At 55.4% G+C, this 750,889-nt stretch carries 717 protein-coding genes, 14 tRNA genes, 1 other RNA gene and 5 pseudogenes (1 of these 737 only partly in view); 368 read left to right on the top strand and 369 right to left on the bottom strand.

Features of this window, described 5'->3' with window-relative positions; all coding sequences use genetic code 11:
- The 6 genes from ACR0KN_RS04815 to ACR0KN_RS04790 all read right to left on the bottom strand — a co-directional run.
- The coding region (locus ACR0KN_RS04815; RefSeq protein ID WP_480651734.1) for a hypothetical protein at positions 1-1,344 on the bottom strand (1,344 nt) is incomplete at its 3' end.
- A 159-nt stretch (positions 1,345-1,503) separates the two neighbouring features.
- Entirely contained in the window at positions 1,504-2,688 is a 1,185-nt protein-coding gene (locus ACR0KN_RS04810; RefSeq protein ID WP_480651732.1) for a vWA domain-containing protein, read from the bottom strand.
- Positions 2,689-2,692: 4 nt separating this feature from the next.
- Positions 2,693-2,860: a hypothetical protein gene (locus ACR0KN_RS04805; RefSeq protein WP_010440604.1), complete on the bottom strand. Its 168-nt coding sequence runs from the start codon at positions 2,858-2,860 to the stop codon at positions 2,693-2,695.
- Positions 2,861-2,866: 6 nt separating this feature from the next.
- Positions 2,867-4,231 carry a DUF2927 domain-containing protein gene (locus ACR0KN_RS04800; RefSeq protein WP_480651730.1) on the bottom strand — a complete coding sequence of 455 codons (1,365 nt, stop codon included), beginning with the start codon at positions 4,229-4,231 and terminating at the stop codon, positions 2,867-2,869.
- Positions 4,228-4,677, bottom strand: coding sequence for an N-acetyltransferase family protein (locus ACR0KN_RS04795; RefSeq protein ID WP_480651728.1), 450 nt, complete (start codon positions 4,675-4,677; stop codon positions 4,228-4,230). Before ACR0KN_RS04795 ends, ACR0KN_RS04800 begins: the two co-directional genes overlap by 4 nt.
- Before the next feature lie 90 nt (positions 4,678-4,767).
- On the bottom strand, positions 4,768-5,613 hold the full coding sequence (locus ACR0KN_RS04790) for an AAA family ATPase (protein ID WP_480651726.1): 846 nt from the start codon (positions 5,611-5,613) through the stop codon (positions 4,768-4,770).
- A gap of 375 nt (positions 5,614-5,988) precedes the next feature.
- Between ACR0KN_RS04790 and dksA the strand changes: the two genes are divergently transcribed.
- Both dksA and ACR0KN_RS04780 read left to right on the top strand, forming a co-directional pair.
- Positions 5,989-6,411: an RNA polymerase-binding protein DksA gene (dksA, locus tag ACR0KN_RS04785; protein ID WP_010440598.1), complete on the top strand. Its 423-nt coding sequence runs from the start codon at positions 5,989-5,991 to the stop codon at positions 6,409-6,411.
- 72 nt (positions 6,412-6,483) lie between these two features.
- Positions 6,484-7,635 (top strand): FAD-dependent monooxygenase, encoded by a 1,152-nt coding sequence (locus ACR0KN_RS04780; protein ID WP_480651723.1) that lies wholly within the window; start codon positions 6,484-6,486, stop codon positions 7,633-7,635.
- Between the two features lie 4 nt (positions 7,636-7,639).
- Here the strand turns inward: ACR0KN_RS04780 and xth are convergent, their stop codons facing one another.
- A complete protein-coding gene (gene xth, locus ACR0KN_RS04775; protein WP_480651721.1) occupies positions 7,640-8,419 on the bottom strand; it encodes an exodeoxyribonuclease III in 780 nt (259 codons plus the stop codon).
- Positions 8,420-8,699: 280 nt separating this feature from the next.
- Positions 8,700-9,023, bottom strand: a complete 324-nt coding sequence (locus ACR0KN_RS04770; protein ID WP_010440593.1) for a HesB/IscA family protein — start codon at positions 9,021-9,023, stop codon at positions 8,700-8,702.
- Between the two features lie 76 nt (positions 9,024-9,099).
- Here ACR0KN_RS04770 and ACR0KN_RS04765 point away from each other — a divergent pair, with 76 nt between their 5' ends.
- Positions 9,100-10,257: a deoxyguanosinetriphosphate triphosphohydrolase gene (locus tag ACR0KN_RS04765; RefSeq protein ID WP_480651719.1), complete on the top strand. Its 1,158-nt coding sequence runs from the start codon at positions 9,100-9,102 to the stop codon at positions 10,255-10,257.
- On the opposite strand, the gene ACR0KN_RS04760 is transcribed toward ACR0KN_RS04765, so the two are convergent.
- Positions 10,239-10,790, bottom strand: coding sequence for a putative pterin-binding protein (locus tag ACR0KN_RS04760; RefSeq protein WP_480651717.1), 552 nt, complete (start codon positions 10,788-10,790; stop codon positions 10,239-10,241). The two genes, ACR0KN_RS04765 and ACR0KN_RS04760, sit on opposite strands and share 19 nt — an antisense overlap.
- 136 nt (positions 10,791-10,926) lie before the next feature.
- Here ACR0KN_RS04760 and argS point away from each other — a divergent pair, with 136 nt between their 5' ends.
- From argS to ACR0KN_RS04730, 6 genes are all read left to right on the top strand, one after another.
- On the top strand, positions 10,927-12,672 hold the full coding sequence (argS, locus tag ACR0KN_RS04755; RefSeq protein WP_480651715.1) for an arginine--tRNA ligase: 1,746 nt from the start codon (positions 10,927-10,929) through the stop codon (positions 12,670-12,672).
- Between the two features lie 89 nt (positions 12,673-12,761).
- A complete protein-coding gene (locus ACR0KN_RS04750; RefSeq protein ID WP_480651713.1) occupies positions 12,762-13,802 on the top strand; it encodes an SPOR domain-containing protein in 1,041 nt (346 codons plus the stop codon).
- On the top strand, positions 13,799-14,806 hold the full coding sequence (gene nagZ, locus ACR0KN_RS04745) for a beta-N-acetylhexosaminidase (protein WP_480651711.1): 1,008 nt from the start codon (positions 13,799-13,801) through the stop codon (positions 14,804-14,806). Before ACR0KN_RS04750 ends, nagZ begins: the two co-directional genes overlap by 4 nt.
- The gene (locus ACR0KN_RS04740; protein ID WP_480651709.1) at positions 14,796-15,590 is read left to right on the top strand and encodes a segregation and condensation protein A; all 795 of its coding nucleotides are present in this window, start codon (positions 14,796-14,798) and stop codon (positions 15,588-15,590) included. Before nagZ ends, ACR0KN_RS04740 begins: the two co-directional genes overlap by 11 nt.
- Entirely contained in the window at positions 15,583-16,233 is a 651-nt protein-coding gene (gene scpB / locus ACR0KN_RS04735; RefSeq protein WP_010440580.1) for an SMC-Scp complex subunit ScpB, read from the top strand. The genes ACR0KN_RS04740 and scpB overlap by 8 nt, the downstream gene beginning before the upstream one ends.
- A gap of 65 nt (positions 16,234-16,298) precedes the next feature.
- The gene (locus ACR0KN_RS04730; RefSeq protein WP_480651707.1) at positions 16,299-16,538 is read left to right on the top strand and encodes a hypothetical protein; all 240 of its coding nucleotides are present in this window, start codon (positions 16,299-16,301) and stop codon (positions 16,536-16,538) included.
- Between the two features lie 3 nt (positions 16,539-16,541).
- Here the strand turns inward: ACR0KN_RS04730 and ACR0KN_RS04725 are convergent, their stop codons facing one another.
- The 8 genes from ACR0KN_RS04725 to ACR0KN_RS04690 all read right to left on the bottom strand — a co-directional run bounded on the left by ACR0KN_RS04725 (position 16,542) and on the right by ACR0KN_RS04690 (position 21,880).
- Complete coding sequence (locus ACR0KN_RS04725) at positions 16,542-17,621, bottom strand: 2'-deoxycytidine 5'-triphosphate deaminase (protein WP_480651780.1); 1,080 nt, start codon at positions 17,619-17,621, stop codon at positions 16,542-16,544.
- Between the two features lie 61 nt (positions 17,622-17,682).
- Positions 17,683-17,759 (bottom strand) — tRNA-Pro (locus tag ACR0KN_RS04720).
- 61 nt (positions 17,760-17,820) lie between these two features.
- On the bottom strand, positions 17,821-18,408 hold the full coding sequence (locus ACR0KN_RS04715; RefSeq protein WP_480651705.1) for a MerR family transcriptional regulator: 588 nt from the start codon (positions 18,406-18,408) through the stop codon (positions 17,821-17,823).
- A gap of 18 nt (positions 18,409-18,426) precedes the next feature.
- A complete protein-coding gene (gene ihfA / locus ACR0KN_RS04710; RefSeq protein WP_008755922.1) occupies positions 18,427-18,729 on the bottom strand; it encodes an integration host factor subunit alpha in 303 nt (100 codons plus the stop codon).
- 96 nt (positions 18,730-18,825) lie between these two features.
- Entirely contained in the window at positions 18,826-19,797 is a 972-nt protein-coding gene (locus ACR0KN_RS04705) for a beta-ketoacyl-ACP synthase III (protein WP_480651703.1), read from the bottom strand.
- Between the two features lie 24 nt (positions 19,798-19,821).
- Positions 19,822-20,907, bottom strand: a complete 1,086-nt coding sequence (gene plsX, locus ACR0KN_RS04700) for a phosphate acyltransferase PlsX (protein WP_480651701.1) — start codon at positions 20,905-20,907, stop codon at positions 19,822-19,824.
- Positions 20,908-20,931: 24 nt separating this feature from the next.
- Entirely contained in the window at positions 20,932-21,138 is a 207-nt protein-coding gene (gene rpmF, locus ACR0KN_RS04695; protein WP_008756996.1) for a 50S ribosomal protein L32, read from the bottom strand.
- Between the two features lie 205 nt (positions 21,139-21,343).
- Positions 21,344-21,880 carry a YceD family protein gene (locus ACR0KN_RS04690; RefSeq protein ID WP_480651699.1) on the bottom strand — a complete coding sequence of 179 codons (537 nt, stop codon included), beginning with the start codon at positions 21,878-21,880 and terminating at the stop codon, positions 21,344-21,346.
- 84 nt (positions 21,881-21,964) lie between these two features.
- Between ACR0KN_RS04690 and ACR0KN_RS04685 the strand changes: the two genes are divergently transcribed.
- The 3 genes from ACR0KN_RS04685 to ACR0KN_RS04675 all read left to right on the top strand — a co-directional run bounded on the left by ACR0KN_RS04685 (position 21,965) and on the right by ACR0KN_RS04675 (position 25,154).
- Complete coding sequence (locus ACR0KN_RS04685) at positions 21,965-22,441, top strand: outer membrane protein assembly factor BamE (RefSeq protein WP_170470812.1); 477 nt, start codon at positions 21,965-21,967, stop codon at positions 22,439-22,441.
- A gap of 101 nt (positions 22,442-22,542) precedes the next feature.
- Entirely contained in the window at positions 22,543-23,277 is a 735-nt protein-coding gene (locus ACR0KN_RS04680; protein WP_480651696.1) for a GNAT family N-acetyltransferase, read from the top strand.
- A gap of 68 nt (positions 23,278-23,345) precedes the next feature.
- The gene (locus tag ACR0KN_RS04675; RefSeq protein ID WP_480651694.1) at positions 23,346-25,154 is read left to right on the top strand and encodes an ABC-F family ATP-binding cassette domain-containing protein; all 1,809 of its coding nucleotides are present in this window, start codon (positions 23,346-23,348) and stop codon (positions 25,152-25,154) included.
- A gap of 196 nt (positions 25,155-25,350) precedes the next feature.
- Here the strand turns inward: ACR0KN_RS04675 and ACR0KN_RS04670 are convergent, their stop codons facing one another.
- Positions 25,351-25,824, bottom strand: a complete 474-nt coding sequence (locus tag ACR0KN_RS04670; RefSeq protein WP_480651692.1) for a cupin domain-containing protein — start codon at positions 25,822-25,824, stop codon at positions 25,351-25,353.
- An 88-nt stretch (positions 25,825-25,912) separates the two neighbouring features.
- On the opposite strand from ACR0KN_RS04670, the gene ACR0KN_RS04665 reads away from it, so the two are divergent.
- Positions 25,913-26,494 (top strand): TetR/AcrR family transcriptional regulator, encoded by a 582-nt coding sequence (locus tag ACR0KN_RS04665; RefSeq protein ID WP_310793653.1) that lies wholly within the window; start codon positions 25,913-25,915, stop codon positions 26,492-26,494.
- A 189-nt stretch (positions 26,495-26,683) separates the two neighbouring features.
- On the opposite strand, the gene ACR0KN_RS04660 is transcribed toward ACR0KN_RS04665, so the two are convergent.
- The 3 genes from ACR0KN_RS04660 to ACR0KN_RS04650 all read right to left on the bottom strand — a co-directional run bounded on the left by ACR0KN_RS04660 (position 26,684) and on the right by ACR0KN_RS04650 (position 29,016).
- Positions 26,684-27,226 (bottom strand): sugar O-acetyltransferase, encoded by a 543-nt coding sequence (locus ACR0KN_RS04660; RefSeq protein ID WP_480651690.1) that lies wholly within the window; start codon positions 27,224-27,226, stop codon positions 26,684-26,686.
- A gap of 9 nt (positions 27,227-27,235) precedes the next feature.
- On the bottom strand, positions 27,236-27,991 hold the full coding sequence (locus tag ACR0KN_RS04655) for an SDR family NAD(P)-dependent oxidoreductase (RefSeq protein ID WP_480651688.1): 756 nt from the start codon (positions 27,989-27,991) through the stop codon (positions 27,236-27,238).
- 74 nt (positions 27,992-28,065) lie between these two features.
- Complete coding sequence (locus tag ACR0KN_RS04650) at positions 28,066-29,016, bottom strand: GlxA family transcriptional regulator (RefSeq protein ID WP_480651686.1); 951 nt, start codon at positions 29,014-29,016, stop codon at positions 28,066-28,068.
- Positions 29,017-29,148: 132 nt separating this feature from the next.
- On the opposite strand from ACR0KN_RS04650, the gene ACR0KN_RS04645 reads away from it, so the two are divergent.
- From ACR0KN_RS04645 to ACR0KN_RS04630, 4 genes are read left to right on the top strand one after another with little or no spacing between them, the layout of a single operon-like run.
- Positions 29,149-29,859, top strand: a complete 711-nt coding sequence (locus ACR0KN_RS04645) for a GntR family transcriptional regulator (RefSeq protein ID WP_480651684.1) — start codon at positions 29,149-29,151, stop codon at positions 29,857-29,859.
- Positions 29,860-29,866: 7 nt separating this feature from the next.
- Entirely contained in the window at positions 29,867-30,784 is a 918-nt protein-coding gene (locus tag ACR0KN_RS04640; RefSeq protein WP_480651682.1) for a dihydrodipicolinate synthase family protein, read from the top strand.
- Between the two features lie 3 nt (positions 30,785-30,787).
- Positions 30,788-32,284: an aldehyde dehydrogenase gene (locus ACR0KN_RS04635; RefSeq protein WP_480651680.1), complete on the top strand. Its 1,497-nt coding sequence runs from the start codon at positions 30,788-30,790 to the stop codon at positions 32,282-32,284.
- Positions 32,281-33,621 carry an NAD(P)/FAD-dependent oxidoreductase gene (locus tag ACR0KN_RS04630; RefSeq protein WP_480651678.1) on the top strand — a complete coding sequence of 447 codons (1,341 nt, stop codon included), beginning with the start codon at positions 32,281-32,283 and terminating at the stop codon, positions 33,619-33,621. Before ACR0KN_RS04635 ends, ACR0KN_RS04630 begins: the two co-directional genes overlap by 4 nt.
- Positions 33,622-33,633: 12 nt before the next feature.
- Here the strand turns inward: ACR0KN_RS04630 and ACR0KN_RS04625 are convergent, their stop codons facing one another.
- The 4 genes from ACR0KN_RS04625 to ACR0KN_RS04610 form a co-directional block, all read right to left on the bottom strand.
- Positions 33,634-34,368, bottom strand: a complete 735-nt coding sequence (locus tag ACR0KN_RS04625; RefSeq protein WP_480651676.1) for an SDR family NAD(P)-dependent oxidoreductase — start codon at positions 34,366-34,368, stop codon at positions 33,634-33,636.
- A complete protein-coding gene (locus tag ACR0KN_RS04620; RefSeq protein ID WP_480651674.1) occupies positions 34,365-35,096 on the bottom strand; it encodes an SDR family NAD(P)-dependent oxidoreductase in 732 nt (243 codons plus the stop codon). The genes ACR0KN_RS04625 and ACR0KN_RS04620 overlap by 4 nt, the downstream gene beginning before the upstream one ends.
- A 12-nt stretch (positions 35,097-35,108) precedes the next feature.
- Positions 35,109-36,212: a mandelate racemase/muconate lactonizing enzyme family protein gene (locus ACR0KN_RS04615; protein WP_480651672.1), complete on the bottom strand. Its 1,104-nt coding sequence runs from the start codon at positions 36,210-36,212 to the stop codon at positions 35,109-35,111.
- A 78-nt stretch (positions 36,213-36,290) separates the two neighbouring features.
- Positions 36,291-37,841 carry a trimethylamine methyltransferase family protein gene (locus ACR0KN_RS04610; RefSeq protein WP_480651670.1) on the bottom strand — a complete coding sequence of 517 codons (1,551 nt, stop codon included), beginning with the start codon at positions 37,839-37,841 and terminating at the stop codon, positions 36,291-36,293.
- A gap of 303 nt (positions 37,842-38,144) precedes the next feature.
- Here ACR0KN_RS04610 and ACR0KN_RS04605 point away from each other — a divergent pair, with 303 nt between their 5' ends.
- On the top strand, positions 38,145-39,455 hold the full coding sequence (locus ACR0KN_RS04605; protein ID WP_480651668.1) for a YfiM family lipoprotein: 1,311 nt from the start codon (positions 38,145-38,147) through the stop codon (positions 39,453-39,455).
- Between the two features lie 385 nt (positions 39,456-39,840).
- On the opposite strand, the gene ACR0KN_RS04600 is transcribed toward ACR0KN_RS04605, so the two are convergent.
- Together ACR0KN_RS04600 and tyrS are read right to left on the bottom strand one after the other, a co-directional pair.
- Positions 39,841-40,926, bottom strand: a complete 1,086-nt coding sequence (locus ACR0KN_RS04600) for a DUF2652 domain-containing protein (RefSeq protein WP_480651666.1) — start codon at positions 40,924-40,926, stop codon at positions 39,841-39,843.
- 255 nt (positions 40,927-41,181) lie between these two features.
- Positions 41,182-42,432: a tyrosine--tRNA ligase gene (tyrS, locus tag ACR0KN_RS04595; RefSeq protein ID WP_170773883.1), complete on the bottom strand. Its 1,251-nt coding sequence runs from the start codon at positions 42,430-42,432 to the stop codon at positions 41,182-41,184.
- 231 nt (positions 42,433-42,663) lie between these two features.
- On the opposite strand from tyrS, the gene ACR0KN_RS04590 reads away from it, so the two are divergent.
- The gene (locus ACR0KN_RS04590) at positions 42,664-43,743 is read left to right on the top strand and encodes an anhydro-N-acetylmuramic acid kinase (protein ID WP_480651664.1); all 1,080 of its coding nucleotides are present in this window, start codon (positions 42,664-42,666) and stop codon (positions 43,741-43,743) included.
- Between the two features lie 101 nt (positions 43,744-43,844).
- Here ACR0KN_RS04590 and ACR0KN_RS04585 read toward each other — a convergent pair whose 3' ends face one another.
- On the bottom strand, positions 43,845-44,264 hold the full coding sequence (locus ACR0KN_RS04585) for a cupin domain-containing protein (protein ID WP_319544734.1): 420 nt from the start codon (positions 44,262-44,264) through the stop codon (positions 43,845-43,847).
- Between the two features lie 87 nt (positions 44,265-44,351).
- Here ACR0KN_RS04585 and ACR0KN_RS04580 point away from each other — a divergent pair, with 87 nt between their 5' ends.
- A complete protein-coding gene (locus tag ACR0KN_RS04580) occupies positions 44,352-45,770 on the top strand; it encodes a protein adenylyltransferase SelO (RefSeq protein ID WP_480651662.1) in 1,419 nt (472 codons plus the stop codon).
- Here the strand turns inward: ACR0KN_RS04580 and ACR0KN_RS04575 are convergent.
- On the bottom strand, positions 45,746-46,657 hold the full coding sequence (locus ACR0KN_RS04575) for an FHA domain-containing protein (RefSeq protein WP_480651660.1): 912 nt from the start codon (positions 46,655-46,657) through the stop codon (positions 45,746-45,748). The two genes, ACR0KN_RS04580 and ACR0KN_RS04575, sit on opposite strands and share 25 nt — an antisense overlap.
- 215 nt (positions 46,658-46,872) lie before the next feature.
- On the opposite strand from ACR0KN_RS04575, the gene ACR0KN_RS04570 reads away from it, so the two are divergent.
- The 6 genes from ACR0KN_RS04570 to ACR0KN_RS04545 all read left to right on the top strand — a co-directional run bounded on the left by ACR0KN_RS04570 (position 46,873) and on the right by ACR0KN_RS04545 (position 51,221).
- Positions 46,873-47,577, top strand: a complete 705-nt coding sequence (locus tag ACR0KN_RS04570) for an endonuclease/exonuclease/phosphatase family protein (RefSeq protein ID WP_480651658.1) — start codon at positions 46,873-46,875, stop codon at positions 47,575-47,577.
- A gap of 72 nt (positions 47,578-47,649) precedes the next feature.
- Positions 47,650-48,063, top strand: coding sequence for a Fur family transcriptional regulator (locus tag ACR0KN_RS04565; protein WP_010440496.1), 414 nt, complete (start codon positions 47,650-47,652; stop codon positions 48,061-48,063).
- A 136-nt stretch (positions 48,064-48,199) separates the two neighbouring features.
- Entirely contained in the window at positions 48,200-49,078 is an 879-nt protein-coding gene (locus ACR0KN_RS04560; protein ID WP_170470777.1) for a DMT family transporter, read from the top strand.
- A 144-nt stretch (positions 49,079-49,222) separates the two neighbouring features.
- On the top strand, positions 49,223-50,500 hold the full coding sequence (eno, locus tag ACR0KN_RS04555; protein WP_170540248.1) for a phosphopyruvate hydratase: 1,278 nt from the start codon (positions 49,223-49,225) through the stop codon (positions 50,498-50,500).
- A 135-nt stretch (positions 50,501-50,635) separates the two neighbouring features.
- Complete coding sequence (locus ACR0KN_RS04550; protein WP_480651656.1) at positions 50,636-50,953, top strand: hypothetical protein; 318 nt, start codon at positions 50,636-50,638, stop codon at positions 50,951-50,953.
- Between the two features lie 100 nt (positions 50,954-51,053).
- Positions 51,054-51,221, top strand: coding sequence for a hypothetical protein (locus ACR0KN_RS04545; protein WP_010440483.1), 168 nt, complete (start codon positions 51,054-51,056; stop codon positions 51,219-51,221).
- Here ACR0KN_RS04545 and ACR0KN_RS04540 read toward each other — a convergent pair.
- The 3 genes from ACR0KN_RS04540 to mazG form a co-directional block, all read right to left on the bottom strand.
- Positions 51,218-51,667, bottom strand: a complete 450-nt coding sequence (locus ACR0KN_RS04540) for a GNAT family N-acetyltransferase (protein ID WP_170540242.1) — start codon at positions 51,665-51,667, stop codon at positions 51,218-51,220. The two genes, ACR0KN_RS04545 and ACR0KN_RS04540, sit on opposite strands and share 4 nt — an antisense overlap.
- Positions 51,664-52,602, bottom strand: coding sequence for a nucleoside hydrolase (locus ACR0KN_RS04535; protein WP_480651653.1), 939 nt, complete (start codon positions 52,600-52,602; stop codon positions 51,664-51,666). The genes ACR0KN_RS04540 and ACR0KN_RS04535 overlap by 4 nt, the downstream gene beginning before the upstream one ends.
- Before the next feature lie 63 nt (positions 52,603-52,665).
- A complete protein-coding gene (gene mazG / locus ACR0KN_RS04530) occupies positions 52,666-53,523 on the bottom strand; it encodes a nucleoside triphosphate pyrophosphohydrolase (protein ID WP_480651778.1) in 858 nt (285 codons plus the stop codon).
- 66 nt (positions 53,524-53,589) lie between these two features.
- Here mazG and ACR0KN_RS04525 point away from each other — a divergent pair, with 66 nt between their 5' ends.
- The 4 genes from ACR0KN_RS04525 to ACR0KN_RS04510 are packed head-to-tail and all read left to right on the top strand — an operon-like array spanning position 53,590 to position 57,198.
- Positions 53,590-54,753 (top strand): M20 aminoacylase family protein, encoded by a 1,164-nt coding sequence (locus ACR0KN_RS04525; RefSeq protein ID WP_170773894.1) that lies wholly within the window; start codon positions 53,590-53,592, stop codon positions 54,751-54,753.
- Between the two features lie 12 nt (positions 54,754-54,765).
- A complete protein-coding gene (speB, locus tag ACR0KN_RS04520; protein ID WP_170540230.1) occupies positions 54,766-55,734 on the top strand; it encodes an agmatinase in 969 nt (322 codons plus the stop codon).
- Positions 55,735-55,793: 59 nt separating this feature from the next.
- Positions 55,794-56,741, top strand: coding sequence for an agmatinase (gene speB / locus ACR0KN_RS04515; protein ID WP_480651651.1), 948 nt, complete (start codon positions 55,794-55,796; stop codon positions 56,739-56,741).
- A 55-nt stretch (positions 56,742-56,796) separates the two neighbouring features.
- Entirely contained in the window at positions 56,797-57,198 is a 402-nt protein-coding gene (locus ACR0KN_RS04510; RefSeq protein WP_480651649.1) for a DUF1499 domain-containing protein, read from the top strand.
- Here ACR0KN_RS04510 and ACR0KN_RS04505 read toward each other — a convergent pair.
- Positions 57,124-57,426, bottom strand: a complete 303-nt coding sequence (locus ACR0KN_RS04505) for a hypothetical protein (RefSeq protein ID WP_170470763.1) — start codon at positions 57,424-57,426, stop codon at positions 57,124-57,126. The two genes, ACR0KN_RS04510 and ACR0KN_RS04505, sit on opposite strands and share 75 nt — an antisense overlap.
- 62 nt (positions 57,427-57,488) lie before the next feature.
- Between ACR0KN_RS04505 and prfA the strand changes: the two genes are divergently transcribed.
- From prfA to ACR0KN_RS04490, 3 genes are all read left to right on the top strand, one after another.
- Positions 57,489-58,544, top strand: coding sequence for a peptide chain release factor 1 (gene prfA / locus ACR0KN_RS04500; protein WP_480651776.1), 1,056 nt, complete (start codon positions 57,489-57,491; stop codon positions 58,542-58,544).
- On the top strand, positions 58,541-59,398 hold the full coding sequence (prmC, locus tag ACR0KN_RS04495; protein ID WP_480651647.1) for a peptide chain release factor N(5)-glutamine methyltransferase: 858 nt from the start codon (positions 58,541-58,543) through the stop codon (positions 59,396-59,398). Before prfA ends, prmC begins: the two co-directional genes overlap by 4 nt.
- Before the next feature lie 228 nt (positions 59,399-59,626).
- A complete protein-coding gene (locus ACR0KN_RS04490; protein WP_010440450.1) occupies positions 59,627-60,205 on the top strand; it encodes a DUF4167 domain-containing protein in 579 nt (192 codons plus the stop codon).
- A 56-nt stretch (positions 60,206-60,261) separates the two neighbouring features.
- Here ACR0KN_RS04490 and rsmA read toward each other — a convergent pair whose 3' ends face one another.
- From rsmA to lptG, 5 genes are all read right to left on the bottom strand, one after another.
- A complete protein-coding gene (gene rsmA / locus ACR0KN_RS04485; protein ID WP_480651644.1) occupies positions 60,262-61,104 on the bottom strand; it encodes a 16S rRNA (adenine(1518)-N(6)/adenine(1519)-N(6))-dimethyltransferase RsmA in 843 nt (280 codons plus the stop codon).
- An 81-nt stretch (positions 61,105-61,185) separates the two neighbouring features.
- Positions 61,186-62,151 (bottom strand): 4-hydroxythreonine-4-phosphate dehydrogenase PdxA, encoded by a 966-nt coding sequence (gene pdxA, locus ACR0KN_RS04480; protein ID WP_480651642.1) that lies wholly within the window; start codon positions 62,149-62,151, stop codon positions 61,186-61,188.
- Complete coding sequence (locus ACR0KN_RS04475; protein WP_170470756.1) at positions 62,148-63,401, bottom strand: peptidylprolyl isomerase; 1,254 nt, start codon at positions 63,399-63,401, stop codon at positions 62,148-62,150. The genes pdxA and ACR0KN_RS04475 overlap by 4 nt, the downstream gene beginning before the upstream one ends.
- Complete coding sequence (locus ACR0KN_RS04470; protein WP_480651640.1) at positions 63,392-65,557, bottom strand: LPS-assembly protein LptD; 2,166 nt, start codon at positions 65,555-65,557, stop codon at positions 63,392-63,394. Before ACR0KN_RS04470 ends, ACR0KN_RS04475 begins: the two co-directional genes overlap by 10 nt.
- A complete protein-coding gene (gene lptG / locus ACR0KN_RS04465) occupies positions 65,557-66,657 on the bottom strand; it encodes an LPS export ABC transporter permease LptG (RefSeq protein WP_480455188.1) in 1,101 nt (366 codons plus the stop codon). Before lptG ends, ACR0KN_RS04470 begins: the two co-directional genes overlap by 1 nt.
- Positions 66,658-66,876: 219 nt before the next feature.
- Here lptG and ACR0KN_RS04460 point away from each other — a divergent pair, with 219 nt between their 5' ends.
- The 3 genes from ACR0KN_RS04460 to ACR0KN_RS04450 are packed head-to-tail and all read left to right on the top strand — an operon-like array spanning position 66,877 to position 69,897.
- Positions 66,877-68,355, top strand: a complete 1,479-nt coding sequence (locus tag ACR0KN_RS04460; protein ID WP_480651638.1) for a leucyl aminopeptidase — start codon at positions 66,877-66,879, stop codon at positions 68,353-68,355.
- 4 nt (positions 68,356-68,359) lie between these two features.
- The gene (locus ACR0KN_RS04455) at positions 68,360-68,818 is read left to right on the top strand and encodes a DNA polymerase III subunit chi (protein ID WP_480651636.1); all 459 of its coding nucleotides are present in this window, start codon (positions 68,360-68,362) and stop codon (positions 68,816-68,818) included.
- Positions 68,819-68,850: 32 nt separating this feature from the next.
- A complete protein-coding gene (locus tag ACR0KN_RS04450) occupies positions 68,851-69,897 on the top strand; it encodes an aldo/keto reductase (RefSeq protein WP_480651634.1) in 1,047 nt (348 codons plus the stop codon).
- 75 nt (positions 69,898-69,972) lie between these two features.
- On the opposite strand, the gene ACR0KN_RS04445 is transcribed toward ACR0KN_RS04450, so the two are convergent.
- The gene (locus tag ACR0KN_RS04445) at positions 69,973-70,959 is read right to left on the bottom strand and encodes a GlxA family transcriptional regulator (RefSeq protein ID WP_480651632.1); all 987 of its coding nucleotides are present in this window, start codon (positions 70,957-70,959) and stop codon (positions 69,973-69,975) included.
- Between the two features lie 132 nt (positions 70,960-71,091).
- Here ACR0KN_RS04445 and bcoG point away from each other — a divergent pair, with 132 nt between their 5' ends.
- From bcoG to ACR0KN_RS04430, 3 genes are read left to right on the top strand one after another with little or no spacing between them, the layout of a single operon-like run.
- On the top strand, positions 71,092-72,015 hold the full coding sequence (gene bcoG, locus ACR0KN_RS04440; RefSeq protein ID WP_480651630.1) for a 3-dehydrocarnitine:acetyl-CoA trimethylamine transferase BcoG: 924 nt from the start codon (positions 71,092-71,094) through the stop codon (positions 72,013-72,015).
- Positions 72,016-72,044: 29 nt separating this feature from the next.
- Positions 72,045-73,511 carry a carnitine 3-dehydrogenase gene (locus ACR0KN_RS04435; RefSeq protein WP_480651628.1) on the top strand — a complete coding sequence of 489 codons (1,467 nt, stop codon included), beginning with the start codon at positions 72,045-72,047 and terminating at the stop codon, positions 73,509-73,511.
- The gene (locus tag ACR0KN_RS04430; RefSeq protein ID WP_480651626.1) at positions 73,508-74,269 is read left to right on the top strand and encodes an SDR family oxidoreductase; all 762 of its coding nucleotides are present in this window, start codon (positions 73,508-73,510) and stop codon (positions 74,267-74,269) included. The genes ACR0KN_RS04435 and ACR0KN_RS04430 overlap by 4 nt, the downstream gene beginning before the upstream one ends.
- A 1-nt stretch (position 74,270) precedes the next feature.
- Here the strand turns inward: ACR0KN_RS04430 and ACR0KN_RS04425 are convergent, their stop codons facing one another.
- Positions 74,271-74,453, bottom strand: a complete 183-nt coding sequence (locus tag ACR0KN_RS04425; protein ID WP_010440418.1) for a hypothetical protein — start codon at positions 74,451-74,453, stop codon at positions 74,271-74,273.
- Positions 74,454-74,529: 76 nt separating this feature from the next.
- Entirely contained in the window at positions 74,530-75,396 is an 867-nt protein-coding gene (locus ACR0KN_RS04420) for a helix-turn-helix domain-containing protein (RefSeq protein ID WP_480651624.1), read from the bottom strand.
- A gap of 108 nt (positions 75,397-75,504) precedes the next feature.
- Between ACR0KN_RS04420 and ACR0KN_RS04415 the strand changes: the two genes are divergently transcribed.
- The 3 genes from ACR0KN_RS04415 to ACR0KN_RS04405 are packed head-to-tail and all read left to right on the top strand — an operon-like array spanning position 75,505 to position 77,527.
- Complete coding sequence (locus ACR0KN_RS04415) at positions 75,505-75,708, top strand: DUF2061 domain-containing protein (RefSeq protein WP_010440411.1); 204 nt, start codon at positions 75,505-75,507, stop codon at positions 75,706-75,708.
- Positions 75,701-76,603 (top strand): fatty acid desaturase, encoded by a 903-nt coding sequence (locus tag ACR0KN_RS04410; RefSeq protein WP_480651622.1) that lies wholly within the window; start codon positions 75,701-75,703, stop codon positions 76,601-76,603. Before ACR0KN_RS04415 ends, ACR0KN_RS04410 begins: the two co-directional genes overlap by 8 nt.
- A gap of 21 nt (positions 76,604-76,624) precedes the next feature.
- Positions 76,625-77,527, top strand: coding sequence for an EamA family transporter (locus ACR0KN_RS04405; RefSeq protein WP_260022525.1), 903 nt, complete (start codon positions 76,625-76,627; stop codon positions 77,525-77,527).
- On the opposite strand, the gene ACR0KN_RS04400 is transcribed toward ACR0KN_RS04405, so the two are convergent.
- The 3 genes from ACR0KN_RS04400 to ACR0KN_RS04390 all read right to left on the bottom strand — a co-directional run bounded on the left by ACR0KN_RS04400 (position 77,524) and on the right by ACR0KN_RS04390 (position 81,611).
- A complete protein-coding gene (locus tag ACR0KN_RS04400) occupies positions 77,524-78,876 on the bottom strand; it encodes a DEAD/DEAH box helicase (RefSeq protein WP_170470734.1) in 1,353 nt (450 codons plus the stop codon). The two genes, ACR0KN_RS04405 and ACR0KN_RS04400, sit on opposite strands and share 4 nt — an antisense overlap.
- Positions 78,877-79,059: 183 nt before the next feature.
- A complete protein-coding gene (locus ACR0KN_RS04395) occupies positions 79,060-79,965 on the bottom strand; it encodes a glycosyltransferase family 2 protein (protein ID WP_480651619.1) in 906 nt (301 codons plus the stop codon).
- 41 nt (positions 79,966-80,006) lie between these two features.
- The gene (locus ACR0KN_RS04390; protein WP_480651617.1) at positions 80,007-81,611 is read right to left on the bottom strand and encodes a peptide chain release factor 3; all 1,605 of its coding nucleotides are present in this window, start codon (positions 81,609-81,611) and stop codon (positions 80,007-80,009) included.
- Positions 81,612-81,719: 108 nt separating this feature from the next.
- On the opposite strand from ACR0KN_RS04390, the gene ACR0KN_RS04385 reads away from it, so the two are divergent.
- From ACR0KN_RS04385 to ACR0KN_RS04350, 8 genes are all read left to right on the top strand, one after another.
- Complete coding sequence (locus ACR0KN_RS04385) at positions 81,720-82,082, top strand: SnoaL-like domain-containing protein (RefSeq protein ID WP_010440398.1); 363 nt, start codon at positions 81,720-81,722, stop codon at positions 82,080-82,082.
- A 70-nt stretch (positions 82,083-82,152) separates the two neighbouring features.
- Entirely contained in the window at positions 82,153-82,932 is a 780-nt protein-coding gene (locus ACR0KN_RS04380) for an SDR family oxidoreductase (RefSeq protein ID WP_480651615.1), read from the top strand.
- 2 nt (positions 82,933-82,934) lie between these two features.
- The gene (locus ACR0KN_RS04375; RefSeq protein WP_480651613.1) at positions 82,935-84,047 is read left to right on the top strand and encodes a hypothetical protein; all 1,113 of its coding nucleotides are present in this window, start codon (positions 82,935-82,937) and stop codon (positions 84,045-84,047) included.
- A gap of 124 nt (positions 84,048-84,171) precedes the next feature.
- Positions 84,172-85,218: a methyltransferase domain-containing protein gene (locus ACR0KN_RS04370; protein WP_480651611.1), complete on the top strand. Its 1,047-nt coding sequence runs from the start codon at positions 84,172-84,174 to the stop codon at positions 85,216-85,218.
- Positions 85,219-85,298: 80 nt separating this feature from the next.
- On the top strand, positions 85,299-86,384 hold the full coding sequence (locus tag ACR0KN_RS04365; protein WP_029621845.1) for an ABC transporter ATP-binding protein: 1,086 nt from the start codon (positions 85,299-85,301) through the stop codon (positions 86,382-86,384).
- 118 nt (positions 86,385-86,502) lie between these two features.
- Complete coding sequence (surE, locus tag ACR0KN_RS04360; RefSeq protein WP_170470720.1) at positions 86,503-87,285, top strand: 5'/3'-nucleotidase SurE; 783 nt, start codon at positions 86,503-86,505, stop codon at positions 87,283-87,285.
- Positions 87,282-87,932: a protein-L-isoaspartate(D-aspartate) O-methyltransferase gene (locus tag ACR0KN_RS04355; protein ID WP_010440386.1), complete on the top strand. Its 651-nt coding sequence runs from the start codon at positions 87,282-87,284 to the stop codon at positions 87,930-87,932. Before surE ends, ACR0KN_RS04355 begins: the two co-directional genes overlap by 4 nt.
- 59 nt (positions 87,933-87,991) lie before the next feature.
- Positions 87,992-89,155: a peptidoglycan DD-metalloendopeptidase family protein gene (locus ACR0KN_RS04350; protein WP_480651608.1), complete on the top strand. Its 1,164-nt coding sequence runs from the start codon at positions 87,992-87,994 to the stop codon at positions 89,153-89,155.
- Positions 89,156-89,218: 63 nt separating this feature from the next.
- Here ACR0KN_RS04350 and ACR0KN_RS04345 read toward each other — a convergent pair whose 3' ends face one another.
- Both ACR0KN_RS04345 and ACR0KN_RS04340 read right to left on the bottom strand, forming a co-directional pair.
- Positions 89,219-89,890: a helix-turn-helix transcriptional regulator gene (locus ACR0KN_RS04345; RefSeq protein WP_170540139.1), complete on the bottom strand. Its 672-nt coding sequence runs from the start codon at positions 89,888-89,890 to the stop codon at positions 89,219-89,221.
- A 21-nt stretch (positions 89,891-89,911) separates the two neighbouring features.
- Positions 89,912-90,217, bottom strand: a complete 306-nt coding sequence (locus tag ACR0KN_RS04340) for a hypothetical protein (RefSeq protein ID WP_010440382.1) — start codon at positions 90,215-90,217, stop codon at positions 89,912-89,914.
- Between the two features lie 219 nt (positions 90,218-90,436).
- On the opposite strand from ACR0KN_RS04340, the gene ACR0KN_RS04335 reads away from it, so the two are divergent.
- The 4 genes from ACR0KN_RS04335 (at position 90,437) to ACR0KN_RS04320 (ending at position 92,994) form a co-directional block, all read left to right on the top strand.
- Entirely contained in the window at positions 90,437-90,652 is a 216-nt protein-coding gene (locus ACR0KN_RS04335; protein ID WP_010440381.1) for a twin-arginine translocase TatA/TatE family subunit, read from the top strand.
- Between the two features lie 6 nt (positions 90,653-90,658).
- Positions 90,659-91,117 carry a Sec-independent protein translocase protein TatB gene (gene tatB, locus ACR0KN_RS04330; protein ID WP_170470712.1) on the top strand — a complete coding sequence of 153 codons (459 nt, stop codon included), beginning with the start codon at positions 90,659-90,661 and terminating at the stop codon, positions 91,115-91,117.
- Positions 91,114-92,037: a twin-arginine translocase subunit TatC gene (tatC, locus tag ACR0KN_RS04325; protein WP_170773947.1), complete on the top strand. Its 924-nt coding sequence runs from the start codon at positions 91,114-91,116 to the stop codon at positions 92,035-92,037. Before tatB ends, tatC begins: the two co-directional genes overlap by 4 nt.
- A 114-nt stretch (positions 92,038-92,151) precedes the next feature.
- Positions 92,152-92,994, top strand: coding sequence for an ATP-binding protein (locus ACR0KN_RS04320; protein WP_480651604.1), 843 nt, complete (start codon positions 92,152-92,154; stop codon positions 92,992-92,994).
- A gap of 59 nt (positions 92,995-93,053) precedes the next feature.
- Here ACR0KN_RS04320 and ACR0KN_RS04315 read toward each other — a convergent pair whose 3' ends face one another.
- From ACR0KN_RS04315 to ACR0KN_RS04295, 5 genes are all read right to left on the bottom strand, one after another.
- Complete coding sequence (locus tag ACR0KN_RS04315; RefSeq protein WP_480651602.1) at positions 93,054-93,698, bottom strand: SDR family NAD(P)-dependent oxidoreductase; 645 nt, start codon at positions 93,696-93,698, stop codon at positions 93,054-93,056.
- Between the two features lie 42 nt (positions 93,699-93,740).
- Positions 93,741-93,989, bottom strand: coding sequence for a hypothetical protein (locus ACR0KN_RS04310; RefSeq protein ID WP_029621843.1), 249 nt, complete (start codon positions 93,987-93,989; stop codon positions 93,741-93,743).
- Between the two features lie 238 nt (positions 93,990-94,227).
- On the bottom strand, positions 94,228-95,748 hold the full coding sequence (purF, locus tag ACR0KN_RS04305; protein WP_480651600.1) for an amidophosphoribosyltransferase: 1,521 nt from the start codon (positions 95,746-95,748) through the stop codon (positions 94,228-94,230).
- Between the two features lie 16 nt (positions 95,749-95,764).
- A complete protein-coding gene (locus ACR0KN_RS04300) occupies positions 95,765-95,920 on the bottom strand; it encodes a hypothetical protein (protein WP_010440374.1) in 156 nt (51 codons plus the stop codon).
- Between the two features lie 812 nt (positions 95,921-96,732).
- Positions 96,733-97,200: an Lrp/AsnC family transcriptional regulator gene (locus tag ACR0KN_RS04295; RefSeq protein WP_480455185.1), complete on the bottom strand. Its 468-nt coding sequence runs from the start codon at positions 97,198-97,200 to the stop codon at positions 96,733-96,735.
- Between the two features lie 489 nt (positions 97,201-97,689).
- On the opposite strand from ACR0KN_RS04295, the gene ACR0KN_RS04290 reads away from it, so the two are divergent.
- From ACR0KN_RS04290 to ACR0KN_RS04270, 5 genes are all read left to right on the top strand, one after another.
- Positions 97,690-98,781 (top strand): aromatic ring-hydroxylating oxygenase subunit alpha, encoded by a 1,092-nt coding sequence (locus tag ACR0KN_RS04290; RefSeq protein ID WP_480651598.1) that lies wholly within the window; start codon positions 97,690-97,692, stop codon positions 98,779-98,781.
- A 19-nt stretch (positions 98,782-98,800) separates the two neighbouring features.
- Entirely contained in the window at positions 98,801-99,235 is a 435-nt protein-coding gene (gene gloA, locus ACR0KN_RS04285) for a lactoylglutathione lyase (protein ID WP_010440370.1), read from the top strand.
- Positions 99,236-99,239: 4 nt separating this feature from the next.
- On the top strand, positions 99,240-99,638 hold the full coding sequence (locus tag ACR0KN_RS04280) for a cupin domain-containing protein (RefSeq protein ID WP_170470699.1): 399 nt from the start codon (positions 99,240-99,242) through the stop codon (positions 99,636-99,638).
- A gap of 101 nt (positions 99,639-99,739) precedes the next feature.
- Positions 99,740-101,179, top strand: a complete 1,440-nt coding sequence (locus tag ACR0KN_RS04275) for a glutamine synthetase family protein (RefSeq protein ID WP_480651595.1) — start codon at positions 99,740-99,742, stop codon at positions 101,177-101,179.
- Between the two features lie 19 nt (positions 101,180-101,198).
- Complete coding sequence (locus ACR0KN_RS04270) at positions 101,199-102,212, top strand: alpha/beta fold hydrolase (protein ID WP_480651593.1); 1,014 nt, start codon at positions 101,199-101,201, stop codon at positions 102,210-102,212.
- 306 nt (positions 102,213-102,518) lie between these two features.
- Here the strand turns inward: ACR0KN_RS04270 and ACR0KN_RS04265 are convergent, their stop codons facing one another.
- The 15 genes from ACR0KN_RS04265 to ACR0KN_RS04195 all read right to left on the bottom strand — a co-directional run bounded on the left by ACR0KN_RS04265 (position 102,519) and on the right by ACR0KN_RS04195 (position 116,103).
- The gene (locus ACR0KN_RS04265; RefSeq protein WP_480651591.1) at positions 102,519-103,100 is read right to left on the bottom strand and encodes a CvpA family protein; all 582 of its coding nucleotides are present in this window, start codon (positions 103,098-103,100) and stop codon (positions 102,519-102,521) included.
- 40 nt (positions 103,101-103,140) lie between these two features.
- Positions 103,141-104,505 (bottom strand): DNA repair protein RadA, encoded by a 1,365-nt coding sequence (radA, locus tag ACR0KN_RS04260; protein ID WP_480651589.1) that lies wholly within the window; start codon positions 104,503-104,505, stop codon positions 103,141-103,143.
- 121 nt (positions 104,506-104,626) lie between these two features.
- Positions 104,627-105,403: a DNA repair protein gene (locus ACR0KN_RS04255; protein WP_480651587.1), complete on the bottom strand. Its 777-nt coding sequence runs from the start codon at positions 105,401-105,403 to the stop codon at positions 104,627-104,629.
- Positions 105,404-105,551: 148 nt separating this feature from the next.
- Positions 105,552-106,004 (bottom strand): paraquat-inducible protein A, encoded by a 453-nt coding sequence (locus ACR0KN_RS04250; protein WP_170470694.1) that lies wholly within the window; start codon positions 106,002-106,004, stop codon positions 105,552-105,554.
- A gap of 10 nt (positions 106,005-106,014) precedes the next feature.
- Positions 106,015-106,407 (bottom strand): hypothetical protein, encoded by a 393-nt coding sequence (locus ACR0KN_RS04245; RefSeq protein WP_480651585.1) that lies wholly within the window; start codon positions 106,405-106,407, stop codon positions 106,015-106,017.
- Positions 106,407-107,153: an ABC transporter ATP-binding protein gene (locus ACR0KN_RS04240; RefSeq protein WP_480651583.1), complete on the bottom strand. Its 747-nt coding sequence runs from the start codon at positions 107,151-107,153 to the stop codon at positions 106,407-106,409. Before ACR0KN_RS04240 ends, ACR0KN_RS04245 begins: the two co-directional genes overlap by 1 nt.
- A complete protein-coding gene (locus ACR0KN_RS04235) occupies positions 107,150-107,932 on the bottom strand; it encodes an ABC transporter permease (RefSeq protein ID WP_170470691.1) in 783 nt (260 codons plus the stop codon). Before ACR0KN_RS04235 ends, ACR0KN_RS04240 begins: the two co-directional genes overlap by 4 nt.
- Positions 107,929-108,963, bottom strand: coding sequence for an alanine racemase (gene alr, locus ACR0KN_RS04230; protein WP_480651581.1), 1,035 nt, complete (start codon positions 108,961-108,963; stop codon positions 107,929-107,931). Before alr ends, ACR0KN_RS04235 begins: the two co-directional genes overlap by 4 nt.
- Before the next feature lie 48 nt (positions 108,964-109,011).
- On the bottom strand, positions 109,012-109,950 hold the full coding sequence (locus ACR0KN_RS04225; protein WP_480651579.1) for an isopenicillin N synthase family dioxygenase: 939 nt from the start codon (positions 109,948-109,950) through the stop codon (positions 109,012-109,014).
- A 166-nt stretch (positions 109,951-110,116) separates the two neighbouring features.
- Positions 110,117-111,607, bottom strand: coding sequence for a replicative DNA helicase (locus tag ACR0KN_RS04220; protein WP_170470688.1), 1,491 nt, complete (start codon positions 111,605-111,607; stop codon positions 110,117-110,119).
- Positions 111,608-111,806: 199 nt separating this feature from the next.
- A complete protein-coding gene (locus tag ACR0KN_RS04215; RefSeq protein ID WP_480651577.1) occupies positions 111,807-112,484 on the bottom strand; it encodes an orotate phosphoribosyltransferase in 678 nt (225 codons plus the stop codon).
- A gap of 140 nt (positions 112,485-112,624) precedes the next feature.
- A complete protein-coding gene (locus ACR0KN_RS04210) occupies positions 112,625-113,806 on the bottom strand; it encodes an ammonium transporter (RefSeq protein WP_480651575.1) in 1,182 nt (393 codons plus the stop codon).
- A gap of 199 nt (positions 113,807-114,005) precedes the next feature.
- Positions 114,006-114,482 (bottom strand): CinA family protein, encoded by a 477-nt coding sequence (locus ACR0KN_RS04205; RefSeq protein ID WP_480651573.1) that lies wholly within the window; start codon positions 114,480-114,482, stop codon positions 114,006-114,008.
- A complete protein-coding gene (locus ACR0KN_RS04200; RefSeq protein WP_480651571.1) occupies positions 114,479-114,976 on the bottom strand; it encodes a phosphatidylglycerophosphatase A family protein in 498 nt (165 codons plus the stop codon). The genes ACR0KN_RS04205 and ACR0KN_RS04200 overlap by 4 nt, the downstream gene beginning before the upstream one ends.
- Positions 114,973-116,103, bottom strand: coding sequence for a bifunctional 2-C-methyl-D-erythritol 4-phosphate cytidylyltransferase/2-C-methyl-D-erythritol 2,4-cyclodiphosphate synthase (locus tag ACR0KN_RS04195; RefSeq protein WP_480651569.1), 1,131 nt, complete (start codon positions 116,101-116,103; stop codon positions 114,973-114,975). Before ACR0KN_RS04195 ends, ACR0KN_RS04200 begins: the two co-directional genes overlap by 4 nt.
- A gap of 178 nt (positions 116,104-116,281) precedes the next feature.
- Between ACR0KN_RS04195 and dusB the strand changes: the two genes are divergently transcribed.
- The 7 genes from dusB (at position 116,282) to ACR0KN_RS04160 (ending at position 125,336) form a co-directional block, all read left to right on the top strand.
- Entirely contained in the window at positions 116,282-117,265 is a 984-nt protein-coding gene (gene dusB / locus ACR0KN_RS04190; protein WP_480651567.1) for a tRNA dihydrouridine synthase DusB, read from the top strand.
- Positions 117,262-118,341 carry a two-component system sensor histidine kinase NtrB gene (locus ACR0KN_RS04185; RefSeq protein WP_260026300.1) on the top strand — a complete coding sequence of 360 codons (1,080 nt, stop codon included), beginning with the start codon at positions 117,262-117,264 and terminating at the stop codon, positions 118,339-118,341. The genes dusB and ACR0KN_RS04185 overlap by 4 nt, the downstream gene beginning before the upstream one ends.
- Complete coding sequence (locus ACR0KN_RS04180) at positions 118,341-119,708, top strand: response regulator (RefSeq protein ID WP_170773989.1); 1,368 nt, start codon at positions 118,341-118,343, stop codon at positions 119,706-119,708. The genes ACR0KN_RS04185 and ACR0KN_RS04180 overlap by 1 nt, the downstream gene beginning before the upstream one ends.
- Positions 119,709-119,870: 162 nt before the next feature.
- Positions 119,871-122,096, top strand: coding sequence for a sensor histidine kinase NtrY-like (locus ACR0KN_RS04175; RefSeq protein WP_480651774.1), 2,226 nt, complete (start codon positions 119,871-119,873; stop codon positions 122,094-122,096).
- Positions 122,093-123,502, top strand: coding sequence for a nitrogen assimilation response regulator NtrX (gene ntrX / locus ACR0KN_RS04170; protein ID WP_480651564.1), 1,410 nt, complete (start codon positions 122,093-122,095; stop codon positions 123,500-123,502). Before ACR0KN_RS04175 ends, ntrX begins: the two co-directional genes overlap by 4 nt.
- Positions 123,503-123,511: 9 nt before the next feature.
- The gene (locus ACR0KN_RS04165) at positions 123,512-124,099 is read left to right on the top strand and encodes a helix-turn-helix domain-containing protein (RefSeq protein WP_170540060.1); all 588 of its coding nucleotides are present in this window, start codon (positions 123,512-123,514) and stop codon (positions 124,097-124,099) included.
- 43 nt (positions 124,100-124,142) lie between these two features.
- A complete protein-coding gene (locus ACR0KN_RS04160; RefSeq protein WP_480651562.1) occupies positions 124,143-125,336 on the top strand; it encodes an MFS transporter in 1,194 nt (397 codons plus the stop codon).
- Here ACR0KN_RS04160 and ACR0KN_RS04155 read toward each other — a convergent pair.
- Complete coding sequence (locus ACR0KN_RS04155; RefSeq protein WP_480651560.1) at positions 125,301-125,780, bottom strand: hypothetical protein; 480 nt, start codon at positions 125,778-125,780, stop codon at positions 125,301-125,303. The genes ACR0KN_RS04160 and ACR0KN_RS04155 overlap by 36 nt on opposite strands.
- Positions 125,781-125,876: 96 nt before the next feature.
- On the opposite strand from ACR0KN_RS04155, the gene trkA reads away from it, so the two are divergent.
- From trkA to ACR0KN_RS04130, 5 genes are all read left to right on the top strand, one after another.
- Positions 125,877-127,253 carry a Trk system potassium transporter TrkA gene (trkA, locus tag ACR0KN_RS04150; protein ID WP_010440342.1) on the top strand — a complete coding sequence of 459 codons (1,377 nt, stop codon included), beginning with the start codon at positions 125,877-125,879 and terminating at the stop codon, positions 127,251-127,253.
- Positions 127,253-128,794, top strand: coding sequence for a TrkH family potassium uptake protein (locus ACR0KN_RS04145; RefSeq protein WP_480651558.1), 1,542 nt, complete (start codon positions 127,253-127,255; stop codon positions 128,792-128,794). The genes trkA and ACR0KN_RS04145 overlap by 1 nt, the downstream gene beginning before the upstream one ends.
- A 132-nt stretch (positions 128,795-128,926) precedes the next feature.
- Complete coding sequence (hfq, locus tag ACR0KN_RS04140; protein ID WP_010440340.1) at positions 128,927-129,166, top strand: RNA chaperone Hfq; 240 nt, start codon at positions 128,927-128,929, stop codon at positions 129,164-129,166.
- Positions 129,166-130,437, top strand: a complete 1,272-nt coding sequence (hflX, locus tag ACR0KN_RS04135) for a GTPase HflX (protein ID WP_480651556.1) — start codon at positions 129,166-129,168, stop codon at positions 130,435-130,437. The genes hfq and hflX overlap by 1 nt, the downstream gene beginning before the upstream one ends.
- 32 nt (positions 130,438-130,469) lie before the next feature.
- The gene (locus tag ACR0KN_RS04130; RefSeq protein ID WP_480651554.1) at positions 130,470-130,760 is read left to right on the top strand and encodes a putative quinol monooxygenase; all 291 of its coding nucleotides are present in this window, start codon (positions 130,470-130,472) and stop codon (positions 130,758-130,760) included.
- Between the two features lie 16 nt (positions 130,761-130,776).
- Here ACR0KN_RS04130 and ACR0KN_RS04125 read toward each other — a convergent pair whose 3' ends face one another.
- The 4 genes from ACR0KN_RS04125 to hemB all read right to left on the bottom strand — a co-directional run bounded on the left by ACR0KN_RS04125 (position 130,777) and on the right by hemB (position 135,621).
- Entirely contained in the window at positions 130,777-131,172 is a 396-nt protein-coding gene (locus ACR0KN_RS04125; protein ID WP_170540042.1) for a nuclear transport factor 2 family protein, read from the bottom strand.
- 104 nt (positions 131,173-131,276) lie between these two features.
- Positions 131,277-133,739: a penicillin acylase family protein gene (locus ACR0KN_RS04120; protein WP_480651552.1), complete on the bottom strand. Its 2,463-nt coding sequence runs from the start codon at positions 133,737-133,739 to the stop codon at positions 131,277-131,279.
- Between the two features lie 164 nt (positions 133,740-133,903).
- The gene (locus ACR0KN_RS04115) at positions 133,904-134,479 is read right to left on the bottom strand and encodes a lipid-binding SYLF domain-containing protein (protein WP_480651550.1); all 576 of its coding nucleotides are present in this window, start codon (positions 134,477-134,479) and stop codon (positions 133,904-133,906) included.
- A gap of 143 nt (positions 134,480-134,622) precedes the next feature.
- Positions 134,623-135,621, bottom strand: a complete 999-nt coding sequence (gene hemB / locus ACR0KN_RS04110) for a porphobilinogen synthase (protein WP_480651548.1) — start codon at positions 135,619-135,621, stop codon at positions 134,623-134,625.
- 120 nt (positions 135,622-135,741) lie between these two features.
- Between hemB and ACR0KN_RS04105 the strand changes: the two genes are divergently transcribed.
- Positions 135,742-136,269 carry a component of SufBCD complex gene (locus tag ACR0KN_RS04105; protein ID WP_480651546.1) on the top strand — a complete coding sequence of 176 codons (528 nt, stop codon included), beginning with the start codon at positions 135,742-135,744 and terminating at the stop codon, positions 136,267-136,269.
- An 18-nt stretch (positions 136,270-136,287) separates the two neighbouring features.
- Complete coding sequence (mfd, locus tag ACR0KN_RS04100) at positions 136,288-139,743, top strand: transcription-repair coupling factor (RefSeq protein ID WP_480651544.1); 3,456 nt, start codon at positions 136,288-136,290, stop codon at positions 139,741-139,743.
- Here the strand turns inward: mfd and ACR0KN_RS04095 are convergent.
- The 5 genes from ACR0KN_RS04095 to ACR0KN_RS04075 form a co-directional block, all read right to left on the bottom strand.
- Complete coding sequence (locus tag ACR0KN_RS04095; RefSeq protein ID WP_480651542.1) at positions 139,740-140,417, bottom strand: SH3 domain-containing protein; 678 nt, start codon at positions 140,415-140,417, stop codon at positions 139,740-139,742. The genes mfd and ACR0KN_RS04095 overlap by 4 nt on opposite strands.
- Positions 140,414-142,078: a hypothetical protein gene (locus tag ACR0KN_RS04090; RefSeq protein ID WP_480651540.1), complete on the bottom strand. Its 1,665-nt coding sequence runs from the start codon at positions 142,076-142,078 to the stop codon at positions 140,414-140,416. The genes ACR0KN_RS04095 and ACR0KN_RS04090 overlap by 4 nt, the downstream gene beginning before the upstream one ends.
- Before the next feature lie 57 nt (positions 142,079-142,135).
- On the bottom strand, positions 142,136-143,344 hold the full coding sequence (locus tag ACR0KN_RS04085; RefSeq protein ID WP_170540026.1) for a multidrug effflux MFS transporter: 1,209 nt from the start codon (positions 143,342-143,344) through the stop codon (positions 142,136-142,138).
- 73 nt (positions 143,345-143,417) lie between these two features.
- The gene (locus ACR0KN_RS04080; RefSeq protein ID WP_170540022.1) at positions 143,418-144,077 is read right to left on the bottom strand and encodes a DsbA family oxidoreductase; all 660 of its coding nucleotides are present in this window, start codon (positions 144,075-144,077) and stop codon (positions 143,418-143,420) included.
- Positions 144,074-145,591, bottom strand: coding sequence for a class I adenylate-forming enzyme family protein (locus ACR0KN_RS04075; RefSeq protein ID WP_480651537.1), 1,518 nt, complete (start codon positions 145,589-145,591; stop codon positions 144,074-144,076). The genes ACR0KN_RS04080 and ACR0KN_RS04075 overlap by 4 nt, the downstream gene beginning before the upstream one ends.
- Before the next feature lie 65 nt (positions 145,592-145,656).
- Between ACR0KN_RS04075 and ACR0KN_RS04070 the strand changes: the two genes are divergently transcribed.
- Complete coding sequence (locus tag ACR0KN_RS04070) at positions 145,657-146,280, top strand: helix-turn-helix domain-containing protein (protein WP_010440326.1); 624 nt, start codon at positions 145,657-145,659, stop codon at positions 146,278-146,280.
- On the opposite strand, the gene ACR0KN_RS04065 is transcribed toward ACR0KN_RS04070, so the two are convergent.
- Positions 146,269-146,505, bottom strand: coding sequence for a hypothetical protein (locus ACR0KN_RS04065; protein WP_010440325.1), 237 nt, complete (start codon positions 146,503-146,505; stop codon positions 146,269-146,271). The two genes, ACR0KN_RS04070 and ACR0KN_RS04065, sit on opposite strands and share 12 nt — an antisense overlap.
- A 531-nt stretch (positions 146,506-147,036) precedes the next feature.
- Complete coding sequence (locus ACR0KN_RS04060; RefSeq protein WP_480651535.1) at positions 147,037-148,863, bottom strand: extracellular solute-binding protein; 1,827 nt, start codon at positions 148,861-148,863, stop codon at positions 147,037-147,039.
- Positions 148,864-149,156: 293 nt separating this feature from the next.
- Here ACR0KN_RS04060 and ACR0KN_RS04055 point away from each other — a divergent pair, with 293 nt between their 5' ends.
- Together ACR0KN_RS04055 and ACR0KN_RS04050 are read left to right on the top strand one after the other, a co-directional pair.
- Complete coding sequence (locus tag ACR0KN_RS04055; protein WP_480651533.1) at positions 149,157-149,930, top strand: 3-hydroxybutyrate dehydrogenase; 774 nt, start codon at positions 149,157-149,159, stop codon at positions 149,928-149,930.
- Between the two features lie 64 nt (positions 149,931-149,994).
- Positions 149,995-151,020: a patatin-like phospholipase family protein gene (locus ACR0KN_RS04050; protein WP_480651531.1), complete on the top strand. Its 1,026-nt coding sequence runs from the start codon at positions 149,995-149,997 to the stop codon at positions 151,018-151,020.
- On the opposite strand, the gene ACR0KN_RS04045 is transcribed toward ACR0KN_RS04050, so the two are convergent.
- The 4 genes from ACR0KN_RS04045 to ACR0KN_RS04030 all read right to left on the bottom strand — a co-directional run bounded on the left by ACR0KN_RS04045 (position 151,021) and on the right by ACR0KN_RS04030 (position 154,243).
- Positions 151,021-151,698, bottom strand: coding sequence for a DUF502 domain-containing protein (locus ACR0KN_RS04045; protein WP_010440321.1), 678 nt, complete (start codon positions 151,696-151,698; stop codon positions 151,021-151,023).
- Between the two features lie 64 nt (positions 151,699-151,762).
- Positions 151,763-152,677, bottom strand: coding sequence for a pseudouridine-5'-phosphate glycosidase (locus ACR0KN_RS04040; protein WP_480651529.1), 915 nt, complete (start codon positions 152,675-152,677; stop codon positions 151,763-151,765).
- Positions 152,674-153,567: a PfkB family carbohydrate kinase gene (locus ACR0KN_RS04035; RefSeq protein WP_480651527.1), complete on the bottom strand. Its 894-nt coding sequence runs from the start codon at positions 153,565-153,567 to the stop codon at positions 152,674-152,676. The genes ACR0KN_RS04040 and ACR0KN_RS04035 overlap by 4 nt, the downstream gene beginning before the upstream one ends.
- Before the next feature lie 55 nt (positions 153,568-153,622).
- Positions 153,623-154,243 (bottom strand): thiamine phosphate synthase, encoded by a 621-nt coding sequence (locus ACR0KN_RS04030; RefSeq protein ID WP_010440318.1) that lies wholly within the window; start codon positions 154,241-154,243, stop codon positions 153,623-153,625.
- A 154-nt stretch (positions 154,244-154,397) separates the two neighbouring features.
- Here ACR0KN_RS04030 and ACR0KN_RS04025 point away from each other — a divergent pair, with 154 nt between their 5' ends.
- The 4 genes from ACR0KN_RS04025 to ACR0KN_RS04010 all read left to right on the top strand — a co-directional run bounded on the left by ACR0KN_RS04025 (position 154,398) and on the right by ACR0KN_RS04010 (position 158,735).
- The gene (locus tag ACR0KN_RS04025) at positions 154,398-155,141 is read left to right on the top strand and encodes an RNA methyltransferase (protein ID WP_480651524.1); all 744 of its coding nucleotides are present in this window, start codon (positions 154,398-154,400) and stop codon (positions 155,139-155,141) included.
- Between the two features lie 62 nt (positions 155,142-155,203).
- On the top strand, positions 155,204-156,349 hold the full coding sequence (gene ctaA, locus ACR0KN_RS04020) for a heme A synthase (protein WP_480651521.1): 1,146 nt from the start codon (positions 155,204-155,206) through the stop codon (positions 156,347-156,349).
- 5 nt (positions 156,350-156,354) lie between these two features.
- Positions 156,355-157,824: a carboxypeptidase M32 gene (locus ACR0KN_RS04015; protein WP_480651772.1), complete on the top strand. Its 1,470-nt coding sequence runs from the start codon at positions 156,355-156,357 to the stop codon at positions 157,822-157,824.
- A gap of 524 nt (positions 157,825-158,348) precedes the next feature.
- On the top strand, positions 158,349-158,735 hold the full coding sequence (locus ACR0KN_RS04010; protein ID WP_170470627.1) for a response regulator: 387 nt from the start codon (positions 158,349-158,351) through the stop codon (positions 158,733-158,735).
- Here the strand turns inward: ACR0KN_RS04010 and ACR0KN_RS04005 are convergent.
- A complete protein-coding gene (locus ACR0KN_RS04005; protein ID WP_480651519.1) occupies positions 158,732-160,336 on the bottom strand; it encodes an adenylate/guanylate cyclase domain-containing protein in 1,605 nt (534 codons plus the stop codon). The genes ACR0KN_RS04010 and ACR0KN_RS04005 overlap by 4 nt on opposite strands.
- A 3-nt stretch (positions 160,337-160,339) precedes the next feature.
- Positions 160,340-162,823 (bottom strand): response regulator, encoded by a 2,484-nt coding sequence (locus tag ACR0KN_RS04000; protein WP_480651517.1) that lies wholly within the window; start codon positions 162,821-162,823, stop codon positions 160,340-160,342.
- Positions 162,824-163,371: 548 nt separating this feature from the next.
- On the opposite strand from ACR0KN_RS04000, the gene ACR0KN_RS03995 reads away from it, so the two are divergent.
- Both ACR0KN_RS03995 and ACR0KN_RS03990 read left to right on the top strand, forming a co-directional pair.
- A complete protein-coding gene (locus ACR0KN_RS03995) occupies positions 163,372-164,673 on the top strand; it encodes a DUF3300 domain-containing protein (RefSeq protein ID WP_170470623.1) in 1,302 nt (433 codons plus the stop codon).
- Between the two features lies 1 nt (position 164,674).
- The gene (locus tag ACR0KN_RS03990) at positions 164,675-165,565 is read left to right on the top strand and encodes a DUF2950 family protein (RefSeq protein ID WP_480651515.1); all 891 of its coding nucleotides are present in this window, start codon (positions 164,675-164,677) and stop codon (positions 165,563-165,565) included.
- Positions 165,566-165,851: 286 nt separating this feature from the next.
- Here ACR0KN_RS03990 and gyrA read toward each other — a convergent pair whose 3' ends face one another.
- On the bottom strand, positions 165,852-168,557 hold the full coding sequence (gene gyrA, locus ACR0KN_RS03985) for a DNA gyrase subunit A (RefSeq protein WP_480651770.1): 2,706 nt from the start codon (positions 168,555-168,557) through the stop codon (positions 165,852-165,854).
- Between the two features lie 224 nt (positions 168,558-168,781).
- Here gyrA and ACR0KN_RS03980 point away from each other — a divergent pair, with 224 nt between their 5' ends.
- A complete protein-coding gene (locus ACR0KN_RS03980; protein ID WP_170470617.1) occupies positions 168,782-169,051 on the top strand; it encodes an usg protein in 270 nt (89 codons plus the stop codon).
- Between the two features lie 102 nt (positions 169,052-169,153).
- Positions 169,154-169,849, top strand: a complete 696-nt coding sequence (locus ACR0KN_RS03975; RefSeq protein ID WP_480651512.1) for a lipid-binding SYLF domain-containing protein — start codon at positions 169,154-169,156, stop codon at positions 169,847-169,849.
- Here the strand turns inward: ACR0KN_RS03975 and ACR0KN_RS03970 are convergent, their stop codons facing one another.
- Complete coding sequence (locus ACR0KN_RS03970; RefSeq protein ID WP_480651511.1) at positions 169,850-170,803, bottom strand: radical SAM protein; 954 nt, start codon at positions 170,801-170,803, stop codon at positions 169,850-169,852.
- Positions 170,804-170,966: 163 nt separating this feature from the next.
- Between ACR0KN_RS03970 and zwf the strand changes: the two genes are divergently transcribed.
- The 4 genes from zwf to ACR0KN_RS03950 all read left to right on the top strand — a co-directional run bounded on the left by zwf (position 170,967) and on the right by ACR0KN_RS03950 (position 176,431).
- The gene (gene zwf, locus ACR0KN_RS03965; protein WP_480605905.1) at positions 170,967-172,421 is read left to right on the top strand and encodes a glucose-6-phosphate dehydrogenase; all 1,455 of its coding nucleotides are present in this window, start codon (positions 170,967-170,969) and stop codon (positions 172,419-172,421) included.
- Positions 172,418-173,089 (top strand): 6-phosphogluconolactonase, encoded by a 672-nt coding sequence (gene pgl, locus ACR0KN_RS03960; RefSeq protein ID WP_480651508.1) that lies wholly within the window; start codon positions 172,418-172,420, stop codon positions 173,087-173,089. Before zwf ends, pgl begins: the two co-directional genes overlap by 4 nt.
- A gap of 5 nt (positions 173,090-173,094) precedes the next feature.
- Positions 173,095-174,705, top strand: coding sequence for a glucose-6-phosphate isomerase (gene pgi, locus ACR0KN_RS03955; protein ID WP_170539980.1), 1,611 nt, complete (start codon positions 173,095-173,097; stop codon positions 174,703-174,705).
- A 106-nt stretch (positions 174,706-174,811) separates the two neighbouring features.
- Positions 174,812-176,431 (top strand): long-chain-fatty-acid--CoA ligase, encoded by a 1,620-nt coding sequence (locus tag ACR0KN_RS03950; RefSeq protein ID WP_480651506.1) that lies wholly within the window; start codon positions 174,812-174,814, stop codon positions 176,429-176,431.
- A 19-nt stretch (positions 176,432-176,450) separates the two neighbouring features.
- Here the strand turns inward: ACR0KN_RS03950 and ACR0KN_RS03945 are convergent.
- From ACR0KN_RS03945 to ACR0KN_RS03930, 4 genes are all read right to left on the bottom strand, one after another.
- Positions 176,451-176,525, bottom strand: a tRNA-Asn gene (locus ACR0KN_RS03945).
- Positions 176,526-176,685: 160 nt separating this feature from the next.
- Positions 176,686-177,567: a hypothetical protein gene (locus ACR0KN_RS03940; RefSeq protein WP_480651504.1), complete on the bottom strand. Its 882-nt coding sequence runs from the start codon at positions 177,565-177,567 to the stop codon at positions 176,686-176,688.
- A gap of 199 nt (positions 177,568-177,766) precedes the next feature.
- Positions 177,767-177,841, bottom strand: a tRNA-Asn gene (locus ACR0KN_RS03935).
- A 74-nt stretch (positions 177,842-177,915) separates the two neighbouring features.
- Complete coding sequence (locus ACR0KN_RS03930) at positions 177,916-178,830, bottom strand: MBL fold metallo-hydrolase (RefSeq protein WP_480651502.1); 915 nt, start codon at positions 178,828-178,830, stop codon at positions 177,916-177,918.
- Positions 178,831-178,874: 44 nt separating this feature from the next.
- Here ACR0KN_RS03930 and ACR0KN_RS03925 point away from each other — a divergent pair, with 44 nt between their 5' ends.
- Positions 178,875-180,194, top strand: a complete 1,320-nt coding sequence (locus ACR0KN_RS03925; RefSeq protein WP_480651500.1) for an ATP-binding protein — start codon at positions 178,875-178,877, stop codon at positions 180,192-180,194.
- Between the two features lie 2 nt (positions 180,195-180,196).
- On the opposite strand, the gene ACR0KN_RS03920 is transcribed toward ACR0KN_RS03925, so the two are convergent.
- Positions 180,197-180,273, bottom strand: a tRNA-Ile gene (locus ACR0KN_RS03920).
- Positions 180,274-180,380: 107 nt separating this feature from the next.
- Here ACR0KN_RS03920 and purM point away from each other — a divergent pair.
- The 3 genes from purM (at position 180,381) to rnd (ending at position 183,288) form a co-directional block, all read left to right on the top strand.
- Positions 180,381-181,427 (top strand): phosphoribosylformylglycinamidine cyclo-ligase, encoded by a 1,047-nt coding sequence (gene purM / locus ACR0KN_RS03915; RefSeq protein WP_480651498.1) that lies wholly within the window; start codon positions 180,381-180,383, stop codon positions 181,425-181,427.
- Positions 181,424-182,020 carry a phosphoribosylglycinamide formyltransferase gene (gene purN / locus ACR0KN_RS03910; protein WP_480651496.1) on the top strand — a complete coding sequence of 199 codons (597 nt, stop codon included), beginning with the start codon at positions 181,424-181,426 and terminating at the stop codon, positions 182,018-182,020. The genes purM and purN overlap by 4 nt, the downstream gene beginning before the upstream one ends.
- Before the next feature lie 110 nt (positions 182,021-182,130).
- On the top strand, positions 182,131-183,288 hold the full coding sequence (gene rnd, locus ACR0KN_RS03905; protein WP_480651494.1) for a ribonuclease D: 1,158 nt from the start codon (positions 182,131-182,133) through the stop codon (positions 183,286-183,288).
- Here rnd and ACR0KN_RS03900 read toward each other — a convergent pair.
- Positions 183,285-183,809 (bottom strand): hypothetical protein, encoded by a 525-nt coding sequence (locus tag ACR0KN_RS03900; RefSeq protein WP_010440294.1) that lies wholly within the window; start codon positions 183,807-183,809, stop codon positions 183,285-183,287. The two genes, rnd and ACR0KN_RS03900, sit on opposite strands and share 4 nt — an antisense overlap.
- Positions 183,810-183,950: 141 nt before the next feature.
- Between ACR0KN_RS03900 and ACR0KN_RS03895 the strand changes: the two genes are divergently transcribed.
- The gene (locus ACR0KN_RS03895; RefSeq protein ID WP_010440293.1) at positions 183,951-184,361 is read left to right on the top strand and encodes a SufE family protein; all 411 of its coding nucleotides are present in this window, start codon (positions 183,951-183,953) and stop codon (positions 184,359-184,361) included.
- Positions 184,362-184,364: 3 nt separating this feature from the next.
- On the opposite strand, the gene ACR0KN_RS03890 is transcribed toward ACR0KN_RS03895, so the two are convergent.
- Positions 184,365-185,030 (bottom strand): DUF1638 domain-containing protein, encoded by a 666-nt coding sequence (locus ACR0KN_RS03890; protein ID WP_480651491.1) that lies wholly within the window; start codon positions 185,028-185,030, stop codon positions 184,365-184,367.
- 94 nt (positions 185,031-185,124) lie between these two features.
- Positions 185,125-185,823 (bottom strand): corrinoid protein, encoded by a 699-nt coding sequence (locus ACR0KN_RS03885; protein ID WP_170392964.1) that lies wholly within the window; start codon positions 185,821-185,823, stop codon positions 185,125-185,127.
- Between the two features lie 308 nt (positions 185,824-186,131).
- On the opposite strand from ACR0KN_RS03885, the gene ACR0KN_RS03880 reads away from it, so the two are divergent.
- Positions 186,132-187,199 (top strand): PA0069 family radical SAM protein, encoded by a 1,068-nt coding sequence (locus ACR0KN_RS03880; protein WP_480651489.1) that lies wholly within the window; start codon positions 186,132-186,134, stop codon positions 187,197-187,199.
- Positions 187,200-187,208: 9 nt separating this feature from the next.
- On the opposite strand, the gene ACR0KN_RS03875 is transcribed toward ACR0KN_RS03880, so the two are convergent.
- The 3 genes from ACR0KN_RS03875 to gltX form a co-directional block, all read right to left on the bottom strand.
- Positions 187,209-188,150, bottom strand: coding sequence for an autotransporter outer membrane beta-barrel domain-containing protein (locus ACR0KN_RS03875; protein WP_480651487.1), 942 nt, complete (start codon positions 188,148-188,150; stop codon positions 187,209-187,211).
- Positions 188,151-188,322: 172 nt separating this feature from the next.
- A complete protein-coding gene (gene gltA / locus ACR0KN_RS03870) occupies positions 188,323-189,618 on the bottom strand; it encodes a citrate synthase (protein WP_010440288.1) in 1,296 nt (431 codons plus the stop codon).
- 114 nt (positions 189,619-189,732) lie between these two features.
- On the bottom strand, positions 189,733-191,139 hold the full coding sequence (gene gltX, locus ACR0KN_RS03865; protein WP_480651485.1) for a glutamate--tRNA ligase: 1,407 nt from the start codon (positions 191,137-191,139) through the stop codon (positions 189,733-189,735).
- Positions 191,140-191,217: 78 nt separating this feature from the next.
- Between gltX and ACR0KN_RS03860 the strand changes: the two genes are divergently transcribed.
- A complete protein-coding gene (locus ACR0KN_RS03860) occupies positions 191,218-193,245 on the top strand; it encodes a ComEC/Rec2 family competence protein (protein WP_480651483.1) in 2,028 nt (675 codons plus the stop codon).
- Here ACR0KN_RS03860 and lexA read toward each other — a convergent pair.
- The 6 genes from lexA to ACR0KN_RS03830 all read right to left on the bottom strand — a co-directional run bounded on the left by lexA (position 193,239) and on the right by ACR0KN_RS03830 (position 198,056).
- Complete coding sequence (lexA, locus tag ACR0KN_RS03855) at positions 193,239-193,937, bottom strand: transcriptional repressor LexA (protein ID WP_480651768.1); 699 nt, start codon at positions 193,935-193,937, stop codon at positions 193,239-193,241. The two genes, ACR0KN_RS03860 and lexA, sit on opposite strands and share 7 nt — an antisense overlap.
- Before the next feature lie 70 nt (positions 193,938-194,007).
- Entirely contained in the window at positions 194,008-195,180 is a 1,173-nt protein-coding gene (locus ACR0KN_RS03850; protein ID WP_480651481.1) for a molybdopterin molybdotransferase MoeA, read from the bottom strand.
- On the bottom strand, positions 195,177-195,650 hold the full coding sequence (moaC, locus tag ACR0KN_RS03845) for a cyclic pyranopterin monophosphate synthase MoaC (protein WP_480651479.1): 474 nt from the start codon (positions 195,648-195,650) through the stop codon (positions 195,177-195,179). The genes ACR0KN_RS03850 and moaC overlap by 4 nt, the downstream gene beginning before the upstream one ends.
- The gene (trpC, locus tag ACR0KN_RS03840; RefSeq protein ID WP_480651477.1) at positions 195,650-196,462 is read right to left on the bottom strand and encodes an indole-3-glycerol phosphate synthase TrpC; all 813 of its coding nucleotides are present in this window, start codon (positions 196,460-196,462) and stop codon (positions 195,650-195,652) included. Before trpC ends, moaC begins: the two co-directional genes overlap by 1 nt.
- The gene (gene trpD, locus ACR0KN_RS03835) at positions 196,459-197,478 is read right to left on the bottom strand and encodes an anthranilate phosphoribosyltransferase (protein WP_480651475.1); all 1,020 of its coding nucleotides are present in this window, start codon (positions 197,476-197,478) and stop codon (positions 196,459-196,461) included. The genes trpC and trpD overlap by 4 nt, the downstream gene beginning before the upstream one ends.
- A complete protein-coding gene (locus ACR0KN_RS03830; protein ID WP_170470574.1) occupies positions 197,475-198,056 on the bottom strand; it encodes an anthranilate synthase component II in 582 nt (193 codons plus the stop codon). Before ACR0KN_RS03830 ends, trpD begins: the two co-directional genes overlap by 4 nt.
- 197 nt (positions 198,057-198,253) lie before the next feature.
- Between ACR0KN_RS03830 and ACR0KN_RS03825 the strand changes: the two genes are divergently transcribed.
- The gene (locus ACR0KN_RS03825; protein ID WP_480422948.1) at positions 198,254-199,738 is read left to right on the top strand and encodes a divergent polysaccharide deacetylase family protein; all 1,485 of its coding nucleotides are present in this window, start codon (positions 198,254-198,256) and stop codon (positions 199,736-199,738) included.
- A 24-nt stretch (positions 199,739-199,762) separates the two neighbouring features.
- On the opposite strand, the gene trpE is transcribed toward ACR0KN_RS03825, so the two are convergent.
- The 5 genes from trpE to fabI form a co-directional block, all read right to left on the bottom strand.
- On the bottom strand, positions 199,763-201,274 hold the full coding sequence (trpE, locus tag ACR0KN_RS03820; RefSeq protein WP_170470570.1) for an anthranilate synthase component I: 1,512 nt from the start codon (positions 201,272-201,274) through the stop codon (positions 199,763-199,765).
- A gap of 11 nt (positions 201,275-201,285) precedes the next feature.
- A complete protein-coding gene (locus tag ACR0KN_RS03815; RefSeq protein WP_480651472.1) occupies positions 201,286-203,127 on the bottom strand; it encodes a peptidyl-prolyl cis-trans isomerase in 1,842 nt (613 codons plus the stop codon).
- Positions 203,128-203,208: 81 nt separating this feature from the next.
- The gene (locus ACR0KN_RS03810) at positions 203,209-204,384 is read right to left on the bottom strand and encodes an aminotransferase (protein WP_480651470.1); all 1,176 of its coding nucleotides are present in this window, start codon (positions 204,382-204,384) and stop codon (positions 203,209-203,211) included.
- Positions 204,385-204,423: 39 nt separating this feature from the next.
- On the bottom strand, positions 204,424-204,933 hold the full coding sequence (gene gpt / locus ACR0KN_RS03805) for a xanthine phosphoribosyltransferase (protein WP_010440275.1): 510 nt from the start codon (positions 204,931-204,933) through the stop codon (positions 204,424-204,426).
- Between the two features lie 6 nt (positions 204,934-204,939).
- Entirely contained in the window at positions 204,940-205,746 is an 807-nt protein-coding gene (gene fabI, locus ACR0KN_RS03800) for an enoyl-ACP reductase FabI (RefSeq protein ID WP_480651468.1), read from the bottom strand.
- A gap of 134 nt (positions 205,747-205,880) precedes the next feature.
- Between fabI and pdxH the strand changes: the two genes are divergently transcribed.
- The 4 genes from pdxH to ACR0KN_RS03780 all read left to right on the top strand — a co-directional run bounded on the left by pdxH (position 205,881) and on the right by ACR0KN_RS03780 (position 207,730).
- Entirely contained in the window at positions 205,881-206,486 is a 606-nt protein-coding gene (gene pdxH, locus ACR0KN_RS03795) for a pyridoxamine 5'-phosphate oxidase (RefSeq protein WP_480651467.1), read from the top strand.
- Positions 206,487-206,607: 121 nt separating this feature from the next.
- Complete coding sequence (locus ACR0KN_RS03790; RefSeq protein WP_260026218.1) at positions 206,608-207,135, top strand: cold-shock protein; 528 nt, start codon at positions 206,608-206,610, stop codon at positions 207,133-207,135.
- 10 nt (positions 207,136-207,145) lie between these two features.
- Positions 207,146-207,610 carry a DUF192 domain-containing protein gene (locus ACR0KN_RS03785; protein ID WP_480651466.1) on the top strand — a complete coding sequence of 155 codons (465 nt, stop codon included), beginning with the start codon at positions 207,146-207,148 and terminating at the stop codon, positions 207,608-207,610.
- A gap of 43 nt (positions 207,611-207,653) precedes the next feature.
- A tRNA-Pro gene (locus ACR0KN_RS03780) sits at positions 207,654-207,730 on the top strand.
- 9 nt (positions 207,731-207,739) lie between these two features.
- On the opposite strand, the gene ACR0KN_RS03775 is transcribed toward ACR0KN_RS03780, so the two are convergent.
- Positions 207,740-208,192, bottom strand: a complete 453-nt coding sequence (locus ACR0KN_RS03775; protein WP_480617327.1) for a hypothetical protein — start codon at positions 208,190-208,192, stop codon at positions 207,740-207,742.
- A gap of 525 nt (positions 208,193-208,717) precedes the next feature.
- Here ACR0KN_RS03775 and ACR0KN_RS03770 point away from each other — a divergent pair.
- The gene (locus tag ACR0KN_RS03770) at positions 208,718-212,335 is read left to right on the top strand and encodes a vitamin B12-dependent ribonucleotide reductase (RefSeq protein ID WP_480651465.1); all 3,618 of its coding nucleotides are present in this window, start codon (positions 208,718-208,720) and stop codon (positions 212,333-212,335) included.
- Between the two features lie 542 nt (positions 212,336-212,877).
- Positions 212,878-213,123 carry an EF-hand domain-containing protein gene (locus ACR0KN_RS03765; RefSeq protein WP_170539906.1) on the top strand — a complete coding sequence of 82 codons (246 nt, stop codon included), beginning with the start codon at positions 212,878-212,880 and terminating at the stop codon, positions 213,121-213,123.
- Between the two features lie 54 nt (positions 213,124-213,177).
- Here ACR0KN_RS03765 and ACR0KN_RS03760 read toward each other — a convergent pair whose 3' ends face one another.
- Positions 213,178-214,722 (bottom strand): trimethylamine methyltransferase family protein, encoded by a 1,545-nt coding sequence (locus ACR0KN_RS03760; RefSeq protein WP_480651464.1) that lies wholly within the window; start codon positions 214,720-214,722, stop codon positions 213,178-213,180.
- Between the two features lie 419 nt (positions 214,723-215,141).
- Between ACR0KN_RS03760 and ACR0KN_RS03755 the strand changes: the two genes are divergently transcribed.
- Positions 215,142-215,660 (top strand): outer membrane protein, encoded by a 519-nt coding sequence (locus ACR0KN_RS03755; protein ID WP_480651463.1) that lies wholly within the window; start codon positions 215,142-215,144, stop codon positions 215,658-215,660.
- Between the two features lie 53 nt (positions 215,661-215,713).
- On the opposite strand, the gene ACR0KN_RS03750 is transcribed toward ACR0KN_RS03755, so the two are convergent.
- Entirely contained in the window at positions 215,714-216,058 is a 345-nt protein-coding gene (locus tag ACR0KN_RS03750) for an MmcQ/YjbR family DNA-binding protein (RefSeq protein WP_170779289.1), read from the bottom strand.
- Positions 216,059-216,276: 218 nt separating this feature from the next.
- On the opposite strand from ACR0KN_RS03750, the gene cysS reads away from it, so the two are divergent.
- Genes cysS through ACR0KN_RS03735 form a run of 3 tightly spaced genes read left to right on the top strand, consistent with a single transcriptional unit; the run spans position 216,277 to position 220,086 of the window.
- Positions 216,277-217,677 carry a cysteine--tRNA ligase gene (gene cysS, locus ACR0KN_RS03745; RefSeq protein ID WP_480651462.1) on the top strand — a complete coding sequence of 467 codons (1,401 nt, stop codon included), beginning with the start codon at positions 216,277-216,279 and terminating at the stop codon, positions 217,675-217,677.
- Positions 217,674-219,308 (top strand): citramalate synthase, encoded by a 1,635-nt coding sequence (gene cimA, locus ACR0KN_RS03740; protein ID WP_480651461.1) that lies wholly within the window; start codon positions 217,674-217,676, stop codon positions 219,306-219,308. The genes cysS and cimA overlap by 4 nt, the downstream gene beginning before the upstream one ends.
- A 1-nt stretch (position 219,309) precedes the next feature.
- Positions 219,310-220,086 carry a squalene/phytoene synthase family protein gene (locus ACR0KN_RS03735; protein WP_480651460.1) on the top strand — a complete coding sequence of 259 codons (777 nt, stop codon included), beginning with the start codon at positions 219,310-219,312 and terminating at the stop codon, positions 220,084-220,086.
- 1 nt (position 220,087) lies between these two features.
- On the opposite strand, the gene ACR0KN_RS03730 is transcribed toward ACR0KN_RS03735, so the two are convergent.
- On the bottom strand, positions 220,088-221,314 hold the full coding sequence (locus tag ACR0KN_RS03730) for an MFS transporter (protein ID WP_480651458.1): 1,227 nt from the start codon (positions 221,312-221,314) through the stop codon (positions 220,088-220,090).
- A 98-nt stretch (positions 221,315-221,412) separates the two neighbouring features.
- Between ACR0KN_RS03730 and ACR0KN_RS03725 the strand changes: the two genes are divergently transcribed.
- Genes ACR0KN_RS03725 through ACR0KN_RS03715 form a run of 3 tightly spaced genes read left to right on the top strand, consistent with a single transcriptional unit; the run spans position 221,413 to position 223,039 of the window.
- Positions 221,413-222,045 (top strand): DNA-3-methyladenine glycosylase family protein, encoded by a 633-nt coding sequence (locus ACR0KN_RS03725; RefSeq protein WP_480651456.1) that lies wholly within the window; start codon positions 221,413-221,415, stop codon positions 222,043-222,045.
- Complete coding sequence (locus ACR0KN_RS03720) at positions 222,042-222,707, top strand: alpha/beta hydrolase (protein WP_480651454.1); 666 nt, start codon at positions 222,042-222,044, stop codon at positions 222,705-222,707. The genes ACR0KN_RS03725 and ACR0KN_RS03720 overlap by 4 nt, the downstream gene beginning before the upstream one ends.
- Before the next feature lie 29 nt (positions 222,708-222,736).
- On the top strand, positions 222,737-223,039 hold the full coding sequence (locus ACR0KN_RS03715; protein ID WP_170774106.1) for a putative quinol monooxygenase: 303 nt from the start codon (positions 222,737-222,739) through the stop codon (positions 223,037-223,039).
- Between the two features lie 4 nt (positions 223,040-223,043).
- Here ACR0KN_RS03715 and ACR0KN_RS03710 read toward each other — a convergent pair whose 3' ends face one another.
- Entirely contained in the window at positions 223,044-223,469 is a 426-nt protein-coding gene (locus tag ACR0KN_RS03710; protein WP_170777137.1) for a VOC family protein, read from the bottom strand.
- Positions 223,470-223,500: 31 nt separating this feature from the next.
- A complete protein-coding gene (locus ACR0KN_RS03705; RefSeq protein ID WP_480651451.1) occupies positions 223,501-224,106 on the bottom strand; it encodes a pseudouridine synthase in 606 nt (201 codons plus the stop codon).
- Positions 224,107-224,318: 212 nt separating this feature from the next.
- Between ACR0KN_RS03705 and ACR0KN_RS03700 the strand changes: the two genes are divergently transcribed.
- Positions 224,319-224,906 carry an HNH endonuclease gene (locus ACR0KN_RS03700; protein ID WP_010440254.1) on the top strand — a complete coding sequence of 196 codons (588 nt, stop codon included), beginning with the start codon at positions 224,319-224,321 and terminating at the stop codon, positions 224,904-224,906.
- Between the two features lie 3 nt (positions 224,907-224,909).
- Here the strand turns inward: ACR0KN_RS03700 and ACR0KN_RS03695 are convergent, their stop codons facing one another.
- Positions 224,910-225,371: a disulfide bond formation protein B gene (locus tag ACR0KN_RS03695; RefSeq protein ID WP_480651449.1), complete on the bottom strand. Its 462-nt coding sequence runs from the start codon at positions 225,369-225,371 to the stop codon at positions 224,910-224,912.
- On the bottom strand, positions 225,368-225,946 hold the full coding sequence (locus tag ACR0KN_RS03690; protein ID WP_170470517.1) for a YqaA family protein: 579 nt from the start codon (positions 225,944-225,946) through the stop codon (positions 225,368-225,370). The genes ACR0KN_RS03695 and ACR0KN_RS03690 overlap by 4 nt, the downstream gene beginning before the upstream one ends.
- A 145-nt stretch (positions 225,947-226,091) precedes the next feature.
- On the opposite strand from ACR0KN_RS03690, the gene ACR0KN_RS03685 reads away from it, so the two are divergent.
- A tRNA-Leu gene (locus ACR0KN_RS03685) sits at positions 226,092-226,177 on the top strand.
- 270 nt (positions 226,178-226,447) lie between these two features.
- Here the strand turns inward: ACR0KN_RS03685 and ACR0KN_RS03680 are convergent.
- The 3 genes from ACR0KN_RS03680 to ACR0KN_RS03670 are packed head-to-tail and all read right to left on the bottom strand — an operon-like array spanning position 226,448 to position 230,530.
- Positions 226,448-227,482 (bottom strand): lipocalin-like domain-containing protein, encoded by a 1,035-nt coding sequence (locus tag ACR0KN_RS03680; RefSeq protein ID WP_480651446.1) that lies wholly within the window; start codon positions 227,480-227,482, stop codon positions 226,448-226,450.
- Complete coding sequence (locus ACR0KN_RS03675; RefSeq protein ID WP_480651444.1) at positions 227,472-229,886, bottom strand: FtsX-like permease family protein; 2,415 nt, start codon at positions 229,884-229,886, stop codon at positions 227,472-227,474. The genes ACR0KN_RS03680 and ACR0KN_RS03675 overlap by 11 nt, the downstream gene beginning before the upstream one ends.
- The gene (locus tag ACR0KN_RS03670) at positions 229,883-230,530 is read right to left on the bottom strand and encodes an ABC transporter ATP-binding protein (RefSeq protein WP_480651442.1); all 648 of its coding nucleotides are present in this window, start codon (positions 230,528-230,530) and stop codon (positions 229,883-229,885) included. Before ACR0KN_RS03670 ends, ACR0KN_RS03675 begins: the two co-directional genes overlap by 4 nt.
- Positions 230,531-230,688: 158 nt before the next feature.
- On the opposite strand from ACR0KN_RS03670, the gene ACR0KN_RS03665 reads away from it, so the two are divergent.
- Positions 230,689-231,123, top strand: coding sequence for a potassium channel family protein (locus tag ACR0KN_RS03665; RefSeq protein ID WP_170540417.1), 435 nt, complete (start codon positions 230,689-230,691; stop codon positions 231,121-231,123).
- Here the strand turns inward: ACR0KN_RS03665 and cls are convergent.
- The 3 genes from cls to ACR0KN_RS03650 all read right to left on the bottom strand — a co-directional run bounded on the left by cls (position 231,120) and on the right by ACR0KN_RS03650 (position 235,171).
- Positions 231,120-232,532, bottom strand: coding sequence for a cardiolipin synthase (gene cls, locus ACR0KN_RS03660; protein ID WP_480651440.1), 1,413 nt, complete (start codon positions 232,530-232,532; stop codon positions 231,120-231,122). The genes ACR0KN_RS03665 and cls overlap by 4 nt on opposite strands.
- A gap of 23 nt (positions 232,533-232,555) precedes the next feature.
- Positions 232,556-233,530 carry an HAD family hydrolase gene (locus tag ACR0KN_RS03655; protein WP_480651438.1) on the bottom strand — a complete coding sequence of 325 codons (975 nt, stop codon included), beginning with the start codon at positions 233,528-233,530 and terminating at the stop codon, positions 232,556-232,558.
- A 72-nt stretch (positions 233,531-233,602) separates the two neighbouring features.
- The gene (locus ACR0KN_RS03650; RefSeq protein WP_170470902.1) at positions 233,603-235,171 is read right to left on the bottom strand and encodes a sulfatase-like hydrolase/transferase; all 1,569 of its coding nucleotides are present in this window, start codon (positions 235,169-235,171) and stop codon (positions 233,603-233,605) included.
- Positions 235,172-235,412: 241 nt separating this feature from the next.
- Here ACR0KN_RS03650 and ACR0KN_RS03645 point away from each other — a divergent pair, with 241 nt between their 5' ends.
- The gene (locus ACR0KN_RS03645; RefSeq protein ID WP_480651436.1) at positions 235,413-236,093 is read left to right on the top strand and encodes a Crp/Fnr family transcriptional regulator; all 681 of its coding nucleotides are present in this window, start codon (positions 235,413-235,415) and stop codon (positions 236,091-236,093) included.
- Positions 236,094-236,096: 3 nt separating this feature from the next.
- On the opposite strand, the gene ACR0KN_RS03640 is transcribed toward ACR0KN_RS03645, so the two are convergent.
- The 8 genes from ACR0KN_RS03640 to ACR0KN_RS03605 all read right to left on the bottom strand — a co-directional run bounded on the left by ACR0KN_RS03640 (position 236,097) and on the right by ACR0KN_RS03605 (position 244,582).
- Entirely contained in the window at positions 236,097-237,326 is a 1,230-nt protein-coding gene (locus tag ACR0KN_RS03640) for a hypothetical protein (RefSeq protein ID WP_480651434.1), read from the bottom strand.
- Entirely contained in the window at positions 237,323-238,819 is a 1,497-nt protein-coding gene (locus ACR0KN_RS03635) for a VWA domain-containing protein (protein ID WP_480651432.1), read from the bottom strand. The genes ACR0KN_RS03640 and ACR0KN_RS03635 overlap by 4 nt, the downstream gene beginning before the upstream one ends.
- Positions 238,819-239,805: a vWA domain-containing protein gene (locus ACR0KN_RS03630; protein WP_480651430.1), complete on the bottom strand. Its 987-nt coding sequence runs from the start codon at positions 239,803-239,805 to the stop codon at positions 238,819-238,821. Before ACR0KN_RS03630 ends, ACR0KN_RS03635 begins: the two co-directional genes overlap by 1 nt.
- Positions 239,805-240,278 (bottom strand): DUF4381 domain-containing protein, encoded by a 474-nt coding sequence (locus ACR0KN_RS03625; RefSeq protein ID WP_480651428.1) that lies wholly within the window; start codon positions 240,276-240,278, stop codon positions 239,805-239,807. Before ACR0KN_RS03625 ends, ACR0KN_RS03630 begins: the two co-directional genes overlap by 1 nt.
- The gene (locus tag ACR0KN_RS03620) at positions 240,275-241,222 is read right to left on the bottom strand and encodes a DUF58 domain-containing protein (RefSeq protein ID WP_480651426.1); all 948 of its coding nucleotides are present in this window, start codon (positions 241,220-241,222) and stop codon (positions 240,275-240,277) included. Before ACR0KN_RS03620 ends, ACR0KN_RS03625 begins: the two co-directional genes overlap by 4 nt.
- 20 nt (positions 241,223-241,242) lie before the next feature.
- On the bottom strand, positions 241,243-242,220 hold the full coding sequence (locus tag ACR0KN_RS03615; RefSeq protein ID WP_480651424.1) for an AAA family ATPase: 978 nt from the start codon (positions 242,218-242,220) through the stop codon (positions 241,243-241,245).
- Between the two features lie 114 nt (positions 242,221-242,334).
- The gene (locus tag ACR0KN_RS03610; RefSeq protein ID WP_480651766.1) at positions 242,335-243,471 is read right to left on the bottom strand and encodes an acetoin utilization protein AcuC; all 1,137 of its coding nucleotides are present in this window, start codon (positions 243,469-243,471) and stop codon (positions 242,335-242,337) included.
- The gene (locus ACR0KN_RS03605) at positions 243,446-244,582 is read right to left on the bottom strand and encodes an AI-2E family transporter (RefSeq protein WP_480651422.1); all 1,137 of its coding nucleotides are present in this window, start codon (positions 244,580-244,582) and stop codon (positions 243,446-243,448) included. The genes ACR0KN_RS03610 and ACR0KN_RS03605 overlap by 26 nt, the downstream gene beginning before the upstream one ends.
- A 123-nt stretch (positions 244,583-244,705) precedes the next feature.
- On the opposite strand from ACR0KN_RS03605, the gene ACR0KN_RS03600 reads away from it, so the two are divergent.
- The 3 genes from ACR0KN_RS03600 to ACR0KN_RS03590 all read left to right on the top strand — a co-directional run bounded on the left by ACR0KN_RS03600 (position 244,706) and on the right by ACR0KN_RS03590 (position 247,753).
- Entirely contained in the window at positions 244,706-245,563 is an 858-nt protein-coding gene (locus tag ACR0KN_RS03600; RefSeq protein ID WP_170703207.1) for a YihY/virulence factor BrkB family protein, read from the top strand.
- Positions 245,563-247,467, top strand: a complete 1,905-nt coding sequence (locus ACR0KN_RS03595; protein ID WP_480651420.1) for a multiheme c-type cytochrome — start codon at positions 245,563-245,565, stop codon at positions 247,465-247,467. The genes ACR0KN_RS03600 and ACR0KN_RS03595 overlap by 1 nt, the downstream gene beginning before the upstream one ends.
- A 91-nt stretch (positions 247,468-247,558) precedes the next feature.
- Positions 247,559-247,753, top strand: a complete 195-nt coding sequence (locus ACR0KN_RS03590) for a hypothetical protein (RefSeq protein WP_170703218.1) — start codon at positions 247,559-247,561, stop codon at positions 247,751-247,753.
- Positions 247,754-247,772: 19 nt separating this feature from the next.
- Here ACR0KN_RS03590 and ACR0KN_RS03585 read toward each other — a convergent pair whose 3' ends face one another.
- The 3 genes from ACR0KN_RS03585 to ACR0KN_RS03575 all read right to left on the bottom strand — a co-directional run bounded on the left by ACR0KN_RS03585 (position 247,773) and on the right by ACR0KN_RS03575 (position 250,410).
- Positions 247,773-248,426 (bottom strand): leucine-rich repeat domain-containing protein, encoded by a 654-nt coding sequence (locus ACR0KN_RS03585; protein WP_480651418.1) that lies wholly within the window; start codon positions 248,424-248,426, stop codon positions 247,773-247,775.
- Between the two features lie 155 nt (positions 248,427-248,581).
- A complete protein-coding gene (locus ACR0KN_RS03580) occupies positions 248,582-249,298 on the bottom strand; it encodes an RlmE family RNA methyltransferase (RefSeq protein WP_480651416.1) in 717 nt (238 codons plus the stop codon).
- Positions 249,298-250,410: a Ppx/GppA phosphatase family protein gene (locus ACR0KN_RS03575; RefSeq protein ID WP_010440229.1), complete on the bottom strand. Its 1,113-nt coding sequence runs from the start codon at positions 250,408-250,410 to the stop codon at positions 249,298-249,300. The genes ACR0KN_RS03580 and ACR0KN_RS03575 overlap by 1 nt, the downstream gene beginning before the upstream one ends.
- Positions 250,411-250,651: 241 nt before the next feature.
- On the opposite strand from ACR0KN_RS03575, the gene ACR0KN_RS03570 reads away from it, so the two are divergent.
- The 4 genes from ACR0KN_RS03570 (at position 250,652) to ACR0KN_RS03555 (ending at position 253,147) form a co-directional block, all read left to right on the top strand.
- Positions 250,652-250,948 (top strand): virulence factor, encoded by a 297-nt coding sequence (locus ACR0KN_RS03570; protein ID WP_010440228.1) that lies wholly within the window; start codon positions 250,652-250,654, stop codon positions 250,946-250,948.
- 26 nt (positions 250,949-250,974) lie between these two features.
- The gene (locus ACR0KN_RS03565; RefSeq protein ID WP_170774149.1) at positions 250,975-251,901 is read left to right on the top strand and encodes a methylenetetrahydrofolate reductase; all 927 of its coding nucleotides are present in this window, start codon (positions 250,975-250,977) and stop codon (positions 251,899-251,901) included.
- Positions 251,902-251,910: 9 nt separating this feature from the next.
- Complete coding sequence (locus ACR0KN_RS03560) at positions 251,911-252,963, top strand: methyltetrahydrofolate cobalamin methyltransferase (RefSeq protein ID WP_010440226.1); 1,053 nt, start codon at positions 251,911-251,913, stop codon at positions 252,961-252,963.
- Between the two features lie 110 nt (positions 252,964-253,073).
- A tRNA-Gly gene (locus ACR0KN_RS03555) sits at positions 253,074-253,147 on the top strand.
- Positions 253,148-253,157: 10 nt separating this feature from the next.
- Here ACR0KN_RS03555 and ACR0KN_RS03550 read toward each other — a convergent pair.
- Together ACR0KN_RS03550 and ACR0KN_RS03545 are read right to left on the bottom strand one after the other, a co-directional pair.
- Entirely contained in the window at positions 253,158-254,015 is an 858-nt protein-coding gene (locus ACR0KN_RS03550) for a class I SAM-dependent methyltransferase (protein ID WP_480651413.1), read from the bottom strand.
- A gap of 24 nt (positions 254,016-254,039) precedes the next feature.
- The gene (locus ACR0KN_RS03545; RefSeq protein WP_480651411.1) at positions 254,040-256,085 is read right to left on the bottom strand and encodes an ASKHA domain-containing protein; all 2,046 of its coding nucleotides are present in this window, start codon (positions 256,083-256,085) and stop codon (positions 254,040-254,042) included.
- 215 nt (positions 256,086-256,300) lie between these two features.
- Between ACR0KN_RS03545 and guaB the strand changes: the two genes are divergently transcribed.
- The 3 genes from guaB (at position 256,301) to ACR0KN_RS03530 (ending at position 261,383) form a co-directional block, all read left to right on the top strand.
- Entirely contained in the window at positions 256,301-257,749 is a 1,449-nt protein-coding gene (guaB, locus tag ACR0KN_RS03540; RefSeq protein ID WP_480651409.1) for an IMP dehydrogenase, read from the top strand.
- Between the two features lie 59 nt (positions 257,750-257,808).
- On the top strand, positions 257,809-258,972 hold the full coding sequence (locus tag ACR0KN_RS03535; protein WP_480651407.1) for an RsmB/NOP family class I SAM-dependent RNA methyltransferase: 1,164 nt from the start codon (positions 257,809-257,811) through the stop codon (positions 258,970-258,972).
- Positions 258,973-259,076: 104 nt separating this feature from the next.
- Positions 259,077-261,383 carry an ATP-binding protein gene (locus tag ACR0KN_RS03530; protein WP_480651405.1) on the top strand — a complete coding sequence of 769 codons (2,307 nt, stop codon included), beginning with the start codon at positions 259,077-259,079 and terminating at the stop codon, positions 261,381-261,383.
- 5 nt (positions 261,384-261,388) lie between these two features.
- On the opposite strand, the gene ACR0KN_RS03525 is transcribed toward ACR0KN_RS03530, so the two are convergent.
- A complete protein-coding gene (locus tag ACR0KN_RS03525) occupies positions 261,389-261,982 on the bottom strand; it encodes a gamma-glutamyl kinase (RefSeq protein WP_480651403.1) in 594 nt (197 codons plus the stop codon).
- A 190-nt stretch (positions 261,983-262,172) separates the two neighbouring features.
- Here ACR0KN_RS03525 and recA point away from each other — a divergent pair, with 190 nt between their 5' ends.
- The 4 genes from recA to ACR0KN_RS03505 all read left to right on the top strand — a co-directional run bounded on the left by recA (position 262,173) and on the right by ACR0KN_RS03505 (position 267,349).
- A complete protein-coding gene (gene recA / locus ACR0KN_RS03520; RefSeq protein WP_010440218.1) occupies positions 262,173-263,237 on the top strand; it encodes a recombinase RecA in 1,065 nt (354 codons plus the stop codon).
- 179 nt (positions 263,238-263,416) lie between these two features.
- On the top strand, positions 263,417-266,086 hold the full coding sequence (gene alaS, locus ACR0KN_RS03515) for an alanine--tRNA ligase (RefSeq protein ID WP_480651401.1): 2,670 nt from the start codon (positions 263,417-263,419) through the stop codon (positions 266,084-266,086).
- 1 nt (position 266,087) lies between these two features.
- Positions 266,088-266,375, top strand: a complete 288-nt coding sequence (locus ACR0KN_RS03510) for a DUF1330 domain-containing protein (RefSeq protein WP_010440216.1) — start codon at positions 266,088-266,090, stop codon at positions 266,373-266,375.
- Positions 266,376-266,728: 353 nt separating this feature from the next.
- Positions 266,729-267,349 (top strand): transglutaminase-like cysteine peptidase, encoded by a 621-nt coding sequence (locus ACR0KN_RS03505; protein ID WP_480651398.1) that lies wholly within the window; start codon positions 266,729-266,731, stop codon positions 267,347-267,349.
- Between the two features lie 54 nt (positions 267,350-267,403).
- Here the strand turns inward: ACR0KN_RS03505 and ACR0KN_RS03500 are convergent, their stop codons facing one another.
- From ACR0KN_RS03500 to ACR0KN_RS03480, 5 genes are all read right to left on the bottom strand, one after another.
- Positions 267,404-267,820, bottom strand: a complete 417-nt coding sequence (locus tag ACR0KN_RS03500) for a hypothetical protein (protein ID WP_480651396.1) — start codon at positions 267,818-267,820, stop codon at positions 267,404-267,406.
- Between the two features lie 371 nt (positions 267,821-268,191).
- A complete protein-coding gene (typA, locus tag ACR0KN_RS03495; protein WP_480651395.1) occupies positions 268,192-270,009 on the bottom strand; it encodes a translational GTPase TypA in 1,818 nt (605 codons plus the stop codon).
- Between the two features lie 77 nt (positions 270,010-270,086).
- Positions 270,087-270,461 (bottom strand): DMT family transporter, encoded by a 375-nt coding sequence (locus ACR0KN_RS03490; protein WP_010440210.1) that lies wholly within the window; start codon positions 270,459-270,461, stop codon positions 270,087-270,089.
- Between the two features lie 354 nt (positions 270,462-270,815).
- The gene (locus tag ACR0KN_RS03485) at positions 270,816-271,061 is read right to left on the bottom strand and encodes a hypothetical protein (protein WP_010440209.1); all 246 of its coding nucleotides are present in this window, start codon (positions 271,059-271,061) and stop codon (positions 270,816-270,818) included.
- Positions 271,061-271,714 (bottom strand): alpha/beta hydrolase, encoded by a 654-nt coding sequence (locus ACR0KN_RS03480; RefSeq protein ID WP_010440208.1) that lies wholly within the window; start codon positions 271,712-271,714, stop codon positions 271,061-271,063. The genes ACR0KN_RS03485 and ACR0KN_RS03480 overlap by 1 nt, the downstream gene beginning before the upstream one ends.
- Before the next feature lie 176 nt (positions 271,715-271,890).
- Here ACR0KN_RS03480 and iscR point away from each other — a divergent pair, with 176 nt between their 5' ends.
- The 11 genes from iscR to ACR0KN_RS03425 all read left to right on the top strand — a co-directional run bounded on the left by iscR (position 271,891) and on the right by ACR0KN_RS03425 (position 280,895).
- A complete protein-coding gene (gene iscR / locus ACR0KN_RS03475) occupies positions 271,891-272,349 on the top strand; it encodes a Fe-S cluster assembly transcriptional regulator IscR (protein WP_010440207.1) in 459 nt (152 codons plus the stop codon).
- A gap of 54 nt (positions 272,350-272,403) precedes the next feature.
- Positions 272,404-273,447: a cysteine desulfurase family protein gene (locus ACR0KN_RS03470; protein ID WP_480651391.1), complete on the top strand. Its 1,044-nt coding sequence runs from the start codon at positions 272,404-272,406 to the stop codon at positions 273,445-273,447.
- Positions 273,448-273,465: 18 nt separating this feature from the next.
- Positions 273,466-274,986: a Fe-S cluster assembly protein SufB gene (sufB, locus tag ACR0KN_RS03465; protein WP_480651389.1), complete on the top strand. Its 1,521-nt coding sequence runs from the start codon at positions 273,466-273,468 to the stop codon at positions 274,984-274,986.
- Positions 274,986-275,189 (top strand): hypothetical protein, encoded by a 204-nt coding sequence (locus ACR0KN_RS03460; protein ID WP_010440204.1) that lies wholly within the window; start codon positions 274,986-274,988, stop codon positions 275,187-275,189. The genes sufB and ACR0KN_RS03460 overlap by 1 nt, the downstream gene beginning before the upstream one ends.
- Positions 275,190-275,241: 52 nt before the next feature.
- On the top strand, positions 275,242-275,997 hold the full coding sequence (sufC, locus tag ACR0KN_RS03455) for a Fe-S cluster assembly ATPase SufC (RefSeq protein WP_480651387.1): 756 nt from the start codon (positions 275,242-275,244) through the stop codon (positions 275,995-275,997).
- Entirely contained in the window at positions 275,997-277,277 is a 1,281-nt protein-coding gene (gene sufD / locus ACR0KN_RS03450; protein ID WP_480651385.1) for a Fe-S cluster assembly protein SufD, read from the top strand. The genes sufC and sufD overlap by 1 nt, the downstream gene beginning before the upstream one ends.
- Positions 277,277-277,762 carry a YIP1 family protein gene (locus ACR0KN_RS03445; RefSeq protein ID WP_170778545.1) on the top strand — a complete coding sequence of 162 codons (486 nt, stop codon included), beginning with the start codon at positions 277,277-277,279 and terminating at the stop codon, positions 277,760-277,762. Before sufD ends, ACR0KN_RS03445 begins: the two co-directional genes overlap by 1 nt.
- Entirely contained in the window at positions 277,759-278,316 is a 558-nt protein-coding gene (locus ACR0KN_RS03440; protein WP_480651383.1) for a Yip1 family protein, read from the top strand. Before ACR0KN_RS03445 ends, ACR0KN_RS03440 begins: the two co-directional genes overlap by 4 nt.
- A gap of 13 nt (positions 278,317-278,329) precedes the next feature.
- Complete coding sequence (locus ACR0KN_RS03435) at positions 278,330-279,550, top strand: cysteine desulfurase (protein ID WP_480651381.1); 1,221 nt, start codon at positions 278,330-278,332, stop codon at positions 279,548-279,550.
- A gap of 55 nt (positions 279,551-279,605) precedes the next feature.
- A tRNA-Arg gene (locus ACR0KN_RS03430) sits at positions 279,606-279,682 on the top strand.
- 796 nt (positions 279,683-280,478) lie between these two features.
- On the top strand, positions 280,479-280,895 hold the full coding sequence (locus tag ACR0KN_RS03425; protein ID WP_480651379.1) for a thermonuclease family protein: 417 nt from the start codon (positions 280,479-280,481) through the stop codon (positions 280,893-280,895).
- A gap of 174 nt (positions 280,896-281,069) precedes the next feature.
- On the opposite strand, the gene ACR0KN_RS03420 is transcribed toward ACR0KN_RS03425, so the two are convergent.
- From ACR0KN_RS03420 to ACR0KN_RS03405, 4 genes and pseudogenes are all read right to left on the bottom strand, one after another.
- The gene (locus tag ACR0KN_RS03420) at positions 281,070-281,723 is read right to left on the bottom strand and encodes a pyridoxamine 5'-phosphate oxidase family protein (protein ID WP_480651377.1); all 654 of its coding nucleotides are present in this window, start codon (positions 281,721-281,723) and stop codon (positions 281,070-281,072) included.
- A gap of 192 nt (positions 281,724-281,915) precedes the next feature.
- Positions 281,916-282,341, bottom strand: a complete 426-nt coding sequence (locus ACR0KN_RS03415; RefSeq protein WP_480651375.1) for a GFA family protein — start codon at positions 282,339-282,341, stop codon at positions 281,916-281,918.
- 646 nt (positions 282,342-282,987) lie between these two features.
- Positions 282,988-283,662 (bottom strand): LysR substrate-binding domain-containing protein, encoded by a 675-nt coding sequence (locus ACR0KN_RS03410; RefSeq protein WP_480651764.1) that lies wholly within the window; start codon positions 283,660-283,662, stop codon positions 282,988-282,990.
- A gap of 42 nt (positions 283,663-283,704) precedes the next feature.
- Positions 283,705-283,875, bottom strand: a pseudogene (locus ACR0KN_RS03405) (LysR family transcriptional regulator); the annotation flags it as partial.
- Between the two features lie 38 nt (positions 283,876-283,913).
- On the opposite strand from ACR0KN_RS03405, the gene ACR0KN_RS03400 reads away from it, so the two are divergent.
- From ACR0KN_RS03400 to ACR0KN_RS03385, 4 genes and pseudogenes are all read left to right on the top strand, one after another.
- Positions 283,914-284,867, top strand: coding sequence for a TauD/TfdA dioxygenase family protein (locus ACR0KN_RS03400; RefSeq protein WP_480651373.1), 954 nt, complete (start codon positions 283,914-283,916; stop codon positions 284,865-284,867).
- Positions 284,868-284,921: 54 nt separating this feature from the next.
- A pseudogene (locus ACR0KN_RS03395) lies at positions 284,922-285,311 on the top strand (alcohol dehydrogenase catalytic domain-containing protein); the annotation flags it as partial.
- 138 nt (positions 285,312-285,449) lie between these two features.
- Entirely contained in the window at positions 285,450-285,956 is a 507-nt protein-coding gene (locus ACR0KN_RS03390; RefSeq protein ID WP_480651762.1) for a zinc-binding dehydrogenase, read from the top strand.
- A 351-nt stretch (positions 285,957-286,307) separates the two neighbouring features.
- Positions 286,308-287,339: a GlxA family transcriptional regulator gene (locus tag ACR0KN_RS03385; protein WP_480651371.1), complete on the top strand. Its 1,032-nt coding sequence runs from the start codon at positions 286,308-286,310 to the stop codon at positions 287,337-287,339.
- Here ACR0KN_RS03385 and ACR0KN_RS03380 read toward each other — a convergent pair.
- From ACR0KN_RS03380 to ACR0KN_RS03340, 9 genes are all read right to left on the bottom strand, one after another.
- Positions 287,317-288,249, bottom strand: coding sequence for a 3-hydroxyacyl-CoA dehydrogenase NAD-binding domain-containing protein (locus ACR0KN_RS03380; RefSeq protein WP_480651369.1), 933 nt, complete (start codon positions 288,247-288,249; stop codon positions 287,317-287,319). The two genes, ACR0KN_RS03385 and ACR0KN_RS03380, sit on opposite strands and share 23 nt — an antisense overlap.
- On the bottom strand, positions 288,249-288,989 hold the full coding sequence (locus ACR0KN_RS03375; protein WP_480651367.1) for an SDR family NAD(P)-dependent oxidoreductase: 741 nt from the start codon (positions 288,987-288,989) through the stop codon (positions 288,249-288,251). The genes ACR0KN_RS03380 and ACR0KN_RS03375 overlap by 1 nt, the downstream gene beginning before the upstream one ends.
- The gene (locus ACR0KN_RS03370) at positions 288,989-290,407 is read right to left on the bottom strand and encodes a gamma-aminobutyraldehyde dehydrogenase (protein WP_480651365.1); all 1,419 of its coding nucleotides are present in this window, start codon (positions 290,405-290,407) and stop codon (positions 288,989-288,991) included. Before ACR0KN_RS03370 ends, ACR0KN_RS03375 begins: the two co-directional genes overlap by 1 nt.
- A 10-nt stretch (positions 290,408-290,417) precedes the next feature.
- Entirely contained in the window at positions 290,418-291,350 is a 933-nt protein-coding gene (kce, locus tag ACR0KN_RS03365; RefSeq protein ID WP_480651363.1) for a 3,5-dioxohexanoate:acetyl-CoA acetone transferase, read from the bottom strand.
- A complete protein-coding gene (locus tag ACR0KN_RS03360) occupies positions 291,350-292,144 on the bottom strand; it encodes an SDR family NAD(P)-dependent oxidoreductase (RefSeq protein WP_480651361.1) in 795 nt (264 codons plus the stop codon). The genes kce and ACR0KN_RS03360 overlap by 1 nt, the downstream gene beginning before the upstream one ends.
- A gap of 5 nt (positions 292,145-292,149) precedes the next feature.
- Complete coding sequence (gene betC, locus ACR0KN_RS03355) at positions 292,150-293,676, bottom strand: choline-sulfatase (protein WP_480651359.1); 1,527 nt, start codon at positions 293,674-293,676, stop codon at positions 292,150-292,152.
- Positions 293,673-294,794, bottom strand: coding sequence for an aromatic ring-hydroxylating oxygenase subunit alpha (locus ACR0KN_RS03350; protein ID WP_480651357.1), 1,122 nt, complete (start codon positions 294,792-294,794; stop codon positions 293,673-293,675). The genes betC and ACR0KN_RS03350 overlap by 4 nt, the downstream gene beginning before the upstream one ends.
- 341 nt (positions 294,795-295,135) lie before the next feature.
- A complete protein-coding gene (locus tag ACR0KN_RS03345; protein WP_480651355.1) occupies positions 295,136-295,486 on the bottom strand; it encodes a hypothetical protein in 351 nt (116 codons plus the stop codon).
- A 269-nt stretch (positions 295,487-295,755) separates the two neighbouring features.
- Complete coding sequence (locus ACR0KN_RS03340; protein WP_480651353.1) at positions 295,756-296,307, bottom strand: recombinase family protein; 552 nt, start codon at positions 296,305-296,307, stop codon at positions 295,756-295,758.
- 499 nt (positions 296,308-296,806) lie between these two features.
- Between ACR0KN_RS03340 and ACR0KN_RS03335 the strand changes: the two genes are divergently transcribed.
- Both ACR0KN_RS03335 and ACR0KN_RS03330 read left to right on the top strand, forming a co-directional pair.
- Entirely contained in the window at positions 296,807-297,916 is a 1,110-nt protein-coding gene (locus ACR0KN_RS03335; RefSeq protein ID WP_480651351.1) for a hypothetical protein, read from the top strand.
- A gap of 272 nt (positions 297,917-298,188) precedes the next feature.
- Complete coding sequence (locus ACR0KN_RS03330) at positions 298,189-298,800, top strand: DUF6538 domain-containing protein (RefSeq protein ID WP_480651349.1); 612 nt, start codon at positions 298,189-298,191, stop codon at positions 298,798-298,800.
- A gap of 1,381 nt (positions 298,801-300,181) precedes the next feature.
- Here the strand turns inward: ACR0KN_RS03330 and mepK are convergent.
- Positions 300,182-300,751 (bottom strand): peptidoglycan L,D-endopeptidase MepK, encoded by a 570-nt coding sequence (mepK, locus tag ACR0KN_RS03325; RefSeq protein ID WP_480651347.1) that lies wholly within the window; start codon positions 300,749-300,751, stop codon positions 300,182-300,184.
- A gap of 345 nt (positions 300,752-301,096) precedes the next feature.
- Between mepK and ACR0KN_RS03320 the strand changes: the two genes are divergently transcribed.
- The 4 genes from ACR0KN_RS03320 to ACR0KN_RS03305 are packed head-to-tail and all read left to right on the top strand — an operon-like array spanning position 301,097 to position 305,331.
- Positions 301,097-302,698: a L,D-transpeptidase family protein gene (locus ACR0KN_RS03320; RefSeq protein WP_480651345.1), complete on the top strand. Its 1,602-nt coding sequence runs from the start codon at positions 301,097-301,099 to the stop codon at positions 302,696-302,698.
- A gap of 34 nt (positions 302,699-302,732) precedes the next feature.
- A complete protein-coding gene (gene lpxD / locus ACR0KN_RS03315) occupies positions 302,733-303,824 on the top strand; it encodes a UDP-3-O-(3-hydroxymyristoyl)glucosamine N-acyltransferase (RefSeq protein WP_480651343.1) in 1,092 nt (363 codons plus the stop codon).
- A 32-nt stretch (positions 303,825-303,856) separates the two neighbouring features.
- Positions 303,857-304,114 (top strand): acyl carrier protein, encoded by a 258-nt coding sequence (locus ACR0KN_RS03310; RefSeq protein ID WP_480651341.1) that lies wholly within the window; start codon positions 303,857-303,859, stop codon positions 304,112-304,114.
- A gap of 8 nt (positions 304,115-304,122) precedes the next feature.
- The gene (locus ACR0KN_RS03305; protein ID WP_480651339.1) at positions 304,123-305,331 is read left to right on the top strand and encodes a beta-ketoacyl-[acyl-carrier-protein] synthase family protein; all 1,209 of its coding nucleotides are present in this window, start codon (positions 304,123-304,125) and stop codon (positions 305,329-305,331) included.
- Positions 305,332-305,380: 49 nt separating this feature from the next.
- Here the strand turns inward: ACR0KN_RS03305 and ACR0KN_RS03300 are convergent, their stop codons facing one another.
- Positions 305,381-305,974 (bottom strand): invasion associated locus B family protein, encoded by a 594-nt coding sequence (locus ACR0KN_RS03300; protein ID WP_170470310.1) that lies wholly within the window; start codon positions 305,972-305,974, stop codon positions 305,381-305,383.
- A 453-nt stretch (positions 305,975-306,427) separates the two neighbouring features.
- Between ACR0KN_RS03300 and ACR0KN_RS03295 the strand changes: the two genes are divergently transcribed.
- Positions 306,428-307,975, top strand: a complete 1,548-nt coding sequence (locus tag ACR0KN_RS03295) for a helicase HerA-like domain-containing protein (RefSeq protein ID WP_480651337.1) — start codon at positions 306,428-306,430, stop codon at positions 307,973-307,975.
- A gap of 44 nt (positions 307,976-308,019) precedes the next feature.
- Here ACR0KN_RS03295 and ACR0KN_RS03290 read toward each other — a convergent pair whose 3' ends face one another.
- The 6 genes from ACR0KN_RS03290 to ACR0KN_RS03265 all read right to left on the bottom strand — a co-directional run bounded on the left by ACR0KN_RS03290 (position 308,020) and on the right by ACR0KN_RS03265 (position 313,793).
- Positions 308,020-308,274: a hypothetical protein gene (locus ACR0KN_RS03290; protein WP_170770911.1), complete on the bottom strand. Its 255-nt coding sequence runs from the start codon at positions 308,272-308,274 to the stop codon at positions 308,020-308,022.
- A 186-nt stretch (positions 308,275-308,460) separates the two neighbouring features.
- The gene (locus tag ACR0KN_RS03285) at positions 308,461-309,774 is read right to left on the bottom strand and encodes a branched-chain amino acid ABC transporter permease (RefSeq protein WP_480651334.1); all 1,314 of its coding nucleotides are present in this window, start codon (positions 309,772-309,774) and stop codon (positions 308,461-308,463) included.
- Positions 309,771-310,781, bottom strand: a complete 1,011-nt coding sequence (locus ACR0KN_RS03280) for a branched-chain amino acid ABC transporter permease (protein WP_170470298.1) — start codon at positions 310,779-310,781, stop codon at positions 309,771-309,773. The genes ACR0KN_RS03285 and ACR0KN_RS03280 overlap by 4 nt, the downstream gene beginning before the upstream one ends.
- Positions 310,782-310,866: 85 nt before the next feature.
- Positions 310,867-311,697: an ABC transporter ATP-binding protein gene (locus ACR0KN_RS03275; protein ID WP_480651332.1), complete on the bottom strand. Its 831-nt coding sequence runs from the start codon at positions 311,695-311,697 to the stop codon at positions 310,867-310,869.
- The gene (locus ACR0KN_RS03270; protein ID WP_480651330.1) at positions 311,694-312,482 is read right to left on the bottom strand and encodes an ABC transporter ATP-binding protein; all 789 of its coding nucleotides are present in this window, start codon (positions 312,480-312,482) and stop codon (positions 311,694-311,696) included. Before ACR0KN_RS03270 ends, ACR0KN_RS03275 begins: the two co-directional genes overlap by 4 nt.
- 129 nt (positions 312,483-312,611) lie before the next feature.
- Entirely contained in the window at positions 312,612-313,793 is a 1,182-nt protein-coding gene (locus ACR0KN_RS03265) for an ABC transporter substrate-binding protein (RefSeq protein ID WP_170470285.1), read from the bottom strand.
- Between the two features lie 170 nt (positions 313,794-313,963).
- On the opposite strand from ACR0KN_RS03265, the gene ACR0KN_RS03260 reads away from it, so the two are divergent.
- Both ACR0KN_RS03260 and ACR0KN_RS03255 read left to right on the top strand, forming a co-directional pair.
- Positions 313,964-315,058: a PQQ-dependent sugar dehydrogenase gene (locus tag ACR0KN_RS03260; protein ID WP_480651328.1), complete on the top strand. Its 1,095-nt coding sequence runs from the start codon at positions 313,964-313,966 to the stop codon at positions 315,056-315,058.
- 81 nt (positions 315,059-315,139) lie between these two features.
- A complete protein-coding gene (locus tag ACR0KN_RS03255; protein ID WP_480651326.1) occupies positions 315,140-315,667 on the top strand; it encodes a GNAT family N-acetyltransferase in 528 nt (175 codons plus the stop codon).
- 19 nt (positions 315,668-315,686) lie between these two features.
- Here ACR0KN_RS03255 and ACR0KN_RS03250 read toward each other — a convergent pair whose 3' ends face one another.
- Entirely contained in the window at positions 315,687-316,691 is a 1,005-nt protein-coding gene (locus ACR0KN_RS03250) for a GlxA family transcriptional regulator (protein WP_010440177.1), read from the bottom strand.
- 169 nt (positions 316,692-316,860) lie between these two features.
- Between ACR0KN_RS03250 and ACR0KN_RS03245 the strand changes: the two genes are divergently transcribed.
- Positions 316,861-318,231, top strand: a complete 1,371-nt coding sequence (locus ACR0KN_RS03245) for a class II 3-deoxy-7-phosphoheptulonate synthase (RefSeq protein ID WP_010440176.1) — start codon at positions 316,861-316,863, stop codon at positions 318,229-318,231.
- Positions 318,232-318,282: 51 nt separating this feature from the next.
- On the opposite strand, the gene ACR0KN_RS03240 is transcribed toward ACR0KN_RS03245, so the two are convergent.
- The gene (locus tag ACR0KN_RS03240) at positions 318,283-318,954 is read right to left on the bottom strand and encodes a PAS domain-containing protein (RefSeq protein ID WP_480651323.1); all 672 of its coding nucleotides are present in this window, start codon (positions 318,952-318,954) and stop codon (positions 318,283-318,285) included.
- Between the two features lie 232 nt (positions 318,955-319,186).
- Between ACR0KN_RS03240 and ACR0KN_RS03235 the strand changes: the two genes are divergently transcribed.
- The 10 genes from ACR0KN_RS03235 (at position 319,187) to phoB (ending at position 328,666) form a co-directional block, all read left to right on the top strand.
- Entirely contained in the window at positions 319,187-320,077 is an 891-nt protein-coding gene (locus ACR0KN_RS03235) for a YicC/YloC family endoribonuclease (RefSeq protein WP_480651321.1), read from the top strand.
- Positions 320,078-320,092: 15 nt separating this feature from the next.
- Entirely contained in the window at positions 320,093-320,734 is a 642-nt protein-coding gene (gmk, locus tag ACR0KN_RS03230; RefSeq protein ID WP_170539741.1) for a guanylate kinase, read from the top strand.
- Positions 320,731-321,252, top strand: a complete 522-nt coding sequence (locus tag ACR0KN_RS03225) for a gamma carbonic anhydrase family protein (RefSeq protein WP_170470261.1) — start codon at positions 320,731-320,733, stop codon at positions 321,250-321,252. Before gmk ends, ACR0KN_RS03225 begins: the two co-directional genes overlap by 4 nt.
- A gap of 6 nt (positions 321,253-321,258) precedes the next feature.
- Complete coding sequence (locus tag ACR0KN_RS03220) at positions 321,259-322,290, top strand: sensor histidine kinase (protein WP_480651319.1); 1,032 nt, start codon at positions 321,259-321,261, stop codon at positions 322,288-322,290.
- A 180-nt stretch (positions 322,291-322,470) separates the two neighbouring features.
- A complete protein-coding gene (locus ACR0KN_RS03215; RefSeq protein ID WP_170470255.1) occupies positions 322,471-323,526 on the top strand; it encodes a substrate-binding domain-containing protein in 1,056 nt (351 codons plus the stop codon).
- A gap of 82 nt (positions 323,527-323,608) precedes the next feature.
- Positions 323,609-325,081, top strand: coding sequence for a phosphate ABC transporter permease subunit PstC (gene pstC / locus ACR0KN_RS03210; RefSeq protein WP_480651317.1), 1,473 nt, complete (start codon positions 323,609-323,611; stop codon positions 325,079-325,081).
- A complete protein-coding gene (gene pstA / locus ACR0KN_RS03205) occupies positions 325,078-326,436 on the top strand; it encodes a phosphate ABC transporter permease PstA (RefSeq protein WP_480651315.1) in 1,359 nt (452 codons plus the stop codon). The genes pstC and pstA overlap by 4 nt, the downstream gene beginning before the upstream one ends.
- A 12-nt stretch (positions 326,437-326,448) precedes the next feature.
- Positions 326,449-327,246, top strand: coding sequence for a phosphate ABC transporter ATP-binding protein PstB (pstB, locus tag ACR0KN_RS03200; protein WP_480651313.1), 798 nt, complete (start codon positions 326,449-326,451; stop codon positions 327,244-327,246).
- Positions 327,247-327,262: 16 nt separating this feature from the next.
- Entirely contained in the window at positions 327,263-327,964 is a 702-nt protein-coding gene (phoU, locus tag ACR0KN_RS03195) for a phosphate signaling complex protein PhoU (protein ID WP_480651311.1), read from the top strand.
- Between the two features lie 12 nt (positions 327,965-327,976).
- Positions 327,977-328,666, top strand: coding sequence for a phosphate regulon transcriptional regulator PhoB (phoB, locus tag ACR0KN_RS03190; RefSeq protein WP_480651309.1), 690 nt, complete (start codon positions 327,977-327,979; stop codon positions 328,664-328,666).
- On the opposite strand, the gene ACR0KN_RS03185 is transcribed toward phoB, so the two are convergent.
- A complete protein-coding gene (locus tag ACR0KN_RS03185) occupies positions 328,663-329,574 on the bottom strand; it encodes a LysR substrate-binding domain-containing protein (RefSeq protein ID WP_480651307.1) in 912 nt (303 codons plus the stop codon). The two genes, phoB and ACR0KN_RS03185, sit on opposite strands and share 4 nt — an antisense overlap.
- A gap of 98 nt (positions 329,575-329,672) precedes the next feature.
- On the opposite strand from ACR0KN_RS03185, the gene ACR0KN_RS03180 reads away from it, so the two are divergent.
- Positions 329,673-330,902 (top strand): acyl-CoA dehydrogenase, encoded by a 1,230-nt coding sequence (locus tag ACR0KN_RS03180; protein ID WP_170539713.1) that lies wholly within the window; start codon positions 329,673-329,675, stop codon positions 330,900-330,902.
- A gap of 133 nt (positions 330,903-331,035) precedes the next feature.
- Positions 331,036-331,803: an SDR family oxidoreductase gene (locus ACR0KN_RS03175; RefSeq protein ID WP_480651305.1), complete on the top strand. Its 768-nt coding sequence runs from the start codon at positions 331,036-331,038 to the stop codon at positions 331,801-331,803.
- Here ACR0KN_RS03175 and ACR0KN_RS03170 read toward each other — a convergent pair.
- The 4 genes from ACR0KN_RS03170 to ACR0KN_RS03155 are packed head-to-tail and all read right to left on the bottom strand — an operon-like array spanning position 331,800 to position 335,839.
- Complete coding sequence (locus tag ACR0KN_RS03170) at positions 331,800-332,666, bottom strand: acyl-CoA thioesterase (protein ID WP_480651303.1); 867 nt, start codon at positions 332,664-332,666, stop codon at positions 331,800-331,802. The two genes, ACR0KN_RS03175 and ACR0KN_RS03170, sit on opposite strands and share 4 nt — an antisense overlap.
- A 48-nt stretch (positions 332,667-332,714) precedes the next feature.
- Positions 332,715-333,932 carry a serine hydrolase domain-containing protein gene (locus tag ACR0KN_RS03165; protein ID WP_480651301.1) on the bottom strand — a complete coding sequence of 406 codons (1,218 nt, stop codon included), beginning with the start codon at positions 333,930-333,932 and terminating at the stop codon, positions 332,715-332,717.
- 27 nt (positions 333,933-333,959) lie between these two features.
- Complete coding sequence (locus ACR0KN_RS03160) at positions 333,960-334,994, bottom strand: phosphotransferase family protein (RefSeq protein ID WP_480651299.1); 1,035 nt, start codon at positions 334,992-334,994, stop codon at positions 333,960-333,962.
- Positions 334,995-335,020: 26 nt separating this feature from the next.
- Positions 335,021-335,839 (bottom strand): SDR family NAD(P)-dependent oxidoreductase, encoded by an 819-nt coding sequence (locus tag ACR0KN_RS03155; RefSeq protein WP_480651297.1) that lies wholly within the window; start codon positions 335,837-335,839, stop codon positions 335,021-335,023.
- A 128-nt stretch (positions 335,840-335,967) separates the two neighbouring features.
- On the opposite strand from ACR0KN_RS03155, the gene ACR0KN_RS03150 reads away from it, so the two are divergent.
- From ACR0KN_RS03150 to ACR0KN_RS03140, 3 genes are all read left to right on the top strand, one after another.
- Entirely contained in the window at positions 335,968-336,969 is a 1,002-nt protein-coding gene (locus ACR0KN_RS03150; RefSeq protein ID WP_480651295.1) for an NADPH:quinone oxidoreductase family protein, read from the top strand.
- A 131-nt stretch (positions 336,970-337,100) separates the two neighbouring features.
- Positions 337,101-337,550, top strand: coding sequence for a type II 3-dehydroquinate dehydratase (aroQ, locus tag ACR0KN_RS03145; protein ID WP_480651293.1), 450 nt, complete (start codon positions 337,101-337,103; stop codon positions 337,548-337,550).
- Complete coding sequence (locus tag ACR0KN_RS03140) at positions 337,547-338,299, top strand: LuxR family transcriptional regulator (RefSeq protein ID WP_170770871.1); 753 nt, start codon at positions 337,547-337,549, stop codon at positions 338,297-338,299. The genes aroQ and ACR0KN_RS03140 overlap by 4 nt, the downstream gene beginning before the upstream one ends.
- 371 nt (positions 338,300-338,670) lie before the next feature.
- Here ACR0KN_RS03140 and tsf read toward each other — a convergent pair whose 3' ends face one another.
- The 5 genes from tsf to ACR0KN_RS03115 form a co-directional block, all read right to left on the bottom strand.
- Positions 338,671-339,546 (bottom strand): translation elongation factor Ts, encoded by an 876-nt coding sequence (gene tsf / locus ACR0KN_RS03135; RefSeq protein ID WP_170470213.1) that lies wholly within the window; start codon positions 339,544-339,546, stop codon positions 338,671-338,673.
- A 76-nt stretch (positions 339,547-339,622) separates the two neighbouring features.
- Entirely contained in the window at positions 339,623-340,423 is an 801-nt protein-coding gene (gene rpsB, locus ACR0KN_RS03130; protein WP_010440118.1) for a 30S ribosomal protein S2, read from the bottom strand.
- 166 nt (positions 340,424-340,589) lie between these two features.
- Positions 340,590-341,426: a lyso-ornithine lipid O-acyltransferase gene (olsA, locus tag ACR0KN_RS03125; RefSeq protein WP_170470207.1), complete on the bottom strand. Its 837-nt coding sequence runs from the start codon at positions 341,424-341,426 to the stop codon at positions 340,590-340,592.
- A gap of 4 nt (positions 341,427-341,430) precedes the next feature.
- Complete coding sequence (olsB, locus tag ACR0KN_RS03120; RefSeq protein ID WP_480651290.1) at positions 341,431-342,186, bottom strand: L-ornithine N(alpha)-acyltransferase; 756 nt, start codon at positions 342,184-342,186, stop codon at positions 341,431-341,433.
- Positions 342,187-342,292: 106 nt separating this feature from the next.
- Positions 342,293-342,475 (bottom strand): DUF3553 domain-containing protein, encoded by a 183-nt coding sequence (locus ACR0KN_RS03115; protein WP_010440107.1) that lies wholly within the window; start codon positions 342,473-342,475, stop codon positions 342,293-342,295.
- A 42-nt stretch (positions 342,476-342,517) separates the two neighbouring features.
- On the opposite strand from ACR0KN_RS03115, the gene ACR0KN_RS03110 reads away from it, so the two are divergent.
- The gene (locus tag ACR0KN_RS03110) at positions 342,518-343,114 is read left to right on the top strand and encodes a histidine phosphotransferase family protein (RefSeq protein ID WP_480651288.1); all 597 of its coding nucleotides are present in this window, start codon (positions 342,518-342,520) and stop codon (positions 343,112-343,114) included.
- Here the strand turns inward: ACR0KN_RS03110 and ACR0KN_RS03105 are convergent.
- From ACR0KN_RS03105 to ACR0KN_RS03065, 9 genes are all read right to left on the bottom strand, one after another.
- Complete coding sequence (locus ACR0KN_RS03105; protein ID WP_480651286.1) at positions 343,111-344,373, bottom strand: glutamate-5-semialdehyde dehydrogenase; 1,263 nt, start codon at positions 344,371-344,373, stop codon at positions 343,111-343,113. The genes ACR0KN_RS03110 and ACR0KN_RS03105 overlap by 4 nt on opposite strands.
- A 34-nt stretch (positions 344,374-344,407) precedes the next feature.
- Positions 344,408-345,514 (bottom strand): glutamate 5-kinase, encoded by a 1,107-nt coding sequence (proB, locus tag ACR0KN_RS03100; RefSeq protein ID WP_480651284.1) that lies wholly within the window; start codon positions 345,512-345,514, stop codon positions 344,408-344,410.
- On the bottom strand, positions 345,502-346,536 hold the full coding sequence (obgE, locus tag ACR0KN_RS03095; RefSeq protein ID WP_170770857.1) for a GTPase ObgE: 1,035 nt from the start codon (positions 346,534-346,536) through the stop codon (positions 345,502-345,504). Before obgE ends, proB begins: the two co-directional genes overlap by 13 nt.
- 37 nt (positions 346,537-346,573) lie before the next feature.
- Positions 346,574-347,110 (bottom strand): GNAT family N-acetyltransferase, encoded by a 537-nt coding sequence (locus tag ACR0KN_RS03090; RefSeq protein ID WP_010440096.1) that lies wholly within the window; start codon positions 347,108-347,110, stop codon positions 346,574-346,576.
- Positions 347,107-347,715, bottom strand: coding sequence for a LysE family translocator (locus tag ACR0KN_RS03085; protein WP_010440095.1), 609 nt, complete (start codon positions 347,713-347,715; stop codon positions 347,107-347,109). Before ACR0KN_RS03085 ends, ACR0KN_RS03090 begins: the two co-directional genes overlap by 4 nt.
- Positions 347,716-347,810: 95 nt before the next feature.
- A complete protein-coding gene (gene rpmA, locus ACR0KN_RS03080) occupies positions 347,811-348,080 on the bottom strand; it encodes a 50S ribosomal protein L27 (RefSeq protein ID WP_010440093.1) in 270 nt (89 codons plus the stop codon).
- A gap of 11 nt (positions 348,081-348,091) precedes the next feature.
- Complete coding sequence (locus ACR0KN_RS03075; RefSeq protein ID WP_170539672.1) at positions 348,092-348,703, bottom strand: 50S ribosomal protein L21; 612 nt, start codon at positions 348,701-348,703, stop codon at positions 348,092-348,094.
- A gap of 209 nt (positions 348,704-348,912) precedes the next feature.
- A complete protein-coding gene (locus tag ACR0KN_RS03070) occupies positions 348,913-349,719 on the bottom strand; it encodes a DUF2059 domain-containing protein (protein ID WP_480651281.1) in 807 nt (268 codons plus the stop codon).
- Entirely contained in the window at positions 349,719-350,561 is an 843-nt protein-coding gene (locus tag ACR0KN_RS03065; RefSeq protein WP_480651279.1) for a DUF2059 domain-containing protein, read from the bottom strand. Before ACR0KN_RS03065 ends, ACR0KN_RS03070 begins: the two co-directional genes overlap by 1 nt.
- A gap of 123 nt (positions 350,562-350,684) precedes the next feature.
- Here ACR0KN_RS03065 and ACR0KN_RS03060 point away from each other — a divergent pair.
- The 5 genes from ACR0KN_RS03060 to ACR0KN_RS03040 all read left to right on the top strand — a co-directional run bounded on the left by ACR0KN_RS03060 (position 350,685) and on the right by ACR0KN_RS03040 (position 353,788).
- Positions 350,685-350,774, top strand: a tRNA-Ser gene (locus ACR0KN_RS03060).
- Between the two features lie 260 nt (positions 350,775-351,034).
- Complete coding sequence (locus ACR0KN_RS03055; RefSeq protein WP_480651277.1) at positions 351,035-351,382, top strand: HupE/UreJ family protein; 348 nt, start codon at positions 351,035-351,037, stop codon at positions 351,380-351,382.
- Positions 351,303-351,491, top strand: a complete 189-nt coding sequence (locus tag ACR0KN_RS03050) for a HupE/UreJ family protein (protein ID WP_480454876.1) — start codon at positions 351,303-351,305, stop codon at positions 351,489-351,491. Before ACR0KN_RS03055 ends, ACR0KN_RS03050 begins: the two co-directional genes overlap by 80 nt.
- A 167-nt stretch (positions 351,492-351,658) precedes the next feature.
- Positions 351,659-352,738, top strand: a complete 1,080-nt coding sequence (locus ACR0KN_RS03045) for a hypothetical protein (protein WP_480651275.1) — start codon at positions 351,659-351,661, stop codon at positions 352,736-352,738.
- A gap of 165 nt (positions 352,739-352,903) precedes the next feature.
- Complete coding sequence (locus ACR0KN_RS03040; protein ID WP_480651273.1) at positions 352,904-353,788, top strand: aminomethyl transferase family protein; 885 nt, start codon at positions 352,904-352,906, stop codon at positions 353,786-353,788.
- 236 nt (positions 353,789-354,024) lie between these two features.
- Here ACR0KN_RS03040 and ACR0KN_RS03035 read toward each other — a convergent pair whose 3' ends face one another.
- Genes ACR0KN_RS03035 through ACR0KN_RS03015 form a run of 5 tightly spaced genes read right to left on the bottom strand, consistent with a single transcriptional unit; the run spans position 354,025 to position 359,978 of the window.
- Positions 354,025-355,536 carry a class I adenylate-forming enzyme family protein gene (locus tag ACR0KN_RS03035; protein ID WP_480651271.1) on the bottom strand — a complete coding sequence of 504 codons (1,512 nt, stop codon included), beginning with the start codon at positions 355,534-355,536 and terminating at the stop codon, positions 354,025-354,027.
- Positions 355,533-356,954 (bottom strand): acylating sulfoacetaldehyde dehydrogenase, encoded by a 1,422-nt coding sequence (gene sauS, locus ACR0KN_RS03030; protein WP_480651269.1) that lies wholly within the window; start codon positions 356,952-356,954, stop codon positions 355,533-355,535. The genes ACR0KN_RS03035 and sauS overlap by 4 nt, the downstream gene beginning before the upstream one ends.
- A 59-nt stretch (positions 356,955-357,013) precedes the next feature.
- On the bottom strand, positions 357,014-357,973 hold the full coding sequence (locus ACR0KN_RS03025; RefSeq protein ID WP_480651267.1) for a Bug family tripartite tricarboxylate transporter substrate binding protein: 960 nt from the start codon (positions 357,971-357,973) through the stop codon (positions 357,014-357,016).
- A 41-nt stretch (positions 357,974-358,014) separates the two neighbouring features.
- Positions 358,015-358,470, bottom strand: coding sequence for a tripartite tricarboxylate transporter TctB family protein (locus ACR0KN_RS03020; RefSeq protein WP_480651265.1), 456 nt, complete (start codon positions 358,468-358,470; stop codon positions 358,015-358,017).
- Positions 358,467-359,978 (bottom strand): tripartite tricarboxylate transporter permease, encoded by a 1,512-nt coding sequence (locus tag ACR0KN_RS03015; RefSeq protein ID WP_480651263.1) that lies wholly within the window; start codon positions 359,976-359,978, stop codon positions 358,467-358,469. Before ACR0KN_RS03015 ends, ACR0KN_RS03020 begins: the two co-directional genes overlap by 4 nt.
- A 113-nt stretch (positions 359,979-360,091) precedes the next feature.
- Between ACR0KN_RS03015 and ACR0KN_RS03010 the strand changes: the two genes are divergently transcribed.
- The 10 genes and pseudogenes from ACR0KN_RS03010 to ACR0KN_RS02965 all read left to right on the top strand — a co-directional run bounded on the left by ACR0KN_RS03010 (position 360,092) and on the right by ACR0KN_RS02965 (position 370,601).
- Complete coding sequence (locus tag ACR0KN_RS03010) at positions 360,092-361,123, top strand: LacI family DNA-binding transcriptional regulator (protein WP_480651261.1); 1,032 nt, start codon at positions 360,092-360,094, stop codon at positions 361,121-361,123.
- Between the two features lie 102 nt (positions 361,124-361,225).
- Positions 361,226-361,985: pseudogene (locus ACR0KN_RS03005) on the top strand (IS5 family transposase).
- A gap of 222 nt (positions 361,986-362,207) precedes the next feature.
- Positions 362,208-362,726: a hypothetical protein gene (locus ACR0KN_RS03000; RefSeq protein WP_480651259.1), complete on the top strand. Its 519-nt coding sequence runs from the start codon at positions 362,208-362,210 to the stop codon at positions 362,724-362,726.
- Between the two features lie 211 nt (positions 362,727-362,937).
- Positions 362,938-363,966, top strand: coding sequence for an alcohol dehydrogenase catalytic domain-containing protein (locus tag ACR0KN_RS02995; protein ID WP_480651257.1), 1,029 nt, complete (start codon positions 362,938-362,940; stop codon positions 363,964-363,966).
- A 42-nt stretch (positions 363,967-364,008) separates the two neighbouring features.
- Complete coding sequence (locus ACR0KN_RS02990; RefSeq protein WP_480651255.1) at positions 364,009-364,884, top strand: branched-chain amino acid ABC transporter permease; 876 nt, start codon at positions 364,009-364,011, stop codon at positions 364,882-364,884.
- Between the two features lie 5 nt (positions 364,885-364,889).
- Entirely contained in the window at positions 364,890-365,987 is a 1,098-nt protein-coding gene (locus ACR0KN_RS02985; RefSeq protein WP_480651253.1) for a branched-chain amino acid ABC transporter permease, read from the top strand.
- Complete coding sequence (locus tag ACR0KN_RS02980) at positions 365,984-366,748, top strand: ABC transporter ATP-binding protein (protein ID WP_480651251.1); 765 nt, start codon at positions 365,984-365,986, stop codon at positions 366,746-366,748. The genes ACR0KN_RS02985 and ACR0KN_RS02980 overlap by 4 nt, the downstream gene beginning before the upstream one ends.
- Entirely contained in the window at positions 366,745-367,518 is a 774-nt protein-coding gene (locus ACR0KN_RS02975) for an ABC transporter ATP-binding protein (protein WP_480651249.1), read from the top strand. Before ACR0KN_RS02980 ends, ACR0KN_RS02975 begins: the two co-directional genes overlap by 4 nt.
- Before the next feature lie 5 nt (positions 367,519-367,523).
- Positions 367,524-369,410 carry an AMP-dependent synthetase/ligase gene (locus ACR0KN_RS02970; protein WP_480651247.1) on the top strand — a complete coding sequence of 629 codons (1,887 nt, stop codon included), beginning with the start codon at positions 367,524-367,526 and terminating at the stop codon, positions 369,408-369,410.
- A gap of 30 nt (positions 369,411-369,440) precedes the next feature.
- A complete protein-coding gene (locus ACR0KN_RS02965) occupies positions 369,441-370,601 on the top strand; it encodes an ABC transporter substrate-binding protein (RefSeq protein ID WP_480651245.1) in 1,161 nt (386 codons plus the stop codon).
- A gap of 60 nt (positions 370,602-370,661) precedes the next feature.
- On the opposite strand, the gene rpsI is transcribed toward ACR0KN_RS02965, so the two are convergent.
- Both rpsI and rplM read right to left on the bottom strand, forming a co-directional pair.
- Positions 370,662-371,147: a 30S ribosomal protein S9 gene (rpsI, locus tag ACR0KN_RS02960; protein WP_480651243.1), complete on the bottom strand. Its 486-nt coding sequence runs from the start codon at positions 371,145-371,147 to the stop codon at positions 370,662-370,664.
- 6 nt (positions 371,148-371,153) lie between these two features.
- Positions 371,154-371,612: a 50S ribosomal protein L13 gene (gene rplM, locus ACR0KN_RS02955; protein ID WP_010440027.1), complete on the bottom strand. Its 459-nt coding sequence runs from the start codon at positions 371,610-371,612 to the stop codon at positions 371,154-371,156.
- A gap of 244 nt (positions 371,613-371,856) precedes the next feature.
- On the opposite strand from rplM, the gene ACR0KN_RS02950 reads away from it, so the two are divergent.
- Positions 371,857-372,222 (top strand): nuclear transport factor 2 family protein, encoded by a 366-nt coding sequence (locus tag ACR0KN_RS02950; protein ID WP_480651241.1) that lies wholly within the window; start codon positions 371,857-371,859, stop codon positions 372,220-372,222.
- A 3-nt stretch (positions 372,223-372,225) separates the two neighbouring features.
- Here ACR0KN_RS02950 and ACR0KN_RS02945 read toward each other — a convergent pair whose 3' ends face one another.
- Positions 372,226-373,575 carry an aminotransferase-like domain-containing protein gene (locus ACR0KN_RS02945; RefSeq protein ID WP_480651760.1) on the bottom strand — a complete coding sequence of 450 codons (1,350 nt, stop codon included), beginning with the start codon at positions 373,573-373,575 and terminating at the stop codon, positions 372,226-372,228.
- Positions 373,576-373,728: 153 nt separating this feature from the next.
- On the opposite strand from ACR0KN_RS02945, the gene ACR0KN_RS02940 reads away from it, so the two are divergent.
- Positions 373,729-373,956 carry a YjiS-like domain-containing protein gene (locus ACR0KN_RS02940; protein WP_170770811.1) on the top strand — a complete coding sequence of 76 codons (228 nt, stop codon included), beginning with the start codon at positions 373,729-373,731 and terminating at the stop codon, positions 373,954-373,956.
- 59 nt (positions 373,957-374,015) lie between these two features.
- Here ACR0KN_RS02940 and ACR0KN_RS02935 read toward each other — a convergent pair whose 3' ends face one another.
- On the bottom strand, positions 374,016-374,459 hold the full coding sequence (locus tag ACR0KN_RS02935; protein ID WP_170770809.1) for a PaaI family thioesterase: 444 nt from the start codon (positions 374,457-374,459) through the stop codon (positions 374,016-374,018).
- 58 nt (positions 374,460-374,517) lie between these two features.
- Between ACR0KN_RS02935 and ACR0KN_RS02930 the strand changes: the two genes are divergently transcribed.
- The 4 genes from ACR0KN_RS02930 (at position 374,518) to gluQRS (ending at position 378,390) form a co-directional block, all read left to right on the top strand.
- Complete coding sequence (locus ACR0KN_RS02930; RefSeq protein ID WP_480651239.1) at positions 374,518-375,303, top strand: enoyl-CoA hydratase; 786 nt, start codon at positions 374,518-374,520, stop codon at positions 375,301-375,303.
- A gap of 251 nt (positions 375,304-375,554) precedes the next feature.
- The gene (trmFO, locus tag ACR0KN_RS02925) at positions 375,555-376,895 is read left to right on the top strand and encodes a methylenetetrahydrofolate--tRNA-(uracil(54)-C(5))-methyltransferase (FADH(2)-oxidizing) TrmFO (RefSeq protein WP_480651237.1); all 1,341 of its coding nucleotides are present in this window, start codon (positions 375,555-375,557) and stop codon (positions 376,893-376,895) included.
- Between the two features lie 38 nt (positions 376,896-376,933).
- The gene (locus ACR0KN_RS02920; protein ID WP_010440009.1) at positions 376,934-377,548 is read left to right on the top strand and encodes a class I SAM-dependent DNA methyltransferase; all 615 of its coding nucleotides are present in this window, start codon (positions 376,934-376,936) and stop codon (positions 377,546-377,548) included.
- Entirely contained in the window at positions 377,545-378,390 is an 846-nt protein-coding gene (gluQRS, locus tag ACR0KN_RS02915; RefSeq protein ID WP_480651235.1) for a tRNA glutamyl-Q(34) synthetase GluQRS, read from the top strand. The genes ACR0KN_RS02920 and gluQRS overlap by 4 nt, the downstream gene beginning before the upstream one ends.
- A gap of 29 nt (positions 378,391-378,419) precedes the next feature.
- Here gluQRS and hisI read toward each other — a convergent pair whose 3' ends face one another.
- Entirely contained in the window at positions 378,420-378,809 is a 390-nt protein-coding gene (hisI, locus tag ACR0KN_RS02910; RefSeq protein ID WP_480651233.1) for a phosphoribosyl-AMP cyclohydrolase, read from the bottom strand.
- Between the two features lie 48 nt (positions 378,810-378,857).
- Here hisI and ACR0KN_RS02905 point away from each other — a divergent pair, with 48 nt between their 5' ends.
- Both ACR0KN_RS02905 and ACR0KN_RS02900 read left to right on the top strand, forming a co-directional pair.
- Positions 378,858-379,310 (top strand): iron-sulfur cluster assembly scaffold protein, encoded by a 453-nt coding sequence (locus tag ACR0KN_RS02905; RefSeq protein ID WP_480651231.1) that lies wholly within the window; start codon positions 378,858-378,860, stop codon positions 379,308-379,310.
- A 57-nt stretch (positions 379,311-379,367) separates the two neighbouring features.
- Positions 379,368-380,006 (top strand): MarC family protein, encoded by a 639-nt coding sequence (locus tag ACR0KN_RS02900; RefSeq protein WP_170470084.1) that lies wholly within the window; start codon positions 379,368-379,370, stop codon positions 380,004-380,006.
- A 187-nt stretch (positions 380,007-380,193) separates the two neighbouring features.
- On the opposite strand, the gene ACR0KN_RS02895 is transcribed toward ACR0KN_RS02900, so the two are convergent.
- The 5 genes and pseudogenes from ACR0KN_RS02895 to sciP form a co-directional block, all read right to left on the bottom strand.
- Positions 380,194-380,316, bottom strand: coding sequence for a hypothetical protein (locus tag ACR0KN_RS02895; protein ID WP_010440002.1), 123 nt, complete (start codon positions 380,314-380,316; stop codon positions 380,194-380,196).
- A 110-nt stretch (positions 380,317-380,426) separates the two neighbouring features.
- Positions 380,427-382,517: an ATP-dependent DNA helicase RecG gene (gene recG / locus ACR0KN_RS02890; RefSeq protein ID WP_480651229.1), complete on the bottom strand. Its 2,091-nt coding sequence runs from the start codon at positions 382,515-382,517 to the stop codon at positions 380,427-380,429.
- The gene (gene ligA / locus ACR0KN_RS02885; RefSeq protein ID WP_480651227.1) at positions 382,514-384,766 is read right to left on the bottom strand and encodes an NAD-dependent DNA ligase LigA; all 2,253 of its coding nucleotides are present in this window, start codon (positions 384,764-384,766) and stop codon (positions 382,514-382,516) included. The genes recG and ligA overlap by 4 nt, the downstream gene beginning before the upstream one ends.
- Positions 384,767-384,891: 125 nt before the next feature.
- Positions 384,892-385,608, bottom strand: coding sequence for a response regulator transcription factor CtrA (ctrA, locus tag ACR0KN_RS02880; protein ID WP_480651225.1), 717 nt, complete (start codon positions 385,606-385,608; stop codon positions 384,892-384,894).
- Between the two features lie 84 nt (positions 385,609-385,692).
- Positions 385,693-385,985, bottom strand: a pseudogene (gene sciP / locus ACR0KN_RS02875) (CtrA inhibitor SciP).
- Positions 385,986-386,115: 130 nt separating this feature from the next.
- On the opposite strand from sciP, the gene mnmA reads away from it, so the two are divergent.
- Positions 386,116-387,261, top strand: coding sequence for a tRNA 2-thiouridine(34) synthase MnmA (gene mnmA, locus ACR0KN_RS02870; RefSeq protein WP_480651223.1), 1,146 nt, complete (start codon positions 386,116-386,118; stop codon positions 387,259-387,261).
- Here mnmA and ACR0KN_RS02865 read toward each other — a convergent pair.
- The 17 genes from ACR0KN_RS02865 to ACR0KN_RS02785 form a co-directional block, all read right to left on the bottom strand.
- Positions 387,258-387,839: a cadmium resistance transporter gene (locus ACR0KN_RS02865; RefSeq protein WP_170470071.1), complete on the bottom strand. Its 582-nt coding sequence runs from the start codon at positions 387,837-387,839 to the stop codon at positions 387,258-387,260. The two genes, mnmA and ACR0KN_RS02865, sit on opposite strands and share 4 nt — an antisense overlap.
- Entirely contained in the window at positions 387,839-388,996 is a 1,158-nt protein-coding gene (gene lpxB, locus ACR0KN_RS02860; RefSeq protein ID WP_480651221.1) for a lipid-A-disaccharide synthase, read from the bottom strand. The genes ACR0KN_RS02865 and lpxB overlap by 1 nt, the downstream gene beginning before the upstream one ends.
- A complete protein-coding gene (locus tag ACR0KN_RS02855; RefSeq protein ID WP_480651219.1) occupies positions 388,996-389,790 on the bottom strand; it encodes an LpxI family protein in 795 nt (264 codons plus the stop codon). The genes lpxB and ACR0KN_RS02855 overlap by 1 nt, the downstream gene beginning before the upstream one ends.
- Positions 389,791-389,793: 3 nt before the next feature.
- Positions 389,794-390,579 carry an acyl-ACP--UDP-N-acetylglucosamine O-acyltransferase gene (gene lpxA / locus ACR0KN_RS02850; protein WP_480651217.1) on the bottom strand — a complete coding sequence of 262 codons (786 nt, stop codon included), beginning with the start codon at positions 390,577-390,579 and terminating at the stop codon, positions 389,794-389,796.
- A complete protein-coding gene (gene fabZ, locus ACR0KN_RS02845; protein ID WP_010439978.1) occupies positions 390,576-391,049 on the bottom strand; it encodes a 3-hydroxyacyl-ACP dehydratase FabZ in 474 nt (157 codons plus the stop codon). The genes lpxA and fabZ overlap by 4 nt, the downstream gene beginning before the upstream one ends.
- 72 nt (positions 391,050-391,121) lie before the next feature.
- Complete coding sequence (locus ACR0KN_RS02840; protein WP_170539549.1) at positions 391,122-391,706, bottom strand: OmpH/Skp family outer membrane protein; 585 nt, start codon at positions 391,704-391,706, stop codon at positions 391,122-391,124.
- A 6-nt stretch (positions 391,707-391,712) separates the two neighbouring features.
- Positions 391,713-394,073 carry an outer membrane protein assembly factor BamA gene (gene bamA / locus ACR0KN_RS02835; protein WP_260026011.1) on the bottom strand — a complete coding sequence of 787 codons (2,361 nt, stop codon included), beginning with the start codon at positions 394,071-394,073 and terminating at the stop codon, positions 391,713-391,715.
- A 347-nt stretch (positions 394,074-394,420) separates the two neighbouring features.
- The gene (gene rseP / locus ACR0KN_RS02830; RefSeq protein WP_170770785.1) at positions 394,421-395,773 is read right to left on the bottom strand and encodes an RIP metalloprotease RseP; all 1,353 of its coding nucleotides are present in this window, start codon (positions 395,771-395,773) and stop codon (positions 394,421-394,423) included.
- A 5-nt stretch (positions 395,774-395,778) separates the two neighbouring features.
- Positions 395,779-396,951: a 1-deoxy-D-xylulose-5-phosphate reductoisomerase gene (gene dxr, locus ACR0KN_RS02825; protein WP_480651214.1), complete on the bottom strand. Its 1,173-nt coding sequence runs from the start codon at positions 396,949-396,951 to the stop codon at positions 395,779-395,781.
- Positions 396,951-397,733, bottom strand: a complete 783-nt coding sequence (locus tag ACR0KN_RS02820) for a phosphatidate cytidylyltransferase (RefSeq protein ID WP_480651212.1) — start codon at positions 397,731-397,733, stop codon at positions 396,951-396,953. The genes dxr and ACR0KN_RS02820 overlap by 1 nt, the downstream gene beginning before the upstream one ends.
- A complete protein-coding gene (locus ACR0KN_RS02815; RefSeq protein WP_480651210.1) occupies positions 397,730-398,461 on the bottom strand; it encodes an isoprenyl transferase in 732 nt (243 codons plus the stop codon). Before ACR0KN_RS02815 ends, ACR0KN_RS02820 begins: the two co-directional genes overlap by 4 nt.
- Before the next feature lie 9 nt (positions 398,462-398,470).
- Entirely contained in the window at positions 398,471-399,034 is a 564-nt protein-coding gene (gene frr / locus ACR0KN_RS02810) for a ribosome recycling factor (RefSeq protein ID WP_170470041.1), read from the bottom strand.
- Between the two features lie 186 nt (positions 399,035-399,220).
- Positions 399,221-400,216, bottom strand: coding sequence for an acryloyl-CoA reductase (acuI, locus tag ACR0KN_RS02805; RefSeq protein WP_480651208.1), 996 nt, complete (start codon positions 400,214-400,216; stop codon positions 399,221-399,223).
- 49 nt (positions 400,217-400,265) lie between these two features.
- The gene (locus ACR0KN_RS02800) at positions 400,266-401,360 is read right to left on the bottom strand and encodes a dimethylsulfoniopropionate demethylase (RefSeq protein WP_480651206.1); all 1,095 of its coding nucleotides are present in this window, start codon (positions 401,358-401,360) and stop codon (positions 400,266-400,268) included.
- Position 401,361: 1 nt separating this feature from the next.
- Positions 401,362-401,868 (bottom strand): DinB family protein, encoded by a 507-nt coding sequence (locus ACR0KN_RS02795; RefSeq protein WP_480651204.1) that lies wholly within the window; start codon positions 401,866-401,868, stop codon positions 401,362-401,364.
- On the bottom strand, positions 401,868-402,572 hold the full coding sequence (locus tag ACR0KN_RS02790) for a DUF1326 domain-containing protein (RefSeq protein WP_010439955.1): 705 nt from the start codon (positions 402,570-402,572) through the stop codon (positions 401,868-401,870). Before ACR0KN_RS02790 ends, ACR0KN_RS02795 begins: the two co-directional genes overlap by 1 nt.
- Before the next feature lie 4 nt (positions 402,573-402,576).
- On the bottom strand, positions 402,577-403,368 hold the full coding sequence (locus ACR0KN_RS02785) for a DUF2182 domain-containing protein (RefSeq protein WP_480651202.1): 792 nt from the start codon (positions 403,366-403,368) through the stop codon (positions 402,577-402,579).
- An 89-nt stretch (positions 403,369-403,457) separates the two neighbouring features.
- Here ACR0KN_RS02785 and ACR0KN_RS02780 point away from each other — a divergent pair, with 89 nt between their 5' ends.
- The 7 genes from ACR0KN_RS02780 (at position 403,458) to ACR0KN_RS02750 (ending at position 408,255) form a co-directional block, all read left to right on the top strand.
- Positions 403,458-404,189 carry a FadR/GntR family transcriptional regulator gene (locus ACR0KN_RS02780; RefSeq protein WP_480651200.1) on the top strand — a complete coding sequence of 244 codons (732 nt, stop codon included), beginning with the start codon at positions 403,458-403,460 and terminating at the stop codon, positions 404,187-404,189.
- A 48-nt stretch (positions 404,190-404,237) separates the two neighbouring features.
- Positions 404,238-404,600: a DUF4345 family protein gene (locus ACR0KN_RS02775; RefSeq protein ID WP_480651198.1), complete on the top strand. Its 363-nt coding sequence runs from the start codon at positions 404,238-404,240 to the stop codon at positions 404,598-404,600.
- Between the two features lie 36 nt (positions 404,601-404,636).
- Positions 404,637-404,984: a transfer-messenger RNA gene (ssrA, locus tag ACR0KN_RS02770) on the top strand.
- Positions 404,985-405,083: 99 nt separating this feature from the next.
- On the top strand, positions 405,084-405,518 hold the full coding sequence (locus ACR0KN_RS02765; protein ID WP_010439948.1) for an ester cyclase: 435 nt from the start codon (positions 405,084-405,086) through the stop codon (positions 405,516-405,518).
- Positions 405,519-405,645: 127 nt separating this feature from the next.
- On the top strand, positions 405,646-406,461 hold the full coding sequence (locus ACR0KN_RS02760; RefSeq protein WP_480651196.1) for a chromate resistance protein ChrB domain-containing protein: 816 nt from the start codon (positions 405,646-405,648) through the stop codon (positions 406,459-406,461).
- On the top strand, positions 406,458-407,708 hold the full coding sequence (gene chrA / locus ACR0KN_RS02755) for a chromate efflux transporter (protein ID WP_480651194.1): 1,251 nt from the start codon (positions 406,458-406,460) through the stop codon (positions 407,706-407,708). Before ACR0KN_RS02760 ends, chrA begins: the two co-directional genes overlap by 4 nt.
- 76 nt (positions 407,709-407,784) lie before the next feature.
- Positions 407,785-408,255, top strand: a complete 471-nt coding sequence (locus ACR0KN_RS02750; protein ID WP_170470011.1) for an SspB family protein — start codon at positions 407,785-407,787, stop codon at positions 408,253-408,255.
- Positions 408,256-408,283: 28 nt separating this feature from the next.
- On the opposite strand, the gene ACR0KN_RS02745 is transcribed toward ACR0KN_RS02750, so the two are convergent.
- Entirely contained in the window at positions 408,284-408,847 is a 564-nt protein-coding gene (locus tag ACR0KN_RS02745; protein ID WP_480651192.1) for a hypothetical protein, read from the bottom strand.
- A gap of 207 nt (positions 408,848-409,054) precedes the next feature.
- Here ACR0KN_RS02745 and fumC point away from each other — a divergent pair, with 207 nt between their 5' ends.
- The 4 genes from fumC to ACR0KN_RS02725 are packed head-to-tail and all read left to right on the top strand — an operon-like array spanning position 409,055 to position 411,505.
- Positions 409,055-410,449 carry a class II fumarate hydratase gene (fumC, locus tag ACR0KN_RS02740; protein ID WP_480651190.1) on the top strand — a complete coding sequence of 465 codons (1,395 nt, stop codon included), beginning with the start codon at positions 409,055-409,057 and terminating at the stop codon, positions 410,447-410,449.
- Entirely contained in the window at positions 410,449-410,625 is a 177-nt protein-coding gene (locus ACR0KN_RS02735; protein WP_480651188.1) for a DUF4169 family protein, read from the top strand. Before fumC ends, ACR0KN_RS02735 begins: the two co-directional genes overlap by 1 nt.
- Positions 410,622-410,843 (top strand): ribbon-helix-helix domain-containing protein, encoded by a 222-nt coding sequence (locus ACR0KN_RS02730; protein WP_170539508.1) that lies wholly within the window; start codon positions 410,622-410,624, stop codon positions 410,841-410,843. Before ACR0KN_RS02735 ends, ACR0KN_RS02730 begins: the two co-directional genes overlap by 4 nt.
- Positions 410,844-410,902: 59 nt before the next feature.
- Complete coding sequence (locus tag ACR0KN_RS02725; RefSeq protein ID WP_480651186.1) at positions 410,903-411,505, top strand: DNA-3-methyladenine glycosylase I; 603 nt, start codon at positions 410,903-410,905, stop codon at positions 411,503-411,505.
- A gap of 12 nt (positions 411,506-411,517) precedes the next feature.
- On the opposite strand, the gene ACR0KN_RS02720 is transcribed toward ACR0KN_RS02725, so the two are convergent.
- From ACR0KN_RS02720 to ACR0KN_RS02705, 4 genes are all read right to left on the bottom strand, one after another.
- Complete coding sequence (locus ACR0KN_RS02720) at positions 411,518-412,399, bottom strand: fructose bisphosphate aldolase (RefSeq protein ID WP_480651184.1); 882 nt, start codon at positions 412,397-412,399, stop codon at positions 411,518-411,520.
- A gap of 72 nt (positions 412,400-412,471) precedes the next feature.
- Complete coding sequence (locus ACR0KN_RS02715; protein ID WP_480651182.1) at positions 412,472-413,821, bottom strand: cytochrome P450; 1,350 nt, start codon at positions 413,819-413,821, stop codon at positions 412,472-412,474.
- Positions 413,818-415,029: a hypothetical protein gene (locus ACR0KN_RS02710; RefSeq protein WP_480651180.1), complete on the bottom strand. Its 1,212-nt coding sequence runs from the start codon at positions 415,027-415,029 to the stop codon at positions 413,818-413,820. The genes ACR0KN_RS02715 and ACR0KN_RS02710 overlap by 4 nt, the downstream gene beginning before the upstream one ends.
- A gap of 87 nt (positions 415,030-415,116) precedes the next feature.
- A complete protein-coding gene (locus tag ACR0KN_RS02705) occupies positions 415,117-415,869 on the bottom strand; it encodes a cytochrome c biogenesis CcdA family protein (RefSeq protein ID WP_010439928.1) in 753 nt (250 codons plus the stop codon).
- A gap of 105 nt (positions 415,870-415,974) precedes the next feature.
- Here ACR0KN_RS02705 and ACR0KN_RS02700 point away from each other — a divergent pair, with 105 nt between their 5' ends.
- Entirely contained in the window at positions 415,975-416,208 is a 234-nt protein-coding gene (locus ACR0KN_RS02700; protein ID WP_170469979.1) for a sulfurtransferase TusA family protein, read from the top strand.
- A gap of 55 nt (positions 416,209-416,263) precedes the next feature.
- Here ACR0KN_RS02700 and ACR0KN_RS02695 read toward each other — a convergent pair whose 3' ends face one another.
- The 6 genes from ACR0KN_RS02695 to purC all read right to left on the bottom strand — a co-directional run bounded on the left by ACR0KN_RS02695 (position 416,264) and on the right by purC (position 424,509).
- Positions 416,264-419,056 (bottom strand): Rne/Rng family ribonuclease, encoded by a 2,793-nt coding sequence (locus ACR0KN_RS02695; RefSeq protein WP_480651178.1) that lies wholly within the window; start codon positions 419,054-419,056, stop codon positions 416,264-416,266.
- Positions 419,057-419,566: 510 nt separating this feature from the next.
- Positions 419,567-420,901: a sigma-54-dependent transcriptional regulator gene (locus ACR0KN_RS02690; RefSeq protein ID WP_010439922.1), complete on the bottom strand. Its 1,335-nt coding sequence runs from the start codon at positions 420,899-420,901 to the stop codon at positions 419,567-419,569.
- Between the two features lie 11 nt (positions 420,902-420,912).
- Positions 420,913-422,691, bottom strand: a complete 1,779-nt coding sequence (locus ACR0KN_RS02685) for a sensor histidine kinase (protein ID WP_480651175.1) — start codon at positions 422,689-422,691, stop codon at positions 420,913-420,915.
- A gap of 36 nt (positions 422,692-422,727) precedes the next feature.
- Positions 422,728-423,396 carry a phosphoribosylformylglycinamidine synthase subunit PurQ gene (gene purQ / locus ACR0KN_RS02680; RefSeq protein ID WP_480651173.1) on the bottom strand — a complete coding sequence of 223 codons (669 nt, stop codon included), beginning with the start codon at positions 423,394-423,396 and terminating at the stop codon, positions 422,728-422,730.
- Between the two features lie 26 nt (positions 423,397-423,422).
- Positions 423,423-423,653 carry a phosphoribosylformylglycinamidine synthase subunit PurS gene (gene purS, locus ACR0KN_RS02675; protein ID WP_010439914.1) on the bottom strand — a complete coding sequence of 77 codons (231 nt, stop codon included), beginning with the start codon at positions 423,651-423,653 and terminating at the stop codon, positions 423,423-423,425.
- Positions 423,654-423,753: 100 nt separating this feature from the next.
- Positions 423,754-424,509 carry a phosphoribosylaminoimidazolesuccinocarboxamide synthase gene (purC, locus tag ACR0KN_RS02670; RefSeq protein WP_010439911.1) on the bottom strand — a complete coding sequence of 252 codons (756 nt, stop codon included), beginning with the start codon at positions 424,507-424,509 and terminating at the stop codon, positions 423,754-423,756.
- Between the two features lie 187 nt (positions 424,510-424,696).
- On the opposite strand from purC, the gene ACR0KN_RS02665 reads away from it, so the two are divergent.
- Positions 424,697-425,017, top strand: a complete 321-nt coding sequence (locus tag ACR0KN_RS02665; RefSeq protein ID WP_170469973.1) for a DUF1476 domain-containing protein — start codon at positions 424,697-424,699, stop codon at positions 425,015-425,017.
- A 122-nt stretch (positions 425,018-425,139) separates the two neighbouring features.
- Positions 425,140-426,153: a betaine--homocysteine S-methyltransferase gene (bmt, locus tag ACR0KN_RS02660; protein WP_480651171.1), complete on the top strand. Its 1,014-nt coding sequence runs from the start codon at positions 425,140-425,142 to the stop codon at positions 426,151-426,153.
- 8 nt (positions 426,154-426,161) lie between these two features.
- Here the strand turns inward: bmt and ACR0KN_RS02655 are convergent, their stop codons facing one another.
- The 10 genes from ACR0KN_RS02655 to ACR0KN_RS02610 all read right to left on the bottom strand — a co-directional run bounded on the left by ACR0KN_RS02655 (position 426,162) and on the right by ACR0KN_RS02610 (position 437,578).
- Positions 426,162-426,938, bottom strand: a complete 777-nt coding sequence (locus ACR0KN_RS02655) for an enoyl-CoA hydratase-related protein (protein ID WP_480651169.1) — start codon at positions 426,936-426,938, stop codon at positions 426,162-426,164.
- A 73-nt stretch (positions 426,939-427,011) separates the two neighbouring features.
- Positions 427,012-427,467: a cytochrome c-type biogenesis protein gene (locus ACR0KN_RS02650; protein ID WP_170539483.1), complete on the bottom strand. Its 456-nt coding sequence runs from the start codon at positions 427,465-427,467 to the stop codon at positions 427,012-427,014.
- Positions 427,464-429,428 (bottom strand): heme lyase CcmF/NrfE family subunit, encoded by a 1,965-nt coding sequence (locus tag ACR0KN_RS02645; RefSeq protein WP_480651758.1) that lies wholly within the window; start codon positions 429,426-429,428, stop codon positions 427,464-427,466. The genes ACR0KN_RS02650 and ACR0KN_RS02645 overlap by 4 nt, the downstream gene beginning before the upstream one ends.
- Positions 429,429-429,502: 74 nt before the next feature.
- Complete coding sequence (locus tag ACR0KN_RS02640) at positions 429,503-430,081, bottom strand: holin family protein (RefSeq protein WP_480651166.1); 579 nt, start codon at positions 430,079-430,081, stop codon at positions 429,503-429,505.
- A complete protein-coding gene (locus tag ACR0KN_RS02635) occupies positions 430,072-430,683 on the bottom strand; it encodes a holin-associated N-acetylmuramidase (RefSeq protein WP_480651164.1) in 612 nt (203 codons plus the stop codon). The genes ACR0KN_RS02640 and ACR0KN_RS02635 overlap by 10 nt, the downstream gene beginning before the upstream one ends.
- A 123-nt stretch (positions 430,684-430,806) precedes the next feature.
- Entirely contained in the window at positions 430,807-431,253 is a 447-nt protein-coding gene (gene ccmE, locus ACR0KN_RS02630) for a cytochrome c maturation protein CcmE (RefSeq protein ID WP_010439882.1), read from the bottom strand.
- A 7-nt stretch (positions 431,254-431,260) separates the two neighbouring features.
- Positions 431,261-432,289, bottom strand: a complete 1,029-nt coding sequence (gene argC, locus ACR0KN_RS02625; protein WP_480651162.1) for an N-acetyl-gamma-glutamyl-phosphate reductase — start codon at positions 432,287-432,289, stop codon at positions 431,261-431,263.
- A gap of 94 nt (positions 432,290-432,383) precedes the next feature.
- A complete protein-coding gene (locus ACR0KN_RS02620) occupies positions 432,384-433,193 on the bottom strand; it encodes an aspartate/glutamate racemase family protein (RefSeq protein WP_170770723.1) in 810 nt (269 codons plus the stop codon).
- 8 nt (positions 433,194-433,201) lie between these two features.
- The gene (locus ACR0KN_RS02615; protein ID WP_480651160.1) at positions 433,202-434,080 is read right to left on the bottom strand and encodes a lysophospholipid acyltransferase family protein; all 879 of its coding nucleotides are present in this window, start codon (positions 434,078-434,080) and stop codon (positions 433,202-433,204) included.
- Positions 434,081-434,158: 78 nt separating this feature from the next.
- Positions 434,159-437,578 carry an indolepyruvate ferredoxin oxidoreductase family protein gene (locus ACR0KN_RS02610; RefSeq protein ID WP_480651158.1) on the bottom strand — a complete coding sequence of 1,140 codons (3,420 nt, stop codon included), beginning with the start codon at positions 437,576-437,578 and terminating at the stop codon, positions 434,159-434,161.
- 169 nt (positions 437,579-437,747) lie between these two features.
- On the opposite strand from ACR0KN_RS02610, the gene ACR0KN_RS02605 reads away from it, so the two are divergent.
- From ACR0KN_RS02605 to grxD, 5 genes are all read left to right on the top strand, one after another.
- On the top strand, positions 437,748-438,656 hold the full coding sequence (locus tag ACR0KN_RS02605; RefSeq protein WP_170539465.1) for a LysR family transcriptional regulator: 909 nt from the start codon (positions 437,748-437,750) through the stop codon (positions 438,654-438,656).
- A 268-nt stretch (positions 438,657-438,924) separates the two neighbouring features.
- Positions 438,925-441,162: a mechanosensitive ion channel domain-containing protein gene (locus ACR0KN_RS02600; protein WP_480651156.1), complete on the top strand. Its 2,238-nt coding sequence runs from the start codon at positions 438,925-438,927 to the stop codon at positions 441,160-441,162.
- A gap of 190 nt (positions 441,163-441,352) precedes the next feature.
- Positions 441,353-443,512 (top strand): phosphoribosylformylglycinamidine synthase subunit PurL, encoded by a 2,160-nt coding sequence (purL, locus tag ACR0KN_RS02595; protein WP_170469940.1) that lies wholly within the window; start codon positions 441,353-441,355, stop codon positions 443,510-443,512.
- Positions 443,513-443,654: 142 nt separating this feature from the next.
- A complete protein-coding gene (locus tag ACR0KN_RS02590) occupies positions 443,655-443,891 on the top strand; it encodes a BolA family protein (protein ID WP_010439863.1) in 237 nt (78 codons plus the stop codon).
- 249 nt (positions 443,892-444,140) lie between these two features.
- Positions 444,141-444,503 carry a Grx4 family monothiol glutaredoxin gene (gene grxD, locus ACR0KN_RS02585; protein ID WP_170539459.1) on the top strand — a complete coding sequence of 121 codons (363 nt, stop codon included), beginning with the start codon at positions 444,141-444,143 and terminating at the stop codon, positions 444,501-444,503.
- 1 nt (position 444,504) lies between these two features.
- Here grxD and ACR0KN_RS02580 read toward each other — a convergent pair whose 3' ends face one another.
- The 3 genes from ACR0KN_RS02580 to ACR0KN_RS02570 are packed head-to-tail and all read right to left on the bottom strand — an operon-like array spanning position 444,505 to position 446,080.
- Positions 444,505-444,855 carry an MliC family protein gene (locus tag ACR0KN_RS02580; protein ID WP_170469931.1) on the bottom strand — a complete coding sequence of 117 codons (351 nt, stop codon included), beginning with the start codon at positions 444,853-444,855 and terminating at the stop codon, positions 444,505-444,507.
- Complete coding sequence (locus ACR0KN_RS02575) at positions 444,855-445,247, bottom strand: cell division protein ZapA (protein ID WP_170469928.1); 393 nt, start codon at positions 445,245-445,247, stop codon at positions 444,855-444,857. The genes ACR0KN_RS02580 and ACR0KN_RS02575 overlap by 1 nt, the downstream gene beginning before the upstream one ends.
- The gene (locus ACR0KN_RS02570; RefSeq protein WP_170539452.1) at positions 445,247-446,080 is read right to left on the bottom strand and encodes a hypothetical protein; all 834 of its coding nucleotides are present in this window, start codon (positions 446,078-446,080) and stop codon (positions 445,247-445,249) included. The genes ACR0KN_RS02575 and ACR0KN_RS02570 overlap by 1 nt, the downstream gene beginning before the upstream one ends.
- Positions 446,081-446,315: 235 nt before the next feature.
- On the opposite strand from ACR0KN_RS02570, the gene tkt reads away from it, so the two are divergent.
- Positions 446,316-448,340 (top strand): transketolase, encoded by a 2,025-nt coding sequence (tkt, locus tag ACR0KN_RS02565; protein WP_480651152.1) that lies wholly within the window; start codon positions 446,316-446,318, stop codon positions 448,338-448,340.
- Positions 448,341-448,428: 88 nt separating this feature from the next.
- Here the strand turns inward: tkt and ACR0KN_RS02560 are convergent, their stop codons facing one another.
- Positions 448,429-448,704 carry a hypothetical protein gene (locus ACR0KN_RS02560; protein WP_480651150.1) on the bottom strand — a complete coding sequence of 92 codons (276 nt, stop codon included), beginning with the start codon at positions 448,702-448,704 and terminating at the stop codon, positions 448,429-448,431.
- A 119-nt stretch (positions 448,705-448,823) separates the two neighbouring features.
- Complete coding sequence (locus ACR0KN_RS02555) at positions 448,824-449,795, bottom strand: DUF808 domain-containing protein (RefSeq protein ID WP_480651148.1); 972 nt, start codon at positions 449,793-449,795, stop codon at positions 448,824-448,826.
- A gap of 180 nt (positions 449,796-449,975) precedes the next feature.
- Between ACR0KN_RS02555 and gap (ACR0KN_RS02550) the strand changes: the two genes are divergently transcribed.
- The 3 genes from gap (ACR0KN_RS02550) (at position 449,976) to gap (ACR0KN_RS02540) (ending at position 452,280) form a co-directional block, all read left to right on the top strand.
- A complete protein-coding gene (gene gap, locus ACR0KN_RS02550; RefSeq protein ID WP_319547089.1) occupies positions 449,976-450,977 on the top strand; it encodes a type I glyceraldehyde-3-phosphate dehydrogenase in 1,002 nt (333 codons plus the stop codon).
- Between the two features lie 73 nt (positions 450,978-451,050).
- Positions 451,051-451,194, top strand: coding sequence for a hypothetical protein (locus ACR0KN_RS02545; protein WP_008757368.1), 144 nt, complete (start codon positions 451,051-451,053; stop codon positions 451,192-451,194).
- Between the two features lie 81 nt (positions 451,195-451,275).
- Complete coding sequence (gene gap, locus ACR0KN_RS02540; protein ID WP_170539440.1) at positions 451,276-452,280, top strand: type I glyceraldehyde-3-phosphate dehydrogenase; 1,005 nt, start codon at positions 451,276-451,278, stop codon at positions 452,278-452,280.
- Here the strand turns inward: gap (ACR0KN_RS02540) and coaD are convergent.
- The 3 genes from coaD to ACR0KN_RS02525 form a co-directional block, all read right to left on the bottom strand.
- Complete coding sequence (gene coaD / locus ACR0KN_RS02535) at positions 452,272-452,763, bottom strand: pantetheine-phosphate adenylyltransferase (RefSeq protein ID WP_170539437.1); 492 nt, start codon at positions 452,761-452,763, stop codon at positions 452,272-452,274. The genes gap (ACR0KN_RS02540) and coaD overlap by 9 nt on opposite strands.
- Before the next feature lie 82 nt (positions 452,764-452,845).
- Positions 452,846-453,283: a CBS domain-containing protein gene (locus ACR0KN_RS02530; protein WP_010439840.1), complete on the bottom strand. Its 438-nt coding sequence runs from the start codon at positions 453,281-453,283 to the stop codon at positions 452,846-452,848.
- Between the two features lie 60 nt (positions 453,284-453,343).
- The gene (locus ACR0KN_RS02525) at positions 453,344-454,246 is read right to left on the bottom strand and encodes a LysR family transcriptional regulator (RefSeq protein ID WP_480651145.1); all 903 of its coding nucleotides are present in this window, start codon (positions 454,244-454,246) and stop codon (positions 453,344-453,346) included.
- A 104-nt stretch (positions 454,247-454,350) separates the two neighbouring features.
- On the opposite strand from ACR0KN_RS02525, the gene ACR0KN_RS02520 reads away from it, so the two are divergent.
- Positions 454,351-455,850, top strand: coding sequence for a CoA-acylating methylmalonate-semialdehyde dehydrogenase (locus ACR0KN_RS02520; RefSeq protein ID WP_039535334.1), 1,500 nt, complete (start codon positions 454,351-454,353; stop codon positions 455,848-455,850).
- A 188-nt stretch (positions 455,851-456,038) separates the two neighbouring features.
- A complete protein-coding gene (locus tag ACR0KN_RS02515; protein ID WP_480651142.1) occupies positions 456,039-456,638 on the top strand; it encodes a L,D-transpeptidase in 600 nt (199 codons plus the stop codon).
- Between the two features lie 78 nt (positions 456,639-456,716).
- Here the strand turns inward: ACR0KN_RS02515 and ACR0KN_RS02510 are convergent, their stop codons facing one another.
- Both ACR0KN_RS02510 and ACR0KN_RS02505 read right to left on the bottom strand, forming a co-directional pair.
- On the bottom strand, positions 456,717-457,193 hold the full coding sequence (locus ACR0KN_RS02510; RefSeq protein WP_170469899.1) for a fasciclin domain-containing protein: 477 nt from the start codon (positions 457,191-457,193) through the stop codon (positions 456,717-456,719).
- A gap of 71 nt (positions 457,194-457,264) precedes the next feature.
- Positions 457,265-458,116, bottom strand: coding sequence for a class I SAM-dependent methyltransferase (locus ACR0KN_RS02505; RefSeq protein WP_480651140.1), 852 nt, complete (start codon positions 458,114-458,116; stop codon positions 457,265-457,267).
- A gap of 134 nt (positions 458,117-458,250) precedes the next feature.
- Between ACR0KN_RS02505 and ACR0KN_RS02500 the strand changes: the two genes are divergently transcribed.
- Entirely contained in the window at positions 458,251-459,366 is a 1,116-nt protein-coding gene (locus ACR0KN_RS02500) for a carboxylate-amine ligase (RefSeq protein WP_480651138.1), read from the top strand.
- A gap of 2 nt (positions 459,367-459,368) precedes the next feature.
- On the opposite strand, the gene ACR0KN_RS02495 is transcribed toward ACR0KN_RS02500, so the two are convergent.
- Positions 459,369-460,229, bottom strand: coding sequence for a hypothetical protein (locus tag ACR0KN_RS02495; protein WP_010439825.1), 861 nt, complete (start codon positions 460,227-460,229; stop codon positions 459,369-459,371).
- A 160-nt stretch (positions 460,230-460,389) separates the two neighbouring features.
- Here ACR0KN_RS02495 and ACR0KN_RS02490 point away from each other — a divergent pair, with 160 nt between their 5' ends.
- The 4 genes from ACR0KN_RS02490 to ACR0KN_RS02475 all read left to right on the top strand — a co-directional run bounded on the left by ACR0KN_RS02490 (position 460,390) and on the right by ACR0KN_RS02475 (position 463,957).
- On the top strand, positions 460,390-461,532 hold the full coding sequence (locus ACR0KN_RS02490; protein ID WP_480651135.1) for an acyl-CoA dehydrogenase family protein: 1,143 nt from the start codon (positions 460,390-460,392) through the stop codon (positions 461,530-461,532).
- A 7-nt stretch (positions 461,533-461,539) separates the two neighbouring features.
- Positions 461,540-462,580, top strand: coding sequence for an enoyl-CoA hydratase/isomerase family protein (locus tag ACR0KN_RS02485; protein WP_480651133.1), 1,041 nt, complete (start codon positions 461,540-461,542; stop codon positions 462,578-462,580).
- A 3-nt stretch (positions 462,581-462,583) separates the two neighbouring features.
- A complete protein-coding gene (gene mmsB / locus ACR0KN_RS02480; protein WP_480651131.1) occupies positions 462,584-463,456 on the top strand; it encodes a 3-hydroxyisobutyrate dehydrogenase in 873 nt (290 codons plus the stop codon).
- Positions 463,457-463,564: 108 nt separating this feature from the next.
- Positions 463,565-463,957 carry a hypothetical protein gene (locus tag ACR0KN_RS02475; RefSeq protein ID WP_480651129.1) on the top strand — a complete coding sequence of 131 codons (393 nt, stop codon included), beginning with the start codon at positions 463,565-463,567 and terminating at the stop codon, positions 463,955-463,957.
- 6 nt (positions 463,958-463,963) lie between these two features.
- Here ACR0KN_RS02475 and uvrA read toward each other — a convergent pair whose 3' ends face one another.
- The 4 genes from uvrA to ACR0KN_RS02455 form a co-directional block, all read right to left on the bottom strand.
- Entirely contained in the window at positions 463,964-466,822 is a 2,859-nt protein-coding gene (gene uvrA, locus ACR0KN_RS02470) for an excinuclease ABC subunit UvrA (protein WP_480605482.1), read from the bottom strand.
- A gap of 107 nt (positions 466,823-466,929) precedes the next feature.
- Entirely contained in the window at positions 466,930-467,496 is a 567-nt protein-coding gene (locus ACR0KN_RS02465; RefSeq protein WP_480651126.1) for a class I SAM-dependent methyltransferase, read from the bottom strand.
- Between the two features lie 106 nt (positions 467,497-467,602).
- Positions 467,603-467,679 (bottom strand) — tRNA-Asp (locus ACR0KN_RS02460).
- Positions 467,680-467,731: 52 nt separating this feature from the next.
- Positions 467,732-467,808: transfer RNA gene (locus ACR0KN_RS02455), tRNA-Asp, on the bottom strand.
- A gap of 213 nt (positions 467,809-468,021) precedes the next feature.
- Here ACR0KN_RS02455 and ACR0KN_RS02450 point away from each other — a divergent pair.
- A tRNA-Val gene (locus ACR0KN_RS02450) sits at positions 468,022-468,096 on the top strand.
- Between the two features lie 73 nt (positions 468,097-468,169).
- Here ACR0KN_RS02450 and ACR0KN_RS02445 read toward each other — a convergent pair.
- Positions 468,170-468,397: a hypothetical protein gene (locus ACR0KN_RS02445; RefSeq protein ID WP_170469869.1), complete on the bottom strand. Its 228-nt coding sequence runs from the start codon at positions 468,395-468,397 to the stop codon at positions 468,170-468,172.
- Between the two features lie 249 nt (positions 468,398-468,646).
- Here ACR0KN_RS02445 and ACR0KN_RS02440 point away from each other — a divergent pair, with 249 nt between their 5' ends.
- Positions 468,647-470,233 carry an APC family permease gene (locus ACR0KN_RS02440; protein WP_480651124.1) on the top strand — a complete coding sequence of 529 codons (1,587 nt, stop codon included), beginning with the start codon at positions 468,647-468,649 and terminating at the stop codon, positions 470,231-470,233.
- 47 nt (positions 470,234-470,280) lie between these two features.
- Here the strand turns inward: ACR0KN_RS02440 and lon are convergent, their stop codons facing one another.
- The 4 genes from lon to ACR0KN_RS02420 form a co-directional block, all read right to left on the bottom strand.
- Positions 470,281-472,689 (bottom strand): endopeptidase La, encoded by a 2,409-nt coding sequence (gene lon / locus ACR0KN_RS02435; protein ID WP_480651122.1) that lies wholly within the window; start codon positions 472,687-472,689, stop codon positions 470,281-470,283.
- 234 nt (positions 472,690-472,923) lie between these two features.
- Positions 472,924-473,334, bottom strand: a complete 411-nt coding sequence (locus ACR0KN_RS02430) for a DUF6636 domain-containing protein (RefSeq protein ID WP_480651120.1) — start codon at positions 473,332-473,334, stop codon at positions 472,924-472,926.
- A gap of 92 nt (positions 473,335-473,426) precedes the next feature.
- A complete protein-coding gene (tgt, locus tag ACR0KN_RS02425) occupies positions 473,427-474,557 on the bottom strand; it encodes a tRNA guanosine(34) transglycosylase Tgt (protein WP_480651118.1) in 1,131 nt (376 codons plus the stop codon).
- Between the two features lie 63 nt (positions 474,558-474,620).
- Complete coding sequence (locus tag ACR0KN_RS02420) at positions 474,621-475,532, bottom strand: nucleoside hydrolase (RefSeq protein ID WP_170770678.1); 912 nt, start codon at positions 475,530-475,532, stop codon at positions 474,621-474,623.
- A gap of 175 nt (positions 475,533-475,707) precedes the next feature.
- Between ACR0KN_RS02420 and ACR0KN_RS02415 the strand changes: the two genes are divergently transcribed.
- From ACR0KN_RS02415 to ACR0KN_RS02405, 3 genes are all read left to right on the top strand, one after another.
- Positions 475,708-476,598: an SPFH domain-containing protein gene (locus ACR0KN_RS02415; protein WP_010439798.1), complete on the top strand. Its 891-nt coding sequence runs from the start codon at positions 475,708-475,710 to the stop codon at positions 476,596-476,598.
- Positions 476,598-476,876 carry an NfeD family protein gene (locus tag ACR0KN_RS02410; RefSeq protein ID WP_170469854.1) on the top strand — a complete coding sequence of 93 codons (279 nt, stop codon included), beginning with the start codon at positions 476,598-476,600 and terminating at the stop codon, positions 476,874-476,876. Before ACR0KN_RS02415 ends, ACR0KN_RS02410 begins: the two co-directional genes overlap by 1 nt.
- A 96-nt stretch (positions 476,877-476,972) precedes the next feature.
- Positions 476,973-477,335, top strand: a complete 363-nt coding sequence (locus ACR0KN_RS02405) for an SUF system Fe-S cluster assembly protein (RefSeq protein WP_010439793.1) — start codon at positions 476,973-476,975, stop codon at positions 477,333-477,335.
- Positions 477,336-477,555: 220 nt separating this feature from the next.
- On the opposite strand, the gene ACR0KN_RS02400 is transcribed toward ACR0KN_RS02405, so the two are convergent.
- The gene (locus ACR0KN_RS02400; RefSeq protein WP_480651115.1) at positions 477,556-477,888 is read right to left on the bottom strand and encodes a hypothetical protein; all 333 of its coding nucleotides are present in this window, start codon (positions 477,886-477,888) and stop codon (positions 477,556-477,558) included.
- 176 nt (positions 477,889-478,064) lie between these two features.
- On the opposite strand from ACR0KN_RS02400, the gene ACR0KN_RS02395 reads away from it, so the two are divergent.
- A complete protein-coding gene (locus ACR0KN_RS02395; protein WP_170469848.1) occupies positions 478,065-478,430 on the top strand; it encodes a HesB/IscA family protein in 366 nt (121 codons plus the stop codon).
- Here the strand turns inward: ACR0KN_RS02395 and ACR0KN_RS02390 are convergent.
- Complete coding sequence (locus ACR0KN_RS02390; RefSeq protein WP_480651113.1) at positions 478,427-479,341, bottom strand: isopenicillin N synthase family dioxygenase; 915 nt, start codon at positions 479,339-479,341, stop codon at positions 478,427-478,429. The two genes, ACR0KN_RS02395 and ACR0KN_RS02390, sit on opposite strands and share 4 nt — an antisense overlap.
- 121 nt (positions 479,342-479,462) lie before the next feature.
- Here ACR0KN_RS02390 and tpiA point away from each other — a divergent pair, with 121 nt between their 5' ends.
- Positions 479,463-480,212: a triose-phosphate isomerase gene (gene tpiA, locus ACR0KN_RS02385; protein WP_170770673.1), complete on the top strand. Its 750-nt coding sequence runs from the start codon at positions 479,463-479,465 to the stop codon at positions 480,210-480,212.
- 6 nt (positions 480,213-480,218) lie between these two features.
- On the opposite strand, the gene ACR0KN_RS02380 is transcribed toward tpiA, so the two are convergent.
- From ACR0KN_RS02380 to ACR0KN_RS02355, 6 genes are all read right to left on the bottom strand, one after another.
- Complete coding sequence (locus ACR0KN_RS02380; RefSeq protein ID WP_480651111.1) at positions 480,219-480,530, bottom strand: DMT family transporter; 312 nt, start codon at positions 480,528-480,530, stop codon at positions 480,219-480,221.
- Between the two features lie 157 nt (positions 480,531-480,687).
- The gene (locus ACR0KN_RS02375; protein ID WP_480651109.1) at positions 480,688-482,064 is read right to left on the bottom strand and encodes a TRAP transporter large permease; all 1,377 of its coding nucleotides are present in this window, start codon (positions 482,062-482,064) and stop codon (positions 480,688-480,690) included.
- A complete protein-coding gene (locus tag ACR0KN_RS02370) occupies positions 482,064-482,741 on the bottom strand; it encodes a TRAP transporter small permease (protein WP_170469832.1) in 678 nt (225 codons plus the stop codon). Before ACR0KN_RS02370 ends, ACR0KN_RS02375 begins: the two co-directional genes overlap by 1 nt.
- Before the next feature lie 116 nt (positions 482,742-482,857).
- Positions 482,858-483,859: a DctP family TRAP transporter solute-binding subunit gene (locus ACR0KN_RS02365; RefSeq protein ID WP_480651107.1), complete on the bottom strand. Its 1,002-nt coding sequence runs from the start codon at positions 483,857-483,859 to the stop codon at positions 482,858-482,860.
- 368 nt (positions 483,860-484,227) lie between these two features.
- Positions 484,228-485,457 carry a sigma-54-dependent transcriptional regulator gene (locus ACR0KN_RS02360; protein ID WP_480651105.1) on the bottom strand — a complete coding sequence of 410 codons (1,230 nt, stop codon included), beginning with the start codon at positions 485,455-485,457 and terminating at the stop codon, positions 484,228-484,230.
- Positions 485,454-487,235, bottom strand: a complete 1,782-nt coding sequence (locus tag ACR0KN_RS02355) for a sensor histidine kinase (RefSeq protein WP_480651103.1) — start codon at positions 487,233-487,235, stop codon at positions 485,454-485,456. The genes ACR0KN_RS02360 and ACR0KN_RS02355 overlap by 4 nt, the downstream gene beginning before the upstream one ends.
- Here ACR0KN_RS02355 and ACR0KN_RS02350 point away from each other — a divergent pair.
- Entirely contained in the window at positions 487,234-488,415 is a 1,182-nt protein-coding gene (locus ACR0KN_RS02350) for a cytochrome P450 (protein WP_480651101.1), read from the top strand. The two genes, ACR0KN_RS02355 and ACR0KN_RS02350, sit on opposite strands and share 2 nt — an antisense overlap.
- 126 nt (positions 488,416-488,541) lie before the next feature.
- Here ACR0KN_RS02350 and ACR0KN_RS02345 read toward each other — a convergent pair whose 3' ends face one another.
- Positions 488,542-489,015 (bottom strand): Lrp/AsnC family transcriptional regulator, encoded by a 474-nt coding sequence (locus ACR0KN_RS02345; protein ID WP_480651099.1) that lies wholly within the window; start codon positions 489,013-489,015, stop codon positions 488,542-488,544.
- Positions 489,016-489,060: 45 nt separating this feature from the next.
- Between ACR0KN_RS02345 and ACR0KN_RS02340 the strand changes: the two genes are divergently transcribed.
- The 7 genes from ACR0KN_RS02340 to infC all read left to right on the top strand — a co-directional run bounded on the left by ACR0KN_RS02340 (position 489,061) and on the right by infC (position 494,108).
- Complete coding sequence (locus ACR0KN_RS02340) at positions 489,061-489,261, top strand: hypothetical protein (RefSeq protein WP_480651097.1); 201 nt, start codon at positions 489,061-489,063, stop codon at positions 489,259-489,261.
- Positions 489,261-489,575 (top strand): DUF2849 domain-containing protein, encoded by a 315-nt coding sequence (locus ACR0KN_RS02335; protein WP_170469818.1) that lies wholly within the window; start codon positions 489,261-489,263, stop codon positions 489,573-489,575. The genes ACR0KN_RS02340 and ACR0KN_RS02335 overlap by 1 nt, the downstream gene beginning before the upstream one ends.
- 65 nt (positions 489,576-489,640) lie before the next feature.
- Positions 489,641-491,305: a nitrite/sulfite reductase gene (locus tag ACR0KN_RS02330; RefSeq protein ID WP_480651095.1), complete on the top strand. Its 1,665-nt coding sequence runs from the start codon at positions 489,641-489,643 to the stop codon at positions 491,303-491,305.
- Positions 491,295-492,056: a phosphoadenylyl-sulfate reductase gene (locus tag ACR0KN_RS02325; protein WP_480651093.1), complete on the top strand. Its 762-nt coding sequence runs from the start codon at positions 491,295-491,297 to the stop codon at positions 492,054-492,056. Before ACR0KN_RS02330 ends, ACR0KN_RS02325 begins: the two co-directional genes overlap by 11 nt.
- A complete protein-coding gene (locus ACR0KN_RS02320) occupies positions 492,053-492,460 on the top strand; it encodes a DUF934 domain-containing protein (protein WP_170469810.1) in 408 nt (135 codons plus the stop codon). The genes ACR0KN_RS02325 and ACR0KN_RS02320 overlap by 4 nt, the downstream gene beginning before the upstream one ends.
- A 107-nt stretch (positions 492,461-492,567) precedes the next feature.
- Entirely contained in the window at positions 492,568-493,401 is an 834-nt protein-coding gene (locus ACR0KN_RS02315) for a ferredoxin--NADP reductase (protein ID WP_260025904.1), read from the top strand.
- Between the two features lie 116 nt (positions 493,402-493,517).
- On the top strand, positions 493,518-494,108 hold the full coding sequence (gene infC, locus ACR0KN_RS02310) for a translation initiation factor IF-3 (RefSeq protein WP_311201789.1): 591 nt from the start codon (positions 493,518-493,520) through the stop codon (positions 494,106-494,108).
- 132 nt (positions 494,109-494,240) lie between these two features.
- Here the strand turns inward: infC and ACR0KN_RS02305 are convergent, their stop codons facing one another.
- Complete coding sequence (locus tag ACR0KN_RS02305) at positions 494,241-495,557, bottom strand: aspartate aminotransferase family protein (RefSeq protein WP_480651090.1); 1,317 nt, start codon at positions 495,555-495,557, stop codon at positions 494,241-494,243.
- Positions 495,554-496,315, bottom strand: a complete 762-nt coding sequence (locus ACR0KN_RS02300; protein ID WP_480651088.1) for a beta-keto acid cleavage family enzyme — start codon at positions 496,313-496,315, stop codon at positions 495,554-495,556. Before ACR0KN_RS02300 ends, ACR0KN_RS02305 begins: the two co-directional genes overlap by 4 nt.
- A gap of 108 nt (positions 496,316-496,423) precedes the next feature.
- Here ACR0KN_RS02300 and ACR0KN_RS02295 point away from each other — a divergent pair, with 108 nt between their 5' ends.
- A complete protein-coding gene (locus ACR0KN_RS02295) occupies positions 496,424-497,323 on the top strand; it encodes a MurR/RpiR family transcriptional regulator (RefSeq protein ID WP_480651086.1) in 900 nt (299 codons plus the stop codon).
- Positions 497,324-497,368: 45 nt separating this feature from the next.
- Here ACR0KN_RS02295 and ACR0KN_RS02290 read toward each other — a convergent pair whose 3' ends face one another.
- The 5 genes from ACR0KN_RS02290 to ACR0KN_RS02270 form a co-directional block, all read right to left on the bottom strand.
- Entirely contained in the window at positions 497,369-498,160 is a 792-nt protein-coding gene (locus tag ACR0KN_RS02290; protein WP_480651084.1) for an FAD binding domain-containing protein, read from the bottom strand.
- A 95-nt stretch (positions 498,161-498,255) separates the two neighbouring features.
- Positions 498,256-500,616 (bottom strand): xanthine dehydrogenase family protein molybdopterin-binding subunit, encoded by a 2,361-nt coding sequence (locus ACR0KN_RS02285; RefSeq protein ID WP_480651082.1) that lies wholly within the window; start codon positions 500,614-500,616, stop codon positions 498,256-498,258.
- A gap of 51 nt (positions 500,617-500,667) precedes the next feature.
- The gene (locus ACR0KN_RS02280) at positions 500,668-501,153 is read right to left on the bottom strand and encodes a (2Fe-2S)-binding protein (RefSeq protein ID WP_010439719.1); all 486 of its coding nucleotides are present in this window, start codon (positions 501,151-501,153) and stop codon (positions 500,668-500,670) included.
- Between the two features lie 154 nt (positions 501,154-501,307).
- Entirely contained in the window at positions 501,308-502,309 is a 1,002-nt protein-coding gene (locus ACR0KN_RS02275; RefSeq protein WP_480651080.1) for a molybdopterin-binding protein, read from the bottom strand.
- Positions 502,306-503,274: an XdhC family protein gene (locus ACR0KN_RS02270; RefSeq protein WP_480651078.1), complete on the bottom strand. Its 969-nt coding sequence runs from the start codon at positions 503,272-503,274 to the stop codon at positions 502,306-502,308. Before ACR0KN_RS02270 ends, ACR0KN_RS02275 begins: the two co-directional genes overlap by 4 nt.
- Before the next feature lie 206 nt (positions 503,275-503,480).
- Here ACR0KN_RS02270 and ACR0KN_RS02265 point away from each other — a divergent pair, with 206 nt between their 5' ends.
- A complete protein-coding gene (locus ACR0KN_RS02265; protein WP_010439711.1) occupies positions 503,481-503,981 on the top strand; it encodes a hypothetical protein in 501 nt (166 codons plus the stop codon).
- A gap of 3 nt (positions 503,982-503,984) precedes the next feature.
- On the opposite strand, the gene ACR0KN_RS02260 is transcribed toward ACR0KN_RS02265, so the two are convergent.
- On the bottom strand, positions 503,985-505,241 hold the full coding sequence (locus ACR0KN_RS02260) for a vWA domain-containing protein (protein ID WP_480651076.1): 1,257 nt from the start codon (positions 505,239-505,241) through the stop codon (positions 503,985-503,987).
- A 34-nt stretch (positions 505,242-505,275) separates the two neighbouring features.
- A complete protein-coding gene (locus ACR0KN_RS02255; protein WP_170584183.1) occupies positions 505,276-506,184 on the bottom strand; it encodes an AAA family ATPase in 909 nt (302 codons plus the stop codon).
- Between the two features lie 146 nt (positions 506,185-506,330).
- Here ACR0KN_RS02255 and pyrC point away from each other — a divergent pair, with 146 nt between their 5' ends.
- Complete coding sequence (gene pyrC, locus ACR0KN_RS02250; RefSeq protein WP_480651074.1) at positions 506,331-507,368, top strand: dihydroorotase; 1,038 nt, start codon at positions 506,331-506,333, stop codon at positions 507,366-507,368.
- Here pyrC and ACR0KN_RS02245 read toward each other — a convergent pair.
- On the bottom strand, positions 507,365-508,660 hold the full coding sequence (locus ACR0KN_RS02245) for an MmgE/PrpD family protein (protein ID WP_480651072.1): 1,296 nt from the start codon (positions 508,658-508,660) through the stop codon (positions 507,365-507,367). The two genes, pyrC and ACR0KN_RS02245, sit on opposite strands and share 4 nt — an antisense overlap.
- Before the next feature lie 38 nt (positions 508,661-508,698).
- Positions 508,699-509,142 carry a type II toxin-antitoxin system RatA family toxin gene (locus tag ACR0KN_RS02240; RefSeq protein WP_170770639.1) on the bottom strand — a complete coding sequence of 148 codons (444 nt, stop codon included), beginning with the start codon at positions 509,140-509,142 and terminating at the stop codon, positions 508,699-508,701.
- Positions 509,143-509,214: 72 nt separating this feature from the next.
- On the opposite strand from ACR0KN_RS02240, the gene hpt reads away from it, so the two are divergent.
- Together hpt and ACR0KN_RS02230 are read left to right on the top strand one after the other, a co-directional pair.
- Complete coding sequence (gene hpt, locus ACR0KN_RS02235) at positions 509,215-509,763, top strand: hypoxanthine phosphoribosyltransferase (RefSeq protein WP_480651069.1); 549 nt, start codon at positions 509,215-509,217, stop codon at positions 509,761-509,763.
- Positions 509,764-509,768: 5 nt separating this feature from the next.
- Complete coding sequence (locus ACR0KN_RS02230; protein ID WP_480651782.1) at positions 509,769-509,936, top strand: hypothetical protein; 168 nt, start codon at positions 509,769-509,771, stop codon at positions 509,934-509,936.
- On the opposite strand, the gene ACR0KN_RS02225 is transcribed toward ACR0KN_RS02230, so the two are convergent.
- On the bottom strand, positions 509,926-511,071 hold the full coding sequence (locus tag ACR0KN_RS02225; protein ID WP_480651067.1) for an amidohydrolase: 1,146 nt from the start codon (positions 511,069-511,071) through the stop codon (positions 509,926-509,928). The genes ACR0KN_RS02230 and ACR0KN_RS02225 overlap by 11 nt on opposite strands.
- The gene (gene lipA, locus ACR0KN_RS02220; protein WP_170469770.1) at positions 511,068-512,018 is read right to left on the bottom strand and encodes a lipoyl synthase; all 951 of its coding nucleotides are present in this window, start codon (positions 512,016-512,018) and stop codon (positions 511,068-511,070) included. Before lipA ends, ACR0KN_RS02225 begins: the two co-directional genes overlap by 4 nt.
- A 264-nt stretch (positions 512,019-512,282) precedes the next feature.
- Here lipA and ACR0KN_RS02215 point away from each other — a divergent pair, with 264 nt between their 5' ends.
- Entirely contained in the window at positions 512,283-512,831 is a 549-nt protein-coding gene (locus ACR0KN_RS02215) for a peroxiredoxin (RefSeq protein WP_010439686.1), read from the top strand.
- A 51-nt stretch (positions 512,832-512,882) separates the two neighbouring features.
- Here ACR0KN_RS02215 and ACR0KN_RS02210 read toward each other — a convergent pair whose 3' ends face one another.
- Positions 512,883-513,806, bottom strand: coding sequence for a hydrogen peroxide-inducible genes activator (locus ACR0KN_RS02210; RefSeq protein ID WP_480651065.1), 924 nt, complete (start codon positions 513,804-513,806; stop codon positions 512,883-512,885).
- 52 nt (positions 513,807-513,858) lie between these two features.
- A complete protein-coding gene (locus tag ACR0KN_RS02205) occupies positions 513,859-514,956 on the bottom strand; it encodes a DUF6456 domain-containing protein (protein ID WP_480651062.1) in 1,098 nt (365 codons plus the stop codon).
- 292 nt (positions 514,957-515,248) lie between these two features.
- On the opposite strand from ACR0KN_RS02205, the gene ACR0KN_RS02200 reads away from it, so the two are divergent.
- Positions 515,249-515,482, top strand: coding sequence for a DUF6477 family protein (locus tag ACR0KN_RS02200; RefSeq protein ID WP_480651756.1), 234 nt, complete (start codon positions 515,249-515,251; stop codon positions 515,480-515,482).
- Here the strand turns inward: ACR0KN_RS02200 and ACR0KN_RS02195 are convergent, their stop codons facing one another.
- Together ACR0KN_RS02195 and ACR0KN_RS02190 are read right to left on the bottom strand one after the other, a co-directional pair.
- Complete coding sequence (locus ACR0KN_RS02195) at positions 515,483-517,027, bottom strand: trimethylamine methyltransferase family protein (RefSeq protein ID WP_170469757.1); 1,545 nt, start codon at positions 517,025-517,027, stop codon at positions 515,483-515,485. It abuts the gene before it with no gap.
- Between the two features lie 135 nt (positions 517,028-517,162).
- Positions 517,163-517,603: a GNAT family N-acetyltransferase gene (locus ACR0KN_RS02190; protein WP_480651060.1), complete on the bottom strand. Its 441-nt coding sequence runs from the start codon at positions 517,601-517,603 to the stop codon at positions 517,163-517,165.
- A 70-nt stretch (positions 517,604-517,673) separates the two neighbouring features.
- Between ACR0KN_RS02190 and guaA the strand changes: the two genes are divergently transcribed.
- From guaA to ACR0KN_RS02150, 8 genes are all read left to right on the top strand, one after another.
- A complete protein-coding gene (guaA, locus tag ACR0KN_RS02185; protein ID WP_480454771.1) occupies positions 517,674-519,233 on the top strand; it encodes a glutamine-hydrolyzing GMP synthase in 1,560 nt (519 codons plus the stop codon).
- A gap of 109 nt (positions 519,234-519,342) precedes the next feature.
- A complete protein-coding gene (locus ACR0KN_RS02180) occupies positions 519,343-520,248 on the top strand; it encodes a DMT family transporter (protein WP_480651058.1) in 906 nt (301 codons plus the stop codon).
- Positions 520,249-520,365: 117 nt separating this feature from the next.
- The gene (locus tag ACR0KN_RS02175; RefSeq protein ID WP_480651056.1) at positions 520,366-521,592 is read left to right on the top strand and encodes an OmpP1/FadL family transporter; all 1,227 of its coding nucleotides are present in this window, start codon (positions 520,366-520,368) and stop codon (positions 521,590-521,592) included.
- 150 nt (positions 521,593-521,742) lie between these two features.
- Positions 521,743-522,615 carry an ATPase gene (locus tag ACR0KN_RS02170; protein WP_480651754.1) on the top strand — a complete coding sequence of 291 codons (873 nt, stop codon included), beginning with the start codon at positions 521,743-521,745 and terminating at the stop codon, positions 522,613-522,615.
- 38 nt (positions 522,616-522,653) lie between these two features.
- Entirely contained in the window at positions 522,654-523,571 is a 918-nt protein-coding gene (gene metA, locus ACR0KN_RS02165) for a homoserine O-acetyltransferase MetA (protein WP_480651054.1), read from the top strand.
- Entirely contained in the window at positions 523,561-524,514 is a 954-nt protein-coding gene (locus tag ACR0KN_RS02160; RefSeq protein WP_480651052.1) for an alpha/beta fold hydrolase, read from the top strand. Before metA ends, ACR0KN_RS02160 begins: the two co-directional genes overlap by 11 nt.
- A gap of 49 nt (positions 524,515-524,563) precedes the next feature.
- Positions 524,564-525,433, top strand: a complete 870-nt coding sequence (gene ppk2 / locus ACR0KN_RS02155; protein ID WP_480651050.1) for a polyphosphate kinase 2 — start codon at positions 524,564-524,566, stop codon at positions 525,431-525,433.
- A gap of 83 nt (positions 525,434-525,516) precedes the next feature.
- On the top strand, positions 525,517-526,131 hold the full coding sequence (locus ACR0KN_RS02150) for a TetR/AcrR family transcriptional regulator (protein ID WP_010439657.1): 615 nt from the start codon (positions 525,517-525,519) through the stop codon (positions 526,129-526,131).
- Positions 526,132-526,155: 24 nt separating this feature from the next.
- Here the strand turns inward: ACR0KN_RS02150 and ACR0KN_RS02145 are convergent, their stop codons facing one another.
- A complete protein-coding gene (locus ACR0KN_RS02145; protein ID WP_480651048.1) occupies positions 526,156-527,373 on the bottom strand; it encodes a tetratricopeptide repeat protein in 1,218 nt (405 codons plus the stop codon).
- Between the two features lie 165 nt (positions 527,374-527,538).
- Between ACR0KN_RS02145 and ACR0KN_RS02140 the strand changes: the two genes are divergently transcribed.
- The 5 genes from ACR0KN_RS02140 (at position 527,539) to ACR0KN_RS02120 (ending at position 533,415) form a co-directional block, all read left to right on the top strand.
- Entirely contained in the window at positions 527,539-527,886 is a 348-nt protein-coding gene (locus ACR0KN_RS02140) for a hypothetical protein (RefSeq protein WP_170776825.1), read from the top strand.
- Position 527,887: 1 nt separating this feature from the next.
- Positions 527,888-529,528, top strand: a complete 1,641-nt coding sequence (locus tag ACR0KN_RS02135; protein WP_480651046.1) for a sulfatase-like hydrolase/transferase — start codon at positions 527,888-527,890, stop codon at positions 529,526-529,528.
- 81 nt (positions 529,529-529,609) lie between these two features.
- Positions 529,610-531,295: a sulfatase-like hydrolase/transferase gene (locus tag ACR0KN_RS02130; protein ID WP_480651044.1), complete on the top strand. Its 1,686-nt coding sequence runs from the start codon at positions 529,610-529,612 to the stop codon at positions 531,293-531,295.
- Positions 531,296-531,340: 45 nt separating this feature from the next.
- Positions 531,341-532,585, top strand: a complete 1,245-nt coding sequence (locus tag ACR0KN_RS02125; RefSeq protein WP_170770601.1) for a DUF3179 domain-containing (seleno)protein — start codon at positions 531,341-531,343, stop codon at positions 532,583-532,585.
- 77 nt (positions 532,586-532,662) lie between these two features.
- The gene (locus ACR0KN_RS02120; RefSeq protein WP_480651042.1) at positions 532,663-533,415 is read left to right on the top strand and encodes an outer membrane protein; all 753 of its coding nucleotides are present in this window, start codon (positions 532,663-532,665) and stop codon (positions 533,413-533,415) included.
- 85 nt (positions 533,416-533,500) lie between these two features.
- Here ACR0KN_RS02120 and ACR0KN_RS02115 read toward each other — a convergent pair whose 3' ends face one another.
- Positions 533,501-534,808 (bottom strand): aminotransferase class I/II-fold pyridoxal phosphate-dependent enzyme, encoded by a 1,308-nt coding sequence (locus ACR0KN_RS02115; RefSeq protein ID WP_480651040.1) that lies wholly within the window; start codon positions 534,806-534,808, stop codon positions 533,501-533,503.
- Positions 534,809-534,905: 97 nt separating this feature from the next.
- Here ACR0KN_RS02115 and ACR0KN_RS02110 point away from each other — a divergent pair, with 97 nt between their 5' ends.
- Positions 534,906-535,784 carry a LysR family transcriptional regulator gene (locus ACR0KN_RS02110; protein WP_480651038.1) on the top strand — a complete coding sequence of 293 codons (879 nt, stop codon included), beginning with the start codon at positions 534,906-534,908 and terminating at the stop codon, positions 535,782-535,784.
- Positions 535,785-535,891: 107 nt separating this feature from the next.
- Here ACR0KN_RS02110 and ACR0KN_RS02105 read toward each other — a convergent pair whose 3' ends face one another.
- The 3 genes from ACR0KN_RS02105 to ACR0KN_RS02095 all read right to left on the bottom strand — a co-directional run bounded on the left by ACR0KN_RS02105 (position 535,892) and on the right by ACR0KN_RS02095 (position 540,007).
- On the bottom strand, positions 535,892-536,599 hold the full coding sequence (locus ACR0KN_RS02105; RefSeq protein ID WP_480651036.1) for an IS6 family transposase: 708 nt from the start codon (positions 536,597-536,599) through the stop codon (positions 535,892-535,894).
- Between the two features lie 320 nt (positions 536,600-536,919).
- Positions 536,920-539,481 carry a hybrid sensor histidine kinase/response regulator gene (locus ACR0KN_RS02100; protein ID WP_480651034.1) on the bottom strand — a complete coding sequence of 854 codons (2,562 nt, stop codon included), beginning with the start codon at positions 539,479-539,481 and terminating at the stop codon, positions 536,920-536,922.
- A gap of 46 nt (positions 539,482-539,527) precedes the next feature.
- Positions 539,528-540,007 (bottom strand): putative pterin-binding protein, encoded by a 480-nt coding sequence (locus ACR0KN_RS02095; protein WP_170388914.1) that lies wholly within the window; start codon positions 540,005-540,007, stop codon positions 539,528-539,530.
- A gap of 135 nt (positions 540,008-540,142) precedes the next feature.
- On the opposite strand from ACR0KN_RS02095, the gene ACR0KN_RS02090 reads away from it, so the two are divergent.
- Positions 540,143-540,757, top strand: a complete 615-nt coding sequence (locus ACR0KN_RS02090) for a response regulator transcription factor (protein WP_170388913.1) — start codon at positions 540,143-540,145, stop codon at positions 540,755-540,757.
- A 685-nt stretch (positions 540,758-541,442) separates the two neighbouring features.
- On the opposite strand, the gene ACR0KN_RS02085 is transcribed toward ACR0KN_RS02090, so the two are convergent.
- The 4 genes from ACR0KN_RS02085 to ACR0KN_RS02070 form a co-directional block, all read right to left on the bottom strand.
- Positions 541,443-543,095 (bottom strand): sulfatase-like hydrolase/transferase, encoded by a 1,653-nt coding sequence (locus tag ACR0KN_RS02085; protein WP_480651032.1) that lies wholly within the window; start codon positions 543,093-543,095, stop codon positions 541,443-541,445.
- A 333-nt stretch (positions 543,096-543,428) separates the two neighbouring features.
- Positions 543,429-544,886, bottom strand: a complete 1,458-nt coding sequence (gene terL / locus ACR0KN_RS02080) for a phage terminase large subunit (protein ID WP_480651030.1) — start codon at positions 544,884-544,886, stop codon at positions 543,429-543,431.
- A 58-nt stretch (positions 544,887-544,944) separates the two neighbouring features.
- On the bottom strand, positions 544,945-545,652 hold the full coding sequence (locus ACR0KN_RS02075) for an IS6 family transposase (RefSeq protein ID WP_480651028.1): 708 nt from the start codon (positions 545,650-545,652) through the stop codon (positions 544,945-544,947).
- Positions 545,649-545,819, bottom strand: a complete 171-nt coding sequence (locus ACR0KN_RS02070; RefSeq protein WP_480651026.1) for a hypothetical protein — start codon at positions 545,817-545,819, stop codon at positions 545,649-545,651. The genes ACR0KN_RS02075 and ACR0KN_RS02070 overlap by 4 nt, the downstream gene beginning before the upstream one ends.
- 3 nt (positions 545,820-545,822) lie before the next feature.
- Between ACR0KN_RS02070 and ACR0KN_RS02065 the strand changes: the two genes are divergently transcribed.
- Positions 545,823-546,473 (top strand): sensor histidine kinase, encoded by a 651-nt coding sequence (locus tag ACR0KN_RS02065; protein WP_480651024.1) that lies wholly within the window; start codon positions 545,823-545,825, stop codon positions 546,471-546,473.
- Positions 546,474-546,561: 88 nt separating this feature from the next.
- Complete coding sequence (locus ACR0KN_RS02060; protein WP_480651022.1) at positions 546,562-546,699, top strand: hypothetical protein; 138 nt, start codon at positions 546,562-546,564, stop codon at positions 546,697-546,699.
- 118 nt (positions 546,700-546,817) lie between these two features.
- Here the strand turns inward: ACR0KN_RS02060 and ACR0KN_RS02055 are convergent.
- A pseudogene (locus ACR0KN_RS02055) lies at positions 546,818-547,324 on the bottom strand (IS6 family transposase); the annotation flags it as partial.
- A gap of 254 nt (positions 547,325-547,578) precedes the next feature.
- On the opposite strand from ACR0KN_RS02055, the gene ACR0KN_RS02050 reads away from it, so the two are divergent.
- The 5 genes from ACR0KN_RS02050 to ACR0KN_RS02030 all read left to right on the top strand — a co-directional run bounded on the left by ACR0KN_RS02050 (position 547,579) and on the right by ACR0KN_RS02030 (position 554,717).
- On the top strand, positions 547,579-547,914 hold the full coding sequence (locus tag ACR0KN_RS02050) for a YegP family protein (protein WP_480651020.1): 336 nt from the start codon (positions 547,579-547,581) through the stop codon (positions 547,912-547,914).
- A 322-nt stretch (positions 547,915-548,236) separates the two neighbouring features.
- Positions 548,237-551,821, top strand: a complete 3,585-nt coding sequence (locus ACR0KN_RS02045; RefSeq protein WP_480651018.1) for a PAS-domain containing protein — start codon at positions 548,237-548,239, stop codon at positions 551,819-551,821.
- Positions 551,818-552,204, top strand: a complete 387-nt coding sequence (locus ACR0KN_RS02040; protein ID WP_170385089.1) for a response regulator — start codon at positions 551,818-551,820, stop codon at positions 552,202-552,204. Before ACR0KN_RS02045 ends, ACR0KN_RS02040 begins: the two co-directional genes overlap by 4 nt.
- Positions 552,201-553,457 carry a response regulator gene (locus ACR0KN_RS02035; RefSeq protein WP_170470983.1) on the top strand — a complete coding sequence of 419 codons (1,257 nt, stop codon included), beginning with the start codon at positions 552,201-552,203 and terminating at the stop codon, positions 553,455-553,457. The genes ACR0KN_RS02040 and ACR0KN_RS02035 overlap by 4 nt, the downstream gene beginning before the upstream one ends.
- Before the next feature lie 894 nt (positions 553,458-554,351).
- Complete coding sequence (locus tag ACR0KN_RS02030) at positions 554,352-554,717, top strand: hypothetical protein (RefSeq protein WP_170775045.1); 366 nt, start codon at positions 554,352-554,354, stop codon at positions 554,715-554,717.
- Between the two features lie 103 nt (positions 554,718-554,820).
- Here ACR0KN_RS02030 and ACR0KN_RS02025 read toward each other — a convergent pair whose 3' ends face one another.
- Together ACR0KN_RS02025 and ACR0KN_RS02020 are read right to left on the bottom strand one after the other, a co-directional pair.
- Positions 554,821-555,294, bottom strand: a complete 474-nt coding sequence (locus tag ACR0KN_RS02025) for a GNAT family N-acetyltransferase (RefSeq protein WP_480651015.1) — start codon at positions 555,292-555,294, stop codon at positions 554,821-554,823.
- A 66-nt stretch (positions 555,295-555,360) separates the two neighbouring features.
- Positions 555,361-556,008 (bottom strand): class I SAM-dependent methyltransferase, encoded by a 648-nt coding sequence (locus ACR0KN_RS02020; protein WP_480457119.1) that lies wholly within the window; start codon positions 556,006-556,008, stop codon positions 555,361-555,363.
- Between the two features lie 96 nt (positions 556,009-556,104).
- On the opposite strand from ACR0KN_RS02020, the gene ACR0KN_RS02015 reads away from it, so the two are divergent.
- On the top strand, positions 556,105-557,004 hold the full coding sequence (locus ACR0KN_RS02015) for a LysR family transcriptional regulator (protein ID WP_480651013.1): 900 nt from the start codon (positions 556,105-556,107) through the stop codon (positions 557,002-557,004).
- A gap of 170 nt (positions 557,005-557,174) precedes the next feature.
- Here ACR0KN_RS02015 and ACR0KN_RS02010 read toward each other — a convergent pair whose 3' ends face one another.
- The gene (locus ACR0KN_RS02010; protein WP_480651011.1) at positions 557,175-557,882 is read right to left on the bottom strand and encodes an IS6 family transposase; all 708 of its coding nucleotides are present in this window, start codon (positions 557,880-557,882) and stop codon (positions 557,175-557,177) included.
- 278 nt (positions 557,883-558,160) lie between these two features.
- Between ACR0KN_RS02010 and ACR0KN_RS02005 the strand changes: the two genes are divergently transcribed.
- Positions 558,161-561,151 (top strand): calcium-binding protein, encoded by a 2,991-nt coding sequence (locus ACR0KN_RS02005; RefSeq protein ID WP_480651009.1) that lies wholly within the window; start codon positions 558,161-558,163, stop codon positions 561,149-561,151.
- Between the two features lie 83 nt (positions 561,152-561,234).
- On the opposite strand, the gene ACR0KN_RS02000 is transcribed toward ACR0KN_RS02005, so the two are convergent.
- Positions 561,235-563,832, bottom strand: a complete 2,598-nt coding sequence (locus ACR0KN_RS02000; RefSeq protein WP_480651007.1) for a hybrid sensor histidine kinase/response regulator — start codon at positions 563,830-563,832, stop codon at positions 561,235-561,237.
- Between the two features lie 17 nt (positions 563,833-563,849).
- Positions 563,850-564,374 carry a putative pterin-binding protein gene (locus ACR0KN_RS01995; RefSeq protein ID WP_480651005.1) on the bottom strand — a complete coding sequence of 175 codons (525 nt, stop codon included), beginning with the start codon at positions 564,372-564,374 and terminating at the stop codon, positions 563,850-563,852.
- A gap of 261 nt (positions 564,375-564,635) precedes the next feature.
- Between ACR0KN_RS01995 and ACR0KN_RS01990 the strand changes: the two genes are divergently transcribed.
- The 14 genes from ACR0KN_RS01990 (at position 564,636) to ACR0KN_RS01925 (ending at position 580,620) form a co-directional block, all read left to right on the top strand.
- Complete coding sequence (locus tag ACR0KN_RS01990) at positions 564,636-565,238, top strand: response regulator (protein WP_480651003.1); 603 nt, start codon at positions 564,636-564,638, stop codon at positions 565,236-565,238.
- A gap of 178 nt (positions 565,239-565,416) precedes the next feature.
- The gene (locus ACR0KN_RS01985) at positions 565,417-566,670 is read left to right on the top strand and encodes a polysaccharide pyruvyl transferase family protein (protein WP_480651001.1); all 1,254 of its coding nucleotides are present in this window, start codon (positions 565,417-565,419) and stop codon (positions 566,668-566,670) included.
- Between the two features lie 4 nt (positions 566,671-566,674).
- Positions 566,675-567,913, top strand: coding sequence for an oligosaccharide flippase family protein (locus ACR0KN_RS01980; RefSeq protein WP_480650999.1), 1,239 nt, complete (start codon positions 566,675-566,677; stop codon positions 567,911-567,913).
- Complete coding sequence (locus ACR0KN_RS01975) at positions 567,910-569,169, top strand: Coenzyme F420 hydrogenase/dehydrogenase, beta subunit C-terminal domain (protein WP_480650997.1); 1,260 nt, start codon at positions 567,910-567,912, stop codon at positions 569,167-569,169. The genes ACR0KN_RS01980 and ACR0KN_RS01975 overlap by 4 nt, the downstream gene beginning before the upstream one ends.
- Entirely contained in the window at positions 569,166-570,143 is a 978-nt protein-coding gene (locus ACR0KN_RS01970; RefSeq protein WP_480650995.1) for an acyltransferase family protein, read from the top strand. The genes ACR0KN_RS01975 and ACR0KN_RS01970 overlap by 4 nt, the downstream gene beginning before the upstream one ends.
- Before the next feature lie 3 nt (positions 570,144-570,146).
- Positions 570,147-571,454 carry a hypothetical protein gene (locus tag ACR0KN_RS01965; RefSeq protein WP_480650993.1) on the top strand — a complete coding sequence of 436 codons (1,308 nt, stop codon included), beginning with the start codon at positions 570,147-570,149 and terminating at the stop codon, positions 571,452-571,454.
- A 24-nt stretch (positions 571,455-571,478) separates the two neighbouring features.
- On the top strand, positions 571,479-572,414 hold the full coding sequence (locus ACR0KN_RS01960) for a glycosyltransferase family 2 protein (protein ID WP_480650991.1): 936 nt from the start codon (positions 571,479-571,481) through the stop codon (positions 572,412-572,414).
- Positions 572,381-573,646, top strand: a complete 1,266-nt coding sequence (locus ACR0KN_RS01955) for a glycosyltransferase family 4 protein (RefSeq protein WP_480650989.1) — start codon at positions 572,381-572,383, stop codon at positions 573,644-573,646. Before ACR0KN_RS01960 ends, ACR0KN_RS01955 begins: the two co-directional genes overlap by 34 nt.
- A gap of 106 nt (positions 573,647-573,752) precedes the next feature.
- Entirely contained in the window at positions 573,753-574,220 is a 468-nt protein-coding gene (locus ACR0KN_RS01950) for a UDP-N-acetylglucosamine--LPS N-acetylglucosamine transferase (RefSeq protein ID WP_480650987.1), read from the top strand.
- A 27-nt stretch (positions 574,221-574,247) separates the two neighbouring features.
- Positions 574,248-574,790 (top strand): glycosyltransferase, encoded by a 543-nt coding sequence (locus ACR0KN_RS01945; RefSeq protein ID WP_480650985.1) that lies wholly within the window; start codon positions 574,248-574,250, stop codon positions 574,788-574,790.
- Positions 574,787-575,629 carry a glycosyltransferase family 2 protein gene (locus ACR0KN_RS01940; RefSeq protein WP_480650983.1) on the top strand — a complete coding sequence of 281 codons (843 nt, stop codon included), beginning with the start codon at positions 574,787-574,789 and terminating at the stop codon, positions 575,627-575,629. The genes ACR0KN_RS01945 and ACR0KN_RS01940 overlap by 4 nt, the downstream gene beginning before the upstream one ends.
- Positions 575,630-575,633: 4 nt before the next feature.
- Positions 575,634-577,691 carry a GumC domain-containing protein gene (locus ACR0KN_RS01935; protein WP_480650981.1) on the top strand — a complete coding sequence of 686 codons (2,058 nt, stop codon included), beginning with the start codon at positions 575,634-575,636 and terminating at the stop codon, positions 577,689-577,691.
- Between the two features lie 31 nt (positions 577,692-577,722).
- Positions 577,723-578,361, top strand: a complete 639-nt coding sequence (locus ACR0KN_RS01930; protein WP_480650979.1) for a sugar transferase — start codon at positions 577,723-577,725, stop codon at positions 578,359-578,361.
- Between the two features lie 393 nt (positions 578,362-578,754).
- Positions 578,755-580,620 (top strand): DUF3604 domain-containing protein, encoded by a 1,866-nt coding sequence (locus ACR0KN_RS01925; protein ID WP_480650977.1) that lies wholly within the window; start codon positions 578,755-578,757, stop codon positions 580,618-580,620.
- 164 nt (positions 580,621-580,784) lie between these two features.
- On the opposite strand, the gene ACR0KN_RS01920 is transcribed toward ACR0KN_RS01925, so the two are convergent.
- Positions 580,785-581,675: an AraC family transcriptional regulator gene (locus tag ACR0KN_RS01920; RefSeq protein ID WP_480650975.1), complete on the bottom strand. Its 891-nt coding sequence runs from the start codon at positions 581,673-581,675 to the stop codon at positions 580,785-580,787.
- Between the two features lie 161 nt (positions 581,676-581,836).
- On the opposite strand from ACR0KN_RS01920, the gene ACR0KN_RS01915 reads away from it, so the two are divergent.
- A complete protein-coding gene (locus tag ACR0KN_RS01915; protein WP_480650973.1) occupies positions 581,837-582,790 on the top strand; it encodes an SDR family oxidoreductase in 954 nt (317 codons plus the stop codon).
- A gap of 402 nt (positions 582,791-583,192) precedes the next feature.
- On the opposite strand, the gene ACR0KN_RS01910 is transcribed toward ACR0KN_RS01915, so the two are convergent.
- The 14 genes from ACR0KN_RS01910 to pyrH all read right to left on the bottom strand — a co-directional run bounded on the left by ACR0KN_RS01910 (position 583,193) and on the right by pyrH (position 596,846).
- A complete protein-coding gene (locus ACR0KN_RS01910) occupies positions 583,193-584,020 on the bottom strand; it encodes a citryl-CoA lyase (RefSeq protein ID WP_480650971.1) in 828 nt (275 codons plus the stop codon).
- Entirely contained in the window at positions 584,017-584,787 is a 771-nt protein-coding gene (locus tag ACR0KN_RS01905; RefSeq protein WP_480650969.1) for a CaiB/BaiF CoA transferase family protein, read from the bottom strand. The genes ACR0KN_RS01910 and ACR0KN_RS01905 overlap by 4 nt, the downstream gene beginning before the upstream one ends.
- Entirely contained in the window at positions 584,735-585,214 is a 480-nt protein-coding gene (locus ACR0KN_RS01900) for a CaiB/BaiF CoA transferase family protein (protein WP_480650968.1), read from the bottom strand. The genes ACR0KN_RS01905 and ACR0KN_RS01900 overlap by 53 nt, the downstream gene beginning before the upstream one ends.
- Positions 585,214-585,492: an aldehyde dehydrogenase family protein gene (locus tag ACR0KN_RS01895; protein WP_480650966.1), complete on the bottom strand. Its 279-nt coding sequence runs from the start codon at positions 585,490-585,492 to the stop codon at positions 585,214-585,216. Before ACR0KN_RS01895 ends, ACR0KN_RS01900 begins: the two co-directional genes overlap by 1 nt.
- 125 nt (positions 585,493-585,617) lie before the next feature.
- A tRNA-Ser gene (locus tag ACR0KN_RS01890) sits at positions 585,618-585,707 on the bottom strand.
- Positions 585,708-585,771: 64 nt separating this feature from the next.
- Complete coding sequence (locus ACR0KN_RS01885) at positions 585,772-586,599, bottom strand: endonuclease/exonuclease/phosphatase family protein (protein WP_480650964.1); 828 nt, start codon at positions 586,597-586,599, stop codon at positions 585,772-585,774.
- An 87-nt stretch (positions 586,600-586,686) separates the two neighbouring features.
- The gene (locus ACR0KN_RS01880) at positions 586,687-589,134 is read right to left on the bottom strand and encodes a DUF3772 domain-containing protein (protein WP_480650962.1); all 2,448 of its coding nucleotides are present in this window, start codon (positions 589,132-589,134) and stop codon (positions 586,687-586,689) included.
- A complete protein-coding gene (locus ACR0KN_RS01875) occupies positions 589,134-590,168 on the bottom strand; it encodes a cysteine synthase A (protein WP_480650960.1) in 1,035 nt (344 codons plus the stop codon). The genes ACR0KN_RS01880 and ACR0KN_RS01875 overlap by 1 nt, the downstream gene beginning before the upstream one ends.
- Before the next feature lie 69 nt (positions 590,169-590,237).
- The gene (locus ACR0KN_RS01870) at positions 590,238-591,353 is read right to left on the bottom strand and encodes an NUDIX domain-containing protein (RefSeq protein ID WP_480650958.1); all 1,116 of its coding nucleotides are present in this window, start codon (positions 591,351-591,353) and stop codon (positions 590,238-590,240) included.
- A 29-nt stretch (positions 591,354-591,382) separates the two neighbouring features.
- Positions 591,383-591,823 carry a TrgA family protein gene (locus ACR0KN_RS01865; RefSeq protein ID WP_170539292.1) on the bottom strand — a complete coding sequence of 147 codons (441 nt, stop codon included), beginning with the start codon at positions 591,821-591,823 and terminating at the stop codon, positions 591,383-591,385.
- 15 nt (positions 591,824-591,838) lie between these two features.
- Positions 591,839-593,047, bottom strand: coding sequence for an SAM-dependent methyltransferase (locus ACR0KN_RS01860; protein ID WP_170539290.1), 1,209 nt, complete (start codon positions 593,045-593,047; stop codon positions 591,839-591,841).
- A 61-nt stretch (positions 593,048-593,108) separates the two neighbouring features.
- On the bottom strand, positions 593,109-594,542 hold the full coding sequence (locus ACR0KN_RS01855; RefSeq protein WP_480650955.1) for a cryptochrome/photolyase family protein: 1,434 nt from the start codon (positions 594,540-594,542) through the stop codon (positions 593,109-593,111).
- A 47-nt stretch (positions 594,543-594,589) separates the two neighbouring features.
- Positions 594,590-595,816, bottom strand: coding sequence for an aminotransferase class V-fold PLP-dependent enzyme (locus ACR0KN_RS01850; protein ID WP_480650953.1), 1,227 nt, complete (start codon positions 595,814-595,816; stop codon positions 594,590-594,592).
- 277 nt (positions 595,817-596,093) lie between these two features.
- Positions 596,094-596,846, bottom strand: coding sequence for a UMP kinase (gene pyrH, locus ACR0KN_RS01845; RefSeq protein WP_010439624.1), 753 nt, complete (start codon positions 596,844-596,846; stop codon positions 596,094-596,096).
- Between the two features lie 97 nt (positions 596,847-596,943).
- Here pyrH and miaA point away from each other — a divergent pair, with 97 nt between their 5' ends.
- From miaA to ACR0KN_RS01820, 5 genes are all read left to right on the top strand, one after another.
- Positions 596,944-597,843 carry a tRNA (adenosine(37)-N6)-dimethylallyltransferase MiaA gene (miaA, locus tag ACR0KN_RS01840; protein ID WP_480650951.1) on the top strand — a complete coding sequence of 300 codons (900 nt, stop codon included), beginning with the start codon at positions 596,944-596,946 and terminating at the stop codon, positions 597,841-597,843.
- A gap of 366 nt (positions 597,844-598,209) precedes the next feature.
- Positions 598,210-599,880, top strand: a complete 1,671-nt coding sequence (locus ACR0KN_RS01835; RefSeq protein WP_480650949.1) for an ABC transporter substrate-binding protein — start codon at positions 598,210-598,212, stop codon at positions 599,878-599,880.
- 119 nt (positions 599,881-599,999) lie between these two features.
- On the top strand, positions 600,000-601,046 hold the full coding sequence (locus ACR0KN_RS01830) for an ABC transporter permease (RefSeq protein ID WP_170469685.1): 1,047 nt from the start codon (positions 600,000-600,002) through the stop codon (positions 601,044-601,046).
- Positions 601,047-601,059: 13 nt separating this feature from the next.
- Positions 601,060-602,523 carry an ABC transporter permease gene (locus ACR0KN_RS01825; RefSeq protein ID WP_480650947.1) on the top strand — a complete coding sequence of 488 codons (1,464 nt, stop codon included), beginning with the start codon at positions 601,060-601,062 and terminating at the stop codon, positions 602,521-602,523.
- A 94-nt stretch (positions 602,524-602,617) separates the two neighbouring features.
- A complete protein-coding gene (locus ACR0KN_RS01820) occupies positions 602,618-604,705 on the top strand; it encodes a dipeptide ABC transporter ATP-binding protein (RefSeq protein WP_480650945.1) in 2,088 nt (695 codons plus the stop codon).
- 117 nt (positions 604,706-604,822) lie between these two features.
- Here ACR0KN_RS01820 and ACR0KN_RS01815 read toward each other — a convergent pair whose 3' ends face one another.
- From ACR0KN_RS01815 to ACR0KN_RS01805, 3 genes are all read right to left on the bottom strand, one after another.
- Positions 604,823-605,809 (bottom strand): MBL fold metallo-hydrolase, encoded by a 987-nt coding sequence (locus ACR0KN_RS01815; RefSeq protein WP_480650943.1) that lies wholly within the window; start codon positions 605,807-605,809, stop codon positions 604,823-604,825.
- Between the two features lie 128 nt (positions 605,810-605,937).
- On the bottom strand, positions 605,938-606,900 hold the full coding sequence (locus ACR0KN_RS01810; RefSeq protein WP_260025851.1) for a LuxR C-terminal-related transcriptional regulator: 963 nt from the start codon (positions 606,898-606,900) through the stop codon (positions 605,938-605,940).
- 95 nt (positions 606,901-606,995) lie between these two features.
- Positions 606,996-607,574, bottom strand: coding sequence for a lytic transglycosylase domain-containing protein (locus ACR0KN_RS01805; RefSeq protein WP_010439608.1), 579 nt, complete (start codon positions 607,572-607,574; stop codon positions 606,996-606,998).
- A 207-nt stretch (positions 607,575-607,781) separates the two neighbouring features.
- On the opposite strand from ACR0KN_RS01805, the gene ssb reads away from it, so the two are divergent.
- Both ssb and ACR0KN_RS01795 read left to right on the top strand, forming a co-directional pair.
- Complete coding sequence (ssb, locus tag ACR0KN_RS01800; RefSeq protein ID WP_480650941.1) at positions 607,782-608,252, top strand: single-stranded DNA-binding protein; 471 nt, start codon at positions 607,782-607,784, stop codon at positions 608,250-608,252.
- Positions 608,253-608,270: 18 nt separating this feature from the next.
- Positions 608,271-609,341: a site-2 protease family protein gene (locus ACR0KN_RS01795; protein ID WP_480650939.1), complete on the top strand. Its 1,071-nt coding sequence runs from the start codon at positions 608,271-608,273 to the stop codon at positions 609,339-609,341.
- Between the two features lie 7 nt (positions 609,342-609,348).
- Here the strand turns inward: ACR0KN_RS01795 and aroB are convergent, their stop codons facing one another.
- On the bottom strand, positions 609,349-610,458 hold the full coding sequence (gene aroB, locus ACR0KN_RS01790; RefSeq protein WP_480650937.1) for a 3-dehydroquinate synthase: 1,110 nt from the start codon (positions 610,456-610,458) through the stop codon (positions 609,349-609,351).
- Entirely contained in the window at positions 610,458-611,045 is a 588-nt protein-coding gene (locus ACR0KN_RS01785) for a shikimate kinase (RefSeq protein ID WP_010439601.1), read from the bottom strand. The genes aroB and ACR0KN_RS01785 overlap by 1 nt, the downstream gene beginning before the upstream one ends.
- A gap of 79 nt (positions 611,046-611,124) precedes the next feature.
- Here ACR0KN_RS01785 and ACR0KN_RS01780 point away from each other — a divergent pair, with 79 nt between their 5' ends.
- The 9 genes from ACR0KN_RS01780 to ACR0KN_RS01740 all read left to right on the top strand — a co-directional run bounded on the left by ACR0KN_RS01780 (position 611,125) and on the right by ACR0KN_RS01740 (position 622,681).
- The gene (locus tag ACR0KN_RS01780; protein WP_010439599.1) at positions 611,125-611,274 is read left to right on the top strand and encodes a hypothetical protein; all 150 of its coding nucleotides are present in this window, start codon (positions 611,125-611,127) and stop codon (positions 611,272-611,274) included.
- The gene (locus tag ACR0KN_RS01775) at positions 611,264-612,790 is read left to right on the top strand and encodes a hypothetical protein (protein WP_480650935.1); all 1,527 of its coding nucleotides are present in this window, start codon (positions 611,264-611,266) and stop codon (positions 612,788-612,790) included. Before ACR0KN_RS01780 ends, ACR0KN_RS01775 begins: the two co-directional genes overlap by 11 nt.
- A gap of 2 nt (positions 612,791-612,792) precedes the next feature.
- The gene (locus tag ACR0KN_RS01770) at positions 612,793-613,749 is read left to right on the top strand and encodes a tyrosine recombinase (RefSeq protein ID WP_480650933.1); all 957 of its coding nucleotides are present in this window, start codon (positions 612,793-612,795) and stop codon (positions 613,747-613,749) included.
- Between the two features lie 63 nt (positions 613,750-613,812).
- Positions 613,813-615,120, top strand: coding sequence for an HlyC/CorC family transporter (locus ACR0KN_RS01765; RefSeq protein ID WP_170778892.1), 1,308 nt, complete (start codon positions 613,813-613,815; stop codon positions 615,118-615,120).
- Between the two features lie 105 nt (positions 615,121-615,225).
- Positions 615,226-617,643 carry a GcvT family protein gene (locus ACR0KN_RS01760; protein ID WP_480650931.1) on the top strand — a complete coding sequence of 806 codons (2,418 nt, stop codon included), beginning with the start codon at positions 615,226-615,228 and terminating at the stop codon, positions 617,641-617,643.
- Positions 617,644-617,674: 31 nt separating this feature from the next.
- On the top strand, positions 617,675-618,289 hold the full coding sequence (locus ACR0KN_RS01755; RefSeq protein ID WP_480650929.1) for a nucleotidyltransferase family protein: 615 nt from the start codon (positions 617,675-617,677) through the stop codon (positions 618,287-618,289).
- A 747-nt stretch (positions 618,290-619,036) separates the two neighbouring features.
- The gene (locus ACR0KN_RS01750) at positions 619,037-620,473 is read left to right on the top strand and encodes a Do family serine endopeptidase (protein WP_480650927.1); all 1,437 of its coding nucleotides are present in this window, start codon (positions 619,037-619,039) and stop codon (positions 620,471-620,473) included.
- Between the two features lie 164 nt (positions 620,474-620,637).
- Positions 620,638-621,318: a response regulator transcription factor gene (locus ACR0KN_RS01745; RefSeq protein ID WP_010439589.1), complete on the top strand. Its 681-nt coding sequence runs from the start codon at positions 620,638-620,640 to the stop codon at positions 621,316-621,318.
- Positions 621,311-622,681 carry a sensor histidine kinase gene (locus tag ACR0KN_RS01740; protein WP_480650925.1) on the top strand — a complete coding sequence of 457 codons (1,371 nt, stop codon included), beginning with the start codon at positions 621,311-621,313 and terminating at the stop codon, positions 622,679-622,681. Before ACR0KN_RS01745 ends, ACR0KN_RS01740 begins: the two co-directional genes overlap by 8 nt.
- Before the next feature lie 36 nt (positions 622,682-622,717).
- Here the strand turns inward: ACR0KN_RS01740 and ACR0KN_RS01735 are convergent, their stop codons facing one another.
- Entirely contained in the window at positions 622,718-623,941 is a 1,224-nt protein-coding gene (locus ACR0KN_RS01735) for a cytochrome P450 (RefSeq protein WP_480650923.1), read from the bottom strand.
- A 91-nt stretch (positions 623,942-624,032) separates the two neighbouring features.
- On the opposite strand from ACR0KN_RS01735, the gene ACR0KN_RS01730 reads away from it, so the two are divergent.
- On the top strand, positions 624,033-624,380 hold the full coding sequence (locus tag ACR0KN_RS01730; protein ID WP_170469648.1) for a TfoX/Sxy family protein: 348 nt from the start codon (positions 624,033-624,035) through the stop codon (positions 624,378-624,380).
- Between the two features lie 59 nt (positions 624,381-624,439).
- Here ACR0KN_RS01730 and ndk read toward each other — a convergent pair whose 3' ends face one another.
- Both ndk and ACR0KN_RS01720 read right to left on the bottom strand, forming a co-directional pair.
- A complete protein-coding gene (ndk, locus tag ACR0KN_RS01725) occupies positions 624,440-624,862 on the bottom strand; it encodes a nucleoside-diphosphate kinase (RefSeq protein ID WP_008757405.1) in 423 nt (140 codons plus the stop codon).
- A 104-nt stretch (positions 624,863-624,966) separates the two neighbouring features.
- Positions 624,967-626,169, bottom strand: a complete 1,203-nt coding sequence (locus ACR0KN_RS01720) for a multidrug effflux MFS transporter (RefSeq protein ID WP_480650921.1) — start codon at positions 626,167-626,169, stop codon at positions 624,967-624,969.
- A gap of 105 nt (positions 626,170-626,274) precedes the next feature.
- Between ACR0KN_RS01720 and ACR0KN_RS01715 the strand changes: the two genes are divergently transcribed.
- The 10 genes from ACR0KN_RS01715 to ACR0KN_RS01670 all read left to right on the top strand — a co-directional run bounded on the left by ACR0KN_RS01715 (position 626,275) and on the right by ACR0KN_RS01670 (position 639,633).
- Positions 626,275-628,128, top strand: coding sequence for an ABC-F family ATP-binding cassette domain-containing protein (locus ACR0KN_RS01715; protein ID WP_480650919.1), 1,854 nt, complete (start codon positions 626,275-626,277; stop codon positions 628,126-628,128).
- On the top strand, positions 628,125-628,745 hold the full coding sequence (locus ACR0KN_RS01710; RefSeq protein ID WP_170539242.1) for a MarC family protein: 621 nt from the start codon (positions 628,125-628,127) through the stop codon (positions 628,743-628,745). Before ACR0KN_RS01715 ends, ACR0KN_RS01710 begins: the two co-directional genes overlap by 4 nt.
- 41 nt (positions 628,746-628,786) lie before the next feature.
- Positions 628,787-629,368 carry a retropepsin-like aspartic protease family protein gene (locus tag ACR0KN_RS01705; RefSeq protein WP_480650917.1) on the top strand — a complete coding sequence of 194 codons (582 nt, stop codon included), beginning with the start codon at positions 628,787-628,789 and terminating at the stop codon, positions 629,366-629,368.
- Positions 629,369-629,417: 49 nt separating this feature from the next.
- Positions 629,418-630,044 carry an ImuA family protein gene (locus ACR0KN_RS01700; RefSeq protein ID WP_480650915.1) on the top strand — a complete coding sequence of 209 codons (627 nt, stop codon included), beginning with the start codon at positions 629,418-629,420 and terminating at the stop codon, positions 630,042-630,044.
- 43 nt (positions 630,045-630,087) lie between these two features.
- Complete coding sequence (locus tag ACR0KN_RS01695) at positions 630,088-631,302, top strand: MFS transporter (RefSeq protein WP_480650913.1); 1,215 nt, start codon at positions 630,088-630,090, stop codon at positions 631,300-631,302.
- Positions 631,299-631,895 carry a YceI family protein gene (locus ACR0KN_RS01690; protein WP_480650911.1) on the top strand — a complete coding sequence of 199 codons (597 nt, stop codon included), beginning with the start codon at positions 631,299-631,301 and terminating at the stop codon, positions 631,893-631,895. Before ACR0KN_RS01695 ends, ACR0KN_RS01690 begins: the two co-directional genes overlap by 4 nt.
- Positions 631,896-631,975: 80 nt before the next feature.
- A complete protein-coding gene (locus tag ACR0KN_RS01685) occupies positions 631,976-633,199 on the top strand; it encodes an MFS transporter (RefSeq protein ID WP_480650909.1) in 1,224 nt (407 codons plus the stop codon).
- A gap of 102 nt (positions 633,200-633,301) precedes the next feature.
- On the top strand, positions 633,302-635,020 hold the full coding sequence (gene metG / locus ACR0KN_RS01680) for a methionine--tRNA ligase (protein WP_480650907.1): 1,719 nt from the start codon (positions 633,302-633,304) through the stop codon (positions 635,018-635,020).
- A 293-nt stretch (positions 635,021-635,313) separates the two neighbouring features.
- The gene (locus ACR0KN_RS01675; protein ID WP_480650905.1) at positions 635,314-636,492 is read left to right on the top strand and encodes an efflux RND transporter periplasmic adaptor subunit; all 1,179 of its coding nucleotides are present in this window, start codon (positions 635,314-635,316) and stop codon (positions 636,490-636,492) included.
- Between the two features lie 3 nt (positions 636,493-636,495).
- The gene (locus ACR0KN_RS01670) at positions 636,496-639,633 is read left to right on the top strand and encodes an efflux RND transporter permease subunit (protein WP_480650903.1); all 3,138 of its coding nucleotides are present in this window, start codon (positions 636,496-636,498) and stop codon (positions 639,631-639,633) included.
- A gap of 72 nt (positions 639,634-639,705) precedes the next feature.
- Here the strand turns inward: ACR0KN_RS01670 and glpD are convergent, their stop codons facing one another.
- Positions 639,706-641,274, bottom strand: coding sequence for a glycerol-3-phosphate dehydrogenase (gene glpD / locus ACR0KN_RS01665; RefSeq protein ID WP_480651752.1), 1,569 nt, complete (start codon positions 641,272-641,274; stop codon positions 639,706-639,708).
- Between the two features lie 192 nt (positions 641,275-641,466).
- Here glpD and ACR0KN_RS01660 point away from each other — a divergent pair, with 192 nt between their 5' ends.
- The 6 genes from ACR0KN_RS01660 to ACR0KN_RS01635 all read left to right on the top strand — a co-directional run bounded on the left by ACR0KN_RS01660 (position 641,467) and on the right by ACR0KN_RS01635 (position 646,192).
- A complete protein-coding gene (locus tag ACR0KN_RS01660; RefSeq protein ID WP_170770543.1) occupies positions 641,467-642,228 on the top strand; it encodes a DeoR/GlpR family DNA-binding transcription regulator in 762 nt (253 codons plus the stop codon).
- Positions 642,229-642,329: 101 nt separating this feature from the next.
- Positions 642,330-642,485: a DUF5993 family protein gene (locus tag ACR0KN_RS01655; protein ID WP_480650901.1), complete on the top strand. Its 156-nt coding sequence runs from the start codon at positions 642,330-642,332 to the stop codon at positions 642,483-642,485.
- Positions 642,486-642,496: 11 nt separating this feature from the next.
- Positions 642,497-643,066 (top strand): disulfide bond formation protein B, encoded by a 570-nt coding sequence (locus ACR0KN_RS01650; protein ID WP_319546995.1) that lies wholly within the window; start codon positions 642,497-642,499, stop codon positions 643,064-643,066.
- A gap of 34 nt (positions 643,067-643,100) precedes the next feature.
- Positions 643,101-643,463, top strand: a complete 363-nt coding sequence (locus ACR0KN_RS01645) for a DUF3302 domain-containing protein (RefSeq protein ID WP_480650899.1) — start codon at positions 643,101-643,103, stop codon at positions 643,461-643,463.
- A 21-nt stretch (positions 643,464-643,484) separates the two neighbouring features.
- Positions 643,485-644,630: an HlyD family secretion protein gene (locus ACR0KN_RS01640; protein WP_480650897.1), complete on the top strand. Its 1,146-nt coding sequence runs from the start codon at positions 643,485-643,487 to the stop codon at positions 644,628-644,630.
- 11 nt (positions 644,631-644,641) lie between these two features.
- On the top strand, positions 644,642-646,192 hold the full coding sequence (locus tag ACR0KN_RS01635; protein WP_480650895.1) for an efflux transporter outer membrane subunit: 1,551 nt from the start codon (positions 644,642-644,644) through the stop codon (positions 646,190-646,192).
- Positions 646,193-646,195: 3 nt separating this feature from the next.
- Here the strand turns inward: ACR0KN_RS01635 and mprF are convergent, their stop codons facing one another.
- Both mprF and ACR0KN_RS01625 read right to left on the bottom strand, forming a co-directional pair.
- Positions 646,196-648,802, bottom strand: a complete 2,607-nt coding sequence (gene mprF / locus ACR0KN_RS01630) for a bifunctional lysylphosphatidylglycerol flippase/synthetase MprF (RefSeq protein WP_480650893.1) — start codon at positions 648,800-648,802, stop codon at positions 646,196-646,198.
- 91 nt (positions 648,803-648,893) lie between these two features.
- A complete protein-coding gene (locus ACR0KN_RS01625; protein ID WP_010439529.1) occupies positions 648,894-649,322 on the bottom strand; it encodes an Lrp/AsnC family transcriptional regulator in 429 nt (142 codons plus the stop codon).
- Positions 649,323-649,408: 86 nt separating this feature from the next.
- On the opposite strand from ACR0KN_RS01625, the gene rocF reads away from it, so the two are divergent.
- The 3 genes from rocF to ACR0KN_RS01610 are packed head-to-tail and all read left to right on the top strand — an operon-like array spanning position 649,409 to position 652,299.
- Positions 649,409-650,329 (top strand): arginase, encoded by a 921-nt coding sequence (gene rocF / locus ACR0KN_RS01620; protein WP_480650891.1) that lies wholly within the window; start codon positions 649,409-649,411, stop codon positions 650,327-650,329.
- Complete coding sequence (gene ctlX / locus ACR0KN_RS01615) at positions 650,329-651,249, top strand: citrulline utilization hydrolase CtlX (RefSeq protein ID WP_480650889.1); 921 nt, start codon at positions 650,329-650,331, stop codon at positions 651,247-651,249. The genes rocF and ctlX overlap by 1 nt, the downstream gene beginning before the upstream one ends.
- A gap of 6 nt (positions 651,250-651,255) precedes the next feature.
- The gene (locus ACR0KN_RS01610) at positions 651,256-652,299 is read left to right on the top strand and encodes an ornithine cyclodeaminase (RefSeq protein ID WP_480650887.1); all 1,044 of its coding nucleotides are present in this window, start codon (positions 651,256-651,258) and stop codon (positions 652,297-652,299) included.
- A 50-nt stretch (positions 652,300-652,349) separates the two neighbouring features.
- Here ACR0KN_RS01610 and ACR0KN_RS01605 read toward each other — a convergent pair whose 3' ends face one another.
- The 3 genes from ACR0KN_RS01605 to ACR0KN_RS01595 are packed head-to-tail and all read right to left on the bottom strand — an operon-like array spanning position 652,350 to position 655,463.
- Positions 652,350-653,753, bottom strand: coding sequence for a TRAP transporter large permease (locus tag ACR0KN_RS01605; RefSeq protein WP_010439523.1), 1,404 nt, complete (start codon positions 653,751-653,753; stop codon positions 652,350-652,352).
- Positions 653,754-653,756: 3 nt separating this feature from the next.
- The gene (locus ACR0KN_RS01600; RefSeq protein ID WP_480650885.1) at positions 653,757-654,386 is read right to left on the bottom strand and encodes a TRAP transporter small permease subunit; all 630 of its coding nucleotides are present in this window, start codon (positions 654,384-654,386) and stop codon (positions 653,757-653,759) included.
- Positions 654,387-654,446: 60 nt separating this feature from the next.
- On the bottom strand, positions 654,447-655,463 hold the full coding sequence (locus ACR0KN_RS01595) for a C4-dicarboxylate TRAP transporter substrate-binding protein (protein WP_480650883.1): 1,017 nt from the start codon (positions 655,461-655,463) through the stop codon (positions 654,447-654,449).
- A 408-nt stretch (positions 655,464-655,871) separates the two neighbouring features.
- On the opposite strand from ACR0KN_RS01595, the gene acs reads away from it, so the two are divergent.
- The 8 genes from acs to ACR0KN_RS01555 all read left to right on the top strand — a co-directional run bounded on the left by acs (position 655,872) and on the right by ACR0KN_RS01555 (position 665,264).
- The gene (gene acs, locus ACR0KN_RS01590) at positions 655,872-657,836 is read left to right on the top strand and encodes an acetate--CoA ligase (protein ID WP_480650881.1); all 1,965 of its coding nucleotides are present in this window, start codon (positions 655,872-655,874) and stop codon (positions 657,834-657,836) included.
- Positions 657,837-657,843: 7 nt separating this feature from the next.
- Entirely contained in the window at positions 657,844-658,527 is a 684-nt protein-coding gene (locus ACR0KN_RS01585; RefSeq protein ID WP_480650879.1) for an adenylate kinase, read from the top strand.
- 182 nt (positions 658,528-658,709) lie between these two features.
- The gene (locus tag ACR0KN_RS01580) at positions 658,710-658,994 is read left to right on the top strand and encodes a DUF4212 domain-containing protein (RefSeq protein ID WP_010439512.1); all 285 of its coding nucleotides are present in this window, start codon (positions 658,710-658,712) and stop codon (positions 658,992-658,994) included.
- Between the two features lie 5 nt (positions 658,995-658,999).
- Entirely contained in the window at positions 659,000-660,784 is a 1,785-nt protein-coding gene (locus ACR0KN_RS01575; protein ID WP_010439509.1) for a sodium:solute symporter family protein, read from the top strand.
- Between the two features lie 107 nt (positions 660,785-660,891).
- Positions 660,892-662,715, top strand: coding sequence for a DUF294 nucleotidyltransferase-like domain-containing protein (locus tag ACR0KN_RS01570; RefSeq protein WP_480650877.1), 1,824 nt, complete (start codon positions 660,892-660,894; stop codon positions 662,713-662,715).
- Between the two features lie 27 nt (positions 662,716-662,742).
- Positions 662,743-663,261, top strand: coding sequence for a hypothetical protein (locus ACR0KN_RS01565; RefSeq protein WP_170469566.1), 519 nt, complete (start codon positions 662,743-662,745; stop codon positions 663,259-663,261).
- A gap of 2 nt (positions 663,262-663,263) precedes the next feature.
- Positions 663,264-664,676, top strand: a complete 1,413-nt coding sequence (locus ACR0KN_RS01560) for an exonuclease domain-containing protein (RefSeq protein WP_170469563.1) — start codon at positions 663,264-663,266, stop codon at positions 664,674-664,676.
- A gap of 87 nt (positions 664,677-664,763) precedes the next feature.
- Positions 664,764-665,264 carry a flavin reductase family protein gene (locus ACR0KN_RS01555; RefSeq protein WP_170469560.1) on the top strand — a complete coding sequence of 167 codons (501 nt, stop codon included), beginning with the start codon at positions 664,764-664,766 and terminating at the stop codon, positions 665,262-665,264.
- On the opposite strand, the gene ACR0KN_RS01550 is transcribed toward ACR0KN_RS01555, so the two are convergent.
- From ACR0KN_RS01550 to ACR0KN_RS01540, 3 genes are read right to left on the bottom strand one after another with little or no spacing between them, the layout of a single operon-like run.
- Positions 665,261-665,740 (bottom strand): DUF6505 family protein, encoded by a 480-nt coding sequence (locus ACR0KN_RS01550; protein ID WP_170770517.1) that lies wholly within the window; start codon positions 665,738-665,740, stop codon positions 665,261-665,263. The genes ACR0KN_RS01555 and ACR0KN_RS01550 overlap by 4 nt on opposite strands.
- Positions 665,740-666,435, bottom strand: coding sequence for a biotin/lipoate--protein ligase family protein (locus tag ACR0KN_RS01545; protein ID WP_480650874.1), 696 nt, complete (start codon positions 666,433-666,435; stop codon positions 665,740-665,742). Before ACR0KN_RS01545 ends, ACR0KN_RS01550 begins: the two co-directional genes overlap by 1 nt.
- The gene (locus ACR0KN_RS01540) at positions 666,432-667,493 is read right to left on the bottom strand and encodes an Mrp/NBP35 family ATP-binding protein (RefSeq protein ID WP_480650872.1); all 1,062 of its coding nucleotides are present in this window, start codon (positions 667,491-667,493) and stop codon (positions 666,432-666,434) included. Before ACR0KN_RS01540 ends, ACR0KN_RS01545 begins: the two co-directional genes overlap by 4 nt.
- 132 nt (positions 667,494-667,625) lie before the next feature.
- Between ACR0KN_RS01540 and ACR0KN_RS01535 the strand changes: the two genes are divergently transcribed.
- On the top strand, positions 667,626-668,354 hold the full coding sequence (locus ACR0KN_RS01535) for a hypothetical protein (RefSeq protein ID WP_480650871.1): 729 nt from the start codon (positions 667,626-667,628) through the stop codon (positions 668,352-668,354).
- On the opposite strand, the gene ACR0KN_RS01530 is transcribed toward ACR0KN_RS01535, so the two are convergent.
- Positions 668,348-670,303, bottom strand: a complete 1,956-nt coding sequence (locus tag ACR0KN_RS01530) for a 4Fe-4S binding protein (RefSeq protein WP_480650869.1) — start codon at positions 670,301-670,303, stop codon at positions 668,348-668,350. The genes ACR0KN_RS01535 and ACR0KN_RS01530 overlap by 7 nt on opposite strands.
- Before the next feature lie 258 nt (positions 670,304-670,561).
- Between ACR0KN_RS01530 and ACR0KN_RS01525 the strand changes: the two genes are divergently transcribed.
- The 10 genes from ACR0KN_RS01525 to ACR0KN_RS01480 all read left to right on the top strand — a co-directional run bounded on the left by ACR0KN_RS01525 (position 670,562) and on the right by ACR0KN_RS01480 (position 679,717).
- Positions 670,562-671,116, top strand: coding sequence for a DUF3305 domain-containing protein (locus ACR0KN_RS01525; protein ID WP_480650867.1), 555 nt, complete (start codon positions 670,562-670,564; stop codon positions 671,114-671,116).
- Positions 671,113-671,694, top strand: coding sequence for a DUF3306 domain-containing protein (locus ACR0KN_RS01520; RefSeq protein ID WP_480650865.1), 582 nt, complete (start codon positions 671,113-671,115; stop codon positions 671,692-671,694). Before ACR0KN_RS01525 ends, ACR0KN_RS01520 begins: the two co-directional genes overlap by 4 nt.
- A 4-nt stretch (positions 671,695-671,698) precedes the next feature.
- The gene (locus tag ACR0KN_RS01515; protein ID WP_170469535.1) at positions 671,699-672,310 is read left to right on the top strand and encodes a TorD/DmsD family molecular chaperone; all 612 of its coding nucleotides are present in this window, start codon (positions 671,699-671,701) and stop codon (positions 672,308-672,310) included.
- A gap of 56 nt (positions 672,311-672,366) precedes the next feature.
- Positions 672,367-672,555 (top strand): ubiquinol-cytochrome c reductase iron-sulfur subunit N-terminal domain-containing protein, encoded by a 189-nt coding sequence (locus ACR0KN_RS01510; protein WP_170469532.1) that lies wholly within the window; start codon positions 672,367-672,369, stop codon positions 672,553-672,555.
- A gap of 105 nt (positions 672,556-672,660) precedes the next feature.
- A complete protein-coding gene (locus ACR0KN_RS01505) occupies positions 672,661-675,555 on the top strand; it encodes a formate dehydrogenase subunit alpha (protein WP_480650862.1) in 2,895 nt (964 codons plus the stop codon).
- An 11-nt stretch (positions 675,556-675,566) separates the two neighbouring features.
- Entirely contained in the window at positions 675,567-676,160 is a 594-nt protein-coding gene (fdh3B, locus tag ACR0KN_RS01500; protein WP_010439472.1) for a formate dehydrogenase FDH3 subunit beta, read from the top strand.
- Positions 676,161-676,233: 73 nt separating this feature from the next.
- Positions 676,234-677,442, top strand: coding sequence for a formate dehydrogenase subunit gamma (locus tag ACR0KN_RS01495; RefSeq protein WP_480650860.1), 1,209 nt, complete (start codon positions 676,234-676,236; stop codon positions 677,440-677,442).
- Complete coding sequence (locus ACR0KN_RS01490; RefSeq protein WP_480650858.1) at positions 677,443-678,705, top strand: c-type cytochrome; 1,263 nt, start codon at positions 677,443-677,445, stop codon at positions 678,703-678,705.
- 13 nt (positions 678,706-678,718) lie between these two features.
- On the top strand, positions 678,719-678,844 hold the full coding sequence (locus ACR0KN_RS01485; RefSeq protein WP_260025789.1) for a hypothetical protein: 126 nt from the start codon (positions 678,719-678,721) through the stop codon (positions 678,842-678,844).
- On the top strand, positions 678,845-679,717 hold the full coding sequence (locus ACR0KN_RS01480) for a helix-turn-helix transcriptional regulator (protein WP_010439462.1): 873 nt from the start codon (positions 678,845-678,847) through the stop codon (positions 679,715-679,717).
- Between the two features lie 39 nt (positions 679,718-679,756).
- On the opposite strand, the gene ACR0KN_RS01475 is transcribed toward ACR0KN_RS01480, so the two are convergent.
- The 10 genes from ACR0KN_RS01475 to ACR0KN_RS01430 all read right to left on the bottom strand — a co-directional run bounded on the left by ACR0KN_RS01475 (position 679,757) and on the right by ACR0KN_RS01430 (position 689,079).
- Positions 679,757-680,572, bottom strand: a complete 816-nt coding sequence (locus ACR0KN_RS01475; RefSeq protein ID WP_480650856.1) for an ABC transporter substrate-binding protein — start codon at positions 680,570-680,572, stop codon at positions 679,757-679,759.
- A 22-nt stretch (positions 680,573-680,594) separates the two neighbouring features.
- Positions 680,595-681,329 carry an ATP-binding cassette domain-containing protein gene (locus ACR0KN_RS01470; RefSeq protein WP_480650854.1) on the bottom strand — a complete coding sequence of 245 codons (735 nt, stop codon included), beginning with the start codon at positions 681,327-681,329 and terminating at the stop codon, positions 680,595-680,597.
- Positions 681,322-682,035 (bottom strand): ABC transporter permease, encoded by a 714-nt coding sequence (locus ACR0KN_RS01465; protein WP_260025781.1) that lies wholly within the window; start codon positions 682,033-682,035, stop codon positions 681,322-681,324. Before ACR0KN_RS01465 ends, ACR0KN_RS01470 begins: the two co-directional genes overlap by 8 nt.
- Before the next feature lie 155 nt (positions 682,036-682,190).
- Entirely contained in the window at positions 682,191-683,180 is a 990-nt protein-coding gene (locus ACR0KN_RS01460; RefSeq protein WP_010439453.1) for an ABC transporter substrate-binding protein, read from the bottom strand.
- Between the two features lie 60 nt (positions 683,181-683,240).
- Entirely contained in the window at positions 683,241-684,086 is an 846-nt protein-coding gene (locus ACR0KN_RS01455) for an ABC transporter permease (RefSeq protein ID WP_480650852.1), read from the bottom strand.
- Complete coding sequence (locus ACR0KN_RS01450) at positions 684,083-685,000, bottom strand: ABC transporter permease (protein WP_480650850.1); 918 nt, start codon at positions 684,998-685,000, stop codon at positions 684,083-684,085. The genes ACR0KN_RS01455 and ACR0KN_RS01450 overlap by 4 nt, the downstream gene beginning before the upstream one ends.
- Positions 684,997-685,428, bottom strand: a complete 432-nt coding sequence (locus ACR0KN_RS01445; protein ID WP_260025779.1) for a GNAT family N-acetyltransferase — start codon at positions 685,426-685,428, stop codon at positions 684,997-684,999. The genes ACR0KN_RS01450 and ACR0KN_RS01445 overlap by 4 nt, the downstream gene beginning before the upstream one ends.
- On the bottom strand, positions 685,428-686,225 hold the full coding sequence (locus tag ACR0KN_RS01440) for an ABC transporter ATP-binding protein (protein WP_480650848.1): 798 nt from the start codon (positions 686,223-686,225) through the stop codon (positions 685,428-685,430). The genes ACR0KN_RS01445 and ACR0KN_RS01440 overlap by 1 nt, the downstream gene beginning before the upstream one ends.
- Before the next feature lie 55 nt (positions 686,226-686,280).
- Entirely contained in the window at positions 686,281-687,735 is a 1,455-nt protein-coding gene (gene hydA, locus ACR0KN_RS01435; protein WP_010439443.1) for a dihydropyrimidinase, read from the bottom strand.
- A 93-nt stretch (positions 687,736-687,828) separates the two neighbouring features.
- Positions 687,829-689,079: a Zn-dependent hydrolase gene (locus ACR0KN_RS01430; RefSeq protein ID WP_480650845.1), complete on the bottom strand. Its 1,251-nt coding sequence runs from the start codon at positions 689,077-689,079 to the stop codon at positions 687,829-687,831.
- A gap of 169 nt (positions 689,080-689,248) precedes the next feature.
- Here ACR0KN_RS01430 and ACR0KN_RS01425 point away from each other — a divergent pair, with 169 nt between their 5' ends.
- Positions 689,249-689,857: a TetR family transcriptional regulator C-terminal domain-containing protein gene (locus ACR0KN_RS01425; RefSeq protein ID WP_480650843.1), complete on the top strand. Its 609-nt coding sequence runs from the start codon at positions 689,249-689,251 to the stop codon at positions 689,855-689,857.
- A gap of 3 nt (positions 689,858-689,860) precedes the next feature.
- Here ACR0KN_RS01425 and ACR0KN_RS01420 read toward each other — a convergent pair whose 3' ends face one another.
- From ACR0KN_RS01420 to ACR0KN_RS01405, 4 genes are all read right to left on the bottom strand, one after another.
- Positions 689,861-690,340: a hypothetical protein gene (locus ACR0KN_RS01420; protein WP_480650841.1), complete on the bottom strand. Its 480-nt coding sequence runs from the start codon at positions 690,338-690,340 to the stop codon at positions 689,861-689,863.
- Between the two features lie 73 nt (positions 690,341-690,413).
- Positions 690,414-691,718, bottom strand: coding sequence for an NAD-dependent dihydropyrimidine dehydrogenase subunit PreA (gene preA / locus ACR0KN_RS01415; RefSeq protein ID WP_480650839.1), 1,305 nt, complete (start codon positions 691,716-691,718; stop codon positions 690,414-690,416).
- A 45-nt stretch (positions 691,719-691,763) separates the two neighbouring features.
- Entirely contained in the window at positions 691,764-693,098 is a 1,335-nt protein-coding gene (locus tag ACR0KN_RS01410; RefSeq protein WP_480650837.1) for an NAD(P)-dependent oxidoreductase, read from the bottom strand.
- A gap of 159 nt (positions 693,099-693,257) precedes the next feature.
- Positions 693,258-693,890, bottom strand: a complete 633-nt coding sequence (locus tag ACR0KN_RS01405; protein WP_480650836.1) for a cupin domain-containing protein — start codon at positions 693,888-693,890, stop codon at positions 693,258-693,260.
- Positions 693,891-694,042: 152 nt separating this feature from the next.
- On the opposite strand from ACR0KN_RS01405, the gene ACR0KN_RS01400 reads away from it, so the two are divergent.
- From ACR0KN_RS01400 to ACR0KN_RS01390, 3 genes are all read left to right on the top strand, one after another.
- Positions 694,043-695,038: a hypothetical protein gene (locus tag ACR0KN_RS01400; RefSeq protein ID WP_480650834.1), complete on the top strand. Its 996-nt coding sequence runs from the start codon at positions 694,043-694,045 to the stop codon at positions 695,036-695,038.
- Positions 695,039-695,110: 72 nt separating this feature from the next.
- Positions 695,111-696,403, top strand: a complete 1,293-nt coding sequence (locus ACR0KN_RS01395; RefSeq protein WP_480650832.1) for an O-acetylhomoserine aminocarboxypropyltransferase/cysteine synthase family protein — start codon at positions 695,111-695,113, stop codon at positions 696,401-696,403.
- Between the two features lie 4 nt (positions 696,404-696,407).
- Positions 696,408-697,118 carry a GNAT family N-acetyltransferase gene (locus ACR0KN_RS01390; protein ID WP_480650830.1) on the top strand — a complete coding sequence of 237 codons (711 nt, stop codon included), beginning with the start codon at positions 696,408-696,410 and terminating at the stop codon, positions 697,116-697,118.
- A gap of 1 nt (position 697,119) precedes the next feature.
- Here the strand turns inward: ACR0KN_RS01390 and ACR0KN_RS01385 are convergent, their stop codons facing one another.
- A complete protein-coding gene (locus ACR0KN_RS01385; RefSeq protein ID WP_170539134.1) occupies positions 697,120-697,815 on the bottom strand; it encodes an SIMPL domain-containing protein in 696 nt (231 codons plus the stop codon).
- Between the two features lie 164 nt (positions 697,816-697,979).
- On the opposite strand from ACR0KN_RS01385, the gene ACR0KN_RS01380 reads away from it, so the two are divergent.
- On the top strand, positions 697,980-699,905 hold the full coding sequence (locus ACR0KN_RS01380) for a hypothetical protein (protein WP_480650828.1): 1,926 nt from the start codon (positions 697,980-697,982) through the stop codon (positions 699,903-699,905).
- Positions 699,906-699,961: 56 nt separating this feature from the next.
- Here ACR0KN_RS01380 and hppD read toward each other — a convergent pair whose 3' ends face one another.
- On the bottom strand, positions 699,962-701,059 hold the full coding sequence (gene hppD / locus ACR0KN_RS01375; RefSeq protein ID WP_170539129.1) for a 4-hydroxyphenylpyruvate dioxygenase: 1,098 nt from the start codon (positions 701,057-701,059) through the stop codon (positions 699,962-699,964).
- A 147-nt stretch (positions 701,060-701,206) separates the two neighbouring features.
- On the opposite strand from hppD, the gene ACR0KN_RS01370 reads away from it, so the two are divergent.
- The gene (locus ACR0KN_RS01370; RefSeq protein ID WP_170469462.1) at positions 701,207-701,662 is read left to right on the top strand and encodes an Lrp/AsnC family transcriptional regulator; all 456 of its coding nucleotides are present in this window, start codon (positions 701,207-701,209) and stop codon (positions 701,660-701,662) included.
- 20 nt (positions 701,663-701,682) lie between these two features.
- Entirely contained in the window at positions 701,683-703,566 is a 1,884-nt protein-coding gene (locus ACR0KN_RS01365; protein WP_480650826.1) for a monovalent cation:proton antiporter-2 (CPA2) family protein, read from the top strand.
- Here ACR0KN_RS01365 and cobT read toward each other — a convergent pair.
- Positions 703,563-704,573, bottom strand: coding sequence for a nicotinate-nucleotide--dimethylbenzimidazole phosphoribosyltransferase (cobT, locus tag ACR0KN_RS01360; RefSeq protein WP_480650824.1), 1,011 nt, complete (start codon positions 704,571-704,573; stop codon positions 703,563-703,565). The two genes, ACR0KN_RS01365 and cobT, sit on opposite strands and share 4 nt — an antisense overlap.
- 79 nt (positions 704,574-704,652) lie before the next feature.
- On the opposite strand from cobT, the gene cobS reads away from it, so the two are divergent.
- Complete coding sequence (cobS, locus tag ACR0KN_RS01355; protein WP_480650822.1) at positions 704,653-705,417, top strand: adenosylcobinamide-GDP ribazoletransferase; 765 nt, start codon at positions 704,653-704,655, stop codon at positions 705,415-705,417.
- Here cobS and ACR0KN_RS01350 read toward each other — a convergent pair.
- From ACR0KN_RS01350 to ACR0KN_RS01325, 6 genes are all read right to left on the bottom strand, one after another.
- Complete coding sequence (locus ACR0KN_RS01350; RefSeq protein ID WP_170469450.1) at positions 705,414-706,175, bottom strand: ion channel; 762 nt, start codon at positions 706,173-706,175, stop codon at positions 705,414-705,416. The two genes, cobS and ACR0KN_RS01350, sit on opposite strands and share 4 nt — an antisense overlap.
- A gap of 124 nt (positions 706,176-706,299) precedes the next feature.
- A complete protein-coding gene (locus ACR0KN_RS01345; RefSeq protein ID WP_010439402.1) occupies positions 706,300-706,809 on the bottom strand; it encodes a CarD family transcriptional regulator in 510 nt (169 codons plus the stop codon).
- A gap of 284 nt (positions 706,810-707,093) precedes the next feature.
- Positions 707,094-707,432 carry a ferredoxin FdxA gene (fdxA, locus tag ACR0KN_RS01340; RefSeq protein ID WP_010439399.1) on the bottom strand — a complete coding sequence of 113 codons (339 nt, stop codon included), beginning with the start codon at positions 707,430-707,432 and terminating at the stop codon, positions 707,094-707,096.
- 65 nt (positions 707,433-707,497) lie between these two features.
- On the bottom strand, positions 707,498-707,863 hold the full coding sequence (locus tag ACR0KN_RS01335; protein WP_480650819.1) for an RNA-binding S4 domain-containing protein: 366 nt from the start codon (positions 707,861-707,863) through the stop codon (positions 707,498-707,500).
- A gap of 6 nt (positions 707,864-707,869) precedes the next feature.
- Positions 707,870-710,686, bottom strand: a complete 2,817-nt coding sequence (locus ACR0KN_RS01330) for a helicase-related protein (RefSeq protein ID WP_480650817.1) — start codon at positions 710,684-710,686, stop codon at positions 707,870-707,872.
- A gap of 23 nt (positions 710,687-710,709) precedes the next feature.
- Positions 710,710-711,318, bottom strand: a complete 609-nt coding sequence (locus ACR0KN_RS01325) for a tetratricopeptide repeat protein (protein WP_170770464.1) — start codon at positions 711,316-711,318, stop codon at positions 710,710-710,712.
- 30 nt (positions 711,319-711,348) lie between these two features.
- On the opposite strand from ACR0KN_RS01325, the gene ACR0KN_RS01320 reads away from it, so the two are divergent.
- The 3 genes from ACR0KN_RS01320 to ACR0KN_RS01310 all read left to right on the top strand — a co-directional run bounded on the left by ACR0KN_RS01320 (position 711,349) and on the right by ACR0KN_RS01310 (position 714,511).
- Complete coding sequence (locus ACR0KN_RS01320; protein ID WP_010439389.1) at positions 711,349-711,639, top strand: SCP2 sterol-binding domain-containing protein; 291 nt, start codon at positions 711,349-711,351, stop codon at positions 711,637-711,639.
- Positions 711,639-712,610, top strand: coding sequence for an alpha/beta fold hydrolase (locus ACR0KN_RS01315; RefSeq protein WP_480650815.1), 972 nt, complete (start codon positions 711,639-711,641; stop codon positions 712,608-712,610). Before ACR0KN_RS01320 ends, ACR0KN_RS01315 begins: the two co-directional genes overlap by 1 nt.
- 80 nt (positions 712,611-712,690) lie before the next feature.
- A complete protein-coding gene (locus ACR0KN_RS01310; protein WP_480650813.1) occupies positions 712,691-714,511 on the top strand; it encodes a M3 family oligoendopeptidase in 1,821 nt (606 codons plus the stop codon).
- A 28-nt stretch (positions 714,512-714,539) separates the two neighbouring features.
- Here the strand turns inward: ACR0KN_RS01310 and ACR0KN_RS01305 are convergent, their stop codons facing one another.
- From ACR0KN_RS01305 to ACR0KN_RS01285, 5 genes are all read right to left on the bottom strand, one after another.
- A complete protein-coding gene (locus ACR0KN_RS01305) occupies positions 714,540-715,433 on the bottom strand; it encodes a DMT family transporter (protein ID WP_480650811.1) in 894 nt (297 codons plus the stop codon).
- 15 nt (positions 715,434-715,448) lie between these two features.
- Positions 715,449-715,718, bottom strand: a complete 270-nt coding sequence (locus ACR0KN_RS01300) for a DksA/TraR family C4-type zinc finger protein (protein WP_010439380.1) — start codon at positions 715,716-715,718, stop codon at positions 715,449-715,451.
- Positions 715,719-715,774: 56 nt separating this feature from the next.
- Positions 715,775-716,749, bottom strand: a complete 975-nt coding sequence (locus ACR0KN_RS01295) for a Gfo/Idh/MocA family protein (protein WP_480650809.1) — start codon at positions 716,747-716,749, stop codon at positions 715,775-715,777.
- A gap of 130 nt (positions 716,750-716,879) precedes the next feature.
- Positions 716,880-717,776: an RNA polymerase sigma factor RpoH gene (rpoH, locus tag ACR0KN_RS01290; RefSeq protein WP_170469420.1), complete on the bottom strand. Its 897-nt coding sequence runs from the start codon at positions 717,774-717,776 to the stop codon at positions 716,880-716,882.
- Positions 717,777-717,923: 147 nt separating this feature from the next.
- The gene (locus tag ACR0KN_RS01285) at positions 717,924-718,958 is read right to left on the bottom strand and encodes an RluA family pseudouridine synthase (protein WP_480650806.1); all 1,035 of its coding nucleotides are present in this window, start codon (positions 718,956-718,958) and stop codon (positions 717,924-717,926) included.
- On the opposite strand from ACR0KN_RS01285, the gene ACR0KN_RS01280 reads away from it, so the two are divergent.
- Positions 718,957-719,259, top strand: coding sequence for a DUF6476 family protein (locus ACR0KN_RS01280; RefSeq protein ID WP_480454669.1), 303 nt, complete (start codon positions 718,957-718,959; stop codon positions 719,257-719,259). The genes ACR0KN_RS01285 and ACR0KN_RS01280 overlap by 2 nt on opposite strands.
- An 8-nt stretch (positions 719,260-719,267) precedes the next feature.
- On the opposite strand, the gene ACR0KN_RS01275 is transcribed toward ACR0KN_RS01280, so the two are convergent.
- The 5 genes from ACR0KN_RS01275 to ACR0KN_RS01255 form a co-directional block, all read right to left on the bottom strand.
- Complete coding sequence (locus tag ACR0KN_RS01275) at positions 719,268-721,262, bottom strand: hypothetical protein (RefSeq protein ID WP_480650804.1); 1,995 nt, start codon at positions 721,260-721,262, stop codon at positions 719,268-719,270.
- Positions 721,263-721,417: 155 nt separating this feature from the next.
- The gene (gene nagA / locus ACR0KN_RS01270) at positions 721,418-722,554 is read right to left on the bottom strand and encodes an N-acetylglucosamine-6-phosphate deacetylase (protein WP_480650802.1); all 1,137 of its coding nucleotides are present in this window, start codon (positions 722,552-722,554) and stop codon (positions 721,418-721,420) included.
- A complete protein-coding gene (locus tag ACR0KN_RS01265) occupies positions 722,551-723,579 on the bottom strand; it encodes an SIS domain-containing protein (RefSeq protein ID WP_480650800.1) in 1,029 nt (342 codons plus the stop codon). The genes nagA and ACR0KN_RS01265 overlap by 4 nt, the downstream gene beginning before the upstream one ends.
- Positions 723,580-723,591: 12 nt before the next feature.
- Entirely contained in the window at positions 723,592-724,347 is a 756-nt protein-coding gene (locus ACR0KN_RS01260) for a GntR family transcriptional regulator (RefSeq protein WP_170469405.1), read from the bottom strand.
- Positions 724,334-725,221, bottom strand: coding sequence for a glucosamine kinase nucleotide-binding domain-containing protein (locus ACR0KN_RS01255; RefSeq protein ID WP_480650798.1), 888 nt, complete (start codon positions 725,219-725,221; stop codon positions 724,334-724,336). The genes ACR0KN_RS01260 and ACR0KN_RS01255 overlap by 14 nt, the downstream gene beginning before the upstream one ends.
- Positions 725,222-725,379: 158 nt before the next feature.
- Here ACR0KN_RS01255 and ACR0KN_RS01250 point away from each other — a divergent pair, with 158 nt between their 5' ends.
- The 6 genes from ACR0KN_RS01250 (at position 725,380) to ACR0KN_RS01225 (ending at position 731,405) form a co-directional block, all read left to right on the top strand.
- Positions 725,380-726,303 carry an N-acetylmuramic acid 6-phosphate etherase gene (locus ACR0KN_RS01250; RefSeq protein ID WP_480650796.1) on the top strand — a complete coding sequence of 308 codons (924 nt, stop codon included), beginning with the start codon at positions 725,380-725,382 and terminating at the stop codon, positions 726,301-726,303.
- Positions 726,300-727,550 carry an ABC transporter substrate-binding protein gene (locus tag ACR0KN_RS01245; protein WP_170770439.1) on the top strand — a complete coding sequence of 417 codons (1,251 nt, stop codon included), beginning with the start codon at positions 726,300-726,302 and terminating at the stop codon, positions 727,548-727,550. The genes ACR0KN_RS01250 and ACR0KN_RS01245 overlap by 4 nt, the downstream gene beginning before the upstream one ends.
- A 67-nt stretch (positions 727,551-727,617) precedes the next feature.
- Positions 727,618-728,532, top strand: a complete 915-nt coding sequence (locus ACR0KN_RS01240; RefSeq protein WP_039534942.1) for a carbohydrate ABC transporter permease — start codon at positions 727,618-727,620, stop codon at positions 728,530-728,532.
- Positions 728,533-728,542: 10 nt separating this feature from the next.
- Positions 728,543-729,382, top strand: coding sequence for a carbohydrate ABC transporter permease (locus tag ACR0KN_RS01235; RefSeq protein ID WP_170393445.1), 840 nt, complete (start codon positions 728,543-728,545; stop codon positions 729,380-729,382).
- Positions 729,379-730,413, top strand: a complete 1,035-nt coding sequence (locus ACR0KN_RS01230) for a Gfo/Idh/MocA family protein (protein ID WP_480650794.1) — start codon at positions 729,379-729,381, stop codon at positions 730,411-730,413. The genes ACR0KN_RS01235 and ACR0KN_RS01230 overlap by 4 nt, the downstream gene beginning before the upstream one ends.
- The gene (locus tag ACR0KN_RS01225) at positions 730,410-731,405 is read left to right on the top strand and encodes an ABC transporter ATP-binding protein (protein WP_480650792.1); all 996 of its coding nucleotides are present in this window, start codon (positions 730,410-730,412) and stop codon (positions 731,403-731,405) included. Before ACR0KN_RS01230 ends, ACR0KN_RS01225 begins: the two co-directional genes overlap by 4 nt.
- A gap of 760 nt (positions 731,406-732,165) precedes the next feature.
- Here the strand turns inward: ACR0KN_RS01225 and ACR0KN_RS01220 are convergent.
- On the bottom strand, positions 732,166-733,107 hold the full coding sequence (locus tag ACR0KN_RS01220; protein ID WP_170539086.1) for a response regulator: 942 nt from the start codon (positions 733,105-733,107) through the stop codon (positions 732,166-732,168).
- Between the two features lie 718 nt (positions 733,108-733,825).
- On the opposite strand from ACR0KN_RS01220, the gene ACR0KN_RS01215 reads away from it, so the two are divergent.
- Complete coding sequence (locus ACR0KN_RS01215; protein ID WP_170469386.1) at positions 733,826-734,428, top strand: acyl-homoserine-lactone synthase; 603 nt, start codon at positions 733,826-733,828, stop codon at positions 734,426-734,428.
- Between the two features lie 404 nt (positions 734,429-734,832).
- Entirely contained in the window at positions 734,833-735,969 is a 1,137-nt protein-coding gene (locus ACR0KN_RS01210; RefSeq protein ID WP_480650789.1) for a response regulator, read from the top strand.
- Positions 735,970-736,032: 63 nt separating this feature from the next.
- On the opposite strand, the gene ACR0KN_RS01205 is transcribed toward ACR0KN_RS01210, so the two are convergent.
- Positions 736,033-737,283, bottom strand: a complete 1,251-nt coding sequence (locus ACR0KN_RS01205) for a cytochrome P450 (RefSeq protein ID WP_480650787.1) — start codon at positions 737,281-737,283, stop codon at positions 736,033-736,035.
- A gap of 385 nt (positions 737,284-737,668) precedes the next feature.
- Between ACR0KN_RS01205 and ACR0KN_RS01200 the strand changes: the two genes are divergently transcribed.
- Positions 737,669-739,102: a sensor histidine kinase gene (locus tag ACR0KN_RS01200; RefSeq protein WP_480650785.1), complete on the top strand. Its 1,434-nt coding sequence runs from the start codon at positions 737,669-737,671 to the stop codon at positions 739,100-739,102.
- An 837-nt stretch (positions 739,103-739,939) separates the two neighbouring features.
- On the opposite strand, the gene ACR0KN_RS01195 is transcribed toward ACR0KN_RS01200, so the two are convergent.
- Positions 739,940-740,026, bottom strand: a tRNA-Leu gene (locus ACR0KN_RS01195).
- 130 nt (positions 740,027-740,156) lie between these two features.
- Here ACR0KN_RS01195 and ACR0KN_RS01190 point away from each other — a divergent pair.
- Both ACR0KN_RS01190 and lipB read left to right on the top strand, forming a co-directional pair.
- Positions 740,157-740,816 (top strand): DsbA family oxidoreductase, encoded by a 660-nt coding sequence (locus tag ACR0KN_RS01190; protein ID WP_480650783.1) that lies wholly within the window; start codon positions 740,157-740,159, stop codon positions 740,814-740,816.
- Between the two features lie 39 nt (positions 740,817-740,855).
- The gene (gene lipB, locus ACR0KN_RS01185) at positions 740,856-741,512 is read left to right on the top strand and encodes a lipoyl(octanoyl) transferase LipB (protein WP_480650781.1); all 657 of its coding nucleotides are present in this window, start codon (positions 740,856-740,858) and stop codon (positions 741,510-741,512) included.
- Between the two features lie 395 nt (positions 741,513-741,907).
- On the opposite strand, the gene ACR0KN_RS01180 is transcribed toward lipB, so the two are convergent.
- Positions 741,908-742,327: an HIT family protein gene (locus ACR0KN_RS01180; RefSeq protein ID WP_480650779.1), complete on the bottom strand. Its 420-nt coding sequence runs from the start codon at positions 742,325-742,327 to the stop codon at positions 741,908-741,910.
- Positions 742,328-742,606: 279 nt separating this feature from the next.
- Between ACR0KN_RS01180 and ctaD the strand changes: the two genes are divergently transcribed.
- The 3 genes from ctaD (at position 742,607) to ACR0KN_RS01165 (ending at position 745,544) form a co-directional block, all read left to right on the top strand.
- On the top strand, positions 742,607-744,265 hold the full coding sequence (ctaD, locus tag ACR0KN_RS01175) for a cytochrome c oxidase subunit I (RefSeq protein WP_480650777.1): 1,659 nt from the start codon (positions 742,607-742,609) through the stop codon (positions 744,263-744,265).
- A 148-nt stretch (positions 744,266-744,413) separates the two neighbouring features.
- Entirely contained in the window at positions 744,414-745,013 is a 600-nt protein-coding gene (locus ACR0KN_RS01170) for a DsbA family protein (RefSeq protein ID WP_480650775.1), read from the top strand.
- A gap of 45 nt (positions 745,014-745,058) precedes the next feature.
- Entirely contained in the window at positions 745,059-745,544 is a 486-nt protein-coding gene (locus ACR0KN_RS01165; protein WP_480650773.1) for a DUF2244 domain-containing protein, read from the top strand.
- On the opposite strand, the gene ACR0KN_RS01160 is transcribed toward ACR0KN_RS01165, so the two are convergent.
- Entirely contained in the window at positions 745,545-746,027 is a 483-nt protein-coding gene (locus ACR0KN_RS01160; RefSeq protein WP_170539063.1) for a GatB/YqeY domain-containing protein, read from the bottom strand. It abuts the gene before it with no gap.
- A 183-nt stretch (positions 746,028-746,210) separates the two neighbouring features.
- On the opposite strand from ACR0KN_RS01160, the gene carA reads away from it, so the two are divergent.
- The gene (carA, locus tag ACR0KN_RS01155) at positions 746,211-747,377 is read left to right on the top strand and encodes a glutamine-hydrolyzing carbamoyl-phosphate synthase small subunit (RefSeq protein WP_480650771.1); all 1,167 of its coding nucleotides are present in this window, start codon (positions 746,211-746,213) and stop codon (positions 747,375-747,377) included.
- 79 nt (positions 747,378-747,456) lie between these two features.
- A complete protein-coding gene (locus ACR0KN_RS01150) occupies positions 747,457-749,361 on the top strand; it encodes a glycosyltransferase family 2 protein (protein WP_480650769.1) in 1,905 nt (634 codons plus the stop codon).
- Here the strand turns inward: ACR0KN_RS01150 and ACR0KN_RS01145 are convergent.
- Entirely contained in the window at positions 749,318-749,965 is a 648-nt protein-coding gene (locus ACR0KN_RS01145; protein ID WP_170469329.1) for a GntR family transcriptional regulator, read from the bottom strand. The two genes, ACR0KN_RS01150 and ACR0KN_RS01145, sit on opposite strands and share 44 nt — an antisense overlap.
- A gap of 100 nt (positions 749,966-750,065) precedes the next feature.
- Between ACR0KN_RS01145 and ACR0KN_RS01140 the strand changes: the two genes are divergently transcribed.
- A complete protein-coding gene (locus ACR0KN_RS01140) occupies positions 750,066-750,710 on the top strand; it encodes a pyrimidine 5'-nucleotidase (protein ID WP_480650767.1) in 645 nt (214 codons plus the stop codon).
- An 87-nt stretch (positions 750,711-750,797) separates the two neighbouring features.
- A protein-coding gene (locus ACR0KN_RS01135; protein WP_170539049.1) for a hypothetical protein crosses the window boundary here: on the top strand, positions 750,798-750,889 show its 5' end (the start). Its footprint extends 157 nt past the window's final position; only the first 92 of its 249 coding nucleotides appear in the window; the start codon lies at positions 750,798-750,800; its stop codon lies off the right edge, out of view.

Raw genomic sequence — 750,889 nt, 5'->3', positions numbered from 1 at the left:
CGCCGGCGCTGCCGCCTTGGATGCATTCAGGTTACGCAGCTTATCCGAGCCATCGGGATCGGTGATCGCCGCGACAAGCTGATCGCGGTAATAGCGGTAGCGGTCCTTCTTGCGATCGGAATATGGCTTGTCGTAGCGCAGTCGATAGTCGGTTTCATCATAGAACGTATTATCATCCGAATAGCTGTAGTCATCAGGATCGTAAGGCACCGGCTGGATCGTTGCCCAGTCCTTGTGCCGGTAACCTGGCTGTGGCAGGTCGAGATAACCATGGAACTCGCCCAGCGTCGCCTTGGTCAATGTCCGCCCTTTCGAAGCGTCATAAAAGGCAGCCTCCGCATCTTGCAACGCGTCGCGGGTTTCGTATCTCAGATCCCTCACATCCGCGCGCAGATCGTCGCGCGCCTCTTCATAGGCCTCAGCATCGCGCAGTTCATCCTCAAGCGCACTGAGATCGTCCTCGTAATTCGGGTCTGCAGGATCAAGCGCGGCGATGTCATCAGCGATGTCTTCGCTGCTGCGGCCATCATAGCTCTCGTTCAGGTCACGCAGTTCACGGCGCGCCTCATAGAGGTCATCGCGCAGGTCGTAATAGGTTTCCGCCGCAGTCTGATAAGTCGCGATCTTGCCCACATTGCTGTTGGCTGAGGCATTGCGGAACGCCGGCGCTGCCGCCTTGGATGCATTCAGGTTACGCAGCTTATCCGAGCCATCGGGATCGGTGATCGCCGCGACAAGCTGATCGCGGTAACGACGCGTGCCGGGTTTTTTGTCGACATGGCGCTTGGAATAATAATCCGTACGGGCAACAGGGCGCGGGGAATGCTCGAGCGGAGCTACAGAAGCTTGACGGTGACTTTTCTTTACGCGGTTGGCACTTTTATTGGATTTTGATCGCGTACGTTTTCCAAAAAGTTGCTCAACATCGCGTTTGAACTCTCGTCCAAAGCCCGCCAGTGTAGTTTCCCGGACTTTGCTGTTCTGTCCCTTATTCTTGTTCTTGGCCGACCGTTGGGATTTTGCATTCTGATTTTTATTAAATTTAAAAGCTTTGCCTGAGCGTCGAGTATTGAACTTGGCACCACCTGCATCTTTATCCGTACTTTTGGCCCCATGGCCTTTACCGGATTTTCCTTTGCCGCCCTTGGTGCTGTCATTGCCTTTGCCGGATTTTCCTTTTCCGCCACTGCGGCCTGGTCCCCTCCCGTTACCATTGCTCTTGTCGTTCTTGGCATAAGCCGCATCGGGACCCAGCATAATGGTAGCGACAGCTCCCGATGCAAGAACCAGCGAAGTAACCGTCAAAACAGACGTCAGAATATTGCGAAATTTGGAGTTGGTCATCTCAGCCCCCCAGCCTCAAACCCTGCTCTGTGTATCATGGATTTGAGAGAGGCGGGGAACTTAGCTTAGATTGTTTCCGGAGTGCTCATTTTGGAGCGTGAATCATTAGATTTCAGCTTGATTGTTTCCAGCTTTCGACCAATCAGAATTCCAAGCGCCCTAACGTGTCAGCTCCCGCATACCCTGTTCCAGACCCGCCAAAGTCATCGGCACCATGCGATCTTCAAAAATCTCGCGGATCATGCTGATCGAATGGGTGTATTCCCAATACTTCTCGGGCACCGGGTTGATCCATAGGTTCGATGTCCACTGTTCGCGCGCGCGCTGCAACCAGACCTGTCCGGCCTCCTGGTTCCAGTGCTCATTTGCGCCGCCGGGGTAGGCGATCTCATAGGGGCTCATAGAGGCGTCGCCAACGAAGATGCATCTGTAGTCCGGCCCGTAGGTGCGCAGCACCTCGTGCGTTGGCGTCTGCTGGTCCCAGCGGCGGCGGTTGTCACGCCAGACACCTTCATAGAGACAATTGTGGAAGTAGTAGTATTCCAGATGCTTGAACTCGGTCCGCGCGGCCGAGAACAGCTCTTCGACCACCTTGATATGCGGGTCCATTGAACCACCCACATCGAGAAACAAAAGCACTTTGACGGCGTTGTGCCGTTCAGAACGTGTTTTGACATCCAGATAGCCATGCTCGGCGGTGGCACGGATTGTGCCATCCAGATCCAGCTCTTCCGCAGCACCCTCACGCGCCCAGCGGCGCAGGCGTTTCAGGGCGACCTTGATGTTGCGGGTGCCGAGTTCAACCGTGTCATCCATGTTCTTGAATTCACGCTTGTCCCAGACTTTAACCGCGCGTTGATGGCGGCTTTCTTTCTGTCCGATGCGCACGCCTTCGGGATTGTAGCCATAGGCCCCGAATGGCGAGGTACCTGCTGTCCCGATCCATTTGTTGCCGCCTTGATGTCGGCCTTGCTGATCTTTCAGGCGTTCGCGCAGTGTCTCCATCAGCTTGTCAAAACCACCCAGCGCCTCGATCTCGGCCTTTTCTTCGGCGCTCAGATGTTTTTCTGCCATCTTTGCAAGCCATTCGGCGGGAATATCGACGGCCTCGAGCACCTGCTCAAAACTGATTGCGTCCAGGCCTTCGAAACTTGCGGCAAAGGCGCGGTCGAACTTGTCGATATTGCGTTCGTCCTTCACCATCGATACGCGGGCGAGGTAGTAGAAGGCTTCGACATCGTAGGTGGCGAGGCCCTTTTTCATTCCCTCCAGAAAAGTCAGGTATTCGCGTAAGGAAACGGGAATACCGGCGTTTCGGAGATTCTCGAAAAAAGGCAGGAACATATCTTTAGACCAATCGCACCAGAACCAGCGAGATCACCAGTCCGATTAGCGCAAAAGCTATCCCGTATCCGGCAGCATACTGGGCCATATCTGCACCGCTGCCATTGCGTTTCCGCGCAGTTCGAACGCCCAGCAAAGCCCCTAAAAGTGCCATGCCCAAAACCACTACCATATGCCGTTAACCACCCGTACCTGCGGCGGCCGCTTGCGCAATGTCTTGCGATACCGAGCGTGCCACCAATTCCGAGCCGAAGCCGTAGCGCGCCCACCCGATACTGTCCAGCCGAACGCTGCGTGCCTGATCAATTTGCCCAGACTGGCGCAAAGCTTCGGATTTCAGCAGCAACAAAGTCGCAAGCAGCGCGGCGTTTTCGGATCGCGTCATGACATCAATCGCATTGTTCAATTCGGGCAGCGCCTGCGCTCCCTGACCCTGCGCCAAGGCAAATGCCGCAGTCTGGGCTGTGATATGGGCGCGCTGGACCTCTGTTCCGGGTGTGGAGCGCAGGTACCTCTTCGCGATGTCATATTGCCTCTGCGCGGCTTCGGGGTCGTCGAACTGCCCCATGCGCCCCAGCAGGTAATGCGGGTAGGCGCGGCGGTGGTCTGTCCAGCCTTGTTGTTGCCCGATCTGTGCCGCTTCTTTCGCGGCATTGACCCGCTTGGCGGTGCCCGCGCCGGCCCCCAATGCGCGCTGTACTGCGTTTATCCAGGCGCGGGGTGTCTCGGTTACCGGTTGCGGTGCAACGCGATCCCCGCGCGGGTTCAGGCGGCTTAGGACACCGGGCAAAACCGCCGCGACCTGTTCGCTTGTCATACCGTTCTGCAACTCGGGCGAGTAGGCCGTTCGCAGGATCAACATGTCGAACCCGGTCAGAACAGTGTGGAAGTTATCGTCGTTGAACACAGAATCCGGCAGGCGGTAGAGATCGTTCAACGGCCCAAGGGCCTGAGCCAACTCTTCATGCAGGCAATCGCGAATTTCCTGAGGGCTGGCATCATAGGGGATGAAAATTCCGATCCTCTCGCGGCTGCGAAGTTCGGTCCAGTTGCTTTTCTTTTTCCGCCGGTCGCGGCGGTATTCTTCCAGGCTTGAAGAGTTTGGAACGACGAAACACGCAGCCTGCGGAAGGATGCGGCGGATTTGTTTTTGGCTTACAGCCTCGATGGTGATATTCGCCTGACCTTCTGGAATCTGTCGGATGTCGATCTTCGCCTCCCGTCGCAGCCGTGTCAGTAGCCGGCTCAGGTCGGTCTGCATCGTTGGAGGGGGCGTCCCAGTCAGGCGCACCGTGATCGGCTCGTCGAACCGAGTAAAGACCGGAAGTTCCGCGCCGCTTTCAAGCGCGAAATGCAGCGAGAGGAAATCGGCGGCGATATTCTTGTTTGAACGGGCAGGCGGGCTGGGACGGGCCGCACCGAAGGATTTAGACGGCGGCAGCGATGCTTCGATCACCTGGGTACGGGTCGGCGTCTCAATCCGGTCGACCGTGGTGCAGGCGGAAAGCGCCGCCAGAAGGAGGGTTGCGCCCAAAAGCCTCATGGTCGCTGATACTTCAGGAACGGCGACAACCTGCCGATGCGGTCATAGAGTTTGCGCGCGGTATGGTTGTTTTCCTGTGTCAGCCAATAGACTGAGGGGGCTTTCTGCTTGTCCGCTTCGTCGTAGACGGCTTGAATCAAGGCGCGTCCAACACCGGTTCCACGCGCTTCGGGGCGGGCATAGAGATCCTGCAGATAGCAGACACTTTCCTCTTTCCAGGCGTGGCGATGAAAAAGGTAGTGAGTCAGCCCGAGCAGCTGCCCATCCAGATCGGCGACAAAACAGGAAAAGTCATTCGGATCATCACCTAAGAGCCTTGCAAAGGTGCTTTTGTAAGTCGTATCCGGCACCTCGGTTTCGTAAAATGCAAGGTAGTCACGCCACATCTCCGCCCATTGATCCCGATCCTCTGGTCGCAAAGGGCGGATTGTGGGGGTGGTCGACATTGTCATGTTTCCTGCTCTGGAGGCCCGATTGTCGCGGGGTTTTTCGTTAACGCAATGCTGACATCCGAGCGTACCGATGACAAGCCGTGATCACCGCTTGCTGCGCGCCATAAAGGCCAGCCGTTCAAACAGATGTACGTCCTGCTCATTTTTTAGAAGCGCACCATGCAGTTTTGGCAGCGCGTTAACGCCGTCGCGCTTCAGATCCTCGGCACTTAAATCCTCAGCTAAGAGCAACTTCAGCCAGTCCAGCACCTCCGAAGTCGAGGGCTTTTTCTTCAACCCTTGTGTCTCGCGGATTTCGTAGAACTGGGTTAGTGCAGTGGTCAGCAGAGCGTCTTTGATACCGGGGTGATGTACCTCGACGATCCGGCGCATCGTGGCCTCATCCGGGAAGCGAATGTAGTGGAAGAAGCAGCGGCGCAGGAAGGCGTCCGGCAGTTCCTTTTCGTTATTTGAGGTGATGATCACGATTGGGCGGTTCTTGGCCCTGATCGTCTCGCCGGTCTCGTAGACGTGGAACTCCATCTTATCGAGTTCCTGAAGCAGATCGTTGGGAAATTCGATGTCGGCCTTGTCGATCTCATCGATCAGCAGAACCACCTTTTCATCGGCGTCAAAAGCCTGCCACAGCTTGCCCTTGCGGATGTAGTTCGACACCTCATGCACCCGTTCATCGCCAAGCTGGCTGTCACGCAGACGGCTGACGGCGTCGTATTCATACAGGCCCTGTTGTGCGCGGGTAGTGGATTTCACGTTCCACTCGATCATCGTCAGCCCCAAAGCACCCGCAACCTGTTTCGCCAGCTCAGTCTTGCCGGTACCGGGTTCACCCTTGACCAGCAAAGGGCGTTCCAGGGTGACGGCAGCATTCACAGCAATGTTCAAATCGTCGGTGGCAACATATTCTGCGGTGCCTTGGAAACGTGCGGTCATGGGACCCCTCATATGGTGTTAGGGCGGTGTTTGCTTTGCAGGGGTTACAGAGGAGCAGGTGTTTTTACAAGCCGGGTCGCTGCGTCGCGCTGAGATGAATTCTACCGTGAGTTCAATCCCTCTCGGGCGATTCGCCTGCATCAAATTAGCTTGGTGGCTGAGGTGCCCGAAAAACGCCATGTGATAACCACAGAAAAACAAGGTTTTGTTGTTACAAGTCTCATTATTAGAGCAGGCGGAGTGACGCGGCGACGAGCGACACGTTTGTGTAGTGACAATCTCAGCGCCGTCGGATACACGCTCCGCAGAAGGGGGTGCCGAATGTCAGCTAATACAACAGCAACAGACGTTTCAGGCCATACCGAGGGAGCAAATATGAAGCAGGAAGTTTTTCTGCCGGACGATTATCGACCGGCTGAAGATGAGCCTTTCATGAATGATCGACAGCTTGAGTATTTTCGCCGCAAGCTGATGGATTGGAAGACAGAACTACTCGCAGGCAGCCGCGATACGATCGAAGGGTTGCAGGACAACACCCGTAACATTCCTGATGTCGCCGATCGCGCAAGCGAAGAAACCGACCGCGCGCTGGAACTGCGCACGCGAGACCGTCAGCGTAAGCTGGTTGCCAAGATCGATTCGGCCTTGCGTCGGATTGACGAGGGTGAATACGGGTATTGCGAGAAAACCGGTGATCCGATCTCGTTGAAGCGTCTGGATGCACGTCCAATCGCAACGATGACCTTGGAAGCGCAAGAGCGCCACGAACGCCGCGAAAAGGTCCACCGCGACGATTGATCGCTGGATAATCAAGATAAAACATCAACGCCGGGGCCTGTCGCCCCGGCGTTTTTGCGTTATGGCAGAGCCATGAACATAAACGGTCTGAATTTCTGCGTCATAGGTGGCGGCATTGGTGGCATGGCCACTGCGCTGGCTTTGCGCAATCAGGGGGCCCGGGTAACCTTGCTGGAACAAGCCTCTGAACTGATCGAAGTCGGTGCGGGGCTGCAGATCAGCGCCAATGGCATGGCAGTTCTGCGCGCTTTGGGCGTAGCGGGGGAGACACCAAAGGCAGGGCAGGTCTCTGGCGGGACCATTCTGCGTGACTACCGGAAGGGACGGGTAATCAGTCGGGTTCCGGCTCCGGCTGCCGGACCGACTTACTATTATCATCGTGCTGATCTGTTGGGCCTGTTGCACAAGGCTGCAATACACGCCGGGGTCGATATTCGGTTGGGCGCGGGTGTGAGCAAAGCATGCAAACACCCGGGAGAGGCCGAGATAGTCTTGGAGAGTGGCGAACGGCTGCATGCCGAATGCGCGATCGTCGCTGACGGCGGTCGCAGTGAAATCCGCCCGCTTTTGAACGGGCCCGAAGCCCCCAAATTTACCCATCAGGTCGCTTGGCGCGCAACGATCCCTTGGAACCAACGCGAAGACGTGCCGCGAGCGTCTCTCACTATGGGGCCGGGCCGGCATGTTGTGACTTACCCACTGCGCAACCAACACCTTATGAACATCGTGGCCATCGAAGAGCGTTCCGATTGGCAGGAGGAAGGTTGGCGGCGCCAGGGTGATCCAGATGACCTACGCCGTCAGTTTGCCGATTTTGGAGGACCGGTGCGCGATATCCTGTCAGAAGTTGATGATGTTCATTTGTGGGCGTTGTTCCTGCGTCCGGTGGCACAAAGCTGGCAGAACGGGCGGTTGGCCTTGCTTGGTGATGCGGCGCATCCGACGTTGCCTTTTATGGCTCAAGGAGCGTGCCTTGCTTTGGAAGACGCCTGGGTTCTGATCCGGTCGTTTCAGGACCAATCAGGCGTTACCCGCGCTTTGGCTGCCTATGAGGCGACCAGACGACCTCGGGCCCGGCAAGTGGTCGCCGCCGCCGGAGCTAATGCCCGCAATTTCCACCTTCGCGGCCCCATGAGGATGGCGGCTCAGGCCGCTTTGATGGCTATCGGTCCACGCTTGGCGCGGCGCTATGAATGGATCTACAGCTACGACGCGACGGCGTAATCCATCAGAGATCGAGATCGACCCAAACCGGCACATGGTCCGAAGGTTTTTCGTGCCCACGAATCTCGAAATCGATCCGACAATCGCGCATCAGATCTGCTGCCTGCGGAGTCAGAAGGAAGTGATCGATCCGAATCCCGTCGTTTCTGTTCCACGCACCGGCCTGATAGTCCCAGAACGAATAATGACCCGGACCATGCGAGCGAGCGCGGAAGGCTTCGGTAAAGCCTAAGTTCAAGATTTTTCGAAATGCAGCGCGGCTTTCGGGCCGAAAAAGAGCGTCCTCGCGCCAGGCGTCGGGTCGTTTTGCGTCCTCGGCTTGCGGAATGATATTGTAGTCCCCGGCCATCAGCGCGGGCTCTTCGGTGGCCAGCAAATCGCGCGCGCGATCATAGAGGCGCTCCATCCATGCAAGCTTGTAGTCATATTTCGACCCCGGCACCGGATTGCCGTTAGGCAGATACAGCCCACAGATGCGAAGAGCTTTTTTCCCGATGACAGTCGCTTCGATCCAACGGGCCTGTTCATCGTCGTCATCACCGGGAAGGCCTCGGGAGACATCCTCCAACGGCAGTTTCGAAAGGATTGCGACGCCGTTGAAACTCTTTTGCCCGTGTGTTTCCACGTTGTATCCGCGTTCTTCGAATATCTCGCTTGGGAAATTCTCATCGATCGATTTGATTTCCTGCAGCAAAACGACATCCGGCTGCGCCTCATCCAGCCAGCGCGGTAGCGCCTCGGCCCGAGCTTTTATCCCGTTGATGTTGAACGTGGCGATTTTCATGCGCGATCCTCCGGTGCCATCGGCAACCTATCGCGCAGATTGCACCTGACGGCAAGGAACAGAACGGGCTAGCGAGGCTCTGCCTCGCGCTCCGAGGTATTTTGGGCCAGATGAAGAAACGGATTCTTAACCAAACTTGTAAAAAATGATTATGCGGTACAGGCGGAGGCGCCGATGACCGTGCCAGGTGAAGCTCTCTGACCTTGACAGTCAGAGAGCGGATCCCTCTTCATCTGGCTAGAAATACCTTGGGGGTGTGGGGGCAAAGCCCCTACTTTGGCTACATTGAGAAAGATGTACCGCATCCGCAGGAAGACGTGGCATTGGGGTTTTCGATAACAAAGCGCGCACCGATCAGTTCCTGTGTGAAATCGATCACCGCATTTTCCAGAAATGGCAGAGAGATCGAGTCGACGATAACCTTCTGGCCTTTGCCCTCTAAAACTAAATCGTCTTCCTTAGGCTTATCCAGCGCAATTTCGTATTGAAATCCTGAACATCCACCGCCCTCTACTGCGACGCGCAGGGCCTGGCCCTGATCTGCGGCACCAATCTCGGCCAAGCGATCAAAGGCGCGTTCTGTAACTGTTGGGGGCAGATTCATGCCAGTCTCCAAAGGTTTATTTCCTTAGTATCGTACAATATATGAAACCTGAAGACAGGCGACAAGGACAACACCATTGGACAGAGCGGGTTTTGCCTCGGATCCGGGCCGCGCGCGGGGGCGATTGGTGCCGGAAGAAGAGAGCAGCTTTCGTTCATGCTTTCAGCGTGACCGCGACAGGATTATTCATGCCAGTGCCTTTCGGAGGCTCAAGCACAAGACACAGGTCTTTGTTGAGCACGAAGGTGACAGCTATCGTACCCGTTTGACCCACTCAATCGAAGTTGCGCAGGTGGCGCGGACGATTGCTGGCGCTTTGGGATTGAACCCGGAGCTGACCGAAGCGGTCGCTCTGGCGCATGATCTTGGGCACACGCCTTTTGGTCATACGGGAGAGGATGCATTGCACGAGTTGATGAAGCCCTATGGCGGTTTTGACCACAACGCACAGGCCATTCGGATCGTAACCAAACTTGAGCGTCACTATGCCGAGTTCGACGGCTGCAATCTGACCTGGGAATGTCTGGAGGGCATCGCCAAGCATAACGGTCCCGTCGTAGGCGAATTGCCATGGGCGCTGGCCGAGTGCAATCAGGGCTATGACCTCGAACTCAACACACACGCGAGCGCCGAGGCGCAGGTGGCCGCGCTTTCTGATGACATAGCCTATAACAATCACGATCTGTTCGATGGGTTGCGCGCTGGTCTGTTCAGCGATGACGACATTCAGCAACTTCCCATCATCGATGCCTGTTTTGCAAAAGTCGATCGCAGATATCCGGGTCTGGACCCATACCGGCGTCGCCATGAAGCGCTGCGGCGGGTTTTTGGCGTGATGGTCTCGGATGTTATTGACACGTCACGCGAGTTGATCGCTTCTTCAAGGGCGCAATCGGTCGAGGATATTCGGAACCTGGGCTATCCGGTCATTCAGTTCTCAGATGGGTTATGGGCTCAGCTCAAGCAAATCCGGGCGTTTCTGTTTTCGCGTATGTATCGCGCACCAAGCGTGATGCAAGTGCGAACCAAGGTCAGCAAGGTCGTCGAAGAGCTCTTTCCGATTTATCTTGCCGACCCGAAGCAGATGCCTGGGCACTGGCACGGCGATATCGAGGCGGCGGCTGACGAAACGGCGTTGGCGCGGATCGTCTCGGATTATATCGCGGGTATGACGGACAGGTTTGCGCTGCAGGACCATGCCCGCCTGACCGGAGATCATTCAATCGCGATATAGGCAATGGCCCAGACTTGTTGGCTGGCCTGCATCTGAGCCAATTCTGCATCATCGGTTGGAGGGAAGACGATCATTGTGGGGCCATAGCCGCCGATTCCCATGGGCACGCCGTCCGCATGGGTGGCTACAATCGGTTGATGTGTTTTGATGCTCTGCCAAGGGATTTCCGCTTGATAACCGTCCATTGCCATGGGCAGGGCGGATTTACCCTCTGCTCCGGCTAACTTCATTATTTCGGACAGCAGTGGGCCTGAAAAGATATAGTCGCGCTGGCTCTCTGGCGGGCCATAGGGGATAGCGATCTCGATCTGCTCCAATCCCTCCAGCATGGTTGCGTCGAACCCGGCCGCTCCTGCGTGCGTGACTTCGAGGTAACCGAACAGGCCACCGTCATTCTCTGTTCGTGCGGGCAGGTTGGTCTCATCGACGGCGCCACCCAGTGTCAGAATGACGTGACCTTCGGGCGTCGATAGTTCGGCCCATGCGGGTATGGCGGCAGATAGAAGCAGGACTAAGGGCAGAGCGCGGTACATGGGGATCTCCGAGGCGTGTGTGGCGTCAGGCCCGAAACTACCCGGCCTGTGCGTTATGCCAAGTACAAACTAAGGGCGTCCATTGACCTTGCCGCGATGCGTGTTAAACCCCGCGACAAGTAAAAGGACATCCGAAATGAACCTGTTTTCCGAGATCCGCGGCCTTGTACTGGACGCGTTGGCGCAGATGCAGTCCGAAGGCGCGCTGCCAGAGGGATTGAGCTTTGACAACGTGGCGGTTGAGCCTCCGCGCGATGCAGCGCATGGCGACATGGCGACCAATGCGGCGATGGTACTGGCGAAACCGGCGAAGATGAAGCCGCGGGATATTGCGGATGTACTGGCAGGCAAGCTGTCTGCAGACGACCGGATCACCAGCGCCGAGGTGGCGGGCCCGGGCTTTCTAAACCTGCGGCTTGCGCCTTCGGTCTGGCAGGGTGTGCTGGCTGCGGTGCTGGAAAAAGGCGCCGCTTATGGCCGTTCGACCATGGGGCATGGTCAGAAGGTCAACGTGGAGTATGTCTCGGCCAACCCGACCGGCCCGCTGCATGTGGGCCACACGCGAGGGGCTGTGTTCGGTGATGCGCTGGCAAGCCTGCTGGCCTATTCGGGCCATGATGTGACACGCGAATACTACATCAACGATGGCGGCGCGCAGGTGGATGTGTTGGCGCGTTCAGCCTATGAGCGGTATCGCGAGGCGAATGGTCTAAGCCCAGAAATTGCCGAAGGTCTGTACCCTGGCGACTACCTGATCCCGATTGGCGAGGCGCTGAAAGAGAAATATGGTGACAGCCTGATCGACAAGCCGGAAAGCGAATGGCTGGAAGAGCTGCGCAACTTTGCCACCGACGCGATGATGGACCTGATCCGCGCCGACCTGAAGGCGCTGGGCGTCGAGATGGACGTGTTCTTCTCAGAGAAGTCGCTCTACGGCACAGGTCGGATCGAGGCAGCGCTGCAGTCTTTGACCGACAAGGGCTTGATCTATGAAGGTGTGCTTGAGCCGCCCAAGGGCAAAAAGCCGGAGGATTGGGAGCCGCGCGAACAGACCTTGTTCAAGTCGACCGAACACGGGGATGATGTCGATCGCCCGGTCAAGAAGTCGGATGGCAGCTGGACCTATTTTGCCCCCGATATCGCCTATCACTACGACAAGGTGAGCCGCGGGTTTGACGCGTTGATCGATGTGTTCGGTGCGGACCACGGCGGCTATGTCAAACGGATGAAGGCAGCAGTGTCGGCTCTGTCCGATGGCAAGGTGCCGCTGGATATCAAGCTGACCCAATTGGTGAAGCTGTGGAAGAACGGCGAGCCGTTCAAGATGTCCAAACGGGCAGGGAACTTTGTCACTCTGCGCGATGTGGTCGATCAGGTCGGGCCGGATGTGACCCGTTTCGTGATGCTGACTCGCAAGAACGACGCGCCGCTGGATTTCGATTTCGACAAGGTGCTGGAACAAAGCCGCGAGAACCCGGTGTTCTACGTGCAATACGCCCATGCCCGCGTCATGAGTGTACTGCGCCGCGCGGCCGAAGCCGGGATCGCGGCCGATGATGCGACCCTTAAAGGGGCCGATCTGGGCAAGATTGATCACGCCTCTGAGCTGACTGTTGCCAAGAAGCTAGCGGAGTGGCCACGGCTGGTGGAAATCGCTGCGCGTACCAACGAGCCACACCGGGTCGCATTCTATCTCTATGAATTGGCAGGGGATTTTCATGCGCTGTGGAACAAAGGCAATGACGAAACTCAGCTGCGCTTTATCCAGGATGGCGATGTTGCCACAAGCCAATCGAAAATCGCATTGGCACGCGCTGTTTCTGTTGTGATTTCAGCGGGCTTGGGTATTCTTGGCGTTACCCCGGCGCAGGAGATGCGGTAAACAATATCGCCCGAACCGCCGGTACGAGGTAGGCAAGAAATGACCCGCGCGCCATCTTTTTAAGGCGCGAAACGGGCGGTGAGGCGGATATGGCACGTTACGATTACTCGGGGCAGAACAGCTCCGAGCAGATGCATTACTCGAATCAAACGCACTCTGCAGATGCGTATGACTATCCTGACGAAAGCTATGGCTATGACGATGCGCCGCGCGCAGGGGCTGGGCTTGGTCGAATTGTGAACGTGCTTGGCGCGGTTGCGTCCCTGGCGCTGGTCGCGGGTGTTGGCGTCTGGGGCTACCAGTTGATCATGCGCGACGTTAGCGGTGTGCCGGTTGTGCGCGCCGCCGACGGGCCGATGCGGGTGCAACCCGAAAACCCCGGCGGTACGCCTGCGGATCACCAGGGGCTGGCGGTGAATGCGGTCGCCGCAGTTGGAACCGCTGCACCTCCGGCAGATCGGCTCATTCTGGCGCCACGCCCTGTGTCGCTGACGGATGAAGACACACCGATGGCGACGCTTGAGGCGACGAATGCCGTACAGGTGGTTGAAGAGCCCGCCACAGATCAGGCAGTCATGCAGGCTTTGGCCCAAGGGCTCGCCGCACCTGCGCCCGCGCAGGAGCAAGAGCAGGGTGTGCAGCTGGCCTCGCTGGTTACCCCGGAGGAAGAGCCCGCGATTGATCCGGCGGACTATGCCGCGCTACAGCCTGACCCGAAGATTGCAGCACTGCCCGGAGTGCGCCGTTCGCTACGTCCGCATGTGCGCCCAGCTCGTGCAACTCCCAGCACAATCTCGTCCAGCAGTGCAACCGAGGCTGCAATAAACGCGGCCGTAAAGGCTGCCGTTGGTTTGGATGTTGACCCGGATACGCTGGCCAAAGGCACGCGTCTGGCTCAGCTTGGGGCCTACGAAAGCGCCGATGTGGCGCAAGCGGAATGGGCGCGGTTGAACGGTCAGTTCGGTGATTATATGGATGGAAAACAGCGCGTTATCCAGAAAACCTCAAGCGGGGGCCGCACTTTTTATCGCTTGCGGGTCATGGGGTTTGATGATCTGAGCGACTCGCGTCAGTTTTGTGCCGCCTTGGTCGCGCAGGGTGCAGACTGTATCCCGGTCGCCGTCCGGTGAGATTCGGCGCTGTCATCACCGATGCCGAAGGGCTGCGCCTGACGCCGGATGAGAAAGCATTGTTCAAAGAGATGAACCCATTCGGGTTCATTCTGTTTGCCCGCAACATCGAATCCGCCGACCAGACCCGCGCTCTGTGCGAGGACTTTCGCGACGCTGCTGGTCGAAATTGCCTGATCACCGTGGATCAGGAAGGGGGCCGCGTGCAACGTCTGCGCGCACCCTTAGCCCGTGAATGGATGCCGCCGCTGGATGATGTCGCGCGTGCCGGAGATCAAGCCGAGCGTGCGATGTATCTGCGCTATCGCCTGATCGCGCATGAATTGCTGGAGCTGGGCATCGACAGCAACTGCGCACCAATGGTTGACTTGGCTCGCGACAACACACACGCGTTTCTAAAGAACCGCTGCTATGGATCTGATCCCGAACAAGTTTCTGCGATTGGCCGTGCTGTCGCTAACGGGCATTTGGACGGCGGAGTGCTGCCGGTTGTGAAGCACATGCCGGGTCATGGCTTATCAACGCTCGACAGTCATCACGACCTGCCTCATGTGAACCTTTCGCTGGAAGCACTGGAAGACGCAGATTTTTCGCCGTTCCGAGCGCTCAACGACCTGCCAATGGGAATGACGGCGCATTTGGTCTATGGCCAGATTGATCCCAGACCTGCGACCATTTCTGCCGGAATGATGACATTGATCAGGGAACACATTGGGTTCGATGGTCTGATTATGACTGACGATATCACGATGAAAGCGCTCAACGGCACGCCCGCTGACCTGGCCCGCCAGGCGCTGGACGCTGGATGCGATGTGGCCTTGCACTGCAACGGAGCGTTTGAAGAACGCGCGCAGGTGCTCGAAGCCGCTGGAGAAATGACCGATGCGGCACAGGTCCGCGCAGATCGGGCGTTGGCCCGACGCCAGCCGCCACGGGAACTTGACATCCAAGCCGCCGAAGCGGAACTATCTGCCCTAATGGGCGGGCAGGTATATGCAGGATAACCTTTTCAGCGAAGACCCGGTCTCGGTCGCGGATCGGCTGGCCGCCGAGGCCTTGATTGTTGACGTCGACGGGTTTGAAGGCCCGTTGGACGTGCTGCTGACCCTGTCACGCACGCAAAAGGTGGATCTGCGCAAAATCTCGGTTCTGGCGCTGGCGCAGCAGTATCTGACCTTTGTCGAAAAGGCGCGGCAGCTGCGGATTGAGTTGGCGGCGGATTATCTGGTGATGGCGGCATGGCTGGCTTTTCTGAAATCCCGCCTGTTGCTACCGCCCGACCCGGATGACGAAGGCCCCTCGGGTGAAGAATTGGCCGCACACCTCGCATTCCAGTTGGAACGCTTGCAGGCCATGCGCGATGCAGCCGCGCGTCTGATGGCACGTGATCAGCTGGATCGTGACTTCTTCAAACGCGGGCAGGGCGAGGATGTCACCCGTATCCGCACCGTGACCTATTCTGCCACGCTGCTAGACCTTATGCAGGGCTATGCGCGCATCCGCACCCGAGACGAATTCCGACCCTTTGTGATGGACCGCGATGCCGTCTTCACGATGGAACAAGCACTGGAGCGTATGCGCCCGCTGATTGGTTTTGCCGGTGCTTGGACGGATATGGAGACCTATCTGCCCGAAGGTTGGGACGCCGATCCGGTGCGCCGCCGCTCGGCCACGGCTGCGACCTTTGCGGCCTCGCTGGAGCTGGTGAAAGAAGGACATATGGAGATGAAGCAAAGCGAGACATTTGCACCGATCCATTTGCGTAAGAGGACCGAAACACGTGACTGACGCCCCAGAAGAGACCGGCACTCTGTTTGAAGCGCCGCCATTGGCCGAACAGGAACGTATGGTCGAGGCCGTGTTGTTTGCCAGCGCCGAGCCGGTGACGATTGGTGATCTCGAAGCGCGGATGCCCCATGGCAGCAATGCTGCACAAGCAGTTGAATCGCTGCAAAAACGATACGAAGGGCGCGGTGTGCGCGTGGTGCGCGTGGGTGAGGCATGGGCAATCCGTACCGCACCCGACCTGGGTTTCCTGATGCAGAAAGAAACGGTTGAGACGCGCAAGCTGAGCCGGGCAGCCATCGAAACGCTGGCGATTGTTGCCTATCACCAACCCTGCACAAGGGCTGAGATTGAAGAAATCCGCGGCGTTTCCGTCTCGCGTGGCACCATCGATCAGCTTCTGGAGATGGAGTGGATTCGGCTGGGGCGCCGCCGCATGACGCCGGGCCGTCCAGTTACATTTGTGGTAACGCCCGAGTTTCTGGATCATTTCGGTCTGGAAAACGCCCGTGACCTTCCGGGTTTGAAAGAACTGCGCGCGGCGGGGCTGTTGGAAAACCGGCCGCCTCCAGGCACAGTGCCGTTGGGTGAAGGGCAGGATCAGGATGAAGACGAAGATCAGACCGAGCTGTTCGAGGAAGAGTAATCAAACACCTCTTTTGTTGGCGTAAAACATTCCTATTGTAGTGCGCAGGAAACGGAGTTGAACCAATGAATGCCAATCGGATCATTGACATGATCGTGCGTCAGGTTTTGCGCCGCCTTGTGAACCGCGGGGTCGACAAGGGTATTGATATGGCGAGCCGGGCCGGTCGCAAACCAGGTCCGTCAGAGACCCAAAGTGATCCCGAAGCAAATCGTCAAATGCGCGATGTGGCTGGGCGCCAGAAGCAGAGCGCCAAGCAGATGAAACAGGTAACTCGGCAGATGCGCCGCTTCATGAAATTTTGATTGTTAGCCTACGGCCTTAAAATGCTTAGACAGCTTGAGGCCTTGCCCCTGATAGTTTGAGGCAATGCCCGCGCCATACAGCTGCGTCGGCATCTCAGCCATTTTCTCATATACCAAACGCCCGACGACCTGTCCGTGCTCCAACACAAAGGGCGCCTCGTGGCAGCGCACTTCCAACACGCCGCGCGATCCTGCGCCGCCCGCTTCGGCATGACCAAAGCCCGGGTCGAAGAAACCGGCGTAGTGCACCCGGAACTCGCCGACCATGGCCAGATAGGGGGCCATTTCGGCGGCATACATCGGTGGGATATGCACTGCTTCGCGGCTGACGAGAATGTAGAACGCGCCGGGGTCAAGGATGATGCGTCCGTCTTTGGTGCGTACCTCTTCCCAGTATTCCTGCGGGTCGTATTCGCCGATCCGGTCCAGATCGATCACCCCGGTGTGGGGTTTGGCGCGATAGCCAACTAGGTCGGTATCGGGTAGCTGCAGATCGACCGAAAAGCCCAACCCGTCCTGAATAACCGCTGGACCGTCGACCAGGGGTGAATCATTATGGAGCGCGGCCAGTTCTGCATCGCTCAGCACGGCTTGACCCTTGCGGAAACGGATTTGATTCAGCCGCATGCCGGGGCGCACCAGAACCGAGAAAGAGCGCGGGCATATTTCAGCATATAGCGGCCCGGAATAGCCTGATGGCACCCGGTCGAACTCGGTGCCGCCATCGGTGATGGTACGGGTCAGTAGGTCCAGTCGCCCGGTCGAGCTTTTGGCATTGGCCACCGCACTGACGTCATCGGGCAGGGCGAGCGATTCCATAAGCGGCACCAGATAGACGCAGCCTTTTTCCAGAACCGCACCTTCGGTGATGTCGATGCGGTGCATTTCAAACTCGGCCAGACGATCTGCAACAGACCGTCCTTCGCCTGCCAAAAATGAGGCGCGCACCCGGTAAGCTACTGTTCCCAAACGTAGATCAAGGCTGGCCGGTTGTACCTGCGCAGGGATGATGTCCGGGCTTGCAGTAATCTCACCACGCGCGATCATCGCCTCAAGCTGCTGATTTGGGCAAACACCTGTCATCTCGATCCCCTCTGCTGCCAGAGCGGGATCTGGCCTATGTGCCATAAACGTCGGTGTGATTTGGTCGGGCTAGCAGGACTCGAACCTGCGACCTTCCGTCCCCCAGACGGACGCGCTACCAGGCTGCGCCATAGCCCGACGTTGAGGTGTTCATAAAGACTTTCCCGGCAGGGGCAAGAGGAAATCATCGCCTTTTTTGCTATCCCGCCGCCCGGTTTTCAACGCGATCCAGCCAACGGCGCAGGTCTTTCGCAATCGGTGCAATTTGGTGCAGAAGCTTGTCGTCATACTCTGCCCGGTTCCATGCCAATGATGCTATTCCGCCCATAAGCGGAGCGGCGTCCATTGCATCAGGTTGCGGCTTGGGTTGGTCGCTAATGTCGGGCTTTACTGGTGCCGGAGCTTGGCCGGGTTCGCCGAGATCCATGTTAATCTGGTTCGCAGGCTGCGCCGAGGATGCTGCGGTAAACGGAACAACTGTGTCATTCGAGGGCGAAACGGGCGGGCTGTCATCCAGGCTCGGTGAAAGTGAAGCAACGTGTGCAACGCCTTGTTCCCGCAGGATTCTCTGTGCGCCTTTGATGGTGGTGCCATCCTCGTGCAGCAGTTTCTTGATGCCACCCAGTAATCGCATATCATTCGGGCGGTAATATCGCCGCCCACCGGCACGCTTTACCGGCTTTACCTGCGTAAACTTGCTTTCCCAAAAGCGCAGAACATGAGCCTGAACTCCTAGCCAGTCCGCAACTTCACTAATGGTGCGAAAGGCGTCGGGGGACTTACTCATAACCAAACTGTCCTGAACTTACTTGCGGTTCCCTGCAGCGACGCGATCCTTCATCAGGTGCGACGGGCGGAAGGTCAGCACGCGGCGCGGCTGGATCGGAACCTCTTCTCCGGTCTTGGGATTACGTCCGATGCGGGCAGTTTTGTCCCGAACGCTGAATGTACCGAAAGACGAAATCTTGACCTGCTCGCCACGCACCAACGCGTCGGACATGTGGTTCAAAACGCTTTCGACAAGCTGCGCACTTTCATTGCGTGACAGGCCGACCTCACGAAAGACGGCCTCGCTCAGATCCATTCGGGTCAGTGTTTTATCGCCCATACTTTTTCCCCTGTTGATGAGCGAGCATATGGCGATGCGAAATTCACTGTCAATATCAATGAATTGCAGGCGGCTTCGTAAGCTGGATTGCGCCCATCACCAGCGTAGGGCAACCGCACCCCATGCCAGACCGCCGCCGATGGCTTCAGTTACAATCAGATCACCGGTTTTGATCTGGCCGTTCTTCTTGCCCACCGACAAGGCCAAGGGAATCGACGCAGCGGAGGTGTTTCCATGATCCTGCACGGTGACAACGACATTTTCCATCGGCAAGCCCATCTTCTTGGCAGTGCCTTGAATAATGCGGATATTGGCCTGGTGTGGCACAATCCAGTCGACATCGTCACTTGTCAGGCCTGCTCGCTCCAGCGCCACTTCGGCGGTATTGGCTAGCTTTTCAACGGCATGGCGGAAGACCTGATTACCTTGCATCCTGAGATGGCCGGTTGATTGGGTCGAAACCCCGCCATCAACATAAAGCAGGTCTTTGTATCGCCCGTCTGAGTTCAGGTCGGTGGAAAGAATGCCGCGATCATCAGAAGTGCCTTGCCCATCTTGTAATTCCAGCACAAGTGCGCCTGCGCCATCGCCGAACAGCACACAGGTGGACCGGTCGGTCCAGTCCATGATTCGCGAAAATGTCTCGGCTCCGATCACCAGCACGCGCTTCGCTTGTCCAGACAGGATCAGAGCGTTGGCATTGCAAAGTGCAAAGACGAACCCGGCGCAAACGGCCTGCACATCAAAAGCAAAGCCTTTGGTCATACCCAGCCGCGCCTGCACCATAGTCGCGGCTGACGGGAAGGTCAGATCAGCCGTCGAGGTTGCCAGCACAATCGCGTCGATATCATCTGCCGTCAGTCCGGCATCGGCCAGCGCAGCCTCGGCTGCTTTGGTGGCAAGATCGGATGTGGTCTCGTCCTCGGCTGCGAAATGCCGCCGCTCGATACCGGACCGGGTGCGAATCCATTCGTCCGTCGTATCCAAAGTTTTTTCGAATTCGGCGTTTGGTACAACGCGCTCCGGCAAATAATGTCCGACACCTACAACAACTGAGCGGCCTGCCATGCTGGGGTACTGCCTTTTTTGTTATTATTCCGATTGAGACACGGAATGGGCCGCATCTTGTGCAAGTGCGGCAGTTGATGCAACCCGTGCCGCCAATTTTTCGGCAAAGCCGGATTCTGCCAAAGTGAAAGCAAGTTTGACCGCAGCCGAAACACCTGTCGCGTCTGCTCCGCCGTGGGATTTCACAACGGTTCCGTTCAGCCCGAGGAACACGCCGCCGTTTACGCGACGCGGATCGATCCGCTTTTTAAGGCGGTTTAGCGATGTGATCGCCAGAATCGATGCCAAGCGGGACAGGGGCGAATATTTGAATGCCTCGCGCAGCAGATCACCGATTAGGTTCGCGGTGCCTTCGCCGGTTTTGATCGCAACGTTGCCGGTGAAACCGTCTGTGACGATCACGTCGGCCTTATCGCCGGGGATATCACTACCTTCGACAAAGCCCACGAACTCAAAATTCGCCTGATCGGCAAAGTCCGAGATCATGGCGTGCGCCTCTTTCAATTCGGCGCGGCCTTTGTGCTCTTCAGTTCCGACGTTCAGCAGACCGATACGGGGGCGGCTGAGCGCCATACCGTTGCGCGCGTATGAAGCACCCATCAGAGCATATTGCAGCAAATCCTTGGCATCAGCACGTACATCCGCGCCCACGTCCAGCATCACATTGAACCCGTGTGGATTACGCGAGGGCCACAGGATCGCGATGGCAGGGCGGTTTACACCCGGCAGCTTGCGCAGCCGCAGCATCGACATTGCCATTAATGCGCCAGTGTTGCCGCAGGACACCGCGCCATGCGCTTCGCCTGCGCGCACCGCTTCCAGTGCCGACCACATCGATGTGTTCTTGCCGCTACGGACAACCTGGCTGGGCTTGTCTTCCATCGTGACGACGTCGGGGCAATCACGAAAAACGACGCGCCCATCAAGGACACGTCGTTTGGCAACCAGCCTGCGCAATTCCTGTTCCTGGCCGTGCAGGATGAACCCGATCTTCGGGTTCTTGTCCGCAGACTTGGCAATACCCGCCACAACGACGGCAGGGCCCGAATCTCCGCCCATAGCGTCAACCGAGATGATGATCCGTCCGGTTTGCGTGGGCTGATCCGTCATGCCTTGGCCTGCGTCCAATCAGGCTTAGGCCGCGTCTTCGTCCAGGTCGATTTCGTCGGCCTGAGCGACGACTTCACGATCGTCATAGTGGCCGCAAGAGGCACAAACATGGTGCGGGCGCTTCAGCTCGCCGCAGTTCGGGCACTCGTTCGGGTTTGCAGCAACCAGAGCGTCGTGTGCGCGGCGGTTGTTGCGACGCGACTTGGAAACTTTGTTCTGTTGGACGGCCATGGTCTCAACCTTTGTCTGATATGGGCTGAAAGATTCGCTGTCAGCCGGGTTACGTACTTTGTTTTCTCGTGGTTTGACGCGCGTTTAAGGGGCTTGCCCCGCAATGTCCAACCCAAATTCCAATGAGCGCGCGAAAATACTGCGATTCTCGTCATGTTCAAGCGGTTTTTCTGGCCGCCTGCTATGACAGGAAATCCCTTGCCTGTCACTCGTCTTTTTTCAACGCATCCCGCAGGTCAGCCAGCCCCGCAAAGGGTTTGACATCCTCGTCGGTCATCGCTTGTTTTCCGGGCTCAGTATAGTCGGCTTGCTCAAGTTCGGCACCGTCCTTGCGGGGATATTGCGGCAACGCAAGTGATAACGCTTCGATCATAACCTGCGCCGGATCAATTTCAGCGCCCAATGGTTCGGTCTCGTCATCTTCTGGGATTTCGAATTCGGGCTCGTCCGGATCGGTCCAATCCGCCAGAAACACGCGAGTGACTGGCGTGTCGATCCGGGTTGTCACGGGTTCAAGCGTTACGACGCAGGGTTGGATCACCGTCGCACCAAGTTTACCTTTCAGAAGCCAGTCACGTTTGCCCTGGGCGCTTAGCTGCCCGACAAAGCTCAACTTGCGCAGCCCCAGCAGGCCGAGTTCCCGTTTGATCGGTTCAAGCGTGTCGTTATCTGGGCGCAGTTCAAACGGGGTTGCGGCGTTCTGAGGCAGGTCTGCCACCCGTAATGATGTTTGGTTGCTCATAGTTGAGTCTTTCCTGTGTTGAACCGGAGCGCCGGTTTCTGTAATCGGATAGGGTCCGCAAGGGGCCATGGCAAGAGGGTGTCAATGTTGAAGGGTGTGAACAGGCTGAAACCAGCATCGAAAACGCTTGTCTTTGCTGTCTGTTTGGCAGTCGCGGGCGCGTGTTCGCCAATCTTCAAGAATCACGGCTATGTGCCGCCGCCGGAGGATCTGGCCAAGATCAAGGTCGGCGTCGACACACGCGAAAGTGTCGAAGAAACGATCGGTGCGCCAACGGCATCTGGTGTTGTACGGGATTCGGGTTATTACTACGTCGCGTCTCGAATTCGTCACTATGGACCGAAAAAGCCCGAGGTCGTTTCGCGCCAGTTGGTCGCAATCAGCTTCGACCAACGCGGTGTCGTCCGCAATATCGAGCGGTTTGGTCTGGAAGATGGCTATGTCATTGTCCTTGACCGCCGCGTGACCGATTCCAATGTCGAAGACAAAGGATTCCTGCGTCAGCTGTTGGGTAATATCGGCAACTTCAATCCGGCGAACATTCCGGGGGTCAGTCAGTAACTGAGCTGTGTAGGGGCGATGTGGCGGTCATATGGCGGTCACATGCACTATATAAGTGTTCCAGATGATTGACCGGTCAGCCACGGCAGGAGGATGCGACCATGGCTGTTTTGTTGGAGAAGGGCCGTTATCAAGCGCGCTTAGCACAAACCGCGTGTGATGTGGCCGAGGCACAGAAGCTGCGGACGCTGGCCTTCGCGACCGAGGATCAGGATTGCGATGTTTTTGATGAGCACTGCAGCCACGTGCTGATCGAGGACATGCGTACCAATGGAGAGTTGGTATGCTGCTTCCGCATGCTGACGATGCAGGACGGTGACGAAGTAGGGCGCAGTTATTCAGCTCAGTTCTATGACCTGTCAGCGCTGCGTGGCTTTACGGGGCCAATGGTCGAGATGGGTCGTTTCTGTATTCATCCTGACCGGCACGATCCGGATATCTTGCGTGTCGCCTGGGGGGCAATGACGGCATATGTCGACCAGAACGGGGTCGAGATGCTTTTTGGCTGCTCGTCCTTTGCGGGGACTGAGACGGTTGAGTATCTGGATGCTTTTGCCATGCTCAAAGACAAGCATTTGGCCCCAAAACGGTGGTTGCCAAGGGTCAAGGCGCCCGATGTTTTTCGGTTTGCCACACGGTTGCGTCGCAGACCAAATGCAAAACTGGCGATGCTGCGCATGCCGCCATTGCTGCGCACTTATCTGATAATGGGGGGGTGGGTCAGTGATCATGCGGTCGTGGATCGCCAGATGAACACGCTGCATGTGTTCACAGGACTTGAAATCAGCGCAATTCCAGCTGCGCGTAAACGCCTTCTGCGGGCCGTGGCCGGGTGAGATGGGTATTATTCAAAAGGTGAAACAGGGGCGTTGACGCCTTGCCCCAGCCAGTTTAGCTGGCGGGCATGGCGAGAATTCCTTTGTTGCAGATGTCCGGTATCTCTCTGACCTTCGGTGGGGATCCGGTGTTTTCCTGTCTGGACCTTGTGGTTCAGCCCGGTGATCGCGTTGCGCTGGTCGGACGTAATGGATCAGGTAAATCTACCTTGATGAAAGTAATGGCCGGATTGGTTGAGGCCGATCAGGGCGATATTGTCATCCCTCCGGGTAAATCCGTGGGTTACATGGAGCAGGATCCCGATATGCAGGGGTTCTCGACGCTTGGTGACTATGCCTCAAGCGGGTTGGAGCCCGGCGAGCTCTATAAGGTCGAACGCGCTGGCGAAGGCTTAAAATTCGATCCCGCCCGTCCGGTTGAAACTGCGTCTGGCGGGGAAAGACGGCGGGCGTCATTGGCAAAGCTAATGGCCGAGGCACCAGACCTGATGCTGCTGGACGAGCCAACGAACCATTTGGATATTGAGGCGATTGCCTGGCTGGAACGCGAGTTGGGATCGACCCGTGCGGCTTACGTTCTGATTTCGCATGACCGGGCCTTCCTGCGTGCATTGACCCGCGCGACTCTGTGGATTGATCGCGGGGTTGTACGGCGGCAGGAGCAGGGGTTTGAGGCTTTTGAAAGCTGGCGCGACAAGGTCTGGGAAGAAGAAGATCAACAGCGCCACAAGTTGAACCGCTTGATCAAGTCCGAGGCGCGATGGGCTGTTGAAGGTATCAGCGCGCGCCGTAAGCGCAATCAGGGCCGGGTACGGGCGCTGCAGGCATTGCGAGCCGAGCGGGCAGCGCAGATCAAACGTCAGGGTTCTGCCGCTATGGCTTTGGAATCTGGTCCAAAATCCGGGCGTAAGGTCATCGAAACCACTGGCGTTTCAAAGGCATTTGGATCTCAGCAGATCGTGCGCAACTTTGATCTTCTGGTGCAGCGCGGTGACCGTGTGGCCTTTGTCGGCCCCAACGGTGTGGGCAAGACAACGCTGCTGAAAATGCTACTGGGTCAGGTCGATCCTGATGAAGGATCGGTGGTTCTGGGCACCAATCTGGAGATCGCAGTGTTCGATCAAGCCCGTGCGCAGTTGGATCCGGAAGTGAGCCTGTGGGACAGTCTGACCGGCGATCCCGAGATGCGGGTGTCTGGCAAGGCTGATCAAGTGATGGTGGGTGGGCAGCCCAAGCATGTGGTGGGCTATCTCAAAGAGTTTCTGTTCGATGACGCACAGGCAAGAGCGGCTGTTAAGTCCTTGTCTGGTGGGGAAAAAGCGCGTTTGCTGTTGGCCAAGCTGATGGCAAAAACCTCGAACCTACTAGTGCTGGATGAACCGACAAACGATCTGGATGTTGAAACCCTGGATTTGTTGCAGGAACTGCTGGACGACTATGATGGCACGGTGCTGCTGGTCAGCCATGACCGGGATTTTCTGGATCGAGTTGCGACCACAACGATCGCGATGGAGGGCAATGGGCGCGCAACCGTTTACGCCGGAGGGTGGTCCGACTATATCGCGCAGCGCGGCGACGTGGTTGAGAAAAAGGAAGAAAAAGAAAGGGCTTCAAAGCCTAAGATAAAGCAAGAGGCGAAGCCGAAGGCGGGGCTGTCATTTTCGGAGAAACACCGACTTGAGAAGCTGCCTGCCGAGATCGCGCGCCTTGAGGCTGAGATTGCCAAGCTTGAAGAACTGATGTCCGACCCCGAGCTGTTCACCCGCGAACCGGTCAAGTTTCAGAAAGCGACAGACGCCTTGGTCGAACGACAGGAAAAACTATCAGCAGCCGAGGAAGAGTGGCTGATGCTGGAAGAAAAGGCTGAATCCGGTTGAGTCCGAGTTGAACACCGTCAAATGGGTAAATCCTCCGAGTTGTACAAAACCCGAGCTTCTGGATTGAACACGATTTATTAACCGGTTTGAGCCCCTTGCGGTCGATGTCAGTTTGGTCCCGTGTGTCAGGTTTAGCACATTTCTCTAACTCGTAACAGAAACGCTAATTTGCGGGCTCCCGTTTCAAAAATGAAGTTCAGGCAGGCGCACCTTGTGGCGACAAAATTGTCATACCTGTCTTTTCGGCCACCGCCATAATGGCCGGAATGTCGGGTGGTCCGTCAGGAGCGGGAATGTCTGTGGTGCCGTCTGGCATTGCTTCACCCGCTTCGGTGAAGAATGTATCGTGCATTACTCCTGGAGCATTGACGCATAACAGGCGACCTGGGCTTTGTCCAATACAGGTAAACGCATGCACGGCGCCGTCCGGGACTTTCACGAAATCACCGATGCTTACCTTACTCGTTTCGCCGTTCAGGAAAAATTCAAACTCTCCTTCGAGCACATAGAAACTCTCGTCTTCGCCAGCATGATGATTGGGAGGCGCACCCGCTCCCGGGGCGGTCTTTATTTCGACGATAGTACAGCGATCTCCGGTTTCAGCAGGAAACGCGTGAAACGTCAGAAGATTACCAAGTAGGTGATATGTGCGTGGACGAGACTCTGTCATTTCAACGGCTCCCTTTACTTCGATGAATGCATCATTATGATACATATATCTACTAATGAGACAAGTGTATCATTAAGGAACGCGCGATTTGGCTCCTCGCACCAATCAAAAGAACAGAACAAGAGAGGCCTTGCTGTCGGCAGCACGTGAGCTTATGTCCGAAGGAGAAAACGTGACGCTTGCCAGAGTCGCAGAGCGAGCGAAAACTGGCCGCGCGACAGTGTACCGGTACTTCTCAGACCCCAATGTTTTGGCCTTGGATGCGACCCTCGACATAGAGGTGACTCCAACTGCAGGATTGCTGGAAGGACTTGAGGATGTGCGAAGCCGTGTGCATGCGGTGGCGCGCTACTATTTGGATTTCTCGCGCGAACATGAGGCTTACTTCCGTCAGTTTTTGGCTGAATCGCTAAAGGCATCACTTCAGGACGGTACCGTCAAAATGCGCGGCGCCAGAAGAGTGATAGCATTTGGCGAGGCCCTTGAACCCGTCCGCCGTTCGATGAAACGGAGTGATTACGAAGACTTGACTCTACGTTTGGCCATGACAACAGGCATGGAACAGTTTGTGATATTGGAAGACATTCTGCGAGTAGACCAGCAGAAAGGATACCGCTTGCAAGAAGGTCTCGTGGACGCTCTGCTTGATCAATACCTGCCGAATGTGTGAAACATACCAGCAAAGCAATCTTGGCTAAACGGACGCTTTGTCCGCAAAGGTGACACCTCTAAAGAAAGCAAAACAGCTACAATCAGGCGTAGAAGTGTTTGACACGGCACATTGTTTTTCTGTGGTCCGGGCCTACGAAAAAGAAGAAGTGCAAGGTATTCGGCATATGGCTTGCGGCCATGCGTGAGGTCAGATTGCGCGGGCTGGGTTGCCGACAACGGTTGCCCTTGGTGGGACGTCTTTCGTGACGATACTGCCGGCGCCGATTATGGCGCGGTCTCCGATTGTGACGCCGGGCATGATGATCGCACCACCGCCGATCCAGACATTCTCGCCAATTGTCACAGGGTGAGCGATTTCCAGACCCTGTGCGCGCAAGGCGGGGTCTTTAGCGTGTTCGGCGCAGTAGATCTGTACCGTGGGACCAAGCATCGTATCATTGCCGATGTGAACGGGCGCGGTGTCGAGAACGACACAGCCTGCGTTCAGATAAACCCGATTACCCAGAGACAGGTTTATTCCGTAGGCGCAATGGAATGGTGCCTCGACAAAGCAATCCTGACCGATATGGGCAAATAGCGCCGCAAGTTCCGGAGCCGAATAGCCCCTTTCATCTGGCGGGCAAGTGTTATGGGCATGGACAGCACGGCGCGCGGTGGCACGCAACGCATCGAGTTCCGGATCAAGGCAGCGATACCAGTCGCCTGCCTCCATTTTCTGCCGCTCGGTCATGGCATTGATTTACCTCATCCGGAGGGCACCGTCGATGCGGATAACCTCTCCGTTAAGGTAGCCCATCTCGACGATAAACCCGGCCAACCGCCCGTATTCAAGGGGATCGCCAAGGCGGGCAGGGTTGGGGACGTCCGCTGCAAGTTGCTGCTGCACCTCCTCGGGCAGGCCAGCCAGCATGGGCGTCATGAAAATACCCGGTGCGATGGCCATCACGCGGATGCCAGTGGATGCCAGATCGCGGGCCATGGGCAGGGTCATGCCGACCACTCCGCCTTTCGAGGCCGCATAAGCGGCCTGACCCTTTTGCCCGTCAAAGGCGGCGATAGAGGCGGTGTTGATGATTACCCCGCGCGAGCCGTCCGGTTCGGGATCGTTCTTTGCCATTTCGGCGGCGGCAAGGCGTGAGACGTTGAAAGTGCCGACCAGATTGATGTCGATGGTTCGCTGGAAGGCGTCCAGGGGGTGGGGGCCGTCTTTGCCGACGGTTTTGGCTCCGATCGCGATACCGGCGCAGTTCACCGCCGCGGTGATGCGACCCATCTTGTCCTTCGCCTGCGCAATGGCCGCAGCGACCGAGGCCTCGTCCGTCACATCGGTCTGTGCAAAATACCCACCAATCTCAGCCGCGACCTGAGGGCCGCGCTCGGCATCACGATCAAGGATGGTGACCTGTGCGCCGCTCTCGGCAAAATGACGGGCTGTGGCTTCACCCAGGCCGGACGCACCTCCGGTGATGACTGCAGCTGTGGTTGAGAGTTGCATGAAGGGCCTCTTCTTGATCTGAACACTCGTTCAGATAATCGCAAGCAGGGGGTGCTGTCCAGTCACAGTGTTGATCAATCCAGCCTGCTACGCTGTTGCATGGGCGTGATCCCAAAGGTCGCACGATAGACGCGCGAGAAGTGACCGGCGCTTTCGAACCCGCAGGCAAAGGCGACCTCGGTCACTGAGGACTCGGTCTGCAAAAGCAGGTTACGCGCCCGTTCTAGGCGCAATTCCATGAAATATTTCTTGGGCGAAGTGTTCAGGAATTTTCCGAACAAGCGTTCGAGTTGCCGGGTCGAAATGCCGATATCGGCGGCAATGACTGATGGCGATAGCGGGCTTTGGATGTTTTCGGTCATGATGTTGATCGCCTTGGCCAAATGCGCATTGCGCATCCCGTTGCGTGATTGCAGTGATACGCGCTGATCAGCGGTGGCGTTACGCACGGCGTTATAGACCATCTGATCGGCAACGGCGACGGACATGTCGTGGCCGTGATCCCGTTCGATCAGGTGCAGCATCAGATCGGCAGTGGCCGTGCCGCCCGATGCGGTCATGTGTTTTTCGTCAGCGACAAAAACGCTGCGAACCAGGTTGATTTCGGGAAAAGCCTCCATAAAAGAATCGTGGTATTCCCAATGAATTGCAGCCTGCATACCGTCCAGAAACCCGGCTTCGGCCAGCAACCAAGCACCAGAACACAGCGCGCCGATATTGGTCCCACGCGCGCGTTCACGGCGCAATGTGGCCAGCAGTGGCTTCGTGACATGATTTCGCATGTGAATGCCCGACAAAACAAACAACTGGTCGCATTTGGGCACGGACTGCAGCCCGCCATGTACCAGAGTTATTGATCCGTTGGAGCAAACCGCCTGCTCTCCGTGCTCTGACCGAAAGGACCATTGGTAGAGCTCTTCACCCGCCACCCAATTGGCAATGCGCAACGGTTCGACCGCGCATGAGAAGGCGAGGTGCGAGAATTCCTCGACCAGTATGAAAGTGAATTTTTGCGGTTTGTGCATGGGGTGGACCGGAATCAGGGCGTTTCTGAATGTACCGGCATGCTGCACGAAAACTAACTGTATACAACATGTATTTTCTTGAGATACCACTATGCGCATACGCGATTCGAAAACGGCAATAGAAGGCTTGGGATGAAGGGCGAGGACAGATCACCGAAAGAGGCGTTGGCCGAACATCTCAAGATGTCGGTTCTGACCTTGCGCCTGAGCCCCGGAGAGGATCTGGACGAGGCGCAGCTGTCGCAGGCCTTTGGCCTGTCGCGCACGCCGTTGCGCGAGGTGTTCCGGCAGTTGGCCGGTGAGGGCTATCTGGACCTGCGCACCCATCGCGGGGCGCGGGTGTCTGAGATGTCTCATACCACGTTGCGCGATTTCTTTCTGGTTGCGCCGATGATCTATGGCGCGGTGCTGCGTCTGGCCGCGGCCAATGCGACGCCTGATCAGATTGATCAGTTGAAAGAGGCGCAACAGACGTTTCGGCAGGCCTTGTGTAAAGGCTCGGCTGAGGAGCGGACGCTGGCCAATACCCGGTTTCACGAGGCGACCGGAGAGATGGCGGGGAATGTCTATTTATCCCCATCGTTCAATCGGCTGCTGATCGACCATGCGCGGATCGGGATGACATTTTATCGCCCGCAGACCGCGCAGATGACCGAAAACCTGTCGCAAGCCAGTCATCAGCACGACGCCATCATCGCTGCCATCGAGGCGGGCGATGAGGCGGCTGCTGCGCAGCTTGCCGACGACCATTGGACCCTGTCACGCGATCAGATCGAGCTGTTCGTGATGCCTGAGGGTTTGGATTTTCCGCTGGGGCAAGTCCCCGGCAAGACATCTGCATGAGGGACACATGACTCCGATCTTCAGATTTGAGGGTATCTATACGCCGGTGGTGACACCCTACGCGGCGGATGGCAGCGTGAATTGGGACGCGCTGGCCGTGGTGATCGACTATCTGGTCGAACAGGGCGTACACGGTTTGATCTCGGGTGGATCGACCGGTGAGAATTATGCCCAGACCGTCGATGAACGGCTGCAACTTGCGCGCTTTACCCACGAACGTTTGAAAGGGCGAGTGCCTCTGGTTGTGGGAACCGGAGCGATGCTGACTGGCGATTCCATTGCATTGGCTTCAGGCGCGCGCGAACTGGGCGCGGATGCGATCCTGTTGGCCAGCCCTCCGTATTCGGTGCCGACAGACCGTGAGAATGCGCTGAACGCTCTGGCGATCGACAAGGCGGCTGATCTGCCGGTGATGCTTTACAATTATCCGCACCGGACCGGCACGATGATGGGGGAAGAGTTCCTGGATCGTGTGGGCCGCAGCCGGAATTTCTGCGGCATCAAGGAAAGCTCGGGCGATATCAACCGGGTACACCTGCTGGCGCGGGATTATCCGCATATTCAGCTGGGCTGCGGCATGGATGATCAGGCGCTGGAGTTTTTCGCCTGGGGAGCGCCGTTCTGGGTCTGCGGCGGATCGAACTTTCTGCCCGCCGAGCACGTGGCGCTGTATCAGGCCTGCGTGATCGAGGGCAACTTTGCCAAAGGCCGCCGCATCATGAGCGCGCTGATGCCGCTGATGCGGGTGCTGGAGCAGGGCGGCAAGTTCATCCAGACGATCAAGCATGGCGTCACCATGAACGGGATCGATGCGGGGATGGTCAGGTCGCCCCTTAAAGGCCTGAACAAAGATGACAAACGCGCGCTGGAACAGGTGACGCGCGTTCTGAAACGCAAAATCGCAGATATCGTGGCGGAGGATTGAGGCATGAGCTTGCTGACGAAAGATGAATACGAATCCATCGCTGCGCATCTGGATTTGCCGACGGGCGCGTTCATTGATGGCGGCTATCGCCCGGCAATCTCGGGACAGGTGTTCGAGACCGTGAACCCCGCCACTGGCGCGGTGCTGACCAGTATTGCAGCCTGCGGTGTCGAGGATGTGGATTTTGCCGTTGAAAAGGCGCGTGAAGCGTTTGAGGACGGGCGTTGGTCAAAGATGCACCCATCGGATCGCAAGGACGTTCTGATCCGCCTGTGCAAGCTGATCACCCGCAACGCGCGGGAACTGGCGGTGATGGAGAGCATCGATAGCGGCAAGACCATCTATGACTGCGAAACCGTGGATGTGCCCGAGACGATCCACTGTCTGAAGTGGCATGCCGAGGCGATCGACAAGATTTATGATCAGGTTTCACCGGCCAGCGACGACCACATTGCCATGGTGGTGCGCGAACCCATCGGTGTGGTCGGGCTGGTATTGCCGTGGAACTTCCCCTTGTTGATGCTGGCATGGAAGATCGGGCCAGCATTGGCGGCGGGCTGTTCCGTTGTGGTGAAGCCTGCGACCGAGACTTCTCTGACCTCGCTAAAGGTGGCGGAGCTGGCGTCTGAAGCCGGGTTGCCGCGCGGTGTGCTGAATGTGGTGCCCGGCGGCGGCGGCGAGGTGGGTGAACCCATCGGGCGACATATGGGTATCGACATGGTGTCCTTCACCGGCTCGACCGTGACGGGCAAGAAGTTCCTGAGCTATTCCGCCGAAAGCAACGCCAAGGAAGTGGTGCTTGAGATGGGCGGCAAGAACCCGGCTATCGTGATGGACGATGCGGAAAATCTGGATCGGGTGGCGGCGCATGTCGTTAATGGCGCGTTCTGGAACATGGGCGAGAATTGCTCGGCCTCGTCGCGGTTGATCGTGCATAAGGACGTGAAGGCAGAACTGCTGGAACGGATCGCGCATCATGCCAAGCACTGGAATGTCGGCGACCCGCTGGACCCTGAAACTCGGTTGGGCGCGCTTGTCAGTGAAGGGCATTATTCCAAGGTGTGCGGCTATCTGGATCAGGCCGAAACCGTGCTGATTGGTGGCAAGGCGGAGAATGGGTTCGTCGAGGCCACGGTGATCGAAGTGCCCGGAAACGATGCCACGCTGGCGCGCGAGGAAATCTTTGGCCCGGTCTTGTCGGTGATCGAAGTCTCTGGCTTTGACGAGGCGATTAGCATTGCTAATGACACTGAGTATGGCCTGTGTGCGTCGATCTTCACGGCCAACGCCAAACGCGCCATCCGGGGCGCCAGGGCAATCCGTGCGGGAACCGTCACGGTCAACAGCTTTGGTGAAGGGGATATCAGCACACCCTTTGGTGGTTACAAGCAATCGGGGTTTGGTGGTCGGGACAATTCGGTCCATGCGCATGATCAATACACTCAGTTGAAGACTATCTGGATCGATCTTGCTGACGATGAAGATGAGGCGATGGATTGACGGCCTACACAGCCAAACGGTTGCCCCGGCAGACCGGCGCGGCGGGATGGAATGCGATCCTGCCGCCGCAGCAATCGCTGCCCCGGCTTGAGCAAGACCAGACCGCAGATGTGACCATCATCGGCGGTGGTTTTGCCGGGCTGACGGCGGCCCGGCGACTGCATCAGCTTGATCCGGGTCTGAAGGTTTTCGTGCTGGAGGCCGGGCGCTTTGCCGAAGGTTCGGCCGGGCGAAACTCGGGTTTCATGATCGATCTTCCGCATGATCTGGCTTCGGACAACTATGCAAGCGATGGGTTGGAGGCGGACCGAGCCACGATCGCGCTGAACCGTCAGGCCATATCCTTTGCAACGGAGGTGGCAGAAGAGTGTGATCTGTCGCTTGAGTCGTTCGACCCCTGTGGCAAGATCAATGCTGCTGCGACGGTGGCCGGAGATCGGCACAACGCCGATTACGCCGCGCATCTGGCGCGCTTGGGTGAGCCTTGCGAGCTGTATGATGCGCATCAGATGCAGGCGCTGACGGGCAGTCCGCATTACACTTCGGGTCTGTTTGCGCCGGGAACCGTGATGATTCAGCCCGCTGCTTACATCCGTGCCCTGTCCGCGTACCTTACAGGACAGATTGGGGTGTTTGAGAATTCACCCGTGACTGGTTTCAGTAAAAAGGGCAGTGGCTGGGAAGTCGAAACCGAAAAGGCGCATGTGTCGACCGGCCGCATTATTCTGGCCAATAATGGACACATCGAGAGCTTTGGTTTCCACCAGCGGCGTCTGATGCATATCTGCCTCTATGCTTCGATGACCGAACCGTTGAGCGAGGCGCAGATTGCCAAGTTGGGCGGGAAGCCGCGCTGGTCGGTGACGCCTGCGGATCCGATGGGCACTTCGGTCCGGCGGGTTTCGGGCAGCTATGGGGATCGTATTCTGATCCGGACCTGTTCCAGCTTTCATCCTGAAATTCACAGTAACGAGAGCCATTTGAAGCGGGCAGGCAAAGTGCATGACCGTAAGTTTCAGGAGCGGTTTCCGAATTTGTCCGATGTGGGGATGGAACATCGCTGGGCCGGGATGCTGTGCCTCAGCCGCAATGGCTCGGCGGCCTTTGGCGAAGTCGATCAGGGGGTTTTTGCCGCGTGTTGTCAGAACGGTCTGGGCATTGCGCGCGGCACTTTGCAGGGAATGGGTGCGGCAGAGCTTGTGCTGCAGAAAGAATCCGAGATTGCCGATCATTTTCTGGCGCAGCCGATGCCACCACGGTTGCCGCCCGAGCCCTTCGCCTCCATCGGTGCCAATGCGTATATGCGCTGGAAAGAGTGGCGATCCGGGGCTGAATAGCTCTGGGACCAATTATGGCAGGCTGAGTTTCGCCATCCGCCCACCATCGACTGTATAGACTTGGCCGGTGACAAAACCGGCCTCATCTGCGGCCAAGAAGGCTGCCAGTGCGGCCACTTCTTGGGGATCACCTGTCCGGCCGACCGGGTGAATGCGCGCGATATCCCGGCGGAACGCGGCGGGGTCGTCCATGCTGTCGATGAAATCGAGGTTGAGATCGGTGTCTATCCAGCCCGGTGCCACCGCATTACAGCGGATGCCCTCTGCGCCATGGTCGACGGCAACCGCGCGGGTCAGCCCGTGCAGCCCGGCTTTTGAGGCGCAATAGGCAGCATGACCGGGATTGCTGCCCAACCCTTCGACCGAGCCGATGTTGACGATGCTTCCCTTAGTTTTGCGCAGATGCGGCAGAGCGGCCTGGATCAGCAAGAAAGGGGCGGTCAGGTTGACCATGATGTTGCGTTGCCAATCAGCCAGAGACAGGTCGTCGACCGATGCTTCCTGCATCATGCCCGCGTTGTTGACCAGCACATCCAGCCGACCCGCTTGAGCAATGACCTGCTCGATGATCTGTGCGGGGCTATCGGGGTCTGAATAATCCGCATGGAAGGAGGGGAAGTCGTTGTCTTGCCCACGTTGAGCGGTGTAGACATCGGCCCCTTCGTCGCGCAAACGCTGGGCGATGGCGCGCCCGATGCCGCTGCGTCCGCCAGTAACCAGCGCAGTTTTTCCGACAAATCTGTTCATTGCACCGGCTTGCCTCCGTTCACTTCAACCAACGCACCGCACATATACCGCGCGGCGTCCGTGGCCAGAAACAGGATCACATCCGCAATATCCTCGGGTTCTGCGATCCGGCCCAACGGCACTGATTTTCCCAGCTCGGCAACAGCACTATCGGGATCGAACCCCCGTTTGGCAAAGCCCGAGCGCAGCATCGGTGTGTTCACCTCGTTGGGGCAAACGGCGTTTATGCGGATGCCTTGATGCGCGTGATCCTGCCCCATGCATTGTGTGAGACTGGCGATGGCCGCTTTGGTCATGCAGTAGACCGCATGATCCGGGCCGGGTCGGAGACCCCAGCAGGACGCGGTGTTCACGATTGCTCCGCCACCTGCCGCGGCCATGATTGGAATGGCGGCCCGGCAGATGCGGAACGGCGCCTCTACATTCACGCCCAACGAGAGGGCCCAATCCTCATCCGAAGTCTCGGTCACAGCCCCACGCGTAATGACGCCTGCATTGTTGACCACGATATCAAGACTGCCCAGGGCCTGTACGGCTTTGGCGGGTAGTCCGTCGGCATAGGCCGTGTCCAACAGATCGCCGGGCAGATGCGCCTCGGCTTCGATCCCGTCGACCGAGCGGTCTGCAACTGCCACTTGCGCACCTGCTGCGCGCAGGCGCTGCACGAGAGAGGTTCCGATACCCCCGGCGGCACCGGTCACCAGGGCTGTTTTTCCATTGAAATCCATGTTTGCCCCCAATCAGAACGATGCGACTGGCGCGCCAAATCGGCTTTCGTCAGGTGATACGCCAAGCCCCGGTGCGGTCGGAACGCGAATATGGCCGCCCTCAATCCGGATGCCGTTTTCGGGATCATAGTTGCCTTCGATATAGGGTGCAGCGAGCCATGCACCTTCGAGCAATTCGGTCTTCACCGTAGCACCGATATGGGTGCAGGCCGCCGCGATTATGTCGCCGCCCCAGCTATCGTCACAGGTATGGGGCAGGTTGCGGGCCTCACACAGGTCGCGGAAGGCACGCATAGGGTGCAGGCCACCTATACGGGTGACCTTCATGCCGAACCCATCGACCAGCCCGGTGCCCGCCGCCGTAATGACGGTGTTCAGACTGGTGCTGTTTTCATCCATGTAGATCGCGTGAGTTACCTGTGGCCGGATTTTCTGCAGATCTTCGATTGTGTTGCAGGGCTGCTCCATGATGAAGGGAATGTCGGGACATTCGCGGCTGACACGCAGCGCATCTCGGGTGGTCCAGCCACGGTTGCCATCCACGGCAAGGCGCATGCCAGAGCCACCGATCACCTCCCAAACTTTGCGGATGGTTTCGATATCCAGCTCTACCGGGCGACCGCCGACCTTGATCTGCAGGCGAGGATAGCCTTCGGACTGCTTATCCGCAGACAACCGGGCGATGTCATCCGGTGCGCCGACGCCTGTTGCGTAATACGAGGGCACTTTGTCGGTTACAGCACCTCCCAGCAGGGTCGATACACTTACACCATAGTGTTTGCCCAACAGATCGTGCGCCGCGATATCAATTGCCGCTTTGGCGTAGTTATGACCGTTCAAAAGGCCGTCCATTTGGCGATGCAAGCCAAGCGGCGAGACCTCAGCGCCCAGCAGATCTGGTGCCATCTGTGCTAGCGCGGCCCGTGCGCCTGCCGCATGTGCTTCGGCATAGGTAGGACCGACCGGACAGGTCTCGCCCCATCCGACTAGACCGTTGTCAGCAACCAGTTTGACCAGCGTAGTATCCAGCGCCCAGACTTGGGCGCGGGCCATGGTGTATGGGCCATTTTTCACCGGTAGATCATGGCCGTAGATGTGGATTTCAGCAATTCTCACGTTTTGTGTTTCCCGATGTCTCTGAATGGAAAAGACCCGCCCAATAATTCGGGCGGGTGAGTTTCAGGGGAGTTTATCTCAGTATGTTTGATTCAACTCATCGGCTGCTGGAATTTCTCGTTCACGCCGTGCGATGTAGTCCAGCAGCTCTTCGTTCTTTGCGATATCGAGCGTCGGTTCTTGGTATTCAGCCAACAGCTTGCGGGCTTGTTTGAGGGCGCGTTCGGTGATCTCGACGCAACCCTCGGCCTGCCACTGCTCGATCGAATTATTGTCGAACATGTCGGGCATGAAGAACGCGCTTTGGAAATTGTCCTGCGTGTGGGGGTGCCCCAGATAGTGCCCGCCGGGGCCGATATCACCAACGGCGGAAACCGCCTGATCGAAATCGTGCCATTTTGGACCCTCGGCCATGCGATAGGCCATGGCGCATTGTTCCGCGTCTACGATGAACTTCGCGGTCGAGCAGTGCATCCCGGCCTCGTTCCAACCGGCCGAATGCCAAATGTAGTTGGCGCCGGAATGGATCACCGCCTGCAGAGTGGTTGCAGATTCATAGCCTGCCTGCGCGTCAAAGGTTTTTGCCCCGCCCAGCGTGTTCGAGGTGCGCCATGGTACGTCATAGTACCGGGCCATCTGTCCGATCATGAAGTTCATCAGGCTGATCTCGGGCGTACCGGCCATCGGTGCACCAGATTTCATCGATACAGTCGACAGGTAGTGCCCGTAAATCGCAGGCGCGCCTTTGCGGATCACCTGCGTATAGGCCAACGCGCTGAGTGCTTCGGCGTTCAACTGCGCCACGGTGGCGGGTACACTGGCAGGCGTGTTGGCCCCGCCTAGTACGAAGGGCGAGCACAGCACAGGCTGCTTACGGCTACAGAAGGCCCGCATTGCCCCTAACATGGTTTCATCCCAGACCAGCGGGGAGTTGCCGTTGCAGTTGCCGGTGGTGACAGGGTGATCCTCAAGGAACTCCTCGCCAAACAGGATCGCGCACATCTCCATGACATCTTCGGCATTCTTGGGACTGGTGGTCATGCCCATGAAGGTCTTGTCCGAGTGTTTCATAGACGAATAGGTGATCCGCAGATGTCGCTGGCTGATCGGGTGGTCATAGGGTTCGACTATATGATGGGCCGACGAATGAAGCGCGGGTAACATGTGGCTGAGCTTGTGGAACATCGCCAGATCGTCCAGCGTCGGGTTGCGGCGCACATCGTCCAGATCGCGCAGGAACGGCGCGCCGGTCATCGGTACAAAAATCGAGTGTTTGCCACCAAGTCGAACGTTCTTTTTCGGATCGCGCGCGTGGTAGGTGAAGTCTGACGGGATGGTCGCGATCAACTCGCGCACCAGACCGCGATCCAGATAGACCAGTTCACCTACAACTTTGGCACCGGCCTTTTTCCAGTCTTCCAGCGCGATGAGGTCGCGGAACTGGACACCCACGTTTTCCAGAATTTCCATCGATGCCGCATCGATGCGTTCAACCTGAGTTCCGTCCATCACTTCGCAGAGCGGTAAGCCATGGGTCAGCCCGGGTAGCATCTCGAAATTTGGAGCGGTGCGGATGGCGCGACGGGCAGAGCGCCCTCCGGTACGTGTGGCAGTGGCAGTTCTGGTCATATGGTGCCTCCTTCCGGTTCAGAGTGGAACGGAAAGGGTGGGGCTCACATGCAGGAATGCGAAAGTCTGTTGCGAAATACGACGCCGGGAGTCGTCAATAATGCGGCAATCCGAAGAAGGTTATTGATGTTGGTATTGTTGTCTCAGGTTTGACAATCTCATGACCAATTGAGCATTGGCATTTTCCGACGCTTGGGCTGCATTATCCAAATTCGTTTCGCAGGTTGACGTTCATCGATTTCAGATGATTTCTCTTTTGAGGGCTTGCATACTTAAAAGTGTTGTTGGCCGAGTGGATTATGCATGTTGCGCAAACTTCTAAAGATATTGATAATTTCATTTGCCGCAGTGTTGATGGCTTTGGTTGTGTTTGTCCTGGTCGTCGTCGAGGACGCTCCACTAGTTGAAACTGGAGCACCACCTTCTCCTAAAGATGTGACAGAAGCGCGTGAATTCGTACGAGGCCTGAGGTCCGCTATTCAGCCAAAGTTATCAGAAACGGCTTCATTCACTACGAGCGAGGATCAGCTCAATAGTGTCTTAAAGCTAGGAGGGCGCTTCATTCCAGGATTTCGCGGCGAACTCAGTGTTGATGGGAAGAGCGTTTATGGAATTGCCTCAGTCCCAGTTCCATACACTAACAAATGGATGAACCTGCGCGCATCTGTACCCGAATTTGAAGGCCCCTTTGCGCTTTCTGGCGTTCAACTAGGGCCCGTCACAGTCCCTCCAAGTCTCGCAATTAGCGTCCTGCGAATAGGCGGTAATGTAATTGTGGGAGAGCAGTTCGGTGATATCGTTCTGAACGTCGCGGATAGCATGCATATTCATGATGGCGACGTGGCCTTCCGTCTGACGATGAACGAAATGGGTAGTAACGGATTAATGCGAGGGATTTTTGGGAGCTTGCGTGGTTCCGACATGACCGACTCAGGAGACATTGACCGCTATTATTTGAAGTTTCGTTCAGCAATGGATCTCGGCGAACTGCCGACAAGCGGAAGTTACCTGCCCTACTTGCTGTTTATGCTAGAGGCCGCTCAAGAAGGAAGCCAATCCGAGGGTGTGGCGAACGCTTACACGTCCGCGATTATTGCCCTTACACTGCTTTGTGGCGCGAAAGATTTTACCTTGATTGTTGGTGGTATGGTTGGAAGTGAATTTGCTGAGGACAATAACTGGAAAGCTGATTGTGGTGAATTGACTCTGAATGGACGCATTGACAGTCGCCGACACTTCACAACTGCCGCCGCGTTGCAAGCCGCAAGCAACCGTGGCTTTGCCGTATCAGTAGGAGAATTCAAGGAGCTCTACGACACCGTTAAGTCTGGAGGTTTCGACTTCACCGACTTGGCGGCGAATAATTCTGGAATTCGGATGTCGAACAAATTTATGTCTACACCAGCCCCTGATTGGGCTGAACTCATACATGGGATCCGGTCGGAAAATGATGTCATCATAGGATTCGAAGATATCCCCCAGATCATGTCCGAAGAAGATTTCAAGAATAACTACAAAGATGTAGAGAGCATCGAGTATCTTAAAACGCTGAATCTGATCGAGGCTCGCATCGATGAACTTGCATTGCATAGACGCGCTAATCGCATCGATTAAACGTCAATCACCTTTGGTGGACTTAGACGCAAGGAAATGCCCAGTCCGAACTCAAAGCGCACCTCTGCCAGTTGGGCGCTAATAAATTTCAGATCGAATTGTTCGATCCGAAATAACGGCTTCAAATCGAAGGAAGCCCAAAGGTGGCCGTTTACCTAGATCAACCCAGTTTTACCACCGTTCTACTTTTTTCTGCACTTTGTATGATCGGCGTTGGCAGCACCGACGCGGTGACCATCAGGCCCGCATCTGCCACCTTGCGGGCAACCGGTACAATCTGGCTCTAGGTGAACAACCCTGATTGCAAAGATAGCATCTTGTTCGATGATGGTACGATATTCTCAGCCCATTAAGGTGCGTAGATGCCGTCAAAGATTCAGCGTTATCACTCTTGTTTCTTTTGATTAAACTCCAGCGCCATCTCATCGAGAATGCCAAAAGCCGCCGGATAAAAACTCTCGAATAATTCGATCACTGCAGCTTCCTCCGCCGGATGATGTTTTCCGTCAGAGTCTGTTAGTCGGCCCATACGAAATACAATTTCGGTGCCTTCTTCAGTCGGGACCAATTCATAAGTCTCAATATTCGTAAGACCTTCGATGGAGGAGTTGTGCAGAATGTCGGTTACATATTCGAATGGCTGCCAGTCGACTATCAGCATCTGAAAATGTGCGGCTTCATGAATGCAGTGCAAACGAACGCCGACCGATGTGCGCGATGCATCTCCTTCGCGGTAGGCGTCCTTCAACATCATCCAGCGCATCTTGAGCCGGGGATCGGTAAGCATTTCCCAAGCCACTCCCGGGGGTGCGTTCAGCATGTGCCGAGTTGTGAATACTGCTTCTTCGTCTGTAACGCGGACAGGTCCGGCGACTTCTCGGTATCGTTGCCAGGCCGCAGCAAGGTCATAGACCCGCATGGGCACGTCGCCAAAATGCTCGAACTGAGCGCTGTATTTCATGAGTTCAGACTCGATGCCCATTGCCTGGAACGCGTCTTCCGAGAACAGCGCGTAGCTGAGGATACCTGTATCCTCTTTCACATCGGTTTTCGCCATCCGATGCACGAGTATGACGTCAGCACCGGAAATATCTTTCATCGGGCCAATCGAAAGCTCTTCAAATTTCCCGTGATGCGCAAGGATCTTCAGATCGAGATCAGCAACGTTGCGACATGCATTGCAGGGACAAGTTGTGTTCTGCACAATGTTTCGACGGCGTTCGGCAAACGCCCGATAGAGGCTTTCACATATGTTGAGAAAAGTTTCACCTGAAGGAAACGGTCCACTCGAATAAGCGAGAACGGCGTCACCCTCGAGGCCTCGCAACTTCATCGGGTCTTTCAGTTCCATCACAATTGCCTCAAGCAAAGAATGGATGATTGGGTTGGCATGCTCCAACTCAGACCGGGTCAAGTATCCTGTGTAACCGGTGATATCGGCGATTAGCAGGTAACCTGTCTGAACAGACATAATCACAATATCCCAAATTTCGAACGTCAAAACTCATGGTAGACTTTGAAACTATTTCGGGCAACGCAGTTCACAAACAAGAGCTGAACGACCAGAAATGGCACAGGCTGATAACAGTTTCTGACAATTGATCTTCTCTTTCGGACCCATAGCGATCTTCGTCGGGTGAATGCAAAAAAAAATTGCAGATCGAGTTACTCGATCTGCAACAATTTCTCCAAAGGACAAATGCTTGATAGAAGTTCTTTGACTGGATTAACCAAGTTTCACCAGCGCGTGGCGCTTCTTACCTGCGCTCAATTTGATGGGAGATGACAGTGCACCTGCGTCGATCATTAGGCCTGTGTCGGTCAGCGGGGCATCGTCCAGCTTGGCGCCGTTTTCGGCGATCAGGCGCTTGGCCTCTTTACCAGATTTGGCGAGGCCAGATTTAACGATCAACTGAACGATTGACATGCCGTCACCCAGTTCCGAAGCGCTGAGGGTTAGGGTCGGGAGGTCTCCGCCAACGCCGCCTTTTTCGAACACTTCGCGCGCGGTTGCCTCTGCGGTTGCTGCGGCTTCGGCACCGTGCAGCAGGGTGGTGACTTCGTTTGCAAGGCGCACCTTGGCCTCATTGACCTCGGACCCTTGCAGCGCGCCCATGCGATCGCATTCGTCGACCGGAAGCTCGGTAAAAATTTTCAGGAACCGGCCTACATCAGCGTCGGTGGTGTTGCGCCAGAACTGCCAGAATTCGTAGGGCGACAGCATATCGCCGTTCAGCCACACGGCACCGCCCTGCGACTTGCCCATTTTACGGCCATCGCTTGTGGTCAGCAGGGGCGTGGTCAGGCCGTAGATTTCGTGATCCAATACGCGGCGCGTCAGGTCGATGCCGTTCACGATGTTGCCCCACTGGTCCGAGCCGCCCATCTGCAGAACGCAACTATACCGGCGGTTCAGTTCGAGGAAATCATAGGCCTGCAGGATCATGTAGTTGAATTCGAGGAACGACAGCGATTGCTCGCGATCCAGCCGCGATTTAACGGATTCAAAGCTCAGCATCCGGTTTACTGAGAAATGCCGCCCGATATCGCGCAGGAAATCGAGGTAGTTCAGGCTGTCCAGCCACTCGGCATTGTTCAGCATCAGCGCGCCGGTCTCGCTGTCATCATAGGACAGGTATTTCGAGAACACCTGTTTCATGCCCGCGATGTTGGCGTCGATCTGTTCGGGGCCCAGCAATGGGCGTTCGTCCGAGCGGAATGACGGATCACCCACTTTCGTAGTGCCTCCACCCATTAGTGTGATCGGTTTGTGACCGGTCTTTTGCAGCCAGCGCAACACCATGATGTTCATCAAGTGACCCACATGCAGAGACTGCGCCGTGGCGTCATAGCCGATATATGCCGTCTGCACCCCAGAGATCAGCGCGTCGTCAAGGCCCTGATAATCGGTGCAGTCGGCGAGAAAGCCGCGCTCGATCATCGTGGCGATGAAATCCGATTTGGGGTGGTAGGTCATATCGTGCCCTTTGGGTTAGGTTTGCGGAGCACTGTATAGGCGGCGTCAGAGGCAAGGAAAAGGCACCATTTCCAAGAAAAGTGCCGCTCGCGCGTGATGTGTCTTGCCTTGGCTTCGCATTACCGTGCAGGTTGTGCCCAGAACCCTGCGAAACGGGTGTATGAACGGAACAATGAGGTCGATGTGGGCAGGGTCATCAGCAAATCGGGAGCGATCAGATCATTAGGCGCCATGTCAGGAACCTCTCTGGACGGTGTCGACGCGGCAGTGATCGAAACCGATGGGCAGGAAATTTTTGATTTTGGACCAATTGCCTACCGGGCGTATTCAGAGGAAGAGCGTGAGACCTTGCGCTCAGCGCTCGGGCAGTGGCATGGCTCCAAAGTCGATACTGCAGCTGAATTGGTAACTCGCGCGCATGCCGAGGTTCTGTCTGAATTCGAAGAAGTGGACCTGATCGGCTTCCACGGCCAAACGCTGGCGCATGAACCACGTGGGCGTGGGACTTTGCAGGTGGGTGACGGTTTGGGCCTGTCGCAGGCCCTTGGATTACCAGTGGTTTGGGACTTTCGCAGCGACGATGTGGCGCTGGGCGGCGAAGGGGCACCGTTGGCACCGTTCTTTCACTTTGCCTGCGCCAAGTGGATTGGGGCGCAAGAGCCGATGTGTTTCCTCAACCTGGGAGGTGTGGGAAACCTGACTTATGTCGATCCGTCATTTGATGGACCCGAAGCACCTGGGGCGTTGCTGGCTTTCGATACCGGGCCCGCCAATGCGCCGGTAGATGACCTGATGCAGGCGCGATTGGGCCTGCCGATGGACCAGGATGGCGAACTGGCGCGTGGTGGGACGGTCGAAACCGGTGCGCTGGAGCTGTTTCTGGCCGAACCTTTCTTTAATCGTATGCCCCCCAAGTCGCTGGATCGGAATGATTTCTCGGAAATGATCGATCTGGTGAAGGAACTGAACGACGCAGACGCGGTCGCCACGCTGACGGGCATGAGTGCAGCAGGTGTTGTGCAGGGAATGGAGCATTGCCCCAAGCCACCTTCGCGCATTCTGGTGACCGGGGGTGGCCGCAAGAACCCGGTGTTGATGGAAATGCTGCGCGTATCGCTGGATTGCCCGGTAGGGCCGGTTGAGGCGGTTGGTCTGGACGGCGATATGCTTGAAGCCCAAGCATTTGCCTATCTTGCGGTCCGGGTGGCGCGGGGCTTACCAACATCTGGTCCGGGTACAACCGGGGTCAGTGCGTTGGTTGGAGGCGGCGTCGTGTCGTCGCCAGCGCGGAGTGAGGTGGTTGGCGGGTAGGGCGCTCTGCCCTCGGTCGCTGCGCGTTCTCCCCCGGGGTATTTTGGGCCAGATGAAGAAGCAGATAGCTTTGGTGCGTAATCCTGTGGGTCCAGTGATTATTATTTTGCGGGTATATCGAAGTCGGGTCCTGCAAGCTCGAAACCTTCAAACTCAAAGCCTGGGGATACCGTGCAACTGACCAATGTGTAAGCGCCGGTGCTGCGCGCGGCTTGCCAATGCCCCTTGGGAACAATCAGCTGGGGTGCACCGTTGGCCAAGTCCGGGGTGAGCGTGTAAGCGATTGCCGGACCCGCATCGGTTGCGCTGATCGACAAGGTCAACGGTGCGCCTGAATGGTAGAGCCAGATCTCGGTCGCGTCGACTTTGTGCCAATGGCTGCTTTGACCTTCGGTCAGCAGGAAGTAGATGCAGGTACCGGTGGCACGGCCGGAATTGTCGGCCCGCCAGGTTTCTTTGAACCAACCTCCTTCGGGGTGCGGTTGCAGATCCAGGTGATTGATGATGTCTTGTGGGTTCATGGCGGCCTCGGGTTCGATTGCGCTGATTATGCACGGCGTCGCATGATCCGCTATGGCAATTGTGTAACCAGCGCATATGTTTGCCGCATGACCATGATGATCCCTTTTGACAATAGTTACGCCCGCCTGCCGGAGGGGTTCTTTGCGCGGCAGGCTCCTGTACCGGTCCGCGCGCCGAATTTGATCGCGTTTAATACCAATCTGGCAAAGCTATTGCGGATAACGCCCGATGAGGCTGAAGAGATGGCGCGGGCGTTTGCGGGAAATATCGTTCCGGAAGGTGCGGAGCCCTTGGCGCAGCTGTATTCCGGGCACCAGTTCGGTACCTATAACCCCCAGCTTGGAGATGGACGTGCAGTTCTGTTGGGCGAGACCATCGGCGCAGATGGGGTCAGGCGGGATATTCAGCTGAAAGGCTCGGGCCAGACGCCGTTTTCGCGCCGGGGCGACGGGCGCGCCTGGCTAGGGCCGGTGTTGCGCGAATATGTCGTGTCTGAGGCGATGCATGCGCTGGGCATTCCGACGACACGCGCCCTGGCGGCGGTCGAGACCGGTGAGATCGTGTTACGGGAAGGTCCGATGCCCGGTGCGATCCTGACGCGCGTGGCGCAGAGCCATTTACGCGTGGGTACCTTTCAGGTTTTTGCCGCCCGAGGACAGTTGGACAATCTGCGAAAGCTGACAGACTATGCTATTCAGCGTCACTATCCGGACGCACAAGGTCCGATGGGATTGCTGCGTGCTGTGCGCGATGCGCAGGCGCGACTGATTGCCCAGTGGATGAGCGTCGGATTTATTCACGGGGTGATGAATACGGACAACAGCTCGATCGCGGGTGAAACCATAGATTATGGACCTTGCGCCTTTATGGATTCCTATCATCCGAATACGGTGTTCAGCTCGATTGACCGGATGGGGCGTTATGCCTATTCCAACCAGCCTGAGATTGCGGTCTGGAATCTGGCGCAATTGGCGACTTCATTGATTCAGCAGTTCGAAGACAAAGAGGCGGCGGTTGAAGAAGCAACCGAAATTGTCCATGCCATGCCTGACCTGATGCAAGAGCATTGGTTGAAGAGGTTCCGGGCCAAGATCGGATTGGTTCGAGCTGAGGAGGGAGACCTTGAACTGATCTCGGACCTGCTGGTGCGGATGGCGCAGAATCAGGCAGACTTTACCAACACGTTTCGTGCGCTGGGCGGTGATCATGCGCGGGATCAGTTCACTGATCCTGGCGCGTATGACGAATGGGCTGAAGGATGGCGCGCGCGCTTGCAGCGCGAAGATACTCCTGACGTCGTAATGAGTGCTGCAAACCCGGCTTTCATTCCGCGCAACCACCGGATTGAGCAGATGATACAGTCGGCCGTTCAGGGAGATTACGCGCCATTCCATCGTTTGAACGACGTTTTGTCACGACCCTACGAGGATCAGTCCGATGCGGTTGATCTGACACGCCCTCCATCCGAGAGCGAAGTGGTTCATGCCACGTTCTGTGGTACCTGACTGCGGCCCAAAAGCTCGAACTGCAGGCAGGTTTCGGACTGTTCAATGGGCAGCGCTGGAGAAATCCAGCCGCTGTCTGCCAACATCACGGATTCGCGCTTGAGCTGGATTTCACGACCAGCCTCAGATTTCAGATAGGTACCGGATGTGCTGCGGTCTGACAGGATCAGCTTGCCATCCTTGATACTGAGAACAGCATGCAGGCGCGACACCCATGGTTGGGACAGCACGACGTCGCAATCTTGTGACCGGCCAATTGCCAGCTCGCCATTCTCGTGGCAGCGCCATGAGCGCTCTCCATGGGTAAGCAAAAGGGTCAAACGTTCCGCTGGCTTCCAGTGATCTTCGGTCCGGCCATGGGACAGCGGCAATCGGGTTTGCGTAAACGGGTCCATGTCCGGGTTCATCAGGGAATAGACCATGAACCGCTCTGTCAAACCTTTGAGGTTGAGTTGCCCAAGCGGTTTGAGAATCTGGCGCAAGTTTTCCTGTAGCATCGTCGCGACGCCATTGCTGACACAGGCCTCTCCTGGGTTGGCGGCCGTGGCAAGACGGGCGGTCACATTCACCGCTTCGCCATAAACACCTTTTTCGGCGATGACGATCGGCCCGCAATGTACACCAACATGCACAGACAGTGAGGTTTCCGGGGACTGTTCGATCAGGCCCATCGCTGCATTCAACGCCGCGTTTGGATCCAGGAAAAAGCTTAAAACATCATCCCCTTTCTGGCCAACTTGTGTGCCGCCATGGGTTGCAAGTACGCGACGTAGACGATCAAGTTCCAATTGGATAAGACGCTGCGCTTCGCCTTCGCCCACGGCTTTATACAATGGGGTGCTCCCTGAAATGTCTGCGATTACCAGGGTGGCGAATGTTGTATTCACGGTTGATCCTTAGTTTGGCTTTACGGGCACTTTACCCATAGAGATGCACGTGTACACGACATTTCCGTTTTGGTGGAGCGCATAGTGGTAAAAGCAATTTTAAGTTGAATGGTGGAGATTGAACCAAAGCAATCTATCTGGTTTCTGCGGGAATTTCATGTTGCACCAGGCGCTGAGCGTGGCACTCTTGGTGCTTGAGTAAACATCGGAATCCCATGGTCCTTCAGTCAACACTGCGTCTAGCCAGTTACAACATTCAGAAATGTGTGGGACTCGACTTCCGGCGTCAACCGCAGCGGATATTGCAGGTTATTGAGAATATGCAGGCGGATATTGTTGTGCTGCAGGAGGCCGACAAACGTTTGCCACCGCGCCCTGCCGCGTTGCCGCATTTCATGTTGGACGAAGCCGGCTGGCAGATTGTCGATCTGGGTGGTGCGGGCAGTCTGGGTTGGCACGGCAACGCCGTCATCTGGCGTGGAGACACAATTGCGGTGCGCCGGACCGGGCATCACGAGTTGCCGGGGCTGGAGCCGCGTGGTGCTGTGCGGGTCGAATTTGATACACAGATCGGGCCATTGCGCGTGATGGGGATGCATCTGGGATTGTTGCCCGCGTCGCGACGCCAGCAAATCAACCATATCAAGCGCTGTGACTCCGATCTTGACGATATGCCCACCGTCTGGGCTGGCGATTTCAACGAATGGTCGCGACAACCGGTTCTGGATCATCTGGCTCCGGACATGAGGTTTTTGCCGCCCGTGCCCAGCTTTCCGGCTGCACAGCCATTGGGGGCGCTGGACAGGATCGCAGTGGGACAGGGGCTTGAGGCAGCATTGCACGGGGTGCACGATGCGCGACCGGCGCACATCGCGTCTGACCATTTGCCGGTTTGGGCCGATTTGCGACGCGCTGCCTGACACGTAAATCCTGTGTGGCGCAAGGCACTCAGACATACTATGACAGAGTTTCGAACAGTTCCGGGGGTCACCATGTCCGATACGATTATCGCCCGTTGCGAAGCCAAGGGCCTGCGCATGACCGGTCAACGCCGGACCATCGCCCAGGTCTTGCAGCAGAGCGAGGATCACCCGGATGTTGAAGAGCTGTATGCCCGTGCCTCGGCAGAGGATTCGGGGATTTCGATCGCAACGGTCTATCGCACCGTTAAGCTGTTCGAAGAGGCCGGGATATTGGAGCGGTTGGAGTTCGGTGATGGCCGCGCGCGATACGAGGACGCAGAGCGTGATCACCACGATCACCTGATCGACATGCAGTCAGGCGAGGTGATCGAATTCGTAGACCCCGAGATTGAAGCACTGCAAGAAAAGATTGCGGCCAAGCTTGGGTATAAGCTGAAAGGCCATCGCCTGGAATTGTACGGCGTACCGCTGGAAAAAGACTGACTCATCACGAAAATCGATTGGTCGGCGCACGGGAAATCATCGAACATGTCGCAATACTGCTTGCGACGTCGTGAAGGTTACGATTTTTGTGCTGGAAGGACTCGCCTGTTAGCGGTCAATTCCAACGGAAACGCGCATGAACAACGTAAACGGCATTTTGCTGATCATCGGCTCGATGGCAGCCTTCGCGCTTGAGGACATGTTCATCAAGTACCTTTCGGTCAGTGTCTCGACCGGGCAGATCATGATCGTGTTGGGTCTGTTCTGCGGAACCGTCTTTGCAATCATGTCGTTGGTGACACGTAAACGCATTTTCGATCCTGTCGCGTGGGAACCGCTGCCACTGCTTCGGGCAGGGACTGAGGCTTTTGGAGCGCTCAGCTTCGTAACCGCTTTGTCATTGGTCGATCTGTCGACCGTAGCTGCGGTTTTTCAAGCGATGCCGCTATTCGTTACGATGGGGGCTGCGCTGTTTCTGGGCGAGCAGGTCGGCTGGCGTCGTTGGAGCGCCATCGGCATTGGCTTTGTCGGCGTCTTGATGATCATTCGCCCCGGGCTCGAAGGTTTCCAGCCAGAATCTCTGTTTGTTTTGGTTTCGGTTGTTGCGATCGCAGCGCGTGATCTGATCACACGCAGGCTGGATGTTCGTGTAGCCTCGTCGGTCGTCGCATTGCAGGCCTATATCGGAGTAGCGCTGGCTGGTGCGGCCCTGATGGTGTTCACAGTACAGCCCATCGTGCCGCTGCAGCCTGCGCAGATCGGGCCTTATCTGGGTGCCATCGGGTTCGGCGTTTTGGGCTATTATGGCATCGTAACCGCGATGCGGATCGGCGAGGCTTCGGCGCTGACGCCGTTTCGGTATACCCGGTTGGTGTTCTCGATCATGGCCGGCATGCTAATGTTCGGCGAACGCCCTGACAGCATGACGCTGGCCGGTGCCGGTCTGATTATCGGATCAGGTTTGTACACCTTCATTCGAGAACGCCAGCTGGCGCAGGCGCTGGCAGCGGCCTAAGCACTCGCTACCTGTTGGCGCAAACAGCAAACTGTTAGCCCTAAAGGCTGAAAAATATACGTGTTAGCGATAACGGAAACGGTTTACTTTTTGCCGCGTGCTGCTATGAGGCATGCAACTGTTGGCATCATCGGGACCCATATCATGAGCACGATCATCGACATCCACGCACGCGAAATTCTGGACAGCCGGGGTAACCCGACGGTCGAGGTGGACGTGATTCTGGAAGACGGCACTATGGGCCGCGCTGCCGTGCCCTCGGGCGCGTCAACCGGTGCCTATGAGGCAGTGGAAAAGCGTGATGGCGACAAGGCCCGCTATATGGGCAAGGGCGTGCTGGAAGCGGTCGCTGCCGTTAACGGTGAGATCGCCGAAGAACTGGTGGGCTTTGATGCGACTGAGCAGGTGGCCATTGATCAGGCGATGATTGAACTCGACGGGACTGAGAACAAGGGCCGTCTGGGTGCGAACGCCATTCTTGGTGTCTCGCTGGCGACGGCCAAGGCTGCGGCGGATTTCACCACACAGCCTCTGTATCGCTACGTCGGCGGTACTTCAGCGCGCGTTCTTCCGGTGCCGATGATGAACATCATCAATGGTGGAGAACACGCCGATAACCCGATCGACATTCAGGAATTCATGATCATGCCGACCTCGGCCGCGAATATCCGTGAGGCCGTGCGCATGGGGTCTGAGGTATTTCACACGTTGAAGAAAGAACTCTCGGCGGCTGGTCTGGCCACTGGTGTGGGCGATGAGGGCGGCTTTGCTCCGAACATCGCGTCGACTCGTGAGGCACTGGATTTCATTCTGAAATCCATCGAAAAAGCGGGCTACAAGCCGGGTGAGGAAATCCATCTGGCGCTGGATTGCGCCGCGACCGAGTATTTCAAGGACGGTAAGTACGTGCTGGCGGGTGAGGGCATTTCGCTGACATCCGATGAAAACGCCGCCTATCTGGCCGCACTGGTCAACGATTACCCGATCATCTCGATCGAAGACGGTATGTCCGAAGATGACTGGGATGGCTGGAAGGCCCTGACCGACGCTATCGGTGACAAGGTGCAGCTGGTCGGCGACGATCTGTTCGTGACCAATCCGGCGCGTCTGGCCGAAGGAATCGAGCGTGGCTGTGCGAACTCGATGCTGGTCAAGGTGAACCAGATCGGTTCGCTGACCGAGACCCTTCGTGCCGTCGATATGGCCCACCGCGCGCGATACACCAACGTAATGTCGCACCGCTCGGGCGAGACCGAAGACGCCACGATTGCCGATCTGGCGGTCGCGACAAACTGTGGCCAGATCAAAACCGGCTCTCTGGCGCGCTCGGACCGGTTGGCGAAATATAATCAGTTGATCCGTATTGAGGAATCGCTGGGCGAGGTCGCGGAATATGCAGGTTCGTCTATCCTGAAACGCTGATCTGCGTCTCTGCATTTGGACTTGAATGGGCCTCGGCGTTATCGCCGGGGCTATTTTTTTCTTTGTCTTGTCGTCGTTCCGTCTAATCTGTGTCAGATAGGCCATCACGCGGTGGTCGATGGGAGAGGACGTCATATGAGCCATCTAAAACTCATCGTGGGTGCAGTTTCGCTGTTGATCTTGCCTCAGTTGGTGTTTGCTGATCGACCGCCAGAGGCAGTGTGTCAGAAGATGGTGGAAGGTGATCCCAGCGGGCAGATCACGATGGAGGAATGTCTGTGTACTTATTACGTCGCCGATACGGTGCTGGACGATGACATCAAAGCCCTTTTGTTCGACTCCTGGTACACCGGCGAGAACAGAACCGAGCAGCTCAACGCGTTGCCGCAGCCCAAGCGGGTGCCAAGGCAACTAAAAACCATGGAACAGACGTTCAACAAGAATTGCCTCTAAGCTAGAATATTCCGACATAAAAATCATTATGTGTGAACTTGTTCCTATTGCGGCGGAACAAGCCCCGATATTCTGCCTGTATTGCAGAAAGGGGGACGATATGTCTGCTTCAAAAATCTTTCTTGTAATTTCAATGCTTTCCGTCGGGCTTCTAGCCGCTTGCTCGGAGCCGGGGACCTATCCGATCACGGGGATGGAGGTCTCGCAGGATGATCCGGTGCAGGACATGGTGAACCCCGCCGTGATCTTCCGGGGTGAATCGCGCTAGAGCAATTTGCTCATCAGCATGTAGCGATCGCGCGGTTTGAAACCTGACCGGAGATAAAGTTTCTGCGCAGTCTCATTGGTGCGGTCGACTTCAAGATGCAGGGCGGTCAGGCCAGCTTCGGCCAGCGCTTTGGGGAGATCATGCAGCACTTCGGTTGCGATACCGCGGCCTCGGACAGCAGGGCGGATGTAAATCTCATCCACAAAGGCGTCCATGCCACCAAACTCGACCGACCAGCCGAAGGTGAGGATGACATAGCCCAGCGGCGCTCGGCCCGGCCCGATCAGGTAGATGCAGCCATGAGGTATGCCATCCAGCAAAGGGGCCAGCGCGTTGCGGCGTTTCTCGTCATCCTGCGCGATGCCGGATTCCGAATGAAACGCTGCGACCAGTGCCATCAGGCGATCCAGATCGTCGGGACGGGCAAGGCGGAGTGCAGCGGTCATAGGCGGGCAAGCCTTTCTGTGAGCAGGTCGAAGAAACCTTGGGCGTCCACGTCGCCTATGAACATGGCATTTGGAGCGCGGTCGGTGACACCCCACCAGTCGGCCACAGTCATGCCCAACGTCAGTTCTGATTGGGTTTCGATCTCAACATTGATGTGGCGGCCCGAGAACAGATTGGGCCGGATCAGATAGGCGGTCACGCAGGGGTCGTGCAGCGGCGCGCCTTCCGAGCCGTATTTTTCTTTGTCGAAGCGTTCGAAGAAATCGGTCATTTCTGCCACCGCATGACCGACCTTGCTGTCCAATGCTCGGAAGGCGTCATTGCGATGAGGCGTGACCAGCGCGTCATGGGTCACGTCCAGCGGCATCACCACGATGTGGATGCCGGATTTAAACACGATATCAGCCGCTTCCGGGTCGACATAGATGTTAAATTCCGCAGCTGGAGTTATATTTCCAACTTCGAAATAGGCGCCGCCCATTAAGACGATCTCTTGCACCCGGTCGATGATATCGGGCGCCTTCAGAAAGGCCGAGGCGATGTTGGTCAGCGGCCCCAGCGGGCAGAGCGTGACCGTGCCGGGCTCATGCGCGCGCAGGGTTTCGATGATGAAATCGACCGCGTGTCCTTCGGCCAGAGGCATTTCAGGATCGGGGAGAACAGGACCGTCGAGCCCGGTTTTGCCATGAACATGTTCGGCGGTGACAAGCGGGCGTTTCAGCGGTCGGTCGCATCCGGCATAGACGGGGATATCGGTATGGCCCGCCAATTCACACACGATGCGTGCATTCTTGGCGGTAAGTTCCAGCGGAACGTTTCCGGCGACGGCGGTGATGCCCAGAACCTCGATCTCTTCAGGGCTGGCAAGGGCCAGAAGTATCGCAACGGCGTCGTCCTGACCGGGATCGGTATCGATGATGATTTTACGGGGCATGGGGATCTCCGAGGGCCGTGAAGGTGGGACACTCGCAAGTGTCGCGGGACTTGTCTAGCCGAATTACGCCCCTGTCGGGGCATCCACCGGCGGGAGTTTGCCATTGGCGCGATGTTCTTCGATTTTCACCTCATCCCAGAGCGCGTCCATCTCGGCCAGATCACTTTGAGAGGGCGTTCTTCCGCGTTCGGCCAGCCGGGCTTCGACCTTCTCGAAGCGGCGGGTGAACTTGGCGTTTGTGCGGCGCAGGGCGGCTTCGGGTTCGATATCTAAGTGGCGGCCGAGGTTGACGATCACGAACAGCAGATCACCGAATTCATCTTCCAGCGCATCGGCATCCATGCTGTCGCGCGCTTCTTCCAGTTCGGCGGCCTCCTCGGTGATCTTTGCCAGCACATGGCTGGCGTCGGGCCAGTCAAAGCCCACACGCGCGGCACGTTTCTGCAGTTTATGCGCACGTAGCAAAGCAGGCAGGTTGGCGGCGACGCCGTCCAGTGCGCCTTTCTGTTCTTTGCCCGCGCGTTCGGCGGCTTTGATGGTCTCCCAATCCTTCGTCTGTTGGTCGGCGGACTTGTCACGGGATTCGTCACCGAACACATGCGGGTGCCGGTCAACCATCTTGTCCGACATGGTGCGCACTACGTCCTGAAAGGTGAAATGCCCAGCCTCTTCAGCCATTTGCGCGTGGAAGACGGATTGGAACAGCAGGTCACCCAGCTCCCCTTTCAACTCGTCATAGGCCTTGCGTTCGATGGCATCTGCGACCTCATAGGCTTCTTCGATCGTATAGGGGGCAATTGTCGAAAAATCCTGTTCGATATCCCACGGGCAGCCAGTTTCAGGGTCGCGCAGACGGCGCATGATTTCCAGCAAACGCTCGATACCCGCGTCCGTGTCGTGGATCAGAGGATTTTCGGCCATTGCGAACCCTTTCGTTCCGGTGTCAGATGCATCCATCCCGCAGTCAGGATCAGGAGTCCACCCCAGATGCCCGTCGTCAACCGAATTGCCGATTACGCCGCCGATATGGCCAAGTGGCGCCAGCACCTTCACACCATCCCCGAACTGGAATTCGAATGCTATGAGACCGCTGCTTTCGTGGCCGAGCGTCTGCGCGAGTTCGGCGTGGATGAGCTGCACGAAGGGATCGCCAAAACAGGCATGGTCGCGATCATCAATGGGCAGGGCGAGGGTCCGACCATTGGTCTGCGTGCCGATATGGATGCGCTGCCGATTACCGAGGAGACAGGCGTAGATTACGCTTCGAAGAACCCCGGCATGATGCATGCGTGTGGTCATGACGGCCACACCACCATGCTGTTAGGCGCAGCGCGCTATCTGGCTGAGACGCGGAATTTCGCGGGTCGCGTTGCGCTGATCTTTCAGCCCGCCGAGGAAGAAGGTGGTGGCGCAGGCGTCATGGTCGAAGAAGGCATTATGGATCGGTTCGATATCTCTCAGGTCTATGGCATCCACAATACTCCGGGTCGGCCTGAGGGTCTGTTCGAGACCACGCCGGGGCCGCTGATGGCAGCTGTGGATACGTTCGAGATCCATATTCAAGGTGTTGGCGGCCACGGGGCCATGCCACACGAAACGAAAGACCCGGTGATGGCGGCCTGCGGGATGGCGCAGGCAATCCAGACAATTGTCAGTCGCAATCACTATGCGCTTGACGATCTGGTGGTATCAGTGACGCAGATTCACACCGGAACGGTGAACAATGTCATTCCCGACACCGCTTATTTGAACGGCACTGTCCGCACCTTTGATCCTGTAGTGCAGAAAATGGTCAAAGAACGGATGGCGCAGATTGTGGCAGGGCAGGCGGCCTCGTACGGTGTTGAGGCCAAACTGGAGTATCAAGAGGGTTATCCTGCCACCATCAATGACGCCGATAAGGCGGCATTCGCAGCTGAAGTGGCGCGGGATGTTTCCGGTGCGGAACGTGTGAAGGATAATGCTGGACGCGAGATGGGGGCAGAGGATTTTTCCTATATGCTGCAGGCCCGACCCGGTGCTTATCTGTTCATGGGACAAGGAGAGGGCGCAGGACTGCACCATCCGAAATACAACTTCAATGACGACGTCGCGCCGATTGGAGCGTCCTTCTTTGCGCGGATCGTCGAAAAGGCACAGCCGTTGGGCTGACAGGGAAAAGACATGGCACTGGAAGATGCAAAGAACCAGGTGGATGAGGCGTTCACCAACCCCGATCTCAAGGGGCTGTCGTATGAGAACACCTTTGGCGGCGCGACCTCATTTCTGCGGCGGCTCTATACCAAAGACCTGACGGGCGTTGATATCGCTGTTACCGGCGTGCCCTTCGATCAGGCGGTGACCAATCGGCCCGGAACGCGCCTCGGGCCCCGCGCGATCCGCGAGGCGAGCGCCCTGCAATCGCCCGATGCGCCCTATGGCTGGCCGTTTGATGCGCTGAGTGAACTGGCCATCGTGGATTATGGCGACATGGCCTATGACTATGCCAATATCCCGGCTTTTCCCGACACGCTGACCGACCACATCCGTACCATTCTGAAGGCCGATGTCGCTTCGGTCACGCTAGGTGGGGATCATTATATCAGCTTCCCGATCCTCAAAGCTTATGCCGAGAAATATGGGCCGATGTCGCTGCTGCAATTCGATGCGCATACGGACACCTGGGCCGATGATGACATGTCCCGCGTGGACCACGGGACCATGTTCTACAAGGCGGTGAAATCGGGGATCGTGGACCCGAAACGTTCGGTTCAGGTGGGGATACGCACCACAAATGAGGACACGCTAGGCGTCAACATCATCGATGCGCGCGAGGTTTACGAATCCGGACCCGCCGCTGTGGCGCAGAAGATCAAAGGGATATTGGGCGACAGACCCGTTTATCTGAGTTTCGACATCGACGGTCTTGATCCGGCCTTTGCCCCTGGAACAGGCACGCCGGTTTGGGGTGGTCTGAGTTCGATTCAGGCTCAGATCATCCTGCGGGACATTGCTGGGATCAACATCAAGGGTGGTGACGTGGTCGAGGTCTCTCCGCCATACGACACATCTGGTGCGACGGCGATTGCGGGGGCCCATGTGGCGACGCAGATCATATGCCTGTTGGGGTGGAACAAGCTGGTGAAGCCTTAACCTTTGGTTAGGCATAATCCCGGTATCTGCTTGGTAAGGCACCGGATCGGAGACAGTACATGACCGAATATAACCAACCCATTGGAGGCAATGATCTGGCGCGGTTTTCGGGGCCGAATACATTCATGCGTTTGCCGCAGGCGTCGTCGCTTGAAGGGCTGGACGTGGCGATCCTCGGGGTTCCGATGGATATCGGCACTTCTTGGCGGTCGGGCACTCGGTTCGGACCCAAGCAGATCCGCAGCGAAAGTGCGATGATACGGCCCTATAACATGGCCAATGGCGCGGCCCCGTTCGAACATCTACAGATCGCTGATATTGGAGATTTGGCGATCAACACCTTCTCGCTGGCTGATAGTCTTAAGATCATCAAGGATAGCTATGACGGTATTCTGGCGCAGGGCGTGACCCCGGTGGCGATGGGAGGGGATCATTCGATCACCCTGCCGATCCTGCGGGCAATGGCGGCCAAACACGGGCCGGTGGCTCTGGTGCATGTGGACGCTCATGCCGATGTCAATGACGAGATGTTTGGCGAGAAAGAGACCCATGGCACCGTCTTTCGACGAGCCTATGAGGAAAGACTGATTGTCCCTGACAAGACCTTCCAGATCGGCATTCGCGGATCAGGCTATGCCGCCAGCGACTTTACCGAGGCGCAGGGCTGGGGGTTTCGTCAGTATCCCGCGTGGGAGCTATGGCAACAGAACCTGACTGAGATCGGCTCACTGATCCGCAAGAAGGTCAGTGATCATCCGGTCTATATCACCTATGACATCGACAGCCTCGACCCGGCTTATGCGCCCGGCACCGGCACGCCCGAGATCGCGGGTCTGACAACGCCACAGGCGCTACAGCTGATCCATGCACTGGCAGGAATGAACGTGGTGGGCTGTGATCTGGTAGAAGTCTCTCCGCCATATGATCCGTCGGGCAATACGGCGCTGACGGCAGCAAATCTGCTGTTCGAGATGCTGTGCATTCTGCCGGGCGTGACGCCACGATAGGGGTGTTGGTCGCCCTCGGACCGGGTAGGCTTTGCGCAAAGGGATCGAAGGGCAGATGAAAATGGTGCTTTGGCTGTTGATTTCGGTGGGCATTGCGATGGGCGCATATGTTCGTCTTGCGCCGTCTGACCCAACGCGCTGGCATGTTGCCCCCGAAGGTTTGGATCGAGATTTTAGGAACGGCGTAGTGCGGGTCGTTGAGGCAGCCCCGGAAGGGCTGGAGCAACTCGATCATATCGCCCGCGCGACGCCGCGCACGACCGTGCTGGCAGGTTCGATCGAAGAGGGAATGATAACCTATGTCACCCGTTCCAGGGTATTCGGGTTCCCCGACTACACCACCGTGCAGCATGACGGGGATATGCTGCGCATCTATGCGCGCTCAAGATTTGGTCGGAAAGATTTCGGCGTCAATCGACAGCGGGTCACCCACTGGCTTGCTTTGCTGCAACCCTGACGACAAACACCCCTCCTGCACCTCTCGCCACATGGGCACGTTCAGTGACATCTGGCATTGGGCCATGAACATGCGACCGTCGACCTGCAGGCAGATCATCTCTCCCAATTCGACGCGGGTGCCTGATTTGTCGGTGCAATAGCAGTCCTGCACCTTGCCCCCGGGGCCAACAACGTCGGCCATACCAGGGGTTGCAACAAGTGTCAGGGCCAGGATCAGTCGTTTCATGCGCTAAGCCTAGCACAAGGCAAGGCCTTGACCAAAGCCCCCGGATGATAGACACCGCGCGGATGATCCCCGAAGAACGCCTAGAACAGATCACCCAGCGATTCCAATACCTCGAAGCGGCCATGGCTGATGGCGCATCGGGCGGAGATATTGCGACCTTGGCCAAGGAGTATTCCGACCTCAAGCCGGTGGTTGATCAGATCATGGCATGGCGTTTGTTGGTCTCCGATTTGGCCGAGGCCGAAGCGATGCTGGCCGACCCAGACATGAAAGAGCTGGCCGAGGAGGAAATTCCCGAACTGCAGGCGCGAATCCCCGAGGCCGAACATGCCTTGCAGCTGGCATTATTGCCCAAAGACGCGGCGGATGCGCGCGCGGCGATGCTGGAGATACGGCCCGGTACAGGTGGCGATGAGGCGGCTCTGTTCGCCGGAGACCTGCTGCGGATGTACCAGCGATACTCCGAGGCGCGTGGCTGGCAGTTTGAAATCATCGAGGAACAGGCCTCGGATCTCGGCGGGATCAAAGAAGTAGTGGCTCATATCAAGGGCGACAACGTCTTTGCGCGGATGAAATATGAATCTGGCGTGCATCGGGTACAGCGTGTGCCCGAAACCGAAAGCGGCGGGCGTATTCACACTTCGGCAGCGACCGTCGCGGTTTTGCCTGAGGCTGAGGATGTAGACATCCAGATCGACGCGAATGACATCCGCATCGACACGATGCGCAGTTCCGGCGCGGGTGGGCAGCACGTTAATACTACGGATTCGGCGGTGCGGATCACGCACCTGCCCAGCGGTATCGTGGTGACCAGCTCCGAGAAATCGCAACATCGCAACCGTGAGATTGCGATGCAGGTGCTGAAAACGCGCCTTTACGATCTGGAGCGGCAGCGGATCGACAGTGAGCGGTCAGCGGATCGCGCCAGCCAAGTGGGCTCGGGTGACCGGTCGGAACGGATCAGGACTTATAATTTCCCACAGGGTCGTATGACGGATCACCGCATCAACCTGACGCTCTATAAGCTGGATCAGGTGATGCAGGGCGATCTGGATGAGGTGATTGATGCGCTAACCGCAGATGATCAGGCCCGGCTGCTGGCCGAGATGGCGCAATGATTGCGGCACTGACAGCTGCGCAGGCCATGGTAGCGGCCACCGCGCGTTTGCGCGCGGCAGGGGTGCCCGATCCGGCGCGGGATGCGCGGGTGCTGCTGGCCCATGCGGCACGGATCGAGGCCAGCCGTGTGACGCTGATCGCACCCGAGGAACTGCCCGTTGATATCGCAGAGCGCTATGAACAGTTGATTTCTCTTCGTGCCATCCGGGTGCCGGTGTCGCACCTTCTGGGCGAGCGCGAATTCTATGGTCGTCGGTTCCGGGTCAGCCGTGATGTACTTGACCCTCGTCCAGAAACCGAAGCTTTGATCGAAGCAGCTCTAAGTGAACCGTTCGATCATGTTCTGGACCTGGGCTTGGGCTCGGGCTGTATCTTGATCACCTTGCTAGCTGAACGGGCGAGCGCCTCGGGCGTCGGGGTGGATTTGAGCGAAGCGGCCTGCCTGCAGGCCAGCGCCAATGCTGTTCAGCATCAAGTTCAGGCGCGTTTGGAGATTCGGCGGTCGGATTGGTTTGAAAACATTCAGGGGCAATTTGACCTGATTGTTTCGAATCCGCCCTATATTTCATGGGAAGAAATGAATGAACTTTCGCCGGAAGTACGTGAGCATGAGCCGCGCATGGCTTTGACGGATGAGGGCGACGGATTGGACGCGTACCGTCGTATAGCGGCCTCGGCCCCAGATTATCTGATGCCTGGCGGGCGTATTTTGGTAGAAATCGGTCCAACGCAAGGCGCTTATGTCTCAGCGTTATTTGATGCCGCTGGACTGACGCGCACGCAGGTGATTCCTGACCTAGACGGGCGTGACCGGGTTGTAGGGGCAAGAATGCCACCATCCCGGGGAATCTGAAGCTGAAAAATGCCGATTAATGTAAAAAAGCTGCGACAATTGTGAGAATCCTCTTGTCTGAGCGCTCAGGACATGTTTACTCAGGATTAGTCGGCGAGGTTGACGCTGTTTCAGCGCACCCCTGACGCCAAGCCCAAAAAGTCGATAGCGCGTAACGGCACAAAGCCACTGAGCAGCGTTAGATACGGGTTGATCGACAGTGAATTGATAAGGCTGACGTAAAGTAAGATGAGATCTTCCAAATCCCGCTCGCGGGCCAAGAACAACCGCAATCGTCCTTCTGGCGGCAACGTCGTAAACCGGGTTTTTGACAGCTCGGGCCCTGAGGGCAAAGTGCGTGGCACACCGCAGCAGATCATTGACAAATACAATCAACTGGCGCGTGACGCACAGCTGTCGAATGACCGTGTGGCGGCTGAGAACTTTCAACAACACGCCGAGCATTACCTGCGCATGCTGAGCGAGGCGCAGCGCGAGATCGAAGCGCGCCGCGAAGAGCAAGAGCGCCAGAACCGCGAACGGCAAGCTGAACGTGACCGTGAGCGCGCCGAACGTCAGGAGCGCGAAGCGGCTCGTCAGGCGGACCCTGCCGAAGCTCCACAACCTGATGTGATGGATTTCGCCTCGGCCGAACCGACACCTGAAAGCGGGTTGGTCGAGACACCCGAAAGCAAAGGTGCCGAAGCTCCGGCTCAGGAGAAGAAGGAAAAGCCGGCGCGTAAACCGCGGGCGCGCAAGCCCAAAGCACCGCCTGCAGCTGAGGATACGCCCGCCGATACAGGCGACGCACCAGAAGCGGCCGAATAAGATCGGCTCACGCCGACAAAAGCCCCGAGGTTTTTACCCGGGGCTTTTTATTGCGATCAGGGTTTCTGAATTTCGCGAGCCAAGGCACAGAAAGCTTCCAGCGGAATCTGCTCGGCGCGTTCAGTGGGTTTGATACCAGCGGCAAGCAGGCGGTCTTCGATATCCGGGGCCGTACCTTTGAGCGAGGCACGCAGCATCTTGCGACGTTGATTGAAGGCCGCCGCGACCACGCGGGACAGGGTGCGGGCGTCCGCTGGATACCGGGGCTCGGGTAACGCTGTCAGGTGAACCACCGCACTGGAGACCTTCGGTGGAGGTGTGAACGCTCCGGGCGGCAGGGACATCGCGATGCGCGCTTCGGCCCGCCATTGGGCGAGGATGGCAAGGCGGCCATAGGCCTTGCTGCCGGGTTGGGCTACGATCCGCTCGGCCACTTCGCGCTGGAACATAAGGGTCAGGCTTTGCCAGAAAGGTGGCCAATCGGGCGGGGTGAGCCAGCGGACCAGAAGCTCGGTTCCGACATTATAAGGCAGGTTCGCGACCACGCGAATCGGAGGCGTCAGATGGGCCAATGGATCGATTTCCAGCGCATCACCGTTGATGACCTCGAGCCTGCCGGGATAAGCGGCGGCAATATCGTTCAAGGCTGCGATGCAGCGAGTGTCTTTTTCAACGGCGACGACTTTGCGGGCCCCCTCAGACAGCAGGCCACGGGTCAAACCACCAGGTCCCGGCCCGATCTCAAGGAGATCGCATTCGTCCAGGTCTCCGGCCTGCCGCGCGATCTTTGCCGTCAGGTTGAGGTCGAGCAGAAAGTTCTGACCCAGCGATTTGCGGGCCGAGAGCTGATGGGTGGCGATAACCTCGCGCAGCGGGGGGAGGGAGTCGATGGCGCTCATGGCTTTATCGTTGTTCGGATTGGATTTGGTGCGCCAGATGTTTTTTGCCTCCGGCGGGGATATTTTTGGCCAGATGAAGCATTAGCGAGATTGCGCCATCTTCTGGGCCAGTCTGAGCGCCTCGATCAGGCTGGTTGGGTTTGCGATGCCTTGGCCTGCAATGTCCAAGGCCGTGCCGTGATCTGGCGAGGTTCTGACGAAGGGCAGGCCCAGCGTCACGTTTACACCTCGGTCAAAATCCAGCGTCTTGATCGGGATCAGCGCCTGGTCGTGATACATTGCAATCGCCGCATCGTAGCGCGCACGTGCCGCGGCGTGGAACATGGTATCTGCGGGGTGCGGGCCGGTCACTGAATAGCCATTGGGTGACAAATCGGCGATCAGCGGCGCGATCCAGTCGAGCTCCTCAGTCCCCATCTTTCCCTCTTCGCCCGCGTGGGGGTTCAATCCAGCCACGGCGATTCTGGGATTGGGGATGCCAAACTGGTCGCGCAAACCCCGTGCGGTGATCTCGATCGTTTCACGCAAAACTTCTGGAGTGAGCGCGCTTGTGACTTGCGATAGCGGAATATGGATGGTGGCTGGTACCACCCGCAATTGATCGCTCGCGAGCATCATCACGACGCGCGACTGTCCCGCCAGTGAGGCTAGGAATTCGGTATGTCCCGGAAACGCAAATCCAGCCCCATCGATCAGTGCCTTCTTGTGGATCGGTGCTGTACAAAGCGCCGATGCTGCACCGGATTGGACCAACTCGACACCCCGTTCAATAGCATCAACGACAGCGGGCGCATTTTTGGCTTCGGGATGTCCGGGTGTATTTACAGACGAAAACTCGACATGCAGAACGGGCAGGGCAGTGGCGCTTGCTGCACGTGCTTCTGCTGGGTCAGATATCCGATTGATCGGAGTGCCTGCCGGGAGGTGTGAGGCATCGCCGATATAGAAGAACGGGCATTCATCGCGCAATGATTGCCAGGCTTTGGCCGCGATCTCGGGGCCTATACCTGCAGGTTCGCCGCAGCTGAGTGCGATAGGTGGTGTCATTGCTCGATGATGACGGCTTCGGCTCGGAGCTGTTCCAGCAGGCTATCAGCAAGAGCCTGCAAGCGTTGTTGTGTCAGAGCGTTGGCTACATCCACTCGGGTCGTTTCTTCACCCAGATCGCGGGTTCTGTTGCACAGCATCAGGAACATCAGTGTCTGACCGTTGTTTCGTGTCAGTGCAGTTGAAACCTCATTTGGGTCAAGTTTGGCCAGTTCCAATGCAACATCGCGTGGTATCTCGGACGGTTTAGCGGTGTTACGATCGAGAATATCCGGCGACTGACCCTTGGCCAATCCATAGAGATCATCGCAGGTGTCGATCTCTTCCTTGAGTTTGGTGGCTTTTGCGAGCGTATCTGTATTGCGGCCACCTGGGAGGTAATAGATGGCGTAGTCGATTTCGGAATATCGCGGCGCGCTGCCCGCTGTTTCACGGATACCCCTCATCTGGAATAGCGCCACAGCGTTTGGCAGTGCAAGCGGATCAGTAATCTCACCATTTTTCAGGCCCAAGATGACCGGCTGCAGAGCGGGTGGCAGATTTGTGATCGAAAGCCATTCGAGCCGCCCGCCATTTTCACGTGTAGCCGCTGCTGAGTACTGTGTTGCGGCGGCCGAAAAGCTCTCCTGATCGGGGAGCAATGCAATTTCGTCGGCCAGAGCCTCGGCTTGAGCCAGTGTTTGTGGGGTTATTGGAATGATGATTTCTGACAATAAAACCTGCAAGCCGCCGCCGCCGCCCTGTCCGAGTGCGCGATTGATTTCATCCTCGCTCGGCCGGGCCTGCGACAAAAAGCGAGTGGCGACATAATCCCGCCAGGATAATTGGTCGGCCACGAAATCCCGTACGGTTTCCGTGGAAACACCCTCTTCGTTCAGTAGTCTTAGAAACTCGTCTGTGCTCAGGTTGCCGCGTGAGGCGAATTCATCAATTCCAGATTGAACATCTTCTGGCGTCGCCTGTATCCCGGCATCACGCATGGCCTGTTTACGCAGCCTGTCATCGATAAGTGCATTGCGGACTTCTGTGTCGGAACTGCCGGGGATACCCAGAAGATCCAGAAACTGTTGGCGCTGTTGCAGTTCATACCAAGTGACAATGTCTTGATTGACCCGGATTGCAGGAGAGAAAAGGCTTTGACTCTGGGCCGGGGGTGTCGCCAGGGCAACAAACGCGGCAGCCAACACCGGCAGGACCGAATTACGATAGCCCGCGCGAAGAGATTTTGTGAAACCTGAGATCAACTGCATCTTCTCTTAAACTTTTGTCCATTGCCTTCGACGGAGTACCCTGTCAGGGCTACGGTAAAGCCGAATTCCGTCGAAGGCTCAATACTTGATGTGGAGGTAAAGCGTCTGTTGACGTTCACATTCACCTGCACGCACTCATTCTGGTAGGTCAAACCAAACCCCAGGCGGAGCGGCTCAGATTCGCTGAAATCATAGCGCGCGCTGGCGCGGGTCAGCCAGTTCTGATCTACGCGATAGCGACCCGATATGCGCAGCTCTGATATCTCGTCATTGTTAGCTTCAGCCGGGTCCGGTTCCAGCCAGATATAGCCGCCAGATAGTGCCGTATCTCCTTTGACCCACGCTGCGCGCAACTCGGCTTTCGTAAAACTGAAGTCATTATTCAGCAGTCCACGTGCCGCCAGTGTCAAACCTTTGCCATTGTTAAGTTGACCGGCCAAAAGAATGTCCGATTTGGTCCCCTGCAATCCTGATGTCAGCGTGAAATCCGGATCGGCGTCAGACCGAAAAACTTGCCCAACTGTTGCGAGCGCACGCCAACCATCAGCGTTGTAGCGGGACCAATTCAAGCCGACCACGGCGGTTGTGCCATCTTCACGCCGGTCAGGCGCAGGAAATCGCGAAAGCGCCAGCAGATTGCCCTGATCGAGCTCTTGAAATGTGCTTTCGTCGTTGGGCACATCGTTATCTGAAACATGTGTCCAGCCGATTTGTGCAATAGGTTCCAAGATTTGCGTCGCACCAGATTGCTCGCGTCGCAACATTGGGTAGCGCAAAGTAAAGGCCGCGCGCGGCGTCGAGCGCGTTACATTGTTCGGGTAACTGCTGTCATTTCTGATGTTGAACGTGTCAATTGCTGCGCCCAGCTGGGCCTCGGCACGTAGCCCGGTTGCGAAAGTCCAGTTGCGCAGCCATTCTGCGTCAAAAGTCGCGCGGGCGACATCGCGCCCAACAATATCCTCATCGCTGGTGCGTGTGTGAGTGTGGCCAAGAAAGGCCAGTTGAACTTCGCCCCCGAGGGCTTTGGGAAATAAACGTTTTCGATAGTTGAGGTCGAAGATACGCGATGGGATCTCTTCCTCATTTTCGCTATCCCGCAGGCTTTTGTAATGGATGAAGCCGGTTTTGAACGCAGTGTCGCGTTTTATCCTTTCAAGGGCGATCTCGCTGCGCAGGCGATCAAAATCGGGCAGGCCATAGTCGGCCAGATACGAGTCGTCCGAGGTTGTTTTGATGTCAAACGTCAGTCGATAGCTGTTTCCCAGGCTGAAGCGACCATCAGCAAATAGGTATCCGCGATCTTCACCGGGTTGCAAATCGTCTCGGGTATAGGCCCCTCTCAGACGGATGCCGCCGGCTTTGAAGGCCTGCCTGTAGCGAAACCCGAGGGTACGGGTTTTGGATGACAGATAGGGGGTCAACGTCAGGTCTTTGTGGTCTCCGATCTTGAAGAAGTAGGGAACCTGTACTCCGGTACTCAATTGTGAGGTCGTGCGGATTGATGGCACCAGGAAACCTGTCGCGCGTTCGAGAGTTGGATCGGGCAGGCGCAGGGTGGGGAAATAGAAGACAGGTACATCCAGAATGCGGAACTGGGCGCCTTCGAAATACAGCTGTCTTTCGAGCTGATCATGCGTGACTTTGCGTGCGCGAATTTGCCAGATCGGAGGGGTGCCGTTTGCGCAGACATGACATGAGGTTGCCGCCACTTTGCTGAACTGTGTGTATCGCCCCGCCGCACGGGTAGCTTGGACCGAAGCGATCTGAACCTGCTGCTCAAATACCATACGCGCGCCCATCAACAGGCCATTCTGGATGCCGCTATCCAATTGTGCAGAATCGGCCAGCAATGTGCTGTCCCCACCTTGATCGATCCGGATCGGGCCGACCAGAGTCAGCTCACCTGTTTCACGATCATAGGTGACGCTTTGGGCTGTGAGTTTCACGTCGCCCTGAAAAGCTTCGACATTTCCTTCGGCGACCAGTTTGCGGTCCGGGGTGATGAAAATCTCATCGGCCACAAGTAGGGCTGGTTGATTTTGCTCAGCCGTACCGGTGTCGTTGGTGGCGCCTGGCACTTCCGACTGTGCCATAGCAACAGCAGGCAGGGACAGGATCAATGCGGTCGAAAGTAGTAAGGAGAGGATAGGGCGCATCAGCCGTCCTCCGCATGAAGCAAAAGACCCAGTGACAAAAGGATACCCGCAAAAGGTGGAGCCCAGGCCGCAACAAGGATCGGCAATTGTCCGTTCTCGCCAAGAATTTGCGCAAAGTTTCGAATGAAATAAATGCCGAACCCCAGCAAAACGGCAGTTAGTACGGCAACACCCGTGCCACCAAACCGGACATGGCGCATTGTAAAGGCCGCACCGATCAGAACCATCGAGACCAGAAACAGCGGGCGGGCGAGCTGAACCTGCAACCAGACTTCATATTGTTTGGTGGAAAATCCGGCCTCTTCCAGATCTCGGATCAATTGCGGCAAGTCGTAGACGGATACTGAATCCTGCTGCCCCAAAGTGTCCAAAATCCGGTCTCGTGTCAGCGTTGTCGGGAGGTTCAGTACCTCGTGCGTGCTGGAATTTGCTTCGGGGTTAAGGTCATCCTGAATAGGCCAGATCTTGGCCTGATGCAGGGTCCAGAACCCATCCTCAAGATCGGCCTGTCGGGCTGAAATTTGTTGGTTCGGTTTACCGTCGGGTGCGAATGTGGTGATGGTTACGTCTTTCAAGGCGAACCTGTCTCCGTTGACCGTACCGGTTGCGTGGATCACCGACTGGCCATTGGCTGAACCCTGGCGCAGCCATAGCCCTTCGCGGCTGATCGAAAGGGCCGAACTGCCTTGGTTTCGGTAGCCATCCGACAGACGCTGAAATTCTTCTGAGGTGGCAGCGGCAATCGGGTTCAGCAAAGCAACCGCGAGTGTTCCGATTGTCAGCGCCAGCAATACCGGGGCCAATAGTGCGCGGATTCCAGACCGGCCGATGGCTCGGGTCACGACCAATTCGGAACTGCGGGCAAGGCCAACGAACAATGCAATAGTGGCCAAGATCATCAAAAGCGGTAGCATCTCGCTAATCGCGGCGGGCGTGTTTAGAAGTGTCAACTGCAATAGCTGACCAAAGGACAGGCCAGTACCATCGAACCGGCGCACCTGCTCGATCAGATCGATCAGGATCATCAAAGTCAGAAAGATTCCGCCGATTATGAGAAAGCTTTGGATAAAGCGGCGGGCAAAATAGCGGTCGAGGATCACGCGCGTGTCCCCATCAGGCTTCGGCAAACGAGAATCGCAGCCGGGCATGGATTCATGCGCGACGGCCTGTAGCTGCCGATTGATCTCACGTTATCTCCCCCGAGCCTGCCGTTATTTTCGCGCGACCATAATGCAATTGGTCGGCGGGGAAAACTGCTATCTGGTCAATGGTGGCTGTGCGGGCTAGGTCTTGTGCAACGCATTTTTCAGGAGAATGATATGAGCAGTCTAATGCCCGTCCGTTTCACCCCTTTTGACCTTGATGCGATGGCGCAGGCCGAAGGGCGCGTGGCCATTCTCATTCCCGCCGATGGCAAGATGAGCCCTGCCGCGCGACGGGCCAATCGTTTGACCAAAGGTGGAATTGCGAGGCTGGTGGAAAGCGAGCGTTTCAGCAAAGTGAAATCGGGTGATGTGATCTCGCTGGCATGGCCGGCAGGAATGGAGGCCGAGGCGCTGGATATTTTGGTCCTGCCGCGCCGACCCGATTTCGACGAAGCACGAAAGGCCGGGGCTAATCTGGCAAAGCTGTCTGCTGGTAAATCTGTGCTGGTCATGGCCGCCAACCACGCGCGAATCGAAGAGTTGGCTTTGGGCATGGTTCTGAGGGCCTACGATTTTGATGTCCACAAAACCAAGGAATCTGATCCGTTGGGCGAGATTGTCATCGGTCATTCAAAGCCTGAGGAGGCCGAGGCCACATTTGCGCCGCTCTATGCCGTCGCGGATGGGGTGCGCATGACACGGGATCTGACAAATGAACCCGCAAATGTGCTGACGACAACCGAATTCGCGGACAGGTTGGTCGAGATGGAATCGCTGGGCCTGAAGGTCGAGGTTCTGGAAGAAGACAAGTTGGCCGAACTGGGCATGCGCACGCTGCTGAGCGTCGGGCAGGGCTCAGTCAGTCCCTCGAAAGTTGTGGTGATGCAGTGGGATGGTGGTGACAAGGATGACGCGCCGCTGGCCTTGGTCGGCAAGGGTGTTGTGTTCGATACCGGGGGTATCTCGCTGAAGCCCGCGGGTGGCATGGAAGACATGACCATGGACATGGGCGGCGCGGGTGTTGTTGCCGGAACCATACGTGCGCTGGCCAAGCGCAAGGCCAAGGCAAATGTCGTTGGGCTGGTCGGGTTGGTCGAGAACATGCCGTCGGGCAATGCCTCACGCCCCGGTGATGTCGTCAAATCGATGAAAGGCGACACTGTTGAGATAATCAACACCGACGCAGAGGGTCGTTTGGTTCTGTGCGACGTCATGTGGTACGCACAGGATCGGTTCCAGCCGGTGGGCATGATCGATCTGGCCACTTTGACGGGGGCAGTGATCATCGGACTTGGGCATGAGAATGCCGGTGTGTTTTCGAATAATGACACGTTCTGTGATGCCTTCCTGAAATCCGCCAAGGCCGAGGATGAAGGCGCATGGCGGCTGCCATTGGGCGAAGGCTATGACAAGCAGTTGAAATCACGCATTGCGGATATGAAGAACGTAGGGGGACGGCCAGCCGGTTCGATCACCGCGGCGCAGTTCCTGCAGCGCTTTGTCAAGGAAGAGACACCTTGGATTCACCTCGATATCGCTGGTGTGGCCTCGGTGTCCTCCGAGACGTCTTATGCGCCCAAAGGGGCCACCGGCTGGGGCGTTCGTGCACTAAGCCGCTTCGTACAGGACAATTTCGAGACAACGGGCGGATAGATCCGTGGGCGCGGTCTATTTCTACCACCTGACTCGTCAGCCGTTGGAGCACACCCTGCCTGTGCTGTTGGACAAGGCGCGGCAGGCCGGGTGGCGGATTGCCGTGCGGGGGATTGACCCATCGCGGATGGATTGGCTGGATGAAAAACTGTGGCTGGGTCCCGAAGAGGGGTTCCTGCCACATGGCCGTGAAGGTGGCCCGCATGACGCGGCGCAGCCGATTTTGTTGACGACCAGACCAGAGGCCGCCAATGGGGCGACTTGCGTTATGGCTGTCGATGGGGCACCGATTGAGGCGGACGAGGTTTCGGCGTTGGAGCGTGTCTGTATTCTGTTTGACGGCAACGACCCGGAGGCGGTGCAACATGCGCGTCGGCAATGGAAATCCCTAACCGGCGCAGGATGCACGGCTCAATATTGGTCCGAGGAATCCGGACGATGGGAGAAGAAGGCCGAGGCGTGATCGGCAGCATTAATTTTTTTGGGAGATTTTAAATGGATATGAAGCCCTTGGGCCGCACAGGAATCGTGGTGTCGGATTTATGTCTGGGCACGATGACCTTTGGTACACAAACATCGGAAGCCGAGGCGCACCGCCAGATGGATACGGCGCTCGCCGGTGGGATCAATTTCGTAGACGCCGCCGAGATGTATCCGGTGAATCCAATTTCCAAGGAAACAATCGGGCGGACCGAAGAGATTCTGGGCAACTGGAATGCCGCCAATCCCTCGCGGCGTGGGGATTATGTGCTGGCCACGAAGCACTCCGGCGAGGGATTCGTGCATGCGCGAAATGGGGCTCCGATCTCGAAAGAAACCATTCCTGAGGCGATTGAAGGATCATTGCGTCGATTGCAGACGGATGTCATCGACCTCTATCAGTTCCATTGGCCAAATCGCGGCAGCTACATGTTCCGGCAGAACTGGGACTATGCGCCCTTGGGGCACAACCGGAATGAGATCGTGGACGAGATGCGAGAGAGTCTGGTGGCGCTGCAAGCACAGGTGGATAAAGGAAATATCCGCGCCTTTGGCCTGTCGAACGAGAGCGCATGGGGCACCGCGCAGTGGTTGCGGGCATCGGATGAGGTCGGCGGACCTCGGGTCGCGTCGATCCAGAACGAGTATTCGCTGCTCTGCCGGTTGTTCGATACGGATCTGGCTGAATTGTGTTTGCTCGAAGATGTCGGGTTGCTGTCGTTCTCACCCTTGGCGGCGGGTTTTCTCACGGGGAAATATCAAGGTGGTGCTATTCCAGAAGGGTCACGCATGGCGTTAGTCCCGAATATGGGCGGGCGCAAAACGGATCGCGTGTATGATGCTGTGGCTGCTTACCTGGATATCGCGCAGCGACACGGGTTGGATCCGGTGCACATGTCCCTGGCGTGGTGTTGCAGCCGGCCGTTTATGGGATCGACAATTTTTGGCGCGACGACGGTGGCGCAATTGGAGCATATTCTGGTGGGCAAGGATCTGAAGCTGTCGTCCGAAGTGATGGCCGAGATCAGTGCGGCGCACCGGGCGTTTCCGATGCCATATTGAAGGGATAGGGGCTCTGCCCCCATCGCCTTTGGCTACTCTCCCGAGGTATTTTTGGCCAGATGAAGCTGGATCGCCTCAGTGATGGGTGGGTTGTGTGCGGTCTTGCCTGAGGTCGCGGGCCGATAGGCCATGCGCGGTGCGGAAGGCGCGGGCGAAGCTCGATTGTGACGCGAAGCCTGTGGCGAGTGCCACATCCATCAAAGGAATGTCGGTATCGGTGACGAGTCGGCGTGCCTCGGCCAGTCTGAGTTGCAGGTAGTGGTCTTGCGGTGTGGTATTCAGGCGCAGCCGGAATTGCTGCTGTAGGGTGCGGGCGCTGGTGCCGAGAGCGTCAGCGATGTCAGCCAGTGGAAGGGGTTCGTCCAGAGATGATTCCATCAGCGAGTTTGCCTTGGCGGTCAGGGCAGTATGGCGATGCGGTGCGCCAGTACGGCTTTGCGGTTTTGAGGGTTCGGATGTGCCTTCGTAGAGGAACAGTCCGGAGACCCGGGCAGCAAATCCAGCACCATGGCGGGCGGCGATGATGTGCAGCATCATATCGATCGCTGGGACAGCACCGCCCGAGGTCAGGCGGTTTTCGGACACGGTGAACCGGTCGGGTCGCACATCGACATTCGGGAAGCGGGCAGAAAAATTCTCCAAGTCCTCCCAATGGGTCGTTGCAGCGTGACCATCCAGCAGTCCAGCCTCGGCCAGCAACCAGGGGCCGCCATCTATCCCAGCCATTGTAGCGCCAGAGGCGGCGATCCGGCGAAGACCGGCAAGTAGGCTAGGCGTTGCGTGACGTGCGAGTTGGAAGCCCGCAACGACAATCATCAGGTCGCAGCCTTGCAGGCGTGCCAATGGGATGCCTTGTACATTCAGAGCGCTCGTCAACATCGCGGGCTCGACAGTGGCGGTGACGTAGTCCCAGTCAAAAGCGGGCCGGTCTGCCAATCGGTTGGCTGCGCGCATCGGGTCGACCGCAGCAGCAAAGCTGAGCGTGTTGCATTCGTCCAGCACTAGCACCGCCGTTTTCAGGGCGCGATGTTCAGGTTGGAGTATGTTTTTTGCGGATTTCATCAAGTCTGATTCGCATTCTGCCAAGTGGTTTGTCCAAGGCTGCGCCAGAGTTGGCGTTGACGCAAATCGGAATCCGGGGAGAAGCCTGGGGAAAACCTTAGGTAAAACCGGGTATAAGCTGGGGAAAACGCCATGCCTTTGGAAATGAACCGCGAAGTCTTTATCACCTGTGCCGTGACTGGGTCGGGCGGAACACAGGATCGCAGCCCTCATGTCCCGCGCTCACCCAAGCAAATCGCCGACAGCGCGATTGCTGCAGCCAAGGCCGGTGCGGCGGTGGTGCACTGCCACGTGCGCGACCCTGAGACGGGTGCACCGTCGCGCGATCTGGCGCTGTATCGTGAGGTGACGGACCGTATACGTGATGCTGAGGTTGATGCAGTGCTGAACCTGACGGCTGGCATGGGCGGAGACATGGTGTTCGGCGGGATCGAAAATCCGCTGCCATTGGCGGAGGCCGGAACCGATCTGGTTGGTGCTACCGAGCGTGTAGCACACGTGGCCGAGTGCTTGCCGGAAATCTGCACCTTGGATTGTGGCACGATGAACTTTGCCGAAGCCGACTATGTGATGACCAATACCCCCGGCGCCTTGCGCGCGATGGGGCAAATGATGACCGATCTGGGTGTGAAGCCCGAGATCGAGGCCTTTGATACCGGTCATCTGTGGTTTGCCAAACAACTGGTGAAAGAGGGTGTTCTGGAACCGAATGCGCTGGTGCAACTGTGCATGGGTGTGCCCTGGGGCGCGCCGGATGATCTGAACACCTTCATGGCGATGGTAAACAACGTGCCAGAAGACTGGACGTTCAGTGCGTTTTCTTTGGGTCGGAACGAGATGGCCTATGTGGCGGCCTCGGTTCTGGCGGGTGGCAATGTCCGTGTCGGGTTGGAGGACAATCTGTGGCTCGAGAAGGGTGTATTGGCCGAGAACTGGCAACTGGTCGAACGTGCGGGCAGTATAATCGAAAACATGGGCGCACGGGTAATCGGACCGCAGGAAGTGCGTGAGAAACTGGGTCTGGTCAAGCGGGCACCGGCAGGAGTGGTGGGCTGAAGCCCGTCCTACGAGTAAGGTCAAGCGATATGAAAAAGATTGCTGCAATCATTGGTGGCGGTGTGATCGGCGGCGGATGGGCTGCGCGGTTTCTCCTGAATGGCTGGGATGTTCGGGTGTTTGATCCGGATCCGGAGGCGGAACGCAAGATTGGCGAGGTGCTGGTCAATGCACGCCGCTCCCTGCCGGGCCTGAGCGATCTGCCCCTACCGCCGGAGGGGGTGCTGAGTTTTCATGATGAGATTGGTGACGCCGTGGACGGCGCCATGTGGATTCAGGAAAGCGTACCGGAGCGGCTCGACCTGAAACTGAAGGTCTACAAAAGTCTGCAGGAGGCATGTGACCCCGGTGCCATCATTGGGTCCTCGACAAGCGGGTTCAAACCGTCTGAGCTGCAGGAAGGTGCGTCGCGGCCCGAGCAAATCGTGGTCACGCATCCATTCAACCCGGTTTATCTGTTGCCGTTGATCGAACTTGTGCCGACTGACAAAAACACGCCTGAGATGGTCGCGAAAGCGAAGGAACTGCTGACCTCGGTCGGGTTCTTTCCGTTGCATGTCAAAAAAGAGATCGACGCGCATATCGCGGACCGTTTCCTTGAGGCCGTCTGGCGCGAGGCGCTGTGGCTGGTCAAGGACGGTATCGCAACAACCGAGGAGATCGACGAAGCCATCCGCATGGGGTTTGGCATCCGCTGGGCGCAGATGGGGCTGTTCGAAACCTATCGCGTGGCCGGTGGCGAAGCCGGGATGCGGCATTTCATGGCGCAGTTTGGTCCGGCGCTGAAATGGCCCTGGACCAAGCTGATGGACGTGCCCGAGTTCACCGATGAATTGGTCGACATGATCGCGGATCAGTCGGATGCACAATCGGGGATGCACTCAATCCGTGAGTTGGAGCGCATTCGCGACAACAACCTTGTGGGCATGATGCGGGCGTTGAAGGCGCAGAACTACGGGGCCGGGGCGGTGTTGAACCAACATGACGCTGCGCTGAAACCGGGAGCCTTGCCGACCCTGGATCAAGCGGATCTGAGCCAGCCCATTCTGACGCTATCGCGCGCCGTGCCGCTGGATTGGACGGATTACAACGGCCATATGAACGAGGCCAAATACCTTGAAGCTTTTGCAGCCGCCACGGATCGGTTCATGGAGATAATCGGCTGCGACATGGAGTATATCTCGACTGGCGGCAGCTATTTCACCGCCGAGAACCACATCCGATATATGCAAGAGACCCATGCCGGTTCGCGGATCGAGTGCCGTACGCAGATGCTGTTGGGGCAGGGCAAGAAGCTGCATGTCTTCCACAGCATGTACGAAGGTGAGACGTTGTTGGCCACTGGCGAAAGCTTTTTGTTGCATGTCAGCCTTGAAACCCGCCGCCCCAGTCCGCCATCACCCGAAATCGAGGCTGCAATGGCGCGGATTGCTGAGGCGCAGGCCGGATTGCCTTATCCGGAAGGTGCGGGCGCTGCGATCCGCAAGCCTGCATGACCAGCCGGGTTCTGATTACTGCCGGCGCCTCGGGTGTCGGCCGCGCGATGGCGGAAGCGTTTGATGCTGCCGGGGCGCAGGTCTGGGTGGCGGATGTTGACGTAGATGCGCTGGCAGAATGTCCATCAGACTGGAAGCAAAGTCTATTGGACGTTTCGGATGAAATCGCTGTTTCATCTACATTCAAAGAAGTTGAGGCCGCGTGGGGTGGGCTCGACGTGCTGTGCGCGAATGCAGGGGTCGCCGGGCCGACCGCTGCGGTTGAGGATGTGCCTCTAACTGATTGGCGTTCTTGTCTTTCAGTAAATCTGGAAGGGGCGTTTTTGTGTTCCAAATACGCTGCTCCAATAATGAAGCAGCAGAGGAGTGGTGCGATCCTGATCACGTCTTCGACTGCAGGCCAATACGGCTATCCCAACCGCGCGCCTTATGCGGCGGCGAAATGGGGCATGGTAGGCCTGGGCAAAACGCTGGCGATGGAACTGGGGCCGCACGGAATCCGATGCAATGTAATCTGCCCCGGTTCAGTAGAAGGACCACGCATGGAGGGCGTGCTGCAACGCGAAGCCGTTGCAAAGGGCATGACCCGGGATCAGGTTTACAACGGTTACGCCTCGGGCACGTCCATGGGCCGCTTCGTCGAGGGGCGGGACATTGCAAACATGGCTGTATTTTTGGCGTCAGATGCGGCGCGGCTGGTGTCGGGTCAGGTGATCGCGGTGGATGGTCATACAGTCAATCCTGACCCGAAACTGTAGATCAGCCCTGATTGGGGCCGCGGATCTGGCGGATGGCGCTGCGGACGGCTTTCCAGTCCTGCGCCTCCTGCTGGTTTCCGGCAGCTTGGCTTTCGCGCATTTTCTGCGCAGCTTCGGCCTCGGCCCGATCTCCATGAGCCGTGTAAAGGGCACGTGCGTATTCTGCGGTTTTGAGTGCGTCCATTCCCGTCATCCTCCATCTCAGATCGGAATGTCTATGCGTTCGCGCCAAGTGACTATACAACAGGATATCGCTTAGGTCATGTCTGTGTAATTTCAGCACGCAATTGCTGCAAATGCGTTGGGAAATCACGGGCGGTCATCTCCGCCTCGCGCACAAGCCGATCGAAATGAAGAGTGAACACCTCAATCCGGTCGCGGTCGCGGAAGGCCATATAGTGGCTTCCAGCATAGAATACACATAGAAGCGGACCGAATATTGTAACCGGGGCAGAGTAAAGCCGTTTGGCATCAAACAGATAAATGCGAAGGCGGGGGTAGAGCTGTTTGCACAGGCTTAGCAGATGGTCGATCTGATCCAGCCGGACCTGCAGCGGCAACCCCTCGTAGTATCCGGTGGCGTGAGCAAAGCTGTGGAGCTCATAAAGCGGCATCGCAATTTCATAATCGGACTGAGCGCTGCGCATCCAGGCCAGCCGGTCCGCCGAAGCGCCAATGGCTTGATCCGCAGTACGGCCCAAATGCGGAGCGTATTCCCATTCTAAAACTGCACGGGTCTTGAGCATGTCGGGCAGGGTGGCGGGGACATAACGTATTTTGTAGCCGGCGGCCTCTTGGTGCCATTCAAAGATTCGCTCATCTACAAGCGCTCGCGCGGCTTCAGTCAGCGTAAGGGAGCTGGCCAGCAATTCCGCCGCGCTTTCAGGTCGGTTGGAAAGGCCCAACAACCAGTCGGCGGATACCCCGAGCGCCGAGGCGCAGCTGCCAACCACATGCGCATTAGGCAGGCGTGCGCCTGCTCCGGTCAGCAATTGTGAGACAGTTGATCGGTCAACACCGATGCTACGTGCCAGCGCACTCTGACTGACGTCGCGATCTTGCATCGCCCTGGCCAGGCGTTGCCGGAACTGCGAGGCACGATCCCGTTTGTCGATTTTATCAATCATATGGTGATTTATATCACCTATGTTGTGAATTGTTAATCATATTCAGAATTCCCGACCCTTGGATGTGTCTGTAACGCTGGTGTTACAAAAACAAGAATGGGGTCTGGAATGGAAACGCGACGCAGGTCGGTCGTGAAAGCGCTGGTGTGGAATGCGATGGGACTGGCGATGATGACGCTGGTTGGTTTGATCGCTACAGGCTCGGCAGCGCTTGGGGGAATGGTTGCTCTGGTCAACACGGCCATTGGTCTGACGATGTACGTGATTTACGAACGCGTATGGGCCGGGATTTCGTGGGGCCGCAATGGCTGATCCCACCACACCCAAATCGCCCGAGTGGGCGACATTTGCCCTGATCCTCGCGTGTTACTCCGTTTGGCTTGGCGTGATCTTCTGGCTGGCTGATGTGTCCTTTTGGCTGGCAATCCCAGTCATGGGGCTGGTGGCCGCTTTGCATTCCTCGCTGACTCATGAGGCGCTGCATGGACATCCCTTTCGCCAGAAATGGCTAAATGAGGCACTGATGGTGCTGCCGCTGACCTTGTTCATTCCATACAATCGGTTTCGGGACCTGCATCTGGCGCATCACTGTGATGCGAACCTGACCGATCCTTACGATGACCCTGAGACCAACTATCTTGACCCGCAGGTCTGGGCGTCTCTGGCCGGTTGGCAGAGGCGGATGTATCAGGTGAACAATACTCTGCTTGGGCGGATGGTTCTGGGGCCTGCAATTGGGCAGATTGCGTTCCTGAGGGATGAAATACGAGGTGCATTGCACGGGGATCGGGAGATTCTGTTGGCATGGGCGTTACATTTGCCCGGCGTTGTTGCGGTGCTTTGGATCGTCACACTTTCGCAAATGCCGATTTGGGCCTTTGCCTTATCTGCCTATATCGGGCTGGGTCTGGTCAAGATCCGCACATTCCTGGAGCATCGCGCCCATGAGAAATCCCGTGCCCGGACCGTGATTGTCGAAGATCGTGGCATCCTTGCATTTCTGTTTCTTAACAACAACCTGCACGTCGTTCATCATATGAATCCAGCCGCGCCGTGGTACCGTTTGCCGACACTCTACCGTGCAGGAAAAGAGCGCTATCTGGCTTGTAACGAGGCCTATGTATACCGTTCATATACGCAGATATTTCGGGAATATTTCTGGCGCGCCAAGGATCCGGTGGCGCATCCGCTCTGGCCAAAGCCTTGATTTAACGACAGAAGGGAAACCATGAGTTTATGGATTCCCGTCACTATCGCAGCCGCATCGTTCCAGACGGTGCGGTTCATGCTGCAGAAATCGCTGAGCAGTGCGAAACTTACGGCTGCCGGGGCGACATTTGCACGATTTGCCTATTCGATGCCGTTGGCCTTGCTGGGGCTTATTATTGCCTTGGGCGCGACAGGGTACGAATTACCAGCGTTGACGGCGAAGTTCTGGATCTTTGCGGTAATCGGCGGGACCTCGCAGATATTGGCCACGATCTGCGTTGTGGCGCTGTTCAAGCAGCGTAACTTTGCAGTTGGGATTACGTTCAAGAAAACCGAGGTTATTCAAACCGCTATCGTTGGGTTCCTCATCCTCGGCGATCAGGTGTCAACCGGGGCGCTTGGAGCAATTCTGCTTGGATTGCTGGCCGTTCTGCTGCTGTCAAAAACACCCGGAGGCACCGGGGCTTGGTGGCAACATCTAACAAACAAAGCCTCGCGCCTTGGTCTGGGCTCAGGCGTATTGTTCGCCTTTTCCTCGGTCAGCTATCGCGGTGCCTCACTGCAACTGGGCGATATCGATGCGTGGTTCCGGGCACTGGTGACGCTGGCTGCGGTGGTCACGTTCCAGTTCCTCAGCATGTGGCTATGGCTGCTGTGGCGGGACCGGGCCGAGTTGCGCGCAGTGTGGGAAACCCGTCAGACCGGGATCTTCGTAGGTCTGACCAGCCTATGCGGTTCGTTCTGCTGGTTCTTTGCATTCACACTACAGAACGCGGCCTATGTGAAGGCGCTGGGTCAGATCGAACTGATCCTCAGCCTGTTCGCATCGCTGCTGTTTTTCCGCGAAACCATTACCCGGCGAGAGGTCGCCGGGATGACATTGCTTGGCCTGTCGATACTGGCGCTTGTCCTGACGATCTAGCCAGCGCGACGCTCATCAAAGCTGAGCGCAATAAAGCTGGGTAGGTGATCGCCCATGCCCACAACTGCTGGCCCGCCATCTTCGCGACGACCACGGCCACGGGATTTGGGCTCACGCTCTTTACGACTTTCGCTTTTCTTGCTTTCCGAGGTTTTGGCCTTTTTCTCAGGCTTCGGCGCGTCTGGCTTCGGCTCATCGGCCTTTACAGGATTGTCGATGCGCGGAATGTCTTTTTGGATCAGGCTTTCAATCGCCGCCAGAGCCTTTTCATCGCGACCCGAGCAAATCGTGATTGCCTTGCCTTCGCGCCCGGCGCGACCCGTGCGGCCGATGCGGTGGACATAATCCTCAGCATGGCCGGGAACGTCGAAGTTAAACACATGGCTGACCGAGGGAATATCCAGGCCCCGCGCCGCCACGTCCGATGCCACCAGCAGCCGCAACGATCCATCGCGGAACCCGTCCAGTGTTTTCATTCGCTGTGACTGGTCCAGATCACCATGGATCGCGGCAGCGTTATAGCCGTATTTCTTCAGCGATTTGGCGCAAATATCTACATCGGTCTTGCGGTTGCAGAAGATGATAGCGTTGGTGCATTTGTCGCCCTCGGCATCGATCAGAGCGCGCAGGGTTTTGCGTTTCTGGCTGGCTTCGCGATCACGACGGCCGCCTTTGAACATCACCACACCCTGTTCGATAGTTTCCGAAGCTGTGGCCTGTCGGGCAACCTCGACACGGGTGGGGGCCGACAGGAAGGTGTCAGTGATCCGTTCGATCTCGGGCGCCATGGTGGCTGAGAAGAACAGGGTCTGGCGGGTAAATGGCGTCAGCGAGAAGATGCGCTCGATATCCGGGATAAAGCCCATGTCGAGCATCCGGTCGGCCTCATCCACAACCATGATCTGCACGCCGGTCAGCAACAGTTTGCCACGCTCGAAATGATCCAGCAGACGGCCCGGAGTGGCGATCAACACGTCAACACCGCGATCGATCAGGGCATCTTGTTCCTTGAACGAAACGCCACCGATCAGCAGCGCTTTGGTCAGCTTGAGATGCTTGGCGTAGGTGTCGAAGTTTTCGGCCACCTGCGCCGCCAGTTCCCGCGTCGGACAAAGGACCAGCGAGCGGGGCATCCGCGCCCGTGCGCGTCCACGGGCCAGCAGTGTGATCATCGGCAGGGTGAAGCTGGCGGTTTTGCCGGTGCCGGTTTGGGCGATCCCCAGAACATCACGCCCCTCCAGCGCGGCTGGTATTGCACCTTCCTGGATCGGGGTCGGAGTTTCGTATCCGGCTTCCTCAATTGCTTTGAGGACCTTCGGGTTCAGGTTCAGTTCGTTAAACTTTGTCATGTATGTCCGGTTCATGCGGACACTAGACCTGGCCCGCGCGTCAGAAAATGCCGGGCCCGGATGGCCATGCGCCCCATGCGCGTTTCGGCTGTGGCGCGGGCATAACAAAAACGTAGGGCAGGGTCAAATGAAGACGGGTTAACCAGCGGTTTATCCCTCAGTAACAGGGATTTCTGCAACAATTCAAATGGTTCCGGGGAAGTGTTTCGCGACTTTTCGGTTCAAATCGAGGGGGCGACGCCGGATCATGTCGTTATCTTCAAGCCGTTCCAGCACTTCCGGGTCGGCAGCGCTGATTTCATCGTAAAACTCTTTTAGGCCATCGAGGCCGAATTCTGATTCCAAAAGGCTGAACAATTCAAACTTGTGTAGCGCACCGATCTTTTGCGAGCGATCCGGGGTGGCTTGATACGAGCCCTGTTCGAGGCGGAAGCGGTAGTGGGCCAGCCAATGCTCCCAATCCGGGGCGTGCCGATGGCACAGGTCGATCTGCGGCAGCTCGGTTCTGACCGGTAGAAATTCGCCGTGCTGATAGAGATTGTGGATGCGGTCGCTCAACTTCTTCAGGCCCCGGCGCACGAACAGCTTGCCCTGAATGTGGCTCATGAAACCGGCCAAAACATAAGCGCCGAATTTGGGGTAGAGCGAATCGACCAGCGCCTGTCTGTTCTTTCCTTCGGGAATGAAGGCTTTGTAGAGGTCCTCGCCCCCCGCCAGAGCCTCTGTCGGGCGGACGCGGACGGCGGGGATGTCATCGGGAATGTCGCGCAGCAGGTCTGGGATCGGGACCATCGGCCACAGAAACTCGTCAACGTCGATATGCGCGACCCAGTCCAGATCGGTCCGACTATAGATCAGATTGGCATTCGACGATTGCCGGACCTGATGTTTGTCCGGCCTCTCACGACCGCGACGCTTCCAGAACGCCGCATCGCAAGTGCGCACCCGGATCCGGGGGTGTTCGCGCAGGGCGGTGATGTCGCCTTGGACCGGCTCGTCCAGAAAGATGTGAATCCGGTCCGCGCCGATATCGAGGTGGTGGGCGGCAAAGCGCAGAATATCTTCACGCGGGGCGCGGATCGTGGACACAATCCCCCATGTGGTCTTTTCTGGATTGGCCGCGGAATCCGTCAGGTCATCATTTCCTTCGTCGCGGTCAGGTTCAGCGCTGGATAGTCACGAACCACCCGGTCAATATCCCATTGCAGACGCGTCAGATAGACGATGTCGCCGTCATGGTCATGCGCGATGTGCTGTTTGTTGGCGTTAACGAATTTGTCGACCTCGGGCTTTTCACCGCTGACCCAGCGGGCCGAGGTGAATTGAGACGCCTCAAACCGCACAGGGAGACCGTATTCCATCTCGATCCTACTGGCGAGCACTTCGAATTGCAGCGCACCGACAACCCCGACGATAAAGCCTGAGCCGATCGAGGGTTTAAAGACCTTGGCCGCGCCTTCCTCGGCAAACTGCATCAGGGCTTTTTCCAGATGCTTGGCCTTCATTGGGTCACCAGCGCGCACCGTTTGCAGCAGTTCTGGTGCGAAGGAGGGGATGCCGGTTACTCGGATTGCCTCACCCTCGGTCAGCGTGTCACCGATGCGCAGTTGACCGTGGTTAGGGATGCCAATGATGTCTCCGGCCCAGGCTTCTTCGGCCAGTTCCCGGTCGGACGCGAGGAACAGGACGGGGTTCGAGATCGCCATCGGCTTTTTCGACCGTACATGGGTCAACTTCATGCCACGTTTGAAATGACCGCTTGCCATGCGGACAAAGGCCACCCGGTCGCGGTGCTTGGGGTCCATATTGGCTTGAACTTTAAACACGAACCCGGCCACTTTCTTCTCATCGGGTGCGATCTGACGCGGTTCTGCCGACTGAACCTGAGGCTGCGGGCCATAGGCGCCGATGCCCTCCATCAACTCTTTCACACCAAATGAGTTGATCGCCGAGCCGAACCAGATCGGGGTCATGTGCCCTTCCAACACCGCCTGCGGGTCGAGTTTAGGCAGCAATTCGCGCGCCATCTCGACCTCTTCCAGCAGTTTGTCCAGCAGTTCAGCCGGCACATGCTCGGCCAGCTTGGGGTCATCCAGCCCGTTGATCTGGATGCTTTCGGCCACCTTGTTGCGATCGGCGCGGTCCATCAGCTCGAGCCGGTCACGCAGCATGTCGTAGCAACCAATAAAATCGCGACCCACGCCAATCGGCCACGCGGCAGGCGTGACGTCGATGGCCAGCATCTCCTGAATTTCGTCGATGATCTCGAACGTATCGCGGCTTTCGCGGTCCATCTTGTTACAGAAGGTCAGGATCGGCAGATCGCGCAGGCGGCAGACCTCGAACAGTTTCTGCGTTTGGCTTTCCACACCTTTCGCACCGTCAATGACCATGACGGCGGCGTCTACGGCGGTCAGCGTGCGATAGGTATCTTCCGAGAAATCCGAGTGGCCGGGGGTGTCCACCAGATTGAACCGGAAATTCCCGTAGTCGAAGGACATCGCCGAGGCCGAGACCGAGATACCGCGATCTTTCTCCATCTGCATAAAGTCCGACCGCGTGCGCCGTGCCTCACCCTTGGCGCGCACCTGACCGGCCATTTGAATGGCACCCCCGTAAAGCAGGAACTTTTCCGTCAGCGTTGTTTTGCCCGCATCCGGGTGCGAGATGATGGCGAATGTCCGGCGACGGGCAATCTCGGGCGGCAGGGTGGGTTGGTTCGAGGTATCAGGCATAAACGCGCGTATAGGCGGGGAATCCTGCCGAGGCAAGACAAAGGGGTGGTTCGAATCATGGGGGTATGGCAATAAGAACATATAGTGAACAAAATATGGAGTGGACCAATGAATTTGAAAGAAATCGCAGACGAATTGGTTGCGGGTTGCCGAGAAAACCGAGCCAAAGAAAATCTGGACAAGCTTTACGCAGCGGATGCTGTCTCGGTCGAGGCTGCGGATGCAATGGGCATGGGCCGCGAAACTCATGGCCGTGACGCAATACGAGGCAAACATGAGTGGTGGGAAGGCGCGCACGAGGTTTCAGGCGCGTCTGTGAGTGATCCGTTCCCGCATGGCGAAGACCGCTTTGCAGTCATCTTCGAAGTTCAGGGCAAGGTGAAGGAGTCTGGTGAGAGCTTTGATATGCGCGAAGTTGCTGTTTATCACGTCGCCGACGGCAAGATCGTGCGGGAAGAGTTCTTCTATTGAGCCACTGATCCGTTTCTGGCCTTCCTTGTCGGGCCGATGCTAAATGAGGGCAAAGATAGGGAGGGTCAGAATGGATCTTGGGATTCGTGGAAAACGTGCGTTGGTTTGCGCCAGCAGCAAAGGATTGGGTCTGGGCTGCGCTGAGGCGCTGGCCGAAGCCGGTGTCGACCTGGTGATGAACGCACGCGGGGCTGAGGCGCTGGAAGCCGAGGCAACACGTTTGCGGTCGTCATATGGCGTTGCCGTACAGACCGTCGCTTGTGACGTCACAACATCTGAAGGTCAGGCTGAGGTGATAAACGCCGCGCAGGGAGTTGATATCCTTGTTACAAACGCAGGTGGGCCGCCTCCGGGGCTTTGGTCTGATTGGGAACGCGACGACTTCATCAAAGCGCTGGATGCAAACATGCTGACACCGATTACGTTCATGAAGGCTCTGCTTCCGGGAATGATGGATAAAGGCTGGGGCCGTGTGGTGAATATCACCTCACAATCCGTACGTGCACCGATCGCTGTTTTGGGATTGTCGAATGCGGCGCGTACTGGTCTGACCGGATACGTGGCGGGCACTTCGCGGCAGGTGGCGCCGCACGGGGTGACAATTAATAATCTGCTGCCAGGAATCCATGCAACCGATCGGGCGGACGCACTGGATGGCGGTGTGTCGGCGCAGAAGGGTATCTCGATCGATGATGCACGGGCAGAGCGCGCCGCGACCATTCCAGCGCGCCGCTATGGAACGCGGGAAGAATTCGGGGCGACTTGCGCATTTTTATGTTCACAACATGCCGGTTTCATCGTCGGGCAGAATATTTTGCTGGATGGTGGGGGCACTAATCTGACGATGTAAGCATGGCGCAAAACTTTCCTCTGAAAGATCAACTCTTCAACGCTGAAAAAGTAAGCTATCTTGCGGGCTTGTTCGCGGAAGCTGACCCTCAATTCGACGCAGGTGCACTCGAAGCACGAATAATGTCGCGATTGCTTGAGCTGGAATTGAAAGAGCGGATGGCCTGGATTGCAGAATGTTTGCAAGAAACCGTTCCGGGTGATCTTCCAACGGTTGCCCCGGTCATTTTGGATGCGCTGCCGCCGCCGCTTGATCCCGGCCAGAGTGATAATGACTTCGGCGATTTCATTTTTGCGCCTCTGGGCGATTGGGTCTGCGCGATCGGGCTGGATCACCCTGAATTGTCGCTGGACGTCTTGGAAGAGCTTACGCAACGCTTTTCTATGGAATGGGCGATCCGCCCTTTCCTGAACCACCATCTCGAGAAAGTTTTTGAGCGTATGCAGAACTGGTGTTGCCATCCCAGCTACCACGTGCGTCGTTTGGTCAGTGAAGGGACGCGACCACGTTTGCCTTGGGGGCAGGCCGTTGGCTTGGACGTGTCCGATCCTTTGCCGTTGCTTGACCAGCTGCATGGGGATCAGACGCGGTACGTGACACGTTCAGTCGCCAACCATCTGAATGACATCACCAAGAAAGACCCCGGTCTGGTGCTGGAACGACTGCGTAAGTGGGAGGAGGAACAGCAACAGGATCCGGAAGAGTTGCAGTGGATGACAGCGCACGCTTTGCGGGGTCTGGTAAAGTCTGGGCACCCGGGCGCGATGAGAGCTCTTGGTTATGATCCCGATGCTGATATCGCGGTCGAAGTTCAGGTGAATGGTCCGGCTCGGATTGGTGAGGCGCTTGATTTCGAAGCGCGATTGAAGGGTGCGAACGGACAGCCTGTGTTGATCGATTATATCGTACATTTTCAAAGGCCTGGGGGGAAGGTTTCACCTAAAGTTCACAAGTTCAAACAAACCAGTTTGGAAGAAGGACGATTGGTCGTCACAAAGCGCCACAAGCTCAAGGGCAACGCGACCACATTCAAACTGGTGCCCGGGCCACATCGGTTAGAGGTTCAGGTGAACGGACGGGTGCGCGCGGGCGTGGATTTCGAATTGCTCGGCTGAGCGCGGTCACGGTATCGTCAAATCGGACGGTGGTGGATTGCACGGTTCGGCTTGCTGCATTAACTGCAGTGCAACCAGTGATAACATTAACTGCAGTGCAACCAGTGATAAAAGGAATGCCGCGATGAAGCATGAAGCTGTGCAGAACTACTATGGCGAAGTGCTGCGAGGCAGTGCGGATTTGCAAACGAATGCATGCTGTACCCCGGATGATATGCCGGATCACGTCAAGAAAATTCTATCGCAAATTCATGATGATGTGCTGACACGTTACTATGGGTGTGGGCTAATTGCTCCGCTGGATCTGGAAGGAATGCACATCCTTGATCTGGGCTGTGGCGCGGGGCGGGATGTGTATGCTCTGTCGGCGATGGTTGGTGAGAATGGCCGTGTTTTCGGCGTCGACATGACGCCGGAACAGTTGGATGTTGCGCGCGTTCAACAGGATTATCACGCTGAGGCATTTGGGCATTCCAAAAGCAATGTAGAGTTTCATCACGGTTTTATCGAAAAGCTGGATGAGTTGGACCTAGAACCGGGATCGTTCGATATCATTGTCTCGAACTGCGTAATCAATCTGGCGACTGACAAGGCTGCTGTACTGCGCGGGGCCCATCGTTTGCTGAAAAAAGGCGGTGAGATGTATTTCTCGGACGTCTATGCCGACCGCCGGGTGCCCAAAGCCATGGCCGAAGATGAGGTGCTATACGGTGAGTGCTTGTCGGGGGCGCTCTATTGGAATGACTTCCTGTCGATGTCGCGCGCTGCCGGGTTTGGTGATCCGCGTAGGGTCACGCATCGTCCTTTGACGATCGAAAACTCTGCTCTGGAGGAAAGGGTGGCACCGCTCAGCTTTATTTCGGCCACATACCGTCTGTTCAAGCTGCCCGAGCTTGAGCCGGCTTGTGAAGACTACGGTCAGGCTGTGATCTACAAGGGCACAGTGCCGCATGCGCCACATGAGTTTGTGTTGGATGACCACCACAAGATTGAGACCGGCAAAGTGTTCCCGGTCTGTGGCAATACTTGGATGATGTTGCAAGACACTCGTTTTGCACGACATTTCGAGTTCATCGGCGATTTCTCTACCCACTATGGGATCTTCGAAGGATGCGGCGGTGATAGCCCGTTTGTTGTACAGGGCGAAGCTGCGTCAACTGGGTGTTGCTGATCCCTTGCGCCTGAAGGGCGGGGTTGCTATCCCCGCCTAAGCCCGATGGAATTGATCGGGAAAGGCAACGGGGTCCATCGGTGACAGTGACGACAACTCCTCCTCGATTGGAAATCCGCAATCTGGTTGCGCGCTTTGCTGGGCGGACGGTTGTGGATGATGTGTCCTTGACCGTTCAGGCAGGGCAGGTGACCTGTCTGCTGGGACCGTCAGGTTGTGGCAAGTCAACCACCTTGCGCATGATCGCTGGCGTCGAGATGCAGACCTCGGGCGAGATTTATGTCGATGGCAAATTGATCTGCGACACTGTGTTTCGAGTGCCCCCTGAACGGCGCGAGATTGGGCTGATGTTTCAGGATTTTGCTCTGTTTCCGCACCTCAGCGTGGCAGACAACGTCGCGTTTGGCCTGAAGGGCAGCAAAGAGCAGAAGCGCGCGCGGGTTGAGGAGTTGCTGACCAAAGTCGATTTGATGCGGTTTATTGATGGATTTCCGCATCAGTTGTCGGGAGGGGAGCAACAGCGTGTGGCTTTGGCGCGGGCGCTTGCGCCACGTCCAAGGATCATGCTGATGGATGAGCCGTTCTCGGGCCTCGATAACCGTCTACGAGACGGTATTCGAGATGAGACGTTGGCAGTCCTTAAGGAAGAGGATGCTGCCGTTCTGTTGGTCACGCATGAGCCGGACGAGGCGATGCGGATGGCCGATGAGATCGCGCTGATGCGGCGCGGCAAGATTGTGCAGCAAGGGGCGCCGTACAATGTCTATACCCGTCCTGCAGACAAGGCTGCAGTTGCATTCTTTAGTGATGTCAATGTGTTGAAGTCCCAAGTTAATGGTGCTTTGGCGCATACTCCGTTTGGCCGTTTTCTCGCGCCTGGTGTGCCGGACGCAACCGATGTTGAAATTGTGTTCCGGCCCCAGCATGTCAAACTGGATTTCGACCGCAATGGCAAAGGGCCTGCGCCGACACCTACAGACGGTGTTGCAGCCCGAGGCGTGGTTGAGCGTGCTCGATTTCTGGGAAATGAAAGCCTTGTCGAGTTTCGCATGGACTACGATGGCTCGATCCTGAAGGCCACGGTTCCTAACGTCTTTGTGCCCAAAGAGGGCCGGGTCATGTGGCTGACAATTCGCCGCGACCGGTGTTTTGTGTTCCCGGCCTGACGCTCAGACCCTGCATTTTCACCCAAGTGGTGCGTGAAAGCCTCAGATTGCGTATGCGCATTGCTTGTCGCAGCGCAGAGGCGGGTCTATCAAGGGCAAAACGAGGGGTGGACCGGGCATGCGAATTCTTCTGACCAATGATGACGGCATCAACGCGCCGGGACTGATCGTGCTGGAAGCGATTGCAGCTGAACTGGCTGGCCCCGAAGGCGAGGTTTGGGTGGTCGCACCTGCATTTGAGCAATCAGGCGTCGGTCATTGCATCAGCTATACCCACCCGATGATGGTGGCCAAACTGGGTGAGCGTCGCTTTGCCGCCGAAGGGTCTCCCGCGGATTGCGTTTTGGCCGGCCTGCACGACGTGATGAAAGACGCTCCGCCCGATCTGGTGTTGTCCGGGGTGAACCGGGGCAATAACTCGGCTGAAAACACCTTGTATTCCGGTACGATCGGTGGGGCGATGGAGGCTGCCCTGCAGGGTCTGCCCGCGATTGCCTTGTCACAGTATTTTGGCCCGCGCAATTTGGGGCTGGAAGATCCGTTTGAGGCAGCAGCCCGTTACGGAGCGGGGCTTGTTCGGCGCATTTTGGATGCCACCCCGCCAGAATCGGGCGATTACCGCCTGTTCTACAACGTAAATTTTCCACCGGTTCCCGCTGATGAAGTGCTGGGTGCCCGGGTAGCACCGCAGGGATTCCGCCGCGATACGCATTTCTCGGTCGAACCCCACAGCTCGCCGTCGGGGCGGCGGTTCCTGTGGATCAAGGGCGGATATCAGCACAACCCGACTGCTCCGGGCACGGATGCCGCCGTTAACCTTGAAGGGTATATCTCGGTGACACCGATGCGAGCCGATCTGACCGCCCACGACACACTTGAGGCGTTGAAGGTCATCGAATGACAGGACCTAGCGCTGAAACCATCATGCAGTTCCTATTTGCGCTGCGTTCGCGCGGGGTCACTGATGCGCGCGTTCTGGCCGCAATGGAGCAAATCGACAGGGGGCAGTTTGTGAGGGGCCTGTTTGCCCAGCGGGCTTATGAGGACACACCATTGCCGATTGCCTGTGGTCAGACCATCAGCCAACCGTCGGTTGTGGGTCTGATGACGCAAGCTTTGCAAGTGCGCCCGCGGGACACGGTTCTAGAGGTGGGCACTGGATCGGGTTATCAGGCGGCGATTCTGTCCAAACTGGCGCGCCGGGTTTATACTGTTGAACGCCATAAACGGCTGGTGCGTGAAACTGGTGAGCTGTTTCGTGAGTTGGGGCTGACAAATGTGACGGCGATGCTGTCGGATGGTTCTTTTGGATTGTCCGAACAGGCACCGTTCGACCGTATCATTGTAACCGCTGCCGCCGAAGATCCTCCGGGGCCACTCTTGGCGCAGTTGAAAATCGGCGGTATCATGGTGTTACCCGTGGGCCAGTCGGATGCGGTGCAGACCCTGATCCGGGTCACGCGTACCGAGACCGGTCTGGATTACGACGAATTGTTGCCGGTCCGTTTTGTGCCTCTGCTTGAGGGGCTGGGAAAAGACGGAGCGTAAAGGTATATTAAAAGGCGCCGGAACCCCGGAGAACAGGGGCAGGTGTTGAGGACAAAAAAATGAGAGCAGTTTCCAATTCAGCAATGCGCCGTTGTGTAACGGGCGTGGCCGTGCTGGCAATTCTGACCGGGTGCGAAGGACCGTTCGACTATGACTTGCGCGGGAATGTTGGCGGGTTTTCTACGACCGATGCCGCTCTGGCAGCCACCGCCAGCCGACCGTCGCCGGATGCACAGGGAGTGATAACCTATCCAAACTATCAAGTGGCAGTGGCCCGCAGGGGGGATACGGTTGGTGATGTCGCTGCCCGTATCGGCATGCCAGTGGCCGAACTGGCGCGATTTAATGGTTTGCAGCCGAATGACTCTCTACGGGACGGCGAAGTGCTTGCACTGCCGCGTTCAGTCGGTACTTCGAGTGGTGTTGATATTGCAACCATAGCCGGGACTGCGATTGATGACGCACCCGATACCGGTTCGGTTCAGACATCCACCCTGCAACCTGCGCAACCCGCCGCGACCCCTGCGCCTGCTGCATCCGGGCCAGAGCCCATTCGGCATAAGGTAAAACGCGGCGAAACCGCCTATACGATTTCGCGTCTCTATCAGGTGTCTGTAGAATCGCTTGCTGAATGGAACGGGTTAGGATCGGATTTCACCGTGCGTGAGGACCAGTATCTGCTGATCCCCGTCAAGGATCAGGCAGCGCCGCGCGTTGCCGCACCAGCAGCAACCGCGACGGCTGTGACACAGCCGGGAGAAGGCTCTCCGACGCCAACGCCACCAAGCGCGACACAGCCATTGCCGGATGAGAAGGTTGCCGCTGCAACACCCGCACCAGATGTAACTGCCGAAGCCCCTACGAATTCAGGCAGTTCAGCATTGGCAGCGCCTGTGAACGGGACGATCATTCGCACTTATGCCAAAGGCAAGAACGAAGGGATCGACATTGCGGCGTCTCCAGGTGCTTCTGTAACGGCGGCCGAGGCGGGCACAGTTGCAGCGATCACGGAAGACGCCGATCAGGTTCCGATCATTGTGGTCAAGCACAACAATGATTTACTGACCGTCTACGCCAATGTCGACAATATCACTGTGAAGAAGGGTGACAGGGTGCGACGGGGTCAGAAAATCGCCGCGCTGCGTGGTGGCGACAATGCCTATGTGCATTTTGAGGTGCGTCAGGGGTTCGAGTCGGTTGATCCTGAGCCCTATCTGAAGTGACCTGAATGGCCCGTTCCGGGCCATGCCTCCGGCGGGGATATTTGTGGCCAGATGAAGGGCGGTTCACCCATAGGGGTCATAGTCGCTAAGCCGTTTTCCGGGTTCGTCTGAAAAGAGTTCTGGCAAGGGTGTGATGGCCTCGATCAGGTCGATGCGGAAAACGCGGAAGCCATTGCGAAGTTCGCACCATGCGGTGAGGGTCCAGACGCGGCCCCAGTATTCCATGTGCAACGGGCGGATGGTGCGGTCGGTCAGGATCCCGTCAATGCGGCGGTAACTCAGTTGTAATTTCTGGCGCGATTTGATCGCAGCGCGGATCGGGGCCATGTGGGCCAATCCGCGCGCAGCATCGGCAAACGGGTAGACGGCGAATTTCCAGGTGTCGGCCTCTGCCACGACTTGAGTGGGCAGTACGGCGTCAATCTTGTCGGCCAGAGATTCAGCGGCGGACTTGAGATCGGGATCGGCGGCTTCAGCCACGATGGCCATGCCGAGGTTCAGAGCCTCAAGCTCGGCAGGTGTCAGGTTCAGCGGGGGTAGGGTGATCTGTTCCCGCACCATGTAACCCACGCCGCGTTCACCTTCGACCGGCACGCCCGACGCCACCAGCGTATCCATATCGCGATAGATCGTGCGGACCGACACTTCGAGCCGGTCCGCTATGTCCTGCGCGCGGTGCAGCTTGCCATCGCGCAGGATCTGGATGATATCGAACAGGCGGTCAGTACGGCGCATGACACGCCGTCTGAGCCGCGGTTAGGCGGTCATGTTCCATAGCACGGTCTCGTGGCGCATCTGAGCGCTTTCGGGATTGATTGCCGCCATCAGAGCGGGTGCAAAATCTTGTTGCATGAAAGCAGCCGCAGCATCTTTGGCGGATTTCATATCTGCCCAGACAACATAATCCGTCCAGCGACCATCTTCGCCCTGACTCAGTTGGCGATGGGCAAAGCCGGGGGCGGCGCGGACAAATGCTTCGGATGCTTGGCTCAGTTTCACGAACTGTTCGGGTTTTGTGCCTTCGGCAAGTGTGAAAGTGACGATTTCTGCGACATGGGTCATGTGGTTCTCCGTTGACCAGGTTTCGATATCGTCCTTCTAGGCCACTACAACTGACATAAACCTGTCAGTTGGGAAATGCCAGCCCGCAAAAATTGTGCGATCCGTTCAAATTCGCGCGCGGAATTGATCTGGCGCACTTTTGCAATGGCCCGTACGGGCGTAGACACAGGGCCAGATCGTATTCCCGGCGCGATGCGCCGACGTAGAAGGAGACAAGACATGCTCAACAATATTGGCCTTCCGGGTATCCTGCTCATTGCTGTTGTGGTTCTCGTCCTATTTGGACGTGGCAAGATCAGCTCGTTGATGGGTGAAGTGGGTAAAGGCATCACCTCGTTCAAGAAAGGCATCAAGGAAGGTTCGGAAGAGCTGGAACAGGACGCCTCCGAGCTGGCTAAAGACGTCACCCCTGAGACCGACAAAGACAAGGTCTGAGCTTAGATGTTTGATCTGGGCTGGACCGAGCTTCTGGTCATCGGCATCGTTGCGCTGATCGTGGTGGGGCCGAAGGACCTGCCAGTGCTGTTTCGCAATGTCGGGCGGTTCGTCGGCAAGGCACGCGGTATGGCGCGTGAGTTCAGCACTGCGATGAACGAAGCGGCGGATGAAGCTGGCGTCAATGATATCAAGAAGGGCCTGAACGCGGCGACTAATCCGGTTAGTACCGCGATGGACGGGATCAACGAGGCCGCGCGTGACGTGGCCAAATCCATTGACCCGACCAAGTTCGACCCTGATAGCGAGACCGGCAAACTGGCTGCTGAACGGGCAGAGCAGGCAAAGAAGATCCAAGCCTCCACGGCCCGTGCGGCCGCTGAACGCAAGGCTAAGGAAGCCGCAGATGCGCTTGCAAAGGCGGAAGAGGCCGAAGCCGCGTTGAAAACTGAAAGCAAGTCATGACTAAAACCGACGAGATCGAGGACAGCTCGGCGCCTCTGATCGAGCATCTAGCCGAGCTTCGTACCCGGCTGATCCGGTCGGTGCTTGCCTTTATCGTGGGGATTGTTCTTGCCTTCATAGTGGCCGAACCGATCCTGCAGTTTTTAGTGCGTCCGATCGAGGCGACCCTGCGAGAGCTTGGTGATCCGTCACCAACACTGCAATACACCTCTCCACAGGAATACTTGTTCACACTGTTTCGGATATCGATGGTCTTCGGGTTTGCACTGGCATTCCCCGTGATCTCATATCAGCTGTGGCGGTTTGTAGCTCCGGGGCTTTACAAGTCCGAGAAGGGGGCTTTCCTACCGTTTCTGATCGCATCACCGTTTATGTTCCTGTTGGGCGCGGCTTTTGCGCAGTTTGTTGTGACACCGTTGGCGATGCAGTTTTTCCTTGGGTTTGCAGATGTCAGTTCGATCTTTGCAAACCTGCTGGCCCCGGCAGCCGATGATGTCCCGGAAGAGATCATTGTTGTCCCCGAAACAACCGAAGGCGTGAAAATCACCTTCTTCGGGAAGGTCAATGAATCTCTGGATATTACGCTAAAGTTTATTCTTGCCTTTGGCCTGTGCTTTCAGTTGCCGGTTCTGCTGACACTGATGGGCAAGGCTGGGCTGGTCTCGGCCGAGGGTCTGGGTGCCGTTCGCAAATACGCGATGGTCGGTATTCTGGTTCTGGCTGCTTTGGTGACACCACCAGATGTGATCACGCAGCTGATCCTGTTCACTGTGGTCTATGGACTATACGAAGTGTCAATCTTCCTTGTCGCCCGCGTCGAGAGAAAGCGCGAAGAACAACTGCGCGCCGACGGCTACTATGACGATGAAGAGGCCGAGGCGGATGCGGAAATGATGCAGGATTACGACGAGACAAAGTAGCCTGTATTCTGATTTCAAAAGGCGCGTCCACATTCGGCGCGCCTTTTTCATGCGCGGGCCTTGTTGTGTAGTTCGGAACATGGTTCAACTCAGCCGGAATACCCGGAGGAGCCGATGGACGATCAAGCCCTGAACCGTATCGCCGACGCGTTGGAACGCATGGCGCCCGCGCCGCTGGACGCACCCGATTTCAACACGGCCCCTGCATTTGTCTGGCATGTGGATCCGGACCGGCTGGTGCCCGTCTCTGAGGTTAACCGCGTCGATCTGGATCTGTTGGTCGGCATCAACCGATCCCGCGATACGCTGCTAGACAACACCCGCCGGTTCGCGGCTGGGTACAAGGCCAACAACGCGCTGCTCTGGGGCGCGCGAGGTATGGGAAAATCCAGCCTTGTCAAGGCAGTGCACGGCACTTTGCAAGCAGATCACCCGGATTTGAAACTTGTCGAACTACAACGGGAAGACATGTCCTCAGTCGCGCGTCTGCTGAACCACCTGAGGTTAGCGCCGCACCGGTTCATTCTGTTTTGCGATGACCTTTCGTTCAGCCACGATGATCAACACTATAAGTCACTCAAAGCTGTTCTGGATGGCGGCATCGAAGGTCGTCCGGAAAACGTGGTGTTCTATGCCACTTCAAATCGCCGCCACCTGATGCCACGCGACATGATCGAAAACGAACGCTCCAGCGCTATTAATCCATCTGAGGCTGTTGAAGAAAAGGTATCCTTGTCGGACCGCTTCGGCCTGTGGTTAGGCTTTCACCCCTGCGATCAGGACGAATATCTCGCCATGATCGACCGCTACTGTGCCGCCCATGGCGTCACGATCGACCAGGAAATCCTGCGCGCCGAGGCCATCGAATGGCAAGCCACGCGAGGGGCTCGATCAGGTCGCGTGGCCTGGCAGTTCTTTGTCGATCTCGCCGGGCGCAACGGTGTCCACATCGCGTAAACCTCCTGCTTCATCTGGCCACAAATATCCCCGCCGGAGGCATGGCCCGTCAGGGCCAATCAAAGCCCGGCCACAATCCGCGCCGCCTCATCCGCGGGACTGGTCAGCGCCTCGCGGTCTTCACCGGGATGGAATCGTGCACGCACCGCTGTAGGCATCGGCGCGGGTTCAAGGATCGTAACCTGTGGACCTGTGCGAGCTGTCTCGGCTGCCCAACTACGGGCCAAAGCCATTTGCGCGGCTTTGGTGGCACCGTAGATGCCATAGAACTTTTCACCTGCCTTGGGATCATCAAAGAACACCGCGTGACCTGCATCACCTAATAGGGGCGACACATAGGGAATTAGAACCGATGTGGCTGTCGCGTTAGTGCTGACCGCTTTGGTCCATTCCTTGGGTTCAACAAAATTTGCTGGTGTCAGGGCCGAGGTATGGACAGCTGTATGCAGCCAAAGGTCAACCTTACCCCAGCGGTCGTGAATGCCACGGCAAAGTGTCGCCATTGCATTGGGATCGGAGATGTCCATCGGGGCCAAAGTGGCCGAGCCACCCTTGGCCTGAATGCGATCGTCCAGCTCTTCCAGCCCGCCTTGGGTGCGGGCGACGGCAACGATGTGATACTCGGGGGAAAGGGCTTCGGCCAGTGCCGCGCCCAGCCCGCGTGAGGCCCCGGTAATCAGGGCGATTTTGGTCTGATCGGTCATAGGTGGGGTTTGAACCCGTGCGCACAAGGCGTCAAGTCTGGATCAACTGCCAGGTATGTCGATCCTGCGGTTCTGGCCGCTTTGTCGCAGCACGACACCTTCCTCGTCAATGGCGATCACCTTGCCCGAGGCGACACGGCTGCCTGGCTTTACTTTCTTTACCCGCCCCGAGGACAGACGAACCAGAGCGCGCAACTCGGACTTAGGGCCAAAAATGCCCAGCACAGAGACCGAGTTTTTCTTTAGCGCACCCGCTTGCGTTGCGGCGCTTTTGACCGTTGAATTTGCCATGATCTGTGGCCGGATCGTGTGCCCGGGCCCTGCATTGTGAGTGGTTTACGGCGATCGGGTATCATGCGGCCGTTCGAACCAAAAGGGTTGCAATCCCATTTCCAATAGGTTGCTAACCCAGGTCGCCCAACCCTTTGCAAACGCATCTCGTTCAACAGAGAGTTGTCGGCGGATTCTGACCTATGAGTGCCACCCCACCTCAGGGAAATGACCTGTCGCTATCATTTGATTCGCCTGATCAGCCCGACGCCAGTTTGGCCGCGTTCCACGAACCGCCAACGACCTGCATATCCTCGCGTTTCTTGCTGACTCGGCTGCTGTTTTCAAGACTGTCCAGATAGTCCTCATCTACCCCGGTGATGTAGTTTCCATCAAAGCACGAACAGTCAAAGGATTCGATCTCGGGATTGCCTTCCTTGGCGGCCCAGATCAGATCGTCGAGATTCTGGTAGAACAGCGCATCCGCACCCAGCTCTTCACGGATTTCTTCGATCTCTTTACCATTGGCAACCAGTTCGGCCTTGGTGGGCATGTCGATTCCGTAGACATTAGGGTATTTTACGGGTGGAGAAGCGCTGGCGATGTACACCTTCTTTGCACCAGCCTCGCGGCACATCTGGACGATCTTCTTGATCGTATTGCCGCGCACGATCGAGTCATCGATCAGCAGCACATTATGTCCGTCGAATTCCAACGGCACGGCGTTCAGCTTACGGCGCACGGATTTTTGGCGCTCGGCCTGACCTGGCATGATAAAGGTTCGGCCTACATAGCGGTTCTTGACCAGCCCCTCACGATAGGGAATGCCGGTAATCTTGGCGGCTTCAAGTGCGACGGGGCGGGCGCTATCTGGCACAGGGATGATCCGGTCGATCTCTAGCCCCGAATCCTGAATCTGCTTGGCGAGTGTTTGGCCCATGCGCATCTGGGTTTTGTAAACCGACACGCCATCCAGCAGCGAATCCGGGCGTGCCAGATAGACATACTCGAAAATGCAGGGCGTCAGCTTGCCTTCGACGGCCTGGAACTCATGCATATTCCCGCCGAGATCGATCAGGATCGCCTCACCGGGTTGCAGATCGCGCAATTTGTCGAAACCATTGATGCCAAACGCTACGTCTTCCGAGGCGAAGGCGAAATCATCACCGTCACCGGGGGCTTCTCGCTTGGCAACCGACAGGGGCCGGATACCATACGGATCGCGGAAGGCGAGCATACCAACACCGGCAACCAGACAGATCACAGAATAAGCACCCTGTACCCGCTCCATGGTCATCTTCACACCTGCAAACAAGTTGCGGATCGGATCGGCATTGCCATTGACCTTGATGGCGTCCGCTACCTTGTCGGCCAACACGTTTAGCAACACTTCGGAATCCGAGGTGGTACGCAGGTGACGGCTGTATTTCGCGGTCACTTTTTCGCGCTGTTCTTCGGTGTTGGTGATATTGCCGTTATGGACAAGGTAAATTCCGTAGGGCGCGTTCACAAAGAAAGGCTGGGCCTCGGAGGCGCTTAGCGATCCTGCAGTGGGGTAGCGGACGTGACCCATGCCGATCTTGCCCAGTAGGGTTTCAGCATCGCTGGCATTAAAGACGTCCTTGACCAGACCATTGGCTTTTTTCTCGCGGAAGAATTCGCCGTTGTAGGTGACGATCCCCGAGGCGTCCTGACCCCGGTGCTGCAGCATCAGCAACCCGTCATAGATTTCCGCAAAGACATCATGTGTCCGGCTTGCGATCCCCAAAATCCCACACATACACGGGCTCCAATTTCTATGACTTGATCTGGCTGGTGTTCAGGTCGGATCGACTGCTACTGCGTATCTGATTGGGTTGTTGCAGCCGGAATGTATGGCATGCATGCACAAGCGCCAAAGCGGCCAATGCAGAATAGAACAAATACAGCAAGATCGGCAGCTCCGATTCCATGTCGGTTCGGCTCCGACATACTGCCAATTGCCGCGCGTGTCACCAAAGGATCACATTCGCGATTTGCCGCAGGCCTGAAATGCGCCGCTCGCGAGTTTAAGATGACAAATGAGCCGACCTGTGCTGTGCTTTAGGTCAGGCGTCTGCTCCAGATGCCCGATAGTTTGGGATGGAAAATAGCCATGTGGCAGCACAAGCAAAACAATCCCAAGGAAAAGCCCGTCAAGCGTCGGTGTCACCGATGCCGAGGATCAGGCCGTGCACCCTGTGAGATTTGCAAAGGATCTGGAACGGTCGTCAAAAGCCGCGACCAGTATGGCAAACCAATCTCAAGCCGCTGCGACGGGTGCTTTGGATTGAAAGCCATTCGCTGCAATATCTGCGGCGGTGAAGGGTTCGTTTGATTTTGGATGAATCTGACACAGAATATGCGAGCGCCGAATTTTAATGCTGAGAATGTTGTAAGGCGCGCTGTTTTTCCGTTTCCGACAGGTTTTTCTAACAAATGAGTCCAACCTAAACGCTGGAATGATCTTTGGGAGATCTGGTGATCCAAGTTCAGCAATTGATATCCGCATTGTTGCGCTTACCGGCTGTTCACTTGCTTTAGTTCGATGACCACTCGCCAACGCGAAACAGTTGCTTGCTGCTGGCTTCGACATTCAAAATGACTTGTTTGGCAAAAATCGAACGCAAAATTCAAAAACCGGCTATTGTCGGGGCCGGCACTATGATCAGCGCTGAGTACCTAGAAAAAGAATTTTGTTGAAGTCCTCTCGCTCTATCACTTTTAGCGATCGACTTCTTCCTAATCACTCCTTTGCACCCTGCTTTAGGAGGAACTGGTTCTTGAAATTCTTCAGCCCCGGCATGACGTCGGCATTCGCAATATCGTTACTCGCGTGGATTTCATGTTCCAGAAAATCTTTTAGTGCGTCGCTATCGTCGCTCACCAACTCGATAATCAGATCATAACGACCTGCGACCCACAGGATGAATACAACACGTGGGTTTCTTTCAAGTCGCTCGGCCACCTGTCTTGGGGTCACGCCGGTCGCCACGTTCAAGCCAATCATCGCGTCAGTCGTGTATTCCGTTGCCACCGGATCCGACATCGCGACAATCCGCAGCATGTTGTTGTCTCGCAGTCCGCTCACCCTGTTGCGAATGGTTCCCTCCGACACATCCAGTTGCTGCGCAATTTCAGAAAATGCCATCCGACCATCCTGCTGTAAAAGCCGGATGATCTGCTGGTTTAAATCATCCTTGGGGGATCGAATGCTCTGGGCGGCACGCGCGTTCGGTTGCTTTTTGACTGACATAGGCCTGATGCTCGATTGCTGTATTCGCAGCCAAGGTTAAGAGAGCGCATCGAAATCCGCAATTAACTCTTGGGATTCCTCTGGAAGGAAGTGCGGAAAACGACATGCTTTGATCTTCTCGCCACAGTTTCCGAAGGCCAGATTGCCGAAATTTCTATTATTTAATGCTGGATTTGTGGATCTGATAGCCAGAGCAACTAAAATATTCGAAATTCGTATTGAAATGCCGCTTTTTGACCAGATCACTTCCGATTCTTACCCGATAATCCAATGTATAAGCGAATATCGAAGGGGAATAGCCCAAGATAATGCGATATTCGTAGAGTGAAAATCTAAGCCCGTCGCGGCAGTACGGAGCCTGAAAATAGGCTATCCGCGAGAAACGGTGAATCCATGCGCATGCCGTTGGATCGGCGGACGCTGGTGTCAGTGTCGAAGGGAGGACAAATGACAATTGCCGAGCGAAAAGCACAGGCTTCTTGCGGGCCTCAGCACGGTCTGACCGCCGACGCATATCGCAGCGAGGAGTTCTGGCAACGGGAATGCCAGACGGTTCTGGCCAAGAACTGGGTGTTTGTTGGATTTGCCCACCAGATGAGTAACCCAGGCGATGCACAACCTATCACCTGTGCTGGTTTGCCACTGCTGGCGGTACGAGGTCGTGATGGCGACATTCAGGTGTATCACAATGTTTGCCTGCACCGCTGCATGACACTGGTCGACAGGCCCAAGAATGTCGGCAAACTGATCCGCTGCCCCTATCATGCCTGGGCCTATGATCTGGATGGCCGCCTGCGGGCCGCTCCACATTTTGCAGGCACCGGCAAGCAAGAGTTCGACGGATTTGACATCAAAGAGCATCGGCTGAAACCCGTACGCACTTATGTCTGGCATGACTGGATTTTCGTCAATCTGGATGGGAGCGCGTCAGAATTCGAAGACTATGCCGCGCCATTGATCAACCAGTTGTCGGGGATGGATTACAGCAAGTTGGAACCCATTGGTCTGCTCGATTTTGGTGAGATCGACACCAACTGGAAGCTGATAATGGAGAACTTTATCGAGCCTTACCACGTCCAGTTTGTACATTCCTCGACCACCGATCAGCCGTTAGAGGATCACTATACCATCATTGATGGCACCTGCATCGGCAGTGCCGTGGACCTTGAGGAAGAATTGGGCACATCTGGCAGCTTGGGTGTGAGCTCGCGCTATCTGACGCTGTATCCTAATTTCATCCTGGGTCGCTATTTCCCGGATCAGCTGGGCGTCTATCTTAACGTGCCCATCGGTCCCGGAAAGATGCGCCAGTACCGAGCGCTTTACACCACTGAAGGCCAAAAGTTGAGCGCTGAGGAAATAGAGGCCCTCAGAAACCTCTGGTGGGACGTCCACAAGGAAGATCACGAGATGGTTGAACGCATGTTTGAGGGCCGCAAATCCCCGGTCGCCGAAGATGGTGGCCTGTTATCGCCTGCCTGGGAAGATAGCGTGCGCGCCTTTCAAGATTTGATCGAGCGTGACGTGGCCGGCGCATAAGTAAGAAGGAACAAGATCAATGAGCAACTCCATATCCAAAGGGTTTCGTCTGGCCCATACGATGATGCGGGTCACAGACATGGAGAAGTCGCTGGATTTCTATTGCGGAATCTTGGGCATGGAGGTGCTGCGGCGCACGGATTATCCCGAAGGGAAATTCACCAACACGTTTATCGGTTATGGGCCCGAGGCCGAGTTTCCCACGCTGGAGCTGACCGCCAATTGGGATCAGGACACGCCTTATGACAAGGGCGACGGTTGGGGTCATATCTGCATTGAAACTCCAGACGTTTACGCCGCCTGCGAGCAACTGGCAGCAGCCGGTGTGAACATCACTCGCCCGCCGGGGCCAATGAAAAATGGTACAAGGGTCATCGCCTTCTGCGAGGATCCTGACGGTTACAAGGTCGAATTGAACGAATCCATACTGAAACACTTGGCGCAGGAAGGCTGACCCAATGGGTGATACACCTCAACTTTTCAAATTCGATCTGGTTCAGAAACGCTACGACACGATGGGCGACAGCGATACCTACATTAAACCGATGGTGACCAGCGAGTTCAGCAAATCCATGTGCGGCGGCATCAACGTTCTGAACAACATCAAGGTGCCGTGGGATCTGACCTGCGACGAGATCATTTATTGCCTCGAGGGGACGTTCCGATTGGTCTGTGAGGGCAAAAGCTATGTCTGCAATCGTGGTGACGTGCTGTTTGTCCCCAAGGACAATCACATTTCCTACGAGGCGGACGGTAAATGCGTGATCTTCTATGCTGCCTACCCACACAACTGGAAACAACTGGCGGGGATCACGCAAGTTCCCGGCATAGACCCTGACGATTTTGTCCCCGGCTGAACATTTTTCCGCCGCGTGACTGAGCAAACGAAACCTAAACCAACACCGAGGTGTCACCTCGGTGAAACAAATCCGATTGTCATTTGATGGGAGGACGCCGAATGCCCAAGGATAATGCCAACGCCCGTATTTATTACGAGACATTTCACGACGCTGTGGAGCGGAATCGCCCACGTATCCCAGAAGTTCAACAACGTTTAGAAGAGGCTGGCGTCAAATATGTGATGGCCGCGTGGATCGACCTGCATGGCATTCCAAAAACCAAGCCCGTCCCGATGAGCGATTTTGAACCGCTATGCCTAGGGAAAGGACCGCAATTTGCGGTGCATTCGATTTCTTACGTGCCCGAACTCAGCCCCGCTGACAGCGATCAGGTGGTGGTGCCGGATCTTGACGCCGTCTACGTCTGTCCGTGGGACACATCGATGGCAATCATCTTCTCCGATCTGTATTGGGAAGACGCGCCTTATAACGTCTGCCCGCGTCAGGCCCTGAAACGCGCCATGCACGAGGCTGCGCTGGAAGGATACACAGGCTATGCCGGTGTTGAGCCCGAGTTCATCGTGATGAAATACGACGATGCTGGCCAACCAGTGAAGGCCTTTGACGACGACCCTGCTATCGGGGTCCGTCCACGCCGTCAGGCCTTTGGCTATGACGTTGAATACTCGATCGACTCGATGGCATTTTTGAAAGACATGATCGACATCATCGAAGGTCTGGGTTGGAACCTGCATGACGTAGTCGCCGAGGGTGCGTATTCACAATTCGAACTGGATTTTCACTATACCAACATGCTGGAGATGTCCGACCGTCTGGCGTTTCTGCGGATCACCTTGAAAGAGGTGGCAAAAAAGCACGGGATGTTCGTGACCTTTATGCCAAAACCAACAGTTGGCGACTGGCGATCGGGTGCGCATATCAACATGTCTATGCAACATGAAAGCCGTCCCGGTGAAAACATCTTTGAAACCCCCGACGGGGAATGGAGCGACGAAAGCCGCTGGGCCGTTGGCGGGTTGATGCAGCACGCCGAAGCGATCACCGCGATCACCTGTCCGACGGTGAATTCCTATAACGGATTGGTGCCCCGTGTGGGTGGGTTTGAGGGTGGCACTGTCACTTGGGCTCCGACCAATATCACCTATGGTTTCAACAATCGCTCGGCCCAATTCCGTCTACCACAGAGCCGCCATTGCATTGAAAATCGCGCCTGCGATATGACCATGAATGTCTATCTGGCAATGGCGATGCATCTGAGTTGCAGTGTTAAGGGGATCAAACACAAGATCGACCCAGGCAAACCAACGGATTTTGATCTCTACTCAAAAACCGAAGCTGAACTTGCTGAACTGGGGATCCGTCGATTGCCTCGCACTCTGTTCAATGCGATCGAGGCTTTACGGGGCGACACCATGGCAGAACATGTGATGGGCCCCGTGATGCGTCAGTCCTATCTAGGATACAAAAATGATGAGTGGGAGCGATACCACCAATCGGTCACCGATTGGGAAGTGCAGGAATACCTTCGGCTCTACTAAAAGCGGGAAGGGCCAGACAATGGCGGATTATCAGATCTACGAGTTGGGTGACCTTCCGCTCTTGTCGGGTGAGTTGCTCAAGGATGCCAAGCTCGCCTATCAGACCTACGGCACATTGTCTGCGGCAGGTGACAATGTCATCGTTCTGCCGACATTTTACACCGGCACAAATACCCGCAACGAAGGCTTCTTTGGTCCGGGTCGCGCGATTGATCCGGCGCGGCATTTCATCGTCAGCCCCAACCTGTTTGGCAATGGTCGTTCGTCATCGCCATCGAATACGCCTACGCCGCAGGACGGGCCGCGGTTCCCGCTGGTACAGATGTGGGACAACATTGCTGCCCAGCACAGGTTGGTCCACGAACATCTGGGGATCGAAAAAATCGCCCTTGTCGCGGGTTGGTCTATGGCGGGCTGTCAGTCCTACCAGTGGGCAGCGCAATACCCGGACATGGTTCAGGCGATTCTGCCATTCTGTGCCTCAGCCAAAACCTCACCACACAATTTCGTCTTCCTCGAAGGGGTTAAGGCCGCCCTTTGCGCGGATCAAAATTGGAATGGTGGCAACTATGCTAGCCCACCCGAAGCAGGGCTGAAGGCCTTTGGGCGAGTTTACGCAGGCTGGGCTTTCTCTCAGACCTTTTATCGCGAGGGACTTTATCGGCAGATGGGTTTTGAAACTATCGAGGAGTTGTTGCAGGATTGGGAGCGTGATCATGTGCAGGGCTGGGATGCCAACGACCTGTTGGCAAAGCTTGCAACTTGGCAGGCAGGCGATATCTCTGCCGGACCGCTTTACAATGGGGATTACAAACTGGCACTGGGTGCCATCAAAGCTCGTGCCATCCTGATGCCTTGCACGCAGGATTTATACTTTCCACCAGAAGACAATGAAATTGAAGCCAGCTTCATGCCCAACGCCATCTTCCGCCCGTATCATTCGCCCTGGGGCCATTGCGCTGCAAACCCAGGAAGTGACAAGGGCTTCACGACGCAGCTAGATGCCAATATTTGTGAACTTCTTGAAAGGTAGCACTTGTTGAAAAACCACGGGGCAGTAGAAATTCACTAATCACCCGTTTTTTCCTTCGAATGAAGGGCAAAACAACCGCAACCAAAACGCAATCTGCTGGCTTTGAACTGTTTGGCTTATTTCTTCAACGTTCAAAAGTCCGCTTTATTACGTGCAGCAGTCGCTAATACCAACCGTTACACTGGTCCAATTGAGCTTACAGCTACACTGCGCACTTGTCGTAGACCAGCTAGCATGGTCTGTGACAAGAGCCGGAACGGGGTGGATTAATCACCTCGTTCCTTATTACAGGCCTAAAGGGCGTGATCAGCCGTCGGAAGCGTCCGTCGAACTATCTGCAGTGCAGCTTGCGACCAGCTCCTCGTACTGAGCGGTGACCCAGCCCAGCGCGGCTTCGGGGTTTTGTTCTTCGATCTTGCCGCTGAACTGTTCAAAGACTTTTGCCGAGCGGCTTTCGTCGACCATCGTGTAAGACTGGCCGGTCATTACGGTGTCGTAGACAAAAAAGGCAATCGCAACCAGCAGGATGCCGCGTGCGATGCCGAAGAAGAACCCAAGTGCCTGATCCAGACCACCGATCGCCGAACGCTGCACCAGAGAAGAGAACAGCGGTGTAAAGATACTGACCACGATCAAGGCAACAGCAAAAACGGCGGCAAAGCCGGTGATAACCGAAAGCTCACAACTGTCGCGCAGGAATTCTCCGACAACGGGCACTTCTTTGACCAGTGGCACGGCCTGCGGCGCGAAGATGAAGGCCAGGACGGCAGCGGCAACCCAGCCAGCTATGGCGAGAACCTCGCGCATGAAACCACGCGAATAGGCCAACAAGCCCGACAGCACGATGATCAGGGCCACAACCCCGTCAATTATTGTAAAACCTTCCATGGCCCTCGCCTGTTCGTTTTCTGCCTCTCAAGGCGCAACTTTAACCTGCTCCGAACGTTTCGCCAACAAACCCCACCAAATCAGAGGGTCGAGTGAGTGTCAGACCTGCCACACTGCCAGTTTTGCCACCCGCCGGAGCAATTGCCGCTGTGAAACCAAGTTTTTGCGCTTCTTTCAACCTGTTTTCTGTCTGAGGGGTCGGTCTAAGTGCCCCAGATAGCGAGATTTCTCCGAAAACGACGGTATCGGCGGGCAGGGCAGTATCTTCACGGGCACTTAGCAGCGCAGCTGCCACGGCGAGGTCTGCGGCAGGTTCGCTGACTTTTAGCCCTCCGGCGACGTTTAGATAGACATCGAGCCCAGCAAAGGGGATGCCACAACGCGCTTCCAGGACGGCGAGGATCATTGCCAGACGACCACTGTCCCATCCTACCACCGTGCGGCGGGGCTGCGAATGAGGCGAGGGAGCGACCAGCGCTTGCAACTCGACCAGCACGGGGCGGGTACCTTCGATGCCTGCGAAGACCGCTGACCCGGGGCTCGGTGTGCCGCGTTCGGAAAGGAAGAGGGCCGAGGGGTTGGTGACCTGCGCCAAGCCCTTGCCGGTCATCTCAAAAACGCCAATCTCATCTGCAGGGCCAAAGCGGTTCTTTACCGCGCGCAGAATACGAAATTGATGGCCGCGTTCGCCTTCGAAATAGAGCACTGTGTCGACCATATGTTCGACCACACGCGGACCTGCGATCTGACCTTCTTTGGTGACATGGCCGACCATGATGATCGAAACGCCGTGGCGTTTGGCAAAAGTGGTTAGTTCATGCGCGGCGGCACGAACCTGCGAAACTGAGCCTGGTGCGCTGTCTACATTGTCTGCCCACATGGTCTGGATCGAGTCGATGATGGCGAGACCGGGTTTTTCGGCCTCTAGCGTAGTGAGGATATCCCGCAAATTGGTTTCGGCTGCCAGTTGAACGGGAGATTCTTCCAAACCCAACCGACGTGCACGCATCCTGACCTGCGCGCTGGCCTCTTCACCTGAGACATAGATTGTTTTGATACCATTGCGCGCGAAGCGCGCGGCAGCCTGCAGCAGGAGGGTTGATTTGCCGATGCCAGGATCGCCCCCCACCAATAGGGCCGAGGCGGGGACGAGGCCGCCACCGAGGACACGATCGAGTTCTTCAACTCCACACAAGGTGCGGGGCGGGGGTGTCTCCTCGGTCGAAAGATCGGAGAGCGTGATCGACTGGCCACGCTTGCCGCCCAGCGATTTCTTGGCCGGTCCAGCGGAGAGGGGCGCTTCCTGAATGATAGTGTTCCATTCGCCGCAGCCATCGCAGCGGCCGGACCATCTTGTATGTGAGGCACCGCAGGCGGAGCAGGTGAAGGATTGTGTCTTTGCCATATCGCCCTTCGTGCCCGAGGAAGGGCGGTTCTTCAAGCCCTCGCGGGCTTTCCTCACCGCCGATAGCGTGCCGCGTCCTCAGGCCCTGCGGACCATCGTTCGCGACAGGCGCTGATCGCGCCTATTCCGCAGCCCGCGGCGGGGTCATGGCAACCACGCTGGCGGGGGATTTATCGTCGTTGGGCGATTGCAGTTGTGCCGAGAGTTCGGGCAGCAGGTCGAACAACTCGTCCCTTAGCCGCGCCAGTTGGGATTTGGCGATGGATTCTTCGATCTCGATATCTCGGGTCCATTGGCGCAGTTCGTGTTGGATAATCTGGGCCTCTTCTATGCGATGCTGAAACTGCTCGATCTCTTCCTGCCTTTGCTGCAAGAAGGTTCGGGCGCGCGAGACTTTTGCCTCGGAATAGGTATCTGCAAGCTCCTGGCTGATCTGGCTCATCTGAGCGGCCAGTTCCAAAACCTGCGGTTCAAGCGACTGCAGATCGGGGTGATCGCGCAGAAAGGCCATACGCTCTTTCACAGCGTCGAATTCAGAAGACAGTGCAAAGGCGCCGCTGCGGTCGGCGGCATGGGCGACCTGATAGGCCTTGGCCACGTCCTGCATGTTCATCGTGAACTTACGATGGGTGTTTTCAAGCGCCATCATGCGCGCGTTTGATGGCAGATAGAAGACCAGCATCAGGATCAGAGCGGTCAATCCGGCCTGAACATATAGACCTGCGTCAATCGTTGCACCGGTGCTGAGACCGGCCTGCAACGAGAGCCAGGGGAGGATGCCAAACGCGGATAAAATGGTGGTCGTCACCGCGAACAATGCTGCGGCGCAGATCAGGAAAAAGGTTAGTCTTAATAATGCATTCTGAAATTGTAATGTTATTGTGTGGAGGGCGGCCATGATCGTCGTTCTCCTTCTTCAACCGGTACAAAAACCGGGCCGAAGCGGAAGGTTAAACAGACGTAAAGTGATCCGCTACGGACCCGAAAACTACAAAATTTACTGCTCGAAATATAAAGATGATACTCAGAAATCTGTTTTCAATCAATTAGGTCTGAGGTTTTCGTGATCCGGATGTCATCTCTGTAATGTGGCCCAAGGCAAGCGAAGCGAGAATGCAGCCGGTGAACAGGTAGAGACCCCACGCGGTTTCGATGGTCGCGTAGGAGATGCCCTTGGCCAGTGTGATGTAAAGCGCGATGAGGAAGATATCAGCCATCGCCAATTTGCCCAGGATGTTGAGCGCGGGTTGGACCCGTGGGTCCAACATATCCCATTGGACAAGCGCAGTGCCGATGGTTTTGATGTAGGGCGCGAAGAGGGCGAAGACGGTGACGACCAGCGCGAGGAAGATGTCGGATTTCCACAAGGACTGGAGGCCGGTGATGACGCTGATCTCGCTGAGGCCGAAGATCGGCAGGAGGCCTGCGCGCATCAGCGGGGCGAACCATGCGATGGGGTAGAGGATCAGGAGGGAGAGGGTGGCGAGGCGGAGGGTCATATCCGATACGCTAGTTGATCATGTTTCGGACGGAAACCATCCAACCCACAATGAACAGCAAGGTGATGCCGCCAATAAGGCCATATGACATTCTTTTGTCTGCGACAGGGATAAGTAGTTTCCGATTCAGCAGAAGTCCTGAAATGACATACCCAACGGACAAAGGAACACCCGAGAGCGGTTCTTCAATGTTCAGCGTTTTTACCAATAGAATCGACGCGAGCATTCCCGGAAAGGCACCCTGCAAAGCGGAGATTATGACAGGAACGAAAATGACTTCAGTTCGCAGCGAGCGCGGGACTCCCGACTTCTCGCCTATGAAATGAATGGTAAACCAAGCTAGCACAACCGAAATGAAGTAGAGAAACGGAAGCTGTTCAATGAGCAGTTTCACGAATTCCACTACCGCACCGCCTCGATCGGCCCCTCTGCACTCCCGCTGATGAACTGCTCGACATAAGGATCACCTGAGGCGTCCATCTGGCTGACCGGGCCGGTCCATTGGATCAGGCCTCCGTGCAACATGGCCACGTTGTCGGCAATCGCGCGGACCGAGCTCATGTCGTGGGTGATGGTCATCGCGGTGGCGCCCATCTCGGTCACGATTTCGCGGATCAGGTCGTTGATGACGCCGGACATTATGGGGTCGAGGCCGGTGGTGGGCTCATCGAAAAAGATGATCTCGGGCTCGGCAGCGATGGCGCGGGCGAGGCCGACGCGTTTTTGCATGCCGCCCGACAGTTCTGCCGGAAACCGATCGGCCACGTTGGATTTCAGGCCCACACGGCGCAGTTTCTCGATGGCGATTTCGCGGGCTTCCTCTACCGGACGCTTCAGCGAACCACGCAGCAGGCGGAAGGCGACGTTTTGCCAGACGGGTAGCGAGTCAAACAATGCGGCACCCTGAAACAGCATCCCGAAACGGGCCAGAAACGCGTCGCGGTCGCCTTTGGTGGCGTCCTTGCCGTCGACATAGATCATGCCACTGTCGGGCTTGATCAGGCCGAGGATACATTTCAGCGCCACGGATTTGCCGGTACCCGAACCACCGATGATGACCATCGAGGTGCCTTTGGGAATCTCAAGGTTCATGCCTTGTAAGACGTGGTTGTCGTCAAAGGCTTTATGTACGTTCTCCATCCGGATCATAGCGAGAAGAACACCCCTGTGAGGACAAAATTGGCGGCGAGGATAAGGACGGCGGCGGCCTCGACCGAGCCTTTGGTGGCGCGGCCCACGCCCTGCGCGCCGCGGCCCGAGGACATGCCGTAGTAGCAGCCCATGATGGCGGCGATCACGCCGAAGGCCGCGCCTTTGACCAGCGACGAGACAATGTCGCGTAGTTCAAGGAAATCGACAGTGTTTTTCAGATAGGCCGCCGGGTTGAAGCCCAGATTTTGCGTGGCGACAGTGTAACCGCCTGCAATGCCGATGATATCTCCGACCCCGACCAGCGCTGGAACCGTGATCAGGGCGGCCAGCACGCGCGGGGCGGTGAGGTATTTCATCGGGTGGGTGGAGAGCGTGACCAAAGCATCAATCTGCTCGGTCACTTTCATCGTCGCAATCTCGGCGGCGATCGAAGACGTCACGCGGGCGGCGATCATCAGGCCGACCAGCACCGGTCCAAGCTCTCGCACCATGCCAATGGCGACGATCTGGGGCACCACAGCTTCGGCATTGAAACGCGCGCCACCGGCGTAGATCTGCAGCGCGAGTGCGCCGCCAGTGAAGATGGCGGTCAGACCGACCACGGGCAGGGACAGCCAGCCGATATTCAGCAAGGCGATGCCGAACTCGCGTGGATAAAACGGCGGTCGGAAAATATGCGAAACCGCGTCGAGCGCGAACAGCGCGACGCGGCCAAACGCGGCCAGCATGTTCAGTATGGCGCGTCCCAGCTCACCCAGCAATGAGATGGGGCTCATTCCACGTAGCCTCGGGAATAGCGGCTGCCGAGTGAAGTCAGTATCTCATAACCGATGGTTCCGGCGGCTTCGGCCAGATCATCGACGGTTTGGTGCCCGTTCAGGATACGCAGGCGTTCAGGAGTGTATGGCAAGTCGGTAACATCCACGGTGATCAAGTCCATCGAGATACGTCCTACCACCGGGCAGGGCTGATCACCAGCGAATGCGTCAATGCCGCCGCCAATGGCACGATGTAGCCCATCGGCATAACCTGCTGCCACGGTTGCGATCTTGGACGGGCGGCGCGCGGTCCAACTGTTTCCGTAGCCTACGGTTTCGCCGACGGAGACATCGCGCACCTGGATGATGGGCAGATCGACGGTCACAACCGGTTTGGCCCCGGCAAAGGGCAGCCCGCCATACAAGCCGATCCCCGGACGACAGAAATCAAAGTGAAATTCGGGTCCCATCAATGTGCCACCGGTGGCTGCAAGCGAACGCGGTGCATCCACCCCATCAGTCATTTGTTTGAAAGTCCGCAACTGCTGCTGATTCATCGGATGTTCCGGTTCATCCCCGCAAGCCAGATGAGACATAACCACTAGCGGATTCAGCGCAAGGGCCTCATGGCGCAGTTCTGCCCAATCAGCAGGCTCAAGCCCCAGACGGTTCATTCCACTGTCAAGTTGAATGCCAAAGCGGTGGTCGGGCAAGGCCTCTCGATGGCGTTTGAACTGTTCGGGGGAGTTGAGCAGAGGTGTCAGAGCATGATTGCGCAACAGATCAGCGTCGCCCTCCATATGGCCTGAAAAGACCGCGACAAGTGGCCCGGGGCCAACCGCCTCACGTACGACCGCACCTTCTTCGGCGACAGCGACAAAAAACTTGCGCACCCCTTCTTCGGCCAAAGCCCAAGCGACAGGTTCGGCACCCAATCCGTAGGCGTCGGCCTTTACGACAGCCCCGGTTTCGACGTTGGTATTTGCGTCGAGCGCACGCCAGTTATGTGTCAGTGCGTGCAGATTAATCGTAAGATGTGCGGTACTCATAAAAGCTGTTCATGCCATTGTGCGGCCGACGTCAAGGGGGGGATTGATCTAATTTTTGCCTGGTTTGTGCGCCTCATAAGCTGCTTCTAGCTCAGAACGCAGGAAATTTCCGAATATCAGGGGGTTGTACCTGGGATGACCAGTGCCAGGTAGAGGTTGAACGATTGTATTCACATGCGGATCAAAGAAGAAGGGAACGCTGTATCGTTCACGCCCTGAGCGATTGATAACGCGGTGAGGTGTTGACATGAGCTGACCGTTGCTCATGCGGTGCAACATGTCGCCCACATTCACGACAAACGCATCCGGGTTTGTCGGAACATCGACCCAGTTTCCCGCTGGTGTCTGAACCTGCAATCCGCCGACCTGATCCTGGGCCAGCAAGGTCAGACATCCGAAATCCGTATGCGGCGCAGAACCGAACAGGTCGTCCGGACTGGCCTTGGGCTGCGGTGGATAGTGCAGAAGGCGCAACCAGATAGTAGGCTCGTCAAAGGCCGATAGGATCGAGAAATCAGTGGCCCCGTACGCCAGAAGTGCAATCCTCGTAAGTCGGCGGCCCAATCCGGACATGACCTCGACATAGGTCTCAAGTGTTTCACGGAACTGCTGCAATTCTGGCCAGCGATTGGGGCCAGAGAGATAGATATTCGGGTCAACGGATGCGTCCTCGCGCATCATCATGAAACTGGCGGATTGATTTGGTTTGGTGACATCAGCGAGGGAGGAGTTCACATCAGTCGACGTATTGATGGCAATATAGCCGCGATGGGTTGTATCGACCGCGATTGCTTGTTTTTTGGCCAATGGCAATGCGTGAAATTGCCTGGAGGCTTCGAAGACAGTTTGAATCAGGGCCTGATCGATACCGTGATCAACAATATATCCAAAGCCGGTTGTTCCGTAGGCAGCGCAGAAATCGTCGGCGATTTCCTCGTCAGATCGTTCACCCAGTCGCACGACCGGGATTTCTGTGAATTCTGTCATTTCTCTCTCGCTTTGTTGGGATGGTTTCAGGGATTAAGCGTGCCCCCGATCTATCCCACAAAGCGTTTGCGCCGATGTCCGTAGTGGCGTGCGAGTATGACGCGACGTGGCAAAGGTTGAAGAGAATACCGCATGGCAGGTTTAGTTCATTGAGATTTGATAAACGTCAATATCCATCGATCTGACCTTCCTGTTGCCAGGGTTTGACCAGATTTCCGAAGCGGGTGAACTGGGCTTCAAACGAAAGCTCTACCGTGCCTATGGGGCCGTGGCGTTGCTTGCCGACGATGACTTCGGCTTTGCCATGCAGGCGCTCCATAGCTTGCTTCCACTCTTCCATCTTTTCCAACTCGTGATCGCCGGGTTTCTCGCGTTCTTTGTAGTATTCCTCGCGGAATACGAACATGACCACGTCAGCGTCCTGTTCGATCGATCCTGATTCACGAAGGTCTGACAGTTGTGGGCGCTTGTCGTCGCGGTTTTCCACCTGACGGCTCAGCTGTGACAGGGCAATGACCGGGATGTTCAGTTCCTTGGCGATGGCCTTCATGCCCATCGAAATCTCGGCAATCTCGTTGACCCGGTTCTCAGCCATGCCCCGGCAGAGTTGCAGATAGTCGATGACCAGCAAATCCAACCCATGCGTACGCTTCAACCTCCGCGCACGCGCTGCAAGCTGAGAGATCGGGAGGGCGGGGGTGTCGTCAATGAACAGCGGGCAGGCTTCTAATTCCTTGGCCGCATCCACAAAGCGACGGAACTCGGATTCTGTCATGTCGCCTTGGCGGATCTTGTGCGAAGAAATCTCCGAGGCTTCGGCCAGTACACGTCCCGCGAGTTGCTCGGCGCTCATCTCCAGCGAGAAGAACCCGACGACACCGCCGTCAACTGCGCCTTCGCTGCCATCGGGTTTCTGCCCGCGCTTGTAAGCCTTGGCCACGTTGAACGCGACGTTGGTCGCCAATGAGGTTTTACCCATCGACGGACGCCCGGCCAGAATAATCAGGTCGGATGGGTGCAACCCGCCTAATTGCTTGTCGAGATCGGCCAGACCGGTGGAAATCCCCGCCATGCCGCCACCGCGCTGGTACGCCTCGTTGGTGACGTTGACGGCTTCTGTGACCGCCTTAAGGAAGGATTGAAAACCTTGTTCGGTCTGGCCCTGCTCGGATAACTGATAGAGCTGTTGTTCGGCCTCGACGATTTGTTCCTTGGGTTCACTGGCCACATCAACCCGCGCTGCCTTGTCCGAAATGTCCCGGCCCAGGCGGATTAATTCGCGTCGGATGGCAAGGTCATAGATCATCTGGGCGTAGTCATGCACCGCAAAGGCACTGATTGAAGCGCCAGCCAGTTTCACCAGATAGGCCGGACCACCCAGTTCTTTCAGACCCTCATCTTCCGCCATGAAAGATTTTAGCGTCACGGGCGAGGCTAACGCGTTCTTGGCGATGCGTGTCGAGGCGACCTCATAAATGCGCGCATGAACCGGATCATAGAAATGCTCAGCCCCAATAATCGATGCGACGCGATCATACAGATCGTTGTTCGTCAGAATCGCACCCAGAAGCTGCTGCTCGGCCTCGATGGAGTGCGGCATTGTTTCCGGATTCTGAATCTGTGCGGCTGCCTGCTCGATACTGCTGATCTCGTTCATTGCTGCTCTCTATGCCCCTTGGGCATGTTCCATAGCCGAGCCCCGTGAGTCGGGGCAAATTGTATGTTTTTGGGGATAGGCTGTGCATATCTCCAGACCCCATCATATTGAAGGATGATGAGGTTGTTCGTCAACATATTGTGCGATTGGATCGCATTGCGCGATCATTGTTTCCAAGGCGCGCACAGATGCCGTTGTGTTAGCTTTTGTGGGTTTCCTGCCATGCACGTGGGTCGTTGAGGAAGGCCTCGACCCCGTCCAGCGTCTCATTGTCGAACGCTTTCTGCGCCTTAGCCTCTGCCAGCACATCCCACCAGGTGCAAAGGCTGTGCAGCTTTACGCCATGATCGCCCAGTGTCTTCTCGGTTTCGGGGAAAATGCCATAGTAGAAGATTACTGCCGTATGGCCGCAGGTCGCACCCGTCTCACGGATCGCATCGACAAAGGACAGTTTCGAGCCGCCATCGGTGGTCAGATCCTCAACCAGCAAAACACGTTCGCCCTCGGTCATCGCGCCCTCGATACGGGCATTGCGGCCATAGCCTTTGGGTTTCTTACGCACATAGGTCATTGGCAGGGCCATGCGCTCGGCAACCATGGCCGCGAACGGGATGCCTGCAGTCTCGCCGCCAGCGATGTTGTCGAATGCCTCAAAACCGGCCTCACGCATCACTGTGACAGTCAGGAAGTCCATCAGGGTTGAGCGGATGCGCGGGTAGGAGATTAGCTTGCGGCAGTCGATATAGGTCGGGCTGGGCAGGCCGGATGCCAGCGTGAAGGGTTCGCGCGAGTTGAAATGAACCGCCTTGATCTCCAGCAGCATCCGCGCAGTCAGGCGGGCGATTTCGGTGCTGTCGGGGAATGAACTGGGGATCATGGCGCAAACCTCTGGGCTGGAAGGGTGTCGCTGGCTGATAGCCCGACCTCTGGCCCAGAGTCGAGGGGGCTGACCAAAAGAAAAGCGGACCCCCAAGAGGTCCGCTTTGCCCTTACGGGCGGCAGAGCGCCAAGGTGGGCCTAGCTGCTCATATCGTAGGCGCGTTCCCCATGTACCGAGAGGTCGAGCCCGTTTGTTTCGGTCTCGGCGTCTACGCGAAGCGGGGTGATGAGTGCAACCACCTTGACCAAAACAATTGTGACAACTGCCGTAAAGGCACCCACGATGACCAAGCCGCCCAGTTGCGCAGTCCAAGTTCCCAGACCGAAAAGCGCAATCATCAGAGTACCAAAGATACCCCCGACACCGTGAACGGCGAAAACGTCCAGCGTGTCGTCGATGTTCAGCTTGTTACGGATCACATTGACGGCCTCCTGACACAGGATACCGGCAACCGCACCGATGATCAGAGCCTGAACCGGACCCACAAAGCCCGAGGCCGGGGTGATCGACGCCAGACCAGCAATGGTTCCAGTAACGAGGCCGACCATCGAGGCTTTGCCAAATCGGATGCGCTCCCACAACGCCCATGTCAGCGACGCTGTTGCGGCAGACAGATGGGTGACAGTCATGGCCATCGCCGCGCCACCGTCGGCAGCCAGTTGTGAGCCGCCATTGAAACCGAACCAACCGACCCACAGCATTGCGGCACCCACCATCACATAGCCGGGGTTATGTGGAGGTGTCGTGCGATTACGGCGCGGTCCGAGGATAACTGCGATGATCAGCGCGGCCAGGCCGGCGGTTTCGTGGACGACAATGCCACCCGCAAAGTCGCGCACGCCGATTTCGCCAAGAATGCCTCCATCCGCCAGCATGCCGCCGCCCCAGATCCAATGGACAACGGGTGCATAGCAAAGCAGCATCCACAGGGACGAGAAGGTGAGGACAAAGCCAAAGCCAACACGCTCCACATATGCGCCGATGATCAGGGCAGGGGTGATGATGGCGAAGGTCATCTGGAAGGCAAAGAACAGGATCTCGGGTAAGGTTCCCGCAAGGCTATCGGCGTCCACTCCGTTCAGGAAGGCTTTGCCCAGACCGCCCCAGAGGCCGCTCTCACCCGGTCCGAAGGCGATCGAATACCCTGCGACCAACCACAGAATGCTCATCAAACAGGCAATCGAGAAGCAGTGCATGAAAACGCTGAGTACATTTCGGGCACGCACAAGCCCACCATAGAACAGGGCAAGACCCGGCAATGTCATGAACAGGACCAGTGCTGTTGCCACAATGATCCACGCTGTATCGGCTCCGTTCATGGGCCGCTCTCCTTTCCCTATTGGGGTGTCGGATGAGCAATCCAATTCTACCTCCGACACCGCTTGAGTGGTGTGGAGCGGGTTGAAGCCGAGCTGAGGTGGGGAAAAAAGAGGCAGCTATACAAAAAGCCGCCCGCTTAGGCGGCTTTTTTTCAACTGGTGATCAATTTTGCGTCCATTGGGCGTATTTGCCCTAAATTTAGGCGGACTGCGAAACGCCGCTTAGCAGCATAAGAAGTGCATGATCGCGAGCGGCTTTGCGCACGTTTCCACGCCCCAGAGCACCGAATTCGACAGTCTCGGTGCGGGTTGGTTGGCCATCTGCTGCCAAACCAAAGCAAACGCGGCCTTCGGGTTTGTGCTCGGACCCGCCGGGGCCGGCAATGCCGGTGATCGAGACTGCCAGTTGCGCCTGTGAGTGGTGCAGCGCACCCTCGGCCATCTCCTGAGCAACCTCCTCCGAGACTGCACCATGGGCCTCAAGCGTGTCGATGCGTACGCCAAGCATTTCTTGCTTGGCGGTGTTGGTGTAGGTGACAAAGCCACGCTCGACTACGGCTGAGCTGCCGGGGATGTCAGTCAGCGCGGCGGCGACCATTCCGCCGGTGCAGCTTTCGGCCGTCGCGATCATCACACCCTGCGCCTTGGCGTGGTTCAACAGGTCGATCACGGTCATAGGCCCATCACCCCATGCGCGATGCCAGCAAGGATCACGACGCCGACGGCTGCAAAGATGCCCGCGATCACGTCGTCCAGCATGACACCCATCGGATCACCGCGCCGGTCGGCCCAACCGATGGGGCCGGGTTTGGTGATGTCGAACAGCCGGAACAGCAGGAAGCCTGCGATCCAGCCAGGCCAGAGCGCCGTGATATCGATCTCATGGGCCCATGACGGGTAGGAGATCGCCCAGATTGCGATGAACTGACCTGCAACTTCATCGATGACGATCTCGGACGGGTCGTGATCATCCTGTCCTGCCGTCATCACACGCGTGGCCCAAAGGCCGCCGAAGAATGCTGTCAACGTCCCGATGACCAGTAGCGGAAAGCCGCCCAGTGTGTGCAGAACCCATGCCAGTGGCAATGCAGCCAGTGATCCCCAGGTTCCCGGGGCAGGGCGCAGATAGCCGACGCCGCCGACGGTTCCGATCAGGCGCGCCGCGGTCATGACTTCACCAGACAGGCAGTCGCAAGCGACGCAATCCCTTCGCTGCGACCGGTAAAGCCCAGCCGCTCGGATGTGGTGGCCTTGATCGAGACCTGGTCGGTCCGCAGGCCCATGATCTGTGCCATCTCGGCACGCATCGCGTCGGCATGAGGGCCGATCTTGGGATATTCGCAGACCAGCGTGCAATCGACATTCGAGATCGCATAACCCATCTGCCCGGCAAGCTCGACGGCGTGGCGCAGGAAAATCTCACTGGCCGCACCCTTCCACTGCGGGTCGGAGGGTGGGAAATGCTGCCCTATATCGCCCCGTGCCAGCGCGCCATAGATCGCGTCGGTCACCGCATGCATACCGACATCGGCATCTGAATGGCCTTGAAGCCCGCGCGAATGCGGCACTTTCACACCGCACAGGATCACGTGATCTCCGTCCCCAAATCGGTGCACGTCGTAGCCGTTGCCCAGCCTTACATCCATGTTCATACCCATTATGCGTTCCGCCCGTTCGAAATCTTCGGGCCGGGTTATTTTCAGGTTATCCGCATCGCCCGGAACGATCGCCACATCAATCCCGGCAGCACGTGCAACTTCGACGTCATCTGCCGCGCCTCCGGGATGGGAGGCGTGGGCGGCCGTGATCGCGCCATAGTGAAACCCCTGCGGCGTCTGCGCTGCGTAAAGAGCAGACCGATCCTGTGTTCCTGTCACCACCGATCCATCTCCGGTCCAGAGTGCGTCAGTGACGGCCAGGCCTGGAGCTGCCGCAGGATGTGCATCGAGCGCAGCCAGCACATCCCGGATTACCCTCGCGCTGACACAGGGACGAGCGACATCGTGGATCAAGACCTTTTCGACGCTGTGTGCTTCCAACGCCCGCAGGCCACTATGCACAGATCCGGCCCGGTCGCTGCCACCCGGCGCAAGAATAAGGTCTGTTGCAGAGAATTCTTCCCAGGCAGATGTATCGTCTTCCGCCAGAACAAGAACGATATGATCGACGAGCCCTTTGAAGCGATCAATGGTCCAATCTGCCACGCGTTGCCCGCCCAAAGCGCGCCACTGTTTGGGCACTGCGCCTCCGGCGCGCTGGCCGCGCCCGGCGGCGACGATGATGGCGGCTGTGGTCATCTGCGGGTTCTCCTGATTGGGCATTGTTTAGGGGGCGGTGAATGCAGAGGCAATCACCCACGTCAATCTGCCTAAAAATTAAGCAAATGATGATTTAGCGGGCTGGAATGCCGTCGATTTGTTGTTCATATGCTGCAATTTCGATATTAAAAGCGCAACTGCTCAAGGATTAAGCACATTGACCCTGCGTCTTGCTGAGAAGGACCTGACCCCGCCAGTGCTGCTGGCACCTATGGCCGGAATCACCGACCGGCCCTTTCGGGATCTTGTGATGCGCTTCGGTGCGGGCATGGTGGTCAGTGAAATGGTTGCCAGCCAAGAGATGGTGCAGGCCAAGCCGGGCGTCCGTGAACGGGCAGAACTGTCGGCGGATGTTGAGAGCACGGCGGTGCAATTGGCCGGTCGCGAGGCGCACTGGATGGCCGAGGCTGCCCGGCAGGTCGTCGACCGGGGCGCCCGAGTGATCGACATCAACATGGGATGTCCAGCAAAGAAGGTGACCAACGGCTATTCCGGTTCGGCCCTGCTGAAGACGCCGGATCACGCGCTGACGCTGATAGAGGCCGTGGTGGATGCCGTGGACGTACCGGTCACGTTGAAGACGCGCCTAGGGTGGGATGACAAATTGCTGAACGCGCCGGATGTGGCGCGGCGGGCGCAGGACGCTGGCATCCGGATGGTCACCATCCATGGGCGTACGCGCTGTCAGTTCTACAAAGGTCGGGCAGATTGGCAGGCGATCCGGGCGGTGAAAGAGGCGGTCTCGATCCCGGTCGTCGCAAATGGGGATATTATTGATTCGGAGGCCGCGCGAACCGCGCTGGTGCAGTCTGGTGCGGATGGCGTGATGGTGGGCCGGGGCGCGCAGGGTAAGCCATGGCTGCTGGCGCAGATCTGTCACGATCTATATGGAGCTGCGGCTCCGGACATTCCGGTGGGAGCCGACCTGATCGAGATGGTGCGCGCCCACTATCAGGCGATGCTCTCATTCTACGGTACTGAGCTGGGCTTGCGCGTCGCACGCAAGCATTTGGGATGGTACATGGATGAGGCCGGGACGTCTGCCACCTTACGGCGCGCAGTACTTACATCACGCGATACGGATGAAGTTCTGCAGCTACTGGGCGATGCTTTGAACAGCTCGGCAGAGGTGGCGGCATGACCTCGGATCAGAGCATCTGGACCTCGCTGCCGGTTCCGGCCTTTATCATCGATCCTGACGACCGCATATCGGATGTCAATTCTTCGGGTGAGGGGTTCCTGAACGCTTCGCGCAAAGCTGTAATCGGGCATCCAGTCTGGGATCAGATCGCAGTCGATGCGCCCTTGGAAGAGGCTTTCATACGCGCCCGTCAGCAGAGCACGCCCCTGTTTGTGAATGATGTGGATGTGGGCTCGGGTAATCGCGCGCCGCTGCAATGTGCCCTGCAGATCGCGCCATTAATGGGGCATCCCGGATCCATGATTATGATCATCTCACCACGTGAATTGTCTGGGCGGATGACCCGAGGCAATACCGTGAAATCGGCGGCGCAATCGGCCATTGGCATGGCCGAGATGCTGGCGCATGAAATCAAAAACCCTCTGGCCGGGATCACCGGTGCGGCACAGTTGCTCAGCATGAATATCTCACAGCAAGATCTTGAATTAACAGATCTTATTGTCGAGGAAAGCCGTCGTATTGTGAAGCTGCTGGAACAGGTGGAACAGTTCGGAAACCTGTCTCAGCCTGATTTCAAGCCTGTCAATATACACGATGTTTTGGACCGCGCGCGCAGATCGGCGCTGCTGGGGTTTGGCGCTCATATGACCATTGTTGAGGATTACGATCCATCATTGCCACTGGCATACGGAGATCCGGACCAGTTTTTGCAGGTGATTTTGAATCTGCTCAAGAACGCCTCTGAGGCTGCTGATGGCAGTGGCATAATCCGGCTTCGAACCTATTTCGAACATTCTTTCCGGCTGCGTCGCAGTGATGGTTCCGGTCACTCGCTGCCTTTGCAAATCGAGATCATCGATGACGGTCCCGGATTGCCGGAGAAAATTCAGGGCGAGATTTTCGATCCGTTTGTTTCGGGTAAAGAAAACGGAACCGGCCTGGGGCTGGCGCTGGTCAGCAAGATCATATCCGACCACGACGGATGGATATCAGCGGAATCGGTGCCTGGGCGCACAGTATTCCGCCTGTCCCTGCGACGCGCGCCACAGGGCACACATGACAAGGAGAGCATCTGATGGATGGCACAGTTCTGGTTGCCGATGACGACCGCACGATCCGCACGGTTCTAACACAGGCCCTTACGCGGGCGGGGTGCAAGGTTCATGCCACATCTTCGCTGACCACGCTCATGCGTTGGGTGGCCGAAGGCAAGGGCGACGTGGTGATCTCGGATGTAGTGATGCCGGATGGAAACGGGCTCGAGATGTTGCCAAAGATCGCACAGGATCGTCCTGGATTGCCGGTCATCGTGATCTCGGCCCAGAACACCATCATGACGGCCATTCAGGCTGCCGAGGCGGATGCCTATGACTATCTGCCCAAGCCGTTCGATTTGCCTGATCTGATGAAGCGGACCGCTCGGGCGCTTGATCAGAAACAGCATGCTCAGGTTGAGCCTGTCGAAGCCAGCGAAGATCGTCCAGACGAGTTGCCGCTTGTTGGGCGCACCCCAGTTATGCAAGCGCTCTATCGTCTCGTGGCGCGGGTGATGAACACCGATCTGTCAGTGATGATATCGGGTGAAAGTGGTACAGGTAAATCTTTGATTGCGCGCGCTATTCACGATTTTTCAGACCGTCGAACTCTGCCTTTTGTCACCGCGACTGCCGCTGATCTAAGTGATCTGGAAGGCCCGGCGCGAGTCATGGCGCGCGTGCGGGGCGGCACGCTGTTGATCGATGAGATCGCCGATATCGATGACGAGATTCAAGCCCGGATCGTGCGCATGATGGACACTCCGGGCGATCATGTGCCGCGTTTCATGGCCACCAGCCAATCTGACCTTACTGACGCAATGGAAAGCGGTCGCGTGCGGCAGGACCTTTATTATCGTCTCTGCGGTGCGACAGTACATGTTCCTGCTTTGCGAGAACGCGTTGATGATATCACGTTGCTCACCGACCATTTTCTTGCGAGGGAAGAGCGCGAAAGCGGGACGAAACGCCGCCTCAGTCCTGAAGCTGTGGAGCTTGTGCGCCGATATTCTTGGCCTGGGAATGTCCGGCAGCTGGAAAATGCCATCCGTCGTCTCAGTCTGACAAGCCGTGCAGAAGAAATCTCGCGCACCGAAGTTGAGATGGTTTTGGGCAGTCAGCCTGAGGCTGAGCCGGTTCTGGGGGATGGCGAGCGTGAAAAACTGTCAGCTTCGGTGGGGCGTCACCTGCGGCGATACTTCGATTTACACGGGAATATCCTACCACCGCCCGGGCTCTATCAGCGTATTTTGCGTGAAGTCGAAGCGCCTCTGATCGAAATTGCGCTGGATGCGACCGGTGGAAATCAAGCAAAATGTGCTGATCTTCTGGGGATTAACCGAAATACGTTGCGGAAAAAGATTACCGACCTCGATATTCAGGTGACACGCCGCCGCAAACTGATGTAATATCGCCACACAAACCGTGGCATTCGGGTTCGACCCCGGGAACGACCACGATATATGGCGGTAAGCCGCGCGAGCGGCACATCAGAATGAGGGCAGACGGTGGCAACCCGGGCACAGAACGGGCCGATCCTATCGATCAACCGGTGGCGCAAGTCCCGGAGGATGCGCAATTTCAGTACCTTGGGTCTGGTCGTGTTGGGCCCCATTCTGGCGCTGGCAACTTATCTGGTCATTGGTCCCTTTGATTTAGGCGCGGCGGCGCCGACGCTGAGGCTGATTCTGCTGGCCGATCTGGTTTATGTGCTGGTCGTCGCAGCGTTGGTGTTGGGGCAGTTATTCAGTCTGATCGCCGCCCGACGCGCGAAATCAGCAGGGTCACGGCTTCACCTGCGCCTGATTGGCGCGTTTACGCTGCTGGCTCTGGTTCCTACCGTTACGGTTGCTATTTTTGCAGGGCTTACGGTGAATATCGGCCTTGAAGGCTGGTTCTCGGATCGGGTTAGGCAGGTTGTTGGGTCATCTCTTACGGCCGCCGAAGCCTACGAACAAGAACACCGCGAAGGGCTGACGCAGGACGCGATCGTTCTGGCGCGATTTCTCGATAACGCTCGATCACTAGATTACTACATCTCAGATGCCGAATTGCGTGAGGTTCTGGCGCAGGGGCAGTCCCAGATTCAACGCGGTTTGCGTGAGGCCTATGTGATTGATGGCAGTGCTGAAATTCGGTCGCGTGGTGATCGGTCCTACCTGTTCGACTACGAGGCACCGACGCCCGAAGAGATGATTGAGGCCAATGATCAGGGTGTGGCGATTATCGCAGATTGGGAGAACAGCGAGTTCCGCGCTCTTGTACCATTGCAGGCCTATCTGGACCGATACCTATATGTCAGCCGCGAGGTTGACGGACAGCTTTTGACCCTACTGGATGAGACCAAAGAGACCGCGCAGTTTTACAGTCAGCTCGAAAGTGAGCGTGGTCGGGTACTGTTCGAGTTCGGTCTTCTGTATCTGGGTTTCGCGGTGATCCTGATATTGGCGGCTATGTCGCTGGGCATGTGGTTTGCCGAGCGCCTTTCACGTCCCGTAGGGCGGCTGACAACGGCTGCGCAACGGGTCGGTGCAGGTGATCTGAGCGTCCAGGTCATCGAAGAGGCCAGCGATGATGAAATCGCGATGCTGGGCCGATACTTCAATCAGATGACCCGCCAGTTGAAGGGGCAGCGCGATACCTTGCTGGAGAATACGCGCCAGATCGAACGCCGCCGAAGGTTGTTCGACTCGGTGCTCAGTTCGGTGACGTCGGGGGTTGTGGGCGTTGATTCCGAAGGGTGCGTAACTTTTGTGAACCGGTCCGCAGAGCGCCTGTTGGGTTGGTCGGGCGGTGAGCATCATCTTGCGATAGGCATAGCCGTGCCCGAATTCTTGCCATTGTTCGAAACGCTCAAGGACAGCGGGCAGGAGGCTGTTCAGGGCGAAGTGAAAGTGACTCGAAAGGGTCAATTAGAGAACTTGCTGGTACGCATGGCGACGCGTCGAGGTGAAGATGGCGGCTTGGAAGGCTACGTTGTGGCCTTTGACGATGTGACCGATTTGGTCAGTGCACAGCGCATGGCGGCTTGGGGCGATGTGGCCCGTCGCATTGCGCATGAGATCAAGAATCCTCTGACCCCGATCCAGCTGAGCGCCGAGCGGATCAAACGTAAGTTTTCGCGCAAGCTGGATGAAGAAGACTGCAGTAGCCTTGAATCGATGACAGATGTGATCGTGCGTCAGACCAATGATCTGCGACGGATCGTCGATGAGTTCTCGAAGTTCGCGCGGATGCCCGAGCCGGAGCGGCGCGAAGAAAACATTGTGACGCTGGTGCGTGAGGCGGTGTTGTTGCAGCAGGCGGGCCAACCCGATGTTCAGATCGACGCGGATCTGCCCGAACAGCCTATTCTGGCGGATGTGGATTCGACCATGTTGAGCCAGGCCTTGACGAACCTGATCAAGAACGCGGGCGAGGCTATTGAAACGCTGAAAGAAAAAGGCGCGCCGGACAATCTTGAACCTCAGATTAAGGTGGCGGTCAGCAATGACGATGCGGGAACGCAGATCACCATTGCCGATAACGGCATCGGCCTGCCAGAAGATCGGGCGCGGCTGTTTGAACCTTATGTAACCACGCGTGACGAAGGCACGGGCTTGGGCCTGCCTATCGTCAAAAAGATAATCGAAGAACATGGCGGAGCGCTGACATTAGAAGATGCGCCCACATTTGACGGACAGGACCATTACGGCGCGATGGCTGTCATTCGTCTTCCCGGGGCCTCAGGCGGCCCGACAGATGCGCCGGAAAAACAGGCGATTAAAACAAACAAACTGAAAGCAGGCCAAAGATGAGCGACATTCTGATCGTAGATGACGAACGCGATATTCGCGAATTGGTGTCCGATATTCTAGAGGACGAAGGCTATTCCACACGGCTGGCGGCAAACTCGGATGAGTGCATGTCGTCGATCAATGCCGAACCTCCCGGACTGTTGATCCTGGATATCTGGCTGAAAGACAGTCGTATGGATGGGATTGACATCCTGAAGGCGGTGAAACGCGACAACCCGGATGTGCCGGTGGTGATCATTTCCGGGCACGGCAATATCGAGATTGCGGTCGCGGCGATCAAACAGGGGGCATACGATTTTATCGAAAAGCCTTTTAATATTGATCAGTTGATGGTGGTTATCCGCCGCGCGATGGAAACTTCGCGCCTGCGCCGCGAGAATGCTTCGTTGAAGCGGCAGGAAGTCAGCTGTTCCGATATGATCGGCAAATCGGCTTCGTTCCGGGCGATGCAGGGGCAGTTGGATAAGGTGACCAAGTCCAATGGTCGGGTCATGCTCAGCGGTCCGGCGGGCTCGGGCAAAGAGATAGCAGCACGTTATATCCATGCCCATTCCAATCGCGCCAATGCACCATTCGTGACGGTTAACTGCGCCGGGATCGAGCCTGAGAGGGTCGAAGAGGTTCTGTTCGGCCGTGAATCCACGGAGCGTGGTGTCGAGTCAGGTCTGCTGGAAGAGGCCCATGGCGGGGTCGTCTATTTCGACGAAGTCGCTGATATGCCGCTGGGAACGCAGTCCAAAATCTTGCGTGTGCTGGTCGATCAGCAGTTCCAGCGCGTCGGCGGGTCAGACAAAGTGAGGGTTGATCTGCGCGTCATCTCTTCGACCAACCGCGATCTGGAACAGGAAATTGCAGCAGAGCGTTTCCGCGAAGAACTGTATCATCGTCTGAACGTTGTACCGATCTCAGTTCCATCTCTGGAAGAGCGCCGCGAAGACATTCCGGTTTTGGCGCAGCATTTTATCGAGATGTGCAACGACACGCAGGGCCTGCCAGTGCGTGAACTTTCCGATGAGGCCGTCGCGCTGCTTCAAACGATGACATGGCCGGGCAATGTGCGTCAGCTCAAGAACCTGATCGAACGGGTACTGATCCTTGGGGATAGTACCGGCCCGATTGAGGCACGCGAACTGCCCAATGAAGAAGAAAAGGCAGATGAAACCGGACGGGTGGTCCTGTCCGGTGCTCTGGCAACGCTGCCGCTTCGCGAGGCCCGCGAAGCATTCGAGCGTGAGTATCTGCTGACTCAGATCAATCGGTTTGGTGGTAACATCAGCCGCACTGCCAGCTTCGTCGGCATGGAGCGCAGCGCCTTGCACCGCAAACTCAAGTCCTTGGGGGTCGTGACCTCAAACAAGTCAGGTGCGAGGGTGGCGCAGATTGATGAGCCCGAACCCGCAGAGTGATTTGCTTCAATGACCGCAGATTGCTCGAAGACCACAGCCGTTTCCATTGGTTTTCCAGCCTTTGGAAAGCGGCTGAAACGGCTGCGCCGCGTGGTTGGTCTGAAGCAATCTGCCCTTGCTGATCTGATCGAGGTTGATCAGGCCACAATTTCTCGGTGGGAAAATGGTGGCCAAACCCCTTCGGCCCATGTTCAACAGGTTGTTTTTGCGGCGCTTGGTCCGGCAAAGGCACAAGATTCCGCGCTTAAACGTCTGGTGGTAAACTCGTCCGAGTGCCTACACCTTGTTGAAGAAGCCACACACACTTGCCTTGCCTATTCGGCCAGTCGTGCACGAGATTGGAAAACCTCTCAGCACGCGTTGCTGGGTGTATCACTCTGGCAATTTGCGACGGATGAGATCCGACAGGCCGAGGCGGAACTGCAACTCGATGGTTGGTGGGATTTGCACTCGCCTGCGCCCAAGGCGTTTCTGACCTCGGAAGCCGTGCATGACCAAATCAGAATCAGCGCTGGACGGATCGTTTGGGAGCGATTGTATCTTTCGGATGGCACCCCGGTTCGTCTGGTCAGCGGTCGGCGAGAGGGTGCCGCATAATTTATGCGTTCCGCTGGTGTGTAGGTCGCGATAGACCGAGTTCATGAGCGACTCTTTCCGAACATTTCTGCAAGTTTTGCTGATTTGGTTCGCAGGCCTCGGGGCTGCGACCCAGTTTGCCAAGATCGCCGTTCCGTTTGCTGACATAGGATTGCTTTATCCCGATCATGCGGCGGTGATCGGCTGGCTGCTATCGATTATCAGCCTGATGGGAGCAGCGCTGGGTGCGATGTCGGGTGCGATTGCGGCGCGGATCGGGCCAAACCGTCTGCTTTTGTCGGGTTTGGTTCTTGGGGGTGCATTGTCAATATTGCAAGCAAGTCTGCCGGGATTCCAATTGATGTTGCTCAGCCGGGTGGTCGAAGGGCTATCCCATCTTGCGATTGTTGTCGCGGCACCGACCTTGATTGCACAGATCACAACCGGTCGCGCTAGGTACAACTCTATGGTGCTATGGAGTACGTTTTTTGGCGTAGCCTTTGCGTTGAATGCCTGGTTCGGGTTGCCAATTGTCGACCGCTATGGATTGCCGGTGTATTTTGCCCTGCATGGCGGATTGATGTTGGTGATTGCCGCGCTGATAGCGTTCAGCAAATTGAAGATCGACATAGATCAGCCAGCCGGCACGAGGTGGAGTTTATCTTCTTTGCTTGGTGTGCACCTAAGGACCTATCGCTCGCCATTCATCTCGGCTCCGGCGATCGGATGGTTCTTCTACACGCTCACTTTCGTCTCACTTCTGGCAATTCTGCCGGGGCGCTTACCCGAAGGGCAGGGTGCATCGATCGCAGCATTGATGCCGTTGGCCGGGATCGTGTTGTCATGGTTGCTGGTACCGCTGCTTTTGACCGTGCTGTCCTGCGTCAGTGTCGTGAATCTGGGATTCGCCATGGGGATTCTGACGATCATTTCGCTGTTTCTGGGGGCTCCGCTTGCCTTCGGATGCATCGCATTGTTTGCGGTTCTTGGGCTTGTTCAGGGCGGTAGTTTCGCTGCTGTGCCCGAGTTGAACGACACAGCCGAGACCCAGGCGTTAAGCTACGGCGCAATGGCGCAGATGGGGAATGCTGGAAATCTGCTAGGGACGCCAGTTTTACTGGCAGTTCTTTTGGGCGCGAAAGAGGTCGGTATGTTTTTGGCCGTGGCTGCATTCTATGGCATCGCCATATTTGTTCATCTCGCGCTGGCCAAGCGTCGCAAATCAGCCGGCTTGTCCCGGGGTGATGATTTGAAATGACCCGTCTTCAAATTTCACGAAACACGACTCAGTGCTCAGCGGTGGAAGAGTTGTGGTACGTGCGGGTGCAACCCGCGATTTGACACCTTGTTTGCAAGGCGGCAGGCTGACCGGGCGGTACCCTTTCTGTGCCATACACTGTGCCTCGACCTTGTTTCTTAGCCCCTGATTCACGTCAACGGTATAGATCCGTCCGGGTTCCCACCATCCAGGGTTGCGATAGCAACGCCCACGGCCATCACAATAGGTGCGCCCGGGCCAGTATACCGGTGGGCTCTGACGGACCTGATTGGCGACAGGGGCGTCTTTAAGAGCTTTCACCTGACAGTTCGTGGTTTCGGTCTGCATGCGCGCAACGCTTTCGCCCTCGCGGTAATACAGCGAAAGCGGACCACAGGCAGACAGTGTCAGCAAGCAAATCAGAGTGGGCAGAATTGATTTCATACAGTTACTTTGGCTCAGCTTGTCATCCATGACAATTCAATTGACCGCTTTGGGGGCATCTGTCATTCAAAGATTTCAGGCAGAAAGGCCAAGAGTATGAAGGTCATCATATGCGGTGCCGGCCAAGTGGGCTGGCAGATTGCGCGTCACCTTTCGGGCGAACTGAACGATGTAACGGTGGTCGACAACAACCCTGATCTGGTGCGTCGCGCGACTGAGACGCTGGACGTGCAGGGGATCGCCGGATTCGCCAGTTATCCGGATGTACTGGATCGGGCAGGGGCCCGCGACGCTGATATGATCATTGCTGCGACCCATTCGGACGAGGTGAACATGGTCACCTGCCAGATGGCGCACTCGGTTTTTTCGATCCAGCGCAAGATCGCGCGTCTGAGGTCTAAATCCTATCTCGAAGCGATTCACTCCGATCTTTATCGCCGCGATCATCTGCCCATCGACGTGGTAATTAGCCCTGAACGCGAGGTCGCTGCCGCAGCAATGCGCCGTCTGTCGGCTCCGTCGGCTTTCGATACCGAGATTTTCATGGACGGTAAGGCGCAGCTGCTGGGTATTCGGGTCGAAGAAGACTGTCCAATCGTCAACACTCCGCTTCGCCAGCTGACTGATTTGTTCTCGACGCTCAGTTCAATCGTTGTTGGTGTTCGTCGTGAAGGGACGTTGTTCGCGCCTGAATCCGAGGATCAGCTGTTTGTTGGCGACGAATGCTATGTCTTTACCAGCGTCAAGGATGTGGACCGCACGATGGAGGTGTTCGGCAAAGCCCAACGTCAGCAAGATCGAGTCGTCATCGTGGGTGGCGGAAATGTCGGGTTGGAAGTTGCGCGCACGCTGGAAGAACGTGAAAGCCGCGTCCGCGCCAAGATCATCGAGCGCGACCGCCGATGCGCGGAGATCGCTGCCGAGGGGCTGGAGCGCACCATTGTATTGAATGGCGACGGTCTGGATTCGTCTTTGCTGAGCGAGGCAGGTATTGAACGCGCCGATGCGATGCTGGCAGTCACAGACGACGATCGCACCAACATGTTGGCTGCGGTGCGTGCCAAGGGCGAGGGCTGCCCGCTGGCCATCGCTTTGATCAATGACCCCAGTATGGTCGCCCTTATGGGGCCGCTGGGAATCGACGCGTATATCAATCCGCGTGCGACAACAGTAAGTTCGATCCTGCGCCACATCCGTCACGGTCGGGTGCGTCAGGTTTATTCTATTGGCGACGCCGAAGCCGAAGTTATTGAGGCCGAAGTCCTGTCGACTTCTCCGATGGCGGGGCAAAAGCTGCGTGATATTGATTTCCCCGAGGGCGTATTGGTCGGTGCCGTCCGCAAAGGAGACGAGGTGCTGCGCCCAACTGGAAGCCTCCGCATTGACGAGAAGGATGTCGTTGCAATCTTTGCTATGGCCAAAGACGTGCCCGAGGTTGAACGTCTGATGCAGGTCTCGATCGATTTCTTCTGATGTTGCAGGCACGTGGACAGCAACGGATCGGAGTATTGCGGCGACTACCGCTGTTGCTGATGATCTGGGGAATTGTCGCGCTGTCGATGTGGATTCCCGCTGCCTACGCGCTGGCACTGGATGATCACGATACCTCACGATCTTTCTTTTATTCCGGGCTGTTAGGTGTGTTCGCTGTCTTGATCATTGCGCTTGCGATGTCGAACCGAAAACCCCGGCGCGGGACGCTTGGCCAATTGGCGGTTCTACTTGCCGCGTTCACCTTGTTGCCGATCTTTCTGGCCATACCGTTTCATGATGCGCTGGGAACAACCAGTTTTCTAAATGCTTATTTTGATATGGTCAGTGCGCTGACAACAACCGGCGCTGACCTGTTCCCGGATCCCCAGCGTCTGTCTGCACCGCTGCATTTGTGGCGCGCTTTGGTTGGATGGATGGGGGGGCTGTTGATGTGGATTTCTGCAGCGGCGATCCTCGCGCCTTTGTCGTTGGGTGGATTCGAGGTAACCGCAAAAGGGCAACCTGGTCGACCGGTCTCGGGCGTTGCCCAAAGCGAAAAGACCGATCCAAGAGGCCATCTGATCCGCGTGTCGCGCGCTTTGGCTCCGATTTATGCCGGATTGACAGCGGTGATCTGGGTTCTTTTGCTGATCGCAGGCGAACAAGGCTTAACCGCAGTGTGCCACGCGATGTCGGTGATGGCGACCTCGGGTATTTCGCCTGTGGGCGGGCTGGAAGGATCAACAGCAGGTATAACCGGCGAAGCTATCATGTTCCTGTTCCTTTTCTTCGCGTTGTCGCGGCTGACCTTTTCGACCGATACAGCGACCTCGGGCTATTCGCGGCTGGACAAAGACCCTGAGTTTCGGATCGGTATCTTTATCGTGCTGTCGGTTGCGGTATTGTTGTTTATCCGAGTTCTGGCGGGAACGGCCGAGCTTGGTATTCAGATCGAGATTGTGCAGGCGTTGCACGTGGCTTGGGGCATGGTGTTCACTGGAATGTCTTTCCTGACAACAGCCGGATTTGAAAGCGCGAATTGGAACGATGCGCAGCAACTATCGGGCCTCGGGACACCTGGTTTGATCCTGATGGGTTTGGCGTTGATTGGCGGCGGTGTTGCAACAACCGCAGGAGGGGTCAAACTGCTGCGCGTTTTTGCACTTTATCTGAATGGTAAGCGCGAAATTGACCGACTGATCTATCCGTCTTCTGTCAGCGGCGAAGGCGGAGGCAACCGACGTATCCAAAGCGACGGGGCCTTCATCGCCTGGATCTTCCTGATGATGTTTGCTTTGACGTTGGCTCTGTTCGATTTGCTGCTGGCCGCCATGGGTGTCGGGTTTGAGCAGGCGATGGTGCTGAGCGTTGCGGCGCTGAGCACAACGGGGCCGCTGATTGAATTGGCAACTGATGTCCCCATTCGACTTATTGATCTGTCAGGTGCAGCCAAACTGACAGTTTGCGCTGCGATGGTTATTGGCCGTTTGGAAACCCTGGCGATCGTCGCACTGATTACACCAACCCTGTGGCGCGATTGACCCTGCGGCAGGCGTCTGCTGTTACTGCATGATTTTTCATCTGGAATATCTGCGCGCACCACTCCATACTCCGCCGGAGGGAGCGCGTTGGTCCGCAGCGCGTAGCAAGAACAATGGCGAGATTAAAACAATATGGCTTCGGACAGACAGAATCTGCAGGACGCGTTCCTGAATAATGTACGGAAAGCAAAAGTCCCGGTCACGATATTCCTGATCAATGGCGTGAAATTGCAGGGTGTAATCACCTGGTTCGATAATTTTTGTGTGTTGTTGCGCCGCGACGGACAGTCGCAGCTGGTCTACAAACACGCGATTTCGACCATCATGCCGTCACAGCCGATCAGCCTGTATGAGGGCGAAGACGCCTCTTGATGGAACATGATAGGACGCGCACCCGCGCTTGGGTGCTGCATCCGGAAATCAAATCAGATGAACAGCGCCGCGTTCCAGAACCGGCGCTGGAAGAGGCGGTGGCATTGGCTGCCGCTTTGCCCGATCTGGATGTGGTCGGGTCCGAAGTTGTACGTTTACAGCGGGCTCAGGCGGGATTGCTGTTCGGCAGCGGCAAGATCGAAGAGTTGGGTGAGCGTTTCCACGAGAACGAAGTGGAACTGGTTCTGATCGACGGGCCAGTCACGCCTGTTCAGCAACGAAATCTTGAAAAGGCCTGGAAGGTCAAAATCCTCGATCGAACCGGGCTGATCCTGGAGATTTTCAGTGATCGTGCGCGTACCCGTGAAGGGGTGCTACAAGTCGAGATGGCGGCACTCAGCTATCAACGAACGCGATTGGTGCGGGCCTGGACCCACCTTGAACGGCAGCGTGGCGGATTGGGATTTGTCGGCGGGCCGGGTGAAACCCAGATCGAAGCGGACCGCCGTGCGATCGATGAACAATTGGTGCGTCTACGGCGGCAGCTGCAGAAAGTAGTCAAGACCCGCACGTTGCACCGCGCCGCACGGGCCAAGGTTCCGTACCCAATCGTTGCATTGGTCGGCTACACCAACGCCGGAAAGTCCACGCTATTCAATGGCCTGACCGGGGCCAAGGTGATGGCGAAAGATATGCTCTTTGCCACGCTTGATCCCACGATGCGGCGGGTCGAACTGCCGGATGGTCCCGAAGTGATCCTTTCGGACACAGTGGGTTTCATTTCGAACCTGCCGACAGAACTGGTCGCTGCATTCCGCGCCACGCTGGAAGAGGTGTTGGGTGCCGATCTTGTGGTTCATGTTCGAGATATTAGTCACGAAGAAACCGAAGCGCAGGCACAGGATGTCGAGACGATTTTGACCTCTCTTGGGGTCGAGGATGACCGGCCCCGGCTGGAAGTCTGGAACAAAATTGATCTTCTCAGCCCCGAGGACCGCCAGGCCACGCTGGCTCGAGCCGAGCGTGATCCGGCAATATTTGCGATTTCGGCTGTAACGGGCGAGGGGATTGCTCCTCTTTTGTCTGAAATTGCCACGATCCTGCAGGGCGCCCGGCATGAATCCACACTCTCATTGACGTTCGCTGAAGGCCAAAAGCGGGCATGGTTGTTTCGTCAGGAAGTCGTGAGATCTGAAGAGCAGACCGAGGATGGTTTCGAAATCACTGTGCTTTGGACTGACAAACAAGCGGCCCGCTTTGCCGCGCTTTGAAGTTTGGACCCATTCAATAAAAAGGGTTGTCGATGACACAGGCTGAAAAGAAGGTTCATTTGCGCGGTCATATTACGGTGCCTCAGGACCGGTTGGAACAGGTGCGGCAAGCGCTGCCTGCTCATATTTCACTGACTCGTGCAGAGGCGGGGTGTATCTCATTCGAGGTCTGCGAAGATGCCAACCAGCCCGGTCGGTTTGAAGTGTCCGAGGTGTTTGCAAACAGGGCGGCCTTTGAGGCGCACCAGGACAGGACGAAAAACTCGGACTGGTATCGGATCACACAAGGCATTCCCCGTGAATACATTGTGACTTCAGAGTAAGGCGCGCGGACGTGTTTCAGACACCATCTATCTGGCTTTGCCGCTCTTGCGCATCGAACCATTCCAGCGAAGTTTTGATCTTGTTGTCCGATGTCAGTTCCCACTGCTCCCATCCACGCGTGACAACGCGGTTTCCAGTGGCGTGATGATGCCCTTCGAGCGTTCTGACGAACAGGGCATGTGGTCCAGCCCACCGCATCATGTCGCAACGTACTTCCAGATCGGGAAAATCCGCATAAAGACGACGCGCCATTTCAGCGATTGCGGCATGTCCTTGCAGAGGTTCGCCACGATTGATGCTGATTTGACCATCCGGCGAAAAGAAGCTGGCAACCGCGTCTGGGTCGCCTGAACTCCACGCAACGGCATAGTCGCGCGCCAGATTATTCAAAATATCGCGAAGGCTGCCCATGCATTTCCCCCTTTGGTGCGATGCGACGGCCCATTGATTTTAGGCGAATTCAATCAACCACGTCCACGCGGCACGTAAAAAGGGGCGGGGAATTGCCGATACTGTCAGCGTGGGTTGAGCACGGTCACACCAACTGCCGCGGCGCGGGCAAGACCGATATCCAACGACATGGGAATGTATTCGCCCCGGCGCCACAACTGGGCCTGATCATCGTAGTAGCGCGACAAAAAATGGCCAGACTGACCAGTGGCCGTGATGAATACTGAACTGTCCGGATCGGCGAAATCATATACGCCACGATATCCTGCACCGTGCACATTCTGGAATGGATCTGGACCTTCGCCCGAAGTGCGGCCGCGCAACAAGGTATTGTCGCCGCCACTGGTCGACTGGCGGATGTTTACGAAGAAACGCAGTACCGGTACTTCGCCCAGCACGGGGTGGTCGTGGGTCGCCTGATGGGCATCACCCCAACGCAAAGATTCCAGCGCTGAACCATATCGTTCCGAAATCCAGATGATTGCGTCATCCAGCGCCAGCCGAGCCATGTCTGTGCATGTCTCAGCCGGGGCGCTCTGACGCACGTCGCACCAGACCGAAGCGTCATCGATATCACGGTAGACACGCTCGATGAACAATGGTTCGACATGTTTGTATTCCGCCGCCAAGGGGCCAAGCTCATCCGATATCAGACGGATTTGCAGTGCCCGCAGCCAGGCGGCGTAGATCAACGGTTCGGGTAGGTGCTCATTCATCTCGCCATTCCAGTTGGCCAGCAAATCCAGCGCGATTTGCCGCTGACGTTCCGGTGTGCCTTCAGGCGCGGACTCTCCGGTGAACCAGAGATCAGCACCGATCAGCGGCAACAAGGATCGAGCCGTAAAGCTGACCGTATCCAGCTGCGCCTCGATAAAGCTGTCGCGGGTGTGCACTTCGCGCGATTGCATCAGGCGTTCCCAACGGTGAACGCGCTGGGTGTCACCCCACTCATATGAGACATGATCGGGGAAGGGGCGATCAATGATCTTGTTATTTGTATTGCCCAGTACGCCGCCGGCTGGAGCAACAAATTCCGGGTTGTCCGCATAAGGCAACCGACCTTGCCAGCGGTTTCGTTCCAGCCACCCGGGGGTTGGAATACGGCCACGACTTTGGTTGTTAAGGTCTCGCCGGGGCATGGCACCGATCAGTTTCAAACCGATCGTGTTTCGATCGACCAATGACAGGTTCTGTGACGGCGCGATGTAATCTTCAGCTATATTGATGGCCTGCCGAACGGTATCGGCATTCATCAGCGCCAAAGATGCACTCATGGAGGTGTCGCGGGGACTGAGCGCACTCCATGACAGGGAGGCCACATGCCCCGGAGGCGTAATGGTTTCCAGATGGTAATGCGTGCCCGGCAGAACGGGGCCGTTCTCGGTCCAACGCAGGGTCAAAGTGATCGGGGTCGCGTCCTTAATCTCGATGATCGAAGGCCGGGTTTGGAAGCGCTTATATCCGTCTGGGGTCAGGTATTCTTCTGGGTTGTCTGGGTTCAACTGTTCGATATGGACGTCCTGATCGTCCAGATAAGATGAGGTCAGACCCCATCCCAAGCGCTCGCTTCGCCCGGCTGAAATCGCGGGAATCCCAGGGATCGTCGCGCCAATAACTCCGCCTTTAGCAAGCTCCAGCCGGGCCAGGTACCAGATGCCGGGTGCGGTGAAGCCCAGATGGGGGTCGTTGGCCAATAAGGTGCCACCGCTGGCCGAACGAGACGGCGCGGCGGTCCAGGCATTTGACGCCCCTGCCAATCCGCGCCGGGGGAAGGGTGACAGCGGTGTGTCAGGCATCGAAGCTCCCTGCGCATACCGCGGAAGGTTCGGAAACAGAGCAGCATATTCGGGCAGAGCAGCGATCCCGGGGCCAGGGACGTCGGGCAGAATGTCAGCCAAACGTGCTGGGTCGTCCAATATCAGAGAAGTTCGGGCACGCAGAACCTCATCCGCAAGGTGGCCGGACAACTGCAAACTCATCAGTTTCATGATGGCCAGACTGTCGCCGGGCTGCCATGGCGGGACTGGCGCGTTGAACAAGAACATCTCGGGCGCGCCACGACCTAGCGCCTGTTCGTTTATTTCGGTCAGCCGGGCGTTAATTCCAGCAGAATAGGCGCGCAATGCGGCAAGCGTGTAATCGTCTTGTACGTCGACAGATCGATGGGCAAGGCCATAAAGGTCCAGTCGTCGCAAGAGCTTGTCGATATGGACTGTTCGCTGGCCGAATATTTCGGACAATCGGCCCTGTACGGTCCGGCGCAGAACGGTCATTTGCCAAAGCCGGTCCTGCGCATGGGCATATCCAAGGCCAAAGAATACATCCGGGTCGGACTGGCCCATGACATGTGGTACGTTCGCGGTGTCGCGGACGATCTCGACGGGAGCGGTAATCCCTTCAACTTCAAGGGTTTGATCATATTCGGGCAGGGATTGGCTGGCCAGAAAATAGATCAGCCCAATTGCTGCGACCAAAAGCAGGATCAGGCCCGTCGTAATTCTCACCAGCCAGCGAAAGACCAGACCCATCTGTCCCCCAAGAAATCTGTATATTCGTTTGCGCAGAGGTTACTGGAAGCCCATCCGGACCGAAAGAGGAATGCCACAGGAATATGTGTGAAATCCATAAAATCTAAAAGCCCTGCCACAAGATGTAGCAGGGCTTCTCTGAGGGGGAAGGGGGGGCTCGTAAATCAGGGAATAATGCGGGTGTATTTGGTGCCTTCTATGGTTGCACCGAATTTCAGACCCGCCTGCCCAAAGACCGCTGCCAGCACGGGTTTGCCCAATTGATTGGTATCTGTCGAAAGCGACTCACCGGTTGCGTCAACGACATATCCGATATCGGCGCCTGCGGTCCAACCGCTGGATCGGCGGAAGTCATTCAGCGCCTCCTCGGTCATGAAGAATAGAACATGTGCATATTGTTGTGCGCCGATCTGTAGGCCCGCCGTGCCGGATATGGCCGAATAGTAATCAACTGTAGCACCCTGAATGCGCAGCGCACCCTGACCATAGGCACCACCGAAGAAGATTAACCCGGCGTCGGTGATCAATGGCATGACCAGCATCCCGTTAGCCTTGTTGGCGATATCAACGGTATTAGGGTATTTGCTGTACATTTCGTTTAGCGTCGCATCAACACGGGCATCAAGCGCCACCGCATTGGAATTCCCGACGCCATTGCCGCAGGCGGCTGTTAGCGTCAGTCCGGCCATGCCAAATGCAAAGCCGCGACGGCTTAGTCGGAGGGAGTTTGAGCTGCTCATGTTTCTCTGTCTCTATGTATGTGCCTGATTTGTCGGGTCTTCCCGATCTTGTTTGCAAGAATACGCCGATTGCGCCCGCCTGTCACGGGAAAGCTGTGCTGCATATGCGGTAGATCGGCGAAATATCGCGACAATCTGAGGTGTTAGCCGTTCAGAATGCGCGCGGCTTCTGGCGCAAAATACGTCAGAATGCCATCACACCCCGCGCGTTTGAAAGCCAGCAGGCTTTCAAGCATCACCTTTTCGCCGTCGATCCAGCCGTTTTGGGCTGCCGCCTGTATCATAGCGTATTCGCCCGAGACCTGATATGCGTAAGTCGGCGCGCCAAAGCTGTCTTTTACCCGGCGGCAAATATCCAAGTAGGGCATCCCTGGCTTGATCATGACCATATCTGCACCTTCAGTCAGGTCGCGTTCGATCAGACGCAGCGCCTCGTTCGAGTTTGCGGGATCCATCTGATAGGTCTTCTTGTCCCCGATCAGTGCGCCCGAGGCCCCAACGGCGTCACGGAACGGGCCGTAAAACGCGCTGGCATATTTGGCGGCGTAGCTGAGGATCATGACGTTGTGATGCCCTGCCGCCTCAAGCGCACTACGCATTGCTCCAATCCGTCCATCCATCATGTCTGAAGGGCCGATAATATCAGCACCGGCTTCGGCTTGCGCCAGAGTCATTTTAACCAGCGCTTCGACCGTCTGATCATTCACAATTTCGCCATCCACAACATAGCCGTCGTGGCCGTTGATGTTGTAGGGATCCAGCGCCACATCGGTCATTACAGCGATATCTGGTGCCGCTTCTTTGGCCGCCCGAATAGCGCGATTAGACAAGTTGTCGGGGTTCCACGCTTCGGCACAATCTTCGGTTTTCAGCGCGGGATCGGTGTATGGGAATATACAGATAGCCGGTATTCCGAGTGCCTGTGCCTCGCTAGCTGCCTTGGCGATCAAATCAACCGAACGACGCTTAACCCCGGGCATGGAGGGCACGGGCTCTTCAATCCCTTCACCATCGCGCACAAAAATCGGCCAGATAAAGTCATCGACAGTCAGGGTGTTCTCGCGCACCAACCCCCGGATCGCCTCGGATTGACGGGCCCGGCGGAACCGCGTCAGTGGATAGGGGGCGATGGTCGGTTTCATGGCGCACTCTCCTTGAACAATCGCGCATTGGGTGGCATGAATTCCCGGTGGTCTCAAGGGTAACAATGGACGCATCCAGTCGATGACGGTCCCTGCGGACGTTGAATAAAGGGCAGACGCTTGGACATTTACACTTCGATATTTGAAATCATCGATATGCGAAGCTTTTCGAATCTGTGGTATTGGATTGGGTTGGCTGTTCTTTGGTCTTCTGCCAGCCATTGGTCGATTGGCGTGCCCCACGATCTGGTGGCACGGGCGCGCCGTTCCGGTGGCCAGTCAGAACAGGATTTGTTGGACATTGCCAGGATCAACACGAATCGCGTTTTGTATATTGTCGAGACTTCTGGTCTTGCGATATTTGCGATCTGTTGTTTCGTGCTGACCGGGTTGGCAACAATGGGTTTCTTTTACGGGCTTGAATTCGCGCAAGCTGTGTTCTTGCTGATGTGCCCGATGTGCTTTGTCATGCTCATCAATATATCGACCGCAAAAAAAATGAGACAACAAGAGCTGACGTTGGAAAACGTTGCCAAGAATCTGGGCCGGTGCCGGGTCTATACTCAGATCATCGGAATGATCTCTATATTGGTCACTTCGTTTTGGGGCATGTATCAGAACTTTACAACTGGCGTTCTGGGCTGGTGATATCAAAGAGGCAGCATGATGAAGGCTCCGAACCACGTTACAGTCGGCGGTGCTCCTGAAGGGTTTGACGCACAGCTGGTGCTGAATGAGATAGTCCGCTCGGGTGGTCCGGTCTGTCATGTCGCGCGCGATGACAAACGGATGGAGGCGATGCGGGCGGCGCTGGCTTTTTTTGCCCCTCACATGCCGGTGTTCGTTTTTCCGGGCTGGGATTGCCTGCCTTATGATCGTGTGTCGCCCAATGCGGATATCTCTGCTGCGCGCTTGGCGACATTGGCCGCACTAGTACATCAGATGCCAGAGCAGTTTGTGCTGTTGACGACGCTTAATGCAGCAACACAGCGGGTTCCGGCCCGCGCGATTCTACGCGAGGCCGCGTTTACCGCCCGCGTAGATCAGCGCATAGATGAAGAAGCGCTGAGGAACTTTCTGGTGCGCATGGGCTTCACCCAAAGTCCGACTGTTATGGAGCCCGGAGATTATGCGATCCGCGGGGGTATCATTGATATCTTTCCACCGGGCGAAAGTGGCCCGGTTCGGCTGGACCTGTTTGGAGATGTTCTGGATGGCGCGCGCCGGTTCGATCCTGTCTCGCAGCGCACGACAGAAAAGCTTGATGTGGTCGAGCTTGCCCCAGTGTCCGAAGTTATTCTGGACGAAGCCGCCATCACCCGATTTCGCCAGAACTACCGCATCGAATTCGGCGCAGCGGGCACGGATGACCCGTTGTATGAGGCCGTCAGCGCTGGCCGTAAACATCAGGGTATCGAACACTGGTTGCCGTTCTTTCATGAAAAGCTTGAGACGCTGTTCGATTACTTGCCGGGTGCAACAATCTCACTTGATGATCAGGTCACACCAGCGCGGTTGGCGCGGTGGGATTCGATTGCTGATCAGTATGAGACGCGAAAGCTGGCGCTGGAAAACCGCTCGCGCATGGATACTGTGTATAAGCCGACGCCTCCTGGGCTGCTTTATCTGGACGATGCTGCATGGGAAAAGGCGGTTGGCGACCGGCGAGTGTTGCAGTTCAGTCCACTGCCGCAGGCCAGCGGACCGGGTGTGATTGATGCAGGTGGTCGGATCGGGCGAAACTTTGCCCCGGAACGCCAGCAGGAAAGCATCAGCCTATTTGGTGCTCTCGCCAGCCACATCACCGACAAGATGGACAAAGGCCCTGTCCTCATTGCCTCCTATTCAGAAGGCGCGCGCGAGCGTTTGACCGGATTGATCGAGGACGAGGGTCTCGCCGAGGCGATCCCAGTGACCGATGGCACGCGAGTTGGGAAGCGCGGGTTGCATCTGGCCGTTTGGGCATTGGAGCATGGGTTTGAAACGCCTGATTTGACGGTGATCGCTGAGCAGGACGTGCTGGGTGACCGTCTGATCCGCCAACCCAAGAAACGCCGCAAGGCCGAGAACTTTCTGACCGAGACCCAATCCCTCAGCCCCGGCGATCTGGTGGTGCATGTAGACCACGGCATTGGTCGCTACATGGGGATGGAGGTCGTCACCGCCGCCGGTGCTGCGCATGAATGCCTGCTGCTGGAGTATGCGGAACAGTCAAAGCTCTATCTGCCGGTTGAAAACATTGAGTTGCTGTCGAAATACGGCCATGACGAGGGGCTGCTAGATCGTTTGGGCGGTGGCGCGTGGCAAGCCAAGAAGGCCAAGCTGAAAGAGCGCATTCGCGAGATGGCGGACAAGCTGATCCGCATCGCCGCTGAGCGTGCTTTGCGCAAGGCCCCGGTGATGGACCCGCCGCCCCACGCGTGGGAGGAGTTCAGCGCGCGTTTCCCGTATCAGGAGACCGACGATCAGTTGCGTGCCATTTCCGAGGTGATGGAGGACATGCACTCCGGCGCGCCGATGGATCGCCTGATTTGCGGCGACGTTGGGTTCGGCAAGACCGAAGTCGCCATGCGCGCAGCCTTTGTCGCAGCCATGTCAGGCGTGCAGGTCGCCATAGTCGCGCCGACCACGTTGCTCGCACGCCAACACGCAGCGTCCTTCAAGGAACGCTTCCGGGGCTTCCCGCTGGAGGTTCGGCAATTATCGCGCTTTGTGTCGGCAAAGGAGGCGCAACAAACTCGCGACGGGCTGGCACGAGGCACTGTGGATATCGTGATCGGAACACATGCGCTGTTGGCCAAAGGGATACGGTTCAACAATCTTGGTTTGTTGATCATCGACGAGGAACAGCATTTCGGCGTGGGTCACAAAGAACGGTTGAAACAGCTGCGCTCGGACGTACACGTCCTGACCCTGACCGCAACGCCGATCCCGCGGACGCTGCAGCTGTCTCTGACCGGAGTGCGCGATCTGTCGATCATTGGCACCCCACCCATCGATCGCCTTGCCATCCGCACCTATGTCAGCGAGTTCGATGCCGTCACCATCCGCGAGGCACTTCTGCGTGAACATTATCGAGGTGGGCAGAGCTTCTATGTGGTTCCACGTATTTCGGACCTGCCCGAGATCGAGGAATTCCTCAAAGAACAACTGCCGGAGCTGACCTATGTGGTCGCCCATGGGCAGATGGCAGCGGGTGAGCTGGATGACAGGATGAACGCCTTCTACGACGGCAGGTACGACGTGTTGCTGGCGACCACTATTGTCGAAAGCGGGTTGGATATTCCGACCGCCAACACGATGGTGGTGCATCGCGCGGACATGTTCGGCCTCGCACAACTCTATCAGATCCGGGGTCGAGTGGGGCGTTCGAAAACCCGCGCTTATGCCTATCTGACCACCAAACCGCGCGCACGCCTGACGGCAACGGCCGAGAAACGCCTGCGGGTTCTGGGCTCATTGGATACGCTGGGGGCTGGATTTACGCTGGCATCACAGGATTTGGATATTCGTGGGGCCGGTAATCTGCTGGGTGAAGAGCAGTCCGGCCAGATGCGCGACGTGGGCTATGAACTCTATCAGTCGATGCTGGAAGAGGCGATTGCTAAGATCAAAGCCGGCGAGATGGAAGGGCTGTCGGATGCCGACGACCAATGGGCCCCGCAGATCAACCTAGGTGTCCCGGTTCTGATCCCCGAGGATTACGTGCCCGATCTGGATGTGCGCCTTGGTCTCTATCGCCGCCTGTCGTCATTGTCGACGAAGGTCGAGCTGGAAGGCTTCGCTGCTGAATTGATCGACCGTTTCGGCACTTTGCCGAAAGAGGTGAATACACTGATGTTGGTCGTACGTATCAAGGCGATGTGTAAACGGGCAGGGATTGCCAAGCTGGATGGCGGACCTAAAGGCGCGACGATCCAGTTCCATAATGACAAGTTCGCTTCCCCTCAGGGGTTGGCCGAGTTCATCCAGAACCAGCGTGGATTGGCCAAGGTCAAGGACAACAAGATCGTTGTCCGGCGCGACTGGAAAAAGGACAGCGACAAGATCAAGGGCGCGTTTGCGATCGCGCGCGATCTGGCCGAAAAGGTTATGGCTGAGAAGAAAAAGGCAAAAGCCTAGTCCCCGGTCACAAAGGTGCAAAGCTGCCAATCGCCCGCTTCGGATTTCACCAAAGCAGCGCGATACCCAACCATAGATGTCAGAAAGTCGCCGTGCATGTAGCCTGTGGTTCCATCCGTCAGTCGAATTTTCTGATAGGTTTCATCGGTTTGATAGTCAGGAACAATGACAACCTCGTGGCTGATCAAACCAACAATCGGGCCACCGCGCGACGGGGATTGGCGCAGCGTTACCTGTTCAGCGGCCACGAAATATGCGGTGAACGGATCCAAGGAAGCGGGCAGGGCGATTTGCCAATGTGTTGGCATCCAGAACTCACCCTGTTCGTCAAAGTAACCTGGCTGCGACAGCGTTTCGTATAAATCTGTCCAATAGGCTTCGCGCAGTTCGTCAGCTTCGTCTCTGAACTCTTCGCTCAGCTGATCGGGCGGCACAGTTAGGTTTATTCGGAATTCGTCCGGTCCGCCATTGCTGCCATGGCTTAGATAAATATCGGGACATGAGGCAGCCACCACGGCCTCGGTATCGCGCGCCTCGATTTTTGCAAGCAGATCGGACCTGAACTTTAGCAGGGTGGGGTCTTGTTCTGCTTGATCCACTGGAGGAAATGTCTGCCGTTGCGCATATGCGGGACCACACAATACCAAAGCAAGAGCCAATGACAGTGCATTCATTCGGCGGCTCGCATCGCGGCTTGCGCACAAAAACAGGATGCACCAACAGCCCTGTCCGCACGCGCGAGCGCAAGATCAAGACGTTGTTGAATCTGTTTGATTTCTATGGCCTCTCCACGCTCTTTCAGGCAATCGCGTAGCCCTTTAAGGCTCCAGACATTGTCGGGGTGGATCGAGGCACGGCCGAGCGCTCCTGCCAGGCCCAGATCCTCTCGATAGACGGCCTCGGCCTCGGCGACGTGGCCCTGTTCAAATAACAAAGCCCCAAGCGCGTGGCGTGTGGGCTGCATCCAGCCCCATGGTTCGTCATAAGGCAATGTGTCGTCCAACTCGACCGACCGACGCAGATGGGCATATGAAATATCGTAGTTGCCCTTACGATATTCGATTTCTCCGCGCAGCATTTCCGCAGCAATTTCAAGAAGGTCGATGACACGGTTATTGTGCAGCCTGCGTGTTTCGGGCACGCAGGTTTTAGCGGCAAGGAACAGTTGCTCTTCAGCTTCGGCCTGCGCGACCTCATCCGTGGCCGCATGGGCGATGGCGCGGGCATAGTGTGTTGTTGCCGTGAGCGTACGATAGAGGTCCGGATCGTCGGGAAGATCCAACGCCTTAGCCTCTTCCCAGCGGCCAAAGCGGATCAGGATATGCGGACCCATGGACATATAACTTTCGAAATAATCCGCCATGGGCGGGCTTTCGATCCGCAGCATTTCCTCGGGTGTGGTGTCCCACAGGCCTTGATTGGCGCGCAGGGCGGGCTCCATCTGACCCAGAAATAATGCACCGTAGATTGCAAAATGGTAATTGTGTTGACGATAGCCGGTGTAGATATTGAACGCGCCTTCGCGCTCATAATACTTCAAATCAGCGACCGAAGCCTGTTCATTCCAATAGACGACGTTGTGATAATGGCCGCACTGCACGTCGATATGCGTTGGCATATGTACCAGATGCCCCGCATCCGGAACCAGCGTGCGCAGAATATCCCCCGCTTGCAGAGCCTTTTCCGGGGTCGGCGACATCTCCATCAGGTGGACATAGAGGTGCAACAGGCCGGGATGAGACATCGCATCAGGATCATCAGCCATCGCTTTTTCCAATGCCTGTTGCGCCTCAAGCGTGGCCGCGCCCTCGGCAGGTTGTCCGGTTTTCAGGTTCCACATCTGCCAGGGCGTAAGGTTCATCAATGCCTCGACATAGATAGTGCGCAGATCCAGATTGCCGGGCTGCTCAGAAAATGCTGCGCGCATCGCGTCGGCATAGTCGTAATCCCAGGTGTGCATATCCTCAATCGGATCACGCTGTGGGTAACGGGCTGGCAGCGCACGGATCAGGGCCTGTTCAACCGGTGTGCACATCTCCAAAAGGGCCATAGCTTTTTGTGTAGCGTCATAGGCAATCGCCAGTGATTTGGTCTGTCCCTGATCGTCACGCAGATCCCATGGCAGGTTGTAGTTCGGCCCCGCCGCATAGGCGACGCCCCAATGGGCCATGGCGCAGTCGGGGTCAGCGTCTGCGGCCTTCTGAAAACAGGCGACCGCCTCGTCATGGTTATAGCCATATGTCCAGACTAGTCCGCGATCGAACCACAGCTGCGCCTCAGCCGACGCAGTGGTGACGGCACAGGAATAGGTGCCAAGATCATAATAGTCGCGCATAAAACCCCTCCCAAACAATTGGCAGGAGCTTAACGCGTTTCAGAAGGTCTGCACAGATCAGGCAGGCAGTCGATTTTCGATCCGACCCATATGCAGCATCAGGCCGAAGCCCAGAATGCACATGATCAACACCCCTGTCGTCAAAGGCGTAATCGATCCATCAAATAGCAAGCCCACGGGTGCGGCGATTGCCGCAGCCAGAACCGTGGCGATAGACCCAATCACTGAGGCGGCCATTCCCGCGATATGGCCCATCGGTTCCATCGCGATGGCGTTCAGGTTGCCCATGGTAACGCCTGCCATGAAGAATACGGTGGTTTGCCACGTCACGAACAACGCGAATGAGGCGTCCGGGGACAATGGCATCGCGTTCAGGACAATTACGCATGTGGTGATAATGATCTGCGCACCAAGGGCCCAGGTCACGATCCGGCGCATGCCGAGGCGAACAACGAGCGCGGCATTCAACAGACTGGCCGAGCCCGAGATCAGCGCCACAAAGCCGAACCAGAACGGAAAGCTCTCAGCTCGGTCATGTATGACGTCAAAAACCGGTTGCACCATTGTCAGCATGGTAAACAGCAATCCCATACACAACGTCTGCACAAGGATTGAAAGTCGCACGGTGGGATGGGTCATCATCTCCTTCACAGCTGCGATCATTAATGGCAGTCGAAAGGGGCGGCGATTTTCAGGAGCCAGAGACTCGGGCAACCGCGTTGCCATCCAAACTACGATGATTGAAGCAAAAAGCATGAAGGATACGAATATCCCGCGCCATCCAACCAAAGCGATAACACCTGCACCAAGCAAGGGTGCTGCGGCCGGAACCAACGTGAAGATCATCATGGCAATCGAGATGATGCGCGCCATCTCGCGTCCCGCATAGAGGTCCCGAATGATCGCCATCGCCACAACTCGAGGGCCAGCAGCGCCGAGGCCTTGAACAACCCGCGCAGCCAATACCAGCTCGAGCGAAGAACTGGCCCAGGCAACTGCCGACGCCAGGATATAGAGGGCAACGCCTCCATAGATAACCGGTTTGCGTCCAACGGCATCCGAAATCGGGCCCGTGAAAAACGTCCCGATACCCATGCCCAGCACAAAAGATGTCAAAATCAGTTGCGCTTTGTTCATGTCATTGGGGCTAAGCTCATTACCGATTTCGGGCAGAGCGGGCAGCATTGAGTCGATCGAAAAGGCAATCGTGGCGAACATCATCGCGACCAGCGCAATGAATTCGCCCCGGGACATGCGATTGGTCATGGGGAGCTCCTTCCCAGCAGCGCTATCACGGTGCCGAGGAACGGACTAGATCAGAAATGCACAGGGGTCTGTGCTATTCTGCAGAGGAAGCCTCAATCTGAGACATGATCTCGGATATAACTTTTCCCCATAATTCAGGGGGTTGTGCGCCAGGAACGGCGTGTTGGTTCGCCACAATGAAAGTGGGAACCGAATTCACGCCCATCTCGCGAGAATGGCTGTCGCGGGTTCTTATGTCTTCGCGATCGGATTCCGATTGCAGCAATTTCATCACGACTGCCGCGTCCATGCCAACGCTGTCTGCGATATCGGCCAGAACTTCTCGATCTCCGATGTCGCGTGCTTCGACGAAATATGCGTTGAACAGGGCATCGACCACGGCGTTCTGCTTGCCCTCTATACCGGCCCAATGGATCAGTCGGTGTGCGTCCAGCGTATTTGGCGTACGTTTCATGCCCTCGAAATCGATCTTCAGACCAGCGTTCTTGGCGTGCTCGACGACCGGTGCATAGGCGCGAACAGCGCCGTCTTTGCCGCCAAACTTACGCTCCAGATACTCACGCCGGTCCATCCCTGCATCGGGCATATCCGGGTTCAATTGAAAAGGATGCCATTCGATCACGAACGGATGGTTCGGGATTTCGGCAAGCGCCTTGTCTAAATGGGTCTTGCCGATATAGCACCAGGGGCAGATCGGGTCGGACATGATATCAAGCTTAACGGTCTGTGTCATTCGGACGTTGCCTTGAAATAGGCCGGCAGGGCGCGGCGCAGGAGTTTGCCGTTGCCCCCAGTGGGCAGTTCGGACAGATGGACAAAGGCCCGCGGTTGTTTGTAGCGCGCCAGCTTGTCAGACACATAGGCGTGCAACGTCTCCGCGTCTAGTTCCTCGGGGCCGGTGTAGAATGCAACAATGATCGAGCTGTCTTGTTTAACCTCAACCGACGCGGCGCCAACCTGCGTGATACCTGGGTGGTTCGACAAGGCAGCCTCAACTTCGACCGGGGAAACCCGGTACCCGCCTGCGTTCATCATGTCATCGTCGCGGCCCATATAAGTGATCTGCCCGTCTGCGGACATCGCACCCTGATCACCTGTCAGGAACCAGTTCCCAGCGATACGTGCGTCGGCCTCTTCGGGTGCGTTCAGGTAAGTCAACATAAGGCCCGGATCGTCACGGTGAATTGCAATCGTGCCTTCTTGTCCCTGCGGAACCGGGCCGTCGGGACCAACAATGGCCACCCGGCGCCCGGGTTGCGGCTGACCCAACGCCTCACCGCGCGCCGGGTGGCTGGGGCTGGACGAAATGAAGGTCGAACATTCCGACATACCATATGCTTCGTATAGTTCTGTTCCGGTGGACCGCACCCACTTGTCGTGCAGGTGACGTGAGAGCTTTTCTCCGGCGCAGAGGCCATGGCGCAGATCAGGTAAGTCTAGTCGCTGATTGCCTTGCATGATCTTCCGAAAGACCCCGGGGGCAGCTGCAAAAATCGTGGCGCGTTGTTGGGTCAGCAGGGTGGGCAGATCTCGGATGTTTGTTCCCGGCTCTGGAATCAGTGCCGTTGCGCCGATGGTCCACGGGTCCATCAACCCGGTACCCAGAGTATAGGTCCAGTTGAATGCTCCGGCGTGGCACAATCGATCCGAAGATTGCAGACCGTACCAGCCATCCACCATCATTTGCCGCGCCCAGATGGCGCGATGCGCGTGGGCGACAGCGCGGGGTTTGCCTGAAGTGCCCGAAGTATAGACAACATAGGCCAATCGCTCGGGGTCACCCATTGCAAACTCCGCTGGCGGCAGCGTTCGCATTCCGACAAGCTCATCCAGCCGTATTTGGTTGGAGTGATCGGCGCAGGCGACCTGCGGATCGCGCAAAACGGCGGCAGGATTCAGATCGTCGATGATCTTGACGGTTTCCGCGTCTGTCAGTTGCGATGAGGTTGGAACTGGAACCAGCCCAACGGCGATTGCTCCAAGATATGCGATTGGGAAATCGACTGTATTGCCAAGTCGCATCAAAATGATGTTGCCGGGCTTGAGGCCGCTCTGAAGCAAGCCGGTTCCTGTTCCCAGGATCGCTGCATTCAGCTCTCTGTAGGTCCAGTCGACTGCGCTGTTCTGCCCAAGCACAGATAGAGCGGTTTTTTCCGAATAGCTTTGGGCATGACGCAGGACATGCGCGGCAAGATTGAATGGGCGCGGGCAGGGCGGCGGTGGTCCCTGATCAAAGATCGACAACATGGGAACTGGCTACAGCTGCGCACGGCGCGTTGCAAGCAGAGCATGCTGCCCCTATAGAAAGACGCATGAGCAAGAATGATCATAAGTCCATCGTCAGAATTGCCCGCGACAATGGTATTAATACCGAGCTTGAGCCCGTCGATCTGGGCGCGCGTGTGCGTGAGCTGCGCAAAGCCCGAAACTGGACGCTGGAACAGGCGGCCAACCAGGCCGGGTTGGCAAGGTCGACACTTAGCAAGATCGAAAACGGTCAGATGTCGCCGACTTATGATGCGTTGAAGAAGCTGGCGATAGGGCTGGAAATTTCGGTGCCTCAGCTGTTCACTCCGCCCCAGCGTGATCAGGTCATAGGCCGAATGGCGGTGACCAAAATGGGCGCGGGGGCTGCGCACGCGACCACAACCTATGAGCATGAACTGCTGGCAGAAACGCTTACCAAAAAGCAGATGCTACCCTATCGTGCCCGAGTGCGCGCACGATCTATGGAAGAGTTTGATGGATGGGTACGTCACGATGGTGAGGAGTTCTTGTATGTCCTGACCGGCGTGGTGCGCCTGTTCACCGAATTTTATGAACCAGTCGAGATGCGCCGGGGCGATAGCGCCTATTATGACGGTAGCATGGGGCACAATGTAATTTCGGTTAGTGACGAGGACGCCACGATCCTTTGGGTGACGTCACTTACTTAAGGTTTGCGCAACTTCGCGGTTCAACGCTTCGGTATACAGGAAATCCTCAAGCTCTTCCCGGGCTTCATTAACAGTCAGATGGTGACGTTCGGCCAGATATGCTTCGAACTGCTTACGATCTTCACCAACGCGCGCCATGTCCCTGTCCCGCAGGTTTGGAAATCTGCGTTTTGCACGCGCATAAGACGCACCCCAGTCTTGCGTCAGATCAGCCCAGTTCAACATCTACGAGCCTTCCCTTTATTCGGTTCCAGGATTGCTCTCCCCGGTATTAGCGTACGGAGTGTGGGGGGATAATGCGGACATGACAAAATGTCGCAGGTTGCCGTTACGGAAACCAAAGGCAAAAACCCGCTGCGGCTAAACCGCAACGGGCCGACGGACCTGCTGTTTTAGTGAGTGGCGGCCGGTCCGTTGTTCTTCTGACTTAAACAGCCAGTACAGTATCACGTACCCGAAAAATGCTGCAATTATCTGCACTAAGATATTCATCGGGATATGTACAACGTATAGTCCGTGCCACGAGTCCGTAAAGCCCCTTGCGATGATTTTGACCGGATAAGCAATACTTGTGCAACTTGTGTACCAGTAGGCGCGAATGGTTCCGCGACCCACAAGCTCTGGTATTGGTCACAGTTTGTGACGGGTTCAGCCGAAAATCGCTTATGGCTGGGAATCTGCCCTGTCGCCGTGCCATTGCTGGATCAACCAGTTTTAGGCCCGGAATTGCGCTGAACTAAAAGTCCCGCAGTCTTGTCAGTCCTCGTACCACCAGACCTGCGGCATGTATTCGGGGCCATCTCCATAAATCGGAAGCGAGGCAGGTTGCTTCAACTCCTTCACGTGGGCGATGCGGCCGACATCGAAGCTCCAGATCGGAATGACGTAACGGCCAGCGGTTAGTACGCGGTCCAACGCGCGGGTAGCGGCCACAAAATCCTCGTGGCTTTCCGAGGCCAGCATTGCATCGATCAATCCGTCAACGGCAGGAGAGGTCAGCCCCATGACATTCCTAGTCCCCGGAGTGTCGGCGTTTTCGCTGCCCCAATACAGGCGTTGTTCGTTGCCGGGCGACAGCGAAAGGGCGCGGCGGAAGGGCGTCATGTCGAAGTCTTGCGCGTCGATACGCGAGGTGTACTGCGCGTCGTCAACTTTTTCGACGGTCAGTTGAATGCCCAGGCGCTCCAACGCGCGTGCATAGATTTCCGCGATCACACCGACATCCTGCACCACATTCAGGCTGCCCTGGCTGATGACAAGGTCGATTTCAAACGGTTTGCCATCGGCATTGCGAAGCTGACCGTCCTGAATTGTCCAGCCTGCCTCTTCCAGCAGTTTTAGCGCCTTGCGGATATTGCTCCGGTTGCGTTCGGTTCCATCACCCGCGGGCAATTCATACCCCTCAATGGTACCCGGCGCCAGCTCGGCGGCATAAGGTTGCAGAAGATCTGCGACGCGACCGGTGGCCGCGCCGGGTTGCATGCCCAACTCGGAGCCTGAGAAATAGGACGTAATTCTGGGTTGCGCGCCGCCTGTGATGGTGTCGTTGATGAATTCAAAGTTGAACGCCAGGGTCAACGCTTCGCGAACGCGCCAGTCGTCAAAAGGGGCCTTACGGGTGTTCATGACAAAACCGGTCATGCCCGAAGGTTTTTGATGCGGGATTTCGGTCTTTACAACATCACCGCGTTGCGCCGCCGGGAAACTATACTGAGTGTTCCATTTGTCCGCGTTAAACTCGCGCACGGCTGAAAGTTCGCCTGCCTTGAATGCTTCGAAGGCAACGGTGCCGTCACCATAGAATTCGATCCGCATGTCATCCAGATTCATTGTGCCCTTGCGGTAGGGGATATTGGCACCCCAGTAGTCAGGATTGCGGCGTAGGTTTACATAGCGGCCAGCTTCGTAATCATCGATCACGTAGGGTCCTGATCCGATGGGTATATCTTGCAACTGAGCGTCCGCGAACGATTTCCTCTCCCATTGCGCCTTTTGCAGGATAGGGCGCATGCCGGCGATCAGGGCCAGCTCGCGATCGGGTTCATTAAAGCTGATCCGGACACTGCGTGGGCCGGTCTGTTCAATGCTATTGATCTTGCCCCACAGCCCGCGATACCGCAGGTGGCCTTCGGTACCCAGCGTCTCATACGACCAGATAACATCTTCGACAGTGACTGGTGCGCCATCCGAGAATCGTGCGTTTTCACGCAAAGTGAATTCGACCCAAGTGCGGTCCGAATCTGTCTCAACTGATTCGGCTAACAACCCGTAAAGAGTGAAAGGTTCGTCCCAGGACCGGCCCATCAGGCTTTCATGGGTCCAAAATCGCAGCTGCCAGGGTGACGTGCCTTTTTGCACAAACGGGTTCAAACTGTTATAGCCGCCGGTATTTCCAAATACGACCTTTCCGCCCTTGGGCGCATCGGGATTTGCGTAGGGTAGCGACACAAAATCCGGTGGTAGTGCCGGGTCGCCATACATAGCTATGCCATGGGCTGATTCTGCCGAAGCGAATGAAGCCGCAAAAATGCAGGCGATTCCCGCAATTGCTGGTCGGAGGGGGTGGAGATAATCGGGGCTCATTTTGGAAACAATCCTGCTCTGGCCTTATTTTGTTTGGGATTCACCGTAGCCATGATTTTTCTTATTATCAAACTTTTAGCTTGGACGGATGCAAAGAATTGCTTATAAAGGATGCACTGCTCGATAGGTTTCTTGCCTGTATGAAACCTGCCTCAATAACTTAACGCCCGCTTCGTGCGGGCGTTTTTTTTGGCAAAATCTGCCGGGATGCACCCGCTGTATCATTCCCCGTTTCCTTTGCAGGTGCAGCATGGCACTGTGTGGCTGAATTGAAATCAGGACGGAGAGCAAGCATGAGCTTGGCGGGAAAAACAGCCATCATAACAGGGTCGAATTCAGGGATTGGACTGGGCGTTGCGCGTGAGCTGGCCAAGGCGGGTGCGGATGTGGTTCTGAACTCGTTTACCGACCGGGATGTAGATCATGCGCTGGCTGCCGAGATTGGGAAAGAGACCGGGACCAACGCGCGCTACATCAAGGCGGACATGTCGAAAGGCGATGAATGCCGCGCACTTATCGAACAGGCAGGTGCCTGCGACATACTGGTGAACAATGCCGGCATCCAACATGTTTCGCCGATCGATCAATTTCCGACTGATAAATGGGATGCAATCATCGCGATCAACATGAATTCAGCCTTTCACACAACGGCTGCAGCCTTGCCGATGATGCGCGCGGCAGGTTGGGGCCGTATCGTGAATATCGCTTCGGCACATGGGTTAACGGCCTCTCCTTTTAAGGCAGCTTATGTAGCGGCAAAACATGGTTTGGTTGGGATGACCAAAACCGTTGCGCTCGAGACGGCTCAGGAACCGATCACGTGCAACGCTATCTGCCCGGGTTATGTGCTGACCCCATTGGTTGAGGCGCAAATCCCCAATACGATGAAGGAATATAACATGAGCCGCGAGGGTGTTGTGAAGAACGTCCTGCTGGAACGGCAACCTTCAAAAGAGTTCGCGACGGTTGAACAGCTTGGTGGCACGACCATCTTCTTGTGTTCGGATGCGGCCGCGCAGATCACCGGGACGACGATTTCAGTCGATGGGGGGTGGACCGCGCTTTGAGGATGTATGGAGGCTCTGCCCCCAACCCCCCGGGATATTTTTGGCCAGATGAAGAGGCGGAAGTATGAAGCGGATCAATCTGGCTCTGCAGGGCGGTGGTGCCCATGGTGCGTTTACCTGGGGTGTGCTGGACCGTCTACTGGATGAGGAGGATGTCGAGGTTGCGGCGATCACTGGAACCTCGGCTGGCGCCCTGAACGGAGCCGCGTTCAAATCCGGAATGGTGCATGCGGGGCGCGAAGGCGCTCGGGCCTGTCTCGACGATTTATGGGCGCGCATGGGCGCTGTTGGTGATATGCGGATCGTTCATTGGATGCGCGGTATAGAGCCGGCGCATATATCGCAGGCGCTTGAGTATTCACTGCCGTATTCGATGGCCGAAACATGGTCGCGGCTGGTGTCTCCCTATGCCTACGGGCCGTTCTATCGCAATCCGCTTGAGCCGGTTGTGGATCGGTTCAATTTTGATGAGATTTGTGCGGATGAAGGGCCGGAGCTTTTTGTCTGTGCGACTTGCGTGCGCAGTGGCAAAATACGGGTCTTTGCTGAAGATGAGATATCGACCGACGCCATTTTGGCGTCGGCCTGTCTGCCCAACTTATTTCAGGCAATAGAGTTCTATGATCCAAAATCTGGTCGTACCGAAGCGTATTGGGATGGGGGATATACTGGCAACCCGGCGTTGTACCCCTTGTTTGGTGGTGGCCTTCCCGACGATGTGGTGATTGTGAATATCAACCCTTTAGAAAGGGACGAGGTGCCGAAGACGCCGCAGCAGATTCAGAACCGGATTAATGAGATCAGCTTTAACTCATCGCTATTTCGTGAATTGCGCGCGATTAACTTTGTGCAGCGGCTACTGGCCGAGGGAAAATTGAAAGCAGGCGAGATGAGCCGGGTGCTGGTTCATATGATCGCGGATGATGCTCTGATGAACGATCTGTCGGCTGCGACAAAAACCGTTCCAAATCCGGTTGTTCTGAACAGGTTGAAGCAGGCCGGGCGCGTTGCGGCAGATCAATTCTTGCGCGCCCACAAGTATGATCTGGGCGAACGCAGTACTGTCGACCTGCCTGCCATGTTTGGCTGACTACTCCGGCGGCTGGGTCGGGTCTTTTTCGTTGGGGTATACCAGCCCCGCTGAAATCACCAATTTGGCTGCGTCCTCGATCGACATATCCAGCAGGATCACGTCTTCGGCTGGGAAAAACAGCAGGAAACCGGATGTGGGGTTTGGGGTCGTCGGGACAAAGACGCTGAGCAACTCACCACCCGTTTCGGCACGTTGGCTGACTTCGCCCCGCGCTGTGGTCGAAACAAATCCAATTGCCCAAATTCCGCGGCGCGGATACTGGATCAGACAGGCTTTTTCGAAAGAGCGTTCTGTCTGCGCAAAGACTGTTTCCGAAATTTGCTTGATGCCGGAATAGACGGACCGGACGACGGGCATCCGATCAACGAGGCTTTCGGCGAAGTGGATCAGTGAACGGCCCAAAATGCCTTTGGCAATCCAGCCGACGATGACCGTGAAGATCAGGAAGATGATGACGCCGACGCCGCGCAGGTTGATCCCAACATACTCGGCTGGCTGGAATTGCTGAGGGATCAATGGCAGCACGGCGCTGTCGATCCAGCCCACGACCGACCAGATCAGCCAGATCGTCAGCCAAACCGGCGCAATGACGACAATGCCCGTCAAAAATGACGCGCGCAGCCCGGACAGAAGGCCCGAGCGGCGATGTGGTTCTTCGTCAAACGGCGTGTTCATTGCGGTCCTGAGTGGTTTGCGGAATTAGTTAAGCAGTCCGAGGTCTTGGTACAATAGGCTTATGTCACTCAGCCGTCTTTACCAGCGCTATTGCTATGCCCGCCGCCAGCCGTGCATTGTTGCGTACCAGAGCGATATTAGCGGTCAACGAGCGACCATTGGTCTGTTCGTAGATGCGTTGCAGTAGGTAAGGCGTAACGCCTTTGCCGGTGATCCTGTGTGTTTCGGCATCGGCCTGTGCGGAAGCAATGATCGGGGCAAGTTCCTCGGCAGCGATCTGATCGGTCTGCGGGATCGGATTGGCTACGAGTTGCCCACCGGGTAATCCCAGCGCCCGCCGCGCGGCATGGGCTTTGGCGATGTCCTCTGCGCTGTCCATCCTCAATGGAGCAGCCAGCGGAGACTTGGCTGACCAGAACGCCGGAAATTCGTCCTGTCCGTGTGCGATGACCGGCACACCGAGCGTTTCCAGAACCTCAAGGGTTTTGGCCAGGTCGAGAATAGCTTTGGCTCCGGCCGCAACAACCGTCACAGGTGTTTGCGCAAGCTCATGCAGGTCAGCAGAGATATCAAAAGAGATTTCAGCCCCCTGATGAACGCCGCCGATGCCGCCTGTGGCAAATACTTCGATACCTGCATAATGCGCTGCGATCATGGTAGCTGCTACGGTGGTGGCCCCTGTACCGCCACTTGCAAGACAAGCAGCCATGTCAGCGCGCGACAGCTTGGCAACGCCTTGCGCCTGACCAAGGCCCTGAAGCTGATCGGACTCAAGCCCAATGTTAAGCACGCCATCGATCACGGCGATAGTTGCGGGAACTGCGCCCGCATCGCGAATGTCCTGTTCGACCTGTGCGGCAACCTCAATGTTCTGGGGGTAGGGCATCCCGTGGGTGATGATAGTGCTTTCCAGCGCAACAATTGGTTGGCCTGCGTCTTTTGCGGCGCGAACCTCGGCGGAATATTGGATTTCGATCACAGTGGAGTTTCTCCGGAAACATATGTTGCAGCGGCATGCAGGGCACGCTTGAGCGCGGCGTCGTTGTCAGCGCCACTTGCTTCGGCAGCGATATGGGCTGCCATGAAAGTATCACCTGCGCCGGTCACGCGGGTGACCAGAACGGAAGGTGGTTTTTGGGTCAGAACACTATTAGCGCTACCGACAGTGGCCGAGTTGCCACCATCGGTCACCAGAACACGCAGTGCGCCACGGTCAAGCAAGCCCTGAGCAGCACTTTCGGAATTAGTGAATTCGCGTTGGCATAAAAGCCCAGCTTCTTCGAGGTTTACATAGAGCGTTGCGCGCGCGTGTTTCAGAAAAGGTAACAAACGCTCGGCCTTGCCGGGGGACGCGGGGGCCACGCGAAGATCGGCGCGGGCAAAGGCGGGGCTTTGCGCGATCTCTTCCAGCAGGTTCAGGGTTAGGTTGCCGTCCAGCGCGATGGGGCCTTCAAAAGGTGTATTTTCATAGCCCAAAGGTCCATGCATTAAGGGACGTAAGATTTTTGCTCCCGCCGCCTCAAGTGAATGGGCGTCTGCAATGGCTGCGATTAATCCATTGGCACCTTCGACGGCCATATAGCGGTCGGTCGGCAAGTCTTGCGAACGGTAGATGTGGTCGGTCACCATGCCCAACCGTGCGCAGGAGTGGACCAGTTCGTCGCCTTCGGGATCGCGGCCGATTGCAGTGAGCAGCGTAGGGGTCATCCCAAAGCGCACCAACGTCATGGCGATGTTCATGGCGACACCGCCGGGCAAGCGGGTAATCCGCCCCGGTACGTCCGATCCCTGCCGCATGACGCTGGCTGATCGCCCGATCACGTCCCACAGGACCGATCCGATACACAGGATTTCGCTGTTCTGAGTCATGCTTCGTGTCATGCCGCAGCCCCGACGCGGGTGCAAGGGTTAACGCTCACAGTCGTCAGCGCATTGCGGCGATCAGAGTGTTCAATGCATCCAGCGGGTTGTCATGTGACCAGATCTCATCGCCGATGCCAAAGAAATCTGTGCAGGGGGTCAGGTCTCGGATCAGGTCTTCGGTTAGCCCGCCTTCGGCCACCACCGGAACCTCGATCATCTCAGACCACCATTGGAACAAGTCTTGCTCAGCGCGGGTTCCATCGCCCAGCGCGACGTTGCCGACCGGGCCAAAGGCAACATAGTCTGCACCACCTTCTCCAGCGGTCATGCCATCATGGCTGGAGGCTCCGCAAAAGCTGCCGACGATGGCATCTGGCCCCAGTTCCTTACGCGCAGCCCTGACCGAGCGTGCCGCATCGTCCAGATGCACCCCGTCCAGACCCAGCCGTTGCGCCAGCAGTACATGGTTCGAAATCACCAGCGCCACGTCATGCGCATGAGCAACCTCACGGCAGGCATCAGCGGCGCGAGCGATGGTATCTTCGTCACTTCCTGCCAGAGCCAGGCGGATACAGGCGATCTCGGCCCCGTCCAGAACGCGGGACAACTGGTCGGGGAAAGTGCTCAGTGTGATCGCTGGCGGGGTGATCAGATAAATCTGCGGCTGCTCGGGGGTGTCCATTGGCGCGTCCTTCGCTTTCAGTCTTTCGCGCGGTTTAGCGGATTGCGGGCGGGAAGCAAACTTTTATGCCGTCCCGTGCTGGATTAGACGCGCCGGGTACCTTGCCCTGCGGGGGAGACGCGATTAGAGCAGGCAGACCTTTTCGGAGACAGCCATGCCCAGCGATACATCCCAGCCTTATTTCGTGCTTGTGCGCCCGCAGATGGGCGAAAATATCGGTGCTGCTGCACGGGCGATGTGGAATTTCGGACTGGATCGGATGCGGATCGTTGCGCCGCGCGATGGATGGCCGAACCCCAAGGCGGTGGCGATGTCTAGCGGCGCAGGGCGATTGCTGGATGAGGCACAATTGTTCGACGATCTGGCCGGAGCATTGGGGGACCGCACATATGTCTTTGCGACTACTGCAAGGCAACGGGGCCTGACCAAGCCGGTATTCAGCCCCGAACGGGCCATGCAGATCGCCGCGGAAAAGGTGACCGCTGGCGATAAGGTGGCCGTGCTGTTCGGTCCAGAACGCGCCGGGCTTGAAAACGAGGATATTGCCAAGGCAAACGCGATTATCTCGGTGCCAGTGAATCCCGAATACGCGTCGCTGAACCTTGGGCAATGCGTTTTGCTGACGGCTTACGAGTGGATGCGCCAAACCGGGGATGTGGTGCATGAGGCAACTGATTTGGGCAAAGGCGACTGGGCTACGGGGATCGAGGTCGAAAAGCTGGTCGAGCATTACGAGGATCGGCTGGAGGAGGCGGGATTTTTCTACCCGCCCGAAAAGGCCGAAGGGATGAAGACCAACCTGCGCAATCTGTGGTCCAGGATGCGGATGACGCGGGCGGATGTGCAAATGCTGCACGGGGTGATGCGTCAGATGGTCCGCTGGAAGGATCGGGGCTGAGGCTGGACCTCGCCCCCAAGTCAACCTAGCTTGCGACGAAATTCAAGGCACAAGAGGACAGCATGAGCGGTAAGCGCAGCATCTTCGAAGACGTCTCAGACTCTGAAAAACAACAAGCGGTTCAGCCGGGTGTGATCGATCGCGGGCGCAGTGGTGCACGCCAGGCCATTCGCGTCTGGCTTATGATCCTGTTTGCGCTTGTGGTCATCATGATCGCGGTCGGTGGACTGACCCGACTGACAGATAGCGGCCTGTCGATCACCGAATGGCGTCCGATCACCGGGGCCATCCCACCGACTTCCGAGGCTGACTGGCAGGCCGAATTCGATAAATACAAGCAAATCGATCAATGGCGCATCCAGAACCAGTGGATGGAGTTGGATGATTTCAAATCAATTTACTGGTGGGAATGGGGCCACCGCCAACTGGGCCGCGTGATCGGCCTGGTCTGGGCTGTCGGCTTTTTCGGTTTTCTTGTTGCCCGCAAGATACCGGCTGGTTGGACCGGTCGATTGCTGATCCCCGGAGCGCTCGGTGGCGTTCAAGGGGCTGTTGGATGGTGGATGGTTGCGTCGGGTGTGACGCAAGGCGAGGGGATGACCGCAGTTGCAAGCTATCGACTAGCGGTGCATCTGGGGCTTGCGTTCGTCATCCTCGGGTTTCTGGCTTGGTACATCTTCATGTTGGCGCGCGAGGAGCGCGATCTGATGCAAGCACGCCGCGCAAAGGAAACCCGGTTGTTCTCGCTTTCCACAGGTCTGATGCATTTCGCCTTTTTGCAAATACTCATTGGGGCGCTGGTCGCGGGCATCGACGCAGGTCGTTCCTATACGGATTGGCCTTTGATCGGAGGGCAGCTTCTGCCACCGGATGCCACGATGCTTGAACCGATGTGGCGGAACTTCTTCGAAAGCCCGGGTCTTGTGCAATTCATCCACCGCTGCGCTGGTTATCTGCTGTTCGCCTTTGGTGTCGTTGTTTGGCGGCGCGGCGCGGCAAGTGCGCATCCGCAGACGCGGTTCGCTTTCAACGCCGCATTCGCTGCGCTTTCGCTACAGGTGGTGGTCGGTATCATGACAGTGATCTACGCGGCACCCTGGCAAATCGCGATATTCCACCAATTCATGGCCGTCGTGGTTTGGACGCTGATCCTGCGTGCACGTTTTCTCACGGCCTATCCTATTGCAACTTCTTTGCGCGGAGCATGACCCAGATGACAGCTTTCAACGACCTGATGGCCTATCAGCGCCAAACTTCGGCCCTTGGCCAGATCGCCGGACGTCTGGGATGGGATCAGGAAACGGTAATGCCGCGCGGCGCAGCTCCACAACGGGCCGAAGAGATGGCCGCGATCGAAGCCGTGCTTCACGCGCGCCGCTCAGACCCGCGTGTGGCGGAATGGCTGGAGAGCGCATATGCAAGCAGCGAAGCGGACAAGGCTCAGCTGCGGGAAATTCGACGCGAATATGATCGGGCGTTGAAGGTTCCATCGGACCTGGCTACTGCAATTGCACGCGTGACGTCCGAGGCACAGGGAAAATGGGCGCAGGCCCGCGCGAACGAGGATGTCGCTGCTTTTCTGCCCGTTCTGGAAGAGGTTGTTGCACTTAAGCGCGAGGAAGGTGCAGCGCTCGCTCAAGGCGGTGATATCTACGACGCAATGGTCGAAGATTACGAGCCCTACACGACGGGTGCGCAGATTGCGGAGATATTCGACCAGATGCGCCCACGTCTGGTTGCTTTGCGCGCAGCTGTCCTAGATCGGCCCGAGCCTGCGGCTCTGACTGGCAGATTTGACGAGTCGATCCAAATGCGCCTGACGCAAAAACTGGCCCTCGCCTTTGGCTATGACCTGAATAATGGCCGCGTGGACAAAGCTGTACACCCGTTCAGTTCTGGCAGCGGGCTGGATGTACGCATCACCACCAGAACCAGCGAAACGGACCCGTTCAATTGCTTCTATTCCACAATCCACGAAGTGGGACATGCGGCTTATGAACAGGGGATCGACCCGGAGTATTTGCTGACGCCTTTAGGGCGCGGTGTATCCATGGGAGTTCATGAAAGCCAAAGCCGGATTTATGAAAACCAACTGGGCCGGTCCCGCGCCTTCACCGGCTGGCTTTTCGATCAAATGAAAGACGCCTTTGGCGATTTTGGCATCGCCGACGCCGATGCCTTCTATGGCACCGTTAACCGAGTACACAGTGGATACATCCGAACCGAAGCGGACGAAGTGCAGTACAACCTGCATATCATGCTGCGGTTCGATCTAGAGCGTGCGCTGATGGCAGGTGATCTGCAAGTCGGCGACCTTGAAGCCGCGTGGAATGATCGTTTCGCCGCAGATTTTGGATATGCGGTCGACAAGCCTTCGAATGGGTGCCTGCAGGATGTGCACTGGTCGGTTGGGCTGTTTGGCTACTTCCCGACCTATTCGTTGGGGAATGTCTACGCAGGATGTCTGAATCAGGCTTTGCGCAAGGCCGTACCCGATTTGGATTCGCAATTGGCTGCGGGCGATACCTCGGGCGCTACTGGATGGCTGCGCGAGAACGTCCAGCAATTTGGCGGCCTTTATGCGCCGCGCGAAATCATCCAGAGGGCAAGTGGTGTCGAGCCCGGGCCGGAGGCGTTGTTGACTTATCTTGAGAACAAGTTTGGGGCATTGTATGGGCTTTGAGCGATGGCCGAATATTAACTTCCTGAAGGTGTTCGCAAGTTTTTGAATTCAAGATCTTGCTCAAAAGCCACACCCGCCTCGCGCCCATCCTGTGAATTCGATTTTCTCGCTGCAAACGCACACAGCGCAGATTTTGCTGGGTGTGCATTATCTTGAGTACGGCGATGCGGCGTAAGGAGCTGCCATTCGGGCCCGGCGCAGCGAAAATTCCCCAGGCAATGAACGAGACACGGACACTACCGCCATTGGCAATCTGACAATGAACGACTGCTTTGGTCGCAACTCGACCGCAGCAAAAAGCAGCAAGGGTGGGAAAGCGAAATTTGTAGCGGGTTGGGTGGACTAAAAGAAGACATTACCTGAAGACACTAATTTGTTCATTGCGTGAAGCCGAATTGATGAAAGAATGCTTCAACCGAAACGACTTGCGCAATCTTGTGGTATGCTCGACATTTTGAAAATGGATCCGGAAACACTCTGTCTCGTGGGCAGTCAAATGGCGCGCATGCGTAAAGGGGGAAAATTTGGCTAAAGTTCTGTTGGTGGAAGACAACGAAATGAACAGCGATATGTTGTCGCGTCGGTTGGCGCGCAAAGGATTCCAAGTTATCGTTGCGAAGGACGGGTTGGAAGGCGTGTCCATGGCTGGTGAAGCAAGTCCCGACATTGTTTTGATGGATATGAGCCTGCCTGAGATTGATGGATGGGAGGCGACCCGACGCATCAAGGCAGCACCCGAGACGGCCTCAATCCCGGTGGTTGCGCTTACGGCACACGCAATGGCCAGCGACCGGGAAAAGGCGCTGGAGGCAGGTTGCGATGACTTTGATACCAAACCTGTCGAACTTAACCGTTTGCTTGAGATAATGGAAAAACTGCTGTCAGCCTCTGGAGGAAGATCCGACTACTAAGATTTCCGTCCAGTGATGAAATATGTTTTTGCCTGGCCTTTGCCCTTAATTCTCACATCCATCGGATTAGTTAGGTCAAAGCAATGCGTAACCCGCCTTGCGGTCTCCTCTGAGACTTGAATGCGGCCTGGCGCGCCCGTTGTTTCAAGACGGCTGGCGAAATTCACTGTATCCCCCCAAACATCGTAGAGAAAACGGTGTGACCCGATTATTCCGGCGACTACGGGCCCACTGTGGACGCCGATTCTAAGATGCATAGGGTAGTCCAGCTCGTGGTTCAGCGCTTCGACCTGAGATAACATCCGACAAGCCAGTTCAACGATCACTTCAGCGTGGTCATTCCGATGGTCGGGTACTCCGGCTGCCGCCATGTAGGCGTCTCCGATTGTCTTGATCTTTTCCACACCAAGTTCCGAAGCCGTCTTATCGAAGCCCGAAAAAACCCGATTAAGGTAGTGAACCACTTGCGCGGGTGACAATTTCGCCGACATCTCCGTAAAGCCAACCATGTCCGAAAACAGGACAGTCACATCGTCATGACGGTCGGCAATCGTGGCCTCTCCGTCGTTCAACCGTGTCACGATTTTTTGCGGCAGAATACTATGCAACAGGTCTTTGTACTTTTGCTTCTCTGCCTCCATCTGAAAGAGATAGAGGCGCTCTCGCTCCCGCCACTGTCCTTTCTCAAGCGCGGCGTTGATCCGAGCTTGCAACAAGATTGGATTGAACGGTTTAGGGAGGTAATCTTCTGCTCCGATCTCAACGCAACGCGCAACGCTTTCGATCTCATCGAGCGCGGAAATCATGATGACCGGGATGTCGCGCCAGTCATCGTTTTCTTTCAGTCGCTTCAAAACATCATAACCGTTGAGATCCGGCATCATAAGATCAAGCAGGACCAGATCGAACGCGTGTTGAGACAGCTTTTCCAGAGCCGAATATCCTCCGTCGGCGGTCCAGACTTGATGACCATCCCGTTCGAGCCGCCGGGCAAGCAGCGTACGGTTCGCTTCGACATCATCTACGACTAGGATGGTTCCGGTTAGCGAAGCAGTCTCCGCAACCGGATCAATCGAGCGCATGCTTTGAGCCAGATTTGCGAACATCTCAGCTGCGTCCTGCGATGCCTCGGGTATTTTGAAGCCATCGCCGGACTGGTTGTCGGACAACGATGCGAGCACATCAATTTCTTGCAATAGAGAATCCGTATGCTTCAGCAATCCGCGCAGGTCCAACTCCAGATATCCTGCGTTTAGATCCTCCAGATCCTCAAGCAGCATTTCGCTGTAGCCCTTGATCGCATTCATCGGCGTTCGCAAATCGTGACGAAGCCTTTTCACTCCTTCGTCACCGCTGACCGTAAGCTTCAAGGCCATTCGGGGATGCAGAAGCTGGTCCACAAACACGCTTAGTTCGGTTGCAGCCTGAGATATTCGGTTCAGGTCTGATGCGGCTTCCTTCAGAGTAAGGCGTTCAGCCTCACTTTCGAGAAACTCACATAGCCCGACTATCGCACTGACCGGGGGAATCAGGTTCTGGCGTAAATTTGCCAGCCACATTGCCTGTGCCTGCTCGGGTTGGGTATTCGGGGCGCTACTCACAGCCTATACGTCTTCAGATCGAGAAGCCGAAAGGATTTCATTCAACTGGTTCAGAATGATTTCAATCTCATCCCCATCTTTGCGGACCAGAGTCTGGAACGAGCCATTCAGTTGCGCTCGGTCCTCGCTGGACAGGGATTTGGCGGTCACGATGATGACGGGAATATTCTTCCACTCCGGGTTCTTTCTTATCCCCGCCAAGAACTCAAAACCGTCCATCTCGGGCATCATGAGATCAAGTAAAATCACGTCCGGCACGAACTGAGAGAGGCGTTGAAGGGCATCCAGTCCATTGATCGCCTCGTCAGTCTGCCAGCCTTCTTTTTCGAGAACGCGACAGATCAGCTCACGCGTTGCAGCCTCGTCCTCGACGACCAGAACGCGTGGCGTTGGCAGAGTCGGGCAGTGCTCTTTAAGGACACTCAGCAGCTCGGTCGTGTCAATTGGCTTGCCCAGATATTCACTGGCTCCCAGCGACAAACCTCTTTTGCGATCCTCTGCGAAAGTCAACATAATGACAGGAATATCCCTAAGTTCGGGATCGTCCTTGAGCTTGGACAAAACAGCCCAGCCATCGATTTCGGGCATGAAGACATCGAGCGTGATGGCATCAGGACGGGTTGTTCGAGCCAGTTCCAATGCCTCATCGCCGTTGGCCGATGCGAGAACGCGATATCCCTCACGAAGTAATCGTCGACCCAGAAGATCATGCACGGTCGGATCGTCATCCACCAACAGAACCAGTGGAGCATTCGGGTCATTGTTCGATTCATTCTCTGACTGGTCAGCCAGACGCATCACGCCTGTTGACGGGTCGCGACAGATGCGCGGCAGGCGAATTGTGAAGGTCGAACCTTCGCCAAGCGCACTTTCGCAGTGAATGTTGCCGCCCAACTGTTCGCAGAAGGCCTTTGTGATAGACAGCCCCAATCCGGTACCACCGTAGTTACGCGTTGTTGAGGAATCTGCCTGCGTAAACGCATCGAATATCCTCTCGACCTGCTCTGGCGACATGCCGATGCCGTGATCGGTGACCGCAAATTCCAGTTGATCTGTGTCGTTCGATTTTACAACCGATAACGTGATCATTTCATGTTCTGTGAACTTACAAGCATTGGACAACAAGTTCAGCAGGGCCTGCCGCACCTTGGTCAAGTCACAGACCATCTCGCCGATATCATCAGGGCACTTAATTTCCAGCGTATTGTTGTTCTGCTCGGCCAACGGCTGCACTGTCGCGCTAACATCTTTGATCATCTGGAAAACGTCGAAAGTTTCCAGTTCGAACTCCATCTTTCCGGCTTCGATTTTGGAGAGGTCCAATACATCATTGATCAACGCAAGCAGGTGTTTCCCGGCAGATTGAATCTTCTTCAAATCGCTCAGGTTTGCTTCGTCCTTCTGGTCGATCGCTTCTTCCAACATTAGTTCGCTGTATCCAATAATCGCATTCAGCGGTGTGCGCAGTTCATGACTCATATTGGCAAGGAACGTGCTTTTAGTCTTGTTAGCGGTTTCAGCTGTGTCGCGGGCCACCCGCAACTCGCTCTCCACGCGTTTTTGCTGCGTAATATTCCGACCGTAGATATTCGCGTATCCTCCTTCCGGAACCGGCCACAGCAAAAGAGAATAGGTCTGACCACCAGCCTTATACTGGAAGTCTGCCCTTTGATCTTCCTGCAAACCCTTGGCAATTCGTTTGCGCCAACCCGTTCCCACGCGGTCACCAACTTTTAGCTGCAGTGCTTCGATTAATGGAGCGCTTGCCTTATTGGCGTAAGTCAGTTCGCCCTTCTCGGTGATACGCAACACCGGGTTCGGGTTTTCTTCCGGAATGCGCGCCAATTCACGTATCCGGTTTTCAGCCCTAAGCTGATTGTTCAGCGCCTTGGTGTTGGCCAGCGTCAAATTGATGCCGTTGATCGCACTTTTTCTGGTTAAGAGTGTCAGCTGAGTTATGACCAGAATCGTGCCCAATATGATGAGCGTATTAAAATACCATTCCAGAGGCCCCCATAGAAGCATGGACAGCCAAGTTAGAAAGAGAATTGAGCTTGAGAAGCCCCAGGTCACCCTAAGCGAAAATGTTGTAGAGCCGCCAAATGCTCCGATAAACGCGAAAAGATACAGGACCATCTGTTCATGCGGTGCCAAGACCGGCATCATGAAAAAGTTGAAACTGCCCCAACCTGTTCCAAGGATCAGTGAGGTGATGAGAATAACCCTCAATCGCCGTTTCGAGATTGATTTTGGTCTAGGCTTGTTACGCAACGCGTAATAGCTTTTCATCCCCATCACATTCATGATCAGCAACATGACCAAAGACGCGATCGCGCCCAGCGTCAGGTTCGAGGGACCGATTTGCAATATCATCACAGCAAAGGCCATCACGAAAGACAATGCGAATACAGGCGTTGTCGACGAAACGTCCAGTGCTTCGTGAATGCGTAATTCGGCTTCGTAGTCCTGCTCTTGTGCTTTCTGCACGCGCTTCTCCCCCAAAAGCCGCCCAATTTTTGGTCACTAAATCAGGTGCGGCCCTAATCTTGCAAGATTTATCGACGGTTGCATTTTTGAATGTGTTCGTTGCGTACGGTTAGGTTCTCATGGTTCGGGCAGCGAATTCTCATCTCAATACCGTTTCTGAGCCATCCTATTTTTCTCCCATGACGCTCAAGAGGCCATAGTTTTGCGCGAGAACGTCCAGCAATTTGGCGGCCTTTATGCGCCACGCGAAATCATCCAGAGGGCAAGCCGTGTAGAGCCCGGGCCGGAGGCGTTATTGATCTATCTTGAGAACAATTTTGGGGCATTGTATGGGCTTTGCGCGAGGGCAGAATATTAACCTCTATAAGGCGTATGAAAGTTTACGAATTCAGGATTTTGCTTAATAGCAACGTCCGCTTCGAGCCCAAAGCGGACACTCGCTCAAACTTGATTGGGTGTCGATTATTATCCCACAACCGTTTTGTTGACTGATCGGTTGCCAGAATCGCAGTCTTAGGTGATCCTTCAAGAAATCGAAGGATCGCAATATGTTTAGGTTTCTACTAATTGCATTCGGTATTTGCGTATCTACTTCCGCGTTAGCGCAAGAGTCGTCCGAAGATGTAGCGGCAAAAGATGATACCTCGGCGACCTCGTCCAGTCTGCTAACTGACGCTGAGTTGCAGACCTTGGTCGCCCCGGTTGCTCTTTATCCCGACACGTTACTCATACAGATATTTGTCGCGGCAACCCAGCCATTGGAAATTGTTAAGGCTGAACGGTATTTGCTCGATAACGCCGACCGCGACCCTGTTGAACTAGAGCCCGAAATCGATGCGATGGGATGGGATCCTTCTGTCAGTGTGTTGGCAACGGCGTTCCCCGAAGTTGTTGGTCAGATGGCCACCCATATCGACTGGACCGAGACAGTTGGCACTGCCATGTTGGCCCAGTCCGACGATGTGATGGATGCGGTGCAGGTCATGCGGGATCAGGCAATTGACAGCGGCGCTCTTGTTTCAGGGCCCGAGCAAACTGTCGAAGTGTCTGACGACGACAACGTAGTAATTACACCGACAGAACCCGAGACGGTATACGTTCCACAATACAATCCCGAGACGATTTATACTGGCCCGTCAACCGGGGATGTTGTGGGCGCCGCACTACTGACTTTTGGCGCTGTTGCCCTGATCGACGAAATTTTTGACGACGACGATGATTGGAACGACTACTGGGGGTGCCGAAATTGCGGTGGCTGGGGCGGCGGTCCGATTTATAGAAATCCAGACATCGACATAGACGTGGATGGCAACGTCAATATCGGCAATGATATAGATTTAGGTGACCGAACGGATATCGGATGGAACCCCGATCCTGACCGGCAACAGGAGGCCCGGAACAAAATAGCGGACCACAAAAGACCCGAAGGTGGCCGTAGCGACTTGCCGGTTAATCGTCCTGACGGTCGCACGGATGAGCTGCGTGCAAAGTTGAGCCGAGAATCCGGTGCTGCAGATATTAGCCGGGACCGCGGGGCGGCCGCAGCCGCGGTCGGTGCGGGTGCAGGGGCTGTAGCAGGCGGTGCCTTGGCGAACCGGAACAACGCTAATCGGGACAAGGCTGCCGCAAAGCAACAAGCCATTGATCGCACCAAACGTCCAGATTCAGCGAAAAAGCCAGTCGCACAAAGACCGCAGACCGCCAAGAAGCCGCAGGCGAAGAAAGCCGCATCGACGCAGCGCAAGCCCGCGGCATCCAAAGGGCAAGCGATGAAGAAAACGGCGTCCGGCAGCAGAACTCAAAGCGCGTCCAAGCGTGGACACGCCGCTAAAGGCAAGCGGAGACGGTAAGATGCGTAGATCAGTATTTTCAATTTTGTTGCTTGCCGCGACCACAAGCCCGGCCCTCTCTGAAGGAGCCAGATTTGATACGCCGCAAACCGCACTGGATGCTTTTGTTGATGCGTTGAAGGCTAATGATCAGAGCAAGCTGATCGAAATTTTCGGGCCTGAAGCCGAGGATCTGGTTGGAACGGGTGATCCGACGGAAGATCAAGAAAGAAGGCAGGAAGTGCTTGGCATGTATGCCGAGGGGTATCGTTTCCGGCCTGAGGACGATGGCGTTGTACTTCTTCTAGGTGAAGACGGTTGGCCTTTTCCTATCCCAATTCTGCGTAAAGATGACGGTTGGCGCTTTGACCTGGAGGCTGGGATCGAGGAACTTTCAGCTCGTGAAATAGGCTTGAATGAGTTGGAAGTGATCGAATTGCTTGAGGCCTATGTTGACCTGCAGGCAGCTTTCCGGCTTGTGGACCATAACGGGAATGGCGTTATGGAATTCGCTCAGACGATCATTTCCGATCCGGAAGAGCAGAACGGTCTCTTCTGGCCTGGAAAAGACAGCTTTGTCGGTGCAGCGCTTGCCCGCGCCGCAGCTTCGGGGTGGAGTGACGGTCAGGTTGACTATGAAGCCGAACCGTTTCTTGGCTATTATTACACAATCCTGCAAGAGCAGGGCCCTAACGCTCCAGGGGGTGCCTACCCCTATTTCGTCGGGGATCACTTTGTTGCAGGACATGCCTTGCTGGCAATACCGGCAGACTACGGAGAAACTGGTATTCATTCCTTTCTGGTAGGCGAAAACGGCATAGTCTACGAGGCAGATTTTGGCCGGGAGACACTCAGTATTGCATCTGAAATTTCTGCATATGATCCAGACATGAATTGGTCACCGGTCGAGTAATATTTGGATTGAAAGTGTCGCTTAAGCTCTGCGCTTTGCTGAGGTCACTATTTGCGGTTCGTGTGACAAGCTTCAGTTCGATGGTTACGTGTACCCGAATAGGTTCGGCCTGGATCGCTCTTGCAACACCCATTGTGACTGCGAGCAAATTGCCCATCTTACGACTTGATCCATTCTTCTGCCTTCACACGTTTCGACTGAATGACTGAAAAGTCCGCAGAGCGGTAATTGGAAGGTTTAGACCAAAGAAACCGAGCTTAACTCACCCGATTTCTTTCTCGATCCTTCACTCTCCGGCTTCTTCATCACCCTGGTCTGCAATCCAGGCAACACTGACGACTTCTTCGCCCTTGCCCGTGTTGAAGACTTTCACACCGCCCGCGCTGCGGGAGCGGAAAGAGATCCCATCAACCGGCACCCGGATCGACTGACCCTTTGAGGTGGCCAGCATGATCTGGTCTTCAATATCAACGGGGAAGGATGCCACCAATTTACCGCCGCGCATGGCCTTGTCCATCGCTGCCACGCCCATACCGCCGCGTCCGCGAACCGGGTAATCGTGGCTTGAGCTCAGCTTGCCCGCGCCCCCTGCCGTAATGGTTAGGATCAGGTTCTCGGCAGCCGACATCTCGGCATAACGTTCCTGAGGCAGCACACTGTCGGCGTTACCTTCATCTTCTTCCGTCTCGGATTCATCGGTGACACCGGCCATAAGGCGGCGCATTTTAAGGTAAGCGGCCCGTTCATCCGAGGTGGCGTTGAAGTGGCGGATGACCGACATCGAAACCACCTCATCATCGCCGGTCAGACGTACACCGCGTACACCAACAGACGACCGGCTGTTGAACACCCGTACATCTGTTGTTGGGAAGCGGATTGCGCGGCCAGATCTGGTGACCAGCATGACATCATCATCTTCGGAACAGATACGAGCGTTGATCAACTTGGTGTCGGCGTGATCCTCTTCGAACTTCATGGCGATCTTGCCGTTGCGCTTGACGTTGGTGAAATCTGACAAACGGTTGCGCCGCACAGTGCCCGCACTGGTGGCGAAGATGATCTGCAGGTTTTCCCATTCTTCATCCGGGACATCCACCGGCATAATTGCAGCAATGGATACACCCGTCGGGATCGGCAGAATGTTGACGATGGCTTTGCCTTTGCCAGTCCGCCCCGATTGCGGCAGTCGCCAAGTCTTAAGCTTGTAGACCATGCCATCCGTTGTAAAGAACAACAACTGCGTGTGGGTATTCGCCACGAAGAGGGTAGTGACCACGTCTTCTTCTTTGGTCTGCATGCCTGACAGACCTTTGCCACCGCGCTTCTGGGCGCGAAAATCAGCCAGTGGGGTGCGCTTGATGTATCCGCCCGAGGTGACGGTCACGACCATGTCCTCACGCTCGATCAGGTCCTCGTCTTCCATGTCGCCGGACCAGTCGACGATTTCGGTGCGGCGGGGCACGGCGAATTGCTCGCGCACGTCGCGCAGCTCATCGCCGATGATCGACATGATGCGTTCGCGCGACGACAGGATATCCAGGTATTCCTTGATCTTGGCGGCCAGCTGCTCCAGCTCGTCCGTGACTTCCTTGACGCCCAGTTGGGTCAGCCGCTGCAGGCGCAGCTCAAGGATGGCGCGGGCCTGAACCTCGGTCAGGTTATAGGTGCCGTCGTCGTTCATCTTTGACAGAGGATCGTCGATCAGACGCAGATAGCCTTCGATATCAGCCGCCGGCCAACGGCGGGTCATCAGCTTTTCACGTGCTTGTGCCGCGTCTGCAGACGAGCGGATCGTGGCGACCACTTCGTCCACATTGGAAACAGCGACCGCTAGACCACAGAGGATATGGCTGCGTTCGCGTGCTTTGCGCAGATCGTACGCAGTACGACGTGCAACCACATCCTCGCGAAAGTCGATGAAGGACGTCAGGAAGCGGCGCAAAGTCAGCTGTTCGGGGCGACCACCATTCAAGGCCAGCATGTTGCAGCCGAAAGAAGTTTGCATCGGTGAGAAACGATAGAGCTGGTTCAACACCACTTCGGGTGTTGCATCGCGTTTCAATTCGACGACAACGCGCACACCATTACGGTCGGATTCGTCCTGCACATGGGACACACCTTCAATCCGCTTCTCACGCACGGCCTCGGCAATCTTTTCGATCATCGCGGCTTTGTTCACCTGATAGGGGATCTCATCGACAACGATGGCGTAGCGGTCCTTACGAAGCTCCTCGACACGGGTCTTTGCACGGATGATGACGCTGCCACGGCCCTCCAGATAAGCTTTGCGCGCGCCGGACCGGCCCAGCATTACGCCGCCGGTCGGGAAATCGGGTCCGGGGACGTATTCGATCAACTGTTCCGAGGTCAAATCCGGGTCATCGATCAGCGCCAGAGTTGCATCAACCACTTCACCCAGATTGTGCGGAGGGATGTTCGTTGCCATACCCACAGCGATACCGCCGGCACCGTTGACGAGCATATTTGGGAAACGGGCGGGCAGGACGGTCGGCTCTTTGTCTTTGCCGTCATAGTTGTCCTGAAAATCGACCGTCTCTTTTTCAATATCGGCCAGCAGGGACGCGGCAGGCTTGTCCATCCGAACTTCGGTATAACGCATGGCAGCCGGGTTATCGCCGTCCATCGAGCCAAAGTTGCCCTGACCGTCCAGCAGCGGCAGCGACATCGAGAAATCCTGTGCCATCCGCACCAGCGCGTCATAGATCGCACTATCACCATGCGGGTGGTACTTACCCATCACGTCGCCGACCGGGCGGGCCGATTTGCGGTAGGCCTTTTCGTGCGTGTTCCCGGTTTCGTGCATTGCATACAGTATGCGGCGGTGCACTGGTTTCAAACCATCGCGCAGATCGGGAATGGCGCGCGACACGATGACCGACATGGCATAGTCCAGATAGGACGTGCGCATCTCGGATTCGATGGATACCGTCGGGCCGTCATAAACGGGGCGCTCGGGCGGTGTTTCATCCATGTTTTCAGGTATTTCTGGCGTATCGCTCACGTAGGCTGCCCGTGTCTTGTTTTTGATCTATATCTTGTGGATGCACCTTATCAGACCCGGCATATAAGGTGCAAGCAAGCAACCGTCTTGTGGCCAAATTAGCCCGGTAACAGTAGAGTAACATATTGTTATCTAAGTATTAGGTGATTTTCGTGTTACCCTGAGAAGACCTTGCAACAAAATTGGAGGTCTGGATGGCGCAAAACGAAACCGAACTCATGTTGAAAGGGTACGGGCTGACAACCGCAGAATTTTTCTATCACATGCCCGATTACATACACGTTCTGAATACGTTTATCTGGCAGGATTATGATCTTGCCCCGGATCACCCCAAACTTTTTGAATTCGTGGAATTCTGGCAAAAAGAAATTGAAGGACCGCTGCATTCTGTTCGGTTCACACATCGAAAGATGATCGCTCCGGGCGAATGGCGGAATATGGTTGGAGAGTTTCGTGTGAACTAATCGGGCGTCGGATATCCTTTCAGGAATCGAAAGTCCGGTTCTCAAATGTCGCGATTGAGATAATGTAATGACCAAACTGATGGTCTTACACGGAATCACTCTATGCCCAGATATCTTATCCTCGCCGCTGCGGTTTTCCTGACCGGTCCTGCCATCGCCGAAGGGGTTCTAGATAAGATCAAAAAGGGGGCTGAGAATACTGCGAACGCGATAGGTCGCGGTGCAGAAGGTGTTGGTAACACAATCGAGAAAGGTGCGAACGCCGTCGACGAAACCATTGATTCGACTTCGGAACTGCTAAGAAACGAGGCCACGCCTGAAGAGACACGTGCCAAGTTGGATTTGATGGCGGGCGAAATTCTTGATCAACTACTTGCCGAGAATCCACAGGCACAAGAACTATACGATGTCTGCGCTGGATACGCGGTTTTTGACTCGCGCAAGGTGACGGTTTTTCCGGTATCTGCAGGTTATGGGCGCGGTGTGGCCGTTTCAAAAGACACAGGACAACACACCTATATGAACATGGGTACCGGGGGGGTTGGCGGAGCTATTGGGATCGGGGGCTTTGAAACCAAGTTCGTGATCCTGTTCGAAACCCCAGCGGATCTAGAGAATTTTATTGATCACGGCTACGACGCGACGGCGGAGACGGGCGCAATGTATGGTGAGGATCGCGCGGGAGACACGCTGCGCTTTACCGATGGCCGATCCTTCTTTGTTCTGAGCAAGAAGGGGTGGCGGGTGTCAGCGGGAGCCTCAGGTACAAAATTCTGGAAATCACCCGAACTTAACTGATCAACCGGAGCAACTGGCCCCTCCAAGAACGCAGAACTTGGCGCAGTGCGGGTGGTTTAGATGCACGTCGGCTTCGGCCTCGGCCAAGGTTTCGCCCATTTCGAATTCAGGTGAGTATGGCAGCAACGTGCATGCCAAAACCGCCGGACGTTCTGCGCCTTTGCGCTTAATCACCATGCGCGAGCTGGCACACATCACGGCATCTGGAGATTTATCAAGAATTCCCCAGCAAGCGGTGGTGATTTCAGGCACTTCTACGGATTCATCCATTTCTGGAAACAGCACGGTTTGACCCGGGTCTTGAGGATCGATGTCAAAGCCATGTTCTGCAAAAAATGCGCCATAGCCTGCACGGCTGTCGGCGTCAGAATCTCCCCACACGGTACGCCCGGCGATCGCTATCTTAAAGCCGTTATCCCGCAGCCATTCCATACCGATCAGCGTCTTGGCAAAGCTACCCTTTCCACGCTCTTCATCATGTAATTCCGGGCGGTAGTGATCGACCGAAATGCGCAGTGTCAGCTTGCCGCCATAGTCACGTTGCAGCTCTAGCAACCCTTCGCGCATCGTGCGACGCATCATCGGCTGCATGGCGTTAGTCAGAATCAGAACCTCGTAGCCGCGTTCAAGCGCTGCGCGGATCATTTCGATCATTTCAGGGTTCATGAAGGGCTCACCGCCGGTAAAGCCAATCTCGCGGATTGGCCACTGGCGTTCTTCAATCTGATCCAGATAAGCGCGAACCTCATCTGCTGTGATGTAAACCAGCGCGTCATTGGTGGGACTGCTGGCGATATAACAGTTGACGCATTCGATATTGCACAGCGTGCCGGTATTGAACCACAACGTTTCCGGGTTGGATAACGCAACAGACGCGCGTGTTTGCCCGTCCGCTGTCACCAAACTGTTTTGAAACTTCCCGATATTTGCAGCCTGAGTGGCGTTGTCTTTCATTCCGGCATCCGGTTTTGTGCATTTACCAAACTGACTTAATCGTTTGTGCCGGTTTAGTTAAGTACGTTGACACCCTGCTGACAGAGTTTTGATGTTCGAAGATTTCGACATTTTGATTGCGCTAACATTGGACATGCCACGGCTGGTAAGGTAAGGAAAAGCCATGGTTTCTCGCGTCATACCCGTTGACCCATTTGATCTGGTCATATTCGGCGGAACCGGCGATCTGGCGCAGCGCAAGATCGTTCCGGCTCTGTTTCGGCGTTACTGCGCCGGACAATGGCCCGAGGCCGCACGGATCATAGGCGCGGCACGGGGTGCGCTGACCGTTGAATCCTTTCGGGATATAGTTGCCGAATCTTTGCGTCAGTATGCGCCAAAACGGTCTAAAGACCCGGAGGCGGTAAAAGGTTTTCTGCAGCGCATAAATTATGTTCCGCTGGATGCCTTGTCCGAAGACGGGTGGGCTCCATTGTCCGAATTGCTGAGCACGGATCGAATCCGAGCGTTCTATTTCTCGGTGGGTCCCAGACTGTTTGGTCCGCTGGCCGAGCGGATCAGAGCTCATAATCTCGCCACCCCTCAGACCCGGATCGTTGTTGAAAAGCCGTTTGGGCACGATCTGGAAAGTGCGCGCGCTTTGAATGCAACGTTGGCGTCGCATTTTGATGAGGGGCAAATCTATCGAATTGATCACTATCTGGGCAAAGAAACGGTACAAAACCTGATGGCGGTCCGGTTCGGCAACATGTTGTTCGAGCCATTGTGGAACAGCCAGTACGTGGATCACATTCAGATCACCGTTGCGGAAACTGTCGGCATCGATGGGCGGGAAGAGTATTACGAGCGTGCAGGTGCCATGCGCGACATGATGCAGAACCACCTTATGCAGCTTTTGTGTCTGATCGCGATGGAACCGCCCGCAAAGTTTGACCCGGATGCGGTGCGCGACGAAAAGCTCAAGGTGATCCGTGCGCTGGACCCGGTTGAACCGCACCACATTGTTCGGGGACAGTTTGCCGGTGGAAAACAGGGTCGGGGGTATCGCGAGGTTGTGGGTAACAACCGGTCCACGACCGAGAGTTATGTGGCTTTGCGCGCGCATATCAGCAACTGGAGATGGGCCGGCACTCCATTTTATCTGCGTACTGGTAAGGAATTGGTGGCGCGGTCGTCGGTCATCAATGTGATGTTCAAGGATGCGCCACATTCGATTTTCGGCGAAGAGGCGGGGCGTCACGCAAATGCGCTTTCGATTCGGTTGCAGCCGAACGAAGGCATTACTCTGAAAGTCACGATCAAAGAGCCGGGGCAGGGTGGGATGCGGCTGGTCGACGTTCCGCTGGACATGAGCTTTGCCGAGGCGCTTGGACCCGAAAATCAGGACCCGCCAGACGCCTATGAGCGGCTGGTGATGGATGTCATTCGCGGCAACCAGACCCTGTTTATGCGCGGTGATGAGGTCGAGGCCGCATGGGCCTGGACCGACCCGATCATTGCGGGCTGGCAGGCGCGTGGTGACGTGCCCAAACCCTATGAAAATGGCAGCACTGGCCCGGGCGACGCCGAACTGCTGATGAAGAGAGATCACCGCCGCTGGCAAGGAATAAACCCATGAATATTAAAGAATATGCAGACCGTGACATGCTGGCCATTGATGTCGCGAATGCACTGGCCGGAGACCTTGAGTCAGCGTTGTTGCACCACGATGTTGTTTCGCTTGCCGTTCCCGGAGGCACCACCCCGGGGCCGGTGTTTGATGTGTTATGCGCGGCTGATCTTGAGTGGGATCGCGTGCGCGTGTTGCCGACAGATGAGCGGTGTGTACCGGGAGACCAAGAACGATCGAACGAGCGGCTGATCCGCGAGCGTCTATTGACCAATCGCGCTTCTGTCGCGCAGTACCTGCCATTGTTTGTCGCAGGTCATGAGCCCGAGGCGGTTCTGCCTGAGATCGAGAGCCTGATCACTCCCGTCTTGCCTCTGTCGGTTCTGGTTCTTGGCATGGGTGAGGATATGCACACGGCCTCTCTTTTTCCTGGGATGCAGGGCCTGACTGCCGCGCTGGACAGCCACGCGCCCACACTTGCGGTGGCAAGGACAGACGTGCAACCCGAGGCGAGAATAACACTGACCGCACCCGTGCTCGAAGGTGCGTTATCAAAACACCTCATTATCTTCGGAGAATCCAAGCGCGATGCGCTGGATCGCGCCATGTCACTACCGCCAGAAGAGGCGCCTATCGCGGCCGTGCTAACCGGCATGACTGTCCACTGGGCGGAGTAGTCACCATGCAATTGGATCAACTGAAATCTCTGGCTAAATTGATCGGTGATCGCAGAATACTTGATCTGTTCCATGCAGATTCAAACCGGGCCGAGGGTTTTTCCACGTCCAGCGGCGACTTGTTGTTTGATTACTCTAAAACTCAGATCAACGACGACATTCGCTCTGCACTTATTCAACTCTGTGACCAGGCCAAATTGGCGGATCGCCGGACTGCGATGTTTGCGGGCCAAAAGATCAACGAGACCGAAGGGCGTGCGGTACTGCATACGGCGTTGCGCAACCTCGATGGCGGTCCGGTCGAGGTGGATGGTCAGGACGTGATGCCAGACGTTCTGGAAACATTGCAGCGGATGCGCGTGTTTGCCGAAGAGGTGCGCGGCGGGGCGATCAAGGGGGCAGGGGGCAGCTTTACGGATGTTGTGAATATCGGCATCGGCGGCTCGGATCTTGGTCCGGTCATGGCGACACATGCCCTGGCACCGTATCACGATGGTCCAAAGTTGCATTACGTCTCGAACGTGGACGGGGCGCATATCGCCGACACGTTGCGCATGCTCGACCCGACGCGCACGCTCGTCATTGTGGCCTCGAAAACCTTCACCACCATCGAAACCATGACCAACGCGCGGACGGCGCGGGCTTGGATGGTGGATGGAGGTGGAGACCCGTCGCAGCAATTCGCTGCCGTTTCGAGCGCGGTGGATAAGACAGCTGCATTTGGCATCCCCGAAGAGCGCGTGTTCGGTTTCGCCGACTGGGTGGGCGGACGCTATTCGGTCTGGGGCCCGGTCGGATTGCCGGTGATGATCGCTGTAGGCTCAAATGCATTCGATGCTTTTCTGCGAGGTGGGCAGGCGATGGACCTGCATTTCCGCTCGGCGAAGTGGGTTGAAAACATGCCGGTCATGTTGGCGCTTGTCGGTGTCTGGCATCGGCAGGTTTTGGGTTACGCCAGCCGTGCGGTTTTGCCTTATGATCAGCGCCTTCTGCGGCTTCCAGCGTATTTCCAGCAGCTTGAAATGGAATCGAACGGCAAATCTGTCGCAATGGACGGCAGTGCGTTGGCCATGCCATCAGGTCCGGTGGTTTGGGGCGAGCCTGGCACCAATGGACAGCACGCATTCTATCAACTGATTCACCAGGGCACTGACGTGATCCCGTGCGAGTTCATGGTGGCAGCCAATGGGCATGAGCCTGAATTGGCCCATCATCATCGTCTGCTTCTGGCCAATTGCCTGGCTCAGTCCGAGGCTCTGATGCAAGGCCGATCATTGGATGAAGCCCGCGCGCGGATGGTGGATAAAGGTTTGACCGGCGAAGAGCTGGAGCGTCAGGCGCGCCACCGTGTGTTCTCGGGGGATCGCCCATCAACAACCCTGATATATCCGCAGCTTACGCCATATGTGCTGGGCCAGATCATTGCGCTGTACGAGCATCGGGTTTTTGTCGAAGGCGTGTTGCTCGGCATCAATTCATTCGATCAATGGGGCGTTGAGCTGGGCAAAGAACTGGCGACGTCTCTGGGGCCCATTGTCGATGGCGAAGTTGGCACCGAAGGCAAGGATGGTTCGACAGCCGGTCTGGTAGAGTACGCGCTACGCCATCGAGGTTGACACGGCACTCAGCCAAACTCTCTTATTGTCAGACAATTAAAATCTTGGCAGGGTTTCTGCCAATGTAGAAGGGCGCGGCCAAGCGCTGAAGATGGGAGGATTGTCCATGCTGGGACAGATGATGACGCAGCCTTTGCTGATTTCGTCGCTGATTGATCACGCCGAACGCTATCACGGACAGACCGAGATAATATCGGTCGAGACGGACGGAACCGTGACCCAGACCAACTGGGCGGGGATCGCGCAGAACGCCCGCCGTATGGCTTCGGCGCTTATGAATCTTGGGCTACAGCCGCAGGATCGAGTGGGCACACTGGCCTGGAATAACCGCCGCCATCTTGAGATCTACTATGCCGTATCCGGCGCGGGCTTCGTCTGTCACACGATCAATCCGCGTCTTTTCCCTGAGCAACTGACCTATATCATCAACCACGCGCAGGATCGGGTTCTGTTCTTTGATGCAACTTTCCTGCCGTTGGTCGCCGCGCTTCAGGAGCATCTGACCGAGGTGCAGCATTTCGTGCTGATGGGGGCACGAGATGAGGCCGCGTTGTCTCAGGTCCCTGGTCTGATTTTCTATGACGAGTTGATTGAAACCGGTGATGTGGATTACGCGTGGCCCAGTTTTGATGAGAATACCGCCTCTAGCCTTTGCTACACATCGGGCACAACAGGAAACCCCAAAGGTGTTCTGTATTCGCATCGTTCGACTTTGCTGCACAGTTTCGCGTCAAACACACGTGATGTGATCGGCTATTCCGCGATGGATGTGGTATTGCCGGTGGTGCCAATGTTCCACGTCAATGCTTGGGGTTCACCCTATGCCAGCGCCATGTCCGGCTCACGCATGGTATTGCCGGGGCCGGGTTTGCATGGGGAAGCATTGGTTAATCTGATCGACACTTATGGCGTGACATTGGCAATGGGTGTGCCAACCATCTGGCAGGGCCTTCTGGCGCATGCGGCGACATGTGGAACCAAACTGGAAAGCTTGGATCGTACCGTTATCGGCGGTGCAGCGTGCCCGCCTTCGATGATCGAAACCTTTCGCGAGACCTATGGCGTCGATACCGTCCATGCCTGGGGTATGAGTGAAATGAGCCCGCTGGGCACTACGAACTATCCTATGGCCAAGCATCTGGAAATGCCCATAGAAGCACAACACAAACTACGCGAGAGCCAAGGCCGCCCGCCCTTTGGGGTTGAACTGAAAATCGTAGATGACGATGGCAGCGACCTTCCCCATGACGGTGAAACGCAGGGTGATCTGATGGTGCGCGGCCATTGGGTGCTAGACAGCTATTTCCACATGCAAGATGAGGCCTTGTTGCAGGATGGCTGGTTCGCAACCGGCGACGTGGCAACATTGGACCCAGATGGGTTTATGACCATCCGCGACCGATCGAAGGATATTATCAAGTCAGGTGGCGAATGGATCAGTTCGGTCGAGCTGGAAAATATCGCTGTCGCGCACCCTCAACTGGCGACAGCGGCGGTTGTGGGTGTGCCACATCCGAAGTGGGATGAACGCCCGCTTTTGGTTGCTGTGAAGGCGGAAGGCCAAGAGCCGACCGAGCAGGATTTACTTTCATTCTTCGACGGTAAGATCGCCAAATGGCAGGTGCCAGACAAAGTTGTATTCGTCGACGCTCTGCCATTGAACGCAACCGGCAAAGTCCTGAAGCGGAACTTGCGTGCGGATTTTAGCGACGTGCTGATGGGGTGATTGCCAAACGGGGGAAGAATGGCTCCGGCGGTAGGGATCGAACCTACGACCAATTGATTAACAGTCAACTGCTCTACCGCTGAGCTACGCCGGAACGGTCCGCGCCGTATAACAATCAGCTTTGGCATCGTCCAGAGGATAAGATTATTTTTTGAAGATAATTAGTAAAGGCCAAGAAAACGCTGTGTTTTTGCTTGTGAGTTTTCTCTTAGCATCGACGTAAGCATTGTCGCTTGGAAAGGCTACCTGCAGGTTCATTCTACAGATGGAGTTGCTTCCTGAGTTGCCTTTTGTGCCTCACGCTCTTGCCGCGTAAAAATAGGTGCCGCAGCGGTGTTAATGTTGTGCTTAGTCAACAACTGTTCCATGTAACTGCCCGGTTCAGGAACGCCTCCTATAGTGGCCAAAAACTGCCGGACTCTACGCCCATAGAAATGAACTGAATAAGTATCTTCAGTTACAGCACGGCGCACTATACGGGCCCATTTTGACCGCATTAAAAAGCGGCGGTTTTTAAAACTTATTGGATAAAGCCAATTTTCTGGAAAAGCGTATTTCGATTCTCCGGTTTTTTGCAGATAATGAGTCACTGCATGCGGACCCCAGACGCCCCAACGTAAATCACCAACATGCACCGGAGTTCCAGCCTCTCTTAGGTTTTCAAGGCGCTTCTTCTCTTCATCAGGATACCATTCAGGAATTCCATATTCATCTTCAGTCATCTCAAGAAGTTGCCCAAGCGCTTCGCTGTCTGAAGGTAGGCCTAAAACACCACCAGCAATTTGATAGTCGGATTCCCGGGCGTAGAAATGACCAGTCTCCGACTTGAAAGTCTTGACACAATAAGCATCAAGATCCGCCCAGATCATCCGGTCATTTTGTTGAAGAAGATGATACCTGAATACATCAGAGAACAACGCGAAGCTACCTGTTCTACCGTGTTTGATAAAGCGATCACTGCCGAGTACGGTATCGCCGTGAACAAGCTCTACACCTTCCGGCACATTTTGCACGTGGCCATAATGGTAGAGTTTTACATGATGACCTGCATCTAAGAAAGATTGAGCGCAAAGAACTTCTACATAGCTGAGGGGGCCTTCGACCCACAGCATCCCTATTTCGTACTCGTGGCGCATATTTGTTCTTGTTCCTGTACACGCGATTGCAGCTAAACAATCCGCCAATATCGTTTATTGGGTTAAGTCCTAATCACCAATATGGACCGCGACAAGGCAATCAGAAAACAAGACGTCTCAGCCGTTTCAGAACTGCACCAAAATAGACTTCTGGAAGGTTAGTACGATCTGTCAGCGCAATGAGAGTGCATATGGATATTGGCTCCGGCGGTAGGGATCGAACCTACGACCAATTGATTAACAGTCAACTGCTCTACCGCTGAGCTACGCCGGAACTGAGGGGCGTATAACAACACGGAATTTCGTCGTCCAGAGGGGAAGCGCATTGCTGATGAAAAAAGTTTGCCGCTAACTGAGTCTGATAAATTTGGACTGTGCTGAAAGCGTCTCAACGGGTGCGACCTGGGCCTTTCCGGTCAGATCGACCAGATGCGCGAATACATTTCTTTCCGCCGCTGGGAGCAATGCACCAGGCGTGTCTACATAAATACGCTGTGCAAGCTGACGTGCAGTGGCCGGGCCTTTGATCAGTTCGTCAAGAATCTGAGATTCGCGCGAAAGACGGTGCTGAATCAGCCACTCCAGGCGATTGTTTGGTTCAGTTACAGGAGCGCCGTGGCCGGGATGAAAGACTGACCATTCTCTCGCGCGTAGGCGATGGCAGGCGGCCATGAAGTCGGTCAGATCCCCGTCGGGCGGTGAGACCAGCGAACTGGCCCATCCCATGACATGATCCGCTGTAAAGCAAACATCGCCCCAGGCGAGCGCAATATGGTTGCCGAGATGGCCGGGTGTGTGGATGATTTCAAGCGTCCAGTCGTCCGCAGAAATACATGCACAGTCTTCCAGTTCAATATCAGGGCGAAAATCCATATCGATTCCCTCACCGCCGCCCGCAAACCCATTCTGCGCCAATTCCGTCATAACCTCACTGCGGCCTGCTTGGGGTCCTCCGAAAGCGAGAACCGGTGCGCCTGTATGGGCAGCAAGAGGGGCAGCTAGGGGTGAGTGATCAAGATGGGTGTGAGTGACGAAGATATGGCTGATCCGCTGATTGGGCTGTAATGCATCGAGAATCGCCGACAAATGTGCGTCGCTCAGCGGTCCCGGATCGATGACGGCGATGTCTGTTTCACCCAGAAGGTAAGTGTTCGTACCGCGATATGTCATCGGTGAGGGATTTGGGGCAAGCACCCGTCTTAGGCCTTGAGCAAGTTCCACAGCTTGTCCAGGCACTGGGTTGAAATCATCGGGGGCTTGCATTCTGACCTCTTCCTCTTGTCCAGGCAGCCCGCTAGGTTTAGCGCATGTCGACCCAATGGCTCAAACCCTATATGCCGCGCAGCCTGTACGCGCGCGCCGCACTTATCCTGGTGCTACCGGTCATCGTTGTACTCTTGGTTGTGGCGATCGCTTTTTTGCAAAAGCATCTCGAGGAAGTGACCGCACAGATGACGCGAACGGCAGCCCGTGAGGTCACGCTTATATTGAACGTGATGGAGGGTGCAGAGACGCAGCAGCAGGCGCTGGCTGCCGCACGGCCTGATCTGTCGGCATTGAATATGACGGCTCGTTTTCTGCCGCTGTACCAAGAACCGGTGGTTGGAAAGCGTCGTTGGTATGATTTCATCGCACCACAAGTCGATGCTGAAATGCGGGTGTTGGTGCCTCAAATGCAAGACGTCGCACTGCCGAATGGGCAGGAGGTGCGGCTTTACCTGAGCACGCATCTTGGCACTTTGGAATTGAAATTTGATCGACGACGCCTGTCACCTACGGCACCGCACCAGCTTATCGTTACGATGGTGTTCTTTGCGGCGTTGATCACCACGATCTCATTTTTATACATGCGCAACCAACTGCGGCCGATTACTCGGCTCGCGGATGCGGCGCAGGCGTTCGGCCGGGGCCGCGTGGTGCCTTACTCTCCTGGCGGGGCAATCGAAGTGCGTGCTGCGGGCAACGCTTTTGTTGATATGCGCTCCCGAATCGAAAGGCAGATCGAGCAGCGCACTTTGATGTTGTCTGGCGTCAGCCACGATCTGCGCACGCCTTTGACGCGTCTGAAGCTGGGGTTGTCATTGTTGCCCGAAGATGAGGCAGGCCCGCTGTTGCAGGATGTGGATGAAATGCAATCGCTACTAGATGCATTTCTGGACTTCTCAAGAGGGACTGCAGAAAGCACACCTGAGGCGGTCGAACCCGAGAGTTGGCTGAGTCAGATTGTCGATGACGCGCAGCGTGCTGGTCAGCAGGTTGAACTGGTATCGGTCGAAGGACAGGGGACTGCCACGTTGCGCCCGTCGGCAATGCGTCGCGCGGTGGAAAATTTGATTGGAAACGCTACCCGCTATGGTTCACGGGCTGAGGTTAGTCTGTCGATGACGCCGAAATCGATCCGCGTCCGGGTCGAGGATGACGGCCCCGGTATACCCATTGAACAGCGTACTGAGGCGGTCAAACCTTTCACGCGCCTGGACCCGGCTCGGAACCAGAATCAGGGCAGCGGTGTTGGGTTGGGCCTTGCCATCGTCGCCGACATCGCCCGTGTACACGGCGGCATCCTTCGGCTGGGCAGCAGCAAAAAATTGGGCGGTTTATGCGCAGATATCGTGATAGGGCGGTGATGTGGTAGGCCCGGAGGGACTCGAACCCCCAACCAAAGCGTTATGAGCGCTCTGCTCTAACCAATTGAGCTACAGGCCCGCCGATGCGCCTTGCGTATCACGATGGCAGCCCGCGTCAAGCCTGACCGTTGCAACATCGCCCACAATCGAATAACCCGCGCGCAAAGCACTCATGAGGGATTGGCCATGACAGCGGGCAAGAACGGAATCACCTACGCCGATGCAGGTGTGGATATCGATGCGGGCAACGCTCTGGTCGATCGGATCAAGCCTGCGGCCAAGCGCACCAACCGCTCGGGCGTGGTGAGTGGGCTAGGCGGGTTTGGCGCTCTGTTTGATCTAAAGGCGGCTGGGTATGAAGACCCGATTTTGGTGGGCGCAACCGATGGTGTGGGCACCAAGCTGCGGATTGCGATTGACACCGGCGTTGTCGATGGCGTGGGCATCGATCTGGTGGCGATGTGCGTCAACGATCTGATCTGCCAAGGCGCTGAGCCGCTGTTTTTCCTGGATTATTTTGCAACCGGTAGGCTGGACACCGATACCGCAGCACGGATTATCGAAGGCATCGCCGAGGGGTGTGTCCAATCTGGCTGCGCCCTGATCGGAGGCGAAACCGCCGAGATGCCGGGTATGTATCCCGATGGCGATTTCGATTTGGCCGGGTTCTCGGTCGGTGCAATGGAGCGCGGCGCGACCCTGCCCGAGGGTGTGCAAGACGGGGATGTGCTGCTTGGGCTGGCCTCGAACGGTGTGCATTCCAACGGCTATTCTCTGGTGCGCAAACTGGTCGAGATGTCGGGGCTGGGCTGGGATGCAGAGTCGCCTTTCGGTGGCGGAACATTGGGTGAGGTTCTGCTGACCCCCACGCGGCTGTATGTGAAACCGGCGCTGCAGGCGATCCGGGCAGGGGGCATCCATGCGCTTGCTCATATTACTGGCGGCGGCCTCACCGAAAACCTGCCGCGCGTATTGCCCGACGGGCTGGGGGCCGAAATCGATCTGAGCGCTTGGGACTTGCCGCCTGTGTTCAAATGGATGGCCGAAACTGGCGGCATCGCCGAATCCGAGATGTTGAAAACCTTCAATTGCGGTATCGGCATGATCGTGGTCTGCGCGGCTGAGGAAGCAGACAAACTGGAAGCACTGCTGTCCGAAACTGGTGAAACCGTTGCCCGGATCGGATCTGTCACCGAAACACCCGGCGTCGCGTACTCAGGCAAGCTGCTGTGAGTCACAAGCGCGTCGCGATTCTGATTTCTGGTGGCGGATCAAACATGCTGTCGCTGGTCGATAGCATGATCGGGGACCATGCTGGCCGGCCTTGCTTGGTGCTGTCGAACGACCCTGAAGCCGGAGGACTGGCAAAGGCCGCCGAGCGTGGAATAAAGACTGCCTCCGTCGATCACCGGCCTTTCGGTAAAGATCGCTCGGCGTTCGAGGCGGAACTGCTCAAGCCGCTGCTGGCTTCGCAGCCAGATATTGTGTGTTTGGCCGGTTTCATGCGCGTTCTAACCGGCGATTTTGTTTCTCGCTTCCAAGGACGAATGCTGAACATCCACCCTTCGCTGTTGCCGAAGTACAAAGGTCTGAACACGCATGCCCGCGCCATCGAGGCGGGTGATTCCGAACATGGTTGCACCGTTCACGAAGTAACAGCCGCGCTGGATGACGGCCCGGTTCTGGGACAGGCGCGCGTGGAGGTAAGGGCAGAGGATACGCCAGAGGAACTTGCCACTCGCGTGTTGGTACAGGAACACAAACTCTATCCTGAGGTCCTGCGCCGGTATTGTATGGGCAACAAAGACCCAATTCTGTTGCCTTGAATCTGCGCGGCGATTTACACGCGTAGGGTAATCGTCTTATGGTCGCATATCGCTCGGGACAAGCACGACACGGGCAGTCACAAGAAACAAAAGCAAGAACAGCACCGCGCATGAAAACCCTGACTACGACGCAAGATCTGGCCGCCTTCTGCGCGGCTGCTGCACAATATCCTTATGTCACTGTTGATACCGAATTTCTGCGCGAACGGACTTATTATTCAAAGCTCTGCCTGGTTCAGCTCGCGGTGCCGTCCGAGGATGAGGGCAGTGCTGTTCTAGTCGATCCCTTGGCTGAGGATTTGTCGCTTGAGCCTTTGTATGACCTGTTCCGGAACGAAAGCGTTGTCAAAGTATTCCACGCGGCTCGGCAGGATCTGGAAATTTTCTGGGTCGACGCTGGCGTCTTTCCGACACCGCTGTTCGACACTCAGGTTGCCGCGATGGTTTGTGGCTTTGGTGAGCAAGTCGGTTATGAGACACTTGTCCGGAAAATATGTAGAGAAGGCGTTGATAAGACATCGCGTTTCACCGACTGGTCGCGGCGTCCATTGACGGACGCGCAAAAAAACTATGCGCTGGCAGACGTAACCCATCTTCGGAAAATCTATGAACATCTGTCTACTGAGTTGAAAAAGAGCAAGCGGGATCACTGGGTCGGCGAAGAGCTTCGTATTCTAACACGGCCCGAGACCTATGACATTCGTCCGGAAGAAGCTTGGCGCAGGGTCAAGACCCGCACAAATTCCGCTAAATTTCTGGCTGTAGTGAAAGAGCTGGCTCAGTTCCGCGAAGCCCATGCGCAAGAGAACAATGTGCCTCGTAGCCGTGTTTTCAAGGACGATGCACTAATCGAAATGGCGTCGACTAAGCCTAAAACGCCCTCTGATCTTGGTGGATCACGTTTGCTGTTGCGAGAGGCCCGCAAAGGGGCGATCGCTGACGGTATCCTGGCGGCAGTAAAAAGAGGTGTGAACTGCCCGCAAGATCAGTTGCCAAAGGTAGACAATAGCCGTGACAAGCTGAAAGTGAATCCGGCTCTCGCCGATCTTCTGCGCGTTTTGCTGAAATCAAAGACCGAAAGCGCAGGCGTCGCCGCAAAACTGATTGCGTCCAGCGCTGATCTGGACCAGATCGCCGCTGGTGAGCGCGATGTTCCAGCCATGTCCGGCTGGCGTTTCGAGGTCTTTGGCGAGGATGCACTCAAGCTTTGCGAGGGCAAGATTGCGCTGGCAGCCAAGGGGCAAGCTGTGGATGTGGTTGCGCTTTAACGGCGACGTGATTCTAGCGCGTTCTGCTGGCCTTTGACACGGACCATGCGGATGCCTTCCAGTTCTTGAGCGCTGACGTTTACAGCTTCAGAAACCATTCTAGAGCGTTCGTTTCCCTGAACGGTTGCATAGTCCGGATAGTCCACGCGGAAAGTATATTCCAAAATGCCATTCTTGGTAAGTTCTTCGGACCTTACTCGGGCAAGCTGCGCATTATATGCGCCCTGCCGAATGGCTGTACCAGCTGCGTATATGATCGCGCCTGAAGGTGTGGGGTCGACACGCAATTCGTTGATGACCGCTATTGGAACGCTATTGTCTTCAATTTCTGGCCGCGCCAACAGGCCTTTACCGTTGTTTTGACGCGGAACCAACGCATCTGCGTCACTGGCTGAAACCTCTGATGGGGCAGGTGTGCTGCTGCCAAACCAGTTCGATGGGTTCGCCCGAGAGTTGCTCCAACTGTTACAGGCGGAAAGAACAGTGGCGGAGAGCAGAAGAACAGTCAGAGATTTGTGCATGGACCCAACACTTTGCGCAACTTTACCCGCAATGGGTTACCGCAATTTCAGCATCTTGAAAAGCCACACTGGGGGCTGGACAGAAGGGGAAGCTGAGCATAGTTCACAAATGTGATCGCGTAACGCAAGGACAGACCAGCCATGGCAACGCCAGCCTTTGAAGAGATAGTCGAAGATTTCGAGTTTCTGGAAGACTGGGAAGACCGCTATCGTCATGTCATCGAGCAGGGTAAGGCGATGGAACCGCTGGATGATGCGTTCAAGGTTCCCGCGACCAAAGTGAACGGCTGTGCCAGCCAAGTCTGGCTGCATCCCAGCATCGAGAATGGACAATTCAAATTTGACGGGGACAGCGATGCGCTGATCGTGCGGGGCCTGATTGCGGTATTACGCACGCTTTACAACGGCTTGCCGGTAGCCGATGTGCCAAAGGTCGACGCCGGAGGAGAACTTGCCAGGCTGGGGTTGCAGGAGCACTTGTCTGCGCAACGTTCGAACGGGCTACGTGCCATGATCGAACGCATTCGCGAGGTCGCGTTGGCCAGCGCTTGATCTTCATGTAGCGTTGCGTGTTGCCCAATCCGTAAGCGTCGTTTCCAAGTCACCGTATCCGGTCTGCCGACGCTCGAATTCCAGTCCCATCCGTTCGGCACATTCTTGTGCGCGACGTGTGAGATCCGGGTTGTCGGCCTGTGCTTGATAAACGAGTTTGGTGTAATTTCCGAAATACATCTCGCGCAGTTCCGGGTGTCTATCCAGACCAAGCGGTTTCCATACAAATGCGTCAAACTGCCGGGCGAGGAAATCGGTTAGGTAAAACGCAGTGGTTTCATCGTCGCCATGTGCGGCAAATGCCAGATTTCCTTCGAAAAAGGAATAGCAGTGGGGCCCTTGAATCATCTCGACGCCCAGACGTTCACATGCAGTCTGCAGCAGGCCTCCGGTTCCGCAATCGGCATATACAACATAGATTCGGTCGTATGAATCCCGGTGTTTGGCGATCGCATCCTCGACCGCTTGCGTGATTTTCTCGGGGTGTACATGCAGAATTGCGGGTAGGCAGGTCAGAGCCATATGATCCCAGCCATTCCGTTCCTTGAGATCCAGAATTTCACGAGCAAGCGCCCCACATGCGATCAGCAGAATCGACTCGGCTGCGCGCGGAGTGGCGTAACCCCGACGGGTCAGGCTGTCATCATCTGGTATCGGCGCGTCGGTCATGTAATCTCTCTGGTTGGCAACTATATATGTCAGGCTTTGGACAAAAAAGGCCGCCCCAGAAAGGACGGCCTGTCTCACGGTATGGTCGCGTGCCTTAGCCGGCCAGTTGGTTGTGCTTGCGCGACATGAAGTCCTTGGCCATTTCCACCGCCACGGCTGCGTCACGGCAATAGCCGTCAGCACCGATCGCCTTGCCGAACTCTTCGTTCAGCGGTGCGCCGCCAACCAGAACGGTGTATTCATCACGCAGGCCCTGTTCGACCAGCGTGTCGATTACCACCTTCATGTAAGGCATAGTCGTGGTCAGTAGGGCGGACATGCCCAAAATGTCGGGCTGTTCGTTTTCAAGCGCTTCCAGATAGTTTTCGACCGGGTTGTTGATGCCGATATCGACCACCTCAAATCCAGCGCCTTCCATCATCATCGCAACAAGGTTCTTGCCGATGTCATGGATGTCGCCTTTGACCGTGCCGATAACCATCTTACCAACACGCGGAGCGCCGGTTTCAGCCAGCAATGGCTTCAGGATTGCCATGCCGCCTTTCATGGCGTTGGCGGCCAACAGAACTTCGGGAACGAACAGGATGCCGTCGCGGAAGTCGTGGCCGACAATTGTCATGCCACCAACCAGCGCTTTGGTCAGGATGTCGTAGGGTTGCCATCCGCGCTCGAGCAGGATGTTCACACCTTCTTCGATTTCTTCCTTCAGGCCGTCATAAAGGTCATCGAACATCTGTTCGACGAGTTCGTCGTCATTCAGTTCGGACAGGACGATGTCTTCTTCATCAGACATGGGTATTTCCCTGAGCTGTGCGGGCTCGCGGCCCGTCGTGGCATTTTTTCCGTTTTGGCCATTTCGTCGCAGGACTACTGTGACGATTGCGACCTAGGTCGTTCCGAGACCGACCTATAGGCCGAATTTTGGCGTCGGGCGACCTCGAATTCTGCAAGATCATCCTGCATTTGTCTCATTTGTTCTGATTTCCTTCGCGCAGACCGATTTCAAAAACGCCTCAAGGTGGTCAGATGTGAAGCAGGTGTAATCCTTGCCATTGGGCCCAGCTTAAATTAGTACTGACAATCGGAACATATAGTGAACAAATGGCCGTAAGAATGAACCATCCGGGCCGGGGAGCGGCATCAAATTCAGCAGGTCGATTCGAGAAATATTTGACCGAGCTGACCGAGGATGGGTGGGATTTCTCCGAAGATCTACCTCCGCTGCGGACCGAGGTTCAGGACGAAGTGGCCCGCAGTCTGATCACCTACAACAAATCACCGGATTTACCTTTTGATCGTTCGATCAATCCATATCGGGGTTGCGAGCATGGTTGCGTTTATTGTTTTGCCCGGCCAACCCATGCATATCTAGGCCTGTCGCCAGGGTTGGATTTTGAAACACGTCTGATCGCACGCCCCAATGCCGCAGAGATATTGCGACGGGAGCTTTCTGCGCGACGCTATAAGGTGGCTACGATTGCGTTGGGCACTAACACCGATCCATATCAACCGATTGAGAAAAGCCGCGAGATAACAAGAGGCTGTCTTCAGGTGTTGAGTGATTTTCAGCATCCAATCGGCATCGTGACAAAAGGTACATTGATCGAACGTGATCTCGATATTCTAGCGCCCATGGCCCGCAACGGTCTTGTGCGGGTCGGGATTTCGCTGATCACTCTGGACGCCAATCTTTCCCGTCAGATGGAGCCACGTGCACCTTCTCCACTGCGCAGGTTGCGCACGATTCGCGTCCTGACCGAAGCAGGTATACCGGTGCGCGTTATGACCTCTCCTGTCATACCGGGATTAACCGATCATGAGCTTGAGAAGCTGTTGGAGGCCGGCAAGCAGGCGGGCGCGGACGCCGCTAGCTGGATCATGTTGCGGCTGCCGCGCGAAGTGTCCGAGCTGTGGCGGGAATGGCTGACCGAGCATCAGCCGGGCAGGGCCGAGAAGGTCATGGCGCGGCTACGGGAGATGCATGGAGGAAAAGAGTATGATCCGCGTTGGGGTCATCGAATGCGGGGCGAGGGGACTTATGCCGAAATGATTGCGCAACGGTTCAGCGCCGCCGTGAAACGGCTGGGGCTCGCCGTAGACCTACCGCCGCTGAATTGTGCGGATTTCGCGCCACCGCCCCAGTGTGGTGATCAGCTAAGTTTGTTCTGAATTCACGAGTCAGAAGCTGATACCGATTCCGGCCGAGAAACCGTTTACTGTATCGCTTCCATAATAGCGGACCATGAAACGGGTCGTTGATACCCAGGGCACCCAGGTATCGGATAGATCAACCTCAATCCCGCCACCGACGCGGGCAAGCCAATCCGTGCCCAGCACCAGTGCCTGATCCCCGATCAGATAGGATACCGACAGATCACCAACCCATCGAACCGGGCGCCCGAACATACGTTTAGCCGTTGGAAAACGATATCGTGACCAAAGGACTGCATTCGCGGCGGTCGATTCAACCAACAGGTCTTCGTTGTCGCCGATAGGCCAATACTCGATATGCGTATAGCGCAGGCTTGCTTCAAGCTCGCGATCATTAGATAGCGATTTCTCGTACGCAACTGTCATCGAGCCACCCGCGCCACCAGCCCAGATACCACCGCTATCAAGGTAATCCCGGTCAAGGCCAAGGCGGTTGGCGATGGCTTGCGCCCCTATCGATGCATCGGATTGCGTGCGCCCGACCGAAATATGGGCCATCGGAGTCAGTTTCCAAAACTCCCCAATGTCAAACTGATAGCCGACTCCACCGGTGAGGGCGAGGCTGGTCCATTTAAGAGGTAAACGATTAGTTTCTCCGGTGCCGCTGAAGGTCAGAACGGGATCATAGCGCGCGTATCCGATGTAGCCCTCGAGATAGATCGGTACGCCTTCGGCAAGACGAAATCCGCCACCCAGCTGTGCGGATTTGAAATCGTAGTCGCGATTATCCGTGTTCGATTGCAACGAAATTGCACTGGCAGAATCGTCCGGGATGCCAGCCAGCCCCAAAATCGCAAGCGAGCCAGCAGCATTTTCCTGCTGCTGCTGTTCAAAAGCTCTTTCAAGCAGGCTTTGTGCGGCGGCGGTCTGTGCAAACAGCAGCAAAAGGAACACAAGGGCGGAACGCATGATAACCGGAATCTTATTGCTGGACGCAGCAACACTAGGTTGAGTGGCGTGCCGCGAAAAGAACGAACAGGGCGTTAGTCCAATATTGTCTCAAAACGGTTTCTTTTGGGTAACGCTAGGAACAAAAAAGACCCCGGCTAGGCGGGGCCTTCATTTCAAATTCTGTCACCGATCAGCGGTTTTCGATATCTACGTAGTCGCGGCTTGTCGCGCCCAGATACAACTGACGCGGACGACCGATCTTGTTTTGTGGATCGGCAATCATTTCCTTCCACTGGCTGACCCAGCCAACCGTACGCGACAATGCAAAGATCGGAGTAAACATCGAGGTTGGGAAACCCATAGCTTCCATCACAATGCCCGAATAGAAGTCGACATTTGGGAACAGTTTCTTTTCGATGAAATATGGATCTTCCAGGGCCTGCTTTTCAAGCGCCTTGGCGACCTGAAGTTTAGGATTATCTTCGATACCCAACAGATCAAGAACCTCATCTGCAGACTGTTTCATCACAGTCGCGCGCGGATCGAAGTTTTTGTAAACGCGGTGGCCAAAGCCCATCAGGCGGAACGGATCGTCTTTGTCTTTGGCGCGTTCAATGAACTCGGGGATGCGGTCTACGCTGCCGATCTCTTCCAGCATTTCAAGGCAGGCCTGGTTTGCGCCGCCATGGGCCGGACCCCAGAGGCAAGCGATGCCCGCCGCGATACAGGCGAACGGGTTCGCACCAGACGAAGACGCCAGACGTACCGTCGATGTCGATGCGTTCTGTTCGTGGTCCGCCTGCAGCATGAAGATACGATCCATGGCGCGGGCTAGAATCGGGTTCACCTCATAATCTTCTGCAGGAACTGCGAAACACATTTGCAGGAAGTTCGACGCATAGTCCAGATCATTGCGCGGGTACACGAAGGGCTGCCCTATATGGTACTTATAAGCCCAAGCCGCGATCGTCGGCATCTTTGCAATCAGGCGATGAGACGCGATCTCGCGTTGACGCGGATCCGAAATGTCGGTCGAATCGTGATAGAAGGCAGACATGGCGCCGACCACGCCGACCATGATGGCCATCGGATGCGCATCGCGACGGAAACCGCGGTAGAAATACTGCATTTGCTCGTGCAGCATTGTGTGGCGCGTGATGGTAGTCTCGAATTTCTCCAGATCTTTTGCCGATGGCAGTTCGCCATAAAGCAGCAGATAGCTGAGTTCGAGGAAGTGAGATTTCGATGCGATCTGCTCAATCGGATAACCGCGGTGCAGGAGTTCGCCCTTGTCGCCGTCAATAAAAGTGATGGTGCTGTCGCAGCTCGCCGTCGACGTGAAACCCGGATCATAAGTGAATACACCAGCTTGACCATAGAGCTTACGAATGTCGATCACGTCGGGCCCCGCAGTCGGAGAAAATACCGGCAGATCGTAGCTTTCGCCGTGGACAGTCAGTTTGGCTGTTTGTTGGCTCTCGGTCATGTTTATCCCTTCCTCATTCGTACAGTTGCCGGATCGCTGTCCGTCAAAGCAGGCAACGACTGCGTGGTGTCGCGCAGTTCGTTCTTAGTGGAGCAGCATTACCCGAATGTGAAATCAGTCAGGGTTCGCTGCATCATCAAGCCGCGCCAGGGTTTCATTCCGCCCAAGCACAAGCATCATGTCAAATACCGAAGGTGTAACTGCCCGGCCTGCCAGCGCGGCCCGCAGCGGGCCGGCCAATTTGCCGAACTTAACCCCGTTCGCCTCTGCGAACGAATTCAGGGTCTCCTCCAGTTCGTTCCGAGACCAGCTAGCATTTTGCAGATGCGGCGTCAATTCATTCAGTATACCGTCGGATACTGAGGTCAGGGCCTTAGCCGCCTTCTCGTCGGGTTGGATAGGTCTGGACGTCAGAACAAAATGGGCTTTTTCAAGGAGTTCTGGGAACGTGCGCGCTCGATCCTTGAGGCAATACATCGCACGCGCTAGATCACTCGATTGTGTTTCGGTCAGCTGTGATTTGTTTGCTGCAGACAGATAATCCTGGATTTCCTGCTGCAACGCAGCATCCTCTCCTATGGCAATATGTTGTCCGCATAGGTTTTCCAGTTTCTTCAAATCAAACCGTGCGGGACTTTTGCCGATCCCTTCCAGATCAAACCACTCTTTGGCTTGAGCATCAGAAAAGAATTCATCGTCTCCATGGCTCCAACCGAGGCGCGCCAAATAATTGCGCATCCCCGCGGCAGGATAGCCCATGGCTTGATATTCCTGCGCACCCAATGCGCCGTGGCGTTTGCTGAGTTTTTTTCCATCCGGGCCGTGTATTAGTGGGATATGGGCCCAGACCGGGATGTCCCACCCCATCGCCTCATAGATCATCATCTGACGGGCAGCGTTGTTGAGGTGGTCGTCTCCCCGGATCACATGAGTCACGCCCATATCGTGATCATCGACCACAACCGCCAGCATGTAGACCGGCGTACCATCCGAGCGCAGCAGGATCATATCATCAAGCTGATCGTTGCGAATGGTCACGTCGCCCTGCACCTGATCGCGGATCACGGTGGAACCCTCCTGCGGCGCTTTGATGCGGATCGCATAGGGGGCATCTGGGTGCGTGGCTGGGTCGGCATCCCTCCATGGGCTGCGAAACAGCGTCGACTTACCTTCGGCGCGCGCCTGTTCGCGGAACGCAGCGATTTCCTCTTGGGTCGAATAGCACTTGTAGGCCTTGCCCTCGGCAAGCAACTGACGCGCTACCTCGGCATGACGGGCGGCACCTTCGAATTGGCTGATAGTGTCCCCGTCGTGATCCAGCCCTAGCCACTTCATACCCTGTAGGATCGCAGCCGTGGCTTCCGGAGTCGAACGTTCCCGATCTGTATCTTCGATCCGTAACAGGAACTTGCCCCCGCGGCCCCGCGCATAGAGCCAGTTGAACAGAGCGGTGCGCGCGCCACCGATATGCAGAAATCCGGTGGGAGAAGGGGCAAAGCGAGTGACGACCTGATCGGACATTGTGTGGATTAACCTTTTGGTAACCTTAGCGGGCATAGTTTGGCGACTATCTACCCAGCCCGAAGGACGGGGGCAACCATGCGTGTTCTGACACGGGTCGAGACCGCATTGCTGATCCAGCGGGGATATCTGTTCCCGTGGTCTCCGGTCTGTTTTGCGGTCGGGATCGGCTGGTACTTTAGCCTGAGGTTTGAACCCGGCGCAGGCGTGTACGCAGTGGTTGTTGCGTTTGTGTTGTTGGCGATTGGTTCCAGTCTTAGGCTGAGAGAGGCCTGGCGTCCGTTGCCCATCGGGATGACGCTGATTGCGTTGGGTTTCCTGCTGGCCGGAACGCGGGCCCATATGGTTGCAGAGCCAGTCTTGCAATGGCGCTATTATGGCCCGGTCGAGGGGAGGGTCATAGCGCTGGACCGCTCTGCGTCGGATGTGCTGCGGGTTATGCTGGATCAGGTGCGGATTGTCGATATTCCCGCTGATCAAAGGCCCGGGCGCATCCGACTTTCGATACATGGCGATACTGTTGCGTTGTCCCCGGGTCAGCGGATCATGACCACCGCGCACCTTTCTCCGCCGCAAGGTCCGGTCGAACCGGGTGGATTTGATTTTCGCCGCCACGCTTGGTTCCAAAAGCTTGGCGCAGTTGGATATACCCGTGTTCCAGTTTTGTCTTCGACCCCGGCTCGCGATGGACAAAGCGGTGTTCGTATTACAGCTTGGCGTATGGCGATCTCGGACAGAGTTCGTGCAATTTTGCCTGGTGAGATCGGCGGATTTGCTGCCGCCGTCACCACAGGGGATCGCAGCGGTATGAGCAAGGCCTCGCTTGAGTCCTTGCGTGCCTCAAATCTGGCGCATCTTCTGGCGATCTCTGGATTGCATATGGGTTTGCTGACTGGTTTTGTATTCGTGGCATGCCGCATCGGATTGTCGATGGTGCCTATGCTGGCCCTGCGTTTGCCTGTACGAAAAATGGCAGCGATCTGTGCCTTAGTCGCTGCCACTATCTATTTATTTCTCTCTGGCGGAAACGTCGCGACCGAGCGCGCATTTGTCATGGTTTGCGTCATGCTAGGAGCCGTGATGCTGGACCGCCGTGCGATCTCGCTGCGGGCGGTGGCCGTTGCCGCATTGATCGTATTGGTACTGCGCCCTGAAACACTGCTGAGCCCCGGGTTCCAGATGTCATTTGCTGCGACGACCGCTCTGGTCGCGGGTTTCGGAGCCTTGAGAGACTATGGTCCAATGCCCGGTCCACTCTGGTTGCGGCCGGTGTTGGCCTTGTTGATTTCATCGGCCATCGCGGGGATCGCAACTGCGCCCATCGGGGCGGCTCATTTCAACACCGTGTCCCACTATGGATTAATCGCAAACCTCGTCTCGGTCCCGGTGATGGGCACTCTGGTCGTCCCGAGCGCCGTTGTCGCAGCACTTCTTGCGCCATTCGGGCTTGAGGCGATCGCACTGCACGTGATGGGTTTGGGGCTGAATTGGATCCTTGCGGTTGCGTCCTGGGTTTCGGGACTTGAAGGTGCGCGGGGATTTGTTGTTAGCCCAGGCGCATTTGTACTGCCCGTTACAGCAGTGTCTTTCCTCTGGTCGATCCTTTGGCAAGGGCGCACGCGATGGATTGGATTGGCCCCGGCGGTGGTCGCTATTGCGATGTGGGGGCAGGGGAGCCGTCCTGATGTTCTGATCGCAGATACCGGAGGGCTCGTCGGCGTGATGACCGATCAAGGCCGTGCGCTTAGTAAACCAAAAGGCAGCGGTTTTGTCGCATCGGTTTGGTTGGAGAATGACGGAGACGACGCGGATCAGCCAAAGGCGGCGAAGCGCTGGCCTGAGTCCTCAGGCGGTGTCCAACGATATCTGCTGAGTGACAAAGAGCTAGTGCACCTAACAGGCAAACGCGCTGCGCTGGCCTTTGAAGAGTGCCGGCCAGATCAAATTATTATCGCGTCTGTGTCGTTGTCTCTGACAGGTGCGTGTCGGATCTATGACCCGGAGGCACTGCGAAGCACAGGCAGTCTTGCTATTTCCAAAGGGAGTTTGCGCACCAGTTCAGAGGCTTCAGGACGCCGCCTATGGTCACCTCAACCCCGTCAGTAGCTACGGATCAAACCAACCAGCCGACCCTGTACTTTGACTTTATCCTCGGGCAACACACGCGTCTCATAAGCCGGGTTTGCAGCTTCAAGTGCAATGGCCTGACCGCGACGGAAAAAGCGCTTTAACGTGGCTTCTTGATCTTCAACCAGCGCCACGACGATATCCCCGTTATCTGCTGAGGTGGTTTCACGGATCACGACGACATCGCCATCGTTGATTCCGGCGTCGATCATCGAGTCGCCCCGCACTTCAAGCGCGTAATGTTCACCGCTACCTGAAATCATCGAGCCCGGCACTGCCACGCGGTGCGAAACATGGCTTATCGCTTCGATCGGGACACCGGCCGCGATCCGCCCCATGACGGGTAGTTCCATCGCATCAACCGTGACGGGTTCGAAGTTCGCTGGGCGGGTCCCTTCGGGCCGGTCACCTTCAATCACTCGGGGTTTGAAGCCTGCCGTCGGCTCACCACCAAGGCTTTCGGGAAGCTTGACGATTTCAATGGCGCGTGCCCGGTGAGCAAGGCGGCGGATAAAGCCACGTTCTTCCAGCGCCGTGATCAATCGATGGATCCCGGATTTGGAACGCAGGTCCAACGCAGCCTTCATTTCATCAAAACTGGGCGGAACACCGTCCGCTTGCACGCGTTTGTGGATGAATTCCAGCAAATCCAATTGCTTCTTGGTCAGCATCGCTCGCACCTCATCGCTCATGCGTTTTCTTTTGTTCTACGCATGTTCACGTTTTGTGTCAACGGATTTGCTAGATAGGCAGGTAGGTGACCTTATCACCGGCAGGGCGCGCGGGATCATTGGGCTGTCTTACCAGCAATGCGTTTGCATGTGCCAAAACACTTAGGAGTGAGCTGTCCTGATCGTCACAAGCCCGAATGCCATCTTTGTCCACAATCGCGCGCATATAGTGTTCGCGCCCGCCGTTTTCAGTGAGTGGTACCGTCAGCTGGGCCTGCTGCAGAGGTGTAAGTACCTGTTCTATTCCCAGCATACGCCGAACCATCGGAACCAAAAACAGATACCCACAGACCATTGCGCTAACCGGATTGCCGGGCAGGCCAATCATTGCTGCGTCGCCGAGGCGTCCAGCCATTAGTGGCTTACCGGGACGCATGCGGATTTTGTAGAACGACTGCTCCAGCCCAAGGCCTTCCGAGACATCTGCTACCAGATCGTATTCTCCGACCGACGCTCCGCCGATGGTCACAACTAGGTCTGCGCCTTGCGCCAGACCAAAAGCCGTTTCCAGAGAGCCAACCGTGTCTTGTGCGATCGGTAGCACGCGCACATGCGCACCGTTGTCTTCAAGGAGCGCTTTCAGGCCAAACGTGTTTGACGCGATGATTTGATCGGGTCCAGGCACCTCGCCGGGCATCACCAGTTCATTGCCCGTCGATATCAATGCCACCACAGGTTTTCGGGTCACAGGGACGGAGGCAATATTCATCGCGGCCAACAGCGCGATATCTTCGGGCCGGAGCTGGCGTGGGGCCATGATTTTGGTGCCGACGGCGAAATCTATGCCAGCAGGGCGGACATTGGTCTTTTCTCCGGGAGGGTGAGTGATGGTGATCAGGCTGTCTCGGCGCTCGACATCTTCTTGAATAACGACAAAATCCGCGCCGTCAGGCATCGGCGCACCCGTAAATATTCGCACTGCTTGACCGGGCCCGACCGTGCCTTCAAAGCGCTTTCCGGCTGCGGATTCGCCGATCACTTTGAACATCGCATGCAATTCAACTTCGGTCGCTTTCACCGCATATCCGTCCATCGAAGACGCTGCAAAAGGGGGTTGATCACGTGTTGCAGCGACGTCCTGCGCCAAGATGCGACCACCTGCCTCTGCAAGATGAACCGTTTCCGCAGACAGGGGCGTGACCAGATCGAACAATAGGGCTCGGGCGTCTTCGACGGAGATCATGACGCCTCGTAACGACCTGATTTACCGCCGTCTTTCAAAAGAACTCGGATGCCGCCAATCTCCATTGCCTTATCCACGGCTTTAGTCATGTCATAGACAGTCAGGGCGGCGGTTGAGACCGCCGTCAGTGCCTCCATCTCGACACCAGTTTGTCCCGCAGTTTTGACGGTGGCTTCGATCTGCACGCCGGGAAGATCCGGATCCAGGGTCAGCTCAACCGCAACTTTAGTAACGGGCAGAGGGTGGCACAGCGGAATTAAGTCCGGTGTTTTCTTTGCGCCCATGATGCCAGCGAGACGCGCAATACCAAGAACGTCACCTTTCTTAGCGCGGCCTTCTGAAATAATATCATAGGTTTCTTGGGCCATCCTGATGTAACCTGCGGCGATTGCAACCCGGTCGGTGACGGCCTTATCGGACACATCCACCATGTGTGCCTCGCCCTTGGCATCGAAATGCGTCAGTGGCATCACATCACTCCGGGGATGAGTGGATTAGCCAGTAGCGAACGGGTGGCGCTGGCCACATCGTCTTGTCGCATCAGACTTTCGCCAATCAGGAAGCAGCGCGCGCCATAGCGGGCGATATCAGCAAGGTCAGCAGGCGTGCTCAGACCGCTTTCGCACACGATCGTGCGATCTGCTGGTACCAACTTCGACAGGTGGCGTGTCGTATCAAGTGTGGTATCGAAGGTTTTGAGATTGCGGTTGTTTATCCCGATCAGAGGGCTTTTCAGCTGCGTCGCCCGCTCTAGCTCCTCGGCGTCGTGTACTTCGATCAGAACATCCATACCCCAATCGAACGCTGTCTGCTCAAGCTCTGAAGCTTGCGCATCTTCAACCGAGGCCATGATGATCAGAATACAGTCCGCACCCAGAGCACGGGCTTCGACCACCTGATAGGGGTCATACATGAAATCTTTACGCAAAGCGGGCAGAGAACATGCTGCACGGGCTTCAGTCAGGAATTCCTTTGCCCCTTGAAAGCTAGGTTTATCGGTCAGCACCGACAAGCACGCAGCTCCTCCCGCTTCATAAGCTTGGGCCAGAGCAGGTGGGTTAAAATCTTCGCGGATCAATCCCTTGGATGGGCTGGCTTTTTTAACCTCGGCAATCAGCCCATAGCCGGATCGCGTGGCTTTGTGCAGAGCTTCTGAAAACCCCCGCACCTCTGGTGCATTGCGCGCCTCTGACTCTAATGTTTCCAGCGATTTGGCTGCCTTGTCTGATGCGACTTCTTCAAGTTTGTAGGCTTTGATCCTATCCAGAACGGTCTCGGTCATGCGGCTTCCTGTGTAATGCGTGCCAGAGCGTTGATCTTTTCACGGGCTTTGCCGCTGTCGATGCTTTCCCGCGCCATTGCCACGCCTTCACGCAGATCACTGGCGGCATCTGCGACAACAAGTGCGGCGGCAGAATTCAGCAGTACAGCGTCACGGTAGGCCGATGGCTGGCCGTCCAGCAAAGCACGGAATGCGACGGCGTTTTCTTCCGGTGTCCCGCCGACAATATCCTCGAATGGGTGGACTGGCAGACCTGCGTCTTCAGGGTGAAGCTCGACCTCTTTGAGAACGCCGTCCTCAACGGAGGCGATCCAGCTGACGCCCGTAATCGTCAACTCGTCGGTCCCGTCCGAACCATGCACCAACCAGGCATGCTCGGCGCCCAGCAGGCCCAGAGTTTCGGCCATTGGGCGGATCAGATCACGGCTAAACGCTCCGGTCAGTTGGCGTTTCACACCAGCCGGGTTGGTGAGAGGACCCAGAATGTTGAATATCGTGCGCGTACCAAGTTCTTGCCTTGAAGGCATGACATGGGCAATCGCAGGGTGATGCATCGGCGCCATCATGAAGCCGATACCGACCTCTTGTAACGCCTTTTCAACCACTTCCGGGCCGACCATCACATTAATTCCAAGCTGACCAAGTGCATCCGCCGCACCGGATTTCGAACTTAGGTTCCGGTTGCCATGTTTTGCAACGGTGACACCGGCACCCGCCGTTACAAAGGCCGTGGCCGTCGAGATGTTGAGCGTTCCCTTGCCGTCACCACCGGTGCCCACGATATCCATTGCTCCCGCCGGGGCCTTCACAGCGTTGCATTTAGCGCGCATTACAGCAGCGGCAGCGGCGTATTCATCCACCGTTTCACCGCGTGTGCGCATCGCCATTAGCAATCCGCCGATCTGGCTCGGAGTCGCGGCACCGTCAAACAGGATTCCAAAGGCCTGTTCAGCCTCGGCACGGGTCAAAGGTCGATCGGCCGCAGCACCGATCAGCGGTTTCAGAGCATCGCTCATGCGGGGACTTTCATTTCATTCAGGAAATTCTTGAGCAGGGCATGACCGTGCTCGGATGCGATGGATTCCGGATGGAACTGGACGCCGTGAATGGGAAGCTCTTTGTGCTGCAATCCCATGATGGTGCCATCCTCAAGTTCGGCGGTGATCTCAAGGCACTCGGGCAAGCTTTCGCGTTCAACGACCAATGAGTGGTAGCGGGTCGCCTCGAAGGGTGACGGCAAACCAGCGAATACGCCTTTACCAGTGTGATTCATCGTGCCCATCTTGCCATGCACGATCTCATGGCATCGCACGACCTTGCCGCCAAAGACCTGACCAATGGTTTGATGGCCGAGGCAGACGCCCATCAGCGGCGTCTGTGTTTCGGCTGCCGCTTCGGTCAGTGCAAGGCAGATACCTGCCTGATCGGGATCACAAGGGCCGGGGCTCAGCAGGATGCCAGCCGGGTTCATCGCCATTGCTTCCTGTACGTCCAGCGCATCATTCCGGCGCACGACCATCTCGGCCCCAAGTTCGCCCAGATAATGAACGAGGTTGTAGGTAAACGAGTCATAGTTGTCGATCAGCAGCAGCATTTGGGCACTTATCTTCCTATCGGCATTTCAGACTGGCGATGCAGCCCTTGAGCGCGGTATAATGTCGGGACATACATGCTCAGGCTTGTGCGGCAGCGTCAAGAGGACATACCCAACTTGGCGCAGTGCAAGTGAGCGCCGCAGAAGATGGCGTTTGGGTGGTTGAGGCACGAAACAACGCGAGAGGCGAGATTTCGATGAGCGGATTTTATGGTGGATTGATCGCTGGTGCGGTCTCTGTCCTGGCATTGGGCGCGGTCCTGTCGCTGTCCACCCCCTTGTCGCGCAAGCCAGAAGTTGCGGCAACAGCACCCGAAGTGGCTGATGCGCCTGATGCGCCTGAAACAGCGAATGTCGATAGCATTGGTGTCGATGCAGATCTGGTTGAGTTGCCACCATCGGGTCCCGAAAGCCCGGAGCTATCGTCAGATACTCTGGATGGTTTGGCAGACGTCGAGCTTGCGCCCGGGCCGCCTCCGCAGTCAAGTGACTCGCCTGTTGCCACCGCAGCACCTGCTGGAATTTCGACACCCGCGGTGACCGTTCAGACAGATGCGCCGACAGCACCGCCGGCGCCGCTTGCTGAACCGGAAACGCCCAGACCAGAGGCTGAACCGGCCAGGGTTGCAGACGCGCCTCCAGCACCAGAGCCTGAAGCGGTACCTGAACCCCGGATCGCGGAAGAAACGCCTGAGGAACAAGCACCTCAAGTGGCGGCATTGGAACCCGAGACCGAAGAATTGCCGGACGTAACTTTTGAGGTTCCGGTAACCGAGGGCGTGCCGAACGATAACCCGATTGCCGTTGAGGGCGAAGAAGATACACGCCCGGTCAGCAAGCCGCGCGTGCTGACGCTGCCTCAAATTGGCGGGGAAGGGACCGCGAGCTCTAATTCACTGATCGGCAAACGTGTCGTACCCCTGACCGAAAGGGATGACGCACCCGTTGAGCAAACCGAGGTAGTGCCTGAGGTGGCGGCAAAACCAATCGAAGCGCATGCCGCGATCTTTGAGAACCCCGAAGCCAAGCCATTGATGTCTATCATTTTGATCGACGATGAAGGAGCATTTGGAGCCGAGGCGCTTCAGGATTTTCCATACCCGCTAAGCTTTGCCATTAGCCCGTCAGACCCGGATGCAGCCGAAAAGATGGCGCGCCATCGCGAAGCGGGTTTTGAAGTGCTGGCAATGATTGACATGCACGAAGCTGCCAGCGCTCAGGATGCAGAAGTATCCTTGTCGGTGTGGTTGGATGAGTTGCCCCACACGGTAGGCATTCTGGAGGGCGTTGAAAGCGGTATTCAGGGTAACCGAAAACTGGCAGACCAGGTCGCCGCCATTGTTGGCGACACCGGCCGTGGTCTGGTGACACAGGATAACGGCCTGAACACTGCGCAGAAACTCGCCGCCCGCAATGGCGTTCCGTCCAGCGTCGTATTCCGCGATTTCGATGGGGCCAAGCAGGATCCCAAGATAATGCGGCGCTTTCTAGATCAAGCCGCATTCCGCGCCGGGCAGGAGGGTGCGGTTGTAATGCTTGGACGATTGCGCCCCGAAACGATCTCGGCCTTGTTGCTGTGGGGGCTTGAGGATCGCGGCAGCCGGGTGGCGATGGCACCGATCTCAGCCGTGATGATGAAAGAGGTCGAAAAAGGTGCTTCCGAAGCCTTGACGGACGGGTAAAAGCGGCACCTTGTTGCCGCTTTCTCAGCTGTTTCCGCTGCCGGTAAAACGCGCCGCATCTGCCGCCGCGCGTCGGATCGCGTTCGATTTGTGCACGGTCTCCATATATTCCGCCTCGGGGTCGCTGTCATAGACAACACCACCGCCAGCCTGAATATAAAGCTTGTGGTCTTTCACGATGGCCGTACGCAATGCGATGCACATGTCCATGTCGCCACCAGCGCTGAAATACCCGACACCGCCGCCGTAGATGCCGCGTTTTTCGGGCTCCAACTCGTCGATAATTTCCATCGCGCGCACTTTTGGCGCGCCCGAGACTGTACCCGCAGGCATCCCGGCAAAGAAGGCATCCAGCGCGTCTTTGTCTTCGGCAAGTTCTCCGACCACGTTCGACACGATGTGCATCACGTGGCTGTAGCGTTCGATAATGAACTCTTCGGTGGGGCGGACGGTTCCGATTTTGGACACACGGCCCGTATCGTTGCGTCCAAGGTCCAACAGCATGAGATGCTCGGCCAGTTCCTTTTTGTCGGCAAGCAGATCGATTTCGTTGGCCTTGTCTTCCTCGGGCGTTGCGCCTCGCGGTCGAGTGCCTGCGATTGGGCGGATCGTGACTTCATCCCCAAAGACGCGGACCAGGATTTCAGGGCTCGCGCCTACGACCTGAAAGCCACCGAAGTTGAAATAGAACATGAAGGGCGACGGATTCGTACGCCGCAAAGACCGGTAGAGGGCAAACGGAGGTTGCGGAAAGTCCTGCGTCCACCGTTGGGCTGGGACAACCTGGAAGATATCGCCTGCGCGGATATATTCTTTGGCCTTTTCAACGGCCTCCATGTAACCCGATTTGGTGAAGTTGGATACTGGAGCGCCAACTTCAATCGCGTCACCCAGATCGCGTGTCTCGGCGGGCATTGCGCGCTCCAGATCACGCACAGCGTCCATGACACGCTCTGCAGCTTGTGCATATGCGGCCTTAGCGGATTGTCCGTCGCTGACCCAGGCCGGAGACACCACAGTGACCTCACCTTTAACACCGTCCAATACGGCGATCACCGAAGGCCGCAGCATGATCGCATCCGGCAGGCCCAGCGGGTCGGGGTTCACATCCGGCAAGTATTCCACAAGCCGCACCATGTCATAGCCCAGATAGCCAAACAGCCCGGCAGCCGCCTGTGGTAGGTCGTCCGGCAGCGCGATGCGGCTTTCGGCCAGCAAATCGCGCAGGTTATCCATCGGGTTGCCATCCTGTGGCTGAAACGCGTCGGCATCAAACCGGGCCGACCGGTTCAGGGCCGATGTTTCGCCATGACACCTCCAGACGAGATCGGGTTTCATGCCAATGATCGAGTAGCGACCGCGCACCTCGCCACCTGTCACCGATTCGAGCATGAAGGCGTCTTTTTGTGCGCCCGTCAGCTTGAGCATCAAGGACACGGGCGTGTCCAGATCGGCGGCAAGCCGGGTATAGACAACCTGATTTTCACCCGCGTCATAGGCGCGCGCGAAAGTTTCGAATTCCGGGGTCAGGGCCATGTGCTGTCTCTTTAATAGCTTGACCGTACAGCGTTCAGCGCTTGCTGATCCAGTACAGGGCGCGCGCGGGTCTGGGCGTTGCGCACATAGATATCAAAGATGTTCTGCGCCAATGCCTGGTCAAACTGTGCTGCAAGAGCATCCTGCATCTGACGCTGTTCGTCGGTCTCGGCTGGTGGCAGCTCTTCATCCAAGCGCACGATCAGGGCAGTGCCGTTTCCGGGAATGACACGTAATTCACCCGGTTCGAGCTCGAAGACCTGTGTCATGAAATCTACCGGAGTATCCTCAAGGAACGCGGTACGCGTCAGGGCGTTTTCGACCCGGAAGGGCAGGCCAGTCGCCGTGAAATCTCCATCCGTCGCCAATTGGGTCAGCACCGAGTTTGCCTGATTTTGTAGCGCCTTCGCGGTCTCTGCTTGTGTCCAGGCCTCAGCAACCCGCCCTCGGGCATTTTCAAGCGGTTCGGGGCGGGGCTCAAGCACTTCATTCAGGCGCAAAGCAAAGATTGAACCGTCTTCGAGGAACGCGACTTCGGGAAAATCACCCTCTTGCACGGCCTCGGCAGCGGCACGGAAGCCGTCATAGGCGGCAACGCCATCATCGCTTTGCTGGGTCCAGTCGATCTGGCCAAGTTCCAATTCAGTCTCATCGACCAATTCTTCCAGCGTTGCGCCGCCAGCAAGCAAGTCGTTGATGTCCTCGGCCTGCGCCTCGATCTGACGGCGCGCGCGATCTGAGGCAAGTTCATCACGCAACTCGGGCTCAGCATCTTCAAAGCTTACATTGTTTTCTGCCAGCGATCCGTTGATCCGGAACAAGGCCGGACCAAAAACAGATGGGAGTGGGCCAACGACATCGTCGATCTCGGCAGCGAATACAGCGTCAGCGGCATCGCCAAGGTCCTCTCGGGTGACGTCACCCAGATCTACATCGCCCAGCTCAAGTTGCCGATCGCGGACCAGTTGTTCAAAATCTGCTCCACCAACCTCCAGCTGAGCCAAGGCCTCGGTTGCGGCTTCTTCGCTGGGATAGGTCAGGCGTTCGACCAAACGGCGCTCGGGCTGGAAATACTGTTCTGCGCGCTGGTCGTACCGGCGGCGCAACGAGTCTTCGTCGATCTCAATCGTATCAAGCAGCATCTCTGGTGACAAAATAGCATACGTCAGTTGCTTGGTGCGGGGCAGGGTAAACAGATCAGTGTTCTCGTCATAGAATGTCTGAATCTGATCTTCTGTCGGTTCTGCCACTGGCGTCTCCAACGCGTCGGCGGACAGCGTCGCCACTGTAAAGCTGCGGCGGGCCAGTACATAGTTCGCCATTGCTTCGGTCAGAGTACGTGGCATCTCAACCCCGCCCATGATTGCACCCTGCACGATTGTGCGGGCCGATTCCTTTCGCAGATCCGATTCGAACTCGGAATCGCTCATCCCGACCTGTTCAAGCTGAAAGCGATAGGCTTCGCGGTCGAATGTACCGTTCACCCCCTGGAATGCGGGTATCTGGACGATCTCGTTCTGCAGGTTCTCGTCGCCTATCGAAATGCCAAGCTGCCCGACTTCATTGTCCAGCGCGGCCAGTGCAATCAGACGCGACAGGGCCAATTGGTCCAATCCAAGATCATGCGCTTGCGAAATCTGCATCGGCTGTCCGGTTTGCGCCTCGACCGCCCTGATTTCGCGCTGAAGTTCGCGGAAGTATTCGTCGACCGAAACGCTTTCATCGCCAACCTGCGCCACAGTGCGCACGGTCCCGGTCAGGCTGGTCGCACCAAATCCGGCTAGACCCAGCATCAGAAGGCCCATGAGAATCCAGACAAAGGTTTTGGATAGGTTTTTCATGCCTGCGGCCATGGTGCCCTCTTGGTTTGGTCGGCAAGTGTCTGCCCTGCTAGTTGCGGCCCTGAATACGATGCGTGCAGCCGAGGGGCAAGCTTAGAAGGACAGGGCCTGCAAACGGTCGAACAATTGCGCGATTCCGGTGCGGTCGAGATTGGCAAATGCGATGCGGACCTGTTGTTTCCCAGCCGGGTCATGCGCGGGCATGAACATGGTTCCGGGCAACAGCAGAATGCCCGCCTCAGGCACCAACTGCCGGGCCAAATCGTCCGACGCGATTTGATAGGGGTGTTCGAGATAGGCGAAGTAGGCACCCAGCCCCAGAAGACGCCAGCCTTTTGCCTCTAGCCGAGGCATTCCTTCGGCAATTGCAGCTCTTCGGTCGAGAACCTCATCACGCTCACTGGCAACCCAATGAGATAGGTTCTGCATTCCCCAAAGCGCAGCGAATTGACCGATCTGGCCGGGGCAGATCGCAACAGTGTCCAAAAACTTCTCAATCTCCGACAAAAGCGGTGAACCGGCAGCAATTGCGCCGACTCGGTGCCCAGTCAGGCGATAGGCTTTCGAGAACGAGTAGAGATGCACAAAGGTTTCGCACCAATCAGGCTGCTGGAACAATTCATGTGGCGCACCAGATCGGCTGTCGAAATCGCGATAGGTTTCATCAACCAACAGACGAATCCCTGTTTCCTGCGCGAGTTCATAGAAGCGGCGTACCAGGTCTGATGGGTATTCGACACCACCGGGGTTGTTCGGCGTTACCAATGCAATGGCCCGCGTTTTCTCGGTGATCAGTGCGCACGCCATCTCGGGGTCGGGCAATAGATCGTTACCGGTGGGCAAGTCGATGGCTTTGACACCGGCCATATCCAGCCACATTTTGTGATTGAAATACCACGGGGTTGGCAGAATGACCTCATCACCCTGATCCGTGATCGCCGCGATCACGGCCGAGAAAGCCTGATTACAGCCCGAAGTAATCGCGACCTGATTAGCCTTAACTCTTGCTTCATAGTGTTGGCTGATCTGTACAGCCAGCTCGGTCCGTAATTCATCATTGCCCAGAACTGGGCCATAGAGATGTGCGCTGTCCTGTTCGACTGCGAATTCGGCCATAGCTTGCCGCAAGGCCAATGGCGGTGGATCGACCGGAGCCGCTTGACTGACATTGATCAGCGGACGGTCTTCAGGAAACTCGACCCCGTCCAACCAACGCCGCGCCTCCATCACCGGAGGGGCAAAGGTGGCGGTGGTACGGGTCATATTCATGGAAAGTCCGTGTTTTTAGCGTTCAAGCAAAACGCTTGATCAATCGGTACCCCGGTAAGGTTCGACATATTGCAAGGCCATATCCCATGGGAAGAAGATCCAGGTGTCTTGGCTGACCTCGGTAATAAAAGTATCAACCATCGGTCGTCCCTTGGGTTTGGCATATACGGTCGCGAAATGAGCCTTGGGATACATTTCGCGCACGAGTTCAAGCGTTTTTCCACTGTCGACCAGATCATCTATGATCAGGATACCGGTCCCATCGCCCATCAAATCAGCATTGGGGGCTTTTAGAATCTCAGCCTCACCCTGTGACTGGTGGTGATACGACCGCACGCTGACGGTATCGACCGTGCGGATATCCAGTTCACGGCTGACGATCATCGCAGGAGCCATTCCGCCTCGAGTGATCGCTACGACGGCACGCCAAGCGCCATCATCTGGACCTTGCCCATCCAGACGCCAAGCCAGGGCGCGCGAGTCGCGATGAATCTGATCCCAGCTGATGTGGAAGCCTTTTTCGTGGGGCAGGCGGTCCTTGGCGCTCATGGTCTTTTATCCTTTTTCAACATCCGGCGCGTCGACGGCCTTCATTCCGACGATGTGATATCCCGAATCCACGTGCAGATTCTCTCCGGTCACACCGCTGCTGAGGTCTGACAGCAGGTACAGCGCCGATTTGCCGACATCATCGATGGTCACGTTGCGACGCAGCGGAGAATTATACTCGTTCCACTTCATGATATAGCGGAAATCGCCGATGCCGCTGGCTGCGAGTGTCTTGATTGGACCCGCCGAGATCGAGTTGACGCGAATACCGTCTTTTCCCAGATCCTCAGCCAGATATTTGACCGATGCCTCAAGCGCAGCCTTGGCGACACCCATAACATTATAATGGGGCATGACCTGTTCAGCGCCGTAGTAGGTGAGGGTGACTGCGCTACCGCCTTCGCCCATCATCTTCTCTGCGCGCTGCATAACGGCTGTAAAAGAGTAGACTGATACGTCCATCGTCAGATTGAAGTTAGCGCGCGATGTGTCGACGTAGCGCCCACGAAGCTCGTTCTTGTCAGAAAAGCCAATGGCGTGAACAACAAAGTCAAGCCTTCCCCATTTATCTTCAAGCGAGTTGAAAAGGTTATCAATCGATTCCTCGTCGCTGACATCGCAGGGCAGAACGATTTCGCTGCCCAATTGCGCAGCCAGCGGGTCGACACGTTTTTTCAGCGCCTCTCCCTGATAGGAAAAGGCCAGTTCGGCCCCGGCGTCGGACAAGGCGCGGGCTATCCCCCATGCGATTGATTTGTCATTGGCCAGTCCCATGATGAGGCCGCGTTTTCCGGCCATCAACTGATTTGACATCTTCGGTTCTCCGCCTGTCGTCGCATTGTGTTGAGTTGGTTTATGCCATTGATTGTCCTGCGGCAAGGCCATGCGCTCTTGCCCGCAGCGGGTTCTCGCCTTAGGGTCGGGTTAATTATTTCCAGGGGATGGAAATGAACGAGCATAATGGCATCTTTGCCGGGACTGATCCGTTTGAAATCGCGGGTCGGTGGCTGGCTGAGGCGGAAAAGACCGAACCAAACGATCCGAACGCGATTGCATTGGCAACCGTGGATTCGGAAGGTTTGCCTAATGCAAGAATGGTTCTGCTGAAAGAAATCGAAAAAGACGCATTTGTCTTCTATACGAACTATAACAGCGCCAAGGCACAGGAACTGGACAGTGCCCATAAAGCGGCATTTGTGATGCACTGGAAATCTTTGCGGCGTCAAATTCGAGTTCGTGGTATAGTCGGCAAAGAAGACGGGCCTGGGGCAGACGCGTATTATGCCTCGCGCTCGCTTAAGAGCCGTCTGGGTGCCTGGGCCTCTCGCCAGTCGCAACCTCTGGAGAGCCGGGCATCTTTGATGGCCGAGGTGGCAAAGGTGACGGCAAAGTTGGGACCCAATCCGCCGCGCCCGGAATTCTGGGGAGGGTATCGGGTTTCACCTGTCGAAGTGGAATTCTGGGCTGATGGAGCCTTCAGGTTGCATGACAGGTTTCAATGGAAGAGGCGTAACGCCGATTCCGATTGGCAAGTGCAGAGGTTGAATCCGTGATGTTCGCGTACCGCGAAATGCAACTGATTGCTATTAATAGTTTTTTTCAGCTTGAATTTGCGAGTGAATATCATAAACAACAAACCCTTAACGGCTTGCCTATTATCGTAACGGGAAAACAGTGCCAGAAGATTTGAACAGCATGTATCGCGTCCATGGACACGTTAAATGGTTCGATCCCGCAAAGGGATACGGATTTGTTGTGTCCGACGATGGCGGTCCGGACATTCTGTTGCATGTCAATGTGTTGCGCAATTTTGGTCAAAGCTCGGTCGCCGACGGTGCTGGTATCGAGATTATGACGCACAAAACTGATCGCGGTGTTCAGGCGGTCGAAGTGATCAGCGTTGATCCACCCGTGCGGGCAGAAACAATGATGCTGGCCGACTTTGCGGAGCTTGATCCGACCGTGATCGGCAATGCTCCATTAGAGGCAGCGCGTGTCAAATGGTTCGACAAAGGCAAGGGATTCGGCTTTGCTAATGTCTTCGGAAGCAGCGAAGATGTATTCTTGCACATTGAGGTTCTTCGCCGTTCAGGTCTTGCAGATCTGCAACCGGGAGAAGCCTTGGCCATGCGTGTGATTGACGGAAAACGCGGACGGATGGCGGCACAGGTTCTTGCCTGGGAAGCGGCGTTGAACACCTAGGTCTTAAAGTATGAGAACAGCATTACTCGTAGCGGCCCTGACATTTCTGATCAGTGGTGGCGCGCAAGCCGAATGCCGTGCTGACCGTGTTGAGTTGCGAAATGAACTTGCGCAGGTTCGATTTGATATCGAGTTAGCCGTTACCCCTCAGGAACGATCACGCGGGCTGATGTTTCGTGAGAATATGCCTAGTCGCTCTGGCATGCTGTTCATCTTTGATCCACCGCAGCGGGTGGCGTTTTGGATGAAGAACACGCTGATCCCTTTGGACATGATCTTTACCGACAAAGCAGGAACCGTCACCCGCGTGCATGAGGGTGCGATCCCCGGCGATCTGACCCCGATCGAAGGCGGCGATTCGGTTTATGCCGTGCTTGAAATCAATGCGGGACTTGCTGCGCGCTATGGTATTCGACCAGGAACACAGATGCGTCACCAAGTTTTTTCGCAAGGTCCTGCAATTTGGCCTTGTTAGGGCTTTTCAAATCAGATCGGCACGTTTAGGAAGGCGCACGGTCCGGGGCGTGGCGCAGTCTGGTAGCGCACCTGTTTTGGGTACAGGGGGTCGTAGGTTCGAATCCTGCCGCCCCGACCATTTCCACTCTTACACCGGCGTTCCGCCATAGTCGGTGTAGAGTCTGGAAAAATCCCTGTCCAATTCATCGCTTTCGATTGGAATCTTAAGTGTGCTTCCGCTTTTTTGGGGAACGATAAAAAACAATTCGGCATCCACACGGTAGCCTGCTTGATTCTTTGCTGAGCTTAGCCGCGTCACGATCTTCGGCAGATTTTGAGAATATCCATCAAAATTGAGAATCAGATAGGCTGTCGCCTCGGGCGAAAGTATTTCGCGGCATTCAAAACTGCTTGTCCCGGTTTTGACGAATTTGTCGCCAGGGCCAGCGCAGTCTGTCTTGAAGGAATTGAACAGGTTCTGCGGGTACCCATCGAATTGAGCGCTACGTGACGCAGGCGGAACGTCCTGTGCTGTGCAGGACACGATTAAGCCCATAATAGTTAACAACGAAATCAAACGCATGTTGAATAGATTTCCCATCCAGAAATGTCGTGATTTACAAACTATGGCACGCGCCACATTGCGGTGACGATGATTCTCTGAATATGTCCTTAATGCCGGACTGGTTGATCAATTTCCTCTAACTGTGGTGGAAAAAAAGAGAAATCACTCTGACGCAACGAACGTAGATTGATTGGTATCCGGGGACAGGCCTGTGGAGGAATCGCGATCCGGCAAGAAACCGCCGGTTCGTCAGATCAGGTCAAGCTAAAAGATTCCAAAAATGACTGAAAAAGCCCGTTGACCATCTATGGGAATATACGTCAGATTGTATAGGCCGAAGGACGAGCCACTAAATCTGGTAGCAATAACCAGAAAAGGCATCGGACGAGGGACGGAATGCAAACCAATATGACGTGAAACCGTATTTACGGTTCTGCGCTGTTATCGGCAGCGCTTGGTCCCTTGCGTCTCAATATTCCGGCAGTGCGGGCGGCACACCGCGACATCAAGATTTTGTGCCGGGTACTAAAATTTGGACAGATCGTAGCTGGGGCAGCGGACATGAAAATTGAAAGAAAATTCACCAAACCTGGACAGGATGCATATGCCGATCTGGATTTTGTGTCCGCAACATCCGAGATTCGCAATCCGGACGGCACAATCGTATTCCGTCTCGACGAAATCGAAGTGCCCGCAAAGTGGAGCCAGGTCGCCAGCGACGTCATCGCGCAAAAGTACTTCCGCAAGGCAGGTGTTCCGTCCAAGCTGAAGAAGGTTAAGGAAAAGGACGTTCCTGAATTCCTGTGGCGTTCGGTCCCCGCTGATGGCGCTGAATTTGATGGTGAGACGTCTTCGAAACAGGTGTTCGACCGTCTCGCAGGCGCTTGGGCCTATTGGGGTTGGAAGGGCGGCTATTTCTCGACCGAGGAAGACGCGCGCGCCTATTTCGACGAGATGCGCTATATGCTGGCGACCCAGCGTGCTGCACCGAACTCGCCGCAATGGTTCAACACGGGTCTGCACTGGGCCTATGGCATCGATGGTCCGGCACAGGGGCACCATTATGTCGACTATAAAACCGGCAAGCTGACTAAATCGAAATCCGCCTATGAGCATCCGCAACCACACGCCTGCTTTATCCAGTCAGTGGACGATGATCTGGTGAACGAAGGTGGCATTATGGATCTGTGGGTGCGTGAGGCGCGCCTGTTCAAATACGGCTCTGGTACCGGGACCAACTTCAGCCATCTGCGCGCAGAAGGCGAGGCGTTGTCGGGTGGCGGTAAATCCTCGGGCCTGATGGGCTTTCTCAAGATCGGCGACCGCGCCGCTGGCGCGATCAAATCAGGCGGGACAACCCGTCGGGCAGCAAAGATGGTGATCGTCGATGCAGATCACCCGGACATCGAGCAATTCATCGAATGGAAGGTGATCGAAGAGCAGAAGGTGGCCTCGATCGTTGCCGGATCAAAGATGCACGAGAAGATGCTGAATGGCATTTTCGAGGCCATCCGCAGCTGGGACGGCGCGCAGGATGATGCGTATGATCCCAATAAGAATGACAGCCTGAAGAAAGCGGTTCGCGAGGCGAAAAAGGTCGCGATCCCCGAGACTTATATCAAGCGCGTGCTGGATTACGCCAAGCAGGGCCACGACAGCATCGAATTCCCGACCTATGACACGGACTGGGATTCGGAAGCCTACAGCTCGGTTTCTGGCCAGAACTCGAACAACTCGATCCGCGTGACCAACGCCTTTCTGACTGCCGTTGAGAAAGACGCCGATTGGGAACTGATCAACCGTACCGACGGCAAGGTTGCTCGCACCGTCAAGGCACGCGATCTGTGGGAGAAAGTCGGCCACGCAGCATGGGCCTGCGCCGATCCGGGCATTCAGTTCCACGATACCGTCAACGAATGGCACACATGCCCCGAAGACGGTGAGATTCGCGGATCGAACCCGTGCTCGGAATACATGTTCCTCGATGACACGGCCTGTAACCTGGCCTCGATGAACCTGCTGACCTTCCTCAAGGATGGTGAGTTCCAGGCGGCGGATTACATGCACGCCTCGCGGCTGTGGACCCTGACGCTGGAAATCTCGGTGACCATGGCGCAGTTCCCGTCGAAGGAAATCGCGCAGCTGTCCTATGACTTCCGCACGCTGGGTCTAGGTTACGCGAACATCGGCGGGCTGCTGATGAACATGGGCTACAGCTATGACTCGGACGAGGGTCGGTCGATCTGTGGCGCGCTGACCGCAATCATGACCGGTGTGGCTTATGCGACCTCAGCTGAGATCGCCGGAGAGTTGGGGCCGTTCAAAGGCTATGAGCGCAACGCCGACCACATGCTGCGCGTCATCCGTAACCACCGCCGCGCATCGCAGGGCGTGACCGAGGGTTATGAGAAACTGGCGGTGAAGCCGGTGCCTTTGGATCACGGCAACTGTCCGGATAAACGTCTGGTCGATCTGGCCATGTCCGCTTGGGATGAGGCTCTGAGCCTCGGCGAGAAGAACGGTTATCGCAACGCGCAGGCCACAGTTATCGCACCGACCGGCACTATTGGTCTGGTGATGGACTGCGACACAACCGGGATCGAGCCTGATTTTGCGCTGGTTAAATTCAAAAAGCTGGCCGGTGGTGGCTACTTCAAGATCATCAACCGTTCGGTGCCTTCGGCGCTCGAGAAGCTGGGCTATTCCTCGGCTCAGATCGAAGAGATCGTGGGCTACGCGGTTGGTCACGGAACCATCGGAAACGCGCCGGGGATCAACCACACCTCGCTGACCGGCCACGGGTTTGGCCCCAACGAGTTGGCGAAAGTGGATGCTGCGCTGGAAAGCGCGTTCGACATCCGGTTTGTCTTCAACCAGTGGACGCTGGGCGAGGATTTCTGCACCGGCGTTCTGGGTATCCCGGCGACCAAGCTGAATGACCCGACTTTCGATCTCCTGCGCCATCTGGGCTTTACCAAGGCGGATATCGACGCAGCGAACGACCATGTCTGCGGAACCATGACACTGGAAGGCGCGCCGCATCTGAAGGAAGAGCACTACTCGATCTTCGACTGCGCCAACCCGTGTGGAAAGAAAGGTAAGCGTTTCCTTGGGGTTGATAGCCACATCACCATGATGGCTGCAGCGCAGAGCTTCATCTCGGGCGCGATCTCGAAGACGATCAACATGCCGAATGACGCCACCATCGAGGATTGCCAGAAGGCTTATGAACTCAGCTGGTCGTTGGGTGTGAAGGCGAACGCACTCTATCGTGACGGCTCGAAACTGTCTCAGCCTCTGGCCGCGGCACTGGTTGAGGACGACGACGAAGCAGCAGAAATGCTGGAAAGCGGTTCGACGCAGGAAAAAGCCGTCGTTCTGGCCGAGAAGGTAATCGAGAAGGTCGTGGTCAAGGAAATGATCCGCAGCCATCGCGAGAAACTGCCGCATCGCCGCAAAGGTTATACCCAAAAGGCGATCGTTGGCGGCCACAAGGTCTATCTGCGCACCGGTGAGTTCGAAGACGGCAAGCTGGGTGAGATTTTCATCGACATGCACAAGGAAGGTGCTGGCTTCCGAGCGATGATGAACAACTTTGCCATCGCCGTGTCAGTCGGTCTGCAATACGGCGTGCCGCTGGAGGAGTTTGTCGACGCCTTCACCTTCACCAAGTTCGAACCTGCGGGAATGGTTCAGGGCAACGACTCGATCAAGAACGCAACGTCGATCCTGGATTACATATTCCGTGAACTGGCCGTGTCCTATCTGGACCGCACCGATCTGGCCCATGTGAAGCCAGAAGGCGCAACCTTTGATGATTTGGGTAGGGGCGAAGAAGACGGTCTTTCGAATGTTTCAGAAATCAGTGAAACTGCGGCGACCAAGTCATTGGAAGTGTTGAAACAAATCAGCTCGACCGGCTATCTGCGTAAGCGTCTGCCACAGGATCTGATGGTCTTCAACGGTGGTCAATCTGATGTGACCGGAATGGCCGAAACCGCAGCCACATTTGATGCACCTGCGGAAACAGCAGTTGCGACAGGAATGGACGCCCGCACCAAAGCAAAGATGCAAGGATACGAGGGTGATCCCTGCGGGGAATGTGGAAACTACACGTTGGTGCGCAACGGCACCTGCATGAAGTGCAACACTTGTGGCGCGACAAGCGGGTGTAGCTGAGTTTAGCGCCCCGGCAACCCGGGGTGCAGGGGTCGGATAGCTGCCACAGGTACCGACCCCGACGAATACGGAGCAAGGCGCTGAGACTTACCATCGATGCCTTGGTCCACTCGGCCGACATGCCCGTGTTGGCCGGGAACAGGGTGGGGCGGAATATTTGCTCCCTCCCACTCTCTCACGGGGCGGGTGCGCTCGTCCCATGCGCAGTCCAGGCCGCAGGCAAAAAAACACCGGGCGGTCAACGAAATGAGCCTGGAAGGCGAAACTGACAGGGGGCTTCGGCCCCCTTTCTTTTTTCAAGTGCGAGTCGGTTTTTGAGCAGGGGATTGCCAGATTATCTCGCCCGGGTCGGGCAAGAGTTGCCGAAACCTGTGTGGGCCATTTTGCCCGGCAAACCTCCGCAGATGCGACTCGGGCAAACACGCAGAGATTGGCCCGAATGGAGCAAAATCAATCGGAGCGGGTGACTTGTCCTTTGAGTGGCTTTCTTTTGGCGCATGTCCGGACGCAAACACTTAAGAAGACACACTCAGGAGGCAAATATGAAACCGCAGAAATTGGCCGTAATCTCGGCGCTGGCCCTTGGACTTCCGACATTGGCGTTGGCCCAGAACGCAGCTGACACCAACGGCGATGGCGTGCTGACAATCGACGAGGTTCAGGCCGTTGTGCCAGAAGTTGACGCCGAGGGTTTCGCGCAGATGGACGCAAACGGCGACGGCGCGCTAGATCAGGATGAGATCACAATCGCCCAACAGGCAGGACTGTTGCCGCCCTCCAACGGTTGATCCACTTAGAAAAATGGCGGCCCGATTTATTCGGGCCGCTTATATTTCAGTAGGTTACGAAGGCAAGTGAATGTTAAATCTGTCGCGGAGTTCGGCATCCAGAAGAGGATCAAATCTGGCCGAGGATGGCACCGCCAGAATCTCTTCTTTCCGCTTCACCGCTTTCTCGATCAGATCAGGTTTTCCAAGTTCAACCCATTCTTTTGGAGACGAACGGTCGCCAAAGGTTGGATAGACGTAGTCCGCCTGCATACGGCCCAGTGTCGCATCTGTCCCTAGATAGTGACCGGGGCCGCCCATGCAGACCTCGGCCATCTGATCCAGCGCCAGAGTTTCATCCGACACTTCAATTCCACGTACGCAGCGCTGCGCTTGTCCGATCAGATCGTCGCTTAGGATTAAGCTCTCATGGCAGAAGCCCAGCAGTGAGGCGTGCATGCCTGCGGCCTCATAAACCATATTCAGGCCCGAAAGTCCGGCCATGACGTTGGAGCACATCTGTTCCCAACCAGCCTGCATATCAGGCAGTTTCGCGTCCGATGCACCCGCGGCGGCTCCGCCAGGCAGGTCATAGAAATGGTGCATTTGGGCACAACCAGCGGTTAGCAGGGCTTGTTCCCCAGAGCCGATAGACATTGCACCGGTGCGCAGATCCAACCCAAAGGGCCAGGTGCCAAAAATCGCAGGCGCACCGGGCTTTACGGCGTTTACATAAACCAAACCGGCCAGACATTCAGCCGTGGCTTGCGTTATCGCCCCGGCAACTGTCGAGGGCGCTGTGGCTCCGGCCATGCCGGCGGACAGCAGCAGAACCGGCATGCCAGCCCTGATGCATTCCTCCATCACCTCGCAGCTTTCGGTGGCGAATTTCATCGGTGGTACAACAAAACAGTTGGAGTTGGACATGAAAGGCCGTTCGCGCCACTTGTCCTCTCCGCCTGCAATCATGTGCAGCATTTCGATCGCGGGTGCGACATGGCTGGGTTCAGTAAAGGACGTGCCGATGTGTTTGAACGTACCGGAAGTGGTGGCGTAGACCGTGTTCAGGTCCATCTCGAGGTTGTCCGCAATATCGCGACACACCATAGGACGTTGAACAAAGTGAATGTTTTCAAGCTGTTCACAGATGCGGGAGGCATCGTGGAGATCCTGAAGGGTCGAATCACGATATTCCTGCCCGTGCACATCGACCATGCTGACCGCCGCCCCGGCCGTTCCATAGTGAACCCGGTTTCCCGACAGTTCCAGATCGGACTTTCCATCCCGGCTGTACAGCGTGACCGAACGATTTGCTTTGGCGATAGTGTCTTCGACCAATGCACGCGGGAAGCGGATGCGGCCATCGTCGCCTAGGGAACAACCGGCGGCCACCAGATAATCGATCCCGCTTTGTGGCGCATCGGCAAGTCCGATAGTTTCCAGCGCCGTCAATGCGGCCTCATGGATACGCTCAATCTGGTGCTGAGTCAGTACCTTCAGCGTTCCACCCTCCATGCCGGGTCGAATAGGGCGCAAATGCTCTGGCAGTGCCGAGGCGCGGGCTGCACGGCGTGCAGCGCGGCCACCGCTACGGGATGAGTTTCGGGTTTGTTCGTTCATTTTGGAATCCGGTCGAAGAAATGCGTATTGGGTTGAGTGAACTCAGACCGCTGCTGGTCGCCCTCGTGCCGCACGTCCACGATCCGCTCCGATGGTGCGGCTGACCAGACGTATTTTCCAAACTTCGTTGTGCATTGTGTTCCAATCTAACTGAGCTCATAGTTTCAACGCTCAGCGTCACAATCTGTTCTGTTTGCGACCTGCAAATGAATTTCCATGCAAAAATTTCACCGGCGATGGGAACAGGTTAAATTGATATACAGAAATGTTTTTTTTCCGTTACGCTAAAAATCTGTTAACCTATCCCTAGTTAATTTTGAGACAACTGTTGGTTTGAATTGGAAGTCAGTGCGGATTTTCCTTCTGTTGGATATCTCCGCATTATTTTATGGACCGCTTCTGGTTTATTGGAGGGCTTGATGAAGTCAACGATTGCCGCACTCGTCATCGCGCTGTTCGCAGGTGTCGGGCCGGTATTGGCAGAAGACTGGACCGGAGCATATGCAGGTTTCAGTTTCGGCTATGCGGATGTTGACGGATCAGGCAATGTTGGCGGAAGCGATGTCGGTTTTGGCCCTGTGATCGGATACGACTACGATTTTGGAAATTTCGTGTTGGGTGGTGAACTGGAATACAACTGGCTCAACCTTGATCTTGGCCAGTCGGAAGGCAGTTTAGACAGCATGTCGCGTTTGAAATTACGCGGGGGCTACGATTTCGGTTCGGCACTGGGATACGTCGTCGTCGGCGCAGCGCGGGCTAGCACATCGGGCGATAGCGACACGGCAGCAGTATACGGCATCGGTGTGGCTTATCCTCTGGGTGATCGCTTCGTGATCAGTGGCGAGGCGTTGAGACAGGATTTTGAGAATGTTCCTCAGACAGGTGGGAAGCTTGACGCAAACGTCTTCAACCTGCGCACTACATTCCGCTTTTAACAAACGCTTTAGGTAGGTTGAATAAACCACTTCGCGCTCTTCAAAACCACCAATCAGATACGATTGGTTAAGGTTGCTTGAACTTTCTTGGGGAGCGACGTGCGTATGATATCGTAGGATGATTCAAGGCGGTGGCGCATTTCTTCAGATTCTGTTGACCAGGGCAGACGAACCCAACTGCGATGGAAGTATGGTGCCTTGATCCCAACTCCAGCATCGATCAGCATTTGGGCTGTCTCAATGTCAGGTGTCTTGACTGACACCCCATCCCCGACTGAGCCGACGCAGGCGAACATTTTGCCGCCCACTTTCCAGGCGTCGTGACCTCCGCCCCAGGGATCGGAAAGCTCGGCCCCGGGCAGTTCAGCGCAAATGGAATTGACGTATTCACGGCTCATGAGAGGCAGAGTGCCGATACGGCTGGTAAAACTCAAGACTTGGCTCAGCGTAAAACTCGTGCTACCCACGGCGCATGAACCAGAAAACCTGCATCATTATTTGCTGCATTACCTGCTGATTTATCAAGCGGGCCGGTTTCTTTCGTTTTCATCCCTGAGACAAGTTGCTAAGCCCGCGCCAACGCGTGACGAACATGCTGTTTCAGGAGCACGACCCGATGACGACGATCAAACTGCACAACACAAGGACACGGACGAAAGAGGATTTCGTGCCGATCGATCCAGGCAATGTGCGGATGTATGTCTGTGGTCCGACGGTTTATGACCGCGCCCATCTTGGGAATGCGCGGCCCGTGGTGGTGTTCGACGTGCTCTATCGTTTGCTGCGGCACGCTTATGGTGCGGATCACGTGACCTATGTGCGCAATTTCACCGATGTGGACGACAAGATCAACGCCACTGCTTTGGCGCGCAAACAGGCCGGAGCAGAAGGTACGCTGGAGCAGTTGGTTCAGGAGCGCTCGGACGAGACCATAGGCTGGTACTTGCATGATATGGGCGCGCTTGGGGCGATGGAGCCGAATGCAATGCCGCGCGCCACGGAATATATCGCGCAGATGGTCGCAATGATTGAGGACCTGATTGCCAAAGGGCATGCCTATGCTGCCGAGGGTCATGTCCTGTTTGCGGTGGACAGTTGGAAAGAAGATTATGGTAGGCTGTCTGGCCGCTCGGTCGATGACATGATTGCCGGTGCGCGGGTTGAAGTCGCGCCTTACAAGAAAAACCCGATGGATTTCGTGCTGTGGAAGCCTTCGACCGATGAGTTGCCTGGCTGGGACAGTCCTTGGGGACGCGGGCGTCCGGGTTGGCATATTGAATGCTCGGCTATGAGCTATGAGCTGTTGGGCGAGAGCTTTGATATTCATGGCGGCGGCAACGATCTGATGTTCCCGCATCATGAAAATGAGATTGCTCAGAGCAAATGCGCACATCCGCATGGAGAATTCGCGCGCGTCTGGATGCACAATGAGATGCTGCAGGTCGAGGGCAAGAAGATGTCCAAGTCGCTGGGCAATTTCTTCACTGTGCATGACCTGTTGGAGCAAGGTGTGCCGGGTGAAGTGATCCGGTTTGTATTCCTTCAGACACACTATCGCAAGCCGATGGACTGGACCGAGAAGAAGGCGCGTGAGGCCGAGGCGACGTTACGCAAGTGGCGGGCGCTGACGGCGGGCATCGAGCCCGCCACCACCGCAGCACCTGCGGTCATCGATGCGCTTGCGGATGATCTGAACACGGCAGGTGCAATCGCGGAACTTCATCGGCTCGCGGCCGAGGGAGAGGCCGCATCACTGTTGGCAAGTGCTCAGGTGGTCGGCCTGTTGGTGGACGATATGGGCGCTTGGGCCGAGACCGCTTCAGCTGATCTGTCATCTCATGCAGAAAAACTGGCCGAAGCGCGAGCGTTTGCGATGCAGAGCAAGGACTTCTCTGAGGTAGATCGCCTTAAGGCAGCATATATCGCTGCAGGGCTTGAGGTTCGGATGAGCAAGGATGGTGTGGAGTTGGTACCCGGCGCCGGGTTCGATGCCACCAAGCTGGAGGGGGTCGAATGACCAAGGAACGCCTTTATCTTTATGACACCACGTTGCGTGACGGGCAGCAGACGCAGGGCGTGCAGTTCTCGACCGCTGAGAAAGTGCAGATCGCGCAGGCGTTGGATGGGCTGGGTCTCGATTATATCGAAGGGGGTTGGCCCGGGGCGAACCCGACCGACAGTGCGTTTTTTGAGAGCGCTCCCAAGACCTCGGCCCGTATGACCGCGTTTGGGATGACCAAACGCTCTGGTCGGTCGGCAGAGAATGATGACGTTTTGGCGGCCGTCATGAATGCCGGAACGCCAGCCGTTTGTCTGGTGGGAAAGTCACATGATTACCATGTGACTCATGCGCTTGGCATCTCGTTGGAGGAAAACACTGAGAACGTAAGGGCTTCGGTCGCGCATATCGTGGCGCAGGGGCGTGAGGCCTTGTTCGATGCCGAACATTTCTTTGATGGCTATAAGGACAACCCGGAATATGCGGTTGAGGTCTGTCGTGCAGCGCTTGACGCCGGTGCACGGTGGGTCGTCTTGTGCGATACCAATGGCGGCGCGTTGCCCGCCGAGGTCGGGCGGATCGTGTCTGAGGTGATTGTTGCCGGTCTGCCAGGGGATCGTTTGGGTATTCATACCCACAACGATACTGAAAACGCGGTGGCCTGTTCGCTGGCCGCTGTGGATGCGGGTGCGCGGCAGATTCAGGGCACTCTGAACGGGCTAGGGGAGCGCTGTGGCAATGCCAATCTGACCGCACTGATCCCGACTCTGATGCTGAAAGAGCCCTATGCCTCGCGTTATGAGATCGGAGTGAAGCCCGAGGCTCTGGCCGGGCTGACCCGGATCAGCCGGATGTTGGATGACATCCTGAACCGCGTGCCCAGCAAGCAGAGCGCCTATGTCGGCGCGTCGGCGTTCGCCCATAAGGCCGGGCTGCATGCCAGCGCGATCCTCAAGGATCCAACGACCTATGAGCATATCGATCCTGCAAACGTCGGGAATGCGCGCATCATTCCGATGTCTAACCAGGCTGGGCAATCGAATCTGCGCAAACGTCTGACCGATGCGGGATTGGCCGTTGAAGCGGGTGATCCGGCATTGGGACGCATCCTTGAGCGAATCAAACTGCGCGAGGCCGAGGGCTATTCCTATGACACCGCGCAGGCCAGTTTCGAGCTGTTGGCGCGGGATGAGCTGGGGCAATTGCCCGAGTTCTTTGAGGTCAAGCGCTATAAGGTCACCGTTGAGCGCCGCAAGAACAAATACAACAAGATGGTCAGCCTATCGGAGGCAGTTGTTGTTGTGAAAGTGGATGGCGAGAAGAAGTTATCGGTCAGTGAGTCGCTGGATGAAAGCGGCAGTGACCGTGGTCCGGTGAACGCGCTGGCAAAGGCTTTGGCCAAGGATTTGGGGCAATATTCTCAGATACTGTCGGATATGCGGCTGGTCGACTTCAAGGTGCGCATCACTCAAGGTGGGACCGAGGCGGTGACTCGCGTGATCATCGATAGCGAAGACGGGCAGGGACGGCGCTGGTCCACTGTCGGTGTCAGCGCGAACATAATCGATGCCTCGTTCGAGGCGCTATTGGACGCGATCCAGTGGAAACTGGTGAACGATTGTGCCCCGCAGTCCGCGGCAGCCGAATAGGGTGGAGTTCGACGACGACATCAAGGCTTGTGCAGCGCTGGTGCATCGGGCCGATCCTGATCGCTTTATGGCGGCCATGGCCGCACCGGTCGAGGCACGGGCTGCCCTGTTCCCGATCTATGCGCTGAACGTCGAAGTGGCGCGCGCACCGTGGGTGACGCAGGAAAGCATGATCGCTGAAATGCGCCTGCAATGGTGGCGCGATGCCTTGCAGGAAATTGCCGAAGGTCCATCCGTTCGTCGGCACGAAGTTGTCACGCCGTTGTCGCGTATTCTCTCACCGCATCTGGCGGCGCAATTGGATGAATATGTCGCCGTAAGGCGTTGGGATATATACCGCGATCCGTTTGAGGATGAGAAGCATTTTGACTCCTATATCGACCACAGCGCCGGATCGTTGATGGTTGTGTCGGCGCAGGCTTTGGGTGCGTCGGATGAGACTGTTCTTCGAAATTTTGGTTATGCGGCCGGGATTGCGAATTGGATGCGTGCTATTCCCGAGCTCGAGTCGCGAGGTCGTATCCCATTGTTAGACGGCACACAGGATGGTGTTCGGACCTTGGCGCAGAAAGCGTTGGACCGGCTGGCGCGTGCGCGATCTGCGCGTGGCGAAATAACGGCGGCAGCACGGCCTGCACTCTTTGCAGGGTGGCAGACAGAATGGGTGCTGCAGGCGGCCTTGGCACGGCCAGAACGTGTGGCAGCGGGTGCCTTAGCGCAGGGCGAAATTCGCCGTCGGTTTTCTTTGATGAAGACAGCCGCGACAGGGCGCTGGTAAGTCAGGCAGTTTGAGGGTCTGACGGCCTTAGCACCAGCCACAACAGCGCGCCTCCTGCCAGTGTCAGCAGCGGGATCATTGCTAAATTCACGGCTGTCCAGCCCTCGACCGCTGAGCCGCCCGAGCAATTCATCAGCCCGCCGGACGCCAACGACGCAAAGGTGACGCCGCCAAAGACCATAAGGTCGTTCAGGCCCTGCATCCGCCCGCGCTCGTGCACTTCGTGCGAGTCGGCGAGCATGCTGGTGGCGCCGATGAATCCAAAGTTCCAGCCGATTCCCAGCAGGATGAGGGCGACGAAAAAGTTACCCAGATCTATACCCTGCAGGGCAACAAGGCCCGCGCCGCCAAGGATGGCCAGACCAAGGGCCACGATTTTTTCAACGCCAAATCTTGCAATTAGATGGCCGGTGAAAAAGCTAGGAATATACATCGCCAGTACGTGGCTGGTTACGATATCTGCGGCATCACCTTCGGTATATCCGCATCCGACAACGGCCAAAGGTGTAGATGTCATCACAAGGTTCATCAACGCGTAAGAAACCATCGCGCAGATGATCGCCACTGCGATACGCGGGGTTTTTAGCAGCTCCAGCCGCGTGCGGCCCTTGGGTTCATCCTCGCTAGGCTTGGGTGGAGTGGGAATATCAAGAAAGAAGAAAAGGGCAGAACCCAGTACGTTGATTGCAATCACAGACAAATAAGTGCCCAGAAACGGGATCGCATAGGCTTGCGAGGTCAGCTTTACGATCTGTGGTCCAATGATGGCCGCCGCGAGCCCCCCGGCCATGACGTAAGAAATTGCCTTGGGCCGGAACGCATCAGAAGCGGTGTCGGCTGCCGCAAAGCGATAGAAGCCATGCGCGCTCATATAGATGCCGGTCAGGAAGCTGCCAACAAGGAACACAGGGAATGAGCCGAGATAGAGGCCGTAAGCCCCGATAATGCCACCGGTAGCACCCGCTGTGGAGCCTACAAGGAACCCTGCGCGGCGTCCCCAGCGTTGCATGATGGCCGAGATCGGCGTGGCCGCCAGCATCGAACCCAGAACGATCAGTGAAATCGGCAGCGTCGCGAGGCAGGCGTTACTGGCCAGCGATTGCCCGGCCAATCCGCCGACAATGAACATGATCGGCATCTGCGCACCCAAGATCGCCTGGGCCGCCACCAGAACGGCGACGTTTCGTTTGGCCTGACTGTCGTCGGGGGTGGCAGTGATCATTGTCATGGGCGAATGGTTATCTACGATTGAGACTAGGCACAAGCGGCTTGCATATGCGGCACATCCGCCTAACGTGCGGACGAGGATCACTTATCGGAGAGCGCATGTCCGTCGGACGCATCATCGAAACCCCGGACTGCGTGAGTGAAGGGGCCGAATGGCTGGCAGGGGCCTGCCCCCGTATGGCCTATGCGATGGAGCAAACCGGCCCTCTGCCGCTCAGGCGCAAGCCTGACGGGTTTGCACAACTGCTAAGCGCCATTGTCAGCCAACAGGTCAGCGTGGCCTCGGCAAACGCGATCTGGAAGCGGTTGCAGGACGCAAAACTGACCGGCCCGCGTAAGATCATTTGGGCCACGGATGATGATCTGCGGGGGGTGGGTCTCAGCCGTCAGAAAATCCGTTATGCCCGAGCCTTGGCCGAAGCGCGGATCGACTACAAAGCACTTCGTGATGCCCCGGATGACGAGGTGGTCGCAATTCTGACCGAGGTACCGGGAATCGGTGTTTGGACCGCCGAGATTTATGCCATGTTTTCGCTTGGTCGCGCTGACGTGATTGCGCCAGGTGATCTGGCGTTGCAGGAAGCGGCTCGAATTCTTTACGACCTGCCAGAACGACCAAAAGACAAAGAGTTACGTCAGATGGCTGAAGCATGGTCGCCCTGGCGATCGGTTGCGGCCCGGGTGCTGTGGGCCTATTACCGGGTCGCAAAAGACAGAGAAGGGATCAGATGACACGAGTTTTGAATGCGCTCCGAAAAGAGCCGGTTTCGGGGGATACACGCTCGGTCGTTGTGTTCGTTCATGGTTATGGCGCCAATGGGGCTGACCTTTTGGGGCTGGCGGATCCGCTGGGGGAACATCTACCGGATACTCTGTTCGTGTCACCCGACGCGCCGGAACAGATCCCAGGTATGCCCAATGGGTTTCAATGGTTTCCGATTCCGTGGATTGATGGCTCGTCCGAAGAAGAGGCCCGCCGTGGTATGGAAATGGCCGTCGAGGATTTCAACGCGTTCCTCGACGCGCTGATGGTTGACGAGGATGTCCTGCCCGAACAGGTTGTGCTGTTCGGTTTCAGCCAGGGTACGATGATGAGCCTGTATGTCGCCCCGCGCCGTGAAGATCCTGTGGCCGGAATTGTCGCGTTCTCGGGTCGGTTGTTGGAACCTGACTTGTTGCCGGACGAAACCGTCAGTCGGATGCCGGTGCTGCTGGTGCATGGCGATGCCGATGATGTGGTGCCGCCGCAATCGCTGCCTGAGGCGGCTGAGGCGTTGCAGGTCGCTGGTTTCAAAGAGGTCTACGCCCATGTGATGAAAGGCACCGGTCACGGGATCGCTCCGGATGGCTTGAGTGTTGCACTGGCCTTCATGCGGGATAAGCTCAACCTCTGATCTCTGGGCGTCTACTAAAGGAGCATTTGATGCTGATCGTGACAGGTATTGTGGAAGTTGCCGAAGAAGGCGTCGAAAAAGCCTCGGTTGCTGCGCAAAAAATGGTCGCGGAAACCCTGAAAGAGCCAGGATGCATGATCTATGAGTTCAGCCAAGTTCTGGGCCATGCGACCCGGTTTCGGGTTTATGAAGAGTGGCAGGATCAGACTGCGCTGGAAGCCCACTTTGCGACCCCGCATATGGCCGCGTTTCAGGCTGAATTGGGTGAGGTCGGCGTGACCTCAAGCGAGATCTACCGCGTGATCGGGGGCGAAAAGCAGCCGCTGCGCTAGCCGGTCAGTCCCACAACCAACCTTCTGAGAACTCGACCGAATTGCCCGCCGGGTCTCGCACATACAGCGACAAGGCCCCATTGGGCCAGTCAAATTCGGCGTCGATAGGGATGTTCCAGTCCAACAGGTGCTTACGCATCACTGCGATCTCGTCGCGGGTGAGGACAAGACATACGTGACCGGGGCCGCGAGCGCCATGTGGTGGGACCGGAAGTTCCGGGTTGCTCGGCGGTTTTTCGGTCTCGTCGGCAATGAACAACAACAGGACTGACCCGCCGATCCGATAGAAGACATGGCGGTTGGTTGCGCGCTGAATCTTTTCGAGGCCCAGTATTTGACCGTAGAAATCCTCGGCCGCGTCCAGATCGTCGACATAAAGTGCGGCTTCAAGGATCGCCGACGGGGCAGGAATGTCTGGTGTGACTTTCATGCCGTAAGTATATCACATCACGCAGTTTTTGTCATCGGCGCGGACGTCGGTCGCGTTTGCGTGCTGGCGCTGCACTTATTGAGGGCATCGGCAGGCTGTCCCACTGACCGGGGTCAAGGCCGTCCAAAAACCAGTCGCCGATCCGTGCACGGATCAGGCGCAGTGTTGGATGCCCGACTGCTGCGGTCATCCGGCGAATCTGACGATTGCGGCCCTCGCGTATGGTCAGTTCGACCCAACTGTCCGGTACGGTCTGGCGGGCACGTATCGGCGGGTTTCGGGGCCATAAGCCTTCGGGCTCGTCAATCAGACGGGCCTTGGCAGGGCGTGCCAGTCCGTCCTTTAGCTCAATCCCATCGCGCAGTGCCTTCAGCACGGCCCCATCCGGGATACCCTCGACTTGAACCCAGTAGGTCTTGGCCATCTTGTGCTTGGGATCGGATATCTGTGCCTGCAACTTCCCATTGTCGGTCAGCAGCATCAAACCTTCGCTGTCCCGATCCAAACGCCCGGCAGGATAGACGCCGGGCAGATCGATGAAATCCGACAGCGTGCTGCGAGGTGAATCCGCATTGGCGCGGTCTGTGAACTGCGGCAACACATCATAAGGTTTGTTAAAGCGGATAAACCAGGACATACCCCCGCCATACCGCCCGGACCACGGCAGCGCAACCTGTGGATAAATGTTACTTATCTGTTACGGAATCGGCCTAAGCATTACTCGAGATGTTGTGTAAAATCGGGACTTGTCAGAGTTTTAACACGATATATAGTTAAGTTAAGGCCGGGGCGGGTGTTCCCCGCTCTGATGTCACAAACGGGCAGTACAGAGCGAGGAGCGATTCTGTTATGGACGGAGACTTCAGGACCGAATTTGTCAGGGAACCCGGTGCGCTAAGGCATCATCCGGCATTGGTTCTGAACGCCGATTATCGCCCGCTTTCGTATTACCCGTTATCTCTGTGGCCCTGGCAAGAGGCGATCAAGGCGGCCTGGTTGGACAGGGTGGATATTGTGGCCGAGTACGACGAGGTCGTCCGAAGCCCGAGCACCGAAATTCGAATACCTTCGGTCGTTGTCCTGAAAGATTATGTAAAACCCAGAAAGCGCGTGGCCTTCACGCGCTTTAATTTATTTTTGAGGGACGAATTCAAATGCCAGTACTGCGGAAGCCGCGGAGAACTGACCTTTGATCACGTCGTCCCGCGCGCTGCCGGAGGTGTGACCAGTTGGCAGAACGTCGTGGCAGCCTGCAGCCCATGCAATCTGCGTAAGGGGTCAAAGTCGCTTCGGCAGGCCAGAATGTCTCTGAGCAAACCGCCGCGTCAGCCGGACGCTGAAGCCCTTAGAAATATTGGCCGTAAGTTTCCACCTAACCATCTGCATGATAGCTGGATTGATTTCCTATACTGGGATGCCGAATTGGATCAGCAATAACACCTAACGCACGCGCCAAGCTGCGATCCAGACCAGGACCAGACCCGCCGAGATCAATCCATTCCAACCGGCCATTGATATCCCGAACATTTCCCATGGAATTTCATCACAGCGCGCTAATGGAGCGGACATGATCTGGTTCATCAGCTCTTCGGCGCTCAGGCCTCCAATATCACCAGAAGTGCATGTTGATGGGCCTTCCCACCAGCCTTGTTCGACACCCGCATGATAGAATCCGACCCCTGCGGTTGTGGCTGCCGCAAGGGCTCCCAACAGGGGCAATGGTCGAATACCCGGAAATGTGAATGCGAGCACACCCAGAACGATCGCCGCGCCGTGCGGATAGCGTTGCCAGATGCACATTTTGCATGGCGCAAACCCGCCGATGTATTGAAATCCCCAAGCACCTAGCAATAGGGCGGCCGAACCTGTGGTTGCAATAAGTATGAGCGTTTTCTTGGTCATAGGTATTTCACAACAAGGAAGCCACCAAACAGCAGCACGATGAACAAGGTGAACATCAGACCCAACCGCTTTTCGATGAAATCGCGGATTGGCTCACCAAATTTCCACAGGAGTCCGGCGACAAGGAAGAACCGCAATGCGCGTGCCAGAATCGAAGTGGCAATGAAAGTCCCCAGCGGCATCCCGGTCCAACCGGACATGATTGTGATGACCTTATAGGGGAACGGAGTTACCCCAGCTGCGAGCACGGCCCAGAAACCGAAATCGTTGAAGCGGGTGTTAAATTCTTCCATCGCGTGGGCCTTGCCCATGGCTTCGAGAATTGGCTGCCCGAGGCTCTCGTAGAAGAATGCCCCGATGGCGTAACCCAGCATTCCGCCCAGTACAGATGCCACTAAGGCAACGGTGGCGATCAGCCAGGCGCGCGATGGTCTCGCGATGATCATCGGAATCATCAGGACGTCGGGTGGAATCGGAAAGAAAGAACTTTCAACAAAGGCCACAATGGCCAGCGCCCACAGCGCATGAGGATGTTCGGCCAGACGAAGGGTCCAGTCATAAAGTGGTCGTAACATAAAGAACTGTTGTCCTGATAACTGTTGTTGCAAGGCAAACCACGCACCTGCCTGACCGTCAACCTCCGTCGCCGAAACAATCGATGCTCTGGTTGTTTTTTGCCTCTGGACCTTCCTGCGCTTGAGCGCTAATCCATTGTTCGTGGCCCAAGTGGCGGAATGGTAGACGCAGGGGATTCAAAATCCCCCGGTAGTGATACCGTGCCGGTTCGAGTCCGGCCTTGGGTACCAAAGTAAAAACAGTAGGTTAGGGGAACCGACCTGCTGTTTTTTCTTTTTGGCGATTTTGTTTTGTCACAGAGAAAACTCGCAATCCTGCGCTAGTCGGTAAATTGGCGATATCAAGATACATTATTCGGTGATCGGTTAGACGTTCAGAAAATCGAATCTTTTGAGTGTTCGGCAAATATCTTATTTTGTTTGGTATTCGTCGTATTGGTTTGAGTATCGAATGCTCTCCATGGGCATCTCGACAGATCTTCAAGCGTAGTTGGTTCTTATTCAATACCCGGTCATTTCCAGATACCCCCGTCCTAAATGGCTGCCAGAGATCGTGACAGGGCCTTCCCAATACTCGAACCGAGTCCCCATCCAGGCTTTGGGCGTCAGGGCCGATGCAACTACATCAATACCTTTCTCAGGTAGTGATATTTGCCATCTGGTAGGTATATCGCGCCGAGCGACGCGATTTGTTGCCAGCGGTGTCAATAATACCGAACCGTCCGGCAGAGATGTTGTTTGTCCATCCGCCTCGATCCATGTGGCAGCGGTAAAATCCCCACGTTCCCCACGCAGGCGAAACGCCATCAATTTGTCGCCGCTGTCAAAGCTGAGCGAAAACCAGTCCCAACCGCTTTGATCTTCGGCCAAAGGTTGCGAGGACCATTCGCGGTCCAGCCAGCCCTGCCCAGTCACTTCGATGTCTTGTTCTGGTAGGTGAAGGATACCTTCTACTGTGTAGAATGGCTGTGAATAGTAGAAGCTGGCCTGACCATCGGCAGATTTCACGGAATAACCCCTGTCGCCGTGGAACACCAATGGGCCTTGCGCTTGTAGGCTTAGGTCGTAACCAAAATCTGATCCCGACGCACTTAGACTCAATTGGGTCAAATCGCCTCCACGCATATGCCACTCGTCGATCCAGGCTTCGAAAGGTTGGGCGGTGACACCGGCCTGTCCGATACCTCCACGGGATAGCCGTTCCGCGAAATAGTGCGTGTCTGATGTTGTTACTGCTGCGTGACCCATCCAGATCTGAGGGCTCTGCCAGCCCTCTGACTCAGTTGGTTTCAGGGCCGATCGGAATAAAGTCCATTGAACACCATAGTCATTGCCTTTTGCGTCTTTGAGATTTGCAGTGAGATACCACCATTCAATCCGGTAAGAAGGGTGCGGGCCGTGATCTTTCGGGAACTGGAATTGGTAACCTGCTTCGGGCCGCGCAAACCCTTCGGCATTACCTCCCAGTCCGGCATAGCCTTGTGCCCAACTAGCTATGGGGAACATTAAGAATAGGAAGAAAGCTCTAACGTTCATTGGCGAAAACCTGTAGCAAAGCCGCAGGTGGCAGGCGGAGCAATCGCCAGGCAGGCCAAGCAGCGGCAAGGGTTGCGGCAATCAATGTCAGCAGAAACAGCGCCAGCCAATCACCCGGAAACAGACGCATAGGCAGACGCCAACCGAATGCCTGTACGTTGATCACGGCCAACAATACCCAGGCCAATATCAGCCCGAGCGGCAAAGCCAGACAGGCAGTTAAAGCAGCAAGCAGAGCGCTGCGCAAAAGTTCCAGCTGGGCAAGTTTCGAACGTGTCAGACCCAACGCCCAAACCGGCGCGACCTGCGGCAAGCGTTGGGTCCACAACGTCAGCAAACTGGTCAAGATCGCAAATCCTGCGACGCCTAATGTCAGCACGTTCAGGGCTGAGGTGATGACAAAGGTTTTCTCAAAGATAGCAAGCGACCGGGCCTTCATGGCAGCTTGTTGCACCACGGCCGTGGGCGACAGTTCAAACTGGGCACGCAACGCTTGCGCCAACTCCGTGGCTTGCTCTGGCGCAATGCGGATTCCAAAGCGCCGGGTTTCCGTATCCGGAGCTATCCGATCCAACATTGGCATCGATACGATCGCCTGTCCGGTTGGGTTCCCGTAGTCGGAATAGACCCCGCTTATGGTCAGAACGTGCTCTGGCGTGATCGCGACTGTATCTCCCGGCCACAAATTCGCACGGCGGGCAAGTTGTTCGTTGATCAGAATTGCGCCCCGGTTCAGGACGCTGTCCCAGACATCAGGTTCTTTAGCGATCAGTGGCCAGTTTTGGCGATAGCTTTGGTGATCGACGATCCCATACAGGAAAAGCGGTCCGGTTTCGTGCGCTATCTCGGTGCTGCGGATCGGAAGGATTGCTGAAGTTCTTGGTGCAAGCCATTCAGTAATAGCCTCAGCTTGGGTTTCATCCGCAGCGGTCACGTAAAGCTCTGAAGTTAGACGTTGATCCAGCCATCCGGTGAAAGTCAGGCGGAAACTGGAAACCATGGTTCCAACTCCGATATTTGCCGCCAGCGCCAGCAATAGGGCCATTAGCGCCAAGGAAAGCCCGGGCATTTGCGCGCGCATATCGGCAAGAACCCATTGTGTGACCGGCGCTTTTGCCTTTTGGATCAACAAGCCCAACACGGCTGAAATGAAGAGTGGCAGTACCAATGCAGCCCCAGTCAGTGCCCCGGCGAGCAGTGCAAATCCGGCAATAAGACCACCGAAAGTAATGTAGGCAATGATGCCCAAAGCAATCAAAGCGAATCCAAATCCGCCAGAAATCCAGGCAGATATCTTTCCGCCTCCCCAGGTCTGCAAGCCGGGTCCGGCGAGTATGGGCATGCGGGAAAGCCGCCAGAGCGCTTGCCCGCATGCAGCCAGAGTGCCAGCTGTTGCCATGGCAAGACCTGCGGCGACCCATTGAGGGCGCAGTGACATTTGCCCGTCGATTGGTGCTCCGTAGAGGCCGCGTAAGGTCGAAGCAACGTCTGGAAGAAGCGCACCGGCCAAGAAATATCCCAGCACAAGCCCGAATAGGCCTCCGATCAGAGCCAGCAACAAAAGTTCACCCAGAACAATCCCGATCAGGTTCCGCATCGGAAGACCCAAGGCCCTTAGTGTTCGGATTGTGCCGCGCCTCTGCGCGAAAGCTAGGCCGACGGTACCGTGGACGATGAACAAACCAACTGCGAATGACAGCAGACCAAAAGCGGTCAGGTTCAGGTGAAAACTGTCAGTGAGTTGGGCGGTACCCAATTGTGAAGATGGTGCAATACGCTGCAGTTCAGGTGCGATTTCCGACAGAGGTGGCAATTTGCGAGGCTGATCCGGCAAAATTATCAGTCGGGATATTTGATTGGGGCGGTTGAGCAGTTGCTCGGCTACTCCGATATCTGTCAGGGCCAGATCAGGCGGTAGCGCGCCGCTGGTAAGAATTGGTGGAAATCGGTCAGCGGATTGAAATACCTGCGAAAGTTGAGGCGACATCAGGAGCCGTCCCGGAGCTGTCAGCATATCAGCCGGATCTGGCGCATTGGTGCTTTGCTCGAGTTGCATAATGGCGGGCAGGGCAGGATAAGCGACCATATCCACGCCCATTAGGCGTATTGAACGGCCATTTACGCGCAGCGTGCCCTCGAGCACCGCGGCCACCTGCCAGCCTGCGCGTCTGAGTTCCGTATATCGCGACAGAGGGATCATGGCCCCGGTCGTTCGCAGCTCGTCAAACTGTCCAATGGCAAGCTGTGCGCTGGCGCGCTCATAACTGGCACGCGCCTCGGCGTTGATCGCTTGTACCGCCGACCAGAGGCAGGTCGCCAGCGCGATGCCGGTCAGAAGGGTCAGCAACTGCAACGGATGCGCGCGCCAATGGGACAGCAACGCCTGGACTGCAGCGCGTGTCATTCGATCCGTCCGCCCGTCAGATGGGCACGACGGTCCAGTCTGCTGGCGATCTCGTTCGAGTGAGTGACCAGCAAGAGGCCGGCCCCTGTATCGGCCACCAATGAAAGCATCAGATCCAACACTACCGCGCTTGCTGTCTCATCCAGATTACCCGTCGGTTCATCGGCCAGCAGTAATCGCGGCCGGATCGTCATGGCCCGCCCGATGGCAACGCGCTGTTGCTGCCCACCCGATAGCTGTTCAGGGTAGCGGTTCCGCAGATCGGCCAGTCCAAGACGCTTGGTCAGATGCTCGATCCACTCTGGGTCCTCACGTTCAGCAAGCCGCGCGTGGATTGAAAGGTTTTGAGCGATGGTCAGCGACGGGATCAGATTAAACTGTTGGAACACCAATGACAGCGTATTTCGGCGCAATGCAGCACGCTCAATGTCATTCAGAGACGACATGGGCCTTCCATCTAGGTTGATTTCCCCGCCATCGAACCCATCCAAAGCGGCAACCAAGTGCAACAAAGTGCTTTTGCCGCTGCCGCTTTCCCCGGTCAGCGCCAGGGTCTGGCCTTGTTCCAAGGTCAGCGAGACATCATTCAGGACCGGGCGTCCGCCGGGATAGGATTTTTGGACGTGATCAATCGATAGCAACATTTGAACACTCATTCGTTCTGTCACAATGTGCAGCGCAACGAAACAGTGTCCAGAGCAGAGATCGGTTCTATTCGCCGCAGCCCCGCACCTTGAGGGCGGGGTTGTCCAGCGCGCGCGAAAGTTCCATGCTGGCTGCAATCAGAACAAAGGCCATCTATATGACATTGTCGCAGCAGATTATTTGGGGCAGCTTTTACTTAGGTATTTGTTTTCTGATCGAAATCATGCTGCTGACATGGTGCGTTCTGGTCATCCGCAAACTCGTCGAAAGATGGGAGACCCGGAGCACGATCCTGGCAACCGCGGGCCCGATCAGCGTTGCGCTCGTGTTCATTGTGCTTACCCATACGGTACAAGTCTGGATTTGGGCGATTGTATGGGTGTGGGGCGATGTGCTGCCGGATTGGAATTCCGCCCTTTATTTCTCGTTGGTGACCTTCACGACGCTGGGTTACGGAGACATCGTATTGGGCGAGGGCTTGCGTATTTTCGGCGCATTCGCCTCGGTTACTGGACTACTGGCCTTTGGGTTGTCCACGGCATTCCTCGTGGCCCTGATGACGCGGGTGTTTGAAGAACGGTTCCTGAACTAAAGGATGGGTGCGAACAGCCGTGCGAGCGGCGCAAAAAAACGGATGTGAAACGGCTGCTGGGGCAGGTCGCGTGTCAACTCGTAGCTAGAATGGAAATCGGTTTCCAGCATGTCAGATACAGCGCCTGCCGCGCGGGGATCAAAAAACAGCGCCATCGCCTCAAAGTTCAGGCGGAAAGACCGGTTGTCCAGATTGGTGGTACCAACAGCTGCCAGTGTATCGTCAACGACAAACACTTTCTGATGCATAAATCCATCGGTATAGCGAAACACACGTGCACCGCAGTCGCGAATTTCATCGAAATAGGCAAATGCCGCTAGCCAGGGCAGGCGATGGTCGATGACATCCGGCACGAGAATCCGCACATCCACGCCACGCAACGCCGCGTGCTGCAACGCGGTCATGATGTCGATATCGGGCACAAAATAAGGTGAGGCGATCCAAAGCCGTTCCTTGGCCTCGGTGATGGCAGAAAAGAACATCATCGCGCCGGTTTCGGTATCATCGCCCGGACCAGTAGCGACCAGCAACGCGTTCATATCCTGTTCAGATTCGCTGCCTGCCCAATCGAGCTTATCGATCAGGTCTTCGTTGCGTGCCCAGTGCCAATCTTCGGTAAAGATCAGTTGCAACTGCCGCACAACATGACCGGTCATCTTAATATGCGTGTCCCGCCAACGCCCGAACCGAGGGCTTTGCCCCAGATACTCGACACCAACGTTGTGGCCGCCGATGAAGCCTGTCTCACCGTCAATGATCACGGTCTTTCGATGGTTGCGATAATTGAGTTGAAAGCGGAAGTTCGGCCCGCGCTGTTCGCGCGGATCAGCCACATCCACACCCGACCCGCGCAGTGTTTCCAGATAGCTCGACGGCAGGCCATAGCTGCCTACGGCATCAGTCATAAACCGAACATGAACGCCGCGTTTGACCGCTGCAATCAGCCGATCTTGTACTTTGCGCCCCAGCTCATCATCGCGCACGATGTAGAATTGGATCAGGACATAATTCTTTGCCCCGTCGATTGCGTCCAGTATTGACTGAAAAGTGGCATCACCATCAATCAGTAATTTGGCTCCGTTGCCGCGTGAGACGGGTAGGTGGGCCAGAGCCTCGAATGGCCGCGGATTGATGCGCATCGTCTTAGGATCAGGTTTCGAGTAGTCGGCAAAGGTTTTGATCCCTTCCACCACACGTTCGCTTTCCTGTCGCGCGATGCGATAGCCTTTGAAGCGGTGGTGCCCCAGAAACAGATAGAACGGAACGCCAAACACCGGCGCAGACAGCAGGAAAACCACCCACCCAACTGCACCCTGAGGTGTACGCGCCGTTTGCGCAGCGCGCACGGCAAAGACGACCGCTAGGCAATAGAGAGCAAACAGAAAAAACGAAACGAGCAATGTCCACATGGGCGCGCAATGATCCGGTTTGTTTAGTTGGCCCCAGTGTAGATGCGCGACCAGTCATTGGCCATATCAACGATGACCCACCCCATATCAGGGCCTTTATCCAACCCGTCGACAAGACGCCCGATCGGGCTTTCACGGTCATAGGCCCACTCGCGGGCAGCATCCGTATGATGGATCAAAACACCCAGCCGGGGCCCGTCTCCTGAAGTGGTCCACTCAAGCATAGCAAAATCGCCGTCCGAGTTTCCTGCAGCGAATATCGGGCGCTTTCCGATCGTGCGTTCGATATTGATCGGCTTGCCTTCTTTATCATCGATGAAGGCTATGCCAGGAGCCTTATTTATCACTGGGGTGCCGTTAACGCTGTCATAGGTGGTCTCACCGTAGGTGCCCAGAATTTGTTCGGGGGGAATGCCATAGGCCTGTTCGGCGAAGACACGCATGAAATGCAGACCGCCGCCCGATACGATATAGGTTTTGAAATCCTCATCCCGCAGATAGCGCAACAGCTCGACCATCGGCTGATAGGTCATCTGGTCGTAGGGCAGATCGGTTTTGGGATGTCGTGCAGTATCGAGCCAATCGGCGACCGACGCCTTGAAAACTTCAACGCTGCTGCCGGAATGCGACGCGTTAACCACTTCGATCAGAGCGTCGTGCCCGCCTTCCAGAATGGTTTGCAGATCACCCTCGGCGGCCGCTTTCAGGGCTGGCGTCGATAAGATCGACGGGTCTTGTTCAGCAAGCTCTGCCAGTTGGTCCATGGCAAATATGAACTGAAAATAGACCGGTTGTTCAGCCCAGAGCGTGCCGTCATTGTCAAACACTGCAATCCGGTCGGCGGGGGTGACATAGTTCGGCCCTCCTGGATCTGTGACGTTGCCTATGAACTCAATAATCGTATTTTTTGAATCAGATTCGTTCCAACTCGGAAGTGGGTCTGCGAACAGTGTGAGGGGGGTGCAGCTGAGCACGGCAGCTAGAGCGGCGTATCGCATATGACTCTCGACATTCTCAAAAAGGAAAAAAGCCGCCCTGTAGAGGGCGACCCTAAGAGTTTCATTCAAGGCCTAATTGTTGGTCGGTGTTGTTAGCTTCTCCATAACCTGATCCAAGTTGAAGCTAGCCGCTTTCTGACGTGGTGGGAATTCCTGGAATGTGCTCAGGAAACTACCAACATACTGCTGCGCTGGAACTAGGAAATAGGCTCTGTCCAACAGCCAATCGTAATAGGTGTTAGAGGTCCGGTAGGCTCGCTCATACGGATCACGGCGCAGGTTGACGATCAAGGGTATGCGCAGCTCGGTCCAAGGTTCGATCCAGGCCCTCAGAGTTGCCCAAGCTTTTTGCTCAAGGAAGATGAGCTTCCAATCTTCGAAGCGCAGCGCCGTTAGGTCTCCGTCATCCGAGAAATAGAAAATCTCTTTGCGAGGACTTTCGGCAGTCTCACCGGTTAACAGTGGCAGGATGTTATAGCCATCCAGATGCACCTTGTATTCGCGCCCCATGCCAGATGAGCTATAGCCAGCTTTCAGCTTCTCCTTGATGTCTGAATCGCCCGCAACCGCCAGATATGTTGGTAACCAGTCCATGTGATGCACGATCTCGTTTGTGACAGACCCAGCCTCGATTTGACCCGGCCAACGGACCATAGACGGTACGCGCCATCCACCCTCCCAGTTGGTGTTCTTTTCACCCCAGAACGGCGTCGCGGCCGCATCGGGCCATGTGTTCATGTGCGGACCGTTGTCTGTGGAATAGTGAACTATGGTATTGTCGGCGATACCAAGCTCGTCCAGCAGATCCAGCAGCTGACCCACATGCATGTCATGTTCGATCATGCCAGCGGTGTATTCATCCGCAACGCGACCTGAGATTTCATTGGCTTTTGCGCGCATCTCGTCTTTGACGTGGGTACGAAAATGCATGCGGGTACCATTCCACCAGACATAGAAGGGTTGCCCTTGCTCATGTGCCCGCTTGATGAAATCAATCGCCGCCGCCACGGTTTCGTCATCAACAGTTTCCATGCGTTTGCGGGTCAAGGGGCCCGTATCTTCAATGGTACCATCTGACTTTGATTTGATAACGCCGCGCGGCCCATACGCCTCGCGGAAGGTGCGGCCATCAGCCAATACCCGGTCACCCGGATAGTCCTCGTTTTCTGGTTCTTCTTCAGCATTCAAGTGATAGAGATTACCAAAAAACTCATCAAAACCGTGGTTTGTTGGCAGGTGCTCATCCTTGTCTCCAAGATGGTTTTTGCCAAACTGACCAGTGACATAACCGTGGTCTTTCAACAAACCAGGTATGGTTGGGTCTTCGACCTGCATGCCAAGATCAGCGCCCGGAAGACCGACCTTCGACAGGCCTGTCCGGAACACGGACTGTCCCATGATATAGGATGATCGACCAGCAGTGCAGGATTGCTCACCATAGTAATCGGTGAAGATCATGCCCTCATTGGCCACGCGATCGATATTGGGTGTCTGATATCCCATGAGGCCCATGGTGTAGGCTGAGATATTCGATTGCCCAATGTCATCGCCCCATATCACAAGAATATTAGGTTTTTGATCCTGCGCCCAGGCGGGCAGTGCAAGCGCAACAGCAACGGTTGCCACTGCGAACTTGCGCATCGATTTGCGCCAGCTATATGCAATCATTTGTGGAGGTGACATAGGGTGCTCCTGATTAAACGAGCCTTAATGGCCCAGCAAATTTAGTTTTAGAGGCAGCGGCTACATTGAACTCGATAGCCGCATGCAAACTGTTGATTACCGGGAGAAAAAATATGTAATGGACCGGGAATCGAACAGAACTACTTTAAGCGATGAAACGTGTCTAAAACTTATCATATGATCATTTTGAAAGATACAAATGTTTGATAATGATGATGATATGCAGATCCTGACCCAAACCGACTGGTTTGGGGCACGCGGGCCGAATTTTCAGAATGATCTGATGACTTGTGCAGTTGTCCGAACGTTTGAACCAGGCGAAACACTCTATCACCATGGTGACCCGGCAAATGGTATTCACGCTGTGCTTGATGGGTCTGTTCAGATCACGGCACCCGCCGATGACGGGCAAGAATTTGTTGTGCATCGGGAAGGTGCAGGTTTCTGGATTGGAGATCTTGCTCTTTTCGCCGAAGCGCAAAGACTGGTCAGCGTGATGACCACCCAACAGACGCGTACATTGTTTTTTCCTAGTTCACGGGTGGAAAGAATGGTGCAAGAGAATCCGGAATATGTCCGCGATTTCTATGCGTTAACACGTGAAAACATGAAAACAGCCCTCAGGATTATGGCTAACTTGGCAGTTACGGGATCGGAGAAGCGCCTTGTCTTACGTCTGCTGCATTTGGACGAGGGTGCCTCAAAATCCGACGGCTGGATTATTGTATCGCAGGATGAGCTGGCTGCGATGGTCGCAGTGTCTCAACCAACGTTGCATCGTAACCTGCATCGACTTTCAGGTTTAGGCCTAGTTGAGCTGGGATATGGTCGACTACGTCTAATCGACAGGCGCAAACTTATCGCAAGCTGCCAAAGTTGAAGCCTAGGGATTAAGTGGCGGCAACACACCCGGTTTGGGACGACTAGAGTTATTCAGGGCATTCAGGTTCCGCATGACCGCACTCCAATCCTCAATACCAATTTGGCTCTTCTTTGAATACCGCTCAGCACCTATCTGGGTCAGGCTACTCTCAAGGGGCGCGGCGCGTTCTGGTTGGAGGCTGCGCTCTTTCCAAAGTTCTATAGCTTCATAAGCTGCAGACAAATCCCGAGCTCGCAATGCTGCTCTCAAAGCTTCGGCGGCGTATTCCTCGGAGGCAAGGTATCTACTGTGTCGCTTGTCTTTCCAGCGCTGATAGCGTGGGCGAAAGGATCGCACTGCGGCCCACAATGCCAAAACAACAATCGCGATCCAGAATGCAGCCTTTGCAAGGGTTTCAATATCCGGCGGCTGCCATTTTGGTGGTGCCAGCGTTAGCTCGGTCGATGGAATCGAGGCCGTTTCAATTTGTTTGGTTTGCAAGTTAAACCAATCGATTGACACAGCTGGCAACCTTGTCTGGCCACCCTCTTGCGAAATATAAACCGTCTTCTCTATGCGTTGTCCGGACAACACCCCTCGATCTTCGGTTTCTGTAATGCGCGGCTCCTTAGGATATGCGCGCAACAACGGGTCTTGCTCGTGAGGTGTGAGCACTGGGATCAGAAGAGGCGTCGTACCAGATATCTGCGCGCTCAATTCGCGCGTAATGGCGTCACCAGCCTGCATATCTGTAGGGCCTTCTACTTGCTGCTGGAGCGAAAACCCGTTTGCGATGATTAACGGATCAAGACCACGAGCACCTTCCGGAATCTCGGCGCTGAGTTGTACAGGCGGAAGCGCCAACGAAACCTGAATTGGATCGTTGGTTTGAGGATCGGCATAAGTTACAACGACCTCTTGCGAGTCAAACGCAACCGGACCTGCTGCCAGAGGGTATAGGCGATAGCTGCGCTGCACACCGGACCAGGTCGCTCCGTTCACCGTCTCACTGATTGGTCCAGAGGCACGTTCAGGAAGACGAACCACGAGGTTTTGTTGTTCTAAAGAGGGAAACACCGGAGGTTGTGGCATGAATGTTGGCACCAGAACTTTGATTCGAACGATGGCTGGTTGCCCTATAATGACCGGTTCATCAGGCGCTTCGACCGAGACCTGAGGGGCAGTCGCATCGTTATTCTGCGCAAATACTGGAAGAGCAAGAAAAAGAATAAAGAAAGTAACGTATCTCATTCTATTCGCTCCTGATTTTCAAGGAGAAAACGGTTGCGCAGAAAGTCTTGCATGTCGGTATCTATCGAGCTGATCCATTGATCAGCCGAAAGGGTTTGCGGCCCTTCTTTAGGAGCTTGAACCGTAGTTTCGTTACCGCGGGCCGCATCATTGTCGAACACCCTGTCATCCGCACCGATGCCAGCCTCTTCGCCCGTATCAGATTGTTCGCGGGTTGTTTCAATGTAATCAAGGATGGCTTTCGACACCTCGAGATTGTGCTGCGCTTCGGGCCATTCAGGACGCCGTTCCAAGGCGGTCTCGAAGGCGGATATGGCTGGGCGATACTCACGGTTCCGTATTCGCGCCATACCTTCAGCAAACGCGGCTTCCGGTGTGTCCAGCCCGGCAAATATGGACGAAGCCTCTGAATATTGTCCGTCCCTGAGATAGGCATATCCCTTGTGATACGAGTCCTCAAACAATTCCGCCGCTTCAACAAAGCGCTTTTGATTCATTGCAATCTGACCTTGCTGATCGGGCGTAAGGAACCAATCTTTCCACCCTTCTGCTCGCGCTCCTGATGGTGGTATTATCATCAAAGCCAGTAGTGCCCAGCGGATCACCCAGCCTCTTCTGAACCAAAGAAGTGATAGTAACGCAGCAGGCCATGCCAAGATCCAGCCATTGTCCTGCCAATCAAGACGTTCATCATCATCCAGTGCTGCAGTGTAGGCAGTTTGGATTTGACGCTGCAGACGACTGATGTCCCGATCATCATCTGAAAACGCTACCACGGATGCGCCTTGGACGTTGCCTAGCTGAACAATTCGCTCACCATTGGGCAGCATAGTGAGAAAGAAAATGTCGTTAGTCGAAGTGTTTAACTTAGATACCTGAGACGGGTCTAAGTCATCCAAAACAAACAGCACTGCACCTGGGCTCTCACTTTCATCCAGTATGGATTGCGCTAAATCGAGAGCATCGGCCGCTGCGTCGCCTGGGGTTGGCATCACAGCCGGCGTTAAGCCTTCAAGCAGAGGGCGAAGAATGTTGGCGTCTTCGGTTAGGGGAGCAACTCGGTGCGGCGTTCCGGAATAAGCGATCAGCGCAGTGCGGGCTCCAGCGCGCTCATCGATCAGATCAGCGATCTTGAACCGTGCTCGGTCCAACCGTGAAGGAGCAATATCCGTGCTCTCCATGCTGTCGGTGACCTTTAGAGCGATCACTAACGGGGCGGTATCTGCAATTAGCGGGTTGGGTGCACGCGACCAGGTTGGACCGGAGGCCGCGAGGGCAACAAGTGTGGCGATGACCATCGCAATATCAATTGGTTGAATGCGACGTGTTTCAGTCTTGCCAAGCTGCAATGCGGTCGCCAGATGCGGAGCGATCCCTGAGGGTAGCTTGGTTTCGGCCGCAGGCTTGGGTCTGATCAACCACCATAGCGCCACGATTGGGATTAAAAACAGAAGGTAATAGCCTCGAATAAAATGGAAATCAGGAAGTTCCATTATTGAACAACCCCCTTGCGCTGCTGAGCAAAATGGAACCAGGTTGTGCTGATAAGAATAACGATCAGCGCAATCGCCAATGGAATATGGGCAAGGCTGTTTGTCGGGCGATAGCTTTGAGTTTCTACTATTCTGGGGTTTAGCTGATCTATGCGCTCGTAGGTCTGTGCGAGGGCCGACGCATCATCTGCAAAGAAATATTCTCCACCGGTGCGATCCGCGATGTCCTTTAACGCTTGCAGGTCCACGCGATCTTCGCCCGTAGCATTAGGGTCTCCAACACCAATCGTATAGATGACCACATTCTTTTCTGCGGCAATCGCCGACGCGTTTACAGGCGTCATACGGCTGGATGTATCGGCCCCATCGCTCAGGACGATCATCAGGCGTTGATCCACTTCGCTGGACTCGAATGTTCTGATCCCAAGCCCGATCGCGTCACCCAAGGCAGTGTTCGGACCAGCCATGCCAACTTGAGTTTGATCCAGGAAGCCATTCAAACTATTAAGATCTTCTGTAAACGGCGCTTGTATGAACGCGCGTGTTCCAAAAATGATGAGGGCCATCCTGTCACCATCGCGCTCGGCGATGAATTGTTTTAGGACATCTTTTACTGCTTCCAACCTCTGCACCGGGCCGCCAGTCTCGGATTCGAAATCGCGCTGATCCATCGAGCCCGAGATATCCAACGCGAGGACGACGTCCCTCGCAGATTTTTCAATCACTATGGGATCACCCAACTGTTCTGGTCGAGCCAGCGACAGAACCAACAAAATCCAGATTAACACGACGCTTGCCGTTTGAAGGTGGGATCGAACTGGGATGACTGAGCCGGATTTCGGCTCGACGCCCGCGGCCTGCGCAACGCGGCGAAAGAAGGGAATACGAATTGAAGTGTTTTTTTCGCGATGGGGTGGAGCAAAAAAATAGACCAGCGCCGGAAGCGGAAGTAGCAGAAAAACCCACGGAGCAGCGAAGGAAAACATCACTTTCTCCGATATGGTTTGTGGGCTTTAACCCAATGCCGCGCAAGCTGCGTGACGGCGGGGTTTGGCGGTGTGTCTTTGTACGGCGCTTCAACTAACGCTCGGCAAACTTCCGAATTTGATGATTTTCCATCAATGGTTTGGGATAGAAAGCTCAGCCAATCTTCGCCATGTATACCTGCAACCTGTTCGCGAGGATATGCGGCCAATGCAGTACGCCGAAGGATCTCGGCAACCTTGGCCACAGAGATGCCAGGCGCTGCGAGCTCTGCCAGCGCGTACCGTCTGTAGGCGTTCGCACGCCTGTGCCGCAGTATCAGGACTGTAGCGACCGAAACAAATGCCAGCAGGATGACCGCGACCACGATCCATCCCCACGTCTGGGGCATCATTGAAATAGCTTCAGGTTCTGGCGCTGGTTCAAGCATATCCAACAGATCAACCAGAGATTTTCCTGTGGTATCGATGCTCATCGCCGACCTCCGCGGTGCCCGAATAAGCGCAATAGCTGATCCAAAGCCGGTTCCGAGGTTGTCATTGGAACTACCGGAAAACCATATCGTCGGGACCATGTGTGCAGTTGTGCTAACCTATCCTCCATGGATTTTCGAATTTTGTCTGATAACTCAGGGTCGGAACTGTCGATTTCAATCTGCTCGCTGCCATCAGAGACCGTCATCTTCAGGTTAGGCGCGAGGGCCGTTGCAGTTGGATCCGCGATATTGAAAACGATCAAATCGTTTGAGAACGCCAGTTGACGCAACAAATTCTCCGATCTTTCATCGAGCCCGTCGCAGTCTGAGAACAGGCATATTAGTCCGCTGGTTTGGGTGATGCGGGTAGCCTCGAAAAGCATGTCATTCAGAAACACGGTTGGCTGTGGGGTCAAGCCTGCATGCAAACTGGAATTTGCTGTTCCGATGGAAGACAAGAACCGCGTAAGGGCTGCCGCGCGGCGCTGTGGTCTGTGCTCGGCAACGTCTGTATCGCTGAACACGAGACCTCCAACACGATCGCCTTGACCAAGAATTCGATGCGCAGAAATTGCTGCGGCTTCGGCAGCGATGACAGATTTCATGTAGACTTCTGTTCCGAAGAACATCGATATGCGCTGGTCGACCAACAGCAGGGCAGGGCGATCACGTTCTTCGGTGTAGACTCTAACATGGGGCTTTCCGGTTCGTGCAGTGACCTTCCAGTCGATGGTTCGGATATCGTCGCCCGGCAAATAGCCACGCAATTCTTCAAAATTCAGGCCGCGACCACGCAGACGCGAGGCGTGACGACCATTCAGGATCGAGCGCACGGGTTGACGCGGTAACAGGCTGAGTGCCTGCGATCTGGGGCCCAATTGCAATAGATGGTCCGTGTCGACACGGATGCGTGGGTCGTTCGGATATGGCGCAGTCAGGGTCATGCAGCCGTTTTCCTTAGCGATTAGGGAAGCGCCACCAGGCGAAGGAGTTCTGCGATCACGTCATCTGCGGATTTGCCTGATCCTTGTGCTTCGAAACTGAGTGTAACGCGATGACGAAATACGTCATGCGCAATGGCGCGGATGTCTGCAGGATCAACATAATCGCGTTCGTTCATCCAGGCATGGGCGCGCCCGCATTTGTCCAAGGCCAGTGAGGCGCGAGGACTAGCTCCGATCTCAATCCAACTCGCGAGTTCGGGGCTCAAAGCTTCGGGCGTACGCGTCGCCTGTACGAGGTCGGCCATATATCGATCCATCGCGTCAGACACATGGATTTGACCGATCTCTGACCTTGCCGCAAAGATGGCTTCCTGTGGTATCGCGGCTGGAGTTTCACGCGCCCCACCTTTGTTGGCTGCGATATCTTCGCCCCGGACCAGGCGGATAACTTCAACCTCGTCTTCGACGGGGGGGTAAGTGATTTGAACATGCATCAGAAATCGATCCATCTGTGCTTCGGGCAGTGGGTAAGTACCTTCCTGTTCGATGGGGTTCTGGGTGGCCATGACGATAAACAGAGGATCCATTTTATGCGTGGTTCCTGAAACAGTGACCTGCCGTTCCTCCATCGCTTCCAGCAACGCCGCCTGCACCTTGGCGGGCGCACGGTTGATTTCATCCGCTAGTACGATGTTCGCAAAAATCGGTCCCGGTTCGAACTTGAACTCACCCCCTGCATCGGTCTGCTGGAATATCTCGGTCCCAGTCACATCCGAAGGCAGTAAGTCCGGCGTAAACTGAATGCGGCTAAAGCTTGCATCCATATTCTTCGCCATTGCCTTGACCGCGCGTGTCTTGGCCAGACCAGGCAGGCCCTCGATCAAAAGGTTACCATTGGCCAAGAGACCGATCAGTAGGCGATCCATCACCTCGATCTGGCCAATGATCGATTGGCCCATACGGGATCTGAGATCCATAATCTGGTTGAGTGCGCTCATAACAATTGTCCCGTAATAGCCCGAAATACCGGTCTCGCGTTCTATCGTCTGCGATGGCCGAGAGTCGGGATCTTGAAGTAATGATAGAACGTTAGCAGGGCGAAGTTGCTCAGACTACAATGAATTCCGAGTTCTGAGTTTTTGAATATCACTCTTTAACTCTTCGCGGATGGGCCCGGGATTACTGGGATCACGTAGTGTGGTTGTCCAGTGGGTTGGTCGGTCGCGACCGATCTTTCGGTTCCAACTCAGCGCGTTTAGGATAGATTGCTGTTCTTCTGTCAGATGAGAAGGGATTTCATATCCGTTCAGGGTTGCCCAAACACCGCTCCACAGACGGCCGACAGACCAAGGATTATAACCCCCGCCACCCAAGATCAAAAACCGAGGTGTTAAGTTTTGGAGGCTGGAAACGGCACGCCAGTGCGCATTGTTTGACAATGCGAGGCGCGACAATGGGTCTTCGGTGACGGCGTCGGCACCGCATTGCAGGATAATGGCTTGTGGGTGGAAAGCCTTAGTTACAGGAAGAATCATCCCCTCCAGAATGGCTTGGAATTCATCGTCATTTAGACCTCGATCAACAGGTAAATTCCATGCGGCGCCACCTGCGTCATCTTCCAGTAGTCCGGAAAAGGGCCATCTGCGCGCCTCATGAATCGAAATTATGCGCACCATTGACGAACCGTGGAACGCAGCCTCGACGCCATCGCAATGATGGGCGTCGATGTCTATGTAGACAATTCGTTCAAGCCCAAGATCGAGCAGTCTGAAGATCGCGAGAACTGGATCGTTTAGGTAACAGAAGCCGTTGGCGCGACTTTCCAATCCATGATGCGTACCTCCTGCTGGGTTAAACACAATACCACCGTTCCAAATTAACTCGGCTCCCAGCATCGATCCTCCGGCGGCAGTGGCTGGCCGTCGATACATTTCTCCAAATACCGGATTGGACAATGTGCCCAGACCAAACCTGCGTTTTACCTCGTCTGAGACCGACTGTGTTTTTTCGGCGTTTAGTAATGCTGAAATGTAAGCAGGTGAATGAAATCGCTGCAGTGCCTTAGGTTTGGCACACGGGCTGGTCCGATAGTTCTGCGAGTTCAGCCAACCCATCGATCTGCAGAGGTCAATCACAGTGGAAACGCGCGGGATTGCAAGCGGGTGTTTTGCGCCATAGCTCGAGGTGCGATAGATTTCCGAGCCTATGAAGATGGGTCGAGGTTTATTGTTTGTCTTCAACACTCGCATGGCTGTCATCGCCCAATTGACCATCCAGCGACATCAGAACGGCAACAGGCCTGAGTGCTGGAATATGACTGAAAATAATCAGGATACACACCGTTAAGGGCACGCTTAGAAACGCTCCGATCAGACCCCAGACTGTGGTCCAGAATGTTAATGCCAATATGACAAGAAAGGTCGACATATTCAGAGACCGGCCAAGCATGGCTGGGTCCAGGAAATTGCCGATCACAAATTGCAGCGTGCCGCAGCCCAAGACGATGATAAGGAATGGTCCAATGGTTTCAAATTGCACCAATGCGATCATGGACGGAAAGATCACTGCAATGATCGAGCCGATAGACGGGATGAAATTCAGCGCGAATGTTAGAACGGCCCATGTCTCGGCATATTCCAGTCCCAGTGCCTTAAATATTGAATAGCTTATGAGGGCCGTGATCAGGCTGATCAAAGTCTTCACCCCGACATAGCGCTGCAGACTGTACGAGATAGCATCCAAAACCGAAGCCAGATCAGCGCCGAGCTGCGGGTTGCCTGCTGCAAGTTGGATTTTCTTGCGAAATGCCAGGCGCTCAGCCATCAGAAATGCGACATACAGGCTGATCAGGAAAAACTGGTTCAGTAGTGATGTGGCGCTGCCCAGCAAAAGCCGTGCAACATAGGACATATCGATGCTGACCAAATTGTCCCGAATGAAGCTGGTGACGTCATTTCCGACCAATCCGGTAATTCTGTGCACCGCACCATCAAACTGGCTTTCATATGTGTTGATCGAACGCGCAAATTGCGTGGCCTGACTGCCGAGAATATACATGATCATGAACAAGCCTGCCAAAACGACAGTAATTCCGGCTAAGTTCGCGATCCAGATTGGTACACGTGTCACCGCGATGACCCGGTCACTGAGGGCCAGGATCAGTACATTGATCAGCAGTGCCATGGTCAACGGCACCAGAAAATTCGCCCCTGCATAAAGGCCAAGCACCACAAGAGTGGCCACGATCACAACATCCCTCAAAACGCCCAGCTGCAGGCGCGCTCTGGATGGGCTATTTTCGGGATCAGAGGTCATGAGTTGGCCTGGGTCTGCTTGCCGCTGGTGCGTGATTTGGGACATCTTGCACGATCCTGCACAGGCTTACCAGTTTATGCAATCCATACAGAAGGTTAAGCGCTGGAATTCCTTGCAAATGGCGAATTGGCGGTTCTGCCAGCGCAAAAGGCGCGTTAGGCTGTTGCGATGTCACGTGTATCGATTCTCTCATCCAATCAGTTTCTGCGCGCGCTCTGGCTTGCTGTTCGTCGGTTCAACGACAAAGACGGTTTTGTCATGAGCAGCCATGTGGCGATGTCATTGATGATGGCGTTGTTTCCGTTTGTGCTATTCACAGTGGCGTTGGCGGGGGCTTTGTCACAGGGATATGTGACGGACGAGTTGATAGAGCTGATTTTTGGTGCCTGGCCCAAAGACGTCGCCGATCCGATTGTTTCTGAGTTGCGGGCTGTGCTGGCAGGGGCAGGGTCGGGCGTGATCACATTGGGTGGTTTGTTAGCGATCTACTTCGCATCCAATGGTGTTGCTGCCGTACGTCGCGCGATGACGCAAGCCTATCATGACAAAGATATCTGGCCGTTCTGGAAAACCCGGCTGTTGTGTTTTGCGCTTGTTATTATCGGTGGGGCCGCAATTTTGGCCATCGCAGCGGTTGAGGTGGTTTTGCCTGTCTACACGCGTCTGGTCTCGGAAAAGACGGCTGTTGATGTTGATAACTGGCTGTCCGTTGACCGCCTGCGATGGACGTTCACCGTTGCAGTACCGGCAGGCACAGTTATTCTGGCTCATCTGATCTTACCCACACGGCGGCATAGGCTTTCGCAAATACTTCCGGGGGTCATCCTGACCTTGGCATTATGGGCTGCAGGTGGATGGGGGTTTTCGATCTATATCGCCCAGTTTGCCACCTATAGCGCGACCTATGCAGGCCTCGCAGGGGCAATGGCAGCGCTGATTTTCCTGTACCTGTGTTCCGCCATGCTGATCCTGGGTGCCGAGTATAACGGGGCCTTGATAGACTTAAAAAATGCGGAAACCACTTGATGTACTTCCGCAAGCTCATTCTGATTGCGATCTTGTGGGCAACCACGCCGCCCGGCTGGGCACAGGAATATGTCGGATCCGAGCTGTGCGCAGATTGCCATCAAGACGAAACTGAAGCCTGGAAAGGGTCACATCACGATCTCGCTTGGACCGAGGTAGAAGATGGCCGAGTTCTGGCTGATTTCGATGGGACCAGCTTTTCCCATGATGGGATGATCGTTTCTTTCGTGGATAAAAACGGCGTTCTTTCAGCGCAAGTCACCGAAAAAGATGGCGTTATCACCGACTATCCGGTGCATTCGGTGGTCGGCATTGCGCCGTTGCAGCAATACCTCTTTGAAACTGAACCAGGCAGAATGCAGAGTTTCGATGTCGTCTGGGACACGGAAGAAAGCCGCTGGTATCACCTCTATCCAGAACAGGATTTACCACCCAATGACGGGCTGCATTGGACAGGACCGTACAAGAACTGGAACGCGCGCTGTGCCGAGTGCCATGCGACCGGTTACGTGAAGAATTACGATGCCGAGACAAGGCGCTATGCGTCGACACAAGTTGAAATCGGAGTCGGTTGTGAGGCTTGTCACGGGCCGGGATCAGCGCATCTTGAATGGACGACTGGCAAAACGCTTGACGACGGGTTGGGCGCGTCTGGGTTTCCAATCGAATTGGGCAAGGGGCAGACCGAGGCAGACATCCAGCAATGCGCCGGGTGCCATTCCCGGCGCGAGGCGCTGGAGGATGGTAATCCGGTTCCCGGCACGCCTTTTCATGACTCATATAATTTGGCTGTCCTGCGACCGGGCGCTTACCACCCGGATGGGCAGATTTTGGACGAGGTCTACGTATATGGTTCGTTCCTTCAGTCGCGCATGCATGCTGAGGGGGTAGGGTGCATGGATTGCCATGATCCTCACCGGGCCGAGGTAAAAGCCGAAGGGAATGGCTTGTGCACGCAGTGTCATTCGCCCGCTGGAAATTCCGAATTCCCAACCCTTAGATTGGGCAGTTATGACACGCCCGAACACCATCACCATGCAGAAAACTCTGATGGCTCCCAATGCAAGAACTGCCACATGATCGAGCGAGTCTATATGGGCGTGGACGGCAGGCACGATCACAGTTTCCGAATCCCCCGACCGGATTTGGGGCTTGGAGTTGACGCTTGCACCGATTGTCATGCAGAAGAGGGGCAGCCCTGGGCTGCGCAACAGATTTCTGACTGGTTCCCAAACTCTGCCCATCGAACCGTTCATTATGGTACAGCTTTTGCTGCGGCGGGCATTGGTCAATTGGACGATCCCGAAGCGTTAATCGCGATCGCTTTGGACAAAGAGCAGGCAGGAATTGTCCGCGCGACTGCACTCTATCTGCTGCAACCCTTTGCGACGCCTGTACTTGCGCAGCGGGTGGCGCCGCTCTTATCCGATCCGGATCCGCTGGTTCGCGCCAACGGGCCGGTTTTGCAACGCCAAGCGCCAATGCCGGAACGTGTTGCACGGCTTGAGCCGCTATTGTCCGACCCCTTGCGCAATGTCCGAATTTCGGCAGCCAAGGAGTTTCTTGCCATTCCCGCACAAGCCATGTCGCAGGATCAACGGGCGGCCGCTCAGCAGGGTATGTCCGACTGGCAGCGCAGTATATCGCATCGTCTGGATTTTCCTGAAACACACTTAGTGTTGGGAGGCTGGGCACTGACGCTGAGAAATGCCCAAGCCGCGGAAAAGGCGTTCCGAGAGGTTGTTACACTAGATCCACAGCGGTCTGAGGCCTGGCCGATGCTGGTTCAGCTGGCCCACATAAATCGTGGTCCACAGGCAGCGATTGCGACATTGGACGAGGCTTTATCCATCCTTCCAGATGATCCGAACCTAATGCAGTTGGCGCGCGATATGGGGCGGTAGCAGGCACCAATCCGGCAGATTTACGCCACGTTACGGGCCCAATTGTTGGCTAGACACCGATGTCAGCACTTGGACTGTCAACAGGTGATGTATGCCGGATCGCACAGCTACTATCATAAAGCCGATTTCTGCTGATCGGAAAACAACGTTGGATCAGCGAATTGAAGAACTTCGCGCGCGCGAGCCTGTCGACATAAATCATGGAGAGGCAATCTTGTTTCAGGGGATTGCTACGGCGTCACTCAAGAAACAGCGGATCGCTCAGGGTAAGATCGATCTGGACTAGGACAGCGACCGTACGAACACTAAAGCCCAAGCTTTTCTCGCAAACGCGATAGGTGCTGCATCATGTTGTACTGCCAGCCCGGTTGATAATTTTGTCGGAAGCCAGAACCGCCTGACAACTGAAGAAATGGACGTTCCTGCAAGATCGCAAATTGTTCACCAGACCCGTCAAGCGCGTGACTGTTGTGAAGATTCAGCCAATTCAGGTTCTCGAATTGTAAAACAGGCACCAGCGTTTCGATTTGGGTATTGCCGATATCAAGGCGTTCAAGCGATGGCAGTGTCGCGAGAGGAGAAACATCAGAAATCCAGGTATCATGGAGATAAACCAGTTTCAGGTTCGGCAAACCGTTAAGTGCACTAAGATCGGAGACCCGCGTCATGTTCACGTCAAGCCGCTCGAGTGTTGCGTTTCCTTCCAGCCCGGTCAGATCACTTAGATTGGTTCCCCGTGCATTCAGAGATTTGAGATTCGGAATATCCGGGATGTTGGCCGGCAGCTTTCGAAGTTCAGTAAGATCTTTAAAATCAAGATCGTTCGTTCCCGCAGAAACGACACCTTTAACCCGCTGCTCGGCTATCAGTAGTTGTTGGTTTGCAGTTTTCTGCAGCTTGTACTGCCAGGTGGCCAACGCAACCAGGGCAATAATAAGTGCTAGGGCAGTTTTTCTCATGTGATCGGCGGATAATGTGACAATGCGGCCAATCTATGAACGCGTAGCGCAGCGCGAAATGCAGGCAATCACGGTAAACCGCAACGTGTCGTGCTAGAGGACTTAATCGCCACCCGAGAATTACAGGTGGTTAAAAGATTTAACCTTACAGTCGCTTAGCCACGGAAACCGGTGGCGACAACGAATTTTTCCGAGCTGTCCGAGCGTGACGCGGGTGGCTTTACATTGGCCACCTTGTTGAATTTCTGCTTGAGCAGCTTCTGAAGGTCTCCCTCGGCCCCGCCTGCAAGAACCTTTGCGACGAAGGTGCCACCCTCTTCCAGCACATCAAACGCAAAATAGGCTGCCGTTTCGCACAAGGCCATAATCCTAAGGTGATCGGTCTGCTTGTGGCCTGAGGATGCAGCCGCCATGTCGGACATGACCACATCCGCTTTACCGCCCAGCCAGTCTTTGACCTTCTGGTCGGCATCATCTTCCATGAAATCAAGCACATGCGCAGAAGCCCCCGCTACGGGTTCGACCTCTTGCAAATCGACACCTAGAACCGTGCCAATACGCTTGCCGCTCTTCTCGCCCAGTGCGTTAACACGTTGCACTGCAACTTGCAGCCAACCACCGGGCGCACAACCCAGATCAACCACGCGCGCGCCGGGCACAAGGAACCGGAATTTATCGTCTAACTCCAGTATCTTGAACGCTGCGCGTCCGCGATACCCTTCGACCTGCGCCCGCTTGACATAAGGGTCGTTCAATTGCCGCTCAAGCCAGCGGGTCGAGCTGAGCTTACGCCCGCGCGCTGTCTTAACTTTAACCTTCAGGTCACGTTGCCCGCGACCCGAGTTGCCTTTGCCGGTTGGTGTCTTCGCCATCAGAACGGTCCGTCTTCCAATACACCGTCCGCGCTCATCTGCGCATAGAGCAAACCTTCGCGTAGCCCCCGATCCGCCACAGAAAGGCGATCAGTGGGCCAGCAGCGCAACAATGCCTGCAAAATGGCCGAGCCGGACATGATCAGGGCCTGCCGATCTTCTCCGATCCGGGGATCACGGCGGCGCCCACGAGGGCCGAGTTCTAGATAGCCTCGTATGACCTTGTCAATCTGATCGCTGGTCATTCGCAATCCGTCCACCTTGGTTCGGTCATAGCGTTTTAGACCCAGATGCGAAGCAGCCACCGTGGTGACAGTTCCGCTTGTGCCCACGATCTGGAACCCCTCGCGAGCCTGTTCATCTTTGTAAGGTGCAAAATCAGCAAGGTTTTCTTCAAAGAACCAGCTCATCAGCGCAAATCGCGCTGCATCGTCTTCGACGTCGTTGAACTGGTCCCGCAAAGTGGCCACTCCCAACGGTACACTGATCCAATCCACGACTTTGGCCGCAGGAAACGGGCTATCGGCGGTATGGAATCCGTTATGCAGCCGCATGATCGAGGCAGGTCGGTCGCGGCGCGGAACCGAAGATATGTCGATCCAGACCAACTCGGTCGAACCGCCGCCAATGTCCACGACCAACAATTGCTCGGTTTTGGTCGATACCAGCGGCGCGCAGGAAATGACGGCCAGGCGCGCTTCTTCCTCGGGCTGAATGATGTCAAGCGTCAGGCCAGTTTCACGTTTGACCTGACGGATGAAGTCGCGTGAGTTCTTGGCACGACGACAGGCCTCGGTCGCGATCAAGCGCATGCGCTTGACCTTGTTCCGTTTCAGCTTTTGCTGACAAATCCGAAGGGCTTGCACCGTGCGCGCCATAGACGCCCGCGACAATCGTCCGGTGCGTTCCAGACCAGCGCCGAGTTGCACTGATTTGGAGAAGCTGTCTACCACATGGAAGCCACTGCCCTTGGGCTGGGCGATCAACATGCGGCAGCTATTTGTCCCCAAATCCAGCGCCGCATACAACGCATCTGGATCGGGTCTTGCCGGCGCGGGGCTTTCGACCGCTTTCGGGAACGCGCCCGCACCTTTGGGACGCTTGGGCGCCATCTGAAACGCCCTCCGATTTTCGAGTTACCCCGACCATAGGTCGCGCTTTTCAATCACGCAAGACACTCATTAAAGTCATGAGGATTTTGATGTTCGGTTTCGAGGCAGGGGTCTTTAAAAGCAGCGATATCCGATCCTGGGCAAAAAGGTCGCTGCAAATACGCCGTGTGTCGAAAATCGACCGACCTGCGCCCATATTGAAGTTTAGAACCGGCCCATCGGGTTAGGAGGAATCACAGTTATGCCTGACGTCACCATCGTATACTGGCGCGACATTCCCGCTCAGGTCATCGTCGGCAAAGGCCGTCGTGGCGCCAAGCGGCAATTGGAAGAGCGGTTTGAACAAGCCATCGACCGGGCCGCAATGAAGGTGAACGCCAAGGATAGTGATGCCTATCTGGCCGAGTGGCGCAAAGCCGAACCTTTCGCGGTTGAGGGCGACCCGTCCGAGATTGCCGAGGCCGAGGCCGCGCGCCTGGAAACGGAATACGATCAGGACCGTATCAAGTCCCTGATCGCCAATGACGGTTGGGCATGAGCCCCAGATCTTTATGGGAGGCCGCTATGGCTTTGCTGAACTTCAAGAAACGTGATGCGGTCGAAAACGGCCCTGTGAACCCGACCGTCGAAGCCTTTCTGCAGGGCTATTCGATCGAGGTAATGCCGCGCACCGCCGAAAAAGTCGAAGACTTCCGCGCGCTGCTGCCCGAAGGCACACGCGTTTACATCGCCCATATCGAGGGCACGCCAATCGAAGACATGGTCAAAACGGCCAAGCGCATTGCGGCTGAAGGTTACCCTGTCATGCCGCACTTCCCTGCGCGGATCATCAAGGATGCGGCGACTCTGGAAAACTGGATTTCGATGTACCAGGGCGAGGCGGGCGTTGAACAAGCGCTGCTGCTCGCCGGTGGTGTCGCGAACCCTCACGGCGACTTCGACAGCTCGATGCAATTGCTGGAAACTGGCTTGTTCGACAAGGCTGGATTCAAGCGTCTGCACGTTGCCGGTCACCCCGAGGGGAACAAGGACATCGACCCAGACGGTTCGACCAAGAATGTCGATGATGCGCTGCGTTGGAAGCAAAAATTCAGCGAAACAACAGATGCGGAAATGGCGCTGGCCACTCAGTTTGCGTTTGATGCCAAGCCGATCATCGCCTGGGCGGACAGCCTGAAAGAGGCTGGCATTGATATCCCAGTCCATATCGGTATCGCGGGCCCTGCCAAGCTGCAGACTCTGATTAAATTCGCCATTGCCTGCGGTGTAGGCCCGTCGCTGAAAGTTCTGCAAAAGCGCGCAATGGATGTGTCCAAACTGTTGCTGCCTTACGAGCCGACTGACGTGATCACCGAACTCGCCAACCACAAAGCGGCCAACCCGGATTTCAACATCACCAACGTCCACTTCTTCCCGCTTGGCGGCATCAAAACCAACGCCAACTGGGCGATCAACAACGGCGGCGCTTCGGCAAAGCCAGCAAACTCCTAAGGAACGGACATGACCCGTACAGTCGTCGAATCAAAAACAAAAACAGCCGTTCTGGGCTTTGATGAACCGTTCTGCGTGATCGGAGAGCGGATCAACCCGACAGGCCGCAAGAAACTGGCCGCCGAATTGGAAGCGGGCGATTTCTCAACCGTTGAGAAAGACGCATTGGCGCAGGTTATGGCGGGCGCGACCGTTTTGGATATCAACGCGGGCGTTGTTTACAACTCGAACCCCAACCCAAACGAGACCGAGCCGCCGCTGATGCGCAAGATTGTCGAGCTGGTGCAGGGTCTGGTTGACGTACCGCTGTGCATCGACAGCTCGGTTCCGGGTGCGCTAGAAGCCGGTCTGGCAGCCGCAGAGGGCCGTCCGCTGCTAAACTCGGTCACGGGCGAAGAAGAGCGTCTGGAACTGGTTCTGCCGCTGGTAAAGAAATACAACGTACCGGTTGTGGCGATCTCGAACGATGACACCGGTATTTCGGAAGACCCCGATGTGCGATTTGCCGTTGCCAAAACCATTGTTGAGCGCGCAGCGGATCATGGTATCCCTGCACATGACATCGTGGTCGACCCGCTGGTCATGCCGATCGGTGCGATGGCAACTGCAGGCCAGCAGGTGTTCGCTCTGGTCCGTCGTTTGCGCGAAGAGCTGGGTGTGAATACCACTTGTGGTGCGTCCAACATCTCGTTCGGGCTGCCGAACCGTCACGGTATCAACAATGCTTTCCTGCCGATGGCAATGGGCGCTGGCATGACTTCGGCGATCATGAACCCGGTTGCTCTGCCGGTAACGCAGAAGAAGATTGCCGAGAAGAAGGAACAGGTTGCCGCCGCTGGAATCATCCTGCCAGAAGGCATGGATGACGAAACCTTCGTTCAGATGTTCGGCCTGGGTTCGACCAAACCGCGCGCTGGTAAAGAGATGGAGGCCATCCGCGCCGCAAATCTGCTCACAAACAATGACCCGCATGGTGGTGAATGGATCAGGTCCAACAAAGCGCCTGAGGAAGCCGGTGGCGCTGGTGGGCGTCGGGGCGGTGGACGTCGTCGTCGCGCTTAATCTATGGAAAACAACAGATTGAGCCGGGTCTTTGACCCGGCTCTTTCGTTTTTGTCGGTACTGGTTTGGCTTGAACCCCGGTCAGGACAAGCGGTAGTCAATTCTTAGCGGCGGGTATGATGTAATGGTAGCCTGTCAGCTTCCCAAGCTGAACGCGCGGGTTCGATTCCCGCTACCCGCTCCAATACTATCGATCAACTCGATACACGCGCCTGCAGCAGGTTGATGACCGCTGGAACCTGTACGCCTTTTGGTGTTTGGAATGCGCGAAATTCTTCGGCGACTCCACGCACGATGGCTTCAACATCCTCCTGTGTACCTTCGAAATGGGCGATCACCCGCGCGGCGGGGCCGACCCGGGTACACAAAAGCGCAGCATCTCCGACGGATGCAGGGGCGGTCAGCGCAAGGGGGACCGCTTCAATATGGATATCTTTTAAACCAGCCTGCGCCATCAGGTTTGAAACCCTGTCGCGGTCATGGAATGCTAACGGGCCGGGTGCATTCCGGTCCACCTTGGGTGGTTGGCCCAACCGTTTGACGGCGGCGACATGCGGGATCTTGAACCAAGGGTTCACTGACAGACCACCCCAGGCTGCAAAGGTTATCTGACCGCCTGATTTCAAGGCCCGAGCCATATTGGCGAAGGCTACTACGGGATCGGTGAAGAACATCACTCCAAACCGCGAGATCATTGCATCAAATCCGCCTGACGAAAGCTCAGCGATCTGAGCGTCGGCATATGTGAACTCGAGATTGTCGAGCTTGGCCTCGTCTGCGCGCATCCGCGCTCGTTCGAGAAATTGTTCCGAAATATCAATGCCCAGAACATGCCCCCCGGGTCCAACCTGCTGCGCCGCCCGAAGTGCACTTGCCCCGGTGCCGCAGCCGATATCGATGACGCGCATTCCACCAACCAGCGCGGCGTGATCGAGGACCAGATCCAGTACGGGCGCGAACAGATGGTCCAACTGATCCTCGAAGGTCAGCCAGCGCGTGCCCATTTCGGACTTGCCCCAGAATTCTTCCTGATCACCGTTGATTGTCAGCATAGCGCCCTCCAGGTTTTGAAGGGACTATGACCTCCTGCGGCGGCGACGACCAGACTTTTCATCGTCTCCGCCGCCGGTGTTGAAGGACGGAGCGGGCAGGGTGACGACTTGCGCCAATTCAGGGAACGGATCGGATTTGTGCGGGATCGCGTTGGCGGCGACGAAATGGTCTTGGAACTTGGGTTCGATCGCGGTTTCGACCTTGGTGATCTCGCGCACGACGCGCTCGATCTCGGCCCGCGATCCGATGTTGCACAATGCAATTCGCGCACCCGTACCCGCGGCATTGCCCGCGCTGGAAACCTTGTCCAGAGGCGCGTCGGGAATCATGCCTAGAACCATCGCGTGTTTGGTCGAGATATGCGCGCCGAACGCCCCGGCCAGTACCACGCGGTCCACGCGGTCGACCTCCATCTCGTCCATCAACAGACGCGCACCGGCATAAAGCGCGGATTTGGCCAACTGGATGGCACGGATATCGCCCTGAGTTACCGTGATACGCGGGCCACCTTCAGCGCTGGCATCGTGGATCAGATAGGAGTTTGTTCGGCCTTCGGGAACACAACGGGGAGTACCCGTCTGTTCAGCCGAGCCGATCAGGCCACTTTCGTCCAGCAGGCCAGCGATACGCATCTCAGCGACAGCCTCGATAATACCCGAACCGCAGATTCCCGTGATGCCAGTTGTTGCGATGTCCTGATCAAAGCCCTCTTCGTCCGACCAATTCTCGGACCCGATCACGCGGAAACGCGGTTCTTTGGTGACGGGATCGATTTCGATGCGCTCAATCGCGCCGGGGGCCGCGCGCTGGCCCGAACTGATCTGAGCACCCTCGAATGCGGGTCCAGTGGGCGAGGAACAGGCCAGAACGCGGTGGGTGTTGCCCAACAGGATTTCGGCATTGGTGCCCACATCCACGATCAGCACGAGGTCTTCGGATTTGCCGGGTTCTTCAGATAGGGCAACGGCGCCACAGTCTGCGCCCACATGGCCTGCGATGCACGGCAAGATATAGACTTGCGCACGCGCGTTCATATTGGTCAGGTCCATTTCTCGCGCGGGCAGGGACATGCTTTCCGAAGTTGCCAACGCAAATGGAGCCTGGCCGAGTTCAACCGGATCAAGCCCGAGCAGTAGATGGTGCATCACCGGGTTACAGACAAATACTGTTTCAACAATAAGCGCTGCGTCAATCTCGGCCTCATCTGCGATTGAGTTTGTCAAATCATTAATCGCCTCGCGCACGGCTTTGGTCATTTCTTTGTCGCCGCCTGGATTCATCATGGCATATGAGACGCGACTCATCAGGTCTTCACCGAACCGGATTTGTGGATTCATCAGACCCGATGAGGCCTTGACCTCACCCGTCTCCAGATCGGTCAAATGTGCCGCAATGGTTGTCGAGCCGAGGTCAATGGCCAAACCATAGAGTCCGTGTTCGTGCAGACCGGGCCAGATTTCGACGATGCGCGCCACTTCATCCTTGTGGCCCTTGTGAACGGCGACCGTGACCTCCCATTTCCCTTTGCGCAGAACTGGCTGCAGCTTGGACATAAGGGACAGGTCGGCAGTGACTGCTTCGATCTTCCACTGCTCGCGCAAGGCGCGCTCCAACCGTTCCAGATCGCCGGTGGGCGAGTGCATGTCGGGTTCTTCCACCACCACGAAATACAGGCGTGTTGCAGGGTCCATGGTGATCGCCCGTGCAGCAGCGGCCTTGCGGACGACCTGACGGTGCACCTGGCTTTCGGGCGGAACATCAATCACTACATCGCCCTGAACTGATGCCTGACAGCCCAGACGCCGACCCGGTTTCAGGCCGCGCTTGTCATCATAGCGCTGCTCGACGGCGTTCCATTCGCTCAGGGCATCCTCGGAAACCGTCACACCGTGCTTGGGGAACTCGCCATAGCTGGGGGTGATCTGACATTTCGAACAGATGCCACGCCCGCCGCAGACCGAATCCAGATCGACGCCCAATTGGCGCGCAGCAGTCAGGATTGGCGTGCCAACGGGAAAGTGCCCACGTTTGCCGGACGGAGTGAAAACGACAAGAGGATCGGTGGTCATTAATGGCCTGCCTTTGTATTCGCGCGTATGCCGGCGAACATATGGGTTTGAACGCAAAGGGAAAGGGCATTCAGCGGCACGTTTTGCATTGCTTGCGTCGTTTTCGGGCGTGGCAGAAGCCCACAGGGGAAAACAACTTGGGTTCGGGGCTTTCCCTCGGGTGAAATCCATGTAATAGGGTCACCGTCAAACGGGCTTTTGCATGGGGTTTTCAGATGCAGATTCGTGAGGCACTCACCTTTGACGACGTACTTCTTGTTCCGGGCGCATCTTCTGTGCTTCCGGCGACGGCGGATACCACCACGCGCGTGACGCGTGAGATCACCATGAACATTCCGCTGCTTAGCTCGGCAATGGACACGGTAACCGAGGCGCGTATGGCCATCGCCATGGCGCAGGCCGGAGGCATCGGTGTTGTGCACAAGAACCTGTCGGTCGAGGAGCAAGCCCGCGAGGTGCGGCGCGTCAAGCGGTTCGAATCCGGGATCGTCTACAATCCTGTGACATTGCGCGCGGATCAGACGCTGGCTGATGCACAGGCGCTGGTCGAACGCTATAATTTCACCGGCTTTCCTGTAGTTGACGAAAGTGGCCGGGTCGTGGGGATCGTGACCAACCGCGACATGCGCTTTGCGACCTCGGACGATACGCCAATCAAAGCGATGATGACTTCGGGCAACCTGGCGATGCTGCAAGAGCCCGCCGATCTGGAAGAAGCCAAAAGCCTGATGCGTGCCCGTCGGATCGAAAAGCTGCTGGTCGTCGATGGCGAGGGCAAGCTCACCGGCTTACTGACGCTGAAAGACACCGAACAGGCTGTGCTGAACCCTACAGCTTGCAAGGACCGTTTGGGTCGTCTGCGCGTGGCGGCAGCGACCTCTGTCGGGGACGCGGGGTTTGAACGGTCTGAGCAGCTGGTTGATTCCGGGGTAGATATCATTGTTGTAGATACCGCGCATGGTCATTCGCAGGGGGTTCTGGACGCGGTGAAACGCGCCAAGACGCTGTCGAACGAGGTTCAGATCATTGCTGGCAACGTGGCCACCGCCGAGGCCACCAAAGCACTGATTGATGCAGGCGCTGATGCAATCAAGGTGGGCATCGGGCCCGGCTCAATCTGCACAACACGCATGGTCGCAGGTGTCGGGGTTCCCCAACTGACAGCGATCATGGATTGTGCGGCAGCAGCGGGTGACGTGCCAGTCATTGCTGATGGTGGCATCAAATTCTCGGGTGACTTCGCCAAGGCGATCGCGGCGGGCGCATCTTGTGCCATGGTTGGTTCGATGATCGCTGGTACAGACGAAAGTCCGGGTGAGGTCATCTTGTATCAGGGCCGTTCGTTCAAATCCTATCGCGGCATGGGTAGCTTGGGCGCGATGGCGCGCGGCTCGGCGGATCGGTATTTTCAGAAGGATGCTGCCAACGACAAGTTGGTACCCGAGGGGATCGAGGGTCAGGTACCCTACAAAGGGTCCGCCAGTGCGGTTGTGCATCAACTGGTTGGCGGCTTGCGCGCAGCGATGGGCTATACCGGATGCGCAACGGTGGATGAAATGCGTCGCAACTGCAACTTTGTCAAAATCACTGGTGCAGGCCTGAAGGAAAGCCATGTGCATGACGTGCAGATTACGCGCGAAAGCCCGAACTATCGGATCATGTAATCGCTATGGTGCTCGTATCTGTGCATCGAAGTTTATGACAAAGTCAAACGGATCCAGCTATGACACCCGCAGCCCGAGTTCAGGCCTCGATCGACATCCTCGATGAGATATTGGCCGGAGCGCCAGTCGAGAAAGCGTTGACAGGTTGGGCGCGGCGCAGTCGGTTTGCAGGTTCGAAAGATCGTGCGGCAATCCGCGATCACGTATTCGATGCGTTACGCTGCAAACGATCCTTTGCTGCGCGTGGTGGGGCTGAAACAGGGCGCGGCTTGATGATCGGAGCGATGCGATCATCGGGTCAGGATCTTGCTCAGTACTTCTCGGGCGCGCGATATGCGCCAACTTCGGTAACAGATGCCGAGAAAGACCGAGGTTTCCAGACCGAGGCCGAAGCCCTCGACATCCCTGATTGGTTGTGGCCCGAATTCAAGGCGTCGTTGAAAGATGAGGCCAACGCAGCCGCATCTGCATTGCAGGGGCGGGCCCCGGTGCATTTGAGGGTAAACCGGTCGCGGGCTGATCTGGTTGAAATCATCCAACGCCTCTCGGATGAAGGCATAGTGGCGCAACCTCATCCAGCGTGTGACACTGCTTTGGAAGTCACCGCTGGTGCACGAAAAATTTCACAATGCAATCCATATATTGAGGGATTAGTCGAGCTGCAGGACGCCGCCAGTCAGGCCGTTACTGCAGCGTTGGATTTGCGACCTGGAATGAGGGTTCTGGACTATTGCGCCGGTGGTGGTGGCAAAGCCTTGGCCTTGGCGGCAAGGGCCGAAGGCGTTCAGGTATTTGCGCACGATATCAATCCAGGTCGCATGGCAGATTTGCCTGCACGTGCAAAGCGGGCGCGCGCAGAAATTTCACTGCTGACGTCGGATCAGGTATCAGGACAGGCACCCTTTGACATCGTTCTGGTGGATGCGCCCTGTTCTGGAAGCGGATCATGGCGCCGTTCGCCCGCGGGGAAATGGGCGCTGACGCCTGAGCGCTTGCTTGAACTTACCCGCATTCAGGCAATGATTTTGAAGAGCGTCGCGCCATTGACCGCAGACGCAGGTACGATTGCTTATGCCACATGTTCAATGCTTTCTGTCGAAAACGACGCGATAGTGGACAGTTTTCTGCAAGAGCATTCGGATTGGCGGTCTGGATTTCGAAAGACGTGGCTGGTTTCACACGGGGCGGATGGATTTTATTCGGCCCACTTGACTAGAAATTAGATCCGATCAAACAACTTAAAGGAGTTCTCACCGCTGATTTATTAAGCGGCAATTAACGATTGTGGGCCGATATTGGTCAAATATGTCTTAACAAGAGCTGCTTTATGCCCAGTGTTCCCCAAGCGTTTCCCCGTTTGTCAGATCGGGTCGTATCTGATCGCGGGCGCTATGTGTCTTTGGGTTTGATTGCCCTTCTTCTCTGCCTGCTTGCAGCCTTGGATGTCCTTCCAAAACAATGGAACACTGGTGTTGCAACCGTCGGTCTGTCTTTTCTTGCGATTGTTGGGTTTGCTATCTTAGGCAATTGGATCGCCAAGCAGATTGAGCAGCGTACAAAAGGCGTGATTGCAGCGCTTTTGGAACAAGATACCGCAGCCTGTATCGTTACGGATCAAAACGGCCGAATTGTCTTGGTCAATTCGCGGGCCAGCCTCGGCCTTGGTGCCATACCAGAGAAGCAACTGGATGACGCTTTGCGATCTCTATTCGCCAATCCGGCGGCGATTCTGCTGCGTCTTCAAACTCAGCTCTGGTCGCGGGTTAAAGCTGAGGAGGATGTAGTCACACGTGGTCAAACCATACCGGTGGCGGTATTGAAACTGGATCAAGATTGGTATTTCTGGCGCTTCGCATTAGAGGCGGAGCAAGCTTGGCGAAATGTCGGGTTACCGGTCATCACCATTGGTCGGAATGAAGTTATTCTAAACACCAATGATGCAGCTGCAAAATTTTTTGGCCGCACGCCCGCCACGTTTGCAGAGTTATCACCAGAGAATGCTGTGCTGGGCGATCCCGGCGGGCTTGGCAGTGCAATTCGAGTAGTGACGCCCGAGGGTGATAAAACTGTCCTGGTTTCTCAGTTACGCCGAAGCGGGATCGCACGCGAACTGATTTTGACCCCGATCACTGATAGCGGTGCAAAACATGAGGCAACTTCGTTCGCTGATTTGCCGGTTCCGATCATGAGATTGGCGCCCGATGGTGAGATCATCGAAGCCAACCACCTTGCAATCGAACTGGTGGGTGAGGTTCGGCTGTGCAATTCCAGAATTGACGAGGTTATGCACGGGCTTGGCTATTCCATTCGTGATTGGCTCGCTCGTACGGTTGAACAGACTTCTGCTCCAAAGTCAGAGTTTCTGCGCCTTACCCGTAAAGACAAAGAAGTGTTCGTTCAGGTCACGCTGTCTCGTATTGTGAGTGACGGTCAGGTAAATCTAATCGCAGTTCTGAATGACGCTACCGAGTTAAAAACGCTTGAGGCGCAGTTCGTTCAGGGGCAAAAAATGCAGGCCGTGGGCCAGTTGGCAGGTGGGGTTGCACATGATTTTAACAATCTTCTGACCGCAATATCAGGGCATTGCGATCTTCTGTTGCTGCGCCACGACCAAAATGATCCGAATTATGGTGACCTTGTACAAATCAACCAGAATGCCAACCGCGCTGCCGCTCTGGTCAGTCAGTTGCTTGCATTTTCGCGAAAGCAAACCCTCAGGCCCGAGGTGTTGGATTTGCGAGACACGATTTCCGATCTGATCCACCTTTTGAATCGCCTTGTGGGCGAGAAGGTCCGCTTGACGCTCAGCCATGATCCCGTGCTCAAGCCGGTTTGTGCCGACAAACGACAGCTTGAGCAGGTGTTGATGAATCTGGTTGTAAACGCGCGCGATGCGATGCCCGACGGAGGTGAGATTCGGATCGAAACCGAAGTTCTGAATCTAGAGCGGGCCTATTCGCGCGACAGGGCGACAGTGCTGCCGGGCGAGTATGTGATGGTCAAGGTCATAGACAGCGGCATAGGTATCCTTCCGGACAAGCTGCAAAAGGTATTCGAACCTTTCTACACCACCAAGCGCACCGGAGAAGGGACAGGTCTGGGTCTTTCGACGGTATACGGCATTGTAAAACAGACCGGAGGATTCATTTTCGTGGACAGCGTACCGGGTACGGGTACCGAATTTACCGTTCTTCTTCCTGTCAGTGCTGCGGCGCAGACATCTGAACCGATCACACCAGAGGCCCCCGAAGAGCAAAAGCCGCGGCAAGGTGAAGGTGTTGTTCTGTTAGTCGAGGACGAAGCCCCCGTCCGCGCTTTTGCCACGCGTGCGCTGCGTCTGAAGGGGTACACAGTGCTTGAGGCGGAATCAGCCGAGGATGCGCTGCATATGTTGGAGGACCCAAATCTCACGGTCGACGTTTTTGTCACAGATGTGGTGATGCCTGGCATGGATGGTCCGACCTGGGTGCGCGAGGCAATGAAAACGCGCTCCGAGGTCCGGGTGGTCTTTATGTCCGGCTATACGGAGGGCGCATTTGGTGAATCCGGTCCCGAGATTGAAAACTCGACCTTTCTGCCAAAACCATTTTCATTGACGCAGTTGACCGAAGCGGTGTTTCAGCAACTCAACTGACGCCGTTACTCAGCTGATTGATGCAGTGCAAATTCCGCTGCGAATAAGCTGCGAAATTGCTGGTCTGTGTCTTTCGAGAGTTCAAGCTTGAGCTTGGGCGAAACATTCTCTTGCGGAAGCTGTATGTCGCAGTTCAGGCGATTTCGTAGGAAATCGAGTATCGTGCCTTGGTTTTCGTACTTAAACACGTGGCTCACTCCGGCACCATTGCTGCGGGGCATTAGGAATTCGCTCTGGCGTCCGACATCCGCACAGGCCGGAGGGGATTTCTGCATATAGGCAACTACAAATGCCTCAAAATCAAGACCCTGAGTAGAGTGTGGATGATTGTTCAATTCCTGCCGCGTGCGATATCGATACCAACTTCCTAACCAGTCGATGGGATCTCGGACGACGGCCATAACCTCCATTTCAGTGTCAAACAGCTTCTTGAACATGGTTTGATAGAACCGGTCAAAGCGGCGCATGTTTGCGTGTTTTAATTCAGTTGGACCTGAGACAACGATATCGGCACGGTCTTTCAGAGCAGATTGGTAGGCTGTGCTTCCGGTTTTGGGGACGGACAAAAGCGCGAGACGCTCTTCATAAAAAACAAGCATTTATCTTTTCTCTACAACGCTTTTCGATTGGCAGATTGTCGTAAACGACTCTTTAACACAATTGTCTAAGACTGAATTTCATAAGTTTTAGTTGAAATGTTCTCTTTTTGGTCCCATAAGGAACAAGAGGCGAACAAAGCAGCGATTGCCGCCCGTCAAAGGGTGTGACAAAAGGGATAGTGACAGGACAATGGCGGATCTTCTGACGATGAGCGACAAGAAAAACGCAGACAAGCAAAAGGCGCTCGACAGCGCATTGGCTCAGATCGAACGGCAGTTCGGCAAGGGCTCGATCATGAAGTTGGGCGAGGATTCCAAGCAGGATATCGAGGCAAGCTCGACCGGCTCACTGGGCCTGGATATTGCGTTGGGTATCGGTGGTCTACCGATGGGGCGGATTGTTGAAATCTACGGGCCTGAAAGTTCGGGTAAAACCACGCTGACACTGCATTGCATTGCTGAACAGCAAAAACGTGGCGGTGTTTGCGCTTTTGTAGACGCAGAACATGCGCTTGACCCGCAATATGCCCGCAAGTTGGGTGTTGATCTGGATGAACTGCTGATTTCGCAGCCCGATACTGGTGAACAGGCGCTTGAGATCACTGATACGTTGGTGCGCTCTGGTGCGGTGAACATGGTTGTGGTCGACTCGGTTGCGGCCCTGACGCCGAAATCCGAGTTGGAAGGCGACATGGGCGATAGCAGCGTGGGCGTTCAGGCCCGGCTGATGAGCCAGGCAATGCGCAAACTGACCGGCTCGATCAATCGCTCGAACTGCATGGTGATCTTCATCAACCAGATCAGGATGAAGATCGGCGTGATGTTTGGCAGCCCGGAAACCACGACTGGTGGCAACGCACTGAAGTTCTACAGCTCGGTCCGTCTGGATATCCGCCGCATCGGCGCGATCAAGGATCGCGACGAGGTGGTCGGCAACCAGACCCGCGTCAAGGTTGTGAAGAACAAGGTGGCGCCGCCGTTCAAGCAGGTCGAATTTGACATCATGTATGGCGAGGGCATCAGCAAGATGGGCGAATTGCTGGATCTGGGCGTTAAAGCCGGAGTGGTTGAAAAGTCAGGTTCATGGTTCAGCTATGGCGACGAACGGATCGGGCAGGGGCGCGAAAACGCCAAGCAATATCTGCGTGACAATTCCCGCGCCGCGTTGGAGATCGAAGATAAGATTCGCGCGGCCCACGGTCTGGATTTTGAAATGCCCCCCGAGGCGGAAGAGGATGATATCCTCGAAGCGTAATGCACTCTGACGGCATCAGCATAAATCCTCCGGCACTCCGATAGTGTTGAGAATACCTGGAACGGGGCGGCTCAAGGGGGCGGCCTTGTTTCGTTTGGGTCGTCCAATGCTGTGGACACTCTTCGGACAGAGGGCTAAACCTTCGCAGACAATTATGAATGCGCGTTGAGAGAGCCCAAATGCCCACGCTGAATGATATCCGCTCGACCTTTCTGAACTACTTTGCCAAGCAAGGCCACGAAGTGGTTGCGTCCAGCCCATTGGTGCCGCGCAATGATCCGACGTTGATGTTCGTGAACTCAGGTATGGTTCAATTCAAGAACCTGTTTACCGGCGTAGAAACCCGCGATTATCATCGTGCAACCACAGCGCAGAAATGTGTGCGCGCAGGTGGCAAACATAATGATCTGGATAACGTGGGCTATACCGCGCGCCATCATACGTTCTTTGAAATGCTGGGAAATTTCTCGTTTGGAGATTACTTCAAGCCGGAAGCAATCCCATTCGCCTGGGAGCTGATCACCAAAGAATTTGGGATCGACAAGAACCGCCTGCTGGCGACGGTCTACCATACTGATGACGAAGCCTTTGAAATTTGGAAGAAGGTAGGAGTTCCCGAAGACCGGATCATTCGCATCGCCACCAATGACAACTTCTGGCAGATGGGTCCAACCGGGCCATGTGGCCCGTGTACCGAGATATTCTATGATCACGGCGATCACATCTGGGGTGGCCCTCCGGGTTCCGCCGAAGAAGATGGCGACCGGTTCATCGAAATCTGGAACATCGTTTTCATGCAAAACGAGCAGTTTGAAGACGGCTCGATGGTCGAGCTCGATATGCAGTCGATCGATACTGGCATGGGACTGGAACGTATTGGTGCCTTGCTTCAGGGCAGTCATGACAACTACGACACTGATCTGTTCAAAACACTGATCGAGGCTTCCGCAGAGGCCACCGGAGTTGATCCTTATGGGGATCAGAATGTGCATCACCGTGTGATTGCGGATCACCTGCGTTCGACATCTTTCCTGATCGCTGATGGGGTGATGCCGTCAAATGATGGGCGTGGATATGTTCTCCGTCGTATCATGCGTCGTGCGATGCGCCATGCACATTTGTTGGGCGCGAAAGATCCGGTGATGCACCGTTTGGTGCCAACTCTGGTTCAACTGATGGGCGCGCAATACACCGAACTTGGTCAGGCGCAGCCTCTGATTGAAGAGACATTGCTTCTGGAGGAAACGCGGTTCAAACAAACCTTGGATCGCGGCTTGAAACTGCTTGATGACGAGGTCTCTGGTTTGTCGGAAGGTGATCCGCTGCCGGGCGATGCGGCATTCAAGCTTTATGACACATACGGTTTCCCGCTGGATCTTACTCAGGATGCGCTGCGCGAGAAAGGACGTACACTAGACACTGACGGGTTTGATGCCGCTATGGCCGAACAAAAAGCAAAGGCGCGCGCTGCTTGGGCTGGTTCTGGCGAAGCAGCTGATCAGGTCGTATGGTTCGATGTGTTAGACTCCGCCGGTGCTACCGATTTCCTTGGTTACGACACGGAAAAAGCCGAAGGTCAGGTGGCTGCACTGGTAGTCGATGGTGCCTTGGTCGATAGTATTGAGAAAGGCGGCAGTGGCTGGGTCGTGGTTAACCAGACGCCGTTTTATGGTGAAGCCGGTGGTCAGGTTGGCGATACAGGTGAAATCCGCAGGCTCGATGAACGAAATGACATTTCCCGTGTTGTAGACACCAGAAAATTTGCCGATGGCAAGGTCTATGCACACAAGGTGACAGTTGATCATGGATCGATCTCGACAGGTGACGCTGTTGAGCTTGAAGTCGATCACGCAAGACGTACGGCCATTCGCGCAAACCATTCAGCGACGCACCTGTTGCACGAAGCCCTTCGTGAAACGCTGGGTGATCATGTGGCTCAGCGCGGCTCATTAAATGCATCCGACCGATTGCGGTTTGATTTCAGCCACTCAAAGGCTTTGACGCGGGAAGAGATTCAAAAGGTCGAGCGTGAGGTGAATGCCTTTATTCGCCAGAACTCGGCTGTCGAGACGCGTATCATGACGCCAGACGATGCCCGTGCGCTGGGTGCACAGGCGCTGTTTGGCGAGAAATACGGTGATGAGGTCCGTGTCGTGTCGATGGGTAAGGCACCTACCGGCAAAGGGCAGGATGGTGAGACCTGGTCGATCGAATTGTGTGGCGGCACCCATGTGCGCCAGACAGGTGACATAGGTACGTTTGTCCTTCTCGGCGACAGTGCCAGCAGCGCAGGTGTGCGCAGGATTGAGGCGCTTACTGGGGATGAAGCTTTCAATCACCTGTCGGCTCAGGATCAGCGTCTCGGCGCTATTGCTTTGGAGTTGAAAGCACAGCCTGATGACGTTGTTGCGCGTGTGAAATCGCTGATGGATGAGCGCAAATCGCTTCAAAACGAAGTTGCTCAACTGCGCCGTGATCTGGCGATGGCTGGTGGCGCAGGGCAGGGTGGCTCTGAAGCAAAAGAGGTCAATGGTATGGCCTTCCTCGCCCAATCACTGACCGGCGTGTCCGGAAAGGACCTGCCAACGCTGATCGATGAGCACAAGAACCGGTTGGGTTCAGGTGCTGTGTTGTTAATCGCAGATACAGGTGGAAAAGCTGCCGTCGCCGCCGGTGTTACACCAGATCTGACTGACAAAGTTTCGGCCGTTGATCTGGTTCGCGCTGCCGTTGCCGAACTTGGCGGCAAGGGTGGTGGTGGTCGGGCTGACATGGCACAAGGCGGAGGCAAAGATGCCTCGAACGTTGAAGCAGCCATAAAAGCCGCAGAACAGGTTTTGGGAGGATAAGATGCCTGCACTCTGGATTGCTCATGTCACTGTGACTGATGCCGATGCATACGGAAAATACGCCGAGCTGGCAGGTCCCGCGATCGCCGCCCATGGCGGTGAGTTCATAGCCCGTGCCGCGCGGTACGTGCAGTTGGAAGGCAAGGAACGTCCGCGTAATGTGGTCGCCCGCTTCCCCTCGGTTGAAGCTGCTGTTGAATGCTATAATTCGCCCGCTTACCAACAAGCACTGGATCATGCCCGAGGCGCCAGCGAACGTGAGCTGGTTGTAGTCGAAATTACCGAATAACAGTTTTCTGATTCTGCCTCCCGCGCGAATGAGCATTGACCCGGCCCAGCTTTGGGCCGGGTTTGATTTTTTAGAAGGTTGTCGAAGTATAGGTCTGTAACAACAATTGCCGCATATTTCAGTGTCATTGTTGGATTTTCCAGCTCTCTATTACTTAGTCGGCTATCAATTATGGCAGTGTTTGCCATGATCTTGTGCTGAAATGGTCATGAAAGTTGACGAATTTCTGCCGTTTTTCCCGCTCAACTTGCCAAGTGGTTGCACAAACATAGCAGTTTTCGGATGTTTCCTGTTTAATATGCTAATGTGAATGGTGCCAATCATTGGTTTGAACTGGAAACTAAAGGAAAATCATGACAACCGTTGGCACCAAACTGAATAGTGTTGTTGAGCGAACCTTAGGGTTAATCAACCATTTTGGTATAGTGGTCATCATGGCTGGTTCAATGATGATTGGATCAGCTGTGTCAGCGCGTGATGCCGCATTTATTCAAAGTGTTGCCGCCTCACCTCCGCCGACAGGGGCACGGCAGTTGTGTCGTCAGTATTCTTGGGCTTGTGCTCAAAAAGGAGCGGCATCCCTTTCCAGCGCACAAGAACTGAAGCTCGTTAAACAGATCAACCGACGCGTAAATGTGTCGACGCGAGAGGTCACCGACCAAAGGCAGTACAAGATCCGCGAGTTGTGGGCCCTGCCGACATCTCTTGGCGGGGATTGTGAAGATTTTGCCCTGCTTAAAAAGCGTGATTTGATCAATGCAGGAATCGATCCCCGCAAACTATTGATCGCGACCGTACTGGATACGCGCCGAAACTCTCACGCCGTATTGGTATATCGATCAAATCAGGGTGATTTGGTGCTGGATAACCTGACGAACCAGGTAAAGCTATGGTCCGCTACGCGGTATTTGTTTCTGCGGATGCAGGACCCAAGGCAACCACGCAACTGGGTAGGTATCTACGGTCAGGGATAGGGAACACTACACAGAAAGAATACTATTCGTATCTCCTATCCCTACTATTATCCTCTAGGTTTTAGCTCCATTATCCGTTGGTGTTTCCTTCGGTGTTTCTGAACCCGGACCACCGCCACCTTTAGGTGTTTCCGAACCTGGTCCTCCGCCTCCTGTTGGGGTCGGGTCAGGAGTTGACGGTTTTGGCTCAGATTTTGGTTCAGGTTCTGGCTCTGGAGTGGAAGGTGGCTCATTGAACCCGCCACCACTATTCTCATCATCATTGCCATCGCCATTTCTCTGCTCGGCAAACCCGACGGAAGCTGTCGGCAAGTCAGTTAGTACCGAGGCAAAGGCAGGGCAATCAAGCAGCGTCTGCTCGAGGATGCTCTCGAAATCGGCGCGCCGTTGGATATAGCGCACCATGCGCGAGCTTACGACGTCGCAGGCGCAAAGGGTGTTAGAGGACAGGGATTGCTTTGCGGTCTTCACAGTACACATTTCAGATGCCTGCGCAGTACCAGCAGATATTAATGGGAATGTAGAAGCAACAAATACTATCGAAAACAGTTTGGAATTAATGCGCATGGCATTTCTCCTTGGATACTCATTAACTAACTCGCCGTATACTCGTGCGGCTCCACACTTTGAACACAAAATCTCCTTTTTGGGCCTTATTTTCAAGCGGCCAATGATGAGTGTACATGGATCAATATTGGCTTATTTCCGTGAAAGGCGTTTAAAAACAAATAGAAAGCCCGCCAAATTGGCGGGCTCTAGATTTCTGGACTATTTCCATATTGACGCAAATTTGCCACGAATGGGTCATTGTTGCGTATGTGTGAACTGAGTTACTGCAGGACCTACGCAGATCGTGCCATTCTCTTCCGCTCATGTGGATCCAGATAGCGTTTACGAAGCCGGATCGCATTTGGCGTCACCTCAACCAGTTCGTCATCGTCGATATACGCGATCGCCTCTTCCAAAGAGAATTTTAGGTGAGGCGTCAGGCGTACCGCGTCATCCGATCCGCTGGCGCGTACGTTGGTCAGCTTCTTGCCTTTAAGCGGGTTCACTTCCAGATCGTTGTCACGAGAATGTTCACCGATCACCATGCCTTGATAGACATCGGTTTGCGGCCCCACGAACATGCGTCCGCGTTCCTCCAGGTTCCACAAGGCGTAGGCGACGGCCTGGCCTTTTTCCATTGAGATCAAGACGCCTGCACGACGACCGGGGATCGATCCCTTGTGGGCAGCCCATCCATGGAAAACGCGGTTCAGAACACCGGTCCCGCGCGTGTCGGTCAGAAACTCGCCGTGATATCCGATCAGGCCGCGTGATGGGACATGGGCAATGATGCGGGTTTTGCCAACTCCTGCGGGGCGCATCTCGACCAGTTCACCTTTGCGTGCTCCGGTGATCTTCTCGATCACCGAGCCCGAGAATTCGTCATCGACATCGATGGTGACTTCTTCGATGGGCTCAAGGCGTTGACCGTCTTCGTCGCGGAACAAAACCTGCGGGCGCGAGATGCTGAGTTCGAACCCTTCGCGGCGCATATTCTCGATCAGAACGCCCATCTGGAGTTCGCCACGGCCAGCGACCTCAAAGGCTTCACCTCCGGGTGTATCGCTAATGCGGATCGCGACATTTGATTCAGCCTCCTTCATTAGACGATCACGAATGACGCGGGACTGAACCTTTTTACCGTCTCGGCCTGCAAGCGGAGAATCATTGATGCCGAAGGTGACGGTGATCGTTGGTGGATCTATCGGCTGAGCGGGCAAAGCCTCGTTTACTTGCGGAGCAACCAAAGAATCCGCAACCGTGGCTTTGCTCATTCCCGCTATGGTGACGATGTCCCCGGCTTCGGCCACATCGATAGGCTGTTGTGCGAGACCACGGAACGCGAGAATCTTTGTCGCACGGAAATTCTCGATCAATGTTCCGTCACGGCTGAGCGCCCTGAGGCTGTCACCCGCTTTCAACGTTCCGCTCTCGACACGACCGGTAAGGATGCGGCCGATGAAAGGATCGCTGCCAAGCGTGGTGGCAAGCATTCGGAACGGCTCGTCTTTTTTCTCAATTTGCTTGGGGGCGGGGACGTGATCGACGATCAGATCGAAAAGGGCAGTCAGATCTTTGCGCGGTCCGTCCAGTTCCATATCTGCCCAACCTGAACGGCCCGAGGCATACATGGCGGGAAAATCAAGCTGATCGTCGTCAGCACCAAGGTTGGCGAACAGGTCAAAACATTCGTCCAGCGCGCGATCTGGTTCGGCATCCGGTTTGTCGACCTTATTCAATACAACGATGGGACGCAGTCCCAATGCCAGCGCCTTGGAGGTCACGAACTTGGTTTGCGGCATGGGACCTTCGGCGGCGTCGACCAGAAGAACAACACCGTCGACCATGCTGAGGATGCGTTCGACCTCGCCTCCGAAATCGGCGTGGCCGGGGGTGTCGACGATATTGATACGAGTGTCTTTCCATTCGACCGAAGTCGCCTTGGCCAGAATGGTGATGCCACGTTCCCGTTCCAGATCATTGCTGTCCATTGCGCGCTCGGCAACGGCCTGATTCTCGCGGAAAGCGCCGGATTGTTTAAGAAGCTCATCCACCAGGGTCGTTTTACCGTGGTCCACGTGAGCGATGATTGCGATATTGCGCAGGTCCATGAGAGGTCAACCTTTGAACGGGAAGTTGGCCCGGCGCATAACGCGGCGCGACAAAATATACCAGCCCTAACCGGCGTTCAGTGACCCGCGGTCGAAGAAAACAGGTGAATGATCAGAATTCCAGACAGTATCAGAACAAGCCCCAGGATCGCCGGCCAGTCGAGTTTCTGACCAAATACCAGAAAACCAATCAGTGCTATTAGGAAAATCCCAAGTCCCGACCAGATTGCATAGACAATCCCGACAGGCATCACTTTCAGAGTGAGCGCCATAAGATAGAATGCGCTGCCATAGCCAACGACCACTAGGGCAGAGGGCCAAAAGCGGGTGAACTGATGGCTGGCTTGCAGTGCAGTGGTCCCGATGGTTTCCGCAATGACCGCCAGCAGCAGAATGAAATATGTTTTGGGCAAGATTGATGCCTTTCCGAAGTGTCGCGGAAGGTTGACCATAGTTGGCTATTGCCGGGCAAGAGGATTCTGACGGCGCAGAATAAAGAGTGACTTTACCACAGGTCAGGTAAACCTGACTATTCGATATTCCTGAGGCATGATAGTGGGTTGGGTGTTTTAGTTAGTTTTTAACGAGTTTGATTGAATGACGACATTTGCAAAATCAGTCATTATCGTTTCGGTGTTGATCGTAGCGCTAGGGTGGCTTGCAGACGGGGGGTCCGTCGACATTGATGCAGCCCAGAATGTTGAGCGGTTAAAGGGTATTCCAGTTTAGGCGCCCACCGAACGATCTGACGAAAAGGAGCTTTCGGGCTCCTTTTCTTTTGTTCGCAACAAGATTGCATTCAATTCTTACTGCTTCTCGATCGCTTTGAGTTTTGAGCGATGATCGGACAATTTCTTGACCACAAACTTACGGGCCTTGCGTTCTGCGAGCCGTACCCGAACTTCGGTCAAAAACGCTTCTTCCAGCGTCTGAGATGACGCGCCCAAAAGCTCGCCGACCTCCACATAAAACCGATCCTCACCGGTTTCGTCCATGACCTTCATCGTATCCTCTGCCAATCTCGAGGCAAGGGTGGTGATGGTATCAGACATCAGCGCGTATTCTCGGTCAGGCGACGCTTCACATAATCCGTCACGTCGGTCATCAGCGTGTCCATGTGGCGATCCTGGAAGAAGTGATCCGCGCCTTCAACCTCGTGATGCGTGATTGTGATCCCTTTTTGCTCGTGCAGTTTGCTAACCAGCGAAGTGGTATCCGCAGGGGGTGCAACGCGGTCTGACGACCCGTTGATGATCAGGCCGGAAGACGGGCAGGGGGCTAGGAAAGAAAAATCATACATGTTCGCCGGGGGTGACACGCTAATAAAGCCGGTGATCTCGGGACGACGCATCAGCAGTTGCATTCCGATCCAGGCGCCGAATGAGAATCCTGCAACCCAGCAATGCTTGGAGTTGTTGTTCATGGACTGAAGATAATCCAGCGCCGACGCGGCATCGCTAAGCTCGCCAACACCCTGATCATATTCGCCTTGGCTGCGGCCTACGCCACGGAAGTTAAAGCGCAGAACTGTGAAGCCCATGTTGTAGAAGGCATAGTGCAGGTTGTAGACCACCTTGTTATTCATGGTCCCGCCAAATTGAGGGTGCGGATGCAGCACGATTGCGATCGGTGCGTCTTTTTCCTTTTGCGGGTGGTAGCGGCCTTCCAGGCGGCCTTCGGGTCCGGGAAAAATCACCTCGGGCATGTGTGCTTTAGTCCTGTTTTTTGACGCCTCGGTCCCGAGATTATCTTGACGGTAATCGTCAGGTACCTTAGAACGGTTCTAATTACATTGTGTCGCGTGAAAACGCTGTCAGTGGGAGATACGCACTGGCTGCGGCGGCGTCAATGTTTTCGCGGTTCTTGCCTTAAGGAATTCAAATGAAGCTGTCGACCAAAGGACGCTATGCGATGGTTGCTCTGGCGGATATTGCTCTGCAATCCTCTGACAAGCTTGTTACACTTGGTGAGATTTCCGAGCGCCAGGATATTTCTCTTCCTTATCTGGAACAGCTTTTTGTAAAACTGCGTCGTGCTGAGTTGGTCAGCTCGGTTCGGGGTCCGGGTGGAGGTTATCGTCTTGCGCGCCCTGCATCCGAAATTCGAGTGGTTGAGATTTTGGCTGCGGTCGATGAAACCGTCGATGCGATGCACAAAGGGGCGGGGGCATCGGGTGCTTCGTCCGGCAGTCGGGCGCAATCCCTGACCAATCGCTTGTGGGAAAGCCTGAGCGCACATGTATATGTGTTCCTGCATCAAACGCGGTTGTCGGATGTGATCCGAAATGATCTGGCACCTTGCCCGGCAGTTCCAAACTTGTTTGCGGTCGTGGACGACTGAGCTGATGAAACAGATTTTCGTTCCACAGGAATCCAAGTTTGAAAAGATGTATCTATGAAACGGGTTTATCTCGATCATAATGCGACGGCTCCATTAAGGCCCGAAGCCCGCGCTGCAATGATTGCCGCGATGGATCTGGCCGGCAATCCGTCATCCGTTCACGCCGAGGGTCGTGCCGCAAAGGCGTTAGTCGAGAAAGCACGCGCACAGATTGCCACCGCATTTGGGGCGGATGGCGCTGACATCGTGTTTACCTCGGGCGCTACCGAAGCGGCGGCGTTGGCAATGTCAGGACGTGGTCTGCTGGGGGCCGCGATCGAGCATGATGCGGTACGTGCTTGGGCCAATGAAGTTTTACCAGTGTCGAAAGACGGGCAAGTTACGGTTTCAGATCCCGTCTTAACTGCATTGCAACTTGCTAACTCCGAGACGGGCATCGTTCAATCTCTCCCGTCTGATTTGGCTGTAACTGACGCCACTCAGGCGTTTGGAAAGTTACCTGTCGCCTTCAACTGGCTGGGCGCGGAAATGGCGTTGATTTCTGCACATAAACTGGGCGGTCCCAAAGGGATCGGTGCGTTGGTGATGAAACGCGGCACGGATTTGGCCGCGCAAATCAAAGGTGGCGGGCAGGAGATGGGTCGTCGCTCGGGCACTGAAAATGTTATCGGAATCGCGGGTTTCGGCGCGGCTGCTGAAGCTGCATCCCGCGATCTTGCAAATGGTGTCTGGGAAAAAGTTCGTGAACTTAGAAATATTCTAGAAAACGCTCTTGAGGCCGGATCGAAATCTACTATTTTTGTCGGGAAAGATCAGGAGCGACTCCCCAACACGTTGTGCTTTGCCACTCCGGGCTGGAAGGGAGAAACCCAGGTCATGCAGATGGATTTGTCAGGATTTGCGATCAGTGCAGGCTCAGCCTGCTCCAGTGGCAAAGTGCGCGCCAGTGCTGTGCTGACGGCCATGGGATTTGATGAATACGCGGCGGCCAGTGCGATACGCGTATCGCTTGGTCCCGAGACGACGGAAGAGAATGTGCTGCGTTTTGCGGAAACGTGGCTTGAGAAAGAGAAAAAGCATCGCGCGCGCGCCGCGTGATCTGACGGAGGGTGTCTTATGGCCGCTTTGGACCAGACCCAGGTAAAAGAAGGTGTCGATCAGGAAACCGTGGATGCGGTACGCGAGGTTGGAACCTACAAATACGGCTGGGAAACTGAAATCGAGATGGAGTACGCCCCGAAGGGGGTAAACCCCGATATCGTCAAGCTGATTTCAGGCAAGAATGATGAGCCCGAGTGGATGACCGAGTGGCGTCTCGCTGCGTTCGAACGCTGGACCAAGATGGAAGAACCGAACTGGGCCATGGTCAGTTATCCCGAAATCGATTTTCAGGACCAGTATTACTATGCCCGTCCGAAATCGATGGAAGAGAAACCCAAATCCTTGGATGAGGTCGACCCCAAGCTGCTTGCGACATACGAGAAACTGGGTATCCCTCTGAAAGAACAGATGATTCTTGCCGGAGTTGAAGGTGCCGAAGATGCGCCAGCCGAGGGGCGCAAGGTCGCCGTCGATGCGGTGTTTGACTCGGTTTCGGTTGGTACGACTTTCCAGGAAGAGCTGAAAAAAGCGGGTGTTATCTTCTGCTCGATTTCCGAGGCGATTCGAGAGCATCCGGAACTGGTGAAGAAATATCTCGGAACCGTGGTTCCGGTATCCGACAATTTCTATGCCACTCTGAACTCCGCTGTGTTTTCGGATGGTTCGTTTGTCTATGTGCCACCGGGTGTCCGCTGTCCAATGGAATTGAGCACCTATTTCCGCATCAACGCGGAAAATACGGGACAGTTCGAACGGACGCTGATCATTGCCGACAAGGGCAGTTATGTCAGTTACTTGGAAGGTTGTACTGCACCGCAGCGCGACACTGCACAGTTGCACGCGGCCGTGGTGGAAATCATCATCGAAGAAGATGCCGAGGTGAAGTATTCGACCGTTCAAAACTGGTTCCCCGGTGATGAGAACGGAAAAGGTGGTATCTACAACTTCGTGACCAAGCGCGCCGATTGCCGCGGTGATCGCTCCAAGGTGATGTGGACGCAGGTTGAAACCGGTTCCGCGGTCACATGGAAATACCCGTCCTGTATCCTGCGTGGCAATGACAGCCAGGGTGAGTTCTACTCGATCGCGATCACGAACAACATGCAGCAGGCCGATACTGGCACGAAGATGGTTCATCTGGGCAAGAATACCAAGTCGCGGATCGTGTCGAAAGGCATCAGTGCGGGTAAGGCGCAGAATACCTATCGCGGACTGGTCTCGATGCACCCCAAGGCCAAGGACAGCCGCAATTATACGCAATGCGACAGCTTGCTGATTGGCGACAAGTGCGGGGCGCATACGGTTCCGTATATCGAGGTGAAGAACAACTCGTCCCGTGTCGAGCATGAGGCGACGACATCCAAGGTGGATGACGATCAGCTGTTCTATTGCCGTCAGCGCGGCATGGACGAGGAAGAGGCTGTGGCGCTTGTTGTCAATGGGTTCTGCAAGGACGTGTTGCAGGCATTGCCGATGGAATTCGCGATGGAGGCGCAGCAATTGGTGGCGATCAGCCTAGAGGGATCGGTCGGCTGATGACGCCAAAGCCACAACAACGTATCCGCAAGGATGATGTGCTGACAGCGCTTGGCTACGCGCTGCCGGTGATCGGCGGCCTGTTGGGGGTGGCTTACGTCAACACGAAATACATGGACTTCATCAACCCGGTCTGGGCAGTGGGCGGAGGCGCGCTGCTGGGTTGGATCATCGCTCGTGTGATCCGCAAGGTGCTGGGATAGATAATTATCTGGGGCCAATCTGCGCCCCTTGCGAGATGCAAAAGGACAAAAAATGCTGGAAATCAAAAACCTGCACGTAAAACTTGAGGAAGAAGACAAACAAATCCTCAAAGGCGTCGATCTCACTGTTGAGGCCGGCAAGGTGCATGCGATCATGGGGCCGAATGGCTCTGGCAAGTCTACGCTTAGCTATGTCTTGTCCGGTCGGGACGGATATGAAGTGACAGATGGTACCTCCACACTTGAGGGTGAAGATCTGCTTGAGATGGAGCCGGAAGAGCGCGCGGCTGCTGGCGTATTTCTCGCATTCCAATATCCGGTTGAGATTCCCGGTGTCGGCAACATGACGTTCTTACGCACAGCGGTGAATGCTCAGCGTAAGGCACGTGGTCAGGAAGAACTGTCTGCGGCGGATTTCCTGAAAGAAATCCGCGCCAAGGCAAAGGCGCTGAAGATCGACGCGGATATGTTGAAACGCCCAGTTAATGTTGGATTCTCGGGTGGTGAGAAAAAGCGCAACGAAATCCTGCAGATGGCAATGCTTGAGCCCAAGTTATGCATCCTTGACGAGACTGACTCGGGGCTCGATGTGGATGCGATGAAGCTGGTATCGGAAGGCGTGAATGCATTGCGCGACGAAGGGCGCGGTTTCCTTGTTATCACGCATTATCAGCGTTTGCTGGATCACATCAAACCAGACGTCGTGCACATCATGGCCGATGGCCGTATCGTCAAATCCGGCGGACCCGAGTTGGCTCTGGAAGTTGAGCACAATGGGTATGCTGACATTCTGGCCGAGGTAAACTGATGGCTCTCGCTCAAGCAAAACAGTCGGCAACGGAAGAGCGGCTTGCAGCTCTGACCATGCCAGATGCGGGTTGCACGCGTAAGGCGCGAGAGGCTGCTCTGGCGCGGGTGCGCGAAATGGGTCTGCCCGGACGTCGGGATGAATACTGGAAGTATACCCAGCCCGATACCTTGATCTCGGCTCAGGCACCTGCGGCGGCGTTGTTTCAGAACGACGAAGCACCGATGTTCAACGAGTTTGACCGGCTGAAGATTGTCTTCATCGATGGTGTATTTAGCCCTGAAGAGTCAGACGAACTGTCGATGGAAGGTATCACTATCGACAGGTTGGAAGATATTTGCTGCAAAGATATCCATTGGGCCAAAGAGTTATACGGTGTTCTTGAAGCAAATGGTCAGACTCCGGTGCATCGCTCTCTGGCGGCATTGAACACTGCATTTGCGTCAGATGGTGTTGCCATCCATGTGACCGGAAAACCTGCCAAACCGATCAGCCTGATCTATCGCCATGCTTCGGAAACCTCGGATGCGATCCTGCACCATGTAGTTCGTGTTGAAAGCGGCGCCGAGGTGACCATCCTTGAAAATGGCCCGGCCGCATCGCGTTTCAACAAATGTATGGAGATCGATATCGCCGATGGCGGTACGCTGCACCATGTTCGCGCGCAAGGTCGCGATCATCAGCGGCGAGCAGCGACGCATATGTTCACTCGAATGGGAACGGAGTCTGTGTACAAATCCTTCACACTTACTGTGAACGGTGTTCTGACGCGGAACGAGCAGGTGGTTGAACTTACCGGCGACGATGCCGTGGTCCATGTTGCGGGTGCTTGCGTTGGAGATGGTGAATTCCATCATGACGACACGGTATTTGTGACCCACGATGCGGTGAATTGCGAAAGCCGTCAGGTGTTTAAAAAGGTGTTGCGCAACGGGGCGACAGGCGTCTTTCAGGGAAAGATCCTCGTCAAAGCGGGGGCGCAGAAAACCGACGGATATCAAATCAGCCAATCGTTGCTGCTGGATGAGGACAGCCAGTTTCTCGCCAAGCCCGAGTTGGAAATCTACGCGGATGACGTCGCCTGTTCGCACGGCTCGACCTCTGGTGCGATAGACGAAACGGCGTTGTTCTATCTGCGATCGCGTGGTGTCCCGACCAAAGAGGCGACGGATATGCTGACTTTGGCTTTCCTCGCGGAAGCGGTTCAGGAGATCGAAGATGAAGCTCTGGCCGAGGTGATTGTCACACGATTGCAAGATTGGCTGGCACGCCGCCGCTGATGTCCGTCACAACAGATATCGTTGCCACGTATCGCGGTCCGGGGCGTGTTGTGCGTCGCCTGTTGGATATGGGCCCGCGTGAAGATCGTGCGCTGGCATTTGTGATGGCCTTCTGTGTAGTTGGTTTCATCGCCCAATTGCCAAGCCTTGCACGCCGTGCCCACATTGAAGGGCTGGAACTGAACATGCTCATGGGCGGCGCCTTGTTGGGCTCGGTCTTCATACTTCCTCTGTTCTTCTATCTTCTGGCGTGGCTCTCACAGTTGGTGGCACGGGTTTTTGGAGGCCGTGGAAACGGCTATGGCGCAAGGCTGGCGTTGTTCTGGGCGTTGTTGGCATCGGCCCCATTGGTGTTGTTGAACGGGTTGGTCGCGGGCTTTATCGGTCCGGGCCCGGCACAAACGCTAGCCGGAATGTTATGGGTTGCGATTTTTACCTGGTTCTGGTTGTCCGGTCTCAGACAATCGCAAAAGGCCATTAAATGAACTCTGCCGTGCTGCTGAATATGGTCGTCCTGACGCTGACAAACCCGGCCGAGGCTGCCAAGCGTTTGCTGGCGATGCGCTTTGGTCCAGACGTGCTGTGGATTGCATTCTTTCTTGCCGTGATCCTGAATGCGTTGGTTCAAACTCTGTCCGGCATTGTGATGCCTTTTATTAACCCAGAGGTTCAACAATTTGCCGAGCCTTTATCGCGGACCTTGTTTGTATCAGTTGCCGCGATTCTGATCAGCGTCGTTGCTTTCCTCTTGGTAGGGCGGGTACTGGGCGGAGAGGGGTCGTTCAACGACCTCATGACTCTGGTCGTCTGGCTGCAGATCCTGCAGATTATCGGGCAGGCGATCATACTGACATTGGTTTCGGTGCTGCCGTTTTTGTTCTTACCGGCAAGCCTCGCGATGTTGGTGCTGAGCCTCTACATCACCTTACATTTCCTCAACGAAGCGCATCGATTTCAATCGCTAGGTAAATCGTTTCTGGTGATCCTATTGTCTGGCCTCGTGGCTATCCCGTTTGTCCTCTGGCTGTCGCCTGTATAGGGAACCTTTGTCCATGTATGACGTACAGAAAATTCGCGCCGACTTTCCGATCCTGTCGCGACAGGTCAACGGAAAGCCTCTGACCTATCTCGACAATGGCGCATCCGCGCAAAAGCCTCAGGCTGTTATTGACGCAGTCACGCAGGCCTATGCCCATGAGTATTCGAACGTTCATCGCGGGCTTCACTACCTGTCCAATCTTGCGACCGAAAAGTACGAGTCCGTCCGGGGCACTGTCGCGCGTTTTCTGGGCGTTTCGAACGAGGAAGAGATTGTATTGAACTCGGGTACGACCGAGGGGATCAATCTCGTCGCTTACGGTTGGGCGATGCCGCATCTGCAGGTGGGGGACGAGATCGTGCTCAGCGTGATGGAGCATCACGCAAACATCGTACCCTGGCACTTCTTGCGCGAACGGCAGGGCGTCGTTCTGAAGTGGGTTGATGTGGACACAACGGGTCATCTTGATCCACAAGCCGTCATCGACGCAATCGGGCCGAAGACAAAGCTGGTGGCGGTGACACAGTGTTCAAACGTTTTAGGCACACTGGTCGACGTCAAATCGATCACACAAGCGGCCCACGCCAAAGGTGTTCCGGTACTGGTGGACGGTAGCCAAGGCGCTGTCCATATGCCCGTGAATGTCGAGGATATCGGCTGCGACTTTTACGCGATAACGGGCCACAAGTTGTACGGCCCGTCCGGTTCAGGTGCGATATTCATCAAATCGGAACGCATGGCCGAAATGCGCCCCTTTATAGGGGGCGGCGACATGATCAAAGAGGTCTCAAAAGATCAGGTGATCTACAATGATCCACCGATGAAGTTCGAAGCCGGAACGCCGGGCATCGTGCAGACCATCGGTATGGGCGTTGCGCTGGATTACATGATGGATTTGGGCATGGAGAACATTGCATCACATGAGGCGGGACTGCGCGACTATGCGATGCAACGACTGAACGGGCTGAACTGGTTGCAGGTTCAGGGAACCACACACGACAAGGCCGCAATCTTCAGCTTTACGCTGGACGGGGCAGGGCATGCCCACGATGTTTCGACGATACTTGACAAAAAAGGTGTCGCAGTGCGTGCGGGCCATCACTGCGCGGGGCCATTGATGGACCATCTGGGTGTCACCGCCACCTGCCGCGCCAGCTTCGGCCTCTACAACACGACCGAAGAGGTCGACACGCTGATCGATGCTTTGGAATTGGCCCACGAACTGTTTGCCTGATGTGGTCGCATTTGCAGTTGCACCCGGATTGGAACGAGGGTAGCTAACGGCCAACGCACCTGTAGCTCAGCTGGATAGAGCGCTGCCCTCCGAAGGCAGAGGCCAGAGGTTCGAATCCTCTCAGGTGCGCCATTTCTTTCAATAACTTAGCTGAAGTGGGTTCGATCCCTTGTCTCTTCAGTGTCTTTAATAGCTACTTCATCCGTTTACCGCTGGGCGACATTCTTTTTCGACCATCAGTGAGCGGTAAGGGTAATGCCATACAACATGCCTCGGAGACTCTGCAATTTGTCCATTAATCGCACGATATTGGCAGAGTTACGCAATTAGACTGATAATAAGATAACTACTTGGTGTGCAGATCCTAAAACAGCATCAAAAGAAAGGGCGAGTAAGTGAAAACTCCATTTTATTTGACACTAGCTTCACTGTCCTTCGTACAGCCTGCGACTTCGGATGTCTCCAACAACTTTTTCTAGAGACCTGACTAGCCAATCAAATCTTAACTCGATCTGGTTCAATCCGCTCGTTCCACTTGCCGCAAATGCTCTTCAAGACCAGCAAGCGAAGTTGCCCTCAATTTGTCAATGATTAAACGCTTCCCGTTGGTGTCTGCCTAAGACTATGATCAGTTCTCTTCAGTTTTGGCAATAATTGACATCTTTCTGGCCCGAAATCGAAAGCAATCAGGCCAAGGCCTGTTCTAGATATACAAGGAATTTCAGTCATTTAGTTGCAGGGCCATGCTCCAATGGAACTAGTTGTATTATTTGTTGTGTTAGGCGGATTGCTGATAAAGGTGACTAGCGGTAGCCGTTCTATCGGCCGTTCAACTAGAAGTTCGAACCGACGAAAGCCTTCCAAAAAGCCCGTAATTAGGCCTAACCACCGACGGACCAAGCAAAAGCCACCATACCCAATTCCAGCAATGCCAAAAAGCATGATGCTGCAGGGGCGTGCTTATGTGATAGATGGCGACACTATCCGAATAAATGGAACGAAAATTCGTTTGGCCGGAATCGATGCTCCGGAATTGGACATGCCTTACGGCCAAAAGTCCAAATGGGCGATGGTCGAAATTTGTAAGGGGCAGACCATTACCGCAGAACTTGATGGTGAAAGGTCTTACGACCGACTTGTGGGAACATGCTATCTACCAGACGGTCGAGACATTGGTGCAGAGTTAATTAAACAAGGACTGGCTTTAGATTTGCCGCAGTTTTCTCGTGGCAAGTATCGCCATCTAGAGCCACCGGGAGTGCGGCGAAGGCTCGCCAATGGGCAGTTTGGGCATGCCTCTATCCGCATTCGACAGAGGACGACAATAAAGGTGAGCCGGAGCTGAGACTATTAGGCTCTGGACCTATTAACAGGTCGGAGCGTAAACGGCTGCTTTGATCCAGAGCAGACATTGGTAGAAAACACGGCTATGACCGGGTTGCGGACGAAGCGGACCTAGACCGACGTCTGGCGAATGACCGCTTCTGAACGTGGGCACTTTGCCAGTTCCGCCAATAATCTAATACAATGTCTGGCGATACTCCTCTTCTAACCCCTCATCGAGTTGTTTCTGTTCTTCAGGGTCGGAAGGTGCTCCGGTTGTTTGATCCAAAATGATCTTCATCAGCGATGCGACTTCATTTCTGTTTTGATGGAGATCGGCGTCCCAAAGATGCGACCTGCGCAAAGCCTTCGCACAATGAATGAAGACTTCTTCGACATGAACTGCGATCGCAATTCCGGGCACACGATCGTAAACAGCCATCAAAGCAAGGAGATCAGGGTCACGCGTCAACTGCGCGGTACCGTTCACCCTCATGGTGTCGTCAAAGCCAGGGACAAGAAAAAGTAAGCCAACTTTGGGGTTGGTTATGATATTCGATAGAGTATCGAGGCGGTTGTTCCCAGGCCGGTCTGGGATAAGAAGTGTCTTGCGATCAAGTATTTTTATGAACCCGCGAGGATCGCCCCTAGGGCTGACATCTGCGGTTCCGTCTTTCGATTGCGTTCCAACACAGACGAATGGCGACCTTTCGATAAACGAACGCGCATGCTCATCAACGTAATCTAGGCATTTCTTGATTGCTATGTCGTGGGTCGCAGGGAATTCAGACCTCAGTTCGACCTCACTGCGAACGAGAAATTCGGGTTTGAGTTTTGTGGTATCTGTCATGAGGCCTCCGTCTGTCACTCTTGTGAGCACCTCAAAACGAGGCAAGCCCTTGGCAGGCTACGACGGAACCGGACATTCGGACAAGTTGCAGCATCCGTCACTTTGGGCTCGGTGCTGTCGTTCGCTGTGATCTGTCCGAGGGACTGCTATGCGGACAAAGCTGCCATATGGGAAATTGGGTGGCTTCGCAATCTACTGATATCCGTCTGGGTCGTTAGGAGTGTTTAGTAGTGTGCCTTCAAACGCGTCAAGATCATCCGTCATTTGAAGCCAAGGCAACTTGCTTTGCTTGTTTACGTGAAAAGTCGGTTTGAAATCTTCCGGGTTTTCGAGTGACGCAGCATAGAGGTGCATACCACCCGGATAGTGATCGGCTTCAAATCCAATGGGTGACCCGCACATCCCGCAAAAGTGCCTGATAACGCCTTTGGAGCTTTCATAAGCGCGGGGTTTAGCACCGGTCCATTCAAAGTTTTCTATCGGCACACCGAACCAAGCAACCACCGGCGCGGCGCAATTCCGACGGCAGTCATCGCAGTGGCAATAGCATGACCATGTTTGGTCACCGTGGTAGACCCAACTTGTTTTTTTACACAAACAATACCCACGAGTCGCCATTCTTTTTTCTCCTAACCTCCCGAAGCATAAGAATCTGGTGTTTTTTAGATGGATACTTTTGGACGTTTCATCAGCAGAAAACGTCGGAGCTCAAGTTCAATTCGAGCTCGAAACAGACGTCCGACAGCGTTGGTTGGATGGCTGGTGCTATGTTCCATCGGGAGCCCCTCAAGCGGTGTCTGAAACCTCGCGAGACCGAGTTGGGGATAGTTTAGCGCACGCGAGGCCCCACTCAGACAGCGTTCAAAGACGTGCAGACTAAGCTGGCTCAACGTCACTCACTACCGAAGAACCAGCAACGTGGGTACCTTACTCTTGGACCGCAAGTGACCGTAAAGGTAAATTGTTAGATCACAAACGCAGTCTGCTTTTTGCAAGGGTAGCAAAGGAATTAGACTGCAGATTTAGAGCGTCAATACTGTCTTTTCGGCCGTACGTTGCCTCACCATCTCTGAAGTTTGCTTTGGCTAGTGGCAGAGATACTTTGTAGAAGGGCACAAGGACATCGGATGATTTTTCGCTATGGGCTTGAAGCTGTTTTTCTCCACGTTGCATGCCAATCACAGAACCAAGCCCAATTTTGACTTCCAGTTGTCTTACTTCTAATGATCAAAAACATCTTGTGGATACCTATCGTAGTGCCAACTCACAGGTAAACCCGTTGGCTATCCGCTGCTTCCAATAGCGCCGCCGTAACTGCCTCGATCATTTTGGTGTGAGGCGACGCCGTCATACTTGCCAAGCCAACAATGCGCTTAGGTCCGTTTTGTTCAAGGGGGATCCTTTTGAGCCGCAAGTGGTCATATGAAGCTAAGCGGCTGTCTGGTATGATTGATACGCCAAGTTCAGCGGCCACCATGCTTGAGATTGCTTCAAGGCTCTCTAATTCCATGGCGTCTTTGACTTCAATGCCCTTTCCTTGCAGCCAAGTCTCGATTTGCCTTCCCACAACCGCGTCACGCGTAAAACGAATAAACGGTGACGCACCAAGCAGTTCTTTCGGAGGTGAATTTGGGGTGTTTTCCGAGACAAGCAGGACTAATTTTTCGGATACAATTTCAGAGAATTCCAACGTGTTTGACAGAACGTCTGGTCGGGAAATGATCGCTGCTTGAACCTGCCCGCGGTCCAACTGCAGCAAAAGCTGATTAGTCAAACCTGGAACAATTCTTACACGGATATCTGGATGCACGGATTTTAGCCTCGCTAACGCAATCGGCACCAATCCAGTCAGGGTCGTTGGAACTGCACCCAAAGTTATTTCGCCAGAGAGTTCGTTGTTCGACCTCGCCCTTTCCGCCAAACCGTCATAAGCGGCCACCACCGCAGCGGCCTCTCCGACGAACGTTAGCCCGGCATGGGTCAGTTTGGGTGATTTGGCCGATCGGTCAAATAAAGCGAGCCCCAACGTGTCCTCCAGATTCCGCATCTGGTGACTGACCGCCGACGGAGTTAGATGCTCCGCCTCTGACGCGGCACGGAAGCTACCATGTCGATGAACTGCGATTAGTGTTCGCAGTGACCGAATGCTCATTCCGATAACCTCGCTACCGCCTACGCCGTTTTCAATATATGAATTTTTTTCACCTATTAGTCAAAGTTTTTTCGTTTTTATTCAAATTATTTGATGTGTACCTTGCGCATAGCATGCCCACGAAACCAAACCCGGAGGTACTTATGGTTGCTCCCAAATCTAACGCCTATACTTCCATCGTTGCCAAACCCTTCGCTCCAAACCTTGGGGCCGAGATCTATGGAGTCGATTTGAGCCAGCCTGTGCCTGACGATCAGTTTGCGGAGATCTGCGACGCTTTTCGCACCTACCAGGTGCTGTTCTTCAAAGAGCAAAAGGAAATACCACCTGCGCAGCACATTGAATTTGGGAAACGCTTTGGGCCGCTTCACGCACACCCCGCAGCTCCAACGATGGCCGGGTATCCGGAGATTTTCGAAATCCATGCAACAAAGAATTCCAAGGTGGCAAACGGTGAGTTCTGGCACTCTGACGTCTCTTGCGATGAGACACCGCCCCTTGGAACTATGCTACAAATCCATATCGCTCCACCCTGCGGCGGGGACACCATGTTCAGTGATATGTATGCGGCCTACGATGATCTTTCTGAACCGATAAAAAATATGATCAGCGGGTTGTCTGCACTTCATAGTTCCGAGCATATCTACAAAGGCCGCTATAGCGACCGGGGGCAAAAAGACAGCGAAATTGACTGTCCCGAAGCAGTTCATCCGATCGTTAGGACTCATCCGGAAACGGGCCGGAAATCGCTGTTTGTGAATCGAACATTTACAACAAAGATTTTGGGCTTGTCGGAAAAGGAAAGCGACGCGATCCTCAACTTGCTTTTTGAGCATGCGGAACAGATCAACTATCAAATCCGGTTCAGGTGGTCGCTTAACGACATGGCCTTTTGGGACAACCGGTGCTGTATGCATCGTGCGATCTGGGACTATTGGCCCGCTGAGCGAAAAGGGCGACGTGTAACCGTGAAAGGCGATAGACCTGTTTGAACTCGACCGAACCGAATTGCTCGATCAAAGAAACCAGATCTCTAGGAGCGCTAAGTGCGAGCTGCAGTCGTAAGAGAGTTTTGTGAAGACCTTTCGATTGAGACGGTCCCAGATCCAACCTGCCCAGACAACGGAGTGGTCCTGGAGGTCGCGGCCTGTGGCGTATGCCGCTCAGATTATCATGGATGGTCTGGCGCACACCCCAAAGTTCAAAATGGCTCCATCTTAGGGCACGAATATTGTGGAACTGTAGTAGAGGCAGGGCCTCAAGCGAAACACAGTGTTGGTGACCGCCTTATAGCGCCATTCATCTTGGGGTGCGGCAGCTGCAACGCTTGTCAAACAGGCGTATCAAACACTTGTGCTAACCAAATCGTTCCTGGATTTGGAACGCCAGGTGCTTACGCAGAATACGTTGCCGTGCCTTTTGACCACAACTTGGTTCACTTGCCAGAAACGCTGTCTCCTGCCTTGGCGGCAGGGCTCGGGTGTCGTGTAACCACGGCTTGGCATGCTTTGACTGACCGTGCAGATGTCGCAGCTGGAGAATGGGTGGCTGTCCACGGAACAGGAGGGGTTGGCTTGTCCGTTCTTCTATTGGCAAAAATGCTTGGATGCCGAGTTGTCGTAGTGGATGTGGTTGAAGAGAAACTTGAACATGCAAAGCTCAATGGCGCAGACGCCACAGTGAATGCAAGCAAACAAGACGCCGCGGCTGCGATCCGAGATATCACGGATGGAGGAGCACAGGTTTCCGTAGAAGCACTGGGCATCGAAACAACGACGAACGCATCCTTAGAGTGTCTCGCCACCCTTGGTCGACACGTGCAAATTGGTATGCCGTCGAGCGACGGCCAGATGCAGGTGAACATGCGGGCAATCTATTCCAAACAACTCTCGTTTTTCGGCACTCGTGGTATGCCTTCATGGAAATACCCACGCCTTCTAGGAATGATCGAACGTGGCGAAGTGGATATCCAGCCAATGGTCGCCAGGGAGGTCCGATTAGAAGAGGCTAGCAATGAACTTCGAGCAATGAACGGACCAACTTCCCCAGGAACCGCTGTTATAACAAGGTTTCAGCCGTGATCAGCCCAAAAGCCTGATAGGTTTTTTAAGGAGTCATTCTCTCGATCATTTTGCGCCCCAATGCAAATTCAGTTACTCGCGCAAACTGGCTGTTCTGGGTAACGCAATGAACGCCTGCTTTGGGCTCGAAGCGGTCATTCGGAAGAATTCAATGAATGCCTGCTCTGCGGACAAAATGAGCCTTCACTGCGGTGGAGCGAATGTCGGCTTTTTCGCTTCAGATACAGATTGAGTTCTGCGCCCTCTGCCTAGCCTTCGCACTTATGCAGTGCTTGGCTCAGTACTTTGACGTCTTTTGCGTATTTCCGAAACATAATTGACAATTTTGGACTCTATTTTACAGAATCGGCCATGATCCATCCAATTGATCGCAAGCTAGATATCGTTGTCCTGGTGAGTCCGCATTTCAATGTTTCGGCGACTACGTCTTTCGTGGATCCTTTCAGAATAGCCAATTACCTGACAGGTTCGGCTCGATTTTCTTGGAACTATGTCTCGGACCTCGGTGGACCAGTTGAGTCTAGCAGCGGCCTTGTCGTTGACACTGCACCATTGGCGGCCGTGACGGGGCGCAAGCCCTGGCTGGTTCTGGTGAGTACAAGTTGGTCACCTGAACGTCACGGGACATCTCAGTTTAAGGTGGCCCTTCAGAAGTGGGAGGCGTGCGGAGCAATCGTTGGCGGCTTGGATACTGGTGCGATTGTTCTTGCGGCTGCTGGACTGCTTAAAGGCAAGACAGCGACGGTTCACTATGAGCACATCGATGCCTTTGCTGAAATGGCCCATGATACCACAGTGTCAGAGAACATGATTGTTATGGATGGAAAGATGTTCACTTGTTGCGGGGGTTCCGCAGCGACCGATCTGGGTTTGCGGTTTGTGCACTCTGTCGATGGTGAGAGTATCGCCAATGCATCTGCGCGATATCTTTTTCATCACAATGTACGCGGTGAGGGCCAATCACAGAACCCCAAAGACGTGGAGCCACTGGGGTATGTCACCTCTGGGGTGGTAAGGGACGCGATCGACTTGATGGAGGCGCATTTGGAAGCCACTTTGTCGATCCCTGAAATATCAGCGAGGTTGAAGATTTCGCAACGACAACTTAGCAGATTGTTTCGGCAATATGTCCAGAAGTCGCCGATCGAGTACTACCGTGACATACGCCTTGATCGCGCGCGTGGACTAGTAACCCAAACAGAGTTGAAATTCAGCGAGATTGCAGAAGCATCAGGATTTAACGGGCAAGTTCATTTCAGCCGGGCATATCGAAGCCGTTTTGGCCTCACACCAACTGCAGACCGTATTGAAGGCCGCACGCCATTCGAGTTCCGCGCTTGGCCAATGTTCAGGCCTGATATTAAGTCCGAAGGTGTTGGGTAGCTTTTTGCATCGCGGTAAGCATCTTGTCGCGTTGCGCTGATAACTCTTCGGTACTTTGCCCCTGAGTTTGATCGTTAATGCCATCGACCAGTTTATTGATGACATCCTCATCAAGACGAGGGTTGCCCAGGTCGTCCCACCAGCCATTGAATGTATCCTTGAAATGGTCACAGAAGGCCCGCAGACCGCCGTCGCCTGCACCCAGGTGGAAAAGCGTCGTCGGACCCATCGCGGCCCACCGCAATCCGGGGCCGGCCCACATCGCTTTATCGATGTCTTCGACACTGGCAACGCCTTCAATCGCCATATGGACGGCCTCGCGCCATACTGCAGCTTGTAAGCGGTTTGCGACGTGTCCGGGCATGCCCTTCTTGATCCGGATCGTGACTTTGCCCAGGTCTTCGTAGAACGTCTCTGTTCGGTTCAGAACATCTGAACCGGTGGCGTCGTTCGCCGTCAACTCGACCAGCGGAATGAGATGTGGCGGGTTGAATGGATGACCTAAGATGAGCCTACTCGGATCGCGCCATTCCTGTTGGAGAGCATCGAGTGTTAGGCCGGATGTTGAGCTTGAAACTATTGCATCAGCGCTCAACTCTGGCTCAACTTCCGCATAGGTGGAATGTTTGATCGGCAACCGCTCCGGCACATTCTCCTGAATAAACTGCGCGTTTCGCACGGCCTCAGCTGCGGTCGGTGCAAAGGTGATCGCATCTCGGGTGGCGTGGCCAACTTGGCCCAATTCTTCCAACGCAGGCCACGCCTTTTCAATGTATTTACGGACGGATGCCTCAGCGTTCGGATCGGGATCAAATACAGTCACACTGCGACCCGACGCGAGAAACAGCGCTGCCCAGCTTGCCCCGATGACACCGGCTCCGAGAATGGCGGTTCTTTCGATTTCCGACATCAGAACAGTCCCGGATTCAGGGGGGAGGCCGCAGTCATACCACCGTCCACAGTGAACAATTGGCCAGTCGCAAAAGACGACTCGTCAGAAGCTAGCCAAACAGCCATCGCAGCAATGTCTGCGGGCTTACCAAAGCGTTTGACCGCATGGCGTGCCAGCGCTTCTGATCTAGCCTTTTCCGGGTCATGGGCGAGTTCGAATGCTGCGTCCAGCATGCCCGTCTCAATCCATCCCGGGCAGATTGCATTGCAGCGCACTGCAGGTCCATGGTCCACCGCGATAGAGCGTGTAAGCCCATGCACAAAGGCTTTTGAAGCATTGTAGAGCGCCATCGATGGGTCAGCGGCATTGCCCGAGATCGAACCAATGTTGATGATCGAACCACCCTGAGACATTTTCGGAATGAGGGCGCGGCAACAGTTAAAAACGCCTCTTGCGTTTACTCCCATCACCAAATCCCAATCCGCGTCTGTGCTTTCGGTCACTGTTTTTTCGACCTGAACGCCGGCGTTGTTTACCAGGATATCTACCAGGTCGATTGTTCGGGCAGTACGTGCAACCGCTTCGGGATTGGATACGTCCAGCGTGTACCAGGTTACTTGATCCGGTAGATCATCTGGTTGAGGGCCGCGCCCGCAGGTGGCGACAGCCGCACCTTCGGCTGCGAAGGCCTCAACGATGCCGCGACCAATGCCCTGTTTGCCGCCTGTAACAAAGGCGCGTTTCCCAGCTAACCGCATCAGTGTGCCACCATAACGTGACGGACTGCGGTGTAAGCATCCAGCGCATAGACCGACATATCACTGCCCGTGCCTGAGCCCTTCATCGCGGCCCATGGCATCTCGGGTGTCGCAACCCCATGCGTGTTTACCCAGGTGAATCCATAGCGCAACTTGGACGTCATTTGCATTGCTCTCCCAACATCTCGTGTCCAAACCGATGAGGCCAACCCGTAAGGTCCGTTGTTGGCGGTCTTCAACGCATCTTCCGCCTCAGAAAACCGAGAGACAGTTACAACGGGTCCAAAAACCTCATTGCAGGCAATTTCTGCAGTGTTGTCGACATTGGTGATGACTGTCGGCTGGTAGAAAAAGCCGTCTTCTTCGCCAGACGCCCCACCGGAAACGATTTCAGAGCTGCGGCGTGCGCGATCAACAAAACCTGCTACACGATCCCGCTGAGCCGCAGAGACAAGCGGGCCCATTTCCGTTCCTTCAGCTTTCGGTGCACCGATTTGGATCTGGCCAACCTGATCGGCAATCGCGGCCACAAGTTTGTCGTAAACACTGTCTGCAACCATCACGCGGCAAGGCTGTGCGCAATCCTGACCGGCATTGAAGTAGCTGCCATATCGGATCGTCTCGGCCACAGCATCGAGATCAGCATCATCAAAGACAATGACTGGCGCCTTGCCGCCCAATTCCAGATGAACTTGTTTAATTTTCTGGGAAGCAGCCCGCATTGCAGCCATGCCTGTCGCCGGAGAACCCGTAACACTGATCCCTTCCATCTGTGGGCTGTTCATCAGGGCATTCCCCACGCCGGGCCCGCGACCATGGATCACATTTAGCACGCCTTTTGGCAGAACATCTTGTAACAGTTCTGCAAGCCGCAGAGTAGATAGCGGCGTGATCTCGGACGGTTTCAACACCACCGAACATCCTGCCGCAATTGGTGCAGCAATCTTCCAGGACGCCATCATCAGCGGGTAGTTCCAAGGGGCGATGGCTGCGACAGGGCCAATGGGGTCGCGCCGGATCATCGACGTATGACCCGCGACATACTCCCCAGAGGCAGACCCCATCATGGTGCGCGCAGCCCCGGCGAAAAAGCGAAAGACATCAATCGTCAGCGGCATTTCATCATCATGAGCCGATGGCCAGGGTTTTCCCACATCTAGGCTCTCAAGTTCTGCCAACTCCTGGCTGTTTGCCTCGATAACATCAGCTATCTGAAGCAAGATTGTAGCGCGTTCTGCAGGGGTCGTAACCGAAAAGGTCTCAAATGCCTCCGCTGAGCCGCGCACCGCCGCCTCGATCTGTGCATCGCTGGCTTCTTTTGCGGTACCAATAACCTCTCCTGTTGCAGGGTTCAGGATGTTCAAGGCGTCGCCGGTGCCTTCAACCATTTCGCCGTTGATCAACATGTTCGTCTGCATATGCGTCTCCTCAGAAGCCAACCTGATCGCCGCCTTTTAGTGCGAGCCGCATGCGCGCTTCTGCTGGCGTCGCGACCGTAAGGCCAAGGTTTTCAACGATTGATCGGATGCGCGTGACCTGTTCCGCGTTAGATTTTGCCAACTCACCCTTGCCGATGAACAGGCTGTCTTCGAGACCGACACGCAGGTTACCGCCCCGCATCGCGCTTTGGGTCGCAAATGGCATTTGGTGACGACCAGCGGCAAGGACCGACCATTCGTAATTCTCTGTTCCGAACAGCTTATCGGCTGTGTTGTGCATGTGTGGCAGATGGTCGGCATCTGCGCCAACGCCACCCAAGATGCCAAATACCATCTGAATGAAAAATGGCGGTTTGATCAGGCCCTGATCCACGAACCATTTGACGTTGTAGAGATGTCCAAGATCATAGCATTCGAACTCGAACTTGGTGCCGTGATCTCCACCAAGTTTTTCGATGGCGTAACGAATTGTTTTGAAAGTGTTGGGAAAGATAAAGTCTTCCGTCATCTCCAAAAATGGCCGTTCCCAGTCGTGCTGAAACTCGGTGTACTTCTGCAGCATCGGAAAGATACCAAAGTTCATGGATCCCATGTTGAGCGATGCCATCTCTGGGCTGGTAGATGTCGCTGCCAGCAGCCTCTCATCCATCGACATCCCCAAGCCGCCGCCGGTCGAGACATTCATCACAACATCGGTGGACTGCTTGATTACGGGTAGAAACTGCTTGAACAGCTCAGGTCGGGGATCGGGTTTTCCTGTCTCCGGGTGCCGTGCGTGCAGGTGAATGATTGATGCCCCTGCCTGGGCCGCCTCAATACTGGCCGTCGCAATCTCGGCCGGTGTTATCGGCAGATGCGGTGACATTGACGGCGTATGGATGCCTCCGGTCGGCGCGCAAGTGATAATGACTGGCTTGGGCATCAGAGTTTCATCTGCTGCACTTGTGCAGACAGCCCCCCGTCCAGAACCCACAACTGGCCAGAGGCATAGCGCGCCTCGTCCGAAGCAAGCCAGTTGACCAAATTTGCAATATCCTCGGGCGTCCCGTAGGTCCGCATTGGGTGAACATCGCGCACGGCCTTTTGCAGCGTTTCAATGTTGCCACCTCCTCCGCCGGATCCATCGCCGTTGAAGAAGCTCTGCAGCATTGGAGTGTCGATATAGCCAGGGCAGATGGCATTCACCCGGATACCTTCTGGGCCATGATCGCAAGCCATTGCGCGGGTCAAAGCGTGAACTGCACCCTTGGTCGCGCAATAGGCCGCAAGCCCTGGATCTGCGATGAACCCGTCGTAGGAGCCAAAATTGATAAGGCTTGCGCTATTCCCTGTCTTCGCCGCTTCGCGCATCAATGGGAGGGCGTATTTCGAGGTCAGGAACGTGCCCGTGGAATTAACCGCAAAGCTTTGATTCCATTCCTCCAACGTGGTCTCTTCAACCGTTTTTTCGATCTCGATCCCCGCCGCGTTCACTAGGATGTCCAACTTTCCGTGTGCGGCGCGCACATGATCCATCGCCGCAACCGAGTCTGCTTCTTGAGTCACATCCAGCTTAACAAAATGACTGCCATCATCGTCGTGCTGATCTAACGACCCTTCCGGCGTGAGGTCAGCGGCATATACCGTTGCGCCCTCTCTTAGTAACCGAGCGACAATCGCGCGCCCGATCCCACCGCGAGCACCAGTCACGAGAGCAACTTTTCCGTTCAGCATCATTGGTTTCAATCCTTCAAAGGCGGAAAGCGGTAGCGGCGTGCAGCCACTGTCCAATCCATATTGTTGCGTACATACTGCTGGCTCGCATCGGACGGAGGGTTGTAGTCCCAAGGCTCGCGGGCACCGGCCTCCATCGCGGCATGTAACGCACGACGCGATTTTTGGGTGGCGATTATCTTCTTTCGCAAAGCACTGCCGTCCCAGCGCTCGGCGACTTCAGCCGCAAAACGAGCTTTAGCGTCGGCGTAGCTTGGGTCCGAAGCGAAATTCTTCGTTTCCATCGGGTCAGCACTCAGGTCATAGAGCTGCGGTGGGTCGCTATCACAATGAATATATTTCAAGGGCCCGCGCCGGATCATGATCACAGGATAACCCGTCATCTCGGCACAGTATTCTCCGATTGCCTCATCAACTGGATCATCTTCACCCCGAGCCAGAGGCATAAGGCTACGACCGTTGATCGGCTCTCCGATCATCGTCTCATCACCGCCACCGATGTCGATAAATGTCGGCAACAGATCGACGAGTGACACCGCATTCTGCGCCGTCCCAACCGCAATGCCCGGCCCGGCCATGACTAACGGAACTCGCGCGGAGTGCTCAAAGAAGCTCATTTTGTACCACAGCCCACGTTCGCCCAGCATGTCGCCATGGTCGGCTGTGACAATCACAATGGTGCTGTCCAACTCGCCCGTTTCTTCGAGGGTTTGAACCAGCTCTCCGATTTTGCTGTCGAAGTAACTGACGTTTGCCAGGTAGGCATGGCGCGCGCGCAGGATTTCTTCCTCGGTCAGTGGCACATAAGACGCTTCGATCCCATCCAATAAACGTCGTGAAAAGGGGTCTTGATCCTCCAACGCGGGCACAAACGCGGGCAAGTCAATTTCATCATCCGTATACAGGTTCCACCATTCGGGCCGCGCAACGTAAGGATCATGCGGGTGAATGAAGCTCACCACCATCGCAAAGGGCGCATCGTTCCTACGTGCTTTGTCTCGGGCAACATCGAAGAGCCAGCGATTGGCGGCAAAGCCAACTTCATTGTCATAGTCGATCTGGAAGGTAGCGTGGGCAACGCCGCTTTCCTTGACCGTTTGCATGTTGTGATACCACTTGTCGATCCGCTCGTCCGGGGCCTCCCAATCTGGGGTCCACGCAAAATCAGCAGGATAGATGTCGGTTGTCACACGATCCTCAAATCCATGCATCTGATCCGGTCCGACAAAATGCATCTTGCCTGCCAAACATGTACGATAGTCCAGCGATTTCAGATAATGCGCAAATGTTGGCACCGAAGCCTTGAACTCGGATGCGTTGTCGTAAGCTGCGATGCGACTGATGTGCTGACCCGACATAAAGGAAAACCGTGAAGGCGCACAGAGAGGGGAATTGCAGTAAGCTGCATCGAAGCGCATGCCGCGCGCGGCCAACGCGTCAAGATGTGGCGTCTTGGCGACCTTATGTCCGTACGCCCCTGTGAAATGCGGAGCCAATTGGTCCGCCATGACCACAAGGATGTTTGGCCGCGTCACGTGGCACCTTTTGCGTAAGCGTCCAAGACTAAGCCATGGAAGTGATGAACGGCGTGCTCGGACTTGCCGGACCCGTCCGGGTCATTGACGATCCGACCTTGGGTGAACGCAGGCGTTTTCATCCCGCGCTGTACGCTTTCGACGAGGCTGATGTCTTCGACCTGAAGTACCTCGTCCAGATAGCGAATTGCATCCAGCTCCATCGCGTCAGGTTCCGGAGTCTCAAGAAAAAAGTCATACGTCTCAAGCGTCCGATCTGGCCCAACAGGGATGATGTTCAACACGATCATGCTGGACCGTCCGGGATACCGCATCAGGCAAGTGGTGGGATAGAGCCACCAAACCGCGTGAGTTTTCACCGTGGCGTTCGAGACGTCATAGGCGGTATTTGGACTGTTGCCTGCGTCAGCCATATGGCTGGAGTAGATGCCGTAGGTTGTAACCTTGTAGGTATCCATATCCACGAGGTCACAAAAATCCTTATGGGCCGTAGGGCAATGATAGCACTCAAGGAAATTGTCCACGACGTTCTTCCAATTCGACTTGATGTCGTAGGTTAGACGGTGGCCAAAAGTGAGTTGATCCACATCCGGTGCCCAATGGCGCACCTCGGTTTCCAGGTTTCCGGATTGCTCTGACAAAGAGGCAGCCGTCGGATCCAAATTGACAAAAACAAAACCGCAAAATTCTTCAACCTGTACAGCATCGAGACAAATCTCATCCTTGTTGAAGTCTTCGAGGTTTTCAGTATGTGGCGCACGCGCCAATTGCCCGTCAAGCTTATAGACCCAAGCATGATAGGGGCACATAATCCGTGTGGTATTGCCTTCGCCTGATAGCAGTTCATGGGCACGGTGTTTGCATACGTTGTAAAAGGCGCGAAGCTTACCCTCTTTGTCGCGCACAACCGCAATAGGTTGACCGGCAACATCCACCGTTACATATGATCCCGGCTCTCGTGTTTTCTCGACATGACACACCCATTGCCAAGTTTTGGAGAGGATGGTGCAAAGGTCTGCGTCAAACCACTTGCGCTCGGTGTAGGCAGCAGCCTGCAATGAGCTGGAGCGCGATGGGTCAGCATGATAGCCAAAGAAAATTGCACCTGAATCAGTCATGATAGCGTCTCCGATGTTAGGTTAAATCTATTGCACGTGGGATTCGAAGCTATGTTTAATCAGCCGCTAGTTTGATTATTTTCGCCAAGCATTTGGCTTTCGGGGACACCGCATTAACCCATCAAGCACTGCGTTTAACTGACAAGCGAATGCTGGGCCCTTGCCTGCATCTGTTATGCGGTCATTCTCTGCACACTGCAGGAATCGGCAAAATGGGCTCACTGCCGTCATCTGAGGCTTTTCGTCGGATGACCGGTTCGCCGCTCTGAGCGGCCATCCGCGCTGTTGTGGTTTAGGTGATGTCTTCGCATTGGCTTGTCTCTCACGTTTGCGCTTGGTCATCAGATCAACCCGTACTGTTTGGGCGTTGCGGGCCATTCATCCGGGTCCGTCTTGATCAGTTTGATGATGCCTTCCAGCCCAGTCGGCCAATTATGGTAGACGTGATGGCCGTTGATGCGGGCCAACGTGCGCAACGCGGTATGGACCTTGTCGGCTGTGTCCCGGTTGCCGTGCGATCCGATCAGGACCGCTTGCCTCATACGATCCCGTTCAACAAAGCCGTGAAGGTTTTCGCGCAGCCACAGCACATAAGCGATCCGATGCAACAGATTATTCGGCCACTCAAGCGGCTTGCCACCGTTGGCGCGGATCATTTCGCTTTCGGTGATGTCGCTCGGTAGGTGGACCACATTAGGTTCCACTTCAGGGAAACCACGGGGCAACTCACGGGAAATGCTAGGGTGAGACGTCCAGCACACAGGACGCCCCACCACAGATGGTCTGCTATCAGTCTTCCTTGTCGGTTGGTGATAACGCCACGCTGACATCGCCTCGCACTTCCATGAAACGAGGCAATTCGAAAATTCTGTGTACGGCTATAGTGGGGGTGAATTGGCCCTATCTGGCCACTGATGAGCGTTCTGTACGGCTATAGTGTGGGTGAATTGATTTCAGACCTTCAAGCCGCCTCTTTGGCCAGCCTGTAAACCGTCGCCCTGCTAACCTTGAAGTCCCTTGCGATCTGGGTCGGCTTTTCTCCGTTCTGGAACGCTTCACGAATGGCGGCTGCCTTGTCCTCGTCCATCGCAGGGCGTCCTTTGAACTTCCCCTCAGCCTTCGCCTTAGCAATCCCTTCACGCTGCCTTTCAAGCCTCACCTCACGTTCAAACTGAGCGACTGCCCCAAGGATTGTCTCAAGCATCTGTGCGGTGGCGCTGTCGTTCATCATGGGCATGTTCATGATGTGTAGTTGAACGCCTTTGCCTGAAAGCCGCTTGCGAATATCGATGAGGTCGGGGACAGAGCGCGCCAGACGGTCCAGCTTAGTGACAACCAGAGTGTCCCCTTCGCGGGCGAAGTCTATGGCGGCCTCAAGCTGGTCCCTCTGCTTCACACTGCTGACCTGTTCCGCGAACACCTTCTCACACCCGTGGTCTGTTAGCTCACGCTGCTGAGCCTCAAACCCTGCAATCTGGTCTGCTGTGGATGTCCGTGCGTATCCGATGAGCATATGCCTGCCTCCGAGTTTGTATCGTTAACTTCTAAGGGTTAAGTAAGAAGGTGTGCTTTAAGTGTCAACCCCACTTAAATGAGACAGTATCTGGGGGGTTGGCACCTGTCTTGTTACACTCCGGTCAAATTAGACGAAGAGGTTCAGACGACTTTTCGGTGGTTCGTGAAGGTCAGGGCATATCGCCGAACGTCAACGAATGTCACATCGCTTCTTTTGTAGGTCACCTTATCCTGCAATTGGAGTGTGATCCTCTAACACTATGGTTCCCTTATTGGTAGTCGCAACTACGCTCTGATCTGAGACGAAACTCGAAGAGAAAAGCACCTTGGGGTCGCACTAGTTCGGTCGAAAGAGAGCCGGGGGGACGGGGGGACCTGTGCGGCAGTGTTTACTATTTATTTCAGTCAAACTTTTTCGCCGAAATACTTGGTTGCCTTCTTCGTGTAGCCATTGTCTTAAAGTCTCCTCAAGCGTTAGTCCTAATCGTGGTGTTAATGTGAAACCAAAACTGTACTTGCATGCTGGAACACATAAAACTGGCACAACCGCTATTCAGACTTTCTGCACAAGAAATCGAGGCGATCTGGCATTGCGTGGGCTACTCTATCCTCGCGTCAAAACGGGAAAACACTTTGATGATCGCCATTTAAGCTTGGTTCATGCGTTTTCAGACGCACCTACCAGGCTGACAGCGTCCGCGGCGCAGACTATACTGGCCAATATCGCAAGGGATGCACAGCGTCTTGACAAACCTGTTCTACTTAGTGCCGAACCAATTTGGCGCCACACCTACGGTATTGCCAACTTACCCTGGTACGGCGCCCGCGATGCTTATATCTCTCGATTAGCGGAAGCGCTGACACATTTCGATGTCACCCTAGTTTTGGTGTTCCGCCGCCCCGATAATTTTGCGAAATCACTCTTTTTGGAAAATTCTTCTAGAGGGGGAGTTAAGTCTGATTTCAAAACTTACTGCGAAAACATCAAGTCGAGGAGCGCTGACTACTGGACCAACTATTGCCTGCTCGCAAGCCACTTTCCAAAGGTCAAATGCCTACTCTACGAGGACTTGTCAAATGAAGGTCTTATCATTTCATTCTTTCGACACCTTCATTTCGATGTTTCCGAACTTGAACTACCCGGAATAATTCGAGAGAGCATCAATCCTGCAGAAGCCGTACTACTTAACATCCTCAAGGGCGCTTCGAACCGAGGCACAAGTAAGATGAACTCTTGGCTGGAGAATGTTCAGGTTCGTTCGTTGGTCGAAGAATACCTTGAAAAAAACCGTGACTGCGACTTATGGGAAAGCCATCACGCTCGCGCAGTGTATTTGGAACAGTTCGACACAGGTTTAGAACAATTGCGTAGCACTTGTTTCGTAGAACGAACAGAATTGTTCGAACCGCTTCGCGCTGGCGACACCAAATCCGCGCTGACTTATCCGGATAGCAAACTGGTGGAGAACTTAACTGCACTTGTTACAATGTTAGAGCAAGCCGAGGAATTGGAGCGAAGACCAAAAAGCTCTAAAGGAGTATTGCGCTCGAAGGCAAATGAGCTGTGGCGCTCCATCAAGTTCGCGAGACGCAGTGGCAGCGATTGACACATAGCGTTCATCGGTCGGTACTCAATGTTGAAATTGAATTGACACCCGCTGTACCACATCAGTACCACTTTTGAACCCACTAGCGGCTTTGTTATCCAATAAAATAAGGGGTTTTGCGAGGGTTGGATTTGCAAAAGAGCCATCTCAGGTGCGCCACATCAATTAACTTAATTTAACAAATACAATGAGTTAGTTGGATATTGCGCTCTGTTAGGTGACACATTAGGTGACACATGGCAGCAAGTTGGTTCAAAATCGGCCCAATCAATATGAAGATAAAATACGTAGAGTGGCGTAGGGGCACAGCCTACTATCGCCGTCGAATTCCGTCCGACCTACAGAATAGATACGATGGGAAAGCTCATTTGTTTTTCTCGCTCAAGACTGACAACCCGGCATTGGCAGCAAAACGGTCACTCGAAGAAACTCGGCGCATCGACAGAGAGTGGAGCCTGTTGAGGGCGAAGGGGCAATCAGACCTTCAGACTAGAGAAGAGGGAATGGCGGTACTGCGAAAGTATGGTCTGAAGCCGGGTCAAGCCGTCGAGTACGAAAAATACGACATCGAGCCGGATGAGTTTGTAGATGAACTCCTCGCTCACTCTCACGACCCATACGGAAACAACCCCGGTATCGTGAAGGAACGTCTACCAGCAAGCCTTAGGATGGCAGCTGAGTTGTTTTATGCTGAAGGTGATGAACTGAATAAACTCACCTGCCCCAGCTTCTCTGACGTTATCGTGAAGCACCTCTACTTTCATCCAAGACGGGCATCAGACCCTCAGTTTGACCGAGCCACACAGAGGTTCATAAAGGTCAATGGAGACATGCCAGTAGATCAATTTCGGCGGGAACACGGGAAGGTGCGCAGTAAATGCTGATGAAACTATGAAAAAGCATCCAATGGCTGAAATCGCTTAGAGAAATGGCATTTGGTTACTCGTTGAATTTGTAGCTGCTTGGAGCAAACCCAAAGTCACCGAATGCTCTCTGACGCATTACCTTCCCTCTGGCTTCCTTACATGGGTAGTGGTTTGGATACAGGTTAATACCGATCCTGAATACTAGACCAATTGACGGTACAATCAGGGTTGCGGGCAAACCAGTCTTTCACACTTGCCAACCCATCAGTCGCCCTAAGGTAGAGAAAATGAGCTTATTTTCCAAGATTGCGTTTGGTGCTGACACCTATTTTGACGCGTCGGCCAAAGATCGTTTTCACGATGCGAGTGCCTTTTTACTTTATTGCCTTTCTAACATTGGTGAAACGATCTGTTTTGGGGCTTCGACCGTGAGCCGACGTTGGCTAAGAAACGGTTCGATGACTGAGTTACGGACAATTCCGTCTTTTGCCGACGCAGCTACTCTGCGGACAACGCTAGTGGGACGAAATGTCTCTTTGTCTTCCTTGTCGACCGATACAGCTACAAGCTCCTACCTAGTCAGCAGGTACAGAGTCCCGTTTACCGATTGGTGTTAACACCTATGCCTTCCCCTGTAAGCGCGTAAGCGGGACTCATTTGCCCCAGAGGTAGTGACCCGCTTGTGATTGTCGCTTTTACATCGCCACACAAAGAAACAGTGAAAAGCTCTCGCACCCAGTCACACTGAAGTTCGCAATTATGTTCTAATTAGTATATGACTCGAATTTTACCCCTACCCATAGCCGAGATACCCGAGGACTTCGGGATACATGTCTGCTGTGAGGATCGAAGGTGTCACCGGGGCCGGGACTTCTGGCCGGGTGAGTTACTGAAGAAGCTAGGACCGGATTCGACGTTCCACGACATACTGAACCGTATGCGGTGTTCACACTGTGGCAGGCGTCCTGTGGGGATTAGGCAGTTCTATCGGTTGGGCGTGCCGTGCACTCCTAGTTATTAGAATGGGATCGATATCAAACCGCTTATTGCCGGATGCTCCTTATCGCGCACGTACCTTCCCAAACTTCGATAAAAACCATGTGCATTCATCGCACCAAGTCCCACCCCTAACCAGATATCCATCATATTGCTTTCAATATTCTTGATGGTGACACAACGAGTGACACATTTGACTTTTCTATTGGCGCAAGCAACTGTAAAATAATAAAAATAACGATGAAAAAGTTGGTAGAAAATCCTCTCAGGTGCGCCACTTCTCTTGTGTTTGTTTTTGCTCTGCACAGTAGCGATTGGTATGCAATCTAGCTGCCGACAAAACAAAACCCCCATCAGAGATAACTGAGGGGGTTCACATTATGGTACGGGATAATGAGTTAAATCAGCCGCGCCAGGAACGGATGACACCGCAATCCATATGCACGAAATTCGACCGATAGTACTGGCCAACGCCTCCGGCGCGGCAGGAAATTGCAGCTTTCGCCATTTGCGAGACCGAGCGCGAGGATAAACGCAAGTCGGCAGCCTGGCCTTTCATATGCAGGGAATTCTTGGCGACACCGCGAGAGCGACGGCGCAGCATGGCATTGGTTTGCGGTGAGCGGTAACCAGACAGCAGCATATAGGGTTCGCTTACATCCAGCATATTATGCGCCGCAGCCATGATGTCGATCGTGCGCAGGTCCATGTCCTTGACCTGATCGCTGCGCCAATCACGCATGAAGTGATTAACCTCTTTCACCGCGTCCTTGATATATTTTCCGTCAACCCAATATACCATATCGATCCGCTCACCGGTGCGGCCCGAATACATACGAATGCGGCGAATGTCGCCACCGCCGCGAAGAAAACCTGCTGCTTTGGAATATGTTGGTGCCGCGACAACCGCCGTTGCGGCGAATGCGCCCAATAGGGCACGCCGGGTCAAGCCCGATGTACTGCTCTCGGTCATTTCAGTTTCGTCCCGTACTGTTCCTGCCTGCACACGATGTTACGCGCGCTGTCTTAATTTTTATCCCATCCCAGATGCGGGATTTATTGCACAGTCGGAATCATCCGCCAAGGAGTCTTTGCTTGCGCTTTAATCAAGGGGGAATTTTCGGCAGTTTTTTGCGCAACTGATGCAAACATGCATGATAATTCTGCATCCCAGGTTCCAACGATGCAAACACGCATCACGGTAAAAAGAAGAGGCTAATTGATATATTTGTGAATAGACATTAACTGCACCTCCAAACATTATTTCTAAACGCCGTAGAAATTTTGCGGCAAATCATTGAATAACCAAGGCTATCTGATGTCGTTTGTTTCTCGTGCTCGTTCTAGTGTATTTGCAGCTACCTTTGTGGCAGTTTCAGCTTCCGTCGCCTTGGCGGGAACGTCTGACACCGCCTTCCAGATGGCGGTGGCTGAAAGCACGGTTTCAAACACTGCGATCGCTGAATTCTACCGAAAAAATGCGTTCGATCCGGTGTGGGTAGGCAACACACCTGAACATCAAGCGCGGCGCGCTGCCTTGATCAAGGCTTTGTCAACAATCGACATGCATGGGCTTCCGCGCGCGCGCTATGATGTCTCGGCATTGATTGCGAAGATGCAGGGCGCCAGAACAACCCGTGATTTGGGTTTGATCGAGGCTGAGCTAAGTCAAGTTTTTGCTAAATATGCCAACGATATACAGTCCGGTGTTACTTCACCTTCGCAAATCGATGCTGGCCTTGTACGGGATGTTGAACAGCGCAACCCGCAAGAACACCTGAAGCGTCTTGTTGCCGGCGATGGTGATGAGTACTTCAGTGAGATTATGCCTCAATCACGCCAGTATCGCGCGTTGATGAAGCAGAAAATTGCGCTCGAAACGCTGATCGAAAAGGGCGGGTGGGGTGAGACCGTTCCTGTCACAAAGCTTGAGCGCGGAGACACAGGCGCGAATGTCATCAAATTGCGCAATCGGTTGGTCGCTATGGGTTATTTGAAGCCCACTGCAAGCCCCAACTATGATGACGTGTTGCTTGCTGCCGTTCAGGCGTTTCAAACCGCACATGGGCTTGAACCGGATGGCGTTGCAGGTAATGGAACAATCACCGAGATCAATCGGCCAGTATCCGATCGTCTGAAAGCGGTTTACGTTGCTTTGGAACGTGAGCGTTGGCTGCCCGAAGAACGTGGTGAGCGCCATATTCTGGTGAATCAGGCAGACTTTTCGGCAAAGATCGTTGATGACGGTCAAGTCACGTTCGAGACACGCGCAGTCATTGGCAAAAATACACATGATCGCCGTAGTCCAGAATTTTCGGACGAGATGGAGCATATGGTGATCAACCCCAGCTGGTATGTTCCGCGCTCGATCATCACCAAAGAGTACCTGCCGAAATTACAAGCTAACCCGAACGCAGTGGGGCATATCCAGATTACTGATCGTGGGGGGCGGCAAGTTAACCGGGGCGCTGTTGATTTCACCCAGTTCACCGCAAGGAACTTCCCGTTCTCGATGCGTCAACCACCAAGCAGAAGCAACGCGCTGGGTCTGGTGAAGTTCATGTTCCCGAACAAGCACAACATCTATCTCCACGATACGCCACAGAAGTCTTTGTTCGCGCGCGAGGTTCGGGCTTTCTCACACGGATGTATTCGATTGGCGCAGCCATTTGAATTTGCATATGCATTGCTGGCCAAACAGGAAGAGGATCCAAAATCTTTCTTCCATCGTGTGTTGAACACTGGAAAAGAGACGAAGGTGAACCTTGAAAACCCGGTGCCGGTGCATCTGATCTACAGAACGGCCTATGTTGGACCGAAGGGTGAGGTTCAATATCGCCGTGATGTATATAACCGTGATCGCAAGATCTGGGAGGCATTGCAAAAGGCAGGGGTAGCCCTGCCGGACGTTCAGGGGTAATCACGGGGCAACTACGCGCTACGAGGAAGCCCGCATGCAATTCACAGTTCAGCAAATCGCCGACGCTCTTGGTGTTGTGGCCGAGGGTCAGACGAGTTTGACGATCCTTCGCGCAGCCGAGCCAGGCGATGCCGGACCAACCGATCTGGCGATGGCAATGTCGCCCAAATATGCCGAAGCCTTGGCGAATGGCGCGGCGCGGGCCGCTGTACTTTGGGATGGGGCAGATTGGCAGGCTTTGGGTCTTGAGGCCGCCATCTTTGTTCAGCGCCCGCGTATGGCGATGGCCGGAATAACGTCGATGCTGGATCGCGGGCAGGGCATTGCACCGGGGATCCACCCATCGGCTGTTATCGATGAAACTGCTGAGATTGGAGAGGAAGTATCAGTCGGTCCGCTCTCCGTGATCGGAGCGCGGGCAAAGATCGGTAAGGGTTCGGTTATCGGAGCGCATTGCGTGATTGGGATGGATGCTTCGCTGGGTGAAGGCGCTCTGCTTCGCGAGATGGTAAGCATCGGGGCGCGGGCGCAGATTGGCGATCGTTTTATTGCTCAGCCGGGTGCGCGTATCGGAGGTGACGGGTTCAGCTACGTCACGCCTGAGGTATCAGGCGCAGAAAACGCGCGGAAAACACTTGGCGATCAAGGGGATGCAAAAGCACAGAACTGGTTGCGCATTCGCTCACTTGGGGCGGTTGAGATTGGTGACGATGTTGAAGTTGGGTCGAACTGTACGGTCGACAACGGCACTATCCGCAACACCGTGATCGGAAGCGGGTCCAAGTTGGATAACCTTGTACATGTAGGTCACAACACGCGCGTGGGGCAGGATTGCTTGCTATGTGGTCAGACCGGAGTATCCGGTTCAGTTGAGATCGGAAATAACGTTGTATTGGGTGGTCAGACTGGCGTTTCCGACAACATCTTTGTCGGTGATGGGGTAATAGCCGGTGGAGGTACCAAGATCCTGTCGAATGTGCCTGCTGGCCGCGTGATTATGGGCTATCCAGCGATCAAAATGGAAAGCCACACAGAGATTTACAAAGCCCAACGCCGATTGCCCCGTTTGGCCCGTGACGTTGAGGCGTTGAAAAAGGCTGTTTCCAAACTGCCTCCAAGCGATTAAATCAACCCCAACACGATAACCAGGGGATCGAGATGAGCATCAGCGACCGCGTCATTGCAATCATTGCCGAGCAGGCCGTGCTTGAGCCTTCGGATGTGACGCCCGACAGCACGCTCAAGGATTTGGGCATCGATAGCCTGGGTCTGGTCGAGAGCATCTTTGCCATCGAAGAAGAGTTTGATATCACGGTGCCCTTCAACGCGAACGAACCCACCGCAAGTGATTTCGATATTTCAAACGTGGCCGCGATTATTTCGGGCATAGAAAAACTTGTATCGGAAAAGGTCTGACCTCCGGTATGAAACGCGTCGTCATTACGGGTGCGGGCACCATCAATTCTCTGGGTCATTCTGTCCCTGATACGCTGGAAGCCATGCGTGAAGGCCGATGCGGTATCTCAGATCTTGAGTTCCGTGATGTAGATCGGCTGTCGATCAAGATCGGCGGTCAAGTGCGCGGTTTTGAGGCTGAGGGGCGGTTCAATCGTCAGCAGATGACGCTGTATGATCGGTTCACACAGTTCACGCTGACCGCCACCAAAGAGGCGATCGACCAGTCAGGCATTGTGTTCTCGGGTGATACCGCGGCACGGTCAGGCGTTGTTTTGGGAACTGCCGGGGGCGGTGTTTCAACCTGGGATGACAACTATCGTTCGGTTTACGAAGACGGCAAAAACAGGGTGCATCCATTTGTTGTCCCCAAATTGATGAACAACGCAGCAGCCAGCCACGTTTCGATGGAACACAACCTAAAAGGCCCCAGCTTCACGGTGTCGACCGCTTGTGCATCATCGAATCATGCCATGGCACAGGCATTTCAGATGGTGCGCAGTGGGGCTGCACCAGCCATGGTAACTGGCGGGTCGGAATCGATGCTGTGCTTTGGCGGTGTTAAGGCGTGGGAAGGGCTCCGTGTCATGTCCAAAGATGCCTGCCGCCCATTCAGTGCGAACCGAAACGGGATGGTACAAGGCGAAGGAGCAGGTGTCTTTGTCTTCGAAGAATATGAACATGCGCGTGCGCGTGGCGCTGAAATCTTGTGCGAAGTCGTGGGCTTTGCCATGTCTTCAGATGCGGCTGACATCGTTATGCCAAGCAAACAAGGGGCTTCTCGTGCGATGGCCGGTGCCTTGGCTGATGCAAAATTAAACGCCAGTGACGTGGGGTATATCAACGCGCATGGCACTGGCACGGCTGCCAATGACAAAACCGAATGCGCTGCGGTTGCTGATGTATTTGGCCCTCATGCAGATGACCTCATGATCTCATCTACTAAATCAATGCATGGTCATTTGATTGGTGGAACTGGCGCGGTCGAGTTGCTGGCCTGTATCATGGCCTTGCGCGACGGAATTGTCGCCCCGACTATCGGCTATGAAGAGCCTGACCCCGAATGTGCACTCGATGTGGTGCCGAACGAAGCGCGTGAGGCGAAGGTCGATGTCGCACTTAGCAACGCGTTTGCCTTTGGCGGATTGAATGCCGTTCTCGCGCTAAAGCGGATATGAAAAAGCCGTCGCTGTTAAGCAACGGCCCGGGTTTTAGCTAAATTCGGTATCAGTTTGCTGACTCAGTCAGGCCATCAAATGCTGCGGTGAAACCGCTTAGCGACATCTCCATGTTCAGCACCTGATCCGGCAGGCGGGCAGGGACCAGCGAGAGCACCGCAGTGGATCCCGATCTCATGGCATCGATATCGCCCTGTGTCAGTCCCAGTTGCGCAAGACATCCTACCGGGACACAGTGGTGATAGTTATACAACTTGCGCGGCGCACCATCGATTGAAACCGCCAACTGAGCCTGCAGAAGTGTTTCAAGCGGAACCACGACATTTGCCCAAGCGACAGCGGCACCTCCTTGCGGCAACTTGCCGATCGACACCTCGGCGATTGGATCGCCTTGCTGATTGTTCAGAATCTGAACCATGGCGCACGGATCCTGGCTAGCATCGGATTTGATGCAAGAAATTTTCCAATCGCCCGATTGCTCTTTCTCATATTGCTCGCCAATCCGGGGACCGGTCTGGCCCAAATCCAGATCAGAACCGACCTCGGCCCCGGTTTCCGGAGCGTCGGTGCTTTCTTGCGCCAGGGCCGTGGTGCAGAAAAGTCCTGCCGCCACGATGCTAAGGGGTGCCAATTTCCTGATCATAAATGCCTCATCTTGATGATCCAGCTTTTTGCCTCGTCTAACATTGTTGTAGGGCGGTGTCAGGAACAATCCGAACGACGGTCTGCAAATTACTCAATTTTTTTGCCGATACGCGCCAAACACAGCAAATTAAGCAGTGAACAGGCAATGAAAAAGGGAGCCGGTGGAGCGGCTCCCTTCTTGAATTTTTCTCCCCGTCGGACTGGCCGACTTAGTTATGCGCAGACGTTACGAAAGCGAAACCCATCGGTCAACTGCTAACCCCCAAAAAAAGAACCGATATCGTTGGATTTGGTCAGAATTCATAAAAAAGCCGTGCCCGAAGGCACGGCCAGTCGCCAGGGAGGAAGTTTGCCACCGCAGTCAGACCACGATGAGCAACATTTACTCTCGCAGCGAAAGGTTAACTTTGTATGCTTGCAGCAGATCGGTAGAATTCAGGGCAGTTTCTTAATGGACAACAAAATATTCGTAGGCGGCGGCGGTGATGGATACTCAGTGGCACAGGGGTTGTCATTGAAATACGCGAACCGCCACGGTCTTATCGCCGGCGCGACCGGAACAGGTAAGACGGTAACGCTGCAAATTCTGGCCGAAGGATTTTCGCAAGCCGGTGTTCCGGTGTTTCTGTCCGATGTCAAAGGTGACTTGTCGGGATTGGCGCTGCCCGGTAGCGAAAGTCACAAGCTGCATCAAGCCTTTCAGGACCGCGCTGCAAAGATCGGGTTCGATACATTCTCGTACACCGCGTGCCCGGTTACTTTTTGGGACCTGTTCGGTGAACAAGGCCATCCCGTCCGAACGACCGTGACAGAGATGGGCCCGCTGCTGTTATCCAGACTGATGGAGCTTAGCGAGGCGCAGGAAGGTATTCTGAATATCGCCTTTAGGGTCGCGGATGAAGAGGGCATGCCGCTGCTGGACTTGAAAGACCTGCAGGCATTGCTGGTCTGGATTGGCGAAAACCGAGCCCAGCTGTCGCTGCGATATGGCAACGTTTCCACGGCATCGATTGGTGCCATTCAGCGGCGTTTGCTGGTGCTTGAAAATCAGGGTGGCACGAACCTGTTCGGTGAGCCTGCGCTGGAACTTGCAGATCTGATGCAAACTGACGAAAGCGGGCAAGGTATGGTGAACATCCTGGCCTCGGACAAATTGATGGGGTCTCCGCGTCTATATGCGACTTTCTTGTTATGGTTGCTCAGTGAACTCTTCGAGGAATTGCCCGAAGTTGGTGATCCGGAAAAACCCAAGCTGGTGTTCTTCTTTGACGAGGCGCATTTGCTGTTCGAGGACGCTCCGAAAGTGCTGGTGGACAAGGTCGAACAAGTGGCGCGGCTAATCCGATCGAAGGGTGTGGGCGTGTACTTTATTTCGCAAAACCCAGCCGACATTCCCGAAGATATCCTCGGCCAACTGGGCAATCGGATCCAGCATGCGCTTCGGGCATTTACCGCGCGCGATCGAAAAAACCTGCGTCTGGCGGCAGAGACCTATCGCGAGAATCCCGCCTTCGATACCGAGGCCGCCATTCGCGAAGTCGGCGTGGGCGAGGCGGTAACCTCGATGCTGCAAAAAAAAGGGGTCCCGGGTGTCGTCGAACGCACCCTGATCCGACCGCCGGGTTCTCAACTTGGTCCGATAACCAAGACTGAGCGTCAATCGTTCATCGAAGCGTCTCCAATGGGTGCCAAATACGGCACCCGGATCGATCGCAAATCTGCCTTTGAAATCCTGCAGGCCCGAGCCAATGCGGCGGCCAACGCGGCTGAACAGGCCGAATCTGACGAAGTTTTGGAGCAGCAGAGCCCGATGGAACGGGAATATGCCTCGGCCCGCAGATATTCGGGCAGTCGTGTCGGGCGCTCTTCTTCGCGTGTCTCGCGAAAGAAGGATACTTTCGCCACGGCCATGAGCGAGGCCGTGATCAAAGAGCTGAAAGGAACGACAGGTCGCCGTATCGTTCGCGGCATCCTGGGCGGATTGTTTCGCAATCGCTGAAACGTAGGATAAGGCGCGCGATCAACAGGTAGCAAGCCGCCTGATCAGCGCTTCAATCGCCGCAGGCCTTCTTGTTTGCAGTAGTTGTCTGCCTCGGGCACCGACATCTTGGTGGCGGGGAAATCGATCGCACGATCCCAGCTGACCCTGTCATGCCGGTAAAGCTGGCAGGTCACGACCCCTTTGGGTGTCTGCACCTTGACCGGGGTGGTTTCCAATTCCTCTGGCGTGGGTACGCAGGCCGATAACACTGCCATTGTCGGAACGGCCATAGCGAATGTTTTGAGTGGTTTGTTCATAGCGAGGTCGATGCTTTCATCCTGGTAAACTTCAGATCGTTAACAACCCTGCGCCAATCTCGCACAGAGCTTGGCACAGCAGCGATGTGGTGGATCGCAGTGTGCAGGTTTAGCCCTTTCTGATCTTCCGCACAATAAAACGCGCCGGTTCACGGTGCGTTAGGGGAAATTCTCACGAAATTTTGCTTATTTCTCTGGGATCAACCCTCTTGGGCTGAATCTGAGAACAATCAGCAGAATAAGTCCCATCGTGAACAACCGCATATGTGCTGCGCTGTCTATCAGATGCGACTTCAAAGCGCTGCCATCGGGTATTCCTGCGGTGATTAGGTTCATCAGCCACAGGCCAATGGGTTCAACCTGCACCCACAAGAACCAGATTAGGAACGCTCCCAGTACGGCTCCGAAATTGTTGCCCGATCCGCCGACGATGACCATGACCCAAACAAGGAAGGTAAAGCGCAAGGGGTTGTAGGTACCTGGTGTCAGCTGCCCGTCGAGCGTGGTCATCATTGCGCCGGCAATGCCGCAGATGGCCGAACCCAGAACAAAGATTTGCAAATGACGGCGGGTGACGTCCTTGCCCATCGCCTCAGCCGCGACTTCGTTGTCACGAATGGCACGCATCATGCGGCCCCAAGGACTTTTCAACGCCATCTGAGCCATCCAGAGCAGTATCAGCAACACGATGAGGAACAGCAACGAATACCCAAGCTTCACGGATAGGGTCGAGGCGGTGACGGGGTCCAGCCCGAACCATTCGGCCCGCGCGATGAAAGAGGGGTCTTGCTGCAGCTCAACCTCATAGCCCACCACTGGTGCGGGGCGTGGTATGCCGTAGACATTCTTGACTCCTCGGGCCAACCAGTCTTCGTTTTTCATAACCGCGATGATGATTTCGGCGATCCCAAGCGTAGCAATCGCCAGATAGTCCGAACGCAAACCCAGAGCGGTTTTACCGATCAGCCACGCCGCGCCTGCGGCCAGCAACCCTCCAGCCGGCCAAGCGAATAGGACCGGCAGGTTCAGCCCGCCGATATTGCCTGCCACAGCAGGATCAATCGCTTCGATCGAAGCAACATTGGGATCAAAGATTGCGCGGTAAACAAAAAATCCAACGACCAGAATGCCGATGATCGCAAATGTCCGTGTGCGCCCTTTCGGCATCTTCTGCGCGACCATAACGGCCGCAACCACGGTTGCCGCACCCAGCAGAAGCGAAAGTATGACACCGTAACCTCCACTTGACCATGCGCCGGGTGTCGGTGGGGTTGAGATCAGAACAACCGCAAGCCCGCCCAGCGCGACAAAGCCCATGACACCGACATTGAATAGGCCCGCGAAGCCCCATTGCAGGTTCACTCCGATCGACATGATGGCTGAGATCAGGCCCATGTTCAGGATCAGGATCGCCGCGTTCCAGCTTTGCGTAAACCCGGTCAACAGGATCAGGCCGCCAACGACAACAAATAGCAGCGTGTTTTTGACGGGCTCGCTCATATTACTTTTCCTTTGAACAGGCCTGTCGGCTTAAACAGCAGCACGATCAGCAAGATGGCGAAGCTGACGGCGAATTTGTAGTCGGTGGACAGGAACTGGACCAAACTGGACGGTTCCAGGTTTTCCGGTGCCAGATAGGTCAGCACCTTTTTCCACGCATAGGTGACGGTCACCTCAGAAAACGCGATGATGAACCCGCCAGCAATGGCGCCCAGAGGGTTGCCGAGTCCGCCAACAATGGCCGAGGCGAAGATCGGCAGCAAAAGCTGGAAATAGACGAAAGGCTTGAAGCTTTTGTCGAGGCCGTAAAGCACACCTGCAGTGGTTGCCAGGGCGGCGACGATGATCCAGGTGATCATCACCACGCGTTCGGGGTTGATGCCGGATAGCAGCGCCAAATCTTCGTTATCCGAATAGGCGCGCATCGACTTGCCGGTGCGGGTTTTGTTGAGGAACCAGAACAAAGCTGCCACGGCTAGTACTGCGACAACAACCGTGATGGCTTGCGAGGTCTTAATCGCAAGCCCCTCGTTCAGCCCCGTCCAAGCCTTGAAATCCCGCGCTTTGATCAGGAACCGCGCACCGTCTGAGAACCTCTGGTCATCCGGCCCGATGATGAACCGTACCAGCCCGTTCATGATAAACATCACGCCCATGGATACGATCACCAGAATAACCGGTTTGGCCTTTTGTTCCCGGTAGAACCTATAAACCAGTCGGTCGGTGATCAGCACCAGAACGATGCAGCCCAGAATAGCGAAGGGCAGGGCCAGCAGAGCGGTCGGCAACGGCCCAAAACTGACACCGGCGGCCTGCAGGCCCCACGTGACCAGCACGGCAATCATCGCACCAAAGGCCATAGTGTCGCCATGGGCAAAGTTCGAAAACCGCAGGATGCCGTAGATCAGCGTCACCCCCAACGCGCCCAGCGCCAACTGGCTGCCATAGGCGATTGCGGGAACAAGAACGAAGTTGGAGAGCGCCACAAGGGCGTTGAGGAAATCCATTAGTTCGTTACCTCATTTTCCAAGTTCGTTCGTTTTTTCGACTTGTTTTCAGAGTGATCAAACACGAGAGTAGCTGTCACTGGCGTCATCCCCCCAAGAAACTCTTGCGAACTTCCGGATCGGCCAGCAGTTCCTTACCCGTGCCAGTATAGGCATTCCGCCCCTGAACCAGCACATATCCCTTGTCCGCAATCTCTAGCGCCTGGCGGGCATTCTGTTCGACCATCAGGATCGGCAGGCCGGTGCGCGAGACCTCGATGATCCGGTCAAACAACTCATCCATTACGATGGGTGAGACCCCGGCTGTGGGTTCATCCAACATTAGCACCTTGGGCTGGGTCATCAGCGCGCGGCCCACGGCGACCTGTTGGCGTTGACCGCCTGACAACTCTCCGGCGGCCTGATTGCGTTTGTCGCGGAGAATGGGGAAGAGGTCATAGACCTGTTCCATCGTCTCCGTGAAATCGTCGCGGCGGATGAAAGCGCCCATCTCAAGGTTCTCTTCAACCGTCATCGACGTGAAAATATTCGAGGTCTGTGGCACAAAGCCCATGCCACGCTGCACACGATCCTGCGGGCTGAGATTGGTGATGTCTTCGCCATCCAGGCGCACAGACCCTTGGCGCACGTCTAGCATGCCAAAAACGGCCTTCATTGCGGTCGATTTACCCGCACCGTTGGGTCCCACGATCACCGCAATCTCACCCTTGTCAACGGCAATGGTGCAATCATGCAGGATGTCCGGCCCTTTGCCATAGCCGCCGGTCATGGTGTCACCAATCAGGAAAGGGCCGCCCTCGACTATGTGAGTCTCACCACTTTTGCGATGCGCTGGAGTCATGGTGCCGACACCATGCGGATTGGTGATCGAGGCGTCCTTGTTGCCCTTATCGTCCTGGTAGGGGTTGTCGCTCATGCGCCCGCCTCCAGCTTGCCTTTGTTCTTAAGGCCGGTGCCCAGATAAGCTTCGATCACGTGTTCATTGGCTTTGATCTCGTCCAGAGTGCCTTCGGCCAACACCTTGCCCTCGGCCATGCAAATGACCGGGTCGCAAATCTTGCCGATGAAATCCATGTCGTGCTCGATGACGACGAAGGTATAGCCGCGTTCCTTGTTCAGGCGCAGAATCGTGTCAGCAATGGTCATCAGCAGGGTGCGGTTCACTCCCGCGCCGACCTCGTCCAGAAATACGATCTTGGCGTCGACCATCATGGTGCGGCCAAGTTCCAGCAGTTTCTTCTGCCCACCCGAGACCTGACCGGCCTTGTGATCTGCCAGATGCTCGATGGTCAGGAACTCCAGCACCTCATCAGCCTTGGCTTTCAGTGCGCGTTCCTCATCGGCGATACGTTTACGCCCGAACCATGTGTTCCACAGCGATTCACCCGATTGCGCACCGGGTACCATCATCAGGTTCTCGCGGCAGGACATCGAGGAAAACTCATGCGCGATTTGGAAGGTACGCAGCAGGCCTTTGTGAAACAGCTCATGCGGAGGCAGGCCAGTGATATCCTCACCATCCATGTGGACCTTGCCGCTGGTCGGTGGAAGAACACCCGCGATCACGTTGAACAGAGTGGTTTTTCCGGCCCCGTTCGGACCGATCAGGCCGGTGATGGACCCTTTTTGGATTTCCAGCGATGCCCCGTCCACCGCATGAAACCCGCCGAAATGCTTGTGCACGTCTTCGACGACGATCATCTTTTCCCCTTGCCGCCCTGTTCGGCGTTCTTGTTGTCACATCCCCTTAAGGGAGGTGCGGCCTTTTGTCATTGAAACAGCCCGGACACAAGGCCCGGGCTGCTTGATTTTATGACTGTGAAGTTCGGATCAACGGAAGTTGACGGTCTTGTTCTCGCCGTCGGTCACTTCGATCTCGCGATAGGAACCTGCGCTTTCACCGGGTCCGATCAGTTCAACACCAGATGCGCCGACATAGTCGATTTCCTGACCAGCAGCCAACAGTTCCAGACCTTTGGCCAGTTCACCGGGATAGATTTTCTCACCCGGAGCGTTGGCAACGTCCATGATCTTTGCACCGTATTCTGCCGGAGCGGTCGAACCTGCGGCCTGCATGGCCAGCATGAACAGCGCTGCGGCATCGTACGCTTCGGGCGAATAGGGCGACGAGCCGTCAAAACCAGCAGCTTCTGCCATGGCAAAGTACTTCTCGGCACCTTCTCCACCCGAACCGGCGATCTGTCCGAACGAGCCGTTCAGATCGGGTCCGACATTTGCGGGCAGCGAGTCACCGATCATTCCGCCGGGCAGACCGAACGTGTCGAACGCGCCGCTGTCCAGAGCCGACTGGATGATGCCCAGACCGCCTTGGTCCAGATAGCCAGCTACAACCAGAATGTCGCCACCGGCGGAGGCCAGCGCGCCAACTTCGGCCGAGTAGTCAGCCTTGCCGTCTTCATGTGCAGCGACGATGGTGACTTCACCACCCGAAGCTTCGAATGAAGACTGGATCGCGTCTGCCAGACCTTTGCCGTAGTCGTTGTTGGTGTATGTCAGAGCGATCGAGCTGATGCCGCGATCGTTCAGGATATCTGCCATCACCTGACCTTCGCGCGCATCCGACGGGGCGGTGCGGAAGAACAGGCCGTTATCCTCCATGGTCGACAGGCCAGGCGATGTTGCCGAGGGTGAGATCATGACCATGCCGTTCGGAATCGCAACGTTCTGCAGGATGGCGCCAGTTACGCCCGAGCAGTCACCGCCGATGATGCCAGCGACGCCATCCGCGATCATGCGTTCGCCGTTCGATGTCGCCAGGCCGTTGTCGATGCAGCCGGTGTCAGCACGCGTTCCGGTAACGGTTGAGCCATCCAGCAGCTTCCCGGATTCGGTAACTTCGGCCATTGCCAGTTCAGCGCCCGAACCCATGGCAGGTGCCAGCGATTCAATCGGACCCGTAAAGCCAAACAGCACGCCCAGCTTAACGTCGTCGGCCATTGCGGTTCCCGCCAGCAGGGCGGTTGCTGCGGTAGCGGTAAGCAGCTTTTTCATTAGGTTACTCCCTATTTATTGTTTGAACGTTGTCGTTCTGGGCACGACCCTAGGCAAGCTGTTCGGAAAAGAAAAGTCCTAACAAAAAAGTGCTTTTGTCCGCAGACAATCTATCTGCTTTGATGGGAATTGAGCCTTAATACCGAAGTATTGTTGAGAAGAGGGTAGAGATGCATAGAATTTTAGCGATTCTGATTCTGTCCTGTTGGTCGGTGTCCGGCTGGTCCGATGTTATCGAGACTTCGGTCGGGAGAATTCAACTCAACCAAGTCGTGAAAGGCCTGGACACGCCGTGGGCCATTGGCATTCTTCCGGACAACAGTTTCGTCGTAACCGAACGCGATGGAGAGCTTCTTTACGTCGCTGAAGGCGAGGCAAAGCGCGTCAAAGGGGTGCCAAGAGTGGTCGCGAACGGGCAGGGTGGTTTGCTTGATGTCACGATTGCTCGGAATTTCAGTCAAACCCGAGAGCTTTTTCTAACGTTTTCAAAGCCGCAAAGAGGTGGTGCGGGTACTGCAGTTGCAGTCGCGCGGTTCTCCGAAAGCGGGGATCGCCTGACCAACCTGCGCATAATTTTTGAGGCCGTACCCGGCGGTTCCGGGGGTCGGCACTTTGGCTCGCGTGTCGTCGAGGCTGAGGATGGCTCTTTGTTTGTCACGATCGGAGATCGTGGGGATCGTCCGGCAGCTCAAGACCGGTCAAACCATTTGGGAAAGGTTATTCGAATAAATCGAGATGGAACAGTTCCTCGTGACAATCCGTTTGTGGACAATCCCGATGTCCGGCCCGAAATCTGGTCGTTTGGGCACAGGAACCCTCAAGGAGCCAACTTGGATCAGCAGGGTCGGCTTTGGGTATCTGAACACGGGGCCAAAGGGGGCGATGAGGTCAATCTGATCCGGCCCGGAGCTAACTATGGATGGCCCGTGATCTCTTATGGGGTGCATTACTCGGGTCAGAAGATTGGCGAAGGAACGTCGAAACAAGGGATGGAGCAGCCTAAACACTATTGGGACCCGTCTATCGCACCCTCGGGATTGCTTGTGTATTCGGGTAAGCTGTGGACGCAGTGGAAAGGTGATTTGTTCGTAGGCTCTTTGAAATTCGACTATATTGCACGGCTTTCGGGCAATCCGCTTCGTGAGGTAGAACGGATCAAGGGTCCTGAAACAGAACGTGTCCGTGATATCGTAGAGGCGTCCGATGGGTCGATCTGGTTCATTTCGGTCGGGCAGGGCGCGGTTTATAGGATGTCGCGCCTCTGATAACCTGCAACGAACTTATTGAATTTTCCAAGTCATCGAAGCGTTTGAGTAACCCGGTGGCCAGTTGTTTTGAGGTGCCAAATGAGTGGCTTCGTAATTGAACTGTGCAGCACTATACCGCCGAAGAGCGAACTGAATTCGATCTTGAAAGAGTATTACGCGCTTATCGTTGTCAGAATGCAGGCAATGGGATTTGAAATAGATCCAGCTGCCCCTGAAAGCGCGCTGGCCGAGTTCTGGGCAAATACGGATGACTATTTGCCTCCGAATGGATGTTTGGTCGTGGCCAGAAATCAAACCCGAGACATCATTGGATGCGGAATGCTGAAACGCTTTGATTCCCGTACAGGTGAGCTAAAGCGTGTCTTTGTGATTGAGGGAGCAAGAGGAACCGGCGCAGGGCGTGCCCTGATTGTGGCCCGTGAACAAGCTGCACGCGATATGGGTCTTAAGCGCCTGATCGCTGACACACTGACGCCAAATGTCGAAATGCGAAGCTTGTATCCCAAGCTCGGATTCGTCGAGCTTGAAGAACCGATCGAAACAACAACCTATCTGGATCAGCCGATGCTTCGGCCGCACCTGCATTACTTCGAAAAAGAGTTGTAGGTCTGGCAGCGTCCTTGGATCAAACAGACAATCGCCCGCTCTGCGCTCCACGTTCACGGTAGGGTGTAGTGTTGTAATGCGCCCGATAGCATTTTGAGAAATGCGATGGGCTGGCAAAGCCACAGGCCAGTGCCACGTTGATGACACTCATATCTGTCTGCATCAGCAAGTTGCGCGCTTTGTGCAGGCGCAGTTCCATGTAGTAGCGCTTGGGAGAACGGCTAAGATAGCGGCGGAACAGGCGTTCAAGCTGACGCGTGGACATGCCCACGTCCTTGGCCAGAATCGAAGGCGAGATCGGCTCTTCTATGTTCTTTTCCATCATCAGGATGACTTGGCTGAGCTTGGGATGGCGAACGCCAATCCGAGTTGGCGTCGAAAGGCGCTGAGTGTCCTGATCCGTGCGGATCGAGGAATATATCATCTGATCCGCGACTGCATTTGCCAGATCTTCACCATAGTCATCGGCAATTAGTTTAAGCATCAGATCAATCGACGATGTTCCACCTGCGGTGGTCATTCTGTTCCCATCCACCAGAAATACGGATTTGGTCAGTTCGACCGTATCGAATTCCTCGGCAAAGCTATCAGAGTTTTCCCAGTGGATTGTGGCCCGTTTACCTTCCAGCAATCCCGCTTTCGCAAGCGTATAAGCAGCAGTACAGAGACCACCAATCTTCAGCCCCTTGCGGGCTTCGCGGCGCAGCCAGTTCAACACCCGTTTTGTGGTGGCCGCCTGAACGTCGACCCCACCGCAGATCAGGATCACTTCATCGCGCTGCAATTCTTCAAGATCTGCATCCAATTTGAAGGTGGTTCCGGCTGAACAATGCACCAGCTCTCCGCCTTCACCCGCCAGCGTCCAAGTATACAAATCGCGATTTGCCATACGATTGGCGATGCGCAGACTGTCGAGGGCCGATGCAAAGGACAGCAGTGAAAACTTGTCCAAAAGGACAAACACAAAATTAAGCGGTTTGCCCGCGTCATTTTCCACGGTGACAACTTGGCGTTGCTCTTGCATGGCGAACTGTCCTTGATTCGGTACACGTCAGCTTCTTGGCGACGGCAGATATGCCCGTCAACATGCTCAAAGCTTGTTTGCGCCGTCAAGAGGTGCAAATCGCATATGGCCTCTCTTCAATGCTTTTTGTATAGAGACGATCTGAATTACCTCAGCGGAGATCCAAGCTATGACCGAGTGGCAAAAAACGAACTGGCGCAACAAGCCCCGAGTTCAGATGCCCGACTATACCGACGCGGCTGCGTTAGGAAAAGTCGAGGCGCAGCTTTCAAAGTATCCCCCGCTGGTTTTTGCCGGCGAAGCGCGGCGGCTCAAGCAGCATTTGGGGGCTGCAGGCCGTGGTGAGGCATTCCTGCTGCAAGGCGGTGATTGTGCTGAAAGCTTTGAACAGTTCAGTGCGGATGCTATCCGTGACACGTTCAAGGTGATGCTGCAAATGGCGATGGTGCTAACCTATGGCGCCAAGGTGCCTGTGGTCAAAGTTGGCCGCATGGCGGGTCAATTCGCCAAGCCACGCAGCGCTCCAACGGAAATTGTGGATGGTGTAGAACTGCCCAGCTACCGTGGTGATATCATCAACGAACTGGACTTCACGCCCGAGGCCCGAATTCCTGATCCGAGCAAGATGCTGCAGGCCTACACTCAGGCGGCCGCCACGCTAAACCTGCTGCGCGCGTTTTCGACCGGTGGTTTCGCGGATATGAGCCATGTCCACTCCTGGACACTGGGCTTTGCCGACGGACAAGACGTTCAGAAATACTCTGAGATCGCCGACCGCATTCAGGATTCGATTGATTTCATGGGGGCGGCGGGCATCACTGCGGATACGACGCATGAGTTTTCGTCGGTAGAGTTCTACACCAGCCATGAAGGCCTGCTGCTTGAGTACGAAGAGGCGCTGACCCGTCTGGATTCGACCTCGGGCAATTGGTTGGCTGGCTCGGGCCACATGATCTGGATCGGCGATCGTACCCGCCAGCCCGACGGTGCGCATGTCGAATTCTGCCGCGGCGTCCTGAACCCGATCGGTCTGAAATGCGGTCCGACAACCAGCGCCGAAGACCTCAAGGTTCTGATGTCGAAACTGAACCCGGAAAACGAAGAGGGTCGTCTGACTTTGATCGCGCGTTTCGGCGCAGGCAAAGCGGGTGAGCATCTGCCGCGTCTGGTCCAGGCTGTGAAAGAAGAAGGTGCCAAGGTCACTTGGGTTTGTGACCCGATGCATGGCAACACGATCAAATCGGCGACCGGGTACAAGACACGACCGTTCGATTCCGTTCTGCGCGAAGTACGCGACTTCTTTGGAGTGCATCAGGCCGAGGGCACCGTTCCGGGTGGGGTGCATTTTGAGATGACCGGTTTGGACGTCACCGAATGCACCGGCGGTGTCCGCGCTGTGACCGAAGAGGATCTTTCCGATCGCTATCACACAGCGTGCGACCCGCGCCTGAATGCGTCGCAGTCGCTAGAACTGGCCTTCCTTGTTGCGGAAGAACTGACCAATCTGCGCCGGGATCGGGGCAAGCGCGCCGCGAGCTAAAGTAGCGATGGATCAAAGACGAAAACGGCGGGCAACTTGCCCGCCGTTTTTTTATTCATCCCGCGACGAAACCAGCTTTAGGTGCGGTGCGCCTTTGAACCCGCTCGGACTTTCGGCAAATCCTTCTGCCATGTTCGGTGCGTGTTTTGGCGGGGTCTGTAGATCGGAAACCTTGTGTACCCGGTGATCGGATATTGTGAACCGGCGCGGCGTGACACCGATCATCCCATCACTGACCATGACACCCAGGACTCTGCTGATATCTCCCAGATCGCTCTTGAGTGGCAGCAAGATCATGCGCGCTTGTAAGCTTACCCGACCCAACTTGCCCTTTGAAACGAGCCCAAGTTCGGCAACTGCAGGTGCAGAGAACACCTGATCTAGAAGCTGCTTGGTGTCATCTCGGGCATCGGGCTCGAAGAACGAAGTGAGCGGCATCCCGCGAACTTCCATTCCCGCCAGTTTATTCAGATGACTCCCGGCCAGACGAAATCGGGCAAGACCGGGTGCGATGCGTTCAAGAATGAAGGTGTATTCCAGTATATTCTCAAGCCCGCGCGGATCGATTTGTGACCGCATTGGAACGCCATCTGCTGTCAGCAATGCTGTCCAATAGGCTTCGGCCTGACGAATAGGGGACAGGCTGCGTCCACTGTCAAATCGGTCCATCGCGATGATCTTTCCAAATTCAGAACCGGATTTAGTACTGAAAAACCTCTCCATTTCATCACCCCGACGTCAATCGATCACGATTTTTCTAAAATGCCACCTAGTGGGCAATGCTGCGACCCACCAGCCTTTTCCGCTGCAAGATTGACAGGGGTTAATACAATTTTGGAGTAATTCTTTAACGAATGGTTAACCTCTCGGAATTGATCCGTATTTGAGCAAGGACTTGCCCCCTGCTGGTCAATGGCATTAGGTGCGACCAGTGAATTTGACGGAAAGGGCAGTCATGATCAAATCCATGACCGGGTTCGCCTCGGGTAAGGGCGCGTTCGGGCCCCATAGCTGGACTTGGGAGTTGCGCAGCGTCAATGGCAAAGGGTTGGACCTGCGTCTGCGAATGCCGGATTGGCTGACAGGGCTTGAGGCCGCGCTGAGAAGCGACCTGTCAAAGCAAGTCAATCGCGGCAATGTCACGCTGTCCCTGCGGCTGAGTCGTGAGGAAACCGCTGCAGATATCCAACTGAACACTTCTGCGATGGAGGCTGCACTGGAGGCGCTGGCTCAGACCGAGGCCATGGCTGGCGCGCGCGGTGTGCTATTGGCGCCGTCGAAGGCCAGCGATCTGCTTTCCCTGAAGGGGATGATGGAAGTAGGCGGTGATAGTGATGATCCGGAGCCACTTGTTGAGAAGCTGAAAGCGGAGTTTGGCGGGCTGCTTTTGGAATTTATTGAAATGCGAAGTGCTGAAGGAAAAGCGCTAGCAGGTATACTTGGCGGGCAATTAGACCAGATCGCTGAATTGACAAACCAAGCTGTCAAACTGGCCGAAGGTCGTCGGATGCAAATGGAACAGGCATTGCGAGACAATCTCGCACGGGTTCTCGACAACACCCAAGGTGCTGATCCTGAACGAGTTGCGCAGGAGCTTGCGCTTATTGCGGTGAAGGCTGACATTACCGAAGAGATCGACAGGTTAATTGCGCATGTTGCAGCGGCACGCGCGCTGTTGTCGCAAGACGGACCGGTCGGGCGCAAGCTGGACTTCCTGATGCAGGAGTTCAATCGTGAAGCGAATACGCTTTGCTCGAAATCGCAAAATGCCGAACTGACAGCAGTCGGTTTAGAGCTGAAGGCCGTGATCGATCAGATGCGCGAGCAAGTACAGAACGTGGAATAAGGACGGATACATCACATGGCGGATCGCCGCGGTCTACTAATCATTCTGTCGTCGCCGTCGGGCGCAGGCAAATCTACTCTGGCCCGTCGCCTGATGCAGTGGGATGTCGGCCTTGAGTTTTCAATCTCAGCCACTACCCGCGCGCCGCGCCCGGGTGAGGAACATGGGCGAGAGTATTATTTCCTCTCGGAAGATGAGTTCAAGCAACAGGTCGCAGATGGCCAAATGCTGGAACACGCTCATGTTTTTGGTAACTTCTATGGTTCACCTGCGGGGCCGGTGCGTGAATCCATCACGCAAGGGCGTGACGTGCTGTTTGATGTTGATTGGCAAGGTGAGGTGCAGATTCGCAATTCTGATCTTGGTAAACACGCGTTGTCAATTTTCATCCTTCCTCCTTCAATCCGTGAGCTTCGGCGCAGACTGGAAGGGCGCGGACAGGACAGTGATGATGTTATCGCCAAACGCATGCTAAAAAGTTGGGATGAGATCAGTCATTGGGGGTACTACGATTACGTCTTGATCAACGATGATCTGGATGCAACCGAGGAAAAACTGAAAACCATCGTCAGTGCCGAGCGGATGCGCCGAATTCAGCAGCCTAGCCTACAAAACCACATCCGCGCCCTGCAAACCGAATTCGATGGTCTATCATGACGATTTACGCCTTGGGCAAACACACACCAAAGATACACGAAGACACTTGGGTTGCGCCTGATGCCAACTTGATTGGCAAGGTAGTATTGGAACAGGGGTCTTCGGTTTGGTTCGGCTGCACCATCCGCGCGGATCACGAGGAAATACGAGTGGGGGCTGGCAGCAACGTGCAGGAAAACTGCGTGATGCATATTGATGCCGGATATCCGCTGACGATTGGTCAGAATTGCACCATTGGTCACAAGGTCATGCTGCACGGCTGCACAATCGGAGACAATTCTCTGATCGGTATGGGTGCCATCATATTGAACGGTGCAAAGATCGGCAAAAACTGTTTGATCGGGGCAGGGGCGCTTGTTACGGAAGGCAAGGAAATCCCCGATAACTCACTTGTCATGGGATCACCCGGTAAGGTCGTGCGACAGATTGATGATGCAACTGCACAAAAGCTGACTTTGAGTGCGCTGCATTATCAGGAAAACATGCGTAATTTTCGCGATTCTCTGCGACCGGTCTGAGTTTGCATGACTGACACTTTGCTCGCTGATCTTGTCTCTGCCATTCCCGCACCAGCGCTTCTGGTCGGGCAAACCGAGCGGATCGTTGCTGCGAATACTGAGGCCTTGTCTCTGTTGGGCCAAGCCATTGAAGGCCGGCACTTTGCAACGATCCTGCGGCAACCGCAGATCATAGATGCGGTTGAGCAGAGCCTCCGTTCGAAAGAACCGGGTCGGGCGCGACATCTGTCAAATGACGGTGCGCAGGATACCACTTTTGAGGTACAGTGCAGGCCCGTCAATGGGACCGATGCCGTACTGGTTGTATTTCAGGATGTCACGCATCTGGAACAGGCCGGCCAGATGCGCCGCGATTTTGTAGCCAATGTCAGCCACGAACTGCGGACACCTCTGACGGCGCTGATGGGGTTTATCGAAACCCTGCAAGGCCCGGCCCGTGATGACACAGCAGCACGTGATCGGTTTCTGCAGATCATGGCGGATGAGGCCAATCGAATGAACCGGCTGGTGGGGGATCTGCTCTCGCTTAATCGGGTCGAAAGTGAAGAGCGGGTCAGGCCCAAGGAACCATTGGAGCTGACCGGGTTAATTCAGTCGACGTTGAACACGCTACGGCCATTGGCAGATGATGCAGGTGTCGAGCTATCACTGAATGCCCCGAACGAGCCAATCACGATGGTTGGGGACAGCGATCAGTTACGTCAGGTTTTCACTAACCTTGTTGAAAACGCGATCAAATACGGTGGGAGTGGTGGCCAAGTCGATGTGATTGTGAATCTGTCCGAGCGAGATACTGCAATGCGCGGGCCAGCCGTGCGGATCAAGATCATAGATCAGGGTCCCGGCATCGATGCCAAGCATCTTCCCAGGCTGACCGAGCGATTCTATCGGGCAGACAGCCACCGCTCACGCGAATTGGGTGGAACGGGGCTGGGTTTGGCGATCGTAAAACACATCGTCAATCGCCATCGCGGACGACTGAAAGTGGATAGCGAGTTGGGACAAGGTGCCGTTTTTACGGTGATCTTGCCGCGTTGAAATTGCGCGGACGGTTGGCATCCAGTCATGACGCCTCGTCAAGTTAAGAATTTCTGAGAAATTCGTGAGTTGTCATGAAACTGTTACATGCCTGTCACAAAAGACTTACGCGAGCGTCATAGTGCTTCGCCCAGATCATCATAGGGGTGATCAGAACGTATATTTCTCAAGGAGACTGGGATGTCCTTTGTAAAACTGTCGGCTTCGGCTCTGGCCATCGCTGCCGTATCGGCGACCACTGCGGCCGCTCGTGATCAGGTTCAGGTTGCTGGCTCGTCAACCGTTCTACCTTACGCTTCGATTGTTGCTGAAGCCTTCGGTGAGAACTTTGATTTTCCGACACCTGTTGTTGAATCCGGTGGCTCTTCTGCTGGTCTCAAGCGTTTCTGCGAAGGCGTGGGTGAAAACACCATCGACGTCGCCAACGCATCGCGCAAGATTCGCGAAAAAGAGATCAAAGCCTGCGCAGATGCTGGTGTTACCGACATCATCGAAGTTCAGATCGGCTATGACGGCATCGTGTTTGCATCCGACATCAACGGCAACTCGTTCGCGTTCACACCGGATGACTGGTACAAAGCCCTTTCCGCTCAGGTTGTTGTTGACGGCCAGCTGGTCGACAACCCCTACAAAACTTGGGATCAGGTGAACCCGAACTTCCCTGCTCAGCCGATTGCTGCCTTCGTTCCTGGCACCAAACACGGCACCCGTGAAGTGTTCGAAGACAAAGTGATCCTGGCAGGTTGCGAGCACACCGGCGATTTTGACGCCTATCTGGCCGCTGCCGAAGGTGATAGCGACAAAGCCAAGAAAAAAGCCGCTGAAAAAGCTTGTATCGCGCTGCGTACTGATGGCGTTTCAGTAGACATCGACGGCGACTACACTGAAACTCTGGCCCGCATCGACAGCAACAAAGACGGCATCGGCGTCTTTGGTCTGGCGTTCTACGAGAATAACACAGACAAGCTGCAGGTTGCCACCATGTCCGACGTGGTTCCTTCGACCGAATCGATTGCAACCGGCGAATACCCGGTCTCTCGTCCGCTGTTCTTTTACGTAAAGAAAGCGCATATCGGTGTGATCCCCGGTCTGAAGGAATATGCTGAATTCTTCGTCGCGGACGAGATTGCTGGCCCTGATGGCCCACTGGCCGAATACGGCCTGGTGTCGGATCCGGAACTGATCAAGGTTCAGGAAGCTGTTGCCAATGAAACCGTTCTGGGCGGCGGTTCTTAAACCATAGAACTTATGAACCGGGGCGATGCAAACACGCCCCGGTTATTTTTGACTCCAACTCTGCCATACCCACGGAGTTCACATGGCGTTATCCTGGATTTTGCTCACCCTGCTTGCTTTGGCGGTGCTTGGGTACTTCGCGGGCCGGTCCCGCGCCTTGGCAAGTGCCGAGGGTGATGCGCGCGCATTGCATTCCTTGCCATCCTATTATGGGTACAATGTCGCGCTTACCGCGCTTGTCCCCGCGCTGGGATTGCTGATCCTGTGGCTTCTGGTGCAGCCATTGATTGTGAACAACACGGTGTCAGGTATGATCCCTGACACTGCGATCGCCGAAGGCTCTGATCGTGGTCTGGTCATGAGCGAAGTTCGCCGCGTCGCCTATGGGTTAGACGGTGCGATTGCGTCTGGACTGCTGTCCGAGGTGCAGGCGCGCAACGCCGATGCAGATATCGAAGCGCTGACACAATCGCTGAAAGATGCAGGTCAGGTGTTAACCCAAGATATCTCAAAGCCCATTCTGTTGGCCGCGCAAAAGTACCGTAGCATGACGTCGACCGGTTCAACCGCGATGCAGATCGTGGTTCTGGTCGTTGCGCTTTTGGGAGCCGCCTTTGCGTATATCCGCACGCACAAGGAATTCCGCGCCCGCAATGTAGTCGAGCAAGGTATTTTGGCGCTGCTTCTCCTGGCCGCTTCTATCGCCATTCTGACAACCGTAGGCATCGTTCTTTCAATGCTGTTCGAGACGATGAATTTCTTCCAACTGCATTCATGGAAAGACTTTTTCTTTGGCAGCACATGGGCCCCGAACTTCCGTGGAGGTAGTGAGCTTTCGATCCTGCCGCTGCTGTGGGGCACGCTATACATTTCGGTTCTCGCGCTGCTGGTGGCAGTGCCGATTGGCCTTTTTGCGGCGATATATCTGTCGGAATACGCGACCGGAGCGACCCGGTCGATTGCCAAGCCGCTGCTTGAAATTCTCGCCGGTATCCCAACCATCGTTTACGGTTTGTTTGCTTTGTTGACCGTTGGTCCGGCGCTGGTGTCCCTGTTCGGGGACGGCGGGGCACTGGGGCTTGGCTGGATGGCAAGTTCCAACGCCGTTCTGACTGCAGGTCTGGTTATGGGGATCATGCTGATCCCGTTTGTATCCTCGCTGTCGGATGACATCATCAACGCGGTGCCCCAATCGATGCGAGATGGCTCGCTTGGGTTGGGGGCAACCAAGTCCGAGACTGTGCGTCAGGTGGTCTTGCCGGCAGCGCTGCCGGGGATCGTCGGTGCGATCCTGCTGGCAGCAAGTCGCGCCATCGGTGAGACCATGATCGTGGTTATGGCGGCCGGTGCGATTGCGAAATTCTCGGGTAATCCCTTTGAGGCGATGACGACTATCACCACCCGTATCGTCAGCCAACTGACCGGCGATACCGACTTTGCAAGCCCTGAAACGCTGGTGGCCTTCGCACTGGGTCTCACGCTGTTCGTCATCACGCTGGGGCTGAATATCTTCGCCCTCTACATCGTACGCAAATACCGGGAGCAGTACGAATGACCGATATTTCCCAATCCCCTGGCGCTTCTTCTGCTGCGAAACCCAAAGGTTCGCTGTTTGATAAGGACGCACGCACTAAACGTCGCAATGCCGCTGAGGGGCGGTTCAAACTGTATGGCATCGCCGCTATCGGTATCGGTCTGCTGATGTTGATCGTTCTGGTGACCAATATCGTGACCGCCGGTACCGGGGCCTTCCAACAAAGCTTTCTTGAGCTGAATGTCGAGCTGAAGGAAGACAAGCTGGATAAAAAGGGCAATCGTAACATCGAGGATATCAAAAAGGTCTCAACCTTTGGTTACGCCCCATTGATCGCTTCGGCGTTGGAATCCGAAGTACAAAAGCTTGGCATTCAAACCGATCTGAATCCCAAAGAAATGGGTAAGATTCTGTCGAAGGCCGCACAAGCAGAACTGAGGAACTATGTTATCGCCAATCCGGATGAGATTGGAAAAACCGTAAGCTTCCGCTTTCTGGTCAACAGCCGTGTCGATGGTTACATGAAAGGTCGCGTGACGCGCGAGTCTATTGCTAATGACAAGAGCATCTCGGTCGCGCAGTTGGACTTTGTTGACCAGCTAAGGGATGCGGGCATCTTATACAAAGCCTTCAACCCGGATTTCATCTTTGGCTCGGACGCCTCTGACCAGCGGCCCGAAGCGGCCGGGATCGGTGTATCCATGCTCGGCTCACTGTTCATGATGTTCGTGGTGCTGGCACTGGCATTGCCCATTGGTGTAGCCGCTTCAATCTATCTTGAGGAATTTGCGCCGCAAAACCGGCTGACCGATATCATCGAGGTGAACATCTCGAACCTCGCAGCCGTACCGTCCATCGTGTTTGGTATCCTCGGACTGGCGGTGTTCATCAACTACATGCACCTGCCGACCTCAGCCCCGCTGGTGGGTGGATTGGTGCTGACGCTGATGACGCTGCCCACGATCATCATCTCAACCCGCGCTTCACTTAAGGCGGTGCCGCCTTCGATCCGAGATGCGGCGCTTGGGGTAGGGGCCTCGAAAATGCAGGCAGTGTTCCACCATGTCCTGCCACTGGCAGCACCGGGCATCCTGACGGGTACTATCATCGGCCTGGCGCAAGCGCTGGGGGAAACGGCTCCGTTGCTGCTGATCGGGATGGTAGGCTTTATCGCTTCAAACCCGCCGGACGGAATCGTTGCGGGGTTCCTGTCTCCGAACTCGGCCATGCCTGCGCAGATCTATGAATGGTCCAAACGCGCTGACCCGGCCTTTTACGAACGTGCATGGGGGGGCATCATCATTCTGTTGATCTTCCTCGTGACAATGAACACCATTGCGGTCATCCTGCGCCGCCGCTTTGAACGCCGCTGGTAAGAGGGGGCTATGATGAACGATATGACACGAGTGGAGAGAACCGTGGACTCCAAAGTAATCAAGATCGCCGCGAATAATGTTCAGGTCCACTATGGCGATACCCATGCCATCAAGGACGTGAATGTCGAGATCGAGGACAAGACGGTTACCGCCTTCATCGGCCCCTCGGGCTGCGGCAAGTCCACGTTCCTGCGCTGCCTGAACCGAATGAACGACACCATCGATATCTGCCGCGTCACAGGGGATATTCTGTTGGACGGTGAAGATATCTATGACAAACGGGTCGATCCGGTGCAGCTGCGTGCCAAAGTGGGCATGGTGTTCCAGAAGCCCAACCCGTTTCCAAAGTCGATCTATGACAACGTCGCCTATGGTCCACGCATTCACGGCCTTGCGAAGAACAAAGCGGAACTGGATGAGATCGTTGAGAAATCCCTGCGCCGCGGCGCTATCTGGGACGAGGTGAAGGATCGTCTGGACGCGCCCGGAACAGGCCTGTCCGGTGGCCAGCAGCAGCGCCTATGTATCGCCCGCGCCGTCGCGACCGAACCAGAGGTTTTGCTGATGGACGAGCCATGCTCGGCGCTAGACCCGATTGCGACGGCACAGGTCGAAGAACTGATAGATGATCTGCGTAAGCGGTATTCGGTGGTGATTGTTACCCACTCGATGCAGCAGGCCGCGCGTGTCAGCCAAAAGACCGCGTTTTTCCACCTGGGCAATCTGGTCGAATTTGGTGAGACCGGCCAGATATTTACAAATCCCGAAGACCCCCGGACCGAAAGCTACATTACCGGCCGGATCGGCTGAGAACAGGTATTCAGACATGACCGAACAACATATTGCATCCGCGTTCGACCGGGATCTCGAGGAGATTCAAGCCCATATTATGAAGATGGGTGGCTTGGTCGAAGCCGCCATCATGGACGCCGCCCGTTCGCTGGAAGCCCGCGACGAGGAATTGGCGCAGGAAGTGCGGCAGGGCGATAAGGCCATCGATGCGCTGGAAGAATTGATCAACGAAGAAACCGCACGGCTGATTGCGTTGCGTGCCCCGACGGCAGGTGATCTACGATTGGTTCTGTCGGTGCTCAAGGTTTCAGCCAACCTCGAGCGGATCGGCGATTACTCCAAGAACATCGCAAAGCGAACCACCGTTCTGGTCAATGCGGGCGAGATCAACGGCAGCGCCGCCGCGCTGCGTCGCATGGCGCGCGAAGTTGAACTGATGTTGCGAGATGCGCTGGATGCTTACATCCAGCGAGATGCAGAATTGGCCACCGACGTAATCGAACGCGATCAGGAAGTGGACCAAATGTATAACGGCTTGTTCCGCGAGTTCCTGACCTTCATGGCTGAGGACCCGCGCAACATATCATCCTGCATGCACCTGCATTTCATCGCAAAGAACATCGAACGGATGGGCGACCACGTGACAGCGATCGCCGAGCAGGTTGTTTATCTCGTTACGGGTGAGCGGCCCAGCGAAGCCCGGCCCAAAGCTGATAACACGTCGCAAACGATCTAGGAGACTTTGGACATGTCCGCTGATCAACCGACGGTACTGGTGGTTGAGGATGAACTGGCCCAGCGAGAGGTGCTGGCCTATAATCTGGACGCCGAAGGGTTTCGCGTATCACGCGCTGCCAATGGGGAAGAAGCTTTACTGCTGGTCGATGAAGATCGCCCTGACATAATCGTTCTCGATTGGATGATGCCCAATCTCAGTGGTATCGAGGTCTGCCGTCGATTGAAATCGCGGTCTGACACGCGCTCGATCCCGATCATCATGCTGTCAGCCCGGTCCGAGGAGGTCGACAAGGTGCGCGGCCTCGAGACGGGCGCGGATGATTATGTGGTCAAACCGTACTCGATCGTGGAATTAATGGCGCGTGTCCGGACGCAACTGCGGCGAGTGAGGCCAGCGACTGTTGGTATCCGACTGGAGTTCGATGATATCATTCTGGATTCCGAGACCCACAAGGTCAGCCGAGACGATAAGCCTTTGAAATTGGGACCAACTGAATTCCGGCTGCTGAGCACATTCATGGAAAAACCCGGCCGCGTCTGGAGTCGCGAGCAATTGCTTGACCGTGTTTGGGGGCGCGATATCTATGTCGATACACGCACCGTTGATGTCCATATCGGTCGCTTGCGCAAAGCATTGACACAGCACGGCGGTGAAGATCCGGTGCGTACGGTTCGTGGGGCAGGGTACGCGTTGGGCTAACGCGGTAGCGCTTCTTCGGTTTGTGCTTGAGACGCCAACCAATGTCTGAACTGCCGCAGGGCGTCGTCGTCGGACTTTTCGCGCGGCCAAACCAGATAATAGGCACCCATAGCCTCAATTGCGTTTGGGAAAGCCGCAATCAGTTTGCCGGTCGCCAGGTCCTGTTCGACCAGATAGTTCGGCAGTAGCGCCACACCCAATCCATGCAACGCAGCTTGATTGATCGTGTTGAACTGGTCGTGGACCGTGCCGGGTAGTGGGTGCTGATGTTCGATTCCCATTTGGCGAAACCAGTCTTGCCATGCACGGGGTCGGGTCTGGATGTGCAACAAAGGCAGTTTGAGTAAGTCTCGAGGAGAGGTTGGCGCGCCTTGCGGCAAGAGGCCGGGCGCGCAAACAGGCAGAACACGCTCCATACTCAACAACAAGCGATCGGTTCCGGGCCAATCCGGCTCCCCAAAATGTAATGCCGCATCAAAGGGTTCGGATGCAAAGCTGAATGGTCTCAGTCGCGTGGTCATGTTGATCGTAATATCAGGGTGGAGCCGCGCAAAGTCGGGAAGACGCGGCACCAGCCAACGCATTCCGAACGTTGGCAGGATCGCCAAGTTTAGTGTTCCACCGACCGGAGCAACATGCAATTTCAATGCAGCCTGTGCGATCTGCGACAAGGCTGGCCGAATTTCCCGGACGTAGTCCTGCCCCGCCTTTGTGAGTGATAGTCGCTTTCGATCACGACTAACCAACTCGGCGCCCAGATGCGCCTCGAGTGTCTGAAGTTGTCGGCTGACAGCGCTTTGCGTCAGAGCCATTTCATCAGCGACTGCCGATGCTGACCCAAGTCGATCCAAAGCTTCAAGCGCGCGCAGTGCAGATATGGGCGGTAGAGTAGGGCGGTTCGGTCTCATCTATGCGTTTTGATCATGAAACCATGCAAATGTCTCGCTGTTTTTTGACAATAGCTCAGGTTATGATTGTGCAAACCCATTCCTGCCGGAGAAACAAAATGAATGCTCCAGATACAAAACCGGTCCTGCGCGCGAAGGATGCGCCCGAACTTGGCAGTTTCAACTGGGATGATCCATTCCGCCTGTCTGACCAGTTGGAAGAGGATGAACGCCTGATCGCCGACAGCGCGCGTGCTTATGCTCAAGAAAAACTACAGCCGCGCGTTACTCAGGCTTTCCAAAACGAAGAAACGGACCCAGAAATCTTTCGTGAGATGGGTGAAATGGGTCTACTCGGCACGACAATTCCTGAGGAATACGGTGGAATTGGTGCCGGTTATGTCACCTATGGACTGGTAGCGCGCGAAGTCGAACGTGTGGATTCTGGCTATCGTTCGATGATGTCGGTGCAAAGCTCGTTGGTGATGTATCCAATCTATGCCTATGGCAGCGAGGAACAGCGGCGCAAATACCTGCCGAAACTGGCCAGCGGAGAATGGATCGGCTGCTTTGGCCTGACGGAACCGGATGCGGGTTCTGATCCGGCGGCAATGAAAACCCGCGCCGAGAAGATTGATGGTGGCTATCGCTTGACCGGCAGTAAGATGTGGATATCAAACGCGCCGATTGCCGACGTTTTTGTGGTCTGGGCCAAATCCGATGCGCATGACGGTAAGATCCGCGGATTTGTGTTGGACAAAGGTGCCAAGGGATTGAGTGCTCCGAAGATCGAAAACAAGTTGAGTCTGCGAACCTCGATCACCGGTGAAATCGTCATGGATGGTGTTGAAGTGGACGAGGGTGCCTTGCTGCCTCATGTTCAAGGCCTAAAGGGCCCGTTCGGCTGCTTGAACCGCGCACGCTTTGGTATCAGTTGGGGTGCGATGGGTGCGGCGGAATGTTGTTGGCACGCAGCTCGCCAATACGGATTAGATCGCAAGCAGTTCAATCGCCCTCTGGCACAGACCCAACTGTTTCAGCGCAAACTAGCAGAGATGCAAACCGAAATCTCACTCGGCTTGCAGGCAAGCTTGCGTGTCGGACGTTTGATGGATCAGGCCGAGGCTGCACCTGAGATGATCTCGATCATCAAACGCAACAATTGCGGTAAGGCGTTGGACATCGCTCGAATGGCGCGTGATATGCACGGCGGCAATGGGATATCGCTCGAATTCCAAGTCGTGCGCCACATGATCAATCTGGAGACCGTCAATACCTATGAGGGGACACATGATGTCCATGCATTGATCCTGGGGCGGGCGCAAACAGGTCTGCAGGCGTTTTACTGAAGCTATATCGATTAGTTGCATAATCGGTATTATGTAAATATTGGGATGAGTAAACCACAGCTGGCTAATCCGCATTGGCTGTGGTTTCCTAGGATGTTACGCTGTGTTTGAAATGTAGAACACGGATATCGTGATGGATCTGAATGGAAAAACCGTTGTAATCACCGGTGCAGCAAGTGGCATCGGCAAAGGTCTTGCAGAACGGTTTTCAAAGGAAGGCGCACATGTGGTCTGTGCGGATATCGATCTTACTGGCGCGAAGGTTGTGGCCAAGAAAATCGGTGGTGATGCAATCAGATGTGATGTTTCTAAAGAAAGCGACATTCGAGAGTTGATCCATGTGGTCGAGGATACCATTGCTCCGATTGATTTGTTCTGTGCCAACGCTGGCATTCTAACGTTTGGTGGGCTTGACGTACCTGACACGGATTGGGAGCGTATTTGGCAAGTCAACGTAATGTCTCATGTCTGGGCTGCGCGGCATTTAATCCCAAGGATGGTCGCGCATGGTGGCGGATACATGATGTTTACTGCATCTGCCGCAGGACTGCTCAACATACCCGGCGCGGCGCCGTATGGAGTTACCAAGCACGCGGCCGTAGGTTTTGCTGAGTGGATCGCTCTGACATATCGCGACCGTGGCATCCGAGTTTCTGTTTTGTGTCCGCAAGCTGTGCGTTCAGAGATGATGCGTGGATACGAAGATTCTGTTGCCGCGTTCGACGGAATAATTGAGCCTGCTGAGGTTGCACAATCCTGTATTGAGGCAATTTCTGCCGAGCGTTTTCTGGTTCTTCCGCATCCGCAAGTCTTTGATTACATGCGCATGAAGATCGAAGACTATGATGGTTGGTTAAGTAATATGAATAAGATTAATCAACGCTTTATCGGTGATATCTAACGTGACCGACGCCGCCTTAGCAGGCCTTCCTGCGCGACTGACGCAACCAGCTTTCCATCCTGAGAAAAGATCGATCCGCGATTGAAGCTACGCCCCTGCCCCGTCCATGGTGATTCCATGGAATAAAGATGCCAGTTTTGAAACTGAACCGGTGCATGAAACCAAATGGCATGGTCCAGACTGGCACCATCGATTTCGCCAGTAAACCAACTCAGCCCATGGGGCCTCATCCCGGAAGTGAGCAGCCCCATGTCCGAGGCATAGGCCAAGAGAAGATGTTGCGTAATCGTGTCCGCATCATTCGCCGCACCCATGCGAAACCAGAGATAGTTCTTATCATCTGCCTTTGAGGGCGTGAACAGGTCCAGAGGATCAACTTCGCGCACTTCGATGGGACGTTCGCGCAGAAACTCTGACTTCAGCTTGTCCGGAACACGGCCAAGGTACTTTTGCCGCAGATCGTCACGCGATGGATGGTGTTCTGGACCATCAACATTGGGAATCGGATGCTGATGATCCCACCCATCATCCTGTTTGTGGAATGAGGCGGACATGTTCAGGATCTGTTTGCCATGCTGGATCGCAACCACGCGACGGGTCGTAAATGAACCTCCATCTCGTGCGCGATCCACTTGATATATAACGGGAATGGACGGATCGCCGGGGCGGATGAAATAAGCATGTAGCGAATGACACAGGCGATCTTCAACCGTCCGGTAGGCTGCCGCAAGCGCCTGTGCAATCACTTGACCGCCAAAGATGCGCGTTGGCGTTTCACCACCTGAACCGGTGCCGCGGAATAGATCGACTTCAAGCCTCTCAATATTCAGCAGATCAAGCAGTACACGTTCGGCTTCGGTCATCTTGGAGTCTCCTGCATCCAGACTTTTCCGGTATCATTCGACAACCGATCATTCAACGAGTGCTGCATGCACAAGCGCCTTCAATTCGGCGCGCGATGGATAGGAGCTGGACGGCGAAAGCTGAGTGAAGAATACGGTCGTCAGATCATTGACTGGATCGACCCAGAAATACGTCGATGCCATACCACCCCAGCCGAAGTCACCAACCGAACCAGGGCATTTGGCAAGTGCCGGGTTTAGAACCACCGCTCCTCCGATACCGAAACCTGTCCCGTTCATGGGTTGTTCCGCGAAACTTTGCGGCCCCATTGATGCAATGTCGCCCGGTAAGTGATTGCGAAACATAAACTCCATCGTCTTTGACCCCAGGATTCTGACGCCATTTCCTGTTCCTTTGCTCCGCAACATTTCGGCGAATTTACTGAAGTCGTCGATCGTACTGATCAGCCCGCCGCCTCCGGAAAAAGTAGTCGCCGCCTCGAATGGAGATTGCCCGGAATTATCCACCAATCGGAGTGTTTCGCCGCCTGATTTTGCGGCGTTCAGCGCCATCGCGTCACCTTCCAATGGGGTGTAGAGTGAGGCAAACCTGTCCCCTGCACCATTAGGCACTGAGAACGCGGTTTCATTCATACCCAAAGGCTCGAAGATATGTTCATTCAGAAACACATCAAGCGATTTGCTTGAAACCACTTCGATCACGCGCCCAATTACATCTATCCCGACCGAGTATTCCCAGCGCGCACCGGGTTGAAAGGCCAGCGGGAGTTGCGCCAACAGCTTAATCCTTTCTGACAGAGGGCCCTGTTGTGGTGAAAAGATCAGATCAAGATCGTCCATGGCCTTGGGCAGCAGGCCGGGATTGAACGGGTAACTCATCCCGCTGGTATGGGTCAAAAGCTGATGCAAGCTTGGTGACGGCGCATCCTCTGTCTGATCAAGGCTAGTTGCGTCCGGAATCAGGGCCCTCATGGACGTAAATTCAGGCAGAAACTCGGAAACTGGAGCGTCGAGATGAAACAATCCCTGTTCGACCAGGGTCATGAGGGCAACCGAGGTCACCGGTTTTGTCATCGAATATATCCGAACCAAACTATCACGTTGGAAGGGAAGGTCGTTCTCTATGCAACGCCGCCCGCAAGTATGAAAGAACGCCTCTTTCCCGTACTGGCGGATTAGAAGCGCGCTACCCGCATATTTGCGCTGGTCCACATACTTGTTCATCCATTTGCGAATATTGGCCAATGAGGTCGGATCAAATCCCATGAGGCAACTCCGTTTGGGTCAAACCGCTTACGCCTCGCTGCGTAAAGCAGACAAGCCATGTTGGGCAAAGATTGGGACATAGGCACCAAATGCCTGTGCCCGCTTCGGATCAGATGCATTTCCGTCAAGTGCGCGCTTGTAAACACCTTGCAGAATTCCAGCCATTCGAAAGAAATTGAAAGCAAGGTAAAACCCAAAGTTCTCGATCGCTGGAATGCCGCGACGTGCGCAATAGTTTGCGACAAAGGCGCGATCTGTTGGTAAGCCAAGGTTTTCTCGGTCTACGCCCGCCAATCCGCGACCCTCTTTTCCCGGAGGCAGCTGCCATTGCATGATAACTGCCGCGAGATCCGCATATGGGTGGCCGATGGTCGACAATTCCCAATCCAGGACCCCGATGCAGCCCGTGCCATTCGTTTCAAACATCAGATTGTCGATGCGATAATCCCCGTGCACCAACGTCCTTTGGTTGTCATCCTCTGGAACTTGATGCTCGAGCGCGGCAATCAACTGGTTCATGTCTGGGATAGTTTCGGTCTCAGAAGCACGATATTGCTTGTTCCAGCGGGCAATTTGCCGTTCGAAATAGTTGCCAGGTGGCCCGTAATCCGAAAGACCAACTGCATCAATATCGACCATGTGTAACTCAGCCAGAACGCGGTTCATTTCATCAATCACGCCCGTACGAGTGTCGTTGTCTTCACCCTTCATGACCGGATCTACAAACGTACGCCCTTGCAGATATTCCATTACGTAAAAAGCCGACCCTATCTCCCGGTCATCTTCGCATAGCAGGTGAACTTTCGGCACGGGCACATTGCTGCCAGCAAGCGCGCTCATTACGCGAAACTCGCGATCCACTGCATGGGCTGATTTCAGCAAAACCCCGGGCGGCTTGCGCCTTAAAACATATGCCTCATTCGGTGTGCTGAGCAAATATGTCGGGTTGGATTGGCCTACGGTGAACTTTGTCGCCTTCAATGGGCCGTAAAACCCATCAAGATGAGAGTTAAGATAGGTCTCAACTGCGTTGATATCTAATGTACTATCGGTTTCTTTCATCTACCAAACCTGCGGTCGATCTGGGGCTAAAGAGCGTCGGCAAAGATGTTACCGCCTGTCTGGACGTTGATACCGCCGGATACCGGCAACACCGCACCCGTGATGTAGCTGCCACCACGGCCACACAGGAACAACATACAGCCCGCGATATCTTCGTCACGACCCACGCGACCCAACGGTACCGCCTTGCCGACACGCTCGCGCTTACTTTCATCTTCGGTTGCAAACGCGGTCATGCGCGATACGAACGGCCCAGGCGCCAGAGCATTTACTGTGACACGATACGGCGCAAGTTCCTTGGCCATGATTTTTGACAGGTGAATCACCGCGGCTTTTGACGCGGAATAGCTGTAGGCCCCGTCACCCATCGGGACCTCGCCCATAACCGATCCAATATTTACGACCCGTGCTGGATCATCGTCGCTGGCTGATTTCATTAAAAGCGGTAGTAGCTTTTGGGTCAGATCGAATATACCTGCGACATTGACGGACATCACTTTGTCCCACGCCGAGTGGGGAAACTGGCCCATCGGTGCGCCCCAGGTAACACCAGCATTATTCATTAATATTTCAATAGATTGCGTTCGTTTGTTGACCTCACCAACTAATGCATCAATACCCACTTCGCTGCCGATATCGCCTGCAAAACCTTCTGCAGATCCGGCGGTGCCTAACGCGTTCAACTCTGCCGCAACCTGTTCACATGCATCACCCTTGCGCGAGGCAATCAGAACATGAGCACCGGCGCGAACAAGCGCCTCGGCTGCCATCCGGCCAATACCCGTGGCCCCACCTGTCACCAGCGCAGTTTTTCCGTTGAGTGAAAACAATGTCTCGGGCGTCATGAAATCTCCTTTCAGGTGATCTGTTCTTTGCGCCTATCGTTTGAGACCCAGAGCGGCGGTCATCTTGACAATACGTTCGTGTAATCCAACGATTTCAATTCAAACGAAGCAAGGGGCAAGTGGGGCATATGCAGACATTACTCAGCGTCAAACCGGGCGGACCAGAAACATTGGAGTTGACCACCCTGCCCGATCCCGTGCCAAAGGCTGGTGAGATATTGGTGCGAATACACGCGGCCGGAGTGAACTTTCCAGATACGCTGATGATCCGGGACCTTTACCAGATGAAGCCTCCTCGTCCATTTGCTCCAGGTGGCGAGATTGCAGGTGAGATCACCAGCGTCGGCAAAGATGTCGTTGATTTCTTGCCCGGTGATCGTGTTCTGGCGCTGACAGGACATGGAGGGTTCGCCACGCACCTGACGCTCAGACCAGCGACGGCGATCAAAATCCCGGATGATATGCCATATGAAGACGCCGCGTGTTTCATATTCACGTATGGCACGTCTTACCATGCGCTCAAAGATCGAGCACAGCTGCTCTCGGGGGAAACCGTACTTGTGCTGGGCGCATCGGGTGGCGTTGGCTCTGCCGCGATAGAGCTTGCCAAAACCATGGGCGCGCATGTGATCGCGGCAGTTTCGTCCGAAGAAAAAGCACAGTTTTGCAAAAACGTTGGTGCAGATAAAACACTGATTTATCCACGTGATCTGGACCGAGCGGCGCAAAAGGCGCTATCTGCCGAAATCAAATCGCTGGCCGGTGGCGAAGGTGTAGATGTGGTCTATGACGCCGTTGGCGGGGACTACGCCGAACCTGCTTTGCGCAGTTTGGCGTGGGGAGGCCGATATCTGGTCGTCGGTTTTCCAGCAGGCATTCCCAGCATTCCGTTGAACCTGACGCTGCTCAAAGGATGTCAAATCGTCGGCGTGTTTTGGGGCGCGTCAGTATTTCGGGATCCGAAAGGGCATTCTCAGAATGTGGGTGAACTGTTCAAAATGTATCGAAGCGGTGCCATCTGCCCTCGTATCAGCGCCCGGTTCCCACTTGAACGCGCGGCGGAAGCGATCACCAAGATGGATCAACGCAAAACTCTCGGTAAAGTTGTGGTCACAATGGGAACTAAATGAGCTGATATTCATTCAGAACTTTAGATTCTTACCAATATGCGACACAACCACTCGCGCCAAAGGGGCGATGGTCGCTGGACGCCTCAAATTTTCGGGTTTATGAAAAAGAAGAAGATGGGGACAGTTTGAATATGCAAAAAATATTGGTTCTGAATGGTCCGAACCTGAATCTGCTGGGGACGCGGCAGCCCGAGGTTTATGGATCAACGACCTTGAAGATGATTGAGGACCTGTGTGTTGCTCATGGTCAGGCACTGAATCAGACGATCACGCATATTCAAACCAACCACGAAGGCGCATTGATTGATGCGATTCACGCAGCACGCGGCGAACAGGATGGAATCGTCTTGAACGCGGGTGGATACACCCATACGTCGGTCGCGCTGATGGATGCGATTTCTTCCGCCGAAGTCCCGGTTGTAGAGGTTCATCTGTCAAATATTCACGCGCGCGAAGTGTTTCGACACAAATCATACATCGCCCCAGTTGCCATTGGTCAGATTTGTGGATTCGGCGCACATAGCTATGTGCTTGCGCTGAATGCCCTTGCGGCCCATTTGGCTGAGGGGGGCACAGGATGAACCTCAACGATTATCTGAACTTTCTGAGCTATACCAAGACATTGGAAGAGCTGTGGGATGCCCACTGCCGCCAGATGGCAAAGTTCGGATTTGATCGGTTGCTGTATGGTTACACCCAGTATCGCACGGCGACATCATTGGGGGACCCCGAGGATTTCGTCATCCTGTCCAACCACTGCAAAGATTACCTTGATGGGTTCCTACGCTCGGGATTGTATTTTCACGCTCCGATGTTGAAATGGGCCTTGGATCATGAGGGCGCGGCAAGCTGGAGCATGATCAATGACATGATGTCCAGCGGTGTTATGACACCCGAAGAACTTAGGGTTTATGAGTTTAACAAATCTTTGGGTCTTACATCGGGTTATACGGTCAGCTTCAACTCGGTTTCGATGCGAACCAAAGGCGCGATCTCACTTGCAGCCCGAATGCATGATCAGGATGAAGTGGACGAGATCTGGCAGGAACACGGCAAGGATATTTTGCTGATGAACAATGTTGCTCATCTCAAAATCCTTACCTTACCGTACAACGCTCCGAACCGCGCTCTGACTAAGCGGCAGCGAGAGGCGCTTCAATGGGTGGGGGATGGAAAGACCACTCAGGACATCGCGTTGCTTATGGGATTGACTGCCGCGACGGTGGAAAAGCACCTAAGGCTGGCGCGCGAGGCGCTTTCGGTTGAAACCACAGCGCAGGCAGTGCTTAAGGCGACTTTGCATAACCAGATGTTTGTAATGGAAGCCTGACCCTAATTTGACGCTACATTGCGTCAAATTGACCTAAGGTAAGGAATACATGACTTTCCGAATCTCCCCCATAAATTGCAAACTGGTATTGTTCCGTGAGTGGTGGCTTTAGCCAGGGAACGTTTTGATTGGATCTTTGTAATACCAAAGCTCTCTGATCGCTCTGACATAGAGGCGCCTATTCGTCCGCGTCGCTTTGTCGGAATTTTTGAGGGGCCCTTCCATCCCCATCATGCGGGGCCCCTCAATCTCCTCTTTTCCTTGATGTTGTTTACTGCGCATTGAAAAGCTGCCTAGCACAAAAAAACCCGGCTGCATCGCAACCGGGTCTTTTATGGATTGCAGCCCCTCAGTGAGGCTGCATTTTATCTTTAGCCTTGAGCTGCCTTCGCAACTTCGGCTGCGAAGTCTTCTTTTTCGACAACGATGCCTTCGCCTACTTCCATGCGGACAAATCCGGTTATGGTTGCACCCGCTTCTTTAGCCGCAGCTTCGACGGTCAGGTCAGGATTCACAACGAAGTCCTGGTTCAGCAGAGTCGACTCGGCAACGAATTTTTTCATACGACCGACGATCATCTTTTCGATCACCTGCTCCGGCTTGCCGGATTCGCGGGCGATGTCCATCTGGACCTGCTTCTCTTTCTCGACAACTTCCGGGTCCATGTCCGCCTCAGACAAGGCCGCCGGGTTCACTGCTGCAATGTGCATTGCAACCTGCTTGCCGAAGGCTTCATCGCCGCCAGACAGAGCAACAAGAACGCCGATTTTGCCCATGCCGCTGGTTGCAGCATTGTGGACATAGGACACGACAGTGTCACCGCTCAGCTTGGACATGCGGCGTACCGACATGTTCTCACCGATGGTGGCGATCTTGTCGGTTAGAGTGTCTGCAACAGATTTTCCGCCCAGATCGGCAGCCAGCAGAGCTTCGACATCGTCGACGCCTTCGGCTGCATAGGTGATCTTGCCGACCATTTCCTGAAACTCGCCATTTTTCGCAACGAAGTCGGTTTCCGAGTTCACTTCGACTGCAACACCGTTGCCGCCGTTGACGTGAACGGCCACCAGACCTTCGGCGGCGGTACGGCCCGATTTCTTGGCTGCTTTGGCCAAGCCCTTGGTGCGCAGCCAGTCAACGGCTTCGTCCATGTTGCCGCCGGTTTCGGTCAGCGCTTTTTTTGCGTCCATCATGCCTGCGCCGGTCGAGTCGCGCAGTTCTTTTACCATTGCTGCTGTGATTGCCATCTTTTGGCTCTCCTCAATTCAAACGGAATTGGGGCAGGTCTACCCTGCCCCATATGTCATTTACGTGACGGGCAGCTTACGCTTCGGCTTTGGCTTCCGGCGCGGCTTCTTCTGCGGGTGCTTCTTCGGCAACGGCTTCTTCAACCGGAGCTTCTTCGAATGCACCCAGATCAACACCTGCAGCACCCATCTGTGCGGTCATGCCGTCCAGAGCGGCGCGTGCGGCCAGGTCGCAGTACAGGGCAATGGCGCGCGCTGCGTCGTCGTTGCCGGGGATGATGTAGTCAACACCGTCGGGCGAGCAGTTGGTGTCGACAACAGCCACAACCGGGATACCCAATTTGTTGGCTTCGGCGATGGCCAGCGCTTCTTTCTTGACGTCGATGACGAACAGCAGATCAGGAACGCCGCCCATTTCGCGGATACCGCCCAGCGATGCCTGCAGTTTGCCCTGGTCACGTTCCATGCCCAGACGCTCTTTCTTGGTCAGGCCTTCGGCACCCGCTTCCATCGCTTCGTCGATCTGGTTCAGACGGTTGATCGACTGGGAAACAGTTTTCCAGTTGGTCAGTGTGCCGCCCAGCCAGCGGTGGTTCATGTAGTACTGAGCCGACTTTTCAGCGGCTTCGGCGATCGGGCCAGCAGCCTGACGCTTGGTACCAACGAACAGAACGCGGCCACCTTTTGCGACGGTGTCACGAACTGCCTGCAGAGCCTGATCCAGCATCGGAACAGTCTGGGTCAGGTCCATGATGTGGATACCATTGCGCGAGCCGTAGATGAACGGGCCCATGCGGGGATTCCAACGCTGTGTCTGGTGACCAAAGTGAACGCCAGCTTCCAACAGCTGACGCATGGAGAACTCGGGAAGAGCCATGCTATTTTCCTTTTCCGGTTTACGCCTCGGCGGGGGTGAAAGAAGCGGATGCTCCAACCGGCGGGCCAGATAAGGATGTCTCCCTCAAATGACCCAAACCCCGCCTGCGGGTTTGAATGGCGCGCGTATATGACAGGATTTGAGACAGTGCAAGGGCCAAATGCCCTTATTTTTCAAGCCGCGCCAAGCTGTGAGCGTGCCGCACGGCCTGTTCGCAATGTGCTGCCAGAGCTTTACGGTTCTCAAAATCGCTGACCTTGGCGGGCTCATGATATATTAATTCCACCCAACCTTGTCGTCGCGCGCCCAACGTCTTGAGCAGATGCGGCCCGAAATCCATGTCACCCCACCAACCGTAAAAACGCGCAGGCTGCCCTTTGGGCGCATGAAAAATGGCCGAGACGGGTTGGACATACATGAATTCACGCAGCTCATCCGTAAAGAATGCAGCGAAAAGCGTTGTTTTGAATGGCAAAACTCGCAAACCATCTGTCGAAGTGCCCTCTGGGAAGAACAACAGCTTATGCCCGGCTTTAAGGCGCTCTTCGAATATGCGGGTCTGTTCGCGAGCTTTTTGGCGATTTCGCTCAATGAATACCGTACCGGTTGCTTGTGCCAACCATCCGATCCCCGGCCATTTCGCCACCTCGGCTTTCGAGACAAAGTACACGCGTTTGCGGGCATTCAGCGCAAAAATGTCCAGCCACGACGTGTGATTTGCGACCACGGCGCCACGTTCCCGCATCAACTCACCAGAGCTATGAAATCCTATCCCGAGGATCCTGAACGCGTTGCGGCAGACAAATTGACTGATGAAAGGTGTAACTGGTCGCTGAACGCCACATAATGGACGTTCGATCAAGCGTATCGACAGCAGAACGATCAGGCCCCCAAAAACTAGCACCGCCAGAGGGACGCCGCGCAAAAACACCAATATCCAGCCAAGAACACCAAGTTCGATCGGATCAGGTTCGTCTTCGCTCTGCCATGAGGGATCGCTCACCTCGTTACGCTCCACTGTAAATGCGTCGCTGACGCGCGTTCATGCGTGTGGTGTCGAGGATCAGGCACACATCGGTTGTATTGAATGCATGATCGATAAAGGCCCCCTCACCGACGAAACCACCCAGACGGAGGTAAGCCTTGATCAGGGATGGCACCTGAACCATGGCAGCACGACGATCCAGGGCATCGGCCGGCAGTAGGTTCATAGACTCAAACACGCCCGGCTGTGCCCGGACCCGTAGATCCGGAGGGGCTAGATGGTTGTGATGCAGCATCGATAGCGGCTGTGCCAGTTTCTGGACATCGGTGCCATGAAAGCTTGCGACACCGAACAGAACTTCGATTTCGCGCTCCGTGACGTAGGCCGCCAGCCCATTCCACAGGTGATACATCGCGGTGCCACCGCGGTAATCCGGATGCACGCACGAGCGCCCAAGTTCCAACAGTTTGCGCCCGCTTTGCTTTAAAACGGTGAGGTCATATTCATCCTCGGAATAGAACTGCCCCAATTCGGCCGCTCGCTCACCGGGAAGCAATCGATAGACGCCGATAACCGCGCCCGTTGAATCATCAATGGCCAGCATATGATCGAAATGCGGGTCGAACCGGTCTTTCTCAAGCCCGGACTGATGGTCCACCATCTCACCACCGCCGCCGAGTTCACGCACAAAGACGTCGTAACGCAGACGCTGGGCTGCGCGTTGTTCAGCCTCGGTTTCAGCAAGTTTTACGGTGAATGAGGGGCCTTTATCCGGCATCAATGATTGGTCCGTTATTTGTGATTGCGCGCTGATAGCGCGATTGCATTGCGAAAGGCAACAAGCCCGCGTTTCGCCTGAGTTGTTAACCTTTCCTAAACCAGTTTCACGGATCAAAGACCGGCATCAGGGCTATGCGTGTCCCGTCGATTACCACTTTCCCCTGCTCGCGAAAGTTCACGGTGATCTTGCCCCCGATATTGGACTGTACCTGTCCAACGCCCCAATCGGGGAAATCGGGGTGGCGGACATACATGCCCGGTGCAAGAATGGCATTCAGATCTGTCATATTGGGCTCCGGGTCCTGAGGCAGATGCAGCAGGAGGTACGCATGGGCGCTTCAGACGTCAACCTGGCCGAATTGATCGGCTCTCGGATCTGTCATGATCTGATCAGCCCAATTGGGGCAATCACCAACGGGCTTGAACTGTTGGAGATGGTTGGCGCAGTCCAGGGTCCCGAGATGGAGCTGATTTCCGGCAGCGTCGGAAGCGCGCGCGCGCGCATCCGGTTCTTTCGCGTGGCCTTTGGGGCAGCCAGTGATCAACCGCTGGGAAGAACTGAGGTAATTGAACTGCTGAAGGATCTTGAAAAGGCGAGCCGGGTTCGGATCACATGGAACCTGACCGAACCCGTGCCGCGCAATCAGGTTAAACTCGCCTTCCTCGCCGTGATGTGCTGCGAAAGCGCGATGCCGTTTGGTGGTGAGGTGGAGATCGAAACTCGGGGTGATGCGTGGACTGTGACAGGAACAGCCGACAAACTGAATCTAGACCCCGATTTGTGGAAAGGGGTTTCAACCGGCTGTTTTGCCAGCAAAGTCAGTCCTGCGCATGTTCAATTTGCACTGTTGCCCGAAACCGCCGCTGCGATGGGGCGTCGGGTTGCGGTAGAAACGACCACAACCCTGGTGAAACTGCGATTCTAAACCCTCGTCGTTCCGTTTCCACGCACCAGATATTTAAAGCTGGTCAACTGAGCCGCCCCGACAGGTCCGCGCGCATGCATCTTGCCTGTTGCAATGCCGATCTCGGCGCCCATTCCGAACTCGCCACCGTCGGCAAACTGGGTTGAGGCGTTGTGCATCAGAATCGCGCTATCGAGGCGTTCAAAGAAATGCGCTGCAGCAGCAGTGTTCTCGGTCATGATGCAATCTGTATGGCTGGAACCATACGTATTGATATGATCGATCGCAGCATCGATGTCAGCAACAGGCTTGGCTGCGATGATGCTATCCAAAAACTCCTTGCCCCAATCCTCATCAGTTGCGGCAATAGTGCGATCATTGGCCAAGATGCCTTGTGCATGTACCTCGACACCTGCCGCTTGAAGCGCCGCAATGACGTCACGCCCAAGCGTTTCCGCCACGTCCTGATGAACCAACAAACACTCCGCAGCACCACAGATGCCGGTGCGCCGTGTCTTGGCATTCAATACCACATCCAGCGTTTTCTGAGGGTCTGCAGCGTTATCGACATAGATGTGAACAATGCCTTCAAGATGGGCAAAGACCGGCACGCGCGCCTCGCGCTGCACAAGACCAACCAAACCTTTGCCGCCGCGCGGGACAATGACGTCGACGTAATCTGTCATCGTTAGCAGCTCTTGCACCGCGGCACGATCCCGGGTCGGTATCAGTTGGATTGCATCTTCGGGCAGGTTGGCGGCCTTCAGTCCTTCGACCAAACAGGCATGAATAGCGGTTGACGAATGAAAACTCTCGGACCCGCCACGCAGGATTACTGCATTGCCCGACTTCAGGCATAGCGCACCCGCATCCGCCGTCACATTGGGGCGGCTTTCATAGATCACTCCGATCACACCCAAAGGCGTGCGTACACGCTGAATGTTCAGACCCGAGGGCATGTCCCATTCGGCCAGAACCTCACCCGCCGGATCGGCCTGATCAGCCACGGTTCGCAAGCCGTCAACCATACCTTGAACGCGCGCCTCATCCAGCATCAGGCGGTCCATCATCGCGGGGCTTAGGCCCTTCTCGCGACCAAACTCCAAATCTTTCTTGTTGGCCTCAATGATGTCATTGCGATTGTTCCATACGGCATCTGCAGCCGCGATCAACGCCGCGTGCTTTCGTTCGGCGCTGGCAAATGTCAGTTCGCGCGAAGCCAATTTCGCGCGCTTGCCGAGGTCTTCCATCAGGCTGGGAATACTGTCGAAGTCTTTCATCTCGTAAGCCTTTCAGGTGGTTCTCTCTATTCTATCAAAGCGCCAGATCATCGCGATGGATTAACACTGCGCGGCCCGGATAGCCTAGTGTGGTTTCGATTTCAGAGGACTTGCGCCCCTTGATCGCGTCGGCCTCTTGCGCGGTATAGCGGCTGAGGCCTTGCGCCAGTGGTCGCGCTGCTGGGTCTAGGATCGTAACTGGGTCACCGCGTCCAAATTCGCCGGTCACTTCAACAATTCCAACAGGAAGAAGGCTTTTACCGTTTGTCAGAGCTGTAACCGCACCATCATCGATCATGATCTCACCACGCGGTTTCATGGCCGATATCCAGCGTTTCCGGGCAGCATGCGGATCAAGTGTTGCTGTAAACCAAGTGCAATTCGCGGCGTTTTCCAGCGCTTTCAGCGGGTTCAATGTTGACCCTTCAGTTATTGCCATGGTGCAGCCGGCAGCCGTTGCCATCTTGGCGGCGAGAAGCTTGGTTTTCATTCCGCCTTTAGACAGACCCGATCCCGCATCACCGGCCATGGCCTCGATCTCGGGCGTGATCTGGTTGATCACATCGTATCGAGTTGCGGTGGTGTCTTCGATCGGGTTGCCAGTATAGAACCCGTCAACGTCTGACAGCAATATCAATTGATCTGCGCCGACCGTCACGGCGATCTGTGCGGCCAGCCGGTCATTGTCGCCATACCGAATTTCATCGGTCGCCACTGTGTCATTTTCGTTAACGATAGGCACAACACCTAACCCAAGTAATGTCTCAAGCGTCGCACGAGAGTTCAGGTATCGCCGCCGATCTGCACTGTCCTCTAGCGTCACCAAAACCTGCGCGGTCTTGATGTCATGTGGCGTTAATACTTCTTCATACGCTCGGGCCAACCGAATTTGACCAACAGCAGCCGCAGCCTGTGACTGCTCTAACGGCAGAGTCTGCATTGGCAATCCGAGAACGCCACGCCCAAGCGCGATCGAGCCCGAAGATACCAGGATGACATCTGTCCCCTGCCCTTTTAGCCATGCCACATCCCGTGCGAGCGATTGCAACCACTCCAATCGCAACTGGCCGGTATTCCGATCCACCAGCAAGGCGGACCCGATCTTGACCACCATGCGGTTTGCGGCGGTCAGGGTTGCCAAGGCTCTGCCTCCTCGGTGGGTTTTTGCCGCAGGCGGTTTTCATCAATCTGTGTCCGCAAAGCGCGCAGCACTTCTGTTACACCCAGATGTGCAACACCAGACATCGTCATAACCGGGCCACCCACGGATTGCTCGAGCTCTTCCTTGGTAAGCTCAAGTTCTTCCTCATCCAGAGCGTCAACCTTGTTCAGAACGGTGATACGCGGCTTGTTCGCAAGCTCGCCGCCATAGGCCTCAAGTTCGTGAATGATGGTGCGGTAATCTTCGGCGACGGTTTCGGACGTGCCATCGACCAGATGCAGCAGAACGGCGCAGCGTTCGACATGGCCGAGGAAGCGATCCCCAATCCCACGCCCTTCGTGCGCGCCTTCGATCAGGCCGGGGATGTCTGCGACGACGAATTCCACGTTATCTACGCCGACAACGCCCAGATTTGGGTGCAGCGTAGTAAAGGGATAGTCAGCGATTTTGGGCCGAGCATTTGATGTTGCGGCCAGAAAGGTTGACTTGCCCGCATTGGGCATCCCAAGCAGACCCACATCCGCAATCAGCTTCAGCCGCAACCAAATCGTGCGATCAATCCCCGCCTGCCCCGGATTGGCACGGCGTGGAGCCTGATTGGTGGCTGATTTGAAGTGCAGGTTACCGAACCCGCCGTTGCCACCTTTGGCTAACAGTACCCGCTGACCAACTTCCGTCAGGTCGCAGATTACGGTCTCTTCGTCTTCATCGAGAATCTCGGTTCCGACGGGCACACGTAGGATGATGTCATCACCATCCTTGCCAGTACGCTGCTGACCGCGCCCGGGTTGACCGTTCTTGGCGAAGAAGTGCTGCTGGTAACGAAAGTCGATCAGGGTATTCAGCCCGTCTACGACCTCGGCCCATACCGAACCGCCCTTACCACCATCCCCGCCATCGGGTCCGCCGTATTCGATGTACTTTTCGCGTCGGAAGCTGACGCACCCGCCACCTCCGGCCCCGGACCGGATGTAGACCTTTGCAAGATCGAGAAATTTCATAGCTGTCCCCTACTGCAAAGGCCCCATCGGCCACAAGTCAGAGTTTCTTTGTATACGTCCAGGTGGGCACATTCGCATCGCGCGCCACCGAATAAGTTTCCGCATCGCCAAGATACTGGAACCCGCAATGAGTCAGCACCCGAGCTGAGGCCGGATTGTCCTGAAACACGCTGGCGAACATGGTCGCGTTTTCCAGCGGATTGGCTTTGACCAGCGTTTCAACAGCCAAAGATGCAATGCCTGTGTTCCAATAAACCGGCGCGACCCAATAGCCGATTTCGGATTGATTGCGATCCAGCTTTTCAAGCGAAATCAAGCCAATCAGCTCGGGCCCGCCATCTTTGGTCGCATCCATCGCCCAAACGTCCTCGTCCCGCTCGTCCGACATGGCGCGCGTTACGAACGCCTCGACAGCTCCGGGCGGCAGCGGATGGGCGATCCGCGTGGTCATGCGCGCGACACGTTCATCGCCGGCGTAGTGCTCAATTAGTCCCATATCCGACCGGCGCAGGGGGCGCAGATCGAACCGCTCGGTTTCAATGACCGGCTGATTTATTATTGCCTCAAGTTTCATGAGTGCGTTCCTCCTCCGAACAACACAAAAAGTACGGACGCAACTGTCAAACTGGCTAACGTCCACATCAGATATTTTTCGGCAGGCCGACCTTCAACCGCATGGGCGATCCGATCTCCTGCAAATGTCCAAATCGGGTGCAACACGATCTGGCAGATCAACAAACAGAGAGCGATCGTGAGAGTCGCCTCAAAACTCGGTGTCCCTGCGGCCACAAATCCAGTAAAGCCCGCAATAATCATCGCCCAGGCCTTGGGATTAAGCGGGTGTACAATTAACCCCGCCAGAAATCCGGGCACTTGCTTATCCGTTTGACCGCGAGAAAGCCGCAGATTGGCGATTTTCCACGCAAGCCAGCAAATATAGGCAGCCGAAGCATATTTGAGCGCCTCAAACACCAGCGGCGCCTGATCGGCCACCTGCATCAGTCCGAAACCAACCGGCCAGATGATCAACTGCTTGCCCAGAATGACCCCGCCTACAAACGGCAGCGCCGACCGAAACCCATAGCGCGCACCTGTTCCCAGCAGGACCATGTTGGCTGGTCCCGGTGTGCCAACCTGCGAGGCGGCAAAAATCAGGAAACTGGTGGTTGCGACTGTCATCGGCTCTGGTGATCACGACTGCGTTAAAACGAAAAAGGGACCGGCACTTTGTGCCGGTCCCCCATGAATTTTTCTTAAACCTTCTGGGTTTCGGCTTACTCTGCGGCCTCCGCCACTGGCAGGACCGAAATAAAGGTGCGGTTTTTAAGTCCCTTATGGAACTTCACGGCGCCATCGACAGTTGCAAAGATTGTGTGATCTTTGCCCATACCTACGCCTTCGCCCGGCCAGAACTTGGTGCCGCGCTGACGTACGATGATGTTGCCTGCGATGGCGGCCTGGCCACCATACAGTTTCACGCCAAGGCGGCGACCTGCTGAGTCGCGACCGTTACGGGAGGAACCGCCAGCTTTTTTATGTGCCATTCTCTCTCTCCTTAGCCTTGAGCCAGCTCTTTGGCTTGCTCAACCCATTCGGGTTTCACTTTGATGGTGTCGATAGCAGCAATCTGCTCATCCGACAAGGCGGCCAGAGCGGCAAAGCTCTCGATACCGGCCTCAACCAGCTTTTTGGCAGCGGCAGGGCCGACACCGTTCAGCTTGGTCAGATCGTCAGCAGCAGCAGCGGCGGGTGCCTCTGCCTTGGCTTCTGCTTTCTTGGCAGGCTTTGCAGCAGGTGCCGCTTCGCCAGCCGGAGCAGATCCGGTTGCAGCTTTGATGCCCGACTTGTCAGCGCCCGACGACAGGATGTCGGTGATCTTGACCAGAGTCAGCTTCTGACGGTGGCCAACGGTACGCTTTGAGCTGTGCTTACGACGGCGCTTGACGAACTTGATGACCTTGTCACCTTTGATCTGTTCGATCACTTCGGCCTGTACGCCTGCGCCTTCAACGAAAGGTGCACCAACAACCGGAGCGTCACCGCCCAGCATCAGAACATCGTTGAATTGAACTTTTTCACCTGCGTCGGCAGCCAGCTTTTCAACGCGGAGGATATCACCCGCCTGAACCTTGTACTGCTTGCCGCCAGTCTTGAGGACCGCAAACATGCGTCTTTCCTTTGTCTAACCGCGTTCTGTGGTCCCCGGTTGGGTGTTTCTGGCTTTCGCCACCTCGAACAGCGCGCCCTTTTCGGGCAGAGTGGATGACCCTTAGCGCGTTGCTATCGGGTCAAAGAATAACGATACCCGGCGCGGAAAACCGGCCGGGATGCGCGCTTATCCAAGCATTGCCCGCTAAAGTCAACCCAAAACCGGGATCAAAGATCTGAGGCGCTCATTGCCTGCGCAACGGCCTGGCCAAGCTGGTATGAGATGCTGTTGAGCATCTCGTCATAACTCTTGAATAAAGCCGCGTTTAGGGCGCGTCCAGCATCCGTGCGCGAAAAGGCAATGTTCTCGCGCAATTGCGTTTCACTCAAAGGCCGATAGGCTAAAAGAAGAAATGAGTACATCCATTCCGTCGTTTCTGCCTTGGTCTGCTCATGTTGGGACAGCAGTTCATCCAACACGGATGCCTCATCCAATGACCCGTTCTGCCCCGAGGCGAGCCCACGGTAGAAACTGAAGTCTGCACTTATGGTTCCCCGGACATTCTGTTCGATTAAGTCGTTAACCTGCACGTACTCGTCCACCAGACGAAAAAACATGTCTTCACGATCACTCTCAAAATAGGCCGTTCGCGCCATCTGATCGATCGTATCATCCGCCAGAGCCTTCCGTGCTGAATTTTCAAGAGAAACAATGCTCTGCCCAAGATCGCTTTCGAAAAAGATCGAAGACTGTTCCAATTGTGCATTGGTCATTATGCGCCCAACCGATTGCGAAAGGCGTTCGTACATGGATGAAGGATCATACAATTCAGCAACCTGAGCCTGAAAATACGACCCTCCCGCTCCGCCCAGCATCGACTCGTCAATCGAGAGCCCTTGGGCCAAGCCCTCTTCGCTTAGAATTTCCAGGAAATCCGACAAATGCATGGCCTGCATCAACCGTTCAGCCTGCTGATTGGCTGCCAAGGGCACTGCCCATACGACCAACAAGATCGCAGCGGCGAGAACGCGCATCAGATATCCTGCGCCGGACGAAGCTCGGCCATGCGGGCCGCCAAGACCTCGAATCGCATAGCCATGATCTCGTATTGGATTGCGTTCAACAGCTCATACACCTCTTGCATCAAAGGCTGTTCCAGAGCCTTGACATAGGCGTCGACATCATCATCCGAGAATTCCTGGTAGGTGTAAGCCGCACCGGCCAATGCAGACAGTTGCAGCGATCGACGCATATCGCCTTCGTTGCGGCGCATCATTTCACGCAGCTCATCCCCATTGAGTTGCAAGTCGATAATGCCGGACGCACTGGCCGCCATCAAAAATCGAACCTGAATCTCCTGCAGTGCACGTAAGGAAGTGCCGCTTGCATCTACCGCGCGGTTCATTCGTTTCAGGCTTTCGACGCGGGAAGATCCATTTTTGATGAGCTCGGACACAATTTCCTGCCCCGCAAGCTGCTTGGCATCATCATCTTCATCCGAATGAGCCGCGTTTTCGGCAACGACGAGTCTTTGCCCCAGCGCGGATGCATAAAATGTCACAGCATGGTCCAACGCCTCGTCGCTGAGCGTCTGCTCGAGGATTGAAACAGCGGTATCGTACATGAGTTCTGTATCGAATACTTCTTCAGTCAGTCGCGTCCAATCTGAACCGAAACCGTCGGGGTCAATTCCCAGCATTTGCGGGGCCGAGGCAGACGCATGCGCGATACTTTCCAACGCAACGTCAAACCCTGTTGTGGTCAGAAATGCCTCAATCTGGTCTCGGCTGGCGGCATGCGACTGCGCCGTCATGGCACCTAGCGAAAGGAGCAGAAGTATAACACTGATGGTAAACTGGCGTAGATGGTAGGTCATACCCATCAGCCTAGGAGTTTTCTTGTCTCTGGCAATGGAAAATCCCAGGATCACTAAATTCCGGAATTTTCCACTTGCGCCCCTGCCCGTTCACCACTAAATCCCCCCTTCACAGACCCCCGCGGAGAGGTGCCGGAGTGGTCGAACGGGGCGGTCTCGAAAACCGTTGTGGGTGCAAGCCCACCCAGGGTTCGAATCCCTGTCTCTCCGCCACTTTGCTGAGACTAGTACATGCCTTTGTCAGCGGCGCGAAGCGTCACTCGCTTTTGGTGTACTATCCGTTTGACAACAGCTGGGTCAGTATCCAGATATCTCAAAATAGTTTTAGAGTTTAAGCAAACATGTCTGCTTAAGTCCGCGCCGCACAAAAATACAAAGACTGGGATGGGCTCGTAGCAGCCTCGGAACTCCTGAAGCATAGAACCCTGTCTCGTATTCCACGATCTATCCCCTGCCCATGAGAGGCATTCAGCGTGGTGCTTTTATTCTGCTGTGGCAGCTCCCGTTATCGCCATTCGCTACAAGTATTAAATGTAGCGCTGCGCGAACTAGCAGAGCGCGGGGTGAAACGGACCATACCTGCTGCTATCACCGCCTTTACCTTGGCGCATAGTATTACACTGGCCTTGGCTTCATTGAAATTGATCCATGCCCCTTCCCCACCTGTGGAAGCTGTCATCGCTTTGTCAATCTTCATTCTTGCGGTTGAAATTGCAAAAATGCGACGGCGAGCAACTGCGTATGTCCAAGAGATGGCCGTGGTGTGTCTCATTTTCTTTCGGCCTTCTACACGGCCCGGTTTTTGCCAGTGCTCTGAATGAAATCGGGTTACCAGAGGGAGACAAATTTGTTGCTCGTTTGGGGTTCAACCTTGGTGTGGAAATCGGTCAAATCATGTCTGTTGCCGGGATCCTTTCACTGGCGAGTTGATCACGAAGCTTTCTCCGGCATTCGAACGGATCAAAGCAGAGAAACGGCAATTTCTAAACACGGCGACCATTTATCTGATAGGCTCAGTTTTGGCTGGTTGAACGTGTTGAGGGATTTTGGGGGTAGAACGGTTTCTTATGTCGAGTGCGGAGAAGCAAATCAATTGGATGCCACATCTTCCGCTGTTGATGGCCATTCTCTGTCTGTTTTTCTGTGTCGTGGCTTGGCCCCGGTCGCTGCACGCATGTTCGGTTTGCATCGAACTACCGGAAGCTTCTGTTGCTGACCATATTCTTTCGGCAGATTTCATCGTCCTCGCGCGACCTCAGCCAGACAATCCTTTCAAGTTCGCACCAATACAAGTGTGGAAAGAAAATGATCGGAAAATTGGTAGACTACCTGAGATCCCGTTCCTGATCGACAGCGTGACAAGGCGCGCGCTGCAATCCGATCCCGACAAGACTGTGCTATTCACTTACGGCTCTATTGACCGGGATAGCGCTGGCCGCGCTATATCCCGGCGTTGGACACGAATTTTTCTGATGACGCCTGAAAGAGCCGAATTTGTAAATCGCTTGCGAGAGGCCGCAGCGTTCTGGCCTTCCACAAAATCCGTTAAACAGGAACGAATAGCCTTTTTGGCCAACTACCTGTCACACCCAGACCCGGTCTTGCGTAACGTCGCATTGATCGAGATACATCGGGCACCGTATCAACTCGTGCACCCCCTAAAAACCTCTGTTCAGACAAGCCAGCTTTTGGAAGAATTCGGCAGAATTGATCGCGTCAGTTACGTACCGGTTTCCATCCGGCTACTGGGTCTGCAGACTGACGAAAAGGCCGCTGCTGTTGTTAGGTTCAATTTTGCGGAGATATTACGATCAAAAAGATCAAATGTGTATGAATGGGCACTTGCCGGGATCGAAGTCGATGGCATGAAAGCAATCCGCGCAATCGGAGAGGCACTCGGGCAATCCCATGTGCACCATCCAAGCATCAAGGAACTTGTTCGGGCATTGGCTGATGGCGGCACCGTTCATCCGGAATATAGACCATACATCATTGGTTTGTATTCTGAGGCCATGGCTAATAACGCGTCTTTGGCTGCCCGCGTCGCGACGACCATGCAAAACTGGCATTCAAAGGCATTAAATCATCAATTCGAAAGCCTTCTCCAAGGCGACGAAATTGATCCAGCAACGCGATTTGTTCTCGCAGCGATTGTGGATGCAAAATTCGAGGATTGATCGGAACTAAAATTGGTTTCTTGCCGAATTCTCACGCTCTGACTGTAGATCAATCAATGTCCTAACTTTATCGAATGTTTGATCTGTGTTCAGTAATGTGCCTCGCGGAAACGCGGCGAATTCCGCACTCTGCCCACGCTCACAAGTACCGAAAACGGTTCTAAGGTGACATCCAACAGCCAGCTGAGATGCTGTGGTGGTATTCTGCTTTCTAAGGCTGCCTACCTCTGTGTTCTGACCGATGGAGGCGGGATCGCTGACGATGCAATCGTGTCGAACAATGGTGGCAATGAATGGATGGTCGTGCACGGCTCCGGTGACACCATGGCACTACTGGAAGCCTCGGCGGCAGGGCGTGACGTTCAGATCGACTTTACTGACGATCTGCATGACCTTTCGGTGCAGGGCCCTGCCTCCTTGGAGATCCTGAACGCCCACACAGATATCGACTTGGCAGAGTTGGACTATTTCGAACACGCACTGGCGAAGCTTTTTGGCTATCCGTGCCGCATCTCACGCACAGGTTATTCCGGCGAACGCGGTTACGAGATTTTTGCAGATGGGGCAGTGATTACGGATATCTGGGACAAGCTCGCGCAACAGGGAGTCATGCCCTGTTCCTTTATCGCTTTGGACAAGGTGCGTATCGAAGCCGGGCTGCTGTTTTACGGCTATGACATGACCGAGGAAAACACCCCATGGGAGGTTGGCTTAGGCTTTACCGTAAGCACAACCAAGGCCGACTATCGCGGAAAAGCTGCCGTCTCGGCAGCAAAGGGGGCCGAAAAAATAAACAATGTTTGCCTGGAAATTGACCACACCAACATGGTTGTTGGCGGTGAAACGCTTTTGTTGGATGGCAAATTCGTCGGCGTGATCAACAGTCCCTGCTACTCACACCGGATGGAAAAATCCCTTGCCCTTGCACATGTTGTTCCAGAACTGGCTGTTGGAACGACGCTCTCCGTCGCAGGCGAGGGCCTAAACACAAAAGCAAAGATCGCAAACTACCCCATCTACGATCCAACGAAGCTACGAACGCACGAATAAGGAGATCGTTGCGGGTTTCTGTAAAAACTGTTGGCGGCCTAAAGTGGACTTCAACGTTTCAAATATGATGCCGCGGTGCAGTCGTCCAAAGCCGCCTTTGGTGTGGCGCGCAGCATTTCAGCACCTCGATTGACGGCAGCCAAGCTCAAATAAGACCCTAAGCGACTCTGACGGTGCCGCTGCACAGCATATGAAGTGCGAACATTGGATTTTCAAACACACAGCGTTGCAGATGTCTATTTCTTCAAGTCGTTGGCCTTCTCGCCAACGATCTCGAGTATTCTGTTTCTTTGAATCTTTCCCGACGGCCCTTTTGGAAGTTCCGGCAAGATATGAACTTCGTCGGGGGACTTAAAACGACCCAATTGAGCTTCACAAAGTTTCGAAAGGCCCAGCGACGTCACCTGGGACCCTTCACGAATTTTGACCGCTGCCTCGACGGTTTCGCCGTAGCTTTTGCAGGGACGCGCAAATGCGGCGGCTTCAACAACATCCGGGTGAGAGTATAGCGCTTCGTCAATCTCGCGCGGTGCAATGTTTTCGCCACCCTTGATGATCAGCTCCTTAAGCCGGCCAGTCACAAAAACGTAACCATCCTTATCCATGCGGGCGAGATCACCGGTTCGCAACCATCCGTCAGACGTAAACGTGCCCCTGGTTGCGTCTTGGTCGTTGAGGTACTCCAGCATTACATTTGGTCCGCGAATAACCAGTTCGCCTTCTGATCCGTGTGGAACAGGTCGCAGGTCGGCATCAACGATTGCCGCCTCGTTCCCGTATGGGATGCCGGGAGAGCCGATCTTGCGAACGGCTGGAGGCAATGGGTTGGAAAGAATTTGCGCTGCTGTTTCCGTGAGACCCATAGTTTCCACGATGGGGATTTTGAACCGGTCCTCAAAGGCGCGCTGCACATCCGGGGCCAACGCTGACGACGCAGAACGACCGAAACGCACATTCTGGCGCGTTTGGGTGTCCGGGCAGGTATCCGAGTGCAGCAGGTGGGAAATGATGGTTGGAACCACAGAGAACCATGTCGCTTGGGACTTTCCAATATTGCCCCAGAACCGACTGGCCGAAAACCGATCGCACATGGCCAGCGATCCGCCCGAGACCAGTGTTCCCATGACCGTCACACAAAGACCGTTGATGTGATAGATCGGCAGAACGCAGAACCCACGGTCGGCTTCGGTCAAATCATGCGCCACGGTGGTTGTCCAGCCTCCGGCGAGCAGGCTGGAATGCGTGTGGACCACGCCCTTTGGACGCCCGGTCGTGCCGGATGTGTACATCAAAAGCGCGTGGTCGCCGGATGAGAGGTCATGCAAGTTGCCATCGGAACTCTGGGCATCTTCAACCCGCAGCGCGGTGACCTCATCAGGATTGGCCGTGCGCGCGAACAAATCCATCTGTCCGGGATGGACGAAGCCATAACGCGCGCCGCTGTGTTCCAGCGCATAGGCCACGGCGCTGTCACCAGCGACAAGGTTAATCATCGTCGCCCGGAACCCGCCATACAGGACGCCGAAAAGGATCTCTAGCGCTTCACGGCAGTTAGGGTACAGGATCGCCACGCTTTCTCCTTTCTCCACACCCATGCCGGTTAACATAATTGCGATGCGGTGGGCCGTTTCGCGCAACTCACTCCAACTCAGCTCCGGTGCCCCATCCGGGAAAACAAAACCGGTTCCTCCCTGGCTTGCCCTGTAGTCTAACCGTTCGCGAACAGTTCCCTTGGGCGGTTCCATCATTGTCCGGCCTCCGACCAGTAGTCACCGAAGATTTCTTCCAGCTCGGGTTCACGCGGGGATGTTTCCCGAACGATCTTGGTAGTCTGCACGAAATGCCGCCAATGCAGGTTGGTGTCGATGGAATTGCCGCCCCAGCTACCGCAGCCCATCGAAAGGGAAAAAGGCATTCCATTGGTGAAACTGCCGCCGGTGGCAAAGGTGTGCGGCTGATTTACGATGACCCGACAGGTTGGCAAATCATGACCCAATCCAATCGCACGCTCGTCGTCGCCAGTATGTATGCCAACCGAATGTCCGGCCCCCTGATGTGCCAAAATGCGCGACGCTATGGCCTTGGCCGCCTCAAAATCTGCAGCACGATAGAGAGCTAGGACCCGACTGAGCTTTTCGCCTGACAAAGGATGATCCGGGCCGATTCCATCAGTCTCCACCGCCAGATATCCAGTCCCCTCAGGTACTTTGCCCGCCATCCCCAAGGCTTCGAGCATTTTGTCGGCGTCCTGCGCTATAGCCGATCGGTTGAGATGGCCATCGGGCCAAAGTCGCGCCACGATGTCACTTGCCTTAGAGGACGGCACCAAGGCACCGCCCTCGGCAGCCATTGCAGCCACGAACGCGTCATAGACTGCGTCCACCACGACCAGTGCGTTTTCAGAAGAGCAGGACGTCGCGTTGTCGAAACATTTTGAAGCCGTGATTTTGGCTGCGGCTGACTGCAAATCAGCGGTCTCGTCCACAATCACTGTCACATTGCCAGCGCCAACCGCAACGGCTGGCGTTCCACAGGACTGCGCGCGGTGGACATTGTTCTGGCTGCCAGTGCAAATCACGCGATCAACAGTTTCCATCAACCGTTGTGTCTTGGCCTTGGATCCGGGCGCGGGGATCATCTGAACCAGATCGCGATCCAGCCCCAGCTTGTCGAATTCGGAATGGATGTAGTCAACCAACATTTCGCAGGATGCCACGCCCTTGGGCGACGGAGCCACCACGATAGAATTACCGCCTTTGAGCGCATTGATGATGTTGTTCGCGGGCGTTGCGGCAGGGTTGGTCGAGGGTACAACCGCGCCGATCACGCCGATTGGACGCGCAATTTCGGTAATACCTGTTTTCGGGTCGTCACTGATGACGCCGTGGGTTTTCACGTCGGCAATATCGCGCAGCAGGCCGAGTGTCTTCCGGTGGTTCTTGGTGATCTTGTCCGGCACGTTGCCCAGACCGGTGGTTTCAACCGCAGTTTCCGCCAGCGTCCGATTGCGCGTTGGTTCCATGATGGCCCATCCCGCTGCCAGTGCCGCTTTGTCGTATAGCGACTGACTTCCACCAGCTTCGAAATCCCTCTGCGCCTTGCGCGCCTGAGCTACGATACGATCTACTTCGGCTATTTCCGGCGAAATCCCGTCCTGAGCGTTCATCTTGGTCCTCGATATGTTGTTCGGGGCGGACCAACTCCGCCCCGCTGCGTCCGTCCGGCTTAGAGGCCGGCAAGCAACTCGTTCAGTGTCTGCTGACGCTGAGCCCACATCTCGATCACTTCGTCACGCGTCATGATGTGCATAGGTGAACCGCCGGCCTCCATCTTTTTGGCAACGCGGGAATTGGCAAACATCTCGGGCACTGTTGCCGAGAGTTTCTCGATAACCTCGGGTGGCGTGCCTTTGGGCACCATCACGCCTCGGAAATTGACCGACGAGTTGTCGACGTCCAATCCCTGTTCCATCATCGTCGGCACGTCGGGCAGGAATGCGTTACGCTCGAGGTCAGCAACACCCAGAATTTTGACGTTGCCCGCTTCCTGCGCGCGGAACGCATCCGACAGGTTGTTGATACCGCCCAACACTTCACCTGCGATCACGGCTTTCATGGCTGCGGCCCCGCCGCCTTTGGTCGGGATGTAGGCCAGCTTGGTTCCAGCGGCCTTGTCGATCTGCAAGGCTGCAATGTGGTGACCCACAAAAAGGCCCGCTCCGGATACCGTCAGTTTGCCGGGGTTTTCTTTGGCAAAGGCGACAACGTCCTCCATCGAATTAAACTCACTGTCCGCGCCAACGACAAATACAGCCGGATCAGCGCCCCAGTTGGCAATGGGTTCAAAGCTGTCGGTTGAATATTCCACCCCACCTTTGATCGACTGAGCGATAAAATGTGGAACGTTGTAGGCTGCCAGAGTGTAGCCATCCGGGTCAGCCTGCGTGGCAAACCAGTTCCAGCCCACGCGCCCCCCCGCCCCGGGTTTGTTGATAATGGCGATGGGCATTCCCAGCGCGTCTTCATTTCCGGATGTCATGGTCACAATGCGCGCCTGAAAGTCGGTCGCGCCTCCCGCGCCGTAACTGACCATCATCATGATCGGCCGTTCGGGGTACTCCTCTGCCACTGCGGCACCTGTCAGGCTCATGAAGGCCAATGCGGCCCCTGCAATCATTCGTCTCATTTGCGTTTCCTCCCTAATTTAGTTCCCCGCGCCCTGCGCGGTTAGAACAGAATTTCTCTTGGTGTGTAGACGTTCAGAAGCATGGCGAAGAGCCCGTACATCACCGCCAAAAAGACTGCCGTGATGACGCCGCGCTTAACCCAGGTTTTGGTTTCGGAATGTGGGGCTGGATCATAAATCGACAGCAGAACGAAAAATGCGATGGCCGTCGCTGTGTAGAAGCCCAACGACTTGGCCGCCCAGAACACGTAGATCAGTGTAATGATCAAACCCGGCAACATGTTCAGGAACATCGATCGTGTTACACCATTCCCGACCTTGGACAGACCCATCACCGCTTTGCCAAATGTCCACCCGGCCAGAACCACGAAAACTGATGCGATAAGTCGCGGGAATAGGAATGCCTCGGCCGGTTGCTGGGTATAGCTGACCCAGGTCACCCATAGACCCACGGCAAAGACCAGACCCGACCCGAATACGTGTTGCGAGCGGTTCATGCCTGCGCCTCCTCTTTCGTGGTGTAGCGACGGTGGCGCAGTTCCATCCAGACCGAGTAAGCGATTGAGGCTAGCACCACTGCAATCAGCAACAGGTTCAGTCCACCGGTCAGGAAATACGAAGCCTTGCCGACAGTTGCGTCGGCGATCATCCCGCCTTGAATGAAGTTGGCTTCAGCGATGGGGCCAAGGATCAGACCCAGCACTAGCGGTGCGGCAGAGAATCCGAAACGTTCCAGAAAGAACATGCCGATGCCAAGACAGGCCATGACATAGACGTCGCCCATCGACCCCTGCACCGAATAGGCCCCGAATACCGACAGTGCCAGAACGATGGCAGCCATCACCGATTGCGGGACTTGGGCTACACGTGCTGCGAGACCAGCGACATAGAGGCCAAAGACGCACATCAAGACCTGGCCGATCAGCATCGAGTTAATGAAAGTCCAAGCCACATCGGGATGGTTGTCGAACAGATCCGAGCCTGGGAAAATCCCATGGATCAGCAATCCGCCCAGCAGAACGGCAGCCGTTGGGCTACCTGGGATCGACAGGGTCAGCAGCGGCACCAAAGATGGGCCTACCATCGCATTATTGGCCGATTCCGCGGCGATTACGCCTTCGGAATGTCCTGTGCCGAACTTGTCTTTTTCAGACGAGAACTTTTTGGTCTGGTCATAAGCGACGAGCCCGGCGATCTGCCCTCCGACGCCGGGGATCAGGCCGATGATCGAGCCGGTCAGCGTTCCGATGCTCAACGCGCGTGTGCGGCTAAAGAGTTCGCGGAAGGCTTCGAGGATAGAATGGCGTTGCACCTCGATGACTTCGGCACCGGTGTTGTGGCGACCCTTTGCGAACATCGTCAGCACCTGCGGGATCGCGAACAGGCCAATCAGCGCGGCGATGATATTGATCCCGCCTCCCAAAGCAGGGTGAAAGATGAAGCGCTGCGCGCCCATGATGTCATCAAACCCGATTGTAGCCAGCCACAACCCGATACAGCCTGAGAGCAGACCTTTAACCACCGAGGCGGAATCCAGCGTCCCGATTACTGTTACGCCCAAAATAGCCAGCCAGAACAGATGTGACGGCCCGAAAGCCAAAGCCCATTTCGCCAGTACCGGGGTCAGAAAGATCAGTAAAAGCACGCCAAAAATGCCACCAACGGCCGAAGCCAGAAACGACAATTGCAGCGCCCGCGCACCCTGACCCTGTTTGGCCATGGTATGCCCGTCCAAGGTCGTTGCGATATTTGCTGGCGCACCGGGAATCTTGAGCAAGATGGCGCTGACTGCACCACCTGCGACTGTTGAAGTGTAGGCGGCACCCAGCAGGATCAGGCCCTGCGCAGCCTCCAGCTGAAAGGTGAAAGGGATCAATAGTGCGACTGCCATTGTTGGCGACAAGCCCGGCGTCGCGCCCAGGATAAGCCCCCCAATCGTACCGCCCAACAGTAGCATAAAGGACAGCGGCGTGAATACGTCTCCGAAGTAATAAATGAAGTCCATTCAGGGCCTCCCAACCCATCAGTTCACACTTTTACTTTTGTTGACAAATCAGGGTAGGCGATGAAAATAGTATTGCAAATGTTTTCATAAATTCGATCAAGTGAGAGAATATTATGTCTAACTTTCAAAAAGGTAAGGTGGACATTGTAGCGGTTGCAAAGGCCGCAAAAGTATCACCATCAACAGTGTCGCGCACGTTCAATCACCCGAATTTGGTCAACCCCGCGACTCGGAAAAAGATCAATCGGGCGGTGCAAAGGTTGGGTTATATCCGAAACCGTGCCGCACAGACGATGCATGGCAAACGTTCCGGCACCATCGGCCTGGTCGTCCCCACGATCAACCACGCCATTTTTGCCGAAGTGATTCAGGCCTTCTCGGACTCAATCGACAACGCCGGGTTTAGCCTGCTGCTGGCGTCGCATGGATATGACCTCGATCGGGAATACGCGATGGTACGAAAATTTCTTGAACATCGTGTCGACGGAGTGGCGCTGGTTGGATTGGAACATTCTGACGCCACCGCCCGACTGATCGAACAGCAGAAAATACCCGCGCTCGCTATATGGAATTTTTCGGAAGAATCCATCCTTCCTTGTGTGGGGGCCGACAATCGGCTGGCCGGGCGTCTTGCGACGGAACATCTACTGGCCTTGGGGCACCGTGACATTGGGCTGATATTTCCCCAAACCAATGGTAATGACCGCGCCCAACATCGGATATCTGCCGTGCATGCAGCGCTTAACGAAATGGGTATTTCCGTTCCGAGTGAACATGAGTCTGAAGCCCCATATAGTGTGTCGCAAGCTAAGCAAGCAGCCCTGACCCTCTTGACGAAGCACTCTCGTCCTACGGCTCTGCTTTGCGGCAATGACGTCATTGCTCAAGGCGCATTATTTGCGGCCCAGAGCCTGGGGTTGAAGGTCCCCGATGACCTGTCGATCATCGGCATCGGAGATTTCAAAGGATCAGCGGATGTTGAGCCGGGGCTCACAACCATTCGCATTCCGGCAGAAAACATCGGCAAACTCGCTGGCGAGAGGTTCACCGACTACATTACCTCAGAGCATCCAGAGCCTTTTAAAATCTGTTGCGAACTCGAGTGTGTCGTTCGAGGAACGACAAGCCCGGTGTCAGTATATTAACCTACTTGGACAGATTATTTCGCCAACTGAAATTGTTAGGCTCGGGAGCCATTGAATTCCGTTTGGTTGCGTGATTCACGGGTCGAAAAACGAGCGGTGAACATATGTGGTCTATTCTGGTTGAGCGACGCGCAGATGGCGCGGCTTGCACCTTTCTTTCCGAAGTCCCATGGCAAGCCCCGTGTTGACGATATGCGTGTGCTGAGCGGGATTATCTTCATCAATCGCAATGGGTTAAGGTGGCGCGACGCACCCAAAGAATACGGGCCGCACAAGACATTGTACAATCGTTGGAAGCGATGGAGCGATAAGGGTATCTTTGCTGAGATGTTGATTGGTTTGGCCGCAGATCACGGTGAAAAGAATACAGTCATGATCGACGCAACCTACCTCAAAGCCCATCGCGCGGCGTCGAGCCTTGCCGGTGAAAAAGGGTGACGTAGCCGTCTGATCGGGCGGACAAAGGGCGGGATGAACACCTAGCTTCACGCGATCTGTGACAGCACTGGATGACCGTTGAATTTCTTCACAACCGCCGGTCAGGTCAGTTGATTACATCGGCGCTTGAGCTCTCGTTTCCAGTCTACCAAAGGTCGATTGGCTGCTGGGTGATCGAGGCTATGACGCTGATTGGTTCAAGGAAGCATTGAAAGACAAAGGGATACGCGGCTGTATCCCCGGTCGAAAGCCACGCAAGACGGCAGTTCGATACGACAAGCGACGATACAAACGACGTAACTAGATTGAGATCATGTTCGGCAGGCTGACGGACTGGCGGCGAGTTGCAACAAGATGCGACAGATGCCCGAAGGTCTTCCTGTCCGCAATCGCGCTCGCCGCACTCTTAATCTATTGGCTATGAGTCTTGAGCCTAGTTGGCCGCTTGAGTTTCCACCACAAACTTCCGAAACATGTTTTTATCTGATCAATCGACCGAATACGGCATGATGTTGCCACCGCATAACATGCCTATCAGCACAGTGTAGCTCAAACCCGGAATGTGCTGCAGATTCACGGGTTTTCCCCTTGGCGCTAGGGTAAATTCAACCCATGTCGGCGACACATTATTTGAAGGAGACCCCCTATGTCGCGTCTATTGTTAATTGTTGCCATCGCCATCATTGGCGGAGGGGCATACTATTTCGCCACAAAACCTGAACCAACACCAGCCGAACAGCTTCAATCGGCTGCCGAGGACGCATCCGACGCTGTTGGCGAGGCAGCCACAGCCATTCAAGAGGCTGCGAGCGATGCGGTTGAAGCGGCGACTGAGCAAGCGTCTGAGGCCGCATCTTCGGTTGCAGATCAGGCAAGTGAAGCGGCGTCATCTATCGCAGAACAAGCCAGCGATGCAGCTTCCGACGCCGGAGAACAAGTTGCTGCGCTCACGGCGCAGGGGCAAGCGCTGTTTAATTCCTGGGTTCAAGAGGGAATGCTGACTGCACAGAATTTTGACTATGACGCCATGGTCACATCGATCCAGGACAGCACTCTAACTGAGGATGTTAAATCCAAAGCTCTTACAATTCTCGACGATATTAAAGCATCGCCCGAGCTGATCGCCGCCAAGATACAAGACCTGCGCAACTTGCTGACGCAGTAGCGCGGCTCTTTGAACCAGCCCGGTTGGGGCTGGTTCAGCTAAGCTTGGGCGCTTTGATTTGCTTAGTGTTGCGATCGTGCGAAGTAATGCAGCAAACCCAAGAATGCTTAGTTCTGCAACACGGGGAAATACAATTTTAGATGTTTGTCAGAGTGTTACGTTGAAGTAGTTTCCACATTGTGTTGAACTTCCTTTCCAAAAGGATTGCAAAATGACCGCTCTGCCCGACTCCATGATTGCCATTGTACAAACACATGACGGCTATTCAGGTACTGCCACCGGACCCACTTTGGAAAAGGCATCGGATTGGTTGGCCGAAGCTGATCTGCCCTTGCCCGTTCCCGGGCCGGGTCAGGTGTTGATCAGATTGCGAACTGCCTCGGTTAACCCATCTGATATCCATTTTATCAAAGGCGAATACGGTCAGCCTCGGGTCAAAGGTGCTGCTGCAGGTTTCGAAGGATGTGGAGACGTCGTCGCCACAGGTGCCGGCGCTGAAGCCCTGCAGGATCAGCGGGTGGCGTTTGTTGCAGCAGGCTCAGGTGCATGGGCCGAATATGTCGTCACGCAAGCTCAGATGTGCATCCCTTTGCGGCCCGATATCTCAGACGAAGACGGTGCTGCGCAGATTGTTAACCCTCTGACAGCTATGGCGATGGTGGATATCGCGAAGAATGCAGGTGAGGCCTTTGTGGTTTCCGCTGCAACCAGCCAACTCGGAAAATTGATGTGCAGCCTTGGGCGGGACCTTGGGTTGAAACCAATCGCATTGGTGCGACGAGCTGAGACGGTTGACCCGCTAAAGGCCCTCGGCGCTGCAGAGGTGGTGGTAACTGGTGGCGCTGATGCAGCCACGCAGTTCGCGACTATCAGCAAAAACCTAAAACCTCGTGTGTTCCTTGATGCCGTTGCGGACCAGCTGTCCGAGCAAGTGTTTTGTACCATGCCCAATGGCGCGCGCTGGGTGTGTTACGGCAAGCTCAGCTCTGAATTGCCAAAGCTGACCCAGATGGGACAGTTGATCTTTATGAGCAAACGGATCGAAGGGTTTTGGCTGACCCGCTGGATGATGGACACTCCCCCGGCTGATCAAATGCGCGTTGTCGGCGAAGTACAGGCGCGATTTGCGGACGGACGCTGGCACACAGATGTTTCCGCAAGGCTTTCGTTGCGAAAAGTGCTGCCAAATCTGGCAGACGCTCTAAAAAAGAGTGACGGCAAGGTGATTATCACGCCATAGTAGAACAAAGCGCCGGACATAACCGGCTGAGGGAGGGTGAGATTGGATAACGCACAGCTGCTGATCAGCGGGCTGGCGAATGGCTGCGTTTACGGCCTGATCGCTCTGGGCTTTGTTCTGATTTACAAAGCGACCGAGGCGGTGAATTTCGCGCAGGGCGATTTCATGATGCTGGGTGCGTTTGTCACTATCGGCCTTACGAATACTGAATATATGGGTCTGCCCTTCTGGCTAGCAATGCCAATCTCTTTGATGATTATGGGGGCGTTGGGATATCTGATTGATCGGCTGATCATCCGTCGCCTGTTTGGTGAAAGTCAGACCGCGGTCGTGATCCTGACCATCGCTTTGGGCTTTGTGATTCGGTTTGCCGCCGGTCTGATCTGGGGGCACGAGCCACAAACGCTGCAGAATCCTCTGGCCGGGAAGGAAATCCGGTTTGGTGGACTGGTTCTAGGCATGGAAGATGTGGCCGTTATCGTCGTCACTATCCTACTCACCTGGGGCCTTTATGTGTTTTTCAGCAAGACCAAGTTGGGGCTTGCCATGCAAGGTGCGTCTCAGAACCAGTTGGCGGCCTATTACATGGGCATCCCGGTCAAGCGCGTTCAGGGGTTTATCTGGGCCTTGGCAGGTGTCGTTGCCGGTATCGCCGGAATATTGTTCGCCGCCAAAGGCTCGGTTGATCCCACGACCGGATTGCTGGGAATCAAAGCCTTTGCGGCCGCCGTGATCGGAGGGTTCGGCAGCCTTCCGGGTGCATTGGCCGGAGGGCTGATTGTCGGAGTGATCGAACCCTTTGCTAGTCGCTATGTCGCCGCTGGATACAGCCAGATTGCCCCTTATGCGCTCTTGCTGGCGGTACTGATCTTTCGACCGCACGGGCTGTTCAGCCAGGTGCGGGTCAAGAAAGTCTGAGCGCCATGCGGGTTGTTTTCAAAACAAGCTATATGCAGGATATTCGCCCGTGGAAGGATGGCTATCAGCTTAGCCTCTATCTGATCCTGTTGGCGGTCGTAGGCGCTGCGCCCTGGTGGCTGGATGACTTTTATCTTGGTGAACTAACCAACGTTCTGATCTGGGCCATAGCGGGTTTGGGTTTGATGATCCTGACTGGCCATACCGGGCAAGCCAGTCTTGGCCATGCCGCCTTTCTGGCCGTTGGGTGCTATGCCAACGTTATCCTGATCGAGGCTGGTGTACCCTTCCTCATCGCTTTCCCCTTGGCGGGTCTGTTGACCGGCATCGTCGGAGCAACCGTCGCCATCCCGGCCCTGCGCCTGCACGGCATCTATCTTGCGATTTTTACTTTGGCCCTGTCTGTGCTCATGGACGACATCATCGTTCTGGCCGAACCCATCACCGGAGGTGTCGCGGGTAAATATCTGGGTGGTGTCGAGATCTTTGGACATCTGGTCGATCGTTGGGCCACCCCGGCCCCGTTCTTCTGGCTGGTGCTGGCCGTCGCCGTTGTCGTGACACTGGGCTATATCAACCTATTGCGCGGGCCCTTGGGCCGCAGCTTCATCGCCGTACGAGACTCGGAGGTCTCAGCGCAGGCGATGGGCGTGGATATCGCGCGCACCAAATCGATCTCATTTGCCCTCTCCTGTGCGGTCACCGGGCTGGCAGGCGCACTGATGGGAATGTTTGCGGGAGCGTTCAATAACGAGACTTTCAGTGTCGTCATTTCGATCCAATTGCTGATGATGATCGTGATCGGCGGATTGGGTTCTATCCATGGCGCGTTTCTGGGTGCAATCGTGATCGGTTTCCTGCCGCAGTTCCTATCGATCTCGAAAGAATATGTAGCAGCCTTATTTGGCGGCAACACCGTTGCCATTCCGGGCTTGGAGTTCGGCGTATTCGGCATGATCTTGATCGCCTTCATCCTGTTTGAACCAATGGGCCTCTATGGCCGATGGCTGAAAATCCGCACTTGGTTCGAGCTGTTCCCCTTCTACCGCAAGGACATGTTCAAACGGCAAAAATCGTATCTCAAGACGGAGCGTCTGAGATGAGCTTGCTGGAGTTTGAAAGCGTCACCCTGAAATTCGGCGGTCTGACTGCAGTCGATAATTTGTCATTTGATGTTCAGGAGGGCGAGGTTTTTGCAATCGTTGGTCCGAACGGGGCTGGCAAATCTACTGTCTTCAATCTGATCTCACGATTTTACGATCCTTATGCGGGGGCGATCCGGTTCGATGGGCACGACTTGCTGCGCGTGAAACCTTCGGCCGTAGCGGCCTATGGTGTGGCACGTACATTCCAGAACATTGAACTGTTCGAACACGCGACCGTTCTACAGAACCTTCTGGTCGGGCGCCACCGGCACCGCAAAACCAACCTGTTTTCGGAAATTCTGTTTACGCCCGCTGCGCGCAAACAAGAGATTGAAAACCGTGAAAAGGTAGAAGAGATCATCGACTTCCTCGACCTTCAGGCATTCCGCGACAAGATGATTTCGGGCCTGCCCTACGGTGTACGCAAGGTTGTAGAGGTCGCGCGCGCGCTGGCCACCGATCCAAAACTCCTACTACTGGACGAACCCGCCTCGGGCCTGTCGGTTGAAGAGACCACCGATATGCGCTGGTGGATCGATGATATCCGGCGGCAGATGGGGATCACCGTGCTGATGGTGGAACATGACATGGGACTGGTCTCGAGCGTTTCCGACCGGGTGCTGGCGATGGCGGACGGAGCGAAACTTGCGCTAGGAACCCCAACTGAGGTTCAATCGCATCCAGCCGTGGTCGAGGCTTATCTGGGGAAAGCCTCATGAATGAGCCAATTCTCAGAATCCGCAATATCGAAAGCTTCTATGGCCCGATCATGGCCATTCGCGGTGTATCGCTGGACGTGCATCCAGGGCAGATCGTCTCGATCCTTGGCGCCAATGGTGCAGGCAAGACGACACTAATGAAAACCGTCTCGGGCGTGATGGACCCCGAAAAAGGCACGATCACATTTGACGGCCAGCAAATACAAGGCTCCGAACCTCACAAGGTTGTTCAAAAAGGCATCGTACATGTGCCTGAAGGACGTGAGGTTTTTCCGCTACTGACCGTCGATGAGAACCTGAGCCTTGGCGCGTATACCCTGTCAGACAAAGGTCAGATCGATCACGACCGCGATCTTGTCTTTTCCTACTTTCCCGTTCTGAAAGAACGCCGGGGTCAAGAGGCCGGCACCTTGTCTGGCGGACAGCAGCAGATGCTGGCAATCGGGCGCGGTTTGATGGCCAACCCCCGTATCATGCTGCTGGACGAGCCCTCGCTGGGCCTGTCGCCGCTGCTTGTTCAAGAGATTTTCGGTATCCTCAAGCGCCTCAATGACGAGCAGAATATGACGATGATCTTGGTCGAACAGAACGCCAATGCGGCCCTTGAGCTTGCCCATCATGGCTATGTTATGGAGATCGGGCGGATCGTCATGGATGGTGCCGCCGATGTACTGCTGCGATCCGAGGACATCCAGAACTTCTATTTGGGCGTTCAGGAAGAAGGCGCGCGGGAGAACCGCCGTTGGAAACGCAAGAAGACGTGGAGGTGAGCCGGATGGACGCGAACCCCCTGCCCCCTCAGATCACGATCAACGGCGTGCAGTTCAACGCGACGCCCGGGCAGCGCCCGCTGCGGGTCGATGGTTGCGTGACGATTTGCGAGCTGTTCCAAAAACGTTGTGCCGAGTTGGGATCACGCACAGCGCATCGTGAAAAGGATCTCGGCATCTGGAAATCCTATTCATGGGCCGACTACTGGCAGCACGCCAGATGGATCGGGCTGGCCCTGCGTAAGTTGGGCCTGCAACGTGGCGAGGTTGTCTCGATCTTGTCCGAAGATCGCAAGGAATGGGCATGGTTCGATATGGGCATCCAATGCGTCGGAGGGATCGCCTCTGGCGTCTACACCACGGATTCAGCTGCTCAGCTGAAATATCTGATCAACGACAGTGGTAGCCGGTTTCTGATCGTTGAAGACGAAGAGCAGTTGGACAAGTTCCTCGAGGTAGAAGAGCAACTTCCAGATCTGCTCAAGGTCATTATCCTTGAAGACGAAGGCCTGCACGATCTTGACCATCCGCGTTGTATGATGATTGGGGACTTGTACGCTCTGGGGCGGCAGGCTGAGGCCGAAGAACCTGGCGCATTCGAGGCAGAGATCGCTGCGGCCACGCCACAAGACACTGCCTTGCTCATCTATACATCGGGCACCACCGGCAATCCTAAGGGCGCCATGCTAAGCCATGAAAACATCATGGCGGCGATCGAAGCTGGCGCCCATTCCCTGCCTTCTCAGTCGACCGACGAACAGCTGTGTTTTCTACCGCTCTGTCATATCCTCGAGCGCGATGTGTCGATCTATTACCCACTGGCGATGAAAAGCACCGTGAATTTCGCCGAAAGCCCCGAAACGGTATTCGCCAACCTGCAAGAAGTCTCTCCCGCCACCTTTACCGCCGTTCCACGCGTGTGGGAGAAAATCTACTCGCAGGTCATGTTCATGGCGAAAGAAGCCACGCCGACCGGGCGTTTCGCCTTTGTGCAGGCGCTCAAGGCGGGCACGGCACGGGCTGATTACATCCTTACGGGCAAGCCTGTGCCTTCGCCGGTCGCCATGCGGTTCTGGTTCTGGGATCGGCTGGTATTGCGCAACCTCCGACGGATGCTGGGCCTAGACCGGCTTCGTCGGGGTGGCTCTGGCGCAGCGCCGATCTCTCCCGATCTGCTTAGATGGTATTGGGCCATCGGCGTACCAATTGTCGAAGGCTTCGGGATGACCGAGACTGCCGGCATAGCGGCGTTGAACACGCTTGGGGTCAACAAGATCGGCACCATTGGAATGCCAGTGCCCGGCAACGATATGCGTATTTCGGATGATGGGGAAATTCAGGTTAAAGGTCTGAACATTTTTCAGGGCTACTGGCGCAATAATGCCAAAACAGCTGAAAGCTTCACCTGCGACGGCTGGCTGCGCACCGGGGATATGGGGCATATCGACGAGGATGGCTTTGTCACCATCACAGGTCGCCTCAAGGACATCATCATCACTGCGGGCGGCAAGAACATCACGCCCGCCGAGATCGAGAGTGGATTGAAGTTCAGTCAGTACATCTCGGACGCGGTAATCATCGGGGACAGGCGTAAGTATTTAACTGCTCTGATCATGATCGATCAGGAGAACGTCGAGAAATTCGCGCAAGAGCGTAAGATCCCCTTCTCGAATTTTGCATCCCTCTGTGCGGCATCGGAAGTCACCGAACTAATTGGTGCAGAGATCAAAGCCGTAAACAAAGAGTTTGCACGAGTCGAACAGATCAAGGATTTTCGTTTGATCGATGTGTTGCTGACTGCAGAGGATGAAGAGCTGACTGCGACGATGAAACTAAAGCGTGGTCTTGTGGAAAAGAAACACGCACATCTCATTGATGATATGTACAATTAGTTAAGGGACGACCCAACAGGGAGGAGAAATATGAAACAACTGATTAAAGGGTTTGCTGCAGCCACGGCATTAACTGCATCCGCCACAATAGGCTGGACGCAAACCCAGGGTGTGAGCGATGATGAGATCGTCATTGGCTCTGTTAACGACCTCAGTGGCATCTTCGCTGCCGTGGGCGTCCCGGCCACCAAGGGCGCGAATGTAGTCTTTGATCGGGTCAACGCTGAGGGCGGCGTTCACGGGCGCAAGATTCGCTTTGTGGTCGAGGATAATGGCTATCAGATGCCACGCGCGATGCAGGGCTATAACAAGCTTCTGAACCGCGACAAGGTGTTTGCTATGTTGCAGTCGCTGGGCACACCGATGAATGTTGCCGGGTTCAAACTGCTGGACCCGAAAGGTATTCCCAACGTCGCTCCTCTGACCGCCGCGCGGCAGATGCTGCAAGAGCCGATGAAGAACAAGTTCACCTCGTTCTCGACCTATTACGACCAGGCGCGGATTGGAGTGAAATATCTAAACGGTGAATTCGGATCGCAAACCGTCTGCACAATGTATCTACCCACCGATTTCGGTGAGGAAATCCTGGAAGGCAGCAAAGCCGGAGCTGAAGAAGCTGGTATTACGTTTGGTGCAGAGACCACCCATAAGCCTGACGAGACGGACTTCGTCGGTTCCCTGAGCAAGCTTAAGGAAGAGGGTTGCGATATCGTCACGATGGCCCTCGGCGTACGTCAGGCGATCACCGTTGTTGGAACGGCCAAAAAGATGGGCCTGACCGACATGAAATTCCTCGGAACCTCGGCCAGCTTCTTGACCGTGGTCGCACAGGTGCCCGGTGGCGTCACGGACGGATTTTATGCCGCGGCGTCTTGGCTGGACCTCTGGGCACGCGCGGAAGAACCTGCCCCGGCGGCGTTTATCGCGGAATACAAAGCGGCCACAGGTGAAGATCCTGTCGGTTTCTCAATGCTTGGCTATTCAGCCGCCGAAATGATGGTCAAAGCGCTTGAGGCCGCAGGCCCCGACCTGACCCACGAAAATTTCATCGCCGCAATGGAGTCGCTGGATTACATGGATGAACTGGTCGGTAACCAGATCACCTATGGGCCGAATGACCATCAGGGTGCTGATACTGTCTTTGTCAGCGTCGTTGAGAATGGTGCTTGGAAACTGGTTTACGAAGAATAAACCCACCAAAGAAAAAGGGCTCGCAGTTGCGAGCCCTTTCCAATTCGGTTTCCGTAGCGATTAACGCTTCGAGAACTGGAACGAACGACGCGCTTTGCGCTTACCGTATTTCTTACGTTCCACAACGCGGCTGTCGCGGGTCAGGAAGCCAGCAGCTTTCAGAGCACCACGCAGGTTCGGATCGTACAGTTGCAGCGCTTTCGAGATGCCGTGCTTGACCGCACCGGCCTGCCCCGTCAGGCCACCGCCTTTGACGGTTGCAACAACATCGAACTCACCTTCAACACCAGCAACCTGGAACGGCTGGCGCAGGATCAGCTGCAGAACGGGACGCGCAAAATACTTGTCCTGATCTTTGCCGTTCACGGTGACCTTGCCGGAACCCGGCTTGATCCAAACGCGGGCAACGGCGTCTTTACGCTTGCCGGTGGCATAGGAGCGGCCCAGTTCGTCACGTACGGGTTCACGCACGATGACTTCTTCGGCCACGGTTCCAACGCCTGCGACGGCGCTCAGCTCTTCGAGAGTATTGATCTGATCAGCCATCGGTCATTAGCTCCGGGTGTTTTTCTTGTTCATGGATGCAACATCCAGAACTTCGGGCGCTTGCGCCTCATGGGGATGCTCGGCGCCTGCGTAAACGCGCAGGTTGGTCATCTGCTGGCGAGCCAGGCGGTTGCCCGGCAGCATGCGCTTGACCGCCTGGGTCACGACGCGCTCGGGATGTGCACCCTCGAGGATCTGCTGCTTGGTGCGCGATTTGATGCCGCCCGGGTGGCCAGTGTGCCAGTAGAAGTTCTCTTCGCGCTTCTTGCCGGTCATCTGGATTTTGTCAGCGTTGATCACGATGACATTGTCGCCCATGTCCATGTTGGGTGTGAACGACGCTTTGTGCTTGCCACGCAGGCGCATGGCGACGATCGAGGCAAGACGGCCCAGAACAACGCCCTCGGCGTCGATCAGGATCCATTTCTTGTCGATGTCTGCAGGTGTTGCAGAAAAGGTTTTCATGGCAGGATAGTCCTGTTTGATGTGAAAGACCGCCCCAAGCGGAGCGGCCCGAATTCGATGGATGGGGTTTAGACCTACTCGTGATGCAGGTCAATACACGTAAGGTAGAATAAATAACGCAATAACAGAGACTTACAAAATAGGTAATATTTTACCCCAATGATTTATTCGCCAACCTATCTAAATCTATAAGGTGCGCAACTGTAACCCACTCATTAAAACCAACCAGTCCCGGGAGGCTACCATGCAAGAACTAAACAATGTAATTGCTGCTTACGGTGCTGCCTGGCAGGAAACGAACCCGAATAGACGACTGAAACTGCTTGATCAGTGTTTTGCTGGCAATGGCAACTATGTCGATCCTACCGCTGCGGTAACTGGAAGAGATCAGCTATCCGAACATATCGGAGAAGTCCTGAAAGATACGCAAGGCCGCGTTGAACTGACAAGCGCCCCCACCTCACATCATGACGTCGTCCACTTCACCTGGCATATGGTTTCACCCGATGGTTCGATCATGGTTGCGGGACATGATTTCATCCGCCTCGATGCCAACGGCAAGATCGGGCATCTGGCCGGTTTTTTTGGCGACCCTGCCCCGTTGAATTAAGGCTTAGACGCTTATTTGTTCGGGTGGGTTATCCAACAACGCGCGCAGACGCAGCATTGCATCTTCGAATTTAGCTAACGAGACATGCCCGTTCACTGCAATTCGGACAGCATTCGGTGCCCTGCCGTCCCTAAGCGCGAATTCGTCGGCGGAACGCAATTGAATACCTTCACGTTCAGCTGCGCGACTGAAGGCAGCAGAGCGCCAACCCGAAGGCAGATGCAGCCACACAAAGGGAATCTCTGAATCCCAATTGAGGTCAAAGCCGCCCAAGGCGTTTACTGCGACCCGCACATATTCTCCCATCTTGGAGCGAACATCTCGTGCCAGTTGCCTCGCCTCTGGGTGCCCCAACAATAGCCGCGTCAATTCGGCTAAGGGTTGGGCCAACCCAAAGTACCCGTACTCGGCAGATCGGCGCAAATCTACACTTCGCTCCCGTGGGGCAATCGCGAATCCAACACGTAGCGCTGGCGTCAGCGTTTTTGAAATTGAAGAGACATGCCAGCCCCGCTCAGGTGCCAACGCACGATAGCTGGGCGCGCGTGCCTCACCCATGCGATAGCAATCATCTTCGATGATCTGCAATTCATACTTTCGCGCAATCTCGACCACCTCTTTGCGTCTCTCCAGCGGAGAATGCCCGCCCGTCGGGTTCTGCACCTCAGGTGAGACGCAGATCGCCTGCGCCTTGGTTTGCCTGAGGATGTGATCCAGCGCGTCGGGGCTAATGCCCCATTTATCCATCTTTACCCCGACAATCTCGGCGCGCATCAACTCGCCGGCCCGCCGGAAACCGGCATACGACAGATCTTCGACCAGCACGACAGGTTTTGGATCCCTCAGAACGGTTTGAAAAACAACACAAATACCACTTTGTCCGCCATGCGTCAGTACAATGTCATCAGAATTCAATGAACCAAGTGGAAGATCCGATAACCAGTCAGCCACGACTTGGCGCACCGGTAGATAAGCATCGCGGGTCGGATAGTTCATGAACATCCGCGGATCGCCTTTTGCAACCTTTTCAAGGCATTCGCGGATTAAGGTCACCTGCCCTACATCCGGCAGGCGTGGGCTGAACAGGCTAACGTTGGACTCATATTTATCGTCCCTCAGGTGTAACTGCCGCGACCAGACATCATCCAAAATGGGCGATCGCGGCGGGGCGACAAATGTACCACGCCCGACCTCGGCTTGTAGCAAGCCTTCATCGGTCAGGATCGTATAGGCACGCGCGACAGTGCCTGGTGTGATCTTTAATCGATATGCCAGTTCCCGCACCGGAGGCAGTTTCTTTCCAACCTCCAGTGTCTTGTTATCTATTGCTTTTCGGATCGTGTCGGCGACCAGAGTGTACTTTGGACCTTTGGATTTAGGTAATGCCTCTGGCTAAATTGTATCCATTACAATTCTTCCTTTGATTTCGATACAATGTTGAATGTATCAACGCACTGTACCGAACATCTTAGCTTTGTGTCAATACAATTTGAAAGGATACCCAAGATGACACGCGCAATGCACAACCCCGCCCTCTTGCTGCTGAACGACAGCCCTCGGCTGCCGCTGATCGCCGCGCTGGCCGTGCGGTTTGCGGCGATTGTCACACAGTGGGAGCAACGCCGCCGCAGCCGCGTCAATTTAGGCAAGCTGGATGACAGGCTGCTTCGCGATGTAGGACTGACCCGCCATCGCGCTGATGAAGAAGCAAGCCGCTATTTCTGGATGAAATAATTATCCCCAGTCCCACCTAAGGGACCTCTTCCTGGCCGGGGTTTGTCCCCGGCCCTTTTTTATCCAAACGCGGCGGCGGCTGAGCCTTCTGGAGGAATGGAATACGTCATACTCGCCCTTGCGACCGGTTTGTCCGAGCCTTCTGAGTACATCAGCACATCTCCTACTGCCAATGTTCGGCCTAATTTCAACAACTTGCATTCGGCAATTAAGTCTGCGCCACCTTTCGGTTTGCGAAGGAAATCCAGCGAACTGTTTGTGGTTACCGCCAGCGATTGCCGACCCTTTCGCGCCAAAACCATCGCGTAAACGCTAACATCAGCCAGCCCGAACATGGACGGCCCAGATACGGTGCCGCCAGGTCGCAGATGTCGGTCCTCGACCCTTAGTCGCATCGTGATGGACGTCTCGGTCAGTTCTTCCACAACAAAATCGCTGTGGACCTGTGGAAATACTTCTTCCAGATACTCTGTCAAATCTTGTTTGCTCAGTGCTAACGACATGCTTCCCCTCATGGCTCTGCCCGCCTAGAGTTGGCCCAAACGCCAGTGGGAGGGCAAGATGGCAATTCTGGAACGTAACGACACAGGCGCTATTGCGCGGCTCAAGATGAATGCGCCAGAGCGTTTGAATGCACTGAGTGACGAAATGCTCGCCGCGTTGCAGGCCGAGCTCGATGCACTGCGTGATGATAATTCGATTCGTGTCGTTGTTCTTTCAGGGGCAGGAAAAGCGTTTTGTGCCGGGCACGATCTGAAACAGATGACGCAAGGACGACAGGCCAGCGACCGAGGGCTTTCTTACTTTCAGGATCTGTTCGACTGCTGCGCAAAGATGATGCTGTCTATCCAGTCCCTGCCCCAGCCTGTTATTGCCCAGACGCACGGAATCGCTACGGCGGCAGGCTGTCAGTTGGTAGCAACCTGTGACATGGCAATTGCGGCCGAGGGTACACGGTTTGGCGTAAATGGCGTTAATATCGGCCTGTTTTGCTCGACACCGATGGTGGCACTCAGCCGGAATATTCCGCGTAAACAGGCGTTTGAGATGCTGACGACCGGTGATTTTATTTCAGCCGAGCGCGCAGCCGAGCTTGGTCTGGTCAATCGGGTTGTCCCTGAAAACCTGCTGGCGGAAGAAACTGATACGCTTGCAGAGAAGTTGGCGGCAAAGCTTAGCAGTGCGGTGAAAATCGGTAAAACAGCTTTTTATCAACAGGTTAACATGCCTGTTGACCAGGCCTACGCGTACACTGCCGAAGTAATGGCAAAGAATATGATGGACCGGAATACTGAGGAAGGCATAAGTGCATTTATAGAGAAACGTCCGCCCAATTGGCATCAGTGACGCTGTTATTTCATACATTTTTCAGCACTGTTCGCATTTTTTCACTTTTCAAAAGGGCGACACTGTGGCAATGCTGGGACAAGGCCAAGGCCTGAATATGCTTTTGGGTCGCCGTGGGCGGAAGGTCCCTCCAGCTGGTTTCTCTCACCGGCGCAGACATTCCCGCAGCGGCGACCCCAAAAACTTCTCCGTTTAAAGTTGCTGATATCTGTGCATTGCGTATGACGTTGCAGTGCCCTATTTGGCAGCGCATGACAGATAAGTTGCACATCGTGGGCGGCGGCATGGCCGGGTCCGAGGCCGCCTGGCAGGCGGCGGAACTGGGCGTGGATGTTGTGATCCACGAAATGCGACCTAATGTAGGCACCTTTGCCCACCAGACCGGCAATTTGGCCGAGATGGTATGTTCGAACTCGTTCCGCTCAGATGATGATGAACAGAACGCTGTCGGATTGCTGCATTGGGAAATGCGCGCAGCAAACGGGTTGATTATGACCACGGCTGATAGCCACCGCCTACCAGCAGGTGGTGCCCTGGCGGTTGACCGTGATCCTTTTGCTGAATCTGTGACCGCCAAGTTGAAGGCACATTCACACGTATCAGTCACTGACGAGGAGGTCATCAGCCTGCCCAGTGAGGGCCACTGGATATTCGCCACAGGCCCGCTGACCTCACCCGGTTTGAGTGAGGCCATACGGTCAGAGACGGGTGCCGAAGCACTAGCCTTTTTCGACGCCATAGCGCCTATCGTCTACGCCGACAGCATTGATATGAGCAAAGCATGGATGCAGTCGCGCTATGACAAGGGCGAGACCGAAGAAGAACGGACGGCCTATCTCAATTGTCCGATGGATCGTGAACAGTACGAAGCCTTCATTGATGCGCTGCTGGCGGCTGACAAGACCGAGTTCCACGAGGGCGAAACCGCTGGTTATTTCGACGGCTGCCTGCCGATCGAAGTAATGGCCGAGCGCGGCCGTGAAACCTTGCGTCACGGTCCGATGAAACCCGTTGGTCTGACCAATCCGCACCAACCGGATGTAAAGCCACACGCTGTTGTTCAATTGCGGCGTGACAATGCCTTGGGCACCTTATTCAACATCGTTGGTTTTCAGACCAAGATGAAATACGGCGCACAAACGGATGTTTTTCGTAAAATCCCAGGGCTGGAAAACGCCAGCTTTGCGCGGTTGGGTGGCATTCATCGTAATACCTTCATCAATTCCCCGACATTGCTAGATGCGCAGATGCGGCTGAAATCCCGGCCCAATATTCGATTTGCGGGCCAGATCACTGGGGTTGAAGGCTATGTTGAAAGTGCCGCGATGGGCTTGCTGGCTGGTCGTCTTGCTGCCGCCGAGATTTTGGGCAAGACCTTGCCCGAAGTGCCTCAAGACAGCGCGATGGGCGCGTTGATCCACCATATTACCGGCGGTGCTGAGGCCAAAACGTTCCAGCCCATGAACGTGAATTTCGGATTATTCCGCCCGGTCGATGGTCTGAAAGGTGGTCGTCGGGGCCGTAAAGATCGCTACAAGGCGTATACAGACCGGGCAAAAGCTGTCTGGAGAGACTGGTTAAACCAGTGTTGACTGGACGGCACGCCTACCCTGCGCCTAACATGTGAGGTATGAGCGACAAGTTTCTGAAAAACACATACAATCTGAACTCTGCCCAGGAAACGCAGGAACACTATCAGAATTGGGCGGCTTCGTATGATGATGAAGTCGATGAGCATGGCTACGTCACCCCGGATCGTGTTGCCGCAGCATTGTGGTCATTTATCTCAGATGCCGAGGTGCCGGTTTTGGACTATGGCTGTGGCACAGGGCTTTCAGGTGTTGCGCTGAGCAAGGCCGGTTTCCACGTGATCGACGGCATGGACCCATCGCCGAATATGCTGAAAGGGGCAGCGGCCAAGGGTGTCTATCGCAATCTGATAGGCTTTGACGTCACCAACCCCGAACCGATTGAGGCGGGTGCTTACTCTGCCATCACATCTATAGGGGTTATTGGAGCCGGCGCGGCTCCGCCTGAAACATTTGATCTTCTTATGAATGCGTTACCACGCGGTGGGTATCTGGCCTTTTCTTTCAATGACCATACCTTGGCCGATCACGCCTATACCGCGCGTCTCAACGATTGGCTGGACATGGGGCACGCACGGTTGTTATTTCGTGAATATGGCCCTCACCTCCCCGGAATGGACATGAAATCTAACGTCTACGTTGTTGAAAAAGCGTGAGATTCATAACGCGCTTTGCGCCTTCTCCGACAGGTCCATTGCATCTGGGCCATGCATATTCTGCACTTCTGGCCAATGATCAAGCGCAGGCTGCAGGTGGAGAATTCCACTTGCGGATCGAAGATATAGATCAGTCGCGTTCTCGCCTTCATTGGGAAAACCAAATCTATGACGATCTGCACTGGCTTGGCCTGACATGGCCTCTGCCGGTGATGCGCCAATCAGATCGAATCCAAAAATATCGACACGCGCTCGAAACCTTGATCGATCTGAAGTTGGTCTACCCTTGCCAATGTAAGCGTGCCGATATCGAGGCTGCGGCTGGGGCCCCACAGGAAGGAGCGCCCCAGTTTGGACCAGATGGGCGCATCTATCCGGGTACATGCCGTCAGCGGCTCCTGCTCGATGCGGGCCCCGAGGATGTTCTTCGCCTCAATATGGAAAAAGCGCTAGAGGCGTCAGAGCTTCGTACTTTTCGTGAAACCGGAGCGAAACATGCGGGAACACACTCACTTAGTGCCGATACGCTTCTCAACGCAGTCGGCGATATCATCCTCGTTCGGCGCAATATGGGCAGTTCTTATCATTTGTCCGTCGTCGTTGACGACGCAGATCAGGACATAACGCATGTGGTCCGAGGTGAAGATCTGTTCGACGCTACGCAGATACACGTCTTTCTACAGGGCTTGCTTGGGCTTCCAACGCCGGTATATCACCACCACCGTCTGATCCGAGACGAAGCTGGCAAACGGCTTGCAAAACGCGATGATGCGCGCGCGATTTCTCTCTATCGCGATCAAGGTTTTACACCGGCCGAAATCAGAACGATGGTCGGGCTTTAATCTTAGAATCAACCTGATCGCCAAACGCTTCATTCCATCGGTGACATAAGCTCGACTTCGGTGCCATCGCGAACCGCTGTATAGAAGCAACTCCGCCGATTTGTGTGACAGGCCGGACCGGATTGTTTCACTACGATCAGAAGGCAATCCCGGTCACAATCGACGCGAAAATCCACCAACTCCTGCACATGGCCCGAACTTTCGCCTTTGACCCAGAACGCCTGTCGCGATCGCGACCAATAGGTGACGCGCCCAGTATCCAGCGTGCGCTCGATGGACTGGGCGTTCATCCACGCCATCATAAGAACCTCACCGGTTTCTTCATCCTGCGCAATCGCAGGGATCAAACCAGCCTCGTTGAATTTCAGTGTCGACGGGTCGAACAAGACTGTGTCAGCCATCGCAAAAACCTTTTGCATCCCAGAATCTCGCCATTATGTATGGGGAATAGAAAACGAGGGAAAGCCATGAGCGGCGAAACCGATCTAATCAAGCTCTATTCCGGACGCATTCTGGCGCTGGCGGCGGATATTCCGCATCTGGACCGCTTGGAAAATCCCGATGCAACAGTGAAGAAACGTGCGCCTTTATGTGGCTCGACAGTAACTGTCGACGTCAAAGTCGAGGATGGGCGGATTACCAACTTCGGGCAGGATGTTAAGGCTTGTGCTTTGGGTCAGGCTTCGGCTTCGGTTGTCGGCAGCGCGGTGATCGGTACGACACGGGCTCAGGTCGAGACCGCGCGCGATCAGCTTTCGGCAATGCTGAAGAAAGACGGTCCGGCCCCCGACGCTCCATTTGACGGGCTCGAGGTTTTAATGCCCGCTCGGGACTATAAGAATCGGCATGCGTCGATCTTGTTGGCACTGGACGCAACTGCGGAAGCGATGGAGCAGGTAGAACAAGCCAATTGCGCCTGATCGTGGCCTTTCCAAACAAAGACGTATAGTGTGCCCCCAATTGATTTGGGGGTTAACGTGAACAATTTGCTGGAACATTTCGTGACGCTCTGGGTTGTGATCGACCCTATCGGCACGATCCCCGTCTTTATCGCCGTCACTGCGGGTATTGCCGCTGGGGCCCGTCGCAAGACCGCCCTATTGGCGGCATTGGTGAGCGCGGGAATACTAATGTTCTTTCTCATCTTCGGACAACTTGTAATCGAGGCATTGGACATCGGCCTGAACTCGTTTCAGGTTGCCGGTGGGATAATACTGTTCCTCTTCGCGTTGACCATGATTTTTGGCGAAAGCAAGCAAGAGATTGAACAACGTCAGGCAGAAGAGGACCTGGACGATAAAATGCACAAGACCAACCCGGCCATTTTCCCGCTCGCCGTTCCATCCCTCGCCTCCCCTGGCGCGATGCTCGCTATCGTTGTTTTGACCGACAACAACCGATACAGCGTCGCTGATCAAAGTATCACTGCATTGGTTATGCTAGCTGTGATCGCCATCGCGTTTGTGCTGATGCTATTGGCAGAACCGATCATCCGGTTAATCGGTCATTCAGGTGCAGCCATCATCAGCCGCGTAATGGGAATGATCCTGGCCTCAGTCGCGGTCAACTCTGTCCTGTCGGCGACGATTGAGATTATCAAAACTGGTCAGCTTTGAAAAAAGAACCGCCGCACCTTCCGGGCGGAAAGGGCGGCGGCAAGTCATGCGTTTCTCATGTAGGGTCCGGATTACCGCACGGGGCCGAGGCTGGCCCCTTCAAGGGAAATGGGACAGGCAGGTCACCCTTGATCAGGACGGGGAAACAAGCGCGGTATGATCGGCACGAGATCGCAGGCAGAAAGGCTTAGAACCCGCTTGGCAGGTGAAGGGCAACCACCAGCATCACAACCAGGGAAACCGCGCCTGCCGCATCCTGTAAGATCGTGGATTGCGAACGGGTAAAGGCAGTTTTGATCTGGCTCAGCATGGTCTCACCTCCGGTCAGGTTTAATCATTTGTTGACCTTTTGTTCTCATATTTTGACGAGTCGGTAAAGAACTTTTTAAGAACATTTGTGAACTTTATGGGATTTACAGTCTAACCCACTGATATCAAACGGATCGCCTCGTCCTGTTTCATGAGCCACAGAAGAACACGCGCCGCCTGGCCTCGGTCTGATGTCAACTTGGGATCTGAAGAGAGCAACGCGCGCGCATCTGATTGCGCCACTGCCATCAATCCTGCCTGGCGTTCGAGATCGGCAATCCGGAACTTGGGCAGGCCAGATTGCGCTGTACCGATCAAGTCACCCGCGCCGCGCATCTGCAAATCTGTCTCGGCAATGCGGAACCCGTCCTCGGTTTCACGCAGAACTTCCAGACGCTTGCGGCCACCTTCGCTAAGTGGCGGTTGATACATCAGCAAACAGGTCGAAGCATCCTCTCCGCGTCCAACCCGCCCCCGCAACTGGTGCAATTGCGCCAATCCGAAAATCTCTGCCCGTTCAATCACCATAATCGTGGCATTGGGAACATTGACCCCAACTTCAATCACCGTGGTCGCGACTAGAACCTTGGTTTGGCCAGTCTGAAACGCCGCCATTGCCGCATCTTTTTCGGTGGGTGGCATTTGGCCATGCACGAGGCCAACGACTTCCTCCCCCAAAATCGCACGCAGCCGCTTGAAACGCTCCTCGGCGGCGGTCAGGTCTGAGACTTCGGATTCATCGACCAGAGGACATACCCAATAGCATTGTTTGCCCGCATCAATCGCGCCGCGCAGGTGGGCCACAACCTCGTCCATTCGCTGTGTGCTGACGATCGCGGTCTTGATTGGCTTTCGGCCAGGTGGCTTTTCATCAAGAACCGAGACATCCATGTCACCATACTGCGCCAACGCCAAACTGCGCGGGATGGGCGTTGCGGTCATCACCAGAACATCCGCGCGCTGGCCTTTTTCGGACAATTCCATCCGTTGGCGGACACCAAAACGATGTTGTTCATCAACGATGGCCAGCCTTAGAGCTTTAAACTCGACATCGTCCTGAAATACCGCATGGGTGCCGACCAGTATTTGAATGTCACCTTGTTTCAGTGCGGCCAACTTCGCCCGACGTTCGGCCCCTTTGTCGCGCCCGGTCAGAATTTCCAGCACAACTCCGGCCTCTTCGGCTAAGGGTCGCAGTCCTTCAAGATGTTGTCGGGCAAGGATCTCGGTGGGTGCCATCATCACCCCCTGCCCGCCTGCTTCAACCGCGATCAAAAGCGCCATAAACGCCACAAGCGTCTTCCCCGCGCCGACATCGCCTTGCAGCAATCGATTCATGCGGGAACCCGAGGCCATATCCGCCGAAATCTCTTTGACCGCACGAGATTGAGCATCGGTTGGTCGATAGGGCAAGCTTGCAAGCACTTTGGATTGTAGCGCCCCTGTCCCGAGACTGATGATGCCACGCGCCTTACGCTCACGCTGTCGTGCCAGAGCCAAAGTCAGCTGATGGGCGAGCAATTCATCATAGGCCAGACGCTCCCTTGCAGGTGCAAAAGGGGCTACGTCATCCGCCCCATGCGGATGATGAGCAGCACGAATTGCGGCCGACCAATCGGGCCAGCTTTGCTGAGCCACCTGAGCTGGGTCTGCCCATTCAGCCAGAGCAGGCACCCGTTTAAGTGCGCTTTGCGCCGCCTTGTACGCCGTTTTCTGCGTAACGCCCTGGGTCAGATGATAAACTGGCTCAAACTCTGGTAATTCACCTGCGTTTTCTGGCGCGACCATGTGATCGGGGTGGACCATCTGGGCCATTCCATCAAACAGTTCCAGCTTTCCCGAAACCACGCGGCGCGCACCCTGCGGCAGCAGTTTCTTCAGATAATCCCCGCGCGCGTGAAAGAACACCAGTTGAAAATCCGCTTGGCTGTCCTCGACATGAATGCGGTATGCACCACCTTTGTTACGCGGGGGGCGGTGGGTTCCGATCGTGACCTCTACCGTCAAAGTGATCGGAAGATCGGCCCCTTGTATGCTATCGCGTCGGCGCCGGTCGATCACTGCATAAGGCAATGAAAACAAGACATCTCGCGGCGACTCGATGTCTAACTGGCCGAAAAGTTGCGCTGTTTTCGGTCCCACACCATCCAGCGTTTCAAGCCCCGCGAACAGCGGAAAGAGTTGCTCTGGCCTGCCGCTCATAGATCGCCGATCAGTTGAAGCCAGCCGTCTTCATCCAGGGTTTCTATACCCAGATCGGCCGCCTTCTTTGCCTTGGAACCCGCACCCGGACCCGCCACCAACAAATCGGTTTTTTGGCTGACCGAACCCGACACCTTGGCGCCCAACGCCTCGGCACGCGCCTTGGCCTCGGCGCGGGTCATCTTCTCAAGCGTTCCTGTAAAGACGACCGTTTTTCCTGCAACCGGGCTATCCGATGCAGGCGCATCCGGCGGAACAATGGTTAAGTGACTGCGTAGTTCATCAAACGCCTTGCGTTCGTCCGGGTTGGCAAAGGCGTCAGATAGCGACAGCCCCAGCGTGGTTCCAATGCCATCAATTCCAATCATATCCGTCCAAGCGCTGGCAGCGTCCGCTGGTACATTTAGCTTAGCAACTGTAGCATCCCGCGCCTCTTTGACTCTGGCGCGCCGACCTTCTTCTATAGCTGCGATCCTTTCTGCATCTTCCGCTTCGTCAGCGGCACGCTGCGCAAGTGCTGCGGGTCGCGCCGTATCGATTGACGCGGTCATTTGATCCCACTCCCGATAGAATAGGGCCAAATCCCGGGCGCCGACTTCGCCCACATGGCGAATTCCGAGCGCAAACAACAATCGAGCGAAGGGAATGGTTCGTTTGTCATCAATCGCGGCGAACAGATTGCTGGCCGAGGTCTCTCCCCAACCGTCACGGTTTTTCAAACGGGCAAGATTTTCAGCGTCCCGTTCTTTCAAGGTGAAGATATCGGCAGGTGTGTTGATAGGCAGAACGGGGTCGTTGTGGAACATCTCGATCTGTTTGGCACCGAGCCCTTCGATGTCGAAGGCTTTGCGCGACACGAAATGTTTAAGTTTCTCCACCGCCTGCGCGGGGCAAATTAAACCCCCGGTGCATCGGCGTACTGCATCACCTTCTTCGCGGATCGCCTCACTGTCACATTCCGGGCATGTTGTTGGAAAGGAATAAGGTTTCGCATCATCCGGTCGTTTCGACAGATCAACATCCGAAATCTTTGGGATCACATCCCCTGCCCGATAAACCTGCACCCAATCGCCGATGCGTATGTCTTTGCCATCGCGGATAACCCCGCCTTTGGCGTCCCGCCCCGCGATATAGTCCTCATTGTGCAGCGTCGCGTTCGACACAACGACCCCACCGACAGTCACAGGATGCAAACGTGCAACCGGGCTAAGCGCTCCGGTCCGACCCACCTGAATGTCGATCGCTTCAAGCCGGGTCCAGGCCAGTTCGGCCGGAAATTTATGCGCGATCGCCCAGCGGGGCGTTGTCGAGCGGAATCCCAACCGGGATTGCAGACTCAGATCATCAACTTTGTAGACCACCCCGTCGATGTCATATCCCAAAATCGCGCGCTGTTCTTCGATCGCGCGGTAATGATCCAGCATCTGACCTGTCGTGGAACAGAGACGCGTGAGCGCGTTGACTTGGAAGCCCAATGCTTTGAGTCGTTCGATTGCCCCCATTTGCGTTTCAGCCAGAGGTTTCGACAGTTCGCCCCAGGCATAGGCAAAGAACTTTAGTGGACGTGATCGAGTTACTTCCGAGTCCAGTTGACGCAGGGAACCAGCCGCTGCGTTACGCGGATTTGCGAAAGTCTTTCCACCTGTTTCAATTTGCCGTGCGTTCAGCGCTTCGAAATCATGATGAGACATGTAAACCTCGCCGCGAACCTCGAATATATCTGGAGCACCTTCAATTCGAGGCGGAATATCCGACACAGTGCGCGCATTGGCGGTCACGTTTTCCCCGGTCTCACCATCCCCTCGGGTCGCCGCCTGAATCAGCTCGCCGTGCTCATATCTTAAGGATAACGAGAGGCCATCGATCTTTGGCTCGGCTGTATATTCAAGTGGTGCGTCTTCCCCTAACCCGAGATACTTGCGGATTGAGCGGTCAAAATCGGCAACATCCTCCTCGTCAAAGGCATTGCCAAGTGACATCATCCGCACTGCATGCGTGACTTTGGAAAACCCATCTGAAACTTGTGCCCCTACTTGATCCGAAGGGCTGTCTGCACGTTTTAGTTCTGGAAAGTGCGCCTCAATATCGGCGTTGCGACGTTTGAGGGCATCATAATCGGCGTCTGATATTTCCGGAGCATCTTCAGTGTGATAAAGCTGGTTGGCCCTCTGCAACTCCTTGGCAAGCCGAGCCAGTTCTGCACGTGCTTCGTCTTCCGTCAATTCTGCGATTGCAGTGGTGTCGCTCATGGCCCCGCCCTGTCACGTCATATTAGAATCCAGTGATAGGACGAGGCCATGATCAGGTCCAGTGTTGTGCTGAGACGCGAGTGAAATTACCGTCCTGGACTATCGACGGTAGCAGTCAGATCAAATCAGGCGCCAACGGCAAGGCGGGGTTCACCCATATTGCTGGATTGTGGATCGCGCAGAACATAACCGCGACCCCAGACTGTTTCGATGTAATTCTCACCACCAGTGGCATTGCTGAGCTTCTTACGTAACTTGCAGATGAACACATCGATAATTTTCAATTCTGGCTCATCCATGCCGCCGTAGAGATGATTCAGGAACATCTCTTTGGTCAGAGTTGTACCTTTGCGCAGGCTTAGAAGCTCAAGCATCTGATATTCTTTGCCCGTCAGGTGCACGGTCTTTCCTTCGACCTCGACGGTCTTGGCATCCAGATTGACGGCCACCTGCCCTGTGTGGATCACGGACTGGGAATGCCCCTTGGAACGCCGGATGATCGCATGAATACGCGCCACCAGCTCTTCGCGATGGAAGGGTTTGGTCAGGTAATCGTCTGCACCAAACCCGAAGCCTTTGATCTTGCTTTCGGTGTCGTCCGCGCCCGACAGAATCAGGATCGGTGTTTCCACGCGTGCGATCCGCAATTGGCGCAGCACTTCGTGGCCGTTCATATCAGGCAAATTCAGGTCAAGCAGAATGAGGTCATAATCATACAGCTTGGCCAGATCGATTCCTTCTTCGCCAAGGTCCGTCGCATATACGTTGAGATTTGCGTGCGTCAGCATCAATTCAATGCTCTTGGACGTGGTTGGATCATCCTCGACAAGAAGTATGCGCATTTTTCACTGCTCCAATTAGGTCAAATTCTTCAACTGATCTGAGCCTGAACAAAAATGGTTAATCTGACTTTAACGTTGAATTATTTATTCATCTTCTCCTTTAGGTTGTCGATATTTTTTTAATGCAGTCACCTTCAGCGCATCGATTCCGTGCTCTGCGACGGCTGACACCTAGGAATTGAATTCCTCATCGCTGATGCCGTAGCGTTTCTTTGCATCAGACAGGGAAATCAGCCCGTAAAGCACTCCCGGCACGACAATTACTTTGCGCGAAGCTACCCATCGCCGCGTGTCTGCCGGGGTAGATCGGCGCGTGTTAGCACGCTTCCATCCGGCAAGGTGACCGATCTTGGACCTTCCACTTTGTGCAAATACATCTGTTCCACCTTCTTCTGCTGCGACAAAGCTGCATCCAATCTACTTAAAACGGTGTGAAACCGCCCCTTGAGAGTGTGTAGAATTTTCCTATATTCTGCCGGTCTTTCTTAACCCGGACTGGAACCGCCAATGGCCCTCGATACCGAGACCCCGCTAAACTCGCTCGGCTTTGCCAAACCGCCCTCGGAAACGCGGGTGGTTGTGGCTATGTCTGGCGGCGTGGACAGCTCTGTTGTCGCGGCCTATCTGGCTGATCAGGGCTATGACGTTGTAGGGGTTACGCTGCAGCTTTACGACCACGGCGCGGCGCTTGCCAAGAAAGGCGCGTGTTGTGCTGGGATCGATATCCACGACGCGCGCCGCGTGGCCGAAGAGCGCGGCTTCCCTCATTATGTTCTGGATTATGAGAACATCTTTAAAGACGCGGTAATCGACGAATTCGCTGACAGCTATCTGGCAGGAGCGACTCCGGTGCCTTGTATCCGCTGCAATGAGCGGGTGAAGTTCAAGGACCTGTTGGAAACCGCCAAGGACCTAGAGGCCGACTGTATGGCCACCGGTCATTATATCCAGCGCAAGATGGGAACCAATGGGGCCGAGTTGCATAGTGCTGAGGATGCCAACCGCGACCAGTCTTATTTCCTTTTCTCGACAACGCCCGAGCAGTTGGATTTCCTGCGCTTTCCTTTGGGGCACCTGCCCTCCAAGGACGCCACGCGCGAGATGGCGGCGCAATACGGGTTGGCGGTTGCGGACAAACCTGACAGCCAGGACATCTGCTTTGTACCGAACGGCAACTACGCCAGCGTAATCGAAAAGTTGCGCCCAGGTGCTGCAGAGCCGGGTGAAATCGTACATGCCGATGGCCGTGTTCTGGCACAGCATGATGGAGTGATTCACTATACAATCGGTCAGCGCCGGGGGCTTGGTATCGGTGGCCTGAGTGAGCCGTTGTATGTGGTCAAGCTGGATGTGGACAAGAAACAGGTTGTTGTTGGCCCCAAAGAGATGTTGGCCACCCGAACCGTTCCGGTGCGTGAAATCAATTGGCTTGGGGATGAACCCTTCACTTCGCAAGACGAATGGCATGTGTCGGTCAAGGTCCGCTCGACCCGCCCGCCGCGCGAGGCGATCATTCGGCCTCTGTCCGACACGACGGCCGAGGTTGAGCTGTTTACGCCCGAAGAAGGTATCTCTCCGGGTCAGGCTTGTGTGTTTTACGAAACTGGTGGAAGCCGCATCTTTGGCGGCGGCTGGATCTGGCGCGGTTATTAAATCGCGTCGGTCCAGGAATTGCTGAGGATATAGATACCGGCACATATCATTACGTAAGGAACCAGTTTCTCAAGTCGCCGCGCAAACCCGCCGGTCATGATCGGAGATCGCGCGCCTAGCAGACCAAGCATGGTTAGCGTCAGGGCCGCAGCAACCGCACCTGTAACGCCTGCAATACGGTAGCTTGGGGCCGAGTCTGCCAAAAGCGGTGCGAGCACAGCGAACGTATCCATCGACAGGCTTATGAACAGCAACATCGTTACAACGGTTGAGGCACCTGAGGATACTTGCGGAGCCTCCTCGGTCTCTGATCCCCGAAACTGCCGGATAACCCCAATCACGCCGAGGCCAAGCGGGATCACACCCAGATAGCCAGCCCAATGTGGCACCACGTCATCGACACCCAAAGCCAGCAACAAGGCGGCGGCAATGATCAATATCTGCGCAAGCAGGAACCCCGCAACGGTCCGTCGCGGACCGGAAACCATCATCAGCGCAACAAGCGCTGCGAGGTTGTCGAGGTTGGTCAGAACCTGTGCCATGTAGGCAGAGGCGGCAAAAATCACGTGATCCAGCATCACGTGTTCATTCTGTCCAAAACGGCTTTTGCCGCGCGCAGACCCGGCGCCTCTCCATCCCGCCCAAGACGCTCCATCGTCATCGCCATAGCCTCATGTTGGGCGTCCGGCGTAGCTGCAACCTTTTCCAGCGCAGCAGCGATCTTTAGCGGCTGGCAGTCGTCCAACAGACATTCAGGTACAGCACGTGTGTCCGAGACCAGATTGACAAGCGTCACCGTATCGAGCTTGACCATGCGCTTCGCGATCAATGTGGTCAGCCAATTCAGATTATAAGCGATCACCATCGGCGTTGACTGTGCAGCCAGTTCCAGTGACACGGTGCCCGATGCCGCCAATGCCAGATCGGCTGACGCGAAGGCCGCCCTCTTCTGAGCCTGTGCCTCGTCCGACGGCAACTTTCGTGGATCGACAACAATCGGATTGCCCGGCCAATCCCGAACTTGTTCGGCGACCACATTAACCATATGCGCAACAGTTGGAACAACGACACGGTTATCGGGTCGATCGGTGAGGAATTCTTGAAGAGCAGCGCCAAATATCGGGGCCAATCGTTCGACCTCTCCCCGCCGAGAGCCGGGTAATGCGAGCACAATTGGAGCGTCGCCCAAGTCATGATCCGCACGGAATTTCTTGATATCTTGTTCAGACGCAATCGGCTCGTTGACGACGGGGTGACCGACAAAATCACACTCCATCCCTGCCCGCTCCATATATGGCGGCTCAAACGGCAGCAGCGCCAGAACATGGTCGATCACCTTCGCCATTTTATCGGCGCGCCCGGGCCTCCAGGCCCAAACGCTGGGTGCAACGTAGTGGACGGTTCGAATACTGCTGGACGCCTTCACCAGTTTAGCGACCCGCAGCGAGAAATCCGGACTGTCGATGGTTATCAACACATCCGGTTGCGTGTCCAGAACCGCTTGAGCGGTCTCGGCGATCCGGCGCTTCAAGTGAAAGAACTTGGGCAGAACCTCGACCAATCCCATGACGCTGAGTTCGGACATGGGAAAGCGGCTATTCAGTCCCTGCGCCTGCATCAGTGGACCACCGACCCCATCAAACCGCACCTCTGGCGAAAGGGTTTTAAGTCCCTCCATCAAAGCGGCGCCCAATCGGTCGCCCGACGGTTCACCGGCGACCAGGAATACGCGCATCAGACGGTGCGCTCGCGAACGTAGAGAAATAGACCGAGGCGATTGCACTCTTCAATCACTCGGTCCCGTTGCAGGACAATGACACCGCCCTCTTCGATGACAATACCTGACAAGCCTGCCGCAACCGCGCCCGATACGGTGTCGGGTCCGATAGCGGGCATATCCGCACGCCGGTCCTGATCGGGTTTGGGGCCTTTGTACAGAATACCCCCACCCGCGTCAGGGCGTTGGGTCAGCGACTGCAACATCCAAGCAGTGCCATAGATGCCCTCAATTGCTAGCGCCTGCCCTTTCAGCACTACACAAGCCTGACCGACATCTGCAGCCCCCATGCTGCGCAGGATACCTGCCGCACGGTCAGCATCTGCGTGATCAGTATCCGAGGGTTGTGCCTCAGTCAGCGCGCCGAGCGGCGGTAGCAAATCCGAAGCGATCTCGTGCGCGGCACGGACCGTTAAATCAGAATCTTCAAAAATCCCGATAACCGCGCGCAGGGCACCGTCATCACCGGCCATAATGGCCTTTTGTAAGATCGGGACCAATGGCATCGTCGCAGCATCAATGCGCGCAGGATTTACGGTGGGCCGGCGCACAGCCCCGGCCATGCAAATCTCGGTCACGCCGCGCGCTTTCAGATCGGCGATAAAGCTGCCCAATTCCTCAAGCGGAAAGACCACGTCAACATTCAGCCTTTCAGGCTCAAACCCTTCCAGCGCGCAAATCAAAGGTCGGTTCGGCAAACATGCAACCACCTCGTCCGGTAATGCCCCAGTTCCCGCGATCAGCGCCAACATGTCTTATTTCCTCGGCGTCAGAAAGGAACGGTCCGTTTGCCCCGTCACAAACTCGACAATCTGGCGCACATATTCGTTGTCGGCTTCCTCGCCCAAGCGATTGGCGCGATCCATGAACGTACCATCACCTTCCGACAACTCTTTGAATGCCGCGCGCAGCGCCGATATATCCTCGCGCGTGACACCGCGCCGTTTCAACCCAACCAGATTCAATCCATCAAGCTCACCGCGTGGTGCCTGAACCAGACCATATGGAATCACATCGTTCGGAACCATAGTCAGCGCACCGATGATGGCCCCGCGACCAACGCGCACGAACTGATGCAGACCCGAGATACCGCCAACGATGACGTCATCCTCGATTATACAATGACCTGCTGCGCCTGCGTGGTTCACCAAAATGACCCGGTTACCGATCTGCACATCATGCGCAACGTGGACGCCAGCCATCAGCAGGCAGTCATCGCCAACCCGCGTGACGCCACCGCCGCCATCCGTGCCGGTGTTGATGGTGACGTGCTCGCGAATGCGATTGCGTTCACCGATTTCAAGCCGTGTATTTTCGCCGCCAAACTTTTTGTCTTGTGGGATTTCGCCGACAACGGCAAAGCTGAAGATCACTGTGTCGTCACCAATTGAAGTATCGCCGGTGACTACCACATGGGACTTGAGCTCAACCCGATCGCCTAGACGGACGGACGGCCCGATATGGCAGAACGGACCAATCGTACAGCCCTGCCCGATCTGCGCACCGTCTTCGATAATGGCGCTGGGATGAATGCCGCTCATGTTGTCTTTTCCATGTCCCAGTCGACATAGGCCGAAAATTCGGCTTCGGCAGCGACCTCACCTTCAACAGTCGCGCGACCACTGAACTTGAAGATCTTGCCGCCTTTCTTGCCACGCACAGTTTCAACATGCATCTCAAGCACGTCACCGGGCACGACTTTGCGGCGGAATTTGCATTTGTCGATGTTCATGAAATAGATCAGCAATTCACTGTCGATCACGTCCATGCCAACACCCAGCATGACACCTGCAGTCTGCGCCATCGCTTCGACAATGGTCACACCGGGCATGATCGGCGTGCCGGGAAAATGACCCTGAAAATGCGGCTCGTTCATAGTGACATTCTTGATGCCAACTGCAGATTGATAGCCGTCAATATCCACGACCTTGTCGACCAGCAAAAACGGATAGCGATGCGGCAATATACGCTGAATCAGCTGAATGTCGGCGCTCTGGGTTTCCGTGGTCATGGTGCGGATGTCCTGTTTTGGATGTCTCTTTCAAGCGTGGTTAGCAATACGCGTACTTAAGGGCAAGCCAGCCTATTCGTCATTAGCGTCTTCAAGTGCAGACCCGTCGCCAATTGCCGCGTCAATCCGGGCAATTGCGGTATCGGTAATATCTGACGCATCCGAGCTGAGAACAACATTTGAACGCTCGATGACAATCGACGCCCCATATTCGCGTAGAAGTTCGATCAATACAGGTTGAGCCATCTCAAAGAACTGATTGCGTGCCTCTTCTCCGTGCCGTGCCAAAGCATCCAGTTTGGCGCGTTGGCCATCCCGATGCGACTGGACTTTCTGATCAAACGCCTCGGCCAAAGGTCGAAATTCACTGGCGGACATTTCAGAGCGCTTGTCCGTCAGGTCTTTCTCTTCTTTGCTGAGCTGTGCCACGATCAACTCATTTTCATCCGACAGCAGAGCGCTCTCAGCTTCTATCTCGCGAAATATGCGCTGACCGAAACGAGAATCAGCAAACAGCCGTTCACTTGAAATGGTAAGTACGTCAGATTGCGGAACGCCCAATTGTTGCGCCAACAATGGACTTGGCGCCATCAGGGCCGCCCAAACACACAGGGCCCTTAGCGGGCCCTGCAGAATGTTCATGACTTTGGTCAACATCTGAGTTCAGAACTGTGCCTGAATGGTCAGGTCAAAGCTCTGTTCCTTGTCGAACTCTTCTTTCTTCAGCGCTTGTGAAAAGTTGAAGCGCAGAGGACCAAATGGCGTTGTCCACAGAACCGAGACACCTACCACATGGCGAATGGATCCGCTGGCTCCGACGATATCGGCACCCGACGTATCCACGTTGTTGATGTTGTACAGGTTGCCTACGTCGTAGAACAGACCACCTCGCAATCCAAGTTCTTCTGGCAAGCCCAAGGGGAAATCAGACTCGAACCGGGCAACCCAATAATAGTTACCACCGATTGCATCGTCCTGACCGTTGGAAAGGTCGCGCGGCCCAAGACCGGCAGGTTCGAAACCACGGAAGGTGTTCGGGCCAAGCACAAATCGATCAATCGTCCGGCTAAAATCATCCCCGGTCCAGTTGAGCGCGCCAAGTTCCAGAGATGCCCGAAGCACGACCTCCTCGTTGAGCACGCGCTTCTGAGCGATCGCGCGGGCTGTGGTTTTGATATACTCGTTGTCGCCGCCCAATCCAGCTGCATCCACGCCAAGCTCAAACAAGACGCCTGCATTGGGATTCAAGCCACCCAATCGACTGTCGTAGACATAAGAAACACCAATCGAACTGCTGGTTCTTTTGCCCTGAGCAATTTCAGAAGCGATGACCGCCCCATTGGTCTCATTGCTCTGCTGGGTCATTTCGCTTTGGTTCCAGCCGTAACGCAAGCGCAGCGCTGAAAGTTCGCCGATGGCATAGCTGACCTGAGGATTAAAGAAGACGGTTTTGGTGTCGTAGCTCGCAAAGCTTGAGTTGGTGCTTGCGAGACCCACTCCAAGATCAAAGCGTAATTTCCGCCCCAACAGATAAGGTTCGGTAAAGTTAATTGTATACTGCTCAGAATCTTGAGCCGTCGATAGCGTGATCCCAAGATTCTGGCCACGGCCAAGGAAATTGGATTCGTTCAGGCCAATGGCGATCCCGAAACCGTCCGAGACCGAGTAGCTACCACCCAGGCTAAGCGATCCGGTTGGTTGTTCTTCAACATCGACATCAACGATGACCTGACTTGGAGATGTACCTTCGCGGGTTTCAACATCAGCGGCTGAGAAGAAGCCCAGCGCACGAATACGTTCGGCGCTCTGACGGATTTCCCGGGGATTGAAGGGGTCACCTTCCACGGTATCGAATTGCCTCCGGATCACACGGTCAAGTGTTGTGGTATTGCCTTCGATGTCGATGCGTTCGACAAAAATACGCGGGCCGCGGGTTAGGACAAACTGAACATCCAGCGTCAGATCACGCGGGTTGCGCGTCACCCGAGGTTCAACCCTCAAGAAATCGACGCCCTGTTTCAGGCCCAGACGCTCAAGTCGAGCAATCGAGTTTTCAATCAAAGTCGGCGAGTAGATAACACCAGGCTTGACCTTTAGTGCTGCCTGATAGGGTGCCGGATCGACGCCAGGAATTTCACTTACAGTTGAAATCTGACCAAAGGCGAATCTCTGACCTTCGGTGATATTCATAACCAGGAAAAACGCATCCCGTTCACGCGTGAATTCCACATTGGCACTGTTTACTCGGAAATCGATATAACCGCGCGAAAGGTAGAAATCGCGGATGACCTGCTTATCGAATTCGATACGATCAGCAATAAACGTGTCGCCCCGCAGGAAAGTCCGCAGAATATTTGCCTGTTTGGTCTCGAGCACACGACGCAGGCGGCGGTCCGAGTAAGCACGGTTGCCAACAAAGCTGACGCGCTCAACTTCGATGGTGGTGCCTTCGGCCACCTCAAAAACCAAATCCACACGATTGTCATTTCGGCGGATGATGCGTGGAATCACCGTTGCCGACACCCGGCCCTGCGCAGAATAGATCTCGGCGATCAAATCTGCGTCGGCTTCTGCCAATTGCGGGGTAAAGACGCGGCGGGTCTGGGATGAGATCGCCTCGAGCAGTACGTCATCCTTAACGCGACGGTTCCCCTCAATGCTGATCTGATTAATCGTCGGGTACTCTTCAACCGCAATAACCAGTGTGTTTCCGCGAGGAGTCAGTTCGACTGTTTCAAAAACACCACTGTCAAGCAAACGCTGAAAAGCATCATTTATCTGTCCGGCACTGACAGTTTGCCCCGGCTCGATTCCCGTTCGTGCGATGATTGTCGAGGTTTCGATCCGTCGATTGCCTTCAACCTCGAAGCGGTTAATCGTGTAAGATTGCGCCTGAGCAGGATCCGGTAACACCAGCAAACCCGGTGTAGCAAATAGAAAAAAGAGCGTTAGTGCCTGCCACAAAATGTTGGTCTTCTGCCCTCGAGCGCCGCAGAATGTGCTCGTGCCCCTGCAATCAGTCATTTTTATCACTACCCAGAAATCTCAGCCTGTAGTTGCTGAGTAGCCGGATTGAGAAGCCATGTCAAAAGAGCAAACACAAAAAAACGGCCCGGTGGGCCGTTGCATTTTCATAGCCTTGGTCTGAAGAATCACAAACCGACGAGATATCCGCCTACAGCCAATGCCAAGGCGGTTACGCCAAAGCTAAGTAATACATCCCAGTTCAACTGAAAAAGGACGCTGACGCTTTTGTAAGATCTCTGCAACGCTTCGGTCATCGCTCTCTAGCCCGCTCATCGAATTACACTAATGAAGATAAGCTTCAATTGCGGCAATATTGCGTCCAAACGGTGCCTGTCACGCCTTATTCAGCAGAACAGGTCATTGCTGACAGAGAAGATCATCAACGAAAGGATCAGCGTTATCCCAATCCCCATCAAAATCCGCAGGGCATTGTCACTGGGTGGTTTGCCCGAGACAGCTTCGTAGGCGTAAAACAACAAGTGTCCGCCATCAAGCGCTGGGATCGGGAACAAGTTCAGCAGCCCAACCGCCGTAGAAAGTACCGCGATAAAGAAGATGAAATTCTGTGCACCTTGACTGGCCATCGCGCCAGAGGTTTCCGCAATCCCGATCGGGCCGGAAATATTGCACGTGCTGATCGCCCCCGTGATCATGTGCCACATACCTGACAATGACCCTTCGATAATGCGTCCGGTCTGAGCAAAACCGGTTTTTACGGAATCCCAGATGCCGGCGGGAACAGTCTGAGGTTCAAACATCATTCCCCGAACGATCCCGATCCGCCAGTGGGTCACAAAACCTCCATCTGCTTTCGGCTCGTCGGTACGTCTGGGGGCCAGCGCAAATTCAAGCTCGGTTCCATTGCGCCAAACGTCCAGAAGCAACACGCGCCCGTCCGAGCTTTCGACACGTTCTTTCAATTGTTCGAAATTGAAAATCGGGTCGCCATCGATCGCTGTAATTACGTCGCCCTGCTGCAATTGTATGTCCATTGCAGCGCTGCGTGGTGTAACCTGCTGGATCAACGCTGGAAACAGCCACGGGGCAGAAACATCGATGGTCTCACCGTCCCGGATTACAGTATAGTCCAGTTCAGGCTGTACGGGCAGAGCATCAACGAAATCCGACCAACTGCCTGCATTATCAAAATCCGGTGTCGGCACGCCTGCAATCGCAACAATTTCGTCCCCTTCAAGCAACCCCTGCTCGACTCCGGGGAGCGGCTGCAAGGAACCGACTGTCAAAGGTTCTCGTGATACGCCTTGCGACCAGTACACAAATCCAAAAACCAGGATCGACATCGCGAAGTTGAATATAGGCCCAGCCGCCACAGTGGCGGTACGTGCCCACAGCGGTGCCCCATGCATCGTTCGACGCAATTCTTCCGGGCTCTGCTCGACTATTTCGTTCATCGCATCCGTATCTTTGCCAGACGCAGCGTTGGCATCCCCCAAAAACTTGACGTATCCGCCAAATGGAAGCAACGCGACCTGCCACCGTGTGCCGCGCTTATCTACTCGGCTCCACAGAACCGGACCGAAGCCGATCGAAAAAACTTCGGCATGAATGCCCGACCAGCGCCCGACAATATAATGACCGTACTCATGCACAGCGACAATCACTGAAAGCGCAATAACAAAGGCAACTATCGTATAGAGAAGATTGCCGAATTGCGGGATCAAAGAGAGTATGTCCAAAGGTATTATCCTGCTCGTTCCAATACGGTTTCATCGACCCACTGACGTGCGAGATGGTCCGTTTGCTGTACATTATCAAGAGTCAACTGAGCATCAATAAGGCCATCTGTCGCCTCAAATCGCTCCAAAACCGACGAAACTGCGTCAGCCATATCCAGAAACCGAATTCTACGGGCGATAAAGTGGTCCAGCGCGCGCTCTTTTGCGGCATTGAAGATCGCACCCGACAATCCGCCGCGTTGCATCACTTCGCGTGCGAGACGCAACGCAGGATACCGGGCTTCATCTGGAGCGCTGAAGCTCAATTGCCCCAATTGAGCCAGATCAAGCCTTGCGACAGGTAGATCAAGCCGCTCGGGCCAGTGCAATGCGTATCCGATGGCATGGCGCATATCGGGTGCACCCATGTGTGCCATCACGGCACCATCCCGATACCCAACCATCGCGTGAACAATAGATTCGGGGTGCACCAGAACTTCTATTTCAGAGGGCTGAATGCCGAAGTATTCTTTTGTTTCTATGACTTCCAGTGCTTTGTTGAACATAGAAGCACTGTCGATTGTAATTCGCTGCCCCATGTTCCAATTCGGATGGCTTGACGCTTGTTCGACAGTTGCGTTCGCCAGATCACTCAGCGGCCAATCCCGAAATGCGCCACCGCTTGCCGTGATAATAATCCGCTCGACGCTTGTCATGTCTTCGCCAACAAGGGCCTGAAAGACTGCCGAATGTTCACTATCGACAGGAAGTAGCCTTGCGCCGTAGTTCTGCGCAGTCTCCAGAACCAAAGGTCCTGCACATACCAGCGTTTCCTTGTTCGCCAGCGCAAGCGTCGCGCCTTGCTTAAGGGCTTCGATCCCCGGAGCAAGTCCTGCAGCGCCGACAATCGCTGACATAACCCAATCTGCAGGGCGCGCACCTGCCTCGATCAAAGCCGCCTGCCCAGCAGCCGTTTGAACACCGCTTCCGGCTAAGGCTGAACGCAGGTCATCCAACCTGTCATCAAACGCGGTGACAGCAACTTCTGCGCCCAGACGGACCGCATCTTGCGCCAATTTCGAAATATTGCCTCCACCGGTCAGCGCGACGACATCATAGGCATTCGGATTCCTCGAAATCAGATCAAGCGTGTTCTGCCCGATCGATCCCGTCGCGCCGAATATCGATACCTTTCGCATCACATGCCTCCGGGTGCATAAAGCAACCCTGCCAACAGGACAAAGACCGAGGCCCCCATCATCCCGTCGAACCGGTCCAGAAAGCCACCATGACCAGGTAACAAGTTCGAACTGTCCTTAACTCCAAACCTGCGTTTTGTTGAGCTTTCGACGATATCGCCGATCTGGCTCGCCATAGAGGCGAGAACCGATACAACTACGAAAGCCAAACCAAAACCCGCGTAGAACGCAAATAATGCACCAACTATTCCTGCGGCGACCCATCCCCCTATCGTTCCGGACCATGTTTTCTTGGGGCTGACCTTTGGCCAAAACTTGGGTCCACCAAGCGTTTTGCCCACAAAATACCCGGCAACATCCGTCGCTATGACAACAAGGATCAGCCACACCATCCATCCAAACCCCAAGCTTTCGCGTATCGAGATAAAGCCCAGCCCCGAAGTTGCTATCCAGATCGCAAAAAGCGCGTAGGTACCACGCGCGCACTTGATTTGACCCGCGCCAACCAAAGCAGGTGCCAACAAAAATGGAATTTTATACAGCGGCGGCAAATGGTAACTCAGAACAACGGCGACACCGGTCAATATCGCAAGCTGAATCGCGACACCTCGTTGCTGAGGGTCTACAATCCGCACCAGCTCCCACGTCATGAGCCCGCACGAAGTGGCAATAAATGCCTCGAACCAAAGTCCACCCAGCCACACCATGATGGCCGCTATGACGACCAACACGGACGCTGACAAAACCCGAGCGGTCAGATCAGACCATCGGCCATCACTCATGCCGGAACCGCCCCAAATCGCCGTTCACGCGATCCATAGTTCAGGCATAAACGTTCCAACTCGGCAGCAGTAAAGTCGGGCCACAATGTATCTATGAATTCATACTCTGAGTAGGCAGATTGCCAGAGCAAGAAATTCGAAATTCGGGCTTCACCACTGGTACGGATTACCAGATCAGGGTCCGGCAGAACCCGCGTGTCCAGATATTTGGGCAGAGTTTCTTCGTCCACATCTTCGGGACGCAAAACACCTTCGGCCACGTCACGCGCCAAACGCTTGGTTGCGCGAGCAACCTCATCTCGACCGCCATAGTTCAAGGCGACTGTCAGATGGACCAGATCATTATCCTGCGTTTCACGTTCAAGCGTATCCATCAGCTCGGTAAGTTTGGCATCCAAACGTACGCGGTCACCGATAAATCGCACCCGGATACCATTGTTCTTTAGCGTATTGGTTTCTTTGACAATATAGCGCCGGAACAGGCTCATGAGGCCTGCAACCTCCACCTGCGTACGCTTCCAGTTTTCTGTCGAAAACGCAAAGATCGTCAGATATTTGATCCCGAGCCCTGGGCAGGCCTCGACCACCTCACGAACACGCCGCGCGCCTGCGTGATGGCCAAACAACCGAGGCCGTCCCCGTGCCTGAGCCCATCGACCATTGCCGTCCATGATAATGGCCACATGGCGCGGACCGGTTTGCAAAGCGTTATCGGGATCCTTTAGCATAACCGAATCTCAGACCTGCATAATCTCGGCTTGCTTGGTCTCAAGTGCCTCATCGACGGATTTGATCATCGTGTCGGTCAGCTCCTGCACTTCTACCTCCCAGAATTTCTGATCATCCTCGGACATGCCATCGGCTTTGGCTTTCTTGATCTGGTCCATACCGTCGCGGCGCACGTTCCGGATCGAAACACGCGCGCTTTCGGCGTATTGGCCTGCAACCTTGCCCAATTCACGTCGGCGTTCCTCGTTCAACTCGGGAATCGGCAGCATGATGATCGTGCCATTTAGCTGTGGATTTATGCCAAGCCCGCTTTCACGAATTGCTTTTTCAACTTTGCCCACAAGACCTTTGTCCCAGACATTTACGGTGACCATTCGTGGTTCGGGGACGTTTACGGTGCCGACCTGATTGATTGGAGTCATCGAGCCATACGCGTCAACCATCACGGGCTCAAGCATCGAGGCCGACGCGCGCCCGGTCCGCAATGATGCGAATTCGGTTCTGAGGTTGGCCATTGCGCCGTCCATACGGCGTTTCAGATCATCGGTGTCGAGTACGAAATCATCAGACATGCTGCTCACTCCCCGTCTTCAGGTGATGTTTGGATGGGTCTTAAGCCATCACAATTGGGATGTATAGCAATCATGCGGATGAATTGTAGCAATGACCAGAACTGTTTCCGGCATTCCGGCCCCAATCGCGACCAAGGGACCGACCGAACACTGAATTCGGTCGGATTCTTCTTGGTACAATCAATATCAGGTGTTCACATCGACTACGACGCGACCTTTGACTTGTCCCTGCAGAATATCCGCGCCCAATTGCGGCAGATCAGACAGTGTTGCTGGGTGAATCATGGCCTCAAGCTTTTCCATGGGCAGATCGGTAGCGATACGCTGCCAAGCGCGAACGCGGTTGTCATAGGGCTGCATGACGCTGTCGATACCCAACAGATTCACGCCACGCAGTAGGAATGGGATGACAGTCGCAGGCAAACTCGCACCTCCGGCAAGTCCAACGGCCGCAACTGATGCCCCATATTTCATCTGACCCAATACGCGGGCGAGCATGGCGCCACCCACTGCGTCAACACACCCAGCCCAAGTTTCACTTTCCAACGGGCGCTTGGTGGTTTCGTTCAACTCGTCGCGCGGTACAATTGTGGTTGCACCCAAAGACTTTAGGTAGTCAGCGGTATCCGGGCGACCGGTTACTGCTGCGACCTCATATCCCAGATGAGCCAGAATGGCAGTGGCGACCGAACCTACGCCGCCTGCGGCACCCGTGACTAGCACCGGGCCATCGCCCGGCTGCATTCCATGATCTTCCAACGCCATGACGGCTAACATGGCCGTAAATCCTGCGGTGCCAACCGCCATCGCCTGTCGCGTATCCAAACCCTGCGGCAAAGGAACCAGCCAATCTGCACGGGCATTGGCTTTCTGAGAATACCCGCCCCAATGCGCCTCACCCACGCGCCAGCCCGTCAAAACGACTTTGTCACCGGGTTTATAGCGATCATCAGAGGATTGCTCGACGGTGCCCGCATAATCGATACCCGGGATATGCGGATAACTCCGCACCAAGCCGCCACCCTTTGGCGACATACACAGCCCGTCTTTGTAGTTAACCGTTGAATATTCGACAGCAACAGTCACTTCTCCATCCGGCAAATCATCCAGAGATATCTGTTTTACCGAGGCGCTTGCGAGGCCACTTTCTTCATCTTTTTCAACGACGAGTGAATTAAACATAACCTTACTCCTTTAGTAGCCCGTATGGGCATGTCCTCAGATACAGGGCTCAGCGCCAGAATTTCTCTTGTACGACGGCCCATCGCATACCGTGTTCAGTCATCAACTCGATCCGTGTGCCGGGTGCCCAATGCGACCGGTCCACCATCCCTATGGCGACGTTCACCTCGAACTCGGGCGAATATGCAGCAGAGGCCACTTGCCCCACCTGACGACCCTCAGCCATCAAAGGCCAGGATTCGGTGCACGGGCCGATCTCGCCCTCGATAGTCAGCGGACGGATTTGTCTGGGCGGCCCGTTTTCCGCGTGATCCGCCAAAGCGGCCTTACCGATGTAATCCAGCGGAGAATTGCAAAAGCGCTCAAGCCCGCATTCATAAGGAGTGTTCTCGCGTCGCATATCCGACCCAAAACTCAATAGGCCGCTTTCGATCCGTTCAATCCCGTTGGGACAACCCGCTCGTACATTCAGGTCGCGACCATTTGCGAACAACGTATCCCAAAGCGGCATTCCGTAATCCGCCCCTTCGACATAGATCTCGAACCCACCTTGTTTCGACCAGCCGGATCGGGCGATGACAAACGATGTATCTTCGAAGGGCAACCTCTTGTATCGGAAGAACTTTATGTCCCTGACATCTTCTCCAAATACCCGTGCCATCAGATCATCTGCCCTAGGGCCTTGAACGGCTAGCGGAGACACGTCTGGTTCGGAAACTTCGACATCCAGCTCCAGGGCAAGCACGATGCCCAGAGCAAATTGCCAAAGATCTCCATCAGCGACGGAAAGCCAGTAATGGTCATCTGCCAGTTTGATCGCCACCGGGTCATTCAGCATACCGCCATTTTGGTCAACGATCGGCACATAATAACACTGATCCGTCTGCATCTTGTCCATATCGCGCGGGCTGAGCATTTTCATCAGTCGCAGCGCGTCCGGGCCTTTGATCAGAACCTGTCTCTCACACGAGACATCCCACACCTGCACATGCTTTTTCAGATGCGCAGCATCAGCCTCGACACTTTCGAAGACTGTAGGCAGAAGCACATGATTATAGACAGTGTATCCCTTAACCCCTTCGGCTTCGACACCCGGAGTAAACGGGGTTTTGCGCACGCGTCGGTTCGGCGTAATGACTGCCATGTCAGAAATCCTCTGGCAGAAAGACAAGATCGCTCACAGGCGCATCAGAGCCTGCCTCGGTCAGCATTTGGTGCAATTGTCCGCGATGATGCGTCTGGTGATTGAACATGTGAATGATGCATTGCGCATAAGGCTTTGTTACATCTTCTTCTTTTGCAGCGGAATACCATGTGAACGAGCCCGTAAGTTCGTCGTCTCCCAACGTTTCGCTCCACCTAGTAATCCGAACATCAATGGTATCCCGCAGCGGCAACCACTCGGATAAACCAGCGCAGATTGACACGCTCTCTGGGATGCCACCGCCTGGTCCAGGGCCTTTGTCGAACCGTGAGATCCAGATCCAGTCCCCCCAAAGCAGGTGATTGGCTGTTCCCATGATTGAACCGAAAAAGGCGCCCCGTTTCCGCGTCAGTTCTTCGTCAGAAAGAGCCTTAAGAAAACCCTTTAACTGACTGTTCTCCCATCGACTATAACGCGCCATCTCACGGGCATAGGCACCGGTGATCATTACTTTGGCCCGTGCCAGTCGATGGGGCAAATCTCGGCTGATTTCCCGCCAAAGTCCCAGACGCGACCATAATCACGTACCTTGGATTTCGTTCCTCTGGCCACGATGATGTCCGGGCCCATCCAGTATTTCGAGTTTGAAACCATCACTGGATGCTCAGGGTCTTTACCAGCCAGCATCTCGATCTCGCCCTGAATTTTCCGCCCGATCATGATCCGGCGCTTTGTCCCATCTCGCTCGATTTGAACCGGTGCACGCTCTGCCCCGATGATTTCACTAACCAACATGGTGAACAGACCGGTAGTGCCGCCTGCCTGCCCGCTGAAGATTTGCAGCAACCCGTTATAGGCCTTCCCACTGGCGCGTTCGTCGACATAAGCCGCGACTTTCCACTGGCCCTCGCCCATGCGCCCGGGGATATCGACCAACAGCCCGACGTTGAGGCCTGACAGATCTTCGCCTTCGTAGTGGCCTTCGTCGATCACGATACCCATCCACGCATGGCAATGCCCTTCGGTCGGAGGGTGTGCACCTAGCGAAACGACGCAAGGACAAAACACATCGCAGGAGCAGTTCAGGATCAGTTCACCCTTGACTGCCCAGTCGGTCGGGCTCATCTCTCGGCGCTTGGGATTGGGCATTCGGCTGTCAATTCTCTGACTGACCGGCAGCTTATCCGCATCCGGTTTTCTGTTCTTAGCCATAGACCTATCCTCCGTAAGTAATGTGATGTACGAGCAGTGCCAGACCGCCCGCTATTAAGATGAACCCCATCGGCCGGGTCACTACGTGTCCGATTTGGGGTAGTTTTTCCAAAACCATGAACAGTGTCGCCAGCCCCATCCACAACAGGCTCATGACGCCGCCCACAAAGCCCAGAGCCATGAAGCCCCAGCAACAGCCTACGCAAAATGCACCCAACCCCAGGCCCATGCGCAGGCCGCCTGAGAAACCCGTATTCCAATGTCCCAGAAAGTACATCATGGGCGCATGACAAACGCCATGGCAGACCTCTTTTGCACGGGTGAATTGGAACGCGCCCACTGCCATAAGCAGGCCTGCAGCCAAGTAGGGCGATTTGGCGACACCCAGCATATCAACCGCACCTCCGAACAGCAGTGCCAGCTGAAGGCCGGTGATCATCGCAGCAAAACCCACCCAAGCTATGAAGTATCCGGTTAGAACGCCCAGCCACCCTGCCCGCGTGCCATTCGCGCTGCGGATCAGATCATCGTAACTGCGCAATGTGGGGACTAGTGTTGGCAGCATCATTGCCGCCATCATGATCGCCCACATCCAGAACAGCGGGCCAAACTCGGCCATGGGCATATACATATCCATGCGCGGGTCCATCGCCGCCATGGCCTGTCCCATTCGGCCGGGCCGACCGATCCAGTCCAAATCCATATCGCGACTCATCGAGACCATCATCCACCACGCCCATAGGATCGCGATGTAGAAGCCCAACCAAAGCGCGCTGCGGAAAACTGAGCGACTCACTTGCCTCTCCCGACTCAACTCTCTTGCTTTTCAAATGTCAGACTTTTAAATGTCAGACAAATAAAAATTTACTTTTGACGCAAGCGACGATGAAGATTGACCCCCAAAGCTCTGCCGATCTATCGGCTCAAATTGCCCAAGCTATCCGGGATGCCATCATATCGGGGCAACTCATCGTCGATGAACGCTTGCCCTCCGAATCTGAACTTGCCGAGCAATTCAATGTCTCGCGCCCGACTGTTCGCGAAGCTTTGAAACGCTTGGCGGCACAATCTCTGATCCGTACGCAACGTGGGGCCACAGGGGGCGCGTTTGTAAATCGACTAAGCTTTGAAGGCGCTTATTCTCAACAGGTTACGACCTCAACGCTATTACTGTCGATGAACGCGGTCAGTTTCGACACTGCGTGCGAGGCACGGTACGCGCTGGAACGAGCCTGTGCGTCCCTGTCTGCACAGCGTCGGACGGCGGATCAGCTTGCTACAATGCGGGCCGAGATCTTTCGGCAGGCACAGCCCGGTCTGACCGACGAAGCATTCTGCGCCTCAGACGTTGCCTTCCATCGAGCGCTGGTCGATGGCGCTGGCAATCCCGTCTTGTCCTACCAGCTGGCTGGCGCTGTCGAGGCTATGCAGCCTTTGATGAACATGATCACCTTCACTGCACGGTCGCGGGAAGAAATCATCGCGTTGCATACCAACATCGCCAATGCCTTAGAGGCGCGTGACGCTGAAAAGGTTGATGCGGCGCTGGTTAAGCTTGAGAGCTATACTCGGCAACTGGCGCAAGATGTTGCCCAGAAAAAACGCAAACCGGCCTGATCTATACGGCTTAATATCAGAGGTTTGGAATAGAAACATGAGGTGGAAATGATCAATGCCCTCAATGTAGCTGCCGCTTTGCTGACAATTGCTTTCGGGTTATTTGGCTTCCTGGCGCCTGCGCATACTGCTAACGCATTGGATTTGGTCCCGACCAAAAGCACCATGGGTCTCAGTGAAATGCGCGCCTCGGTTGGTGGGCTGTTTGTAGTCACCGGCGCTGCAGTGCTGTGGCTTAACAATCCGATGGCTTATATGATGCTAGGGATAGTCTATTCTGGTGCAGCACTTGGCAGATTCGTTTCTGTTGCTCTCGATCATCCACCTTTGGCGAAAGCATTGATTTTTGGTGGAATCGAACTTGTTCTCGCCATCTGGCTTATTCTGGCAAACATGAACAGAGCGTCGTAACGCATTGAAACAAAACCACCCCATAGTCCAGATTCCGAGTTTGCATCACCACCGATCCTCACCTATATAAGGGATGTCCTTCGGGACTATGGACATAAACGCGCTCGTAATAAGCGGATCGGACCCGGGGGCGGTACCCGGCGGCTCCACCAATCATCCTTCGTTTGGGGATTTTGGGGCCGAAATAGGATCGACGAACGTCTAAAGGGGTTAGCTTTGTCTCGGCTGTCTGCCACCGTTACCGGCGAAAATAGTACAATTGCAAACGACAATCGTGCTCCGGTTGCAGTTGCTGCGTAAGCAGTAGCAAGACCGAAACTTAAGCCCTTGCGCCTAGCCGCGTAAGGCGGGGTTCGCAGGTACCTGGCAACAGAAACCTGCATTTTCCCTGTTATGTCTGTTTATTGCTCATAGCTCATTAGAGATTCAGGATTTATTCACTTGTTTATCCCACATTTCTGTCCAGGCGACAGGAGGGTTAAGATGACGAATTCTGACAGGCTTAGGGCTTGGTATTCTGAGGTTTGGGAACAGGGCAATACCGACGCAATCGATCAGTTTTTTGCTCCAGACACGATGGCCGAGGGGTTGATCCCTGAAATGCAGGTTGGGGCCGATGACTTTCGCGATCTGGTCATGGCCTTCCGACATGTACTGGGCGAAATCAAGGTCGACCTCCCCAAAATCATTGAAAACGGTGATTGGGTGTCCGGAGTTCTTCACGTCCGCACATTTCGGGCTGACAACGGCGCACCATTAGAGGTTACCGGGCAAGTCATGGCCCGATTCAAAGGCGAGAAAATGGTCGAGGCGTATAATCAGTTCGATTTCATTTCACTCTTTGAACAGCTTGGGCAGTTCCCGCAGGATACGCTTCCGGTTTGCATGACTGGGCAAAGGTTGGACTGGGTCGGTTAAACCACAACCGCAAGCTTGACCCCTACCGCATCCACGCGATAGCAGAGGTTCAAGGGGTAAGCTTGCGAACACCCCGTGAGGCGGCAGCCCAAGTTCGCATGTATCCAAAGCCACAAGGAAACATGCAATGGCTGCCCCCAATGCAATAACACCCCGACAACTGCTTCGCTTAATCGGTACGCCCAAGGCGCCTGTCCTTATCGACGTGCGAACCGAGGCGGATTTTGCGGACGAACCTGTGCTTGTTCCGAGCGCTATTCGTCGCTCTTTCAAAGATGTTGACAAAATCAGAGAAAGGATCGGAGATCGCTTTTCTGTTGTGATTTGCCAAAAAGGCAAGAAACTAAGCCAGGGTGTCGTCTCTTGGCTGCAATCCGAAGGCGTAATGTCCGAATATCTTGAGGGCGGCATGTTTGCCTGGCGCGATCTGCCAGGGGCACCCTCCGTGCCTATTTCTGCCCTGCCTGAGATTGCCCAGGGCGGTACGATTTGGGTGACACGACATCGCCCCAAGATTGATCGCATTGCGTGCCCTTGGTTAATCCGAAGGTTTGTCGACGCTCAAGCGCGCTTCCTTTTTGTGGCGCCCGGCGAAATACAGGGAGTAGCGGAGCATTTCGGCGCCACTCCCTTTGACGTTGAAGGTGTCGACTGGAGCCATCGCGGTGAGAAATGCACCTTCGATACCATGCTGGACGTGTTCAACCTGCATTCCGAACCAATGGACCGATTGGCCACCATCATACGCGCTGCAGACACCAACAAGCACGATTTAGCCCCTGAAGCTGCTGGATTATTGGCAATATCGGTCGGACTGTCGCGCCAATATCGGGACGATCAGCAACAACTGGAGGCTGGTCTGCATATCTACGATGCGCTTTATCGATGGGCGCGGGATGGATCTGGTGAAACACATGACTGGCCAGCAGGTCACGGGAAATGACACCATCGTACCGTGAGTTGTTCAGCGTTTTCGGGCGTATCGGGCTTTTGTCCTTTGGTGGGCCAGCGGCGCAGATTTCACTGATGCATCAGGAACTCGTCGAGAAACGCCCCTGGCTGGACGAGCAAACCTATCTACGTGCGCTTTCGTTGTGCATGTTATTGCCGGGGCCCGAGGCCATGCAGCTGGCAACATACGCGGGTTGGCGATTGCGTGGTGTGACCGGAGGCTTGATTGCAGGTGGCTTGTTTGTCCTGCCCGGGGCGCTGGTCATTGCAATACTTGTAGCGTTGTATGCAGCGTATGGCACATTGCCACTGGTTCAGGCGGGGTTTTTGGGCATCAAGGCCACCGTCATTATCATCGTTCTTCAAGCCTTGCGTAATCTATCGAAAAAGGCGTTGACCGATACCGAACATCAGATGATCGCCGGGCTCGCGTTTCTTGGTATCTTTCTGTTCAATCTACCCTTCCCTCTGATCATTTTCTGTGCGGCCCTCTGGGGCTTTGCAACATCCAATGGCCAGGCCCCAACTGCCTTTCAAGCAAGCCCGGCATTAGGCAAACCCGTTCAAACGGCAGTATTCTGGCTCATATTGTGGCTAGGACCTTTGCTTTTGCTGCAATTGTCAGGGCAGGAACTGCTCAGCGACTTAGGCTGGTTTTTTGCCCGTCTTGCCGTCGTCACCTTTGGAGGAGCTTATGCGGTGCTGGCCTATATGACCCAGACCGTTGTGGACACATACCACTGGATCAGCACGGATCAGATGATCGACGCGCTTGGCCTGGCCGAAACCACGCCGGGACCTCTAATCCTTGTGACGCAATTTGTGGCGATGCTGACTGGACAGGTTGCCGGAGGGCCATCACTTGCACTAGCGGCCGGAGTTGTCGCTTTATGGGCGACATTTGTTCCCTGCTTCCTCTGGATCTTCCTCGCAGCGCCACAACTGGACAGAATTGCGGCACGCCCTCGGCTTGGGGCCGCTATGCACGGCATCACGGCTGCGGTTGTCGGAGTGATTCTCAACCTCTCCGTGTGGTTTGGGTTGAACGTTCTGTTTGGCTCACTCCCCGGTTGGTCATTGGGACCTGTGTCAATCCCCCTGCCCGATCCTGCTACGCTAGATATCAGGGCGCTTGTTCTTACGGTGTTAGCTGGCCTGTTGATTTTCCGTATGAAATCCGGTTTAGCGACCACATTAGGAATTATGGTTCTGGCCGGAATCGGGTTGCAGTTTTTGTGATCAATACAGCCCAGCACGGACTTTCGTTTCCGTCCGAATGAACTATGCTGGTATTAACCACTTTCGAGGATCAAACATGTCGCAAGACATCGACTACGGGAATCTGATGCACACGGCCATGCGGGGCCTGATCAAGACCGTCCTGACGGATGTGTCCAAGACTGGCCTGCCCGGAGCACATCATTTCTTCATCACCTTTGATACACGATATGAAGGCGTTGAACTGGCTGACTGGCTACGAGAGCGGTATCCCGGTGAAATGACGATCGTCATGCAGCATTGGTTCGAAAATCTCGAAGTCGGCGATGAAGGATTTTCGATCACGTTGAATTTCGGCGATGCGCCTGAGCCGCTGTACATACCGTATATGGCAATAAAAACCTTCGTTGACCCTTCGGTCGAGTTTGGCTTGCGCTTTGAAAGCCCCGAGGATGAGGACGACGAAGTCTTTGTGGCGGATGAAGCCCCAATCGAACTGGAAGCGGAAGAACCGGAACCACAGCATCATGATGCGGATGTGGTTTCGCTGGATAGCTTCCGAAAATAATTAGGTAGTTCCCCGCTTGATGTGGGGTTTACTCCTTTTTCAAAAATGTCTCGACCGAGCGTGATTTGACTCCGTCCCGGAACCTCGAAAATGACAGATCCAGACCGCCATCTGCCAAGGTCCGGTCAAACTGTTGCAACTCGTAGCCCCCATTTTCTGCGATGAACAACGAAAACACAGTCAAAGTGTCGCCTTCAATCCTGCCCCAGACAAAAGGTTCACCTTTCATCGGGTCAAGCGGCACCTCGTGTCCGAACACGTTGCGTTTCATCGCGGCAGAATAAACATCCGCACGATCTGAGCTTTGAAAATCAACCGAATATTTCTCATCCTTGATGCGCCCATCTGCTTTGTAGGTCGTGGTGGTCCAACTTACATTGAAACCTCCTTTAATCTCATGGATTGAAACACTCATATCCCGAGGCGTCGAAGTACCATCGGCGTCAACAACTTCGGCAGATCCAGTATAATCGCCGACAAAAGGCTCAATGTTGGTCGCGTTGGCTTGCTGTAAAGATGCGGCCAGCCAGATACATGCGGCAAACGCCAACGCAACCGCATGCAGGGGTCTGTTCATAAGTGATACTCGCATGGCTGACTCCGTCCTCTATGAAACTTCATTCTAACTTTAGTCCGTCTGCGCACAATGGCACTGTTTTCGCTAACAGAAATTAATTGGTGCGGCGCTTCGTCTATACCTTTGTCTGGCCTAGGTTTATGGTGCGCTCAACTGGCCGATTGCGCCTCAGCCCCGCTGCGGTTAAACGGCATACGACTGCATACCAGACCGGAGCGACCGATGTCTCAAACCCGTACCGAATCCGACAGCTTTGGCCCTCTTGAGGTGCCCGCCGACAAATACTGGGGCGCACAAACACAACGCTCGATCATGAACTTCCCAATTGGCTGGGAAAAGCAACCCGTTGCAATCGTACGGGCGCTGGGCGTGATCAAGCAGGCCTGCGCAATGGAAAACAAGGCAACGGGCAAGTTGGATGATAAGATCGCTGACGCGATTATTCAGGCCGCAGGAGAAGTATTCGAGGGTAAGTTTGATGACAACTTCCCCTTGGTCGTCTGGCAAACCGGGTCGGGTACTCAATCCAACATGAACTCGAACGAGGTCATTGCAAACCGCGCGATCGAGATTTTGGGTGGCGTGATCGGCTCGAAAGAGCCAGTGCATCCGAACGATCATTGCAACATGGGTCAGTCCTCGAACGACACCTTTCCTACTGCTATGCACATCGCCACCGCAATGAGTGTGCGAGATGTGCTGATGCCTGGGCTCGAGAAATTTGCGTCTGCGCTGGAAGCCAAGGCGAAAGAGTTCGCCGGGATCATCAAGATCGGTCGCACCCACACACAGGACGCCACACCGCTGACACTGGAACAGGAATTCGGCGGTTACGCGCATCAGATTCGTCAGGGCATTGCGCGGGTCGAAGCCTCGATGCCTGGCATTTATGAACTGGCACAAGGTGGCACCGCCGTTGGTACTGGATTGAATACGCATGACGGTTGGGACGAGGCTGTCGCCAAGAATATGGCCGAAATCACCGGCCTTCCCTTCGTTACTGCACCAAACAAATTCGAAGCGTTGGCCGCTCATGACGCCATGGTCTTCCTGTCCGGCGCTTTGGCCACGATCGCCGGATCCTGCTATAAAATCGCAAATGATATTCGTCTGTTAGGTTCGGGTCCCCGCTCGGGGCTAGGTGAACTTATCCTGCCCGAGAATGAACCCGGCTCGTCCATCATGCCCGGTAAGGTCAATCCGACCCAGGCCGAAGCGTTGACACAGGTGGCCGCGCACGTGATGGGCAATGACGCAGCAATGAAGTTTGCTGGCTCGCAAGGACATTTCCAACTGAATGTCTATAACCCGATGATGTCGTATAACCTGTTGCAATCCATCCAACTGTTGGGTGATGCGACCGACAGCTTTACCGAAAGGATGCTACTAGGCATCAAGGCCAATGAACCGCGCATCGATAAACTGATGAAAGAGTCTTTGATGCTGGTGACCGCTCTGGCCCCCACCATCGGGTATGACAACGCCACGACCGTCGCCAAGACGGCGCACAAGAATGGCACGACGCTCAAGGAAGAAGCGATCGCATTGGGCTTTGTCGATGAAGAAACCTTCGACGCAGTTGTCCGCCCGGAGAAGATGATCGGCCCCAAGAACTGATGGGCAAGCCGGTTAACCTGAACCGGTATCGAAAAGAAAAAGCGCGGGCCCAAAAGAAGGCCCGTGCAGATGCAAACGCTGCGAAACACGGACAGACCAAATCCGAGAAAGCTGTGGTAAAGCTGGAACAAATGCGCCAACGCCGCGACCTCGACGGTCACAAGGTCGACGAATGAGCGGGCGGCCTGTCAAACGCTCTCTGACCTTGCAAGGTCATCGAACATCCGTTTCGCTTGAGGATGAATTCTGGCAGGCATTCCGTGACATTGCGCGGAAAAAAGATATTCCAATCAATGTTCTGGCGGCAAATATTGATGCAGAACGTGATCCTGAAACCGGGTTAGCTTCGGCCATTCGCGTGTTCATTCTGAATTGGTATCGTCAATCTGAATGATTGCTTGATTTCAGCCAATAGAGTCGCTTATCTTCATGGGGAACAAAAGGGGTACATTCATGAGCGATTTGGCAACGGGCCCAGATGGAAAACCTCGGTGCGCGTGGTGCAACGCCGCCCCAGAATTCTTCGACTATCATGACAATGAATGGGGATATCCCGTTTCCGACGACAGACGGTTGTTTGAAAAACTATGCCTCGAAAGCTTTCAGTCGGGCCTGAGCTGGCGCACCATTCTGTCAAAACGCGAGAATTTCAGAGCAGCGTTTGGAAACTTTGATTTCAACAAGATAGCAGAGTTTTCTGATGCAGATATCAATCGTCTACTGGACGACAAAGGCATCGTACGTCACCGTGGCAAGATCGAAGCCGTGATCAATAACGCCGGCCGCGTGCAGGGCCTAATCGAAGCTGAGGGATCATTGGCAGCGTATGTCTGGAAGTACGAGCCTGAGACGCCACCTGCCCCGCAAAGCGCATCCACTTCGGCAGAATCCATTGCGATGTCGAAAGATCTGAAAAAACGTGGCTGGAAATTCGTCGGTCCTACGACCGTGTTTGCCTTCATGCAGGCCATGGGGTTGATCAATGATCACGCATTGGGATGTGCCATGCGCGAAAAAGCGACGCAAATGCGCCGCGATTTCATCAAGCCAGAATAAAATCTCCTGCGATCAGATCGAGGCGCGGTAGATATTGTCAATGTTGCTTCCGAGCGCTGCATTGAAATCCGCATCGGATTGTTGCTTGGACAAGCCTTCAGTCAGAGCGCGAGAGAAAGACGCGATCATCTTGCCGTTCTTGCCGAGCAGGTCACAAGCCTGCTCGGTCGAATATCCACCCGACAGCGCAACCACGCGCAGGACACTTGGATGGTCGGCTACCTCGTCATACAAGTTGGCCTGACTTGGAATGGTCAGCTTCAGCATCACCTCCTGCCCCTCGGCCAATTGATCGAGGTTCTTCAGGATTTCTGATTTCAAGATGTCTTCGGCCTCGGCTTTGGTTTCCGAATGGATGTTCACTTCGGGCTCGACAATCGGCACCATGCCTGCGTCTGTAACGACCCGGGCCACTTCAAATTGCTGTGCAACAACATCCGCGATGCCCTGCGCATTGGCTTCGTGGATGACCGAGCGTTCCTTGGTTCCGAAAACGCCATCCGCGTTGGACAGGGTTTCCGCCAGCCCCGGGATAGGCTTCATCATTTGAACGCCATTGGCTTGATCCTCAAGCCCCTTGTCGATCTTCAGAAATGGCACGATGTTTTTGACCGACCACAAGTAATCTGCGACTTTCTTGCCTTCGATTTCTTCACCTAGCGTTCGTTCGAACAGGATCGCCCCAATCACTTTCTCCTTGGTGAAATCTTCTGCCAGAATGATCCGGGCGCGCATCTTCTGGATCTCTCCGAACATCTCTTCGTCCGAGTTATACCCAGAGGCATCAACGCCATACAAAGCCAGTGCTTTCGGGGTTGAACCGCCGCTTTGATCCAGGGCTGCAATAAATCCTGCGCCTTCGGACATCTGCGCGCGCTGTTCTGCTTTCGACATAACTCATTCCCGTTCAATATGATTCCGCATTTTCCAACCGCATACAGCAAGCCGACGAACGATGGTAGTTTGTTAGCGCTCAACTAGACGCAACCAAATCCCATCCTTTGATCTGACGGTCAGATGTGCGACCGGTACGGGCGTTTTGCCTTCGATTGTTTCGAAGTGATATCGACGTAGCAGCATCGACAGTATGAGTGGACCCTCAACCATGGCAAACCCCGCGCCTGTGCAAACCCGAGGGCCGGTAGAAAATGGGATGTAGGCGTCACGCTGACAGGCCTTTCCGTTCTCTGTTGCCCATCGCCCGGGATCAAATTCGTCTGGTCTGTCCCATAAGCTTTCGTGGCGATGTAAATGCCAGGGGCTGACCACGATCTGAGATTTTTGCGGGATATCTCTGTCACGGAATTTTTCCGGACAGGAGGCTTCACGCACCATCATTGGAACAGGTGGGTAAAGGCGCAGCGCCTCACGAAATACGTCGCGGCTAAGTCGTAGGTGGGACATGGCCGAGAACTCGGGTGTATCCAGCGCTTGCGCCTCTTCTGCCAGTTTATCCTGCCAATCGGGATACAAGGCCAGTAGATACAGGGCCCATGCCAACGCTGATGCACTGGTTTCATGCCCCGCGAGAAAGAAAATAGCGACCTGATCGACCATGTCTTGCGCGTCAAAGCATTTGCCTGTCTCTGGATCGTTAGTCGTCATGATCTTTGTGGCGAGATCATCAGGTGCCGTTCCGTTCTTGATTGCTGCTGCCCGGTCAAGTGTTAGTTGGCTGATCAGAGCGCGTATTTGTCGGGCGGTCTGACGCGTCTTGCGCGAATGTAACCGGGGGGCCCATCTGGGAAGCGGTACAAAGGCTGCCAGGTTCAACAAAGGTTGTTCGCGCTGATAGATCCTGAACTTTTCAAAAACCTGCGCAGCTACCTCATGCTCAATCGGAACCGAGAACAGGGTTCTAAATATGACATCTGCGGCCACGTGGCTGGTGATCTCTTCACATTCCACGTCCTGCCCAATGCGCACCCCAAGCCTGTCGACGCAAGCTTGCGCCGCATCTACCATCGCAGGAAATGTGTCTTTCAATCGGCCACCTTCAAACGCAGGATCGATGATCCTGCGCTGCTGCTTCCAGACCGCCCCATTGGTCAGAAACACGGACTGCCCCAGCAGCGGGCGCAAACCTTCGCTGATGCGGCTTGATTTGGGAAACACATCGGATCGATCTTTCAACACAGTGCGGATCAGTTCCGGTTGGTTGATCAGGAACGATCGAAAGAAAGGCGTCCGAAACTCAGCCATCCAGGCCCGATACAAACGTTGAGGTTGCGCCGACAGAAGGTCTTGTCGAAACAAACGCATATACCGCCAGAGTGAAACCTTATCGGGCCGTGAAGCAGGTTTAGGTGGCCTCATGCCGCCACCGTAGTGTGTTTCGAAATGGTGCGTTCAATGCGTGAACGCGAAGGTGTTCGGTTAGCAAACCTTTCTCCCAGCGTTTGCGGGCCCGCGGTTATTTTGAAGTAGTCGTAATCATTGGGCCAATCGAACGCGCACAGATACTGAAAATGCAGCCGAAAGAACCGCCACCTGAGCTTTTTCCAGCGCTTGGGTGAAAGAGTTTGAGTGAACGCTGCGGACAGTACCAGCGGCCAGCGTTTGTTGGGTGGCGATACCCCGCTAACCGCCACCGGATCACACAAGGCAAACGCACAGCCGTCTCCGGGTGCTGATACATCGACCCAGGTCAGTCCCTCGCTACCCGAGAGGTATTGCAGATCGGTCCGCAATGTGTAGGCCTTAGGCAAAAAGGAAACCATCGGCACGACCTGCCCCAATGACAGGAATGACAAGGCCGGCCCGCCGATCTTGCCCTGCCTCCTTAGAACCTCAGCCAGGGCTGTCACGCCAAGATGAGCCCCAGAGCTATGGCCGACGACTAAAACCTCATCAACGTCAGATCCGAGGGCCTGCAAAATCTGATCTGAAAACTGGTCAAGCCGCGTTGTCAGCTCAGGTGAATATGCACCTTTTAAACGTGCGGAATGCGCATAGTCATGCATCAGGTAATAGGCGAGCAATCGGTTGTCGATCGCTCGAAACCAGCGCATCAGAGCGTAAACGGCCACAGCAGCAGGCAGCACAGACCACCACCACATGAACGTGCCTAACCCAACAGCAACACCCCACCCAACCAGCAGAGCCAGCGCAAGTTGAGCCAATAACATTCCTACCGGATATAGTGCGGCGATAACCGGACCCTTGCGCAATTGCATAAGGCGCCAAAGCGTTCCCGTTGATATGTAGATCCAGGCGGTCTGTACCATCTGAAAATACGTCGCCAGTATCGAGCGCGCCATGCTGTCCTTAACGATATCAGTCCAAACCAAAACCTCGATCTCGGTCTCAACAGATACACCGTCTTGATGTGAAAGAACGCGCCAACCATAGGCTCCACCATCGGTTTTGCCGATCACATCGATCTCGTAGCCAGATATCGCGGCCTGGGAACGGCTCTCTCTTCGATAGAGTTCGCGATAGCGGCGTGGGGGAATCGGATCATAGCCGGGTATATAAAACACCCGGCGCTTGCGCACCTGTGGTTGGGTTTGTTGACTGCTCATGACCCGGCCCTCTGATCCGCAGATTAGCGCAGCGGCAAGGTCAAGGTAAGACCCGCCGTTTAACCATCCACGTTTAGCGCCAGAGGGTTAACCAAAATTCGCCAAAGCTGGAAATGTTTCAAGCAGCCACCAGCTGAATTCCGTGAACAGCCCAGTGATCAACATGATACCGACGAACAATAGCAACCCACCCATCACCTTTTCGATCGTACCCATATGAGGTTTGATACGGTTCATAACGGCCATGGAGCGGTTCAGGAACATTGCGGCCAAAAGAAACGGAATACCCAGCCCTGCAGCATAAACACCTAGTAACAACGTGCCGCGTGCGACAGACGCCTCAGACGCGGCCAACGATAAGATTGCCCCCAGTTGAGGACCGATGCAGGGCGTCCAGCCAAAAGCAAACGCCAGGCCCAGAATATAGGCCCCGAATACGGAACCACCGGATTCTCCCGCATCAACGCGCGCTTCGCGATCTAACAGAGGGATACGGAACACATTCAGAAAGTGCAGGCCAAAAACAATCACCACCGCGCCTGACAATTTAGCAAAAAGCACCTGATTCTGGAGTACGAACGCCCCAAAGGCCGATGCTGTGAAGCCCAGCAGAAGAAATACCGTCGACAGACCCAGAACAAAGAAAAGCGCCGACAGAGTCGCCTTGCGCCGCGCACGCGCCTCGTCCTGCATCTCGTGAATGGTCACGCCGCTCATATACGCAAGATAGGGGGGCACAATCGGCAACACGCAGGGCGACAAAAAGCTGATCAGCCCGCCGAGCAAGGCGACAAACATGGCAGGTAAAAGTCCTGCATCGATGATCTCAATTCCGAACATGGATCAGCACATATGGTATCAAGTGGGTTTCGTCACGGGGCCATTCGGTCACATCCTCGTGGTTACACGCTGGACAGTGCCCCTTGTTGGAAATATCTCAACCGAATGACAGATGAGACAGATACGTTGGATGCGCTGGGGTTGTTATGCCCTCTACCCGTCCTCAAGGCCCGAAAAAGGCTTAAATCCTTACCCGCAGGTGGCGTCTTGCGCCTGCTTGCTGATGATCCGGCGGCGATAATCGACGTGCCGCATTTCTGTACTGAGGCGGGTCACACGCTCATTTCACAAGACAGTGTAGATGGTCATCAGATCTATTTGATCCGAAAATCCGACTAGCGACTCGTCACGATAGTATTAAAGAAAAAGGCGGGCCAATCAGCCCGCCTTTTCATTATTGCCCGAGTGACCACCACCCGCGCCGCTTTGGCTTGGCTGGCGCAGGCTCAGGTTCTTCCGTCACAACCTCCAGGACAGGCTCTGGGGTCTCAGTCTCAACAACTTCAGGTTCAATCTCTATAGGCTGTTTCTCGGCCTCTACGGCCACTGTTTCGGCCTGTTCAGAAGCTTCCACTGACTGAGCCTCGGCAACCTCAGGTTCGGGTGCTTCCCCGGGGTTCTTGGCTTCTGGGGTTTGCTCTGGTTCGACCTCGGAAACCTCAACTGTGGAAGCAACTGGTTCGTTCGCCTGTTCAGCCGCCGTGTCATCTGTGGCAGGCTGAGTTTCGTTGGCACCGGTGTCAGTATCTGCATCCTTTTTACGGCGACGCGGCGCCCGACGCTTCTTGGGCTTGGCTGGTTTCTCAGCCGCTTCCTCATTAACCGGTTCAGCCTCGGCCTGCTCGGTCTCAACAGTTTCAGCCCGTTCAGCCGCCTCAGCGTTATTCTCGGTCTCAGTTTCGTCAGTATCACTATCAGACGCCTCTGAACCGCCCGCGTTCTTTTTGCGCCGACGCCGACGACGCTTGCGCTTGGGCTTGGCCTCTTCCTCGTTCTGTACTGCGACTTCTTCTTCGCTTTCTTCCTCTTCGGTGGCGTCGACCAAATCCATCAGGGACGCATCCACCGATACCACCGGGGCAGTAGCCTCGGGAACAACGCGGCTGGCGGTTTTGAACTTCTCCATCGAGAAATCAGGGCTAACCAGATGCACATCCCCTTCGATACGCACCGACAAACCATACCGCGCCTCGATCTGAGCGATATGTTCACGTTTCTGATTCATCAGGAAATTGGCGATGCTGACCGGACACCTCACCAGAACCTCACGCGAACGGCGGCGGGTGCCTTCTTCTTCGATCTGGCGCAAGATCGAGAGCGCCATATTGTCATCCGATCGGATCAGACCGGTGCCATGGCAAGACGGGCACGGCTGTGTCGTCGCTTCAAGCATACCGGGCCTCAGACGTTGGCGGCTCATCTCAAGCAGACCAAAGCCCGAAATCCGGCCCACCTGAATACGGGCGCGATCTGTTTTCAGCTTGTCCTTCAAGCGTTTTTCAACAGCCGAGTTGTTCTTACGCTCGTCCATATCAATGAAATCGATGACGATCAGACCCGCAAGATCGCGCAGACGCAATTGGCGTGCCACCTCTTCTGCGGCCTCTAGGTTCGTTTTCAGCGCAGTTTCCTCGATCGAGCCTTCTTTGGTCGCTCGACCCGAGTTCACGTCGATTGCCACTAGCGCTTCAGTCACGCCGATAACGATGTAGCCACCCGATTTCAACTGAACCGTCGGGTTGAACATCCCCGCCAGATAGCTCTCCACTTGATAACGCGCGAACAGTGGCAGCGCATCCTCATACCGTTTCACGTTCTTGGCATGGGACGGCATGATCATCTTCATGAAGTCTTTGGCGATGCGATACCCGCCCTCACCTTCAACCAGAACTTCATCGATATCACGATTATAGAGATCGCGGATCGATCGTTTGATCAGGTCGCCTTCTTCGTAAATCTTTGCCGGCGCGATGGATTGCAGTGTCAGTTCGCGGATCTGCTCCCACATACGTTGCAAGTATTCATAGTCGCGCTTGATCTCTGACTTGGTGCGCTTGGCCCCTGCCGTGCGCACGATCAGACCCGCACCTGTTGGTACGTCGATCTCCGAGGCGATGTCCTTCAATTTCTTCCGGTCAGCCGCGTTGGTGATCTTGCGGCTGATCCCTCCACCGCGCGCCGTGTTTGGCATCAGCACGCAATAACGACCAGCCAACGAAAGATATGTGGTCAGCGCCGCACCCTTGTTGCCACGTTCTTCCTTGACCACCTGCACCAGCAGAACCTGGCGCACTTTGATGACTTCCTGAATCTTGTACCGGCGTGGGCGCGGTTTACGCGGAGGACGGATGTCCTCGCTATCATCCTCATCCGCTACGGATTCGATCGAGTCGTCTTTCGAGGCAGCGTCCGGCGCCTTGGCCTCCTCGTTCTCGTCCACATCTTGATCAGCCTCCTCCGAGGTCTCCGTGTCAACAGAGCCTTCAACGGCTTCTTCTTGAGCCGCATCCTCGACAGTCTCTTCGGATGCTACTTCTGTGACATCCCCTGTAACAGCTTCGGATTGCTCCTCAGAGGTATCTTCCGTGCTGGGTGCCTCTTGCTCGGCAACCTGCTCAATCGCGGTCTCTTCCGGCTGGTCAACTGCTTCGTCGGCCGGTTCCTCTACAGGGGTCTCAGCAACCGTTTCCATGGGCGAAGTCCCCTCTGGAACCGATAGATCGGTCTCCTCAGTTTCATCTCCCAGATCGATGGTTTCCATACCGGTGGGTTCGGACGAAACTTCGAGGGTTTCGACCGGATCATCCGTTTTCACATCTGCCGCCTTGCTTCGTGAGCGCGAGCGACGTTTTTTGGGTTTGGATTCCTCTGCTTCATCCCGCGCCCTCATGGCTTCAGCATAAGCGCGCTCTTCTTCCATCAGCGCTTCGCGGTCGGCGACCGGGATTTGATAATAATCCGGATGAATCTCAGAAAACGCCAGAAACCCGTGCCGGTTCCCGCCATAATCCACAAAAGCCGCCTGAAGCGACGGCTCAACCCTCGTTACTTTTGCAAGATAGATGTTGCCAGCAAGCTGGCGTTTGTTTTCGGATTCAAAGTCAAATTCCTCAACCTTGTTTCCATCGACCACCACAACGCGGGTTTCCTCCGCGTGGGTGGCATCGATAAGCATTTTCTTAGCCATGTGTCCTTGGTGCACCGCGCCAAACGCGTTGTCCTGACCCGTCCAGGCGGACAGGCGCTTTTGGGGAGGTGTCTTGTACGGGCGATTTCAGACGGCGCGCGGCAGGGTGCGGCACTGTGGCCCCCTGCCCGTATACTCAATCGTTGCGCGCGCGTCATCGCGGTTCTTCTCCGACAGGCGCGGGATAGGGCCGCGGCCTGCCCATTATTCCTTTCACCCGCCAGAACGGGTTCAGGTACTCAGTTGCCCCGGTTGGGGCACAATCGGCCTGCTGAACTGCGTGGAAATGATCCTCAGCAGCAGATCAGCAGCGAAACTCAATGATTCGGGACTTCTGGGCGTCAAATCGCCCGGCCCGTCCGAACACAATAAAAGCAGTCCTGTGGAAAAGACAATGGGCAAACTGAATAACACCCACAGATCACAGCACAGGATCTCTTCATCTGGCTGAAAATATCTCGGGGGTGAATTGAGCCCAAGGCTCAAGAGGGGGCTGGCCCCCTCTCCGGCCTACAGGTAATCCGAGCGCTGCAATCCATACTTTGCCATCTTTTCATTCAATGTTCGGCGCGGCAGGCAAAGCTCTTCCATCACGGATGCGATCGAACCTTTATGGCGACGCATCGTATTGTCGATCAGCATCCGTTCGAAAGCTTCGACATATTCCTTTAGCGGCTTACCCTCAGTGGTCATTACGGGCTGCATCTCTTCATGATCTGACATCAGCAGCGACGCAATCGTCCCTGATCCGCGTCGCGATTGAAGCACTGCGCGCTCGGCAATATTGATCAACTGCCGAACATTCCCCGGCCAAGGGGCTTGCAATAGCTGCGCCGCTTCTTGTGCGCTGACTTGGGGTGCATCGCAACCATATTCCTCGGCAAACTGTTCGCTCAAGCGCGTAAACAGAGTCAGGATATCCTCGCCGCGCTGACGCAGCGGCGGCATCGTGATGCGCAAGGCCGCAAGCCGGTAGAACAGGTCAGGCCGCAAAACATCCTCGGATGTCTTGCCGGCCTCCTGCAGATTCGAGATCGCAACGATCCGCGTTTCCGCAGGCGTCCCCTGTTCGTTCATAACACTCAGCAAACGCGCCTGCAGCGTATCGCTCAGCGCTTCGACATCCTCCAAAACCAATGTCCCGCCTCGTGCTTCTTCGATAGCAGGCAACTGAGTATCCTCTGGCAGCATCGGGCCAAACAAGCGCTTCGACAGCGCTTCCTCCTCCAACGCGGCACAAGAAACCAGAACAAACTTTTTGCCCGCCCGGCTCCCGACAGCGTGCAAGGCATGCGCCACCAAAGTCTTCCCGGTCCCCGTTTCACCGTCGATCAGAACGTGACCATCGGCCTGCCCCAGATCAAGAATATCCTCGCGCAAGCGTTCCATGACGGGGCTGGCACCAATCAGCTTGTTCATGATCTGAGTGCCACCCGACAATTCGCGGCGCAGCGCCCGGTTGTCCAGTGTCAAACGTCGTGCGTTGCTGGCCCTCTTGGCCAGTTCAGACATCTTGTCAGGATTGAACGGTTTCTCAAGAAAATCAAAAGCACCCACCCGCATGGCTTCGACGGCCATTGGGACATCGCCGTGACCCGTGATCATAATCACCGGTAATGTGCTATCCGCGCCCATCAATTTTTTCAAAAGCTGAATGCCATCCATACCCGGCATTTTGATGTCAGAGATCACGATCCCCGGATATTCCGGACCAAGCACCTTGAGCGCATCTTCGGCGCTGGCGAAGGTTTCCGTGTCATACCCCGACAAAGCCAGCCACTGGCTAATTGACTGGCGCATGTCCTGTTCATCATCCACGATGGCGATTTTCATGGCCTGTGCCATAGTCACTTCCTTTATTCCGCGGCCTCAAGGCCGTCGCTTCCCAGTATGGGCAATTGCATCTCAAACACCGCGCCGCCCTGTTGGCCGTTTCGTGCGGTCAAACGTCCGCCATGGTCGTTCACGATCCCGGACGAGATGGCAAGCCCCAGACCAACACCGTCTCCGGGGCGTTTGGTCGTATAGAACGGCTCAAACAGGTTTTCGATATCTTCGATCCCGTGGCCATTATCACGTACGGTCAGTACAGCGGTATCTCCTGCAGCCAGGATAATCTCGACATCAGGTTCAGCGACAGATTTGGTGGCATCCAGCGCATTGCGCAAGAGATTGACCATAACCTGTTCAATCCGCATCCGATCCCCCATCACTATAACAGGGACTTCGGGTAAAATCTGGGTTATCTTGACGTGCCTTTGACGGAGCTGCGGCTCCATCATCGACAGGCTCGATGCCAGTGCTTCGCCTAGATTTACAGGCGAAAACGCATCCGCGCCCTTGCGGGCATACGACTTTAGCTGGCGCGTGATCGCACCCATCCGTTCAATCAAACCATCAATGCGACCAAAACTTGCCAGAGCTTCTTCGGGTCGGTTCCGACGCAACAGCAAACGCGCGCCTGCCAGATAGGTTTTCATAGCGGCCAGCGGCTGGTTCAACTCGTGGCTCACCGCTGCCGACATCTCACCCAAAGCCGCCAGTTTCGAGCTTTGAGCAAGCGTTTGCTCAGCAACTTCCAGCGTCTTTTCAACCCTTTCTCGCTCAGCGATTTCCCGCTGCAGCCTGGCGTTCAATGCGCGAAGCTCCGCCGACTCTCGCTGGAACAAAGTCATGCGCGAGGTGGCCCTGCGACTGAGCGCATAGAAGGTCAGCGCCAGAAGAATCGCAAATGCCATGATTTCAAGCGCGAGGACGCTGTTCACACGTTCCCGGATTGACGAATAGGTGGTGAACGATGTCATCTGCCAACCCCGGAACGGTATGCGAGTTTCCATTCGCATCACAGCTTCGCCTTGCAAGTAAGCATCCGGCGGCAGCGCATTCCAGTCGGCCGTCGCGCGGATCGCACGTTGAATGGCACTTTGAGGGGGCTGGCGCAGAATAGCGCTTCCTTCTTCCAGGCCACGCCATTGTGGTTCAGTCGACAGAATGATCGCACCGGTGCTGTCTGTCACCATCACGGCATCAGAAATCCCGGCCCAGGCGCGCTCGAATTTCTGCAAATCGACCTCGACCACAATTACCCCGAGTATCTCGGCATTGGCTTCAATTCTGCGTGAATAAACAAAGCTGTATCCCCCAGCCTCGCGCGGGATGACCGAGAATATCGTAGCATTCGATCGCATCGCATCAATGAAGTAGGGAGAGCTACGATGCCCCTCACCCAATCGATTGCGATCGGTTGCCGCCACCGTAAGCCCATCTCCGTCCAACAGAACCAGCGACGCCGCTCCGATTTCTTCTACAAAAGAGATCAGTCGCTGAGTCGACAGCGTATAGTCACTGGACTGCAAGGCCGAGATCAGCGTTGGGTCTCTGGAAAGAAGTTGCGGAACGATGGAATTGCGACGCAGTTCACTGAGCAAGTTACCGGAATACAGCGCCAGACGCAGTTCGGCCCGGTTGCGGGTGGATTCCGTGAAACGGCTGGTCAAAAGACTGTTGGTAATCCAGACCGTGGCAACTGTTACAAGAAGCAGCACGAACACAGCAAGACGCAGCCGCCAGCCCATTGGCGAGCCACGCAGTCGGTTCAGGAACCCGTCGCGGTCTGATTGATCTTGGGCAGTCATGTTCTGACGCTACGCGTCCCGACTGATGACCTCAAGTCACGCTGGCGCCAGCACCCCGGCCAATGCGCGGAAGAGCGCCGTTCCATCAGTGCCTCCGTGGCCTGAATCCGCCGCCCGCTCGGGGTGGGGCATCATGCCTAACACGCGGCGGTTGTGTGATAAAATGCCCGCAATATCGTCGCGCGAACCGTTGGGATTCTCGGCGTAAGTGAAGGCAATGCGATCCTGATCCTTAAGTTCAGAAATGGTCGCGTCATCGGCGAAATAGTTACCATCATGATGGGCAATCGGGATATCGATCACATCACCGGCGTTATACCCTTCGGTAAATGCACTGTTGCTGGTTTCGACTTTTAGTCCGATAGTTTTGCAAATGTATTTCAGACCGCCATTTCGCAGCAGTGCGCCGGGCAGAATTCCAGTTTCGGTCAGAACTTGAAACCCGTTGCAGATACCGACGGCGTAACCACCACGCTCGGTATGCGAAGCCAGCGCTTTGCAAATCGGTGACTGCGCCGCAATCGCGCCACAGCGCAGATAGTCGCCGTAGGAAAATCCACCCGGAACACCAACGATATCGATACCCTCGGGCAGCGCGGCATCCTTGTGCCAGACCATATCGACGGAAAAACCGGCCTGTTCGAAGGCGACAGTGAGATCGCGATCGCAGTTGGAACCGGGGAAAACGATGACGGCTGCGCGCATGGCGGACCCTCCTAGGTCGGAAAAACTCAGAGCAGTTCGATCTCGAAGCGTTCGATGACCGTGTTGGCCAACAGCTTTTCGCACATTTTAGTTACGTCCGCTTCGGTCGCGCCGTCGGCCAGTTCCAAATCGATCACTTTGCCCTGACGGACACCTTCGACCTGATCAAAACCCATCGCACCCAATGCGTGACGCACAGCCTCACCCTGCGGGTCCAGAACCCCGTTCTTGAGCATCACATGCACACGTGCCTTCATTTTCGAAAACTCCACTGGTGGACCGCTCTCCGATCCGTTTCGTTGCGCGCGGGATACCCCGCTTGGGCGTGTCGGACAACCCTGCCCGTCCGGGGCAGGATCAGTTGATCAGCGTTGGCTTGGTCACATTACTTTTGGGCAGAACACCAAGACGACGGGCGACTTCCGAATAGGCATCCGTCAGGCTGCCCAAGTCGCGGCGGAACACATCCTTGTCCAACTTCTGACCGGTTTCGATATCCCAAAGACGGCAACTGTCGGGGCTGATCTCGTCCGCAATGATCAGGCGTTGGAAATCACCTTCGAACACGCGCCCGATCTCAATCTTGAAATCGACCAGTCGAATGCCGACAGCCAGCATTACACCGCTCATGAAATCATTCACACGCAGTGCAAGGCTCAGGATATCGTCCATGTCCTGCTGGCTAGCCCAGCCGAATGCCGCGATGTGCTCTTCAGTCACCAGCGGATCACCCAGCGCATCGTCCTTGTAGCAGTATTCAACAATCGGGCGCGGCAGTTGAGTCCCCTCGGCGATACCAAGACGTTTGGACATCGTTCCGGCGGCATAGTTGCGCACGATCACTTCCAGTGGGACGATCTCGCAATTCCGCACCAGTTGTTCGCGCATGTTAAGACGGCGGATGAAGTGCGTTGGCACCCCGATCTGGGCCAGACCAGTCATGAAGAATTCACTCAGACGATTGTTCAGAACACCCTTGCCGTCGATGACATCTTTTTTCTCGGCGTTGAAAGCGGTGGCGTCGTCCTTAAAATACTGCACGATGGTTCCCGGTTCCGGGCCTTCATACAGAATTTTGGCTTTACCTTCGTAAATCTTCTTGCGACGCGCCATGAGCGACCTTTCCAGGCTGGGGAAAGGGAATGAGTCCCCTTACGTTGGCGCCCTCATAGTGCAAGCCCCGCCTTCCCGCAAGTTCGCGACCCCGAGAGGCTTTGACGCAGCGCAAATACCTTGCGCCCGAGGCGTCGTATAGTCATATCATCAGGAAAGAGAATTCAAGCCAAGGGGTCCCGAACCAATGACCACATTCGACGAACGCGAAGCCGCATTTGAAAGCAAATTCGCTCATGACGAAAAGATGCAGTTCATCGCGCGGATGCGCCGTAACCGGTTTATGGCTGTCTGGGCATCGGCACTGAAGGGCGAAACCGTAGAGCAAGCTCGGAAATATGGCCAGGAACTGGTCCATACCGATCTGCAGAATGTCAGCGAGGACGATGTCGTCGAGGCGGTTAAAGGCTATCTTGGCGATCTTGCAGACGAGGCTAAGATTCGTGCGAAAATGGCGGAACTGCTGGTTGAAGCCAAAGAACAGGTTATGGCGGAAGCCGAAGATTGATTGCGTAAAATGCAAAACTCATGATCTTCATGAGTTTTATGAATTTGATTTGACGCCCCGGTCATGAGACACGGGGCGTCTCATATTTTGACGGGCCACGGCCTTATTCTTGGAATACCTCAATGACAAACGCGCTCAGCACTCTACTTGAAACCGTCGACGTCATTCTTGCGGATGGTGCGACGGGCACGAACCTGTTCAACATGGGCCTGCAATCTGGTGATGCACCTGAGTTGTGGAACGTCGATGCTCCCGACAAGATTCGCGCGCTGTATCAGGGCTCGGTCGATGCCGGTAGCGATCTGTTTCTCACCAACACATTCGGCGGAACCTCAGCACGTCTGAAACTGCATGATGCCCAGAACCGTGTGACCGAATTGAACCGTATCGGGGCAGAGCTGGGTCGTGAAGTTGCAGACAAAGCAGGCCGCCCAATTGTTGTGGCAGGTTCTGTTGGCCCGACCGGTGAAATCATGGAGCCCGTTGGCAGCCTTTCGCATGCTGAAGCCGTCGAGATGTTTCATGAGCAGGCAGAGGCGTTGAAAGCCGGAGGCGCAGACGTTCTGTGGCTTGAGACCATCAGCGCCCCAGAAGAGTTCCGCGCCGCAGCCGAGGCCTTTGCTCTGGCCGACATGCCCTGGTGCGGCACCATGAGCTTTGACACCGCGGGCCGGACCATGATGGGTGTTACATCCTCTGATCTGGCGATGATTGTCGAAACCCTACCCAATCCCCCTGTGGCCTTTGGGGCCAATTGCGGTACGGGTGCGTCCGACATTTTGCGTACGGTGCTTGGTTTCGCTGCCCAGGGCAGCGAACGTCCTCTGATTTCCAAGGGAAACGCGGGCATTCCGAAATACGTGGACGGACATATCCACTACGACGGAACGCCCGAACTGATGGGCCAATACGCCGCCATGGCCCGAGATGCAGGTGCGACAATTATTGGCGGGTGCTGCGGCACCATGCCTGCGCATCTGCGCAAGATGCGGGAAGCACTGGATAGCGGCCAACGCGGAGATCGCCCGACCCTGGATCAGATTACATCGGCGCTTGGTCCGTTTACCTCAGCCTCAGATGGCACCGGCGACGAGGCGGTGCCTGAACGACGCACGCGACGTCGCCGCCGCGCCTGAATGATCTCTCAGCGCCCCTCGAATTTCGGGGGGCGCTTTTCCAGAAATGCCACCACACCTTCGGCAAAGTCACGGGTTCTACCGCATTCGCCTTGCAGGTGCGCCTCGGCGGCAAGCTGTTTCGGCAATGTTCTATCGTAGGTCCCCCGGATCGCCTGTTTGATTGCCCGGAACCCGGCAGTTGGGCCATTAGCCAGATAGGCGGCCCGTTCGCGCCAATGCGCGTCGAACTGATCGTCAGAGACTGCTTCCCAGATCAACCCCCAGTCGTCCGCCTGACGCGCGCTGATCTTGTCTGCAAACAAAGCAGCCCCCATCGCTTTGGCAAATCCCATCTGACGCGGCATGAACCAAGTTCCGCCAGCATCAGGCAGCAATCCGATCCGAGCAAAGGCCTGCAGGAAATAGGCGCTCTCGGTTGCGATTACGACATCGGCACAGAGTGCAAGATTCGCCCCTGCCCCTGCTGCCGCCCCGTTAACGGCCGCGATCGTTGGCACCGGGCAGTCGTAAACCGCGTCGAGCATAGGCTCATATTCATCCCGTAATGCTCTTTCGAGATCGATCTTTCCTGTGCTCGACGCGTCCCCTAGATCCTGGCCAGAACAGAACGCAGGCCCGGCCCCTGTCAAAACAATTGCCCTGGCATGGCGAGCCGCTTCTTTCATCGCATAGGTGATCTCGGCCCGCATCTGCGTCGTCAGCGCATTCATCTTGTCTGGTCGATTCAATGTCAAAACCGCCAAATCATCGGTAATATCCAGAAGGACCGCTTCGTATTCCATGTACAACCTCACCTGCGCAGTGTTTCGCAAAACCCTGACGCAAATGTGGAAAAAGGAAAAGCAGAACCGCGCGTCAGTCTTCCAAGATTTGGCGCAAGCGTTCCTGTTCTTCATCGGTCAGCGCATCAGAATGCGCCGCTTGTTGGTGCCGCGAACGCTTCCGCAAAAAGCTCCAGCCCATGCCCGCCGCGATCAGCAACATGATCGGGCCTGCCAACCAAAGCATCAGATTGGCTCCGGTCGTGGTTGGTTTCAGAAGAACGTATTCGCCATAGCGATCAACGATAAATTCGACTGCCTCTTGGTCCGTATCGCCCGCAACAAGACGTTCCCGCAGCAGAATGCGCAAATCACGCGCAAGCTCGGCATTACTTTCATCAATGCTTTCGTTCCGACAGACCAGACAGCGCAAGCCCGTGCTGATATCCCTCGCCCGCGCTTCAAGCGCCGGGTCGTCCAGAACTTCGTCCGGCTGAACAGCCAAGACCGGTGACGCGATCAGTAGCAGTATCAAAAGTAAACGTTTCATTCGGCCGGCACCCCACCTGCAGGCGTCTTACGCGCGCCAGCTGCGACCCGGAAACGGCGGTCCGACAGGCTGAGTGCACCACCCAGAGCCATTAAGATACATCCGCCCCAAATCCAGTTGGCGAGAGGTTTGATGTAGGTTCGCATCACCCAGCCGCCATCCGCCTGTTGATCACCGATCACAACATAAAGATCACGCAGGAACCGATAGTCAATTGCGGCTTCTGTCGTCGGCATGCGGGCCACGGGGTAGTCGCGCTTTTCGGGGTTAAGCGTCGTGACAAAACGCCCATCCTGTTCCACCCTCACATCCGCCATCGTCGAGAAATAGTTCGGTCCCTGGACCCGGCGCACATCCTGCAATGTCAACGTGAACTGCCCAACTTCGTATGGCTGACCGGGTTGGGCGACTCGAATATCTTCGACTTCCCACGCTGTCAGCCCCGCGATGGCAAACATTGTGACACCCAAGCCAGTATGGGCGACGGCTTTACCCCAATCAGCACCCGGAAGGCGGAACAGGCGTGCAAGGTTGCCTTTGCGGCCTGTTCGGCTCCAAAGATCGACAAGAGCGCCGAACGTAATCCAAGCGCCAAGGAACAGACCAACAGGCCCTAAAGCGCTGCGCCCTGTCTGCATCACCCAGACCAGTATCGCCAACGCTACTGCAAGAATGAATGCATAGCGCAGAGACCACGCCGCGCGACCCAACCTGCCACGCTTCCAGGGCAGCATAGCGCCAACAGGCAGCACGATCCCTAGGGCAATCATGAATGGTGTGAAGGCCGCATTAAAGAATGGCGCTCCGACCGAGAGTTTCCGGTCAAATGCCATCTCAGCCACCATGGGCCACAGCGTACCAAAGAACACGACGAAACAACTGACTGCCAGCAGGATATTGTTCAGAATCAGCGCGCTTTCCCGGCTGACCATCCCGAACACTCCCTTTGCTTCCATCGCCTGCGCACGGGCCGCAAACAGGGTCAGTGCGCCGCCGATGAAAATCACCAGAATGAACAGGATGAATACCCCCCGTTCGGGATCATTTGCGAAGGCATGGACCGAGGTCAAAAGCCCCGAGCGCACGATAAAAGTCCCGATCAGCGAGAACCCGAAGGCGATGATCGCCAGCAAAATAGTCCAGCTTTTTAGCGCCTCGCGCTTTTCGACAACGATGGCCGAATGCAGCAGCGCTGCGGCCAGCAGCCATGGCATAAAGCTGGCATTTTCGACCGGATCCCAGAACCAGAAACCACCCCAACCCAATTCGTAGTAGGCCCACCAAGACCCCAGTGCGATACCAATGGTCAGGAAAATCCACGCTGCAAGCGTCCAAGGTCGCACCCAACGGCCCCATGCCGCGTCCACGCGGCCTTCGATCAGGGCCGCGACAGCAAAGCTGAAGGCCATGCTCAGGCCGACATAACCCAGATAAAGAAACGGTGGGTGAAACGCTAGGCCCGGGTCCTGCAACAGTGGGTTCAGGTCCCGACCGTCGAAAGGTGGAATTGGCAAGCGATCGAACGGATTAGACGTGAACAAAATGAATGCGAAAAACGCAACAGCGATGGCTGACTGCACCGACAGAACTCTTGCTTTGAGCGTCGGGGGCAATCCGCCGCCAAAGATCGCGGCCATTGCCCCGAAAATTGTGACGATAAGGACCCATAGCAGCATGGAGCCCTCGTGGTTTCCCCAAGTCCCGCTGATCTTATACAGCATCGGCTTGGCGGAATGGCTGTTCTCAACCACAATCCGCAACGAAAAGTCGGACGCCACGAAAGCCCAAACCAGTGCTCCAAACGAAAACGCGGTCAGCAAAAACTGAGCGATGGCCGCAGGTTCTGCGAAATCCATCCATCCGTTCCATCGTTTGGCAGCCCCGATCTGTGGCACCACAGTCTGAACGATGGCGACCAGGAAGGCTAGGATCAGTGCGAAATGGCCGAGCTCTGTAATCATGACGCGCTTATACTGCGGCAGGTCGGCATGTGCCATTAACATTCGTCAAGTATCGCCGCACATAGTGTCGCGCCTCAGGCTGCGCGCTGCCGTCGCCAATCTTCTAGTGCAGGGTTGAAATCGGCCTGTATTACTGCTTCGGTCAGGGCCGTGTCCGACCGGGTATCCGCGATGCCGGGACTGTCCTCGCGAAGTTCACGGATTTTCGCTATGTTGGCCAATACTTCTGGCGCTCGCAGCACCGTTTGATTGATCTCGCGCTGAAAATCCTGCGCTTTGAACTGATGCCTCGCGCCAAAGTAGAATGACACGACCACACCCAACAGCCACCACAGCGGTTCCGGCACCAGTGCAATGCCCTGCATGCGCGCCGCAAACCAGTGCGGGTCGATCATAGCGGCAAGGAACAGGCACAAGGTGCCCAACGCCAGAGCCGGGCGCGGCAGTCGATTTAGCCCGTCCATGAATCGATCAAACCCCCCTTTTCTGGGCACTTGGAACTCGTCCCCGAACTGCACCATCGCCGCACTGCGGAGCGCTGTGGTCCGCTGCGCCTCGCTTTCAGCATTTTCTCGAAATATCTCGGTAGTTTCACGAACCACATTGCGGCCTCCACCGAACAACAGGGCTAAAAGGCCAGAGATCAAACCCATCCTGAAATCCTCCTCTGAAAATCTGCATCCGTCAGGTGATACTGAGGAGACAAAAACTCTTCAGCGCGCTTGATCCAACCACCTTTGCCCCCGGCCCGGGTTCGGGCATATTTACGCAGTGAAACCCTCCAATCTGCTAACCGAAAATAATAGTTACGCCGTGCGACGCCATAGGCATCTGTTAGGGCCTGTGGTTTTGGTTTGGCAGCAGCATCTGTTGCGCGCGCAGTTTGGGGGCCAATCACGCCATCAACCGCGACCTCAAACCCCATTTGGCACAGCAGGTTTTGCAATATTCTAACTGCCTGCGAACCCGCATTGACGTACATGTCAAACACCGAGGCCTGTACAGCCAGGGGTAGCAACTCAAGGCGAGGCCTTTCAAAATAGTGGTCGACAAAGATGTCTACGGCCTGTGCCCTGGTCAGAGCTTTCACATCCCGATGTGTCACAGCACCGTCGCGATCCAGATCAAGACCCAAACGCTGCATGGTGTGGATCGTCACACCAAATTTTGTTGCCCCACCGGGATCGTCGGGATCGTCGACAAAGCCACCTTCCCGCGCCACGATTTCATCTGCGATCTGTCGAACCGTCCGCATGCCCGCCCCCTTTAGTGTGGTCAGGCTAACGGTCCGGCAAATAAGTTAATCCGACGATAGAACAAAGGGCGCTGCGTGTTTCTTGCACGCAACGCCCTCAAGATTTCAATGCTTTGGAACTGATCAGCTGTCACCGGCTTCTTTGTAAACACCTTGCTCTTTCAATGCGTCCACAACCTCTTTCGGCATATAGGTTTCATCGTGTTTCGCAAGGATTTCAGTGGCTTCGAAGACACCGTTCACATAGCTACCTGTACCGACCATACCTTGATTTTCTGAAAACAGATCAGGCAGGACGCCCGTGAAAGCGACTTTGACGCTTTCACCGCCATCGGTGACGACGAAATACACAGTTTCACCCTGCCCACGTATGATCGAGCCCTCTTCGACAAGCCCACCGATGCGGAACACTTCGGACGGCTTAGGCGGCTCGGCGATCACTTGACTGGGTGAACGGAAGAAGTTGATGCCATCTTTCATGGCCACCCCAATCAACGCCGTCGATAAGGCAAGGGCCACCGCGGCTAGCACAATGATCTGTATTCGACGACGTTTCTTGAGCGTTTTCATACCGTCCTCACGGGAACAGAGGGGCCATCATCAGCCCTTGAGTTTCATCCTCACCTAACATCAGGTTGGCGTTCTGCAAGGCTTGCCCGCTGCTACCTTTTGTCAGGTTATCCAAAGCTGCCACAACGATTGCGCGGCGTTCGATCCGATCACCAACGACACCGATATGGCAAAAGTTCGACCCCCGTACATGGTGGGTTGAAGGTGTTTCGCCAAAGGGCAGCACCTCGACGAACGGCTCATCCTCATAGGCCGATTGCAAAGTCTCAAAGACGCTCTGCGGATCGCCCTTCACGTAAGAGGTCGCCAGAATGCCCCGATTGGCCGGGATCAGATGTGGAGTGAATTGAATATGAACGGTCCGACCGGCAAGCTCAGAAAACTCCTGATCGAACTCACCCAGATGCCGATGTGTCCCACCTACTGCATAGGCATTTGCTCCTTCGCTGAGCTCTGCGTGCAGAAGGTTTTCTTTCAGTGCCCTACCTGCGCCTGAAACTGCGCATTTCAAGTCTAGAATGATGTCATCCAGATCAATCACGCCCGCTGATATCAATGGCCGCAGCACATATTGCCCGGTCGCTGCGTTACAACCAGTACCGGCGACGAGCCGCGCAGAACTGATATCATCACGATAGAATTCAGTTAGCCCATAAACGGCTTCTTTCTGATGTCCCAACGCGGCGTGCGGGTTGCCGTACCATTTTTGATATTCATCTCCGTCCCGAAGCCGGAAATCAGCCGAAAGGTCAACGATTTTCAATGTGTTGGGTAGATCACGGATGACTTCCTGGCTGGTCTTATGCGGCAGGGCGCAAAAGCACAGGTTGATCTGGGAAAAATCGATCTCGGAAATTTTGCAAAGCACCGGCAAATCTATATGGCGCAAATGCGGAAAGACCTGCGCCATGGTCTGCCCGGCCTTCCGCTCGGCGGCCAATGCCTTGATTTCCATATTCGGATGCCCGGCGATCAGCCGCACCAACTCTGCGCCGGTATATCCAGAAGCACCCAGAATTGCGATTTTATGGGTCATGTCAGACCTCTTTCATTCATGTGTCACATGGGGTGACCGCCGATGAGACGGTCAACGAATTACAAAATCAGAAAAGCGCCGTCCTTGACCAAAATCAGGCGGCTTCAAAGGTGATTTGTCGTCGGAGGAATTGCGTTGCGCGATCCGACACTGTGCTGGGCTTGCCGGTGGTCAAGAACCCACCTGCACCTTCGCCGAGCATGTTTGGGTGACGTTTCAAGTAGTCTGCAAGGCTTTCAGCCACCAAGTCTCCTTGGCTATAGACCTTCACATCAGGGCCTAATGCATTCTGAAACGTTTCCGCCATCAACGGATAATGGGTGCAGCCCAGAATAGCCGCTTGCGGTTCCGGCATCTTGCGTTTCAGCGCATCCACATGGCTGCGCACCAAGGCTTCGGCCAAGATCATATCGCCATCCTCAATGGCGTCGACCACACCGCCACAGGCCTGCGCCTCTACATCCACGCCAATCGCCCGAAACGCCAGCTCTCTCTGAAACGCCCTACTAGACACAGTCGCGGGTGTCGCAAACAGCGCGACATGTTGCACTTCGACCTCGCGCGGAGGTGAATTGTCACCCCATTGCCGCTCGGTCAGCGCTTCGATCAAAGGAACGAACACGCCCAGTACCCGCTTACCATCTGGCACACCCGCCTCCTGCATCCGGCGCAAAGCGGCAGCACTGGCAGTGTTGCAGGCCAGAATCACCAGATTGCAGCCGCGATCCCAAAGATCATGAACGGCAGTGCGGGTCAGGTTGTAGATGTCTTCGGCATCACGAACGCCGTAAGGCGCATGCGCGCTGTCCGCAAAATACAGGAAATCCACGTCCGGCAGATGTTTCTGCGCGGCGTTCAGGACGGTTAGACCGCCCAACCCGGAATCAAAGATACCTACTGCCATTTGCCCCTTCAGGCGCGATGCCGTTCCTCAAATTCATAGCCGTAGTCATAAGACTTTAATGGCTCTGGAGACAGCTCATACGTCGCTTTGCGCAGGAAATCCATCATCTTGCGCGTATCCTTGCCCAATGGGTCCAGAATGTCGCGCCCGATGGGGTCTCCAACAACCACGCGCACTGGAGTATCAACACGTTTCTTGAACTCTTTGATTAGAAGACCCATGCGCAACGTGTTGTGCAGATGGCTAGCAATCTGGAACAATCGCGAGGTGTGTCCATCAAAAAAAACCGGCACAACAGTCGCATCAGATTTGGCCACCATCCGAGCGGTAAATCCGCGCCACCCCGGGTCCATCGGATGCGCAAATGGCTTCGAAGCCGTGCTGACGGTGCCACCCGGAAATATCCCGATTGCCCCGCCGTCGCTTAAATAGCTTAGAGCAGTCTTGCGGGTCTCAAGGTTCAACCGCATCGCCTCTTTGGTGGCATCAAAAGAGATTGGTAGGACGATCCGATCCAAATCTTCAGCTTTGCGGAAGACATGGTTGGCAAGAATACGAAAATCTCCGCGCGTCTGAGACAGGATATGACCCATCATCAGCCCGTCCAGAATGCCGTATGGATGGTTCGCAATCAAAATCAGCGGGCCATCTTTAGGAATTTTCGATAACGCGCCACCGACCACATCTAATGTCAGCCCATAGCGTTCCACCATCACCGACCAGAAATCACGTCCCTGTGCGACTTCCAGATCGTAGCCATCTGCGCGACGGATAAGACGCAGGCGGCCCGTTGTGTTTTCCATCAACTTGATCACCATACGCCCACCCCGCGTTTCTGCGGAATGAGCGTAGGATATGTCACGAGCGACGTGGTGATGCGGCGGCATTGGCTACTCCGGTTTGCTACCGACTAAATATGACGAGGTAACCAATTTGCTTAGATTTTATGACAGGATTGTAAAGCCTCACTCTGCCGCAGCTTGCATTTGAGGCCCGCCATTGCGGATAACAGCCAGTAATTCTTCGCGCCGTTTCGCGGCCTTGGCTTCATTCGCGACCAGAACCGGACCAAATCCACGAATCTCCAAAGGCAGAGCGGCAAGCGCCGTAATTGCATTGCTAGTCTCGGGTGTCAGCTTGGGCAGAACCTCTTTCAAATCCTTTTCATACTGACGGATCAAAGCACGCTCCATTTTGCGCTCCGCCGTGTAGCCGAACAAATCCAGAGGAGTGCCACGCAGACCTTTCAGTTTTGCAAGCACTTTCAGAGGGCCAAGAAACCACTCGCCAAAGGCTTTCTTGGCTGGACGTCCATTATCGCCCTTTGTGCCCAAAGTTGGCGGTGCAAGATGGAAGGTCATTTTGAAGTCGCCGTCAAACTCGGCCTCTGCCTTCTGGCGACTGTCGAGCAGCAACCGTGCGACCTCATATTCATCCTTATAGGACAAGAGCTTATGGTAGCCTTTGGCGATCGCTTCACGGACCTTCTGATCATCGACGCTTTCGACCAGATTACGATAGCGTTTGGCCAATCGCTTGCTCTGATAGTCGATCAGATGTGCCGCGCGGAAATCGATCATCTGATCCAACGATTTAGGTAAATCGGCCACGTTCGGCCTTAGGATTTTGTTGACCTCTTCGGGATGGGTCACAGCCCAGCGGCCAACTTCGAACGCGCGTTTGTTGCGTTCGACCGCCGCACCGTTCAGTTCAATCGCTTCCATGACCGCCTGATGGCTGATCGGTAGCAGGCCACGCTGCCATGTGGCGCCAAAGACCATCATGTTGGAATAGATCGAATCCCCCATCACCGCGCGGGCCAGATCGGTTGCATCGAACAGTGCGACCCTATCCTTTAGCCGTGCTTGCAAGGCAAGCTGCAGCTGATCGCTGGGAATGGTAAACTCGGTATCTCGAGTGAAATCACCGGTAATGATCTCATGGCTGTTCACGACTGCCCCGGTACGACCAGTCTGCGTTAGACCCAGCGTTTTTGCCCCTGCCGAGACCACCAGATCACCGCCGATCAGCGCGTGCGCTTCACCAGTGGCGACACGGATCGCACTGATGTCTTCCGGCTGGTTTGCAAGCCGGCAGTGGATATGAACGGCACCGCCCTTTTGTGCGAGGCCCGCCATCTCCATCATGCCTGCCCCTTTACCGTCGATCTGTGCAGCCTGTGCCAGTACCGCACCTATCGTGACGACGCCTGTGCCGCCAACACCCGTGATTACGACATTATGGGTTCCATCGATCTGCGGCAGCTCAGGTTCCGGCAGGTCAGGTAAATCAAGCTCAGTGGTGGCTTCTTTGCGGATTTTCGCGCCTTCTACCGTCACGAAGGAAGGGCAGAACCCATTCAAGCATGAGAAGTCCTTGTTGCAGCTCGACTGATCAATAGCACGTTTGCGCCCGAGCTCGGTCTCTTTCGGGACAATTGAGACACAGTTCGACTGGACACCGCAGTCTCCGCAACCTTCACAGATATCGGTATTGATGAACACACGCTTGTCCGGGTCCGGGAACGTGCCCCGCTTGCGCCGCCTGCGCTTTTCGGCAGCGCAGGTCTGGACATAAACAATGACTGATACGCCCTCGATTTCGCGGAACTTTTCCTGAACCTTCATCAGTTTGGCACGCTCAAAGGTCTCGACGCCCGAGGGTAGCGCCCCGAAGTTCACATCTTCTTTTTCGTCATAGACGACGGCAACGTTGCTGACACCCATCGCGCTGACCTCAGCAACGATACGCTCAGCACTCAGACCACCTTCGTTCTCTTGCCCACCAGTCATGGCAACGGCATCGTTGTATAGAATTTTGAAGGTTATATTGGTGCCAGCCGCCAACGCGGCCCGGATCGCTTGAACGCCCGAGTGATTATAGGTTCCGTCGCCAAGATTCTGAAACACGTGCTTGGTGGTCGAGAACGGAGCCTCGCCAATCCAGTTCGCCCCTTCACCGCCCATCTGGGTGAATCCGGTGGTCTCGCGATCCATCCATTGCACCATGTAATGACAGCCAATCCCTGCATAGGCACGGCTGCCTTCCGGCAACTTGGTCGAGCTATTATGCGGGCATCCTGAACAAAAATAGGGCAATCTTGCTGCGATTTCCTGAGCATTATCAGCGCGGCGCGCCTCGTCCAGTTTTGCAAGACCTGCGCGAACGCCATCGGTATCATGGCCTTCCTCAACCAGAATCTGCCCAAGTTTTTCAGCAATCATGATTGGATCAAGCGCCCCTCTGGTCGGGAACAGCTCTTCGCGGTGCAACGTCCCTGCCCCGCCTTTGTACCAGCCGTAAACGCGACGACCACGCCGATCGTCGAAGATCGCCTCCTTGACCTGAACCTCAATCAGCTTGCGCTTTTCCTCGACGATCACAATCAGGTCGAGACCTTCCGCCCAATCGTGGAAACCCCTCATATCCAGAGGGAACGTCTGTCCGATCTTGTAAGTTGTAATGCCAAGTCGCTCTGCCTCGTCCGCATCAATGTTCAGCAGTGACATTGAGTGCATCAGATCAAGCCAGTTCTTGCCCGCAGCAACAAACCCGAACTTGGCACCGGGTTTGCCCCAGACCCGTTTGTCCAGTTTGTTCGCATGCGAGAACGTCTCAGCCGCAAAACGTTTATAGTCAATGACCCGCGCTTCCTGTAGATGCGGCGTGTCTCCCAGCCGGATGTTCAGCCCTCCTTCGGGCATATCAAACTGTGGTATCGTTATCTGCATCCGATCGGGGCTGCCATCAACGACCGAAGTGACCTCGATCGTGTCCTTCATCGTTTTCAACCCGACCCAAACCCCGGCAAATCGGCTCAGCGCAAATCCGTAGACGCCGTAATCCAGGATTTCCTGAACTCCGGCCGGACTGACGACTGGCATATACATATCGACCAAAGACCATTCAGACTGATGCAGAACGGTCGAGCTTTCGCCCGTATGGTCGTCGCCCATGGCCATCAAGACGCCGCCTTGTTGCGCAGTACCAGCCATGTTGGCATGACGCATCACATCTCCGGACCGGTCGACCCCAGGGCCTTTGCCATACCAAAGGCCAAATACACCATCGAACTTGCCGTCGCCACGTAACCCGGCTTGCTGACTGCCCCACAATGCGGTGGCGGCAAGATCTTCATTCAGACCGTATTGAAACGTCACATCGCTTTCGGCCAATTGCTTTTCAGCGCGCGACATCTGCAAATCGACAGCCCCGAGGGGTGAACCTCGATATCCCGTAACCAGACCCGCAGTATTAAACCCCGTCGCGCGGTCACGTTCTTTCTGCATTAACATCAGACGCACCAACGCCTGCGTTCCGTTCAAAAGAACCGGGCTTTTGGATAGATCAAACCGATCATTTAACGTGATCTTCGGCTGACTCATCTGACGTCTCCCCTCGTCGGATTAGTGTGCTGTATCTTTAGGTATTTTAGGTCATAATTACTGACCTGCATAGTAATTTTCTCCTTTGCCGTAACGATTTCCCGGTTTGAATGTGGAATTTGTTACGTGTTTCATATAGGGCTGCCGAAAGATAACGAAAGTTGCGGCGATGGATTGGGACAAGCTCAGAATATTTCACGCGGTTGCGGATGCAGGCAGCCTCACACATGCAGGGGACAAGCTCAATTTGTCTCAATCTGCTGTGAGCCGTCAAATTCGCGCTCTCGAAGAATCACTGGATGCGACCTTATTCCACCGCCATGCCCGTGGCCTGATTCTAACTGAACAAGGCGAATTGCTGTTCGACGCGACTTCGGCAATGTCCAAACGTCTGGACACTGCGGCTGCAAGAATTCGGGACAGCGAGGACGAGGTGTTCGGTGTTTTGCGTGTTACCACCACGTTTGGTTTCGGAACGCTCTGGCTCGCACCTCGACTGCCCAAGCTTTACGAAAGATATCCCGATCTCAATATTGATCTGATGTTGGAAGAACGCGTTCTTGACCTGCCGATGCGCGAAGCAGACGTCGCCATCCGCATGAAAGAGCCCAGTCAGGCGGATTTGGTGCGCAAGCGCCTGATGACAGTGCAAATGATGCTCTATGCCACTAAAGCCTATCTGGACAGCCACGGCGGAAAACCTGAGTCACTGGAAGAAATTGCCAAGCACAGATTGATCTGCCAGACACCATCTGCGCCTCAGGTCGGGGCCGGCGCTTCGATGGTAAAGCACCTAATGACCTATAATCCTGGATCGTTATTAACCGTGAACAACTATTTTGGCGTTCTGCAAGGTGTACTCCACGATCTTGGAATTGGTGTCCTGCCCGACTACGTGACCGAGGACTTTCCCGATCTGGTTCCGATCCTTTCGGACATTGAAACTGCTGATGTACCGGTTTACCTCGCTTATCCCGAAGAGCTTCGCCATTCCAAGCGGATCGCGGCCTTTCGTGATTTCGTGCAGGACGAAATCATCGCCCACCGCAAACATCTGAGGCAGATGGGGAAACTCTAGCCATGCACTCAGGGCATAGCGGGCATGACGATCTTATCTTCTATTAAACCTTGATCGTTAACAAACTGATCCCTAAATGAGCAATTGAAGGCGATGATGCTGTAACGCTCATCATCTTCATACCTCCCTGTTGGACTACGGCCGAGCTTAGTGCTCGGCCTTTTTTTTGGCCTTACGTTCGGCAATTCTCAGGAAAGCACTGGGAAAATTGAATACACGAGCCTATGATCCCGAAAAAACACTTAAAATCGTGTTCGAGGTCTAATTCATGTTCCATTCATTGCGCCTATTGTTGGCGATGATTTCAGTCTTGTTTCTGGCGGTGCCGCTGCACGCACAAGACACAAGCACAACTTCTACGGTTACGATCCCCCAGGATCTAACGCCTGAGCAAGTCGATGATCTGGTTGCGCGTATGTCTGATGACCAGGTACGGGCGATCTTGCTTGAACGCCTTGACGCAGTTGCCGAAAAACATGCCGCAGAGAAGGAAGGTCACGAAGATCCGCTGACTGAACTGAACGAGATCTGGGCGGAGATGGTTACCTCCTGGACGCAAGTATTAACGACAGTTCCCAATATCGTCAGTGCGCAAATAAAATCGTTCAGCAATTTTGCGGATAAATTCAACGAAACCGGAGTCTTTACCCTGATCGGGCTAGTGCTATCGGTCCTACTGGTTGGATATGTAGCAGAAAAGCTGTTCAGCATACTAACCCGTCGCTGGTCAAAGGCATCCGAAGTCGGAGATGAAGCTGACCTTTGGGGAGCCGTGCAGTACCTATTCCGCCGGTTTTGCCGCGAAATTGCCGGTCTCATCGTATTTTACGTGGTTATCCGCGCGCTTGGTCGCGCATTACTGACCCCCGAACAAATCACGTTTGCCGCACCATTCGTATTCTTCTTGATTTGGGTCCCGCGCCTTGGAGCGGCTGTTTCAAGATTTGTACTCGCACCGCAAAAGCCGCAATACCGCCTGGTGAATATTGATGACCACTGGGCTAAATACCTGCACAGAAATCTGATTGGCCTTCTGATCCTGATCGGTTTCACGCTGTTTGTTGTCCGCTTCAATGCGCTCAACGGAATTACTCCAAACGAGACGCGCATCGGCTTTTGGCTGAATGCGGCAATCCACATCTATATCGGTATAATCGCCTGGACTGCACGCGAAGGACTGTCGCAGATGATGCTGGGCACAGACCCGGATCGCACCAAGTTTGATGAGGAGGTCGCGCATTATTACCCCTACTTCGCCATTGGCGTGTCGGTGGTGATCTGGTTGCTCGTTGAATTCCTCGTAGCACAGCGTAATCCGGCAATCTTGCGCGTGATTGGAACCGGGGCGCATTTCACCACTATGTTCTGGCTGCTGATCGCACCAGCGCTCGATACTTTGATACGTGGATTGGTCCGCCATCTGCAGCCGCCGCTATCAGGTGAAGGACCTTTGGCGGAACGCGCCTATCGCTCGGCCAAGCGCAGTTATATCCGGATTGGGCGGGTTATTGCGGGACTGTTCGTGGTCCTGATGATTTCGCGTGCCTGGCAACTTGACCTTCGCCATGTCGCATCAGCTGGCATCGGAGCAGAAGTCGGTGGCGCGGTCATCCAGTTCCTGCTGATAATCGCAGTCGGCTACATCTTGAACGAGATTGTCTCGCTCTGGATCAATCGTCGTCTGGCGAAAGAACAAACTGCTGCGGAAGAGCTGGATGAAGAAGCCGGCGGCGAAGGCGGCGGTGCTGGTGGTTCGCGTCTGGCAACGGTTCTGCCTTTGCTGCGGATCACCGCACAGGTCACAATCTGCGTCATCTTCGGCCTGCTGGCGTTGAGTGCGCTTGGGATCAACATTACACCACTACTAGCCGGTGCTGGTGTTCTGGGTCTGGCTATTGGATTTGGCGCGCAAAAACTGGTGGCCGATATCGTAGGTGGTATTTTCTTCCTGATCGATGACGCCTTCCGTGTCGGCGAATATGTCGATGTCGGCGGTACGATGGGAACGGTCGAAAAGATCTCGATCCGATCCATGCAATTGCGCCACCATCGCGGGCCCGTTCACACGATCCCATATGGCGAGATTCAAAAGCTGACCAATTTCAGCCGCGACTGGGTCATCATGAAGCTCAAGTTCACTGTGCCTTTCGATACCGATCCCAATAAAGTCAAAAAGATCTTCAAAAAGATCGGTGCCGAGATGATGCAGGACGAAACTCATAAAGATGGGTTCCTGCAGCCGTTCAAATCTCAGGGTGTGTTCGACTTTGATGATGTCGGTATGATCATCCGAGGCAAGTTCATGGCCAAGCCGGGCAAGCAGTTCACGCTGCGGAAGGAAATCTTCAATCGCGTGAAAGCAGAGTTCAACGCCAATGGCATCGACTTCGCCCGCCGCGAGGTGCGCGTTGCGATACCTGGCAGCGAGAATATGACTGAAGAACAAAAAGCAGCCGCCGGTGCAGCTGCAGCTGATGCCGTCAACAAAGGTCAGAACCCGGCCTAAATCGGTAGGATTGGCGCTGGGATTTTACAGCGCCAATCTATAAGCCAACCTCCAGATGTGCGGAATCGGCGGCATTGTCGGTTCCGCATTTTCTTTTCTAAATGGCCCTGCGGTGACTTGACCCTTCCCACGGAAGCGCCCTTGCCCTAAAAGGCCCGCAATCTCGGCCACTATGGACACAGGACAGAAGATGCAAGAGCCCGCCATCACCCCGGATCTGATTGCTGCACACGGGCTCAAGCCCGAGGAATACGACATGATCCTCGAGATCATCGGGCGCGAGCCAACATTCACCGAACTGGGCATTTTCTCGGCTATGTGGAATGAGCATTGTTCATATAAGTCCTCAAAGAAATGGCTACGCACACTGCCCACCTCAGGCCCACAAGTTATCTGCGGCCCGGGTGAGAACGCAGGCGTGGTTGATATTGGCGACGGTCAGGCCGTGGTGTTCAAAATGGAAAGCCACAACCACCCCTCCTACATTGAGCCCTATCAGGGTGCCGCGACCGGCGTTGGTGGTATTTTGCGGGATGTCTTCACCATGGGGGCGCGCCCCATCGCCTCAATGAATGCGCTGTCCTTTGGTGAGCCCGGCCACCACAAAACCCGTCAGCTTGTGAATGGTGTGGTTGAAGGCATCGGCGGCTACGGTAACTGCTTCGGTGTGCCTTGCGTTGGTGGCGAAGTTCGGTTCCATCCAGCCTATAACGGCAACTGCCTTGTGAACGCCTTTGCCGCAGGTTTGGCCGACAGTGACAAGATTTTCTATTCGGCGGCCTCGGGTGTCGGTATGCCTGTTGTTTATCTAGGCGCTAAAACCGGACGCGATGGTGTGGGCGGTGCGACCATGGCTTCGGCGGAATTTGACGACACCATCGAAGAAAAGCGCCCGACTGTTCAGGTCGGCGACCCCTTCACCGAGAAACGCTTGATGGAAGCCACGCTGGAACTGATGCAGACCGGCGCCGTGATCTCGATTCAGGATATGGGTGCGGCAGGGCTGACCTGTTCGGCCGTAGAGATGGGAGACAAGGGTGGCCTCGGCGTTCGCCTTGATCTGGAGAATGTCCCTCAGCGCGAAGAGAACATGACCGCATACGAAATGATGTTGTCTGAATCTCAGGAGCGGATGCTGATGGTCCTCAAACCTGAGCTTGAAGCCGAAGCCCGTGCGGTTTTCGAGAAATGGGATCTGGATTTCGCCATTGTCGGTGAAACGATCGCCGAAGACCGGTTCCTGATCATGCATAACGGCGAAGTCAAAGCAGACCTCGTCCTTTCCAAACTGTCTTCAACGGCACCAGAGTACGACCGCCCATGGGAACCAACGCCCAACGCGGAAGAGCTGACAGATGTGCCCCAGATCGACCCTGTTGATGGCCTTCGCGCCCTGCTCTCTTCGCCGAACTACGCAGGCAAGCAGTGGGTGTACGAACAGTATGACACCATGGTCATGGCCGACAGCTCCCGCACGCCTGGTCTGGGTGCTGGGATGGTGCGTGTGCACGGTACTGACAAGGTGCTGGCGTTCACCAGCGACGTGACCCCGCGCTATGTCCGCGCAAACCCTGTTGAGGGCGGCAAACAGGCCGTAGCCGAAGCCTACCGCAACCTGACTGCCGTGGGCGCCAAGCCGCTGGCCACCACTGACAATCTGAATTTCGGCAATCCCGAAAAGCCTGAAATCATGGGCCAGTTTGTAGGGGCAATCCAAGGTATCGGAGCCGCAGTCGGAGCCTTGGACATGCCCATCGTTTCCGGCAACGTGTCGCTATATAACGAGACTGATGGGCAGGCGATCCTGCCAACTCCCACGATTGGGGCCGTAGGCCTGCTGCAAACTGCCGATGAAATCATCGGCAACGAGGTTCGTGAAGGCCATGTCGCTCTGGTTATCGGCGAAACCCAAGGTCATCTGGGCCAGTCGGCCCTTCTGGCCGAAGTCTTCAACCGCGAAGACGGGGACGCCCCACATGTCGATCTGGACGCTGAACAGCGCAACGGAGAGTTCATTCGCGCCAACCGTGAAATGATCAAAGCCTGCACCGATCTGGGTGACGGTGGCCTTGCCCTAGCCGCTTTTGAACTAGCCGAAGCTGCTGGTGTCGGCGTCTGCCTCGACGACGCATCGACCGAGTTTCTGTTCGGAGAAGATCAGGCGCGCTATCTGGTCGCCTGTAACTTTGATCAGGCCGAAGCATTGATGATCGCAGCTGGTCAGGCTGGTGTTCCCCTAGTGTCAGTCGGACGTTTCAGTGGGGATAGTGTCAAAATCGGCAGCTCCGAAGTCTCGCTTGCCGAGCTGGCGGATACGTTCCGCAGCAGCTTTGCCGAAGCCGTTGCCTAGTCAATCTCTGTTCTGGTGCGATCAAACAGATTTCTTGCGCGTGTCGGCGCGCAGGAATTGTTGTTGAACGGAACCGGCCCCATCTTGCACGCCCCGTCTCATCGCTCTACATCTTGGGAAAGACCTTCAGGAGTAAACCTACATGCCGATGAGCGCCCACGAAATTGAAACTCTGCTACGCGAGAGCTTTCCAGATGCGGAAATCCAGGTTGGTGGCAGCGATGGCGTGCACATGTCTGCCATGGTCGTGGATGAAAGCTTTCGCGGTAAGAACCGCGTTCAGCAACAACGTGCTGTTTATGCCGCGTTGAAAGGCAAGATGGATGGCCCGGATGGAGAGTTGCACGCGCTGGCGCTGACCACGAAAGTACCGGAGTAATATGGAGCACGCGATTGTAATCTCAATTACATTCACCGTCTTTGTTGTGTTGATCGCGCTCATAGCTTGGAACCATTCAAAGGCGGGACGTAATACAAGACGAGGATCGCCACCTGGACAGGGAGAACACCTCCTGCATTCCTCCTACAATTCACATGACGGTGCAATTAGCTCGGCGCAGACCCATATTCCGAAGAATCCTCAAGACTACGCCAAAGCAATAATGCCGAAGAGCAAAGGAAACACCAAATGACCGACGTGAAAACCCAGATCGACGAAACCGTCAAAGCCAATGACGTGGTGCTGTATATGAAAGGTACCAAAGAGATGCCGCAGTGCGGATTCTCGTCGCGCGTCGCTGGTGTATTGAACTACATGGGTGTCGAATATACCGACGTGAATGTTTTGGCGGACGACTCTGTCCGTCAGGGCATCAAGGATTATTCAGACTGGCCAACTGTGCCCCAGCTTTTCGTCAAAGGCGAGTTTGTCGGCGGCTGCGACATCATCACCGAGATGACCCTTTCGGGAGAGCTGGATACTTTGTTTGAAGAAAACAATGTCGGCTACGACAAAGATGCAGCCGATAAAATCCGTGAAGCAAACGCCTAATTCACCGGCTAGAGCAGTCCTTGAACAAGACACGTTCGGGGGCTGTGCTGCCTTGGGCCTGATGGCTGATCGTAGCTTCCCAGCCTTTGGATCGAAGGGTGTATGTCCCTGCCCCGTCTACAGATTCGTAGCGAATACCTGATCCGCTTTGAACCTGTTTCAGCGCAATTAACTGGTCCTCAATCAGCATCGCGGCAGCACCCGATCCATCTGCGGCGTTGAAATAGGACACTGGCACCTGCGTGTTGCTCTCGCAGTTAAATGTCACAGACAGTATATCGATCTCGGCCAAACCCGCCGTAGCGTAAAAAGACAATACCGCGGCCCCCGCTGCCGTTCGAACAAAGCCCATCAGGCGTTCCTTTCCTCGATCACCGCAGCCAGCGCTTCTGCGCGCGCGGCCATCTCCGCCAATGTGTCTGTTACCGAAGGCGGCACCACTGCAACTTCAATTCGCTCGGGCTCGGGCAGAGGTTGACTACGCAGGCGATTCAACTCGGCTTCGGCTTCCACAAGCTTTGCTTCGGCCAGCTTCAGGCGATCTTCGTGCGCTGCAGCTTTGTCGGCCAACATTAGTCCGGCCATCAACAACATGCGCGATTCAGGCATGCGTCCGATCTGGTCCGACAATACCTGTGCTTCATCATCCAAAAGCTTGGCCGCGGCCTGCAGAAAGGGTTCTTCACCGTCCTGGCACGAGACATCAAATCCTCGTCCACCGATATGAATGGTCACCTCGGGCATTATTCAACCTCTCCTTCAGCCAGATTGGCATGGGTCAACAGCGGTTCGAGCCGGGCCAGAACCGCATGTGCTTCGGCCGCGTCCGAGGCTCTTGCGGCACGCGTTGCCTCCAACTCTGCAGCAGTTGCGCGATTCAGCATGTCTGCATCGGTCACACCCTCTTCTGCAGCGGCGCGCAATTCATCCACTGTTCCACGCAACTGTTCGTTTGCCTTGCGCAACCGTTGCAAATCGTCATCCAGTCGCGACATCGCCGCGCCATGGCTGGCACGCTCGGCACGCAGCATTTCAAGCTCGGCGTTCAGTTCGGTCAGCCGCTCGCTATCGACCAATTCAGCGCGCAGACGGGACAGCTCTGCCTCCATCTCTTCGGCGCGATCTGCGATGGGGGTCAATTGCTCGACCTCGGCCCGCAACGACTCGGCTTCTTCTGCGGCATTTTCCATGGATCGCAGGGTTTCGATTTCGGCTTTCAGCGAATTTACTTCGTCGCTATTATCCAGAGCGGCCTTGGCCTCGGCTAACTCTGCGCGCGCGGCCTCGACCGTTGCAAGCTTTGCGGTCGCCTCGGCCAATTGATCACGCAGTGCAGCAACTTCTTCTCCTGATCCCGCCTGCTCCCGGAGGGCATCAATCTCAAGAGCGTGCCTTTCTATGAGCGATTTCAGCCGCTCTTCCAACTGCGCATTGGCCAACCGCTCTTCTTCAAGTTCTGATCGTAATGCAGCACCATTATCGACCGCGGGCTCAGCGTCCTGCAGTGCCTCGACTCCGGTGCCGATCCGCTCCATCGCAGTAATGATACGGCGTTGTAATTCTTCGATCTGACTCATGCCCCTGTCACCTCTTTATCAAGGTTCGTTCTGCTATACGCCTGTCCGAATCAAAAGCGGCGGCTCTCTGCACTAGTCTAACGGAATGTAACAGAAAATACCCACTGTTTGGTTTCAATCACTTGCACACGGCTCTTGAAGCGCCAGTTCGGCGCAGAACCCGGTTCTACTTGCACTTTGTCAGACGGATGGTATTCAGCGCTAAATCTGCCCGTAACCCAAAGGAATAACGCCCGTGGACCTGACTGCGCTGCGCAATGCCAACCCCGAACACTGGGACAAGGCTGCGGCCATCCGCACCCTGACCCTCGATGCCGTCGCCGCCGCCAATTCCGGCCATTCCGGTATGCCCATGGGCATGGCCGATGTTGCGACTGTATTGTTCGAAAAGCACCTAAAATTTGACGCCTCTGCCCCGAATTGGCCGGATCGTGACCGGTTCATCCTGTCGGCGGGCCACGGTTCGATGCTGGTCTATTCGCTGCTTTACCTGACTGGTCATGGCGACGTTACGCTGGAAGAAATCAAAAACTTCCGCCAGTTGGGTGCCAAAACAGCCGGCCACCCCGAGAACTTCCTGATAGACGGTGTCGAAACCACCACTGGCCCTCTGGGTCAGGGCATCTCGAACGCTGTGGGCTTTGCCATGGCCGAGGAAATCCAGCGCGCGCATTACGGCAAGAAGATCGTTGATCACTACACTTATGTGATTGCGGGCGACGGCTGCCTGATGGAAGGCGTTAGCCAAGAGGCGATCACCCTGGCTGGCCGACACGAACTGAGCAAGCTGATCGTCTTCTGGGACAACAACAACATCACCATCGACGGCACCGTTGATATCGCCGACCGCACCGATCAGGTGCGCCGTTTTGCGGCTTCGGGCTGGCATGTGCTTGAGATTGACGGTCATGACCCCAAGGCCATCGACGACGCCATCGTGCGGGCGAAAAAGTCGAACAAGCCGACAATGATCGCCTGCGAGAGCCACATCGCACTTGGCCACGCGGCGCAGGATACTTCGAAAGGCCACGGCGCACTGACCGATCAGGATCAGTTGAAGGCGGCCAAAGACGGCTATGGCTGGCCGCATGATGCGTTTGTCATCCCCACAGAGGTCAAAGCCGCATGGGAAGCTATCGGTACACGTGGTGCTGCCGAGCGCGCTGCATGGGAAGGGCGTTTCGCGCAAATCTCCGAGCGTAAGCAGGCGGAATTCAACCGTGCCTATGCGTTTGAAGCGCCGAAGAAACTGGCTGGTGCCATCCGGTCATTCAAGAAACAGATGTCGGAAGAGCAGCCAAAGCTGGCCACCCGAGCGTCGTCCGAAAAGGTTCTGAACGTGGTGAACCCGATCATGCCAGAAACCATTGGTGGTTCGGCTGACCTGACTGGTTCAAACAATACCAAATCGGCGGATATGGGCGTTTTCCTGCCGGAAAACCGCAAAGGCCGCTACATCCACTATGGTATCCGTGAACACGGCATGGCCGCCGCGATGAACGGTATGGCTCTGCACGGGGGCATCCGCCCCTATGGCGGCACCTTCATGGCTTTCACTGACTATGCCCGCCCTTCCATGCGTCTGGCTGCCTTGATGAAGGTGCCTACGGTCTTTGTGATGACACATGACTCGATTGGTCTGGGCGAAGACGGCCCGACCCACCAGCCGGTGGAACATCTGGCGATTTCGCGCGCAACGCCAAACACCTATGTCTTCCGCCCCGCTGACACTGTTGAGACTGCCGAAGCTTGGGAACTGGCACTTACCTTCAAAGACAGCCCCTCGGTCCTGTCGCTGACCCGTCAGGGCGTGCCAACAGTGCGGACCGAGCACAAAGGTAAAAACCTGACCTCACAAGGCGCATATGTGCTCGCTGACGCAGAAGCCAAACGTCAGGCAATCCTGATCGCTACCGGATCCGAGGTCTCGCTGGCCATGGAAGCCAAAGCGATGCTGGAGGCCGAGGGCATCGGCACCCGCGTCGTATCAATGCCCTGCATGGAGTTGTTTGCCGAACAGGATGAATCCTATCGCAAACGCGTCCTACCTGCCGGTGCCGTCCGCGTTGGTATCGAGGCCGCCGTACGCGCTGGCGGATGGGACCGCTGGTTGCTGGGTGAACGTGGCCGCGAAGCCAAAGCTGGGTTTATCGGCATGTCGAGCTTTGGTGCATCGGCCCCGGCAGGTGAGCTTTACAAACACTTTGGCATTACCGCAGAAGCGACCGTCGCGAAAGTAAAAGAACTGCTGGGGCTGTAAGCACTCGGCTCAACAGTTGTAGATACAAAGGGCGGCTTTCTAGGCCGCCCTTTCTTATTTTGGCTGGCCCAATTTCGCCCTTAACGCCTCATATGCCAATTTCGCAAAGTCCAATCGCAGTTCGTACCGTTCCGCTGGCACGATCCCTCCGGGTACGTTTTGCCCTGCCCAAGACAAAACTTGCCGCACATGCGTTCCATAAAGCGGAATGAAGTGCGCAGATTGACCCCGTAAGCAGGTTGAACATTCGCCCGCCTGCCCACTTGGCACGTTCGGCAGCTTTGTCCGCCGTGTCGATCCGAATATGCAGAACCAGATACGGTGCGTTCGGTTCAAACGGCATTTGTTCCGCACCAAGGTTCATTGCAGCCAATGCCGCTGCTTTACGTTTGGCAGCGAGCCCCCTCAACTTAAACCGGGTGCGGTATTGAACCGGTCGAAAAGCTGGTAGATGACTTAGCTCCATCACTTCATGCCTTCGATTCAGTGAGCTTCAGGCTTACCTGAAAACTTCCCGATCATCGGCGCAATGACCTTCGTCGCCAACGGTATCAACACAAATCCCCAAGCCAAACCGAACACCCCATCCATTGTCGCTTTTGCGATCCATTCGGCGGCTTTTTCCCATTGGGCTGGCACTGCATGTCCTACCGCAAAAGCCCAGTCATGAATATGATGGCCCAGCCAGCCAAAGCCCAGAACCTCCATCCCGTGGATGATAATCGATCCTCCGACCCAGAGCATCGCGGCAGTTCCAACGATTGAAAGTGTCTTCATCACGCCGGGCATGGCTTTGACCAAGCCCCGACCAAGACCTCGGCCTACGGGCGTCGCTGCGTTCTTAGCCAGATATAACCCGACATCATCCATCTTCACGATCAGCGCAACCGAACCGTAAACTGCCAGAGTCACACCCAACCCAACCACCGCAAGCGTCGCAGCCTGCATCCAGATGTTGGGCGCTTCGATAGCCGCCAATGCAATGGTCATGATCTCGGCGGACAGAATGAAATCGGTCTTGATTGCCCCCTTGACCTTCTGCTCTTCCAAATGCCCTGGGTCGCGGTTTTTCATGTCTTCTTCGATGACGTGACTGCCATGCGGGAACAAGACATGAAAAATCTTCTCGGCACCCTCAAAGCAAAGATACGAGCCACCTATCATCAGCAAAGGCGTAATCAGCCATGGCGCAAAGTTCGCCAACAGCAGTGCCACGGGCAACAGCAAGACAATCTTGTTGAAAACCGATCCGCGAGCGATGCGCCAGATGATGGGTAATTCTCGTGCCGGCGCGAACCCCTGCACGTATTTAGGAGTTACCGCCGCGTCGTCGATTATTACACCGGCAGTCTTGGCCCCGGCCTTGCCAGCCGCCGCTACGACATCGTCCACTGATGACGCTGCAACCTTTGCAATGCCCGCCACATCATCCAACAGGGCCAACAGACCACTCATCGCACATCCTCTTGTTTGTCCGCTGTTGCCGACACTACCTGATCCAACCCTTAGCGCAAGCGTTAGCGCAACCGGCGCAGGTTTGCGCTAACACCTTAAAAATATGCCATTTTTGCCCTTTTGAGATTCGGTTTTCACGGCTATATGGCCAGCAACACAAGCGCAGTTTGGAGACGTCGGATGACCATCAAGGTCGGTATCAATGGTTTTGGCCGCATCGGCCGCTGTACACTGTCGCACATCGCCGCATCGGCGCGTAACGACATCGAAGTGATCAAGGTCAACGCCACTGGCCCGCTGGAAACATCGGCACATCTGCTGAAATATGACAGCATTCACGGCCGTTTCCCGCGCGAAGTGTCTGTCGAAGGCAACACCATGGATCTTGGCCGTGGCCCGATGGAAATGTTCTCGACCTATGACATGAACGAGCTTGACTGGGAAGGCTGCGATGTCGTCCTGGAATGTACTGGCAAGTTCAATGACGGGCTAAAGGCAAAGACGCACCTAGATCGCGGCGCTGGTAAGGTGCTGCTTTCGGCGCCAGGTAAGAATGTCAATAAGACAATTGTGTTTGGCGTAAACCACAACACCCTGACTGCAAACGACAATATGGTGTCCAACGGCTCCTGCACGACCAACTGCCTTGCCCCGCTTGCCAAAGTTCTGGATGAAGGCATCGGTATCGAGCATGGCATCATGACCACGATCCACGCTTATACCGGCGACCAGCCCACTCTGGACCGTCGTCACAGCGACCTGTATCGCGCGCGGGCCGCAGCCATGTCGATGATCCCGACCACAACCGGTGCTGCTGCAGCGCTAGGTGAAGTCCTGCCTAACCTCAAGGGCCGCTTGGACGGTTCCGCGATCCGTGTACCTACCCCAAATGTCTCGGCCGTCGACCTGTCATTCCGCGCATCGCGCGACGTGACCGTAGAAGAAGTTAACGCAATCGTTGAAGAAGCTGCCAAAGGCCCGATGCAGCGGGTCCTGGGCTATGAGCCTGCGCCTCTGGTCTCGACCGATTTCAACCACACCGAGGAAAGCTCGATCTTCGCTCCAGACCAGACCCGCGTCGTTGACAACCGTATGGTGCGTGTACTGGCATGGTATGACAACGAATGGGGCTTCTCGGTGCGTATGGCGGATGTCGCCGTTGCGATGGGCCGCCTTAACTGACCCTTCGCACATCGCTTGTACCTTGATGCCCGCTCAGGTTATCTGAGCGGGCATTTTCGTTCAGGGCGCAGCAATGACAAATCAAATCGCCATCTGGCTTGGAGTCCTGATCCTGGGTGGGCTGATGCTGGACGTTGCACTGTTCGGCACCGAACACCTGCTGTTCCTTGGTAAGAAACTCTACGATTTCCTGGATTGGCTCGCCTTCTGGCGATGACAGAGGTTTTGCTTGACTTTCGCGCCAATCTAGCTTTGTTAGCGCTAACCATCAATCGACCGAATTCTGACGGAGCGCATTATGACACTCAAGCTGGCAATCAACGGATTTGGACGGATCGGGCGTGGCGTTCTGCGAGCCGTCATGGAGTCCGGACGTACTGATGTTGAAATCATCGCAATCAACGATCTGGCAAAACCCGAAATGAACGCACATTTGTTCGAGTTCGACAGTGTGCATGGCCGCTATCCCAGACCTGTCACACTGACTGACGCCGGTCTGGATGTTGGTGCCGGACCGATCCGGTTGACCAGCGAGCGAGACCCCGAAGCACTGGACTGGTCTGATGTGGATGTGGTTCTGGAATGTACCGGCGTCTTTCGTACCCGCGAAGCAGCCGAGCGGCATCTGAAAAACGGATCAAAGAAAATACTGATCTCCGCCCCTGCCCGCGGCGATGGCGGTGTGAAGACCGTCGTCTTTGGCGTAAACGATCATGAGCTGACCGCTGACGATATCGTTGTCTCGAACGCCTCGTGCACCACCAACTGCCTGTCGCCCGTGGCCGCAGCACTGGACGCAGGGCTTGGCATCAAGCACGGCAATATGACAACCGTTCATGCCTACACGGCGAGCCAACCGGTTCATGACACAGCTGGGAAAGACCCCTACCTGTCGCGCGCAGCAGCACTGTCGATGATTCCCACGACAACCGGCGCGGCGTCTGCAGTGGGTCTGGTTTTGCCACAACTGGCCGGAAAGTTGACCGGGCAAGCCATTCGCGTGCCTACGCCCAATGTCTCAGTTGTTGACCTGGTCGCCGAAGTATCACGCCCAACAACCGAAGAGGAGGTCAATGCCCTCTTCGTAGAAGCCGCCGCGAAAGTCCCCGGCGTTTTGGCAGCCGAGAATCGCCCGCTGGTATCGATCGATTTCAACCACGACCCACACAGCTCGACCGTTTCGCTGGCTGAAACCAAAGTAACCGACGGCACGCTGGTGCGCGTCCTCGCTTGGTACGACAATGAGTGGGGCTTCTCGAACCGAATGCTGGACACGGCCGCCGCGATGGGTGCCCTAGCCTAAACGCTCACGAAGAGCTTCATTGACGCGGGGCGTGACGAATTTCGACACGTCCCCGTTTAATCTGGCGATTTCTTTGACCAGTTTCGAGGCAATCGCCTGATGCCGAGCCTCGGCCATTAGGAAGACCGTTTCAATCGAGTCGTCCAGCGCGCGGTTCATGCCAACCATCTGGAATTCATACTCGAAATCCGCGACCGCGCGCAGACCGCGCACAATGATTTGCGCCCCGGCATCTCGTGCACAATCGATCAGCAGGTTTTCAAATGGGTGCGCTACGATTTCGGTTCCGGTCTGTTCGGTGAGATGCGCACACTCGGCTTCGATCATCGCGACTCGTTCTTCCAAAGAAAACAGAGGGCCCTTGTCGCGGTTGATAGCGACGCCAATCACAAGCTTATCCACCAATGCAGCGGCACGGCGAATGATGTCGATATGGCCCAATGTGATTGGGTCAAAGGTACCGGGATATAATCCAACCCGCATAGGGCTCTCCAGCGCAACAAAATTTCTGCGCAAGCAAACATAACTTTGCCGCAGGTGCAAGAGGCTGAAACAGCCCCCGCGCTCAGTGGCCCATGATCATGCCTTCAAGCGCGTCTTTTTCCATAGCAAGTTCAGCCAGTTGCGCCTTGACCGCATCGCCCAGCGTTACGATCCCGACCAGTTTGCCCTCTTCCAGAACAGGCATATGGCGAAATCGGCCTTCAGTCATTTGCGACAGGATCGACTCGACCGAGTCCTGCTGGCTGGCTGTTACAAGCTTCTTGGTCATGTAGGTACTGACCGGCTTGTCCAGACACCCGCTACCACTGGCCGCCAGCTCGCGCACGATATCACGTTCGGACAGGATGCCCGAAGCCGTCTGCCCGCCATCTTCGGAAACGATCACAGTACCGATCCGATTCTCCGCCAGAATTGCGGCGGCCTGCGAGACCGACGCCGATGGTTCGACCGTCACTACGCCGCTGCCAGCTTTGGACTTGAGAATGGCCTGAACGAGCATCTGCAAAAACCTCCGGAATAACGTACTGTTTTCTAAGCGTTGCCGGAATGTCTGAAGGTGTCAAGGTGAAGCTTCGGCTTCCAGCCGCGCTACTTCGTCCCGTAGGCCACGTGTTAGTGCTTCGGCAAACCGATTCAACCGCTCATTGCGCTGGTCACCCTGATGGCGGACCAGATAGAACCCCCGGGTCAGACTTACCTGATCCGTCAGTATTTTTTGCAATCCCCGGTGGAACGGCAATGTAAAATCATGCGCAACACAAACCCCGGTGCCCAGCGACACCTGCCGCAACTGAACTGAGACCGAGTTTGATGCAAGCGCGACACGCTCAACACCAATATCGTTGAGGTAGTCAAGTTCCCGATCGAAGATCATGTCCGGGATATAGCCGATCATCCTGTGCCCTTTCAGATCCTCAATGGATCTAATTTCAGCGTGGCGATTCAGGTAATCTTTCGTGGCGACCATGTGCAGCCGATAATCGGATATCTTTTGAACCAGCAATTGCCCGGCAGTGGGCGCGCTGACAGAGACCGCCATATCGGCCTCTCGCCGGGATAGGTTGATAATGCGCGGCAACGCCAAAATCTGAATATCGAGGTCAGGATTCGCATCGCTGATCTTGGCGCAGACCTGCGGCAAAAGGTAATTGGCACTTCCATCCGGCGCACCAATTCTGATCTGACCACTCAGCGACTTGGCGGAACCCGACATGACACCTGTCGCCGCGCGCATAGCCTCTTCTGCCTGTAGACCATGCTCCATGAGACGCTGTCCCGCAGTCGTCAACACATAGCCCTGCTGTGATTTCGTGAACAACACAGCGTCCAAAGCCGCTTCCAATCGCGCGATTCTGCGACCGACAGTCGCCGGGTCTATCTTAAGAACCCGTCCCGCTCCCGAAAGGCTTTCGTCGCGAGCAACTGCTAGGAAAACCCGCAAATCATCCCAATTCGGTGTCATGCCTCGCCCTTTGCATTTTTGCAAAACTGATTTGAAATATTGCCTCTGTTCAGGTGATTTTCGCAAGTCTATTCTGCGCGCAACCTAATCCGGAGGAATTTGCCATGCAGAACCTGACCCATTTCATCAACGGCGAACATGTCGCCGGGACATCTGGCCGCTTTGACGATGTGTTCAACCCGGCAACGGGCGAAGTGCAGTACCAATGCCCGATGGCAAGTGTTGCCGAGACCACCGCAGCGATCGAAGACGCCGCAGCGGCTCAGGTCGCTTGGGGCGCAACCAACCCGCAGAAACGCGCACGCGTCATGATGGCGATGGTTGGCTTGATGAACCGCGACATGGACAAACTGGCCGAGGCGCTCAGCCGTGAACATGGCAAGACCATTCCCGATGCGAAGGGTGACTTGCAGCGTGGTCTGGAAGTGATCGAATATTGCATCGGCGCGCCCCAGATGCTGAAAGGTGAATTCACCGACAGCGCGGGCCCGGGCATCGATATGTATTCGATGCGTCAGCCGCTGGGTGTGGTCGCCTCGATCATGCCGTTCAACTTCCCGGCCATGATGCCGCTGTGGCATGTCGGCCCTGCTCTGGCCTGCGGCAACGCAGTTGTTCTGAAACCGTCCGAGCGTGACCCATCTGTTCCATTGATGCTGGCTGAACTGTTTGTCGAAGCTGGTCTGCCCAAAGGCGTGTTCCAGGTTGTAAACGGCGACAAAGAGGCCGTTGACACCCTGCTCGACAGTGAAATCATTCAGGGCGTGTCGTTCGTGGGTTCGACCCCGATCGCGCAGTACATCTATGCTCGTGCAACCGCCAACGGCAAACGCGCGCAGTGCTTCGGTGGCGCCAAGAACCACATGATCGTTATGCCTGACGCCGATCTGGATCAGGCCGCTGACGCGCTGGTCGGTGCTGGCTTCGGCGCAGCTGGCGAACGCTGCATGGCAATCTCGGTCGCTGTACCGGTTGGCGAAGAAACCGCAGACGCGCTGATCGAAAAACTGATCCCGCGTGTCGAAAAGCTGAAAGTCGGCCCCTACACAGCCGGCGACGATGTTGACATGGGTCCGGTTGTTACTGCTGCCGCGAAAGAGCGAATTCTTGGTCTGATCAACTCGGGTGTTGAGCAAGGCGCGAAGCTGGTTGTCGACAACCGTGACTTCAGCCTGCAGGGTTATGAGGACGGTTTCTTTGTCGGCCCGCACCTGTTCGACAACGTCACGCCCGACATGGACATCTATAAGCAAGAGATCTTTGGCCCGGTCCTGTCGACCGTACGCGCAGGTTCCTACGAAGAGGCGCTGAAACTGGCGATGGATCATGAATACGGCAACGGCACCGCGATCTTCACTCGTGACGGCGATACCGCGCGTGATTTTGCCAGCCGGATCAATATCGGCATGGTTGGCATCAACGTCCCGATCCCGGTTCCGCTGGCCTATCACACCTTCGGTGGCTGGAAGAAGTCCATGTTCGGAGACCTGAACCAGCACGGCCCGGACAGCTTCAAGTTCTACTCGCGCACCAAGACCGTCACATCGCGCTGGCCGTCGGGTATCAAGGAAGGCGGCGAGTTCAACTTCAAAGCCATGGACTGATCGGTTAGATCATTTATCAGGAAGCCCGGCCTAACGCAGGCCGGGTTTCTTTCGTTTTGGGCCTATTCCCGCTGGTTCAGACACTTCACAAGAAATTCAGAGACCAACCTCTGGAAAAATCAGGCAATCACCAATATTTTATCGGCGATTCAACTAATCGAGCAGTTCGTATCTTTCCGGAGGCAACCTTGTCCCAAAATCGTTTGACCCGTCGTCATGCCCTATTGGGCGCTGCATCTTTGATTGCGGCACCAGCCATCCTACGCGCCCAAAGCATCGATGCATTCCCGCAGGATGAAGAAGCGATCAGCACACAATTACCCGTTCGTCGCAATGTATCGTCATTCTCGCAGCAGAATTGGCAGGATCACTTTGACGAACTGGGCGTCGGTGCGTTGCTGGCCGATATCACCAGCCGGGCTGTGCATTACTGGGGACCCGATGGGACCTATAAACTCTATCCCAGCTCTGTCCCGATGAGCGAAGAGCTCACCAAGCGCGGATATACCAAAGTCACGCGCAAGTCGGAAAACCCAAGCTGGACTCCAACTGCATCAATGCGCGAACGCGATCCGTCGTTGCCGGTTCGCATGGAGGGTGGCGAACCCGGGAACCCGTTGGGGACCCGCGCTATGTATCTTGGCTGGCCTGCCTATTTGGTTCATGGCACCCACGATACCCGCAAGATCGGTCGTCAAAGCTCGTCCGGCTGTATCGGTCTTTATAACCAACATGTGGAAGAGCTGTATCCGCTGGTGAAGGTCGGTACTCAGGTACGTTTGGTATAAACGGCAGATTTCTACTCGGAACTCAAAAAAGCCCCGTCCATCAGGAACGGGGCTTTTACGATTGTGGAAGTGGTAGATTTATTCGGGGATAATCACTTCATCTACAACGTGAATGACGCCGTTACTGGCTTCGATATCAGCCTGCACAACTTCGGCGCCGTTAACTTTCACACCATTCTTTGCGTTCACGCTTAGACGATCGCCTTGTACGGTCAGAACCTTTGCTCGTTTCCCAGCGATGTCACCAGACATCACTTTGGCTGGCACAACATGATAGGTCAGGATCGCTACCAGTTGGTCCTTGTTTTCTGGTAGAAGAAGAGTTTCAACCGTGCCTTCGGGCAGAGCGGCAAAAGCCTCGTCCGTGGGTGCAAAGACAGTGAAAGGCCCATCGCTTTTCAACGTATCAACCAATCCAGCGGCCTGAACGGCAGCGACCAGAGTGTTGAACGACCCGGCGGCGACTGCCGTATCGACGATATCTGCTGCCTGTGCTTTGACGGGTAGTGCAAGTGCAAATGCGGCGGCAGCGCCCATGAATGTGCGACGGAACATGGCTGTTAACTCCTCTCCAGCTTGTTATGCAGAGGATTACGGGCCTTTTCGCAAACCGGATCACATGTTGATCATTTTTCTTTGAGCTGCACCCATATGCTCTGCGCGCGACCGTCTTTCAGAAACGGTAATGCCTCCACCGCGTCGGGGCGTTCCTGTTGCAAATAATATCCGGGCCAAAGCATTGAATAGAAGCCAGATTGCAGCAAGGCGTGCAGCATGTATTGCTCGCCCCAACCCGGACAATCATAGAAGAACCGCTTAGGATATTCGTAAGGCAGAAAAACATCGTGGACGTGGATGACAACGCCCGGTTTCAGCGCCGGAATGATCCGACAGAATAAATGAGCCACGTCATTGCTCATCCGGACCACGTGGCTTGAATCGATGAAAAGAACGTCTCCGGCTTCAAGCTGATCGAATATTGCGGGATCGACCTCTTCCAGTCGCTTTTGCTCGAACTGATCGACGACATGAGCGATATCGGCACGCGGATACGGATCAATTGCGGTGATGGTCGTATCCAAGCCTCCGTCGATTATCGCTTGGCGCGTCACGCGGGTCGAGTTTCCGCAGCCGACCTCGATCACGCGTTTTGGCTGAAAGCGGCGGATCATCAGATAAAGCGCATCCGCATCCGGGCTGTCATAGTACCCATTGTTGGTTACATAACCTGTCTGATTGCGCGCAGGATCTTTCAGCGCCGCAAGATCGTCGGCGTGTCGCGTGTACGCGTCCACCAACTGTGTGATCTCGAACTCTTCCATCCCCGGTGACAAAGCGTATGCAGGGCGGGTCAGCCCCCCTGCCCGCTCAAAGGCTTCAAGCCGCGCCCGTTCATCCTGTTCTGTGACCTTGTCGATCAGCTTCACTCCTAACTCGTCCAGAGCAGCGTTGATCTGTAGAAATTTTCTGGGTTTCACGAGGATGGCTCCAATCTACGTTGCGCCTTTCCTTACCTTTGCTCGCGGCACCTCTGCAAGAACCCTTGAGCCAAACCCTTGGCAAAAGAGAAAATTCCGTATTCACTGATTGGAATTGAACGACGAGGACCGCCATGCAGCAGGAATTCACGTTAGGCATCGAGGAAGAGTATCTGCTGGTTGATCGCGACAGCATGCAGCTTGCGCATGCCCCAACCGCGTTGATCGAAGCCTGTCAAAGTGATTTCGAAGGTCAGGTCAGCCCCGAATTTCTGCAATGCCAGATCGAGGTCGGAACCCGCCCGCACGCCACCATCAAATCCGCCCGAGAAGACCTAAAGCGGTTGCGGTCCTGTGTCTCAAAGCGCGCGGCTGAATACAATATGGCACCAATCGCGGTTTCCTGCCATCCATTCGCAAACTGGAAAGATCAGCATCATACAAGAAGAGAGCGCTATGACGCATTGCAGCACGCTCTTGGCGGCGTTGCACGCCGAATGCTGATCTGCGGGATGCACGTGCATGTGGGGATCGAAAACCAGGCCCTGCGCGCCGATCTGATGCCACAGCTGTCTTACTTTCTGCCGCATCTCCTGGCTTTGTCTACTTCGTCACCTTACTGGAACGGCGAGGATACGGGCCTATCCTCCTATCGGTTGACCGTATTCGATAACTTGCCCAGAACCGGTTTACCTCCGGTATTCAGTAGTTGGGGCGAATATGAACGTACAACCGGAGTTTTGGTCGAACTCGGGGTAATCGAAGATACCTCAAAAATCTGGTGGGACCTGCGCCCTTCGCATCGCTTTCCAACGCTCGAAACCCGGATCATGGATGTCCAGCCCCGGCTGGAACACACATTGTCTTTGGCGGCTTTGGCGCAAGCCTTGACCCGGATGTTATGCCGTCTGAAAGCGCGCAATCTACGTTGGCGGCAATATGACAAGTTCCTGATCGGCGAAAATCGCTGGCGTGCGCAACGCTATGGCGTTGGCGAAGGGCTGATTGATTTCGGGGATCGCTCGATCAAGCCCATGGCCGAACTGATGGGTGAACTCATGGGTATGCTGGCTGAAGATACGGAAGCGCTCGGCACGATGACCGAGATTGCACGTCTAAGGCACATTGCCGAGACAGGCACTTCTTCAACCCGCCAACGTCGCGTCCATGCCGAGGCTGTCGCGCGCGGAGATGATCCAGGGAAAGCCGTGGTTAGCCATCTGATCGAAGAATTTCACGCCGATTTGTAGTTTCAGACTGCGGCCAGAATATCCTTAATCCGTTCTGCCACCGGTTCGTACAGGTCCCGGTCTGTCCAATATCCGTTGTGCGAGAACGGGTTCCATGACGTAAATATTTTGCCCGCATTGATTGGTTTGTCTTTCAAGGCTCTGCTTTGTGCCAGCTGCGCATAGCTCGGCGCGCTTTTGCCCAACGGAAACCCAAGAACATCGTGACGATCATAGTAGTTGTGCCACCATGTCGTAAACCGGAGCGCGGGTGGAAGCTCGCGATTAGGAGCCATAATCGGGAATATCTCATTCTCGGGATACGCGAACAAGAAGATCGGAATATTGCATCCGAAGGTCACGATCCCCGCGACTGTTTTCATGTTTTCTACATGTGTCGGATGAACCGGTGATCCACCCTGCCGCAGATGCCTCTGCATATCGTAGATATAGTTGGACATTATGTGCCCACCCAGTGAATGGGCCAGTATCAGGACGGGGCCGTCATGGCCTACCTGATGTTTGACCACACCCATCACATTCTCGATTTTCTTGTGGATCGCATCATAGATTTTGTCACCGTCATCCGGCGTCGGGCGATACGAGGCAGCATCGGACAAGTTACACACAACAAACTCGCGCAGCTTGTCATAGCCCAAACTACGGTTGATCTTGCGCAGATAATCTTTCTGCCGCCCCTGCAGGATTTGAGCCCAAACAACCTCATGCCAGATCACATGGCTCATATCGGCTCCGATCCGGTTCGCGACGCGCCGCTTCAATCCTTTCGAAAATGTTGGGGTTGTTGATGCAGGTTGCCCTTGGGGTCTGTATTGGCTTCCCATTCCGTGAATGGCGATCACGGCCATTTTGTGAGACGGCATCAGAATACTCCATAAAATCGATCTTTAGAATTTCCTCAGTATAGCGCAGGTAAGTAAATCTCCCAAACCCGTCCGCAGCGTTTGCCGCCGTTGAAAAATTTCTGTAAGGATTGAAGAATAAAACGCTTGTTCAATTCTGCAGTATACAGGGACCACCGCCATGGATTTCGCGTTGACCGAAGAACAGACGGCCATTTTTGATATGGCCTATGCCTTTGGCCAGGAACATATCGCCCCATTCGCGCGCCAATGGGAAGCTGACGGCACGATACCGAAAGATCTTTGGCCCAAGATTGGCGAACTTGGTTTTGGCGCCCTCTACGTCTCGGAAGAAGGTGGCGGATCAGGCCTGAGCCGTCTTGATGCGACGCTGGTGTTCGAAGCCCTGTCGATGGCCTGCCCCTCGGTCGCGGCTTTCCTGTCGATCCACAACATGTGCGCCAAAATGCTGGACAGCTTTGCCAGTGATGATCTGAAATCGCGCATCATGCCTGACATTCTCAGCCTTGAGACGGTGCTCAGCTATTGCCTGACGGAACCTGGTTCCGGCTCAGACGCAGCCGCTTTGAAAACCCGGGCGGAACGCACGAACGAGGGATACACCCTGAACGGCTCTAAGGCTTTCATCTCGGGCGGCGGTTATTCGGATGCCTATGTCTGCATGGTCCGCACGGGTGAGGATGGTCCCAACGGAATTTCGACAGTCTATGTCGAAGACGGGACCCCCGGCCTTAGCTTTGGCGCTCTGGAGCAGAAAATGGGCTGGAAAAGCCAGCCCACCGCGCAGGTCCAGTTTGATGACTGTAAGATCCCCGCGGGAAACTTGGTCGGTGCAGAAGGCGACGGATTCAAATACGCCATGATGGGGCTGGACGGCGGACGCCTGAATATTGCTTCATGCTCATTAGGTGCAGCGCAGAATGGATTGGATTTGACGCTGCAATACATGTCAGAGCGCAAAGCATTCGGCCAATCCATCGATCAGTTCCAAGCGCTGCAGTTCCGCCTCGCCGATATGGAGATCGAACTGCAGGCCGCCCGCACCTTCCTACGGCAAGCTGCGTGGAAACTGGATCAAGGTGCGCCTGATGCCACCAAATTCTGCGCCATGGCCAAGAAATTCGTCACCGAGACCGGATCGAAGGTGGTTGACCAGTGCCTGCAATTGCATGGCGGCTACGGTTATCTGGCCGACTATGGCATCGAAAAGCTTGTGCGCGATCTGCGCGTGCACCAGATACTTGAAGGCACCAACGAGATTATGCGCGTCATCGTTGCACGGCAAATGCTGGCGAACCGCTGAGGGTCCAATGGCTGACATCTATATTCGTACCGTAGGGCGCGCCGGGCGCATCACGTTAACTCGCCCAAAGGCCTTGAATGCACTTAGCTATGAGATGTGCATGGCCATCGACACCGCTCTCCGGAGTTGGCGTGAGGATGATGTAGTCGATCTGATCATTTTTGACGCCGAGGGTGAAAAGGCTTTTTGTGCCGGTGGCGACATTGCAGAGCTATACGCAACTGGCACCAATGGCGATTACGATTACGGCCGTACCTTCTGGCGCGACGAATATCGGATGAATGCTACAATCTTTGAATACCCCAAACCTGTTATCAGCTTCCTGCAAGGCTTCACCATGGGTGGCGGTGTTGGCATCGGCTGTCATGGCAGTCATCGCGTTGTTGGTGAAAGCTCGCAAATTGCAATGCCGGAGTGTTCGATAGGTCTGGTCCCTGATGTGGGCGGAACACTGATGTTGGCGCTGGCGCCAGGGCGTCTAGGCGAGTATTTGGGAATAACCGGCTACCGAATGGGCCCCGATGACGCAATCTTTGCTGGCTTTGCTGATCATTTCATTCCGCAAGACCGCTGGGCGGGCCTTATAGATATGCTGGAAGCTTCCGGTCGTGCAGAAATTGTTGAAGAGCACACTGAAACTCTCCCGAAAGGCAAACTGGCCGAGTTCCAACCTCAGATCGACGCGTTTTTCGGCGGAGAAAGCCTGACCGATATCTTGAACATCCTGCGTAGCGACGGCCAGGAATTCTCGTCGAAAGTTCTCAATGGCCTCAAACGAAATGCTCCGATTTCGATGGCCTGTTGCATCGAAATGCTGCATCGGTTGCGCGGACCGAATTTGACCCTGCGCAAGGCATTGGCGATGGAGTATCGCTTTACATATCGCGCGATGGAACACGGAGATTTTCTGGAAGGCATTCGTGCACAGATTATAGACAAGGATCGCAATCCAAACTGGCAATTTGCAGATATGAACGTACCTGCGGCAGCAGTCTCGAATATGTTGCAACCATTAGGTGAGAACGCGCTGACCTTTTCAGAGGAGTAAGGGATGAAAATCGCATTCATTGGACTGGGCAACATGGGCGCCCCAATGGCAGCCAATTTGGCAGCGGCCGGTCATGAAGTGGTCGGCCATGACATGGCAGACATATCGATCGATGGTGTGACGATGGCCGCGTCAGGGGCCCAAGCCGTTTCTGGCGCAGAGGCGGTCATCACCATGCTTCCCAATGGCCAGATACTGCGCAACGTGGCCAATGAGGTTATTCCTGCGATGCAGAACGGTGCGGTTCTGATCGACTGTTCGACCGTAGATGTCGACAGCGCCCGCGTCGTAGCCCAGCAAGCCACAGACGCCGGTCTGCTCTCGGTGGATGCACCGGTTTCAGGTGGAATTGGCGGCGCCGCAGCCGGCACGCTGACCTTTATGGCTGGTGGCTCTGACACCGCTTTTGCCAAAGCCGCGCCGTTGTTTGAAATCATGGGCCAGAAAGCGGTTCACTGCGGCGAGGCGGGCGCTGGTCAAGCCGCCAAAATCTGCAACAACATGATCCTCGGCGTCACCATGATTGCCACCTGCGAGGCATTTGCACTGGCTGACAAGCTAGGGTTGGACCGCCAAAAAATGTTTGATGTGGTTAGCACTTCTTCTGGCTACAGTTGGACGATGAATGCATATTGCCCTGCGCCGGGTGTTGGCCCCGAAAGCCCTTCTGACAATGATTATATCCCTGGCTTTGCCGCCGAGCTGATGCTGAAAGATCTACGCCTCAGCCAACAGGCTGCAGAAAGCGCTGATGCCGATACTCCCATGGGAGAAATCGCAACGAAGCTTTATGAACAGTTTGTCGAACACGAAAATGGCTTAGGTCGCGATTTCAGCGCCATGTTGCCACGGTTCGAGACGCGCGGCCGAAGCTAACACTCTGGCAGCGGAAAACCGCACAGGGCTGGAATACAAGGAGGCGCGCTCCTACGTGATTGGGTATTGTACAAGCAAATACAAACACCCACGCCGGAGTGCGCCTCGATGAAAATTCTGACCTGCCTTTCAATGGTCGCCCTGATTGCGCTGAGCCCAGCCGTAGCGTTGGCCGGGAATGGCAATGGTAAAGGTAAGAACAAGTCCAAGTTGCAAGTCGAACGAGTCGCTCCGCAATTTGGTGTGGTGCGTAGCAATGCTGGCCATTGCCCTCCGGGGCTTGCGAAAAAGGCTGTGCCTTGCGTGCCACCCGGGCAGGCCAAAAAGCTCTACCGAAAGGGTGATCGGCTTGATGATTACATCTGGATTGACGACCCTTATCGCTATGGATTGCGGCGCGGTGGCAACTATGTGCGTGCCGGTGACTATGTCTATTCAATCGACCCGGACACGCGCAAAGTGTTGAACCTCATCGGCGCAGTTGCCGATATCCTCTACTAGAGTTCGCTATTCAGCGGCCACACGTTCAGTATTCAGCATCGGTTTTAGGTAGCGTCCGGTATGACTGCTCTCGCATTCCGCGACATCTTCAGGTGTGCCCTCTGCCACGATCTGGCCGCCTCCGTCGCCTCCCTCGGGACCGATGTCGATAATCCAGTCGGCGGTTTTCACCACATCCAGATTGTGTTCGATCACCACAACCGTATTTCCCTGATCCACCAGTTCGTGCAGCACTTCTAGGAGCTTACGAACATCTTCGAAGTGAAGACCGGTTGTCGGCTCATCAAGGATATATAGTGTTCGCCCGGTCGAACGTTTGCTGAGCTCTTTCGACAGCTTCACGCGCTGCGCTTCACCACCAGACAGCGTTGTTGCTTGCTGACCGACCTTAATATAGCCCAGCCCGACGCGCGCAAGGGCATCCATCTTGTCTCGGATCGAAGGCACGGCCTTAAAAAACTCCTGCGCATCTTCGACAGTCATATCAAGCACATCCGCGATGGACTTACCCTTGAATTTGATCTCAAGCGTCTCGCGATTATAGCGCGCGCCCTTACAGGTTTCACAAGTCACATAGACATCGGGCAGGAAGTGCATCTCGATCTTGATCACACCGTCACCCTGACAGGCCTCGCAGCGTCCACCTTTAACATTGAAGCTGAAGCGACCGGGTTTGTAGCCACGCGCCTTGGCCTCGGGCAGGCCCGCAAACCAGTCGCGGATCGGGGTGAAGGCCCCGGTGTAAGTCGCTGGATTTGAACGTGGAGTCCGGCCTATCGGACGCTGATCGATATCAATCACCTTATCCAAATGCTCTAGACCTTTAATCGTCTCGCAAGGCGCCGGTGTCTGACGCGCACCATTCAGCCGCATCGAGGCGGTTTTGAACAAAGTCTCAATCGTCAGGGTGGATTTACCGCCTCCTGAGACCCCAGTAACACAGACGAACTTGCCCAGCGGAAAGTCTGCCGTGACATTTTTCAGGTTGTTTCCGGTGGCCTTGACCACGCTCACCTTCTGCTTCTTACCTTTTCGCCTCTCTGCAGGTACCGCAATTTCACGCGTCCCAGACAGGTACTGACCGGTAATCGAAGCCGCATCACCAGCGATGTGTTCGGGCGTGCCATGGCTGACGACCTGCCCACCGTGAACACCAGCCCCGGGTCCAATATCGAAGACATAGTCAGCCTCGCGAATGGCCTCTTCGTCGTGCTCTACGACGATAACGGTGTTTCCCTGATCGCGCAGGTTCTTGAGTGTCCCCAACAGCCGGTCATTGTCGCGTTGATGCAGACCGATCGAAGGTTCATCAAGTACATACAATACCCCGGTCAGGCCCGATCCGATTTGGCTGGCCAAACGAATGCGCTGGCTCTCGCCACCGGACAAAGTGCCACTTGAACGTGACAGTGTAAGATATTCCAAACCCACATTATTCAAAAAGCCGAGCCGTTCGCGGATTTCCTTCAGAATGGCCCGAGCGATCTCGTTCTTTTGCGCAGTCAGATGGTTCGGCGCATCCTCAATCCAGGCCAATGCCTCTCGGATCGACATCTGGACCACCTGCCCCACATGCAGCCCTGCTATTTTTACAGCCAGCGCTTCTGCGCGCAGACGATATCCCTCGCAGGTGCCACAGGGACGATTGTTCTGATAACGCTCGAATTCTTCGCGAATCCAGGCGCTGTCAGTCTCGCGATATCGGCGCTCCATGTTGGGTATGACGCCCTCGAAGCTGCGCGTGACCTGATAAACGCGACCACCTTCGTCATAGCGGAACTGGATTTCCTCATCGCCAGAACCACGCAGGAACACCTGCTGAACTTTATCGGGCAAATCCTTCCACGGCGTGTTTTTGTCGAACTCATAGTGCCGCGCGATGGCTTCGATGGTTTGCAGGAAATACGGGGATTTCCCCTTCCGCCACGGCGCCAAAGCCCCATCATACAGCTTCAGCGTCTGGTCCGGCACAACGAGGCGTTCATCAAAGAACAGTTCAACCCCCAGACCGTCGCAATCGGGGCATGCTCCGAAAGGCGCGTTGAATGAAAACAGACGGGGTTCGATCTCGGGGATCGTGAACCCACTGACCGGGCAGGCAAAATTCTCACTGAACGTGATCCGCTCGGGGTCGCCCTCTTTCGGTGCGGTTTCGAGAATTGCAATCCCATCGGCAAGATCCAGCGCTGTCCGCAGGCTGTCAGCCAAGCGCGTTTCCATCCCTTCACGTACAACCAAACGATCAACCACGACGTCGATATCATGTCGGAACTTCTTATCCAGCGTTGGCGGTTCATCCAACTCGTAGAACTCGCCATCGACCTTGACGCGCTGGAACCCTTGTTTGCGAAGTTCCAGGAATTCCTTTTTGTACTCGCCCTTCCGGTCCCGCACGATTGGGGCCAGCAAATAGCCACGGGTGCCCTCCTCCATGGTCATGATCCGGTCGACCATGTCTTGCACTTGCTGCGCCTCGATAGGCAGCCCTGTGACCGGGCTGTAGGGCGTTCCAGCACGAGCAAACAACAGACGCAAATAGTCGTAAATCTCGGTCACGGTCCCCACGGTTGAGCGGGGGTTCTTGGACGTCGTCTTCTGTTCGATCGAAATAGCAGGGCTCAGGCCGCTGATGTGATCTACATCGGGCTTTTCCATCATATCCAGAAACTGCCGCGCATAAGCCGACAAGCTTTCGACATAGCGGCGCTGACCTTCGGCGTAGATAGTGTCAAACGCCAGCGAGGACTTGCCCGAGCCAGAAAGACCGGTGATCACCACCAGCTGATCACGCGGAATGTCGACATCAATGCTTTTGAGGTTATGCTCGCGCGCGCCGCGCACCTCGATATTCTTCAGCTCAGCCATTCTGGCCCCCAACAGATACGTCTTTCAGAGATAAGCGAGCAGCGCCGAGTCTCCAATCGAAAAGTTAGAACAAAGCAAGAACTAGCGGATTTTCTCCGGCTTACCAACTACTGAATCGATTTCCGGGCCAATGCCCATGCGCAAATTGGGAAATCCGGGTCATTTTCCAAATCGTCGGTCTCGGGATCGTAGGTCGGTGGCCAATCCAGTTCCAGATTTCGTTGGGCTGCATGGCGATTGCCCCACTGCTCTGCTTTGATGCCAGTCGGATCAAAACCGCACTCACCTAGCAAATTCTTCAAACCTCGCGCAGTCCACCGAGAACAATCCTGCGGAGCTGCGTGAAACGGAATGAAAAAAGGCACTGCGAGCCAGAAGTAACCGCCAGGTCGCAGCATCTCCAACACGTTCAAAGTCGCCTCATAAGGTCGATCAAGATGTTCCCAGACCTGATTGGCCAGGATCAGGTCAAATTGCCGGACTTGTCCGTGTTCATCCAGCAATGGTCCGCAGCAGATATCAAGCTGACGCTGCCAGGCTTGCGTATAGCTTTGAAAGGCGAATTGCTTGCCCCAGGAACCTGAAATCTCGAAAGCCTCCAGCTTCTGCGGATTGAGCTCATGAATCCACTGACGGCTGTGGCGGGCCATAACGACCCGGTTCAAGCTTGTCATGAGCACCCTCTCGGACAGAATTAAGTCGGACGGAAACGTCATGCCAGACCTCAAGACACCCTGCAATGCGATAGCGTGGGTATGGGTGTCTGATTTCAAAGGAAAATGGCGCGGTTGACGGGGCTCGAACCCGCGACCCCCGGCGTGACAGGCCGGTACTCTAACCAACTGAGCTACAACCGCGCATTTTGGGTCTATGTGTGATCCGTTTGCCCGGATCAAAGGCTGACAGTGATGGCGCGGTTGACGGGGCTCGAACCCGCGACCCCCGGCGTGACAGGCCGGTACTCTAACCAACTGAGCTACAACCGCCCACTGCCCGTTCATCTCTGAACGTTGGGGTGTATTATGGCCACCGCTGAGCAGCGTCAAGCGGCGTTTTCAAGTTTTTTGCTTAATCACGGATTTTTCCAATGCAAGTAACTTTGAACAAAGCAAACGCATCGTGAAATCCCCGCTCCACCGCCAACGGATAACGATTTCAGCTTGCGAATATTTCTTGGTTTCTTTAGTTGAGCCCGCCAAGGGTGATTAGCTCAGTGGTAGAGCACTTCGTTCACATCGAAGATGTCAGGAGTTCAAATCTCTTATCACCCACCATGTTTTCAATAACTTATTAGCTGCAAGTAAAGTGCTGGGGTCCCTTCAGATCAAACGCGCAGCACACCCTGCACTACCCACCGACATACACGCCGGACTTCGGGCGATAGAATATCTTCTGGTCATGTAACCTGCCGAGTAATTCGTGTGCCTTGCGCACAAAGTTCTCACGGGCCTCTCTGTCCTCATTGCCTTCATCAACAAGTGCGACGGACCTGGCCGAAATCGCATGGCGCATTGCCTCTTCAATCAATTCCATATCTTCCACCGAAAGTTCGAACAGATCGTTGTACCGAGGCATCCTGGGGTCTCCTACCATGGCGCGGGCTCTCAGCGTGCTTGATATTCAAACCCGCGTCCAGCGTTATGATACCCTGAAGATAAACACTCGTGGCAGAAAGTGCTCGAAACGACTGGAAAATCTTTCCAATTCGTTGCTTTAGGCACTGAGATTCTTGCATGATTATAGAGACTTGCCATGTTTACTAAGGCCTGCTTATCCTGAAATGGTGGTCTTTCGAACCAACGGATTTCCTGGATGGGTTAACAAATGGCGAAACTGAAGCGGGAAATCGGCCTCGTTGGACTTACGTTCATTTCAGTCGGCGGCATCATCGGATCGGGCTGGCTATTCGGACCCCTGCTCGCCGTGCAGCATGCCGGCCCTGCCGCTGTTCTTTCCTGGATCATCGGCGCGGTTGCGATGTTCATTCTGGCGATCACATTTGCCGAAATCTCGGCGATGCTGCCTATCCCCGGCGGGATCGCACGCGTTCCGCAGTTTTCGCACGGCAATATCGTGTCGATGGCGATGGGTTGGACCGCCTGGATTGGCTACAATACGACCGCCCCAATCGAGGTTGAGGCCATGCTTAAATACCTCGCGCCATACGCGTCTTGGCTCCATACGGCAGAAACTGGGGAACTGACCGGGGCCGGTGTCTCTGTTGCACTGCTATTCATGCTGTTATTCGTCGCGGTAAACGCGCTGGGGGTTAAGTTTTTCACCCAGGTAAATGCGACACTGACCTGGGCTAAAGTTGCGATCCCAGTTGTCTTGTCAGTTCTGTTGATCGCATCGAGATTTGAAACGCAAAACTTTACGACGCCAGATGGATTCGCCCCCTATGGTCTTAAGGGTATCATGGCGGCCGTATCTACTGGCGGGGTGATTTTTTCCTTCATTGGATTCCGACATGTGGTTGATATGGCTGGGGAAGTTCGCAATCCGAAATTTGCTATACCGGCTGCATTGGTTCTTTCCATTGTGCTGTGTGCACTGATCTACCTCGGACTACAGGTTGCCTTTATAGGAGCACTGGACCCCACAATGATCAGCCAAGGCTGGGCGCACCTGAGCTTTGGCGGTCAAGGGCCATTGGATGGTGTCATCATGTCAGTTGGGCTGTTTTGGTTTCTCAGCCTTTTGAACGTCGGTTCGATTATCGGCCCGTTTGGCAATGGGCTTGTAGCAACAGGTTCAAATGCAAGGATCGCAATGGCCCTGTCGCAAAATGGATTCCTGCCGAAGCGGTTGCAGATGCTCTCATCCTTTGGCGTCCCTTTGTGGGCGCTGGCGCTGAACTTTCTGATCGGCACGCTGTTCTTGCTCACCGTACCGTTCACCACCGTCATCGCCTTGAACGGGGCCGCAATCGTCCTCTCATTTGCGGTCGGTCCCATCGCAGTGGTATGCTTGCGCGATCTGCTACCTGATCAACCCCGCTCGATCCGAATCCCCGCGGTCAAACTTGTCGCGATCACAGCCTTCGCCATTTCGACGTTGATCGTTTATTGGAGCGGTTGGGACACGGTCTGGAGGCTTGGTATTGCCTTGCTTATTGGCATGGCGCTGCTGCTGATCCGCTTTCACAACCGGCTTGATGAGATGGACGCGACAGAAGCCCTTTGGCTGATGCCATATTTCTGCGGCCTGGGGCTGATATCTTACATGGGGCAATTTGGAGACGGTGCGCAGAAACAAATCCCATTCGGTTGGGATATTTTGCTTTGTGTCGTATTTTCGATGGTGATCTTCGCACTCGCTGTACGTTCGTCCCTGTCGGATAAAAAGTTTCAGGCTTACATCGCTGATGAAGAAGTGCTCGATCCGTCCAAACCGGTCATCGGCCTTTAAACAAAAAAAGGCGGGGATGACCCCGCCTCTTAACTTTATCAGCAGTCTTAGTGAGCTGTCGCAGACGGTCCGGCACCTTCGGCCGCTTTTGCAGCCGCCGCGGCAGCCTCTTCCGCAGCCTCGTCCCAATCAATCGACTCAGGCGCACGGATAAGTGCCTGCTCAAGGACTTCCGAGACGTGCTTGACCGCGATGATTTCCAGTCCTTCCTTCACGTTATCCGGAATCTCTGCCAGATCCTTTTCGTTCTCTTCAGGGATCAGAACAGTTTTGATCCCACCACGAAGAGCAGCCAGCAGTTTTTCCTTCAACCCACCGATTGGCATCGCATTGCCGCGCAGCGAGACCTCGCCTGTCATGGCGATGTCCTTGCGCACCGGAATACCTGTCAGGACCGAAACAATCGAGGTCACCATCGCCAAGCCCGCTGACGGCCCATCCTTGGGCGTCGCGCCATCGGGCACGTGGACGTGGATGTCGATCTTGTCGAACTTCGGTGGCTTCACGCCGATCTGAGGCGAAATCGACCGAACGTACGACGATGCTGCGTCGATGGATTCTTTCATCACATCGCCCAGCTTACCTGTGGTCTTCATCCGACCCTTACCGGGCAGTTTCAGCGCCTCGATATGCAGCAAGTCGCCCCCGACCGAGGTCCAGGCCAGGCCGGTGACAACGCCGACCTGATCGTCCTGTTCGGCGAGTCCGTAGCGGAACTTAGGCACGCCGAGGAAATCATCCAGATTTTCCGGCGTCACCGTCACGGTTTCCGTTTCTTTCTTGATGATCTTGGTCAGCGATTTTCGCGCCACTTTGGCGATTTCACGTTCAAGGTTCCGTACACCCGCCTCGCGAGTATAGGTGCGGATGATCGATTGCAGTGCCTCATCGGTAAGTTCGAACTCTTTGTCCTTCAGACCATGGTTCTTGACCTGCTTGCCGATCAGGTGCTGCTTGGCGATCTCGCTCTTTTCGTCTTCGGTATAACCAGCCAGCGGGATGATCTCCATCCGATCAAGCAGAGGCCCGGGCATATTGTAGCTGTTCGACGTGGTCAGGAACATCACGTTGGACAGGTCATATTCGACCTCCAAGTAGTGATCCATGAACGTGTTGTTCTGTTCTGGATCCAGCACCTCCAGCATCGCTGAGGCCGGGTCGCCACGGAAGTCCTGTCCCATCTTGTCGATCTCGTCGAGCAGGATAAGCGGGTTCGTGGTCTTCGCCTTTTTCAGCGCCTGAATGATTTTACCGGGCATCGAACCGATATAAGTCCGACGGTGACCCCTGATCTCGGATTCGTCGCGCACGCCACCCAGCGAGATGCGAATAAACTCACGCCCCGTGGCTTTGGCGACGGACTTACCCAGTGAGGTCTTACCCACGCCCGGAGGGCCAACAAGGCACAGGATCGGGCCTTTCAGCTTTTTCGAACGCTGTTGAACTGCGAGGTATTCAACGATCCGTTCCTTGACCTTCTCAAGCCCGTAGTGATCGGCGTCCAGAATGTCCTGCGCCCGGCCCAAATCCTTTTTGACGCGGGACTTGGTGCCCCAAGGCAGAGCAAGGATCCAGTCCAGATAGTTGCGCACAACAGTGGCCTCGGCCGACATCGGCGACATGTTCTTGAGCTTTTTCAGCTCACCCTCGGCCTTCTCGCGCGCTTCTTTCGAAAGCTTGGTCTCGTTGATTTTGGCTTCCAGTTCAGCGACTTCGTTGCTGCCGTCCTCACCATCGCCGAGCTCTTTCTGAATGGCCTTCATCTGCTCATTCAGATAGTACTCGCGCTGCGTCTTCTCCATCTGAGATTTGACGCGGGTCTTGATTTTCTTCTCGACCTGCAGAACGGACATTTCGCCCTGCATCAGGCCATAGACCTTCTCAAGCCGCTCACTGACGGAAAGAGTCTCAAGCAATTCCTGCTTCTGTTCGACCTCAATGCCCAGATGACCTGACACAAGGTCGGCCAGTTTCGCAGGCTCAGTGGTTTCGCCGACTGCAGCCAGTGCTTCTTCGGGAATGTTCTTGCGCACTTTGGCATAGCGCTCAAACTCATCCGCGACAGTGCGCAAAAGCGCCTCAGTCGTGGTGACATCGCCGGGAATTTCGGTCAGATACTCGGCGCGGGCTTCGAAAAACTGATCGTTTTCAAGAAATTCTGTGATCTGCACACGTGCCTGCCCTTCGACCAGCACCTTAACGGTGCCATCGGGCAGCTTCAGCAGTTGCAGTACATTGGCCAGAACGCCCGAGCGGTAGATTCCGTCGATCTCTGGGTCGTCTTCACCAGGATCAATCTGGCTCGACAACAGAATTTGCTTGTCATCCTGCATCACCTCTTCCAGTGCGCGGACCGATTTGTCTCGGCCCACGAATAGCGGCACGATCATATGTGGGAATACCACGATGTCGCGCAGCGGCAGGACGGGGTATGAGGAATTCAGAGGCTCTTGCATGCTCTATCCTTATCATTGGCAAGACGGCGCTGGTCCCTGGATCAGGCAACCATTGGCTGTCTCCTGTCTTGGACGATAAAGGTGGGGCACCTGTTCCCCCATTTCAACCTCATCGCCGTTTGTCGTGATGCAGCATGACCCGATGAATTGGGGACTTCAAGGCGTCCGGCAGACATATCCACCGATTTTGGCCCGGCGCGCTGACAAAACCTCCAATAAATTGTCAGTTGGGGATCAAAATATCCGCTGCTTGGCGCGAGATAAAAAGAACCCGTGGCCGACTTCATTCCTGCATTCCAAACCCTTTTTCGAGGAATGGCAGATAAATCCACCAAACGTCCCGGTTACGCCATATTCTGCGCGATCATAACCGTTGCGGTTTTGATTGACGGGTTGGCACAGCATGCGGACAGCGCCTTTATCGGTCATGAAAAATTCATGTCCCCAATCAGACTGACAATCCGCAGGTCGTGGCAAAGCAGGCGCGCCGCTACGCTCAATTATAGTGCAAGACAAATCCGAGGTTCCGGCATCCTGCCCGACAACACATTGGATGTTTTCAGACGGGGTTTCAAAGGTCCAGACATCTGCGTGGGCCAAGGATGCACAAAGAACGATTGCTATAGAAACAAGAAAGCGAGGCATGGAATCCTCCTTAACAAAACAATGAAATTGATGAAACAAACTGAGAACAGTATAGCAAATAGGGCGATGTTTGTCACCGCATGAGACGCAATCTAGAGTGGTTCTATATCGCCCTGCTCTCGTTGTGCATGAAACTGCGCCTGCCACTGCGCAAATGTTCCGTTGGAAATCGCGTCACGCATGCCCTGCATGATTTCCTGAAAGTAGTGAAGGTTATGCCAGGTCAGCAGCATACCCGAGATCATCTCATTTGACCGGAATACATGGTGCAGATAGGCGCGGGAATAATTTGAGCACGCAGGGCACGTACAATGCTCATCCAGAGGACGCGGGTCGTCAGCATGGCGGGCGTTCTTGATGTTGACCACACCGTAGCGCGTAAACACCTGCCCGGTACGTCCGGACCGCGAAGGCAGCACGCAATCCATCATGTCGATTCCGCGTGCCACGGCACCCACGATGTCGTCGGGTTTGCCCACACCCATCAGGTAGCGCGGCTTATCCTTAGGCAGGAATTCTGGTGCGTAGTCGAGGCAGCTGAACATGGCCTCTTGCCCCTCGCCCACCGCGAGCCCACCAACCGCGTAGCCTTCAAATCCGATCTGTTTTAGCGCTTCTGCGCTTTCTTCACGCAGGTCCTGTTCCAACCCGCCCTGCATGATCCCGAACAAGGCATATCCGGGGCGATCACCGAACGCATCCCGAGACCGTTCGGCCCATCGCATCGACAATCGCATCGACTCGGCGATGCGGTCCCGATCCGAAGGCAATGCCGGGCATTCGTCAAAACACATCACGATGTCCGATCCTAAAAGGCGCTGGATCTCCATCGAACGTTCAGGTGTCAGTTCGTGCTTTGACCCATCGATATGGGATTTGAAAGTCACGCCCTTCTCAGTCAGCTTGCGCAAACCAGCCAGCGACATGACCTGAAACCCGCCCGAGTCTGTCAGGATCGGGCGTTCCCAGTTCATGAACTTGTGCAAACCACCCAGGCGGTCGATCCGCTCGGCCGTAGGACGCAGCATCAGGTGGTAAGTGTTGCCCAGCAAGATATCCGCACCGGTTGCGCGGACGCTTTCGGGCATCATTGCCTTAACCGTCGCCGCAGTCCCGACGGGCATGAATGCAGGCGTCCGCACCTCGCCGCGCGGTGTGTTGATCTCGCCGGTGCGGGCCTTGCCGTCTGTGGCTTTCAGGTCAAACGAGAAACGGTCGGTCATGTTGGGGCCTCGGGTCGCGGAACCGGGCAGGCTTTGCCCGATCTACTGGTTCAATGCAACCCGTCAGGGCAGAGATGCAACGCGTTCGGTAAACAGTTGTACAACCCCTGCCCCGTCCACATTCCGGCATACGCGTACTGCAGGCCGCGAAGGGTTAATACGTGTGGCCCCGATGTCAGGTCCTTCGAGCGACACCTGCAAACCAGTTTCAACCACATCGAACATTGGCTCATGCGTGCAAGCGATCACTGCCGTTGAATCGTGCAGGCCACAACCTTCAAGCCCGCCAACCTCTTTGTAGAACTTCAGATAGAACCGCGAGATGTCGCGCAGAAAACCACCCATATCGGGGGATTTCTGAGCCAACCCTTCGAAGTCGGCAGTTTCATAGAGCGTTTTCAGGGTCACATCCAAGCCAACCAGCACGGTCGGCAGAGACGCAGCGAATACTTCATCGGCAGCCTTGGCATCATGGTAAATATTCGCTTCGGCATGCTCGGTGATGTTACCCGGGCAGTAAACCGCGCCACCCATGATCACCAGCTTGGCCACATTGTCGGCAAAATCCGGGTCAAGCTTGATTGCATCCGCAATATTGGTAAGCGGGCCAACAGCACAAACGACCAATTCACCGCGATGCGCGCGCGCCATTTCAACCAGGAACTCTGCGCCTGTCAGCGCGTGGTTCTCGCCAATATGCGGGATATCGGTAAAATCACCGAACCCTTCAGGCCCGTGTACATGCTCGGACGGCGCGTGGCGGTCTTCACCACGTGCAAATGGCGCCCCTTCAGCTACTGGAATATTCAATCCAAGTTTATCAACCAGATAGCGCGCATTGCGACTGGATTGATGCACATGAGTATTGCCAAAGACGGTCGTCAGGCCAACCAACTCTATTTCCGGAGCTGCAGCGGCATAGGCGATGGCCATCGCATCATCGATGCCGGGATCAGTATCAATTATCAGTTTCATCCCCGCCCGATACCGCAAACACAGGTAGGATGCAAAGCGGTCACAGGCAAAGAATTCGCACCGCATTAACTGTTTCAAAGATTTGCATTTGGGCGCACTCAATCCATACCAGAGTTGAAATCGGGCGACTCAATCCCCAAATGTATACTATAGTACACAATAAATGAGGACAGATATGACAGAAGACCAGATTATCGGACTGCTTACTTCGAACATTATTTATCTGCTGGCGGCAGCGCTAATTGCACTTGTCATCTTCAAGGGCATCAAGATCGTGCCTCAATCCGAGAAATACGTGGTTGAACGGTTCGGCCGCTTGCGCTCGGTCCTTGGGCCCGGAATCAACTTTATCGTTCCTTTTCTTGATGTTGCACGCCATAAGATATCCATCCTTGAGCGTCAGTTGCCCAACGCAACTCAAGACGCGATCACCAAGGACAATGTTCTGGTGCAGATCGATACCTCGGTGTTCTACCGTATTCTGGAACCTGAAAAGACTGTATACCGTATCCGTGACGTAGACGGTGCGATTGCCACAACCGTGGCCGGCATCGTCCGTGCGGAGATTGGTAAGATGGACTTGGATGAAGTTCAGTCGAACCGCGCGCAACTGATTGAACGCATTCAGGAAAGTGTCGAAACCGCTGTTGACGATTGGGGTATCGAAGTGACCCGCGCCGAGATTCTGGACGTAAACCTCGACCAGGCCACCCGTGACGCAATGCTGCAGCAGCTGAATGCCGAGCGCGCGCGCCGCGCACAGGTAACAGAGGCCGAAGGTCAGAAGCGTGCCGTTGAGCTGCAAGCCGATGCCGAGCTTTATGCCGCTGAACAGACCGCCAAAGCCCGCCGTATCCAGGCCGAGGCCGAAGCCTACGCGACTCAGGTTGTGGCCAAGGCGATTCAAGATAATGGATTGGAAGCTGCGCAATACCAGGTCGCCTTGAAGCAAGTGGAATCACTGAACGCTTTGGGTAATGGCAGCGGCTCGCAGACAATTGTGGTACCGGCAAATGCTATTGAAGCGTTTGGGAATGCCTTTAACATGCTGAAAGGAGGAAAATGATGGCTGAACCTTTCTGGCTTACTTGGTGGGTCTGGCTGGCTGCGGCGCTCGCTCTGGCCATCCTTGAGGTCGCCCTGCCAGGCTTCATCTTTCTTGGCTTTGCCATCGGAGCAGCCATCACAGGATTGCTGTTGCTGATACCAGGGCTGGTGCCTTCCCTGCCCGTTCTATTGCTGATCTTTGCGGTTCTTTCGCTGGTATCCTGGCTCGCATTACGCCGCATGTTCGCACTGCCTCACGGACAGGTCAAAACCTTCAATCACGATATCAACGAGTGATTTTGTACTGGCGCCCATTCCGGGCGCCACTGCCCCTCTGGACGCTGGTCGGCGGTTTCCCTATATAATTTCTCAGGTAACAGACCCGAGGCATCAATGACCCACCCCAGCGAACAGTTCGAAGGCAGCCCGCTCATTGCGCCTTCGACCATCGAACATCCTTTGTACGACGCGATAGTGGACGCGTGCCGAACAGTTTTTGACCCTGAAATTCCGGTCAATATCTATGATCTGGGTCTCATCTATACCATCGACATCACCAATGAAAACGCGGTCAAAGTCATTATGACCCTAACGGCTCCCGGCTGCCCGGTCGCCGGCGAGATGCCCGGCTGGATCGTGGAAGCCATTGAACCCGTTGCGGGCGTCAAGGAAGTTGACGTCGAACTGACGTGGGAGCCGCCTTGGGGTATGGAGATGATGTCAGATGAAGCGCGGCTTGAGCTGGGGTTCATGTGACACCCTTCTCTAATCAGGTTTTATCGTTTGTCGTGAAACGGTTACGCGCCTGTTACAAATGCTTAGACATTGTGACACAAAAAGCCGGTACTTTTCGGTTGTTGGCGCAGTGATACATACTGTGTTGGCGCACCGGGTCGCAAACCTGTCTGCTGTCCCCAAATTGACCTAGCCCGGATATTGACCGCCCTTGCCCGAGGGCGGTCTTTTCCGGTTGCTACTAGTTGATTCCACAGGTCGATTTGATTTCCGCGGCTCTCGCATCCAACTGTTCGACGTAATCGCCTGAAAGCATCTTTAGGTGTTTGTTCTCGGTCCCGGTTATCAATCCCAATAAAGCTCCGGCGGGTAGGATCGAGACAACGCTTTCCGCTTGTTGTTCCTCCGCATGCTTCTTTTCCGCAGCGATCGCACGAAGATCACCCGGTGCTGTGGCACAATTGACCGGGTGCCGTTTGTCATCACCGGCGGCGAATGCCGGATAAGCCAGTGCAATGCAAACCAACCCAGTGGAAATACTTCGACCAAACAACTGCTTTGCACTTAATGCCATCTTACTTCGCCTCTGTCAGAACAATAAATCCACGTCATCCGACCATATCCCGCGCGATATTGCCAACCCGAATTCCCGATCAACCCACCACATGTGTGGGAATTGTGCCCTCCCTCTCTTGAGCCCGACGAGCGTCGGCCTTAGATTGGAGATAACGCGCGAATACGGAGCCCATCATGTTTGGCATTCCCGGCAAACAAGCCGTGACCATGACACCCAAAGCCGCCGAACAGATTGTTCGGCTGATGAATTCTGGCGGTCACGCCGGTCTGCGCATTGGCGTCAAGAAAGGCGGCTGTGCTGGTATGGAATATACCATGGACTATGTCGATGAGGCCGACCCAAACGATGAGGTGGTCGAACAGGATGGCGCCTGCGTGATGATCGCGCCAATGGCACAGATGTTCCTGTTTGGGACCGAGATCGACTATGAGGTTTCACTGCTCGAATCCGGCTTTAAGTTCCGCAACCCGAACGTGGTCGATGCTTGCGGCTGCGGGGAATCGATCAAGTTCGACGATACTCTGGCGACGCAGCGTTAAGACGCTGCCTGCAGGTGCACGTAAGTTTCATTAAATCGCTGCGTCAAGTGCTCTCCAGCCCGAATTATCTTGCCTGAATCCGGCGGGGCGACATTGGTGTCATAAGAGGGATTGAAGAACAGCGGGACCGAGATTCGCTCGTCTGAACTCCCTTTGACTCTATGTTCGGTTGCCGTGACTTCACCGTCTGTCCAGAACTCCAACATTTCGCCAAAATTGATAATGAACTGCCCCGGCGCGGCGTTTACGGCCTGCCAATCGCCAACAGGCATACGCACCTCTAGCCCCGGAGTACCATCGGTGGCCAACAATGTCAGGCAGCCATAGTCAGTGTGAGCAGCGATTCCAAAATCGTTTTCTCCTGCCCAATCAGGTCGTTGCGGATAGAAGTTACCGCGCAGCAAGGCCATGGGCGTATCAAAGGCGGCATCAAAACTGTTCGCATCCCGACCGATGGCAACGGCAATGGCACGCAAAACGCGCATGGCAATGCCACAAGCGTCCGAATAATAGCCTTGGATTATTGTCCGGAACTCGCCGGAAAATTCCGGCCAGAGGTTTGGGGCATACACGCTCAGTTCGCGGCCTGCATAGGGATTGTTGGCAGACAGTTCATAGCCGCAGTCAAACACTTCTTTGAAATCCGGGTTCGCCGTAGGATCGACTTGCTCAGAACGAGGTGCGCCCCAGCCGCGGTTAGCACCGGTGGTGGCCATGTCTACAGTCCGCTTGATCTGTTCAGGTTGCCGAAAAAAGTCGCGATATTCGCCAATCACCTGCTGAACGCGCTCAGCACTGAGTCCGGTATTGGAAATCGTCAGAAATCCGACCCGGCCAATGGCATGTCTCAGCTTATCCAGCTCCGCCGGCTCACGCTGGTCCAGCTTTGCAAGGTCTAGGTTGTCTATCATGCTGCCCTCTGCATTTACGCGTGCAATCTGTCCACACAATTCGCGGTCCGCAACCGGAATTGTCAGCGCTGCTTGCCGGTGATATCCGGGGTGCAGAACGCACAAAACCGGAGGGATCGCAATGCGGCGTAAGTTGGCGGCAGGCAATTGGAAAATGAATGGAACCGGCGTTGCGCTGAACGAACTAAAAGAGTTGAGCGCGTCTCATCCCTCTTCCCCCGTCGAAATACTGATCTGCCCGCCTGCCACATTGCTTCATCGCGCTGGTACTACTGTCGAAGGCTCAGGAATCACTGTCGGCGGACAGGATTGCCACGCCGCGACTTCGGGTGCGCATACCGGAGATTTAAGCGCCGAGATGCTGCTTGACGCAGGGGCAGACGCAGTAATACTCGGTCATTCCGAACGTCGAGAGGACCATGGCGAACAAAACGAAGACATTCGCGCCAAGGCCCGCACAGCGATGGACGCGGGCCTAAAAGCGATAATCTGCGTTGGCGAAAGCCTTGAACAGCGTGAAGCGGCGAACACGCTGGACATCATCGGAGGTCAGATGTCGGGATCAATCCCGGATCAGGCGACCGGCGAAAATCTCATTGTTGCATATGAACCCATTTGGGCGATTGGGACCGGCAAAGTGCCAACCCTGGAAGAGATCGGCGAAGTGCACGATTTTATCCGCGCCCGGCTGGAACGCCGCTTTGGTGAAGGCGTGGGCCGCTCGGTCCGGTTGCTCTATGGTGGGTCGGTAAAACCCAGCAACGCCGCCGAGATTTTTGGAGTATCAAATGTCGACGGGGCACTTGTGGGTGGCGCTAGCCTGAAAGCCCAAGATTTCTCGGGCATCATTCGCGCGCTTGAAAAGGCCTAAGTAGAATTAGGCCAGTTTCATTATGACCAAACCGGTAACAATCAGAACCGCCGCACCGATCCGCATCGGTGTCAGCGCTTCGCCCAGAAACAAGATGCCGACAGTGAACGAACCGACAGCGCCGATTCCGGTCCAGATGGTATAGGCCGTTCCAAGCGGCAATTCCCGCATGGCCATCGCAAGCATACCAAATGACCCGATCATTGCGACACCCATGATTGCTGTCGGCCACAAGCGTGTAAAACCTGCGGTCTGCTTCATTGCGACGGCCCAGACAATCTCAAGCAGGCCAGCGAACAACAGTAATATCCAGGGCATAAGAACACCTCACTTTCCGAGTTCGGGTCGTCCCGAATGATCATCCATGATGGTGAGGTCGTCCTCTGACGCTCAGATATGTGCTTAGACTTCAGTTTCAAGACACAAAAAACCGGGCGGATTACGCCGCCCGGTTCAAATGATCGGTGTATTTGATCTAGTTGGTTATGATCTCTGGCCCCATGAAAGTGTTGGGCAGGAAGGTCGAAATCCACGGGATATACGTCACCATGATCAGGAAGACGAAGAGCACAGCCAAAAACGGCAGCGCCGCGCGCACAACACTCATCATTGGCATACCCGCGACGCCTGAGGTTACGAACAGGTTCAGACCAACCGGCGGCGTGATCATCCCGATCTCCATATTCACCACCATGATGATGCCCAGATGGATCGGGTCGATGCCCAGCTCAATCGCAATCGGAAAGACCAGAGGCGCCACGATGACCAAGAGGCCTGAGGGTTCCATGAACTGACCGCCGATCAGCAAGATCACGTTAACCACGATCAGGAACGTTACCGGCCCCAGACCCGCGGACAGCATAGCGCTTGCGATATGCTGCGGGACCTGTTCATCGGTCAGAACATGCTTCAATATCAGCGCGTTGGCGATAACAAACAGCAGCGTGACGGTCAGTTTGCCAGCTTCGAACAGCGTATGCTTAGTGTCGGGGTGCACAAAGGCCGTGACGAGAGCATAGGGCTTCTTCAACACCGAGATGTTCTTTGCATCGCCTTCGGTGCTGAGCGGCCCCATGTCCTTGTAAACAAAGCTCGCGATCAGGAATGCGTAGACTGCCGCAACCGCAGCAGCCTCCGTCGGGGTGAAAATACCGCCGTAGATTCCGCCGAGGATGATGACGATAAGGAACAAGCCCCAACCGGCCTCGCGCGCCGAGGTGAAGACTTCTCCCCAACCTTTCCAGTCTCCTTTGGGCAAGTTCTTGACCTTGGCCATGACGTAGATGGTGATCATCAGCATCAGGCCCGCCATCAACCCCGGTATGACGCCGGCAAGGAACATCCGCCCGACCGAAACCTCGACGGCAGCGGCATAGACCACCATCACGATTGACGGCGGGATCAGAATACCCAGAGTACCAGCATTACAGATCACACCGGCGGCGAATTCCTTGGAATAACCAACCTGACGCATCCCGGCGATGACGATGGAACCGATTGCCACAACGGTGGCCGGGGATGAGCCCGAAAGAGCGGCGAACAACATACAGGCGAACACGCCCGCAATCGCCAACCCGCCCGGCAGATGCCCCACACAGGCAATCGAGAACCGGATGATCCGGCGTGCAACGCCGCCTGTCGTCATGAAGGACGATGCGAGGATGAAGAACGGGATCGCGAGCAACGTAAAGTGCCCTTCGAACGCCTCAAACAGCGTGCCCGCGACCGAGGCCAGCGAACTGTCGGAATAGATCAGCAGGAAGAGGGTCGAGCTGAGGCCCAGCGAAACCGCAATCGGAACACCGATCAGCAGCAGACCAATGACCATCGAGAAGAGAAGAACAACATCCATCAGTCATGCTCCCCCTGCTGCGCGCGAACCTCTTCGATCTCGTCCTCAACCTCGTGGCTAGCTACAAGGCGATCGGTTTCGCCGCGCCAGATTTGAACGGCAACCTGAGCGAAACGGATCACCAGCAGCAACATCGACAGAGGCAAAACGAAATAGGGAACGACCTTGGGCAGTTTCTCGTAGTACTCACCGTAGTTGATCATATCTTCCAGAAACCGCAGCGGAGCGACCATGGGGATATCGTCAACCTCGTAAAAACTCTGGCTGCGTGCACTCATGTCGAAACCGGTCGGAAACCAGCGACCCGAAGTTGGCGGCAGATCGGCAAACACCGCCCAGTAGTCATACGACCCCTTGAGCAAGAGCAGCGAAAACACCAGACAGCACGCTACCGCTATCAGCGCCAAAACCCGGCGCGGCGCGGGGGCCAGCATGTTCAGGATCGCGTCCACACCCAGATGCGCATGCTTCTTCACCGCATAAGATGCGCCTAGCAGCACCAACCAACCGAAGGTGAAAACAGTCAGCTCCAGCGCCCAAAGAATGTTAGAGTTAAACACAAACCGCGCGATCACATTGGCGAAGGTGACAATCGTCATCAGGCCCAAGAGGCACGCAATCATGGTTTCTTCGATATGGTCGACCAGCCCGCCTTGGCCGGATTTCGCACCAGACATCTCTCTGTCCCCGCATTTTTTTGATGAGAGTGGAGGGAGTGTGGCGGGCCATCAAGGCCCGCCTGACCTACGCGTCCATAACTCCCCAGTTCCCGGACACGCGGCTTGATCCGGGATCAGAACCCGGCGTTGATCGCCTGTGCAGCGTCGATCTTGTCCTGACCAACGTCGTCAGCGAATTTGTCCCACACGGGCTTCATCGCATCGACCCAAGCCTGACGCTGCTCAGGGTTCAGATCACGAATAATACCGCCTGCGTCAGTGATCGAGGCCTTAGCCGCTTCGTTCACCGCAAAGGCTTCCTTGTTCCGGGTCTCCGTCACTTCGGTTAGAATTGCCAGGAACTGATCACGGACTTCGGGGTCCAAGCTGTCCAGCCAATCCACAGAAGTGACCACGAGATAGTCGATGATACCGTGATTGGTTTCGGTGATACCATCCTGCACTTCAAAGAACTTCTTGCCGTAGATGTTCGACCAGGTGTTCTCCTGCCCGTCCACAACACCCTGCTGCAGTGCGCCATAGACTTCCGAGAATGCCATTTTCTGAGGGCTACCACCGATGGCTTCCATCTGTGCCACCAGAACATCCGAGGACTGTACGCGGAACTTGAGGCCGTCAGCATCCGACGGATCAACCAGAGGTTTGTTCGCGGACATCTGTTTCATGCCGTTGTGCCAGAATGCCAGACCTTGCAGGCCACGACGCTGCATGCTGTCTTTCATCGCCTGACCATCAGCCGAGGCCTGGAATGCATCCACGGCATCGATGTTCTTGAACATGAACGGAAGGTCGAACAGACGGAACTGTTTGGTGAACTTCTCGAACTTCGACAGCGATGGCGCGGCCAGCTGCACGTCGCCCTGCAGCATCGCCTCAAGCACTTTATCGTCATTGTAGAGGGTCGAGTTCGGATAGACCTCCATGCACATCACGCCGTTCATTTCGTCGTTGACGCGCTGCTCCAGCAGCGAGGCGGCAATGCCCTTGGGATGTTTGTCAGTATTGGTCACATGGGCAAACTTGACCACGATCTCACCGTCATCACAGGCCGCCATCCCGGCCGTCGCGGTGACAGAGAGTGCAATTGCAGTTGCTGCCGTTGTCAGGAATTTCATCAGTCTTTTCCTCCCAGATTTCCCTAAAACTTCGATCAAGCGCTCAGTCCGCGCCGTATGAAGCGGAGTGAAGCGAATCAATCTCTCCCTCTCAACGGTTTGTTCCGTTGTTAACCAAGTTTATAATTATTGTTTATTATCAATACGTTTAATGGGCTACTTCGCAAATCAAGAAAACTACCGCAATGCTCTGTGCGAAATTTCGCACAGAGCAACCACGTCGAGTGCGAGTTTTCGCACAAAATCAAATCAACCCGACCGAATCGATTCGTCTGGGCAATGTGCGACCGTAGCCCGCATATGCGGGCTGCCCGGCCCAACAGTTTTGCTGGTATGTTAATACTGGCAAAATAGGCAGGAGGATCTGCCTACCGACGATAGTCTTCTGGTCGTATTTCGTAGCGAGCCAACTTGTCATAGAACGTCTTGCGCGGCAGTTTCAGAGCCTTGGCCGCGTCAGAAGCCTTGCCATTGTGGCGCCCTAGTGCAGCGACCAACAATGATTTCTCGACCCGCGCTAATTGTTCGCTCAGCCCCAGGTCCGCAGACTGTCCGACCTCTTCTGGCATACCCAACACAAATCGCATGGCGGCAGACATCAAAGAACGCGCATTTCCCGGCCATTCCTGCGCCATGAGAGAGGCCAGATGTTCAGGTGTTATCTCAGGCTCGGCGATACCAGCCTGTTCCGCCGCCTGCGCCACATAACGGCGAAAAATGATCGGAATATCCTCTGGGCGCTCGGATAATGCAGGAATGCGAACCCGCATGACATCAAGGCGATAGAACAGATCGACGTTGAACCGTCCCTGCCCAGAATGCTGTGACAAGTCAGAAGTTGTGCCTGCTATTATTCGCACATCTGTCCCCTGCTCGATCAGTTCCAACGCTGCGTATTGAGTGGAATCCGGCATTGCGGAAACCTCATCAAGAAACAGCGACCCGCCAGCCGCATCCCCACATACCGTTAACAAATCTTCAGGCGTCAGGCTGGCGGCCGGGCGCTTTACAAACGGTCCCTGCCCGACAGGAGACATCAGATGCACAACCTCCGCGACTTTGGATATACCGCTGCCCGCCGGTCCAGTGACCAAGACTTCGGCGTGTGTCGGTGCCACGCTCCGCACGCGCTCTCGCAAGGCTTCGGCTTGCTCTGACAAACCGAATAGCATTCGGGCTGCTGGATCGCCTCGCTCTAACTCGCGCTTGAGCTCACGATCACGCAACACCTCTGACCGCGCGACAATCGCACGCTCCAGAACCGCCAGAAGATCTGCTGCCGCACTGGGCTTTTCAAGAAAATCGAAAGCGCCTTGTCCCATGGCCTGCACAGCCATTGGAATATCTCCTTCGCCGGTCAGCAAAACAACTGGTAGTTCAGGATCAACCTCGCGCGCGAAGTTCAGTAGGTGGAACCCATCGCGGCCAGGCATCCGAATATCCGAGATTATCACACCGTCAAATTCGCTATGAATATGATCTTTCGCCGCAACAAATGATCCCGCTGTAACCGGTTCATATTCTGCCAATTCAAGAGTCTGTGCCAAAGCTTCGCGAACAGCGGCATCGTCGTCGACCAAAAGCACTTTGCGGATCATGCAGCCTTGTCCTCACTGAAGGGTTCCAGTTCGACGGTAAATTCAGCACCATCGTCGGTATTTGCGCCGCGAATGTCCCCTCCGAAACTTTGAACCAAACCGTAGGAGATGGATAGCCCCAGACCCATTCCTTCGGACGAACCCACGGTTTTCGTGGTGTAGAATGGTTCAAACACGCGATCTGGGTCTTCGATACCCGGCCCGGAGTCTCTGACCGAAACACGAATGGGTTGCCCCTTCGTCAAAGTGATCGAGATTTTGCGTGCTGCCCGATCGGCCATAGCGTCTGCGCCATTATTGATCAGGTTGACGAAAACCTGCACCAAACGCACTTCACCTCCCCAGGCGTAAACCGCCGAACTTGGCGGCTCCCAACTCAATTCGACGCCTTCCTCTCGTAATCGAGCCTCAGTCAATTCGGCAGCCGTGTTCAAAACTTCAACCAAGTTGACGCGCCCCATCGGCTCGCTTTCGTTTCTGGCAAATGCACGCAGGTTTTTTATGATCCGGGCCATACGCGCAGCCATGTCGGAAATACGGCTCAGGTTTTCGCCGGTTTTTTCTTCTTTACCGCGTTCCAGAAATGCTGACCCGTTATCAGCGAATTGCTGGATAGCCATCAACGGTTGGTTCAGCTCGTGGCTGATCCCCGCTGACATCTTGCCCAATGCGCTCAGCTTACCTGCTTGAACCAGTTCGGTCTGAGCTTGCTTAAGCGCCGCCTCGGCTTCTTCACGTTCAGCGACTTCACGGCGCAAAGCCGAGTTTGCCGCTGTCAGCGCTCGCGTGCGCTGGGCCACCCTGCTTTCCAATACAGTATTGGCATCCGCCAATGTTCGCCGACGTTCTGAGGCCAGAAACAACAACGCTCCAAACGCGAAACAGATCGCTGCAACCGCTGCTGCTTGTAGTCCTGCCAAACGACGAGCAGGCGCGACATCGACCAGCATCTCTGCAGTCATCGCAATCACCGGCAGGTCGAGAGTCAGGTGCAACGCACGGCGAGGCAGATAACGCCCCCAATTCAGTTTCCAAACTTCATGCCCGGCAACTCGTGACGACGCAAATTCAACATTCTCACCTGCTGGTGACATCAAACCCTGCTGGCCTTGCGCACGGTGCCAAAGCAACAGATCAGAGCGGTTCGAAATAAAAACGACCCCATCCGCATCAACAAAGAACACCGCATCCGTACTTCCACGCCATGTCTGCTCGACATCCTGCACGTCGGCCAGAACCATCAGTGCACCCTTTATTTGCCCTGAATCTCCAAACGCTGGCGCTGCGTACGAATATATCCGATCCCCACTCTCGTCTTCGACTCCATGCGCGCTCCCTAACGCGCCTTGCATGGCGCGTTCAAAAGCCGGGTGCTCAGACATATCTCGCTGCGCCACGGGCTGTGCCGCCGCCAGAGCCTGCCCATCTGTGTCCAGGTAGATCACATTAACCGCAGCGGTCTTGTCAGCCACATCCAGCAACACTTTTCGTGCTGCTTGCTGCTGCGCCCCGGCACCAAGCGCCTGTAATGCAGGATGGTCCGCCATCAACGCAGCCACTTCCTGATATACTTGCATCTGTGTGCTTAACCGATCCGCCGCCAGCTCCAGATCCGCCTCGGCCTTTTCGCTCAGCTGCGACAAGGCCTGACGATAGCCATATGTCCAGATCGCAGCCGACAACAAACCAACTGCGCACAAAAAACCTGCAATGATCCAAATCCGTTGCATATCTAGGGTCTTGCATTCAGCGACGCCCATGGCAAGTGTGCAGCGCATGAAGACGCTCCACCAATCCCCGACTGACCCGGCATTCGTGCAAAATCCCTACCCGTTCTATGACACTGCGCGTCAATTCGGCGATCTGTTCTGTTGGGAGGAGTATGGCTTGGTTGCAGCCGCTTCGTACAAGGCTGTGCATACATTGTTGCGTGATCGGCGCTTTGGGCGCGAAATACCAACGGAATTTGCAAAACCCGGCCCAAGCCACCTTGCCCCGTGGCTTGAGGTTGAGTCGCATTCAATGTTGGAACTCGAACCACCCAGGCACACAAGGCTGCGATCGTTAGTCCTGCGGGCCTTTACATCCCGCGCCATTGCCGCGTTGGAGCCCGCCATAGAAGAATTGTGCAACGATTTGATCGAGAGATTCCCCGATGGCCCCTTCGATCTATTGCAAGCCTATTGCACACAGGTTCCTGTCATTACGATCTGCCGCCTGCTGGGCGTTCCCGAACGGATGGCACCAAAATTCCTGCATTGGTCTCACGCGATGGTGTCCATGTATCAGGCAAACCGAACCCGCGAAATCGAGGAGGATGCTGTTCAGGCCACGCAAGAGTTTACGGCCTATCTTGAAGACTACATCGAACTGCGACGTAGAGACCCGCGCGATGACCTGATCACGCGGTTGATCGCAGCGGAAGAAGACGGCGAAAAACTCTCACGCGATGAACTGATAACAACCTGTATCCTTTTGCTGAATGCCGGTCACGAAGCGACGGTGCATGCCATCGGCAATGGCGTGAAAACCCTACTGACAACACGCACCCAGCAGCTTGTCCTGTCACCCAGCTCCCTCGATGGGGTCGTCGAGGAAATTTTGCGATATGATCCGCCCCTCCATATGTTCACACGCTATGCCTATGAAGAGGTTGAGCTATTTGGGCACCGCTTTTCCCGCGGAGATCAGGTCGCATTGCTTCTGGGGGCCGCCAATCGTGACCCTACGGTCTGGCACCAACCCGATACGTTCGATCCAACACGAGACATAAGCGCCAACACCAGTTTTGGCGGAGGTCTCCATTTCTGCGTCGGCGCCCCTCTGGCACGATTGGAAATGCGTATTGCGCTTCCAATCCTGTTCAACAGACATCCCAACTTGCGGCTTGCAGATGACCCTGGATACTCGGACAGTTATCATTTCCATGGGCTAACCAAACTGATGGTGGAAACGTGAATCCCAGACGCGCATAAAGCATCAACCGGTCTATCGATCCCGGATCCGTTTTTCATCTGGCCAAAAATATCCCCGGGGAGTCGCCCATGGGCGACGGGGGCAGCGCCCCCAATCACTCGCCTTAATTCAACCGACAGAATTCAATGGCAGCATGGTGGTCGATTTGATCTCTTCCATCGACAACAAAGCCGTAACGTTGTGTACCCGAACCTCTGATATCAGCGCCTGGTAAAATGCATCATAGGCACGCGCATTCCTGACCCTTACCTTCAGGATGTAGTCGATGTCGCCGGCCAGCCGATGTGCTTCCTGCACCTCAGGACGGTCTCGCAAAGCTTTCAGGAATTTCTGCTGCCATTCCGCTTCGTGTTCCGACGTACGGATCAGCACAAAGAAAGTGGCCTCGAATCCAAGCGCCTCGGCATCCAGCAGAACCGTCTGTTGACCAATGACCCCTGCACCCTTCAGCTTGCGTATACGATTCCAAACTGGCGTCTTCGAACTGCCGACGCGGGCCGCGATTTCATCCAACGACTGGCTCGCGTCCCGTTGCAGCTCGGCTAGAATTTTCCGATCCGTGTCGTCTATCCGCACCGACATTCCAAATTTCCCTCTAAATCAAGACAATGGTTCAACTCGCAGCCAATGGAAGAACATTTGTCCTTATTTGCTGGCGCATATGGCGATTTACCGGGAATATTTCCTATATTGCCATTCAAGTCAATTCAGTCACGAGATGATCCGATGCAGGTCAAACAGTCAGATGAACGCATGAACAAGCCCGGCTTAGCCCAAGCCCTGTTCGGCCTGCACCTGATCTCGGTTTTTCATAAGGAGTTTGCCTGATGGCCCGCGCTTTTACCCCTAAAGTCGTCACCGCCAACGACCTGTTGGAAGGCGATGTGATTTATCAGACCGAAGATGACCGCTGGTCGCGCGATCTGTCCGAGGCCGAGCTGATCACCGATGAAGCCCATGCGCAGGTTCGATTGCTGGATGCCGCGCGCCAGGCAAACAAGATCGTTGGCGCGTATCTCGCCGATGCGATCGCCGGTGACAAAGGACCTGAACCTACCCATTTCCGGGAGGATTTCCGCCGGACTGGTCCGTCCAACTATGCCCATGGCAAACAGGAAACCTCCCCGCAGCCCCGGGTCTGATTTCAGGCTCTTCTCTCTCCCCTTCAAGGCCCCAGGTCCGGGGCTGCAACTAAGGACAGCTAAACATGTATCGCTACTCCGAGTTCGACACAGCATTTTTGGCAGAACGCAACGCACAGTTCCGGGCGCAGGTTGAGCGTCGCATTGACGGCTCATTGACCGAAGACGAATTCAAGCCCCTGCGCCTGATGAATGGCCTGTATCTGCAACTGCACGCATACATGCTGCGCGTCGCGATTCCCTATGGCACGCTCTCCAGTGCACAGATGCGTCAGTTGGCCTTACTGGCCGAGAAGTGGGACAAGGGCTATGGCCATTTCACCACCCGTCAGAACATCCAGTACAACTGGCCGAAGCTGAACGACGTGCCGGATATGCTAGACGCGCTGGCCGAGGTTGGCATGCACGCCATCCAGACTTCAGGCAACACCATCCGTAACGTGACAGCCGACCACTTCGCCGGTGCCGCCGCGGATGAGATCGCCGACCCGCGCCCCTATGCTGAATTGCTACGTCAGTGGTCGACCGACCACCCGGAATTCCAATTCATGCCGCGTAAGTTCAAGATCGCCATCACCGGCAGTGAAAACGACCGCGCCGTGATCAAGGCGCATGACATCGGCCTACAACTGGTCGAGCGTGACGGCGTTCTTGGCGCCCGCGTCATCGTGGGTGGTGGTCTGGGTCGCACGCCGATGATCGGCAAAGAACTGTCCGAATTTGTCGCCTTTGACGACCTGTTGGCATATCTCGAAGCGACTGTTTCGGTGTGGAACCAGATTGGCCGCCGCGACAACAAGTACAAAGCCCGTATCAAGATTACGGTGCATGAACATGGCATCGACGCCATCCGCGCCAAGGTGAACGAGCGCTTCCTGCAGGTCCGCCCGCAGTTCAAAGGTGCTGACATGAATCTGCTGGAAGAAGTCAAAGTTTACTTTGCGCCTCCGACCTTCCGCGAAGCATCCGTCGCCTCGTTTGAAAGCGCCTATACCAACGATCCGGTTTTCCGTTCGTGGGTCGACACCAACATCGCGCCGCACAAAAACGCGGACCACGCGATCGTTACGATCTCGATCAAAAAGCACGGCCAGACGCCGGGCGACGCAACTGCCGAGCAGATGCGCGTGATGGCCGATCTGGCCGAAGAGTTCGCCTATGACGAGCTTCGCATCAGCCACGAGCAGAACGTGATCCTGCCGCATGTCCACAAATCGGACCTGCCTACGATCCATGCGAAGCTGAAAGAATACGAACTGGCTACAGCCAATATCGGGCTGATCAGCGACATCATCGCTTGCCCGGGCATGGACTATTGTGCGCTGGCAACGGCCCGTTCGATCCCGGTTGCTCAGGAAATCGCGACCCGGTTCGAGGACATGAAGCTGGAGCATGATATCGGCCACTTGAAGATCAAAATCTCGGGCTGCATCAACGCTTGTGGTCACCACCATGTGGGCCATATCGGCATCCTGGGTCTGGATCGCGCAGGTGTTGAGAACTACCAGATCACGCTGGGCGGTGATGCGACCGAGACGGCAGCCGTCGGTGATCGCACGGGTCCGGGTTTTGCCTATGATGAGATCGTTCCTGCCGTTGAACGCATCGTCGAAACCTATCTGGACCTGCGCGATAGCGCCGAGGAAACTTTCCTCGAAACCTATCGCCGCGTTGGAATGGCTCCGTTCAAGGCCGTGCTTTACCCCGAGGCGCGGGCCAATGCCGCTTGACCTGATCCAGACGGAACTGGGTTCCAACAGACGCGAACTGACCGAAAAGGTCGACGCGCTGAATACCCGGTTCCGTCATCATAGTGCTCATGACGTGATGCACGGCGCGATTGAAGAGATCGAAGAACTTGCGCTCGTTTCCAGCTTTGGAGCGGAGTCGGTCGTGCTGTTGCACATGGCGGCAGTGGTCGACAAAGCCACACCGGTATTGTTCATCGACACGCAGATGCTGTTTACGGAAACGCTCGAGTATCAGCACGAGGTTAGTGAACGTCTGGGGCTGACCAACGTGAAAATCATCCAAGCGGATAAGGACGATGTTGAGCGTGACGACCCTTATGGGGCACTACATCTAAGTGACACTGACGCTTGCTGCAATTTGCGAAAGACTTTCCCGCTGCAACGGGCGCTATCTGGATATTGCGGCTGGGTATCCGGGCGCAAACGGTTTCAATCAGGAACCCGCGCGGCGCTCGAATTCTTCGAAGTCGAAGACGGCACCGGACGGATCAAAGTCAATCCATTGGCCCATTGGGCGCCCGAAGATGTGCGCGCCTATATGACTGAGAACAACCTGCCCCGGCACCCGCTGGTGGCCAAAGGATACCCATCGATCGGCTGTGCACCCTGCACATCGCCGGTCAAAGAGGGCGAAGACCCCCGCGCCGGACGCTGGCGTAACAGAGAAAAAGAAGAATGCGGCATCCATTTTGTCGACGGCAAGATGGTGCGTGTTGGAGAGAAAACATGAACGTAATCGTGAATGACCAAGGCTTTTCGCCCGAGGACTGGACCGACGGCTTTGTTACTTTGGACGATGCAGCCAACGATGTTGTAGCACTCGACGTCAGCTCGGACACGGATCCGGATGAACTGATTGACCGTTTGGGCAGCGCTCAGATGGTGCGCGTTGACTTTCCGTCATCAGCAGACGGGCGCGGCTTTACGATCGCACGTGTGCTGCGGTTGAAAGGGTATACCGGTCGCCTTCGTGCAAAAGGCCATGTATTGGCGGATCAATACGCAATGGCACGTCGCAGCGGGTTTGATGAGGTCGAAATCGATCACAGCCTAGCCGCACGTCAGCCCGAAGATCAGTGGTTGGCGCGTGCCAACTGGCAAGAGAACAATTATCAGGCCCGCCTGCGCGGCTGAAACCCGCCATCGCCAGCTTGTGACACGAAAGGGGCAATCTGCCCCTTTTCCTGACTTGGATCAAAGATTAAACGGAGATACCGGTTTAGCAGATCGGTGGTGAAATTATGACAGAGATGAAGCCCGTGAGTGAAGCAACCGCCGTAAAGGCCCCCGTCCTGCCCGACGCTCAGACCGTGACCGAGGTCAAGCACTGGACCGACCGCCTGTTCTCGTTCAAGGTGTCGCGCCCGGCGTCCCTGCGTTTCCGATCGGGCGAGTTCGTGATGATTGGTCTGCTGGGTGACAATGGCAAACCTCTGCTACGCGCTTATTCAATCGCTTCGCCTTCGTGGGACGAAGAGTTGGAGTTTTATTCGATCAAAGTGCAGGATGGCCCGCTGACCTCGAAACTACAGCACATCCAGCCTGGCGATCAGATCATCCTGCGGCCCAAACCGGTTGGAACGCTGGTCCATGACGCGCTGCTGCCCGGCAAGCGCATCTGGTTCTTTGCAACTGGAACCGGCTTTGCCCCCTTCGCATCGTTGCTGCGCGAACCTCAGACATATGAGGATTATGACGAGGTCATCATAACTCATACCTGCCGCGATGTGGCCGAGCTGGATTATGGTCGCGAGCTGATCGAGAACATCCGTCAGGACGAGTTGCTGGCTGAACTGATCGGTGAAGGTTTCGCCGATAAGATCCGCTACTACCCGACCACCACGCGAGAAGAGAGCCCCAAAATGGGCCGCATCACCGAATTGCTGAAAGATGGCTCGGTGTTTGCCGATCTGGGCATCGAAGGTGGTATCAAACCGGACACCGACCGTGCCATGGTCTGTGGCAGCCTTGCGTTCAACCATGACATCAAAGCAATTTTGGAAGAGTTCGGCCTGCGCGAAGGCGCGAATTCCGAACCCAAGGAATTCGTGATCGAAAAGGCCTTTGTGGGCTAAACGGGTTTGCCGGTCGGGTCGTCGACAGCCTAAACCGGCAAAAACACCCGAATTTCATCGAAAATTCATGCGGCTTGCAATTTATGCCGCTTGAAACACCTCTCAGCCCGGTCTAAATTCCGGGCTCGAAATTCTGCAATCATCAAAGGAATGAACCCATAGCCCGCAGACCTCACAACGCGCCGCCACAGCGAGATACCGGCCCGCGCGTCAATGACAAGATCCGAGCTCCCGAAATTCGCCTGATTGGCGCCGAAGGTGAAAATGTCGGGGTGGTTCATCCCGCAAAAGCCATGCAGATGGCCTCCGATGTTGGCCTCGATCTGGTTGAGATTTCGCCCAACGCGAACCCGCCGGTCTGCAAAATCATGGATTTCGGTAAGTTCAAGTACGAACAGCAGAAACGCGAAAGCGAAGCCCGCAAGAAGCAAAAGATCATCGAGGTGAAAGAGGTCAAGTTCCGGCCCAACACCGATACGCATGACTATGACGTCAAGATGCGCAACGTGTTCAAGTTTCTTGAGAACGGCGACAAGGTCAAAGTCACCCTGCGTTTCCGTGGTCGCGAGATGGCACACCAAAATCTGGGCCGTGAACTGCTAGAGCGGGTGGCCGAGGACGTCAAGGATCTGGGCAAGATCGAGAACATGCCCAAGATGGAAGGCCGTCAGATGATCATGATGATCGGCCCTCTGCCGCAGAAGTAACCGCGCTTCAGGACGTGTTCAAAGGCTCCGCCAGTCTGGTCGGAGCCTTTTTTCATGCCTGGCTCTTATCGAATCCGCTCTGCAGATTTTCAACGTGCCGCGAACTATTTGAGAAGACAGCTTTCAGTTTTGTCAGATCACGTTTGAGATCGCGCGATCCAACTTGGCGACCAACTCATCGATCTGCTTGCTTTCTATAATGAATGGAGGCGCCAGAAGGATATGATCCCCATGTTGACCATCGCGTGTTCCGGACATCGGATAACAAATCAATCCTTCCGCAAACGCCGCCTTCTTGATCTTGCCCGCAACTCCAAGTGCTGGATCAAACGGCGTTTTGGTCTCGCGATTTGCCACAAGTTCGATCCCCCGGAACAAACCACGCCCGCGGATATCGCCAACATGGGGATGCTGACCAAACGCAGTGGTCAGGGCTGACTGCAGTTTCTCGCCCATCAGCGCCGCCCTCAATGGCAGATCGTTCTGCGTAAGTTCCGTCACGACCGCCAATGCGGCAGCTGTTGCAACCGGGTGACCAATATAGGTGTGACCGTGTTGGAAGAATCCCGATCCGTTTTGGATTGCGTCGTAGATCCGAGCCGAACACAGCATCGCCCCGATTGGCTGATACCCAGCCCCCAACCCCTTGGCTATACACAAAATATCCGGTGCCACGCCGTCATGATCACAAGCAAACAGATGGCCGGTACGCCCCATGCCACACATCACTTCATCAAGGATCAGCAGAACACCATATTGATCACAAATCTCACGAATACGTTTGAAATATCCTTCAACCGCAGGAACGGCCCCTAAAGTCGCGCCGACCACGGGTTCTGCCATGAAGGCCATCACCGTATCGGGCCCCAGACGCAATATTTCGGCCTCCAATTCATTAGCCACACGCTGCCCGTAGTCGTAGCTGCTCTCGCCCTCAGGCTTTTCAGCGTATTCATAACAGGGTGCGATATGGGTCATCTCGATCAGCATCGGCGCAAACTGAGCCCGTCGCCATTCGTTGCCCCCCGCCGACAGTGCCCCCAGTGTGTTACCGTGATAGCTTTGCCGACGTGCAATGACATGACGGCGCTCAGGCTGACCTGATTCCAGATAGTACTGCCGTGCCAACTTGATCGCAGCCTCGGTCGCCTCGGACCCGCCCGACACGAAATACACGCGGTCCAAATCACCCGGAGCATGTTCGATCAACAAATCAGCAAGCGCCTCAGCCGGTTCCGAGGTCATGAAGCCGGTATGGGCAAACGCGATCTGCTCTACCTGCTGCTGCACCGCTTTGACCACAGTATCATTGGAATGACCAAGACACGAAACCGCTGCATCCCCGCAATCCAGATAGCGGCGACCGGTTGAATCAATCAGATAACAACCCTCACCACCTGCAGCGACCGGCAATTCAGACTTAGTGTGGCGCGGAAAAACGTGACTCATTTCGAAGTCCTTTTCAAAAGATCAATCAGAGCGGCAACGGATGCGGCGTTATCGGCCCAGGCCTGACCATCAAAGCCCGTAATACTGTTTTCAAACCCCACGCGCACATCACCACCAAGCTGTACAGCTTTTTGCAGGCACGCATGCTCTTGCCCGCCAAAGGCACAGACCATCCATGGGTCTGTCGTAGCCGGGAAGGCATCCAGATCTTCCGGTGTCGATTCCTGCGTTGTCGAGTAGCGGCCAAGTACAAACAGACGTTCGACCTGATGGGGTTTAACAACTCCATCCTTCTGCCAGCGGACCAACAACTCAACGTCGGTAGCGTCATAGAGAATGTGTTGAACGCGCGTCCCCTGTTCCGCGCATAGCGTATAAACACTTGGCGCAAGCTCCGGCGACCTAGCAATCTCGCGTACCGAAATCGAAGCCCAATCCGGGTGGACGTTCTTTAGGCAATCGAACTGGGTCTGAACGTCAAAAATTCCGGCAGCCTCTGTGGTAATCTGGATGTCCATCTGCGGTACGGCGTGGTGCAATTCCCCAAGCGTCTCTCGATACAAACCTGCATCCAGAGAATGCTGACCCGCCTGATCACGGACATGCAGATGCAATCCATTGGCACCTGCCAGGCTGCAGGCTTTCGCCGTTTCGACGATTTCTTCCATTGTTACAGGCAAGGCAGGATGATCCCGGTGCCCTCTGCGCGCTCCATTTGGCGCGACCAATATGTAAGGCAGGGCTTCGCTTACCGACATCCCCAAACTACCTTCTGACATTTCCAAACGGCTTAATCTGATCCCGAAATATATGCAGTCCTAGTGTTTTCAATTTGCTTTCTCCATAACATTTGTTTTTCTATAACAATGCACAACAAACCAGCCCAACTGACCGAGCAGCTACGCGCTGATATCGATTCCCTGCCTCAACAGATGCAGGCCGCAGCAAAATACATCATCGATCATCCCGGGGATTTTGGGCTCGACCCGGTCCGCGTTACGGCTGAGAAAATCGGTGTAAGCTCAAATGTCCTCGTGCGTCTGGCGTACCGTCTGGGCTTCGACAGTTTCGAGTCTTTTCGAAAACCATTTCGGCAGACTCTTGTCACCGATCGCGAGGATCGGTTGGGCCAAGATTGGTTGGGCCGCATGCGGTCAGGTGATGACTTCAGCGCGGCTCAAGCAGGGTTCGCGCAAAATGAGCTGAATGTCGTAACCCGCTCCCTGCGTCTGGCTGATCCCGCGTTGGTAAAGCAGGTCACGGACCACATGTTGTCAGCAAAACGCTGCTATATCACAGCAACCCGAGCCAGCTATGCTTTGGCCTATTATTTTCACTATGCCGGTCGGATGGCACACCCCGGATTTCAGTTGGTCCCCCGGCACATGGGGTCAGCCGTCGATGATCTGCTCGAGGCCGATGCAGCGGACTGCTTGTTCGCCATCACCGTTCATCCCTATTCCTCGGACACTATCCAATCCATGCGTTTTGCGTGTAAACGCGGGATGCGGATCGTCTTATTGTCGGATAGCGAAGTCATTGCACCTGGTGTTGACCCGGATGTCGTGCTGCCAGTCAGCACCCGCACTCAACATCACTTTTCCAGCTTCTCAGGGGCCATGGCTGTACTCGAATGCCTGATCGGTCACCTTTTTGCTGCAGGAGGGTCGGCAGCGCGCGACCGCGTCGAACGGTATCAGACGGCCCGAGAAGACACTGGCGCATATTGGCGCCCCGCCAAGCCGCCTCGGGTCAGAAAAAAGTAAAGCCCCGGCTTTCACCGGGGCTTATCGATTTGGCTGCGAACCTGCTCAGCTGCAGGCTTCGACGGCCCGTTTTGTCATCACGCTGACCAGATGCGCCCGGTATTCTTTGCTGCCATGCAAATCTCCGATCATGTTCATCGGATTGATGTGCAGACCTATCAAAGCATCGGTACGGAACTCTTTGTTCAAGGCCTCCTCGGCCTGGGACCAACGGAACACTCCATCTTCGCTGGCGCCGGTTACGGCAACCCGCACGCCATCCGCAAACCGGGCAAGATAGACCCCGACCAATGCAAAACGGGACGCCGGTTGCAAAAACTTCTGATAGCTCGCAGCTTGCGGCACCGGAAAACGCACCGAGGTGATAATTTCACCCTCTTCCAGCGCAGTCGTAAACATGCCTTGAAAGAAGTCATCTGCCGCAATCTGTCGCGTATTAGTGACAACGGTCGCCCCTGAACCCAGCACTCCCGCCGGATAACAGGCCGCCGGATCATTGTTGGCGACAGAGCCACCAATGGTGCCGCGATTACGCACCGCCGGATCTCCGATCTGACCAGCCAGGGCCGCCAGCGCCGGATAGCTGCTCGCTGCATCCGCCGCTACATTTGCGTGGGTCGTGGCACCACCAATGGCAACTGAACCATCATCCTCGACACAGACGCCCTTCATCTCAGCAATCCCACTGACTGAAACCAGCGTTGATGGCGCCGCCAATCGTTGCTTCAACGTGGGGATCAGGGTCTGACCACCCCCCAACGCCTGCGCATCCTCACCCGCCAACGCGGCAACCGCGTCAGCAATGGTCGAGGGCTTCTCAAACTCGAAATTGTACATTTCGTTCTTCCTTTCCGAAAGGCGCGGATCCGCCCTTCATCTGGCTATAAATATCTCGGGGAGCGCGAGGGGCTGGCCACTCGCACCCCAACCTTTCAACCATGCATTGCCGTCCAAACACGCGACGGGCTCATCGGCATGTCAATGTGATCAACAGCCCTTCCACCCGAATTCAGCGCATCCAAAACCGCGTTGACAACGGCAGGTGGCGAACCGATTGCTCCGGCCTCGCCGCAGCCCTTCACACCCAACGGGTTGTGCGTACACGGCGTCTGGCTGGAATGGTCGACCTCATAGAATGGCAGATCATCTGCGCGAGGCATCGCGTAGTCCATGAAGGACGCGCTCAGCAGTTGGCCGTTCTCGTCATAGGCGCAGTTCTCCAGCAGCGCCTGACCGATGCCCTGACCAATACCACCATGTACCTGACCATCCACGATCATCGGGTTCACGATGTTGCCAAAGTCATCCGCGGCGGTGAACTTCTCGATGCTGACCTGACCGGTCTCGGCGTCCACCTCGACCTCGCAGGCATAGGCGCCGGCCGGGAAGGTAAAGTTGGCCGGGTCATAAAACGCGGTCTCCTCCAGCCCCGGCTCAACCTCCAGCGGGAAGTTGTGCGGCACATAGGCCGTGAGGGTCACATCACCCCAGGCCACCGATTTGTCGGTACCCGCAACGCTGAACTGTCCGTCCTTCAACTCGATATCAGCCTCAGACGCTTCCAGAAGGTGGGCCGCGATCTTCTTGGCCTTGTCGATTACCTTTTCAGTCGCCTTGACCATGGCCGAACCACAAACCGCCAGCGAGCGTGAGCCATAGGTGCCCATCCCGAACGGGATCTTCGAGGTATCGCCATGTACAATCTCGACCATCGACTCATCGATACCGATCATGTCCGCCACAACCTGCGGGAAGGCGGTTTCATGCCCTTGCCCGTGGCTGTGCGCGCCAACCATGACGCTGATCGAACCGGTGGCGTTTACCCGCACCGTGGCAGCATCATATAGACCCGCCCGGGCCCCCAACATGCCAACGATGTTGGATGGCGCGATACCGCAGGCCTCGATATAGCAATTGACACCCAAGCCGCGAAGCTTGCCATTGGCCTCACTCTGCGCCCTCCGTGCGGCAAAGCCAGATAGATCGGCTGCGGCCTCAAGTTTGTCCATCGTCCCGTTGTAATCCCCGGTGTCATAGGTCAGTGCGACCGGCGTGTCATACGGGAACTGGGTGATGAAGTTTTGACGACGCAGCGCAATCGGATCAACGCCCAACTCTCGCGCGGCCTTGTCGATGACCCGCTCCAACTGGAATGTTGCCTCAGGCCGGCCCGCGCCGCGATAGGCATCCACCGGCACCGTATTGGTGAACATCGCCCGCACATTCACCTGAATGACTGGCGTCTTGTAGTTCCCCGCCATCAGCGTGCCGTGCAACCAGGTCGGAACCGAACTGGAGAAAGTCGATAGATAAGCACCCAGATTGGCATGAGTGTTGGTGCGCAAACCGGTGAAGTTGTTCTCCGCATCCAACGCCAGCTCAATCGTAGTTACATGGTCGCGACCATGGGCATCCGACATGAACGCCTCGGACCGGCTGGATGTCCACTTGACCGGGCGGTTGCAGGCCTTGGCAGCGAAGGTGCAGAATGCCTCCTCCGCATAGTGGAAAATCTTGGTTCCAAAGCCACCGCCCACATCCGGGGCGACCACCCGCACCTTGTGCTCGGGTAGGCCCAGAACAAACGCGCACATCAGCAAACGGATCACGTGCGGGTTCTGCGAGGTGGTATAGAGCGTGTACTCATCCGTGCCTCGGCTGTACTCGGCCACGGCCACGCGCGGCTCCATCGGGTTGGCAACCAGTCGGTTGTTGACCAGATCCAGCGTGGTGACGTGGGCTGCATCGGCAAAGACCGCGTTGACCTTGTCATTGTCTTCTTCGCCCAAGTGCCAGTCGTAGCAGATGTTGTTCTTCAGATCGTCGTGGACAAGCGTCGCGCCATCCTGCGCCGCAGCCTTCATATCCAGAACTGCGGGCAGTTCCTCGATCTCCACCTCGATCGCCTCAGCCGCATCGCGGGCCTGCTCTAAGCTGTCGGCCACAACAGCAGCAATCGGATCGCCTACATGGCGCACCTTACCCTGTGCCAGAATGGGGTGCGGGGGTTCCTGCATCGGGGCGCCGTGCCGGTCGGTGACTTCCCAGCCGCAGGGCATTCCGCCCACGCCTTCAAAATCCTTGCCGGTGAAAACCTTCACCACACCTGGCATGCCCTCGGCAGCAGATGTGTCGATATTGGTGATCCGGCCATGTGCGATGTCGGACCGTAGAAAATGTACATAGGCCTGGCCATGTACGTTGATGTCGTCGGTGTAATTGCCTGCTCCGGTCAGAAAGCGTACGTCTTCACGCCGCTTGGAACTGGCTCCGATGCCACTGTCTTTGGGCATTGCTTGTTCTCCTCCCTGGAAAAGAATTTTCGTCGAAAATTCTTACCCGCCTTACTCGGCGGCGATGCTGGAAACGTCCTGGCCGGATGCGGCCATGATCGCCTTGACGATGTTGTGATAGCCTGTGCACCGGCACAGATTACCCTCGAGGTACTTCCGGATTTCCCCTTCGGTCGGGCGCGGATTATCCTTGAGCAGTGCCGCAGCGCTCATCACCATGCCAGGGGTACAAAACCCGCATTGCAGCCCATGATGATCCTGAAAGGCCTGCTGAATGACATTCAGCGAACCATCCTCTGCAGCCTGCCCTTCGATCGTACCCACATCGGCACCATCCGCTTCCAGGGCCAGCATATTGCAGGATTTGACCGCCTCACCATTCACATGCACGACGCACGCACCACATTGTGCCGTGTCACATCCGACATGTGTTCCGGTCAGCGACAGATGATCACGCAAAAAGCTGGACAGAAGCGTCCGGCCTTCAACGTCACCACTAACGGCTTTCCCGTTCACGGTCATTGAGACCTGTGTCATGAGATCCTCCCAATTTATTGTTTTTCCTTAGTCCCGAGTTAAACACGGGAAATTTTGTTTGAGAACAAAAATATTTGCCCGATTTTTCCGCAACTTCTTTGCTCATCTCACTAATCATGAGGCGTATGATCGAAACGGCAAAAATGCCGTTACGTCACTTTTGTTTGGCAGCGCGAGGTTGCGGCCGTGTGGGGATTTCCTTCAGTAGCCCTCCGACACCCATCGCTGCGATGTCAGCACCCGTCGTCTCGATCCCGCAAGCGACTCGAGACAGCACCCAATCCGCCCCGTTCAGTGCAGGCGAACGGGCGCATCCAGGCAGACCGATGATTGGGCGACCACCTAAAGACCCCAGAAACAACAGGTTTCCCGGATCAACCGGCATCCCAAATCGATCGACTGCGCCTCCGGCTTCTCGGACAGAGGCCGGTGCCACATCATTTTCATCCGACGTGGCCGATCCGGTCAGAATCATGACGATCTCGCCGCGAACGGACTTTAGCGCGGCTGCTAAATCACCCTGCCGATGCGGAACAACTTTAACGTCGCACAGGTCCATCCCCAATGCCTCAACCCGTCCGCGAATGGCGGCAATACCTTTTTTGTTCGAAGGCCCGCCGGCAATATCGGTGATGACGAGCCCGGCGTTCTTGTATTTCGGCACCGAAAGTCGAATGGAGTTCTGCGCCTGTTCGGCTGCACGGCGAACGTCGGTTTGCTGCACCGCATACGAGATGACTTTGATCGTCGCGACCATGCCGCCTGCCGTCATCTGTTGGTACTGCGGTACGGTTGCGACCGTGATCATCGGATTGACCCGATTGAAGTTTTGCAGTGCATCAGTGTCCAAGATTGCCACGCCAGGACTATCAGCCAGCAAGTTGACCCGCCCTGTGAAGGCGTCGGTCACGCGCAGGTTGGCCTTTGCAGGGTCCGGCACTAGGGCTGCAGACAGCATTGCCGCCGCCTCATTCTCATGACAATCGCCGAGCTCAAGCTTGGCGACCGTTACCTCAGTCAGACCGGCCTGCTTTAATTCGTCGATATGCTGGGGCGTCAGCGTGATACCCTTGCGCAACCTCCGGTCACCTGCCTTGACGGAATGAGCCAGAATCGCGCCGCTGGCGTCGGCAACGGCTACCGGACCAAACTTCACGCCTTGCCCCGCAGAACCGCTGTCATTTGTGCAAGGATGGCCACCGCGATCTCGGAAGGGCTGGCCGCACCGATATCCAGCCCGATCGGTCCGTGAATCCGTGAAATCTGCTCGTCTGTAAACCCGGATTGTTTCATCCGATCGATACGCTTGGCGTGGGTGCGCTTGGACCCAAGTGCTCCGATGTAAAACACATCGGCTGACAATGCGGCCTGAAGCGCTGGGTCGTCTAGCTTGGGATCGTGGGTCAGCAGAACAAGCGCCGTTCTTGTGTCCAGCCCCAATTTCGACACCGCCTCATCCGGCCAGTCTGTCAGGATAGTCTCTCCGGGAAATCGAGCGTCCGAGGCAAAAGCTTCGCGTGGATCAACAATCGCTGGATCGTAGCCAGCGAGGCGTGCCATCGGCACAAGTGCTTGGGCAATATGCACAGCTCCAACCACGATCAATCGCAAAGGAGGATTGTGAACCGCAACAAAGGTTTGACCATCTTCTTCGAACCCAGACCTATCCATGCGCAATCGTTCGGTATAGGCGTTTCGACGCAATGCTCGGTGGCCGGTTTCAGTGTTTACCTCATACGCCAAAGGTTCACGCCGCGCCCGTGCGGCGACCAGTTCAGCCAGCATCGGATCGGGCAGAACTTTACCAACGGGTTCGACGAGAACCCTGATCGTCCCACCACACGCTAATCCGACGGCAAATGCGTCATCATCGCTGACACCAAATTCCAGCAGCCGGGCCTCACCTTCTTCGATGGCCTCCAACGCCTCGACAATCACTGCGCCCTCTACGCAGCCGCCTGAAACCGAACCTTCGATCCGACCGTCGCCTGCAATAACGAGCTGCGAACCGACACGGCGTGGTGCGCTGCCCCAGGTCTCGACTACAGTCGCCAGAGCCGCGCCCTTACCGGCGCGATACCATTCCAATGCGGTTTCCGGGCTGCTATCGAATCGTTCCATTGAGACCTCCGACCATGCTCGGCTTCAACATAGTCAGCTTTACAACAATGAAAAGCGGTCCGAGGTCTAAGTTACCGGCGCTAACAGGCCGGTTTTGAACTCATATTCATAAAAGATTGATTGTCACCTGACCGCACTCTAGCTTGGACGCAGTTTCGGGTACTTCCCGAAATCACCCCTGCATATTTCAAAGCGGAGACAAACAGTTGAAACGTATTCTTACACTGGGAACGGCGCTTGGCATGATGGCTGCCAGCGCCGGATGGGCTGATACATTTTTGAAGTACGGTGAGGTTGAAGGCTGGAAAGTCTTCATCGATCAAGACAAGAAATCTTGCCTGATCGAAGCGGTGGATGACTCGGAAAATGTCGTGCAGATGGGGCTGACCGAAGATCGCGGTGTCGGCTATGTGGGTGTTTTCACCAAGGCAAAAACCAATATCAAGAAGGGCGAGAAAGAAGCCGTCGCCATCCTCATCGGAGACAACATTTATGTTGGTGAGGCCACTGGCATGAAAGGGAATATCACCAAGGGCTATTCAGGCGGGTATGTTCTGTCAGACGATCCTCAGTTCGCAGACGACCTTGCCAAGAAGAAGGTGATGGTCGTGTTCCCGGAAAAAGAGTTCGCCTTCACAGTCGATCTGACCGGCACTTACAAAGCCATGGAGATGGCGCGAAAGTGCAATGAAGAACAGCTGTCTTAATATCTAGTCAGAAAGCGCGGCCATCAGCCGCGCTTTCTGACCCTGATCGTCAGGCTGAGATATCACGGCGGCCAGATCTTCCAGCGACGCAATCGAATGCCCGGCGCGGAAGCTGTCGACATGTGGAAGCATTGTCGCAACGCCCTGAGCCTTTGGCGCGAACCCATCCCAGCGCAGCAATGGGTTCAGCCAGATCAAGCGTCGCGACGACAGGTGCAAACGCTCGATTTCCTTTTCCAGCATCTCGGGATCGCCCCGTTCCAAACCGTCGGTGATCAACAACACGACCGCCCCCTGCCCCATGACACGCCGCGACCAGTCGCGGTTGAACTGATGCAGGCATTCTCCGATCCGTGTTCCGCCTTCCCAGTCCTGCGCCTCGGCCCCGGCAGCGGCCAGAGCTGCATCGACATCACGTTGATGCAGATGGCGGGTGATGTTGGTCAGGCGTGTGCCAAACGTGAATGCGTGCACTTTGGCCCAACCTGCGCCTTTGGCATTCGAAACCGCGTGAAGAAAGTGCAGAATGATCCGACTGTACTGGCTCATCGATCCGGAAATGTCGCAGAGCGTTACCAAATTCGGCCAGCGAGGTTTTGGTTGCAGGCGCGCGATATCGCGTAGCTCGCCACCCTGCCGCATGGCTGACCTCAGGGTGCGTGCGCGATCGATGCGGTGACCGAGATGACTGGCCTGACCACGCCGAGACTCGATGGGTTTGACCGGTAGATTCAGGCGCGACAGCATGCGTTTGGCCTGGGCGATCTCGGATGTGCTCATCTGTTCGAAATCGAGGTTGCGCAAGCGTTCTTCGGAGGACGCGGTTTGGGTCGCGTCGATCTCGATCTCACTTCCTTCTTCCTGCTCCGTCGTTTCCGGCAAGTCGCGTTCGACGCCATCCAATAACGCCTCAGCCGCGCGCTTTTCAGCCGCATCCGCTTTGCGCTCTTCCTGCACGCCGCGAATGGCGGGCAGCATCATGGACATCATATGTTCGAGATAGCGCGGATCGCGCCAATACAGGCGGAAGACCTGCGCAAAAACCGTGCGGTGTTCAGGCCGGTTTACGAAACAGGCATGTAGCGTCCAGTAGAAATCTGTTTTCTCGGTGAAGCCCGCAGCCTGCACCGCGCGAATCGCATCAACCACACGTCCGGTTCCAATCGGCAGCCCGGCCTTACGCAAAGCGCGCGCAAAATGGGTGATGTTCTGGGCCAGCTTGGGGTTGTCCGGGATATCGAGTGGGAGTTGTTCGGCCATCAGACCCCCGAAATATTTGCAAGCGGATGAAGCATCAGGCCGGTTCGAGGTCGGCCTTGGCCTGATCGAGAATGCGCTTGGCCTCGGAACCTTGCAGCTTTTGGATGTCGTCCTGGTATTTCAGGATCGCACCCAACGTATCGCCAATCACCTCGGGGCTGAGGTTGATGACGTCCAGCGCCAGCAGACATTTAGCCCAATCGATTGTCTCGGCCACCCCCGGTTTCTTGAACAGGTCTTCGGTGCGCAGACGCTGAACAAAGGCGACAACCTCGCGGCTCAGCGCTTCGGCCGCTTCGGGGGCACGGGCGTGCAGGATTTCGATTTCACGAGCAAAATCAGGGTAATCCACCCAATGATACAAGCAGCGGCGTTTCAGCGCGTCGTGCACTTCGCGCGTGCGGTTTGAGGTGACGATTACGATTGGTGGTTCGGGTGCTTTGACGGTACCAAGTTCGGGGATCGTGACCTGAAAGTCGCTGAGGGCTTCCAGCAGGAACGCCTCAAAAGGTTCGTCGGTCCGGTCCAACTCGTCGATCAACAATACAGGTGCCCCATTGGCATCCGGACGCATCGCCTGCAGCAAAGGGCGCTCAATCAGGTAGTCATCCGAGAACAGCTCGGTCTGCAATGCGCCCCGGTCCGCCCCACCCGACGCTTCGGCAGTGCGGATCGCCACCATCTGGGCAGGGAAATTCCATTCATACACAGCGGAAGAGGCATCAAGGCCTTCGTAGCACTGCAACCTGATCAAGCGCCTCCCCAATCCTGCGGCGAGTGCCTTAGCGATCTCAGTCTTGCCGACGCCCGCCTCGCCTTCCAGAAACAGAGGTCGACCAAGTTTCAGCGAAAGAAACACAACCGTCGCCAAAGCCCGGCCACAGACATAACCCTCTGAACCCAAAAGGTCCTGCACGGCATCGATGGAATTTGGCTGTGTCATGAGATCCCCTTTTTCCTGCGCCCCAACAGGTCATGACCACAACCAGAGGTCAAGACCACCATCCGTCAGAGACTTACGACGATCTGCCTCACCGGCAAGGGCAACAGGGTCTTTCACCACCCAAGCGGCTGTGCTAGCCGGGGGCCATGACCCATTCCCTGACGATCCGCCGCCCCGATGACTGGCATCTGCATCTGCGCGATGGCGCGATGCTGCAAGCCGTCCTGCCTGAAACCGCGCGCCATTTTGCCCGTGCCATCATCATGCCGAATCTGGTTCCGCCCGTTGTGACCGGCGGTCATGCGGCCGCTTACAGAGAGCGTATTCTGGCCGCTTTGCCCGATGATATGACGTTTGAGCCACTGATGACGCTCTACCTGACCGAAGACACGGACCCTGCCGATGTCGCAGCGGCGCATGTGACGGGATTGATCAAGGCGGTCAAGCTTTACCCGGCTGGGGCAACAACCAACTCTTCTTCAGGCGTTCGCGATTTCGACAAGGTGCGCCCGGTGCTGGAGAAGATGGCCGAGATCGGTCTGCCGCTGTGTGTGCACGGCGAAGTCACGGATGCCGAAATCGATATCTTCGATCGCGAAGCCGTGTTTATCGATCGCGTTCTTGATCCAATTCGCAAAACAACACCCGGGCTGCGGGTGGTGATGGAGCATATCACGACGTCAAACGGCGTGGATTACGTCAAGGCGAACGAGAAAGATTTGGGTGCGACGATTACAACGCATCACCTGATCATCAACCGCAACCACATACTGGTCGGCGGCATCAAGCCGCACTATTACTGCCTGCCAGTCGCCAAACGCGAAGAGCATCGGCTGGCGCTGTTGACCGCCGCAACCTCGGGTGATGCGCGTTTCTTCCTTGGCACTGACAGCGCGCCGCACACGGATGCGAACAAGGAAATGGCCTGTGGCTGTGCTGGGTGTTTCACTGCGACCAATACGATGTCACTGCTGGCTGAAATGTTCGAGCGCGCTGATGCGTTGGACAAACTGGAAGCGTTTACCTCCCTTAACGGCCCGGCCTTTTATCGCCTGCCGGTGAACGAAGAGACCATCACGCTGACAAAGGGCGATGAGGTTGTCTATCCCGCCAAAATCGAATGCGCGGACGGTCCTGTCACAGTATTCGATCCCGGCTTCCCACTGCACTGGCGAGTCGCCTAATCATTTAGTCTATCTGCCAAATCCGCTGCGCGCCCACCGGTGCGCAGCATCGACCAGACCGCATCTGCTTCATCCCCACCGATCAGTTTTGATGCTTTGTCCCTAACCCGATCTTCGCGGTCCGAAAGTGACATCGGGGCGAGCAGATCATGTTTGGCCTCGCGGCGGGCGCCATCGCGGCGCAAGAGGGACAGATGGGCTTGGGTCTCGGACAAGCTTTCATCTGCCTCTACACTAATCCGATCCCGCAGGGATTGAAGCCTCGGGTCCGCACAAATCTTGGCAGTATAGCTGCCCGGTAGTGCCGTATCGTACCCCATCGATTGCATTGCGATCACTGTGCGATAAGAAAACTTCGCACCCAACCCGCTAGTCGGCTGCAGTTGATTGCAAACGCTCATCCAGCGGGGGTGCGTTTTAACCTTGATCTCGGCCACCTCTGGTTCGGCAATGTCAAGATCGCGCGCGGCCTCAAGCGCCGCGTGCAGGCCATGGCAGCAGGCGTGGAACTTGTGGCTTACGTTTTCGAACAACCATTCATCACCCAACCCATCGAGCGCTGCATTGATATCGTCTGCCCCCAGATGTGTCGCCCCAAACCCAAACGGACCTTCCAACGCATCAGAACCAGGTTGAAATCCATTGCGGATCAACTGAGCCGCCTCAACGCCATTCGAAGCCGCAAGCCCGGCATTATAGGGTTTGCCCATGGTTCCGAACTGTGACTTCTGTCCGGATGCTCTTGTTGCGGTCAGTCCCAACAGATCACGCATCTGCTTGGCATCGAAGGACATGATGCGCCCCGCAGCTACGGCAGCCCCAAACGCGCCCGCCGTGGCGGTCTGGTGAAAGCCTGCCTGATAGTGACCGCGGCCCAACCACAGTCCAACGCGGATCGACAATTCCATCCCAACAAGCGCTGCTTCGAGCAAATCGACCAGCGGCCGATCCTCCCACGCCGCAAGCGCAAGGGCTGCCGGAAACACAGCAACCGATGGATGACCGATATGGGCAAAATGGGTGTCATCGTAATCAAGCGCGTGGGAAACGGTACCATTCACCAGCGCCGCAGCGCGTAAAGGGGCTTCACCACCCCCGAATAGGCGTGCTTGTGCTGCACCGCTTTCGGAAAAAACCATCTGGCGGATGATGCGGGAAACAGGCTCATCCGCACCCGCCCGCCCCACGGCGAGCCAATCCAACGCGGAAAGCGATGTCACGATTCGAGCCTGTGAAGTGGTCGACACAGGACCAGCGGCAAATTCGGCCAGGGCGGTTGTCAGATCGGTCATAGCGCGCAGTCTAGCGCGCGCGTCACGGGCGTAAAGCCTTAGCCGTAGAGGACGGCAGCCCGTTGTTCGAATGCGCGCACGATACGGTGCATGGCCTCGTTGAACACGACACCGATGATCCCTTGCAGGACCGCATTTTTGAACTCGAAGTCAACGTGAAACGAGACGTTGCAGCCGTCATCCGTATCTTCGAACTCCCAATCGGAACGCATGTATTTGAACGGACCGTCCAGATACTCGGTATCGATCCGTTTATGAGCATCAAACAACGTAACGCGGCTGCCAAAGCGTTCGCGGAACACCTTGAATGAAATAACAAGATCCGCTTCCATCACCTTGCCTTCGCCCGCGGCATAGGTCCGACGGATACGGGCCGCGGCGCACCAAGGCAAAAACTCAGGGTATTTTGCAACATCCGCGACCAGATCATACATCTGCTGAGCGGTGTAAGGCAGCGGGCGGGTCTCGGAGTGGGTTGGCATGATATCCGGGATTAACTGGTGACAATGGCGCGTGATTTCGTATGTTGCGCGCCAAAGATCAAGGGGGCAGAGATGAGCCAACGCGCATATGTGATAGATGAGATGATCTCGGCCAAGGCAATTGCCGCCCGGATCGAAGAACTTTGCCGCGAAATCACAGCCGAGTTTGGCGGTACCGACAAGCTGGTTGTTGTCGGCCTGCTGCGCGGCAGTTTCGTCTTCATCGCCGATCTGGTGCGTGAGCTCGACCTGCCCATTGAGGTCGATTTTCTTGAGGCATCGTCCTACGGAGACTCGATGGAAAGCAGCCGAGAAGTGCGTATTCTCAAAGACTTGCGGGGCGCCATTGAAGGACGCGATGTACTGGTGGTCGAGGATATTGTGGACACCGGCCATACCCTTAATCACGTCTCTAAGCTGCTCCGCACCCGCAAGCCACAACGGTTGAAATCCATCGCCCTTCTGGACAAACCCAGCCGACGCGAGGTCGATTTCCGTTCGGACTGGATCGGGTTCGAAATCCCTGATGAATTTGTTGTGGGCTATGGCATTGACTATGCGCAACGCAATCGAAATTTGCCGTTTATCGGCAAGGTTCGATTTGTCGAAGATCAGGACTGATGAATTTGCGCCACTTTCTTCGCATGTCGCAATGGGGGCGAAATCCGCCCTCGGAACGGCGGGTGAAACTGGTGTTCGGCGCAATCCTTGTCTGTCTTTTGGTTGCCGGCGTTGAATATATGGGCTGGTGGCCCGAATGGGCAGAAAGCCAGCCCAGAAAGCTCAAGCCTTGAGCGTTTGTTCGATCGCTGCAAGAAATATGTCGGTCCCGATCGGGATCAGAGCATCCGGGAAATCATAGTCGGGGTTGTGCAGTTGCGGGTGATCCCGGCCTGCTCCAAGCCAGAACATAGCGGTCTTCGCGCCCTTGCCGAATTGCCCGAAATCTTCCGAGAACCTCTGTGGCGTCGGCACTACTTTGCAGGGTATTTCGCGTGTTTGGCAGGCATCTGACAGGATAAGAACGGCTTCGTCCGTATTTACACAAGCCTCAAACACATCGTCATAGCTGATTTCGACACCCAGCCCATGCGCTTGAGCGCTTGCGCTCACAAGCTGCTCCGCCTCGCGGATCAATCCGGTCATTCGCGTATCTGATACTGTCCGCAGAGTAACCCAAAGCTCGGCCATGCCAGGTGCGACCCCGAACGTGGTCTCACCCAGTCGCGCATGGGTTACAGTGGTCAGAGCGTAATCTGCATCCAGCACCCCTCCGTGTCCCAATGCGGCTAATGCAGGTATAAGCTCAGCCAAGGCTCCAGCCGGTGAAAGCCCGTCTTGCGGTGCGGCTGCATGCGAGGTTTTGCCTGTCAGCACGATCCGCATCCCGCGGGAGGCGCAATTGGCCGGGCCCGAGCACAGCTCAACCGCCCCCAATTCCAAACCCGGAAGATTGTGCAGAGAATATACGTAATCCGGTGCAATATTGGCGAACTTGGGGTCGGCGCGAAAGGCTATAGCACCCTGCCCAGTTTCCTCAGCGGGTTGAAAAATCAGAACGACGCGTCCTTTTGCTGGGCGCTTATCACCAAGAACGAAAGCCACACCCAAAACCATTGCCATGTGACCATCATGCCCACACAGATGCCCCTTGCCCGGATGTTGCGACGCGTATCGCGCGCTTGATATTTCCTGGATGGGCAAACCATCCAGTTCGCATCGGATACCTATCGTTGGCCCCGGTTTGCCGCTTTCGTAGACTGCCGCAACGCCATGACCACCGATCCCGGTCAAAACCGCATCGGGGCCGCAAGCCAGCAGAAGATTGGAAATACTTGCGGCAGTTCCGCGCTCCTCGCCCGAAATCTCCGGGACCTGATGCAGCTCATGCCGTTTTTCAGTGAGCCAGGATTGAAGCTCGGGTTTCACACCTGATTCAACTTCTTTTGCCGGGCCTCACGCAAGCGAGCAAAATCATCACCCGCATGGTATGACGACCGGGTCAACGGGGTTGCCGAAACCATCAGGAAGCCCTTGCCAAAAGCAGCCTTTTCATAGGCCGCGAATTCTTCGGGTGTGACAAAACGATCAATGCCATGGTGCTTGGGCGTTGGCTGCAGATACTGGCCAATTGTCAGAAAATCGATATCTGCTGCGCGCATGTCATCCATGACCTGACGGACCTGTTGCTCGTCCTCACCCAGCCCGACCATGATGCCGGATTTGGTGAAAATCGACGGATCCATCTCTTTCACCCGCTGCAGTAAGCGCAATGAATGGAAATAACGCGCACCGGGGCGAACTTCAGGGTATAGCCCTGGTACTGTTTCGAGGTTGTGGTTGAACACATCCGGCTTGGCTTCGACGACGACCTCTAGAACCGTAGGATCACATTTCAGGAAATCCGGCGTTAGAATCTCGATTGTTGTCTTGGGTGACCGGTGTCGCACCGCGCGGATGGTCTGTGCAAAGTGGTCTGCGCCGCCATCGAGCAGGTCATCCCGATCGACCGACGTGATAACAACATGATTCAAGCCCAGCTTTTGCACCGCGTGCGCCACGCGCCCTGGCTCGAACGCATCCAGCGTATCCGGCTTGCCCGTCGCAATATTGCAGAAGGTACAACCACGCGTACAAATCTCACCCATGATCATCATGGTGGCGTGGCCCTGGCTCCAGCATTCGCCTACGTTCGGGCATCCGGCCTCTTCACAAACAGTGACCAGATTGTTGTCACGCATGATCTTGTGCGTTTCAGCATACCCTTTGCCACCAGGCGCTTTGACACGAATCCACGCAGGTTTGCGCGGCGCTGCATTATCAGGCCGATGCGCTTTTTCGGGGTGTCTTTGTTCGGGTATTTTCAGATCACGCACGGCTGGCTTTCCTGACTTCGGGTCAATTTGCTTGGTGCTTAACATAAACTGACTTTGTTGGTTACACCAGCGGCGCATAGCCGCTATGCAGACCGCATTCGCGACTGCAGCAAAATCCTCGAATAAATCACATATTATTACCTATTTTCAATCAATTTGCATGCGAATAAGATATATCGCAAGTGCAGCATATCTAATGTTGAAGCCGCTCTGGAATCGTTCTAACTCTCACGTCAATCACATGTGAATCACAGGAGTTTGATGATGAAAACCGGTGCAAAACTGCCTGACGTAACTTTCCACACCCGCGTCCGCGACGAGGCGATAGAAGGCCCCAATCCCTTCCGCTGGGAAGACAAGACAACCGCAGATTATTTTGCAGGCAAGCGCGTCATCCTGTTCTCGCTGCCGGGTGCATTCACCCCGACCTGCTCAACCTATCAGTTGCCCGGTTTTGAAAAAGGTCATGCTGATTTCGCAGCCAAAGGCGTCGACGCAATCTACTGCATGTCCGTCAACGACAGCTTTGTCATGAACAAATGGGCTGCGGATCAGGGTCTGGAAAATGTCAAAGTCATTCCTGACGGATCCGGAGAATTCACCCGCAAGATGGGTATGTTGGTCGATAAGGACAATCTGGGCTTTGGTATGCGCTCGTGGCGCTATGCGGCCATCGTCAATGACGGTGTGGTTGAGGCATGGTTTGAAGAGCCCGGCCTGATGGATAACTGCCCCGAAGACCCTTATGGCGTGTCGTCGCCAGAGAATCTGATGAAACATCTGGACGAGGCACGCGAACCAGCGCTGGCATAATCCGATCAGTTAAACCGCTAACAGGCTCGCCATATCGGCGAGCCTTTTTTGTCAGGTAGGGGTTCCCGAGACCACGTCTTCCCCAACCTCACGGATCACCCGCGCCAACCGATTGAACCACTCCTCTGCACCAGTCGAAACGCGACGCACCAAACCGATGGTTCTGGCTGGCTGCGGGGTGCCAAACCGGAGCAACCGCAGGCCAGGCACCGCATCTGTCTCGGCCTGCGCTGCGAGTTCTGGCATCAAGGTCATACCGAATCCTTCCGCGACCAACCGAGACAATGTCGCAAGCGATGACGCGCCCATATTTATCTGACCGCTGGTGCGATCCTGCCCGCAAACTTCAAGTGCCTGATCAGTCAAGCAATGCCCGTCTTCAAGCAGCATCAACTGAGCCGTCTTAAGGTCCACCGGCCGCAACGCCTCGGGGCTAATCGTTAGCCGGTCCAGCCGGGCTTGACTTCCTGCAAGCAAGAAGCGGTCTTCGAATAATGGTTCTTCGTGAAAGGCTTCGCTGCCTAACGGAAGCGCTAGTATAGCCGCATCAATTTCACCTGAGCGCAGCATTGAAAGAAGTCGCTCAGTCCGGGCCTCGCGAATTTGCACTTTTAACGAGACATCTGACGCGCGCAACCCAGCCAGCACCCCCGGCAAAAGGTACGGGGCAACGGTCGGAATTATTCCAATCGATAGGGAACGATGCCCACCAGAATGATCACGCGCGAATTGATCCAAACGCGTTGCCGCATTCAGTACATCCTGTGTGTATTCCAGAACATCTCGCCCAAGTGGGGTCAGCAAAATATCCCGCGCCTGCCGTTCAAACAGTGGCCCGCCCATCGCGTCTTCCAGCGCCTTGATCTGAACTGACAGCGCAGGCTGCGATACATTGCAGACCTGCGCACCGCGACCAAAGTTTCGTTGCTCAGCGACAGCACGGAAATACTGCAATTGTCGAATGGTAAAATTCATAACCTCTGACTATCATTTGCAGCCCGTTACTCAAGACCATCCTAATAGGTCATCAGCCGATCATGCGGTCTTGCTCGGCCTGATCCTGATAGTGTAGCTTTAGCCGCTGCAAGGCGATACGCAGAACGATCTTGCCAGATCGCGCCGACCAGCCCATGCGCTTTTCCGCCAACTCCAACCCTTCAAGGTAGCAGCAACAACGCAAGGCAACGTCGCTCAAACCCGGCCCTAAATCTGAAAGCGCCTTTGTCACACGGTCCTTGGCACTGGAATGGCCTTGCCCAATATGGGCATCTGAAACGAAATCTCCACGCCCTCCACAGGTCAGAAAGCGATCCCAGTTCTGCGTGATCTGAGGGCCTATCTGTGCAAGTTCAAAATCTTCACGCAAACGCTCACCCGCGCCGACCAATGTCTCATCAAGGTACGGCTTACCACTCTTGTCCCGACGACGCGCCAATGCGATCAGGGGGCTTTCGACAGTGTTATAACGAACCTTGGGTTGATTTGAGGTATATGTATCCGAGTTTGCCGGCGTGAATGAAGTCCGAGATTCGGCCATGCCAAATTCATTCTGAGTGCGCGCCCGGTTTTCCACTTCGGCAATCAAATGACTCAATGCCGTGCGTCCCGCACTTGAAATACGATATCGTGAAATCCGACCGGGATTGTCGCACGATATCCAGTCATTTAACGCCAGCGCCTGCGCTGTTCGGCAATCCACAACTGCTGTTTTGGTTGTCCCGTCTTCACCGTTGTCCCGAACCACTACGGCCTTATCCATGTCTTCGGCCACTGCAAGCACTGCACCGGTTTCACACAAACGTCTCAGAACACGCAGCGCTTCTCGTTCGAACTCTGCGTTTTGAGATCCTGGTCGGTTCTCTTCGGATGTTACGACTGCAAACGCAGGATTTTTGAATTCCGTGAGTGAAAAATGCGATTGGGCCAGCGATTGTAACGCGGCGTCCACTACAGGATCATCGCGACGCATCTCGACCCTGCGGATCTGTCGCAATATGGTCGAGGCATGGCATCCAGCCGACCGCGCGATATCCCGTATCGACCGCCCAGATTCTGTATAGTCAAGATATCGTTGTGCTCCTTCGGGAACCCATGCCGGAACGGTGAAAGCCACGCTGTTTTTCATATTTCTTCTTCCTTGTCGACAAAACAAACTGACAGTTTTAGCCGTCGGAATCTTAGTTAACCAAATCTAACTAGAGGTGCTTTCATTACTCGTTCGTTAATCACAGACGGCTCAGAGCAGAATTGATTCAAAAAGATAAACAGTGGTGAAACCATAGTTCGGGGCGAACTACATCAAGGTAACACCCGCTCAGATTGTGTCACATTTCAGACAGTGAAACTGAACGAAAAGGATACTGCCGTGCAGGATCTGATGACCTTGATTACTTCACTCCGCCGCCCGTGCTGCCAAGATCGGGGCGCAGGACTATAATCGCGACCGTCATCTGCAACGTCTTCTGGGTTATGGATCGATTCCGGGACCGGGCGCTGCGTTAATGCACCTGCTAGAGCTGGAACGCGAAGTGAATGCACAGCGGATAGAAGAAGACGCGGCCTATTCTTTGGTGCGTCATCTGGAATTGCTGATCGCATTGAATGGCGAGGCGCAACTGTATCAAACCAGTCGCGCCGCGCAATTTCAGTGATTAGGTGAAGGCATCCGGCATGGATGCTTTCTTTTCGGCAACGTATGCGTCCAGTGCCGCATTAATCTCAGGATCAAGTTGTGGCTGCTGATAATTGGCCAAAAGATGTTCAACCCGTGCCGATGCCAGCGTCCGTGTGTCACGCGCGCCTTCTTCTTCCCAGGTTTCGAACGGCTTGTAGTCCAGCAAATCGGTTTTCCAAAACGCTTCCTTGAAGTTTGCCTGCGTGTGGGCGCACCCAAGGTAGTGCCCGCCCGGACCAACTTCGCGGATCGCATCCATGGCCTGAGCATTTTCGTCATATGCGACGCCTTTGGCCAGACCGTGGAGAACACCCAACTGATCGGCATCCATGACGAACTTCTCGAAGTCGGCAACCAGACCACCCTCAAGCCAGCCACATGAGTGCAACATGAAGTTCACGCCTGACATCAGACCCATATTCAGTGAATTTGCGGTCTCGTATGCCGCCTGCGCATCGGGCAGCTTCGAGCCGCAGAAAGAACCTGCAGACCGGAACGGCAGCCCCAAGCGACGCGCTAGCTGACCCGCACCATAGGTCACGTGAGATGCTTCAGGAGTACCAAAAGTCGGCGCGCCCGAGTTCATGTCGATCGATGAAACAAAAGCCCCAAAAATCGCCGGAGCCCCCGGACGGATGATTTGGCTATATGCGACCCCGGCCATAACTTCTGCAAGTACCTGCGTCAGCGTACCAGCGACCGATACCGGTGCCATTGCACCACCGACGATGAAGGGCGAGATAATGCAGGCTTGGTTGTTAGCAGCGTAAACCTCAAGCGAACCCATCATCACATCGTCAAATGTCATCGGTGAATTGATGTTGGTTAGCGAGGTCATAACCGTGTTGTTCTGGACGAACTCTTTGCCAAAGAGAATCTCGCACATTTCAACCGAATCCTGTGCTCGCGAAGGATCGGTGACGGAGCCCATGAAAGGTTTGTCCGACAAGGTCATATGCGCCATCAACATGTCCAGGTGACGCTTGTTCACCGGAATATCTGTCGGCTCACACACGGTGCCGCCCGAGTGGTGCAGCCATTTGGACATATAGGCCAATTTCACGAACTTGTTAAAATCGTCCATGGTCGCATAGCGCCGACCGCCTTGCGCATCACGCACGAACGGAGGGCCATATACCGGGGCCAGAACAAGATTCCGGCCGCCAATGACGACTGACTTCTCAGGGTTGCGCGCATGTTGAGTAAATTCGCTGGGTGCGGATTTGATCAATTCACGCGCCAGTCCGCGCGGCAGACGCACGCGTTCACCATCGACATCGGCACCAGCCTCGCGCCAACGTTCCAATGCCGCCGGATTGTCAACAAAATTGACACCGATCTCGGCCAGCACAGTTTCCGCGTTGGTTTCGATGATCTCAAGCGCTTCTTCATTGAGGACTTCGAAATTGGGAATGTTACGTTCGATGTATTTTGCGGTTTCGATCTTTACCGCCGTGCGCTCGGCCCGGCGGGCGGCGCCACCGCCACCTCGTGCTCTGCGCCGGGTGCTTGCCTCTGTCATGAGAAAATCCCGTTTATTGGTTGGTTCGACAAGTGTGTTACATCAACGAACCACGATGCCAGAGGTAGTTTACGGCGCAATAGAGGTAAAAGCGACATGAACTGGCAGCATCGCTATTTCAGACACATTTGCACGTCACGTCACGCTCTTCCGCATCATGACCGAGTTCCCGGTCACCTCGACCTCGTGCCAGCCAAGATGTGTATACATGGCGCGGGTTGCTCCCATAAGTCGATGCGTTCTTAGGCAAAGCACGGACAACCCCGCTGTCAACGCATCGGCTTCAGCAGCAGCAAGCAATTTTCGTGCGAGGCCCCGCCCCTGAGCTTGCGGCACAACGGCAAGATTGAAGACCATCATCGCGCCAGCCTTCAGACCATAAATTATGACACCCAAAAGTTGCCCACCTTCTTCTGCGACAAGGACATTTCGGTTGTCAATATCGCCTTCGATTCCGCTTGCCACATCTGGGATGTCGGCAATTTTTTTGATCGCATCGGCGTAGGCGCTTGTAATACAGGTTTCTATCGCATTTACGTCGCCTGGTTCCGCAGTTCTGAGAATTAGGTCAGTCATCTGAGTGCCTCCGTCACCAATTGACGTCATTGCGCTTGCACAAGCAAGGCTTGCAACCTAATAGCCAGTCATGACCCAAGCATCCCACGACCGCCTTCTGATCATCGACTTCGGCAGCCAGGTGACGCAGCTAATCGCCCGCCGCCTGCGCGAACTGAATGTCTATTGCGAAATTCATCCTTATCAGAACGTCACGATGGACTTTGTCCGACAGATGGCCCCGAAAGCCGTCATTTTCTCGGGCGGTCCGGACAGCGTTACACGAGAGGGTTCGCCCCGTGCGCCACAGGAAATTTTTGACTATGGCGTACCGATCCTAGGCATCTGCTATGGCCAGCAGGTGATGATGCAGCAACTGGGCGGCCAGGTCGAAAGCGGTCACGGCACCGCCGAATTCGGGCGTGCTTTCGTGACGCCTCAGAACCAGTTGGACATTCTTGATGGCTGGTTCGCAGAGGGTGATGAGCAGGTCTGGATGAGCCACGGCGACCACGTCAGTGAAATCGCGCCTGGCTTTGAAGTCTTTGGCACCTCACCCAACGCGCCCTATGCCATAACGGCAGACCCGTCGCGTCATTTCTATGCCGTGCAATTCCACCCGGAAGTGCACCACACTCCCAAGGGTGCCAAACTATATGAGAATTTCGTCAAACTGGCAGGATTCTCGGGCGACTGGACCATGGGCGCGTATCGCGAGCAAATGATCGAGAAAATCCGCGAGCAGGTCGGGGACAAAAAAGTCATTTGCGGTCTCTCAGGTGGCGTCGACAGTTCGGTCGCGGCAATCCTGATCCACGAGGCAATCGGTGATCAGTTGACTTGTGTCTTCGTTGACCATGGCCTGCTGCGCAAGAACGAAGCGACCGAGGTCGTCGGAATGTTCCGCGACAATTACAATATCCAGCTGATCCATGCTGACGAGAGCGAGTTGTTTCTGGGCGAGCTGGACGGGCAAAGCGATCCTGAAACCAAACGGAAAATCATCGGCAAACTGTTCATCGATGTTTTTCAGAAACACGCTGACACCATTGATGGTGCCGAGTTTCTGGCACAAGGCACCCTGTATCCCGATGTGATTGAATCCGTTTCGTTCTCTGGTGGTCCCTCGGTCACCATTAAATCGCACCACAATGTGGGCGGGTTGCCCGAGAAAATGGGCCTGAAGCTTGTCGAACCCCTGCGAGAACTGTTCAAGGATGAAGTTCGCGCCTTGGGTCGCGAGTTGGGTCTGCCCGACAGTTTCATCGGTCGCCACCCCTTCCCCGGCCCCGGCCTTGCAATCCGTTGCCCTGGAGAAATCACTCGCGAAAAGCTCGACATTCTGCGCGAAGCCGACGCTATCTATATCGATCAAATCCGCAAACATGGGCTATACGACGAGATCTGGCAGGCCTTTGTCGCCATTCTTCCGGTGCGAACAGTCGGCGTGATGGGTGATGGACGGACATATGATTATGCCTGCGCACTGCGCGCGGTGACATCGGTCGACGGCATGACCGCCGATTACTATCCGTTCAGTCACGAGTTCCTAGGTGAAACGGCAACACGCATCATCAACGAAGTCAAAGGCATCAACCGATGCACGTACGACATCACTTCGAAACCGCCCGGTACTATCGAGTGGGAATAAACGCTCACACGCAAAGCACAAAAATTCTGACACGGCTATTATTCGTTGCGTTGCCTCGTGAAACACCATTAAGTCGGCCTGCCAGACGTCGGGACGTAAACCAAGTTTCATGAGCAGCAACTCAATGCAGATCGGCAAGGCCGCGCTCTGGATGACCGGAGCAATCGCCTCGTTTTCATCGATGGCAATTGCCGGACGCGAACTTAGCGTAACTCATGATACTTTTGAGATCATGTTCTATCGCAGCCTCGTCGGGATCTGCATAGTCGCTTTTTTTCTGACGATATCGCGCAAATGGCATCAAGTCTCGACACGGCGATTAGATTTGCATGGCGTTCGAAATGTACTGCATTTTACGGGGCAAAACCTCTGGTTCTATGCGGTGACGGTCATTCCTCTTGCGCAGGTCTTCGCGCTGGAGTTTACCCAACCGATCTGGGTGATACTCCTCTCACCATTGCTGTTGAAAGAAAGGTTGACTGCGCTTCGGTTGACCTCAGCACTAATCGGATTTGCCGGAATACTCATTGTGGCACGTCCTGGCGCGGCCTCGATCAGCCCAGGAGTGATTGCCGCAGCATTGTCCGCTTTGTTCTTTGCTCTGACGACGATATCGACGAAAACCCTTACTCGGTTCGCGAGCATCGGTTGCATCATGTTTTGGCTGACTCTGATTCAGGCGGGCCTTGGATTCATCGCATCGGCCTATGACGGACAGATCTCATTACCTAGCGTAAATACGGCGCCGTTTCTTCTGCTGGTCGGCGTGGCTGGTCTATTTGCGCATTATTGTATCACCAATGCTCTCGCGATCGCTCCAGCAACAATCGTGGTACCCTTTGATTTTGCACGCCTTCCGACCATCGCGATAGTGGGCATGATCCTTTATCATGAACCGCTGGACCAATGGACGCTCCTGGGTGCAGCAGTCATCTTTGCGGGGATTTTTCTGAACGTCTGGTCAGAAAATCGTAACAAATCCGCAACACCCGTGCAGCGTGCGCACACCGACTAACGTTCCGTCACCAATTGACCAAAATTTAAAGTTTAAGACAGTAAAAGCCGGTAACAAGGCCGGGTGCGTTTGATGGGATGAGCATTACAGGCCGCAGGACAGTGTAGGGAGAAGTATATGAAACGATCGTTGTTTCACGCATGCGCGTTGTGCATCGGGGCAACCAGTGTGCAGGCAGGTGGCCTAGATCGTAGCGGTCAGGGCGTTAACATTCTGTTTGAAGAAGGATCTGCCGTTCAGTTTCGACTGGGCTATACCAAGCCTGATGTCAGTGGCTCAATGGAAGACCAGATCCCAGGCAGCCCTACATTTGGTCAACAAGTCGACTCTGGCAATGTCTCGAACAGCTTCTTCACGCCACATCTGGCCTACAAGACTTCGTTAACCGAGAAACTCGACTTCGCTTTGGTCTATGATCAGCCCTTCGGTGCAGATATCGATTATTCGGCGGATTATCCGCTATCCCAGAACGTATTGGCGCTTGCGGGTCTTCCCGGCACCACCACCGACGTTCTTCGCGCCGAGGCTGATACAGACGCGATTACAGCGCTGCTGCGTTACAAATTGGACAATGGTTTTAGCGTAATTGGTGGCGTGAGGGCACAGCGCCTGAAAGCAAGCGTTTCAGTACCAATCGCTGGCGCAGGTGCCACGCCCACAGCTGGTGCATACCGTGTTGAAACAGACGCAGAGATTGACTTTGGATATGTTGTTGGCGTCGCTTGGGAGCGTCCGGATATCGCCGCGCGCGTAGCTCTGACTTACAACTCAAAGATTACTCACGATCTTTCACAGACTGAATCGAACGACGTAATAAATGGGTTCATCTTTCCACCGGGCATCCCAACTGTAGGTCGTGTAAGCGCTGACTCATCGACCGAAGTCATAACACCTCAATCCGTCAATCTGGACTTCCAGACAGGTGTCGCGCCTAAAACACTGCTGTTCGGCTCGGTGCGCTGGGTGGACTGGCCACAAACCGTTTACGCACCACCCGTTTATACCGACCTGACAGGTATAAACCTCGTCGATTATGAAGAAGCAACTTGGACCTATTCGCTTGGTCTGGGCTACCAATTCACCGACGAATTCTCGGGCGCCGTAACTCTCGGCTACGAAAGTTCGCAAGGGAACTCGGTTTCCAACCTCGGCCCGACAGATGGTTTCTGGAGCATAGGTCTGGGTGGCACCTATTCGCTTGAGAAAGCCAAAATCTCCGGCGGCGTGCGCTATACCGACATCGGTGATGCCACGGCAAACGGTACGGGTCCCGACAACCGCGCCACTTTCACCGGCAACAGTGCATGGAGCGTTGGCATTCAGGTGACTTACGCCCTGGATTGATCCCAGCGGCAGCAAACACATCGGAAAGCCCCGCCTTGGTATGGTGGGGCTTTTCCATTTACACGTCTTCTTTTTATTACGGAACACAGCAGCACAATTGACGCCGCGATCAGCCCGATTTAGCTAATGCAAAACAAGGGATGGTGGCGCATGATCTACAACTCGGCAAAGGACTGGCGCGACGCTGCGCGAAAGAAAGTACTGTTCTTCGGTATGTCCGGGTTGGGGAAATCCTATGTCTCGAACACTCTTCGGGATGCAGGTGACTGGTTCCACTACTCGATCGATTACCGGATCGGGACCCGCTACATGGGTGAATACATCGCCGACAACGCCAAGGCCGAAGCGATGAAAGTGCCCTTTCTGCGCGAGCTTCTGCTATCGGATTCGATCTATATCGGATCGAACATCACGTTCGAAAACCTGACCCCCGTTTCCGCCTATCTGGGCAAACCCGGCAATCCCGGGCTTGGCGGTCTTGAAATCTCGGAATACCGGCTTCGCCAGGAACAGTTCCGACTGGCAGAGATTCACGCCCTGTTGGATACCAAGTATTTTATCGACCGAGCCGAGCGCCTGTACAGCTATCCGCATTTTATCTGCGATACCGGTGGCTCTATCTGCGAGTGGGTCGAGCCCGAAGATCCGAACGACCAGGTCCTGTCCGAGCTATCGCGCCAGACGCTGATGATCTGGATCAAGGGCGATGAGGCCCATACTGAGGAATTGGTAAAACGCTTCGACAAGGCCCCAAAGCCCATGTCTTACCAAGCCGAGTTCCTGCAGCGGGTCTGGGATGAATACCTTACCCTTAACGACTGCCAAGGATCCGCGGTCGATCCGGACGCGTTCATACGCTGGACCTATGCGCAAGCGCTGGCGCACCGACAACCGAGATATGAAGAGATGGCGCGAAACTGGGGCGTCACAATCGCCGCCGACGATATCGCCAAGGTGCGTGACGGTGGTGATTTCGATGAGTTGATCGAACGCACCCTTGAGGCCCGCGCCAACCCCGCATAAGTTCCAGACTTCTTTCGCAGTTTCAACAGCGTGACCAAATGCCGATTAAAATTCCTTCCGACCTGCCCGCCTTTGACGTCCTGACCAATGAGGGTGTCATGGTCATGGCCGAAGATCAGGCCGCACGGCAGGATATTCGCCCCTTGCGGATCGGCCTGTTGAATCTGATGCCCAAGAAAATTCAGACCGAAAACCAGTTTGCGCGTCTGATCGGGGCGACACCTTTGCAGATCGAACTTTCGCTGATCCGTATGACCGAGCATCAGACCAAAAACACTGCTGCCGAGCATATGGCCGAGTTCTACCAGCCGTTTCAGGAGGTAAAGGACCAAAAGTTCGACGGCCTGATCATTACCGGTGCCCCAATCGAGCATCTGGATTTCTCGGATGTCACCTATTGGGAAGAAATCCGCGAAGTGTTCGAGTGGACCCAAACCAATGTGCATTCTACTTTCGGCGTCTGCTGGGGTGGCATGGCCATGATCAACCATTTTCACGATGTCAAAAAACATATGCTGGATGCAAAGGCCTTCGGGTGTTTCCGGCATCGAAATCTTGCGCCAGCATCGCCATTTTTACGTGGTTTTTCTGACGATTGCGTGATCCCAGTAAGCCGCTGGACCGAGATGCGGCAGTATGAAATCGACGCCGTACCTGATCTGATCACACTGCTTGGCAGCGATGATGTGGGCCCCTGCCTGATCGAAGATCCAGCACATCGGGCGCTCTATATCTTCAATCATTTCGAGTATGACAGCGACACTCTTAAGCAGGAATATGACCGGGACGTTGCCAACGGTACACCGATCAATGTCCCAATAAATTACTATCCAGACGATGATCCAAGCCAGCATCCGCAGAACCGCTGGCGCAGTCACGCACATCTGCTTTATGGCAACTGGATCAATTCCATCTATCAGACAACCCCCTTTGATTTGGAAAAAATTGGCCAGTAAACTCTTGATAACAATTGGCATTGCGCTAGTAGCCGTTGCCATAGTCACTGCCTGGCGTGGTACGCAACGCGAAGGCAGTGCCGAAGCTTCGTTTCCTCCTGAAGGTCAGATCCTGGATGTCGATGGTATCTCTGTACATGCCGTCGTCATGGGCGAAGGTCCGGATGTCGTGCTGATCCACGGTTCCAGCGGGAATACGCGCGACATGACATTTGCGTTGGCACCGATCTTAGCAGAAAGCTATCGGGTCATCGTATTCGATCGCCCCGGACTGGGTTATTCTGAAAGCTTTAACCCAGACGGCGAAACTATTGTTGAACAAGCAGAAATCCTACAGAAAGCTGCCTCAGAACTTGGTGCTGAAAAACCCGTTGTTGCTGGGCAAAGCTATGGCGGGTCAGTCGCACTTGCCTGGGCAGTCACACGGCCTGACAATATCGCCGCTCTCGTTTTGATCGCTCCTGCAGCTATCCCCTGGGAGACGCCATTGGACGCATTCAACACAATGGGCGCAACAACCATCGGCAACGCACTTGGCCTGCCGTTGGTCAGCGCCTTCGTTCCTGACTGGTTCGTTTCGAGAGCACTGGATCAGGTTTTTGCGCCGCAAGTAGCCCCCGAAGGTTATGCGGAACATTTCGGCCCCGGTCTGACCATGCGCCGCGCATCGATGCATGCAAATGCCAAACAGCGAGCAAATCTGCTGGACGAAATCACCGAACTTCAACCCCGCTATGACGAGATTACGGTTCCAACTGAAATAGTCCACGGCACCGCCGATACGACCGTTGGGCTGGATTGGCATTCTGAGCGCCTGATAGAGCAAATACCAGGTGCGGATCTGGTCGAACTGGACGGTGTCGGTCACATGCCTCAGGTAGTTGCCGCCCCAGAGGTCGCAGCCGCAATCGACCGCGCCGCCGCACGTGCGGGTTTGCGTTAACCCCATCCGTAATCCATAGTAAGTTATGGATTTTATGGCGAGGCCGCACATGACCAAATCAGAACACGGCGCTATCGAGAGTTATTTTCGCAATGACGCGCCCAAGACTGTTCAATCGGTCATTGAGCAGGCCAAAAAAGGAGAAATTCTGAACCCGACCTACCCTTACCCGAAAAAGATTAAGGGCAAGGAATATGACCAACAGATGCAGGGTTTGCAGATCGAGCTGGTCAAGATGCAGCGGTGGGTCAAGAACACTGATCAGCGCGTCGCCATCGTGTTCGAAGGACGCGATGCAGCGGGGAAAGGTGGGACAATCAAAAGGTTCCGCGAAAACCTTAATCCACGGGGCGCGCGCAATGTTGCACTTAGCAAACCATCAGATGCTGAACGCAGCCAGTGGTATTTTCAACGCTATATTTCACATCTGCCCTCTGCCGGAGAAATCGTGTTCTTTGATCGCAGCTGGTATAACCGGGGCGTCGTTGAAAACGTCTTTGGTTTTTGCACAACAGATGAGCGTGAGCGGTTCTTCAGACAGGTTCTGCCTCTGGAAATGGGGTTCAAGAATGACGGGATCCACATGTTCAAGTTCTGGCTGAATGTAGGTCGCTCAGAACAGCTGAACCGCTTTCTTGCCCGCGAAACCGACCCTTTGAAGCAATGGAAACTCAGCCCAATCGACATAGCTGGCCTGCACAAGTGGGACGAATACAGCCAATCAATTTCCGAAACGCTGACCCGCAGCCATTCCGAAGATTGTCCTTGGACGATCATTCGGTCCGATGACAAAAAACGCGCTCGGCTGGCCGCCATTCGCACAGTGCTTAGCGGGCTGGATTATGATGGCAAAGATGCCGACGTGGTTGGCGAGCCAGACAAAAAGATTAGTGGTGGACCGGAACTCTGGGATGCCTGAACTTGGTATGGGGCAATACACGAACTGCGCTGGATTAGGTCATGACCTGTGCATATATACCCGTATAAGCACTTGAGGACGGGATGACAAAGCGCGGATATCACCACGGAAATCTGAAGCAGGCCCTGATCGAGGCTGCCTTGTCTCTGATTGAACAAAAAGGTCCGACCGGTTTTACGCTGTCCGAGGCCGCCAAGACGGCTGGGGTGACGCCCGCAGCGGTCTATCGACATTACGAGGGGCGCGAAGATCTAATTGCTGAGGCCGCGCGACAAGGCTTTGAGATGTTCGCTGACCTGATGCAATTTGCCTATGACAAGGGGCAACCGTCGGCACTGGCAGCGTTTGAAGCCACTGGGCGCGCCTATCTAGCCTTTGCGCGCAAGCACCCAGGCCACTACATCGCGATGTTCGAAAGCGGTATATCCCTAAACCGAACGCCCGAATTGGCCCTCGCCGCCAATCGCGCAAAGAATGTGCTGGAAAAAGCTGCTGGCGATTTGTCTCAACACATACCGCCAGAGAAAAGACCCCCTGCGTCAATGTTCAGTGCTCACATTTGGGCGATGAGTCACGGTGTCGTTGAACTTTATGCGCGCAATACCGGTGCAAGCTCTCCCTTCCCTCCTGAAGACCTGCTCGAAAGTGGGATCGGTATCTACTTACGCGGTTTGGGGCTGGTCGCGCAGGACGAATGACAAAGCTTCCAATTCCAGAGCAGGTCAGTCTGCTGTAAGAGGCGCATGGTTCCGCTCCATAACTACTCCAGCGGCTTTCATCGCTTCGACAAGTGCGTCGACCGGTTGTGACTGTTGGAAAACCCGCCGCTTTAAGGCTTCCAGTGGAAAATCGGGCCAGGTCTTTTGGTAAACACTTGCGAGCCGACGCGCTTCGGTCTGCTCTCCGTTGTTCCAGCGCGCCGCCATCAAATATGCCGCAGAAATTGGGCCGAAGGGGCCACCACGTGCGATAGTTTCTTCGTAGGTTCGGATCGCGGTTGCAAAATCACCAGAATGAAATTGAGCTGACCCGAGCACATTCCCGAACACAAGCCCACCACTGCTTTCTGCCAGATTCTCATATCGCTCTGATTGCGAAATTATATACGTGAAGTTCATAGTATAAAGCGAGATTAGCGCATCAAATTCAGCTATATGTGGATCACTTGGTGCAAGATCGACCGCCCTGCGGGACAACGCCGTAGCCTTGTCATAATTCCCCGATCCAAACTCCAGCCAGGCGCGCGATGAAAGTGCCCATGCCGCATCCGGTTCGATCTCTAGCGCATGAGCACTGTTTTCGTCTGCCACAGCAAGCATATCAGTGGCTGCAGGATCGGAAGACTGAAGAATGGCAAGCATGGTTTCGACCTGAGCGGCCCCCGCGTATCCGCAGAAATAAAGCGGATCCCGCTCAATCGCAGTTTCAAAGATCAACAACGCAGGTTTCAGGCGCGGCAAGTTAACAACCGGAAACATCACATCCTGTCCGGCACTACACAGGTTCATCGCTTCGACCCGCGCCGGAGACACGTCATAGATCGCGGTCTGCTCGGCTTTGACGTCGCTCGATGACCATTGCTTTGTAAGGATGGTGGCACCGACACCACCCAGTGCAATAAGGGTGATGGCCATCGCCGAAATCACACTTATACGCCACAGATTTGTTAACTTTTGGTACTGGCCCGTGCCCGGTCTAAACTCAGGTGCGTAACGACCAACGGGCAGCGATATCATGATCGGATCAGACGCGCCGGCTCCACCGTAATAGGCCTTCAACTTTCGTCGCACCCGACCAGCATCTACCCGTACAACGCCTTCGCGTTTTGTCAGCTCGTCAGCGCCGTAGCCATAAACATCCATCGCGATCGTTTTTGCGCGAATTTCTTCGGTCCGTCCGGCAAGAGCCTCGTCGACGACATAGGTCAAGAAAGACCGCATCCGGGCCGATCCCTTGAATCCTGCCGAGTCTAAAACACGCGCTAGCGCAGAACGTACATCTTCAGAAGAGAAGTTACGCCTGTTGTCGTGTTGCTTTCCATCCCCCGTACCGGTCAAGAACTATCCTTTCATGATAAGAACTTGTGGCTACCTTGCTACCGTAGCATGCGGCTTATTACGTTCAAGAAAATTCCTGCTGAGCGCATGCTGACCGAGCAACCAGCTTCGAAAGTGCTGCCGATGGTCGAGAGTGATTTCATTGCGGAACAGTTCCCTGAACACGCTGATCTTCTGCAAAGTTTACGCACCGAGGACAGTGAATTTGACCGGATATGTCTGGATTACCAAGAGATCTTTACTGAAATCGCTCTTTTGCAGCACTCAAACACGCCTCAGCAATCTCGGTTCCTAGCCGACTTGGCCGAAACCCTCACTGATCTGCGCTGCAGTATCGAAACCAGAATAGTTGAAGCTCAAAACATGCCTCAGAATTGCGGCAAACCCGGAGATTAATATGAAACTGATAGGCATCCTGTCCTCGTTACTTCTGTCCACCGGAACGGCATTTGCCCAGCAGTCTCCGATCATTCACGACGGCGAGTTCAACTATCTGCGCGCTCAATTCGGCGATGCGTGGGACGCACAGGATGCCGAGATTGACGCAAAGTTAGCCGAAATTCGCGAGGCGAATGGCGGTAATCCACCCAATTTTCTGTACATTCTGATCGATGACATCAGCTTTGGTCAGATGGGTGACCGCAAGATGAACTACGTGATGGGCATTGAGACACCCAGTATCAACCAGTTCGCCACCGAAGGCCTATCGCTGATGCGCATGTATACCGAGCCATCCTGCACACCGACGCGAACTGCCATGCTTACAGGTCGCCACCCTGTCCGCGCCGGGGTAACAGAAGTCAAAGTTGCGTTGGTGGGCGAAGGCCTGCCTGCTAGTGAAGTAACCCTGCCCGAGATATTGAAGGAAGTTGGCTACAACACCGTACATGTCGGCAAATGGCATCAAGGTGATATCGAACAAGCCTACCCGCACAATCAGGGCTTCGACTGGGCAGCGTTTCCCCTACATCAACAGGTTCAACTAAGCCTCATGACCCCCGAGGCGATGCGTGCGAACGCCATGCTTGGATATGTGCCCGAAGGTCAGAACAACCAGTTTCTTCTGGACGAACGTTTCAAGCCATACGGTTTGGTGACCGGGGTTGAGGCCGTGGTAGGCGGCACTGCCCATGAGGTGGACATGTCACCGGGCGAGGTTTGGTCCCAAGCCAAATACGAAGAGATGAACGAACGCTATCAACGCCAGGCCCTTGAGCAGCTAGAACGTGCTGCAGCCGAAGAAGAACCGTTTTTCCTGCAATATTGGCCTCTTTACCCCCTTAATTTCGTCTATGCGGATAAGGCCCTCTCTCGCAATGGTGGCTTTCACGCCGACAAACTGCAGCTATTGGATGGATGGATTGGTGATCTTCTGACCAAGCTTGAAGAGACCGGAGAAGCCGACAATACGATTGTGGTACTGATGGCCGACAATGGGCTGATGTACCACTACGAGGGAACCTCAGGCCTTAATCAGCTGATCTATCGCGGTGGTAAGACCCAGCATCTAGAAGGCGGCGTACGCACGGACGCTTTCATACGCTGGCCCGGCGTGATCGAAGCGGACAGCGCAGCCGGTGATATCTTTCACGTGTCGGATATCTACACCACCATGGCGCGGATTGCAGGTGCGACTGATCATATCCCACGTGACCGCATCATCGACGGGATCGATCAGACGGCGCTGTTGCTGAATGGTGAAGGTCATGGTCGACGCGACTATGTGTATGTCTACGAAGGCCCTGTTTTGCGCTCAGTGGTTAAGCAGGAGTTCAAGATGCACCTGCCCGCGCCCGGCCAACCCGGTGCGGCAGCCCCGACCTTCAACATCTATCGCGATCCACGTGAACTGCACCCGTTGGTTGGGTACTCGCTGTGGGCCGGAGCTTCGTTTCAGGACATGATCAAACGCCATCAAAAAATGATCGCCAAACATCCGCATTCCGAGATCGGGCGCGGCATCCCCTATGAGGGCATCGACAACCTGCGCCCGGAATCAGAATTGACCCGTGATGTATTTATAGGTTGGCAAAATTGAAATCTACAGAAATTGTTGTTTACATATGGTAATGTTTAAATGTGAAGGCAGCTGCAAAAGCGTTTGCCTTCCACCAAGCAGATGACCGGGGAATATGGGATGAAGATTTCAGGGGTATTGGCTTTGTCGGTCAGTCTTGCAGCACAGGCCGCGCTGGCACAAGACAATCCAATCCAACACGACGCCGAGTTTTACATTCTGCAAGCACAACACGCAGAACAATGGGCACAGGATGATACCGCTGTTGATGAAGCTCTGGCCGCTTTTCGCGACAGCAACAATGGGCAGCCCCCGAACATAATCAGCGTTCTGATCGACGATATGGGCTTCGGCGACATGGGAATTCCCGAGCTCAACGCGGTGCGAGGTTATGAGACGCCGAATATCAACGACTTTTCAGATCAGGCGATGCGAATGGTGCGTATGTATACCGAACCTTCGTGCACGCCGACTCGGGTTGCGCAGATGACCGGGCGGTTGCCCGTGCGCATGGGTATGGGCGATACAACGGTGGACATTGCCGGGTTTGGCTTGCCGGAAAACGAAGTCACCCTGGCCGAGATTCTTAAGCAGGCGGGTTACGCGACCAGCCATGTCGGCAAATGGCACATGGGTGATATCGCCGAAAGTTGGGCGATGAATCAGGGATTTGACTATGCCCAGCACGCCATCCACCAACAAGGCCAGCTGACAATCTTCAATGATGATGCGATCAAAGAACAGGTCTCGGTCGCAATCCGGGACTATGACGACAAATACACGCTAGACGGCTGGTTCCGGCCGGACTCGGCCGCGATGATGACGGTCATCGAAGGGAAAACCGGCGGGCCTATCCGCGAAATTCGTATGGAATCCGGAGAGCGCTGGAACGCTGCAAAATACGATGAGATGAACCAGGCATTTCAAGACAAGACGATGGAAGAACTGGATCGCCTCGCAAGTGGGGAAGACCCGTTTTTCCTGCAATACTGGCCGATGATCCCGCTGGACAACACCCGGGCCGGGCGATCAGGACCAGAGAGCGTGAATGGTGGTCTGTATGTCGACAAGATGCAGTTACTGGATCAGTGGCTGGGCGACTTGTTTGCGCGCATCGAAGAACTGGGCTTAACGGAAAACACCGTAGTTGTGGTCATGGGGGATAACGGCCACTTCACCAAATACGCGCCGCAATCCGGGTTCACCCCGCTGATCTATGCGGGCGGCAAAGGCGACACGACCGAGGGCGGTATCCGAGTCGACGCCTTCATCCGCTGGCCCGGCATGATCGAGGCTGACGGGTTGCTCAACAGCATCATCCATGTCTCGGACCTCTATACAACGCTGTCGCGCTTTGCCGGGGCAGATCAGTATATTCCGAGGGATCGTCTGGTGGATGGCGTGGACCAATCTGCCGCCCTGTTGTTTGCTGACGAATCCAAGGCCCGACGCGATCACGTCATCGTCTATTCCGTGAACAAACCCGAGGCGATCGTGAAGGACCAGCTTAAGCTGAAACTGCCGGGACCTGGCGAAAGCGCTATTTTGGCAAAGTTCTTTGATCTCTACCGGGACACGCGCGAGGAATATTCAGTCTCAACCGAAGTTGGCGCCTGGGGAGGGCAGGAATTCGCACGCATTCTTGGCCGACATATGGCCCGCAAAGAGAAATTCCCCGACACCACGCCAGCCTATGGCGTGCCCTATGAGGGGATCGAGAACATACGCCCCGAAACCCAGCAAGCGGTCGAGGCTTTCCTGATCAAACGCCAATCCCCGCAGCAATAACACCGCGCAACGGAAATCACGCGCTCAAGACCTTAGGATCATGACATGATTGGACTACTTCTTTTTGCACTGGGTTTGATCGGATCACTCGGGATCGGGTTCATCTATTTCCGAGACCTTGGCGATGTGTCCCAGATGCTGCTGAAAGTGAAGCGCGAGAATATGGTGCGCTTCATCCGTCATGAATATCGCCTGATCGCTATTGGGTTGGGTGCATTTGCTGTCGCAACACTTGTACATTTCATACTTGGTGCAGGTCCGTTCTGGCTGTGGCTGGTGTCGGCAGTGCTGGTCCTTTTCTTCTATGGATTCCCCTACGTCTGGGTTCATCTGGGACTGAGAAACCAACTAAATACCGCGCAGTACTTCCCCATTGACGAGGCCCGTAAATACGTGGGGCCGACCGCGCCCGTGATGGTGATCGACAACAACGGCCACGCTCGTGCACACCCCGACGCGCAGATCATGCGACCGCATCTTGCCGGTAATGAAAAAGGGCTTGGTGGAGAGGACGTCGTCATGACGTATTGTGCCATGGCCAATCTCGGTCAGGGGTACACTCCAAGAATAGAGGGTAAGCGCCTGAATCTCGAGGTTCTCGCCCAGCACGGCAACAACCTGATCCTGCGCGACAACGAAAGCGGCGAGCCGATTCAGCAGATATATGGCTTTCGTGAAGCGGACCAGAACCCAAACACAGATGGCCTCGCATGCCCACTCCGGCCCGAGGCCCAGATGAAGCCGTGGCCTACCTACCGGATGACATTTCGCGGCTTTCAGAAAGCCTACCCGGATGGAGAGGTTTTCGTGAATGAACCTTCCCCAAACCCATTGCTGCGCCTGCTTGATATGATGACCGAAATCACCTTTGGGTGGGGGATTGGCCGTCAACATCAGGAAGACGCTCCGGTGATGGACAACATGGATCGTTCAGACGACCGGTTGCCGAATAAGACCTATGTTTGGGGGATTACCATCGGGCAGGATGCCACCTGCTGGACCGATGATTTCGTCGTCGACAACGATTGGATCATCAACGCAACGGTCGGAGGTCGGGATGTCGTCGTCAGCCTTGATCCCAAATACGAAAGTTTAGGCGTCTGGTACAATGACAGTGGGCAACCCGTGACCAAATGCGACTTTTGGGGAATGTCTGATCAAGGGCAACTACAGCGGGTCGAAACTCTACGTGCAGGCATATTCTGGCATGTCTGGTCCGAGTTCTTTCCCAGTACTGATATAAATCGTGTTGGCGTTGGTTCTGGCAAAACCGAGGATGAAGCAGCCTGACCGCAAGTCAAAACTGCGCGGATTTTCGCTGCACAGTAACGAAAATTGGAAACAAGATCTTTGATGGGAGAGCAATAATGGGTGCGACACGAAATTGGAGAGGACCACTCCTTGGAATCTCATTGGCGGGCGCAATGGCGTCAATGGCCTCGGCCCAACAGTCCGACTGGTCATACGAGGCCTCAATCTACCTGTTCATGCCGGAAACAGAAACGTCGCTGGATACCCCGCTGGGCACATTAGATGGCACGCTGAGCTTTTCCGACGCTTTGGAGAATTTGGACTTTGCCTTTATGGCTGCATTCGGAGCGACCAATGGGCGTTGGTCATTCCTGGCAGACTACAATTATACAAATCTGTCTTTCAGCAGCGACACACCTGGCCCGGCGAGCTCGGGCTTGGACACCTCTTTCACCACTCAGTTTCTGAGCGGATATGCAGGATATCGGGTCTATGACGATCAAGACGCATATGTTGATATCGTCGGCGGCTTTAGGTGGTTCAGCACTGAAACTGAATTCGACCTGCAACCTGGTGCTGCTCCTGGGCGCCGAACAACGGTCGATGCAAGCTGGACTGATCCTGTGATTGGTGCCCGCGCACGTGTCAGGTTCTCTGACAAATGGTCTGGTACCGGGTTTATTGATTATGGCGGTTTCCGGAGCGGGAGCGAAACATGGCAAGTTCTTCTAACTGCCGACTACGCAATCAATGACCGTTGGCTGATCCGGGGTGGGTATCGCTATATCTCATTTGACCACGACATCGATGGTAACGACTTTAAGTTTGATCAATCCGGTCCGCTGTTGGGTGCTACCTACCGTTTTTGATCTGCGATAGGCAGTTTGCATTGGCTCAACCAACAAAGATTGGCGTGGCCGACAATGTTCAGCGACATAGTCGGTCATCCTGTTCTCAGTTCACATAATGCAGCGTGTCAAATTCACGACGCCATGCGGATACCTCTGACAGGATTTGTTCCCCACCCAGGCCACGCGTTATCAAATTAGCCAAACGCTCGGCATCCCCAGAGGTCATGCCCCATCGCACCAGTTCTGGTGTGCCGATACGAAGACCGTTCATATCGCCTTCCACTAACTCCACTGGCAATCCAATACCGCAAGCGAGGAACCCGCATTTGCGAAGCAGCTTAGATGCTGCCTGACCTCCTCCATATGGGGCAGCCAATACCGCGAACTGGTGAGAGTTGGTGAAGCCCTGTGTTCCAGAAAAGACGGGAACACCCTTTACATCTAATGCGTTGGAGAGAGCTTTGGCCATCGCAATCATCTCGTTCGCATAGGCAGAACCATACGCTTTCCAGTCCAACATCGTGACAGCAAGCGCCGCAGTTTTGGCCGCATCGAAGTTGGCCGTCATACCAGGGAAAGCGATTGCATCCAGCGCCTTTGCGATTTCTTCGTCATCCGTTACGATCAGGCCCCCAGCCGGTCCTCCGAGGCTTTTGTAAGTGCTCATGGTCATGAAATGTGCACCCTCTTTCAACGGGTTGGACCAAGCGCGCCCCGCGATGATGCCGCATTGATGGGCCGCATCGAACATAACCTTGGCACCGATTTCATCAGCTATCGCACGCACTTCGGCGACGGGATGTTCAAACAGGTTAAGACTGCCACCGATGGTGATCAGCCTTGGTCGTTCGGTTTTTGCCAACGCTCTCAACTGATCCAGATCGACGGTATAGCCATCAGCGTTAACTGGAGCTTCGACGGTACGCAGGCCAAAGAGACCCGCACATCCCGCCAGATGATGTGTCACATGCCCCCCAATTGATCCAGGTGGGGCTATGATAGTGTCGCCAGCTTTACAGGTCGCCATAAAGCCATAGAGGTTGGCGATCGCCCCAGAGGGCACCCGGACCTCAGCGAACCGAGTATCAAAAACCTCGGCGCAAAGCTCTGCCGCGATAACCTCGATCTGTTCGATTGCTTCCAGACCCATTTCATATTTGTCACCGGGATAGCCCAGCGAGGGCCGCGACCCAATCCCCGAAGACAAAAGCGCCTCGGCCTTTGGGTTCATGACATTTGTGGCAGGGTTCAGGTTAAAGCACTCTTGCTCGTGTATGCGGCGGTTTTCCTCTGCAAGATGCTCGATCCGCACCATCAGGTCATCTGAAGATGCCGATTCCGCCTTTTTTGCGATATCTTGAACCAGTGCTTCGCTTGCGGTGGGCACCCAGTCTCTTTGTGCAAGTGTCATCTGACATCCTCCTAGTTTTTGCCACTTTGGCGGCAGTCGCGTGACACCGCAAAGCAGAAATGATATTTCTTGGTGTAGAAAAACTAAGGCTTGTGCAATGAGTGTTGCCCCCAAGCGCCCCAAAGGCCCTCCATTGAATGCGATGCGGGCCTTTGAAGCGGCGGCTAGAAACGTCAGCTTTGTTGCTGCAGCTGAAGAATTGAACGTCACGCCCGGGGCGATCTCGCAGCATATCAAGGCACTGGAAGGCTGGGCCGGTACACCGCTGTTTCGACGCAACGCGCAAGGCGTTGAGCTCACGCCTGAGGGGCAATCGCTTGTCCCGGTTTTCTCCGCTGCCTTTGATCAAATGGCTGATGCAGCACGTTCCCTACGCGACCTTAAACCAAACGCTGATTTTCATATCGCTGCCCTGCCCGCCGTTGCCCAGCTCTGGCTTCCAAAACGATTGCGACGGATCCGAAAAGAATTGCCGGAAATCAATTTCTCTGTCACCGCTTTGGAAACTCCGCCCAGTCTCTCGCGAGAGATGTTTGATCTGTCGATATTTTTCGCAGTTCCGGACGGATCGTCAAACCAAATTGCCTTGGCACAAGACGTAATCGCGCCAGTTTGCGCCCCTACACTTCTGGACCGCGCGCACTGTTCAAACGATTTTCGAGAGATACCGATTTTGCACGACCAGACCTGGAACGACGATTGGTTCACGTGGTCCCGAAATGTGGGCTTTGATTTGCAAATTGACGCAAGCGGCCCGCAGTTCTCACTCTATAGCCTTGCTGTAGAAGAAGCCAAAGCATCGGCTGGTCTGCTGATGGGGCATCTGTGTCTGATCGAAGACGCACTGGAATCCAAAACGCTTCTGTTTGCGCATTCGCGCTCTTGTCCGACAGGTCGATCTCTTGTTGTTTCATTGCCTTCGAAGACGCGACAAAGATCTGAAACAAGTCAAGTCGTTGCGTTATTATCAAACTAATGAAGACCAACTGGGCAGCTAAGCACCCGCGAAAATTTGGCTTGAAAAAGTGGCGGTGCTGTCAGACGAATTCGAACCAGTCTCAGTTCGCCGCGGAAACCGCGAACCTATCCAGAACAAAGTTGACGCCACTCTGCAAGAGCGGCGGTGCGGGTCAGTTTGAAGGTGTCTCGGCTAGTGAGCGATCTTTCCTGGTTGAAGTGGTTGTAAACGGAGGAGTGGACGGAGGCGAATTTCTGTAAACTTCGCATGCGCCTGAAACGCTGCATCGCGCGTTCGCGTCGTCGGAACGGCAGGTGCGAGTTCTCAACCCGGTTATTGAGCCACCTGCCCGTCTGCTGTTTTTCGGTAGCGCCGAGCTCTCTGATAGCAGCCCGATACGACGCGAAGCGATCGGTGACGACGGTTTCAGCTTTACCGTGCCGCTTCATCAATTTCCTGAGGAATTTCAATGCCGCTTGCTTGTTTCGACGTTTGGTAACAACGGCTTCCAGTACCTCGCCTTCGTGATCAACAGCCCGCCAAAGATAATGCCGCTTGCCATTCACCTTCACGAAAACCTCATCCACGTGCCACTTCCATTTTGAAAAGGCTCGGAGTTGCTGAACCCGCTTTCTTCGGATCTCAGCAGCAAACATCGGGCCGAACCTGTTCCACCAATACCGGACAGTTTCGTGGCTCACGTCGATGCCTCGCTCGTGCAACAAGTCCTCGACATTCCGAAGCGAGAGCGGGAAACGGATGTACAGCATCACCGCAAGGCGGATGATCTCGGGACTGGTTTTGAAGTACTTAAAAGAGGCAGGTCTGGTCATGGGCAAAAGCTACGCATCCGCCCTGCCCGCCTCAAGCCAAGTTCTTCTGACAAGACCATCCGTTCCCTATACATAACGGTGGACCTAGTTAGATGAGGCATTCCAACAGCTTCTTGCCCGCCTCGACCCAAGTTTTTCGACAAGACCAACAAAAACACCCGCCGAACAACGTCGACGGGCTGAGAACGATAGTTTGTTCCGGTGAGTGAGTACCGTTCTTTTGTTTTTGATCTCCGCATTATTTGCTAACGATAAATTTTATCAACCTACCAATTAGAATAGCTCGGCAAGACAGAACTCGCCAAAAGTAGACAAAAAAACTATCTAATGTGCCGGCGCGAACTGTCAGTTTTATTAAAGAATTCTAGTTTTTCCATTCTCCGGCGAGTCTCTTCGGTCTCTTGCTTTAAGCGGCTTAATGCGATTTCTAGTGAGTTAATATCTGCCTCGACAGCTTGCTTACGAGTGTGTTCAACAACTTTCGTCAACGAGCGAAAACCGAACAAAGCGGCTGCACCGCTGAGTTTATGTAGGTGGGATGCTAGTTCCCCTCTCTCATTCAAATCAGGAAGCATCTCATGTTCCACACAGAAATTGAACATCTCTTCGAAGAATTCCCGTAGAGCATTTTCCATTTGCGCTTGACCTAGTGTGTCGCCAAGTTCTTGCAGTATTTTTGTATCAATTAAAGATGCATCTCCCCGCACCGGGTCCGAATCCAGCGGTTCTCCCAGCAATACCTTTTGGAGATCCCGGAGGCGAATTGGTTTGGTTGAATAACCGTCCATGCCAGATTTCAGAGCATTTTCGAGATATTCCCCTTCATCGTAAGCAGAAAGCCCGTGAATCCGACTGGTTTTATTCGGGCCACCCGACATTCTGATCCTCTCAGTCAGTTTACACCCATCAGTGTCAGGTAAACCAATGTCCATAAGAATGACATCATGCTTTGTGCTTATTGCCAATTCGTATCCTTCGTCCCCTGAGAGCGCACTTTGAACGTTGTGACCCAAGCTTGATAGCATTTCACAAAGAACCGAGTTGTTGACGGCGTTATCTTCAACGACGAGAACAGAAAGTTTATGCACACTCGGGGCGGATCTTACTGAGTTTAAGCGATCGACCTTAGGTCCATTTCGCAGAGAGTCGGACGCTTTTTTCATGGGTATAGTTAGGGTAAAATGACTTCCGCGTCCCAACTGGGAGCAAACAGTAATGTCTCCCCCCATCATCCTCGCAATTTTTCTTGAAATTGGTAGTCCAAGACCATCTCCCCTAGGCAGTCGACCTTTGTCTAGTGTAAGCGTCACATAGTCTTCGAAAACTTTTTCAAATTGGTTTTCTGGTATCCCGTCTCCCGTGTCTGAGACAGTCAAAATTAAGTTAGTGATCTGCTGCGAGATGTTGCCGTGCAACTGGACATTGACACTTCCAACGGAAGTAAACTTGATAGCATTTCCAACCAGGTTCGTGACGATTTGGCCGACACGCACTTCGTCAGCAATGAAGTAGCCGTACAAGTCAGGATCAAGGTCGGTTTTCAGTTTCAATCCTTTTGCCATCGCCAATGGTTCAAGAATTGCAATGACTTGCGATATTTTATTGTGTGGGTTGAACTTAGCAGGTGACAGAACCAGAGAACCAGACTCTATTCGCGCAATATCAAGGGCTTCGTTTACCTGCTTCAGCAGAATTTCTCCAGACGCGATGGCCACCACCAAGAAGTGGCTTTGTTTCTCCGTAAGGTCTGTGGTCTTGAGGAGGTCCAAAACTCCTAGAATGCCAGTGATAGGAGTTCGCATTTCATGGCTCATTATCTCCAAGAACCGCGATTTTGCCCTATCAGTTCGCTCTGCTTTCTCCTTGGCCTCCAATAGCGCTCGCTCATTGCGCTTTCTTTCACTTATGTCCCTCAGGTAAACGGCAACCAAGGGGCTACCGGCCTTTGAAGCCCTTATGACATTGACTTCAGCCGGGAATTCCTCCCCGTTTCGCCTAGTTCCTAAAATCTCAACTCGCTTATTTTCAGAAAACCCAGAAAGAAGATTGGGAAGTTCGATATTATCGGCCTCATTACCTTCTTGGGAAGGTACAGCAGGCAGAATCGTGCCTTCAATTTTCCTACCTAAAACTTCCTTCTTCTTCGAGCCAAAAACATGCTCAGCAGCTTGATTAAATTCTACAATTTCTCCCTTCTCATTTCCAATCACTATAGCATCAAGCGAAGCTGAAACTGTCGACTCTAACCGGGCTGTCGTTTCGCGAAGTGCGAGGTCGCGCTTCCTTGATATCCGCAACATTCTGTACAAAAACAGAAGCACAGCAGCCAATAAAATGACGACTGAAGTTGCGATCACACCGGCATTTCTAAGAGTTGATGAAAACTCTTGTCGGCGAGCTTCAGTTCTTTCGGCACCGATAGACACTCCCAGCAACGACAATTCTCTTGCCACTGGCTTGTAAAGTGTCGTCAAGTCGAAAAGTTCATCAACAACAGCGGGTAGGCTGTCGCTTTGAGTAAGTTTGGTAGCTTCTTCGGCGAATTGATGGAGTTGTTGCAACAGCTCCGTAGCACGGTTATCGCTCTCGATTATTTCTCGAGCGACTCCCTCACTAACGAGGTCTATTCGGCTCAAGGCGATTTGGGTCTGTATGTCGATCCTTGCACTGTCGGGGCTGAGACTTGAAGATTCCTCAAGCAAAACAGAACGCAAATTAGCAAACTCAGTGTCCAGCTGCAAAATTGTCCACTGGGCATTTTCGTTACCAGCAGTGGACAAAGCGCGCTGTTCAAGCCAAAGATTCCGCCCCAAGGCAACCACGAGCGCAACAAGAAATATCACGGATGCCGGAATAAGAATCCTGGCCAGTTTATCTTGCATCACAACTCCCCGAGACTCTGCCTTTTAGATTAGAGTCGCTTACAACTCATTCGAGAAGAACAATTCGTTGCAACTGCCAGATTGAGCGAGCGAAAGTCGACTCTGTCTGATAGTCAGGACTGTCGTCAAACGGAAACATTATCCAGTAAGGTCCTTTTTCACGAACCGATATTGTGGCGCCGTCAATACGGGTCGCGATTATCGGCACTTCCGCCTCCAACTCTGCAACGGGCATTTCTATTGAATAGTCGTTTAAAGCGAATAGTTTAAGCAGACTACCTTCGGCGTTGAGGTACCCAAGCAGTCCGGAAACCGGCACGCCGCTGAATTGTCGGACTCCTTCAGTCCAAATTGTAGAAGTAGAAAAGGAAACCTGTTCCAACGAATCCAAGTCCTCCAATGAGAGTTCTATTTGCTCTCCCCCAACAAGTACTACCGTCAATTGGATTGAATTTTGTGCGTTAGCTGATGAAAAACACATCGCGACAAGTGCTAAAACGATGCTCAGAACACTTTTTGATATCATAGAGTTGGCCTCCCCAAATGCATGGTGTTACAGTGATGTTATCATTTAATTGGGCAGCGAACATACTGTAAGGAAAGTCGAGCCAATCGCCGCTTGGTGGACAATAGTTCTTTTTCGGAGGCAACCTAGTTGTCGATGCATACCATTTTACTAGCCGATGATCACCAACTGGTTCGCGACACCTTGGCCGCCTATCTGACTGAAAAAGCTGGGTTTGAAGTAAAGGTAGCTTCAAGCGCTGAGGAAGCATACGTATCGCTTTCAGCTTTCAGAAACATCGATCTCGCCATTATCGACTATCAGATGCCAGGAATGGACGGGTTAGAGGGTCTAGTGAGACTCAGATCGCGGTTTCCAAACCAAAAAACAGTGATAATTTCCGGAGTGGCCTCTCCTGAAGTTGCGGATAAAGCCATTGAACTTGGGGCGCTCGCCTATTTTCCAAAGTCTATGCCTGTGGATTTGATGCTAGCTAGTATCAACGAACTGATTGCGAATAATCCTGTTGATCACTCAAGTGACAATTCTCTGGAACAATCTGAAGATAGACTGAAAATCTATGGCTTAACAGCTCGAGAGAGGCAGATCCTCCAGATGCTGGCATCAGGTCAATCCAACAAATCGATAGCGCAAGATTTAAGTTTAAAAGAAGTGACCGTGAAGTTTCATATAACGAATATTCTCGGAAAACTGCGGGTGAGTAATAGAACACAAGCCGCTTTGCTAGCAAATTCGAACTCTCCGCTATAGTTAGGACCTTTTGAACGCTCGCCCGATCGATGTGAAGTATCCGATTTGCTCAGTTCACGTTGCTTTTGTGGACCCGCCCCCATCCTAGACTTTAGCCTTGTTCGCGAACTCTAGAACGGTCAGGAGTAAACCCTGCGTTATGCTCGAGCGCAGCAAAAAAACTCAGTGAACTTGGAAAGCGGCAGTATTTGCCTAACTTATTTTAGCGGAAAACAAATGAATCATTCAAACAATCGGATCAAGAAGCTGGTTCGAACGCTTTTCGTCAAGCATCGTTAAAAAAATTTGTCGCTCCGCCCACCAATGGGAGGAGCGACCAGAATCGATTAAATGAAACAACCACTCACTGATTGCTACTTTAGTATAGTAAATCTGAATGCTGGAATCGAGAAAAAACATCGGCGTGACGTGATTAAGTTAAACTCGTAGCTGTTCAGCCTTTCGTCAAAATCTTTTCAGCGACAGTTTTGATGCAATGCAAACCTTATACGCAAAGAGCCTTTGAGCTATCAGAAATTGCCCGCTTTGGGCTCGAAGCGGACCTTCGCTGCAGTACATCTGAACGTCTGCTCTGCGGACAATTCAGACACTGCCACAGCAGCCTTGCAACGGCGGAAAACGGTCGCAGCGAGTTTTACTTTGTGGTTCAACAACCAGATGCCGGATGACAATGCTCCGCGAAAGATCAGTTCCGGCTGAAAAATAGTTCGCGAGCTTTGACGCTTTCTGGACGCAGGTTTTCGATCCCCTCGTAGGGAACATCTGTCCCAAGCGGCAGGTGCGGGTATTCTGCAATTCGTTTCAAGTGGCGTTTAACCATGTCCTGGAATGATGCGGATGACCAAAGTGAATTCTCAACGAACGGGAACATCTCTCGCGGGTCACGTAAAAGGTTGTAAACTCCAGCTGTTGCTGCCGGGGCTCCCGGAGCCGGTAGATGAAGCTTGTATTCTTGCTTCACCACTGAGCGCAGGACTGGGCCTTCATAAATGTAGACATAGTCCCTGCGCCCGCTGCCATCGCCTTCCAGAAGTAGCGCGGTCTGATCTATGCCATCTATCACTCGATCGCGAGGGATGAAGTCCTTACCGCCTCCGATGCGCGCGAAGGTCGTAAACAGATCCGAGACGTGTACTATGTCGCCCATGCGGCTACCTGGTGTTATTGCATCAGGCCATCGAACGTAAGCGTCCACGCGTACGCCACCTTCCAAGTGTTGGGTTTTGCCGCCGCGGTAAATCAATTGGGAAAACCCGGACTTGCCTTCAAATTGGTACATTAAACCGTTGTCCGACATCAGTACCACGATAGTGTTACTACCGATCCCGAGGTCATCGACCTTATCGAACACCTCGCCGAGCATCCCGTCCAGAACTTGCAGCTTTTCGGCCTGGTATCCGCCATTGCGCGAGACGTACTCGCCGTCCTGTACGAAGTTGATTGGCCAAAGCGGCCAGTATTGAAGAAAGAAGGGCTCACCCTCGGCTGCAAGGCGATCCAATTCTTCGAGTGTCTGTCTTTGATACCGCTCATTCATTTCGATGTAATGTGACTGTGTCCACTCCTCACCCGGCTCAAGATCGACTTCGCGGGCGGTACCGCCAGCTTCGGCCTCTAGCCCAGTGACCAGTCCGAATGGTTTGAAGAAAGCGTCAATAACATATCCTTGGGTCTGGCCCGAAGAATGCCAACCCGACAGATTGCCGGACGCCGCACCTTCGGGTGTCATCAGGCTCAGCTGCACTTGTTGGTGTACTGGAAAAAAGGCCTTGTCGAAGCCTTGATTGTGCGGAAATGCTTCATTGATATCGCCTTGGTGCCATTTCCCTACGTGACTGGTGTTGTAGCCTGACTGCTTAAGGATTTCTGCGATCGTTACTTCTTGTGCAGACAAACCTTCGCCGACAATCACCCCCTTCACATCTGTAACGCCAGCTCGAACAGGAAGACGACCGGTCAAGAGAGCGGTTCGTGTGGGCGTGCAAGAAACCTCTGTATACATTCGAGTGAGCGCCGCGCCCTCAGCAGCAAGTTGGTTGATGCGCGGTGTGGCGATGCCAGAAACGTCGTTCAAGATGGGTACTCCCATCTGGCCGAAACTGACATCATCGATCAGAATATAAAGGATATTTGGGCGCTTTCCCCCGTTTGTCTCACGCAATTCACTTAGTCGCTGGTCAACACGAGCATCCTGTTCCAACCAAGCTTGCCTATGCTGTGCGAAGAGTATGTCGTACTCAGCATCGTGGACGACTGGGCCGGTTTGCGCAGTAACTGGACTAGCCGTGACCAGTGCGTACAAAATGGCTGCGGTGAAGGCGTGCAGACGCTTATGCATGTTCGAATTGCTCCCTAGTTTCCAAAACTAAATCTGAAAAAAACTCGTCATGCAATACGCCCGACGTGCACATGGCCGAGCCCTCAGTGCCAGCTTTCGGTTCAGAGCTACTTGGTTGTAGTGCATCCGGTCGAACTAGACCCGCCCCCAAGAAGCGGTTGTTCGTCGGCGTCGCTTTGGATGCCCACTTTGGGCTCGAAGCAGTCATCCGACAGCTTTAGTCAAAGGGCTGTTTTGCGGATGCAAGCGGTCATTGGGGCCGCTCGCGGGATAGATAGAGGTGACCGCCTTTGAAGCACGGCTCGATGCGTCCTCAAGCTTTACTAAGAGACTCTACCGTCGCCTGACCCTCTCTCGATTACGCTCCCGACGATCGATGTTGATCTGGTGATCGCGACCCAGCGCCCGATAGAATCCCAGTCCCTTGGACCAGTTCAGAAAATGGGCAAAGCTGTCGACCTGATCGTCGTTGCGCCCGCGCGGAAAGGACTGCAGCTCCCGCTTGAAAGTCCGCAGCCAGGGCGCGTCTACAGGCAGGTACACCTTGCCCTCTTCGACAGGACCGCACGCGGACTGGAACCGGGTTTCCTTGTCCTTGTCAGGTCTAATGCGTTCATAGCGCCGGCGGTCATCACGAAACAGCTCGTCCAAAAGCTGTTTGCCAGAAGCGGCATCCTCGATCAGAACTCGATCCGGATCCCAGCGACTGACAAGCTGCAGTGCCTTGGCTTTCAGGTCTGGGTAGTCCACCTGCCCACGCCAGACGTCAAGAAGGTACCACGCGTTTTCTCGGAACCCCCAAGTTGTGCAGGCCGAGAAGTCGGACCGGGGGTCCGCAGACATCCCCGTATCCCAGCTTTGAACAACCAGTTGGAACCAGCGACGATCTTCGACGGTCTCATAGCTGCCGAACCACTCCCAGCGCAGCGGCGATCCGTCTGGCGCAATCGGGTTCTGCTGATACTGGCAATTGAACACAGCTGCGCCCATTTCACGACGCTTGGTATCCAGCCTGTTCTGATCCAGGCGCGACGGACAAAGGAGATCACCCGGGTTGCGGTGCATGACCCTTCCACGCCCAAGAGGCACCGTCTCATGGTCTTCGGCGATGGCAGGCAGATTTAGGTGCCGATAGGTCCCGCGTTCCAGCAGGTAGCCCGGCGGGTCCATCTCGTGCAAACGCTGTGCAACCATGACAACGCGCCCCTCGGCCGGGTTGTCAAAGCGCGACAGCAAGGTTCCCTCAATAAACTCCTGTGCCTTGACCAGTTCAGCTTCGGAACCCGCATCACCCGCCTTCAGCAGATCATCGATGATGATGTAATCGGCACCATGTCCAGTCACAGAACTGCCGATGGAGACAGCCTTACGGCTGCCTCCCTTTGTGGTGCGGATTTCTTCTGAGGTGTTGCCCTTTTTAGCCAAGACAGTTTCAGGGAACATTTCCCGGTACCAGCGCGCAGACATGATCCGACGACAATCTTCGGAATGCTTGCGCGCCAGATCCAGCCCGTAACTGGCAACAATAATCTTGGCGCTCGGTGAGTGCCCAAGAAGATAAGCGACATATGCAACGGCCACGGTGACCGATTTCAGGCAACGTGGCGGGATGTTGATGATCAACCGCTTGTTTTCGCCTTGGCGAACGTTGTCCAATTCGTGGCACATGGCACGCACATGCCAAGCCGGATCAAAGCTGTGGTCAGTCCCTTGGTGCAGCGCGTCAAACACACGCCACACGAAGGGAAAGAAATTGTCCCGGCAAACCTCGCGCGCGGCTTGCTGGACCATTTTTGGGTGCTGTCAGACGAATTCGAACTAGTCTCAGTTTGCCGCCAAATCCGCGAACTTATCCGGAACAAAGTTGACGCCACTCGGTAAGAGCGGCGGTGCGCGTCAGCTTGAAGGTGTCTCGGCTGGTGAGCGATCTTTCCTGATTGAAGTGGTTGTAGACCGAGGAATGGACGGAGGCGAATTTCTGTAAACTTCGCATGCGCCTGAAACGCTGCATCGCGCGCTCACGTCGTCGAAACGGCAGGTGCGAGTTCTCGACTCGGTTGTTGAGCCACCTGCCCGTTTGCTGTTTTTCGAATGCACCCAGTTCTCTGAGCGCGGCTCTGTATGAGGCGAAGCGATCCGTGACGACGGTTTCCGCTTTGCCGTGTCGCTTCATTAACTTCTTGAGGAATTTCAGTGCAGCCTGCTTGTTTCGGCGTTTGGTGACAACGACTTCCAGTACCTCGCCTTCGTGATCAACAGCCCGCCAAAGATAATGCCGCTTGCCATTCACTTTCACGAAAACCTCGTCCACGTGCCACTTCCATTTGGAGAACGCGCGCAGCTGCTGAACACGCTTCTGCCTTATCTCAGCAGCAAACATCGGGCCAAACCTATTCCACCAATATCGGACAGTTTCGTGGCTCACATCGATCCCGCGTTCTTGCAGCAGATCTTCGACATTCCGAAGCGAGAGCGGGAAACGGATGTACAACATCACCGCTAGGCGGATGATCTCGGGACTGGTTTTAAAGTATTTGAAAGAGGCAGGTCTGGTCATGGGAAAAAGCTACGCAACACCCCTGCTACGCTCAACCAAAGTTCTTCTGACAAGACCCGCCTGACGACCTGAGCCAGATCAAGCGTCCGGTCCCGGTCGAGGTTCATGGCATTGTTCAAACTCTGAACCGGCTGTTTGGGCAGGTTGAGCACAGTATCAATGCCCATCAGGTGTTTATCTCGGAAGCTGCACATCAGTTGCGAAATCCGGCGGCGGCAGTCCAGTCCATGGCCGAGGCGCTGCGGGATGCAAAAACGGATGAAGACAAGGACAAACGGATTATCGAGCTGGTGGCGGCAGCAAAAAACTCGGCCACAGTGGCCGAGCAGCTATTGTCGTTGGAGCGGTTGCGGCAGCCTACGCATCAGGATCAGATGGACAAGATTGATTTCCGTGCGGTTGTGGAAGAGGCCTGCGCTGACATGGGCGTTCATATCCTCACAAAAGGGATCGATTTTGAAGTCACAATGCCAGAATCAACAATCTTGGTCTCGGGAGATCGGATCTTTTTGGCAGAGGCTATCAAAAACCTGCTGGACAATGCGCTTAAGCACGGCGGCGCTAAACTGAGTCAAATATCAGTTGTACTGCGTTGTGACGCGGGGAACGTCAAACTAACCGTATCTGATGACGGAACCGGCCTTTCACCCGACCAAAGCGAAGCCGTTTTCAGTCGATTTTCGCAGCTGGAATATTCCGAAGGTAGCGGTTTAGGGTTGTCGATTGTCTCAGCTGTCGCGAAGCGTCACGGAGGAGTGGTCGCGATCAACCAAGTCGAAAAAGGAGCAAGCGTTACGCTCGAGCTTCCCATAGCCCTATAGTTTGTTTCTATTTCTGCTCGGAACCCGAAACCTGTCACAATCAAATAGAATTTTTGCGATTGCAGCGAATGACCGGTTTCCGCCCTTCGTGCCCACTGACCAAGGTTCGCCGGGGCGGTTCAAGGCCGACTACCGGCCTCGAACTTTGGTTTATGTTCTACCCCCGTCTGATCCGCTCGTGACGGCGCTCGCGACGTTCGATGTTTATCTGATGATCATGGCCTAGCGCCCGATAGAACCCCACTCCCTTCGACCAGTTCAGAAAGTGGGCAAAGCTGTCGACCTGATCGTCATTGCGACCGCGTGGAAAGGACTGCAGTTCCCGTTTGAACGCCGCCAGCCAGGGCGCGTCTGTTGAGCCATCTGCCCGTCATTTGCTTTTCCAACGCACCCATTTCTCTGAGCGCAGCCTTGTAGGATGCGAAGCGATCTGTGACTACTTCTTCAGCTTTGCCGTGCCGCTTCATTAATTTCCTGAGGAATTTCAGTGCTGCAGCTTTGTTTCGACGTTTGGTGACAACGGCTTCCAGCACCTCACCTTCCTGATCCACAGCCCGCCAAAGGTAGTGACGTTTGCCATTTACCTTCACAAAGACCTCGTCCACGTGCCACTTCCATTTGGAAAAGGCTCGAAGTTGCTGAACACGCTTTCTGCGGATCTCGGAGACAAACATCGGGCCGAACCTGTTCCACCAATATCGGACGGTTTCGTGGCTGACATCGATCCCACGCTCATGAAGTAGGTCTTCGACATTTCGAAGTGAAAGCGGAAATCTGACATACAGCATTACCGCCAGGCGGATGATCTCAGGGCTGGTCTTGAAATACTTGAAAGAGGCAGGTTTGGTCATGGGCAAAAGCTACGCAACCGCCCTGCCCCGCTCAAGCGAAGTTCTTCTGACAAGACCATGTACAATTCTATCCAGTGTAACGAAACGGATGTTCGCCATGTCGACAAGGACTGTCACGTCACCGAGGGGGATGTGATCGGCTAATGTCATATCCGCGTAGGAACCAGCCTGAATTGCGCCGATAAGATTTTGCTTGTCATGTGAACGGCAGTTGCCGAGATTGGCCTTCTAGAAAATTTAGGGAGAAAGCTGCAATGGCTGGGAAATTTGAACTTTTCACTGATAAAGCAGGCGAGTATCGTTTTCGATTGAAAGCAGGGAATGGCGAAATCATTCTTGCCAGCGAAGGTTACAAACAAAGAGCCAGTGCAGAAAATGGTATCAACTCTGTGAAAAAAAATGCCATCGACGACAACCGCTACGAGCGCAAAGATACTTCTGCCGGAAAACCTATGTTCAACCTCAAAGCTTCGAACGGTCAGGTAATCGGAACAAGCGAGCAATACAGCAGCGCTTCAGCTAGGGACAAAGGTATTGAGTCTGTTATTAAGAATGCCCCTGAAGCAAAAGTCGACGACCTGACAAGCTGATTGGCCGTCCGCTGCAGAGCAGCGCGGTAGCGTCGACGGAATGTCTGCGATGGGCTCGTAGCAGCCGTTCCGTCAAATCCGCTGAATGACTGCTCTGCGGACCAAGCGGACCTTACGGGGATGCCGTAACTAACGCACGTGACCTAAAGGCTGGTGGAACGGGTTGGTCGGCTTGGTAAGCTCTGGAGCGGCAAGCTACGTCACCCTTTGAATTGCAAGAACTTTCTACAATAGCTCGTGTTCTCTAAAACCAAGCTTCTACGGTTGATTTTTTGACTCAACTCTTTGACTCAGTCATTCTTCTCCAGGGGGGAAACGCGATATGAATGGCGCTGACCAGAAAAGCCAAGCAGACAGGTACGAAGAAGGTATAGCGCTTCTGGATGTTGGTGTCGGCATATTCGATGACGCACTCCGACTGGTTTACTGCAACCCCGCATTTCGCGAGATGCGACGCTACCCACAAGAGCTCTGCCGCCGTGGTGTTAGTCTAGAAGATTTGCTGCATTTCAACGCCGAACGCGGAGATTTTGGCACGGGCAAAACTGATCGGCTAGTGGCCGATCGAATGAATGAGATTGGTGCCTCTGGTGAGCGCGCGCTCGAGCATGAGATGGCAGACGGGCAGATTCTAGCGATCAGCTATCGCAGAACGGCCTCTGGAGGAACGATGGTCACCTATCAGGACCGCACCGCCGAACGAAAAGCAGAAAGAGCATTGCGAGAAAGTGAGGAGCGCTACGCGCTTGTTTCAGACGCTGCGGAAGAGGCAATCTACGATTGGCACATTACCGACGACCAGTTTTATGCGTCCCCACGACTTGAGACTTTCCTAGGGCTTGAGACCGGTCCTAAGGGGGAGAGAACGTGGGTATGGCAAGACATTATTCATCCCGACGATTTGCCCTCTTACTTGTCAGCGTTGGAGGCGCATATATCCGGCAAGAAGAAACGATGGGAATGTGAGTACCGACTCAAAGTAGCCAGCGGAAAGTGGCGCTGGGTATCGGATCACGGCACCTCGATTCGCGATACTAACGGCTACGCGACGCGTATGGTGGCCGCAATTCGGGACATTACACCCAAGATTGAACGGGATGCAGCCCTTGCCGCAAGTGAGGAAAGATACCAGTTGGTCACTCAAGCTACCAGCGATGGAATTTATGATTGGGACGTGACCAATGATGTTCTGTTTGTCTCTGCTGACCTGAACGATCTACTCAGTTTGGACGAGGCCAATTCGTCTTCGACACGATGGGCCGAGCAGATCCATCCGGATGATTACGACGCTTATGTCAAGGCAATCGTTAACCATTTCAAGGGCGGAACTGATGCCGTTGAATGTGACTACCGGCAGAGGGCGCGTGATGGTGGTTACCGTTGGGTTCACGACCGAGGCGTTGGTGTGCGAAACGCCGAAGGCCGGGTCGTTCGGCTTGTCGGTGCCGTGCGCGACATAACTGAAATCCGGGATGCACGGGAACGAATTGCCCGAATTGAAGGTCGGCTACTCGGAGCAATTGAAACGATCGCCGATGGTTTGCTTTTGGTGGGACCTGAAAATCGCGTCGAGTTATTCAACGACCGCTACGTCCAGATCTTCAGGGACGCCGCTGGCGGCGCCGATTTGAGCAACCTAATTTATGAGGGCCGCGAATTCTTCGACATGATCCGCAACGGCTATGAGCTTGGGATGTTTACCGAACATCCAGACGGCGTTGACGGTTGGATCGCTGCCCGCCGCGTCGCTTGGGAGAAGCCAAAGGCGAACTGGGAACTAGAGTTGGGCAACGGTGTGTGGATCATGCTCAACGAACGTCGCCTGCCTGATGGTGGCCGCATCATGGTTTACAACGACATAACCGAATTCAAACGCAGGGAGGCAGATGCGCAGGCCGCACGGCAGCGGTTTGAAGACGCAATTGAAGCGATTTCGTCTGGTTTTGCATTGTGGGATGCCGAGGATCGGCTGGTTGTATGTAATGAGCGCTACCGCACCTACATGAGCGAACTCGCCGACAAGGTCGTACCCGGCGTGAAATTCGAAGAGATCATCGGTGCCGGCATCAAGCGCGGCCTATTTCCACTTTCCGAAGGAGAAGTAGAAGGGTATCTTGAGAGAATTGCCGAAAAACGCAAGAAAGCCTCGGGCGAACCACGCGAACAGCTAGTCGCCGGGTACTGGCTGCAGATTACGGATCATCGCACTTCGGATGGTGGCATCGTCTCGATCTATACCGACATTACCGAACTGAAGACCAAACAGCTGGAGATCGAACAACAATCAGCGATCCTCGAGTTAACAATGGAGAACATGGGCCAGGGGATTACGCTGGTGGATAAAGAGCTGCGCACAATTGCGTTGAATTCGAAATTCCTCGACCTCATGGAGTTTCCTCGCGAACGCTTTCGCCCCGGATTCACAATGGAAGAGGCATTTCGGTTCAATGCTGAACGAGGGGAATATGGGCCGGGCGACATTGATACCCAAGTGCGCGAGCGGGTGGAACTGGCCGCAAAATTCTTACCGCACAAATTTGAGCGTATTCGTCCTGATGGTACGGTGATTGAGATTATCGGCAACCCTATCCAAGGTGGCGGCCTAGTTGCAACTTACACTGACATTACGGACCGCAAACTCGCTGACGAAGCACTGAAAGCGGCACTGGCAGAATTTAACGCGGTCATCGATCACGTCGACTATGGAATTCTGTTCATGGGACCGGATTTACGTGCGCGTATAATAAATCGGGCATTTGCGCGAATTTGGAACATCGATCAGAAATTCATCGACCAGCGCCCAACAATGCAGGAACTGATAGAGTACAACAAGGGCACAGGAGTCTATGATGTTGCGCCGAAGGACTGGGATGACTGGCTGTCCATGCGGGTCGAGGCAATACGGGCAGGAAACATGCCACCGGGCGAGTTGTGTAGGGCTGATGGCATGACGTTGAGTTTCCAATGTGTGGACCTGCCGGATGGCGGTCGCATGCTGACCTATTTCGATATCACCGAACTAAAACGGCGTGAAGCAGAGATTTCCAAAGCGCGTGATGCGGCTGAACAAGCCCTCAACGATCTGCGGCAAGCCCAAGAACGGCTCATCCAGTCCGAGAAGATGGCCAGCCTAGGCCAACTTACTGCCGGCATTGCCCACGAGATCAAGAACCCGCTGAATTTCGTCAACAACTTTGCCAAATTGTCTGGCGAGTTGTTGGAAGAGTTGCACGAGATATTAGAAGACCCGATCGCGGCTCTGGAGGAAGAGGATCGCGAGGAAGCTAAGGACCTATGGCAGACAGTACGCGGCAACTTAGGCAAGATAAACCAACACGGTCAACGTGCTGACAGCATCGTTAAAAACATGCTTCTGCATTCCCGTGAGGGGCCAAGCGAGTTGCAACGTGTTGCACTAAACCCAATCGCAGAAGAAGCGCTGAACCTTGCCTATCACGGTGCTCGGGCGGAGGATTCCAGTTTCAATGTCGAAATACGAGCCGACATTGATCCCGACGTTGGCCAAATCGATTGCTATCCGCAGGATTTGATGCGTGTTTTTCTTAACCTCATCAGCAACGGCATGTATGCGGCCAACAAACGTAAAGACGCGGAAGAAAGTGACTTTTCACCGACGATCTGGCTATCGACGCGAGCCAATGGTGACCGCGTCAACGTCACTATTCGCGATAATGGTACGGGCATTCCAGAAGAAATGAGGGAGAAAATATTTCTACCATTTTACACCACAAAACCCGCGGGTGAAGGCACAGGGCTCGGCCTTTCGTTGAGCTATGATACCATCGTCAAGCAGCATGGTGGAACTTTGACTGTGGACAGTAAGCCAGGGGATCACACAATTTTTGTCGTTTCGGTCCCGGTCCATTCTCAGGGGGACCTAGCATGACAGGACAAATTCTGATGGTAGATGACGAACCCGACGCACAGGACCTGATTCGACAAAATTTTCGGCGGGAGATACGAAAAGGAGTCTACAGTTTTGGGTTTGCCGGGTCTGGCGAGTCCGCCTTGGACGCAATAAGTCATTCGAAAGAAGAAGTAATGTTGGTGCTTTCGGACATCAACATGCCCGGCATGTCAGGAATCGAGCTTTTGCAGGAACTGCGCGCTCGCTGGCCTGAATTACCGGTTATGATGATCACCGCCTATGGTGATGCAGCGACCGAGGCGAAAGTCCGGGAACTGGGAGCGGAACAGTTCCTGACCAAGCCCGTCGATTTTGTTGAACTGAAAGAGCGGCTCTCACGATTTGTCGGAGATGCAACGTGACGCCGCCACGCATTCTTGTTGTCGATGACGAGCCCGACCTTGAAGCGTTGATTTCGCAAAAGTTTCGGCGTCGCGTACGCGAAGGGGAACTCGATCTATTGTTTGCTCATGACGGCAAACACGCCCTCGAAGTTCTCGAAGAGAACCCTAAAATAGATATCGTCCTTTCGGACATAAACATGCCCAGGATGGATGGTCTCACTTTGCTTGAGCGGTTGAGCGAGATGGAAACTGATCTGCAAACTGTTATGGTTTCGGCCTACGGCGACATGAACAATATTCGCGCGGCTATGAACCGCGGGGCTTTCGATTTCGTGACCAAACCGATCGAGTTCGAAGATCTCGACCGGACCATTGCCAAGACGCTGGAACACCTTGAGTTGCTCCGCCAATTGCGCACGGCCCGTGATAAAGCCGAGCAAGCGAGATTGACGCTGTCACGGTATTTCTCTCCTACGGTGGTTGAGACGTTGTCGCGTGATCCAGAGGCAATAGAGGCCAAGGGCGAGCGCCGCGTAGCAACCTTTTTATTTACTGATCTGGCCGATTTCACTCAGCTGGTAGAAAGCTCGGATTCCGACCTGATCGTCGAAATTCTCAACGAATACCTAGATGGCATGACCCGAACAATCTTTTCGCACGGCGGAACAGTCATGAAAATCATAGGCGACGCCATCCAAGTGATATTCGGTGCGCCAGTTGACGACCCGGAACATGCCGCGCACGCGGTGGCCTGCGCCTTGGCGCTCGACGAATTTGCGCAAGGTTTTCAGAAGAAATTACTGGATCGCGGCATCGCGTTGGGAGACACGCGCATAGGTGTGAACAGCGGCGGTGCGATCATTGGCAATTTCGGCGGCAAGAGCTATTTCGACTATACAGCGTATGGCGATGCTGTGAACACTGCGGCAAGGCTGGAACAGGCCAACAAGACGATAGGGACGCGCATCTGCACTTCGGAAAGTGTTGCCAAGGGCATCGACAACTTCTCTGGCCGCCCAATTGGAAGACTCTTGCTGAAAGGCAAAGCGCAAGCGGTGACCTGCTATGAACCCTTGTCAGAGGCGCTTGTCGACAGCGATCAAGTGAGAGGTTACAAGGCGGCGTATGAGCTGCTAGAGGCGAGTGACCCCAAAGCGCGCCAATCCTTTGCGGCGCTTTTGGCCGAGTGCGAAGACGACCCCTTGATCTTGTTTCACCTTGGTCGATTGCTGGCCGGCGAAACTGGCGCAGAAATTGAAGCAGTGGGTTGATCGCCAGACCTGTCCCAACGTCATTGCCGCTAAACAACCATGATAAGGCTGCCCAACACTCGCCGCGAGCCGGTCGACCCTGACCCAACAATAACAAAAGGGTTGCCTATATCGGCGTCAAGAACTGCGATTATGCGACGTTTCATAGACGAGCAATACCACACAGCTTACTAAACAGCGCATGACCACTTCGTGCTCTTAACAGTCTTTCGCTGCGGAGCTTCACGCACAATTCTAATTAACGACCACTTTGGGCTCGGTGCGGTCTTTCGCTACGATCTGTCTGAGGGACCGCTATGCGGACGAAGCTGGCTTTGGCGACGCAGTTCGAAAAGTTGCAACAGTCCGAATGCGCTCGTTCGCTTGGTCCCCATCTTTGATCCTTCGTTTCCCAACTATAGGTGCGGACCAATTCAATGGGGGGCGATCAGTTCTGGCTCTACAATATCGAAACATTCAACAACATTGTCTTCGAAAATTGCCTCAAATACGCGAAAAAACACAAAATACTCTGATGTTAACAACGTGTTAATGTGGGGAAAAATATGAACCCTGTAGTTAATTTTTATGAGTTGAACATGGTTAAGCAAAACAAAAGGGACCTATTCCCTTCGCTAAGTGGCAGTAGCGCCGTGGCCCACGGTGTTAAAGGGAATGGCTCCCTGTCGAACTTTAGTAGGATTATTGAGCCAGCAGGTGCGTTCGTTTTTTGGACTTGTATTTTGGTCTATTGCCTTAAAGACGCATCGGTCGCACGCTACTTATCGGTCCTGATGTAACATATGGCTGTTACTTATGAAGTGGTAACCTGCGTTTCCATCTTTGAAGACTTTATCAGGGGTTAATCTTTCTAGTCGCCAGCATGAGCGTCTGGGTATGGTTTGAGTGAAGGGAATGAATATGAGAGTTAGTACTGGATTTGTTTGGGTTCTTGCTCTGGCATTATCAATTGGCGGGGTTGATTTAGCGTTAGCCAAAGACAAGGGCGGCAAGTCCAAAGACAAGAAAGTGCAAGTGGACGGCAAGCCAAGCAAGGGTAAAAAGGCGGTGCCGCCAGGGCAAATCAAGAGGTACACGCGCGGTGCAAAGCTTCCCAGCGACCTAAACTACTCAAACATCAGCGACCTGTCGAAATGGAAATTGAAACCACCGGGAAAAGGAAATCGCTATATTCGCGTCAATGATGAAATTTTGGAAGTTACGGATGACCTCTCAACTGTTGTTGATGCCGTAGGCATCGTAGGAGACTTGGCGAAGTAATGCTGCTTCAGCTGTCCGTCCTGGGCTCGATGCGGTCATGCGATGACATTTCGAGAGCGTCTTCGATGCGCTCGAAGCTGACACCCGACAGATTTGACGGAATTCACTCCGTATCCAGGCGAAACTTGAGAAACTGAGCATCTTCGCATTCGATCTCGCCGATGTGTTTGGCACCGAGTTTCCGGAGCGCACCCAGATTTTTTCTACTTGGTGGCAGCAGAAACGTGACAAAGGGGATACGTTTGTCAGCAATCGCAAAGTCGATTGCCTTTTTGGAAATCCGTTTCCCAAGGCCAATGGCGTCGGGCCGCAAAACCAACCCAAAATCCCATTCGTCATCTTCTTTTTGAAAGCCCCCCCAACCAACATACCGACCGCCTGACAAAAATGCCCAATGTCCAAGACCGTCCCGTGCCCAGCAACCTTCCTTCTTGGCGATAAACTCTCTTGCGACGTCAACACTCCATTTGAACGTCAAAAGCGGCATATGCTCTGCTACCCGGGGGTCGGACATATGAACCGCAATGTCATTCGGATCGATTTCCGAAAGGCGTGCAAATGAAATCCCATCTTTCATCAATATACTCATTTGATGGCCCGAGCTGTCCCTTGCATGCACAGTAATTATGGCGCAAATACTGTTTCACAGCTTTCTCGCGACAATGTACCGGCTCGGCAATAACCCGGCTTGATCCGCTGTCTCGACGATATCGAAGCCCGCAAGTTCAATGGCGTGCTGTAGTTCAGCTACGGATACAAAATTTACGAACGGAGCTTTCCCGAGCACCTGCATAATCGGGATCGCTATTCGGCTGATTATGCCATATTTGAACCCTCCACTCTCTGGAGCGCAAACGGTCTTGGAAATGAATACCCCACCGGGTTTTGTAAGGGTTGCAATGTGTTCGAGTGCATGGCCCATATCGGGTACAAGGTGCAGTAGATTATGTGCGAGGACAGCGTCGTAAGAACCGTCGTTAGGATCGTGCTGCAGAACCTCGGCCACTTTGAACGTTACATTCTCCAGCTCTTCTTCAGCGAGTTTCTCGTTGGCGATTTCGATCATCCCCGGTGCGAGATCGGAGGCAGTGACTTGAGCCACATGTGGTGCCAGTAGCAACGCGGTTGACCCCGTCCCACACCCGATTTCCAGCACGCTGTCTTCGGCTTTCAGGTAGGACTTTGTACGTTTGAGCGTGTTCAGATACCCTTCCATATTTCGGATAGGATCAGCCGCATATTTGCGCGAAATCTTGCTCCAAAATGCGGCATCTTTGGACAATGCAGCCATATCGTTTTTCTTTTCCTTTGGTGTCACCGCAGCCAATATCTTAAAACGCCGATTTATTAAATTGCCAGATATTGCAGAACTGTTATGCATTAATGCATGAATTGGAAGGCTATCAATTTCGATTGGAACAAGGCTCGGTCCTTTCTTGCAACGGCAGAAGAAGGCTCGTTTTCCGCCGCGGCGCGCGTGCTTGAGCAGACCCAGCCAACCGTCGGTCGTCAGGTCGCCGCGCTGGAACAGGCGCTTGGCGTCACCTTGTTTGAAAGGGTTGGGAAGTCACTTAATCTGACAACAGCCGGTGCTGAGCTTTTGGTGCATGTCAGTGAAATGGCAAATGTCGCGAACAGAATTTCTCTGACCGCAACAAGCCAGTCACAAGCAGTTGAAGGGCAAGTCAGGATCACTGCTTCCGACGTGATGTCAGCCTATCAGCTACCGCCTATTCTCAAACAGATCAGGCTCGCGGCACCGCGGCTTGAGATCGACGTTGTCGCAGCAAATGACATACGAGACATACAGCGGCGCGAGGCAGATATCGCAATTCGGCATGTGCGCCCGACACAGCCGGACCTAATTGCAAAGCTCGTGGCAGAAGCGACGGCACATTTTTACGCTGCCCCTTCATACCTCGAACAGGTTGGGCGACCACGAAATGAAGACGAACTTGCTAAGCTGGATTTCGTCGGCTTTGGTGATGTTGACACGATGATTGGATTTCTCAATCCGGCTGACATCGAAGTAACCCGCAAGAATTTTCGGATTGGATCGCAGAGCGGGATAGTGTCATGGGAGCTTGTGCGCCAAGGCTTCGGCATTGGTGTTATGTCAGACGATGTGGTGGCCCTTACACCCGGTGTGGAGCGTGTTCTGCCCGAACGCGAGCCATTCAAATTTCCTATCTGGTTGGCCACACACTCTGAGTTACAAACAGCGCGAAGGATTAGGTTGGTTTTTGATCAGCTTGCAGACCATCTCGGCTCGCGGACAAATTATTGAACGTGAGTTGGTCGGGTGTCGTGAACTAGAGTCTGCTTCGGGCTCGCTTCAGACGTCCGGGAGAATTCATTCAACGTCTGCTACGCGGACTTAGCAAACCTCCGAACTCAGTCGAAGGGTGCTGTCAGACGAATTCGAACTCGTCTCTGGTAGGCCAGTGAAGCTGTCCTTTATCCCGCGCCAAGTTCGCGCCACTCGGCAAGAGCAGCGGTGCGCGTCAGCTTGAAGGTGTCTCGGCTGGTGAGAGATCTTTCTTGGTTGAAATGGTTATAGACAGAGGAATGGACGGCGGCGAATTTCTGCAAACTTCGCATACGCCGGAAACGTTGCATAGCGCGCTCTCTTCGTCGGAGTGGCAGGTGTGAGTTCTCAACGCGGATGTTCAGCCACCTGCCCGTCGCTTGTTTGTCCAGCGCACCCAATTCTCTGAGCGCTGCTTTGCAGGACGCGAAGCGATCTGTGACGACTTCTTCAGCTTTGCCGTGCCGTTTCATCAATTTCCTAAGGAATTTCAGTGCTGCAGCCTTATTTCGGCGCTTCGTGACAACCGCTTCCAGCAGTTCGCCTTCATAATCGACAGCCCGCCAAAGATAGTGCCGCTTGCCATTTACCTTCACGAAAACCTCGTCGACGTGCCACTTGCATTTCGACAATGCACGAAGTTGCTGGACCCGTTTGCGTCTAATCTCAGAAGCAAACATTGGGCCGAACCTGTTCCACCAGTAGCGGACGGTTTCGTGGCTGACATCGATCCCGCGCTCGTGCAGCAGATCTTCGACATCCCGAAGCGAGAGCGGAAATCGGATGTACAGCATCACCGCCAGGCGGATGATCTCGGGGCTGGTTTTGAAGTACTTAAGAGAGGCAGGATTGGTCATGGGCAAAAGCTACGAAAGCCCCCTGCCCCACTCACGCAAAGTTCTTCTAACAAGATCCTCACTAGAGTGCGGTGTTTTTTTACCGGTCACAATCTGCAGCACACACAGAAAGTCGATCCGACCGCTCCGAAAGTAGAAGCAAATGCTACCCACGGTACTCAGAATATGCTTTTGGCGTCGAGAACTCGACGTGCCGTTGGAGCATATTGAAGCATCGGCTTGCGGCGCCTCCAACCGCAAAGCTCACAACGACGCTTTTACCGAGGACAAAAAAATAAATGGACAACTTACTGCAGGATGCAGACGAAAAGCTCACTTTTGACCAGTATGCCGTGTCAGACTTTTGGGTAGGCGAAGTCGATGAGAACGGTCAGCCCGTGCTGTCAACGTCCGTAGAAACCATTCTGGACGTACCCTACGAGCTTGAGTTTAACCTTGCGGCCAATCTTGCGGCGGATGTCCAAAGTGTCACCGTTGAGGTCTTCTTCGGCGGCGAAAACATTGGGAGCTTTCTCCACGAAGGCGGCGTTTTCGAAAGCTATACTTTCGATCTCATCGGAACAGGTGACATTTCGGAACTGGAATTCCGCATCACAGACGTGAACGCAGGCTCGGAAGGGTCAATTGATACCTCCGGCGTCGTGCCGTCTTATGAGCGAGCGGTGAGTTTTCTCGGCGAGGAAGTCACGGTCGACGCCTTCGCACCCGGCCAAAACCATATCTATCAGGTCCTTAATGGGCAGTTGGTCAAGTTCGATCTGGAATCCAACAGTTACACCGAAACCGAGACACCCGCTGCGGTCAACGTCAATGCTATCGGCTATTCAAACGAGACTGATCTGATCTACGGAATAGCCCGTTCCGACGGCACCGACGCTTTGGGGAACGCAATATCGCGAAATGATGTCATTGCCATGGACGCAACCGGAGCGACATATGCTGTATCGCCTGGTGTTATGGGATCATACATTGGTGACGTGGATGATCACGGAAATCTTTGGACTTTCAGTGGTAATCTGGGCATCGCTGTCGTCTACGATCTCTCAGAAACCAACCCGGATGGATCTCTGGTCAGTCAAACACTGAACCTGCCATCACTTGGAGTTTCCACCAAGGGTCTTGCCGACCTCGCATACTTGCCGTCGTCTCAGACCTTCTTTGGCGTCTCCCACGGCGGCTCGAGCGGACAACCCGGTACCATGGTTTCGATCGATATCTCGCAAGTAAGCCTCGGCGGGGAACCTGTCGTCACGACCCAACAAATTGTCGGCACAATCGTTGACGGTGAAGTCAAATCTGGCATCCCATCAAGCGCCTTCGGTGCAACAATAGTCGATGGCGACGGCAAGGTTTACATCGGCGCAAATAACGCAGATCACGACTTGGATGCGTCAACGCCCAACCAAGGTGGGTTTTACAAAATTACTACCGGCGATGATGGCGCGCTTTATATGGAACTGCTCGCTGAAGCGCCCAGGGTGTCGAGCAATGACGGGGCGCTCGATACGCGCGGTGTCGATCCCTTTCTCGGGATCGATACATCTTCGACCGTCTTGTTGCGTTCACCAGTGCTCTCTGTCGCTGTGGCAGAAGACGATCATGTAAAACTCGCAGCGAAAGGTGATCAGGTTTCTATTGATCTTCTGGCAAACGATGCTGTCAGCGAGGGGGAAAGTCTGACGCTGATCCATTTGAATGGAGTGGAAGTTGCGGATGGCGCCACCTTCACACTCGCCAATGGAGAGATCGTCACATACCTAGGCACTGGTATGGTTTCTGTCACGCCTGGAAGCGACCCGAGTGATGTCACGGCCGAGTTGACCTACACGATCCGCAACGAAAGTGGCGTCACCGATACTGCAACGCTGACAATTGAAACGTCTCCGGTGCAAGGCACCGCCCAAGACAATCATATGGTTGGGTATTCTGACGCAGATGGTACGCATATCGACGGACCGGATGGACTGAACGACGTGATCCTCGGTTACGGCGGGAAAGACAAAATCTACGCAGGACTTGGGGATGATGACATTTACGGTGGTGCCGGCAACGACTTTATCAGGGCGCAGGCTGGCAATGATGTCATCTATGGCGAGGCGGATAATGACATTCTCGACGGTGGGACCGGCGACGACAGGATGTTTGGCGGCACTGGGAATGACACTTACTTCGTTGACACCATTGGAGACATTGTCTCCGAAGAAGACGGAAGTGGCAGCGACACGGTAAAGTCCAAAGTTGATTTCACCTTGGGAGACGGCCTGGAAAACCTTTGGCTCTTGAAAGGCTCGGTGGCGGATGTCGGTATTGGCAACGAACTTCGCAATATGATCGTTGGCAACCAGAATGATGATCTGATCGACGGTAAAGGCGGCAACGATAACCTGATTGGCGGCGATGGAGACGACGTCATCTATGGCGGCGACGGGCACGACAAGCTGCACGGAAATGATGGAGCAGACGAGCTTTGGGGAGGAACCGGAAACGACAAACTGCATGGCGGTACGGGCAATGATGTCGCTTATGGCGGAGATGGCGACGACACATTGTGCCCCGGTGACGGCGACGACATCATGTTCGGTGGTGCCGGGCGGGACCTGCTTTCGGGCAACGCGGGCGCGGATTTTGCTTACGGTGGCTTGGGGGACGATACCTACAAGGTGTCAGACACGCTGGATACGATTATCGAATATGCTGGTGAAGGGCATGACATGGTGCACGCCACGGCTGATTTTTCACTCTCAGAGCATGTTGAGGATTTGTTGTTTTTTGGAGAGGGCGGATTTGTCGGTAGTGGTAATTCGGGTGATAACCTGCTGGTCGGGAACACCGGAGATAATGTTCTGTCCGGGAATGCTGGTAGCGATCACATAAACGGGATGCTGGGTGACGATAACCTGTCTGGCGGCGAAGGCGCCGACAAGCTTCTGGGGGATGCCGGTAACGACCTCATTTATGGGGGAGCCGGTGCCGACACGCTAAGCGGCGGTACAGGCACCGATGTACTCAATGGCGGCCTCGGAGATGACTTCATGTGCGGTGACGCTGGCGCGGATACATTCGAATTCGCGTCTGGTGATGGTCATGATGAGATCAAATCCTTCGATACGACAGAAGATACTCTGCGGTTTCTTGCTGTTGATCCAACCGATCTTGTCTGGGTCGAAGATGATCGCGGCATTTCAATCGAATACGGGAGTGACGCGTCCGTACTGTTGTGTGGACTCGATCTCGGACAAGCAAACGAAGTTGAACTTATGTTCCTGTGAGCCAAGAGTAGCTACGGCATGACTGATGGAACAGTTAAAAGAGCGGCTGTCCGGCCGCTTTTTTAACTGCTTATTTTAACTGCTTATGCGTTTCTTAAGTGCAAGCGCAGCTCCGGAGCAGTCTTCGACCATATGTCCTTCAAATCGTCAGCATTGCACGGATCACATTCTACGCCTTCGGCCAGGTCATTTTCGATTTCCGCGAGCATGGCGCGCAGCACTTCCGCCCCCAATAGCGCTGCTGAACCCGCAGTGTGATGAACAGTCTCTCTCAGGCTGTCCGACCTCTCGCCGGCTTCGAGGCGCGCGCGGATACCGGAAATCGTCTCGTCTGCCTCTTGCAAGAAGCTCCCGATGAGGTTGTTGGCCTTTTCCGCGCCCAATGCCTCAGAAAAATCTCGCAGATGGTCGTGGTTAACCATGGCGTCAAAAGTGGAACCATCATCGTTTTCTGACTGATACTCGATGGGCTCACCTGTTTTGGAATACCGGGCCAGCATCTCGCGCAAACGCCGCTGTGTTATTGGTTTGACCAATATGTCATCAAGGCCTGCTGCTAGAAAACGGTCCTTTTCTGACGGAACCGCATTTGCCGTCAAAGCTACGATTGGCAAATGCATGCCCGCAGTTTCGTTTGCCCGAATTTCCCGGGTTGCTTCGATCCCATCCATCACGGGCATTGAAATGTCCATGAAGACGAGGTCATAAGAGTTGCTTTTCGCGAATTTCACCCCTTGTTGACCATCGAACGCTTCGTCTACGGAATGCCCGTCTTGCACGAGTAAGTCGTGCACCACGACCCGGTTGATCCGGTTGTCCTCGACAACCAGAATTTTCATGGGCGGCGAGCGGACGTCTGAGATCCTTCGCGTTTTCTCGCTACCCGAGTCTAGATCCGCAGAGGTATGTCCAGCTGCTTTAGGCAAAGGCAGACGAACCCAGAAACTGCTTCCGTATCCGCTTGTACTTTCCAGTCCAATCTCACCATCCATCGCCAGAACCAACCGTCTGACGATGGCAAGGCCAAGGCCCGTTCCACCAACCGCTCTGGAAAACGACGGGTCGAGAGTGACAAAGTCTTCGAAGATCCACTCTCGCGCGTCAGCCGGGATCCCAATACCCGTGTCCGTGACGCGGAACTCAACGCGTTCGCCTTCATTTAGGCGTTTTGCTTCCGCTGCAATAGAGCCGTTACGAGTGAATTTGACCGCGTTACCGATCAGGTTGAGCAGGATTTGCCGAATGCGTGTCGGATCGCCCACAGCATAATCTTCACCCTGCATTTCGACCATCTTCGAGAGGGTATTGCCACGATGCTCGGCGACGCCGCGTTGACTTTCCACGAGCTCCCGCACCAGAGCAGGTACCGAAAACACAGTCTGTTCAATCTCGATTTTTCCCGCCTCGGCGCGAGAAATTTCGAGCACATTGTCGACGTGATGTAAGAGAAGCTTTCCCGACGCACGAATAATGTCGAGATACTCGCGGTTCCTGGGTTTTTGTTCTTCCGGCTTCAGAAGCTCAAGCGTGCCGAGCATACCGTTCAAAGGAGTGCGCATCTCGTGGCTCATGACAGCGATCAGATCGGCTTTTGCCTTTTCACCAGCAACAGCGTTGTCCCGCGCTTCTATGAGCTCCTTCTCGGCTGCTACGCTTTTGGATATGTCGCGCAGGAAAGACACGAATATCTCGCCGTCGTCGGAATCAGCCGTTTCGATGGACAGTTCCACTGGGAACACTTCTCCGTTTTTCCTCCTCGCTTCGAGCTGAACGCGACCCTTTCCAATGACGTGTTTCTCGCGGGTATTCCGATAACGCTCCATACCCGCCTCGTGAGCTTCTTTGAGATGATCCGGAACAATCAGGTCCTCCATTTTTTGTCCCAACGCCTCTTCGCGGGCATATCCAAAGATCTCTTCGGCAGCACCGTTGAAATCGATCACAAGCCCAGCGGTATTCATGGCAACTACAGCGTCGAGAGAAGATGAAACCATAGCCCCCAGGCGCGATCGGATCTGGCTCTGTTCCGCAGCGCGTAGCTGCGCGCGGTGAAAAAACAACATGAGCAGAATGGCCGTAACCGCAAGTATCGCAAAGAGAACGAAAGTGAGCAGCGACACCCGGCTCAGAGTGTTGGCAATACTGGTACGCTGTGAATCCGCCTCCCGAGACAATACACTGACTCCGGTCAGGTTGATTTCGCGTATGTCATTGCGAATATCGGCCGTTCGCCTTTGAAGTTCGGGCAGTGTGCGACGAAGTGAGGAATCGTCGCCATCAATGAGCGGCGCAGTTTCATCGAGATAGGAATTGAGCCTTGCCAGTGCATCCATGACCTCCGCGCTTTCACGCACAGATTGCAAAGATTGACTGGCCGAAAGCATGCGTGTTCGGCTGTAAAATATGTCGAAGCGGGTACGTACTGCCGATAAAGAAGCGTCCGGGTCGGCGGCGGCGTCGGCGAGTGCCGTCATTAGAGTCAGCAACTCAACGTCAGACTGCGCGAGCGTCCACTGTGTGCTGTCTGAATTCGCTGAAGCCAACGCATCAATCTGCCCATAAACGTCCCGGTTCAGCTGAACGAGCACTACAATCAACCCAAAGAAAAACAACAAACCTGCGGTCGCAAACGCGACCCGCAGGCCACCTTCGCGAATTATACGCGTTATTGCGACTCGCAACTTTTTTGATTGTTCGCTCAGGGCAGTACCTCAATGCGATCCAGTTGCCAGATGCTGCGGGAAAAAATCACTTCGGTCCGATACTTTGGCGAGCTGTCATAAGGGTACACGATCCACAAAGGACCTTTGTCTCGCAAAGTCATCAATTCACCATTCCGAAGGAATGCCACAATGGGTCCGCCTTCTACCGCATCCTCTGTTGGAATATCCACCGCATAGTCATTAACAGCTGATGCTCTGAATTGCGAGCCATTCACCCCCAGTACAGACAAAAGATCCGAAAGTTCGACACCGGTGAAGGTTTGAACTCCTTCTGTCCACATGGTTTCTGTTTCAAACGTAACTGTGCCAATGGCCTCGAGCATTGCCCTATCAAACTCTGCGGTTTCGCCTGCGTTGGTATTTGAAATTGCACCGCTGACGGTAAGGACAACATCGCTCTTTGCCGGTTCAAGGGCTCCCGCTTCTGTTGCATTCAGACTTACCAGACAAAAAAGCAATCCAAAGACCGCATTTCTGATGCTCTTCGTAATTCCTGACATTTGATATCTCCGCCGAGAGTGCGGGAGTTTCTGGCACGAAAAACTATTTTCGTCATCTGCCCATACGCATTGGTTTATATACTTTCGGATATGTCGGTGCTGCCGATGCTCCAATTTGTCCATGCCGATGGGTGTTGAGTAGTAATCCGTGGAGATGTTATCCCGTGCAAGCTTATTAAATTGATTTGCTGTAGTGCACGCCATTGAAGAGAGCGGCGCCGTCATGCAGATGCGCGGATCTCAAACTCAGGAAGGCGAGATATGAAAATACTTTTGGCCGATGACCACGACCTTGTGCGCGAAGCGATCGCGGCATTTCTCGTCAATGAAGGTGAAGCCGACGTTGTTGTGACCGGTTCTCTTCCTGAGGCAATCAATGAAGTGAAGCAAAAAGGTCCGTTCGATCTTGTACTACTTGACTACAATATGCCGGGCATGAACGGCCTCGACGGCTTGCGAAAGATGATTTCGATCAGTGATGAACGGCCCGTCGCTCTGCTGTCCGGGACAACCACGCGCGCCCTCGCCGAGGAAGCAATATCCGAAGGCGCCGCAGGTTTTGTACCTAAAACGCTCGGGTCAAAATCAATGATCAGCGCTGCGCGTTTCATGGCGGCCGGTGAGATTTACGCCCCATTCAATCTGATGCAGAAACGGGAAGAACAGACATCAGACTTGCTCTCAAAACGAGAGCTCGACGTGCTTCAGGGCATTTGTCGCGGCCAAGCGAACAAGGAAATAGCTCGGGATTTCAATATTCACGAAGCCACAGTGAAGTTGCACGCCAAAACGCTGTGCCGCAAACTTGGGGCCCGAAACAGAACTCATGCTGCAATGATCGCTAGAGATCGCAACCTCTTATAACCGAGAGAACCGCACACAGAAGCAAACCGGTGAAATTCCCGCCGGTTTTTTTGTGGCAGCCGCTGATCTATCCGATCGAATAGGTGCACCTGTCCAACTGGAGTTCGTCTCAGCCCGATGCGCAGCGGACAAGAAGGTAAAGCCCGCGTATCACGTCCTCAGTTGAATGAGGAATGACATGATTACGCTTTTGAACGCTGCACCAGACACCGGGAACCAGGGTGTTAGTGCATTATGCCACTCCGTAGTTGCCGGATTATCAAGCCGCGGAGTGAAAGAGATTACCGTTGCGGATCATGGGCGCGGTTTACGTCGTGCGGACTGGGGCTACACCGCTGTCAATCTTGTAGGTCTGACGCACAACAGGCGGTTCTGGCGGGGTGATAACCTGCGCACAGCGCATGCCATGACGCGCTTTGGCGGTATGATCAGTGCTCCGGCGCGCTCGATCGCGCGGTCGCATGCCGTGCTCGACATTTCGGGCGGAGACAGCTTCACTGACATTTACGGACTTAAGCGGTTCCAGGCGATGGCTTTGACCAAACAAATGGCGCTAAACGCTGGTGTGCCGCTTATCCTGTTGCCGCAAAAACTCGGGCCGTTCCGCAACCCAGAGCTAGCTGCGGAAGCTGTAAGCATTCTGCGCGGCGCTGCAGCCGTTTGGGTGAGAGATGCGCAAAGCTTCGAATTCCTTCAAGAGCATCTCGGGTCCGATTTTAACCCCAAACGCCACCGTCTTGCCGTTGATGTTGCTGTTACACTTCCGCAGAAGAAGCCGCAGATGTTGTCCGATGAAGTTCAAAGCCTGCTTGCGCCGACGCTGAAATCGGATTTTCCTCTCGCAGGGCTTAATGTATCAGGGTTGCTTTGCAACGATGCACCTGAAGCGCGCTTGACTTTTGATCTCGCAGAATCGCACGAAAAACAGATTGAAGCATTGGCACGGTCGCTCTTGAAGGGCGATCCGAATTTGCGGCTTCTCTTGATACCGCATGTGCATAAGCCGGAGACCGAAACTGAAAGCGATCTGGCAGCATGCCGCCGTTTGCTAAGGCGATTGGGACCGGTCGCACACAAGCGCGTGTACATTCTTGAGCAGCATTTGGACGCAATGGAACTCAAGTGGGTCCTAGCCAAGCTGGATTGGTTCGCAGGCGCGCGGATGCATGCGACCATCGGGGCCTTCTCGTCTGGCGTGCCGACTCTGGGCCTGGGGTACACGGACAAAGCTCAGGGCGTATTCGACGAATGCGGCATTGGCGAAGACGTGGCAGACCTGCGCCGCTTAGATGCACGCGCGTTGGGCGCGCGGGCAGCCGCTTCGTACTTGTCGTCAAAGCGCAGAAAATCTTACCTGAGATCACGCCTCGATGGCATTCGCGCCCGCGCCAATCGCGAAATGGACATGATAGCGCGGCAGGTCGAGGCCTGAGCTCGTGCGCTTGATTGCGATATCTGGCCGCTCTCTTGCGTGGGCCGTTCCTGTGCTGGCGGAAGCGGCTGCGTTGGGCCGTTCTATTGCTATTGCATGGGTGATTGGACCCGACGAGCTGGGGCGCGCTATGATACTGGCCTTGACTGTTCGGCTTGTCGAAATGGCAACCGATTTGGGTATCGAACGTCTGATGGTTCAGGCGCCCGACGGCAATGCAGCGCGATTTCAGTCAGAACTTCAGGGAGCTGCGATCCTGCGAGGCGTGATTTGTGCGACAATCCTACTGGGATTTGCGCCTTTGCTGGCAGCGGTGTTCTCAGATGGCCCGAGCGCGGCGACCTACGGGTTTTTGGCGATCATACCTTTGATCCGCGGTTTCGGGCATCTCGATTATCGCCGGTTGGAAAGACAATTTCGCTACATGAAAATGAGCATCGTAGAGGGCGGTGCAACGATTACGATGGCCATATGCGTGGTGCCGTTCGCTTGGCTTTTTACCGATCACCGCGCGATGGGTGTCATTCTTGTAGCGCACGCAGTCTCCTACACAACCTTATCGCATCTGGTTGCAGATCGAAAATACAAAACAGCACTTTCGCTGGCAACGTTGCGGCGCAGCTGGACGTTCGGAGCGCCATTACTGCTGAATGCCGGCCTTTTGTTTCTGACGTTTTACGCCGACCGGTTTGTCGTCGCTCAGGCATATGGGTGGTCCTCACTGGCGCTTTACGGCGTGGCTTTGCAACTGGCATTGCTTCCTGCTCAGATCGTTGGCCGGGCGGCGGCGTCTCTCGTTTTGCCTGAGTTGCGTTTGGCTCTTGCCAACAATGACCTCGAGAAGGTCTGGTCACGTTGTCTCAACACTCACGTTGTTTTGGCCAGCGTGATGGTGGTTGGTTTTGCCACGCTCGCTCCCACCGTGATTTCACTCGTCTACGGAGACGCGTTTCAGCCTGAAGCTGCATTGGCCACAGCTCTCGCCATTGCCGCAGGTTTCAGAATCCTAAGAACACCTTTTTCGCAGTTTGCAGTCGCAACTGGGCGCACAGGCGACCCAGCGCGTGCAAATCTCATTCGCGCGCTCGCCCTGATGCCCGCAGCAGCCTTTGCTGTGGCAGGGCTGCCTTTAGCCGCCATAGCGGCCGCAGCAGCCATAGGGGAAGCCGGCGCTACTTTCCGCGCGTTTCAACTTTCATCGACAGTTTTCGTTTGTAACGATAAGAAAGGCGCTTTCGCATGACCAAAGACCCTATTACCTCGATCGTTGCTTGCAACCTTTGCACCGGGTGTGGCGCCTGTGCTGGCAGCTTTCCCGACTTTATAAAGATGGTGGACGATCCCGAGAACGGTCGCCGCCCCGTTGTTAAGCAAACCCGAGCGGGCCACGAGGCTTCCAGAGCAGCAGTGGCAACCTGCGCCGGAGCCTCTACGGACTGGACAGAACTTCCAATTCGCGACGGAATTGACACCGCGTGGGGTCCGGTTCTAAGCGCATGGGAAGGATGGGCGAGTGACCCGGAAACGCGATATCGCGGGTCATCCGGCGGTGCAGTGACAGCGCTATCCGAATTTGCTCTGTCAAACGGGTTTGCTTCCGGAGTTGCGCATGTGGCCGCACGTCGCGGCGACCCGCGCCTGAATGAAACTGTGATCAGTAGGGACGCGGAAGGGCTACGTCGCGCACCGGGTTCGCGCTATGCTCAGGCAAGTCCTGCCGAGGCAATCAACGAGATATCTGCGGGCACTGAGCCTGTGGTGTTCGTCGGCAAGCCTTGTGATGTGGCATCCATTCACAAAACCGCTGCCGCGGATGCGTCGCTTGCCGCACGCATACCCCTGACCATTGCGATTTTTTGTGCAGGTGCTCCTACTCTCGCCGCAACCAACGCCTTGCTCGATCGCCTAGGCGTTCCGAAAGAAGCACGTCTGACGGAACTCAGGTACCGCGGAAAAGGTTGGCCAGGTCTGATGCAAGCGGTCTGGCAAGACAATTCCGGTAAGGAACAGACCAGCGAAGGCATCTCTTATGCCGAAGGCTGGGGAAACATCCTGCAATCGAGCCGTCGGTGGCGCTGCCGCGTATGCGCCGATCACACGGGCGCTTTTGCAGACATTTCAGTGGGCGACCCGTGGCACGCCCCGCCCGAAGGAGACTGTGACGCAGGGCGGTCACTCATTGTCGCGCGCACCGCGCGCGGTCGCGCTTTCATCGAAGCGGCTATGGAAGCCGGCTTTCTCGTCGTTGAAACGCGGTCACGTGATGTGATCGCGCAAGCCCAACCGAACCTCAGCGCCACAAATGGCGCGGTCTGGGGGCGTCGCATCGCCATGCGCGTCCTTGGCCTGTCCCCTCCAGAGGATCGGGGCCAGAGACTGTTCCGCCTCTGGCTGGGCTTGCCGAATAAACAAAAAATGCAATCGGTATTTGGGACGTGGAAAAGGGTCCTGCGCGACAGACTGTGGCGCGATGTAGCCATTACGGAGCTGGTGCAATGACACTCGAAGACGCGTTAACCTCGGATCGCAGCCGGAACCTTGACCTCCTGCGGTTAGTGTTGGCGTCAGGGGTAATAGTCAGCCATGCTTGGCCACTTTCGCTCGGACCTGGCACAGTTGAACCGCTGGAACATCTCACGGGACAGTCGCTTGGAGGTTGGGCCATTGGCGTTTTCTTCTTCATTTCTGGGCTACTGATAACGGCCAGTGCTCAACGAAAAACGCCTACCCACTTTTGGACCGCACGCGCGCGACGCATCGTGCCCGGCCTGGGTGCCGCACTTTTTGTCACGCTCGCTCTCGCTTTCGCCAGTGGTTCCACTGCCGGGGTTCAAGAGTCGGCATTGTGGTTTTTCCGCGCGCTGACACTCGTCTCCATAGAACATCGTTTGACCGAAGCGTTCGCGACAAATCCATACCCCGAAGTCGTCAACGGACCGCTGTGGAGCCTTTTCTATGAAGTACTCGCCTATGGCATCTGCGCGGCTTTCGTCTGGGTGGGCGGTGCTCGAAATGCGAAAACTGTTTGGGCATTACTGACGCTGGCTGTCGCGATCTGCTTTGTGAAAGAAGATTTGCCTGGACGCGCGGCAACATTTGCACCGCTCTTCGCATCCTTTGCTCTGGGTATGGCGGTTTATGTATGGCGCAACCGGATCGGTTTGCGTCTGCTGACGATCGTTTTTCTCCTCGCGTTGGCGTCGATTGTGCCCGGAGCACTAGGTCTTAGCTTGGTTGGCTTTGCACTCGTAATGTTTGCTATGCGTGGGCCAGTTGTGATGCTCAGAAACGATGTATCCTATGGCATGTACATCTATGGGTGGCCAATTGCGCAGACACTCGTCGCCATTCTGCCGGGGATAGCACCGGTGCCTCTGGCCGTTCTGAGCCTTTTAGCAACGTATCCTGTCGCGCTGATGAGCTGGCAGTTCGTAGAACGGCCCGGACTCGCCAATCGTCGGGCGGTGGCTTGAGCAATGGCGACGACGCGCGCGCACTCCTACGCCATTTTTGGCGTCCCCGCAGCGGTTGCTATATTCTTTCTCGCGATGATGTTGCCAACAGCCGTGTCGTTGAACCTTGGTGGATTAAGGTTCTCCGCGTATCGAGTCGTATTGATCGTCATGATTGTCCCAATGCTGGTCCAATTGCTGTCTGGTCAGAAGGGCCGCGTACACATCTTTGATGTGCTTCTCTTTGCCCATTGCGGATGGGCGTTGCTGGCACTCATCAAGTGGGGCGGTGTCGATCAGGGCATTGAATCCGGTGGCATATACATCGTTGAATGTGCCGGCGCATACCTGCTCGGTCGTCTCTACATCAGATCTTGCGATGACTTTACAGCAATGGCGCATGCTTACGTGGGCATGGTGCTCGCTACATTGATTTTCACAGTTCCAGAAGCACTGACCGGCGTTCACATTCTGCACGACGGTATTTCCGGCGCCGTTGGGGGACCCAAAGCACCCTTTATCGAACCGCGCATGGGGCTCGAACGCACTTTTGGTCCCTTCGATCACCCGATCCTTTACGGTGTATTCTGCGCCTCATCCTTCTCGCTTGCGTATTTTGTTCTCGCAAAAAGAAAACTTATGAACTTTGGCGGCATGGCGAAGGTCGCTGGTGTGGTGCTGGCTACTTTCATGTCGGCTTCGGGGGGGCCTTACGTTGTATTGATGATGCAAGGTTTTGTGGCCGGGTGGGAGCGCGTCCTGGGCACCGTGCAGGGCCGTTGGGCGGCGCTTTTTTCACTGCTTGCGATGGCTTACGTAGCCATCGATCTCTTCTCAACGAAAACACCTTTCCATGTCTTCGTAAATTACTTCACGTTTTCAAAGCAGTCCGCCTACAACCGGATTTTGATTTTCGAGTTTGGCTCGGCAGAAGTCGCTCGACACCCGATCTTCGGGATCGGACTGGGGGAATGGGAAAGACCGCTCTGGATGTCGGACAGTATGGATAATTTCTGGCTGGCCACCGCGGTGCGTTATGGATTGCCGGCGTTGTTGCTCTTGCTCGCTCTCCTTCTCGGGCTTGTCTGGACTGTTGGTCAGAGGAAAAACCTCCCCCCCGACTGGAGACGCGCGCGTCACGCCTGGGCCTTTACACTTTTCGGTATCACCGTCGCAGCGGCTACGGTTCACCTCTGGAATGCTCTATTCGTACTCTTTTTCTTTCTGCTCGGTGCCGGAGCCTGGCTGCTTGACGCAGCGCCTGAACGAAAACGCAGTTTCCACGTCCCACTAAAGCCTCAAGCCAATTTGCACCCGGCAAGGCTATTTTGACACTCATTTGACAGGACAAACGCCATGGATCTTTCGATCGTAATTGTGAATTGGAACACCGAAAACCTGCTCCGCGATTGCCTGCAGTCGGTGTATTCAGGTCTCAGCTCTTTAAACACAGAAGTGTTGGTCGTCGACAATGCTTCTTCGGATGGGTCTTGCAACATGGTTCGGGCTGAGTTCCCGGCGGTCCGGTTATTCGAAAGCGGCGAAAATCTGGGCTTTGCAGGCGGGAACAACGTGGCGCTCAAGCAGGCTTTAGGGCGCTACATCATGCTTTTGAACACCGATACGATTGTTCATGGGACGGTGCTGCGGGACGCAGTCACCTGGCTTGACGCCCATCCCAAAGTCGGCGTCATGGGACCTCGTCTGTTGAACACCGACGGATCCGTTCAGCACTCTTGCAGTGCCTTTCCAAGCCTAGGTCATCTAGCAATGCAAACCATGGGCCTCACGCGCTTTTCGAAGTGGGACGCATATCGCATGATCGGATGGGACAGAACGACCGAACGTAATGTCGACGTGATCTCGGGGGCTGCGATGTTCGTCCGAACTGCGGCGATGCGACAAGTCGGATTGTTGGATGAAGCGTTTTTCTTTTATGGGGAGGAGACCGACTGGTGCCGGCGTTTCGCACAAGCGGAGTGGGAATTGGTTTTTGCGCCGATCCCGGAGGTCACGCACTTCGGAAACGGCTCAGCAGGCAAGTTGAATCATCGGCGCGATGTACTGATGACAGAGGGTACGACGAGACTACATCTGAAACACGGCGGGCTGCTCGCCGCGCTCAGCTGTTTTGCCATCCTTGCCGCTCACAACACATCCCGAGCCATTTTTTGGTCAGTACTCGGTTTGTTGCACCGTCCCGGAGCAAAGGCGCGAGCGCAACATTTTGGTAAAGTGACCCTGGACATGCCAAAGGCATGGCCGTCGAAACACAGGGCGGCGAAAGCATGAAGGCTCTGTTGATCGCACCCAACATTGACGCAACGGATGTGGGCGAAGCCTATGTGGCATTCAAATGGGCGAACGCGTTGGCTGACCTGGTGGATCTGACCGTTCTGTCCTTCCAGCGGCCCGGCCGCGGTTGCTTGTCGAAACAATTGCCCAGTGCCCGCGTTGTGACGTGGCTCGAGCCGGCGTGGGCACGAAGAAACGAACGCCTGAATGCTATGCTAAAGCCAGCATGGCCGGTCTTTGCAGGTCATGTTCGGCGGTGGGTCAAAGCCGCAGACAAACGCGGCGAAATCTTCGATATTGCGCACCAGCTGATGCCACAGGCGGCGCGCTACGCATCGCCACTTCGCCATTTCGATACGCCCTATATCATCGGACCACTGGGCGGAGCACTGGATACGCCTGATGAATTTCGTGAAGAGGCAGGCAATGCACCGCTGTTTACGCGCCTGCGCGCTTTGGACCAGTATCGTTTCCGGAACGACCCATGGCTGCGCAATTCCTATTCTGAAGCTGCATGTGTTCTCGGGGTCGCCCCTTATGTGCGCGACATACTGGATGATGTGCAGTTGCGCAGGTTTGAGCCGGTCCTTGAATTGGGGATCGACGAGGTGGAACCTCGGCGGGGACGTGCGACTGACGTCGGCCAGCTAAAGGTGCTGCACGTCGGGCGCGGTGTGCGCACCAAGGGCCTCAGGGACACGGTGCGCGCGATGGCACAGCTGCGTGATCTGCCGGGTGTAACACTGACCAGCGCCGGTACCGGAGAAGAAATTGAAACGTGCCGCATGGAGGCTGAGCGGCTGGGTGTCGGTAACCGCGTTACCTTCCTCGGCAGAATCCCGCGCGAGCACGTCGAGGGGCTCTACGCGTCTCATGACACCTTTTGTTTCCCGTCGTTTCGGGAACCTGCAGGTGGCGTGCTTTATGAAGCAATGCGCCATGGCCTTCCGATTATCACGGCAGATCGCGGTGGCCCTGCATGGATTATCGACGAAGCATCCGGGGTCAAAGTACCGGTTGCTGAACCTGCGGATTTTGCCGATCAAATCGCGGTGACGCTCAGAAAATTTGCCAACGATCCGGTACTGCGGCTTCGCCTTGGCGAGGGCGCGAGGGCAAAAGTCGAACGAGAAGGACTGTGGCCCGTCAAGGCGGCACATCTGGTGTCTCTCTACGAGGATATCGTCCTGACCAAAGGTCTGCGCCAACGCTACCAAAGGATAGTGTGACTACTACCAAGTTGCGCGCCGACACGACTTTTACGTATTAACATCAGTGACTTAATTCAAGCTATCCATCTGCAGGAAGTCAAACGAAGCAGATGGAGATCAAAAAATGCTTGGATCAGATAACAGACGGCCCGTTGTACTCGCGGTTTCTTCCGGTGGTGGTCACTGGGTCCAGATGCGGCGTTTGGCGCCAGCGTTCTCCGGAGCAGAGGTGCACTACGCGACAACCGACGCATCTGCTGCAGAGCAGATCGGCAAGTCGCAGTTGCACGTGTATCCGGACGCGAACAAAGACACACCGTTCCGTCTCTTCCTGTGCGTTATGCAGATGGCGTGGATTGTGCTCCGACTACGTCCACAGGTTGTTGTGTCTACAGGCGCGGCAGGAGGCTTTCTGGCCATCAAGCTGGCACGCCTGATTGGCGCCCGCACGATGTTCATCGACTCAATTGCCAATGCCCGGGAACTCTCAGTCTCCGCCCGTCTGTCCCTGGGCGTTGCTGACCGTGTGCTTTCTCAATGGCCAGATGTCGCCGCTCTGACCAACGCCGAGTATCGCGGCGCAGTCATCTGACAACCCAACTATTCCGAGGATCCAGTCATGATTTTTACTACTGTGGGCACACAGCTGCCTTTCGATCGCTTGCTGCTTGGGCTCAACAGCTGGGCCATGCGGAACCCTGATGTACCCGTTTTTGCACAGGCGGGTTCAAGTACGCGTGATTTTTCTCACATCAAAACGGTTTCTCACCTTAGTCAGTCGGAATTTCAGGCTCACTTTGAAGCCGCTCGTCTGGTCGTGGCGCACGCGGGCATGGGATCCATTCTGTCAGCGGCTGAATTGGGCAAGCCAATCATTCTGATGCCACGACGCGCAAAGTTTCGGGAACACAGAAACGACCATCAACAGGACACAGCCAACAAGATGGCGCGTCTGTCGAACGTTACGGTCGTACAGGATGGTGAGGCCCTGCACGAGGCGCTCGATTACGCTGTTTCCAGAGGGTTCGAGAATACGCCTGAGCCCACCATTTCTGAGGCCAACGAATTCGATCCGTTGATCGAAGCCGTACGTGACTTTGTCTGGTCGGAGTTTGACGCGGCAGCAAAGCCACTCGGCGATTTCAGGGAAAAAGCGGCATGACCCGGGCGACGATCCTTATCCCGGCGCATAATGAAGCCACGGTGATTGGCAGAACTTTGCTGCACCTTTCCAGTGGCTTGCTGCTTGACGAGTTCAAAATCGTCGTGATTGCAAACGGCTGCTCCGACGCGACGACCATGAAAGCACGCTCGGTTCTGCCGCATGGGATCGTTATTGAGACAGCAACTCCAGGCAAATGCAACGCGCTCAACCTTGGTCTCAACGAAGCAGAAAAAGACCGGCCGATTGTCTGCCTCGATGCAGATATAGACGTGACATTGGAAACACTGCTTGCCCTTATCGAACCATTAGAACAAAGCGCTGCCCTTGCCGCATGCGGGCGAATGGACGTGCATACATGCGACGCGCATCCTTTGGTGCGCGCCTACTACAAGGGTTGGAAGAACAATCCATACTTTGACCGCGGAAAGTTCGGGGGCCTCTTTGCGGTTTCACCGAAGGGCGCTGCGCGGGTGTTTCCACTCCCTCACATAACAGCAGACGATGAGTTTGTGCGGCGCAGCTTTGCTCCGCACGAAATCGCCTACGTCCAACGTTGCCGCTTTACTGCACGCGCACCGAAGTCACTCAGCAGTCTGGCGCGTGTGCGTCGTCGCAGTCTGCGCGGTGCGCGTGAAGTCTCCACACTTGGTCTTCCAAGCCCTGAGCGCGGGAGCATCGGCGCCGTACTGTGGCGCTCAATCTGTAACCCAAGGAGATTGTTTCCCGTCTCTGTCTACGTCGCAGTCAACGCCTGGGTGCGGATGGCTCTGGTTTGCCGGGCACCTAAAGCAAACACCCATTGGGAACGCGATTTGACAACGCGGATGAGAGGATAGCGCCATGGTTACCGCGGCTTCACCCATTGTCGACGAGAGGCAGGAAGTTCACCTACCGCCCGCCGTTGAGATACCTCAACCCAACCCAATTGCAGCACTTGCCCGAGCCATGCGGGGGCGTTGGAAGGCAGTTGCTGTCAGCGCGGCACTGCTTGGTCCGGCGATGTCCGCGGCGGGGTACTTCGCGGGTGTGCAACTCTATGAATCGCAAGCCATTCTTCGCGTATACCCGCAAGAGTCCAACATCCTCTACGCGACCGGCAATGACTCGGTCCTGAAAACATTCGACAGCTTCGTGAAGGCCGAAACAACTTATGTCGCCTCCGATCCGGTGATGGCGCGCTCGGTCGAGGCCTTGGCATTATCCCGGCCAGACCTTGGTAGTGATCTCAAAGCCTCTGATCTCTCGGGATCTGTCGAAATCAAACGTTCGGATAGTCTGATCGTTCTGAAAACGCGGAGCAAAGATCAAGATTTTGCGAGAGAAAAGTTGGAAGCAGTAATAGCCTCCTACCTCGCGTTGAAATCAGAGGCCGAAGAAAAACGATCGGCCGTCAGACTTTCGGAGTTGCACGACAGAGAAGCAGAAATCTCACAAAGGCTTTCTGCCCTTCGGACAGACCAGCTTGAAGTCGGTGGCGAGTTCGGCCTGAATGCTCTTGCCAAAGCGCACATCGAAAAAATCGCCAAGATCGACGGCTTGACCGCTCGAAAGTCCGAGGTTGCTGCTACAATTGCGGCGCTGGAAGCTGAGAGCAGTGCGTCTTCTGCGGACACCTCAGACCAGGAAATAATGCGCGCGACACTGCTTGATCGAGCGATGGCCGATCTCAGTTTTGAGCGCGCCAAACTTATGAGCGAGTTGGCTGCATTGCGTGCCGGTTTCCTGCACCCAACCAACAAACAGTTCAGACAGCAAGAACAAGCTAAGCTTGATCAGATAGCCGTCATCGAAAAGGCCGCTGCCGATCGTCGAGAACAAATTCGTGTGTTGGGGCAAACCGGCGCACTGACGGATGTCGCGGCAACCGACTCTCAAACGACTGTCGTCGAGCTCAGATCTCTATTTGAGAAAGTATCCTCGCAACTCGCAACCGCGAGACAGGAAGCAAGAGATCTGAACCGCCGCCGGATTGAACTTGACGGTATTGAGAACGAAATAGAAGAGGCCGAGCGTTTGCTGGAGGAAACACGGCATGCTCTTGAAGTCATTAGACTAGAATCCGGTCGCGCCCTCCCCGGGTACACGGTTGTCATGTCACCGCCGTCACAATCGGTTGATCCAGCTGAAGACAGCAAGAAAATGTTCATGGCGGCAGGAATGGTTGGGGGATTTGGTTTTGCCGGAGCGCTCATACTTGCTTTGGCCTTGTTCGAACGCAGAGTGCGGTTTGCAGAAGCATTAGCGCCCTTCGAAAATCGTATCCCGGTGCATCAGGTTTCCGATGCCGACGAAGCAGACCCACATGCTGCGGATCTGCTGCGCAACGAACTGCAGTTGCAAAGCCTTCGCAAACCACGCCTCGTCGGCAAAGCCCCGGTAATCGCTGTAACAAGAGCGTGTAACGGAGAAACAACAGACCTTGCTCGATCGCTTGCCGAAAGTTTTGCACGAGCGCGTATGAAAACGCTCTTTGTCGATGCTGACCTAGGAAATCTCGATGAGGAGGTATCCGCCACCGGCTGGCAAGATGTGCTTTTGGGGCAAGCATCTGAGCCGCGCGCCAACGCCCAAACTGATGGGCTATGGGAACTGCCCGAAGGCACGCCAGGGACACTCGAAGATCGAATGGTTTCCGCGCGAATGGTCAGGACCGCGATAGAACAAGCCTCACAATCCTTTGACGTCGTCATCGTTTCTGCCGGGAGCCTGAAAGACCGTCTTTCTGCACAACTCATACTGTCAAACTCGGATGTCGGCGTGCTTGCGATGGCACCTTCGGACACGCGCGCGGATGTGTTCGCCCAAATAGATCGCCTGGATGAACTGCCGCGCAATGGGAGCGTGGCAGTGATGCGAAACGCGCTGCGTGGAGACCCCTGGGTCGCAGTCCGCACCTGAATTTCTTGAGAACCGGAGATTTAAAATGACGATGATCAGCATCGAACAGACTATGCCACGCAAAAAAATGCATTCAATCGGAGCGAAACGCATTCTTGATGTTTCATTGACGGCATTTGGTCTCCTCGCCATTTGGCCTGTCCTTTTGGTGATCTCCTTAGCCGTGGCCAGCACTTCGCCCGGGCCAGCGTTCTTCGTGCAAACCCGGGTGGGTCGCGACGGTCGCACTTTCCGTATGTTGAAGTTTCGGTCGATGTACCAGAATGCGGAGAAACGCCGCGGAGATATTGAAGACATGAGCGACCGCGACGGGATTTGTCTCAAAGTCAAATGCGATCCTCGCATCACGCCTGTCGGCCGTTTTATAAGGCGCTGGTCTTTGGACGAGCTTCCACAGCTGTTCAACGTCTTAAGCGGAGATATGTCACTGGTCGGACCGCGCCCTGCACTGGTCGACGAGGTGGCCGCCTACCCGAACCATGCGCTCGGAAGGCATGAAGTTCTGCCAGGCATTACTGGCTTATGGCAGGTATCTGGCCGAGCGGACATTGGCTTCGAAGAAATGATTGCGCTTGATCTCGATTACGTTCGCCGAAGCTCCCTTGGTACGGACGTCCGGATTCTTTTTCTAACATTTCACGCTGTCATTGGAGGCAAAGGTGCGTATTAGCGCAAGGCTGCGAAGGCGTGGCCCGTTCACATAAGAATGAGACAGAACCAAGGTTCGATGCCGTGCCGACCAACGATTTAAGTATTTGCACCGTGACGAACTGCAGTTCTGTCGGCCCACCGTGAACGAACTTCTTCTTTCGCATTTTCGGCGTGGAAAAAAACTTTGGCGTTGGCATTGCTGCATGAGCGAGCAAGAGCGAAAAAGCACTTCGGCTTTGGGCTCGCTGCAGACGTCCGGGAGAATTCATTCAACGTCTGCTACGCGGACTTAGCAAACCTCCGAACTCAGTCGAAGTAACTTCCTGAGCAGAGTTGTGCTATGGTGCCTTCAATTATGGAGGAAAAATTGTTTCGCTTTTTTTTGCCGACAGCTCTCATTCTGGGGAGCTCAGTGTTAGCTCAGGATGCAATAAATCCGACAGGCCTTTCCGGTCCTTCCGGTCGACCTTATTCACCTTACGCTGAACGTGCGTATCCAACGCAAGTCTATTTTGGTGACACCCACGTTCATACTGGACTGTCCGGTGACGCCGGTGGAGGTGGCACTCGCCTCATGCCACGCGATGCCTATCGGTTTGCGCGTGGAGAAGAAGTTGTGTCCAACACGGGGCAACCTGTAAAACTGTCGATGCCTCTCGACTTCTTCATGATTACAGATCATTCCGATGCGATGGGTGCTATCACCGACATCATCGGAGGTGCTCCCAACATCTTGGCAGATGAGCAAGGCAGATATTTCCATGAAGAATTCAATAAGGGTGGAGAAGCCGCTCTAGCGGCAGCGCTCGAGCTTACAGCGGCGTTTGCTCAAGGACAGGTTTCCCGCGCGCTGAATTACCAACCGGGCAATCCCGCGTATGCCCGCGTTTGGGACGAAATTATCGACGCCGCGGAGGAGTACAATGACCCCGGCGTTTTCAGCACCTTTATCGCCTATGAATGGACATCTCTCGTTGCAGGGAACAACTTGCACCGAAATGTGATCTTTCGCGACGGCCCGGAGCTCACAAGACAGATACTGCCTTATACAACAACACCACCTGTGGGCTCACCCAACCCTCGTGATCTTTGGAAATGGTTGGAGATCTATGAGCAAACGACAGGCGGGCGTGTTCTTGCTATTCCACATAATGGGAACTTGTCTAACGGCTGGATGTTCCCGTTGGTCGATGACTTCGCAGATGGGGTGCCGTTAGATCCCGCATACGCAGAAGCGCGAAACAAATGGGAAAGACTATACGAACCAACGCAGATTAAGGGAGATGGTGAGGCCCACCCGTTCCTATCACCTGATGATGAATTTGCTGACTTCGAAACATGGGATTACGGCAATCTGGATGCTTCGGTTCCGAAAGAGCCAGCAATGTTGCGCGGTGAATACGCTCGATCCGGGTTACTTCGAGGCTTATCTTTGGAAAAGGCTTTGGGAGTAAACCCGTTCAAGATTGGTCTGGGTGGGGCCAGTGACACACACACAGGTTTAACGGCTCCAGATAACGACAATTTCTTCGGAAAGTTCACCGGTTACGAGCCCAGCGAAGAGCGCAGCCAACATGTCAGTAAGACCTATGCTGACGGGACTGTTGCGCTGCTTTCATCGCAATACATTACTGGCGGTTTGACAGCTGTGTGGGCACAGGAGAATTCCCGAGAAGCCATTTGGGATACGATGCATCGGCGTGAAACCTACGCAACTACAGGACCTCGAATGCGCGTCCGTATGTTCGGAGGATATTCATTTACCGAAGAGGATGCGTTGCGGCGGGACTTGGCGCTTGTGGGATACACCAAGGGTGTGCCGATGGGTGGGGATCTTGGCCCAGGGGAAGGCGCACCTTCCTTTCTGGTATATGCGCTTCGTGATCCGATGGGAGCAAACCTGGACCGAATCCAGATCATAAAGGGCTGGTTAGATGCAGATGGAGAGCAACGGGAAAAAGTCTACGACGTGGCATGGTCTGGTTCCCGCGAACCAGATGCCGCTGGTGAGTTGCCGTCAGTAGGCACCACAGTGGACCTCTCTATCCCCTCGTGGACCAACACAATTGGAGCCTCTGAGTTGGGAACCGTGTGGGAAGACCCGGATTTCGATCCCTCGGAAAGCGCATTTTATTATGCCCGGGTAATAGAAATACCGACCCCTCGCTGGACGGCGTATGATGCAGTGAAGTTCGGAATAGACATGCCGGATGGTGTCCAATTAACAGCACAGGAACGTGCCTACACTTCGCCGATTTGGTACTCGCCACAACAGTAGTTTGATTTACGATGTCCGTCCGGTATGGGCTCGATGCCGCCATTCGGCAAAATTTTATGAATGCCTGCTGTGCGGACAAACCCGTCATTCGTTACAACGCACCGGATGACCGTAGCACCACCTCAACCGGACATTCGTCTCAAACGTAAGCTCACTGTTGCACCCTAGGCCATTCCTTCGGGCCCCTGCGCCGCATGGCTCCATTGCCGGGGCGACTGGCCGTACATCCGTTTGAACTCCCGGCTGAACTGAGACGAGCTTTGATAGCCTACGTCCCATGCCGCTTCCGACACGGTCTTTCCTTCGGCAATCTTCATGGCGGCGTTGTTCAGCCGCATAGATTTCACGAACTGTATTGGAGACATTGTCGTGGCTTCTTTGAAACGCCGATGGAAGACCGCCCGGCTCATGCCGACGTGGTCGGCCATATCGTCGATGGTGACCTGTTCATTCAAGTGGTTTGAGACGTAGTCGATGGTGCGCGCGATTTCGTTGCCGACGCCAAAGGCTCGTCTTGCGGAGGCCCCGGCCTCGCCCATGAGCACCGCATAACACAACTCGCGCATTCGCCCCTGCCCGAGCACCTCCAGATCAACCGGATTGTCGAGCAGATCGAGAAGCCGCAGCAGTGCCTGCGTGAAACCACTATCCCAGGACGCCAATGCCAAAGCCGATGGCGCGCCATCCCGCAATTGTTTGTTGCCACCAGTGGCGGCCTCGATCTCCATGGTGAGCTCGCGCATCATCCGAGGCTCCAGCGTAATCACCACGCCGAGCAGAGGATCGTCCTTGGACGCCAATGGCGTGCCCGCCTCCACCGGTAAAGTCATGGGGCACAGCAGGTATTTGTCGCTGCCATAGACGTGGTGCTCACCCTCCAGAACAGCTTCCTTGCTGCCATTAAGAATAGCCACCACCGTGGGCTCGTAGACAGCAGGCACGCAGGGCATGGCCTCGGTCACCCGGAAAAGCTGGACGCCTTTCAACGCGGTATCGACGAGGCCTGCCTTTGGCAGACGTCGCTCGATAAGGTCTTTGATCTGGTCTTTGTTCATGCACTCTAGCTGGCAGAGGACTTTCATCTTTGCAATGGGGCTGAGACGATTGGGCAAGTAATCGAGAGCATATCGCCTGTTTCCGTGCCCAGTCAGGTTCTATCTGTGCATTCAAGCAACAACACCTTAAACCGCCAGCTTGGGCTGGCAGGAGACAGAAAATGGCAGATACGACATTCGGACCCAAAGGCTGGACACCCGAGCGCCTCGGCGACCAGTCAGGCAAGACCTACATCATCACTGGCGCCAACGCTGGCGCAGGCTTTCAAGCCGCGCGCATTCTTCTGAAGAAGAACGCCAAGGTGGTGATGCTGAACCGCTCGGCCGAGAAATCCGAGGCGGCAATCGCGGACCTGAGACAGGAATTCGACGCGAAAGCCGACGTGAGCTTCGTCCGCACGGACCTATCGGTTTTGGACAGCGTGCGCGAGGCTGCCGAAGAGGTTCTGAAGACGGTGCCTCGGATCGACGCGCTTATCAACAACGCGGCCATCGCGCAGGTGCCGACGCGCAAGCTGACCGTCGACGGGTTCGAAAGCCAGCTTGGCACCAACCATTACGGACATTTTCTGCTCAATGGTCTGCTCTTTGATCGCATCGCGGAAAGCAAAGGCCGGATCGTGGTCGTCGCCAGCCTCGGCTACAACATGGGTCTCAAGACCATCAAGTTCGACGACATGAACTGGGATGAGGGCTACGGAGCGAACACCGCCTATTCGCAGAGCAAGCTGGCGCAGATGATGTTTGCTTACGAGCTGCAGGACCGGCTGGCCGCTGCAGGGCGCAGAGAAGTCGAGGTCTTCGTCTGTCATCCCGGCTCATCAGCCACATCGCTGATAACCACCAGCGGCAGCCGCACGATGCGGTTCATCTGGTGGCTGATGACCAAGACGCCGATGGTACAGACCGCGGAACAGGGCTCATACCCAGAGGTCATGTGCGCGACAGAAGAGGCCCTGACCGAGCAACGGGCGCTCTACGGCCCGACGGGCCGAATGGAAGCGGTCGGCCCGGTCGGCAAGGGCACACTGAACGCTCACGCCCATGACAAAGCTGTCATGACACGGCTTTGGGAGGAGTCTGAAAAAGCTTTAGGGTTCGAGTGGAAACTCTGACCACTTGATTGAAGTCAGCTTCCAGCGCACCAGTTCAGAGAGCGGACATTGGTTCGCTGTGCAGCATGTGGGAGGTTTGGGCTCAGAGCAGCCGTTCGCTGCGTTCCGTCTAAATGACCGCTGAGCGGACCAAGTGTGAATTCGCCGCGCTTGTCCCGATGGCAGCTCAGTGCGCTTCGCTGACGTCAGAACAAGCGTGAAAATGTATCGATTCTCGCTTGGATTGAAATACCTTCAAAGACAACACCAAAGAAGTGAGTCTTTGTTCAGACTAACATGTTGGGTCTACTTCTAGGGGGGATGCCCAATGATCGAGACCGGCAAAACAGTCCACACGCCAGTGGCGCTTCAATGCCAAGTTCGGTGTGAATTTAGGCGTTCGCACCATCAATGGTCATCGGGTTAGCGCTCCGATTTGACACCAATATATTCCGGCAGATAACGCGGCGGCATTGGCCCCTTGTTCCGCCCGCCCTGTTGAATCTGTTCCCAGCCATGAGACAAGATGCCAACCGAGCGGGAAAGACAGAACAATCCCCGGGAAAGCGGTGCCGGGAACCCCAATTCGCAAAAGATAACAGCCGTGGCCCCATCGATATTCATCGCGATATCGGCACCGCGCTTACGTCCGATTTCCGTCTGTATAGCTTCACCGATATCGGCAAATCGCCCATCTACAGTGCCTGACATCGCGGCCTCGCGTACCAACGCCATCAACCGCGGTGCGCGGGGATCGACGGGCTTGTGGAAACGGTGGCCAAAACCCGAGACGATCTTGCCATTTTCCTCACACCAGGCGGCGATACCGTCGCGGACGGCAACTTCCTGTTCAGCGCCGTCATCCATCCGTTTGGCGACGTCGAAATAAAGCTCGGCGCATTGTTCACCGGCGCCGCCATGCACGTCACCCAACATGTTGACCCCGGTGGCCATGACGTTGTTGAGCCCCAGCCCACAGGTCGCGGCCATACGGGCTGCGGCTATCGATGGCGCCTGCGGACCATGATCCACGCCCGCCACCAGCGCGCATTCAAAAAGCGCCGCCTGTTCTGGCGTGGGCAAATCGCCCCGCACCATGAGCCAGGTCATCTGAGCAAAGCTGACGTTTCCGATCAGGTCCTGGATCGGGTGGCCGCGAAAGGCGATCCGCCCCGGAGCCATGTCGATAATTTCGGTGCGCCACCAGTGGCAAATGGCATCGGCGTCATTGCGTCCTGCGGGGTCCGTCATATCGCGCCATCCTTTGCCAGTTTTTCAATGTCTTCCGGTGACAACCCTAACTCGCTCCAGATTTCAGAGTTGTGCTGCCCCAATGTGGGCGGTGGTGCATCGACTGTAGGCGCGCTTCCGTCCAGTTTGATCCCGGTCGTGGCAACCTGAATGTCCCGTCCGACGCCGGGGACGTTTTCAAATTGGTCGAGGAAACCGCGGTCTGCAACCTGCGGCATTTCCAGGACTTCCGGCATCGTCAAAACTGCTCCTGATGGTACGCCGATACTATTGAGTTCTTTGGCCCAGTCGCGCGGCGATCGGGTTTTCAACACGGTCTCAAGCTCTATTTTCAGAGCCATCCTGTTGCGTTTGCGATCCTCACGCGTGGCATATTCAGGGCGTTCGCGCAGCGCGGCCAATCCCAGGTGGTCCGTCAGAAGCCCCCATTGCTGATCTTTGTTTGCGGCGATGTTGATCAATCCGCCCTTGGCCTCAAACGCGCCAGAAGGCGCCGATGTGGGGTTTTCATTGCCATTGGTGGTCGGATTGACGCCCGCGATCAGATAGTTCGACACCACCCAGCCCATTGTCGCCAGCACCGATTCCAGCATCGACACATCAATGAAGGTGCCGCGCGGGTTGGCGTTTAAGGCAGATGAAATCGCAAAGGCCGCGGTGATGCCGCCGACAGTGTCCGCCACCGGATATCCAACGCGCAGCGGCGCGCTTTCGCTATCCCCGGTGATCGACATCACACCCGAGGTGCCCTGTATTGATCTGGTCATAGGCCGGGCGGTGAATCCACGGACCCTCATGGCCAAAGCCGGAGATGGCACAATAGATGAGGGTCGGCTTGGTCTCTTTCAGGGTCTCGTAGCCCACGCCAAGGCGCGTCATGACGCCGGGTCGGAAGTTTTCCACCACGACATCTGCGGTTTCGACGAGTCTCAGAAAAAGCTCTCGACCCCGTGGGTTCTTGAGGTTGACCGTGACCGATTTCTTGCCCGCGTTTTGGGCGAGAAAGGACACGCCCATGTTGACCTTGTTCAGCTCTGGGTCGGCCCCCAGTTGGCGGGCGAGATCGCCCCGACCGACGGCTTCGACCTTGATAACCTCGGCGCCCAGATGCGCCAGATGATGACAACAGAACGGACCGGCAAGGACATTGGTCAGATCAAGAACACGAATGCCCTTCAAAGGTGTCTGCGACATTATCCGCGCCCCGCGTGTACAACCTTGGCTGCGGTGAAAAACTCCCGGCAATAGCTGCCTTTTTCCGGCGCGCCATAGGATGATCCTTTTCGGCCCGTAAATGGGGCGTGAAAGTCCATGCCGGCGGTGGGGAGATTGACTTGTATCATGCCTGCTTCGGCATTCTGCGAGAAGTGGTCGATTTTGGCGGTATCTTGCGTGACAATGCCTGCGGACAATCCAAATTCGCAGTCGTTGGACGTGGCCAGGGCGGCGTCATAATCCGGCACGCGCAACACGGCGGCGAATTATGCTCTGAATGTACGGTCTGCTCCGTCTCTGATTGAAAGCGCATGCGCCAACGCGCGGGAATTGCGGCACAATTCCGGGTCAGAAAACACAACTGAAATGAGACGGGTATGAGTGGCGGAGAGACAGGGATTCGAACCCTGGAGACGGTTTCCCGCCTACACACTTTCCAGGCGTGCGCCTTCGACCACTCGGCCACCTCTCCGGTAGAGGTGACTTATGCGAATTTCTGAACCGAGCGCAAGGCCCCATTCGTAAAAACAGGTGGCTCAAAATATACGAAAGCTGGCGACAAATGGCAGATGGTCTGAAACCTCGTCCTTGAAGGCTTCACGCCCCATATTCATCGTCCAGTGCATCGGAAATAACCGTAGGCTGCCGCGGACATAGTCGGTGGAATAGGTTCGCGAAACAGCGAACCCGTCCAGCAGGTTGGCGCGACCCTTTTCCAGAATATGCGAGAACCGGTCTTGCAAATCCCAGCACGAAACAAAGTCCATCATGTCATCCCCACCAAGATGGTGGAAATTGCTGACGTCCTGACCGGGGATCATGTTGAAATCGCCCATCAGCAGGATCGTGCGCTGAGTCAGGCCCGGTGTCGCTCGGATTTCGGCGATCTTGGCACCGATGATCTTACATTGGCTATCACGTATCTGTTGTTCAGGCCGGTCACGGCCGGATTTCAGGTGCACCGCAATCAGTTTGGCTTTGAACTTGCCGACCTGCACATCGGCGATAAGGGCCTGACGCCCGCCGGAATCATTACCTTCCGAGCCGTCAATCAACTCTAGCTCCGTCACCGAAACACCTGGTTTGTGGAGAAATCCAATATGGATGTTGCCGTTGGGTTGCTGCAGGAACTTGACCTGATAGTCCAAGCCCTTGTCCGCCAAACCCGCTGCCAACCGGTTGATATGTTCTATTGGGCTAACCTCGACCAGCGTGATCAACTCGGCATCAAGCAGGGCCAAGCCTTCAATCTGGTGGATGACCCGCTCACTATTGGCGGGTATGCCCAGACTTGTGTTAACCGGGTTGAAACCTGCAAGGTTCCAAACTGCAATACGCACTAGGCTGTGTGAGAAAGTTACCATCAAAATTCCTCCTTCAAATAGCAATCAGACTACATCAAAATGTACCAATCCGATAATCACTTGGGAAAAATGCTTGATGCGTGGCGTTTAGCGACCGTCGCCATCCGCGTCTGCATCTGCGTCTCCGGCAGAGTCCAGATCATCAGCTGTCAAATCGGCAGGCTTTGCGGAAGGGGCAGTAGGAGATAAGTCTTCGTCGGGCTTAGCCTCCTCTGATTGGCCCGTCAGCACCTCAGGATTTCGCAGCCACAGATCGCGCTGAGCAAACGGAATCTCGATACCCTCTTTAACAAATCTGCGGTTAATCTCGTGGTTCATGTCGGATTTGACTGATAGCACCCAGTTCACATCGCGCAGTATTGCCCGGATTTCAAAATCCAAAGAATCCGCACCAAATCCTTGAAACACTACACTTGGCGCTGGGTTGGCCAGAACCATCGGATGCCCATTGGCGATCTCACCCAAAATGGTTTCGACTTTTCGGGTGTCAGTACCGTAGGCCACGCCGACAGGAACGATCACCCGGCCAATGGTGTTGCCGCGGGTATAGTTGGTGACCACTCCGCTGATCAGGTCTGAGTTGGGAACGATCACATCCGTCCGATCAAAAGTCTCGATCCGCGTGGACCTGACCGAGATATCACGAACATATCCCATCATGCCGTTGACATCGATCCAGTCGCCTTTTGAGATCGGGCGTTCGACCAGCAGGATGATCCCTGAAACAAAGTTCGACACGATGGTTTGCAGACCGAAACCGATACCAACCGACAAGGCACCAGCCACGATCGCCAAGGAGGAAAGATCAAATCCAGCAATAACAATGGCGACCAACGCCGCCAGGAATATTCCGACATAGCCGGTTCCCGATACGATGGCATTCTGCCCGCCGGGATCGATACTGGTTTTTGGCAGCAATGAATTGCGCAACCCGCTTTGCAGAAGGCGGGTCAATGTGTATCCGATGGCAAAAACTGCAACGAAGGTGAGGAAATTACTGGGTGAAATCGTGACGCCGCCGATATCGAATCCCAGCAGCAATCGTGACCAGGCCTCAAGCAGGTCTGTCTCGCGTGCACCCCAATACAGCGCCAGAATAGGCAGCGACAATATCGCCAGCGCAAACCCAACAAGAACCGAAAACAGAGAATCGCGCGCGGCCTCCCCCTGCCCCGATAACCAACCGTAAATCGTGGTGATAAACAGTCGTATGATCACAAGAGCCGCGATCAGTACCAGTGTTTTCACGGCTGGGAAAACGATTGCTTCGGCGGCATTGATATACCCCAACGCGGCCAGTATCGGTGTTGCAATCCCAAGTATGAACAAAGCGCGCCGCAGCAATTCAATCAACTGACTAAAACCAGCCGCTCTGCGAGACGTTTCTGAATCGGCTTGCTCTTCCTGTGGTTCTGATTGGCGGACCTGACGCACACGTAGCAGCAGCAGCGCCGTAACCAATACGATCGGGAATCCAACAACCGCTCGTGTTGCGTCCGAAATATTTTCAATCTGCTCAAATAGCATAACCAGATCATGCAAAATGAGCATGACGGCCAGTAGATCGATATAGACCCGCAGTTCTCGAATTCTGCCTGCCGACAATCGTTTGAAATTCTGAGAGGCCCCCATCAGGTAGACCTGTCGACCGATCCAGTCAAAGTAGAAGATGATGGCAGCCCAATAAGGAATATTCTGAATCAGCAACGTACCGCGCAAGCCCAGAACACCAGTCTGCACGATCGCCGTGACCAATGCCAGAACGCCCAACCAAGGCAGCAGTATGCGCAGCAGAGAGACGACGAAGGTCCAGACTCCACTTCCGCGCCCCCCCAGAGAACGCAGAAAAGCGCCCCCTTTTTCGGACCACTTGCGCCCAAATAGCAGCAATACCGCAGATATGGCCAACAGAACGAAAATGCCGAGACCACGCTCACGAATGCGCTCATGAACGATGTCAGACCGCATATTCGTGACGGTTTCATTGATCAGGCTCTGCGCCGCTTCCTTGACGTCGATCCAGGCTGGGCCCCAGTAAACGGGGTTGAAAGGCGATGGCCCGCGTTCCAGCATCTCTTTTTTCTGACGGTCACGAATGATCCGGTCGATTTCGCTGATTAATCCGTTGGCCCGGCTGAAAGCCTCTTCCGAGATTATGCGCGGCACCCGCAAACTGTTAAGTTGCTCTTCAAGATGTGTGCGTAGCTTTGCAATATCTTCAGGCTCGGTCTCGCCATCTGCCGGCTTCGCGCCAAGCGCCTTAAGCTGGCCCTCAAGCGTCTGAATACGATCCGTGTTTGCGCCGCGCGCCATGTTAAAGTCTTCGCGGTAACCGTTTATTTCTGAGCGCAAATTCTCTAACGCGGCATTCGATGCCCGGTTCGCGCGAATCACAGATTCCGCCCGATCCGCCGTGCTGACCCAGCCCTGGTAATATTCACTCTGCCGGTCAGTGAGCTGGGCAGATGCGATCCCACCCAGCCCGATCAGGCAGAATAAACTTAGAAACAGAAACAGGCGGACCTGTCGCAGCATCACACGTCCTCGAATACGCCGGGAATGCTGCGCGGTGCTTCGGTCATCCAATCCGGAACAGGCAGTTCCTTTTCCCGCAGGAAGTCAGGATTGAACAATTTGGATTGGTAGCGCGTTCCAAAGTCACACAATACGGTCACGATGGTGTGCCCCGGCCCCATCTCTTTCGCGAGACGTACAGCGCCCGCGATATTGATCGCGGTTGATCCACCCATCACCAGACCTTCTTCGCGAAGCAGATCAAAGATATAGGGCAACGCCTCATTATCGGTGATCTGCCAGGTATGATCAGGGGTGAACCCCTCTAAGTTCTTCGTTATCCGAACCTGTCCGATGCCTTCGGCGATGGAGCCGCCCTCCATCGCGATCTCACCTGTAGTGTAATAAGAATAAAGGCCAGCCCCCATCGGATCAGCCAATCCGATTTTTACGCCTTTGGGCTGCAAAACCTCGGCGACACCCGCCAGGGTCCCACCCGAACCGACCGCACTGACGAAGCCATCAACTTTGCCACCGGTTTGGTCCCAGATTTCAGGGCCGGTGGTTTCCACATGCGCCTGCCGGTTAGCGACATTGTCGAACTGGTTCGCCCAGATGGCACCATTGGGCTCGGTCTGGGCAAGTTCCTCAGCCAAGCGGCGGGAATAGTGCACAAAATTGTTGGGATTGCGGTAAGGCGCAGCAGGTACCTGCACAAGCTGAGCTCCGGCAAGTCGGAGCATGTCCTTCTTCTCTTCCGATTGAGTCTCGGGAATGACGATCACCGTCTTGAAACCCATTGAGGCCCCGACCAATGCCAAACCAATGCCAGTATTACCCGCCGTACCCTCGACAATTGTGCCACCGGGCTTGAGGTCTCCGCGCGCAATCGCATCGCGGATAATGAACAACGCCGCACGGTCTTTGACGGATTGACCCGGATTCATGAACTCGGCTTTGCCGAGGATCTCACATCCTGTCTCTTCGCTGACGCGACGCAACCGGATCAAGGGTGTTTTACCGACCGCGTCGGCAAGGTCTTTCGCAATGCGCATGGCGTCCTCTTGTCATATGGTATTGCAGCAGATTTACAGTCGCCCTGACTTGATCACAAGCCGGGATAGTTATGCGCGCAGACGTTCGCGATTTCGTGCCAGCCAATGTGCCAGAGAAAGAAGCGGTAAATCCTTGAAAACATGTGAATCAACCATGTTCATGAATTCGTCAAACGGCAGAATTGTACTCCGAATATCTTCCCCTTCCGTGGCAAGACCACCACTTTCAACAGTCGTCGTCAGGTCACCCAGCCCGACGTAGAGGTAGACGTATTCGGTTGACGATCCACTGGATGTATAGGCACCACCTGCATATTCCAGCCGAGACAGAGAAACATGCGCCTCTTCCTGTGTCTCACGATACGCTGCCTGCTCGGGTGTTTCGCCGGGGTCAATCATACCGGCGACCGGTTCCCACATCCATGGTTCGGGGTCGTCGATCAAGAACACAGGTGCGCGAAACTGCTCGACCAGCAAAACCGTATCGCGCCTGGGGTCGTAAGGCAGGACGATGACTGCAGATCCTTGCATCAAGCCGCTGCGGTGCAATACAGGCCCCATCTTGCCATCATACTGACGGTGCTGCAGCTCTATCTCATCGATACCGAAATAGTTGACATAAGGGTGGTTGCGTTGGTGGATTACGACATCATTCTTGGTGTCCCGGGCATCTCCGGTGCTTCGCTGACGCGCTGCGAGTCTGGCCCATGCCCGTGTGAGGATCGCAGGGAAACTATTTGAAATCGTCGAGGCGTCAACACACCTATACTGGGCCATAACCTCTTGCGCCGCCAGCATCGACAAAGCGCTCCAATCATTTTTCCATGCCTCAAAATCCCAGAGAGTGTCGGTCTTCCATGCCTCCGATTCGGGAAAGAACACCAATGCCTGATGATTCCCATCTTCGCTGGTTTCGATCGTTTGCTGGCGCAGATCATATTCGAAGCCGCCTTCATAAAAGGCCAATCGGGCAAGCTCGTCCTTACCCAATCCTTGCACCAATACGCCATCTGCCGTTGCACCTTTTTCAGCAACGATCATGGGAAAAGGCTGGCCCTTTACTGAATACACCGCGTGATCAGCTAAGATTGCCGGTTTCGCCGACAATTCGTCCGCAGATTGACCCATCACGAGTTCCAGCAAAGGCGCATGGCGCAAAGTGCCGTAGAAAAACAGGTTAGACAAAGTAGGAGCCCTGACTTGGCAGATCCGTTTTAACGCCAGCGTCGAAAGGCGATTTCGGTAAGTATCCCACTGACCACCGCACCAATACCAAGCGTAATCAAAATTTCACTGGGCAGCAGTTGTTCACCATAGGCCACTCCGATCTTGAAGATTTCCAGCAAGGCTTCAAATGGGCCGCCATACCGATGGCGCATCGCCTGGCTGAACATCTCGTAGGTGCCTTGAACGAACAATCCCCAGAAAACCAGCGCGGCAACACCAGTCAGACCATTGTTAACTGCAGCCGTCCAACCCCGGCCTGCCCGCTTGCCCATGATAACCCAACCACAGGCCACCGCTAACAACATGTTCACATATGTGAACCAGCCATAGCTTTTGCCCTCTTCACCATTGTTGATGATCATACTTGAAACAAGGAAGGCAATGACCAGCAGACACAACGCGGCGACGAGGCGGGAAGCTGTAGGCATTAGTAGTTCCGTTCTTCAACTTGGCTTAGCTATAGTGATCTGTGTCACATCACAATTGCCGGTGTCAAAGGCTGCGCCGCATGCAGTTAAATAATAATTCCACATGCGGCGAAAACGCTCATCAAACCCTAGCTCTGAGATCTGGTCCCACTTGGCGTTGAAGGTGTCGTACCAGCGGCGCAGTGTCAGATCATAGCTTTGGCCAAATTCCTTTGAGCGTACTACTTGAAGTCCGGCCTGATCGATCTGCTCTTTCAGGATCGACGGTGCGGGAAGCATGCCACCCGGAAATATGTATTTCTGTATGAAATCAACACCATTCTTGTAAACTTCCCAGCGGTGATCCGCGACTGTTATGATCTGTAATGTCGCTTGCGCACCGGGCTTCAACCGGTCACGAACAGTGTTAAAATATGCTGGCCAATATTTCCGACCAACCGCTTCGAACATCTCGATTGATGCAATACCGTCATATTGTCCCTGTTCATCGCGATAATCCTGTAATTTAAAATCTACAAGATCCGATAGCCCAGCCTTTTCAATGCGTTCCTTCGCGAACTTCAACTGTTCCTGACTGATCGTTAATCCAGTGACTCGAAGCCCGCGCTCTTTGGCGGCATATTCGGCGAAGCCGCCCCAACCGCACCCGATCTCAAGGATATGATCCCCAGGTTTGGCCCCCATTTCATCCACCAAACTGGCATATTTCGCGGTCTGCGCATTCTCGAGGCTTTCCTGCCCGGTCTCAAAAATGGCGCTGGAATAAGTCATCGTGTCATCCAGCCACATCCCATAGAAATCATTTCCAAGATCATAATGGTACGAGATGTTCTTCTTCGCCTGCGTCCGGTTATTGCGGTGCAACCAGAACCTCAGACGCTCGTAGGCGCGAACCAGAAACTTGCCCGTGAAATCGTCATAAACGGTTTCAGTTCCCAAATGTACCAAGTCCATAAAGCTGCGCAGATCAGGTGTGCTCCAGTCGCCTTCCAGATAGCCGTCCGAAAACCCCAGTTCTCCTTCTCGTAGCAGCCTGGCAAATACGTCGGGATCATGGATATCCACATGGGCAACCGGACCGGCTTTAGGTGCATCCGCCCGAAAAACCCGACCATCCGGCAGAGCGATATCAAGGCGGCCGCTTTCCATGCGGCTCAGCATCTTGAAGACTTGTGCAAAATATCTTGGCAGGTCCTCCTGCCCTTCGGTGCTCGTCAGGAACATCCGCTCTCCCCTCTGCGGTTGCAGAATAAAGCTAGGACGGGATTCGGTTTATGGCAAGTTTTCAGTTCCTTACCGGAACTTTTCTGGTTTCATACGCGTCCAATGCTCGGATGCGACCTTCTTTCAGCCCTACCACTGGAGCGCTGTAGCTGTCTTCGTGAGAAAGCCCCCAAGACCGCGGTATGGCACTAAAATAGGCGCGTGCGGTTGGGGACGGGTCAGACCGACCCTCAGCAATCCAACGATTCAGATAATCCGAATGTGGATCAAATCGCTCGCGCTGTGTTTCTGGGTTGAAAATACGAAAATACGGGGCTGCGTCTGGCCCACAACCCGCCACCCACTGCCATCCCATTGCGTTTGCGGCTGGGTCCCAATCAATCAGGCAATCGGCAAACCAATCAGCACCAATTTTCCAGTGCGTCATCAGATGCTTGGTTAGATAACTCGCCACAATCATCCGTGCACGATTATGCATCCGCCCGGTCACGTACATCTGCCTTAGCCCCGCATCGACAAGTGGCACCCCAGTTCTGGCCAACTTCCACGCGCGGACTTCAGGCGGGTCGGGATCAGTATTCCACGGAAAAGCATCCCATTCAGGTTTCCAATTGTCGGTCAGGAGATGCGGCCAATGGTACATCAGGTGATAGGCGAACTCACGCCACACAAGCTGCCGTAGAAAGGCCTCGCCCCCGCGCGAACCAATGCGATCCGCGTTTTGCACCCGGTGCCATATTGTGCGCGGCCCGATTTCGCCTAACGAGAGGTATTCTGAAAGATCAGACGTACCAACCTGATCCAATCGATCTCGCGCTTCCTGATAGTGATCAATATTTTCCAGAAACCTATCCAACTGATCCAAAGCCGCAGCCTCTCCAGGACGGACAAACGGTCGTACGATCGTCGCGCCACGCTGCATCTCCTGATCCAGATTCCAATCGGACAACCGATCAGAAGAAGGCCAAAGTTCTGGCTTGGCAATTCGTGCAGCAGTCGGTTCTGGCATCGCAACATCTCGTCCGCTCACCGACCTCCACATCGGAGTAAATACACGAAACGGTTGCCCCGCTTTGGTCGCAATCGTCCAAGGTTCGAACAAAAGATGCCCTGCAAAGGATCGCACCTCGATCCCCTGTTCGTTCAAGCTCGCCTTGATATGCATGTCCCTGTTGATCGCCTTCGGGTCATACTCTCGCGACCAAAATACAGCTCCTGCTCCGGTTTCGTGTATCAGACCTTGCAGGACTTTCAGCGCAGTCCCCCGGCGCAGGATCAGATTGCTGCCGATCTGATCAAGGGTCATTGCAAAAGCCTCAAGACCCAAACCCAGACGCCATTTGGGCGCTGCGCCCAATGCTTGAACCTGATCGTCCAGAATAAATACGGGTACAATCGGGCGACCCGACCGCACCGCCGCCGTCAACGCCGGATGATCACTTAATCGCAGATCGCGCCTGAACCATAAAATGATCGGAGAACGCCCGGAATCCATATCCGCCTCTTGTTTTTAAAAGAATACGAACCGGTACAAAAATTGGATCACAAAACGCGGTCAAGCGCCTGCAAAAGCTGATCAATTTCCTGATGACTTGTATAGTGCGTGAAGCTGAGCCGCAGGACCCCCTGATCTGGATCGATCCCCATGGCCTGTAGAGGGCGATGCGCATAGAAATCGCCACCACCTGCCATGATCCCGTGTTGGGAAAGCTCGGCTGCAACAGCCTCGGCCTTTTTGTTTAGGCTTAACGCCACCGTCGGTGCGCGCTGTTCGGCCTTGGACGGCCCAATCAAACGCAAAGTGTTTTTATCTTTGACTGCATCGAGCAGTGGCTGCAGCAACGCAATTTCGTGCTGGCGCATCAGGTCATGTACAAATCCACCGCGCGCAGACGCCCCGGTTTCCGGCCCGCCGTGATGATCGCAAAGCAGACCTATATAATCGGCCATGCCAGCACTCGCGGCGATCTGCGCATGATCAGGGCCGGCTGGTGTAAACCGTTTATAGAGCGTGCCACCGTTGAAATAGTGGGCCTGGTTCGGAAGCATCTCACCCAAAGGGCGTCGAATAACCATGCAGCCTTGGTGCGGGCCATAGGTTTTGTAGGCTGAGAACAAATAGATGTCGGGTCCGAGATCACCGACGTTCGGCAGGCCATGTGGCGCATAAGAAACTCCGTCGACACAGACAAACGCACCCGCGGCATGCGCTATCGCCGTGATTTCGGTCACTGGATTAATCTCGCCGACGACATTTGAGCAATGTGGGAAGCAAACGAGGCGGACTTTCTCGTCCAACAGGTTTTCCAGATCTTGTGGGTTTAGCGATCCACTGTCCGGGTCAATCTGCCATTCGCGGATTTCGATACCGTCTTCTTCCAATCGACGCCACGGGCCGGTATTGGCCTCGTGGTCCTGATTGGTCACAACGATGGCATCACCCTGCCGCATCCACTGACGAAAGGCCTGCGCCAGAACATAGGTATTCTGAGTCGTCGAGGGGCCAAAGCTCAGTTCATCCGTATCCACGCCCATGATCGCGGCCAACCGCATCCGCGCTTCATCCATTTCTTCGCCGCCCAGACGGCTGGCTTCGTATGGCGCATAAGGTTGGACCTTGCGCTGTGTATAAAACCGGTTCAGGCGATCAATCACCGGCTTACAGGTATAAGATCCACCAGCGTTTTCAAAGAAGGCCTGCCCGTTCAGGCTGGGTTCAGAAAAGGCCGGGAATTGCGCCCTAACGAAATCGATATCAAGTGTGCCCATCACACGTCTCTCCCTGATCGCATGCCTCATTTCGGAAATCCGCCCGCGCAAGGTCTGGGCACTTCCAAAACAACCAAGGCATTACTGTCCGGCCGCCATCCCTATCAGAGGACATGCTATGGCAGCAGTCCTTCTGATGGCAGCTTGCTGCAAACAAACAGGAACAGATAGTCAGACGGAAAAGATTAGGTCAAGTCACTGTGCTGATAACATTTTTCATATCTAGCGCAAAAAAAGAACCGGGCTGCTAGACCCGGTCTATGTGCTAATTGATGCGCTATCCCTGGACTTTGGTATAGGTGCCCTCACCCGCCAAAATACCGCGGAACCCGCCGGGCTCATCCAGACCAAAAACGATCAGCGGCAGATTGTTGTCACGTGCCAAGGCGATGGCCGATGCATCCATCACTCGCAGGCGTTTAGCCAGCACATCGTCATACGAAACGTTGTCATAACGTACCGCGTCCGAGTGTTCTTTTGGGTCCTTGTCATAAACGCCATCGACACCATTCTTACCCATGAAGATCGCTTGGCAGGCCATCTCGTTCGCGCGCAGAGTGGCAGCGGTGTCAGTGGTGAAATAGGGATTCCCGGTTCCCGCCGCAAAGATGCAGACCCGTTTTTTCTCAAGGTGGCGTACAGCGCGGCGGCGAATATATGGCTCACACACTTCGTCCATCCGAATGGCCGAAATGACACGGGTGAAGACCCCGGCCGCCTCAAGCGCGGATTGCATCGCGAGCGCGTTCATGACCGTTGCCAGCATGCCCATGTAATCGGCGGTCGTACGCTCCATCCCCTGTGCCGAGCCGGAAAGCCCCCGGAAGATGTTGCCACCACCGATGACCATACATATTTCGACACCCAGATCGTGTACCGATTTCACCTCTTGTGCGATGCGCTGGACGGTTGGCGGATGAAGTCCGAATCCCTGATCCCCCATCAGGGCCTCGCCCGAAATCTTCAACATGACGCGGTCATACGTTGTTTTCGGGGTCTCAGTGGTCTCGTCAGAAGGGGAAAGGCTCATGTTGCGCTCCGGGCTGGCACGGGTTTATTTTCCGGCGCAAAATGAAGCAAAACCTCCGCAGGTTCAATGCGGATAGTCAGGGATAAGGCAATCAGCGATGGCCGATACAAATGAGAACCGGCTTTGGGCGCAGTTGCCTCCGATTCCTGATGACAAACCGGTGCTGATCGCTGGGCCTACGGCTTCAGGAAAGTCAGCGTTGGCGCTTTTGATCGCGCAGCGCTGCGGTGGTGTGATCGTCAATGCTGATGCAAGTCAGGTCTATGATTGCTGGCGCATCATATCTGCACGTCCCTCGATCGAAGAAGAAAAACGTGCCCCACATCTGCTGTACGGGCATGTCGCATATGATCAGACCTATTCCACCGGACATTGGCTTCGCGACGTCACGCCTTTGCTTAAACAAAAACAGCGCCCTATCATTGTGGGGGGTACAGGTCTGTATTTCACTGCGCTGACCGAAGGGATGGCCGAGATACCTGCAACCCCTCCTGAAATTCGGGCCGAGGCGGACGCATTATCACTAAGAAAGCTGATCGAAGGTCTTGATCTTCAAACGCTGCAGAAGATCGACACCCAGAATCGAGCCCGTGTTCAACGCGCGTGGGAGGTTCAGACCGCAACAGGCCGCTCGCTTGCTGATTGGCAGGCTGATACACCCGCCCCGATTCTGGATCTGGGGAATACAGTTCCGATTGTATTCAATGTCGAAAAAAGCTGGTTACTGGATCGTATTAATCGCCGTTTCGATCAGATGTTGGATCAAGGTGCCATGGCCGAAGTGGCCGCGATGCAGAACCGATTTGACCCTTCTCTGCCAGCCTTCAAGGCCATTGGCGTGCCTGAATTGATGGCATGCCTAGAAGGCCGCATGTCCCAGGAAGAAGCCAGGGATCGGGCAACAATAGCTACACGTCAATTTGCCAAACGACAACGAACTTGGTTTCGCGCACGCATGAAATCCTGGCACCACATTGATGCCGCGTCTCATCAGTAACTGGCATTCCTCGGGCATTGGAAGCAGTTGGATTTCTTAGTTTTCTCCCCAAAATAACGACCGAATGTCTTGCAGCGTGACTGTCAATTCGATCCGCGATGCTTTCGGCTAGTTGTGCGAACACACCACGAAATAATCCTGAATGGCTTACTTTTCCACCTGATGTCGTTTTTGTACCATCAATGACGATTTCCGACATTGACGCCGCAATGAAACTGGTGCCGAATGGAGGTCATGGGGATGTTCAATAGTCAAGAAAACAAGCCTGCGGCCCGGTCAATCGATCCAATTCGTTGGCCGTAGCGCCCGTTTCAATCAATCACAACGCGAACTTTACCTAATAACTAGTGTCACAGGGAGACATCTATGAAAAACCAGACAATCAATGGAAAGCCGATGCACTGGGCGGCAGAAATGCATGCTCAAGAGTATCGCGACGGCAATCTGAGTCGGCGCGAGTTCATGGCGCGGGTAACCGCACTTGGCGTCGCCGTTCCGGCGGCATATGGCATGATCGGTCTGCAATCACCTGCTGCAGCGCAGGAGCCCCAGAAAGGCGGCACTATTCGCTACCAGATGGAAGTGCGCGCATTGAAAGATCCTCGCACCTATGACTGGACGCAAATTGCAACATTCACTGCGGGCTGGCTTGAATACCTTGTCGAATACAACAACGACGGTTCGTTCAAGCCGATGTTGCTGGAAAGCTGGGAAGCCAATGATGACGCCACAGAATACACATTGAACGTCCGCAAAGGTGTGAAGTGGAACAACGGAGACGACTTCACCGCCGAAGACGTGGCGCGCAACATCGCTGGCTGGTGTGACGCGTCGCTCGAGGGTAACTCGATGGCATCGCGGATGGCGTCACTGGTCGACGAGTCAACGCAGAAGGCAGCCGACGGCGCCATCACCGTTGTTGACTCGCACACCGTAAAACTGAAATGCAACGCGCCCGACATCACAATCATCCCCGGCATGGCCGACTATCCGGGCGCCATCGTTCACAGCAGTTTTGATGCGAACGACATGCTCTCAAACCCCGTTGGTACGGGCTTCATGATCCCGGAAAGCCACGAAGTGGGTGTTAAGGGTGTATTGGTCCGCAACGAAGGCTTTGACTGGTGGGGCTATGAGGCCGGCAAAGGCGGCTACATCGACCGGATCGAGTTCATCGACTACGGCACCGACCCGGCAGCCTTCCTGGCAGCCTATGAGGCCGAAGAGATCGACATGAACTGGGAGTCGGTCGGCGAGTTTGTCGACATCTTCGACGGCATTGGCCTCGTCCGCTCGGAAATTCCATCAGGCTTTACCATCGTTATCCGTCCGAACCAGTTGGCTGAAGATGCGAATGGCAACAAGATCTATGGCGACAAGCGCGTGCGTCAGGCTTTGGCTATGGCCGTTGATAACGAAGTGTGCTTGGAACTGGGCATGTCAGGCTACGGCATCCCCGCCGATAACTGTCATGTCGGCCCGATGCATCCGGAGTATGATTCAGCTGTGACACGCATTCCGTATGATCCAGCGGGGGCGAAGGCCCTGATGGACGAAGCCGGAATGGGTGATTTCGAACACGAAGTTCAGTCGATTGACGATGACTGGCGCCGTAACACCACCGCTGCGGTGGTCGCGCAGTTGAACGACGCGGGCATCAAGGCCAAGCATACCGTTCTTCCGGGCTCGACCTTCTGGAACGACTGGACGAAATACGCCTTCTCGTCGACCAACTGGAACCACCGCCCGTTGGGCACTCAGGTTCTGGCACTGGCCTATAAGTCAGGCGTCGCGTGGAATGAATCCGGTTTTGCCAATGAAGAATTCGATACTCTGCTGGCCGAGGCAAACTCGATCGCGGATGTCGACAGACGTCGCGAAGTGATGGCGAAACTGCAGGCGATCATGATTGACGAGGGTGTAACCATCCAGCCCTATTGGCGGACGGCCATGCGCCACCATCGTGACAACATGGTGGGTGTTGAAAAACACATCGCCGACCTGCCGCAGTTGTACAAGTTCGGCATCATCTCCTAACCAAACAACAAAGGCCGCGCCGCTCTGGTGCGGCCTTTTCGTCCTGAACACGGCGACCATAATAACAGCGATGCATGAAGCCGTTTGGCATCCATGCTGGCCGACCAACAGGGGCTAATATGGGACTTTTCATTCTAAGGCGCGTCGGCATCATGCTGGTGACTGCACTGTGCCTGACATTCCTGGTCTTCTTTTTGACCAACCTCTACCCGAACCTCGAAAAGCTTGCGAAAACGCAGGGCAACTTCCGTATGTCGGATGAGCAAGTTGAGAGCTATCTGCAGAAAAACGGTTACCTCCAATCCACTCCGATCAAATACGGTGAATGGTTAGGGGTCTTGCCTTCGTATCGGCATACGAACGAAGATGGAACCGTTCAGGGCCGATGCATTCTGCCCGGGAAAACTGCCGAAGAGTCTCCCAGTTTCTGTGGTATCCTGCAGGGGTATTGGGGTTATTCGACCGTCTTCAAGGATGAGGTCTCAACCGTTGTTGGCAACCGGCTGGCATTAACCGGGCGGTTGATGTTCTGGGTTATGTTGCTGATGGTCCCTTCGGCACTGATCTTAGGTGTTTTGGCCGGAATGAAAGAAGGTTCAGCAACCGACAGGACGCTATCGACCTTTGCCATCACCACAACTGCAACCCCAGAATATGTTTCTGGTGTTATCTTCATAGCGATTTTCACTTCATCCGCTGTCGGCTTGAAGTGGTTCAAGGGTACTGCCACGCAAGCGATGGAGAACCCGACTTTCGAGAACTTCTTCCTCCCGGTTTTGACGATTGCGCTTTACGGAATGGGCTATATCGCCCGGATGACCCGCGCCTCGATGACCGAGGTAATGACGGCGCAGTACATCCGGACTGCGCGCCTGAAAGGTGTATCGTTCTCGAACATCGTCATGAAACATGCACTGCGCAATGCGCTGATCGCGCCCTTTACAGTCATCATGTTGCAGTTCCCATGGCTGTTGAACGGCGTGGTGATAGTCGAGACCCTGTTCAATTACAAAGGGTTCGGCTGGGCGCTGGTGCAGGCGGCAGGCAATAACGACATCCAGTTGCTGCTGGCGATTTCGGTCGTATCGGTCTTTGTGGTTCTGGTGACGCAACTGATTTCGGATATCGGCTATGTCTACCTCAACCCGCGTATTCGCATTTCTTAAGGAGGGTTAGATCATGGAACCACTTACCTGGACCGGCTCTATCGCCTTCCTCAACCCGCTACTGTTGCTGGCGCTTGGGCTTTTGGCCTTGTCCATCGTTGTCTGGATGCTGGCAAGTATCGTTCTGCCCGAAGACCAAATGACAGTGAATCCAGACGGAACGCTGAGTTCGAGCTCGGGTCTTCGCAATCTAATACAAACCGCGCTGCGCTATAGTTTTCTAGCTATTGTGGGTCTCGCAGTTGCTTATATCGTGTTGGGCATTCTGATGGGCACCAGCGCCGGTATCATTGGCGCCATATCCCAGCAGTTCCTGCCGGTTTGGCTGTCGCTGATCATCCTTTATGCGATGTCGATTGCGTTCAAACGCAAGCTTGGACTTTACGGCAAACTTTTCGACAGCCCCATTGGCATGATCGGCTTTGGCCTTGTGATGTTCTGGGTTTTCACCGGAATTTTCGGTGCACTCGATCTGATCGTCACTCATGACCCGTTGGCTCAGCTCTCAGGCATGAAAAACAAGGTGCCGGGTACGCCTCTGGCCAGTTTGGAAGAGGGTCAATACGCCTGGTACCTACTGGGTGGCGACAACCTTGCACGCGACGTCTTCAGTCGCATGGTCAAGGGTGCCTGGATCGTTGTTCAAATCGCACCTCTGGCGACCATGTTTGCCTTCATGGTTGGTATCACTCTTGGTCTACCTGCGGGTTACTATGGCGGGCGGCTGGATACGCTTCTGTCGTTCCTTGCGAACCTGATCCTGGCCTTCCCAGTGATCCTGCTATTCTACCTGCTGGTCACACCCGAGATCGTTGCGACCGGCGTTCCTAATTATATGGCCGCCGTATTGTTCGTATTCCCAATTATCTTCCTGGGTGTTCTGCTGAATTCGCGGTACTACACACGGCCAAACTTTCGGACTCCGCTATTGATCGGAGTACTGGGCGTTGCGCTCTGGTTGTATCTCTCGCTGATTTCGACCAGCGGCTACATCATTAACACTGACAGCTACCGTATCTGGGGACTGCCGACCTATCTGGATCTCTTCGATATTCCGGGTGGTATTCTGGTGGTGTTTGTCTCGGTGGTCTTCGTGAACTCACCTACGGTGTTCCGCATCGTACGTGGCTTGGCGCTGGACATCAAAACCCGAGACTACGTGGCCGCGGCCCAGACCCGCGGCGAAGGCCCGTGGTACATCATGCTGTGGGAGATCCTACCCAACGCACGCGGCCCGCTGATCGTCGATTTCTGTCTGCGCATCGGCTACACCACCATCCTTCTGGGGACCTTGGGTTTCTTCGGATTGGGTCTTCCGCCGGAAAGCCCGGATTGGGGGTCTACGATCAACGAGGGGCGTAAACTCTTGTCGATCTATCTGCACCCAGCCCTTCCGCCTGCGCTGGCTCTGTTGTCGCTGGTTCTTGGCTTGAACCTGCTGGCGGATGGTCTGCGCGAAGAAAGTCTGAAGGACTGATGTGATCGAGGCCGGGGGGCCAGCCCCCCGGACCCCCCGAGATATTTTTAGCCAGATGAAGGGGATCCCCCGGACTCTCGCGAGGAGATACAAGATGAACAAACTGGCGGATTATGACGGGCCCATCCTGGAGATCGACAAGCTGTCGATCTCGTTCTTTACCCGTCTGCGGGAAATTCCGGCTGTGATGGATTTTTCGGTTAGCGTGCAACCTGGTGAGGCCGTCGGACTGGTTGGTGAATCCGGGTGCGGTAAATCGACCGTTGCCTTGGGCATAATGCAAGACCTGGGCAAGAACGGCCGCATAGTCGGGGGTTCGATCAAGTTCAAAGGTCGCGATCTGAGCGAAATGTCCACAGAAGAACTGCGAGACATTCGCGGCAATGAAATCGCAATGATCTATCAGGAACCGATGGCCTCTTTGAATCCGGCGATGAAGATCGGCAAGCAACTGATGGAAGTTCCGATGATCCACGAAGGCGTCGGTGCGGAAGAAGCTTATTCACGCGCGCTTGAGGTGGTAACAGACGTGCGTCTTCCTGACCCCGAAAGGATGCTGAATTCGTTTCCACACCAGCTTTCCGGTGGCCAGCAGCAGCGGATCGTGATTGCGATGGCGCTTATGTCGAAACCGGCGTTGTTGATCCTGGATGAACCAACGACCGCTTTGGACGTGACCGTAGAGGCCGCAGTGGTCGAACTGGTCAAGGATCTGGGCAAGAAATACGGCACCTCGATGCTGTTTATCTCGCACAACCTCGGGCTCGTGCTGGAAACCTGCGATCGGCTGTGCGTGATGTATTCCGGTGAAGCGGTCGAGCGTGGTTCGATCAAGGATGTCTTCGACGAGATGCAACACCCATATACGCAAGCGCTATTCCGGTCGATCCCGTTGCCCGGAGCTGACAAGAACTCGCGCCCGCTGGTGGCGATTCCGGGGAACTTCCCCCTGCCCCACGAGCGGCCCCCAGGCTGTAACTTTGGCCCGCGCTGCGACTATTTCGAAGAAGGTCGCTGTGATGCCAAAGACATCCTGATGGAAGCAGTGCCGGGAAATGACAGACACCATACGCGTTGTCTGAAATTCCAGGAGATTGATTGGAATGCGCCAATCACAGTGGGTGAGCAAAAAGAGAAAGGTGAAATCGGCCGGACTGTCCTGAAAATGGACAACCTCAAGAAATATTATGAGGTGGCTGCGAATGCCTTGTTCGGTGGTGGTGAGACTAAAGTGGTCAAGGCCAACGAAACCTTGAGTTTTGAGGCGCATGAATCTGAAACGCTGGCCATTGTTGGTGAATCCGGTTGTGGCAAGTCCACTTTTGCAAAGGTTTTAATGGGCCTGGAAACTGCAACCGACGGGCAAATTTTGCTGGACAATCGCAACATCGAACAGGTGCCCATCGAAGAGCGGGACGCGAAGACCGTGGGCGAGGTTCAAATGGTTTTTCAGAACCCCTTCGATACGCTGAACCCGTCGATGACTGTCGGGCGTCAGATCATTCGGGCCCTAGAGATATTTGGCGTAGGTAATTCAGAGGCTGAGCGGAAAAAGCGGATGCTTGAGCTGTTGGACCTTGTCAAACTGCCGAGGGCATTTGCCGATCGCATGCCGCGCCAGCTGTCAGGTGGTCAGAAGCAACGCGTGGGAATCGCGCGCGCCTTCGCCGGAGACGCGAGGATCGTTGTCGCAGACGAACCGGTTTCGGCGCTGGATGTTTCGGTACAAGCAGCGGTGACCGATCTGTTGATGGAAATTCAGCGAGAACACAAAACCACTCTGCTGTTCATCAGCCATGACCTGTCAATCGTGCGTTACCTCAGTGACCGTGTAATGGTGATGTATCTGGGCCATGTGGTGGAACTGGGCACGACCGACCAAGTCTTTGCTCCACCATACCACCCTTATACCGAGGCGTTGTTGAGCGCGGTTCCGATCGCGGACACGTCAGTTGAGAAAAAGCATATCGTTCTTGAAGGCGACATCCCTTCTGCCATGAACCCGCCGCCGGGCTGTCCGTTCCAGACACGCTGCCGCTGGAAGTCCGAAGTGCCAGATGGGCGGTGTGAGTCCCATGTACCCCCGGTTCAGACGCTTGCGGATGGGCATCAGGTCAAATGTCACCTTGCCGAAGATATTCTGGCTAAAATGGAGCCTGTCATCAAAATTGCGGCCGAATAATTCCTCGTAAAAGAATGAAGAAGGGCCGGTCCTCGACCGGCCCTTTCGATTTGCGTCACGATTGGTGGGGGGGACAGGAGACGCAGGTCGTGGGTGAGTGGCAGTTTCAGTTTGCAATCAACCCGTCATCACGTTGTTGCCGAAGTGCATGAACTCCTGATTCATACCCGCTACATCCCCGGTTTCCAGCTTTAAGCTGGCGCTGTCGAGCATCTTGTAACTCTGCTGGCTTTTGACCCAATCGTCTGCCGCCTGCAGCGTCGTCAGCGTGTATGACGTAACCTCATTGAGGTAGTGTGTCGGGATGATGATTTTGGGCTTGAGCTTGGCGACAATATTATTTCCCTGATCGAAGCTTAGGATATGTTCCGACCCATCGACAGGCAAAGTCAGTACATCGACCTGCCCGATCGCATCCCAGAACTCCTGAGGCGGATTGTGACGGTTGTCACCCCAGATCAAAGTGCGAATGCCGCCGGTTTCGACTAGGTAGACCACCATATCCATGTGGCCCACGTTGTTGGGCGGGCAAGCTTCGGCACCAAATTCGGCCAATGCGTTGGTCCATTTGTACCATCCCGGCGCAACGCAGGCATGTTTGTCAGCAAAGCCCGTGATCTTTAGGTCGGCAAACTCAAAATTCCCCGCCATCCTGTCCAAAACCATTGTGGAGCTGGGCCGTTCGATAGCGTCATGGTCAAAATGAGCATGAGTGGACATGGTTATATCAACGGGGATCTGCGGAAATTCGTTGCGGAACCATAACCCCCATGCGCCCGAGGGATCATCCCGCCAAGGGTCGAATAACACGGTCGCTCCGTTTGGCGAGGTGATCTTGATGGCACAGTGACCGTAGTAGTCGATCCCAACAGTTCCCGTGCTGGCTTGCCCAGTCGAGCCTTGCAAATCAATCACATGGTTGTTGTTGCCCGGCTGCAGCCAAGCTTGAGATTGTGCTTCGGCTGGCTTGCCACCCAGAAACGAAGCCCCTGCCCCAACGCCCGCAGCACCAGCCGCCATAAAAAATGACCGGCGTGAAAGGCCAGTTGCCAGAGTGTCATGTTCCCCGTTCAGTATTGTCGGCTTTAGATCTTTGCGATCCATCTTGATCCTCCCGATTGAGCGGGTGCGGCTGTATCCGCACCTTTCTGATCAGGTTAACAAGGTCAACGTGGAAGGCTCAGATCAGAAAAATCTGGGGGGAATATGGGGGGAATCCCCATATTCCCAGATCACGAAATCGACAAAAGATGGCTGCGGAGGTTCTGATCCCGCCCTTCGAGTCCCAGTTTCCGGCGAATATTATTGCGATGGAAATCAATCGTTGATGTCTCGCGCGACATGGCCCGGGCTATATCTTTGGTGGTTTTACCGGACATGACCAACTGAGCGATTTCGATTTCCGTCGGCGTCATAACCGAAAACGCATCCGAGAGTTTGTCAGAAATCATCGTGGTGATGTCTTGCAGATTTCTCAATGCCAGTTCCAGATAAACTTGCGAGGCGTCGCCTTCGGTCATTTGGCTATGCAACTTGTCCAGATACGGCAAGACCATCGAACGAACCCGTTCAACAATGTCCTGATCGCGTTCTTTCCGGTCGTCGTCCAGACTTGTCAGCAATACCCGAAGTGCAGTGTTGGTTTCTTGTAACTCACGTGTCCTCAACTCGACGCGATTTTCCAACTGGGCCAGTGTTTCATTCAGCTTTTCCTCTAGCGCGCGCCGCAGATAAACCTCTTGAATCAAAGCCAAATCCGACTCAACCATACGTGCAAACTGCGCCAGACCCTCACGGAATAGCAAAGCGCGGCGATTGCGATGGCGATCCAGAACGCAGATGGTTCCGAAAACTGAACCATCCGGCCATTTCAGCGGAAAACCAATGTAAAAGGACATGCCGTGCTCCATGTCCTCATTGTCACTCCAGGCTGGATCGCAAGTAGCATCTTCGACAACAAATTCGCCATCTCGTTCAAGGACACCCTGGCAATAAAGCTTGGGATTCAGGCGAAAATTCATGCCGACAGGGTATGGATTTTCCGGATGATCCGAGGTGATCAGGACCGCATGATCGGGTGCTTCGGTCTTCATGATCAATGTCGCTGGCACGTCCGCGAGTTGTGAAACTAGATCAACCAGGCGTTGCCAGTTGGCCATCGTTTCGGCTGGTATATCCGGTCGATCCTTGATCATTACAAACCGCACAAGTCTGAGAGCTATCTACCCAGACTAAGGCAGCGCTCTGTACTTGATCAAGAAACAGCCTCTCTGCGCCGCAGCACCGGTTTTTAGCCGCCCCAGATCACTTTCACATAGTTTTGGGTCTCTTTGTAAGGTGGTATGCCGCCATGCTTTTCGACCGCTTTGGGGCCAGCATTGTACGCTGCCAAAGCAAGCCGCCATGATTTGAACTTGCGATACTGCCACGACAGATAACGCGCGCCCCCTTCCAGGTTTTGGATGGGGTCATACGGATTGACACCCAGCAACCTAGCTGTCTGTGGCATCAATTGCGCAAGACCCAAAGCACCCTTGTGCGATTCAGCATGTGGGTTCCATCCGCTTTCCTGTTGGACAAGTCGCAAGAACAGCTCTTCAGGTACATTATGCTTTCGGGCCGCATTCCGGGCGTGATTCAGATATTGGCCCCGATAATTTCCGGTGTATCGCTTGGCAAACTTCCCGTTCTCAGTTTTAGGTCTAAGCCGATCTGAATCGCGATACTGGCTTGCAGCGCGACCGTCCAATACCTTGGATTGCTTGAGGAAAAGCGCCTTTCGATTCTTTGTTGAAAGGGTTTCCGCCTGCGCCGAAAAGGACACAAGGCAAACACCTAAAACAGAAATACCACCGATCAGAAACCGCATTAAAGCCAATCCTGCACCCTCAATAACCAGCCAAATTATAGTTAAATCAACCGGAAATGAAAGCTTGGTAAAAGTTGGCCTAATATTTTCCCATTCACCGTTGCAGCATCAATCATGTTTTAACCAAGTCCCAGCCCGTATAGGGTCAGCAGCAGAACACAGCGCCAGATTCGGGCGCCATCCAGTCAGAGTAAAACGAGGGAATAAATGGCGGGTTCAGTCAACAAGGTCATTCTGGTCGGCAATCTGGGCCGCGATCCTGAAGTGCGGACGTTTCAAAACGGTGGTAAAGTATGCAACCTGCGCATTGCCACCTCGGAAACCTGGAAGGACCGCAATACCGGAGAGCGCCGTGAACGGACAGAATGGCACTCGGTCGCCATATTCAACGAAGGACTTGTACGCGTGGCTGAACAATATCTGCGCAAGGGTTCAAAAATTTACGTCGAGGGGCAATTGCAAACGCGTAAGTGGCAGGATCAGTCCGGTCAGGATCGTTATTCGACCGAGGTGGTGCTGCAGGGCTTCGGCTCGACGCTGGTAATGCTCGACGCCCGCGGTGAAGGCGGCGGCGGTGGAGGCGGCTATGGCGGCGGATATGGCGACCCATATGGCGGCCCCTCCAGCGCACCAGCCCCTGCGTCTGGCGGAATCGACGATGACGAGATTCCGTTCTAAACCAAGCGGAGACTAAATATGGCATGGTCCTTCTCACTTGGCCGATTACTCGGCTCGGAACTGAGGGTCCATGTCACCTTCTTTTTGCTGCTTGCCTGGGTTGGTTTTGCGGCCTATTCCAGCGGCGGCTTGCCTGCAGCGATTGACAATGTCGTATTCGTACTCGCCTTGTTTGCTTGTGTTGTGGCGCATGAGTTCGGCCACGCGCTGATGGCGCGGCGATACGGCATCCGTACCCCTGACATCACTCTGTTACCGATTGGCGGGCTGGCGCGTCTTGAGCGAATGCCAGAAAAACCGATGCAAGAGGTTTGGGTCGCCCTTGCTGGACCCGCCGTGAACATCGCAATTTGGGCGATTCTTGTTGTCTTGGGGGCAAGCATACAGCTTGGTTCACTCGACCAGATTGACTCGGCCGCAACCGGCCTGCTCAGCCGTTTGGCCTATCTGAACCTGCTGTTGGCGGCCTTTAACATGATCCCCGCTTTCCCGATGGATGGAGGACGCGTCTTCCGCGCCTTGCTGTGCATGAAAATGGAACGCGCCAAGGCAACCCGCATTGCAGCACTCGGTGGTCAGATCGTTGCTGTTGGGCTTGGATTTCTGGGGCTGACCTCGGGCAATCCAATATTGGTCCTGATCGCCGTCTTTGTTTTCATCGCTGCTAATGCCGAGAATCAGGACGTTGCGTTGCGTTCAGTTGCACGGCGCGTGATGGCTCGGGATGCGATGATCACCGAGTTTAAGGCGTTATCGCCGGACGATACATTGGCCACAGCAGCACAAGCAGTCATTCACACAACCCAGCACGAGTTTCCGGTACTGGCACAAGACGGCAGTCTTATGGGGTTCGTGACCCGTGATCGCCTGTTTACCGCATTGGCGGGTGACCATCCCCGCTCGGAATCGGCGGTCTCGATTATGGATACTGATATTCCGCAGGTTGAGCTGACCAGCGGATTGGACAAAGTCCTGAATGGCCTACACAAAGGTGCGCCCGCGATTGCCGTATGCACCAAATCGGGGCACATGGTCGGCTATATCACGCGTGAAAATATCGGCGAGTTGATGGTGATCCAGGGGCGCTAAGCCCCAATCACACCTCCAACGCGTCCTTTAGTACAGCAACCACCGTCTCGCGGGGCACATCCGGTGTGACGAAAGCTTGCCCGATCCCTCGTGCCATAATGAACCGTAACTGACCGTCCATGACCTTTTTGTCCTGTGCCATAAGATCAACCAGCGTTTTTGCATCCGGCAATTCACCCGGGATATCGGCCAGATCGGTCTTCATCCCCATGGCGCGCAAATGCGCCCTGACGCGGCTTGGGTCTTCTTGCGGGCAAAGCCCCAACCGCGAGGAGGTTTCAAACGCCAGCGCGCACCCGATCGCAACGCCTTCGCCATGCAGCAATCGATCAGAGTATCCCGTTGCAGCCTCAAGCGCGTGACAGAAGGTATGACCCAGATTGAGCAACGCCCGGTCGCCCTGCTCGGTCTCGTCGCGTGCCACGATATCGGCCTTCATCTGAACCGAACGCGTGACAGCCTGCACTCGCGCTGCCATGTCGCCGGATGACAACAGAGGCCCGTTGTTTTCAAGCCACTCAAAGAATTTGTCATCGCCCAACAGACCATATTTGACGACCTCGCCATATCCGGCCAGAAAGTCCCGCGGCTGCAGTGTGCCCAGCACGTCCGTATCGGCCAATACCAGTGACGGCTGATGAAACGCTCCGATCAGGTTTTTACCCTGTGGCGCATTGATCCCGGTCTTGCCGCCAACCGAGCTGTCGACCTGCGCCAGTAGCGAGGTCGGTATCTGAACAAAGCGCACTCCGCGCCGCATCACTGCAGCAGCAAAACCCGCCAGATCGCCGATCACCCCGCCACCAAGCGCAACGACAATGTCGTTCCGTTCAACCTTTTCCGCCAGCAACCATTCCACCGCGCGCTCAAAATGCGGCCAGCTTTTGGTCGCCTCACCTGCTGGAAGCGCCAGCGCGGTCATCTCGATCCCGGCTGAGGTCAATCCATCACGCAGGGCATCCAGATGCATTTCCGCGACCGTTTCATCGGTCAGAACCGCGACACGCGGGCGCTTTAACAGCGGGGCAATCCGTTCCCCGGATTGCGCCAAAAGTCCGGGGCCGATTTCAACATCATAAGAACGCTCGGCCAAGTCTACATGTACGGTTTGATGCATTAATTTCGTTCCAAAATATCTGGGCGTGTCACCAAGGCGGCGATGACCCGATCCACCATATCTTCGATTGCGGTCTCACCATCCGAGTCCGCCACCAGATCAGATTGTTCATAGATCGGCACGCGCGCTTCATACAAGTCGCGCAGCGTCGCATAGGGGTCCGCTGTACGCAGCAGCGGCCGCGTATCCTTGTGTTTGACACGATTCCACAGCACATCCAAATCAGCCTTTAACCAAACCGAGGCACCACGATCCGAGATCATTTTGCGATTACCTTCGGCAAGAAACGCACCACCACCTGTCGACAGGATACCTCTTTCTTCGTCCAAAAGCCGCCCGATAATCTGACTTTCCTTGCTGCGAAAGAACGCTTCTCCATCCCGTGCGAAGATTTCAGGGATGGTCATGTTGGCTGCCGATTCGATTTCGGTATCGCTGTCAAGAAAAGGAACACCCAGCCGGGCAGCCAGCGCACGACCCACGGCAGTTTTGCCTGCCCCCATCATTCCAACCAAAACGACGGTTTTGTGCAGTCGAAACTGCGTCGCTGTGTCAGAAGGCACCGTGTTATGCTTAATTTCGCTCATTTCGTCGTGAATGACGTGATCTTAGGGAAAATGCTAGTTATAACTTGGCCAAAAGCAAAATTTGAGGCAGCGTTCACCCATGGGCCGTTTGATCAAGTTCCTGATATACATCATTTGCCTGTGTTTCATCGGGCTGGTTGGGTATGCCTATATCGGGCCGTATTTCGGCGCGGACTTCTCCGCCCCGAAAAATGAAATTCGCGAGCCGGTCATCCTGAATGCAGACTAAAGGCACCTTACTGGCGCTTTTTCTGGCCGGAACCGCACAGGCGCAAACGCAAGAGCCATTGTCAGTCATCGACTGGCTAACTGACCCGCCAGAAAACCTGCCGGGCACGGTGTTGATGGAACCCCCTGTGACGCAGACGGGACTCCAACCCGAGGTGCAGGTCACCCCCTTGGAGGCGCTGTCCCCTCCTCTGGGGTTGGTTGCGTCTTCAGTCACTGGTCTGCCGGTGGACCTGTGGCGCAGCAGCGATGCTGATCGGCTGGCGGATTTGATCTCGAAGGTACGGGTCAAGTCCTACCCGGCGATGCAGCGATTGTTGTTTACTTTGCTCTTGTCCGAAGCCCGCGCCCCAGCGGGTGGTCAGGCGGAAGATACATTGTTGATGGCGCGACTGGACCGTCTTATGCAATTGGGCGCATCCGATCCGGTACAATCCTTGGTTCAACTCGCCGGTCCGACCGATACGCAAGACCGCTTTAGACGTTGGTTCGATGCCACGTTGCTGACCGGTGATGAAGATCGAAGTTGCACAGCCCTGATCGCTCAGCCGAATTTATCAAGGAACTACGCCGCTCAGATATTCTGTAAAGCGCGCCGAGGGGATTGGGCCTCGGCAGCGCTTACACTTGAAGCAGCACATGCGTTGCAGGTCTTACCCGACGATCAGCTTGCCCTGCTCGATCGCTTTCTCAGCCCGGAATTGTTCGAAGGGGCCGAGTATCTTCCGCAACCCGAAGATCCTGACCCTCTCACCTTCCGAATGTTCGAAGCCATTGGTGAACGCCTGCCCACGGCATCTCTGCCTCGGGCCTTTGCAAACGCTGATTTGCGGGACGTGGCGGGGTGGAAAGCTCAGATCGAAGCTGCCGAGCGGTTGACGCGGATTGGTGCTCTGACGCCAAACCAATTGCTTGGCCTTTATACTGAACGCTCCCCTGCAGCCTCAGGTGCGGTATGGGATCGTGTCTCAGCCATACAAAAGTTCGAAGCCGCGCTCGAAACTGGCAAGCCGGTGCCAGTTTCAAACGCGTTAACAGCTGTTTGGGCACAGATGAAATCGGTCGGCCTGGAAGTGCCCTTTGCCGAATTGTTTGCGCCGCGTCTGGCATCGATGAAGTTGCCCGATCAGACTGCAGAAAACCTCCGTTGGCGTATTCTGCTTTTGTCCGAGCTATATGAAGACGCGGCACGCACGATGCCTGACGAGTCGGACGCCAACAAGTTTTTGTCCACCCTTGCACAAGGCGATCCGCAGCGCGCGCCCTCTCCTACCCCACTCGCTGATGCCATTTCACAAGGTTTTGCCTGGTCTGCGCCTGTCCCTTCGGACATAAACGCCATGCTGCTCAATGATCAGTTGGGCGAGGCCATTCTGGAAACGATGCAGTTGTTCGCCCATGGCGCGCGCGGCAATCTGGTGGATCTGACAGCCGCGATTGCCACGTTCCGACGTGTCGGACTCGAAGATACCGCGCGCCGATCTGCATTACAGCTTATGATCCTGAACGGGGCCTGAGGATGACCGCACCCTCGTCTCAGGATCTGTGGGTTTCCACCTTCCTCGAAGCGCAAGCCGCCGAACTTGGGGCTGCAACCAATACCTTGCTTGCATACGGACGCGACCTTAAGGATTTCTCAGACTGGCTGGTACGACGAAAGTCTGGCTTTGCCGAGGCTGACCGAGACAGGATCGAGGGCTACTTGATCGACTGCGATGCGCAGGGCCTGTCCCGCGCGACCCGCGCACGGCGGTTGTCTGCGATCAAGCAGTTATATCGATTTGCGTTCGAGGAAGGATGGCGTGACAACAACCCCGCGATCCAGATCAAAGGCCCCGGACGTGCGAAAAGACTGCCCAAAACGCTGGATGTGCCTGAGGTTGACCGCCTGCTTGCCGCAGCACGCCGAACGGGTCGGTCCGAAGCCGACAGAATACGCAACACCTGTTTGATGGAGCTTCTTTACGCAACAGGGATGCGGGTTACTGAACTTGTGTCGTTGCCGGTAAGCTCTGCCAGAGGCGATCCCCGGATGCTGTTAGTTCTTGGCAAAGGCGGCAAAGAGCGAATGGTTCCACTGTCCCCTCCCGCCCGCGAAGCGTTAAGCGGATGGCTCATGGTCCGCGATGCTGCTGAAGAGCAAACGATAAAAAAAGGTGTACAGGCATCGCGTTTTCTGTTTCCTTCGCGCGGGAAATCAGGGCATTTGACGCGGCATCGCTTCTTCCTTCTGGTCAAAGAACTGGCCGTCGAGGGCGGCGTTTCACCCCAGAAGGTCACCCCGCACACACTGCGCCATGCGTTTGCGACGCATCTGCTGGCCAATGGTGCGGATTTACGCTCGATCCAGACACTTCTGGGCCATGCGGATGTCGCCACAACCGAGATTTATACTCATGTTCTGGATGAACGCTTGTCGGAATTGGTGCTGGAACACCACCCGCTTGCCAAGGATGACACCACAGATCAAGGCTAACCCCTTGATCGGACGAGGTCGCAGCCCCATAACGGATGCAGCAACAAGAATAGCCTAGGACCGATGGAACCCACCTCTTCTTTGCTCGACAGTGCATTCTGGATCACGACTGGATCCATTCTTCTTCTCCTTGTGCTATCGGGCTTTTTCTCTGGCTCGGAAACCGCCCTGACTGCGTCATCACGCGGAAAGCTAAGGGCGCAGGCTGACAAAGGTTCACGCGGGGCGCAGAAGGCGCTGGATATTACCGACGACAACGAACGCCTGATCGGCTCGGTCCTGTTGGGCAATAACCTTGTCAACATCCTTGCGGCTTCGCTGGCCACAGCACTGTTTACGCGGCTATTCGGCGAAAGCGGAGTGGCATTGGCGACGCTGGTGATGACCTTGCTGGTGTTGATCTTTGCCGAAGTGCTGCCCAAGACCTACGCTATTACAAACGCTGAAAAGGCCGCCGCATGGGTCGCGCCTGTTATCGGTGTTGTCGTGACGGTGTTTTCGCCCGTCGTAGCCGCCGTCCGGCTTCTCGTGCGCGGAGTGCTGCGCTTGTTTGGCGTAAAGATCGACCCTGACAGCAACATCCTCGCGGTGCGGGAAGAAATCGCGGGTGCGCTGCAACTGGGCCATTCCGAAGGAGTTGTCGAAAAAGAAGATCGCGACCGTATTCTGGGTGCGCTGGATCTTGGTGATCGCGCGGTGGAAGAGATCATGCTCCATCGCTCGAATATTGAGATGATCGATGCCGATGATGAGCCCGAGGCGATCCTCAAACAATGTCTGGAAAGCCCCCATACCCGCCTGCCGGTTTTCCGGGAGGAACAGGAAAACATCGTGGGTGTGGTCCATGCCAAGGACTTGTTTCGCGCGATGTACGCCCAAGTCGGCGGTGCAGATGGCGATCCGGAGCGGCTTAAGAATTTCGACATCGCAAAGGTGGCTAACGATCCTTATTTCGTTCCTGAAACCACCACTCTGGACGACCAGATGCGCGAGTTTCTTAGGATGCACAGCCATTTCGCGCTTGTTGTGGATGAGTACGGATCGCTGCGCGGGTTGATCACGCTCGAGGATATTCTGGAAGAAATCGTGGGCGAGATCGCCGACGAGTTCGACATCGACGAAGAAGTACCCGTCACCCGCACCGATGATGGCCAATTCCTCGTCGAAGGTGCAATGACCATCCGCGACGTCAATCGCGCCCTCGACTGGGCCCTGCCGGACGAAGAAGCCAACACTTTGGCTGGTCTTGTCATTCACGAAGCACAGATGATCCCGATCGTCGGTCAGGTGTTTTCATTTCACGGCTTTCGGTTCGAAGTCACCGCACGCGAGGGTAACCGGATCACGGCCCTCAAAGTGCGACCTCTTTAGGTTCGGCAGCGTTCGCAATTGACAAGCGACGCGCAGTGTCGCGAACGGAATAGTATTGCGCCAGAGCCCTCGGCAGGCTCGGCCAAAAGCCGAGGGAGTTGCATCGTGAAAACCACCACCCGTGTTGTAGTGATTGGCGGGGGCGTCGTCGGATGTTCGGTCCTCTATCATCTGACCAAGCTTGGCTGGTCGGATGTGATGCTGCTGGAACGATCCGAGCTCACCAGCGGCTCGACCTGGCACGCGGCCGGTGGATTCCACACGCTGAACGGCGACACTAACATGGCCGCCCTGCAGGGCTATACCATACGGTTGTATAAAGAGCTGGAAGAGATCACGGGCATGTCTTGCGGCCTGCACCATGTGGGTGGCGTCACTCTGGCCGACAATCAGGATCGCTTCGACATGCTACTGGCAGAGCGTGCCAAACACCGGTTCATGGGCCTTGAGACTGAGATTGTCGGGCCAGAAGAGATCAAGAAGATCGCTCCGATCACCAACACCGATGGTATACTTGGCGCGCTTTATGATCCCCTGGACGGGCATTTAGACCCTTCGGGCACCACCCATGCCTATGCCAAGGCGGCGCGGATGGGCGGCGCCACGATCGAAACCCATTGCATGGTGCGCGAGACCAACCAGCGCCCGGACGGAACATGGGATGTGGTGACCGACAAGGGTACGATCCACGCCGAACATATCGTCAATGCGGGCGGCTTGTGGGCACGCGAGGTCGGTGCGATGGCCGGGATTTATTTCCCGCTGCATCCGATGGAGCACCAATATCTGGTCACCGACAATATACTCGAGATCGAGGCCATCATCGACGCAGGAGGAGAGCACCCGCATGTGATGGACCCCGCTGGCGAAAGCTATCTGCGGCAGGAAGGGCGTGGACTGTGCATCGGCTTCTACGAACAGCCCTGCAAGCCCTGGGCTGTCGACGGCACCCCGTGGGAGTTTGGCCACGAACTGCTGCCCGATGACTTCGACAAGATCACCGATAGCATCGAATTCGCCTACAAACGCTTCCCTGTTCTCGCTGAGGCGGGTGTCAAATCCGTCATCCATGGGCCGTTTACGTTCGCCCCTGACGGCAACCCTCTGGTCGGCCCGGTGCCCGGCGTGCGGAACTACTGGTCGGCCTGTGGTGTCATGGCCGGTTTTAGCCAGGGCGGAGGGGTTGGCCTGACCCTCGCACAATGGATGATCGAAGGCGAACCTGAACGCGATGTGTTTGCGATGGATGTGGCCCGGTTCGGTGACTGGATCAGCCCCGGTTACACACGCCCCAAAGTGATTGAGAACTATCAGAAACGGTTCAGCGTCGCATATCCGAACGAAGAGCTGCCTGCCGCACGCCCAAATCGAACCACGCCGATGTATGACATCTTCAGCGATCTCGGTGCCGTATGGGGGCAGCAGTACGGGTTGGAGGTTCCGAACTACTTTGCCAAAGGGGATGAACCAGATTTCGAAACACCCTCTTTCCGCCGCTCCAACGCTTTTGAGGCCACTGGCCGAGAAGTCCGCGCCGTACGCGAAGGAGTGGGGATCAACGAGGTTCACAATTTTGGCAAATACCGCATCACAGGTGCCGGTGCCCGCGCATGGCTGGATCGCATCATGGCTGGCCGAATTCCGAAACCGGGTCGTGTTTCTTTAACGCCCATGTTGTCGCCCAATGGCAAATTGATCGGGGATTTCACCGTGTCCTGTCTGAGCGAAAATGAGTTTCGCGTCACGGCCTCATATGGCAGCCAGGCGTTTCACATGCGCTGGTTCCTGCAAAATCAGGACGAAGGCATAAACATCGAAAACATCAGTGACCGGCTGAACGGCTTTCAGATTGCTGGCCCCAAGGCCACCGAGGTCCTGTCGGCCTGTACCCGGGATGATGTTAGTTCACTTAGGTTCCTTGACGTGCGCGAGATGACCATCGGCATGACAGACTGCATCGTTCAGCGCGTCAGCTATACCGGTGACCTGGGATATGAGATCTATTGTGATCCGATGGCACAGCGGCAGCTTTGGTGGACCTTATGGCAGGCAGGCCAACCTCATGGCATCGCACCATTTGGCATGCGTGCGATGATGAGCCTGCGTTTGGACAAGTTCTTTGGGTCGTGGATGCGCGAGTTTTCGCCGGACTATACCGCCGCGGAAACCGGTCTGGATCGGTTCATCTCATTCTCAAAGAACAGCGACTTCATTGGCCGCGCAGCTGCCGAGGCCGAACGCGCTACTGGCACCAATCGCCGTTTGGTTGCGTTCGAGGTCGATGCAGCCGATGCCGATGTTAACGCGTATGAACCGATATGGATTGATGGTTCAGTTGTCGGCTTCTGCACGTCAGGCGGGTATTCCCACTATGCACGCAAATCGATAGCAATGGGATTCCTGCCAACCGAACAAGCAACCGAAGGTTGCGAGGTTTCGATTGAGATACTGGGCAAGATGCGCGCGGCCCGTGTGATCACCACGCCTCTGTTTGATGCCGACAGTGCAAGAATGCGGGGATGACACAATCTGAACTTAGCGGCATGGTGGCGAGATGATAGAAATTCCCATCTTACTGCTCGCCGCCGGCCAATCCAGCCGTATGGTTGGGACCGATAAGCTGATGCAGCCAGTGGGTGGCGTGCCGCTGCTGCGTCGTGTAGCGCAAAGAGCGATTGCCGTCGGTCCTGTTTTCGTTGCCCTGCCCCCGATGCCTCATCCACGCTATACGGTGTTGAAAGATCTCGATGTGTTGCCGGTCGAAATCCCGGACGCACGGGAAGGTATCAATGCCAGTCTAAAGGGGGCGATGGCGGCAATCCCAGCCGATGCGAAGGCCGTGATGATCCTCTTGTCCGACTTGCCGGACCTTACGACTGCAGATCTACGCAATGTCCTGCAATCGGTCAAAACCCATCCTGCCAATCGAATTTGGCGCGGTGCGACCAATCAGGGCGTCCCTGGGCACCCGGTGATCTTTGATCGCTCTCTCTTTGCAGAACTGACAGACCTGACCGGTGACAGTGGCGCGCAATCTGTCGTACGGCGTCACAAGGATGCAGTTCACCTTCATCGCCTGCCCAGCCAAAATGCGCTGTTGGATCTAGATACGCCAGAGGATTGGTCGGAGTGGGTAGCCCGCCAACCTTCTGGGCTTCACCCGAAATAAACACGGCCCGGTCGTTTTCGACCGGGCCGCATGCCCAAAAACAGGACTACCACTTTCACCAATCTCTAAAGCGCTATCAGATCGCCAATCAGGCTGTCCGACTTTGAGCTGCAGAACCTAAACAAGACCCCCTCGTTAACATGCCGCTCAGCGCTGTGGAGACTGAGATGTGCCTTTGACACCCCCTAGTGTCTCAGGCCCCCCTCACTTGGGCATAACCAATGTCGCCGATCAGATGCGTTCAAACAATGTAAAATTGGAAGAAATGGTAAATTTGAGCGAAGACGGTTTGGCTTTTGCGCAACAATACAACACTCAAGACTCTACCAGTGGTTGCAGCTCCTTAGCTCTACTCGGAACAAATACAGCGTTAATAGTTCATCGATACTCCCATTGCGCCTATTTCATAGACACCTACACACGCACTCAAAGATTAGATTGATTGCGCGACACAACTTTAAGGGGAGTAATTCGACGGGCCGTCCACGCGCCGTTTCTTTGTTAACAAAAATGATTCAATTCAATACTTTTCCGAAATTATTGACTTCGTCGGCAACAATCCACCGATTCGCCCCGATTCTCCCAAGCTGATTCTCGCTGTTAAGCCCTTTCGAACAGAGTCATTAAAGCGGCGAAACGTGGCGAAATTAAGGTTTCTTAATTTTTCTCTCAGGATATCCCAAGGTTGCTGGGGCATCTCCTGTCTGAATGCGCGGGATCAACCGCCAAACACAGACAGGAGTCAAAATGAGCATCCGGAAATCCTCACTGCTTCTTCCAAGCACATCCAGCTGGATGGGGGCTGGCGCACTGGGCGCGGCAATGCTGGCCACAACCGTTCTGCCCGCAATGGCAGACGAGGCGCTGGCTGATCTGGTCGAAACGGTTTCACCCTCGGTGGTGACAATCATCGCCAAACAAGACGCAACGCCAAAACAGGCGCAGGGGCAGGACTTCAATTTCGAAGGTCACCCCTTTGGTGAATTCTTTGAACGCTTTGGAGGCCCGGAAGGGTTCAACATGCCACAGCGCGGTCCAAGCCAGGGTTTGGGCTCTGGATTCGTGCTGGACGAGGCGGGTTACATCGTGACCAATCACCACGTTGTCGACAACGCAACCGAAGTGACCGTCCGCCTGAGCGATGACCGTACGTTCCAAGCTGAAGTCATAGGCACTGATCCGCTAACGGATATTGCTGTACTCAAGATCGATGCCGGTGAAGACTTGCAGGCCGTCGAAATGGGTGACAGCGATGTCATCCGCGTCGGCGAAGACGTGGTGGCCATCGGCAACCCGTTCGGTCTGAACGCGACTGTTACGACTGGCATCGTATCGGCGAAGGGCCGCAATATTTCGGAAGGTCCGTACGCCGAATTCATCCAGACTGATGCCGCCATCAACAAGGGTAACTCGGGTGGACCGCTGTTCAATATGGAAGGCGAAGTAATCGGGGTGAACTCGGCAATCTATTCGCCAAGCGGAGGCTCGGTAGGACTGGGTTTTGCGGTCACATCCAATATTGTCGACCACATCACTGCCGATTTGCTGGATGACGGTGAAGTCAGCCGCGGTTGGTTGGGTGTTTCGATTCAGAATGTGAGCCCCGAATTGGCGGCAGCAATGGGAATTGATGTCGCTACCGGCGCCCTGGTATCCGATGTTGTCCCGGACAGCCCCGCCGATGGCGTGCTGCAGCAAGGCGACGTGATCCTGACTTTCAACGACGATGCCGTTGAATCCAGTAATGAACTTCCCGTTCTGGTTGGAACCACCAAGGTTGGCACCGACAGCACATTGACAGTTCTGCGCAACGGCAAGGAAGAACAGATCAAGCTGACGATCGGCCAACATCAGGCGGCATCAGCGGCCACCGACAGCGTGGCGGAAGACAAGTTCGAAGGCACCAAACTTGGCGTTATCGTGGCTCCGCTGACTGAAAGCGCCCGTGCAGAAGTTGGTGTCGCGGAAACTGTCGATGGCGTTGTTGTCACCGATCTCCAGCCCGAAAGCCCTGCGGCCAAAGCAGGTTTGCAACGCGGCGATGTAATCGTCCGGCTGGGCAATCTGGATACGGTTTCGCCAGATGCGCTGAAGGAAGCACTGGAAAGCGAAAAGACCGATCCAGCGTTGGTTCTTATCAACCGTGGCGGCAACCAAATATTTGTCGCGGTCGAAATCGTCTGACCCCACACCTAAGCGCGCCACATGATGGGGAAATCTGGTGCGCTTATTTCTGGTCGACGCGGATTGTCCACGCGTCGCCGGAGCAGCCGGGTGCGGCATCGCACCCGGCATGTTTTTTTCAAACAGTATGTGTGTTTAAATCCCGATGTGAAGGAGCCCTGATTATGAGTAGACGCCTGTTAATCGTTGAAGATGACCAAGACACACGGGACTTCATTGCCAAAGGGTTTGGCGAAGAAGGGTACGTTGTCGAAGTTGCATCAGACGGCCGCGAAGGGTTGTACCACGCCACCGATGGCGGATTTGACGCAGTCGTGCTGGATCGAATGTTGCCAGGCTTGGACGGGTTGTCGCTGATCAAATCAATGCGTGCGGCTGGGGTAAAAACACCTGTGCTGATGCTAACCGCCATGAGCGCGGTCGACGAACGCGTCAAAGGCCTGCGTGCTGGTGCTGACGACTATTTGGTCAAACCATTTTCGTTCCAGGAGCTCCACGCTCGGATCGAGGCGCTGCTGCGCCGTCCACAAGAATCAGAAGAAACTCCATCCCTCGCCTGTCGCGATCTTGAGATGGATTTGTTGACCCGCAAAGTGACGCGCAGTGGCCGGGAAATCACGCTAACCCCGCGCGAATTTCAGATTCTGGAGTTCTTTCTGCGGCGCAAGAACCGAGTCGTCTCGCGCACCATGTTGCTAGAAGGGGTGTGGGATTATCACTTTGATCCGAACACCAATGTAGTCGACGTGCATATCTCGAAGCTTCGCCGCCAACTCGATGAAGACGGGGCCGACCCGATTATTGAAACGGTCCGAGGGGCCGGTTACATGGTTTCGGATGGATAACCTGCGCCTGTCGCTCAAAAATTCACGTACGCGGCTGGTTCTGGCCAGTATGGTGCTCAGCACGTTGCTAACAGCGGCGGTGCTTGCGATGGTCTATGTGACTGCCAACCGCACGATTACGGGCGAAACGCGCTCGGTCGTGTCGGCTGAGCTCACCGGATTGGCGGATGAATATGAACGGCACGGTATGATCGGTTTGATCACTGCGATCGAGAGGCGATTGCCAACAGCGGCCGAGCGCGATGCGTTGTATCTGTTAACCGGTCGGCAGGGTACAAAGCTAGCGGGAAATTTATCTCATTGGCCCGAAGGAATCACAGCGGGCAGCGGGTGGGTCGACCTGCAGTTGCGCAAAGGGGATACTGATCAACACGTTCCGATTTCTGCTGCTTCCATCAGATTGCCGGGTGGTGAAAGATTGCTGGTTGGGCGAGATGCGCTGGCAAGACAGCAATTTGATCGTGTTCTTCTTCGCTCGGTTGCTCTGGCACTGGCGACCGCGCTTGCGCTTAGCCTGTTGACCGGTTGGTTGCTAACTCGGCTTGTGTTCTCGCGGCTAAAGGATATTGCCGACACCGCCGACAATATCGTTTCAGGCGATCTGGCGCTGCGCATGCCCTTGCGCGGAACAGGTGACGAATTCGACCAAGTTGCAGGCACTTTGAACAACATGCTTGATCGCATCGAAGAGCTGATCAGCAACCTGCGCACAACTTCCAACTCAATCGCCCATGACCTGCGCTCACCCCTGTCGCGACTTCGTCAGCGCGTCGAGTCTCTTGCCGAACCCGGGAAAAGCGAACAGGACCGTGATATCGACTTGGCCCGCGCGACTGGGGAAATTGATCATCTGTTGCGCGTCCTCAGCCAATTGACCGAGATCTCGCGGGCAGAAGCCGGTTTGGGGCGCGAGCAGTTCGAGCCGGTGAATTTGCCGCAACTGGTCGGTGATGTGGTTGAACTGTATGAACCTGTCGCTTCTGATCAGAACATCCGACTTGAAGTTGTTGGTAATGCCGAACCGATCCAGGGTCACCGCCCACTTCTCTCTCAGGCATTGTCAAACCTGCTCGAAAACGCGATGCGCTATGCGCCTCCCGGTACTGCGATCACCATCGGAATCCGGGAAGATGAGGATTATGCATTGCTCAGCGTCCGTGATCGTGGCCCCGGTGTTCCGGAAAACGATCTGTCACGGTTGCAGATGCCCTTCGTCACCCTTGATCCCGCACGGACTGAACGCAACGCGGGGCTAGGTCTCGCACTTGTAGCGGCCATCTCGCACATGCACGGGGGCAGCTTTCAGGCCCGGAACCGCAAGCCCGGTCTGGAGACGACTCTGTGGCTTTCACGCAAGTTTTGATAATTGAAATTCAAGCCGCAAGGCATTGTGAAATAACTAAAGAATCGCAGGGAGAGAGGCGTACCCATGAAAGCGAATGCGGCCACCTCGCACCCTAGGTTCCTGAACTTGGTAATCCGGAAACCGGTTCAGTAATCGCCCTAGCGCCACGCGACCTTCAAGCCGCGCAAGAGTCAGGCCAACGCAGACATGCGGACCGCCTGCGAACGCCAGATGCCGGTTCGGTTTGCGCGTGATGTCAAAACGCGTCGGGTCGGGAAAGACCTCAGGATCGCGGTTCGCCGCACCGATACAGAGGTGCAGGTTCGTTCCTTTGACGATCAGATTTCCCTCGATCTCAACCTCAGCCGTGGTTTCCCTGTTGCCAAACTGATTGGGGGACCGAAAGCGCAAGACCTCCTCGACTGTCGAAGCGATCAGGTCAGGATTATCCAGCAGGCGTTTGCGTTGTTCCGGGTGGTCGTTCAGCAATGCCAACCCATTGCCGATCAGATTGGTGGTGGTCTCATGGCCGGCGTTCAGGATGAAGATGCAATTCTGTAACAGCTCAATTTCGCTTAATTTTTCATCTGCACCCTCACCTCGGATCAGGCGGGTCAAAACATCAATCTCAGGATCACCCGGTTTTGCACGGCGACGGGCAACGAGGTCCTGAAGGTAGGCTTTAAACTCACGTACCGCGCTGTGGCCTATTTCCAGCTGAGTGTCCGTCAAAGCGGGTTCCAAAGCACCAAGAATAGCTAAAGACCAATCCCTTAGCGGTGCACGTTCATCCATAGGGACGTCCAGCAGATTACCAATGATCTGGATCGGAATCGTCGATGCAAAATCCTCAATCAGATCCACCTGTGCTTTGCCTTCCATGTCGTCGAGCAATACATCAACAGTTTCGATCAAACCCGGCTCCATCCGCGCAATTGCGCGCGGCGTCAGGGCCGAGGTCATGATTTTGCGCACCCGTGTGTGGAGCGGCGGGTCAGAGAACACCAGCGACGTTGTGTGATGCTCGAACAACGGCGAACCAACTCCAAATTTAGGACCAAACGCAGCCTCTTTGTCCGAAGAATAGAGCGTCGTGTTGCGATAAATCGCATCCAGATCTGCATGACGAGACAACAGTACGGAACCATCTGGTTGACGCAGTATCGGTGCGTATTCGAGCAAAGCATCGTAAAAGGGAAATGGGTCATCGACAAACCCCTCGGGCGGGTTTGTCAGGTCTAGATTTTGCGCAAGATTCTTTAGCCTTATGTCGTTCATGCTTCGCTCCCCTGACGTTTGGGTAGCGGAATAGACTACAGCAAACAACCTTGTCAGATGACAGGCCACGTCGGACCGGATAAGACAAGGCATGTCTGACCCGATTTCATCAATCCGCAATCTTGGCCCAGCGTTCGAACAGGCCTGCGCACGGGCGGGAATTATGACAGCTCAGGAGTTGCGCGATCTTGGTGCTGATGAGGCATATGCTCGCCTGTTGCAGGCTGGAACCCGCCCCCATTTCATCGGCTATTATGTCTTAGTCATGGGCTTGCAAGGACGCCCATGGAATGACTGTAAAGGTGAGGAAAAGAAGGCATTGCGTGAACGGTTCGATGCGATCAAGGCCAGCACCAGTCGGGCGCCTGAAAGCCAGTTGATTTCAGATCTGGATGCCGTTGGCGTGCGTGTATCGGCAAGTGATCTCAAACCTGTCTAAGCAACAAAAAAGGCCGCGCCCAACAAGGGCACGGCCAAAAACTTTGATCTGACGAAAGATTAGCCGACCAGTTCGATGCCCGAGAAGAAGTAGGCGATCTCAACCGCAGCAGTTTCCGGTGCGTCCGAACCGTGGACCGAGTTTTCGCCAACCGACTCTGCGAACTCGGCGCGGATGGTGCCGGGGGCCGCGTCAGCGGGGTTGGTCGCACCCATAACTTCACGGTTCTTCGCAATTGCTCCTTCGCCTTCCAGAACCTGGACAACAACCGGTGCCGACGACATGAATTCGCACAGTTCGTCATAGAACGGACGCTCAGCATGGACGTCGTAGAACTTGCCTGCTTGGGCTTTGGTCATGTGGATGCGCTTTTGCGCAACGATGCGCAGGCCAGCTTCTTCGAACTTGGCATTGATCTTGCCAGTCAGATTGCGGCGGGTTGCATCGGGCTTGATGATCGAGAATGTGCGTTCCAGTGCCATGTTGGCCTCTCCTTAACTTTAGGGCGCGCGACCCGCGCCGAAATCCATCGCGCGCCGCCTAGCATGGTATTTGCCTCATGAAAAGCGTTATGATCGTTTATCGTTCAGATCGCCTGAGGCAGTGGGTCGGTACGATCCAACCGTCGGACATAGAGCACTGCCAGCAATCCAACAAAGCTGCTGCCGCACATCATGCTCAATACAAGAAAAGGCCCGTTTTCAGGGCTCACGAAAGTCCCGGTCATCATGGTCAAGACTGCACCCAGTGCCACGATCAGTGCGCCTGACAGGCCGGCAGCACTGCCTGCCAGTTTCGGGCGTACCGACATCACCCCGGCCGAGGCATTTGCATTGGTCAGACCATTTCCGAAACCCACGCAAATAGCTGATCCGAAAAACACCCAGACCGAGCCCATGTTGCCGATGAACAGCAGCAATCCGCAGAACGGCCCAACCGACGCCACGATCCGACCGAACAGGATCATTGTAGTGAGTTGAGTGCGCTTTGCGATGCGCCCGGTGACAAAATTGCCGACCATAAAACCGCCCGTGATAATCCCGATCCCAAGGCCCAGCATTGCGGGGCTCAGATCGAACCAGGCCGCAGCGACTAGCGGTGCGCCGGTGATGAAACTGAAAAAACCACCGATGGAGAACGCAGCGCATAAGGCATAGCCCCAGAACCTACGTGCGCGAAACAGATGTGGGTATTCGCGCAGTTGCGCGGCGAAGGTTGAGGATCGATTGGTATTGGTTTCACCCATGTCGACCCACAACAGCAGTAGTACCCCTGCCCCAAGCAACGAATACATTACGAACCCGGCGCGCCAACCGAACAGCATGTCCAGCGCACCGCCCAGCATCGGTCCAAGCATCGGCGCCAGCGCCATCGCCATCGCGACATAGCCCAGTTTACTGGCTGCTTCATTTGGGGGGTATCGGTCGCGGATCGAAGCGCTCGACAGAACTGGCCCGGCCACCACCGCCGCCTGAACCATCCGAAATGTAAGGAATGCCCAGATCGAGTCTGCCAGCACGCACCCGATTGATGCGACAACAAATATTGTCATCGCGATCAGCAGGACGGGCCGACGCCCGAAACGATCCGACAGCGGCCCGACGATCAACTGCAAGAACGCCGAGACACATAGATACCCGGCCACAGATACGTTCATCAGGCCATAATCCACACCAAAATCTTCGCTCATATGCGCAAGCGACGGCAGGAACATGTTCAGTGTCAGAACCGAGAGTGCCGTTGCAAAGATCAGCGTTATCAGGGTCGGAGGTGATTGAGCCGCACGCATATCGAAACCGTTTGGAAGACGAACCGGAACAGCGCTAACACATTGCTTCTGGCTTGAACATGGTGACCTCTGGCGGCGTCTTTGATGCTCTGATAAGAGCGCGTCATGCTACGGATCGAGAACATAAATTATGCCGTTGAAGGCCGTCCCCTGTTCGACGGGGCCAGTGCGACCATTCCCGACGGCCACAAGGTCGGCCTTGTCGGGCGCAATGGTACCGGAAAGACGACGCTCTTCCGGTTGATCCGTGGTGAGCTGTCGCTGGAATCAGGCAATATCTCGTTACCGAAACGCGCGCGGATCGGCGGCGTGGCGCAGGAGGTGCCGTCGTCGGATGTCTCGCTGATCAACACCGTTCTGGCAGCGGATGTCGAACGAAGTTCATTGATGGCCGAAGCTGACAGCGCGACCGACCCGGATCGGATTGCCGAGATTCAAACACGTCTGACTGATATCGACGCTTGGTCGGCTGAAGCGCGCGCGGCCTCGATCCTCAAAGGACTGGGCTTTGACGATGAAGATCAGCTGAAGCCCTGTTCTGATTTCTCGGGCGGCTGGCGGATGCGCGTGGCGCTGGCGGCAGTGCTGTTTTCACAGCCCGATCTGCTGCTGCTGGACGAACCGACCAACTATCTGGACCTCGAAGGTGCGCTGTGGCTGGAAAGCTATCTGGCGAAATACCCGCATACGGTCATCATCATCAGCCACGACCGTGGGCTTCTAAATCGTGCGGTGGGCTCAATTCTGCATCTCGAAGACCGCAAGCTGACCTATTACGCGGTTCCCTACGACAAGTTTGCCGAACGCCGCGCCGAACGTCTGGCGCAAGCCGAATCCGAAAATGCCAAAGCCAAGGCACGCATCGCACATCTGCAAAGTTTCGTGGATCGTTTCCGTTACAAAGCGTCAAAGGCCGTACAGGCCCAATCTCGCCTCAAAATGATTGAGCGCATCCAGCTGGTCTCAACCCCACAAGAGGCGGCTTTGCGCGCCTTTTCCTTCCCCGAGCCGGAAGAGCTGTCGCCCCCGATCATCCAGCTTGAGGGCGGTGTGACTGGCTATGGCGAGACCGAGGTTCTGCGCCGCTTGAACTTGCGCATTGATCAGGATGATCGCATCGCTCTGCTGGGCAAGAACGGTCAAGGCAAGTCGACCCTTTCGAAACTGCTGTCCGACCGACTGCCCCTGATGGCGGGAAAAATGACCCGCAGTTCCAAGCTGCGCATCGGCTATTTCGCGCAGCATCAGGTGGATGAGCTTCATGTGGACGAAACGCCTTTGGATCACCTGCGCCGCCTGCGCCCGAATGAGGCACCCGGCAAGTGGCGCTCGCGCCTGGCGGGGTTCGGGTTGAATTCGGATCAGGCGGAAACGCTGGTCGGTCGTCTGTCAGGTGGGCAAAAGGCGCGTTTGTCGCTGCTGATTGCTACAATCGACGCACCGCACATGCTGATCCTCGACGAGCCGACGAACCACCTGGACATCGAAAGCCGCGAAGCGTTGGTCGAAGCGCTGACCGCCTATTCCGGCGCGGTTATTCTGGTCAGCCATGACATGCACCTCCTGTCGCTTGTCGCTGACCGGCTATGGCTGGTCTCGGATGGCACCGTGAAGCCCTTCGACGGCGATCTTGAGGCCTATCGCTCCCTTCTGTTGTCCCGCGAAAAATCGGTCAAAGAGAAGCCACAGACCGCCAAACCCAAACGTGCATCACGCGAGACGGTATTGGCGCTGCGCGCAGATCTGCGCAAATGTGAAGATCGGGTCGAGAAACTCACGGATATGCACGACAAGCTATCGGCCAAGCTGGCGGATCCGGCGCTCTATGAAGACGACCGGATCAACGATCTGGAAACCTGGAACCGCAAGTTCGCCGAGGTGGTCGAGGCCATGCAAAAGGCTGAGGCCCTTTGGGTTGCCGCCGCAGAACGCTTGGAACAGGCAGAGAGCGCAGCATGATCGACATGGCCTTTTTCATAACTGCTTTCACCACGATGTTCGTGGTGATCGACCCGTTCGGCACTACGCCGGTCTTTGTTGCTTTGACACAGGACATGGATGCCGCAACGCGCCGTAAGATTGCCATTCGCAGTTGCTTGACCGCCGTTTTCATCCTGATCGCCTTTGCCGCGTTTGGTGAGGCGGTTCTGGGCTTTATTGGTATCTCGATGCCTGCGTTTAAAGTGGCCGGCGGCGCATTGTTGTTCCTGACCGCGCTCGACATGCTGTTCGAGCGGCGCAACAAGCGGCGCGAGAACCGTGCGGAAGAGGAAGAGCATCCTGACCCGTCGGTGTTCCCGTTGGCCATTCCACTGATCGCCGGACCAGGCTCAATCGCAACTATCATTCTGTTGGCCGGACAGAACCCCGGCATTCAAGGGATCGCAGCCGCCTGTGCCGTCATGCTGGGCGTCATGCTGGTTGTTTTTGTGTTCTTTCTGGCCGGAGGTCTGATTGCTCGCATCTTGGGCAAAACCGGGTTGAACGTACTGACACGGCTGCTGGGTATGCTGCTGGCCGCACTATCGGTTCAGTTCATTCTAGATGGCCTTAAAGCCTTTGGTTTCGCCTCCTGAGGCACCATATTGGCATCAGACAACTGTATTCGGGTGATTGAATGGACGGCGAAGATTTTGGGCGCTTGACCTATCTGGTTCTGCTGGGAGCCGCCCTGTTGATGTGGTTTTTCACTCAGAACCGCCAGTCATTGGGCAAAACCATGCAGCAGGTCGCGGCTTGGGTATTTATCTTTATCGGCGTCATCGCCGTAGTCGGGCTGTGGGATGACATCCGCTCGACCGTCAGCCCTACCCCACAACTGACCGTGACCGATCAGAGGATCGAAGTGCCCCGCTCGTATGATGGACACTACTATTTGCCGATGCTTGTGAATGGCAAAGCCGTGACCTTTCTGGTCGATACCGGGGCCAGCAATATCGTCATTAGTCCGAAAGATGCCGAACGAATTGGAATCGATACGGATCAATTGAACTATCTGGGCCGCGCTTCGACGGCCAATGGCATCGTGCGTACGGCTCCGATTCGGCTGGACAGCCTGTCTCTGGGCCCGATCACGGATCGCAATATCCCGGCCTTGGTCAATGAGGGCGACCTGGATCAATCCCTGCTGGGGATGGAATATCTGCATCGGTTCTCGAATATCCAGTTTGCTGACGGACGCCTGATTTTGTCGCGCTGACGGCAATCCTCAATTGAGAACAAATTGGGAACATGCTAGTTTGATAAGCATGTCCACCCATCTTCTTGGCCGCAAGCCCGCGCGCACCCCGCCCGGGGTGGCCCTGCACCCACAGATCAGCCTGCAACTGGCCCGTGTGCACGAGGCCTGCGGCCCTGCCCGGCGCAGTTTTGCCCTGTGGGTGGCGGGGCAAACTCAGGGTCCGGTAATGTGGATTGCCCCGGCATGGGAGGTCGTCCAGCTGCATCCCGAAGGCATGTTACCTTTTGCCGACCCGTCCCGGTTTCTGCTGATCCGCCCTGATAAACCCGAAGACCTATTGTGGTGCATGGAAGAAGCCTTGCGCAGTGGCCCCGCGCCCGTGGTTATCGGCGACCTGCCCGGCCCGCCGGGTCTGACCCCTGTTCGGCGGTTGCATCTGGCCGCCGAACAGGGTGGCACATCGGGTCAGGCCCCTCTGGGACTGTTGCTGACACCTGACGATGGCGGCGCGCAGGGGATCGAGACGCGCTGGCATATGGAGCCGACTTATCGGGACGAGGCCTGCAGTTGGCGCCTGACCCGCCGCCGTGCCCGCGCCCTGCCCCCGGCCAGTTGGCACGTGACGCGGACGCCCCCCCATTTCGGCCTGCAGTTACAACAGATCAAAACCGAAAACGCACCCACGTTCACATAACTTGTGACTGGTCAAAGCAGAACTTGCACCCTAGCGTGCCCGCATGACACATCCGATCCATGATAGCCGATACTCCTGGCTTCGCCTGCTGATCACTCTGGCGATCGCAACGGTGGTCAATGTGGGTATGTGGGCTGTGGTTGTCGTGATGCCCGCCATCGAGGCCGATTTTGGAGCAGGCAGAGCTGCCGCATCGATGCCCTACACGCTCACCATGATCGGTTTTGCCTTTGGCAACATGTGGCTTGGCAAGCTAGTGGATAATCTGGGCGTGACAAAGGCTCTGATCGGGGCCGCCCTATTAAGCGCATTAAGCTATTTGCTGGCCACGCTTGCACCGAACATTGCCCTCCTTTCAGTCGCGCATCTGTTGCTGGGTCTTGGAACATCGATCGGGTTTGGGCCACTGATCGCCGATATCTCGCATTGGTTCATGCGCAGGCGTGGGATTGCCGTGGCGCTGGTGGCCAGCGGCAACTATCTGTCAGGTGCAATCTGGCCTACGCTGTTATCGGGCATTCTGCAGCGCGAAGGATGGCAACAGGTTTACCTGAGCCTCGCCCTCATCACATTGGTCGTTGTCATACCCCTGTCCCTGCTCCTACGTCGCCAAGTTCCGGTCGAAGCGCACAGCACCGCAGCTGCCGCAGCAGAGATCAAAGCACAAAGCGTCGGCTTTTCACCCCGCACCCTGCAATACATCCTCGGGCTGGCTGGTATCGGATGTTGCGTGGCCATGTCGATGCCGCAGGTCCATATCGTGTCTTATTGCGTCGGCCTTGGCTACGGTCCGGCGGTCGGAGCTGAAATGTTATCATTGATGCTGCTGGGGGGCGTTGTCAGCCGGGTGATTTCAGGGCTGGTCGCGGACCAATTGGGAGGGCTTACCACCCTTTTGATCGGCTCGGTCCTTCAGTGCATCGCTCTGTTCCTGTTTCTGCCTTACGACGGTATGGTGTCCCTGTACGTTGTCAGCATGCTGTTTGGATTGGCGCAGGGTGGTATCGTTCCAAGCTATGCTTTGGTTGTGCGCGAATACATGCCGCCACAAGAGGCCGGAGCGCGTGTGGGTTTTGTCATGATGATGACCATTCTGGGCATGGCGCTGGGCGGCTGGATGTCCGGCTGGATCTACGATGTAACCGGCAACTATCAACTCGCCTTTATCAACGGCATCGTTTGGAATGGCATGAACATCGCCATCCTGCTGATGCTCATGAAACGCTCAAGGCCACGCGGCGACACAGCATTGGCATGACCGACCTCACGCGCCGCACACTCATCGCTGGCCTTGCGGCTCTACCGTTCGCGCACGACGCTCATGCAGCACTCACCCCATACGTTCTGGCAACGGCGCGCAGCTCGGTTGAATTTACCTACACTCTGTCTGGCACAGCACAAACAGGTACGATGCCAGTTCAGACGGCGCAGATTCTAATCGACACGAGACGCCTTCAAAACAGTAGGGTCGATGTTGTGATGGACGTGGCCCGAGCTCGTACGAAATTGCCCTTTGCGCGCGGTCCAATGCTAGGCAGCAGCGTGTTGAACGCTGCCCGATATCCAACCATTCGGTTCGTCACGACCAAAATTCAACTTGGACCCACTGGTCGCATCTCGGAAGGCGCGACAGTAACGGGTGATCTGACAGTGCGTGATGTAACCCGTCCCGTAACGCTGAAGGCTGATCTTTATCGAAGACCGGGCAGCGCAGTGGATGATCTGGACAACCTGTTCATAAGGTTGGTGGGCGCACTTAATCGGCACGAATTTGGTGCCTCAGGCTATCCTGATCTGGTACAGCCAATGATTGGTTTAAACATCCGAGCCGAAATCATTCGACAGGATTAGCCAAGGAACGCCAAAAAACGACGCTAAGGTGTCGAATAGACACGCGCAATTCGTGACAACAAAGACAAGCTGCCCCCATCATGCGTACTATCATTTCATTTGCTGCACTTTTTCTTTCGGTCATACTATTGCAACTGTCGACCGGTGGTGTTGGGCCATTGGATGCGATCTCGGGCCTGACACTGAACTTTTCGACAGAACAGATCGGTCTGTTGGGGTCTTCGCATTTCCTCGGCTTTTTCATTGGCTGCTGGTGGGCACCACGCCTGATGGGAAGCGTCGGACACTCGCGCGCATTTGCCGTTTGCACCGCCTTGGGTGCCATGGGGCTGTTGGGACACACGCTGATCGAGAACCCCTATGTCTGGGCCATCCTACGGATCGCGTCGGGCACTTGCGTTGCCGGGTGCTACACGGTGATTGAGGCGTGGCTAAATGCAAAGGTCACAAATGAATCACGTGGACGTGTGATGGGAAGCTATCGCATCGCGGATCTGGGCGCCTCGCTCTGCGCGCAGTTGATCATCGCGGTTCTGCCTCCGGCATCCTATGTTTCATATAATCTTCTGGCCATTTTATGCTGCGCATCTCTACTGCCTTTGACCTTAACACGCGCGAGCCAACCCAAAACCCCGGACGCACCACGCTTACGGCCCCGGCTGGCGTGGCAAAACTCACCGCTTGCAGTGGCCGGGGTCATCGTCGCAGCCCTAAGCTCGGCCTCATTTCGAATGGTCGGCCCGGTTTACGGTCAGGAGGTGGGGCTGGCTGTCGATCAGATTGCGTTCTTTCTGGCCTCATTCGTTCTGGGCGGCGCACTGGCGCAGTACCCGCTGGGCTGGCTGGCCGACAAATATGACCGACGCTGGGTGTTGATCTGGTTATCGGCAGCAGCGGTCTTAAGTTGCGGCATCACAATGTTGGCCAGCGGAACCGGCACAGTCGGCGTCATGCTGACAGCGGGCTTTTTCGGCCTGACCACATTCCCGATCTTCTCGGTTTCATCAGCCCATGCAAATGACTTTGCCACCACCGAACAACGCGTGGAACTGGCCGCAGCGCTGATGTTTTGGTACGCGCTGGGGGCGATTGCCTCACCATACATCTCATCCACGTTGATCCAGCAGTTCGGCCCTGGCGCCCTATTTGCCTTCGTGGCTCTGGGTCATGCATTCCTGATCGTGTTCGGCCTTGCCCGCATGCGCTCTCGCCCAACGCCCGACGAACGGACAAATTACGTCTATGCACCGCGTACTTCGTTTACGATTGGCAGATTGCTGAAAGGTTCGCGTGAGAAGCACTAAGCGCGATTTCAGTGTGAATTACACAGAGTCGCAAAACCCGGCCTTTTGCTAACCGCCGACATACTGTAGACGGGCGCGCAGACAGTTATCTGGAAACGCAAAATGGCTCGGATTCTCATCACCTCGGCGATCCCATATATCAACGGGATCAAACACCTCGGCAATCTGATCGGCTCGCAGTTGCCCGCCGATCTTTACGCGCGCTATCTGCGTGGTCGGGGGAATGAGGTCATGTTCCTGTGCGCAACCGACGAACACGGCACCCCTGCGGAACTGGCTGCGGCGAAAGCGGGCAAACCCGTCGCGGAATACTGCGCCGATATGTATGCGGTGCAGGCAGACATCGCCAAACGCTTTGGTCTGAGTTTTGACCACTTTGGCCGTTCATCCAGCGATCAGAACCGTAACCTGACCCAGCACTTCGCAGGCAAACTGGATGAGGCCGGGCTGATCCGCGAGGTCAGCGAGAAGCAGGTTTATTCAAACGCCGACGGCAGGTTTCTACCTGACCGTTATATCGAGGGTACATGCCCCAATTGCGGCTATGATCGCGCGCGTGGTGATCAGTGCGAGAATTGCACCAAGCAGTTGGACCCGACCGACCTGATCGAACCCCGCTCAGCGATTTCCGGTTCGACGGATTTAGAGGTGCGCGAGACCAAGCACCTGTATCTGCGCCAATCCGCTATGAAGGATCAGTTGGATGCGTGGATTGACAGCAATACTGACTGGCCGATCCTGACCACCTCGATTGCAAAGAAATGGTTGCATGATGGCGACGGTCTGCAGGACCGCGGGATCACCCGCGATCTGGATTGGGGTGTTCCGGTTAAGAAAGGCGAGCAGGACTGGCCTGGAATGGAAGGCAAGGTCTTCTACGTCTGGTTCGACGCGCCCATCGAATACATCGCCTGCGCAAAGGAATGGGCAGATGCCAACGGTAAGTCCGATGCCGAGTGGGAGCGATGGTGGCGCACCGACAAAGGCGCGGATGACGTGCGGTACGTCCAGTTCATGGGCAAAGACAATGTGCCGTTCCACACGCTCAGCTTCCCGGCTACCATTCTGGGATCAGGCGAGCCGTGGAAGATGGTCGATCACCTGAAATCTTTCAACTATCTGAACTATGACGGCGGCCAGTTCTCAACCTCACAAGGGCGCGGCGTGTTCATGGATCAGGCGCTGGAGCTACTGCCTGCCGACTACTGGCGCTGGTGGCTGCTAAGCCATGCGCCGGAAAGCAGCGACAGCGAGTTCACCTGGGAAAACTTCCAGCAATCGGTCAACAAGGACCTCGCTGACGTTCTGGGCAACTTTGTCAGCCGGATCACCAAGTTCTGCCGCTCCAAGTTCGGTGAAGCCGTTCCGGGTGATGGTGAATATGGTGAGCATGAGCAAACGCTTATCGCAGAACTGACCCGACGCATCCGCGCCTATGAAGGCCACATGGAAGCAATGGAAGTGCGTAAATCTGCGCAGGAGTTGCGGGCGATCTGGGTCGCAGGCAACGAATACCTGCAGGCCGCGGCCCCCTGGTCAACTTTCAAGGAAGACCCGGCGCTGGCTGCGGTTCAAGTCAGGCTGGGGCTGAACTTGATCCGACTCTATGCGGTTCTGAGCGCGCCGTTTATTCCTGAAACTTCGGCAAAAATGCTTAGCGCGATGAACACGCTGGACACCAGCTGGCCTGATGACGTCGACGCCGCACTGCGTGCCCTACCCGCAGGCCACGACTTCACGGTTCCCGATGTGCTGTTCGCCAAGGTGACCGATGAGCAACGTGAAGACTGGCAGAATCGCTTCGCCGGGACGCGTAAGTAACAACAAATCCTCATCTGTGAATGAAGCGGCAGAGGACTGAGCAATCCTCTGTCGTGTTTTATTCAGGGGACCCACTGGCCCTAAAAAGATGCCCTTTCCTCTGCAAATCTGCTGTAGACGCAAGCTAAGTCCGCAAATTGGAAAGAAATTTTTTACCATCTGAACTTGGCAGGAAGTCTCAACATGCTTGAGAAACTGCGCCAAACCCGCCATCCTGCCTGAAACATCACTCGACTCGTCCGCGCATATCTGATGCCCGGGCGCATTATCTTTAGTTTGAACGAGGCGCCATCATGTCCTTTGCATTTAAAAAGCCCACATACCGCCGCCGCGGATATTTCAGGACAATAGGCGCATCTCTCGGTGTAATCGCATGGTCCATCCTTCCGCACTCAGTTATGGCACAGGATCAGTCAGACGCCCCCGCGCCAAAGGTCTCGATCGCGGCGGCCTATACAGAAGAGATTACTGATCAGGCGACGTTTATTGGGCGGGCCGAGGCCATCGACAAGGTCGACATCGTCGCGCGCGTCAGCGGATTTCTGGACAGTCAGAACGTAGATGACGGCGCCCCCGTGTCTAAAGATGACCTGCTGTTCACGATCGAACCAGACCTTTACCAAGCAACTCTGGAGGCGCGCAAAGCTGATCTTGACCGCGCTCAGGCCAACCTTGAACTGGCCAAAGTCGATCTGGCGCGAAAAGAAGAACTTTACAAGCGAGACGCCACACCCGAGTCCGAACGTGATATCGCACGTGCCAACGAATTGGTTGCGGAAGCCGAAGTAAAAGCTGCGAATGCGGCCATCCAGCAGGCCGAGCTTGATCTCAGCTACACCCAGATTCACGCGCCATTTTCTGGTCGGATCGGTCGGGTCGAAATTAGTGTTGGCGACGTCGTCGGCCCCAATAATCCGCCCCTCGTCACGCTAGTTAGCGAAGCCCCCATCTACGTGAATTTTTCATTGAACGAGAAACAGTTCACCTCGGTTCTTGAACAAATTGGTGAAGATCCAGCGACCCTGGCAGAAAGCAACAAAAGTCCAAACGTCCATGTGACCTTGCCGAACGGAACCGTACTGGATGAGACAGGCGAAATCATTTTTGTAGATAACCGCATTGACCCGTTGACCGGTGCGATCACCCTCACAGCACAGTTCGAAAATGCCAAACGTCTGCTTGTCGATGGCGCGTTCGTAAACGTCCAAATCGATGCTTTGGAGCCAACGCTGCAGGTCTTAATCCCTCAAGCGGCCCTGCAACGTGACCAACGCGGGGAATTCGTTTTGGTCGTCAATGACAAACAAATGGTCGAGCAGCGCTACATCACAACCGGAGACCCCGTCGACTCGGCCATTATCGTAACGGATGGTCTGCGTGAGGGCGAAAGTGTGATCGTCGAAGGCCTGCAGCGCGTTCGTCCCGGCGTCGCCGTCGATGCCGTTGTCGCCTCTGAGCAGCCAGGAGAATAACAGATGTTCTCTGCCCTGTTCATCAGCCGGCCCAAGCTGGCGCTTGTAATTTCGCTGGTCCTTACCATTTTGGGCGGGATCGGTTATATGGTCCTGCCGGTTGCGCAATTCCCTGATATCACGCCTCCAGTTGTCAGTGTAACGACCACCTATACCGGCGCGAATGCCGAAACTGTCGAGAACACTGTAGCCGCGCCAATCGAGGCGCAGGTCAACGGCGTGGACGACATGATCTATATGACGTCAACTTCGTCAGATAACGGTTCTTATTCTCTGAACGTAACGTTTGAAGTTGGCACCGATCCCGATATTGCATCGGTCAACGTGCAGAACCGCGTCGCGCAGGCCATGGCCTCGTTACCGAGCGAAGTGACCTCATCGGGCGTGGTAACCCAAAAAGCATCAACGAACATGCTGTTGCTGGTCACGCTGACCTCGCCCAATGGCACGTATGACAGTGTGTTTCTTTCGAACTATGCCTCGATCAACCTGAAAGATGCGCTGGCACGCGTTCAGGGCGTAGGTAAGGCGGATGTTCTGACCAACCTGGAATACGCGATGCGGATATGGATGGACCCGGATAAGATGGCCGCGCTGTCGATCGCTCCGGGTGATGTCATAAACGCAATCCGCGAGCAGAATATCGAAGTCTCTGCAGGGTCAATAGGGTCTCCTCCGGTCCCGGAAGGGCAAACCTTTCAATACACGATCAAGACCAAAGGCCGCCTGACCTCTGCTGATGAGTTCGGAGATATCGTTATCCGCACCGGTGATGCAGGCGCGATTGTACGTGTCAAAGACATCGCACGCACAGAACTTGGTGCGCAGTTTTATTCAGCTTCGGGTTACTTTCAAAGCGTTCCGGCAACGGTTATCGGCATCTATCAGGCCCCCGGCGCGAACGCGCTTGCGGTTTCCGAACGTGTTGAAGCCGAGCTAGACCGTCTGTCCCGAGCCTTTCCGTCGGATGTAGAATATGCCGTTCCGTTCAACACGACAGACTTTGTGGAACAATCGCTCAATGACGTGGTGTCAACACTGATCCTGACATTCATACTCGTGATTACGGTGGTGTTCATTTTCCTTGGCAGTTGGCGCGCGACTATTGTTCCCGCGGTGGCAATTCCCGTCTCACTGATTGGAACATTCGCTTTCCTTCTGGCATTCGGCATGTCGCTCAATACGATCTCACTATTTGCGCTTGTCCTAGCCATCGGCATCGTGGTGGATGACGCCATTGTCGTAGTTGAAAATGTCGAGCGTATCATCGCGGATGAAGGGCTGAACCCTGCCGAAGCGACGCGCAAGGCGATGGGCCAAATCACTGGTCCGGTGATTGCGACAACCCTGGTTTTGCTGGCAGTGTTCGTACCCGTCACCTTTATGCCTGGTATTTCAGGGCGGCTATATTCTCAGTTCGCTGTCACGATCTCGACCGCTGTCGTGATCTCATCGATCAACGCCCTGACATTGTCTCCGGCCTTGTGTGGGTTGGTTCTAAAGGCACGCTCCGGCCCCCCAACCGGACTGCTGGCTGTGTTCGAAGGGTTCATCGGTACGATGCGCAACGGATATACCGCAATCGTACGAAAATTGCTGATTCTGCCGGTGATTTCACTGGGCATCATCGCGGCCTTCGCTGCCGGTACAGGGTCCATCATGGGCACCACCTCGAAAGGGTTTATTCCACTTGAGGATAATGGCTATCTGTTTGTCGACATCCAACTGCCCGACGCGGCAACGCTGGAACGCACCGAAACTGTCTCGGCACGTCTGGATGCGCAGATTCAAGAGATCCCCGGAGTCGCGAGCACCGTTCTGGTGAACGGGTTCTCGCTGCTGAACGGCACGACGACAAACGGAGCGGCCATTTTCGTCAACCTCACCAACTGGGAGGAACGGCAAGAACCTGATCTGGGCGCCGATGCCATTCTGGGCAAGGTTCTGGCGATTGCAAACCAGGAATCCGCAGCGTCGATTGTGGCCTTCAACCCGCCACCCATTCAGGGCTTGGGCATGTCCGCTGGTGTGGAAATGGAGGTACAGCAAACCGGAGGCGGATCGCCGCAGGATCTGGCCTCGGCTGTTGGCTCATATGTTTATGCCGCGAACCAGCGGCCTGAAATCGCACAGGCCTACACCACTTTCCGCGCAAACGTCCCGCAGCTTTTCGTTGATCTGGACCGGGAAAAAGCCAAGACGCTGCAGGTCTCGGTGGCCGAGATCTTCCAGACCATGCAGGCGCAGCTTGGTTCATATTACGTAAACGACTTCAACCTGTTTGGTCGTGTTTACCGCGTCATGATCCAGGCCGAAGGCTCGTACCGGAACAAGGTCGAGGATATCTCGGACCTCTATGTACGTTCCACCAAAGGCGAGATGGTGCCGTTGGGCACATTGATCGACGTCGAGAACGTACTGGGCCCGGTTCTGCTGAAACGGCACAATCTGTTCCGTTCTGCGACTGTGACCGCAGTTCCAGCGGCCGGACTGTCAACCGGTGACGCCATCACCGCTATGACCGAAGAATCGGCGACCGCCCTGCCCCCCGGTTATGCCTATGAATGGACCGGAACGGCGCAGCAGCAGCTGGCCTCGGGCGGTCTGGTCGTTGTGATCCTTGGGTTGGCGATCTTGTTCGGATACCTGTTCCTTGTCGGCCAATATGAAAGTTGGACGATGCCCGTTTCGATCCTGATGTCGGTGACCGTTGCCTTGTTCGGTGCCGTCGCAGCGGTGGCAATCGTGGGCAGCGACATCAACCTCTACACGCAGATCGGGATGATCATGCTGGTCGGGCTTGCGTCAAAGAACGGGATTCTCATCGTCGAATTTGCGATGGAACAAAGGACCAAGGGGCTGTCCGTCAAAGACGCCGCGGTCGAGGCTGCTTTCCAGCGGTTCCGCGCCGTGATGATGACCGCATTGTCCTTCCTGTTGGGCGTGGTTCCATTGCTGGCAGCGAACGGTGCCGGAGCGGCCAGCCAGAAGGCCATCGGTGTGGCCGTGTTTGGCGGTATGCTTGCTGCGACACTGTTCGGCGTCATTCTGGTTCCCGTCCTTTATGCCGTTATGCAAAGCATGCGAGAGTGGATCAAAGGGAGCAAGAATGATCCAGGACCGTCAGAGGAAACCGCGTAAAAACGGCACCAAAACGAAAACGCCCCGCAAAACAGCGGGGCGTTTTTTCGTGTGAAGCGACTGGTTGTTGCGTTACCGATTTGTCATCCAGTCATCGAGCCGATCAATCTGCTCGGGGCTTAGTCGTAGACCCAACTTATTGCGGCGCCATACGACGTCCTCAGCGGTGCGCGCGTATTCCTTGTCCATCAACCAAACAAGTTCGGTCTCGGTCAGCGTCGCCCCAAAATCCTCGCCCAAATCGGTCTGATCTTTGGCCGCCCCCAGAATGTCCCAAGCTTCGGTGCCGTAGGCTCGGACCAGCCGATGCGCCCAAGCTTCGGTGAGGAAAGGATAGTCCGTCTGCACCCGCCGGACCAAATCTGGCGCACCATCAACGGGGAAATCTCCTCCGGGCAACGATACTCCGGCAGTCCACGGCCCTGCAAGATCTGGGAAATACTCTCCGATCTTCTCCAGCGCGCTTTCCGCGAGGCGCCGGTATGTGGTGATTTTGCCGCCAAAGACATTCAGAACCGGAGCGCCGCCTGTGGCATCAACCTTCAGCGTATAGTCTCGGGTCGCTGCGGTGGCACTGCTTGCGCCGTCGTCATAAAGTGGACGCACGCCAGAATAGGTCCAGACGATATCAGCACGAGACACCGGTTTCTTAAAATACTTCGTGGCAAATGCGCATAAGTACTCCTGCTCGGCCTCGGTGCAAACTGGCCGCTCCGATGGATCAGAATGATCCTGATCTGTGGTGCCAATTAGGGTGAAGTCTTGCTCGTAGGGAATGGCAAAGATGATGCGCCCATCCTCACCCTGAAAGAAGTAGCATTTGTCGTGATCGAACAGCTTGGGCGTCACGATATGACTGCCCCGCACCAACCGGACCCCTTCGCGTGAATTTATGTGGATCTTGGTCTGAATGATATCGCCCACCCACGGGCCACCTGCATTGATCAACATCCTTGCCAGAATTGTCTCAGTCTCACCGCTCTGCTGATCGCGGATCGTGATATGCCACAAGTCATCAACACGCCTGGCCGCAAGAACCTCGGTCCGGACCCTGATCTTCGCGCCCCTTGCTTCAGCGTCTCGGGCGTTCAGAACCACCAGCCGAGAATCTTCGACCCAGCAATCCGAGTATTCATAGGCTGTTTCGAACTTGTCTTGCAAAGGCGCGCCCTCAGGCACAGAGCGCAGGTTTAACGCGCGCGTTCCTGGCAGAATTTTGCGGCCGCCAAGATTATCGTACAAAAACAAGCCCAACCGGATCAGCCAGGCCGGGCGCCGCCCACGCATCCATGGCATCACCGTACTCAGCAATCGCGAGGTTGGCGTCTCAGAATCAAAGCGCATATCGGCGTGATACGGTAGCACAAAACGCATCGGCCAACTGATATGCGGCATCGCGCGCAGCAGCGTTTCCCGCTCGATCAGAGCTTCGCGGACCAAACGGAACTCAAAAAATTCCAAATACCTTAGCCCACCATGGAACAGTTTGGTCGACGCCGAGGATGTGGCAGACGCCAGATCGTTCATCTCTGCCAAAATGACAGACAATCCTCGCCCCGCAGAGTCCCTTGCAATTCCGCACCCGTTGATACCGCCACCGATTATGAAAAGATCGGTTACCTGACTGCTGTCTGATGACATATCCAAACGATTCCCCAAAAGTGGCAGTTTCGATGGCATTAGCATCACAACACTTCGTATCGTCAACATTTCTTTTCGAAAATGTTCGTTTATTGTCAAATCTCGTGAAATTATTACAATTACTGCTCAAAGACTCTTGCCAGTTTCAAAAAATAGAACAAAAACGAACTATCCCAAGCGCAGAGCTGATCTATGTCTTTATCCTTCCGTCAATCAGATATTCTTGAAATCGCCAATGAAGAGGGTCGCGTTACCGTCGACGGACTGGCCGAACGCTTTCAGGTGACGGTTCAGACCATCCGCCGCGACCTGTCCGAGCTGTCCGATGCAGGAAAACTGGACAGAGTGCACGGAGGGGCCGTCCTGCGTTCGGGCGTGTCCAATATTGGTTACGAGGACCGGCGTGCCCTGAACCATGAGGCCAAGATTCGCATAGCCGAACGCTGCGCAGCAGATATTCCGGAAGGCAGCTCGATCTTTATGAATATCGGCACCTCGACCGAGGCCGTCGCACGACAATTGCTCGACCACAAGAATCTGATGGTCGTAACCAACAACATGAACGTGGCCAATATCCTTGTTGAGAACCCGGATTGTCAGATTGTCGTTGCAGGTGGTGTTCTGCGTCGAACGGATAGCGGACTGGTAGGCAATCTGGCAGTTTCAACCATCCGACAATTCAAATTTGATCACGCCATAATTGGGTGCTCGGCCTTAGATTTGGACGGAGATTTGATGGATTTTGACCTGCAGGAAGTACTGGTCAGCCAAACAATCATTGAACAGGCACGGCAGATCAGCCTCGTCGCTGACAACTCCAAATTCCGCAGAACCGCACCTGCGCGCATAGCGTCATTGGCGGATATTGATACGGTTTATACAGATTCTGACTTTCCTGAAACGCTCGCCAGGAAATGCAATGACTGGCAAACGCAAATTATGGAATGCAAATAGCCCTCCACTGCGCCTTTCGGTTGTCTTTGCTTGCCAGACCACAATCAAGATGACAAAGTCGTGATCAATTGCAAATGGCGCAAGGGGGGCGGCAGCGGACCATGATCGCGCTTTTATTTTCGTTACTTACAGTCATAATGGGATTAAATTACTTTGGTCGGACAAACGCCGGAATGGCCCTGTTTCTGATCACTCTGGCGTTGAGCATCTATTGGCTGAAGTTTCACGCCACCAGCACGCTGACCATTCAGTTGTAGGGAGCGATTCAATGACACCTGAACTGTCTCGCACCCTGAATGCCGTTGGCGCATTTGCTGTCAGCCTCGTACTGGTATTGGCCTACGCCTATCAGTTTTCGCTGAACGAGTTGCCCTGCCCGCTTTGTTTGTTGCAGAGGGTCGGCTTTGTCGCCGTCGGCGTTGGACTTGGGCTGAACCTGCTTTACGGCGCGCGCGCACGTCACTATGCGCTGATGCTGCTTGCCGCACTTTACGGAGGCAGCGTTTCGATCCGTCAAATCCTGCTGCATATCGTACCAGGCACGGGGCACTATGGCTCTCCCGTTCTAGGACTGCACTACTACACCTGGGCCGCCATCTGCTTTTTTCTGGTCCTTCTGGGAACGGCGATCATGCTGATGTTTGACAGGCAATATGTCAGTGACGCTCAACAAGGCCCGCGTTTCGGAGGAAGCGGGTTGGCCAAGGCTGCATTTTTTACGTTGTTGGCTCTGGCGGGGCTAAACGCGATCTCGACCCTGATCGAATGCGGCCCAACCATTTGTGCGGACCCGCCGACCAGTTACAAATTGATTGACGAACTGGGCAACAACAACTGAGGATGGCACAACCTTCCCAACAGGAGGCGCGAGCATGGGACTTTTGGGGCAGCCGCTAGGCTACTATGACTATTTGACATTCGTGGCGCTTATTCTGCTGTTGGCAGCGGTGATGGCGTTGTTTCTGTTCCTCATGGGCCTACCCGGACGGATTGCGATCAAACGCAACCACCCGCATGCCGAAGCCGTCAAGATCATGGGATGGATGGGTTTTTTGGCTATAGTCCCGTGGGTGCATGCCTTTATCTGGGCGTTCCATGACGGGGTGACAGTCGACATGCGCCGTGGCCCTGATGAAGAACGCAAAGCGATCCGGGATGAGATCAAGCGTCTGGGCGGCACCGTTAAACCGGAATACCAAGACCCGCTGGACACCGACGAAATCAAGCAAGCCTAACGCCAAAGGAATTCAGCACCCATGTTTGTCGCCCTTGGCATCACGCTGTTCTACATCATTTTTGTCTGGTTCATCTTCTTCAAGATGGAATGGCTGAAATTCAACATCATGTGGGGGATCGTCTCGTTCTGGGTCGGCGCTCATCTGCTGCTGATCTTTTTGGTCGCGCTGCGGTTCTTTCAGCCCTTTTCGGTCGACAGCCACGTCGTGCGATCCACCATCCAGATCGTTCCGCGCCTGACACAGCCCACAATCCTGTCCGAGGTTCTGGTCGAGCCCAATACCTGGGTCACGAAGGGTGATCCACTGTATAAGTTCGACGACACGGTATTTTCGCTGGCCGTGGACAAGGCAAATGCCCAATTGGTGGCGGCACAGCAAAACGCAAAGATCCTTGAACAGGACGTCATCGCCGCTGGAGAAGCCGTCGAACGCGCAAACGCGCAGTTGGCCTATGCGCTGACTGAGCAGGCGCGATACGAGAACCTCGTTCCCGCCGGGGGTGCCCGTCAGGATGAACTTGACCGCTGGAACGAACAGGTCGCGGAAGATCAGGCGAAGATTAAGGAAGCTCAGGCCAATCTGGAAAAGGCCAACCTTGCGCTGGATTCACAGATCGACGGGGTGAATACCGGCATTTTGGAGGCTGAGGCACAGCTGGCCGAAGCCGAGTATTTTCTAGACAACACAACGATCTATGCCCCCGAAAATGGCATGATCGTTTCACAACAGGCGCGTCCTGGTATGGTCGTGGGGGAAATTCGTCTGGGTGCCATTGCCAGCTTTGTCACCGAAGAAGACCCCTATATTCTAGCCACCTTCCGCCAGCAGAATCTGAAATTCGTCGAGATCGGCCAACCGGTTGAAGTTGCGCTGGACCTGTACCCCGGAGAAATTCTGACCGGCAAGGTCGAAGCCGTCTGGTGGGCCACACGTCAAGGCCAATACCTGCCCTCAGGCCGCCTGCCCGGCTTTGAGCTGCCGAAGCTTCCCGGTCGGATCGCTGTTCAAATCTCAGTCGATGTGCCTGAGGGGCACACCTTCCCCGCTGGTGGCCATGCGGCCGTGGCAATCTACACGGGCATGGGCCAAAGTTTTGAGTTTCTGAGGCGCATCAATATCCGCCTCTATTCCTTCGCCAACTTCATCCGGCCACTGGATATCTGAGGATGCGTACGATGACACTCCGCCGGTTGTTGGGCACCGCCCTTTGCGCTGCCACCCTCGCCGCCTGTACACCGGTGGGGCCTGATTTCGTGCGTCCCAACTCTCCGGTGGTGAAGCAATGGATGGAGGTCAACAACCCCAGCGCGGGTCAAAACGGCCTTACCTCGCGCAGCGCCCCCGTTGTGCGCTGGTGGGAGACATTCAACGATCCGACGCTGAACAAACTAATCGCCGAAGCCTATGCGCAAAACCTGACCTTGCAGGTCGCAGGTGCCCGAGTACTTCAGGCTCGTGCGCAACTTGGCATCGCATTTGGTGAGCTTTACCCGCAATCACAAGCCGTGGGCGGCTCGCTGCAACGCCGACAGATCAGCGACAACCTTGGGCCGATTTCGGATATCCGGCGTATCATCCCTTTGGACACCGAATTCTCAACCTCGCAAGTGGGTTTTGATGCGCAATGGGAGCTAGACGTTTGGGGCCAACAACGTCGCGGCGTACAGGCCGCACGGTCTAACCTTGCACTACAGGTCGCCAATTATGACGACGCTCTGGTCACGCTTACCGGGGACGTTGCAGCGCTCTATATCAACATCCGCTCCTTGCAGGAGGCTCTGCGCATCGCGCGGGAGAACATCACGATCCAGCAGGAATCGGCAGACCTCACCCAGTTACGCTTTAACAACGGCGTGACGACCGAGCTGGATGTGCAGGAATCAACTGCTCTGCTCAACAACACGAAGGCGCTAGTGCCCGAGCTGGAAAGCGATATCCAACAGGCCAAGAACGCGCTGGCAGTTCTTTTAGGCAAAACCCCTTCCCAGATGGCGGGCCTGATTGGAAACTCGGGACGTATTCCGACAGGGCGCCGCAACGTGGCCGTGGGCGTGCCTGCTGAATTGCTGCGGCGGCGTCCGGACGTCCGCGCCGCCGAACTTGCGGCAGCCACCCAGTCGGCGCAGGTGGGGATCGCTTTGGCTGATCTCTATCCGCAATTCATCCTGTCTGGGTCGATCGGATTGCAGGCTTCGGGCGGGCGTGATCTGTTCAGCACCAATAGTGCCACGGGATTGGCTAGCGCAGGCGTTGTCTGGAATGTTCTGAACTATGGACGGATCAAGAACAATGTCCGCGCACAGGACGCCGCCTATCAGGCGCTGATCGCGAATTACCAGAACACCGTGCTGACCGCCTATTCCGAGGTCGAAAGTGCGATGGTTGCTTATGCGCAGGCACGCAAACAGGTCACCTTTTATCAGCGTAGCGTTGAAGCATCGCGCAAAGCTGCTGACATAGCCGTTGATCAATACCGCGATGGCATCGCCAGTTATTCCCGTATCTTGAATACACAGACTGCCCTGCTTCGTTCGCAAGCGAATTTGATCGAGGCGCGGCAAGAAGTCTCGTCCAATCTAGTCGCGATCTACAAAGGTTTGGGTGGCGGCTGGCAGATCCGTCAGAATCAGGAGTTCCTACCCGAGACTGTTCTAGCCGAAATGGCCTATCGCACCGATTGGGGTGATCTGCTTGAGAAAACGCCAACACGCGCTAGCCTGAACTAAACGCTATTTCGTCAACCCGCGCAGGCCACCCGAGATCAGGATGTTAACTTCGTAGAGGATACGTGGCGCCGCCAATCCGCCGGGGCTGGCCAGATAGTTGGGGCTCCATTCCGGATCGAATTTCTGCTTGAAGGCGCGCAGGCCTTCGAAGTGGTAGAACTGCTCGCCATGTTCATAAACGAACCCACCGATCCGATTCCAAAGCGAGGCCAACTGCCGGTTCTCAATCCCTGAGAACGGAGCAGAGCCCAGCGAGAACCAGTGGAATCCCTGCTCGGAACCCCAGACCATCATCTCGGCGAACAGTGCGTCCATGACAAAACTGGGACTGTCGGGTTCGTAACGCATCAGGTCCAGAGACAATTCGAATTTGTTTCCGCCTTGAAATAGGTTGGCGAAAGCCATGATCTTGCCTGTCACATCCCGCAGAACGGCGTGGTCAAAATAAGACAAATAGTCATCGTCGAACCCACCCAAGGCAAAGCCCTTTTCTTCACCCGCCTTCTGCGCCAACCAGTCGTCCGAGATCTGACGAAGCTCGGGCAACACCGGTGCAAGCTGTTCCTTGGGGATGATTTCGAACTTGTACCCTTCACGCTCGGCCCGGTTCTTGGCCTGCCGGAACCGTTTGCGCGACTTTCCATCTAGAGAGAAATCCTGCAGCGGTACACGGGCCACTTCTCCGATCTTCAAAATCGACAGACCGAGGTCCAAGAAGGTTGGCAAATACTTGGTCGAGACACTGTAAAAGGCACAAAGCTTACCCTCCCGGTCGGCCATTTCTCTGAGTTGCCAGATCAGTTGTTGCCCTGCCTTTTCATATCCCACCGGCTCACCTTTGGTGATGAGCGCGTTGCCAGTATCAGCATAGGCGAGAAATGCTGTTTCATCGGGTGAAATCAGGAATTGCTTGTCGCCCGTAAGCGAAATCTGAGACTCGGTGTCTTCGCTTTCCATCACAAGCCGTTCAACGACTTCGGGAATTTCGGTGCGAACCGGAGCCGGAATTTCTCTCCCAAACAGAGAGTTCACCGCCACAATGCCAAGGATCACAGCGACAACAAGGCTCGAGCGTAGAAAACGTGAGGCATCGCCGCTCCAGGCAAAATCCCACCACAAGGCGTTCTCGTATTCAACATGGGAATAAGCGAACAACCCGATCCAGAAAATTACCGCCAGCAATGCGACTACGCTGACCAACCATGGGATATTCAGCCGAAAGATCGACGCACCACTAACCCGGTAGAAAGCCCCCCGGAACATCGCCAGAAGGCCAATCGTAAACAGCAAGGACAGGGCTTCGTGTGTATCCAGCCCCTTGGCGAGCGAGGCAAAGAAACCAGCCGCCATCAACAACATGGCCACCACCCATGCGCGATAGAGTTTGCGGAATAGTCCACGCGATACCAACAGCAGCAAAACGCCCACTGCGCTGCCTGCGAGGTGTGAGGCCTCGACAAACGACAAGGGCAGCACCGCACGCAGTACGCCAAGGTTTTGGGAACTGGAAGGTAAGGCACCCGAGACCAGCAAGATCACCCCAGCCACTGCCGCAACGCCTGCAGCCACCATCGGGACAATGGGGCGGATTGCGCGATAAACCCAGCTCATCGCGCCGCCGATGCGTTGGCGCTGAGTCATTGCCGATGCGACCGCAATCGACAGGCTGGCAATGGCAAATGGCAAAAAAGTATAGATCAGCCGGTACAGCAGAAGTGCAGCAATGACATCAGACCGGCCCGATGCCCCGAGGCCTGCAATCAGGGTCGCTTCGAACACGCCTATTCCACCCGGTGCATGGCTGAGGATACCCACTGCGATTGCGCCGATATAGACCGCGAAGAAATATGGATAGCCAACACCCAGATCGTCAGGCATCAATACCCATAGCGCCATGGACGCGCCGAACAGATCGCCAACTGCAGCGACTGTCAGCAAGCTGGCCAGCTTACCACCCGGCAGGTTGAACCCGAAGCCGCCATACGCCAATCGCCGCCCACCGCTTGAAAGCCAGACAAACAGAACAATCAGCCCCGCAAGCATGCAGAGACCTATCACAGTTTCCATTGTCTCACTGATGGGCAGGACCTTGGAAATACCGTCAGGATGGATGGTGAGCAGCAGGCCCAGAAGCAGAACCAGCCCCATCCAGAACGCCACCCACGAGGTCGCGATCACTCCAGCAACGCGCCCCAAATCCAACCCGAGCGAGGCATAGATCCGATATCGGATCGCGGTGCCGGTGATGTAAGAGAATCCAAGGCAATTCGACACCGCATAACCGCTCGCCCCAGCCATTCCGGCAACGGGCAAAGGCACCTTTCCACCAGCCACACTCTGCACGGCAAGGACATCATAGAATGATAGAGACAGAAAACTAAACGCCGTCCAACACAGCGCGAAGAACATGAACTTCCCAGGCTTCGCCGCGATATCACTTTGGATATCTGACCATTTCACATGTGCAGACAGGTCGTGCAGAACCGCGAGTGCTATTCCGGTGATCAGCAGCGGAACCGCAATCTTGACCAATGGCTTTTCCAGCAACCCTGCTACGCGTTCGGCCAAATTTTCCACGCGCGTCTCATTGGTGCTCGCCTCTGTGGTCATACCGTAAGTCCCTGCCCTATGATCTTCAGATCAGTGTTAATTCAAAGCTTTGCACGAATCTCGAATCCGTCAAAGTGGCTTGAACAGCCTGTCACGAACGGCCCTTGCGCGTAGAAAGCAACAGGTTTGTCTCGGACCGCGTGATGCCTTCCATCCGCCTGATCTGGAACAACACTTCATCAAGCTCGTCCAGAGTATCTGTGCCGATCTCGGCTATCAGATCCCAACTGCCATTGGTCGAGTGTACTGCCCGAACTTGCCGCATCGCTGCCAGCCGGGACCGGATCCGCTCGGTCCCGCGACCTTCGATTCCAAGCATCATCAATCCACGTACGGGGCTTTCCGACACACCCTGCCGGGTCACCACAGTGAACCCCACGATTTCGCCAGATTGCTTGAGACGCTGCAGCCGGCTGCGCACAGTCGTTCGGGTTACGCCAAGCAATTCGGCCAATTCTGACAGCGATGCGCGTGCGTCCCTATGCAGGGCATTCAGCAATCTATTATCCAGTTCGTCCATACTTAATTACCAAATAGAATTTTGTTGATCCAGTTTGATCAATTTGCCCTCTTCTCTCAACTCATATCGTATCGATAGATAGATTTATGAGCAAACAGAACATCATTCTCGCCGGGATTCCGATGGATGCTGGCAAACATCGTCAGGGCTGTCGAATGGGCCCCGACGCCTACCGTGTTGCCGGGCTTGAACAAGCGCTGTCTGACCTGGGCCATACTGTAACCGACATCGGCGATACTCACCCGGATCAGGTAGATGTGCCAGAAGACGCCCATCTGTTCTCGCTTCCGGAATGCGTGGGCTGGACACAGGCGTTGAGCCGGACTGCGAATGAAGTCGCAGAGCAAGGTTTGCCGATCTTCATGGGCGGCGATCACGCGCTGTCGATGGGTACGGTGACAGGGATGGCTGCACATGCGGGTGAAATCGGGCGCCCGCTCTTTGTTCTTTGGTTGGATGCACACAGTGATTTTCATACACCGAGCAGCACAGATAGCGGGAATTTACATGGAACACCCGTTGCCTATTTCACCGGTCAACCGGGGTTTGAACCCTTTCCTCCTGTAACCACTCCAATCCCAACCAATCGCGTTGGGATGATAGGATTGCGCTCGGTTGATCCAGCCGAACGCGCGGCGCTGGAAAAGGATGACGCGATGCTGGCCGATATGCGCAGCATCGATGAACACGGCATCAAGACCCCACTTCTGGCCTTTCTCGACAAAGTACGCGAGGCCAACGGCATCCTGCATGTCTCGTTGGATGTGGATTTTCTTGATCCCTCTATCGCACCAGCCGTCGGCACCACTGTCCCCGGCGGTGCCACCGAGCGTGAGGCGCATCTGGTCATGGAACTCCTGCACGAAAGCGGCCTCGTTTGTTCGCTGGACCTCGTCGAGTTGAACCCGTTCCTTGATGAGCGCGGCCGGACCGCAAAACTGATGGTCGATCTCGCGGCCTCGCTGATGGGTCGTCGCATCTTCGATCGCCCGACCCGGAGTTTCTGATGATATCTTTTCAATCGCCTTCGGCTGTAGTGATGGTGCGCCCCCATGCATTCGCGTCGAATCCAGAAACCCGAGACGACAATGCGTTTCAAACGCTGGCAAATCGATCTGCCGCAGCGACTTCAGCGGCTGCGCGGGATGAGCACGACAAAGCAGTAGAACAGCTTCGCGCTGCTGGTGTGACCGTTCATGTGTTTGACGATGAAGGTGAGCGCGATACACCCGACAGCGTGTTCCCAAACAACTGGTTTTCGACCCATCCGGGCGGTCATGTCGCCGTATATCCGATGTTCGTACCATCGCGCCGGCGCGAGAGACGCGCAGATGTGATCGAGTTGCTGAAGCGAGAATATCGAGTGCAGGACGTCATCGACTATTCCGGCCTCGAACAAGACGACCTCGCGCTTGAGGGAACGGGCGCAATGGTTCTGGATCACGTTGGACGTATTGCTTACACCGTTCGGTCCAACCGCGCCGATCCGGTGTTGTTGGAGCGCTTCTGTACGCATTTCAACTATGAGCCGATCGCATTCGATGCCAAGGATGCCGAAGGCCGGGATGTCTATCACACCAATGTCCTGATGGGGATCGGGACGCACTACGCGCTGATCTGTTTGGACATGATCTCCGACCCAGAACGTCGAGCAACTGTTCGTGCACGGCTTGAGGAGTCTGGTCGTACTGTCATCGATCTGTCTCATGAACAGATCGCAGATTTTGCAGGAAACGCGATTGAGCTTAGCGGCAACGATGGTCTTGTTCTGGCGCTGTCCAGCCGTGCCCTAAAGGCTCTTACGCCCGCTCAAGTCGCAGTTATCGAAGCCAGCGCAACTCCGCTGCCGCTCTCGGTTCCCACAATTGAAACAGCCGGTGGATCCGTACGTTGTATGATCGCTGGTATCCATCTTTCCCGCCGATAGGAGTCTTTGATGCAACCCTCTGATAAGGCCCTCGTGCCGTTTGTATCCGTCGACAACATGATGCGTCTGGTTCACCACGTCGGGGTCGAACAGATGATCACACAGATTGCTGCGCAGATCGAAGCTGATTTCAAACGCTGGGAGAGTTTTGATAAAACGCCCCGCATCCCAGCTCACTCACCACACGGCGTAATCGAACTGATGCCAACCTCGGATGGTGAGGCTTACGGGTTCAAATACGTAAACGGTCACCCCAAGAACACGTCTGAGGGCCTGCAAACCGTGACAGCGTTTGGCCTGCTGGCTGATGTTTATACCGGCTACCCGACATTATTGACCGAAATGACTATGCTGACCGCTCTGCGGACGGCAGCAACTTCGGCGCTGGTTGGCAAATACCTCGCACCCAAATCGGCGACGACGATGGCGATGATCGGAAACGGAGCGCAATCCGAGTTCCAGTGTCTCGCATTCAAAGCCATGTGCGGGATCGATACCGTCCGGCTTTATGACACCGATACGAACGCGACTGCGAAATGCGCGGCCAACCTCAAGGGCAAAGGGTTGACGGTTGTGCCCTGCAAAACGCCAGAGGACGCGATCGAAGGCGCCCAGATCATCACGACCTGCACCGCTGACAAGAAATACGCCACCATCCTAACCGACAACATGGTTGGCCCTGGTGTGCACATCAACGCGATTGGCGGCGATTGCCCCGGCAAAACCGAACTGCACCGCGATATCCTTCTGCGCTCGGATATCTTTGTAGAATACCCCGAGCAAACGCGGATCGAAGGTGAAATACAGGCTCTGGAGGATGATTACCCGGTCACCGAGATGTGGGAAGTGATGACCGGACAGGCCAAAGGCCGCACCGACGATCGGCAGATCACGTTATTTGACAGTGTAGGTTTCGCAATCGAAGATTTTTCGGCACTACGATACATCAAAAGTGCAATTGAAGGCACTGATTTCTATGAAGCATTGGATATGCTCGCAGACCCTGACGACCCAAGGGACCTGTTTGGGATGTTGATGCGGGCAGGATAAAGAACCCGCACATCAATAACTGTGCCCCGGCCTTTGGCCGGGGCTTTTTCTTATCCGGCCAGCGATGGCAAGTATAGAACGATCCCCGGAAAAGCCACCAGCAGCGCGATGGTCAGAGCATCTGCAATGAAGAAAGGTGTCACACCCTTGAACACATCCTGAACGCTGAGATCAGGCCGCACCCCGGCAACGACAAAGCAATTCAGGCCAATAGGTGGTGTGATCAGGCAGAACTCGGCCATTTTCACCACCAATATACCAAACCAGATTGCACACATCGGTCCGGACATACCAAAGGCGCTGTCTGCCGCGCTGACAGCCTCGCCCCCGTTCAGGGCCATAACGGCGGGATACACGACCGGCAGTGTCAAAAGCAGCATGCCGATCGCATCCATGAACATGCCCAGCACCGCATAGGCCAGCAGGATGCAGATCAGGATCAGCATGGGTGACATTTCCAACGATGTGATCCAGTCGGAAAACGCTCCGGGCAGATCAGCGAAACCCAGAAAGCGGACATAAATTAGAACGCCCCAGATGATTGCGAAGATCATGGCGGTTAGTTTGGCGGTTTCAAGCAAGGCCGACTTGAACTCTGGCCAGCGCATGCCGTGGATCAGGGCAAAGCAGAACACGATGAAGGCACCAATGGCTCCGCCCTCGGTCGGGGTACCCCAGGCCTTGTCGCCGAAAGGGTTGTAAACAAAGCAGATTATGATGAGGATCACCGCCACGATGGGCAATGCGCCCGGAAGCGCCGCAAATCGTTGTTTCCAGGTAAATCCTGTCACAGGCGGCCCGACGGATTTGAAAATCACGGCGATGCCAACGATCAACAACCCATAAATCACCGCCGAGAACGCACCGGGAATAAAACCCGCAAGCAACAGTTTTCCCACGTCCTGCTCGACAATTATGGCGTAGATCACAAGGATCGCAGACGGCGGAATAAGAGAAGCCAAGGTCCCACCAGCGGCGACCACCCCGGCGGCGAAACGTTTGTTATACCCTACGGACAGCATCTCGGGGATGGCGATGCGCGCAAAGACAGCTGATGTGGCGACCGAGGCACCTGAGACCGCTGCAAAACCGGCGGTCGCAAAGATTGTTGAAACGGCCAAACCGCCAGGCACCCAAGCCACCCAGCGTTTTGCCGCCTCAAACAAGGCGCGGGTCAGGCCAGCGTAATAAGCAAGATAGCCAATCAGTATGAATGTTGGGATCAGGCTGAGTGTATGCGATGCCACCTTAGAGTGCGGCACCTGCCCGGCTGTTTTGACTGCGACCGTCAGCGCTTTGCCAAATCGCCCAGGATCATACCCAAACTTGGCCCAGAATATCCAAATAAGGCCAATCAGGCCTGCCAAACCAGCGGCGAATGCCACCCGCATGCCCGTGACGACCAGGATCAGCAGACCGGCAGTGACCCAAAGGCCGATATCAATCGTATCCATGGGTCAGTTACGTCCTTCGAATTGTTCGGCCTCGGCTGCAGCCTGTGCAGCGGCATCCTGTATCAACGGGACGGCAACCGGGGTTTCGAGCCCCAGCAAGAACGCGCGTCCATAGCCCCAGACCTGCAGGACCAGCCGAGCACAAAGAACCGAAAAAGCAACGGGCGCCAGCAGCTTGGCTGGCCAAATAGGAATCCCGATGTCAATCGAGCTGTCTCGGCTCCACATCGGGGCGCCAAAATCAAAGGAGCGGTCGAAATGGGACCAACTGCCCCAGACAAGTGCCAACATCAGCAGTAGGATCAACAGGACCGAGATCAGTTCGAACAACCACAGCGCCCGCCCTTTCAGGCGCGAGATCACGATATCCATTCGGATGTGCCCGCCATCGCGTTGCACAAACGAAATGCCCAGAAATGCGATCAGGGGCATCGCCTGTTCTATCCAGTCAACATAGCCGGGCAACGGCGCATTCAAGGCGTTTCGGCCGCTGACTGACACAACAGCCAGCACCATCAGTCCGAAGACCGCAAATCCACTGATCAGCGCCATAAAGCGCTCCAGTCGCAACAATCGGTGATCCAGCCGACTTAGAAGACCGCCATCCTCAAGCACCGTGGCATGTCCTGCCATCTCAGCAACCCTTTGATTGTAGGAAAGGCCGGGTGCCCAATGACACCCGGCGAAGGGCGATTAGTTACCGCCGCGTTGCTGTTGCAGTGTTGCCTGCACCAGATCGTACAGGTCCTGCGCTGGCAGACCCTGCGCTGTCATGTCTTCAATCCATTTTGCGCGGATTGGATCGGCGGCCTTGGCGCGGAACTCTTCAAGAACTGCGCCGTCAATCTCGACCTTTTCAACGCCCTTTTCTTCCAGAACGCCGTCCCACTTTTCAAGCAGTCCACCGTAGTTGGCCAGATAATGTGCGATCGCCTCATCAATCGAGCTATCAAGCGCCTCACGGTGTTCCGCTGGCAGGGCTTCATAGGCGTCTATATTTACCACAACTGGGCAATTCACGGTTCCCGGATTGAGGTTCGCCGTCCACCAGTCGGCTTCGTTGATGGTTCCAAACGACAGATGCGCATGCTGAGCGAAGGCCACTGTATCGACCACGCCCGATTCCATCGCATTGTAGGCTTCGGTTGCGGGCACGGACGTAGGTACTCCACCAACCGCTTCAAATGCTTGCCCCAAACCACCGGTGGCACGAACACGCATCCCGTCGAATTCGGCAAGTTCATCACGAGGGTCACCGGTGCCAACAAGGTTATATTGAGGCATCGGCGAGGTCATGATGATACGCGCGTTCCATTGCGCCATCTCATCTTTGACCGCCGGGTGATCATAAACCGCGTGGCTGACGGCCACTTCTTCATCCAGTGTGTTCACACCCAGGAAGGGCAGTTCCAGAACAGTGATCGCGCGGTTCTTGTCGCGGTGGTAGCCCGCGCAGAACTGCGCCATCTCAAACGCACCAATCTCGATCCCGTCCAGATTTTCCTTGGGCTTCGACAGGCCACCATAGCTGACATTGATGGTGAAATCGCCGCCGGTTTTCTCGTTCACCAGTTCAGCCAGTTTTTCAACATGTTCGGTAAAAGCACGACGTTTACCCCAGACCGAGGCATTCCATTCGGTCGCGGCTGCCTCGGTGACAAACGCCACGCTCATGGCAGCAAAGGCCGCACCACTCAGTATCTTATTCATTGTGATCTCTCCCATAGATGCGCCCCCTATCGAGGCGCTTGAAAGAGAAGCTAGCGCCTAGTCTGGAATCTGCCAACCCCTGCTTGGATAAGCGGTGTTACCGCAATCAATTCAGCTCAACAAAATGGGGCTATACACTAATATTCCAGAACCGATCCGTTGAGCTTTATATATGTTACAGCTATATTATTGTTATTATTAAATAATTACTAGTAATTTCATATTTGTTTACAAGTAACGCGATTATACTGAAACTTATTTACAAAGAAGTTCAAGGATTATCGCAATTTATTTATTTCTTTTCTGATCTCCGTATTATTCGACTCGGGGAGGAAATGGATCGACATTGTCTGATCGGCTGGCAATATCGGTCACATGCAATCCAGTCTAGAGGGAGGAGCCTCAAAAATGACCACCGCTGCCCAGGCAGATGCCAAGACATATCCGCCATCCGCAGAAACCGTCGCCCGCGCGCATGTCGACGCCGACAAATACGCAGATATGTATGCTGCGTCGATCAACAACCCTGAGGCATTTTGGGATGAGCAAGGCAAGCGCGTTGACTGGATCAAGCCCTATACTCAGGTCAAAGACGTCAGCTATGAATTTGGTTCGGTTGGCATAAATTGGTATGCGGACGGTACGCTGAACGTCTCAGCCAACTGCTTGGACCGTCATTTGAAGACGCGTGGCGATCAGACGGCCATTATCTGGGAGCCAGATGATCCAAACGACACGGCTCAGTATATTACTTATGCCGAACTGCATCGCCGCACTTGCCGGATGGCCAACATCCTTGAGTCGATGGGTGTACGCAATGGCGACCGCGTTGTCATCTATCTGCCAATGATCCCCGAAGCTGCTTACGCGATGCTGGCTTGTGCACGGATCGGAGCGATTCATTCGATTGTATTTGCCGGATTTTCACCCGACGCGTTGGCGGCACGTATCAACGGTTGCGACGCCAAAGTCGTCATCACTGCCGATGAGGCGCCCCGTGGTGGCCGCAAGACCCCGCTGAAGTCGAACGCAGACGCTGCACTGCTGCACTGTAAGGACACCGTAAAATGCTTGGTCGTTAAACGCACTGGCGGGCAAACCACGTGGATTGACGGTCGTGACTACGATTACAACGAAATGGCGCTTGAGGCGGACGACTATTGTGCACCCGCTGAGATGAACGCGGAAGACCCGCTGTTCATCCTCTATACCTCCGGTTCGACAGGTCAGCCCAAGGGCGTTGTTCATACGACCGGCGGCTACTTGGTCTATGCGGCCATGACGCATGAGATCACGTTCGATTATCACGAAGGCGACATTTACTGGTGCACGGCGGATGTGGGCTGGGTCACCGGCCACAGCTATATCGTCTATGGCCCGCTGGCCAACGGTGCGACCACGCTGATGTTCGAAGGTGTGCCTACTTATCCGGATGCCTCGCGCTTCTGGCAGGTGTGTGAAAAGCACAAGGTGAACCAGTTCTATACCGCCCCAACTGCGCTGCGCGCTCTGATGGGGCAAGGCAACGAGTGGGTCGAGAAGTGCGACCTGAGCGACCTACGCACGTTGGGCACGGTCGGCGAGCCTATCAATCCGGAGGCCTGGAACTGGTATAACGAAGTGGTTGGCAGTGGACGTTGTCCGATCGTTGACACCTGGTGGCAGACCGAAACTGGCGGTCACTTGATGACCCCCCTGCCCGGTGCTCACGCGATGAAGCCCGGCTCGGCGATGAAGCCCTTCTTTGGCATTCAGCCCGTGGTTCTCGACCCTCAGTCCGGTGTTGAGATCGAAGGCAATGGTGTCGAAGGTGTTCTGTGCATCAAGGACAGCTGGCCCGGTCAGATGCGCACCGTTTGGGGCGATCATGAGCGGTTCGAAAAGACCTATTTCTCGGATTACAAAGGCTACTACTTCACAGGCGACGGCTGCCGCCGGGATGAGGATGGCGATTACTGGATCACCGGCCGCGTCGATGATGTGATCAACGTCTCGGGTCACCGGATGGGTACTGCCGAAGTGGAAAGCGCGCTGGTGGCACATGCCGCCGTGGCCGAGGCCGCCGTTGTCGGCTATCCACATGAAATCAAAGGGCAAGGCATCTATTGCTATGTCACATTGATGAATGATCGCGAGCCTTCGGATGATCTACTGAAGGAGTTGCGCACTTGGGTCCGGACCGAGATCGGCCCGATCGCCAGCCCGGATGTGATCCAGTGGGCTCCTGGCCTGCCTAAGACCCGCTCGGGCAAGATCATGCGCCGCATCCTGCGCAAGATTGCCGAGAACGATTTTGGCTCGCTTGGGGATACTTCCACACTGGCCGATCCTTCGGTGGTCGAAGACCTGATCGAAAACCGCGCGAACAAGTGAGGATGTGATGGACGCTGCCACGACCATATCCCCCGCCGTTCTGATCCTTCTCGGCCCCCCGGGCGCCGGGAAGGGCACGCAGGCCCGTATGTTGGAAGAGAAATTCGGGCTTGTGCAACTCAGCACCGGTGATCTGCTGCGCGACGCGGTTGCCGCAGGCACTGATGCCGGTAATGCAGCCAAAGCGGTAATGGAGGCCGGTGATCTTGTCAGCGACGGGATCGTCATCGCGATCCTGCGCGACCGCATGGCGGAACCGGACTGCGCCAAGGGCGTCATACTGGATGGTTTCCCCCGGACCACCGTTCAGGCCGAAGCGCTTGATGGTTTACTCGCGTCGTCAGATCAGAAGATCAACGCGGCCATCAGCCTTGAGGTTGAAGACGCCGAAATGGTTACGCGGATTTCGGGTCGCTACACGTGCGCCGGATGCGGTGAAGGCTATCACGACACGTACAAACAACCCGTCGAAGACGGCAAATGTGACAAGTGCGGCCACACCGAATTCAAGCGCCGCGCTGATGACAATGCCGAGACGGTCGCCTCGCGGCTCACCGCCTATCACACGCAAACCGCACCATTGATTGACTACTATCAAGCCCAGGGCGTGCTGAAAGGCATCGATGCCATGGGTCAGATCGACGACATCGCGCGAGACCTTAACGGGATTGTCGGCGAAGTCATGGACTAAGGGGAGCAGATAAGCCCTAGGGCCTTGATCCAAAAACAGAATACTTCAATGGAACTGCCTCGGCAGACCGGAGAAGCTATGCCTGACGCCATCCGGCATCTGGCAATTTCGAGAAGCGGCCCACGGCACTGGAGGAGTTGGGCAACGGGCCGCCAATGAGGGAAGCGAAGGAGGAACCCGCGATGGCGGATCATTCAACAAACTCCGCGCAGACTGCCGAAGCCGACAAGGGCTATTGGCAGGCCAACCTGCGCCTCATCTACATCAGCCTCGCGATTTGGGCGCTGGTGTCGTTTGGATTCGGCATTCTGCTGCGTCCGCTGCTGTCTGGCATCGCTGTTGGCGGTACAGATCTGGGCTTTTGGTTCGCTCAGCAAGGATCGATCCTGGTCTTTCTGGTGCTGATCTTCAACTACGCCTGGCGCATGAACAAGCTCGACGCTGAACACGGCGTGGACGAGGAGTAAGAGCCATGGATCAGTTTACCATCAACCTGCTGTTTGTGGGCGCGTCCTTTGCGCTTTACATCGGCATCGCAATCTGGGCCCGTGCGGGTTCCACATCGGAATTCTATGCCGCCGGTCGCGGCATTCACCCGGTCACCAACGGTATGGCGACGGCAGCAGACTGGATGTCGGCGGCCTCGTTCATCTCGATGGCCGGTCTGATTGCCTTTACCGGCTATGACAACTCAACCTTTCTGATGGGTTGGACCGGTGGCTACGTGCTGCTGGCTCTGCTGCTTGCGCCTTATCTGCGTAAGTTCGGCAAATACACCGTGTCGGAATTCATCGGCGACCGCTTCTACAGCCAGACAGCTCGCATCGTTGCCGTGATTTGCCTGATCGTTGCCTCGGTGACCTATGTGATTGGTCAGATGACTGGCGTGGGCGTGGCATTCGGCCGCTTCCTCGAAGTGTCCAACACATCGGGTCTGCTAATCGGTGCCGCTGTAGTGTTTGCCTACGCGGTGTTTGGCGGGATGAAGGGCGTGACCTACACTCAGGTCGCTCAGTACTGCGTGCTGATCACCGCCTATACTATCCCGGCCATCTTCATCTCGTTGCAGCTGACCGGTACGCCGGTTCCGGCGCTGGGTCTGTTCGGTGACACCGCAAGCGGTGAACCCTTGCTGACCAAGCTGGACGCCATCGTGACCGAGCTGGGCTTCAATGAGTACACGGCCCACCACTCGAACACGCTGAACATGGTGCTGTTCACCCTATCGCTGATGATCGGTACAGCGGGTCTGCCGCACGTCATCATGCGCTTCTTCACCGTTCCTAAGGTATCTGACGCACGTTGGTCGGCTGGCTGGGCATTGGTCTTCATCGCTCTGCTGTACCTGACCGCCCCTGCGGTTGGTGCCATGGCGCGTCTGAACATCAGTGACATGATGTGGCCCAATGGCGGCATCGAAGGTGGCGCTGTCTCGGTCGAAGATATCGACAACGATCCGCGCTATGATTGGATGGCTACTTGGCAGAAAACCGGTCTGTTGGATTGGGAAGACAAGAACGGCGACGGCAAGATTCAGTACTACAACGACAAGAATGCCGACATGCAGGCGCTTGCCGAAGAAAAAGGCTGGGTCGGAAACGAGCTGACCAAGTTCAACCGCGACATCCTGGTTCTGGCCAACCCCGAAATCGCCAACCTTCCAGGTTGGGTGATCGGTCTGGTCGCTGCCGGTGGTCTTGCGGCTGCTCTGTCTACCGCTGCGGGTCTGCTGCTGGCGATCTCGTCGGCCGTGTCCCACGACCTCGTCAAAGGCGCAATCAACCCGTCGATCTCTGAAAAGGGTGAGCTTCTGGCGGCACGGATTGCCATGGCTGTAGCCATCGTTGTCGCAACCTATCTGGGTCTCAACCCTCCGGGCTTTGCGGCGCAGACGGTTGCATTGGCTTTCGGTCTGGCGGCTGCCTCGATCTTCCCGGCGCTGATGATGGGGATCTTCTCGACCCGCATCAACAACACCGGCGCGGTTGCGGGTATGCTGGCTGGTCTTACCGTAACTCTGGTCTACATCTTCCTGCATAAGGGCTGGCTGTTCATTCCGGGCACCAACTCGTTCACCGATGCTGACCCGCTTCTGGGTCCGATCAAGTCGACCTCGTTCGGCGCCATCGGTGCGATGATCAACTTTGCGGTCGCCTACTTTGTAGCAGGCGCAACCAAAGAGACTCCGCAGGAGATCAAAGATATGGTCGAAAGCATTCGCATTCCCCGTGGTGCGGGCGCAGCTCAGGATCACTGAGTGTGATGCGGTCGACGGCTCTTGTCTTCGATCGCGTCTTTCGACTTACTGTTCCCGCCCGGCACACCACTGGGCGGGATTTTTATTCGGAACTCCGGAGAGCGTAAATGCCCCTGTCCCATGACGAAATCACCCGGTTTCTGAAATCTGTGCACCCCTATGACGCCCTGCCCCACGATGCGCTGGACGAGTTGGCCCAGCAGATCGAAGTTCGCGAGGTCGATGCCGATGGCAGTATTTACCAGTTGGGCAATGCTCTGCCCGGCGTCTTTGTGATCTACGAAGGACAGGTGGAGATTACAGATGAGAATGGCGCTGTCGTCTCGCATCTGGGACTGCGCAATTCTTTTGGTGAGCGCGGATTGCTGAAGGATGGCAAGGCCGCAACCCATGCGCGGGCCCACACGCCGACGGTGCTGATCGTGCTGCCACCAGATTTGGTGAAAAACCTGATCGACGGGCACGACGTGGTGTCCAAATTCTTCAACCGCACACGCGGTGGGCGCAGCGGGCCACAAAGCCTGGCCACCAGTGCAATTGACATTTTGATGGCGCGCGATCCTGCCACCTGCCCGCCCGATACTCCGGTTCAGAACGCCGCGCAGATCATGCGCGACCGACATATATCATCCCTCTGCGTGACGGAGGGAGACAGTTTGCTGGGCATCACGACCCTACGCGATATCACGGGCAAATTCGTCGCCGAGTCGATGCCAGCAGACACTGCGGTTTCAGCCATCATGACCACCAACCCGATCACGCTGTCCCCCACCGATATCGGCTCGGACGTACTGCATGTGATGATGGAGCGTGGCATCGGGCATATCCCGATTTCCGAGGCTGGGCAGTTGGTTGGCATCGTCACTCAAACCGACCTCACCCGTTATCAGGCGGTCAATTCTGCCGAGTTGGTGGGCCGGATCGCTCGCGCCAATACTGCCGATGAGATGGCTACAGTCACTGCCGAGATACCCCAACTGCTAGTTCAACTCGTTGCAGGCGGCAACCGGCACGAGATCGTGACACGACTGATCACCGACATTGCTGACACCGCAACACGGCGCTTGCTGGCACTGGCCGAGGCCGAGCTTGGGGCACCTCCGGTGCCATACCTGTGGCTGGCCTGCGGCTCGCAAGGACGGCAGGAGCAGACCGGTGTTTCGGATCAGGACAATTGCCTGATGCTGGATGACAGCGTAACCGAAGACGACATGGCGTACTTCGCAGATCTGGCCAAGTTCGTATCGGACGGTCTGGACACCTGCGGGTATTTCTATTGCCCCGGCGACATGATGGCGACAAATCCGCGTTGGTGCCAACCAGTCAGCGTCTGGCGCGATTACTTCAAAGGATGGATCGACAGGCCGAACCCTGAGGCACAGATGCTGGCCTCGGTCATGTTCGATCTGCGCCCGATCGGGGGCAATTTCGACCTATTCACTGATCTGCAGTCCGAGACTTTGGCCAATGCCAGCGCAAACTCGATCTTCGTGGCGCACATGATCTCGAATTCGCTGAAACACACGCCACCATTGGGGCTGCTGCGCGGTTTTGCAACGATCCGGTCGGGTGAGCACCGCAATACGCTGGACCTCAAGCACAATGGCGTCGTGCCTGTGGTTGATCTGGCACGCATCTACAGCCTTCAGGGTCAGTTAACCGAGGCCAACACACGCGCCCGTCTGAGCGCTGCCCAGGCAGCAGATGTCCTGAGTGCATCCGGTGCGCGCGATCTTTTGGACGCCTATGATCTGATTGCCGAGACGCGGCTGGAACATCAGGTCAGATTAGTGAAATCCGGTGACGCGCCGGACAATTATCTGCCCCCAACCGCCCTTTCGGACTTTGAGCGAAGTCATCTTCGCGATGCCTTCGTCGTGGTAAAAACGATGCAATCGGCGGTTGGTCATGGCAAAGGGATGCTGGGCTAATTCAGGCCTGAATAACGGAGTGACAATATGTTTCTGGAATTGATAGGCACGGTCTTTGCAGGTTTTGCCTTTGCCGGCGTTGTCATGGTGCTGAACAAACTAACCGGTGGCCGGTTGCCAAAATGGGCTGCACCGGTCGCGGCAGGCGTTGGGATGATCGCCATGACGATCTCAAGCGAATATTCCTGGTATGATCGCACGCGTGGTCAACTGCCTGATGGGCTGGCAATTGTCGAAGAGATCGAAAGCCGCGCGATTTATAGACCTTGGACATATGCGGTGCCCTTCGTCGATCGCTTCGCCGCTATCGATACCGTATCTGTTCGCACAAACGAAAGTGTCCCTGATCAACGTCTTGTGGATCTCTACTTCTTCGGCCGCTGGGCACCGGTTTCAAAACTGCCGATTGCAGTCAATTGTGCCGAGAATAGTCGCGCCAATTTGGTTGACGGTGCAGAATTTGCAACCGATGGCAGCCTGACGAACGCAACATGGTTCAAGGCCGAGACCGGAGATCCGATCATCGAGGCGACTTGCGGAGTCTGACCATGTTGCACAAGCTAAGCCTACGCCTGCGCATCTTCCTGTTTTTTTGTCTGCTGGCCTTGGGCGGGATACTTGTTAGCACGGTGGTCTTGTGGATTAGCTATGAACGTGCGGCCGACCCGGCACTGATCAATGCATTTATCTTCGCGGATGCGTTGATCGCCTTCGGTTTGCTCGGACTGGTCGCAGGTGTCTGGCTGTTGTTCGATGATAACGTGGCTAAACCGATCGAACGTCTTTCCGCGCAACTTCGGGCCCGCGCCCATGCAGGGGTCAGCACAGATCTCGATTTGGAAGCTGCGCGGTATCTGGGTGATCTTGCCCCAGCGGCCGCGGGGCTAGCAGAACAGCTGGCCGAAAACGCCATGACCACCGCCCAGGCCGTCGCAGCGGAAACCGCCCATCTGGCGGCTGAGAAAAAACGCCTCACCGCCCTGCTGACCGAGATACCCGTCGCCATGCTTCTGGCAAGCCCCAAGCATCAGATCGTTCTGTATGACGCGCAGGCCGCCGGGGTACTGGCCCAGATCGCCCACCCCCGCCTGAACGCATCTTTGTTTGACTATCTTGAAAGCACTGGCCTCACCGATGCCTACAAAGAGATGTGCAAGACCGGCATGGATGTCTATTGCACTTTGTCCAGCGTTGATGGGCGGCAAACCTATACCGCGCGGATGAAACCGCTGGGTGACGCTCCGGGTTATATGCTGGTCTTTGAAGGCAGCGTTGCCCGCATTCCGCCCGAGGATGCCCGCCCTCTGGTCTATGATTTTGAGCTGCTCGACACGCCCGGGGATGACGTCTTTGAGGAACGCAGCCTGTCGGACCTGTGTTTCGTGGTCTTTGACACTGAAACGACCGGCTTGTTGCCTCATAAAGACGAGATCGTTCAGATTGGAGCCGTGCGGGTGGTAAAGGGCAAGATTGTCGAGGGTGAGAAGTTCGACACACTTGTCGATCCGGGTATACCGATCCCGCCAGCCTCGACCAAAGTCCATAAGGTTAACGACAGGATGGTGCAGGGTGCGCCCGACATCGCCGGGGCCGGGCAAAGCTTTCACCAATTCGCCCGTGACGCTGTGATTGTCGCCCATAACGCACCATTCGACATGGCTTTCCTACGCCGTCATGCCGACCGTATGGAGGTAGACTGGTCCCACCCCATTCTTGACACTGTTTTGCTGTCGGCTGTTCTTTTCGGAGCAAGCGAAACCCACACACTGGATGCAGTTTGTGATCGGCTGGGTGTAACCATACCTGAAACCCTACGCCATACTGCTCTGGGCGATGCAGTTGCCACCGCCGAGGCTCTGGTCCGAATGTTGCCAATGCTTAAGGCACGCGGCATGACAACCTTTGGCGACGTCATCGCGGAAACCCGCAAACACGGGCGGTTGCTGGAGGATCTGAACTAGCCGGAAAATCCTCAATTCACCGCAGCTTTTCGTGGACAATCCCTGCGCCACATGGCACCTGAGACAGGCCCCTTGAACGAGCGCGTGATGACGGAAAAAACATTCATTCCTGGCCCTGAGGACAATCTTGCCTTTCGCGAGGCGTTGGGCTGTTTCGGCACCGGAGTCACCGTAGTCACTACCAGCACCGCCGAAGGACCCGCCGCGATCACGGTGAACTCGTTCGCATCCGTATCTCTGGACCCACCTTTGGTTTTATGGTGTCTCGACCGGAACTCGAACCGGTATGACGCCTTCAGCACCTGCGAACATTACGCGATCCATGTGATGGCGCAGGACCAGCACGATCAGGCGCTGCAATTTGCGCGTAACGGGTTCGATTTTTCTCATGCCGACTGGCAGGAAGATGATGCCGGGCGTCCCCGTCTTGCTGAATGTCTGGCCCGCTTCGACTGTCGCTTGTCGGCGCGTCACGCGGCAGGTGATCACCTGATTCTTGTTGGCCATGTCGAGAAAGTCATGCACCGCCCCGGTCAAGGATTGATCTTTAAACGCGGCCAGTTTGGTGGTTTCGCAGATTTGATCTAGTCGTCCAGCGATCCGTGGACGGCCAATGCTTCAAGCTGCGTTTCTTGCGGCGTGATCACGCGAAACGCCTCGTGCACCCCTGCCCCTGTCAATTCCCGGGCCACAGTCAGCAACGTGTTCGGGGCATGATCCTCGCACATCTCGGTCATGTGCGCGATTTCGGTCTGCGCGACATCCATCGCCGCCTCGACCGAGGGTGCACCGTATAACTGCACAAAATGCTCAGCCAGATTCTGTGTCAGTTGGTCAATTTCGGCCTGCTCAATTTGCGTAACCGCAACGAATGTCACGCGCCCAAACGTCTCAAGCCCCAGCCAACCATTGGCAAAGGCCTGACGTGCCTTGCCTTCTAAGTCGGCCTCTCCCCAATTCGAAAACTCGAATCCACCCGGGATGCACCACTCACCGGTTCGTGCAGGTGAATGGAACACGTTCATGTCGCTTTCATCAAAATGGATTGCGCGGGCGAGATTCATCAGACGGTCTCCAACAGTTCTGTCAGCGGGCGTATTTGGGTGTCTGCGCCCTCGCGGATCAGCATGCCAAACCGTTCGTCGGTGCCGAGAAATACACCGGAGTCCGCGATGGGTTCTCCAACCCCTCGCAGTAGCCCCATCCATTCGGCATGGAGCGGCGCGTTGCCTTCTTCTTGCCAGCGGTTGAGCCATGTCAGCATGTGGCGCGACCAGCTTTCGACCAGTTGCGTCGCCGACACGTCAGCACAACCTTCATCATAAAGCGCAGTTACATCCGGCGTTTCCCCGGGGGCGTCGCTGGTCGACAGCAATGCAAGCTCCCAACCGACGACAAGCCAATTAGGAATCTCGCCTGCCTCGGCAGACGAGGCTGCAACCTTCATCGTCCCGCATGATGCGCCATTCACGCAGATCACGCCGTCCCAGCCTAGATGCACAGCAACTTCTGGAGGAGCCAGTGCGCCCAGGGCGTTCTGGAAACCGACGGCACATAGCGGCAACATTGCTATTGCATCCTGCAGCGGCACCTCGGGGGCAAAGACGATGGCAACGCGCAGACGATCCGCCTGAATACTATAGACCACGGCTCCCCCATCACAGCCTAGCGCCGCCATGGCCTGAGCCTTTTCGAACGGATCCTCTCCGGCCTTGGCAGGATGCCCGCTGAGCAATGGGGGAAAGACCGGGTGGCTCATGCATTCCCCTTGGCAATCATGTCGCGAGCGATCTTGCGGAAGGCTTCTGCTTGTGGGCTGTCGGGTTTGCTGACTACGATCGGCGCCCCCCCGTCTGCTGCCACGCGGATATCCAGATGCAGTGGTATCTCACCCAGCAGTGGCACTCCCAATGCCTCGGCTTCTGACGCCACACCGCCATGACCGAATACGTGCTCTTCGTGTCCACAATTCGAACAGATATGAGTCGACATATTTTCAATCATCCCAACGATGGGTGTTTTGAGCTGATTAAACATGTCGATCCCCTTACGAGCATCGATCAAAGCCACGTCTTGTGGGGTTGAAACAACGATGGCGCCATCCACCTGAAACTTTTGGCTCAACGTAAGTTGCACATCACCCGTGCCAGGAGGCAGGTCAACGATCAGCACATCCAGCGCGCCCCATTGCACCTGCCCCATCATCTGCTGCAATGCGCCCATCAGCATCGGGCCACGCCAGACAACCGCTTGTCCTTCGTTGGTCATCAGCCCCATCGACATCATGGTAACACCGTGATTGCGCAAAGGCAGAATCGTCTTGCCATCAGGGCTGGCCGGACGACCCGAAACCCCCAACATCCGGGGCTGCGACGGACCGTAGACATCCGCGTCCAACAGACCCACGCGACGTCCTTCTGCGGCTAGCGCGCAGGCAAGGTTGGCCGACACAGTGGACTTGCCGACACCCCCTTTACCAGACGCCACCGCGATGATCCGGTCCACACCCGGAACCGCCTGCGGACCGGTTTGCGAAGGCTTAGGCTTGGGCTTCAAATCGGGTGGGGCCTTGTCTGAATGCGCAGTCATCATGGCCGAGACGTTGGACACGCCGTCCACCATCTGCGCCGCTTTCTCGGCTGTGGCCCGCACAGGTTCCATTTTCTCGGCCTGTTTGGGATCGATCTCAAGCACAAAGCGCACCGTATCCCCCTCGACATTCAGCGCGCGCACAATACCTGCGCTGACGATATCCTGTCCGGAAACAGGATCAGTGATCTTCTTTAGGTTCGCCAGTACGGCGTCACGGATGCTCATGCGATCACCTCCGTTATCCACCCTTCGATTAGGGCCTTGCGTGTCGACTGATTGCGGTCGCCGCTCATTGCATGATACTCCGTCTCTTTTCGTTCATTTGACGCAATTGGCCTGACACCGCTAAGTTTGGCCATGCGCTTTGTCCTGTTGTGCCTGAGCCTGACGCTCACCGCCACCCCCTCTTGGTCACAAGAGGCAATTGGACTCGCAGCGCCAGATGAGATTTCAAACTCGGGTCTTCTGCAACATATCCTTCCGCGCTTCTCTCTCAAGACCGGGGTTCGCGTTCTCGCAGACAATGATGGTGTAATGGCTCTTGCTCCGGCACCTCCTGGCGATCCGGTTTTTGCCCGTGACGAAACAGTCTATCACCTGCGCATTAATGCCAGCGCAAAGGAAATCAAGTTCCGAGACTGGCTGTTGTCCGAGATTGGGAAACGTACGATCGAAAGCTTTGTTCCCGCTGAAGGTGGGCCCTTTAGCGCGAACTTCGAAATCGCAGATGTTGTCGAAGACGCTAAAATCGACGGAGATGCTGCATTGGGTCAGGATTTGTCGTTTACTCACTGTGGCCGGTGCCATGTGATCGGGCCGCAAAACCGCATGAACGGATTGGGTTCCACGCCGTCTTTCGCCGTCCTGCGCGCGATGCCTGATTGGTCCCAGCGGTTTCAGGCCTTTTTTGCCCTGAACCCACATCCCGCCTTCACCCAGATTGAAGGCGTAACCGAGCCCTTCCCGCCCGAGCGTCCATCGCCGATCCATCCGGTGGAAATAAGTCTGGATGATCTCGAAGCCATTTTGGCCTTTGTCGCCGCCATCAGCGCCGCCGATCTGGGCGCACCGCTGCAACTTCAGTGATCCTTACGCTTTGAAAAATAATCGTCCGTCGTCACGACACGGGGTCTGGGAGATGACTGGAACGGATTGTCGGTGCTGTGGAACTGAGCATTTACCCTGCAATCATCACACAACTGGATCAGCCTTGCCTGATCTGAAGTTGCAAACATCGGATGTGTTCCCGACAGTTTGTCCATTATGCGCTCGACCGTCGACCTGACGCCAAAGGCCGCACCACATTCGATGCATTCGAACGGCTCTTCCTCATTAAGAACCTGCTGCGACAGGGCCTTGTCGCTTAGGTCAAGCTGCGGCTCCAGATCAATGGCGTGCTCAGGACAGATCGTGCGACAGATACCGCATTGCAGGCAGGCATCCTGCTGAAAGTTCAACTGCGGCTTGTCTGGATTGTCGATCAGCGCACCTGAGGGGCACAATGATACACAACTGAGGCACAAGGTGCAGGTGTCAGTGTTTACTACAACAGCGCCATATGGAGCGCCATCTGGCAAGGCCAACGGTGCTTCGGTCTTGGCATTCAGCGCTTGCGCCGCCAGACGGGTGATTTGTCGCCGGTTCCCCAATGGAAGAACCGGATCGGTCAATGGTAGCGGCACCCCTTGCGCATAAAGCAGATCAGCAAACGCATCCGGGTCAACTTCGTCAATCAGGCTCAGGGCACCCTGCCCCGCGATGGCCTGCGCCAAATCCAGTTCCCGATCCAGAGCGTCCCGTTCGACTTTGGGCCCCAACAGGACGTCGACGCGGGCGAAGCCGTGTGCCAACCCGGCCAGCATCTCGGCATGACCAAAACCTGAAACCACGTGCAATTCTAGTGGAATGACATCCGCTGGAAGACCTCGGCCAAACCGGGCAACCATTCGGATCATCTGCGCCCCGTGGGCATCGTGCACCAGCAAACGCGGCGCTGTACCCCCTGCCCGACGAAAAGTTCGCGCTAGTATGTGCATCCTAGAGAGAATGGCAGATACCGGCGGATCCTCGTAAGTAATGGCTGTAGACGGGCATAGGGCAGAACACTCACCACACCCGGCGCAAATCATTGGGTCGATTGCCACATGATCTGACGCTGATGTGATAGCACCGGTCGGACATATGTCCAAACAGTTCGAACACCCGGTCTGTCCTGCGCGTGAATGGGCACAAAGCGCTTCATCCAGTCGCACGTAAAGCGGTTTTTCAAAGGTACCGACCAGTTGCACCGCATCGAAGGCTAGGCGCGCAACTGCCACCGCATCACGAGGATCGGCGCGCAGGTAGCCTTCGCGCTTATCCGGGGCCGCAACTAAAGCCGTACCTCCAGTCAGATCAACGACAATATCACAGCGCGATGTGGCCCGATCCCTCGGCGCGCTCCACGCGAAGTCACCGCGCCCGCCAGGTTCTAACTGTTGCACTTGATCCAGATGCCACGTGAACCCACCCAGTGCGCCCGACAGGTTCCGCACCTTGGCACGAATAACATCAAAAGCACGGCTCAGCGGTTGAACCTCATCTGTGACCAAAACCGTTACGGCCAAGCTGTCCGATAATTGTTCAGCCAGATCATAAGCGATCTCGCCCGACCCGATGATACAGCAAGTGCCTTCGCTGATAACATCAACTGCAGAAGTGATCGGCTGCGGCAACATCGCTTCAGCTGCCAACGCAGCCATTTTTGGCGCTGCATTTCGGCCCTGCTCCGACCAGCCAGCACGGTCTCTGAGGTCAACGCATCCCGGCTGATCCACACCCAGATCATCTGCAAGGTCAGAAAACACGACAGTCTCTTGCCCGCAGGCAATCACGACCTGATCGTCAGTCTGAAGCATTTCAGCCACCACGCCAAGTTCTCGGGTACAAAGCGCAGTATGGACCTTTGAACAGCTCAGTTCACAGGCCGAGGATATGCGATCCGCGTCAATTGATTGCGTCCCCTCGCAATCACACAACAAAAGCCTGCTGGTCATATCTTCTCCCGAACTGTTGGCTGCCCCAATTCACACTAAACCTAATCCGCACCGTGGCAATGCGGCACCGGGCAGAATGGCAGATTTGTGCACTATTTTTCATCGACCCCCAAGCCATCCACGAGCCACTGAGGCCAATAACGAATAAATTATCGAAGAAAACGACCTGATCAATGCAAGTGGACTTGGCACCGCGCCAATTTATGTACCATAGTACATCATAGGGAAGGCAGGGGAGAGCCTTCCGGGGAGGAGCCAGTGGCCAAGGCCGCAAGCCAGATTGAAATGCCGGTTGGCGTCATCGTGCGCAAAACACCCGGGGTCACACGTTGGGCCCGCTGGAGCTGGCGCGCAGTCGCTTTGTTGCCTGGCGCCGGACCTGCGGATTGGCAAGAGCTGCGACGCGAAGGCGATACCGTCGAATATCACGCTGCCACACTGCCTCTATCACTCTGGGCTGACGAGACAGAGGCCTATATGGTGAACCTGTCGGACGGACAGCCCTCGCTTTACCTGGTGCTTCGGGATGAGTTGAAAGGTGAAACTCCCTTGAATGCAGTGCTGATCACGGCCTCTCCGTTTGAAGGTCAGGACTACGCTGATACCGGCGAGGAGATTGTCGAGAAGATCCCGATGACAGAAGGTCTAATCGCTTGGGTGCGCGATTTCACGCTGCAGCATCATCGGGACGAAGTGTTCGTAAAGCGCCGTCGGGATAAGAAGCGCATAGATTTGGTTGAGGACGGAATAGGCGACGCTCGCATCCGTCAGGACACAGATGTCTACCGCGCACCGCGTCGGGTGATGCAATGACCCAAGCGCGCGATTTCTGGTCCCGCCGCAAGGCCGCCGTTCAGGCCGAGACCGAAGCAGAAGCTTTGGCCGCAGAGGAACAGATCATCACGGCGCGGCAAGCTGAGCTGGAAGAAAAAAGCGACTCCGAAATTCTGTCCGAGTTTGATCTGCCCGATCCCGATACGCTGCAAGCAGGTGATGATGTCTCGGGCTTCATGGCCAAAGCCGTGCCTGACCGCCTGCGCCGCCGCGCCTTGCGGCGCCTATGGCGGCTGAACCCTGTTCTGGCCAATGTCGACGGGCTGATCGACTACGGCGAGGACTACACCGACGCAGCCTGCGTGATTGAGAACATTCAGACCGCGTATCAGGTAGGCAAGGGCATGTTGGCTCATGTCGAAGCGCTCGCTGCCGAGGCTGAAGAGCAAGAATGCGATCCAGAGACAGATACGCTTGATGTTATCGAGGCGCGTGAAGAACCGGCCAAGGCCGAAGAACCAGCGCCGGAACCCATGATCGTGGCTGATGTGGAAGAACCAGAGGAGCTTGAAGTCCCCCCTGCTCCGCGCCGCATGAAATTTGAATTCGAAGGATAACTCTATGACCGCAGACAACGCGCAAACCATTGATATCTCGGCCGAGGATCGTCTGCGCGCGGATTTCTACAATTTTCTGGGTTTGCTTCTGGCCGGTCCGCCCGATCAGTTGCTACTGGACCAGATGGCAGGGCTGAGCGGTGACGCCTCTGATCTGGGTCAGGCCATAGAGGCGATGGCGCGCGTGGCAAAGGTCACTAAGCCCGCCGCTGCCGAGCGTGAGTTCAATGCGCTTTTCATCGGATTGGGGCGTGGTGAATTGTTGCCTTATGCCAGCTTCTATCTGACCGGTTTTCTGAACGAAAAACCGCTGGCCCAGCTTCGGAATGACATGGCCGCGCGCGGTATCACGAGGGCGCAGAATGTTTATGAACCCGAAGACAACATTGCCTCTCTGATGGAGATGATGGCGGGCATGATCGTCGGGCGTTTCGGCGCGCCTGCCTCGCTGGAAGACCAGAAGGCGTTCTGGAGTAAACACATCGGCCCCTGGGCCGCACATTTCTATTCAGATTTGGAAGGCGCTGAGAACTCGGTTCTCTATGCCTCGGTCGGCACCGCCGGTCGGGTGTTCATGGAGATCGAGCGCGAAGCCTTCCGAATGACGGCGGATTAATCCGCCAATCGCCGGTGCTTTGCAGCGCCAAACCGCAATTGGGACAGGAGGAGCCCATGAGCAAGACAAAGGAAGAAGGCGCAACCCGCCGCGACTTCCTGAAACTGGCCGGAACCGCAGCCCCTGCTGCTGTTGCCGCAGCCAGCCTGACCGGACAGGCCGAAGCAGCCGAGCTGCCGACGGACGAAACCCGGATGCAGGATACCGCGCATACGCGCGCATACATCGAAAGCACCCGGTTCTAGGACTGGACGTTTTCATACCTGACAGACGGTTGCGATTGGCCCTGACGTCAGGATCAGCAGTACCAAGCCAGCCGTGGCTTACACGGCGCGCAAGGGAGGAAAGAAATGCTTAGGAAAAAGACCAACGGGGTTGCGAGACGCCCCCAGCGGACAAGTATCCTGTCCCAGGTCGGCGAGAAAACCGTCGATCGCCGCGCATTCCTGCGTGGCTCGGGCCTGACGATCGGCGGCCTTGCCGCGATCAGCGCCACGGGTGGAACCGTGACGCCTGCCAGCGCCCAGACAGCGGCAAACACCGCTGTTGAGAATATCAAATCCGTATGCACTCACTGCTCGGTGGGCTGCACGGTCGTAGCCGAGGTACAGAACGGCGTCTGGATCGGGCAGGAACCCGGCTGGGACAGCCCGTTCAATCTGGGCGCACACTGCGCCAAGGGGGCCGCGGTCCGCGAGCACGCCCATGGCGAGCGCCGCCTCAAGTATCCGATGAAAAAGGAAGACGGCGAGTGGAAGCGCATCAGCTGGGAAGAGGCGATCAACGAGATCGGCGACGGCATGATGAGCATCCGCGAAGAATCCGGTCCGGATAGCGTATACTGGTTGGGTTCTGCGAAGCATAACAACGAACAGGCCTATCTGTTCCGCAAGTTTGCTGCCTACTGGGGCACGAACAACGTGGATCACCAGGCCCGTATCTGCCACTCAACTACTGTTGCGGGTGTTGCGAATACATGGGGCTACGGCGCCATGACCAATTCGTACAATGACATGCACAACAGCAAGGCGATCTTCATCATCGGCGGCAACCCGGCCGAGGCACACCCTGTCTCACTGCTGCATATTCTGCGCGCAAAAGAGCAAAATAACGCCCCGCTGATCGTCTGCGATCCGCGCTTTACACGCACGGCAGCGCATGCGGATGAGTATGTCCGCTTCCGCCCCGGCACAGACGTGGCGCTGATCTGGGGTATCCTGTGGCACATCTTCGACAACGGTTGGGAAGACAAAGAGTTCATCCGCACCCGTGTCTGGGGCATGGACCAGATTCGCGAAGAGGTTGCTAATTGGAACCCGGATGAGGTGGAACGCGTTACTGGAACTCCGGGATCGCAATTGAAGCGCGTTGCCCGCACAATGGCGAACAACCGTCCAGGTACGGTCGTCTGGTGCATGGGTGGTACTCAGCATACCAACGGCAACAACAACACCCGCGCCTACTGTGTGCTTCAGCTGGCACTTGGAAACATGGGCACCACGGGTGGTGGCACCAACATCTTCCGTGGCCATGACAACGTGCAAGGCGCAACGGACCTTGGTGTTTTGTCCCACACTCTGCCGGGCTACTATGGTCTGTCGAAAGGCGCATGGGGTCACTGGGCTCGTGTCTGGGGTGAAGAGCCCGAATGGCTCGCAGGCCAATTCGCCACGATCAAGGACAAGGAAGGCAAGGACAAACCGCTCCAGAATGAGCGCGGCATCCCCGTCTCTCGTTGGATCGACGGTGTTCTGGAAGACCCGGCCAACATGGACCAGGACAACAATGTCCGCGCCATGGTTCTGTGGGGCCACGCGCCCAACTCGCAGACCCGGATGACGGAAATGAAGACGGCGATGGAGAAGCTGGACATGCTGGTCGTGATCGACCCGTATCCAACAGTTTCGGCCGTTCTGCATGACCGTACTGACGGCGTCTATCTGTTGCCTGCTTGTACGCAGTTCGAAACCCGTGGCTCGGTCACGGCATCGAACCGGTCGTTGCAGTGGCGCGACAAGGTGGTTGATCCGTTGTTCGAAAGCCTGCCGGACGAGGTCATCATGGCCAAGTTCGCCAACAAGTTTGGCTGGGCAGACCGGTTCTTCCGCAATATCGAGATGGAAGATCCCGAAACCCCGAATGTTGAAAGCATCACGCGTGAGTTCAACTCGGGTCTCTGGACCATCGGCTATACCGGTCAGTCGCCGGAACGTCTGAAAAGCCATATGGCCAACCAGCACACCTTCGACAGGACCACGCTGCAAGCCATTGGTGGACCAAACGACGGCGAGTATTACGGTCTACCGTGGCCTTGCTGGGGTACCGCTGAGATGGGTCATACAGGGACACCAAACCTCTATGACATGTCCAAACCGGTGGCCGAAGGCGGCCTGACCTTCCGCGCCAGATTCGGCGTGGAACGTGACGGCGACAACCTGCTGGCCGAAGGGGTCTATAGCGTTGGATCGGAAATTCAGGATGGCTATCCCGAATTTACGATGCAGATGCTGATGGATCTTGGCTGGGACGGCGATCTAACCGCAGAAGAACGCGCGGCCATTGACGCTGTTGCGGGCGAGAAAACCAACTGGAAGACCGACCTTAGCGGCGGTATCCAGCGGGTTGCAATCGCCCATGGCTGTGCGCCCTTCGGGAACGCCAAAGCCCGCGCGGTTGTCTGGACCTTCCCGGATCCGATCCCACTGCATCGCGAGCCGCTTTACACGCCGCGTCGCGATCTGGTGGCGGATTATCCGACCTACGAGGACCGTCAAGCCTATCGCCTGCCCACCCTTTATGCTTCGATCCAAAAGAACGACTTTTCAAAGGATTACCCGATAATCCTAACGTCAGGTCGTCTGGTCGAATATGAAGGCGGCGGTGATGAGACGCGGTCGAACCCGTGGCTGGCCGAGCTTCAGCAGGACATGTTCGTCGAGATCAATCCGCGCGATGCCAACAACCTTGGTATTCGGGACGGATCACAGGTCTGGGTCGAAGGTCCTGAGGGTGGCAAGGTCAAGGTGATGGCGATGCTGACCAACAGGGTTGGTGCCGGTGTCGCCTTCATGCCATTCCACTTTGGCGGCCATTTCCAGGGCGAAGACCAGCGGCACAAATATCCCGCCGGTGCAGACCCCTATGTGCTGGGTGAAAGTACCAACACCGCCCAGACCTATGGCTATGATTCAGTGACCCAGATGCAAGAGACCAAGTGTACTCTCTGCAAAATCTGGGCAGCGTAAGGAGGACGATAATGGCTAGAGCAAAGTTTCTCTGCGACGCTGAACGCTGCATCGAGTGCAACGCTTGCGTAACCGCGTGTAAGAACGAGCACGAAGTGCCATGGGGTATCAACCGCCGCAGGGTGGTGACTATCAATGATGGTAACCCGGGCGAACGCTCGATCTCGGTGGCCTGTATGCATTGTTCGGATGCGCCTTGCATGGCGGTGTGCCCGGTCGACTGCTTCTATCAGAACGAAGAAGGGGTCGTCCTGCACTCCAAAGACCTGTGCATTGGCTGCGGCTATTGCTTCTACGCGTGCCCCTTCGGCGCGCCGCAATATCCGCAGGCGGGCAACTTCGGATCGCGCGGCAAGATGGACAAATGTACCTTCTGCGCTGGCGGCCCCGAGGAAACGCACTCGACCGCGGAGTTCGCCAAATACGGTCGCAACCGGATCGCCGAAGGCAAACTGCCGATCTGCGCCGAGATGTGTTCCACCAAAGCCCTGCTTGCCGGTGACGGCGACGTAGTGTCTGCCGTTTACCGCGAACGCGTAGTGGCGCGCGGATTCGGCTCGGGCGCTTGGGGTTGGGGTACAGCCTACGACCAGAAAGACGGATAACTCCGCTTTCATGAACCAAACAGGCGACCCGCATCCGTGGGTCGCCTGATCAGGGATTTTGACCGAGGTTCAGATGTTCCGCTTATTCTTCGCATTGCTGTTCACCATCGGGCTGGTCCACGCTTCCGTTGCCCAAACCAACGATGCTGAGGCACCCGCAACCACGAATGAACGCGCTTCGACCGGCGGAGCGACAACGCTTGAGGACATTCTGGCCCGACAGCGCGGCGAGAAGGTCGACAACAGCTATCGGTCGGAAAATACCGGACAGGGCAATGTGGAAGGTCTGCTCGGGCAAATTGGCACGCGCGGCGTCGCCTCAGACAGCGATGTCTATCGCGCGCTGCGCTATGGATCGGCAGATGTAACCGTTTCATCCCATGGACCAGCAGATAGCGTTTTGATTCAAGATGGCGGTATGTGGTGGCTGAGTTTCCGTACCGGGCCACTGCGCGAATACGGTACATACATCATCGCGGGAATGATTGCGGTCATCGTTCTGTTCTTCCTGATCCGCGGAAAAATCCGCATTGATGGCGAAAAGACCGGGCGCAAGGTCCTGCGGTTCAATAGTTTCGAACGGTTCGGACATTGGTTATTTGCCGGTTCATTCCTGATCCTCGGCATCACCGGCCTGCTGGCGCTTTATGGTCGTGACTTCCTGATCCCGATCTTCGGCAAGGAAGGATTCGCAACCATCGCGAAGGGGGGTAAATGGCTACATAACAACCTCGCTTGGGCCTTCATGCTGGGTCTGATCATCGTCACCGTGAACTGGATTGCACATAACATACCCAACAAGACAGACCTGAAGTGGCTCGCAGCCGGAGGTGGTTTGTTCACCAAGAACAGTCACCCGCCCGCAAAGAAGTTCAACGCAGGTCAAAAGGTGATTTTCTGGGCCTGTATACTACTCGGCGCCTCGATCAGCCTATCGGGCCTTTCGCTGCTGTTCCCGTTTGAGCTGCCAATGTTCGCAAAGACCTTCCAAGTCGCCAACGCAACCGGCATTCCGCAGATGCTGGACCTGAACCTACCGGTGCAGATGTCGCCACAAGAAGAGATGCAATATGCTCAGGTTTGGCACGTCATGGTGGCCTATGTGTTCATTGCAATCATCATAGCCCATATCTACCTCGGCTCAGTCGGCATGGAAGGTGCTTTTGACGCCATGGGCACTGGTGAAGTCGAAGAACAATGGGCGCGCGAGCATCACTCACTGTGGCTGGAAGAGGTGCAGGAAAAAGAGGCCAGCAAAGCGGCGGCCTCACCCGCTGAATAAATGCGCTGGCTGGTTCTGACGCTTGGCTTGATCCCCCAGCCCGCTTGGTCCGAGTTCTTCACGCTCAAAGGCCATGGCGGGCCGATCATGGGGATCGCGATCGCACAAGACGGGCGCATCGCAACGGCGAGTTTCGACAATTCGGTTGGCCTGTGGACCGGACAGACCCCGGAATGGCTGGAAGGCCATGAAGCTGCCGTCAACACTGTCGTGTTCAACGGCACCGCAATCTATTCTGCTGGTGATGATTTCACGCTACGCCGTTGGCCCGGAGGCGAAATCGTTGGACAACACAAAGGAAAGATCGTCGGGCTCGCTGCATCAAAAACTCATGTCGCTACGGCAAGCTGGGACGGAATGATCGGGCTTTGGCCGGTCGATGGGTCAGAACCTATGTTGCTCGGGCCAACGGGCAGCGGGGTAAACGCCGTGGAATTCACCGCTGATGGGTCACAGCTTTATTCGGCGGGTGTCGATGGTTCGGTCCGCCTCTGGGATGTCGCGAGCGGTCAGGAGGTGGATCGCCTTATCGAGCACGGGTTCGGCGTGAACAGGTTGGTCTTGAATTCTATCGACAACTGGATCGCCTACGGTGCCGTCGATGGCGTCACCCGCATCCTTGACCTGGCAACCGGCGAGGAACGCGATTTCACCCTGGACCGAAGGCCGATACTGGCGCTTGCCCTCAGCCCTGATCGAAGCCTTCTCGCTGTCGGTGATGGTGAAGGTTTTATCATGGTCATCGACACCCTGAACTGGCGTATCTCGCAAGATTTCAGGGCTACGCTACGCGGGCCTGTCTGGGCTCTGGCTTTTTCGAACGATGGGCAAAATATTCATGCTGGCGGAATTGACGAAGCGATGTATAGCTGGCCGATCGCGGCCTCGGAAGACCGCGAGCAGATGGCGGCGGCCGAACCCAGTTTCCTGAAGAACCCGAACGAGATGGGAAATGGGGAACGCCAATTTGCCCGCAAATGCTCAATCTGTCATAGCCTTTCACCGGATGACCAGCGGCGCGCGGGTCCAACCCTGTATGGGGTGTTTGGACGCAAAGCAGGGACAGTACCGGACTATCTTTATTCAGATACACTGCAAACTTCTGATATCATTTGGGATGAAGAGACAATAAACGCTCTTTTCGACAAGGGCCCGGATCATTACATTCCGGGATCAAAGATGCCAATGCAGCGGATTAGCGGATCGCAAGACCGCATTGATCTGGTCACCTTTTTACGACACGCCACGGCACCCGAAAACTGAGCCGGAGGAAATAATGAAAGCCTTCCTTTCCGCCGTCGTTGCGATGGTCGTCATTACCGCTGCCGCGCCGATCGTTCTGGACAAGATCGGATTCAGCGCTGCAGCGTCGGGTTCCGGCTCTTCGGTGCGTCTAGACTGAATGTCGCAATACCTGACAACACGCGAATTGGCGGATCTGCTGCGCATTGGTGAGCGGAAAGCCTATGATCTCGCGTCCTCTGGTGAAATCCCTTGCGTGCGGGCAATGGGAAAACTGCTGTTCCCGAAGGCTGAGATCATCGCATGGCTCAATGCCTCGCGCTCTGGTCCGCAGGTGGCTGAACCGCCCCTGCCCCCCATTGTCGCCGGCAGCCATGATCCGCTGCTGGATTGGGCGCTGAGGGAAAGTGGCTCGGGGCTGGCCACCTATTATGACGGTTCATTCGACGGGCTGAACCGCCTATCTGACCGCACAGCACAAGCGGCTGCGTTGCATATCCATGAACCCGAAGGCTTTAACACCCAGTCTTTGCGCGACAAAATGGGCAACGCCCCGGTGATCCTCTACCAAATCGCGCATCGGCAGCGCGGCCTGTTGCTTGCGACTGGCACACCTGAAATCTCTGGTATTCAGGACTTGAAAGGCCGTCGCGTCATCCTGCGACAGGACAGTGCCGCCAGTCAGCACCTTTTCGATGCAGAGCTTGGCAAGCATGGGCTCGGCCGAGAGGACCTGAATGCCCTCCCGATCTGCGCCCGTACTGAAGAAGAACTGGCGATTGCCGTACGGGATGGCAAAGCAGAAGCCGGGTTCGGCCTCGGTGCACTTGCGAGCCCTTATGGGCTGAGCTTTGTGCCCACTCACTCTGAACGGTTAGATCTTGCCATCTGGCGACGCGCTTTCTTTGAGCCGCCGATGCAGACTTTAATCCAGTTCCTGCAATCCGAGCGTTTCTCTGAACGCGCTACCGACCTGGGCGGATATGACCTCAGGTATCTGGGCCAGATTCACCACAACGGCGCAAGTGGCTGATCTTTCTGTCTTTCCAATGACAATTGCCAAAGATGAAATTCATCTTGCGTTTGGAAAGAACATCTGCTGCCCATCCAATTCATAGGATTCAATCGCCGCCTGACCATCAGGGCCAATCAACCAATCAATGAACCTCTGCCCCGAAGTTGCACGAACTTTTGAGTGCTTCTCTGGGTTCACCAGTATCACACCATATTGGTTGAACATTCGAGGGTCGCCTTCAACCAGGATTTCCAGATCACCTCGATTTCCAAATGAAAGCCATGTTGCGCGATCCGTCAGGATATAAGCACCCATTCCGCTAGCGATATTCAGCGATGCGCCCATGCCCGCTCCGGCCTCGCGATACCATGTTCCCGACGCAGCTGTCGGGTCGACATCTGTCACCTGCCAATAACGCATCTCGGCCTTGTGGGTTCCGCTGTCGTCGCCGCGCGAAACGAAGGGCGCTTTGGAGCTGGCCACTGCAGCAAGGGCTGCGATGATATCGGTATCGCCCTTGACCTCGGCCGGGTCAGATTTCGGGCCGACGAGAACAAAGTCATTATACATGACATCGAACCTCTCAACCCCCCAACCATCAGCAACGAACTGCTCTTCGGCTGTTTTGGAATGAACCAACAGGACATCACCATCCCCGTTGATTGCATTTCGGATCGCCTGACCAGTTCCAACAGCCACAACCCGCACGTCAATACCGGTTTCGGCCTCAAACCCGGGCAAGATATAATCAAGCAAACCCGAGTTTTGAGTAGAGGTCGTAGACTGCACGATAATAAAGGGTTCTTCCGCCAAACTTGCGCCAGCGGTCAGCCCAAGCGCAACAATTGATGCCCGAATGAAATCAGGGATCATCCCATTTCTCCATCTGTATAAATCAGGTAACGAGGCCACCGGCCAGATACCGGCGCGACTCGTCGCTTTCTGGTGCTTCCAGAACCTGCATTGCTTTACCGTGTTCAACAACTCGCCCTGCTTGCATCATCACTATGTCAGATGCCAACCGGCGTGCTTGTCCAATGTCATGCGTCACCATAACGATGCGTACGTCCCGCTCAGAGGCGCGCAGGATCATCCGTTCGATCAATTGCGTTGCGCTGGGATCCAGTGCGCTGGTGGGTTCATCCAAAAACAACGTCTCGGGGTCTAAGGCCAATGCGCGCAATATTGCGAGCCTTTGCGCCTCGCCACCGGAAAGCGAACGCGCGGGTTGACGCGCTTTGCCACCTAGCCCGCCCTCATCCAGCAAGGTTTCGATACGATACTTCCTTTCCGCGCGCGGCATGGATCGCCGTTTCAGAACAAAGTCCAGATTGGCAGCCACAGAACGGCGCAGCAAAACAGGGCTTTGAAATACCATCGCCTGTCGTGCCTTGTGGCGGGCATTCAACACAGCACCGTTCTGACAAACCCGTCCCCGATCTGGTTGTATCAGTCCGTGCAGGCAACGCAGCAGCAGACTTTTACCCGCCCCATTCGGTCCAAGAATAAGGGTCGGGCCCGGACCATCCAGACAAAGGTGTGGGACGTCCAGCAATGCCTTGCCATTACGTGCAATACTCAGGCCGCTCACGTCCAGAATACCCGGCGCCCCGGTCACGACATCACGCATGGCGCAGCCCTTCCCGCTCGGCACGAAGTGTCAGCGCACTGACCATCGCGTTTACCGCCACGGCCAAGCCGATCAGGATCACCCCCAAGGCCAGCGCCAGCGCAAGGTTACCTTTGGAGGTTTCAAGAGCGATCGTGGTCGTCATCACGCGTGTGACGTGATTGATGTTTCCACCCACTATGATCACCGCACCAACCTCGGCAATCGCCCGGCCAAACCCAGCCAACAAGGCGGTAACCAGCGCCAACCGCGCGTCCCACAACAGCACCGGTACCGACGCCAACCGCGATACCCCAAGCGAGCGGAGCTGTTCGGAATATTCCTCGGCCAGCATTTCAACCACCTGGCGGGTAAGCGCGGCCATGATCGGCGTCACCAGAACCACCTGTGCTATGATCATGGCAGTGGGGGTGTAGAGCAGCTCCAGCACACCCAATGGGCCAGATCGGGACAACATCAGGTAAACCAACAATCCGACCACAACCGGTGGCAATCCCATCAGAGCGTTCATCAAAATGATAAGCGCGCGCCGCCCTGGAAATCGGGCGACTGCCAATGCTGCCCCGACAGGCATTCCAATGACTGCCGAAATCAGCACCGCAAATACCGAAACACGCAGCGACAACAGAACAATCGCCCACAACTCGGCATCCCCATTCAGGATCAACGAGATCGCTTGATTGAATTCTGATGCAAAACTCTGCATTTTTTACCTGATGTATTTTACGGCGTCACTAAATGCCGATAATTTCAGTGAAATACTATACGTTTCAAGCAGTAAGTACAGGCACGAATCCGGCATCTACAATAGAAAACGCGGCCCCAATGGGACCGCGTTTAGAGTTGCGCGTGTCGCTGAACTTAGTTCAGCGCAGCATCCGTGATCTGGTGTGTCCAAGCACCATCAGGCTGCTTGGTGATAACCGGATCGGAACCACCGGCCAGCAGAGTCTCAACCGTACGATTGAAATCTGCCGGGTCCAGAGCACCATTCGACCCTGCGGTCAGCTTGGCAATCTCACCCATCATGCGTTTCTGATGCTCTTCGGTCTGGGCACCGGTTGCATCATTTTCAAGCACGATCTCAGCAGCCTCATCCGGATTCTCTTCGGCGTATTTCCAGCCTTTCATTGAGGCACGGACAAAACGCTCCATCTTGTCGGCAAAGGCCGCATCGCTCAGGTTTTCCTCAAGCACATAGAGGCCATCCTCAAGCGTGGCGACGCCTTGATCTTCATATTTGAAGGTCACCAGTTCCTCGGGCGTGACACCGGCATCGATGACCTGCCAGTACTCATTGTAGGTCATAGTGCTAATGCAATCGGCCTGGCGCTGCAGCAACGGATCAACGTTGAAGCCCTGCTTAAGAACCTCGACTCCGCTGTCACTTTTGCCATCGGTGCTGATTCCCAGCTGGCTCATCCAGCTCATAAACGGGAATTCGTTGCCAAAGAACCAAACACCCAAAGTACGGTTCTTCAGGTCCTCGGGAGCAGCAATTCCAGCATCCTTCCAGCAAGTGAGCATCATACCAGAGCTTTTGAAGGGCTGTGCGATGTTTACCAGAGGCAGACCCTTTTCACGCGCGGCCAGCGCGGCTGGCATCCATTCAACCGTCACGTCTGCACCACCGCCTGCAATCACCTGAGTGGGTGCAATGTCGGGACCACCGGGTAGAATTGTAACGTCCAGCCCCTCTTCTTCATAGAACCCCTTGTCCTTCGCCACATAGTAGCCTGCAAACTGGGCCTGCGTGACCCACTTCAATTGCAGCGTCACCTCATCCGCAGCAAGTGCCGCACTGGCTGCCAGGCTAAAGGCGGCAACCGCCCCGCTGAGTAGCTTCTTCATCATCATATCTCCTAGTTGCTTATGTTTGCCCCGTTTGTGGGGTCTGTTGAATTATTCTATTTATCCTCTCTGAGACGGATGCCAGAAGGTCACCGCCTTTTCGATCATCGCCACAAGGCCATAAAAGGCCGTCCCAGCCAGCGCTGCGACCACGATCTCGGCCCACACCATATCCAGCGACAATTGCCCGACGCTGGTGGATATCCGAAAGCCCATGCCCAGGGTGGGTGAGCCAAAGAACTCAGCCACGATAGCCCCGATCAGGGCGAGTGTGGTAGAAATCTTTAATCCGTTGAATATGAATGGCATCGCGGCAGGCAGGCGCAGTTTAAGGAAGCTTTGCCAATAAGTGGCCGCATAGGTCTCCATCAAATCCCTCTGCATCGCAGTGGCTTCGCGCAGCCCCGCCACCGTGTTCACCAGCATCGGGAAGAACACCATCACCACGACAACCGCCGCCTTCGAATGCCAGTCGAAGCCGAACCACATTACCAGAATAGGCGCTGTGCCCACGATCGGCAGCGCTGCGACGAAGTTGCCGACAGGAAGCAGCCCGAGGCGCAGGAAATTCCATCGATCCACGGCAATCGCCATCAGGAAGGCCGAGCCACATCCGATGAGATATCCACTCAAAGCGCCCTTGATGATCGTTTGCACAAAGTCTGCCCAAAGTGTGGGCAGGCTGTCCCAGAAGCGAACCCAGATGACAGACGGAGCTGGTAAGATGACCAATGGCACCTCAAGGCCGCGCACGACCAGCTCCCAGATGCCAATGACGGTTAAACCGAAGATCAAAGGCGCAAGAAACCGCACCATCCGAGTGTCGGAATAGGGTCCGCTGGCCAGACGGCTGTTCAACCACCAGCCCAATAACCAGACAGCTATTGCACCAAGAATAGGTATCATTGTGCCATCCCCATCCGTTTCAGAACCGTCCGCTCAATCAACCCCAACAACCCTACAAGACAAGCGGCAAGAATGGCCGCTGCAAACAGCGCCGACCAGATTTGAACGGTCTGGCCGTAATAGCTGCCTGCGAGCAATCGCGCACCCAACCCCGCCACAGCACCTGTAGGCAGTTCCCCAACGATGGCCCCTACCAAAGACGCAGCGACGCCAATTTTCAGCGATGTAAACAGATAGGGCATCGAGGCCGGCAGACGCAGCTTCCAGAACCCCTGCGAGCGGCTGGCATTGTAGGTTCGCAGCAAATCTAACTGCATGGCATCAGGGCTACGCAGCCCTTTCACCATGCCGACGACGACAGGGAAGAAACTCAGGTAAGCCGAAATAATGGCCTTGGGAATGATACCCTGAACGCCAACCGAATACAGGACGACAATGATCATTGGCGCCAGCGCGATAATCGGGATTGTCTGGCTAACAATCGCCCAGGGCATCACCGACAAGTCCATCACCCGGCTGTGCACAATTCCAACGGCCAGCAGAATGCCCAGCCCGGTCCCGATAACGAAACCCAACATTGTGGCACTTAACGTGACCCAACCATGATAGATCAGCGAGCGTTTTGAGGTGATTTTCTTCTGAACCGTGGTCTCCCACATTTCAATCGCAACCTGATGGGGGGCTGGAAGGCGCGGACGCTCTTGCTCCCATGTCGCTGGTATGGCGAAAGGGTTATTCAAGGCCAGACCGATCTCACTCATGTCTCGGCGATCTTTGGCTGAGGGCGGCTGGACTTCGGCCCCCGCACGCTCCTGTTCAGTCAGAACCCCTTTGATATTCATCGGGATACAGGCCGCGTACCACACGATAACAATGGCCGCGAGGACAGTGAGGACTGCAATAATTTGCTTCATGCCTGCCACTCCATCCGAATGACAGGTACCGTGTCAGGCGGTACCGGAGGCTCCCGTCCCGTCTCGATAAACCCTTCGCGACGATAGAACCGCTGCGCGTCCACATTGGGCTCATGCGTCGTTAGCCAAAGATGGTCGCGCCCTTCCTTCGCCTTATCCAACAACCGTTTTCCGACACCCTGTCCCGTCCGCAGACAATAAAGCGCGCCCACTTTGTTCTCGACCGGATCAACCGACATGTAACAATCAGGCGGATCTCCGGCGACCCAGACGTCCCGGTTGGGAAACGCCTCACGGATCAGGCCCGCCAGTTCCTCTTGCGGCAGTTCATCGGGCATCCAGCCCGTCTGCTTCGCCCAGGTCCAAATGATCCGCGCGCAATCTTTCACATCATCTAAAGATGCCCGTCTGATGCCGTCGCCCGCCATCAAACATCATCCCCATGACCGGCCCTCAGTCCCTCGCGCACGCGATGAGCAACTTCGATAAACTCGGGCGTATCGCGGATATCCAATGGCCGCTCTTTCGGCAGAGGACTATCGATCACATCCGTGATCCGACCAGGCCGCGGGCTCATAACCACGATCTTGGTGCTGAGATACACCGCCTCGGGGATCGAGTGGGTCACGAAGCCGATAGTCTTCTCGGTCCGAGCCCACAGCGCCAAGAGCTGTTCGTTCAGATGGTCGCGCACAATCTCATCCAAGGCACCGAACGGTTCATCCATCAGCAAGATGTCTGCATCAAAGGCCAGGGCTCGCGCAATGCTGGCCCGCTGCTGCATGCCTCCTGATAGCTGCCAGGGGAATTTGCCCCCAAACACTTCAAGATCAACAAGTTCCAAGACCTTTTTAACCCGTTCATCCTGCTCAGCAGACGAATAACCCATAATCTCAAGCGGCAGCTTGATATTCTTCGCAATCGTTCGCCATGGATACAGCCCCGCCGCCTGAAACACATACCCGTAAGCCCGGTTTCTCCGCGCCTCATCCGGGGTCATTCCATTGACGGTTAAGGACCCACCCGTCGGCGTCTCCAGCGCCGCGATACAGCGCAGGAAAGTGGTTTTGCCACAGCCAGATGGACCGATGAAACTGACAAACTCCCCCTTGCCAATCGACAAGTTCACATCTTTCAGCGCATGAATAGGCCCATCATTCGTCTGAAATGTAAGATCCAGCTGCCTTGCCTCAATAACGGGCTGAGTAGTATTTTCTGTATTCATTCCATTGCCTTGAAGAAGCTCAGACCCGGGTCGCCGGAAAGGCGACCCAAGGGGTTTACACACCCGTTGCCGGTATACCTGTCCGCTCAACAGGCCGGGGCGCTGTCAACTCTTTCCAGGTGCTCAGCGCCTTGTTCACATGGGTATTGGCCTCACGCGCCACGAACTTCCCGTGCCCTTCCTGAGTCTGAATCTCACCATCATGTACGGCCACCGCACCGCGGGTCAGCGTGAACCGCGGCAACCCGCGCACCTCTTTGCCCTCAAAGACGTTGTAGTCGATGGAGGATTGCTGTGTCTCGGCCGAGATTACCTTGGCCTTGTCCGGGTCCCAAACAACCAAATCAGCATCCGCGCCCACAAGAATTGCGCCCTTTTTCGGGTAGCAATTCAATATCTTGGCGATGTTAGTTGAAGTAACAGCCACGAACTCATTCGGCGTCAGACGCCCGGTATTCACCCCATGGGTCCATAGCATCGGCATCCGATCTTCCAACCCTCCGGTCCCATTCGGAATCTTGGTGAAATCACCCACGCCATACCGTTTCTGCTCCGTCGTAAACGCACAGTGGTCTGTGGCCACAACGCTCAACGTTCCAGACTGTAGACCATTCCAAAGGCTGTCCTGATGCTGCTTGTTCCGGAACGGAGGGCTCATAACCCGACGTGCCGCGTGTTCCCAATCGTGGTGGAAGTACTCGCTTTCATCCAAGGTCAGGTGTTGGATCAATGGCTCGCCCCATACACGCTTGCCCTGCATCTTGGCGCGCCGAATGGCCTCATGCGCCTCTTCGCAGGAGGTATGCACCACATAGAGCGGCACACCTGCCATATCTGCGATCATGATCGCCCGGTTGGTTGCCTCGCCTTCCACCTGCGGTGGACGGGAATAGGCATGCGCTTCTGGCCCTGTATTTCCTTCGGCCAACAACTTCGCACTCAGCTCAGCAACCACATCGCCATTCTCGGCATGGACCATCGCAGTGCCACCTAGCTCCGCAAGACGTTTGAACGAGGCAAAAAGTTCATCATCGTTCACCATCAGCGCGCCTTTATAGGCCATAAAGTGCTTGAAGGTGTTGATGCCGCGGGTCTCGATGACAGTTTTGATGTCATCAAACACCTGCTCACCCCACCAGGTCACCGCCATGTGGAACGAATAATCACAGTTTGCACGCGTTGACTTGTTGTCCCAGCGTTTCAGCGCGTCCAACAAGCTTTCACCCGGATTGGGCAGCGCAAAATCCACCACCATCGTGGTCCCGCCCGCCAGCGCTGCGCGCGTCCCGCTTTCGAAATCATCGCTGGAATAGGTCCCCATGAACGGCATTTCCAAATGCGTATGCGGGTCGATCCCACCCGGCATGACATAACAGCCCGACGCATCAAGTTCCTTATCACCTCGCAGGTCCGGCCCAATCTCAGTAATCACGCCACCTTCAACCTTCACGTCCGCCTTATAGGTCAGATCAGCGGTCACAACGGTTCCGTTCTTGATCACAGTGCTCATGTTAAACTCCCTGATGCGGTCTGCGCCGCTTGCTTCATCTGGCTAAAAATATCCCGGGGGAGTCGCCCATCGGGCGACAGGGGCAGAGCCCCCCTACTCCACGATCCCAGCCGTCTCGACGACCGCATGCAACAGAACATCCGCCCCGGCTGCAGCCCAATCCTTACTGATCTCTTCGGCTTCGTTGTGGCTCAACCCATCCACGCAGGGGCACATCACCATCGCTGTCGGGGCAACTCGATTGATCCAGCAGGCATCATGTCCCGCGCCTGAAATGATATCCGTATGGGAATAACCCAACCGTTCAGCAGCGTCGCGCACCGCCGCCACGCAACCTTCATCAAACTTCACCGGATCAAAACCGCCAACCTTCTCGAATTCGATCTGCAGTCCCATCTCATTGACGATATCCTCTGCCGCGACACGCAGCCGGTTCTCCATATCGGTGATTACATCCAATTCGGGTGATCTGAAATCGACCGTAAACACCGCCTTTCCCGGGATCACATTGCGCGAGTTCGGGTACACGTCGATATGACCCGCCGCACCAACGGCATGAGGCGCATGTGACCACGCAATCTCATCCACTTTCTCAAGAATACGTGCCATTGCCAGCCCGGCATTCTTACGCATCGGCATCGGAGTAGACCCGGTATGCGCATCCTTGCCAGTCACTGTGACTTGGGTCCAGCTTAGCCCCTGGCCATGCGTGACAACACCGATATCCTTGCCCTCGGCTTCCAGTATGGGGCCCTGTTCGATGTGCAGCTCGAAGAACGCGTGCATCTTGCGCGCACCCACCTCTTCATCACCGCGCCAGCCGATGCGGTTCAACTCATCCCCGAATTTTTTGCCCTCGGCATCCTCACGATCATAGGCCCAATCCTGCGTGTGCATTCCGGCGAATACGCCCGAAGACAACATCGCGGGGGCATATCGCGTCCCCTCTTCATTGGTCCAGTTTGTTGCAACGATCGGGTGCTTGGTTTTGATCCCAAGATCATTCAACGTGCGAATGATCTCCAACCCGCCAAGCACGCCCAAAACACCATCATACTTGCCGCCCGTGGGCTGTGTATCCAGATGCGACCCAACATATACCGGCAACGCTTCAGGATCAGCGCCTTCTCGACGGGCGAACATGTTACCCATCTGATCCAATCCCATGGTGCAACCCGCGTCCTCGCACCACTTTTGAAACAATGCGCGTCCTTCGGCATCCTCATCAGTCAACGTCTGGCGATTATTGCCACCCGCCACACCGGGCCCGATCTTGGCCATCTCCATCAGGCTGTCCCATAGCCTGTCGCCATTGATCCTGAGATTCTGCGCCGGAGCTGCCATCTTGTTCTTCCCTGTTGCTTGCGATTTAGCTCGCTTTTGGTGTCTTGATTTGACCATCTGGTCAAACTCACGCTATCACGGGTTCGACATCAGTCAAGAAAATGCATGGTGTTGCCGAAATTTTCGACATATCCGCCACGCAGAAAACCAAAAATAGGCACAGGGAAACATGCCCAAGGACCGCGCGCCAACACGGATTCAGCAAAAAAACCGAGCAGCGATTCTGGACGCTGCCCTGAATGTGTTCTCTGCACATGGATATCGCGGGGCCACCGTTGACCAAATCGCCGCCGAGGCGGGATTGAGCAAACCCAATCTGCTCTATTACTTCCCGTCAAAAGAAGCGATTCACACCGCCCTTCTAACTGGCTTACTTGAGGTATGGTTGGCACCTTTGTACGAGCTTGACGAAAACGGAGAGCCGCTGGAAGAGATCTTATCTTACGTCCGCCGAAAGCTTGAGATGAGTCGCGACCTCCCCCGCGAAAGCCGCCTGTTTGCAAATGAACTGGTTCAGGGAGCGCCCCGCATTCACAATGCTTTATCCAGCGATCTCAAGAAGCTGGTCGATGAAAAAACCACCATCCTTACCCTTTGGATGGATCAGGGAAAGATTGCGCGCCTGCATCCCTATCATTTGATTTTCTCAATCTGGGCGCTGACTCAGCATTATGCAGATTTTGACGTGCAGGTTCGCGCAATCTTGGGCGACGAAGATCCTTTTGAAGGCGCTGAGACTTTCGTTGATACACTCTATCGCAAACTTCTAACGCCGTAGACGTTACTTCGCCGGTTTCAGGGCCAGAATACGCTTCAAAATCACGATGGTCATGGCCAGAATTATGGTCAAGTCGCCCATTGTATTGACTGTATTGATTTTGGGTACTTTTCCGGCATCCCGTACAATTGCGGTGTACATCTTGGGCTGCTGAACACCTACCGAATGCTCACGTTCGGATGCTTTGATGAATGTGCTAAAGTCCTTAAGAGATTTAACCTTTTTCGTAACTTGGTTCAGAAATCTCTGATCCAGTTGCCGGTCCTCTTTCAACTTCTTGAGCATCTCTTCGATCGAGCGCCGAAGTTTGATCAGTTGCTCCAGATCCTTTTTGAGCTGCTTTTGATGTTTCATGAAATTTTTTGCCGCAAGCGCGTCGCGCTGTTTCGCTTTGGAAAGGGCGACATTCTTCTTGGATGTATCCCGATCAAGCTTTGTGACCCGGTTGCCACCCTTGTTCCGACCCATTGGTGCCGCTGACATGACATGCTCCTTTGATCCTGTCCGTCAGCGGCAGTGTATCACCGAACCGGTTGTAGCGGGATTCCGGTATCTCTTACTCGGCGGCCTTGGCCATCGGATTGTTCGGATGCGTTGTCCAGTTGGCATATTCGGGACTAACCACTTTGCCCGTGCGCGGATCAACCTCTCCGGCCGCCATTGGCTCCATCGAGATACAGCCTTCGACAGGGCAGACATCTACACACAAGTTGCAGGCAACGCATTCTTCATCGATGACTTCGAATACCCGATCTGCCGACATCGAAATCGCCTGATGGCTGGTGTCCTCGCAGGCGGCATAGCAGCGGCCACACTTGATACACTGGTCCTGATCAATTTTTGCTTTTGCGATGTAGTTGAGATTCAAATATTGCCAGTCAGTGACATTGGGCACCGCGCGGCCGATCATCTGATCGATGCTGGTATAGCCTTTCTCGTCCATCCATTCTGACAAGCCTGCAGTCAGTTCGTCGATGATCTTAAAGCCATAGGTCATTGCTGCGGTACAAACCTGAACATTACCACAACCAAGCGAGATAAACTCGGCAGCGTCGCGCCAAGTGGTCACGCCGCCGATGCCCGAGATCGGCAGGCCACGCGTGGCTTCAGCCCGCGCAATCTCTGACACCATGGACAAGGCAATCGGCTTCACCGCCGGACCACAATAGCCACCATGGCTGCCTTTGCCGTCAATCGATGGTTCGGGGCTGAACGTATCCAGATCTACACTGGTAATCGAGTTGATCGTGTTGATCAGCGACACCGCATCCGCACCGCCGTTCTTAGCGGCCGCGGCGGGTTTGCGGATATCGGTTATGTTCGGCGTCAGTTTCACGATAACCGGGCGGTCGTAATACTGTTTGCACCACCGGGTCACCATTTCGATATATTCCGGGACCTGTCCTACGGCCGAACCCATGCCGCGCTCGCTCATCCCATGCGGGCAACCGAAATTCAGCTCGATCCCATCCGCGCCAGTTTCAGCCACGCGCGGCAGAATGGCCTTCCAAGCGGCCTCTTCACAGGGCACCATGATCGAGGCGATCAGGGCGCGATCTGGGTAGTCGGCCTTAACACGGGCCATTTCCTCAAGGTTCACCTCAAGTGGCCGGTCGGTAATCAGTTCGATGTTGTTGAGCCCCAACAACCGGCGGTCCGCACCGTAGATCGCGCCATAACGCGGCCCATTTACGTTTACGACCGGAGGGCCTTCGGCCCCCAAAGTCTTCCATACCACCCCTCCCCAACCGGCCTCGAAAGCGCGGCGAACATTGTATTCCTTATCCGTCGGTGGCGCGGAGGCCAACCAATAAGGGTTTGGACTTGAAATTCCCAGAAAGTTTGATGTTAAATCAGCCATTTATCCGGCCTCCCTGATGCAGTTCTGCATCTTTGTCTTTGAGTTTCACGCGCTCAGACTTGCGTGGATATCCATCGCTGCATCGCGGCCCTCGGCCACTGCGGTAACGGTCAGGTCTTCGCCACCTGCTGCACAGTCTCCGCCAGCCCACACACCGGTAATCGAGGTGCGTCCTGCCCCGGTTACAGCAATCTTATTGCCATCCAGCGTTAGCCCTTCCGGCGCACCGTCAAGCGTCTGACCGATGGCCTTAAAAACCTGATCGGCAGGCACACGAACGGTTTCTCCTGTACCGGTCAGTCGACCATCATGACTAGCAGTATACTCCAATTCGATCTCAGCCGCGGCTCCATTTCCGTGAATGGCCACAGGTTGAACGTTGCACAGAATACGAACACCGTGCGACGCCGCCAAATCCTGTTCGTACCGGCTGGCCCCCATTGCGTCGCGACCTCGGCGATAGGCGATGGTGACATGCTCTGCCCCCAGCAGCTTCGATTTCACTGCCGCGTCTACTGCTGTCATGCCGCCGCCAATCACAACGACATTCCGACCGACTGGGAGATCAGCCAGGTCGCTGGCCTGCCGCACATCCGAGATAAAGTCGACCGCCGGGCGCACCCCGTCTTTATCTACCCCATCTGCACGTAGCGCATTCACCCCTGCCAGTCCGATCGACAGGAACACAGCGTCATAGTTCTGTTGCAGCCCTTCTAGTGAAATCGTCTCACCCAGAACTGAGTCGGTCTCAATCGCGATCCCACCGATTTTCAGCAGCCAGTCGACCTCGGCCTGCGCAAAGTCGTTGGTCGATTTGTACGCCGCAATGCCGTATTCGTTCAGCCCGCCCGGCTTGGGCTTGCCTTCGTGGATCACCACATCATGCCCTAGCATCGCCAGACGGTGGGCGCAGGCCAGACCAGCGGGCCCTGCCCCGACCACGGCGACCGTCTTGCCCGTTGGTTCTGCACGCGCGAACGGATGAACGCCCGAGGCCATCACATCGTCGGTTGCATAACGCTGCAGGCGTCCAATCTCGACTGGCTTGCCTTCGGCCGTCTCACGCACGCAAGCCTCTTCACAAAGAGACTCGGTCGGACAAACCCGAGCACACATGCCGCCTAGGATATTCTGTTCCAGAATGGTCTGTCCGGCCGCAGCTGGTTGTCCAGCCTGAATTTGGCGGATGAACAACGGAATATCGATATCCGTCGGACAGGCCGTCACACATGGTGCGTCATAGCAGAAATAGCAACGATCTGCTGCCACGGCTGCCTCATGCAGAGCCAGAGGCGGATGCAGATCGGTGAAATTCGAGGTCAGCTCATCGCTGGAAAGCCGCCCGGAGACGATCCCGGGTGCCATCTGGCCCTGTGCCATCACTCTACTCCCTGTAGATATGTTTGTTATGAGCTTCAGCTTGCCACATTCTGATTTTTTATCAATTGGTAAATTTACCAAATGGTCAAAAAAATAGAAATCCGGGAAAAATGACCCGGATTTCCTTAATAATTGCCCACATTGTTAGCACGTTTGGTGTCAGATCATCCCACTTAGGTGGCCGGATTTGATCCAAACACGGGCTCCACTCTCTCCTGCGATGGCTGTCGAGCGTGATCCAGGTGGTAGTCGCAGCCAATCCCAAGTACCAAATTCTTCGCCTGTCTCGATAAAGCTGCCTTCGAGAACGAAGACCTCAAGCCCCTTGCCAGAGTCCAGTTCAATTTGCTCACCAGCAGCCCAGCATTGCACCTGAACATCCTCATGCGCATCCTTGAACAAATCGATATCTCCGCCCCCGTTGATGGAACGACGCACTTCGGTGCGGTCTTTGGGGTCGAACTGGTGAAGCTTGACGAGGATCGTCGCGCCTTCGCTGGCCGAAGGAGTGTGGGATGAAGTCGGAGGATTACGCACATAGCTGCCGACCGGAAAATCTCCGGTTTCATCCTGAAACACACCATCCAGCACCAGATATTCCTCGCCTCCGTCATGAGTGTGCGCTGAAAATGCGCTGCCAGGAGCAAAACGCACGATGGTTGTGGCACGCGCCACTTCCTCGCCAATGCGGTCCAGCATCTTGCGTTCAACGCCGGCAGCCGGTGACGCGACCCATGCGGTTTGATCAAAGTGGACAGCGACCCGCTGTGTGAAATCTGCATTGACGCGCATCTGCAATCCTCCTGCGTTGCTGCCACATTAGATGGGAGCACGAGCCGGATTTGCAAACCGGTCATGTTTGGGGTTTTGACGCCCTTCACAGCTTGTTGTACTTCCGGTCGAGACCGGTGCCCAATTCCGGCCCGTTTAGAAAGCGCGAAAAGATGCAGGCAAGCCCAACGACGTTCAACATCCTCATCATCGGGCAAAACAACCGTCTGCAATACGAGGCACTCTTGTTCGCGGCATCGCTGCGCCATAGCTCACCCGGATTTACCGGACGTTTATTTGTTGGCGTTCCTCAGAAAGGCCCCTTGTGGTCCCAAGACCCTAGCATTCGGGATGTGGACGTGTTGCAAGCCTTGCGGCAATTGGGTGCTGAGATCCTGCCCTTCGAATCGCAAATCTTTGGAGCAAGCTATCCCCACGGCAACAAGATCGAAGCGCTACTGGCGATGCCGGAAGGCGAGCCATTTGTCTTCTTCGACACCGATACATTGATCACCGGTGAAATTGCCGATGTGCCATTTGATTTCAACCGGCCCGGCGCCTCGCTCCGTGTCGAGGGCACATGGCCGAAGCCCACACTTTATGGCCCCGGTTATGACGGCATCTGGCGCGCGCTTTATGACCGATTCGGGCTGGATTTCGAAAGCTCGCTCGATTCCAGACAGCCACCGGGATATTGGCGACACTACCTGTATTTCAATGCGGGATACTTCTTCTACAAATGCCCTCACCAGTTTGGTCGGCGGTATCTTGATTACGCCCGTACCATTCGGGACGAAGGTATCCCCGAACTCACCGGGCAGGTCCTAGACCCCTGGCTGGATCAGGTGGCATTGCCGCTGGTCATCCACTCGTTCGGCGGTGGTCGGGATGCGCTGCCAAAAGGTCTGCTGGATGGGTCAGTCAGCTGCCATTATCACCTGTTTCCGATGCTCTATGCACGAGAAAGCGATCATGTGGTCGAGGTGCTAGAGACCGTTGTGGCTCCCAACAAGATCAAGAAGGTGCTCAAAGGCTATGATCCGATGAAGAAATTGGTGATCCAGCGCAAAGGCGCAAAAATCCGGGCAATGTTCGACAGGAACAACCTGCCAGCACGCGAACAGGTCATACGCAAGACCATCAAGGCCAAGGGACTTTGGCTGCGGTGACGTGGACGTTGTGTGGTGCAAAGCAATGTCCTAGAGATTTACTAACGCACATTCCAACAGGAGATTTCGAAGATGTCTGATGGCCCCACCTATGGTTTCGACACGCTGCAGATTCACGCCGGGGCCCGCCCCGACCCCGCTACCGGCGCGCGTCAGACACCGATCTACCAGACTACGGCCTATGTGTTTCGCGATGCCGACCATGCTGCTGCGTTGTTCAACTTGCAGGAAGTTGGGTTCATCTATTCGCGTCTGACCAACCCGACCGTCGCTGTTTTGCAGGAACGCGTGGCAACGCTTGAGGGCGGCGTCGGCGCTGTCTGCTGTTCCTCGGGTCACGCGGCGCAGATCATGGCGCTATTCCCACTGATGGGTCCGGGCTGCAACGTGGTCGCCTCAACCCGCCTGTACGGGGGTACGGTCACGCAGTTTAGCCAGACCATCAAACGTTTCGGCTGGTCAGCCAAATTCGTCGACACCGACGATCTGGACGCCGTAAAAGCCGCCATCGACGAAAACACCCGCGCGGTGTTCTGCGAATCCATCGCCAACCCTGGCGGTTATGTCACTGACATCCACGCGCTGGCGGAAGTCGCAGACGCGGCTGGCATCCCGCTGATCGTCGACAACACCTCGGCCACGCCCTACCTGTGCCGTCCGATCGAGCATGGCGCGACCCTGGTCGTGCATTCAACCACCAAGTACCTGACCGGTAACGGCACGGTCACCGGCGGCTGCATCGTGGATTCGGGTAAGTTTGACTGGTCTGCGAATGACAAATTCCCCTCGCTCAGCGAGCCCGAGACTGCGTATCACGGCCTGAAATTCCACGAGACTTTCGGCCCGCTGGCCTTCACTTTCCACGGCATTGCCATCGGTCTGCGCGATTTGGGAATGACCATGAACCCGCAGGCAGCACATTATACCCTAATGGGGATCGAGACACTCTCGCTGCGGATGGAGCGCCATGTCGAAAACGCCCAGAAGATCGCCGCCTGGCTGGAAGCGGATGATCGCGTGGACTACGTGACCTATGCAGGCCTTCCCTCGTCGCCTTATCATGATCGGGTCAAAGCGCATTACCCGCGCGGGGCCGGTGCGCTATTCACATTTGCGGTCAAAGGCGGATATGACGCCTGCATCAAGCTGGTCAACGCGTTGGAAATCTTCAGTCATGTGGCCAACTTGGGCGATGCGCGCTCGCTGATCATCCACTCTGCCTCGACGACCCATCGTCAGTTGACGCCTGAGCAGCAGGAAGCTGCAGGCGCGGGCCCGGGAGTCGTGCGCGTCTCCATCGGCATCGAAGACGCAGACGATCTGATCGCCGATCTGGATCAAGCGCTGTCCAAAGCAAGTGCCTGAGCAGATGGCAGGGCACAACACAAATGAACTGGGCCAGCCTATTGGCTTGCCGGTCACAGGCGAGTTTCCTCGCCCCACCCCGCCTTACACGCCGATGCAGGGCCGGTTCTGTTCTGTTGTGCCGCTAGATGTGAACCGGCATGCGCCCGGATTGTACCGGGCGTTTGCCAGTGACACGGATGGCCATAACTGGACCTATCTGCCTTATGGCCCCTTCGCCTCTGAGGCTGATTTCACCACATGGGCGCAGAACAACTGCATGGACGCCGATCCCATGTTCCATACGGTGTTGGATGCCGACGAAACGCCGGTGGGTATGGCCTCGTATTTGCGTGTCGAACCAGCAGCGGGTGCCATCGAGGTGGGCCATATCCATTTCTCACCCCTGCTCCAACGCAAACCGCAATCAACCGAAGTGATGTATCTGATGATGCGACGGGTGTTCGATGAGCTTGGCTATCGCCGTTACGAATGGAAATGCGACGCTTTGAACGCACCCTCAAAGCGCGCGGCCGAACGCTTGGGATTTACGTTCGAAGGTATTTTCCGACAAGCGACCCATTACAAAGGGCGTAACCGGGATACCGCTTGGTTCTCGATTATCGACAGCGAATGGCCGCGCATTCGCGCAGCATTCGAGAATTGGCTTGCGCCGGGGAATTTCGACGCGGCGGGCCAGCAGCGACTACCGCTGCAAGCCCGCGTTGGAGCGTAGCTTAGTCCGCGATTTCGAACTCCATAGCGATATTGACCGATACAGAAATCTCTCCGCCCGCTACCGGAACGCCGCCAGCGTCAGACATCGCCATTTCGCGCATCTGGGCCATCGGGCGAACGCCCCCACCGTGATCGTTTATCGAAATCACCGGACCCAAAGTCACGCCTGAGGCCTCGGCCAATTGTTGCGCCTTATCGGTTGCGTCTGCGACCGCTTTCGCGCGCGCTTCGGCCTCAAGCGGCTTAGGCTCCTGTACACTGAAGCTCAAGCCGCCAAAATCATTGGCCCCGTCCTTGATGACGGCGTCCATAATCTGACCCAGTTTATCCAAATCCCGAACCCGAACAGAAACGCGGTTTGAGGCTGTAAATCCGGTGATCCTGGGTGCTTCGTCGCTTGAGTTCCTGTGCCCAGACCAGACTGGTGACAACGACAGATCGCGGGTCTGCACATCACGTGATTCCAAGCCCATCTCATCCAACCGTTTTAGAATCTGTGTCACAGCGTCAGAGGTCGCCTGCATCGCAACCGATGCCTGGGCGTCCTGGTTCGTCACGCCAAGCGTTATGGTTGCCATATCTGGCGCAGCCAAGGCCGTTCCGGTTCCACTGACGGTGATGCGACGTTCTTCCGCATGGGCAGGCAACGCCGCGACGGCTGCGGTCATGGCAGCCAGAAAAGCAAGTGTCTTCAAGGTGATCTCTCCTTATGACTTGTCGCTAAGATGGGTGTCATACTCCGTACACGGCAAGGGGGAAACGCGCCTTTTTCTTTCCCTCGGCGAGTTCCTGCTCTAATCTCGTCGGGCAGACATCCAAGCGTTTGCATTGAAGCTGACAATTATGGTTCATCGCGATCATGAAACCCGCCTTTGTGCTGTCATTTTCTGAAAACGGTATTTCCTTGCATCACCAGTCGGATGGAGACTGGTACTGCATTGGCACGATCCCGTTGGATGCACCGGATTTCTCTGATCAGATCCGGACCCTGCGCGATCAGGGATTCGCACTAGAAAACAACCTAAGCTGCAAGCTCGTGATTCCTTCGGATCAGGTACGTCTTTTGACGGTCGATACCGATGGAATGGATACCGAAGCGGCAACGCAGAAAGTTGAAGAAACTTTAGCCTCAGCAACGCCATACCAGTTGTCCGAGCTGACCTTTGTCGCAACTCCGAACGGTTCAGACATTCACGTCGCGGCAGTCGCGCAGCAAACTTTGAAAGAAGCGCACTCATTTGCGGTGGAACATGGATTTATCCCAGAAGGGTTCTGGCTTAGTGCCAATGGTGAAGACGTTCTATCAGGGTCCGTTTACGAAGTGCCTGCGTCTGAGGTGGACTCCCAGTCAAATGAAATCAGCACTGCGCCCGTGGCAAAATCGCCGGAAGCCACGCCTGATGAGGCATCGAGTATTCCCATTCATCCCATCGCGGATACAGCTGATCCGACCGCTTTCCGTTCCGCTCAAAGCGCTGAATCGCCCACGATCTCTTCGTCGGTAGAGGTGAAAAAATATGTTATTCCGGCGGTTGCTGCATCCGTTCTATTGGGCATGGTACTTGGTCTCTGGTCACTGAACAGCGATGAACCTACGGTCGATGCCCCAGAACCAGTCGTTGCAGAGGCGCCCGTTTTAGTTCCAGAGCCACAGCAAGATGTCCCGACAGCCGTTGAACCCAGCGCACCAGATGTTGCGGAACTCGCAATTGAACCTGAACCCGCCGAGCCGAACACCGGTGACGAAACTGATCTGTCTGCAACTGATGAGGCCATTCTCGAAGCTTTGAAGGTTGCTCCTGAACCGGTTGAAGAAATTGCTGGCCTGCCAGACTTCGGGGCAGAGTTTCATGACTTCACCGGGACCGCGCCTGTTGAACCGAACCCGTTGGCCGAACCACCGCTGGAACAGCTTGCTGATGTCTATCTAACTTCGGTTGATCGCGCTGATCTGTCGACCGACACCGTTGCCCTGCCACCACATGAAAGCCTCGAAACTGACGAAGCTTTTGAGTTGACCGCCCTGCCCGGCGCCGCGGGTCAGAGGTTTGAGTTGGACGAACGTGGTCTGGTGACGCCGACCGCAGAGGGCACTCTGAATCCAGCCGGTGTGATGGTCTACCTGGGCCGCCCTTCATCGGTGCCTCCGGAATCCCCTACACGGTTTGAGACAGAGCCCGTTGTTGTTGAAGAGGTTGACGAAAGGCTCGCATCAATCCGACCCCGCCCAAGGCCCGACAACCTTGTTGATCAATTCGAAAGACAACAATTGGGTGGCCGGTCTCGCCAGGAATTGGCTTCGGTGCGACCAAAACTGCGTCCGGAAAGCCTGCAATCCAAGCCCGAGGTTGACGAAACACCAACCGCTCTGGCGGTGGTTCGTGTTCCACGCCCCAAGCCACGCCCTGCGAATATCGCCGCATTGGTTGCCAAGAAACCCAGCACCCAAAGTACTTCGCTGGGATCGACCGCGAATGTGGCAACCAGCAGTGATGAGGCCGGTTCATTCCAGCCCAGGGCTGTAAAACCCAAGATACCGACAACCGCCTCGGTTGCGCGACAGGCGACCATCGATAATGCCATCAACCTACGCAAGCTCAACCTGATCGGTGTATATGGCACCCCGGCCAATCGCCGTGCCTTGGTACGCCTGCCCAGCGGGCGCTACAAGAAGCTGAAAGTGGGTGATCGTATCGATGGTGGGAATGTCGTGGCCATCGGAGATAGCGAATTGCGCTATCAGAAACGCGGTAAGAACATCACCCTCAAGATGCCACGCGGATAAAAGAAGGGCGCCCTGTTTGGTAAACAGAGCGCTCAGTTATTTTCATTGATCTCAGATCAGGCGGCCGAGATTTCACCCGATTCAATCTGTTCGCGTTCGATCGATTCAAACAGGGCTTTGAAGTTACCCTCACCAAACCCGTCGTCACCCTTGCGCTGAATGAATTCAAAGAAGATCGGGCCGATGACGGTTTTCGAGAAGATCTGAAGCAGGATCTTGGTCTCACCCCCATCAACAACGCCTTCGCCGTCGATTAGAATACCGTGCTTCATCATTCGATGCTTGGGCTCATCATGGCCAGACACACGGTCGTAAGACATGTCATAATATGTCTCGTTCGGGCCAGGCATGAACTTCAACCCCTTCTCGGCAATCGCATCGGTCGAGCCATAGATATCATCGCTACCCACCGCGATATGCTGGATACCCTCGCCATTGTATTTCTTTAGGTAAGAGACGATCTGCCCGGTTTCACCCCGGTCCTCATTGATCGGTATGCGGATGCGACCGCAAGGAGAGGTCAGCGCTCGGCTGAAAAGACCTGTATGTTTGCCCTGAATGTCAAAGAAGCGAATTTCGCGGAAGTTGAACAGGTCGCCGTAGAATTTGAACCACTTGTCCATGTTACCCTTGAATACGTTGTGGGTCAGGTGATCGAGGTAATAGAACCCATCACCGCGCGGTTTCGATTGCTCCAGCCACTCAAACTCCTCGTTATAGGGCGAGGTGTCATAATACTGATCGATGAAATAGATCAGCGAGCCACCGATACCCTTGATCGCCGGGACATTCATGGTCTTGTCGGCACCGTCATAGGGCTCGGCCCCTTTTGCAATCGCGTGCTCATAAGCCGTCTGCGCATCCACAACACGCCAGCCCATCGCAGGAGCGCAAGGACCATGCTCGGCGACGAATTTCGCGGCAAAGCTGTCGGGGTCCGCGTTCAGGATGTAGGTGACATCGCCCTGCTGCCACAGCTCGACCTTGGGGGTGTCGCGGTGGTAGCCGACATATTCGAACCCCATCCGCGCAAACAGATCGCGCAGTTCCTGCGGTTCGGGATGGGCGAATTCAACGAACTCGAACCCGTCGGTGCCGGCGGGGTTTTCTTCGCTGATGACAGATTTCGGGGCGTTATGCGGGAAAGGACCCATGGCGCTTCTCCTTGGAAAACAGGAATTTCTTTGCTGATTCAAAAATACGCCTTATTCGGTGCTGTTTCTGCGCATTGTTTTCATGTAGACTGAATTTTAACGCGGAACATCCGCACGAAACGCACAAAAACCGGAGAATCACCGCACATGCTGGATGCAACAGACACACGACTGTTGTCAGCTTTGCAGAAAGATGCGCACCTGACGGCACATCAATTGGGTGAGATGTTAAACCTGTCGGCCAGTCAGGCGGGCCGCCGCCGACAGCGCCTTGAGGCTGAGGGCTATATTACCGGATATACGGCACGGCTGGATCCGCTGATGCTGGGATTGCAGGTTCAAGGGTTCATTCAGGTGCATCTGGGCACACATGGCCCCGAACAATCCGCCAGCTTCGCCCGCATGGTCGACACGCGCCCCGAGATCACGAGTGCCTGGACGATGACGGGTGAGGCAGATTACCTGCTTCACGTCTATTGTGACGACTTATCCGCACTCAATAGCTTGCTTCACGAAGTCATCCTGCCGCATCCTGCAGTGGCACGTGTGCAAAGCCAGATCGTGATGGACCAATTGAAACGCGACGCGCCGCTCCCGACCTGAGCGGATTTAAGAGGAAAATAATGAACGAGTTCCTTTATCAGGCATCGATCTATTTGGCAGCAGCGGTGATCGCCGTTCCGTTATCCGCACGTCTGGGCCTGGGTTCGGTGCTGGGATATCTGGCCGCCGGAATTGCAATCGGACCGATTCTGGGCCTTGTAGGCGCAGAAACAGAAAGCCTTCAACACGTCGCCGAGTTTGGCGTTGTCATGATGCTGTTCCTGATCGGGCTAGAGCTTGAGCCCCGCGCCCTATGGGACATGCGCGACAAGTTGTTGGGGCTGGGCGGGCTGCAGGTTGGCCTGTCCACCGCCGCGATCGCAGCTGTGGCCTTCTACGCGGGCCATCAATGGTCGGTGGCGCTGGCTGTAGGCCTTACGTTGTCACTGTCTTCCACCGCTATCGTTCTGCAAACCTTGTCCGAAAAGGGGTTGATGCAGACCAATGGCGGGCGAGCCACATTTTCGGTTCTGTTGACGCAAGATATCGCCGTTATACCTATTCTGGCCTTTCTACCCCTTCTTGCACTGCCTGCCAGCGTCCACATTGAAGACGATGGCTCGATCAATCGAGGTGTGGATTCCGCCCACGGAGCCGATCATCACGCCAAACTATCGCTGGTCGAGGGTTTGCCCGGTTGGGCCGTCACGCTTGTTACAATCGGAGTAGTCGCCTTTGTCGTGTTGGCGGGAATCTACCTGACCCGCCCCCTTTTCCGTTTCATCCACGCCACCCGCCTGCGCGAGATGTACACGGCGCTGGCGTTGATGATCGTGGTTGGCATCTCGTTCTTGATGACTCTGGTGGGCCTTTCCCCCGCCCTTGGCGCGTTTCTTGCGGGCGTTGTTCTGGCCAGTTCGGAATTCCGGCATGAGATGGAAAGCGACCTTGAGCCCTTCAAAGGTCTGCTGCTGGGTCTGTTCTTCATCACCGTTGGTGCCGGGATCGATGTGGGCTATTTCTTCGCCGATCCATTTGATCTGATCGGGCTGGCGCTACTTGTGATCTTGGCCAAAGGTATCATCCTGTTCATCGTTGGGCGTGCTTTCAAACTACGTGGACGTGATCACTGGCTGTTTACTTTGGGATTGGCCCAGGCTGGCGAGTTTGGGTTTGTACTGCTGGCATTCTCGACACAGCAAAACGTGATCCCTCCGGGCTTGTCGCAAAAACTGCTTATGATCATCGCCCTGACCATGCTGATCACCCCTCTGCTGTTTATCCTCTACGATCTGCTTTCTCGCTATATCGGCGAGAGCAAGCCAAAGGTCGAACCAGATGAGATTGATGAGAGAGGGCCTGTCATAATTGCCGGGATTGGTCGCTTTGGTCAGATCGTGAATCGCCTGGTACAGGCAAGCGGATTCAAGACCGTGGTTCTAGATCACGACATTGAAACCATCCAGCTTATGCGCCGGTTTGGCGTCAAAGGATTCTTGGGCGATCCGACGCGTCCCGAACTGCTGCGCGCCGCCGGAATTGAAAAAGCCTCGGTATTGGTCGCGGCCATGGATGATTACAAACAGGTCACTCGTCTGGTTGGATATGCGCGCCGCCAGCGGCCTGACCTGCACATCATCGCTCGGGCGCGAGATCGCACTCATGTTTACGAACTCTATCAGGCCGGGGCCAATGACATCGTGCGCGAAATGTTCGATGGGTCACTACGTGCGGGCCGCTATGTTCTCGAGAATATCGGCCTTAGTGAATATGAAGCCGCGCAGGCCGAACAAACGTTCTATCACCACGACCGAGGATCGGTGCGTGAGTTGGCCGAGCTTTGGATACCCGGCATGCCCACAGCAGAAAACAAAAAATACATCGAGCGTGCGCGGCAACTTGAAAAAGATCTGGAAACCGCGCTGCTGGAACTTGCTGAAGAACACGCAAAGAAGTCGGCTTAACCGTCTGTAACTCCGGCCTCGGCAAACGTTGCCATGCCGGAATGACAGGCCACGGCGCTTTTGAGAATGTTGATCGCCAGCGCCCCGCCTGAACCTTCGCCCAAGCGCAATCCAAGGTTCAGCAACGGTTCCTTACCCAGCTTGTTCAGCATTGCGGCATGTGCACCTTCGGCACTTTGATGGCCCGCAACAGTATGATCCAGCGCAGTGTCCGAAAGTTGCGCCAGACAGGCCGCTGCTGCCGTACAGATGAATCCGTCCAGAATGACTGGAATGCGCAATACACGTGCAGCGGCAATCGCCCCTGCCATGGCCGCAATCTCGCGCCCGCCTAGGCATTGAAGGATACGCAGACCGTCGCCCTGACCGTGCAGAGCAACGCCTTCGGCAACAACGCGTGTTTTGTTCGCCAACCCTGCATCATCTACGCCTGTGCCGCGCCCGGTCCAGTCAGATGCATCTCCGCCAAACAGCGCGCAGGCGATGGCGGCTGCAGGGGTGGTGTTGCCGATACCCATCTCTCCCACAACCAGCAGATCAGCCTGTGGATCGACGGCTTGCCAACCTGTGCGCAGCGCGCGCAGCAATTCATCTTCGCTCATCGCGGGGGCTTGGGTGAAATCTGCGGTCGGACAGTCAAGATCCAACGCATGCACATCCATCTTGGCACCCGCAGCCTTGGCCAGTTGATTAATCGCAGCACCGCCGTGTTCGAAATTCATGACCATCTGAACAGTGACCTCAGATGGAAACGCTGAAACACCCTGCGCCGTCACGCCGTGGTTGCCAGCAAACACGATGACCTGAGGCGCGTTGATCTGTGGCTGCGCATCCCCACGCCAGCCCGCATACCATATCGCCAAATCCTCAAGCCGTCCCAAGGCTCCGGGTGGTTTGGTTAGTTGGCCGTTGCGCTCTTGCGCGCCTTGCGCGGCAGAAGTATCCGGACCGGCCGCACCGGTCAGCGCGTCGCGGAAACTGTTCAGATCGTCGAGTTCAGGCAGCATTGAAAGCCTCGTTGCATCAGAGTGGTGCTGTGTGTTTAACCAAACCTGACAAAGCAACAAGACCCTGAAAGGCCTGGGAGTGACCAAAAACGACACTGCCCCATTTTCCCTGTGGGATATTCCGCTTGCGCTGGTCTTGCTGACACGCTTGCCCCTGCCACGCTTGCCGGAAGAGGCGTTTACTCGCCAGTCGCGCGCCGTCTGGGCATTTCCGCTTGCAGGGTTGATCGTTGGTGCCCTGGCGTGTGGTATTGGGTGGATCGCAATCTGGGCGCAGTTGCCCGTTTTTGCTGTCGCAGGCCTGATCGTTGCCGCGCTGATCGCAACCACAGGTGCAATGCATGAAGACGGGTTGGCCGATACGTTCGATGGCCTTTGGGGAGGGTTCACGCCCGAGCGGCGACTCGAGATCATGAAGGACAGCCATATCGGCACCTACGGCGTGCTGGCACTGCTGCTATTTCAGATTCTACGTATCACAGCCATTGCAGCTCTTGTTGGTGCCGAGGTGATGACATGTGTGCTGGCTGCATGTGTGTTTTCCCGGTCTCTCATGCCCGTCTTGATGACTTTTCTAAGAAATGCACGGCACTCAGGGCTAAGCCATTCAGTCGGCGCGCCACCGGTATCGGCGGTTTTGGCGGGGTTGGCAGTGGCAGCATTGTTAGCATTGGGTTTATTAGGCGCTCTGGCGTTGATCCCAATGCTTTTTGCGATGATCGCCAGCCTGATTGTGGCGAAGATCGCCAAGGCCAAGATCGGAGGTCAGACCGGCGACATTCTGGGGGCGACGCAGCAGATAACCGAGATCACATTCCTGCTGACGCTGATCGCTTTGATCTAACTGGCACCCCCCGTCGCGATCCGCAGCGTCGCGCCGCAGTGCTTGCAATGCACAGCGTCCGGGTCGTGGCGAAACAGACCACAGCTGGGGCATTTGTAACGCACTTTCTGCGGCATGAAGATCGCCTGCGCCAGACGCACGAACAGGGCCACACCAACAACCATGATGAAAACCGAAAACAGCTTACCGCCCGGCGTCGACAACGTGATGTCACCAAACCCAGTTGTCGTCAGTGTGGCCATCGTGAAATACAGCGCGTCGATATAGGGCGTCTGGGTGTCTTCCGGCACAAAAAAAACCAATACAGCGGTCGAAGTCGCAAAGACAAAGACCAGCAAATTGATTGCAGCGATCACCGCGTCTTCATGGGTTCGGAAAAACCTGCTGTCACGCCGCAAATCCCTGAGCAAATGGTATGAATGAATCAAACGCAAGGCGCGCAGAATGCGCAGAAACGCCAGGTTGCCGGTCAGAAATGGATCAAGGAAAAGCGAAACGATAACAACAATGTCCGCCAACGTGTAAATCTGACGCAGTAGCTTCCAACGATCTTTCGATATCCAAAGTCGAGCAGAAAAATCCATGAGAATGAGCACACCGACACCAATACTTGCTGCGGTGATTCCCGGACCGTGCGGAATATGCGCGGTCGCAACAAAGAACACGATCGTTGCGATGTCGAACAGGATCAGACCATAACGAAACCAGACCGAAATTGGGTCGTGGCTGATGTATAGAAACTTCACAGCCTGCTTCATCTTTACCCCGTATCAGCCTAATATTCAGAGAAAAATACCCTGAAACGACTACAGCACCAAGCGACGGTTCATAAAAAAAGCCGCCCCGATACCGGAGCGGCTTTGAAATGGGTGGTGCCTTTAATCAGGCAGCGCGCGAGGTCAGCACCTCATCCACCTGCTTGGCGGCCGAGATTTCATCTGCACCAGACACTGCAGCAACTTCGCGGGTCAGACGCTCAAGCGCGGCCTCATAAAGCTGACGTTCGGAATAGCTCTGCTCGCGTTGGTCGTCGGTGCGGTGCAGGTCACGGACCACCTCAGCGATCGAGATCAGATCACCCGAGTTGATCTTTTGCTCATACTCCTGCGCCCGACGCGACCACATGGCGCGCTTGACCTTGGCCTTGCCTTTAAGCGTTTTCATGGCCTGGCTGATCACATCAGGTGAGCTGAGTGAGCGCAGACCAGATTCGGTGACCTTGTTGGTTGGCACGCGCAGCGTCATCTTGTCTTTTTCAAAGGAGATTACGAACAGCTCAAGCGAGAAGCCTGCAACCTCCTGCTCTTCGATCGATACGATCTGACCTACACCGTGAGCTGGGTAGACGACATAATCGTTCGGGCGGAACTCAAGCTTTTTTGATTTCGACATTCAGATTCATCCTTCATTACTGATCGGGATATGAGACGACAAAAAGACCACAGCCGAGGCCCTAAACGGCCCCGTCAGGCGGCTTATTTGTCATAAAATCAGAACTCCAAAGCGAGCATACTTACGGAGCACATCCCAATCACAGTCATCATTCGACCCCAAGTATATCACAAAATTGCGACACTCAAAAGACCGACCTAAGGCAAATGGGAGATTCCCTTTTTACCTCAATGTATTATGGCGCAGATTGTTGTCTAACGTACGGTTAGGGGCCACCGAATCGGTTAACCACCTTCGCCGGGTGCTTCCGAGAAATATTTCTCCATCTTGCCTTCTTCGCCGTCGCGTTCCTCGGCCTCGGGCAAGGGGTCTTTCTTAGTCACAATCACCGGCCACATTTCCGAGTATTTCCGGTTGAACTCGACCCACTGCTCCATACCCGGCTCGGTATCGGGGCGAATTGCGTCGGCGGGGCATTCGGGTTCACACACACCACAGTCGATGCATTCATCGGGGTGAATGACCAGTGTATTCTCACCTTCGTAGAAACAATCCACCGGACATACCTCGACACAGTCGGTGTATTTGCAGCCAATGCAGTTTTCGGTGACAACGTAGGTCATTTTGGAATTCCCGTTTGCGCTTTGGCGACTAGCTAATCCAGTCTGCCCGCCTCTTCAAGGTCAGATCACCCCTTTGGGGTGCGAGAAAGATCAAGCGCGCGCCTTTCCTTCTTGGTTGGACGACCTTTTCCTTCAAATCCGGGATTCTTGGGCGGTACATCCTGCTTTTCGGTCATATCGAAGTACAAACCTTGCGCCTCGGGGGCCGGGCCGCGGCGCTCTCCGAGCGCTTCGATACGCACAACGCGGACGATCCGCCCCTGGGGAAAGGTTAGGACGTCCCCGGGTGCCACGGCCTGCGCCGGTTTCAGCACCCGGTTTCCGTTTAGTCTGACATGGCCGCAGCTGACCTGTTTGGCGGCCAGGCTACGGGTCTTGAAGAACCGCGCCTGCCACAACCATTTGTCGATCCGCAGCTTGGCCTCGGCCATCGCGGATCAGTTACCGTCCTTCAGACCCATCAGCGCTGCTGCGAACGGGTTGTCGGGATCGATGGCCTTTTCCTTCTTGGGCGGCCGAGACGAGAAGGACTTGGCACCCTGAGGTTTGCCACTTTTCTTACCATGCGGCTTGCCCTGAGGTTTACCGCGCGGCTTGCCCTTGCCTTGCCCCTGCTCGCGGCGCGGGCCCCGGTTTTGCTGACGTTGGCGGCCCCATGTGAAGGTGTAGAACACTTCGACCTCGGGCTCATCCGACGCTGGTTCCGCGGCTTGATCAGCAGCGGGAGCCTCGGCTGCCGCCTCGGTGCTTTCGGTGGCCTCGGCTGGCGCCTCGGCGGTTGCGCTTACCTCGTCCGCTTCGGCCTTGGGCGCCGGAGATTCTTCGCCCGCGGGCTGTTCCGCCATTTCGACTTTGGGTAGGTCTGCCGGGGCCGGTTTGACCTTTTCACGCTCAGCACGTTCAGCCTTGTAGCCCAGCCCCTGCATCAAGTCGGCGAACTGATCCAACGTCATACCAGTGATCGACAGCATATCAGGCTTGGCTTCGAACCCACCCCGGCTGTCCTCGGACCGCAACATGTCGGCCAGACGTTCGAGCATGTCGATCCGGATCGAGCGTTCGCCCGCATCGCGATAACCGCACATGGTGTCATAACCCTGCGGTGCATCCTTCGCGACCGGCACGGTGACCAGACCCGGAGGCGGTGCTTCGGGGAATTCCTGCAAGCCGCTGGACAATGCCCACAGAACCAGACGCAGGCGCGTTGGTGCAGGTTTCAGCAGCAGTGGCATGAAGATGGTGAACTGACCAAATCGGATGCCGTGCTTGCGCAGCGCGCCGCGCGCGTCCTGATCCAGATCCTTGACCTCTTGCGCGACCTGCGCTCGGGGCAGCACGCCAAGCGCCTCAACCATGCGGAATGCAAAGCCTTTGGTAAGACCGGTCAGTTCTTCGTCGCGCGACAGATTCAGCAGCGGCTCAAACAGCGCCGCCACCTTGCGGTCAATGAAATGCTGCAGCCGGCGCTGCACTTTCTGTTCGACGTCCGGACCTGCGGCCTCATCGACAAAAACCTCGACCACTGGCTTGAGAGGTTCGGCTCCGGCAACCAGCTTGCCGACAGCATATTCGCCCCACATCAGTCCGCCCTGATCGGTGAAATCTATTTCGGTATCGGGCGCGTTGTAGAAGCGATCGGCACGCAGATGGAATTGCGGCGCGAGTGCTTGCAAAGAGGCCGATTTCAAAGCTTTCGCCTCGGTTCCTTGCGCGCTTTTGTCCGGCGAAAACCGGAACCCTTCCAGACGACCGACGAATTCGCCTTCGACGGTCACTTCACCCTTGTCATTTACTTCGGCCAAAAGGGCCTCCTTCTGTTTGAGCCGGCGCAGCAAAACAGATGTACGCCGGTCCACAAATCGTTGGGTCAGACGGTCATGCAGAGCGTCCGACAGCCTGTCTTCTACAGTGCGCGTCTCATCACGCCAATGGGATTCGTCACGCACCCAACTGTTTCGTTGCGCAACATATGTCCAAGTGCGAATATATGCCAACCTTTTGGACAGCGCATCAATATCTCCGTCCGTACGGTCTATGCGGCGGATTTGCCGCGCCATGAAATCGTCAGGGATGGATCCGCGCTCATGCAGGTGGCCATAGATCACCTCGAGCAGGCTGGCGTGTTCCGCATGGCTGATACCGCGAAAATCAGGAATTCGGCATACATCCCACAGCAAGCGTACCGATGGTCCATCGCTGGCACGGGCGACAACTTCGGTGACTTGGGACAAAGATTTCAGAACGTTCAGGTCGTCGGCGGGCCGCGCCTTGATCAGGTGCTCATTGTCGGGGCTGACCTCAAGCGAGTCGATCAATGCCTCGATCGAGCCAAACCGCAAAGCGGCATTCCGCCAGTTCAGCTTCTTCATCGGCGTGAACCGGCTGTCCATAATGGCTTGGGCCACGCCCTCCTCCAGCGGAGGGGCTTCACCAGTTACACCAAAAGTACCATCCGACATACCTCGCCCGGCCCGCCCTGCGATCTGGGCCAGTTCGTTGGGAGCCAAAGGCCGCATTCGGCGGCCATCAAACTTGGTCAGGGATGAAAACGCCACATGGTTCACATCCAAGTTCAACCCCATGCCGATGGCATCGGTGGCCACCAGATAATCAACCTCGCCGTTCTGGTAGAGGTCAACCTGCGCATTCCGCGTGCGAGGGCTGAGCGCCCCCATGACCACCGCCGCCCCGCCCTTCTGACGACGCAGCAATTCCGCGATGGCGTAGACATTGTCGACCGAGAACCCGACAATCGCGCTGCGCGAGGGCATTCGACTGATCTTTTTGCTTCCAGAATAGACCAGTTGAGACATCCGCTCGCGCCGGACAAACTGCGCCTCGGGAACAAGCGCGGCAATCGCACCCCGCATAGTGTCAGAGCCGAGGAACAACGTCTCATTCGTTCCACGCGAGCGCAGTAGACGGTCGGTAAAAACATGGCCGCGTTCAGGGTCGGCACAGAGCTGGATTTCGTCGATAGCAACGAAATCTGCGCCCATTCCTTCGGGCATCGCCTCGACCGTGCAGACCCAATATTGCGCCCGCGGCGGCACGATACGTTCCTCGCCCGTGACCAGCGCAACGACGGAGGGTCCGCGAATGGCGACGATCTTGTCATAAACCTCGCGTGCCAACAGACGCAGGGGCAAGCCGATCACACCTGTCCGGTACCCCAGCATACGTTCAATCGCGTAATGGGTTTTACCTGTGTTCGTTGGGCCAAGTACGGCCACGATTCGGGATGACCCGCTCACCTTCGCCCCCTGCGCCCTGAGACTTACAGCGCCTTGCCTTCAACCTGAGGCTTCAGCCGATTCACGGCATTGGTTACTTCTTCATGATGGGGATGTATAGCCAATGCGCGCGAATAGGCCTCGAACGCCTGCTCGGGCTTACCTACAATCTCGAAGATCAGCCCAAGGCCATAGATAGCCTCATAATTGTTTGGGTTAAGGGTCAAAGCGTGTTCAAGATCCGCAGCTGCCATACCAAACCGCTCTATGCCGAAAAAAGCCGATGCACGCACGTGCCAGCCTTCGGCGAATTCAGGTGCATGATCAGTGAGCGCTGTCAGATGGTCCAGAGCAGCCTCGACATCGCCATCATCCAACGCCTCTCGCCCGCGCTCAAGCAGCAAATCAGCCGAGGCCGAACCGGATTGTGACCACAGCGCCTGCAATTGCCGATCCAGACCAATGGCCTGCTCGGGCGTCGATTGCGCCAATTGCTGCAACAGCTCCGCCTCGTCGCGCGAATCCGCCTCTTGCGCAGTACAAGTGGTGGAAAACGTGACTATGACGGCAAGTGCCGCGACGGTACGTTTGAGATTGGTGATTGCAATACCCATAACAATGGTCAGTGTAGCGTTGCGACCGGGGATGTCCATTCACGGCGCATGAACAATATGAGGAAGACCATGAGCGATATTCTGGAAAAAGCCGCGGCGGCATTGAATGAGAAACTGTCGGGCGGCGATTTCGACGCGTCGGCCAAGTTTGCCATCGCCGATCTGGGATCTATCATCCTTGATGCAAGCGGTGCGCGCGTCAGCGACGACGAGGCTGATGTGACCCTCAGCGCCGATGCGGACACCTTTGAACAAATCCTCAGCGGCGACCTGAACCCAACCGGTGCATTCATGTCCGGCAAGCTGAGCGTTGACGGAGACATGGGAATCGCCATGAAACTCGCCTCGGTGCTGGCCTGATGGAGTTTTCGCCGGCCCCCTTATTCGAAGACGTGGCCGGCGGCCCTGCTGATGGAGTGGCCCATTGGCTGACCACCGAAGACGGCAAACGCATCCGCGTGGCACATTGGCTGCCCGACGGCGATGCGCGCGGTACGGTGATGCTGTTCCCCGGCCGCACGGAATATATTGAGAAATACGGCGACACGGCCCTTGAATTCGTGAGCCGGGGATTTGCCTGCCTTTCCGTTGACTGGCGCGGACAAGGTCTGGCGGATCGTTTGCTTGATGATCCGAGAATCGGCCATGTCGAACATTTCACCGATTACCAGCATGACGTACGCTCGACATTAGAGCTGGCCGAACAGTTGGAACTGCCCAAACCCTGGCACGTGGTCGGCCATTCCATGGGCGGAGCTATCGGGCTGCGCGCCGTACTGGAAGGAGCTGATTTTACGACCTGCGCCTTCACGGGACCGATGTGGGGTATTTTCTTTACACCGATCATGAAACCGCTCAGCCAGCTGACCGCCTATTGGGGGCCGCGCCTGGGGTTGGGAGAGAAAAAGCCGCCAACAACTTCGCTGGAGAGCTATGTGGTGTCGCAACCTTTCGAAGGAAACGTGCTGACGCGCGATCCAGCGATGTACCGAATGATGCAGGACCAGTTGGCCGCGCATCCCGAGCTGGCTTTGGGTGCCCCGTCCACCATCTGGCTGCGCGAGGCGCTGGATGAATGCACCTGGCTGAAGGAGCAGACTGCGCCCGACATCCCTGCCCTGACCTTCTTGGGCAGTCACGAACAGATTGTGGATCGCAAAGCGATCCGAGCCCGGATGGCCGACTGGCCTAGCGGTACTATGGTCGAGATTCCCAACGGCGAACACGAGGTTCTGATGGAGGCACCCGAGGTGCGCGGTCCGGTCTTTGATCAGCTGGCGGCACATTTCGCGGCCGCCGCGGCGAAATCAAAACCCGAACCCTGCCTATAGGGCGCGCGCCGAACTGGTTGCTTGTGATCCGGACACTCCGCGCCTAAATGTTTGCCAACGCTGTTTATTCGAGGTGATCCATGCGCGACCTTCCCTTTCCCATCCGAGATGCAAATGCAGGCGGCGGTGCCGATGATCTGGGCAATTTGCCGGAATGGGACCTGACGGACCTCTACGCCTCGGAAGATGCTTCTGAATTGGCCCGCGATCTGGACTGGCTGGAAGGCGAATGTGCGTCCTTTGCCGCAGATTATGAGGGCAAGCTGGCCGATCTGGACGCTGCTGGCTTGCTGACTTGCGTGCTGCGCAACGAAAAGATCAACGTCATCGCCGGGCGGATCATGTCCTTTGCCGGATTGCGCTATTACCAACTGACCACCGATGCGGATCGCGCCAAGTTCCTGTCGGACATGCAGGAGAAGATCACCGTATTCACCACTCCGCTGGTATTTTTCACGTTGGAACTGAACCGCATCGACGACGACGTGCTGGCCGCGCATTTCGCCGCCAATGCCGATCTGGCACGATACGAGCCCGTGTTCCGTCGCATCCGTGCGATGAAGCCCTATCAACTGTCTGACGAGTTGGAAAAATTCCTGCACGACCTCGGAGTTGTTGGCGACGCGTGGGAACGTCTGTTCGACGAAACCATCGCGGGCCTGACATTCACCGTCGATGGAGAAGAGCTGAATATCGAAGGCACGCTGAACCTGCTGACCGAGCAGGATCGCACCAAGCGTGAGGCCGCTGCGCGTGAGTTGGCCACCGTTTTCCAAACCAATATCAAAACGTTCGCCCGCGTTCATAACACGCAGACCAAAGAAAAAGAGATCGTTGATCGCTGGCGTAACATGCCAACCGCCCAGACCGGTCGTCACCTGTCGAACGATGTAGAACCCGAAGTGGTCGAAGCCCTGCGCGAAGCCGTCGTGGCCGCCTACCCCAAGCTGAGCCATCGCTACTACGAACTGAAACGCAAGTGGCTGGGTCTGGACGTGATGCAAGTGTGGGATCGTAACGCGCCGCTGCCGATGGAAGACACCCGGATCGTTGACTGGGCCGAGGCCGAAAAGACGGTGATGGATGCCTATAACGCCTTTGATCCTCGGATGGGTGAGATCGCAGCCCCCTTCTTCTCGAAGGGTTGGATCGACGCGGCGGTGAAGCCCGGCAAAGCGCCCGGCGCTTTTGCGCATCCCACCGTGACCGAGGTTCATCCCTACGTGATGCTCAACTATCTGGGCAAACCGCGCGATGTGATGACCTTGGCGCATGAATTGGGCCACGGCGTACATCAGGTATTGGCCGCCGATCAGGGTGAGATGCTGTCTTCGACTCCACTGACCTTGGCCGAAACCGCCTCGGTCTTTGGTGAAATGCTCACTTTCCGCAAGATGCTGGATCAAGCCGAGACCCCAGAACAGCGCAAAGTGCTGCTGGCCGGTAAAGTCGAAGACATGATCAACACGGTCGTCCGTCAGATCGCCTTCTACGACTTCGAATGCAAGCTGCACGACGCCCGCCGCGAAGGTGAACTGACCCCGGACGACATCAACGCTCTTTGGATGAGCGTTCAGGCCGAAAGCCTTGGCCCCGCATTCGAATTCATGGACGGGTACGAGACCTTCTGGGCCTATATCCCGCACTTCGTCCACTCGCCATTCTATGTCTACGCCTATGCCTTCGGCGACGGCCTCGTGAACGCGCTCTATTCGGTCTACGAAAGCGGTGCGGACGGGTTCGAAGACAAATATTTCGAAATGCTGCGTGCCGGTGGCTCGAAGCACCATAAAGAGCTTCTTGCCCCGTTCGGACTGGACGCCAGCGATCCCGAGTTCTGGGACAAAGGCCTGTCGATGATCTCAAGCTTTATTGACGAACTGGAAGCGATGGAAAGCTAAATCTAAGGGGCAGCTTGCAAGGGCTGCCTCATTTCTCTTTGGTTGATTTCATCGTCGTCACGAAAATGGCCGTCACGATCAAAAACGCGCCGACAATCGCAAGCGGTGTGATCGTTGCGCCCAGAAACAGCGCCGAATTGACAAAGGTAAACACAACCGACGCGGCGAATAGCAGCGTCGCCGTCAATGTCGACACGCGCGCGGCGGCTTCGTACCAAAGATAATAGGCAAGCGCGGTGGGCAAAACGCCCAAAAGGATCAAGAAGATCACATCATTTGCGGTTGGCATCTGGAACGAGAAAGCCGCCAGTGGCATCAACAAGACGCCCGAACACAAAAAGATGCCAAACAGGAAGTTCAACCTTTCGGCGGTAGTTTCCGAGGTCTGCATCGCGCGGCTGCTGGAAATCAGGAACACCGCCCAGCTGAACCCCGCCCCGATTTCCATCAGATCGCCCAACAGGGGCTCTCCCCCGCCCTGAAAATCCCGGTAGACGGTCAGAAACACACCGAGGATCGCCAGCAGCGTCGCCAATACATCAGCGCGGCCAACGGCGGTATCCGCGAAGAAATACAGGAAAATCAACACGAAGAACGGCGCGGTATTCTCAAGCACCATCGCATTAGCAGCACCTGTATGTTCCAAGCCTATGTGGAACAGAATATAGTTCACCAACGTCGACAACACCGCCAGCCGGAAGTTCCAATCCCTGTACCGGACCGAGACCCGTGCGCCCATAAACCGCAACATGCAGAAGATCGCAAATGCGGCTATGAACAAGCGCGATACGGCAATCTGTAACCCGCCGAGATCACTGGTCAGGTACCGCACGATAACGCTGTGCGTGCCCCATAGAAACGCGGCGAGGAACCCAAGAACCAACCCGTTTTGCAGCAATGATCTCTGCGGCTGATCCTTCACCGGGTGCTCCTCGCGTTATTTCAGCTGACTGTCTTTCGAACCCCGCCGATTGATCCCGCCGCGGGTCTTGAAGCTGCTGTCACGCTCTTGCTGGCAGTCCAGGCACAGCTTTACGCCGGGCAAAGCAAGGCGGCGTTTTTCGGGGATCGGTTCTTCGCATTCGGCGCAATGGGTCAGGCTTTCGCCCACAGGTCGCTTTTGCGCCTGCATCCGCGCCAGCTCATCCGAAATCGACGCTTCGATCTGTTCACTCACTGCGCCATCGCGCGCCCAACCGCCCGCCATTTGACCCTCCTGATCCGGTCGGGACAGGATACGCGAGACACCAAGGGCGTGGCAAGCTAGAGCGATACAGCTGTATCAAAGACCTGATCGATAACCTCTTGCGTGCCCCGCACGAATTCCAACGGACAGGGGTAGTCAGCCCGATCGCGGACTGAGCGGCAGAATGCCTCGACCTGCAGCTTATAGTGATCGTCCCCTGGAAAGCGCGTCACCTGTACCTCAAGCCCAGGGCGGTGCAACTCGACCCTTGCTTCACCAAATACACGCGCATTGAAAGGCGCGGTCAGACGGATCAAACCACCTTCGCCGTGAAACACCATCTCCTGATGCGGATGCATTCGGGTCGAGACGTAGGCGGAGTAGGTAAAGTCAGGAAACTGCGCGCGAATTTCGGTGAAGACGTCCACGTCATTCTCCCAGCGGATCGCACCGCTGACCGAGGTCGGCTCTTGACCCGTCGCATAGCGTGCGCTGCCGATCACATACACCCCGATATCGCGCAGCCCACCCCCGCCAGTTTCTGCGCGGTTGCGAATGTTGGCAGTATCCGCCCGGTTGTCATAGCTGAACGCGCCGCTGACATGGACCAGCTTCCCGATTGCTCCATCGGCGATCATATTGCGGGCCAATTGCCACTGCGGATGATGTACGATCATGTAAGCTTCGGCGGCCAGCAATCCGGTCTGATCCCGCTTGGCAATCAGAGTTTCAAACTCATCTGCCCGCATGGTCATCGGCTTTTCGCACAAAACATGCTTGCCCGCATCCAGCGCCCTCAGGCTCCATTCGACATGCAGATGATTAGGTAATGGAATGTAGACAGCTTCGATCACCGGATCAGCCAGCAGCGCGTCATAGCTATGGAAAACGCTGGTATCGGGGCAAAACTGTTGAAATGGCGCTGCTTTGGTCGGATCGGACGTGGCCAGCCCAGCAAGGCGAGCACCATCGGCGGCGTGGATAGCTGGCCCCATGTGCTGAAGCGCAAATTTCGATGCCCCTAATATGCCCCATTGAACCGGCTTTTGCATGATCACCACCTCCCCGCGATGTTAGCGCCACCAATCATTAGCAGCGAAGGGCAGGACTGTCATACCCCTTGGGCAAGAAAAAACCGGCCTGACGTGGATCAGACCGGTTGGCGCTTCGAATGCGAGCGGCTCAGCTTGAACTCAACATGCCCTTCTCGCGCGCAAGCTCTCGCATCTTCTTCTGCAACTTCTCAAACGCGCGCACTTCGATCTGACGAATGCGTTCACGGCTTACATTGTATTGCGTGCTCAATTCCTCAAGCGTGACAGCCTGATCCATCAGCCGGCGCTGGGTCAAAATATCTTTTTCACGATCATTCAAGACGTCCAACGCAGCGGCAAGCAGCTCGCGCCGGGCTTCCAGTTCATCGCGCGCCTCATAGTCGCCAGCCTGATCAGCATCTTCATCCTCTAGCCAATCCTGCCATTGCATTGTGCCTTCGCCTTCGGACCCGACGGTCGCGTTCAGCGAGGCATCACCACCGGACATCCGGCGGTTCATGCTGATCACTTCATCTTCTGTAACACCGAGGTCTTCAGCGATCTTGGCCACGTTTTCAGGGCGCAGATCGCCTTCTTCCAATGCGCCAATACGCGCCTTCGCCTTGCGCAGATTGAAGAACAATTTCTTCTGTGCCGAAGTTGTGCCCAGCTTCACCATCGACCAGGATCGCAGAACATATTCCTGGATCGAAGCGCGGATCCACCACATGGCATAGGTCGCCAAGCGGAATCCCTTTTCAGGGTCGAATTTCTTGACCGCCTGCATCAGGCCCACATTGGCCTCGGAAATCACCTCGGCCTGCGGCAAACCATAGCCGCGATATCCCATCGCGATCTTGGCCGCCAAACGCAGGTGTGACGTGACCATCTTATGTGCGGCCTCGGTATCCTGTTCCTCGACCCACCGCTTGGCCAGCATGTACTCTTCCTCTGGCTCCAGCAGAGGAAACTTACGAATCTCCTGCATATAGCGGTTCAGTCCACCTTCAGGTGTCGGTGCTGGAAGATTTGAATAATTTGCCATTTATTTCTGCCCCTTGGACAAATGTTTAAGCCCTTAACATGGGATATGGGTACCAGACGCGGTACATTCAAGAGGATCTGATACAAGTCTGGAATTAACCCTATGTAAAGGAAAGCTGAAATCGCGATTTTCACAAGCCTTTGCAGATTATTTCAGTGGCTTTCTCAGGTTTTCCAGCAGCGTTGAAATATCCTGTGGCAACGGCGCCTCAAATCGCAGCATTTCTCCGGAAACTGGATGTTTGAACCCAAGCACCGCTGCGTGCAGCGCTTGACGTGGGAATGCACGCACAGCTTCAATCGCCTCAGGTGCGAACGCACGCGCTGCCAGTTTGCGTTTGCCACCATAAACCGGGTCTCCGACAAGGCCATGGCCAGCGTGTGCCATATGGACACGGATTTGATGTGTCCGGCCCGTCTCGAGCCAGCATTCGACTAACGATAGGCCACAGGGCGACCCGAATACCTCGACAATCCGCGCTCGTGTCACCGCATGCCGACCACCGTGAAACAGCACGGCCTGCTTTTGCCGATCCGTTTTGTGTCGCGCCAACTGAGTCGTCAGACGCATAATATTGCCGGGCTCAAAGCTAACGCCCTTTATCCCACGCAATCGGGGATCGTTGGCGTCGGGCACGCCATAACAAATGGCGCGGTAGTAGCGCTCGACGCTATGCGCCTCGAACTGGGCCGCCAGCCCATGATGCGCCACATCCGATTTGGCCACGACCAACAGGCCACTGGTTTCCTTGTCGATCCGATGTACGATTCCTGGGCGTTTGACACCGCCGACTCCTGAAAGATCTTCGCCGCAATGATGAAGCAGCGCATTGACCAGCGTGCCGTTCGGAGAGCCCGGTGCCGGATGCACCACCATACCAGCGGCCTTGTTGATCACGATCAGATCGTCATCCTCATAGACAACTTCCAGAGGGATATCCTCTGGGCCGATATGGCTGTCTTCGGCCTCAGCCACTGTAATCCCGATCTGTGCATCTTCGGAAATTTTTGCCTTGGGGTCTTTTATGACCGCTCCATCGACGGTGACTGCCCCCTCGCTGATCAATCGTGTCAGTCGGGTACGCGACAGGTTCTCTTCCGCTGGCACATCCCGCGCAAGCGCCTTATCAAGGCGGGGCGGCGGAGCGGCCGCGATTTGAAACTCTATCAGGCGGGTGCCCATGACTGTCCCTTCCGAACCTCAGGAACCGCAGGAAACACCGCAGCTTAGACTGCTACGGCGCATGGTCATGCTGTTGACCGCGGTTATGATTGGCGGGGTTCTAGTGACATTCGCCCTGATTGTCATCCGCCTATCCGACCGCACACCCAAGCTGCCCGATCAGATCGAGTTACCTGGCGGAGCAAAGGCCCAAGCATTGACCATCGGCAGCAACTGGTATGCGGTCGTGACCGAAGACAACCGTATTTTGATCTTTGACAAGACAACCGGAAAACTGCGGCAAGAGATTGCACTGGATTAGGGCCGCGTCTACCCCGAAAGCCTGTTCAACTGATTGGTAAACCGCTTGTAGGGCGGATAAAGATCGCGCGCTTTCTCAAGATACGGCCGCGCCTTTTTCTTGTTTCCTCGTCGCATGTGGATCTGCCCCGCCATACCCTGAATAGCGACACTGACTTCATCCTGATCAGCGGCTTGCAAGATCAGCTTCTCGCCCTGCCCGATCTGGCCCGTCCGCTCCAACAAGAGGCCCATTGCGTACAGAAGAAATGGGCTTTCGGGGTCGCAGGCCAGCGCCTCGGCCATTGTTTTTTGGGCGGCGTCGGTATCGCCCTCCGCTTCATAAAGCTCGGCCAGTCGTTTCTGATAAAGTGTATTTTCCGGCACTTCGGCTACTATCCGACGTGTTCTGTCGATGGCCTGGGCGCCGGAAACCTCGCCCAGATGCTTTTGCAGTACCACCTGCGCGCTCTGCAATCGCGGGTCGTCTGCTGGCACGTCAGGCAGATCGTCCAAGGCTGAACTCAATGCTTCCAGCCTCTTACGCTGATCAAACAGACGTCTTGCGCGTTGATCCAGCGCTAGATCCGCCCAATCCAGCAGAACGAAATCAAAGTTGCACGGCCGCCATGATACCACCTTGTGCTGAACCAGATACAGGTTGTTGAACGGTGGAAAACGGCGCTGACGCACCGTGCGCTGTAACGACCAGTCAACCGGCGGCAGCAGTCGATGTGCCAGATGTGACCGGTACAACATTCTGGAACCCAGCACTACAACATCCGGCCGTAATGGCTTGGCCCAGAACGCTTTTGCGAAATGCCGTGTCGCCGCCCAGCGTTTGCCCTGCACACCCAGAATGGCGCCACGCAAAGCGCACATGACGGCATAATCTTCGGGCCAGAGATGCGGATTCTCCAACCCCTCACGGGCAAGCGTCTCGCTTTCCTGCCACTTGGACAGGTAAAAACAATTCAGTGATTGCAGCAACGGCATAAAGGCATTGTCAGCCCCGGTGTCCAGGATGGGTTTCGCACTTTCATACGCCTCTTCACAGCGATCCTGAGCCGATAGATATTGCGCCGCTTTTGCATAGATATGCGCAGCCTCCGAAGGGTTCAGAAACTCTGCTGGTCCTTGCGCGACCCGCTCGATTACGCGCTCATTCGCCCCTTGCAATTCCTCCTCAGTCAATACATCGCGAAACACCTTGCGCTGCTGTCCCGATATCCGCGCCGCTGCCATCGAAAAGGCCGAAATATATGGTGCAATCACCTGATCCGCCCGCGACATTGCGTAGAGTTCCAGAAAGTCTCGTTGCGCTCGTGTCAGACCCGACAGATCGGCAATGTCCGACATTTGCATAAGCTGCGGAAACCGCTGCTTAAACCGTACGATCAACTCGGGCTGATCTGAGAACATGATCGCCGTCTGGCCCTTGGATTTTTCCAGATGGACCTCATAAAACTCTTCGGGCTCGATCTTGGCGGGCCAGGTTGAGTGTTTCCACGGCAAACCATTCAAGATATCGCCACGACGGATGTGATAAGCCGAAACCCCCTGCCCTGAAAGTTTCTCATCGGCCCGATCCATGATCTGACGAACCTTATCGACGAATCCAAGACCGCGGATGAAATCGCGATAGCGGGGGCGGATGGCTTCGATATCCTCCCAAGGGAACGCCAGCACCTCGAACCCTTCTTCGACCAGTACCGATCGGCCCGAGGCTAAATGGTCCATCAATCGCTCTGGCGATGGGTCGTTCTGGAAAGCCCAAATCGGCAGAGCGGTCTCATTCAGTGCGTCGAGCTCTGGCTGATTAAGAAAATGCACATCCATCCAATCAGTAGTGAACAACTCCTCGGGCTGATCCAGTTCCGGTGCGTCCGCGCCCTGTGGGAACCAGTTCACGCGGTAGTCGGTCTCAAAATCTTTAGCCAGACGGATGCAGGTCAGGATCATCAACAGGCGCGCACCCATACGATCCTTGCGCTGCCCAATGAAAACGCCTCGCTTCTGGGTCATGGCAAAATTTGGGCAGCCGCCCTCATGTCGATTTTGCCAATTTCTTGAAACATTAGGACATTCCCAAACTGTGTTTGCCTAACGTCTTACACAACCGCAGCGGCTGCGGCGAGATGCGAAATCTGTGGTGTCATGAGTTTCGCCAAAAATGGCTTTCAACCTGCAACAACCGGTCGAGCCTGTGACATATCCGGGGAAATTCGAATGGCCTGCGTGAGCGTGCTCAGATCAGAGATGGCTCTTTGCGCGATGATATCTCCGGGAATGCGCGTTGCCGCTGCCAAGGCATCGGGCAGTGATATGCCAACTTTTGTCGTCAACACACGCAAGGCAGTGGTCAGATCAAGGTCAGCCCCAGCCAGTGTTCCGTCCTGCAAGGTTAGCTTGCAGTTTTCTCGTTGGATGATACGCCCTTCCAACTTGAACTCGGTCAAGTCTGTCCCGGCGACGGCCATCGCATCACTGACCAGAAACAGGCGGCCCGGCCCCTGCTTGGCGGCGAAGGCCGCGCGCATTGTCTCTGGGTGAACATGAATCGCGTCTGCGATCAGACCTGCGGATATTGCGCCTTGGGAAAGGACAGCGCCAACGAGGCCGGGCTCGCGGTTGCCCAATTGGCTCATGGCGTTGAACAGATGCGTCGCACAACGTGCGCCTGCCTTAACGTACGCCACACAGGTTTCAAACGCAGCATCACTGTGCCCCATTGAGACGATGACTCCCGCTTTGGTAAGCGTTTCGACCTGAGCCGTCGTGACACTTTCGGGTGCAATCGTGACCATAAGCGCAGGCAGCACCTTTGCCGCATCTAACAGTTGCTGAAGATCGGCACCTTCCATGGGCCTGATCAGTGCAGCGTCATGCGCGCCTTTGCGACGCACGGACAGGTGCGGGCCCTCAAGGTGCAGCCCTGCAATCCCGTGCACCCCCTGTTTGATGGCCTGCGTTGCGGCCGCAATCGCGGCTCTGGTCTTTTCAGGTGTATCCGTAATCAACGTCGGCAAGATCGATGTCGCCCCAAGTTGGCGATGTGCCCCTGCGATACGCCGCAGTGTTTCGACTGACGGATCATCATTGAACATCACACCTCCGCCGCCATTGACCTGCAAATCTACGTAACCAGGGCTGAGAATGTCACCCGACAGGTTCTCGATAACTTCACCCGCAGACAGCTGAGATTCGGGCAAGAAGCAATCCAACCTCCCGTCGACGAAGCGGGCCGCATGCCCTTCTACCAGCATTTCGCCGTCGAAAATCGGCCCTCCGGCGAAGGTGATCGTCGCAGCCGTCATACCGTTTCCGTCACTTTCCGCAGGTGGCGTGGTGCATCAGGGTTGATACCGCGCCGCGTGGCTACTGCCTCGACCATACCGTAGAAAGACGCAATCGAGGCAACCGGGTCCGTCATCCAGTGCGATGTGCGCACATGCGGCAGCGACGCAGCATCAGCCACCATGTTGGTTGTCGCAAAGACCTTTGCCCCTTTGCCCGCAAGCGCATCTGCAACCTCGGCAATATTGGCCTCGGCCGCATCACCTGAGGCGAAGGCAATCACTGGAAACCCCTGATCGACAATCGAAACCGGACCATGCAATACCTCGGCCGAGGAATAGCTTTCCGCGTGAATCTGGCAGGTTTCCTTGAATTTAAGAGCCGCCTCATTCGAAATTGCCCAGGACATGCCACGCCCAAGCGTGAACAGTGATTGGCCATCAACGGCGTCTACGACAGCCCCCCAATCGCATGTGATCGCGCGTGACAAAACATCCGGCAGTTTGTGGATCGACGACAGCAATTCATCATCGCCCTTGACCTCGGCCAACAACCAAAGCCCGGCAACCAGAGAGGTGACGAAAGTTTTGGTGGCAGCCACACTCAGTTCAGCGCCTGCGTGGATCGACAGAGCCGAAGACGCAACCTTGGCCAGGGCCGATCCTGTATCATTGGTAATTGCAACCGAGTATGATCCGCCTTCAGTCAGGGATTTTGTCAATTGAACGATATCCGGGCTTTGGCCCGATTGTGACACCGAGATACACAGTGCGCCGGGGCAGCGCATGTCTACCCCGTAAATCGATTTGACGCTCGGCCCGACCGACGCCATGGGCAGGCCCAACAGCAGTTCAGACGCGTATTTCAGATAGCTGCAGGCATGATCCGACGATCCGCGTGCGACTGAGATCAGGAAATTAGGATCATGCTCGCGGATCGCGCCAGCAGTCGCGGAGATCGCCCTGGCACCTTCGGTTAAAAGTCGATCAACGGCGAAGGGTATCTCGTTGATTTCCCGTCGCATTTGAGTTTTTTCGGTGGACATATGTCCCGCCTTTCAGGTTGATAAACGCAGCTCTGCCACAAAATCGTAGGCATCGCCGTGATAGATGGATCGGGTGAGTTCGGCGACGCGCCCGCTTTCGAGGTATGAGGTACGCTGAATGCGTAACCCCGCTGTGCCCTCTGCAACATCAAGCAAGCGTGCCTCGGTGGCTTCAAGGTTGATGGCCGAGATCTTTTGGATAGCGCGCACCGGACGGTTCCCGGATCTTTCCAGGAAGGCATACAAGGACCCAGTGACTTCGGTCGGGTTGGGCAGGATATCCAGCGGCAAAGCTGCGCGCTCTAACGCCATTGGCCGTCCTCCGGCAGCGCGCAAACGATGAATTCGGGCGACCTGATCATTGGTCGATAGCCCTAGTGCCAACATCTCGTCCGGAGAAGGCAGAAACACCCCGCGCTCCAACCAGGTCGAGGTTGTTTCAAAACCACGTCGCTCCATATCCTCGGTAAACGAGGTCAGGTGAGACAATGATTGCTCAACCCGTGCAACGGGCTGACGCACGAATGAGCCTGAACCCTGCCTCTGTTCGATCGCGCCTTTGCGCACCAGTTCCTGAATCGCCTTTCGCACCGTGACGCGCGACAGATCCGTGAGCTCAGCGATCTCGCGTTCGGGTGGAAGTGAACTGTTCGGGGCTAGAATGCCCTCTTCTATCCCCTGCTCCAACCGATGGCGCAATTGCACATAACGCGGACCAGCGGTCTGACCCAGCCATCCTTCGGGTTTCAGGAAGTCAGCAACGCTCATGTTCGATCTCCTCATGAAACGCACGGGCCAGCGCGATTGCACCGGCCAATGGATCGCCCAGTGGTTCAGTCAGGTCCTGCTGCATGATCTTCGAGAGGTAAGGCGCGTATTGCGGACCGATCCCCCCGGTCAGACAAATCGATAGACCGGGCTTCCAGCCCATCGCCTCGATCTGATCCGCCAAATATCGTGCACCGGCCTCCATGATAGCGCGCGCAAGCGCATCCCCCTGCTCAGCGCTAAGCGTGACCACAGGGGCCAGCGCACCGAACTCGGTGGGCGTCATCATGGATGCAGCCCCTACAATCCCGGCGGCACCATCAAAGCGTGCCAAAAGACCATTCGCCATCTCGGAGGTCGGCGCGATGCCATCGACACAATCGAGAGTGCGCGCCAAAGCCTGTCGGCCAACCCATTGCGCCGAAGCTTGATCCCCTAATACCGGTCCCCAGCCACCGGCCAAGCGACTCTGACCATCTCTCTGTGACGCGAGAAACGACCCCGTACCACAATGCGCCACGAAACCATCTTTCGACCCAAGCGCACCCCGCAATGCGGAGGGCCTGTCATCTTCAATTCGGGCTCGTTCGAACGGCAGCCTCGCTGCGAGTCGCTCTGCCAGCGTTTTGCCAGTGATCCCAGCCAACCCCAAATAGGCCGACGTCCCTGCAATCTGTGCGCCATTTAATCCGGCTTGCTTGGCCAGATCCGCAATACCGCGATTCAGCTCGGCACAAGCTGCTTCGAAATCGGTCGAGACGTTCGCAGCCCCCACCTCAACTTGGCGAGCAAAGGAACCATCAGAAACAGCGATACGACAACGCGTACCACCGCCATCTACAGCGAGCACTATGGTATCAGCAAGACGACTCATGAAAATACCTTTATAATACCTATTGAAGATTTTGAAGACCCAATTGCGACCAAATTACAGAATTACGGCTAAAATTCTGAAACACATCGACACAAAAAGAAAATGGTAGACTAATGGTATCTAAAAGGTATGATATCCAGAACTGAGGGGAGAATCACGTGGCCACGCCAGTAACGGAACAACTGCACAAGGATGCGATCGGGCTAGACGCGCGCCCTTTGACCGAAGTTGCCGAGTTGCTGGCCCAATCTCAGTCTGAGGCCGCGACAACCCCGCTCACCTCGCTCACCCCCATTTGCACCGGAGCAAAAGCAATGGCGCAAACGATCCGCACGGGCGGGGTCTTGCATTATCTCGCGGCGGGGTCATCTGGCCTGATGGCCGCTTCGGATGCGCTGGAACTCGGCGGAACTTATTCAATACCTCCAAGCCAAATACGCATTCATATGGCAGGTGGTATGCCAACGGGTGTCGAGATGCCCGGAGATACGGAAGATGCGACCAGCACTCTTGCTCGTGATCTTGTGGATCTGTCCCCCAAAGACACTTTGATCACTGTTTCTGCCAGCGGTACGACGCCGTATACCGTTACCGCAGCCCAGATTGCGCGCGACAAGGGAGCCCCTATCGTCGGGATCGCGAATAACGGCGATACCGAACTGTTGCGACTGTCTGATCACCCCATTTTGCTTTCCACACCGCCCGAGCTGGTATCGGGTTCGACCCGCATGGGGGCAGGCACGGCACAAAAAATCGCGCTGAACATGCTGTCGACCCTGATGGCAATGGAGTTGGGGCATATTCAGGACGGCATGATGATCAATCTGCGCGCTGACAATGATAAGCTCCGCGCCCGCGCCAAAGGGATTGTTTGTCAACTGGCCGGCGTTGAACCCGAACAAGCCGAAACAGCATTGATGACGGCCAGCGGCAATCTGAAATGTGCCGCCTTGCTTGCAGCAGGGGTCCCAACACTGGGCGAGGCACAGGCCATGTTGCACGACGCAAATGATCACCTCCGCCCCGCCCTAGAGCGGATTAAGCAAAACCAAGAAACCATCAACCTGGGAGAAACCAAATGACACGCAACGTTCTGAGCCTTGCTCTGATGAGTACGGCGTTGGTCACAAGCGCCTATGCGCAGGAGGCCACCCTGACAATCGAAAGCTGGCGCAATGACGATCTGGCTCTGTGGCAGGAAAAAATCATTCCGGCTTTTGAAGCCGAGCACCCCGACATCAAAGTGATTTTCTCGCCCTCTGCCCCTGCGGAATACAACGCCGTTCTGAATTCAAAGCTTGAGGCCGGATCGGCTGGTGATCTGATCACCTGCCGTCCGTTTGATGCGTCGCTCGCGCTTTATGAAGACGGCCACCTGACGGATTTGTCCGATCTGGACGCTATGGGCAATTTCTCCGACGTCGCCAAATCTGCCTGGCAAACCGATGATGGATCGGCCAGCTTCTGCGTCCCGATGGCGTCGGTGATTCACGGCTTCATTTACAACAAGGATGCGTTCAACGAGCTGGGCATCGAAGTTCCTACCACCGAGGCTGAATTCTTTGCCGCCCTCGACAAGATCAAGGAAGACGGCACCTATATCCCGATGGCGATGGGCACCAATGATCAGTGGGAAGCCGCCACAATGGGTTATAACAACATCGGCCCGAACTACTGGAAAGGTGAAGAAGGCCGTCAGGCGCTGATCAAAGGCGAGCAAAAGCTGACCGATCCCCAGTGGGTTGCCCCATATGCGACGCTGGCCAAATGGGCGGACTATCTGGGCGACGGGTATGAAGCGCAAACCTATCCCGACAGCCAGAACCTGTTCACGCTGGGTCGTGCAGCGGTCTATCCAGCAGGCAGCTGGGAAATCTCGGGCTTCAACACGCAGGCCGATTTTGAAATGGGCGCCTTTAAGCCACCGGTCCAGAACGCGGGCGATACCTGCTATATTTCGGACCACACTGATATCGGCATCGGTATGAACGCCGCGAGCGAAAACCAAGAAGCTGCGCGCACCTTCCTGGCTTGGGTCGCAAGCCCCGAGTTTGCCAGCATATTCGGTAACGCCCTACCCGGTTTCTTCCCGCTATCCAGCACTCCGGTCGAGTTGGAAGATCCACTGGCCAAAGAAATCGTTGGCTGGCGCGAAGAGTGCGAAAGCACGATCCGTTCGACCTACCAAATCCTGTCGCGCGGCACGCCGAACCTCGAAAACGAGACTTGGGGTGCATCCGTTGCAGCCATCAAGGGTGCAGAGACACCCGAAGCGCTGGGTCAGCAACTGCAAGACGGTCTGGCCAGCTGGTACGCACCGCATCAGTAACACCTAGGCCACTCACACCGGACGCGGCCACCGCGTCGCGTCCGGACCTTTTTCCCCGGAGATTCCCATGCAGACCCGCCGCATACGCTGGCACATTGCCGTTTTCCTCGCCCCTGCGGTGCTGGTCTATACGGCGGTGATGATCTTCCCCTTGTTCAACACTCTGCGCCTCGCACTGTTCACCGAGGTTGATCAGACACGTATCTACGTGGGCCTGCAGAATTTCCGCACCTTGTTCTTCGATCCAATCTGGTCCGAGCAGTTCTGGAACGCTTTGGGCAACAACTTCTGGTTCTTCCTGATCCACATGCTGGTACAGAACCCCATCGGCATCGCTCTGGCGGCACTGCTATCGCATCCACGCCTGCGGTTTGCGGCGCTCTACCGGTCCGCGATTTTCATTCCGACCATTCTGAGCTTTGTCATCGTCGGTTTTGCGTGGAAACTAATCCTGTCCCCTCTCTGGGGCATCGCACCCTCTATGCTGGACGCCGTTGGCCTTAAGTCGCTGTTTGCACCTTGGCTAGGCAAAGAAGAATATGCCCTGACGACACTGGCACTTGTCTCGGTCTGGCAATTCGTCGGCATCCCGATGATGTTGATCTATGCCGCCCTGCTGTCGATCCCCGAAGAGATCCTTGAGGCCGGAGAAATAGACGGCATCACCGGAGCCTCGGCATTCTGGAAGATCAAACTGCCGTTGATCATTCCTTCAATCGGGATCATCTCAATCCTGACTTTTGTAGGCAATTTCAATGCCTTCGACCTGATCTACGTCTCACAGGGCGCGCTGGCGGGGCCGGATTTCTCAACCGATATCCTCGGCACCTTCATGTACCGCACCTTCTTTGGCTTCCAGCTGCAACTGGGCGACCCGCATATGGGCTCCGCCATCGCTGGCGCCATGTTTGCCATCATCCTCGTGGGTGTCTGTATCTACCTCTTCGGCATCCAGACCCGGATGCGCCGGTATCAGCTGTGAGGATCGCCGGATGAACAAAGCACGCCATAACCCGCTGAACACGGCCGCCATGCATGGGGCGCTGATCCTCTACACATTGATCGCCCTCTTCCCGGTCTTCGTGATCATCATCAACAGCTTCAAAACGCGCCGCTCGATTTTCCGCGAGCCACTCGCCCTGCCCGATGCCGAAAGCTTCTCGCTGATCGGTTATCAGACAGTGATGAAACAAGGGGATTTCTTCCTTTATTTCCAGAACTCGCTGATCGTAACCGTGGTATCGCTGGCTTTTGTTCTGTTGTTCGGCGCAATGGCTGCTTTTGCGCTGAGCGAGTACAAGTTCAAGGGCAATACCCTGATGGGCCTCTATCTGGCGCTTGGGATCATGATCCCGATCCGCATCGGCACCGTTGCAATACTTGAGATGATGGTCGCAACCGGGTTGGTGAACACCCTCTGGGCGCTGATCCTTGTCTATACCGCTCAAGGTCTGCCGCTGGCTGTGTTCATCCTGTCCGAGTTCATGCGGCAGGTTTCGGACGATCTGAAAAACGCAGGTCGCGTCGACGGGTTGTCAGAATACACGATCTTCTTCCGATTGGTCCTGCCTCTGGTACGCCCTGCTATGGCGACCGTGGCCGTGTTCAACATGATCCCGATCTGGAACGACCTCTGGTTCCCACTGATCCTCGCCCCAGCTGAGGAAACAAAAACACTGACACTGGGCAGCCAAGTCTTCATCGGCCAGTTCGTCACCGACTGGAACGCGGTTCTGTCGGCACTCAGCATGGCGATCCTGCCGGTGCTGGTGCTCTATGTCATCTTCTCACGCCAGTTAATCCGCGGCATCACTTCAGGAGCTGTCAAATGACCAAAGTTCTGATCGCTGGCCTCGGCAATATGGGGCTGAGCCACGCTTTGGCCCACCACACCCATCCGGACGCGCAGATTGTTGGGTTGGTGAACCGATCCGGTCGCGTCGACCATCCTGACCTGTCAGGCTATCCGGCTTATTCGGATTTTCAGGCAGCTCTGACTGAGACCAACCCGGATCTGGTAGTCGTCGCCACCTATTCTGACAGCCATGCTGATTACGCCTGCACTGCGATGGACGCCGGAGCGCATGTCTTCGTTGAAAAACCACTAGCGACGACTGTGGCTGATGCCAAACGCGTTGTGGCGAAAGCCATTGAAACCAAACGCAAACTGGTCATCGGCTACATCCTGCGCCATCACCCCTCATGGATGCGCCTGATTTCCGAGGCGCGCGACCTGGGCGGGCCGTACGTGTTCCGGCTGAATCTCAACCAACAAAGCAGCGGGGCCGAGTGGGAGACGCATAAGGCCCTGATGCAGACCACCTCGCCCATCGTCGATTGCGGTGTGCATTATGTCGACGTGATGTGCCAGATCACGGACTCAGCCCCCGTGCGCGTCCACGGCATGGGCCTGCGCCTGAGCGATGAGATAGCCGAAGGCATGTATAATTACGGCCAGTTTCAGGTGATCTTCGAGGATGGCTCCGTCGGTTGGTACGAAGCCGGTTGGGGCCCGATGATGTCTGAAACCGCATTCTTCGTGAAAGACATTGTCTCACCGAACGGTTCCGTCTCGATCACCGATGGCAACAAGGGTGCGTCGGCCGATATCGACGGCCACACCAAAGTCGGCGGCCTTCTGGTCCATCGCCCCGAAGGCGACCAGACAATCGACATGCCGGATGAACCTGGCCACCAGGAGCTCTGCGATGCCGAGCAAGCCTATATGCTGCGTGCGATCGCTCAAGACATCGACCTGACCCGCCACATGAACGACGCCGTGCAATCGCTGGTCATCTGTTTGGCTGCCGATAAAAGCATCCGCACCGGCCAACCTATTTCGCTGAAAGAGGCACAAAAATGACCGCCCTGACGCTAACGAACGTGAACAAGTCCTTCGGTACTGTCGAAGTCCTTAAGGATATCAACATCGAAGTCGAAGACGGAGAATTCGTCGTCTTCGTTGGACCTTCGGGCTGTGGCAAATCCACTCTTCTGCGCGTGATTGCGGGGCTCGAAGATGTGACCTCGGGCGAGGTTCGCATCGGCGGAGAACTTATGAACCTAACCCCGCCCTCCAAACGCGGCATCGCGATGGTGTTCCAAAGCTATGCGCTCTATCCCCACCTGAATGTGCGCAAGAACATGTCGCTGGCGCTGAAACAGGAAGGTCAGAGCAAGCAGGTCATCGAAGAACGGGTCACCAAGGCCAGCAAGATGCTGAACCTTGAGCCCTATATCGACCGTTACCCCTCGGAACTATCCGGCGGACAACGCCAACGCGTCGCTATCGGCCGCGCCATAGTGCGTGAACCCAAACTGTTTTTATTCGACGAGCCGCTTTCCAATTTGGACGCAGCCTTGCGCATGAACACGCGGCTGGAAATCGCAAACCTGCATCAGCAGCTTGATGCCTCGATGATCTACGTCACCCACGACCAAACAGAGGCGATGACCCTAGCGGATAAGATCGTCGTCCTACGCGACGGGCGCGTTGAGCAAGTCGGCAGCCCAATGGAGCTGTACAACAATCCCGCCAACCAGTTCGTCGCAGGTTTCCTCGGCGCGCCCTCGATGAATTTCTTCCCCGCCAGCGTGATCGGCGACAGCGCGGACACGACACTGGGTATACGCCCCGAAGACCTATACCTGACCGACGAGGGCCCCCTGACCGCGAACGTGACTCATGTCGAGCATCTGGGCGGAGACACCAACGTGATCGCGATGATGCAAGACCATCAGATCACCGCGCGCTTATTCGGCCAACATCAGGTTAATGCAGGTGAATCCGTACATTTCGGCTATGCTCAGGATCGAACCTATCGCTTCAACCCACAGGGCGCCCGTCTCACCTGACAATATCGGGTAACGATTTTAGGATTTTGGTGCGGTCGAGATGTATTGAAAACTTAAACACGCCTGTTTCCGGACACCTCAAAAACCAGAAGAATAATCTTAAAACAATATAATGAGGCTTCCAGTAGTCTCTACATGGATCACTGTGTCTCACAGTAAATGGTGGACCTTGGGGTGGACCAATTCTAGCAGTCAACAAGCTGTCATCTTTGCAAGTGAAGAACACTCAAACCGGCTGGTACCTGGATGGCGAGAACCTCTGGCTGCCAAAAAGGATGGCGATGCTGGCAAGTAGTTGCTTCGGGTTCATGTCTACAGGCGTCGCAGAGAGATGGGTTTGGGCGCTCTGTCAGCCATAACTCTGAAGATTCACGCCAAGAAGCAGAGAAATGGCGACCCATAACCCGTCAAGGCAAAGACCCGATCAAAGAACAAGAACGGATACGCCGGGAAGCTGCTTAGACCGATCACGCTTTGACCGTGGTCGCGAAAGAAACCTTCAGGAAATTAGAGAGAGGCGAATACGCCAGATCTCGCATCAGATCAGATCTCGAGAAGAAGCTTACGGGATCTTTCTCCGAGTTGTTGCTGCCGGGTAGGCACTGAGATCGGACAAAGTAGACCAAAAGCACAAAGGTTGAACGTCTGATGAACGAGCGCGCGGATCTATTTCAACCAGCAAAATGAAAAACTCAGGGCGTTCTAATGTATTTTTTACACCAACAGCCTGATCTTAATTATCATCCATATATGCAGTTTTTCAACCGATATTCGCCGCTCGACCCTCCGACATTTCTGCCATTTCGACGGCCTTGTCTATCAAGAACAACGCCTCCATCTTGGTTTTGGCTTTAAGCATAACTTCTTCGCTAACTTGGAAGCCAATTGGCCGACCTGAAGTGGTGTCACCGGAAATTTCTTTCAATGCCTCCGGAAGCGGAGCACCCAACTGGTCCACACTCAAATCAATTTGATTGTCATAGATCATCAAGAATACGCCATTTCCCCAATAGGTCGCTACTTTGCGCCCTTGCTGATTGGCTGTCAAAAGCGCGGTACCAGCTAAAGTCATGGCACTACGGAATTCACTGACCGTGCTCGTCTCATAGATTTGTTCGGCGCCTATGCATTTCACCGCCACAAGCTTTGCAGCCATGGAGTGCATCGTTGAAAGCTGAATTACGTAGTTCTCAAATTCAGCTAACCCAATGCAACCGGGCAAATCTCCGAAACACTGCGGATCACTTAAGCGAACGTCCGGACTATTACCAAAACACAACTCAGATTCCGCTTCAGCTTCCAGCACTTCGATTGCGGCTCTGCGTTCCGCTGCCATTCTATAGGCGTCAGACAACCTCTGCTTCAGATCCGAGAACTCAAAAGGCTTTGTAACGTAGTCCGTTGCCCCAACTCCGAATGCTTCGTCGATGTACTCTTTTTGCACCATGGCGGTCACCATGATAATGGGCGTGTACGTGTATTCTGGTAATTTTCGCACTTCTTCGCAAAGAGTTATGCCGTTCATTTGCGGCATCTGCACATCAAGCAATAAGCAGTCGAACGCTTCATTTGGTCTCGACAGTATTTCAAGGGCCTCCCGACCACTTCTGGCGGTAACGACATCTTTGTACCCGAACGATTCAAGAACTTTATCTAGCAACTCCAGGATGCTAGGATCGTCGTCTACAGCAAGTATACGCATAACTTTTCACCAACCTCTTACACCACTCCAACCGTTGGGCATTGCAGACTTTAAGGCAACGGCTAGCTGGCGCATAAAACACTCAAGGATTACTCATCCTCTCTTATTTTCTTTTACGAAGGTGGCAAAACGGTGACATTAGGCAGACTTCCTTATGTCTGCACATTTTTTTCAATCTGTACAAATTTCTCAGCCCGAGGACGCAATTAGAAAAGTAACTCCCTCCAAATTTGGATGTCATCTTGATGGCTGCTTCTATCAGCAGTCAGGGCTGCCTTGAATTTTCATCAGACACCGAGACGGCACTTGATCCAGCGTAAGTTCTAATAGGTAATTTCCAATCGAAAGAGCAAAAAAAACTTTTTTTTCAAAATGTTGCTGCACACGCAGAAATGAATGAAGTCTACGGGTGAAAAGAAAAGTTAAAAAAATCTTGCGTAATTGATCTGTCAGCGAACTCAACCATTGGGAGAGAGGAGATTTGGACACACCCATTCATCAATTCGGTTAACTACCGCATAGGTTGGTGGACTTGCCGAGCTGAATCTTGTCATAAGTGCGTCAATAATATGAGCAAAATATGGACCGTCCACTCAGGTTTAAGCAGACATACTCGGTCCCGGAGGGATTTCCGGAACTGACACCCGCTAACGCCACTTCAAGCGCTCCGAGTAAATCGGCGCGAATAGAAGTTTTCGCGGTTAGAAGTAGCCAGCCAATGCCACGTAGTGACGTTGGCAATATTCGCGCGACTACGCTTAGCTTTCGCAATATTCACGAGTATGGCCCACTGCTGGCAAAATACCTCGAAACCAGAAAGTCAATTTTCATAGATCAGCTAAAGTGGCAAGTCGGCGAAGCTGACGGGATGGAATTCGACCAATACGACACGCCAGCCTGTCGATGGGTTGTGTTGCACGAGTTTGGTGAAATTTTGGCAGGTGTGCGACTTCTGCCCACGACCGCACAATGCGGGGTATACAGTTATATGCTGCGCGACGCACAAAGAGGTATCCTTAAAGATATCCCATCTGACGTTCTGTTTGTTGAAGCCCCGGTAAAGCAATCTGTCTGGGAAGCATCCCGTTTCTTCGTGACAAAAGATGTAGCTTCATCACGCAGGCAGCAGGTTCAACAAGAGTTGTTTCACCAGATGACTACTGTCGCGATGGAAGGTGGTGCATCCAGCATACTGGGCATCGTTCCTTCAGTCTGGGCACGGTGGTCACGGCGACTGGGTATCAATGCCTCACCTGTCGGCGCAAAGTTCTCTATCGATGGCACCGTCAGTCAGTCAGTTTTGTTCAACATCTACAAGTAAATTGAACAACCCCGCCGCTGGATCGTCTATTGTACTTTATAACGCCCGACGCTGACTTCATCGCGACTAGGCTTTATTTTCAGGCTATTGGAAAACCGTGGCTATTGTGCATGTTAGCAGCGTTACCAGAATTGATGCCTAAATTCCCAATCGCATTTCAATTCCGTTGTTTTGAGATCGTGAATTGTTCTTAGACGCGAACATATTGCCGAATAAATATCATCAAAAAAGCGCCACGGCCGCTCAAAACAAAAAACAGGCAACTCGTCGCTGAGGCCGTTTGCGCCAAACAAAGGTCAAGAAAAAACCCCTTTCTACGAAGAATTTCTCAATTTTTGCCGCGGTTTCGACCCACTCACCTCATAGGTTCAACCCGTTATGAGGATATCGACGGTTCACCAGTTATGAGACATTCCACATTTGGCAGTGATCGGTTCCAAAGAAATTTAGAGCATCGAGCACAAAGAAAGACCGCACTTACTGTTCTGGCGGTTGATGATGATCCTGACATTTTGAGGTTGCTCCAGTCAGCGCTTCCTGAACTCGAAAACTGCAATGTGGCTGCTGCCAGTTCAGCTGATGAAGCGCTTGGGATGATAGAAGCAGCAGAATCCCCGTTCGACTGTCTGCTTGTTGACATTCAGATGCCTGGAACCTCAGGGATAGAGTTGCTTTCAAAAATCCGAAACCTGCCGGAAAATCTGGAAACACCTGTCATAATGCTGACTGCACTGGATGACAGGCAGAACATCGAGAAGGCATTTTTAGAAGGCGCGTTTGATTATGTAACTAAACCCTTCGACTTCTTTGAATTGCGCAGCCGTATGAACGCTGCTCACCTTCTGATGATGGAGAGAAAGAAAACCCAATCCTCATCGGCGTCGATAGAAAATCTTCGCAGTGAATTGGATTTCAACCAGAAATTCAATTTCAAGGATCCTTTGTCTATCGACGAGCAGGAACAATGCTTGGGGTATGTCGAATTCGACAACTATGTCGAGCAGCTTTCACGGAGGCGTCGATTTGACACCTGGGTCACCGCAATCAAATATCGTGATGCCGAGTATCACTTTGATCTGGGGAATTTTGGTGATTTTCGGCGATCTGTTTCCGACATCGGGTCCTGCATTGAAAGAACAACACAGGCTGCTGGAGGAATCTATTCCTATCGCGGGAGTGGCACATTTCTAGTTGTTACACATGGGCGGGAACGCACCCAGAATATTCCGACCGAAGCTTTCCTAAACCAAGAACTAGGGACTGTTCTCAGCAACCGCTGCGCATCTGTCCATCTTAAAGTGGTGAAAGGTACACCGGTATCGCTTCGTTCTTTTACAAAGGTTGGAGCATTTGCCTCTTTGGACATGGCTATCAAAAAAGTGAATCATCGTGAGGCCAATCTCAGAAAGGGCCTGGTTACAACCTCTTCCACATTTTCAGAGCCCACTCCGCATCGCAAAGAAATAGTCAACGATAGATTGTTTGATGTAGTCTTGCGTGAGCTGTACGGCGATAACACTTACCTCACTCGCCGGCAGTAAGCTAATTCTATCGCCAGACCTGACGTCGATCAAAGGTCAGGTACTGGAGTTTAGATATCAACTTTATTCGCGAACCCGTTCGGCATTGAGGATGAGTGGGCCACTGGTACGCATGGTGAAGGTCAAAACTGGTTCCGGCATTTCAGACTCAGTAATCGAAAAATTTATTCGACGGAGCACCGAAGCCATAAGTACCATGATTTCAGTTTCAGCGTACTGAGCACCTATGCAGATTCTGGGGCCATCTCCAAATGGAATGTACTGGCCTCGAGGCAGTGTAGACCCCAAGAACCGTTCCGGTCGATAGTGGTCAGGAGCATCCCATAGTTTTTCGTTTCTGTGCAAAGAGTAAACTGGGAAGAACAGCGCGTCACCATTTGCAATCTTTACCCCTTTGATTTCAAGATCGGCAGATGCGTCTCTAGCAAAGAACGCGGCTGAAGGGTAAAGCCGCAGCGTTTCTTTTACATGGGCGCGCAGGAGTGGCATTGCCTCCAGGTCAGAAAACTCCATTGGACCATTTGGGCGAACCGACCGAATTTCTTGTCTAACCCTAGCTTGCATATCTTGGTGCAACGCCAGCAGATAATACCCCCAGGCCAGAGCGTTGGCGGAAGTTTCATGACCAGCGACGACAAAGGTTAAAAGGTTGTCAACGGTTGTCGCTTCATCCTCGAAATCTGTTTTTAACGCCTCAATCATGAAATCGAGGAAATCCTGTGGCTCGCTGCGGCACTCGGAGCGACGCTGATCAATAACCTGTCTGGCAAGGTTCCGCATATTAGTGACCGGGGCTAGGCTGCGTAGCCAATTCTTGCGCGGCACCCACTTTGGCAAACCCATTAAATCGAAAAGAGACAAATCAGAAATGTACTCAAAATACTTGATCAGCCCCACGCGTATTTGCTCTGAACTGACTTTCTTGTTACCCGAAAAAATCACCCTAGAAATATTCGTCAACGTTGATGCAGGCGCAATTTGTGCAACATCTACGGGGCCTTCGTGTTCCGCCAATGAATCTGCAATCTCGACACCAGTCTCTGCAAAATGCCGAGCCAGAACCGGGAGGTTCCTGGCGGCGAATAGTGGAGAATACCTACGCCGCTGCTGACGCCATTTTTCCCCTTCAGAGAGTATCAAACCGTTGCCTACAGCCGATCCAATAATGTCTTTAGTGAACTTGGCTTTGGGAAACGAACGGCCCTGCCCGACAAGTAACTCGGTTATTATTTCAGGATCGCAGATATAGTGTATGTTCAAAGGCCCACGAACATAAGTTTCACGCAGAGTTTCGGCCGGGATGACTTCAAACATGTTTCGACCAGCGGACCTTGCAAACTGAAGCAGTGTCACCGGCTTTTTCGCAAGCCTAGCCGAAACAGGAGCGACAGCGCCCTGCCCCAACTTCGTAAATTCAACTGCAGTCAAACCCCAACCCTTTTAGATTTTCTCCGTCTTTCTGGCACATTAAGATAAAAAAAAATGTACTTAGCAACGAGATCGTCAAATTTGGCCGCCCCACACTGCATTTGCGCAACAAAAATTTTTTAACCTCTCACACCAGAATCTTGCGTGAAAAGCCAACAATCCCAGTGGCCTTCAAAGGATTAGCGCCAAACTGTGAACCCAATTCAGACCAACTAAGTCCTCATTGTGCCGCTAATGGTACTGTCCAAGCGCTAAAAACGAAGACATCTAGATGACAGCCATTGACGCCAATCTGCCGAACCGGGACTCCGGTGAAACGGAAAACCGGCTTCTGCAAAACATCATAGATTATACTGCCATGAGCTTTGCGCTTCTGTGGCAGCGGCAGGCTATTTATCTGGCCACGACCATTTTAACTGCGTTCTTCTTCGATCCCATTAACGCCATGCTGTTCTATGGGACAATCCTCATTTGCGAAGCGCAAGATTTATTGCTGGCCAAACGCGTACCGCGCTTAAAGCCAGATCAGCACAAAGCAATCAGTATGATGGTTGTTTGGATTCTGTTGAACACGATCCTCAGCGCGGCTGCAATCTGCCTGTATGCTGTTTCAGTTGCTTTCGCACAGCCCGCCGGTGGTCACTTTACTCCAATGTTCTTCTTGTTTGCTGCGGCGTTGTTTGCAGCAATGAACAACCATCAGTTTCTGTGGGCAATGATTATCCGTCTGACCATGTACGGCGTATCGTTCATGTTGATTGTCGTCAAGGATATCTGGATCGAACGCCCCGAGCTTTCATCTGAACTCTGGCTGCACTTCTTCACCGTTATCTTTGTAATGTATTTTCTGATTGACTGTTCGATGGTGTTTCTGAAGCTCTACCGCAGGAATTTGGAACAACTCGAAAAGCTCAAAGCAGAGCACGAAAGAACAAAAGCGGCCTACATTGCGAAAACTCAGTTCATATCGACAGTTAGCCATGAACTGCGTACGCCTCTCACTTCGATCAAGGGATCACTTGACCTAATCAACACAGGCGCATTGGGTGAAGCTCCAGAATCAATGCAAAGCCTCATTCATTTAGCAGGTAAAAATTGCGAACGGCTCGCATCCCTAATCAATGATGTGCTGGACATTCAAAAAATGGAAGCGGGCGAGATGAACTACCGTGAAGGAACTGTTGATGTACATGCGCTGATTCAGGAAGCGATCGCCTGTAACATGGGATATACCAGTGCTCACAACGTAGAAATTGTAGAAGACTTAAGGGGAAACAATGATCTGTACGTTAAAGGTGATCCCTCCCGCCTGCTTCAGGTGTTGGCCAACATTATCTCCAACGCAGCTAAATTCTCCCTTGATGGAGGCGAGATAACCGTCGGATGCGAGAAAGTCGGCGAGAATATTCGCCTCTTCGTCAAAGACCATGGCATCGGGATACCTGAGGGGAGCCATGACAAAGTTTTCGATCGATTTTCCCAGATAGACTCCTCCGATGAACGTCACGCAGGTGGTACAGGGCTCGGGATGCACATTTCAAAGGAAATTGTTGAGCATTTTGGCGGAACAATAGACTACAGAAGCAAACTTGGTGAAGGCACAGAGTTTTTCATTAAATTGCCTGCGATAAGCGGACATGAAGTAGCTTCCACCGGAGAAGAGCACACCTCACTACCCTGCGCCACGCAACCGGAGCAACGATAACGAATTCCTGCCAAGCAATTTCGATGGCACATCACTTTACATCTCTGAAGCAATCCCGTGATTCAGTGGCGGATTTTCGGTGGTGAAGTTATCCCTATGATCACAAGACCTCGTGGCACACTCGAGATCGTCAGTGGTAAAATGAAGGAGTCTGCGTATTGCCAAAGCAACTCCAAAAAGAAAATGCTGTCCCGATCATACGATCGAAACAGCACACTCGTTACCAAATACACTTCCGAAGATGCAGTAGATTTACAACTTTCGGCAAATAGGCCTACTACTTGCAGGCCGCGATATTACTACGAACATCATAAGGGATGAGCAGTCCAAGCACCGAGAAATTCTCGTGTTTTGTTCGTTTTAGTTGTTCTAACTGATGTAAACCGGAAACAAAAAAGCCAATGACCGCCGGACTGTCAACATATTCAGCTTCTTCATCGATTGGGCGCACTCTATTTGAACTAATTCACTCAAGTTTTGACACCCAACTCAGATTGTATGGTCGTCACAGTTCTTAAGCCCGTATTGCACGTTTATCTCAATATTCGCGGCTAATCAGCCTTCACAAGTGCGGCAGCTAATTTCGTTGACACACTCATACAGCCTTTTTACCAGCAGTGGAGAATCATCCTCGATAAACAGTAATTGGTGGAAGCCATATATGCACTTGATCGGTTGTCGGGCACTCTACTCGACGATCGGAGGCATCAGCGCACGCGTGCAGAAGCAGCGAAAGCGACTACGTTGCGCTGATGCGCCAAATCACAAGCATTTAGGTGGACCAAGATCGTTCTCGCCAACATAATAAATTGAAATTACATAACGAGATGAATTATGTGGTGCGGTCGAGAAGACTCGAACTTCCACGGGTGTTACCCCACAGCGACCTCAACGCTGCGCGTCTACCAATTCCGCCACGACCGCACTGCCAATGACTTGGTAGAGGGGCGTATAGACGTTGCGCCACGCGATGTGAAGAGGCAAAAACACAGCCGATTGAATTCGCGCGCTTTAGCAATATCTAAACGCGACACAATGCAATCTGGAGCAGCCCATGTCCTCGCCCGATCCCCGCCCTACCGTGCAGATTGATGTCGTCTCGGATGTGGTCTGTCCGTGGTGTATCGTAGGTTTTCGTCAACTCGATGCCGCGCTGAAGCAAGAGAATGTGCTGGCCCGGTTGCGCTGGCATCCGTTCGAATTGAACCCCGGCATGGGACCCGAGGGGCAGAACCTGCGAGAGCATATTGCCGAAAAATATGGCTCGACACCCGAACAAAGCCAGCAGGCGCGCGAGCGGTTGACCGCTTTAGGGGCTGAACTTGGATTTACCTTCAATTTCACCGATGACAGTAGAATTGTGAACACCTTTGCCGCGCATCAACTGCTTGATTGGGCGGAAACGCAGGGACGTCAGCATCCGCTTAAACTGGCCTTGTTCGACGCCTATTTCACCATGCAGCAGGATGTCTCTGACGCCGACGTGTTATTGGGTGCCGTCGAAACGGCGGGGCTTGACCCGAATGCGGCACGCGCGGCGCTTGAGTCGGGTGCACACGCCCAGTCGGTGCGTGAGAAACAACAATTCTGGACCAGCCGAGGCATTTCGGGCGTGCCTTCGATGGTATTTGGCGGGAAATATCTGCTGACTGGTGCGCAAGGCGCCGACACCTATGCGCAGGTGTTGCAGCGTTGTTTGGCCGAGGCCGCCTGACCCCTTCCCCCTGCCCCGCAGACGGTCTAAGGAACGAGCATGGAATGGAAATCCACCGATGGGCTGATCGACTACGACGAAGCCACTGCCTTTATGGAGGCGCGCGTTGCCGCGATTGCGGCAGGTGAAGCCGATGAATGCATCTGGCTGTTGGAACATCCACCGCTCTATACCGCTGGGACTTCCGCCAAGCGTGAAGATCTGACCGATCCGGATCGCTTTCCGGTCTATGAGAGCAAGCGCGGCGGTCAGTACACCTATCACGGCCCCGGTCAGCGCGTCGTTTACGTCATGCTGGACGTGGGTAAACGCGGCCGTGATGTTCGCCGCTTTGTGCAGCAGCTTGAGGCCTGGGTGATCGCCGCCCTGGCAGAATTCAATGTCACGGGTGAACTAAGAGAAGGCCGCGTGGGCGTCTGGGTGCAACGACAGGACAAGCCGCTAACGACAGCGGGACAGACCGCCGAGGATAAAATTGCAGCCATCGGAATACGCCTGAGGAAGTGGGTTAGTTTCCACGGAATATCAATCAATGTTGAACCAGATCTGTCTCATTTCGGTGGGATTGTACCTTGCGGCATACAGGAACACGGTGTGACATCTTTGGTCGACCTCGGGCTTCCCGTAACGATGGGTGACGTCGACGTGGCACTAAAAAAGACCTTTGATGATGTGTTCGCCTCCGAAGGCGTTTGAAAACTAGGTGATTCCACGTACTCGGAACGATCCGGAAACATTACCCAAACAACAATGCTGAATTTCGATGCGTTCTGTTTCGAAAATCATAGTGGCTTGTCCTTCAAATCGCCCCAATTCGCCTCAAATTCAGGGATTCTTCACATCCACTCCTTACAAACGCCATTTGACCACGTAGTATGTAATCACCGTTCATGAGTGAGTGGTGTGTTAACCGGTGATCGCAGGGCTGCCCAGCGAAATCCGAGAAGTGTTTGGTTACGAGTCTGCCGTTCCGACCCCATAATCGGAACGGCAATTCTCGTTTTAGGGCCTGGGTATTTTGTAAATCCCTTGCCTTTGCGGCCTTTCGTGCAGCTTATCGACCCCACGTGCCAGCGGAACTTTCTTGGAATTCAACCCAATGCTGCGCGGATTTTGTCAGCGTGTTCGGCAATCAGATCAAAATCACCCATCTTGCCCGGTGGACGCATCGATACGCCTTCATAACGGGGCAGGACATGGAAATGTAGATGAAACACCTCCTGCCCGCCCGCAGCTTCGTTGAACTGCTGAACAGTTACACCATCAGCTTCAAACGCGGCCTTCACGGCCTGTGCTATTTTCTGAACCGTTGCTATCACTGCCGCAAGTTCCACGGACGACGCGTCCAGCATGTTGCGGCACGGTGATTTTGGGATGACCAACACATGCCCATCAGAGCGTGGCATGATGTCCATCAAGGCGACTGTTTCATCATCTTCATAAACTCGGTTCGACGGGATTTCCCCACGTAAGATCTTGGCAAAGACGTTTTCGGGATCATATTCAGTCATCACGGGCCTCCGGTATTGCGCTTCTTTGCTGTTCTGTGCCGCCCCCCGATGCGGGTCAAGCGGGATTCCCCCATCACCACTTGAATTCGCGGACTGGCCCCCCAAATCGCTAGTATCAGAGGTTGAAATGCTGGGCTGCATGGGCTGCCCGCGACAATTAATCTTGATCCAGATCAAACTCGGCCATTGAAGGTCGCCCCCTTGCAATCTAAAACCAGCAGGAATCCCGCGCGTTGGAGAGGTCCGACTGCGCGGTGTAGTTGCAACAGGAGGCACCTAATGGCAGACGCAGCCATTCATGGTCACGAGCATGAAGACCAGCGTGGGTTCTTTACCCGTTGGTTCATGTCGACCAACCACAAGGATATCGGGATTCTGTACCTGATCGTATCGGCGCTCGCCGGTTTGATTTCGGTTCTGATGACTGTCTACATGCGGCTCGAACTGATGCACCCCGGTGTTCAGTACATGTGCCTCGAAGGTTTCATGGCCGAACCATGTACCCCCAACGGACACCTGTGGAACGTCATGATCACCTATCACGGTGTCCTGATGATGTTCTTCGTGGTTATCCCGGCCCTCTTCGGCGGATTTGGCAACTATTTTATGCCGTTGCAGATCGGTGCGCCGGATATGGCGTTCCCGCGGATGAACAACCTGTCCTTCTGGCTGTACGTCGCCGGGACCTCGCTGGGCGTCGCCTCGCTGCTGAGCCCCGGTGGTAACGATCAGCTTGGTTCGGGCGTCGGCTGGGTTCTGTATCCACCGCTGTCCACGACCGAGGGCGGCATGTCCATGGACCTTGCGATCTTTGCTGTGCACGTATCGGGCGCCTCCTCGATCCTCGGCGCGATCAACATGATCACCACCTTCCTGAACATGCGTGCCCCGGGCATGACCCTGTTCAAGGTGCCGCTGTTCAGCTGGTCGATCTTTGTCACCGCGTGGCTGATTCTGCTGTCGCTGCCGGTTCTGGCGGGCGCGATCACCATGCTGCTGATGGACCGCAACTTCGGCTTCACCTTCTTTGATCCGGCCGGTGGCGGCGATCCGATCCTGTATCAGCACATTCTGTGGTTCTTTGGCCACCCCGAAGTGTATATCGTGATCCTGCCGGGCTTTGGCCTTATCAGCCACGTGATCGCGACCTTCGCGCGCAAGCCGATCTTCGGCTATCTGCCGATGGTCTGGGCGATCATCGCAATCGGTGTTCTGGGCTTCGTCGTGTGGGCGCACCACATGTACACCGTTGGCATGTCGCTGCGTCAGCAAGCCTACTTCATGCTGGCCACGATGGTCATCGCGGTTCCGACCGGCGTTAAGGTCTTCTCATGGATTGCGACCATGTGGGGCGGCTCGATCGAGTTCAAAACCCCGATGCTGTTCGCCTTCGGCTTCCTGTTCCTGTTCACCGTTGGCGGTGTGACCGGCGTTGTGCTGTCGCAGGCCGGCGTGGACCGTGCCTATCACGACACCTATTACGTCGTGGCGCACTTCCACTATGTGATGAGCTTGGGTGCAGTCTTCGCGATCTTCGCTGGCGTATACTTCTACTTCTCGAAGATGACAGGCCGTCAGTATTCCGAGTTCTGGGGCAAAGTTCATTTCTGGCTGTTCTTCATCGGCGCCAACCTGACCTTCTTCCCGCAGCACTTCCTGGGTCGTCAGGGCATGCCACGTCGCTACATCGACTATCCCGAAGCGTTCGCGCAGTGGAACTTTGTTTCGTCGATTGGTGCATTCATCTCGTTCGCTTCGTTCCTGCTGTTCTTTGGCATCGTGATCTACGCCCTGCTGCGCGGCGCGAAAGAGACGCGGCCGAACCCGTGGAACGAATACGCAGATACGCTGGAATGGACCTTGCCAACGCCGCCGCCTGAACACACGTTCGAGCAGCTGCCGAAGCAGGAGGATTGGGATAAAGGCCACGCGCACTGATCCCGACCTGAATGACAAGAAAACCCCGCCCATTTAGGCGGGGTTTTTTGTTCCTGCCTGACCTGTGTAAGCGGGGCAGTCGCCAGAACAGCAAAAATAGAGTATTCTGGTCCGGGCAAAATACCCGGCCAACCGAAAGGGGTTTACGATGCCCGAGATCGACTTTTGGTTCTCAATTGGTAGCACCTACAGCTTCCTGACGATCAAACGCCTGGACGATTGGAGTGCCGAACACGATGCCACTGTGAACTGGCGGCCGTTCAATGTGCGGACCGTGATGTCAGAACAGCAGAACATCCCCTTCGCTGGCAAACCGATCAAATCCGCTTACATGTGGCGGGATATAGAGCGCCGGGCGGCCAAGTATCATATTCACGCCAACTTGCCAGCGCCCTACCCAATTTCGGACCTCGCATTGGCCAATCAGGTTGCCCTACTGGGAATGACCGAAGGCTGGGGAAAGACGTATACACAATCGCTCTATAGTCTCTGGTTTGAAGACGGCATAGAAGCCGGGTCCGAGACAGCCATCACCGAAGCCCTGCATCGTTGTCAGCAGGACCCCCGCCTAGCCCTCGCACGTGCGCGCAGTCCGGACATTGTGCAATCTCTCGAAAACGAGACCAACACTGCCATCCAACTGGGTGTGTTTGGCGCACCCAGCTTTGTCGTGCGCGGCGAGGTGTTTTGGGGTGATGACCGGCTGGACGACGCGTTGTCGTGGGTGCGTGTTGGACACGTTGTGTGACAGATTGCACTTCGCCTCAGGCAGTTGCTGCGCTAGGTTTCAACCATGCCTTATCGATGGACCAAGAATTCAGATACAGAGCAGGAGTTGCGCCTCTGGCCGCATAACTCCTTACCACCGCGTGGCGCGATGGGGGTTGTTCTCGCTGTCTTTCTGTTCGGCCTGATTCCGCTGTTTGCGGTGCTGGGATCTGTTCTACTGTGGGGCTTGCTGCCCTTCTTGTTGCTGACCGTACTAGGTCTCTGGCTGGCATTTGAGATGAACTATCGCGCACGCAGCGTGTTCGAGGTTCTCACGTTGGATAAAACGCAGGTGCGCCTCGTGCACCGCAATCCACGCAAAGACGATCTGGAATGGTCCTGCAATCGATATTGGGCGCGCCCCGAATTGCACGCGAGCGGTGGTCCGGTGCCCCATTACGTGACACTGGTCGGAGACGGCCGGGAGGTCGAAATTGGTGCATTCCTCACTGAAGAGGAACGGATCGCGCTGTTCGATGACTTAACCCGGAAACTGCGCGATTCTGCTTGATTAACCGCCGTTTGATGCGGCGCAAAGGTGATCTTTGACCATTGGCCCGACCTTGCCGAAATCCATCTGACCGGTATAGCGCGTTTTCAATTCGCCCATCACCTTGCCCATATCGCGGATTGACCCCGCGCCGGTGGCCGTGATGGCCGTCTGAATAGCTTTGCTGACCTCGTCATCATCCAGCTGCTTGGGCAGGAATTCCTCGATCACTTCGACTTCGCGCAGCTCACGCTCGGCCAAATCCAGGCGCCCACCCTCTTCATAGGCGCGCGCGCTTTCCTTGCGCTGCTTGGTCATTTTTCCAAGGATCTCAAGCACCTCGGCATCGCCACAGCCTTTGGCCTCTTCATTTACGGATGCGCGCGAAGCAATGTCACGATCCTTGATCGCGGCATTGATCAGGCGCAGCGTCGATAGGCGCTCGGCTTCTTTGTCTTTCATTGCTTGCTTCAGGGCGGCATTCACCCGTGATCGCATATCCATATGGTCTGTCCATCCCCATGGCAAAGGAACCTCGACCATATCGAAACAAAAAGGCGGGCACAACAGGGGCGATACTTTCCTAAGTTATTGATTTTATACAATAGCCTAAAATTTGAACAGGCTTGACCCGACGCGCTAACCCCCTTAGGTATGCGTCCGTTTACCTTGCAGGAGAGTCGCGCCATGGCCCAGAACGCCCCGTCCAAGCCCACCGCATGTCTGGCATTGGCCAATGGAACGCTGTTCTACGGTATTGGCTTTGGCGCCACCGGCCAGACGGTGGCCGAACTGTGCTTCAACACCGCCATGACCGGCTATCAGGAAATCATGACAGACCCCTCCTACGCGGGCCAGATCGTGACATTTACCTTCCCGCATATCGGTAATGTTGGCGTGAACCCGGAGGATGACGAAACTGGCGATCCAGTTGCCGCGGGTATGGTGGTCAAATGGGACCCGACCAAGCCTTCAAACTGGCGCTCTGCCGAAGAGCTAAAAGCATGGCTGGCCCGTCGCGGCCGCATTGCAATTGGGGGCGTCGACACCCGCCGCCTGACCCGCGCTATCCGTCAGCAAGGTGCACCGCATGTAGCGCTGGCGCATGACCCCGAAGGTAACTTCGACATCGAAGCTTTGATCGCGGCTGCACGCGGGTTTGCCGGACTCGAGGGCATGGATCTGGCTAAGGACGTTACCTGCGCACAAAGCTATCGTTGGGATGAGATGCGTTGGGCCTGGCCTGACGGCTACCAGCGACAGGAAGCTCCGTCACATAAGGTGGTCGCTATCGACTATGGTGCCAAGCGAAACATCCTACGCTGCCTGGCATCGGCAGGCTGTGACGTGACCGTATTGCCTGCGACCGCGACAGCAGCGGATGTTCTTGCCCATAAGCCCGACGGTGTCTTTCTGTCCAACGGCCCGGGCGACCCGGCGGCCACTGGTGAATACGCCGTGCCGATGATCAAAGAAGTGTTGGAAACCACTAACCTGCCGGTCTTTGGCATCTGCCTTGGCCATCAGATGCTCGCGCTGGCTTTGGGCGGGCAGACCGTCAAGATGAACCACGGCCACCACGGCGCGAACCATCCCGTCAAGGATATGGAAACCGGCAAGGTCGAAATCACCTCGATGAACCACGGCTTTGCCGTAGATGCTCAATCCCTGCCCGATGGCGTGATCGAGACGCATCGTTCACTGTTTGACGGCTCAAACTGCGGCATCCGCATGACGGGTCGTCCAGTCTATTCGGTGCAACATCACCCCGAAGCCTCACCCGGACCACAAGACAGTTTCTACCTGTTCGAACGCTTCGCTGCTGCAATGGCCGATCAAAAAACACAGGCCTAAGAGCGATTTAGTTGAGTTAACTCGGCGTTAACCCTGATTGAGCAACCCTGCCGTCTGTGAAGCGCGGCAGGGTATTCTTATGGTTGAACTGAATCTGAAACGCCAGATACCGGCGGAACCGGTTCCCGGCCCCCATTCACGCAAACCTCTTGGGGCCTGCCTGCGGGATCAAGGGGTGATATCAGAGGCTCAGCTCCAACAGGCGTTGCATTTACAAACCCGCCAGAATGCCCCGTTGGGGGAAATCCTTGTTGGTGAAGATTGGGCCAGTCGAGCCGAAGTTCTCTCTGCCTTGTCCGAACAAACAGGCTTGCAAATTGCCGATCTGGAACAAACTCCGCCTCCCGAAGAGCTTTGCGCGCTGAAACCATTGGAGTTTTGGCTAACCCACAACGTTCTGCCTTGGATGCGAGTTGGACCAATTCTGCTGATTGCAACGGCGCGGCCTGACCGGTTCGATACGGTTTCAACTGCGTTAAGTGAAACAGGCTATACGATCGTCCCGGTTCTAGCCGGGGCCGAACAGATTGATACCGCCATAGCGCGCCGTTTTGCCGCCGATCTGACGGAGGCGGCCGAAACGCGCGTCGATTCGCAACAAAGCTGTCGCAACTGGTCGGCAACGGCTCGGGCCAGACCTATCACGTTGGTCGTTCTGCTAATCATTTTATGCAGCTTATTCCCAATGCTGGGTCTCACCGCTCTACTTTGGACAACGCTTGCGACTTTGGCGTTGTTCCTCTTCCTTCGTGTCTCGGGGCTGATTGCCCATTTGACACTTCGAAACCCTCGTCTTGTCACAGCAGATCCGATCCGCCTGCCCTGTGTGTCGATACTGGTGCCGCTTTTTAAAGAAAAAGAAATCGCAGAAATCCTGATCGCCCGTCTGCGACGGTTGACTTACCCAAAGGCGCTGCTCGATATCATATTGGTGCTTGAAGAGCAGGATAGCGTCACCAAAGCCGCACTGAATAACATCGAGCTTCCCAGCTGGGTACGGGTACTTGAGGTGCCGAACCGGGGTAAACTAACGACCAAGCCTCGTGCGATGAACTATGCGTTGGATTTCTGCCGCGGGGATATATTGGGTGTCTGGGATGCCGAAGACGCCCCGATGCCAGATCAGATCGAATCCGTTGTCCGGCATTTTGCGGCCGCGCCCGAAGATGTTGTCTGCCTGCAAGGCGTTCTGGACTATTATAACCCGCGCACCAACTGGCGGTCACGGTGCTTTACCATCGAATACAGCGGTTGGTTTCGGGTGATTCTCAGCGGCATCGCCCGATTGGGCCTTGTGGTTCCGCTGGGTGGCACCACATTCTTTTTTCGTCGAGACAAGCTGGTCGAGCTGGGCGGATGGGATGCCCATAATGTTACTGAAGACGCAGATTTGGGCGTTCGTCTCTGTCGGGCTGGCTACAAGACTGAAATCGTCAGCACCGCCACCTTTGAAGAGGCTAATTTTCGGGCCTGGCCCTGGGTCAAACAGCGCTCGCGTTGGCTGAAGGGATTCATGGTTACATATCTGGTCCATATGCGCGCGCCGTTAAGGTTGCTGCGCGATCTGGGACCGCTCCGTTTTCTGGGCTTTCAGGCCTTTTTTCTTGGAACGCTCGGGCAGTTTCTACTTGCCCCGGTGTTATGGGTATTCTGGCTGACCTTTCTCGATCTGCCGCACCCCTATCAGCACATCACAACACCTGATTTTCTGCGAAACTGCATTTACTTATTGCTCGCTGCAGAGGCTGCAAATCTTTTGGTTGGCATGCTGGGCGTCATCGCGGGCAACAGGCGCTTTCTGCTGCCCTGGGTTCCGATGATGGTCCTCTATTTTCCACTGGGTGTTCTGGCGGCCTATAAGGGCTTATGGGAACTAGCGGTACGGCCATTCTTCTGGGACAAAACCCAGCACGGTCATGCGGTCGAGGAAAGCGAGGCTGTTATTTCTCGCGCCGGATCGCATCCTGTTTCAGCCGGGTCATGAACGCGACCGAGATATGGTCCTGCAGGGCTTGTTGGGCCCCTGCCTCATCACGGGCAGCAATCGCATCAACGATGTTTTTGTGCTCATTCTGCGCGATTTCACCGCGCCCCTCGGCCGCAAGGGATGTGGTTGCCATCAACGCCATGGTCCTGTGCACCAGATCAAGCTGTTGCACTAGATAGCGATTGTGCGAGGCCAGATGGATCTGCTCGTGAAACCTGCGGTTGGCACGCGATAGCGCAGAAGGGTCATTCACCAGCGCATCATCGGCATCTACCATATCTTGAAGGACCCGGATTTCTTCTTCGGTTGCATGCTTGGCCGCCAGCCTTGCGGCGAGCCCCTCCAATTCACGTCGCACGACATATAGTTCTGCCATCTGGTTGTGGTCCAGCGACGCCACGATCAGAGACCGCCCGTCCCGTTCCAGCAGCGATTGCGTCTCTAACCGCTGCAACGCTTCGCGGATCGGTGTACGCGAAACGCCAAAACGCTCGGCCAGCTCGCTTTCCACCAACCGGTCGCCCGGCTTGTAGACGCCCACATCGATTGCTTCGAGTATCAGGCTATAGGCATCCGTATTGGACTGTTTGGATTGGGGCATCGGCTATTATGTCTCCTGGTTCGGACATGTCTAGCCGCCTCACGCCCTGGCAATCAAGTGCGGCATTGAAAACCATCGTTCATCGCCCTAAACCCAAACCATGGTCAAACCTGCCTTTACTCACGTCACCCAATGGGTGTTCGACCTCGACAACACACTTTACCCACCGCATATGCACCTGTTCGATCAGATTGAGGTGCTGATGACGGATTACGTGGTGCAAGCGATCGGCGTCGACCGACCCGAGGCCGATCGGCTCCGTTCGCACTACTGGCGTGAATACGGCACCACGCTTGCCGGCCTGATGGCCGAACACGATCTGGACCCCGATCCCTATCTGCATGCAGTGCATCAAGTGGATATGAGCCATATGGAGCCCGACGCAGCATTGGCCGATCACATCCGCGCGCTGCCGGGCCGACGCATCGTCTATACCAATGGGTCAGCACCTTACGCACAGCGTGTTTTGGCTGCACGTGGGCTGGATGGGCTATTCGATGCGATCTACGGAATTGAGCATGCAGGCTATCGCCCTAAACCGCAAAAGGCTGCATTCCAAGCCATCTTTGCCCAGGACGGAATCGAAGCTACACAAGCAGCCATGTTCGAGGATGATCCACGCAACCTGGCTGCGCCGCATGAGATGGGAATGCGCACTGTTCACGTCGCACCTGATCCACACGATGCAGATCACATTCACCATCACACGGACGATCTGACCGGATTTCTGGGCCGCCTGCGATAGGCTGTCACACTGCGACGATCTGTGCGTTTCGCAGTCGCACCATCAGCCTCATATGCAGCTCAGCGACGAACAGAATCGGAGATCCCAATGACCGCGCTCGATATGCCGGCGCGCCCGCCTTTGTGGCAGCGCCTGTTGTTTGCAATCCCGCTTTTTGGCTGGATGGCCCGGGATGTGGC

The sequence above is a fragment of the Ruegeria sp. AP7 genome, assembly GCF_056539905.1.
This window is presented reverse-complemented; position numbering and strand designations above follow the sequence as displayed.

What these genes read in the sequence shown, in the direction of transcription:
- ACR0KN_RS04810 (WP_480651732.1), bottom strand. Translation starts at nt 2,688, where the DNA reads ATGTTCCTGCCTTTTTTCGAGAATCTCCGAAACGCCGGTATTCCCGTT.
- ACR0KN_RS04805 (WP_010440604.1), bottom strand. Translation starts at nt 2,860, where the DNA reads ATGGTAGTGGTTTTGGGCATGGCACTTTTAGGGGCTTTGCTGGGCGTT.
- ACR0KN_RS04800 (WP_480651730.1), bottom strand. Translation starts at nt 4,231, where the DNA reads ATGAGGCTTTTGGGCGCAACCCTCCTTCTGGCGGCGCTTTCCGCCTGC.
- ACR0KN_RS04795 (WP_480651728.1), bottom strand. Translation starts at nt 4,677, where the DNA reads ATGTCGACCACCCCCACAATCCGCCCTTTGCGACCAGAGGATCGGGAT.
- ACR0KN_RS04790 (WP_480651726.1), bottom strand. Translation starts at nt 5,613, where the DNA reads ATGACCGCACGTTTCCAAGGCACCGCAGAATATGTTGCCACCGACGAT.
- dksA (WP_010440598.1), top strand. Translation starts at nt 5,989, where the DNA reads ATGAAGCAGGAAGTTTTTCTGCCGGACGATTATCGACCGGCTGAAGAT.
- ACR0KN_RS04780 (WP_480651723.1), top strand. Translation starts at nt 6,484, where the DNA reads ATGAACATAAACGGTCTGAATTTCTGCGTCATAGGTGGCGGCATTGGT.
- xth (WP_480651721.1), bottom strand. Translation starts at nt 8,419, where the DNA reads ATGAAAATCGCCACGTTCAACATCAACGGGATAAAAGCTCGGGCCGAG.
- ACR0KN_RS04770 (WP_010440593.1), bottom strand. Translation starts at nt 9,023, where the DNA reads ATGAATCTGCCCCCAACAGTTACAGAACGCGCCTTTGATCGCTTGGCC.
- ACR0KN_RS04760 (WP_480651717.1), bottom strand. Translation starts at nt 10,790, where the DNA reads ATGTACCGCGCTCTGCCCTTAGTCCTGCTTCTATCTGCCGCCATACCC.
- argS (WP_480651715.1), top strand. Translation starts at nt 10,927, where the DNA reads ATGAACCTGTTTTCCGAGATCCGCGGCCTTGTACTGGACGCGTTGGCG.
- ACR0KN_RS04750 (WP_480651713.1), top strand. Translation starts at nt 12,762, where the DNA reads ATGGCACGTTACGATTACTCGGGGCAGAACAGCTCCGAGCAGATGCAT.
- ACR0KN_RS04740 (WP_480651709.1), top strand. Translation starts at nt 14,796, where the DNA reads ATGCAGGATAACCTTTTCAGCGAAGACCCGGTCTCGGTCGCGGATCGG.
- ACR0KN_RS04730 (WP_480651707.1), top strand. Translation starts at nt 16,299, where the DNA reads ATGAATGCCAATCGGATCATTGACATGATCGTGCGTCAGGTTTTGCGC.
- ACR0KN_RS04725 (WP_480651780.1), bottom strand. Translation starts at nt 17,621, where the DNA reads ATGACAGGTGTTTGCCCAAATCAGCAGCTTGAGGCGATGATCGCGCGT.
- ACR0KN_RS04715 (WP_480651705.1), bottom strand. Translation starts at nt 18,408, where the DNA reads ATGAGTAAGTCCCCCGACGCCTTTCGCACCATTAGTGAAGTTGCGGAC.
- ihfA (WP_008755922.1), bottom strand. Translation starts at nt 18,729, where the DNA reads ATGGGCGATAAAACACTGACCCGAATGGATCTGAGCGAGGCCGTCTTT.
- ACR0KN_RS04705 (WP_480651703.1), bottom strand. Translation starts at nt 19,797, where the DNA reads ATGGCAGGCCGCTCAGTTGTTGTAGGTGTCGGACATTATTTGCCGGAG.
- plsX (WP_480651701.1), bottom strand. Translation starts at nt 20,907, where the DNA reads ATGACGGATCAGCCCACGCAAACCGGACGGATCATCATCTCGGTTGAC.
- rpmF (WP_008756996.1), bottom strand. Translation starts at nt 21,138, where the DNA reads ATGGCCGTCCAACAGAACAAAGTTTCCAAGTCGCGTCGCAACAACCGC.
- ACR0KN_RS04690 (WP_480651699.1), bottom strand. Translation starts at nt 21,880, where the DNA reads ATGAGCAACCAAACATCATTACGGGTGGCAGACCTGCCTCAGAACGCC.
- ACR0KN_RS04685 (WP_170470812.1), top strand. Translation starts at nt 21,965, where the DNA reads ATGTTGAAGGGTGTGAACAGGCTGAAACCAGCATCGAAAACGCTTGTC.
- ACR0KN_RS04680 (WP_480651696.1), top strand. Translation starts at nt 22,543, where the DNA reads ATGGCTGTTTTGTTGGAGAAGGGCCGTTATCAAGCGCGCTTAGCACAA.
- ACR0KN_RS04675 (WP_480651694.1), top strand. Translation starts at nt 23,346, where the DNA reads ATGGCGAGAATTCCTTTGTTGCAGATGTCCGGTATCTCTCTGACCTTC.
- ACR0KN_RS04670 (WP_480651692.1), bottom strand. Translation starts at nt 25,824, where the DNA reads ATGACAGAGTCTCGTCCACGCACATATCACCTACTTGGTAATCTTCTG.
- ACR0KN_RS04660 (WP_480651690.1), bottom strand. Translation starts at nt 27,226, where the DNA reads ATGACCGAGCGGCAGAAAATGGAGGCAGGCGACTGGTATCGCTGCCTT.
- ACR0KN_RS04655 (WP_480651688.1), bottom strand. Translation starts at nt 27,991, where the DNA reads ATGCAACTCTCAACCACAGCTGCAGTCATCACCGGAGGTGCGTCCGGC.
- ACR0KN_RS04650 (WP_480651686.1), bottom strand. Translation starts at nt 29,016, where the DNA reads ATGCACAAACCGCAAAAATTCACTTTCATACTGGTCGAGGAATTCTCG.
- ACR0KN_RS04645 (WP_480651684.1), top strand. Translation starts at nt 29,149, where the DNA reads ATGAAGGGCGAGGACAGATCACCGAAAGAGGCGTTGGCCGAACATCTC.
- ACR0KN_RS04640 (WP_480651682.1), top strand. Translation starts at nt 29,867, where the DNA reads ATGACTCCGATCTTCAGATTTGAGGGTATCTATACGCCGGTGGTGACA.
- ACR0KN_RS04635 (WP_480651680.1), top strand. Translation starts at nt 30,788, where the DNA reads ATGAGCTTGCTGACGAAAGATGAATACGAATCCATCGCTGCGCATCTG.
- ACR0KN_RS04625 (WP_480651676.1), bottom strand. Translation starts at nt 34,368, where the DNA reads ATGAACAGATTTGTCGGAAAAACTGCGCTGGTTACTGGCGGACGCAGC.
- ACR0KN_RS04620 (WP_480651674.1), bottom strand. Translation starts at nt 35,096, where the DNA reads ATGGATTTCAATGGAAAAACAGCCCTGGTGACCGGTGCCGCCGGGGGT.
- ACR0KN_RS04610 (WP_480651670.1), bottom strand. Translation starts at nt 37,841, where the DNA reads ATGACCAGAACTGCCACTGCCACACGTACCGGAGGGCGCTCTGCCCGT.
- ACR0KN_RS04605 (WP_480651668.1), top strand. Translation starts at nt 38,145, where the DNA reads ATGTTGCGCAAACTTCTAAAGATATTGATAATTTCATTTGCCGCAGTG.
- ACR0KN_RS04600 (WP_480651666.1), bottom strand. Translation starts at nt 40,926, where the DNA reads ATGTCTGTTCAGACAGGTTACCTGCTAATCGCCGATATCACCGGTTAC.
- tyrS (WP_170773883.1), bottom strand. Translation starts at nt 42,432, where the DNA reads ATGACCTACCACCCCAAATCGGATTTCATCGCCACGATGATCGAGCGC.
- ACR0KN_RS04590 (WP_480651664.1), top strand. Translation starts at nt 42,664, where the DNA reads ATGTCAGGAACCTCTCTGGACGGTGTCGACGCGGCAGTGATCGAAACC.
- ACR0KN_RS04585 (WP_319544734.1), bottom strand. Translation starts at nt 44,264, where the DNA reads ATGAACCCACAAGACATCATCAATCACCTGGATCTGCAACCGCACCCC.
- ACR0KN_RS04580 (WP_480651662.1), top strand. Translation starts at nt 44,352, where the DNA reads ATGACCATGATGATCCCTTTTGACAATAGTTACGCCCGCCTGCCGGAG.
- ACR0KN_RS04570 (WP_480651658.1), top strand. Translation starts at nt 46,873, where the DNA reads ATGGTCCTTCAGTCAACACTGCGTCTAGCCAGTTACAACATTCAGAAA.
- ACR0KN_RS04565 (WP_010440496.1), top strand. Translation starts at nt 47,650, where the DNA reads ATGTCCGATACGATTATCGCCCGTTGCGAAGCCAAGGGCCTGCGCATG.
- ACR0KN_RS04560 (WP_170470777.1), top strand. Translation starts at nt 48,200, where the DNA reads ATGAACAACGTAAACGGCATTTTGCTGATCATCGGCTCGATGGCAGCC.
- eno (WP_170540248.1), top strand. Translation starts at nt 49,223, where the DNA reads ATGAGCACGATCATCGACATCCACGCACGCGAAATTCTGGACAGCCGG.
- ACR0KN_RS04550 (WP_480651656.1), top strand. Translation starts at nt 50,636, where the DNA reads ATGAGCCATCTAAAACTCATCGTGGGTGCAGTTTCGCTGTTGATCTTG.
- ACR0KN_RS04545 (WP_010440483.1), top strand. Translation starts at nt 51,054, where the DNA reads ATGTCTGCTTCAAAAATCTTTCTTGTAATTTCAATGCTTTCCGTCGGG.
- ACR0KN_RS04540 (WP_170540242.1), bottom strand. Translation starts at nt 51,667, where the DNA reads ATGACCGCTGCACTCCGCCTTGCCCGTCCCGACGATCTGGATCGCCTG.
- ACR0KN_RS04535 (WP_480651653.1), bottom strand. Translation starts at nt 52,602, where the DNA reads ATGCCCCGTAAAATCATCATCGATACCGATCCCGGTCAGGACGACGCC.
- mazG (WP_480651778.1), bottom strand. Translation starts at nt 53,523, where the DNA reads ATGGCCGAAAATCCTCTGATCCACGACACGGACGCGGGTATCGAGCGT.
- ACR0KN_RS04525 (WP_170773894.1), top strand. Translation starts at nt 53,590, where the DNA reads ATGCCCGTCGTCAACCGAATTGCCGATTACGCCGCCGATATGGCCAAG.
- speB (WP_170540230.1), top strand. Translation starts at nt 54,766, where the DNA reads ATGGCACTGGAAGATGCAAAGAACCAGGTGGATGAGGCGTTCACCAAC.
- speB (WP_480651651.1), top strand. Translation starts at nt 55,794, where the DNA reads ATGACCGAATATAACCAACCCATTGGAGGCAATGATCTGGCGCGGTTT.
- ACR0KN_RS04510 (WP_480651649.1), top strand. Translation starts at nt 56,797, where the DNA reads ATGAAAATGGTGCTTTGGCTGTTGATTTCGGTGGGCATTGCGATGGGC.
- ACR0KN_RS04505 (WP_170470763.1), bottom strand. Translation starts at nt 57,426, where the DNA reads ATGAAACGACTGATCCTGGCCCTGACACTTGTTGCAACCCCTGGTATG.
- prfA (WP_480651776.1), top strand. Translation starts at nt 57,489, where the DNA reads ATGATCCCCGAAGAACGCCTAGAACAGATCACCCAGCGATTCCAATAC.
- prmC (WP_480651647.1), top strand. Translation starts at nt 58,541, where the DNA reads ATGATTGCGGCACTGACAGCTGCGCAGGCCATGGTAGCGGCCACCGCG.
- ACR0KN_RS04490 (WP_010440450.1), top strand. Translation starts at nt 59,627, where the DNA reads ATGAGATCTTCCAAATCCCGCTCGCGGGCCAAGAACAACCGCAATCGT.
- rsmA (WP_480651644.1), bottom strand. Translation starts at nt 61,104, where the DNA reads ATGAGCGCCATCGACTCCCTCCCCCCGCTGCGCGAGGTTATCGCCACC.
- pdxA (WP_480651642.1), bottom strand. Translation starts at nt 62,151, where the DNA reads ATGACACCACCTATCGCACTCAGCTGCGGCGAACCTGCAGGTATAGGC.
- ACR0KN_RS04475 (WP_170470756.1), bottom strand. Translation starts at nt 63,401, where the DNA reads ATGCAGTTGATCTCAGGTTTCACAAAATCTCTTCGCGCGGGCTATCGT.
- ACR0KN_RS04470 (WP_480651640.1), bottom strand. Translation starts at nt 65,557, where the DNA reads ATGCGCCCTATCCTCTCCTTACTACTTTCGACCGCATTGATCCTGTCC.
- ACR0KN_RS04460 (WP_480651638.1), top strand. Translation starts at nt 66,877, where the DNA reads ATGAGCAGTCTAATGCCCGTCCGTTTCACCCCTTTTGACCTTGATGCG.
- ACR0KN_RS04450 (WP_480651634.1), top strand. Translation starts at nt 68,851, where the DNA reads ATGGATATGAAGCCCTTGGGCCGCACAGGAATCGTGGTGTCGGATTTA.
- ACR0KN_RS04445 (WP_480651632.1), bottom strand. Translation starts at nt 70,959, where the DNA reads ATGAAATCCGCAAAAAACATACTCCAACCTGAACATCGCGCCCTGAAA.
- bcoG (WP_480651630.1), top strand. Translation starts at nt 71,092, where the DNA reads ATGCCTTTGGAAATGAACCGCGAAGTCTTTATCACCTGTGCCGTGACT.
- ACR0KN_RS04435 (WP_480651628.1), top strand. Translation starts at nt 72,045, where the DNA reads ATGAAAAAGATTGCTGCAATCATTGGTGGCGGTGTGATCGGCGGCGGA.
- ACR0KN_RS04430 (WP_480651626.1), top strand. Translation starts at nt 73,508, where the DNA reads ATGACCAGCCGGGTTCTGATTACTGCCGGCGCCTCGGGTGTCGGCCGC.
- ACR0KN_RS04425 (WP_010440418.1), bottom strand. Translation starts at nt 74,453, where the DNA reads ATGGACGCACTCAAAACCGCAGAATACGCACGTGCCCTTTACACGGCT.
- ACR0KN_RS04420 (WP_480651624.1), bottom strand. Translation starts at nt 75,396, where the DNA reads ATGATTGATAAAATCGACAAACGGGATCGTGCCTCGCAGTTCCGGCAA.
- ACR0KN_RS04415 (WP_010440411.1), top strand. Translation starts at nt 75,505, where the DNA reads ATGGAAACGCGACGCAGGTCGGTCGTGAAAGCGCTGGTGTGGAATGCG.
- ACR0KN_RS04410 (WP_480651622.1), top strand. Translation starts at nt 75,701, where the DNA reads ATGGCTGATCCCACCACACCCAAATCGCCCGAGTGGGCGACATTTGCC.
- ACR0KN_RS04405 (WP_260022525.1), top strand. Translation starts at nt 76,625, where the DNA reads ATGAGTTTATGGATTCCCGTCACTATCGCAGCCGCATCGTTCCAGACG.
- ACR0KN_RS04400 (WP_170470734.1), bottom strand. Translation starts at nt 78,876, where the DNA reads ATGACAAAGTTTAACGAACTGAACCTGAACCCGAAGGTCCTCAAAGCA.
- ACR0KN_RS04390 (WP_480651617.1), bottom strand. Translation starts at nt 81,611, where the DNA reads ATGCCTGATACCTCGAACCAACCCACCCTGCCGCCCGAGATTGCCCGT.
- ACR0KN_RS04385 (WP_010440398.1), top strand. Translation starts at nt 81,720, where the DNA reads ATGAATTTGAAAGAAATCGCAGACGAATTGGTTGCGGGTTGCCGAGAA.
- ACR0KN_RS04380 (WP_480651615.1), top strand. Translation starts at nt 82,153, where the DNA reads ATGGATCTTGGGATTCGTGGAAAACGTGCGTTGGTTTGCGCCAGCAGC.
- ACR0KN_RS04375 (WP_480651613.1), top strand. Translation starts at nt 82,935, where the DNA reads ATGGCGCAAAACTTTCCTCTGAAAGATCAACTCTTCAACGCTGAAAAA.
- ACR0KN_RS04370 (WP_480651611.1), top strand. Translation starts at nt 84,172, where the DNA reads ATGAAGCATGAAGCTGTGCAGAACTACTATGGCGAAGTGCTGCGAGGC.
- surE (WP_170470720.1), top strand. Translation starts at nt 86,503, where the DNA reads ATGCGAATTCTTCTGACCAATGATGACGGCATCAACGCGCCGGGACTG.
- ACR0KN_RS04355 (WP_010440386.1), top strand. Translation starts at nt 87,282, where the DNA reads ATGACAGGACCTAGCGCTGAAACCATCATGCAGTTCCTATTTGCGCTG.
- ACR0KN_RS04350 (WP_480651608.1), top strand. Translation starts at nt 87,992, where the DNA reads ATGAGAGCAGTTTCCAATTCAGCAATGCGCCGTTGTGTAACGGGCGTG.
- ACR0KN_RS04345 (WP_170540139.1), bottom strand. Translation starts at nt 89,890, where the DNA reads ATGCGCCGTACTGACCGCCTGTTCGATATCATCCAGATCCTGCGCGAT.
- ACR0KN_RS04340 (WP_010440382.1), bottom strand. Translation starts at nt 90,217, where the DNA reads ATGACCCATGTCGCAGAAATCGTCACTTTCACACTTGCCGAAGGCACA.
- ACR0KN_RS04335 (WP_010440381.1), top strand. Translation starts at nt 90,437, where the DNA reads ATGCTCAACAATATTGGCCTTCCGGGTATCCTGCTCATTGCTGTTGTG.
- tatB (WP_170470712.1), top strand. Translation starts at nt 90,659, where the DNA reads ATGTTTGATCTGGGCTGGACCGAGCTTCTGGTCATCGGCATCGTTGCG.
- tatC (WP_170773947.1), top strand. Translation starts at nt 91,114, where the DNA reads ATGACTAAAACCGACGAGATCGAGGACAGCTCGGCGCCTCTGATCGAG.
- ACR0KN_RS04320 (WP_480651604.1), top strand. Translation starts at nt 92,152, where the DNA reads ATGGACGATCAAGCCCTGAACCGTATCGCCGACGCGTTGGAACGCATG.
- ACR0KN_RS04315 (WP_480651602.1), bottom strand. Translation starts at nt 93,698, where the DNA reads ATGACCGATCAGACCAAAATCGCCCTGATTACCGGGGCCTCACGCGGG.
- ACR0KN_RS04310 (WP_029621843.1), bottom strand. Translation starts at nt 93,989, where the DNA reads ATGGCAAATTCAACGGTCAAAAGCGCCGCAACGCAAGCGGGTGCGCTA.
- purF (WP_480651600.1), bottom strand. Translation starts at nt 95,748, where the DNA reads ATGTGTGGGATTTTGGGGATCGCAAGCCGGACACATGATGTCTTTGCG.
- ACR0KN_RS04300 (WP_010440374.1), bottom strand. Translation starts at nt 95,920, where the DNA reads ATGGAATCGGAGCTGCCGATCTTGCTGTATTTGTTCTATTCTGCATTG.
- ACR0KN_RS04290 (WP_480651598.1), top strand. Translation starts at nt 97,690, where the DNA reads ATGACAATTGCCGAGCGAAAAGCACAGGCTTCTTGCGGGCCTCAGCAC.
- gloA (WP_010440370.1), top strand. Translation starts at nt 98,801, where the DNA reads ATGAGCAACTCCATATCCAAAGGGTTTCGTCTGGCCCATACGATGATG.
- ACR0KN_RS04280 (WP_170470699.1), top strand. Translation starts at nt 99,240, where the DNA reads ATGGGTGATACACCTCAACTTTTCAAATTCGATCTGGTTCAGAAACGC.
- ACR0KN_RS04275 (WP_480651595.1), top strand. Translation starts at nt 99,740, where the DNA reads ATGCCCAAGGATAATGCCAACGCCCGTATTTATTACGAGACATTTCAC.
- ACR0KN_RS04270 (WP_480651593.1), top strand. Translation starts at nt 101,199, where the DNA reads ATGGCGGATTATCAGATCTACGAGTTGGGTGACCTTCCGCTCTTGTCG.
- ACR0KN_RS04265 (WP_480651591.1), bottom strand. Translation starts at nt 103,100, where the DNA reads ATGGAAGGTTTTACAATAATTGACGGGGTTGTGGCCCTGATCATCGTG.
- radA (WP_480651589.1), bottom strand. Translation starts at nt 104,505, where the DNA reads ATGGCAAAGACACAATCCTTCACCTGCTCCGCCTGCGGTGCCTCACAT.
- ACR0KN_RS04255 (WP_480651587.1), bottom strand. Translation starts at nt 105,403, where the DNA reads ATGGCCGCCCTCCACACAATAACATTACAATTTCAGAATGCATTATTA.
- ACR0KN_RS04250 (WP_170470694.1), bottom strand. Translation starts at nt 106,004, where the DNA reads ATGACCCTCCGCCTCGCCACCCTCTCCCTCCTGATCCTCTACCCCATC.
- ACR0KN_RS04240 (WP_480651583.1), bottom strand. Translation starts at nt 107,153, where the DNA reads ATGATCCGGATGGAGAACGTACATAAAGCCTTTGACGACAACCACGTC.
- ACR0KN_RS04235 (WP_170470691.1), bottom strand. Translation starts at nt 107,932, where the DNA reads ATGAGCCCCATCTCATTGCTGGGTGAGCTGGGACGCGCCATACTGAAC.
- alr (WP_480651581.1), bottom strand. Translation starts at nt 108,963, where the DNA reads ATGAGTACCGCACATCTTACGATTAATCTGCACGCACTGACACATAAC.
- ACR0KN_RS04225 (WP_480651579.1), bottom strand. Translation starts at nt 109,950, where the DNA reads ATGACAGAATTCACAGAAATCCCGGTCGTGCGACTGGGTGAACGATCT.
- ACR0KN_RS04220 (WP_170470688.1), bottom strand. Translation starts at nt 111,607, where the DNA reads ATGAACGAGATCAGCAGTATCGAGCAGGCAGCCGCACAGATTCAGAAT.
- ACR0KN_RS04215 (WP_480651577.1), bottom strand. Translation starts at nt 112,484, where the DNA reads ATGATCCCCAGTTCATTCCCCGACAGCACCGAAATCGCCCGCCTGACT.
- ACR0KN_RS04210 (WP_480651575.1), bottom strand. Translation starts at nt 113,806, where the DNA reads ATGAACGGAGCCGATACAGCGTGGATCATTGTGGCAACAGCACTGGTC.
- ACR0KN_RS04205 (WP_480651573.1), bottom strand. Translation starts at nt 114,482, where the DNA reads ATGACCGTGATCGACCTGTTGAACCACGCCAAGGCGCAGGGTGTGATG.
- ACR0KN_RS04200 (WP_480651571.1), bottom strand. Translation starts at nt 114,976, where the DNA reads ATGACCGCGGCGCGCCTGATCGGAACCGTCGGCGGCGTCGGCTATCTG.
- ACR0KN_RS04195 (WP_480651569.1), bottom strand. Translation starts at nt 116,103, where the DNA reads ATGACCACAGCCGCCATCATCGTCGCCGCCGGGCGCGGCCAGCGCGCC.
- ACR0KN_RS04185 (WP_260026300.1), top strand. Translation starts at nt 117,262, where the DNA reads ATGACCTCGGATCAGAGCATCTGGACCTCGCTGCCGGTTCCGGCCTTT.
- ACR0KN_RS04180 (WP_170773989.1), top strand. Translation starts at nt 118,341, where the DNA reads ATGGATGGCACAGTTCTGGTTGCCGATGACGACCGCACGATCCGCACG.
- ACR0KN_RS04175 (WP_480651774.1), top strand. Translation starts at nt 119,871, where the DNA reads ATGCGCAATTTCAGTACCTTGGGTCTGGTCGTGTTGGGCCCCATTCTG.
- ntrX (WP_480651564.1), top strand. Translation starts at nt 122,093, where the DNA reads ATGAGCGACATTCTGATCGTAGATGACGAACGCGATATTCGCGAATTG.
- ACR0KN_RS04165 (WP_170540060.1), top strand. Translation starts at nt 123,512, where the DNA reads ATGACCGCAGATTGCTCGAAGACCACAGCCGTTTCCATTGGTTTTCCA.
- ACR0KN_RS04160 (WP_480651562.1), top strand. Translation starts at nt 124,143, where the DNA reads ATGAGCGACTCTTTCCGAACATTTCTGCAAGTTTTGCTGATTTGGTTC.
- ACR0KN_RS04155 (WP_480651560.1), bottom strand. Translation starts at nt 125,780, where the DNA reads ATGAAATCAATTCTGCCCACTCTGATTTGCTTGCTGACACTGTCTGCC.
- trkA (WP_010440342.1), top strand. Translation starts at nt 125,877, where the DNA reads ATGAAGGTCATCATATGCGGTGCCGGCCAAGTGGGCTGGCAGATTGCG.
- ACR0KN_RS04145 (WP_480651558.1), top strand. Translation starts at nt 127,253, where the DNA reads ATGTTGCAGGCACGTGGACAGCAACGGATCGGAGTATTGCGGCGACTA.
- hfq (WP_010440340.1), top strand. Translation starts at nt 128,927, where the DNA reads ATGGCTTCGGACAGACAGAATCTGCAGGACGCGTTCCTGAATAATGTA.
- hflX (WP_480651556.1), top strand. Translation starts at nt 129,166, where the DNA reads ATGGAACATGATAGGACGCGCACCCGCGCTTGGGTGCTGCATCCGGAA.
- ACR0KN_RS04130 (WP_480651554.1), top strand. Translation starts at nt 130,470, where the DNA reads ATGACACAGGCTGAAAAGAAGGTTCATTTGCGCGGTCATATTACGGTG.
- ACR0KN_RS04125 (WP_170540042.1), bottom strand. Translation starts at nt 131,172, where the DNA reads ATGGGCAGCCTTCGCGATATTTTGAATAATCTGGCGCGCGACTATGCC.
- ACR0KN_RS04120 (WP_480651552.1), bottom strand. Translation starts at nt 133,739, where the DNA reads ATGGGTCTGGTCTTTCGCTGGCTGGTGAGAATTACGACGGGCCTGATC.
- ACR0KN_RS04115 (WP_480651550.1), bottom strand. Translation starts at nt 134,479, where the DNA reads ATGAGCAGCTCAAACTCCCTCCGACTAAGCCGTCGCGGCTTTGCATTT.
- hemB (WP_480651548.1), bottom strand. Translation starts at nt 135,621, where the DNA reads ATGAAACCGACCATCGCCCCCTATCCACTGACGCGGTTCCGCCGGGCC.
- mfd (WP_480651544.1), top strand. Translation starts at nt 136,288, where the DNA reads ATGAAGGCTCCGAACCACGTTACAGTCGGCGGTGCTCCTGAAGGGTTT.
- ACR0KN_RS04095 (WP_480651542.1), bottom strand. Translation starts at nt 140,417, where the DNA reads ATGAATGCACTGTCATTGGCTCTTGCTTTGGTATTGTGTGGTCCCGCA.
- ACR0KN_RS04090 (WP_480651540.1), bottom strand. Translation starts at nt 142,078, where the DNA reads ATGCGCGACTATTATGATCTTGGCACCTATTCCTGTGCCGTCACCACT.
- ACR0KN_RS04085 (WP_170540026.1), bottom strand. Translation starts at nt 143,344, where the DNA reads ATGACCAATCGCATGTCCCGGGGCGAATTCATTGCGCTGGTCGCGATG.
- ACR0KN_RS04080 (WP_170540022.1), bottom strand. Translation starts at nt 144,077, where the DNA reads ATGACACAGACCGTTAAGCTTGATATCATGTCCGACCCGATCTGCCCC.
- ACR0KN_RS04075 (WP_480651537.1), bottom strand. Translation starts at nt 145,591, where the DNA reads ATGTTGTCGATCTTTGATCAGGGACCACCGCCGCCCTGCCCGCGCCCA.
- ACR0KN_RS04070 (WP_010440326.1), top strand. Translation starts at nt 145,657, where the DNA reads ATGAGCAAGAATGATCATAAGTCCATCGTCAGAATTGCCCGCGACAAT.
- ACR0KN_RS04065 (WP_010440325.1), bottom strand. Translation starts at nt 146,505, where the DNA reads ATGTTGAACTGGGCTGATCTGACGCAAGACTGGGGTGCGTCTTATGCG.
- ACR0KN_RS04060 (WP_480651535.1), bottom strand. Translation starts at nt 148,863, where the DNA reads ATGAGCCCCGATTATCTCCACCCCCTCCGACCAGCAATTGCGGGAATC.
- ACR0KN_RS04055 (WP_480651533.1), top strand. Translation starts at nt 149,157, where the DNA reads ATGAGCTTGGCGGGAAAAACAGCCATCATAACAGGGTCGAATTCAGGG.
- ACR0KN_RS04050 (WP_480651531.1), top strand. Translation starts at nt 149,995, where the DNA reads ATGAAGCGGATCAATCTGGCTCTGCAGGGCGGTGGTGCCCATGGTGCG.
- ACR0KN_RS04045 (WP_010440321.1), bottom strand. Translation starts at nt 151,698, where the DNA reads ATGAACACGCCGTTTGACGAAGAACCACATCGCCGCTCGGGCCTTCTG.
- ACR0KN_RS04035 (WP_480651527.1), bottom strand. Translation starts at nt 153,567, where the DNA reads ATGACTCAGAACAGCGAAATCCTGTGTATCGGATCGGTCCTGTGGGAC.
- ACR0KN_RS04030 (WP_010440318.1), bottom strand. Translation starts at nt 154,243, where the DNA reads ATGGACACCCCCGAGCAGCCGCAGATTTATCTGATCACCCCGCCAGCG.
- ACR0KN_RS04025 (WP_480651524.1), top strand. Translation starts at nt 154,398, where the DNA reads ATGCCCAGCGATACATCCCAGCCTTATTTCGTGCTTGTGCGCCCGCAG.
- ctaA (WP_480651521.1), top strand. Translation starts at nt 155,204, where the DNA reads ATGAGCGGTAAGCGCAGCATCTTCGAAGACGTCTCAGACTCTGAAAAA.
- ACR0KN_RS04015 (WP_480651772.1), top strand. Translation starts at nt 156,355, where the DNA reads ATGACAGCTTTCAACGACCTGATGGCCTATCAGCGCCAAACTTCGGCC.
- ACR0KN_RS03995 (WP_170470623.1), top strand. Translation starts at nt 163,372, where the DNA reads ATGTTTAGGTTTCTACTAATTGCATTCGGTATTTGCGTATCTACTTCC.
- ACR0KN_RS03990 (WP_480651515.1), top strand. Translation starts at nt 164,675, where the DNA reads ATGCGTAGATCAGTATTTTCAATTTTGTTGCTTGCCGCGACCACAAGC.
- gyrA (WP_480651770.1), bottom strand. Translation starts at nt 168,557, where the DNA reads ATGGATGAAACACCGCCCGAGCGCCCCGTTTATGACGGCCCGACGGTA.
- ACR0KN_RS03980 (WP_170470617.1), top strand. Translation starts at nt 168,782, where the DNA reads ATGGCGCAAAACGAAACCGAACTCATGTTGAAAGGGTACGGGCTGACA.
- ACR0KN_RS03975 (WP_480651512.1), top strand. Translation starts at nt 169,154, where the DNA reads ATGCCCAGATATCTTATCCTCGCCGCTGCGGTTTTCCTGACCGGTCCT.
- ACR0KN_RS03970 (WP_480651511.1), bottom strand. Translation starts at nt 170,803, where the DNA reads ATGAAAGACAACGCCACTCAGGCTGCAAATATCGGGAAGTTTCAAAAC.
- zwf (WP_480605905.1), top strand. Translation starts at nt 170,967, where the DNA reads ATGGTTTCTCGCGTCATACCCGTTGACCCATTTGATCTGGTCATATTC.
- pgl (WP_480651508.1), top strand. Translation starts at nt 172,418, where the DNA reads ATGAATATTAAAGAATATGCAGACCGTGACATGCTGGCCATTGATGTC.
- pgi (WP_170539980.1), top strand. Translation starts at nt 173,095, where the DNA reads ATGCAATTGGATCAACTGAAATCTCTGGCTAAATTGATCGGTGATCGC.
- ACR0KN_RS03950 (WP_480651506.1), top strand. Translation starts at nt 174,812, where the DNA reads ATGCTGGGACAGATGATGACGCAGCCTTTGCTGATTTCGTCGCTGATT.
- ACR0KN_RS03940 (WP_480651504.1), bottom strand. Translation starts at nt 177,567, where the DNA reads ATGCGCCACGAGTACGAAATAGGGATGCTGTGGGTCGAAGGCCCCCTC.
- ACR0KN_RS03930 (WP_480651502.1), bottom strand. Translation starts at nt 178,830, where the DNA reads ATGCAAGCCCCCGATGATTTCAACCCAGTGCCTGGACAAGCTGTGGAA.
- ACR0KN_RS03925 (WP_480651500.1), top strand. Translation starts at nt 178,875, where the DNA reads ATGTCGACCCAATGGCTCAAACCCTATATGCCGCGCAGCCTGTACGCG.
- purM (WP_480651498.1), top strand. Translation starts at nt 180,381, where the DNA reads ATGACAGCGGGCAAGAACGGAATCACCTACGCCGATGCAGGTGTGGAT.
- rnd (WP_480651494.1), top strand. Translation starts at nt 182,131, where the DNA reads ATGAAAACCCTGACTACGACGCAAGATCTGGCCGCCTTCTGCGCGGCT.
- ACR0KN_RS03900 (WP_010440294.1), bottom strand. Translation starts at nt 183,809, where the DNA reads ATGCACAAATCTCTGACTGTTCTTCTGCTCTCCGCCACTGTTCTTTCC.
- ACR0KN_RS03895 (WP_010440293.1), top strand. Translation starts at nt 183,951, where the DNA reads ATGGCAACGCCAGCCTTTGAAGAGATAGTCGAAGATTTCGAGTTTCTG.
- ACR0KN_RS03890 (WP_480651491.1), bottom strand. Translation starts at nt 185,030, where the DNA reads ATGACCGACGCGCCGATACCAGATGATGACAGCCTGACCCGTCGGGGT.
- ACR0KN_RS03885 (WP_170392964.1), bottom strand. Translation starts at nt 185,823, where the DNA reads ATGTCTGATGAAGAAGACATCGTCCTGTCCGAACTGAATGACGACGAA.
- ACR0KN_RS03880 (WP_480651489.1), top strand. Translation starts at nt 186,132, where the DNA reads ATGGCCGTAAGAATGAACCATCCGGGCCGGGGAGCGGCATCAAATTCA.
- ACR0KN_RS03875 (WP_480651487.1), bottom strand. Translation starts at nt 188,150, where the DNA reads ATGCGTTCCGCCCTTGTGTTCCTTTTGCTGCTGTTTGCACAGACCGCC.
- gltA (WP_010440288.1), bottom strand. Translation starts at nt 189,618, where the DNA reads ATGACCGAGAGCCAACAAACAGCCAAACTGACTGTCCACGGCGAAAGC.
- gltX (WP_480651485.1), bottom strand. Translation starts at nt 191,139, where the DNA reads ATGTCCGATCAGGTCGTCACTCGCTTTGCCCCTTCTCCCACCGGATTT.
- ACR0KN_RS03860 (WP_480651483.1), top strand. Translation starts at nt 191,218, where the DNA reads ATGCGTGTTCTGACACGGGTCGAGACCGCATTGCTGATCCAGCGGGGA.
- lexA (WP_480651768.1), bottom strand. Translation starts at nt 193,937, where the DNA reads ATGCTGACCAAGAAGCAATTGGATTTGCTGGAATTCATCCACAAACGC.
- ACR0KN_RS03850 (WP_480651481.1), bottom strand. Translation starts at nt 195,180, where the DNA reads ATGATCTCCGTCGAAGACGCCCGAGCCCTATTGTTCGATCTGGTCACG.
- moaC (WP_480651479.1), bottom strand. Translation starts at nt 195,650, where the DNA reads ATGCCACTGACGCATTTCGATGCCAAGGGCGAGGCACACATGGTGGAT.
- trpC (WP_480651477.1), bottom strand. Translation starts at nt 196,462, where the DNA reads ATGACCGAGACCGTTCTGGATAGGATCAAAGCCTACAAACTTGAAGAA.
- trpD (WP_480651475.1), bottom strand. Translation starts at nt 197,478, where the DNA reads ATGAGCGATGCTCTGAAACCGCTGATCGGTGCTGCGGCCGATCGACCT.
- ACR0KN_RS03830 (WP_170470574.1), bottom strand. Translation starts at nt 198,056, where the DNA reads ATGCTGCTGCTGATCGACAACTATGACTCGTTTACCTACAACCTCGTT.
- ACR0KN_RS03825 (WP_480422948.1), top strand. Translation starts at nt 198,254, where the DNA reads ATGAGCGGATTTTATGGTGGATTGATCGCTGGTGCGGTCTCTGTCCTG.
- trpE (WP_170470570.1), bottom strand. Translation starts at nt 201,274, where the DNA reads ATGGCCCTGACCCCGGAATTCGAAACTTTCGCGCGCGCCTATGACGCG.
- ACR0KN_RS03815 (WP_480651472.1), bottom strand. Translation starts at nt 203,127, where the DNA reads ATGGCCGCAGGCATGAAAAACCTATCCAAAACCTTTGTCTGGATTCTC.
- ACR0KN_RS03810 (WP_480651470.1), bottom strand. Translation starts at nt 204,384, where the DNA reads ATGAATATGACCCGTACCACCGCCACCTTTGCCCCTCCGGTGATGGAG.
- gpt (WP_010440275.1), bottom strand. Translation starts at nt 204,933, where the DNA reads ATGAGCGCCAAGGACCGCCTGCCCCACGAAAAAGGCTTCCACATCAGC.
- fabI (WP_480651468.1), bottom strand. Translation starts at nt 205,746, where the DNA reads ATGTCAAATCAGTTGATGGCCGGAAAACGCGGCCTCATCATGGGACTG.
- pdxH (WP_480651467.1), top strand. Translation starts at nt 205,881, where the DNA reads ATGAACGAGCATAATGGCATCTTTGCCGGGACTGATCCGTTTGAAATC.
- ACR0KN_RS03785 (WP_480651466.1), top strand. Translation starts at nt 207,146, where the DNA reads ATGAGAACAGCATTACTCGTAGCGGCCCTGACATTTCTGATCAGTGGT.
- ACR0KN_RS03775 (WP_480617327.1), bottom strand. Translation starts at nt 208,192, where the DNA reads ATGGGAAATCTATTCAACATGCGTTTGATTTCGTTGTTAACTATTATG.
- ACR0KN_RS03770 (WP_480651465.1), top strand. Translation starts at nt 208,718, where the DNA reads ATGAAAATTGAAAGAAAATTCACCAAACCTGGACAGGATGCATATGCC.
- ACR0KN_RS03765 (WP_170539906.1), top strand. Translation starts at nt 212,878, where the DNA reads ATGAAACCGCAGAAATTGGCCGTAATCTCGGCGCTGGCCCTTGGACTT.
- ACR0KN_RS03760 (WP_480651464.1), bottom strand. Translation starts at nt 214,722, where the DNA reads ATGAACGAACAAACCCGAAACTCATCCCGTAGCGGTGGCCGCGCTGCA.
- ACR0KN_RS03755 (WP_480651463.1), top strand. Translation starts at nt 215,142, where the DNA reads ATGAAGTCAACGATTGCCGCACTCGTCATCGCGCTGTTCGCAGGTGTC.
- ACR0KN_RS03750 (WP_170779289.1), bottom strand. Translation starts at nt 216,058, where the DNA reads ATGAGCCGTGAATACGTCAATTCCATTTGCGCTGAACTGCCCGGGGCC.
- cysS (WP_480651462.1), top strand. Translation starts at nt 216,277, where the DNA reads ATGACGACGATCAAACTGCACAACACAAGGACACGGACGAAAGAGGAT.
- cimA (WP_480651461.1), top strand. Translation starts at nt 217,674, where the DNA reads ATGACCAAGGAACGCCTTTATCTTTATGACACCACGTTGCGTGACGGG.
- ACR0KN_RS03730 (WP_480651458.1), bottom strand. Translation starts at nt 221,314, where the DNA reads ATGACAATGATCACTGCCACCCCCGACGACAGTCAGGCCAAACGAAAC.
- ACR0KN_RS03725 (WP_480651456.1), top strand. Translation starts at nt 221,413, where the DNA reads ATGTCCGTCGGACGCATCATCGAAACCCCGGACTGCGTGAGTGAAGGG.
- ACR0KN_RS03720 (WP_480651454.1), top strand. Translation starts at nt 222,042, where the DNA reads ATGACACGAGTTTTGAATGCGCTCCGAAAAGAGCCGGTTTCGGGGGAT.
- ACR0KN_RS03715 (WP_170774106.1), top strand. Translation starts at nt 222,737, where the DNA reads ATGCTGATCGTGACAGGTATTGTGGAAGTTGCCGAAGAAGGCGTCGAA.
- ACR0KN_RS03710 (WP_170777137.1), bottom strand. Translation starts at nt 223,469, where the DNA reads ATGAAAGTCACACCAGACATTCCTGCCCCGTCGGCGATCCTTGAAGCC.
- ACR0KN_RS03705 (WP_480651451.1), bottom strand. Translation starts at nt 224,106, where the DNA reads ATGTCCTGGTTTATCCGCTTTAACAAACCTTATGATGTGTTGCCGCAG.
- ACR0KN_RS03700 (WP_010440254.1), top strand. Translation starts at nt 224,319, where the DNA reads ATGGACGGAGACTTCAGGACCGAATTTGTCAGGGAACCCGGTGCGCTA.
- ACR0KN_RS03695 (WP_480651449.1), bottom strand. Translation starts at nt 225,371, where the DNA reads ATGACCAAGAAAACGCTCATACTTATTGCAACCACAGGTTCGGCCGCC.
- ACR0KN_RS03690 (WP_170470517.1), bottom strand. Translation starts at nt 225,946, where the DNA reads ATGTTACGACCACTTTATGACTGGACCCTTCGTCTGGCCGAACATCCT.
- ACR0KN_RS03680 (WP_480651446.1), bottom strand. Translation starts at nt 227,482, where the DNA reads ATGAACGTTAGAGCTTTCTTCCTATTCTTAATGTTCCCCATAGCTAGT.
- ACR0KN_RS03675 (WP_480651444.1), bottom strand. Translation starts at nt 229,886, where the DNA reads ATGACACGCGCTGCAGTCCAGGCGTTGCTGTCCCATTGGCGCGCGCAT.
- ACR0KN_RS03670 (WP_480651442.1), bottom strand. Translation starts at nt 230,530, where the DNA reads ATGTTGCTATCGATTGATCACGTCCAAAAATCCTATCCCGGCGGACGC.
- ACR0KN_RS03665 (WP_170540417.1), top strand. Translation starts at nt 230,689, where the DNA reads ATGACATTGTCGCAGCAGATTATTTGGGGCAGCTTTTACTTAGGTATT.
- cls (WP_480651440.1), bottom strand. Translation starts at nt 232,532, where the DNA reads ATGTGGACATTGCTCGTTTCGTTTTTTCTGTTTGCTCTCTATTGCCTA.
- ACR0KN_RS03655 (WP_480651438.1), bottom strand. Translation starts at nt 233,530, where the DNA reads ATGCGATACGCCGCTCTAGCTGCCGTGCTCAGCTGCACCCCCCTCACA.
- ACR0KN_RS03650 (WP_170470902.1), bottom strand. Translation starts at nt 235,171, where the DNA reads ATGCGCAAGTTCGCAGTGGCAACCGTTGCTGTTGCGCTTGCACTGCCC.
- ACR0KN_RS03645 (WP_480651436.1), top strand. Translation starts at nt 235,413, where the DNA reads ATGTTTGATAATGATGATGATATGCAGATCCTGACCCAAACCGACTGG.
- ACR0KN_RS03640 (WP_480651434.1), bottom strand. Translation starts at nt 237,326, where the DNA reads ATGAGATACGTTACTTTCTTTATTCTTTTTCTTGCTCTTCCAGTATTT.
- ACR0KN_RS03635 (WP_480651432.1), bottom strand. Translation starts at nt 238,819, where the DNA reads ATGGAACTTCCTGATTTCCATTTTATTCGAGGCTATTACCTTCTGTTT.
- ACR0KN_RS03630 (WP_480651430.1), bottom strand. Translation starts at nt 239,805, where the DNA reads ATGTTTTCCTTCGCTGCTCCGTGGGTTTTTCTGCTACTTCCGCTTCCG.
- ACR0KN_RS03625 (WP_480651428.1), bottom strand. Translation starts at nt 240,278, where the DNA reads ATGAGCATCGATACCACAGGAAAATCTCTGGTTGATCTGTTGGATATG.
- ACR0KN_RS03620 (WP_480651426.1), bottom strand. Translation starts at nt 241,222, where the DNA reads ATGACCCTGACTGCGCCATATCCGAACGACCCACGCATCCGTGTCGAC.
- ACR0KN_RS03615 (WP_480651424.1), bottom strand. Translation starts at nt 242,220, where the DNA reads ATGAGCGCACTCAACCAGATTATGGATCTCAGATCCCGTATGGGCCAA.
- ACR0KN_RS03610 (WP_480651766.1), bottom strand. Translation starts at nt 243,471, where the DNA reads ATGCGAGTGTTGAAGACAAACAATAAACCTCGACCCATCTTCATAGGC.
- ACR0KN_RS03605 (WP_480651422.1), bottom strand. Translation starts at nt 244,582, where the DNA reads ATGTCCCAAATCACGCACCAGCGGCAAGCAGACCCAGGCCAACTCATG.
- ACR0KN_RS03600 (WP_170703207.1), top strand. Translation starts at nt 244,706, where the DNA reads ATGTCACGTGTATCGATTCTCTCATCCAATCAGTTTCTGCGCGCGCTC.
- ACR0KN_RS03595 (WP_480651420.1), top strand. Translation starts at nt 245,563, where the DNA reads ATGTACTTCCGCAAGCTCATTCTGATTGCGATCTTGTGGGCAACCACG.
- ACR0KN_RS03590 (WP_170703218.1), top strand. Translation starts at nt 247,559, where the DNA reads ATGCCGGATCGCACAGCTACTATCATAAAGCCGATTTCTGCTGATCGG.
- ACR0KN_RS03585 (WP_480651418.1), bottom strand. Translation starts at nt 248,426, where the DNA reads ATGAGAAAAACTGCCCTAGCACTTATTATTGCCCTGGTTGCGTTGGCC.
- ACR0KN_RS03580 (WP_480651416.1), bottom strand. Translation starts at nt 249,298, where the DNA reads ATGGCGAAGACACCAACCGGCAAAGGCAACTCGGGTCGCGGGCAACGT.
- ACR0KN_RS03575 (WP_010440229.1), bottom strand. Translation starts at nt 250,410, where the DNA reads ATGGCGCCCAAGCGTCCCAAAGGTGCGGGCGCGTTCCCGAAAGCGGTC.
- ACR0KN_RS03570 (WP_010440228.1), top strand. Translation starts at nt 250,652, where the DNA reads ATGCCTGACGTCACCATCGTATACTGGCGCGACATTCCCGCTCAGGTC.
- ACR0KN_RS03565 (WP_170774149.1), top strand. Translation starts at nt 250,975, where the DNA reads ATGGCTTTGCTGAACTTCAAGAAACGTGATGCGGTCGAAAACGGCCCT.
- ACR0KN_RS03560 (WP_010440226.1), top strand. Translation starts at nt 251,911, where the DNA reads ATGACCCGTACAGTCGTCGAATCAAAAACAAAAACAGCCGTTCTGGGC.
- ACR0KN_RS03550 (WP_480651413.1), bottom strand. Translation starts at nt 254,015, where the DNA reads ATGCTGACAATCAACGGTGATCAGGAAGAATTCTGGGGCAAGTCCGAA.
- ACR0KN_RS03545 (WP_480651411.1), bottom strand. Translation starts at nt 256,085, where the DNA reads ATGACCACCGATCCTCTTGTCGTTTTCACTCCGTCCGGCAAACGTGGG.
- guaB (WP_480651409.1), top strand. Translation starts at nt 256,301, where the DNA reads ATGCAGATTCGTGAGGCACTCACCTTTGACGACGTACTTCTTGTTCCG.
- ACR0KN_RS03535 (WP_480651407.1), top strand. Translation starts at nt 257,809, where the DNA reads ATGACACCCGCAGCCCGAGTTCAGGCCTCGATCGACATCCTCGATGAG.
- ACR0KN_RS03530 (WP_480651405.1), top strand. Translation starts at nt 259,077, where the DNA reads ATGCCCAGTGTTCCCCAAGCGTTTCCCCGTTTGTCAGATCGGGTCGTA.
- ACR0KN_RS03525 (WP_480651403.1), bottom strand. Translation starts at nt 261,982, where the DNA reads ATGCTTGTTTTTTATGAAGAGCGTCTCGCGCTTTTGTCCGTCCCCAAA.
- recA (WP_010440218.1), top strand. Translation starts at nt 262,173, where the DNA reads ATGGCGGATCTTCTGACGATGAGCGACAAGAAAAACGCAGACAAGCAA.
- alaS (WP_480651401.1), top strand. Translation starts at nt 263,417, where the DNA reads ATGCCCACGCTGAATGATATCCGCTCGACCTTTCTGAACTACTTTGCC.
- ACR0KN_RS03510 (WP_010440216.1), top strand. Translation starts at nt 266,088, where the DNA reads ATGCCTGCACTCTGGATTGCTCATGTCACTGTGACTGATGCCGATGCA.
- ACR0KN_RS03505 (WP_480651398.1), top strand. Translation starts at nt 266,729, where the DNA reads ATGACAACCGTTGGCACCAAACTGAATAGTGTTGTTGAGCGAACCTTA.
- typA (WP_480651395.1), bottom strand. Translation starts at nt 270,009, where the DNA reads ATGGACCTGCGCAATATCGCAATCATCGCTCACGTGGACCACGGTAAA.
- ACR0KN_RS03490 (WP_010440210.1), bottom strand. Translation starts at nt 270,461, where the DNA reads ATGGTCAACCTTCCGCGACACTTCGGAAAGGCATCAATCTTGCCCAAA.
- ACR0KN_RS03485 (WP_010440209.1), bottom strand. Translation starts at nt 271,061, where the DNA reads ATGTCTGATACCATCACCACCCTTGCCTCGAGATTGGCAGAGGATACG.
- ACR0KN_RS03480 (WP_010440208.1), bottom strand. Translation starts at nt 271,714, where the DNA reads ATGCCCGAGGTGATTTTTCCCGGACCCGAAGGCCGCCTGGAAGGCCGC.
- iscR (WP_010440207.1), top strand. Translation starts at nt 271,891, where the DNA reads ATGAAGCTGTCGACCAAAGGACGCTATGCGATGGTTGCTCTGGCGGAT.
- ACR0KN_RS03470 (WP_480651391.1), top strand. Translation starts at nt 272,404, where the DNA reads ATGAAACGGGTTTATCTCGATCATAATGCGACGGCTCCATTAAGGCCC.
- sufB (WP_480651389.1), top strand. Translation starts at nt 273,466, where the DNA reads ATGGCCGCTTTGGACCAGACCCAGGTAAAAGAAGGTGTCGATCAGGAA.
- ACR0KN_RS03460 (WP_010440204.1), top strand. Translation starts at nt 274,986, where the DNA reads ATGACGCCAAAGCCACAACAACGTATCCGCAAGGATGATGTGCTGACA.
- sufC (WP_480651387.1), top strand. Translation starts at nt 275,242, where the DNA reads ATGCTGGAAATCAAAAACCTGCACGTAAAACTTGAGGAAGAAGACAAA.
- sufD (WP_480651385.1), top strand. Translation starts at nt 275,997, where the DNA reads ATGGCTCTCGCTCAAGCAAAACAGTCGGCAACGGAAGAGCGGCTTGCA.
- ACR0KN_RS03445 (WP_170778545.1), top strand. Translation starts at nt 277,277, where the DNA reads ATGTCCGTCACAACAGATATCGTTGCCACGTATCGCGGTCCGGGGCGT.
- ACR0KN_RS03440 (WP_480651383.1), top strand. Translation starts at nt 277,759, where the DNA reads ATGAACTCTGCCGTGCTGCTGAATATGGTCGTCCTGACGCTGACAAAC.
- ACR0KN_RS03435 (WP_480651381.1), top strand. Translation starts at nt 278,330, where the DNA reads ATGTATGACGTACAGAAAATTCGCGCCGACTTTCCGATCCTGTCGCGA.
- ACR0KN_RS03425 (WP_480651379.1), top strand. Translation starts at nt 280,479, where the DNA reads ATGCCAAAAAGCATGATGCTGCAGGGGCGTGCTTATGTGATAGATGGC.
- ACR0KN_RS03420 (WP_480651377.1), bottom strand. Translation starts at nt 281,723, where the DNA reads ATGACAGATACCACAAAACTCAAACCCGAATTTCTCGTTCGCAGTGAG.
- ACR0KN_RS03415 (WP_480651375.1), bottom strand. Translation starts at nt 282,341, where the DNA reads ATGGCGACTCGTGGGTATTGTTTGTGTAAAAAAACAAGTTGGGTCTAC.
- ACR0KN_RS03400 (WP_480651373.1), top strand. Translation starts at nt 283,914, where the DNA reads ATGAATTTTTTTCACCTATTAGTCAAAGTTTTTTCGTTTTTATTCAAA.
- ACR0KN_RS03385 (WP_480651371.1), top strand. Translation starts at nt 286,308, where the DNA reads ATGATCCATCCAATTGATCGCAAGCTAGATATCGTTGTCCTGGTGAGT.
- ACR0KN_RS03380 (WP_480651369.1), bottom strand. Translation starts at nt 288,249, where the DNA reads ATGTCGGAAATCGAAAGAACCGCCATTCTCGGAGCCGGTGTCATCGGG.
- ACR0KN_RS03375 (WP_480651367.1), bottom strand. Translation starts at nt 288,989, where the DNA reads ATGCGGTTAGCTGGGAAACGCGCCTTTGTTACAGGCGGCAAACAGGGC.
- ACR0KN_RS03370 (WP_480651365.1), bottom strand. Translation starts at nt 290,407, where the DNA reads ATGCAGACGAACATGTTGATCAACGGCGAAATGGTTGAAGGCACCGGC.
- kce (WP_480651363.1), bottom strand. Translation starts at nt 291,350, where the DNA reads ATGCCCAAGCCAGTCATTATCACTTGCGCGCCGACCGGAGGCATCCAT.
- ACR0KN_RS03360 (WP_480651361.1), bottom strand. Translation starts at nt 292,144, where the DNA reads ATGATGCTGAACGGAAAAGTTGCTCTCGTGACTGGTGCTCGCGGTGGG.
- ACR0KN_RS03350 (WP_480651357.1), bottom strand. Translation starts at nt 294,794, where the DNA reads ATGACTGATTCAGGTGCAATTTTCTTTGGCTATCATGCTGACCCATCG.
- ACR0KN_RS03340 (WP_480651353.1), bottom strand. Translation starts at nt 296,307, where the DNA reads ATGCTCATCGGATACGCACGGACATCCACAGCAGACCAGATTGCAGGG.
- ACR0KN_RS03330 (WP_480651349.1), top strand. Translation starts at nt 298,189, where the DNA reads ATGAAGATAAAATACGTAGAGTGGCGTAGGGGCACAGCCTACTATCGC.
- mepK (WP_480651347.1), bottom strand. Translation starts at nt 300,751, where the DNA reads ATGACCGAGAGCAGTACATCGGGCTTGACCCGGCGTGCCCTATTGGGC.
- ACR0KN_RS03320 (WP_480651345.1), top strand. Translation starts at nt 301,097, where the DNA reads ATGTCGTTTGTTTCTCGTGCTCGTTCTAGTGTATTTGCAGCTACCTTT.
- lpxD (WP_480651343.1), top strand. Translation starts at nt 302,733, where the DNA reads ATGCAATTCACAGTTCAGCAAATCGCCGACGCTCTTGGTGTTGTGGCC.
- ACR0KN_RS03310 (WP_480651341.1), top strand. Translation starts at nt 303,857, where the DNA reads ATGAGCATCAGCGACCGCGTCATTGCAATCATTGCCGAGCAGGCCGTG.
- ACR0KN_RS03305 (WP_480651339.1), top strand. Translation starts at nt 304,123, where the DNA reads ATGAAACGCGTCGTCATTACGGGTGCGGGCACCATCAATTCTCTGGGT.
- ACR0KN_RS03300 (WP_170470310.1), bottom strand. Translation starts at nt 305,974, where the DNA reads ATGATCAGGAAATTGGCACCCCTTAGCATCGTGGCGGCAGGACTTTTC.
- ACR0KN_RS03295 (WP_480651337.1), top strand. Translation starts at nt 306,428, where the DNA reads ATGGACAACAAAATATTCGTAGGCGGCGGCGGTGATGGATACTCAGTG.
- ACR0KN_RS03290 (WP_170770911.1), bottom strand. Translation starts at nt 308,274, where the DNA reads ATGAACAAACCACTCAAAACATTCGCTATGGCCGTTCCGACAATGGCA.
- ACR0KN_RS03285 (WP_480651334.1), bottom strand. Translation starts at nt 309,774, where the DNA reads ATGAGCGAGCCCGTCAAAAACACGCTGCTATTTGTTGTCGTTGGCGGC.
- ACR0KN_RS03280 (WP_170470298.1), bottom strand. Translation starts at nt 310,781, where the DNA reads ATGGATTTCCTCAACGCCCTTGTGGCGCTCTCCAACTTCGTTCTTGTT.
- ACR0KN_RS03275 (WP_480651332.1), bottom strand. Translation starts at nt 311,697, where the DNA reads ATGAGCGACAACCCCTACCAGGACGATAAGGGCAACAAGGACGCCTCG.
- ACR0KN_RS03270 (WP_480651330.1), bottom strand. Translation starts at nt 312,482, where the DNA reads ATGATCGTCGTCGAAGACGTGCACAAGCATTTCGGCGGGTTTCATGCG.
- ACR0KN_RS03265 (WP_170470285.1), bottom strand. Translation starts at nt 313,793, where the DNA reads ATGAAAAAGCTGCTTACCGCTACCGCAGCAACCGCCCTGCTGGCGGGA.
- ACR0KN_RS03260 (WP_480651328.1), top strand. Translation starts at nt 313,964, where the DNA reads ATGCATAGAATTTTAGCGATTCTGATTCTGTCCTGTTGGTCGGTGTCC.
- ACR0KN_RS03255 (WP_480651326.1), top strand. Translation starts at nt 315,140, where the DNA reads ATGAGTGGCTTCGTAATTGAACTGTGCAGCACTATACCGCCGAAGAGC.
- ACR0KN_RS03250 (WP_010440177.1), bottom strand. Translation starts at nt 316,691, where the DNA reads ATGCAAGAGCAACGCCAAGTTGTCACCGTGGAAAATGACGCGGGCAAA.
- ACR0KN_RS03245 (WP_010440176.1), top strand. Translation starts at nt 316,861, where the DNA reads ATGACCGAGTGGCAAAAAACGAACTGGCGCAACAAGCCCCGAGTTCAG.
- ACR0KN_RS03240 (WP_480651323.1), bottom strand. Translation starts at nt 318,954, where the DNA reads ATGGAGAGGTTTTTCAGTACTAAATCCGGTTCTGAATTTGGAAAGATC.
- ACR0KN_RS03235 (WP_480651321.1), top strand. Translation starts at nt 319,187, where the DNA reads ATGATCAAATCCATGACCGGGTTCGCCTCGGGTAAGGGCGCGTTCGGG.
- gmk (WP_170539741.1), top strand. Translation starts at nt 320,093, where the DNA reads ATGGCGGATCGCCGCGGTCTACTAATCATTCTGTCGTCGCCGTCGGGC.
- ACR0KN_RS03225 (WP_170470261.1), top strand. Translation starts at nt 320,731, where the DNA reads ATGACGATTTACGCCTTGGGCAAACACACACCAAAGATACACGAAGAC.
- ACR0KN_RS03220 (WP_480651319.1), top strand. Translation starts at nt 321,259, where the DNA reads ATGACTGACACTTTGCTCGCTGATCTTGTCTCTGCCATTCCCGCACCA.
- ACR0KN_RS03215 (WP_170470255.1), top strand. Translation starts at nt 322,471, where the DNA reads ATGTCCTTTGTAAAACTGTCGGCTTCGGCTCTGGCCATCGCTGCCGTA.
- pstC (WP_480651317.1), top strand. Translation starts at nt 323,609, where the DNA reads ATGGCGTTATCCTGGATTTTGCTCACCCTGCTTGCTTTGGCGGTGCTT.
- pstA (WP_480651315.1), top strand. Translation starts at nt 325,078, where the DNA reads ATGACCGATATTTCCCAATCCCCTGGCGCTTCTTCTGCTGCGAAACCC.
- pstB (WP_480651313.1), top strand. Translation starts at nt 326,449, where the DNA reads ATGAACGATATGACACGAGTGGAGAGAACCGTGGACTCCAAAGTAATC.
- phoU (WP_480651311.1), top strand. Translation starts at nt 327,263, where the DNA reads ATGACCGAACAACATATTGCATCCGCGTTCGACCGGGATCTCGAGGAG.
- phoB (WP_480651309.1), top strand. Translation starts at nt 327,977, where the DNA reads ATGTCCGCTGATCAACCGACGGTACTGGTGGTTGAGGATGAACTGGCC.
- ACR0KN_RS03185 (WP_480651307.1), bottom strand. Translation starts at nt 329,574, where the DNA reads ATGAGACCGAACCGCCCTACTCTACCGCCCATATCTGCACTGCGCGCG.
- ACR0KN_RS03180 (WP_170539713.1), top strand. Translation starts at nt 329,673, where the DNA reads ATGAATGCTCCAGATACAAAACCGGTCCTGCGCGCGAAGGATGCGCCC.
- ACR0KN_RS03175 (WP_480651305.1), top strand. Translation starts at nt 331,036, where the DNA reads ATGGATCTGAATGGAAAAACCGTTGTAATCACCGGTGCAGCAAGTGGC.
- ACR0KN_RS03170 (WP_480651303.1), bottom strand. Translation starts at nt 332,666, where the DNA reads ATGACCGAAGCCGAACGTGTACTGCTTGATCTGCTGAATATTGAGAGG.
- ACR0KN_RS03165 (WP_480651301.1), bottom strand. Translation starts at nt 333,932, where the DNA reads ATGGGATTTGATCCGACCTCATTGGCCAATATTCGCAAATGGATGAAC.
- ACR0KN_RS03160 (WP_480651299.1), bottom strand. Translation starts at nt 334,994, where the DNA reads ATGAAAGAAACCGATAGTACATTAGATATCAACGCAGTTGAGACCTAT.
- ACR0KN_RS03155 (WP_480651297.1), bottom strand. Translation starts at nt 335,839, where the DNA reads ATGACGCCCGAGACATTGTTTTCACTCAACGGAAAAACTGCGCTGGTG.
- ACR0KN_RS03150 (WP_480651295.1), top strand. Translation starts at nt 335,968, where the DNA reads ATGCAGACATTACTCAGCGTCAAACCGGGCGGACCAGAAACATTGGAG.
- aroQ (WP_480651293.1), top strand. Translation starts at nt 337,101, where the DNA reads ATGCAAAAAATATTGGTTCTGAATGGTCCGAACCTGAATCTGCTGGGG.
- ACR0KN_RS03140 (WP_170770871.1), top strand. Translation starts at nt 337,547, where the DNA reads ATGAACCTCAACGATTATCTGAACTTTCTGAGCTATACCAAGACATTG.
- tsf (WP_170470213.1), bottom strand. Translation starts at nt 339,546, where the DNA reads ATGGCAATCACAGCAGCAATGGTAAAAGAACTGCGCGACTCGACCGGC.
- rpsB (WP_010440118.1), bottom strand. Translation starts at nt 340,423, where the DNA reads ATGGCTCTTCCCGAGTTCTCCATGCGTCAGCTGTTGGAAGCTGGCGTT.
- olsB (WP_480651290.1), bottom strand. Translation starts at nt 342,186, where the DNA reads ATGCCGGATAAAGGCCCCTCATTCACCGTAAAACTTGCTGAAACCGAG.
- ACR0KN_RS03115 (WP_010440107.1), bottom strand. Translation starts at nt 342,475, where the DNA reads ATGACAGATCTGAATGCCATTCTTGCACCGGGCATGTATGTCCGCCAC.
- ACR0KN_RS03110 (WP_480651288.1), top strand. Translation starts at nt 342,518, where the DNA reads ATGGGCGCTTCAGACGTCAACCTGGCCGAATTGATCGGCTCTCGGATC.
- ACR0KN_RS03105 (WP_480651286.1), bottom strand. Translation starts at nt 344,373, where the DNA reads ATGAAAGACTTCGACAGTATTCCCAGCCTGATGGAAGACCTCGGCAAG.
- obgE (WP_170770857.1), bottom strand. Translation starts at nt 346,536, where the DNA reads ATGAAATTTCTCGATCTTGCAAAGGTCTACATCCGGTCCGGGGCCGGA.
- ACR0KN_RS03090 (WP_010440096.1), bottom strand. Translation starts at nt 347,110, where the DNA reads ATGAAACTTGAGGCAATAATAAATCAGCCGGTCATTGAAACCGAGCGG.
- ACR0KN_RS03085 (WP_010440095.1), bottom strand. Translation starts at nt 347,715, where the DNA reads ATGACAGTCGCAACCACCAGTTTCCTGATTTTTGCCGCCTCGCAGGTT.
- rpmA (WP_010440093.1), bottom strand. Translation starts at nt 348,080, where the DNA reads ATGGCACATAAAAAAGCTGGCGGTTCCTCCCGTAACGGTCGCGACTCA.
- ACR0KN_RS03075 (WP_170539672.1), bottom strand. Translation starts at nt 348,703, where the DNA reads ATGTTTGCGGTCCTCAAGACTGGCGGCAAGCAGTACAAGGTTCAGGCG.
- ACR0KN_RS03070 (WP_480651281.1), bottom strand. Translation starts at nt 349,719, where the DNA reads ATGCGCGTTCTCGCCGCTGCGATCTTGTTGGTCGTATGGGCAGTGCCC.
- ACR0KN_RS03065 (WP_480651279.1), bottom strand. Translation starts at nt 350,561, where the DNA reads ATGACCTACCATCTACGCCAGTTTACCATCAGTGTTATACTTCTGCTC.
- ACR0KN_RS03050 (WP_480454876.1), top strand. Translation starts at nt 351,303, where the DNA reads ATGTCCAAGAGATGGCCGTGGTGTGTCTCATTTTCTTTCGGCCTTCTA.
- ACR0KN_RS03045 (WP_480651275.1), top strand. Translation starts at nt 351,659, where the DNA reads ATGCCACATCTTCCGCTGTTGATGGCCATTCTCTGTCTGTTTTTCTGT.
- ACR0KN_RS03035 (WP_480651271.1), bottom strand. Translation starts at nt 355,536, where the DNA reads ATGATGGAACCGCCCAAGGGAACTGTTCGCGAACGGTTAGACTACAGG.
- sauS (WP_480651269.1), bottom strand. Translation starts at nt 356,954, where the DNA reads ATGAACGCTCAGGACGGGATTTCGCCGGAAATAGCCGAAGTAGATCGT.
- ACR0KN_RS03025 (WP_480651267.1), bottom strand. Translation starts at nt 357,973, where the DNA reads ATGAGACGAATGATTGCAGGGGCCGCATTGGCCTTCATGAGCCTGACA.
- ACR0KN_RS03020 (WP_480651265.1), bottom strand. Translation starts at nt 358,470, where the DNA reads ATGAACCGCTCGCAACACGTATTCGGGTCGGGTCTGGTCTTTGCCGTG.
- ACR0KN_RS03015 (WP_480651263.1), bottom strand. Translation starts at nt 359,978, where the DNA reads ATGGACTTCATTTATTACTTCGGAGACGTATTCACGCCGCTGTCCTTT.
- ACR0KN_RS03010 (WP_480651261.1), top strand. Translation starts at nt 360,092, where the DNA reads ATGTCTAACTTTCAAAAAGGTAAGGTGGACATTGTAGCGGTTGCAAAG.
- ACR0KN_RS03000 (WP_480651259.1), top strand. Translation starts at nt 362,208, where the DNA reads ATGTCGCGTCTATTGTTAATTGTTGCCATCGCCATCATTGGCGGAGGG.
- ACR0KN_RS02995 (WP_480651257.1), top strand. Translation starts at nt 362,938, where the DNA reads ATGACCGCTCTGCCCGACTCCATGATTGCCATTGTACAAACACATGAC.
- ACR0KN_RS02985 (WP_480651253.1), top strand. Translation starts at nt 364,890, where the DNA reads ATGCGGGTTGTTTTCAAAACAAGCTATATGCAGGATATTCGCCCGTGG.
- ACR0KN_RS02980 (WP_480651251.1), top strand. Translation starts at nt 365,984, where the DNA reads ATGAGCTTGCTGGAGTTTGAAAGCGTCACCCTGAAATTCGGCGGTCTG.
- ACR0KN_RS02975 (WP_480651249.1), top strand. Translation starts at nt 366,745, where the DNA reads ATGAATGAGCCAATTCTCAGAATCCGCAATATCGAAAGCTTCTATGGC.
- ACR0KN_RS02970 (WP_480651247.1), top strand. Translation starts at nt 367,524, where the DNA reads ATGGACGCGAACCCCCTGCCCCCTCAGATCACGATCAACGGCGTGCAG.
- ACR0KN_RS02965 (WP_480651245.1), top strand. Translation starts at nt 369,441, where the DNA reads ATGAAACAACTGATTAAAGGGTTTGCTGCAGCCACGGCATTAACTGCA.
- rpsI (WP_480651243.1), bottom strand. Translation starts at nt 371,147, where the DNA reads ATGGCTGATCAGATCAATACTCTCGAAGAGCTGAGCGCCGTCGCAGGC.
- rplM (WP_010440027.1), bottom strand. Translation starts at nt 371,612, where the DNA reads ATGAAAACCTTTTCTGCAACACCTGCAGACATCGACAAGAAATGGATC.
- ACR0KN_RS02950 (WP_480651241.1), top strand. Translation starts at nt 371,857, where the DNA reads ATGCAAGAACTAAACAATGTAATTGCTGCTTACGGTGCTGCCTGGCAG.
- ACR0KN_RS02940 (WP_170770811.1), top strand. Translation starts at nt 373,729, where the DNA reads ATGACACGCGCAATGCACAACCCCGCCCTCTTGCTGCTGAACGACAGC.
- ACR0KN_RS02935 (WP_170770809.1), bottom strand. Translation starts at nt 374,459, where the DNA reads ATGTCGTTAGCACTGAGCAAACAAGATTTGACAGAGTATCTGGAAGAA.
- ACR0KN_RS02930 (WP_480651239.1), top strand. Translation starts at nt 374,518, where the DNA reads ATGGCAATTCTGGAACGTAACGACACAGGCGCTATTGCGCGGCTCAAG.
- trmFO (WP_480651237.1), top strand. Translation starts at nt 375,555, where the DNA reads ATGACAGATAAGTTGCACATCGTGGGCGGCGGCATGGCCGGGTCCGAG.
- ACR0KN_RS02920 (WP_010440009.1), top strand. Translation starts at nt 376,934, where the DNA reads ATGAGCGACAAGTTTCTGAAAAACACATACAATCTGAACTCTGCCCAG.
- hisI (WP_480651233.1), bottom strand. Translation starts at nt 378,809, where the DNA reads ATGCAAAAGGTTTTTGCGATGGCTGACACAGTCTTGTTCGACCCGTCG.
- ACR0KN_RS02905 (WP_480651231.1), top strand. Translation starts at nt 378,858, where the DNA reads ATGAGCGGCGAAACCGATCTAATCAAGCTCTATTCCGGACGCATTCTG.
- ACR0KN_RS02895 (WP_010440002.1), bottom strand. Translation starts at nt 380,316, where the DNA reads ATGCTGAGCCAGATCAAAACTGCCTTTACCCGTTCGCAATCCACGATC.
- recG (WP_480651229.1), bottom strand. Translation starts at nt 382,517, where the DNA reads ATGAGCGGCAGGCCAGAGCAACTCTTTCCGCTGTTCGCGGGGCTTGAA.
- ligA (WP_480651227.1), bottom strand. Translation starts at nt 384,766, where the DNA reads ATGAGCGACACCACTGCAATCGCAGAATTGACGGAAGACGAAGCACGT.
- ctrA (WP_480651225.1), bottom strand. Translation starts at nt 385,608, where the DNA reads ATGCGCATACTTCTTGTCGAGGATGATCCAACCACGTCCAAGAGCATT.
- mnmA (WP_480651223.1), top strand. Translation starts at nt 386,116, where the DNA reads ATGGCCCTCGATACCGAGACCCCGCTAAACTCGCTCGGCTTTGCCAAA.
- ACR0KN_RS02865 (WP_170470071.1), bottom strand. Translation starts at nt 387,839, where the DNA reads ATGCTGGATCACGTGATTTTTGCCGCCTCTGCCTACATGGCACAGGTT.
- lpxB (WP_480651221.1), bottom strand. Translation starts at nt 388,996, where the DNA reads ATGCGCGTATTCCTGGTCGCCGGTGAACCGTCGGGCGACCGATTGGGC.
- ACR0KN_RS02855 (WP_480651219.1), bottom strand. Translation starts at nt 389,790, where the DNA reads ATGTTGGCGCTGATCGCGGGAACTGGGGCATTACCGGACGAGGTGGTT.
- lpxA (WP_480651217.1), bottom strand. Translation starts at nt 390,579, where the DNA reads ATGAGCGGCATTCATCCCAGCGCCATTATCGAAGACGGTGCGCAGATC.
- fabZ (WP_010439978.1), bottom strand. Translation starts at nt 391,049, where the DNA reads ATGACCACGGAAACCCAGAGCGCCGACATTCAGCTGATTCAGCGTATA.
- ACR0KN_RS02840 (WP_170539549.1), bottom strand. Translation starts at nt 391,706, where the DNA reads ATGTTGACCAAAGTCATGAACATTCTGCAGGGCCCGCTAAGGGCCCTG.
- bamA (WP_260026011.1), bottom strand. Translation starts at nt 394,073, where the DNA reads ATGACTGATTGCAGGGGCACGAGCACATTCTGCGGCGCTCGAGGGCAG.
- dxr (WP_480651214.1), bottom strand. Translation starts at nt 396,951, where the DNA reads ATGCGAAAGGTATCGATATTCGGCGCGACGGGATCGATCGGGCAGAAC.
- ACR0KN_RS02820 (WP_480651212.1), bottom strand. Translation starts at nt 397,733, where the DNA reads ATGAGTGATGGCCGATGGTCTGATCTGACCGCTCGGGTTTTGTCAGCG.
- ACR0KN_RS02815 (WP_480651210.1), bottom strand. Translation starts at nt 398,461, where the DNA reads ATGCTAAAGGATCCCGATAACGCTTTGCAAACCGGTCCGCGCCATGTG.
- frr (WP_170470041.1), bottom strand. Translation starts at nt 399,034, where the DNA reads ATGTCTGATGATTTCGTACTCGACACCGATGATCTGAAACGCCGTATG.
- acuI (WP_480651208.1), bottom strand. Translation starts at nt 400,216, where the DNA reads ATGTTTAATTCACTCGTCGTTGAAAAAGATGAAGAAAGTGGCCTCGCA.
- ACR0KN_RS02800 (WP_480651206.1), bottom strand. Translation starts at nt 401,360, where the DNA reads ATGGCAGTCATTACGCCGAACCGACGCGTGCGCAAAACCCCGTTTACT.
- ACR0KN_RS02795 (WP_480651204.1), bottom strand. Translation starts at nt 401,868, where the DNA reads ATGATCACCGGTGCCTATGCCCGTGAGATGGCGCGTTATAGTCGATGG.
- ACR0KN_RS02790 (WP_010439955.1), bottom strand. Translation starts at nt 402,572, where the DNA reads ATGGCTAAGAACAGAAAACCGGATGCGGATAAGCTGCCGGTCAGTCAG.
- ACR0KN_RS02780 (WP_480651200.1), top strand. Translation starts at nt 403,458, where the DNA reads ATGAAGATTGACCCCCAAAGCTCTGCCGATCTATCGGCTCAAATTGCC.
- ACR0KN_RS02775 (WP_480651198.1), top strand. Translation starts at nt 404,238, where the DNA reads ATGATCAATGCCCTCAATGTAGCTGCCGCTTTGCTGACAATTGCTTTC.
- ACR0KN_RS02765 (WP_010439948.1), top strand. Translation starts at nt 405,084, where the DNA reads ATGACGAATTCTGACAGGCTTAGGGCTTGGTATTCTGAGGTTTGGGAA.
- ACR0KN_RS02760 (WP_480651196.1), top strand. Translation starts at nt 405,646, where the DNA reads ATGGCTGCCCCCAATGCAATAACACCCCGACAACTGCTTCGCTTAATC.
- chrA (WP_480651194.1), top strand. Translation starts at nt 406,458, where the DNA reads ATGACACCATCGTACCGTGAGTTGTTCAGCGTTTTCGGGCGTATCGGG.
- ACR0KN_RS02750 (WP_170470011.1), top strand. Translation starts at nt 407,785, where the DNA reads ATGTCGCAAGACATCGACTACGGGAATCTGATGCACACGGCCATGCGG.
- ACR0KN_RS02745 (WP_480651192.1), bottom strand. Translation starts at nt 408,847, where the DNA reads ATGCGAGTATCACTTATGAACAGACCCCTGCATGCGGTTGCGTTGGCG.
- fumC (WP_480651190.1), top strand. Translation starts at nt 409,055, where the DNA reads ATGTCTCAAACCCGTACCGAATCCGACAGCTTTGGCCCTCTTGAGGTG.
- ACR0KN_RS02735 (WP_480651188.1), top strand. Translation starts at nt 410,449, where the DNA reads ATGGGCAAGCCGGTTAACCTGAACCGGTATCGAAAAGAAAAAGCGCGG.
- ACR0KN_RS02730 (WP_170539508.1), top strand. Translation starts at nt 410,622, where the DNA reads ATGAGCGGGCGGCCTGTCAAACGCTCTCTGACCTTGCAAGGTCATCGA.
- ACR0KN_RS02725 (WP_480651186.1), top strand. Translation starts at nt 410,903, where the DNA reads ATGAGCGATTTGGCAACGGGCCCAGATGGAAAACCTCGGTGCGCGTGG.
- ACR0KN_RS02720 (WP_480651184.1), bottom strand. Translation starts at nt 412,399, where the DNA reads ATGTCGAAAGCAGAACAGCGCGCGCAGATGTCCGAAGGCGCAGGATTT.
- ACR0KN_RS02715 (WP_480651182.1), bottom strand. Translation starts at nt 413,821, where the DNA reads ATGAGGCCACCTAAACCTGCTTCACGGCCCGATAAGGTTTCACTCTGG.
- ACR0KN_RS02710 (WP_480651180.1), bottom strand. Translation starts at nt 415,029, where the DNA reads ATGAGCAGTCAACAAACCCAACCACAGGTGCGCAAGCGCCGGGTGTTT.
- ACR0KN_RS02705 (WP_010439928.1), bottom strand. Translation starts at nt 415,869, where the DNA reads ATGTTCGGAATTGAGATCATCGATGCAGGACTTTTACCTGCCATGTTT.
- ACR0KN_RS02700 (WP_170469979.1), top strand. Translation starts at nt 415,975, where the DNA reads ATGACAGATGAGACAGATACGTTGGATGCGCTGGGGTTGTTATGCCCT.
- ACR0KN_RS02695 (WP_480651178.1), bottom strand. Translation starts at nt 419,056, where the DNA reads ATGGCTAAGAAAATGCTTATCGATGCCACCCACGCGGAGGAAACCCGC.
- ACR0KN_RS02690 (WP_010439922.1), bottom strand. Translation starts at nt 420,901, where the DNA reads ATGGCACAGGCCATGAAAATCGCCATCGTGGATGATGAACAGGACATG.
- ACR0KN_RS02685 (WP_480651175.1), bottom strand. Translation starts at nt 422,691, where the DNA reads ATGACTGCCCAAGATCAATCAGACCGCGACGGGTTCCTGAACCGACTG.
- purQ (WP_480651173.1), bottom strand. Translation starts at nt 423,396, where the DNA reads ATGCGCGCAGCCGTCATCGTTTTCCCCGGTTCCAACTGCGATCGCGAT.
- purS (WP_010439914.1), bottom strand. Translation starts at nt 423,653, where the DNA reads ATGAAGGCACGTGTGCATGTGATGCTCAAGAACGGGGTTCTGGACCCG.
- purC (WP_010439911.1), bottom strand. Translation starts at nt 424,509, where the DNA reads ATGGCGCGTCGCAAGAAGATTTACGAAGGTAAAGCCAAAATTCTGTAT.
- ACR0KN_RS02665 (WP_170469973.1), top strand. Translation starts at nt 424,697, where the DNA reads ATGACCACATTCGACGAACGCGAAGCCGCATTTGAAAGCAAATTCGCT.
- bmt (WP_480651171.1), top strand. Translation starts at nt 425,140, where the DNA reads ATGACAAACGCGCTCAGCACTCTACTTGAAACCGTCGACGTCATTCTT.
- ACR0KN_RS02655 (WP_480651169.1), bottom strand. Translation starts at nt 426,938, where the DNA reads ATGGAATACGAAGCGGTCCTTCTGGATATTACCGATGATTTGGCGGTT.
- ACR0KN_RS02650 (WP_170539483.1), bottom strand. Translation starts at nt 427,467, where the DNA reads ATGAAACGTTTACTTTTGATACTGCTACTGATCGCGTCACCGGTCTTG.
- ACR0KN_RS02645 (WP_480651758.1), bottom strand. Translation starts at nt 429,428, where the DNA reads ATGATTACAGAGCTCGGCCATTTCGCACTGATCCTAGCCTTCCTGGTC.
- ACR0KN_RS02640 (WP_480651166.1), bottom strand. Translation starts at nt 430,081, where the DNA reads ATGGGTTTGATCTCTGGCCTTTTAGCCCTGTTGTTCGGTGGAGGCCGC.
- ACR0KN_RS02635 (WP_480651164.1), bottom strand. Translation starts at nt 430,683, where the DNA reads ATGCGGACGGTTCGACAGATCGCAGATGAAATCGTGGCGCGGGAAGGT.
- ccmE (WP_010439882.1), bottom strand. Translation starts at nt 431,253, where the DNA reads ATGAAAACGCTCAAGAAACGTCGTCGAATACAGATCATTGTGCTAGCC.
- argC (WP_480651162.1), bottom strand. Translation starts at nt 432,289, where the DNA reads ATGACCCATAAAATCGCAATTCTGGGTGCTTCTGGATATACCGGCGCA.
- ACR0KN_RS02620 (WP_170770723.1), bottom strand. Translation starts at nt 433,193, where the DNA reads ATGGCAGTAGGTATCTTTGATTCCGGGTTGGGCGGTCTAACCGTCCTG.
- ACR0KN_RS02615 (WP_480651160.1), bottom strand. Translation starts at nt 434,080, where the DNA reads ATGCCGCCGCATCACCACGTCGCTCGTGACATATCCTACGCTCATTCC.
- ACR0KN_RS02610 (WP_480651158.1), bottom strand. Translation starts at nt 437,578, where the DNA reads ATGAGTCAGCCGAAGATCACGTTAAATGATCGGTTTGATCTATCCAAA.
- ACR0KN_RS02605 (WP_170539465.1), top strand. Translation starts at nt 437,748, where the DNA reads ATGGATTGGGACAAGCTCAGAATATTTCACGCGGTTGCGGATGCAGGC.
- ACR0KN_RS02600 (WP_480651156.1), top strand. Translation starts at nt 438,925, where the DNA reads ATGTTCCATTCATTGCGCCTATTGTTGGCGATGATTTCAGTCTTGTTT.
- purL (WP_170469940.1), top strand. Translation starts at nt 441,353, where the DNA reads ATGCAAGAGCCCGCCATCACCCCGGATCTGATTGCTGCACACGGGCTC.
- ACR0KN_RS02590 (WP_010439863.1), top strand. Translation starts at nt 443,655, where the DNA reads ATGCCGATGAGCGCCCACGAAATTGAAACTCTGCTACGCGAGAGCTTT.
- grxD (WP_170539459.1), top strand. Translation starts at nt 444,141, where the DNA reads ATGACCGACGTGAAAACCCAGATCGACGAAACCGTCAAAGCCAATGAC.
- ACR0KN_RS02580 (WP_170469931.1), bottom strand. Translation starts at nt 444,855, where the DNA reads ATGGGCTTTGTTCGAACGGCAGCGGGGGCCGCGGTATTGTCTTTTTAC.
- ACR0KN_RS02575 (WP_170469928.1), bottom strand. Translation starts at nt 445,247, where the DNA reads ATGCCCGAGGTGACCATTCATATCGGTGGACGAGGATTTGATGTCTCG.
- ACR0KN_RS02570 (WP_170539452.1), bottom strand. Translation starts at nt 446,080, where the DNA reads ATGAGTCAGATCGAAGAATTACAACGCCGTATCATTACTGCGATGGAG.
- ACR0KN_RS02560 (WP_480651150.1), bottom strand. Translation starts at nt 448,704, where the DNA reads ATGAACCTTGGTGCGGAACAAATGCCGTTTGAACCGAACGCACCGTAT.
- ACR0KN_RS02555 (WP_480651148.1), bottom strand. Translation starts at nt 449,795, where the DNA reads ATGAGTGGTCTGTTGGCCCTGTTGGATGATGTGGCGGGCATTGCAAAG.
- gap (WP_319547089.1), top strand. Translation starts at nt 449,976, where the DNA reads ATGACCATCAAGGTCGGTATCAATGGTTTTGGCCGCATCGGCCGCTGT.
- ACR0KN_RS02545 (WP_008757368.1), top strand. Translation starts at nt 451,051, where the DNA reads ATGACAAATCAAATCGCCATCTGGCTTGGAGTCCTGATCCTGGGTGGG.
- gap (WP_170539440.1), top strand. Translation starts at nt 451,276, where the DNA reads ATGACACTCAAGCTGGCAATCAACGGATTTGGACGGATCGGGCGTGGC.
- coaD (WP_170539437.1), bottom strand. Translation starts at nt 452,763, where the DNA reads ATGCGGGTTGGATTATATCCCGGTACCTTTGACCCAATCACATTGGGC.
- ACR0KN_RS02530 (WP_010439840.1), bottom strand. Translation starts at nt 453,283, where the DNA reads ATGCTCGTTCAGGCCATTCTCAAGTCCAAAGCTGGCAGCGGCGTAGTG.
- ACR0KN_RS02525 (WP_480651145.1), bottom strand. Translation starts at nt 454,246, where the DNA reads ATGACACCGAATTGGGATGATTTGCGGGTTTTCCTAGCAGTTGCTCGC.
- ACR0KN_RS02520 (WP_039535334.1), top strand. Translation starts at nt 454,351, where the DNA reads ATGCAGAACCTGACCCATTTCATCAACGGCGAACATGTCGCCGGGACA.
- ACR0KN_RS02510 (WP_170469899.1), bottom strand. Translation starts at nt 457,193, where the DNA reads ATGTTCCGTCGCACATTCATGGGCGCTGCCGCCGCATTTGCACTTGCA.
- ACR0KN_RS02500 (WP_480651138.1), top strand. Translation starts at nt 458,251, where the DNA reads ATGCAGCAGGAATTCACGTTAGGCATCGAGGAAGAGTATCTGCTGGTT.
- ACR0KN_RS02495 (WP_010439825.1), bottom strand. Translation starts at nt 460,229, where the DNA reads ATGCCGTCTCACAAAATGGCCGTGATCGCCATTCACGGAATGGGAAGC.
- ACR0KN_RS02490 (WP_480651135.1), top strand. Translation starts at nt 460,390, where the DNA reads ATGGATTTCGCGTTGACCGAAGAACAGACGGCCATTTTTGATATGGCC.
- ACR0KN_RS02485 (WP_480651133.1), top strand. Translation starts at nt 461,540, where the DNA reads ATGGCTGACATCTATATTCGTACCGTAGGGCGCGCCGGGCGCATCACG.
- mmsB (WP_480651131.1), top strand. Translation starts at nt 462,584, where the DNA reads ATGAAAATCGCATTCATTGGACTGGGCAACATGGGCGCCCCAATGGCA.
- ACR0KN_RS02475 (WP_480651129.1), top strand. Translation starts at nt 463,565, where the DNA reads ATGAAAATTCTGACCTGCCTTTCAATGGTCGCCCTGATTGCGCTGAGC.
- uvrA (WP_480605482.1), bottom strand. Translation starts at nt 466,822, where the DNA reads ATGGCTGAGCTGAAGAATATCGAGGTGCGCGGCGCGCGCGAGCATAAC.
- ACR0KN_RS02465 (WP_480651126.1), bottom strand. Translation starts at nt 467,496, where the DNA reads ATGACAAGCTTGAACCGGGTCGTTATGGCCCGCCACAGCCGTCAGTGG.
- ACR0KN_RS02445 (WP_170469869.1), bottom strand. Translation starts at nt 468,397, where the DNA reads ATGCCTCGGTACAACGATCTGTTCGAACTTTCGGTGGAAGATATGGAA.
- ACR0KN_RS02440 (WP_480651124.1), top strand. Translation starts at nt 468,647, where the DNA reads ATGGCGAAACTGAAGCGGGAAATCGGCCTCGTTGGACTTACGTTCATT.
- lon (WP_480651122.1), bottom strand. Translation starts at nt 472,689, where the DNA reads ATGCAAGAGCCTCTGAATTCCTCATACCCCGTCCTGCCGCTGCGCGAC.
- ACR0KN_RS02430 (WP_480651120.1), bottom strand. Translation starts at nt 473,334, where the DNA reads ATGCCTCGCTTTCTTGTTTCTATAGCAATCGTTCTTTGTGCATCCTTG.
- tgt (WP_480651118.1), bottom strand. Translation starts at nt 474,557, where the DNA reads ATGACCGACCGTTTCTCGTTTGACCTGAAAGCCACAGACGGCAAGGCC.
- ACR0KN_RS02420 (WP_170770678.1), bottom strand. Translation starts at nt 475,532, where the DNA reads ATGAAACTGATAATTGATACTGATCCCGGCATCGATGATGCGATGGCC.
- ACR0KN_RS02415 (WP_010439798.1), top strand. Translation starts at nt 475,708, where the DNA reads ATGACAGAAGACCAGATTATCGGACTGCTTACTTCGAACATTATTTAT.
- ACR0KN_RS02410 (WP_170469854.1), top strand. Translation starts at nt 476,598, where the DNA reads ATGGCTGAACCTTTCTGGCTTACTTGGTGGGTCTGGCTGGCTGCGGCG.
- ACR0KN_RS02405 (WP_010439793.1), top strand. Translation starts at nt 476,973, where the DNA reads ATGACCCACCCCAGCGAACAGTTCGAAGGCAGCCCGCTCATTGCGCCT.
- ACR0KN_RS02400 (WP_480651115.1), bottom strand. Translation starts at nt 477,888, where the DNA reads ATGGCATTAAGTGCAAAGCAGTTGTTTGGTCGAAGTATTTCCACTGGG.
- ACR0KN_RS02395 (WP_170469848.1), top strand. Translation starts at nt 478,065, where the DNA reads ATGTTTGGCATTCCCGGCAAACAAGCCGTGACCATGACACCCAAAGCC.
- ACR0KN_RS02390 (WP_480651113.1), bottom strand. Translation starts at nt 479,341, where the DNA reads ATGATAGACAACCTAGACCTTGCAAAGCTGGACCAGCGTGAGCCGGCG.
- tpiA (WP_170770673.1), top strand. Translation starts at nt 479,463, where the DNA reads ATGCGGCGTAAGTTGGCGGCAGGCAATTGGAAAATGAATGGAACCGGC.
- ACR0KN_RS02380 (WP_480651111.1), bottom strand. Translation starts at nt 480,530, where the DNA reads ATGCCCTGGATATTACTGTTGTTCGCTGGCCTGCTTGAGATTGTCTGG.
- ACR0KN_RS02375 (WP_480651109.1), bottom strand. Translation starts at nt 482,064, where the DNA reads ATGGATGTTGTTCTTCTCTTCTCGATGGTCATTGGTCTGCTGCTGATC.
- ACR0KN_RS02370 (WP_170469832.1), bottom strand. Translation starts at nt 482,741, where the DNA reads ATGTCTGGTGCGAAATCCGGCCAAGGCGGGCTGGTCGACCATATCGAA.
- ACR0KN_RS02365 (WP_480651107.1), bottom strand. Translation starts at nt 483,859, where the DNA reads ATGAAATTCCTGACAACGGCAGCAACTGCAATTGCACTCTCTGTCACC.
- ACR0KN_RS02360 (WP_480651105.1), bottom strand. Translation starts at nt 485,457, where the DNA reads ATGATCCGCAAAGTGCTTTTGGTCGACGACGATGCCGCTGTTCGCGAA.
- ACR0KN_RS02350 (WP_480651101.1), top strand. Translation starts at nt 487,234, where the DNA reads ATGAAGACGCTCCACCAATCCCCGACTGACCCGGCATTCGTGCAAAAT.
- ACR0KN_RS02355 (WP_480651103.1), bottom strand. Translation starts at nt 487,235, where the DNA reads ATGCGCTGCACACTTGCCATGGGCGTCGCTGAATGCAAGACCCTAGAT.
- ACR0KN_RS02345 (WP_480651099.1), bottom strand. Translation starts at nt 489,015, where the DNA reads ATGTCGGTGCGGATAGACGACACGGATCGGAAAATTCTAGCCGAGCTG.
- ACR0KN_RS02340 (WP_480651097.1), top strand. Translation starts at nt 489,061, where the DNA reads ATGGAAGAACATTTGTCCTTATTTGCTGGCGCATATGGCGATTTACCG.
- ACR0KN_RS02335 (WP_170469818.1), top strand. Translation starts at nt 489,261, where the DNA reads ATGGCCCGCGCTTTTACCCCTAAAGTCGTCACCGCCAACGACCTGTTG.
- ACR0KN_RS02330 (WP_480651095.1), top strand. Translation starts at nt 489,641, where the DNA reads ATGTATCGCTACTCCGAGTTCGACACAGCATTTTTGGCAGAACGCAAC.
- ACR0KN_RS02325 (WP_480651093.1), top strand. Translation starts at nt 491,295, where the DNA reads ATGCCGCTTGACCTGATCCAGACGGAACTGGGTTCCAACAGACGCGAA.
- ACR0KN_RS02320 (WP_170469810.1), top strand. Translation starts at nt 492,053, where the DNA reads ATGAACGTAATCGTGAATGACCAAGGCTTTTCGCCCGAGGACTGGACC.
- ACR0KN_RS02315 (WP_260025904.1), top strand. Translation starts at nt 492,568, where the DNA reads ATGACAGAGATGAAGCCCGTGAGTGAAGCAACCGCCGTAAAGGCCCCC.
- ACR0KN_RS02305 (WP_480651090.1), bottom strand. Translation starts at nt 495,557, where the DNA reads ATGAGTCACGTTTTTCCGCGCCACACTAAGTCTGAATTGCCGGTCGCT.
- ACR0KN_RS02300 (WP_480651088.1), bottom strand. Translation starts at nt 496,315, where the DNA reads ATGTCGGTAAGCGAAGCCCTGCCTTACATATTGGTCGCGCCAAATGGA.
- ACR0KN_RS02295 (WP_480651086.1), top strand. Translation starts at nt 496,424, where the DNA reads ATGCACAACAAACCAGCCCAACTGACCGAGCAGCTACGCGCTGATATC.
- ACR0KN_RS02290 (WP_480651084.1), bottom strand. Translation starts at nt 498,160, where the DNA reads ATGTACAATTTCGAGTTTGAGAAGCCCTCGACCATTGCTGACGCGGTT.
- ACR0KN_RS02285 (WP_480651082.1), bottom strand. Translation starts at nt 500,616, where the DNA reads ATGCCCAAAGACAGTGGCATCGGAGCCAGTTCCAAGCGGCGTGAAGAC.
- ACR0KN_RS02280 (WP_010439719.1), bottom strand. Translation starts at nt 501,153, where the DNA reads ATGACACAGGTCTCAATGACCGTGAACGGGAAAGCCGTTAGTGGTGAC.
- ACR0KN_RS02270 (WP_480651078.1), bottom strand. Translation starts at nt 503,274, where the DNA reads ATGGAACGATTCGATAGCAGCCCGGAAACCGCATTGGAATGGTATCGC.
- ACR0KN_RS02260 (WP_480651076.1), bottom strand. Translation starts at nt 505,241, where the DNA reads ATGGCCGAACAACTCCCACTCGATATCCCGGACAACCCCAAGCTGGCC.
- ACR0KN_RS02255 (WP_170584183.1), bottom strand. Translation starts at nt 506,184, where the DNA reads ATGACACAGCCAAATTCCATCGATGCCGTGCAGGACCTTTTGGGTTCA.
- pyrC (WP_480651074.1), top strand. Translation starts at nt 506,331, where the DNA reads ATGACCCATTCCCTGACGATCCGCCGCCCCGATGACTGGCATCTGCAT.
- ACR0KN_RS02245 (WP_480651072.1), bottom strand. Translation starts at nt 508,660, where the DNA reads ATGACCGATCTGACAACCGCCCTGGCCGAATTTGCCGCTGGTCCTGTG.
- ACR0KN_RS02240 (WP_170770639.1), bottom strand. Translation starts at nt 509,142, where the DNA reads ATGCCAACCCACTCCGAGACCCGCCCGCTGCCTTACACCGCTCAGCAG.
- hpt (WP_480651069.1), top strand. Translation starts at nt 509,215, where the DNA reads ATGAGCCAACGCGCATATGTGATAGATGAGATGATCTCGGCCAAGGCA.
- ACR0KN_RS02215 (WP_010439686.1), top strand. Translation starts at nt 512,283, where the DNA reads ATGAAAACCGGTGCAAAACTGCCTGACGTAACTTTCCACACCCGCGTC.
- ACR0KN_RS02210 (WP_480651065.1), bottom strand. Translation starts at nt 513,806, where the DNA reads ATGAATTTTACCATTCGACAATTGCAGTATTTCCGTGCTGTCGCTGAG.
- ACR0KN_RS02205 (WP_480651062.1), bottom strand. Translation starts at nt 514,956, where the DNA reads ATGAAAAACAGCGTGGCTTTCACCGTTCCGGCATGGGTTCCCGAAGGA.
- ACR0KN_RS02195 (WP_170469757.1), bottom strand. Translation starts at nt 517,027, where the DNA reads ATGACAGAGGCAAGCACCCGGCGCAGAGCACGAGGTGGCGGTGGCGCC.
- ACR0KN_RS02190 (WP_480651060.1), bottom strand. Translation starts at nt 517,603, where the DNA reads ATGACTGACCTAATTCTCAGAACTGCGGAACCAGGCGACGTAAATGCG.
- guaA (WP_480454771.1), top strand. Translation starts at nt 517,674, where the DNA reads ATGACCCAAGCATCCCACGACCGCCTTCTGATCATCGACTTCGGCAGC.
- ACR0KN_RS02180 (WP_480651058.1), top strand. Translation starts at nt 519,343, where the DNA reads ATGAGCAGCAACTCAATGCAGATCGGCAAGGCCGCGCTCTGGATGACC.
- ACR0KN_RS02175 (WP_480651056.1), top strand. Translation starts at nt 520,366, where the DNA reads ATGAAACGATCGTTGTTTCACGCATGCGCGTTGTGCATCGGGGCAACC.
- ACR0KN_RS02170 (WP_480651754.1), top strand. Translation starts at nt 521,743, where the DNA reads ATGATCTACAACTCGGCAAAGGACTGGCGCGACGCTGCGCGAAAGAAA.
- metA (WP_480651054.1), top strand. Translation starts at nt 522,654, where the DNA reads ATGCCGATTAAAATTCCTTCCGACCTGCCCGCCTTTGACGTCCTGACC.
- ppk2 (WP_480651050.1), top strand. Translation starts at nt 524,564, where the DNA reads ATGACCAAATCAGAACACGGCGCTATCGAGAGTTATTTTCGCAATGAC.
- ACR0KN_RS02150 (WP_010439657.1), top strand. Translation starts at nt 525,517, where the DNA reads ATGACAAAGCGCGGATATCACCACGGAAATCTGAAGCAGGCCCTGATC.
- ACR0KN_RS02145 (WP_480651048.1), bottom strand. Translation starts at nt 527,373, where the DNA reads ATGCGGTCTTTCTTGACCTATGTCGTCGACGAGGCTCTTGCCGGACGG.
- ACR0KN_RS02140 (WP_170776825.1), top strand. Translation starts at nt 527,539, where the DNA reads ATGCGGCTTATTACGTTCAAGAAAATTCCTGCTGAGCGCATGCTGACC.
- ACR0KN_RS02135 (WP_480651046.1), top strand. Translation starts at nt 527,888, where the DNA reads ATGAAACTGATAGGCATCCTGTCCTCGTTACTTCTGTCCACCGGAACG.
- ACR0KN_RS02130 (WP_480651044.1), top strand. Translation starts at nt 529,610, where the DNA reads ATGACCGGGGAATATGGGATGAAGATTTCAGGGGTATTGGCTTTGTCG.
- ACR0KN_RS02125 (WP_170770601.1), top strand. Translation starts at nt 531,341, where the DNA reads ATGATTGGACTACTTCTTTTTGCACTGGGTTTGATCGGATCACTCGGG.
- ACR0KN_RS02120 (WP_480651042.1), top strand. Translation starts at nt 532,663, where the DNA reads ATGGGTGCGACACGAAATTGGAGAGGACCACTCCTTGGAATCTCATTG.
- ACR0KN_RS02115 (WP_480651040.1), bottom strand. Translation starts at nt 534,808, where the DNA reads ATGACACTTGCACAAAGAGACTGGGTGCCCACCGCAAGCGAAGCACTG.
- ACR0KN_RS02110 (WP_480651038.1), top strand. Translation starts at nt 534,906, where the DNA reads ATGAGTGTTGCCCCCAAGCGCCCCAAAGGCCCTCCATTGAATGCGATG.
- ACR0KN_RS02105 (WP_480651036.1), bottom strand. Translation starts at nt 536,599, where the DNA reads ATGACCAGACCTGCCTCTTTTAAGTACTTCAAAACCAGTCCCGAGATC.
- ACR0KN_RS02100 (WP_480651034.1), bottom strand. Translation starts at nt 539,481, where the DNA reads ATGCAAGATAAACTGGCCAGGATTCTTATTCCGGCATCCGTGATATTT.
- ACR0KN_RS02095 (WP_170388914.1), bottom strand. Translation starts at nt 540,007, where the DNA reads ATGATATCAAAAAGTGTTCTGAGCATCGTTTTAGCACTTGTCGCGATG.
- ACR0KN_RS02090 (WP_170388913.1), top strand. Translation starts at nt 540,143, where the DNA reads ATGCATACCATTTTACTAGCCGATGATCACCAACTGGTTCGCGACACC.
- ACR0KN_RS02085 (WP_480651032.1), bottom strand. Translation starts at nt 543,095, where the DNA reads ATGCATAAGCGTCTGCACGCCTTCACCGCAGCCATTTTGTACGCACTG.
- terL (WP_480651030.1), bottom strand. Translation starts at nt 544,886, where the DNA reads ATGGTCCAGCAAGCCGCGCGCGAGGTTTGCCGGGACAATTTCTTTCCC.
- ACR0KN_RS02075 (WP_480651028.1), bottom strand. Translation starts at nt 545,652, where the DNA reads ATGACCAGACCTGCCTCTTTCAAATACTTTAAAACCAGTCCCGAGATC.
- ACR0KN_RS02070 (WP_480651026.1), bottom strand. Translation starts at nt 545,819, where the DNA reads ATGGGCATTGATACTGTGCTCAACCTGCCCAAACAGCCGGTTCAGAGT.
- ACR0KN_RS02050 (WP_480651020.1), top strand. Translation starts at nt 547,579, where the DNA reads ATGGCTGGGAAATTTGAACTTTTCACTGATAAAGCAGGCGAGTATCGT.
- ACR0KN_RS02045 (WP_480651018.1), top strand. Translation starts at nt 548,237, where the DNA reads ATGAATGGCGCTGACCAGAAAAGCCAAGCAGACAGGTACGAAGAAGGT.
- ACR0KN_RS02040 (WP_170385089.1), top strand. Translation starts at nt 551,818, where the DNA reads ATGACAGGACAAATTCTGATGGTAGATGACGAACCCGACGCACAGGAC.
- ACR0KN_RS02030 (WP_170775045.1), top strand. Translation starts at nt 554,352, where the DNA reads ATGAATATGAGAGTTAGTACTGGATTTGTTTGGGTTCTTGCTCTGGCA.
- ACR0KN_RS02025 (WP_480651015.1), bottom strand. Translation starts at nt 555,294, where the DNA reads ATGAAAGATGGGATTTCATTTGCACGCCTTTCGGAAATCGATCCGAAT.
- ACR0KN_RS02020 (WP_480457119.1), bottom strand. Translation starts at nt 556,008, where the DNA reads ATGGCTGCATTGTCCAAAGATGCCGCATTTTGGAGCAAGATTTCGCGC.
- ACR0KN_RS02015 (WP_480651013.1), top strand. Translation starts at nt 556,105, where the DNA reads ATGAATTGGAAGGCTATCAATTTCGATTGGAACAAGGCTCGGTCCTTT.
- ACR0KN_RS02010 (WP_480651011.1), bottom strand. Translation starts at nt 557,882, where the DNA reads ATGACCAATCCTGCCTCTCTTAAGTACTTCAAAACCAGCCCCGAGATC.
- ACR0KN_RS02005 (WP_480651009.1), top strand. Translation starts at nt 558,161, where the DNA reads ATGGACAACTTACTGCAGGATGCAGACGAAAAGCTCACTTTTGACCAG.
- ACR0KN_RS01995 (WP_480651005.1), bottom strand. Translation starts at nt 564,374, where the DNA reads ATGTCAGGAATTACGAAGAGCATCAGAAATGCGGTCTTTGGATTGCTT.
- ACR0KN_RS01990 (WP_480651003.1), top strand. Translation starts at nt 564,636, where the DNA reads ATGAAAATACTTTTGGCCGATGACCACGACCTTGTGCGCGAAGCGATC.
- ACR0KN_RS01985 (WP_480651001.1), top strand. Translation starts at nt 565,417, where the DNA reads ATGATTACGCTTTTGAACGCTGCACCAGACACCGGGAACCAGGGTGTT.
- ACR0KN_RS01975 (WP_480650997.1), top strand. Translation starts at nt 567,910, where the DNA reads ATGACCAAAGACCCTATTACCTCGATCGTTGCTTGCAACCTTTGCACC.
- ACR0KN_RS01970 (WP_480650995.1), top strand. Translation starts at nt 569,166, where the DNA reads ATGACACTCGAAGACGCGTTAACCTCGGATCGCAGCCGGAACCTTGAC.
- ACR0KN_RS01965 (WP_480650993.1), top strand. Translation starts at nt 570,147, where the DNA reads ATGGCGACGACGCGCGCGCACTCCTACGCCATTTTTGGCGTCCCCGCA.
- ACR0KN_RS01960 (WP_480650991.1), top strand. Translation starts at nt 571,479, where the DNA reads ATGGATCTTTCGATCGTAATTGTGAATTGGAACACCGAAAACCTGCTC.
- ACR0KN_RS01955 (WP_480650989.1), top strand. Translation starts at nt 572,381, where the DNA reads ATGGCCGTCGAAACACAGGGCGGCGAAAGCATGAAGGCTCTGTTGATC.
- ACR0KN_RS01950 (WP_480650987.1), top strand. Translation starts at nt 573,753, where the DNA reads ATGCTTGGATCAGATAACAGACGGCCCGTTGTACTCGCGGTTTCTTCC.
- ACR0KN_RS01945 (WP_480650985.1), top strand. Translation starts at nt 574,248, where the DNA reads ATGATTTTTACTACTGTGGGCACACAGCTGCCTTTCGATCGCTTGCTG.
- ACR0KN_RS01940 (WP_480650983.1), top strand. Translation starts at nt 574,787, where the DNA reads ATGACCCGGGCGACGATCCTTATCCCGGCGCATAATGAAGCCACGGTG.
- ACR0KN_RS01935 (WP_480650981.1), top strand. Translation starts at nt 575,634, where the DNA reads ATGGTTACCGCGGCTTCACCCATTGTCGACGAGAGGCAGGAAGTTCAC.
- ACR0KN_RS01930 (WP_480650979.1), top strand. Translation starts at nt 577,723, where the DNA reads ATGATCAGCATCGAACAGACTATGCCACGCAAAAAAATGCATTCAATC.
- ACR0KN_RS01920 (WP_480650975.1), bottom strand. Translation starts at nt 581,675, where the DNA reads ATGAACAAAGACCAGATCAAAGACCTTATCGAGCGACGTCTGCCAAAG.
- ACR0KN_RS01915 (WP_480650973.1), top strand. Translation starts at nt 581,837, where the DNA reads ATGGCAGATACGACATTCGGACCCAAAGGCTGGACACCCGAGCGCCTC.
- ACR0KN_RS01910 (WP_480650971.1), bottom strand. Translation starts at nt 584,020, where the DNA reads ATGACGGACCCCGCAGGACGCAATGACGCCGATGCCATTTGCCACTGG.
- ACR0KN_RS01905 (WP_480650969.1), bottom strand. Translation starts at nt 584,787, where the DNA reads ATGACCAGATCAATACAGGGCACCTCGGGTGTGATGTCGATCACCGGG.
- ACR0KN_RS01900 (WP_480650968.1), bottom strand. Translation starts at nt 585,214, where the DNA reads ATGTCGCAGACACCTTTGAAGGGCATTCGTGTTCTTGATCTGACCAAT.
- ACR0KN_RS01885 (WP_480650964.1), bottom strand. Translation starts at nt 586,599, where the DNA reads ATGGTAACTTTCTCACACAGCCTAGTGCGTATTGCAGTTTGGAACCTT.
- ACR0KN_RS01880 (WP_480650962.1), bottom strand. Translation starts at nt 589,134, where the DNA reads ATGCTGCGACAGGTCCGCCTGTTTCTGTTTCTAAGTTTATTCTGCCTG.
- ACR0KN_RS01875 (WP_480650960.1), bottom strand. Translation starts at nt 590,168, where the DNA reads ATGCGCATTGCGAAAGACCTTGCCGACGCGGTCGGTAAAACACCCTTG.
- ACR0KN_RS01865 (WP_170539292.1), bottom strand. Translation starts at nt 591,823, where the DNA reads ATGCCTACAGCTTCCCGCCTCGTCGCCGCGTTGTGTCTGCTGGTCATT.
- ACR0KN_RS01860 (WP_170539290.1), bottom strand. Translation starts at nt 593,047, where the DNA reads ATGTTCCTGACGAGCACCGAAGGGCAGGAGGACCTGCCAAGATATTTT.
- ACR0KN_RS01855 (WP_480650955.1), bottom strand. Translation starts at nt 594,542, where the DNA reads ATGGATTCCGGGCGTTCTCCGATCATTTTATGGTTCAGGCGCGATCTG.
- ACR0KN_RS01850 (WP_480650953.1), bottom strand. Translation starts at nt 595,816, where the DNA reads ATGGGCACACTTGATATCGATTTCGTTAGGGCGCAATTCCCGGCCTTT.
- pyrH (WP_010439624.1), bottom strand. Translation starts at nt 596,846, where the DNA reads ATGAGCCTTTCCCCTTCTGACGAGACCACTGAGACCCCGAAAACAACG.
- miaA (WP_480650951.1), top strand. Translation starts at nt 596,944, where the DNA reads ATGGCCGATACAAATGAGAACCGGCTTTGGGCGCAGTTGCCTCCGATT.
- ACR0KN_RS01835 (WP_480650949.1), top strand. Translation starts at nt 598,210, where the DNA reads ATGAAAAACCAGACAATCAATGGAAAGCCGATGCACTGGGCGGCAGAA.
- ACR0KN_RS01830 (WP_170469685.1), top strand. Translation starts at nt 600,000, where the DNA reads ATGGGACTTTTCATTCTAAGGCGCGTCGGCATCATGCTGGTGACTGCA.
- ACR0KN_RS01825 (WP_480650947.1), top strand. Translation starts at nt 601,060, where the DNA reads ATGGAACCACTTACCTGGACCGGCTCTATCGCCTTCCTCAACCCGCTA.
- ACR0KN_RS01820 (WP_480650945.1), top strand. Translation starts at nt 602,618, where the DNA reads ATGAACAAACTGGCGGATTATGACGGGCCCATCCTGGAGATCGACAAG.
- ACR0KN_RS01815 (WP_480650943.1), bottom strand. Translation starts at nt 605,809, where the DNA reads ATGGATCGCAAAGATCTAAAGCCGACAATACTGAACGGGGAACATGAC.
- ACR0KN_RS01810 (WP_260025851.1), bottom strand. Translation starts at nt 606,900, where the DNA reads ATGATCAAGGATCGACCGGATATACCAGCCGAAACGATGGCCAACTGG.
- ACR0KN_RS01805 (WP_010439608.1), bottom strand. Translation starts at nt 607,574, where the DNA reads ATGCGGTTTCTGATCGGTGGTATTTCTGTTTTAGGTGTTTGCCTTGTG.
- ssb (WP_480650941.1), top strand. Translation starts at nt 607,782, where the DNA reads ATGGCGGGTTCAGTCAACAAGGTCATTCTGGTCGGCAATCTGGGCCGC.
- ACR0KN_RS01795 (WP_480650939.1), top strand. Translation starts at nt 608,271, where the DNA reads ATGGCATGGTCCTTCTCACTTGGCCGATTACTCGGCTCGGAACTGAGG.
- aroB (WP_480650937.1), bottom strand. Translation starts at nt 610,458, where the DNA reads ATGCATCAAACCGTACATGTAGACTTGGCCGAGCGTTCTTATGATGTT.
- ACR0KN_RS01785 (WP_010439601.1), bottom strand. Translation starts at nt 611,045, where the DNA reads ATGAGCGAAATTAAGCATAACACGGTGCCTTCTGACACAGCGACGCAG.
- ACR0KN_RS01780 (WP_010439599.1), top strand. Translation starts at nt 611,125, where the DNA reads ATGGGCCGTTTGATCAAGTTCCTGATATACATCATTTGCCTGTGTTTC.
- ACR0KN_RS01775 (WP_480650935.1), top strand. Translation starts at nt 611,264, where the DNA reads ATGCAGACTAAAGGCACCTTACTGGCGCTTTTTCTGGCCGGAACCGCA.
- ACR0KN_RS01770 (WP_480650933.1), top strand. Translation starts at nt 612,793, where the DNA reads ATGACCGCACCCTCGTCTCAGGATCTGTGGGTTTCCACCTTCCTCGAA.
- ACR0KN_RS01765 (WP_170778892.1), top strand. Translation starts at nt 613,813, where the DNA reads ATGGAACCCACCTCTTCTTTGCTCGACAGTGCATTCTGGATCACGACT.
- ACR0KN_RS01755 (WP_480650929.1), top strand. Translation starts at nt 617,675, where the DNA reads ATGATAGAAATTCCCATCTTACTGCTCGCCGCCGGCCAATCCAGCCGT.
- ACR0KN_RS01750 (WP_480650927.1), top strand. Translation starts at nt 619,037, where the DNA reads ATGAGCATCCGGAAATCCTCACTGCTTCTTCCAAGCACATCCAGCTGG.
- ACR0KN_RS01745 (WP_010439589.1), top strand. Translation starts at nt 620,638, where the DNA reads ATGAGTAGACGCCTGTTAATCGTTGAAGATGACCAAGACACACGGGAC.
- ACR0KN_RS01740 (WP_480650925.1), top strand. Translation starts at nt 621,311, where the DNA reads ATGGATAACCTGCGCCTGTCGCTCAAAAATTCACGTACGCGGCTGGTT.
- ACR0KN_RS01735 (WP_480650923.1), bottom strand. Translation starts at nt 623,941, where the DNA reads ATGAACGACATAAGGCTAAAGAATCTTGCGCAAAATCTAGACCTGACA.
- ACR0KN_RS01730 (WP_170469648.1), top strand. Translation starts at nt 624,033, where the DNA reads ATGTCTGACCCGATTTCATCAATCCGCAATCTTGGCCCAGCGTTCGAA.
- ndk (WP_008757405.1), bottom strand. Translation starts at nt 624,862, where the DNA reads ATGGCACTGGAACGCACATTCTCGATCATCAAGCCCGATGCAACCCGC.
- ACR0KN_RS01720 (WP_480650921.1), bottom strand. Translation starts at nt 626,169, where the DNA reads ATGCGTGCGGCTCAATCACCTCCGACCCTGATAACGCTGATCTTTGCA.
- ACR0KN_RS01715 (WP_480650919.1), top strand. Translation starts at nt 626,275, where the DNA reads ATGCTACGGATCGAGAACATAAATTATGCCGTTGAAGGCCGTCCCCTG.
- ACR0KN_RS01710 (WP_170539242.1), top strand. Translation starts at nt 628,125, where the DNA reads ATGATCGACATGGCCTTTTTCATAACTGCTTTCACCACGATGTTCGTG.
- ACR0KN_RS01705 (WP_480650917.1), top strand. Translation starts at nt 628,787, where the DNA reads ATGGACGGCGAAGATTTTGGGCGCTTGACCTATCTGGTTCTGCTGGGA.
- ACR0KN_RS01700 (WP_480650915.1), top strand. Translation starts at nt 629,418, where the DNA reads ATGTCCACCCATCTTCTTGGCCGCAAGCCCGCGCGCACCCCGCCCGGG.
- ACR0KN_RS01695 (WP_480650913.1), top strand. Translation starts at nt 630,088, where the DNA reads ATGACACATCCGATCCATGATAGCCGATACTCCTGGCTTCGCCTGCTG.
- ACR0KN_RS01690 (WP_480650911.1), top strand. Translation starts at nt 631,299, where the DNA reads ATGACCGACCTCACGCGCCGCACACTCATCGCTGGCCTTGCGGCTCTA.
- ACR0KN_RS01685 (WP_480650909.1), top strand. Translation starts at nt 631,976, where the DNA reads ATGCGTACTATCATTTCATTTGCTGCACTTTTTCTTTCGGTCATACTA.
- metG (WP_480650907.1), top strand. Translation starts at nt 633,302, where the DNA reads ATGGCTCGGATTCTCATCACCTCGGCGATCCCATATATCAACGGGATC.
- ACR0KN_RS01675 (WP_480650905.1), top strand. Translation starts at nt 635,314, where the DNA reads ATGTCCTTTGCATTTAAAAAGCCCACATACCGCCGCCGCGGATATTTC.
- ACR0KN_RS01670 (WP_480650903.1), top strand. Translation starts at nt 636,496, where the DNA reads ATGTTCTCTGCCCTGTTCATCAGCCGGCCCAAGCTGGCGCTTGTAATT.
- glpD (WP_480651752.1), bottom strand. Translation starts at nt 641,274, where the DNA reads ATGTCATCAGACAGCAGTCAGGTAACCGATCTTTTCATAATCGGTGGC.
- ACR0KN_RS01660 (WP_170770543.1), top strand. Translation starts at nt 641,467, where the DNA reads ATGTCTTTATCCTTCCGTCAATCAGATATTCTTGAAATCGCCAATGAA.
- ACR0KN_RS01655 (WP_480650901.1), top strand. Translation starts at nt 642,330, where the DNA reads ATGATCGCGCTTTTATTTTCGTTACTTACAGTCATAATGGGATTAAAT.
- ACR0KN_RS01650 (WP_319546995.1), top strand. Translation starts at nt 642,497, where the DNA reads ATGACACCTGAACTGTCTCGCACCCTGAATGCCGTTGGCGCATTTGCT.
- ACR0KN_RS01645 (WP_480650899.1), top strand. Translation starts at nt 643,101, where the DNA reads ATGGGACTTTTGGGGCAGCCGCTAGGCTACTATGACTATTTGACATTC.
- ACR0KN_RS01640 (WP_480650897.1), top strand. Translation starts at nt 643,485, where the DNA reads ATGTTTGTCGCCCTTGGCATCACGCTGTTCTACATCATTTTTGTCTGG.
- ACR0KN_RS01635 (WP_480650895.1), top strand. Translation starts at nt 644,642, where the DNA reads ATGACACTCCGCCGGTTGTTGGGCACCGCCCTTTGCGCTGCCACCCTC.
- mprF (WP_480650893.1), bottom strand. Translation starts at nt 648,802, where the DNA reads ATGACCACAGAGGCGAGCACCAATGAGACGCGCGTGGAAAATTTGGCC.
- ACR0KN_RS01625 (WP_010439529.1), bottom strand. Translation starts at nt 649,322, where the DNA reads ATGGACGAACTGGATAATAGATTGCTGAATGCCCTGCATAGGGACGCA.
- rocF (WP_480650891.1), top strand. Translation starts at nt 649,409, where the DNA reads ATGAGCAAACAGAACATCATTCTCGCCGGGATTCCGATGGATGCTGGC.
- ctlX (WP_480650889.1), top strand. Translation starts at nt 650,329, where the DNA reads ATGATATCTTTTCAATCGCCTTCGGCTGTAGTGATGGTGCGCCCCCAT.
- ACR0KN_RS01605 (WP_010439523.1), bottom strand. Translation starts at nt 653,753, where the DNA reads ATGGATACGATTGATATCGGCCTTTGGGTCACTGCCGGTCTGCTGATC.
- ACR0KN_RS01600 (WP_480650885.1), bottom strand. Translation starts at nt 654,386, where the DNA reads ATGGCAGGACATGCCACGGTGCTTGAGGATGGCGGTCTTCTAAGTCGG.
- ACR0KN_RS01595 (WP_480650883.1), bottom strand. Translation starts at nt 655,463, where the DNA reads ATGAATAAGATACTGAGTGGTGCGGCCTTTGCTGCCATGAGCGTGGCG.
- acs (WP_480650881.1), top strand. Translation starts at nt 655,872, where the DNA reads ATGACCACCGCTGCCCAGGCAGATGCCAAGACATATCCGCCATCCGCA.
- ACR0KN_RS01585 (WP_480650879.1), top strand. Translation starts at nt 657,844, where the DNA reads ATGGACGCTGCCACGACCATATCCCCCGCCGTTCTGATCCTTCTCGGC.
- ACR0KN_RS01580 (WP_010439512.1), top strand. Translation starts at nt 658,710, where the DNA reads ATGGCGGATCATTCAACAAACTCCGCGCAGACTGCCGAAGCCGACAAG.
- ACR0KN_RS01575 (WP_010439509.1), top strand. Translation starts at nt 659,000, where the DNA reads ATGGATCAGTTTACCATCAACCTGCTGTTTGTGGGCGCGTCCTTTGCG.
- ACR0KN_RS01570 (WP_480650877.1), top strand. Translation starts at nt 660,892, where the DNA reads ATGCCCCTGTCCCATGACGAAATCACCCGGTTTCTGAAATCTGTGCAC.
- ACR0KN_RS01565 (WP_170469566.1), top strand. Translation starts at nt 662,743, where the DNA reads ATGTTTCTGGAATTGATAGGCACGGTCTTTGCAGGTTTTGCCTTTGCC.
- ACR0KN_RS01560 (WP_170469563.1), top strand. Translation starts at nt 663,264, where the DNA reads ATGTTGCACAAGCTAAGCCTACGCCTGCGCATCTTCCTGTTTTTTTGT.
- ACR0KN_RS01555 (WP_170469560.1), top strand. Translation starts at nt 664,764, where the DNA reads ATGACGGAAAAAACATTCATTCCTGGCCCTGAGGACAATCTTGCCTTT.
- ACR0KN_RS01550 (WP_170770517.1), bottom strand. Translation starts at nt 665,740, where the DNA reads ATGAATCTCGCCCGCGCAATCCATTTTGATGAAAGCGACATGAACGTG.
- ACR0KN_RS01545 (WP_480650874.1), bottom strand. Translation starts at nt 666,435, where the DNA reads ATGAGCCACCCGGTCTTTCCCCCATTGCTCAGCGGGCATCCTGCCAAG.
- ACR0KN_RS01540 (WP_480650872.1), bottom strand. Translation starts at nt 667,493, where the DNA reads ATGAGCATCCGTGACGCCGTACTGGCGAACCTAAAGAAGATCACTGAT.
- ACR0KN_RS01535 (WP_480650871.1), top strand. Translation starts at nt 667,626, where the DNA reads ATGCGCTTTGTCCTGTTGTGCCTGAGCCTGACGCTCACCGCCACCCCC.
- ACR0KN_RS01530 (WP_480650869.1), bottom strand. Translation starts at nt 670,303, where the DNA reads ATGACCAGCAGGCTTTTGTTGTGTGATTGCGAGGGGACGCAATCAATT.
- ACR0KN_RS01520 (WP_480650865.1), top strand. Translation starts at nt 671,113, where the DNA reads ATGACCCAAGCGCGCGATTTCTGGTCCCGCCGCAAGGCCGCCGTTCAG.
- ACR0KN_RS01515 (WP_170469535.1), top strand. Translation starts at nt 671,699, where the DNA reads ATGACCGCAGACAACGCGCAAACCATTGATATCTCGGCCGAGGATCGT.
- ACR0KN_RS01510 (WP_170469532.1), top strand. Translation starts at nt 672,367, where the DNA reads ATGAGCAAGACAAAGGAAGAAGGCGCAACCCGCCGCGACTTCCTGAAA.
- ACR0KN_RS01505 (WP_480650862.1), top strand. Translation starts at nt 672,661, where the DNA reads ATGCTTAGGAAAAAGACCAACGGGGTTGCGAGACGCCCCCAGCGGACA.
- fdh3B (WP_010439472.1), top strand. Translation starts at nt 675,567, where the DNA reads ATGGCTAGAGCAAAGTTTCTCTGCGACGCTGAACGCTGCATCGAGTGC.
- ACR0KN_RS01495 (WP_480650860.1), top strand. Translation starts at nt 676,234, where the DNA reads ATGTTCCGCTTATTCTTCGCATTGCTGTTCACCATCGGGCTGGTCCAC.
- ACR0KN_RS01490 (WP_480650858.1), top strand. Translation starts at nt 677,443, where the DNA reads ATGCGCTGGCTGGTTCTGACGCTTGGCTTGATCCCCCAGCCCGCTTGG.
- ACR0KN_RS01485 (WP_260025789.1), top strand. Translation starts at nt 678,719, where the DNA reads ATGAAAGCCTTCCTTTCCGCCGTCGTTGCGATGGTCGTCATTACCGCT.
- ACR0KN_RS01480 (WP_010439462.1), top strand. Translation starts at nt 678,845, where the DNA reads ATGTCGCAATACCTGACAACACGCGAATTGGCGGATCTGCTGCGCATT.
- ACR0KN_RS01475 (WP_480650856.1), bottom strand. Translation starts at nt 680,572, where the DNA reads ATGATCCCTGATTTCATTCGGGCATCAATTGTTGCGCTTGGGCTGACC.
- ACR0KN_RS01470 (WP_480650854.1), bottom strand. Translation starts at nt 681,329, where the DNA reads ATGCGTGATGTCGTGACCGGGGCGCCGGGTATTCTGGACGTGAGCGGC.
- ACR0KN_RS01465 (WP_260025781.1), bottom strand. Translation starts at nt 682,035, where the DNA reads ATGCAGAGTTTTGCATCAGAATTCAATCAAGCGATCTCGTTGATCCTG.
- ACR0KN_RS01460 (WP_010439453.1), bottom strand. Translation starts at nt 683,180, where the DNA reads ATGAAGAAGCTACTCAGCGGGGCGGTTGCCGCCTTTAGCCTGGCAGCC.
- ACR0KN_RS01455 (WP_480650852.1), bottom strand. Translation starts at nt 684,086, where the DNA reads ATGATACCTATTCTTGGTGCAATAGCTGTCTGGTTATTGGGCTGGTGG.
- ACR0KN_RS01450 (WP_480650850.1), bottom strand. Translation starts at nt 685,000, where the DNA reads ATGAAGCAAATTATTGCAGTCCTCACTGTCCTCGCGGCCATTGTTATC.
- ACR0KN_RS01445 (WP_260025779.1), bottom strand. Translation starts at nt 685,428, where the DNA reads ATGGCGGGCGACGGCATCAGACGGGCATCTTTAGATGATGTGAAAGAT.
- ACR0KN_RS01440 (WP_480650848.1), bottom strand. Translation starts at nt 686,225, where the DNA reads ATGAATACAGAAAATACTACTCAGCCCGTTATTGAGGCAAGGCAGCTG.
- hydA (WP_010439443.1), bottom strand. Translation starts at nt 687,735, where the DNA reads ATGAGCACTGTGATCAAGAACGGAACCGTTGTGACCGCTGATCTGACC.
- ACR0KN_RS01430 (WP_480650845.1), bottom strand. Translation starts at nt 689,079, where the DNA reads ATGGCAGCTCCGGCGCAGAATCTCAGGATCAATGGCGACAGGCTATGG.
- ACR0KN_RS01425 (WP_480650843.1), top strand. Translation starts at nt 689,249, where the DNA reads ATGCCCAAGGACCGCGCGCCAACACGGATTCAGCAAAAAAACCGAGCA.
- ACR0KN_RS01420 (WP_480650841.1), bottom strand. Translation starts at nt 690,340, where the DNA reads ATGTCAGCGGCACCAATGGGTCGGAACAAGGGTGGCAACCGGGTCACA.
- preA (WP_480650839.1), bottom strand. Translation starts at nt 691,718, where the DNA reads ATGGCTGATTTAACATCAAACTTTCTGGGAATTTCAAGTCCAAACCCT.
- ACR0KN_RS01410 (WP_480650837.1), bottom strand. Translation starts at nt 693,098, where the DNA reads ATGGCACAGGGCCAGATGGCACCCGGGATCGTCTCCGGGCGGCTTTCC.
- ACR0KN_RS01405 (WP_480650836.1), bottom strand. Translation starts at nt 693,890, where the DNA reads ATGCGCGTCAATGCAGATTTCACACAGCGGGTCGCTGTCCACTTTGAT.
- ACR0KN_RS01400 (WP_480650834.1), top strand. Translation starts at nt 694,043, where the DNA reads ATGCAGGCAAGCCCAACGACGTTCAACATCCTCATCATCGGGCAAAAC.
- ACR0KN_RS01395 (WP_480650832.1), top strand. Translation starts at nt 695,111, where the DNA reads ATGTCTGATGGCCCCACCTATGGTTTCGACACGCTGCAGATTCACGCC.
- ACR0KN_RS01390 (WP_480650830.1), top strand. Translation starts at nt 696,408, where the DNA reads ATGGCAGGGCACAACACAAATGAACTGGGCCAGCCTATTGGCTTGCCG.
- ACR0KN_RS01380 (WP_480650828.1), top strand. Translation starts at nt 697,980, where the DNA reads ATGAAACCCGCCTTTGTGCTGTCATTTTCTGAAAACGGTATTTCCTTG.
- hppD (WP_170539129.1), bottom strand. Translation starts at nt 701,059, where the DNA reads ATGGGTCCTTTCCCGCATAACGCCCCGAAATCTGTCATCAGCGAAGAA.
- ACR0KN_RS01370 (WP_170469462.1), top strand. Translation starts at nt 701,207, where the DNA reads ATGCTGGATGCAACAGACACACGACTGTTGTCAGCTTTGCAGAAAGAT.
- ACR0KN_RS01365 (WP_480650826.1), top strand. Translation starts at nt 701,683, where the DNA reads ATGAACGAGTTCCTTTATCAGGCATCGATCTATTTGGCAGCAGCGGTG.
- cobT (WP_480650824.1), bottom strand. Translation starts at nt 704,573, where the DNA reads ATGCTGCCTGAACTCGACGATCTGAACAGTTTCCGCGACGCGCTGACC.
- ACR0KN_RS01350 (WP_170469450.1), bottom strand. Translation starts at nt 706,175, where the DNA reads ATGAAGCAGGCTGTGAAGTTTCTATACATCAGCCACGACCCAATTTCG.
- ACR0KN_RS01345 (WP_010439402.1), bottom strand. Translation starts at nt 706,809, where the DNA reads ATGTCGAAATCAAAAAAGCTTGAGTTCCGCCCGAACGATTATGTCGTC.
- fdxA (WP_010439399.1), bottom strand. Translation starts at nt 707,432, where the DNA reads ATGACCTACGTTGTCACCGAAAACTGCATTGGCTGCAAATACACCGAC.
- ACR0KN_RS01335 (WP_480650819.1), bottom strand. Translation starts at nt 707,863, where the DNA reads ATGGCCGAGGCCAAGCTGCGGATCGACAAATGGTTGTGGCAGGCGCGG.
- ACR0KN_RS01325 (WP_170770464.1), bottom strand. Translation starts at nt 711,318, where the DNA reads ATGGACATCCCCGGTCGCAACGCTACACTGACCATTGTTATGGGTATT.
- ACR0KN_RS01320 (WP_010439389.1), top strand. Translation starts at nt 711,349, where the DNA reads ATGAGCGATATTCTGGAAAAAGCCGCGGCGGCATTGAATGAGAAACTG.
- ACR0KN_RS01315 (WP_480650815.1), top strand. Translation starts at nt 711,639, where the DNA reads ATGGAGTTTTCGCCGGCCCCCTTATTCGAAGACGTGGCCGGCGGCCCT.
- ACR0KN_RS01310 (WP_480650813.1), top strand. Translation starts at nt 712,691, where the DNA reads ATGCGCGACCTTCCCTTTCCCATCCGAGATGCAAATGCAGGCGGCGGT.
- ACR0KN_RS01300 (WP_010439380.1), bottom strand. Translation starts at nt 715,718, where the DNA reads ATGGCGGGCGGTTGGGCGCGCGATGGCGCAGTGAGTGAACAGATCGAA.
- ACR0KN_RS01295 (WP_480650809.1), bottom strand. Translation starts at nt 716,749, where the DNA reads ATGCAAAAGCCGGTTCAATGGGGCATATTAGGGGCATCGAAATTTGCG.
- rpoH (WP_170469420.1), bottom strand. Translation starts at nt 717,776, where the DNA reads ATGGCAAATTATTCAAATCTTCCAGCACCGACACCTGAAGGTGGACTG.
- ACR0KN_RS01280 (WP_480454669.1), top strand. Translation starts at nt 718,957, where the DNA reads ATGACTGTCCCTTCCGAACCTCAGGAACCGCAGGAAACACCGCAGCTT.
- ACR0KN_RS01285 (WP_480650806.1), bottom strand. Translation starts at nt 718,958, where the DNA reads ATGGGCACCCGCCTGATAGAGTTTCAAATCGCGGCCGCTCCGCCGCCC.
- ACR0KN_RS01275 (WP_480650804.1), bottom strand. Translation starts at nt 721,262, where the DNA reads ATGACCCAGAAGCGAGGCGTTTTCATTGGGCAGCGCAAGGATCGTATG.
- nagA (WP_480650802.1), bottom strand. Translation starts at nt 722,554, where the DNA reads ATGACGGCTGCGACGATCACCTTCGCCGGAGGGCCGATTTTCGACGGC.
- ACR0KN_RS01265 (WP_480650800.1), bottom strand. Translation starts at nt 723,579, where the DNA reads ATGTCCACCGAAAAAACTCAAATGCGACGGGAAATCAACGAGATACCC.
- ACR0KN_RS01260 (WP_170469405.1), bottom strand. Translation starts at nt 724,347, where the DNA reads ATGAGCGTTGCTGACTTCCTGAAACCCGAAGGATGGCTGGGTCAGACC.
- ACR0KN_RS01255 (WP_480650798.1), bottom strand. Translation starts at nt 725,221, where the DNA reads ATGAGTCGTCTTGCTGATACCATAGTGCTCGCTGTAGATGGCGGTGGT.
- ACR0KN_RS01245 (WP_170770439.1), top strand. Translation starts at nt 726,300, where the DNA reads ATGACACGCAACGTTCTGAGCCTTGCTCTGATGAGTACGGCGTTGGTC.
- ACR0KN_RS01240 (WP_039534942.1), top strand. Translation starts at nt 727,618, where the DNA reads ATGCAGACCCGCCGCATACGCTGGCACATTGCCGTTTTCCTCGCCCCT.
- ACR0KN_RS01235 (WP_170393445.1), top strand. Translation starts at nt 728,543, where the DNA reads ATGAACAAAGCACGCCATAACCCGCTGAACACGGCCGCCATGCATGGG.
- ACR0KN_RS01230 (WP_480650794.1), top strand. Translation starts at nt 729,379, where the DNA reads ATGACCAAAGTTCTGATCGCTGGCCTCGGCAATATGGGGCTGAGCCAC.
- ACR0KN_RS01225 (WP_480650792.1), top strand. Translation starts at nt 730,410, where the DNA reads ATGACCGCCCTGACGCTAACGAACGTGAACAAGTCCTTCGGTACTGTC.
- ACR0KN_RS01220 (WP_170539086.1), bottom strand. Translation starts at nt 733,107, where the DNA reads ATGCGTATACTTGCTGTAGACGACGATCCTAGCATCCTGGAGTTGCTA.
- ACR0KN_RS01215 (WP_170469386.1), top strand. Translation starts at nt 733,826, where the DNA reads ATGCCACGTAGTGACGTTGGCAATATTCGCGCGACTACGCTTAGCTTT.
- ACR0KN_RS01210 (WP_480650789.1), top strand. Translation starts at nt 734,833, where the DNA reads ATGAGACATTCCACATTTGGCAGTGATCGGTTCCAAAGAAATTTAGAG.
- ACR0KN_RS01205 (WP_480650787.1), bottom strand. Translation starts at nt 737,283, where the DNA reads ATGTTTGAAGTCATCCCGGCCGAAACTCTGCGTGAAACTTATGTTCGT.
- ACR0KN_RS01200 (WP_480650785.1), top strand. Translation starts at nt 737,669, where the DNA reads ATGACAGCCATTGACGCCAATCTGCCGAACCGGGACTCCGGTGAAACG.
- ACR0KN_RS01190 (WP_480650783.1), top strand. Translation starts at nt 740,157, where the DNA reads ATGTCCTCGCCCGATCCCCGCCCTACCGTGCAGATTGATGTCGTCTCG.
- lipB (WP_480650781.1), top strand. Translation starts at nt 740,856, where the DNA reads ATGGAATGGAAATCCACCGATGGGCTGATCGACTACGACGAAGCCACT.
- ACR0KN_RS01180 (WP_480650779.1), bottom strand. Translation starts at nt 742,327, where the DNA reads ATGACTGAATATGATCCCGAAAACGTCTTTGCCAAGATCTTACGTGGG.
- ctaD (WP_480650777.1), top strand. Translation starts at nt 742,607, where the DNA reads ATGGCAGACGCAGCCATTCATGGTCACGAGCATGAAGACCAGCGTGGG.
- ACR0KN_RS01170 (WP_480650775.1), top strand. Translation starts at nt 744,414, where the DNA reads ATGCCCGAGATCGACTTTTGGTTCTCAATTGGTAGCACCTACAGCTTC.
- ACR0KN_RS01165 (WP_480650773.1), top strand. Translation starts at nt 745,059, where the DNA reads ATGCCTTATCGATGGACCAAGAATTCAGATACAGAGCAGGAGTTGCGC.
- ACR0KN_RS01160 (WP_170539063.1), bottom strand. Translation starts at nt 746,027, where the DNA reads ATGGATATGCGATCACGGGTGAATGCCGCCCTGAAGCAAGCAATGAAA.
- carA (WP_480650771.1), top strand. Translation starts at nt 746,211, where the DNA reads ATGGCCCAGAACGCCCCGTCCAAGCCCACCGCATGTCTGGCATTGGCC.
- ACR0KN_RS01150 (WP_480650769.1), top strand. Translation starts at nt 747,457, where the DNA reads ATGGTTGAACTGAATCTGAAACGCCAGATACCGGCGGAACCGGTTCCC.
- ACR0KN_RS01145 (WP_170469329.1), bottom strand. Translation starts at nt 749,965, where the DNA reads ATGCCCCAATCCAAACAGTCCAATACGGATGCCTATAGCCTGATACTC.
- ACR0KN_RS01140 (WP_480650767.1), top strand. Translation starts at nt 750,066, where the DNA reads ATGGTCAAACCTGCCTTTACTCACGTCACCCAATGGGTGTTCGACCTC.